General features: G+C 44.2%; 752 protein-coding genes, 12 tRNA genes, 3 rRNA genes, 31 pseudogenes, 8 riboswitches and 2 other annotated features (1 of these 808 only partly in view). Of the genes and pseudogenes, 639 read left to right on the top strand and 159 right to left on the bottom strand.

From position 1 onward, the window contains the following. The 27 genes and pseudogenes from CCC70_RS09090 to dnaA all read right to left on the bottom strand — a co-directional run. Positions 1-239, bottom strand: a 239-nt coding sequence (locus CCC70_RS09090; protein ID WP_287084688.1) for an S-adenosylmethionine synthetase N-terminal domain-containing protein, incomplete at its 3' end; no start/stop codon positions are given. Between the two features lie 86 nt (positions 240-325). Further along, positions 326-427: riboswitch (SAM riboswitch) on the bottom strand. Between the two features lie 199 nt (positions 428-626). Then, positions 627-1766, bottom strand: a complete 1140-nt coding sequence (locus tag CCC70_RS09085; RefSeq protein WP_330577162.1) for a Fic family protein — start codon at positions 1764-1766, stop codon at positions 627-629. A gap of 141 nt (positions 1767-1907) precedes the next feature. After that, the gene (locus CCC70_RS09080; RefSeq protein ID WP_287084687.1) at positions 1908-2612 is read right to left on the bottom strand and encodes an LPXTG cell wall anchor domain-containing protein; all 705 of its coding nucleotides are present in this window, start codon (positions 2610-2612) and stop codon (positions 1908-1910) included. Next, the gene (locus tag CCC70_RS09075; protein ID WP_287084686.1) at positions 2599-3498 is read right to left on the bottom strand and encodes a pilin N-terminal domain-containing protein; all 900 of its coding nucleotides are present in this window, start codon (positions 3496-3498) and stop codon (positions 2599-2601) included. The genes CCC70_RS09080 and CCC70_RS09075 overlap by 14 nt, the downstream gene beginning before the upstream one ends. Next, positions 3488-4279 carry a class C sortase gene (locus tag CCC70_RS09070; protein WP_287084684.1) on the bottom strand — a complete coding sequence of 264 codons (792 nt, stop codon included), beginning with the start codon at positions 4277-4279 and terminating at the stop codon, positions 3488-3490. The genes CCC70_RS09075 and CCC70_RS09070 overlap by 11 nt, the downstream gene beginning before the upstream one ends. Continuing rightward, positions 4218-4406 carry a hypothetical protein gene (locus CCC70_RS09065; RefSeq protein WP_287084682.1) on the bottom strand — a complete coding sequence of 63 codons (189 nt, stop codon included), beginning with the start codon at positions 4404-4406 and terminating at the stop codon, positions 4218-4220. Before CCC70_RS09065 ends, CCC70_RS09070 begins: the two co-directional genes overlap by 62 nt. A 56-nt stretch (positions 4407-4462) precedes the next feature. Next, positions 4463-4827: pseudogene (locus CCC70_RS16555) on the bottom strand (sortase). Continuing rightward, entirely contained in the window at positions 4779-5093 is a 315-nt protein-coding gene (locus tag CCC70_RS09055) for a sortase (RefSeq protein WP_287084681.1), read from the bottom strand. Before CCC70_RS09055 ends, CCC70_RS16555 begins: the two are co-directional and overlap by 49 nt. Before the next feature lie 318 nt (positions 5094-5411). Beyond that, positions 5412-5519, bottom strand: a pseudogene (locus tag CCC70_RS16720) (LPXTG cell wall anchor domain-containing protein); the annotation flags it as partial. A 25-nt stretch (positions 5520-5544) separates the two neighbouring features. Continuing rightward, positions 5545-5712, bottom strand: a complete 168-nt coding sequence (locus CCC70_RS09045) for a prealbumin-like fold domain-containing protein (protein WP_287084680.1) — start codon at positions 5710-5712, stop codon at positions 5545-5547. Positions 5713-5719: 7 nt separating this feature from the next. After that, positions 5720-5905 carry a hypothetical protein gene (locus tag CCC70_RS09040; protein ID WP_287084679.1) on the bottom strand — a complete coding sequence of 62 codons (186 nt, stop codon included), beginning with the start codon at positions 5903-5905 and terminating at the stop codon, positions 5720-5722. Positions 5906-5969: 64 nt separating this feature from the next. After that, positions 5970-6905, bottom strand: coding sequence for a hypothetical protein (locus CCC70_RS09035; protein WP_287084678.1), 936 nt, complete (start codon positions 6903-6905; stop codon positions 5970-5972). A gap of 68 nt (positions 6906-6973) precedes the next feature. Beyond that, positions 6974-7333, bottom strand: a complete 360-nt coding sequence (locus tag CCC70_RS09030; RefSeq protein ID WP_287084707.1) for a prealbumin-like fold domain-containing protein — start codon at positions 7331-7333, stop codon at positions 6974-6976. Between the two features lie 29 nt (positions 7334-7362). Continuing rightward, complete coding sequence (locus tag CCC70_RS09025; RefSeq protein WP_287084677.1) at positions 7363-12366, bottom strand: SpaA isopeptide-forming pilin-related protein; 5004 nt, start codon at positions 12364-12366, stop codon at positions 7363-7365. Positions 12367-13159: 793 nt separating this feature from the next. Beyond that, the gene (locus CCC70_RS09020) at positions 13160-14083 is read right to left on the bottom strand and encodes a helix-turn-helix domain-containing protein (RefSeq protein WP_287084675.1); all 924 of its coding nucleotides are present in this window, start codon (positions 14081-14083) and stop codon (positions 13160-13162) included. A gap of 1151 nt (positions 14084-15234) precedes the next feature. Continuing rightward, a complete protein-coding gene (locus tag CCC70_RS09015; protein WP_092073580.1) occupies positions 15235-16527 on the bottom strand; it encodes a UDP-N-acetylglucosamine 1-carboxyvinyltransferase in 1293 nt (430 codons plus the stop codon). 199 nt (positions 16528-16726) lie between these two features. Beyond that, a complete protein-coding gene (locus CCC70_RS09010; protein WP_044961515.1) occupies positions 16727-17239 on the bottom strand; it encodes a shikimate kinase in 513 nt (170 codons plus the stop codon). A 254-nt stretch (positions 17240-17493) separates the two neighbouring features. Beyond that, a pseudogene (locus CCC70_RS09005) lies at positions 17494-18081 on the bottom strand (flavin reductase family protein); the annotation flags it as partial. Positions 18082-18094: 13 nt separating this feature from the next. Next, a complete protein-coding gene (locus CCC70_RS09000) occupies positions 18095-19765 on the bottom strand; it encodes a putative manganese-dependent inorganic diphosphatase (RefSeq protein WP_044961512.1) in 1671 nt (556 codons plus the stop codon). 29 nt (positions 19766-19794) lie between these two features. Next, complete coding sequence (locus CCC70_RS08995) at positions 19795-20697, bottom strand: 30S ribosomal protein S1 (protein ID WP_022426933.1); 903 nt, start codon at positions 20695-20697, stop codon at positions 19795-19797. A 958-nt stretch (positions 20698-21655) separates the two neighbouring features. After that, complete coding sequence (locus CCC70_RS08990) at positions 21656-22123, bottom strand: DUF1002 domain-containing protein (RefSeq protein ID WP_270390088.1); 468 nt, start codon at positions 22121-22123, stop codon at positions 21656-21658. 424 nt (positions 22124-22547) lie between these two features. Continuing rightward, positions 22548-23423, bottom strand: a complete 876-nt coding sequence (rsmA, locus tag CCC70_RS08985; protein ID WP_118516177.1) for a 16S rRNA (adenine(1518)-N(6)/adenine(1519)-N(6))-dimethyltransferase RsmA — start codon at positions 23421-23423, stop codon at positions 22548-22550. A 27-nt stretch (positions 23424-23450) separates the two neighbouring features. Continuing rightward, positions 23451-26348, bottom strand: coding sequence for a hypothetical protein (locus CCC70_RS08980; RefSeq protein WP_270390091.1), 2898 nt, complete (start codon positions 26346-26348; stop codon positions 23451-23453). A gap of 55 nt (positions 26349-26403) precedes the next feature. Beyond that, the gene (recF, locus tag CCC70_RS08975; protein ID WP_270390093.1) at positions 26404-27495 is read right to left on the bottom strand and encodes a DNA replication/repair protein RecF; all 1092 of its coding nucleotides are present in this window, start codon (positions 27493-27495) and stop codon (positions 26404-26406) included. Positions 27496-27499: 4 nt separating this feature from the next. Continuing rightward, positions 27500-27706, bottom strand: a complete 207-nt coding sequence (locus CCC70_RS08970; protein WP_021650164.1) for an RNA-binding S4 domain-containing protein — start codon at positions 27704-27706, stop codon at positions 27500-27502. Between the two features lie 437 nt (positions 27707-28143). Then, positions 28144-29259, bottom strand: coding sequence for a DNA polymerase III subunit beta (dnaN, locus tag CCC70_RS08965; RefSeq protein WP_270390094.1), 1116 nt, complete (start codon positions 29257-29259; stop codon positions 28144-28146). Between the two features lie 277 nt (positions 29260-29536). Then, complete coding sequence (dnaA, locus tag CCC70_RS08960) at positions 29537-30904, bottom strand: chromosomal replication initiator protein DnaA (protein WP_015526555.1); 1368 nt, start codon at positions 30902-30904, stop codon at positions 29537-29539. A gap of 121 nt (positions 30905-31025) precedes the next feature. Between dnaA and CCC70_RS08955 the strand changes: the two genes are divergently transcribed. The 6 genes from CCC70_RS08955 to jag all read left to right on the top strand — a co-directional run bounded on the left by CCC70_RS08955 (position 31026) and on the right by jag (position 34678). After that, a complete protein-coding gene (locus tag CCC70_RS08955) occupies positions 31026-31271 on the top strand; it encodes a hypothetical protein (RefSeq protein ID WP_129975748.1) in 246 nt (81 codons plus the stop codon). A 205-nt stretch (positions 31272-31476) separates the two neighbouring features. After that, positions 31477-31611 carry a 50S ribosomal protein L34 gene (gene rpmH / locus CCC70_RS08950; protein WP_005423866.1) on the top strand — a complete coding sequence of 45 codons (135 nt, stop codon included), beginning with the start codon at positions 31477-31479 and terminating at the stop codon, positions 31609-31611. An 82-nt stretch (positions 31612-31693) separates the two neighbouring features. After that, a complete protein-coding gene (rnpA, locus tag CCC70_RS08945) occupies positions 31694-32056 on the top strand; it encodes a ribonuclease P protein component (protein ID WP_059086518.1) in 363 nt (120 codons plus the stop codon). Beyond that, positions 32034-32246 carry a membrane protein insertion efficiency factor YidD gene (gene yidD / locus CCC70_RS08940; RefSeq protein ID WP_015526553.1) on the top strand — a complete coding sequence of 71 codons (213 nt, stop codon included), beginning with the start codon at positions 32034-32036 and terminating at the stop codon, positions 32244-32246. Before rnpA ends, yidD begins: the two co-directional genes overlap by 23 nt. 80 nt (positions 32247-32326) lie before the next feature. Continuing rightward, positions 32327-33649, top strand: coding sequence for a membrane protein insertase YidC (yidC, locus tag CCC70_RS08935; RefSeq protein ID WP_270390096.1), 1323 nt, complete (start codon positions 32327-32329; stop codon positions 33647-33649). A gap of 21 nt (positions 33650-33670) precedes the next feature. After that, the gene (gene jag, locus CCC70_RS08930) at positions 33671-34678 is read left to right on the top strand and encodes an RNA-binding cell elongation regulator Jag/EloR (RefSeq protein WP_118516184.1); all 1008 of its coding nucleotides are present in this window, start codon (positions 33671-33673) and stop codon (positions 34676-34678) included. 88 nt (positions 34679-34766) lie between these two features. Here jag and CCC70_RS16550 read toward each other — a convergent pair. Then, positions 34767-34988, bottom strand: a pseudogene (locus tag CCC70_RS16550) (DUF6783 domain-containing protein). Here CCC70_RS16550 and CCC70_RS16545 point away from each other — a divergent pair. The 8 genes and pseudogenes from CCC70_RS16545 to CCC70_RS08895 form a co-directional block, all read left to right on the top strand. Beyond that, positions 34926-35063 (top strand): annotated as a pseudogene (locus CCC70_RS16545) (DUF6783 domain-containing protein); the annotation flags it as partial. The pseudogenes CCC70_RS16550 and CCC70_RS16545 sit on opposite strands and share 63 nt — an antisense overlap. A 176-nt stretch (positions 35064-35239) precedes the next feature. Beyond that, positions 35240-36616: a tRNA uridine-5-carboxymethylaminomethyl(34) synthesis GTPase MnmE gene (gene mnmE, locus CCC70_RS08925; RefSeq protein WP_118625703.1), complete on the top strand. Its 1377-nt coding sequence runs from the start codon at positions 35240-35242 to the stop codon at positions 36614-36616. Positions 36617-37429: 813 nt separating this feature from the next. Beyond that, complete coding sequence (gene mnmG / locus CCC70_RS08920) at positions 37430-39316, top strand: tRNA uridine-5-carboxymethylaminomethyl(34) synthesis enzyme MnmG (RefSeq protein WP_270390099.1); 1887 nt, start codon at positions 37430-37432, stop codon at positions 39314-39316. A 188-nt stretch (positions 39317-39504) separates the two neighbouring features. Further along, positions 39505-40224 (top strand): 16S rRNA (guanine(527)-N(7))-methyltransferase RsmG, encoded by a 720-nt coding sequence (gene rsmG / locus CCC70_RS08915; protein ID WP_287084673.1) that lies wholly within the window; start codon positions 39505-39507, stop codon positions 40222-40224. Between the two features lie 303 nt (positions 40225-40527). Beyond that, a complete protein-coding gene (locus tag CCC70_RS08910) occupies positions 40528-41598 on the top strand; it encodes an ABC transporter ATP-binding protein (protein ID WP_270390101.1) in 1071 nt (356 codons plus the stop codon). After that, entirely contained in the window at positions 41595-42458 is an 864-nt protein-coding gene (locus CCC70_RS08905; protein ID WP_015526545.1) for an ABC transporter permease, read from the top strand. The genes CCC70_RS08910 and CCC70_RS08905 overlap by 4 nt, the downstream gene beginning before the upstream one ends. A 13-nt stretch (positions 42459-42471) precedes the next feature. Further along, on the top strand, positions 42472-44001 hold the full coding sequence (locus CCC70_RS08900; protein WP_278603729.1) for a GldG family protein: 1530 nt from the start codon (positions 42472-42474) through the stop codon (positions 43999-44001). Then, entirely contained in the window at positions 44001-45560 is a 1560-nt protein-coding gene (locus CCC70_RS08895; protein ID WP_278603728.1) for a DUF4340 domain-containing protein, read from the top strand. Before CCC70_RS08900 ends, CCC70_RS08895 begins: the two co-directional genes overlap by 1 nt. A 147-nt stretch (positions 45561-45707) precedes the next feature. Here CCC70_RS08895 and CCC70_RS08890 read toward each other — a convergent pair whose 3' ends face one another. The 3 genes from CCC70_RS08890 to CCC70_RS08880 form a co-directional block, all read right to left on the bottom strand. Continuing rightward, positions 45708-45995 (bottom strand): hypothetical protein, encoded by a 288-nt coding sequence (locus tag CCC70_RS08890; RefSeq protein ID WP_021651035.1) that lies wholly within the window; start codon positions 45993-45995, stop codon positions 45708-45710. Then, positions 45992-46126 (bottom strand): hypothetical protein, encoded by a 135-nt coding sequence (locus tag CCC70_RS08885; RefSeq protein WP_270390107.1) that lies wholly within the window; start codon positions 46124-46126, stop codon positions 45992-45994. Before CCC70_RS08885 ends, CCC70_RS08890 begins: the two co-directional genes overlap by 4 nt. A 356-nt stretch (positions 46127-46482) precedes the next feature. Beyond that, positions 46483-50148, bottom strand: a complete 3666-nt coding sequence (locus CCC70_RS08880) for a YhgE/Pip domain-containing protein (protein ID WP_270390109.1) — start codon at positions 50146-50148, stop codon at positions 46483-46485. A gap of 582 nt (positions 50149-50730) precedes the next feature. Between CCC70_RS08880 and CCC70_RS08875 the strand changes: the two genes are divergently transcribed. Continuing rightward, the gene (locus tag CCC70_RS08875) at positions 50731-51321 is read left to right on the top strand and encodes a TetR-like C-terminal domain-containing protein (protein WP_270390111.1); all 591 of its coding nucleotides are present in this window, start codon (positions 50731-50733) and stop codon (positions 51319-51321) included. A 247-nt stretch (positions 51322-51568) separates the two neighbouring features. On the opposite strand, the gene CCC70_RS08870 is transcribed toward CCC70_RS08875, so the two are convergent. Further along, entirely contained in the window at positions 51569-52522 is a 954-nt protein-coding gene (locus tag CCC70_RS08870; protein WP_270390114.1) for an alpha/beta fold hydrolase, read from the bottom strand. A gap of 759 nt (positions 52523-53281) precedes the next feature. After that, on the bottom strand, positions 53282-53731 hold the full coding sequence (locus tag CCC70_RS08865; protein WP_270390116.1) for an SseB family protein: 450 nt from the start codon (positions 53729-53731) through the stop codon (positions 53282-53284). 720 nt (positions 53732-54451) lie between these two features. Here CCC70_RS08865 and CCC70_RS08860 point away from each other — a divergent pair. The 17 genes and pseudogenes from CCC70_RS08860 (at position 54452) to CCC70_RS16715 (ending at position 67767) form a co-directional block, all read left to right on the top strand. After that, the gene (locus CCC70_RS08860) at positions 54452-54604 is read left to right on the top strand and encodes a hypothetical protein (RefSeq protein WP_265191297.1); all 153 of its coding nucleotides are present in this window, start codon (positions 54452-54454) and stop codon (positions 54602-54604) included. A gap of 2139 nt (positions 54605-56743) precedes the next feature. Further along, on the top strand, positions 56744-57511 hold the full coding sequence (locus tag CCC70_RS08855; RefSeq protein ID WP_092072358.1) for a ParA family protein: 768 nt from the start codon (positions 56744-56746) through the stop codon (positions 57509-57511). Continuing rightward, the gene (locus CCC70_RS08850; RefSeq protein WP_015526536.1) at positions 57511-58443 is read left to right on the top strand and encodes a ParB/RepB/Spo0J family partition protein; all 933 of its coding nucleotides are present in this window, start codon (positions 57511-57513) and stop codon (positions 58441-58443) included. Before CCC70_RS08855 ends, CCC70_RS08850 begins: the two co-directional genes overlap by 1 nt. A gap of 8 nt (positions 58444-58451) precedes the next feature. Next, positions 58452-58973 (top strand): DUF4446 family protein, encoded by a 522-nt coding sequence (locus CCC70_RS08845; protein ID WP_015526535.1) that lies wholly within the window; start codon positions 58452-58454, stop codon positions 58971-58973. A 44-nt stretch (positions 58974-59017) separates the two neighbouring features. Then, positions 59018-60313, top strand: coding sequence for a serine--tRNA ligase (gene serS, locus CCC70_RS08840; RefSeq protein WP_015526534.1), 1296 nt, complete (start codon positions 59018-59020; stop codon positions 60311-60313). A 33-nt stretch (positions 60314-60346) separates the two neighbouring features. After that, positions 60347-61222 carry a DUF3881 family protein gene (locus CCC70_RS08835; protein WP_059086529.1) on the top strand — a complete coding sequence of 292 codons (876 nt, stop codon included), beginning with the start codon at positions 60347-60349 and terminating at the stop codon, positions 61220-61222. A 102-nt stretch (positions 61223-61324) separates the two neighbouring features. After that, a tRNA-Arg gene (locus tag CCC70_RS08830) sits at positions 61325-61398 on the top strand. Positions 61399-61724: 326 nt separating this feature from the next. Continuing rightward, positions 61725-62153, top strand: a pseudogene (locus tag CCC70_RS08825) (ParB N-terminal domain-containing protein); the annotation flags it as partial. Positions 62154-62187: 34 nt separating this feature from the next. Beyond that, positions 62188-62586: a hypothetical protein gene (locus CCC70_RS08820; RefSeq protein ID WP_287084671.1), complete on the top strand. Its 399-nt coding sequence runs from the start codon at positions 62188-62190 to the stop codon at positions 62584-62586. Between the two features lie 94 nt (positions 62587-62680). Continuing rightward, positions 62681-63004: a hypothetical protein gene (locus tag CCC70_RS08815; RefSeq protein WP_004613237.1), complete on the top strand. Its 324-nt coding sequence runs from the start codon at positions 62681-62683 to the stop codon at positions 63002-63004. Positions 63005-63038: 34 nt separating this feature from the next. Beyond that, entirely contained in the window at positions 63039-63482 is a 444-nt protein-coding gene (locus CCC70_RS08810) for a GNAT family N-acetyltransferase (RefSeq protein WP_004613236.1), read from the top strand. A 250-nt stretch (positions 63483-63732) separates the two neighbouring features. Beyond that, a pseudogene (locus CCC70_RS08805) lies at positions 63733-64428 on the top strand (class I SAM-dependent methyltransferase). Positions 64429-64487: 59 nt separating this feature from the next. Continuing rightward, complete coding sequence (locus tag CCC70_RS08800) at positions 64488-64997, top strand: GNAT family N-acetyltransferase (protein WP_287084664.1); 510 nt, start codon at positions 64488-64490, stop codon at positions 64995-64997. Positions 64998-65034: 37 nt separating this feature from the next. Then, positions 65035-65340: pseudogene (locus tag CCC70_RS08795) on the top strand (class I SAM-dependent methyltransferase); the annotation flags it as partial. 37 nt (positions 65341-65377) lie between these two features. Next, positions 65378-65872 (top strand): HD domain-containing protein, encoded by a 495-nt coding sequence (locus CCC70_RS08790; RefSeq protein ID WP_008981870.1) that lies wholly within the window; start codon positions 65378-65380, stop codon positions 65870-65872. Positions 65873-66188: 316 nt separating this feature from the next. Further along, a pseudogene (locus tag CCC70_RS08785) lies at positions 66189-67430 on the top strand (IS256 family transposase). Between the two features lie 136 nt (positions 67431-67566). Beyond that, positions 67567-67767 (top strand): transposase, encoded by a 201-nt coding sequence (locus CCC70_RS16715; RefSeq protein WP_442859724.1) that lies wholly within the window; start codon positions 67567-67569, stop codon positions 67765-67767. A gap of 740 nt (positions 67768-68507) precedes the next feature. On the opposite strand, the gene CCC70_RS08775 is transcribed toward CCC70_RS16715, so the two are convergent. The 3 genes from CCC70_RS08775 to CCC70_RS08765 form a co-directional block, all read right to left on the bottom strand. Continuing rightward, positions 68508-69179, bottom strand: coding sequence for a HesA/MoeB/ThiF family protein (locus CCC70_RS08775; protein ID WP_287084658.1), 672 nt, complete (start codon positions 69177-69179; stop codon positions 68508-68510). Between the two features lie 3 nt (positions 69180-69182). Beyond that, positions 69183-69404 carry a MoaD/ThiS family protein gene (locus CCC70_RS08770; RefSeq protein WP_118586105.1) on the bottom strand — a complete coding sequence of 74 codons (222 nt, stop codon included), beginning with the start codon at positions 69402-69404 and terminating at the stop codon, positions 69183-69185. A gap of 65 nt (positions 69405-69469) precedes the next feature. Further along, the gene (locus tag CCC70_RS08765) at positions 69470-71287 is read right to left on the bottom strand and encodes an aldehyde ferredoxin oxidoreductase family protein (protein WP_287084657.1); all 1818 of its coding nucleotides are present in this window, start codon (positions 71285-71287) and stop codon (positions 69470-69472) included. A 307-nt stretch (positions 71288-71594) separates the two neighbouring features. Between CCC70_RS08765 and CCC70_RS08760 the strand changes: the two genes are divergently transcribed. Genes CCC70_RS08760 through CCC70_RS08725 form a run of 8 tightly spaced genes read left to right on the top strand, consistent with a single transcriptional unit; the run spans position 71595 to position 79759 of the window. After that, entirely contained in the window at positions 71595-72530 is a 936-nt protein-coding gene (locus CCC70_RS08760) for a substrate-binding domain-containing protein (protein WP_118771670.1), read from the top strand. After that, entirely contained in the window at positions 72490-73752 is a 1263-nt protein-coding gene (locus tag CCC70_RS08755) for a molybdopterin molybdotransferase MoeA (RefSeq protein ID WP_287084656.1), read from the top strand. Before CCC70_RS08760 ends, CCC70_RS08755 begins: the two co-directional genes overlap by 41 nt. 4 nt (positions 73753-73756) lie before the next feature. Continuing rightward, positions 73757-75664 (top strand): molybdopterin biosynthesis protein, encoded by a 1908-nt coding sequence (locus CCC70_RS08750; protein ID WP_287084655.1) that lies wholly within the window; start codon positions 73757-73759, stop codon positions 75662-75664. Continuing rightward, positions 75661-76989 (top strand): NAD(P)/FAD-dependent oxidoreductase, encoded by a 1329-nt coding sequence (locus CCC70_RS08745; RefSeq protein WP_287084654.1) that lies wholly within the window; start codon positions 75661-75663, stop codon positions 76987-76989. Before CCC70_RS08750 ends, CCC70_RS08745 begins: the two co-directional genes overlap by 4 nt. Next, complete coding sequence (locus tag CCC70_RS08740; protein WP_287084653.1) at positions 76976-77830, top strand: NAD(P)/FAD-dependent oxidoreductase; 855 nt, start codon at positions 76976-76978, stop codon at positions 77828-77830. Before CCC70_RS08745 ends, CCC70_RS08740 begins: the two co-directional genes overlap by 14 nt. Further along, a complete protein-coding gene (gene moaA / locus CCC70_RS08735) occupies positions 77827-78780 on the top strand; it encodes a GTP 3',8-cyclase MoaA (RefSeq protein ID WP_287084652.1) in 954 nt (317 codons plus the stop codon). Before CCC70_RS08740 ends, moaA (CCC70_RS08735) begins: the two co-directional genes overlap by 4 nt. Positions 78781-78782: 2 nt before the next feature. Further along, positions 78783-79286, top strand: a complete 504-nt coding sequence (gene moaC, locus CCC70_RS08730) for a cyclic pyranopterin monophosphate synthase MoaC (protein ID WP_287084651.1) — start codon at positions 78783-78785, stop codon at positions 79284-79286. Next, positions 79265-79759, top strand: coding sequence for a MogA/MoaB family molybdenum cofactor biosynthesis protein (locus CCC70_RS08725; RefSeq protein WP_158439157.1), 495 nt, complete (start codon positions 79265-79267; stop codon positions 79757-79759). The genes moaC (CCC70_RS08730) and CCC70_RS08725 overlap by 22 nt, the downstream gene beginning before the upstream one ends. 90 nt (positions 79760-79849) lie before the next feature. On the opposite strand, the gene CCC70_RS08720 is transcribed toward CCC70_RS08725, so the two are convergent. Both CCC70_RS08720 and CCC70_RS08715 read right to left on the bottom strand, forming a co-directional pair. Further along, positions 79850-80245, bottom strand: a complete 396-nt coding sequence (locus tag CCC70_RS08720; protein ID WP_287084650.1) for a molybdenum cofactor biosynthesis protein MoaE — start codon at positions 80243-80245, stop codon at positions 79850-79852. An 18-nt stretch (positions 80246-80263) separates the two neighbouring features. Further along, positions 80264-80515, bottom strand: coding sequence for a hypothetical protein (locus tag CCC70_RS08715; RefSeq protein ID WP_287084649.1), 252 nt, complete (start codon positions 80513-80515; stop codon positions 80264-80266). Between the two features lie 312 nt (positions 80516-80827). On the opposite strand from CCC70_RS08715, the gene CCC70_RS08710 reads away from it, so the two are divergent. The 13 genes from CCC70_RS08710 to CCC70_RS08650 all read left to right on the top strand — a co-directional run bounded on the left by CCC70_RS08710 (position 80828) and on the right by CCC70_RS08650 (position 92572). Next, positions 80828-81871 carry a substrate-binding domain-containing protein gene (locus tag CCC70_RS08710; RefSeq protein ID WP_287084648.1) on the top strand — a complete coding sequence of 348 codons (1044 nt, stop codon included), beginning with the start codon at positions 80828-80830 and terminating at the stop codon, positions 81869-81871. A 139-nt stretch (positions 81872-82010) separates the two neighbouring features. Further along, positions 82011-82697: an ABC transporter permease gene (locus CCC70_RS08705; RefSeq protein ID WP_287084647.1), complete on the top strand. Its 687-nt coding sequence runs from the start codon at positions 82011-82013 to the stop codon at positions 82695-82697. Beyond that, positions 82694-83341, top strand: coding sequence for an ATP-binding cassette domain-containing protein (locus CCC70_RS08700; RefSeq protein ID WP_118771658.1), 648 nt, complete (start codon positions 82694-82696; stop codon positions 83339-83341). The genes CCC70_RS08705 and CCC70_RS08700 overlap by 4 nt, the downstream gene beginning before the upstream one ends. 111 nt (positions 83342-83452) lie before the next feature. Further along, positions 83453-83620: a hypothetical protein gene (locus tag CCC70_RS08695; protein WP_287084646.1), complete on the top strand. Its 168-nt coding sequence runs from the start codon at positions 83453-83455 to the stop codon at positions 83618-83620. 121 nt (positions 83621-83741) lie between these two features. Continuing rightward, on the top strand, positions 83742-84104 hold the full coding sequence (locus CCC70_RS08690; RefSeq protein WP_287084645.1) for a phage integrase SAM-like domain-containing protein: 363 nt from the start codon (positions 83742-83744) through the stop codon (positions 84102-84104). Between the two features lie 145 nt (positions 84105-84249). Next, on the top strand, positions 84250-85227 hold the full coding sequence (gene bsh / locus CCC70_RS08685) for a choloylglycine hydrolase (protein ID WP_270391942.1): 978 nt from the start codon (positions 84250-84252) through the stop codon (positions 85225-85227). A gap of 38 nt (positions 85228-85265) precedes the next feature. Then, positions 85266-85946, top strand: coding sequence for a GTP pyrophosphokinase (locus CCC70_RS08680; protein ID WP_005360232.1), 681 nt, complete (start codon positions 85266-85268; stop codon positions 85944-85946). A 35-nt stretch (positions 85947-85981) separates the two neighbouring features. Next, complete coding sequence (cls, locus tag CCC70_RS08675; RefSeq protein ID WP_055053948.1) at positions 85982-87541, top strand: cardiolipin synthase; 1560 nt, start codon at positions 85982-85984, stop codon at positions 87539-87541. A gap of 198 nt (positions 87542-87739) precedes the next feature. Then, on the top strand, positions 87740-89173 hold the full coding sequence (locus CCC70_RS08670) for a phospholipase D family protein (protein ID WP_270391939.1): 1434 nt from the start codon (positions 87740-87742) through the stop codon (positions 89171-89173). 24 nt (positions 89174-89197) lie between these two features. Further along, positions 89198-89869 (top strand): response regulator transcription factor, encoded by a 672-nt coding sequence (locus CCC70_RS08665; RefSeq protein ID WP_118516153.1) that lies wholly within the window; start codon positions 89198-89200, stop codon positions 89867-89869. Beyond that, entirely contained in the window at positions 89869-90912 is a 1044-nt protein-coding gene (locus CCC70_RS08660) for a HAMP domain-containing sensor histidine kinase (RefSeq protein ID WP_117910575.1), read from the top strand. The genes CCC70_RS08665 and CCC70_RS08660 overlap by 1 nt, the downstream gene beginning before the upstream one ends. A 33-nt stretch (positions 90913-90945) precedes the next feature. After that, positions 90946-92010 (top strand): FUSC family protein, encoded by a 1065-nt coding sequence (locus CCC70_RS08655; protein WP_092071115.1) that lies wholly within the window; start codon positions 90946-90948, stop codon positions 92008-92010. Further along, positions 92000-92572, top strand: coding sequence for a CDP-alcohol phosphatidyltransferase family protein (locus CCC70_RS08650; RefSeq protein WP_055057096.1), 573 nt, complete (start codon positions 92000-92002; stop codon positions 92570-92572). Before CCC70_RS08655 ends, CCC70_RS08650 begins: the two co-directional genes overlap by 11 nt. A 302-nt stretch (positions 92573-92874) precedes the next feature. Here CCC70_RS08650 and CCC70_RS08645 read toward each other — a convergent pair whose 3' ends face one another. The 3 genes from CCC70_RS08645 to CCC70_RS08635 all read right to left on the bottom strand — a co-directional run bounded on the left by CCC70_RS08645 (position 92875) and on the right by CCC70_RS08635 (position 95252). After that, entirely contained in the window at positions 92875-94500 is a 1626-nt protein-coding gene (locus tag CCC70_RS08645; RefSeq protein ID WP_215638513.1) for an IS1182 family transposase, read from the bottom strand. 172 nt (positions 94501-94672) lie between these two features. Continuing rightward, on the bottom strand, positions 94673-94846 hold the full coding sequence (locus tag CCC70_RS08640) for a hypothetical protein (RefSeq protein WP_226815871.1): 174 nt from the start codon (positions 94844-94846) through the stop codon (positions 94673-94675). Next, a complete protein-coding gene (locus tag CCC70_RS08635) occupies positions 94839-95252 on the bottom strand; it encodes a S24 family peptidase (RefSeq protein ID WP_195700512.1) in 414 nt (137 codons plus the stop codon). Before CCC70_RS08635 ends, CCC70_RS08640 begins: the two co-directional genes overlap by 8 nt. A gap of 2 nt (positions 95253-95254) precedes the next feature. Here CCC70_RS08635 and CCC70_RS08630 point away from each other — a divergent pair. From CCC70_RS08630 to CCC70_RS08615, 4 genes and pseudogenes are all read left to right on the top strand, one after another. Next, a pseudogene (locus CCC70_RS08630) lies at positions 95255-95728 on the top strand (DUF6017 domain-containing protein); the annotation flags it as partial. A gap of 9 nt (positions 95729-95737) precedes the next feature. Then, positions 95738-96034, top strand: a complete 297-nt coding sequence (locus CCC70_RS08625) for a hypothetical protein (RefSeq protein WP_005334864.1) — start codon at positions 95738-95740, stop codon at positions 96032-96034. A gap of 13 nt (positions 96035-96047) precedes the next feature. Beyond that, complete coding sequence (locus tag CCC70_RS08620; RefSeq protein WP_330577160.1) at positions 96048-96332, top strand: hypothetical protein; 285 nt, start codon at positions 96048-96050, stop codon at positions 96330-96332. 178 nt (positions 96333-96510) lie between these two features. Continuing rightward, on the top strand, positions 96511-97035 hold the full coding sequence (locus tag CCC70_RS08615) for a flavodoxin family protein (protein WP_055176454.1): 525 nt from the start codon (positions 96511-96513) through the stop codon (positions 97033-97035). Between the two features lie 39 nt (positions 97036-97074). On the opposite strand, the gene CCC70_RS08610 is transcribed toward CCC70_RS08615, so the two are convergent. Continuing rightward, positions 97075-97512, bottom strand: a complete 438-nt coding sequence (locus CCC70_RS08610; RefSeq protein ID WP_055154026.1) for a MerR family transcriptional regulator — start codon at positions 97510-97512, stop codon at positions 97075-97077. A 118-nt stretch (positions 97513-97630) separates the two neighbouring features. On the opposite strand from CCC70_RS08610, the gene CCC70_RS08605 reads away from it, so the two are divergent. The 21 genes and pseudogenes from CCC70_RS08605 to CCC70_RS08505 all read left to right on the top strand — a co-directional run bounded on the left by CCC70_RS08605 (position 97631) and on the right by CCC70_RS08505 (position 110388). Continuing rightward, positions 97631-98629 (top strand): alpha/beta hydrolase, encoded by a 999-nt coding sequence (locus tag CCC70_RS08605; RefSeq protein WP_226866428.1) that lies wholly within the window; start codon positions 97631-97633, stop codon positions 98627-98629. A 2-nt stretch (positions 98630-98631) separates the two neighbouring features. Next, positions 98632-99221: pseudogene (locus tag CCC70_RS08600) on the top strand (DapH/DapD/GlmU-related protein). 2 nt (positions 99222-99223) lie between these two features. Beyond that, positions 99224-99373: a hypothetical protein gene (locus CCC70_RS08595; protein WP_330577158.1), complete on the top strand. Its 150-nt coding sequence runs from the start codon at positions 99224-99226 to the stop codon at positions 99371-99373. Positions 99374-99556: 183 nt separating this feature from the next. Next, complete coding sequence (locus CCC70_RS08590; RefSeq protein WP_287084641.1) at positions 99557-100129, top strand: flavodoxin; 573 nt, start codon at positions 99557-99559, stop codon at positions 100127-100129. Positions 100130-100145: 16 nt separating this feature from the next. Further along, positions 100146-100529: a MerR family transcriptional regulator gene (locus tag CCC70_RS08585; RefSeq protein WP_009203852.1), complete on the top strand. Its 384-nt coding sequence runs from the start codon at positions 100146-100148 to the stop codon at positions 100527-100529. After that, positions 100511-101041: a flavodoxin gene (locus CCC70_RS08580; RefSeq protein ID WP_005347223.1), complete on the top strand. Its 531-nt coding sequence runs from the start codon at positions 100511-100513 to the stop codon at positions 101039-101041. Before CCC70_RS08585 ends, CCC70_RS08580 begins: the two co-directional genes overlap by 19 nt. Further along, on the top strand, positions 101026-101607 hold the full coding sequence (locus tag CCC70_RS08575; RefSeq protein WP_005347226.1) for an acyltransferase: 582 nt from the start codon (positions 101026-101028) through the stop codon (positions 101605-101607). Before CCC70_RS08580 ends, CCC70_RS08575 begins: the two co-directional genes overlap by 16 nt. A gap of 4 nt (positions 101608-101611) precedes the next feature. Next, on the top strand, positions 101612-102451 hold the full coding sequence (locus CCC70_RS08570) for an aldo/keto reductase (protein WP_270391439.1): 840 nt from the start codon (positions 101612-101614) through the stop codon (positions 102449-102451). 78 nt (positions 102452-102529) lie between these two features. Continuing rightward, positions 102530-102658: pseudogene (locus tag CCC70_RS08565) on the top strand (DUF6219 family protein); the annotation flags it as partial. Between the two features lie 293 nt (positions 102659-102951). Beyond that, complete coding sequence (locus CCC70_RS08560; protein ID WP_083262944.1) at positions 102952-103359, top strand: type II toxin-antitoxin system RelE/ParE family toxin; 408 nt, start codon at positions 102952-102954, stop codon at positions 103357-103359. Further along, positions 103352-104431, top strand: a complete 1080-nt coding sequence (locus tag CCC70_RS08555; RefSeq protein ID WP_195456478.1) for a HigA family addiction module antitoxin — start codon at positions 103352-103354, stop codon at positions 104429-104431. Before CCC70_RS08560 ends, CCC70_RS08555 begins: the two co-directional genes overlap by 8 nt. Before the next feature lie 89 nt (positions 104432-104520). Continuing rightward, positions 104521-104802 carry a hypothetical protein gene (locus tag CCC70_RS08550; RefSeq protein ID WP_287084640.1) on the top strand — a complete coding sequence of 94 codons (282 nt, stop codon included), beginning with the start codon at positions 104521-104523 and terminating at the stop codon, positions 104800-104802. Positions 104803-104822: 20 nt separating this feature from the next. Beyond that, positions 104823-105032, top strand: coding sequence for a hypothetical protein (locus CCC70_RS08545; protein WP_287084639.1), 210 nt, complete (start codon positions 104823-104825; stop codon positions 105030-105032). 207 nt (positions 105033-105239) lie between these two features. Next, positions 105240-105845 carry a DUF1349 domain-containing protein gene (locus CCC70_RS08540; RefSeq protein WP_021650112.1) on the top strand — a complete coding sequence of 202 codons (606 nt, stop codon included), beginning with the start codon at positions 105240-105242 and terminating at the stop codon, positions 105843-105845. Positions 105846-105939: 94 nt separating this feature from the next. Beyond that, positions 105940-106752, top strand: coding sequence for an alpha/beta fold hydrolase (locus CCC70_RS08535; RefSeq protein ID WP_287084638.1), 813 nt, complete (start codon positions 105940-105942; stop codon positions 106750-106752). A 72-nt stretch (positions 106753-106824) separates the two neighbouring features. After that, a complete protein-coding gene (locus tag CCC70_RS08530) occupies positions 106825-107580 on the top strand; it encodes a 4Fe-4S binding protein (RefSeq protein WP_287084637.1) in 756 nt (251 codons plus the stop codon). A gap of 298 nt (positions 107581-107878) precedes the next feature. Further along, positions 107879-108349 carry an LURP-one-related/scramblase family protein gene (locus CCC70_RS08525; RefSeq protein WP_186582584.1) on the top strand — a complete coding sequence of 157 codons (471 nt, stop codon included), beginning with the start codon at positions 107879-107881 and terminating at the stop codon, positions 108347-108349. Positions 108350-108394: 45 nt separating this feature from the next. After that, positions 108395-108613, top strand: a complete 219-nt coding sequence (locus tag CCC70_RS08520; protein ID WP_015526477.1) for a hypothetical protein — start codon at positions 108395-108397, stop codon at positions 108611-108613. A 23-nt stretch (positions 108614-108636) separates the two neighbouring features. Further along, the gene (locus CCC70_RS08515) at positions 108637-108999 is read left to right on the top strand and encodes a YccF domain-containing protein (protein WP_059086556.1); all 363 of its coding nucleotides are present in this window, start codon (positions 108637-108639) and stop codon (positions 108997-108999) included. Positions 109000-109433: 434 nt separating this feature from the next. Then, positions 109434-109703, top strand: a complete 270-nt coding sequence (locus tag CCC70_RS08510) for an AAA family ATPase (protein WP_173775583.1) — start codon at positions 109434-109436, stop codon at positions 109701-109703. Positions 109704-109770: 67 nt separating this feature from the next. Further along, positions 109771-110388 (top strand): sugar O-acetyltransferase, encoded by a 618-nt coding sequence (locus CCC70_RS08505; protein ID WP_015526473.1) that lies wholly within the window; start codon positions 109771-109773, stop codon positions 110386-110388. 129 nt (positions 110389-110517) lie between these two features. On the opposite strand, the gene CCC70_RS08500 is transcribed toward CCC70_RS08505, so the two are convergent. Further along, complete coding sequence (locus CCC70_RS08500; protein ID WP_287084636.1) at positions 110518-111354, bottom strand: AIM24 family protein; 837 nt, start codon at positions 111352-111354, stop codon at positions 110518-110520. A 227-nt stretch (positions 111355-111581) separates the two neighbouring features. On the opposite strand from CCC70_RS08500, the gene CCC70_RS08495 reads away from it, so the two are divergent. From CCC70_RS08495 to CCC70_RS08485, 3 genes are read left to right on the top strand one after another with little or no spacing between them, the layout of a single operon-like run. Then, the gene (locus CCC70_RS08495; RefSeq protein ID WP_270391421.1) at positions 111582-111710 is read left to right on the top strand and encodes a hypothetical protein; all 129 of its coding nucleotides are present in this window, start codon (positions 111582-111584) and stop codon (positions 111708-111710) included. A gap of 39 nt (positions 111711-111749) precedes the next feature. Then, positions 111750-111965 (top strand): hypothetical protein, encoded by a 216-nt coding sequence (locus CCC70_RS08490; RefSeq protein WP_015526469.1) that lies wholly within the window; start codon positions 111750-111752, stop codon positions 111963-111965. 21 nt (positions 111966-111986) lie between these two features. Beyond that, positions 111987-112403: a hypothetical protein gene (locus CCC70_RS08485; protein ID WP_092071042.1), complete on the top strand. Its 417-nt coding sequence runs from the start codon at positions 111987-111989 to the stop codon at positions 112401-112403. A gap of 78 nt (positions 112404-112481) precedes the next feature. Here the strand turns inward: CCC70_RS08485 and CCC70_RS08480 are convergent, their stop codons facing one another. Continuing rightward, on the bottom strand, positions 112482-112646 hold the full coding sequence (locus CCC70_RS08480) for a hypothetical protein (protein WP_021650101.1): 165 nt from the start codon (positions 112644-112646) through the stop codon (positions 112482-112484). A 724-nt stretch (positions 112647-113370) separates the two neighbouring features. Here CCC70_RS08480 and CCC70_RS08475 point away from each other — a divergent pair. Genes CCC70_RS08475 through CCC70_RS08445 form a run of 7 tightly spaced genes read left to right on the top strand, consistent with a single transcriptional unit; the run spans position 113371 to position 117241 of the window. Next, positions 113371-113781 (top strand): peptide deformylase, encoded by a 411-nt coding sequence (locus CCC70_RS08475; protein WP_015526465.1) that lies wholly within the window; start codon positions 113371-113373, stop codon positions 113779-113781. 56 nt (positions 113782-113837) lie between these two features. Beyond that, positions 113838-114206, top strand: coding sequence for a VOC family protein (locus CCC70_RS08470; RefSeq protein ID WP_270391417.1), 369 nt, complete (start codon positions 113838-113840; stop codon positions 114204-114206). Positions 114207-114216: 10 nt separating this feature from the next. Next, on the top strand, positions 114217-114672 hold the full coding sequence (locus tag CCC70_RS08465; protein WP_021650099.1) for a YaiI/YqxD family protein: 456 nt from the start codon (positions 114217-114219) through the stop codon (positions 114670-114672). 1 nt (position 114673) lies between these two features. Beyond that, a complete protein-coding gene (locus tag CCC70_RS08460) occupies positions 114674-115015 on the top strand; it encodes an arsenate reductase family protein (protein WP_021650098.1) in 342 nt (113 codons plus the stop codon). 18 nt (positions 115016-115033) lie between these two features. Beyond that, entirely contained in the window at positions 115034-115243 is a 210-nt protein-coding gene (locus tag CCC70_RS08455; RefSeq protein ID WP_287084635.1) for a DHHA1 domain-containing protein, read from the top strand. Between the two features lie 42 nt (positions 115244-115285). Next, positions 115286-116812 (top strand): Y-family DNA polymerase, encoded by a 1527-nt coding sequence (locus CCC70_RS08450; RefSeq protein ID WP_287084706.1) that lies wholly within the window; start codon positions 115286-115288, stop codon positions 116810-116812. 15 nt (positions 116813-116827) lie between these two features. Next, positions 116828-117241: a hypothetical protein gene (locus CCC70_RS08445; protein ID WP_278603756.1), complete on the top strand. Its 414-nt coding sequence runs from the start codon at positions 116828-116830 to the stop codon at positions 117239-117241. Between the two features lie 28 nt (positions 117242-117269). Here the strand turns inward: CCC70_RS08445 and CCC70_RS08440 are convergent, their stop codons facing one another. From CCC70_RS08440 to CCC70_RS08430, 3 genes are all read right to left on the bottom strand, one after another. Further along, the gene (locus CCC70_RS08440; RefSeq protein ID WP_022426101.1) at positions 117270-117674 is read right to left on the bottom strand and encodes an HI0074 family nucleotidyltransferase substrate-binding subunit; all 405 of its coding nucleotides are present in this window, start codon (positions 117672-117674) and stop codon (positions 117270-117272) included. After that, the gene (locus CCC70_RS08435; RefSeq protein ID WP_092071024.1) at positions 117655-117936 is read right to left on the bottom strand and encodes a nucleotidyltransferase family protein; all 282 of its coding nucleotides are present in this window, start codon (positions 117934-117936) and stop codon (positions 117655-117657) included. Before CCC70_RS08435 ends, CCC70_RS08440 begins: the two co-directional genes overlap by 20 nt. Positions 117937-118073: 137 nt before the next feature. Continuing rightward, entirely contained in the window at positions 118074-118589 is a 516-nt protein-coding gene (locus tag CCC70_RS08430) for a helix-turn-helix domain-containing protein (RefSeq protein ID WP_092071021.1), read from the bottom strand. A gap of 462 nt (positions 118590-119051) precedes the next feature. Between CCC70_RS08430 and CCC70_RS16540 the strand changes: the two are divergent. The 7 genes and pseudogenes from CCC70_RS16540 to recD2 all read left to right on the top strand — a co-directional run. Next, positions 119052-119162 (top strand): annotated as a pseudogene (locus CCC70_RS16540) (8-oxo-dGTP diphosphatase MutT); the annotation flags it as partial. A gap of 232 nt (positions 119163-119394) precedes the next feature. Next, on the top strand, positions 119395-119820 hold the full coding sequence (locus tag CCC70_RS08420; RefSeq protein ID WP_118515750.1) for a GNAT family N-acetyltransferase: 426 nt from the start codon (positions 119395-119397) through the stop codon (positions 119818-119820). Positions 119821-119980: 160 nt separating this feature from the next. Continuing rightward, positions 119981-120793, top strand: coding sequence for a purine-nucleoside phosphorylase (locus CCC70_RS08415; RefSeq protein ID WP_022427082.1), 813 nt, complete (start codon positions 119981-119983; stop codon positions 120791-120793). 37 nt (positions 120794-120830) lie between these two features. Further along, positions 120831-122021, top strand: coding sequence for a phosphopentomutase (locus tag CCC70_RS08410; protein ID WP_015526454.1), 1191 nt, complete (start codon positions 120831-120833; stop codon positions 122019-122021). Between the two features lie 12 nt (positions 122022-122033). Further along, positions 122034-122702 carry a deoxyribose-phosphate aldolase gene (deoC, locus tag CCC70_RS08405; RefSeq protein WP_015526453.1) on the top strand — a complete coding sequence of 223 codons (669 nt, stop codon included), beginning with the start codon at positions 122034-122036 and terminating at the stop codon, positions 122700-122702. 258 nt (positions 122703-122960) lie between these two features. Further along, a complete protein-coding gene (locus tag CCC70_RS08400) occupies positions 122961-123653 on the top strand; it encodes an MBL fold metallo-hydrolase (RefSeq protein ID WP_186582588.1) in 693 nt (230 codons plus the stop codon). A 122-nt stretch (positions 123654-123775) separates the two neighbouring features. Further along, positions 123776-126406, top strand: coding sequence for an SF1B family DNA helicase RecD2 (gene recD2, locus CCC70_RS08395; RefSeq protein ID WP_186582589.1), 2631 nt, complete (start codon positions 123776-123778; stop codon positions 126404-126406). Positions 126407-126435: 29 nt separating this feature from the next. On the opposite strand, the pseudogene CCC70_RS16710 reads toward recD2, so the two are convergent. Continuing rightward, positions 126436-126519 (bottom strand): annotated as a pseudogene (locus CCC70_RS16710) (AsnC family transcriptional regulator); the annotation flags it as partial. A gap of 35 nt (positions 126520-126554) precedes the next feature. On the opposite strand from CCC70_RS16710, the gene CCC70_RS08385 reads away from it, so the two are divergent. Further along, positions 126555-127889 (top strand): MATE family efflux transporter, encoded by a 1335-nt coding sequence (locus CCC70_RS08385; protein ID WP_287084634.1) that lies wholly within the window; start codon positions 126555-126557, stop codon positions 127887-127889. Between the two features lie 39 nt (positions 127890-127928). Next, positions 127929-128885 carry a 2-hydroxyacid dehydrogenase gene (locus tag CCC70_RS08380; protein ID WP_059086572.1) on the top strand — a complete coding sequence of 319 codons (957 nt, stop codon included), beginning with the start codon at positions 127929-127931 and terminating at the stop codon, positions 128883-128885. Positions 128886-128955: 70 nt separating this feature from the next. Here CCC70_RS08380 and CCC70_RS08375 read toward each other — a convergent pair whose 3' ends face one another. Continuing rightward, complete coding sequence (locus CCC70_RS08375; protein ID WP_021651233.1) at positions 128956-130152, bottom strand: MFS transporter; 1197 nt, start codon at positions 130150-130152, stop codon at positions 128956-128958. Between the two features lie 3 nt (positions 130153-130155). Next, positions 130156-130308 carry a DUF1349 domain-containing protein gene (locus CCC70_RS08370; RefSeq protein WP_147419635.1) on the bottom strand — a complete coding sequence of 51 codons (153 nt, stop codon included), beginning with the start codon at positions 130306-130308 and terminating at the stop codon, positions 130156-130158. A 151-nt stretch (positions 130309-130459) separates the two neighbouring features. Between CCC70_RS08370 and CCC70_RS08365 the strand changes: the two genes are divergently transcribed. Continuing rightward, the gene (locus tag CCC70_RS08365; protein ID WP_287084633.1) at positions 130460-131347 is read left to right on the top strand and encodes an AraC family transcriptional regulator; all 888 of its coding nucleotides are present in this window, start codon (positions 130460-130462) and stop codon (positions 131345-131347) included. 70 nt (positions 131348-131417) lie between these two features. On the opposite strand, the gene hcp is transcribed toward CCC70_RS08365, so the two are convergent. Continuing rightward, positions 131418-132992 (bottom strand): hydroxylamine reductase, encoded by a 1575-nt coding sequence (hcp, locus tag CCC70_RS08360; protein WP_287084632.1) that lies wholly within the window; start codon positions 132990-132992, stop codon positions 131418-131420. Positions 132993-133140: 148 nt separating this feature from the next. Here hcp and CCC70_RS08355 point away from each other — a divergent pair, with 148 nt between their 5' ends. From CCC70_RS08355 to CCC70_RS08330, 6 genes are all read left to right on the top strand, one after another. After that, the gene (locus tag CCC70_RS08355) at positions 133141-133833 is read left to right on the top strand and encodes a Crp/Fnr family transcriptional regulator (RefSeq protein ID WP_118368665.1); all 693 of its coding nucleotides are present in this window, start codon (positions 133141-133143) and stop codon (positions 133831-133833) included. A 109-nt stretch (positions 133834-133942) separates the two neighbouring features. Then, entirely contained in the window at positions 133943-134632 is a 690-nt protein-coding gene (locus tag CCC70_RS08350) for a Crp/Fnr family transcriptional regulator (RefSeq protein WP_144092699.1), read from the top strand. Between the two features lie 20 nt (positions 134633-134652). After that, a complete protein-coding gene (gene asrA / locus CCC70_RS08345; protein WP_287084631.1) occupies positions 134653-135651 on the top strand; it encodes an anaerobic sulfite reductase subunit AsrA in 999 nt (332 codons plus the stop codon). A 1-nt stretch (position 135652) separates the two neighbouring features. Then, positions 135653-136441 carry an anaerobic sulfite reductase subunit AsrB gene (gene asrB, locus CCC70_RS08340; protein WP_118368662.1) on the top strand — a complete coding sequence of 263 codons (789 nt, stop codon included), beginning with the start codon at positions 135653-135655 and terminating at the stop codon, positions 136439-136441. A gap of 14 nt (positions 136442-136455) precedes the next feature. Further along, the gene (asrC, locus tag CCC70_RS08335; RefSeq protein ID WP_118064000.1) at positions 136456-137421 is read left to right on the top strand and encodes a sulfite reductase subunit C; all 966 of its coding nucleotides are present in this window, start codon (positions 136456-136458) and stop codon (positions 137419-137421) included. Positions 137422-137600: 179 nt separating this feature from the next. Continuing rightward, on the top strand, positions 137601-138071 hold the full coding sequence (locus CCC70_RS08330) for a GNAT family N-acetyltransferase (protein ID WP_287084630.1): 471 nt from the start codon (positions 137601-137603) through the stop codon (positions 138069-138071). A gap of 60 nt (positions 138072-138131) precedes the next feature. Here CCC70_RS08330 and CCC70_RS08325 read toward each other — a convergent pair whose 3' ends face one another. Continuing rightward, positions 138132-139892, bottom strand: a complete 1761-nt coding sequence (locus tag CCC70_RS08325) for a diguanylate cyclase domain-containing protein (RefSeq protein WP_287084628.1) — start codon at positions 139890-139892, stop codon at positions 138132-138134. A gap of 428 nt (positions 139893-140320) precedes the next feature. On the opposite strand from CCC70_RS08325, the gene CCC70_RS08320 reads away from it, so the two are divergent. Next, a complete protein-coding gene (locus CCC70_RS08320; RefSeq protein ID WP_270391679.1) occupies positions 140321-141676 on the top strand; it encodes an MATE family efflux transporter in 1356 nt (451 codons plus the stop codon). A gap of 28 nt (positions 141677-141704) precedes the next feature. Beyond that, positions 141705-143042 (top strand): MATE family efflux transporter, encoded by a 1338-nt coding sequence (locus CCC70_RS08315; protein ID WP_287084627.1) that lies wholly within the window; start codon positions 141705-141707, stop codon positions 143040-143042. Between the two features lie 85 nt (positions 143043-143127). Here CCC70_RS08315 and CCC70_RS08310 read toward each other — a convergent pair whose 3' ends face one another. Further along, on the bottom strand, positions 143128-145947 hold the full coding sequence (locus CCC70_RS08310; protein WP_287084626.1) for an HD domain-containing phosphohydrolase: 2820 nt from the start codon (positions 145945-145947) through the stop codon (positions 143128-143130). Positions 145948-146261: 314 nt separating this feature from the next. Here CCC70_RS08310 and CCC70_RS08305 point away from each other — a divergent pair, with 314 nt between their 5' ends. The 5 genes from CCC70_RS08305 to CCC70_RS08285 all read left to right on the top strand — a co-directional run bounded on the left by CCC70_RS08305 (position 146262) and on the right by CCC70_RS08285 (position 149510). After that, a complete protein-coding gene (locus CCC70_RS08305; protein ID WP_118626223.1) occupies positions 146262-146483 on the top strand; it encodes a hypothetical protein in 222 nt (73 codons plus the stop codon). A gap of 2 nt (positions 146484-146485) precedes the next feature. Further along, positions 146486-146698 carry a hypothetical protein gene (locus CCC70_RS08300; RefSeq protein ID WP_173754352.1) on the top strand — a complete coding sequence of 71 codons (213 nt, stop codon included), beginning with the start codon at positions 146486-146488 and terminating at the stop codon, positions 146696-146698. 33 nt (positions 146699-146731) lie between these two features. Next, the gene (locus tag CCC70_RS08295; RefSeq protein WP_330577155.1) at positions 146732-146962 is read left to right on the top strand and encodes a hypothetical protein; all 231 of its coding nucleotides are present in this window, start codon (positions 146732-146734) and stop codon (positions 146960-146962) included. Between the two features lie 40 nt (positions 146963-147002). Then, a complete protein-coding gene (locus tag CCC70_RS08290) occupies positions 147003-147329 on the top strand; it encodes a branched-chain amino acid transporter permease (protein ID WP_059086958.1) in 327 nt (108 codons plus the stop codon). A gap of 663 nt (positions 147330-147992) precedes the next feature. Beyond that, on the top strand, positions 147993-149510 hold the full coding sequence (locus CCC70_RS08285) for a CoA-acylating methylmalonate-semialdehyde dehydrogenase (protein ID WP_118515772.1): 1518 nt from the start codon (positions 147993-147995) through the stop codon (positions 149508-149510). Positions 149511-149662: 152 nt separating this feature from the next. On the opposite strand, the gene CCC70_RS08280 is transcribed toward CCC70_RS08285, so the two are convergent. Beyond that, positions 149663-150427 carry a DeoR/GlpR family DNA-binding transcription regulator gene (locus CCC70_RS08280; protein ID WP_287084625.1) on the bottom strand — a complete coding sequence of 255 codons (765 nt, stop codon included), beginning with the start codon at positions 150425-150427 and terminating at the stop codon, positions 149663-149665. Between the two features lie 210 nt (positions 150428-150637). On the opposite strand from CCC70_RS08280, the gene CCC70_RS08275 reads away from it, so the two are divergent. The 7 genes from CCC70_RS08275 to CCC70_RS08245 all read left to right on the top strand — a co-directional run bounded on the left by CCC70_RS08275 (position 150638) and on the right by CCC70_RS08245 (position 158635). After that, a complete protein-coding gene (locus tag CCC70_RS08275) occupies positions 150638-151054 on the top strand; it encodes a Fur family transcriptional regulator (RefSeq protein ID WP_015526434.1) in 417 nt (138 codons plus the stop codon). Between the two features lie 17 nt (positions 151055-151071). Then, the gene (locus CCC70_RS08270) at positions 151072-152001 is read left to right on the top strand and encodes a metal ABC transporter substrate-binding protein (RefSeq protein ID WP_370816956.1); all 930 of its coding nucleotides are present in this window, start codon (positions 151072-151074) and stop codon (positions 151999-152001) included. A 38-nt stretch (positions 152002-152039) separates the two neighbouring features. Next, positions 152040-152702 (top strand): metal ABC transporter ATP-binding protein, encoded by a 663-nt coding sequence (locus tag CCC70_RS08265; protein ID WP_110103058.1) that lies wholly within the window; start codon positions 152040-152042, stop codon positions 152700-152702. After that, positions 152699-153496: a metal ABC transporter permease gene (locus tag CCC70_RS08260; protein WP_015526431.1), complete on the top strand. Its 798-nt coding sequence runs from the start codon at positions 152699-152701 to the stop codon at positions 153494-153496. Before CCC70_RS08265 ends, CCC70_RS08260 begins: the two co-directional genes overlap by 4 nt. Before the next feature lie 96 nt (positions 153497-153592). Further along, a complete protein-coding gene (locus tag CCC70_RS08255; protein WP_287084624.1) occupies positions 153593-155065 on the top strand; it encodes a S1C family serine protease in 1473 nt (490 codons plus the stop codon). A gap of 412 nt (positions 155066-155477) precedes the next feature. Next, positions 155478-156035, top strand: coding sequence for a TIGR00730 family Rossman fold protein (locus tag CCC70_RS08250; RefSeq protein WP_015526428.1), 558 nt, complete (start codon positions 155478-155480; stop codon positions 156033-156035). 80 nt (positions 156036-156115) lie between these two features. Beyond that, positions 156116-158635, top strand: a complete 2520-nt coding sequence (locus CCC70_RS08245; RefSeq protein WP_287084623.1) for a beta-mannosidase — start codon at positions 156116-156118, stop codon at positions 158633-158635. A 126-nt stretch (positions 158636-158761) separates the two neighbouring features. Here the strand turns inward: CCC70_RS08245 and CCC70_RS08240 are convergent, their stop codons facing one another. Then, entirely contained in the window at positions 158762-160174 is a 1413-nt protein-coding gene (locus CCC70_RS08240) for an alanine/glycine:cation symporter family protein (RefSeq protein WP_287084622.1), read from the bottom strand. A gap of 1 nt (position 160175) precedes the next feature. Continuing rightward, positions 160176-160283, bottom strand: a riboswitch (glycine riboswitch). Positions 160284-160668: 385 nt separating this feature from the next. Here CCC70_RS08240 and CCC70_RS08235 point away from each other — a divergent pair. The 10 genes and pseudogenes from CCC70_RS08235 to CCC70_RS16705 form a co-directional block, all read left to right on the top strand. Next, on the top strand, positions 160669-161310 hold the full coding sequence (locus CCC70_RS08235; protein WP_015526420.1) for a YczE/YyaS/YitT family protein: 642 nt from the start codon (positions 160669-160671) through the stop codon (positions 161308-161310). Between the two features lie 607 nt (positions 161311-161917). After that, the gene (locus CCC70_RS08230; RefSeq protein WP_287084620.1) at positions 161918-163918 is read left to right on the top strand and encodes a CHAP domain-containing protein; all 2001 of its coding nucleotides are present in this window, start codon (positions 161918-161920) and stop codon (positions 163916-163918) included. A gap of 207 nt (positions 163919-164125) precedes the next feature. Next, a pseudogene (locus tag CCC70_RS08225) lies at positions 164126-164242 on the top strand (sugar phosphate isomerase/epimerase); the annotation flags it as partial. Positions 164243-164493: 251 nt separating this feature from the next. Next, positions 164494-164973 (top strand): PTS sugar transporter subunit IIA, encoded by a 480-nt coding sequence (locus tag CCC70_RS08220; protein WP_118626249.1) that lies wholly within the window; start codon positions 164494-164496, stop codon positions 164971-164973. Positions 164974-165086: 113 nt separating this feature from the next. Beyond that, on the top strand, positions 165087-166559 hold the full coding sequence (locus CCC70_RS08215) for a PTS transporter subunit EIIC (protein ID WP_287084619.1): 1473 nt from the start codon (positions 165087-165089) through the stop codon (positions 166557-166559). 192 nt (positions 166560-166751) lie between these two features. Next, on the top strand, positions 166752-167852 hold the full coding sequence (locus CCC70_RS08210) for a YibE/F family protein (RefSeq protein WP_173738174.1): 1101 nt from the start codon (positions 166752-166754) through the stop codon (positions 167850-167852). Further along, complete coding sequence (locus tag CCC70_RS08205; protein ID WP_118626255.1) at positions 167849-168628, top strand: YibE/F family protein; 780 nt, start codon at positions 167849-167851, stop codon at positions 168626-168628. Before CCC70_RS08210 ends, CCC70_RS08205 begins: the two co-directional genes overlap by 4 nt. 152 nt (positions 168629-168780) lie before the next feature. Further along, positions 168781-168999: pseudogene (locus CCC70_RS16535) on the top strand (TnpV protein); the annotation flags it as partial. Position 169000: 1 nt separating this feature from the next. Next, complete coding sequence (locus CCC70_RS08190; RefSeq protein WP_442859723.1) at positions 169001-169735, top strand: ORF6N domain-containing protein; 735 nt, start codon at positions 169001-169003, stop codon at positions 169733-169735. Between the two features lie 65 nt (positions 169736-169800). After that, positions 169801-169941: pseudogene (locus CCC70_RS16705) on the top strand (ORF6N domain-containing protein); the annotation flags it as partial. Between the two features lie 138 nt (positions 169942-170079). On the opposite strand, the gene CCC70_RS08185 reads toward CCC70_RS16705, so the two are convergent. Continuing rightward, positions 170080-170952, bottom strand: a complete 873-nt coding sequence (locus CCC70_RS08185) for an AraC family transcriptional regulator (RefSeq protein ID WP_287084617.1) — start codon at positions 170950-170952, stop codon at positions 170080-170082. 319 nt (positions 170953-171271) lie between these two features. On the opposite strand from CCC70_RS08185, the gene CCC70_RS08180 reads away from it, so the two are divergent. From CCC70_RS08180 to CCC70_RS08170, 3 genes are read left to right on the top strand one after another with little or no spacing between them, the layout of a single operon-like run. After that, complete coding sequence (locus CCC70_RS08180; RefSeq protein WP_117569647.1) at positions 171272-172531, top strand: glycoside hydrolase family 27 protein; 1260 nt, start codon at positions 171272-171274, stop codon at positions 172529-172531. A gap of 27 nt (positions 172532-172558) precedes the next feature. Further along, positions 172559-172723 (top strand): hypothetical protein, encoded by a 165-nt coding sequence (locus CCC70_RS08175; RefSeq protein WP_174088098.1) that lies wholly within the window; start codon positions 172559-172561, stop codon positions 172721-172723. After that, the gene (locus CCC70_RS08170; RefSeq protein WP_287084614.1) at positions 172717-173574 is read left to right on the top strand and encodes an MFS transporter; all 858 of its coding nucleotides are present in this window, start codon (positions 172717-172719) and stop codon (positions 173572-173574) included. The genes CCC70_RS08175 and CCC70_RS08170 overlap by 7 nt, the downstream gene beginning before the upstream one ends. A 311-nt stretch (positions 173575-173885) precedes the next feature. Here the strand turns inward: CCC70_RS08170 and CCC70_RS16525 are convergent, their stop codons facing one another. Then, the gene (locus CCC70_RS16525) at positions 173886-174125 is read right to left on the bottom strand and encodes a hypothetical protein (protein ID WP_334292520.1); all 240 of its coding nucleotides are present in this window, start codon (positions 174123-174125) and stop codon (positions 173886-173888) included. A gap of 624 nt (positions 174126-174749) precedes the next feature. Here CCC70_RS16525 and CCC70_RS08160 point away from each other — a divergent pair. The 3 genes from CCC70_RS08160 (at position 174750) to CCC70_RS08150 (ending at position 177519) form a co-directional block, all read left to right on the top strand. Then, positions 174750-175187, top strand: coding sequence for an Hsp20/alpha crystallin family protein (locus CCC70_RS08160; RefSeq protein ID WP_015526401.1), 438 nt, complete (start codon positions 174750-174752; stop codon positions 175185-175187). A gap of 342 nt (positions 175188-175529) precedes the next feature. Continuing rightward, positions 175530-176492 (top strand): nucleoside hydrolase, encoded by a 963-nt coding sequence (locus CCC70_RS08155; RefSeq protein WP_270390928.1) that lies wholly within the window; start codon positions 175530-175532, stop codon positions 176490-176492. A 70-nt stretch (positions 176493-176562) separates the two neighbouring features. After that, the gene (locus CCC70_RS08150) at positions 176563-177519 is read left to right on the top strand and encodes a 3'-5' exonuclease (protein WP_186582558.1); all 957 of its coding nucleotides are present in this window, start codon (positions 176563-176565) and stop codon (positions 177517-177519) included. On the opposite strand, the gene CCC70_RS08145 is transcribed toward CCC70_RS08150, so the two are convergent. After that, entirely contained in the window at positions 177496-178785 is a 1290-nt protein-coding gene (locus CCC70_RS08145; RefSeq protein WP_186582557.1) for a D-alanyl-D-alanine carboxypeptidase family protein, read from the bottom strand. The genes CCC70_RS08150 and CCC70_RS08145 overlap by 24 nt on opposite strands. 791 nt (positions 178786-179576) lie before the next feature. Here CCC70_RS08145 and ileS point away from each other — a divergent pair. Both ileS and CCC70_RS08135 read left to right on the top strand, forming a co-directional pair. After that, positions 179577-182741 (top strand): isoleucine--tRNA ligase, encoded by a 3165-nt coding sequence (gene ileS, locus CCC70_RS08140; RefSeq protein WP_186582565.1) that lies wholly within the window; start codon positions 179577-179579, stop codon positions 182739-182741. After that, the gene (locus tag CCC70_RS08135) at positions 182741-185203 is read left to right on the top strand and encodes a glycogen/starch/alpha-glucan phosphorylase (protein ID WP_059086602.1); all 2463 of its coding nucleotides are present in this window, start codon (positions 182741-182743) and stop codon (positions 185201-185203) included. Before ileS ends, CCC70_RS08135 begins: the two co-directional genes overlap by 1 nt. A gap of 99 nt (positions 185204-185302) precedes the next feature. On the opposite strand, the gene CCC70_RS08130 is transcribed toward CCC70_RS08135, so the two are convergent. Continuing rightward, the gene (locus CCC70_RS08130) at positions 185303-185797 is read right to left on the bottom strand and encodes an HD domain-containing protein (protein ID WP_270390937.1); all 495 of its coding nucleotides are present in this window, start codon (positions 185795-185797) and stop codon (positions 185303-185305) included. Between the two features lie 288 nt (positions 185798-186085). On the opposite strand from CCC70_RS08130, the gene CCC70_RS08125 reads away from it, so the two are divergent. From CCC70_RS08125 to CCC70_RS08115, 3 genes are all read left to right on the top strand, one after another. Then, a complete protein-coding gene (locus tag CCC70_RS08125) occupies positions 186086-186649 on the top strand; it encodes an HD domain-containing protein (RefSeq protein ID WP_270390938.1) in 564 nt (187 codons plus the stop codon). 73 nt (positions 186650-186722) lie between these two features. Beyond that, positions 186723-187382 (top strand): hypothetical protein, encoded by a 660-nt coding sequence (locus CCC70_RS08120; protein WP_270390941.1) that lies wholly within the window; start codon positions 186723-186725, stop codon positions 187380-187382. A gap of 235 nt (positions 187383-187617) precedes the next feature. Beyond that, on the top strand, positions 187618-190917 hold the full coding sequence (locus CCC70_RS08115; protein ID WP_270390943.1) for an Ig-like domain-containing protein: 3300 nt from the start codon (positions 187618-187620) through the stop codon (positions 190915-190917). A gap of 71 nt (positions 190918-190988) precedes the next feature. Here CCC70_RS08115 and CCC70_RS08110 read toward each other — a convergent pair whose 3' ends face one another. Both CCC70_RS08110 and CCC70_RS08105 read right to left on the bottom strand, forming a co-directional pair. Further along, on the bottom strand, positions 190989-191534 hold the full coding sequence (locus CCC70_RS08110) for an NADH peroxidase (protein WP_015526390.1): 546 nt from the start codon (positions 191532-191534) through the stop codon (positions 190989-190991). A 107-nt stretch (positions 191535-191641) separates the two neighbouring features. Further along, positions 191642-192046, bottom strand: coding sequence for a Fur family transcriptional regulator (locus tag CCC70_RS08105; RefSeq protein ID WP_015526389.1), 405 nt, complete (start codon positions 192044-192046; stop codon positions 191642-191644). Between the two features lie 381 nt (positions 192047-192427). Here CCC70_RS08105 and CCC70_RS08100 point away from each other — a divergent pair, with 381 nt between their 5' ends. The 10 genes from CCC70_RS08100 (at position 192428) to CCC70_RS16700 (ending at position 201202) form a co-directional block, all read left to right on the top strand. Continuing rightward, positions 192428-193021, top strand: a complete 594-nt coding sequence (locus CCC70_RS08100; protein WP_022426572.1) for a DUF3793 family protein — start codon at positions 192428-192430, stop codon at positions 193019-193021. A gap of 30 nt (positions 193022-193051) precedes the next feature. Then, entirely contained in the window at positions 193052-193477 is a 426-nt protein-coding gene (locus CCC70_RS08095; RefSeq protein WP_059086608.1) for a flavodoxin, read from the top strand. Between the two features lie 252 nt (positions 193478-193729). Further along, positions 193730-194485: a threonine/serine exporter family protein gene (locus CCC70_RS08090; RefSeq protein ID WP_021653091.1), complete on the top strand. Its 756-nt coding sequence runs from the start codon at positions 193730-193732 to the stop codon at positions 194483-194485. An 89-nt stretch (positions 194486-194574) separates the two neighbouring features. Further along, positions 194575-195078 (top strand): threonine/serine exporter family protein, encoded by a 504-nt coding sequence (locus CCC70_RS08085; protein WP_015526384.1) that lies wholly within the window; start codon positions 194575-194577, stop codon positions 195076-195078. Continuing rightward, the gene (locus CCC70_RS08080; RefSeq protein ID WP_138276935.1) at positions 195051-195260 is read left to right on the top strand and encodes a hypothetical protein; all 210 of its coding nucleotides are present in this window, start codon (positions 195051-195053) and stop codon (positions 195258-195260) included. Before CCC70_RS08085 ends, CCC70_RS08080 begins: the two co-directional genes overlap by 28 nt. 418 nt (positions 195261-195678) lie before the next feature. Then, on the top strand, positions 195679-197646 hold the full coding sequence (metG, locus tag CCC70_RS08075; protein ID WP_118626311.1) for a methionine--tRNA ligase: 1968 nt from the start codon (positions 195679-195681) through the stop codon (positions 197644-197646). Positions 197647-197658: 12 nt separating this feature from the next. Then, the gene (gene moaC, locus CCC70_RS08070; RefSeq protein ID WP_059086610.1) at positions 197659-198138 is read left to right on the top strand and encodes a cyclic pyranopterin monophosphate synthase MoaC; all 480 of its coding nucleotides are present in this window, start codon (positions 197659-197661) and stop codon (positions 198136-198138) included. Further along, positions 198138-199127, top strand: coding sequence for a GTP 3',8-cyclase MoaA (gene moaA, locus CCC70_RS08065; protein ID WP_270390955.1), 990 nt, complete (start codon positions 198138-198140; stop codon positions 199125-199127). The genes moaC (CCC70_RS08070) and moaA (CCC70_RS08065) overlap by 1 nt, the downstream gene beginning before the upstream one ends. 3 nt (positions 199128-199130) lie before the next feature. Next, positions 199131-199619 (top strand): MogA/MoaB family molybdenum cofactor biosynthesis protein, encoded by a 489-nt coding sequence (locus CCC70_RS08060; protein WP_173733157.1) that lies wholly within the window; start codon positions 199131-199133, stop codon positions 199617-199619. A gap of 374 nt (positions 199620-199993) precedes the next feature. Next, the gene (locus CCC70_RS16700; RefSeq protein WP_330577151.1) at positions 199994-201202 is read left to right on the top strand and encodes a TatD family hydrolase; all 1209 of its coding nucleotides are present in this window, start codon (positions 199994-199996) and stop codon (positions 201200-201202) included. Between the two features lie 145 nt (positions 201203-201347). Here the strand turns inward: CCC70_RS16700 and CCC70_RS08045 are convergent, their stop codons facing one another. From CCC70_RS08045 to CCC70_RS08030, 4 genes are read right to left on the bottom strand one after another with little or no spacing between them, the layout of a single operon-like run. After that, the gene (locus CCC70_RS08045; protein WP_225877019.1) at positions 201348-201866 is read right to left on the bottom strand and encodes a nucleoside-triphosphatase; all 519 of its coding nucleotides are present in this window, start codon (positions 201864-201866) and stop codon (positions 201348-201350) included. A 14-nt stretch (positions 201867-201880) separates the two neighbouring features. Further along, positions 201881-202765, bottom strand: coding sequence for a class I SAM-dependent methyltransferase (locus CCC70_RS08040; protein WP_015542409.1), 885 nt, complete (start codon positions 202763-202765; stop codon positions 201881-201883). Positions 202766-202777: 12 nt separating this feature from the next. After that, positions 202778-203575 (bottom strand): ABC transporter ATP-binding protein, encoded by a 798-nt coding sequence (locus tag CCC70_RS08035; protein WP_118515227.1) that lies wholly within the window; start codon positions 203573-203575, stop codon positions 202778-202780. 4 nt (positions 203576-203579) lie between these two features. Next, positions 203580-204623, bottom strand: coding sequence for a FecCD family ABC transporter permease (locus CCC70_RS08030; RefSeq protein WP_287084612.1), 1044 nt, complete (start codon positions 204621-204623; stop codon positions 203580-203582). Between the two features lie 169 nt (positions 204624-204792). Here CCC70_RS08030 and CCC70_RS08025 point away from each other — a divergent pair, with 169 nt between their 5' ends. Then, complete coding sequence (locus CCC70_RS08025) at positions 204793-205917, top strand: ABC transporter substrate-binding protein (protein WP_270486364.1); 1125 nt, start codon at positions 204793-204795, stop codon at positions 205915-205917. 90 nt (positions 205918-206007) lie between these two features. Here CCC70_RS08025 and CCC70_RS08020 read toward each other — a convergent pair whose 3' ends face one another. The 4 genes from CCC70_RS08020 to CCC70_RS08005 all read right to left on the bottom strand — a co-directional run bounded on the left by CCC70_RS08020 (position 206008) and on the right by CCC70_RS08005 (position 209951). After that, positions 206008-206811: a TylF/MycF/NovP-related O-methyltransferase gene (locus tag CCC70_RS08020; RefSeq protein WP_227752354.1), complete on the bottom strand. Its 804-nt coding sequence runs from the start codon at positions 206809-206811 to the stop codon at positions 206008-206010. 53 nt (positions 206812-206864) lie between these two features. Beyond that, positions 206865-207890, bottom strand: coding sequence for an XdhC family protein (locus tag CCC70_RS08015; RefSeq protein WP_118515221.1), 1026 nt, complete (start codon positions 207888-207890; stop codon positions 206865-206867). A gap of 65 nt (positions 207891-207955) precedes the next feature. Then, complete coding sequence (locus CCC70_RS08010) at positions 207956-209029, bottom strand: histidine phosphatase family protein (RefSeq protein WP_118515219.1); 1074 nt, start codon at positions 209027-209029, stop codon at positions 207956-207958. Continuing rightward, entirely contained in the window at positions 209022-209951 is a 930-nt protein-coding gene (locus CCC70_RS08005) for an NTP transferase domain-containing protein (protein ID WP_117676728.1), read from the bottom strand. Before CCC70_RS08005 ends, CCC70_RS08010 begins: the two co-directional genes overlap by 8 nt. Before the next feature lie 210 nt (positions 209952-210161). On the opposite strand from CCC70_RS08005, the gene CCC70_RS08000 reads away from it, so the two are divergent. The 8 genes from CCC70_RS08000 to CCC70_RS07965 all read left to right on the top strand — a co-directional run bounded on the left by CCC70_RS08000 (position 210162) and on the right by CCC70_RS07965 (position 219304). After that, positions 210162-210422: a hypothetical protein gene (locus CCC70_RS08000; protein WP_117676729.1), complete on the top strand. Its 261-nt coding sequence runs from the start codon at positions 210162-210164 to the stop codon at positions 210420-210422. Between the two features lie 36 nt (positions 210423-210458). Next, entirely contained in the window at positions 210459-213221 is a 2763-nt protein-coding gene (locus CCC70_RS07995) for a molybdopterin-dependent aldehyde oxidoreductase (RefSeq protein WP_270390965.1), read from the top strand. A gap of 83 nt (positions 213222-213304) precedes the next feature. Further along, positions 213305-215599: a pyridine nucleotide-disulfide oxidoreductase/dicluster-binding protein gene (locus CCC70_RS07990; protein WP_270390966.1), complete on the top strand. Its 2295-nt coding sequence runs from the start codon at positions 213305-213307 to the stop codon at positions 215597-215599. Continuing rightward, complete coding sequence (locus CCC70_RS07985) at positions 215599-215820, top strand: DVU_1557 family redox protein (protein WP_019160623.1); 222 nt, start codon at positions 215599-215601, stop codon at positions 215818-215820. Before CCC70_RS07990 ends, CCC70_RS07985 begins: the two co-directional genes overlap by 1 nt. Further along, positions 215821-216354 carry a class I SAM-dependent methyltransferase gene (locus tag CCC70_RS07980; protein WP_270390969.1) on the top strand — a complete coding sequence of 178 codons (534 nt, stop codon included), beginning with the start codon at positions 215821-215823 and terminating at the stop codon, positions 216352-216354. Positions 216355-216357: 3 nt separating this feature from the next. Beyond that, positions 216358-216789 carry a DVU_1555 family C-GCAxxG-C-C protein gene (locus tag CCC70_RS07975; protein ID WP_118515213.1) on the top strand — a complete coding sequence of 144 codons (432 nt, stop codon included), beginning with the start codon at positions 216358-216360 and terminating at the stop codon, positions 216787-216789. Then, positions 216786-218111 carry a radical SAM (seleno)protein TrsS gene (trsS, locus tag CCC70_RS07970; RefSeq protein WP_118626291.1) on the top strand — a complete coding sequence of 442 codons (1326 nt, stop codon included), beginning with the start codon at positions 216786-216788 and terminating at the stop codon, positions 218109-218111. The genes CCC70_RS07975 and trsS overlap by 4 nt, the downstream gene beginning before the upstream one ends. A 20-nt stretch (positions 218112-218131) precedes the next feature. Next, positions 218132-219304, top strand: coding sequence for a DVU_1553 family AMP-dependent CoA ligase (locus tag CCC70_RS07965; protein ID WP_287084611.1), 1173 nt, complete (start codon positions 218132-218134; stop codon positions 219302-219304). 107 nt (positions 219305-219411) lie between these two features. Here the strand turns inward: CCC70_RS07965 and CCC70_RS07960 are convergent. Further along, positions 219412-219615: pseudogene (locus CCC70_RS07960) on the bottom strand (3-deoxy-7-phosphoheptulonate synthase); the annotation flags it as partial. Between the two features lie 98 nt (positions 219616-219713). On the opposite strand from CCC70_RS07960, the gene CCC70_RS07955 reads away from it, so the two are divergent. Then, positions 219714-219944, top strand: a complete 231-nt coding sequence (locus tag CCC70_RS07955) for a hypothetical protein (protein WP_270390976.1) — start codon at positions 219714-219716, stop codon at positions 219942-219944. A 162-nt stretch (positions 219945-220106) separates the two neighbouring features. Here the strand turns inward: CCC70_RS07955 and CCC70_RS07950 are convergent, their stop codons facing one another. From CCC70_RS07950 to CCC70_RS07940, 3 genes are all read right to left on the bottom strand, one after another. After that, the gene (locus tag CCC70_RS07950) at positions 220107-220385 is read right to left on the bottom strand and encodes a hypothetical protein (protein ID WP_270390978.1); all 279 of its coding nucleotides are present in this window, start codon (positions 220383-220385) and stop codon (positions 220107-220109) included. A 6-nt stretch (positions 220386-220391) separates the two neighbouring features. Beyond that, on the bottom strand, positions 220392-221135 hold the full coding sequence (locus tag CCC70_RS07945; RefSeq protein ID WP_270390981.1) for an acyltransferase family protein: 744 nt from the start codon (positions 221133-221135) through the stop codon (positions 220392-220394). Positions 221136-221212: 77 nt separating this feature from the next. After that, entirely contained in the window at positions 221213-222301 is a 1089-nt protein-coding gene (locus tag CCC70_RS07940; RefSeq protein ID WP_270390984.1) for a pyridoxal phosphate-dependent aminotransferase, read from the bottom strand. Positions 222302-222587: 286 nt separating this feature from the next. Between CCC70_RS07940 and CCC70_RS07935 the strand changes: the two genes are divergently transcribed. The 9 genes and pseudogenes from CCC70_RS07935 (at position 222588) to CCC70_RS07895 (ending at position 229806) form a co-directional block, all read left to right on the top strand. Continuing rightward, complete coding sequence (locus CCC70_RS07935) at positions 222588-223532, top strand: ketopantoate reductase family protein (protein ID WP_270390986.1); 945 nt, start codon at positions 222588-222590, stop codon at positions 223530-223532. Positions 223533-223648: 116 nt separating this feature from the next. Then, positions 223649-224215, top strand: a complete 567-nt coding sequence (locus tag CCC70_RS07930) for a LemA family protein (RefSeq protein ID WP_227574244.1) — start codon at positions 223649-223651, stop codon at positions 224213-224215. 56 nt (positions 224216-224271) lie between these two features. Beyond that, on the top strand, positions 224272-225213 hold the full coding sequence (locus CCC70_RS07925; RefSeq protein ID WP_270390989.1) for a TPM domain-containing protein: 942 nt from the start codon (positions 224272-224274) through the stop codon (positions 225211-225213). Positions 225214-225487: 274 nt separating this feature from the next. Beyond that, positions 225488-226162 carry a TMEM165/GDT1 family protein gene (locus tag CCC70_RS07920; RefSeq protein WP_270390991.1) on the top strand — a complete coding sequence of 225 codons (675 nt, stop codon included), beginning with the start codon at positions 225488-225490 and terminating at the stop codon, positions 226160-226162. An 89-nt stretch (positions 226163-226251) separates the two neighbouring features. Next, a pseudogene (locus CCC70_RS07915) lies at positions 226252-226377 on the top strand (sporulation transcriptional regulator SpoIIID); the annotation flags it as partial. Between the two features lie 55 nt (positions 226378-226432). Further along, positions 226433-226810, top strand: a complete 378-nt coding sequence (locus CCC70_RS07910) for a TnpV protein (RefSeq protein ID WP_008707145.1) — start codon at positions 226433-226435, stop codon at positions 226808-226810. A gap of 130 nt (positions 226811-226940) precedes the next feature. Next, on the top strand, positions 226941-227309 hold the full coding sequence (locus tag CCC70_RS07905) for a BlaI/MecI/CopY family transcriptional regulator (protein WP_008707144.1): 369 nt from the start codon (positions 226941-226943) through the stop codon (positions 227307-227309). Positions 227310-227319: 10 nt separating this feature from the next. Further along, positions 227320-229344, top strand: a complete 2025-nt coding sequence (locus CCC70_RS07900) for a M56 family metallopeptidase (RefSeq protein ID WP_020993286.1) — start codon at positions 227320-227322, stop codon at positions 229342-229344. Between the two features lie 30 nt (positions 229345-229374). Continuing rightward, complete coding sequence (locus CCC70_RS07895; RefSeq protein WP_020993285.1) at positions 229375-229806, top strand: winged helix-turn-helix domain-containing protein; 432 nt, start codon at positions 229375-229377, stop codon at positions 229804-229806. A 30-nt stretch (positions 229807-229836) separates the two neighbouring features. Here CCC70_RS07895 and CCC70_RS07890 read toward each other — a convergent pair whose 3' ends face one another. Next, on the bottom strand, positions 229837-230880 hold the full coding sequence (locus CCC70_RS07890) for a DUF6076 domain-containing protein (protein WP_025577902.1): 1044 nt from the start codon (positions 230878-230880) through the stop codon (positions 229837-229839). Positions 230881-231196: 316 nt separating this feature from the next. Here CCC70_RS07890 and CCC70_RS07885 point away from each other — a divergent pair, with 316 nt between their 5' ends. From CCC70_RS07885 to tuf, 17 genes and pseudogenes are all read left to right on the top strand, one after another. Then, the gene (locus CCC70_RS07885; protein WP_008707138.1) at positions 231197-231421 is read left to right on the top strand and encodes a helix-turn-helix domain-containing protein; all 225 of its coding nucleotides are present in this window, start codon (positions 231197-231199) and stop codon (positions 231419-231421) included. Between the two features lie 180 nt (positions 231422-231601). Next, a complete protein-coding gene (locus tag CCC70_RS07880; protein WP_008707136.1) occupies positions 231602-232840 on the top strand; it encodes a hypothetical protein in 1239 nt (412 codons plus the stop codon). A 21-nt stretch (positions 232841-232861) separates the two neighbouring features. Beyond that, positions 232862-233566, top strand: a complete 705-nt coding sequence (locus tag CCC70_RS07875) for a CHC2 zinc finger domain-containing protein (protein WP_008707134.1) — start codon at positions 232862-232864, stop codon at positions 233564-233566. Continuing rightward, positions 233475-234824, top strand: a complete 1350-nt coding sequence (locus CCC70_RS07870) for a virulence-associated E family protein (RefSeq protein WP_008707132.1) — start codon at positions 233475-233477, stop codon at positions 234822-234824. Before CCC70_RS07875 ends, CCC70_RS07870 begins: the two co-directional genes overlap by 92 nt. Before the next feature lie 307 nt (positions 234825-235131). Further along, positions 235132-235308 carry a hypothetical protein gene (locus CCC70_RS07865; protein WP_171030313.1) on the top strand — a complete coding sequence of 59 codons (177 nt, stop codon included), beginning with the start codon at positions 235132-235134 and terminating at the stop codon, positions 235306-235308. A 128-nt stretch (positions 235309-235436) separates the two neighbouring features. Next, entirely contained in the window at positions 235437-237113 is a 1677-nt protein-coding gene (locus CCC70_RS07860; protein ID WP_117593511.1) for an RNA-binding domain-containing protein, read from the top strand. A gap of 27 nt (positions 237114-237140) precedes the next feature. After that, a complete protein-coding gene (locus CCC70_RS07855; protein ID WP_015541718.1) occupies positions 237141-238865 on the top strand; it encodes a hypothetical protein in 1725 nt (574 codons plus the stop codon). Positions 238866-238984: 119 nt separating this feature from the next. Then, complete coding sequence (locus CCC70_RS07850; protein WP_117593509.1) at positions 238985-240520, top strand: recombinase family protein; 1536 nt, start codon at positions 238985-238987, stop codon at positions 240518-240520. After that, positions 240507-240662: pseudogene (locus CCC70_RS07845) on the top strand (sporulation transcriptional regulator SpoIIID); the annotation flags it as partial. The gene CCC70_RS07850 and the pseudogene CCC70_RS07845, both read left to right, overlap by 14 nt. A 183-nt stretch (positions 240663-240845) precedes the next feature. Next, a complete protein-coding gene (locus CCC70_RS07840; RefSeq protein ID WP_015526362.1) occupies positions 240846-241250 on the top strand; it encodes an ACT domain-containing protein in 405 nt (134 codons plus the stop codon). Between the two features lie 581 nt (positions 241251-241831). After that, positions 241832-244372 (top strand): YfhO family protein, encoded by a 2541-nt coding sequence (locus CCC70_RS07835; RefSeq protein ID WP_287084606.1) that lies wholly within the window; start codon positions 241832-241834, stop codon positions 244370-244372. Between the two features lie 83 nt (positions 244373-244455). Next, positions 244456-244935 carry a hypothetical protein gene (locus CCC70_RS07830; RefSeq protein ID WP_287084605.1) on the top strand — a complete coding sequence of 160 codons (480 nt, stop codon included), beginning with the start codon at positions 244456-244458 and terminating at the stop codon, positions 244933-244935. Positions 244936-245136: 201 nt separating this feature from the next. After that, a complete protein-coding gene (locus CCC70_RS07825; RefSeq protein WP_118515190.1) occupies positions 245137-245826 on the top strand; it encodes a flavodoxin family protein in 690 nt (229 codons plus the stop codon). 228 nt (positions 245827-246054) lie between these two features. Beyond that, positions 246055-246474: a 30S ribosomal protein S12 gene (rpsL, locus tag CCC70_RS07820; protein WP_015526360.1), complete on the top strand. Its 420-nt coding sequence runs from the start codon at positions 246055-246057 to the stop codon at positions 246472-246474. Positions 246475-246703: 229 nt separating this feature from the next. Continuing rightward, positions 246704-247174 (top strand): 30S ribosomal protein S7, encoded by a 471-nt coding sequence (gene rpsG / locus CCC70_RS07815; RefSeq protein ID WP_059086633.1) that lies wholly within the window; start codon positions 246704-246706, stop codon positions 247172-247174. Between the two features lie 18 nt (positions 247175-247192). Continuing rightward, on the top strand, positions 247193-249316 hold the full coding sequence (fusA, locus tag CCC70_RS07810) for an elongation factor G (RefSeq protein ID WP_270391005.1): 2124 nt from the start codon (positions 247193-247195) through the stop codon (positions 249314-249316). Between the two features lie 126 nt (positions 249317-249442). Further along, positions 249443-250636, top strand: coding sequence for an elongation factor Tu (gene tuf / locus CCC70_RS07805; RefSeq protein ID WP_015526359.1), 1194 nt, complete (start codon positions 249443-249445; stop codon positions 250634-250636). Positions 250637-251148: 512 nt separating this feature from the next. Here tuf and CCC70_RS07800 read toward each other — a convergent pair. After that, positions 251149-251682, bottom strand: coding sequence for a helix-turn-helix domain-containing protein (locus tag CCC70_RS07800; RefSeq protein WP_055260936.1), 534 nt, complete (start codon positions 251680-251682; stop codon positions 251149-251151). A gap of 210 nt (positions 251683-251892) precedes the next feature. On the opposite strand from CCC70_RS07800, the gene CCC70_RS07795 reads away from it, so the two are divergent. From CCC70_RS07795 to CCC70_RS07700, 20 genes and pseudogenes are all read left to right on the top strand, one after another. Continuing rightward, on the top strand, positions 251893-252084 hold the full coding sequence (locus tag CCC70_RS07795) for a DNA-binding protein (protein WP_118236029.1): 192 nt from the start codon (positions 251893-251895) through the stop codon (positions 252082-252084). A gap of 13 nt (positions 252085-252097) precedes the next feature. Further along, positions 252098-253150: a site-specific integrase gene (locus CCC70_RS07790; protein ID WP_287084603.1), complete on the top strand. Its 1053-nt coding sequence runs from the start codon at positions 252098-252100 to the stop codon at positions 253148-253150. An 18-nt stretch (positions 253151-253168) separates the two neighbouring features. Continuing rightward, entirely contained in the window at positions 253169-253339 is a 171-nt protein-coding gene (locus CCC70_RS07785) for a hypothetical protein (protein WP_165854697.1), read from the top strand. Positions 253340-253525: 186 nt separating this feature from the next. After that, on the top strand, positions 253526-254200 hold the full coding sequence (locus CCC70_RS07780) for a CHC2 zinc finger domain-containing protein (protein ID WP_055056240.1): 675 nt from the start codon (positions 253526-253528) through the stop codon (positions 254198-254200). Beyond that, a complete protein-coding gene (locus CCC70_RS07775; protein ID WP_118752656.1) occupies positions 254145-255482 on the top strand; it encodes a virulence-associated E family protein in 1338 nt (445 codons plus the stop codon). Before CCC70_RS07780 ends, CCC70_RS07775 begins: the two co-directional genes overlap by 56 nt. Positions 255483-255599: 117 nt before the next feature. Continuing rightward, positions 255600-255827 carry a DUF5348 domain-containing protein gene (locus tag CCC70_RS07770; protein ID WP_118236026.1) on the top strand — a complete coding sequence of 76 codons (228 nt, stop codon included), beginning with the start codon at positions 255600-255602 and terminating at the stop codon, positions 255825-255827. Positions 255828-256070: 243 nt separating this feature from the next. Further along, positions 256071-256331, top strand: a complete 261-nt coding sequence (locus CCC70_RS07765; RefSeq protein WP_287084602.1) for a hypothetical protein — start codon at positions 256071-256073, stop codon at positions 256329-256331. After that, positions 256328-257485, top strand: a complete 1158-nt coding sequence (locus CCC70_RS07760; RefSeq protein WP_287084601.1) for a plasmid recombination protein — start codon at positions 256328-256330, stop codon at positions 257483-257485. Before CCC70_RS07765 ends, CCC70_RS07760 begins: the two co-directional genes overlap by 4 nt. A gap of 4 nt (positions 257486-257489) precedes the next feature. Next, positions 257490-257861 (top strand): TnpV protein, encoded by a 372-nt coding sequence (locus CCC70_RS07755; RefSeq protein ID WP_118236024.1) that lies wholly within the window; start codon positions 257490-257492, stop codon positions 257859-257861. 79 nt (positions 257862-257940) lie between these two features. Continuing rightward, positions 257941-258876, top strand: coding sequence for a hypothetical protein (locus tag CCC70_RS07750; RefSeq protein WP_287084599.1), 936 nt, complete (start codon positions 257941-257943; stop codon positions 258874-258876). A gap of 95 nt (positions 258877-258971) precedes the next feature. Next, positions 258972-260318 (top strand): DNA cytosine methyltransferase, encoded by a 1347-nt coding sequence (locus CCC70_RS07745; protein ID WP_118236022.1) that lies wholly within the window; start codon positions 258972-258974, stop codon positions 260316-260318. Between the two features lie 103 nt (positions 260319-260421). Then, complete coding sequence (locus CCC70_RS07740) at positions 260422-261885, top strand: HEPN domain-containing protein (protein ID WP_215706684.1); 1464 nt, start codon at positions 260422-260424, stop codon at positions 261883-261885. Positions 261886-262548: 663 nt separating this feature from the next. Then, the gene (locus CCC70_RS07735; protein WP_287084596.1) at positions 262549-263076 is read left to right on the top strand and encodes a hypothetical protein; all 528 of its coding nucleotides are present in this window, start codon (positions 262549-262551) and stop codon (positions 263074-263076) included. Then, positions 263051-263197 carry a TnpV protein gene (locus CCC70_RS07730; RefSeq protein ID WP_330577149.1) on the top strand — a complete coding sequence of 49 codons (147 nt, stop codon included), beginning with the start codon at positions 263051-263053 and terminating at the stop codon, positions 263195-263197. Before CCC70_RS07735 ends, CCC70_RS07730 begins: the two co-directional genes overlap by 26 nt. A 136-nt stretch (positions 263198-263333) precedes the next feature. Further along, positions 263334-263657: an LPS biosynthesis protein gene (locus CCC70_RS07725; RefSeq protein ID WP_287084595.1), complete on the top strand. Its 324-nt coding sequence runs from the start codon at positions 263334-263336 to the stop codon at positions 263655-263657. 147 nt (positions 263658-263804) lie between these two features. Then, positions 263805-263927 (top strand): annotated as a pseudogene (locus CCC70_RS07720) (helix-turn-helix transcriptional regulator); the annotation flags it as partial. Positions 263928-264301: 374 nt separating this feature from the next. Beyond that, positions 264302-265039 carry a hypothetical protein gene (locus tag CCC70_RS07715; protein ID WP_021388247.1) on the top strand — a complete coding sequence of 246 codons (738 nt, stop codon included), beginning with the start codon at positions 264302-264304 and terminating at the stop codon, positions 265037-265039. A 58-nt stretch (positions 265040-265097) separates the two neighbouring features. Then, a pseudogene (locus tag CCC70_RS07710) lies at positions 265098-265742 on the top strand (aminoglycoside phosphotransferase family protein); the annotation flags it as partial. Between the two features lie 10 nt (positions 265743-265752). Continuing rightward, on the top strand, positions 265753-266118 hold the full coding sequence (locus CCC70_RS07705) for a GNAT family N-acetyltransferase (RefSeq protein ID WP_002303448.1): 366 nt from the start codon (positions 265753-265755) through the stop codon (positions 266116-266118). Continuing rightward, entirely contained in the window at positions 266119-267558 is a 1440-nt protein-coding gene (locus tag CCC70_RS07700; protein ID WP_001028144.1) for a bifunctional aminoglycoside N-acetyltransferase AAC(6')-Ie/aminoglycoside O-phosphotransferase APH(2'')-Ia, read from the top strand. 129 nt (positions 267559-267687) lie between these two features. Here CCC70_RS07700 and CCC70_RS07695 read toward each other — a convergent pair whose 3' ends face one another. Beyond that, positions 267688-268860, bottom strand: coding sequence for an IS256-like element IS256 family transposase (locus CCC70_RS07695; RefSeq protein ID WP_000195429.1), 1173 nt, complete (start codon positions 268858-268860; stop codon positions 267688-267690). A 423-nt stretch (positions 268861-269283) separates the two neighbouring features. Between CCC70_RS07695 and CCC70_RS07690 the strand changes: the two genes are divergently transcribed. From CCC70_RS07690 to CCC70_RS07670, 5 genes are all read left to right on the top strand, one after another. Then, positions 269284-269814, top strand: coding sequence for a DUF6560 family protein (locus CCC70_RS07690; RefSeq protein ID WP_004613336.1), 531 nt, complete (start codon positions 269284-269286; stop codon positions 269812-269814). Between the two features lie 382 nt (positions 269815-270196). Next, complete coding sequence (locus tag CCC70_RS07685) at positions 270197-271363, top strand: XRE family transcriptional regulator (RefSeq protein ID WP_009273376.1); 1167 nt, start codon at positions 270197-270199, stop codon at positions 271361-271363. A 653-nt stretch (positions 271364-272016) separates the two neighbouring features. Then, positions 272017-272244 (top strand): hypothetical protein, encoded by a 228-nt coding sequence (locus CCC70_RS07680; RefSeq protein ID WP_009273378.1) that lies wholly within the window; start codon positions 272017-272019, stop codon positions 272242-272244. 111 nt (positions 272245-272355) lie between these two features. Then, complete coding sequence (locus CCC70_RS07675; protein WP_009273379.1) at positions 272356-273969, top strand: recombinase family protein; 1614 nt, start codon at positions 272356-272358, stop codon at positions 273967-273969. Positions 273970-274012: 43 nt separating this feature from the next. Further along, complete coding sequence (locus CCC70_RS07670; protein ID WP_173905390.1) at positions 274013-274489, top strand: XRE family transcriptional regulator; 477 nt, start codon at positions 274013-274015, stop codon at positions 274487-274489. 827 nt (positions 274490-275316) lie between these two features. Here CCC70_RS07670 and CCC70_RS07665 read toward each other — a convergent pair. Continuing rightward, positions 275317-275859, bottom strand: coding sequence for an SMI1/KNR4 family protein (locus CCC70_RS07665; protein WP_015526348.1), 543 nt, complete (start codon positions 275857-275859; stop codon positions 275317-275319). Between the two features lie 225 nt (positions 275860-276084). Here CCC70_RS07665 and CCC70_RS07660 point away from each other — a divergent pair, with 225 nt between their 5' ends. From CCC70_RS07660 to CCC70_RS07605, 12 genes are all read left to right on the top strand, one after another. Beyond that, positions 276085-276873, top strand: a complete 789-nt coding sequence (locus tag CCC70_RS07660; RefSeq protein ID WP_021976223.1) for an electron transfer flavoprotein subunit beta/FixA family protein — start codon at positions 276085-276087, stop codon at positions 276871-276873. Positions 276874-276886: 13 nt separating this feature from the next. Continuing rightward, complete coding sequence (locus CCC70_RS07655; protein WP_092072303.1) at positions 276887-278077, top strand: electron transfer flavoprotein subunit alpha; 1191 nt, start codon at positions 276887-276889, stop codon at positions 278075-278077. A 3-nt stretch (positions 278078-278080) separates the two neighbouring features. Then, the gene (locus CCC70_RS07650; RefSeq protein WP_021976221.1) at positions 278081-279499 is read left to right on the top strand and encodes an FAD-binding oxidoreductase; all 1419 of its coding nucleotides are present in this window, start codon (positions 278081-278083) and stop codon (positions 279497-279499) included. An 18-nt stretch (positions 279500-279517) separates the two neighbouring features. Beyond that, positions 279518-280687 carry a YkvI family membrane protein gene (locus CCC70_RS07645; RefSeq protein ID WP_044960932.1) on the top strand — a complete coding sequence of 390 codons (1170 nt, stop codon included), beginning with the start codon at positions 279518-279520 and terminating at the stop codon, positions 280685-280687. Positions 280688-280977: 290 nt separating this feature from the next. Further along, on the top strand, positions 280978-281829 hold the full coding sequence (licT, locus tag CCC70_RS07640) for a BglG family transcription antiterminator LicT (RefSeq protein ID WP_118368632.1): 852 nt from the start codon (positions 280978-280980) through the stop codon (positions 281827-281829). A 123-nt stretch (positions 281830-281952) separates the two neighbouring features. After that, the gene (locus CCC70_RS07635; protein ID WP_021650624.1) at positions 281953-283839 is read left to right on the top strand and encodes a beta-glucoside-specific PTS transporter subunit IIABC; all 1887 of its coding nucleotides are present in this window, start codon (positions 281953-281955) and stop codon (positions 283837-283839) included. Between the two features lie 70 nt (positions 283840-283909). Next, positions 283910-285337 carry a glycoside hydrolase family 1 protein gene (locus CCC70_RS07630; protein WP_244832677.1) on the top strand — a complete coding sequence of 476 codons (1428 nt, stop codon included), beginning with the start codon at positions 283910-283912 and terminating at the stop codon, positions 285335-285337. A 181-nt stretch (positions 285338-285518) separates the two neighbouring features. Then, on the top strand, positions 285519-287189 hold the full coding sequence (locus CCC70_RS07625; RefSeq protein WP_270391826.1) for a sensor domain-containing diguanylate cyclase: 1671 nt from the start codon (positions 285519-285521) through the stop codon (positions 287187-287189). Between the two features lie 197 nt (positions 287190-287386). Next, positions 287387-287884 (top strand): RNA polymerase sigma factor, encoded by a 498-nt coding sequence (locus CCC70_RS07620; protein WP_270391828.1) that lies wholly within the window; start codon positions 287387-287389, stop codon positions 287882-287884. Further along, the gene (locus tag CCC70_RS07615; RefSeq protein WP_270391831.1) at positions 287868-288623 is read left to right on the top strand and encodes a zf-HC2 domain-containing protein; all 756 of its coding nucleotides are present in this window, start codon (positions 287868-287870) and stop codon (positions 288621-288623) included. The genes CCC70_RS07620 and CCC70_RS07615 overlap by 17 nt, the downstream gene beginning before the upstream one ends. Positions 288624-288684: 61 nt before the next feature. Next, a complete protein-coding gene (locus tag CCC70_RS07610) occupies positions 288685-289038 on the top strand; it encodes an arsenate reductase family protein (RefSeq protein WP_015526336.1) in 354 nt (117 codons plus the stop codon). Next, a complete protein-coding gene (locus tag CCC70_RS07605) occupies positions 289035-289889 on the top strand; it encodes a YitT family protein (RefSeq protein WP_270391835.1) in 855 nt (284 codons plus the stop codon). The genes CCC70_RS07610 and CCC70_RS07605 overlap by 4 nt, the downstream gene beginning before the upstream one ends. Positions 289890-289952: 63 nt before the next feature. Here the strand turns inward: CCC70_RS07605 and CCC70_RS07600 are convergent, their stop codons facing one another. After that, positions 289953-291335 carry an NCS2 family permease gene (locus CCC70_RS07600; protein WP_015526334.1) on the bottom strand — a complete coding sequence of 461 codons (1383 nt, stop codon included), beginning with the start codon at positions 291333-291335 and terminating at the stop codon, positions 289953-289955. Between the two features lie 212 nt (positions 291336-291547). On the opposite strand from CCC70_RS07600, the gene CCC70_RS07595 reads away from it, so the two are divergent. The 9 genes from CCC70_RS07595 to CCC70_RS07555 all read left to right on the top strand — a co-directional run bounded on the left by CCC70_RS07595 (position 291548) and on the right by CCC70_RS07555 (position 299184). Further along, on the top strand, positions 291548-292036 hold the full coding sequence (locus tag CCC70_RS07595; RefSeq protein ID WP_270391838.1) for a DUF1648 domain-containing protein: 489 nt from the start codon (positions 291548-291550) through the stop codon (positions 292034-292036). 145 nt (positions 292037-292181) lie between these two features. Then, positions 292182-292454: a hypothetical protein gene (locus tag CCC70_RS07590; protein ID WP_178775447.1), complete on the top strand. Its 273-nt coding sequence runs from the start codon at positions 292182-292184 to the stop codon at positions 292452-292454. 271 nt (positions 292455-292725) lie between these two features. Beyond that, the gene (gene tnpA, locus CCC70_RS07585) at positions 292726-293148 is read left to right on the top strand and encodes an IS200/IS605 family transposase (RefSeq protein ID WP_059086645.1); all 423 of its coding nucleotides are present in this window, start codon (positions 292726-292728) and stop codon (positions 293146-293148) included. Then, positions 293148-294245: an IS200/IS605 family element RNA-guided endonuclease TnpB gene (tnpB, locus tag CCC70_RS07580; RefSeq protein ID WP_174088932.1), complete on the top strand. Its 1098-nt coding sequence runs from the start codon at positions 293148-293150 to the stop codon at positions 294243-294245. Before tnpA ends, tnpB begins: the two co-directional genes overlap by 1 nt. A gap of 174 nt (positions 294246-294419) precedes the next feature. Further along, positions 294420-295082 carry a DUF5110 domain-containing protein gene (locus CCC70_RS07575; RefSeq protein ID WP_173776173.1) on the top strand — a complete coding sequence of 221 codons (663 nt, stop codon included), beginning with the start codon at positions 294420-294422 and terminating at the stop codon, positions 295080-295082. Between the two features lie 64 nt (positions 295083-295146). Beyond that, positions 295147-295605 carry a ferritin-like domain-containing protein gene (locus tag CCC70_RS07570; RefSeq protein ID WP_044961927.1) on the top strand — a complete coding sequence of 153 codons (459 nt, stop codon included), beginning with the start codon at positions 295147-295149 and terminating at the stop codon, positions 295603-295605. A 108-nt stretch (positions 295606-295713) separates the two neighbouring features. Further along, on the top strand, positions 295714-295893 hold the full coding sequence (locus tag CCC70_RS07565; RefSeq protein WP_015526328.1) for a DUF6472 family protein: 180 nt from the start codon (positions 295714-295716) through the stop codon (positions 295891-295893). A 316-nt stretch (positions 295894-296209) separates the two neighbouring features. Further along, the gene (locus tag CCC70_RS07560) at positions 296210-297490 is read left to right on the top strand and encodes a 2-hydroxyacyl-CoA dehydratase subunit D (protein WP_186582345.1); all 1281 of its coding nucleotides are present in this window, start codon (positions 296210-296212) and stop codon (positions 297488-297490) included. Further along, positions 297487-299184 (top strand): acyl-CoA dehydratase activase, encoded by a 1698-nt coding sequence (locus CCC70_RS07555; protein ID WP_021652226.1) that lies wholly within the window; start codon positions 297487-297489, stop codon positions 299182-299184. Before CCC70_RS07560 ends, CCC70_RS07555 begins: the two co-directional genes overlap by 4 nt. 54 nt (positions 299185-299238) lie before the next feature. On the opposite strand, the gene CCC70_RS07550 is transcribed toward CCC70_RS07555, so the two are convergent. Next, on the bottom strand, positions 299239-300015 hold the full coding sequence (locus CCC70_RS07550) for a helix-turn-helix domain-containing protein (RefSeq protein ID WP_138276960.1): 777 nt from the start codon (positions 300013-300015) through the stop codon (positions 299239-299241). A gap of 335 nt (positions 300016-300350) precedes the next feature. On the opposite strand from CCC70_RS07550, the gene arfA reads away from it, so the two are divergent. The 5 genes from arfA (at position 300351) to thiE (ending at position 305756) form a co-directional block, all read left to right on the top strand. Next, positions 300351-301856, top strand: a complete 1506-nt coding sequence (arfA, locus tag CCC70_RS07545) for an arabinosylfuranosidase ArfA (RefSeq protein WP_287084591.1) — start codon at positions 300351-300353, stop codon at positions 301854-301856. Between the two features lie 70 nt (positions 301857-301926). After that, positions 301927-302916 carry an aldo/keto reductase gene (locus CCC70_RS07540; RefSeq protein WP_287084590.1) on the top strand — a complete coding sequence of 330 codons (990 nt, stop codon included), beginning with the start codon at positions 301927-301929 and terminating at the stop codon, positions 302914-302916. 322 nt (positions 302917-303238) lie between these two features. After that, a riboswitch (TPP riboswitch) is annotated at positions 303239-303341 on the top strand. Between the two features lie 337 nt (positions 303342-303678). Further along, positions 303679-304233 carry an energy coupling factor transporter S component ThiW gene (gene thiW / locus CCC70_RS07535; protein ID WP_015526323.1) on the top strand — a complete coding sequence of 185 codons (555 nt, stop codon included), beginning with the start codon at positions 303679-303681 and terminating at the stop codon, positions 304231-304233. After that, positions 304196-305098, top strand: coding sequence for a hydroxyethylthiazole kinase (locus tag CCC70_RS07530; RefSeq protein ID WP_287084589.1), 903 nt, complete (start codon positions 304196-304198; stop codon positions 305096-305098). Before thiW ends, CCC70_RS07530 begins: the two co-directional genes overlap by 38 nt. 16 nt (positions 305099-305114) lie before the next feature. Continuing rightward, positions 305115-305756, top strand: a complete 642-nt coding sequence (thiE, locus tag CCC70_RS07525; RefSeq protein ID WP_015526321.1) for a thiamine phosphate synthase — start codon at positions 305115-305117, stop codon at positions 305754-305756. A 488-nt stretch (positions 305757-306244) separates the two neighbouring features. On the opposite strand, the gene CCC70_RS07520 is transcribed toward thiE, so the two are convergent. Continuing rightward, a complete protein-coding gene (locus tag CCC70_RS07520; RefSeq protein ID WP_021652217.1) occupies positions 306245-306691 on the bottom strand; it encodes an Lrp/AsnC family transcriptional regulator in 447 nt (148 codons plus the stop codon). A gap of 398 nt (positions 306692-307089) precedes the next feature. Between CCC70_RS07520 and CCC70_RS07515 the strand changes: the two genes are divergently transcribed. The 18 genes and pseudogenes from CCC70_RS07515 to CCC70_RS07430 all read left to right on the top strand — a co-directional run bounded on the left by CCC70_RS07515 (position 307090) and on the right by CCC70_RS07430 (position 329589). Continuing rightward, positions 307090-308520: an aspartate ammonia-lyase gene (locus CCC70_RS07515; RefSeq protein WP_118752862.1), complete on the top strand. Its 1431-nt coding sequence runs from the start codon at positions 307090-307092 to the stop codon at positions 308518-308520. A 213-nt stretch (positions 308521-308733) separates the two neighbouring features. Continuing rightward, complete coding sequence (locus tag CCC70_RS07510; RefSeq protein ID WP_287084588.1) at positions 308734-308988, top strand: hypothetical protein; 255 nt, start codon at positions 308734-308736, stop codon at positions 308986-308988. A 39-nt stretch (positions 308989-309027) separates the two neighbouring features. Then, positions 309028-309471, top strand: a pseudogene (locus CCC70_RS07505) (transposase); the annotation flags it as partial. 644 nt (positions 309472-310115) lie between these two features. Continuing rightward, positions 310116-311711 (top strand): response regulator transcription factor, encoded by a 1596-nt coding sequence (locus CCC70_RS07500; protein WP_287084587.1) that lies wholly within the window; start codon positions 310116-310118, stop codon positions 311709-311711. Between the two features lie 36 nt (positions 311712-311747). After that, positions 311748-312734 (top strand): sensor histidine kinase, encoded by a 987-nt coding sequence (locus tag CCC70_RS07495; protein ID WP_287084586.1) that lies wholly within the window; start codon positions 311748-311750, stop codon positions 312732-312734. After that, complete coding sequence (locus tag CCC70_RS07490) at positions 312731-314122, top strand: ATP-binding cassette domain-containing protein (RefSeq protein ID WP_287084585.1); 1392 nt, start codon at positions 312731-312733, stop codon at positions 314120-314122. Before CCC70_RS07495 ends, CCC70_RS07490 begins: the two co-directional genes overlap by 4 nt. Then, on the top strand, positions 314103-315014 hold the full coding sequence (locus tag CCC70_RS07485; RefSeq protein ID WP_287084584.1) for a hypothetical protein: 912 nt from the start codon (positions 314103-314105) through the stop codon (positions 315012-315014). The genes CCC70_RS07490 and CCC70_RS07485 overlap by 20 nt, the downstream gene beginning before the upstream one ends. A 110-nt stretch (positions 315015-315124) precedes the next feature. Further along, on the top strand, positions 315125-316006 hold the full coding sequence (locus CCC70_RS07480; protein WP_287084583.1) for a substrate-binding domain-containing protein: 882 nt from the start codon (positions 315125-315127) through the stop codon (positions 316004-316006). Beyond that, positions 316006-316944, top strand: a complete 939-nt coding sequence (locus CCC70_RS07475; protein WP_287084581.1) for an ABC transporter permease — start codon at positions 316006-316008, stop codon at positions 316942-316944. The genes CCC70_RS07480 and CCC70_RS07475 overlap by 1 nt, the downstream gene beginning before the upstream one ends. Positions 316945-317179: 235 nt before the next feature. Then, positions 317180-318091 carry an alpha/beta hydrolase gene (locus CCC70_RS07470; protein ID WP_287084580.1) on the top strand — a complete coding sequence of 304 codons (912 nt, stop codon included), beginning with the start codon at positions 317180-317182 and terminating at the stop codon, positions 318089-318091. Between the two features lie 3 nt (positions 318092-318094). Then, on the top strand, positions 318095-319030 hold the full coding sequence (locus CCC70_RS07465) for an ABC transporter permease (protein ID WP_287084579.1): 936 nt from the start codon (positions 318095-318097) through the stop codon (positions 319028-319030). Between the two features lie 6 nt (positions 319031-319036). Beyond that, positions 319037-319909 (top strand): ABC transporter permease, encoded by an 873-nt coding sequence (locus CCC70_RS07460; protein ID WP_287084578.1) that lies wholly within the window; start codon positions 319037-319039, stop codon positions 319907-319909. An 11-nt stretch (positions 319910-319920) separates the two neighbouring features. After that, positions 319921-320907 (top strand): ABC transporter ATP-binding protein, encoded by a 987-nt coding sequence (locus CCC70_RS07455; protein WP_287084577.1) that lies wholly within the window; start codon positions 319921-319923, stop codon positions 320905-320907. Continuing rightward, positions 320904-321860 carry an ABC transporter ATP-binding protein gene (locus tag CCC70_RS07450; protein ID WP_287084576.1) on the top strand — a complete coding sequence of 319 codons (957 nt, stop codon included), beginning with the start codon at positions 320904-320906 and terminating at the stop codon, positions 321858-321860. The genes CCC70_RS07455 and CCC70_RS07450 overlap by 4 nt, the downstream gene beginning before the upstream one ends. A gap of 29 nt (positions 321861-321889) precedes the next feature. Further along, positions 321890-323434 (top strand): ABC transporter substrate-binding protein, encoded by a 1545-nt coding sequence (locus CCC70_RS07445; protein ID WP_287084575.1) that lies wholly within the window; start codon positions 321890-321892, stop codon positions 323432-323434. Between the two features lie 81 nt (positions 323435-323515). After that, on the top strand, positions 323516-324445 hold the full coding sequence (locus CCC70_RS07440) for a ketopantoate reductase family protein (protein ID WP_287084574.1): 930 nt from the start codon (positions 323516-323518) through the stop codon (positions 324443-324445). 12 nt (positions 324446-324457) lie between these two features. Then, a complete protein-coding gene (gene ilvD / locus CCC70_RS07435) occupies positions 324458-326116 on the top strand; it encodes a dihydroxy-acid dehydratase (RefSeq protein WP_287084573.1) in 1659 nt (552 codons plus the stop codon). An 80-nt stretch (positions 326117-326196) separates the two neighbouring features. Further along, positions 326197-329589, top strand: a complete 3393-nt coding sequence (locus CCC70_RS07430; protein ID WP_287084572.1) for a DEAD/DEAH box helicase — start codon at positions 326197-326199, stop codon at positions 329587-329589. 191 nt (positions 329590-329780) lie between these two features. On the opposite strand, the gene CCC70_RS07425 is transcribed toward CCC70_RS07430, so the two are convergent. The 4 genes and pseudogenes from CCC70_RS07425 to CCC70_RS07415 form a co-directional block, all read right to left on the bottom strand. Further along, complete coding sequence (locus tag CCC70_RS07425; protein ID WP_226843521.1) at positions 329781-331154, bottom strand: sodium-dependent transporter; 1374 nt, start codon at positions 331152-331154, stop codon at positions 329781-329783. Positions 331155-331337: 183 nt separating this feature from the next. Next, positions 331338-331541: pseudogene (locus CCC70_RS16695) on the bottom strand (helix-turn-helix transcriptional regulator); the annotation flags it as partial. After that, positions 331517-332944, bottom strand: a complete 1428-nt coding sequence (locus tag CCC70_RS07420; protein ID WP_287084571.1) for a response regulator — start codon at positions 332942-332944, stop codon at positions 331517-331519. The pseudogene CCC70_RS16695 and the gene CCC70_RS07420, both read right to left, overlap by 25 nt. 1 nt (position 332945) lies before the next feature. Then, entirely contained in the window at positions 332946-334751 is a 1806-nt protein-coding gene (locus tag CCC70_RS07415; RefSeq protein ID WP_287084570.1) for a sensor histidine kinase, read from the bottom strand. Between the two features lie 212 nt (positions 334752-334963). Between CCC70_RS07415 and CCC70_RS07410 the strand changes: the two genes are divergently transcribed. The 5 genes from CCC70_RS07410 (at position 334964) to CCC70_RS07390 (ending at position 340580) form a co-directional block, all read left to right on the top strand. Next, the gene (locus tag CCC70_RS07410; RefSeq protein ID WP_110103601.1) at positions 334964-336271 is read left to right on the top strand and encodes an ABC transporter substrate-binding protein; all 1308 of its coding nucleotides are present in this window, start codon (positions 334964-334966) and stop codon (positions 336269-336271) included. Positions 336272-336330: 59 nt separating this feature from the next. Beyond that, positions 336331-337203 carry a carbohydrate ABC transporter permease gene (locus CCC70_RS07405; RefSeq protein ID WP_110103600.1) on the top strand — a complete coding sequence of 291 codons (873 nt, stop codon included), beginning with the start codon at positions 336331-336333 and terminating at the stop codon, positions 337201-337203. After that, positions 337200-338042 carry a carbohydrate ABC transporter permease gene (locus tag CCC70_RS07400; RefSeq protein WP_021976595.1) on the top strand — a complete coding sequence of 281 codons (843 nt, stop codon included), beginning with the start codon at positions 337200-337202 and terminating at the stop codon, positions 338040-338042. The genes CCC70_RS07405 and CCC70_RS07400 overlap by 4 nt, the downstream gene beginning before the upstream one ends. A 9-nt stretch (positions 338043-338051) precedes the next feature. Further along, a complete protein-coding gene (locus CCC70_RS07395) occupies positions 338052-340220 on the top strand; it encodes a glycoside hydrolase family 2 protein (RefSeq protein WP_110103599.1) in 2169 nt (722 codons plus the stop codon). A 108-nt stretch (positions 340221-340328) separates the two neighbouring features. After that, positions 340329-340580, top strand: coding sequence for a hypothetical protein (locus tag CCC70_RS07390; protein ID WP_044961921.1), 252 nt, complete (start codon positions 340329-340331; stop codon positions 340578-340580). An 87-nt stretch (positions 340581-340667) separates the two neighbouring features. Here the strand turns inward: CCC70_RS07390 and CCC70_RS16510 are convergent, their stop codons facing one another. Together CCC70_RS16510 and CCC70_RS16690 are read right to left on the bottom strand one after the other, a co-directional pair. Beyond that, positions 340668-340871: a helix-turn-helix domain-containing protein gene (locus CCC70_RS16510; RefSeq protein WP_270426856.1), complete on the bottom strand. Its 204-nt coding sequence runs from the start codon at positions 340869-340871 to the stop codon at positions 340668-340670. 347 nt (positions 340872-341218) lie between these two features. Continuing rightward, positions 341219-341326: a response regulator gene (locus tag CCC70_RS16690; RefSeq protein WP_180211352.1), complete on the bottom strand. Its 108-nt coding sequence runs from the start codon at positions 341324-341326 to the stop codon at positions 341219-341221. An 11-nt stretch (positions 341327-341337) separates the two neighbouring features. Here CCC70_RS16690 and CCC70_RS16685 point away from each other — a divergent pair, with 11 nt between their 5' ends. Then, a complete protein-coding gene (locus CCC70_RS16685) occupies positions 341338-341487 on the top strand; it encodes an MGH1-like glycoside hydrolase domain-containing protein (protein ID WP_412123123.1) in 150 nt (49 codons plus the stop codon). 143 nt (positions 341488-341630) lie between these two features. Here the strand turns inward: CCC70_RS16685 and CCC70_RS07380 are convergent, their stop codons facing one another. Then, complete coding sequence (locus tag CCC70_RS07380; RefSeq protein WP_287084569.1) at positions 341631-342767, bottom strand: FAD:protein FMN transferase; 1137 nt, start codon at positions 342765-342767, stop codon at positions 341631-341633. Positions 342768-343098: 331 nt separating this feature from the next. Between CCC70_RS07380 and CCC70_RS07375 the strand changes: the two genes are divergently transcribed. The 10 genes from CCC70_RS07375 to CCC70_RS07330 all read left to right on the top strand — a co-directional run bounded on the left by CCC70_RS07375 (position 343099) and on the right by CCC70_RS07330 (position 360710). Next, positions 343099-343977, top strand: coding sequence for a Cof-type HAD-IIB family hydrolase (locus CCC70_RS07375; RefSeq protein ID WP_287084568.1), 879 nt, complete (start codon positions 343099-343101; stop codon positions 343975-343977). 157 nt (positions 343978-344134) lie between these two features. Continuing rightward, positions 344135-344764, top strand: coding sequence for a uracil phosphoribosyltransferase (gene upp / locus CCC70_RS07370; RefSeq protein WP_044961929.1), 630 nt, complete (start codon positions 344135-344137; stop codon positions 344762-344764). 50 nt (positions 344765-344814) lie between these two features. Continuing rightward, positions 344815-344951 (top strand) — a sequence feature (ribosomal protein L10 leader region). Between the two features lie 51 nt (positions 344952-345002). After that, the gene (rplJ, locus tag CCC70_RS07365) at positions 345003-345512 is read left to right on the top strand and encodes a 50S ribosomal protein L10 (protein ID WP_021652200.1); all 510 of its coding nucleotides are present in this window, start codon (positions 345003-345005) and stop codon (positions 345510-345512) included. A gap of 75 nt (positions 345513-345587) precedes the next feature. Further along, a complete protein-coding gene (gene rplL / locus CCC70_RS07360) occupies positions 345588-345962 on the top strand; it encodes a 50S ribosomal protein L7/L12 (protein WP_015526302.1) in 375 nt (124 codons plus the stop codon). A gap of 149 nt (positions 345963-346111) precedes the next feature. After that, complete coding sequence (locus tag CCC70_RS07355) at positions 346112-348748, top strand: right-handed parallel beta-helix repeat-containing protein (RefSeq protein ID WP_287084567.1); 2637 nt, start codon at positions 346112-346114, stop codon at positions 348746-348748. 225 nt (positions 348749-348973) lie between these two features. Continuing rightward, a complete protein-coding gene (gene rpoB, locus CCC70_RS07350) occupies positions 348974-352831 on the top strand; it encodes a DNA-directed RNA polymerase subunit beta (RefSeq protein ID WP_270391142.1) in 3858 nt (1285 codons plus the stop codon). Between the two features lie 17 nt (positions 352832-352848). Further along, the gene (gene rpoC / locus CCC70_RS07345) at positions 352849-356547 is read left to right on the top strand and encodes a DNA-directed RNA polymerase subunit beta' (protein ID WP_270391145.1); all 3699 of its coding nucleotides are present in this window, start codon (positions 352849-352851) and stop codon (positions 356545-356547) included. A gap of 98 nt (positions 356548-356645) precedes the next feature. Next, positions 356646-358595: a serine/threonine protein kinase gene (locus tag CCC70_RS07340; protein WP_287084566.1), complete on the top strand. Its 1950-nt coding sequence runs from the start codon at positions 356646-356648 to the stop codon at positions 358593-358595. Between the two features lie 30 nt (positions 358596-358625). Beyond that, positions 358626-359441, top strand: a complete 816-nt coding sequence (locus tag CCC70_RS07335; RefSeq protein ID WP_114001816.1) for a PP2C family protein-serine/threonine phosphatase — start codon at positions 358626-358628, stop codon at positions 359439-359441. Between the two features lie 42 nt (positions 359442-359483). Further along, on the top strand, positions 359484-360710 hold the full coding sequence (locus CCC70_RS07330; RefSeq protein WP_287084565.1) for a hypothetical protein: 1227 nt from the start codon (positions 359484-359486) through the stop codon (positions 360708-360710). A 60-nt stretch (positions 360711-360770) separates the two neighbouring features. Here CCC70_RS07330 and CCC70_RS07325 read toward each other — a convergent pair whose 3' ends face one another. The 3 genes from CCC70_RS07325 to CCC70_RS07315 are packed head-to-tail and all read right to left on the bottom strand — an operon-like array spanning position 360771 to position 365636. Next, positions 360771-363392, bottom strand: coding sequence for a CAP domain-containing protein (locus CCC70_RS07325; RefSeq protein WP_287084564.1), 2622 nt, complete (start codon positions 363390-363392; stop codon positions 360771-360773). Positions 363393-363434: 42 nt separating this feature from the next. Continuing rightward, positions 363435-364589: a serine hydrolase gene (locus CCC70_RS07320; protein ID WP_287084562.1), complete on the bottom strand. Its 1155-nt coding sequence runs from the start codon at positions 364587-364589 to the stop codon at positions 363435-363437. Between the two features lie 21 nt (positions 364590-364610). Then, positions 364611-365636, bottom strand: a complete 1026-nt coding sequence (locus tag CCC70_RS07315; RefSeq protein ID WP_287084560.1) for an N-acetylmuramoyl-L-alanine amidase family protein — start codon at positions 365634-365636, stop codon at positions 364611-364613. Between the two features lie 176 nt (positions 365637-365812). On the opposite strand from CCC70_RS07315, the gene CCC70_RS07310 reads away from it, so the two are divergent. The 16 genes from CCC70_RS07310 (at position 365813) to CCC70_RS07235 (ending at position 382272) form a co-directional block, all read left to right on the top strand. Beyond that, on the top strand, positions 365813-366133 hold the full coding sequence (locus CCC70_RS07310; protein ID WP_015526294.1) for a PadR family transcriptional regulator: 321 nt from the start codon (positions 365813-365815) through the stop codon (positions 366131-366133). Continuing rightward, positions 366130-366843: a DUF1700 domain-containing protein gene (locus CCC70_RS07305; RefSeq protein WP_287084559.1), complete on the top strand. Its 714-nt coding sequence runs from the start codon at positions 366130-366132 to the stop codon at positions 366841-366843. Before CCC70_RS07310 ends, CCC70_RS07305 begins: the two co-directional genes overlap by 4 nt. Continuing rightward, on the top strand, positions 366836-367846 hold the full coding sequence (locus CCC70_RS07300; protein ID WP_287084558.1) for a DUF4097 family beta strand repeat-containing protein: 1011 nt from the start codon (positions 366836-366838) through the stop codon (positions 367844-367846). Before CCC70_RS07305 ends, CCC70_RS07300 begins: the two co-directional genes overlap by 8 nt. A 230-nt stretch (positions 367847-368076) precedes the next feature. Next, positions 368077-369009: a cysteine synthase A gene (gene cysK, locus CCC70_RS07295; protein WP_287084557.1), complete on the top strand. Its 933-nt coding sequence runs from the start codon at positions 368077-368079 to the stop codon at positions 369007-369009. Positions 369010-369460: 451 nt separating this feature from the next. Then, positions 369461-369895 carry an RrF2 family transcriptional regulator gene (locus CCC70_RS07290; protein WP_114001811.1) on the top strand — a complete coding sequence of 145 codons (435 nt, stop codon included), beginning with the start codon at positions 369461-369463 and terminating at the stop codon, positions 369893-369895. A 152-nt stretch (positions 369896-370047) separates the two neighbouring features. After that, on the top strand, positions 370048-370911 hold the full coding sequence (locus CCC70_RS07285; protein ID WP_114001810.1) for a substrate-binding domain-containing protein: 864 nt from the start codon (positions 370048-370050) through the stop codon (positions 370909-370911). A 123-nt stretch (positions 370912-371034) separates the two neighbouring features. Next, positions 371035-371892 (top strand): phosphate ABC transporter permease subunit PstC, encoded by an 858-nt coding sequence (gene pstC, locus CCC70_RS07280; RefSeq protein ID WP_118061759.1) that lies wholly within the window; start codon positions 371035-371037, stop codon positions 371890-371892. Next, the gene (gene pstA, locus CCC70_RS07275) at positions 371882-372796 is read left to right on the top strand and encodes a phosphate ABC transporter permease PstA (RefSeq protein WP_195567273.1); all 915 of its coding nucleotides are present in this window, start codon (positions 371882-371884) and stop codon (positions 372794-372796) included. Before pstC ends, pstA begins: the two co-directional genes overlap by 11 nt. 9 nt (positions 372797-372805) lie before the next feature. Then, positions 372806-373564: a phosphate ABC transporter ATP-binding protein PstB gene (gene pstB, locus CCC70_RS07270; RefSeq protein ID WP_015526284.1), complete on the top strand. Its 759-nt coding sequence runs from the start codon at positions 372806-372808 to the stop codon at positions 373562-373564. Between the two features lie 4 nt (positions 373565-373568). Continuing rightward, the gene (phoU, locus tag CCC70_RS07265; protein ID WP_278603457.1) at positions 373569-374252 is read left to right on the top strand and encodes a phosphate signaling complex protein PhoU; all 684 of its coding nucleotides are present in this window, start codon (positions 373569-373571) and stop codon (positions 374250-374252) included. A 186-nt stretch (positions 374253-374438) separates the two neighbouring features. After that, positions 374439-376121: a sensor histidine kinase gene (locus CCC70_RS07260; RefSeq protein WP_330577148.1), complete on the top strand. Its 1683-nt coding sequence runs from the start codon at positions 374439-374441 to the stop codon at positions 376119-376121. Positions 376122-376383: 262 nt separating this feature from the next. Further along, positions 376384-377712, top strand: coding sequence for a hemolysin family protein (locus CCC70_RS07255; RefSeq protein ID WP_287084556.1), 1329 nt, complete (start codon positions 376384-376386; stop codon positions 377710-377712). Positions 377713-377867: 155 nt separating this feature from the next. Further along, entirely contained in the window at positions 377868-378419 is a 552-nt protein-coding gene (locus tag CCC70_RS07250; protein WP_287084554.1) for a TetR/AcrR family transcriptional regulator C-terminal domain-containing protein, read from the top strand. A 210-nt stretch (positions 378420-378629) separates the two neighbouring features. Further along, on the top strand, positions 378630-379184 hold the full coding sequence (locus CCC70_RS07245; protein ID WP_015526279.1) for an HdeD family acid-resistance protein: 555 nt from the start codon (positions 378630-378632) through the stop codon (positions 379182-379184). Positions 379185-379240: 56 nt separating this feature from the next. Next, positions 379241-380617, top strand: coding sequence for a radical SAM protein (locus tag CCC70_RS07240; protein ID WP_278603460.1), 1377 nt, complete (start codon positions 379241-379243; stop codon positions 380615-380617). A 206-nt stretch (positions 380618-380823) separates the two neighbouring features. Next, a complete protein-coding gene (locus CCC70_RS07235) occupies positions 380824-382272 on the top strand; it encodes a uracil-xanthine permease family protein (protein ID WP_118752848.1) in 1449 nt (482 codons plus the stop codon). A gap of 374 nt (positions 382273-382646) precedes the next feature. Here CCC70_RS07235 and CCC70_RS07230 read toward each other — a convergent pair whose 3' ends face one another. Together CCC70_RS07230 and CCC70_RS07225 are read right to left on the bottom strand one after the other, a co-directional pair. Beyond that, positions 382647-382835, bottom strand: a complete 189-nt coding sequence (locus CCC70_RS07230) for a hypothetical protein (protein ID WP_015526276.1) — start codon at positions 382833-382835, stop codon at positions 382647-382649. Positions 382836-383344: 509 nt separating this feature from the next. Then, the gene (locus CCC70_RS07225) at positions 383345-384208 is read right to left on the bottom strand and encodes a class I SAM-dependent methyltransferase (RefSeq protein ID WP_092069884.1); all 864 of its coding nucleotides are present in this window, start codon (positions 384206-384208) and stop codon (positions 383345-383347) included. A gap of 393 nt (positions 384209-384601) precedes the next feature. Between CCC70_RS07225 and CCC70_RS07220 the strand changes: the two genes are divergently transcribed. From CCC70_RS07220 to CCC70_RS07200, 5 genes are all read left to right on the top strand, one after another. Continuing rightward, entirely contained in the window at positions 384602-385885 is a 1284-nt protein-coding gene (locus CCC70_RS07220; protein ID WP_022427351.1) for an aminotransferase class I/II-fold pyridoxal phosphate-dependent enzyme, read from the top strand. A gap of 72 nt (positions 385886-385957) precedes the next feature. Continuing rightward, on the top strand, positions 385958-387358 hold the full coding sequence (locus tag CCC70_RS07215) for a L,D-transpeptidase family protein (protein ID WP_287084552.1): 1401 nt from the start codon (positions 385958-385960) through the stop codon (positions 387356-387358). Between the two features lie 67 nt (positions 387359-387425). Then, positions 387426-388466, top strand: coding sequence for a D-alanine--D-alanine ligase family protein (locus CCC70_RS07210; RefSeq protein WP_044961514.1), 1041 nt, complete (start codon positions 387426-387428; stop codon positions 388464-388466). Between the two features lie 64 nt (positions 388467-388530). Beyond that, positions 388531-389919 (top strand): UDP-N-acetylmuramoyl-tripeptide--D-alanyl-D-alanine ligase, encoded by a 1389-nt coding sequence (locus CCC70_RS07205; protein WP_287084551.1) that lies wholly within the window; start codon positions 388531-388533, stop codon positions 389917-389919. 149 nt (positions 389920-390068) lie between these two features. Beyond that, entirely contained in the window at positions 390069-390668 is a 600-nt protein-coding gene (locus tag CCC70_RS07200; RefSeq protein WP_287084550.1) for a hypothetical protein, read from the top strand. Between the two features lie 289 nt (positions 390669-390957). On the opposite strand, the gene CCC70_RS07195 is transcribed toward CCC70_RS07200, so the two are convergent. Beyond that, positions 390958-391158 carry a hypothetical protein gene (locus tag CCC70_RS07195; protein ID WP_059086679.1) on the bottom strand — a complete coding sequence of 67 codons (201 nt, stop codon included), beginning with the start codon at positions 391156-391158 and terminating at the stop codon, positions 390958-390960. A 32-nt stretch (positions 391159-391190) separates the two neighbouring features. Next, positions 391191-391457 (bottom strand): hypothetical protein, encoded by a 267-nt coding sequence (locus tag CCC70_RS07190; protein ID WP_015526267.1) that lies wholly within the window; start codon positions 391455-391457, stop codon positions 391191-391193. A gap of 227 nt (positions 391458-391684) precedes the next feature. On the opposite strand from CCC70_RS07190, the gene CCC70_RS07185 reads away from it, so the two are divergent. The 14 genes from CCC70_RS07185 to CCC70_RS07120 all read left to right on the top strand — a co-directional run bounded on the left by CCC70_RS07185 (position 391685) and on the right by CCC70_RS07120 (position 409236). Next, complete coding sequence (locus tag CCC70_RS07185) at positions 391685-393943, top strand: hydratase (protein ID WP_059086680.1); 2259 nt, start codon at positions 391685-391687, stop codon at positions 393941-393943. A gap of 2214 nt (positions 393944-396157) precedes the next feature. Then, the gene (locus tag CCC70_RS07180) at positions 396158-396856 is read left to right on the top strand and encodes an RluA family pseudouridine synthase (protein WP_278603466.1); all 699 of its coding nucleotides are present in this window, start codon (positions 396158-396160) and stop codon (positions 396854-396856) included. Between the two features lie 140 nt (positions 396857-396996). Next, a complete protein-coding gene (locus tag CCC70_RS07175) occupies positions 396997-398082 on the top strand; it encodes a substrate-binding domain-containing protein (protein WP_287084549.1) in 1086 nt (361 codons plus the stop codon). A 304-nt stretch (positions 398083-398386) separates the two neighbouring features. Continuing rightward, entirely contained in the window at positions 398387-398695 is a 309-nt protein-coding gene (locus CCC70_RS07170; protein ID WP_173776090.1) for a hypothetical protein, read from the top strand. Positions 398696-398711: 16 nt separating this feature from the next. Then, positions 398712-400718, top strand: coding sequence for a V-type ATP synthase subunit I (locus tag CCC70_RS07165; RefSeq protein ID WP_287084548.1), 2007 nt, complete (start codon positions 398712-398714; stop codon positions 400716-400718). 4 nt (positions 400719-400722) lie between these two features. Beyond that, positions 400723-401193, top strand: coding sequence for a V-type ATP synthase subunit K (locus tag CCC70_RS07160; RefSeq protein WP_015526259.1), 471 nt, complete (start codon positions 400723-400725; stop codon positions 401191-401193). 20 nt (positions 401194-401213) lie between these two features. Next, entirely contained in the window at positions 401214-401807 is a 594-nt protein-coding gene (locus CCC70_RS07155) for a V-type ATP synthase subunit E (RefSeq protein WP_015526258.1), read from the top strand. Positions 401808-401837: 30 nt separating this feature from the next. Further along, positions 401838-402809 carry a V0D/AC39 family V-type ATPase subunit gene (locus CCC70_RS07150; RefSeq protein WP_015526257.1) on the top strand — a complete coding sequence of 324 codons (972 nt, stop codon included), beginning with the start codon at positions 401838-401840 and terminating at the stop codon, positions 402807-402809. Beyond that, positions 402802-403122: a V-type ATP synthase subunit F gene (locus CCC70_RS07145; protein ID WP_173739481.1), complete on the top strand. Its 321-nt coding sequence runs from the start codon at positions 402802-402804 to the stop codon at positions 403120-403122. The genes CCC70_RS07150 and CCC70_RS07145 overlap by 8 nt, the downstream gene beginning before the upstream one ends. Positions 403123-403146: 24 nt before the next feature. Next, positions 403147-404916 carry a V-type ATP synthase subunit A gene (locus tag CCC70_RS07140; protein WP_114001801.1) on the top strand — a complete coding sequence of 590 codons (1770 nt, stop codon included), beginning with the start codon at positions 403147-403149 and terminating at the stop codon, positions 404914-404916. 1 nt (position 404917) lies between these two features. Further along, positions 404918-406291 carry a V-type ATP synthase subunit B gene (locus CCC70_RS07135; RefSeq protein ID WP_015526254.1) on the top strand — a complete coding sequence of 458 codons (1374 nt, stop codon included), beginning with the start codon at positions 404918-404920 and terminating at the stop codon, positions 406289-406291. Between the two features lie 14 nt (positions 406292-406305). After that, positions 406306-406980 carry a V-type ATP synthase subunit D gene (locus CCC70_RS07130; protein ID WP_022427340.1) on the top strand — a complete coding sequence of 225 codons (675 nt, stop codon included), beginning with the start codon at positions 406306-406308 and terminating at the stop codon, positions 406978-406980. Between the two features lie 354 nt (positions 406981-407334). After that, on the top strand, positions 407335-407889 hold the full coding sequence (locus CCC70_RS07125) for a phosphatase PAP2 family protein (protein WP_015526252.1): 555 nt from the start codon (positions 407335-407337) through the stop codon (positions 407887-407889). A 156-nt stretch (positions 407890-408045) separates the two neighbouring features. Continuing rightward, entirely contained in the window at positions 408046-409236 is a 1191-nt protein-coding gene (locus CCC70_RS07120) for a pyridoxal phosphate-dependent aminotransferase (protein ID WP_287084547.1), read from the top strand. A 155-nt stretch (positions 409237-409391) separates the two neighbouring features. Here CCC70_RS07120 and adhE read toward each other — a convergent pair whose 3' ends face one another. Together adhE and typA are read right to left on the bottom strand one after the other, a co-directional pair. After that, complete coding sequence (adhE, locus tag CCC70_RS07115; RefSeq protein ID WP_287084546.1) at positions 409392-412028, bottom strand: bifunctional acetaldehyde-CoA/alcohol dehydrogenase; 2637 nt, start codon at positions 412026-412028, stop codon at positions 409392-409394. A 788-nt stretch (positions 412029-412816) separates the two neighbouring features. After that, entirely contained in the window at positions 412817-414649 is a 1833-nt protein-coding gene (gene typA, locus CCC70_RS07110) for a translational GTPase TypA (protein WP_278603476.1), read from the bottom strand. A gap of 201 nt (positions 414650-414850) precedes the next feature. Here typA and CCC70_RS07105 point away from each other — a divergent pair, with 201 nt between their 5' ends. The 16 genes from CCC70_RS07105 (at position 414851) to CCC70_RS07030 (ending at position 431972) form a co-directional block, all read left to right on the top strand. Next, positions 414851-415477, top strand: coding sequence for a single-stranded DNA-binding protein (locus tag CCC70_RS07105; RefSeq protein WP_015526248.1), 627 nt, complete (start codon positions 414851-414853; stop codon positions 415475-415477). 131 nt (positions 415478-415608) lie between these two features. Beyond that, the gene (locus CCC70_RS07100) at positions 415609-416115 is read left to right on the top strand and encodes a cob(I)yrinic acid a,c-diamide adenosyltransferase (protein WP_022427335.1); all 507 of its coding nucleotides are present in this window, start codon (positions 415609-415611) and stop codon (positions 416113-416115) included. A gap of 35 nt (positions 416116-416150) precedes the next feature. Further along, on the top strand, positions 416151-417047 hold the full coding sequence (gene dapA / locus CCC70_RS07095; protein WP_278603471.1) for a 4-hydroxy-tetrahydrodipicolinate synthase: 897 nt from the start codon (positions 416151-416153) through the stop codon (positions 417045-417047). A 35-nt stretch (positions 417048-417082) separates the two neighbouring features. After that, the gene (gene dapB, locus CCC70_RS07090) at positions 417083-417838 is read left to right on the top strand and encodes a 4-hydroxy-tetrahydrodipicolinate reductase (RefSeq protein WP_015526245.1); all 756 of its coding nucleotides are present in this window, start codon (positions 417083-417085) and stop codon (positions 417836-417838) included. A gap of 179 nt (positions 417839-418017) precedes the next feature. After that, positions 418018-418476 (top strand): hypothetical protein, encoded by a 459-nt coding sequence (locus CCC70_RS07085; RefSeq protein ID WP_021652687.1) that lies wholly within the window; start codon positions 418018-418020, stop codon positions 418474-418476. Positions 418477-418556: 80 nt separating this feature from the next. Continuing rightward, positions 418557-419327, top strand: coding sequence for a phosphoribosylformimino-5-aminoimidazole carboxamide ribotide isomerase (gene hisA, locus CCC70_RS07080; protein WP_015526243.1), 771 nt, complete (start codon positions 418557-418559; stop codon positions 419325-419327). Between the two features lie 247 nt (positions 419328-419574). Continuing rightward, positions 419575-420102 (top strand): ribosome hibernation-promoting factor, HPF/YfiA family, encoded by a 528-nt coding sequence (hpf, locus tag CCC70_RS07075; RefSeq protein WP_015526242.1) that lies wholly within the window; start codon positions 419575-419577, stop codon positions 420100-420102. A gap of 173 nt (positions 420103-420275) precedes the next feature. Then, entirely contained in the window at positions 420276-421145 is an 870-nt protein-coding gene (locus CCC70_RS07070) for a hypothetical protein (protein WP_278603472.1), read from the top strand. Positions 421146-421215: 70 nt separating this feature from the next. Continuing rightward, positions 421216-422985: a fibronectin type III domain-containing protein gene (locus CCC70_RS07065; protein ID WP_278603473.1), complete on the top strand. Its 1770-nt coding sequence runs from the start codon at positions 421216-421218 to the stop codon at positions 422983-422985. 267 nt (positions 422986-423252) lie between these two features. Then, positions 423253-425832, top strand: a complete 2580-nt coding sequence (gene secA / locus CCC70_RS07060; RefSeq protein WP_021652694.1) for a preprotein translocase subunit SecA — start codon at positions 423253-423255, stop codon at positions 425830-425832. A gap of 154 nt (positions 425833-425986) precedes the next feature. Continuing rightward, positions 425987-426820, top strand: a complete 834-nt coding sequence (locus tag CCC70_RS07055) for a carbon-nitrogen hydrolase family protein (RefSeq protein ID WP_278603474.1) — start codon at positions 425987-425989, stop codon at positions 426818-426820. Positions 426821-426893: 73 nt separating this feature from the next. After that, positions 426894-428013 (top strand): peptide chain release factor 2 gene (prfB, locus tag CCC70_RS07050; RefSeq protein WP_118061801.1). Its coding sequence is split into 2 segments (ribosomal slippage): positions 426894-426968 and positions 426970-428013, totalling 1119 coding nucleotides; the frame shifts between segments, so codons are not numbered across the junction. 171 nt (positions 428014-428184) lie between these two features. Then, positions 428185-428637, top strand: a complete 453-nt coding sequence (locus CCC70_RS07045; RefSeq protein WP_059086691.1) for an ACT domain-containing protein — start codon at positions 428185-428187, stop codon at positions 428635-428637. Between the two features lie 4 nt (positions 428638-428641). Further along, entirely contained in the window at positions 428642-429853 is a 1212-nt protein-coding gene (locus CCC70_RS07040) for a homoserine dehydrogenase (RefSeq protein ID WP_287084545.1), read from the top strand. Between the two features lie 21 nt (positions 429854-429874). Further along, positions 429875-431083, top strand: coding sequence for an aspartate kinase (locus CCC70_RS07035; protein WP_022427327.1), 1209 nt, complete (start codon positions 429875-429877; stop codon positions 431081-431083). Positions 431084-431183: 100 nt separating this feature from the next. Continuing rightward, positions 431184-431972, top strand: coding sequence for a DUF975 family protein (locus CCC70_RS07030; RefSeq protein ID WP_287084544.1), 789 nt, complete (start codon positions 431184-431186; stop codon positions 431970-431972). A 928-nt stretch (positions 431973-432900) separates the two neighbouring features. On the opposite strand, the gene CCC70_RS07025 is transcribed toward CCC70_RS07030, so the two are convergent. Further along, on the bottom strand, positions 432901-433389 hold the full coding sequence (locus CCC70_RS07025) for a Gx transporter family protein (protein WP_287084543.1): 489 nt from the start codon (positions 433387-433389) through the stop codon (positions 432901-432903). A 115-nt stretch (positions 433390-433504) separates the two neighbouring features. Then, on the bottom strand, positions 433505-433879 hold the full coding sequence (locus tag CCC70_RS07020; protein WP_021652703.1) for a NusG domain II-containing protein: 375 nt from the start codon (positions 433877-433879) through the stop codon (positions 433505-433507). Between the two features lie 447 nt (positions 433880-434326). Here CCC70_RS07020 and CCC70_RS07015 point away from each other — a divergent pair, with 447 nt between their 5' ends. From CCC70_RS07015 to CCC70_RS06950, 14 genes are all read left to right on the top strand, one after another. Further along, positions 434327-434929, top strand: coding sequence for an FMN-binding protein (locus CCC70_RS07015; protein ID WP_173776208.1), 603 nt, complete (start codon positions 434327-434329; stop codon positions 434927-434929). Beyond that, positions 434926-435699, top strand: coding sequence for a 4Fe-4S binding protein (locus tag CCC70_RS07010; RefSeq protein WP_287084542.1), 774 nt, complete (start codon positions 434926-434928; stop codon positions 435697-435699). Before CCC70_RS07015 ends, CCC70_RS07010 begins: the two co-directional genes overlap by 4 nt. Positions 435700-435702: 3 nt before the next feature. Then, complete coding sequence (locus CCC70_RS07005; protein ID WP_287084541.1) at positions 435703-436767, top strand: FAD:protein FMN transferase; 1065 nt, start codon at positions 435703-435705, stop codon at positions 436765-436767. Between the two features lie 125 nt (positions 436768-436892). Continuing rightward, positions 436893-439142 carry a penicillin-binding Tp47 domain C-containing protein gene (locus CCC70_RS07000; RefSeq protein ID WP_287084540.1) on the top strand — a complete coding sequence of 750 codons (2250 nt, stop codon included), beginning with the start codon at positions 436893-436895 and terminating at the stop codon, positions 439140-439142. Positions 439143-439285: 143 nt separating this feature from the next. Then, the gene (locus CCC70_RS06995) at positions 439286-440881 is read left to right on the top strand and encodes an FMN-binding protein (RefSeq protein WP_287084539.1); all 1596 of its coding nucleotides are present in this window, start codon (positions 439286-439288) and stop codon (positions 440879-440881) included. 347 nt (positions 440882-441228) lie between these two features. After that, the gene (locus tag CCC70_RS06990) at positions 441229-442176 is read left to right on the top strand and encodes an L-lactate dehydrogenase (protein ID WP_287084538.1); all 948 of its coding nucleotides are present in this window, start codon (positions 441229-441231) and stop codon (positions 442174-442176) included. A gap of 72 nt (positions 442177-442248) precedes the next feature. Further along, positions 442249-444405 carry a Tex family protein gene (locus tag CCC70_RS06985; RefSeq protein ID WP_287084537.1) on the top strand — a complete coding sequence of 719 codons (2157 nt, stop codon included), beginning with the start codon at positions 442249-442251 and terminating at the stop codon, positions 444403-444405. A gap of 334 nt (positions 444406-444739) precedes the next feature. Then, positions 444740-445603 (top strand): mechanosensitive ion channel family protein, encoded by an 864-nt coding sequence (locus CCC70_RS06980; RefSeq protein ID WP_022426184.1) that lies wholly within the window; start codon positions 444740-444742, stop codon positions 445601-445603. A 511-nt stretch (positions 445604-446114) separates the two neighbouring features. Continuing rightward, complete coding sequence (gene panD / locus CCC70_RS06975) at positions 446115-446507, top strand: aspartate 1-decarboxylase (protein ID WP_015526224.1); 393 nt, start codon at positions 446115-446117, stop codon at positions 446505-446507. 101 nt (positions 446508-446608) lie between these two features. Next, positions 446609-447448, top strand: coding sequence for a pantoate--beta-alanine ligase (gene panC, locus CCC70_RS06970; RefSeq protein ID WP_022426185.1), 840 nt, complete (start codon positions 446609-446611; stop codon positions 447446-447448). 3 nt (positions 447449-447451) lie between these two features. Further along, positions 447452-448453, top strand: coding sequence for a bile acid:sodium symporter family protein (locus CCC70_RS06965; RefSeq protein WP_114001791.1), 1002 nt, complete (start codon positions 447452-447454; stop codon positions 448451-448453). Between the two features lie 475 nt (positions 448454-448928). Further along, positions 448929-450233 (top strand): phosphomethylpyrimidine synthase ThiC, encoded by a 1305-nt coding sequence (gene thiC, locus CCC70_RS06960; protein WP_022426187.1) that lies wholly within the window; start codon positions 448929-448931, stop codon positions 450231-450233. A gap of 294 nt (positions 450234-450527) precedes the next feature. Continuing rightward, positions 450528-453704, top strand: coding sequence for a fibronectin type III domain-containing protein (locus tag CCC70_RS06955; RefSeq protein WP_287084536.1), 3177 nt, complete (start codon positions 450528-450530; stop codon positions 453702-453704). A 110-nt stretch (positions 453705-453814) separates the two neighbouring features. After that, a riboswitch (FMN riboswitch) is annotated at positions 453815-453932 on the top strand. Between the two features lie 129 nt (positions 453933-454061). After that, the gene (locus tag CCC70_RS06950; protein ID WP_022426189.1) at positions 454062-454697 is read left to right on the top strand and encodes an ECF transporter S component; all 636 of its coding nucleotides are present in this window, start codon (positions 454062-454064) and stop codon (positions 454695-454697) included. Between the two features lie 127 nt (positions 454698-454824). Here the strand turns inward: CCC70_RS06950 and CCC70_RS06945 are convergent, their stop codons facing one another. Further along, positions 454825-456213, bottom strand: coding sequence for an MATE family efflux transporter (locus CCC70_RS06945; protein WP_287084535.1), 1389 nt, complete (start codon positions 456211-456213; stop codon positions 454825-454827). Between the two features lie 183 nt (positions 456214-456396). Here CCC70_RS06945 and CCC70_RS06940 point away from each other — a divergent pair, with 183 nt between their 5' ends. Next, complete coding sequence (locus tag CCC70_RS06940; RefSeq protein WP_270390330.1) at positions 456397-457008, top strand: NUDIX hydrolase; 612 nt, start codon at positions 456397-456399, stop codon at positions 457006-457008. A gap of 302 nt (positions 457009-457310) precedes the next feature. Here CCC70_RS06940 and CCC70_RS06935 read toward each other — a convergent pair whose 3' ends face one another. Continuing rightward, positions 457311-457832 (bottom strand): hypothetical protein, encoded by a 522-nt coding sequence (locus tag CCC70_RS06935; protein WP_021652735.1) that lies wholly within the window; start codon positions 457830-457832, stop codon positions 457311-457313. Positions 457833-458170: 338 nt separating this feature from the next. On the opposite strand from CCC70_RS06935, the gene CCC70_RS06930 reads away from it, so the two are divergent. The 4 genes from CCC70_RS06930 (at position 458171) to CCC70_RS06915 (ending at position 463336) form a co-directional block, all read left to right on the top strand. Then, positions 458171-459355 (top strand): SAM-dependent methyltransferase, encoded by a 1185-nt coding sequence (locus CCC70_RS06930; RefSeq protein WP_287084533.1) that lies wholly within the window; start codon positions 458171-458173, stop codon positions 459353-459355. Between the two features lie 78 nt (positions 459356-459433). Beyond that, the gene (locus tag CCC70_RS06925; protein ID WP_270436671.1) at positions 459434-460540 is read left to right on the top strand and encodes an ROK family transcriptional regulator; all 1107 of its coding nucleotides are present in this window, start codon (positions 459434-459436) and stop codon (positions 460538-460540) included. 301 nt (positions 460541-460841) lie between these two features. After that, the gene (locus tag CCC70_RS06920) at positions 460842-461870 is read left to right on the top strand and encodes a zinc-dependent alcohol dehydrogenase (protein WP_118512647.1); all 1029 of its coding nucleotides are present in this window, start codon (positions 460842-460844) and stop codon (positions 461868-461870) included. A gap of 101 nt (positions 461871-461971) precedes the next feature. After that, complete coding sequence (locus tag CCC70_RS06915) at positions 461972-463336, top strand: MFS transporter (protein WP_138277021.1); 1365 nt, start codon at positions 461972-461974, stop codon at positions 463334-463336. 48 nt (positions 463337-463384) lie between these two features. Here CCC70_RS06915 and CCC70_RS06910 read toward each other — a convergent pair whose 3' ends face one another. Together CCC70_RS06910 and CCC70_RS06905 are read right to left on the bottom strand one after the other, a co-directional pair. Continuing rightward, entirely contained in the window at positions 463385-465361 is a 1977-nt protein-coding gene (locus tag CCC70_RS06910) for an EAL domain-containing protein (protein ID WP_287084532.1), read from the bottom strand. 48 nt (positions 465362-465409) lie between these two features. Then, the gene (locus CCC70_RS06905) at positions 465410-465625 is read right to left on the bottom strand and encodes a FeoA family protein (RefSeq protein ID WP_118512644.1); all 216 of its coding nucleotides are present in this window, start codon (positions 465623-465625) and stop codon (positions 465410-465412) included. Between the two features lie 255 nt (positions 465626-465880). Here CCC70_RS06905 and CCC70_RS06900 point away from each other — a divergent pair. The 10 genes and pseudogenes from CCC70_RS06900 to CCC70_RS06855 form a co-directional block, all read left to right on the top strand. Beyond that, positions 465881-467044, top strand: a pseudogene (locus CCC70_RS06900) (MATE family efflux transporter); the annotation flags it as partial. Between the two features lie 176 nt (positions 467045-467220). Next, positions 467221-467757 (top strand): methylated-DNA--[protein]-cysteine S-methyltransferase, encoded by a 537-nt coding sequence (locus CCC70_RS06895; protein ID WP_287084702.1) that lies wholly within the window; start codon positions 467221-467223, stop codon positions 467755-467757. A 90-nt stretch (positions 467758-467847) separates the two neighbouring features. Further along, a complete protein-coding gene (locus tag CCC70_RS06890; RefSeq protein ID WP_287084530.1) occupies positions 467848-468345 on the top strand; it encodes a nitroreductase family protein in 498 nt (165 codons plus the stop codon). 47 nt (positions 468346-468392) lie between these two features. Beyond that, the gene (locus tag CCC70_RS06885) at positions 468393-468998 is read left to right on the top strand and encodes an HD domain-containing protein (RefSeq protein ID WP_287084529.1); all 606 of its coding nucleotides are present in this window, start codon (positions 468393-468395) and stop codon (positions 468996-468998) included. 155 nt (positions 468999-469153) lie between these two features. Continuing rightward, entirely contained in the window at positions 469154-469375 is a 222-nt protein-coding gene (locus tag CCC70_RS06880; RefSeq protein WP_118512642.1) for a hypothetical protein, read from the top strand. 80 nt (positions 469376-469455) lie between these two features. Beyond that, positions 469456-470073 carry a flavodoxin family protein gene (locus CCC70_RS06875; protein WP_287084528.1) on the top strand — a complete coding sequence of 206 codons (618 nt, stop codon included), beginning with the start codon at positions 469456-469458 and terminating at the stop codon, positions 470071-470073. Between the two features lie 90 nt (positions 470074-470163). Then, the gene (locus CCC70_RS06870) at positions 470164-470595 is read left to right on the top strand and encodes an Rrf2 family transcriptional regulator (RefSeq protein ID WP_118512640.1); all 432 of its coding nucleotides are present in this window, start codon (positions 470164-470166) and stop codon (positions 470593-470595) included. Between the two features lie 308 nt (positions 470596-470903). Beyond that, entirely contained in the window at positions 470904-471299 is a 396-nt protein-coding gene (locus CCC70_RS06865) for a pyridoxamine 5'-phosphate oxidase family protein (RefSeq protein ID WP_287084527.1), read from the top strand. A gap of 226 nt (positions 471300-471525) precedes the next feature. Continuing rightward, complete coding sequence (locus CCC70_RS06860; protein ID WP_287084526.1) at positions 471526-472506, top strand: Sir2 silent information regulator family NAD-dependent deacetylase; 981 nt, start codon at positions 471526-471528, stop codon at positions 472504-472506. 99 nt (positions 472507-472605) lie between these two features. Beyond that, positions 472606-473427 carry a protein-ADP-ribose hydrolase gene (locus CCC70_RS06855; protein WP_270436663.1) on the top strand — a complete coding sequence of 274 codons (822 nt, stop codon included), beginning with the start codon at positions 472606-472608 and terminating at the stop codon, positions 473425-473427. A gap of 90 nt (positions 473428-473517) precedes the next feature. On the opposite strand, the gene CCC70_RS06850 is transcribed toward CCC70_RS06855, so the two are convergent. Together CCC70_RS06850 and fliB are read right to left on the bottom strand one after the other, a co-directional pair. Beyond that, positions 473518-473835: a LysR family transcriptional regulator substrate-binding protein gene (locus tag CCC70_RS06850; RefSeq protein WP_118512636.1), complete on the bottom strand. Its 318-nt coding sequence runs from the start codon at positions 473833-473835 to the stop codon at positions 473518-473520. Between the two features lie 32 nt (positions 473836-473867). After that, a complete protein-coding gene (gene fliB / locus CCC70_RS06845) occupies positions 473868-475016 on the bottom strand; it encodes a flagellin lysine-N-methylase (RefSeq protein ID WP_287084520.1) in 1149 nt (382 codons plus the stop codon). A 201-nt stretch (positions 475017-475217) separates the two neighbouring features. Between fliB and CCC70_RS06840 the strand changes: the two genes are divergently transcribed. From CCC70_RS06840 to udk, 10 genes are all read left to right on the top strand, one after another. Continuing rightward, positions 475218-476945 (top strand): S8 family peptidase, encoded by a 1728-nt coding sequence (locus tag CCC70_RS06840; RefSeq protein WP_287084519.1) that lies wholly within the window; start codon positions 475218-475220, stop codon positions 476943-476945. A gap of 156 nt (positions 476946-477101) precedes the next feature. Beyond that, positions 477102-477824, top strand: a complete 723-nt coding sequence (locus tag CCC70_RS06835) for a DUF4428 domain-containing protein (RefSeq protein WP_287084517.1) — start codon at positions 477102-477104, stop codon at positions 477822-477824. A gap of 146 nt (positions 477825-477970) precedes the next feature. After that, complete coding sequence (locus CCC70_RS06830) at positions 477971-479638, top strand: histidine kinase N-terminal 7TM domain-containing protein (protein ID WP_287084516.1); 1668 nt, start codon at positions 477971-477973, stop codon at positions 479636-479638. Further along, positions 479635-480978: an ATP-binding protein gene (locus tag CCC70_RS06825; protein WP_287084515.1), complete on the top strand. Its 1344-nt coding sequence runs from the start codon at positions 479635-479637 to the stop codon at positions 480976-480978. Before CCC70_RS06830 ends, CCC70_RS06825 begins: the two co-directional genes overlap by 4 nt. Beyond that, positions 480926-481552 carry a response regulator transcription factor gene (locus tag CCC70_RS06820; RefSeq protein WP_118608853.1) on the top strand — a complete coding sequence of 209 codons (627 nt, stop codon included), beginning with the start codon at positions 480926-480928 and terminating at the stop codon, positions 481550-481552. Before CCC70_RS06825 ends, CCC70_RS06820 begins: the two co-directional genes overlap by 53 nt. Positions 481553-481663: 111 nt before the next feature. After that, complete coding sequence (locus CCC70_RS06815; RefSeq protein WP_114001781.1) at positions 481664-482188, top strand: hypothetical protein; 525 nt, start codon at positions 481664-481666, stop codon at positions 482186-482188. A 419-nt stretch (positions 482189-482607) separates the two neighbouring features. Further along, complete coding sequence (gene rsxC, locus CCC70_RS06810; RefSeq protein ID WP_118168771.1) at positions 482608-484572, top strand: electron transport complex subunit RsxC; 1965 nt, start codon at positions 482608-482610, stop codon at positions 484570-484572. A 1-nt stretch (position 484573) separates the two neighbouring features. Further along, a complete protein-coding gene (locus CCC70_RS06805) occupies positions 484574-485194 on the top strand; it encodes a methylenetetrahydrofolate reductase C-terminal domain-containing protein (protein WP_021976351.1) in 621 nt (206 codons plus the stop codon). Between the two features lie 124 nt (positions 485195-485318). Continuing rightward, positions 485319-486197, top strand: a complete 879-nt coding sequence (locus CCC70_RS06800; protein ID WP_015526188.1) for a methylenetetrahydrofolate reductase — start codon at positions 485319-485321, stop codon at positions 486195-486197. Between the two features lie 175 nt (positions 486198-486372). Next, positions 486373-486993: a uridine kinase gene (udk, locus tag CCC70_RS06795; protein WP_021976352.1), complete on the top strand. Its 621-nt coding sequence runs from the start codon at positions 486373-486375 to the stop codon at positions 486991-486993. Positions 486994-487102: 109 nt separating this feature from the next. Here the strand turns inward: udk and CCC70_RS06790 are convergent, their stop codons facing one another. Beyond that, positions 487103-488236 (bottom strand): ROK family transcriptional regulator, encoded by a 1134-nt coding sequence (locus CCC70_RS06790; protein ID WP_287084512.1) that lies wholly within the window; start codon positions 488234-488236, stop codon positions 487103-487105. A 325-nt stretch (positions 488237-488561) separates the two neighbouring features. Between CCC70_RS06790 and CCC70_RS06785 the strand changes: the two genes are divergently transcribed. The 9 genes and pseudogenes from CCC70_RS06785 (at position 488562) to CCC70_RS06750 (ending at position 501328) form a co-directional block, all read left to right on the top strand. Then, complete coding sequence (locus tag CCC70_RS06785) at positions 488562-490178, top strand: mannitol dehydrogenase family protein (protein ID WP_287084510.1); 1617 nt, start codon at positions 488562-488564, stop codon at positions 490176-490178. A 63-nt stretch (positions 490179-490241) separates the two neighbouring features. Beyond that, on the top strand, positions 490242-491600 hold the full coding sequence (locus tag CCC70_RS06780; protein WP_287084508.1) for a GntP family permease: 1359 nt from the start codon (positions 490242-490244) through the stop codon (positions 491598-491600). Positions 491601-491614: 14 nt separating this feature from the next. Further along, a pseudogene (locus tag CCC70_RS16680) lies at positions 491615-491800 on the top strand (HPr family phosphocarrier protein); the annotation flags it as partial. Positions 491801-491878: 78 nt separating this feature from the next. Beyond that, a complete protein-coding gene (locus CCC70_RS06775; protein WP_287084701.1) occupies positions 491879-492835 on the top strand; it encodes a carbohydrate kinase family protein in 957 nt (318 codons plus the stop codon). Position 492836: 1 nt separating this feature from the next. Next, entirely contained in the window at positions 492837-493229 is a 393-nt protein-coding gene (locus tag CCC70_RS06770; RefSeq protein WP_119239387.1) for a VOC family protein, read from the top strand. Between the two features lie 383 nt (positions 493230-493612). Continuing rightward, positions 493613-494623, top strand: coding sequence for a leucine-rich repeat domain-containing protein (locus CCC70_RS06765; RefSeq protein WP_287084506.1), 1011 nt, complete (start codon positions 493613-493615; stop codon positions 494621-494623). After that, positions 494620-495972 carry a vWA domain-containing protein gene (locus tag CCC70_RS06760; RefSeq protein ID WP_287084504.1) on the top strand — a complete coding sequence of 451 codons (1353 nt, stop codon included), beginning with the start codon at positions 494620-494622 and terminating at the stop codon, positions 495970-495972. The genes CCC70_RS06765 and CCC70_RS06760 overlap by 4 nt, the downstream gene beginning before the upstream one ends. A gap of 145 nt (positions 495973-496117) precedes the next feature. Next, positions 496118-498532 carry a GH36-type glycosyl hydrolase domain-containing protein gene (locus CCC70_RS06755; protein WP_059086721.1) on the top strand — a complete coding sequence of 805 codons (2415 nt, stop codon included), beginning with the start codon at positions 496118-496120 and terminating at the stop codon, positions 498530-498532. A 96-nt stretch (positions 498533-498628) separates the two neighbouring features. Continuing rightward, on the top strand, positions 498629-501328 hold the full coding sequence (locus CCC70_RS06750) for a GH36-type glycosyl hydrolase domain-containing protein (RefSeq protein ID WP_287084502.1): 2700 nt from the start codon (positions 498629-498631) through the stop codon (positions 501326-501328). 137 nt (positions 501329-501465) lie between these two features. Here the strand turns inward: CCC70_RS06750 and CCC70_RS06745 are convergent, their stop codons facing one another. Next, a complete protein-coding gene (locus CCC70_RS06745; RefSeq protein WP_287084500.1) occupies positions 501466-502206 on the bottom strand; it encodes a helix-turn-helix transcriptional regulator in 741 nt (246 codons plus the stop codon). A gap of 173 nt (positions 502207-502379) precedes the next feature. On the opposite strand from CCC70_RS06745, the gene CCC70_RS06740 reads away from it, so the two are divergent. The 10 genes from CCC70_RS06740 to CCC70_RS06695 all read left to right on the top strand — a co-directional run bounded on the left by CCC70_RS06740 (position 502380) and on the right by CCC70_RS06695 (position 515315). Then, positions 502380-503747, top strand: coding sequence for an ABC transporter substrate-binding protein (locus CCC70_RS06740; RefSeq protein WP_015526173.1), 1368 nt, complete (start codon positions 502380-502382; stop codon positions 503745-503747). Between the two features lie 72 nt (positions 503748-503819). Continuing rightward, a complete protein-coding gene (locus CCC70_RS06735; RefSeq protein WP_015526171.1) occupies positions 503820-504773 on the top strand; it encodes a carbohydrate ABC transporter permease in 954 nt (317 codons plus the stop codon). Then, entirely contained in the window at positions 504773-505618 is an 846-nt protein-coding gene (locus tag CCC70_RS06730; protein WP_044961860.1) for a carbohydrate ABC transporter permease, read from the top strand. Before CCC70_RS06735 ends, CCC70_RS06730 begins: the two co-directional genes overlap by 1 nt. A gap of 20 nt (positions 505619-505638) precedes the next feature. Next, positions 505639-508098, top strand: coding sequence for a glycoside hydrolase family 3 protein (locus tag CCC70_RS06725; protein ID WP_287084497.1), 2460 nt, complete (start codon positions 505639-505641; stop codon positions 508096-508098). 154 nt (positions 508099-508252) lie between these two features. Beyond that, on the top strand, positions 508253-509854 hold the full coding sequence (locus tag CCC70_RS06720) for an ATP-binding protein (RefSeq protein WP_287084496.1): 1602 nt from the start codon (positions 508253-508255) through the stop codon (positions 509852-509854). 252 nt (positions 509855-510106) lie between these two features. After that, positions 510107-510841 (top strand): FadR/GntR family transcriptional regulator, encoded by a 735-nt coding sequence (locus tag CCC70_RS06715; RefSeq protein WP_021652097.1) that lies wholly within the window; start codon positions 510107-510109, stop codon positions 510839-510841. Positions 510842-511198: 357 nt separating this feature from the next. Continuing rightward, a complete protein-coding gene (locus CCC70_RS06710) occupies positions 511199-512329 on the top strand; it encodes an Ldh family oxidoreductase (RefSeq protein ID WP_021652098.1) in 1131 nt (376 codons plus the stop codon). Between the two features lie 56 nt (positions 512330-512385). Next, positions 512386-513561 carry an NAD(P)-dependent malic enzyme gene (locus CCC70_RS06705; RefSeq protein ID WP_015526165.1) on the top strand — a complete coding sequence of 392 codons (1176 nt, stop codon included), beginning with the start codon at positions 512386-512388 and terminating at the stop codon, positions 513559-513561. Between the two features lie 178 nt (positions 513562-513739). Further along, a complete protein-coding gene (gene hisC / locus CCC70_RS06700; protein ID WP_118752736.1) occupies positions 513740-514798 on the top strand; it encodes a histidinol-phosphate transaminase in 1059 nt (352 codons plus the stop codon). A gap of 16 nt (positions 514799-514814) precedes the next feature. Then, positions 514815-515315, top strand: coding sequence for a COG2426 family protein (locus CCC70_RS06695; protein WP_059086725.1), 501 nt, complete (start codon positions 514815-514817; stop codon positions 515313-515315). A gap of 171 nt (positions 515316-515486) precedes the next feature. On the opposite strand, the gene CCC70_RS06690 is transcribed toward CCC70_RS06695, so the two are convergent. The 7 genes from CCC70_RS06690 to CCC70_RS06660 are packed head-to-tail and all read right to left on the bottom strand — an operon-like array spanning position 515487 to position 520326. Continuing rightward, a complete protein-coding gene (locus CCC70_RS06690) occupies positions 515487-516548 on the bottom strand; it encodes a type IV pilus twitching motility protein PilT (RefSeq protein ID WP_118608158.1) in 1062 nt (353 codons plus the stop codon). Between the two features lie 4 nt (positions 516549-516552). Continuing rightward, positions 516553-517038: a hypothetical protein gene (locus CCC70_RS06685; RefSeq protein ID WP_118608157.1), complete on the bottom strand. Its 486-nt coding sequence runs from the start codon at positions 517036-517038 to the stop codon at positions 516553-516555. Continuing rightward, a complete protein-coding gene (locus CCC70_RS06680) occupies positions 517035-517487 on the bottom strand; it encodes a hypothetical protein (protein WP_015526159.1) in 453 nt (150 codons plus the stop codon). The genes CCC70_RS06685 and CCC70_RS06680 overlap by 4 nt, the downstream gene beginning before the upstream one ends. Further along, complete coding sequence (locus CCC70_RS06675) at positions 517484-517978, bottom strand: DUF4860 domain-containing protein (protein ID WP_287084493.1); 495 nt, start codon at positions 517976-517978, stop codon at positions 517484-517486. The genes CCC70_RS06680 and CCC70_RS06675 overlap by 4 nt, the downstream gene beginning before the upstream one ends. Next, positions 517975-518331, bottom strand: a complete 357-nt coding sequence (locus CCC70_RS06670) for a hypothetical protein (RefSeq protein WP_118752737.1) — start codon at positions 518329-518331, stop codon at positions 517975-517977. The genes CCC70_RS06675 and CCC70_RS06670 overlap by 4 nt, the downstream gene beginning before the upstream one ends. A gap of 12 nt (positions 518332-518343) precedes the next feature. Continuing rightward, a complete protein-coding gene (locus CCC70_RS06665; protein WP_118752738.1) occupies positions 518344-519387 on the bottom strand; it encodes a type II secretion system F family protein in 1044 nt (347 codons plus the stop codon). A 21-nt stretch (positions 519388-519408) separates the two neighbouring features. Then, positions 519409-520326, bottom strand: a complete 918-nt coding sequence (locus CCC70_RS06660; RefSeq protein WP_278603384.1) for a transglutaminase-like domain-containing protein — start codon at positions 520324-520326, stop codon at positions 519409-519411. A gap of 129 nt (positions 520327-520455) precedes the next feature. After that, positions 520456-520543, top strand: a riboswitch (cyclic di-GMP riboswitch). 160 nt (positions 520544-520703) lie between these two features. Between CCC70_RS06660 and CCC70_RS06655 the strand changes: the two genes are divergently transcribed. The 18 genes from CCC70_RS06655 to CCC70_RS06570 all read left to right on the top strand — a co-directional run bounded on the left by CCC70_RS06655 (position 520704) and on the right by CCC70_RS06570 (position 540835). Beyond that, on the top strand, positions 520704-521699 hold the full coding sequence (locus CCC70_RS06655; RefSeq protein ID WP_286186890.1) for an anthrax toxin lethal factor-related metalloendopeptidase: 996 nt from the start codon (positions 520704-520706) through the stop codon (positions 521697-521699). A 250-nt stretch (positions 521700-521949) separates the two neighbouring features. Continuing rightward, on the top strand, positions 521950-523470 hold the full coding sequence (gene rho, locus CCC70_RS06650) for a transcription termination factor Rho (protein WP_021652109.1): 1521 nt from the start codon (positions 521950-521952) through the stop codon (positions 523468-523470). Between the two features lie 105 nt (positions 523471-523575). Further along, entirely contained in the window at positions 523576-523779 is a 204-nt protein-coding gene (rpmE, locus tag CCC70_RS06645; RefSeq protein ID WP_015526151.1) for a 50S ribosomal protein L31, read from the top strand. Between the two features lie 92 nt (positions 523780-523871). Continuing rightward, the gene (locus tag CCC70_RS06640) at positions 523872-524870 is read left to right on the top strand and encodes a DUF1385 domain-containing protein (protein WP_118752739.1); all 999 of its coding nucleotides are present in this window, start codon (positions 523872-523874) and stop codon (positions 524868-524870) included. Then, positions 524857-525744 (top strand): peptide chain release factor N(5)-glutamine methyltransferase, encoded by an 888-nt coding sequence (gene prmC, locus CCC70_RS06635; RefSeq protein ID WP_022426857.1) that lies wholly within the window; start codon positions 524857-524859, stop codon positions 525742-525744. The genes CCC70_RS06640 and prmC overlap by 14 nt, the downstream gene beginning before the upstream one ends. Then, complete coding sequence (gene prfA / locus CCC70_RS06630) at positions 525737-526813, top strand: peptide chain release factor 1 (protein ID WP_015526148.1); 1077 nt, start codon at positions 525737-525739, stop codon at positions 526811-526813. Before prmC ends, prfA begins: the two co-directional genes overlap by 8 nt. A gap of 56 nt (positions 526814-526869) precedes the next feature. Beyond that, positions 526870-527787, top strand: a complete 918-nt coding sequence (locus CCC70_RS06625) for a nucleotidyltransferase family protein (RefSeq protein ID WP_270391276.1) — start codon at positions 526870-526872, stop codon at positions 527785-527787. A 14-nt stretch (positions 527788-527801) separates the two neighbouring features. Further along, a complete protein-coding gene (gene glmM, locus CCC70_RS06620) occupies positions 527802-529148 on the top strand; it encodes a phosphoglucosamine mutase (RefSeq protein WP_015526146.1) in 1347 nt (448 codons plus the stop codon). A gap of 8 nt (positions 529149-529156) precedes the next feature. Then, complete coding sequence (locus tag CCC70_RS06615; protein ID WP_022426860.1) at positions 529157-530215, top strand: tetratricopeptide repeat protein; 1059 nt, start codon at positions 529157-529159, stop codon at positions 530213-530215. A gap of 1 nt (position 530216) precedes the next feature. Further along, positions 530217-531452 carry a GTPase HflX gene (gene hflX, locus CCC70_RS06610; protein WP_118608153.1) on the top strand — a complete coding sequence of 412 codons (1236 nt, stop codon included), beginning with the start codon at positions 530217-530219 and terminating at the stop codon, positions 531450-531452. Between the two features lie 214 nt (positions 531453-531666). Next, complete coding sequence (locus CCC70_RS06605; protein ID WP_118608152.1) at positions 531667-534039, top strand: ribonucleoside triphosphate reductase; 2373 nt, start codon at positions 531667-531669, stop codon at positions 534037-534039. Positions 534040-534373: 334 nt separating this feature from the next. Further along, positions 534374-534814, top strand: coding sequence for an amino acid-binding protein (locus CCC70_RS06600; protein WP_278603382.1), 441 nt, complete (start codon positions 534374-534376; stop codon positions 534812-534814). 27 nt (positions 534815-534841) lie between these two features. Next, positions 534842-535513, top strand: coding sequence for a response regulator transcription factor (locus CCC70_RS06595; RefSeq protein WP_022426863.1), 672 nt, complete (start codon positions 534842-534844; stop codon positions 535511-535513). A 7-nt stretch (positions 535514-535520) separates the two neighbouring features. Continuing rightward, positions 535521-536579, top strand: coding sequence for a sensor histidine kinase (locus tag CCC70_RS06590; protein WP_118608151.1), 1059 nt, complete (start codon positions 535521-535523; stop codon positions 536577-536579). Between the two features lie 186 nt (positions 536580-536765). Beyond that, positions 536766-537533 carry an ABC transporter ATP-binding protein gene (locus tag CCC70_RS06585; protein ID WP_015526139.1) on the top strand — a complete coding sequence of 256 codons (768 nt, stop codon included), beginning with the start codon at positions 536766-536768 and terminating at the stop codon, positions 537531-537533. Next, positions 537526-539547, top strand: a complete 2022-nt coding sequence (locus CCC70_RS06580) for an ABC transporter permease (RefSeq protein WP_287084484.1) — start codon at positions 537526-537528, stop codon at positions 539545-539547. The genes CCC70_RS06585 and CCC70_RS06580 overlap by 8 nt, the downstream gene beginning before the upstream one ends. Before the next feature lie 264 nt (positions 539548-539811). After that, positions 539812-540531, top strand: a complete 720-nt coding sequence (locus CCC70_RS06575; RefSeq protein ID WP_278603379.1) for an AzlC family ABC transporter permease — start codon at positions 539812-539814, stop codon at positions 540529-540531. After that, a complete protein-coding gene (locus CCC70_RS06570) occupies positions 540521-540835 on the top strand; it encodes an AzlD domain-containing protein (RefSeq protein WP_015526135.1) in 315 nt (104 codons plus the stop codon). The genes CCC70_RS06575 and CCC70_RS06570 overlap by 11 nt, the downstream gene beginning before the upstream one ends. 63 nt (positions 540836-540898) lie before the next feature. Here CCC70_RS06570 and dapF read toward each other — a convergent pair whose 3' ends face one another. Then, the gene (gene dapF / locus CCC70_RS06565; RefSeq protein ID WP_015526134.1) at positions 540899-541753 is read right to left on the bottom strand and encodes a diaminopimelate epimerase; all 855 of its coding nucleotides are present in this window, start codon (positions 541751-541753) and stop codon (positions 540899-540901) included. 346 nt (positions 541754-542099) lie between these two features. Here dapF and CCC70_RS06560 point away from each other — a divergent pair, with 346 nt between their 5' ends. From CCC70_RS06560 to CCC70_RS06550, 3 genes are all read left to right on the top strand, one after another. Then, positions 542100-542876 carry a transporter substrate-binding domain-containing protein gene (locus CCC70_RS06560; protein ID WP_015526132.1) on the top strand — a complete coding sequence of 259 codons (777 nt, stop codon included), beginning with the start codon at positions 542100-542102 and terminating at the stop codon, positions 542874-542876. A 144-nt stretch (positions 542877-543020) separates the two neighbouring features. Further along, positions 543021-543713 carry an amino acid ABC transporter permease gene (locus CCC70_RS06555; protein ID WP_059086976.1) on the top strand — a complete coding sequence of 231 codons (693 nt, stop codon included), beginning with the start codon at positions 543021-543023 and terminating at the stop codon, positions 543711-543713. Continuing rightward, positions 543700-544443 (top strand): amino acid ABC transporter ATP-binding protein, encoded by a 744-nt coding sequence (locus CCC70_RS06550; RefSeq protein WP_021651603.1) that lies wholly within the window; start codon positions 543700-543702, stop codon positions 544441-544443. Before CCC70_RS06555 ends, CCC70_RS06550 begins: the two co-directional genes overlap by 14 nt. A 123-nt stretch (positions 544444-544566) precedes the next feature. On the opposite strand, the gene CCC70_RS06545 is transcribed toward CCC70_RS06550, so the two are convergent. Both CCC70_RS06545 and asnA read right to left on the bottom strand, forming a co-directional pair. After that, positions 544567-545001, bottom strand: a complete 435-nt coding sequence (locus tag CCC70_RS06545) for a CBS domain-containing protein (protein ID WP_021651604.1) — start codon at positions 544999-545001, stop codon at positions 544567-544569. 48 nt (positions 545002-545049) lie between these two features. Then, positions 545050-546060: an aspartate--ammonia ligase gene (gene asnA, locus CCC70_RS06540; RefSeq protein WP_015526128.1), complete on the bottom strand. Its 1011-nt coding sequence runs from the start codon at positions 546058-546060 to the stop codon at positions 545050-545052. A 216-nt stretch (positions 546061-546276) separates the two neighbouring features. Between asnA and CCC70_RS06535 the strand changes: the two genes are divergently transcribed. Both CCC70_RS06535 and nrdD read left to right on the top strand, forming a co-directional pair. After that, positions 546277-546810 carry a hypothetical protein gene (locus CCC70_RS06535; RefSeq protein ID WP_278603376.1) on the top strand — a complete coding sequence of 178 codons (534 nt, stop codon included), beginning with the start codon at positions 546277-546279 and terminating at the stop codon, positions 546808-546810. A 199-nt stretch (positions 546811-547009) separates the two neighbouring features. Further along, positions 547010-549145: an anaerobic ribonucleoside-triphosphate reductase gene (gene nrdD, locus CCC70_RS06530; protein ID WP_015526126.1), complete on the top strand. Its 2136-nt coding sequence runs from the start codon at positions 547010-547012 to the stop codon at positions 549143-549145. 162 nt (positions 549146-549307) lie between these two features. On the opposite strand, the gene arcC is transcribed toward nrdD, so the two are convergent. Further along, complete coding sequence (arcC, locus tag CCC70_RS06525; RefSeq protein WP_270389930.1) at positions 549308-550240, bottom strand: carbamate kinase; 933 nt, start codon at positions 550238-550240, stop codon at positions 549308-549310. A gap of 564 nt (positions 550241-550804) precedes the next feature. Here arcC and CCC70_RS06520 point away from each other — a divergent pair. The 15 genes from CCC70_RS06520 to lgt all read left to right on the top strand — a co-directional run bounded on the left by CCC70_RS06520 (position 550805) and on the right by lgt (position 568850). Further along, positions 550805-552799, top strand: a complete 1995-nt coding sequence (locus CCC70_RS06520; RefSeq protein ID WP_287084482.1) for a hypothetical protein — start codon at positions 550805-550807, stop codon at positions 552797-552799. Positions 552800-552986: 187 nt separating this feature from the next. Then, positions 552987-554453 carry a UDP-N-acetylmuramoyl-L-alanyl-D-glutamate--2,6-diaminopimelate ligase gene (locus CCC70_RS06515; RefSeq protein WP_044961562.1) on the top strand — a complete coding sequence of 489 codons (1467 nt, stop codon included), beginning with the start codon at positions 552987-552989 and terminating at the stop codon, positions 554451-554453. A gap of 4 nt (positions 554454-554457) precedes the next feature. Further along, positions 554458-556677: a replication restart helicase PriA gene (gene priA / locus CCC70_RS06510; protein WP_287084480.1), complete on the top strand. Its 2220-nt coding sequence runs from the start codon at positions 554458-554460 to the stop codon at positions 556675-556677. A gap of 12 nt (positions 556678-556689) precedes the next feature. Then, the gene (gene def / locus CCC70_RS06505; protein ID WP_021651614.1) at positions 556690-557163 is read left to right on the top strand and encodes a peptide deformylase; all 474 of its coding nucleotides are present in this window, start codon (positions 556690-556692) and stop codon (positions 557161-557163) included. Between the two features lie 12 nt (positions 557164-557175). Then, a complete protein-coding gene (fmt, locus tag CCC70_RS06500) occupies positions 557176-558120 on the top strand; it encodes a methionyl-tRNA formyltransferase (RefSeq protein WP_287084479.1) in 945 nt (314 codons plus the stop codon). 6 nt (positions 558121-558126) lie between these two features. After that, positions 558127-558834: a zinc metallopeptidase gene (locus tag CCC70_RS06495; RefSeq protein WP_015526118.1), complete on the top strand. Its 708-nt coding sequence runs from the start codon at positions 558127-558129 to the stop codon at positions 558832-558834. Continuing rightward, entirely contained in the window at positions 558830-560182 is a 1353-nt protein-coding gene (gene rsmB, locus CCC70_RS06490) for a 16S rRNA (cytosine(967)-C(5))-methyltransferase RsmB (protein ID WP_287084700.1), read from the top strand. The genes CCC70_RS06495 and rsmB overlap by 5 nt, the downstream gene beginning before the upstream one ends. 6 nt (positions 560183-560188) lie before the next feature. Then, a complete protein-coding gene (rlmN, locus tag CCC70_RS06485; RefSeq protein WP_118368809.1) occupies positions 560189-561229 on the top strand; it encodes a 23S rRNA (adenine(2503)-C(2))-methyltransferase RlmN in 1041 nt (346 codons plus the stop codon). 1 nt (position 561230) lies between these two features. Further along, entirely contained in the window at positions 561231-561977 is a 747-nt protein-coding gene (locus tag CCC70_RS06480) for a Stp1/IreP family PP2C-type Ser/Thr phosphatase (protein ID WP_021651617.1), read from the top strand. Beyond that, complete coding sequence (pknB, locus tag CCC70_RS06475; RefSeq protein ID WP_287084477.1) at positions 561971-564196, top strand: Stk1 family PASTA domain-containing Ser/Thr kinase; 2226 nt, start codon at positions 561971-561973, stop codon at positions 564194-564196. Before CCC70_RS06480 ends, pknB begins: the two co-directional genes overlap by 7 nt. Before the next feature lie 2 nt (positions 564197-564198). After that, complete coding sequence (rsgA, locus tag CCC70_RS06470) at positions 564199-565077, top strand: ribosome small subunit-dependent GTPase A (protein WP_021651619.1); 879 nt, start codon at positions 564199-564201, stop codon at positions 565075-565077. Positions 565078-565080: 3 nt separating this feature from the next. After that, complete coding sequence (gene rpe / locus CCC70_RS06465; protein ID WP_015526113.1) at positions 565081-565755, top strand: ribulose-phosphate 3-epimerase; 675 nt, start codon at positions 565081-565083, stop codon at positions 565753-565755. 2 nt (positions 565756-565757) lie between these two features. Next, the gene (locus CCC70_RS06460) at positions 565758-566432 is read left to right on the top strand and encodes a thiamine diphosphokinase (RefSeq protein ID WP_022426885.1); all 675 of its coding nucleotides are present in this window, start codon (positions 565758-565760) and stop codon (positions 566430-566432) included. Between the two features lie 145 nt (positions 566433-566577). Further along, positions 566578-567675 carry a redox-regulated ATPase YchF gene (gene ychF / locus CCC70_RS06455; RefSeq protein WP_044961563.1) on the top strand — a complete coding sequence of 366 codons (1098 nt, stop codon included), beginning with the start codon at positions 566578-566580 and terminating at the stop codon, positions 567673-567675. Between the two features lie 62 nt (positions 567676-567737). Next, on the top strand, positions 567738-568850 hold the full coding sequence (gene lgt, locus CCC70_RS06450) for a prolipoprotein diacylglyceryl transferase (protein ID WP_287084475.1): 1113 nt from the start codon (positions 567738-567740) through the stop codon (positions 568848-568850). Between the two features lie 195 nt (positions 568851-569045). Here the strand turns inward: lgt and CCC70_RS06445 are convergent, their stop codons facing one another. Beyond that, a complete protein-coding gene (locus CCC70_RS06445) occupies positions 569046-569852 on the bottom strand; it encodes a helix-turn-helix domain-containing protein (RefSeq protein ID WP_015526109.1) in 807 nt (268 codons plus the stop codon). 140 nt (positions 569853-569992) lie between these two features. Between CCC70_RS06445 and CCC70_RS06440 the strand changes: the two genes are divergently transcribed. The 12 genes from CCC70_RS06440 to ftsZ all read left to right on the top strand — a co-directional run bounded on the left by CCC70_RS06440 (position 569993) and on the right by ftsZ (position 586805). Beyond that, a complete protein-coding gene (locus tag CCC70_RS06440; protein ID WP_287084473.1) occupies positions 569993-573037 on the top strand; it encodes a glycoside hydrolase family 2 TIM barrel-domain containing protein in 3045 nt (1014 codons plus the stop codon). 303 nt (positions 573038-573340) lie between these two features. Beyond that, positions 573341-573772, top strand: a complete 432-nt coding sequence (gene mraZ, locus CCC70_RS06435) for a division/cell wall cluster transcriptional repressor MraZ (RefSeq protein WP_021651636.1) — start codon at positions 573341-573343, stop codon at positions 573770-573772. A gap of 35 nt (positions 573773-573807) precedes the next feature. Further along, positions 573808-574743: a 16S rRNA (cytosine(1402)-N(4))-methyltransferase RsmH gene (gene rsmH / locus CCC70_RS06430; protein WP_118608132.1), complete on the top strand. Its 936-nt coding sequence runs from the start codon at positions 573808-573810 to the stop codon at positions 574741-574743. A gap of 22 nt (positions 574744-574765) precedes the next feature. After that, on the top strand, positions 574766-575335 hold the full coding sequence (locus CCC70_RS06425; protein WP_287084471.1) for a hypothetical protein: 570 nt from the start codon (positions 574766-574768) through the stop codon (positions 575333-575335). 30 nt (positions 575336-575365) lie between these two features. Next, a complete protein-coding gene (locus tag CCC70_RS06420) occupies positions 575366-577435 on the top strand; it encodes a peptidoglycan D,D-transpeptidase FtsI family protein (RefSeq protein WP_287084469.1) in 2070 nt (689 codons plus the stop codon). Between the two features lie 67 nt (positions 577436-577502). Continuing rightward, positions 577503-579269, top strand: a complete 1767-nt coding sequence (locus CCC70_RS06415) for a peptidoglycan D,D-transpeptidase FtsI family protein (protein WP_287084467.1) — start codon at positions 577503-577505, stop codon at positions 579267-579269. Between the two features lie 63 nt (positions 579270-579332). After that, positions 579333-580289 carry a phospho-N-acetylmuramoyl-pentapeptide-transferase gene (mraY, locus tag CCC70_RS06410; RefSeq protein WP_015526100.1) on the top strand — a complete coding sequence of 319 codons (957 nt, stop codon included), beginning with the start codon at positions 579333-579335 and terminating at the stop codon, positions 580287-580289. Positions 580290-580303: 14 nt separating this feature from the next. Next, positions 580304-581659, top strand: a complete 1356-nt coding sequence (gene murD / locus CCC70_RS06405; protein ID WP_287084465.1) for a UDP-N-acetylmuramoyl-L-alanine--D-glutamate ligase — start codon at positions 580304-580306, stop codon at positions 581657-581659. A gap of 54 nt (positions 581660-581713) precedes the next feature. After that, entirely contained in the window at positions 581714-582814 is a 1101-nt protein-coding gene (locus tag CCC70_RS06400; protein WP_114002112.1) for an FtsW/RodA/SpoVE family cell cycle protein, read from the top strand. 27 nt (positions 582815-582841) lie between these two features. After that, positions 582842-584122: a UDP-N-acetylglucosamine 1-carboxyvinyltransferase gene (murA, locus tag CCC70_RS06395; RefSeq protein WP_270389952.1), complete on the top strand. Its 1281-nt coding sequence runs from the start codon at positions 582842-582844 to the stop codon at positions 584120-584122. Further along, entirely contained in the window at positions 584119-585402 is a 1284-nt protein-coding gene (locus CCC70_RS06390) for a cell division protein FtsQ/DivIB (protein ID WP_110102934.1), read from the top strand. The genes murA and CCC70_RS06390 overlap by 4 nt, the downstream gene beginning before the upstream one ends. Before the next feature lie 251 nt (positions 585403-585653). Continuing rightward, positions 585654-586805 carry a cell division protein FtsZ gene (ftsZ, locus tag CCC70_RS06385; protein WP_015526094.1) on the top strand — a complete coding sequence of 384 codons (1152 nt, stop codon included), beginning with the start codon at positions 585654-585656 and terminating at the stop codon, positions 586803-586805. Positions 586806-586928: 123 nt separating this feature from the next. On the opposite strand, the gene CCC70_RS06380 is transcribed toward ftsZ, so the two are convergent. Continuing rightward, on the bottom strand, positions 586929-587252 hold the full coding sequence (locus tag CCC70_RS06380) for a DUF1540 domain-containing protein (protein WP_015526093.1): 324 nt from the start codon (positions 587250-587252) through the stop codon (positions 586929-586931). A 440-nt stretch (positions 587253-587692) separates the two neighbouring features. Between CCC70_RS06380 and infC the strand changes: the two genes are divergently transcribed. The 11 genes from infC (at position 587693) to CCC70_RS06325 (ending at position 596806) form a co-directional block, all read left to right on the top strand. Continuing rightward, positions 587693-588187, top strand: a complete 495-nt coding sequence (infC, locus tag CCC70_RS06375; RefSeq protein WP_287084462.1) for a translation initiation factor IF-3 — start codon at positions 587693-587695, stop codon at positions 588185-588187. An 83-nt stretch (positions 588188-588270) separates the two neighbouring features. Then, the gene (gene rpmI, locus CCC70_RS06370) at positions 588271-588468 is read left to right on the top strand and encodes a 50S ribosomal protein L35 (protein ID WP_021651646.1); all 198 of its coding nucleotides are present in this window, start codon (positions 588271-588273) and stop codon (positions 588466-588468) included. 33 nt (positions 588469-588501) lie between these two features. After that, positions 588502-588858 (top strand): 50S ribosomal protein L20, encoded by a 357-nt coding sequence (gene rplT, locus CCC70_RS06365; protein ID WP_015526090.1) that lies wholly within the window; start codon positions 588502-588504, stop codon positions 588856-588858. Positions 588859-589094: 236 nt separating this feature from the next. Then, positions 589095-590252 (top strand): ABC transporter substrate-binding protein, encoded by a 1158-nt coding sequence (locus CCC70_RS06360; RefSeq protein WP_015526089.1) that lies wholly within the window; start codon positions 589095-589097, stop codon positions 590250-590252. A gap of 96 nt (positions 590253-590348) precedes the next feature. Then, positions 590349-591233, top strand: coding sequence for a branched-chain amino acid ABC transporter permease (locus tag CCC70_RS06355; RefSeq protein WP_015526088.1), 885 nt, complete (start codon positions 590349-590351; stop codon positions 591231-591233). A gap of 10 nt (positions 591234-591243) precedes the next feature. Then, positions 591244-592317 carry a branched-chain amino acid ABC transporter permease gene (locus CCC70_RS06350; RefSeq protein ID WP_021651649.1) on the top strand — a complete coding sequence of 358 codons (1074 nt, stop codon included), beginning with the start codon at positions 591244-591246 and terminating at the stop codon, positions 592315-592317. A 2-nt stretch (positions 592318-592319) separates the two neighbouring features. Further along, the gene (locus CCC70_RS06345; protein WP_147603281.1) at positions 592320-593078 is read left to right on the top strand and encodes an ABC transporter ATP-binding protein; all 759 of its coding nucleotides are present in this window, start codon (positions 592320-592322) and stop codon (positions 593076-593078) included. Between the two features lie 14 nt (positions 593079-593092). Beyond that, positions 593093-593803 carry an ABC transporter ATP-binding protein gene (locus CCC70_RS06340; protein WP_092071187.1) on the top strand — a complete coding sequence of 237 codons (711 nt, stop codon included), beginning with the start codon at positions 593093-593095 and terminating at the stop codon, positions 593801-593803. Between the two features lie 10 nt (positions 593804-593813). Beyond that, entirely contained in the window at positions 593814-594434 is a 621-nt protein-coding gene (locus tag CCC70_RS06335) for an AAA family ATPase (RefSeq protein ID WP_287084459.1), read from the top strand. A gap of 102 nt (positions 594435-594536) precedes the next feature. Beyond that, positions 594537-595301, top strand: coding sequence for a polysaccharide deacetylase family protein (locus CCC70_RS06330; protein ID WP_287084457.1), 765 nt, complete (start codon positions 594537-594539; stop codon positions 595299-595301). Between the two features lie 182 nt (positions 595302-595483). Further along, the gene (locus CCC70_RS06325) at positions 595484-596806 is read left to right on the top strand and encodes a replication-associated recombination protein A (protein ID WP_287084454.1); all 1323 of its coding nucleotides are present in this window, start codon (positions 595484-595486) and stop codon (positions 596804-596806) included. Between the two features lie 28 nt (positions 596807-596834). Here CCC70_RS06325 and CCC70_RS06320 read toward each other — a convergent pair whose 3' ends face one another. Genes CCC70_RS06320 through CCC70_RS06310 form a run of 3 tightly spaced genes read right to left on the bottom strand, consistent with a single transcriptional unit; the run spans position 596835 to position 598992 of the window. Next, positions 596835-597347 carry a DUF4364 family protein gene (locus tag CCC70_RS06320; protein WP_059086750.1) on the bottom strand — a complete coding sequence of 171 codons (513 nt, stop codon included), beginning with the start codon at positions 597345-597347 and terminating at the stop codon, positions 596835-596837. Positions 597348-597361: 14 nt separating this feature from the next. Further along, positions 597362-598303, bottom strand: coding sequence for a TIGR01212 family radical SAM protein (locus tag CCC70_RS06315; protein WP_287084453.1), 942 nt, complete (start codon positions 598301-598303; stop codon positions 597362-597364). Then, positions 598303-598992, bottom strand: a complete 690-nt coding sequence (locus CCC70_RS06310; protein WP_173745802.1) for a YesL family protein — start codon at positions 598990-598992, stop codon at positions 598303-598305. The genes CCC70_RS06315 and CCC70_RS06310 overlap by 1 nt, the downstream gene beginning before the upstream one ends. Positions 598993-599231: 239 nt before the next feature. On the opposite strand from CCC70_RS06310, the gene CCC70_RS06305 reads away from it, so the two are divergent. Then, complete coding sequence (locus tag CCC70_RS06305) at positions 599232-599549, top strand: YerC/YecD family TrpR-related protein (protein WP_015526079.1); 318 nt, start codon at positions 599232-599234, stop codon at positions 599547-599549. Between the two features lie 129 nt (positions 599550-599678). On the opposite strand, the gene CCC70_RS06300 is transcribed toward CCC70_RS06305, so the two are convergent. Continuing rightward, positions 599679-600299, bottom strand: a complete 621-nt coding sequence (locus tag CCC70_RS06300; RefSeq protein ID WP_278592235.1) for a DUF1836 domain-containing protein — start codon at positions 600297-600299, stop codon at positions 599679-599681. A gap of 145 nt (positions 600300-600444) precedes the next feature. Here CCC70_RS06300 and pcrA point away from each other — a divergent pair, with 145 nt between their 5' ends. The 30 genes from pcrA (at position 600445) to CCC70_RS06145 (ending at position 644733) form a co-directional block, all read left to right on the top strand. Beyond that, positions 600445-602688 carry a DNA helicase PcrA gene (gene pcrA / locus CCC70_RS06295; RefSeq protein WP_287084699.1) on the top strand — a complete coding sequence of 748 codons (2244 nt, stop codon included), beginning with the start codon at positions 600445-600447 and terminating at the stop codon, positions 602686-602688. Between the two features lie 233 nt (positions 602689-602921). After that, the gene (locus CCC70_RS06290) at positions 602922-603152 is read left to right on the top strand and encodes a hypothetical protein (RefSeq protein WP_015526073.1); all 231 of its coding nucleotides are present in this window, start codon (positions 602922-602924) and stop codon (positions 603150-603152) included. Positions 603153-603361: 209 nt separating this feature from the next. Continuing rightward, entirely contained in the window at positions 603362-604786 is a 1425-nt protein-coding gene (rlmD, locus tag CCC70_RS06285; protein ID WP_287084452.1) for a 23S rRNA (uracil(1939)-C(5))-methyltransferase RlmD, read from the top strand. Between the two features lie 275 nt (positions 604787-605061). Then, complete coding sequence (locus CCC70_RS06280; RefSeq protein WP_223473999.1) at positions 605062-605529, top strand: DUF6075 family protein; 468 nt, start codon at positions 605062-605064, stop codon at positions 605527-605529. Then, entirely contained in the window at positions 605516-605680 is a 165-nt protein-coding gene (locus CCC70_RS06275; RefSeq protein WP_002594292.1) for a hypothetical protein, read from the top strand. The genes CCC70_RS06280 and CCC70_RS06275 overlap by 14 nt, the downstream gene beginning before the upstream one ends. A 15-nt stretch (positions 605681-605695) precedes the next feature. Further along, the gene (locus CCC70_RS06270) at positions 605696-606472 is read left to right on the top strand and encodes a ParA family protein (RefSeq protein WP_287084450.1); all 777 of its coding nucleotides are present in this window, start codon (positions 605696-605698) and stop codon (positions 606470-606472) included. Continuing rightward, positions 606465-607370: a ParB/RepB/Spo0J family partition protein gene (locus CCC70_RS06265; RefSeq protein WP_002594290.1), complete on the top strand. Its 906-nt coding sequence runs from the start codon at positions 606465-606467 to the stop codon at positions 607368-607370. Before CCC70_RS06270 ends, CCC70_RS06265 begins: the two co-directional genes overlap by 8 nt. Next, on the top strand, positions 607351-608526 hold the full coding sequence (locus CCC70_RS06260; protein WP_287084449.1) for a DUF6017 domain-containing protein: 1176 nt from the start codon (positions 607351-607353) through the stop codon (positions 608524-608526). The genes CCC70_RS06265 and CCC70_RS06260 overlap by 20 nt, the downstream gene beginning before the upstream one ends. Positions 608527-608532: 6 nt before the next feature. Next, positions 608533-608862: a DUF6050 family protein gene (locus tag CCC70_RS06255; protein ID WP_117440220.1), complete on the top strand. Its 330-nt coding sequence runs from the start codon at positions 608533-608535 to the stop codon at positions 608860-608862. Positions 608863-608972: 110 nt separating this feature from the next. Then, positions 608973-609329 (top strand): helix-turn-helix domain-containing protein, encoded by a 357-nt coding sequence (locus tag CCC70_RS06250; RefSeq protein WP_117440221.1) that lies wholly within the window; start codon positions 608973-608975, stop codon positions 609327-609329. Positions 609330-609443: 114 nt separating this feature from the next. Continuing rightward, positions 609444-609593 (top strand): hypothetical protein, encoded by a 150-nt coding sequence (locus CCC70_RS06245; RefSeq protein WP_015543441.1) that lies wholly within the window; start codon positions 609444-609446, stop codon positions 609591-609593. 169 nt (positions 609594-609762) lie between these two features. Further along, on the top strand, positions 609763-610413 hold the full coding sequence (locus CCC70_RS06240; RefSeq protein ID WP_117440222.1) for a sigma factor-like helix-turn-helix DNA-binding protein: 651 nt from the start codon (positions 609763-609765) through the stop codon (positions 610411-610413). Then, positions 610403-610825: an RNA polymerase sigma factor gene (locus tag CCC70_RS06235; protein WP_117440223.1), complete on the top strand. Its 423-nt coding sequence runs from the start codon at positions 610403-610405 to the stop codon at positions 610823-610825. Before CCC70_RS06240 ends, CCC70_RS06235 begins: the two co-directional genes overlap by 11 nt. 504 nt (positions 610826-611329) lie before the next feature. Next, positions 611330-617239 (top strand): SpaA isopeptide-forming pilin-related protein, encoded by a 5910-nt coding sequence (locus CCC70_RS06230; RefSeq protein WP_117440252.1) that lies wholly within the window; start codon positions 611330-611332, stop codon positions 617237-617239. A 70-nt stretch (positions 617240-617309) separates the two neighbouring features. After that, on the top strand, positions 617310-617456 hold the full coding sequence (locus CCC70_RS06225; protein WP_002594282.1) for a hypothetical protein: 147 nt from the start codon (positions 617310-617312) through the stop codon (positions 617454-617456). After that, complete coding sequence (locus CCC70_RS06220) at positions 617437-617955, top strand: PcfB family protein (protein WP_117440224.1); 519 nt, start codon at positions 617437-617439, stop codon at positions 617953-617955. Before CCC70_RS06225 ends, CCC70_RS06220 begins: the two co-directional genes overlap by 20 nt. Next, positions 617952-619889, top strand: coding sequence for a VirD4-like conjugal transfer protein, CD1115 family (locus CCC70_RS06215; protein WP_117440225.1), 1938 nt, complete (start codon positions 617952-617954; stop codon positions 619887-619889). Before CCC70_RS06220 ends, CCC70_RS06215 begins: the two co-directional genes overlap by 4 nt. 147 nt (positions 619890-620036) lie before the next feature. Beyond that, the gene (locus CCC70_RS06210) at positions 620037-620249 is read left to right on the top strand and encodes a Maff2 family mobile element protein (RefSeq protein WP_005421639.1); all 213 of its coding nucleotides are present in this window, start codon (positions 620037-620039) and stop codon (positions 620247-620249) included. 27 nt (positions 620250-620276) lie between these two features. Then, complete coding sequence (locus CCC70_RS06205; RefSeq protein ID WP_287084447.1) at positions 620277-621146, top strand: VirB6/TrbL-like conjugal transfer protein, CD1112 family; 870 nt, start codon at positions 620277-620279, stop codon at positions 621144-621146. A gap of 23 nt (positions 621147-621169) precedes the next feature. After that, positions 621170-621541 (top strand): PrgI family protein, encoded by a 372-nt coding sequence (locus CCC70_RS06200; protein WP_117440227.1) that lies wholly within the window; start codon positions 621170-621172, stop codon positions 621539-621541. 145 nt (positions 621542-621686) lie between these two features. Then, positions 621687-624344, top strand: a complete 2658-nt coding sequence (locus CCC70_RS06195) for a VirB4-like conjugal transfer ATPase, CD1110 family (RefSeq protein ID WP_119243037.1) — start codon at positions 621687-621689, stop codon at positions 624342-624344. Positions 624345-624373: 29 nt separating this feature from the next. Further along, entirely contained in the window at positions 624374-625123 is a 750-nt protein-coding gene (gene srtB / locus CCC70_RS06190; RefSeq protein ID WP_287084445.1) for a class B sortase, read from the top strand. Positions 625124-625158: 35 nt separating this feature from the next. Beyond that, entirely contained in the window at positions 625159-627588 is a 2430-nt protein-coding gene (locus CCC70_RS06185) for a C40 family peptidase (protein WP_287084444.1), read from the top strand. A 23-nt stretch (positions 627589-627611) separates the two neighbouring features. Next, complete coding sequence (locus CCC70_RS06180; RefSeq protein ID WP_226866371.1) at positions 627612-627941, top strand: DUF4315 family protein; 330 nt, start codon at positions 627612-627614, stop codon at positions 627939-627941. Beyond that, positions 627931-628596 carry a CD1107 family mobile element protein gene (locus tag CCC70_RS06175; protein ID WP_124984234.1) on the top strand — a complete coding sequence of 222 codons (666 nt, stop codon included), beginning with the start codon at positions 627931-627933 and terminating at the stop codon, positions 628594-628596. Before CCC70_RS06180 ends, CCC70_RS06175 begins: the two co-directional genes overlap by 11 nt. A gap of 73 nt (positions 628597-628669) precedes the next feature. Continuing rightward, positions 628670-630763: a type IA DNA topoisomerase gene (locus tag CCC70_RS06170; RefSeq protein WP_287084443.1), complete on the top strand. Its 2094-nt coding sequence runs from the start codon at positions 628670-628672 to the stop codon at positions 630761-630763. A gap of 26 nt (positions 630764-630789) precedes the next feature. Then, positions 630790-638859: a DEAD/DEAH box helicase family protein gene (locus CCC70_RS06160; RefSeq protein WP_330577142.1), complete on the top strand. Its 8070-nt coding sequence runs from the start codon at positions 630790-630792 to the stop codon at positions 638857-638859. Positions 638860-638918: 59 nt separating this feature from the next. Beyond that, positions 638919-643655, top strand: coding sequence for a DUF3849 domain-containing protein (locus tag CCC70_RS06155; protein WP_117570372.1), 4737 nt, complete (start codon positions 638919-638921; stop codon positions 643653-643655). Continuing rightward, positions 643652-643885, top strand: a complete 234-nt coding sequence (locus tag CCC70_RS06150) for a transposon-transfer assisting family protein (protein ID WP_062807169.1) — start codon at positions 643652-643654, stop codon at positions 643883-643885. The genes CCC70_RS06155 and CCC70_RS06150 overlap by 4 nt, the downstream gene beginning before the upstream one ends. Beyond that, on the top strand, positions 643882-644733 hold the full coding sequence (locus CCC70_RS06145) for a YodL domain-containing protein (protein WP_118041228.1): 852 nt from the start codon (positions 643882-643884) through the stop codon (positions 644731-644733). Before CCC70_RS06150 ends, CCC70_RS06145 begins: the two co-directional genes overlap by 4 nt. A gap of 82 nt (positions 644734-644815) precedes the next feature. Here the strand turns inward: CCC70_RS06145 and CCC70_RS16500 are convergent, their stop codons facing one another. After that, positions 644816-644998: a helix-turn-helix domain-containing protein gene (locus CCC70_RS16500; protein WP_287084698.1), complete on the bottom strand. Its 183-nt coding sequence runs from the start codon at positions 644996-644998 to the stop codon at positions 644816-644818. 121 nt (positions 644999-645119) lie between these two features. Between CCC70_RS16500 and CCC70_RS06135 the strand changes: the two genes are divergently transcribed. Next, positions 645120-645557 carry a hypothetical protein gene (locus CCC70_RS06135; protein ID WP_055282517.1) on the top strand — a complete coding sequence of 146 codons (438 nt, stop codon included), beginning with the start codon at positions 645120-645122 and terminating at the stop codon, positions 645555-645557. A 63-nt stretch (positions 645558-645620) separates the two neighbouring features. On the opposite strand, the gene CCC70_RS06130 is transcribed toward CCC70_RS06135, so the two are convergent. Together CCC70_RS06130 and CCC70_RS06125 are read right to left on the bottom strand one after the other, a co-directional pair. Then, positions 645621-647273, bottom strand: coding sequence for a relaxase/mobilization nuclease domain-containing protein (locus tag CCC70_RS06130; protein ID WP_117440236.1), 1653 nt, complete (start codon positions 647271-647273; stop codon positions 645621-645623). Further along, positions 647245-647634: a plasmid mobilization protein gene (locus CCC70_RS06125; protein ID WP_117440237.1), complete on the bottom strand. Its 390-nt coding sequence runs from the start codon at positions 647632-647634 to the stop codon at positions 647245-647247. Before CCC70_RS06125 ends, CCC70_RS06130 begins: the two co-directional genes overlap by 29 nt. 412 nt (positions 647635-648046) lie before the next feature. On the opposite strand from CCC70_RS06125, the gene CCC70_RS06120 reads away from it, so the two are divergent. Further along, positions 648047-649072, top strand: a complete 1026-nt coding sequence (locus CCC70_RS06120) for a radical SAM protein (RefSeq protein WP_005338421.1) — start codon at positions 648047-648049, stop codon at positions 649070-649072. A 73-nt stretch (positions 649073-649145) separates the two neighbouring features. Here CCC70_RS06120 and CCC70_RS06115 read toward each other — a convergent pair whose 3' ends face one another. After that, complete coding sequence (locus CCC70_RS06115) at positions 649146-649496, bottom strand: winged helix-turn-helix transcriptional regulator (protein WP_005338419.1); 351 nt, start codon at positions 649494-649496, stop codon at positions 649146-649148. 144 nt (positions 649497-649640) lie between these two features. Between CCC70_RS06115 and CCC70_RS06110 the strand changes: the two genes are divergently transcribed. Next, positions 649641-650159, top strand: coding sequence for a nitroreductase family protein (locus CCC70_RS06110; protein ID WP_005338412.1), 519 nt, complete (start codon positions 649641-649643; stop codon positions 650157-650159). A 44-nt stretch (positions 650160-650203) separates the two neighbouring features. Here the strand turns inward: CCC70_RS06110 and CCC70_RS06105 are convergent, their stop codons facing one another. After that, entirely contained in the window at positions 650204-650521 is a 318-nt protein-coding gene (locus CCC70_RS06105; RefSeq protein WP_117440238.1) for an ArsR/SmtB family transcription factor, read from the bottom strand. 81 nt (positions 650522-650602) lie between these two features. On the opposite strand from CCC70_RS06105, the gene CCC70_RS06100 reads away from it, so the two are divergent. Then, the gene (locus CCC70_RS06100; RefSeq protein WP_005338402.1) at positions 650603-650968 is read left to right on the top strand and encodes an ArsR/SmtB family transcription factor; all 366 of its coding nucleotides are present in this window, start codon (positions 650603-650605) and stop codon (positions 650966-650968) included. 75 nt (positions 650969-651043) lie between these two features. Here the strand turns inward: CCC70_RS06100 and CCC70_RS06095 are convergent, their stop codons facing one another. Then, positions 651044-652912: a heavy metal translocating P-type ATPase gene (locus CCC70_RS06095; RefSeq protein WP_117440239.1), complete on the bottom strand. Its 1869-nt coding sequence runs from the start codon at positions 652910-652912 to the stop codon at positions 651044-651046. A 69-nt stretch (positions 652913-652981) separates the two neighbouring features. After that, positions 652982-653200 carry a heavy-metal-associated domain-containing protein gene (locus tag CCC70_RS06090; RefSeq protein WP_005338397.1) on the bottom strand — a complete coding sequence of 73 codons (219 nt, stop codon included), beginning with the start codon at positions 653198-653200 and terminating at the stop codon, positions 652982-652984. A gap of 294 nt (positions 653201-653494) precedes the next feature. On the opposite strand from CCC70_RS06090, the gene CCC70_RS06085 reads away from it, so the two are divergent. The 9 genes from CCC70_RS06085 to CCC70_RS06045 all read left to right on the top strand — a co-directional run bounded on the left by CCC70_RS06085 (position 653495) and on the right by CCC70_RS06045 (position 663487). Beyond that, on the top strand, positions 653495-656068 hold the full coding sequence (locus CCC70_RS06085; protein ID WP_243023259.1) for a heavy metal translocating P-type ATPase: 2574 nt from the start codon (positions 653495-653497) through the stop codon (positions 656066-656068). A 12-nt stretch (positions 656069-656080) separates the two neighbouring features. Further along, positions 656081-656344, top strand: a complete 264-nt coding sequence (locus tag CCC70_RS06080) for a metal-sensing transcriptional repressor (RefSeq protein ID WP_005338394.1) — start codon at positions 656081-656083, stop codon at positions 656342-656344. Between the two features lie 147 nt (positions 656345-656491). Next, positions 656492-657865 (top strand): MATE family efflux transporter, encoded by a 1374-nt coding sequence (locus tag CCC70_RS06075; RefSeq protein WP_117440240.1) that lies wholly within the window; start codon positions 656492-656494, stop codon positions 657863-657865. A gap of 13 nt (positions 657866-657878) precedes the next feature. After that, positions 657879-658097, top strand: coding sequence for a FeoA family protein (locus CCC70_RS06070; protein WP_055056395.1), 219 nt, complete (start codon positions 657879-657881; stop codon positions 658095-658097). A gap of 15 nt (positions 658098-658112) precedes the next feature. After that, on the top strand, positions 658113-660152 hold the full coding sequence (gene feoB / locus CCC70_RS06065) for a ferrous iron transport protein B (protein ID WP_117440241.1): 2040 nt from the start codon (positions 658113-658115) through the stop codon (positions 660150-660152). Positions 660153-660289: 137 nt separating this feature from the next. Then, the gene (locus tag CCC70_RS06060; RefSeq protein ID WP_117440242.1) at positions 660290-661642 is read left to right on the top strand and encodes a radical SAM protein; all 1353 of its coding nucleotides are present in this window, start codon (positions 660290-660292) and stop codon (positions 661640-661642) included. Beyond that, a complete protein-coding gene (locus tag CCC70_RS06055; RefSeq protein ID WP_320063558.1) occupies positions 661581-661787 on the top strand; it encodes a FeoB-associated Cys-rich membrane protein in 207 nt (68 codons plus the stop codon). Before CCC70_RS06060 ends, CCC70_RS06055 begins: the two co-directional genes overlap by 62 nt. 118 nt (positions 661788-661905) lie before the next feature. Then, a complete protein-coding gene (locus CCC70_RS06050; protein ID WP_005338376.1) occupies positions 661906-662991 on the top strand; it encodes a helix-turn-helix domain-containing protein in 1086 nt (361 codons plus the stop codon). A gap of 64 nt (positions 662992-663055) precedes the next feature. Next, on the top strand, positions 663056-663487 hold the full coding sequence (locus CCC70_RS06045) for a winged helix-turn-helix domain-containing protein (protein ID WP_005338374.1): 432 nt from the start codon (positions 663056-663058) through the stop codon (positions 663485-663487). A 33-nt stretch (positions 663488-663520) separates the two neighbouring features. Here the strand turns inward: CCC70_RS06045 and CCC70_RS06040 are convergent, their stop codons facing one another. Beyond that, positions 663521-663772: a helix-turn-helix domain-containing protein gene (locus tag CCC70_RS06040; protein ID WP_005338373.1), complete on the bottom strand. Its 252-nt coding sequence runs from the start codon at positions 663770-663772 to the stop codon at positions 663521-663523. Positions 663773-663943: 171 nt separating this feature from the next. On the opposite strand from CCC70_RS06040, the gene CCC70_RS06035 reads away from it, so the two are divergent. Next, the gene (locus CCC70_RS06035) at positions 663944-664282 is read left to right on the top strand and encodes a hypothetical protein (protein ID WP_117440243.1); all 339 of its coding nucleotides are present in this window, start codon (positions 663944-663946) and stop codon (positions 664280-664282) included. 103 nt (positions 664283-664385) lie between these two features. On the opposite strand, the gene CCC70_RS06030 is transcribed toward CCC70_RS06035, so the two are convergent. Further along, positions 664386-664736, bottom strand: coding sequence for a helix-turn-helix domain-containing protein (locus CCC70_RS06030; RefSeq protein WP_287084440.1), 351 nt, complete (start codon positions 664734-664736; stop codon positions 664386-664388). 227 nt (positions 664737-664963) lie between these two features. On the opposite strand from CCC70_RS06030, the gene CCC70_RS06025 reads away from it, so the two are divergent. The 11 genes and pseudogenes from CCC70_RS06025 to CCC70_RS05975 all read left to right on the top strand — a co-directional run bounded on the left by CCC70_RS06025 (position 664964) and on the right by CCC70_RS05975 (position 673523). Continuing rightward, a complete protein-coding gene (locus CCC70_RS06025; protein ID WP_070090348.1) occupies positions 664964-665278 on the top strand; it encodes a hypothetical protein in 315 nt (104 codons plus the stop codon). After that, the gene (locus tag CCC70_RS06020; RefSeq protein WP_070090347.1) at positions 665256-665696 is read left to right on the top strand and encodes a sigma factor-like helix-turn-helix DNA-binding protein; all 441 of its coding nucleotides are present in this window, start codon (positions 665256-665258) and stop codon (positions 665694-665696) included. Before CCC70_RS06025 ends, CCC70_RS06020 begins: the two co-directional genes overlap by 23 nt. Beyond that, complete coding sequence (locus CCC70_RS06015) at positions 665680-665925, top strand: helix-turn-helix domain-containing protein (protein ID WP_005338364.1); 246 nt, start codon at positions 665680-665682, stop codon at positions 665923-665925. Before CCC70_RS06020 ends, CCC70_RS06015 begins: the two co-directional genes overlap by 17 nt. 339 nt (positions 665926-666264) lie before the next feature. Next, entirely contained in the window at positions 666265-666477 is a 213-nt protein-coding gene (locus tag CCC70_RS06010) for an SHOCT domain-containing protein (protein WP_330400049.1), read from the top strand. A 66-nt stretch (positions 666478-666543) separates the two neighbouring features. After that, positions 666544-668331, top strand: a complete 1788-nt coding sequence (locus CCC70_RS06005; RefSeq protein WP_287084439.1) for a recombinase family protein — start codon at positions 666544-666546, stop codon at positions 668329-668331. A gap of 109 nt (positions 668332-668440) precedes the next feature. Then, positions 668441-668539, top strand: a pseudogene (locus CCC70_RS16495) (TnpV protein); the annotation flags it as partial. 72 nt (positions 668540-668611) lie between these two features. Further along, positions 668612-669784, top strand: coding sequence for an ROK family protein (locus tag CCC70_RS05995; protein WP_330389409.1), 1173 nt, complete (start codon positions 668612-668614; stop codon positions 669782-669784). 424 nt (positions 669785-670208) lie between these two features. Then, a complete protein-coding gene (locus tag CCC70_RS05990; RefSeq protein ID WP_287084696.1) occupies positions 670209-671237 on the top strand; it encodes a zinc-dependent alcohol dehydrogenase in 1029 nt (342 codons plus the stop codon). A 9-nt stretch (positions 671238-671246) separates the two neighbouring features. Beyond that, the gene (locus CCC70_RS05985; protein ID WP_008369413.1) at positions 671247-671639 is read left to right on the top strand and encodes a VOC family protein; all 393 of its coding nucleotides are present in this window, start codon (positions 671247-671249) and stop codon (positions 671637-671639) included. A gap of 18 nt (positions 671640-671657) precedes the next feature. Beyond that, positions 671658-673022 carry an MFS transporter gene (locus CCC70_RS05980; protein ID WP_059086762.1) on the top strand — a complete coding sequence of 455 codons (1365 nt, stop codon included), beginning with the start codon at positions 671658-671660 and terminating at the stop codon, positions 673020-673022. A gap of 84 nt (positions 673023-673106) precedes the next feature. Next, positions 673107-673523 carry a carbohydrate kinase family protein gene (locus CCC70_RS05975; RefSeq protein WP_287084695.1) on the top strand — a complete coding sequence of 139 codons (417 nt, stop codon included), beginning with the start codon at positions 673107-673109 and terminating at the stop codon, positions 673521-673523. A 97-nt stretch (positions 673524-673620) separates the two neighbouring features. On the opposite strand, the gene ilvN is transcribed toward CCC70_RS05975, so the two are convergent. The 3 genes from ilvN to CCC70_RS05960 form a co-directional block, all read right to left on the bottom strand. Beyond that, positions 673621-674130 (bottom strand): acetolactate synthase small subunit, encoded by a 510-nt coding sequence (gene ilvN / locus CCC70_RS05970; protein ID WP_015526065.1) that lies wholly within the window; start codon positions 674128-674130, stop codon positions 673621-673623. A gap of 12 nt (positions 674131-674142) precedes the next feature. Next, positions 674143-675861, bottom strand: coding sequence for a biosynthetic-type acetolactate synthase large subunit (ilvB, locus tag CCC70_RS05965; RefSeq protein ID WP_015526064.1), 1719 nt, complete (start codon positions 675859-675861; stop codon positions 674143-674145). Between the two features lie 100 nt (positions 675862-675961). Continuing rightward, positions 675962-676203: a binding site (T-box leader), on the bottom strand. 183 nt (positions 676204-676386) lie between these two features. Continuing rightward, positions 676387-677673, bottom strand: a complete 1287-nt coding sequence (locus tag CCC70_RS05960) for an HlyC/CorC family transporter (RefSeq protein ID WP_110104213.1) — start codon at positions 677671-677673, stop codon at positions 676387-676389. 232 nt (positions 677674-677905) lie between these two features. Here CCC70_RS05960 and CCC70_RS05955 point away from each other — a divergent pair, with 232 nt between their 5' ends. The 5 genes from CCC70_RS05955 to CCC70_RS05935 all read left to right on the top strand — a co-directional run bounded on the left by CCC70_RS05955 (position 677906) and on the right by CCC70_RS05935 (position 683706). Then, the gene (locus tag CCC70_RS05955) at positions 677906-678604 is read left to right on the top strand and encodes an ABC transporter ATP-binding protein (RefSeq protein WP_118753327.1); all 699 of its coding nucleotides are present in this window, start codon (positions 677906-677908) and stop codon (positions 678602-678604) included. Between the two features lie 9 nt (positions 678605-678613). After that, positions 678614-680929, top strand: coding sequence for an ABC transporter permease (locus CCC70_RS05950; RefSeq protein ID WP_287084436.1), 2316 nt, complete (start codon positions 678614-678616; stop codon positions 680927-680929). A 265-nt stretch (positions 680930-681194) separates the two neighbouring features. Beyond that, positions 681195-681575, top strand: a complete 381-nt coding sequence (locus CCC70_RS05945; RefSeq protein ID WP_270389980.1) for a diacylglycerol kinase family protein — start codon at positions 681195-681197, stop codon at positions 681573-681575. A gap of 55 nt (positions 681576-681630) precedes the next feature. Further along, complete coding sequence (locus tag CCC70_RS05940) at positions 681631-682068, top strand: hypothetical protein (RefSeq protein ID WP_330577140.1); 438 nt, start codon at positions 681631-681633, stop codon at positions 682066-682068. Between the two features lie 27 nt (positions 682069-682095). Continuing rightward, on the top strand, positions 682096-683706 hold the full coding sequence (locus CCC70_RS05935; protein ID WP_270389982.1) for an ABC1 kinase family protein: 1611 nt from the start codon (positions 682096-682098) through the stop codon (positions 683704-683706). 143 nt (positions 683707-683849) lie between these two features. Here CCC70_RS05935 and CCC70_RS05930 read toward each other — a convergent pair whose 3' ends face one another. After that, on the bottom strand, positions 683850-684668 hold the full coding sequence (locus CCC70_RS05930; protein ID WP_270389984.1) for an AraC family transcriptional regulator: 819 nt from the start codon (positions 684666-684668) through the stop codon (positions 683850-683852). A gap of 1055 nt (positions 684669-685723) precedes the next feature. After that, a complete protein-coding gene (locus tag CCC70_RS05925) occupies positions 685724-686368 on the bottom strand; it encodes a YesL family protein (RefSeq protein WP_287084433.1) in 645 nt (214 codons plus the stop codon). Positions 686369-686953: 585 nt separating this feature from the next. Here CCC70_RS05925 and CCC70_RS05920 point away from each other — a divergent pair. The 12 genes and pseudogenes from CCC70_RS05920 to larE all read left to right on the top strand — a co-directional run bounded on the left by CCC70_RS05920 (position 686954) and on the right by larE (position 700337). Then, positions 686954-688207, top strand: coding sequence for an ABC transporter substrate-binding protein (locus CCC70_RS05920; RefSeq protein WP_118608118.1), 1254 nt, complete (start codon positions 686954-686956; stop codon positions 688205-688207). Positions 688208-688306: 99 nt separating this feature from the next. Then, the gene (locus CCC70_RS05915; protein ID WP_118513233.1) at positions 688307-689209 is read left to right on the top strand and encodes a carbohydrate ABC transporter permease; all 903 of its coding nucleotides are present in this window, start codon (positions 688307-688309) and stop codon (positions 689207-689209) included. Between the two features lie 15 nt (positions 689210-689224). Then, positions 689225-690064 carry a carbohydrate ABC transporter permease gene (locus CCC70_RS05910; protein ID WP_021650444.1) on the top strand — a complete coding sequence of 280 codons (840 nt, stop codon included), beginning with the start codon at positions 689225-689227 and terminating at the stop codon, positions 690062-690064. Positions 690065-690245: 181 nt separating this feature from the next. Continuing rightward, positions 690246-692465, top strand: coding sequence for an alpha-galactosidase (locus CCC70_RS05905; RefSeq protein WP_287084431.1), 2220 nt, complete (start codon positions 690246-690248; stop codon positions 692463-692465). A gap of 150 nt (positions 692466-692615) precedes the next feature. Next, entirely contained in the window at positions 692616-693536 is a 921-nt protein-coding gene (locus CCC70_RS05900) for an AraC family transcriptional regulator (protein ID WP_138277084.1), read from the top strand. 422 nt (positions 693537-693958) lie between these two features. Continuing rightward, entirely contained in the window at positions 693959-695284 is a 1326-nt protein-coding gene (locus CCC70_RS05895) for an alpha-glucosidase/alpha-galactosidase (RefSeq protein ID WP_118752814.1), read from the top strand. Positions 695285-695436: 152 nt separating this feature from the next. Beyond that, the gene (locus tag CCC70_RS16490) at positions 695437-695586 is read left to right on the top strand and encodes a substrate-binding domain-containing protein (protein WP_110103297.1); all 150 of its coding nucleotides are present in this window, start codon (positions 695437-695439) and stop codon (positions 695584-695586) included. After that, positions 695561-695893: pseudogene (locus CCC70_RS05885) on the top strand (L-arabinose isomerase family protein); the annotation flags it as partial. The gene CCC70_RS16490 and the pseudogene CCC70_RS05885, both read left to right, overlap by 26 nt. 108 nt (positions 695894-696001) lie before the next feature. Then, a complete protein-coding gene (locus CCC70_RS05880) occupies positions 696002-697606 on the top strand; it encodes an FGGY-family carbohydrate kinase (RefSeq protein WP_330577138.1) in 1605 nt (534 codons plus the stop codon). Positions 697607-697697: 91 nt separating this feature from the next. Next, entirely contained in the window at positions 697698-698060 is a 363-nt protein-coding gene (locus CCC70_RS05875) for an inorganic diphosphatase (RefSeq protein ID WP_287084430.1), read from the top strand. A gap of 391 nt (positions 698061-698451) precedes the next feature. Then, the gene (locus CCC70_RS05870; protein ID WP_129974597.1) at positions 698452-699252 is read left to right on the top strand and encodes an MBL fold metallo-hydrolase; all 801 of its coding nucleotides are present in this window, start codon (positions 698452-698454) and stop codon (positions 699250-699252) included. Between the two features lie 257 nt (positions 699253-699509). Beyond that, positions 699510-700337: an ATP-dependent sacrificial sulfur transferase LarE gene (gene larE, locus CCC70_RS05865; protein ID WP_287084429.1), complete on the top strand. Its 828-nt coding sequence runs from the start codon at positions 699510-699512 to the stop codon at positions 700335-700337. A 145-nt stretch (positions 700338-700482) separates the two neighbouring features. Here the strand turns inward: larE and CCC70_RS05860 are convergent, their stop codons facing one another. Both CCC70_RS05860 and CCC70_RS05855 read right to left on the bottom strand, forming a co-directional pair. Beyond that, positions 700483-702447: an oleate hydratase gene (locus CCC70_RS05860; protein ID WP_138277089.1), complete on the bottom strand. Its 1965-nt coding sequence runs from the start codon at positions 702445-702447 to the stop codon at positions 700483-700485. Positions 702448-702604: 157 nt separating this feature from the next. Further along, complete coding sequence (locus CCC70_RS05855) at positions 702605-703189, bottom strand: TetR/AcrR family transcriptional regulator (RefSeq protein WP_015526040.1); 585 nt, start codon at positions 703187-703189, stop codon at positions 702605-702607. 141 nt (positions 703190-703330) lie between these two features. Between CCC70_RS05855 and CCC70_RS05850 the strand changes: the two genes are divergently transcribed. The 8 genes and pseudogenes from CCC70_RS05850 to CCC70_RS05815 all read left to right on the top strand — a co-directional run. Then, positions 703331-704359 carry a sugar ABC transporter substrate-binding protein gene (locus CCC70_RS05850; RefSeq protein WP_022426664.1) on the top strand — a complete coding sequence of 343 codons (1029 nt, stop codon included), beginning with the start codon at positions 703331-703333 and terminating at the stop codon, positions 704357-704359. Continuing rightward, the gene (locus tag CCC70_RS05845; RefSeq protein WP_092070233.1) at positions 704337-705845 is read left to right on the top strand and encodes a sensor histidine kinase; all 1509 of its coding nucleotides are present in this window, start codon (positions 704337-704339) and stop codon (positions 705843-705845) included. Before CCC70_RS05850 ends, CCC70_RS05845 begins: the two co-directional genes overlap by 23 nt. After that, complete coding sequence (locus CCC70_RS05840; RefSeq protein WP_138277090.1) at positions 705823-707421, top strand: response regulator transcription factor; 1599 nt, start codon at positions 705823-705825, stop codon at positions 707419-707421. Before CCC70_RS05845 ends, CCC70_RS05840 begins: the two co-directional genes overlap by 23 nt. Positions 707422-707426: 5 nt before the next feature. Next, positions 707427-708506, top strand: coding sequence for a sugar ABC transporter substrate-binding protein (locus CCC70_RS05835; protein ID WP_242981972.1), 1080 nt, complete (start codon positions 707427-707429; stop codon positions 708504-708506). A gap of 308 nt (positions 708507-708814) precedes the next feature. Beyond that, positions 708815-709843 (top strand): multiple monosaccharide ABC transporter substrate-binding protein, encoded by a 1029-nt coding sequence (chvE, locus tag CCC70_RS05830; protein WP_227574350.1) that lies wholly within the window; start codon positions 708815-708817, stop codon positions 709841-709843. An 85-nt stretch (positions 709844-709928) separates the two neighbouring features. After that, positions 709929-711467: a multiple monosaccharide ABC transporter ATP-binding protein gene (gene mmsA, locus CCC70_RS05825; protein WP_173736835.1), complete on the top strand. Its 1539-nt coding sequence runs from the start codon at positions 709929-709931 to the stop codon at positions 711465-711467. Positions 711468-711471: 4 nt separating this feature from the next. Beyond that, a complete protein-coding gene (gene mmsB / locus CCC70_RS05820) occupies positions 711472-712647 on the top strand; it encodes a multiple monosaccharide ABC transporter permease (RefSeq protein ID WP_119238946.1) in 1176 nt (391 codons plus the stop codon). Positions 712648-713036: 389 nt separating this feature from the next. Beyond that, a pseudogene (locus tag CCC70_RS05815) lies at positions 713037-714365 on the top strand (IS1182 family transposase); the annotation flags it as partial. Positions 714366-714514: 149 nt separating this feature from the next. Here the strand turns inward: CCC70_RS05815 and CCC70_RS16675 are convergent. Beyond that, a pseudogene (locus CCC70_RS16675) lies at positions 714515-714742 on the bottom strand (IS1634 family transposase); the annotation flags it as partial. A 336-nt stretch (positions 714743-715078) separates the two neighbouring features. Between CCC70_RS16675 and nhaC the strand changes: the two are divergent. From nhaC to CCC70_RS05785, 6 genes and pseudogenes are all read left to right on the top strand, one after another. Next, positions 715079-716524 carry a Na+/H+ antiporter NhaC gene (gene nhaC, locus CCC70_RS05810; RefSeq protein WP_015526033.1) on the top strand — a complete coding sequence of 482 codons (1446 nt, stop codon included), beginning with the start codon at positions 715079-715081 and terminating at the stop codon, positions 716522-716524. 5 nt (positions 716525-716529) lie between these two features. Then, on the top strand, positions 716530-717021 hold the full coding sequence (locus CCC70_RS05805; RefSeq protein WP_015526032.1) for an amidohydrolase family protein: 492 nt from the start codon (positions 716530-716532) through the stop codon (positions 717019-717021). 53 nt (positions 717022-717074) lie between these two features. Beyond that, complete coding sequence (gene iadA, locus CCC70_RS05800; protein ID WP_015526031.1) at positions 717075-718235, top strand: beta-aspartyl-peptidase; 1161 nt, start codon at positions 717075-717077, stop codon at positions 718233-718235. A 35-nt stretch (positions 718236-718270) separates the two neighbouring features. Continuing rightward, a pseudogene (locus CCC70_RS05795) lies at positions 718271-718471 on the top strand (sugar ABC transporter permease); the annotation flags it as partial. Positions 718472-718672: 201 nt separating this feature from the next. Then, on the top strand, positions 718673-719464 hold the full coding sequence (locus CCC70_RS05790) for a ParA family protein (RefSeq protein ID WP_015526030.1): 792 nt from the start codon (positions 718673-718675) through the stop codon (positions 719462-719464). Beyond that, the gene (locus CCC70_RS05785; protein ID WP_021650455.1) at positions 719451-719894 is read left to right on the top strand and encodes a hypothetical protein; all 444 of its coding nucleotides are present in this window, start codon (positions 719451-719453) and stop codon (positions 719892-719894) included. Before CCC70_RS05790 ends, CCC70_RS05785 begins: the two co-directional genes overlap by 14 nt. 148 nt (positions 719895-720042) lie before the next feature. Here the strand turns inward: CCC70_RS05785 and CCC70_RS05780 are convergent, their stop codons facing one another. Further along, positions 720043-721764, bottom strand: a complete 1722-nt coding sequence (locus CCC70_RS05780; protein ID WP_118368624.1) for an ABC transporter ATP-binding protein — start codon at positions 721762-721764, stop codon at positions 720043-720045. Positions 721765-722208: 444 nt separating this feature from the next. Between CCC70_RS05780 and CCC70_RS05775 the strand changes: the two genes are divergently transcribed. Then, positions 722209-724461 carry a PTS transporter subunit IIABC gene (locus CCC70_RS05775; RefSeq protein ID WP_287084428.1) on the top strand — a complete coding sequence of 751 codons (2253 nt, stop codon included), beginning with the start codon at positions 722209-722211 and terminating at the stop codon, positions 724459-724461. Positions 724462-724700: 239 nt separating this feature from the next. Continuing rightward, positions 724701-725528 carry a PRD domain-containing protein gene (locus CCC70_RS05770; RefSeq protein WP_118752825.1) on the top strand — a complete coding sequence of 276 codons (828 nt, stop codon included), beginning with the start codon at positions 724701-724703 and terminating at the stop codon, positions 725526-725528. Between the two features lie 28 nt (positions 725529-725556). Here the strand turns inward: CCC70_RS05770 and CCC70_RS05765 are convergent, their stop codons facing one another. Beyond that, positions 725557-726435 (bottom strand): LysR family transcriptional regulator, encoded by an 879-nt coding sequence (locus CCC70_RS05765; protein ID WP_015526026.1) that lies wholly within the window; start codon positions 726433-726435, stop codon positions 725557-725559. 166 nt (positions 726436-726601) lie between these two features. Here CCC70_RS05765 and CCC70_RS05760 point away from each other — a divergent pair, with 166 nt between their 5' ends. Further along, positions 726602-727249, top strand: a complete 648-nt coding sequence (locus CCC70_RS05760) for a YoaK family protein (RefSeq protein WP_118752824.1) — start codon at positions 726602-726604, stop codon at positions 727247-727249. A gap of 15 nt (positions 727250-727264) precedes the next feature. After that, the gene (locus CCC70_RS05755) at positions 727265-728020 is read left to right on the top strand and encodes a DUF4866 domain-containing protein (protein ID WP_021650449.1); all 756 of its coding nucleotides are present in this window, start codon (positions 727265-727267) and stop codon (positions 728018-728020) included. Positions 728021-728115: 95 nt separating this feature from the next. Here the strand turns inward: CCC70_RS05755 and CCC70_RS05750 are convergent, their stop codons facing one another. Further along, entirely contained in the window at positions 728116-729414 is a 1299-nt protein-coding gene (locus tag CCC70_RS05750; RefSeq protein WP_287084692.1) for a threonine/serine ThrE exporter family protein, read from the bottom strand. Between the two features lie 351 nt (positions 729415-729765). Between CCC70_RS05750 and pckA the strand changes: the two genes are divergently transcribed. The 11 genes from pckA (at position 729766) to CCC70_RS05695 (ending at position 741767) form a co-directional block, all read left to right on the top strand. Beyond that, complete coding sequence (gene pckA / locus CCC70_RS05745) at positions 729766-731370, top strand: phosphoenolpyruvate carboxykinase (ATP) (protein WP_015526024.1); 1605 nt, start codon at positions 729766-729768, stop codon at positions 731368-731370. A gap of 296 nt (positions 731371-731666) precedes the next feature. After that, positions 731667-731848, top strand: a riboswitch (NiCo riboswitch). 200 nt (positions 731849-732048) lie between these two features. Then, complete coding sequence (locus CCC70_RS05740) at positions 732049-732978, top strand: cation diffusion facilitator family transporter (protein WP_118752802.1); 930 nt, start codon at positions 732049-732051, stop codon at positions 732976-732978. A gap of 306 nt (positions 732979-733284) precedes the next feature. Next, positions 733285-733488, top strand: a complete 204-nt coding sequence (locus CCC70_RS05735) for a hypothetical protein (protein ID WP_118752801.1) — start codon at positions 733285-733287, stop codon at positions 733486-733488. A 112-nt stretch (positions 733489-733600) separates the two neighbouring features. Continuing rightward, a complete protein-coding gene (locus CCC70_RS05730; protein ID WP_118513209.1) occupies positions 733601-733933 on the top strand; it encodes a rhodanese-like domain-containing protein in 333 nt (110 codons plus the stop codon). Between the two features lie 86 nt (positions 733934-734019). Then, on the top strand, positions 734020-734562 hold the full coding sequence (yfcE, locus tag CCC70_RS05725) for a phosphodiesterase (RefSeq protein ID WP_118752800.1): 543 nt from the start codon (positions 734020-734022) through the stop codon (positions 734560-734562). Next, positions 734559-735716 (top strand): THUMP domain-containing class I SAM-dependent RNA methyltransferase, encoded by a 1158-nt coding sequence (locus CCC70_RS05720; RefSeq protein WP_021650290.1) that lies wholly within the window; start codon positions 734559-734561, stop codon positions 735714-735716. Before yfcE ends, CCC70_RS05720 begins: the two co-directional genes overlap by 4 nt. Continuing rightward, positions 735713-736297 carry an XTP/dITP diphosphatase gene (locus CCC70_RS05715; protein WP_015526017.1) on the top strand — a complete coding sequence of 195 codons (585 nt, stop codon included), beginning with the start codon at positions 735713-735715 and terminating at the stop codon, positions 736295-736297. Before CCC70_RS05720 ends, CCC70_RS05715 begins: the two co-directional genes overlap by 4 nt. After that, positions 736294-736773 (top strand): metallophosphoesterase family protein, encoded by a 480-nt coding sequence (locus tag CCC70_RS05710; protein WP_021650292.1) that lies wholly within the window; start codon positions 736294-736296, stop codon positions 736771-736773. Before CCC70_RS05715 ends, CCC70_RS05710 begins: the two co-directional genes overlap by 4 nt. Before the next feature lie 238 nt (positions 736774-737011). After that, on the top strand, positions 737012-737593 hold the full coding sequence (locus CCC70_RS05705; RefSeq protein WP_118752799.1) for a hypothetical protein: 582 nt from the start codon (positions 737012-737014) through the stop codon (positions 737591-737593). Continuing rightward, positions 737590-739221: a GH3 family domain-containing protein gene (locus CCC70_RS05700; RefSeq protein WP_178818263.1), complete on the top strand. Its 1632-nt coding sequence runs from the start codon at positions 737590-737592 to the stop codon at positions 739219-739221. Before CCC70_RS05705 ends, CCC70_RS05700 begins: the two co-directional genes overlap by 4 nt. Positions 739222-739223: 2 nt before the next feature. Next, positions 739224-741767 (top strand): histidine kinase N-terminal 7TM domain-containing diguanylate cyclase/phosphohydrolase, encoded by a 2544-nt coding sequence (locus tag CCC70_RS05695; RefSeq protein ID WP_287084427.1) that lies wholly within the window; start codon positions 739224-739226, stop codon positions 741765-741767. 68 nt (positions 741768-741835) lie between these two features. Here CCC70_RS05695 and CCC70_RS05690 read toward each other — a convergent pair whose 3' ends face one another. Continuing rightward, positions 741836-742609, bottom strand: coding sequence for a hypothetical protein (locus CCC70_RS05690; protein ID WP_118752796.1), 774 nt, complete (start codon positions 742607-742609; stop codon positions 741836-741838). Between the two features lie 257 nt (positions 742610-742866). On the opposite strand from CCC70_RS05690, the gene CCC70_RS05685 reads away from it, so the two are divergent. The 7 genes from CCC70_RS05685 to CCC70_RS05655 all read left to right on the top strand — a co-directional run bounded on the left by CCC70_RS05685 (position 742867) and on the right by CCC70_RS05655 (position 743522). Beyond that, positions 742867-742941: transfer RNA gene (locus CCC70_RS05685), tRNA-Pro, on the top strand. 27 nt (positions 742942-742968) lie between these two features. After that, a tRNA-Gly gene (locus CCC70_RS05680) sits at positions 742969-743039 on the top strand. Positions 743040-743057: 18 nt separating this feature from the next. Further along, positions 743058-743131: transfer RNA gene (locus CCC70_RS05675), tRNA-Arg, on the top strand. A 5-nt stretch (positions 743132-743136) separates the two neighbouring features. Continuing rightward, a tRNA-His gene (locus CCC70_RS05670) sits at positions 743137-743210 on the top strand. Between the two features lie 10 nt (positions 743211-743220). Continuing rightward, positions 743221-743292: transfer RNA gene (locus tag CCC70_RS05665), tRNA-Gln, on the top strand. 10 nt (positions 743293-743302) lie between these two features. Beyond that, positions 743303-743375 (top strand) — tRNA-Lys (locus CCC70_RS05660). Between the two features lie 67 nt (positions 743376-743442). Then, a tRNA-Leu gene (locus tag CCC70_RS05655) sits at positions 743443-743522 on the top strand. Positions 743523-743653: 131 nt separating this feature from the next. On the opposite strand, the gene CCC70_RS05650 is transcribed toward CCC70_RS05655, so the two are convergent. The 3 genes from CCC70_RS05650 to CCC70_RS05640 form a co-directional block, all read right to left on the bottom strand. Next, positions 743654-744700, bottom strand: a complete 1047-nt coding sequence (locus CCC70_RS05650) for a transglutaminase domain-containing protein (RefSeq protein ID WP_287084426.1) — start codon at positions 744698-744700, stop codon at positions 743654-743656. Positions 744701-744847: 147 nt separating this feature from the next. Next, entirely contained in the window at positions 744848-746734 is a 1887-nt protein-coding gene (locus CCC70_RS05645) for an ABC transporter ATP-binding protein (RefSeq protein ID WP_118752823.1), read from the bottom strand. An 11-nt stretch (positions 746735-746745) separates the two neighbouring features. Beyond that, positions 746746-748497: an ABC transporter ATP-binding protein gene (locus CCC70_RS05640; protein ID WP_118368619.1), complete on the bottom strand. Its 1752-nt coding sequence runs from the start codon at positions 748495-748497 to the stop codon at positions 746746-746748. A gap of 262 nt (positions 748498-748759) precedes the next feature. On the opposite strand from CCC70_RS05640, the gene CCC70_RS05635 reads away from it, so the two are divergent. Next, on the top strand, positions 748760-749149 hold the full coding sequence (locus CCC70_RS05635) for a metal-dependent transcriptional regulator (protein ID WP_118752794.1): 390 nt from the start codon (positions 748760-748762) through the stop codon (positions 749147-749149). A gap of 58 nt (positions 749150-749207) precedes the next feature. Here CCC70_RS05635 and CCC70_RS05630 read toward each other — a convergent pair whose 3' ends face one another. Together CCC70_RS05630 and CCC70_RS05625 are read right to left on the bottom strand one after the other, a co-directional pair. Further along, positions 749208-750140, bottom strand: a complete 933-nt coding sequence (locus CCC70_RS05630; RefSeq protein WP_442859722.1) for a DMT family transporter — start codon at positions 750138-750140, stop codon at positions 749208-749210. Positions 750141-750296: 156 nt separating this feature from the next. Beyond that, positions 750297-751529: an argininosuccinate synthase gene (locus CCC70_RS05625; protein WP_015526007.1), complete on the bottom strand. Its 1233-nt coding sequence runs from the start codon at positions 751527-751529 to the stop codon at positions 750297-750299. 528 nt (positions 751530-752057) lie between these two features. Between CCC70_RS05625 and argC the strand changes: the two genes are divergently transcribed. The 43 genes from argC to CCC70_RS05410 all read left to right on the top strand — a co-directional run bounded on the left by argC (position 752058) and on the right by CCC70_RS05410 (position 801590). Further along, positions 752058-753098: an N-acetyl-gamma-glutamyl-phosphate reductase gene (argC, locus tag CCC70_RS05620; RefSeq protein WP_015526006.1), complete on the top strand. Its 1041-nt coding sequence runs from the start codon at positions 752058-752060 to the stop codon at positions 753096-753098. A 101-nt stretch (positions 753099-753199) separates the two neighbouring features. Continuing rightward, the gene (argJ, locus tag CCC70_RS05615; RefSeq protein ID WP_022426392.1) at positions 753200-754423 is read left to right on the top strand and encodes a bifunctional glutamate N-acetyltransferase/amino-acid acetyltransferase ArgJ; all 1224 of its coding nucleotides are present in this window, start codon (positions 753200-753202) and stop codon (positions 754421-754423) included. A 473-nt stretch (positions 754424-754896) separates the two neighbouring features. Next, positions 754897-755793 carry an acetylglutamate kinase gene (gene argB, locus CCC70_RS05610; protein WP_022426393.1) on the top strand — a complete coding sequence of 299 codons (897 nt, stop codon included), beginning with the start codon at positions 754897-754899 and terminating at the stop codon, positions 755791-755793. Continuing rightward, a complete protein-coding gene (locus tag CCC70_RS05605) occupies positions 755780-756970 on the top strand; it encodes an aspartate aminotransferase family protein (RefSeq protein ID WP_022426394.1) in 1191 nt (396 codons plus the stop codon). The genes argB and CCC70_RS05605 overlap by 14 nt, the downstream gene beginning before the upstream one ends. Before the next feature lie 300 nt (positions 756971-757270). Then, positions 757271-758710 carry a sodium:proton antiporter gene (locus CCC70_RS05600; RefSeq protein ID WP_118752792.1) on the top strand — a complete coding sequence of 480 codons (1440 nt, stop codon included), beginning with the start codon at positions 757271-757273 and terminating at the stop codon, positions 758708-758710. Positions 758711-758725: 15 nt separating this feature from the next. Next, entirely contained in the window at positions 758726-759730 is a 1005-nt protein-coding gene (locus CCC70_RS05595; RefSeq protein ID WP_022426396.1) for a cytidylate kinase-like family protein, read from the top strand. A gap of 301 nt (positions 759731-760031) precedes the next feature. Then, a complete protein-coding gene (locus tag CCC70_RS05590) occupies positions 760032-760244 on the top strand; it encodes a FeoA family protein (RefSeq protein ID WP_015525999.1) in 213 nt (70 codons plus the stop codon). A 103-nt stretch (positions 760245-760347) separates the two neighbouring features. Then, the gene (locus CCC70_RS05585; protein ID WP_015525998.1) at positions 760348-760566 is read left to right on the top strand and encodes a FeoA family protein; all 219 of its coding nucleotides are present in this window, start codon (positions 760348-760350) and stop codon (positions 760564-760566) included. 58 nt (positions 760567-760624) lie between these two features. Beyond that, positions 760625-762808: a ferrous iron transport protein B gene (feoB, locus tag CCC70_RS05580; RefSeq protein ID WP_287084422.1), complete on the top strand. Its 2184-nt coding sequence runs from the start codon at positions 760625-760627 to the stop codon at positions 762806-762808. A gap of 222 nt (positions 762809-763030) precedes the next feature. Then, positions 763031-763228 (top strand): FeoB-associated Cys-rich membrane protein, encoded by a 198-nt coding sequence (locus tag CCC70_RS05575; protein WP_092070282.1) that lies wholly within the window; start codon positions 763031-763033, stop codon positions 763226-763228. 18 nt (positions 763229-763246) lie between these two features. Continuing rightward, the gene (locus tag CCC70_RS05570) at positions 763247-763603 is read left to right on the top strand and encodes a heavy-metal-associated domain-containing protein (protein WP_021651583.1); all 357 of its coding nucleotides are present in this window, start codon (positions 763247-763249) and stop codon (positions 763601-763603) included. A gap of 471 nt (positions 763604-764074) precedes the next feature. Next, positions 764075-764848: a nucleotide-binding protein gene (locus CCC70_RS05565; RefSeq protein WP_021651581.1), complete on the top strand. Its 774-nt coding sequence runs from the start codon at positions 764075-764077 to the stop codon at positions 764846-764848. Further along, on the top strand, positions 764845-766149 hold the full coding sequence (locus CCC70_RS05560; RefSeq protein WP_110103324.1) for a nitrogenase component 1: 1305 nt from the start codon (positions 764845-764847) through the stop codon (positions 766147-766149). Before CCC70_RS05565 ends, CCC70_RS05560 begins: the two co-directional genes overlap by 4 nt. Then, positions 766146-767183, top strand: coding sequence for a nitrogenase component 1 (locus tag CCC70_RS05555; protein WP_287084420.1), 1038 nt, complete (start codon positions 766146-766148; stop codon positions 767181-767183). The genes CCC70_RS05560 and CCC70_RS05555 overlap by 4 nt, the downstream gene beginning before the upstream one ends. Before the next feature lie 78 nt (positions 767184-767261). Continuing rightward, a complete protein-coding gene (hypF, locus tag CCC70_RS05550) occupies positions 767262-769634 on the top strand; it encodes a carbamoyltransferase HypF (protein WP_287084419.1) in 2373 nt (790 codons plus the stop codon). A 90-nt stretch (positions 769635-769724) separates the two neighbouring features. Beyond that, a complete protein-coding gene (locus tag CCC70_RS05545; RefSeq protein WP_022426401.1) occupies positions 769725-769934 on the top strand; it encodes a HypC/HybG/HupF family hydrogenase formation chaperone in 210 nt (69 codons plus the stop codon). Then, positions 769934-770977: a hydrogenase formation protein HypD gene (gene hypD / locus CCC70_RS05540; RefSeq protein WP_287084417.1), complete on the top strand. Its 1044-nt coding sequence runs from the start codon at positions 769934-769936 to the stop codon at positions 770975-770977. Before CCC70_RS05545 ends, hypD begins: the two co-directional genes overlap by 1 nt. A 130-nt stretch (positions 770978-771107) precedes the next feature. Beyond that, on the top strand, positions 771108-772115 hold the full coding sequence (gene hypE, locus CCC70_RS05535) for a hydrogenase expression/formation protein HypE (protein WP_110103327.1): 1008 nt from the start codon (positions 771108-771110) through the stop codon (positions 772113-772115). A 27-nt stretch (positions 772116-772142) separates the two neighbouring features. Further along, a complete protein-coding gene (locus CCC70_RS05530) occupies positions 772143-772412 on the top strand; it encodes a TM1266 family iron-only hydrogenase system putative regulator (protein WP_021651574.1) in 270 nt (89 codons plus the stop codon). After that, entirely contained in the window at positions 772409-773176 is a 768-nt protein-coding gene (locus CCC70_RS05525; protein ID WP_138277102.1) for a nitrogenase iron protein NifH, read from the top strand. The genes CCC70_RS05530 and CCC70_RS05525 overlap by 4 nt, the downstream gene beginning before the upstream one ends. After that, a complete protein-coding gene (locus CCC70_RS05520) occupies positions 773170-774513 on the top strand; it encodes a nitrogenase component 1 (protein ID WP_138277103.1) in 1344 nt (447 codons plus the stop codon). The genes CCC70_RS05525 and CCC70_RS05520 overlap by 7 nt, the downstream gene beginning before the upstream one ends. Continuing rightward, entirely contained in the window at positions 774510-775826 is a 1317-nt protein-coding gene (locus CCC70_RS05515; RefSeq protein ID WP_287084415.1) for a nitrogenase component 1, read from the top strand. The genes CCC70_RS05520 and CCC70_RS05515 overlap by 4 nt, the downstream gene beginning before the upstream one ends. Positions 775827-775935: 109 nt before the next feature. Continuing rightward, positions 775936-776367, top strand: coding sequence for a DMT family transporter (locus CCC70_RS05510; protein WP_287084414.1), 432 nt, complete (start codon positions 775936-775938; stop codon positions 776365-776367). Positions 776368-776477: 110 nt separating this feature from the next. Continuing rightward, positions 776478-777305: a helix-hairpin-helix domain-containing protein gene (locus CCC70_RS05505; protein ID WP_161209780.1), complete on the top strand. Its 828-nt coding sequence runs from the start codon at positions 776478-776480 to the stop codon at positions 777303-777305. Positions 777306-777315: 10 nt separating this feature from the next. Next, on the top strand, positions 777316-778005 hold the full coding sequence (locus CCC70_RS05500; RefSeq protein ID WP_015525979.1) for a response regulator transcription factor: 690 nt from the start codon (positions 777316-777318) through the stop codon (positions 778003-778005). Between the two features lie 3 nt (positions 778006-778008). Beyond that, a complete protein-coding gene (locus CCC70_RS05495; protein WP_021651567.1) occupies positions 778009-779439 on the top strand; it encodes a sensor histidine kinase in 1431 nt (476 codons plus the stop codon). A 10-nt stretch (positions 779440-779449) separates the two neighbouring features. Beyond that, positions 779450-780406: a GerMN domain-containing protein gene (locus CCC70_RS05490; RefSeq protein WP_173775971.1), complete on the top strand. Its 957-nt coding sequence runs from the start codon at positions 779450-779452 to the stop codon at positions 780404-780406. A gap of 37 nt (positions 780407-780443) precedes the next feature. Continuing rightward, positions 780444-782720: a DNA internalization-related competence protein ComEC/Rec2 gene (locus CCC70_RS05485; protein WP_287084413.1), complete on the top strand. Its 2277-nt coding sequence runs from the start codon at positions 780444-780446 to the stop codon at positions 782718-782720. Between the two features lie 120 nt (positions 782721-782840). Continuing rightward, positions 782841-784220 carry an NAD(P)/FAD-dependent oxidoreductase gene (locus tag CCC70_RS05480; RefSeq protein WP_110103334.1) on the top strand — a complete coding sequence of 460 codons (1380 nt, stop codon included), beginning with the start codon at positions 782841-782843 and terminating at the stop codon, positions 784218-784220. Positions 784221-784539: 319 nt separating this feature from the next. Then, positions 784540-784714, top strand: a riboswitch (cobalamin riboswitch). A gap of 162 nt (positions 784715-784876) precedes the next feature. Further along, the gene (locus CCC70_RS05475; protein WP_118608089.1) at positions 784877-786169 is read left to right on the top strand and encodes a sirohydrochlorin cobaltochelatase; all 1293 of its coding nucleotides are present in this window, start codon (positions 784877-784879) and stop codon (positions 786167-786169) included. A gap of 121 nt (positions 786170-786290) precedes the next feature. Beyond that, entirely contained in the window at positions 786291-787190 is a 900-nt protein-coding gene (locus CCC70_RS05470) for a hypothetical protein (RefSeq protein WP_287084412.1), read from the top strand. Beyond that, positions 787187-788332: an ABC transporter substrate-binding protein gene (locus CCC70_RS05465; protein WP_287084411.1), complete on the top strand. Its 1146-nt coding sequence runs from the start codon at positions 787187-787189 to the stop codon at positions 788330-788332. Before CCC70_RS05470 ends, CCC70_RS05465 begins: the two co-directional genes overlap by 4 nt. A gap of 97 nt (positions 788333-788429) precedes the next feature. Then, positions 788430-789449 carry a FecCD family ABC transporter permease gene (locus CCC70_RS05460; RefSeq protein ID WP_118608086.1) on the top strand — a complete coding sequence of 340 codons (1020 nt, stop codon included), beginning with the start codon at positions 788430-788432 and terminating at the stop codon, positions 789447-789449. Positions 789450-789452: 3 nt separating this feature from the next. Continuing rightward, positions 789453-790556 (top strand): ABC transporter ATP-binding protein, encoded by a 1104-nt coding sequence (locus CCC70_RS05455; protein ID WP_059086806.1) that lies wholly within the window; start codon positions 789453-789455, stop codon positions 790554-790556. A gap of 245 nt (positions 790557-790801) precedes the next feature. Next, positions 790802-792505 (top strand): DUF1002 domain-containing protein, encoded by a 1704-nt coding sequence (locus CCC70_RS05450; protein ID WP_287084410.1) that lies wholly within the window; start codon positions 790802-790804, stop codon positions 792503-792505. Positions 792506-792736: 231 nt separating this feature from the next. Then, positions 792737-793939, top strand: a complete 1203-nt coding sequence (locus tag CCC70_RS05445; RefSeq protein WP_015525970.1) for a class I SAM-dependent rRNA methyltransferase — start codon at positions 792737-792739, stop codon at positions 793937-793939. A gap of 72 nt (positions 793940-794011) precedes the next feature. Then, on the top strand, positions 794012-794425 hold the full coding sequence (locus CCC70_RS05440; RefSeq protein WP_118608084.1) for a hypothetical protein: 414 nt from the start codon (positions 794012-794014) through the stop codon (positions 794423-794425). 1 nt (position 794426) lies between these two features. Beyond that, the gene (locus tag CCC70_RS05435; protein ID WP_118608083.1) at positions 794427-795275 is read left to right on the top strand and encodes a DUF5685 family protein; all 849 of its coding nucleotides are present in this window, start codon (positions 794427-794429) and stop codon (positions 795273-795275) included. Beyond that, positions 795269-795916 (top strand): J domain-containing protein, encoded by a 648-nt coding sequence (locus CCC70_RS05430; protein ID WP_114002793.1) that lies wholly within the window; start codon positions 795269-795271, stop codon positions 795914-795916. The genes CCC70_RS05435 and CCC70_RS05430 overlap by 7 nt, the downstream gene beginning before the upstream one ends. A gap of 194 nt (positions 795917-796110) precedes the next feature. Continuing rightward, positions 796111-797097, top strand: a complete 987-nt coding sequence (locus tag CCC70_RS05425) for a diaminopimelate dehydrogenase (protein WP_110104065.1) — start codon at positions 796111-796113, stop codon at positions 797095-797097. Positions 797098-797381: 284 nt separating this feature from the next. Then, positions 797382-798872 carry an N-acetylmuramoyl-L-alanine amidase family protein gene (locus tag CCC70_RS05420; RefSeq protein WP_287084408.1) on the top strand — a complete coding sequence of 497 codons (1491 nt, stop codon included), beginning with the start codon at positions 797382-797384 and terminating at the stop codon, positions 798870-798872. 283 nt (positions 798873-799155) lie between these two features. After that, positions 799156-800634, top strand: coding sequence for a C40 family peptidase (locus CCC70_RS05415; RefSeq protein ID WP_287084407.1), 1479 nt, complete (start codon positions 799156-799158; stop codon positions 800632-800634). A 231-nt stretch (positions 800635-800865) separates the two neighbouring features. Continuing rightward, a riboswitch (cobalamin riboswitch) is annotated at positions 800866-801035 on the top strand. A 267-nt stretch (positions 801036-801302) separates the two neighbouring features. After that, positions 801303-801590 (top strand): cysteine-rich small domain-containing protein, encoded by a 288-nt coding sequence (locus CCC70_RS05410; protein ID WP_287082382.1) that lies wholly within the window; start codon positions 801303-801305, stop codon positions 801588-801590. Positions 801591-801696: 106 nt separating this feature from the next. Here CCC70_RS05410 and CCC70_RS05405 read toward each other — a convergent pair whose 3' ends face one another. Next, positions 801697-802413 carry a phosphatase gene (locus CCC70_RS05405; RefSeq protein WP_021651550.1) on the bottom strand — a complete coding sequence of 239 codons (717 nt, stop codon included), beginning with the start codon at positions 802411-802413 and terminating at the stop codon, positions 801697-801699. A gap of 354 nt (positions 802414-802767) precedes the next feature. Between CCC70_RS05405 and CCC70_RS05400 the strand changes: the two genes are divergently transcribed. The 16 genes from CCC70_RS05400 (at position 802768) to CCC70_RS05325 (ending at position 818026) form a co-directional block, all read left to right on the top strand. Further along, positions 802768-805293 (top strand): glycyl radical protein, encoded by a 2526-nt coding sequence (locus CCC70_RS05400; protein WP_118608080.1) that lies wholly within the window; start codon positions 802768-802770, stop codon positions 805291-805293. Between the two features lie 11 nt (positions 805294-805304). After that, a complete protein-coding gene (locus tag CCC70_RS05395) occupies positions 805305-806096 on the top strand; it encodes a glycyl-radical enzyme activating protein (protein ID WP_195635141.1) in 792 nt (263 codons plus the stop codon). A 186-nt stretch (positions 806097-806282) separates the two neighbouring features. Then, entirely contained in the window at positions 806283-807164 is an 882-nt protein-coding gene (locus CCC70_RS05390) for a class II aldolase/adducin family protein (protein WP_015525956.1), read from the top strand. A 31-nt stretch (positions 807165-807195) separates the two neighbouring features. Further along, positions 807196-808584, top strand: coding sequence for an aldehyde dehydrogenase family protein (locus tag CCC70_RS05385; RefSeq protein WP_092070142.1), 1389 nt, complete (start codon positions 807196-807198; stop codon positions 808582-808584). An 18-nt stretch (positions 808585-808602) separates the two neighbouring features. Beyond that, positions 808603-809835 carry a zinc-binding dehydrogenase gene (locus CCC70_RS05380; RefSeq protein WP_186582353.1) on the top strand — a complete coding sequence of 411 codons (1233 nt, stop codon included), beginning with the start codon at positions 808603-808605 and terminating at the stop codon, positions 809833-809835. 24 nt (positions 809836-809859) lie between these two features. Then, entirely contained in the window at positions 809860-810174 is a 315-nt protein-coding gene (locus tag CCC70_RS05375; protein ID WP_015525953.1) for a BMC domain-containing protein, read from the top strand. An 86-nt stretch (positions 810175-810260) separates the two neighbouring features. Further along, positions 810261-810536, top strand: coding sequence for a propanediol utilization microcompartment protein PduA (pduA, locus tag CCC70_RS05370; RefSeq protein ID WP_015525952.1), 276 nt, complete (start codon positions 810261-810263; stop codon positions 810534-810536). A 44-nt stretch (positions 810537-810580) separates the two neighbouring features. Further along, positions 810581-810922, top strand: a complete 342-nt coding sequence (locus CCC70_RS05365) for a BMC domain-containing protein (RefSeq protein ID WP_114002790.1) — start codon at positions 810581-810583, stop codon at positions 810920-810922. Between the two features lie 72 nt (positions 810923-810994). Further along, the gene (locus CCC70_RS05360; protein ID WP_005427721.1) at positions 810995-811273 is read left to right on the top strand and encodes a BMC domain-containing protein; all 279 of its coding nucleotides are present in this window, start codon (positions 810995-810997) and stop codon (positions 811271-811273) included. Between the two features lie 141 nt (positions 811274-811414). Beyond that, complete coding sequence (locus tag CCC70_RS05355) at positions 811415-812026, top strand: phosphate propanoyltransferase (protein WP_370816971.1); 612 nt, start codon at positions 811415-811417, stop codon at positions 812024-812026. 68 nt (positions 812027-812094) lie between these two features. Next, entirely contained in the window at positions 812095-812361 is a 267-nt protein-coding gene (locus tag CCC70_RS05350) for a EutN/CcmL family microcompartment protein (RefSeq protein WP_015525950.1), read from the top strand. A 4-nt stretch (positions 812362-812365) separates the two neighbouring features. After that, positions 812366-813694 (top strand): 4Fe-4S dicluster domain-containing protein, encoded by a 1329-nt coding sequence (locus CCC70_RS05345; RefSeq protein ID WP_287084406.1) that lies wholly within the window; start codon positions 812366-812368, stop codon positions 813692-813694. A 16-nt stretch (positions 813695-813710) separates the two neighbouring features. Then, positions 813711-814259: a BMC domain-containing protein gene (locus tag CCC70_RS05340; RefSeq protein ID WP_015525948.1), complete on the top strand. Its 549-nt coding sequence runs from the start codon at positions 813711-813713 to the stop codon at positions 814257-814259. Positions 814260-814331: 72 nt separating this feature from the next. Beyond that, positions 814332-815096, top strand: coding sequence for a DeoR/GlpR family DNA-binding transcription regulator (locus tag CCC70_RS05335; protein WP_244791352.1), 765 nt, complete (start codon positions 814332-814334; stop codon positions 815094-815096). A gap of 136 nt (positions 815097-815232) precedes the next feature. Further along, positions 815233-816384: a 1-propanol dehydrogenase PduQ gene (locus CCC70_RS05330; protein ID WP_021651538.1), complete on the top strand. Its 1152-nt coding sequence runs from the start codon at positions 815233-815235 to the stop codon at positions 816382-816384. A gap of 415 nt (positions 816385-816799) precedes the next feature. After that, positions 816800-818026, top strand: a complete 1227-nt coding sequence (locus CCC70_RS05325) for a cob(I)yrinic acid a,c-diamide adenosyltransferase (protein WP_287084405.1) — start codon at positions 816800-816802, stop codon at positions 818024-818026. Between the two features lie 103 nt (positions 818027-818129). Here the strand turns inward: CCC70_RS05325 and CCC70_RS05320 are convergent, their stop codons facing one another. Further along, positions 818130-819440 (bottom strand): hypothetical protein, encoded by a 1311-nt coding sequence (locus CCC70_RS05320; protein WP_287084404.1) that lies wholly within the window; start codon positions 819438-819440, stop codon positions 818130-818132. Between the two features lie 288 nt (positions 819441-819728). On the opposite strand from CCC70_RS05320, the gene recQ reads away from it, so the two are divergent. After that, positions 819729-821558: a DNA helicase RecQ gene (recQ, locus tag CCC70_RS05315; protein ID WP_287084403.1), complete on the top strand. Its 1830-nt coding sequence runs from the start codon at positions 819729-819731 to the stop codon at positions 821556-821558. 613 nt (positions 821559-822171) lie between these two features. On the opposite strand, the gene CCC70_RS05310 is transcribed toward recQ, so the two are convergent. Further along, positions 822172-823020: an AraC family transcriptional regulator gene (locus CCC70_RS05310; protein ID WP_021651531.1), complete on the bottom strand. Its 849-nt coding sequence runs from the start codon at positions 823018-823020 to the stop codon at positions 822172-822174. Positions 823021-823225: 205 nt separating this feature from the next. Between CCC70_RS05310 and CCC70_RS05305 the strand changes: the two genes are divergently transcribed. The 4 genes from CCC70_RS05305 (at position 823226) to CCC70_RS05290 (ending at position 830650) form a co-directional block, all read left to right on the top strand. Further along, entirely contained in the window at positions 823226-825022 is a 1797-nt protein-coding gene (locus CCC70_RS05305; protein ID WP_287084402.1) for an L-fucose isomerase, read from the top strand. Between the two features lie 161 nt (positions 825023-825183). Continuing rightward, positions 825184-826224 (top strand): aldo/keto reductase, encoded by a 1041-nt coding sequence (locus tag CCC70_RS05300; protein WP_287084401.1) that lies wholly within the window; start codon positions 825184-825186, stop codon positions 826222-826224. Then, positions 826221-827366 (top strand): exonuclease SbcCD subunit D, encoded by a 1146-nt coding sequence (locus CCC70_RS05295; protein WP_287084400.1) that lies wholly within the window; start codon positions 826221-826223, stop codon positions 827364-827366. The genes CCC70_RS05300 and CCC70_RS05295 overlap by 4 nt, the downstream gene beginning before the upstream one ends. Next, positions 827366-830650 (top strand): AAA family ATPase, encoded by a 3285-nt coding sequence (locus tag CCC70_RS05290; RefSeq protein ID WP_287084399.1) that lies wholly within the window; start codon positions 827366-827368, stop codon positions 830648-830650. The genes CCC70_RS05295 and CCC70_RS05290 overlap by 1 nt, the downstream gene beginning before the upstream one ends. On the opposite strand, the gene CCC70_RS05285 is transcribed toward CCC70_RS05290, so the two are convergent. Together CCC70_RS05285 and CCC70_RS05280 are read right to left on the bottom strand one after the other, a co-directional pair. After that, entirely contained in the window at positions 830644-832215 is a 1572-nt protein-coding gene (locus tag CCC70_RS05285; protein WP_287084398.1) for a response regulator transcription factor, read from the bottom strand. The two genes, CCC70_RS05290 and CCC70_RS05285, sit on opposite strands and share 7 nt — an antisense overlap. After that, entirely contained in the window at positions 832212-833957 is a 1746-nt protein-coding gene (locus CCC70_RS05280) for a sensor histidine kinase (protein WP_287084397.1), read from the bottom strand. The genes CCC70_RS05285 and CCC70_RS05280 overlap by 4 nt, the downstream gene beginning before the upstream one ends. A gap of 156 nt (positions 833958-834113) precedes the next feature. Between CCC70_RS05280 and CCC70_RS05275 the strand changes: the two genes are divergently transcribed. Genes CCC70_RS05275 through CCC70_RS05260 form a run of 4 tightly spaced genes read left to right on the top strand, consistent with a single transcriptional unit; the run spans position 834114 to position 838032 of the window. Beyond that, entirely contained in the window at positions 834114-835403 is a 1290-nt protein-coding gene (locus CCC70_RS05275) for an ABC transporter substrate-binding protein (RefSeq protein WP_021651522.1), read from the top strand. Positions 835404-835463: 60 nt separating this feature from the next. Beyond that, positions 835464-836351 (top strand): carbohydrate ABC transporter permease, encoded by an 888-nt coding sequence (locus CCC70_RS05270; RefSeq protein WP_118608077.1) that lies wholly within the window; start codon positions 835464-835466, stop codon positions 836349-836351. Next, entirely contained in the window at positions 836351-837169 is an 819-nt protein-coding gene (locus CCC70_RS05265; protein WP_021651520.1) for a carbohydrate ABC transporter permease, read from the top strand. Before CCC70_RS05270 ends, CCC70_RS05265 begins: the two co-directional genes overlap by 1 nt. Positions 837170-837183: 14 nt before the next feature. Next, positions 837184-838032, top strand: coding sequence for an MBL fold metallo-hydrolase (locus CCC70_RS05260; protein WP_287084396.1), 849 nt, complete (start codon positions 837184-837186; stop codon positions 838030-838032). 110 nt (positions 838033-838142) lie between these two features. Here CCC70_RS05260 and CCC70_RS05255 read toward each other — a convergent pair whose 3' ends face one another. Continuing rightward, complete coding sequence (locus tag CCC70_RS05255; RefSeq protein WP_287084395.1) at positions 838143-839627, bottom strand: DUF1846 domain-containing protein; 1485 nt, start codon at positions 839625-839627, stop codon at positions 838143-838145. 175 nt (positions 839628-839802) lie between these two features. Between CCC70_RS05255 and ftsH the strand changes: the two genes are divergently transcribed. From ftsH to CCC70_RS05235, 4 genes are all read left to right on the top strand, one after another. Then, positions 839803-841941: an ATP-dependent zinc metalloprotease FtsH gene (ftsH, locus tag CCC70_RS05250; protein WP_287084394.1), complete on the top strand. Its 2139-nt coding sequence runs from the start codon at positions 839803-839805 to the stop codon at positions 841939-841941. Positions 841942-842013: 72 nt separating this feature from the next. Continuing rightward, positions 842014-843861 carry an excinuclease ABC subunit UvrC gene (gene uvrC, locus CCC70_RS05245; RefSeq protein ID WP_287084393.1) on the top strand — a complete coding sequence of 616 codons (1848 nt, stop codon included), beginning with the start codon at positions 842014-842016 and terminating at the stop codon, positions 843859-843861. Between the two features lie 110 nt (positions 843862-843971). Continuing rightward, entirely contained in the window at positions 843972-844919 is a 948-nt protein-coding gene (gene hprK, locus CCC70_RS05240) for an HPr(Ser) kinase/phosphatase (RefSeq protein WP_021651515.1), read from the top strand. A 13-nt stretch (positions 844920-844932) separates the two neighbouring features. Further along, the gene (locus CCC70_RS05235; protein WP_287084392.1) at positions 844933-845868 is read left to right on the top strand and encodes an ROK family glucokinase; all 936 of its coding nucleotides are present in this window, start codon (positions 844933-844935) and stop codon (positions 845866-845868) included. 177 nt (positions 845869-846045) lie between these two features. Here the strand turns inward: CCC70_RS05235 and CCC70_RS05230 are convergent, their stop codons facing one another. After that, positions 846046-848694 carry a transglycosylase domain-containing protein gene (locus CCC70_RS05230; RefSeq protein WP_287084391.1) on the bottom strand — a complete coding sequence of 883 codons (2649 nt, stop codon included), beginning with the start codon at positions 848692-848694 and terminating at the stop codon, positions 846046-846048. 178 nt (positions 848695-848872) lie between these two features. Between CCC70_RS05230 and CCC70_RS05225 the strand changes: the two genes are divergently transcribed. Further along, positions 848873-849529: a YigZ family protein gene (locus CCC70_RS05225; RefSeq protein WP_022426677.1), complete on the top strand. Its 657-nt coding sequence runs from the start codon at positions 848873-848875 to the stop codon at positions 849527-849529. 104 nt (positions 849530-849633) lie between these two features. On the opposite strand, the gene CCC70_RS05220 is transcribed toward CCC70_RS05225, so the two are convergent. Continuing rightward, positions 849634-850152, bottom strand: a complete 519-nt coding sequence (locus CCC70_RS05220) for a peptidylprolyl isomerase (RefSeq protein ID WP_021651510.1) — start codon at positions 850150-850152, stop codon at positions 849634-849636. Between the two features lie 93 nt (positions 850153-850245). On the opposite strand from CCC70_RS05220, the gene tsaE reads away from it, so the two are divergent. From tsaE to CCC70_RS05155, 13 genes are all read left to right on the top strand, one after another. Continuing rightward, a complete protein-coding gene (gene tsaE / locus CCC70_RS05215; protein WP_015525922.1) occupies positions 850246-850686 on the top strand; it encodes a tRNA (adenosine(37)-N6)-threonylcarbamoyltransferase complex ATPase subunit type 1 TsaE in 441 nt (146 codons plus the stop codon). Continuing rightward, positions 850683-851408 carry a tRNA (adenosine(37)-N6)-threonylcarbamoyltransferase complex dimerization subunit type 1 TsaB gene (gene tsaB, locus CCC70_RS05210; RefSeq protein ID WP_015525921.1) on the top strand — a complete coding sequence of 242 codons (726 nt, stop codon included), beginning with the start codon at positions 850683-850685 and terminating at the stop codon, positions 851406-851408. Before tsaE ends, tsaB begins: the two co-directional genes overlap by 4 nt. Further along, the gene (gene rimI, locus CCC70_RS05205) at positions 851405-851848 is read left to right on the top strand and encodes a ribosomal protein S18-alanine N-acetyltransferase (RefSeq protein WP_287084390.1); all 444 of its coding nucleotides are present in this window, start codon (positions 851405-851407) and stop codon (positions 851846-851848) included. The genes tsaB and rimI overlap by 4 nt, the downstream gene beginning before the upstream one ends. A gap of 77 nt (positions 851849-851925) precedes the next feature. Next, entirely contained in the window at positions 851926-852837 is a 912-nt protein-coding gene (locus CCC70_RS05200; protein WP_287084389.1) for a ribonuclease Z, read from the top strand. 4 nt (positions 852838-852841) lie between these two features. Continuing rightward, positions 852842-853861 (top strand): tRNA (adenosine(37)-N6)-threonylcarbamoyltransferase complex transferase subunit TsaD, encoded by a 1020-nt coding sequence (gene tsaD, locus CCC70_RS05195; RefSeq protein WP_118513139.1) that lies wholly within the window; start codon positions 852842-852844, stop codon positions 853859-853861. Between the two features lie 21 nt (positions 853862-853882). Beyond that, complete coding sequence (gene ispD / locus CCC70_RS05190; RefSeq protein ID WP_270391596.1) at positions 853883-854587, top strand: 2-C-methyl-D-erythritol 4-phosphate cytidylyltransferase; 705 nt, start codon at positions 853883-853885, stop codon at positions 854585-854587. Positions 854588-854765: 178 nt separating this feature from the next. Beyond that, positions 854766-854851 (top strand) — tRNA-Ser (locus tag CCC70_RS05185). Between the two features lie 138 nt (positions 854852-854989). Continuing rightward, positions 854990-855078, top strand: a tRNA-Ser gene (locus CCC70_RS05180). 244 nt (positions 855079-855322) lie between these two features. Then, a 16S ribosomal RNA gene (locus CCC70_RS05175) occupies positions 855323-856852 on the top strand. 60 nt (positions 856853-856912) lie between these two features. Next, positions 856913-857030: ribosomal RNA gene (gene rrf / locus CCC70_RS05170) — 5S ribosomal RNA — on the top strand. 327 nt (positions 857031-857357) lie between these two features. Next, positions 857358-860245, top strand: a 23S ribosomal RNA gene (locus CCC70_RS05165). Together the 16S, 23S and 5S rRNA genes with 4 tRNA genes alongside form the textbook arrangement of a ribosomal RNA operon. Positions 860246-860343: 98 nt before the next feature. Further along, positions 860344-860416 (top strand) — tRNA-Asn (locus tag CCC70_RS05160). A gap of 3 nt (positions 860417-860419) precedes the next feature. Continuing rightward, positions 860420-860490: transfer RNA gene (locus tag CCC70_RS05155), tRNA-Cys, on the top strand. Positions 860491-860667: 177 nt separating this feature from the next. Here the strand turns inward: CCC70_RS05155 and CCC70_RS05150 are convergent. Together CCC70_RS05150 and CCC70_RS05145 are read right to left on the bottom strand one after the other, a co-directional pair. After that, entirely contained in the window at positions 860668-862293 is a 1626-nt protein-coding gene (locus CCC70_RS05150; RefSeq protein ID WP_215638513.1) for an IS1182 family transposase, read from the bottom strand. Between the two features lie 253 nt (positions 862294-862546). Continuing rightward, on the bottom strand, positions 862547-863239 hold the full coding sequence (locus CCC70_RS05145; protein WP_334296282.1) for a FadR/GntR family transcriptional regulator: 693 nt from the start codon (positions 863237-863239) through the stop codon (positions 862547-862549). Positions 863240-863534: 295 nt separating this feature from the next. On the opposite strand from CCC70_RS05145, the gene CCC70_RS05140 reads away from it, so the two are divergent. The 3 genes in view from CCC70_RS05140 to ilvD (CCC70_RS05130) are tightly spaced (at most 18 nt apart) and all read left to right on the top strand, a layout consistent with a single transcriptional unit that may run on beyond the window. Continuing rightward, positions 863535-864890: a GntP family permease gene (locus tag CCC70_RS05140; protein WP_287084387.1), complete on the top strand. Its 1356-nt coding sequence runs from the start codon at positions 863535-863537 to the stop codon at positions 864888-864890. Positions 864891-864903: 13 nt separating this feature from the next. Beyond that, entirely contained in the window at positions 864904-865140 is a 237-nt protein-coding gene (locus CCC70_RS05135; protein ID WP_287084386.1) for an HPr family phosphocarrier protein, read from the top strand. An 18-nt stretch (positions 865141-865158) separates the two neighbouring features. Next, positions 865159-865356: the start of a dihydroxy-acid dehydratase gene (gene ilvD / locus CCC70_RS05130; RefSeq protein ID WP_278635216.1), read on the top strand. 1548 nt of this gene lie beyond the right edge of the window; the window shows 198 of its 1746 coding nt (coding positions 1-198); its start codon is at positions 865159-865161; its stop codon lies beyond the right edge, outside the window.

Here is an 865356-nt window from a genome sequence, read left to right as displayed (position 1 = left end):
TCGTCATATCCGATCTCACGGATAGTATCACGAACGATCTTCTGGATATCAACATTAGCCTTGGTTGTGATCTCACCCATAACAAGTACAAGACCTGTTGTAGTAGCAGTCTCGCAGGCAACACGGCTCATCGGATCCTGTGCCATCATAGCATCAAGGATCGCATCAGAAATAGAGTCGCAGACCTTGTCAGGATGACCCTCAGTTACAGATTCAGACGTAAATAAAATTTTCTCCATGATCTTCTCCTTTTGTAATAAAACAATGGTTATATACATAAAAAACAGCCCGTACAATCCGGACTGTTTAAGTTCTGTAAACAATCCTCTTATTGTTCGATTGCTCGCTCAGGTTGGCACCTTCCTGGATTCTCCGGGGTTGCCGTGGCTTCACAGATCCTTTGTATCTCCACCACTCTGAATAAAAGGCTATCTTTTATGAAATTTACTGCAACACATACAATATACTTATCATACCAAAATGTCAAGAGCAATTTTTGATAAAAAATATCACCCGTTACTTTTTGAACCGGTATTTTCCCTTTCCATAGCCAGGGACTGTTCCAATAACATCTGCATGTACCAATTTGGAAAGAAACTTTGAAGCACCGGAATCCTTCAGTCCGATCAGTTCTTTAACCACAGTCTTATTAAAAATCCTGTCATACCCGACCACTCAAACAATCTGAGAATATGCCCTGTAGTTTTTGCAGAAAAAGCTATCCCCTTTTCCAAAAAAAGCTTCTCTATCTCTGCATTCGGACCGCCCATATATCCGCTTTCACATCCAACCTCTGCTTTTCCATCTCCAATATCTACTTTTCCATCCTCAATATCTACTTTTTCATCCCCAATATCTACTTTCTCATCCCCAATATCCACTTTTTCATCCTCAATATCCACTTTTCCAGTATTCAGTACTCCACTGATATGCAGATTTCGATTATGAAGCTCATTTCTCTCGCCCAAAAGCAGATTTCTCAGAAAAGCTTCCAGATATTCTGTTGTCTCATAGATCCCTTTCTGCAGATTCGTATAATTGGCACGAACAAGCGCATTTCGGAAATACCATGCATTCTCCGCAAAAATATCATTAGTTGCCGTAAAACCAAGCATTCGCAGATACTTGATAAAAAATACTGCCGTGGTTCTCGTATTTCCCTCTTCAAAAATATGGATCTGCCACAATCTTGAAATAAAAACAGCAAGATGATGAATGATCTCCTCCATGGAAAGCCCCTTATAGCTGAACGCCTTCTCCTGAGAAAAATCATATTCCAGCGTGGCTATCAGTTCTGAAGCACTGCCATACATAACCGTTGCACCATCCAGCACCCATTCCTTTTTCGTAATATTATAATCTCTGATCTTCCCTGCATGACTGTAAATCCCCATAAAAAGCTTTCTGTGGATTGAAATATATTCATTAGGTGAAAATGAAAATGCTGTCTCAGAAAGCAGTCCTGCGATCCGCGAAGATACCTTATCTGCTTCCTCCGTCCGTTCCTCATCAGAAAAATGTGCCGGACGTTCTTCATAGTAACTGTTGATAAGCTCCTGCGCTTCTCTCATTGTGATCTTACCTTCGATATTCTGAATAGCAGTATCGATCAGATATTCCGATGTTTTAAGACCATCAACAGCCTGAAGACCGATTGCAGTACTCCACGCATACCCCTTATTTGCCTTATCCGGTTCCGATTCTTTCAGATACTCTTCAAACGGGTCCCTTTTCATATCATCCACCTCTCTTACATTATCACTCACTATCAGTTCTGCGATTTGCATAAAAAAAATTATTAACCATTATAACATTTTACAGTCCCAACAGAACGTAAATATTCCAAAAAAAGAACCGGGCATCCACATCGCCCGGTTCTTCCATCGATCATCCTTCAGAACGATCCGTTATTTATTTTTCTTCTTTCTCTTAACTCCATAAGCTGCACCACCGCCAACAATGATCGCTGCTGCAAGGATTCCAACCCATACGCCGATCGGTGTATCATCGCCGGTCTTTACAGAACGTCTTGCTGTACCGCTGGTATCGTTCGGAGCAGTTCCGCCCGCTGTGCCGTTATTCGGGATCGGAGTGATCCGATCATTTCCACCATGAGTTGCTCCAGGTGTAGCAGTCGGAATCGGTGTCGGCTCGGAAGAAAGACTGTTGGTGATCTCCTTTGTTACAGTATATCGGTTATCATTATTCAGTGTAACCTCACCCTGACCGGTAACTGTATACTTAAAGGTATCATCATCAACCGGATTTCCATCCTTATCCGTCTCCAGAACAGTATAAGTAACACTGTTGATCTCCTGATCTGTTGGAAGCTCCATTGTTACCTGAACACTACCATTCTGTTTCAGAGTCACTACCTTCTCAAGCGTCAGCTCACCGTTACTCTCAGTGGAGAACACACCTGCATAGAACGTATCATCCACAGAAGAAGCAACACCATCGATCATCACATTCTTCTTAATGTTGATATATCCGTTACGGCTAAATACATCGGAAATCTTTGTATAATAGTTATTTACATAAGCCGCAGCCTCAGTAACACCACTATCTCCACCGATCACAACCTGATTGGACTTCTCTTCACTTCTCACCATTCGGCTTCGTTACATTGTAGTAGTAAAGATTCTCTTCATCCACCTTGATCTTCGTATTCTGCTGAAGAGGATTTCCATCCTCATCCAGCTCAAATACATAATAGGTGCCATCCGGAACATCCGTCCATGTAGCTGTACCACTGGAAGCATTCTGGATATGGATATCCTGTAAATAATCATCACGGAACGGGATCGTACCTTCCTGATCCGAAAAAACGCCAACCTTATAAGTTACATCCTCCTTCGTTTCCAGAGGAATCACATTGTCGTTCTCATCAACATTATAGATCCTCTTCGTAACCTGGATCTGTGTATGCTTCTGCGGATTACTTACAGACTTCGGATAAGCCTGTACATCGTACATCCAGCCCTGCTCCTGATCTGCAAAAGGAACGGAGATCAGCATCGGTGAAACCATAACACTGCTGTTTCCATCTGTCTGCACCACCAGATACATACCCTCAACCAGATCAGCGAAAGTCATATTCCCCTCTGCATCAGAGGACTTGGACATACCCCACACATCCACGTTTCCGCTGACGATCATAGCCGCCAGCTTCTCTGCCGCTTCATACCAGCCGTCAGCCGTTGTGATGGAATCAAAATCGATTGCTGCGGCAGCCAGTGCCTCATCCAGCACGAAATGCACATTGCCATCAAAATTCACACTGCCAACCTTGTAGATCGTCAACCCTACATCCGGCAGCGGAGTCTGGTTTCCCTCCTCATCCGCCTGCTGAACCGTCAACGTCAGATTACCTGTTTTTCCAGCTTCATAATCCCCGGCGAAAACCGGCTGCAAAACACTCGTGACCAGCATAGCCGTCAGCATCAGAACAGCCAGAAGGCTCCGGAATATTTTCCCTTGCTTTCTTCTATTTTTCATCGCTCTCTGCCTCCTCTTTCCTTTCTGAAAGCTGCTTCTTTTTCCGTTTTTTGTCCCTATGACGGACGATCAGATAAATCAGCAGGATCAGAACAACAAGCACTGCAGCGCCGCCGGCCAGAACCCTCTTCGGATCCACAACAGCAAGCTTCTGCGGTATCGTTTCGTCATTCTTTGTATCTTCCACCACATATTTCGTCCGCACTCCCCGGACAAGAAGCCTGTGGGTGTTAACTCCATAAGGGGTACACGTGATCAGAGTCACATGATCTTCACCCTCGATAATATCCAGGTCACTGGTCTCATCCGGAAGCACCGTCTTGATCTGATCCACCTTGTAGGCCAGATGCTTGCCAAGAATATGCAGGATAAAAATATCTCCCTTTTCCATCTGATCCAGATCTGTAAAAAGCTTTGCGTTAGGAAGACCTCGATGCGCCGCCAGAACCGCATGGGTGCTCTTGCCTCCAATGGGAAGGCTGGTACCCTCCACATGACCGACACCCTTTTCTAGGACCGTTTTGCTCAGTCCGTGATAAATCGCCAGTCTGGCTTTGATCTTCGGGATCTCGATACTCCCCATCAGACCATCACCGTTCGGATCCAGAACCCTGTCATAAGGATGACTCAGCTCATAAGTATCCTCTTCCTCAAAAGCATCTACAATGGCATTCACCGGATGCTCGGCATTATACTCCTTCGCCTCTTTCCACAGCCTGTCATAGTCGTTGTCCGAAAGCTCTGTTACCGGCTTCCTCGTACTTACTGACCAGCTGGGCATTTCGATACTGGTTCCACATATCACTGATCGTGGGATAAAGGAACACACCCGCCCCCGCCAGAAACACCAGGGCAATAATGATGTTCAGGACAACATTACTCTTTTTCTTTTTTTTCTTTTTAGCCATAAACTATTTCCTGCGTCGTTTTTTGTTCTGAACAGAATTGATACCGGCAACCAGGATTACCCGCGATCACAATTCCGATCACAACACAGAGAACAAGCATCGGAAGCGTCGGATTGGTGATTCCGGTAACCTTCTTCTCTGCTTTCTGAACCGGCCTTCGCAGCCTTCATCGGAACTCTGTGTCCCCTCACCAGAAGTCTGTGCGTATTCACCGCATAAGGCGTACACGTAACCAGCGTTACATAATCATCCCCATCCGTGATACCAGAGACTCTGTCTGCTCCGGAAGAACGGTAAGAATCTGATCCACCTCGTAGGCAAGCGTCTTACCCAGCACATGCAGGTAAAAAACATCTCCCTCTTCCACAAGATTCAGATCTGTAAAAAGTTTCGCACTTGGAAGTCCTCTGTGTGCCGACAAAATACAATGAGTACCTTGCCGCCAACCGGAAGACTGCTGCCGAACAAATGACCGGCACCCTTCTCCAGAGACTCATCTGTCGTGTAATGATAGATTGGAATGCTCACATCGATCACAGGAATCTCCACATACCCCATCATTCCATCACCATTCAGGTTCAGAAGAGACTCATATGTACTGTCCGTCTGGCCATCCCTCACGGAAAAAGCATCCGGCACACTTTCCTGCTTGATCTGTTCGTTATACTCCTGAGCTGCCTTCCACATACTGTCAATCTTCTCCGAATTATCATTCGAAGAAACACTGCTGCTATAATTACTGATCAGCAGGCTGTCCCTGTACCGGTTCCAGGCATCACTGGACCATTGGATACAGCAGTATGGACAACCCTATCAGAAACAGCAAACCAAGTCCAATATAATTTTTCTTCTTATTCTTTCTCATAGGTTTCTCCATACTGTTGTATTTACCACTCCCGGCCCCGAAAGGGCCGGGCGGTAAAAGATTTACTACTTTATTTTAATACTTGCTTTGTCGTTGCTTATAAATAATTTTTGAATTGAATCGATCCGGCAATCAAACGATTACTCCTCAGATCCTTTTCTGCGGCTGATGAAGAAAGCACCAGCAGCGCCAGCCATAACTACAACACCGATGATAGTGAAGAGGTATGTTCCCATGCCACCTGTGGATGGAAGGAGTTGAGTTTTGTATCGCTCATAGTAGCTGTACCAGTACGATTTTCTGCTGTCTGATTTTTCCCCATGTTGCTACAGAATCTGTTGTATTAACAGAATATCCCTCTGGAGCTTTAATCTCTTTGAAATTATAAGTATAGGAATCATCCAGACCTCTTACAACTGCTTCACCATTTTTATCAGTCATAATTAAGTTAGCATCTTTTTTTTGCATCCTCAGATCGTTTTGTCCAACCTGTAACTACATATTCATTATTTTCTGTTTTCATCTTGTCTTTAGTAACCAATGCATAATTCGTTTTTGTGCCATCTACTCTGTAAATAACAAATCCTGCATTTGCAAGTCTTACCGCTTCTTTACTATCATCAGTTTTTGTCATTGTGATTTTTCCAGTATACAGAGTGTTGGTTTTTGGTGTAAAATCATGTGTTCCATCATTTGGTTTAACAGAGTTGTTTTACAACTTCAGATTTAACAATAGCATTGTAAGTAATTACTACCTCTGCGTTAGCATTAGTTCTTACTCTTGCTACATCACTTAAATCTAAAACAAACTGCTTCTTTCCATCAACTGTTGTAGTAACATTTACTTTATAGGTAGTTTCATTACCAGAACCAATTTTTACCTTTACATCTAATGTTTTATTATCGTCGTTAAGGTTATAATCAGCTCCCTGAATTGTATCAGTAATTGTATATGTTACATCTGCAACATCATCTGCAATATATGGAACATTTGTTGTTACTGTATAGGTAACATTTTTACCAATTTCTACAACGCCATCCTCGTCTTTGGCTTCCTTATCAATTTTAATAGTTGTTCTTTTTGCATTTACCGTTACACCTACTAAACTTGTCGGCTCTGTAGTATATGTTCCAAAAGATACAAATGCTGCCATTGGACTATATACATAATTCTTATGATCAGTTGTTGTTGCTTTAATTGCATAAACACCTGCCTTAGTAGCTGTAATAACATTTGCTGCAACATTTTCACTTGTATAAGAGCTTGCTAATTCTTTCTCTACAAATCCCATTGCTGCCTGAAAATCAGCTACATCTGCTTTAACTGTTCCTTCCGGAACTGAAGCATTTTCATTTGCATATTTAATTAATTTCCAAAGGATCTGCTGATCAGTTAAATTCTTCCAATCAGATACTTTCTTAAATGAAGCCTCTGCGCCATTACTAAATTTCCAACCAGTTTCTGTTGTCTGATCTGGTTCAATAATCTGTACATTTGTTATTGTTGCATGCTCATCCAGATTATTAACTGTAATTTTTGCAGGCTCTACTGCTGCGAATGCTGTAGATGCCATTGCCAGTACCATAACTGCTGCCACTAACAACGCACCAATCTTCTTGAATAAATTTTTCATAAGGTTTGCTCCTTTCTTTCTCTGCATTTTTCTTTTTCGCCCTTCATCGGCCATTTACAATTAATGTGTTACGATCTCTTTGCTTCTTCCTCCCTTCGTTTATTATTTATAAACAACAGGAGTGCAGTTGCAAGAATCGCTACACCACTGATTGTAAATCCATAGGTTCCCGGACCACCGGATTCTGGTAAGGAATATACCTTTGCGTTAGTAATCTGATAATAAATTGTATTATTATCTTGTCTTGATTTTACACTCTTACCATTATAAGTTACCGTTACTGTTCTGTCATTTGCCACTACAATATTCCACGGTTTTGCAGATACCATATAACCTGCTGGTGCTTCTGTTTCAATCAATACATACTGCCCAATTGGAAGATTCTCTATAGAAATCGCTCCATGCTGACCTGACGTATAAGAACGAATTGCTTTGTCTGTTTTTTCGCCATTTGCATCTACTTTATATAAATCAATTTAGCACCAGACAATTTTGTATCGGCTGTCTGACTATCAACCTTCTCAAGATTAATATTCACAACTGTTTTCTTATTTGTAAATTTGGCAATTCCAATCTGTCCATTAATTTTGTCTGTATTTCCATTTTTGAGAACTTCATTATTACCAGTATCTGTTCCCATGGTAAACGTAATATCTGTAGCCTTCTGCTGTTGATTTTTTGCAATTGCACTGTGGCAGTTTGTTCTATCATCTGTTGCAATCTCCTGCAATTCATAATGAACATCTGTGCCAAGAGATTCTACAACCTTATAATCACCTCTGGACAACTCACTTAATTTTGTATTACCAGATTCAAGTTTTGCATTGACTCCCTTTGCAAGCTTAAATACCGCTGTTGCTGTTACTGTTGGATCGTCTTTTTTAATCGTTGCAGTTGCAGTTGCAACTGTTTGATTATTTCCATCTGTAATTGTGAAATTAAATGTTTCGTCCTTCTCAGCCGCTCCGTCCAGTTCTTTAATAATCTGAATATTACCGGCTACTACATTTACTACATAATTACCAGTTGCTTTCAGATTTGAATTAACCGGTGTTCCACCCTTTTCTGCATCTGGCTGCTGAACTTTTGTTCCAGACAATATATTTTTTCTCTCATCTTGAGAATATGGATGATACGTTACTACAAGTTCATACTTCTCTACTGCAGTTCCTACTGTTGTCGTTTTATGTGGCTTCATGTTTTCACCTGGTGTTTCTGATACCTTATACGTATAGGTAAAATATCCTACCGCATCCGTAGTACCAGGATAAATATATTCATATGGATATTTTCCATCTGAACTCTTTTTGTCACCAAGTATTATTGTAGCATTTCTAAGCAATTCGTCTTTCTGATCAGATGACAATGTTGGGAAGGCTGCTGACTCGCCATCTATTGGATTAACACCAGTAATTGTAGTTGTCGTTCCATCCAGTTCTTTAACCTTTAATGTCTTGGCAAGCTCATCCTTATATCCTGTCGGATCAATTTGGTCACCTTTGAAAACAGTTGTTTCATCATTTCCAATATCCAGACTTAAAAGTTTAACATTTACAGATGGCTGTGGTAAAATTGCCTCTCCATATCCTGTTGTAATCTTAGAATCTGGGTATACATTAGTTGAAATACTATTTCCACCAATAAATTCTTCCTTGGCCTTTACTGTAATGGTTTTATTCCATTTCCCATCTGCAATATTGGGGATTGTCTGATCTGTCCATTTTACAACCTGATTTCCTGCTGAATCAACGGAAAGGATTCCTCCATTACCTAATTGAATTGGTTTTCTACTATCTTCAGCAGCTTTAATCATCTCATTTGTTATCGGATTTCCTTTGTCTCCTACAATTACAAATCTAGGATCAATTACGTCCTTAATTTCAGCACCGGAAATCTCAACCTTTTGTGTAATTGTTTGCTGAATCTTTTCAAAGATGACTTTCAGTTCATCTATAGAACTTGCTTCAAATGCACAACCTTCAGAAGCAATTTTGCTAGACAACCATCCTTTTGTAGTATCATTTAATTTAAGTCCTATTGTAAATACTTTAATTCCCGCTTTTTTTAATTTCTCTGCTTCGGCTTCTGATTTCTTCTTATCGTCATCATATGACGGATCACCATCCGTAAATAAGATTACATATCGTGAAACATCTTCCTGTTTTGTCGTTAACTGATTAGCGGCAATCTTTAATCCTTCCTGTGGTGAAGTTCCACCTGCAGCATATATACTATCTGTAGTTTTAATTAAAGAATCTTTTGAACTTCCAACTTCAGTTAATTCCTGTTTCAGATCTCCTGAAGAATTAAATGTTGCTAAACCAATCCGACTTTTCGGAGAAGACGTTGCCGTTGAAGCAATAAAAGCATTAGCTGCTTCTTTTAAACCATTTAGCCCACTGTCCAGAGTATAAATTTTAGTAGTACTATCAGACGGTACCTTGCTCCACCGAGATTGATCATAATATATCCACTGATCCAGATCATTCAAATATATCATTGGATATTGCGCATTCCCATAGCTGCCATAATGATATATTCCATTTCCATAATAATATATTTTAGATGTATCCAATGATGGAGATATATCTTTAAATTTTCCAACTAGTTTAAAACCACCCTTATCGGAGGACACGAAGTACCCAGTGTTGTATAACATGCTTCCACTAGTATCGAATACCATCATAATATCCGCAACTGGGTCTTTTTCTACTATTGTACCACTGGTCACCTTAGAATCAGCCGTAATGTTGATATCATAAGTTCTCTTATCCCAGTCGTTTACAGTTGCAGTCTTACTGTAATCCATACTGGATTCAATAATCTCCTGCTGTGTATAATTCATGATATGATACGACGAATCTGGATCTTTTTCTATCATTGTCTTGCCATCTGCTTTATAAAGAGTTGCCACTGCTTTTTTATCATCAGATGACGTAACCTTTACAATCCAAGATTCTTGTGATGCTTCATAGCCATTAGGTGCCATGGTTTCTGTTAAAGTATATGTTCCCTCTTTCAGGTTATTAAATGTAACACTACCCTTATCATCGGATGTTGTAATCGGGTATGTTTCGCCTCCATTATCATTTACCAGTTTGAACTTCGCACCGGAAATACCTTTGCCTTTAGAGTCAACCTTTGTAAGTGTAAGATCTGCAAGAGGAACATTTTCTACATTTACAAATCTTGCATCTGGAATTGTGAAATCCATCTTACAATTGGATTTAAAAGCACCTCGTTCCATATAAAGTACGGTAATCCTATGGGTTTTATTTTTTTCTTCATCTGTTGGTGCTCCTTTTCCTTCCTCGAATCCAAGGTTTCTCCATAAATCAGTAGAACATTCAATTGACTCATGAATACCACCAACATCAATTACTACTTTTCCATCCAGTAAAACCCATAAATCATCATCACCAGTAAAGGTATAATTCAATGGCCCTACATAATCTCCAAGCTTGAATTCTATATCATATCTCATTCCGAAATAGTATTTTCCACCTTGTGTCTGATCATATATAGGATTCTCTAAAGGAAAGAAGTTAGAACCATCCTCATTCCATTTAAAGGTATGACCTCCTGGCTGCTCTACTCCGGTCAGTTTGTAATTATTTCCTGTCTTGCTAAACAACAGCTTGTAGTTTGTATATTTTTCTTTACCTTCATGGTCACCTAAGTTATCATCTGTAAAAAATCCGGGTTGATCAACTTTCCATAAAACTTCCTTATAGTCATTAGATAGCCCTGTTACTAAACCGGTCGTAGCCCTATTATCATTTTCATAATAGATATTGGCATTTTTATTATTATTTCCGAGTGCATTATACTCTTTTAAACCGGTTTGTTCTTGAGTTCCCATAATCATCCTGTTATTTTCCTTACTATCTTTAGGATAATGTGAAGCATCATTAATGCCCCTCCCATTTACAGGACTTACCTGATAATCATAAAAAACCACATCTCCACTTTCAGGTGATTGCTTTGGAGTATAATAAATTTTTACAACTGTATCACTTGCAACTTGTACTTCATGGATATCAGATACTGGAGTTTCTTTTCCATCATCTTTTACAAATACAACCCCTTTTATCTCATAATTCTCTGTTGCTCTGTAATCAGGAATCTTTCCTCCAACTTCTATATGGCGTACTGTATCCGCATAAATTTTAATATTATCGCAATAATGCTGTAATGTAACCTTAACTTTGCTACTAAGACTGTTATTTACAATTACATAAGTAGAAAAATGCGTCGTCTCGAACTCAACATCACCATTCTTAGCAACGCTGCCATCCATATTTTCAACGTTATCATTCTCGTCTACGTGATATACATCCGCATCCTTGACCTTCTTCTCATCATTCAGAGATACAGATACCTTCACTGTAGCACCTGGCTGAACCTCTTCGCCGTCCACCAGGAATTTGATATCATAGGAGTGAATCTTCTCGATGGCTTTCTTTTCTTTGATCGCTTCTTCTGTGATCTGGTCTTCGGCTTCCTGGCTGAGCTCTACCGGTGTTACGGAAAGCTTTGCGTTGTCCGGAAGGTCTGCCGGATCAGTAAGAGTAACCTTGACATTGACCTCGTCACTCTTGTAATCATATCTGGTGATCTCAGGCTGAATTTCTTCTTCCTGCACATCCTCAGGCTCTTCTGCCTCATCACTGCTGTCAACAACCTGTGCCATATCACTTCTTATGTAAGCCTCGGTTCCTTCCCAGGAAACCTTGTACCAGGTTGCTCCGTCCTCTGCTGTTACGGTATCCAGAAGTGTGAGCTGTGTTCCTGCGTTTACAGTTGCCAGAACCTCTGCCTCGACAGATGGACTGACACGAAGATTCGTATCGTCTCCCAGAACCTCGATCAGGCTTGTCTCACCATTCTCATCTGCTGCCGGAACCTCATCCGGGCTCGCAATATCCTCTGCCGGTTCTTCCACCACATCCGGATCCTCTGCCGGCGCTTCGGTAGGTTCAGCATCCGGATTCTCCGCCGGAGCCTCAGAAGGCTCTGCATCAGGAGTTACCTCCGGATTCTCTGCTGCCGGTGTCTCAGCTGCATCCTGCTCAGGCTCGTCCGAAATATCCATTCCGTCCGTAAGCTCCTCTGATGCGATAGACACCTCGTCCCCATTACCGGAAACAGCTTCCGCCTCGACATCTGCTGTCTCAGGAGAATCCCACATAACGGCAAAAACAGCTGCGTTGCCAGTCTCAACCTGAAGTGTCTGGATCTGTTTGCCCTCGTTGACATTCAGAACCTTCAGATCCTCGTTGGCCTGTAAGGTGTTAACATCAGTATCACCGGTACTGCTGTTATAATGAAGCTTCTCAACGGTTACACTCGTGCTGGCTGCATCGGTAAGCTCCGGTGCTGCCGGTGTCTTGTACTCAAAAGTTACTCTGACTCTGCCGTTCGGCTCGACTCTGTTTCCGTCGCCATCAGCAAAATACACATCATACGCAAAAAAACCTCTCAGGCTGCTGCCCTTGTCTGTAGCTGTTGCTGAAAGCTTCTGAGAAACTGTATCATAAGATACGGATGAATTCTCGTTTACGCCGTCAGCCTTCAATGCTGTATTCTGCGGAAGAGCTCCGTCCTCCAGTGCCTCTGCTGTTACTTTAACAGAATCATTTTCATATGTAAGCGTCGATTGCTGCGCCTGTTCCGTTTCCTCCTGGTCAGCGCTGCTTACATCCGGTGTCGATTCTTCGGCCGCTGGTTCAGATGTAAATTCGCCATCTGTAAATATATCCTCCGTTCCATCTCCGAACGCTTCACTCGCGGAGATCGTATATGCACTCGGCATACAGGATACCATCAACGCCAAAGCCACCATAAATGCCAGGAGTTTTCTGATCTTATTATTCCTTAATTTTTTCATACCTTTCCCGCTTTCCTGTGTGTGCATTAACGTGTACTGTATTTCTTATTACTTTACTTCTGTTTATATTCCTTTCTCTTAAAAAAGCTTCATGTTTTTAGCCGGTGAGTAAACAGGTTACACCTTTACAATATTTTACCCTTATGTGATTGTAGTGTCAATATACCAGACATTTTTTGGTAAGGATACTGACATTATCAGATGCTATCGAAAATCAGCCTTCAACTCCTCCTTCTTAACTTACTCGTTCACTGGTTCTTTTCGCCTGATTTTTCAATAAAATCTGACTATTCGTGGTATTTATTATACAACACTAATAGTTGTTTTGTAAGGCACTTTTTTTCATAAAAAAGTGCCTCTGTCACTATTTTAACATGAATTTCTTCAGCTCATCCCGCTTCTTGACATTCAGCTTGCAAAAGATATCCGTAAGGTAATGCTTGACAGTATTAATGGAAATCCCCAGATGCTCTCCTATCTCCTTATTGCTCCATCCCCCACTTGCCAGCATAGCAATAGAAAACTCCATCGTCGACAGCTCCCCCGTAACCTTTCTCCGGTTTTCCGGATTATGAAGCGCCATCCAGCCCCTGCTGAAAGAAATCACCCCTTTCGTGATACGCTGATACGCCTCCGGATCCCGATTCCGGATACAAGCCTCGACCAGCCCCCGCAAAAGCCCATGATGCTCAATAAAAGGCTCCAGAAACCCATCCATCTTCGCCAGCTCCCAGCTCCGGAGCATCTCCTCCTGCGCCTCCTGCTTATGCTTTCGGTTTATCGCACACACCGCCATCATACAGTGGATATACGTCATACTGATCGGATACGGCCTCTCCGCCATAAACAAAGCAGCCTTACCCATCCCATAAGCACTCCATATCTCCCCGTTAAGATAAGTATGGTGAGCCATCACATACGTGGCAAAAAGCCTCAGCCCCTCAGGAAGCATCCTGCTGTACTCCCCAAAAGCAGGCATCTCATCCGTAGGCAGATGAAGCAAAACCGCCCCCACATACCCCGCCAGAAGACAGGACGCATAAACATCCGCAGGAACCTTTTTCTTCATAGCCAGCTTCAAACAGGACTGGATTCCCTCCATCCCCCGCTTAGCCGCCGCCACATTCCCCAGCGTCAGATTAGAATACCCATACAAAATACACGCCGAAAGCTTCAGCTCAATAACCCTGCTGGACAGATACCCCCTCGTGATCTCACAACACTCCTCCGCCTGCCCCGTAAAATAAAAAAGCTCAGCCCGCGCAATATTCCTCAAATCCACATCCACAAACCCCTCAACAACCTCCCGAGCCCTCCCAGGCTCAAAAGACGAATTCAAAAGCGGCAAAACCATATAATCACACAAACAACCCACTCCCCTTCCAAAACCCAGGCAGCCCCCAAAAAGACCACCCTCAAAACCAGAACAACACAAACCACCGAAGCCCTCACACAAACCACATCAGCATACATCCGAAGCTCATCACAAACCCCTCATCAACACACATCCGAAGCTCATCTCTCAAGTCACATCAGCGTACATCCGAAGCTCATCTCTCAAGCCACATCAGCACACATCCGAAGCTCATCTCTCAAGTCACATCAACACACATCCGAAGCTCTTCTCTCAAGCCACATCAGCATACATCCGAAGCTCTTCTCTCAAGTCCCACATCAGCACACATCCGAAGCTCTTCTCTCAAGTCCCACAAAACAGTCACCAAAACTCCGGATATCAATCAACCAGTCAATCAGTCAATCAGTCAACCAATCAGGCCAACCATCTTTTTCCATAATTATAATCCAAAATACTCCAAAAATAAATTTAAATATTACACAAAAACACCACACCCTATCCAAAACAGCCTCTATCCCCAATCCCCTCACGACAACCCCCCAAAAAACTCACCCCACCCACATCCAGCGCAGCGCCGATGCCACACCACCTCCCAACACACCACAAAGAAACTCAGCCCCTGCAGCCATCCAGCGCAGCGCTGATGGCCCACCACCCTCCCGTCAGACCACCACACCTCACACCCCCAAAAAACAGAACGGACAGACTGCCAGCGGGACGGCTGCATGGTCGGGACCCGGTGCGTCGGAGTAAGCCGCTGGTCATACTTGGCGCCTGAGGCTTCTGACGGGAAGGTACTCTGCGGCCACAAGCCGCAGAGTAAGCCCCATCTGTCTGAGCCAGGTACGCATCAGCGTACATGGCGAGTTATGGGGCGCCCTGCACGGCAGAAGACTCAGACGCTTAGTATGACCCGGCGAAACGACCGCACCAGGCACGACCATGCAGCCGCCCCGCTGGCAGACTGTCCGTTCGTCCCTCCATTCGTCCCTCCCCCACACAAAAAAAGAGCCCCCAGGTCCAAACACCCAGGAACTCTCCCAAAACTCAAATATCCAATTATCATCAATCGTTATCAATCATCACCCAACACGCAGCCGAAACTTCTGAATCTCCTTCTCACTGGAAACCCTCTCAATCTCAGCCCCAAGACTCCTGAGCTTCTCCTCAAAATTCTCATACCCACGCTGGATATAAACAATATCATCAACAACCGTAACACCCTCAGCAGCCAGACCCGCAATAACAAGCGCAGCCCCCGCACGAAGATCCGGCGCACTCACACGCGCCCCCGTAAGCTTCCTCACACCATCAATAATAGCAGAGTTCCCCTCCACCTTAATATTGGCACCCATCCGGGAAAGCTCATCCGCATACTTAAACCGGTTCTCAAAAATACTCTCAGTAACAATACTCGTACCCTCAGCCAAAGCCAAAGTAACCGCGATCTGCGGCTGCATATCCGTAGGATAACCAGGATAAGGCAACGTCTTCACATGCGTACGATGAAGCACATGCGGAGCACGGACACGAACCGCATCATCAAACTCCTCAACCTCACACCCGATCTCCTCAAGCTTAGCCGTAGTAGCCTCAAGATGCTTAGGAATAACATTACGAACAGTAACATCACCACGAGTAGCCGCAGCAGCAAACATAAACGTACCAGCCTCGATCTGGTCCGGAATGATCGAATACTCCGTACGATGAAGCGTCTCAACACCACGGATACGGATCACATCCGTACCGGCACCCTTGATATTCGCCCCCATACTGTTCAGGAAATTCGCCACATCAACAACATGCGGCTCCCTCGCAGCATTCTCAATGATCGTACGACCAGTCGCCATAGAAGCAGCCATCATAATATTAATAGTAGCACCAACAGAAACCACATCCAGGAAAATATGGCTGCCATGCAGATTCTCCGCCTTGGCAACAATAGCACCATGACAGATATCAACATCCGCACCAAGAGCACGGAAACCCTTCAGATGCTGGTCGATCGGCCTGCTGCCGATATTACATCCACCCGGAAGCGGAACCTCCGCATGCTTATACTTACCAAGCAAAGCACCCAGAAGATAATAAGAAGCACGGATCTTCTTGATAAACTCATAATCCACGCTGAGATTGCCGATAGTAGAACCGTTGATCTTTACAGTAGACTTATCAATACGCTCAACCTGAGCCCCGATCTCGGAGATCGCCTCAAGCAGAACATTGATGTCCCTAACATCTGGCAGATTCTCGATCAATATAGTTTCATCAGTCATAATGGCTGCTGACAATATCGCAAGCGCCGCATTCTTCGCACCCGCAATATCCACTTCTCCAACCAGAGGATTGCCGCCTTTAATCACATACTGTTCCATAACACACCTCTATTATTTACTCCTCTATGAGCAGAAACTTTCTCTGAATTTACTGCAGGAACAAACGTTCCGCAATACCGTTTTTTAGGTCAGTTGTATATTATAACACATATTTCAGATTTGTAAACAATTTATGACGAAAACCTGTCACAACCCATGACCCGAAACACTCCAGCAAACCGTTTCCACAAGCCAACAGTTACGCCTTATCTCCCCTGTTCTTCAGTGCCTCAAGCACAACCTGGAGACTCCCCTCCAGATCCTTATCCTCTTCATCCACCACAATGTCCGCATATTTCTCATACAAAGGAACACGCTCATCATAAAGACTCGCCAGCGTCTGCCCCTCCTTGAGCACAACACCACGCCCCTTAAGATTACCAAGACGCCTGGAAAGAAGCTCCAGCGAGATCTTAAGATACACCACAACACCCTCAGACTTCAGATGCTGCATAGCCTCATCGCAGTAAACCACACTTCCACCGGTAGCGATCACCGTATTCTCCACCTGGATCGAAGCATTCACACGATTCTCGATCGCCTTGAAGCCCTCTGTACCCTCATCCGCAATGATCTCACTCAGAGTCCTTTTCTCCGCCTTCTGGATCAGCAGATCAGAGTCAATAAACTGGTACCCAAGTACCTTCGCAAGAACGACACCGATGCTGCTCTTCCCCGCACCAGGCATCCCTATCAGTGTAATATTATTCATACTGTATCCTTTCATATTAGCATAACAGCTGCCAAACCTCAACAAACGTTACGGCTCCGCAGAACCTACCGTTTCTCTCTCCCTGCCTTTCCCAACGTCTTTAATTTCCCTGACATCCCTGGCTTTCCTGACATCTTCAACTTCCCTGACATCCCTGGCTTTCCTGACGTTTTCAACTTCCCCGCCATCCCTGGCTTCCCCGACGTCTTCAACTTCCCCGCCATCTCTGCCATCTCTGATTCCCTGTCTGATTTCTTATCCAACTTCTTCTGCATCTGCTTCTTCTTCTTTACGCTGTAGCCGAAGGTTCCCACCTTCCGGCCACCCGCCAGATACTCCCCATGGGAATAAACCAGAAGACCCGCATCATTGAGACGAAACCTGTTGTTTTTATCCATATAAGCTTCATCCGCATGGACCGCAAGCACATCAGCAAGAAACATATCATGAGACCCCAGCTCCTTCACCTCACGCACCCTGCACTCGATCGAAACCGGAGCCTCCCCGATCATCGGTGCAGAAACAAACTGCGCTTTCTCTTTCGTAAGGTTCAGCTTCCGGAACTTGTCCACATCACGTCCCGAACGGACCCCGCAGAAATCCGTTGCATACGCCAGCTTCTCCGTTGTCAGATTGATCACAAATTCACCCGTTTTCCGGATCATATCATAGGAATAACGGGAAGGTCGGACAGAAATATAAGCCATCGCCGGATTGGTACACACCGTACCCGTCCACGCAACCGTTATGATATTATCATGCCCCTCACCATCGGTAACACTCACCATTACAGCCGGCAGCGGATAGATCATGTTCCCCGGCTTCCATAACTGTTTCGCCATTTTCCGTCACCTCTTACGCATAATCGCTGTTCATCAGCTGAGCAGCCTCCATCATAGCCGGGATCAGCTGCTTCTTTCTGGAAACCACACCCGGCAGACTGAAAGTATCTCCATCCGGTTTCCGCTCAAAAGCGATCTCCGCCATCTGCTGGCTGCCCTCCCCGTAAAACAGAAGCTCTGTAGACTCCTCCAGGATATTCGTCAGCATAAAATAAACTCTCGTGATATCATGACGGCCACACTCACTCACCATAAACGGCATCAGCTTCTCCTTGATCTCCTTAAGCTCCTCGCTGTCCATGGAACTGATCTGACCCACACCAAAGGAAACATTACCCTCACCGATAAACTTCTTGTAATCCTGATAAAAAATCTCCTCCGGAGACTTATCCTTCAGATTACTTCCCGCAGAAAACATCTCTCGGGCAAACTCCTCGATCTTGATCCCCGCGATCAGCGCAAGAGCACTGGCAGCGATCTTATCCGTCTGCGTACAGGTCGGTGAACGGAACATCAATGTATCCGAAATAATAGCCGCACAGAGAAGCCCCGCGATCTTTTCCGGGATCTCCAGTCTCTGCTCTCCGTAGATCTCATAAAGGATCGTACCCGTACATCCCACCGGCTCATTACGAAAAGCAACCGGCGTCATGGTCTGCAAGGTACCCAGCTTATGATGATCGATGATCTCAAGGATCTCCGCCTTCTCGATATTATCAACAGCCTGATCCACCTCATTATGATCCACAAGAACCACTTTCTTTTTATGCATATCCAGAAAATTACGTCTGGAGATCGTACCGATACACTTACCATGAGGATTGATCACCGGAAACGCCCTGTGACGGTTTTTGATCATAACATCCTGGATATCATCCGTAAAATCCTCGGTATTAAACGTAACCATGTTATCCCGCTTCATAACAAAGCTGACCGGAATACTCTGGTTGATCAGACGCGCAATATTAAACGTATCATACGGAGACCGGATGATCACGATATTCTTCTCATGAGCAAGCTTTATAACCTTCTCGGAAACCACGATATTCAGCCCCACGATGATACAGCTGACATTCTGGCTGATCGCCTGAAGATGATCCTCCTCACGGTCACCCATGATGATCATATCATCCTCCTCAACGTAGCCCTCCAGCATCTTCGGGTTGGCAGTACCGACAAGCACACGCCCCTTCACAAAATATCCGTGTCCGTTACCTTCCACCACTTCACCGCCAACAGTCTCGGCAATTCTCTGATACTGCGTCCTCGCATTGGAAAGAAGATAACTGTCTGTAGTATCCATATAGGTCTTTGCGATATCACCAATCGTCACAAGCCCCTCCAGACACCCATCCTTATCCCGGATCGGAAGAGAAACGATCCCGTTCTCCTGCATCAGATCCCAGGTATTCTTCAGCGACATATTCTTATCCGCCTGCGGACTGGTCCGAATATCCATATCCTTGACCTGAGTACCGATATTTCCCAGATAAGCCGGCGGCTGTACGCCAAAACGGTTCAGCACATACCTGGTCTCCTCATTGATCTGCCCCGCTCTCTTCGGGATATATTTTTTATTCTGCGTAGTTCTGTTTTTAATATCCGCATAAGCAATAGCCGAACAGATGGAATCCGTATCCGGATTCTTATGTCCGATTACAAATATTCTCTCCGGTTTTTTCATACACATCCATCCTTTTTCATCCAAAATAATCATAATTTAATATTTGCAAACAAAGCACCCAGGGAAGTAGTAGCCTCCTCCCCCGACTCCGGAAGCTCAAAAGACTCCTCCTCAACCTCCTTAGCCATCAGATCCGATGCCTCTTTAATACTCAAGCTCAGCTTACCATCCTTGATCGCGATAACCTTCACCTTAACCTTATCCCCAACACTCAAAACCTCAGAAGGCTTCCGGATCCTCTTCTCACAGATCTGAGAAATATGCACCAGCCCGGAAACCCCGTTCCCAAGCTCTACAAAAGCACCATACGGCTGCAAACTCTCAACCGTACCCTCCGTCACAAAGCCAACCTGGATATTGGAAATCTTATTCCGTTTCTCCACTTCAGCCCTCTCACGAAGAATCTCCCTCGCCGAAAGCACCAGCCTCTTCTTCGCCTTATCAACCTCGATCACCCGCACCTGGATCGGCTTATTCAGAAACACCTCAGTATCCTCAACAAACTCCAAAGCAAGCCTGGATGCCGGAATAAAACCACGGACACCCTCAACATAAGCAATGGCACCCCCGTTAACGATCCCCTTCACGACAACATCCAGAACCTCACCCGAATCCTGAAGCTCCTTCAGCCTGTCCCAGGCAAGCACATCCGCAGCATCCGCTCTGGAAAGAAGAATATTCCCCTGACCATCATCCCTGCGAAGAACCATCGCCTGAACCTCATCCCCCGGCTGAACAGCCTCTTTAATATTAAACCCCGGCACCCGGGAAAACTCCTCCACCGGAATAAAACCCTCAGCATAAAACTTAAGGTCAAGAACAACCCCCGACTCATCCACACTCACAACAGTCCCTGAGATAATATCACCCTCATCGATCCTCTTAAAAGAAGCCTCCAGCTCCCTCTCAAAATCCTTCATAGACTCCGCCATATCCAGACCTCCCATTCAAACAAAAAACAAACCACCGCCGCCCCCAAAACAGCCGACAGCACTATAATCCTAATCATTATAGCATGCACACCCCACCCGCGCTATATTTTTTGCACTGGAAATTTCTTACCCCCTTTATTTCTCTCCAACGCACAGAACAGACTCAGATCAGCCCATTTATCACAACCTTGATGCTTTCTTTATTTCTCTCCAAGATGCTTTCTTTGTTTCTCTCCAACGCACAGGACGGACTGCCGGAGGGGCGGCTGCATGGTCGGGACCCGGTGCGTCGGAGTAAGCCGCTGGTCATACTTAGCGCCTGAGGCTTCTGACGGGAAGGTACTCTGCGGCCACAAGCCGCAGAGTAAGCCCCATCTGTCTGAGCCAGGTACGCATCAGAGTACATGGCGAGTTATGGGGCGCCCTGCACGGCAGAAGACTCAGACGCTTAGTATGCCCCGGCGAAACGACCGCACCAGGCACGACCATGCAGCCGCCCCTCCGGCAGTCCGTCCGTCCCTCCCTCCATCCATCCCCACCCACAAAAAAAGAGCCCAAAAAAGGCCCAAAAACGAGGAGTGCCCCGGTAGTGGCTTACCGGGGCGATTATTATGAAAAAAATTGTATGTGTAATGATACAGATACACACCATTACAGCGTCTTTCGTAACGTTCTTTCGAACTATCCCTATACTACCAGACAAATATGAACAAACAATGAACATCTCGTAAACAATTAGCGCATTTGCACAATTTTTTTCAAAACACCCTCCCCCAATTTATAAAAACACCACATTCACAAACAAAACCGAAACCCTAAGCATTGTACATATTGTACATCTCAACCAAACAAACCAACAACAACCCCAACAAAAGAGCCACAACCCTCACCCTCTAACTCAAACTCCATCTAAAACATCATCAAAAACACCAGCCAAGGAACCAGCCATCACAAACCATCACCGCCGTGAAAGCATCCCCTTAATAAACTCAATCGCCTTCTCAAAAATATTCTTCACATCAGACTTCGTAACACCCATATCCTTCAAAGTACTATAAGCATCACTCACATATCCCTTGATCTGATCATCACTCATCTCGATCCCACGGAACTTACTGATAATATTAACCAGCGAACTCTTATCATCCTCATTAAGACTCACCCCATAATGATCCGCAGCCTCATCGATCCCCTGAGAAATCTCATCATCCGTGATCTGGTTAGAATCAAAAAGCCCCTTCACATAAACAATGATATCCCCAACCTTATCCGGATCAGAAGCAAGAGACCCAACCTCATTATCCTTCAGGATCTCCTCCGCCTGACTCATAACAGAACCGGAATCAGACGCCATAACCATCATCGGAGATGTACATGAAATAACACCTGCAACAATCAAAGCTGTAACCTTGTTCAATCTTCTCATAATATTCAACCTCCATACGGGCACCAGCCCTTATCAAAAATTGCCTTTTACTATTTTTAACTATCTTTTACTGCCTTTTTATTACCTCATCATTACCTTTTCGACGCCCCTCAGTATACCACACACCCCCACCCCTCTGTAAACCTCAATTTTCCCCATTCCCACCCACACCATTCAGACTTTATGTATATCACAAAAATATATTCACAATATTTTCATATTTTAAACAAACTTTCCTAACATCTCATCAGTAAAATAGAAGATGTAAATTTTTCATTACTTACTTATGTCTGACACCTCAGACATAACCTCCTTTCTATAACAAATATATAGGTCCGGACAGGAAACCTCTCCAACATTCCCGTCCGGAAACGCAAAAAGAACCCGGAACAGCTGCCCGGGCTCTTTTTGCGTTTATCATATATTAATTTTTCTCATCATAAATACAGTTGGCAAGCATCGCAAACTGCTCCAGTGTCAGCGCCTCACCCCTGATATTCAGCGGAAGGTCACACCTGTTGAACACATCCTCGATCTCATCCTTACTCAGGGAAAAATCTCCGGAATTTCTGATCCCGTTCACAAGCGTCTTTCTCCTCTGGTTAAAAGATGCACGGATCAGACGGAACATAAGCCCCTCATCCTTCACATCCACCGGCGGCTTCTCATAACGCGTCAGCTTGATCACCGCACTTCCAACCTTCGGCCGCGGCATAAAACAGTTCGGCGGTACATTCGCAACGATCTCCGGCTTCGCATAATACTGCACAGCCAGAGAAAGCGCACCGTAATCCTTGGTACCGGGACCAACCTGCATACGGTCTGCAACCTCCTTCTGCACCATGACAGTGATCGAATCCACAGGAACATTCTTCTCAAAAAGCCCCATGATGATCGGAGTCGTAATGTAATACGGCAGATTCGCAACCACCTTCACAGGCTTACCGCCGTTTTTCTCATCTGCGATCTTTTTGATATCCGTTTTCAGGATATCGTTATTGATCACGGAAACATTATCCCAGTCCTTCAACGTATCCTTAAGGATCGGAATCAGCGAACTGTCGATCTCCACAGCAGCCACCTCTCTGGCAGCCTCCGCAAGATACTGGGTCATAGTTCCGATACCCGGACCGATCTCCAGTATAAAATCATCCTTCGTGATACCCGAAGACTCAATGATCTTTTCCAGAACATGCTCATCGATCAGAAAATTCTGACCAAACCTTTTCTGGAAAACAAAATGATACTTTTGAAGGACTTCAATGGTATATTTCGGGTTACCAAGATAAGGTCTGGCCATATTTTTTACCTCTGCTTTTTCTTATTTTCAGCTGAAATCCTTTTCAAAAAGTACCGTGTAGCCATCACGGTCCACACGCTTCTTGGAACGCTTGAACAATCCGCTCTGAGCTCTCTCCATAGCCTTATCCAGCATGGTCTTCACAGTACCGATGCACATCGGCTGATCCTCCTTCTGGTTGATCCCGATCAGATTATACAGAGCAAGCATGCCCATCTGGTCGATACGGAATCCATTCTCCATGGTATAGACCTTGGCGAAATTAACAAGTTCATCGTTTGTAAATACAGGAATGTTGATCATGGATGTAAACTTCTTCGCAAGCTTCGGATATCTTGCGATCAGCTTACGCATACCAATCTTTTCATCCTCCAGGATCACGATCATTCCCTTTGTGTTTCCGGTCATAGCTTCCTCAAGCTCATCTGCTGTTTCCTGGGAAAGCTGGTTTGCATCCTCGATAACAAGGAAACCGCCGGCAAGCTTGGATACGATCTCCGGAATATCCTTTCCGTTGAGATCATCCGCAAATATATAGGCAACCTTGGAAGCCTCGATATTCAGCTCTTTACAGATTGCCGGGATCAAACTTGAGATCAGTCTCGTCTTACCTGTTTCTCTGCCGCCCATAACGATCACATTTCCGGTCTGGGAGGTCTTGTCTGCTGCGCCCATCTGCACATCGCAGAGTACATCAAGCAGCTGTTCCTTCATTCCGGGAACTGTAACAAAATAGGTGAAAAGCTTCTTCTCTTCCTCTGTGAGCTCTTTCTTTCTGGAAACGATCTTTGTAGGATCCTTCTCCGGATGGATCGTAGCGATAAATTTCTCAAGCTGCTCTTCCTCGCTGAGCTCCTCTTCCTCATCGTCCTCTTCCATGGGTTCATCAGAATCATCACCGATGAGACTGCTGATAAAGTCATCCCCGTCATCCTCTTCCTGGAATTCAAAGGCGTCATCACTGTATTCTTCTTCCTCATCAAGAAGATTTTCCTCTTCCGCTGAAGCCACCGGTTCCTCATGATGAAGCTTCGCAGAAGGCTCTGCTGCCGCCTTCTGCACCTGCTCCTCAGATTCCAGTGAAGGAATCTCCGGAAGCATATCCTCTTCTTCCACCGGCTTCTGTACTCCTGACGGACCATTCAGAAACTCTGCTTCTGCAGCCTGAAGATCCTCCTCAGTAACCGGCTCCTCATCCTCATCAAATACGATATCCGGAAGTCTGGTATCGGAAGTCTCCGTTACCTCTTCCTCCTGCTGAGCGGAGATCTGCGCCATGATATCCTCGATATCTGCCGCATCCGGCTCCTCCGGAACAAATTCATCAGCCGCAATATCCAGATCCTCAATACCTGCCGGCTCTTCCGTTACGTCGGACTGCTGGACATCCGGAGATTTCTCTTCCTCCGGGATATCGATTCCCTGCTGTGTAGCTGCTGCCAGAATAGTATCCTCCAGGTTGAAGTCCTTATCTTTATCCTTCCCGGACCTGTCACCTACAGATGCCGCAATATCCTCGATACTTCCGAAAATTCCGGACGCATCCGGGATCTCCGCGGAACTGCTTGCATTCTCCGGGTCCACATTGATCATGGACTTCGGGATCTTCAGCTCCGGCATACGGATCGTTGCGGAAAAATCAGGCTTGCCTTCCTCATTGAGCGGAACCCCTGCAGGCTTCTCCTCACTTTCCTCATTTCCGGCAGCCTTCTCCTTCATGATCTCTGCAACACTCTGGGACAAAGACATCTCTGTAGCTTTCTCAGCCTCAGCTTCTTCCGCTTCCTGATAAGTCTCTTCTTCCTCTTTATCCTGCTGTTCCTGAGCCTGCAGCTTCATACTTCCGGATGACAGGTTCTCAACACCGGATGCCAGCGGGATCTCATCCACTTCCTGTCCGGAAAACTCTTCCTGCTCTTCAGAAGGCTCATCCGAAGCTTCCTCACTTCCTTCTGCTGCTTCGATCTCCTCAGAATCTGTAAACTCCTCTGACGGTTCTGCTGCCGCAGCAGTCTCAGCCTCCGGCGCTTCCGCCTGTTCTGTCACATCCTCAGAGCCTGTGGAAACCTCATCCTGCTCTTCATCCTGCGCAGCTTCTTTTTCCTCCATATCCTCTTCCGCAGATTTCTTATGTCCGCCAAAGATATCACGGAATCCCTTGGAAAGCTTCTCCTGGAATGTCTCCGCACTGTTCAGATCCCGCTCATCATCTACCTGGATAGTATCTGTGACCGGTTTTGCCTCCTCATACTCGCCGGATGCTTCCTTGCTCTCCCTGATCTCCTGCGCCTTTTCCGGCGGGATCAGCTTCGGGATAAAACGCTGTTCGTATTTCTCTTTCTCTTCGCCAGTGAGAACACCCATCCGCTGTTTCAGGTCAAGGGCCTTCATCACATAAGTTCCGTCATTGAACCAAAGGATCATCTCATTGCAGAGATCCAGGCACTTCTGCTTGTCTCCTGCCTTGTAATAGAGCTTGGCCAGCTCATAGGACCAGCGCTCCGTAAATTCCTTCTCCTTATATTCCTCAAGAATACGGATCTGTTCATTCAGAGATGCATTCTTCGCTCTGACGATCTTATATTTCAGTATATACTGGCTGTTATCATTACCTGCCACTTCTCTGTATTCATCAAAGAATTCTGTGGCTTCACTGATCTGTCCCATTTTCAGGGAAACCTCGATCAGACGGTAAAGTATGTTCTTGCCGATCGGCGCTCTGTGGTAGGCAAGAAGAAAAATTTCCTTGCTCTCTTCATAGCGCTTGTTGGCCGCGTAGATCTCGCCCACTACACAAAGGGTACGGACGTTTTTCACACGACGCCAGTCAATGCTGTCAACAATCTGCATGGCGCCTTTGTAATCCTGGGTCTCGACCAGCTTATTGATCTGTCCCAGCTTAACGCGAAACTCCTCTTTATCCAAAATATTCACCAACTTTCCATAATCAGAATCAGTTTACCATATGCATATGGGCTTGTCAAAACCCTTTAGGCATATAAACATGCCCCTTTACCACCTGAAAAACCCTGTTGATCTTGAACTGATGGCTGACAAAATCATCCAGTCCTGTACAGGTGATCAGAGTCTGTATATCGTGGATGCTTTCCAGCAGATATGTCTGCCTGCTGCTATCCAGCTCCGAAAGAACATCATCCAGCAGAAGAACCGGTGTATCCCGGATTTTTTTCTTCACCAGATAGATCTCCGAAAGCTTCAGGGAAAGGGCCGCAGTCCTCTGCTGCCCCTGGGAACCATACCTCCGGATGTCGATCCCGTTGACCTTTACGCAAAAATCATCTCTGTGCGGTCCCACGGAGGTCAGCTTCATCCGAAGATCCCGCTCCCGGTTCCTGGAAAGCTTATCCTCAAACTCCGCCGCCGTCACACTTGGCTCGTACAGGATCTCCAGCTCCTCGATCCCGCCGGTAAGGCCTTTATGAAGCCCCCTTGCGATCTCGTTAAGCTCCTCCACAAAGGCTTCCCGCTTCCCGATAATCTTCTTTCCGTAATCGACCATCTGCATATCCCAGACATCCAGGGTACTTTTCAGCCCGGGGTTCATATAACAGTCTTTGAGAAGACGGTTTCTCTGGTTCACGATGTGATTGTAGCCGGCCAGCTCCGTGATATAAACACCATCCAGCTGACAAAGCTCCGAATCCAGAAAACGTCTTCTCTCTCCCGGTCCATCCTTGATAATATTAAGATCCTCCGGAGAAAAAAACACCAGATTCACCACCCCCAGCAGCTCCCTTGCCTTGCGGATCGGCAGCCCGTTGATGGCAACTCCCTTTGCTTTGTTTTTCCGGAGGTGCATGTCTATTTTGTATGAAAGATCGCCCTTCTTCACCATCATTCGGATATGGGATTCCTCATTCTCAAAGCGAATCATCTCCCGGTCCTTGCTTCCCTTGTGGGATTTGCTGGTACCTGCCAGATAAACCGCCTCCAGGATATTGGTCTTTCCCTGGGCATTGTCGCCATAGAGAATATTGGTGCCCTGATCAAAATTCATCTCCAGCAACTCATAATTCCTGAAATTATTCAGTCTGATGGATTCAATGTACATTCCTTCACCCGATCACATAAATATCTTTTCCATCGTAGGAAATGGTATCTCCAGGATGGATCTTGCGGCCACGGCGGTTCTCCACCTCACCGTTCACTAGTACCAGACCATCATTGATGGCATATTTCGCCTCAACGCCGTCCTCCACAACACCGGCCAGCTTCAGCGCCTGACCAAGCTTGATAAATTCGTCTTTAATTCTGATCTCCAATTTTTTCTCCTCTTATCTCCGGGGTATTTTCTCCGTCAGATCGGTCTTTTCTGGTCTCCTGGCGGTATTTAACCGCATCAGGTAAGTCCTCTGCTTCAATTATGGATATCCGTTTGAAAATCCCCCAAAATACAAATTTCACCGGAAGGTGGTAATTTAAATACCCCCTTCCAGTAGTTTACACACGAAACACTTTTCAGAACACGATCGCATTCCCATATAAAATCGGTCAAAAACGGTCACTCATTTTAGGTGTATCTGTTTCTGTCGATCCTGATACCGGCTGTCAGGCTGTACGCACCATACGGACACTTACATATCCTGGCTGTCGATATCAATTCTGTTCACAGCTTCAAGTATGTGCGTCTCACACGTACACCCGCATTCCCGAAGCTGCCGCGCCACCTCTTGTCCCTTATTTCTTATATACCCAGGTTTTATCTGGCCTGATTCTGGTTGATATTTACAGGAAGGATCAGGTAAGTATAGTTCTCCTCATCGTCACGGATAAAGCACGGGGCCTTCGGATTTACAAGATAGATCGTCACGGTTTCATCATCAATAACACGAAGCGCATCGATCAGGAATTTCGGGTTGAAGCCGATCATGATATCCTTACCCTCTTTTTCAATATCGATCTCCTCATTCATGGAACCCATTGCAGAATCAATGCGCAGCTCCATATCATCATCTGTGATGTTGATGATGATCGGTTTTTTGTCAACCTCACGTACCAGAAGTGTGGCACGGTCGATACAATCCAGGAACTCTTTTTTGTTGATCTTCAGTTTTGTCTCATAATCACTGGAAAGCATCTGGTCAATTCTGAAATATTCTCCCTCGATCAGTCTGGAAACTACCATAGTCTGATCAAATTCAAATAAAATATGGTTTTTTGTGAAGTAAATGCTGACCTGATCATCCACTTCTCCGGAAAGGATCTTGCTGACCTCGCTTAAAGTTTTGCCCGGAACTACCACCTTACGGTCAGAATAATCTTTCTTAAGGGGCATTTTTCGGATAGCGATACGGTGTCCATCCAGAGAAACTACCTTCAGACAGTTATTTTTGATCTCAAAAAGTTCACCGGTCATAAGCTTATTGTTCTCATTTACAGCAATAGAAAAAATAGTCTGGCGGATCATTTCTTTCAGTGTGTACTGAGAGATCGTCAGTGGTTCATCCTTTTCGATCATCGGTAAATAAGCAAAATCTTCTCCTGATTTTCCGGGGATATTGAATTTTGCTTTTTCACAGGTAATGGTTGCTGCATATTTATCATCAGTTTTGATGGTAATATCATTATCCGGAAGTCGTCTGATGATTTCATAGAAGATTTTTGCATCAAGAGCAACTTTACCTTTTTCTTCAATAGTACCCTCAACGATAGTTTCAATTCCCAGCTCCATATCGTTGGTGGTAAATTTGATCTGGTTTGTGGTTGCATCCATAAGAATACATTCCAGGATCGGCATTGTGGTTTTTGATGGAACTGCTTTGAGTGCGATACTTACACTTTTTAACAGACTTGATTTGGAGCAGATGATTTTCATAGTGTGTATAACTCCCTTTCTGAACAAATTGTGGTTTTTATAAATATATTTATAGAAAAAATCCGCCGTAACAGCCGTAGGGGGCCAGATTTTGTGAAAAACTCCCGCAGGCTTGATGTTTTCAGGGGTTTTCCGTTGGGATAACTTTGTGTAAAAGTGGTAGTTTCGCATGTGAATAAACCGGGGATAAAATTACCGCCGCGTTTTGGCAAAAAAGTTGTACACATCTCTCCACATACAATCAACACGTTATACACCAGTAATGTGGAAAACTTCCCTAACCTTGTGGATTAATCTTCTTTTTCAATATATCAATGGTATTTTTTAAGTTATCGTCGTTCTGCAATTCGTTTTCGATCTTTTCAATACCGTGCATAACGGTGGTATGGTCACGGTTTCCGAGCGCTTTTCCGATATTTTTCAAAGGTGTGGATATGATCTCACGGCAGAGATACATGGAAACCTGGCGGGGCATGACGATCTTGGAGTTTCGTTTGTTTCCGCTTAAGTCCGCAGGTGTGACTCCGTAATGCTCTGCAACAACGGAGATGATGTATTCCGGTGTGATCACTTTTTTCTCATCCGGAGAAATAATATCCTTCAGTGCCTGCTCTGCCAGCTCCAGAGTTACTTCCTTTTTTTCAAGTTTGGCTCCGGCCATGACCTTGTTGAAGGCACCTTCCAGCTCACGGATATTGGATTTGATATTGGTAGCGATATATTTGATAACATCTTCACTGATGTTGTAGCCGTTCATTTCTTCATTTTTATGAAGGATCGCCATTCGGGTTTCGTAATCAGGCAGCGTGATATCTGCGATCAGACCCCATTCGAACCGGGAACGGAAGCGCTCTTCCAGGATTTCCATATCCTTCGGTGGTTTATCTGAGGATATGATGATCTGCTTTTTGGCACTGTGAAGACTGTTAAATGTATGGAAAAATTCCTCCTGTGTGGATTCTTTTCCTATAATAAACTGAATATCATCGACAAGAAGAACGTCGATATTTCTGTATTTTTCACGGAATTTGCTCATTGCCGTGTTATTTCCGTTTCGGATGGTTTCGATCAGCTCGTTGGTAAATTCTTCACTGGTTACATACAAAACACGGCTGTTTTCGTCGTGTTCCAGAATGAAATGAGCGATGGAATGCATAAGATGCGTCTTACCAAGACCGGCTCCGCCATAGATAAACAGTGGATTGTAGGTATCTCCCGGTGATTCGGCAACTGCAAGAGCTGCGGCCTGGGCGAATTTGTTATTACTTCCTACAACGAAGGTGTCGAAGGTGTATTTTGGATTTAAATGCGCCTCTTCGTAACGTGTATCCTGAACCTGTTTATCATAAGAAGTGTTTTTTTCTGTTTTTTTGGGGAGATCTTTTTCCAGAACGAAGCGAACCTCGCATTCTTCCATGCCTGTCAGCACACAGATAGTAACCTGGAGGGGTATTTTGTAGCGTTTACTGATGTAATTGACTCCGATCGCTGCCTGTTCAGAGGGAACAACCACTGTTATCAGCTTTCCGTCAACCTCATAAACTTTCAGCGGCTTGAGCCAGGTATTAAAAGGGACATCAGTCACCTCATATTCAGATTTGACAGTTTGCAGGATCTCCTCCCATTTTTCAATAACAGCGTCCATTTTTTCCTCCCATGAGTATTATAATAACCCCAGTCTGCGACTGGAGATAAATATCCTTTTATATATTACAATGAAAATGGGGTTTTCGCAATGGAAAATCCTTGAGATTTTGGGGAAAAGAATGTGGATAATGTGGGGAAATTACTGTGGATTAGGGTGGATTATTGTGGATAAGAGTCCTGGAGGTTTCCATAAGTCGAGAATTGGTGGAAAATGTGGAAGAATTATGTGTATAAAAAAATCCACCTTAAAAATACCGCAAATAAAGGGTTTTTTTGAAAACGATGTGAACAAACCCTCCGAAAAAGTGGATAGATTTCCGGTCAATCCACAAGTTATCCACAAGTTATCCACAAAATGTGGATAATGTTACGTAAACCATAAGCGCTTTCCACATAAGAGAAAAAAGTAAATACCGTAAGGTGGGGGTATTTTACAGAACCCTTGATTTTATCGGGTTTTTTGCAATTTTTACTTGACGAAAAGGATGTTTATTTATATAATTGAAACGATGTTCTGAATGATAAGTTATTTCATAACAATTAAAAATAGATAAAGGAGGTGCTTTACCTATGAAGATGACATTTCAGCCAAAAAAGAGATCCAGAGCTAAGGTTCACGGCTTCAGAGCTCGCATGAGCACAAAGGGCGGACGTAAAGTATTAGCTGCAAGAAGATTAAAAGGAAGAAAACAGTTATCAGCATAAGCTGCAAGACCGCATTTATGTGGTCTTTTCTTCTATCCGGAGAAATATCCGCGCAGGCGGAATCTAATTAAGGAGGATTCGTTTGATCAGATCAGAGTCCTTAAAGAAAAATCAAGATTTTAAAGTTGTATATCAGAACGGAACATCGTACGCAAATCGGCTTCTGGTGATGTACGTGCTGAAGAATCAGCACATGAAGAATCGTCTGGGAATATCAGTAAGCAAAAAAGTAGGGAACAGTGTGGTTCGCCACAGACTCACCAGATTGATCAGAGAAAGCTATCGTCTCAACGAAACAGATTTTGACAGTAACCTTGATATTGTAGTAGTAGTGAGAGCCGCAGCCAAGGGCAAGAGCTTTCACGAGATCGAGAGTGCTTTTCTGCATCTTGCAAGAAAGCATCATATAACAGGGAATGAACATGATAAAGAAATTTCTGATTAAGATGATAAGGCTCTATCAAAAATATATATCGCCGATGAAGAGAACGAAATGTCCTTATATTCCCACATGTTCTCAATATGGTTTGGAAGCAATCGAAAAATATGGCGCATTTAAGGGCAGTCTTCTTGCGGCATGGAGGATATTGCGATGCAATCCTTTTTCCCACGGAGGCTATGACCCTGTGCCATGAATTATTTTGTGACTGTTCAGCCTTTTCCCGGGCAGAGCAGTTACCGGACTTTTACAATTGAATAAGAAGTCTAGGAGGAAATGAATTTGGAACTGTTTTTAGCAACAAAAACCGGAACTCCTATTATCGGACAGATCGCGTCTGTGATGGGATGGATCATGGATGGCATATATAAGATGCTTGACGGCCTGTTCGGAATCCAGAACATTGGTCTTTGTATCATTATCTTCAGTATTCTTATCTTTGCCTTTATGACACCGCTGCAGATCAAGCAGCAGAAATTCTCCAAGTTAAGTGCGATCATGCAGCCCGAGATCCAGAAGATCCAGAAGAAATATCAGGGTAAAAAGGATCAGGACTCCATGATGAAAATGAACGAAGAAACCCAGGCTGTTTATCAGAAATATGGTGTTTCTCCAACCGGTAGCTGTGTACAGTTAGCCATTCAGATGCCTATTCTGTTTGCTCTGTATCAGGTTATCTACCGGATTCCTGCTTACGTTGGAAGTGTAAAGAACATTTTTACTGGTGTAGTTGACAACCTGGTAGCTGTAAACGGATACACAGATATCCTGCAGCAGTTTATCACAGACCATTCCATGACACGAGTACGTCTCGTTATGGACAGTGCCGGAAATGCTACAAGTAACTCTATTGTTGATTTTCTGTATGCACTTTCTCCTTCCCAGTGGAAAGAGCTGGCACAGATGGATCAGTTTTCAGGATTTTCTGATGCGATCGCAAAAGCATCCGGCAATATTTCCAAGATGCAGGGCTTCTGTGGCTTGAATATCGCAGACCAGCCGCTGTATTATATCATGGAATTCTTCAAAAATCATGGTTCTCTGTTACTTGCGATCGTAGCACTTCTGATCCCGGTTCTTGCATGGGCAACTCAGATGCTGAACCTGAAGCTTATGCCACAGGCTGCAACACAGCCGGCAGACGGAAATGATCAGGCCAGCGCAATGGCAAACTCCATGAAAACCATGAACATGGTCATGCCTCTGATGTCTGCATTCTTCTGTTTCACATTCCCGGTTGGTCTTGGTATCTACTGGATCGCCAGTGCTGTCGTTCGAAGTGCCCAGCAGTTTGCAATCAATCGTCATCTTGATAAGATGAACATTGATGATCTGGTTAATGAGAATATGAAGAAGATCGAAGCGAAGCGTGCGAAGGAAGGACTTCCGCCGCAGAAGATCACCAATCAGGCTCATCAGTCCGCCAAGAATATCAATAAACCTGTGATCAATAAGGGTAACAGCGGAAACAACGGTGCTTCAGACAGAGCACAGAAGGTTGATACTGCTTATGAGAAGGCAAGAAGTGCAAAACCGGGCAGCATCACAGCCAAAGCAAATCTCGTAAGAGACTTTGATGAGAGAAATAAGAAGAAATAATCAGGAACGGAGGGGTTCGTAATGGAGGATTACATTCAGTTTTCAGCAAAAACAAAGAATGAAGCTATCACAAAAGCGTGTCTTGAGCTTGGAACTTCCAGTGACCAGCTTGATATTCAGGTTATCAGTGAAGGCAGCTCCGGATTCTTCGGAATCGGCAGCAAACCTGCCGTGATCAAAGTTCGCAGAATCGAGCCAGTTTCTGATATGCAGGAGATCGATGAACTGGTAGAGTCCGTGAAACTGGACGCTATCAAAGAAGAGAAGAAATTAGAAAAGCCTTTTACTCCGGATGTAAAGAAAGAATCTGCACCGAAAGCAGCTCCTGCAGAGGAGAAAAAGCCGGTGAAGAAAGAAGCTATACAGGTGGAGAAGGCATCCGAAGAAGCACCTGCAAAGGCAGCAGCACCAAAGGAAAGACCTGCAAGGGATTTCCAGGGCAAAGCAAAGCCTGCACGTGAGAAACAGCCAAGAGCTCCAAAGGAGCGTCAGCCGAAGGAAACACGTGAGAGAGCACCGAAGCAGGGCAGACCGGTAGAGATCCTCAGCGATCCGGAGAAGATCAGAGAGGTTGAGGAGAGAGCAGTCGTATTTCTTCGTGACGTATTCGGCTCCATGGATCTTGGAGAAGTGGAGATCACATCGAAATATAACACTGCAGACGGTTCTCTGGATGTGGATTTTGAAGGTGAGGATATGGGTATCCTCATCGGAAAAAGAGGCCAGACACTGGATTCTCTTCAGTATCTGACAAGCCTTGTGGTAAACAAAGGCGAGTCTACCTACATTCGTGTAAAACTCGATACCGAGGACTACAGACGCCGTCGTAAGGAAACTCTGGAGAACCTTGCAAGAGGAATCGCCTTCAAGGTAAAGAAAACCAGGAAACCGGTAGTTCTGGAACCGATGAATCCGTACGAAAGAAGGATCATCCATGCATCTCTGCAGGGCAACCGCTATGTAGAGACAGTCAGTGAGGGAGAAGAACCTTACAGACATGTAGTAGTAAAACTGAAACGCAATAATTGATGATCCACCGGTAAAGCTATAAGCCGTATCCCGGAGCGTAAGCTCCGTGGGTACGGCTTTTTTGTATGGAACTGAAAATTAAAAATTATCATTGCAATCTCCGCAACAATTCTTTATAATCATTGAAGAGCAAATAATAAAAGATATTTCTGCAGCGGAAATCCGGAATGCAGAGATTAGAGCGTATTTGAAAAATCATTCCCGCAATCTGCACGCCCCACTTTGCGGTATATTTTGCCCGAATTCAGTTGCCGTAGCCCGCTACGGCGCCTTCATCCGGACAAAATCTCCCACAAATTGTGACGCACATCTTGCAGAAAGCCTTTTTCAAACACGCTCTAGCATTATAAATATGGAAACTGACAGAAGATGTTATTCTAGGTGAAAGCGTGAATAACACGTGTTTTTTGCGTGTAAAAAGCTTTTCCGGAGTAACATTTTTGCGTTTAACCGTTTAACCGGATGCTTTTATCTGCTGGACCAGGATAAACGGTATGGCAGCTATCAGCTGCAGTGTTATATAGCGGATGCTTTTATCCGTTTGATAAAGGAGAATGAAAAATGGAAGAGACAACGATTGCTGCGATTTCCACAGCCATGAGCGCATCGGGAATCGGGATCGTCAGGATCAGTGGCCCGGAGGCTTTTGAGATCGCATCCGGAGTATACCGTTCCAAGGGTGGAAAAAAATCTCTGAAAAACGTCCCAAGCCACACCATTCATTATGGATATATTTATGATAACGAAGAAATGGTAGACGAAGTGCTGGTCATGGCCATGCGCGGACCACGGACATACACAGGAGAAGATACCATAGAAATCGACTGCCACGGCGGCGTTTTAGCCATGAAAAAGGTACTTGAAACTGTGCTGAAAAACGGAGCCATTATTGCCGAGCCGGGAGAATTTACCAAGCGTGCATTTCTCAATGGAAGGATCGATCTTTCCCAGGCGGAGGCCGTTATGGATGTGATACAGTCCAAAAACGAGTACTCATTAAAGAATTCTGTAGGACAATTAAAAGGTTCAGTCCGAAAAACAGTACAGAATATCAGGGAAAAACTACTGTACCATATAGCGTACATCGAATCGGCATTAGACGATCCGGAGCACTATGATCTGACAGGATATTCGGAAGAATTAGAACAGATCGTGGCAGAAGAAAAAGAAAAAATACAGAACCTGTTAAAAACAGCCGGAGACGGAAAGATCATACAGGAAGGTATCCGGACCGTGATCCTGGGAAAGCCGAACGCAGGGAAATCTTCTCTGCTGAACCTGCTTCTGGGAGAAGACAGAGCCATCGTGACCGATATCGCAGGAACCACCAGAGACGTACTGGAAGAGTATATCAACCTGCATGGGATCACATTAAAGATCGCTGACACAGCCGGAATCCGCCAGACGGAAGACATCGTAGAGAAAATCGGCGTATCCAAAGCCAAGGAAATGGCAGCAGACGCAGACCTGATCCTCTATGTTGTAGATTCCTCCGTACCGTTAGATGAAAACGACGAAGAAATCATAAAAATTTTGCAAGAGAAAAAGACAATTGTCCTCTACAGCAAGACAGACCTTGAATCTGCTATAGATATAGAGGATTTAAAGAGCAGAATAAACCAGCCGGTGATCCCAATCTCCGCAAAAGAAGAAACCGGGATCACAGACCTGGAAGAAAAAATCCGAGAAATGTTCTTCAGTGGGGAGATTGACTTCAATGATGAAGTCTACATCACTAATGAACGCCACAGACAGGAGCTTTTAAAAGCGCAGGAAAGTCTTTCTCTGGTAGAAAATAGCATAGAAAGCGGAATGCCGGAGGATTTTTATTCCATAGACCTGACAGATGCATACGAAAGTCTGGGACGGATTTTGGGAGAATCACTTGGGGAAGACCTTGTTAATGAGATATTTTCTAAATTTTGTATGGGGAAATAATAACCGCATGGGCTGCGGAGGCCCCGGCCGAATGGCCGCATAGATTGCGGCTCCCTGCTGTATGCCACATGGACTGCGGAAGCCCGCAGAGGGTAGATCACATTGGAATGTGAGAAAACCGCAAAGGGGCACAAGGCCGCGCCCCTCTGCACACCCCTGGGCCTTTTTTATATAGTGCAGCGACTGTGGAAAGCTGAAAGAAACTAACTTGTGTCTGTATGCTTCTGTATCGGCAATTCGACACTGAGCCGAAATGTATCAAACGGAACTTTGTATATTTCTATAGGATATATATTGTTGCATAATATAAATTGCGGAGATCTGGCCGCATATGCCGCATAGGCTGCGGCCCCCTGCTGTACGCCACATGGACTGCAGAATTCCGCAGACGTGCATCGCACGTCGAGAACCTCATTACAGTTCCACTGCAACCCCCTCGGCACAACGTTCCGCATCCAATACCGAAGCATACAGACAAAAGTCAACACCGTACCCCACACCACAACCCAAGAACTCAAAACAACCTCGGCACAACGTTTCACATCCAACACCGAAGCATACAGACAAAAGTCAGCACCGTATCACACACCACAACCCAAGAACTCCTAAAAAAAAGCCCGAGGGGTGTGCAGAGGGGCCGTGGCTTTACGGCCCCTTTGCGGTTTTCCACAGCTTCTCAAAGCAAAAAAACCAGGCCTTCTGCCAAGAAATCAAAACTAAAACCAAAAACCAACCACACAATAAACAAAGAAAAAGAAAATCATAAAGAAAAATAAAGAAAAAGAATAAGAGAAAAAATAAAGGAGAAAAAGCATGAAAAATCTGGAACAGTTTTTCGACATCATAGTAGTAGGCGCCGGCCACGCAGGCTGCGAAGCATCACTGGCATGCGCCCGCTTAGGGCTCAACACAGTCATGTTCACAGTCAGCGTAGACAGCATCGCCCTTATGCCCTGCAACCCCAACGTAGGCGGCAGCTCCAAAGGGCATCTCGTCCGCGAGCTGGATGCTCTCGGTGGAGAAATGGGTAAAAATATAGACAAAACCTTCATCCAGTCCAAAATGCTCAACCAGTCCAAAGGCCCTGCAGTCCATTCCCTTCGTGCACAGGCCGATAAACAGGCCTACAGCACAGAAATGAGAAAGACATTGGAAAATACAGAGAACTTAACCATCCGCCAGGGCGAAGTGACCGAGCTTCTGGTAGAAGACGGGCACATCACCGGTGTAAAAACCTTCTCAGGAGCCACCTACCACGCAAAAGCTGTGGTCCTCTGTACAGGAACCTACCTCAAGGCCCGCTGCATTTACGGTGACGTCAGCAACTATACGGGACCGAATGGCCTTCAGGCAGCCAATTACCTTACGGATTCCCTGAAAAAGCTGGGAATCGAAATGTTCCGCTTCAAAACAGGAACTCCGGCCAGAATCGCCGGAAACACCATTGATTATTCTAAGATGGAAGAGCAGTTCGGAGATGAAAGAGTCGTACCGTTCTCTTTTTCCACAGACCCGGAAGCTGTACAGATCGAGCAGAAATCCTGCTGGCTGACCTATACAAACGAAAAAACACACGAGATCATCCGTGCAAATCTGGACAGATCCCCCCTTTATTCCGGAATGATCGAAGGAACCGGACCACGTTACTGTCCGTCCATTGAGGATAAAGTAGTTCGTTTTGCAGACAAAAAACGCCATCAGGTATTTATCGAACCGGAAGGTCTTTACACAAATGAAATGTACATCGGCGGAATGTCCAGCTCCCTGCCGGAGGATGTTCAGTACGAGATGTACCATTCCGTACCGGGTCTGGAGAACGCTAGGATTGTAAAAAATGCTTACGCTATTGAGTATGACTGCATCAATCCGCGCCAGCTCTATCCCACACTGGAATTCAAAAAGATCAAGGGCCTTTTCAGCGGCGGACAGTTTAACGGAAGTTCTGGATATGAGGAAGCAGCCGCCCAGGGCCTCATAGCGGGAATTAATGCAGCTATGGAGGTAAAAGGCCGGGAACAGCTGATTTTGGACCGCTCAGAGGCATATATTGGCGTTCTCATCGATGATCTGGTAACAAAGGAGAACCATGAGCCGTACCGAATGATGACAAGCCGTGCTGAGTACCGTCTGCTCCTCCGCCAGGACAACGCAGATCTTCGTCTTTGCAAAAAAGGCTGGGAGGTCGGCCTGATCGATGATGAGACATACCATAAATTACAGGAAAAAGAGCGCCGGATTCAGGAAGAGATCGAGAGAGTGGAACATGCAACCGTAGGTGGTTCTGCAGAGGTACAGAGCCTTCTGGAATCTCTGAACAGTACCCTTCTGAAATCCGGAACCACCATTGCAGAGCTGATCCGTCGGCCGGAGCTTAACTATAAGGTGCTTGCACCCATCGATAAAGAAAGACCGGAGCTTCCGGAAGATGTATGTGAGCAGGTAGAGATCAACATCAAATATGATGGCTACATCCGCCGCCAGATGAAGCAGGTAGAGCAGTTTAAGAAACTGGAGCAGAAAAAGCTTCCGGAAGACATTGATTACGAAGATGTAGGAAGCCTCCGCATTGAGGCACGCCAGAAGCTGGAAGCCTACAGACCGGTGTCCATCGGCCAGGCGTCCCGTATCTCAGGTGTATCCCCGGCTGACATTTCCGTGCTTCTTGTATATCTGGAAAGCAGATCCGGACACAAACACTGATAATACAAAGAATAACAGTAACTATTCAGAAGGCAGGCGTTTTGGCACGTTTTTTGCCAAAATCCCGAGACATATAAGGCAAAATGATATCACCGAAGGTGATTTGGAATGCATTTTGACTCGTAACTGTGAGGGTACTGAACAGTTATGAATAACAATAAAACACAGAAAATAAGAGAGGAAGCTGCATGTACAATTTAGAAATCCTGGAAAAAGGCTGCGAGGAGCTTGGGATCACACTCAGTGACACGCAGAAAAACCAGTTTATCCGGTTCTACGAATATCTTGTAGAAAAAAACAAAGTCATGAACCTCACCGGTATCACAGAATTTGACGAGGTTCTCGTGAAACATTTCCTGGACAGCCTTTGTTGCGTCAAGGCTGTAGATATGGGTAAGATAAAAACCGTTATGGACATCGGAACCGGCGCCGGATTCCCGGGTGTTCCCCTGAAGATTGCCTTCCCGGAGGTGGAAGCCTGCCTTCTGGACTCCCTCAATAAAAGAGTAAAATTCCTGGAAGAAACCTTTGCGATCCTGGGCCTGGAGGGGATTTCCGCCATTCACGGAAGAGCTGAAGAATATGCAAAAAACAAAGCCTATAGAGAAAAATATGATCTCTGCGTATCCAGAGCAGTATCCGGACTTGCAACCTTGTCTGAATACTGTCTCCCGTATGTAAAAGTCGGAGGGCTTTTTGTCTCCTATAAATCCGGTTCTGTAAAGGAAGAAGCAGAAGCAGCAGAGAAAGCAGTAAAGATTCTTGGTGGAAAGATCAGGGATATTCAGTACTTTGACCTTCCGGGATCTGAGATCGGCCGCTCCCTGGTCATTATCGAGAAGGTAAAGAACACCCCGAGCAAATATCCGAGAAAAGCCGGAACACCGCTCAGAGAGCCACTGGCATAAGATACCTCCTGTCGAACAAAGTCAAAATTTGTCCGACAGGAGATTTTTTTGTCTGGGAGTTTCACAAAATTATCACAAATTTATCCTACTTTTATCACAAATTACTTTTACACTATAATCCGATAGAGATGCCCCTGGATTCCCCCATTCTCTGTTTCATCCGGGGGCATTTTCTATTGGTATTGAAAAGATGCCAGAGTCAAAGGGCTTCAGTTTCGGGATCTTTTGCCTCTGGCATCTTATAAAATGGGAAATCGATAATTAAAAAAAGTATTTCCCTGAGAATAAAAGGAGGAGAGTAAAGTGATCGAAGTAAGTAATCTGGTCAAAAAGTATGGTGATCATACTGCAGTTGACCATCTTTCCTTTCAGATCGAAAAGGGGAAAATTTACGGATTCCTGGGCCCCAACGGTGCAGGAAAATCAACAACTATGAACATGATCACAGGATACATTGCTTCCACAGAAGGAAAAGTGATGATCGATGGTCATGATATTCTGGAGGAACCGGAGGCAGCCAAGAAATGTATCGGCTATCTGCCGGAAATGCCGCCGCTCTATTTTGACATGACTGTTCTTGAGTACATGAAATTTGCGGCTGATCTGAAAAAAATCCCAAAAAAACAAAAAGACAAACAGATAAAAGAAGTCATGGATATGGTAAAGATCACAGACATGAAAGACCGTCTGATCAAAAATCTTTCCAAAGGTTATCGCCAGAGAGTGGGTCTTGCACAGGCAATCCTGGGATATCCGGAGGTAATCATCTTGGATGAGCCGACAGTAGGACTTGACCCGAAGCAGATCATCGAGATCCGTGACCTGATCAAAGGCCTGAAGCAGAAGCACACGGTTATCCTAAGCTCCCATATCCTTTCCGAGGTAAGAGCAGTGTGTGATTATGTTCTGATCATTTCCCATGGAAAGCTGGTAGCCAGCGATACACCGGATAATCTGGAACGTCTGGCAGCAGGCTCCAACAGCCTCCTTATGAAGGTAAAAGGCGAGAAAGACACGATTCGAAAAGCTCTGGAAACGATCGAAGGCGTAACCGGGGTGGAAATGTCCTATGACAGCGATGAAAAATTGTGGAAAACAAAACTTTCCATTCAGGAAAATGTGGATATCCGTGAAAAAGTCTTCTACGCTATGGCAAAAGCGAACTGTCCAATCTACGAGATGCAGGTTAAGAGAGTTTCCCTTGAGGATGTATTCCTTGAGCTTACCAAAGGAGAGAAAAAATCCGCCGGAAAACCGGAAAGCTCACAGTGGAAACCGGTAGAAGACAGATCATCGGAAGAAGAAAAAACTCAGGAAGAAAAAACTCAGGAACCAGAGAAGGCTTCTGATGAGAAAGAGGGGGATCAGTCATGACAGCGATTTTTAAAAGAGAATTGAAAAGCTATCTGACCTCCATGGTTGGATATCTCTTTATATTTTTTGTCCTGGTGCTGACCGGAATTTATTTTTCCGCATATCAGCTTTCAGGCGGCTATTCAAAATTTGAAACTACTTTAAGCGCACTGACCTTTGTGTTCCTGATCGGTGTGCCGATCCTTTCCATGCGTGTACTTGCAGAAGAGCGCAAGCAGAAAACGGATCAGCTTCTTCTGACCGCACCGGTATCTGTATGGGATATCGTATTTGGAAAATATCTTGCGCTGGTAGCTGTGTTTGCCATTCCGGTCGTGATCATGTGCGTTTATCCTCTGATCATGAGTAAGTTCGGAACGATTTCCTATGCTTCCGCATACACCGGGATCCTAGGATTTTTCCTTCTGGGATGTGCGAATCTGGCGATCGGTGTATTTATGTCAGCACTTACAGAAAGTCAGGTAATTGCAGCAGTACTTACTTTTGTATTCCTGTTCGCTTTCTATATGATGAACGGAATTTCCTCATTCTTTTCACAGACCTCCATGTCAACCGCAGTGGCATTCGGACTTCTGATCGTAGCGATCGCGATCATCATTTATACCATGATCAAAAATGTCCTGATCTCTGTAGTGATCGGAGCTGTGGGAGAGATTGCCCTTGTGATCGTATACGTTGTAAAATCCAGTATTTTCCAGGGTGGTATCCAGAAGGTACTGAACGTATTTAACCTGAGTGGACATTATGATAATTTTACAAAAGGCGTGTTTGACGTGACAGGAATCGTTTATTTTATTTCTGTTATTGCGATCTGCCTGTTCCTTACCATGCAGTCCATTCAGAAGAGACGCTGGAACTAGGGGGTGAATGGAAATGAAATTCAGTGAGAAATTTAAGAAAAATAAAGGCGAGGCAGCCGTACCGGAGACCGCACAGGACTCCGGCAAAAAGAAACATAAACCGGATCCGAAAAAACTGGTAGGCACCATCAGCAAAAAACATATCAAAAACGGTTCCTACAGCATGGCTATGGCAGCTGTCTTTATCGTGATCGTGGTTGTGATCAATATGATCGTCGGTGCGATCCCATCCAAATATTCACAGCTGGATGTAAGCTCATCCAAGCTTTACACCATCGGTGATGAAACAAAGAAGGTACTGAAGGCACTGGATAAGGATGTTACCATTTATCAGATCGCGGCAAGCGGTTCTGAGGACGACACGATCTCCAATCTGCTTTCACGTTATAAAGATGAGTCCAAGCATATTAAAGTTGAGGTGAAAGACCCTGTTGTAAATCCGAAATTTGCATCGGAATATACAACCGATGATCTTGCGTCAAACAGCCTGATCGTAGTCTGCGGCGACAGAAACAAGGTTATCAATTACAACGATATGTATTCCTCTTCAGTAGACTATAATACCTGGCAGCAGACTACTACCGGATTTGATGGAGAAGGACAGATCACAAGTGCGATCGGTTATGTAACATCCGAGGATCTTCCAATCATGTATACCTTATCCGGACACGGAGAAAAAGATTTGGATTCCAGCTTTAAAGAAGATATCCAGAAAGCAAACATTGATATTAAGGAGCTGAACCTTCTCACAGAGGGAAAGGTTCCGGATGATGCAGACTGCCTGATGATCGTATCTCCGACCAGCGATATTTCCGAGGAAGAAAAAACAGAGCTCCTGGATTATCTGGAGGCAGGCGGAAAAGCTATGATCTTCTCGGATTATACACAGGATGATCTGCCGAACTTTGATGCGGTTCTTGAAAACTATGGTGTAAAGTGTGCCGAGGGAATCGTATTTGAGGGTGATAATCAGCATTATGGAATGCAAATGCCATATTATCTTGTACCAACAGTCAACAGCACAGATGCAAGCTCTGAGACAGCTTCTGCAGGCTCCTATGTACTGGCACCGTATGCACAGGGCATTCAGAAAACAGATGATGTAAGAGATACTGTAACCATCGACAGTATCCTGACAACCTCTGACAAGGCTTACTCCAAAACAAATATGCAGAGCAGCAATATCGAAAAGGAAGACGGAGATGCAGACGGACCGTTTGATCTTGGTGTTGCCATCACTGAGAAACTGGATGATGATAAGGAAACACAGATTGTTTACTACTCCACAGCAAATCTGATGGAGAGCCAGGTGAACCAGATGGTATCCGGCGGAAATGAAAAGCTCCTTCTGGAGTCCTTGAATTGGATGACCAGCACGGACGACAGTAATTCCGTTTCTATTCCATCCAAGAGCCTTGAGTCCACAAGTCTGACAGTAACCGATTATGATGCAGCCTTCTGGAAGATCTGTACCATTGGTCTGATCCCGGGAGTGTTCCTTGTTGCAGGATTCCTGATCTGGCTTAAGAGGAGAAAAGCATAATGAAAAAATCGACCAAACTTGTTTCAGCAGTTGTTGTTCTGGCAGTTCTCGGCGGCGTTTATGTGGGACTGAATACCTACGTATCCAAAGAAGAAAAGACAGAGAGCAGCAGCGATGAGGAAAGCAAAACAGAAGTGTTTTCCGTGAAAACGGATGACATTAAATCCCTGGAATTTATCATAGACAAGAAGGAAGTGACCTTTGAGAAAAAAGATGATTCCTGGGTGAAAAAGGATGAGACTGCTTTTCCTGTAAATCAGACAACTCTGGATTCCGTAGCTTCCGCCATCAAAAAGGTGGAAGCGGACAGAGTCCTGGAGGATGTGGAGGATCTTACGGAATACGGACTGGATTCTCCATCTAACACAGTAACCGTTGATACCGCTGATGGGACAACGAAGCTCAACATCGGAGATGAGAATACGTCTACGAATCAGTATTACATTTCCAAGGATGATGATGACAGCACGGTATATGTAGTGGCAGCGGACACAGTGTCTCCGTTTATGAATTCCCTTTACGATTATGCACAGGGAGAAGATTTCCCAACAATTGATTCTTCCACAGTGAAAAAGGTTCAGGTCAGTGAGAATAAAGATTCCTATGTCCTGGAAGAAAATTCCGACGGAGCTACCTGGAATGTTTCCAGTGACGGAAGCAGCGATAAAGAGTCTGCCGATACAACGGCAGCAGGAAATGTAACCTCCGGACTTGGAAGCTTTGCATTTGACCAGTTTGTAAACTACAATGCAGAGGATCTTTCCCAGTATGGCCTTGATAAGCCCTATGCGACGATTACAGTGGATTATCAGGAAGAGGTGGAGGATGACAGCACAGACAGTACAGAATCCGGAGAAAACGATTCTACGGCCTCTGAGAGCGATTCTGAGAGCAGCGACACTACTGACACGGACAGCAGCTCAGAAGATGCAGACAGCAAGACAACCACAGTGGATAAACAGCTTGTCATTTACGTTGGTGATGAGGCAGGAGATGGCAGCAGATATGTAACGGTAGATAACAAACAGATCTATACAATGTCAACAGATACATTGAGTGCAGTTATTGACAAGACGCCGTCAGATCTCTGGTCACTGATCGTCAATTATCTGTCTGTAAAAAATCTGGATCAGCTCCAGGTTACTTATGGTGAAACAACAAGTACTGTAAATGTTTCACGTGAAACATCCACAGATGATGACGGAAACGAAAAAGAAACAACAACCTATCAGCTGGATGGTAAGGAAATAGAAAGTACAACCTTTACCACCTTCTACAACAAGCTGATAAACATGGCAGGACAGAAGAGACTGACAGACGCTTATACACCGGCTGCAGATCCGGAGATGACCGCTGTATTCACAGACTCTGACAAGAACCAGACAACCGTTACCTTCTACACATATGACACAAACTATTATGCAGCTGTCGTTGGAGACAAGGTATTTCTTGTAAACAAAATGACAGTAAAAGAAATGTTCAATGCATATGAAACCATGGTAAACGGTGAAACAGAGACAGAAGTCACAGCAACACCAACAGCTGAGGCGGAAAAATAAAATATTAAGAAAATAAATAAAAACACCTCGGAGATCCGCAAACAATAAGGTGATCTCCGAATATCCGTTTGATGATCAGATATTCGGAGACACCACATAGATTAGGATTTTCCGGGGTGTTTTTATGTCGCTATTATTTTACGGTCCTTACAGATGAATAAGGTCCGTATATTTTTTTACCGTTTGTGATGCGGTATGCACGGATACAGTATTTGGTTGCGGTGCCTGGCTTTTTATCGGTGTAGGTTGTATTTTTTGTATTGCCGATAGCTTTCCAGGTTTTACCATGAAGACGGTAAATGGTGTAGCATAGGTGATGATTCCGTCTGTTTTTGCGGTCAGTGGATTAGATGCATACCAGGTTGCCTTTCCATTGAAAACCGCAGGCTTGCAGTCAGAAAGAGCTCCGGTTTGTGAGTAGATCTGAGAAGTCATATTGCCGCTTCTTCTGAATCTGACAGGAGTGTTTCTGAACTGAAATCTGCTGCATAGGTCAGGCACGGTGTACTGGCGATCATGGCAGCGGAGATCATAAGGGATAGCAGTTGGGTTGTTCTCTTTTTCATAGATTTCCTTCTTATGTATGCGTGAATTTTTGGCTGCAGGTAAGTCTCTTATGTATGCGTGAATTTTTATGTTGCAGGTAAGTCTCTTATGTATGCGTAGATTTTATGTTGCAGATAAGTCTCTGTAATTGTCGCAGCTTGCTTTGCGTAACTGTGCAGGGATTTACCTGATCAGATCTAAGCAAATGAGGATGCTTTTATCCGCTTGATTTTCTGTAGCTGCTATAATTGTAGCGTAGAGAATTGGTGGAGACAACATAAAAAAACTGTACAGAAGCTCAGATGAGATTCTGTACAGTTTTAATTTTTCTATATCTAACAGAAGGTTCGGGGGAGCTTCTGTCAGTAACTAAGTATTATGCAAGACCTCTTTCTTCCAGCCAGTCGAAGAGAACAACTTTTTCTGCTTTCTTTCTCTTGGTCATGTGATTGAACTGAAGGATCGTCAGGATCGTGAAGATCACTAACAGTGCAACCATTACAATAATGGAAGTGGTAATGCTCCGGCCACCGCTGATCGTTGCACGGAATGCATCGACCGTATAAGTAAACGGAACGTATGCATGGATCTTTGCAACGAATGAAGGTGAAACCTCAACCGGATAAGTTCCGGCAGATCCTGCAAGCTGAACGACCATGAATACCAGCATCAGGAAGCTTCCTACTTTACCAAGAGTAATGTTGAAGAAGTACATGATAGAGGTAAAGGTCATTGATGTCAGGCAGGCGAAGAGTACGGTTTTGCCCATCTCTGCAGGTGTGAATCCGTTAAATGCACGTAACAGCAGGATCAGGCAGATTCCCTGAAGGATCGCTACCGGATAAAGGACGGAAGCCTTGCTTGCCCACCATGCGAAACCGGATTTCAGTTTGCCCTTATACTGAGCCAGAGGATACATCAGGCAGAATGCCAGTGCGCCGACCCAGAGGCCAACAGACATCATGTAAGGTGCCATTGCGTGTCCGTTATTCGGGACATCGGTAAGTTTTGTTTCATCGCTTACAACAGGAGTTGCGAACATTTTGATCGTTTCATCACTTGCTGAATTGTCTTTTACAGTGGTAGCTCCATCGCTGAGGCTTGTGGTCAGTGTCTTGGAACCGTCCTTCAGTTCTTTCATACCGCTTCCAAGCTTCTTGGAGCCATCATACAGCTGAGAGGAACCGCTCTGAATCTGGGCAGCGCCATCTGCAAGCTGTTTTGCACCATTGTTAAGTGTTCTGTTGTTGCTTACAAGCTTCTCGGTACCGCTGAGAAGTGTTGAGGTACCGTTTGCTAATGTCTTAGTTCCGTTTGCAAGAGTAGTAGCACCGCTGGAAAGGGTTTTGGCTCCTGTTGAGAGCTTTTTGGTACCGCCTGTAAGAGCGGAGCTGTTTTCGGAAAGCTTAGCAACACCATCGGTGTAGGTTGTGATTCCGGTTGTCAGTGTTCCGGAACCATCGGCTAATGCTTTTGTTCCATCTGCAAGAGTAGCAGCACCGCTGGAAAGAGCATTGGCTCCTGTTGCCAGTTTCTTGGTGCCGTTTGTAAGAGCAGCACTGTTTTCGGAAAGCTTAGCAATACCATCGGTGTAAGTTGTGATTCCATTTGTCAGTGCCTTAGAACCATCTGCCAGCTGACCTGCACCGGATTTGATATCCGGAAGTGCGTTAGTGATCTGCTTGCCGGCTGTTTTAAGATTCTTTGCACCGTCATTGAGCTGCTTATCATAAGATGTCAGTTGGTCAAATCCATCGTTCAGAGCTTTGATTCCTGTTGCTGCAGCCGGGAAGGCTTCGACTGTGCCGTCTTCCAGAGACTGAAGTCCTGCGGAAACGTTCTTGGTTCCTGTGTTTACAGCCTGTGCACCCTGATACAGCTGGGTAACACCTGCAGAAAGCTGAGCGATCAGATCTGTAGGAAGCTGACTTGTAGCTGCAGATAACTGCTCTGCACCTGCGCTCATGGTTGTTGCACCTGCACTCATCTGGTTTGCACCATCTGTCATGGTTGTTGCACCCTCAGAAAGTGTGCCGGCACCCTGAGTCAGTCCTCCGGAGATCTGAGTCAGTCCGGAAGCTGCTTCGTTAAGCTTGGAAGCAACAGTATTCAGGTTTTCCTGAGTAGAAGAGAGCTGACCGGATACACCAGCTGCAAGCTGTGAAACCTGATCAGAATAGCTGCTCATGTAAGAACCGTCCACGCCAGTCATTCCACCGGCTACGCTGTTTAAAGCGTTGATCACATCATTCAGAGCTGCTGCGGAAATGGTTCCGTCCTCAGAAGCGGTTGCCTGAATCGCCTGAAGCTGTGCTGCTAAATCGGTCATTGTCTGTCCGGCAGTACCAATCTTGGTATTTGCATCAGTAAGTGCTTCCGTTGTCTGCTGTCCGTATCCTGTAAGGATGCTGCTGACCTGATCACCTACCTGTGAGAACTGTGTGCCTGCATTCTGGAGAGCAGGGATCAGACTGTCTGTGATACTGCTGCTGGTCTGACTTGTGATGCCTGCGGCCTGAGTGATATATCCGGCTGCGTTGTTGATTCCGTCTGCGGCATTGTTCATACCAGCTGCAGCACTGTTCATACCAGCTGCGGCTGTGTCCATACCATTCTTTGCGGACGTAAGGCCGTCTGCAAGCTTGTTGATGGATTCCTGTGTTGTTCCCTCTTTCAGAGCAGAAACCTTATCGTTCAGGGCTTTCAGTCCGTTTTCCAGCTGCTGTGTTCCGGATATCAGTGACTGTGAGTCATCGGTTCCTTTGGTAACACCGGTATTCAGCTGAGAGATACCATTGGAAACTGTTGTGAGTCCGTCTTCAAGTTTTGCAAGCTCTTTGGCACCGGCTGCGAGTTTGCCAGCACCAGCCACATAGGTGGTAGTTCCATCTGCAAGAGTGTCAGCACCAGCTACATACTGTGTTGCTCCGTCGGAAAGAGTATCAATACCTGCACTTAATGCATTTGCACCGGATTCCAAGCTGCTTGCGCCGGATTTCAGTGTATCAGAATTTTTATTAAGTTCATCCACACCAGCGGTGTACTGCTGAACACCTTTATCCAGAGTATCCACGCCGGTTGTCAGCTCAGGAACCTTTTCTGTCAGAGCTGCAACGCCGCTGTTCAGCTGGTTTGCACCGGATTCCAGGCTGCTTGCGCCGGATTTCAGTGCATCAGAATTTTTATTAAGCTCATCCACACCAGCGGTGTATTGCTGAACACCTTTATCCAGAGTATCCACACCGGTTGTCAGCTCAGGAACCTTTTCTGTGAGAGTTGCAACGCCGCTGTTCAGCTGATCTGCACCATCGTCCAGGCTCTTTGCACCATCGTTAACCTTTGCAACACCATCGGTGTAGGTCTTAAGACCTTCGGTGAGACTGTCAGCACCGCTTACGAAAGTAAGAGTACTGGTGGAAAGCTTCTTAAGGTTTTTGGTAATTGTTTTGTTACCATCAGCTGCTGTATTCAGTCCGTCTTCGATCTTTCCGGATCCGTCTGCAGCTTCCTGCATTCCGTCACCTGCTTCTGAGATAGAATCAAAAACGGTTTCTGTATAGGTTTCCGTAACCTTGGAAGCAATGTTATCACGAAGCTTCAGCATTGCTGTTTCACTGAGCTTGGAGGCGATATAGTTGGTTCCAGGGTTTGTCTCATAGGATAGCTCCATTTGCTTTGGATCGTTGTCCATTACAGTGGCTGCGTTTGCGGAGAAATTTTCCGGGATTTTGATAACCATGTAATAGGTTCCATTGGCCAGACCGTCCTCTGCTGTCTTGCTGTCTACAATGTTAAATGCCATTGAGTCGTTGTCTTTCAGCTCATCCGTCATGTCCTTACCTATGCTTAAGGTCTTGCCATTATACTCGACAGGTTTGTCTTCGTTTACCACGGCCACTGGCAGGCTGTCTACGTTTCCGTAAGGATCCCACATGGATTTCAGAAACAGACCTGCATAGATGATCGGGATTACGATAATGGCGATTACGACGATAAGCATGAGCTTGTTACGAAGTAAGCTTTTCCATTCGTTTTTGATCATATTACCTATCCCTTTCTTATTAAATTGTATTATCAAACATAGTTGATTAATCAAACTTTATTCCAGTAATGGCGACGAGATCTATTAATCATATTAAAATCTATTAATAGCTTTATATTCCATTATCAAACAAAGTGTTGATTTTCTTTACGTGATGTATTATACTAAACACATACCACAGATACAACCATTAAATCTTTACTGAATGTATATTAATAGACGGAAATAATGGAAGTGTCTATTACAAATAAAAAACTGCATAATAGACAAAAAGTACGTTATTTCCTTTGAATTTATGTGCAGTTGGTAATATTAAATGCAGACAGGATTCCTATGTTTCAACACAAATATGCAGCAGATATCTGGTATCGTGTAGGTCGGCGTCGTTAACAATTTTGATCTTGTCAATTCTTAACAACAGCAGATATCTGGTATCATGCAGATCGGCGTAGAGAAAGCGAATGCTTTTATTCGTTTGAAGGATGCATTATGCATTGTATGACAGTTGCAGAGTATCGTAAGTAACAGGTGATTGAGGCGGAGGAAACGTGCTTGCTTTTTTGAATTGCAGGGGGAATTAAGATGGCGGAAAAAGTTGACAGAAGAGTACGTAAGACCAAGGCACAGTTGCGAGCGGGGCTTGCCCGTCTTATGCAGAAGAAGAGCATTAAGGAAATTACGGTAAAGGAACTGGTGGAAGAAGTTGATATCAACCGCTCCACATTTTATCTTCACTATACAGATATCTATCAGATGCTGGAATCCATAGAGGCTGAATTGATGGAGGAAATCACGCGTCTGGTGGCAGACTATCCTCTGGATCCTCTTAATAATAAGGAGAGCTCGTATCCTTTTATTGAGCAGATATTTACGATCCTGGATCATAATAAGGATATTTGTATCGCACTTCTTGGAAAGAATGGAGATATGGCTTTTGTGAATCGTATAGAAAAACTGATCGCAGATACAGTGCTGCATCGCTTGTCAATTCGTCTGCCGAAAGACAACCGTGATATTGAGTATGCGTATGCGTTTTGTCTGAATGGATGCGTGGGAATGATCAAGACATGGCTGTCTTCTGAGAATCAGGAGAGTACACAGCATATGGCAGAGCTGACACATAAGCTGATCGATAATACAACACACATGTATCTGGAGCAGGCACTTAGATAAGAGAAATGTCCGGATGCATGCTGTGAGTCTGGTAAAAAATAAAGAGTATTGTTTCACGTTTGTTTGAGGGAAAACTTATGTTTCACGTGAAACAGTACTCTTTTTTTATTGGCTTTTTGTTGGTTTATAGCATTTCCACAAATTACTGCATGAAGCTCAATGGCTCCGAATATGAACAATGTACTTTTAATGCGTTGATTTCCAAAATTACTATAGATAAATTTTGATGCCGGATCATAAGTTGTTTTTACAGGAAAATAGCTACCTGTTCCAGGAAATGTTCCGGATCTTCCAGATGAGGAAGATGTCTGGTTTCCGGGATCACAGCGGTTTCAATGGAAGAATTCAGCTTCTGATATTCCTCTGCAATAAGAGAAGCGGAAGCTTCTTTTTCTCCGGAAATAATATAGATGCATGCATCGGAAGCTTCTACGGCATTATTAATGCTGATATTCAGGTATTTGCCAATGTAGCTGGAATACAGATATTTGGCGTTGGAACCGCCCTTGTGAGCGGATTCATAATAGGTGTCTACCAGTGTATCTGTTACATGGAAGGGATTGTAGAACAGCTTTTCCATAAACAGACTGCTGATGGATTCGCGGGAAGCTACCATATGATAGATCAGAGTTCCGAAAATCGGAAGCTCGATAAAATACTTAAAGAGCTTGTTGTCTTTACAAGGTGCCTGCTTCAGGGAACTGAAGCTTGGTGGATTGACCAGCATGATCTTGCGGAAATGGTCGGAATTGTTACGGTAAGCCATGATCGCAAAAGAACCTGAGAAACCACTGGCAATAACATCGGTTTCCTCATGAATCACATTCTTGACAAAATCACAGAGTAACTGAGCAAATACAAAATTGGTATAAGTAATATCCGGTTTTTCGGAACGTCCACATCCAAGAAGATCAATGGTGTAAACTGTATGTTCGGTTGCGAGCTGCTTCTCTATGGAATTCCATTCATAACCGGAAGCACCTGGCATGATATCATGAATAAGAAGAATAGGGGTGCCATGTCCCTGTTTTGTATAAAAAATCTTTCCAAAACGCCAGTCATAGGTTTTGCTGTGTGGCTGTTCCAGCATATCTTTAAGCTGAGATGTGGCATCTATGAAACGGTTAGCAATATGAATAACACCTGCGGCAGTTCCGACTAAAGCTGCAAGAGTAAGTAGTCTGTGTCCATTTTTCTTCATTAAAAAGCCTCCTGGAATTCGTAAAAATAATCAGGACAGATGTAACGTAATTCAGGTATCTGATCTGATTTTTTCTGAATATTTCTTTGCTTTATTATACGACAGGAACGAAAAATTTACAATGCTTTTGTGGGAACCCTAACCTTGTTATTGTATGTTGACGCTACTGTCCATTCTGTTCTTGGTGATGATCGCTAAGTCGCTGTTTGTTCTGCTTTCAGTAACGCGCTTCGCAATGCAAAGAATTTATGTTGATCGCATAAATTGGTGCAGTATGGTCTCGGGCTTTCTGCGACCTTCGTTCACAAAAAAACTTACGGAATTTAACATTGAACAGTAACGCTCGCTAAGTTGCTGTTCGTTCTGCTTTCAGTAACGCGCTTCGCAATGCAAAGAATTTATGTTGATCGCATAAATTGGTGCGGTATGGCTTCGGGCTTTCTGCGGTCTTCGTTTATAAAAAAACTTACGGAATATTGTCAGTGAACAGTAGCATCGCCAATACGCTTCATGATACATAGAAATCAGATTTCGAACCGAATCAAGTAAATCCCCTGCTTTAATGAAGAGCAATAAGCAGGGGACTTACTTGTATCAGGAGAAGGAAAAGCTCCTTCTGATAAAATGCGAAGCAGTTATTTGGTTATGAGCAGCAAGTAGCGAAGAGGATGCTTTTATCCGCTGGAATGCTTTTATACTTCAGTAAAATACCAAGTGTTTCACGTGAAACATTGGACTTGTTATCCGACAGAGCTGATGCTATACAGGATTGCCGAGGATGATGTTGATAAGGGTTTTGTTCAGCATCAGTGTGCGGTTCCATGGATTGAGAATTACTCCCTCAACAGACGGCTCTTGCAATGCAGAAGCAAAAATCTTATCAATATCTGCGGTAAATGTGGACATGATCTTATCACTGCCTTTTAACTCTTCGTCAAAGCTGGTAAATGCAGCCCACCATTGCTTTCCATCGTTGGTTTTGATCGCATGAAGAGAAATTTTTCCATCACCTTTTGGAGGTTCTACAGCAATGATCAGCTGTGCCTGCTCCTGCATTCTGTGACGGATCACGGTGAGAGTATGAGCAAGCATTTCTTCGGTTGCTTCTTTTTGGAGTGCTGCAATGGCAGTTTCGATCTTTTTATTGCCATTTAAAGTCTTGTCTAATTGTTCTTTATAGAAATCGTTGCGATTATTTGTGGTGTTCATGTATAAAATATTCCTTTCGATCAGATGATAAATGACTAGTACATTGTTTTCGAAATAACTATACCAATTACTTGTTGGTGAATCCGACTGCACAGATCTAAAAGCCTCAGCATAGCCAGCTACGCTTGCATTTTTATACCTGCACACTCGAATCAACATCCCACGCGATTAGTATAGTTATTTACGAAACAATGTATTAGCCGCAAACTGCAAGGAGTTTGCGAATGCTTTCTTTATGGATTATAGCATTTCAGGGGAAAATGAGGCAAGAGAAGAAGTGTTTTTTACTGAATCAAATAAGTCCCCTGCTTCAATTACGAAAAAGTAAAAAGTAATAAGTAATAAGCAGTGGGTGGCGTGTATTAGGAAGAATGCAACGGCGTTTAGAAGCAGGGAAAGGAATAGTGGGCATGTCTAAAAACAAGGTACTGCACTAATTCATGTGGCCACTGTTATGGGTACATTGTAAGCAGGTCCTGATAAATTGCAAAGTAGCTATTGGGTGTAGAACTGCGTAGCGAATACGGGTATTTTTATTCGTTTGATCCCAAATTGGATAGATATGTTTGCACACTTGAAGGTGAGTTGCCAGATACTGTCATCAGTATTCCCCATGATTTCGGTCAGATGCTTTTGTGAACTGGATGGGGAATTAACAAGTTAAGTGAATGTAGTAAAAATGTGTAGTTATATGAAAAAATGGAGGGTAAGGCGGAAAATATGGGGGATTTTATAGAAAAACGATATAAGAGTAAGGATGAAATAAAGAGAAATAAGAGATTATTTCTGCGAAGAGAACACTATGATAATGATAATAACACAAACGTTAAGTACGATAAAAAGGACTTTATAAAAGAAAATACTGGCAAATAAATAGAAATAATAGGATATTTACGAATGAAAAAGCATTAAAGTACAAATTATAGTACTTTAAATAAAAAAAGTACGATAAAACGTACTTTACGTGTATGCACATATAAAAAAGCCTAAAAATGCAAAATGTGCACCTGCACACATGCGGCAAAAAGATAAAATATAGATCCGTTCCTACTCTAAACATGTAAAATTTTGATTGATTGAATAAAAGAAAGCAGCAGCTTCGATAAAAAAAATAAACTGTGGGTGGGAAAATACTTGTACTCTTCCTGATAAACTGTAAAACAGCTATTTTGTGTAAAACTATGATCGAATACAAAAATTTTTGTCCGCATGACTGGGATAAAGGGAAGACAGGGAAGTCTTTTACGGCTTGATTTAGAAGAAAAAAGCCTATTAAGTGAAATTTATTTTATGCCAGTTCTATGCCGGAACCTTATTCAGATACATTTTATATTGGATATTACAAAATGAAACTATGCTTGAAAAAGCCTTTAGTTAACATGTACATAACGAATATATAACAGGATTGGAAGAAAAATGAAATAAATACGCAAATCTTTCGTAAACATAATAAAATAAACAAAAATCGAAAATTCCAGTTTCATAATATTATATTTTTTTCACGAGAGATACATGTATTTCACACTATAAAAACACTCCGGGAAAAGAAGTTTCCATTTACTATATATAGATGCTTTTGGGGAATATAAAGATAACAGCCACATTATTTTGTGGATGGAGTTTCTTGTATTTTTTACATGCTTTCGTGATACAGATAATGCCAGAGAGAATATATCGGAGTATTTTTTTGATATTTCTCATTGATTTTATAATGTGTTCGTAACTGTTCAGTACCCTTGCAGTTACAAGTCAAACCGTGTCCTGGATCGATTTCGTTGATGGCATTTTTAACCGGATCGAGGAAGTCACTTGCTTAATTATGAATATTGGTTTGATAATCTGTCTTCGGATGTTTCACGTGAAACATCCGAAGACAGATTAAGAATAAAGAGTTATAACCCCATCTTTGACAATTGCAGAAATAAAAAACAGCTGTAGTTCGTGCTTATGTGTTTTATGGTAGGTTTAATATAGATTTTAATCGAATCAAGTAATTTACCTGCTTCAATTGTGAACTACAATAAGCAGTGGTTGGGGACTTGCTTGTATCAGGAGAAGTACAGTTTCCTTCTGATAAACTGCGAAGCATTTATTAAGCTATGAGCAGTAGTGAAGAGGATGTTTTTTTCCGCTTGACTTAAAAAATGTTTCGCAACAACGACAACTCATATACGCTTTACGGTAGCGTGATATAGTTTTTAATCGCGTCAGGAGGTCCCCTGCTTCAAGTGCAAGAAGCAATAAGCAGCGGTTGGTGACTTGCTTGTATCAGGAAGAGTACAAGCAAGTTTTAATAAACTGCGGAGCAGTTATTCGGTGTAAAGCTGCGTAGCAACTGCGGATGCTTTTGTTTGTATGACTCGAATCATGAGGTCCCACTGCTTTTGGCTTCAATTGCAAGAAACGATAAGCTGTGGTTGAAGAACTGCTTCTTATCAGGGAAGAGTAGCTTGTAGTCCTTTTGGTAAATCGCGAAGCAGTTATTCAGTGTAGAACTGCGAATGCGTTTACAGATACTTTTGTTCGCTTGATAATAATAGTAATGTTTTTAGTGTTCAGATAAAATTTGAAAATGCTATAAATGCTGTAAAAGAAAGGGATTTCGATGCCTATGTAGCAGTGTGCAAGGTTCCATAAAAGATAATATATCTATACCGAGAAAATCGAATTATTTTCGAGATTACGATAAATCAGAACAATTTCAGCAAAATATCTATAAATGGGAACTTCATTTCTGGTACGTTTTTATGGCGTAAAATATATAGTCTGATTGGTAACAAATAAAACTGGAAGTTTATGCGGAGTTGATGGACTTTATAATCGATGTACTGTTACTGTCAAACTTCTGTTTAGTCCGGAATGAGTTTGGGTATACTACACAATAAATAAAATAATTCAAAACCTATTTTCTATTGTTTCACGTGAAACATTATGTGGCAGTTTAAAAATAAAAGTGTTATAATGATATCCAATGAGTAAAAATCCCTTAAAAAAATAAAAAGGAGGGGTACAATGGGACGAATCATTGCAGTTGCCAATCAGAAAGGCGGGGTTGGAAAATCAACGACAGCCATCAATCTATCGGCCTGCCTTGCTGAAAAAGGGAAAAAGGTTCTTGCCATCGACATTGATCCGCAGGGAAATACGACCAGTGGACTTGGCGCAGACAAGAATGCAGTAGAAAACACCCTTTATGAGCTGCTGCTTGGAGAAGCAGAGACCAAGGATACCATTATAAAGAACGTTGTAGATAATGTTGACCTGATACCATCGAATATGAATCTTTCCGGTGCAGAAATTGAACTGGTTGATCTTGAGGATAAAGAATTTATTCTGAAAAAGATCACGGATAAACTTCGTCGGAAATATGATTACATAATCATGGATTGTCCGCCGTCACTGAGTATGCTTACAATTAATGCTTTGACAGCCGCAACCTCCGTTCTGGTGCCGATTCAGTGTGAGTATTATGCATTGGAGGGTTTGTCACAGTTGATACATACCATCGAACTGGTAAGAGACCGATTGAATAAGAGACTGAAGATCGAAGGCGTGGTCTTTACTATGTATGATGCCAGAACAAATCTGTCACTTCAGGTTGTAGAAAATGTAAAAGAAAACCTGGACCAGAATATATACAAAACGATCATACCGAGAAATGTACGACTTGCAGAGGCACCAAGCTATGGAAAACCGATCAATCTGTACGATTCACGATCTACAGGAGCAGAGAGTTATCGCCTCCTGGCAGAAGAAGTTATAGGCAGGGAGGGCGAGTGATGGCTGGAAGAAGAACAGGAGGCCTTGGAAAGGGTCTTGACGCACTGATCCCGAACAAAGCAGGCGGTCCGTCAAAGGAACCTGCAAAAAAGACAAGATCTGCAGTTGTAAAAAAAGACAAACCAACTGAAAAAGATAATCCGGCCGCAGAACGACTTGTGAAAATTTCCAGCGTAGAACCAAATCTGAATCAGCCCAGAAGACATTTTGATGAGGATGCGCTGCTGGAACTTTCGGAATCCATTAAACAGTACGGTGTTCTTCAGCCGTTGTTGGTATCCGATAAGAAGGATTATTTTGAGATCATTGCAGGCGAACGCCGCTGGAGAGCTGCCAAGATGGCAGGGCTCAAGGAAGTTCCTGTTGTTGTAAAAGAGTTTACAGACCAGGAAATTGTAGAAATTTCCCTGATCGAGAACATTCAGCGGGAAGACCTGAATCCTATAGAGGAAGCGATGGCATACAAACGTCTGATGGAAGAGTTTCACCTGAAACAGGATGAAATCGCAGACAGAGTTGCCAAAAGCAGAACTGCAGTAACTAATTCCATGCGTCTTCTGAAGCTTTCTTCAAAAGTTCAGGAAATGGTAATTGCAGATATGATCTCAGCTGGTCATGCGAGAGCACTTCTGGGAATTTCTGATGAAGCTCTTCAGGAAACAACAGCCATGAAGGTTTTTGATGAAAAACTCAGTGTTCGTGAGACGGAAAAACTTGTAAAGAATCTGGTTTCTCCTGCGAAAAAAGTAAAAACAGAGAAAAACACAGCAGAAGATGCCATTTATGAGAGCCTGGAAGAAAAAATGAAAGGTATCATGGGAACAAAGGTATCCATTCAGCGAAAGAAAAACAACAAAGGTAAAATTGAAATTGAATATTATTCCAGAGATGAACTGGAGAGGATCATTGATCTGTTCGAATCTATCAGATAGGAGGCAGAATGAGCGGGATTTTTGAAAGCATGGGAATTGATTCCGGGATTGTGATCATTGTTTTGCTGATCCTTACCATCATTCTTCTGATCAATGTGGTGAGCAGCAATATGCGTCTCAGCCGTTTGGAACGGAAGTACAAGATGTTTATGAGAGGCGGAGATGCACAGTCACTGGAAAAAGTTTTTGTAAGAAAATTTGCACAGATCGATCGGCTGTATGAAGCAAAGGAAGATCATGATCATGACATCAGCTTTATCAAAAAAAATATGAATGTAATGTTCAGCAAATATGGCGTTGAAAAGTATGATGCATTTGATGATGTAGGTGGAAAACTCAGCTTTGCACTGGCGCTTCTTGATAAAAACAATACGGGTCTGATCTTGAATGCGGTTCACAGCCGCGATAACTGTTTCCTTTATTTAAAGGAGATCGTAAAAGGTGAGTCCTATGTTGTACTTAGTCAGGAAGAAGTGGAAGCTTTGAGAAAAGCAGTAAACTTTGGCCTTGGTGAGATTGAGAAGGAATAAAAAACTGCAAAGAGTAAGAATATTTTTAATACAGGAGGAATATCATGTTAGACATTAAGTTTGTGAGAGAGAATCCGGAGGTTGTAAAGCAGAATATCCGCAATAAGTTCCAGGACAGCAAACTGGAGCTGGTTGACAAGGTTCTCGAACTTGATAAAGAAAACAGAGAGATTAAGCAGGAGGTTGAGGCTCTCCGTGCTGAGAGAAACAAGATCTCCAAACAGATCGGTGCTCTTATGGGCCAGGGAAAAAGAGAAGAGGCAGAAGAGGTCAAAAAACAGGTTGCTGCATCTGGAACTCGTATTGAGGAACTTTCTCAGAGAGAAAAAGAGGTTGAGGAAGAGCTTCTGAAAGATATGATGGTAATCCCGAACATCATCGATCCTTCTGTACCGATCGGTAAAGACGACAGCCAGAACGTAGAGATTGAGAAATTTGGTGAGCCGGTTGTTCCGGATTTTGAAGTTCCGTATCATACAGATATCATGGAGAATTTTGATGGAATCGATCTTGACAGCGCAAGACGTGTTGCCGGTAACGGATTCTATTATCTGATGGGTGATATCGCACGCCTTCATTCCGCAGTAATTTCCTATGCAAGAGATTTCATGATCAACCGGGGATTTACTTACTGCGTACCGCCTTTCATGATCAGAAGCAACGTTGTTACAGGCGTTATGAGCTTTGCGGAGATGGATGCTATGATGTACAAGATTGAGGGAGAGGATCTTTACCTGATCGGAACAAGTGAGCATTCCATGATCGGTAAATTCATTGACCAGATCATTCCGGAGGAAGAGCTTCCGAAGACACTTACAAGCTATTCTCCGTGCTTCCGTAAAGAGAAAGGTGCTCATGGACTTGAGGAGAGAGGTGTTTACCGTATCCATCAGTTCGAGAAACAGGAGATGATCGTTGTCTGCAAGCCAGAGGAGAGTAAGATGTGGTTCGACAAGCTGTGGCAGAATACAGTAGATCTGTTCCGTTCTCTTGATATTCCGGTTCGTACGCTTGAGTGCTGCTCCGGTGACCTTGCTGATCTTAAGGTAAAATCCCTCGATGTTGAGGCATGGTCTCCACGTCAGAAGAAATACTTTGAGGTAGGAAGCTGCTCCAACCTTGGAGATGCACAGGCACGTCGTTTGAAAATCCGTGTAAACGGCAAAGATGGCAAGAAATATCTTGCTCATACATTAAACAATACAGTAGTAGCACCTCCGAGAATGCTCATTGCTTTCCTGGAGAATAACCTGAATGCAGATGGATCTGTAAACATTCCAAAAGCTCTGCAGCCATATATGGGCGGTATGACAAAGATTGAGAAAAAGACACGCGCGTAAGAGAAACGCAGGCTTTTTCAGGGAGGTGTTCTTGTGCACAGTTATTTAAAGACCGTTGGTTTTTCACAGATTACCAGAAGAAGTGAAATAAAAGAGATCATCCGTGATGTGATCGCAAGCTACGATGAAAAGGTTTGCGTGGAAAATCATCCGGAAGGCGTATTTGTACAGTTTTCCAAGAATTATGGCTGTGACTGTGGAATCAGCGTTTGTGGTCAGTACGATGAGAACGGTGAGTTTCACGTGGAATATTATTTCCCATTTTTCAGGGGAACAGGAATCACATCCAGGGAAAAAGTGACTGTTGAACGTCATACAGATAAGGAATCTTATGCAGGAGCATGTGATGATCTGCGTATTGGCGTGACTATGATCTTTTATCTGCAGAATCTGGCAGAATATATGCAGGAGAAATACAAAGGCCTGAAAGACCCGGGGGACCGTCCGGTGACGGTTTCCGGTCTGGCTTCTGAGGGAAAGATCCTGTTTCCGCTGCAGAAGGATAAGGAAGCGGTAAAGGTGGAGAGAGAACTTTCCAAAAACAGGACTAATCTGATCGCAGCAGCGCGTAATGGTGATGAGGAAGCTATGGAGAGCCTTACAATGGAGGATATGGATACTTACTCCATGATTTCCCAGAGAATTGTTACAGATGATGTTCTCACGATCGTGGACTCTTATTTCATGCCTTATGGAATCGAATGTGATCAGTATAATGTTCTTGGTGAGATTCTGGATATCATGAAATTTAAGAATATCCTGACAGGTGAAGAAATCTGCCAGATGACTATAGAGAGCAATGATATACAGTTTGATATCTGCATCAACAGCAAAGATCTTCTCGGTGAACCGGCAGTTGGACGCCGCTTCAAAGGAACAATCTGGCTGCAGGGTCAGCTGCACTATTAAGTTTTCGAATTTAGAATTAATTCTTGTAATTTCAAAATAAATATAGTAAAATAATGGTTGTGAAACTTTTGGAAGTGTTCGAAATGTTTCACAACCATATATGTCCATATAGCTCAGCTGGATAGAGCACTCGCCTCCTAAGCGAGGGGTCGGAGGTTCAAATCCTCTTATGGACGGGCTTCAAAGCGTTCGAAAATGTTAGCTGGATTAGCTGACAACGAACGCTTTTGTTATTTTCTAATCACGTTCGTGACACAAAATTCCATTCAAAATGATTAATTTCCAGCTAACGCAATCCGATTTTTGTTAGCTGACAGCTAATCAAAATTACCGGTTTGCAAACATGGGTTTTAGGAAGTCCAGCTAACATTTGGGTTCCGCTCCGTTGTCACCCCTTATTCGGGGATGTAAATCAGAGAAAAGGCGGGAAAAGAAACAATCTCTCCCAAACCTGCAAACATGAATTAGCTGAAACAGTATTCAATTCTATTAGCTACAGCTAATGGTCAAACAGCAATGTCTGTTTGGAACTTTACTATCTATAAAAGTTCCAGGCAGGCATTTTTTATTTCCTGAATCCTGGAGGAAAGGAGTCAAGATGACTGAGCCAAACAGACAATCAGGAGAAAACGAAGAAAAAATCATAGAAATTGAGATTGAGCGTCTTCGTCCGTTCAAAGAGCACCCGTTTCAGGTAAAAGATGATAAGGAAATGTTTCTTTTGCAGGAAAGCATTGAGAAGTATGGAATTTTAAATCCGCTAATCGTCAGACCAGTACCGGATGGATACTATGAGATCATATCCGGTCACAGAAGAAAACATGCTGCGGAGAAACTGGGATACCGTAAAGTACCGGTGATCATCCGAGTATTAAGTGAAGATGATTCCATTTTAAGCATGGTAGATTCCAATCTTCACAGAGAACGGATTATTGATTTTATTTTATCTTGAGGAGGATATGAAAATGAGTGAAAAGAATGATTTTATACAATTACCACCAATCAAAAAAGACACACCGTACGAAGTGGTCTCAATGATCTGGCAATATTTGAAATTACCTGAGGAATCCAGAAAGAGGGTGAAAGCAGATCTGATTGATGTACATGAGAACTGTGGGAAAGAAGATTTCAAGATTCCGGATCTCTATGACATTGTTCCCAAAGAGGAAATTGCAGAATTTGAGGACATCATGCGTAAGATCATAACAGGAATTATCTCTGAGGCCAGTGGTATAGCCACCTGGGTGTATGTGCAGAAATATGAGAAACACAAAACTCTGGATGAAATGCTGCAAGAGTGGCAAGGCGCAGGCCAGTTTATTATTGTCATGGATACCTGGTTCGAAAGATTGATGGCAGAATAATAGATGCTGTGATAGAATGAAGAAAACGATTTGAAGTGCAAATCGGAATTTATCAGAAAATGAGGAATAGTTGAAATGGAGGCGCTATAATAACATGAAGATTGAAGGGAACCAGAAAGAACTGGATGCAATGGTAGAATTTCATAAGGGAAACCGTGTCGAGGGACTGAGACTGCAAGAAGAATTTGCAGCGGAATTTCGTAAGGAGTATAAAGACAAAGATCACTGTCCTTGCCTGAAAGCCTGTCGTTATCACGGAAACTGTAAGGAATGTGTAGCAATCCACAGAGCGCATCAGGAACATGTTCCTAATTGTATGCGACCATTGATTAATAAAAAATTGAAATTGATGTCAGAATTAACAGAGCATACCTTGGCAAATGAAATAGAAGCTCCACATGAGATTTTAAGAAAATAGGCAAGTCAAATTCAAGTTTGACGGAGTAATAAATATGAAAATCCGAGAAGTGAATGAGAATAAAAAGCAATTTATAGCATTATTGTTATTAGCTGATGAGCAGGAAAATATGATTGATCACTATCTTGAAAAAGGTACTATGTATGTACTTGAAGATGGTAATGTAAAAGCTGAATGTGTCGTTACTGATGAAGATAATGGAATACTTGAAATTAAAAATATTGCAGTTGATCCTCAGAATCAAGGACAGGGCTATGGAAAAGCATTGATTGACTTCCTTTCAAGTAAATATGCAGATGAATATTCTATTTTGCAGGTTGGAACAGGTGATAGCCCGTTGACCGTACCGTTTTATGAAAAATGCGGATTTGTCCGATCTCACAATATTCCGAATTTCTTTACGGACAATTATGACCACCCAATTTATGAGTGTGGTGTACAGTTAATAGATATGGTATATTTGCAAAGATGTTTATAACTTCCAGTTTTTGAAACTGAGAAATCGGAATTTTTATAAAGAGCTGATCCAAAAAGCAGGCGCTGAAACGGAACTTGTCTATATGAAAGCCAGTAAGGAGCTTTTGCAAAAAAGGCTCTATAAAAGAAATCAGGTCTTAAATGCCAATTCGCCGTTTGTGATAACAGATGAAATATTGGAACATCATTATCACGCATTTCAGGAGCCATGGGGCGAAGGAGAAAAAGTAATTTTGCAGAAAGAGGATATTATGCAGTATTCAAAGGAAGAAAGTAAAGCAATCTGGAATCAAAACGCTGAATTTTGGGATTGTGCAATGGGGGATGAATCAAATGATTTTCACAGAGAAGTTGTCCGCCCCAAAGTAACAGAGCTTCTAAATCCTGATCCAACAGACTATATTTTAGATATTGCCTGTGGAAATGGAAATTATTCTGCATATCTTGCAGAAAAAGCTGTCTCTGTTTTGGCTTTTGATTATAGTGAGAAAATGGTGGAACTGGCAAAAAAGCGCCAAAAACGGTATGCTGATCACATTGAGTTTTGTGTAGCAGACGCCACGAATGAAACAAGTCTGATGGCATAAAAAAGAAATAAGCCGTTTACAAAAGCAGTCTCCAATATGGCGGTCATGGATATTACCGATATTAAGCCGCTTTTTACCTCTGTTTATAAATTGCTTGAGGATAACGGAGTATTTGTATTTGCGACACAGCACCCCTGTTTTGTAACGCTTACAGAAAAATATATGACGCCGCATAGCTATTACGATATTGCGATTGAAGGACAGCCTCAAAAACAATGTTATTATCATCGTTCTTTACAGGATATTTTTAATCTGTGTTTTGATACCGGATTTGTCATAGACGGATTTTACGAAGAATGCTATTTTAATAAAGAAATCCCGGATATTATCATTGTCAGAGCCATAAAAATTGAGAGGTAGATAGTAGATTTGCCATTTCCTGTAATTGTAAAAAGCTTAAAACTATGTAGGTATCTATTTTGATTATAAGACAAGAAAGACCAGAAGATTATGATACGGTATATCATGTTGTAAAAGAAGCATTTGAAAATGCTGAATATACAGATGGAAATGAACAGAACTTAGTTGCTGCGTTAAGAAAAAGCAAATCGTTTATTCCGGAACTTTCTCTTGTTGCTGTCGAGGACGAAAAAATTGTAGGACATATTCTTTTTACAAAAGCAGTTGTTCAAGGGGTTGAGGTTCTTGCGCTTGCCCCTCTTTCTGTATTACCCGATTATCAGAACAGGGGAATCGGATTATCTTTGATGAAAGAAGGACACAGTATAGCACATAAATTGGGATATGAATATTCAGTTGTTTTGGGACATTCCAAATACTATCCAAAGGCAGGATATATTCCGGCAAGTGAGTGTGGAATAAAAGCGCCATTTGAAGTTGACGATGAAAGTTTTATGGTACTTAATCTTAACGGAAGTCAAAACAAATTAAATGGAGTTATTGAGTACGACAAGGCTTTTGGGATATGATGTAAACAATTAGAAGTTGGGAAGGTAAAACATAGATCCTGCTTTTACTGCCTATGGAACACAAGACTGGCATTATAACGAAAAAGGAGAAATACTGCATTTTCCGGTGGATAATTATTATTATGAGGGCAAACGGACAGCTGTGTTTTTGGGAGAAAAGGTTACAAAATATCATAGAACACTGACCACATATCTAAATACACTGCTTTCAAATGGTTTTATAATAAATCATATTGTGGAGCCGCAGCCGCCGGAATACATGATGGATATTCCGGGGATGCAGGATGAAATGCGCCGTCCCATGATGCTGATTGTATCGGCGAACAAAAAAGTGGATAGATAGAACTAAAACACCTATAAGGTATAAATGGAGGTAATTTATGTTTAAAGAAAAAATTATTATAGAGATGAAAGAAGTATTCAAAGAAATTCCTTTTGGCATAGAGCATACTCTCAAAGTTTTAAAAAATGCAGAAGATATAATGAAAGGAGAAAATATCGGAGAGGAAGAAAAAGAATTCATCAGTATTATTGCTATACTACATGATATTGGTGCGGTTGAAGCACAAAAAAAATACGGTTCTATTGATGGTGTCTATCAAGAAAAGGAAGGACCAGAAGTAGCGAAAGAAATATTAAAAAAGGTAGGCTATAACAAAAATATTGATAGAATATGCTTTATAATAGGCAACCATCATACTCCATCTAAAATTGATGGACTTGATTTTCAAATACAATGGGAAGCTGATTTGCTTGAAAATTTAACGGTTATGGATAAAGAAAAAGAACAGGAAAAGATAAAAAAGTGTATAGATGAAAACTTTAAAACAAACACAGGAAAAAGGATAGCTTATAATCGCTTTATTTTAGATTAGTAGTAGATTATTACAGTTATGTATTTTATATCGCAAAGAAAAAATAGTAGTTAAGTTTAACCCTAGTAGACAGTAAATAAATAACGCCGGTGCGGGATTTTTGATATCCAGTACTGGCGTTATTTATTCTACAGGGGCTTAGGGGTGTATCACAAGTTCCAAACTGATTGCTTGTGCTCTCTCTCCGGTAAGTCCGTTTCCTGTAACATCGGCTGGATCGTAGCTGATAATGTGAGAGTATGAAACTTTTTCTGTAAAATAGTGTTTAAAAGGTTCTTCTATGATAAAATAAATATCATTAGGAGGGCCTTTTATTATGGCAAGACAAAAGAAACCTGTACATCGAGTACAAATGACAGAAGGAAAAAGAAACATTATCCACCAGCTTCTTGAAGAGTATGATATTCAGTCCGCAGAAGATATCCAGGACGCCTTGAAAGATCTTTTAGGCGGCACCATTAAGGAGATGATGGAAGCGGAAATGGATGATCATCTCGGCTATGAAAAATCAGAACGTTCTGATAATGATGACTATAGAAATGGCTATAAACGCAAACAGGTCAATAGCCGTTATGGTTCTATGGAAATCGAAGTGCCGCAGGATCGTAAATCAACTTTTGAGCCACAGGTAGTGAAAAAACGCCAGAAAGACATTTCTGATATCGATCAAAAGATTATCTCTATGTATGCAAAAGGTATGACTACATGACAGATCTCAGAAACTATCGAAGATATTTATGGATTTGAAACATCTGAAAGTTTCATTTCTGATGTTACAGACAAGATCCTCCCACAGATTGAGGACTGGCAGAACTGGCCATTAGATGAGGTATATCCGATCCTGTATATTGATGCGATCCATTATTCTGTGCGGGATAATGGAGTGATCCGTAAGCTTGCAGCTTACGTCATTCTGGGTATCAACACCGAAGGAAAGAAAGAAGTCCTGACTATTAATGTTGGAGATAATGAAAGTGCCAAATACTGGCTTTCTGTTATGAATGAGCTGAAGAACCGCGGTGTAAAAGATGTATTGATCATCTGTGCTGATGGTCTGACAGGAATCAAAGAAGCTATTGCTGCTGCCTTTCCCAAAACAGAGTATCAGCGTTGTATCGTGCACCAGGTAAGGAACACTTTGAAATATGTCCCTGATAAGGACCGAAAAGCTTTCGCCACAGACCTGAAGACCATCTATCAGGCTGCAGATGAAAAGAAAGCACTGTCTGCTCTGGATCGGGTAACAGAAAAATGGACTCCCAAATATCCGAATTCCATGAAACGCTGGAAAGATAACTGGGATGCGATCTCCCCGATCTTCAAATTTTCAGCCACCGTCAGAAAGGTCATTTATACGACCAATGCGATCGAATCGCTGAATTCAACCTACCGTAAGCTGAACCGCCAGAGAAGCGTATTTCCAAGTGACACCGCACTTCTGAAAGCCCTGTATCTGGCCACATTTGAGGCAACAAAAAAATGGACGACAACCATCCGGAATTGGGCACAAGTTTACGGAGAACTGAGTATTATGTACGAGGGACGATTACCAGAATAATCCGTTTTGAGACATGTTAAGACGGGCGGAATATCCGCCTGCTCTTGACATGCAGATTTGCAACTGTTATATATAAAACAAGGGCGAAAAGCTCTATGAAAGAACTTTTCACCCTTTATTATCATAGAAGAATCTTATTTACAGACTTTTTCTCACAGTCTCGCTTACCGGCGGAAACATCTTTGTTGCCAGTGTCGCTGTCGATCTGCTTTCGGAAGTGAAAATTTCCGGAAGCAACATTCTGGGTGATAAAGCATACGGAACAAATTCCATTCGCACTTACATCACAGGGCAGAGAGCATCGTATACGATCCCACCCAAAAGTAATGTGATCTAGCCTTGGTTCTTCGATTTCTACACCTATAAGGAACGCTACCTGATTGAGTGTTTCTTCAATAAACTTAAAGTTTTCCGCAGGGTCGCTACACGCTATGATAAGCTTGCTATGTCCTTTCTTGCTTTTGTCCATCTTGCTTCCATTTGGATTTTGTTGAAATAGTACAAGAATACTTTGTTTTCAGATAGGCTCTAGAAAGCAAAGCACGATAGAGTGTACGCGGTGTGCTTCTGTGCGTAGGATTTTGCGGAACAGTACATTTTCACGCTAAGCAGCAAAATGCGAAAGAGCTATCTGCAAACAGCACATTGCTTCATCCGCTGAAAATCGCTGTAATCAGAAAAAGCCCAGCACCACTTTAATGGCGTGGTGCTGGGCTTCTTTATTGTCATGTTTCGGTGCTTTTTTTGAGGATAAAACCGCCTGTGTGCTGTTTGCTTTTCTTTGCTATAATGACACGCTGCCATCTGCTCATCACGGCAACTGTACGTTTTCGGGATAGAAAATGGACACTTTTCTTTGTATAGGGAGAAAGCCGGAGAGGAAAAAAGGGTGAGCGCAGGTTGCGGTTTTCCACGGTTTCCATAGCCGCAGCGAAGGAGAAAAGGGAGAGGTGGGTTTCATAACACTCTGTCGTTCTATTCTCCAATCAGTACGTTACAGAGATATCCGTATGCAGAAGTGTTAGATGAACGCTGCAACCAACCATAGAATCCTGGAAGCAGTGTTCTGTCTGGCGCTTATGTCATGGGGATGACCTCGAATTCCTGATTCAGTAAGTCAAAAAAATACAGTGTTCCGGTTCTGACGGGGCGGTCGGTGAGAAACTTTACGCACAGGGAAACCTGCATAGAGGCGCACAGGGCGGGAGTGAAGCTCAGAACGCTCTTATTTTTGAGTGCAGCCCCGTCGGGGTACAGTAAGTCTATCAAATGATCGCCGGGGCAGGAGATTGCGGCCTGGGCGACCCAGCCGTTGACGGCACCGTAGATCAGGGGAATTCCAGCACGTTCACAGGCATTCGCGAGGATTTGCCGTGACTGGATATTGTCCAGACCGTCCAGAACCGCATCACAGTCTGTAAGAAGGGCGGCTGCGTTTTCTTCCGTAAGAAATTCCCCCACGGCATGAACCGCAACATTGGGATTCACACGCCGGACTCTTTCCGCGGCGGTCTGTGCTTTCCCAACGCCCAGCAAGGAAACTTCGGACAACAGCTGACGGTTCAGATTGGAGGGCTCAAATACATCACCGTCCACCACCCGCAGAGAGCCTATGCCAATGCGGGCAAGCATATCGATGAGATGCCCGCCCAGACCGCCGCAGCCAACCACCAGAACACGTTTGCACCGAAGCAGCTCGCATTCCGCTTCGCTCAGGGCGGGGACATTGCGCGCATATCTGGGATCCATCGTTCAGCCACCTCCCACCGGGGGAAACAGAGCCACGATGTCCCCGTCCTTCACTTCCGATTCCGGCTTGTGATGAAAACCGTTGATGAGCAGAATAGACACTTCTTCTTGGGGAATGTTCATCCGGTCAAGGATATCTCCAGCACAGGCGATACCCTCCGGCGATAGCAGCGTGACTTTATCCCTGCCTTGGCGCAAGGTTGCAAAAACGCGAACTTCAATCATGAAAATTCTCCTTTGCAAAAGAAATCGAGGAGGGGACTTGCCCCCTCCCCATTAATTATATTGTATCACTTGCCAACACACTCGTCCAGGCCAAGTTTCTTCAGGGTTTCATCGGTGGGGAATGCGTTGACCCAGCCACGAGCTTCGTAGTATTCGGGCAGAGTCAGAGGCAGCTTGGAGGTCATACCGGTGGAGGGGCCGTTTACAACGGGCTCTTCCAGCAGCCGCTTGGGCAGACGATCGTCCTCAGGCTTCATACCGGCAGCCTTGTTGAACATTCTCTCGATGTTGTAGATACGGTCGCCAATCTCCAGCACCTGTTCGATGGTCCAGTTGGTTCCGGTGGCGGCGTTCAGCAGGTCGGTGTACTCCTTGGCGCCCATGGCGAAGGAGGTAAACAGACAGTGACCCATGGAGTCGATGACAGCTGTCAGATCCTGGAAGGTCTTGACCCAAGCTGCCTTTTCGTTGGTAACGGTACGATCCAGCTGCTGGGGCAGACCCAGAACTTCGGGAGAGATCATGTAGCCACGGACATGGCAGCCGCCACGGTTAGAGGTGGCGTAGGTAATGCCGATGCCCTGAATGGCACGGGCGTCGTAAGCGGGCATTTCCTGCTTCTTAACGCTCATGGAGTATTCGGGATGGCCATAGTGCTCACACAGGCGGGCGGAGCCGGAGCTCATCAGCCAGTCAAGCTCGGTTTCAGGATTGCCCATACGCTTGGTCCACTCCACCAATGCCTTGGTGGAACCCCATTCCAGAGGTACACCGGCGCACTCTTCCTCCTTGATGTAGCCTCTCTGGTACAGCTCCATGGCAGCGGCGATGGTGCAGGGGACGGAAATAGCATCCAGACCATACTCGTTGCAGAGCATATTGCACTCATCGATGACGTTCAGATCATTGTTGCCGCAGTTGCCGCCATAGGCCCACAGGGGCTCGTATTCAGGACCTCCGACGACCTTGCCATTGACATTGACCACGCGGCCGCAGGCGATGGGGCAGCGATGGCAGGCACCGGGCTTGACCAGGTATTTCTCAGCCAGAGTTTCGCCGGAGATATCGTCACCCTTGTCGTAATAGCTTTCCTGCCAGTTCTTGGTGGGGAAAGCACCGATGTTGTTGACAATGTTCACGAGAACAGCGGTACCCAGTTGCCGCAGGCCGGAACCGGTAACGGGGTTGGCCTTCAGAACATCCATAGCGTTTTTGGCTGCCACCTTCAGGGCATCCAGGTCTGCAATGTTGTCCAGTTTTTTGCGGGTTGCCTTGACCACGATGGCTTTCAGCTTCTTGCTGCCCATGACAGCACCGACACCGGAACGACCGGCGGCACGGTCTTTATCGTTCATAATGGCGGCAAGCAGCACCTTCTTCTCACCGGCGGGGCCGATGTTCAGAACGGAAACGTCAGCACCGTGCTTTGCCTTGAGCTGCTCGTCAATGGCTTCGCTCATGACACCTACATATTCCCGGGCATCCAGCAGCTCAATCTTATCGTCGTCAATGTTGATGTAGGTCCAGCCGGGAGCTTCACCTTCCACAATGATGGCATCCCAACCGGCGTACTTCAGCTTGGCACCCCAGATACCGCCGGAGTTGGAGCAGGCAATCATGCCGGTAAGGGGGGACTTTGTGCAGACCATGTAGCGGCCTGTGGAAGGGGCGGCAGCGCCGGTCATAGGACCGGTGATGTAGATCAGCTTGTTTTCCGGGGACAGGGGATCGACGGTGGCAATGCCCTCGTCATAGAGCATCTTGGTGCCAAGACCACGGCCGCCAATGAACTTGTGGGCAAGTTCCAGATCCAGAGGTTCCACTTTGATCTTGCCGGTGGTCAGATTGATGCGGGCAATTTTTTCGTAGTATGCGCTAGCCATATGCAATACCTCCATAAAAATTTGAAATTGAGCTTACAATTTGTATGTGTTTATTGAAATTGAGCTTACAATTTGTATATGTTTATTATAGTGGAAATAACAGGGGGTATCAAGAGCGGATGTGCATTTTTGTGTGAAACCGCATGAAACTGTATCATTTTATGCGAAGAGATTTTAGTACTTCGACGAAATGCCGTACAAAATGGCGTGAAATTGCACAAAATACTTGAAATATTGCGCCAAGCACTTGTGCAATTTGGAAAGAAGAAGTATAATCAATAGAAAACGATTGCAAGGAGGCGGCAGTATGGCGCAGAATCAGTCCCTGTCTACCCAGGAGGTTGCAGACATTCTCCATGTCAGCAAGTCCACCATTTACGACCTGATTCGCAAGGGAGAAATCCATTCCTATAAAATCGGGCGAAAGGTTCGTTTTACGCAGGAGGATGTGGATGCCTATATTGCCCGCTCCCGGCATGAGCATTCCACTGCCCCGGTGCAGCGCATCGATACCCACTCCACGTTGCTGACACCTGCTGAGGAAAAGGCACCGGAGATGATCATCTCCGGGCAGGATGTTGTGCTGGACATTTTGGCAAATTATCTTCATCAGGAGGATATCAACGCCGGTCGTACATATCTGTCTAGCTTTGAAGGTCTGCTGGCACTGTATCAGGGAAAGGTGGACGCTGCGGCCTGCCATCTGTATGATGGAAAAGAGTGCAATGCCTCCTTTGTGCGAAGCCTGATGCCCGGGGTGTCCGCAGTGCTGGTGAACCTGTCCTACCGCACCCAGGGCTTTTATGTTCGCAAAAGCAATCCCAAGCACATAACTGGGTGGGAGGATCTGCGCCGGGCTGACATCTCCATTCTCAACCGCCGGGTTGGTTCCTCATCCAGGATCCTGCTGGATACCCAGCTAAAAAAACTGGAAATCCCCTCCGGACAGCTAAAGGGCTACGACAAGATTATGAGTTCTCACCTTACGATGGCATCTGCCATTGCCGCAGGGGATGCGGATCTTGCCATTGGCACGGAGCGGATAACGCATCAGCTGGAGGGGCTTGACTTCATCCCACTGCTGGAGGAACGGTTCGATCTTGTTTTGCAGAAGGAATCGCTGGAAAATCCGGCTGTAGTCAAAATGCTTGCAATCCTGTCCTCACCTGTGTTCCGCAGGGAGGTGACCCACTTCTCCGGCAATGACTACCGGGACCTGGGTAAGATTATTATGGAGGTCTAGTATGCTGTATGTAAAAACGCCGGAAGAAGTTCTTGCGCTGATAGAATCGAAGTTTTTCCCGCTTGAACAGGCAGAATTTGTAGCTCTGTCTGAGGCTGTGGGCAGAGTTCTGGCGGAGGATATTGCGGCGCGGGAATATGTGCCGGATTTTGACCGCTCCACAGTGGATGGCTTTGCGGTTCGCGCCAGTGACACCTTCGGCTGCAGCGATGCCATCCCGGCGATCCTGCCCCTGCAGGCCACGGTGCTGATGGGCGAAGGTGCCGACTATCTGCTGAATGAGGGGGAATGTGTAGCCGTTCCCACCGGCGGCGCAGTGCCCAGGGGTGCTGACGGTGTGGTGATGGTGGAATACACGGAGGATTACGGCGACGGCACCATCGGTGTTGCCAAACCTGCGGCGCCGGGCATGAATCTGATTTTCCGGGGGGATGATGTGTATCCAGGAAAGGTGATTCTGCACAAAGGCCGCTCCCTGTCTTCTGCCGACATTGGTGCGCTGGCTGCCATTGGCCGGGTGCAGGTGCCGGTGGTGAAAAAAGTGACCGTGGGCGTCATTTCTACCGGTGACGAGCTGGTTCCTCCGGAGGCGCAGCCCGGCCCCGGACAGGTGCGGGACGTGAACAGTCCCATGCTGGAGGCAATGCTCTCCACATTTGGGTGCCATGTTGTCAACTATGGGATTGTGGTGGATGATGAGGCACTGCTTTCTCAAAAGGTCAATCAGGCCATTGCGGAATGTGATGCCGTGCTGCTGTCCGGAGGCAGCAGTGTCGGAGTGAAGGATGCCGCCTGCCGCATCATTGAATCCGCAGGCCAGCTTCTGCTTCACGGCATTGCCATTAAGCCCGGAAAACCAACCATTCTGGGAAAAGCCGGGAAAAAGCCCATTGTGGGTCTGCCCGGGCATCCGGTGGCTGCCTACTTTATCACAAAACTTTTTGTGCAGCCCCTGCTGGGACGGCTGATGGATCGGGACATGACTGCCTATACCGTTACTGCCAGGGTTACAGAGAGCATCAGTGCCAACCATGGCAGAGCCCAGTATCACTGCTGCCGGTTGACAGGAACAGGCGGCGAGCTTTATGCCCAACCCATTCGGGGAAAATCCGGCCTTATCACCACTCTGGCAGGGACCGACGGCTATTTCTGCATCAGTCGGGATTGTGAAGGCTTACCCCAGGGAGCGGAAATTCAGGTAACGATTACTTCAGGAGTGTGATTTTATGGGATTTGAATATTTGACCAATGTGCCGCTTGCGCAGGCACGGAAGGAATATCTGGAGCGGCTGGTAAGCGGCGGTTTTGGGTCAAAGACAGAAACCATTCCTGTCTTTGAAAGCTGCGGTAGGGTGACGGCAAAGGCAGTCTATGCCCACATCTGCGCCCCGCACTATGCCGCCAGTGCCATGGATGGTGTGGCGGTTTCCGCAAAAGAAACCTTCGGCGCGACGGAAACGACCCCTGTTACTCTAAAGCCGGACCAGTTTCTTGTGCTGGACACCGGCGACCCGATTCCGGAGGACAAAGATGCAGTCATCATGGTGGAGGACATTGTGAAGAATGGAGATGGTTCCATCACCATTCACGCAGCCGCAGCCCCGTGGCAGCATATCCGCCAGATCGGCGAGGATGTATGCGCCGGGGAAATGATTTTGCCCAGCCATATGACCGTTTCCCCGGCTGCCATTGGTGCGATGATTGCCGGCGGTGTGCTGGAAATTGAAGTGATTCGCAAACCTGTGGTGGGCATCATCCCCACAGGGGACGAGATTATCCCGCCCTGTACAGACCCGAAGCCCGGGGATATTCTGGAATTCAATGGCTCCATTTTTTCCGCAATGGTGCGTTCCTGGGGCGCAGAGGCGGTGGTCTATCCCATTGTTCCGGATAAATTTGACCAGATCAAAGAAATGGTTGCCAAAGCGGCAGACGAGTGCGATATGGTAATTCTCAATGCCGGTTCTTCTGCCGGACGGGAGGATTTCTCGGCTCGGGTCATCCGGGAACTGGGTGAGGTGCTGTACCATGGCATCGCCATCAAGCCCGGCAAGCCTGCCATTCTGGGCTGCCGGGGAGAGAAGGTCATTCTTGGAGTGCCCGGTTATCCGGTGTCCGGCATCATCGTCATTGAGCAGCTGCTGAAGCCCCTGATTGACCACTGGCTGAAAGTACCGGCAGCCACTGACACATATGTGAACGCAACCCTTACCCGGCCTGTTGTCAGCGGTCTGAAATATCAGGAGTTTGTCCGTGTTCGCATGGGCTGCGTAGGCGGCAGGCTGATGGCCAGCCCCCTGAGCCGGGGCAGCGGCGTGGTTTCTTCTTTTATGAAGGCCGATGGCATTCTGGAAGTACCCCAGGGACTGGAGGGCTACGAGGCGGGAGAGGAAGTGAGAGTCCGCCTGCTGAGCCCCTTAGAAAAGCTGCACAATACGCTGGTGGTTATCGGCAGCCATGATCCGCTGCTGGACGAGCTGGCAGATATGCTCCATTTGGAGGACTCTGCCTTGTACATCAGCTCCTCCCATGTGGGTTCCATGGGCGGTATAATGGCAATCCGCCGTGGTGAGGCGCACATGGCTGGCTGCCACCTGCTGGATACGGCTGACGGCAGCTATAACAAGGCATTTATTCGCAAGTATTTCCCCAAAGGCGGTGTGAAGCTGGTTTCCTGTGTCGGTCGTCAGCAGGGATTGATGGTGGCAAAGGGCAATCCCCTCCAGATCCGGAAATTCGCGGATATTGCAAAGGATGGCGTGCGTTATGTAAATCGCCAGAAGGGATCCGGTACCCGGATCCTTGCGGACTATTTGTGTATGCGGGAGAATGTGGATACTGCTTCTGTCTACGGCTACGATCGGGAAGAACTGACCCACACTTCTGTTGCTGCCCAGATCGCCAGCGGCAGTGCTGATGTCGGTATGGGCATCTACTCCGCGGCAAAGCTCTATGATCTGGATTTTATCCCCATCTGTATTGAGGAGTATGACCTCATTGTCCCTGACCATGCTTGGGATACCCCTATGGTTCAGGCGCTTTTGCACATCCTGAAGAGCGATGCGTTCCGGGGAAAAATCCTGTCCCTCGGCGGCTATACCGTGGATAACCCCGGACAGATTATCCCCCTATGAAAAGCGTAGATGTTGCGGTTATTGGGGGAGGAATTCTGGGCTGCTTTGCGGCCCGGAATCTGATGCGCTGGAATTTGTCTGTCGTGCTGATTGAAAAGGAATTGGATATCTGTACAGGCATTACCCGGGCAAACTCTGCCATCGTCTATGCGGGATATGACAACAAAACCGGTTCCCGGAAGGCGGAATTGACGGTTCGTGGAAATGCCTCTTTTGATGATTTGTGCCGTGAACTGGAAGTTCCCTTTTCCCGCTGCGGTTCCTTGCTGGTGACCTATGACAAGGAGAGCCTGGCCCAGCTCCGGAGAAAATGGGAGCAGGGTATCCGCAATGGCGTGCCGGGTCTGGAGCTTCTGACCGGGGGAGAGGCAGAGGCAATGGAGCCTATGCTGGCACCGGGTGTGGCAGGCGCGCTCTATGCCCCGACCACCGGAACGGTGAACCCCTGGCAATTGGGCATTGCCGCCTTTGAAAACGCTGCTGCCAATGGGATGGAACCCATGCTGGGAACCACTGTGGTGGGAATCCGGAAAACCAAGTTTGGCTATCTGGTGGAAACAGATCGCAGCGAACTGCGCTGCAGGGCTGTCATCAACTGTGCAGGACTTTTCGCGGATCGGATACAGGAGCTGTGCTTTCCCTCCGACACGCATCTTCTGATAGATGGAGCAGAATACCTGGTTCTGGACAAACAGGCGCGGAAGCCGAAGCGGGTCATCTTTCAGCAGGCACAGTCCTGCGGAAAAGGCATCACCGCTATCCCGTGTGTGGAAGGGAATCTGCTACTCAGCGGGGTACGCAAGCCCGTTGGAGAACCCTTTGCCACAACAAAAGAGGGAATATCGGAGTTGAAGACAAGTGCGGTATCGCTGTTTCCGAATCTGAATATGCAGCAGGTAATCCGCTCATTCGCCGCCGCACGGCCAAATCCTCAGCGGGATGACGGCGAGAGCATTCACGATTTCTCCATTGCGTACCCGGCTCCTGGATTTTTCAGTCTGATCGGAATCAAAACCCCGGGGCTGACCTGCGCCAACGAACTGGGCAGGTACCTTGCGGAGAAAACGGCGGCGTTTCTGGATGCACACCCGAATTCACGCTTCACGCCCCACAGGCAGGTCATTGCCAAAACAAATGACCCCGAAATCATTTGCCTGTGCGAAGGCATCAGCCGCGGAGAGATTCTGGAAGCAATCCGAAGGGGAGCTTCCACGGTGGATGGGGTCAAGCGGAGAGTGGGAAGCGGTATGGGTGTCTGCCAGGGCAGCCGATGCAGCTTTGCCATCGAGCAGATACTCCGGGAGGTCAGGCATGGGGCACTTTGATATCATGATTATCGGCGGTGGTGCAGCGGGAATTGCTGCAGCCAGAGCCGCAGCGGATGCCGGATGCAAAAGCATTGCGCTGGTGGAGAGAAAACAAAAGCTGGGCGGCATTCTCCTGCAATGCAGCCATCCCGGTTTTGGCGCCGGACTTACCGGAGGGGAATACGCCGCTGCGCTTGTGCAGGATTTCCCGGAAACGGTTACTCTGTTTTTGGGGACAACGGTGCTTTCGGTAGAACCCAATAAAACGGCGCATCTGTCCGGTGACCGGCAGATCTCGTTTTCTCAGCTGATTCTGGCAACGGGCAGCCGGGAGATTCCACTGGGGGCGCTGCCGATTGCGGGAACCCGTCCAAAGGGTGTCTATACAGCCGGTCAGATGCAGGAGATGATGAACCTCCATGGCTTTGTTCCCCAAGGTCCTGTGGTCATTTTGGGCAGTGGTGACATTGGCCTTATCATGGCATCCCAGATTGCGGCAATGGGGATTTCTGTTACTCTGGTGGAGCAGAAGGAAAACTGCGGCGGCTTGGCGAGAAACCGGCGCTGCCTGAAAGATAATTCCATCCGCCTTATTTGCAGCCAGACCATTGACGCCGTTGAGGGCTCTCCCGTACTCACAGGCTGCTGCCTGTCCGGCGGAGAGAAGATAGCCTGCAGAACGCTTCTGATTGCCGCGGGACTTGTCCCGGAGCGTGGGCTGCTGGCGGAATTGGGAATGCCGTCCTGGCTTCAGATGTGCGGCAACTGCAACACGGTGTACCCCATGGCAGAGGGCGTGACAGCCGACGGAAGAAAAGCGGGCATTGCCGCATTTCAAAAGATACGAGGTAAACTATGATTGATACATTTGGACGCAGCATCACCTATTTGCGCGTTTCTGTGACGGAATTGTGCAATCTTCGCTGCCGGTACTGTATGCCAGAGGATGGTGTCTGCAAGAAAGAGCATGCCGATATGCTCACGGAAGATGAGCTTATTCAGGCTGTGGAAGCAGCCGAGGCTCTGGGCATTACCAAGTTGCGCATTACAGGTGGAGAACCACTTGTTAAAAAGAATATCGTGTCTATCTGCCGCAGAGCATCCAGAGTTCCTGGAATTCGGGAGGTCTGCCTGACAACAAATGGCATCCTGCTCCCGGAGTTGGCAAGGCCCCTCAAGGAGGCGGGGGTCAGCCGGTTAAACCTGAGCCTGGATACCCTGGATTCTCAGAAGTATGCCCACATTACCCGCAACGGCAGTCTGGATGACTTCTGGAAGGGGTTTCATGCGGCCTTGGATGCTGACTTTCAGAAGATCAAACTCAATGCTGTGCTAATTGGCGGATTTAACGATGATGAGATCCTTCCGCTGGCGGAGCTTACCCGGAAGTATCCTGTGGATGTGCGTTTTATTGAAATGATGCCCATGTGCGACAGCTCCGGCTTTGGCCCGGAAGCGTATATTCCATTTACAAGGGTTTTGGAAGCTCTGCCGGAAGCGGTACCGGCTGCCAAAGATGGCGGTGTTGCCAAACTCTTCCACCTGCCTGGCGCACTGGGCAATATTGGCCTTATCAGCCCGGTGAGCGCCCATTTTTGCGGGGAGTGCAACCGCATCCGACTGACTGCAGACGGAAAAGTGAAGCCCTGTCTGCATTCCAATGCGGAGTATCCCCTGAAAGGGCTGGATTTCGATGGCATGAAAGCACAGCTGGAAGCAGCGATTTTGGGAAAACCCCAATGGCATGGGGATCTGGATGTTGCGCACAAATCGGGCGCCGGTCGGAATATGAATCAAATCGGAGGTTGAGTATGGCAGACTTTACTCATTTTAATGACCAGGGACGGGCCAAAATGGTAGATGTGGGGGGAAAGCCCATTTCTCAGCGCATGGCCGTTGCGGCAGGCCGGGTGTTGGTGAATGAACACACATTCGCGCTCATTCAAAGCGGCGGCATGAAAAAAGGAGATGTGCTGACCGTTGCCCAGATTGCGGGGGTCATGGGTGCCAAGCGCACACCGGATATCATTCCCATGTGTCACCCCATTTTGATGGATGGCATCAACCTGGAGCTTTCTCTGGATGAGCACAGATCCAGCGTAGAAATCAAGGCCACCGTTTCCTGTGACGGAAGAACCGGCGTGGAAATGGAGGCACTTACCGCTGTCAGCACCGCCGCTCTGACAGTGTACGATATGTGCAAAGCGGTGCAAAAGGATATGACGATCACGGACATCCGCCTGCTTTCCAAAACCGGCGGAATCCACGGCGATTACAAACGGGAGGACGAATCATGGCGTATACAGCAGCAGTGATTACCATCAGCGATAAGGGATATCGGGGCGAGCGGGAGGACACCAGCGGCCCCAACCTGGTGAAGATTCTGACGGAGAAGGGGTTCGACGTGACCTATACCGCCATCGTTCCCGATGAGGCGGAGATGATCCAATCGGAGCTTTTGAAGTGTGCAGATGAAAAGAAGATTGCCCTGGTGCTTACCACCGGCGGCACCGGCTTCTCACCCCGGGATATTACCCCGGAAGCCGCTATGGAGGTAATCCAGCGTCCGACTCCCGGTATCCCGGAGGCTATGCGGGCAGAATCCATGAAGATCACACCCAAAGGCTGCCTGAGCCGCAGTGTTGCGGGCATTCGGGCACGCACCCTGATCATTACCCTGCCAGGCAGCCAAAAGGCATCGGCAGAGAATATTCTGGCGGTCATCGACCCGGTGGCCCATGGCCTGGATATGCTCTACAGCGAGGGCAGTGCGGACTGTGCAAAATGAAAGGAAATCCCATTTCCGAGCAGGAAATGGGATTTTTTATACATCGAAACGGTTACATGAAATTCCGCATATTTTTCCGGATTTCTCGTATCAGTAAAGCTCTATTTCCGTGACACACTTGTTTTTGATGCGACCCACCAGATATTGCAGAGCATCCACCACATGGGGGCGGATATCGCCGCCGATGAGCACATACATGATGTCGTCACCAACGCTCAGTTCCCCTTCGTTCAGCCAGACCTTGATGTAGAAAATACCGTCCAACTTATAGGTTTCTGCGATGATGGCATCCACAGCTTCCTGATTGTAGGAAAACTGCATCCCCACAACGGGCCTGGTATCGGCGGCACCCTGGCGTACTTTTGCCTTGGCACTTTCCCGGACAATGCCGTTATGGGTCAGATACATGCCAATCTTAGGGGCGCTTTCGTGGGCCTTGGCCTCTTTCAGCCAGGAATCCATGGAAGGACTTGTTTTCTTGCTCATATTATAAACCTCCAATTCTTATCCGCCTGAGGATAGAAATCGTAATTGAAACTGCCTGTAAATCAGAAGCGCGGAATCATCTGAACCTTCAAAGATGACTCTGGTCTGAGGCAGTGCCAAACCGGCGATCCTGCGGGGTGGAAGGACGGTCACGGTAATTCGGCAATCACGGAACCGGTAACCATCCGCAGTGGCATGAACCTCCCTATGATGAAGGAAAAAGGTTTCTATGCGCTCTGGTTCCAAAGCCCACACTTCTTCTTTGAACATGCGATCCCCTCCTGTTTCAGCTTATCATACTATGGAGAATAGTGAAAGAACTGTTTTGGATCATTTCATATAATTTCGTATCATTTCGCACAGTCTTTGAAAAGGGCGGCTTGTATTATTTGTTCAAATATGATATAGTATCAGAAATTGATTGGTCAGTTTTCGTGAAATTGACTGATTTCCAAAGTTTGCAAAGCGGTGGACGAGCCTCTTTCCAGACTCCATGATCGGGCGCAGCTTTCGGCTGTGCTTTTGGTGTTGCGGAAACTGGCTGGTCTTTTTTATATTTCTTTATATTTAGGAGGTAAGACAATGAAAAAGATTCTGTCCATGTTGCTGGTTTTTGCCATGATGTTTGGTCTTCTTGCCTGCGGCGCAAGCAAGCCTGCTGAGGCGCAGGCTTCCACTGAGGCTCCCGCCACAACGGCTGTCCCGACGGAAGCCGCCGCTGAGGTTCCCACCCAGGCAGGTCTTGTGGTGGATACCTGCATTCTGAAGGAAGCCGACGACAAGATGCTCAACACCTACACCGTTATCGCCGTAAATCCCGAGGCACCTTTTGTGGATGCTGACGGCAACTCTGTCGCTGACGTTGCGGTGAATACCGCCGGTGCGGATGCCCTCATCCAGTGGTTCCTGACCCAGGAAACGTTGGACCTGGCCGCAAACTATGGCTTTAAAGAGTACGGTGAGTCTCTGTTCTACGTCAAGGACGGTGCCCCTGTTTATACAGGTGAGATTGCGCCCGCTACCGAAGAGACAAAGGTCATCCGCCTTTCCACCACCACTTCTGTGAAAGACTCTGGTTTGCTGGACTATCTGCTGCCCATCTTCGAGAACACTTATGGCTACACTGTGGAAGTCCAGTCTGCCGGTACCGGCAAGGCAATCTCTGCCGCCAAGTTCGGCAATGCCGACCTGATTCTGGTCCATGCCAAGAGCCAGGAAGAAGCCTTTGTTGAAGAGGGCTTCGCCCGCACTGTAGATGGCTTCGAAGCAGAGCGCATTTCCTTCCTGTATAACTATTTCGTCCTGTGCGGACCTTCTGCGGACCCTGCCGGTGTTAAGGAGGCAGCTTCCGTTCTGGATGCGTTTGCAGCCATTGCGGAGGGCAAGTATCCCTTCATCTCCCGTGGCGACGGTTCCGGCACCCACACCAAGGAGCTGTCTCTGTGGCCTGAGACTCTGGGTATCACGGAGGAGGCAGAGTCCTTCGCTCCCTACACGCAGTGGTACACCTCTGCAAACGCCGGTATGGGCGCATGTCTGGTGATGGCAGAGCAGATGCATGCTTACATCCTGACCGATAAGGCAACCTTCCTGACTTTCGTTGCCAACGATGGCATTATAAGCTGAGGAAACTCTGGGTTCATTTTCTGCGGCTGACGCTATATGTACAGTTTCCAAAAACTTGCTTTTTTGAAAAAATCTGTGTAAACTGTATCCCGTGGGGAATTTCCCCACGGGATTTTACAAAAAGAAAGGAGGCTGCACCGTGGGAACGGCCCTTCAAAAGGCGATTTCTCTTATCCTGTCTTCCGATGCAGAACTTCTGAACATTTTGAAAGTCACAGCGCAAATGAGCCTCAAAAGCTCTTTGCTTGCACTGCTGCTGGGTGTTCCGCTGGGAATCTGTCTGGGCAATAGCAAATTCCCCGGGAGAGGGCTTCTGATTATCCTGAACCGAACGCTTATGGGGATGCCCCCTGTGGTATGTGGCCTACTGTTTTACATCCTTTTCTCCGGGGTCGGCCCTCTGCGACACATGAAGCTGCTGTTCACGGTTAAAATCATGATTCTTGCCCAGGTGGCGCTGATCACCCCCATTGTTGTGGGGGCTATGGAGACTTATGTGGCGGGAGTGTCTCCGGCGATTTGGGAAACAGCCAGGGGTTTGGGGCTGGGAAGAGGAAGGACGTTTTTGCTACTGTGCAATGAGTGCCAGTACTGTATCATCTCTTCCTATCTGCTGGCGTTTTCCAGATCTATTGCAGAGGTCGGGGCAGTGTCCATGGTGGGCGGTGCCATTGCCTGGAAAACGAATGTGATGACCACAGCCATTATGCAGTACACCAATCAGGGAAATTTCTCTCTGGGCATTGCCCTGGGCATGATTCTGCTGGCGGTTTCCCTGCTGGTGAATGTTGTGATATCTCTGCTGCAAAGGAGGCTCAGCCAATGATAATTCCCGCCTTTTCCAAAACCTATGGGCAGAAAAAAGTGCTGGATTTTCCGGGAATGGAATTGCAGCCTGGAAACATATATGCGATTCTCGGAGCAAACGGAAGCGGAAAATCCACATTTTCAAAAATTCTGGCAGATGTCCTTCCGGCAGACCGGAAAATCCGCTTGGAACCAAGCATTGGCTATCTTCCCCAGAAGCCCTATGCCTTTCGTATGTCTGTCAGAAAAAACATCCTGCTGGGCGGCAGGGATATCCAGAAAGCGGAGTCCCTCGCGAAAGCACTGTCTCTGACAGAGCTGGAGCATAAACGGGCGGATCGTCTCTCCGGAGGTGAGACGGCACGCATGGCGATGGCAAGATTGATGATGGGAACATACGATGTGGTGATTCTCGATGAACCAACGGCTGCCATGGATATGGAAACCACCGCTGCCGCGGAAACTTTGATTCAGTCCTATGTGCGCCAGACCAATTGTATTTTGATTTTGGTCACCCACTCCCTGCAGCAGGCAAGGCGAATCGCTGATGAAGCGATGTTTTTTCAAAAAGGGGAAGTACTGGAGTATGGTCCTGCAGAAAGTCTGCTGTATTCCCCCACACGTGTGGAATTGAAGAGATTCCTGGAGTTCTACGGAAACTGATGACACTCCGAAAACAGCTGTCTTCGTTGCTTTTGTGCTGAAGATGGCTGTTTTGTTCTTTATAATAGTAGCCGCAAGCAGTGTTAACTTGGACAGGCTCACGCAAAAGCCATGACACCCGACCATGAAATCACCGCAAAACAGGCAGAGCTGGATAAACTGTATGATTCCTTCTCTGCAAAGTATGGACTGATCAATTCCAAAGGAAACCGGCTGGCGTTCTCGGATGACAGTTCCTACTATCTGCTGTGCAGTCTGGAAGTCTTGGACGATATCTAACCATATAGGCACCTAAATACGGGTGAAATATTGAGTTTATTTATAACCAATTAGCCTTCAGGCCGATGCTAAGGCAGCCCCGCCAAACACCTGTTATCACTACATGATAAAATCCGATGATATGACTGTTAATAAATTAATAGAACAGTATTTAGATTTAAAAACCAATTTAGCTGTATCAACAAAAGAAAATTATACCCATATATACGAAAAAAATATTAAGGATACCAAATTGGGTAAATCTAAAGTAAAAGACATAAAAAAAATGGATATTCAAGCTTTTTACGCCTATTTATTTACTAAAAGAAATTTTTGCAGAGGAACAATACAATTATATCAAAATATATTATTTCCCGCATTTCAAATGGCTGTAGATAATGACATAATTAGAAAAAATCCTTGTAATGGATGTATGAAAGAATACACCAGAGGATCTATGAGTTCCACAAAATATCCATTATGGATACCTGGTTTGAAAAACTGATGGAGAAATAATCTAGGAAAATAGTTTAAAGTTTACATGTTATGATCATGTATGAAGTTGGAACAAAATAAAAGATTGTGCTATATTATTGTTCAAGAAAAAAACTCATTGACATATTTTAATCTATTTAGGAGGATAAACGATCATGTGTACAGCAGCAACTTATAAAACAAAAGATTTTTACTTTGGACGAACCCTCGATTATGAATTCTCTTATGGTGATCAGATAGTAATTACACCACGTAATTATGCGTTTAATTTTCGCCATGTTGGCGATATGAAAAATCATTATGCAATTATTGGAATGGCTCATGTTGCAGAGGATTATCCTTTGTATTATGATGCTATGAATGAAAAAGGAGTGGCAATGGCAGGACTGAATTTTGTCGGAAATGCTGTTTATGCCGCGATTAAGCCAGATGTGGAAAATATTGCACAGTTTGAATTTATTCCGTGGATTTTAAGTCAGTGTTCTTCTTTAGTTGAAGTTCGCGAGCTTCTTGAACGAATTAATATTGTTAATACTCCTTTCAGCGAGCAATTGCCATTAGCACAATTACACTGGATCATTTCTGATGAGAATGAGTCAATTACGGTAGAATCTATGTCAGATGGTTTGCATATTTATGATAATCCAGTAGGAGTGCTTACGAATAATCCGCCATTTCCACAGCAGATGTTTCAACTAAATAATTATATGCATTTATCTCCTAAACAGCCCAGAAATACTTTCTGCGAAAATTTGGCTCTTGATGCATATAGTAGAGGTATGGGAGGATTAGGTCTTCCGGGAGATCTCTCATCTGCCTCACGCTTTGTACGTGTAGCTTTTACAAAGGTAAATGCAATTTCAGGTGAATCAGAGGAAGAAAGCGTTAGCCAATTCTTCCACATTCTCGGATCTGTGGATCAGCAACGAGGATGTTGCGAAGTAGCGGATGGAAAATATGAAATCACATTGTATACGTCGTGTTGTAATGTTACAAAAGGTATTTATTATTACAATACTTATGAAAACCATCAGATCAGTGCAGTAGATATGCATGTAGAAAATCTGGATAGTGATAAAATGATTTGTTATCCAGTAATTCAAGGAGAACGAATCAACTATCAAAATAAATAATGTTTTGAAATCAGGGATGAGGTAGAAAGGAAAGTTCCATGACAAAAGATGAAGTAAAAAAACTCAGGATGAACAGTCCGGAATCACTACAGTTTTTAAATAATGCTACAAAATTTTATAATTTAATGATGATGTATCGTTGTGCTATTAGGGAGATACAAACTAAACTTGAGGTTTTGGATGATGAATTTTCAGTTGAGAACAATCGAAATCCTATTTCTTTTATAAAAACAAGAATTAAGCAGCCCAATAGTATTTACGATAAATTGCAGAAGATGGGATATGAATTTACAACAGAAAATATACAGACATATCTCAATGATGTAGCAGGCGTTCGAATAGTTTGTGCGTTTATTGACGATATTTATATGATATCAGATTTGATTACCCAACAGGATGATATTAAAGTTATTGAAATAAAAGATTATATAAAAAATCCAAAATCGAATGGTTATCGAAGCTATCATATGATTGTTGAAATACCAGTATTTTTTGCTAAGGGTAAAACACCTATGCGTGTAGAATTACAGATTCGAACCAATGGTATGGATTTCTGGGCAACATTGGAACATCAACTTCGCTATAAAAAAGGAATTGAAGAAATGCCTGGCTATGATGAGATAAGTGAAGAATTACTTCATTCTGCAAGAGCTATCATTGAAGCAGATAATGAAATGCAGAGAATAAAAGACAAAATTGGTATGTTCCACGAAATTTAGGGAGAAAACTGAGCAAGTAGGAAGGTGGAATATATATGAAACAAGATACTTTAGAGGGCAAAGCAAAAACAAAAAATGGGGTAAAACGGCTGTGTTTTTCCATAATCTGCATTCTTCTGGAAGTGATTTTTATTATTACTATCGTAACACGCTTGAATGAATATGCAGAAATCATAAATTTATTTACAAGGATTTTGAGTGGGATCTTGGTTTTGGGATTGTACGCATCAAATAAGACATCCTCTATGAAAATGCCTTGGATCATCTTAATTCTAATTTTCCCAATTATGGGTGTAGGCCTGTATTTGTTGATTGGTTTGAATGGTGGCACACATAAAATGCGTGAGCGATATGCAGAAATTGATAGCAAATTGTTACCAATGCTTCCGGACAGTCAGGAGTGTTTGAGCAAAATAAAAGAAACAATTCCGAAAGCAGGAAATATAGCAAGTTACATACAAAGAAATTCGCAGTATCCAATCTATCAGAATACGGATATTGTGTATTTTGATGAAGCAGTGAAAGGATTAGAGGCACAGCTTAAGGATTTGGAGAAAGCACAGAAGTTTATCTTTATGGAATATCATGCGATAGAAGACGCTGAAGCATGGCATAAGATTCAAGATGTTCTGGAAGAGCGAGTAAAAGCAGGTGTGGAAGTTAGAGTATTCTACGATGATATGGGTTCTATAGGCTTTATTAACACAGATTTTGTGAAAAAGATGGAGGCAATAGGAATTCATTGCCGTGTATTCAATCCGTTTATGCCAGGTTTAAATCTGTTTTTGAACAATCGTGATCATAGAAAAATAACAGTTATTGATGGAAAAGTCGGATTTACAGGTGGATATAATCTAGCAAACGAATATTTTAATTACACACACCCGTATGGACAGTGGAAAGATACAGGTATTCGTTTAGAAGGAGATGCTGTTCAGTCGCTTACGGTGACATTTTTGGAAATGTGGAATGCAGTAAGTGATAAGGATGCTAATGATTCTGATTTTAGTAAATACCTTTTCCACTATGATTATGCGGCACAGCAAACTGGTTTTGTTCAACCTTATGCAGACAGCCCTATGGATAATGAGCAAGTAGGAGAAGAAGTTTATATCAGTATGATAAATAAAGCTGAAAAATATTGTTGGTTTATGACTCCATATCTAATCATAACAGATGAAATGACGCATGCGTTATGTCTGGCTGCTAAGCGAGGGGTAGACGTAAGAATTATCACACCTGGTATCCCTGATAAAAAATTCATTTATAATATAACTCGTTCTTTTTATCATGGATTAGTTAAACATGGTGTTCGTGTTTATGAGTGGACTCCTGGTTTCTGTCATGCAAAAATGAGTGTGGCAGATGACTGTATGGCAACTTGTGGAACAATTAATCTGGATTATCGAAGTTTATATCACCATTTTGAAAACGGCTGTTTTATGGCAGATTGTCAGGCAGTTGTGGAAATAAAAAATGATCTGATAAGAACGATGGGAGAATGTCGTGATGTGACAGACCAATATCAAACCGGACGAAGTGCATATTTGCGACTGGGACAATTATTTATGAGATTATTTGCTGGATTGCTATAAGAATCTGATGAAACGACCTTTCAAAAAACAGTTGATTTAGAAGTTAACTGTTTTTGAAAGGCCGTTTTTGCTATATCTAACAGTCTGTTGTACAAAGAAGATTTTGCATGGATGAAAAAAACAAACCTTGTTGAGGTTAAATTGAGATTGACTTTGTATTGTATAAGTATGAAATAAAAAGGAATCAGGTGATGTACAATGAAAAAGCATAAAATATGTAAAATCCTTCTTGTTATACTGGCAATTTTTTTATGTGTGGCTTTTTATGAATTGCTCGGAATCTGCGTTGCATATAAAAAACAGCCGGAAGTGTCCAATACAACCAAAAAAGAAACAAAAAATGGGTTATGGAACGAATGCAGTGAAAATACAGAACGGGCAGTAATCATAGAAAAGAATCCAGAAGCGCTTTTACAAAGAGTGCGTTTGATCAAGAATGCAAAAAAGGAAATTATTCTTTCTACTTTTGCATTTCAATCCGATGAAAGTGGAAAATTGATCTTAGGAGCACTGCATGATGCGGCAGACAGAGGTGTGCATGTTCGTCTGTTAGTAGATGGAATGGAGAGCTGGGTTGATATGGAAGGCAATCCGTATTTCTATGGATTATCTTCCCATGAGAATGTTGAAATTAAACTGTATAATAAGGCCAATCCGTTGAAACCATGGAAGATGATGGGGAGAATGCATGATAAATATTTGATTGCAGATGGTAAGACATATATTCTTGGTGGAAGAAATACATACAATTATTTCCTGGGTGATTTTCTGGGACATAAGAACTATGACAGAGATGTGTTAGTGGTTTGCGATGAACCTGAGAAAGAAAATTCAGTTAACCAGTTGTTAGAGTATTTTGAAACGATATGGGAACAAGAAGACAGTGGTTATTTTCATGACAATAAAAAACTGGCAAATAGAAAATCTGTAAAGAACGCAGTTTTAGAGCTGCAGAACGGCTATCAGAAATATTTTGAAGAGAATAAGGAAAGAATCTGCGATACCGATTACACGGACGAAACTTTTGAGACAGAAAAGATTGCATTGGTATCAAATCCTATTCACACAGCTTCCAAGGAACCAGTAGTCTGGTATCAGCTGGGAGAATTGATGAAAAGTGCGAAGAATCGTGTAAAGATTCATACACCATATATTATCTGTAATGATATGATGTATAATACATGGGAGGAGATTGCAGAGAATGTTCCAAATTTTTCAATCATGACAAATTCGGTTGCAAATAATGGCAATCCATTCGGGTCTGCTGATTATGCAAAAAATAGAAATAAGATTTTAAATACAGGAATTGACATCTGGGAATATGAAGGCGGTTATTCTTACCATGGAAAAAGCATCCTGATCGATGATGATTTATCTGTGATTGGTTCCTTTAACATGGATATGAGAAGTACGTATCTGGATACGGAACTGATGCTTGTAATACGTAGCAAAGAAATCAATAAACAGTTGGAAGAAGGAATGATGGAATATGAAAAAGTATCCCGACAGGCATTAGAAGATGGCACGTATCATGATCCGTATCATGTAAAACCGATTGAATTAACAAAAAAACGTCAGAGAAATGTGTTTTTGGTACAGCATCTGCTTGGATGGGCAAGATATCTGTTTTAATAGATAACAGGGAGGAAGGAAAACGTGTTTCAGATATTAATTGTAGAAGATGATAAAGAATTAAGCCAGCTATTTCAGAAAGTGCTCGAGAAGAATGGTTATCAGGTTAAAAGTGCACCGGATGGAGCTCAGGCATTAGAAGTATTGGATAAGGAATATATTGATCTGATTATTTCCGATATCATGATGCCGGTTATGGATGGTTATGAGCTGGTGTCGGAACTTCGTTCAGCAGGATACCAGATACCGGTACTTATGATCACTGCAAAAGGAAACTTTGATGACATGCGCCAGGGATTTCTTTCTGGAAGTGATGATTATATGGTAAAACCGGTAAATGTGAATGAAATGGTTTTAAGAGTAGGAGCACTGCTTCGCCGTGCACAGATACTGAATGAACACAAAATTGTGATCGGTTCAACAGAGTTTGATTATGATGCAATGACGGTTACAACTGATAAGGAAAGTCTTGTTTTGCCTAAAAAAGAATTCCTGCTTTTATATAAGCTTGCAGCTTCGCCAGGCAGAACATTTACAAAACAACAGTTGATGGATGAAGTTTGGGGATACGAGACGGAGGCAGACCCACATACGATAGAGGTACATATAGGAAGAATCAGAGAGCGTTTTAAAGATAACCCTGATTTTGAAATCGTAACAATGCGTGGAATTGGATACAAGGTGGTGAAAAAATAATGGAACAAAAGAAAGAAAAAGGATTGCGGATCCGATCCTGTCTGACTGGTGCAATCTGGCTGGCACTTGTATTTTCAACAGTCATATCTGCTTTATTATTTGCTTTTTTGAATCATTTTTTTAATCTGCCGGGCAGCATACCTGTGCTTGGCTGGCTTTTGATTTTCAATACATTGATTGCAGGGCTGATCACTTCCTTTATTAATGCAAAGTTACTGGAACCAATTACCAGACTTAGTAAAGCAATGAAGGAAGTTTCTCAGGGAGATTTTGAACAGCATTTGGAAACGAACAGCCGTATAGCAGAAGTTGGAGAATCTTATCAAAGTTTTAACGTTATGACAAAAGAACTTCGTGCAACAGAGGTGCTGCAGATGGATTTTGTATCTGATGTTTCTCATGAGTTTAAGACCCCGATTAATGCCATTGAAGGATATACAATGCTGCTTCAGGGAGAAGAACTGTCTCCGGATCAAGAGGAATATGTAGAAAAAATCTTATTTAACACCCAAAGACTTTCCGGATTGGTTGGTAATATTTTGCTGTTATCCAAGTTAGAGAATCAGAATATACCAATGAAAAAAACAGAATATCGTCTGGATGAACAGATCCGCCAGGCATTTCTTTCATTGGAAACAAAATGGACAGAAAAAGAAATTGGTTTTCAGGTAGAATTGGAGGAAGTTAAATATACTGGGAATGAAGGACTTTTTATGCATATCTGGATAAATCTTTTGGATAATGCGATTAAGTTCAGCCCTTCAAAGGGGACAATTACGATGTTTCTGAAACAAGAACAGGATTCTGTTAAGTTCATTCTGGAAGATGAAGGACCCGGAATAGAGGATGATGTAAAATCCAGAATATTTGACAAGTTCTATCAGGTAGATGGATCTCATAAAGCAGAAGGAAATGGCCTAGGTCTTGCACTTGTAAAACGGATTGTAGATAGTGCCGGAGGAACAATCAAAGCAGAAAACCGTGAATATGGTGGATGCAGATTTGTTATAGAGCTGCCAAAGCAGAAAGATGAGATTATATAGTTTTAAGATAAATTAGAAGATGGGAGGATTTATATGACATTTTATCAGGAGTTGCAGTTAAATCAGGCAGGTTCTAAAAACCTGTTGAAAAAGAGTGAAACACTAAAAGAAAAATTATATCATATGTGGGTATATCTGGTGAAGATAGCTGTTACAATGGCATTTTGTTTTTTCTTTGTTAGTATTTTCAGCATCCTATTTGGAAATGAGAACAGCATTGTAGGTGTAGTAGTCTTATTATGTCTCATGGTGTTTAGAAATGCGGATCTGGGGATCCACACCGGACAATCTACGATGCTTTTGGCTTTGTTCTTTGTAATTATGACTGTATGTCCGCATTTAGCAAATCAGTTTTCACCGGTATTGGGAATGCTGTTAAATATTGCGGCACTGGCTGTGTTGATTCTGTTCGGATGCCATAATCCATTCATGTTTAATCAATCTACATTGGTTCTTGGGTATCTGCTGCTATATGGTTATGATGTTACGGGAAAAAGCTATCAGATGCGATTAGTCGGAATGGCTTTAGGTGCAGCACTTACCTGCTTCGTATTTTATCGAAATCATAAAAACAGAACTTATAAAAGAAATCTGAAAGATCTGATACAAGAATTTGATATCACTTCTTCCAGAACAAAATGGCAGATATGTCAGATTTTATGCGTACCGATTGTCCTTTGCATTGCAGAACTTTGTAATATGCCACGTGCAATGTGGGCTGGTATTGCGGCCATGTCCGCGATTTTGCCGTTTATGGAAGATATGCACTACAGAGTCCGTAAAAGGATTGTCGGAAATATTGCAGGTGTTATATGTTTTACAGTATTATATTTTCTGCTTCCTTCGTCAATCTATGCATATATAGGAATTCTTGGTGGAATCGGTGTAGGATTTTCAGCACAATATGGCTGGCAGGCAGTATTTAACACATTTGGTGCTTTAGCCATTGCTGCAGAGACTTATGGACTACAAGGAGCGGTTAGTCTTAGAGTGATTCAAAATGTTTTTGGTGTTGTGTTTGCTTTAGCATTTTGTGTTATATTTTATTGGTTTATGTCTAAAAAAAAGGAAAGTGAGATGACCGTACATGCAGAGTGAAGTGAATCAGGAAGAAAATTTGAATAGAATTATTACGGTTCCTAATCTTCTTTCTTTTTTTCGGCTTTGTCTGATTCCGGTAATTATATGGAGTTATTGTGTAAAGAAAAATCCTCTGTTAGCTGGTGAAATCTTATTGCTGTCTGGTCTTACGGATCTTGCTGATGGATATATCGCAAGAAGATTCCATAGGATTAGTAATTTAGGAAAAATACTTGATCCGGTGGCTGATAAGCTGACACAGGCAGCGATGTTAATCTGTCTGTTTACTCGTTTTCCGCATGTGCTTCTTTTAATCGTAATAATGGCAGGTAAGGAGCTGTATATGGTAGTCAGTGGATGTCTTGTGATACGAAAGACAGGAAAAGTACATGGTGCAGACTGGCATGGAAAGATAGTAACCTTTTTATTATATGGAACTGCAGCGGTGCATATTATATGGTTCCACATTACACCGATGGTATCAGATCTGTTGATTGGTTTGTGCGCTATAATGATGGTCATATCGGTCGCTCTGTATATTATCCAGAATACCAGGACTCTTAAGGAAGAGACTGTATAAGCAATTTTATATTGCAATGACTAGAAAAATATTTAGGAGAAGATAGATATAAACAGTAAGTCAAACACACAAACTATGGAGTCTTTAGTCGGTTTAATAAAATTTTAGATAGAAAATAAATCATTATAAAAAGGGGCTGTCGCATTAGCAAATATTTTTGCTGGGCGGCAGCCCCGTTTTATGCCAAAATGGCATCGAAATTGATTACCATTTTGATGCCATTCTTTACAAGCGCAGTTCGTCCCTAAGCATCCCTTTCAGCATGCCTTATTTCAAACTGTTTTATTTTCAATTATCAAAATCTATGCCTTTTTTAATGCAAAAAGGTGACTTCCCGTCCTTCCTGTCTGAATCTTACAATGAAGTTTATTGATATTTCGCCCCATCGCTAAAAGGATACTTTCTGCCAAGGCATTTACCTTTCCACGGTACAGATATCTCCGAAAGTTCATGTCTTCTTTCACATCAGCAAAAGAACCTTCCGCCTGAATACTTCGGTTCATCCGGAGCATAGTCCCATACTCACTCGTGATCCGTTCCAGATCTTCTGCACGCTTCTGGCTCATCGTCTTTGAGACCATCAACACTTTATTGCGTTTTTCCATAGGCGTTTTGCAGTTGTTCCCTTTGATACATTCTGTTTTATAAGGACAGCCAGTACAGTCTGAACATCTGTAATAAGTTTTTATACTGACATATCCACTCGTCGTTTTACTTCTCCGTTCATTTGTGACAGTCAGTTCTCTTCCATTCCGGCAGATGTAACTGTCCCTGTCCGCATGATACTCCATATTTTCCCTTCTGCTAATGTCCTTTTTGTATTTTCGTGTCTTTGAGATCTCATAGTTCTGTGGCTTTATGTAGGCAGTCTGTCCGTTGCTTTCAATGAAAAGATAGTTTTCTTCACTTTCGTACCCGGCATCTGCAACAATTTCTGAATACTTAAATCCCAGGTAGCTCTCCATATCTTTCAAAAAAGGAATCAGGGTACGTGTATCGGTGGGGCGCGGGCTGATATCAATCCATGTGATGTATTCTGAATCCACTCCATGCTGAATGTTATACGCAGGCTTTAACTGTCCGTTCAGCATCGCGTCCTCTTTCATTCTCATGAAGGTGGCATCGGGATCTGTTTTGGAATAACTGTTTCTGTCCCCAAGCGTATACAGTTTTTTCGTATATTCCTTTAGTTTCTCCAGATACCAATCCAGTTGTTCCAGAGATTTCTGTAACTGTGTTTTTCTCCGGCCGGTTCCATGTACAAACACGATTTCTTCCTGTATTTTGATGCGGCATAACTGCTTTTTTAACCGCTTTAAGGTGTGTATGGATATACTATCATGATATACCGTTTTCATTCCATAGAGTTCTTCACATTCAGCCACAAAAGAAGACAGTTTCGTGTATAACCGGGCCTGATTTTTTGTAATAGCCTTTTTCCATACAAATGTATACTTATTGGCCGCAGATTCGATCTTTGTGCCATCAATAAAAATGGTCTTCCCCGAAATCTCACCCAAAAGATAGAGCAGATCTGACATTTGTGCAAGCAACGTCTTTGCACAGACAGAAAAGTGAAGGGAGATAAAACGCGCGATCGTTGCATGGTCAGGAGCCGGCATACCTTCCAGGAGATACATGAAGTTGATATCCCGTTTACATGCTTTTCTGATATCGCGGCTTGAATAGATCCGATTCATTGCTGCATAGATAACAAGTTTCAGAATCTGACGCGGTGTTGCCTGATTTTTTCTGATCCTGCCGTAAGTTTTATACAGTTCAGAAAGGTCCATTTCCTCCACAAAGGCACTTACCAGACGAACCGGATCATCAGATGGAATAGAAATCTCTAAATCTAGCGGAAGTTTGATTTGATAATACAGAGAAAATGAGGTATAATCTCTCTGTATTATTTTGTTTAGTAGCATAAACTAATTATACCACAAGCGCCGGGCTTTTCGAAGTCCGGCGTTTTGTGTTGAATATAAAATGAGCTGCCGCACGTTATAATGAAAAAAGCGGAGCAAAGGTCAATTAATAGTTTTGTGTTGAATATAAAATGAGCTGCCGCACGTTAGTGCGACAGCCCCTTTATTTACTTTATTTCGCCAGGAAATTGCTCTGAATCTCCATCGGCATATGATAAGCCTGGCCTCGTTTTGTCAGGCTGTATAATTTAAAGCTCATTAGTTCCGGAGTCGCATTCAATGAACTGCAGAGTCCGAAATAATCCAGGTCCTCGTTCTGAACCATCAGCCTTTTAAAATTAGCCAACTACTTTTCCAAAAGTTTTTAAGGTGGATCCGGAAGTGACTTGGATAGGGGCATATTTTTTATTTAGAGAAATAAGCTGAATACCGGAATCGGATTGATGATATTTCTTTACATAAGCATCACCATCAAGGAAGAAGACACCGATTTCTCCTTCTTCAAGTGTTTCTTGTTTATGAATCCAGATGATTTGTCCATCCAGATAGAGAGGCTCCATGCTGTCACCACATACCCGGACACCGAAGTCAGCACTGGAAGATACTTCATCACCAACTTCAATTTCGGAAAAACGGTCGGAATCAAGGAATTGTCCTGTTCCAGCTGAAACCGGGAGATCATAGAGACTGAGAGTTCTTCGTGGAAATTGATAAATGATTGGTTCTTCTCGAATGTATTCCCCACTTTTCATTAATAGGTTCATGTAATAATATTAATCTTAGTGATACTGAAATGAATGATAATAAATCTAATCATATCATATCTGTGGATGAGAAAAGATTTGATAGCGATAACCGCTCTGAGGATTATCAGGCTTATGAAAACCTTGTCAAAGAGACCATTGATTATGAATCACTGGAAGTAACCCATCATGACGATATGCGGCAGGTAGATGAAATCGTGAACCTGATCGTAGAGACTGTGATGTGTAAAAATGACAAGATCTTGATTGCCAGCAACTGGTATCCGGCATCACTGGTGAAGAAAAAATTTCTGATGCTGACCTATTCACATATCGAGTATGTCTTACACTGTATGAGTGGTAACACCACAAAGGTGAAGAACATCAAAAAATATTTATTAGCAGCTCTGTTTAATGCACCGTCAACGATGAACGGGTATTATCAGGCAGAGGTGAACCATGATATGCCAGGACTGGTAAGATAGGAGGTGCACATGTTTATTTTAAAACTTGCTGGGAAAATATTATTACTGCCGGTATGGCTGATCCTTTTTGTGATCGGCCTGGCAGTAAAGATGACAGTACAGACTTATGCGGTTGTCAGAGGGATCCTTGGGTTTATATTCACTTTGTTGATTATAGCGACTGCATACTGTTACCATGATTGGGTACAGGTTGCATTCCTGTTTTCGCTGAGTGTTATTCTGTATCTGATCCTGTTTGCAGGAGTGTTCGTAGATACTGTACTGGACATGACAAGAGAACGTATTATTGATTTTATTATATCGTGAGGAGAATATGAAAATGAGCGAAAACAATGATTTTATTCAGTTACCACCACTTAAAAAAGACACACCGTCCGATGTGGTAGCATTTATGTGGGAGTACATGAAAGTACCGGAGGATTCAAGAGAAAAAGTTAAGAATCTGCTTAAAGATGCAAATGAAAATGGAGTAAAATTAAGTCATCAGGCACCAACACTGTATGATGTTGTCCCAAAAGAAGAAATTACTGAATTTGAAGAGCTTATGCGCAAAACCATAGCTGACATTGTATCAGAAGCCAGTAGCATTGCCTGTTGGGTGTAGGTGCAGAAATATGTGAAACAGAAAACTCTTGACGAAATGCTGCAAGAATTGCCAGGAGCAGGCCAGTTTATCATTGTCATGGATACCTGGTTCGAAAGACTGATGGCGGAATAATGGATGCTATGATAGAATAAAGAAAACGATTTGAAGTGCAAATCGGAAGTTGGAGGATACACGCATGAAAATTGTAATCATTAATGGAAGTGCCAGAAAAGGAAATACGCTGGCAGCAATCAATGCATTTATAAAAGGAGCGTCAGAAAAGAATAAAATTGAAATCATTGAACCCGACAAACTCAACATTGCACCATGCAAGGGATGTGGTGTCTGTCAATGCTCTAAGGGATGCGTCGATAAGGATGATACAAATTCTACAATTGATAAAATTGCTGCCGCAGATATGATTCTTTTTGCTACACCAGTTTATTGGTGGGGAATGTCAGCACAATTGAAACTTATCATTGATAAGTGCTACTGCCGTGGATTGCAGTTAAAAAACAAAAAAGTTGGCACAATTGTTGTAGGTGGTTCTCCTGTGGGCAGTATCCAGTATGAGCTGATTGATAAGCAGTTTGACTGTATGGCAAAATATCTTTCATGGGATATGCTTTTCAAAAAATCATATTACGCAACAGCCAGAGATGAACTTGAAAAAAATAAGGATTCCATGAACGAACTTGAGTGGATCGGAAAAAATTTATAAAGCACACACCAAATTCCAGTTTGATGGAGAAAGCAAAAATCAGTCATGCCCTTTATCATATAGTTTCTGTATATTTTTTGGAAGTTTGTCAGGCAACATGGCATTTATAGCATCTTCGTTACCATCTTTCATTGCTGTTTCGTAATACCAGCACTTGAATTTTAAGAGGGAGAGAGTTTTTTGAAGTTCCTGAATTTCAGTTTCAACAGCTGATTTTCTGGTTTCAAATAATTCTTTCCTTTTTTCATAGCTGGAGCTGCCTTCAGATACCCAGATAAAAAATTGCTTTATATCTTTTATCTCAAGACCGGATTTCTTCAGACATTCAATGATACGAAGTGCTTCTAATTCATTATCGCTGAAATAACGGATATTTCCCTTGCGTTCCAGATTAGGGAAAAAGCCTTCCTTGTCATAATACCTTAATGTAGAAACAGGAAGATTAAACATTGCAGAGACCTGACCGATTGTATACATAAAAAACCTTCTTTCAAATTTATGCTTGACCTAAAGTTAACTTTAGGTTGTAAGATATTTATATCATATACTATTGTTAGTGTAATTACAAGAAATTTTGCATATGGAGGTTATATTTATGTTGAAAACAGAAGAATTAAAACTAGTATCTGAATGGGATAAAACTTTTCCACAGAGTGAAAAAGTAGACCACACGAAAGTGACATTTATAAATCGTTATGGAATCACACTTGCTGCAGATCTGTATAAGCCAAAAAATGCATCTGGGAAATATCCTGCGATTGCCGTAAGCGGACCATTTGGGGCAGTCAAAGAACAGTGTTCCGGATTATATGCACAGACAATGGCTGAAAGAGGATATTTAACGATTGCATTTGACCCTTCTTTTACGGGGGAAAGTGGAGGCTATCCAAGATTTATGGCTTCTCCAGATATTAATACAGAAGATTTTATGGCTGCTGTTGATTTCCTTTCTGTTCGGGAAGATGTGGATCCGGATAAAATAGGAATCATTGGAATCTGCGGCTGGGGTGGAATGGCTCTTAACGCAGCTGCGTTGGATACAAGAATAAAAGCAACCGTTGCTTCTACCATGTATGATATGACAAGAGTAAATGCGAATGGATACTTTGATTCTGAGGACAGTGAAGAAGCACGTTATGCAAAGAAACAGTCACTGAATACCCTCAGGACAGAAGAATACCGTAAAGGCGAATATTCAAGAGGCGGTGGTTGTGTTCCCCTTCCGGTTCCGGAAGATGCACCTTTCTTCGTAAAAGATTACAGTGAGTATTATAAAGGCAGATGTTATCATAAAAGGAGCCTGAATTCAAATGATGGCTGGAACAGTATTGGATGTATGTCATTTATGAATCAGCCAATATTAAAGTACAGTAATGAAATAAGAAGTGCAGTCCTTATCGTTCATGGAGAAAAAGCACACAGCTATTATTTTGGAAAAGATGCTTATGAAAATATGATCAAGAACAGCAAGTACACATCCAATAAAGAACTGCTGACAATTCCGGGAGCTGTTCATACAGATCTATACGATAATCCGGATGTGATTCCATTTGACAAAATTCAGAAATTTTTTAAAGAAAACGGAGTTGGCTAATTATGACGTGTGAAGAATATTTGAGTAATATGAAGCCCGGATATATCGTAGATGGTGGAAGTGAAGAACATTTGGTTATGCATGAGCTGTCTCAAAGGGCATTAAAGATAACGATGGAGCTGAATAACAAATATCATACAAAAGAAGAAATTATACAGCTTATGTCGGAACTTACCGGACAAAAAATAGATGAAAGTTTTGGAATGTTTCCTCCGTTTTATACAGACTGCGGACGAAATATCCATATAGGTAAAAATGTTTTTATTAATGCAGGATGTAAGTTTCAGGATCAGGGTGGTATTTATATAGAGGATGGAGTCCTGATTGGACATAATGCAGTATTGGCAACGATCAATCATATGGAAGATCCCGGGAAAAGAGCAGGTATGATATTTCAGCCGATTCACATCGAAAAAAAGTGTGGCTTGGAGCAAATGTAACGGTTCTTCCGGGGGTTACGATTGGTGAAGGTTCGGTCATTGCAGCCGGAGCAGTTGTAACAAAAGATGTTCCGGCCAATATGATTGCGGCAGGAGTGCCTGCGAAAGTTATACGGAAGGTTAAAAAAGACACTGAAAAAGGAGAAATTTAATCATGGCAAAAAAAGTATTGATCATATCGACAAGTCTTCGAGGAGGCAGCAATTCTGATATACTTGCAAATGAGTGTGCAAAGGGAGCAAAAGAAGCCGGGCATATGAACTTGGAAAGAAATTATGAGTTAGAAAAGAGTACTGTTATTTAGTCTGTGTATATTAGTTTTATCTGGGCTTGTAGGATGTAGAGAAACAGAAATTACCGTCAAATCGGGATTGTGCGCCCAGATAAGGGCGAGTAGTCTAGCAGGTGGAATGCCTGTCTGGTAAGGTCTAACCAACCGCCAGTAGCGAGTCTTGGGTCTTCCACAGTCTGCGTCATACCAGCGTTTATGAAGAAAAAAACAAAAGCCCTTGACTTGGAGTTAACTTCAAGTAGTATGCTAATCGAAACAGGAGGTAAAAAGATGAAGAAATTACTGATTATATATTATTCATGGTCAAATGGAAACACGGAAAGAATTGCAAAAATGCTGCAGAGTGAGACTGATAGCGATATTCTAAAAATAGATACCGTAGTTCCATATTCTGGCAGTTATGATGATGTGGTAAATCAGGGACAGAATGAAGTGCAGCGCGGATACGAACCTGAAATTAAACCGCTGGATATCAATATTGCAGATTATGATGTCATCGCAGTTGGGACACCTACATGGTGGTACACAATGGCTCCGGCTGTAAAAACATTTCTGCACCAACAGGATTTTACCGGAAAGACAGTAGTACCTTTTATGACAAATGGTGGCTGGTCAGGGCATGTAATAAAGGATATGAAAGCAGCCTGCAAAGGCGCAAATGTGGTTTGCGATATGCAGATACAGTTTGATTCTACAGGTGGAAGTAATCTGGAGACACCTCAGGAACAAATTGATGAATGGATACAGAGTGTGAAAAATCTTCTTTAAATTGTGGAGGAAGAATATGACAATAAAAGAAGTGTCAGAAAAATATGGTATTTCACAGGATACCCTCCGTTATTATGAGAGGGTTAATGTGATTCCTAAAGTTACAAGAACATCCGGAGGAATTCGGGATTACCAGGAAGAAGATCTTAGATGGGTTGAGCTTGCAGTATGTATGAGAAATGCAGGACTTCCCATAGAAAGTCTGATTGAATATCAAAGGCTATTTAGGGCGGGAGATTCTACAATACCTGCGAGACTTGAGTTGTTGAATGAGCAGATGGATATTCTTCAGAAGCAAAAAGAGCAGATAGAGGAAACTATGGACAGGCTTTCTTATAAGATATCACGGTATGAAGAAGCAGTGAAAACAGGAAAACTGGTATGGACAAAGGAGGAATAGTACAAATGGCAAAGCTGGTAGCATTTTATTCAAGAGCAGATGAAAATTATTTTGGCGGTTCTATGAAATATATTCAGATTGGCAATACTGAGAAAGCTGCAAAAATGATAGCTGATATGACAGGAGCAGACCTTTTCAAAATCGAGCAAAAGATTCCCTATGCCGCTGATTATAATACCTGCATTGCACAGGCAAAAGAGGATAAACAGACAGGAAAACGACCAGAGATACTAAATCTGCCACAGGATATAGATCAATATGACGAGATTTATCTTGGATACCCGAATTACTGGGGAACCATGCCAATGGCTGTATATACTTTTCTGGAAAGTTATGATTTTACAGGAAAGAAAATTCATCCATTCTGTACGCATGAAGGAAGCGGATTGTCAAATACGGAGAGTGATATTAAAAAAAGTGCAAAAGGTGCAGTGATTGAGAAAGGCATTGCGATACATGGAAGCAGCGTAGATCAAGCGAAAGATGTACTTGAAAGATGGATACAGAAATAGAGGTTAGAAAAATGGAATGCAAGGAAATACGTGTTGATGTAAGAACTGCGTCAATAAAAGAAAGTACAGAAGGGCAACGTCAGACAAAAATATTATTTCAGATTAATCATACAATGCCTTTTACTGATGAATATAATCATTTATTAAAGGAATTGTTTGGAAATAACCTAGGAGATGGGAGTATGATATCACCACCGCTTAATGGAGCATGTGTTGGAAGCGTAAAGATTGGCAGGAATGTATTTATCAATTCTAACCTTCTTGCAATGGCAAGAGGTGGAATAACGATTGAAGACAATGCTATGATTGCTGCAAATGTACAGCTTATTTCCAATAATCATGATCCATATGATTTGTGTACTCTGACTTGTAAGCCTGTTCTGATAAGAGAATATGCCTGGGTAGGAGCTGGAGCTACGATACTTCCGGGAGTATGTATCGGAAGACACGCAATTGTGGGAGCTGGATCTGTAGTGACAAAGGATGTACCGGATTATGCAGTAGCAGTTGGAAATCCGGCAAAAGTAATAAAAATGCTTGATAAAGAAAAATTTCAGGAGGACTAAAAAGATGGAAAATATGAAGTTGAATAACAATTTGGAATGTCCAATGCTTGGACTAGGAACTTTTATGTTATCACCAGAGGATGCCTACACAAGTACATTAGAGGCATTAAAAATGGGATATTCCCTAATTGATACAGCAAATGCTTATGTAAATGAGCGTGCAGTTGGAAGAGCAATCAAGGATAGTGGAATTGACAGAAAAAATATATTTCTATCAACAAAAATATGGGCTAGTGAATATGAAAATGAGAATACTGTAGAAGAAACTCTAGAAAGACTTGGTGTTGATTATGTGGATTTACTTTATATACACCAGCCTGCAGGCAACTGGCTTACCGGATACAGAATGCTTGAAAAAGCGTATAGAGAGGGCAAAGCAAAATCCATTGGTATCTCGAATTTTGAAGGAAAATATATGGAAGAGTTGGAAACAAAGTGGGAAATTGTACCTCAGTTTATTCAGGTGGAAGCACATCCATATTTCACACAGAAAGAACTTCGTGTAACTTTAGACAAATATGGAATTAAGCTTATGAGCTGGTATCCGCTGGGACATGGAGATACAGCATTAATGAATGAGTTGGTATTTGCAGGACTTGGCAAAAAATATGGAAAAACACCTGCACAGGTTATTCTCCGTTGGCATACTCAGATGGGATTTGTTGTAATTCCTGGAAGTAAAAATGCAGAACACATTAAGGACAATATGGATATCTTTGATTTTGCATTAACAGATGAAGAAATGGAACAGATTGCAAAGCTGGACAAGAATGAAAGATATTATCACCGCACGGATGAACAGCTTGTACAGTTTGCAAACTGGAAACCAGAGTTTGAAAAATAATATGGAGAAAATAGTATGAGCAAAAATGATGTATGGCTGAATCAGTAAAATGGGGAAGTACGGAGCAAGGGATCAAAAGAAGGCCATAAGTACTTTGCAACAAGTTCTTTGCTTTGCATGATTATGGCTATTTATACAGGACACAAGATGATTTCTAGTAAAAGTAGGAAGAAAAAAGAAGTTTCAGTAGAGAGTGTTGAAGATTAAAAAACAAAATATTTTAATAAATAACGCCGGTGCGGGATTTTTGATATCCAGTACTGGCGTTATTTATTCTACAGGGGCTTGGGGGTGTAGCCACCAAATATATTATTAATTTTCTTCTTCGGTAAGTTTGTTAAGGATCCACTCCCTATTGATAACAATATCCTCATCATCGCGGAGATTTTTGAAATCATCGCAGTGTGAAGAAGCAAATTCATACATATGGATTCAAGCAATTCCATATGGAAGAATAATTGTGAAAAGAGTGTGTGAATTATTGACTAGAGCCTCTCCTGATGGTATATTTAGATTACCCAACGGGTAATTTAAAAAGGAGGGCAAACGTGCAGCTACTATACAATAACAGCAAAGTTCAGAAACAATGTACCGATTTAAAAACTGCAAAAAAATTGTTTGGCGGGAATGCTGCATTAGCAACCAGCCTATTTGCCCGAATAAATGCTATGCAGCAGGCGAGTGTAATTAAGGATATAGTAATGATGCCGACGTTTCATTTTCATAAGTTGAGTGGCAATATGGATGGATTTTTTGCTATAGATGTAAAAACGAGAAGAGATCCATGGCGTATTATTATTCAGCCATTAGATGAGAATGAAGAACCTTATGATCCTTGTAATATTGATGAAATTGCTGGTGTGGTTAGAATTGTTGAAGTAAAGGAGGTAAGTAACCATTATGAGTAATTATATTGAATATAATGATAAGATTGCTTTTCATCCTGGATACTATATCAAAGAAATCATTGAAGAAAGTGGACTTTCTCAGAAAGATTTTGCAAAACGATTAGATACCACGCCAAAGAATTTAAGTATTCTGGTACGTGGGGAGCAAAGCTTATCAATCGATATAGCCATGAAATTATCTCGAATGTTAGGGACTAGTGTTGACTACTGGCTGAATCTTCAGAAGAGCTATGACGCTTTGATTGCTGAGTTTGAATCATCCAAGGAATTAGAGCAGGAAAGAAGAATTTTCAAGTACTTTCAGTACACATATTTCAGAGAGAATTTTGGATTGCCTGATCTTCCGAGAAAAACAAATGAGCAGATTAAGTGCCTACGTGAATTTTTAAATGTTGCATCATTATCTGTTTTTACAAAGCAAAATATGGCAGTTAGTTTCCGAAGTGCATCTGAGGATATGAAAGAGGCTAATACTGCCAGAGCAAATGCAATGGTTCAGATCGCAATTAATCAGGCACTGAAGATAGAAGCACCTAAGTTTGAAAAAAAGAAGTTTGAAAAAGCTGTTGATTATGCATTGACATTAACAACACAGCATGGTGATTTTTATCCACTGATTAGGAAGGCCTTTGAAGATGCGGGAGTAATATTCGTAATACTTCCAAATCTTCCGGGTTCAGGAATAAATGGTGCAACCAAGAAGATTGGGCAGAATGTAATGCTGATGGTGAATGACAGACGTTTCTATTCAGATACATTTTGGTTTACTCTGTTCCATGAGATTGGCCATATTATTAATGGTGATTATGGAATTACGTTTGAAAATGAGCACGCTGGACAGGAGGATGCAGCAGATAAATATGCGGAAGACAAATTGATCCCTCCAGGAGAATATGAGGCTTTCGTTAGGATGAATGAGTTTAGCGAAAATGCTATCCGCAGATTTGCTGAAAGAATTGACAGAGATCCGGGTATTGTCCTTGGCCGCTTGCAAAATGATCAGATTGTTCCATTTACAAATGTTGCACTGTCAAAAGCATTAAAACACAAATACAAAGTAATAACATCATAAAGAAGTATATAACTTGAGGTCGTCTACCGTTATCCACGATAGATGGCCTTATTTTTTTATCCATTTGGGGAGAAAGGAGGTGAAAGCGATTGGAGGAATTTAAGGCGAAAAGACATGCGGTCAAAAAGATGACCCGAAAGGGACTTGTAGAAACAGATTCCAGAGAAGGGATAGTGAAGGAAACTGCGGAAGCAAAGTCCGATGGAAGGCGCATCAATGAGGCTGACTTTGTGTGCACCATCATTTGGTACCGCACGCAGTACATGAATTATATTATTCTGGGAATCGTTGAATTCATGTTGGTAGGCGTATTGGCTGCAGGAGCATTTGTCCTGGCATTGGAGTCAGAAGTGAGAAACTGGCAGTGCTGATGAGAGGATACCTGCAATCTATGAAGGCAAATCTGAGAGAAATTATTCACTATATTGACGAGTCAACACTTGAAAAAGCGAAGAACGAAAAAGTTCAAAAGCAAGAGTCTCCCTCAAAGATGTCAAAAGACGTAGAGGAGTCTGTTGATAAGATGTTCTCCAATCGTATGAGCAAAGCATATTCTGAATGGAAATCAAATCAAGATAACAGCCATTTAATGAAAATATAGAGAAGGAATACCAGAAGCTTTTGGAAACACTGTCTCCGGAACAAGAGGAAGTGCTTACGAAGTATTGTGATGAAATATTTGCCAGCGGAGCAGAGATAGAAGAGTTTTTTTATCGCCTGGGTATAAAGGATGGACTGAGATTAAAAAGTACGGTAAAATCTGTATTAGAAATGATGTCGTGAAATCGGAATTTGGAGGGATAATGAGATGAATATAAAAGATTTTAAGTGGACGAGAGAACCTGATGATTACACGCTGACAGATGACAAAATTGAGATTATCACACAGCCTGGAACTGATTTGTGGCAAAGAACTTACTATCATTTCCGCAATGATAATGCTCCGGTTTTGCAGATAGAAACAGAGGAAAAGTTTTTTTCATTTATGGTGAAAACAGATTTTAAGGAAAGCCATCATCGCTTTGATCAGTGCGGTGTGGTTATGTATCTTGACAGTGAGAATTGGTTGAAAGGTTCTATAGAATATGAGAATGACAATTTTCAGCACCTGGGAAGTGTTGTGACAAACAATGGATATTCAGATTGGGCAACTACGGAAATTGATGCAGAGATTAAATCTATGTGGTATCGTCTCAGTAGACGTGAAGATGATTATTGCATTGAATGTTCTGAGGATGGCATACGGTTTAAGCAAATGAGGATTTGTCATATGTGGGCTGGTGCAGGAAAGATCAAATTTGGAATTTATGCATGCAGTCCGGAAGATTCATCGTTTAAAGCGGTATTTACAGATATGAAATTGACGGAGTGTCAATGGAAAGCCCACGATGGTCAAAAACCGGATGAGATGTAGCAGAATGTATTTGATATAAAAAACCAATATGAAAATAGTTAAAATTTTTCAGGTTGTGTAACTGAGAAAAATGAAAATTGCGGAGGTGGATTTGTTGAAGGAAAGTACATATCAAACTCCTTGCGGAACAATTCACTATTGGTCAAGTATTCTGAGTTTGGATACAACGACGCTTGTATTTCTTCCGGGGCTGACTGCTGACCATAGACTGTTTGATAAACAGGTTGCGTACTTCGATGGAAAATATAATATTATTGTATGGGATGCACCGGCTCATGCCTCTTCCTGGCCGTTCCGGTTTGATTTTGACTTGTTTGATAAGGCAAAATGGCTGAATGGGATTCTTGAAAAAGAAGAAATCATAAAACCAATTATAATCGGTCAATCAATGGGAGGATATGTAGGCCAGGCTTATGCACAATTGTATCCTGACCGGCTGGCAGGTTTTATTTCCATTGATTCAGCACCGCTCCAGAGAAACTATGTGACAGCAGTGGAGATCTGGCTTCTGAAAAGAATGGAACCAGTATATGCACATTACCCATGGAAGTTGCTTTTGAAATCCGGAACAAAGGGAGTTGCAACTTCTAATTATGGCAGAAACCTGATGAAGGAAATGATGCTGGTCTATGATGGTGATCAGCATCGTTATGCACAAATTGCCGGGTATGGATTTCGTATTCTGGCAGAGGCAATGGAAAAGAATCTGCCATATGAAATCAAATGTCCTTCCCTGTTGATATGTGGTACAAAGGATCATGCCGGTTCATGCATAAGGTATAACAGAGAATGGCATCGAAAAGCGAAAATTCCTTTAAAGTGGATTGAAGGGGCCGGTCATAATTCTAATACAGATAAACCGGAGATGATAAATAGTTTGATAGAAGAATTCCTTTCAAACATATAAAGACTATTGAAAACAATTGGTCAACCGTTATAAAAGGACAATAAACAAATCGGAATCAGTAGGAGGATCATTATGAGATTTTATAACATATTTTTCAGCCCGACAGGAGGTACAGAGAAAGTAGCAGATATTGTTGCGAAAGGGACGAAGCTGGATGCTGAAGAAATCGACCTAATTAAAGAACCAGATAAACTCATGAAGGTGAAATTTGAAAAAAAGGACCTATGTTTGGTTGCTGTACCGTCTTACGGTGGACGCATTCCATCAGTTGTAACGGATATGTTCCGCAAAGTAAAGGCAGATGGTACGAAAGCAATTCTTGTGGCAGTATTTGGAAACCGTATGATTGATGATACTCTATTGGAACTACAGGATGTTCTGGCGGCATCAGGATTTGTATGTATCGCAGGAATGGAGGCAGTCGCAGAGCATTCCCTGATGCACCAATTTGGAACCGGACGCCCGGATCAGCAGGATGAAAAGGAATTGCTGGAATTTGCCGCAAAGATTATGCAAAACAGCGAAGCACAAAGGGCACCTGCATTTCCGGGAAACAGACCATATCGAGAATATGGTGGTGTTCCACTCAAACCTGTTGCAAATGGAAAATGCACTTCCTGCGGTCTGTGCGCAAAAGAATGCCCGGCAGGTGCCATTCCGTTGGACAATCCGAAGATGACCGATAAGGATAAGTGTATTTCTTGTATGCACTGTGTAGCAGTCTGTCCGAAGAAGGCAAGAAATTACAGTAAGCTTGTCAGTTTTATCGCTGGACTGAAAATGAAGAAGGTTTGTTCCAGTAGGAAGGAAAACAAATTGTATTTATAATAGGGCGAGCAATACAATGAGAAACATGTAAATTGATACGTGAACAATCGGCTCAGTATAATATTTAATTAAATATTGCAATGAAAAGATCATTTACCGTAAACAAGCAGTAGATGGTCTTTTTTATATCTTTTTGTGAACAAGTAGAGATTTATAGCTGGTAATATGTGTTTTATCATAATCAGTGAAATAAGATGGGTTAATTCTTCGATTTAGATATTTTTTAAGGTGTTCCGGCATGGTATTATGATACTTATAAAGAACCAATTATATCTGTTGGAGAGAGCGGTGAAAAGTTATGAAGTTATTGTTTAAACAAAGGCTATTTTCATGGTTTGACAGCTATGATATCTATGATGAAGCAGGCAACACTGTTTATGTAGTAAAAGGTCAGTTGTCCTGGGGACATAAACTTGTAATTTATGATGCCTATGGAAATGAAGTAGGAATGGTTGTTCAGAAAGTACTTACTTTTCTTCCTAAATTTGAAATTTATAAAAACGGCAGTTATATCGGATGCCTGAGCAAAGAATTCTCATTCCTGACGCCACATTATAATATTGATTACAATGGATGGCATATTGATGGAACAATTATGGAATGGGATTATAGCATTCTTGATCAAAGTGGTTATTTAATTGCACGGGTCAATAAAGAACTGTTTCATATGTCAGATACTTATGTCATTGATGTACAGGATCCAGGAAATGCGTTGGATGCGTTGATGTTTGTACTGGCAATCGATGCAGAAAAATGTTCCAGAAATTAAATAGTTGATCTTGTTGTCGAAGATATTCGGAGATGGGGAGGTAGCATGGGATTATTCAAAAAGAAAATCGTGAAAAAAACATATGACCGAGAACATATGAAACCAGTTATTCGTGCAAGCATTTGTACCGGAGAAGAAGTAGCAGGATTCAAAGACATACGGACCGGAAAAATTGAAGAAATCATGCTGATCAGATCTCCAGAGGACTTAGAAAAATTCAAAGAGATATATGAGATAACAGAGGAAATTGCAAAAGAATATTAGACATTGGATGAGGAGATGTTGTCATGAGAACTATAGGTAATATCCTTTGGTTTATATTTGGAGGATTACTGGGCGGACTGGCATGGATTTTTGCAGGTTGCATATGGTGTATTACAATTATTGGAATTCCGGTAGGTCTGCAATGCTTTAAATTTGCAACCTTGGCATTTTGGCCGTTTGGAAAAGAAATCGTGTATGGAAATGGCATGTTTTCATTTCTGGTAAATCTTATATGGATTATATTTTTTGGATGGGAAATGGCACTTGGAAACCTGATAGTGGGTTGTATTTGGTGCATTACGATAGTTGGAATTCCATTTGGAAAGCAGTTCTTCAAGATGGCAAGACTCTCTTTCATGCCATTTGGTGCGAGTGTGATAGGGTAGAATGTGTAAGGTCTTATTGATGAAAAATGAAATAATATTATTCACGGATGGTAATATTAATATTGGAGTTCAAATAAACCCTGAATAGGAAACAGTCTGGTTGACACAGAAGTATTGTTTGATGTTAAGCATATGCAGCAGCCGGTCACTGATAAGGAATTTAAAAATTTCACAGACTGTGCGGTTAAGAAAAGTAATGAAAATGCCCTGATTTTCACAACTGAAGATATGGAGAAGCCTTTCATAAGCTTTAATGAAGGAATGTAGAATTTCTTTGAACCGGAGCTTCAGAAGAGATTGTATGAAATGGAAAAAATCTTTTAATATATATTGATCAATGATATAATATTCTAAAATGTTGATGATAAAAGAAATATAGTAATTAAAAATGTTACAAAGTTGTTCTTGATAAAAATATTATTTGGTAACAGGAGATGTTTTATGTTAAAAAGAAAAGTGACGCATTACATAAAAAATGGGTAGATTCAAAAAACAAAAAATGTCTTGTAATTCAGGGAGCCAGACAAACAGGAAAAACATATATAGTTGAAAGATTTGCAGAAGAGAACTATGAAGAAATTGTTGAAATTAATTTTAAACAGATACCTTCTGCGATGGATATTTTTTCCGGTGATCTAAAAGTAGATAATATGGTTATGGCTATGTCCGTATTTGATGACGGAAAGTGCAAAAGTATTAGATAAAATATTGCAGACCATGAGAGAATGGGGAAACTGATATTTATAACTTTGAATTTGGAGGTTATCGGAAATGACTGAAAGAGAAAAAATGCTAAGTGGAGAGTTGTACGATCCAACGGATAAAGAATTGGAGCAATTACGCGTGAATGCACGTAAATTAGCAAGAAAATACAATTCGACAGATGAAGATGATCAAGAAGAACAAGCACAGATATTGAGGGAATTATTGCCAGCAACAGAGGAACTCCCCTATTTACAGGCGCCTGTTTATTTTGATTACGGATGTAATACGTTCTTTGGAAGATTCAGCTCTGCTAATTTTAACTTTACATGTTTAGATGTATGTGAAATACATATAGGCGATAATGTGATGATTGGTCCAAATGTTACATTGGCAACTCCTATGCATCCATTATTACCTGAAGAACGCAATATTAGGAAAAGAGAAGATGGAAGTTTTTATAATCTTGAATATGCGAAGCCAATAACTATAAAGGATAATTGCTGGCTGGCATCCAATGTGGTTGTTTGCGGTGGTGTCACCATAGGAGAAGGGTGTGTAATTGGTGCAGGGAGTGTTGTAACAAAAGATATTCCGCCGTATAGTTTGGCAGTTGGAAATCCATGCCGGGTCATTCGAAAAATAACTGAGAAAGATCATATGCCAGATGGAATTGAAAAGAATTAAAAATTTGCATGGATGATAAGCAGTTCATCTGAATAAAGAAAATAAAATGGTCACAATTAATAACGCCGATGCAGGATTTTTATAATCCTATATCGGCGTTTGTTGGTTACAAGAGAATGTATTTTACACTTATTTTCCAAATGTATTGCTGGATTTAGCAGCAGCTTTAGCTGCCATGGTGTTAGTGGACTCAAACAAGGAAGTTGTCGGTGCGACCGGACACATCAGTACCCGTCCTGTTCCACGATAAACATTTACCAGACCCTCTCCGCTAACTGCAGATCCGACAAGTGTTTTTGTAGATCTTTCTACGGTAAATTCAAGATTTGATGACCAGCATACAGCAAGGTTTCCATCAATTTTCAGTTCATCATTTTCCAATATGACTTCAATCAATTCATCTTCGGGAACATTAGACTCCAGTGCAGCTACACCATTTCCCTGCAAACTCAGATTAAACAGACCTTCGCTACCTAATACTGCTGATGAAAGGTTCTTTCTGGCCACAACTTTACTTTTTACATTTGCATCACAAGCCAGGAACATGCCATCTTCAATTGTCATTCCGGCTGGTCCCCATTTGCCAATGTCTGCAAGGATAATATATTTGTATGTCGGTTCTAATACCAGACAGCCTTCACCAACATATTCCGGTTTAACTGCGGTTTCTTTTGTAACCGCACCCTTGAATGCCTTTCCGAGGAAATCTCCGATACCTTTTACACCAGATGTGGCTTGTACATTACCACCCATCCATTGCATGGCACCAGCCTGGATAACAGCTGAATGGTCTTTATCAATATCAATAACAACCTGTCTTCTTCTGACATTCATTTTACTCATGAAATACTCATTCATTGCATTCATAGGTGAAACGCTGGAATCCTGCACATATTCAAGCACATGGAAGTTTTCGATACTTTTCGCATATTTTCTGTTTTCATTTTGCAAGTTTTCAATTCGCATAGCATAATCTCCCTTTTAATAATAATTTATGATGTTGCTCGGATATGCTTATTATAAAAGAGGCAGCATAGATAGGAAACAATTCGTGCAGAGAAATATAAAGACAGAATTCTCAAAATTCGAGAAATATAAAGATGCAATTCCTCATGGTGGATGTGTATTATGAAAAATAAATTTGTTATAGTGACAATATCAGCAAAAAAACAGAATATAAATGGGGTGATCAGATGGAAGCGGCACAGAGAGTTCGATTAATCCGGATAATAGAAAAGATGGAGAAAAATCCGGCATTCAGTAATAAGCTTGGCATAAAGAACACATCTGAATATTTAGCAGAAAAAGAACAGAAAAAATGAAAGACACATATCAGAATGAGTTTCAGAAGGAGTAAAAAAATGTTATCGTTATTATTTGCAATTTGTATGATTTGGTTTGTTGGAAAATTTTTTGTTTTTGGGTTAAGAGCATCCTGGGGAATTATGAAATTACTTTGCACAGTTATTTTCTTCCCGGTGATATTGATTGGTATGGTTGTAGGTGGACTGATGTACATTGCTTTTCCATTGTTGATTGTCGGTGGCATTATAGCATTGGTGACGTCACATTCATAATCGATCAGGAGGAGAAAACGAATGGGATATGATATTGAAAAAGAAAAAAGAGAAGCAATTGAAGCTGGACGTAGAGCTTTGAACAGTCTTCAGGCAGCAAAAGAAAATTTAAACAGTGCAAAGAACTGGGGACTGGTAGATATGTTTGGCGGAGGTTTTTTCACTACGATGCTAAAACATTCTAGAATTGATCAGGCCAAACGGAATATGGAACAGGCAAAGTATGATCTTCGTAATTTCAGTAGAGAATTAAATGATGTAAATATGGTATGTAACTTGAATATCGATACTGGAGATTTTCTTTCTTTTGCGGATTATTTTTTTGATGGATTTGTTGTGGACTGGGTGGTCCAGGATCGAATCAATAATGCACAAAGACAGGTAGAAGAAGCTATTCGAAGAACAGAAAGTATCGTCAATCAATTACAGCGTATGTAAAGGAAAAGGCAATGAGTCAGAAATGGTTCATTGCCTTTCGTTGCGTTATGGCTTATTTTAATTTTTCTTTTTTGGCATTTAAGAGCTCAAGATTCTTGGTGAAGGCGCTTTCTCCGGAACCTTGATACCAGCTTTGCGGATCATAGCATCAAAATTTTTTTCAATTATATGCAGGGTATTCTGTTGCTTCTGGAGATCCTGCTTTTCTTTTTTTGCTGAGGACAGTTCTTCTTCCAGTTCCATCTGTTGGCGCTGCAGTTTTTCAGCCGACGGAAGTTTGTGAATACCAAATTCTGAGCACGTATGATGTCACGACAGGTCCGATAGACTTCACAGTGTTTCTGAATTACTTGTTGATTTTGAATTGCCAGCCTCGTTTGCTGAATCTTATTATCGGTGGCATGAATGGAAGCCTCCAAATCTGCAACATGATTTTGGAATTCTTCGTAGTTTAGTTGGCAATTAAAGGCCTTTAATCAGCGTTTAATCTGCCATAGGACCCAATTATCCCCGCCATAGAACCAGTTGGTTGTCGGGATTTTCACACAGCCATTTATTGTAAGATGATAACATCAAAAAAGAAGAAAAATCCAAGGAGGACTGGCAGATGAAAGGTTATAACACAAGGTCAGTATGGATAATATCAGCAGAAATAAGGTATCTGCTGTCGGAACAAAAAAAGTTTCAAAATAAATCAAAAAATATTGATGAAGTCTACCAATCAGTGTTTTTTCGTTGTATAATGTTTTTGTCGTACAAGGTCACTTTCCTTTGTAATGTTTTGGGTCAAATTCATTATACATCAGAAAGTCCTGTACGATATTTTTTTATGAAAAAGTTGTAAAGTGGTGTTAGATAATAAAATATTGGAACAATGAAAGAGGAACAGGAAATATTTGAGCGAATTGTTATGACGAGAAAGATTTCTGGTCAAGATAGATAAGAATTAGAGTACAGGAGAAAGTAAATGGTAAAACAAATAGTAAGAGATGTTTTCTTTTTAGGTCAGCCATCCGAACCAGCCACGAAAGCAGATATCCAGGTTGGAAAGGATCTGCAGGATACGCTGCAGGCGAACAGAGAACGTTGTGTTGGTATGGCGGCGAACATGATTGGTGTAAAGAAGAATATCATCATTGTGAATATGGGATTCATAAATGTTGTGATGTTCAATCCGGTGATTGTTTCAAAACGTGACATGTATGAGACAGAAGAAGGCTGTCTGTCGCTGGATGGTGTTCGTAAGACGACCAGGTACCAGGAAATAGAAGTAGAGTATTATGACTTCAAATGGAAAAAACAGCGCCAGAAATTGTCAGGATGGACAGCACAGATCTGCCAGCATGAAATTGATCATTTGTCTGGAAAGATTATTTAACCGCATGCGGATTGCGAATATTCGCTTGACTCAAAGCGGATTGTGAGGTGACGGATATGCTGAAAAACGTACTGATCGTGGTGGATGATATAGAAAAATCCATAGAGTTTTATAGGGACTTATTTGGACTGCAAGTGATTCTTAAGAATGAAGGTAATGTGATCTTATCGGAGGGACTTGTTTTGCAGGATGCCGACGTATGGGGGAAAACATTGAATGAAACTTCTACGCCATTTAATAACAGGATGGAACTGTATTTCGAGGATTTTGACATAGATGGCTTGCTTGCAAAATATGAATCCGGTAAGTATTTCGTCCGATATGCCACTGAACTGACAGAACTTGCAGGTGGGCAGAAGCTTGTAAGGCTGTATGATCCGAGTGGTAATCTAATCGAGGTTCGTACGCCATTTATGTGTAATTGAGGGAGAAGATATGCAGATTTTTGTTGATGCAGATGCCTGCCCGGTAGTCGGTATTGTTGAAAAAGTTGCAAAAGAGCACAGTATTCCGGTAACGTTATTGTGTGATACCAATCATGTGTTATCATCTGATTACAGTGAAGTGATCGTAGTTGGAGCCGGAGCAGATGCCGTGGATTATAAACTGATCAGCATTTGCCATAGGGGCGATATTGTTGTATCACAGGATTATGGAGTTGCGGCAATGGCACTTGGAAAAAATGCGTATGCGATTCATCAATCTGGGAAATGGTATACCAATGAAAATATTGACCAGATGCTTATGGAGCGGCATCTGAATAAGAAAGCACGAAGGGCATCCGGCAAGAAGCACTTAAGAGGACCACGAAAACGAACATCGGAGGATGATGAGCATTTTAGAGAATCCTTTGAGAAAATGATACATATGGCAATGGATAAGGAGAATTGATTTGAACGTACAGATTTTTGGAACAAAGAAGTGCAATGATACAAAGAAAGCAGAACGTTTCTTTAAGGAACGTGGGATCAAGTTTCAGTTTATTGATATGAAAGAAAAGGGCATGAGCAAGGGCGAATTCAATTCGGTTGCCCAGGCAAATGGTGGACTGGAAAATATGATCAACTGGGAGGGCAAGGATAAGGATTTGCTTGCGCTCATTAAGTACATTGCAGAGGAAGATAAACTTAAGAAGGTGCTGGAAAACCCGCAGGTGATTAAGACACCGGTTGTCCGTAATGGAAAACAATCCACTCTTGGATATCAGCCGGATATCTGGAAGGCGTGGAAGTAAGAAACAGGATATTTTACCATGTATGAGGAAGAAGAAAATCGCTGGCGTTGTTCCTTTCGGTCTGATGGAAAATGGATCAATGTAAATGAACTTCTGCAGGCATTTGGCGGAGGTGGACATGCTGCAGCAGCAGGTGTGCGCAAGCGGACGAATGATGTAGAAGAATTCAGGCAGGAAATCCTTGAACGGATTGTTGCGATGAGAAAGATTTCCGGTCAGGATAAATAAGAATTAGAAACGAAACACAGGAGAATCGGGAGGTGTAGAATGATGGAAAAGAAAAGAACCTATATCGCAATCGATCTTAAGTCATTCTATGCGTCTGTGGAATGTAAAGAACGAAATAGGGATCCTATGACGACCAATCTTGTGGTTGCGGATAAAAGCAGAACAGAAAAAACAATCTGTCTTGCGGTATCGCCAGCTTTAAAGTGTTATGGGATACCCGGAAGGGCTCGTTTATTTGAGGTTGTTCAAAAAGTAAAAGAAGCCAACAGCGCCCGCAGGTGGAAAGCGCCGAACAGAGCTTTTATCGGAGCTTCTGATGACAGCACAGAATTAGATACCAATCCGGCACTGGAGATTGATTATATTGTTGCGCCTCCCCGGATGGCTCTCTATCTGGAATACAGCACCAGAATTTACAGCATTTATCTGAAATATATTGCGCCGGAAGATATTTTCCCGTATTCGATCGACGAAGTATTTATGGATGTAACGGATTATCTGCATACTTATAATATGACAGCAAGAGAACTTGCAATGACCATGATACAGGATGTGCTGAAAACGACAGGTATAACGGCAACTGCTGGAATCGGAACGAATATGTATCTGTGTAAGATTGCGATGGATATCGTGGCGAAGCACATTAAAGCAGATAAAGATGGTGTACGAATTGCAGAACTGGATGAAATGTCATACCGAAGGAAACTCTGGGGTCACAGACCACTTACTGATTTTTGGAGAGTAGGAAAAGGATATGCAAAGAAGCTGGAAGAATACGGGCTTTATACAATGGGAGATATTGCCAGATGTTCCATCGGAAAAGAAAATGAGTTATATAATGAAGACCTGTTATATAGGTTGTTTGGTGTTAATGCAGAGCTGCTGATTGACCATGCCTGGGGATATGAGTCCTGTACCATGGAAATGGTCAAGGCTTATAAGCCGGAAACGAACAGTGTTTGTTCCGGGCAGGTACTTCATTGCCCTTATGATTTTGAAAAAGCAAAATTAGTCGTTAAGGAGATGACGGACCAGATGGTTTTGGATTTGGTGGATAAGAAGCTTGTAACGGATCAGATCGTGTTGACGGTTGGTTATGATATTGAGAATCTGAACAATGCCGACAGGAGAAAGCAGTATCATGGAGAGGTTACGATCGACCGTTATGGAAGAAGAATTCCGAAACATGCACATGGAACGACCAATCTGAAACGGCAGACTTCCTCAACCAAGATGATAACGGATGCAGTAATAGAGTTATATGACAGGATCGTTGACAGAAACCTGCTTGTCAGAAGAATCAATATCACAGCGAACAGGCTTGTGGATGAAAGTTCTGTCAAGAAAGAAGAAGTATATGAGCAGCTGGATCTTTTTACGGATTATGAGGCGCAAAGGAAAAAGCAGGAAGAGGAAGAGGCTGCGCTGGATCGCGAAAAACGTATGCAGGAAGCAATGCTCAGTATCAAAAAGAAATTTGGAAAAAACGCTGTACTGAAGGGGATGAATCTTCAGGAAGGTGCAACCGCCAGGGACAGAAATGAACAGATTGGCGGTCATAAGGCGTAAAGGAGTTGAAAGAGGATGAAAAATAATTCTTATGACGATATCATTAATTTACCGCATCCGGTCTCTAAGAATCATCCGCAAATGCCACTTCGGGATCGGGCAGCGCAATTTGCTCCTTTTGCAGCCCTGACCGGACATGATGCTGCGATAAAGGAAACGGCAAGATTAACCGATGAAAGATTGGAACTGAGCGAGGAAGCGATTGCTCAGCTGAATGAAAAAATCAATATAATCAGAAATAATATCGGTATAGAACAGAAAATATCGATAACTTATTTTATTCCCGATGCAAAAAAAGCAGGCGGCTCCTATGTTACGTGCTCTGGTATTGTAAAAAAGATAGACGAATACGAGCATACCATCATTATGACGGATCAAACGGTTATTCCAATCGAGCAGATAAGTGATATTAAATGTGAAGAGTGGTAAATGTGAAAAATGTTTCACTGGTGTTGATTTACTGTTTATAGTATTTCGCAACATCGTTTTTGAATTTTTCAAAAAGAGGATAATAAATATTTATAATGTCCTGAAATTTCTCTGCGGCGAAAGTACCATCGTAATCATGAGACAAATGATTTCTGGATTTCAGCATTTGCAGCCAGGTGTCATCATCAATAATACCATTGGTAAATGCCTGCTGCAGAGTTTCGCGTGGAGAGCCAACTGCAAAATCAAGAATTCCCATTTTTTTGATCAGAATATCTTTCATAACTTTCCAGGAGATGTCGAAAGTAAGACTGAAATTGAGAACAGTTCCTTCGAGAACAAAATCGGTCTTGGGGTCGGCTGTTTTGCTTTTTGCAAGATTGGAGAGACTTTTACAGAAAGTGTTATAGCGGTTAATAAATTTGTTTTCCATATTTTTTTATATCCTCCAATAAATACTCATTTTTTATACTGTCAAAGTCAAAAATATCAATTTTCCTTAGCGTTTCAATCTGCTGAAGATCATCTTCTAACTGCATTAGATTATCACAGCCGTATACTACAAAATCAATATCACTGGTGGGGGTCGCAGTGCCTGTGGCGAAGGAACCGAATAAATCAAGGCGCTTTACGTTATTTTTTTTGCAAATCATGGTTACTTTTTCGATGATTTCGGAAATTGGCATTACGTTCATGATCCATTCATGTCCTCCTTTACTTGGAAAATTCTGATAAAAATATGATAGCAGTTTCTATAGATTAATTCAACTTTAAAGACACTGACTGTGGTTGGTGTTATTCTATAGTCGTAATCCTTTCGTGGTGTTATGGATTATTTTAATTTTTCTTTTTCGGCATTTAAGAGTTCAAGATTGAGCCCTTGTTCTCCAGCTGTTTTATCTACCCAAAGATTCAAGGAGTCTATGGCTAAAGAAATTTCATCAAGTTTTTTACTGATATAAGCAAAATCTTTCATTTCATCATCGCTGATCTTACCGTCACGGGCAATCTGGATCAGACGACCGGTAAGAGGGTTGATTTCATTTAAACTGGCAATTGTCTCCAAAATGATATTTGACAGATCGGTCATTTCTATTTCTGGAACATAACGATAGCCGATTTCGCATTTGTGAGAGCAATAATAATTGCAAAGATCTGGTCTTTTATAGGCATCTGCCATCTGGAGGATATCATAAGGCGTAGGTTCTTGTGTTTCATATTCAAATTTTTCAATTTTTGAATCAGAGACAGCATCCATTCTTTCACTGGCTTCTGCTCTTGTAAGTCCTGCCGCTTCTCGGCAAAGCTGGTAAATTGTTTTGTTTTCCCTGGTGGATTGTTTACCCATGAGAATTTCCTCCTCGTATATCGCTAAACTTGCGGATTATTTATGTTCCAGGCCGCATGCTGAGCGTGTATTTCTTATATGAATTTTATTATACATAAATTATGAATTAACAACAAGTAATAGACTTTGTAAAATTACCTATTTTATAAATCATTTCACGGGAATTTTTTACAATTAAATAATCCATTCCAAGGAAAAGCCAGCCCAGCTATTCATTGGAAAGACCATAGAAAAGACCATAGAAAAGCCAGGTTCAGATACACTGATTAACCTCAGTATGTCCGGAACTGTTTTTTTGTTGCTATCGTTACTTTCGGGTGTCTTTGCCACGCTTGCTTCCTGGAGATTTCAATGACAAACCCTCTCCCATAAGGTATAATAAAGCAGAGTATTTTGTTTTGCTCACCACGAAACGAGGGGGAGATCTACATTAATGGATGCGAATGTGATCAATGAATTGAATTAAAGGAAGCAGAGGCGGCAAAATGGCTTACAAAGGATCAGTTAAATAGTGTTGCCTGGTTACCGGCAGACGTCACTTTGATAGATAAAATCCGAAGGTACATGAAATAAGCTAAGATTGAGGAGAAACTTCCTGGACAAAACAATAGAATATTATAATCAAATGCGGATATGTTTGTCCAGGGGACTCGTTTGGTAGATTTTACGGTTGTACAGGAGCGGTTCACTAAAATGCTTCCGGTAGGTTCAAGGATATTAGATTTTGGTTGTGGTTCTGGTTGAGATTCACGATATAGCTGATTGGTTGTTACAGAGAAATCAAAGTTGGTGGAGAATATTTGTTATGATCAGAAAGATGCAGAACATAGATATTAATAGAGTCGCTGACATATGGTTAAAGACCAATTTAAAAGCGCATTATTTTATTCCTGAGCAATATTGGACAAGTAATTATGAATTAGTGAAAGAAATGATGTCACAAGCGGAAGTCTATGTGTATGAAGATGATAAAATGATTCAAGGATTTGTAGGATTAAGTAACGAATACGTGGAAGGTATTTTTGTTTCTGATGAAATGCAGTCATGTGGTATAGGTAAACTTTTATTAGAGTATATCAAGAATAAAAAAGCTAGATTGCGATTAAACGTATACCAGAAGAATGCCAGAGCCATCTCTTTTTACCAAAGAGAAGGGTTTGATATTCAATGCGAAGGATTCGATGATGCTACTGGTGAAAAAGAATACACAATGTTGTGGCAACAGAAATAGAAAGCGGATTTTTGGGGAGGATTTTATATGGAGTTTAACAATAAGGTAGTGATTGTGACGGGAGGCGCGCAGGGCATTGGAAAGACCATTGCAGAGGAATTGCCTTTATGAAAAAGGCATAAATATAATGACAACACCTAAAAGAAAGGAAGAAGTAATCATGTATAAAAAATTAATGACATGCCTGGAAAGCGTAAGAAAGAAAATTGATTTCAAACCAGAAGTTGCACTGATCCTTGGATCCGGACTTGGAGATTTTGCAGATGGAATTCAGATTGAACAGACCATCGACTATACGGACATCGAGGGATTTCCGGTTTCTACTGTAAAAGGACATAAGGGACGTTTTGTGTTTGGGTATGTGGAGAAAACACCGGTTGTAATCATGCAGGGACGTGTTCATTATTATGAAGGATACGCAATGTCAGATGTTGTTCTTCCAACGCGTCTTATGGGAATGCTCGGTGCGAAAAAAATCCTTCTCACTAATGCAGCAGGAGGAGCTAATCCTTCCTATAAACCGGGAGATTTCATGATGATCACAGATCACATTACAACGGGAGTTCCAAGCCCTCTGATAGGACCGAACATGGATGAGCTGGGAACCAGATTTCCGGATATGAGTGAGGTATACAGCCGCCGTCTGCAGGATGTGATCCGCAAATGTGCAAAAGAATGTGACATCAAACTTCAGGAAGGTGTTTATGTACAGTTTACAGGACCAAATTATGAGACTCCTGCAGAAGTAAGACTTGCACAGAGATGGGGTGGAGATGCAGTTGGAATGAGCACCGCATGCGAAGCTATGGCTGCCCGACACATGGGAATGGAAATCTGTGGAATTTCCTGCATCACAAATATGGCAGCAGGAATTTCCCAAAAAGAGCTTAACCATAAAGAAGTGCAGGAAACAGCAGACCGCGTAGCGAAATCCTTCAAGGAATTAGTAACAAAAGTTGTTGTAAATATGTAAGATCCATAAGTAAGACAGCAGAAAGGAGACAAAAATTATGAAGAAATATAAGAGAATATTTACTATTGTAATAGACTCCTTTGGGGCAGGAGAAATGCCGGACGCAGCCCAGTACGGGGATGAAGGAACAGATACTATGGGACATATTTCCCAGAATGTAGATGAATTTACGATTCCAAACCTTCAGAAGCTTGGAATTGCAAATCTTCATCCGTTGAAACAGGTTGCAGCAGTGGAGCGACCAATGGGTTATTATACATTTTTAAAAGAAGCCAGTACCGGAAAAGATACTATGACAGGACACTGGGAAATGATGGGGCTTCACATCACAAAACCGTTTAAGACTTTTACAGAGACCGGATTTCCAAAAGAGCTGATCGATGAGCTTGAGAAGAGAACGGGACATAAAGTAATTGGAAACAAGAGCTCCAGCGGAACAGAGATTCTGGATGAACTGGCTGAGGAAGAAATCGCTACCGGTCATATGATCGTTTACACATCTGCTGATTCTGTATTGCAGATCTGCGGAAACGAGGAGACTTTCGGACTGGATGAACTGTATCGCTGCTGTGAGATCGCCCGTGATATCACCATGAGGGATGAGTGGAAAGTCGGACGTGTTATTGCAAGACCTTACCTTGGCAAGAAAAAAGGTGAGTTCAAACGTACCAGCAACCGCCATGATTATGCACTGAAGCCTTACGGAAAAACTGCGCTTAATGCATTGAAGGATGCAGGTTATGATGTGATCTCCGTTGGAAAGATTTTTGATATTTTTGACGGCGAGGGACTGACAGAGTCCAATAAGTCAAAAAGCTCTGTTCATGGAATGGAGCAGACAATTGACATTGCGAAAAGAGAGTTTGAGGGGCTTTGTTTTGTAAATCTTGTAGATTTCGATGCTCTTTGGGGACATCGACGCAATGTAAAGGGATATGCAGAGGAACTTGAAAGATTTGATGTAAAACTTGGTGAACTTCTTGATGAGCTTCGTGAGGATGACCTTCTGATCATTACAGCTGACCACGGAAATGATCCGACACATACAGGAACTGATCACACAAGAGAAAAAGTACCATTTTTTGCTTATTCTCCATCTATGGAGGGATACGGAAAACTGGAAGATCAGAATACTTTTGCAGTAATCGGTGCAACAATCGCAGATAATTTTGAAGTTAAGATGCCGGAGGGAACAATTGGAAGTTCTCTTCTGGATGAGCTGAAGTAAAAGGAACGTAAAATGGATAAAAAAGATATATTAAAAAAAGTGGATCACACATTACTTGGACAGACTGCAACATGGGATGATATTCGAGGAATCCTGGATGATGCCATGAAATATGAGGCTGCATCTGCATGTATTCCGGCTGCTTATGTAAAACAGGCAGCGGAATATGTAGCGGGAAAACTTCCGATTTGTACAGTGATCGGTTTCCCGAACGGATATAATACAACTGCTGTAAAGGTATTTGAAACAAAAGACGCCATTGCAAATGGTGCTTCAGAAATCGATATGGTTATTAACATCGGATTTTTAAAGGATGGAAGATATGAGGAAGTAGAGAATGAGATTCGTGCGATTCATGAAGCTTGTGATGGAAGAATCCTCAAAGTCATTATTGAGACATGCCTTCTTACAGAAGAAGAGAAAATTAAAATGTGTGAGATCGTTACAAATGCAGGAGCAGAATTTATCAAAACTTCTACCGGATTTTCTACAGCGGGAGCAACTTTTGCAGATGTAGAGCTGATGAAGAAATATATTGGAAAAGATGTAAAAGTTAAGGCAGCAGGTGGAATTTCATCCTTCGATGATGCAGAAAAATTTATCAGTCTTGGCGCAGAGCGTCTTGGAACAAGCCGTCTTATTAAGATCCTGAAAAATACGGACACTGGTGCAGGATATTAACACTGTGAAAGAGGACTGTCAAAGACAGGATTATACATAAATTATGAACTAACAACAAGTAATAGAATTTGTAAAAGTATCATTTCACATTTTTCTACCAGCTGTGGATAAAGGATGGACGGAATCTAAAAAATACGATAAAATCTGTATTAGAAATGCTGTTGTCGTGAAATTTACAAACGCTCGAAAAAGGAAAAATAAACATGGCAAAGAAAGATTTGCTATCCGGTACCGGCGTTAATTTATATAGGTGATATTATGAAAATTACTTACATTAACCACAGTGGATTTTTGGTTGAGACCAGAGACTGCTACTATATTTTTGATTATTACAAGGGTGAATTACCGAATCTTGACAAGGAGAAAGAAGTGATCGTTTTTTGCAGTCACTTCCATAAGGATCATTTTAACCCACAAATTTTTGGGATCCTTGATGATATGGGAATGACTTATCAGGCAATCCTGGCGAATGATATACGAAAAAGGAATCATTTGTCGGATATGAAGATCACATATGTTTATCATGATCAAGCTTATAGTTTGGATAATGAAACCAAAGTTGATACATTGCTATCTAACGATAGTGGGGTCGCATTTATTGTCAAAACAAAGGAAGGTACCATTTATCATGCCGGTGATTTAAACGACTGGTATTGGGATGGTGGGTCGAAAGCTGATAACCAGAGACTTACTTCAGCATATCGCGCGGAGATCAGGAAAATCAAGGGTATGCATTTTGACGCTGCATTTGTTCCCTTGGATCCGAGACAGGGAGATCACTATGCTGACGGGATCCTGTATTTCCTTAAAAATGTAGATTGCAATGTCATTTTTCCAATGCATTACTGGAATGATGCCAATGTAATTAAGCGGTTTATTACTGAATATCCGCAATATAAGTCACGCATTAGAAACACAGAATGTACAAAAGGAGAAGAAATTTCATCGTAGACCCAGATGGCTACTGGCTTGAGATTCTGCCGTAAAGCGGATGTATGTTGGTGATCTTTTATGGATCAGAGTATTTTATTCTGTGGTCATTTGTAATGAATTATGAGTAGAAGGAGACGGGCATGGAGCACTTACGTTGTGTAGTTGAAAGAATTACATATCAGAATGCTGACAATGGCTACACGGTTCTGAAATGTGCAGTGAAGAATTACAGTGATCTTGTCACAGTAGTTGGCACGATGCCGGATACCCATGTTGGTTCTGTGCTGTCTCTGGAAGGTATGTGGAAGATGGATGCCAAATATGGGCGGCAGTTTTTGGTGGAGAAATTTGAGGAGACACTTCCTGCTACAGTATATGGAATCGAAAAATATCTTGGTTCCGGTCTGGTGAAGGGCGTTGGTCCAAAGTTTGCAAAAAGAATTGTGGAAAAATTCGGGAAGGATACACTGGATGTTATTGAAGAGACACCAGATGAACTGCTCAAAGTATCAGGTATAGGAAAAGTACGTGTAGACCGGATCAAAACAAGCTGGCAGGAGCAGAAAGAGATCAAGAATATCATGCTTTTTCTGCAGAGTCATGAGGTCAGCACCTCTCATGCGACAAAGATTTTCAAGACGTATGGAAGTGAGAGCATTGCGATCGTAAAGGAGAACCCATACCGGCTTGCAGATGACATCTGGGGAATTGGATTTAAGACAGCGGATTCCATTGCACAGAAGATGGGGATTGACAAAGGCAAATTTGTCCGTCTGCGCAGTGGTATTTTTTATACATTGAATAAGCTGGCAGAAGCAGGTCATTGTTATACAACAAGAGAACAGCTGACTGGAAGGGCAAAGGAACTTCTGGAAGTGGAAGAACCGGAGTTGGAGATCACCTTGGATGAGATGATCCGCACGAATGATGTGATCAGAGATGAAGCAGAAGATCGGGAAGCAATTTATCTGCCCCCATATTATTTTTCAGAAAGTGGCTGTGCAAAGCGGCTGCTTCGGTTGATGTCCTGTGGAAAGAAGAAATCTGAGGATACGGAAGAAATATTGAAGAAAGTAGCAGCTTCATCAGAAATTACTTATGACGAGATTCAGTGGCAGGCGGTAAAGACAGCGGTTTCCTCTAAGGTCATGGTGCTGACCGGTGGACCTGGAACCGGAAAGACTACAACAACTCTGGGAATTATTTCTGCATATAAGCAGGCTGGATGTCAGATCATTCTTGCTGCACCGACTGGAAGAGCAGCAAAGAGAATGTCAGAAGCAACTGGAATGGAAGCAAAAACGATTCACCGGTTATTGGAATACAAACCTCCGGAAGGCTATCAGAAAAATGAAGAACATCCGCTGGAAGGAGATGTGCTGATACTGGATGAATGTTCCATGATCGATATTATGCTGATGTATAATCTTTTAAAAGCATTGCCGCAGCAGATGTCTCTGATTCTGGTAGGCGACATTGATCAGCTGCCAAGTGTCGGAGCGGGCAATGTTCTCAGAGATATTATTGATTCCGGATGTGTTCCGGTAGTTCGTCTGACACGGATTTTCCGTCAGGCACAGGGAAGTCGGATCATCATGAATGCACACCGGATCAATAAAGGGGAAGGCATTGATATGAGAGGCGGGAAAGATGCCGACTTTTTCTTTGCCACCAAAGAGAGTAATCAGGAAGTGGTGGATACTATCGTCCAATATTGTAAGACAAACCTGCCGAGATACTATCATGTAGATCCACTGCAGGATATTCAGGTGCTGACTCCGATGCAGAGAGGCGAATGTGGGGCAGTAAATCTGAACCAGGTGCTGCAGGAAGCCATGAATCCGTCAAAGATCTTTCTGCGGAGAGGCGGCACACAGTACCGGCTGAAGGATAAGGTGATGCAGATCCGGAATGATTACGATAAGGAAGTATTCAACGGAGATATTGGTACTATCACAAAAGTTGACGTGGAAGAACGGGAACTGACAGTTCTGTTTGATGAACGGGAAGTAGTCTATGATGTGACAGAGCTGGACGAACTGGCGCTTGCCTATGCAGTGACGATCCACAAATCCCAGGGAAGCGAATATCCAATCGTTGTCATGCCATTTACTATGAGTCATTTTGTCATGCTGCAGAGAAATCTCCTTTATACAGGTGTGACCAGGGCGAAAAAGATCCTGGTACTTGTCGGAGAGAAGAAAGCTGTGTATTATGCGATAAAAAATGAAACGACAACTGGCAGAAATACATGTCTGGCAAGACGTCTGCAGCCGGACAGCAAAGAAGCACAGGAAGTGAAGGCACAGCTTTTGAAAGAGGCAGTAGACGAGACAGTGAATGAGAACGGAAGTGACAGTAAGAAGATGATCGTCTATAAGGGCAGCATCCAACCTTCTATGGCATGTGAGACACCGGCAGTTTATGAGGGGAATCTCTGGAAACGCCTGTCGCAGTCAAAGTTCAGAAGCAGTTTTTCCCTGAAGGCAAACGATCGGAGTTATGTATCAGAAAAGGGAATGGAGAAAGTACGTGAGCATGCCTGTGATTTTATCAGAAAGCGTCTTGCACCGGCAGAAATACCAAATGATGGAAAACAGACACCGATGAGAGGTCATCCGGTTTTTGTAGCCCAGCATGCCACAGCTACCTGTTGCAGGGGATGTCTGGAAAAATGGCATCGTATTCCGAAAGGACGGGAATTGACAGAAGCGGAGCAGGAATATATTGTAAATGTGATCATGGAATGGATCGGTCGGGAAATTCATTGAGAGAACGTCTCGGCTTTGGGGGCTGATTTCTATAGCCGTAATCCTTTAATATCTTTAATATGTGATAAGATCGTATTGCAGCTGCAGCTGATAACGCCGGGCAGTGTAGCAATAAGTGAAATTATGAAACCTGTGGAGGAATATGATAATGTCAAAAGATGAATATTTGATCACAGATGCGCCTCTTAAAGCGCTGACGGTTTTTGCAATGCCAATGATTTTGGGCAGCTTTTTTCAGCAAATATACAATATGGCTGACTCTATCATCGTCGGCCAATTTGTTGGTTCCTCCGCACTTGCAGCTGTCGGGGCCTGTGCAGCGCTGACCAATGTTTTTATTTGTGTGGCACTGGGAGCAGGTGTCGGTGCCGGTGTGCTGGTGAGCCGTTATTTCGGTGCCAGGAAGTATGGAAAAATGAAGACCATCGTGTCAACATCCTTGTTTAGCTTTTTAATTCTAAGTATAGTCCTTGGGGTTTTTGGATTTTGCTTTTCCCACTGGATGATGAGTGTGTTACAAACCCCTGGTGATATACTGGATGATGCAGTGTTATATCTGAGGGTCTATTTCGTGGGATTTCCGTTTCTGTTTATGTATAACATTCTTTCCAATATGTTTACTTCCATAGGCGAATCAAAAATCCCGCTGGGGCTCCTGATATTTTCGTCAATCTTAAATATTTTTATGGATCTCTGGATGGTGGCCGGACTTGGTCTCGGTGTGTTTGGTGCAGCCCTTGCGACTCTTATAGCACAGGGAATTTCTGCGGTGTTTTCACTTTTGCTTTTCCTTAGCCGGATGCGTCGATATAAAAGTCGCTTTGACTGGTTTGACAGGCAGGAGTTACATTCCATGCTTCAAATTGCTGTACCTTCGGTTCTTCAGCAGTCTACAGTGTCCATCGGTATGATGATCGTACAGGCAGTTGTAAATCCCTTCGGTACACAGGCACTTGCGGGGTATGCGGCGACGATGCGGGTAGAGAATGTTTTTTCATTGATTTTTGTATCCATTGGCAATGCGGTTTCCCCATATGTTTCCCAGAATCTTGGCGCAAAGAAAATTGAACGGATCAAAAAAGGATATCACGCTGCACTGGTGTTAGATGTATGTTTTGCAGTTCTTGCTTTTATAGTCATTGAAACACTGCACACGCAGATTTCCTCGCTATTCCTTGGTAAAGATGGAACTGCCCTGGCCTATCAGGTATCCGAGGGTTATATGAGATGGCTTGGTTACTTCTTCATCTTTATGGGAATCAAAATGGCAACCGATGGGGTTCTTCGTGGTCTTGGGATCATGCGCCCGTTCCTCATTGCAAATATGGTGAACCTGGCGATCCGCCTGTCTGTTGCTTTGATCTGTGCACCGCGTTTTGGCATTGTATTTGTCTGGCTTGCTGTACCAGCCGGTTGGTTTGCAAACTTTTTAATATCCTATGTGGCTCTTCGGAGATCATGGCCGACTGATAAAGAGGTATAATCCCGATAGCCTAAAGTAATTTAAGGAGGAATTTATAGTATGAACGATAAATGTGTGGTATTGAATGCAAAGAAAATGAATTTTGATGGGAAGCTGGATTTTTCCGTTTTATCTTCTGATGTTACAGTATATGATGATACAACAGAACAGCAGCTGTCAGAGCGTATTCAGGGTGCAGATATCATTGTAACAAAGGAGATGTCTGTGAGTGCAGAAATGATACAGAAATTCCCGGAATCTGTTAAACTGATCTGCGAGGCAGGTACAGGATATAATAATATTGATCTTGAAGCAGCACGGAAGAAGGGGATTACAGTCTGCAATATCCCGGCATACAGCACAGAACGTGTGGCACATACTGCGATTATGATGATATTAAATCTGAGTTCTGCAATGCAGGTACAGATGAAGATGCTGGCATGCGGAAATCATGACAATTTTACCAGAAATCTTCAGGTTCCGCATGTTGAGGTAAATGGTAAAACACTTGGTGTTATAGGTGCAGGACATATTGGCAGGAAAGTTATCCAGATCGCACAGGCGTTGGATATGAACATACTTGTATATACCAGGACACCGAGAGAGGATGAGAAAGGTATCCGCTATGTATCGCTTGAGGAATTACTCAGGAATAGTGATTATGTTTCCATGCACTGTCCATTGACGGAAAGTACAAAACATATGATCAACAAAGAGACTTTATCACTTATGAAGCCCTCAGCGTTTATCATTAATACCTCAAGAGGTGCACTTATTGATGAGGCTGCTCTTATAGAAGCATTGGAAAATGGTACGATTGCAGGAGCCGGACTTGATGTTCAGGAAACCGAACCACCTGAAGAAACCAACCCTCTTTATACTATGGATCATGTCCTTTTGACGCCGCATATGGGATGGAAAGGACTTGAAACAAGACAGCGGCTGGTTTCTATTCTGGCGGATAATATAAAGAAGTTTATGGAAGAGGATCCGATCAATGTTGTATCAGGTCTATAGTATCTGGCAGCAAAGTGATGATACAGCTTCCGGGTTTGCAGAGTGAAAAAATATAATTACAATCAATAAGTCAGTGCTTTGATATCTTCTTCCGATACAGCAGGAATAACATAAACAATAGAATTACTGGAAAAATAAGTCCGAATCCCATGCCGATCTTAATATTATTTCCAGCATTCTGAGTGATACGACCAACAATTCCAGGTCCAATGCTGCCACCTAAATCTCCTGCCATGGCAAGAAGAGAGAACATAGCCGTTCCACCTGTTGGAAAAGTTTTTGAGGAAATACTGATGGTTCCAGGCCACATGATTCCAACTGAAAATCCACATGCAATACAACCGATCAGTCCGATGATCGGGTTGGATGACAAAGCAGTAAGCAGATAACAGACAACGCATAATATGCCTGAACCACTCATAAACTTCATTAAATCTAACTGTTCTCCATATTTACCAAAAATTATACGGCTGATTCCCATTGTTACTGCAAACATACATGGACCTGTTAGATCTCCCAGAGCTTTTGATAATCCCAGTGCTGATTCTGCATAAGCAGATGCCCATTGAGCCATTGCAAGTTCAGAAGCTCCGGAACAGATCATCAGACATATTGCAACCCAGAAAAATGGCTTGGAAAACAGATCCTTAATTTCCATTCCAGAACCATTGTCAACCAGAGATTCGATGGGACAGGTCATGAAGTTATAAGTATTAATTGCAGGAATGATTGCCCATATTACGGCGAGCCACTTCCAACTGTCTATTCCAAATATCAGGAAAAATAAGCTGGAAATCAAAATTGTCCCAACAGCTCCCCAACAGTAAAATGAATGGAGCAGACTCATAGTTGCTTCTTTGTTTTCAAACGGACAGGCCTCGATAATAGGACTGCAAAGTACTTCTATTAAACCGCTTCCGATGGCATAAACAATAACACTACATATAATTCCAATAAAAGGATCAGGTAAAAAATCAGGTAAAAATGCCAGTCCAAGCAGACCCAATGCAGCAAATATTTCTGATGCAACAATGCACACACGATATCCGATATGATCTACGAATTTGGCACAGAACAGATCAACCAGAAGCTGTGTGAAAAAGAAGAAAGTGGATATCAGAGCAATGTTACCGAGAGAAATATGGTAGTCACTGTGAAATTTCAAAAAAAGAAGCGGTGCGAAGTTTGCCGCAATAGCCTGTGTGATAAATCCCATATAACAGGCTATTTTTGTCTTATGGTAGTTAGTTTTTTTTACAGCATTCATTTTTTATTTTCCTCTCCGAATGTTTTTAACAGTTTTATGTTCAATCTTCATATTCATCAATACTTCCACAAAAAAGTCTGTTCTGGGTGGTGCGGTTATTTCAATTTTGTCGCCCTCAATGTTGATCTCACTTTCATTCATCCATTTAAAAATCATAAGAATACCTCTTTTCTTTTTTTACTTGATTATATAGCAAATATCAGATATATACATTGAATTAAATTGTAGAAATACTGTATAATATCGTAAAAAAGAAAGAACGTGATATGGGATGGATTATAATAAAATACTTACAGACGAGGAGTTCATGGAAATTAAACAGCATGGAAGCAGTGATTATCCATTCCAGTATTATTATGATAATCTGGAATTGTTTGATTTTCATTGTATTGAGTGGCACTGGCACAGAGAATTTGAGTTTTTATATGTCGAGTCCGGACAAGTTACATGCGGAATAGGAGAAAAACAGATTATATTGTCAGAAGGAGAAGCAATTTTTATTAATTCTAAAATATTGCACCGCTTTTACGCATCATCAGGTGGTATCATTCCTAACTTTGTATGTATGCCGGAATTTATTGCGCCGGAGAACAGCCTGATCTATAAGAAATATATCTTGCCAATCATTTCATCGAATATATATTTCCAGCGTTTTCAGCCTGATGAACTATGGCAAACAAAGATCATACAAACTATGATAAAAATAATGGAAATACAGAGGAATGAGAAAATAAGAGAACTTGCTACTTTGGCATTGCTGCAGGATTTATGGCTGACTTTTTATGAAAATGTAAAGTTATCTGATAAAGGAGATGTACAGACAGTGGATGAAGTTGCACAGAAAAGGGTGCAGTTGATCATGCAATATATACATGAAAACTATAATCGCAATTTGTCTCTGGATGAAATTGCTTCGCATATAGGAATCAGCAAAAGTACTGCACTTAATTTGTTCCACCGTTTTTTACATACTACACCGGTTAATTATCTGATAGGATATCGACTTCAGGCAGCTTCCTGGTTATTGAAAAATACGAATAAAAAAGTAAAAACGATCGCTTATGAAAGCGGATTTCATAACGTTGATTATTTTTGCAGATTGTTTAAAAAACGTTATCATTTAACTCCATCAGAATATCGCTGCACATGTTTAAAAGTGTTGTCGGCTGATCCGAGTCTTCAGATCTGTAAATAAAGCCGATGCAGGACTTTCGGAATCCTGTATCGGCTTTGTTGATTTTGTAAAGGCTTTGAAAAATTTACTTTTACTGGTTCATCAGTGCTTTGATATCTTCTTCCGGTGTGGTGATAGGTGCAATACCATAATTTTCAACCAGAAAGTTCAGAATATTAGGAGAAAGGAATGCCGGAAGAGAAGGACCAAGACGGATATTTTTGATACCCAGATGCAGAAGGGTTAACAGGATACAGACTGCTTTCTGTTCATACCAGGAGAGTACGAAGGAAAGCGGAAGCTCATTTACAGAACATCCAAATGCATCTGCAAGTGCCACAGCAACCTGGATCGCACCATAAGCATCATTACACTGACCCATATCCATCAGTCGTGGCAGACCACCGATCTCTCCCAGATCGAGATCATTGAAACGGAATTTTCCACATGCCAGGGTGAGAACGATACTGTCAGAAGGTGTCTGCTTTACAAATTCCGTATAATAGTTTCGACCTGGCTTGGCACCATCACAGCCGGCAACCAAGAAGAAATGGCGGATCGCGCCTGATTTTACGGCTTCTACCACAGTACCTGCATGGGACAGGATAGCTGCATGACCAAAACCGGTTGTCACTTTTTTTCCGCCGTTGATACCGGAGAACATACGATCTTCTTTGTAACCGCCCAGCTCCAGTGCTTTTTCAATAAGTGGTGTGAAGTCTTTCTTCTCGTCAATATGGACAGCTCCCGGGAAGGCAACCACTTCTGTTGTAAATACTCTGTCAGCGTAGCTGCTTTTTGGAGGCATCAGACAGTTGGTAGTGTAGAGGATCGGGGCCGGAAGATGGTCAAACTCTTTCTGCTGATTCTGCCATGCAGTTCCGAAATTGCCTTTCAGGTGAGAGTATTTCTTTAAGAATGGATAGGCATGGGCAGGGAGCATTTCACCATGTGTATAGATATTGATTCCTTTTCCCTCAGTCTGTTCAAGCAAAAGCTGCAGATCTTTCAGATCATGTCCGGTCACGACAATAAAAGGCCCTTTTTCTACCGTAAGTGTAACATCAGTTGGCTCTGGTGTTCCATAGGTTTCTGTATTTGCCTTATCAAGAAGTGCCATGCACTTCAGATTGATCTCTCCTGTTTTGAGTACTGTGGAAAGCAGTGCTTCTGTGCTTTCTTCATAACCGATCTTAGATAATGCCTCGCAGAAGAACTGATTCACTTCGGCATCTTCATAATTCAGAACATTTGCATGATAGGCATAGGCAGCCATTCCGCGGATACCAAAGAGGATAAGAGATTTCAAGGAGCGGATATCTTCATTGGCATTCCACAGCTGCTGAAGATCATATTCCTCTGTTCTGCAGTCAGGAATCAGTCTTTCTTTTTCAGCTCTGACTTTTTGTATCATATTTTCGATTGCAGCATTGTCAAAACTTACATTTGTAACTGTAGTAAACAGTCCTTCGATTATGATCTGTCCGGTTCTTTTTGAAATAGTTTCCGTGCTGTCGGCAGCTTTAGCCAGACTGATCAACGCACCTGTCAGTTCGTCCTGTAATTTCGCTGTATCTGCTTTTTTTCCACAGACACCGGCATTTCCCGTGCAGCCTGTACATCCGACGGTCTGTTCACACTGAAAACAAAACATTTTTTTATCCATTATTGTATTCTCCTTTTATTCTGTGATTTTTCGAATGATCTTTCTTATTATTTTATCCTCGGCCGGTAATATTTATCCTTGGTTTCTGTTAGGAGTATAGTATAATAATTACAACGTGTATGTTTGATTTCCAACAGGAGGATTAATTTTGAAAAAATATTTACCCATTTTAAGAACCAGTCCTTTCTTTAAAGGTCTTACTGATAATGAGATATTATCCATACTGCACTGTGTAAATGCAGCAACAATCTCCAGAAAACGGGATTCTTATATTTTCAGAGCCGGAGATTCTACCGAAGTAATGGGACTTGTGGTGGCAGGCTGTGTTCTTGTTATTCAGGAAGACCTCTGGGGACATCGGAATATTCTGTCAAAATGTCATGCAGGAGATTTTTTCGGTGAACCATATGCAGCAAGTCCGGGAGCTGTTCTGAATGTCAGTGTGGTAGCAGATGAAGATTGTGAGATTATTTTTTTAAATGTTCAAAGACTTCTGGTTTCCTGTCCAACAGTATGTGATCATCATCAGAAGCTGATTCGTAACCTGGTCGGTGTCCTGGCAAATAAGATCCTGATCCTCAACGATAAGATCACACATGTGGGTAAAAGAACGACCAGGGATAAGCTGTTGTCCTATTTGTCGGCGGTATCCATCAGACAGGCATCTTTATCCTTTGACATTCCTTTTGACCGGCAGCAGCTGGCAGATTATCTTTGTATTGACCGTGCGGCAATGTCTGCGGAGATATCAAAGCTGCAAAAAGAAGGACTTATAAAAACAAACAGAAACCATTTTGAGCTGACTGTCTGTAATGATACGGATTCAGGAATAAAAATGTGATATACATCACGGAAAACGATAAACTTTTTCATTATAATACAAAAGGAAAGCGAGACAAGAGTAGTTTATTATCAGAAACTGCAAAAGCTATACCAGTGAGGTTGATACAATGGGACAGATAACACTCAGGGAACTGGAGAAGATGGATTTTTTTAAAGAAATCCCAAAGGATATTCTGCAGAATCTGCTTAATGAAAGTGAAGTTGTTTCTTATAAGAAAAAAGAAGTGATTTTTCATTCACGAAGCAGAACAAAAACAGTATATTTTGTGTATTCCGGTGAAGTGATGCTTTATAATCTGACCAAGCATGGAAATCGAAAGGTGATTTTTATCCTGGGAAAAGGACGGCTTTTAAATCAGAGCATTGTAAGCAAAAAGCCGAATGCACTTTTTTGTGAGGCTGCCTGTCCGGTGCAGGTGATAGAAATTGCAGAAAAACAGTTTCTTCAGCTTATGGAACAGAGCCATGCTTTGACAAGAGCTGTTTTGAGAGAGTATGAGAGAAATCTCTGGCGAATGGGGCACCAGCTAAAGAATACGACCGGAAATATGCAGATGGAGCGAAAAATAGCTGCAAAATTATGGAAGCTCGGTCGTGATTTTGGCGTAGATACGGAAGACGGGGTGATGATAGATATTGATCTTACCATTACCCTGATGGCAGATCTGGTTGGTGCACCAAGGGAAAATGTATCTCGTGCCTGTAAGGTTCTTACGGACAGAGGTCTGATCCGTTATGGTAATAAGCGCTTTATTCTGATAGATTTTGATGGTCTTGCAGAATTTTATAAAATGTGATTATAAGAAAGGGGTATCTGATGGGAAAACGAGTCAGCAGTGATGAGATGCAGAATATTTTTGAAATTTTGCAGAAATCCTATGATGTGTATGGACCGAAAATTTATCAGGGGACAGGATGCTTTTCAGATACAGATGTAGTTCGTTATGGTCTGCTGAACAGCTGGGAAGAGATTGTCTGGAATCAGAAGTCGGATTACAGCTTTAAGGAGGTACTGCTTCCGATTTCAGAGACGATTCTTTATTTTACGGAGAATGAGATGAAAACAGCAGACGGAGCGGCAAGACAGAGGTTGATTTTCTTGAAAAGCTGTGATTTTCATGCCCTGAAACGTCTGGACGACATGTATTTGAAAAATGGTGCAGAGGATTATTATTACAGAAGAATGCGGGAAAACACAGTTTTTGCTGTGATGGGGTGTAAGGAATCCGGAAAAAATTGTTTTTGCGTAAGTATGGGAACGAATCGTTGTGAAGAATATGATATGTATATTTTTCAGGATGAAGATGGATGTTACATGGAGCTGAGATGCAGAGAACTGGAAGAATTATTATGGGATTATGGACAGAATGTTCAGGAGAAACCGATTTTTGTGGAAAATAATGAGGTTCATGTAGAGGTTCCGGAAAAACTATCAAATACAATTCACCAGGATTCCATGTGGCAGGAATATGGCAGTCGATGTATTGGCTGTGGCCGCTGTAATTTTGTCTGTCCTACGTGTACCTGTTTTACTATGCAGGATATTTTTTATAAAGATAATCCAAAGGCCGGAGAGCGTCGCCGTGTATGGGCTTCCTGCCAGGTAGATGGATATTCTGATATTGCCGGAGGACACAGCTTCCGCCAAAGTCAGGGTGAAAGAATGCGCTTTAAGGTATTACATAAAATTTCAGATCATAAGAAAAGATTCGGATATCATATGTGCGTCGGCTGCGGGCGTTGTGAAAATGTCTGTCCGGAGTATATTTCCTATATCGAATGTCTTCAGAAACTGAAAGAAAAGGAGGGAAAGTAAGATGACGAATGAATATATTCCTTTCTTATCTAAGATAAAAGAAATCGTGAAGCATACAGAGACAGAATATACATTCCGTATGACATATGTGGGTGAAGTAAGACCGGGACAGTTTTTTGAAGTTTCTATTCCTAAATATGGTGAGGCACCGATTTCTGTCAGTGGTATAGGAGAAGATTATGTTGATCTGACCATACGCAAGGTTGGCAAGGTGACCGGAGAGATTTTTGAACTGAATGAGGGAAGCTGTTTTTTTATGCGTGGCCCGTATGGAAACGGTTTTGAAAAGGAGAATTATCAGGGAAAAGAACTGATCGTGGTAGCTGGTGGAACAGGAGTATCTCCTGTGAGAGGAGTGATCAGTTACTTCGGTGAGCATCCGGATGAAGTGAAAAAATTACACACGATCCTTGGGTTTAAATCGCCGTCAGATATTTTGTTCCGTGAGGATCTGAAAATCTGGGAACAGCAGATGGAGCTGATCCTGACAGTGGATTCCGCTGATGACGATTCTTATAGGACAGGACTTGTTACAAAATATATTCCGGAACTTGAGCTTGATAATATCCATGAGACTGCAGCTATTGTTGTCGGACCACCGGTCATGATGAAATTTGCAGTAGCAGAGCTTTTAAAGCTGGGAATGAAGGAAGAACAAATCTGGATATCTCAGGAGAGAAAAATGTGCTGTGGACTTGGTAAATGCGGGCATTGTCGAATGAATGATACCTATATTTGTCTGGATGGTCCGGTATTCTGTTATTCAGAAGGCAAAAAACTGTTTGATTAGGGGAGGAAATCGTAATGGATATCAATACAAAGAAACTAAAGAAAAATGCCTTCCGTGTATCAAAGGTCCGTGGGCTTACGGCTTCCAGAGTTCGTGTTCCGGGAGGGTGCTGTAATGCAGACGTTATGCAGCAGGTGGTGGATATTGCCAGAAAATATGGAAACGGACAGATCCATGTTACCACTCGTCAGGGATTCGAAATAGAAGGAATCCATATGGAAGATATGGATAAAGTTAATGAGATGCTTCAACCCATCATTGATAATCTTCAGATCAATCAAAATGAGGCAGGTACCGGGTATTCAGCATCAGGAACCAGAAATGTCTGTGCATGTATCGGAAACAGAGTCTGTCCTTTTGGAAACTATAATACAGCAGCTTTTGCGAAGAGAATCGAAAAGGCTATATTTCCTAATGATCTTCATTTTAAAATTGCACTTACAGGTTGTGCTAATGACTGTATCAAAGCAAGAATGCACGATTTTGGAATTATCGGTATGACAGAGCCACAATATGACCCTGATCGTTGTGTATCCTGTGGCGCCTGTGTAAAAGGCTGTGATAAGCTTTCGGTGGATGCGTTAAAGATGGATAATTACAGAATCGTGCGCAATGAAGAAAAATGCGTAGGCTGTGGAGTATGTGTGACAAAATGTCCTACCAGAGCATGGACCAGAAGTGAAAAAAAATATTATCGTTTGACACTTATGGGACGAACTGGAAAGAAAAATCCACGTCTGGGAGAAGATTTTTTGATCTGGGCAGATGAAGACACTATCGTCAAGGTTATCCTGAACACCTATAAATTTGTAAAAAAATATATTGATCCAAATGCGCCTGGCGGCAAGGAACATGTGGGATATATTATTGACCGTGTAGGGTTTGCAGAATATAAAAGGTGGGCGTTGGATGGTGTGGTACTTCCGCAGGAAACGATAGTGAAAGATAATATTTACTGGAGCGGAATACATTACAGATAATTATAAATAAGATAATTCCAATATAAGGAATTTTGCAAAAGAAGGTTGACCGGAAAAAACCTGACTGTTTAAAAGGATGCTATTGTTATAAGCCTTCCTTTACCTGGAATCCACACGATGGTATTATGGTATGTATAAAGAATCTGTGAAACCAGTTATTGAAAAACAGGAGGAAAAAAATGCTCATCAGAAAAGCAGAAGAAAAAGATATTCCGAGGATTCTGGAATTGTTAGGACAGGTGCTGCAGATCCATGCAGATATAAGGCCTGATATCTTTATTCCGGGCACAACAAAATATAAGACAGACGAATTAGCAGAGCTTCTGAAAAACGAAGAAAAGCCAATATATGTTGCAGCGGATGAGGCTGATGTTTGTATGGGGTATGCATTTTGTCAATTAAAGGAGCAGCCTTTTTCAAACAATATGGTACCGTTTAAATCTCTTTTTATAGATGACCTGTGTGTCGATCAGGAGACACGAGGTCAGCATATTGGGGAAAGCCTGTTTGAATATGTAAAAAAAGAAGCAAAGCAGCTGGGATGCTATGAAGTGACATTGAATGTGTGGGCAGGAAATACTTCAGCGGAAAAATTTTATGAAAAAATGGGAATGCGGACAAAAGAAAGGCAGATGGAATACATATTATAAGATGTTGAATTGTTCAGGAAAAAAACAGCCGGCTAAGATACAGACTGAGATGTCTGTACCTTAGCCGGAAAATTTATCACTGTAATGAACATGCATGGCTTCCCAGTCCATAAACAATACATAAAATACTCTTCCGTATTGCTGGCTGTCCACAATCCTTCCGTGATCAAGAACAGAAAGGTAAGAGCCGTCTGCTTTTCGAAGATGAAAGTGGATATAGTCATTGTTATTGCCGGCATCGATCTGTTTCCAGATGCTTGTTTCTATCTGCTGTTGTTCATCTTCCCTGATCAGGTTGTGGAAGCTTTTCTTTGTAAGGCTGAAGAGTTCATCTATATTTTTATATCCGGTCATTTGAAGGAACTCATGGTTTGCATACAGGAGCTCATCATCATCTTTGTCCGCTCTGTATATGATAAATGCACCCGGAAGGTGTTCAGAGATATCCTTGAATGCAAATCCGAGTTGTTTGCGGACTCCTGACCGGAGCCCCTCCCTGTAAGCCATACATCCGTTTTTTCCGTGAAGCTTTATTTCATAAAGTGCTGCATCTGCACAGCGCATGAGCTGTGAACGGCTGGATGCAAAGGTTGGATATTCTGCATATCCGAGAGAAATAAAAAACGGATATTCTTTTCCCTTACATGAAAATGTCTTTGGAAGCTTGGTAAATTGCAGCAGCAGTTCTCCCGCTTCTTTATAGGTATGATCCGGCAGAAGAATGCAGAACTCATCGCCACCGTTTCTTCCCAGTAATGTGGTTTTTGGGAAAAAAGCCTTCATGCTATCTGTAAGACTCTTTAGTGCCCTGTCTCCATAGACATGTCCGTAAATATCATTAATAAACTTAAAGTCATCAATATCAAGGAGTGCGGCCACAAAATGCGTTTTTGGATTTTTAGTGAACATCCTTTCGGCTAATTCATCAAATCCATAGCGGTTGTAAATATCGGTGAGAGAATCTGTGTGTGCCAGTATTTGAAATTTGTTTTTATTTTCTTTCGATACTAACCATACCCGGGTAAGACCTGAGAAAAGTAAAACGACAGCAGTAAACATTCCGCCGACGATTACCAGTAATCTAAGGTCTCTCCATCCGCTTTCAGGAGCTACTTCTAATGTCCAGTGCTCTTCCCCTATCGTAAAACCATAAGAAACAGTATGAGTTAATTGGTCGTCTGACTGATAAACAACTTTATAAGTATCGCTCCAGGGAGCGTCGGTTTTTGAGAGTCTGTATTCATATCCGAAATCCGAAAGTGCACTGATCGCATCTGAAAAAATGTCAGGAACACGCAGGATAACAATGGTAAATCCCCAGAAATATTCCTGGTTGTTTTCATCTTTCAGGTAGACTGGATTGCGGACAGCAATTCCACAGCCGCCCCGTTTTAAATCGAAAGGACCTTGTGTAATGATCACGTGATTGTCTCTTGCGTAACAGGAAATTTTGCTGCAATCTTTATCCTGGAGCAGATCGATCTTACTCGCTTCCGTTCCCTCAGAAGGATAAATATCTGTTACATTACCATCCGGAGCAAGCTGTATGCTTTCAATAACGTCAGACATAATATTTTCCGCAATTGTGTCAAACTGACTGATCTTTCCGTTTTCACTGATCAGGATCTGCTTTAGCGTATCTGTGATCGCAATTCCATTTGTAATTTCATTTTTTATACGTTCGCCGTAAGTTGTTGCATTTAATTGTGCTGTTATGTGTCGTTGTTCAGTTTCATGAGAGTCTATTTTGTATACAATTAAACCAACAAGGCATATGCCCAGTAAAAAAACGATAAGAGGTACAATTGTTTTTTTCTTCACCTGGTTCACCTCGTTTTATTAGTTTCGCAATAAAGTATTATACCATAGAAGTAAAAAAATAGAATGATTTTTTGCGTTAAAGTGATATTGTTTTTTTATGTACAATGGAAATATGACCAGAGGGTGAAATATAGTATACAATTGAGGATTATATTGGAAAGAATACTGAAAAAGACTCGCGGTTTTGCAGGGTATATGATATACTGTCCTTTATAAGTAAATATCTTATCGGAATTCACTGAAGACCGGATCGGTGCTGCAAAATCGGTCCTGAGCAGATGCGAATTCCCTTCCACTTAATGACAGGATGGAGCTGTATTTTGAAGATTTCTATATAGACAGATTGCTTGCAAAATATGAGAAAGACAGGCATTTTGCCAGATATGCCACAGGTTTATAAATTCTAAGAACTAAGGAAGAACTGTTGTATGTTAAATAAAAAAGATTTCTTGAAATATGCATCAAAATTAGCATTTCCGATCATGATCCAAAATCTGATCGGAACATTGGTAAATGTTGCGGATACTGTAATGCTGGGATATGTAAGCCAGACTGCCATGTCGGCTTCATCTCTTGCCAATCAGTATACATTTATTCTTTTCTGTTTGTATTATGGCATGGCTACAGGTACTTCGGTTTTATGTGCCCAGTATTGGGGAAAGGGTGATAAAAAGACAGTAGAAAAGATTCTCGGCCTGGCGGAGCGGATCTCACTGATCGTTTCTCTTGTATTTTTCATTATCTCCTTTTCCATGCCGACTACGATCATGAAGATTTTTACAAACAGTCCGGATACGATTGCTGCCGGCAGCGAATACTTGAAGGTGATCTCATTTTCCTTTATGTTTATGGGATTCTCTCAGGTTTTCATGAGTGCTCTTCGAAGTGTCGGAAAAATAATGCTGCCTTCTGTTACATACATTGTATCGCTTTGTGTCAATGTACTTTGTAATGCCACCTTTATCTTTGGCCTGTTTGGACTTCCAAAGCTTGGTGTTACCGGTGTTGCCCTTGGTACTGTTATTGCCAGAATCGCAGAGGTATTGATCTGTCTCATCTATTCATTAAACAGCTCCGATGTCAGATTTCGGATAAAATATTTCTGTGCGAAATCTGGTATTCTGTTCAGGGACTTTATGAAAATTGCTTCTCCGGCTGTGATAAATGATGTTGTCTGGAGCTTTGCCAGTTCAGCGTTCGCAGCGATCCTTGGCCACATTGGCGATGATATGGTTGCCGCAAATGCCGTTGCTGTTATGGTGGTAAACATTGGTGCCATCGCCTGTCGCGGTTTTGCCAACGCTACTACCATCATTATCAGCCAGGAGCTTGGTAAAGATCACAAGGATACAGCCAGAGAATATGGGAAACGTATGCTGAGAATAACAATTATCGTAAGTCTCATCGGATGTGCCATTATTCTGGCAGTCCGCCCTATGATACTGGACTTCTACCGGGATAAACTGACAGAGACAGCTATTTATTATCTTGGTATTTTTATAATCATGACAACCTGGCGTCTTGTAGGAGAGGGTATCAATACCTGTCTTATATGCGGATGCTTCAGAGGAGGTGGCGATTCCAGGTTCGGAATGATCGTAGATTCCATATTTATGTGGCTTGTTGCAGTTCCTCTCACCTTCCTTGCCGCATATGTTTTAAAACTGCCGCCTGTCTGGGTATACTTTATAATGACCCTGGATGAGTTCGAAAAAATGCCTGTGGTGTTCATCCACTATTTCAGAAATAAATGGCTTACGAACATTACCAGAGATTTTGACTGATCAGGGGATTAAGCAGGAGACTAAAAAAATGAAATATTTTGAAGCAAAAATGTCTTATCCTCAATTTTTAAAATATCTGGTCCCATCAGTGCTGACCATGATCTTTTTATCATTTTATACAACGATAGATGGATTTTTTGTATCACGGTATGCAGGCTCTGACGCGCTTGCAGGAATTAATATTGTTATTCCGATCACCTGTGTTATTTTCGGAACATCTGTCATGCTTGCAACGGGATCAGGTGCCATTATAGGAGAGAGAATGGGACAAAAAAGAGAACAGGAAGCAAATGAGATATTTACTTTTATAACGATCGTGCTGTTCGTACTTTCGGTTGCTTTTACAGTTGTGGGAATCCTTTTCCTGAAACCGATCTGTATTTTTTTAGGAAGCAGTGAGCGCCTGATGGAGCATGTGGTGCCATACGCATTTGTCATATTTTTAGGATCGGTTCCGATGTCATTCAAGCTATTTTTCGAATATCTTGTGAGGACGGATGGGAGATCGTACATCGGAATGATCATGTCTCTGACCGGTCTGGCTTTTAATATTGTTTTCGACTATATTTTTGTGGCTATATTCGGACTGGGAACGCTTGGAGCTGCGTGGGGAACATTTCTCTCCATTACGGTAAGCATGTTGATCGGCTTTATTTATTTCCTGAAATACAGCCATATAAGGTTTTGCAGACCGAAGGCAGATGGGAGTGTTCTTCTGAAATCCTGCACCAATGGAAGCAGTGAAATGCTGACGGAGATGTCTACCGGGATCACTACATTTTTATTTAACCTTATTATCATGCAATATTTTGGTGAAGATGGAGTTGCGGCTGTGACGATCATTATGTATATTTACTATTTCTTCATCGCTTTTTATATGGGAATTGCCGTTGCAGCGGCTCCGATCATAAGCTATAATTATGGTTCTGAAAATCATGACAAGATCAGAGAAATAACACGATATAGTTTTATTACGATTGCCATCAGTTCAGTATTGATCCTCGCAGTATCACTTGTATTTGGAAAACAGATCATCCATTTATTCGTCGGGAACGGAAATGTATTTACATTGACATGGGATGGCCTGAAGCTGTTTAGTCCGGTTTTCCTGTTTATTGGTTTAAATGTATTTCTTTCCGGATACTTTACTGCCCTGGGAAATGGTTTTATTTCGGCATTGATCTCATCAATGCGTTCTTTGATCCTGGTGGCCGCGTTCATACTGATCCTTCCGAAGCTTATAGGTGTGGCCGGTGTCTGGATGACGATGCCGCTGGCGGAAGCCGTGACTATTTTTATAGCTGTTTATCTGTATCGAACATACGGGAAAAGTTTCATGCAGGAAAATTCCAGAGCCACGTCTTAATGATATTTTGCAAAACTCTAACGAAAAAGAGGCCGTCAAGTACGACCTCTTTTTTCGTTATGGCTTTATCATGTCATGGGAGTATTTATAACTCCTGTGGAGATATTTCCAGGTATTCATAGGATGGCTGGAAATCATGGCTGTCACACTGACGGTAATATTGGGTGAAAATACGTTCTATGATATCAGGGATATGCGTTTCGTCAGGTTCAAACAGTATGATGAGATACTGCAGGGAACTGTAGCGTGTACAGATATCCACACGGCGGATATTCTGCCGGATGGCCTGCTCCATATATTCCAGAGTCTGCTCAATGGATTCGATATCAGGAACTGTATCCACAAGTGTCTCGATGGTGATCATCGCCAGATAACATCTGCACTGGCTGCGTGTGACAAGCTGACTCATGTATTCATACTGTCGTGCGAAATCCCGGTAATTCAGATCAAGAGCACCTACATAGATGCCGCTTTTCTGAAGGGACTCTGCCACAAGCTCCAGATCTTTTCCGGAACCGGATGCCGCAAGAGTGCTGCGGTCGATCTGCTGGTAGAAAAAGAACTGGTTTTTGCCGTTTTGTTTTACGTAATACAGAGCTTTATCTGCTTTGGAATAGCAGTCCTCAAAGGAATCATCGGTGCTGCACAGACACAGGCCTGCGGACAGTGTGGCAAACCGGAGTTCCGGATCATCGGTAGTGATGGTGTGAAATTTCTGGAACAGATCGTCCATCTGCAGAGACAGGGAATCAGGATCTGTGTCCGGAAGGAACATCAGGAATTCATCGCCTCCAAGTCTGCAGGAAATTCCCTGATCTGCCCGTTTCTGAAGCAGCTTTCCAAGACATTTCAGCGCACGGTCGCCGGCTTTGTGGCCATAGATGTCGTTGATCTTTTTCAGGTTATCCATATCAAGGAATATCAGACATCCATCATGCGTCTGCATAAATTCTGCGGTAAGACGTTCGCCCAGGTTACGCATGGGAAGACCGGTAAGGAAATCATAGCTTTTTGCATCTTCCTGGCTTTTTATGGTGGCCATTATGTCAGAGATGAATTTGCTGACGGTAAGCTGCATATCCGGAAGGTTATAGGTGTCCGGTTCTTCCTGGGAAGGATCCCACTGAGGCAGTCGCTTTTCGTTGAGTAGTTTCAGAAAAATGTCGGTGATCTTCGGGTCGAACTGTGTACCACGGTTTTTACGGAATTCTTCGTAAATAACTTCCGGTGGAAGCGCATTACGGTAGATTCGACGGGAGTTCATGGCATCGTAGCAGTCTGCAACAGCCACGATGCGGGCATGGATGGGGATCTCTGTTCCGGCCAGTCCGTCCGGATAGCCTTTTCCGTCATAACGCTCATGGTGACTTCTTGCGATTTCTGCCGCATGCGGGATCAGGGTTATATCCTTTAGGATCTCGGCACCGATGACGGTGTGTTTTTTTATAAGGTTGTATTCATCATCGGTCAGCTGTGCCGGTTTGTTCAGGAACGGATCCGGGATACCGATCTTTCCGATGTCGTGAAGGTGAGTAGCACGTTTCAGATTCAGGATTTCCTTCGGTGTCCAGCCCAGCTCCTCTGCGATCAGGGCTGCATATTGTGCAACCCGGTAGGAATGGCCGCGGGTGTACGCATCCTTTGCCTCGATGGTGGTGGAAAGGGTCTGTATCATCTGCAGAGACATTTTTTCATTCTGCTCCTGTTTTTTGCGGATTTCGATCTGCTGGCGTTTCAGTTCCATATCCTGGACATTTTTGATGGCTCTTACAATATTGACAAAAAGCAGGATCAACATGCCGGCGCCTACAAACAGTCCGGACATCAATGTGACAAAGTATGCAGAGGTTGCTTCAACGGCAATACACAGGATCGCTGTCAGAAGACCAACGAGCAAAAGCCGGTCGGCCCTGTTTTTTTCGGTGCGTATATATTGGAAAAGGTGTACAAATATTGTGGCAACGGTGATTGCCAGGATTCCGTGACTTACAGGCATAGTTTCGATATAATCTGCGATACCGGCAGCAGTGAGGATCGTACAGACTGCAAAATTTACCATTGCGATGCTTCCAAGACAGACATAAAATCTGTGATGCAGCCCTTTCTGGAGACTGTCCGCAAAAAACAGGATCGGGAGCGGACACAAAAGGATCATAACGAAGCACAGAGATCCGAGAGCGGAAGCGTTGGGGACCAGGAACTGACGGAGCTTGGATTCACCCAGCATCCAGACTGCGCCCATAACCATGCACCATCCAAGATATTCCATGTCAAATCGTGTATGATAGACCAGTCCCAGAGCGAAACTGAACAGGATCGTGACGATTCCGGCAAACAGGATAAAAAAAGCAATATAGGTTTCCAGTCCGTATCTGCTGAAAATATATATCCAGATATCTGCCTTGTCTCCGCAGTAAACAGGATTGACGACTCCGGTGTAGTTGGAGGTGTAAGTGGTCAGTTCAATACGGAGCTCTTTGCCGGCATCGGAAACATAAACCGGGCAGAAAACATAACGGCTGGCGGAGTTTTTGCCCACAAGCCTTGTTTTATGCGTGGAGTAGCTGGTCCTGAGGTTGTCCCCTACATAAAAATCCACATCCTGAAGGGAAGAACGGATGGCAAAGCAGGTATCTGTAAGATCATCGGGAAGCTGTATCGTGAGGACCATCGTGTCACCGACGGGAACCTTGTAGGTGCCCGGAACGGAAATTTCCTGGGTGGTTCCATCCGGTTTCTGCCAGGTAACGGTACCGGAATAGATCACAGAGGCTGCTGAGGCGTCGGAAGAGCGTTCATCTGTACCAAAAATCTGCATAAAAATGAACCAGCCAAGGATGGCGAACATCAGAATATAAAAGAAATATCTTTTTCCCTGGTTAAAGGTTTCTGTTTTTTCTTTCATGGCAATATGTCTCCTTATAATGGGAAAGGATTAGTTTGTAAATTGAAAAACTCCTTTAGATCGATTATACCAGACCGGAGCGGAAAAATCAGTATAAACAGACATACTGCGCGGATTTATGTGATTAGCATAAATCCTGCGCATCGCAAAGCGTGTTGCTGAGAACGGAGTGAGCAGTAACAACATATCCGATGCATCTGCGCGCAGGATATGGTACAATGGGTGAATGTGGAGTATGATATATGCAAAGCATGATATATGCAGGATAAAGGATCAGAATAAAGAATGAGAGTAAAGCGACAGGAGGAAGGATCATGAGTAAGATCGTAAATATCACATCAAAAGAGGACAAAGATCAGAAGCTGCAGGACATTGCAAATTCACTGGAAGAGCTGAAGGATGTAATGGCTGAAGTGATAGAGGCCTATGAGGAAGAAAATGCGGACAGCCGGAAGATGGACACGCTGACAGAGGCACTGGATGCGCTTGAGGACGCTTATGAGGTCGTTAACGATGTGCTGCTGGAGGAAATCTGATCATGCAGTACAAGGTTCTGAAGATAGAAGAAGACATGGATTTCGGCTGTGAAGAGCGGCAGCCGGGTGAAGCACTTATGTCAGTAGTGCTGGTGGAAGATGAAAATGGAAATGAAACACGTCTGCGACATGATGACGGCCTCCTGTACGAAAGAGATATCAATGAGGGAGATCTTGTTACCATGGACGGTCAGCATCAGCTGTGGAAATTGTAAAACAGAAAGGGTCGTACATCATTGGATTTTGTCATGACTGCGCTGTTTGTGGTTATGTTCATTGATCAGTGGGAAGATGCACAAGATCATAAGCCGGCGCTGGTCGGAATTGTATGCTCTGTGATCTGCCTGGTGATCTTTGGAAGCGGGAAGTTTATCCTTCCGTCAATGGCATCGATCGTTTTATGCTTTCTGGGAATGAAGAAGCATGAGGAGAAGAGAAAAAAAGGACGTATACAGAAGTCAGGAGAATATCAGGCATGACAGTTGGGATATAGCCGGACAGGAGGGATAAGGAATGACTATGACAATAACACAGCAGATCATAACGGTTGTGGTAGTGGTCCTGGGGACTATGACAACGCGATTTTTGCCGTTTATCATATTCCCGGAAGGAAAGGAACCGCCGGCTGTGATCACCTATCTGGGAAAAGTGTTGCCTTGTGCAGTGATCGGATTGCTGGTGGTATTTTGTCTGAAGGATGTGCCGGAAAGTACGCATTACGGACTGCCGGAGCTGATCGCAATACTGTTCATTGTGGTATTACATAAATGGAAGAAGAGTACATTGCTCAGCATAGGAGGGGGAACGGTGTTTTATATGGTGCTGGTGCAGACCATATTTGGTTAGGCAGAAATATGTGAAAAACAGAAAATGAAAAGCTAAGGCAGGATACGATAACCGTATCCTGTTTTTTTGATTGCTGCAGTAATTTATGAAAATGCTGTAGATCAGATAAGCAGGCGCAGGATTGTATGTAAAGGTGCAATAAGCCGTGAAAAGAAGCGAGCGATCGCGAAAATGAGCGTGTCCGTAAGGGACGCACAGATGTATTTTTTTATTCCTGGAAAATACAGAGGAAATATGCCGGGATCAGAGGAATCTGTAATTGTAACAGAACAACGATCCCCCTTACTTGTCTGTGAATCCGATTGCACAGGTCTAAAAGTCTCAGCGTAGCTGGAAGCAATAAATAGTGTGTGCGGAATGGTGCGTTATGAAAATAACAAAAATGAGTAACTTTTGCTCTCACAATGGAATAAAAAACGACAAGACACTATGCGGCTTTATGGCTGTAAATGCATGCGTTTCAAGAGTTTATACAGGGAACATGGAATACCATGAAATGTGAATAAATTAACACATAATTTTGAAAAATATACTCAAAATATAACCATACTATATTGACAAAATTAAAAATAAATGATAATCTGTGACCAGAACAAAACGAGAATGACTAAAATTTTTATGAAGTTAAGAATAAAAAGGTAAGCACGAAAGGAGTATCTTAAAATGGCTGAGATCAAAAAAATGGGTTACTGTGTAAACGGTGAGTGGAAAGAGTCAAAGGCAGAGAAATACATGGATGTTACAGATTCCAGTACAGGTGAGGTGATCGCGCAGGTTCCCTGCTGTACACCGGATGAGGTAGAAGAGGCGATCGCTTCCGCACAGGCTGCATTCCCGGAATGGTCCTCACTTTCTCTTGCAAAGAGACAGCAGTATATGTTCAGATGGAGAGATGTTCTTTATGCTCATAAGGAAGAGCTTTCCGTACTTTGTGCAAAAGAGCTCGGAAAGAACATCAAAGAGGCAAGAGGAGATGTTCAGAAAGCAATTGAGCCTACAGAAGAGGCATGTGCACTTCCGACAATGATCCAGGGCGATGCTGCAATGCAGGTAACTACAGGATATGATACAGCTACATATCGCAAACCACTTGGAGTAACTGCTGGTATTGTTCCGATGAACTTCCCGGCAATGATCCCATGGGGCTGGATGGTTCCGCTTTCCATTGCATGTGGAAATACAGTAGTACTGAAAGCAAGCTCCCAGACACCACTTACAGCTATGAGGATCATGGAGCTCTTCTATACAGAAGGCGGATTCCCGAAGGGTGTTGTAAACCTTGTGACCTGCAGCCGTGTAGAGGCTGATATCCTTCTTACAGATGAGAGAGTAAAGGCTGTTACATTCGTAGGAACAACAGGTGTTGGTAAACAGGTATATTCCAAAGCCGCAGCTCATGGCAAACGAGTTCAGGCGCAGTGTGAGGCAAAGAACCATGCACTTGTACTTGAGGACTGCAACCTTGAGGCTACTGTTAATGCGATCATCAACTCCACATACGGATGCGCAGGTATGAGATGTATGGCTCTTCCGGTTGTATGTGTACAGGAGAGTATCGCAGACGAATTTGTTTCACTTCTTAAGAAAAAAGCAGAGGCTATGAAGCTTGGCTGTGCATATGATGAAGATACTGATCTCGGACCGGTTGTAAACGCAGGCCACAAGGAGAAAATCTGCAACTGGATCCAGAAGGGTATCGATGAGGGTGCAGAGCTTGTACTTGACGGACGTAATGCAGTAGTTCCGGGATATGAGAACGGATTCTTCGTAGGACCGACAATTCTTGATCATGTAACACCTGAGATGACAGTTGGAAACCGTGAGATCTTCGGACCGGTAACCTGTATCAAACGAGTAAAGGATTACGAGGAAGGCATCGCAGTCATGAATGCCAATCCATTTGCAAACGGTTCCTGTATCTTTACACAGAGCGGATATTACAGCCGTAAATTCGCTATGGAGACAGATGGCGGTATGGTAGGAATCAATGTAGGTATCCCGGTTCCGACAGCATACTTCCCATTCTCCGGAAACAAGGATTCCTTCTTCGGTGATCTGCACGTTCTCGGAAAAGATGGCTATCGTTTCTTCACAAGAGCAAAAACAGTTACAACACACTGGTTCGATGAAGCTGCCGGAAAGAGAAAGGTCGGCACATGGGAAGGAAGTACTGAGGCTTAAGAAAGCTTCATAAATAAATTTATGACACTGAAAGGCAGATCGGGTAAGATCTGCCTTTCAGATAAAATCCTCTAATGAAATGAGCATATTCAAAAACGGTGCATCTGCTGGATTTCCGGCAGATGCACCGTTTTTTAGGGCCAATATCCGATTTAATCGATCGTCATAACACGGATGCCGTGCTCCTGGCAGAAGCTGTCGTATTCTTCAGGAAGTGGCTGGTCGGTTACGATGGCGTCCAGTTTTTCCATGGAAGAATAGGTCATAAGCGAGATCCGGCCGAATTTGGAATGGTCTGCAAGAAGAATCATGCTGTTGGCATTCTCTGCGATGGCTTTTTTGGTGATGTATTCCTCGGCGCTGGCATTGGTAAGTCCGCTCTTCATGGTTACACCTGTGCAGGCCATAAAAGCCATGGAAATGTTGTAGGTCTGCAGATAATCATTGATATCCGGTCCTGTGAAGGACAGGGTCTTGCGGTTCAGCTTTCCGGGAACGGAAATGATATCCAGATTCGGATAGGATGCTGCCTTGTTGAAGATAAGCAGGCTGTTGGTCAGGATTGTACAGTGCTTATCTGCAATAAAATCAACCAGGTTCAGGCAGGTTGTACCTGTATCGATATAGATGGTATCGTCTTCTGCCACAAGCTCTGCGGCACGGCGGCAGATTTCTTTCTTTTCTTCAGGAAAACGTCCGCCACGCTCTTCGTAAGACAGAAGGGGAAGAGTCTGTGGAGTTTCGAGTGCTGCGACACCGCCATATACTTTCATGATACTGCCACGTTTCAGAAGGATATCGACATCTCTTCTGATGGTGTTTTTGGATACGTTGAATTTCTCACATAATGTATCGAGAGAAGCGTTCTTATGCTCCAGCACATATTCTTCGATCATGTCCAGTCGCTGTGATTTCATAGAGGTCTACCTTCTTTCTATTGGTTAAGTCTTGGTTATATTTTATCATAAAAGAAGGTAGAGATAAAGTGCTTTTATAAGAACATACCAAAAATTATTTCCCTTCAAAAATATCTTGACGAAATTCTTATTTGAATGTAATATGAAAACGGTTTTCAAATTCAAATCTGCCCTGTAAGGTGCAGTTGATAGAAGAGAGTAGGAAATATAATGGAAGAAAAAATGAAATACAGCACCAGGCAGCAGAAAATAATTCTGGAATGCCTGCAGGAATATGGAGATACATTTTATACCATAGATCAGTTTATGGAGCTCCTTCGTGGAAAAGAGATCCAGATCGGAAGGACAACGGTATACAGAGGACTGGAGCGGCTACAGAAGGAGGGAGCGGTGCTGAAGGTTCCGTCTGTGGAGGGAGCGCCTGCCCAGTATCGTTTTATACGTGATGAGGAGCGGAAGAATTACGGTAAGCTTGTGTGTCTGGAATGTGGGCATACGATTCCTCTGCAGTGTGGATGTATCGATCATTTTGTGGGACATGTGCTGGATGAACACGGATTTGAGATCGATCAGAGCCGGACGATCTTTTATGGATATTGTGACAGCTGCAGGAGGCTTAAAAAATGAATGTTAACAGAGGGAAGATGACAGCGGCAGCAGTTCTGGCGGTGACGCTTCTTGTTGTGGGCGGTGTGACCGGATATGGTTTGCACAGGGCCGGAACGGTGGGACAGCCATTTGTGGAGGATGGTCGACTGAAGGTGATGGCCAGCTTTTATCCAATGTATGATTTTGCCCGGAAGGTAGGGGGCGACAGGATTCAGGTGAAGGATATGGTTCCGGCGGGAACGGAGCCTCATGACTGGGAGCCGGCGGCAACGGATATCCGGAATCTTGAGGATGCAGATGTGTTTGTCTATAATGGTGCGGATCTGGAGCACTGGGCGGAGGATGTACTGGATACTCTGGAGAATCAGGATCTGGTTGTGTCTGAGGCATCGGATGGTGTGGAGCTTCTGGATGGAGGACATGATCATGCTCATGGTGATGAAGGAAAAGATCCTCATGTCTGGCTTGATCCTATGCGTGCAAAGCAGGAAATGAAGAATATCAGGGATGCTTTGGTAAAGGCTGATCCTGGGAACGGTGATTATTATGAAGCAAATTATGAGAAATATGCCGGTGAATTTGATGAGCTGGATCAGGAGTTCAGAGATGGTCTGAAAGGTACGAAGAGCCGGGATATCATAGTGGCGCATGAGGCTTTTGGATATCTGTGCAATGCCTATGATCTGAAGCAGCTGGCTATCGAAGGGCTGACACCGGATTCAGAGCCTGATCCTGCCAAGATGCAGGAAGTGATCGAGTATGCGAAAAAATACGACATCCATACCATATTTTTTGAGGAACTGGCAAGTCCCAAGGTGGCGAAGACAGTGGCGAAGGAAGTGGATGCGGTGACTGCTGTGCTGAATCCGATCGAGGGATTAAGTGAGGAGGATATCGAGGCCGGAGAGGATTATTTTTCTGTGATGAGGAAGAATCTGGAGGCACTCAGGAAGGCATTGAACTGAAGGTGCAGGACAGCAGCTGTAACAAAAAAGGAGAAATTATGGGAATTTTGATAGAAAATCTTTCGTTTCACTATACAGGGACACCTGTGCTGGATCAGGTGAACCTGGAGGTGAAGGATGGCGATTATGCCATCCTTACCGGTGAAAACGGAAGTGGAAAAAGTACATTTCTGAAGCTTCTTCTGGGCGAACTGAAGGCGCAGGAGGGAAGTATTACCGTAAATGGAAAAGATATTTCTGCCACATTTGGAAAGGGAGATCTGGGATATGTTCCACAGAACAGTATCAGCAGAAACCAGAATTTTCCGGCGACTGTGGAAGAGATCATGATGACAGGCGTGTATTCCTCTTCCTGGAAGGCACGTTTCCGGGCAAAAAAAGAGATCCCGCGTTTGAAAGCCGCACTTGCGGAGATGGAAATGGAAGAGTTCTGGAAAAGAAGGATCGGAGATCTTTCCGGCGGACAGCAGCAGAGGGTTATGCTGGCACGTGCACTGGCAGGAAAACCGAAGATCCTGATCCTGGATGAGCCTACCACAGGAATGGATATGGCTTCTGTGAAAACACTTGCAGAAGTTCTGAAGAAGCGGAATGAGGAACAGGGGCTGACGATCCTTATGGTTACTCATGGAAATTCCGGTGAGTTTAAAGGAGCAAACCGGTTTTTTAAAGCGGAAGAGGGGAGGATCGACGAAGTATGAGTATTTTACAGTATGGATTTATGCAGAGGGCTTTTCTGGTGGGAATCCTTCTGGCTGTGATCACGCCCTGCATCGGGATCACCATTGTTTTGAAACGGATGTCCATGATCGGAGATGCGCTTTCCCATTCTTCACTGGCCGGTGTTGTGCTGGGACTGATACTTGGAGTGAATCCGGTAGCCGGTGCAGTAGTGATGTGCATCGTAGCTGCTCTTGGAATTGAGGCTATCCGCAAAAAAATCCCGCGTTATTCGGAGGTGGCGATCTCCATCGTCATGTCTGCTGGGATCGGACTGGCCGGTGTGCTGTCCGGCTTTGTGGAAAACGGTGCCAGTCTGAACAGCTTTTTGTTCGGAAGTATTGTGTCCATCAGTGAAGGAGAGCTGGCGCTGGTAGTTGTGATCAGTGTGCTGGTGCTGGCAGCAGTGCTGTTTTTTTACAGGGAACTGTTTTATATCGGATTTGATGAAAATGCGGCAAGGATCTCCGGTGTTTCCGTGCGGAATATTAATTTTCTTTTTACTATTCTGACGGCTCTGACAGTTTCCATTGCGTCCCGTACAGTAGGGACCCTGATCGTTTCCTCCATGCTGGTAGTTCCGGTGGCGTGTGGGATGCAGATGGCAAAAAGCTATAAGGGTACACTGATCTGTGCCATTATCGTGGCGGTATGTACCACCATTGCCGGACTGTTTCTTTCCTATTATGCCGGACTGAAACCAGGTGGAATGATCGTTCTTCTCGAGGTTGCGTGGTTTGTAGTTGTGATGACAGTGAAAAGTTTTAACAAATAAAACACATTTTTCCCACAAAGTAAACACAATTAACCCATATACTTTGAAGCATCAAAAGGAAACAGAGAAGAATTTTTTCCCAGGGAGGACTTAACCATGAACAATAACAGAAAATTAAAAATAAAGAAAATGATGAAAAAGGGTGCAACCATCAGCCTGTGTGCAGTACTTGCCGGCGGCATTGGAGTTGGTGCATATGAAGGTATAAATTATTTCTCCGGTGCACAGTCCGTACAGGCGGCAACCGATAGCTCCGAGAATCTGACTCTTATGAAGTCTGATAAAAAATCAAATAAAGACAGCGAAGATACAAAGGATACAAAATCCTCCGATACAAAGGGCAGTCTGGATGTATCAGATGTTGCTGAGGAGGCAATGCCTTCTGTAGTTGCCATCACAACCAAGTCCGTTCAGGAGGTTCAGGATTATTACAGCATGTTTGGTTCCCAGTATGCGCCGAGCCAGGAGCAGGAAGTTGAAGGAAGCGGTTCCGGTATTATCATCGGAAAAACAGATTCTGAGCTGCTGATCGCCACAAACTATCATGTTGTGGATGGTGCCGATACCTTGTCAGTTGCCTTTGCAGATGGTAATGCTTATGAGGCTACGGTAAAGGGCTTTGATGAAAACGAGGATCTTGCAGTTGTTTCTGTTGCAACGAAGGATGTTTCGGATGATACAATGGATGCAATTTCTGTTGCAAAGATCGGAAGCTCTGATGATCTGAAGATCGGTGAGCAGGTTGTTGCCATTGGTAATGCACTTGGCTATGGCCAGTCTGTTACTACCGGTATTGTCAGTGCAAAGAACCGTACGACAGATGCATCAGGCCAGATCGAGTCTGGTGATTCTACAGATAACAGCAGCAGTATCAACAAGGGCGTGAACCTGATCCAGACAGATGCGGCTATCAATCCCGGTAACAGTGGCGGTGCGCTTCTGAATATGGATGGTGAGGTTGTTGGTATTAACTCTTCCAAGCTTGCTTCTACTGAGGTTGAAGGTATGGGTTATGCCATTGCAATTTCTGATGTTGCGGATTCTCTTGAGAACATGATGAATGCCAAGGCAAGGGATAAAGTGGATAATCATGGTATCCTTGGTATCACAGGCAGTACAGTAAGTACGGAGGCAGTACAGATTTATGGTATCCCGCAGGGTGTATTTGTTTCGGAGGTAACCGAGGGAGGCCCTGCCGATGATGCAGGTATTACCAAGAATATGGTCATTACAGAGTTTGATGGTAAAACGATCACCAGTATCGATCAGCTGGTTGAGCTGCTTCAGTATTATGAGCCGAAGGAAAAGATCGATGTGACGGTTGCAGTTCTGGATGGTAATGAATATAAGGAGAAGACACTCACTGTAAAACTTGGTAAAGATGACAGTTCCAGCAAGGATAGCAAGGACAGTTCTGAGGATAGCACGTCCCAGGATTCCCAGGATGCAGATATCCCAGATATCCAGGGAGGACAGGACGACTCCGATCAGGGGGATGCAGATGCATTTGCTGATGATGGAGCAGCCAGCCTGTTCAGAGATTTTGAGCAGAATGGCTTGTATGACTGATCAGTCCTAAATTATAGATGGAGAGCATTTTCGAGGTGAAGAACCGCAATCAGTTCATCCCCTCCATGAATCCGCAGGAAAGAAACCAGAAATACAGCGGATGGAAAAACGCAGTAGAAAAAGTTCTCGTATAATAAAACGGGAGTTTCAGGCAGCGGCAATTGCTTGACCCCATGTGTATGTCAGATTATAATAAAATAACAGGCATTTCCGGATGCACTCCAGATGTATCGGAAATGACGGAAAGCCGGTCTTTGCCAATGTGCAGAGGCCGGCAAAAGTTATATTCAGAGATAAACGATCATCCATTTGCAGTAGCTGTGCAGTGGCATCCGGAGATGATGTATGATTCTTCAGAGCAGTTGAAGCTTCTCCGGGCATTTGTGGAGGCAGCAGGGAAGGAGAGAGAATTATGAATATTTGTATCTATGGAGCGTCCAGCGCAGAGCTGAAAAAGATCTATTATGAGAAAACGGAAGAACTGGGACAGCTGATGGGAAAGCGAGGACACGGCCTTGTTTTCGGAGGTGGAAAAGAGGGGCTGATGGGGGCGGCAGCCCGGGGCGTTGACAGAGAAAAAGGCTATATCCTGGGTATCGCACCGAGATTTTTTGACCAGCCGGGAGTGTTGTATGAGCATTGTACAGAGTTTATTTTTACTGAAAATATGCGTGAGAGGAAGCACCTGCTGGAAAGCCGCTCGGATGCGACTATCGTGGTACCTGGGGGAATTGGTACTTATGAGGAGTTTTTTGAGATTCTGACATTGAAGAGTCTGGGACGGATCGACAGGCCGATCGTTCTTTATAATATTCAGGGATATTACGACAGCATGCAGGCACTCCTGGAATACACAGCCGGGGAAAAATTTATGTCCAGAGATGTTGTGGGTATGTGCCGGTTCATGAAAGATCCGGAGGAGATCCTGGATTATATTGAGAATTACCGGAATTATGGGGGAAGGCTATAAATAAAATACAGTACGGCTAATACAACAGCCCTGTATATAAGATCGTGCGAAGGGGATTTTTACAGGAGAAAATATATTTTATGAGGAAAATAATGTTAAATGGCCAGTGGGAGCTGGCAGAAGCAGGAAATGACAGATTATGTGAGGTACAGGTTCCGGGATCTGTGCTTTCCGGGCTCTATGGTGCCGGGAAGATCGAAGATCCTTTTTACCGGACAAATGAGGATGTGACAAGGGAACTGTTCCGGAAGGATTATGAATTTAGCAGAACATTTGTGGCTGCAGAGGATATCCTGAAAGAAGAAAAAATAATATTGGTCTGTGAGGGGCTGGATACTCTTGCAGATATTTATATCAATGGGCAAAAAGCCGGATCTGCAGATAACATGCATCGTACCTGGAAGCTGGATGTGAAAGAATTTCTTCATTCCGGGGAGAATCAGATCCGGATCGTATTCCGGTCGGTATTCAAGTATATCGAAGCTTATGAGTATGAAGATAATAAAGAGATCCACTATGTTCCCTGCGGTGGAATGAAAGGAAACCAGCTGATCCGGAAGGCTCATTGTATGTTTGGATGGGACTGGGGCCCCCAGACCATTGATGCCGGGATTTTTCGGGATATTTATCTGGAAGCATACAGTCATCCGAGAATTGAGGATGTGAAGATCACACAGGTGCAGGGGGATAATGCTGTGGATGTGTGTACAACTGTGGCTGTAAGCGGAGATGCTGTGGATAAGTGTCAGGTGAGGGTGACGATCCAGGAGGATGCAGAGAGCGTCTGTGGACATAGAACAGGTGCTAACGACCGAAAAACGGAAGCCCATGTATGCAAAGTGGGGGAGACTGTATCAGCGAATAATAATCCAGCAGTGCTGACATCCTCGATCCACAACCCGAAGCTCTGGTGGCCAAACGGCTACGGCGATCAGCCGTTATATAAAGTTCAGGTGGAACTTCTGGACGAGTATGGCACAGTTCTGGAAACCATAACGAAGCGCATCGGTCTCCGTACGCTTACCATCAGCCAGGAAAAAGATCTCTGGGGAAAAGAGTTCGCGTTCTGTGTCAATGGCGTGAAAATTTTTGCCATGGGGGGAAATTATATTCCGGAGGACTGCATCTATTCCAGGATCACACCGGAGGTCCAGAAGTATCTTCTGGAATCCTGCAAACGTGCCAATTTTAACTGTGTCCGTGTGTGGGGCGGCGGTTATTATCCTTCGGATCATTTCTATGATCTTTGTGATGAAATGGGACTGATCGTATGGCAGGATCTGATGTTCGCATGTAATGTTTATGATCTTACAGAAGAATTTGAAGAAAATATCACGAAGGAGATCACGGAAAATGTAAAACGTCTCCGTCATCATGCATCCCTTGGCCTGTGGTGCGGAAACAATGAGATGGAGTCTGCCTGGGATCACTGGCCGGAGGTACAGAGTGAGTCGAAATATCTCCGTGCGGACTACATAAAAATGTTTGAGTACATAGTTCCGAAAGCAGTGAGGGCGGCAGACAGCGAGACCTTTTTCTGGCAGTCTTCCCCAAGCTCCGGAGGCTGCTTTGATGATCCGGACGATGAGAACAGAGGAGACTGTCACTACTGGGATGTATGGCATGGTCAGAAGCCTTTTACAGATTATCAGAAGCATTATTTTCGTTTTTGCTCGGAGTTTGGCTTCCAGTCTTTTCCGTGCCTGAAAACTGTGGAGAGCTTTACGGAAGAGAAAGACAGGAATATTTTTTCCAGGGTGATGGAGAACCACCAGAAAAATCCTGCAGCTAACGGAAAGATCCTGTATTATCTTTCCGAGAATTTCCGTTATCCGGAGAATTTCCGCAAGCTTCTCTATGTGAGCCAGATCCTTCAGGGAATGGCCATGAAGTATGGAGTAGACCACTGGAGACGTCACAGAGGCCGCTGTATGGGTACCCTTTACTGGCAGATCAATGACAACTGGCCGGTGGCATCCTGGGCAAGTATCGACTACTTTGGCCGTTGGAAGGCACTTCATTATATGGCAAAAAAATTCTATGGGCCACAGGCGGTGAGTATGTGCATGGATGGGGATATCATGCAGGTGTATCTGGCAAATGAAAGTATGGACGCACAGTCATATCAGGTTGCCTTTTATGTGAAAAATATGGAATGCGAGATTCTTGAGAAACTTACCGGAACGGGCACTGTGGGTGTGCAGGAGTCCGCTCCGATCCTGGCGGTGGATGTTTCCGGATGGGAGGACAAGAAGTATGAGATCTTTCTTGAGGCGGAAGTGACACTTGCTGACGGAAGTGTGCTCCGTGATGTGGAGACCCTTGTTCCGTATAAATATCTGGAGCTGGATAAACCGGAGATCACTGTCGAGGTGGAGGAGCAAGGTGATGCATTTGTGATCCATTTAAAAAGCAGCTGCTTCAGCCCGTTTACAGCTATTGGATTTACTGATGCGGATGTTACTCTGGAGGATAATTTTTTCCATATGACAGATGGAGAGGAAATGTGTGTCCGGCTTGATAAGAAAGATATCCGAAATGGAGAGATTCTGGATGCAGCGGATCTGACACAGCAGATGGAGATCCTGACGCTGGCATAGAAAGCTTTTAAATAAAAAAGACGCGGCCTTTTATCGGAGGATAAAAAGGTTCGCGTCTTTTTTTATATGATATTAGGGGATCATCATGGGTTTGCGTGTGTTTACATTTGATTACGATATTAGGGATCAGAATTCGTAATTTTTATGTCTTTTGAAGAAATCCTTAGTTTCCTTTACAACCACACCGCTCAGGGCAAGAAGAGCGATCAGGTTCGGGAATGCCATCAGGGCATTGAAGATATCTGCGATGTTCCATACAGCTGCTACAGTCATATATGGTCCAATGAATACGCAGATGATGTACAGCCAGCGGTATGTTGTAACTGCGGCTTTGTTTCTGTTGAACAGGTATTCCAGACATCTTTCACCGTAGTAATCCCATCCAAGGATCGTTGTGAATGCGAAGAATACCAGGCACAGCATCAGTGAGAAGGATGCTACAACCGGCGGGAAAGGAAGTCCTTTCTGGAATGCGGCTGTTGTGATGGCAACACCCTCAAGACCTGTGTTCCATGTTTCTGTAATGACGATGGAAAGACCTGTCATTGTACAGATAACGATAGTATCAATGAATGTACCTGTCATGGATACAAGACCCTGACGTACCGGCTCCTTTGTCTGAGCTGCAGCGGCTGCGATCGGGGCACTACCAAGACCGGATTCATTGGAGAAGATACCGCGGGCGATACCCTTCTGCATAGCTACGACCATGGTTCCCATTGCGCCACCTGCAAGTGCACTTCCTGTGAAAGCAGATTTTACGATAGTTACGATCGCTGCAGGTACTGCGGTGATGTTTGTGATCACGATGATCAGTGCCAGTGCAACATAGAGAACTGCCATAAACGGTACAACGATCTGGGATACCTTTGCGATTCTCTGGATTCCGCCGAGAACGACAAGTCCTACACATACGGTAAGGATCAGACATGCGACTACAGTTGCCCAGGAATATGTATTTCCGAAAAGTGCTACTGTGTGCGCTTTATCCGGGTCAAAGAAATTGGTAACTGCAGATGCGATACCGTTTACCTGTGTAAAGGTTCCGATACCGAAAAGTCCCACACCTGCTCCGAAAAATGCGAAGATCTTGGCAAGCCATCTCCACTGTTTTCCCATACCGTTTTCGATGTAGTAGAAAGGTCCGCCGAGAACGTGGCCTTCTTTGTCAATGGTACGGTACTTGATCGCCAGAAGTCCTTCTGCGTATTTGGTTGCCATTCCGAAGAATGCGGCTACGATCATCCAGAAAAGTGCTCCTGGTCCGCCGGCTGCGATAGCAGTTGCGACACCTACGATATTTCCGGTTCCGATGGTTGCTGAAAGTGCAGTACACAGAGCTCCGAAGCTTGTGACCTCACCATCGCCGCCTTCTTCATTTTTTACCATGAATTTCAGTGCCTTTCCGAGGTGCCTTACCTGTAAAAGACCTAACCGAGTGGTTAACAGAATTCCTGTGAACAGGATCAGAATGATCAGCGGAAGTCCCCAAACGACTCCGTCAAACCATGTGATAAAGTTGTTGATTTGTGTAAACATTACTCTTTCCTCCATCCTTTTGCCTGAGAGATTTACAGCATTTTGTGTGCTGCGTACACCTTCGGCGCTCTTCCTTTTTGATTTGAAGAGACTCTCCTGAGTTTTTTTATTTTTGAATGATGCCAGGACCTTTTTTGTGTGCGGTGGTGGCGGTCATTCGTTCTGTGTAGAAAAACACTGTAACACAGAGTATCACATGAATTGATGGATTTCAATGGTTTTTTAAAAAAAATTGCATTTATTAGAAAAATTAATCGACATATAATTGGGAGTTTGGGGATTTATACCGGTCTGATCTGCTAGATGCCTTTTCTTGTTGCTTTTTGTTGTTTCTTGGGGCTTTTGTGTTTTACAGGGGTGAGGGGGTGTGGTAGAATATAAGCGTTGCAGCAGGCTGTTCATTAAGGTATTATCTGGTATGGATTTTGCGCAGTGAAGGTGGATCGTGGATATCTGCCTGACAATATTTTCAGAGAGGATGAGGTATGAGGTTTATGGGGGATTTTTTGAAGAACATTAACTGGAAGCATGTTCTGATCATGTGTATCGGAAATGTTTTTGCAGGTATGGGGATTGGAATTTTCAAGCTTGCCGGGCTTGGAACGGATCCGTTCAGTGGAATGAATATGGCGGTTGCGGATATGATTGGTATGGCGTATGGTAATTTCCAGCTGATTGTAAATATTGTGTTGCTGATTATTGAGATTGCTTTTGGCAGAAGGTTCCTTGGGATCGGTACGGTTGTGAATGCGGTTTGTCTGGCTTATATTACTACTTTCTTTTATAATATTTATACTGGTGTGTTTGGATTGGAGCTTGTGGCGCTGCCGGTACGTTTGGTGGCACTGTGTGTGGGTGTTGTGATCTGCTGTCTGGGACTGTCGATGTATCAGATGCCGGATGAGGGGGTTGCGCCTTATGATAGTCTTTCGCTGATTATGACAGAGAGATGGCCGAAGATTCCTTATTTCTGGCACAGGATGTCTAATGATGTGCTTTGTGCGCTGATCTGTTATCTGACTGGTGGTGTTGTGGGTATTGGTACACTGGTGACGGCTTTTGGGCTGGGACCGGTGATCCATTTCTTTAATAGGGTTTTTACCGGGAAGCTGCTTGCCTGGGTTGATGGTGAGTGAGTTTGTAGTTGTATGGGTTGAGCTGAACTGGCTGCGGGATGTGGCTGGTTCGGCTTTTTTTGGTGAAAAGGGACGCCCGTGAGGCGTGTGCTGTCTGCCGCCGGGGCTTCGTCGGGGGCTGGCTTCTAGGCTGCCGGGAATCTGCTAAAAGCGTTTTACAAAAGTCCGAACTCGCGTCTTGCAGCCGCTCAGACAACGGACTTTTGTAAAACAACGCAGATTTCCGCCAGCCAAGAATCAGCTCCCCTCCTGCAGAGTCCGGTGACAGGCAGCACACGCCTCACGGGCTGGCTTTTCAGGGCGGTAGGGTAGTGTGGCTGCTCGGGAGTTGGATGAGCTATCAGCGCTACGCTGGATAGCTGGGAGGAAAGGCTGATTTTGCAGTAAGTGGCCGAAAAAAATTACCGATGCGAATATCCACTTGACTGGATCTCTTTACCTTGACATCTTCCGTGAGAGTATGCACAATAAAGGTATCATAAATTTGCCGGACAGAGATAAAATATGAAACAAGAGTAATAAACATGCAGAACATTTTCATCGTAGCAGACATGCCAGATCAGACTTGTTTGTTAAGAAGGATGAAACCGCAGGAAAGGAGAAAACTATGAAAAAGAAGCTTCTGAAAAAATTGATGGTCCTTGCGCTGTCCGCAGTAACTGCCTTCAGTGCGGTACCGGCAGCAACGGTAACAGCAGCAGGTAATCCTTATCCTACAACACAGGATGTGGATCGAGATGGCTTATACGAGATCCCCTGCACACGCTTTGCATGGCAGTGCGTGTATGACAGACAGGGAATCGCATTGCCTTCATGGGGAAATGCGGTAGGCTGGTGGCAAAATGCTATCAATCAGGGCTATGCAGTAGGAAATGAGCCTGTTCCCGGTTCTATTGCTGTATGGAGTGGAGATTATTACGGACATGTTGCTTATGTAACAGCTAATCTTGGAAACAACAGATTTACGGTAGATGAGGGAGGAAGAACGGACAAAGATCAGACATCCTCTCATGGAGTTGCATATGGATATACACTGACCAATGCAGTCGGAGGAAGGCGCCCTTATGATTCCAACAAGGTGCTGCTTGGCTTTATCTATCCGGGCGTTCGTGTACCGGGCAAGCCATATGTGAGCGTGAATCCGGGAAAAGCGAATCAGACCACAACGTTTTCCTGGAATGCAACAAGCTATGCCAGATATTATGATGTATATGTGTATAAAGCAGGAGAATCCAATCCGACGCAATTTCAGTATGGAGTGAATGGAACAAGCTGGTCCTGCACATTGCCGGCGGGGAATTACAGGGTAGCGGTGGCATCTGTGAATCATGCACAGTATGCATATACATTTTCGGATTCTGTGAATTTCACTGTCCAGGCAGCTCCGGTCACACATACACATAACTATCAGAGAGTAACAGTAAAGGCAACCACCACTGCCAACGGATATACACAGGAGCAGTGCAGCTGCGGAAGTATACAGAATAAACAGATCATCTATTATCCGAAAAAAATACAGCTTTCCAGAACAAGCTATACTTATAATGGAAAAGTAAAAAAGCCAGCGGTAAAGGTTACAGACAGCAACAACAGGGTGATTAGTGCAGACAACTATACAGTTACCTATTCTGCCGGAAGAAAATATGTTGGAACTTATCGGGTAACAGTTCGGTTTAAAGGCAATTACTCGGGAACCGTTACAAAAACCTTTAAGATCACCGGAAAAGCTCATAAACACAGCTACAAAAAACAGGTAAAGAAAGCAACTACATCCAGAAACGGATATGTTCAGTATCTTTGCTCCTGCGGTGCGGTGACGGGAAAGAAAACCATCTATTATCCGAAGACAATAAAGCTTTCTGCCACAAGCTATACATACGACGGAAAAGTAAAAACACCGAAAGTGAAAGTAACCGGTGCGAATAAAAAAACCATCAGTTCCGGTAATTACAAGGTGTCATATTCCCATGGAAGAAAAAATGTTGGCACTTATAAGGTAACGGTGAAGTTTAAGGGAAACTACAGCGGAACCGTAACAAAGACCTTTAAGATCAAGGCGAAACCTAAAAACTGGGTTTATGTGGATACGCTCCCAAAGAATATCACTTCCGATAAATATACGATCCAGTATAAACACACCTATCAGAAAACAACCTCCAGCTATGTCAATGATGGTGGTGTTTATGAGTCCGTAAGACCACTGGAGACATCTGCTTCCAGACAGCTGGTGGGCTATTATTACTATCATTTTTGCGGACCGAATACCGGAAAGAATGTAAACTTTGCACAGACGGGCTCTTATGTACATTTTGACAGTGTGGCAGCCAGTCAGGTAACCGTAGCTGCTTCCGGCGCAGATGGAGATGATCCGAGCATTACCTATTATCTGCTGAACTGGAACGGAAATGGCAGCCGGGTATGGTGCTCCAGCGGAACTACCTGTAACGGCGCCTACGGAAGCCACGGAGCCAGAGGCCAGGCCTGGTACCGCATGAACCAGTACCAGAACAAAAAACTCCAGACTCAGACCACAACCTCCGAAAGTGATTGGACAACCGGTAAAGACAGCACAGCAGTAAAAACCGTTTACCGTTATAAAGCAAAATAGATCATAGATCAGTCATAAATCACAGTCATAAATCAGAAACTCCCTCATGTATCAGAAAAAACTGATATGTGAGGGAGTTTTTTGGGATAAATGTAAAGAAACTTATTTCAAAACGGATCAAAATTTTGCAGTAAGCGACCGACAAAGCTTTACATATATTGTACAATTTATGAAATACAGGAAAAAATGACAGGATATCTGCAGCTTGCACCGAAGGTGGGCGGTGACAATATTGCCTGTGTATCCATGTTTGGCTTCCCGGAGAAGATGAATAAACAGGCTCCGGAGGCAAGAGAAAGGATTGAAAAAGAACTGTTGAAGTAAACTGAATATTCTTGCATAAGCTGTCGCATTAATGTGCTACAGCTTATTTTTTTGAAAAATACCGATAAAAATATGGATAAAACCGAAAATAATGGTTAATATATACACATGCCTAAAAAACAAAAAATGAAAATTATACGAAATATATAATATAAACCCGGCACAGATAAAAAATATATAGACATATTTACAAAGTGACATCATGGATATCAATACCGGAGGAAGTGGGAAAATAACGGGAGGAAGAGAATATGTTGAAATTTTTTAAAGGAAAAGATAAAGGAAATTTAATTTATGCACCCTGCAGAGGAAGAGTGGTTCCCCTTGCAGAGGTTCCGGACCCTGTCTTTGCGGATAAGGTACTGGGTGACGGTTTTGCAGTGATCCCGGCAGACGGCAGGATATATGCTCCGGCAGACGGTGAAGTGGCAATGGTATTTGATACGCTTCATGCAGTTACGCTGACAAGCACTCAGGGAGCGGAAATACTGATACATATCGGACTGGATACAGTCACACTTAAGGGTGAACCCTTTAAAGCACACGTTGCAGCAGGTGACAAGGTTAAAAAGGGTGATCTTCTGATAGAGGCTGATCTGGACAAAATCGAGAAAGCCGGTTTAAATACAATTATCCCGGTTCTGATCTGCAACACAGATGATTACGGAAAGATAAGCCTCCAGAAGGAGGGGGATGTTTCGGCGGATGAAGCCGTCCTCAAGCTTTCATGATCATCTTCATGCAGCTGACAGGCTTATAACAGCCCGGAGATAGTAGTAATCTTCGGGGTGTTATAACCGGAGTGATCCGGTCAAATATATTTATTTTAAGGGAGGGGAAATATATGAAATTTCTTCAAAAACTGGGAAAAGCGTTAATGCTTCCAGTGGCAGTACTGCCGATCTGTGGTATCCTTATGGGTATCGGATACTGGTTATGTCCGGCAACTATGCAGGGTGGAGACATTCATGGCGCAGCCAATCTGATCGGTCTGTTTCTGGTTAAAGCAGGCGGAGCTCTGATCGACAATATGGCAATCCTTTTTGCTATCGGTGTTGGTGTCGGTATGTCAGAAAAGAATGACGGAACCGGCGGAATTGCTGCACTTGCATCCTGGCTGATGCTCACAACACTTCTTTCTACAGGATTTGTTACAACCATCATTCCATCAATCGCTGACAGTGCAACAAAAACTCTTGCATTTGACAAAATTGCGAATCCTTTTATCGGAATCCTTGCCGGTATCATCGGATCTACATGCTATAACAAATTCAAGAGCACCAAGCTTCCTGACTGGCTGTCATTCTTCAGCGGCAAGCGTTGCGTAGCGATCATCGCAGGAGTGGTTTCCATTATCGTATCTGTTGTATTACTGTTTGTATGGCCATTACTTTTCAGTGCACTTGTAGCATTAGGAAAAGCGATCGCAGGTATGGATGTTGTTGGTGCAGGTATCTATGCATTCCTGAACCGTCTGTTGATCCCTACCGGATTACATCACGCACTGAACAATGTATTCTGGTTTGACACCATCGGACTTGGTGATCTTCAGCACTTCTGGGCAGGTGAAACCTCTGCAGATGTATCCTGGAGCCTTGGAATGTACATGTCCGGATTCTTCCCATGTATGATGTTTGGTATTCCTGGTGCAGCACTTGCAATGGTTAAATGTGCGAAACCTGCAAAGAAAAAAATCGCGATCGGTCTTGTTGCATCTGCAGCAATTTGTGCATTTATCTGTGGTGTAACTGAGCCGTTCGAGTTTGGATTTATGTTCCTTGCTCCTGGCCTCTATGTGATCTATGCATTACTTTACGGTATCTTTACCATGATCACAGTTGCTCTTGGATTCCGTGCAGGCTTCAGCTTCTCCGCTGGTGCGATGGATTTACTTTTCTCATCCTCACTTCCGGCAGCACAGAAGACATGGCTCATCCTTCCTCTTGGAATTGCAGCATTCATCGTATTCTATGTTGTATTCCTTTTTGCCATCAAGAAATTTGATCTGAAGACTCCGGGAAGAGAAGACGATGACGATCTTGAGGCAGAGAAGAATATTGAGCTTGCAAATGATGATTATACTGCTATTGCCGCAAAAATCCTTGAAGGTTGTGGCGGAAAAGAGAACATCACAAGCATTGATAACTGCATCACAAGACTGAGACTTGAGGTTAAGGATATTACAGCTGTAAATGATAAGGTGATCAAATCTGCAGGTGTTGCAGGCGTGATCAAACCTGGAAAAACTTCTGTACAGGTTATTATCGGAACCAAGGTTCAGTTTGTTGCAGATGCATTTTCTGCGCTTTGTAAATAATGGCTTTTTTGGAGTTAGGTATTTGTTAAAATAATTATGGGGGCAGCAGAACTGTGAAAACGGTTCTGCTGCTGTTTTTTTGTATACCTTATATTGACCGATACTTTCAAAAAGCGTACAATGTTACTTCGATAAAAAGCAACCGGTCAGTGCGTTTACAATTGCAATATTTCTACAGGGGGAATGAAGTTAATGAAATCCTGCATATTTCACAAAAAATATCTTTTAGCCGGCATATATATTATTTTTGTTCTGTTTACCTGCTGTAATTCCCGATTTTATCATACACCGCTGGCAAAAATATGTTCCGTAACAGAAAAACAGACTCTGAGCAGAGAAGGAACCAGGGGCTCAAAAGAATATTACTATACTCAGAATATTACGGCACGGATATTAAACGGTCCGCATAAAGGGGAAAAAATAACGGTCTCTAATGAATATACATCTTCTCAGGTTCAGACCAAGAAATATCATAAAGGAGACACCGTTCTTTTAAGCGGTTCAAAGGAAAGCCCCGGAAAAACGATACGTTCTGTAAAAAGGGATGGGTATTTGGCATTACTGGCAGGAGGATTATTTTTTCTTCTGATCTGCATTACAGGAAAGCAGGGATTTTACACGATCATATCACTGATACTGAATACAGTCATATTTGCGTATGGATTTCAGGCTTTTACAGAAGGGAAAAATATTTTAAATATCTGTAATGTCATCGCAGTTCTTTTTTCATTGACTACATTGATCTGCTTAAATGGAATTCATAGAAAAACATTTTCCTCAGTTCTTTCAACACTGTGTGTTCTGTTTCTGATCATGGCATTGTTTGAATTTTCTATTTATATGTACGGAGATCTGGATTATTCCAATCTGGAATACCTTGGAAGTACAGGCAATTCAGCAGATATATTCTGGGCAGATATTATGCTGACAGGACTTGGTGCAATTATGGATGTGACGGTGACGATCAGCGCAGCAGTAGGAGAGATCGTGCGGAAAAATCCATCGGTTTCTCTGAAAAGACTGATACATTCCGGTCGTGAAATCGGATATGATATTATGGGAACCATGATAAATGTACTGCTGTTTGTTCTGGCAAGCGGCATGATTCCCATGTTCATACTTAAGATGAATAATGATATAAGCTTTATAACGATCGTGAGATACCACATTCCATATGATATCTGTCGTTTTCTGATAGAAAGTATTGGAATTGTACTGGCAATACCAGTATCTGTTTTTATTGCTTCAGCGATTATGAAAATACCATCACGGAAAAGGGGTGTCAGAGAATGATCATTTTTCTTGCATTGATTTTAATTTTTCTGGTGATCTTGATTGGCGGAGAGCGTGGAGCCATGTCAATTATGACACTGGCGGGGAATATTGTAATTTTGTTTTTTTCAATTATGCTGATGTCTGCCGGTTTTCCTGTACTGCTCCTGATATTGGTGGCAGGTGCAGGTGTCTGTTATATTTCTCTGTTTTATCAGAACGGAAATAATCCAAAGACGCGGGCGGCTTTTCTGGCTACACTGCTGGTAATGTTACTTTTGTTTATTCCGATTTATATTATTACATGGAGATCAGGAAGCTACGGGTTAAATGAGCTGCAGATTTCGGAAGACGATTTTATGTATTATTACAGTACGGACCTTCATATTAACATGCTTCATGTAGGAATATTTGTAACTGTTTTCAGTACTCTTGGGGCTGTTATCGATACAGCATTATCTGTAACATCTTCTGTATATGAAGTCTGGACTCATAAAAACGGTCTGACAGCGAAAGAACTTACAGCTTCCGGCTATCAGGTTGGAAAAGAGATTATCGGAACAACGGTAAATACGTTGCTGTTTGCCTATCTTGGAGGAACTATTTTATTATTTTCATACATTCAGACACAGCAATATACCATGGAGATCATTCTTAATTCCCAGTTCCTATTCCAGGATGTTGCAGTCATGCTATCTGGTGCGGTAGCCTGCCTTATTACCGTCCCGGTATCGATCGGATGTATTATTCGACAGATTCACCGTACTGATTCGGAAGAAAAATCTGAAGTTATATAATAGCGTTAAAAAACAGTCAGATCTGTCGTAAATGTCGTAAATTTGTGGTCAAAAAATGATAAGAAATGGAGAGTGCTAATAATATGAATGCAGGATACGAAGTGACTGCGTTCATGAGCAAGCAGCGAAGCGGATTGCGAATGTCCACTGTTATGACGTATACAAAGGTAAATGGATACCTGATTCCGAATCTCACTTATAAATCCGGTGAGCAGATGGAGCAACTTGGCAAATATGGATTCTTACGCAGAGATTATCTGAAGAATCATAAAAATTCTCTGTATCAGGTGATGCTTCCGCAGGACACTATTGGAAAGCACCTTCTGGAAGTAGACAAGGCAGCCAGAGAACGGGAAGAAGTGATCCTGAAACATAAAACGATTTCCAGAAGATTTTTGTTTTCAGCTTACAACAGAAGAAGCAGAATCTTTGAAGTGCCAATCTGGCACCTCAAAAATACAAGAGTCAGGAAAAAAGGATGGACGAGGTGGCAGACGTACGCTACCGTATGTATTTACAGAGCAGGGAATATCAATGCTAGCCAGTGTATTACATAGTGAGGTGGCAATCAATGTAAGCATAGGTATTATGCTGGCATTCGTAGAAATGAGACGGTTTATAGCCAACAATGCACTTTTGTTTGAAAGGATTAGTAACGTTGAGTTAAAACAACTTGAATATCAGAAAAAGACAGATGAAAAGCTGGAGCAAATTTTTGAGTACATATCAGATCATGAGGAGTCTAATCAAAAGATATTTTTTGATGGTCAGATATATGATGCGTTCAGTTTACTAATAGGACTGATTCAGAAGGCAGAAACGGAAATTGTTCTGGTAGATGGATATGTGGATGTAGGAACATTAAATATTTTGTCAAAGAAGAAAGAAAATGTGGCGGTGACAGTTTATACACTGCAACGGACAAAATTATCTCAAACAGATATAGATAACTTTAATGCACAGTATCCTAAACTGGATGTGAAGTACACAAGAGCATTTCATGATCGTTTTTTAACCGAATCAAGTAAGTCCCCTGCTTCAATTGCGAGGAGCAATAAGCAGTGGGTGGGACTTACTTGTATCAGGAGGGGTACAAGCCCCTCCTGATAAACTGCGGAGCAGTTATTCGGTTATGAGCAAGTAGCGAAAGCGGATTGCGAATATCCGATTGACTTCTTGATAAAACGAAAGCATATCATGTTGGTGCGTCTTTGAAGGACGCAGGTAAAAAATGTTTTGGAATTAATTTGATTGAAGATGCAGGTATTGTAAGAGATATTTTACAGAGATTGGAATTAGAAACAGAAGAATAGAAAAGTAAGTTATGCAGAAAGGCGTGAGTCATAAGAATATGGCTTGCGTCTTTTTCTGTCTGGATTCTTTCGAGGTCTGGCAGTTATTTTTTTGCACAAGAAAAGGAGCTACGCACTAATACTTAGTGCGACAGCCCCTTATTTTACCAGAACAATTTGGCGTTCGCGTTTGTGACGGTTTTTTCTATATTCTGTAGGAGAAATTCCGTGGTATTCTTTAAATATTTTTGAAAAATAAGAAGGCGAACTGAATCCACAGATCTGACTGATATAGTCCACGGACCAGTCAGAAGTAAAAAGAAATTCTTCACTCTGGGTGATGCGAAAATCCAGTATATATTTTTTCAATGGAACACCCATCTGCTTTGAAAAGATTTCTGAGAGATAGGATCGATTCAGATTCAGTTTGTCTGCAATATACTGAACTGTCAGGCCTCGTCCGTAGAAATCTTCTACAATAGAAATTGCTTGCTGTACATGACTTTCTGAATTCTGACGACTTTTTCTTTCGGGAAGCTCTTTGGAGTTCTCGATAAAAGTACCAACTTTTGAAAGAAGAAGGAGAAGAATGCCATTGGTATACAGATCATTTTTTGTACTATCATTTTTTATGGAAATCAGAATCTCAAGGAGATCATTGATTTCCTCAAAGACTTCTGTAGAAAGTCCTTTTGTGAGGGACGGATAACCGAATCCAAGACGATGCATGAAGTATGGAGCGAGTTTGCCATTGAAGCCAACCCACGAATAAGTCCATGGATTCTCCTTATCGGCCTGATAGAAGACCATCTGATCCGGTTCAATCAAAAAAATCTGTTTTTCTTCAATAAGATATTCTGTTTTATTAACAACAAGACGTCCCTTCCCGGAAAGAATAAAATGCATGAGATAATAGGGTCTTGTTCCAGGTCCGTAGGAATGAAGCGGCAGACATTCTGAATGACCGCAGAAACGAAGTTTTATATCATTCCAGCTGGTGTTTCTGTACAGATTCAATTTTTCTAATTCCATAGGATCTCCTTTCGGTAGTTTGTATATTTATATTCGATAGATACAAAATTCTTGCTTTTATTAAACTACAATTTCCGACAAAATTTATAAGTTATCCAACAAAAGTGACTAACATGGTAATAAGATTATAGTATATGATATCAATGTAGACAAGAGAAAGAAAAGACAAAAATAATCTAAAAATTCAGACAGGAAACGAATCGATTCAAATTCACAGAAAAGTAAAAAGCTATAGTTATTAGAAGAAAGAAGTCAGTTTGTAAAAGGTGACCTGTATTTTGTGCACCCTAAAATAAAATGGAAAGGTAAGGAAAGAGATATGTTAGAATTTGCAAAAACACCACCAAAAGGATGGAACAGCTGGGATGTATATGGAGCGTCTGTTACAGAAGAAGAAGTAAAAAGAAATGCAGATATTATGGCAGAAAAGCTTAAGAAATATGGATGGAACTATGTGGTTGTAGATATTCAGTGGTACGAGCCAGGAGCTGAGTCAGCAGCATATCGCAAGTTTGCGGATTTGAAGATAGATGAATATAGTCGTGTGCTTCCGGCTGAAAATCGTTTTCCAAGTTCAGCAGATGGAGTTGGGTTTGCACCACTTGCTGAATATGTACACCAATTAGGGTTGAAATTCGGTATTCACATTTTAAGGGGAATACCAAGACAGGCTGTTCATGGAAGAATGCATATCAAAGGAACGGATAAGACAGCAGATCAGATTGCAATAAACAGTATCTGTCCATGGAATTCAGATATGTATGGAGTGGATATGTCAATTCCAGAAGGACAGTTATATTATGATTCGCTTATGGAATTGTATGCTTCTTGGGGAGTTGATTTCATTAAAGTTGATGATATCGCATATTCAACGATTTACAGAGATTCACATAGAAAGGAAATTGAAGGGATTCGAAAGGCTATCGACAAAACGGGACGGGACATTGTACTTTCCCTTTCGCCGGGACCGGCAAGACTGCAGGATGGAAGTTTTCTTCAAAAAACTGCAAATATGTGGAGATTGACAGATGATTTCTGGGATGAGTGGGAATTGCTGTATGATATGTTTGACCGCTGTAATTATTGGTCACCATTTATTCGTAAAGGAAACTGGCCTGATTGTGACATGCTTCCATTGGGGCATATTGGAATCCGCTCAGGTGAACGTGGAAAGGCAGACCGTATGACCTGCTTTACAAAGCCAGAACAAAAGACAATGATCACATTGTGGTCTATCTTTCAGTCACCACTGATGTATGGCGGAGAACTAGCTGATTTGGATGAGTGGACGCTCTCATTGTTAACAAATACAGAGGTAAACGAGATGCATCGTACACTGGATGGACAGAGACAAGAGTACAGAGACGATGAATGGATTGTCTGGTCAGGAGAAAACGAAGAGAATACATATATTGCAATATTTAATGTATCGGATAAAAAGAAAGAAATTCCTGATAAATTAGCAGAAATATATATCAAAGAGGATGCAAAAGAAATCTGGTCCGGCAAAAAAGCAACTGAAGCAGCAGAAGAAGTAGATAGTCATGGTTGTGTGTTGTATCAGATGAAAAGAATGTGATGAATGTCGGATAGGAGGAATGAAGTGATGGACACAATAGGAAAGAAACTTGCCCTAAAAGAAAAGATGGCTTATGGCTGCGGTGATGCGGCAAGCAATATTATCTGGGCATCTATGGGAACATTCCTGATGTTCTATTATACAGACAGATTGCAAGTCTCCTTGTTACAGCAGGAACACTCCCATTGGTAAACTTTATGACAGAGTATGTGGGGGAAAAGAAAGCGTGGAGTATCGTATATGGAATATTTGGAGTTATTGCAGCAATTCTGTTCTTTTTATGTTTTGCAGGGTGTAAAGAGAGAATTCATGAAAATGAAGAAGAGAAGACAGAAAAGATTCGTGTTATTGACGGAGTAAAAGCAGTGCTGAAAAATAAATACTGGCATATGCTGATGGTGATATCTATTTGTATTAATATATTCTTCCAAGCTATTAGTACGGTAAATACATATTATAGTAAAGCGGTTCTTCATAATAGCAGTATGATTAGTGTATTGAATACGGCTTATATAGTTCCTGCAATTGTAAACTTTTTCTTTGTACATCTGGTTGTGAAGAAGTATGGGAAAGGAAAGACTACGATGTTTGGCTGGATTATTATCTGTGTCAGCTATGTGATATTGTTACCATTTACAGAAAATACAACGGTACTGATTATTACAGCTGCTATGAGGGGAATAGGATATTGCTTCTTGCTTGCAGTGTCTTCTGCGATGGTAAGTGATGCAGTTGAATATGGGGAATGGAAAACGAAAATTCGTGTTGAAGGTCTGACATTTAGTATGCAGGGATTTGTAGGAACAATCGCAGCAGGTATTGTTACGGCGGTCATTGGATGGGTACTCAATTTCAGCAAATATGATGGAACACTGTCATTTGCAGATACACAGGCAGGATCCGCAGTATTTGCAATTAAACTGCTGTTTATTGCGGTTCCGTTTGTTGTTGGAGTACTGAATATTATATTGTTAAGATTTTACAAACTTGATAAAATGTATCCGCAGATTATTGAGGATTTAAATAAGCGGAATGGAAAATAAGTGGGGAATGCATATGAAGACAAGCATATCAGAAAAAATAGCTTATGGTATGGGAGATGTTGCATGTAATGTAGTATATGCACTTACATCTGGTCTTATCGTATATTTTTATACAAATGTAATCGGAGTATGGAGCTGTCGCTTTAACGAATGAATTCATATCTTTTCTCCCAGTTCTTTCATACGTTCTCCATCTATCGTCCCTTCATAATGTCTGATTCTTGACTTATCAAGTTTTATTTTAACCGAATCAAGTAAGTCCCCTGCTTCAATTGCGAGGAGCAATAAGCAGTGGGTGGGACTTACTTGTATCAGGAGGGGTACAAGCCCCTCCTGATAAACTGCGGAGCAGTTATTCGGTTATGAGCAAGTAGCGAAAGCGGATTGCGAATATCCGATTGACCCAATTGATCATTTTCCGACAGACTGCTTTGTTCTTTTTTATAATCACTGCTTTTTAAACGTACGATAAATTTAATACCTTTATCCATCATATGTATAAACGCAGGTGTAGAAGGATATCCTCGGTCCATGATAATGATAAATGGAATATTTACTATTGTTTCCGGTATTCGCTCTAATTGCTTTTATGCCAGGCGCATCTCATCGAATTTTACTTTGTTACAATCACTTTCTAGTATCATGCGATTCATTACATCATAGATACAGCCTAATCCTATTTGAGCCTGGGGTTTTGTATTTTTTCGGCTTGCAGAACCATACAGTTCCAGCGTTTCAGCAGTGGTAGGAATATTAATGTCTGAGCCGTCTGCCGACAAAATGCCTTAAATTCATTAGAACTCATTTTTTCTATGTCCATGAATGTACGTTTTTGAGAATGTTTCATCAGCATCACATCCTTTTCTGCGGCAGGTTCATGGTTTTTTTTGCAATATAAGCATATAAAAAAAAGCAGAAGACATCTAATTTTTTTAGAATAAATATCGTCTGCTTTAAGTTAATGACATTGCATAAAATCAAGGCTTCACAAATTCTTCACAAAATAATTAGCACTCGCCTCTTGACAGTGCTAATAATACGTGTTATAGTACATACAGAACAAAGGAAGAGAGAAAAAGAAATCTTCCGGAGAAAGTTCTTACAGAGTTTTCAGAAACAGTAAATTAAAAACGCCTGCATAATACGCAGCGAATATAGATCAGGAGGAATGAGTTATGTTAATGCCAAGTATTTTCGGAGAAGATTTATTTGATGATTTTATGGGATATCCGACAGGCCGTCAGGCAGCTGCCAATGCTTATCCTCAGGTGAAGGATATGATGAAGACAGATATCCGTGATGTAGATGGCAATTATGAACTGGAGATCGATCTTCCGGGATTTAAGAAAGAGGATGTGAAGATCCAGCTGAAGAATGGTTATCTGAACATTCAGGCAACCAGAGAAGAGAAGAAGGACGAGAAGGATGATAAAGGTAAATATGTTCGCAGAGAACGTTATACAGGAACCTGCAACAGAAGCTTTTATGTAGGCTCGAGCATTAAGCATGAAGATATCCATGCGAAATATGAGAACGGAATCCTTCATGTAACCTTCCCGAAGGAAGAGACCAAGAAAGAAGCAGAAGAGAAGAAATTTGTTTCTATTGATTGATCGGCATTTACTTTGAAGCCAATATCCGGAACAACCCAAACGGATATTGCGGAGATAACCAGATAATGGCTGGTTGATCGAATGCGGATAATTTTATCCGCCTGACTTAAAACTCCAAATTGCACATTGCATTTGTTTATATAAATGAATATAACCCCCTTTTTTTTCCACCCCTCTGCCAATGCCCGGCAGAGGGGTTCTTTACGTTTCAGCCTGAAGTACAGAGGTGAATTCTGATTAACTTTACACTCCCTCCCCACTCTGTTATACTTGGAACAGGTAAACAGCGGAAATTCGGCAATACTATAAAATTGGGGAAAGAGTTTTTACAGAGGTGAATATATGGGAGATAAGATCAAGGTTATCATGGACTGTGATCCCGGAATCGATGACGGGATCGCACTGGCATATGCGGCAGCACATCAGGATGAACTGGAGCTGCTTGCAGTGACGACATCTGCAGGAAGTACCAGGATAGAAAGAGTGACCCAAAATGCACTGGAGCTGGTGGATTTTTACGGACTGAAGGTTCCGGTGGCAGGAGGCCAGGACCGTCCTCTTGTGAAAGCGGCAATTTATGCGGAAGAATTTCACGGAGAGACAGGGCTTGGCCATTGCGTACTGCCGGAAGCAAAAACAGAGGCTGCTTCTGACAATGCAGTGCTTTTTATCCGTGACATTCTGAATGCCATTCCGGAGGGCGAGCAGGTAGTAATGATTGAAACTGCACCAATGACTAATCTTGCACTTCTGTTGAAGGTTTTTCCTGAAATAAAGAATAAGATCAGAAAAATTGTATTTACAGGCGGCGCAGCAAAAGGCGGAAACATCACACCGGCAGCGGAATTCAACATCTACGCAGATCCGGAGGCGGCAAAGATCGTATTCGATTCCGGAATCCCACTGATCATGTGTGGACTGGATGCTACCCTGAAATGTAATCTTACCAGAAATCAGATCATGAAGCTGTGCCAGTCCGGTGATCCGGCAGCCAGAGCCTGTGGAGATATGGCTGGCTACGTACTTGAAAATTTTTCCAAATATCGCTGCGTGGCAAGTATCCATGCTGCTGTACCGTTTATGTATCTCATCCATCCGGAGTTCTTTAAAACAGAAAAAGTATTCCTGGATGTGGATTGTTCAGACGGTGCCGGACGGGGTGCCACATTATGCGATTTCCGCTGGTGGCTACACGAAGAAGACGAAATGAAAGATATGATTCTGACAGATGCAGATACAGAAAGCTTCCAGCAGGAGCTGTTTGAAGCGATTTATTCTGTGTCCGAATGCAAAAATATGAAATAGCCGGACAACGATCCGGAAACAGCTGCATTTATGAAGCAGCTGAGCAGTCAGATAAGAGGACAGAAAACCCATGAACTATATTGTATTTGACCTGGAATGGAACCAGAATCCGGATGGAAGAAGACATCCGGATAGTCGGCTCCCGTTTGAGATCATAGAGATCGGGGCAGTAAAATTAAATGAAAAAAGAGAGATCGTTGATACCTTTCAGTGCCTGATCAAGCCCAAAGTGTACCATTGGATCCACGACAGTATCCACGAAGTGATCCACGTGGATTATCATGAACTGGAAAAAGGCATTCCTTTTCCAAGGGCGATTCGCAGATTTCTGGAATGGTGCGGGGAGGAGTATCGCTTTTTTACCTGGGGAGACCAGGATGTGATGGAACTTCAGCGCAATATGAAATACTATAATCTTTTGAAGCTGATGCCAGGGCCAGTGCATTACTATGATGTGCAGAAACTTTTCAGCATAAAATTCGAGGATGGAATATCCAGGCGTTCCCTGGAATATGCTACAGACTACCTGCAGCTTCCAAAAAACCGGGATTTTCACCGGGCACTGGCAGACGCCAGCTATACTGCCAGGATACTTCTGGAGATCGATGAAGCTTGCATGATCCGCCATCCGTCCCTGGATGTATATCAGAATCCAAAATCCAGAGACAGCGAGATCTATATTTCCTATACAGACCATGACAAGTTTGTGTCCAGGGAATTTGTATCAAAGGAGCGTCTGATGAAGGACCGTACTATGGTAAGTACCATGTGTCCCATCTGCAGATGCCCTGCCAAGCGGAAAATCCGCTGGTTCAGTACCAACAATCCCAAGGTGTATTACAGCCTTGCCCTTTGCCATGAGCATGGACCTGTTGCCGGAAAGATCAGGATCCGAAAAACGGATGAGGGAAAATATTTCGGGGTGAAGACCCTGAGAGCAGAAGATACAGAAGCGGCGGATGAGATCCGTGAAAAGCACGAATCTCTCCGCCGCAGGAAAATGTTACGAAGTCAGGAGAAGATCTGATACGATGTTTCGTTCGTATTGCATTCCCCATCCGACCATTTGTTTCTTATAATAATATTTGCTTTTCAGACGCAGTGGGCCGACAGCATTCTGAAGAACGGCCTGGCGTTTGTTAAGCTGTGATTTTTTGATACCTTTTGGAATAGTCACATAAACCTTTGTCTGATAATAAAACGGATATGTGTTTCCGTTATTCTTAAGGATATATTTGTCACAGGAAAGTACCTTAAACGGGACTGGCTCCATGGACACCTTCATATCCACCTTTTCAAAATTTTCAAAACCATAATTGAAAAGAGAAGCGGTATCGCTGTAAGCATTTGCCGCGGAAGTAGAATTCAGGATCACGGCTACCAGCGTTATATTTCCTCGTTTGCAGTAGGTGACAAGTGTGTTGCCGGATGCATCCGTGTAGCCTGTTTTTCCGCCACGGACGCCTTCATAATAATATTCGCCGTTTTTCATCATCTTGTGATGATTGAGCAGCTGGCGGGCTTCCGCAAATTTATTGGTAGGCGGGATCTCGTAATAACGTTTGGTGCAGTATCGCCGGAAAAGAGGATTCAGCCAGGCGGATTTGGCGATCTTTGCCATGTCGGAGGCTGTGGTGTAATGATTCTCATCCGGAAGACCGTTGGGATTATTAAAGTGTGTGTTCTTGCAGCCAAAAAGCTTGGCGCGCCAGTTCATGAGTTCTGCGAATTTCTTTACAGAGCCGGAAACTTCTTCCGCAACGGCGACAGACATTTCATTAGCGGACTGGAGCATGACAGCCATCAGGGCCTGATCCCTGGTGAATTTTTCACCGGGAGCAGCATAAATACTGGAATCTCCGGCAGTTACACTGGTGGAAGCTTTTTCAGATACGGTAATGTTTGTCTTAGCGTTCAGATTTTCGCAGGCAAGCAGTGTAGTCAGGATCTTCGTGATGCTGGCAGGGTAGAGCTGTGTGTCTGCATTTTTGGAATAAAGAACGGCTTCTGTATTTACGTCCATAAGGACTGCAGCCTGTGCTTCGATGCCGGGACCTTTGGGCCACCCGTCAATGGAATCGGTGTCGGCAGCCTGTGAATAATAGCTGGAGTGAGCAGGCGTGACTGCTGCGGCTTGACCATCAGGAACCGGTGTGGCAGTGACGATAGGATCACCATATTCATCGTATCCATAGGCAGCCGCCGCGCAGGGAGCTGCGCCTGTGAGCAGGATCCCTATGCCGAGAATGCCTGCAAAGATCCGGCGCAAGGATCGTTTTTTCATATTTTTCATAATAAGATACCTTTCAGTGATAAATCCGGGCGAGAAGGTTATTATTCATTTAAGAATCAGTAACCGAAAAAATCTTGCCCGTTTTGTGATGAGGTGCAGTATTTCATTAATTATAGCATTGTATTAATGAAACGCTGTATTTTTGCCCTCAAGATTCTGTAGTAGTATACCACTTTCCTCCCGGAAAAACCACTTGCAGTCTGTGAAAATTCCATTAAGAAGAAGTGAACATACATATAATAAGAAAAATCCATGAAAACACTTGACATATGGATTTTTCCCAACCTATAATAGACAGCGTATATAGAAAAAGCTGTGATGGAGACAGTAGGCCATATGGAAAGCTTGCAGCGAACTGGGGATGGTGGGAGCCTGGGACGAGTAAATATGGCGGAATATCACTCCTGAGCTTCAGTTCCGAAGTTGTCCGGCAGCAGCCGGAAGAATATCTGATATACAGATGATCATTAAGTAAGAACTGACGGATTTCCTCCGTTACAGGGAACATATATCGGCAGATACAAAGAATTGTCCGCCATGAACAGACATGGAACAACAGCCCGCGCCATAACACAGAGCATAAGAACACAGCAGAAGACGCAGGGATCTGGACACAGGCCCGTATAATGTAACAGGTGGTACAGCGAATCAGACTTCGTCCTTTTACAGGATGGGGTCTTTTTTTATAAGTGCCCGAAGCATTGGCACGAACAGGTATCTGTGAAGAAACAATCCGCTGTGGCCTTACAGATGAGGCAGCAGCCAGTAATCAGACACAGGAGGTAAATATTGTGTATCGTAAAGTTGACACGAATCTGAATTTTGTTGACCGTGAAAAAGAAGTCGAGAAATTCTGGAAAGACAACAAGATTTTCGAAAAGAGTATGGACAGCCGTAAAGAGGGCGAGACATACACATTCTATGACGGACCGCCTACCGCAAATGGTAAGCCACATATCGGACACGTTCTGACACGAGTTATCAAGGATATGATCCCGAGATACCGTACAATGAAGGGGTACATGGTTCCGCGAAAAGCAGGATGGGATACTCACGGACTTCCGGTTGAGCTTGAGGTTGAGAAGAAGCTTGGCCTTGACGGCAAGGAGCAGATCGAGGAGTACGGAATGGAGCCGTTCATTCAGCAGTGTAAGGAGAGCGTATGGAAATACAAGGGAATGTGGGAGGATTTCTCCTCTACCGTTGGTTTCTGGGCTGACATGGAGCATCCGTATGTAACATACGACAACAATTTCATCGAGTCCGAGTGGTGGGCGCTGAAAGAGATCTGGGAAAAAGGTCTCCTTTATAAAGGCTTTAAGATCGTTCCTTATTGTCCACGCTGCGGAACCCCTCTTTCCGCACAGGAGGTTTCTCAGGGCTACAAGACTGTTAAAGAGCGCTCTGCGATCGTACGTTTCAAGGTTGTTGGTGAGGACGCATACTTTCTGGCATGGACAACAACACCGTGGACACTTCCGTCCAACGTTGCACTTTGTGTAAACCCGGATGAGATCTACTGTAAGGTAAAAGCAGCAGACGGCTACACCTACTACATGGCAGAGGCACTTCTGGACAAGGTTCTTGGCAAGCTTGCAAAGGATGATGAGCCTGCATATGAGATCCTTGAGAAATATAAAGGAACAGACCTTGAGCGCAGAGAATATGAGCCGCTTTTTGCATGTACAGGAGAGGCAGCAGCAAAACAGCACAAAAAAGCTCATTTCGTAACCTGTGACAACTACGTTACCATGAGTGATGGTACCGGTATCGTTCATATCGCACCTGCATTTGGTGAGGATGACAGCCGTGTCGGACGTGAGTATGACCTTCCGTTCGTACAGTTCGTAGACGGACAGGGTAACATGACCAAAGAGACACCATACGCAGGTGTATTCGTAAAGAAAGCGGACCCGATGGTCCTCACAGACCTTGATAAAGAGGGCAAGCTTTTTGACGCGCCGAAATTCGAGCATGATTATCCGCACTGCTGGAGATGTGACACACCGCTTATCTACTATGCACGTGAGTCCTGGTTCATCAAGATGACTGCAGTAAAGGATGATCTGATCCGTAACAACAATACTATCAACTGGATTCCGGAGAGCATCGGTAAAGGACGTTTCGGTGACTGGCTTGAGAATGTTCAGGACTGGGGTATTTCCAGAAACCGTTACTGGGGAACACCACTGAACATCTGGCAGTGTGAGTGTGGACATATGGAATCCGTAGGAAGCCGTCAGGATCTCTATGAGAAGAGTGGTGACGAGCGTGCGAAGACCATCGAGCTTCACCGTCCATACATTGATGATATCACCATGAAGTGTCCGGATTGCGGCAAGACTATGCACCGTGTACCGGAGGTAATCGACTGCTGGTTCGATTCCGGAGCAATGCCTTTTGCACAGCATCATTATCCATTTGAGAATAAAGACCTGTTCGAGCAGCAGTTCCCGGCAGACTTCATCTCCGAGGCTGTTGACCAGACAAGAGGATGGTTCTACTCCCTTCTTGCTGAGTCCACACTGCTTTTCAACAAGGCTCCGTATAAGAATGTAATCGTTCTGGGACATGTACAGGATGAGAACGGACAGAAGATGAGTAAGTCCAAGGGAAATGCCGTAGATCCGTTTGACGCACTGAACAAATACGGCGCAGATGCGATCCGCTGGTATTTCTACATCAACAGTGCTCCATGGCTTCCGAACCGTTTCCATGGCAAGGCAGTTGTAGAGGGACAGAGAAAGTTCATGAGCACGCTGTGGAACACCTACGCATTCTTCGTACTGTATGCGAACATTGACAATTTTGATGCAACTAAATATACTTTAGATTACGATAAGCTTCCGGTTATGGATAAATGGCTGCTCAGCAAGCTGAATACCATGGTGAAGACTGTCGATGCGGATCTTGATTCCTACAAGATTCCGGAGGCTGCAAGAGCACTCCAGGAATTTGTTGACGATATGAGTAACTGGTATGTAAGAAGAAGCCGTGAGCGTTTTTGGGCAAAGGGCATGGAGCAGGATAAGATCAATGCTTACATGACACTTTACACAGCACTGGTAACAGTTGCCAAGGCTGCAGCTCCGATGATCCCGTTCATGACTGAGGATATCTACCAGAACCTTGTAAGAAGCATTGATGCAGACGCTCCAGAGAGTATCCATCTTTGCGATTACCCGGAGGTAAACGAGGCATGGATCGACAAGGATCTTGAGGCAAACATGGAAGAGCTTCTTGAGATCGTTGTTCTCGGACGTGCATGCAGAAATACCGCAAACATCAAGAACCGTCAGCCAATCGGAACCATGTATGTAAAAGCTGAGAAAGCTATGGATAAATTCTACACAGATATCATCGCAGATGAGCTTAACGTAAAAGAAGTGAAATTCGCAGATGATGTAGAGTCCTTCATTTCCTACAGCTTCAAGCCGCAGCTTCGTACAGTAGGACCGAAATACGGCAAGCTTCTGAACGGCATCCGTACCGCACTCTCCGAGATCGATGGAATCGCAGCAATGAAAGAGCTGAGAGATAATGGTGTTCTCGTTCTTGACATTGACGGAAACAGAGTCGAGCTTGCAGAGGAAGACTTATTGATCGAAACAGCCCAGAGCGAGGGCTATGTGACAGAGACAGACGGTGAGACATCCGTTGTCCTTGATACAAACCTTACACCTGAACTGATCCAGGAGGGCTTTGTCCGCGAGATCATCAGCAAGGTTCAGACCATGCGTAAAGAGGCTGGTTTCGAAGTCATGGACAAGATCATTGTCTATGCAAAAGATAACGATAAGATCATGGATATCATGAAAGCAAACCAGGATGAGATCAAACGTGAAGTACTGGCAGAAAACATTATTCTGGGAGAAGCAGAGGGTTACACCAAGGAGTGGAACATCAACAAAGAGGCTGTAACACTGGGAGTATCCAAAGTACAGGAGGAAAATTAATGATTGACAAGCAGTTTGAGAAAGAGGAATTCAAAAAAAGTGTAAAAGAAAACGTAAAATTCCTTTATCGAAAAACACTGGAAGAGGCTACACAGGAGCAGATCTTTCAGGCTGTAAGCTACACTGTGAAGGACGTGATCATTGACAACTGGCTCAAGAGCCAGAAGGCGTATGAAAAACAGGACCCGAAGATCGTATATTATATGTCCATGGAGTTCCTTATGGGCCGTGCCCTTGGAAACAACCTGATCAACCTTGGTGCATACGGCGAGGTTAAGGAGGCTCTTGAGGAGCTTGGACTTGACATTAACTGCATCGAAGACCAGGAGCCGGATCCGGCTCTTGGAAACGGTGGACTCGGAAGACTGGCAGCATGCTTCCTGGATTCTCTTGCAACTCTGAACTACTGTGCATACGGATGCGGAATCCGTTACCGTTATGGTATGTTCAAGCAGGAGATCCGTGACGGTTATCAGGTAGAGGCACCGGATAACTGGCTGAAGAACGGCTATCCTTTCGAGCTCCGTCGTCCGGAGTATGCAAAAGAGGTTCATTTCGGCGGATATGTACGCGTTGAGTGGGATCCGGTGAAGAACGAGAATAAATTCATCCATGAAGGATATCAGGCAGTTAAGGCTGTTCCTTACGATATGCCGATCACAGGTTATAACAACGATGTTGTAAACACACTTCGTATCTGGGATGCAGAGCCGATCGTAGACTTCAACCTTGACTCTTTTGACAAGGGTGATTATCACAACGCAGTAGAGCAGGAGAACCTTGCACGTACTATCGTAGAGGTGCTTTATCCGAATGATAACCATATGGCAGGTAAAGAGCTTCGTCTGAAACAGCAGTACTTCTTCGTATCTGCCAGCCTTCAGGCAGCGATTGCCAAATACAAAAAAACACACGACGACATTACCAAGCTTCATGAGAAGGTTGTATTCCAGATGAATGATACTCATCCGACAGTTGCAGTTGCAGAGTTGATGCGCATTCTTATCGATGAGGAAGGTCTTGGCTGGGATCAGGCATGGGATATCACAACAAAATGCTGTGCTTACACCAACCACACCATCATGTCCGAGGCACTTGAGAAATGGCCGATCGAGCTGTTCTCCAGACTGCTTCCGCGTGTATACCAGATCATCGAGGAGATCAACCGTCGTTTCATTCTTGAGATCCAGCAGAAATATCCTGGAAACTTCGAGAAGATCAAGAAGATGGCGATCATCTATGACGGACAGGTTAAGATGGCTCACCTTGCGATTGTTGCAGGCTACTCTGTAAACGGTGTTGCACGCCTTCATACCGAGATCCTCAAGAATCAGGAGCTGAAGGATTTCTATGAGATGATGCCTGAGAAGTTCAACAACAAAACAAACGGTATCACACAGAGACGTTTCCTTGCTCATGGAAACCCGCTTCTGGCTGACTGGGTAACAGACAAGATCGGACCGGACTGGATCACAGATCTTTCCCAGCTTTCCAAGCTTAAAGTTTACGCAGACGATGAGAAGGCTCTTCAGGAGTTCATGACCATCAAGTTCAAGAACAAAGAGCGTCTTGCAAAATATATCCTGGAGCACAATGGTGTTGAGGTTGACCCGCACTCTATCTTCGATATCCAGGTTAAGAGACTTCATGAGTACAAACGTCAGCTTCTTAACATCCTGCATGTGATCTATCTGTACAACCAGATCAAGGCACATCCGGAGATGGATTTCTATCCAAGAACATTTATCTTTGGTGCAAAAGCTTCCGCAGCTTACGCACGTGCAAAGAAGATCATCAAGCTGATCAACTGTGTGGCAGATGTTGTAAACAATGATGCTTCCATCAACGGCAAGCTGAAGGTTGTATTCATCGAGAACTACCGTGTATCCAACGCTGAGATCATTTTTGCGGCAGCAGATGTTTCCGAGCAGATCTCCACAGCAAGTAAAGAGGCTTCCGGTACAGGTAACATGAAATTCATGCTGAACGGTGCTCCGACACTTGGAACCATGGATGGTGCTAACGTTGAGATCGTACAGGAGGTTGGCGAGGAGAATGCATTTATCTTCGGTATGAGCTCCGACCAGATCATCAACTATGAGAACAACGGCGGTTACGATCCGGACTTCATCTACAACACAGATCCGGAGATCCGTCAGGTACTGATGCAGCTGATCAACGGAACCTTCTCCAGTGATACAGAGATGTTCCGTGACATCTACAACTCACTTCTCGACAAACGCAACATGCCGAGACCTGACCAGTACTTCATTCTTGGCGACTTCCGTTCCTATGCAGAGGCACAGAAGCGTGTTGAGGAAGCATATAAGGATGAGAAACGCTGGGCTAAGATGGCACTTCTCAATACAGCATGCAGCGGTAAGTTCACATCCGACCGAACTATCCAGGAGTATGTAGATGATATCTGGCATCTGGATAAGGTTATTGTGAAAGAGAACTAAGATATAGAAAGTAATCTGCAAAGTATTACCATAAAATAAATTTCCACACAAAAACAGGGCGCGTCAGAAGTGGCGACGGCCCTGTTTTTTGTGTGGAAATTATGCCGGATTGATGACGATCCGGTTCCGCCTGGCCAGTGCAATGGCGATATGGCAGCCTTCCGCGATGGCGCAGGCTTTATCGGCAAAGCTGATGATCCAGGCTTCCTTATTGCGTGGAAGAGGTCCCAGAGGGAACATATGTGAGAGTATCGCATCCAGCTCTCTGTCTGTGACATCAAAGTGTGCGGCACTGTTGTCTGCGGCAGCCTTCGGGTGATAAAACGCCTGATGCTCACCGGTCGGTGTCTCCGCCCTGAAGTCATAGGGACAGAAATCGTGGAGAAGTCCTGCCCTTGCGGCGGCTTTCTCGTCACATCTCAGCTTCCTGGCAATGAACCAGGAGAGGTAAGAAACATTGATACTGTGCATGAGCCGTGTGGTCCACTGGTGGTGGGTGTACAGGCTCAGCTTCAGGAACTCTCTGTTACAGAGGATGTTCTTCACAAGCGCATGATATTCCTGTGAGACCTCATCCGACACCGTGATATCCATCGGCAATCACCTTCTTTCTTTTGTTTATAATTTCATTATGACGATTATGGAGAAAAATGCAATATGGTTTATAGTTTTTTTAGAAATTAGCTTGGACAAATTTATTTGGGATGGGAAATGTCAGCGCGCAGAAGTAAGGAGAATGTTTTTTGGGGGTCTGTTCTTTGGGAAATTATGGTATAGTAAAGTGAAAACGCTATAACGGTTTTATGGACAGCTATATAAGATAGGCTGAAAATAGCTGATTTAGATGGTTGACATAATAAAAAGAAGAGGAGCGTAATATATATGAAACCAGAAAAACTGATCGAAGTACTTTCCGTTGCAGAGCGGTTAAAGGATGCAGTGCGTCATAGTTATACTTCCGGTGGCAGGCGGGAGAGCGTTGCAGAGCATTCCTGGAGGATCACGTTGATGGCATATTTTGTCAGTGATGAGTTTCCTGAGGCAGATCTTCTGAAAATTATGAAAATGTGCCTGATCCATGATCTGGGAGAAGCTTTTACCGGTGATATCCCGGCCTTTGAAAAAACGGATAAGGATTCGGAGAAAGAAGCCGATGTGCTTGGAGAATGGGTGAAGACTCTGCCGAAGCCCTTTGATAAAGAAATGGCTGAGCTTTATCAGGAAATGGAAGAGCAGCAGACTCTGGAGGCCAAGATCTATAAAGCTCTGGACAAGCTGGAAACCCTGATCCAGCACAATGAATCTGATATTAAAACTTGGATTCCGCTGGAGTATGATCTGCAGATGACCTACGGAAATGAGCAGGTGAAATTCTCAGAATATCTGACGGAGCTTCGCGCAAAGGTTCGGGAAGATAGTGTACAGAAAATTCAGAAAAAACATTGATGAAGATGAAAAACTCCTGTATACTAATATGTACGGAATAAGTCCAAAATGCTTATAAAAGGGGGAAAAAGTAATGAAAAAAGCAGTAAAGAGATTATTGGTGTTATTTCTGGCACTTACATTTATCGTGACAGATCTTGCAGTAGCACCGGTCACAGCACAGGCGGCGGGTACGCTCAAATTTAACAAGTCTATTGCTCTTATGAAAGGCGGGGAAATCGGATATGGAATCATAAATTCCGTCAGATCCGACAAAGTTCTGGGACTGAAATCCAGTAATACCAGTGTGGTATCAGTAAGAAAAATGCCGTTTCTGGGTGATTATACCATTACGCTGAAGGCAAAAAAAACAGGAACATCTATTGTATCCTTCAAAGTAAAAAGAAAGAATGGAAAAACATATTCTTTCAAATCTAAAGTTACGGTACATAATTATACAAATCCGTTAAACGTGTGCAAATTCGGAAGAAAAGATTATAAAAAATCCTTTGATAAAAAGACCATGGTCCCGGTTGCAAAAGGTTATCCCAGAAAAGCAAAAGTATGTATCACTGCAAAGAAGGGCTACAAGATAGTTGCAATCTATTACAGTGAACACGGAACCGGAAGACAGAGAAAGATCAAAAATGGAAGCACAGTCATTTTGGATGGAGAACATTATCTGCAGATATTGTATAAGAATACCAGCAAAAATTATGTATCATCGGTATATCTGGATGGATATAGTATGTAGAGATGATGAAAAAAAAGGAATCGGGGAGGCCGGTTCCTTTTTTGGTGATTTCAGAACATCTCTGAGTGCTGGTATTTCAAGGCTTTTTGGAATGTTTTTATTTGCTTTATATTAGCACACTGGGTGATTTTTTAGGAGTATATTTTTTTAAACCAGTAGAAGGAAGAATATGATAGCCAGTGCTTCAGTGAATATAGTATAATTATGGCAGAAAAAACGAAAATGGGAGAATCATATGAAGAAAAAGAGGATTGCAATGCTTTTGGTCGCAACACTTACGTTTTCACAGAGTATGGGCGCGGTCATACCGGTAGCAGCTGAGGAACTGACAGCAGATACCGGACAGGAAACTGCAGAGACAGAAGAATCAGAAGAAATAGTTCAGGAGAACGGTGGTTCGGAAACAACAGGGGAAGCAGCTTCAGTGCCTGATCTGGAAGACGATGAGGAATTAAGTCTTCAGGATGATGCAGAGAATGCGGAAGAAGAAATTGCAGAAGAAGAAAACGTATCAGAAACTACGGAGCTATTCGGGGATAACACCGAAAACCAGGAGGCCTTCAGTGACGGTTCAGAAGCTGGAGGGTCTGCCGCAGCAAATGAACAATATCAGCTTAATCTGATATTTGAAGGTGCCAGTGGAGGCCAGGATTTACTGCCGAACAGCCGTGTCAGGATAAAATCCCGTCTGGTTGATACAATTGGCTATAGTGATGTTTCTGCATATGAATTGAAAGTTGCTCCGGTAACGGGTGGAAATGGTGTCAAAATGGCAGACGTATCATTAGATGGCCAGGATATTGTGCTGGATGTTTACAATAAAACCGGAGACGCCAGAATTTCCGCAACGGCATTCATAAATGGAACTGAAGTGGCAAAAAGGGAATTTGGGGTTAACATCAGTGAGTATGTGATCCTGCCGGAAAAAATCACAGATACAAGTGGTAATGAAATCAACCTTGAAGTAGGTCAGCAGCTGGATATAGCAAAAGACATGAAACCACAGCTTGTCCGTTACAAAGATGGAAAAGGAGACCCAATTCCGTTAACAGGGGACAATTACAAGATCGTCATGTCACAGACAGGTCCTGGAGGTGAAGAATTTCGTGATTATGATGCAGATGGCCTGAAATGGATAGAGGTTCCGGGACAGGATCTTCCAATCCTGGAGAGAACAACAGAGAATTCTACATGGTTTGCACTTTTGGCTATGGAGAGATTAGAAAATGGAGACTGGCATTATATTACCCGACATTATTATGAGCTTAATCCTTTGAACAACAGCGATTATGACAATGGTCATAACGATGACAGCGAAGAGAAAAGCTCCTACAGACTGGTATATGATTATCAGGATACGACAGGAAACGGAGCCATGCTGCCGAACAGTCAGATGACAGCTACCACTTATCTGGAGGACAAAACAAAGGATTATCAGAGAGTAGATGATTATAAACTGGAAATCCTGGAACAGTCAAAGCTGGCAGATATTTCAGTTTCTGCAGATGGAAAAAAACTTGTTATTAAATCTGGCAATAAAACCGGTCAGGGCTGCTGTTACATATCTGTACAGATACCGGATGGAAAAGGCGGATACAAAGAAGCCTTCAGAAAAGATATGTGGTTCAGCGTCAGTGAGTATGTGATCCTGCCGGAAAAAATCACAGATGCAAATGGAAATGTAATTATTCCTGAAGTAGGCCAGCAGGTAGACATTGTAAATAACATGAAGCCGCAGCTTGTCCGTTACAAAGATGGAAAAGGAGATCCGATTCCGGTAACAGGAGATAATTATAAAATCGTAATATCTTCATGGACAGATGAAAGTACAGGCACAGTGTACCATGATTATGATACAGACGGCTGGAAATGGATCGATGTTCCAGGTCAGGAGCTCCCAATCCTTGAGAGAACATCAGGATATGGTACATATTTTGGGCTTACTGCAATGGAAAAAAGTGCAGATGGAAACTGGCACCAGATTGCAAGACGGATGTATGAGCTGGATACTTTGCCCGGTTATAATGGCGATGACAGTGGAAACTTCGGTGACAGTGGTCATGACAGTGATGATAGTGAGGAAAAAAGCTTTTATAATCTGACATACGATTTGGAAGGCACAGCAGGAAATGAAGCCATGCTGCCGAACAATGAAACGACCATTGTGACAGACATACTGGATAAAACCAGTGGCCAGCATCCGGTAAAAGATTATAAGCTGGAAATCATAGAACAGTCAAAACTGGCAGAAGCTACAGTTTCTCCGGATGGAAAGAAGCTTATAATTAAATCCAACGATAAAACCGGTGTTGGCTGCTGTTATGTAGCAGTAAAACTTCTGGATAAAACCGGTGAATATAAAGAAGCCTTCAGAAAAGATATATGGTTTGAAGTCAGCGAATTTATGCTGTTACCGGAGAATCTGACAGATAAGAATGGAAAGCTGCTTAATCCGGCTGTTGGAGAATCCATTAATCTCGCCAATTTAAAAGTAAAACTGGTTCAGTATATAAACGGAAAAGGTGATCCCGTTGAGATTACAGGAAATGATATAAAAATCGTAGTGATGAGCTGGAAGGATACAGAATCCGGTAAACTGCAATATGATTACGATGATGAAGCATGGAACATGCAGAAAGTTTCCGGCCAGGAGCTTCCGATCATGACGAGAAAGTCCGATGATAATACAAGGCTTGCACTGTCTGCCATGCGAAAAAACAAAAACGGGGAGTGGGAGCGGCTTGTAAGAAAACATTTTGAGATTGGAGAAAACAGTTCAAAACACAGTCACAGCTGGAAAGCAGTAAAAACTGTTCAGGCAACCTGTACGTCAAAAGGAAGCAGAACCGATAAATGTACTTCCTGTGATGGTGTAAGAACCGTAACACTTCCGGCAAAACATACCGCTGTAAAAGATGCAGCAGTTGCAGCGACAGTATTTAAAGCAGGAAAGAAGGAAGGAAGTCATTGTAAAGTATGTGGCAAAGTGCTCAGAAAACAAATTACAGTTGCCAAACTGAAACCGACGATTTCCCTGACTGCATCTTCCATGAAAATGAAAGCAGGTCAGTCTACCACTGCATTTAAAGCAGCCGGACTGGCGAAAGGTGATTATGTTACAAAAGTGACATCCGGAAATACAGGAATCGTAAAAGTATCTTCTGTGACAAAGAAGGGAACTTTCAGACTGACAGCAGGTAAAAAGGCAGGAAGTACTACAGTTAAGGTTATTCTTGCAAGCAAAAAGTCAGCATCTTTTAAAGTTACCGTACAGAGAGGAGCAGTAAAAACTTCGAAAATTACTGTAAGCACTAAATCTGTGACACTCAAAAAAGGAACTACTTACCGTAAACTGGCATCTTCAGTTAAAGTCACTCCTGTAACCAGCCAGGAAAAAGTTACATACACATCATCCAACAAAAAAATCGCGACAGTAACATCCGGTGGTGTGATCAAAGGTCTGAAAAAAGGAACCGCAACAATCACAATCCGAAGCGGCTCAAAGAGGACAACCTGTAAAGTTACAGTTAAATAAAAATTGTACGAAAAAAGGGGGAATCACTTCTGTGATTCCCCCTTAAAAAATCCTTATTTTATGCGGATTTCTTATTTGCCGAAATATCTTTTAAGCAGACCAGCGAATGCTTTTCCGTGTCTTGCCTCGTCCTTAGCCATCTCATGTACTGTGTCATGGATTGCGTCAAGGTCAGCTGCTTTCGCACGTTTTGCAAGGTCGAATTTACCTGCTGTAGCGCCGTTTTCAGCCTCTACACGCATCTGAAGGTTCTTCTCTGTGCTGTCTGTTACAACCTCACCAAGGAGCTCTGCGAATTTAGCTGCATGCTCTGCTTCCTCGTAAGCTGCTTTCTCATAGTACATACCAACTTCCGGATATCCTTCTCTGTGAGCAACTCTAGCCATTGCAAGATACATACCAACCTCAGAGCACTCGCCCTCGAAGTTCGCTCTCAGATCTGCAAGGATGTCCTCGCTAACGCCTTTAGCTACACCTACAACATGCTCAGCTGCCCATGAGAGCTCGCCTTCCTGTTTCTGGAATTTAGAAGCTGGTGCTTTACATACTGGACAGGCTTCCGGTGCCTGCTCGCCTTCATAAACATATCCACATACTGTACATACCCATTTAGCCATAGTAATGATCTCCTTTTCTTTTTTGAAATATATTGTTTGTTTTTGTTTCTTCTAAATTAATAATAGTAATTATTACTATTTTATGATACCATGTGATCTTTGTTTTGTCAAGCTTGTTTTTCTTCTTTTTTCAGGCATTCCTTGCAGATTCCATAGAAGCTTGCATCTACGTCAAAGACTTTTCCGTGGATAAATTCTGCAGCTGCCTGTTCAAGAATTCCGTTAAGGCTGTCTGACTGCATATCGATCACCCGGTTGCATCTGGTACACATGAAATGTGAGTGTGGTGCGACCCTTCCATCGTAGCGATCCGCGCTTCCGAAATTGGTCAGCTTCCGGATCTCACCGATGTCACTGAGAAGAGAAAGATTACGGTAGACAGTTCCGAGACTGATGTTCGGGTAGATCTGTCGAAGATTCTCGTATACTGTATCTGCCGTTGGATGATCTGTTCTGGATCTCAGAAATTCCTTGATGGACTCTCGCTGACGGCTGTATTTAAGTGCTGCCATAATGTTTCCTCCTATCAGTAATAGTAATTATTACTGATATTATAATACATGACAGAGGGAGGTTTGTCAAGAGGTTTAGATATGATTATCCTGAAATATTTTCATTTTATGAGTTGGATGTAAATGAGTATTTTTACGCTGCAGGTGTAGGAGATATTTGCAACCCTGCAGAGGACTTACTTGATTCGGTTAAATGGTGAGAACTGGTAGTCGGATGTCTGACAGAGTGTTTGTTATAAGGAATATTGTGTCCTTAATGATAGGATTTTATCAGTAAAAATTCTCGGTGAAAATTTATAAAAATAAGTTGACAGAGACTAACTTTGGTAGTATATTTACAACAGTTAGAGAAATCTAACTAATATGTAAAGGAGAATGCAAATGACTTGTGAAAAATTTGAATCTGTCATGGGTTATCATTGTTCCCCTGTATTAATGGGAATGAAACCGGCGAATCTTGTTTCCTTTTCCAAGGAAAAAATGCCGGAGCTGCCGGAGATCATTTCGGATTATGAGGAGAGTCTTGAACGGGAAGGCATCCGTATGGAGATCATCTGTGGATGCAGGAAGCATTATCTTCTTCTGGTGTACCGGCCGGATATGCTGCAGGAATATCTTAAGCAGGATGAAGCCAGGAAACTTTTGCTTCAGGATGGGTATAATATAGATAGTTCTTTGGATGAGATGATCGCCCGTTTGAAGGAGAGATTTTTTCATAAGACGGAGTTTCCTCATGAGATCGGACTTTTCCTGGGTTATCCCATTGAAGATGTGAAGGGCTTCCGGAAGTTCGGAGGCAGTGGCTGCAAGATGTGTGGTTACTGGAAGGTTTATGATGATGTGGAGCAGGCTCGCAGGATTTTTGACAGCTACGATAAGTGCCGGGAGTTTACTGCGGCGCAGATCCGTGCGGGGTATTCGATTTTGCAGGTTGTTGGTATGAAGCATCTCTGTACATCTCAGATGTGCGTATAATATAAAGTTTAAAAACAGGAGGTTTTTGAGATGAGCAAGGTAGGAATTATTTACTGGTCTTCTACAGGTAACACAGAGGCTATGGCGCAGGCTGTAGAGGAAGGTGCCAAGGCTGCCGGTGCGGATGTTGAGATTATGGAAGTGGCTGACGCGGATGTGGATAAAGCGCTTTCTTTTGATGTTCTGGCTCTTGGTTGTCCGGCAATGGGAGATGAGGAGCTTGAGGAGGGTGAGTTCGAGCCATTCTTCTCTGATCTGGAAGGCAAACTTTCCGGTAAGAAAGTTGCGCTTTTCGGTTCCTATGACTGGGGCGACGGAGAGTGGATGAGAACATGGTGCGGCAGAGCAAAAGACGCAGGCGCAGAGCTTGTTGATGATGAAGGACTCATTGTAAACAACACACCTGATGATGAAGGACTTGCAGCTTGCCGTGAACTTGGCGGAAAACTTGCATAAGATCTATTAGATTTCAAATAAATAAAAACTGAGCAGAGCATTGGATTTTCAAACACAAACACCGTCCGGACAGAAGGGATAGATATCTTTTTTGTCCGGGTGGTGTTTTATTTTGAACGAAAATATCTGCTTATTACTTTGAGAAAATATAGAAGAAATGAATATTAAGACAAAAAATCCTTGTTGATTTTAATATTTACGTGTCCTAAAATAGATAAAAATGAAATAAAGCAGGAAAGTGAGGGATGCCGGATGACGCGGGAGGAAGCGGAACAGTATTTATATTATGCGATGACAATTGGTGAACAGCTTCTTTGCTGCGGAGCAGAGGTTGGACGTGTGGAAGATACCATACGGCGGATCTGCCTGGCATATGGAGCCACCCGGGCAGATGTTTTTTCTATCACATCCAGTATTGTGACGACTATTTATGGAGAGGATTTCGGTATTTGCACCCAGACGCGGCGTGTGCCGGGAATGTCCAATGATCTGGGACGGCTGGATGACCTGAACCAGCTTTCCAGATACATCTGTGAGTATCGGCCGAAGCCGGAGGAGATCCAGAAGGGGCTGGAAAAGATCCGGGATAAACAAGGATATTCTTTTAAAACGCAGATTTTGATCTATGCTGTAATTTCAGGTTCTTTTTCCGTGTTTTTTGGAGGAGATGTCAACGATATGATTGCTTCTGCGCTGATTGGTATCGCCCTGAAGCTGTTTGAGGCTTTTGTAAAAAAAGGTGCATTAAACTCGCTACTGACAGTGCTTCTTTGCTGCGGAGCTGGCGGAGTACTTTCCAATCTTACAGTTCTGATCGGGCTTGGACATCATGCGGATCTGATCAGTATCGGAAATATCATGCTTCTGATACCGGGAATTGCATTTACCAATTCATTGCGTGATATGTTTTCAGGAGATACCATTACAGGTTTGATCCGATGTATGGAGGCACTTTTGCTGGCATTGGTCGTGGGCCTTGGTTTTACGGTGGCGAATCTGTTGTTTTAACCGAATCAGGGAAGTTCTCTTGAAGGTTGCGAAAAGCAATAAGCAGTGAATGAGGAGTTTAGATACTGCATCAATTGTGGAGTAGCGAAATGCAGCAGATGATGGGAGTATTTGAGAGTAGTTATGATTTTATTCAGGAGGAAAATATGCGGGAAATCATACAGCTGGTCGTATCCTTCACAGGATCCCTCGGCTTTGCGGCATTATTTAATATCCATGGAAAAAAACTCTGGTTTGCGGCATTGGGTGGATGTCTGTCCTGGGCTGTATATCTGGCAGTAGAGTTCATAACGCCAAGTCCGTATGTGTGCGGTTTCTGGTCAACAGTAGCTATTACTTTGTATGCAGAATGTATGGCAAGAATTCATAAAACGCCGGTAACTGTATTTCTGGTTTCTGCGACAATTCCGTTGATTCCGGGAGCAGCACTTTACCGGACAATGAACTGGATGTTGATGAAGGACTGGGCAAAATTCCAGAAAGACGGAATCTATACGATCCTTTTTGCGGTGAGCATGGCAGCAGGAATGACGCTGACAACCATTGCGTTCCGGATGGCGTGGCGGTGGATGTACAGGCAGAGGAGAATGTAATACAGTATCGAAATTCCCCGTTTACAAACCATCGGAAATGTGTTACGATTTTCCCATATGGAAAACTCATGGAAGAAGAGAGTACATGTGTACACCGTACTACAGGGAAATCCCCGGAGGACTTTTTAGATGCAGGCTGTGATGTAGTTGAGGTCATAGATCTGCAGCAGGGTGAATGGTGAAGGTTCACTTTATGCAGGAGTTCTGAGACTGAGAGGGATGTGCAGGCGCAGATGGAAGATGGCTTCGGAGAGGCATTGCTGAACCGGTTTAAACGCGATAAGCGAAGTGTGAATGTCCGATTTAACGGACACCGGCAGGCAGTGACAGGACCGCCTGTTATAGCGGAAGGGTATAGAGCTTGCTGTACCTGATGAGGTTTTTGCCGCGAGGCAGGAACGAAAAGAAGTGGTAACACGGGTAATAACTCGTCTTCTCATATCGTTATGGTATGAGAAGGCGTTTTTTTATGTCGCTGAGAATTACTTGGTAATCTTCCAATGTCCCCGGACAGGAATTTTCCTGTTCTGACGGAATATATTTTCAGTCCGTTATGAGTAAGTACACAATTTATTTTTATATTTATGGAGGAAAGAAAAGATGGAAAAGCAGAGATATTATATCAGCACTGCCATTGCGTACACATCCGGTAAACCGCATATCGGAAATACCTATGAGGTTGTTCTTGCGGATGCTATCGCACGTTTTAAAAGACAGCAGGGTTATGACGTATATTTTCAGACAGGTACTGACGAGCATGGCCAGAAGATCGAGCTGAAGGCTGAAGAGGCTGGTGTTACACCGAAGGAATTCGTAGATAACGTTTCCGGCGAGATCAAACGTATCTGGGATCTGATGAATACATCCTATGATAAATTCATCCGTACAACAGATAAAGACCATGAAGAGCAGGTCAAAAAAATCTTCAAAAAAATGTATGCAAAGGGAGATATCTACAAGGGTCATTACGAAGGAATGTACTGTACACCATGTGAGTCCTTCTTTACAGAGTCCCAGCTTGTAGACGGTAAATGTCCGGACTGCGGACGCCCATGCGTACCTGCTAAGGAAGAGGCATATTTCTTCAAAATGAGTAAGTATGCAGACAAGCTTATTGACTACATCAACACACATCCGGATTTCATTCAGCCGGAGTCCCGTAAAAACGAGATGATGAACAACTTCCTTCTTCCGGGACTTCAGGATCTTTGTGTATCCAGAACATCCTTTAAATGGGGAATCCCGGTAGATTTTGATCCGAAGCATGTTGTATATGTATGGCTGGATGCTCTGACAAACTATATCACAGGTATTGGTTATGACTGTGACGGAAACAGCAGCGATACATTCAACAAATACTGGCCGGCAGATCTTCATCTGATCGGAAAAGATATCATCCGTTTCCATACCATTTACTGGCCGATTTTCCTGATGTCTCTGGATCTTCCGCTTCCGAAACAGGTATTCGGACATCCATGGCTGCTTCAGGGTGATGGAAAAATGAGTAAATCAAAAGGAAATGTAATCTATGCAGATGAGCTTGTTGAGTTCTTCGGTGTAGATGCTGTCCGTTATTTCGTACTCCATGAGATGCCATTTGAGAATGACGGTGTGATCACATGGGAGCTGATGGTTGAGAGACTGAATTCCGACCTTGCAAACACACTTGGAAATCTTGTAAACCGTACAATTTCCATGTCCAACAAATATTTTAACGGAGTCGTTGAGAATAAGAATGTTACTGAGCCGGTTGATGAGGATCTTAAGAACTTCATCCTTCAGGTTCCGAAGAACGTTTCCGCAAAAATGGACAAGCTTCGTGTTGCAGATGCTATCACAGAGGTATTCTCTCTGTTCAAACGCTGCAACAAATATATCGACGAGACAATGCCATGGGCACTTGCAAAGGATGAGACAAAGCAGGATCGTCTTGCAACAGTTCTCTACAACCTGGTTGAGGGAATCTGCATCGGCGCATCTCTTCTGAAATCCTTTATGCCGCGTACAACAGAGCGTATTCTTGTACAGCTCAACGCAAACGAAAGAACTCTTGAGGAGATGGAGCAGTTCGGTCTTTATCCTTCAGGAAACCGCGTAACCGACAAACCGGAGATCCTTTTTGCGAGACTTGATCTGAAAGAGGTTCTTGAGAAGGTTGAGAAGCTTCATCCGAAGAAAGAAGAGCCGAAGGAAGAGGCAGAAGAGGAGAAAACAGAGAACGTGATCGATATCGAGGCAAAGCCGGAGATTACTTTCGATGATTTTGAGAAGCTGCAGTTCCAGGTTGGTGAGATCATCGCCTGTGAGGAGGTTAAAAAATCCAGAAAACTTCTCTGCTCTCAGGTTAAGATCGGAAGTCAGGTTCGTCAGATCGTATCCGGAATCAAAGCTCATTACTCAGCAGAGGAAATGGTGGGCAAAAAGGTTATGGTCGTTACAAATCTGAAACCTGCCAAGCTTGCCGGAATCCTCAGCGAGGGTATGATCCTCTGTGCAGAGGATGCAGACGGAAATCTTTCCCTGATGGTACCGGAGAAAGAGATGCCTGCAGGCGCTGAGATCTGCTAAGTATAGACAGATATGGAATTGAATCATTTTGATAAAAATGGCAATGCTGTTATGGTGGATGTGTCCGACAAACCGGTCACTCACCGTACGGCAACAGCCACGGGTTCCATTCAGGTAAGCCCGGAGATCATGGCCGCGGTAAAAAGCGGAAATGTGAAAAAGGGTGATGTACTTGGTGTGGCCCGTGTGGCAGGTATCATGGGTGTGAAGCGTACTTCTGAGCTGATTCCCATGTGCCATCCACTTCCCATCCAGAAATGTTCCGTGGATTTTGAGACCGATGAGGATGCGGGAGTGATCCGTGTATTCTGCACGGTAAAAACAGAGGGAAAAACAGGCGTGGAGATGGAGGCCCTGACAGGTGTTCAGGTGACGCTTCTGACTATTTATGATATGTGCAAGGCAATTGACAAGCACATGGTCATGTCTGATATCCATCTGGAAGAAAAAACAGGAGGCAAAAGCGGAGATTTCCGTTTTGAGGAAAAATAATGATAGACAGGTGCGGAAGAAATATTGATTATCTCAGGATTTCCGTAACTGACAGATGTAATTTGCGGTGTATTTATTGTATGCCGGAGGAGGGAGTGCAGCATGTGGAGCGCTCCCTCATTTTGCAGGAAGAGGAAATTTTGAGGATCTGCCGGGTGATGGCAGAGCTGGGTATCCGGAAGATCAAGCTGACCGGCGGGGAACCGCTTGTACGGCCGCGGATGCCTCAGCTGGTGGAAAAACTGAAAAATATGCCGGGGATCGAGAAGGTGACTCTGACTACAAATGGTGTGCTTCTGAAAGATCAGATGAGTGATTTTTCCCGGGCGGGGCTGGACGGATTGAATATCAGCCTGGATACGCTGGATGAGGCCTGCAGCAGGCGGATCACGCGGCGGGATGAACTGGGGCGGACGCTGGAAGGGATTTCGGAGGCAATGAAGTATCCGGAGATTTCGCTGAAGATCAATTGTGTGCCTCTTGGGATCCCGGAGCAGGATCTTTGCCGGGTGGCGCTTTTTGCCAGGGATCACAGGGTGCATGTGCGGTTTATTGAGATGATGCCCATTGGGATGGGAAAAGAATTTCATGGGGTGTCGGAGGAGGAACTGCTTCGGATCCTTGGGGAAAAGCTTCCGCGGTTTTCGCCGTATGTTGGGGAGCCCCTTGGGAATGGACCGTGTCATTATTATGATGTGGATGGTTTTTCCGGAAAGATCGGGTTTATCAGCGCGGTGAGCCATAAGTTCTGTGGGGAGTGTAACCGGATCCGGCTGACTTCTCAGGGCTTTTTGAAGACCTGTCTGCAGTATGCGGCGGGAAGGGATCTTCGGGAGGTGATCCGCAGTGGTGGTTCGGATGAGGTGCTGAAGGCTATGATTCTGGAGGCTTTGGCGGAGAAACCGGACGGGCATGCTTTTGGCGTAGGCCTGGAGAAACAGAAGGATGATAAGACGGAGAAGCTTTGTATGGCTCAGATCGGAGGTTGAGTGATGAAGAGAGTTGCTGTGATCACTTCTAGTGATAAGGGTTACAGAGGAGAGCGTGAGGATCTTAGTGGTCCTGCTGTGAAGGAGATTATGGAGGCGGCCGGGTATGAGGTTGTTTCTGTGGATGTTTTGCCGGATGACCGTGGGATGCTTGGAAGCCGGATGGCTGAGATCGCAGATCGGGGGCTTGCGGAGCTGATCCTGACTACGGGTGGTACCGGGTTTTCTCAGAGGGATGTGACGCCGGAGGCTACGGAGGATGTGATTGAGCGGCGTGTGCCGGGGATTCCGGAGGCGATGCGGGCGTTTAGTCTGACGATCACGAAGCGGGCGATGCTGAGCCGGGCTACGGCCGGGATCCGGAAGGGGACGTTGATCGTTAACCTGCCGGGGAGTCCTAAGGCTGTCAGGGAGTGCCTGGAGGTTATTATTGAGGCGTTGGGGCATGGGATTGAGATTTTGACCGGCGATGCTGGAGAATGCGGACGGTAGTGTGTGGTGTATACTTAGACTAACGAACGGACGTCCAACGGAGGCAGGGCCAGTACGGTGACACGCTGCGCGGCCTGTTCGGCTGCGTCGCTGATTTGCTGCCATTCGCGCCAACTCGCCTGCGGCTCAAACAGGGCGCTCGGTGGCAGCAGCTATACTCGCCTCTCGACGGCCGCTCCGCTAACGTCACCGTACTGGCCCTGCCTCCGTTGGGCTGGCTGTTGGATGTGGTAGGTTTTATGATTAAAATTCATCTCCAGCGATTCATAATTCCTGAGGATTGAGAGTTACATGTGGTAGGTTTTGGAAATCAATATTGCTGGTGTGATATAGGAATAAATTTGGTAATGATGTGTGATTAATAGGAGTTTGCTATGGGAAAAGTACTTGCGGTTTGTATCAGTGAGAAGAAAGGAACACAGAAGAAGAATGTCGGGTCTGCGGTTTTTGTGGAGGACTGGGGGCTTGAGGGGGATGCTCATGCTGGGAAGTGGCATCGGCAGGTGAGTCTTCTTTCCGGTGAAAAGATCGATGCATTTCGTGCAAAGGGCGCAGAGGTTGAGGATGGTGCTTTTGGTGAGAATCTGGTTGTGGAAGGGATTGATTTTGCAAAGCTTCCGGTTGGCACCAGATTTCGCTGTGGTGAGGTTGTGCTGGAGCTGACTCAGATCGGAAAGGAGTGCCACAATGGCTGTGCCATTTTTCAGAAGATGGGTGAATGTATCATGCCCCGAGAAGGTGTGTTTACAAGAGTGCTGAAAGGTGGAAAAGTTTCCGTCGGTGACGAGATGACTGTGGATAAAGCTATGATTTTTGATACCCATGCACATTATGATGATGAGGCTTTTGATGAGGATCGTTCTGACATACTGGATAGTATGCAGGAGAACGGGATCGGACATATTGTGGATGTGTGTGCTTCTGTGGGACATTTTGACCGGGTTTATGATTTGGTGGAGAAGTATCCTTTTATTTATGGCGCAGTAGGTGTTCATCCGGATGATGCGGATAAGGTGGATGCAGCAGTTCTGGATGAGATCCGCAGATATTGCGACATGGAAAAGACTGTGGCTGTAGGTGAGATCGGCCTGGATTATTACTGGCATAAGGAGAAGGAGGAGCATCTTCTCCAGCAGAAGGTATTCCGCCAGCAGATGGACATTGCCCGTGAGAAAAAGCTTCCGTTTATCATTCATAGCCGTGACGCTGCGGAGGATACGTTGAATATCGTGAAAGAATATATGAAGGACGGGATGTATGGCGGGGTTATCCATTGCTTTTCCTATAGTAAGGAGATTGCAAGGGAGTATCTGAATATGGGACTTTATCTTGGAATCGGCGGAGTGGTTACTTTTAAGAATTCCCGGAAGCTGAAAGAGGTGGCAGAGTATGCGCCGCTGAATCAGATCCTGCTTGAAACTGACTGCCCCTACATGGCACCTGTGCCGAACCGTGGAAAAAGAAACAGCTCCCTGTATCTGCCGGAGGTTGTGAAGACGATTGCGGAGATTAAGGGAATCAGCTGCGAGGAGGTTGTGGCTGTGACGGAGAGTAATGCGTTGAAGGTGTTTGGGGTGATTTGAGAATAAAAATATTGAAAATACACAAAGAGACTTCTCAACGCACGTAGAACCGCTAGAAATCAAGGCTTCTAGCGGTTATTTTTTTACTTGACAAAGCTACTTGACCCTTTGGTTAGTCCCGAGCGCATAGCCCCGGGAGTAATTATTAAGGAGATGAGATTTTATATTGAATGTGATTAAGTAAAGAGCAATCATTTCGATTGTCTTCAGAAATTATAATGATTTCTACCTTTGGGTGATTTACGATTTCAGGCCAGAAAGATTCTGCAGGTTCTTGCAATACCCCTAAAATGGGAGTCTGCCCATCCAAAAGGTTTAGGATTTTTCTCCGAAATAAAGCTGCGTCTGCTTCATGTGGACCAAGCTCATCCATAACAATTAAAGAGCAGTCAGAACACATGGAAAGAATATTGCATCCAAGGCGATCAAAGGTATCGGCAGTGTGTTCATCTGTTTTTCCGCATAAAAACAAAAGATTAGATTCGTTTGGGAGCTCCTTCTCTTTTAGATGGTACATATGAACTGAATACTGATCCTTCAGATAGTTTTTTGTGCGGACAGTCAGGAATCCATCAGAGGTTTTCTTATAATCATCTAATATCTTTTGGATCAATGTAGATTTTCCAATGTGTTTTTTACCAGTTAAAAATATATGTTGAGTCATAGTAAAGTCCCATTTCATTTTATAATAGTTCTATAGTCAGGTCGTATTGTTTTGTTTCGAACATCCCAGAGAATTCTTCCATAAGTGGAATCAGTTATTTCCTTGATCTGCCCATCTTTGTTTAAGTGAGATTGAATCCATTGCATGATTTTATTTGCGTTTTCCTGTGTATATTCTTCAGAAGGAAGCATGTGCTCCATGAGGGAATCAATATATTGTTCATCCGGAGTTACCCAGGTTTCACGATGGAGTTTTTCATAGCTTGTTTCAGGATTATATCCAAGCAGAAATAATATATTGAAAAGAGAGAAAAACCATCGCCCATTCCATTGGGGTGCTGTTTGTTTGCCAAATACTTCCTGTAAGATCTGTTCCCTGAGTGAATTTCGTCTGTCAAGATGCGTGATATTACAGCACCATGCCCTGCTCATTTCCATAGATTTTATCAGTCCGTCCATATTGTGGATTGCAGGTGTCATGGAACTGAATACCAAATCAAATGCATGCGTATACCCCGATTTATCAATATCTAATGTCTGAAAATTACATGTATAGAGTATAGCGTTATTTAAGCCTTCATTTTGGATATGTTCCATTCCGTGTTTAACCATTTTATCAGAAATATCCAGCCCCACTACTTTGTGTACATATTTGGCAAATGCAGCAGCAAACCGTCCGGGACCGCATCCAATATCTGCGACATCATAATTTTTTTCAAGAAGTCCTTTGGAATCCAGGTAGTTTATTGCGCTGATGACACGTTCATCACCTTTTTCTTTCTTTTTGCGTGCGTCTTCCCAAAAGTCTGCACGTTTATTCCATCTTTCTATAGCCCGCTCAGGTAATTCTGCAGGCTCAGATTCCTGCAGAGAAATAAAATAATCCAATATAGAGTCCATGTATCATTTCTCCTAAAATGCTTTTGGTGAGCTATTTACCGGTAAACAGATAGTTCGTTCACGGCCATAGCGGTCGTGTGTAGTTATCACATCCATTTCAATATCGTAAACAGATTGTAAGGTTTCAGATGTAATGATTTCTTTGGGAGAGCCGAATCCCATAACCTTTCCGGATTTCATGAGAAGAACTTTGTTTCCCACGGAAAAGGGATGCTCAGGACTATGTGTTGACATAATAATGCAATAGCCCTGATTGGCCAGCCCTGAAATTACTTCCATGAGAAGCTGATGATTGGCATAATCCAGATTGGCGGCTGGCTCGTCCATGATGAAGATTTTTGCAGACTGACAGATTGCACGGGCAATTAAAACCAATTGCCTTTGTCCTCCGCTTAAGGAAGTATATTTCCTGTTGGCAAGAGGCAGGGCATTTACTTTCTCCAAGGCAGCAAAAGCTGCTTCCTGATCAGGCTCTTTTGGGGTTTCAAATGCGGAGAAATGAGAAGCACGCCCCATAATTACCATATCAAGAACTGTATAGGCAAATACAGGGGAATGATATTGGGGAATATATGCAATCATATTTGCCAGTGTTTTGGTTGTAAAGTCACTAATATTTTTTCCGGCTATCTTTATTTTTCCATTAGAAACAGGAAGGGAACCTAATATCATGCGGAATAGAGTGGTCTTTCCGCAACCATTAGGGCCAAGCAGACAAAGCACATCACCATAGTCTGCGCTGCAGCTGATACCCTTTAAAATATCACCATTGCCGTAACCGCCAAAAACATTTTCAATTTCCAGAAGCATATAATTACGCGCGCTCCTTTCGTTTGATGATAAGATAGATAAAGAAGGGGGCGCCCATGATACTTGTGACAACGCCAAGTGGAAGTTCCATGGACAAAAGGGAACGGGAAATATCATCAACAAGTATCAGGTATCCGCCGCCAAGGATCGCACTTGCAGGTATCAGCCTTCTGTAATCAACACCAACCAGTGCACGTGCCAGATGGGGGATCATCAGCCCGACCCATCCGATCAATCCTCCAAGACAGACTGCAGCGGCGCTGAGTAATGTGGAAGCGACTATAAAAATCAGACGATATTTACGCACATTGATTCCTAAACTTTTGGCTTCTTCTTCATCCAAAGTCAGCAGATTGATCTGCCATCGAAAAATAAAAATCAGACTTAATCCAATGATCATTGGAAGAACACTCCAGCAAAAGGATTTGGTTGTGGTTTTGGTTAAGCTGCCCATAAGCCAGAAAGTAATTTGCTGGAGAACATCATTGGGGTCTGCCACATATTTGATCATTGTGACACCGGCATTGCAGAGTGACATGATCATAGTTCCGGTCAGAACAAGACTGAGGGTCTGGGAATGTGCGGATTTTCGGCTGATAAGATAGGATGCGGCTACTGCGGCCACACCACCTGCAAAAGCAGAAAGCTGAATCATCCAGTTGGAAGCTCCGTTTAAAATTGCAAAAGCAGCTCCGAGACTTGCACCGGAAGAAATTCCAAGGATATCCGGAGATACCAGTGGATTGCGAAACATTCCCTGATAGGTTGCACCTGCTACCGAGAGGGAAGCACCAATAAATAAAGCAGACAGAATACGGGGCAGACGGATATTCCAGAATATGGTAACTGCCTGGGGTAAAATATCTCCTTTAAAACCAAATTTTGATAAAAATGCATTTAGTACCTGCACTGGTGTAAGCGGATAATATCCCACCCAGAATGAGAGTACTATAATGATAAACAAAAGTACCAGCATAACCGCCAACAGCAGAACATATCGTCTTTGTCGGGCAGCGGCGGCATTTTTTTCATTAGCTGTCAGATTCATAATCCTTCATCCTTGTAACTTGACTAATCAAATTTACGGTGTTATACTCAGAAAAACCGAATTGTTTTTAAAAACTATTCGCATATACATTATAATACTTAAAAATTGTATAGTCAATTTCAATAAGCGTCAATTATGAGTAATGCGGAGAAAAGAAAGGAGAGAGTCTATGAAAAAGCACAGACAACTCTTGGCTCTGTTTATATGTCTGGTGATGTCAGTTAGTCTTTTAACAGGATATTCTGAGACGAAAGCTGCTACTGAAGAGCCGACGCAGAGTGCGGAGCAGGATGCCACGCAGGAAACTGCTGAAACCCGTGAGATCACAGACATGGCAGGAAGAAAAGTAACTGTCCCAACAGCAGAAAATATTGAATCTGTTTTTTCAGCAGGTCCTGTAGCTGCAATTTTTCTGTATATGGTTGCACCGGATAAGCTTCTTGGGTGGAATTATGAACTGAATGATGTTGAGAAATCTATTATTCTGGACAAATATCAGGATCTTCCTAATTTTGGAATGGGTGATGCTGTCAATTATGAAGCAGTAATTGCTGCCAATCCTACAATTGCTATTAATAGTGGAAAGATTAATGATGCAATGGTTTCTGATTGCGATGCGTTATCAGAAAGCCTTGGAATTCCGGTTGTTGCAGTAGACAACGAGCTTAATAATTCTGCGGAAGCTTTTCGTTTTATGGGCGAACTTCTTGGTGTAGAAGATCATGCAGAAGAGCTTGCCCAGTATGCGGAGCAGGTATTTACTGATATTAATGCACTTTCAGATATTCCAGAAGAAAAGAAAGTCAGTGTATACTTCGGTAATGGAGAGGATTCACTGGAAACTGCACCCAGGGGATCCCAGCATGCACAGATTCTTGATGTCATCAATGCAGTCAATGTTGCAGATCTGGAATTGGGAGATGGATCTCGTGTTCAGATTTCAGCAGAACAGCTTCTTGCATGGGATCCGGATGTGATTGTTGTAAATGGTGAACCAAAGGCAGATAAAAGCGGAAGTTCTGCAGCAGAAGATATCCTGAGCAATCCTGATTATGCTTCATTAAAAGCAGTACAGGACCAAAAGGTTTATGGAACTCCGAATGCACCGTTTAGTTGGGTGGATCGTCCGGCAGGACCAAATCGTCTGATCGGTATGCGATGGTTCTCAGCATTGATTTATCCGGAATATATTAAATGTGATATCAATGAAGAAATACATAAATTTTTCGATCTTTTTTATCATGTTGATCTGTCCGATGAACAGTTGGAAAATGTTCTGAAAGGAACTTTATAAAGGTTAGGCATGGACGTGAAAAAGGGCTATACAATAAATAAACGAAAAAGAAACGCTGGTTCCGGTAAATACCGGTTCCGGCGTTTCTTTTTATAATTTTCGGATTATTGCGCTTCCATGCAGATCGCATACAGGATCTGCAAACAGATGGTTTTTCAGACAGAATTCTCCAACCGCTTTTCGGCATCCGGAAAACTGTGTACTGTACACATCGTGAACCAAGAGAACTCCTCCGGTGGCCAGGCGTTCATAGAACAGAGGAAGTGCAGCAGCAGTTGGAGCATAGAGATCCGCGTCCAGAGATACAAAACAAAAAGTTTCATCTCTAACATCGGAAAAGGTATCTGGAAACCATCCTTTGTGGATCACAGTACGTGTAGGATCTGGCATAACATGAAGAACAGAGTCAATATCAGTAGAAGAAAAATCACCTGTTTTGGCGCGGGACAGATTACCGGAGGCTTCTATTGTGATATCCTTTTCTGAAAAGCCCTCAAAAGTATCAAAAAGATGGATTTTTCGGTCTGGAAAGGCTGCACTGATCAGGGAAGAAAATTCACCTCGGAAAACACCCAGTTCTGCAACATTTCCCGGAATATCCAATTGATAGATCTGCTCAGATAAAAGACGCATAACAGCAACCCGTGCGTCAAACATGCGAAGGACGGAGGGATCACGAAAAGGTCCGTGATAACCCAGGTTTTCCATCTGTTTTATCATAGAATTACGCCGTTCTTCATCCAGAACTCCCAGGATGACCAGATCCGGGAGAAGTGCTACTGCAGCATCCGGAGAACAGACTGGAATATTCCCAATATAGGATCCGTGTTTATGGGGGTCATTATCAGCAAAGCACAGGAGCTGACAGGGACTGTTGAGAAGTCTTGCTGTCATTTGTCCAATTTGTCCGGCACCAAATATTACAGCTTTATATACTGATTTTGCCATCATTTTGATGTAGCCTTTCTGTCAGCACGAACCTGGATCATCTGTCCTGTGATGGAAATGGCGATTTCAGCCGGTGTTTCTGCTTTGATCTCCAGTCCTATAGGTGAGATGATACGGTTTAAATCTTGTTCATTAATGTTGTATTCTTCAATCAGACGGCGAAATACAGCAGCTTTTTTTGCGCGGCTTCCAATGACGCCTATATAGCATGCAGGTGTAGCAAGAAGCTGTGCCTGTACAATGGTATCATAGGAATGTCCGCGTGTCATGACGCAGCAATAATCAGCAGCTGTGATAGAAACATACTGCTTTAGATGGTTGAAATCACAAAGTATTGTTTCAACTGCTCCCGGGAAAAGAGCAGGATCTGTAAATTCCGGCCGGTCATCCAGGACAACACAGCGAAAATCAACGCTTGCAAGGATTGGGACAAGCTTTTGTGAGACATGTCCGCCGCCGAATACATAGACAGTTCCTGAGGTTCCAATCTGCTCAGAAAACAGATCATAATCTTCACTATGATATCGGTGTGGCTTTGCAGATAAAGAAGATAATACAGAAGAAGGAACATTGGCAGTTCCGATGAGACCGCATGCAGGACTGTAGAGGCTCACACCGGAGGTGGTGAGAAGATCGCAGATCAGCCAGAAATCTTTTCGCTCTTCATAGAATTTTTCCGCAGTTTCCGTGATTTCCATAATAATCGGATCGTTATGATCAAGATACTGGAAAAAGGCCGTAACATCACCACCACAGATCATACCAATATTTTCAACATCTTTATGATTCAGCCGGAATTCATGCTGGCAGGATTCCTTTTTTTCAAGAATATCCAATGCCATACATTCAGCACGATATTCTACAGCTCCACCTCCGATGGTTCCGGAAATTCTGCCGCTTTTTCCGACCAGCATGCGGGAACCGGCACCTCTTGGTGTAGACCCTGAGGATGCTGTAACGGAAACAAGTACAAGATCGTTTTCCTCTAGGAATTGTTGTTTTATTGTCTGAAATAATGTTCTCATATAATAAAATACCTCCTAACTAAATTAAGTGATTTTTTTGCTCCAGTTGTGTATGTCTGCCTGGACTAAAGCGTGATATGGCAGAGCGACTGTATCATGTCCTGCAGTTTGCGGGCTTGTTCTAACTGCTGCTCATGAGCTTTGCAAGCTTCCGGACTTTTGCATTTACTCATGCTGTCGGCAAATCTTTTTTCTATGGTTACACGTTGTGTTTCCTGAATCAGTTTATCAGCCAGAAATACAATAGCTGCTTCATCCAGCTTGGTTTCCAGCAGACCATGGTGCTGTGAAATAATCTGGCTGATCTCAGGATAACCTAACTGTAAGAAAAGTTCACCGCCTGTTTTGGTGTGATGCCTCTGAAGTCTGGCAATATCATGCAGAAGTGCACCGGAGCGAACAAGCTTCTGATCAAAGATATAACCATTGGATTCCAACATATTGCATAAACAACAGGCAAGTTCAGTAACAGCATCACTGTGAGCCTGTACATGACGGGGCAGAGAAACCGCATTGCGAAGCCTGAAGCATAGCCCGTCATTTAATTCAGGATGAGGCAGTATATAACTGGGATCAGAGAAAGAAATATTATTTCTTTCATTCACTTCCAGATGATAGTAAGAGCCACAGGGAAGACGAAACCGCTGCCTGCTGTACATACCGGAATGTAATGCATATATATAAGAAGAGATTACATCTGTATGAGCTACCACTGCAATATCACCTTCAGAAGCGCAAAGAATCTTATGAACTGCCTGCGAAAAGCGAAAACCAGATGCAGCAGGAGTTTCTGCTCCCGGGATCGGATGATCAGGGTTATTTTCACGGGCTTTATAAATGTCCGGCCATCTCTGGCGTATTTTATCAAAAGAAAGGCCATCCCATTCTCCCAGATTTCGTTCTGACAGATCAGAAACAATTATATGTGGAAGCTCAGGTGCCATATGGCCTGCTGTCTCAACAGCTCTTAACAAAGGACTGCAGTATATCCTTGATATTTTATCGGACAATTCTTCATTAAGAAGGACTGCCTGCAAGTGTCCAAGCATGGATAGAGAGAAATCTGTCTGTCCCACACAGTAAGAATGTTCATCCGGATACTGTGGTTTTCCATGCCGGACCAGATAAAGGCTACGCATTTAAAAATCCTCCGAAACATTCTTCAAATATTTTTTTTGAACAGGAACGTGTTTCTTCTGAAAAACGGGCATATCGTTTCAGAAATTCTTCGCCGTATGGTGTCAGTTCGCTATGGCTTCCCCTTGTACCGCCCTGGCTTCTGATGATCAGAGGTTCATGAAGCTGTGATTCCAGGGTATGGATCAGGTTCCAGCTGGTAGAATAGGAAATGTGCATGCGCTCACAGGCATCACGGACAGATCCTGTTTCATGGATCAGTGTAAGCAGCGAATAGAGCTTTTCATCAAAAAAAACTTTTTCCCGGGCTAGCTGAATATGGATTTCAGAACGGATCAGGCTCTGGTTGTGTATGCGGAGGAGTTCATCGTAATCCTCTGGTGTATCAGCATCATGAATAATACCGGGATCCTCTACATTAAGATAATACATGGGTTCCCCGCAATTATCCACAGCACCTTTAAGTCCTGATTTTCCGTCATCACTTAGAATGGAATCAATCAGTGTGGAACGAATCAGAATGGGATGACCGGGATTGCCATTACAGACCGGAGTTACAAGGGGACGCCCTAGAGAGAGCATTTGCGTGACTGTCTGGGCTGTGAACAGCGGAACATCAACAGGTGTAAAGAGTACCGTATCCACTTTGTCTTTCAGATACTCAAGTCCGATCCTGACAGAATCAAACATATGAGTGTTTGCATAGTTCTCATTTCGAAGAAAGACTACATTATTGGAAGCCAGGTGGCATTCCAGAACATCTGCATGATATCCGGTTACCACTACTACTTTGGAGATTCCGGCCTGCCGGAAATTATTGATCACGCGCTGTGCGATGGAAATGGAGCCAAGCTGAAGCATGGGTTTAAAGTCTCCCATTCGTGATGATTTCCCCGCAGCCACGATGAGGGCGCCTGTCTGCATTCAGATACCTCCTTCTTTCAATGAAATTATACAAATTTGATATTATTATAACATATAAAAGAATAAAAATAGTTAAAATTTTAAATACAACAAAATAAAATTGTCTGGAATATATAAAATAGCCAACTATTAATTATTTGTAATTTGTATAATTGTGCAAAATCATGGTAGTATGGATATATAAAATAACGTGGACAGGAGAACTTTTTTATGGATAAGATTTTTGAGATTACCGCAAAAGAAGTTACTGTACAGGTAAAAGATGAGCGTACAGGGGTTGTATACAGCCGGACGCTTCCCATCGATTATTATGAGAATGCAAATGTTTTAAAGCTCAGCGGTGAGAATCTGGACGGAAGCAGTTCTTCCATTGTTTTCTATTCCGCCAGAGGAATAGAGAGACTGAAAGATCTGACAGGCAGAGGAGCTGACCATGATCCGTGCGGAACGCATAAGCCTGAAGATCAGTAAGATGGAAACGAATATTTTTAAAAGGAGGAATGGGACATGATTAAAAAGACATTGAAGATTAATGGTGTTGAGAGAATACTTATTCTTGATACGGATGAGACACTGGCGCAGGTACTCCGTAATCACCTTCTTCTTACAGGATGTAAGATCGGCTGCGGTGAAGGTCACTGTGGAGCCTGTAATGTTATTATGAACGGAAAAGTTACAAGATCCTGTATCTATAAGATGAGTCGTGTTCCCGATCATGCAGAGATCACAACCATTGAAGGTGTGGGAACAATTTCTGATATGCACCCGATCCAAGTTGCGTGGATGGCATATGGATGTGCACAGTGCGGTTTCTGTTCACCGGGATTTATTATTTCCGCAAAAGTACTTCTGGATAATAATCCAAGTCCTACCCGTGAGGAGGTAAGAGACTGGTTTAATAAACAGCGTAATCTCTGCCGTTGTACAGGTTATAAGCCGCTGATTGATGCTACTATGGCAGCAGCAGCAGTTATGCGCGGTGAGATGACAAAGGAAGACCTTGTGTTCAAACAGACAGGGGATTCTATTGTTGGAACAAATTATATCCGTCCGTCAGCAGCACAGAAGGTAACAGGTACCTGGGACTTTGGTGCAGATGATGCGTTAAAGATGCCATCAGGAACACTTCGTCTTGCTCTTACACAGGCAAAGGTTTCTCATGCAAATATCCTCAGCATTGACACAACAGAAGCAGAGAGCATGCCTGGTGTTGTCCGTGTTATCACAGCAAAAGATATTAAGGCAGCAGGCGGAACCAATAAGATCAATGGTCTTGTAATGCTTCCAAAACACAACAAAACAGACGGATTCGAACGTCCTGTACTCTGCGATGAAAAAATCTTCCAGTTTGGTGATGCGATTGCCATTGTAGCTGCTGATACAGAAGAGCATGCACGGGCAGCAGCAGAAGCAGTTAAAGTTGAGATTGAAGAGCTTCCTGCATACATGAATGCAATGGATGCCATCGCACCGGATGCAGCGGAGATTCATCCCGGTACTCCGAACGCATTCTTTGAGACAAACTGTATCAAGGGTCCTGATTTTGACTGGGACAGCATTCCGGATTCACAGCAGGTTGAGATAGAATCTTACTGTTCACGTCAGCCTCATCTTCATCTTGAGCCGGACTGCGGTTATGGTTATATTGACGAAGACGGTATGATAACTGTTCATTCCAAATCCATTGGTATCCATCTGCATATGCCTATGATCGCTGATGGTATCGGTGTGCCAATGGAGAACTTACGAATTGTTCAGAACCATGCAGGAGGAACCTTTGGTTATAAGTTCTCTCCTACAAATGAGGCTTTGATCGGTGCTGCTGTTAAGATTCTTGAACGTCCAGTATCTCTGGTATTTAATCAGTTCCAGAATATTACATATACAGGAAAGAGATCTCCTGCATTTATGAATATCAAGCTTGCAGCAGATGAAAACGGTAAGCTTCTTGCACTCTGGGGCAATAACTATGTGGATCATGGTCCATACTCAGAATTCGGTGACCTGCTTACAATGAGACTTTCCCAGTTTACAGGTGCAGGTTATGGAATCAATTCTATCCGCAATAAATCTACAACAGTATTTACAAACCACGCATGGGGTTCCGCATTCCGTGCTTACGGTTCTCCGCAGTCTTACATGGGATCTGAGATCGCGATAGATGTTCTGGCAGCAAAGATGGGAATCGACCCGTTCGATATCCGTGAAATGAACTGTTACAAAGAATCCGAAGGCAGTACGATCCCTACAGGTTATCCGCCTGAAGTATACTGTGAAGAAGATCTGTTCAAGACAGCACGTCCACTGTATGAAGCAGCTAAGAAACGTGTGGCTGAAAAGAATGCAGCTTCTGATGGCAAGATCAAATATGGCATCGGTGTATCTCTCGGTGTATATGGCTGTGGCCTTGACGGTGTTGATACATCAAACGCATTCGCAGAGCTGAATCCGGATGGAACAGTTACAATGTATGCTGCATGGGAAGATCACGGACAGGGCGCTGATATGGGTGTTCTTGTATCATCTCATGAAACACTTCGTCAGGCAGGAATCAGACCGGAACAGATCAAACTTGTTATGAATGACACCAAGACATGTCCTAATGCAGGTCCTGCAGGTGGATCACGTTCACAGGTTATGTCAGGTAATGCATGTCGTCTGGCAGCAGAAAACCTTGTGGCAGCTATGAAGAAAGAAGACGGAACCTTCCGTACTTATGATGAGATGGTGGCTGAAGGTCTTGCAACAAAATATGAAGGTAACTGGGTGACAACCTTCTGTGCAGATCATCCGATCGATCAGGATACAGCACAGGGTGATCCGTTTGCAACCTACATGTACACGATCTTCCTTCCGGAAGTTGCTGTTAATACAGAAACAGGTAAAGTTAAAGTTGAAAAATTCACCTGTGTGGCTGACGTAGGTACGATCATGAACAGACTTCTTGTAGAAGGCAACTTCTACGGTGGTCTTGTACAGGGTATCGGTCTTGCTCTTACAGAAGATTTCGAGGATCTGAACCATGATACTTCTCTGAAGAACTGTGGTATTCCGTATCCAAATGATGCGCCGGATGATATTGAACTTCATTTCAATGAAACATATCGCCCAAGCGGTCCTTACGGTGCTGCCGGCTGTGGTGAGGCTCCGCTGGATGCTCCTCATCCTGCGATCCTGAATGCAATCTACAATGCTACAGGCGCACGTATCACACGTGTTCCTGCCCGTCCGGAAAAGGTTCTTGCAGCATTAAAGGAACTTGAGAAATAATTCTCAGTATAATTTTATCATATGATATAATAAGGGGAGACGGGAGACTGTCTCCCCTTTGGAAATGAAAGGAGTATCGGGTTATGACATATATACAGGAGAGAGGTTCCACTCATGTTTATCACGTAAATCGAATGTCAAAGGAAGAGATGGATCATATGATCAGCCTCTGTGTTCATGAACAGCCGGCGTACTGTGTTGCAGCCTGTCCTTTCAAAGCAGATACAAAAGAAATGCTGTTTTATGCTGCAAAAGGAAATTTTAAGAAAGCTCTGGGGATCTATGAGAAGATCACACCATTTCCCATGATCCTCTGTAGCGGCTGTACTGCACCCTGTGAGGAGAAATGCAGGCTTTGTGAGCTGGGTGATGGCATATCCATACGTGAAGTAGAGCGTGCCATTGTCCGATATGGGGAACCTGGAAAACGGAGCAGTGTATTTCGTATCAGAAAGAAAAAAAAGGTTGTGATTTTTGGCTCAGGATTATTCCCGCTGTTTCTTGCAGGGGAGCTGGAAAAGAAGATGTATCCTGCAACCATTTACTGTCAGGAGAAAGATTATGAAGCCTATATTGCAGCAGCAGCACCAAAGCTTTCGGAATCAGATTGTAGGAATGAAGCAAAACGTCTCAGTTCCATGGATCTTTCCTTTGAATTCGGATGCAGTCTTGACCTTCCGTTTATCAGAGAGAAAATGAAGGCGGCAGATGTGGTCTGTGCTTCAGAGGAGGTGGCCAAAAAGCTGGCTCCTGAAGAAACAGCAGATGCAGAGATCATGCTGAGAGAACAGGCGGGAATTGTCAGCGGTCTGGCCCAGTCTGTGATGGATGCGGCTTTTGCTGCAAAGAGAGCTGCCCTGACTGTAGATCTCCTTGTACAGAATCTTTCGCCCCACAGCAACAGAGGCAGTGAAGGAGCAGTTACTACCAGGCTCTATACAAATATGGAAGGGATGAAAGGTTCCAAAAAGATTCCCTGCAGCATAGATGGATATTCAAAAGAAGAAGCTATGGAGGAAGCAAAGCGATGCATTCAGTGCCACTGTGATGAGTGTATGAAAAGCTGTGTCTATTTAAGTGAATATAAAAAGCACCCTGGTCTTCTTGCACGTGAGATTTATAATAATACCCAGATCATTATGGGAGATCACCAGATGAATAAACCGATGAATTCCTGTTCGCTCTGCGGACAGTGCACTGTAACCTGTCCAAATGGGTTTGATATGAGCCAGGTCTGCAAATCTGCAAGAGAAAATATGGTATCTACAGACAAGATGCCTCTGGCACCTCATGAATTTGCACTGATGGATATGCTGTTCTCCAATTCGGAGGCTTTCTTATGCAGACCTCAGCCGGGATATGAAACCTGCAGATATGTATTTTTTCCGGGATGTCAGGCAGGAGCCATAGCGCCGGATGTTGTCACAGAGGCATATGAGGATCTTTGCAGGAGGACAGAGGGCGGTGTTGCTCTGATGCTGGGATGCTGTGGTGCTATCAGTGAATGGGCAGGACGCTATGAAATGACAGAAAAGGTAAATGAACAGCTGAAGCAGGAGCTTGCAAAGCTGGGAGATCCCATGATCATAGCAGGCTGTCCAAGCTGTATGAAACAGTTAAAAGAGAGTCTTGGTGTCAGAGTCACAGGAATCTGGGAGATCTTAAAGGAAATCGGACTTCCCGCACAGGCAAAAGGGCTGGAGATACCTGTTGCAATACATGATGCCTGCGGAGCCAGGGGTGATGCGCAGACACAGGACATAATAAGAGAGCTTCTTGCAGATATGGGGTGCACTGTTGTAAACACAGAATATTCCAGAGATCTGTCTCCCTGTTGCGGATACGGCGGACTGACTTCCTACGCTAATAAAGAGATGGCAGATAAAATGACAGAAAAGTGTCTGGAACGATCCGATGCCCCATATATAACGTACTGCATGGCATGCAGGGACCGATTTGTCAGGGAAGGCAGGGAATCCAGACATATCCTTGAACTTCTGTATGGCACAAATGCCGTCAATATGCCGGATATCAGTGAAAAACGCTACAACCGGCTTGTGCTAAAAGAGAAGCTTTTAAAAAATATATGGAATGAGGAACTGATGATGGAGAAAAAAGATTATACCGTTGCATATACAGAAGATGCTATCAGTATGATGGATGAACGTATGATACTGAAAAGTGATGTGGAGCGTGTATTATCAGATTACAGAGAAAACCAGGAAGCGATTTTTGATGAAGAGACAAAAGAACTGGTGACAAGGAGCAGACTTGGAAATGTGACATTCTGGGTGCGATTTGTGGAAACTGAAGAAGGGTATCTGGTACGCAGAGCATACAGTCACAGAATGAATATTATGAAAAGGGTGGGACAGTAATGGCAGCAGAGAGAACATATTATACCATTGATCCTGAGGGAAAGCTGACCTGCATGAAATGCAAGGTTCCTCTTGTAAAAGGAAAAGCAAAATTTATGTATCTGGAGAACGGTTTTCCTGTTGAGATGCCGGTTTGTCCCAAATGTGGTTTTGTCTATGTTCCGGAAGAACTGGCTCTTGGAAAGGTTCTGGCAGTGGAACGTGCACTGGAGGATAAATAGATGAACAGACATCCCGGAGGGGAAGAGCAGACACTTCATCTTCTGAAAAGCATAGAACTGAAAAAAGGAATGAAAGCTCTGGATCTGGGAGCAGGAGAGGGAGAGACAGTGCGGATCATGAAAGCATTTGGTCTGAATGTGCAGGGGGTGGATCTTGTTCCGCGAAGCAGTGAGGTGCAGAGGGGAGATTTTCTGAACCTTCAGTATGCAGCTGACAGTATGGATCTCTGTATCAGCCAGTGTGCATTTTTTGTCAGCAGAGATCAGAAAAAGGCAGTTTCTGAATGCTGGCGTGTACTGAAAAAGGGAGGATTTCTTTTACTGTCAGATCTGGATCCGGGCAATCTTTTGGAAATTGTGAAAGAAACAGGGTTTACGATTCTCTGTCAGGAGGATCAGACTGCTCTCTGGAGAGAATATTATCTGGAAGCAATCTGGAATGATTCATTCTGCTGCGAGGATCATAAGCTTTTGCAGAATGAATATAAAGGCAGAAAAATAGGCTATACCATGGTGGTTGGCAGAAAGGAGTAATGTATGGATCTTTACGAAAGAATAATGGAATTAGGCAGCATGGGATATCATTGTTCACAGATCATTATGATCATGACTCTGGAAACCATAGGAGAGGAAAATCCACAGCTTGTAAAGGCAATGGGAGGCCTTGGAGGAGGAATTGGTTACTGTGGAGATACCTGTGGGTGTTTGACAGGAAGTGCCTGTGCCATCGGATATTTTCTCGGCAATCTGGCTCCTGAAGAGAAGGAAGATACACAGATGAAGCCGGCTGTACAGGAATTATATCAGTGGTTCCGCCAAAAGACAGAAGAAGAATTTGGAGCTTTTTACTGTAAGGATATCACTCATCTGGACTGGGGCATAATTATGGAGAAATGTCCCGGACTTATTGCAGATACTTATACAAAAGTTATGGAAATACTGACAGAACGGGAGGTACTGGAGCTTTGATCACCATTGGCAAAACAAAAAGTGTCTGTCCGGAATGTATGAAGGTAGTTCCTGCCAAAAAGTGTATTGGTGAAGACGGGATTTATCTGGTAAAAGAATGTAATGCGCATGGGAAATTTCAGACTCTGATCTGGGAGGGAAATGTAACAGATTATCTTTCCTGGGGAAGAGAAAATCTCTCAGCGGAAACTCCTGTAAATCCGAAGGTTAAAGAAAAATCCTGTCCGGATAATTGCGGACTCTGTGAGGAACATGAAAGAAAAGGGTGCTGTATGATCCTGGAAGTCACAAAACGCTGTAATATGCATTGCCCTGTCTGCTTTGCTTCAGCAGGAGAAGGCGGGGAAAACGGAGATATTCCTATCAGTGAAATAGAAAAACAGTATGATTTTCTGATGGCTCACGGAGGTCCTTTTAATATACAGCTCTCAGGAGGAGAGCCAACCATGCGAGATGATCTGCCTGAGATCATACATATGGGAAGAAAAAAAGGATTTACATTTTTTCAGTTAAATACCAATGGGATCCGGCTTGCCAGAGAGGATGGATATGCCAGAAAGCTGAAAAAAGCAGGACTGAATACAGTATTTCTTCAGTTTGACGGTGTGACAGATCAGGTTTATGAGACTTTGCGTGGGCAGGCTATGATGGAACTGAAGAAAAAGGCGATCTTAAACTGTTCAGAAGCAGAGCTTGGTATTGCTCTTGTGCCGGTCATAGCGCCGGGAGTAAATGATATGCAGGTAGGGGATATCCTGAAATTTGGTCTGAATCATATGCCCTTTGTCCGTGGCGTACATTTTCAGCCTATCAGTTATTTTGGCAGATGTTCCCAGAAGCGCCCCACAAATCCCATTACCATACCAAAGATGCTGAGACTTATGGAAGAACAGACAGAGGGACTGATGAAAATTGAGGATTTTGCAGGCGGCGGAGCAGAGAATCCCTACTGCTCCTTCCATGCAAGTTATCTGAGAAAAGGGGAGCGGGAACTGAAGCTTCTTGAAAAAAAATCAGGAAAAGGATGCTGCTGTACCACCAGTGATGATTCCAGACAGTATGTGGAAAATCAGTGGAGCTACAGTACAAAAAACTATGATGAAGGAGAAATGACACAGACAGATGCGTTGGATGAGTTTCTGATCCGGATACATAATGAAACCTTTGCAGTATCAGGCATGATCTTTCAGGATGCCTGGAATCTGGATCTTGACCGTCTGAAACGTTGTTATATTTGTGAAGTGGATCCTGATTATGGAATGGTGCCGTTCTGTGCATATAATCTGACTAATCTGAAAGGAACCTATTTATACAGAAAGTGAAACGATCCAATATAGATGCAATGATCTGTAAGCAGGAAGAAATTACAGATATTACAAGGGAAGCAATAAACAAAATACAGCTGGATAAACTGAATGCTGTTTTGAAAAAAGAAAAAGAAAGGCAGGGTTTTTACAGAGATCTGCCAGAAAGGCTGGAAAGCCTTGCTGATCTGAAAAACCTTCCCTTTACAACGGAATCCGACCTTGCTCAGAAAGGGGGCAGGATGTTACTGTGCTCCCAGGGAGAAATACAGAGGATCATTTCAGAACAGACAAGTGGAACAACCGGTGCAGGTAAACGTGTATTTTATACAGAAGGAGATTGTGAACATACCATAGAACTTTTTATGGCCGGACTTGGTGAGTTTATTTATCCGGGAAGCCGGACTATGGTTGCTATGCCGTTTTCCGGTCCTTTTGGACTGGGAGAGCTGATCGCAGAGGCAATCAGACGTATAGGTGCACACCCCCTTTTAACCGGGAACAATAAAACCTATGGTGAGTTAAAAACAATTCTGGAAGAGGAACAGTCGGACACTTATGTAGGTATGCCGACAGCACTGCTTTCCATGCTTAGAATGTGTGGAAAAGGAAGTATAAAGAGAGCACTGATATCAGGGGATGCCTATTCGGAAACAGTAATGGAAGAAATAGAAAAAATTCTGGGAACACCTCTCTGGCCTCATTATGGTTCCAGAGAGATGGGACTTGGGGGCGCGATCTGCTGTCAGGCTCATGAGGGCATGCACATGCGAGAGAATCACTGTATCATAGAGATCATAGATAAAGAGGGAAATGTTCTGCCTGACGGTCAATGGGGAGAACTGGTGATCACAACCATTGGGATGGAGGCACAGCCTTTGATCAGATACAGGACCGGCGACCATACACGTATTATCCCCGGAAAATGTATCTGTGGAAGTGAGATAAAGCGTCTGGATTTTGTAAGGCGCATCGACCAGTCAAAAAGTATGAGAGAAATGGATGAATTACTGTTTCAGATTCCGGAACTGGTAGATTGCTGTGTAAGGAGTGTTGGAGAGACGAAAGAAATCACAGCACTTTTTACATCAGACAACGGAGAAGAACTGATCAGAAATGTCTGTGCAGAGAAAAATATTATTTCTTTGGATTGCAGAAAAGCAGAATGGAGCGATAGGGCATTGTATCCTGCGAAACGTATTATTTTATAGAGAAACTATTAGAAAACAGAACGAAATCCACAGACTGTCAGCCGGATTTCGTTCTGTTTATTGTTTTATGAATAGTTATTTGTTCACATTTGTATTATCCATAAAAATCAGCATTTCTCAGCAATATCATAAATCAGCCGTTCTGTATCTTCCCATCCGAGGCAAGGATTTGTGATGGAACAGCCAGGAGTCATATGATCACTGATATCCTGACGGCCCTCCAGAAGATAGCTTTCAATCATAACACCCTTCACCAGCTTTTTAAGTTCCGGATTATAATTACGACTGTGAAGTACTTCTGAGACAATTCGGCTACATAAGCTTTAGATTTGCCTCTGAGTGGTATGCAGGGGGAGTTGGAGAAAGCAGAGAATATGGCTTAACATATCGTCTTAAAGACGGAAAGAAGTTGGCGGTTCAAGATGTTGCGTCTGGAAAGAAAAGTAATGTAAAGAAAAATATAGCAACAGCATATTCGAAAAAACTTTCCGGCCAGGGGTATTCTTATGTTATGAAAATGAAGTATTCAGACTTTCAGTTTTATATTAAACTCGGAAAAAAAGTCGTTGTATGTTTTGGTCCATATGGAGCATTGGGAGCACATGGAAAAGTTGTGGTTGAAATAAAAGGCAAATTATAAGGATTGATCAGCTGCAAATTCTGCTTGAACGGTACGCCTATTCTGAAATCGGCGGTACATTCATTCTGATTTAGCGGTATGCGTTTTCTGCTCAGAGCTGACAGCACCAAACAAAAATATCCTGACAGTTACAGAGCTTTCTGGCTCTGCCCTCTACAAAGTCTATGAAAAAATCTTCCCCAGTACTTTCTCATCCCCCATCTCACAAACCCAGCTAAACCCAATCCCCACCAAATACATAAGCAGAAAACAGACCACTGCATAAACATAAGCGTTTGCTCCAACGACAGTATGCTGCAGCAGGGCCATAGGCAGTCTCTGCATAATATACAATCCGAACAGATGCTTTCCGGTGAATTCCAGGAGTGAATTTCCAAGCTGCATTTTTATGGTAAACATCACAACCACCAGTGCGAATACAACAGCGCCGATGGCATACATACAGATCTACTGGCGGGTTTTGTAAACCACGAGGAGCAGGGCCAGGAGTATAAGGGCTGCAAGGATGTAATTCTTTGTGGCCTTTAATTTTACATCAATTTTTTCCTTAAAGAATCCGTACCACATGCCGGCGGGGTAGCAGAGCATGGTGTTGTACCAGTAGTCGGTTTTGTGGAGGGACAGGATGTACATGCTTATCACGGTCAGAACTGTGATGAAAAGCAGAGAGGGTACAGGGTTGTTTTTTAAGATCTGGAATGCGAGCCAGGTGATGAGGTACAGGATCAACATGACAAAAATGTACCAGTTGCTGTTGCCGAGGCTTTCCCAGCCCAGCAGTGCCAGGAGAATTTTTTGCAGGGAAAAGGTTCTTCCCATGAAAGAATAGGCTGTCAGATAAAGCAGTACAGCCAGATCAAAATGCACCAGTGTCCGCAGCACTCGGTGAACTGGGATGCGGCGGACGTAGGGCGTGCCTTTTTTCATGATGGAGACGAAGACACTGTATCCGGAATAAAGCAGGAACAGGGTGACTACCAGTTGGCCGGAGTGGGGGCGCCAGAACTGGAAGATCCGGTCTGTGGGGCCGTTCATCTGGATGTACTGGCAGAAGTGAATCATGAATACCAGCAGCAGAAAAAATCCGCGGATGATGTTGGTCTGTTTCATCGAGATATATTCCGGATTGAATTCCACAGGCCTGGATGGAATGAGCAGCAGAAGGATTGCTGCCAGAATGAAAAAGTTCATAAAATAAATGCTTCTTGAGGTGTTTTCGGAGTGCTGCCCCGTTTGTATACGCAGGTTATACAGAAAAACTTTGAGGACTACAGCGATTTCAGCACTTTAACAAGCCGTGAATTATCCTCCGGCAGCATGATACAGAATCGTACAAATTCCCCGTCCAGGCACTGGAAGGAAGAACAGTCACGGATCATCATGCCTTGTCTGATGCAGGCTTCAAATACGTCATAGGAGGTCAGTCCGTTTTTCAGGATCCGGAGCAGGATAAAGTTTGCATAGGCGGGATAGATTTTGTAGGTGTCTGTATCCTTCAGCTCCCGGATCATCCGGTCGCGTTCGGAAAGGATCAGATTTCTGGTTTCTTTAATATAATCTTCATCCTGCAGCATGATCTCTCCTGCAAAGGCACCAAGGCTGTTAAGTGACCATGGTGTCTGTTTTTCGCGCATTTTTGCAAGAAAGTCCATATTTCCGGTGATGCCGTAGCCCAGGCGCATTCCGGGAGCAGCGAAGAATTTGGATACGCCGCGGAGTACCATGAGATTGGTGAATTCCCGTGTCAGCGGAACTGCGGTGATGGTGTTGATATCCGGGGCAAATTCCACATAGGTTTCGTCGATCATCACGAAGATATTTTTTTCTGCACAGAAACCGATAAGTCTGCGAAGCTCTTCCTGGGTGATGGCAGAGGAGGTCGGATTGTTGGGGTTGCAGAGGATGAGAAAATCATAGCCCTGCTCCAGCTTCCGGCAGAGATCCGGAATGTCCGGCTCGAAATCATTGCTTTCCTGAAGGTGGTAGTATTCCTGGGTACTTCCGGAGAAAGAGAGCTCTCTGGAGTATTCAGAATAGGTAGGCCCAAGGATCAGAGTGTGCTTCGGGGCACGCTCCTGGATCAGAAGGGAGATCAGTTCGCTGGAGCCGTTTCCCGGAAGGATGAAATCAGCGGGAATATTGCAGTAGCTGGAAATCGTATTCCGAAGGGATGTGTATTCTCTGTCCGGGTAGGAGGAAAGGATATCCACGTGTTCTGCAATGGCTCTGCCGGCTTTTGGGGAAAGTCCCAGAGGATTGACATTTGCACCGAATTTGACGATGTTTTCTTTTTTCAGATTGTAGTAGCTGCAGATCTTTTCTATATCACTTCCGTGAAAAACGGGTTTGGTATCCATTTTTGTCACCTCACATTTTTGTTTTTTTCGTAAAAAATTTATATCCAGTATACACCAGAATCCGGGACAAAAAAAGACGGGATAAAAAGTTTCTGTATTTTTTTCGAACAGGATATTATTGAAAATTGCTTTCTGGAAATGTATGGGAATATTTGATACAATGAGCAGGTAGCGAATGCGGATTGTGAATATCCATGCTGTTTGTCAATGTGGATCGTGAATATCCACATTTTTTCCGGGGAGGGTAAGTCCTCAGTGAGAAACAGCAGGAAAGGAAACAGAAAATATGAATACAGAAAAGAAAAAGATCGCAGTGATCGGAATTGGTGGTGTTGGTGGTTACATAGCCGGGCTGCTGGCGAAGGCGTATCCGCATGTGACGATGGTTGCACGTGGCGCCAGGGCAGAGAGCATCCGGAAAAAAGGCCTGGTGCTTCACAGTGATTATAAGGGCGAGATCGTGGCAAAGCCAGAGCGGGTAGTTCCAATTCAGGATATGGGACAGCAGGATTATATTTTTATCTGTGTAAAAAATTATTCTCTGGCTGAGGTGTGCGAAAGTATCCGGGACATGGTCACGGATGACACAGTGATCATTCCTGTGATGAATGGTGTGGACCCGGGAGAAAACATCCGCCGTCTGGTTGGTAAGGGAACGGTTGTGGATTCGCTGATCTATACGGTGGCTTTTGCCAATGAGGATTTTTCCATTTCCCAGCAGGATACGTTTACGTGGCTTTGTATTGGAATCAAAGATGCGGATGAACGGCAGCAGAAGAAAGTTGCAGAAGTGGCAGGGATCCTGAAAGGTGCGGATATTGACTATAAGGATCAGGGGGATATCGAGGTGGAGATTTGGAGAAAATATATCCTCAACTGTGCCTTTAATGTGATGACTGCTTTTTATGATAATACCATCGGGGAGCTCCGCAGAGATCCGGTGAAAGCGCAGCAGTATGAGAAGCTTGTATGGGAAGCTGCCAGTGTAGGTCAGGCCAAGGGGGTTGCGCTGACGGATGAGCACATCAATGAGGTGATCCATAAATTCCGCCATGTACATGCAGATAATGCAACCAGCTCCCTGCAGAGAGATTTTCGCATCCGGAGAAAACAGACGGAGCTGGAAACCTTCAGCGGCTATATTGTGAAAGAAGCGAAGAGACTTGGTGTTTCCATTCCGCTTTCCGAAAAAATATATCAGGGACTTATAGAAATAGCAGAAAAATTCTGACCGAAAAGGGTGAGTTTTTCTGGTGGAATCCTGTATGCTCTGGTACAATAGGGATATAAAAAATCCTGTATTGCAGGTTGAAAGGTTATCTGTGATATCGGAAGGGAGGAAAAGAGATGAAGAAAGTATTTTTGGCTGTTATTGCAGTGATCGTGGTCCTTGCCGGAGGACTTATGCTCAGTTACAACGGGCTTGCCGGAAGTAAAGAAGCTGTGGAAACTGCAGAGGCTGATGTGGATACCATGCTGCAGAGACGTGCAGATCTGATCCCGAATCTCGTCAGCACGGTAAAAAGTTACACGAAGCATGAGACGGGGGTTGTTGACAGGGTTCTGGAGGCGCGGGACCAGCTGATGAATGCAGATACCGTGGAAGAGAAATCTGAGGCAGATCAGCAGATGGACAGTGCACTTTCTGGTCTGAAGGTTGTGGTGGAAAATTATCCGGAACTGAAAAGTGATACTACTTATGTGGGCCTGATGGATGAACTGTCCGGAAGTGAAAACCGGATCTCTGTAGCGAGAAAAGATTATAATGAGGCTGTGAAAGCTTATAACACAAGGCTTGTGAAATTCCCCGGGAATGTATTTGGTTCCATGCTTGGCTTTGAGAAGGCGTCGTATTTTGAGGCCGATGATTCAGCAGCAGATACGCCGGATGTAGGGGATATGCTGGCAGAGTGATAAGATCAGACCATTGTTCTGATGAAATGAAAGAACGGATAGAGGGAGAATATCCTATGAAAAAATGGATCGGACGGATGGCTGTGCTGCTGGCTTTTGTATTGACGCTGTCCGGAAGTACGCTGGCAGCTTTCGGGAAGATCCCGTCTGCCACAAAAGAATTCTATGTTAATGATTATGCAGGGGTTTTCAGCGATACCTGGAAGGAAGAGCTTTGCAAGGCTGGTGAGCAGCTGTATGAGGATACCACAGCGCAGCTGGTTGTCCTTACCGTGGATACCACCGATGGGGAAGACATCAGTGATTATGCAGTGGAAACCGGCCGCAAATGGGGAATTGGTTCAAAGAAGAAAAATAATGGTGTCCTGATCGTCCTTTCGGTTTCGGACCGTAAAGTCTGGGTATCTGTTGGCTACGGTCTTGAGGGAAAGCTGCCTGATTCAAAGACCGGACGACTTCTGGATGAATATGCAGTTCCATCCTATAAAGACAATCAGTTTGAAAAAGGTACCGTGGAGCTTTATTATGCACTGCTAAATGAGATCCGTGAGGAATACGGCCTGGAGAAGATAACAGCTCCCAGGTATGAGAAGGTGCAGCAGGATGTGGACGACGATGAGGATGAGGGAACTGTCTGGGAGATCGCGCTGGGGCTTGTAATGATCGTTTTGCTCATGGTGGGCGCATATCTGCTGTGCGTGATGCTGCCTGTATTTCTTATCGTAACTATGGTTCTGGTTCTGAAGGGCCTGATAATGAAATTGTCGGGAAAGGATACCGCAGACTACTGGAAAAAGAATTTCAGCCGTATGAATGTACTGCATCGGCTCTTTAATTCCCTGTTTCCGCTGAGCTGGCTCCTGGGAAGAGGGGGAAAAAGCAGCGGCGGAAGTTCCGACAATGACGATGACAGAGACGATGATTATGACAGCTACGACAGTGGAAGCTCCGGAGACGGAGGAAGCTTCGGCGGTGGCGGTGCAGGCAGGGATTTCTAGTGGTGTCGGCATGAATCGCCGGTTCTCTTGTACAGCACAGGCGGAGCTTTCTGATGCTCTTGACAAAATTTCTCAACTTTGCTACAATGACGAAAATCAATTCCGTGAGGGAGTAATTCGCGTGTAGACGTGGTTTGTCAACATACTGGTGCATGCACCTGGCAAATCTTAAAGAATGAGACTCATGTATATTTTATTTCTGTTACAGAGATAAAGTATACGTGGGTCTTTTTTTATGGCTCCGGAGCGGATGAATATGCAAAGGAGAAGAAAAATGCTGTTATTTATGAAAGTGCTTTTTACCCAGTTTATTGCGGAAATGGGTGACAAAACACAGCTGATGCTGGTGGCAATGACTTCCAGGTTCAAGCTGAAGGATATTTTGCTTGGAACCGGTGTTGCTGTCCTGGTGCTCAACGGACTGGCAGTGCTTGCAGGAGGTATTATCAGTACCGTGGTCCCTACCTGGCTGATCCGTCTGATCGCAGGTGTAGCGTTCCTGTTTTTTGCGGTGACAACACTGAAGGGTGACGATGATGAGGAGGAGAATGTTAAGGATCGTAAGATCAAATTTGCACCGCTGTCTGTATTCTGTACATTTTTTGTTGCGGAGCTGGGGGATAAGACACAGCTTACCGCAATTACATTTGGTGCCAATGAGGGACTGAGTTCAGCGGTTGTGGTATGGCTTGCCTGTTCACTGGGACTTTTTGCAGCGGATGTGATCGGACTTCTGATCGGATATCTTCTGAAAAGCAAGGCACCGGAGGGAATCCTCAATACAGTTGCATTTGTTATTTTTTCCATCTTTGGAATCCTGACGCTGAGACAGGGATTTGGCCTTCTGCTCGGGGCGGGCTCTTCTATGATCCTTCCGCTTACCGTAGCGGTTACGGTTGTGTTTGTGATCGTCTGTCTTGTGCTTTATAAGCAGGCGAAAAAGAATTAAATTATTATAAGGAGCTTTGCATAGAATAGGGCTCATACCTGAAAAAGCCTCCGCATACACTGTAAAAAAGCGTCTTCGGGGGCTTGGCAGTGAAGGATTATATTGAAGAACGTGCAGTTGAGATCGCAGGATATATTGTTGAAACAAAGGCTACGGTGCGGCAGGCAGCTAAGAAATTCGGGATCAGTAAGAGTACGGTACATATGGAAGTAACAATATAGAACGGTTCGTTTGGGTAATAGAATAAGAAAAACCAAGGAGGAACGAACCATGAAGGATTTGAAAACAAGAATTACGGAGAATGGCATTGATTATGTACTTGTCGGGGATTATTATATCCCAGACTTGAAGCTGCCGGAGGAAAAGCGATCTATCGGTAAGTGGGGACGAATGCACAGGGAGTATCTGAAAAAGCAGTGCTACGGTAGATATTCCAGTTTACTGCTGACCGGAAAACTTTGGAGCTATCTGGAGGATTTGGACGAACAAGCGGAGGAACGGTTTACGTGTATTGTTGATCAGATGAAAGCGGCTGAGGGAGTGACGGAGGAATTGAAGCGGAAAGATGCTATGCTTTGGGTACAACGGTGTAATAATATTAGAAACAGAGCAGAAGAAATTGTACTGAACGAAATGGTTTATATTTAGTATGGAGCAGTCAGCCGAAAGGCTGGCTGTTTTTCTTTTCCTAGCGACAGAAAATGATTGACAATGTTATAAGACTGTGGTAGTCTGAAAACAAGAACAGACTACTGTAGTCTTATAGGAGGCGAAACAAGTGACAGAGGAAAATATCAAACTTTTTGATTCGGAATTAAAGGTAATGGATGTTCTGTGGAAGGATGGTGACGTGCCAGCGAAATATGTTGCAGATACTTTAAACAGAGAAGTCGGCTGGAATAAAAACACAACGTATACATTGATTAAGCGGTGTATCAATAAAGGCGCGATTGAACGAACGGAACCGGGATTTATGTGCCATGCGCTTATAGCAAAAGAACAGGTACAGGATCTGGAAACAGATGAACTTATTGATAAGATATATGATGGATCTGTTGACAAGTTGTTTGCGGCACTTCTTGGCAGAAAAAAACTTTCTATGGAGCAGATTAAGAACCTGAAGCAGATCGTCAGTGAATTGGAATGAGGTGATGTATATGAGCCTGCTGCAAATGAGTTTTCTGGGAACGGTTATTATTTTACTTATTGTGGTATTAAGGGCTGTGCTTATCAACAGATTGCCGAAGAAAACATTTTTGATTTTATGGTGGATTGCATTAATACGGTTATTAGTTCCATTTTCCATAAAATCAGTCACAAGTATTTATTCTCTGTTGCAGAGTATTTATTCTGATATAAACCCAGTGAGAACGGCGCAAACGACAACATTTTTACCCATTCATGGGAATATGCCTGAGATAGCAAATGGATTATCAGAGGCTATGGTACAGAGAACAGAATCCATTTCGATTTTGAGTGTAATATGGCTGGCAGGTCTGTTACTTTGTTTTGGATTTTTTGCGGTTTCCTATATAAAATGTTATCGGGAATTTCGATTTTCGCTGCCTGTTGAAAATGATATTTTGGAAGCATGGAAGGAAAAACATCCACTAAAAAGGAGTCTATCCATCCGGCAGACAGAAACCATAGCTGCACCACTTTCTTATGGTGTGATTCGCCCAGTTATTTTAATGCCGAAAAATACAGAATGGAAAAATATTTATCAGCTTCGTTATGTGTTGGAACATGAATATGTGCATATCAGACGGCTTGATATGCTTACAAAGCTGATAATGATTGCTGCAGTATGCATTCATTGGTTTAATCCTCTTGTGTGGGTAATGTATATTCTTTTTAACAGAGATTTGGAATTATCCTGTGACGAAACCGTAGTCCGTAGATTTGGAATGGATATAAAGTCGGTATATGCAACTGCTTTAATATCTATGGAAGAAAAAAAGAGCGGACTGACACCATTATGTAACAGTTTCAGTAAAAATGCGATTGAAGAGAGGATAAGAGCAATTATGAAGATAAAGAAGACATCTAAGTTTGCAGTAATTATAAGTGCAGTATTGGTAATTTGCGTGACAGGTGGATTTGCAACTTCCGCATCATCCTTGGAGAAAAAGACAGAGACAGCGCAAGAAAACGGTGAAACAACAGTTGCTTTAAACGAAGTGAATATCCGGGAAGATGAATCACTTTCAAGTTCGGATGTGGAATGGTGGACAGCAGAAGAGTATGCGAAATGGCTGGACGAGGAAAAAGAAGTTCTGCAGTCTATGATTGGTGAAAAAGCTTATACAGGCGGCGACGGATGGTTTGTATGGACACAGGAAAAGGTAGATGAGACGATTGCACTTTATGAGGATAATCTTCAAAAAATAAAAGATGGGATGAAGTTGTCGAAATCATCTGATGATGCAGTGGGAATTACAATGGCATATTCTCCGGAAAATATAGAATATGCGAAGCAGGAAGCAGAAACGGTCACCGAAAATAAAGACAGTAATGAAAATGTATTCAGCGAAGAACAGCTTTCTGAATATGCAAAAGCGGGAATAACTTACCAGAAAGAAACAGGATTTCTGATGTATGATGGAAAGACCATTGGATATTTCCGGGATGAGTTTAAGCCGGGTACTTATACAATAAGTTCCAAACGTGGAGGTACGCTTCGAGTTGAAGTGCAAAGGGAAAACTATGGCACCATCACAGACGTAAAGGCAGAACCGTTATCAGATGATTTTTGGTCAGAACCGGCAGTATTGGTTGAAAGTTCCGGCGGAGAAGCTGTAACTGCAGATGAAATGAAAGGATCTGTTTTTGAAGAAGGAGGAAGTGAGAACATAGCGGCTGATGACATGGGCGAATATAGCAGTGAAGAGGGAAAAGGTCTTAATATTGCTGTTCCACAGGAGTATGCTGATTATGGAGTATCTTGTGATGCTCAAGGAAACTGGGTTTATAATGGTAAGATTATAGCAGATTTATATGATGAGGGAAGGGGAATCTTTTCTAACAGCAACGGAACTATGTACATTGAAGTAACGAGAGACAAAAGTGGAAAGATCAGCAGCTTTCAAAAAGTAAGCAAAAATAGAATGCAGGAATTATTTACTGAATTTAATCCGGAAGCGGAAACATTTGATGGATATACTTCAGAGGCGAAACATTAAGTTAGTATTAAATGAAACGAGGACGATTAGGTGGGAAAAATATTGCTGGTATCATTCGAGGGAGCTGAGGAAGATTTGGTAAATTCTGTTATTTCTGTGTTAGATTCCGGCAGAGAGAAATTTCTTTTTCAGGAAATACAATTTCAATCGAAAATATGGCATAAGGGTATAGCGATTGATTTGAAACGGAGAGAAGTCGTTCGTGATAATAGAAAAATAGAATTAACTTACACCGAGTTTGAAATCCTGCAGTTATTAGCACAAAATCCAGGAAGAGTATTTAGTAAAGAACAGATTTATGATATAGTCTGGAAAGAATCCTATTTTGGCGATTACAATATAGTAATGAGCCATATCAGTCATATTCGTGAGAAAATAGAAGATGATCCGGGTAACCCGGTATATATTCAAACCGTCTGGGGTGTAGGATACAAGTTCAATGAGAAGGCAGGCAGCGAGTAAATTCGCTGCCTTTCCTTTACAGGGATGGATTCAGATTTTGCTGAGTTTTAAGATAATATTGCTCTGCTGATACAACCAGTCTGTGAATTCTGTCGGACTGGTTGCTCCTGCCTTTACAGCTTTCTTACGCTGCAGAGCTTCTTTCTTAAAAAGGTCAAACGCATTTTTCATTTCTTCCAGGCGTTCAATCGGAAAATTAGCAGTTTTTTGGGACTTATTGATTTTATTACGCCAATTCTGGCATTCATTTTTATAAAGCAGATCATAGTTATTTTCTCTGGCTCGTTCATCAAACTCCCTTTTGTTTTGAAGTGCCTGTGCTTTACGGCACTTATCACTGCACAGTTCATAACGCTGGCTTTTTGCCAGAAAATATTTTCCACAGACTTTGCACTGACGGAAACAAAGGCCCCAGTCATTCAGTCGATTCAAGTAATAAGTGATAAGCGGATAAAAAGAGCTATAGGCAGCTACGCATTCTGTTCTGCGCCTATTATCCGGAAACCAAAGTTCAAGTCGAGTGATTTCAGCAGGAGTGTTGCGGAAATAAAGACTGCCAGTATGAAAACGTTCTGGTTTTCCGGTATCAGAATTAAAATTCATGACATTTTCTGTTTGGAATGCCTGAGTCAAAATTTGGATTTTTTCTATAAAACGATCACAGGCAGTATTACGGTCACGATATTCCCTTGTAACAAGATATTCATTCCAAATACGGAATGTAGCATACATTCTCACCGGATCACCGGTGAGATATTTTTTTGCCAGAAAATCACCAGCAGTCTGTTCCAGTGCAGGCTGTTTCCAACGGTTAGTGTGCAATGCATCACGTAGGGGAGCAAGTCCATATATATTCCAGTTCTTTTCTTTATCATATTCAAAATCTATCAGAAAACGTCCTAGAGGACGTGTTATATCATATATGACATCGTTATCTTTATTTCCGTCCAGTCGAAAACGGATTTGCTGTTCCGTTCCGATTAAAATTCGCTCCTTCATTTTGTCTCTATCCAATGCCAGAACGAAGAGGATGTGGTCGTAGCAAGGTTCTTGCCTTATAAATTGATAAGCCATTTCTATTTGCTCCTGTTTTGTATGGTAATTTTAAAAAATATAATATTAGTTACATTTATGGTATCGCGAAAGTATTGAAAAGTCAAGATGAGATTGATAAGATACGATTGAATGGTAATTTCGTACTATGCAGTGTACTTTGACAACTTTATGACCGTCTAACCTGAGATAAACCGCCATGACCTTCGATAAAAGAAGTGAGCGCATCCGAATGGATGACGTGTTGTATGCCTTGACAGCAGTATGACTCAGGAAACAGGAAAGAGAAAACGGCAATGAGAAGCTAAAAAAATGAGATCAAAAATGGAGGAACAACATGAGTGAAAATAAGAGATTAAACAATTATGATGAACTGCCTCTTGTACTGGATGTGGCTGATATTCAGCGGATTATGGGGATTTCCAGAGTAACGGCTTATGAACTGGTTCATACACCCGGTTTTCCGGCATTTCGAAGCGGCAGATTAATTAAGGTTAGTAAAATTGCTTTTTTCGAATGGATGGCAAAGGGGAATGGAAGGGTGCCGGAGAATAGTAACTAAATCTGGAGCAGAGCGGAGAGCGAAGTCTTTTGTGCAGGTTAAGGGCGGCAGCCATTGCCCAGTGAGTTGATGCGTGCGTCTACTCGTACTGGGTATTACCTGACGCAAATTCACGCAGGTTTGCAGCTTCGCTGCCTTATTTAATTTGGAAAAACGTGAAAAAGGAGGGCAAGAAAATTATTGAAAGCAACAAGACACAATGGACGCTCCGGGAAAAATGGCACTTATAATCCCAGGCATAATGATCGCCGTTTCGACTTGGAAAACAGTGAACATATTGATGCTGGAAGAGTCAGAGAAAATATTTACTGGGACTGTTACCGTGGCTATACCACAATGCAGAACAGGGAAGAAGATTCTCAGGATATCAGTTTTGAGAAAATTGAATGTACTTTTTATCAGGAACATTATGGAAAATATATAGAAGCGCAGAATGAAAGAAATGCAAGAACCCGTCATACAGAGCGTAACCGATCTGTGGAAGATTTACTAAAGAACAATAAAACCTGTCCAGAGGAAACTATTTTTCAAATAGGAACAGTAGAAGAATCTGTTTCCTATGAAATATTACTTGCGGTCGTACAGGACTTTACAAAGCAGTTCACAAATCGGTTCGGTTCTCATGTCCATATTCTGGACTGGGCACTGCATTTGGACGAAGGAACGCCGCACATTCATGAACGTCATGTTTTTGATTGTGAGAATAAGTACGGGGAAATCTGTCCCCAGCAGGAAAAAGCACTGGAAGAATTAGGGATTGCACTTCCAAAACCGGATAAACCTAAAGGCCGCAATAATAATCGAAAGCAGACTTTTGATGCTATTTGCCGGACAATGCTTTTTGATATAACTCGAAAATACGGGTTGCATCTGGAAGAAGAACCGTCTTATGGAGGGCGAGATTATCTTGAAAAGCAGGATTATATCCTGTTTAAGCAAAAGGAACAGATGAAAAACCAGACAGAAATACTGGATACACTTACTTTGAAAATTGAAGAAGTAGAAGCTTTGATCGATGAAGTTTCAGATATTGCTTACGACAAAGCTGTGGAGGTTGTGACGGATGAGGTCAGAGTGGAAACCCATAAAGAAGACATTCGTCTGGTAGAACAGTCAAAGGCGTGGGTGCTTTCCCCTGAGCGCAAGGCTTCCCAAAAAGAAAGAACTTATGCTGTAAGTCGATTGGACGGAGTAATTACCAAAATTACAAAAGCTATGCAGACAGCAGTTAAAACAATCCAGACCACGCTGATAAAACCGGAAGTCAAAAAGGTGAATACCGAACAGATTAAGAAAAAAGCCAGAAGTTCCATTCTGGATAGGCTGGCAAAAGCAAAAATTACTGCGGAACAGGAGAACCGAGAGCGATGGGAACACGAAGGAAGAACTAAATTGGGAAGGAACGATATGGAGTTGTGATGTAAAGAAAAGAGGAAAAGGATGAATATATTTGAAGCAGTTAAACAGTCTGTGACTACCCGGCAGGCTGCAGAAAGCTATGGAATACGGGTAAACAAGAATGGAATGGCGGTCTGTCCATTTCACCGTGACAAGAATCCAAGCATGAAAGTGGACAGGCGTTTTCATTGTTTCGGATGTCAGGCAGATGGGGATGTGATTGATTTTACGGCACACTTGTACAATTTAAAACCAAAAGAGGCGGCAGAGAAATTGGCAAGAGATTTTTCTATACATTATGAGAACATGGGGCACAGCCCGCCACAGAGAAAACAAATCAAACGACAGCTAACACAGGAACAGAGGTATCTGCAGGCAGAAAATAGATATTTCCGTGCACTGGCAGATTACCTGCATTTGTTGAAACAGTGGAAAGAAGAGTGTGCTCCGAAACAGGTGGAAGATGTCTGGCATCCGCTGTTTATGGAGGCATTGGAAAAAATATCAGAAACAGAGTACCTGTTGGATACATTATTATCAGGCACATTAGAAGAACGAGTTGCCGTAGTGGTGGCTCATGGGAAGGAGGTGACAGCGATTGAACAGAGAATTTCAGACTTTATCACCACAGACACGACAGGAATTGTGCGAAGTAATGGATATAATGGAAACGGAGTTGACAGTAGAGGAAATCAGAGAACAACTGGAAATGACACAGAAGGGTGCTGTGAAAAACAATCGGCATAACTGTAAGCTAATTTTAGAACATGATCCTCTGTTAAAAGATGTATTCCGGCACAATATTTTGACTGAGCAGACAGACATTGTAAAACCCGTGTGGTGGGAACGGATAAGCCCGGCATTCACAGATATGGATTTGAACTATATTATGCTTTATTTGGAAGAGACTTACGGTCTGACGATGGATAAGATTGTGCAGAAAAGTATTGTCCATCAGGCAGATCGGAACAAATATCACCCTGTCCGGGATTATTTGAACAGTCTGCAATGGGATGGGCAGGAACGTATCCGCTATGTGCTGCATCATTTTCTTGGTGCACCTGTGGATGAGTTGACCTATGAAAGTATGAAAATGTTTTTGCTGGGAGCTATTGCCCGTGCGTTCCGCCCCGGAATTAAGTTTGAATATATGCTCTGTCTGGTCGGGGGTCAGGGCGTGGGAAAATCTACATTTTTTCGTTTCATGGCAGTAAAGGATGACTGGTTCACTGATGACATCGGCAAACTGGATTCGGAAAAAGTTTATTGTCAGCTTCGTGGTCATTGGATGATTGAAATGTCTGAAATGGTCGCAACGGCACGCTCTAAGAGTATTGAGGAAACAAAGAGCTTTCTGAGCAGGCAGAAAGAGACTTATCGGGATTCTTATGCAGTATATGCTCTTGATCGTCCGAGGCAATGTGTATTTGGAGGAACATCCAATATTAAGCGATTCCTGCCGTTTGACCGTACCGGAAATCGAAGATTCGTTCCGGTTCAGACGAACCGGGCAGAGATGGAGGTTCATATCCTCGAAAATGAGAAGGAATCCAGACAGTATATTGATCAGGTGTGGGCGGAAGCAATGATGTTGTACCGTAATGGAAATTTTAAACTGGCGTTTTCAAAGGAAACAGAAACACAGCTTGATAAACTGCGGCAGGAGTTCATGGCGGATGATACGGAAGCCGGAATGATACAGGCATGGCTGGATGAACATGAAGACAGAAAAGTCTGTTCATTGATGCTTTTTAAAGAGGCACTGGACAATCCTTATGTAAAGCCGAAGAAGGCGGAGACAGACCGCATCTGTGAAATCATGAATACAAGCATTGTGGGTTGGAAACAGGGGACGATGACAAGATTCAAGGATTACGGTACACAGCGTTCGTGGGTATGTGTAAACGAAAACTGTAAACGAGACGCAAAAGACTTAAAAAATGAAAATGACTGGCATCCGATTACTGAGAAGGAAGCCCGGCAGGTGGAGTTACCTTTCCAGTAAAATGCCAGTCAGGTTTACGGTAGTTGGCGTGTTGTTTACACTTTTTTCTATGGATATTGCTTTGACTTGTAGAATTTGTAAACAGTAAACAGATATATAAGAGTAATTTGGTATTGAGGAAAGAAAACTGAAAAAACAAAAAGAATTAGATTTTTTGGAGTTTGTTTACAGCGGTGGTTTACAACAGGGATGCCCCTTTGACCGGCATCTATTTAAGTTGAACAGGAATGGCATTTGGCAGGACTATTTCAAAAAACATTTTCATAGTTATGGACAAAGACATACGGGAGGAGGTGGAAATTCCGCTATGAAAAAGAGAAAACTTAATTATCGATTCCATAATCCAAACACTGCGGAAGTAACCGCCGACTATCTGTTAAAGATATTGATTGAAGCAAATGCAAGTAAGGTGGAACAGGCAATACAAGAAGCAGCGGATGAGCTTCCCAATGAACCAAAACATGATGGAGGGTGTCCTGCGTAGCGCGTGGGATGCCTTTTATTTTTTTGCTATTGCTTGTGTTCTGTCTGAAAATCAGTTAAAATTAGTTCTAGAAAGTCATAGATTAGTCATAGAATTTAGTCATAGAAAATTTTGAAAGGCGGAAGAATATGATATATACGGATAGCCAATTAAAAGAAAAGATTGTTCGCATGATAGAATCTTTTGAAAATGAAGTTGTAGAATTTAAAGAAGCACGCACAAATTATTCGTTTAATGACATTGGTAAATATTTTTCTGCACTTAGCAATGAAGCAAATCTTCGGGGATTACAGGAGGCGTGGCTGATTTTCGGAATTTCGGATGATAAACGATATGTAGGAACGGAATTTCGGAAACAGGGAAGTCTGCAAAGTTTGAAAAAGGAAATCGTAAATGGAACCAATGAACGATTGACATTTCTGGAGATATACGAACTGACAATGGAAAAATGTCGAGTGATAGCATTTCAAATTCCTCCAGCTATTAGGGGGATTCCGACAACATGGCAAGGGGCAGCGTATGCCAGAGAACATGAATCTATATCACCGCTTCCGATGAATAAAGTAGATCTACTTAGAAGTCAAATAGGAATGGATTGGTCAAAAGAAATTGTAGAAGATGCAACGATAGAAGACTTGGATGAAGAAGCGATTAAAAGAGCAAGAGAACTTTTCTCAAAACGTCAGAGTGATCGAAAAAAAGCACAGGAAGTTTTAAAGAAACTGTCTGATATTGAGGTTTTAAATAAAGCTGGTATTACAATAAAAGGAAAAATCACCAGAACGGCATTATTGTTATTAGGAAAAAGTGAGGCTAAATATTTCTTTGATGGCTTTATTCCTAGAATTACCTGGACACTTTATAATGCAGATAATTCGGTAAAAGCTTATGAACATTTTGATATACCGATGTTAATGGCAGTGGATAAGGTATATTCCAGGATCAGAAATGTAAAGTATCGTTATATTGCCGGACAGCAGACTTTGTTTCCGGATGAAGTAGATCAATATGAACCAGAGCTGATCAAAGAGATTATTAATAACTGTATTGCTCATCAGGACTATCGCTTGCGTGGAAAAATCAACGTAGAGGAATTTGAGGACAGACTGGTATTTATCAATGAGGGGGCTTTTATACCAGAAACTATTGAACAAGCACTGGAACCGGGATATAAACCACCGTATTATCGAAATGTGTTTTTGTGTAACGCAATGGTAAATCTGTATATGATTGATACAAATTCAATGGGAATACCAATGATGTATCAGATACAGCGTGATAAATGCTTCCCATTGCCGACATATGATTTGAACACAATTAATAGAGTTACAGTGACTGTGTACGGAAAGATATTGGATAAGAATTATACTCAGCTTTTATATTCCAATGAAGATTTAGATATGAGAACTGTATTTTTGTTGGATAAAGTTCAGAAACAGGAAGTAGTTTCTAAAGAAAGCTTTAAGGATTTGAAGAAAAAAGGTCTTGTGGAAGGACGTTATCCTAATGTTTTTGTATCTTTCAAGGTGGCAGATATTGTCGGACAGAAAGCTGCTTATGTTCGAAATAAAGGGTTAGATGATGATATTTGCAAGCAGTTAATTATAAAAGCACTTCAGTCAATGGGAGAAGCCAGCAAAAGAGATTTAATGGAAGTACTGGAAAAAGCATTGCCAGAAGTACTTAGCGATGAACAGAAATCGAAGAAGGTTTCTAATTTGTTACAGGCAATGAAAAAGGATGGAATTGTTGTTACAACAGGAACTAATAGGTATGCAAAGTGGTACTTGATAAAAAATGATTGATTTACAAAAATGCGAGGGGGATGAAAAATGAAATATATTACACAAGATTGGACATCTACTAAGGATGGATATTTATTTTTTGTTCAAAGACTACAAGAAATGTTGTTTCATTATTCAGATGATATTGTTAAAGCGCCTGTTCATAATACACAAACATTATTAGAAGAATATGTTGATACTGAAAAAGATGTGGTGAAAGGGAGTATTAAGCAATATCAATTAGATATAATTGCAAAAGAGATTAAGTCGAGTTTAATGACAGACGTTATTGTTCGAGAGTTGTATAAATATGAAGTTATTGAAGAGATGGCAAAATTTTTAGATAAAGATCAAAGAACAGCGGTACATTATATATTCAATAAGATACCAAAGAAAAAGTACTATGAAATATGTTGTAAATACTTGAAAGAAAATTTGTCGGAATCAAACCGTAAAACAGAAATTGAAAAAGGACTTCGTGCTTGGCTTGCTTTTTTGCTATGGCATGGATATTCATCGGAATATATATATAGATTCCTGAGAAATATATTTGAGGAAAGTATAAATGATCCAGAAAAAAAAGCACAGATTTTTTTGAATAGGTTTGATTTTGAAATTGGTAAATACAAAGTGTACTTTGTTTTTTATGAAAAATTAAAGCCATATCAAAAGTTGTTAAATGAAAGATTGCATATTTCGTTTGAAGATGATGGTTGCTTTAAACAGATTAAAAGAAAGCAAAAGTCCTTTATAGGGGTTATGGAAACAAAGGCATATGATAATTATTCAGCAATGAAACGAGCGTATTCTGCATTAGAAATTTTTTTGAGATATTTAGAAGTTTTTTTGAATGATAATATCAGTGTAATAGGTAAAAACGGATTGGTAATTCGACAAGATACCCAAGAGGGAATAATTCTTCCCGTAAAAGCGTTTGGGTATAAAAGTATCAAGCCTGAGCCACGAGAAAATTTTAAAACTGAAATAGATACAATTGTTTTGGGATGCCAAGAAAAAGGAAAGGAAACTTATTCTCAGCTTAATAAGATTGTTGATTTGCATAATGCGGCATTAAATCAACAAGACTTAAATGATGCATTTCTTAATTTGTGGTCAGCGTTGGAGGTTGCAAGTGTTACAGATAGTTCAAAATCCAAAATTGAAAGCGTTACTGATAATATAGTTTCCATTCTACAAAATGACTATTTCGAATGCATATTTTCTAATATACTTGACGATTTGAAAAATAATTTAGGTAATCGAAAAGTAAGTTTGTTGCTTAAAGATATAACAGAATTCGATAAAGAGATTTGTAAAATCGCAGGCTTTATATTTCTTGAAAAATATGAGAAATATCGAGAAGATTATTTTGCGAATGAGCTTAAGTATTATCCCAATATACGTTATAAAATATATAACTTATATGAGCAAAGAGAAAATCGCGAAAAATTATGGCATCTTTCCGAAAAGTATTGTCAAAGAATTGAATGGCATCTTTATCGCTTATATAGGCTTAGAAATGCTATTGTTCATGCAGGGGAAAGCCATAAACGAATACAAATGTTAGGAGAACATTTGCATATCTATGTGGATCGTGTAATTCTTGAGTTGATGGTTAAATTAGCAAAAGATAAATGCCTTGGGACGATACAAGATGTTTTTACAGATACATATTTGTTATTGAATAAAAAGAAAAAAAATTTAAAAGAACCAGGTAATGTTGATGAACAATCCATTATGCTATTGTTAGAAAATTTTTTTATCGAAGAGTAATGCATATAAGGAATATTCTGAAGAAAGGGTATTCCTTATTTTGCTATTTACAATTATATTTTAGATGGTACAATAAAGTTGTAACAGAACGACTTAAATATAACAGAAAGGTATTAGATATGAATATAGCTGCTTATTGTCGTGTCTCCACTGATAAAGCTGATCAGCTCAACAGTCTGGAAGCTCAAAAGCAATTTTTCTCTGAGTACACCCAGCGTACTGGTGACAACTTAGTTAGATTATATGCAGATGAGGGTATTTCAGGCACGAAAATAAAAAATCGAAAAGAATTTTTACGCATGATGGCTGATGCTGAACATGGACTATTTGATATGGTAGTAGTAAAGGACATCTCTCGCTTTGCCAGAAATACTGTAGACCTTCTGCAGAATGTCCGCAAACTGAAAGCATTAGGAATCGAGACACAGTTTTTGACGGCCAACATGACCAGCATGGGAAACAGTGAATTTGTTCTGACAATCTTCGGTGCATTGGCGCAGGAAGAAAGTGCCAATACTTCAAAGCGTGTGAAATTCGGCAAGAAAATGAATGCTGAAAAAGGACGAGTTCCGAATATTGTGTACGGATATGATAAAACCATTGGAGATTACTTTAATTTGGCAATCAACGAGGAAGAAGCAGCTGTTATCAGGCAGATTTATAAATGGTATATCGAAGAAGGATATGGTGCCGCCAAGATTGCAAACATGCTGAATGCGAAAGGCATCCGAACAAAGCGTAATTGTCAGTGGAGCCAGAATGCGACGTGCCGGATTTTAACGAATGAACTTTATACCGGAAAAATTATCAATGGAAAGCAGGAAGTAACTGACTTCCTGACCGGACAGAGAACGGAAAAAGATGAAACGGAGTGGATGGTAACAGAACGTCCGGAACTGCGGATTATTGAGCCGGAAATGTATGAAAAGGCACAGGAGATTTTGGAGTGCAGAAGCAAGACTTTTAAATTAACAAAGGAACGGCAGAGCAATAAGTATTTGTTTTCTACTCTGATTAAATGTAAGGAATGTGGCTGGTCATTTCGACGAACTGTTCGTACTTATAAGAATACTTATATTCGCTGGGTATGTTCCGGTCATAATGGACGTGGGGCGGATAGCTGCCCGAATGCTCAGACAGTGGACGAGGAAGAGTTGATTGAAGTTCTGTCCGAATACTTTTCCGAGCTGCTGAAAGCAAAGAAAAATGTAATTCGTCACGTAACAGGCGAATTCCAGAGGGTTTACAAAGCCAAGGATGAGAACCTGAATTACGAAAAGGAATTGAACGCACAGCTTCACAAGCTTCAAAAAATGCGTCAGAAATACATGGATATGTACACCGATGACCTCATTACACGTGAGGAACTGAATGAAAAAATCGGCGGCACAAAACAGGAAATCGAGCGTCTGGAGAATGAGTTGAAAATGGTTGCTTATCACCTGACAAAAGGTGAACAACTGGAAACAATCTTGAATCGCACGTTTAAAGAGATTGAAGATATTTCCGATGTTCACCAGATGACCAATGCACAGCTTAAACGGATTATCCAGAAAATTGAAGTAGACAAGGATGGTAACGTAGATATTTACTTACGAATCTTCGGTGATTTAGGCTTAGATGAAACCGTTCTAATTAGTGACAACCAAACATAAGGATTGCGTAGAACGCCTGAAAGTGATCAATCCGGCTCTGGCCATAGAAGTTCGCAAGGTACTGGATGTAAACAAGCAGGAGCGACATATCCGGGGAGGTATCGCTACCCGGGAAAAATATCTCCATGCTCACATGCGGTGAACAGGTGGGCCGGGTTAAATGTTGATCATAAAATATCAGTGTTTATGGAGTCGGGTAAACTAAAATATGAAGGTCTGTGTTATTATCCGGCTTGCTCTGGTTGACATACCTGATAAGATGTGCGAAGATTTATCATACGATAGAACAGCAAAATAAAGCACATAGGAAAGAGAGGATTTTATCATGCTGAAACAGTTATCCATCTATGCAGAAAATAAAAAGGGTGTCATGCAGAACATTACCGGTATCCTGAAGAACGAGGATATCAACATTCTGGGCTCTGTAACCAATGACAGCGCAGAGTACGGAATCGTACGAATGGTAGTTTCGGAGCCGGATAAGGCAATGGAGGCTCTGATCGCTGCCGGATATCTCTGCCACGTGATCGAGGTGATCGGAGTGGAGGTTGAGGATAAGACTGGAAATCTGAACGATCTGCTTCTTACACTGAAGGACAGTAATGTGAGCGTGGATTATCTGTACCTCTCCTTTAACCGTGATTCCGGCAAGCCGATCATGGTATTCCATACCGAGGATATCATGGAAGTGAGATCCTGCCTGAAATCCAGAGGCTATACCGTTTTATAAAAACAGGATTTTACCGTGTGGTAGAGGCTTTTATCCGTTTGATAAATATTAAAATATTCTATATTATAAACATGAAATATCAATTTTACAAATGTATATGGCCATGCTATCATATATCCATAATAGTTCTTAACCTGTAAACAGCCACCTCAGGATATGTGAATATCCGTATCATACAGGCCGGGAACTAAAAAACTCATCACATAAAGTTAATAATTACACCCATGAAGAAATCTGTGGATCAGCGTACACAGATTCCTTCAGAAAGAAGCTGTTACGTCGGCGGAGTTTTCTGTGTCTCCAATGATGTGACAGCTTTTTTCTTTTGCTCTGAAAAAATTCGCAGTAATTTCACAAAAACATGATACAGTAGGAAACATGCTATGATCTGTTTTGCAAAAATGTTCAAGTTTATGAGCATACGATAAAGTAAAACGCAGATGTTTGATTTACAGAATACAGAGGATCAGAAAAAAAGACGGAAAAGAAATAACAGTATTTCAGAAAATAACAGCCGATAGATAATTCAGCTGTCCAGAACAGAACGGCCTGGAATTACTGCAGACAGACGAGGAAATGAAATGAGACCAATAAGAATACAGAAAGCGGAAAAAAACAAAAAACAGGGAAACAGAGGGTGGATCTATCTCCTGGCGTTTCTGTTTCCGGTGCTGATCTTTACGCTGGGCTTTGCATTGAAAGGTGTTTATCCTTTTGGAGAAAATTCGGCGCTGGTGGTAGATGGAGTCCATCAGTATACAGCCTTTTACAGGGAACTTTCAGAGCAGTTTGGAAAGGGAGCGGGCTGGACCTGGTCCGCACATGCCATGGGGTATAATTTCTACGGACTGTTCTGCTATTATCTCTGCAGCCCGTTCAGTTTACTGGTACTTTTGTTCATGAAATTTATGTACGTGAACGAGGCCGTAACGGCAGTGATTCTGATCAAGGTGGGGCTGTGCAGCGTATCCATGGCATGGTATGCCGGGAAAAAATATCCAGGTAAAGACTGCATGGCAGTTTCTGTGGGGTGTATGTATGCACTGTCCAATTTTCTGATGGGATATTACAGCAATGTGATGTGGCTGGACTGTATCATGCTCCTGCCGGTTCTGGCATATCTTATTGAACGGCTGGTAAATACCGGAAAGTGGAAAGGGTACTGCCTTGTTCTGGGGTATGGTATCCTGACAAGCTATTACATGGGATTTATGCTGTGCACCTTTGCGGCGCTGTATTATGTGGTACAAATGATTATTCTGGAAAAGGAGAAACGCCCGGAGAAGATCCCACATTCTCTGCTGAAATTTGCCGGAGCCTCCATTGGCGGAGCCGGCCTTGCAGGAATCACGCTGATCCCGGGAATCGTTGCAGTATCCCGGACACCGGCTGCGGCAGAAGCGGGAACCGGCCTTCAGGGTGTCTACGGAGATATCTGGAAACAGCTTGGCGCATTGATGGAAGATTCCATGTCTTTTGTAAAATCCGGGGAGCAGGGAGATGTAAACCTTTACTGCGGATGTGCGGTGCTTCTTTTTGCAGGAATCTATTTCCTGAACAAAGAGATCCGCAGGACAGAAAAGATCATGTTAGGGGCAATGGCTCTTCTGTATTTTGCAGGCTTTCATATCACAGCGCTGAATCTGTTGTTTCACGGAATGCACAAACCGGTGGGGATTCCCAATCGTTTTGCGTTTATTCTCATCTTTCTGCTTTTGAAAATAAGCTGTGATGCCTGGGGAAAACTGGAGAAGGAAAGCGGGAAGAGGATTTTGGCAGGATTTATCCTGGCAGAGATATTTTGTACTGTTGTAGGGCTGAAAAGCGGAAAAGGGCTGGGAACCCTTCTTACAGACGGAGTGATCGCGGCATTTTTTCTTCCGGTGTGGACGGGCAGTTTTCTTTGTGGAAAACTTCCGTCACATCCGTTGGGACGTGTGGAAATCAGGAAGATCGTATCTCTGGTCCTGGCCGTAATGATACTTGCGGAAACCGGAATCCATGGTGTTTTCAGTATCACAGACAACGGAACTGCCAACCGTGATGTTTATGCGGAAAGTGACAGGGAAGTGACCAGTCTTATGAAAAAGACAGGGGCGGATCAGGTAAACTACCGGTCGGCCATTGTAAATCCCCTTGTTCGAAATGAGGAAATGCTGTACCAGCTGAACGGAATCTCCATGTATTCTTCCACGAATACAGAAGAAATGTGGGATTTTGTCCGAAACATGGGATTTGAAAATCTGGAAAATCGTTATCAGTATGCGGGAGCTACCGAGGTGATGGACATGCTGCTGGGAATCCGGTATCTTCTTTGTAGAAATACAAGAACGCTGCATACGGCATATGAAAAGATCGGCGAAAGTGCATCCTTTGATCTGTATGAGAATCCCCGGGCATTGAAAGGGGCATATATGATAAACGATTCTGTAGCGGATTATGCCATGGAAGGAACGGATCCGCTGGAAGTGCAAAACCGGCTTCTCAGCGGGATCGTGGGAAAAAGACTGTACAAAATGCAGACGATAAATTCAGATTCCCTGCTGGCCGGAAGAGCGGTTTTTACAGTGCGGTTGAAAAAAGGAGAGCATGGATATCTCTATATTCCGGGGACGGAGCCGGAGAATGTGACCATTAACGGGCAGAGCCAGACATCGGATTACTGGAACAATAATTTTCTGGATCTTGGAACCTGTCAGTCGGATACCACAGTGCGGGTAACGGCAGACTGTGGCATGGAAGAGGCAGTTCTGGGAACCTATCAGGAATCGGATCTGGATGAGATCTACCGGAAGCTTTCGTCCCAGCAGACAGATCTTTCCGACGGGAAAGGCAGTATATCTGTGAAACAGGATGGGATATTGCTGATACGAAGCTTTTATGATCCGGATATGCAGATATTTGTGGATGGAAAAAAAGTACAGGCAGTAAGTATTCAGGGACTTACAGGCATAAAGCTTTCCAAAGGCAGTCATGAGATCGTTATGAGATATAGCACCCCGGGATTAAAACAGGGAGCAGTTCTTTCTATATTAATGGTTATGATCCTGGGAATTTCCCAGATTGTAGTGGAAAGGCGGAAAAAGACGTGCTATACTTCCAGGAAGGAGCGGAGGCCATAACCGGATAAAAAGGCCGTTTCCGGCTTGCGGGAGCCGGCGGCTTTGAACCTGCAGGAGATGCTGCAGTACAGAAAGGAAAGGCCATGGAAAAACTGTGGAAAAAACTGGAAGCGCAGATGATACAGTCTTACGAAAGTATGGTGCGGGATGATGGAGATGTGACGGCGTGGAATCAGGCGTTTGATACTTTGATGAAAATCGTTGAGAGCGGACGCAGGGAAAAGCACAATTTTGCACCGGAGCTTTTTTGCCTCAGCGGCATGGAAGGGTTTTCTTTTGATCTGAAAATATGGATCAATGATTATCTGGAAACACTGGAACAGGAAGAGGACCAGGCTCAGATGGAAAAAGTCTGCAGAAAGCTTCTGGATCTTTTTGCGTGGAAAGAGGAAGCTCCGGCGGATCTGAGATTTCGTCTGGCGTCATCGATGCTGTCCCTGGACAAAAAAGAAGAGGCCGGTGATTTCTGCCGGGAATGGTACCTGCAGGATGAAGATGATCCTACAGCTGCAACGGCGCTGATCTATACCTGGATCGCAGGAGGAAGGCTGAAGGAAGCCTAGAAGATCGTGGACCGCTGGATGGAAAAAGAAGAAGGATATACGGAAGAGAATGCGGAGATTTTCGGAGCGGCGTCTCTTTTAAGGACAGTTTCCGGGAATATATCCGTGGAGAGAAACTGAAAGTTACAGAGGATCGTTGTAAAGAGATCGTGATCAGGCAAGATAGAGATGACGGAGCTGTAAAAATGGGGGATGGGATTTATGAAGATCACAATGGTGCATGGGCAGAACCATAAAGGTTCTACTTATCATATAGGAAAAATGCTGGCAGACAAGCTGGGTGGAGAAGTGACAGAGTTTTTTCTGCCAAAAGATTTCGGGCATTTCTGCATTGGATGTAACCAGTGTATTGTGAAGGATGAGAAGCTTTGCCCATATTATAAAGAACTGAAACCGCTGACAGATGCCATTGACAGCGCAGATGTGATCATTCTTACAAGTCCGGTATATGTTTATCACTGTACCGGTTCCATGAAAGCATGGCTGGATCACTATGGCTACCGATGGATGCTGCACAGGCCAAACCCGGATATGTTTTCCAAACAGGGAGTCTGTATTTCTACCGCAGCAGGTGCCGGAACGAAATGGACCAACAAAGATATGGCAGACAGTATGTTTTTCTGGGGAATGGGAAAGATATACAGGTACGGTACTGCCGTTCATGCCATAAATTATAAATCAATTTCTCCGGAAAAGATGGCGGAGATTGAGAAAGCGACCGATAAGCTGGCAGAAAAAATCCGTAAGAACTATGGCCATGTAAAACCGGTGTTGAAGACCAAAACATATTTCGAGGTGATGCGTAAGCTTGTAAAAAGTGGATGGAATGAAGTGGATGTGGCTTACTGGAAGGAACACGGGTGGACAGAAAAGGCCAGACCCTGGAGGTAAAACCGTCATTTTCGCAGGGTTGTGACATCTATGAAGAAAACTGTGTTAAACCCCTGTAAAATCAGCAAAAATTCTTTATAAAACACCTTGACAAGCCCTGTATTTACGGTCTATAATGAGCAAGCGTGCGAATGAAACGTTATATTTTCGTATGCCGTAATTTGTAAATAGCAACCGCAAGGCCCCATGGGAAAGCCCATGGAGAAATAAATCGGGAGGTGAAATGGAATGCCAACATTCAACCAGTTAGTAAGAAAGGGCCGTCAGACAGCTGTTAAAAAATCTACAGCACCGGCTCTGCAGAAAACATACAACTCTTTAAGAAAGAAAGCAGTTGATCAGGCTGCTCCACAGAAACGTGGTGTTTGTACTGCTGTTAAAACAGCTACTCCTAAAAAGCCTAACTCAGCTCTTAGAAAGATCGCCAGAGTTCGTCTTTCCAACGGTATCGAGGTAACAAGTTATATTCCAGGAGAGGGTCACAACCTTCAGGAGCATAGCGTTGTTCTTATCCGTGGAGGAAGAGTTAAGGACTTACCTGGTACAAGATACCACATCATCAGAGGTACTCTTGATACCGCAGGTGTCGCTAACAGAAAACAGGCTCGTTCCAAATACGGAGCTAAGAGACCTAAAGTTAAAAAATAATTTTTGTAGATCAGAAATCTACGCCGCTTCCTGATTGCAGATAATCAGGAGGATTACAAAGATATTATTCATCTAATGTATTACAGCGGAAGACTATAAGGATTTGTACGGTATTCCATATACCCTGTCGGTTGCGGGTTAAATATAGGACCTTACCAGTGCGAACATGCAATAGTTTTACTGCGTGAGTACCGATGATATAATCAATATGATTAAGGAGGGAAGTAACGTGCCACGTAAAGGACATACTCAGAAAAGAGACGTTCTGGCTGACCCGATGTACAATAACAAAGTGGTTACCAAGCTTATCAATAACATCATGTTAGACGGTAAGAAAGGTGTTGCTCAGAAAATTGTATACGGTGCATTCACCAGAGTAGAGGAAAAAGCTGGTAAACCAGCAATTGAAGTATTTGAAGAGGCTATGAACAACATCATGCCAGTTCTCGAGGTAAAAGCAAGACGTATCGGTGGTGCTACTTATCAGGTTCCGATCGAGGTAAGAGCAGACAGACGTCAGGCACTTGCTCTTCGTTGGCTTACAATGTTCTCACGTAAGAGAGGCGAGAAGACAATGGAAGAAAGACTGGCTAATGAGCTTCTGGACGCAATGAACAACACAGGTGCATCCGTTAAGAGAAAAGAAGACATGCACAAGATGGCTGAGGCAAATAAAGCATTTGCTCACTATCGCTTCTAATTCGAGGAGGAAAATTCATTGGCTGGAAAAGAAGGAAGAGAATATCCATTAGAGAGAACCAGAAATATCGGTATCATGGCGCATATCGATGCTGGTAAAACAACTCTTACAGAGCGTATTCTTTATTACACAGGTGTTAACTACAAGATCGGTGATACTCATGAAGGTACAGCGACAATGGACTGGATGGAGCAGGAGCAGGAGCGTGGTATCACAATCACATCCGCTGCTACAACATGTCACTGGACTCTTGAGGAGAACTGCAAGCCAAAGCCAGGTGCTCTTGAGCATCGTATCAACATCATTGATACACCAGGACACGTAGACTTCACTGTTGAGGTTGAGCGTTCCCTTCGTGTACTTGATGGTGCTGTCGGCGTTTTCTGTGCTAAGGGTGGTGTTGAGCCGCAGTCAGAGAACGTATGGCGTCAGGCTGATACCTACAATGTACCTCGTATGGCATTCATCAACAAGATGGATATCCTTGGTGCAAACTTCTACGGTGCAGTAGAGCAGATCAAGACTCGTCTTGGTAAAAACGCTATCTGCCTTCAGCTTCCAATCGGAAAAGAGGATGACTTCAAAGGAATCATCGATCTTTTCGAGATGAAAGCATACATCTACAATGATGAGAAGGGTGATGACATCTCCATTACTGATATCCCGGAGGATATGCAGGAAGATGCAGAACTTTATCATACAGAGCTGATCGAGAAGATCTGCGAGCTGGATGATGACCTCATGATGGAGTATCTTGAGGGAGATGAGCCTTCTGTAGACAAGCTGAAAGCTGTCCTCAGAAAAGCTACATGTGAGTGTACAGCAGTACCGGTTTGCTGCGGTTCCGCTTACAGAAACAAAGGTGTTCAGAAACTTCTGGATGCAATCCTTGAGTATATGCCGGCTCCTACAGATATCCCGGCTATCAAGGGTGTTGACCTTGACGGCAACGAAGTTGAGAGACATTCATCTGATGATGAGCCGTTCTCCGCTCTTGCATTCAAGATCATGACTGACCCATTCGTAGGAAAACTTGCTTATTTCCGTGTTTATTCAGGAACAATGAACTCCGGTTCTTATGTACTGAATGCCACAAAAGATAAAAAAGAGCGTGTTGGACGTATCCTTCAGATGCACGCTAACAAACGTATGGAGCTGGATAAGGTTTACTCCGGTGATATCGCTGCAGCGATCGGATTCAAATTCACTACAACAGGTGATACAATCTGTGACGAGCAGCATCCGGTAATCCTTGAGTCCATGGAGTTCCCGGAGCCAGTTATCGAGCTCGCGATCGAGCCTAAGACAAAAGCTGGACAGGGCAAACTTGGTGAGGCACTTGCTAAGCTTGCTGAGGAGGACCCGACATTCCGTGCTCATACAGATCAGGAAACTGGACAGACCATTATCGCTGGTATGGGTGAGCTTCACCTGGATATCATCGTTGACCGTCTTCTTCGTGAGTTCAAGGTTGAGGCTAACGTTGGTGCACCTCAGGTTGCTTACAAAGAGACAATCACCAAGCCTGTTGATGTAGACAGCAAGTATGCTAAACAGTCTGGTGGTCGTGGACAGTATGGTCACTGTAAAGTTAAATTCGAGCCTATGGATGCCAACGGAGAAGAGCTGTACAAGTTCGAGTCCACAGTTGTTGGTGGTGCTATTCCGAAGGAATACATCCCGGCAGTTGGCGAAGGTATCGAGGAAGCTATGAAAGCTGGTATCCTCGGAGGATTCCCGGTAGTTGGTGTACATGCAAATGTATACGATGGTTCTTACCATGAAGTCGATTCTTCTGAGATGGCATTCCACATTGCAGGTTCTCTTGCATTCAAGGATGCTATGCAGAAAGCAGCTCCGATTCTTCTTGAGCCAATCATGAAGGTCGAAGTTACTACACCAGAGGATTACATGGGTGACGTTATCGGTGATATCAACTCCCGTCGTGGACGTATCGAGGGTATGGAAGATATCGGCGGCGGTAAGATGATCCGTGGATATGTTCCGCTTTCCGAGATGTTCGGATACGCTACAGACCTTCGTTCCAGAACACAGGGACGTGGTAACTACTCTATGTTCTTTGAGAAATATGAGCAGGTTCCGAAGTCTGTACAGGAGAAGATCCTTTCTAAGAAGGACTGATCCACTATAAATAAATAAAATGCTTGCAAATAACCTTGGTTTGCAATATAATCAAGGTTAGCAAGTTTAAATCTGAAAAAATGCTCTAATTTTGATAGAGCCAAGTTTTAAGGAGGACATTTTAAAATGGCAAAGGCTAAGTTTGAGAGAACAAAACCGCATTGTAACATTGGTACCATCGGACACGTTGACCATGGTAAAACAACATTAACAGCAGCTATCACTAAAGTTCTTGCAGAGAGAGTTCCAGGAAACGTAGTAGAGAACTTTGAGGATATCGATAAAGCTCCAGAGGAAAGAGAGCGTGGTATCACAATTTCTACAGCTCACGTTGAGTATCAGACAGAGCGTAGACATTACGCACACGTTGACTGCCCAGGACATGCTGACTACGTTAAGAACATGATCACAGGTGCAGCTCAGATGGATGGTGCTATCCTTGTTGTTGCTGCTACAGACGGTGTTATGGCTCAGACTAAAGAGCATATCCTTCTTTCCCGTCAGGTAGGTGTTCCTTACATCGTTGTATTCATGAACAAATGTGATATGGTAGACGATGAGGAGCTTCTTGAGCTCGTTGAGATGGAGATCCGTGATCTTCTTTCCGAGTATGACTTCCCAGGAGATGACATTCCGGTTATCCAGGGTTCTGCTCTTAAAGCTCTTGAGGATCCGGCTGGCCCATGGGGAGACAAGATCATGGAGCTTATGGATGCTGTTGATGAGTACATTCCGGACCCACAGCGTGACACAGATAAACCGTTCGTAATGCCTGTAGAGGACGTATTCTCCATCACAGGACGTGGTACAGTTGCAACTGGTAGAGTTGAGGCTGGTGTTCTTCACGTATCTGAGGAAGTTGAGATCGTTGGTATCAAAGAGGAGACTCGTAAAGTTGTTGTAACTGGTATCGAGATGTTCCGTAAACTTCTTGATGAGGCTCAGGCTGGTGATAACATCGGAGCACTTCTTCGTGGTGTTCAGAGAAACGAGATCGAGCGTGGACAGGTTCTTGCTAAACCAGGAACACTTACATGCCATACAAAATTCACAGCTCAGGTTTACGTTCTGACTAAAGACGAGGGTGGCCGTCATACACCATTCTTCAACAACTATCGTCCGCAGTTCTATTTCAGAACAACAGACGTAACAGGTGTTTGCAACCTTCCAGAGGGAACAGAGATGTGCATGCCTGGAGATAACATCGAGATGACAATCGAGCTGATTCATCCGATCGCTATGAGCCAGGGTCTTACATTCGCTATCCGCGAGGGTGGACGTACTGTAGGATCAGGACGTGTTGCTACAATCATCGAGTAATACAATCTGAAAATAGATTTGTTATCGTAAGATAACGTTGTGTCCAAACGTAAGATACCCGTAGAACTTCGGTTCTACGGGTTTTTCTGTTGCCTGGAAATATATAAAAGAGCGGAAAAGAATAACGAACAGTATAGAAAAACGGTTGCCGGGAGAGTGTCCTGACAACCGTTTGTGATAACAAAATGATAACAAAATCCTGAAAGCGGATTGACAAATTTGAAATCAATGCTATACTACCACTATAACAAAGTTAGCAATAGGCTCTGGTTCGATTCCAGATATCGCCACCATATTAGGAATTCTTTTGAGTTCTATGATTTCGGGAATAGTATATGACATCGAAAAGTGCATTTACAAGAAAGGAATTGATATTATGAAAAAAGAAATCTTATTAGTAGGTCTGGGTATTTGCGGCGATATGGTGTAATGGTAGCATGGAATGATAAGAAATTCCCCCAGACCACCAAAAAGAAAGAGCTCTTCGTGAGCTCTTTTTCTTATGCACAAAATTAAGTCAGATCATATGTCTTGATGTCATTGCCTTCAGTGCCCTTCTTAACGATAGTATGGCAACCTATCGTAGTTCCCATAGCGCGCAGTTTCCATTCTTCCTGGGTAGCATTTAGCTTATCCAGTTCTTCTTGTCTTTTATATTTATCTTCAATAGCTAATATTTCAGCTTTTTCCTTTTCATAGACATTTTTAAATTGACACCATTTCCTGAAAAAGTCCTGCATTGTAGGATTATCGAATGTCAGCGCAACCTTCTGATCAGGTGTTTCAGCAAGTGAGAGGTTCACCGAATCATCAATAGAAAACAACAGAGAGAGTACATCTCCGACTGTTTCAATATTAAAATCCAGAAAAACACTTACGTTTAATCCCAGTGCAGTTGCTATCTTTTCTAACTGATCTGGTTTTGGATTCCGGATTCCAAGCTCATATTTTCTAATCGTACCTACGTTAATGCCGGACAGCTCGGCTAATTGTATCTGACTGTATCCTCTAAATTCCCGGAATGCCCGGATTTTTTTGCCAACCATAATGCTGCCTCCTTAATAATATTTGTGCTTCTATTCTAGCACAAAAGTGAATGATACAAAAGAGTGAGATTTAACAAATTCCTGATACGCAAGCAATAGGTATGGAATGAAAAAAATAAATTCGCAAATGTTTATTGACAAATTCACAAAAGTGAATTATTATAAGAGAACAATAAAAGAGTCACAAAAGTGACTTGAAAGGAGGACGCTATGAGAACTAATTATATGATGAATGTTGATGATGTCATGGAAGAATTAGGTGTGAAACGCAGTAAAGCATATTCTATTCTTAAGCAGCTCAATGATGAACTGGCAAAGGAAGGATATGTAGCAGTTCGTGGAAAGATTCCACGTCCCTACTGGGAAACAAAATTTTATGGATGCTCTCAGAGAGTAGTATGAAGGAGGATTTAAGATGTCAGCTTACAAGGACAAAACACAGGGAACCTGGTATGTGAGCTTCCGTTATATTGACTGGACAGGAAAGAAAACGCAGAAGCTGAAAAGAGGGTTCAAGACAAAGAAAGAAGCATTAAATTATGAAAAGGAATTCATAAGAAAAACTGCAGCGGATATGAAGATGGAGATGAACAGTTTTATTCAAGTCTATTTTGAAGATAAAAAGAATGAACTGAAAGAAAATTCAATCCGTAATAAGCAACACATGATGAACAAGCACATTGTTCCGTATTTTGGAACAAGAAAAATGAATGAGATTACACCAGCAGAGATTATCCAGTGGCAGAATACCATTCAGGAAAAAGGATACAGCAATACTTATGAGCGTATGATCCAAAATCAGTTAAATGCACTGTTTAATCATGCACAGAAAATTTACAATCTGAAGGAAAATCCATGTAAGAAAGTAAAAAAGATGGGGAAATCGGATGCAAATAAGCTGGAATTCTGGACGAAAGCAGAATATGACAGATTTATTGCCGGGATTGAGCCGGGGAGTGAAGATTATCTGATATTTGAAATTCTGTTCTGGACAGGAATCAGGGAAGGAGAACTTCTGGCATTGAGTCTTTCAGACTTTGATATGAGTGGTAATCTTTTGCATATCAATAAGACTTATAACCGGATCAGGAAAAGAGATGTGATTGATACTCCAAAAACAGAAAATTCAGTCCGTACCATTGATATTCCTAATTTTCTTAAAGAAGAGGTGCAGGAGTATGCGAAGAAGCATTATGGATTTCCGGAAAATCAGCGGTTATTTCCGATTGTGGCGAGAACACTGCAGAAACGGCTCAAGAAATATGAAGCATTGACCGGTGTAAAACCAATCAGAGTGCATGATATCCGTCACAGCCATGTAGCATATCTGATTTATCAGGGTGTAGAGCCACTGATCATCAAGGAAAGACTGGGGCACAAAGATATTCAGATGACATTAAACACTTATGGTCACCTGTATCCGTCACAGCAAAAAAAGGTAGCTGAGATGTTGGACAACAAACGTTAAATAAGGAGGAAAAGACACATGAAAACAAAGAAAGTAGTCAGAAAAATATTTGATACGCTCAATTATAGTAAGAAGCTGAAGATAAGTTCCATTTTACCGGATCGAGATTCGGATTATGCGATTCTTCTTGAATTAGAGGATGGAAGCAAATTTGAAATTATCATTATCCCAACAAGGAGATTTGTGTAAGGAGTGGAGCTATGACTACTGACAGACAAAAAGAAAAAGCCCAGACAAAATATCTAAGCAAGTTCTCTGATAATCAGATTCACTGATATACCATCTTGGCAGATTTAGTATATCACGAATTGAAAGATACAACAATTCCCGAATATCTGTTCATCAGAGACTTGCCCGGAGGGGCAGGAGGTAGAAGTGACATTATTTGAACAGGTAAAAGAATGTGTGACAGCCAGACAGGCTGCGGAGCATTACGGGATTAAAGTAAAAAGAAATGGAATGGCGTGTTGTCCGTTTCATAAAGACCGACACCCAAGTATGAAGGCAGATAAAATATATCACTGCTTTGCATGTGGAGTGGGCGGTGATGCGATAGATTTTACAGCAAGGTTATTTGGAATATCACAGTATGAAGCTGCGAAAAAGCTGATAGAAGATTTTGGACTGGATATAAAAGTCGAAGACAGAAACAAATACAAAAGGACGCACCAAAGCAGGAATACTTTGATATCAAAGAAACCTAAAGTTCTGATGATCAGAGAAAAACTGGAGCAGTGGTTGAAACATGCAACTGACGTGCTGATCAGATATCTGAAATGGATTCAGTTCTGGAAAGAGTTTTACAGACCAGAACCGGAAGAAGAATGGCACGAATTATTTACGGAGGCATTGGCAAATGAAAGAAAGATAAATGACTATCTGGACGTGCTGATGTTTGGAACAGGAGAAGAGATTGTAGAGTTTTTCAAGACGAAGAGAAGGGAGGTTGAAAAAATTGAAGAAAGAATTAACGAATATCAGCGAGGAGTCCTTGATGGAATTAGAAGATATTGTGAACGAGGAGATGCTTACAACAGAAGATGTCAATGATATGTTGGAGCATACGGATAAAGGAAGAACAAAGCAGACAATCAGAAATTGTGTAACCGTATTACAAAAAGATCCAGTGCTGAAAAAAGCGATTAAACGAAATGAGCTTTCTGGAAGAATGGACATTGTGAAAGAGGTGCCTTGGGAACGGAGAAATAACAGTTCTACGGTTACAGATACTGATGAAAATAATCTGAAAATGTATCTGGAAGAAAATTATGAACTGACAAGTGAGCGTGTGATCAAAGCAGGAGTAGATATTGTTTCCAATGAAAATAAATATCATCCAATTAGAGATTATCTGGAAAGTCTGGTCTGGGACGGGATTCCAAGAATAGAAAATATGCTTCCGCATTTCCTGGGAGCAGAAAAGAGTAAATACACAATCGGAGTAATGAAAATGCATATGCTGGCAGCGATTTCAAGAATTTATGAACCGGGAATAAAGTATGATATTATGCTGTGTCTGGTTGGAAGTCAGGGAGCCGGAAAGTCCACATTTTTCAAATATCTAGCGATAAAAGAAGAATGGTTCAGCGACAATCTGGATCATTTGGATGATGAAAATATTTACAGAAAACTGCAAAATCACTGGATTATCGAAATGGGAGAAATGAAGGCAACTATCACAGCAAAGAATATTGAACAGATAAAATCGTTTCTGAGCAGACAGAAAGAAACTTATAAAGTACCTTATGAAGTTCACCCAGAAGACAGACCGAGACAGTGTGTATTTTGCGGTACTTCAAATGATCTGAATTTCCTTCCGCTGGACAGAACCGGAAACAGAAGATTTGCTCCGGTGATGACAGATATGTCGAAAGCAGAAGTTCATATTCTGGACAATGAGGCAGAGAGCAAAGCCTATATCGAACAGGCCTGGGCGGAGGCAATGGTACTGTATCGACAGGGAAATGTGTTCTTAGGATTTACAAAGGAAATTGAGGAAGAGGCAAAGCGTCTGCAGAAAGAATTTATGCCGGAAGATACCAATGCCGGAATCATACAGGCATTTCTTGATGACTACGATGACGATTATGTATGTACAAGAATTCTGTTCGATGAAGCGCTACATCGAACCGGAGAAATGAAACAGTGGGAAGGTAAAGAAATTGCCAATATTATGAACAATGCGATTGTAGGCTGGAAACCACATGGTACACATCGATTCGGAAAGGAATATGGAATACAGCGGTCATGGAAACGGATGGAAGATTCGGTGAAGAAAGATAAAGACGGCTTTATGGAAGTACCGGAACAGTTGGAAATACCGTTTGAGTAAAGATTATTGTAAACGATGTAAACGGAACTTGAAGAAAAAACTTAAAACGTTAACTTTTAAAATCTTTTGAACTCCGTTTACAAATTCCGTTTACAGACTGGAAAGGAGCAGAAAATGATGAAACAGGGAAGATTAGGATATAACAGTAGCAATGGTAGATATGGATTATTAGCATCGGATTTATGGATTGATACAGGATTTCACTGTGGAGAAGGACTGGAAGTGCTGGTAGATGATGAATGGGTACAGACCAGAATAGAGATGAATCTGGCAAGAGAATGGTATCTGGTGGGAACGCCTTATTGTGGAGATTTGGAATATGTGCAGGCGAGGATACCAGAATAAACAGATCTATGATCCACTTCGGTCGGTGCAGAACAGACGTCCATAAGGAAGTTATGCCCCCGGCAGGGCGCAAGGGGACTTTTGATGGACGGTACGGCTGTCGAAAGTGCTTTTGCGTTACTTTTGACAAAAGTAACAAAACCGCCGTATCCGGCGAAAGTTTCTTAAATATCGCCATGTCTGGCGTAAATAAAAATTATGTGCCATATCTGGTACTCAAACAGAAAAGAGGTGAGAAAATTTATGATGAAACGAACAATCAGTGGCATGATCGGAGCCGGTTCACTGGCTCATAACAGACGGGATTTTGTAGCAGAAAATGTAGATCCGGACAGAGTACAACTGAACATTTGTTATAAGAATGAGAATCTGAAGGAAGTTTATAAAGAGCTGTTTGACGATGCGGTTGAGAGATATAATGTCGGGAAAAGAAAGGACCGGAAAATTGCAAATTATTATGAAAAATCCGACAGGGCAAACAGGAGAAGTTATTTCATGAAGTGATATTCCAGATTGGTAATTGTGAGGATATGGCAGTGGGAACGTCAGAAGGAAATCTGGCTGTAAGGGTACTGGGCGAATATGTGAAAGACTTCCAGAAACGGAATCCGACACTTCGGGTATTTAGCTGCTATCTGCATCAGGACGAAGCTACTCCGCATCTGCATATTGACTTTGTTCCTTATGTGACCAACTGGAAGGGAAAAGGAATGGATACCAGAGTTTCACTGAAGCAGGCATTGAAAAGTCTTGGATTTCAAGGTGGAAATAAGCATGATACAGAACTGAATCAGTGGATAAATCATGAAAAGGAAGTGCTGGCTGAAATCGCAAAACAGCATGGAATTGAATGGGAACAGAAAGGCACACATGAAGAACATCTGGATGTTTACAATTTCAAGAAAAAAGAACGCAAAAAGGAAGTGCAGGAACTGGAGCAGAAAAAAGAAAATCTGACAGTGGAGAATGAAGGATTGACTTCTCAGATTGCAGAAGCAAGGGTAGATATTAAGCTACTGGAAGAAGAAAAAATTCAGTTTCAGAAAGATAAAGAGATAGCGGAAAAACGTGCGGAGAAAGCAGAAACGGAATTGAAAAAACTTGAAGACAGAAGAGAATTCCTGCAACCAGTGATGGATAATGTCAGTAAGGAAATAAAAGAATATGGAATGATCAAAACATTTCTGCCGGAAGCTACAGCATTGGAACGTGCGGTAACTTACCGGGATAAGAAAATAAAACCATTATTCATTGAAATGAAAAACAAAATCGGTGCGATGGCTGCACAGGTGAAAGAACTCACAAGAGAAAGAGATAGTTGGAAAAGTAAGTTTCAGAAGAAAAAGCAAGAGCATGAAAAAACAAAAAAGGAACTGGCAGAAGTTCAGAAAGATTATCAGAAATTGTCTGGTGAGAAAGAAATACTGCAGGGAATTGCAGACAGATATAACCGACTTTTACGTATGTTGGGGAAAGATATGGTAGAAAGACTGGTACAGGACGATATACGAATCCAGGAGGAACTTGAAGCGAGAAAACAGAAAGAGCAGATGCCGAAAAAAATAGGTGACCGCATACAATGGGCAAGAGAACGAAGTGAAGAATACAATGCACAGATAAAGAAGAACAAAACAAAATACAGAGGAATGGAGTTGTAAGGATATGAAGAAACAGATTTATGATGAAAAGAATGGACTGAGCTACACATTGTATGGAGATTATTATTTTCCAGACCTGGAAATCAATGAGGAAGAACCTACATATGGGAAATATGGAATAATGCGAAAACAGTTTTTGAAGGAACACCGGAGTGCCAGGTATCAGTATCTGGTACTGACCGGGAAATTGACGGAGCATCTGAATCAAGTCGATAAAGAAACAAGAGAAAAAGTTGAGATGCTGGTGGAACAGATGGCTGAACGGTGGGGCGTGACGGAAGAACTGAAGTTGCAGGATCAGATGGAATGGGTGAGGAGGATGAATAATATTAAGAATGTGGCAGAAGAAATAAGTAAGCAAATAATATTCAAGTAAATATAATAAAATATTGAGTTATTTTTTCTCTTTTGGTATGATAAAGATGAATATCTATGCAGAAAAGAAGGGAAAGAAAATGTCATATGATTTTGAAAATAAAAAGATAAATGCAAATGTACGCACTGGTGAGTTATTTCAAATTCATGGAATGCAAGATTATTATTTAGGAGTAACATTTAGATACCATGCAAAAACTTGGAATGGATGCGTGCCTATAAAATCAAAATATCAGGGGACAGATATACCACGTACATATGAAGATGTAAAAGAGTGGGTATTACAATGTTACACGGAATTGGATCCAGGAAGAAATGATGTATGGCAAAATGAACAACGGCATTATTGGGAAAATAGACAGGCTTTTGATACGCAAGCTGTTTTTGATGCACTAAATGGGAATGATGTTATGACTAAATGGCAGTGTAGAAAATGTGGTCCGGTACCACAAGCAAATCCACAACCTGCAGCAAGAATAAAAAAACTGCGCGAAAGTGGGTACTATATTGCGACTATGAAAAAAGATTGTCCGACGTGTGGGAAAAAGGAATTTTATGATTTATTAATTAGACTTCCTCGAAAAGCAGCGGATAATGAAAAAAGAGTTTCTATTTCTACAAGCCTTCAGAATAAAATAAAAAACGTTTTACCATTAAAAGATGCTTGTTTTGATTCACCACAGACTGCTTCAGAATTGGTTATAGATCATAAATTCCCTTCTTCACGTTGGGTAAATGGAGAAACCGTGAATGAAACAAATATGTCAGAAGAAGAAATAAAGAAAAAGTTTCAATTATTGACAAACCAGACAAATCTTCAAAAAGAAAGATATTGTAAAAAATGTGTATCGGAAGGAATAAGAGGAGACTTTTTTGGGATAAAATGGTTTTATGAAGGCGATGAACAGTGGAGAGGATCATCAAAAGCTGATGAGAATGGTTGTATCGGTTGCTGTTGGTATGATTTAATAGAATGGAAAAATCAATTTAACAAATATTTGAAAGAAAAAGAATAAAATATATTGAAAAACGAACGTATGTTTGGTATGATGAAAGCGTGCTAGCATATGTAGGTTTTTGTATATTCAAATTTAGGAAAGGAGAGGGCGCAATGATAAAAACAGTTGGAAGTATATGTTCAGGAATAGAAGCAGCTTCCGTTGCTTGGAAGCCACTAGGGTTAGATTTTAAATGGTTTTCAGAAATTGCACCATTCCCATCAAGAGTATTAAATGAAAAATTTCCACAGATAATAAATCTGGGGGATATGAATAACATTCCGGAAGAATTGATAAACGAAAATATATGTGCACCAGACCTTATATGTGGAGGAACACCTTGCCAAGCATTTTCATTGGCAGGTGGAAAAAGAGGGTTGAATGATGAAAGAGGAAATCTGACATTAAAGTTTGTTGATATAATAGAAGCAAATGATAAAGTTAGAAAAGAGAGAAAGCAAAATCCAAGTATCGTATTTTGGGAAAATGTTGAAGGAGTTCTTACGGATAAAACAAATGCATTTGGATGTTTGATTTCATCATTAGCCGGTTTAGATAAAGCAGTTGAAATGAAGAAATGGCCTAATGCAGGAATATTAGAAGGGGAAAAAAGAAATGTTGCTTGGAGAGTTTTAGATGCTAAGTATTTTGGCTTGCCACAGCAAAGACGAAGACTATATGTTTTGGCTGGAGGAAAAGACTTTCACCCAGAGGAGATTTTATTTGAACTGCATAAGGGTGAGTTTGTAGAGTATCCAACAGGAGATTTAACATTTGAAAAAGAAGGACATTCTTTTGAAGTGTTTCGAGAATATTCAGATTGCCTATATTCAGCTTATGGAACAAAGTGGAATGGTAATGCAGCAGCATATAATGGATCATTGTTTGTTGTTCAGGACGAAAAAATAAGAAGACTTTCGCCACTTGAATGTGAGAGGTTAATGGGCTTCCCGGATGAGTATACTAATATTAAAGGCGCAAAACGAACGAATAGATATCAAGCTATAGGTAATTCGTGGGCCGTTCCAGTGGTGCAATGGATCGGAAAAAGATTAGTTTCATATGAATTAACAGAGAGCATCTATAAAGAAAAGAAAAAATATATTGATGAATCGATGATTAATGAGTATCAAAATGCTATTTTATATGATTTCAGTAAAGGAATTATTGATGTTGGAGCGATGAAGCTTAATTGTACTGAACAGCCAGAAAAATGTGAATTTAGATCATTAAAAGACATTATTTCTGGGGATGCACCTAAAGAAATTTTTATTTCACCAGTTGGGTGTTATGGAATTATCCGTAGAAAACAGGAAAGAAATTTGAGCATTAATAGTAGGTTGGAAAAAGCATTACTTAAAGGTGCTAGTGGAATGACAAAAGAAGAGATAGAAAAACGATCTCGGATACAAAAAAGAGGAAAGCATAGTCAAGATAATAAAAAATTAGCCTATGCTTAAAATTAAAATAAGGCATATATTGAATTGACAAAAGATGTTGTAAATTTGATGTATGTCTTATTTATTTATAAAGAGATTTTGAAGAATAAGTAGGAGGAAAAACATGAGTATAGAAGCCGGTGGAGCATTTTCCGGAAAACTTGAAAGCATAGATGGATTAAAATTAAATAATAGAGCGGAAATACATATTAATAAATATTATCAAGGGATAATTACGCTTTATAGAGTTTCAAGAAAAATTGTGAATATGGCGCAAGAAAAGATTGAGTATTTGGTAATTAAACTAGAAAATGAAGAGAAGATAACTGCAATTGGGTTAAATTTTAAATCGGCTTCTGGAGGAGTTAACAATTGTTTTAAACTTGAATTGCAGGCGGATATATTGTTAAAAGGAAAAATGGCTTATGCTAATACTTCTAAATTTCAAGAGATATATTTTGAAATAACGGAAGGAAATGAATTGATAGGTTTATGTCCGTACGATGTAAATAAAAATTATGAAGATATTATATTTTGCCGTAAAATTGATATACCAATCAATGTGGAAAATAGAAGTGTCCAATTGGAAAATGGAGAATTGATATTTGGCGTTTATCCGAAATATCAATATAGTAAAGAAGCGTTGTCCATTGGATTTGCACATCGTATTACATGGAAATTTAATTCAGCCATAGACATAGAAAATATAAGGGAAAATTTGTATATAATAACAGACTTTTTTTCGGTATTGGCAGGAGAAAGTGTTACAATTAATGCTTTGAATTGTGTGGATTGTGATAAGTTGGTAGAAGTTATGGGAATCTGTAATTTTCCAAAAGAAAAATTAAATATATTGAAAAATGATACAATAGATTATACATCTTTTAAAAGAAGCTCCTTATATAAAATAACTGATTTTCAAAATTTAGAACAAGCATTAAGATATTGGTTTTCTAATTACGAAAAGATATATAATGCACAACAAGCATACGGAAGAATTTTGTTGGATGAGGAGGTGAAAATTGTTACAACAAATAAATATTTAGCTGCAATGCAATTGATTGAAGGATACACTCAAGCATACGCAGATGAAGAAAAAGAAATCAAAGAATTTGAGGAAAAAAAGAATGAATTGATTAGTAAACTTGAAAGTAAAGAAGAAAAAGAGTTAGTTGAAAAAGGCTTGGGATATTCGGGTATATCTTTTAGAAAAGCAGTGAAGGATTATTTGCACAAAGGTTATAATCTTTTTGAAGAAATATCTAAAAAGAAATTTGTAGAGAAAAAAGAAAAACTTATAGATGATATAGTGCATGATCGAAATTATTACACGCATTCTTCGAATAGAATATCTGCAATAATGAAATTTGATGATCTGTTAAATGTTTCTAATTTTTGCAAGGAATTATATAGAATTATAACTCTGCGAGATATGGGTCTTGCCATAGAGACTATTAAGCTTAGGTCGAGAAATAATCGAACCTTTTTTGCATTGATGAAAAAAATAATGGACATTGAGATTGAAACTGATGATCTCAAACTTACAGAGTTTGATAAGGCGATGCATTCTTTTTCGGATAGTAAATAGCGTGATAACATCATGATAACAAAATCGCCCAAAACTATACGGACACATCGGAAAATCCGGATTTTCCCACACAAATCACACGAAAAATCACCATTTGCACACCGCAATACATTGGTCTGATATCGTGAAGGTGGACGTACTGTAGGATCAGGACGTGTTGCTACAATCATCGAGTAATCGTTAATTAGTATAACATCCTAATTTAATATATATTGAGTACCGCAAGGTACATTGTGTCCAAACGTAAGATACCCCGGAACCGTAAGGTTTCCGGGGCTTTTCTGTACTCTAAGAAAAGAATTGTTCGTAAATTTATCAGATTAGAAACAGTGAAATATTTATCAGCAAGATGAAATACGGATAAATTTAAAATTGAAAAATAAGGCTTGCGGTGCCAAAACGGTGCCAAAAAGAAACTCCTGCGAATGTTTGCTATTCACAGGAGTAATTTTTTTACCAGCCTTTGATCTGTTTGATCTGTTCAGCACGTTCTGGATCACGATGATATTGTAGTTTCAGACGGATAGTTTCCACAATATCCAGCTTTTAAAAGATGACAAGGAGCAGGCAGTTAAAGATAAAGAGGAAGCTGAGAAGCGTGCGGAAAAAGCCGAGAAAGATCTGCATAGCCTGGAAGAACGCAGAGAACGGTTACAGCCGGTAATGGATAATGTCAGCAAAGAAATAAAGGAATATGGAACAGTGAAAACTCTACTTCCAGAAGCTGGTGCATTGGAACGTGCAACAACTTACCGGGATAAGAAAATAAAACCACTGTTTACTCAGGTGAAAAATAAAATTGCTGCGATGGCTGCACAGGTTAAAGAACTTGCCGAAGAAGTAGAAAAATGGAAACACAAATATCAGAAAACAAAGCAAGCATATAACCAAATACAAAGAGAGTTAGATACAGTGCGTGAAGAAAAAGAGCAGTTATTTGATGAAAAACAACAATTGCAGGATGTTTCTGATAGATATGACCGGGTAGTGCGTGTTCTTGGAGAAAATGCTGTAGATGATGCGGTACAACAGGATATACAGGAGCAGAAGGCATTAGAAGAAAAGCGACAAATGGAGCAAATACCAACAGGAAGTATTCACGAAAGACTTGCCTGGGGAGCTGACGGCACATCTGAACCGAGTCGATCAGGAGGCCAGAGAGCAGGTGGAAACCTTGGTAAAGCAGATTGAGGAAAAACAAGGTGTGACGGAACAACTGAAAATGCAGGATCTGATGAAATGGGTTGGATTGATAAATAATATAAAGGCATGTGCGGAGGAAATTGTGTTGAAAGAGAGCGTGTATATGTGAGCAGAAAGGGCAGTCGGAAGGCTGCTCTTTGGCAATCTAAGAATAGAGTTATGGGATAGAATATGATAAAATGTAAGAGATAAATCGGAATTTATCAGAAAATGAGGAATAGTTGAAATGGAGGCGCTATAATAACATGAAGATTGAAGGGAACCAGAAAGAACTGGATGCAATGGTAGAATTTCATAAGGGAAACTGTGTCGAGGGGCTGAGACTGCAAGAAGAATTTGCAGCGGAATTTCGTAAGGAGTATAAAGACAAAGATCACTGTCCTTGCCTGAAAGCCTGTCGTTATCACGGAAACTGTAAGGAATGTGTAGCAATCCACAGAGCGCATCAGGAACATGTTCCTAATTGTATGCGACCATTGATTAATAAAAAATTGAAATTGATGTCAGAATTAACAGAGCATACCTTGGCAAATGAAATAGAAGCTCCACATGAGATTTTAAGAAAATAGGCAAGTCAAATTCCAGTTTGTATAATTGAAAAAATGAAAAACGCATAGACAACTGTGTCTATTAGTGAAAATACGACATTTCTCGCTTTGTGTCGTGTTATTTGCAGATAACAGATTCTATATTTGATGATGAAAGGAGGAGTTGAGGTGGACCAAGTAAAAATCGGGAATTTTTTAAAAAAACTTCGCAAAGAAAAAGGCATTACACAGGAGCAGTTGGCAGAAATATTAAATGTCTCTGGAAGGACCGTATCCAGATGGGAAACCGGAGTTTCCCAAACAAAAGGATATTAAGGAATAACCTGTGTTTACCTGCTTGCGAATAAAAGAATAATGCTATTAAGTTAGCGATACTACATAAATGTGTTGGTATCTCTTTTTCATTGGCTTAAAACAACAGGCTATTTTATTTCTGCTTGATTACTCTAAACTTATTGGGATATGATTTGTCAAGGGCTTGTTGCGTAAGCAATGCTTAGCACCCTTTACAAATTATGGACGGTAAAGTAGCTTTTCAAAAGCAGAAAAAAGTAGTCTTAAGATTTTGAAGTATTGTAGCAGGTAGTGGAAAATGGTATAATGTGAATACAGAGAAACATATAAATTTGTATTTAACAATCAATAAATTGAGAGGGCTTAATCTTATGACTAAACAAAAGAAGGTAATTTGGATAATATTGGGAATAATTATTTTTGTGTTTAGTGTTTTTCTAGGGCTTGGATATTTAGGTCAAATAACAGGTGGAAATAGTTTAATACAAAGAACAGAAATAAACGATAAATATGTTCCGGCAGAAATAACAAAATATTATCCAATAGAAGATTTAAACTCAAAAGAAAGTTTACTTTCTGATGAAAATTATGCAAACTCAATACAGGATGCTCTGTTAAGTGCCTCTATTGAGTTTGAACAAGGCGAAGAATATAAAGCACATATTGATAAGATTATAAAGGAGTTTGAAAACGAAAACTATAAAAGTGTTTTGTATATATCAGAAAAAAACGATATAGAGTCAAGTTTGACATTTTCAAAATTCAAAATTAAGGAAATAGATGGTAAAAAGAGATATGCTTATATTACAAGTGTACATGAGGTTATAAAGAAAGACCGCCCGTATGACAAAGATACGATGTCGTTACTAAAATCACAGTTAGCATTAAGTGATAGCTTACAAGATTTAAATATCAGTCCAGACAATAGTCGCTTTTTATATGGATTTGTACATGATGAAGATATTTACAATGCAAAAATAGAAAATAAAAAACCCGATGAAATTATTTATTTTGAACTTTGTGAAAAGCCTTTCTATTTTTGGTATTATGAAAATTTTCAAAGCGATAAATCTGGAAAATCTTTAAGTATAGAAATTGAAAGAGAATAAATAATAGAACAATTCTAGGTTGTAGAAGTGACTGGCTATTAGATGTCAATAGTTTTTTAAAATTTTTTTGACTTTTTTAAATACAAATTTAGAAACTAATGTAAAAATTCCTAATATTGAATATTCGTATATTAGTGATGAATTATCTATACTAGGTTATAAAGAAATTAAAGGAACTTTTTTAACACCAGAAATTTATTCTACTATGTCAGAAGAAGAACAAAATTTGTTAAAACGAGATATTGCCAGTTTTTTAAGACAAATGCACGGTTTAGATTATACAGATATTAGTGAATGTACTATTGATAATAAACAAAATGTATTAGAAGAGTATATATTGTTGCGTGAAACTATTTATAATGATTTAACTGATATAGAAAAAGATTATATAGAAAGTTTTATGGAAAGACTAAATGCAACAACAGTTTTTGAGGGTAAAAAGTGTTTATGCCATAATGATTTTAGTTGTAATCATCTATTGTTAGATGGCAATAATAGATTAACTGGAATAATTGATTTTGGAGATTCTGGAATTATAGATGAATATTGTGATTTTATATACTTACTTGAAGATAGTGAAGAAGAAATAGGAACAAATTTTGGAGAAGATATATTAAGAATGTATGGAAATATAGATATTGAGAAAGCAAAAGAATATCAAGATATAGTTGAAGAATATTATCCTATTGAAACTATTGTTTATTGATGATAATATGGTTTTTGATATTGATAATTTAAAAGGATTTCTTAATGATACCAGTTCATTTGGGTTTATAGCTAAAGAAAATAATAAAATTATAGGATTTGCATATTGCTATACACTTTTAAGACCTGATGGAAAAACAATGTTTTATTTACACTCAATAGGAATGTTACCTAACTATCAAGACAAAGGTTATGGTTCAAAATTATTATCTTTTATTAAGGAATATTCTAAAGAGATTGGTTGTTCTGAAATGTTTTTAATAACTGATAAAGGTAATCCTAGAGCTTGCCATGTATATGAAAAATTAGGTGGTAAAAATGATTATAAAGATGAAATAGTATATGTATATGATTATGAAAAAGGTGATAAATAAATGAATATAGTTGAAAATGAAATATGTATAAGAACTTTAATAGATGATGATTTTCCTTTGATGTTAAAATGGTTAACTGATGAAAGAGTATTAGAATTTTATGGTGGTAGAGATAAAAAATATACATTAGAATCATTAAAAAAACATTATACAGAGCCTTGGGAAGATGAAGTTTTTAGAGTAATTATTGAATATAACAATGTTCCTATTGGATATGGACAAATATATAAAATGTATGATGAGTTATATACTGATTATCATTATCCAAAAACTGATGAGATAGTCTATGGTATGGATCAATTTATAGGAGAGCCAAATTATTGGAGTAAAGGAATTGGTACAAGATATATTAAATTGATTTTTGAATTTTTGAAAAAAGAAAGAAATGCTAATGCAGTTATTTTAGACCCTCATAAAAATAATCCAAGAGCAATAAGGGCATACCAAAAATCTGGTTTTAGAATTATTGAAGATTTGCCAGAACATGAATTACACGAGGGCAAAAAAGAAGATTGTTATTTAATGGAATATAGATATGATGATAATGCCACAAATGTTAAGGCAATGAAATATTTAATTGAGCATTACTTTGATAATTTCAAAGTAGATAGTATTGAAATAATCGGTAGTGGTTATGATAGTGTGGCATATTTAGTTAATAATGAATACATTTTTAAAACAAAATTTAGTACTAATAAGAAAAAAGGTTATGCAAAAGAAAAAGCAATATATAATTTTTTAAATACAAATTTAGAAACTAATGTAAAAATTCCTAATATTGAATATTCGTATATTAGTGATGAATTATCTATACTAGGTTATAAAGAAATTAAAGGAACTTTTTTAACACCAGAAATTTATTCTACTATGTCAGAAGAAGAACAAAATTTGTTAAAACGAGATATTGCCAGTTTTTTAAGACAAATGCACGGTTTAGATTATACAGATATTAGTGAATGTACTATTGATAATAAACAAAATGTATTAGAAGAGTATATATTGTTGCGTGAAACTATTTATAATGATTTAACTGATATAGAAAAAGATTATATAGAAAGTTTTATGGAAAGACTAAATGCAACAACAGTTTTTGAGGGTAAAAAGTGTTTATGCCATAATGATTTTAGTTGTAATCATCTATTGTTAGATGGCAATAATAGATTAACTGGAATAATTGATTTTGGAGATTCTGGAATTATAGATGAATATTGTGATTTTATATACTTACTTGAAGATAGTGAAGAAGAAATAGGAACAAATTTTGGAGAAGATATATTAAGAATGTATGGAAATATAGATATTGAGAAAGCAAAAGAATATCAAGATATAGTTGAAGAATATTATCCTATTGAAACTATTGTTTATGGAATTAAAAATATTAAACAGGAATTTATCGAAAATGGTAGAAAAGAAATTTATAAAAGGACTTATAAAGATTGATTATATAATATATGAAAAGCTATTATAAAAGACATTAGTATTAAATAGTTTAAAAAAATGAAAAATAATAAAGGAAGTGAGTCAAGTCCAGACTCCTGTGTAAAATGCTATACAATGTTTTTACCATTTCTACTTATCAAAATTGATGTATTTTCTTGAAGAATAAATCCATTCATCATGTAGGTCCATAAGAACGGCTCCAATTAAGCGATTGGCTGATGTTTGATTGGGGAAGATGCGAATAATCTTTTCTCTTCTGCGTACTTCTTGATTCAGTCGTTCAATTAGATTGGTACTCTTTAGTCGATTGTGGGAATTTCCTTGTACGGTATATTGAAAGGCGTCTTCGAATCCATCATCCAATGATGCGCAAGCTTTTGAATATTTTGGTTGATCGATATAATCATGAATCAATCGATTTTTAGCCTCACGCGCTAAGTTAATATCTGTGAACTTAAAAATTCCTTTAACAGCTTCTCTGAAAGATTTTGAATTTTTTTTAGGAATGGTGGTAAAGATATTTCTTAGGAAGTGAACTTGGCATCTTTGCCAACTTACGTTGGTGAAGGATTTTCTAATGGCAGAGACTAATCCTTTGTGCGCATCAGAAATAACGAGTTCCGTACCTTGTAAACCGCGTTCTTTTAGGTATTCAAAAAATGTTGTCCAGGTCTCTTCGCTTTCGCCACTTTGAATCATGAAGCCGATAATTTCACGGTCGCCATCTTTGGTTATTCCAATCGCTATATGACAGCTTTTTGAGAGTACTCGATTTTCTTCTCGTACTTTTATATAGAGTACATCGGTCATTAAGTAAGGATAATTTTTTTCTGATAATAAACGATTCTGCCACTCGTTAACCATAGGTTCTAGCTGTTCTGTTAAGCTAGAAACGAAGGACTTAGAGACGGATTTACCACAAAGTTCTTCCACAATTTTTGATACTTTACGAGTTGAAACGCCTGATACATACATTTCCAACATTGAAGCCATGAGGGCTTTTTCGTTTCGTTGATAACGTTCAAACACTGTGGGTGAAAAATGGCCATCACGTGTTCTGGGTACTTTTAATTCTAGCGTGCCTACACGTGTCGTAAAGCTGCGCTCATAATAGCCATTTCGTTGACTTTGTCGGTTTTCTGTTCGTTCATATTCTTTTGCTTGAATATATTCTGTTCGTTGATTTTCCATTAGTTGATTAAATACCGTTGTTAAAATATTTTTAGAAACGTCATCCTTTACAGAATATTCAATAATGCTTTGAATCTCTTCGCTTTTCAGTGTAAAATGTACTTGGGTCATGTAAAAGTCCTCCTGGGTATGTTTTTGTCGTTAAAAAAGATTAAAAATCTGATTATCTGCATAAACACAAGTACTTTAAGTAATAGGAATGAAAATACAAAAGAAATTTACCACTAATTTACTACGATTGAAAGAACCTTGATACGATAAAGAAAAATCGCATAAAAAAGAAAAAAGGTATTTCATACAAGATATGAGATGTCTTTTTGTTGCTGTAACACAGCATAATTTGTTCTTTTTTCTGCTTGATTATCTATCATTTTTTAGAGCATGAATTGTCAAGAGCTTGTTGCGTAAGCAATGCTTGCACTCTTGATAAGGCATGGGATAAAAAATATTCTGACAGATAGCAGAAAAGTAATGAACTGAAATGAGGTAAGTGCTATAATATATTTATCAATTTTGGAAAACGTGGAGAGATATATGGAAAAGATATTAGAAAACACATTATTACTCATGATACTGCCTTGGATATTTGTCTGGGGAATACTATGTATCTTAGAAAAGAGAAAACGGAAAAATGAAGACGGAAATAAAGATGAAAAAAGCTATGTTATACAAAATGATAATATGTTCTTTCCCTTTTTTTCGTTAGGTATGTTTTTATTTTCATTTTGCCTTTTTTATACGGTGTTTTTTACTGAATTTGATATATCGGAAGTAATATCAGTTTCTGTCTTTGTCATATTTTTTGCTATTTTAACATTAGATAGTGCAATCTGGAGAGTAATTGTAGATGGTGATATAATCAAATACCGTTCATTTTATGGGATTACTAGGACATATAATTTTAATGATATTACCAAAGGAGTTTATACTAAGAAAGGTTCTTTAAAAATATATATTGAGGGGAAAAGAATTTTTACATTTTATGATAATTTAGAATTTTCTTTATTTGAAAATCAAATGAGAAAAAGAAAAATTCCTTTAGAATATAAACGCAAAGAAAAATAATAAGGAAATTGTTCAGAATTAGTTTAATAATATTACCACTTTAAAGACGGAGTGATCCAGACACGGTGGCAGGGAAATCTTTCAGATTTTTCTGCCATGTCTTGCAAGTGGCTGGTTCACTTCGTCTGTGAGCGAGCCTGTGGCGAGCGAAGATTAAGCCCTCGTTATCTAACAGGGGGGTACTATTACAAAAGACAAGAGCAAAAACAAATACAAAACTGCTGATATGCAACGATTTACAAGGTTATAAGAACTTATTTCACTTCACATCCTATTTTTTCGATCCGACAGGTCTAAAACAGCATATCAATAGCAAATAATGATAAGATACAAGGCGTATGCTTCTATGAGTATATGCCTTTTTTGATTGGAGGAATAAAGCATGAATGATATGAAATTTATTGAAACATTAAAGCAAAAGAGAAAAGACTGTGATTATTCGCAATCACGACTGGCACAGGAATTGCAAATCAGCAGGCAGAACTTAAATGAAATTGAAAACGGAAAAACAAAAGCCAGTAAAGAAATGAAACATATACTTCTACATTATCTTGATTATTGTAATTGTACTCAGCCTTTCACTTTAACGATTGACTACCTGCGTGTTCGTTTTCTCACCACAGACGCATTGGAAATTATAAAAAATGTACTGGCAATGAAGAGCGAATATTTTATCCATGAAGATTACGGAATGTATGGCTATGAAGAACAGTATGTCTATGGGGATATTAGTGTAAATGCTTCTAAAGATAGTTCTATGGGTGTTTTATTGGAATTAAGAGGTATGGGGTGTCGGAACTTGGAATATGTTTTACAGGCAAGAGGGATAGACTGGTATTACTTTTTAAGATGTTGTATAGATTATCAAGGTGTTTTTAAACGCATAGATTTAGCGGTCAATGATATGGGCGGACTGCTGGATATAGAAATTCTAAGGGAACGCTATTATGCCAACAAGGTATGGAAACGTTCAAGAACCCATGAAGCAGTAGACAGCGGGAAATTATCGGGTACACATGGAGATACTGCAAAAACCTTTTATATCGGTTCAAAGAATAGTTCCATCTACTTTTGCCTGTATGAAAAAGAAAAGGAACAAAAAAGCAAAGGTATAAAAACAAACATTAAGAACCGCTTTGAAATTCGTTTAAAAAATGGAAAAGCAGAACAAACGATAGAACAACTTGTTTTTACAAGAAATCCCGAACAGACCATAGCAAGCCTTATCCTCACACAGATAGATTTTCCCGATTATATTTTATGGGATATATTTTTAGATAATGTAACGACCTCACTTCCGTTTATTATGACGCCTGTTGCTGTCAATATGGAGAAAACAAAACGCTGGTTAGAAAGACAGGTCATGCCCTCTTTATTGATGATAAAAGAGATTGAAAAGAAAACAGGAGCAAATTATCTGGAAGAAATCGACAGACATACAAGACTAACAGAAAAGCAGGAATTAAAAATTAAACAAATGACAACAGACATAGCAGATATGATTGAGAAAGATACCGCTGTTCCACAAGGGAATGACGGTATTTTTTAATTTCTTCAAAAAATCTGCAACAAAACGGTTACTTGCGTACAGATATGGTGCAAGGAAAGGAAATCTGACTTTTTTTGAAAACAGGTCATTAAATCGGTGGTTGCTGTCCCTATATGATGTGAAAGAAGAAACGATTTTCAATTTCAACTTAACAATCCGTAGTTTCCATTCCCTATATGGAGCAAAGAAAATCTTTCATTCCATAGTTGGTAGTAATAGTGTTGCATGGGTAGTTAGGGTGTGAAAAGAAAATCAGATTTTTTCATCACCAACTTAGCAGAATGACACTTTCTTTCCCTATATGGTGCAGGAAAAGAGAAAAGTTTTGAAGATTGGTTACGCTTCTGCTCTTTTCCAACGCGGTATATAGGAAAGACGATTTTCTTCTTTCATGTTCTTTGACAACTGAATAAAGCAGTTCAATACGTTTGACAGACAGCGAGCCGTTGAAACAGATACGCCATGACCTTTCCCCTGCAAAAGCGAGCGACAACTTATTTGTGTTCCTGTAAAAGATTTGTTCTCTTTTATCGCCATGACCTGTCCTGTCTGATAATGATACTCCCGTACAGCCACAGCTTGAGCGTTCAGAGCGGCGCACGCAATGGGTACGGCTACATAAGAACTATGCAGAGGTGGAACTCCTGTGGGCTATGACAAAAGCCGTTGAATTGCTTAGAAAAGATTTTTACAGAAAGGGGGTATGTGTTATTGCTGATATTGTAAAAACAAGGCAGGAAAAGACAAATAATAAGCGTGGCATTGGCAACAGAGGAAAAACAAAGATTGTTATAAAAGAGCATTTTTCCGAAAAGGGAAAGACAATGGGAGAACTTCTGACAGATGTTATGCTGGAAAAAGCAAAGCAGACAATCGCATAAAATCGGTGCAGTTGTAAGAAATAGATTGAATGACAAAAAGTACCCGTGTTATACTTTACTTGCAAGCAGGTATTGTAAACACGGGTTAGTTATAAAGGAGGATAACTGACAATGAAACAACAGATTTACAATACTGCACTTTATCTTAGGTTAAGCCGAGATGATGAATTACAGGGCGAAAGTTCCAGCATTACCACACAAAGAAGTATGTTGCGTCTATATGCAAAAGAACATCATTTGAATGTGATTGATGAATATATTGATGACGGCTGGTCGGGAACAAATTTTGAAAGACCGAGTTTCCAGAGAATGATTGAAGATATAGAGGCAGGAAAAATCAACTGTGTTGTAACGAAAGACCTTTCCCGACTTGGCAGAAATTATATTATGACAGGACAATATACAGAATTGTATTTTCCCAGCCATAATGTCCGTTACATAGCGATTGACGACGGTGTAGACAGCGAAAAAGGCGAAAGTGAGATTGCACCATTTAAAAATATCATTAATGAATGGGTGGCAAGAGATACAAGCCGTAAAGTGAAATCGGCATTTAAGACAAAATTTGCAGAGGGTGCGTATTATGGGGCTTATGCTCCGTTAGGATATAAGAAACACCCCGACATCAAAGGAAAACTGCTGGTTGATGAGGAAACAAAATGGATTGTTGAAAAAATCTTCTCCCTAGCCTATCAAGGTTACGGTAGTGCAAAAATCACAAAGGTACTGCGAGAAGAAAAAGTTCCGACAGCGTCTTGGCTGAATTTCACAAGGTACGGTACTTTTGCACACATCTTTGAGGGAAAGCCCGAAAGCAAGCGTTATGAGTGGACGATTGCTCATGTCAAGGCAATCTTAAAAAGTGAAGTCTATATCGGAAACAGCGTTCATAATCGACAATCAACAGTTTCATTCAAGAGCAAGAAAAAAGTGCGTAAGCCCGAAAGTGAATGGTTTCGAGTAGAAAATACCCATGAACCGATTATTGACAAGGAAGTGTTCTATCGTGTGCAGGAACAGATAAAATCAAGGCGTAGACAGACAAAGGAAAAAGCAACGCCGATATTTGCAGGGCTTGTCAAGTGTGCGGATTGTGGCTGGTCTATGCGGTTTGCGACAAATAAGGCAAATAAAACGCCATACAGTTATTATGCTTGCAGTTACTACGGGCAGTTTGGCAAAGGTACTTGTTCTATGCACTATATCCGTTATGATGTGTTGTATCAAGCCGTATTGGAACGATTGCAGTATTGGGCTAAGGCAGTACAGCAGGACGAAGAAAAGGTGTTGAATAAGATACAAAAGGCTGGCAATGCAGAGCGAATACGGGAAAAGAAGAAAAAGGCAAGTGCCTTGAAGAAAGCCGAGAACCGACAAAATGAGATTGACCGCTTGTTTGCGAAAATGTACGAAGATAGAGCCTGTGAGAAGATAACGGAACGAAACTTCATCATGCTGTCGGGGAAATATCAGAAAGAACAGATAGAACTGGAACAGCAGATAACCAACCTAAGAGAAGAATTAAGTAAAATGGAACAGGATATGATAGGTGCTGAAAGGTGGATTGAGTTAATCAAGGAGTATTCCGTACCAAAGGAACTGACAGCACCGTTATTAAATGCAATGATAGAAAAAATCCTTATTCACGAAGCAACAACGAATGAGGAGAACGAAAGAATACAGGAAATAGAGATATATTACCGATTTATTGGAAAAGTAGACTGATAAAGAGGGTTCATATCTTTAACTAAGGGAAACTGGAAACAATATGCCGGATATCAGTATTCTTGTGGATATTGCAGATTATTATGATATCAGCATTCCTGAGATTATCAGTGGAGAAAGGAAAAGCGAGATGATGAACGAAGAAGAAAGAAAAATTGCTAAAACAATGTCAGATTATGCAACTACAGAGAAAGAGAAGATTTTTAAGGAAATGAAGCTCCAAAGTGTCATGGGAGTTTGTGCATTGGTTCTATACTGGATTCTGCATGAAACAGGTGCATATATGTATAATGATGTGTTAGGAAAGCTTGCCGGCTATTGTGAGACCTTGGTATCTGTGTCAGTCATAATGATGGCAGCATTTACGACAGGATCTTTAAGCAAGGTGCGGAGCAAGAGTAGGAAAGTTTTTGTGTTCGAAAATTTCCCAAAACCTATGCAATTAGTTGTAACAGCAGTTGTTGCTTTTGGTGGAGCTGCTGTGATCAAGCTGGTACTGGTGTATTTTTTCGGCTTATAAGTATTTTCAAATTCGTATTACATACTATGGAAAAAGAACTTTTTGACATTTTCACAGATGCGTGATAATATGATTATAGAAAAAGAGTGCTACCGATAGACGGTTAGTCCGTTTTACTATTTAGAATATCTATCAAAGATAACCGCTTAGTTTACCAGACCAGGGCGGTTATTTTTGTGGTTTATGATTATCTTTGCCTAATATATATCCGATACTAAAGCAGGTTAAGCCGAAGCTCACTACTGCTATGAAGTCAACAATACTCATTGGCTTAGCCCTCCTTTCCAGTGGATTCCCTTTCGGGTTTCTATGTAATCAGAGGGTCACAGGTCTCCGTTTCACTTCGGTCGTTGCAAAACGAGTGCCACTGGCACTCTGCAACCCTCTGTTGAAGGACTAACCGCCTACCGTTATGGTAGCACCCATGTTCTGATTATAACCGCCTGAAATTGTCGGTGCAATATAAAATTGGCAGAGCAGAATCCAGCAACTGTAGAAGAAAATTTTTTGAGTATTTTCCGGTGCCAAAACGGTGCCAAGAAATCAGGCGAATAAAAATACATGGTGTAAATCAGCCGTTTTTCACTGTATTTTGGAGAGAAAATCATAAAAAATATGAGGTGAAACGGGATTAAAGTATCGCGAGGGTGGACGTATTGTAGGATCAGGACGTGTTGCTACAGTTATCGAGTAATCGTTAATTAGTATAATATCCTAATTTAATATATATTGAGTACCGCAAGGTACATTGTGTCCAAACGTAAGATACCCCGGAACCGTAAGGTTTCCGGGGTATTTTTACGAAAAATATTCATAAAATTTCTGTTTTATGGATTCAGGAAATACCAGAATTCATGCCCCTGGCATACGATATATCTTTCCAGCCATTCATTAAAAGGGATATTAAAACGATCAGTATCTGGAGCTGGATAGCATAGGTAATCGTCTCTGCCTTCTGATACAGCCTGAAGATCCATGGTTATATCGCCGATGTCCTGTAAGCAAAGAACAGGAAGATGATATGTAAACTCCGGATCAGATAAAATAGGCGTACTATTCCAAGATTCCTTTTCTTTGAGCGCTCTTTTTAAAGAATAAATGGTACAGCTGACTAAAGAACTGCCTTCCTCTCCGCAAAAAAGTTCCATGCCATTTGAGCAGGATAAAAAAGCTTTGTATGAGGCAGGAAGTTTCATATTGGGAAAATATTTTTCAAACAGCTGAAATTCTTCAGGTGTTACAGGAGGGTTAAATTTATGAGTTACTTTTATAGGTTCATCGCCTAAATGCCACTGATAGACCCATCCATTATTTTCCATTTCATATTTTAGATTGTTGAAAATTCTGTAGATTGCACGGATGTCTTCCATTACATATATGCTCCTTGATCGATGTGATATTGTAAAGATTCATATGTCTGCTTTATTTGATAACGGAGAGTAATTATAGCATGCTTAAAAGTTTTTTCAATGCTTTTTTGTGCAGAATTTACCAAAACCCTCTCGACTTTACATCACGTTAATGCTATACTTATACAGTTGTTTAACGTTTTAAAGCAAAAAATAAAAGCGAAAATACAGGAAAGAAGATAGAAAATGAAGATCGTTGTATGTATGAAGCAGGTACCGGCAACTTCCAAGGTTGATATCGATCCGGAAACCGGTGCCATGAAACGAATGTCCGGTGAGACAAGGACTAATCCATATGATCTGTTTGCACTGGAAACAGCCCTTGCGATCCGGGAAAAAACAGGCGGAACTGTAACCGTTCTTACTATGGGACCGCCTCAGGCGGAAGAGATGATCCGGGATGCTTATACCATGGGTGCTGATGAGGGCGTGATTCTTTCAGACCGAAAATTTGCGGGAGCGGATGTTCTGGCAACCTCTTATGCGTTAGCACAGGGAATCCAGGTGATCGGCGGTGCAGATCTGATCATCTGCGGAAGACAGACCACAGATGGTGACACAGCCCAGGTTGGTCCGGCCATTGCAGAGCATCTGACCATCCCACATGCTGCATGGGTAGCTGAGATCATGGACGTTAATGAAAAAAGCATTCAGGTCCGTCAGGATCTTGTCAGTGTTTCCCAGGTTTCCGAGATTCCGTATCCATGTCTGCTGACTATTGATAAGGATACCTGCGTGCCACGTCTGCCATCCTATTTATTAAAGAAGGCAACTGCAGACCGTCCGGTACGGATCTTAAGCTTTGAAGATATGCCGGATCAGGATCTGAGCCGTTACGGACTGATCGGTTCCCCCACCTCTGTAGAAAAAATGTTTGCGCCGGAGGAAAGCGAAAAACAGGTTTATCTGGAAGGAACTGCAAAGGAAAAAGCAGACAAGCTTGTTGCTCTCCTAACCGGAAAGAAGATCATATAGGGGGAAGCGGAACATGGAATTTTTAAAATTTGATATAAACAAATGCGTACTCTGCGGAGTATGCGTGGAGAAATGTCCTTTTGGAGCTCTCACCATAGAGGGAAATGGAATTGTTGTAGGCGATGCCTGTCGTATGTGTGGGCTTTGCGTTCGTAACTGCCCGGAGAAAGCCATCCGGTTTGAGCAGAAGGCGAAATCCTTTGACAAGGATAAATGGAAAAACTTTCTTATCTATGTGGAGCAGGAGAGAGGAGAGATCCATCCGGTTACCTTTGAGCTGATCGGAGAAGCAAGAAAGATGGCTGTCAAAGTCGGTTATCAGGTTAACTGTGTGATCGTCGGAGGAAAAGGAACAAAGGAAAATGCGGAAAAGCTTCTGCCGTATGGCGTAGACAATGTGTACGTATATGAGCATGAAGGCTTCGAAGGCTTCCGCGCAGACTGTTATACAGACGCAGTTGCAGACTGTATCGCAGCAAACAAACCAAGTTCTGTGCTGATCGGAGCTACTGCGCTGGGGCGTTCCCTTGCACCGAGGCTTTCCACCAGATTCCATACGGGACTGACTGCAGACTGCACAACTCTGGATATCCGTTCCAACACCGATATGATCCAGATCAGACCGGCTTTCGGCGGAAATATCATGGCTCAGATCGGCATCACCAAATCACGGCCACAGTTTGCCACGGTCCGTTATAAGGTTATGGACAAGGCAGAAAAAGTAAAAAATCCGCATGGTCAGGTGGTTGTATGTCCGGTAAACGAAAAAATGGCAGATTCCAGGATCAAGATTCTGTCATCCAGGGTCATTGATAAGGTAAAGAGCCTTGAGGAAGAGGATGTTCTGGTAGTAGCAGGCCGTGGTGTCCGGAATGAAAAGGATGTGGAAATGTGCCGGGAACTGGCAGATGCCCTTGGCGGACAGCTTGCCTTCACCCGTCCTATGGTAGAAAACGGATTCGGAGATGTTGCACATCAGATCGGACTTTCCGGAAGAACTGTCCGTCCGAAGCTGATCATCACCTGCGGCGTATCCGGTGCTATCCAGTTTACCTCCTGCATGACAGGATCTGACTGTATCGTAGCGATCAACAATGATCCGGAGGCACAGATCTTTAATGTTGCAGATTACTGCATCGTGGATGATCTGTATCAGGTTGTACCGGAGCTGACAGAGCTGATAAAGAATCGGAAGGAGGATTAAGTCATGGCATATCCCTATAAAAAAATGACTTCAGAAGATTTTGACTACATCCGTTCTGTGACTGCTTCAGATCGTGTATGGGTCGGCGATGAGATCGCAAAAGAATATTATCGTGATGAGATGCCGGAGTACGGAGTTTTTCCTCCGGAGCTTTATGTGGAGGTTTTAAATAAAGAAGAGATCTCAGCCATCATGGCTTACGCATATAAAGAAAATATCCCGGTGGTATGCCGTGGCGCAGGAACCGGACTTGCAGGCGGAGCAACCTGTAAATATGGTGGAATCATGCTTTCTGTGATGCGCATGAACAAGATCTTTCCGATCGACAGAAAGAACCAGACCATCACAGCGGAGCCGGGAGCACTTCTCATCGATATCCAGGCGGCAGCAGCGGCAGGCGGACTTTTTTATCCGCCGGACCCGGGCGAAAAAACAGCTTCCATTGGCGGCAATGTTATCACAAATGCCGGTGGCATGAAAGCGGTACGATATGGACTGACCAGGGATTTCGTCCGTTGTATCGAGGCAGTTATGCCGGATGGTTCCATCATGAATTTTTCATCCAACGTTGTGAAGAACACAACGGGATATGATGTAAAAGATCTGGTGATCGGCTCGGAGGGAACCTTATGTATTCTGACTCAGGTAACGCTGAAGCTTCTTCCCGCACCGACCTGCACCTGTACCCTTGTAATGCCGTTCAGGAGTCTTGAGGAATGTGCAGACATGGTCCCGAAGGTTCTGGAGCTGCCGTTTGTGCCAACAGCCATCGAGTTTCTGGAAAGAGAACTGATCGATATCGTAGAACGCAATCTAAACAAAATGTTCCCAGTAAAACAGGGAGAAGCAGTGCTGATCGTTATGTATGATGCTTCCAGTAAACAGGAACTTGACAGCGCAGTAGAGGCAGCAGCGGAAGCAGCCCTGGCAAACGGAGCCCTGGACTGTTGTATCGCAGGCACACCGGAGCGTGCCGGAGCTGTATGGAGTGTCCGGGGCGGGATCCTGGAAGGAATGAAAGCAGATTCTGTCGCACAGGAGGAGTGTGACGTGGTTGTTCCGCGTGCAAGGATCGCAGAGTATGTAAAAGCAGCCAAAAAGATCGCAAGTGCACATGGCATTCGTGTAGAGCCCTGCGGACATTGCGGAGACGGAAACATCCATACAGAGATGCTCCGTGGACCGGAAATGAGTGACCAGGAGTGGAAGGAAGCCACTCACGCAAGTCTGGTAGAGCTTTATGCACTGTCCAAGGAACTGGGCGGACAGCTTTCCGGTGAGCATGGCATCGGAAACGGACGTCTGGAATTCCTGGAAGAATTTGCGGGACCGAGAATGATCGCTCTTTATAAAGCCATCAAGCTGGCTTTCGATGATAAACTGATCCTGAATCCGGGAAAAGTCATCGAATATAATAAATAAAAAATGGGGGAAAGAGAGATGAGTCAGAATAAATCATTACAAAGTAAAATGCCTCTGGCTATGGGACTTGCGTTCGTCGCATTTACCACACAGTTCGGAGGCGGATTCGCATCAGGAGCGCAGATCTATCAGTACTTTATCAACTACGGTATCTGGTGTCTGATCCTGCCGGCAGTGACACAGGGATTGTATGCACTGTTTTTCTGGTATGGAATGCGCTATGCTTATAAACACAAAACCTACGATTACAGAAGCTTTTCCGACAGTCTTTACGGAAAAACGAAACCGGTTATGTCCAATCTCTATGAGATCTGTTACCTGATCATGATCGGAACTGCATCAGCAGCAGCCTTTGCAACCGGCGGTTCCACACTGCAGACACTGTTTGGGATCCCATACTGGCTCTGTACACTGATCATTGCAGCATTTATCTTTGTGATCGCACTTTTCGGAACCAATGTCGTAAGAAAATGTGCTTCTACATTAAGTGTGCTGATCATCATTGGTCTTGTACTGGTACTTGTTCCTAATATCATTGCACAGTGGGGAGATATCACAGCTTCCATCCATACTATGTCCTCCGGAGAAATGACTGTACTTTCCTCCGAGAGCGGAGCCTTTGGACCGGCTCTCTATTCAGCAGTCCTTTATTTCTTCTTCCAGCTGGCATCTGTTTCTGTTATGTACCAGCATATGGAGGATGTAACGGACGAAAAACAGATCAACAAAGCAGCGATCTGGATGTTTGTATGTAACTTCTGTGCAATGGAGCTTTCCATCCTCGGACTTCTTGCCATTGCATATGTAAGTGAACTGGCATCTGCATCGGTACCGATGCTGGTACTGGTCCAGAACGGTGTAGGCGCCGGTATCCTGACACCGATCATTTCTCTGCTGATCATCCTTGGAGCTATCTCCACAGCAGTAAATATGATCTCCGGTATTGTGACCCGCTGTGTAAATGCAGTGGAGCGCCGTATGGACAGCTCGGCAAAAAAAGCGCAGGGACACCTTGGAAGAAATGCAGTTTTCACAGCGATCTTTACATTCCTGGCATTTGCCATCGCACAGTTCGGTCTGATGACAGTTGTTAAGAAGGGATATGCATACCTTGGATATGCGGCGTTTATTACATTGTTTGTACCGTTTGTTGTACATGCCGTTGCGACAAAGGGAAAAGAGATCTGAAGAATAAAAAGCTGAACAGAAAATCCCCCGTTGATCCGTATGGCAGGATCATCAGGGGATTTTGTCAAAGTTCACAAAAATATTATAAATATTTTATTAAATATTCCAGATAGACAACATATATTTTTTCTGATACTATTACGTACAGTTATTAAATAGTTACGAATCAGAAGGATTGTTACTGAAATATTTATTTATCGTCAGGCAAGACCTTATAGTAGTATAGGAATAGGTTTTCTATATACTGTAATGGTCTTTTTTTATTTGTCTGGCAGCGGGGGAACAGGAATATGGTTATCCATAAGATTTTGAATAATAATCTGATACTGTCCAGGGATGGACAGGGACATGAAGTTATTGTAAAGGGTTGCGGAATTGCCTTTCAGAAAAAGAAAGGACAGCAAGTGGAGGAGTCCAGGATCGAGAAGATCTTTACTGCGGAAAATGCCCAGATCAGCAAGGAGATACAGGGTTATCTGACTGCTATTCCGGAAAAATATCTGGATTTTGTGGAAGCTTTTGTAAATGAAGTGAAGGAAAAAAAGGGGATGAAATTAAATGACAGTATTTATTTTTCCCTTAGCGACCATATCATGGGTGCGATCTCCAGACTTGAAAACGGGATCCGCCTTCAGAATATGCTGCTTCTGGATATCAAGCAGCTTTATCATAAAGAATATGAGATCGGCTTGGAATTACTGAAAAAGGTAAATGAGATGTTCGAGGTAGATCTTTCTGCAGATGAAGCAGGATTTTTTGCATTGCATTTTGTGAATGCGGAAGATGGCGGCAAGACGGACAGCTATCAGATTTCCATTATCGTACATCAGATCCTGGACATCGTGGAGAAGTATTATGACAATATGGAATTTCAGGAGGATAATCTGTATTATCAGCGGTTTCTCACGCATCTGAAATATTTTGCCCAGAGATTCCTTCATAAAGAGCTTCACTATGATGAGAATCAGGAGCTTTTCAAGATCATCAAGGAGCAGTACAGAGAAGCTTACGGCTGTGTAAAAATGATCTATCTTATGATGGAAGAGGAATATAAATACGCTATGACTGAGGACGAAATGCTGTATCTGACGATTCATATCCAGAAGATCACAGAAGACCATAAACGTCTGAAAAATCTGTGAAAAGAGATTGTTTTATAAATTAGGTGTTAATGGATTGTTACTGAAATACGTGCCATGTGCGTATCTTTTCAGGCAAGACCTTTAATATAAATTTCAATATTTATTATTAAAGGAGGTCCCCAAATGAAAAAGGACTATGCAAAAACTGCAGACACACTGATTGCAGCGCTGGGCGGAAAAGATAATATCACCCGTCTGTTCCACTGCATGACAAGGCTTCGTTTCTATGTGAAAGACAGATCGAAGATCAACGAGAAAGAGATCTTAAAGCTTTCTGAGATCTCCGGCGTTAACTGGCATGAAGATCAGTTCCAGGTTATCGCAGGAAACGAAGTAAACGCTGTTTACAAGGCATTGGAAGACAAAGGCGTTCCTACCGATGATGCACCGGCAGCGAACTCTGACAGCTCAAAGAGTGTTGTTTCAAAAGTTATCGATGCCATCACCGGATGTATGACCCCGATGATCCCTGCCCTGACTGCAGCCGGTATGATCAAAGTTGTACTTACCCTGCTGACAACTTTTCATCTGGTATCAGAAACAAGCAGTACCTACCAGGTGATCAGTTTTATCGGAGATGTTACTTTCTACTTCATGCCGTTCCTGATCGCAGCAAATGCTGCCAAGGTTTTCCGCGTGAACCAGTCACTGGCGCTGTTTATTGCCGGTGTTTACTTAAGCCCTACCTTTGTAACTATGGTAGCTGGTGATGCGGCCATCACACTGTTTGGTCTGCCGATCACAAAAGCAACTTATTCTTATTCCGTTATTCCGGTTATCCTGATGGTATGGATCACACATTATATTGAGATTCTGGTTGATAAGATCACACCGAAAATGGTAAAACTGATCCTGAACCCGACACTGGTAATTCTGATCAGTGCACCGATCGCCCTGATCGTAGTTGGACCGATCGGAACAATTATTGGTAACGGACTTGCGGTAGCCATCAACTTCCTGTCCGTAAAACTTGGTTTCATTATTGTAGGTATCCTTGCAGCAACCTTCCCGTTCATCGTTATGACCGGTATGCACCATGCGCTGACACCGATCGGACTGAATGCCATTGCAACCGGTGGTACCGATACACTGATCTTTGTATCTCAGGTATGCTCTAACCTTGCACAGTCCGGAGCTTCTCTTGCAGTAGCTGTAAGATCCAAGGACAGCAACATGAAACAGCTGGCAAGTGCAGCAGGTGTTTCCGCTCTTATGGGTATCACAGAGCCTGCTCTGTATGGTGTTACACTGAAACTGAAAAGACCGGTTGTAGCAGCTTCCATCGCAGCCGGAATCGGTGGTATCGTAGGAGGACTTCTTCAGGTTTCTCTTTACATTGCACAGAATTGTATCATGGCGATCCCGGCGTTTATCGGCGAGAAGGGATTAATCAATCTGATTTATGGAATCATTATGATCGTGGTATCTTTTGTAGCTGCTTTTGTTCTTACGCTTATCTTCGGATTTGAGGATGTAAAGGCTGAGACAGAGGATGAAGTACAGAACACAGATACAGAAAAACAGCCGGCACAGCAGAACGCTCCGCTTGTAGATAAGATCGAGCTTTGTGCACCGGTAGCAGGAACTGTAAAAGCACTTTCCGATGTTCCGGATAAAACTTTTGCGGATAAGGTTTTAGGTGACGGAGCAGCAATCGTTCCATCAGAAGGAAAGGTTTATGCACCGGCAGATGGTACGGTGGCAAATATCATGGACAGCAAACATGGAATCATGTTTGTGACAGAAAGTGGAGCAGAAATTCTGATCCACATCGGACTTGATACTGTAAATTTAAATGGTAAATATTTTAAATCCCATGTTTCTGATGGAGATAAGGTAAAAAAAGGAAAGCTTCTTGTGGAATTCGATATGGATGCCATTAAGAAAGAAGGATATGATCTGATCACACCGGTTGTTGTGACCAATATTTCTGATTATATCAAAGCAGTATGCATGGAAAAAGAAGATGCAGCTGTAAATGCAGGAGATAAATTCCTGACTATTGTATAAGAATAACAACGAAACATCAGGCGGAGATAACAGATCCGCCTGATGTTTGTAAAAAGGAGAAAATTAAAATATGAAAAATTATAACCGTATGCCGGAAAACTTTCTCTGGGGCGGAGCAACCGCTGCAAACCAGTATGAAGGCGGTTGGGATGAGGATGGCAGAGGCCCGTCCATTGCAGATATCCTGACAGGAGGAAGTGTGGATAAGGAACGTCGTCTTACACCGCCGGCACCGTTACCGGAAGAATTTTATCCCAATCACCAGGCGACTGATTTTTATCATCACTGGAAAGAGGATATTGCTCTTTTTGCAGAGATGGGATTTAAGGTATATCGTTTTTCTATTTCTTGGTCCAGAGTGTTCCCAAATGGGGATGAGGAAACTCCAAATGAGGAAGGCCTTAAGTTCTACGACAATGTGATCGACGAACTGAGAAAATATAACATTGAGCCGCTGATAACGATCTCTCATTATGAGAATCCCCTTCATCTTTCTCTGGAGTATGGCGGATGGAAAAATCGTAAGATGATCGATTTCTATCTTCGATTTGCAAAGGTTTTATTTGAGAGATATAAAGGTAAGGTAAAATACTGGCTGACTTTTAATGAGATCAATATGCTGACGCAGGACTTTGGTGCGGTATTCTGTGCAGGAATGCTGGACCCGAAGGATGTATGTGAGCAGAGCCGTTATCAGGCAATGCATCACCAGCTGGTAGCAAGTGCACTTGCAGTTTCCATGGCTCATGAGATCGATCCGGAGTTTATGCTTGGCTGTATGCTTGCTTATCACAATGGTTATCCATATACCTGCCATCCGGATGATATCTTATATGCACAGCAGTTTGGGCAGATCCACAATTCCATTGCCGGTGATGTTCATGTAAGAGGATATTATCCGGGATTTGCAGCGAGATACTTTGAGGAGCACGGAATCCAGCTGGAGATTCTTCAGGAGGATAAAGAGATCCTCAAGAAGGGTACGGTGGACTTTTTCACCATCAGCTATTATTCCAGTAGCTGTGTCAGCGTGACAAAGGACGGAGAGAAAACGGCCGGAAATGGAAGTGACAATCTGAAAAATCCATATCTGAAAGCTTCCGACTGGGGCTGGCAGATTGATGCAACTGGTCTTCGCTATGTTCTGAACCAGATCTATGACCGCTATCAGATTCCGATCATGATCGTGGAAAATGGTCTTGGGGCGGTGGATCAGCTGACAGAGGATGGAAAGATTCACGATGATTACCGTATTGAATATATGCGCCGCCATATAGAGCAGATGAAGGAAGCAATCCATGACGGAGTAGATCTGATCGGCTACACCTGCTGGGGCTGTACAGATCTTGTCAGTGCCTCCACTGGAGAATTCAAGAAGCGTTATGGGCTTATCTATGTAAATAAAAATGATGACGGGACCGGAGACTTTTCCAGAATCCGCAAAGATTCTTTTTACTGGTACAAAAAAGTGATTGAATCTTGCGGGGAAGAGCTTTAACTGAATCAACTGCGAAGCAGTTATCTGGTGTAGAATTATGTAGCGAATGCGGTTGCTTTTATCCGGTTGACGACAAAATCCTGGAGTATGACAATGTACTCCGGGATTTTTTTGGAAGGTTGACTTTTACACGGTAAAGTATAATACTTATTGTAAGTGACGAATGTGAGGAGTGTTTTTTATGCCGGATGAAAAAGTACTGCAGGTAGCGATACTTATATGGGGATGTGTATTTTGTGCCATAGCTGCATTATGTATATTTCTGAGCAGTAATTATGACAGGGAAAAGCGTCGGTATCTTATCCTGATGGAGAGTTTTGCTTCCCTGTTATTGCTGATGGATGCCATGGCGCATATTTTCAGCGGATATCCCGGAGTTCCGGGCAGTGTGATGGTCCGTATCTCGAGTTTTCTCGTATTCCTTTTAAGTGACGTAGTCCTGCTGTGTTTTCACATTTATGTGTGTGTTTATCTGTTTTCGAAAAGGGAGCGGAGAACATTAAAAAGAGTAAAAGCCGGATATGTTATTGCTGCTGCAGGGGTTGCTTTTGTGGTGATCTCGCAGTTTACTCACTGGTATTATTACATAGATGTGGATAATTATTACCATCGGGCACCGTTATATATTATGTCAATTCTTCTTCCGGTAGCAGGTATGTTCATTGATCTTACACTTTTGCTCCAGTACAAAAAGAGAGTCAGCAGGAAGCTCCTGTTCTCTATGCTGTCATGCGTTGTACTTCCGGCAGTGGCGGCAGCTGTGCAGGCATTCTGGTATGGAATGTCGCTGATCGAGTTTTCGGTTGGTATTTCCATGATCATTATGTTTATCGTGACGATGACGGAGCTGAATCAGGAAATGTATCAGCTGATAAGCAGAGAGGGCAAGATAAAGGAAAGACTTGAGATCGCAACGATACTAAATAAATGCATTGCTGAGTTGATATCAGGAGAAGATGAAGATGCGGCAATCTCCAATCTGCTGCGTATTATCAGTGGGTATTTTGACGGAGATCGCAGTTACATTGTTCAGATCGATGAAAAGAGGAATGTTTGTACAAATACCTATGAGTATGCCATGAACGGAGTGACTGCTGAGAAGGATAATCTTCAGGAGGTTCCCATGGAAATGCTGGATATCTGGATGGACAGCTTTCGGAAAAATGGCCTGTATTATATTCCGGATATTGAGGAGGAGCAGGGGCAGCCGTATTATGAGACTCTGAAGATGCAGGACATTACCAGGCTGCTGGCCGTTCCTTTAAACAGTGACGGAAAGATCATAGGATTTCTCGGGGTAGATAATCCGAGACTGCATTATGAGGATCATACGCTGCTGTCATCCATACAGTATTTTTTAACGGACAGCCTGAAAGCCAAGGAGCGTAAGGCGTGTCTGCAGTACATGAGTTACCGTGATATGCTGACGACCTTGTATAACAGGAACAGGTATATTCAGGTTCTGGAAGGCATGCAGGCAAAAACAGTGATAAAAACAGGCGTAGCATATATTGATATCAATGGTCTGAAACGGGTGAATGATCTTTACGGACATGAGGCCGGAGACAGGCTGATCATAAATACAGCGCGTTCCATGCTTGCGATTCTGCCGGAAAATGCTTACCGGGTAGGTGGCGATGAATTTGTACTCATCTGTTTTGATATGGATGAGAAGATTTTTCGGAGTAAGGTCCGGGATATCTGTGACAGCATTGCTGCCAAAAGGATCAGTGTTTCTGTTGGCGTTGTCTGGGAGGAAAGCTCTTCGGAGCTTGAGACAATGCTGAGAAGAGCAGATGATCTTATGTATGAGGAAAAGAAGAAATATTATGAAGAGCATGGAACGATGTGAAGGTATGCAGCAGAGTGTAAGAGGAGGTCAGAAGAAAATTCTGATAATGCTGTGCCCGGTATTTTTATACCGGGCATTTCGTTTGTGCTAAAAGAAACGCCGGAATAAAAATATCGGACGAAATTTTGCAAGCTTTTCTGTAACGTTTTTGAGATCAGTGCGTCTTATAAGTGAGAAGGGAGGAAAGAGAAAAACCGATGAACATAGAGGAACTTTACCGGACATATTTTGACATTGTATATCGGTATATCCGTTCTATCTCACAGGATGGAGCGCTGGCTGAGGAAGTGACACAGGAGACATTTTTTAAAGCTCTGGAAAAGATAGGTCAGTTCCGGGGTGACTGTGATGTGCGTGTGTGGCTTTGCCAGATTGCAAAGAATACGTTGTACGACCATCTGAAAAAGCAGAAAAAGCAACTTCCCGGAGAGGAGCAGCCGGAAACAGCAGAAAGCCATGGCGGAGAAATTTTTGAGGAAAAGCTGGCACAGCGGAGTCAGGCTATGGAGATCCACAAAGTTTTGCATGGCCTTTCGGAACCGTATAAAGAAGTTTTTTCCCTGCGGACATTCGGAGAGCTTAAGTTTAGTGAGATCGGAATGCTTTTTGGAAAAAGTGAAAACTGGGCGCGGGTGACTTATTACCGTGCAAGAGTAAAGATCAGAGAGGAGCTGGAATATGAAGATCACATGTGACGTAATACAGGATCTGATGCCATCTTATATAGATGGGATATTAAGCGAAGACAGTCGGGCGCTGGTGGAAGAACATATGGGAACCTGTCAGGAATGCAGAAAAATGTTGGAGATCATGAAAGAAGAGCAGGGAAAAGAGCAGGCCCGGATAAGATCATCTGTAGCTTCTGTAGCAGGATGTGGAACTGGTGGGACGGAAAATACTGAAAGTAATGCAAATATCGGAAGTGCAGCCACACTGAAAAAAATCCGGAAAAAATTAATAATACGCAGAGTGCTGACAGCAGCAGTGGCAGTTATCCTGACACTCATCGCTGCAGCAGCAGGCTACAACCACTGGTATTTCGACGAAAAATACATGACCCTGGAAAATAGCGGAATGTACGTAAAAGACAACTGCCTGTATTCTTCCAACAATCTTATTAACCGTATGAAAGTACAGTACACAGAAGATGGAAGAACAGAGTTCGTCTACGCCATTGATGCGCCCTATGCAGGAACCCTGGAACTGAAAAGCGATGACATGCTGCTTCAGGATTTTTCCAAAAAGACAGAGGAAGTATCACCGGAAGATGACAGCATCCCGGAAACGGTAACAGAGGTTTATTATATGAGTGCGGAGGCCAGAAAGAAGAGCCTGGAATTAACAGAGCTGGAAGCAAAGGGAGATCTGGATGCAGCGGAGAAAATTGTGGATGAGATGAAACAGGAATCGAAGCTGATATGGTCGGAACAATAGGATAGAAAAACAGTATCATCTGTGTTAGAATAAAATACAAATAAGATGAGGGGGACACAACATGTTATTTGTATGCTATCCAAAATGCAGTACCTGCAAAAAGGCTCAGAAATGGCTGGATGAGAGTGGCGCAGAATATACATTGCGTGATATTAAGACGGACAATCCAACTGCAGAGGAACTGAAAGCCTGGTGGGAAAAAAGCGGTCTTCCGCTGAAGCGTTTCTTCAATACCAGTGGAAATATTTATAAAGAGATGAAACTGAAAGATAAACTTCCGGAGATGAGTGAGGAAGAGCAGCTTGCGCTTCTTGCAACAGACGGGATGCTTGTGAAACGACCAATCCTTGTTGGGAAAGACAAGGTGCTGGTGGGCGCTAAAGAAAAAGAATGGGAAGAGTATCTGAAATCATGAAAAAGAAACTGAATTATGCGGATATCGTTAAGGAAACCGTGATCCTCACCGTGGCAGTGGCGATCATTGCAGCTGCGGTATATTTTTTCCTGGTGCCAAGCCATACGTCGGTCAGCAGTATTTCCGGTCTTGGAATCGTGCTTTCCAATTTTGTGCCGCTGCAGCTGTCGGCGATTACCATGATCCTGAATGTGGTATTGCTGATCATTGGATTTTTTACCTGTGGAAGAGAGTTTGGAGTTAAGACGGTTTATACCAGTGTAATGCTGCCGTTGTTTCTGGGATTGTTTGAGATCATTTTTCCAAATTTCGGTTCCATGACAGACAGCCAGGAACTGGATGTTCTGTGTTATATTCTGGTAGTGAGTGTGGGACTTAGCATTCTTTTTAACCGGAATGCATCCTCAGGCGGACTGGATATCGTGGCGAAGATCATGAATAAGTATCTCCACATGGAACTTGGAAAAGCCATGTCTCTTTCCGGTATGTGCGTGGCACTTTCCGCGGCGCTTGTGTATGATAAAAAGACGGTGGTCTTAAGTATTCTGGGAACGTATTTTAACGGAATCGTTCTGGATCATTTTATTTTTGACAATAATATCAAGCGGCGTGTCTGCATCATCACGAAAAAGGAAGAGGAGCTGAGGCAGTTTATCATTCACGACCTGCACAGCGGAGCCACGATCTATGAAGCCATCGGAGCCTATAAAATGGAAAAACGCCATGAGATCATAACCATTGTAGATAAAGGTGAATATCAGAAGCTGATGAAGTTTATAAACCAGGAGGACCCGAAAGCGTTTATCACGGTTTATAATGTATCAAATATGCGGTATCAGCCGAAGAAATAAAAATATTTTGCTGGAATAAAAAAACTCCCGGGACAAAAGGCCCGGGAATTTTTTTGCCATATTTTACAGGAAAATATATTTCAGGATAAACAGCACTGCCAGTACATACATCAGAGCGCTGATTTTCTTTTCTTTTGCCTTACCTGTGATCAGGTTGATTGCTACGTATGTGATAATTCCCATGGAGATACCTTCGGAAATGCTGTAGAAGAACGGCATTGCGATGATACATACATAACATGGGATCGCCTCGGACATATCGCTGAAATCAATGCTGATAACATTGCTGAGCATGTACAGACCGACGATCACCAGAGCCGGAGCTGTGGCAAAGGACGGAATTGCCAGGAAGATCGGTGACAGGAACAGGGACAGGCCAAATAAGATGGCAGTTGTCACTGCAGTAAGTCCGGTTCTTCCGCCTTCAGATACACCGGAAGCACTTTCTACGAAGGTAGTGGTTGTGGATGTACCAAGAACTGCACCGGCAGTTGTTGCAACTGCATCTGCAAGAAGTGCGCCCTTGATGTTGGGAAGCTTGCCATTTTCATCCAGCATGCCTGCTTTAGAAGAGACACCAACGAGAGTTCCAAGAGTATCAAAAAGATCTACAAATAAAAATGCAAACAGGATAACAAGGAAATCCAGTGAGAAAACTCCGTCAAACTGCAGCTTCGCAAAGATCGGAGCAAGGCTCGGGATGGAGAGTCCGTTGCTGAAATCCGGGAGCAGGCTGTAGAAGCCGATCTCCGGGTTCGGAACATAAAGTCCGGCGAACTGACAGATGATTCCAAGTCCCCATGTGATCAGGATACCCCAGAGGATGTTTCCCTTTACATTCTTAACAACCAGGATACCGGTTACGATGATACCGATCAGAGCCAGGATAACGGTGATTCCCACATTGTTGAAGGAAGCCTCTACACCCTTGGCTGCGTTGTAGCCATCTACAGAGAAAAGCTGCAGCAGAGTGGAGCCGCCGATCACGATATTGGCATTCTGTAATCCTACAAATGCGATGAAAAGACCGATACCAACGCTGACTGCGGATTTCAGGTTCAGAGGGATCGCATTGAAGATCGCTTCACGTACATTGGTAAGTGAAAGAACGATAAATACGATACCTTCTGCAAAAACTGCAGTCAGTGCATACTGCCAGCTGTATCCCATACCGATGACAACTGTATAGGCAAAGTATGCGTTCAGACCCATTCCGGGTGCCAGTGCGAACGGGTAGTTGGCGAAGATTGCCATCAGCAGCGTTCCCAGGAAGGCTGCCAGTGCGGTAGCTGTGAATACAGCTCCGGAATCCATGCCGGTCGCAGACAGGATGTTCGGGTTAACTGCCAGGATATAGGCCATTGTCATGAAGGTGGTGATACCTGCCAGAACCTCAGTTTTGGCGTCCGTTTTATTTGCGGACAGCTTGAAGATTTTTTCTAACATATTTCTTTCCCTTTCTTAAATATGTTTTTGGACAACATGTCTATTTTATCATATAAAAATTTCGTATGCAATCGTTAGTGCTCGCAGATATGGCTATAATAGGTCTTTTTTTGCAAAATACTTTTACAGGCAGGCAATTTGTGTGTAAAATACAGGAAAGAGAGTATTTGATTTACAGACGGGTTTATTTTGAAATAAAAGGGGGATGGATAATGTCTGAGAAAAAACTGCGGAATATTACAGATGTGCTCTGCTTTCTGATGATCCTTGGGTACGTGATGTATCTTGTGGCTACTTGGGGAAATCTGCCGGAGAGGGTGCCGATCCATTTTAATGCGCATGGGATCCCGGACCGGTATGGGAAGAAGGGCAGCCTTCTTCTGGAGCCGATTTTGGGGCTGCTGATCCTGGCACTTCTGATGTTCTGTCAGAGATTTCCACAGTGGTGGAACTATCCGGTTGAGGTGACAGAGGAAAACAGAGAGCATATCTTTGAGATTGCGTCAAAAATGATGTCTGTGATCAAGCTGTTATCCATTGGAGTATGTCTTTATGCCGGGATCAGCGGGAATCTGGGAACGGCACCTATGTGGCCGGTGTGGATACTGATTGCAGGGATTTTTGTAACATTGCTCCGGGGAATCCGGGAGATATATAAGACTGGTAAAGAAACTGACATGGATGAAGATGATAAATCGTGAAGCGGTCTCGTTTGTGATCATGTAGCAGAGTGGAAGGTAAAGGTTCGATTTATTGTACTGAATATGGATGGAACCAGCGAAAGCGGATCGCGAATATCCGCCTGGCGAAATTATAATAAAAACAGGAAAGGAATCTCAGGAGCATATGACAGATACAAGAACAGATGAGCTTTACAGAGCGCTTCAGGATAAGGGCTATCCCGATGAGCTGTGCCGGGAAATTGCCTATAAACATATGAATACCGATTACACAGCTACACGGATGCTGGGGTATTTATACAGGGTGACAAGTCCCAGAGTGGAGGATGTGATCGATGAGATGCTGGCGATCTTAAGTGACCGGGAAGCCATCATCCGGAAAAAAGAGCTGGAGCACGCCCAGGCTACGATCAACAGCGTGTATCGGGAGGGTTTGTAACGGAAATCCCGGAGCTGTGCCAGTGCTGGCGGATCAGAAGCTTCATCCTTTAAGGAAAATCAGGAGATCATGGCTCTGGAGCATCATCTCCTTCCGTAGAAATTCATCATTGATAACTACATCAATATGAACGCACACTTTAATTTTATCCGTTTCTTTTAAACAGTATTGTTATTACGGTAGTGATTACTCTGATCGTAATTTATGCAAGTAATTGAAGATGGACAAAATAGTAATTGTATTAACTGATAAACCATAGTATAATACAAATATGAACACAACATATAAATCAAACAACAATGTCGTCTATTCCTGTAAATACCATGTAGTATGGTGTCCAAAGTATAGACGAAAAGTATTAATTAACGGTGTGGACGTCCGGCTGAAGGAGCTGCTCACAGAGTATGCTGCAAATCTTTCTGTAGACATTCTGGAGATGGAGATCATGCCAGACCATGTTCATATGCTTTTGGAAGTAGATCCTCAGTTTGGCATCCACAAAGCTGTAAAGTCATTTAAAGGCTATACGTCCAGAATTTTAAGACAGGAATTTCCCTATCTTAAAACGAAAATGCCGACTCTCTGGACAAACAGCTATTTTGTATCGACGGTAGGCGGTGCTCCGCAGGAAACAGTAAAACAGTATATTGAAAACCAGAAAACATCGCAGAGACAAAAGGATAAGATGGGATAATGCAAAAAGGAATTAAATTTAGGATCTACCCGAACAGAGAACAGAAAAACTTCATCCATCAGACCCTGGGATGTTGCCGGTTCATCTACAACCGGGGACTTGCCATGCGTAAGGAAGGCTATGAAAATGGGGAAAAGATCGGCTATTCCCAGACTTCCGCCATGCTGACTGAACTGAAAAAGCAAGAGGAGTTTGCCTTTCTGAAAGCAGCAGATTCCATTGCATTACAGCAGTCTTTGCGGGATCTCGACCGGGGATTTGTGAATTTCTTTGAGAAACGGGCTTCCTATCCAACCTTCAAAAGTAAACATAACCGGTTCCAGTCATACAGAACGGTAAATCAAAAAGATAATATTCGTATTGTGGGAAGATATATCAAACTTCCGAAACTTGGATCTGTTAAAATACGGCAGTCGATGGAAGTGGAAAAGATTAATCACGTGATCATTGAGCACACACCGGCTGGAAAATATTTTGCGGTTTTAAATGTTGATTTTGAACCGGAACCACGCTCAAATGCTGGCGGAACGATAGGGATTGATGTCGGGATCAAAGCGTTCTACTCCGACAGTAATGGAAATACGGTATCAAATCCCAGATATCTGGAACGCTCAATGCGAAAACTCATAAGAGAACAGCGCAGGCTTTCCCGAAAACAAAAAGATTCCCATAACCGCGAGAAGCAGCGGATCAGGGTGGCAAGAGTGTATGAGAAAGTAACCAATCAGCGGAATGATTTCCTGCAGAAACAGTCAACGATGCTGGTGCGTGAAAACCAAACCATCTGTATTGAAGATCTGAATGTTAAGGGGATGATCCGGAATCATAAACTGTCAAAATCGATAGCGAGTGTTTCCTGGGCAAAATTTTTTGAAATGCTGGAATATAAAGCTGGCTGGTATGGAAATGAAATTCACAGAGTACCAACGATGTATCCGAGCAGTCAGACCTGCAGCTGTTGTGGCTACAGAAATCCACGGATAAAAAATCTGGGCATTCGTATCTGGGAGTGTCCCAAATGCCATGCGGTTCATGACCGGGATACGAATGCAAGTATCAATATTCTGAAAAAAGGACTGCAGATGCAGTCTGCATAAAGATAAAAACTGTACCGTAGGGCATACGGGAACAGTATAAATATAGCTTGTGGACACTGTGTAAGACATTGCAGTACCGTAAGGTGTTTGCCAATGCAGTAGTGGGAGAAGCAAGAATCCCCCTGCTTTAGCTGTGGGGAGTGTCAAACAGGTCTGCGCTATGAGGGTGGACGAATGGTGGATATGTACCGTACTCTGGACAGTATCCCGGTTCTTGCAAAAGCAGGCGGTATTCTGGTGATGACCGATGAGATCCGTGGAACAGAGGCGGAAAAGAATCCGGAAAGCCTGAATATCCGGGTATTCCCGGGTGCTGACGGAAGCTTCAGATTGTATGAGGATGACAACGAAACCTGTGCTTACGAAAATGGTGCCTGTGTATTTACGGAAATGGATTATAAGGAAAAGGATCAGGGAGTGTTTACCATTCATCCCGCACAGGGAAAAACAGAGCTGATCCCGGCAAAGAGAGCTTATACCGTGGAGTTCTGTGATTTTGCGAAAACAGGAACAGATACTGTGAAGGTTCTGGTTAACGGAGCAGAGACTGAGGCTGCTGTAAAATATGAAGAGAAGCTTCAGAAGATCTGTGTGGAAGTGGAAGCAGACACAGCGGCAGAGGTGCAGATCATTCTCGCTGGCGAAGTGGCAGATAATCAGACAAAAGAGCGTGTCTTTGATTTCCTGAACCAGGCAGAGATCGGTTTTGTGCTGAAGGACAGATTATATCAGCTGATCACAGCCGGAAAGAATCTGCCGGTTCTTTTATCTGAGCTTCAGTCCATGGAGCTGGACAAGGATCTTTACGGAGCACTGATGGAGATCCTGACTGCGTAAAACATGAATAAAATCGCGTTTCCAAACCATACTATCATTATTATCAAAAGAAAGGATGATCATAATGATATTAAAGGAAAAAGAACGCACAGTGATCCAGGATCTTCAGACACAGGAAAAAAGCTGCATTGAAAAATACGGAAAATACGCACAGCAGGCCAGGGATCCGGAGCTTAAAAGCTTATTTCAGACTCTTCAGAAAAAAGAGCAGGAGCATTACGATTCCCTGAGCCAGGTGCTTTCCGGTACAGTTCCACAGGTAAACTGTAATGACAGTGACGGCCGTGATTACCAGCCAAAGGCTGCTTACACATCGGTGATGTCCTCAGAGGATAAGGAACACGATGCTTTTCTTGCAACAGACTGTATCGGAACAGAAAAGCTGATTTCCGGAGAATACAACTCGGATGTTTTTGCTTTTGAAGACAGTGGTGTGAGGAAGCTTCTGGCAGATATCCAGGTGGAAGAGCAGAATCATGCGGAGATGCTTTACAAATACAAGACTGTGAACGGAATGTTCTGATATATAAAAAAGGGGAGGATTTCAGTAATGGAATTCTTCCTTTTTTTATTATATAATCAGGAGAACAGCAGGGAGAAATACTTTCCTGCAAAGAGAGGAGAAATAAATATGAAGGGAACCAGCTGCGAATACTGTGCAAACTATACATATGATGAAGAGTGTGACGAATATTATTGTGATGTCAATCTGGATGAGGATGAATATTATCGTTTTGTGAGCAGTGATTACAAGGAATGTCCGTATTATCGTTCCGGAGATGAATATAAGGTGGTACGTCATCAGATGTGATACAGAGTAACGGAAAAAACAGAGCAGAAGATAATGTGATAAGACAAATGCGGGTTTTCCACGAAAAGGAATGCGAGTTTTGTGGAAAATCTGCATTTTGATGTTTTGATATGTGCAAAAGGCTTCAAATTTGTAAAAATTAGCGTGTTTACATTTGAAAAAAATATCTTTATAATAAAAATATTGGTCTGACAGGTGGAACCTTTATACCATCCAGACGATGATAATGCTACAGGATTTTGTCTGAGACGAAATTTCGGGTAAGCGTCTGACAGACTTATAATAGATTTTTTGATTTGACGGAGGATGTGACAGATTGGATATTATAAAGAAATTCGGGGATATGGTGGGAGAGAGATCCATCAGGGATCCGGAAAAAGCACGAAAACTTCTTCTCACTGGATACCGGCTTCAGGAAAAACGTCTGCAGCTTTTTCCTGACAGGAAGCTTCCGGCTTCGGGACAGTATGTAGCCCGTGTAGTCATGCAGAATATTATCAAAGCCCTCGCAAAACCGGACGATACCGCTCTGGTGAGCATTTTTGTACCGGGAGAGCTTCTGACAGCAGCAGGGCTCACTCCGTATTCCGTGGAGGCAATGTCCTGCTTCATCGCCGGAACCAGATGTGAGCAGGCATTTCTGGCACAGACGGAATCAGAGGGATTTCCGGAAACCATGTGCTCCTATCATAGGGTTTTTCTGGGAGCGTCCATGACAGGATTGGTACCGAAGCCCAAATGTACCATCTACACAAACCTTGCCTGCGATGGAAACATGATGACGTTTCCTTATCTGAAACAGAAATATCAGATCCCGGGCTTTTATATTGACGTACCCTATGAAAAAAATCAGGATTCCATCAGCTATGTTGCAGATCAGCTCCGTGAGCTGAAGAAATTCCTGGAGGATGTAGGCGGGAAAAAAATCTCCGAGCAGTCGGTACAGCGTGCAGTTGCCAACAGCAATGAAGCGGCCTCCTATTACAGCAGCCAGCTTGCCCTCAGAAAGGATCACGATCCGGTGACTTCCCTGACAAATGAGCTGTATGCGATCTTTATGTGCCATCTTCTGGCGGGCTCAGAGGAATCCCTGAAATACACAAAAATGCTTCTTGAGGATGTGAAGAAGGCACCAAAGGGGGAAGGTCTTCATATTTTGTGGATGCATATGATGCCGTTTTTGCAGGAGCCGGTAAAGGATGTATTTAATTACAGCCAGAACGTGCATATCCGTGCCTGTGATTTTGTTGCAGACGGTTTTCAGCGGATGCAGGCCTCGGATCCTTATGAGGCCCTTGCGGAAAAAATGGTCAACTGCATTTACAACGGAAGTGTGAAGCAGAGGATCCGGCGTGCCCAGGAGCTGGCGAACCTTACAGAGGCAGACGGCGGGATCCTTTTTGCGCATTGGGGATGCAAGGGAACCATCGGAGCTTCCAGCCTGATCAAAAATTCTCTGGAAAATGCAGGACTTCCAACCATGGTCCTGGACGGTGACGGCTGTAACCCGGCCAATTCCAGTGACGGCCAGGTATCCACACGACTTCAGGCATATCTGGAAATGCTGTCAGAAGGTAAGGAGGAAAAACGGTCATGATACATTACGTCTGTAAATATACACCGCTGGAGCTGTTTAAGGGCTTTGGCGAGGAATGTGCGGTTCTTGAGGAAATGCCGGAGAATTTTGAGCTTTCGGACCAGATCGCCCATGCTAATCTCTGTGGCTTCGGAAAATCTGTGATCCAGGCAGTGCTGGAGGGAAAGGTAGAGCAGCTTGTTCTTGTTAACTGCTGTGATTCCATGCGCCGTGTGTACGACATTGTGGAAAGTACCGGTAAATGTAAATTTCTGTACATGTTGGACATGCCTCATGAGGATAACGACTGTGAAAAGGTGAAGCTTGCCCAGGGCATCCACCGTCTGAAGAAAGCTTATGAGAAATTTTCGGGGAAAACCTTCGACAGAAGTGGATTTCTGAATGCTTTTTCCCATGAGCCTGTGGATAACCAGCCGTATATCGGTGTTCTGGGTGTCCGTGTCAGCGGCATCCTGGAAAAAATGATCCGGGATAATATCCGCATGGATGTGGAAAACCTGACCTGTACAGGTGGAAGACGTCTTGCAGTGATCCGTGAGGAGCTGGAAAAAATGGAAGACGATGCCATGTTTCTGGCTTATGCGGATGCACTTCTTTCCCAGATGCCCTGCTTTCGTATGAACAACAGCACCCGAAGAAACCGGCTGTATCTGGATCCGAACCTGAAGGGGATCATTTATCATACTATTAAATTCTGCGACTATTACGGATTTGAGTATGCAAGCATCAAGCGTGATATCAAGGTTCCGCTTCTGAAGATCGAGACAGATTTTACAAGCCAGAGTGCAGGACAGCTCCTTACCAGAGTGCAGGCTTTTGCGGAGACCCTGGAAGGCTCTGAGGATATGGACCCATCAAAAGGAATCAGCGAGGAGATAAGGAAAAAAATGGAATCAGGAGTTTATTATGTGGCAGGGATCGACAGCGGTTCCACAAGTACGGATGTTGTGATCCTAGATAAAGACGGAAAAATTAAATCGACCATGATCATCCCCACAGGCGGCGGCGCTATGATGAGTGCAGAGAAGAGCCTGGAGATGGCTGTGGAAAAAGCAGGGATCAGGAAAGAAGATATCGTGCGTATCGTTACTACCGGATATGGACGTGCCTATATTGACAGTGGTGATGACAGTATCACAGAGATTACCTGTCACGCAAAGGGAGCCCATTATCTGAATCCGAATGTGCGTACAGTTATCGACATCGGCGGTCAGGATATCAAGGCGATCAGCATTGACGAGAACGGTGCGGTAAAAAATTTCCTGATGAACGATAAATGTGCAGCGGGAACCGGACGATTCCTGGAAATGATGGCCCGTACTCTTGGACTTTCCCTGGAGGAGATGAGTACCCGTGGTTTGGAGTGGAAAGAGAACGTAGTGATCTCAAGCATGTGTACTGTATTTGCAGAGTCCGAGGTGGTTTCCCTGGTTGCCCAGAATAAGGATGTAGCAGATATTATCCATGGTCTGAATGTATCTGTTGCTTCCAAGGTAGGAGCTCTTGCAGCCCGCCTTGGCAAAAAGAATCCGGGGGAATACATGATGACCGGTGGTGTTGCCAGAAATAAAGGTATCATCCAGGCACTGGAGGAGAAGCTGGGTGCAAAGCTTTATATCTGTGATGAGGCACAGCTTTGTGGTGCGCTTGGTGCGGCACTGTTTGCTTATGAGAAGTGTAATGCGGCACGGTGATCAGATCAGACAAGTTGCCTGCGCAGTGAATGCAGAGTGTGAATATCCTTTTGGTCAGGGGCGGCGTGCCCACTCACTGGGCGAACAGCCACAGTTCTTTCGGAAGTACCGGCTGAAGTGGGAGAGATTTGAAAATCCGCACAGCAGAGCCACCTGTTGAACAGGCAGAGCTTCGTTGGTGAGCAGATTTTTGGCTTTTTCCAGACGGAGCAGATTCAGGTCAGCATGAGGGGTGCTGTCAAAAAAATTCCGGTAACAGGAATAAAACTGACTTTTTTCGAGATTAGCCATGGCGCAGAGCTTTTCTGTTGTCCATGGCTTTTCGTAATTTGTAAGCATTTCCAGACGGATTTTTTGGAACAGTCTGCAGAGCTCCGAGTCTGCAGACTTGCCTGTATCTGTACTGCGGAGTTCCCGTGAGGCTGTGATCATCAGCTGGCAGAGCAGGGCATACTCGTAGTCCTGGGAAAAAACTTCTCTGTTCAGATATTCATGCTGCAGCTTCTGGATACAGTGATCGATCTCCTGGCAGTCACTGGGGTAAAAAATTTCGTTGCAGGGAAGTCCGAACCGTTTTGCCAGGTTTTCTCCGCAGGAAAAATGGACATAACTGTTCCGAAATTTTCGTACAGCCTGATAATGCTGGGGATTTCCCGGAATATAAAAGATGCAGGCATTATCCCGGGTGACAGTAAGCTGACCGCCCAGATAAACCTTCATTGGTGTTTTAAATAAAAGAAAAAGAAAATCTCCGCTTCCCTCCGGCCGGAAAATCCTGTCGTAATCGGAGTTGGAACGGTTGTATTCGCAGAAATTTAAGGTGAAATCCATGGAAATGCTGCGCTCCTTTCATTACGTAGATCAGACAATCCGACTGTGGCATTGTAAAGAACTTTCTGTCTGGAAGTATAAAGTAAAGTGACAGAGGGACGTCCGTCTGGTAAGACTGTCTTTACGATAAATCTTACCGGAAAAAAAGTCAACTATTTCGGAAGATAATCACTGGTATGGATAGAACAGGATGGTAAAATGAAACATAGAAACGGTTGATTTCCGCTGAGAGTGTGTGAGCGAATAGAGGCGTAAGAGCCGGTATATGGCGGAATCGGAAACAGAGCTAAATGCGGTAGCAGCAGAAAATAATAATTTACAGGAGGATTTTTACAATGAAAAAAGCGCAGATCATCGTGGACAAATATTTCCTCACCGGAAAAACAGACAAAAGGATCTATGGTTCCTTTATAGAACATCTCGGACGTGCGGTTTATGAGGGCATTTATCAGGAAGGCAGTCCCCTTTCTGATGAGCAGGGCTTCCGGAAGGATACTCTGGAGCTGGTAAAAGAGCTTCAGGTTCCGATTGTCCGTTATCCGGGCGGAAATTTTGTATCCGGATTCCGTTGGGAGGACAGCGTTGGGCCGAAAGCTCAGCGTCCGTCCAGAACGGATCTGGCCTGGGGTGTCATCGAGACAAACCAGTTTGGACTCAATGAGTTTATGGACTGGTCCAGAAAAGCCGGCAGTGATGTGATGATGGCAGTAAACCTGGGAACAAGAGGCCCGGAGGATGCGAAAAATCTTCTGGAATACTGTAACTTTAAGGGAGGTACCTATTACAGTGATCTCCGTAAGGCTCACGGCTATGAACAGCCGCATGATATCAAATTATGGTGTCTCGGAAACGAGATGGACGGTCCGTGGCAGATGGGACATAAAACCGCGGCAGAGTACGGAAGAGTTGCAGCAGAGACTGCACGCCTGATGAAATTTATGGATCCGGAGGTTGAGACTGTTGCATGCGGAAGCTCCAATCTGGAAATGCCTACCTTTGGCTCCTGGGAGTATACGGTTCTTGACGAGGCTTACGATCAGGTGGATTATCTTTCCCTTCATCAGTACTATGGAAATGCAGCGGGAGACACTGCCGATTTTCTGGCAAGCTCCAAGGGCATGGATGATTTTATCTCAGGAGTGGTTTCCATCTGCGATGCTGTAAAAGCAAAGAAGCATGGAAAAAAACAGATAAATCTTTCCTTCGATGAGTGGAATGTATGGTACCACAGCGATGAGCAGGACAAGAAACTGGAAAAATGGGTACAGGCGCCCCATCAGCTGGAGGATGTTTATAACTTTGAGGATGCACTTCTTGTGGGAAGCATGCTGATCACACTTCTCCGTCATGCAGACCGTGTAAAGATTGCCTGCATGGCACAGCTGGTAAATGTTATCGCACCGATCATGACATCCGATACAGGCGCATGGCGTCAGACGATCTTTTATCCGTATATGCTGACAAGTGTGTTTGGAAGAGGAACCGTCCTTAATACACAGGTTCTCACACCTATATATGAGAGCAAGACTTATGGAGAAGCTCCATATCTGGATTCGGTGTGCGTCTGGAATGAGGAAAAGGATACACTGACGATCTTTGCGGTGAATAAGAGTCTGGATGAGGATATGGAAGTTTCCTGTGATTTAAGACAGTTTGAGGGATATAAGATCATAGAGCATATCGTGCTGAATAACGATAATCTTCAGGCAGTTAATACAGAGGCGCAGCCCGAGAATGTAGTTCCTGTAAAAGCCAGTGCAGAATGCTCAAAGCTGGACGGCGGAAAACTGGAGGCAGTTTTTGCAAAACACAGCTGGAATATGATCCGTCTTGCGAAATAGGTGTGGGTGAAGTATAGTAGAAGTAGTTGCAGATAAGGTAAATCATGGGACATTATGGGAGGATTTTTTTATGTACGCACCTGCAAAGGAACGATACGAAACCATGGAGTATAACCGTTGCGGAGAAAGCGGTCTGATGCTTCCGAAGGTATCTCTCGGATTATGGCATAATTTCGGAGATACATCTGATTATGAAAATATGAAACAGCTTTGTTTCACAGCTTTTGACAACGGAATCACACAGTTTGACCTTGCCAATAATTACGGTCCGGCTTACGGAAGTGCGGAGCGGAATTTTGGCAAGATCCTGAAAGAAGAACTGATGCCATACCGTGATGAGCTGATCATCACAACAAAGGCAGGCTATGATATGTGGGAAGGCCCTTATGGAAACTGGGGCAGCCGCAAGTATCTTCTGGCGAGCCTTGACCAGAGCCTGAAGCGCATGGGTCTGGAATATGTGGATATTTTTTACCATCACAGAATGGACCCGGAGACTCCGCTTGAGGAGACTATGGGGGCGCTGGCAACAGCGGTTCAGCAGGGCAAGGCCCTTTATGTGGGACTTTCCAATTATGATGGAAAAACCTTAAGCCAGGCGGCAGCGATCCTGAAGGATCTGAAATGTCCCTTTGTGATCAACCAGAACCGGTATTCCATTTTTGACAGAACTGTGGAAGAAAACGGTCTCAAGAGAACCACCGGCATTTTGAAAAAAGGTCTGATCACCTTTAGCCCTCTTGCTCAGGGACAGCTGACAGACCGTTACCTGAACGGGATCCCGGAGGACAGCCGTATCCGCAAAGATGGAAGATTCCTTAAGGAAAGTGTGCTGACGCCGGAGCGTCTGGATCAGATCCGGAGACTGAACGATCTGGCAGCCCAGCGTGGAGAGAAGCTGGCTGATATGGCGCTTGGCTGGCTGCTTCAGCATAAGGAAGTTACCAGTGTTCTGATTGGAGCTTCCAAGCCGCAGCAGATCCTTGATAATGTGAAAGCGATCCACTGTGCACCGTTTACAGCTGAGGAGCTGCGTCTGATCGACGAGATCTCAAAATAAGATTTATATACTTCCTGTTTTACTATGAAAAGTAGTGAAGCAGGGAGTTTTTTATGTCGAAATAATTGTTTAACTGAATTAGGAAAGTTTCCGGGTTACTGTTCACTGGTAATATTCCGCGAGGTGTTTTTTGTGAGCGAAGGTCACAGAAAACCCGAGACATACCGCGCGAATTTATGCGATTAGCATAAATTCTGTGCATCGCGAAGCGTGTTGCTGAGAACGGAGTGAACAGTAACGTCTCCGGCGGGAGTGCAAAGAGCAATAAGCAGTGGAGGTTTGACAACGGGATAGGTGTGTGCTATATTGAAAAACAGAAAAGAAAAGAGCCAGCGGGAGCTTGTGTGACAGGCTGAGAGGAAGATAGATCTTCGACCGTACCTGATTTGGGTAATGCCAACGGAGGGATTGTGATCTGAGAGCGTGTCTCCGTGGAGTTTTCCATGGGATGCGCTCTTTTCGGATGCAGGAATGGAACTGGAATGTTCTGACAATGTGGGGATGTGAAAGTGACAGAGACTGCATGTGGAGCTTCTGCGAAAGAGCGGGCAGGAAGGGGAGCGCCTTAATGTCTGGCAGGAGAGTGATATTCCGGAGGATTTTTCCGGAAGGATCATGTAAGCGATGGGAATCCGTGTTTTCGGAGTGAGAGGAAGTAAGGGAACTTCGACCGCCAAAATCTAAGGGCAGACTGCAGCAGACGGGAAGCTTTTGCCCGGATCTGACAGGGCTCTGCCTGATATTTCAGGGAGGAAAAACACTATGGAAAAACAAAGGATGCACACGCTTCGTATGGTAATGCTGGCAATGATGGTTGCGATCGGTGTCGTTATTTCACCGATTCTGAGGATTGAGGGAATGTGCCCCACGGCGCATCTTGTCAATATCGTATGCTCGGTTCTGATGGGACCGTGGTATTCCCTTCTCTGTGCGACCATGATCGGCGTGATCCGTATGATGTTCATGGGAATCCCGCCACTTGCACTGACCGGTGCAGTATTTGGCGCATTTCTTTCAGGTGTGTTCTACAGACTTTCCAAAGGCAAGATCATCTGCGCGGTGATCGGTGAGATCTTTGGAACAGGTATCATCGGATCCATGGTTTCTTATCCGGTGATGGCATTCCTGATGGGAAGAGGCGGACTGACAGCATTTTATTATACGCCGATGTTCCTTGCAGCAACCACAATGGGAGGATGTGTTGCCTATATTTTCCTGAAGGCTCTGAGTAAAGCAGGTCTTCTGGTGAAATTCCAGGCAGCTTTGGGTTCAAAAACATATGAGACAAAGAATTTTACAACTGCGAAAGCGAATTAAAGAAGAAAAGCCACTGATCCATTGCATCACCAATCCGATTTCGATCCATGACTGTGCCAACGTGGTCCTTGCAGTAGGTGCAAGGCCAATCATGGCGGAGCATCCGGCAGAGGTGACAGATATTACGGCATCGGCTGGTGCGCTGATGCTGAATCTCGGGAATATTACCGATGCCAGAATCGAGTCAATGAAGCGTTCTATGAGAACAGCGATGGAAAATAAGATCCCGGTTCTTCTGGATCTGGTAGGGGTTGCCTGCAGTGATCTCAGGCTGGATCTGGCGAGGGAGCTTTTAAGGATCGGTCATCCGGCAGTGCTGAAGGGAAATATGTCAGAGCTTCTGGCTGTTTCCGGGCTGCCGTCTCATGCGATTGGGATCGATGCGGGGGCGCAGGATGCCCTGACTGCGGAAAATATGGAGACTGTCAGTGAGGTGCTGAGGGCTTTTTCAAGGAGTAATCAGGCAATTGTGCTGGCTACCGGGAAACAGGATTTTGTTACGGATGGTGAACGGGTTGTTCTGGTACAAAATGGCAGTGCGGCGCTGTCCGGGATCACAGGAACCGGCTGTATGGTCGGTGCACTGACTGCGGCGTTTTTGCCAGGGTGCGAAGATAATATTGCGAAAGAGATGACGGATAGTATAGAGGCAGGTGTCTGGTCTGGTGTTGAGATGGAATTAAATGGGAGATCCGGGAATTATCTGGCTGCGGCAGTGCTTGGTACTGCACTTATGGGTATCGCCGGCGAGGAAGCGGAGAAGATTTCCCGCGGTCCGGGAAGCTTTCAGGTAAATCTGCTGGATGAGATCTATGGGCTTTCGGATCGACAGCTGCTGGATCTGTTGAAGATTGAAATGTACTGAAAAAGAGGGGATTAGGATGGATAGAAAAGATTTGGATGTAACGTTGTATCTGGTGACGGATAGTTCTTATCATACGGAGGAGTCTTTGCTCCGTACGGTTGAGGAGGCTTGTAAGGGTGGTGTGACTCTGGTCCAGCTTCGCGAGAAGAATAAGGGTGGACGGGAGTATCTGGATAAGGCTTTTAAGGTGAAGGAGATCACAGATCGTTACAATGTGCCGCTGATCATTGATGATCGTGTGGATGTGGCGCTGGCCTGTGATGCGGCTGGTGTGCATGTTGGAGCTTCTGATATTCCGGTTGCTGTGGCAAGGAAGCTGATGGGACCGGATAAGATCGTGGGGGCTACTGCCAAGACGGTGGAGGCTGCTGTGAAGGCTTATGAGGATGGTGCGGATTATCTTGGTGTGGGGGCGATTTATCCTACTACTACTAAGGTGGTGACGATTCTTACCAAGGTTTCTACGTTGAAGGATATTTGTGAGGCGGTTCCGATTCCGGCGGTTGCGATCGGGGGATTGAATGCCGGGAATATGGATGTGCTTGAGGGCGCCGGTATGAGTGGTATGGCGGTTGTTTCTGCGATCATGAAGGCGGAGGATCCGAAGAAGAATGCGCGGGAACTGAAGGAGAAGATTGTTGCTTTGATGGGAAAGTGATTTAGGAAATGAATGGAGAGCAGTGGTGGATTTGAGGTTCATTGCTGTTCTTTTTTTGTTGAAATACGGACGCCCGTGAGGCGTGTGCTGCCTGTCGCCGGGGCTTCGTCGGGGGCTGGCTTCTAGGCTGCCGGAATTCTGCTAAAACCGTTTTCCAAAAGTCCGAACTCGCGTCTTGCAGCCGCTTAGACAGCGGACTTTTGAAAAACAACGCAGATTTCCGCCAGCCAAGAATCAGCTCCCCTCCTGCAGAGTCCGGCGACAGGCAGCACACGCCTCACGGGCTGGTTTTTCAAGGCGGCAGGGGAGGATGGCTGCTCGGGAGTTTGGGTGTAAATGTTGGGTTGAGTGGTCTGCCGGGAATGCGATGAGGCATCAGCGCTGCGCTGGATGCCTGGGAGGAAAGGCTGAGTTTCCGGTTGTCTGAGGCGCTTCGCTGTCGGCTGGTAGAGCGATGTGATATGGTTTATAAAAAATGCCGGTGGGGGTTACTCCACCGGCAGATCTCTGTGTTCTACGCTGGTGGAGAATACGATCTGTGTTTTGGTGCGGCCGAACTGCTGGAGTTCGTTGATGAAGTGGTCCAGTTCCATGGTGGAGCGGAAGGCTACTTCGATGAGCATGGAGTAATCGCCGGTGACGCAGTTGCATTCGATGACATTTGGAATGGACTGGATGAAGGGATAAAAGTCTTTTTTTTGGTTGGGTTCTACTTCCAGGTTGATGAATGCTTTTATATGATAACCGAGAAATACCGGGTTGATCTGGGCATGGTAGCCTGTGATCAGCCCGTTTTTTTCGAGGTGTTCGATCCTGGCGGAAACAGCGGGGGATGAGAGGAAGACTTCCTTTGCGATTTCCTTTACCGGGGTGCGGGCGTTTTTCTGAAGCATTTCGATGATCTTTCGGTCGATGTTGTCGAGTTTGTGTTCCATGTGGAATGTCTCCTTTCGATGAAAAAATGTTATTTGTACCTGGTGCAGAGCTGCGTAAGGAAGTGGATTGAAAATAGGTATTTCTGTATTGATTATACTGTGTGTGTTATCACAACACAAGAAACGACTTAATAAAAATAAGAAAAATAAAAGTAATTCTTAAAAAGATTAATACAAACTATTGAAAAACACGGATAATCATGGTTTTCCATTAATAGTATTTACAAGTTACAAAGAAAGTGTTAGTTTCTTAGGCATCAGAAAAACAGCTGCTGATAAAAATGAAAATAACAGAATGATTTGTAAACAGTGAATATCCGTCGGACTGAAAAAATGAGATCAGAGGGCGGAGCAAATCAGATGTGCACAGGATCAGAAGAAAGAAGAGGGATGATAAAATGACAACAGAAACAAGACTGGAAGCAGATTCGATCGGAACTATGGAAGTGCCTGCAGAGGCTTATTACGGAGTTCAGGCTTTAAGGGCAAAACAGAATTTTCCTATTACAGGTACAAAGCTTCATCCGGTATTTATCAGGAACCTGGCACAGATTAAAAAAGCAGCAGCTATCACTAATAATAATGCAGGGCTTCTTCCGGAGGATAAGGCAGACGCCATTGTCAGAGCCTGTGATGAAGTGATCGCAGGAAAATTGGCTGAGGAATTTATCGTAGATGCCATTCAGGGTGGTGCCGGAACCAGCGCAAATATGAATATGAATGAGGTGATCGCAAACAGAGCCGGTGAGATCCTCGGATGTCCGAAGGGTAGCTATAAAATGGTCCATCCAAATGATCACGTAAACATGGCGCAGTCCACCAATGATGTGATCCCGACGGCCGGTAAGCTTACCGTTCTGGATCTTCTTGCACCTCTGGAAAAAGCACTGGTAAGACTTGAGAAGGAGCTTGCAAAAAAGGCAGAGGAGTTCGATGACGTGATCACTATGGGACGTACACAGCTTCAGGATGCAGTTCCGATCCGTCTTGGTCAGGTGTTCCACGGTTATGCGTCCATGGTTTCCAGAGACAGGAAACGTATCGAAAAGGCTCACAGGGAAATGTACACCGTAAACCTTGGAGGAACTGCAGTGGGAACTGCTATCAACGTTTCCGATTCTTATTTTTATAAGATCGTGCCAAATCTGGAAAAGCTTACAGGTTATCCGCTGAAACAGGCCGAGGACCTTTTTGACGCAACAGAAAATCTGGACGGCTTTGTTGCCGTATCCGGTGTAGTAAAAACCTGTGCGGTGGATCTTTCCAAGATGTGCAACGATCTTCGACTGATGTCTTCCGGCCCGAAAACCGGATTTGGTGAGATCAATCTTCCGGCAAAGCAGAATGGGTCTTCCATCATGCCAGGTAAGGTAAATCCGGTCATTCCGGAGGTAGTAAGCCAGGTTGCTTTCCACATCGTAGGACATGATACCACCATTACCATGGCAGCAGAAGCCGGTCAGCTGGAACTGAATGCTTTTGAGCCGGTAGTTTTCTGTAACCTGTTTGAGTCCATTACCACTTTGGAAAAAGCAGTGGATACCCTGATCGTAAACTGTATCACAGGAATCACCGCAAACCGCAAACACTGCAAAGACTTGATGGAAAGCAGTGCAGGAATCGCAACGGCTCTTTGCCCGCATATTGGCTATAAGGCGTCTGCAACCATCGCAAAAACTGCAGTAAAAACTGGCAAATCTGTACGAGAGCTTGTTCTGGAACAGGGGATCATGACTGAGAAAGAGCTGGAAGAGGTTCTTGATCCGTATTTGATGACAGAAGTCGGAGAAGAGCGGAAAGAGGATGAAGCAAGAAGGAAAGCCTGCTGAGGCTGAAATAAGAATATTTGATTGTTATTGATAAGAATATGAACAGGAGACTTGCCGCTAGACAGGTTTCCTGTTTGTGTATACTCGTCAGAGCATGTTATTTCGTTCCTTATTTCTCAAGGTGCTTCTTCCACGAAATACGAATTTCTGGATTTCTTTCAAATGTCAGAGGATCTACCTTCTATATCTGCCCTAAATCAAAGGCGTTCCCAAATGATGCAAGAGGCTCTGGAAGCTGTATTCCATGAGTTTACTTCTTCTTCCGAAAAACTTGAATTTTCCAATCAGGAACATCAGTATCAATACATTGCTGCTGATGGTTCTACTACCTCTTTTTTCAGCTTTTCAAAATATTCATCTGATGATTATTTTATCTCAGAAGGACATTCCACTTCTAGCTTTTACAGCATACACATCAATGCCTTTTATGACATAAATAACCGGATCTATACGGATGCCATTCTTTAGTCTGCACATAAAAAAGATGAATTCCTTGCTTTTTGCCAGCTTGTAGACAGACATATCCCTCACCCGGATCAAAGAATTATTTTTGTTGGGGACAGAGGGTATTGCTCTTATAACAACATGGCTCACGTGATCGAAAAAGAACAGTACTTTGTTTTTCGTACAAAAGACATTACAAGCAAAGGATTGATTGGGAACTTTGTTTTTCCGGATTCTGATACATTTGATATAACTGTTGATGTAACTCTTACGAGATCCCATCGTAGATCTATAAAAATTAAAGATGGTTTTTACCGAAGATATGTTGACCAGGCAGCTTCTTTTGACTACATAAAATATGGCTCAGAAGATACTTATGATCTGACTTTTCGAATTGTACGGTTTCCAATATCAGAAGATACTTATGAATGCCTTGTAACAAATCTTACGGAAGAAAACTTTTCCGTTGAAAAGCTTAAGGAAATCTATAATTCCAGATGGCATTGAATCCTCTTTTCGCAAACTGAAATATACGATTGGATTAAGTCATTATCACAGTTATAAGCCTGATTTTATAAAACAGGAAATATGGGCAAAATTTATCGCTTATAATGCCACTGAACTTCTTGTTGCTCATACTGTAGTCGCTCACGGGAAACGTAAATATTCCTATAAAGTAAACTTTACACTTGCTGCACATATATGCAGAATCTATCTCCGTCTCCACACGGAGACAGATTCCATGAATGTGATGGCACTGTTACAAAAGGAATTAGTCCCGATCCGCTGCAATCGACAATTCCCAAGACTTAAAACGGCTCATTTCAGAAAACCCAAATATCTGATATACCGTGTTTCCTAAATAGTATCATCAACTGGTAGTATATCACTTTTTCAAGCAGATGAGAATCTGCTTATTTGTCGTTGCCAAAACGAACAAAAATTTAACAATGTTCATATTTCATAAATTTTTCAAGGCATTTCTTTTAAATGTCAAGTAATCTCCGTAATATGCTTTATTTATCTAAATACCATTGCCCCCTGAACAGTAACAAATATAGTAATATTTTACATATATTTCTTGACGAAGAAAAAATATCCTTTTAAAATTATATAAAAGCGTGAAAATAGGGAAAGGAAAGAGATAATGTATGAAAAAATTAAACGTCATGATTGTGGATGACGAAAAATGGATTGCACAGTTAATTGAAGCTTTAATTCATTGGGATGAACTGGATATGAATCTTCAGGGGATTTTTTTGGATGGATTAGATGCATTTCAGCATATTATCTCAGAAAAACCGGATATTGTAATTTCGGATATTAAAATGCCGATGATGGATGGATTAGAAATGATATCTAAATTGCGGCAGGAAGGATTCAATACAAAATTTATTCTGCTCAGTGGTTACTCTGATTTTGAATATGCACAGGCAGCATTAAAATATGGGGTAGTTGATTATCTCTTGAAGCCAGTGAATGAGAAAGAATTAAATGATGTTTTGGCGAATATAAAAAAAAGGTGTGAGCAAGAATTTATAAGGAATAAAGAGGATTTGGAATTAAGGGAAAAAGTGAAAGCAAGTCGTTCTCTGATGGAAAAAGAATTTTTGCAGAGATTGATGAATGAGGGAGATTTAAACGTAGAGGAATTGGAAGGAAAGTATTTTATTCAGATTTCAGGGAAAAAAATCAGAACGTTTTGTATAAAACTGGATTGTTTTGATCTGAATGACGTAGAAAGATCAGAAAGCCGTTTTATTATACAAAGCATTACGGATGCTATGTATAAATATTTTTCCAGTATTTCTGTATATTGGATTGGTTCGGATTTTCCAGGACTTAAAATAATGGGTGTAATAAATTATGATCATATTTCCGAGAGAGATATGGAGCAGGATTTTAACAAATGGCTGGTAGATATAAAAAATTATATCTATTCTTTCCAGGATTATGAAATTACAATTGCTCTCAGTGAAGAATATGATAAAGTCCAGATGGCAGATGCTTTGAAGAAAAGTGAAGGAATGATCAATGAAAGGATTATTATTGGTACAGGAAAACTTATTACAGAAAGAGAAATGAAAGACAGAAGAGCACTAAATGAAAAAGAATTGCTTGATATTTTTAAAAATTCATTTATTAATGCGCTTCACAGTTTTCAGGGTATTCAGGTGTATCAGATCATTGATCAGATTTATAGCAGGATTGGCGAGGAAGACGGAAAAGCGGAGACATATTATCGTCTGTCAGAAATGCTTTTAATGACATGTATAAACTCATATAATATCCAGCAAAAAGATATACAGAAAACATTCCTGGAAAAAATGATGTTTTGCAGAAGTAAGTCTGATGTAAATAAATTATTGAAAAAATTTATAAAAAACTATATGAATCAGGCAGAGAATGAAAAAAAACAATTGTCATATCTTCCAGTAAGAAAAGCAATGGAGTATGTGGAAAACAATTACATGGAAAAAATAGGATTAGAAGAGATTGCAAAATATGTGGGACTGAATGCCAGTTATTTTTCTGCTCTTTTTAAAAAAGAAACCGGAAAAAACTTCCTTTCTTATCTTACAGAGATTCGGATTAATCATGCAAAAGAACTTTTGAGAATAACCAATGATACTATGAGCAGTATTGCGGAAAAAGTAGGATATGCAGACGCAAGATACTTTAGTCAGTGTTTTGAAAAAATGGTAGGCATGAAACCATCCCTGTTTCGTAAATTATATACGAAATAAAGAAATAAGGCGGATATATAGCAGAAGGAGTGGATAATGACAGATGAAAAAATAAAATGGTTTTGTAGCTGCTGGTTAGGAGAAGCACTGGTGCTTATTATGTATCTGTTCCATCCTGAAAGCTGGTTGTTGTTTACAGGAATTCTGGGAGCAATTCTGTCTGCATGGATAGGGTATCATTTCATATATAAAAGCATGAAGAGTTGGAATAAAAATCTGGAAAGAATTGTAAGAAACAGTAGCTGGGAAGATTTTCTGGATGAGCAGTTATGGGCATCAGAGGTAGTAAAGGGATATATAACTGAAATTCTGGAAGGCCTGATTGAACAGAATATTCAAAAAGAAGCTACGGAGGTGTATGACAAACATGCACAGCTAATCGCACTGCAAAGTCAGATTAATCCGCATTTTCTGTATAATACACTGGATAGCATAAGAGGACAAGCTATAATTAATGGTGAAAAAAATATTGCTGTAATGTTGGAGGCACTGGCAAATTTTTTTCGGTATAGTATCAGCGGAAAAGAGAATAGAGTTACATTTCGAGAAGAAATGATCAATATGGAAAATTATATAAAGATTCAGAATTACAGATTCCAGGGACGTTTTACAGTTGAGGTAGATGAATCTGCTAGGGATCGAGATATACAAGATTGCATTGTTCCAAAACTGATGCTGCAACCTATTGTCGAAAATGCTATATTGCATGGACTTGAACAAAAGAAAGAAGGAAAAGTATTGATCATGGCTGATGTAACAGAAGACGTTCTTCTGATCACGGTTTCTGATGATGGAGTAGGGATGAGCGAAGAAAAACTGAGACAGCTGAATCAGGCACTTGAGCAGGGATATTTGAATAAAAAGAGTAAGAGCACGCACGGAATAGCTCTTCCAAATGTACATAGCAGGATCAGAACTTTTTTTGGTGAAGAATATGGGATTACTGTTTATTCAACAGAAGGAAAAGGAACTGATGTGGAAATATTGCTTCCGCGCAGAACAGGGTATCAGGGGAGTATATGAAAAAGAATTATGTTGCGTTTTATCAGACATATATACAAGATCAGAAGGGATATTTTTGCCTTGAAAAAATTAATTTATTGATAAATCAGGGAGAAATTGTATGTCTGACTGGTTTGAGTAATGCCGGAGAAGCGGCAATTTTGCAGTACTTAAGTGGAAATGCAAAAAGAATTAAAGGAAAAATCAGTATTAATGGGAAGGATGTGAATCAGAAATATATTTCTGAAGAAGTGAAAAAAGATTTTTATTTATCATCCATGGAAGAAATGGAAAATAAAGATCTTAATCTGATGGAGTATTTGATGATTCTGTCCTGCGAGCATTTTTGTCCTCAACTATGGAACGAAAAAGAAAACAAAAAAAGAGCAGAACAATTATTGCACGAATCTGGAATGAACATGGAAGTTACTTCTAAGTGTTGGAATCTTCGACCTGTAGAAAAAAGAATTCTATATCTTTTGCGGGCAGGTTATTCAGGTGCCAAAATGATTATGATCCATGATGAATATGAAGATATTTCTGAAGATGAATTGGAACGATATGATGAAATCATCAGGCGGATGAAAGAAAGAGGTTTTTCTTTTATTATTATGACTAAGAATGTTCGTTTTGCTGCGAAATTTGCAGATGTTACCTGCATATTCAAGGATTATCATATAATAAAGAAATTTTACCGGAATCAGGAAACTCAGGAATCAATATCTTCGTATATTACTAGATCAGTAGGAGTTCTGAAAAAATCCAATGAGTATGAGCGAAAAGAAAAATATCGTGCAGAGATTATTTTACACGGAGTAAAAGAACGACAGAGATTTTCGGTTAATACAGGAGAAATTCTTTTGATAAAAACAGAAGATACTCGTAGTTTGATGAAATTATTTTCTGTTCTTTGCGGGAAAAGCAGTGGTTTAGCTAACGTTTTTTTTAGAGGTAAAAAATTATCTTCCACTACTTTGGGTAATCAGTATAAAAATAAAATTATTTTTATCAGAAGTTTTTCTGATCCTAAAGAAGTATTCAGGAATATTTCAATTGGGGAAAATCTGATACTCCCTAATGTGAAAAAAATTCATCCATTTCATTTTAGAAGAATAGAATCAGCAGAAAAAGCTATGGCGAAACAGTTGGGAAGTGAAGGGGAGCTTTTGACAGAAGCAGGTCGATTGAAGATCATTTTAGAACGTTGGAAAATTTTTGCTCCCGAACTGGTAGTTCTCAAAACTCCATTTTTAAATCTGGATTATGATTGTCGCCAGAATATTAATAAATGGATGCAGGAATTGGTACAGGAAGGAACATCATTTATTATTCTTACTTCGGAGATTTATGATTATAAAAAAATATATCACCGGATATGGGAGTTTAAAGATGAAAGAAATTATGGATAAACATATAAAAATATTTGACAGGATATATCCATATATGATATCCATCCTGATTATCTTTATTTTTGGGATTTTACATATGGACAAATGGTTTCAAAAAGAAATTATCAAACTTTATATCAGTCAGGCACTTATATGGTTTCCGGCAGTTCTGGGGATTCTTTTGCTGGCATTAGGAAATGAGTTTTATGTAGCAGTAGGGGAACAGATTGCATTTGGAGTATGTATTGCCGGATGGTTAAGATTTCAGTGGAAGTTGCCGTTACTTTTGATTTTTGCTGTAGTGCTGATCAGTATGGCAGGAATCGCTTTTCTTTTTGAAAATATATATAGAGTATGCAGGATACGTTTCATATGGATCAGCATAGCTCTTCAGTTTATACTGGCAGAAATTACAACAATATTTAAGCTTCACATACGTTCAACTGGGCGTGAAAATGGATTAACTGGGCGTCTGGAACCGCTTTTTTTATTATTGTGTATTGTCATAGTGTATTTGTATTTGAATAAAACGTTTTCCGGAAGGTATTTTTCTATGGGACAAATTGAAGAAAAATATGGAGATTTTCATCCGGAAATGATAACAAAGGTGAAAGCCGGAGCGATGTATATTGTATGTGCTTTGATCGGTCTGACTGCTTTTTTATATTTTTCATGTAGTGGAAGTACATCCTTGGTTCAGGGAGGATATTTAAATTACACAATTTTGCAGGTTTTTGGAATTTGTGGTTTGTACCGCTTGTCGAAAAAAATCTGTTTTTGCGGGCAGCGTTGGGAAGTCTGGCTTTTGTATTGCTTCAAGCAATTGAACAGAAACTTGGATTTGGAAGCAGGGAAAATATTATTATCAGTGGATTTCTGTTTCTCTATGCAATGCTGCAGCATAGACCGTTGAAATCAGAAAAAATATCGGTTGGAAAAACAATTCGAAAATATGTGTTTTTTTCTGTACCATTTATAGTTTTAACATGTATTTTTTTGTTCCGATATATGGAAAATAAAGAAATGATAATGACGGCTACAGATCAGAAAGTGAAGATCATTATGCCTACATTGAGTTTGGATTATGAAGCAAGTCTGGCTGATCATCTGCAGGATTATTTGCAACGATATGGTTTTTATAATATTGAGTGTGTTAGTTATGAAAAGGATATGCTGACATGTAAGGAGATTCTGGAAAATTGTATAGTAGAAGGAATGGATATAGTTTGTATGTATCCTCTTGATGATTCCGCTGCTGAGATTCAGAAAAAAGTTATGGAGGCTGGAATTGGACTGATAACTATTGGTACGGAAACCAGCAATTACGATTATCTTGTTCGTATGGATTATAGAAAAGCGGGACAGTTTATTGCGGAGACAAGCTATTCATGGGTTAAAAGAAATCTTCCGGAAAACAGTCAGATTGCTACTGTTGGGACTTATATAAATGATAATATGACAGAACTGACAGATGCGATGAATGCCAGACTTAAAGAACTGACAGAAAATGAGTACGAAATAGTAGAAACTGCGATTTTGGACGGAACAGGACAGGATGCATCGGGCTATCTGGAAAGTCTGTTAGTAAGATATCCAGAATTGAAAATGGTAGCAGCATATAATGATGGTTATGCATTGTCTGCTGTAGAAGCATTTCGGATTATGGGGAAGGCCAGAGGTGATACGGGAGTGTTTGGATGTGGTGGAACCTCACAGGCATTTGAAAAAATTGCGGAGGGAAGTATTATGAAAGGAACTGTTTTTCTGGGAGATGAAGCAAGAAAATGGGCAGATGCGGTTTATGCATGGAAAAATAATTCACTGGATGGAAAAACAGGTAAAACATTTCATATTCCTGTTACTATTACAAATGTATATAATTATCAGAAAGAACAGGAAGAATAATGAAAAATAAGGAAAAGAAATTTTCAAGGAAGCCCATTTTTGTGCTTTTGCTGCCTGTTATTGAAATGTTTGTTTTAGAATATATAACGGGTCATTTTTTCAGTTTGAATAATATGCTGAATATTTTATATCGTTTTTCTATGTTAGGACTGGTTGTAATTGGAATGAGTTTTGTTATTCTTACTGGTGGAATTGATTTTTCAGTAGGTGGGCAGATTGCATTTTCCGGTATGCTGATGGCAATTCTTATTATACGTTTTCAGTTTTCTTATGCGGCAGCATTTGTTATTGCCACGCTGACAGGAATGCTTATAGGGTATCTGAATGGAAGTATCAGTATAGACTTCAAAATTGAACCGTCAGTTGAAACTTTTGGAATGATGATTATTCTGAATGGTCTTGTTTATACGATCTCAGGTGGCCATTCAATAATAGGAGAAGGGGAGATATTCCAGTTTTGGACGGGAGAATCAAACAAGATTTTTGGAGCAGCATTTCTGGCACTGTTTATAGCATATAGTGTCAGTAAGCTGTTGCTGAAAAAAACTTACCCAGGCAGGTTTTTACATGTGGTTGGAGAAAATTTTGAAACAGCTGAATTTATTGGAATAAACAGCAGAAGAGTAAAGATACTGGCATATATACTTTGTTCTTTTATGATGACGATCACTGCTACATTTACCATAGGCTACAGTCATGTAGCAACTCCGTTTTCCGGTTCAGAATATATGAGTGACAGTTTGATTGCCTGTTGTGCAGGAGGTTTTTCATTGAGAGGAGGAAGTGGAAGGATTGAAGGTGCATTGATGGCTGCACTGATATTGGTAATCTTTGACAATGGTATGCGTATTCTGGGACTGAATCAGGGAAGTACTGGATTTGTAAAGGCCGTGATCTTGCTTGGAGTTCTGGTATTTAACTTTAGAAGAAAAGATTAGGAAATATTATAAAAACAGAAAATAAAAGCAGTACTGCTGAGAGGAAATTTAATTACCATACAGCGGCGCTGCTTTTTTGTGTTTTTCCTACAAAAATAACAAAAATATCCCACCAAAACAAAAGAATACCACATAACAAGCAGAACTATGACTTGTTATAATGCATATATAAGAGGCGGATAAATACATATGGTTTGTACAAAAAGACCAGAACGAAGCAAAAAGGAGGAAGAGAATGAACGTAAAAGAAGAGCAATGGGGTCAGGATGGTATTGAATACAAAGATTGGAACAATGTGCCTGAAAAAGATATTGCCTGCTATGACTATGCAGATTATGAAGAGGAGCATTATCTTCTTTCCCCAGAAGCAACACCAGCAGAAGGAGTTCCGAGAGGAACAGTAACAGAACATGACTGGGAAAGTCGTGAAATCTACCCTGGAGTAAAAGGAAAATACTGGCTTTATGTGCCGGAACAGTATAAAGGGCAGGAAGTAGCTCTGATGGTATTTCTGGATGGTGGATGGTATGTGCAGGATAAAGTGCCGGAAGTACTGGATAGTATGATTGCTAAAAAAGAAATTCCTGTAATGATAGGACTTTTTATTTCGCCAGGTGACAGGGGACCGGGACTTCCAAGATATGGTGGAACGGATAACCGAAGCATAGAATATGATTCCATTGATAAACGTTATGCGGAATTTCTTGAAAAAGAGATCATTAGCGAAATTCAAAAAAATTATAAAATTTCCAATAATGCTTGGGATCATGGAATCTGTGGAATCTCTTCCAGTGGAAATGCTGCTTTTGCGGCAGCATGGAATAGAAATGATATTTTTGCAAGAGTTTTAACTCATGTTGGAAGCTTTACAAATATTCGTGGTGGATATCATTTTCCATCAATGATCCGCAAAGGGAAAAAAAGAGATCTCAGAGTGTTTTTACAGACAGGAGAACATGATCTGAATACATGTTTTGGAGACTGGAAGATTGCCAATATGGATATGGAGTCTGCATTAAAATACAGAGATTATCAGGTGAAACTGGTAATAGGACCAGGAGCGCATTCCGGACGGTATGGAATTTCTATTTTACCGGAAAGTCTCAGATGGTTATGGAAAAGTGAAAATGAAAACGGAAAGGAATAAAAAATGATTAAATATGTAGTTAAAAGATTATTGATGTGTATTCCAATCGTTATTGCAATTACCTTTATTATATTTGCAATTCTTTCTTTTACACCGGGTGATCCAGCAAGAAATAAGCTTGGAAATCTGGCATCAAAAGAAGCAGTAGAAGAATTAAGAGAAGAATGGGGACTTAATGATCCGTTTCTTGTAAGATATTTTAATTACATGAAAGGTCTGGTACATGGAGATCTGGGGAGATCTTACAGCAAGGACACAGTAGTAGCAGAAGACCTCAAGATTTGCTCAAAGGTAACATTTCCAATGATCATAATTGGTCTGTTTTCAGCAGCACTTCTGGGAATTCCATTAGGAGTTTATGCGGCTGTAAAACAATATAGTGTACTTGATTTGTCGGTTCAGGCGGTGGCTATGCTGCTACAGGCCGTTCCGCAGTTTGTTATGGGACTTTTGCTTATGTTATTCTGTTCTTTAAAAATGGGATGGTTTCCGGCATCCGGTGACAGTACACCAATGCATTTTGTATTGCCGTGTATCGCGGTATTTGGCGGATGCCTTGCAGCAATTGTGCGTTTAACAAGATCGTCTATGCTGGAAGTGATTCGCGCGGATTATGTAAGAACTGCAAGGGCAAAAGGAGCAAAAGAGAACAGTATTATCTTTAAACATTGTCTCAGAAATGCACTTTTACCGGTACTTACTTCTCTTGGTACTTCTTTTGCAGGAATGATTGCAGGAACTGTAGTTGTAGAGAATGTATTTGCCATGAATGGCATTGGAAATTATCTTCAGTTGAGTATTCTTGCAAAAGATACTCCGGCAGTAATGGGGTGTATTATACTGATTTCAGTAGTGATCTGTATTGTTAACATGATAATTGATATTGCATATGCACTTATCGATCCGCGTATCAAAGCACAGTACATAAAGGGGGTCTGAAAGATCATGGGTAGAAGAAAGAAAAAAGGACAAATTTGCCAGATATGGAAACGATATTGCAGAAATAAACTGGCAGTAGTTGGACTGGTTATTCTGGGAATAGTTCTGGTACTTGTTATTGGTACAAGTATCTTTGGAAATTATCAGAATGCAGTGGCTCAGGATCTGACAGATCGGTATGCAAATCCGGGATTATCGGATGGTGTTTCATCGCTGTTTGGAAAAGATCAGGTTGGACGATCAACATTTTGGAGGATTTTGTTTGGAGGAAGGATTACACTGATTGCATCTCTGACAATAGTCTTCTTATCTATGGTGCTCGGTGGAATGTTGGGAGCAGTAGCCGGATTCAGCGGCGGAAAAGTAGATAATGTAATTATGCGTACCATGGATATGATTTTGTGTATTCCATCTCTGCTACTGGCAATGACTATTGTAACTGCATTGGGAACTTCATTGGTAAATCTGGTAATAGCACTTACTATTGCTACGATTGCCCCTGTGGCGCGTGTAGTACGGTCATCTGTCCTGACTGTAAGAGGGCAGGATTATATTGAAGCTGCAACAGCCTGTGGCTCTACAAAGACAAGAACAATATTGGTTCAGGTACTGCCGAATGCAATCGGACCGATCATTGTTCTGGCAACACTTCTTCTGGCATCTCAGATTCTGAGTATCTGCAGTCTTAGCTTTCTTGGAATGGGAACACAGCCACCGACACCGGAATGGGGTCTTATGGTGTCTGACGCAAAACAGTATTTAAGGACATATCCAATACTGACTATTGTTCCAAGTATCGCGATTATATTAAGTGTAGTGTCAATTAACCTGATCGGAGATGGTATTCAGGATGCAATTGACCCAACCTTAAAGAGATAGGGAGAGGAAAAATGGGAAAAAGGCTTTTGGAAATAAAAGATTTATTTGTAGAATACAGTACTATGGAGGGCAAGGTATATGCAGTAAATGGTGTGGATATCAGCCTTGATGAGGGAGAAACACTTGGTCTGGTAGGAGAAACCGGTGCTGGAAAAACAACTACTGCGCTTAGTGTTATGGGACTTCTTCCAGAACATATTGGTAAAGTTACAAACGGAGAAATATTTCTGGATGGTGTAGATGTACTGCATGCAAAACCTGAAGATATGAGACTTCTCAGGGGAGCTGCCGTTTCCATGATTTTTCAGGATCCTATGTCAAGTTTGAATCCAGTATTGACGATTGGAAGTCAGATCCGGGAAATACTGGAATTGCATAACACAGAAAATCTGGATAAAAATCAACTGGAACAAAAAGTTGATGAGATTATGAAAATGGTAGGAATTCCGCCGGAAAGAAAACGTGAATATCCACATCAGTTTTCTGGTGGAATGAAGCAGAGAATTGTGATCGCAATCGCGCTGGCCTGCCGACCCAAACTGATCCTGGCAGATGAACCTACAACCGCTCTGGACGTAACGATTCAGGCGCAGGTACTGACAATGATGCTGGATCTTCAAAAACAGATCAACACAGCTATGGTCATCATCACTCATGATCTTGGAATCATTGCACAGACATGCCAGAAAGTGGTGGTAATGTATGGTGGAGTGATTGTAGAATGTGGTACGGTAAAACATATTTTTGACAGTGGAAAAAGACATCCGTATACACAGGGGTTGTTTGACTCTATTCCGAAACTGGACGAAGAAACAGACCGCCTGATTCCTATTGAAGGCCAGATTGCGGATCCTACTGTGCAAAGAACATGTTGCCCGTTTAAAGAAAGGTGTAAGTTCTGTACAGAACGATGTGATACAATGCCGACAATGAATGAACTTGAGAAAGGACATTTTATCCGTTGTCATTTATTTGGAGAAGGGAGGGGAAAAGTATGAACAGTACCACTTCAAACTGTATAGAATTGCAGCATCTGAAAAAATATTTTAATACAGGAAAAGGACAGCTGCATGCGGTAGATGACATTAATATAAAGATTGAAAAAGGTACAACGTTGGGAGTTGTTGGAGAATCCGGATGTGGAAAATCTACTTTGGGACGTACAACATTGAAGCTGCTGGAACCTACAGAAGGGAAGATTTTGTTTGAGGGACAGGATATCACAGGATATTCTGAAAAAAAGATGATTGCAATGAGAAAACATATGCAGCTTATTTTTCAGGATCCGTATTCGTCATTAAATCCTCGTCAGACAATCGCAGACATTGTTGCAGAACCGTTTAAGATTTTTAAAACATACAAGAATAAGAACGAGATGTATGATAAAGTAGATGAACTTCTGGAAACAGTAGGACTGGCAAAAATGTATGCATACAGTTATCCGCATGAACTGGATGGAGGAAGAAGGCAGCGAGCAGGAATTGCCAGAGCAATTGCAATGAATCCGGAGTTTATTGTTTGCGATGAGCCGGTTTCGGCACTTGATGTTTCAATTCAGGCTCAGATTTTAAACCTTCTTATGGATCTTCAGGAATCGCAGAAACTTACATATATGTTTATTACACATGATCTTAGTGTTGTAAAGCATATCAGTACCAATATTATGGTCATGTATCTTGGACAGTGTGTGGAATATGCATCATCCAGAGAGCTTTTCAAAAATCCGGCACATCCTTATACACAGGCATTGCTGAATGCAGTACCGATACCAAGCCTGCATGGAAGAAAACTGTCACAGTCACTGCTCATGGGTGAGTTGACAAGCCCGATCGATCCGCCAAAGGGATGCAGATTTGCAGCAAGATGTCCTTATGCAACTGACAGGTGTAAAAAAGAAGATATACCGTTAAAAGAAATCAGCCCTGGACATACAGTTGCGTGTATTCTGTAAAACTTTAACTAAGAAAGGAAAAGATAAATATGAGAAAAAAATATATATCAGCCATGTTTGGGCTGGCAATGACTGCAACTTTGTTGGTTGGAAGTACATTAAGCGTAAGTGCAAAATCAGAAGACTCTTCAGAAATTCATGTAGTACGTAGTTCGGTAACAAGTTTTGATCCATGGGAAGGCTATGATAATTTTAATGTTTATTATCAGTTATATGATCAGCTTGTAAGTGTGGATGAAAACGGAGAAATTCAGCCGGATCTTGCAGAATCATGGGAAGTTAATGAGGATGGAACAGAGTATACTTTTAAATTGCGTCAGGATGTGAAGTTTACCAATGGAGATCCGATGACTGCAGAAGATGTAGCTTGGTCTATTAATCAGGCGATTGCATCTCCGAATATTTCTGCACTTACAACTGCATGGAAAAGTGCGGAAGTAGTTGATGACGATACAGTAAAGATTACTCTGGACTACGGATATGCATATTTTCTTAATATGCTTTCCACTTCAGCAGGAAGTATCTGTAATAAAAAAGCAGTGGAAGCAGCTGGAGGATCTTTTTCCAATGGAATAGAAGGTGCTGGAACCGGTGCATACAAAATAAAAGAATTTGTAAGCGGATCACATCTGACGCTTGAAGCAAATCAGGATTATTATAAATCACCAGCTGATTTTGAAACTGTTGTTATGGATATAATAGCCGATCCAAGTACAGCCTCTATTGCACTGCAGTCTGGCGATGTAGATTATAATGATGTGATCAACTTTACAGATGTAGAAGGATTAAAAGCAACAGACGGAATTGATATGATCGAGCAGGATGAAATGCGTACAGTATATCTGATGTGTAATCTGAGCGATCAGAATGAGTCTTCTCCGATTGCAGATGAAAGGGTAAGAGAAGCTATTTCCTATGCAGTAAACAGACAGGATCTGAGAGATTATGTATATGAAGGCGCAGGCTGTCTGATGTCTTCTCTGAACTATGCTACATGGCCGGGATATGATGATGAGCCACAGATTGAAAGAGATCTGGATAAAGCAAAGCAGCTTATGGAAGAGGCAGGATACGGAGATGGATGTACTTTGTCCCTGGCTTATAACACTGAATATCTTTCAACATTCCCGGATGTGGCAGTACTTGTTCAGAGTGAGCTGGCAGAGATTGGAATTACTCTTGAAATTAATCCATGCAATGCCTCTGCTCTGAATGACCAGGTAATGGCAGGTACTTATGGAGATTTATTCTTAAACGCAAATGGTTGTTTCAATGATCCATTTAGCTGGTACGATTATCTTATGAGCAGTAAGGCTATTCAGTCTACAAACTTTTCATACTGGTCTTCTGATACAGTTGATGATCTGATCGTTCAGGGACGTACTTCTAAATCGGATGAAGAGGTTGCAGAGATTCTTGATAAGCTGAGAGTAGAATTATGGAAAGAATGGCCAGTTATTCCGCTTTGTTCATCAGGTATGAGATATGCGGCTTATGATTCAACAAAGATCACTGGCTGCCGGGTTGATTTTGATTTTGATTATGAATTATATAACTGGAAAAAAGTTAAATAAGCGTTTGTTCAGCACGATGTCAGTACATAGATCACTGGCATCGTGCCGGATAAAAGGAATAATAAAAAAGGAAGATATTTTATGAAGATTATTATTGTTGGGGCCGGCGCAATGGGCTGTCTGTATGGGGCGTTTTTGAGTGAAAAGAATCAGGTGATCATGGTTGATACATCCAGAACTGTAGTTGACAGGATTAACAGTCAGGGCATTGTGGTAAAAGAAGAGAATGGGGAAGAAAAGAATTACAAAAACAATATTTCAGCATATATATCCGGAGAATGTGATGAAAAAGCGGATGTAGTGATCATGTTTGTAAAATCAACGTATCTTGAAAATGCACTGGAACAGAATAAAGAACTTTTTCAGGAAGATACGATGGTACTGACACTTCAAAACGGAGCTGGTAATGATAGAAAAATAGAACGCTATGCCAGAAAAGAAAATATTATTATTGGAACCAGCAAGCATAATGCATTTTCGGAGGCACCGGCAGTAGTAAGACATACTGGTAGTGGTGTGACTACAATTGGAAGCAATCATCATGCAGATGAACTTTTGAAAAAACTGGATGGAATGCTGAAAGAAAGTTCACTGGAAACATTGGTTTCTGATGATATCCAGCGCATTATATGGGATAAATTGTTTGTAAATCTTTCAATCAATGCATTTACAGCTATTGCTCAGACTCCAATCAGCTATATGATAGAAGATAAGTATGCCTGGAACTTTGCCAAACGTCTGATCTATGAAGCGATAGAAGTAGCAGAAGAAGACGGGACATATTTTGACCGGCGTCAGGTTCTGGAATCTGTAAAACAGACCTGTAAAAGACTTGAGCATGGATATTCATCCATGTATCAGGATCGAAAAAGAAAAATTAAAACAGAAATTGATGTCATCAATGGAGCAATTGTGGAACAGGCAAAATTATACGGGGTTCCGGTTCCGTATAATTCACTGATCGTAGATCTTGTTCATGCGATTGAAGGGGCGTATGAATATTATGAGTAAGAGGAATTAAGAATGCATAGTGATATTATGAAATCTGGTGCAGAAAGAGCACCTCAAAGATCGTTGCTTTATGCGGCGGGATTTACAGAAGAAGAAATCCATAAGCCGTTGATCGGAGTAATATCTGCGCAGAGCGAGATCATTCCGGGACATATGCATCTTAATCGTCTGGCCGAAGCTGTAAAAGCCGGAATATATGCGGCTGGTGGAACGCCGGTTGTAGTTCCTGCGATAGGAGTCTGTGACGGACTTGTAATGGGACATAAAGGAATGCATTATTCACTTGCTTCCAGAGAATTGATCGCAGATTCTGTGGAAACTTTGGCGGCAGCCCATTGTTTTGATGGTATGGTTCTTATACCAAATTGTGATAAGATTGTACCTGGAATGGTCATGGCAGCAGTTCGGTTGAACATTCCTGCAATCGTCTGCTCTGGTGGCCCCATGTATGCAGGAAATGTAAACGGGAAAAATGTCAGCCTCTCACAGATGTTCGAGGCTGTTGGAGCTTTTAAGTCAGGTAAGATCAGTGAAGAAGAACTGAAAACATGGGAGTGTGAGAGTTGTCCATCCTGTGGTTCCTGCGCAGGAATGTTTACTGCAAATTCCATGAACTGCCTCTGTGAAGCATTGGGAATTGCACTTCCGGGAAATGGAACAATTCCTGCACCTGCTTCGGCAAGAATACATTTAGCAAAACATAGTGGTATGAAGATTATGGATCTGGTAAATAAGGAGATAAGACCACGTGATATTATTACTGAAAAGGCATTAAGAAATGCGATAACAGTAGATATGGCGCTAGGATGTTCTACAAACAGTTCCCTTCATATACCTGCAATTGCCTGTGAAGCAGGAATAAAACTTAATCTTAAAGTTTTTAATGAAATCAGTGAGAAAACTCCAAATCTATGCCATCTGGCACCAGCCGGAGAACATTATATGGAAGAACTGGATGCAGCCGGTGGAGTATCAGCAGTTATGAAGGAATTGGCTGATGAGAAACTGTTATGTACAAAAGTACTGACAGTGACGGGCAAAACACTGGAAGAGAATATATCTTCATCAGTGAACAGAAATCCGGAAGTTATCAGGAGGATACAGAATGCGTATTCAAATACCGGTGGACTGGCATTCCTTTTTGGAAATATTGCAAAAAATGGCTGTGTGGTAAAGCGTAGTGCGGTAGCACCGGAAATGTTGATCCATACGTGCACGGCCAGAGTATTTGACGGAGAAGATGATGCTGTAAAAGCAATTTATGGTGGAAAAATAAAACGTGGAGATATAATCGTTATCCGTTATGAAGGACCTAAAGGTGGCCCTGGAATGAGAGAAATGCTTGTTCCTACTTCTGCTCTTGCTGGAATGCAGTTGGATAAAGATGTTGCATTATTGACAGATGGAAGGTTTTCAGGTGCATCCCGAGGAGCTTCCATTGGACATGTTTCTCCGGAGGCTGCAGCTGGTGGAGAGATTGGATTGCTGGAAGATGGAGATCTTATTGATATTGATATGGTTCATTACCGTATTAATGCCAGGGTTACAGAAGAAATGTTTAAAGAGAGAAGAAAAAAACAAAAAATGCCGGAATCCTGGGTAAAAGGAGGATGGTTGAAACGTTATCAGAAACTGGTGTCATCCGCAGATGAGGGTGCGGTTTTGAAATAACGAAATAAAAGGAGACTTGTCACAGTGCAGGTCTCCTTTTATAATGGAAGAAACGCGATAAGAAAAGAAGGGAAAGATGCATGCTTAAACGAACAGCCATACGGGCACTTTGTAATATAACGGCATATCAGAGAGGCCTTGATATTTACCGTACCGGAAAGAGGATCCAGTCGCTGGATATTAAGTCGGAAGGAGCTGTGGATAAAATATCTGCAGCAGTGAAGGGAAGTGGGCGTAATGTATACAATACAGGCTTTCAGTATGATACAGAAGCGGACCGCATAAAAGAAGCATACTGTGACTGCCCGGCCTTTCGCAGCTATTCCGGGATCTGTAAGCATTGCGTGGCAGTGCTTCTGGAATATGGAGACCGTAAGGCCTATGAGCGTGTGGAAATCCGCAGACAGCAGGATGAGGAACAGAAGCAGGCAGAGTTATTCAGCGGAACAGCATTTCCGGCTGCTTTATCCGGACCAGGGCAGCCTGCAACGAAAACCACCGTTGAGCTGAAAAGCCTCCTTAATCGTCAGCTATACAGCCGTATGCTTCCGTTTTCCGGGGATCCGTATTTTGGCAGGGTGGAGCTGGAAACCTGCCTGAAATTTAATTCTGTGAGAAATTGTTTTACCGTGGAATTCCGCGTTGGCTGTGAGAAAAAATATATCCTCAAGGATGTGTTGGCCTTTGTGTGGAATCTGGATCATAATGCGAAGGTTTCTTATGGAAAAAATCTGGAATTTATCCATTCCGATGAAGCCTTTTCAGAAGGATCCAGAAGCGTGCTGTCCTTTATCCGGGAATGGGTCGAGAATCATCACGGCACTTACATGTCCAGATATGAACAGCTGAAGGATATAGCTGTGGAAAAGGTGAGGGATCTTACCGTTGACAGAAAAGAACTTGAGGATCTGCTTCTTATACTTGGCGAAAAAAGTTTCAAGTTCAAAATGAACAATGATCCGGAGACAACATGGCATTCTGTCAGAGAAATTCCGGACAGGACGCTGACGATCCGGAAGAAGGATCAGGGGTTATCTCTTGAGATCGCGCCGGTATATAGTGTGACAGGCATACGGTATCATATGTATTTTGATAATGCGAAGGTATATCTGGTTTCCAGGCAGGAGCTTGGAGCAGTGGAGGAATTTGTTGCCTGTCTGGAGCGGCTTCCTGCAGGCCGAGGCTTTATTGATGAACCGGATGTGCCCGCGTTTGTGCGTGAGCTGCTTCCTTCCCTGAAAAAAATTTTTCACTGTGATCTCAGGGATTTCCCGGAAGAAACAGGTCTTGAATGCTACAAGGCTGCATATGAGATCTATCTGGATGCGCCGGAGCGTGACTGGATCACCTGTAAGGCATTTTCTGTTTACGGGAAGGATAAATTTTCGGTTTTTGACCGAGATGTGTCTGCCCGCACCAGGGATATTCCCGGAGAGCTTGGTGTGTTTGCGTTGCTGTCAAAATATTTTAACGGATATGATGACCAGCGGATGGAGCTGGCATTGGATTGTCGTGCCGAGGAACTGGAATCTTTGTGCAGGGAAGGTTCAGGGAAGCCCGACAGTGTGAAAGCTTCCGAAGAAAAGCTCTACCAGCTTCTTACTGAAGGAATCCCCGCCATGCAGAAAGTTGCAGCTGTCTATATTTCCCAGTCCATTAAACAGATGAGGGTGACAAAGCTGCCAAACATCCGTCTTGGCGTTTCTCTGTCAGCCGGACTTCTGAACCTGGATCTGGATGTGGAGGGGATGGATCAGGCGCAGCTTTTTGATATTCTTTCCAGGTACGATCGCAGGAAAAAATATTTCCACCTGAAGGATGGCAGCTTTCTGGATGTTTCCGATGGTCAGCTCAGGGAACTTTCTGCTCTGAAAAATGGATTGCAGATCAGTGATCGTGAACTGAAAAAAGGAAAGACTCAGGTTCCGGCCTATCGTGCTATGTATCTGGACAGTCAGCTGAAGGGCGGCGATCTGATCAAGGTAGAGAAGGACAATGCCTTTCGTGCGCTGATCCGGAACATGCAGACAATGGAAGAACATAAATTTCAGATTCCCAGGGAGCAGGAAAAAATCCTCCGGGGCTATCAGAAAGAGGGCTTTTACTGGATCAAAACTCTGAAGCATAATCAGTTTGGAGGGATCCTGGCAGATGATATGGGACTTGGAAAAACCCTCCAGGTGCTCACATTTCTCTGGTCAGAATTTCAGGAATCTGCGCCGGGAGAAAACAGACGTGTCCTTGTGATAACGCCTGCTTCGCTGGTGTTTAACTGGATGAACGAGATCGAACGTTTTGCGCCGGGACTTCCGGCTACCGTTGTGACTGGTGATCTGAAGGAGAGGAAAGCACTGATCAAAAATGCGGGAGAACGGGAGGTTCTGATCACCTCCTATGACCTTCTGAAACGGGATCTGAAGGCTTATCGGAACCTGGATTTTGCTGTGCAGATCATTGATGAGGCGCAGTATATCAAGAATCACGGAACTCAGGTGGCAAAGGCTGTGAAGGAGATCCGGTCGGAATTCAGGCTTGCGCTGACCGGTACACCGGTGGAGAACAGGCTTAGTGAGCTGTGGAGTATTTTTGATTTTCTGATGCCGGGATTTTTGTATTCTTATGAGAAATTCCGCAAGGAAATAGAGCTTCCAGCTGTGCAGTACAGCAATTCCGATGCGATGGAGCGTCTGCAGAAAATGATCCGTCCTTTTGTGCTGCGGAGATTGAAGAGGGATGTGCTGAAGGATCTTCCGGATAAGCTGGAAAAAGATATGTTTTCCCCGTTGGAAAGCGAGCAGAAGGAGCTGTATGAGGCCCATACGGAACGGCTTCGCCTGATGCTTGGGATGCAGTCGGATGCGGAGTTTCGCACTTCTAAACTGCAGATCCTTGCAGAGATCACGAGGTTGCGGCAGATCTGCTGTTATCCAGGACTGGTATATGAAGGATACAAAGGGAATTCTTCCAAGCTGGAGATGTGCATGGAGTTGGTTCAGAATGCGGTGAATGGCGGACATAAGCTCCTGTTGTTTTCCCAGTTTACTACCATGCTGGATGTGCTGGCTGTCCGTCTGAAAAAAGCAAAGATTTCTTTTTATATGCTGACGGGGGCTACTTCCAAGGAAAAACGGGCGCAGATGGTACATGCATTTAATGAGGATGATACTTCTGTTTTCTGCATTTCATTGAAAGCAGGAGGAACAGGCTTAAATCTTACTGCGGCAGATATCGTGATCCATTATGATCCCTGGTGGAATCTTGCCGTGCAGAACCAGGCCACAGACCGCGCCCACCGCATCGGTCAGCAGAACGTTGTCAGTGTCTACCGCCTCTTTATGAAAGACACCATAGAAGAACGAATCCGGGCTCTTCAGGAAAGAAAACGGGAACTGGCTGATGAGATCTTAAGCGGCGAGGGAATCGGCCAGGCTTTGATCAGCAGAGAGGAAGTACTGGAGCTGCTAGGCAGGTAAAATTCTTAACTGAATCAAGTAAGTTCCCTGCTTCAATTACGAAAAGCAATACGCAGTGAGGGGACTTGCTTGTATCGGGAAGAATGCAGGCTGTGAATATCCGCCTGACTCAACAAAAACACCCCCGATGGAAATCGCGTGTGTAAATCACATACGATATCCGTCAGGGGTGTTTTATTTAAAGTTTTATTTTATGCAAAAAACTTATCGTACAGACCAAAGAAGAAGATAAACAGAATGATCAGCGGCAGGATATAAGTGATGTATCCGCGCATCCATTTCCGGATCTTCAGGCCTTTTCCGGTGTTGGCTTCTTCTGTGAAGTTTTCCCAGCCCCAGCCCCGTTTGGAAACACAGAAAAGCAGGTATACAAGAGAACCAAGCGGGAGCAGAATGTTGCTTACCAGAAAATCTTCAAGGTCGAGAATTGCGCCGCCGAATACCTTGAGCCAGTCCCAGGACCATACATTGTATCCAAGTACGCATGGCAGAGACAGAAGGATGATGGCGATGGCATTTACAAGACTGGATTTTTTTCGGCTCCAGCCGGTAAGCTCCATACCGCAGGAAATAATATTTTCAAATACAGCCAGGATGGTAGAGAAAGCTGCAAATGACATAAAGATGAAGAACAGGCTTCCCCACAGTCTTCCAAGCGGAATGTGGTTGAAAATATTCGGCAGTGTGATGAAAATCAGGCTCGGTCCGGAAGTCTGGTCAACATTGAATGTGAAACATGCCGGGAAAATGATAAGTCCGGAGGTGATCGCAACAAAAGTATCCAGAAGCGCAATATTCATGGATTCACCAAGCAGTGCATGATCTTTTCCGATGTAGCTTCCGAAGATCGCCATGGCACCGATACCAAGGCTGAGAGTAAAGAATGCCTGGTTCATAGCACCGGTAATGGTAGAAATAATACCGATCTCTTTCATACGCTCGAAATCCGGGATCAGGTAGAATTTCAGTCCCTCTTTGGCACCATCCATGGTAAAACTGTTGATGGCAAGAACAACCATGATCACCAGAAGAGAGATCATCATAACCTTGGTAACTTTTTCAAGGCCGTTCTGAAGACCGCGGGAGCAGACAAAAACACCTGCAATAACAACAACGATCATCCAGAATCCCATAGTAACGGGCTGGCCAAGCATGTTGGTAAACTGTCCTGCAACACCGTCGGAATCAAGTCCCTGGAATTTACCGGTGGCTGTCATATAGAAGTAATTCAGCATCCAGCCTGTAACAGTGGTGTAAAACATCATCAGGAGATAACATCCGATCAGAGTGATATATCCATGGATGTGCCATTTCTGTCCTGGTTTTTCCAGTGCGTAATATGCTTTGACAGGACTCTTCTGGCTGGCACGTCCAACAGAAAACTCCATAGTCATAACAGGAAGTCCAAGAAGGGCCAGGAAGATCAGGTAAAACAGTACGAATGTGCCGCCACCGCCCTGTCCGGCCATGTAAGGGAATTTCCAGACGTTTCCGATTCCGATGGCACAGCCAGCAGAAATCAGAATGAATCCCAGACGGGATCCAAGTTTTTCTCTTTCTTTCATAACTCACCTCATTATTGCAGTATGGTAAACTGCTATTTGTATAAAGTCGCAGGTTTTATCTTAACACATTCCGGGATATTGCACAATAAAAAGAACTTGCATTTTACATAAAACATATGTTAGAGTAAAATGTAATTTTAATGAGATAAAGCGGTGAAACGTTACGCTTTAATGAGATAAAGATCATATGCCGATAGAACCTGGATAACTGTTCTTTTCAGTCAGGGATACAAAGTTTTTTGGAGAGATTCCGTAATATTTCCGGAAACATTTGCTGAAATATCCGGAATCAGAAAATCCGCATAAAGAAGCTACATTTTGAATGGAAGGGCTGTCTTCCAGAAGAAACTGTCTGGCTTTTTTCATGCGGCAGACATTGATATATGAGGTAAGTGTAACTCCGGATTCCTGACTGAATACAGCAGAGAGATGCTGGGGATTGACAAAAAATGGGAAGCAATGGTTTCAAGACGAAGATCCGGATGATTAAAATTCAGACAGATATATTCCTGAACCTGGGATACAAGAGCTGACTTCCGCGGATTTTTTTCATCAGCAAGAGAATCCAGAACTGCCTTGCAGGTAGACTGGAGCAGTTGTTTTAACTGCAGGGCACTCTGGCAGTTCTGGTAAGTATTCAGGGCGTTTTCCAGAAGAGGAAAAAGCGTTTCACGCTGACTGCACTCCGTGATAAAACCGTCAAGTACAGTAAGAAAAGCAGCAGCTACACTCCAGGTCTGCCGGATATGGATTTTTTTGGTGATGATATCGTTGAAATATTCATCAATATATTTACAGAGAGCCGGTGAATTTTGCTGGCGCAGAAAGATCAGGATATCATTATAAACCAGAGGCTTTAATGTAAAATCACCGGAATGGGACTGGGGCATGAAATAAAGAAATCCGGAAGAAGACGCAGTTCTGTTATGAAAAACAGAAAGAGCCTCTTCATAGGAATAGCGGATTCCTTCCACGCCTTCATGAGGTGTTCCACAGCAGAAAAAAGTGGAAATCTGTGCGATATTATCATATATCCCGGCAAGTCTGAGACAGGATTGTTCCAGATCGGTAAAAGAAAAATCAGAGCTTTTTTCCATGATGATATACTGTCTCATCTGAGAATAGTCAATGTAAATAAGCTCTTTGCACACAGGCTGTAAGATTTCCCTGCATATATTTTCCAGGATGGTGTGGAGCAGAGAAAAATCACCTTTTTCATCCCATATTTCCGGATTGGCATTGTGGATCTCCATAAGAATGGTAAGATAATCGGAAGTTTTATGAACCGGAATTTTTTCCAGATCATCCGGGGAAATGGTTGTTCCGCTGATCACCTTCTGGAAGAAATTAAGCTGCATTTGCCGTGTATACAGATCGCGGAACTGAAAATAATTATTCACATAACTGTTTCTGGAATTTTCCTGATCGATCTCGTCACTTACTTTCTGGAGTGTCTCCATAAGCTCCCGGTGATCCAATGGCTTCAGGAGGTATCCGCGGACCTGAAGAGAGATAGCTTTTTTGGCATAGTCAAAATCTTCGTATCCTGTGGAAAGGATGAACCTGGTATGACAGTCTGTTCCAAGAGCTGCGATCATATCCAGACCGCTCATAACCGGCATGGATATATCCACAAGGGCAATATCGGGTTTAACATTTTCAATAAGCCGGATTCCGGCCTGTCCGTTATTAGCTTCCCCTGCAATGTTATAAAGGTTTTGTTTTTCAAGAAAATTGATCAGAGATTTTCTGAAAAAAACTTCGTCGTCAATAATTACAAGTGTTTTCACTTTATATTTCCCCCTCGATCAGATTTTTGTCAGGTATTACTATGGTTACAGTGGTTCCCTTTTCAGGTGAACTTTCGATGGTGAGTCCGTAATTCTCACCGTAGAGAAGAGCAATCCTGTGGTTGATACTTGGAAGCCCGAAAGAATGTCGGGCAGTTTTGAAGTCTCTGATAGAACGGTTAAGTTCGGCAAGTTTTTCCGGCGGGATACCGGAACCATTATCAGAAACAGAAATACAGATGGTACCATTTCTGATAGAAACATTTAAGTGAATATGGCATATCTGGCTGGTAAGTCCGTGGACAAAAATATTTTCCACAACAGGCTGTATGGTCAGCTTGGGTATCTCTGCCCCATGATCCTCCCAGGACGGCTCATAGGTGATCTCGTAATCAACAAAATCCATATACCGCAGATTCTGGATATAAAGATACTGTTCTGTAAGAAGCAGCTCCTGGCGCAGAGGAATGATAAACTGTCCCTTTGAAAGAGAGTTTCTGTAGAAAGATGACATGGCAGACACTGCTTTTACTGCGGTATCATTCATGTCAAGTTCTATGAGAGACTTGATGGTGTTTAAAGTATTATAAAGAAAATGGGGATTGATCTGGGACTGTAAAAGACGTATTTCCATTTTCTGTTTGGCATTTTGTTCCTCATAGATATCGTTAAGTAATGTCTGGATCTTCTGCATCATAAGGTTAAACTGGTTATAGAGAACTGCAAGTTCATCATTTGAAGAGTAACTGGCAGAAATATTCAGCTTTCCGGCAGACGCAGATTTCATTTTTTCTACAAGTCTCTGTATAGGTGCGGTGACAGTACCTGTACATAATATGGAAAAAAATACAGATAAAATAAACACTACAATGCTGATCAGAAGAATATTGTGCAGGATCACCATATGATCCAGAGGCAGACTTTCCAGAGGAATCAGGTTGATCACATTCCAGTTCAGGTCAGGATAGGATTTGCAGATAAAAAGAGTGTTAGTGCCGTCTACGGAAAAAAACTGCCTGTAGGTTTCTGTCAGGGTTTTATAATTCTCTGAACTGATTTTTGTATAGGATGAGAAGTCTTTATAAATACCTTCGGATGAAGAAGAGGAAAGTATCTGTCCATTTTCATCAGTAATATAGAAATCCCTGGAAGAGCTGTCCGGAAGGTCGCGGAATGCAGAGGAAATATTTGTTTCTCTGATCAGAAGGACCAGGGCGCCCAGATATTTGGTGTTATCAATGTTTGTAATGCTTTTTAAGGCTACAAAGGTTGGCTCCCCGCTTATCTGGAAGGGTCCGAGAAACTGAAAAGCCAGATTAGTCTGAAGGCTGTCAAGGACTTCGGGATCTAAAATGGAATCAAGCTGATCTGTTTCTGTGGTACTGCTGTGAAACCAGTGGTTTTCTGTATCCAGGATATCCCAGGCATAGATGTTTTTGTGAAGTCCGATGATACGCTGGGCCTGGTCTGTAAGTTCGGAATTTACCAGAAAATGTTCCAGTGTGTTTTCGGGAACTGTAGGGTTTTCTTTTAAAACATCGGCGATATTGCTGTTGATGGAAAGGGTGATGGCATAGTTTGATATATGATCGATCTTTTCTCCAAGGTTGCTGGTGATCAGGGATAGCTGCTGCTGGCTGGAAAGTGCGGCACGCTTGATCAGTACTTTTTTGGAGGCAGTATAAAAAAACACGGAAGTAAGCATAAGTATCAGAGAACTGAGCAGCAGATATGTAATAAAAAGCCTGCGTTTCAGACTGATTCCTAAAAATAATTGAAACGCCTTTTTTTTCAGATTTTCTATCATGGAATCCCCCTCCTGATTTTATTGGCTACATTATATAATAAGGGAAAAATTCTCACAAGTGTTGGGAAATTATTGGAGAAAATATTCCAGGTACAGCGAAGATTTTCCATGTATTTTTCCGGACGGATTTAATATAATGGTCTCATCGATAAGGAAAGCGGAACAAAATATTCAATCCGGATGAATAGAAATGTACCAAAAGGAGGACGAAAATGAAATTAAAAAAAGTGATGGCTGCTACACTTGCCACAATGATGTGTCTCTCTTCATTCAGCATGATGAATGTGTGGGCAGATAAAAAAGAGGATTCCGAACCACTTGTGATCAATTATATCAGTGCCAGAGGCGAAACAGATGCAGCGTTAAAAACATTGAAGAAGCTTGCAGAAGATTACAAAAAAGATCACCCGGATTTTGAATTCAATGTAGAGTCTATTGCAGACAGAGAAACATATCTTCAGAAGATCAAGATCCTTGCATCCAGCAATGAGTTGCCGGACTGGTTTGATGCAGATCCGGAGGCATTTTTTGAAGGCCTTTGCAAAAAAGATCTGATCTACAGTGTGGATGACCTTTATGATGAACTGGGTATCAAAGACAAGTTCTTTGGTATTGCACTGGATTATCCGAAACTCAGTGACGGAAGCAATTACCTTATGACCTGGCAGGGAAATGTAGAGTATTTCTGGTATCACAAAGACATGTTTGAAAAAGCCGGAATTACTGAAACACCCCAGACACTGGAAGATCTCCTGGATGTGTGCAAGAAGCTGAAAGATGCGGGAATGACCCCGATATCCGCAGGAAATTACGACATGATCATGCGTTATCCGGCATTTAAGGCTTTCAGACTGGAAGGAAATGACTTCATTGACAATGCAAGAATGGGAAAAGAAAAATTTAATTCTGAGACAGGTATCGCAACAGCCCAGTATACACAGGATATAGCCCAGTATTTCAGTGAAGGATGGACAAGTTCAGATACTACCGCGCAGATGGATCTGTTTCTGAACAGTGGTGCGGCAATGTTATACACCGGAACATGGGATACACCGGATCTTACAGATGATGAGGGAAATCTTAAAGATGATATTTCCATGTTCAAACTTCCTGTAGACAGCGAGGGAACCGCTACGGGAGAAAATGATTACTATGCGAATTGTGGAATCGGAACTGCCATTCTCAAGGATTCCATGAGTGATGAGATGAAAGATTTCATCAGTTATGTATGGGATAATTTTGCTGATACGGCAATGTATGAGTTCAATATGCTTCCATCCATGATGCCAAGTGATTCGGAGAAGCTGCCGGAGCTTACACAGCAGATTTTAAGTGATCTTGAGAACTGTGGCACTTTTGCCCAGTGCTGGGATGTTCGTCTGGATCCTTCTACAAACGAGGTTTACAGAAAAGAGCTGGCAAGCCTTGGAATGGGAGAATCAACTCCTGAAGAGTTCTGTGAAAACATGGACAAAGCTGTAGAACAGTATGCATCTGATTATTTTGACACTGAAGAATAACTGATAGAATGCGCAGATGCGGAATTTTATCTGCATCTGCGTATGAAAGGGGAGAGGATATGAAGCCCAGAAATAAAATCCAGCCTTTACCGTTTGTTCTTCCTGCACTGTTCATATATATTCTTACTGTTATCATCCCAATTCTGTGGTCAATGGGTTACAGCCTTTTTTCCTGGAATGGAATCGGTGATATGAAGTTTATCGGACTGGAAAATTATGTGAGGATGTTTCAGGATGAGACATTTCGTGAGGCTGTTGTAAATAATCTTAAATTTGTTGTACTGGGAAGTCTGTTCCAGTTATGTGCAGGACTGATCCTGGCGATTTTGCTTACACATATTTCCAAGGGTGGAAATATTCTGCGGGTTATTTATTTTATTCCATGTATCATTTCATCTATGGCGATCTGCCAGATTTTTTCCAAAATGCTTTCTGTCCAGCCCCAGGGTCTGGTTTGCTATGTGATGGAAAAACTGGGAATGGAACCTATCGCTTTGCTGGCAAATTCCCATACAGCGCTGATAACCATAACCCTGATCGATGGATATAAATACTGTGGTCTGTACATGATCATTTTTTATTCCGCATTTGTATCCATATCAAAGGATGTGATCGAGGCATCTACAATGGATGGCTGCAATGTTTTTCAACAGTATCGTTACATAAAGCTTCCACTGGTGAAAAATATATTCAGCATTGTCATTGTAATGCTTGTAAATGGTTGTCTGAAAACCTTTGATGTATTCTATATTCTTGACAATAAATCCAGATCAACAGAGATGGTGGCAACTTATATGTATAAAACCGCTTTTAATTCGGCTGACTTTGGCTATGGAAGTACATTGTCCGTTTTTCTGGTCATTGAATGTCTGGTAGCAGTAGGGATTATACAGAAATGCCTGGGATCGGCGAAAGGAGATGGGTCAGAATGATAAAATCAAGAAAAAATATACCTATTCGTGCTGTGTTCTATGTAGTGATCCTTATTTTTGTCATGATACAGGTCTACCCTATTTTCTGGGTTATCTGCTCCAGTCTGAAAACACCGGATGAAATGACATATACTGCACAGTATGCCCTGCCATCAGGATTTTATCTTGGAAACTATATCAGCGCACTGACGATCTCATCCATTCCAAGATATTTTCTTAACAGTACGGTTGTGGCAGTTCTCACACTTCTTGGCATCGTAGTCCTGGGATGCCCGGTTGCATTTGTGATCAGTAAGGTAAAGGTAAAATATGCCAATGCACTGATGGCATTTTTCCTGTTTGGAATGATGGTGCCTATTTTTTCCTGCCTTGTACCCATGTTCCAGATTTATAACAGGATCGGACTGAGAAATACATACTGGGCACTGGTGCTTCCGCAGATCGGGTTCGGACTTCCAATGTGTATCTATCTTTACACCGGATTTTTTAAATTTATGCCGGATTCTCTTCTGGAAGCGGCAGTTATTGACGGTGCCACAATGGGAACCACATTCCGCAAGATCGTGGTACCTATGGCTAAAAATACTACAATGACAGTTCTTACATACAATTTTGTTTTTGTATGGAATGAATTTACCTATGCCAATACGTTTATCTCATCTTCTGATATGAAAACTCTTCCAATTGGCCTGAATGACTTTGTGGGGCAGTTCGGAAGAGTGGACTGGGGAAGTACATTTGCGGCGATCGTAATATCGATCCTGCCTACACTGATCGTGTATTTTATTCTTAACAGGAACATAATCGAAGGTATGGCTGCAGGTGCGGTCAAGAGTTAGGAGGCTGAAATGGAAACAAGGATTGAATTGAAACAAGGATGGAAAATTTTGCAGGATGTTCATGATACAGGGGAAAAGATCGGGCTTTATGCTGCCAGGGAAGCAGATACTTCCGTAGGTTCCCAGGTGTCTGAATGGGAGGAACTGGAGGAACTGAAACATCTGCAGCTTATCTATGCCAGACAGCCATATTTCGGGCGTGAACTGAGATATTTCAATCAGGCACCCTGGTGGTACAAAACAGAGTTTGAAGTTCCGGATCAGAAAGTTACGGATGCTGTCCTTAAATTTACCAATGTGGATTATTATGGAAAAGTATGGCTTAACGGAGAATTTCTTGGAGAGCATGAAGGATATTCCGCTCCATTTTCCTTTAATGTAAAAGATAAGCTTGTTTTTGGAAAGAAAAATTATCTCATTGTAAAGGTAAGTTCTCCATGGGATGATGAGGTGGAGCTGGATGCACAGGATTCCAGAACCACCCTGGTAAAAAGAAATATGGTAAAAGGTACCTACGAACATTCTGATACATTTATCCAGAGAGATGTAAATCCTGTAGGAATCTACGGAAAAGTGGAGCTGATCCTGACAGAAGAAGGTGTTCTGGAAGATCAGACAGATCTGAAGTATGAACTGGATCCAGATGGAAAGAAAGCAGACGTATATGTGGAAACTGAAGCGCGAGGTCTGAAATCCGGGGAGACATATGATTTTAATGTAAAGATCCGGGAAAAAGAGTCCGGTCTTATAAAGGCAGAAAAAACTGTTCAGATAATGGCAGAGAAAGCAGAGACAGGCTTTAAATGTGAGCTTAAAGTGGAAGATGTCAGACTGTGGTCCACATGGGATCATGGTTATCCCTGGATGTATCAGGCAGAACTTACGTTAAGCAGGGGAAAAGACATACTGAGCAGCAGAACAACGAATTTTGCTTTCCGGGACATTCAGATTGAGCGTAATGAAAAAATAACAAGATTCTGGCTTAATAACAGGAAGCTGTATATAAGAGGAACCTCTTATTTTCCGGATTGTTATATTTCCGCAATGACAAGGGAACGGTACCTGAGAGATCTTCTTAATGTAAAGGCGGCAGGTTTTAACCTGGTACGAGTACATGTCCACACAGAGCAGGAAGTTTTTTATGATCTGTGTGACGAGCTGGGAATTGCAGTTCTTCAGGATTCGGAGTACAACTGGACGCATCCTTCAACAGATGAATGGGCGCAGAGATTTGCAGATGTTTACAGAGAAAATGTGAAACTTCTGAAGCATCATCCGTCTCTGATCTGCTGGATCATTATGAATGAACCGGGATGTGTTGATCCGGATGGAAATGTGAGAAGGAGATTTATGGAGGAAAATCCGGGACCTGCTCTGTATAGGGAGGTACAGAAGATGGATCCGGGCAGACCGATCATCAAGGGTTCTTTCTGCGAAGATGATCCGCTTAGCGGGGACAGCCACAATTATCTGGGTTCTTTAAGCGGTGGAGAATATGCAGATATTTATGAGCAGACAGAAAAGCTGAATACAGAGTACGGATTTGATGCACCGGGCAGCAGTGAAAATCTGAAAACTGTTCCGGCGGTATATTATCGTCTGGAAAAACTGGTGGATGATATCCCGAAGATCCAGGAATATCAGTATAAGCTTCTGAAATATTATACAGAGCATTACAGGATCCAGAAATATGAACCTTGCTCAGGATATGTACAGTTTATGTTTATCGACCTGTGTCCTCAGAGCTTCTACGGTTTATATGACTGGTGGGGAATTCCCAAAAAGGGTCTTCAGGCTATACTGGAAAGCAACGCACCAGTGGGTGTTTTTGCAAAGCACAAAGATCATCTGGACAGTCTGTATATTGTAAATGATACAGATGGAGCTCTGGGAGAGTGTGAACTTACATGGATCATTACAGAAACATTGAACGGAGAACTGGTGGAAAAGGGAAGTGTTAAAGCAGAAGTTCCGGCAGACAGCCGTGTCATGGTAAAAACCTTTGAGAAAGAATACGGAAAAGGCGAGAAGTGGAACCTTACACTAATTCTTTCTGATAATAGCGGTAAATGTATGGCAAAGAATACCTATCAGGATATCTGTACTTTGCTTTCAAGAGTTGATGGGCATCCGGACCGTATGAGCCATGAGTTTGGAATGAGACTCTACTGGGCCTGAGATATCCGTAGCTCACAGGCACTTTCATCCTTGACTTGTGTCAAAAATCACAACATGTTATACTTTGTGTATAAAGGAAGATTTTCGGCGTGGAAGGAGCGATATTATATGCGTTTACAGAAAGTACAGGATGCCCTGAACAAAAAAAATATCAAATTCGAATACACAGAGGAAGATGGTTGCGGAAGTCTGGATTTCATGTTCCGTGGACTGAAATTCCATGTATGGGAATACGAGGACAACGGTTGGGGTGCCGAGACCAATATTTATGCGGCTGGAAGAAGTGAGGACATTGACGGAGATTATGAAGAGAAGATTTCTGCAGAGATTCTTTCCTGGCCAGATATGATCAATAACTGAATATAATAATATTGAATAAAGTGGCTGTAACTGAACGAATACGCTCAGTTACAGCTACTTTTTATCGGAGAAAAGTTTTCTGAAGAACTATAGCTGTACGTTCAGGTATTCACTGGGAGATATCTGACAGTTCTTTTTAAAAACCTTGCTGAAGTAATTTCCATTGCTGAAACCAAGATGCCAGGCAATGTCGTCGAGAGTCATATCCGTAGACGGCAGAAGCCGTTTCGCCTCGGTGAGCTTCAACTGCATAGTATAGGAAAAAAGATTCTGACGTTTTTTTAAAACAATCTGGACAGATGCTCCTTACTTAGAAAAAAAGATTCTGCAATATCGGCCAGGGAGATATTTTCCAGATAATGTGCATTGATATAATCAAAAACATCACTGATTACCCTACTGGTGAACGCAGAGCAGGGTTCGGGTGATGAAGCAGAATCGGAAGTCCCAGTTTTGCCTGCTTCACTTTCCAACTGAGAAATTGTGGCTGAAAGCGCATTGTTCAAATTCTGGGGATCAACAGGCTTCAGTATGTAATCAATAACACCGGCCTGGATCGCAAGTCTTGTATATTTGAAATCGCTGAATCCGCTGATCACACTGATTTTGCTGTCGATGTGAAGTTCTTCCGGCTTTTTTTAGAGCTGTATTCCGTCCATGACGGGCATTTTCATATCTGTGATAATAATGTCAGGATGCTCTTTGAGAATGATCTTCAGGCCATCTTCGGCATTATCTGCTTCCAGAAGATCACTGTTTGCTCGGATTTATCCCATGGTGTTTTGAACTTCCGGATAAGGGATATGAAGAAGCTTGGGAGCAGATTGTGAATCCGGAAGGTTTTGCCTCCCCCTGTGGCCCTACAACTGCGGAACAGAGACATCCACGGTACGGAGGCAGATTATGAATGTCTGTGGGACGGTCCATCCTAGCCATTTTCAACGACACAGACAGCAATGGCAAATCTTCTGAAAGATTATCCGCAGACTTATGTGACAAATATGGTCTATCCGTAAGGTTTTTGGTTGTTACTGAAAAAGATTTCATGGTTCAGGATTCCACATCAGTGACATTGATCTCATCCTGGAATCCGTCAGTATAATGCAGTTCATAATCTTCTGTGATAAGAACGGCCTGCACTCCTTTTTTCTCCGCAAATTTCAGTCCGTCCTCCAGACCAAGGGCGAAACAGGTGGTGCTTAAGGCATCGCCGTCCACAGACTGGTCGGAGATGATTGTCACAGAGATCAGGCTATTGTCATATGGATAGCCGGTTTTGGGGTTCAGGATGTGATGGTATAATTTTCCGTTCTGCTTAAAGCACCTCTCATAAATTCCGGAGGATACAACAGATTTTCCGGTGATATCCATAACGGCTTCGGTTTCGTTGCGATCTGCAAAGGGCTTCTGGATGCCTACTTTGAAGGGAGTGCCGTCAGGCTTTGAGCCGATGCAGAGGACGTTGCCGCCAAGGTTGATGATGGCACTCTTTACCCCTTTTTTTACCAGAAGATCTTTCATGCGGTCTGCGATATAGCCCTTGGCAATGGCGCCTACATCGAACTGGATGTCATCAGAGGGAAGTGTGATATCCTGCCCGTCAATGGTGACGCCGTCGGAGCTGCACAGAGGGAGTGCTTTCTGAATAGCTGCATCATCCGGAACCTTCGGGTCTTCTGCTGTGAAATCCCAGAGAGAGGTCAAAGGCGCAATGGCGATGTCAAAGGCACCGTCGGACTCCCTGGTGATAGAAAGTCCTTGGGAAAGCAGAGCAGCAAGGTATTCGGATATATGCCAGGTGTCTGCTGTGCCGCTGACCGGATATGGAGTAGTCTGCCCGTCAGCATTGGGATCTTTATCCGATGTATCTTTGCGGTGATTTAATTTATAAAGCTCGCTTTTCTCATTTGTCCGGCTGAAGACCAGCTCATATTTATCGCACAGTGCCAGACAGTCATCCAGGAGAGCTTTATCCTGAGAATCGTAAATTGTGATCTGTACAGCTGTATTCAATTTGATACTGCTGATACTGATGGGCTCATTTCCGGTGATGGATGTATCTGCATCCGTGATATTTTCGCAGCCTGTGAAAAGGAGCATTGGACAGACAAGGACTGTGCACAATATTAAATAGAAGAAACGGGAATGCGAGCGGTTTCTTTTGGAATGAAAAAAATAAGTTGACATAATATTCTCCTGTTTTCTGATTGACTGACTTAACTGAAGAGCATTTATTTGATGCAAATCTATGTAGTACATGTGGATGGGGTTATTCACTTAACCGGATCAAGCAGCGACGCGGATTGCGGATATACGCTTGACCGACATCGGACAGATTTATGAAATCTCATTATACCATGTATTTCTGAAATCAGAAAGGCATATGCCTGTCGCAAAAATCATTGTATTTTGCAATAATATAAGATATAATTTCTCCGAAAAAAGAACATATTTGCTATGGATGCTATGGATCCGAATGATTGACCGGAATTTTTACAGATAAAAGGAGAAATTTTTCATGATAAAAGTAATTGCAAGTGATATGGACGGCACACTTCTTGGTGATGACCATAGGATCGCACCGGAAACCCTTGCGGCGGTCAGGCGTGCCTGCGATGCGGGAATCCGCTTTATGGTTGCCACCGGCCGGAATTTCCCCGGTGCCATGGAGGAGCTGAAGGGAACAGAGCTGACCTGTGATTATGTGGTGAGTAGCGGCGCTGAAGTACGGAATCCGCAGCAGGAGGTTGTAAAGAGTACACCGATCTCTATTGAGCTGTGTGAGGAGGTCTATGATACGGCAAAAAAATACCCGGTATCTGTGGCATTTTTTACGGATCGCTACGATTACCGTATTGGAACAAAGAAAGAAATTGAAGACGGGATCATTCAGCAGATCCGTCTTTTCAATATGGACATAGATACCAGCGAGGAGATTGTACGGAAATCCCCGCAGTACCGCAGGATCGCCGGAAACACGAAAGGGATTTCCGATATCCGTTCCCTGGAGAGCAGCGGTGCGCCGGTATATAAGATCTTCATTTTTGCGGCAGATGTGGAGCAGCTGGAGAAACTCAGCGATGAGCTGAAAGAAAATCCAGCCGTTGCAGTGGCTTCTTCCTTTATATATAATCAGGAGATTACAGCAGTAGAGGCGCAGAAAGGCCCGGTGCTGAAAGAATATATCGAGTCTCTGGGATATACCATGGATGAGGTGATGGTTCTTGGTGACAGCCTTAATGATTATTCCATGATCTCCATGGATTTCGGCGCAACCGTTGCAATGGAAAATGCAGTTCCGGAGATCAAAAAGGCAGCAAAATACATCACAAAGAGCAACAATGAGTTTGGTGTGGCTTATGCTATCGATCAGGTTTTGGAACGCCAGGGAAAATAGTTTTTCCCCCTTTTGAAAAAGTGTCATATATATTATAATGTAGAAAGATGAATACAGAAAAGCGAAAGGCTTGCGTTCCGGTGTATGAAGCAGAGTGGAATGAGAAGTTTCGCTTTACAAAAAACACAGACAAAGAGAGGAAATCACGATGGAAAAAATGAAAAATGTTTATATTATGGATCACCCGCTGATCAAACACAAAATTTCAATGCTCCGTGATAAAAATACAGGAACAAACGAGTTCCGTAAACTGGTGGAGGAAATCGGAATCCTGATGGGATATGAGGCGCTTCGTGATCTTCCTACAGAGGAAGTGGAAATCGAGACACCGATAGAAACCTGTAAGACACCGATGATCTCAGGTAAGAAGCTGGCAGTGATCCCGGTCCTCCGTGCAGGACTTGGAATGGTAAACAGCATTCTCACACTGGTACCGTCTGCAAAGGTCGGACATGTGGGACTTTACCGTGATCCGGTAACACATGAGCCCCATGAGTATTACTGTAAGCTTCCTGAATCTATTGACGAGCGTATTTCAGTGATCGTTGATCCGATGCTTGCAACCGGCGGTTCTGCCGAAGCTGCCATTGATTTTGTCAAGAAACAGGGCGGAAAGAATATCAAGTTTATGTGCATCATCGCAGCTCCTGAGGGACTGAAACGTCTCCATGAGGCACATCCGGATGTACAGATCTACTGCGGTTCCCTTGACAGAGAGCTCAATGAGAACGCTTACATCTGCCCGGGACTTGGAGATGCCGGAGACCGTATTTTTGGTACTAAATAATTTTGAAAAAATCTTAAAAAATACTTGACACACCCGGCACTGTTATGGTATTGTACCTAAGAACGCTGCCGAAGACAGTAGGTGCCGTAAGGCATAAGGATCAAAACGCCTACCGAGGTCCAAGTATTCTGAGTTAAGATTACACAAGGCCTTATTGCGAAGCAGTAAGGTCTTTTTTTAAACAGATTGACTTATTGCGACGGCGGTATACAAAATCTATAAGGAGGTGTACCATTTCATGGCAAAAGTAGAACTGAAACAACCAATCGTAGAAGAGATCTCTAACAGCATTAAAGACGCACAGTCTGTTGTACTTGTAAACTACAGCGGTCTTACAGTTGAGCAGGATACAATTCTTCGTAAAGAGTTAAGAGAAGCTGGTGTTCAGTACAAGGTATACAAGAATACCATGATGCGTCGTGCATTCGAGGGTACAGCATTTGAGAGCCTCAGTGATCATTTACATGGCACAAATGCGATCGCTATCTCCGAGACAGACGCAACTGCTCCGGCAAGAATCCTTGCTAAATATGCAAAACAGTTCCCGGCACTGGAGCTGATCGCAGGTGTAGTTGAAGGTAACTACAATGATCAGGCCGGAATTCAGGCACTGTCCACAATTCCTTCAAGAGAGGAACTTCTTGGAAAACTGCTTGGAAGCATGCAGTCTCCGATCGCAAACTTCGCTCGTGTGCTTAATCAGATCGCAGAGCAGAACGGCGGAGCTGACGCAGCAGCTGCTGAGTAATCCCAGCAACGTGCAATTGGCGGCATAACGACCGCATGATTATTAATTAAAATTTATAAATGGAGGGAAATTAAAATGGCAAAATTAACAACAGAAGAATTTATTGCAGCAATCAAAGAATTATCTGTATTAGAGTTAAATGACCTTGTAAAAGCTTGTGAGGAAGAGTTCGGCGTTTCCGCAGCAGCAGGTGTTGTTGTAGCAGCAGCAGGTGCAGCAGGCGAGGCAGCTGAGGAGAAAGATGAGTTTGACGTAGAGCTTACAGAGGTTGGCGCTAACAAAGTTAAAGTTATCAAAGTTGTTCGTGAGGTTACAGGTCTTGGACTTAAAGAGGCTAAAGCTATCGTTGATGGTGCTCCGAAGGTTGTTAAAGAGGGCGCATCCAAAGCTGAGGCTGAGGACATCAAAACTAAACTTGAGGCTGAGGGAGCTAAGGTTACACTTAAATAATCCGATCAGATCAGAAGTTTTAAAGGCTGTTGTGGCTGCCGGTTTACCGGCGGCACAGCAGCCTTTTTTAGTGAAAAAATCCAGGGTAAATCTTGCTTTTTGAAGAAAAAGAAAGGATAATAAAGGAGACAGGAAAGGGTGGATGGAATATGAAACGAAAAATAATGGCCTGTATCCTTGCTGCTGCGTTGGGAATCACAGGAGTTTCTTTTCCGACGGCAGCCAGGACAGTGTCTGTTGGAAAAAATGTAAAAAATATAACTGTAAACGTGAAAAATCCTCTGGATGAACTTCGGGCTCAGGAAGCTGCAATGCAGCAGCAGGAGGAGCTTGAAGAAGAGGAAAATATGCCGGAACAGGATCTGGATCCGCTTGTGCTGGATAACGATGGCAGTGTGGTTCCTGCATCACAGGCATCCTGGACAAAGATAGAGTCAGGTGCTGTAGAAGCAGTGGATGTATCAGAGGCACCGGGGGATGAGGAAATATCGGAAAATTCAACTGAAGACACATTTTCAGATGGAAGCACAGATGGAGATTTTGACACAAATAAGAATATTTCTGACAATGCAGCAACGGAAGCTGGCAGTGAGGATATTCAGACAGCAGATGGCAGTATCAGCGGAGAATTGCCGGCAGATTTTTCCGAAGGAACGGAGAACGGCGATAACGGTTCCGAAGAACTTCAGCTTCAGCAGGAAAACGGTAATGTAGAAAACGTCGCAGAGCCGGATAATAATAAAGCTGATGAAGGCGCAGGTCAGGCACAGGCTGATTTTACAGATGATGCCAATGCTGCTGGGGATTTTTCCGCAGGAGATGCTTCAGATGGAGAACTTGGAACTTATCAGACTGTGACTCTGGAAGTTGAGGAAGGACAGGATATCACAGCACCCTTGAACACACTGTTTCTTGAACTGAAAGATCAGGCCACAGATGAAAATCCCTGCAAGATCATAATTCCACCGGGAAATTATGAACTGACAGGTACACTTTGCATGTACAGTAATATGTACTTATATGCAAGAGACGCTAATATTACAAAAACGTCTACCACCAAACATCTGATCCTCCGTCTTGGAAATACCAAAGATTCAGAAGGCGGATATGATGGATATCGCAACATTGTGATCGATGGAGGAACCTGGGACTACAATTATCAGTGTGTGGAAAATAAGGATGCACCAGGCGGATTTGTGGGATTTTGCATTGGACATGCTACGAATGTTACGATTAAAAATGCTACATTTCTTAATAATCTGAAATCTCATTTTCTGGAATTTGGCGGAGTGAAAAATGCCAAGATCACAGGCTGTACATTCAGTGGCTATTATAAGAATTATGTGGAAGGCGGACAGGAATGTATTCAGATCGACTGCTGTACAGATGAGAGCAATGTTTTTCCGCAGTACAGACCTTATGATGGAACGACCTGTGAAGATTTTGTGATCGATGGAAATGTGTTCGAAGATGTCTTTACAGGGCTGGGAACGCACAGTATGATGTCCGGAAAAACATATAAAAGGATCACAGTTACGAATAATACTTTCCATAATGTAAAAAAACGCTGTATAAGGTTTATGAATTATGAAGATTCTACAGCAGAAAATAATACCATGGTAAATGTGGGAAATGGAGTGGACATTTCTTCTGTGAGCAGCAATACACACCAGACGCCAGGCTATGATGATGGGCCGGACATGCTGAAAAACAGGAATCTTCGTGTGGCAGGAAACTACATCAGTCTTGCCAGAACTACCAGCATTGGTGGAATTGCATGGATCTGCAGTGGTATAAAAGTTTCAGGCTATAATATGAAAAAAGATGGAGCTGTGCTCCCTAAAAAGATATATCCGGTGAAAGGTGTGACTGTAGAAGATAATCAGATCAGCGGATATGGAAACGGAATCAGCATATCTCTTACTGACACAGATACCGTAACAGATAATCAGGTAACAATGAAAAAAACTTCTTCATATTCCAATTTTGGGATTTATGCCCAGGATTCCAGAGGAAGCGTTATCAGCAGGAATACAGTGTCCGGAACTGCAAATACGGGAATTTATCTCTCCGGTTCTGTCTATGCAGCAGGATCAAAACAGAGAAATCTTGTAGAGCAGAATACTGTTTCCGGAGCAGGCGGAGATGGAATTTATCTGCAATCTGTAAATACTTCATCCACTGCACAGAAGAATACTGTTAAATTAGCGGCCGGCTCGGGAATACGTGTAAATGCAGGAAAGAACAATAATGTTCTTGGTAATACCTGTTTATCCAACAAAAATCATGGCGTGAAAATTGAGTATGTGGCCGGCGGAGTCAGGGTAAAAAGCAATCGTGTGACATCAAATGCAAAAAGTGGTATTTTGCTCTGGAAATCAAAAGTATCCGAAGTATCAGGAAACCGTGCGGAGAAAAATACGGGGAATGGTGTTTATGCATATGCATCTGTAATACCGGTCATGAAAAAGAATACATTTTGTGAAAACGGAAAGGTTCAGGCGGTATATGTAAAAAGCTGCAAAGGATGGACCGGCATCAACCGTCCTTCATGCAGAGCTGTTACATCAAGAAGTACAGCTATAAGCGGAACTGCATCAGGTAGCCAGACAGTTATTGCCTATGCGCGGCGTTCCGGAAAACAGACAAAGCTGGGTGTATCATCCGTAAACAAAAAGAAACAGTACGTTATTAAAATAAAGAAGCAAAAAAAGAATACTGCTCTGAAACTTGTCTCAAAAGATAAATACGGAAATACAGTAACAGTAAATACTATTGTGAAGTAAGTATGTGTGATAAAAAAAGATTCTGTTCCGGATATCCATACATCGTATGTATAGAAGGAACAGAATCTTTTTTTTGAAAAATGTAAAAAAATCAAAAAAAGTGCTTGACACACTTTTTTTCTTATGTTAAAGTGGAGGATGCTATATTATGGCTAGATATGCCTGCCTAAAGGTCAGGCGGGATCATGTTGTAATAAATAATAAAAAAACAGGGGTGAAACGTCAATGGAAAAAAACAGAATTCGTTCTGTAAAAACTGGAAAAAGCATGCGTATGAGCTACCAGAGACAAAAAGAAGTCCTGGAAATGCCAAACCTGATCGAAGTTCAGAAAGATTCCTACCAGTGGTTTCTTGACGAAGGTTTAAAAGAAGTATTTGATGATATTTCTCCGATCGCAGATTACGGCGGAAAGCTCAGTCTGGAATTCATCGATTTCACATACGATGAAAAAGATGCAAAATATTCCATCGAGCAGTGTAAAGAACGTGACGTGACTTATGCCGCACCTTTGAAGGTTCGAGTAAGGCTGATCAATAAGGAAACAGAAGAGATCAACGAACACGAGATTTTCATGGGAGATTTACCGCTGATGACAGCTACGGGTACCTTTGTTATCAATGGTGCTGAGCGTGTTATTGTCAGCCAGTTAGTACGTTCCCCTGGAATCTACTACGCGATCGCTCATGATAAGCTTGGTAAGAGACTGTTTTCCAGTACTGTAATTCCGAACAGAGGTGCATGGCTGGAGTACGAGACAGATTCAAATGATGTATTTTATGTACGTGTAGACAGAACAAGAAAGGTTCCGATCACTGTTCTGATCCGTGCACTGGGCATTGGAACCAATGCTGAGATCATTGATCTGTTTGGTGAAGAGCCAAAGATCCTTGCCAGCTTTACAAAGGATACCTCCACAAACTATCAGGAAGGTCTCCTTGAGCTGTATAAGAAGATCCGTCCGGGCGAGCCGCTTGCAGTAGAGAGCGCAGAGAGCCTGATCATGGCAATGTTCTTCGATCCGAGAAGATATGACCTTGCCAAAGTCGGACGTTATAAATTTAATAAGAAGCTTCATTTCAATAAACGTATCGTAGGCCACAAGCTTTCCCAGGATGTTGTAGATACAACAACAGGTGAGATCCTTGCTGAGGCTGAGACACTTGTTACAAAAGAGCTTGCTGATACATTACAGAATTCCGCAGTTCCGTACGTATGGATCCAGGGTGAGGAGAGAGAGATCAAAGTTCTTTCCAGCCTTATGGTTGATATCCGTCACTATCTGCCGGAGCTTGAGGATCCGAAGTCCCTGGGTGTTACAGAATTAGTATACTACCCAGTGCTCGAAAAAATTCTGGAAGAAAATGACACATTTGAGGACAGATGTGATGCGATCAAACGTGATATCCACGACCTGATCCCGAAACACATCACCAAGGAAGATATCCTTGCGTCCATTAACTACAATATGCATCTGGAGTATGGCCTTGGTAACGATGATGATATCGACCACCTGGGCAACCGTCGTATCCGTGCTGTCGGTGAGCTGCTTCAGAATCAGTACCGCATCGGTCTTTCCAGACTTGAGCGTGTGGTACGTGAGAGAATGACAACACAGGACACAGAGAGTATTTCTCCGCAGTCCCTGATCAATATCAAACCTGTAACTGCAGCAGTAAAAGAGTTCTTCGGATCATCCCAGCTGTCACAGTTCATGGATCAGAACAACCCGCTTGGAGAGCTGACTCACAAGAGAAGACTTTCCGCACTGGGACCTGGCGGTCTGTCACGAGACAGAGCCGGATTCGAGGTTCGAGACGTACATTATTCCCACTATGGAAGAATGTGCCCGATCGAGACCCCTGAGGGACCGAACATCGGTCTTATCAACTCCCTTGCATCCTATGCAAGGATCAATCAGTACGGCTTCGTAGAGGCTCCGTACAGAAAGATCGACAAAACAGATCCTTCCAACCCGCGTGTAACCGATGAGGTTGTATACATGACAGCGGATGAGGAAGATAATTACCATGTAGCACAGGCGAATGAGCCGCTGGATGAAGAGGGACACTTCATTCATAAGAACGTTTCCGGTCGTTACCGCGAGGAGACACAGGAGTACGAGCAGCACATGTTCGATTACATGGATGTATCTCCGCGAATGGTATTCTCCGTTGCTACAGCCCTGATCCCGTTCCTGCAGAACGATGATGCGAACCGTGCGCTGATGGGATCCAACATGCAGCGTCAGGCCGTTCCGCTTCTTACAACAGAGGCTCCGGTTGTTGGTACAGGTATGGAGACCAAGACAGCTGTTGACTCCGGTGTATGCGTTGTTGCAAGAAAAGCAGGTACAGTACTTCGTTCCACATCTACAGATATCTCTATCAAGAATGATGACGGAACAAAAGATGATTATCATCTGACTAAATTCATGCGAAGCAACCAGAGCAACTGCTACAACCAGAGACCGATCGTGTTCCAGGGTGAGCATGTTGAGGCAGGACAGGTTATCGCGGATGGCCCGTCTACATCCAATGGTGAGCTTGCACTTGGTAAGAACCCGCTGATCGGATTTATGACCTGGGAAGGTTATAACTACGAGGATGCCGTTCTGCTTAGCGAGAGACTGGTACAGAATGATGTTTATACATCTGTCCATATTGAGGAATATGAGGCAGAATCCCGTGATACCAAGCTGGGACCGGAAGAGATCACACGTGACGTTCCGGGTGTCGGCGATGACGCTCTGAAGGATCTGGATGAGCGCGGTATCATCCGTATCGGTGCTGAGGTACGTGCCGGTGATATCCTTGTCGGTAAGGTTACTCCTAAGGGAGAGACTGAGCTTACTGCTGAGGAGCGTCTCCTTCGTGCTATCTTCGGTGAGAAGGCAAGAGAGGTACGTGATACTTCCCTTAAGGTACCGCACGGTGAGTATGGTATTATCGTAGATGCCAAGGTATTTACAAGAGAGAACGGCGATGAGCTGAGCCCTGGAGTAAATCAGGCAGTACGTATTTATATTGCACAGAAGAGAAAGATCTCCGTTGGTGATAAGATGGCTGGTCGTCATGGTAACAAGGGTGTCGTTTCCCGTGTACTTCCGGTTGAGGATATGCCATTCCTTCCAAACGGACGTCCTCTTGATATCGTACTGAATCCTCTGGGTGTACCTTCCCGAATGAACATCGGACAGGTCCTGGAGATCCACTTGAGCCTTGCTGCCAAAGCACTTGGCTTCAATATTGCAACACCTGTATTCGATGGCGCAAACGAGGTTGATATCCAGGATACTCTGGAGCTTGCCAACGATTACGTTAATACGGAAGACTTTGAGGAATTCCGTGAGAAATATAAAGACATCCTTGCACCGGATGTTATGCAGTATCTCGATGAGAATAAAGCTCACAGAGCACTCTGGAAGGGCGTTCCGATCTCCAGAGACGGTAAGGTAAGACTTCGTGACGGACGAACAGGCGAGTACTTCGACAGCCCTGTAACTATCGGTCACATGCACTACCTGAAGCTGCATCATCTGGTAGATGATAAGATCCATGCACGTTCCACAGGTCCATACTCCCTGGTAACACAGCAGCCTCTGGGTGGTAAAGCTCAGTTCGGTGGACAGCGTTTCGGAGAGATGGAGGTTTGGGCACTGGAGGCATATGGTGCTTCCTACACACTGCAGGAGATCCTGACAGTGAAGTCTGATGATGTGATCGGACGTGTTAAGACCTATGAAGCGATCATCAAAGGTGACAACATTCCTGAGCCAGGTATTCCTGAGTCCTTTAAGGTACTTCTTAAAGAGCTTCAGTCTCTTGGTCTGGATGTACGTGTGCTCAGCGAGGACGGATCAGAGGTACACATTATGGAAACCTCTGATTACGGAGATACTGATCTTCGTCATGTCATCGAGGGCGATTCCAGAGGACGCAGAGATGAGGAGTCCTTCGGTAAACACGGCTACACCAAGCAGGAGTTCAGCGGAGAAGAGCTTGTCAATGTAGAAGAAGATGAGGACATGGAAGACGAAGATGATATGATCGAGTTTGAAGAGTCCTTTGATGATGAGGAATAAGAAAGGGGAAAGAATACATGGCAGAAACAACCAACGCCAATGAAACATATCAGCCAATGACTTTCGATGCCATCAAGATCGGACTGGCGTCCCCTGAGAAGATCAGAGAGTGGTCACACGGTGAGGTTTTAAAACCTGAAACGATCAACTACAGAACCTTGAAGCCTGAGAAGGATGGTCTTTTCTGTGAAAGAATTTTCGGACCGAGCAAGGACTGGGAGTGCCACTGTGGAAAGTACAAAAAAATTCGCTATAAAGGCGTTGTCTGCGACAGATGCGGTGTTGAAGTAACCAAATCTGCCGTTCGTAGAGAGCGTATGGGACACATCGAGCTTGCAGCTCCGGTGTCTCATATCTGGTACTTTAAAGGAATTCCGTCCCGTATGGGTCTGATCCTTGATATTTCTCCGAGAACACTGGAGAAAGTGCTTTACTTTGCTAACTATATCGTTCTGGATCCTGCAGATTCCGGACTTATGTACAAACAGGTACTCACCGAGCGTGAGTACCAGGAAGCACGTGAGTCTTACGGAGAAGGATTCCGTGTAGGTATGGGTGCCGAGTCCATCATGGAGCTCCTTCAGGCTATCGATCTTGAAAAGGATTCCGAAGAACTGAAGGCAGAACTTGTGGACGCAACAGGCCAGAAACGTGCAAGGATCATCAAACGTCTTGAAGTTGTGGAGTCCTTCCGTGAGTCCGGCAACCGTCCTGAGTGGATGATCATGACCGTTATCCCGGTTATCCCGCCGGATCTTCGTCCTATGGTACAGCTGGACGGAGGACGTTTTGCAACATCTGACCTGAATGATCTTTACAGAAGGATCATCAACAGAAACAACCGTCTGAAAAGACTTCTGGAGCTTGGTGCTCCGGATATCATTGTCCGCAACGAGAAGCGTATGCTGCAGGAGGCTGTAGATGCCCTGATCGATAACGGACGCCGTGGACGTCCTGTAACAGGCCCTGGAAACAGAGCTCTGAAATCCCTTTCCGATATGCTGAAAGGTAAATCCGGACGTTTCCGTCAGAACCTTCTTGGTAAACGAGTTGACTACTCCGGACGTTCTGTAATCGTCGTAGGACCTGAGCTGAAGATCTATCAGTGTGGTCTTCCGAAAGAGATGGCTATCGAGCTGTTCAAACCATTCGTTATGAAAGAGCTTGTTGCCAACGGAACTTCCCACAACATCAAGAATGCCAAGAAAATGGTAGAGAAGCTTGAGCCGGCAGTATGGGATGTCCTTGAGGACGTCATTAAGGAGCATCCGGTTATGCTGAACCGTGCACCTACACTGCATCGTCTGGGTATCCAGGCGTTCGAGCCAATCCTTGTAGAAGGTAAGGCGATCAAGCTTCATCCGCTTGTTTGTACCGCGTTTAACGCTGACTTCGATGGTGACCAGATGGCCGTACATCTCCCGCTTTCTCAGGAAGCACAGGCAGAGTGCCGTTTCCTTCTGTTATCACCGAACAACCTTCTGAAACCGTCAGATGGTGGTCCTGTAGCCGTTCCTTCACAGGATATGGTCCTTGGTATCTACTACCTGACTCAGGAGAGACCTGGAAACAAGGGTGAAGGCAAGTTCTTTAAGAGTGTCAACGAGGCAATTCTTGCATATGAGAACAAGGTCATCACACTCCAGACCAAGATCATTGTACGTTGCCATAAGACAATGCCGGATGGCACTGTGTTAAGCGGCAATGTTCAGTCCACACTGGGACGTTTCCTGTTCAACGAGATCCTTCCGCAGGACCTTGGATTTGTGGACAGAAGCGTACCTGGAAACGAACTGCTTCTTGAGGTTGATTTCCTTGTAGGTAAGAAACAGCTGAAGCAGATCCTTGAAAAGGTTATCAATACTCACGGTGCAACAAAGACAGCCGAGGTACTTGACTCCGTTAAGGCTATGGGTTACAAATACTCCACACGTGCAGCCATGACCGTATCCATTTCCGATATGACCGTGCCGCCGCAGAAGCCGGAGATGATCAAGCAGGCTCAGGATACTGTTGACCGTATCACAAAGAACTACAAACGTGGTCTTATCACAGAGGAAGAGCGTTACAAAGAGGTTGTTGATACCTGGAAGAAGACCGATGATGAGCTTACAAAGGCACTTCTTACAGGTCTTGATAAGTACAACAACATCTTCATGATGGCTGACTCCGGAGCCCGTGGTTCCGATAAGCAGATCAAACAGCTTGCCGGAATGCGAGGACTGATGGCTGATACAACCGGTCATACCATCGAGCTCCCGATCAAGTCAAACTTCCGTGAAGGTCTTGACGTACTGGAGTACTTCATGTCCGCTCATGGAGCCCGTAAAGGTCTTTCTGATACCGCTCTTCGTACAGCCGATTCCGGATACCTGACAAGACGACTTGTTGACGTATCCCAGGATCTGATCGTTCGTGAGGCGGACTGCTGTGAGAACAGAGCAGAGATCTCCGGTATGGTCGTTCGTGGATTCATGGACGGAAAAGAAGAGATCGAGAGCCTTCAGGAGCGTATCACAGGACGTTTCTCCTGTGAGACAGTTAAGAATAAAGACGGAGAAATCCTTGTTAAAGCAAACCACATGATCACACCGAAGCGTGCAGCCCGTATCATGAAAGAGGGCGTAAGCAACCAGACAGGCGGACCGATCGACAAACTGAAGATCCGTACCATCCTTTCCTGTAAGTGCAAGGTTGGTGTCTGCGCAAAATGTTATGGTGCGAACATGGCTACCGGTGAGCCGGTACAGGTTGGTGAGTCTGTTGGTATCATCGCAGCACAGTCTATCGGTGAGCCAGGTACACAGCTGACCATGCGTACTTTCCATACCGGTGGTGTTGCCGGTGGAGATATCACACAGGGTCTTCCTCGTGTCGAGGAGCTTTTTGAGGCAAGAAAGCCGAAGGGTCTTGCGATCATCACAGAGATCCCAGGTGTTGCCACGATCAACGACACTAAGAAGAAACGTGAGATCATCGTAAACGATCCGGAGACAGGCGATTCCAAGACTTACCTGATCCCATACGGTTCTCGTATCAAAGTCCTTGATGGACAGGTTCTTGAGGCCGGCGATGAGCTGACAGAAGGTAGTGTAAATCCGCATGATATCCTGAGAATCAAGGGTGTGCGTGCAGTTCAGGATTACATGATCCGTGAGGTTCAGCGTGTATATCGTCTGCAGGGTGTTGAGATCAACGATAAGCATATCGAGGTTATCGTTCATCAGATGCTGAAGAAGATCCGTATCGAGGATAACGGAGATACAGAGTTCCTGCCAGGAACACTTGTTGATGTCCTTGATGTTGAGGAAGTTAACGAGAAACTTGAGGCAGAGGGCAAACAGCCGGCAGAGGGAAAACAGGTTATGCTTGGTATTACCAAAGCATCCCTTGCTACAAACTCCTTCCTGTCAGCAGCATCCTTCCAGGAAACAACAAAAGTCCTGACAGAGGCTGCTATCAAAGGTAAGATCGATCCGCTGATCGGTCTGAAAGAGAACGTTATCATCGGTAAGCTGATTCCTGCAGGTACAGGTATGAAGCGTTACAGTGAGATCAGTCTTGACACAGGAATGCCGGAGGTAAAAACAGCTTCCGAGGAGCCTGAGGATACAGAGGAAATTTCCGTAGAGGAAGAGAAGACTGAGACTGCTCCGGAGGAAGAGACCATTGCTGTTGAAGAGACAGCAGAGGAAACTGCACCGGTAGAAGAATAAGTCGATATACCTTGCTAATATAAATAAATCTCCCCCCGGAAATCCGGAGGGAGATTTCTGTTTATAAGCAGGGATTTTCTGAGAGAGGAGGGATTGCGATGGACAAGGAACTGCCAATTTCCCCGTGGCCGGAATGGAAGATCGTAAGCAAGATCGGGGAAGGCTCTTTTGGAAGAGTGTATAAAGCTCAGAGAACTGAGAAGGGACGTTCTTTTTACTCGGCAATTAAGATAATCACAATCCCCGCCAGTAAAGGGGAGCTGGACAGTGTGCGCTCAGAATCCGGTGATGAAAAATCTGTCCGCGGTTATTTTGAAAATCTGGTGGAGGAGTGCATTCAGGAAGTAAGCACCATGGAGTATTTCCGGGGAAATTCCCATATTGTATCTGTAGAAGATTACAAGGTGATGGAATATCTGGACGAGATCGGATGGGATATTTTTATCCGCATGGAATATCTCACAAGCTTCATGGAATATTATGCGGGAAAAAATCTCACAGAAAAAGAAGTGATGAAGCTGGGTATCGATCTTTGCAGATCACTGGAATACTGTGGGCAGCTTCACATCATCCACAGGGATATCAAACCTGAGAATATTTTTGTATCCAGGTTCGGGGATTTCAAGCTGGGGGACTTTGGAATCGCCAGAGAACTGGAAAAAACCATGAGTACCCTTTCCAAAAAGGGAACTTATTCCTATATGGCGCCGGAGATGTACAGGGGAGAACAGTACGACAGCAGAGTGGACATTTATGCACTTGGCCTGGTGTTATATAAACTGATGAATCATAACAGGCTTCCGTTTCTGAATCTTGAAAAACAGCTGATCACATACAGAGATAAGGAAAACGCACTCACGAGAAGGATGTCAGGCGAAACACCGCCACCACCTGTGGATGCAGGAGAGGCTTTCGGCTCCGTTATCTTAAAAGCCTGTGCTTATGATGCAAAAGAACGATATCAGACTCCTGAGAAGTTTCGGGAAGCACTGGAAGAAATCCGGTATGGAGCGGCAAACAGAGAACAGGGAGTTCATGAGAAACCGAAACCAGTGGAGGAAAGACCTGTTCCGGAGTCCATGCCGAAGTTTCTCCAGGAGGGTGCAGCCAGACAGCTGGCAAGAACGAGTCAGCTGAATACGGATGCGATCCGTCAGGCACGTAAAAATCCTGTGCCGGTATCCATACAGCCGGAGAAACCGACAGCCGGAGAAATAGCAAAAAATGCAGCCCGGAATACGCCAAAGGCTCAGAGCACAATACAGAAGCCTCAGAAATCTGCATCCGGAAAAATAGCATCCGAAAAGGATAGCCTGTCCGGTTATCCGTCAGGACGTTCCCGTCAATCAGATCCCGGTATAAGAAAAACCGGAGCTGTAAAGCCCAGAGTTACCTCTATCACAGATCTGGAAGACGACCGTGACCAGAATCTCCAGGAGTGGGAAGGATCCGTGCCAGAGAATGACGGAAATGACGATGACAGAAGGAAACGGAAAGGTATTTTCAGAATGCTTATAACAGCCGGGATCCTTGTTGTGCTGATCGGCGGGATCCTTGCGGTACGAACGATACGGAAACCTGCGGATAACGGGGAACCTTCGTATACAGATTCCGATGATTCTGATGCTCTGAACAAAGGAAATTTCGGTACTGCAGACAATTCGGATAAAAGTTTCGCACAGGCAATGGAAACGATACGTGACCATGCGACAACCATAGAAAATGCCCTGGACAGCTATAGACGTGAAGGTACAGAGGGGGATTGCCTGCGCTTTTATAACGGATCAGGAGAGATCGCCAAAGTACTTGTATATCCCGGCAGTTCCGCAGATGGCGTTTATGAGGAATATTTTTACTGGGGCGAGCAGATGTTTTATACTTATGTATGGGACGGAGATGAGAAGCAGTATTTTTATTATCAGGACGGCCTTCTGATCCGATGGATCGATGCAGATGGTAAGGTTCATGATAAAGAGAGCGATAACGACAAATATGTAGAACTGGGAGACAAATACTGGAGTAATTCTGTAGTGGAGCTTCAGCAGTAATGTCGAAGGGTTTTTACGAAAGGAAAAAGAATGGCCTATCAGATTGATTATGCGTATACATGTCACACCGGAAAGGTGAGGACAAATAATGAGGATAATTTCTGGTGCTGCGGAGTGCGCCTGCCGGTGCACAACCAGGGGGTTGACGGAATCCTGGCAGGTCATACACAGCACTGGCAGCTTCCAATGCTGGCCGTTTTTGACGGCATGGGCGGAGAAAGCTGCGGTGAAATGGCAGCTTCTGCGGCTGTGGAAGCGCTGGGAGGCTTCTATGAAGAAAACAAAAAGACCCTGAAAAAAGAGCCTGTGGTTTTTCTGACAGGAGCCTGCGAAAATATGAATGAGGCAGTATGTCGCTACAGCAATGAAAACTGTATCAGAAGCATGGGAACAACCATGGCACTTTTGTCTTTCAGCGAAAAGGCAATCTATGCCTGCAACCTTGGGGATAGCCGTATCTACCGTCATTTTCAGGGGAAGTTCCAGCAGATTTCCACGGACCATGTGATCGGCGGAAAAATGCTGGGAAAAGCTCCGCTGACGCAGTATCTGGGCTTTCAGGAAGAAAACATGGCACTGGAGCCTTCTATCGTGGAGATCGGTTATCAGCCGGGAAGCTCGTATCTGATCTGTTCAGATGGAGTGACAGACATGCTTTCTGATGAGGAGCTTCAGAAGATCCTTGACGGGACAGAGACCGCAGAAGAAAAAGTAGGTAAGATCCTGGAACAGGCATTGGAAAGAGGCGGCAGAGATAATGTGACACTGGTCCTTGCACAGATCAGCGGCTATGAAGAAAAAAATATTCTCAAACGCTGGGCAGAGCGCCACAGTACCGGACGGTAATAAACCCGGGGAGTAAGAAAAGGGATAAGGAGAAAATTTGCGATGAGAAATCGAATGCAGGATCTTGATTTTGAACAGACAGTTGCCTTCGATTCAGTGAAGGACTTTGAATTTACAAGAAAGGCGGCACAGAAGTTCCGCCAGGTTGTTAGTCTGGATTCCTTTGAGGATGAGGATGCAGATGTTATTTTTCATTATCTTTACAAGGAGATGGAACTAGTTTCCTTTGGTGACTATCTGAAACGATATGTGTATGAGCGTGCAGAGCTTGAGGAGCCTTTTTCCCAGGTGCCGCAGGAAGTCTACAGAGAGATCGTTGTGGAATCCTTCAAGGAAACCTACACACCGAAATCCATGTCACCTACATCAGCCAAGCTGAGTTCTCTGGTGAATAACTGGCTGACTCAGGCATCTGTGAAGCGTGAAACAGTTTTTCTGCTGGGGTTCGGACTTCGGATGAGTACAGAGGATGTTTCAGATTTTCTGACCCGGGTGCTTCGTGAGCAGGATTTTGATTTCCATAATCCGGAAGAAGTGATCTACTGGTATTGTTACCGGAATCATCTTGGCTACTATAAAGCGGAGGAATATAAAGAAACCTACAAACAGATGACTCCGGTGAAAAAAAAGACCGGAGAGATCGTGTATGGCACAGGGCTTTGTCTGGACAGTGAAGAAAAGCTTCTGGAATATCTGGCTTTTCTGAAAGGGAGACATGATGATCCGAAATCAGAGAAGAGCCAGGCTTTTCAGGAATTTATGATCCTTCTGGAGCGGGCAAAGAAGATCATTGCAGCCATGTATCAGGAAGATGAGGAAGAAAACGGTGGCAAAAAGATCTGGAAGCCTGAGAATATCAGTGCTTCGGATCTGGAAAAGGTTATCTGCAGCGGGATCCCCATTAATAAAATGGGAAATCTCAAAAAGATGTCCGCATCCATTCTGGCAAAGCATTTCAGCCAGAAGCGCTTCAGCCGCCAGAGGATCAACAATATCCTGAACCATAAATTTCCGGTGGAGCGGTTTGATCTGATCACGCTGGAGTTTTTTGTGATCTCTCAGGAGATGGCAGAGGATGATCCGTATACGAGATATCGCCATTTCCTGGAGGAGATCCAGGAGATCCTGGCCCGCTGCGAAATGAGTGAGATCTACATAGTGAATCCATATGAGTGCTTTCTTCTGATGTGCCTGCTGACAGACTGTCCGTTGGCAGTATTTTCCGAGATTTGGGAAAAATCCTATGAAGAGGGAGAAGAAAAGAACTGAAAAAAGGATGATGCGTTTCGGTGACGCATCATCCTTTTTTTGTCCGATCCGGTAAGTCTGTTATTTTGCTTTTCCGGTTTTTACCGCACTTGCAGGTCCGGTCTTTACCTTCTTGTTTACTGTGCGGTATGGAACCAGTCTGTAGCTATATGTAACATTTTTTGCTGTCTTAAATGTATAGCTGGTATTTTTGGAAGAAATAGTTTTTACTTTTTTGAAGGAACCATTTCCTTTTTTCTGATAGATGACATAGCCGGTTGCTCCGGAAATCTTTTTCCAGGAAAGGGTCTGTTTTCCTTTGAGGGTTTTAAGCTTTATGGACGGACGGAGCAGATTCGGTTTCACAGTCATTGCTTTGGAAGCTGGACTGTAGATATAACCGGAGGATGTTTTTTTGCTTGCACGGATCACGTAAGAATATTTATTTCCGATAGTGATCTTTGTGTCTTTGTATGAAGTAGTATTTGCGTTTAAAGTTTTGATCTTTGCGTATTTTCCGGAATTTGCTTTTCTGTAGAGAATATAGTTCCGGGCATTGTTTATACGGTTCCAGCGGAGCGTACAGCTGTTCCAGGAGGCAGAGGCCTTAATTGACGGTGCAGTTAATTTCGTGATCACAGGAGCCGGAGTGCCAGATGGCATTGGAGCCGGGGGAGTAGATGGCTTCGGAGTTGGAGTGCTCGTTGGTGCCGGAGCGGATATTTTAAAGGTCAGGGACTGACTTGAAAAATAATTGTTGATTCCTGTAACCGTTACGGAGCCAGTGCCGGTTTTGGCGTTATCTTTCCAGGTAAGGATATAATCCGTGCCTTCCTGAAGCGTGTCCGAGCCATATTTTACAGTAGGCTTCGGAGTTACTGCATTGCCGTTGAAGATCTGTTCCGGAATATCCGAAAGATCGCAAAGCTTTACAGATGTCATATGCCTTGAACCGGAATAATTCTGCTTATAGGAAAGTGAAAAATCCAGGATCTCATTGCTGGAGGAATAGTATACAGAAGTAATGCGAAAATCATCAGAGGTCAGTTGTGTGCCATTATAGGTGATGACCAGGTTATTTCGCAGATAAGAGGTTACACTTTCACTTTTGCAGTTTGGATCTGCCAGTTGGATGGTCTCACCGGAGAGCTTCAGTGGATTGATGGTGAAGTATTTGGAGAAACCGCTTCTGTAAATGCCGATACCGGTTATATGGACACGAGGTCTGTTGGTTCTGGAACTTGCCATGGTGTTATCATAATAAGAAAGGGTATAATCAACATCTTTCTTTAAAGTAACACCATTTAATGTGACCGTTGGCTCCGGCTTGAATTCTTTGCCAGGAGCATATTCATAATCCGGGATATCACCAATCTCAGCTTCCGTGATCGGGGTAAGGTCGATGTAGAAATATTTATTATTTTCACCGGTGAAATTTCCCTTACCGGAAACAGTAACATAAGCGTTTCCCTGCTGGGCATTGTTATGCCAGGAGAGTGTATAATCTACATTTTCTGTCAGGGTTATACCATTCCAGGTGACAGTGGGCTTCGGAGTCAGTGCGGTTCCGGTATACAGATAGGAGGACTGGGAAAAAGTTACTTCTGACTGGGAGAGATTGATCTGCCGGATAAGGAAATCATCAGTCAGAGTTCCGGAATAAAAGCCAAGTCCTGTGATTGAGAAGCTTCCCAGACCGCTGTTACGATTATTGGAGAAAGAAATCGTATAATCTTTTCCCTCAGTCAGCGTACGACCATGGAATTTTAGTTCAGGAGAAAAAGTAATGGGACTTCCGGTATAGTTCCAGGAACTTGTATAGCGAAGAGAAGTCTCTCTGGAATTTTCCAGATCATAGTATGCATTGAGATCTGCAGACAGTGTTTTGTCCGGGCAGGATTTCAGTGTGGCAGAAACCGTAGTGGTTCCTCTGCTTTTCAGTCGGATAACACCGCTCTGATCCACAGTGGCAATGGAAGGATCTCCGGTTGACCATGTGAAAGAAGCTGGGTCAAGGCTGGAACTCATATAGCTGAATCCATTACAGGTTATATAGATAGCCAGTGTTTTCTGTTCTTCTGTGAATGTGATCGGAGAAGCTTCGTTGAAATGGATATTTATCAGCTTTGGAAGCACGGAAATAACAGGTGACACAGTCTGATTGGCAGGCTGTGTGCAGGCTTCTGTTGCGTGAGAAGAAAAGCACTGGATCCAGTAGAGATGACCGTTCTGTGAGTAGCAGCCGATTCCGGCAGAAACATTTTTGGAATTCATGATGTTCGTGTAATGTCCGGAAGATTCGATCCATGATTCCATAACTTCTTCAGGAGTTCCCTGGTTGATCGCAAGATTTTCACTTGGATCCTCAAAATAAGGAAAGGCTGAAAAACAGATGGAACCATTGGGACGGGTATGACTGGCGTAAACGGTCAGTTCTTCTGCTCTGGTCATGGCGCATTCCAGAAGGTTCTTATCCATAGTGACAGGATTCCGGTTCTTTTTGGCACGTTCCTGATTTACCAGATCAAGGACCTGGTAAGCATAATCATAGCGGCGGATACCCTGACTGAGTTTCAGCTGGACAGCAGTCTGGTCAGAGGCAGCCTGCACACGGACAATGTTGCCCGGCGCCAGCAGAAGAAGCAGAAGCAGTAGCGCAGGCCATAATAAGTATCTTGTTTTTTTCTCTTTTGTCTGATTCATGATGTTTTCCTTACCAATATAATATAAAGATATTTTCTTTTGTTATTCGTTATAGTATCCATAGATCGCACGGCTGTCCTGTGCGATGGTGTTCTGTGCAGCAGAGGTATCGTTAAGATCCTGTGACATAAAACAGACTACCAGGTCGATCCCCTTTGCTGTGTCATAGATGATGCCGGCATCGTTTTCTACGTGATCCAGTTCACCGGTTTTGTTGGCAACCTTTACCTCGGAAGGCATCTGAGCCGGGATCTTGTTTTTCCTGGTCTGCATTTTCAGAAGACGATACATATATTCGGCTCCTGCCAGAGTATCGTTGTTATCGGTAGCAGTACCCTTGTCGATCTGATAGATGGTCTTCAGAAATTTTCCACAATCCTTTGCGGAAGTGTAGTTATCCCCATTGGAATTATCTGCAAGAAGAAGACGTCCCATGGAAGTGCTGGTGTATCCGTGATCCTTACAGAATTTATTCACACGGGCCATTCCGGCTGCATCATCCCCGCCGCCAAGATAATTGACAAGTGTATTGGCAGCATCATTGTCGCTGACTGTGATCATAGAGTTCAGTGCATTGTCCAGCTGATCCTTGCTGTATTTGGAGGAAAGACTGTCATAATCCTCATATACAGCACCCATGATATAGAGCTTGATCAGGCTGGCAGCCTGCATCTGCTGATCGTTGATGGTACCTTCGGTATTTTTTGCAAGATTGCATACATATACGGACCAGGTTCCGTTATCGGTGGGAAGAAGAGACTGTACCTGATTCAGAAGGTTGTCCATGCTGGAATCCGAATTGTCTGTGAAAGTGCTTCCGCTGGATGGAGAAAGAGTTCCTTCTTCCTGAGGGGAAGAAGAACTGTCCTTGCTGCCAGAAGCTTCGGAAGAATCGGAGGCTGCAGATGTATCTGTGGATTCTTCCTGTGCGGAAGGACCCTGGAGCTCAGCTGAAGATGCTGCGGCAGCAGCGCTGGAAACGGTAGGATCATCAGGATAAAGAGCATCCAGCTGATCGGCTTTGCTGCTGAGCTCAGCGGCAGAATCAGAAACCTCCTGCACACTTTTCTGCAGCTTGTTAACTTTTGTCTGGAGAGATGCAAGCTTGTCCAGGGAGCGGACATTCAGTGCCCCAAGTCCTGCCAGTGCGATGACAAGCACTGCGATCACAATATATAGAAATGTATTTTTTTTCATATATAAACAAACTCCTTTTTATTATTGGAAATAAGCATCGATTCCATTGGCGATCCCTTCTGCCATAGTCTGCTGGAAGGAGGAATCCGCCATTTTCAGATCATCGCTCTGGTTGGTCATAAATCCCATTTCCACAATCGTCACCGGGATCGTGCTCCAGTTAATACCTGTCATGGAATCTGTGTAGATGATCCCGCGGTTCTGGAAGCCGGTAGCTGCGCAGTAGGAATCCACAATGCATTTGGATAGTTTGTTGGAACTGTCATAGAGACTGGAAACATAAGGATTCTGCTGGGACGGACACATGGTCAGAGCACCGGAGACATCTGTAGAATTATCTCCGTTTGCATGGATACGGACACAGATCTCCGCACCCTGGGAAGCGACCAGCTCTGCACGCTCCTTGTTGCTGATAGCGGTATCATTGTTTGTTCTTGTCATTACTACCTGGTATCCACGTTGTTCCAGGATATCCTTAAGCAGAAGAGAAACATCCAGGTTCAGCTGATACTCCGGGAGACCGCTGAAGGAACCTCTGGTTCCGGTGGAAGCCTTGGCCTTCATGGTGGAGGAACCGGGACCGTTCGGCTCTGTGGCACTCATATCAACATTTTCGCCCTGATGTCCGGGATCGATTCCGACGATATGGCCGTTGTTGGAAGCAGAAGAGGTATCATTACCGCCATCGGTGAATCCCTCACCACCGGCTTCACTGAAAACAGAGGGTTTGGTCGTTTTCTGACTGTTTTCGGCTTCCGGTGCCCGTTCATGTTCACCGGTGTTGTTTTTGACAGCTTTTTCTGTCTGTGCCCGCTGCTGCAGGTATTTGTCGGTTGCCTGTTTCTTTTCGATCTTAGCTGTATAAAGTTCGATATCCTCTTTCATGGATTTCTGCTTTTTCTGGACCGGTTTGATCACGGAGGCCATTTTCTGGTCAACGGCATCGATCTTCCGGTAGGTTTTATAGCTGAGTCCAAAAAGTAATCCAATACAGATAAGACCCGTTAAAAACAGGACGATCGCCATCAGATGGGGCTTTTTTTCCATAAGCTCAAGTCCTTTCTGGGTGAGTATTTTGTATTTGTAAATATTATAAAGAAGGAGTCTGGAAAAAGCAATTGCGAAATTGTGCTTGACAACAGGAAAAAGTGTGGTACTATATATGTAAAATAATTATATATAAAAATTTTATATATAAAATAATTATATAAAGAGGTGTGCCTATGTATTATTATCCGGTGTCTGCAGTGCTGACGGAATGCCTGATCCTTTCTGTTGTAGAGCAGCAGGATTCTTACGGATATGAGATCAGCCAGACAGTGAAGATGGTAGCTTCTATCAAGGAATCCACATTGTATCCGATCCTTCGCAGACTGGAGACGGATGGTTATCTGACAACTTATTCAGAGGAATTTCAGGGACGGAAACGTAAATATTATTCCATCACAGAAGACGGACGGAAGCAGCTGGAATATTTGAGGAAAGAGTGGAGAGAATACCGCGATACTATAGACGATATTGTGGAAGGGAGACTTCGAAAATGACAAGAAAAGAGTATATGGAGCAGCTGAAGAAATATCTGAAGCGGCTTCCAAAAGAAGATTATGACAATGCCATTGAGTATTTTTCGGAATACTTCGATGAGGCTGGACCTGAGAATGAACAGCAGGTTATGGAAGAACTGGGACAACCTAAAGAGGCGGCAAGGGAACTGCTTCTGAACCTTTTACAGGAGAGTGTTGGTGATAGTAAAGACATCACCGAGGAAAAAAAAGCAGCTTTGCCGGCAGCAGGTTCATATTACGGAGAGAGCTCCCATGCACATAGCCGGACAGATTCAGGAAACCTGAGTACAACAGGGTACAGTACATCCGCAGGAAAGAAGCGTTCCCCCGGAAAGATCATTCTTCTCGCATTTCTGGTGATCTGTGCATCGCCGGTGAGCATTGCACTGCTGTTTGCAGGCCTTGCAGTACTGGCAGCAGTGGTGCTTGTCATCGCAGCAGTGATCTTTTCCATGGCAGTTACAGGTGTGTCAGCAATAGCCGGAGGCATCGTGCTTACAGGCTTTGGAGTGACATTGATCGCGAGATCCCTGGCAGCAGCCTGCATGATGGTCGGCAGTGGATTTCTGATGGCAGGTGCGGGAATCCTCGTTGGAGTACTTACCATATATATATGTAAATGGTGTGCAATGGGAATCGGCCGTCTGGTTAACAGACTTGTAAGAAAGAAGGTGCATAAAAATGAATAAGATTGCAAAAACAGTGCTGATCACAGGTACAGCACTCTGTGCAGCGGGAGTTGTTCTTTCCACAGCAGGATATTTTGCAGGGGGAAAAGATTTCACATATACTTCAGATCATATGTATGTATCCGGAGGAAATTCTTCCAGTCGTAAAAATCTTACAGTAATGAAAAAAGAACAGATTGATGATTTTACGAAGCTGAATGTGGATTTTGAGGATTTTGATCTGGATATCCGTACCTCAGATGATGACCATTATTATATGGAATATAAGCTTGAGAAAAACGGGAGGAAAAATCCTCTGACCTGGAAGGATAAGGATGGAGAGCTCACGCTTGAGGAGTCTGCAGGCGGCAGTGGAAGTTATTATATAACCTATGATCTGGGGATATTCTCTACACATGCGGATCTGACAGAAAAGAAAGATGCATTGAATACGGTGGTTCTTTATATTCCGGAGAAGGCACAGCTTTTCGAAGCGGAGCTTCAGCTTTCCGACGGGGATCTTGCTGCCGATCAGCTTTTGTGTAAAGAAATGACCCTGGAACTTCTCAATGGAGATCTGATGCTGGATAAGGGCGAGTTCGAAAAGTTTGATGCAAAGCTTTCCGACGGGGATCTGAATGTAAAAGAACTTCAATGTACAGATAACATGCAGCTGAAATCCGGAAACGGAGATGTGACCATAAAAAAGGCAGAGCTTGCAGATGGGCAGATAGCTCTCAGCGACGGAGATATTCAGATAGACAACAGCAGCTTTAACGGAGATATGAAGATCAATAGCTCCTGCGGTGATGTTTCTGTAGAAATGAAGAACGGCAGTGCAGAGAAAACCAATATTTATCTGAAAGCTACAGACGGAGATGTGGACACGGAGGGGCTTTCCAGGGGAAAAACCGACAATGAGGAAGACACCTCTGTTTATGAGAACAAGGTCGGTGCTTCAGCACCGACTTTAAATGTGGAATGCAGCGATGGGGATATTACATTAACAGAATCTGAAAAATAAAGAATATGAATATCCGCCTGACTATGCATCTGCTTGTAAAAATCCTAAAAAAGAATAAATGAAATTATATGAAGCGCAGGGGTTTTTCCGGAGAAAAATTCCTGCGTTTTTTGGCTGAAATGTATTGACAAATCCCTGTACTATGATATAATTCAATCAAATCACAGAAAACATATATAGTTACTAGGAAATAAGGAAATGGACATAAAGGAAATAAGGAGGATATCATCATGGGTAAAATTTACGGAAGCGCACTGGACCTGATCGGAAACACACCGCTTGTAGAGGTTAAGAACGTAGAGAAATCTGAGGGACTTGAGGCTACAGTACTTGCCAAGCTTGAGTATTTTAACCCGGCAGGAAGCGTTAAGGACAGAATCGGTAAGGCAATGATCGAGGATGCAGAGCAGAAAGGTATCCTGAAACCAGGCGCAACCATTATCGAGCCAACATCCGGCAATACAGGAATCGGACTTGCAGCCATCGCAGCTGCCAAGGGCTATAAGACGATCCTCACCATGCCGGAGACCATGAGTGTTGAGAGAAGAAACATCCTGAAGGCATATGGTGCAGAGGTAGTTCTCACAGACGGAGCCAAGGGAATGAAGGGGGCCATTGCCAAGGCAGAAGAGCTCGCCAAGGAGATTCCGGGAAGCTTCATCCCCGGACAGTTTGAGAACCCGGCTAACCCGAAGGCACATGCAGCAACAACAGGTCCTGAGATCTGGAAGGACACAGACGGAAAGGTAGATATCTTCGTAGCAGGTGTCGGCACAGGCGGAACGATCACCGGTACAGGTGAGTACCTGAAGAGCCAGAACCCGAATGTGAAGGTAGTTGCTGTTGAGCCTGCAACTTCTCCTGTACTTTCTGAGGGAAAAGCAGGCCCGCATAAGATCCAGGGTATCGGCGCAGGTTTTGTTCCGGACACACTTGACACCAAGGTTTATGACGAGATCATCCCGGTAGAGAACGAGGATGCATTTGAAACATCCAAACTCCTTACCAAGAAAGAAGGAATCCTTACAGGAATTTCCTCCGGTGCAGCTCTCTATGCTGCGATCCAGCTTGCAAAACGCCCGGAGAACAAGGGGAAAGTGATTGTAGCACTTCTTCCGGACAGTGGAGACCGTTACTACTCCACACCACTGTTTATAAAATAATCGATCCGAAGACCGCTTCTTTTGCCCCGAAGCGAGATTCTGCGGGATTATTTGCGGCGCTCCTGAATGCCTGTTCAAGCAGGCTGCCGGAGCGCCGGTTTTATTCTTGATTTCATCGAATTAAGTAAGCCCTCTGTGGGGCTGGTTACTGTTCACTGGTAAGGTCCCGCGAAAAGCAATAAGCAGTGTGTGGGGACTTGCTTGTATCTTGTAGCTTTTTCAGGTATAATAGAGAAAACAAACAAAACCTATTAACAATATAAAGAATAAAGTCTGCAAAGCAGATTCTGCTTCCTATGAAAGAAGATACAGGAAGCTGCCTGTGCATCACAGAGAAGGGTGCCGGTTATGGAATACAGAGGAATATTTCCGGCTGAACAGCTGCACAATAACAGAAAGAGCAAAATGCTATAAATCAGAAGAATACTGAAATATTGGAGGTAAATATTACATGAGGATTTCTACAAGAGGAAGATATGCGCTGAGACTGATGTTGGATCTTGCTACAAATTATACAGGAAAACCGATCCGCCTGAAGGATGTGGCGAAGCGCCAGGAGATCTCAGATAAATATCTGGAGCAGATCATATCCATCCTGAATAAAGCAGGCTTTGTCCGCAGTGTCCGTGGCCCTCAGGGCGGCTATGCACTGCAGCAGACCCCGGATAAATACACGGTTGGAATGATCCTTCGTCTCACAGAAGGAAGTCTTTCCCCTGTGGAATGTCTGGACGACAACGGAGCCATCTGTGACCGTGAGGAGAACTGCGTCACCCAGATCCTCTGGAAAAAGCTGGATGATGCCATCAAAGGTGTGGTAGATCATATAACACTGGAAGACCTGATGAATTGGCAATCCGTGAAGGCGGACGAGTATATCATATAAAAAAGCTGCGTAAGCAGCTTTTTTTTATCCCGTTTTTTTAACCAACATTTTACAAAACTGCGATTTTATATTTTACCTTCCATTCCTATAATAACACCTGTACTTAAGCAGTGAGCAAGTAAAAATGATCATAGAAATGAGGAGAAAAAATCATGAAAAAAAGAATCGCAGGCGTCTTAACAGCAGCACTTATCGGAACTACAGTAATGGGAACCGTTGTAATGGCAGCACCATCCGGAGCGATCGACGTAATTTCCCGTGAGGACGGATCCGGAACACGTGGAGCATTCGTAGAGCTGTTTGGGATCGAAGAAGAAAAAGACGGCGAGAAAGTAGATATGACAACACAGGAAGCAAGCATCACAAACAACACAGATGTAATGCTTACCACAGTAGCAGGCGATGAGAACTCTATCGGATACGTATCCCTTGGTTCCCTCAACGATACAGTAAAAGCAGTAAAGATCGACGGAGCAGAGGCAACAGCAGAGAACGTTGCAGATGATACATACAAGGTAGCACGTCCGTTCAACATCGTAACAGGCGACAAGCTCAGCGATGCAGCACAGGATTTCATCAACTACATCATGAGCTCTGACGGACAGGACATCATCGAAAAAGAAGGTTACATCAAAGTAGATGAAAAAGCAGAGGCATACAAAGCCGGAGATGCAAAAGGCAAAGTCGTAGTTATGGGATCTTCTTCCGTAGGACCTGTAATGGAGAAGCTTGCAGAGGCATATCAGAAAACAAACAAAAACATCACAGTAGAGGTTCAGGTCAGCGACTCCACAACAGGAATCAACAGCGCAACAGAGGGTGTATGTGATATCGGAATGGCATCCCGTGAGCTGAAGGACGAGGAAACAGAGAAAGGTGTTAAAGCTACAGAGATCGCAAAAGATGGTATCGCAGTCATCGTAAACAACGACAATGACCTTGAGGAGCTTTCAAGTGACCAGGTAAAATCCATCTTCACAGGTGATATCACAGACTGGGAAGACGTGACCAAATAAATTCCCAGGTAAAAAACGATTGAAGTATCTTACAAAGAGCGGCGATCATGACAAGGTCAGGAAAGCCGCTCCGTTATATATCAGCACAGTGGATATCCACTGGGACAGAGAGAAAGGTGTCTTATGAATCATTTAGGAGAAAAGGCCATGAAGGTCGTTTTTCTCATTGCGGCCTGTGCGTCGGTTCTTGCAGTATTTCTTATCTGCGTGTTCCTTTTTGCAAACGGTCTTCCTGCAATGGGAAAGATCGGTCCCTTAAAATTCCTCTTCGGAACAGAATGGAGACCAACAAACGATAAATTCGGAATCCTGCCAATGATCGTGGCAAGTATTTATGTAACTGCAGGAGCAATCCTTATCGGAGTGCCGATCGCACTTTTTACATCCGTATTCATGGCAAGATATTGCCCGAAAAAAATCTATAAACCACTGAAATCCGGTATTGAGCTTATGGCAGGCGTTCCATCCATCGTATATGGCTATTTTGGTCTGGTTCTCCTGGTACCGCTGATCCGCCAGCTGTTCGGAGGAACCGGAAGCAGTATGCTGGCAGCATGTATCCTTCTGGGAATCATGATCCTTCCGACGATCATCGGAGTTACGGAATCGGCAGTACGAAGCGTTCCGGAAAGCTATTATGAAGGCTCACTTGCGCTTGGCGCAACAAAAGAAAGAAGCATTTTCTTTGTTATGCTTCCGGCAGCAAAGTCCGGAATCCTGGCAGGCGTTGTCCTTGGGATCGGACGTGCCATCGGTGAGACCATGGCCGTGATCATGGTAGCCGGAAACCAGCCACGTATGCCGAAGGGACTTCTTCAGGGTGTCCGTACCATGACTGCAAACATCGTAACAGAGATGGGATATGCATCAGGACTTCACAGAGAAGCACTGATCGCAACAGGAGTTGTACTCTTTGTATTTATCCTGATCATCAACTTAAGTCTTTCACTGCTGAACAGGAGGGCGGAGCATGCAAACTAATGTATCAGTAGCCGCGGATCCTGCGGTAGAAACAACCATGAAAAAAAGGAATACACTTACCATAGGAGATCAGCTGAAGTCTTATGCAAGACATCCTGGCGCAGGAGTCCTGGCATTCCTCACATTGCTGGGAGCAGTGATCACTTTTGCACTGCTGTTCTTCCTGATCGGCTATGTGCTTGTAAAAGGTATTCCTTATCTGAATGCAAGTCTGTTCAGCCTTACCTATACCTCAGAGAATGTTTCCCTTCTCCCGTCACTGATCAATACCCTGATCATGACACTGGTATCTCTGGCGATTGCCGCTCCGGTAGGAATTTTTGCAGCGATCTTCCTTGTAGAATATGCAAAAAAAGGCAGCCGTTTTGTAAAACTGATCCGTATCACCGCAGAAACACTTTCCGGTATTCCATCTATCGTATATGGTCTGTTCGGTATGCTGTTCTTTGTAACTGCACTGCATTGGGGCATGTCTCTTCTTTCCGGTGCCCTGACCATGGTGATCATGGTACTTCCCCTGATCATGCGTACCGCTGAGGAAGCGCTGAAATCCGTTCCGGATTCTTACCGTGAGGCAAGCTTCGGACTTGGAGCAGGCAAGCTCCGTACTATTTTTACTATCGTACTTCCCTCCGCAGTTCCCGGAATCCTGGCAGGTGTGATCCTGGCCATCGGACGTGTGGTAGGCGAGACAGCAGCACTTCTTTATACCTCCGGTACTGTTGCGGCAGTTCCAAACAGCCTGATGGGTTCCGGACGTACCCTGGCACTTCACATGTATGTGCTTTCCAGCGAGGGACTTCATGTAAACCAGGCATCTGCAACAGCAGTAGTCATTCTGGCATTTGTACTTGTTATCAACGGACTGTCCGGTCTGGTAGCCAGAAAAATTGCGAAAGGATAATGATCGATCATGAGTGAAAATACAAAAATTTCAATTGACAATATGAATCTCCATTACGGAAGCTTTCATGCCCTGAAGGGAATCAATATGGAGATCCCGGAAAAAGAGATCACAGCATTTATCGGACCAAGCGGCTGTGGTAAATCCACACTTCTGAAATCCTTAAACCGTATGAACGACCTTGTGGAGGGCTGTACCATCACAGGAAAGGTAGAGCTTGACGGGGAAGATATTTACGGAGATATGGACGTGAATCTTCTGCGTAAACGTGTGGGAATGGTATTCCAGAAGCCCAATCCGTTCCCGATGAGCATTTATGATAACATTGCATACGGCCCGAGAACACACGGTATCCGTTCCAAGGCGAAGCTGGACGAGATCGTGGAAAAATCTCTCCGTGATGCGGCCATCTGGGATGAGGTCAAGGACCGCCTGAAAAAAAGTGCTCTTGGAATGTCGGGCGGACAGCAGCAGCGTCTCTGCATTGCCCGCGCCCTGGCAGTACAGCCGGAGGTGCTTCTTATGGATGAGCCCACATCTGCCCTGGACCCGATCTCCACTTCCAAGATCGAGGATCTGGCAGTAGAGCTTAAAAAGGATTACACCATTGTCATGGTCACACATAACATGCAGCAGGCAACCCGTATCTCCGACAAGACAGCATTTTTCCTTCTTGGTGAGGTTGTGGAATTTGCGGATACAGACAAGCTGTTCTCCATGCCGGCAGATAAGCGTACAGAGGATTATATTACAGGAAGGTTTGGTTGAGATTATGTCAGAACGTTTTGTAAGACAGCTGGAAGAGCTTCACGTGGGACTGATCACCATGGGAAGTCTCTGTGAAAAAGCAATTTCACTTTCTGCCAAAGCTATTCAGGGTGAAGGCGGGATGACTCTCATTGGCAAGATCTTTGAGGCGGAAAAAGAAATCGATGCACAGGAAAGAGAGATTGAAAATCTCTGCATGAAGCTTCTTCTTCATGAGCATCCGGTAGCCGGAGATCTGCGATCCATTTCCGCAGCGCTGAAGATGATCTCCGATATGGAACGCATCGGTGATCAGGCAGCAGATATTGCGGATCTTTCCAAGCATATCGAGGACAAAGCAGTTACCGGAGATATCATTAATATCCGGAAGATGGCAGAGGATACTGTCCGGATGGTTACAGAAAGCATCGATGCCTTTGTAAAGGGTGATCTTGAGCTTTGCAGAAAGGTTATTGACGATGATGATAAGGTGGACGATGCCTTCAATGATATTAAGGAAAAGCTGGCCGAGGTCCTGAATAACGGAAAGCCGGATGCAAGCATCGGTCTGGATATCCTTATGGCTGCAAAATATTTCGAGCGTATCGGTGATCACGCTGTGAACATTGCAGAGTGGGTGGAATATTCCATCACAGGAAACCACAGAAGCGGTTCCAGCCATACAGATAACTATTTTGTTGAGGAATAGAAATAAGTAAGAGCAGATTGCAAAGAGTTGCATTATTGTAAAAAAGTGCTGTGGTATTGAAAGGATATCACAGCACTTTTTATAATGTGATGAAATTTACAAGGATTTAACTTTTTCCGGATAATTATTTTTACATTGCTTTTGTAAAATGCTATATAGATTTCGGAGAAAGGAAAGGGCTGAGCTTTGAGTAAAAAAATATTTAAGTATATCATGCTGGTTTCATCACTGATCACAGTACTGGGACTGGCATTTGTCGTGGGGATCCTTTATCACTATTTTCAGGGACAGCTGATGGGTGAGCTGAAGAAAGAAGCCGTGTATATTTCCAGAGGTGTGGAAAGTGCCGGGACGGATTATCTGAAGAAGCTGAATGATGAGGAGTCCAGGATCACCTATGTGGATGAAAGTGGAAAAGTTATCTACGACAATGAGGCAAATGTGGAAAGCATGGATAATCACGGACATCGCAAGGAGATCCGTGAAGCAGAGATTAACGGAGAAGGTGCGGATGAAAGAATGTCATCCACGCTTTCCGAAAAAACAATGTATTATGCAGTACGCCTTGAAAATGGCAATGTGCTGAGAGTTTCCAGTAACCAGGCTTCTGTATGGATGCTGCTCCTGCAGCTGCTTCCGCCTTTTGCTGCAGTTCTGATACTTATGCTGCTCCTGTCCGGCGTATTTGCATCCAGGCTTTCCGGGAAGGTTGTGGAACCTCTTAATGGGCTTGATCTGGAGCATCCGGATGAGAATGATGCCTATGATGAGGTACAGCCGCTTCTTAGCAAGATCGGCAGACAGAGCCGGCAGATCCGTCTGCAGCTTGAGGCAGCCAGAAGACAGCAGAAAGAATTTTCTATTATCACGGAGAACATGCAGGAGGGACTTCTTGTGATCGACCGTTATACCATGGTACTTTCTGTCAACTCCAGTGTGGGAAAGCTTCTTAAAGTAAAGGAGATCAAAACAGGAGAAAGTGTATATCTTCTGAACCGCTCGGAGGAGTTTCGAGGTGTCGTTGGGCAGGTCCTTGAAGGAAAGCATGAGAACAAGATCCTTCGTCTGGATGGCAGTGAGATTCAGGTGATCGCCAATCCTGTCACAAGAGAAAATAAGACAGAGGGTGCGGTGATCCTTCTGGTGGATGTGACCGAAAAAGTAGAAAGGGAACAGCTGCGAAGAGAATTTTCCGCCAATGTTTCCCATGAATTGAAAACGCCGCTGACTTCCATTTCCGGATTTGCTGAGATCATGCAGGACGGATTTGTGAAGGATGAGGATGTGAAGGTTTTTGCAGGACGCATCTATAAGGAAGCGCAGAGACTGATCCGTCTGGTTGGAGATGTGATCCGGATCTCCCGTCTGGATGAAGGCGGATTGCCGTATCAGTGGGAAAAACTGGATCTTTACAGTCTGACTCATGATATTTTTTCTACCTTACATGAAGCTGCCGAAAAGCAGGAAGTGCATATGTATATGGAAGGCGGAAGTACAGTGCTGGATACAGTGCCGACGATCATGGAAGAGGTTCTCTATAATGTCTGCGATAATGCTGTCAAATATAACCGCCGGGGTGGAGAGGTCTTTGTGAGACTGAAGGATGGCGAGGATGCAGTTCGCGTGAATGTGCGGGATACAGGGATCGGTATTCCGAAGGAAGATCAGGAACGCATTTTTGAACGCTTTTATCGGGTGGACAAAAGCCATTCCAAGGAAATCGGCGGAACCGGCCTTGGCCTTTCTATTGTGAAGCACGGGGTAAAAACTCTGAACGGCAGGCTGTGGCTTAACAGTGAACCGGGACAGGGAACCGAGATCATTATGGAATTTCCGAAACATCATATGGAAGAGGAAGCAGCAGAGTGAACATAGGTCGTGCAGCGATGATGTTCATAGGCATGCAGCAGAGTGGAAGATGAACGGCCGTTCTGTTGTATGCATCTGCTGTTTTTTATATCGTAGTATATTGCTAGTTGGAGGTTGATGGTTTGACAGACTGGAAGGGTTATGCTATCTTATGTAATAATAATCAGAATAAGCAACAGGAAAGCGGATGATAACGGTCCGCTTTCTGTATTATAATTGGTTCGGAATAATTCCGGACGACTATACTGAGGGGAATAAAAATATGATACAGGCAATTGTTTTATTGGTGTTCCTGATCTTTCTGAATTCTGTTTTCGCAGGTGCGGAAATGGCGGTTCTGTCCATGAATGAAGCGAAGATGAAGGAGCTGGCAGAAGAGGGAGATCACCGGGCGCAGATTTTGATAAAGCTTACAGAACAGCCGGCACATTTTATGACAGCGATCCGTGTAACGGTAACTACGGCAGGATTTCTGCAGAGCGCTTTTGCGGCAGAATATTTTGCACAGCCGATGACAGAGGCACTGATAAAGACAGGGATAGATGTACCACAGAATGTTCTGAAGATCGTATGCATGATCATTGTGACCATACTGCTTTCCTATGTAAGTCTTCTGTTCGGAGAACTGGTGCCAAGACGTCTGGGAATGAAAAATCCGGATGAGCTGTCTCTGCGTCTGGCAGGACTTCTTAAGATCGCGATGATCGCAGTCTGGCCGGCTACTGCACTTCTGACAGTAACTGCCAATGGTGTGCTGTATCTGATGGGGATCAAACCGGAAGAAAAAGAGGAGCAGGCCACAGAGGAAGAGATCCGTATGCTGCTTACAGAGGGAAATGAACAGGGCAGCATCCAGCAGGAAGAAAGCGAGATGATCCAGAATGTTTTTGACCTGGATGATACTGCGGCAGATGAGATCTGTACACACAGAAGAGATGTGGTTGTCCTCTATATGGAAGACTCCGATGAGGAATGGGAACGGATCATCAGAGAGAACCGTCACACCTTTTATCCGGTATGCGGGGAAGATCAGGATGATATTATCCATATTCTGGACACCAGAGATTATTTCCGCCTGGATGACAGATCCAGAGAAGCTGTTCTGCATCATGCCTGTTATTCGCCGTTTTTTGTACCGGAATCCATGCGTGCCAACCTGATCTTCCGGGAAATGAGGGAAAAACGGGATTATTTTGCAGTAGTGCTGGATGAATATGGCTGCTTTGTAGGAATTGTCACTCTGCATGATCTTGTGGAGACGCTGGTGGGAGATATTGACGACAGGACAGATCTGCCGAAGCCGGATGATATTGAGAAAACAGGAGAACATATCTGGAAAATACAGGGAGGAGCGATCCTGGATGATGTGGCAGAGGTCATAAATGTGGAGCTTCCTGTAGAAAAATATGATACTTTCAGCGGCTTTGTCTGCGGAGTTCTGGAACGTGTACCGGAGGACGGAGAACAGTTCCGATGCAGCTGGAAAAACCTGGATATTGTGGTAAATCAGGTCAGAAACCATACCGTTGTGGAGGGAATCGTTCATGTTCAGCCAGAGAAAAAAGTGCAGGAACAGAAAGAAGAGATCTGACAAAACCTTGTTCAGCCAGGTCATGGGACAGTTATCGAGAGAAAGATCTCCGGGGATTTATGGACATTTTCGAACATGTTGTTGCTTGAAAGTATGTTATTTTTATGACATAATAAGGAAATAACCCGAGGAAAGCTTGTGATGGGGGAGAGAAAATGCCAGGTTTTACAAGACAGATCATACTGCATACACTGACGGAACTTATGAACGAAAAACCATTGTCCAAGATTACGGTAAAGGACATCGTGGAACGCTGTGGAGTAAACAGGAATACATTTTACTACCATTTCAGAGATATTCCGGATGCAGTGGAAGCAATGGTAAAGGAAGAGCTGAATGACATTCTGAAGGATCAGAAAGCACCGGAATCAGTCAGCGACTGTATGGAAATCCTTGTCAACGCAGTTCAGAAGAACAAAAAAGCCATGATACATCTGTACCGCTCGATCCAGAGGGATGTATTTGCCGATTATCTGGATTATGCCGCAGAGCGTGTGGTGGAGGAGCTGATCAGCAGGGCGGTCGGAGACTTTGAAATGGATCAGGAAGATAGGCATCTTATAAGCCGGTATTATAAATGTGTATTTGTGGGAGTGATCCTGGACTGGCTACGGCATGATATGGATTATGATATCCTGTCAGATATGCATAAGCTGGAGTATATTTACGAGAAGAGCCTTGAGAGTCAGTACAAAAATCTGAAATAAAAGCTATGATCTCAACTAAATGAAGATTAAAAATATCCATTTAGCTGTAGAACAGGAATGTCCTCGAATATTATTAAGGTATAGAAACGGTTAATTTTGAGCTGGTGTCTGAAATTTAGGCACTGGCTCTTTTTTGTCTGTTTTTTTAAACGACACAGAGATGTATAATTCAGTACAATAAATGAGAAAAAATTATCAAGGAGGGAACGTATGGATGACCTGAAACAGCTGAAGCTTGTAAAAAACATCTACATCGTCATGTCATTACTGTTCTGTGTGCTGGGTATTTTTCTGATGGCAAGGCCCAAAAGCTCTGTAAAAATGCTGTGCGTGCTTATGGGAATCATGCTGATCCTGTACGGAGCTATTAAGATCAGCGGATATTTCACGAGAGATGCTTTCTGTCTGGCATTTCAGTTTGATCTGGCTTTCGGGATCTTGCTGATGGCAGTGGGAGTGATCCTGATAGCCAGAAAAAATTTCGCAGTGGATCTTATTTTTTCCGTGTTCGGAATCCTGATTCTGGCAGATGCCCTGTTTAAGATCCAGATGTCTGTAGATGCGAAGAGATTCGGTCTGGCGTTGTGGTGGCAGATCCTGCTGATCGCACTGGTCACCGGAGTGATCGGAGTTCTGGTTTTTATCAGACCATTTGAAGCAGCAGCTATGATGATGGTGTTGGTAGGATTTTCCATTTTACTGGAAGGGATCCTCAATCTATGGGTCGGGATCCTGACGATCAAGATCATCAAGAGTCGGCTTTAAACATAAACATAAAAATAACCAATCACTTTAGATAATAACATAGGAGGAAATAGAGTATGGGAATCGTAGACAAAGCAAAACAGGCAGCGATCGCAGCTACCGTAACAAAAGCACTGGATTATCTTGAGAAGGATCCGGAGACAAATATACCGAAGATCATGGAAATGGTTGATAAAGTAACACCGGATGGCTGGTATGCAGGACAGAGAAATGCGATCCGTCACTCCATCGAGGCAAAGGACAACTGGTATCAGCTGATCCTTCGTATGTATCAGCTGGATGCAGGCGTACGCCAGACATTTTTCCGCAACTTTATTGTAAATGCCAGTCTTAAGGGAAGCGCAACGCAGGAAAAGGTATCAGAAGAGAATGACTGCAATGTACCGTGGGCAATTCTTCTTGATCCTACCAGCGCATGTAACCTTCATTGCACAGGATGCTGGGCAGCAGAGTATGGACATAAGCTGAACCTGGATCTTGAGACCATCGATTCTATCGTAAAACAGGGTAAAGAACTGGGAACCTATATGTACATCTACACAGGCGGTGAGCCACTGGTCCGCAAAAAGGATCTCATTAAGATCTGTGAGATGAATCCGGACTGCGAGTTCCTTTCCTTCACAAACGGAACTCTTATTGACGAAGAATTCTGTCAGGAAATGCTCCGTGTGAAAAACTTCGTTCCGGCTATCAGCCTTGAGGGAACAGAGGCAACTACAGACGGACGTCGTGGAGATGGCGTATACCAGAAGGTTATGCACGCCATGGAGCTTCTGAAGAGTCACGGCCTTCCGTTCGGTGTTTCCACATGCTACACATCCGCAAACGTAGATGCAGTAAGCAGTGAGGAGTATTTTGATCATCTGATCGAGTGTGGAGCTTATTTTGCATGGTTCTTCCACTATATGCCGGTTGGAAATGATGCAGCAGCAGATCTCCTTCCCACACCGGAGCAGAGAATCAAAATGTACGACAGCGTCCGCAAATTCCGTGCCACAAAATCTCTTTTCACTATGGACTTCCAGAATGATGCAGAGTATGTAGGCGGATGTATCGCAGGTGGCCGTCGTTACCTCCATATCAATGCAAACGGAGACGTGGATCCTTGTGTATTCATTCATTTCTCCAATGCGAACATTAAAGAATGTACACTCCTTGATGCACTGAAGAGTCCGATCTTTATGGAGTATCACAAAGGTCAGCCGTTCAATAAGAACATGCTTCGTCCATGTCCGATGCTTGAAAATCCTGAACTTCTCCGCAAGATGGTTGAGCGTGCAGGAGCGAAATCTACAGATCTTCAGTCTCCGGAAACAGCGGAGCATCTCTGTGCAAAATGTGATCACTATGCAGAGGTATGGAAGAAACAGGCCGATGAGCTCTGGAGTGAGAGCCAGGCAAAAAAAGCTGCAAAAAAATCAACAACTTGTTAATTAACACTTGATATAGATGTTGGGATACTGTATAATGAACCCGTTTTTCAGGAGTCTGAAATAACAGTTCAGATAAGAGTGTCGAAACAGAAGAGACACGATACGTGTACTGACAGATAACAGGGCGGTTATATTCAGCAGTGGGTATAACTGCCTTCTTTTTTATGTTATCGTCAGGACATAGGGAAAGAAAGGATGGATTCATTATGGAAAAACAGGAGAAAAACACAGCCAGCCCTTATGAGCTGGACGGACGCCCGCCTCTTAAGGTGGCAATTCCCCTTGGACTGCAGCACGTGCTTGCCATGTTTGTGGGTAACCTTACCCCGCTTCTGATCATTACGGCGGCCTGCGGGATCGAAGCAGGAGGGGATCTTCAGGTTGCATTACTTCAGAATGCAATGCTGATCGCAGGAATTGTTACACTTGTACAGGTCTTTACGATCGGACCGGTCGGTGGCAAGCTTCCTATCGTTATGGGAACAAGTTCAGGCTTCATCGGTGTATGTCAGAGTGTTGCCGGAGTCATGGGAAATGGTATTGTTGCCTATGGTTCGATCATGGCAGCCTGCTTTATCGGCGGTCTTTTTGAGACTGTTCTGGGAAGCTTTCTGAAGCCCTTGAGAAAATTTTTCCCATCTGTTGTAACAGGTACGGTTGTACTTTCAATCGGTCTTTCACTGATCGGTGTGGGAATCAGTTCTTTCGGTGGCGGAAGCTCCGCAAAGGATTACGGTTCTCTTGAAAACCTTTTCGTAGGCTTTGTAGTTCTGATCGTGATCATTGTACTGAAGCATGGAACAAAAGGCTTCACAAGCTTTTCTTCAATCCTCATCGGTATTATCGTGGGATACATTCTGGTAAGTATCATGGCTATGGTACTTCCTACAACATTTACATATGTAGATGACACAGGTGCTACTGTGGAGGCTACAAAGGCCTGGGTTCTCAACTGGGACAAGGTTGCTCAGGCAAAATGGTTTGCGGTACCGGCACTGATGCCTGTAAAATGGGTATTTGACGCGCGTGCGATCGTGCCGATCCTGATCATGTTTATTGTAACTGCAGTTGAAACAGTTGGTGATATTTCCGGAATCACAGAGGGTGGTCTTGGAAGAGAGGCTACAGACAAAGAGCTTTCCGGTGGTGTTATGTGTGACGGACTTGGATCTTCCTTCGCAGCACTGTTCGGTGTGCTTCCGAACACATCCTTCAGTCAGAACGTTGGTCTGGTTGCAATGAATAAGGTTGTAAACCGTTTCTGTATCGCTACAGGAGGAATCTTCCTGATCGCATGCGGACTGTTCCCGAAGCTTGCTGCACTGATCTCCATCATGCCGCAGAGCGTTCTTGGCGGCGCTGCTGTTATGATGTTCTCATCCATTGTTGTTAGCGGTATCCAGTTAATCACCAAGTGGCCGATCGGACCGAGAAATGTTACGATCGTTTCCGTAGCACTTGGTCTTGGTTATGGACTTGGCTCCAATACAGCGATCCTGGTGCATCTGCCACAGGCGATCAGCCTGATCTTCGGCGGTTCCGGTATTGTTCCGGCAGCAGTGTTTGCTATTATTCTTAATATTGTTCTTCCGAAGGATGAGAAGAGTGAGATTGAGAGAGCTGAGGAGATGCTTGAGAAAGTTAAGAATAAATAAAAAAGTGTAAGAATAAAAAGAGTTTTTTTCTTTTTTGAGACTGTTGGACTTTATTGGTCTGACGGTCTCTTTTTTTATATGTTTTTATTTTTTTTATTTTTAGGATAAAGGTTCGGCCTTTTGGAAGGCGGTAATTTGCGAGAAGGGGAAGCACTCGGAGTTGCGAAGGCCGTCTCCCCTTCTCGCGCTCTTCCCCTCCTGGCCACGCCGCTGTTCGGCGTTGTAGTGGGTGTGAATGTTCTGACAGGGTGCGGGATTCGGGGGTGTCGAGAAGGGGAGGCTGTGCCGATCTGTTGGATAGTGGATAATAATAAAAGGATCTGTAAAAGGCGAGATTTTACAAATAGTTCTGCCTTTTTCAGATCCTTTTTTGGTTAGTAATTGTAGGCTCCCTCATAAGCATTGCATCGTTCCTTCCGATGTCCCTGCTCTACACAGGAGCTGCACCGGTCACAAAATTCCTGCTCATAGCAGGTAGAACAGACACATCCCTTACAGGCATCCCGGTCATAAGCCGGCGTGCAGGTAAAAGGAAGAGTATCCTTCGTAGTTTCCGTACTCATAAAGATCACGCTCCTTTTTTCTATATTATAGACCTATCAAAAAAGCGTTTCAATATAAATAATCAGAAAATATAAAGAAATACCTGATAAAAAATTACTTTTCACTCCGTTCTCAGTAACACGCTTCGCGATGCACAGAATTTATACTGATCGTATAAATTCGCGCGGTATGTCTCGGGTTTTCTGTGACCTTCGCTCACAAAAAACACCTCGCGGGATATTACCAGTGAATAGTAAGGATAAAAATTGGCACAATGCGTCACATCCAACACAGTAGAATCCATCATCCTGCCAATACAGAATCACATCCCAAAACGTCGAACAACGGCGTGGCCAGGAAGGGAAGAGCGCGAGAAGGGGAGACGGCCTTCGCTAACTCCGAGTGCTTCCCCTTCTCGCAAACCTGCCCACGCCAAAGTGTCCTCTTGAAAGGAAAAACCCCAACTCACAGCAGTTCGCAACAGCAGAAAAAAAGTGCCAGCTAATAAGGATGCCACAACATCTCTATCCTACCGGGAGGAGCTCCACCGTCCGGAAGCTCCGCAAGGAAGAACCAGACCACTTTCTGTTACAGGAAGTCCGATCTCCTGTGACTCTACATTACCCTTCCAGGGTTTCAGCTCCGTAGCAAGCATATAAGTCAGAACAGCCGGTGCAAGACCTGTAGTATAGGAATTTACCAGGAAAAACAGCGGATCGTCACTGAGGATCTTCGTACAAAGCTTGATCAGCGGATGGATCGCATCCTCGATCTTCCAGATCTCGCCCTTAGGTCCGCGGCCGTAAGAAGGCGGGTCCATAATGATCGCATCGTAATGATTTCCTCTGCGGATCTCACGTTCTACGAACTTCACGCAGTCATCCACAAGCCAGCGGATCGGTGCACCGGAAAGTCCGGAAGCAGCAGCATTCTCTTTTGCCCAGTTCACCATACCCTTGGAAGCGTCCACGTGAGTAACGGAAGCGCCGGCTGCAGCTGCAGCCAGAGTAGCGCCGCCGGTATAGGCAAAAAGATTCAGCACCTTGATCGGGCGTCCTGCATTGCGGATCTTTTCACCGAACCAGTCCCAGTTCACAGCCTGCTCCGGGAAAAGTCCTGTATGCTTGAAGCTGAAAGGCTTCAGATTAAAAGTAAGGTCTTTGTAATGGAGCTCCCACTGATGAGGCAGATCAAAGAACTCCCACTCACCGCCGCCACGGCTGCTTCTGTGATAATGTCCGTTCATATGCTTCCAGCCACGGTTTTTGCGGGGAGTATCCCAGATTACCTGCGGGTCCGGACGAACCAGAAGATAATCTCCCCAGCGCTCCAGCTTTTCTCCTTTTGATGTATCAATAACTTCATATTCTTTCCATCCATCTGCAATCCACATGATGATCAATACCTCTTTCATAATAGTAAATTTATAAGATATATATAGCATTTTTATATAGCATTTCCGGAGATTACTGTACCAGATCCGGCCGATCGGGACGTGAATCCATAAAAACGCCATAATAATGTTTTTTCCAGTATAGAGGAAAAATGGATGCTGTGCAAGAGAAGTGCAGAATTTTCCACGAAAGATTTGACAACAGCGCTTTTACATACTAAAATGTACGCAGAGATTTTCTGCCGGGGCAGAGGCTTCCCGCTTCCGTGAAACTGTGGCTGTTTTTTGCGGAAGAGATTTTGCAGAGAATTCCTGACAGACAGAAATCGTTAACAGAAGAAACACAGCAACCGCAGATATGAAACTGTGCACAAAAAGAGGAGAAGCAAACTTATGAAAAAATATTGTGAGATGAGCAGGGAAGAGCTACTCGATTTAAAGAAAGAACTTGACCGTGAGTTTGACGAGATCAAAGCCGAAGGTCTGGCACTGGATATGTCCCGTGGTAAACCTGCACCGGATCAGCTTGATCTTTCCATGAAAATGATGGAAGTACTTGCAGGGGATGCAGATCTGAAATGTGAGACCGGTGTGGACTGCCGTAACTATGGAGTCATCGACGGAATCCCGGAAGCCAAGAGACTTCTCGGTGAGATGTCAGAGGTAGAGCCAGAGAATATCATCATCTATGGTAACTCCAGTCTGAATGTAATGTTCGATACCATTGCACGTTCCTATTCCCACGGAGTAATGGGAAATACACCATGGTGCAAGCTTGACAAGGTGAAATTCCTCTGTCCTGTACCAGGATACGACCGTCATTTCCGTATCACAGAATTTTTCGGCATTGAGATGATCAACATTCCGATGACTCAGGAAGGCCCGGATATGGACATGGTTGAGAAATATGTCAATGAAGATCCGGCAGTAAAAGGAATCTGGTGTGTTCCGAAATATTCCAATCCGCAGGGCTACACTTATTCCGAAGAAACAGTTAAGCGTTTTGCGCATCTGAAGCCGGCTGCACCGGACTTCCGTATTTACTGGGATAACGCTTACAGCATCCATCATCTCTATGATGACAATCAGGATTTTCTTCTTGAGATTCTTGATGAGTGTGCAAAAGCAGGAAATCCGGACATTGTTTATAAATTTACTTCTACCTCCAAGGTAAGCTTCCCTGGTTCCGGTATCGCAGCAGTTGCTGCATCCAAAGCGAACCTGGATGACTTCCGCAAATACATGACCGTACAGACCATCGGACACGACAAACTGAACCAGCTTCGTCACGTTCGTTTCTTCAAAGATATCAACGGACTGCATGAGCATATGAAGAAACACGCAGACATCCTTCGTCCGAAATTCGAGCTTGTTCTCGCAACACTGGATAAAGAACTTAATGGACTTGGAATCGGTGAGTGGACCAAACCTCACGGCGGATATTTCATTTCCTTTGATTCTATGGAAGGCTGTGCGAAAGCCATCGTTGCCAAAGCAAAAGAAGCAGGCGTTGTTATGACTGGAGCCGGCGCAACCTATCCATATGGAAAGGACCCGAAAGACAGCAATATCCGTATTGCGCCAAGCTACCCAAGCGTTGAGGAGCTTGGCAAGGCAGCAGAGGTATTTGTTCTCTGTGTGAAGCTTGTAAGTGTGGAAAAACTTCTGGAGAAATAAATCGATCACATCAGACTGCCCGGTATTTCAGCATGCGTAATACCGGGCAGTCATAACTATTGGAGAGAGCTCATGGATGAGGAAAAAGAAAAAATGAAAACAGGCAAAAAGTTGGTCATTGCACTGATCATGATCCTGCTGATCCTTACAGCAGGGGCTTATGGATATGGTGTACACTATTTTACAGATCATTTTTTGCCGGGATCTCAGGTGAATGGTTTTAACTGCTCCTATAAAACTGCAGATGAAACAGAAAAGCTTCTTGCAAAGGAAGTGCAGGCATATGTTCTTACCGTTGAGACAAGAAACAACGGAAAAGAGAGCATTACCGCAAAAGAAGCCGGCCTGGTCTACAAGCCGGATGGCGGAGCCAAAAAGCTGATCAAGAAACAGGCCCGGTACAAATGGTTCCTTGCTTTTAATCAGAAGAAAAAATATACACTGGCAACGGATACTGCTTATGAAGATCAGAACAAGCTGACAGAGGCTGTGAAGAATCTGAAATGCATGCAGAAGGACAATATGGAAAAGCCTGCAGACGCATGCATTAAGGATAATGGCGAAACCTACGAGATCCAGCCGGAAAAAGAAGGAACGACTCTGGATACAAAAAAGGTTCAGAAGGTGATCCGTGCAGCTGTTTCCGCAGGAGACAAAACAGTTAGTCTGGAAAAGAAAAACTGCTACAAAAAACCATCGATATATAAAGACGATGAAGCTCTGAAAAAAGATTGTGACCAGATGAACAAGCTTACCAGCTGCGTGATCACCTATGATTTTTCGGACCGGTCGGAACAGCTTGACCGAAATACCATCAAAGACTGGCTGGTCAGGGACGCAAACGGAGATTATATAGTAAATAAAGATCAGGTTGCAGCTTATGTGAACAGCCTGGGATATAAATATGATACCTTTGGCTGCACGAGGACATTTACCACCTACGATGGTCGCCAGAAGACTATCAAGGGCGGTGATTACGGATGGGCTATCGATCAGACCACAGAGACTGAATGGCTTTATAATGCCATTCTTGCAGGAACTACAGAAGTGAGACAGCCGGCGTATGCTTACAGTGGACTTTGCAGAGATACCAATGATATCGGAAATACATATGTAGAGATTGACCTGACCAACCAGAGAATGGTATTCTATAAAGACGGACAGCTTCTGGTAGATACACCGGTAGTTACCGGCTGTGTCCGAAAGGGCCATTCCACACCAACCGGATGCTTTGCACTGGATGCCATGCGTTCACCGGCAGTTTTGAAGGGACCTGGATATGCATCACCGGTTACATACTGGATGCCGTTTTCCGGAGGAGTCGGAATCCATGACGCAAGCTGGCGTTCACAGTATGGCGGGCAGATCTATATCACAAATGGTTCTCATGGCTGTGTAAACACCCCGAAGGATAAGGCGGCAATCATTTATAATAATATTAGTGTAGGAGTACCAATCGTAGTTTATGAATAAGAGATTAAAAGAAATATTAAAACAATATGAAGAAAGAAAACACAAGATCATCAAGGGAGATGAAAGTATGAATATCGTTGTATTGGCAGGCGGAACCAGTACAGAAAGAGAGATCTCCATCGTAACAGGAACCGGTGTCTGCAAGGCACTTCGTAAAAAAGGCCATAATGCCATTCTTGTAGATATTTTCTGCGGACTGGAGCCGGTGGACTGGGATGAGCCCTTTGGAGATAAAGATTATGAGGTAGATTCTGCGGCAGAGTATATGAGAAGCTTCGATGATGATATCGAAGAGATCAAACGCACAAGAAGAAGCTTTTTCGGACCGAATGTACTGGAATTGTGTCAGGCAGCAGACATTGTATTTATGGGACTTCACGGTTCCAACGGAGAGGATGGAAAGGTTCAGGCAACCTTCGATCTTCTGGGGATCCGTTACACAGGAACCGGATATTTAAGCAGTGCCCTTGCTATGGATAAGGGCCTCACCAAGAAGATCTTTCTCATGGATCAGGTACCGACACCGAAGGGCGTTTCCATGCTGAAAGAAAACTGTACAAGAAACATCCATGATCTTGGTATGGAATTTCCTGTTGTTGTAAAAACATGCTGCGGTGGTTCCAGCGTAGGTGTTTATATTGTAAACAACCAGAAAGAATATGAGGATGCCATTGATGGTGCTTATTCTTATGAAGATGAGGTAGTTGTTGAAGAGTATATCAGGGGTCGTGAGTTTTCCGTTGCAGTTGTAGACGGAAAGGCTTATCCGATCATTGAGATCGCACCGAAGCAGGGCTTTTATGATTACAAGAACAAATATCAGGCAGGCTCCACAGTAGAAACCTGTCCGGCTGAGATCTCACCGGAACTGACTGAGAAGATGCAGCATTATGCGGAAGCTGGCGCAAAGGCTCTCTGCATTGAGGGCTATGCACGTTTTGACTTCATGATGAAAGAAAACGGTGATATGTACTGCCTGGAGGCAAACACACTTCCAGGAATGACACCCACCAGTCTGATCCCTCAGGAAGCAAAGGTCCTGGGAATCGACTATCCGGACCTCTGTGAAGAACTGATCCGCATTTCTTTTAAGAAATACAGCAAATAAAATATCTGACCGTAACTCCTCCTGTTGACAGGAGGAGTTTCTGGCAAAAGAAAGGATTTTATTCATGAAAAATCTTACATTGGAAAATATCACAAAAGTCTGCAATGGTATTTACCACGGCCCGCAGGAAAAACTTCAGGAGGAAGTGACTGCGATCACAACGGACAGCCGTAAGGTGGAAAAAGGAGGTCTTTTTGTACCGGTAGTAGGAGAGCGTGTGGATGCTCACCGTTTTATTCCGCAAGTAATGGAAGCAGGTGCACTCGCGACCTTATCCGAGAGAACTCTTGAAGGGGCGGATCATCCGTATATCCAGGTAGGCTCCTCCCTTCAGGCAGTAAAAGACATTGCGGAGTTTTATCTGGAGCAGCTTGATATTCCTGTTGTGGGAATCACAGGAAGCGTTGGAAAGACCAGCACAAAAGAGGTGATCGCCTCTGTGCTGAAGGAAAAATACCGTACACTGAAAACCCAGGGAAATTTCAACAATGAGCTGGGACTTCCACTGACAGTATTCCGCCTTCGTGATGAAGATGAGATCGCAGTTCTGGAAATGGGAATCAGTGATTTCGGTGAGATGACCCGTCTTGCAAAGATCGCAAAACTGGACACCTGCGTGATCACAAACATCGGAACCTGCCATCTGGAAAACCTTGGAGACAGAGACGGCGTCCTGAAGGCAAAAACAGAGATTTTTCAGTATGTGAAGAGAAATATCGTACTTAACGGTGATGATGATAAGCTTTCTACAGTAAAGGAATACAACGGCATGCAGCCAGTATTTTTCGGAAACGGAGAAAATGCTTCTGTTACCTGTGAAAATGTGGAAAGCCGTGGCCTGAAGGGAATGAGCTGTGACATCTGTCTGAAGGGAAAAATGGCAGAGAACGGAGAGTTCCAGATATTCCATGTAGATATTCCAATGCCGGGACGTCATATGGTATCCAATGCACTGGCAGCAGCAACTGTGGGCAGACTTTACGGACTGAATGCAGAGCAGATCAAAAATGGCATCGAAAGCCTGGAACCGGTCAGCGGAAGATTCAATATGATCGAGACCGATAAATTCATGATCGTAGATGACTGCTACAACGCAAATCCCATGTCCATGAAGGCTTCCCTGGATGTTCTTCAGGACGGACTTGGAAGAAAGGTTGCCATTCTTGGCGATATGGGTGAGCTTGGAACGGATGAAGCTGCACTTCATGAAGGTGTAGGCGTTCATGCAGGTCAGTGCAGGATCGATGCATGCATCTGCGTAGGACCACTTGCAGCCCATATCGCGGAAAAGGCATCTCAGACCAATCCGGACCTGACAGTCATCCGGGAAAAAGATCTGGAAAGCCTTCTTAAGAACCTGAACACATATGTGAAACCTGGAGATACCATCCTCGTAAAGGCTTCTCACTTCATGAAATTTGAAAATGTAGTCAAAGCACTGCAGGAAATGTAAAAAGACCGAAAACAGGGGCAGCATTTGACGAACGAAAATTCTTTCCAGTTAAGTTATATAGAAGTATAATATTCCTAAGGCGATGAGCAGTGCGGCTATAGAACAAAAGCACGCTCAGGCACTGTGCGGCAGTGAAAAAGGGAGGGCTTATGCTGGAGATGATCATGAAGCTGAACATCCCGCTTTACGTCATGACATCCATGGGATGTATCGGCGGTCTGGGGATGCTGGCAACAAACCTTACCTACCGAAGAATGATCCGAAATACGCAGCGATTACAGAATCTCAAAGAAAAATGGCTGAACCTGTGGAAATCAAGGGACAGGCTCTGGCATCGGATGAACCGATTTGTGTGGTATCCGTCACTGTTTTGTACATTTCTTCTTGGAATGTCTGTTTTTCTCAACAGCAGACTGGGATACAGGGAAGGATTGTCTATGCTTTATCTTTATATAGGGGCGGCAGTGCCGGTAGTACTGCTTCTTCTTCGTCAGGCATTGGACTTTTCTTATAAGGAAGAGCTTGTGATGGCTACTCTTGCAGATTATGTGGAACAGGTCCGTACCTGGGTGGAGGAAGTACCGGTCGCAGAAAAGCCGGATCCTGTTCTGCAGGAAGAAATCGTAGATAAGATCACCAGAAGTATCCGTCAGACGGCTGCTACCGGAAGTCACTTCAGCAAGATGCTTTCTCCGGAGGAGGAAGAGATCATGCGGGAGATCATACGGGAGTTTATGAATGCAGAGTAAAAACATATCCCGGTATATTTGAGAAAATACAGAAATGTACACAAAGATATTCCGGAATAAGGGAACCGGATGCAATGATTTTGGGAAATGTTGAAGATTAACCGAATCAGGTAAGTTTCCTGTTTCAATTGCGAAAAGCAATAAGCAGCAGGTGGGGACTTGAGGATATCCGCTTGACAAAATATATACTTATAAAAAACTCTCCGGCAGATACGATTCTCTGTATCCGCCGGAGAGCTTTTTTATGTATGCAGTTGTGTAAGATAAGGAATTTATCAGCTATACCTTATCAACCCATGGAGATTGGGCCGCCACGGAGCTTGCCGGCTGTGGTGATCCTCTTGATCGCAACCATGTAAGCTGCCATACGGAGCGTTACGTTTTTCTCCTGGCTGAGAGCATAAACTTCATTAAAGGCAGTAAGCATGATCTTCTGAAATATACCTCCCAGATTGGGGATTTCTGAAAAAAGAGAACGCAGGATAAGCATCCGTGGCTTTCCTGCGTCCTTTTATATGTTACTCAGTCTTCCTCGATCACCTGGATCTCCAGGTAGTCGAATTCAATATGTTCAATGAAATTATCCTGATAAAAGCGGGCCTTATCATGCTTTTTGAAATCCCGCACTGTGGCATCCAGCCAGATAGGATTTCCCAGATCCATCTGATAACAGATTTCCTCAAGTCCGTGAAAGATCTTGTGGGTTCTGGTATCATCGCTGTCGTCACAGACAACGGTGTCCTGAAGCATGCGATTGTCTTTCCATATTTTTCCCCATAAACGAAACATAAACAGTACCTCCGTATTGAAACTGCCACAGCCGGCAGAATATGAATATCCGTCCGATATGGTCTTCAGTATAGCGGATTTTGCAGGGAAAGTAAAGCACAGGACAATAACGCTTGTACGCAAAACAATGCACCAGGTGTGCTCACTTTTATTGACTAATGTGTAAAAATCCTCTATAATAAACGAAATTATGAAAAAAAGAATCATTACAGATTGGAGGAACCGAAATGAAACTTTACGATACCGGCGTTTATCTTCAGAACGGACAGGAAATCATTCCCGAGAACCAGGCTGATCTGCCTGTAGCGAAAGAAGAGGCTGCTAAGAATACCATCGCATATTCTATTCTCAAGGCTCATAATAAATCCGATAACATGGAGAAACTTCAGATCAAATTCGATAAACTGACTTCCCATGATATCACATTTGTGGGAATCATCCAGACTGCAAGAGCTTCAGGACTTGAGAAGTTCCCGGTACCATATGTACTGACCAACTGCCATAACTCCCTCTGTGCAGTAGGCGGAACCATCAATGAAGATGACCACATGTTTGGTCTCACCTGTGCCAAAAAGTACGGCGGAGTTTATGTACCGCCTCATCAGGCAGTTATCCATCAGTTTGCAAGAGAAATGCTTGCAGGCGGCGGAAAGATGATCCTCGGTTCCGACAGTCATACAAGATACGGAGCACTTGGAACCATGGCTATGGGAGAGGGCGGACCGGAGCTTGTAAAACAGCTTCTCTGCCAGACATACGATATTAATATGCCAGGAGTAGTTGCTATTTATCTGAAAGGTGCTCCACGTCCGGGTGTAGGACCGCAGGATGTAGCGCTTGCCATCATCGGCGAGGTTTTTGCCAACGGCTATGTGAAGAATAAGGTTATGGAGTTCGTTGGACCAGGCGTTGCCAGCTTAAGCGCAGATTTCCGTATCGGTGTTGATGTTATGACAACGGAAACCACATGTCTTTCCTCCATCTGGCAGACAGATGCGAAGATCGAGGAATTCTATGCGATCCACGGAAGACCGGAGGATTACAAAGAACTGAAACCGGGCAACGTTGCATACTATGACGGCTGTGTAGAGATCGACCTCAGTGAGATCAAACCAATGATCGCAATGCCGTTCCACCCAAGTAACACCTACACCATCGATGAGCTGAAGGCAAACCTTGACGATATCCTTGCAGATGTGGAGAAGAGAGCACAGGTAAGCCTTGACGGAAAGATTCCGTTCACATTGAGAGACAAGGTAGTTGATGGCAAGCTTTATGTTGAGCAGGGAATCATCGCCGGCTGTGCAGGCGGTGGATTCGAGAATATCTGCGCTGCAGCAGATATCCTCAAGGGCAAAAATATCGGCCATGATGCCTTCACCTTAAGTGTATACCCGGCAAGTACTCCAATCTACATGGAACTGGCTAAGAATGGTGTTCTTGCAGAACTGATCGGAACAGGCGCAGTTGTGAAAACTGCATTCTGCGGACCGTGCTTCGGCGCCGGAGATACACCTGCAAACAATGCATTCAGTATCCGTCATACAACCAGAAACTTCCCGAACCGTGAAGGCTCCAAGATCCAGAACGGTCAGATCTCTTCGGTTGCACTTATGGATGCACGTTCCATTGCAGCTACAGCAGCAAACAAGGGATTCCTTACCTCAGCAGAGGAGTTTGACGGAAGCTATTCCGAGCATAAATACTACTTTGATAAGTCTATCTACGAGAACCGTGTATTTGACAGCAAGGGCGTGGCAGATCCAAGCGTAGAGATCCAGTTTGGACCGAATATCAAAGACTGGCCGGAGATGGCTGCACTTGCAGACAACCTGATCCTGAAGGTTGTTTCCGAGATCCACGATCCGGTTACTACCACTGACGAGCTGATCCCGTCCGGTGAGACATCCTCCTACCGTTCCAATCCGCTTGGACTTGCAGAGTTCACACTGTCCAGAAAGGATCCGGCTTATGTTGGCCGTGCAAAAGAGATCCAGGCAGCACAGAAGGCGATTCAGGCAGGTAACTGCCCGGCAGAGGCTGTTCCGGAACTGAAACCGGTTATGGAAACCATCCATAAATCCTATCCGGATGTTGATAAGACAAACCTTGGCGTAGGAAGCACCATCTTTGCAGTGAAACCTGGCGATGGCTCTGCCAGAGAGCAGGCTGCATCCTGCCAGAAGGTACTTGGCGGCTGGGCAAACATTGCCAATGAGTATGCAACCAAGAGGTATCGTTCCAATCTGATCAACTGGGGTATGCTTCCATTCCTGATCCCGTCCGGAGATCTTCCGTTCAAGAACGGTGATTATCTGTTCTTCCCGGGAATCCGCAAGGCGGTTGAGGAAAAAGCAGACGTGATCAAGGGATATACTGTTGAAGGTGACGCTCTGAAGGAGTTCGATGTAACTCTGGGTGAGCTGACAGATGATGAGAGAGAGATCATCCTTAAGGGTTGTCTGATCAATTATAATCGTAAATAGATGCAGGGATTGAACATATGTAGAGCGTGAAGGCGTTGGAGCTGTGTTCATGAATATGCTGCAGAGCGGAATGTAGTAATTTAAGAATTTCCGTGTTGTTTTGCAGACTGGTGACCGTTTTGATCGAGGTCGCCGGTCTGCTTTTTTACTTTTAGAGGTGTGGTTGTGGGAAGTTTTTAGGGTTGTGGATACTTATGACGATGCGGACGCGTGAGGTGTCCTGTGGGGAGCAGAGGCTGTCGTTTCGCCTGGTCATACTAAGCGTCTGAGGCAACCTGTGAAAAGGCCGGCCCATAACTCGCCATGTACGCTGATGCGTACCTGGCTCAGACAGATGGGCCTTATTCTGCGGCCTGTATCCGCAGAATACCTTTCCACAGGTCACCTCAGCCGCCAAGTATGACCAAAGGCTCACTCCGAAGCCCTGCTCCCCACAGGACACCTCACGCTGACATTTCCAGAGACAAACCCCAGCCCCGGTAAAAATATCAAGAAAAGCTCAACATCTCAATCCCCTGCAAACATTGCAATGTTTGCAGGGCCAATACAGTCACACAGAAACTTTTCTAACTAACTTTCCATGTTCGAAAGTCAGGTCGTGAAGGACGGGCGGGGTGGGTGACTCTGCAGGAGTCGTAGTACTTCTTAGGCCGCGGGGAGGCTGCGTTGCTGGAAAAATCCCAGCTGTTTGAGCGTAAGCGAGTTCTGGGATTTTTTCAGCGGTTTTAGCAGAATCCCCGCAGCCTTAGAAGCACTAGACCTCCGAAGCCTCACCCGCCCCGCCCGTCCTTCACGGCCGTCCGTTCGCGACATACCCTACCTTTACAACTTCACAATAGTATAAATTAACAGAAAATAATAAAAAACACAAACAAATTATAAAATATAAACACATAATAAAACAAATAAATAAAAATAATAGCATAAAAAACACAAAAATGTATTGACAAATACCCGCAACGATGTTATTATAAGACCATCAAAAACAACAAGAGAAAAACAAAAACAAAAAAGAAAATCATTCAATTCATAGCATAGATGCACATGAAGGATGAAGAAAGGAAAAGGTGATTCCAGTGGGAACATAAACAAACACCATCATCAATATGGGAGTGACAGGAACCGGATTTCCTGCAAGAAAGACCTGATACAAATCACATATGATACACCTTAAGAAAACAGAAGTTTCTTTTATGAAATATAAATAAGATCCTCTTAAATCTTACTTATATTTTAAGAAATCAGAAACAAAAGGAAATCAGTATTTCAGGTAATATAGAATCGGTAACTCATATTGAACAACTGTCACACACCTGATACAAAGATTTCAGGAAATATGTAAAGAAATATTTCCCGAAAGAGTAAAACCCTCAACTCACCGGTTCGTTGGAAAGAAGAGATTCCAAGAACAAACGTGAAGATGAGAACGATACTTTGAAATGCATATCAGAACCATTAGGATATGGATTGAAGCTTTGCATCAGAAGAATATCTGAGAGGATATTAAAAACAGAAGAATCGGGCAGGAACTTTTTTCCAGGATACTTTAAAGAACTGCAGAGGAGAAAATCCCAATAGGTCGATTTGAATCAGCAGATCGCAAAGTACAGAGATGACAAATGGTTTTGAATTTAAGAAGTTAAGTCCAGAATTGTTTAGTGAACAGGAAAAAGTATAACCACCGAAATTCTTCAGATAAACAGGAAATCAAACATCGTAAAAAATGATTTCTGATCTATAAAACTTTCTAAATAATCGAAGAGATATACTTACATATATCAGTCGTTTATGAGCAGGAAATAAAAAAGAAGAGAGAATCTGAAAAAGAAAAATTTCAAAATTGAATAAAGAGAATCGAAATTATTTTATAAAGTATATAAAATCAAAGATTTCGATTGATAAGTATAATAAGTATAACAAGAAAACTTTATTCGAAAGAACGAAGAGGAAGAAAAATTGAATAACGAAGAGTGTTGAGACGGTCATCATTTTTGGAAACTGTAAAAGTAAAAAAAGTGATGACCGTCTCGTTGTGTATATAAGATTGCATATATTAAGTATACAACCGTTCCGAAAAGCCCTGGATAAAATAATATGATCCGAGCAGAGAGCAAAATTTTCGATCAGAGATTTTCCGAACAGTTATATTTATCAGTTGCCATCAAAAACATCATCAGTTATACTTCTGTGAGAAAGGAAGTAAGATGAGAAAATATGTGGAATTATCAGATTGAAGAAAATATTTTATATGAAGACAAAGAGATCCTTGTGTGCAGAAAAACAGCAGGAATGCCGGTGCAGGCAGCAAAAATAGGAACAATGGATATGGAAAGTGCCCTGAAAAATTATCTGGCACAAAAAACACCGGGAAAGATCCCATATCTGGGAGTAGTACATCGCCTTGATCAGCCGGTAGAAGGCATTCTTGTATTTGCGAAAACATCCGAAGCAGCAGGAAATTTGAGTAAACAGATGATGGCAGGAGGCGCCGGAAAATATTACCTGGCAGTAACAGAGGGAAAAGCAAAGAGCTCAGAAGGGATTCTTACAGACTATCTGAAAAAAAATGGAAAAGCCAACATGTCTCAGGTGGTGTCTGCCAATACACCGGGAGCAAAAAAAGCGATCCTTCACTATAAAGTTCTGGATCAGCAGGAGATAAACGGAAAATCCCGGACACTTCTTAAGATCAGGCTGGAAACAGGTCGGCATCATCAGATCCGTGTGCAGCTCTCTCATGAGGGACTGCCCCTTCTTGGAGACCGGAAATATAATCCTTCGGGAGAAAAAGGTACATCACTGGGACTTTGTTCCAGTTGTCTGGAATTCAAACACCCCAGAACAGGAAAAATGATGAAGTTTGAAACAGAGCCACAGGGAAGCGCGTTTCTGGATTTTGTGAAAAAAGTGTAAAAACTCTGGACGGAAATACGAAAAAGTGTATAATGTAAAAAGCAAGTAACCAAATGTAAGATTTTTGTAAAGTATAAGTTACTGTGGACGGACAAGGCAGACGATAAAGAACAGTAACCAGCGAGGAAGAGGAGATTACAATGAAAAGAGCTGCAGTAGCGTCAGCAGCCTTGTTGGCTGTGGCAACCCTGCTGACAGGCTGTCAGAAAGAAGAAGTAGAAAAGCTTGTTGCACCGATTGTAGCAGATGTCCAGGAAACCCCTGAAGCAACCGAAGTGGAAGAAGAAAAAAGCCCGCTGATCCCTGAGATCGATGACACTCTTTCTATTGAAGAAGGTGCCAGAATAGCTGTTGTCAGCAAAAGCAAAAAAGGCGAGTTCTGGAATAAAGTAAAAGAAGGAATGGAAGCTGCTGTCAAGGACGTAAATGAGGCGTATGGTTTCAAAAAAGACAAGCAGATCACGATGACCTTTGAGGGTCCGGATGATGAAGAGGACGTAGAAAGTCAGATCAATACTCTTGATGCAGTGATCGCTGAGAATCCATCTGTAGTGTGTCTTTCTGCCGGAGATATGGATTCCTGTCAGGCACAGCTGGAAGCAGCGAAAGAGAACGGAATTCCGGTGGTTGCATTTGATTCCAATGTCAGTGATACGAAGCTGGTCAGAGCTTTCCGTGGAACAGACAATACACAGATCGGCAAATATGCAGCATATAAGCTTGGCAGCGCCATTGGAAAAATGGGAAATGTGGCTGTTTTTTCTGCACAGGAGAAAACACAGAGCGCTCAGGAACGTGTAAAGGGATTTCTGGATAATATTGCAAATTATACGGATATTAAAGTGGTGGAAACCGTATATTCTGACCAGGTTGATGATATGAAGGAAGTTCTGGATAAATATCCGGCACTGGATGGTGTTTTCTGCACCAATGCCGAGGTTTCTGAAATGTTTCTGGAGGTAAATAAGGACACAGGAGAAAATAAAGTTGCTATGGTAGGCGTAGATGCAACCAGCAAACAGCAGGAAGCGATCCAGAAAGGGGAAGAACTGGGAGTGCTTTCACAGAATCCTTATGCGATGGGATATCAGACCATGTGGGCGGCTATTCAGTCTACTGCACCGAAGAAGGAAACAAAGATTGATAAGAAGGTTTTACTTGATCCGGTATGGATCGATGCTGAGAATATCAAAAGCGAAGACATTGCAAATTATCTGTATAATTAACAGATAGCGGTTGTAATTTGGTCGGATGAGGCAGTTCACATTTATTGCCTGTTCATAACTGAAAGCCATCAGCCCGATGAAGATGTAAAAAACATTTTCATCGGGCTGATGGCTTTTTTGAATAAAAATAAAAAATATGAATAGAATAAACAAATAAAAAGTGTGCGAAAAAATGGCAAAAATATAACATATGTGACGATTTTTTGACACAATATAAATAAATTTCTTGTTAAATTGCATAATAAACATTGTCTTGAAAAAGCGATTGTGGTACAATTTGGATATGCAGAGAGGCGGTGATCAGATGATCCAGGAAACGATCAAGGCAGTGAAAGAGGCGGAGGCAAAAGCACAGCAGAAGATAAAGGATGCATCCGTCCGTGCACAGAGTATCATCAGCGAAGCTGAGAAAGAGGCAGAGAATATTATCAGAAAGGCGGAAACAGCCGCCGGCGAACAGGCGGCATCTGATATGAAAGCAGCCGAGGAACGTGCACACAGTACAGAGAACACTGTCGTTGGACAAGTAGAGGAGGAGCTTGCAGCTTTGAAAAAGAAAGCGGAGTCGAAGCACGAGCAGGCGATCCAGGCAGTAATGGACAGTTTGTTCTGAGAGGGGGAGTGCGAAAATGGCAGTATTGCAGATGCAGCGAATCAGTATCTGCGCAATGAAAAAGAACCGTAAGGCCATATTGGAAGAACTGCAGTCACTTGGAGTATTGGAGATCGATGCAACGGAATTGGATCCGGAGCTTAAGACGATGGATACTATGAATGCCCGGCTGATCTTTGAGAAGAACGCATCCCTTTGTGATCAGGCAATCGAAATACTGGATGAATTTTCGAAGGAAAAGCAATCCATGCTGGCATCCCTGGCAGGGAAACCGCTGATCGGAAGGAAGCAGGAGGAAGAAGCTATCCGGGATCAGGAAGAGATCCTGAGAACAGCTAGAGAAATCCAGGGATACCGGAAGAAGCTTACAGAGAACAATGCGGCAGCAGTTAAGATTGAGCAGCAGGAAGCAGCTCTTGCTCCATGGCTGAAGCTGGATATTCCGATGAACTTCGGCGGTACAGCGAAAGCAGCGGTACTTGTGGGAAGTATTGATGGAAATATAACTCTGGATCAGGTATACAGTCAGCTGGCAGCGGATGCACCACAGCTTGAAGCTTTTGACATCCGGGAAATCTCAAATGATGCCGGTAAGCTGAGCCTTGTGGTTGTCTGCCTGAAAGCACAGGCACAGGAACTGGAAGAAGCGCTTCGGATGCAGGGATTTGCAAGACCGGCACAGCTGGTATCAGAGGTTCCGGCACAGGAGCTGGAGAACCTTAAGAATGAAGTGGTACGCATTCAGGAAGAGTCCGAACAGATTCGGGAACAGATACGCGCTCTTCACGACAGGAAGAGCTCTCTTCAGCTTTTGTCCGATTATTTCCGGATCCGTGCACAGAAATATGAGGTATTAGGACAGCTCCGCCAGTCGGAGAGCACTTTTTTTGTGACAGGATATCTTCCGAAGAAACAGGTTCCTGCAATGGAGAAACGGCTTACGGAGAAGTACGATATTGTTTTTGAAGCAGAAGATGCTGAGGGAGAAAATGTTCCGGTTGCCCTTCAGAACGGTAAATTCGGAGCAGCAGGAGAGGGAGTTCTGGCAGCATTTGGTCTTCCTGGAAAGGGAGAGATTGATCCTTCCACGATCATGACAGCCTGCTATGTATTTCTTTTCGGACTGATGTTGTCAGACGCAGCATATGGACTGATCGTCTTTGCAGTTTGTCTGGGAGTACTTCTGAAGTTCCCCAGGATGGAGAGCGGAATGCAGAAATCCATTCGGCTTTTTATGTACTGTGGATTGTCCACTTTGTTCTGGGGCGTGATGTTTGGCGGATATTTCGGAGATTTTATCGATGTATTTTCGAAGGTATATCTGCACAGGCCGGTCACGGTGAAGCCGGTATGGTTTGCACCGTTAAATGAGCCAATGAGACTTCTGGTGTTCTCCATGCTGTTTGGCCTGATCCATATGTTTCTGGGAATGGGTCTTAAGGGCTACATGCTGTTACGTGACAGAAAATATCTCGACTTTTTCTGTGACGTAGTACTCTGGTTCCTGCTTCTTATGGGACTGATCCTGATCTTTATCCCAAGCAGCATGTTCCGTTCTATTTCTCAGATGGATCTGAACCTTTCACCGGCAGTGATACAGGTCGGAAAATGGATGGCGATCATCGGTGCGGTGGGAATTCTCTTCATGTCAGGAAGAGATAAGAAGAATCCGTTCCTGAGGCTGGCGCTTGGAGCCTACGATCTTTACAATATCACGGGATGGGTCAGTGATATCCTTTCCTATTCCAGACTTCTGGCCCTGGGACTTGCTACCGGAGTTATCGCATCAGTTATGAACCAGATGGGAAGTATGCTGGGAGACAGTATTCTGGGATGGATCGTATTTATCCTTGTATTTGTGATTGGTCATATCTTTAACCTTCTGATCAATCTTCTGGGTGCATACGTGCACACCTGCCGATTACAGTACGTAGAGTTTTTCGGTAAATTCTTTGAGGGCGGAGGAAAAGAGTTCCACCCCTTCCGCGAAAATACAAAATATGTAGATATTAAGGAGGATTAATATTATGAGTGGTATCGTTTGGGCATTATTGGGAGCAGCAATTTCCGTAGCTCTTGCAGGTATAGGTTCCGCCATCGGTGTTGGTACAGCCGGCCGTGCAGCAGCAGGCGTTGTAACAGAAGACCCGGACAAATTTGCCAAGGTTCTGCTTCTTCAGCTTCTTCCCGGTACGCAGGGTATTTACGGACTGCTGGTAGCATTCCTTGCACTTTCCAAGGTTGGTATCCTGGGCGGAGGTGTTGCTGATATTTCCCTGGAAACCGGTCTTATGATCTTTGTGGCTTGTCTTCCGATCGCTATCGCAGGTCTTCTTTCCGCGATCCATCAGGGAAAAACTTCCGTAGCTTCTATCGGTATCGTAGCCAAGAAGCCGGAGCAGTTCGGTAAAGCCATGCTTTTCCCTGCAATGGTTGAGACATATGCGATTCTGGCTCTTCTGATCTCCATTCTTGCAGTCAGCGGAATTCAGGTTTGATTCATCAGGAGGGGCAGAGCATGACAGGATTAGAGAAGATGGTAAGCCAGATTCTTGAAGAGGCCGATGCTTCTGCAGCCGTTACGATCAGTGATGCGGAGAAAAAAGCCGCAGAGATCCTCAGGGAAGCCGGAGAAAAGGCAGATAAGATCCGGCAGCAGAGAGAAGAACAGTCCAGGGCAAAGGTGAAAAGCTATGAAGAGCGGACAGCTTCCGCTGCAGATATGAAGAAGCGTACCGCAGTTCTTGCAGCCAAGCAGGAACTGATCGGAAATGTGATCGCAGATGCCTGTGACCGTGTGAAGAATCTGGATGAAGAAAAATATTTTGGGATCCTTAAGAATATGGCTGAGAAATATCTTCTTCCAAGAGAAGGAGAGATCTGTTTTTCAAAAAAGGATCTGGAACGTATGCCGGCAGGTTTCCGTGAGGAAATAAAGAGCCTGGCACAGAAAAAGGGTGGTGTGCTGGAAATTTCCGGTGAAACCCGAAACATAGACGGAGGTTTTATCCTGATATACGGCGGCATTGAGGAAAACTGTTCCATTGATGCCATGTTCGCAGAGAAGCGGGATGAGCTTCTGGATCAGGTAAGAAAGATTTTGTTTGCGTAAAACACCATCGCAAAAAGGAGGGCGTGAATGATGTTTGGTGAAGATTATGCCTATGCGGTGGCGCGGATACGTGTTCTGGAGACCGGACTTCTGAATCAGGCGGCGATCGAGCAGCTTCTGGCATGTCAGGATGAGCAGCAGTGCCTTCAGATCCTTACAGAGAAGGGCTGGGGAAACGGTGATCCTGCAGCCGGTGCGGACGCCATTCTTTCCCGGGAGAGAGAAAAGATCTGGGAGATCATGGATTCGCTGGTAGCGGACCGATCTGTTTTTTCTGTTCTTTCTTATCAGGATCTTTTCCATAACCTGAAAGCGGCTGTGAAGGCAAGCATCCTGCAAGGGGCAGCGCCGAATATTTTTTTCAGCGACTGTTCCATTGACGGAGAGGATATGGTGAAATTCCTGAAGGATAAGGAATATGATCGTTTTCCTGAGGATATGCGGGAAGCGGCAAGAGAAGCCTATGAGACCTTTTTGCACACAAGAGACGGACAGCTTGCGGATATTATCGTAGACAGGGCAGCATTGGATGCCATAAAAAAAGCCGGAGAACGGTCAAAAGAAGAGATCGTCCGGCAGTATGCGGAATCCACGGTAGCGGTAGCAGATATCCGGATCGCAGTCCGTGCCTGCAAAACAGGAAAAAGTTCGGACTTTATGAAAAAAGCCATGGCAGAATGTGACACACTGGATAAGGAGAGACTGATCCACGCGGCAGTAAGCGGAATGGATCAGATCATGGGTTATCTGGCAGAAACGAAATATGGGGACGGAGCTCTGGCGCTGGCGGAATCAGCTTCCGCTTTTGAGAGATGGTGTGATAACCAGATCATGGAGACCATCCGCCCTCAGCTGTACAATTCATTTTCACTGGGACCGCTGGTAGCCTATGTGCTTGCCCGTGAAAATGAGATCAAGACGGTGCGGATCATTCTCACCGGAAAGCGCAGCGGCCTTCCGGAAGAGTTTATCCGGGAAAGGGCAAGGGAAATGTATGTATAAGATCGCAGTTTTAGGTGATTATAACAGCATTTACGGGTTTGCGGCTCTTGGCCTTGATACTTTTCCGGTGGAGGATCCTGCAGAAGGTAAAGAGAAGCTTAACCGTCTGGCGGCCGGTGAATATGCGGTTATTTATATTACGGAACAGCTGGCGGTCCAGCTTTCCGCAGAGATCAGTAAATACAGTGAGGAGCTGATGCCTGCGATCATTCAGATTCCCGGAATTTCCGGAAATACAGGTGCAGGTATCGAAAATGTAAAGAAATCCGTGGAGACGGCAGTTGGCTCCGATATTCTTTTCAGTAATGAGTGACAAGAAAGCAGGTGATTGGTTCAGATGAGCAGAGGAACCATTAAGAAGGTGGCAGGACCGCTGGTAATTGCCAAGGGTATGCGGGATGCAAATATGTATGACGTGGTTCGTGTAAGCAGCCAGCGTCTGATCGGTGAGATCATTGAGATGCATGAAGATGAGGCTTCCATACAGGTATATGAGGAGACTTCAGGACTTCGTCCGGGAGAACCGGTAGAGTCCATGGAGGTGCCCCTTTCCGTGGAGCTTGGTCCTGGCCTTATTACAAGCATTTACGATGGAATACAGCGTCCGCTGGATGACATCATGAAGGTAGCAGGCAGCAACAACCTGAAACGAGGCGTTGAGGTTCCTGCCCTGAAGCGGGACAAAAAATGGAATTTCATTCCGGTTGCGAAGGTGGGAGATCAGCTGGAGGGCGGCGATGTTCTTGGAACCGTTCAGGAGACTATCGTTGTTACACAGAAGATCATGGTACCTCCCAATATGAAAGGTACTCTGAAGGAAATTAAATCCGGCGAGTTTACCGTGGATGAGACCGTTGCAGTTCTTTCCACAGCAGACGGCGATAAAGAGCTGACCCTGATGCAGCACTGGCCGGTACGACGTGGCCGTCCATATAAGAAGAAACTTCCGCCAGCCAAGCCTCTGGTAACAGGACAGCGTGTTATTGATACCATGTTCCCTATTGCCAAGGGTGGTGTGGCAGCAGTTCCCGGCCCGTTCGGAAGCGGTAAGACGGTTATCCAGCATCAGCTTGCAAAATGGGCTGAGGCAGATATCGTGGTCTATATCGGCTGCGGTGAGCGTGGAAATGAGATGACAGACGTTCTGAACGAGTTCCCGGAGCTGAAGGATCCAAAAACAGGACAGTCTCTGATGGAGCGTACGGTTCTGATCGCCAATACCTCAGATATGCCGGTTGCAGCTCGTGAGGCGTCGATCTATACAGGTATTACAATTGCGGAGTATTTCCGTGATATGGGATATTCCGTAGCATTGATGGCAGATTCTACTTCCAGATGGGCTGAGGCTCTCCGTGAGATGTCCGGACGACTGGAGGAGATGCCAGGCGAGGAAGGTTATCCTGCATATCTTGGTTCCCGTCTTGCACAGTTCTATGAGCGTGCCGGACATGTGATCTGCAGTGGAAAAGACGGAAGAGAGGGTGCCCTGACAGCGATCGGCGCCGTATCTCCTCCAGGTGGTGATATCTCCGAGCCGGTTTCCCAGGCGACACTTCGAATCGTAAAGGTATTCTGGGGACTGGACGCAAACCTTGCATACAAACGTCATTTCCCGGCGATCAACTGGCTGACCAGCTATTCTCTGTATCTGGACAGCGTTGGCGGATGGTTTGACGAAAATGTAGCGAATGACTGGATGAAGCTCCGTCAGAGAATGATGACCCTTCTTCAGGAAGAGGCAGAGCTGGAAGAAATCGTAAAGATGGTAGGTATGGATGCGCTTTCTCCGGGTGACCGACTGAAAATGGAAGCAGCCCGTTCCATCCGAGAGGATTTCCTCCACCAGAACTCTTTCCACGAGATCGATACCTACACATCTCTGGAAAAACAGCACAATATGATGCGTCTGGTACTTGCATTTTATGATGCGGGTCTGGATGCGCTGAAACAGGGCGCAGATATCAATGATATCGTAAAGCTTCCGGTACGTGAGCAGATCGGCCGTTATAAATATACAAAAGAAGATCAGCTGGCAGCAGAATATGAGAAGGTAACCCGCCAGCTGGTAGCAGAGACTGCAGAACTTCTAGGAAAGGAGGGCCTGTAAAATGCCAAAAGAATATAGGACCATACAGGAAGTTGCCGGCCCTTTGATGCTGGTACGGGGCGTTGAAGATGTAGCATTTGACGAGCTTGGTGAGATCGAGCTTGCCGATGGCGAAACAAGAAGATGCCGTGTTCTGGAGATCGACGGAAGCAATGCTCTGGTGCAGCTGTTTGAGAGCTCTACAGGTATCAATCTTTCCAACAGCAAGGTACGTTTCCTGGGACGGAGCATGGAGCTTGGTGTATCCGGCGATATGCTGGGGCGTGTTTTTGACGGACTGGGACGTCCCATTGATGACGGCCCGGAGATCCTTCCGGAGGAAAGAAGAGATATCAATGGACTTCCCATGAATCCGGCGGCCAGAAGCTATCCGGAGGAGTTTATCCAGACGGGTGTATCTGCGATTGACGGACTGAACACCCTGGTACGTGGACAGAAGCTTCCGATCTTCTCCGCATCCGGTCTTCCCCATGCACAGCTTGCGGCACAGATCGCAAGACAGGCGAAGGTTCGCGGAAAAGATGAGCAGTTTGCCGTTGTATTTGCAGCCATGGGTATCACTTTCGAGGAGTCAAACTTCTTTGTAGAGAGCTTTAAGGAAACCGGAGCTATAGATCGTACTGTTCTGTTTGTGAACCTGGCAAATGACCCGGCTGTTGAGCGTATCGCTACTCCGCGAATGGCACTGACAGCGGCTGAATATCTTGCTTTCGAAAAAGACATGCACGTATTGGTAATCCTTACGGATATCACAAACTATGCGGATGCGCTCCGTGAGGTTTCCGCGGCTCGTAAGGAGGTTCCGGGACGTCGTGGATATCCCGGATATATGTACACAGATCTTGCTTCTCTTTATGAGCGTGCAGGCCGTCAGAAAGGAAAATCAGGAAGTATCACCATGGTTCCGATCCTGACTATGCCTGAGGATGATAAGACCCATCCGATCCCGGACCTTACCGGTTACATCACAGAGGGACAGATCATCCTGAGCCGTGAGCTTTACCGTAAGGGAATCACACCGCCCATCGATGTTCTTCCGTCTCTGTCACGACTGAAGGATAAGGGTATCGGTGAAGGCAAGACAAGAGCAGACCATGCTAACACCATGAACCAGCTGTTTGCCGCATATGCCCGTGGTAAAGAGGCCAAAGAGCTGATGACCATTCTTGGTGAGGCAGCTCTCTCCGATATTGACCTGATCTATGCAAAATTTGCGGATGCTTTCGAGAAGGAATATGTTTCCCAGGGCTATCAGGCTAACCGTGATATTGAGGAAACACTGGCTATCGGCTGGAAGCTGCTTTCCATTCTTCCGAGAAGCGAGCTGAAACGTATCGATGATAAATTCCTTGATCAGTATTACGGAAAAGTATAAAGGGGGGATGATTTGTGGCATCAACACAGGTGAATCCTACCCGTATGGAGCTTACGAAGCAGAAAAAGAAGCTGGTGACTGCAGTACGTGGCCATAAGCTTCTGAAGGATAAGCGGGACGAGCTGATGAGACAGTTCCTGGATCTGGTACGGGAGAATATGGAGCTGCGAAAAAAAGTAGAAGCTGGTATCCGAAGCGCCAACACCAATTTTGTCATTGCAAAAGCAGGAATGTCGGAGGAGACGCTGAATACGGCACTGATGGCTCCTAAGCAGGAAGTTTATCTGGAAACCGGAAAAAAGAATGTCATGAGTGTGGATATTCCTGTTTTTGAATACAAAACAAGAACACCGGATGCTAACGATATCTATTCCTATGGCTTTGCTTTTACATCCAGTGATCTGGACGGAGCGGTAAAATCCCTGGCAGACATCCTGCCGGATATGCTTCGTCTGGCAGAAGTGGAAAAGGCCTGTCAGCTTATGGCTTCCGAGATCGAAAAAACAAGGCGTCGTGTAAATGCCCTGGAGCATGTCATCATACCGGAAGCCCGGGCAAACATTAAATACATCACCATGAAGCTGGATGAGAACGAGAGAAGTACTCAGATCCGACTGATGAAGGTGAAAGATATGATGCTGGAGGAGGCACATCATTATAAGGAGCGGGAGGCAGAGCGCGGAGCGTAAAGCGCAGCCATCCTGAAAGAAAAAGAAAAGTTTATATAGAAAGTTTTAAGTAACGGGAAGGAGATGTCCCTGTACTGTGTGAAATTTCGGCAGTGCAGGGGCGTTTTATTTATAAAATATTTAGCTTTTGTTATCAGAAAATCAAGAAAAATACGGTATAATAGATAATAAGTAAATCAGACAGCTGCAGATGCAGAAATATAAAAGAAAGCTGCTCTGTCTGCTGAAAAATAAAGAAATGAAAAATAAAGAAAGAGGAGAAAGCTGATCTGACCAGGTAAACTGCCGGGCAGCTGCATAGCTATGAACAGCTGGCAAAGCAGGTTGCGGTAGCGTCTGATCAGTAAGAGGTATATGAATATTTTACAATCAATACAACAGCTGGACGGAGAAATCCTTCTCCTGATCCAGCGATATTTAAGAACGGATATGCTGACACCATTTATGAAATCTGTTACATTTCTGGGAAACGGAGGATGGTTCTGGATCCTCTGTGCAGTTGTTCTTCTTGCTGTTCCAAAGACAAGAAAAACAGGCTATGCGGCAGCCTTGTCCCTGATCTTCGGGGCGATCGTTACCAACCTGCTTCTCAAAAATATAGTGGCAAGACCAAGGCCTTTTGCGGAAATTGAAGCTCTCATCCCTATGATCACCAAACCGAAGGATTTCTCTTTTCCGTCAGGTCACACCACAGCATCCTTTGCCGTTGCTCTGGTAATGCTCCGGATGCTTCCGAAGAAATTCGGAATCCCGGCAGTAGTCCTGGCAGCACTGGTGGCATTTTCCAGACTGTATCTTGGTGTCCATTATCCGACAGATGTTCTGACCGGATTCGTGATCGCGCTGGTGGGAAGCATGTTGTCAGTATGGATCGTGCGAACGAAACCGGAAGACAAACAGGTACACTAGCATTGTCCATAGGAAATATGAAATACTTTACCTGGACAAAGTATTGACACGCTGAAGCAAGACGGGGTAAAATTGTAGACAGTACAATAGATTCTGGCTATGGTAGAAATAAGGATATGAAACCCTGTAAAATCGGATAAAAGGAGAGAGCACAAAATGATATCAGAAAAAATGAAACCCTACGTAAAAAATAATTCCGCCATCCGTATGATGTTTGAGGAAGGAAACCGCCTCCGTGCGAAATACGGCGCAGACAAGGTTTTTGATTTCAGTCTCGGAAATCCAAGTGTACCGGCACCGGACAGCGTCCGCGAAGCAATTATCGAGCTTGTAAACACTACGGATCCGACAGTTCTTCACGGATATATGAGCAACGCAGGCTTTGAGGATGTACGCCAGACTATCGCAGAATCCCTCAACAGACGTTTCGATACGAAATTTTCCGCAAAGAATCTGATCATGACCGTCGGTGCTGCAAGCGGGCTGAATGTGATCCTGAAAACAATCCTGAACCCTGGAGAAGAGGTGATCGTTTTTGCACCATATTTTCTGGAATACGGTGCATATGTCCGCAATTATGATGGTGTCCTTGTGGAAATCTCTCCGGATACCACAACCTTCCAGCCAAATCTCGCTGAGTTTGAACAGAAGATCACACCGAAGACAAGAGCAGTTATCGTAAATACCCCGCACAATCCTACCGGAGTTGTATATTCAGAAGAAACAATCAAGAAACTTTCCGTAATCCTGGAAGCAAAACAGAAAGAGTTCGGAACTGTGATCTACCTGATCTCCGATGAGCCATACCGTGAGCTGGCTTATGATGGCGTGGAGGTCCCATACCTGACAAAATATTATAACAATACTGTTGTGGGCTATTCCTACAGCAAATCTCTTTCCCTTCCGGGTGAACGTATCGGATATCTGGTGATCCCTGATGAGGCAGACGGAAGCGAAGAGCTGATCTCTGCAGCAACCATTGCAAACCGTACACTTGGCTGTGTAAATGCACCGTCCCTGATCCAGAAGGTAGTTGCAAAATGTGTAGACGCCAAGACGGATCTTGCAGCTTATGATAAAAATCGTCAGGCACTTTATAATGGCCTGAAAGAATGCGGATTTGAGTGCATCAAACCACAGGGTGCCTTCTATCTCTTTGTAAAATCTCCGGTTGAAGACGAAAAAGCCTTCTGTGAAGCCGGTAAGAAATATAACATCCTTATGGTACCGGGAAGCTCCTTCGCATGCCCCGGTTATGTGAGACTTGCATATTGTGTATCCTATGAGACAATTGTGAATTCTCTTCCTGAATTTAAAAAACTTGCAGCAGAGTATGGATTGAAATAAACGATCATTACAAAGCAGTTGAATAAAAGATCCCCGGTACAGTCTGTTCATGCAGTCCTGTATCGGGGATCTTTTGCAAGAGGGAATAAGCAAATGAAACGTAGTCGGGAGTGAATAGACTCCCGACTGTGTTTCATTAAAAGGATGTTCCACATTTATTTGGCTTTTTTCTTTTCTTTATTTGGCATTTCTCCGTAGTAAGCTTTCAGATAGATATCTTTCAGCTCGGATACAAGCGGATATCTCGGGTTGGCACCGGTACACTGGTCATTGAAGGCCTGCTCGGACATCTCATCCAGAGTTTCCAGGAAATGCTTCTCATCTACGCCGTAATCACGGATCGTCGGCAGGATCTCGATAGTTCTCATAAGCTCATCCAGTTTAGTAAGAAGTTTTTCGAATACTTCTGCATCGTTCTTGCCTGTAAGACCTACAGAACGTCCGATCTCAGCGTAGCGTGCAAGTGTCTTCGGATACTGATACTGTGGGAAAGTACCCATCTTAGTCGGAACCTCAGCACTGTTGTAACGCATAACATCCAGAAGAACAACTGCGTTTGCGATACCGTGTGGCAGGTGGTGGAAAGCACCGAGCTTGTGAGCGAGAGAGTGGTTAACGCCGAGGAATGCATTGGCGAATGCAAGACCTGCCATGCAGGAAGCGTTAGCCATATGATCTCTGGCCTCTACGTCATTGCCATCTTTATATGCACGCGGCAGATACTCAAATACAAGCTTGATCGCTTTCAGTGCAAGACCATCGGTGTAATCGGAAGCCATCATGGAAACATAAGCCTCAATGGCATGTGTCATAACATCGATACCGGAAGCACGGGTAAGTCCCTTCGGTGCGCTCATCATGTTATTGGTATCTACGATCGCCATATCCGGGAGAAGCTCGTAATCAGCCAGTGGCCATTTAACGCCGGTATCCTGATCTGTGATGATGGCGAAAGGAGTAACCTCGGAGCCTGTACCGGAAGAGGTCGGGATCGCTACGAAGTAAGCTTTTTTACCCATCTTCGGGAATGTATAAACTCTCTTACGGATATCCATGAAGTCCATGGACATATCGGAGAAGTCAGCGTCCGGATTCTCATAAAGCATCCACATAACCTTGCCGGCATCCATTGCGGAACCGCCGCCAAGAGCGATGATGCAGTCTGGCTCAAAGGCTGTCATAGCCTTGGCACCGGCTTTGGCGGAAGCGAGAGACGGGTCAGGAGCTACATCAGAGAAGCATGTATGAACGATGCCCATCTGATCCAGTTTATCTTCGATCGGTTTGGTGTAGCCATTCTTGTAGAGGAAGGAGTCTGTTACGATGAAGCAGCGTTTCTTGCCCATAACAGTACCGAGCTCATCAAGAGCAACCGGCATACAGCCCTTCTTAAAGTAAACCTTTTCCGGTGTTCTCATCCAGAGCATATTCTCTCTCCTTTCAGCAACAGTCTTGGTATTGAGAAGGTGTTTGACACCAACGTTCTCGGATACGGAGTTACCGCCCCAGGAACCGCAGCCAAGAGTAAGGGATGGAGCAAGCTTGAAGTTATAAAGGTCACCGATACCACCCTGGGAAGAAGGTGTATTGATAAGGATACGGCAGGTTTTCATAGCTGCTTCGAATTTATCCATCTTCTCTGTTTCATTTACGTTGATGTAGAGGGAAGAGGTATGACCATAGCCGCCGTCTGCAACGAGCTGCGTAGCCTTTGCAACAGCATCGTCAAAATTCTTGGCCTTGTACATGGCAAGTACAGGGGAAAGCTTCTCGTGTGCGAATTCTTCGCTGATATCAACGGACTCAACCTCACCGATCAGGATCTTGGTCTCAGCCGGTACAGTAACGCCTGCCATTTCAGCGATAGTAGCAGCCTTCTGTCCTACGATCTTGGCATTCAGTGCGCCGTTGATAAGGATGGTCTTTCTGACCTTCTCGATCTCGTCTTTTTTAAGGAAGTAGCATCCTCTGTAAAGGAACTCTTCCTTCACTTCTTTATAAATGCTCTCCAGAACAGTTACGGACTGCTCGGAAGCACAGATCATACCATTGTCAAAGGTCTTGGAGTGGATGATGGAGTTAACTGCAAGACGGATATCTGCGCTGTCATCAATAATGGCAGGTGTATTTCCGGGTCCTACACCAACAGCCGGTTTACCGGAGGAGTAAGCTGCTTTGACCATTCCGGGACCACCGGTGGCAAGGATGATATCTGCGTTCTGCATTACCATGTTGGTAAGGTCAAGGCTTGGGATATCGATCCATCCGATGATTCCTTCCGGCGCACCTGCGGCAACAGCTGCTTCCAGAACAACTTTTGCAGCTTCAATAGTGGATTTCTTAGCACGCGGATGCGGGCTGATGATGATCGCATTACGGGTTTTCAGGGAAATAAGAGATTTATAGATTGCTGTGGAGGTCGGGTTGGTTGTAGGGATAACTGCAGCGATCAGTCCTACAGGTTCCAGGATCTTCTTGAGTCCGTATGCCTTGTCTTCTTCTACAACACCACATGTCTGAGTGTTCTTATATGCATTGTAAACATACTCTGCTGCGTAATGGTTCTTGATAACCTTGTCTTCCATGATGCCCATGCCTGTTTCCTCAACAGCCATTTTGGCAAGTGGGATACGCATCTTGTCAGCAGCAGTAGCAGCTGCCTTAAAGATCTTGTCGACCTGCTCCTGTGTGTAGGTAGCAAAGATCTTCTGTGCCTCTTTCATTGCAGCCATTTTCGCGGTCAGGGCTTCTGGAGTGTCGATGATGGTAGGGATAGTTTCTTTCTTTGCCATGTGGAATCCTCCTGTTTTCATATGATAATGGTCTGTGGTCCTGCGGGCTTATCCTTTTTTCGCCGGCAGATGCTGCAGAGTTTTTGTAAGTCCCCGCGCTGCGTTTCGTTGTTGATTCAATCTGATTGAATTTTCAGTTTCGATACTGATATAGTATCAAAATTCTGAAAAAAACGCAAATTCTGAATTTTGTCGCTATGTGCAAAATGACGAACAGAAAATTAGGGGAAAATACTGTAAATTTTACTTTGCAGAACGCTGAATTATTGGAAAAATGTTAAAAAAATTTTTTGAAATTCAGCACTATGCACAAAAAACATGTTAAAAAATTGTCAGCACTGACAAAAAACATGCACACATATGAAGGGTGGGCAAAAGATAAAACGCAACATGTAGTTAAAACATTAACGTTAAACTTTTGTCAAACGATCATGTACACATTATAATTTAACTGATTTCAGACGTCAATAGAGAATTTGATAAATAATTCACAAAAATACGGAGCGATTTTGATAAAAAAATCACAAAAATATTGTGGCAAAGTAAAGCGTGATAACATAAGAAACCAAAAAACTTGAAATTATTTAAATTTTCAGAATAATTAGGCAGAAATTATCGGGATTTTTTTCAGAAATGCAGAAAAAAACTGCCATACAGGAAATGCTTCCCATATGGCAGTTTATATAAATATAAGTCAGGCGGATAAAAGCATCCGCATTCACTATGCGGCTTTGCGCCGAATTACTGTAAAAGGTTTCTGCTCAACAGTAAATGATAGCCAGGTTCGATCAGCTCTTGCGGAATGCGGCACGTTTTCTGTCTCTGGAGTCCAGAATACGTTTACGGATACGAAGGCTTGTCGGTGTTACCTCAAGAAGCTCATCCTGGTCGATGAACTCAATGGCCTGCTCAAGACTTAAGATCTTTGGCGGAACAAGCTTCAGTGCATCGTCAGCGGAAGAGGAACGGGTGTTGGTGAGGTGCTTGGTCTTGCAGACATTCAGCTCGATATCCTCAGCCTTACCATTCTGTCCGATAACCATACCGCTGTAAACCTTCTCGCCAGGTCCGACGAAGAGAGTACCACGCTCCTGAGCGGAGAAAAGACCGTAAGTTACAGTCTCGCCTGCCTCGAAAGCGATGAGGGAACCCTGTTTACGATACGGGAAGTCTCCCTTGTATGGTGCATATCCGTCAAACATGGTGTTCAGGATACCGGTACCCTTGGTGGAGGTAAGGAATTCGTTACGGAATCCGATCAGTCCACGGGAAGGGATGGAGAACTCAAGACGTACAGTTCCGTCGCTTGCTGTGCTCATACCCTGAAGTTCACCTTTACGCTCGCTGAGTTTCTGGATGATGGTACCGGAAAATTCCTCCGGAACATCAACATATGCGATCTCGATCGGCTCCAGTTTGCGTCCGCGCTCGTCTGTATGATAGAGAACCTCCGGTTTGCTGACTGCAAATTCATATCCTTCACGGCGCATGTTCTCAATAAGAACGGAAAGGTGTAGCTCACCACGGCCGGAAACCTTGAAGCACTCAGTTGTATCTGTGTCTTCCACACGAAGGCTGACGTCTGTATTCAGCTCACGGTAGAGGCGGTCACGAAGGTGACGGGAAGTGATAAATTTACCTTCCTGTCCTGCAAGCGGGCTGTCGTTTACAAGGAAGTTCATGGAGATGGTAGGCTCGGAAATCTTCTGGAACGGAATGGACTCCGGGTTATCTCCTGCACAGAGTGTATCTCCAATGTGGATATCTGCAATACCGGAGATCGCAACGATGGCTCCGATGGTAGCACTCTTGACTTCAACCTTGTTCAGGCCGTCAAATTCGTAGAGCTTGCTGATCTTTACGCGCTCGTGTTTGTCCGGGTCATGATGGTTCAGAAGCATCAGCTCCTGGTTCACGGAAATGGTTCCGCGCTCAACTTTACCGACACCGATACGGCCTACATATTCATTGTAGTCGATGGTGCTGATAAGAACCTGTGTATCTCCGTCCGGATCTCCCTCCGGAGCAGGGATCGCATCAAGGATAGTCTCAAAAAGAGGAGCCATATTCTCAGGCTTATCATCGAGGTTACGAACTGCGTAGCCGGCCTTTGCGGAGGCATACAGGAACGGGCAGTCCAGCTGTTCGTCAGATGCGTCCAGATCCATGAGAAGCTCCAGCACCTCGTCGACAACCTCCTCCGGACGTGCTTCCGGACGGTCGATCTTATTGATGCAGACAATAACATGCAGGTTCAGTTCGAGAGCTTTACGAAGTACAAATTTAGTCTGAGGCATGGCACCCTCGAAGGCGTCCACAAGAAGAATAACGCCGTCTACCATCTTCAGCACACGCTCTACCTCGCCGCCGAAGTCCGCATGACCTGGAGTATCGATGATATTGATTTTTACATCCTTATAATGAACTGCGGTGTTTTTGGAGAGAATCGTAATGCCGCGCTCACGCTCAATATCGTTGGAGTCCATGACACGTTCCTGGACTTCCTGGTTCTCACGGAAAACACCGCTCTGTTTCAAAAGCTCGTCAACAAGTGTTGTTTTACCGTGATCGACATGGGCGATAATGGCCACGTTACGAACATCTTCACGCTTGGTCTTCATATAATCCAAATCCTTTCTTTCCATATATAAGTAATCTTTTTTGTTAAAAATGATGTCCAAATTTATAGTCTATCACATTTTTGTGAGATTACAAGACATAAAAAAATATTTTTGGTTTTTCATTTTTCAGGCATATTATACCGCAAATACACATAGATTGATATAGACGAAATACACGAAGAGGAAGGAGAGCTACTTATTATGGCAGATAAAATTATTGAAAACAATCAGGTATCCGTTATGGGACGGATCGCTACGGGGTTTACTTTCAGCCATCAGGTCTTTGGAGAAGGATTTTACATGATGGATATCCTGGTAAAACGTCTCAGCGATTCGGAGGACAGGATCCCGGTGATGGTGTCTGAGCGGCTGATCGATATCACACAGGATTATGTGGGAGAATATATCGAGATCCACGGACAGTTCCGATCCTATAACCGTCATGAAGAAAAGAGAAACCGGCTTGTGCTTTCAGTCTTTGCCCGGGAAGTGAAGTTTGTGGGGGAGGAAGAAGAAACTGTGCCGGTCAATCAGATCTTTCTGGACGGATATATCTGTAAACCGCCTGTATACAGAAAAACACCGTTGGGAAGAGAGATCGCAGATCTTCTGATGGCAGTCAATCGACCTTATGGAAAATCCGATTACATACCATGTATATGCTGGGGAAGAAATGCCAGATATGCTTCTGCTTTTGAAGTAGGCGGGCATGTACTGATCTGGGGCAGGATCCAGAGCAGGGAGTACATGAAACGGATTAGTGAAAACGAAACAGAAAAAAGGATTGCCTATGAAGTTTCGGTGAGTAAATTGGAATATGTTGAGTAACATTGGATATATTTTGGAATAGTGGTGAGAACATTAAGGTAACACTTGCATTTCCAGCCAATCTGCGGTAATATTAAAAAAATCAGAAAAATGGGGAATTACCGGTTTCACTAACAGTAAGAGGAAAAATCATGGAAAGAGAAATAACAGAGGTTTATTGCGGGAACGGGAAAGGAAAGACAACTCTGGCTGTAGGCCAGGGGCTGCGCTTTGCTACACAGGGAAAAAGTGTGATCATCATACAGTTCCTCAAGGGCAGGGAACGCAGAGAACTGGATTTCCTTGAGGAACTGGATAATTTTGATTTCAAGATTTTCCGTTTCGAAAAAATGGACACCTGCTATAATGACCTAAGTGAGCAGGAAAAGGCAGAAGAGAGAACTAATATTCTCAATGGCCTTAATTTCGCACGGAAGGTAATTGCTACCAGAGAGTGTGATTTTCTGCTGCTGGATGAGATCCTCGGGCTTATGGATAAAGGAATCGCTCCAGTTGAGACGATCATCGATATGCTTAAGCAGAAGGATGAAAGTATGCATATAATTATGACCGGACGCTGGCTTCCGGATGCTTTGAAGCCCTATGTGGATAGTATTACCACGATAACAACAGAGCTGACTGACCAGGAACGGGAATAAGCAATATTTCACAGAAGAAAGAAGGAGGAAGACAAATGGCAATTTTTAAAGGAACAGGCGTTGCAATCGTAACACCTATGCATGAAGACGGTAAAGTGAATTTTGAGAAACTTGAGGAGATCCTTGAGGATCAGATCGCGAACAGCACAGACGCCATCGTTATCTGTGGAACAACAGGAGAATCTTCTACTCTGACACACGGAGAGCATCTTCAGACAATTAAGTTCACAATTGATAAAGTTAACAAACGTGTGCCTGTTATTGCAGGAACAGGTTCCAATTGTACAGAGACAGCGATCATGATGTCCAAGGAAGCAGCTTCCTATGGCGCAGACGCTCTTCTTATTGTAACACCTTACTATAACAAGGCTACACAGAAGGGTCTTATCGCTCATTACACAGCAATTGCCAATGCAGTTCCGGAAACTCCGCTCATCATGTACAACGTACCGAGCCGTACAGGCTGCAACATCCAGCCGGCTACAGCAGCTTACCTTGCAAAGAATGTAAAGAACATTGTCGGAATCAAGGAAGCAACAGGAGATCTTTCCCAGATCGCCAAGATGATGTCTCTGGCAGACGGACAGCTTGAGCTTTACTCCGGAAATGATGATCAGGTACTTCCGATTCTTTCTCTTGGCGGACTTGGAGTTATCTCCGTACTTTCCAACGTTGCACCGAAGTTTACACATGACATGGTCATGAAATATTTCGACGGCGACACCAAGGGAGCAACAGAGGATCAGCTGAAAGCTCTTCCGCTGATCAATGCGCTGTTCAGCGAAGTAAACCCGATTCCTGTTAAGACAGCTATGAACCTTATGGGAATGAACGTAGGGCCGCTTCGTATGCCGCTCTGCGAGATGGAAGAGGACACAAAGGCAGTTCTTGCAAAAGAGATCGAGAAATTCGGCCTTAAGCTTGCTAAATGATCTGACTGTAAGCGAAAGGTAAAGGAGAATATACTATGGTAAAAATCATCATGCACGGCTGCAACGGACATATGGGCCAGGTCATCAGCGGCATTGTGGAGAAAGATCCGGATGCTGAGATCGTAGCAGGTATTGATATTGCAGATCAGGGAAAAAACAGCTATCCGGTATTCACCGATATTGACGCATGTCAGGTAGAGGCAGATGCGATCATTGATTTTTCTTCCGCAAAGGCAACAGACAAGCTTCTTGAGTACAGCGCGGCACGCCAGATCCCGGTTGTTCTGTGCAGTACCGGTTTAAGCCAGGAGCAGCTTGCAAAAGTGGAAGAAACATCCCGAAAGGTAGCAGTGCTGAAATCCGCAAACATGTCTCTTGGTATCAACACACTTCTGAAGCTGGTTCAGGACGCAGCTAAGGTTCTTGCAGCTGCAGGCTTTGATATGGAGATCGTAGAGAAGCATCACCGCCTGAAATTAGACGCACCAAGTGGTACTGCACTTGCGCTGGCAGACAGCATTAATGAAGCTATGGATAATCAGTATCATTATGTATATGACCGCAGCCAGAAACGTGAAAAACGCGATGATAAGGAGATCGGTATCTCCGCAGTTCGCGGCGGAACTATCGTAGGTGAGCATGAGATAATTTTTGCAGGTCAGGACGAAGTGATCGAGTTCAAGCATACTGCATATTCCAAGGCTATTTTTGGAAAAGGTGCTGTAGAAGCAGCCAAATTCCTTGCCGGCAAACCGGCAGGACGTTATGATATGAGTGACGTGATCGGCTGATCCTGACAGATTGAGCCGCAACAGAATAAAATTACAGGTAATACAGACGGGGTTCGTGTAAGATCGGACCCCGTCTTTTTTGGATGAAATTGCGGTTTTTGAAATTTTTCCCAGAATAGGATAGCGGAAAAAGTGCCATATTAGGAATACAGAATTTTTCAGAAAAAGGAGAAGATCATATGAAAAAATGGAAGGCGATTCTTTTTGGTACTTTGCTTACCCTGTCTCTGTGTACATTTACAGCCTGCGGCACAGAGGTAAACAATGCGGATGAAACAGTGGATGAAAAAGATAAAAACACGAAGGATAAGGAAAAAGATACAAACGAAAATACTGCCGCAGAAGATGAAACTATGGAAGAAAAAGCAGACAATGACGGTGTGAAGGACAATGGAGAGAGCATTAAGGATTCCGGCACGGATAACAATGAGATGTCCGATGGAAATATTACCGTGACGCCTGCAGGAAATGGAAATAACGGGACAGCAGCACCCGGAGCTGCGGATGCTGACAGAAACGAAAATGACGGAACTGTATCCGGTGAGCTGGGTGACAGTGTAAAGGACCTTGGCGACGGCGTAGGTAATGCAGTGGATGATATCGGAAACGCAGTGGGAAATGCGGTAGAAGGAAGATAACAGATATTTTACCACAGCATTGCATAAAACTGTTTCAGATGCTATTATCAGTGCATGGAAAGAAAATGGAGGACAGGATTATGAAATTCAGACCATGCATTGATATACATAACGGAAAAGTAAAACAGATCGTAGGAGGAAGCCTGAAGGATCAGGGGGATCAGGCGGCAGAAAATTTTGTGTCAGAGCAGGATGCGGCATTCTATGCAGAGCTTTATAAGAAGGCAGGATTAAAGGGCGGTCATGTGATCCTTCTGAACGGAAAGGATTCCCCGAACTATGAAGCAACGAAAGCCCAGGCACTTCAGGCTCTGGGAAAATATCCCGGAGGGCTTCAGATCGGAGGCGGCATCTGCCCGGAGAATGCGGCAGAATATCTGGAGGCTGGCGCCAGCCACGTGATCGTAACCTCCTATGTGTTTAAAAACGGAGTGATCTCCTGGGAAAATCTGGAGAAGATCCGTGATGCTGCAGGGAAAGAACATCTTGTACTTGATCTGAGCTGCCGCAAAAAAGATGGCAAATATTATATTGTCACAGACCGATGGCAGAAATTTACAGAAGAGATCGTGACACCGGAGCTGATGGAAAGGCTTGGAAGCTTCTGCGACGAATTTCTGGTCCATGCAGTGGATGTGGAAGGAAAGGCCCGAGGTGTGGAAACAGAGCTTGCAAAGCTTCTGGGACAGTATACAGCCCATCCGGTGACCTATGCAGGCGGTGTGGGTTCTATGGCAGATATTGAAGAGCTTCGAAAAGCAGGTCAGGGCAGACTGGATGTGACTGTTGGCAGTGCTTTGGATATTTTTGGCGGAAGTATACCCTTTGAAGCTCTGGCTAAAATGAAATAGTATATACAAATAGTGAAGCAGATGCTTTTGTCCCATCAATCTTCTGGCACTGGTGTGCAGATATACATTTGTAATGAATTAATTAGATGAAATACTCTAATAGTTGCGCATTCACGACAAAAAAAACATTTTGAAGGAATATATCGAATAAATTTGGAAAAAATTTATGAAATTTTTGAAAAGTGATGTTAAAATTCAATTTAATATGTTATAATAGCAACATAAAACAGCAAAGGGGATGGAAGTCATGAAATTTATTATTAGTGGAAAGAATATAGCAGTAACCGAAGGACTTAAAACAGCTGTTGAGGACAAGCTTGGTAAACTTGAAAGGTATTTCACTCCTGAAACTGAGATTTCAGTAACCTTAAGCGTTGAGAAGGATCGCCAGAAGATCGAGGTAACGATCCCTGTGAAAGGCAACATTATCCGTTCCGAGCAGGTAAGCAATGATATGTATGTATCCATCGATCTGGTTGAAGAGGTAATTGAGCGTCAGCTTCGTAAATACAAGAACAAGATCGTTGACAAGCAGCAGGAATCCACAAACTTCCAGAAGGCATACCTTGATAAGGATTATGAAGAGGATGAGGAAGTTAAGATCATCCGTACCAAGAAATTCGGGATCAAACCAATGTATCCGGAAGATGCATGCGTACAGATGGAGCTTCTCGGACATAATTTCTTTGTATTCTTTAATGCTGAGACAGAGCAGGTTAACGTAGTTTATAAACGTAAAGGAAATACTTACGGACTGATCGAACCAGAGTTCTGATAGGGGATTTTATTATCACAACTGAATATTGAATGGAAGGCTCCGGGAATCTGTGTGAGAAATCGGCAGGTTTCCGGAGCCTTTTATGTCACAGCAAAATCAGGCTTCTTTTCTGTTGCAAGCAATAGGGGAGAATTATATAATGAAGACATATGCGAAAGGAGAAAGGAAAAATGAAAAAGAAGCTTCCTGTGGTGATCTTAAGTGTAGCTCTTGGTATGACCATGATACCGGCTACCTGTATGGCAGCGGAATTTAACAGTGGTGACACCATAAAAGAACAGACTGTGGAGGATCTGGAACTGATTTCCGGAGAAAACAATACAAAGGATTCCAAAAAGTCAGAAATACAATGGACAGGGTTTAAATGGGACAGCTATTCCCAGGCAGAGATAACGCTTACGTCAGCCGTTAACGGCGTCTGCTATTATAAATGGGCAGAGCGAGGGGAAGACGGAAATTCCCAGGTGCCTCAGATCGAGACCGGAAATACCGTGAATGATGAGGTTTTGATCAGTGAGGATGAAGAGTTCGGGATCACACTTGCAGACCTGGATACAGACCAGGCAGTTGATCTGTATATCCAGATTGAGGATGAGAATGGGAAATTAAGTGATCTGAAGCGGATGGAGCTTGATCAGGACAGCCGCCCGGCGAAAAAAACAGATTCTGAGAAAAAACATAAAGCATCCAAACCAAAGGCAGAGGACAGTACGGTAGAGGGGCTGGATTCTCCTCTGGAATTCTACCCGGATACATTTTATGATTTTAAGGTTATCGGTGCAGGTACCGATAATGAGGATCCGGAAAACGGAGACATTAAGTGGGTGCCTGTTTACTGGAGCACATCTGCGAATCCGAATTCCAACCGGATCCGAAGCACCTGGAAGATCGGTTCCAAGGAAGGAATCGACCAGGAGGGAACTTTTAATCTGTATGTTTTCTTCCGCAAATATACCTGCAAGGATTCCAAATGGCAGTCTACGGATAAGATACAGTCTGTACAGTACAAGTTTCAGTCAGCCCCACTTTCTGAAAAATAATACTGTGTGGAGTGCGAATATCTCCTTGACATAACAAATATGTAACTCACGGAGAAAAGGAGGAAGGTAAATGAAGAAAAAAGTTCTGGCACTTTTTTTAAGTGCTGCGCTTTGTGTGACGGTGTTCCCGGCAACCGGTATGGCTGCAGAGTTTGGCAGCGTTGATGCAGAAATTACAGAAAATGCTGCGGACAGCCAGGAAATGTTTTCCGCAGAGGAAACTACAGAGTCTATGGGAGAGACTGAGCAGCCTGCAGAAGACAGTGAGGATATTTCTGAGGAAATGGTGGATAACTCTTCCGATGCAACCATGGAAGATGTGGAAAACGCGGAAAATGTGGAGAACAGCGAGGATACTTTCGGCGGAGCTGAGGAAGGAGTTTCAGAAGAGATCTCCAGTGAGGATGATCCGGAAGTATTATTGACAGAACTGATACCTGAAGAAGCAGGAGACGGTATGGAAGAAGAAAACGCAGAAGCTATGTCAGCGTCAGCTCCGGAGCTGGCAGTGACACCGACAGCGGGTCCGGAACCGACAGTGACACCGACAGCGGATCCGGAACTGACAGTGACACCAACACCGGTGCCAAAAATAAACGTAAAATGGACCGGAGAAAAATGGGTAAGCCGCAGTTCTGTAAATGTGACACTTAAAGTTGATGCAAACGGAGCCTGCTACTACAAAGCTGTAGCGAGAAAAAAGGACGGAACATCTGATGTTCCGAGGGTCGATACGGGAAACTCTCGTGTGGCGGTTACTGCAAACAGAAGCTTTGTGATATATCTTAAGAATCTGGATACAGAGAAAGAATTTGATCTGTATCTTAAAGTATTGGGTTCAGACGGAAGAACCAGCAACCTGAAAAAATTAAAGTTGAATTACAGGGGAACCCGCCCGAAATATGATGTGACGCCGACACCGACCTATATACCTTCTATACCAGATGTCAAAGATAGTTTTGTAAGAGGGTTGGATTCTCCGCTGAAATTTACTCCGAATAAATATTATAATTTTACCGTGACCGGTGCGGGAACTACAAATTCAAATCCCGGGCCTGGAGATGTGAAGTGGGTGCCAGTTTACTGGAGTACTTCACCAAATCCAACCGATAACAGGAAGAATACTACATGGCGGATCGGATCTGCCAAAGGAATAAACAAAGCCGCAACTTATAACATGTATATCTTTTTCCAGAAGTATGTTTATCAGAAATCTGAATGGAAAAAGACTGATGAAGTACAGTCAGCCGTATACCAGTTTCGGTCCGCGGCCCTTACAACGGTAAAGCTTACCACGCCCGGGTTATCCGGCACTTCCAACAGCCCTGCCGGCATCGTCTTCAAATGGAAAAAAGCTGCAAATGCTTCCGGTTATAAGATCTATCGAAGGACCGGAAACAGCAGCAAGTGGGTCAATATCGCTACCGTAAGCGGAAGCAATACGCTGGTCTACACAGACGGATCAGTAAAATCAGGAACCATGTATACTTATACAGTCCGCGCATACAAGGGCTCTGCTTTAAGTGCTTATAACAAAAACGGCAGCCGGATCGTCCGTCTGACAGCTCCGGTGCAGTACAAACCGTCCAGCAAGGCTTCCGGGAAGCTGACTGTCCGCTGGAAAAAAGCAGTTGGCGCTTCCGGCTATCAGATTCAGTATGCGGCCTCAAGGTCCATGAGAGGGGCCAGAACAGTGTCCACCAGTGCACTGACCCGAACACTTTCCGGTTTGAAAAAGGGAAGCACTTATTATGTTCGTATCCGTGCATACAAAAAAGTGAGCGGAAAGACATATTACGGTGCCTGGAGCAGTGTAAAAAATGCAAAAGTAAGGAAATAAGATCTGTAATATCCCGCGGGATCCTCGAAAACTGGGTCCTATGCGGGATATTTTCTATTGTGTTACTGAGAACGGAGTGAACAATAACTCTGTTGTTCCTGACATGATTTGTTAAATAATTGTTCATTGTTTTTATAACAGGAAAGTGGTAGAATATATACCATATGTGATCCAGTATAACGGATATCAACAGAGAACTGGAATGATCCAAAATTGGACAGATCAGAGACAGCAGTCTTATTCGAATAAAATGATTGGAGCAGAAACATGAATGTTTTTTCAAAAGTATTTGGAACCCGCAGCCAGCGTGAGGTAAAACGTATCATGCCGCTGGTTGAAAAAACCGAGAGCTATCAGTCTCAGATGCAGCAGCTTACGGATGAGCAGTTACGAGACAAAACAAGAGAATATAAGAAACGTCTTGCAGAAGGTGCAACACTGGATGATCTTCTTCCGGAGGCATTTGCCACTGTACGTGAGGCAGCCAAGCGTGTACTTGGAATGGAACATTACCGTGTACAGATCATCGGTGGTATCATCCTTCACCAGGGCCGTATCGCCGAGATGAAAACAGGTGAAGGTAAAACTCTTGTTTCCACACTTCCTGCATACCTGAATGCCCTTGAGGGAAAAGGTGTCCACATCGTAACCGTCAACGACTACCTGGCAAAACGAGATGCCGAGTGGATGGGTAAGGTTCACGAGTTCCTTGGCCTGACTGTAGGCGTGGTACTTAACGATATGAAGCCGGAAGAGCGCCGTGCGGCATACGGATGCGACATCACATACGTAACAAACAACGAACTTGGATTTGATTATCTTCGTGACAACATGGTCATCTATAAAGAACAGCTTGTTCAGAGAGACCTTCACTACTGTATCATCGATGAGATCGACTCTGTCCTGATCGATGAGGCACGTACACCTCTGATCATTTCCGGACAGAGCGGCAAGTCCACCAAGCTTTATGAGGTGTGCGATATCCTTGCACAGCAGCTGGAGCGTGGTGAGGCCAGCCATGAGATGACCAAGATGGCAGCCATCATGGGTGAGGAGGTTATCGAGACCGGTGACTTCGTTGTAAATGAGAAAGATAAGATCGTCAACCTTACCGAGCAGGGTATCAAGAAGGTTGAGAAATTCTTTAATATCGAAAACCTGGCAGATCCGGAAAACCTGGAGATCCAGCACAACATCATCCTTGCACTTCGTGCACATAATCTGATGCACAAGGATCAGGATTATGTTGTAAAAGATGACGAGATCCTGATCGTTGATGAGTTTACTGGACGTATCATGCCGGGCCGTCGTTACTCCGATGGTCTTCATCAGGCGATCGAGGCGAAAGAGCATGTGAAGGTTAAGAGAGAGAGCAAGACTCTCGCAACCATTACCTTCCAGAACTTTTTCAACAAATATGATAAAAAAGGCGGTATGACAGGTACAGCCCTTACCGAAGAAAAAGAGTTCCGTGATATTTACGGCATGGACGTTGTAGAGATCCCGACCAACCGTGTAGTACAGCGTAAAGACCTTGATGATGCTGTTTACATGACAAAGAAAGAGAAATTCAACGCCGTTGTAGAGGCAGTTAAGGAAGCTCACGCAAAACATCAGCCGGTACTGGTTGGTACGATCACCATCGAGACTTCCGAGCTTCTCAGCAGAATGCTGAAGAGAGAGGGAATCCCCCACAATGTATTGAATGCCAAGTTCCATGAGCTTGAGGCTGAGATCGTAGCTCAGGCAGGACAGGCAGATGCCGTTACCATCGCGACCAACATGGCAGGCCGTGGTACCGATATCAAGCTTGACGATGTGGCAAGAGAGGCCGGCGGTCTGAAGATCATCGGTACCGAGCGTCATGAGTCAAGACGTATCGATAACCAGCTCCGTGGACGTTCCGGACGACAGGGAGATCCGGGTGAATCCCGTTTCTACATTTCCCTTGAGGATGACCTGATGCGTCTGTTTGGTTCCGAGAGACTGATGAAGGTGTTCACATCCCTTGGTGTTGAGGAGAATGAGCAGATCGAGCACAAGATGCTTTCCAATGCCATCGAGAAAGCCCAGGAGAAGATCGAGTTCAACAACTTCGGTATCCGTAAAAACCTTCTCGACTATGACCAGGTTAACAATGAGCAGAGAGAGATCATCTATGAGGAGCGCCGCCAGGTACTTGACGGTGAGAATATGCGTGATGCCATCTACAAGATGATCACAGATATCGTAGACAGCATGACAGACATGTGCTTTTCCGATGACATGGATTCTTCTGAGTGGGATCTTAATGAGTTCAACACTGCGATCACTCCGATCATCCCGATCCACCCGCTGACCGCAGAGAAGGTAAAAGGCCATAAGAAAGATGAGATCAAGCACATTGTGAAGGAAGAGGCTGTGAAGCTTTACGAAGCGAAGGAGGCTGAGTTCCCGGAACCGGAACAGCTTCGTGAGCTTGAGCGAGTTGTCCTTCTGAAATGCATCGACAGCAAATGGATGGATCACATCGATGATATGGAAATGCTCCGTCAGGGTATCGGTCTGATGGCATACGGCCAGAGAGATCCGGTTGTTGAGTACAAGATGAACGCATTCGAGATGTTTAACAGCATGATCAGCTCCATTCAGGAAGACACTGTACGTATGCTGTATCATGTTCATGTGGAGCAGAAGATCGAGCGTGAGCAGGTTGCTAAGGTAACCGGCACAAACAAAGATGACAGCGCAGGCCCGAAGAAACCGGTTCAGCGAAAAGAAGATAAAGTATACCCGAATGATCCGTGCCCATGCGGAAGCGGCAAGAAATATAAACAGTGCTGCGGACGTAAGGCTGCCAAGATCTGAGAAGGAAGATAGAAATAGTCTCACCCAGATGATGCGGTGGGGCTATTTTTTCTGGAATTTCTGTTACACAGGAACAGAGTACAGCGAATATTAATCATCCTGCGTCAATATAGCAGATACTTAATTTTCGCTGTAAGAGAAGGGACATGATAATATGGCAATTATAAAAACTGCAATTCTTCAGACACATGTATATACTGATAAATTTCGCAATATCATCCAGGCAGCAGAACTTCTTGCCAGCCCGGAACTTCAGGGGATCGATCTGGCAGTCCTGCCCGAAATGTTCTGTTGCCCCTACGAGAACAAATACTTCCCGGAATATGCGGAACCAGAGAGGGGAGATACCTGGGAAAAATGTTCCCGACTGGCGGCAGAACACGGAATTTATCTCGTAGCAGGAAGTATGCCGGAGAGAGATGAAGCCGGCAATATTTATAACACTTCCTATGTCTTTGACAGAAATGGTCATCAGATCGGTAAGCACCGGAAGATGCATCTTTTTGACATTGATGTAAAAGGCGGCCAGTATTTTAAAGAATCCGATACCCTGACACCGGGAGACCAGGTGACGGTTTTTGATACAGAATTTGGAAAGATGGGCCTTTGCATCTGTTACGATTTCCGCTTCCCGGAGCTTGCCAGGCTGATGGTGGACGAAGGTGCCCAGGTGATCATCGTGCCGGCTGCTTTTAACATGACAACAGGGCCCATCCACTGGGAGCTGATGTTCCGCCAGAGAGCCGTGGATAACCAGGTATACACCATCGGAGCTGCACCAGCCAGAGACCTGAACGCCGTGTACCATTCCTGGGGCCACTCCATTGTCGCAGACCCCTGGGGAAAAGTCCTCATGGAAATGGAAGAAAAGCCGGACGTGGAGATAGTGGAACTGGATCTGGACGAGGTAAAAAAAGTTCGGGAGCAGCTGCCGCTTCTGAAGCACAGGAGAGGGGATATTTACGCCCTGACCACGTTTTCGTTGTAATTTCCATGCCCATATGGTATTGTATAAGACAGGCAGGAAATCCTGTATCAATATATAGAAAGAAGGTGAAGCTGTGGTTGAGTTAGATCAGTTCAAGAGTATTCTTGCAACATACACAGAGCCATTAGTGGAAGTGAGGGATTCACTTTGACCTCGCTAACAAAGAGCAGAAGGTCGAAGAATTAGAGCGCGAGATGGAAGCGCCTGATTTCTGGGATAACGCAGAAGTATCTCAGATGAAGATGAAACAGTTAAAGAGTCTCAAGGATGATATTGAGACATACCATAATCTGGAAACACAGATGGAAGATATGGAAACCATGATCGAGATGGGATATGAGGAGAATGATCCGGAGATCATCCCTGAGATCCAGGAAATGCTGGACGAGTTCCAGGCAAGCTTTGACAGCATCCGTGTGAAGACACTTCTTTCCGGAGAGTACGACGGAGAGAATGCCATCATCAAGCTGAACGCAGGAGCCGGCGGTACAGAAGCTTGCGACTGGTGCGGAATGCTTTATCGTATGTACAGCAGATGGGCGGAGAAGAAAGGCTTTGCGCTGGAAGTACTGGATTACCTTGACGGTGATGAGGCCGGTGTGAAATCTGTAACCTTCCAGGTGAACGGAGAGAACGCCTACGGTTATCTGAAATCCGAGAAGGGTGTTCATCGTCTTGTACGTATTTCCCCGTTTAATGCGGCAGGAAAGAGACAGACATCTTTTGTATCCTGTGATGTTATGCCGGATATCAAGAAAGATCTGGACGTTGAGATCAATGATGATGATATCCGTATTGATACCTACCGAAGCAGCGGTGCCGGTGGACAGCACATCAACAAGACATCCTCTGCGATCCGTATCACCCATTTCCCTACAGGAATCGTGGTACAGTGCCAGAATGAACGTTCTCAGCACATGAACAAGGACAAGGCCATGCAGATGCTGAAAGCCAAACTGTATCTTCTGAAACAGCAGGAAGCTGAGGAGAAACTTTCCGGCATTCGAGGCGAAGTGACAGATATCGGCTGGGGAAACCAGATCCGTTCCTATGTCCTGCAGCCATACACCATGGTAAAAGACCATAGAACCAATGAAGAAACCGGTAATGTTGACGCAGTTCTGGACGGTGGTATTGACATCTTTATCAATGCATACCTGAAATGGATCGCGCTGGCGAAAAAGAAAGAATAACATTACTGTCACGGAACCCCATAAAGACAGAGAAAAGGACTCCGCAGGCAAAAAATCGCTTGTGGAGTTTCTTTTATTATGATAATATATCTTTTGTACAAAAACAGTTGTCTTTATGAAACGGACAGGGGGCTGCTGGTCACAGTGTGAACAGCAGTCAGAGAGGTTACTATGCAGAAACAGGTTGAAAAGAAAAAATACTATGTAGTAAGAGAACGGGCAGTGCCGGAAGTACTTCTCAAGGTGGTTGAGGCCAAGAGACTGCTGGAATCCAAACGGGTGGCTACTGTTCAGGAAGCTGCTGAAAGGACCGGGATCAGCCGCAGTTCTTTTTACAAATATAAGGACGATATTTTTCCTTTCCACGAGGAGACCAAGGGAAAGACCATCACCTTTATCATTCAGATGGACGATGAGCCGGGGCTTTTATCAATGGTGCTGCAGACGATTGCCCGTTTTCACGGTAATATCCTGACCATACATCAGAGTATTCCAATTAACGGAGTCGCAACACTGACGCTGAGCGTTGACATCCTTCCGGGAGAAGGCGACGCAGAGGCTATGGTGGAGGATATTGAGCAGAGAGACGGTATACACTATTTGAAAATTTTAGGCAGGGAGTAAGCATATGATAAACATAGCAGTATTAGGCTACGGTACAGTAGGAAGCGGAGTTGTTGAAGTCATCAACACCAATCATGAGAGCATTAACAAGAGAGCCGGAGATGAGATCAACATCAAATACGTTCTTGACTTAAGAGATTTTCCGGGAGATCCGGTTGAGAAAGTTCTGGTTCATGATTATGAAGTGATCGTAAACGATCCGGAAGTAGATATTGTCGTTGAGGTTATGGGCGGAATTGAGCCTGCTTATACCTTTGTAAAAAGAGCACTTCTGGCAGGAAAGAGCGTAAGCACATCCAACAAGGCCCTGGTAGCCAAACATGGTTCCGAGCTCATGGAGATCGCAAAAGAAAAAAATATCAACTTCCTTTTTGAGGCAAGCTGCGGCGGCGGTATCCCGATCATCCGCGCACTGAATTCCTCACTGACAGCAGATGAGATCGATGAGATCACAGGAATCCTTAACGGAACCACAAACTACATGCTTTACAAGATGAGCACAGAGAACTGTGATTTTGATACGGTTCTGAAGGAAGCCCAGGCAAAGGGCTATGCAGAGGCAGATCCGACTGCAGATGTAGGAGGTGCTGACGCATGCCGTAAGATCGCCATCCTTTCTTCACTTGCATACGGAAAATTCCTGAATTACGAGGATATTTATACAGAAGGAATCACAAAGATCACACCGGCAGATATGGAATATGCAAAAGAGCTTGGCATGACCATCAAGCTTCTTGCCACAAGCCGCAGGATCGGAGATTCTTTCTATGCAATGGTAGCGCCGTTCCTGGTAGGTCAGAGCAGCCCGCTTTACAGTGTAAATGATGTGTTTAATGCAGTATTTGTGCACGGAAACGTTCTTGGAGATGCCATGTTCTACGGAAGCGGAGCAGGTAAGCTTCCGACTGCAAGTGCAGTAGTTGCAGATGTTGTGGATGAAGCAAAGCATCTCCACAGAAATATCATGACAAACTGGAGCAGCTATGCTCTTGAACTCATGGATATGGATGAAGTAGAGGGACGCTTCTTTGTACGTGTGTCTGATACTACTATGGATGAAGTAGAAAAAGCTTTCGGTGATGTACAGACTATCGAGCCGGATGACCTTCCGGACGAATTCGGATTTATCACACCGGTGATGAAGCAGGCTGAATATTATGAGAAGATCAGCAAGCTCACCGGAAAAGTACTGGCAATGATCCGTGTAAAGGATTGATGCCGAAGGGAAGAAAAGAACATGTTGATTGTAAAAAAATTCGGCGGTACTTCTGTGGCAAACAAAGAGCGTATCTTTAATGTTGCCAGAAGATGTATCGAAGATTACAAAAAAGGAAACGACGTGGTGGTCGTGCTTTCTGCAATGGGTAAGTATACCGATGAGCTGATCACCATGGCAAAGGATATCAATGATAAACCTCCGAAACGTGAGATGGATATGCTTTTTACCATCGGAGAGCAGATGTCAGTGGCACTGATGTCCATGGCTATGGACAGTCTGGGAGTACCGGCTGTTTCTCTGAACGCTTTTCAGGTAGCTATGCACACAACAAGTGCACATGGCAGCGCACGCCTGAAAAAGATCGAGGCGGCACGTATCCGCAGAGAGCTGGATAACCGCAGGATCGTTGTGGTCACAGGCTTCCAGGGCATTGATAAATATAATGACTATACCACACTTGGACGTGGCGGTTCTGATACCACAGCCGTAGCTCTTGCGGCAGCGCTTCATGCAGATGCCTGTGAGATCTATACCGATGTGGACGGTGTTTATACCGCTGACCCGCGTAAGGTTCCGAATGCCCGCAAGCTTAAGGAGATCACTTACGATGAAATGCTGGATCTGGCAACTCTGGGTGCGGGAGTGCTTCATAACCGTTCTGTGGAGATGGCAAAGAAATACGGCGTGCCGCTGGTGGTACGTTCCAGTCTCAACAACAGCGAAGGAACTGTGGTAAAGGAGGAAGTAACAGTGGAGAGAATGCTGATCAGCGGTGTTGCTCTGGATACAGATGCAGTACGTATTGCTGTGATCGGACTTAAAGATTCACCAGGAGTGGCATTTAAGCTTTTTGATACCCTGGCTAAGAAAAATATCAATGTGGATATGATCCTTCAGTCTATCGGCCGTGCCGGAACCAAGGACATTTCCTTTACTGTTGATAAAAATGATCTGGACGATGCAATGGGTGTTCTGGAAGCTAACCAGGCACGCATCGCCTATTCTGAGCTTCATGCGGAGAAAAACATTGCCAAGCTTTCTATTGTAGGAGCAGGTATGATGAGCAATCCAGGTGTTGCTGCAAAAATGTTCGAAAGCCTTTACAATGAGGGTGTGAACATCAATATGATCGCAACATCTGAGATCCGTGTGACGGTTCTCATTAACGAGAAAGATGGCGTACGTGCCATGAATGCGGTACATGATGCGTTTAATCTTGCAGACTAAACAGATGTGAAATATGAGAATATGATATATCTGAAGTAAAAAATGACGGGGCGGAGGCTTGGATGAGTCTCCGCCTTCTATAACGAAGGGATACAGAATTATGAGAAAAAATCTGAAGGGCTGTAAGAAGCTGGCAGGGGAAACTCTGGCCGGTAATTTTACGGTCCCTGTGATCGGGAGTATTGCGGTTGCGGCGATGAGCGCAGTTTCAAGCTATATTTCCACAGCACTTTTTCCGGGAGATTCCCTGTATGCGATCATTGGAGGAGAGGTATTCAGCTTTGTCCTTTCTCTGGTGATCTGTATTTTTTCCGCAGGACTTTACCGGATCTATCTGAATATTTCCAGAAGGGAAGCCTACTCTTTCGGAGACCTTCTGTACTTTTTCAGCCATCAGCCGGATCATGTGATCGTGGCATCCTTTGTGCTGGCATTGATCAATCTGGTGACATCACTTCCACTGGCGTGGTTTTCTTTTACAAGCAATATGGGAAATACAACGGAGGAGCAGATGAACTGGGCAGTAACTTACATGCTGCTCACACTTCTCGGGTTCGCGCTGAACCTGCTGGCAGCTATGCCGTTCACCATGAGCTATTACATCCTGTCCGATAATTCGGACATAAAAGGAGTGCAGGCACTGAAAGCCAGTGCAAAGCTTATGAAGGGACATTACTGGGAATATATGAAAATGCTCTTAAGTTTTGTTCCGTGGATCATTTTTTCCATATTTACATTGTATCTGGCACTGATCTGGCTGGTGCCTTATATAGAAACCTGTATGGCAGTTTTCTATCGAAATATTTCCGGAGAGTTTGATGAACCTCCGGTGGATCCTTATCCTCCGGTAACTCCGATCCCGCAGTTCCATGATGAAACCGAAGCCTGATCGCCTTCCGGGAGGATGCTTGAAACGCAGGTACTTTCCCTTTCAGGGGGACCATTTTGGCATGGGCAGGTACGAGGGGGAAAGCACTCAAAGTTGCGAAGCCCGCTTTTCCCCCTCGAGCTCCCCCTTTCCGGGCACGCAGCTATTGTAGGCTGTAGAAATATGTGAAGATATTGGAGGGGCGATGGATTCTACTACGTTGGCTGTGGAAGGTTGAGCCGATTTATGCTGACGTAAATATATTGGCGAGGCGTTTTTTATTTGCTCCGCATGAAAAGTGGTCTGCAAAGCAAACCTGTTCCTGAATAACAGCGATACGCCACAATCCAGGAAATAGGTCTGCTACGCAGGCCGCTTTCCCATTCAGCCAGAAACAACAAACAGTACAGAAACAATAATCAGCGCCGAAGCAACAAGCAGTGCAGAAGCAATAAACAGCGCCAAAGCAACAATCGGCTCAGCCTGCTACTGCCAGTGCAGCAGAATACATGGCAGAATCAATAATCGGCTCAGTCTGTCACTGCCGATACAGCAGAATACAGGACTGAGCCGATACACTTACACATTCCATAACGCATCACAGCGGCGTGGCCAGGAGGGGAAGAGCGCGAGAAGGGGAGACGGCCTTCGCAACTATGAGTGCTTCCCCTTCTCGCAAATTACCCACTTTCAAAAAGTGAAAACTATAATCCAAAAAAATCAAACCATCCAATTTCCTCTCACTTCAAAAAGTGAAAACTATAATCCAAAAAAATCAAACCATCCAATTTCCTCTCACTTCAAAAAGTGAAAACTACAATCCCAAAAAATCAAACTACCCAATTTATCTCACTTCAAAAAGTGAAAACTATAATCTAAAAAATCAAACCACACAATTTCCCTCACTTTAAAAAGTGAAAACTATAATCTAAAAAATCAAATCACATAATTATAGATTCAAAGGAAGTCGTCCCACAACCTCCTTTGTCAACCATCCTATGAGAATCCCCGCCAGGACACCTGCTACCAGCAGTGCCGGTGCATAAACCATCAAACTCGTATTGCTCACCACGATCATGGCAACGAGCAGCTGCCCGATATTATGTGTGACACCACCGGCCACACTGATACCGATCAGACTGAAGCCGGAATGTTTTTTCAAAAGATCCATCACAGTCAGGCTAAGCGCAGCGCCGGCCAGACTATACAAAATACTGAACAGATTTCCAAACATAAATCCGATCACCAGGATCCTGACAACGGACACGAGAGCCGCTTCTTTAAAGGAATATCGGTCCAGTATAAAAAGTACCGCCAGGTTTGCAAGCCCGAGCTTGATACCCGGAATCCCTGTAAATACAGGGACCAGAGACTCCACATATCCAAAAATGATCGCTACTGCGGCAAATAATCCGAGATAAGCTGTTTTTCGTTTCATAAATAAATCCTTTCATTTGTTGCAGGAATATCGTTGCAGGAATAGCACAGACAGAATACCGTCTGTCAGAGAAAAATCTACGGAGAACACGCATTGCGCATATTCTCCGGAAATTTTATGTCACCGCATCAATTTTAGGCGAACTCTCCGAATCCGAATCCTCTGCAGTATTTTCCCCTTCTATTACAACCTTATTAGGAAGGCAGATGATGGAACCGCCGTGCTCGTCCACAGCCTTCTGTTTCATACAGTAATGGTCCGGGCAGGTTGCTTCGATCATTGTAACTTTTCCATCTTTGATCTCGCAGACATTGGTGTCTCCGATGTGGATGATCTGGTCCTGGGAAAGCGAATAGGTTCCGAATTCTTTTCCGTCAACGGTAATACGGATCGTATTATGGGAACGTTTCCCCGCAATCTGAAAACCAAGCCAGAGAACCCCCGCCAGAATCAGGATCCCGGCAATAAAAATCAATTCTTTTTTCTTCAAAACAAATCTCCATTTCTGTTACAGATTCAGAAAAAATCATATCATAATCGAAATTAAAAGGCAAACATAAGTTAATGATATCTAACCATAATTCATACAGCTGTTCCCAACGGAAAGGGAGGAGTGGCGATGATTTTTCTTTTATAAAAGACATAAAACAGAAAAATTCATATTGGAAAAAGTTATAAACTACTAACAAAAGTGTAGACAAGAAAAAAAACAGGTGATATAATACCTAACTGTAAGTTAGCATCATCTAATTTTATAAAAAAGATTAATCAAAACTAATTTATGTATATGGATAAAAACTATATAATTTATCCAAAAGACAGTTATACGCAGATTGAAGGAATAGATCGAGAGCATCTGACGCAGCCATATATGTTCGCACAGTTGAGCCTGATGCAGCAATTTACGGAATTGTTATAAATACAAGGGAGAAAAGAGATGAAAAATCAGAATTTTTATATGAGAGTGATCTCCTTACTGCTGGTGATCCTGGCTGTACTTTTTTATAACAGCAGCATGAAAGCCCAGGCAAATGAAAAAGAGATCGCGGCTCTGACAGATAAGGTAGATACACTTCAGGAGCAGCAGAATGAACTTCTCAGTGCGCTGGAGACGAGTTATGTAAATCGTATGCAGAATCAGGCAGCATCTGCAGGATCAGGCAGCAGTGATACAGATACAGCAGGCGATGACAAAACAACAGACACTTCAGACGGCAATGTATCCGATGCAGACGCAGAGGACACAGCAACCGCAGATTCCGATAATGTATATAAAGATGGAACCTATACAGGAGAAGCCGAGGGATACGGCGGGACCATTCAGGTGGAGGTGACACTTACCGGTGATGAGATCACATCCATCAACGTAGTCAGCGCCCCAGGTGAGGACAGTGCATATCTTTCACAGGCAGAGAGTGTGATCGATTCCATCCTGAGTGCTCAGAGTACAGATGTGGATACCGTATCCGGAGCAACGTTCAGCTCCACAGGAATCCTGAACGCAGTGGATGCGGCACTTGGAAAGGCGGAAAACTCATGAAAAAAAGACAGCGGGAGGTAAGGCTGATGCGTGCGGGAATACAGCTGGCATTTTTTATTGCCGCCCCGTCTCTGTTTTCTACAGCCTTTGCAGGTATCAAATCGATCTTTCTTGCCATTGCGGCCGGTCAGCCGGTGGAGTGGAATTCCTTTCTGACTGTAACGGCAGTGCTTCTGATCTTTACCTGTTTTTTCGGAAGACATTTCTGCGGATATGCGTGTGCATTCGGATCTTTCGGAGATGCCGTATATGAAGGCTTTTCCTGGATCCGGATGAAATGCTTTCACAAAAAAAAGAAACCGACTCTTTCCGAAAAAATGGTTCACGGGCTTCAGAAAGTCAAATATATCGTACTGGCACTGATCCTGCTTTCCTGCCTTACAGGTGTATACGGAAAGCTTACGGGAACCAGCCCGTGGGATGTTTTTTCCATGCTCACGGCAGGACGGCTCCCGAACAGCAAATATCTGGTGGGAATTGTGTTCCTGGTGCTGATCATTGTGGGAATGTGTACACAGGAAAGGTTTTTCTGCCAGTTTCTCTGTCCCATGGGAGCGGTTTTTGCATTAATGCCAATCCTTCCGGGTGCACTGTTTCGGAGAAACCGTGAGAAATGTCCGCCGAAATGTGGTCTCTGTAAAAAAAGATGTCCGGCTCATCTGGATATCGACGGCGACACAGGCAGATCCGGCGAATGTCTTTGCTGCCACGCATGTGCCGCAGCATGCCCGAGAAAAAATATTCACATTGGAACAATTGAGGAAAAATGATCTATGAGATATCAGGCTCTGAAAAAGAAAACTTTTCTGGCAGCAGCTACATTTACAGGAATTGCGGTGTTGTTTCCTGTGCTGTGCATGGCTGCTTCGGAAAATGATGTACAGACATATACCGATACAGATTTTGCAATGGATACTGTGGTATCAGAAACACTCTATACCACAGGTGACGATATAAACAGTAAGCTGACAGCTGTGCTGACAGATGTGGAGACGAACCTTCTTTCCTGGACCAATGAGAAGTCCCAGATCTATAAGGTGAATGCAGACAGCGGAAAAGATACGGAGATTTCCGACGAGCTTTCCGGATACCTGAAACGTCTTCTGAAGATCGCAGAGGATTCTGACGGAGCCTTTGACCCAACCATCGGGAAGCTGATCCGCCTGTGGGATATTGGAGGGGAAAACCAGAAAATTCCGGAAGAAGCAGAAATTAAGAATGTTCTGAAGGATTCCGGATATCAGAAGATTTTTCTTGACGGAAATACGGTCCACATGGAGGAGGGCTGTTCTCTGGATCTTGGAGCAGCGGGAAAGGGTATTGGCTGTGACCTGATCCTTAAAGAACTGGAAACAAAGAAGGATGTAACAGCAGCACTTATGAATCTAGGAGGAAGCAGTGTCATGACCTACGGAAGCAAGCCGGATGGTTCTTCCTGGAATGTGGCAGTGACAGATCCCAGAGCTGAAAATGAGGATGACTATCTTGGTGTGGTTGCCTTAAATGGTACAGAATTTCTTTCCACATCCGGAGATTATGAGAAATATTTTATCGAAAATGGTGTAAGGTACCACCACATTATGGACCCGTCTACCGGCTATCCGGCAGAAAGCGGAGTGACCGGGGTAACGGTAGTCTGTGACTCAGGTCTGGAGGCAGATGCGCTTTCCACAGCATGTTTTGTGCTGGGGGTGGAAAAAGGGACACAGCTGTTGAAAGCTTACGGTGCAGACGGACTTTTTGTGGATGGAGACCATCATGTGTATCTCACTGAGGGGATGAAGGAGCGGTTCAGCCTGCTTGCGGATTCCTATAGTGTGGAGGATGTTGCAGAGTGAAGCTGATCTCCCGGCGATCCGGTTTATGACTGTTTGGCAGGGGGAATGCTCATATCCGCAGTACTTGCGATAGTAAACCTGGAAAGGGTTCTATAAATATATCATATTTTTAGGAGGAATAAGCAATGCAGAAGTGGAATCTATTGAAAAAAACAGCTCCATGCATTTTAAGTCTTGCAGTGGCAGCAACAACCTTTCCGACCGCTGTAATGGCATCTGATCTTGATGCAGCCGTGATTTCCGAGGCAGAGACAAGAGATACGGAGGATTTTAGCACAGAGGAAACGGCAGAGGATACTGAAGCTGTAGCAGAAGAAGCTATAGAGGATGCTGCAGACATAACAGAAGAAGCAGCAGAGGATGCAGCAGTGCCAGAAGCTGCTGCAGACGAGACAGAGGATATCCAGCAGGAAGATACAGCAGAGGAAGCAGACCCGTTCTCTACAGGGGAAGAGGATTTCACAGAAGGCGATGAAGTGGCGGAAGCATTTTCCGATTCTGACCAGCTGACAGGCGAGTATCAGTACGTATATGCAGGACTTACCTGGGGTGAGTACTGGGCAGCAGAAGGCGTATATGCAGCTGGAGATACAAGCTCTTCAGAAGAGAAGGATTCACATAGTGAGTTTGATACAGGAGCTTTTGATACAGTAACAAGAGCGACTGCAAATCATGGACTCCACAGAGGAAGCTATCAGACAGAAGCTACGATCATTGCTGAAGACGGAACCAGATTCGACGTATCCTACTGGGAGGATAAAGGAAGCACACTTTATCTTACAGACGGTTCCAAGGTAAAATGGAACAGAGGCAGTATAACAACAGAAGATGGAAAAACCTATACGATGGGTCATTATGAGATATATGGTCTGAAATATGTTCCGGTAGCAGTTAAGACCGCAGATTTTGCAGATTTCTGCAAAAAGTATAATGTCGTACAGGATGGAGCTGTGCTCTCCGGAGGATACAGTGAAAACAATCTCCAGTATTACAAAGGCCTTGTGGCAGACGTAAATGCACAGACAAATGGTCTGAAATATGCGGAGAAAAATGGTGACAGCTTTACATTTACAGCAAGAAAATCAGACGGAACAGCTTCCGGTATCAAGGATCAGGCGTTAAAAACAGCAACAGAGATCAAGCCGAGTGTAAAAGCAGCAAGCGGAAGCTACGGCGAATTCCTCCGTGTGGATCTCAATGGAAATTATGGTGATCTTGGTGCAAATATGCAGGCTGTACGCTGGGATTATTATGGAGATGATTCCACATATACAAAATGCCTCGCTTCTTATGGAACCAAGTTTGCCGCAGATAACTGGATGCATAAAGCAATGGGAATCCAGCTTGGACTTACAAAATCTGCACGCTGCAAGCTTCCGGGAGGAACAGACGGAACAGGATACTGGAAACTGACAGTGTATGCTCTTGGATATAATGACTATACCTACAGCTTCCAGGCAACTGCAGAGAATATCGTAAATCCTACAATGGAGCCAACTGATTTTACAAGTCTTAAAACAGAAGTGGAAGCTGCAAAGGCTCTGGCAGAGGCAGATTACACAATTGCAACCTGGAAGTCCTTTGCCGGTGAGCTTCAGGAAGCAGAAGACATTCTTGCAAAAACAGATGCAAGTCAGGCTGAGGTAAATGAAGCACTTGAACATCTTCAGGGAGCAGAGAAAGAGCTTCAGAAGGTAACAGTTACACTTGATAAGACAGCAGCAGCTGTATATACAGGAAAAACAACGACTCTTAAGGCAACAACAAATGACAGCGATGCAACAGTAACATTTAAGTCCGGCAACACAAAGGTTGCAACAGTAAGCAGCAAGGGTGTTGTTAAAGGCGTAAAAGCCGGAACAGCAGTTATCACAGCAAAGGTAGGAAATGCCACAGCAACCTGCAAGGTAACAGTAAAAGCTTCTACAATTAAATTTGCAAAGGCTTCCGTAACGATCTACAAAGGAAAAACAGCAACTGTAAAAGCAACTGCAACACCATCTGCAACTGTAAAATACACAAGCAGCAACACAAAGATTGCAACCGTAAACAGTAAAACAGGTGTTGTAAAAGGAATCAAAGCAGGAACCGTTACGATTACAGCAAAGGCAGGAGCCCTGAAGACAACCTGCAAAGTAGTTGTCAAGAATCCTGCATTCAGTCTTGTAAAATCTTCTGCAACGATCAAAAAAGGTAAAACAACAACCATCAGATCCAAAGCAACACCTGCAGGCAAGGTTACATATACAAGCAGCAATAAAAAAGTTGCAGCTGTAAACAGCAAAGGTGTTGTAAAGGGAATCAAAAAAGGTAAAGCAACGATCACAGTGAAATGCAACGGAATTACAAAGAAATTTGTGGTAACAGTTAAATAATTTCACTGTTGAACCGAATGTGAGCACAGATATCCGGGAGCCTCTGCCGCAGACATAGAGCAATGTCTGCGGCAGAGGTCTGCTGATTTCTGAAGAGCAATGTCTGACAGAGGCCGCAAGAAAAGAGGAGAGAGTAAGGAAGCATGGAAAAAGATCTGAAAGATAAAAAGCAGGAGGAAAAAAATACTCCGAAGATACCCTGGACCAAGCTGGTCCCTGCAGCTGCTGTGATTGCGGCGCTTGTGTTTTCAGGCATAAAGGCGAAGGGCTCTGATGGAGAGACAGAAGCAGTCGGGCAGGCAGAGACGACCGTAATGTCCGCTTCAGAGCTGGAAAAATATTTCGGGTATGAAAAAGAAAATACTGTTTCTGACAACACAGCTGAGAAAAACAGTACAACAAAAAAGAAAAGCTCATCAAAAAAAAGTTCAAAAAAAACAGCAGCGAAAAAAAGCTCCGGTACAAGAACGGTTTCCGAATCTGCAAAAAGCAATGCCGGCGCCGCAGGACAGGGAACCACGCAGACACCGGTAGCAAGCGTTCCGGCAGATGGATATAAGGACGGTACGTATGAAGGAAGCGGAACCGGATTTGGCGGGACGATCCGCGTGAGAGTAACAATCAGCGGTGGAAAGATTGCGGCCATAGATATTCTGGAGGCATCTGGAGAAACTGCGTCGTATTTTGCGTCAGCTCAGGGTGTGATCAGCAGGATGATTGCCGGAAATACACCGAATGTAGATGCAGTAAGTGGAGCAACCTATTCCTCCAACGGAATCATCCAGGCAGTTCAGAATGCCCTCTCCCAGGCAGCGGCAGATGGAAACAGCCAGCAGGTCACCCCTACACCTGCAGTAACTGCTTTACCAACTCCGACATCAGCTCCGTCACCTACAAAAAAACCATCTCCTACAAAGAAACCGGAAGATCCGGACAGTCCCCAAAAATATCTGGACGGTAAATATACAGCTTCGGCAAAGGGCTTCAATGGAGACGTGAAAGTAATTGTGACCATCAAGGATGGAGTGATCGAAGCCCTGAAACAGGAAAATACGGACACAAAGCAGTTTTTTGAAAAAGCATGGAGCGTGCTGGAGGAACAGATCATTGGTACGGATTCTGTAGATGATATTGATGCAGTCAGCGGAGCAACCTATTCCTCCAACGGAATTCTCAACGCTGTAAAAAAAGCTCTTAAAGAAGCGATCAATCCGGAGTATGGAAAGAAACCGACACCAACTCCGACAAAGAAACCGACACCAAAGCCAACAGCCACACCGAAACCTACGGCAACGCCGAAACCAACAGCCACACCGAAGCCAACAGAGACGCCGGCAGCAACCCCGACGCCGGAGCCGGACGACCCGGATGTGACGCCGGTTCCTGAAAAACCCAATGTAACTCCAACACCAGGGACAGATGAGCCGGATGCAACACCGGAGCCAACGGAAGCACCGGAACCGGTGGGAATGTACAGAGATGGAACGTATACAGGCTCGGCTTTTGGATATGGAGGAAAAACATATCTGACAATTACGATCTCAGGAGGCCAGATCGTATCCATTGAGCAGACAAATCAGGATACACCGGAATTTTTTGATCCTGCATGGAGCACGATCTATTCTCAGATCATGGCAAACCAGTCGGCGGATGGAATCGATACTGTCAGCGGAGCCACATATTCCTCCGAGGGGATCCTGGACGCTGCACAAAAGGCCCTTGCCCAGGCAAAGAATTAACCGGGTGAACGTTGGAGCAGCTATAAACATCTGAATCTAAGCCAATAATAAGAGGTGAAAGAAACCTCTGGACTTCTTGATTTTTTTTGAAGTTCAGAGGTTTTTTGCTAGGTTTCTGAAATTGCTCCTATAAATCGATAAAAAAATAACAGGAATGTATACAGAATAATAGGAAAAATATCAGAAAATATAAGCGGTTTAAATAATTTGAAATGCAAATTGGCGGGGATTAATCTGAGAAATACAATAAAATTTTTATTGCACAGGGCAATGTTTTATGTTATGTTTGAATGTGTGTAATTAAAGTTGTTATTAAAATGACAAACAACGCTGAAAGGAGAACAAATATGAGCAGTAAAATTACGATCATCGGAGCAGGAAGTGTAGGAGCAACTATCGCTTATACCTTATCACAGAGGAGTATTGCATCAGAGATCGTTCTGATCGATATTAACAAAGATAAGGCTGAAGGTGAGGTTATGGATATTGAGCAGGGAACCAGTTTCCGTGAGCCGATCTCCATCGTGGCAGGAGATTACCCGGATGCTGCAGATTCTGACATTGTGATTATCACTTCCGGTATTGCCAGAAAACCGGGACAGACTCGCATCGAGCTGACACAGACCAACGTTAACATTATGAAGAATATTACTCCGGAGATCGTAAAGGTGGCTCCCAAAGCGCTTTATATTATCGTAAGTAATCCATGTGATATTATGACTTATGCATTTGCAAAGCTTTCCGGACTGCCGGAAAATCAGATCCTTGGTTCCGGAACCGCCCTGGATACGGCCCGTCTCCGCTGCAGACTTTCTCAGCACTACGGTGTATCTGAGAAAAACATCCACGCCTATGTATTCGGAGAGCATGGAGATACTTCCTTTGTACCGTGGTCCAGAGCCTTTGTTGCAGGTGCGACCCTTGATGAGTTTGACAAGATCGTTCATGAGGATCAGAAAGATCTGCAGCCACTTGACAGAGAAGAGGTTCTGGAGTATGTTCATACTTCAGGATCAACAGTGATCGCCAAGAAGGGTGCTACATTTTATGCGGTAGCCGTATCTGTTTGCAGACTTTGCTCGCTTCTTCTTGCAGCATCTGATACAATAGTCAGTGTATCAACCATGCTTCACGGAGAGTACGGTGTTGAAGACGTATGTCTTAGTACCATGGCTTCTATCGGACCGGAAGGTGTAAAACGTATCGTTCGTGTTCCGCTGACCGAGGAGGAGACAGAGAAGCTTCATGCAAGCGCCAATGCTCTGAAGGCCGTGATCGCACAGATTGATCTTTGATAAATGTCAGAAGCTGTGTAAAGAGGAAAATGCAGCCTCAGGCAAATTTGAAACAACGGGAGAAAGATAAAAATGGATATTATTCAGGTAATTACCAGAGAATTGAACGTTGAGAAATGGCAGGTCGAGGCAGCGGTTAAGCTGATCGATGAAGGCTGCACCATTCCTTTTATTTCCAGATACCGTAAGGAAGCAACCGGTACACTGAACGACGAACAGCTTCGTAATCTTAATGAGAGACTTACTTATTTAAGAAATCTTGAGGATAAAAAGGCTCAGGTTCTGGGCAGCATCGAGGAGCAGGGCAAGCTGACTCCGGAGCTGAAGAAACAGATCGAGGCAGCGCAGACACTCGTTGTGGTAGAGGATCTTTACCGTCCGTACCGCCCGAAGCGCCGTACACGTGCCATCATCGCCAGGGAAAAAGGTCTGGGACCTCTGGCCGACATCATCCTTCTCCAGATGACGAAGAAACCTCTTGAAGAAGAGGCAAAAGCATTTCTTTCTGAGGAAAAAGAAGTCAAAACTGTGGAAGAGGCCATCAGCGGTGCCAGAGATATCATTGCAGAACATATTTCTGATGAAGCAGATTATCGTATCAGTATCCGTAAGAGAACAATGGATAAGGGAACTATATGTTCCACCGCAAGAGATGAGAAGGAGCAGTCTGTATACGAGATGTATTATGACTTTGAGGAGCCGGTGAAAAAGCTTGCAGGTCATCGTGTCCTTGCTCTGAACCGTGGTGAGAAAGAGAAATTTCTTACTGTGAAGATCCTTGCACCTGAGGAAGAGATCATCCGTTATCTTGAAAAACAGGTGATCGTCCGCGATAATCCATACACTACACCTGTTCTGAAAGAAGCCATTGAGGACAGCTATAAACGTCTCATCGGACCGGCTATTGAGCGTGAGATCCGAAGCGCCCTTACAGAGGCAGCAGAGGACGGTGCCATCCATGTCTTTGGCAAAAATCTGGAGCAGCTTCTCATGCAGCCTCCAATTGCAGGACAGGTAGTTCTTGGCTGGGACCCTGCCTTCCGTACCGGATGCAAGCTGGCAGTGGTAGATCCTACCGGAAAGGTTCTGGATACCACAGTTATTTATCCCACAGCACCAACCAATGAGACCAAGATCCGTGCCGCAAAGGAAACCCTGAAAAAGCTTATCAGCAAATATCATGTGACACTGATCTCTGTAGGAAACGGAACGGCATCCAGAGAATCCGAGCAGATCATCGTGGAGCTTCTTAAGGAAATCCCTGAAAAGGTCCAGTATGTTATCACCAACGAGGCAGGTGCTTCTGTATATTCCGCAAGCAAGCTTGCTACGGAAGAATTCCCGAATTTCGATGTTGGACAGAGAAGCGCCGCATCCATCGCAAGACGTGTACAGGATCCGCTTGCAGAGCTTGTAAAGATCGATCCGAAATCCATCGGTGTCGGTCAGTATCAGCATGATATGAACCAGAAAAAGCTGGGAGAAGCCCTTAACGGCGTTGTGGAAGATTGTGTAAACAAGGTCGGAGTGGATCTGAATACTGCATCTGCATCCCTTCTGGAGTATATTTCCGGAATCAGCAAGGCCATCGCAAAGAATATTGTAGCCTACCGTGAGGAAAACGGCCGTTTCCAGACAAGAAGAGAGCTTCTTAAGGTTGCCAAGCTTGGTCCGAAAGCCTTTGAGCAGTGTGCAGGTTTCACACGGATCACAGGAGGCAAAAATCCTCTGGACGCAACCAGTGTCCATCCGGAAAGCTATGACGCAGCAAAAAAACTCCTGGAAAAGCTGGGCTACACACCGGAAGATGTGGCAGAGCGTAAGCTTACCGGTATTTCCGGGCAGATCCGCGATTACGGAAAACTGGCAAAGGAGCTGGAGATTGGAGAGCCAACCTTACGTGATATCGTAAAGGAACTGGAAAAACCTGCCAGAGATCCACGTGACGAGATGCCGAAACCGATCCTCCGTACCGATGTCCTGGATATGAAGGACCTGAAAGAAGGCATGGTCCTCAAGGGAACTGTCCGCAATGTTATTGACTTCGGTGCTTTTGTGGATATCGGTGTGCATCAGGATGGCCTGGTCCATATTTCCGAGATGAGCGAGAAATTCATCAAACATCCGCTGGAAGCAGTCAGTGTGGGAGATATCGTGGATGTCCGTGTTCTTGGGGTTGATATGAAGAAAAAACGGATCAGCCTTTCCATGAAGGGAATTAATAAATAAAGAGAAAACCCGGGACATACCGCGCGAATTTATGCGATCAGCATAAATTCTGTGCATCGCCAGGCGTGTTACTGAGAACGGAGTGAAAAGTAACGTATATTCTGCAGCATTCTGCGGCGGATTACCGGACAGATATACAATAAAGCTATAACAGAAATACAGCAGTGGTTTATACCCTATACTTTATAGAACCGGAGAAATCAGGTTTACAGGGAAAAACCACTGCTGTATTATTATATTACCAGATGCGGATTATAGGGAATGTTTACATCAGGAATACATAGATCGATCCGCATATGTATATCGAATGATCGATCAGACAGGGGGGATTATATTGGATAGTACTGTACAGACCGTGCAGGAGGTCGGAAATCAGGTAAGCCAGTACAGGCAGATGTTTGAAAATTATCTGCCGGACATCACAAAATTCGGAATCAAGGTTGTTCTGGCTATCGTTGCTTTCTGGGTAGGAAGCACGGTAATTAAATGGATCGTAAAGTTTGTGAGGAAATCACTGACAAAATCCAGGCTGGATACAGGAGTGGCACAGTTTATGTCCTCACTGGTCAAGATCATACTTTACATACTCCTGATCTTTAACATATCCACAAGCTTTGGAGTAAAGGAATCATCTCTGGCAGCACTTCTCGGAACTGCAGGTGTTACTATGGGTCTTGCCCTCCAGGGTGGACTTGCCAACCTGGCAGGAGGCATGATGCTTCTTCTGTTCAAGCCTTTCCAGGTAGGGGATTACATCATCGTTAACGGACAGGATGGAAGCGAGGGAACGGTAGCCAAGGTCGAGATCTGTTATACAACGCTGTTATCCATTGATAACAAGCACATCGTGATCCCGAACGGTACTCTTTCCAATGTGACCATCACCAACGTAACAGCAAGGGATCAGCGAAGGCTGGAGATCAAAGTGGGGATCTCTTACAATGCAGATATCCAGAAGGCCAAGGATATCCTGGAAGATATCCTCACCGAGGATCCGGATACAAGAGAAGACGAAGAGATGGTGGTATTCGTAGACGAGCTGGCAGAAAGCTCTGTGATCATGGGCTTTCGTGTCTGGGTAGATACCGACCGCTACTGGGCAGCCAGATGGAGATTGAACCAGAGGATCAAGGAAGATTTTGATTATTATGGAATTGAGATTCCTTATAATCAGCTGGATGTGCATATCCATAAATAATATGCATAAAGGAAGAAAGCTAAAGCCCTTTCACATGGCAGAGAAATTGCTGTGTGGGAGGGTTTTTTGGTGAAAGTAACTGGTTTTGGGATTATTACTGCCATTCACGATAATAGAGAATATGAAAATTATTGACAAACCAGTGTCGGGGTGCAATAATACCCCACAGAGATAGTATTTGGACTCAAAACTATACTCTGGCTGAAATCACTGGAATCTTATATAAAAATAGCCAGCCGGAACCCGGGATCGGGAACGGACGGATATATGAAAATTATAAAAGATACGAGCCTGTATCGATGATAACGAAGGCGTTACAACAGTTATGGGAATTTTGAGCAACTGTTGAAGAGCATGCTTTTCGTGTATAAAAACAGGACTCAATATACAGGGAATCAATCAGAAGCGTTTCAGGGTCGAAGTGTACCCCGAGACGCTTTTTTATTAAATACGGAAGCGGATGCTTTTATCCACTTGAAAGTTATTCCCTACAGGAAAGGACTTATATAAGATGACAATAGAGATGTTAAAAGGAAAGATCCACAGAGCAACCGTTGTCCAGGCGGAACTGGATTATGTAGGAAGTATCACTGTGGATGAGGAACTGCTGGAAGCTGCCGGGATACTGGAATATGAGAAGGTTCAGATCGTAGATGTGAACAACGGCAGCCGTTTCGAGACATACACCATTTGCGGAGAACGCGGAAGCGGTATGATCTGCCTGAACGGAGCAGCAGCAAGATGTGTAAGCACCGGTGACAAGATCATCATCATGGCTTACGCACAGTACGAGCAGGAAGAAGCCCGTACTCACAAGCCTGCAGTTGTATTTGTAGATGAAGAGAACAGGATCAGCAGAGTGACCAATTATGAGAAACACGGACTGCTGAAGGATATGGCCTGACGCAGATCAGGAAGATAATAAGACGAAGGTGAATTCAGAAAAGAGGCTATCTCGAATCTATAAAGAAAACCGGTTCCAGAACCGGAAAAGAGGAGAGCATAATGCAGGTAACAAAAACAGTAGAAGAAACAAGAAAACAGATCAAAGCGTGGAAAAAAGAAGGAAAAACAGTAGGCCTTGTGCCAACCATGGGATTTCTCCATGAGGGACACGCAAGCCTGATCAAAAAATGCAGAGAGCAGAATGATATCGTAGTGGTATCCGATTTCGTCAATCCTACACAGTTCGGTCCTACCGAGGACCTGGAAGCCTACCCGAGAGACTTTGAGCGTGACAGCAAACTCTGCGAAAGCCTGGGAGCAGACCTGATCTTCTGCCCGGAGCCTTCCGAGATGTATCATGATCCCCACGCATTTGTAAGTATAGATACTCTGTCAGAGACACTTTGCGGAAAAACACGTCCGATCCATTTCAAAGGTGTGTGTACCGTTGTGACCAAGCTGTTCCACATTGTGGCACCGGACAGAGCATATTTCGGACAGAAAGACGCACAGCAGCTGGCCATCATTCGCAAGATGGTGCGTGATCTGAACTTCGATATTGAGATCGTAGGCTGTCCGATCATCCGTGAGGAGGACGGACTTGCAAAATCCTCCAGAAATACATACTTAAGCCCTGAAGAGAGAAAAGCAGCTCTTTGCCTGTCAAAGGCAGTAAAAGCCGGACAGGAAGCCATTCACGCAGGAATCCCGGCAGAAGAGCTTCTCGGAAAAATGCGAGCAGTGATCGAAGCAGAGCCTCTGGCAAAGATTGATTATGTATCCATGGTAGATGCACTTACCATGCAGCCGGTGGAAAAAGCTGACCGCAGCGTTCTTGTAGCAATGGCTGTTTACATCGGAAAAACAAGATTGATCGACAACTTCAGCTACGAGGTATAATGTATGGGGAAAGTTTTAAAGAAAATCGGAATTATCAGCAGCCTTGCATCCAGATATATCGGGATCATTATCATCGCTTTTTCCTGCCTGGCTTTTTTCTGGCGTGACGGATTTTCCTGGATGACGAACTATACGTCTGTATTTCTGGGAGTGATCATGTTTGGTATGGGTCTGACCATAAAACTGGATGACTTCCGGGCAATTTTTTCCAGACCCAAAGAAGTGGTGATCGGTGCAGTGGCTCAGTATACCATTATGCCGGTGATCGCCTGGCTTCTGTGTAAAGTGATGAACCTTCCGGCAGATCTGGCACTGGGAGTGATCCTGGTGGGATGCTGTCCGGGCGGAACAGCCAGCAATGTGATCACCTATATCGCAGGAGGTGATGTGGCGCTTTCTGTGGGAATGACTATAGTTTCCACACTGGCAGCACCGTTGATGACACCGTTTCTTGTATATGTTCTGGCAGGAGCCTGGGTGGAAGTATCCTTCTGGGCCATGGTGCTTTCTGTGGTAAAGGTAATTCTGATCCCGGTTCTCCTGGGAGTTTTTCTTCGGAGCCTTGCGGGAGAGCATGTGGATAAGGTATCCGATGTTATGCCGCTGGTGTCGGTTGTAGCTATTGTTATGATCATCGGAGGAATTGTGGCTGTAAATGCAGAGAAGATCGTAAGCTGTGGAGTTCTGGTGCTTGGAGTAGTGGCGATCCACAATTTCTGTGGTATGATGCTGGGATTTCTGGCTGCAAAAATCTTCCATGTGGAGTATTCCAGAACAACAGCTATAGCTATAGAGGTAGGCATGCAGAACAGTGGCCTTGCTGTCTCACTGGCAGCAGCTAATTTTGCAGCCAATCCGCTTGCAACACTTCCGGGCGCGATCTTCAGTGTATGGCACAATATTGCGGGTTCCATTTTTGCGGGGATCCGCCGTGCAGGTGCAGAAAACCTTGCAGAGATTGACCGGATCAGGGAAATCGACTGCTGTAATTGCGAAAAGCAATAAGCAGTGAATGCGGATTGCGGATATCCTCCTGACGGGGAACAGAAAAGCTGTGGAAGAATGTCTGTAAAGAAAGATCCGGGGGAGTTTGAGAGATAAAATGGCAGATTATGTCGAAAGAAAAAGTCATAAAATGCAGAATTGTGGTTTACAAATTTTAGCCGGTATACTATAATAACCACATGGACGAACAAACGTCCCCAACATATGAAAACAGGGGGGCCCGCTGAAGCGAGCTGAGAGTAGACTGTAAATGTCTTGACCCATAACCTGATTTGGATAATGCCAACGTAGGGACATATGCACGAAGGATTCTTAAAGACACAGAAGATCAGAGAGTACAGAAGAAATCAGAAGTACAGAAGATTTTCATTAAGTACGTAAGATTAAGAGCCGGTTGCCGTGATGCGTATGCGTTGCAGCAGCCGGTTTTTTGTTGTATAAACACAAAGAATTTATGGAAGGAGATTTTTTTTACATGAGAAATTACAGTACACAGATGGAGGCAGCCCGTAAAGGCATCATCACACCTGAGCTTGAGATCGTAGCTAAGAAGGAACGCATGACAACAGAGGAACTGCTTCCGCTGGTAGCCTCCGGTAAGGTGGCAATCTGTGCAAATAAAAATCACAAATGTATCGATCCGGAGGGCGTAGGTTCCATGCTCCGCACCAAGATCAATGTAAACCTTGGTGTATCCAGAGACTGCAAGGACTACGATGTAGAGATGCAGAAAGTAATGGAAGCTGTAAACATGGGCGCCCATGCTATCATGGATCTTTCTTCCCACGGAAATACCATTCCGTTCCGACGCAAGCTGACATCCGAGTGTCCGGCAATGATCGGAACCGTTCCGGTTTATGATTCCGTTATCCACTATCAGAGAGATCTTGATACGCTGACAGCTAAAGATTTTATCGATGTAGTCAGACTCCATGCACAGGATGGTGTTGACTTTGTAACTCTTCACTGTGGAATCACAAGAAAGACCATCGATCAGATCCGTAATCACAAGAGAAAAATGAATATCGTTTCCAGAGGAGGATCTCTTGTATTTGCATGGATGTGTATGACCGGTGAGGAGAATCCGTTCTATGAATATTACGACGAGATCCTGGATATCTGCCGCGAGTATGATGTGACCATCTCCCTTGGAGATGCCTGCCGTCCTGGATGTCTGGCTGATGCAACAGATGTATGCCAGATTGAGGAGCTTGTACGTCTTGGCGAGCTGACCAAACGTGCATGGGAAAAAGATGTCCAGGTAATGGTCGAGGGACCGGGACATGTGCCGCTTGATCAGGTTGAGGCAAATATGAAAGTACAGCAGTCCATCTGTCAAGGTGCACCGTTCTATGTATTAGGACCGATCGTAACTGACGTTGCACCGGGATATGACCACATCACATCCGCGATCGGCGGAGCAGTAGCTGCTATGTCCGGAGCAGCATTCCTCTGCTATGTAACACCGGCAGAGCACCTTGCACTTCCGAATCTTGAGGACGTAAAACAGGGAATCATGGCATCTAAGATCGCAGCTCATGCAGCAGACATTGCCAAAGGTGTCCGCGGTGCCCGTGAGATCGATGACAAGATGGCAGATGCCAGAAGAAAGCTTGACTGGGAGGCACAGTGGGAATGCGCCATGGATCCGGAAACAGCAAAACGTATCTGGAACGAGCGCAAACCGGAGCATGATGATACCTGCTCCATGTGCGGTAAATTCTGCGCAGTACGAAGCATGAACAAGGCACTTGCAGGAGAGCATATCGATATTCTGTAAGAATACAGAATGCATATGAGCATGCAGCATCACAGTAGAACGTGGTGTTGGCAGTATCCAGCCAGAAAACTGGTTGATCGAATGCGGATATGGAAAGAACAGTAATGCTGAAATTGTGGAAAGTCTGATGTTCCGATAATAAAACATAAACCGCTGTGATCTAAAATGAAGATCACAGCGGTTTTTTGCAGAGTTGGAGACATTATTGCAGCTTGCGAAAAGACAGGGCCGCGTTATAATAAAAACAGAACTTACATATAAACGGTTTACATAAAAAGGAAGGAAAGGTACGAAATGAAATTTCCGAAAAAATTGATGGCATTTGGCCTGTCGTTATGTATGGCTGTTGTTCCATGTGGACCGGTGGCGGCCGAAGATTTTACAGACGCACAGACGGATATGACAGACGCCATTGATACTTTTACAGATGACGGGAATTCTGAGAAATCAGAAAATACCGTAAACACAGATCAGATCACGGAAGAAGATAATGCCGTGAGCACAGATCAGATTACAGAAGAAGAGTTTCCGGGATCAGATATCGGAACGGAAACGGATGAAGCTGAAAGCTCAGAGAGTGAGGAAATACAACAGGATTCTGATGAAGGATTAATTCTGGAAGAACCTTCGGCGGTCATCAGAAAAGCAGAAGGAACAGAGGATACAGAGGAGGCCGCGGCACCGGAAGAAATTTTTGGTGACGGAGAAAACCAGGAGCAGCAGGAAGATATATTCACAGATGATATTCCGGCAGCAGGCACTTCCGAAAAAGAAACAGATGTAGAGAGCACAGAAATATATCTGTATGCGATGAATGATACCTACAGCAGTGTGATCTCCATGCCGGATACCATGCAGACATCTTATCAGATCCAGACATCCGGCAAAAATCCGGTATATACGGTTGTTTCCGGTTATACCGCGAAAGTCAGCAAAACTGGTCTTGTTACTCCTAAAATGCAGTATGTAACCTATGTAGACAAAAACGGAAATGACGTAAAGAGCCAGTGGGAATACATGTTTGGAGAGACCCTGATCTCTGTACAGGATGGAAACAGTACCGTTTATTATAAATTCATACTCAAAGATTATGCGGAGTATTACGCAGAACAAAAAATGGATACATTTCTCAAAGAAAATATTACTGCGGAAATGTCCGATTATAAAAAGGTTGAGACGATCGCCAGATGGCTTGCCAACAACTTCAATTACAGTCAGTATCATTCCGGCTATACAGGCCTGATGCTGGATGGCGGCGGAGACTGCTGGGCCAATACCAGCGCAGTGAACTATATGTGCGAAAAACTGGGACTGACCGTGTATGCAAGGTATGCGGCAAATGATCCGGGGGCAGGAAGCGGTCACAGGAATTCCGTAGTCATTATTGACGGCGAAAGATATCTGGTTGACTGCGGATATACGGGAAATGCCCCCAGACATTATGAACTGTCCAAAATGGACTATGACTATTCTTATAAGATCCTGAATGATGGAACACTCAGGCTGTATCAGTATGAAGGGACAGATACAAATATCGTAGTTCCAGATACCATTGACGGAAGAAAAGTAACGGTTCTTGGAAACAGTACCTTCCAGTATTGCACCCAGGCTTCTGATATAGAGTCTGTTACTTTGCCGGATTCGCTTACAACCATCGAAAAGAATGCTTTTTACAACTGTGAGAAATTGAAATCTGTTACGATTCCCCCAAATGTGTCATCTATAGGGCTGGCTGCTTTTGTGGAGGGCTTGTCTGAGTCCAGTCTGACAGAAATTAAAGTAGATCCGGAAAATCCGTATTTTTCTGAAAAAGACGGAGTGGTATTCAGCAAGGATGGCACAAAACTGATCGTGTTTCCGTCCGGACGTTCCGGAGATTACCAGATCCCGGATGGAACTGTAAGCGTGGGAGACTATGCTTTTTATTACTGTGTAAATGTTTCTTCCATAACAGTCCCGGGAAGTGTCAGAAGCCTTGGAGAAGGTGCATTCGGAAACTGTTCGTCGCTTACGAAAGCTGTCCTGAACGAAGGCTTGGAAGAAATCGGTGAATATGCATTCCAGAGCAGTTCAGGGATCCGTGATATTATAATTCCCGCATCTGTAAAATCAGTTGGGAAAAATGGACTTCGTCTGTCTTCCGAGTGCAGGATAAGAGTACTGAGCACAGATACTGTCTGGGCGGATGATGCGTTCAGGGATTCAGCACTGATCGCGGGAAAAAAGGATTCCACACTTCAGAAATACGCAGAGGACCATGGCTGCACGTTTGTGGAGCTGTCAGCAGACAACCGGATACCGCTTCAGAATGAATGGTTTGAACAGATCACTTCAGACTATGAATATAATGGAAAAAGCCATGAACCTGAAATAGAATCCAGTGAATCCGCACCGGAACTTGAGCAGGGCTCCGATTATGAAGTAACTTATGAAAATAACATCAATGCAGGAACTGCGACTGTAAAGATCACGGGAAAAGATATTTTCTGCGGTACAGTAGAGCGGAGTTTCAAGATTACGCCAGATGAAAATGGAATGTATGTGTGCTATTTTGCGGAAAATAATGAAACCTACCTGGAAACCACCTTTAAAGGAAAAAAAGTGGAACCGGAAGTGGTAATTGACGGACTGGTACAGGGAAAAGATTATACGGTAACCTATGTTAATAATGAAAAGCCTGGTGAAGCTCGTGCAGAGCTCACGGGAATCGGCAATTATAAAGGATCGGAAACATTATATTTTACTATTTACGGAAAACTGCCGGCTGCGGATCCAATAGCTGATCAGACATATACAGGAAAAGAACTCACACCTGCCATCGTAATCCCCGGATTGAAAGCCGGCGAAGATTATTATATGTACTACGAGGATAATCTGTATCCGGGTGTGGCAACGGTAACCATTTATGGTACCGGTTATTATAAAGGTACCGCAACCATTCATTTCAAGATCATAAAAAAGACAGAAAAGTTTGTCAGCAATGTTAAGCTAAACAGAACCTCTTACACTTATACGGGAAAAACCATCCGGCCATCAGTAACCGTAACTGTAAATGGAAAGAAGATCGGTGCGAGTGCTTATAAGCTGTATTACAAAAATAATAAAAATTCTGGAATTGGAACTGTGCAGGTCAGAGGGACCGGAAAATACAGTCGTATCAACAAAACGCTTACCTTTAAGATCCTGCCTCCAAAAACTCTGCTGACAGGACTGAAAAAAGCAAACAGATCCTTTACCGCAAGCTGGAAAAAAAATATACAGGCAACCGGCTATCAGATCCAGTATGCAGCAGACAGCAGATTTACAAAAGAAAGAAAAACGGTCACAGTTGGAAAACAGTCTGCGACCAGATATAAGATATCAGGACTGAAAAACAAAAAGATCTATTATGTCCGCATCCGGTCATATAAAAGAGTCGGAAAAAAGGTTCTTTACAGTAGCTGGAGTACGGTAAAGAAAATCCGGGTTTGATCATAAAAGAGTGGATCTTAGATTTATATAAATGGAGCAGAATGCTTCTGTGACAGAATTAAGGCTTGTAATTATAAAAAGAGCGCGTTATAATGAACTCATAAAAAAGAAAATTTCTTCGGGGCAGGGTGTGATTCCCTACCGGCGGTATAGTCCGCGACCCGCTTTGGCGGCTGATCTGGTGAAATTCCGGAACCGACAGTAAAGTCTGGATGAGAGAAGAACGCGCAGTATTTAAAGAACGTGCTCAGTGCCCCGGGAAGAAGCTCCCGGGGCTTTTTATGTGAAGAAATTTTTTCGCATAAAGATTTCTTGTGGAAATTTTCTTTGAATATTTCTGAAGAAGGAGAGAGAGTTATGAGTGAACAGATATTACAGAGAGGAAATGCTGTGGAAAGAAGCAGAACAAGAACCATCGCGCAGGTAGCCATGCTTGGTGCTGTGGCAGGAGTATTGATGAATCTTGAGTTTCCGATCCCGTTTCTTGCACCGTCTTTTTATCAGCTTGATTTTTCCGAGGTACCGGTTATGGTAGGAACCTTCGCTATGGGACCTGTGGCAGGTATCCTGATCGAGCTTGTGAAGATTCTCGTACATCTTGTGACTAAGGGAACCATGACTGCCGGTGTTGGTGATGTTGCCAACTTCCTGTTTGGATGTGCCTATGTGGTACCGGCCGGTCTGATCTATCGTTTCCGCCATAAAAAGAGCAGAGTACATGCAGTTGCAGGTATGGCAGCAGGAACAGTCCTGACAGCGATCCTTGCATGCTTTGTCAATGCTTTTGTACTGCTTCCGGCTTACGGTAAGGCGTTTGGAATGCCAATCGAGACCTTTATCCAGATGGGAAGCGCAGTACACAGCTCTGTAAACGGACTGCTTACCTTTGCACTGCTGATCATTGCTCCGTTTAATATCTTTAAATATGCACTGACATCTCTGATCGTATTTGTAATTTATAAGAAGATCCGTGTTGTACTGAAGGGTGACTGATCATAAGCAGCTGATGTAGGATGAAGAAAAGATCAGAAATTAGTGGTTTCAGATAAATATCTGAGAATGTGAGAAATGCCATGTAATATATTGCCGATGGGCAGTAAATTACATGGCATTTTTTATGTCAGGCGTTTTGTTCTGCAGCTTTCATGACTCCAAGCTCACGTCTGGCAAAAACAACGGCCAGCACAAATGCAGAGGTATCTGCAATTGGTCCTGCGTACATGACGCCATCGATTCCGAAGAAGACCGGGAATATGACGATCAGAGGCAGCAGGAAGAGCACCTGCCTTGTGAGGGACATGATCACACCAAGCCTGGCTTTTCCAATGGAGGTAAAAAAGCCGGCGGACATAGGCTGGATTCCGTTGGCAAAGGTCATCAGCATGAAGATGCGGAGATATTTTTCTGCAAAATGAAAGTACAGGTCGCTGCCGTTTCCGAAGATGCCTACGATCTGATGTGGGAAGAACTGGAAGCAGATAAAAAATATGGTTGCGATCACAGTACATAAGGTTACGGAATAGCGGTATGTCTGGCGCACGCGGCTGTATTTTTCGGCACCGTAATTAAAGCCCCAGATGGGCTGGGAGCCCTGGGAGATTCCGATGCATATGGCCATAAATACCTGGTTGACTTTGGAAATGATTCCTGCACAGGCGATCGGAATATCACTCCCGTAGGCTGAGAGTGCTCCGTAATGGCGAAGTGTATTGTTCATGACGATCTGCACTGCAGCAATGGCAACCTGATTGATACAGGATGCCATTCCCAGAGAAAAAATGGCAGACAGATTGCGTGCCTTAGGAATCAGCATGGAGCGGTCCAGGTACATTTTCCGAAGTCTGGAAAAATAAAAAATGATCAGAAGTCCGGATACGATCTGACCGATCACGGTTGCCCAGGCTGCACCTTTGATGCCCCAGCCGAATCCAAAGATGAAAAGTGGGTCCAGGATGGTGTTGATGACAGCACCAGCCAGGATACAGGTCATGGAATAGGTGGGACTCCTGTCTGCACGGACCAGGTGATTGCCGCCTGTGCTTAAAACGTAAAAGGGAAGTCCAATGGCGGTGATTCCCATGTAATCAATGGCATAGGGCATGACGTCCGGTGTTCCGCCGAAAAAATGAAGCAGTGGCTTCAGGAACAGAAGGACGATGACAGAGAGTATCGTACCGGAGATTATCAGCGAGGAAAGTCCGGTTCCTGCGATGGAGCTGGCTTTTTTTTCGTTTCCTGCGCCCATTTCCAGGTTGTAATTGGAGGCACTGCCGATTCCCAGGAGCAGTGCAGCAGCAGTAGAGATAATGGTTACGGGAAATGCGATGTTTGTGGCGGCGTTTCCAAGCATTCCTACGCCCTGTCCGATAAAGATCTGGTCAACGATATTGTACAGAGCGCTGACTAGCATGCTGATGATGGCGGGAATGGCGAATTTGGTGATCAGGCTGCCTACAGGGGCGGTTCCCAGAGGGTTTTCGGCCTGGGCAGCATTGGTCTGGTTTTTCAATGTTTTTTCCTTCTTTCTTGTCTACAGTAGCTGTTTGGTAATGTGATAAGTGGATTTTTAATTTTATAGCAGGGTATTTATTATAGCACTATTGTGAAGGGAGTGTAAGTATAAAAAATTGACCTTTGGTTTTGGATGGGATAAAATGTTTTTAGAAAAAATTTTCGGGAAGGAGTTTTTCAGATGGGTAAGATCAACAGTGTGAAAAAACTTACAGATAATAAGTTCGTGAATCTTTATGGGGTGGATGCGACCAGTGTACATGATACGCCGGTTTCTTATTTTGTGGCCTCCAGGGCAAAGAGTGTGGAGGATTTAAAGCTTTCTACGGGGGAGAATCATCCGGATGGGGTGATCATTTACAGTGTTTATGGAGAGAAACGGGATAAGGTTGTGCTGATCCGTCAGTATCGATATACGATCGGCGGGTATATTTATGAGTTTCCGGCGGGGCTTGTGGAGCCTGGGGAGGATTTTCATGAGGGTGCTGTGCGGGAGATGTTTGAGGAGACCGGGTTGAAGCTGGAGCCGATCAAGGTTGCGGAGGCTTTTGAGAAGCCTTATTTTACGACGATTGGGATGACGGATGAATCCTGTGCTACGGTTTATGGGTATGCCAGTGGTGAGGTTAGTAAGGCTGCTCAGGAGGATAGTGAGGAGATCGAGGTTGTGATCGCGGACCGGGATGAGGTCAGGAGGATCCTGAAGGAGGAGAGGGTTGCGATCATGTGTGCTTATATGCTGATGCATTTTCTTGAGGATGAGGAGGTGTTTGGATTTCTTGGGGAGATTTAAACGGAGGTAGTTATATGGTGGAAGGGGACGCCAGTGAGACGTGTTAAATCTCGTGGGGAGTGTTGATTGTGTGTGGTATGACGGGAGTTGGATGAGCCGTCAGCGCTGCGCTGGACGGCTGGGAGGAAAGGCTGAGATTCCTTGTGGCATGACGGGAGTTGGATGAGCCATCGGCGCTGCGCTGGATGGCTGGGAGGAAAGGCTGAGATTCCCTGTGGCTTGAAGAGGGGAATGGGTCATCGGCGCTGCGCTGGATGGATGAGAAAAACGGGGAATCTGCGGTTGCGGATTCCCCGTTTTGATCAGAGTTCTGTGAGTTTTCCCAGGTCTTTGTTGTATTTGCAGTATTTGCCGTTTTCGGAGATAAATGGCTGGTAGGTGTCGGTACGGTTGTCTTTGACGTAGACGATTCCGGTGGCGATCATTTCTACCAGGGAGAAGCGTTTGCTTAAGCTGGAGATCCAGCGGTAGGTTTTTTCGTTGCCGGAGTCTGCCATGAGGAGGTTGTAGCCGCCTGGGCAGGCTTCCAGGGTGAAGTAGATTTTCTGGGACCGGATGGAGGTGTTGAAGACCTGGCCGGTGATGTAGGTGGAGAAGTTGGTTTCTACAAATTGGCGGAAGGTGTAGAGATCGTAGATCACGCCGGTGGTCTCATCTTTGATCTTGTCGCCGCGTTCGATGCGGGCTTTCAGGAGCTTGAGGACTTCGATGGTCCAATTGATGAAGGAGATGCTGCTGTAGGTCATGCTTTCCTGAAGTTGATCGACCAGCTGTTTTGACAGGATGTTGGATTTTGATGCTTCATTAAAAAGTTCTTCGTTCATAAGGTTCCCTCCAGTGTTGGATTTTTATATGGTTTTCGCTCTTTTTTTGTATCTTTTATTATAAGTCTGAATTGTATATAAAGCAATAAAAAATGCGTAAAATACAAAGATAATTATTGAAAAATGATATATAATTAACGAGTACGTTTGGATAATATCAGTGTTTTCGGCAGCTTGTTTAAAAATGGATTGTAAACATCTAGTTAATTTGAATAAGTATAAGGAAGAGTTTTACCAAATATCGCCATTTTATTGATAAAATTTTGTTGTATATCTCCCTTGACATAAAGCCTTCCTCCGGGTGTATCATAGTGCTGTGTTAAAGGAGGTAGACTATTATGTTTGAGACATTACAGGAGAAGACGGAAGAGAAAGCAATGGTGCAGTTCCTTGAACGCTTTACAGATTATCCATTTCTGGTAAAGTTCAAGAATTCCGAGTATCACATCGGAGAGGGTGAACCTACATTTACGGTGAATTTTAAGAAAGCGATTCCTCTGGCGGATCTGATGAAGAGCACATCCCTTGCACTGGGTGAGGCGTATATGCGTGGGGATCTGGATATCGAGGGAAATCTTTATGAAGCGCTGGACCATTTTCTGGGTCAGATGGGGAAATTTTCTACCAATGAATCTGCTCTGAAAAAGATCATGTTCAGTTCAACATCAAAGAAGAACCAGGAAAAGGAAGTGACCAGCCATTATGATATTGGAAATGACTTTTATAAACTTTGGCTGGATGAGACTATGAGTTATTCCTGTGGGTATTTTATCCATGAGGATGATACGTTGTATCAGGCACAGGTAAATAAAGTTGATTATATTCTTAAAAAATTACATCTGGAAGAGGGTATGAGTCTTTTGGATATCGGCTGCGGCTGGGGCTTTCTGCTGATCGAGGCAGCTAAGAAATATAAGGTTCATGGTACCGGTATCACCTTAAGTCATGAACAGTATGCAGAATTTCAGAGACGGATCAAGGAGCAGGGTCTGGAAGATTATCTTACGGTAGAGCTGATGGATTACCGTGATCTGCCGAAGAAGGAGTATCAGTTTGACCGTGTTGTCAGTGTCGGTATGCTGGAGCATGTTGGACGTGATAATTATCAGCTGTTTCTTGATTGTGTGGAAAAGGTTCTGAAGCCGGGCGGACTGTTTCTGCTTCACTTTATCAGTGCTCTGAAGGAGCATCCGGGTGACCCGTGGGTCAAGAAATATATTTTTCCGGGCGGAACTGTTCCGAGCTTACGTGAGATCCTGAACCATATGGCAGAGGACAATTTCCATACCCTGGATATCGAAAATCTCCGTCTGCATTACAATAAGACATTGCTTCATTGGGAAAAGAATTTCCGGGATAACATTGAAAAAGAAAAGATGATGTTTGATGAGGAATTTTTGCGTATGTGGGATCTTTATCTGTCCGCATGTGCGGCAACATTCCATAACGGAATCATTGATCTTCATCAGATCCTGATGACCAAGGGAATCAACAATGATCTGCCAATGACCCGCTGGTATTGATTTTCTCTTTACAAATCTGCCGGAAAGGAATATCATGCTTTTATAAAAGAATTAATAAAAGCAATCAAGAGGTTTGATATGGCAGGAAAAGCAGAGAAAAAAAACAATACAAGATCCAGGATCATCACCTATGTGATGAATAACCGGAGCACCTCAAAGGTGGAGCTTTCCAAAAACCTGAATATGAGTATGCCGACTGTGCTGTCCAACGTAAATGAACTGATGGAGAGCGGTGTGCTTGTAGAGACCGGGGAGTATGCATCCACAGGAGGCAGAAAGGCGAAAAGTATCGGCATTAATCCTTCTTACCGTTATGCAGCAGGAATTATGATCACGGCGAATCATGTCGGGATGGTCCTGGTAAATATGCGGTCAGAGGTTGAGAAGACAGAGCGTGTAAGAATGAAGTTTTCTCCGGAGACTTCTTACTGCCTGGAGTTGTCTTCCCTGGTCAAAGATTTTCTGGGAGATATGGAAGCTCCTGAGAAGCTGCTTGGAATCGGAATCTCAATTCCCGGGATCATCAGTCGGGAGCAGCATCTTGTTGTGAAATCGCATGCGCTTAAGATCGAAAATTACAGCCTCAGTTTTCTGGAGCAGGCTTTTTCCTGTCCTGTTTATTTTGAAAATGACGCGAATGCAGCTATGCTGGCGGAAGATCTTCATCTGTATCGGGACGCGATCTATCTGTCTCTTAATAATACGCTTGGCGGTGCTTTCTGTATTGACGGGAAACTGTTTGCCGGGCAGAATCAGAAGGCCGGTGAGTTTGGCCATATGATCCTGGTTCCGGGTGGCAGACCGTGTTACTGCGGCAAGAAGGGATGCGCAGACGCTTACTGTGCATCCAGCGCGCTGACCGGTGAGCGCTATGAGTCTTTGGAACAGTTTATGGACAGTCTTTCCGCAGGAGAAGCAGATGCCTCTGAAAAATGGGGAGAGTATCTGGACCATCTTGCCGTACTGATCTCCAATCTCCGGATGGCTTATGATATGGATATTATCCTGGGCGGCGAGGTTGGCGGATATCTGCCGGATCATATGCTGCCTCTCGGAGAAAAAGTGATGGAGTACAATGGTTTTGACCGTGATACCAGATATCTTAAGAACTGTAGCTACCGGAAGGAAGCATCTGCAGTTGGCGCGGCGAAGCACTTTTTTCATGAGCTAATCAAAAATATTTAACCGAATCAAGTAAGTCCCTTGCGGGGGTGTGAATATCCGATTGACCAAATGCATAGAGAATACGAATCATGCAGAGAAAAGAATCTGCAGCTCCGGCATGGAAGAACCTTGCCGGAGCTGCGGGTTCTTTTTTTATGTGGTGGATAGTGAAATGTGCATAAAAAAACCGGATCGAATTTGTTCAACAGGGAGAATCACCGGAAACCCTATTGACAAATCCTCTCAAAAGAACAATAATGTAATTACTTTAATAAAACAATTAATAAAAGATAATACATAATAAACAAGGAGGAAAAACATTATGATCCAGCAGGTAATGACAAATCCAGGAGAGATTATTTTCAGAGAGGTTCCGGTTCCGGAGGTGGGAGATGACCAGGTTCTCGTTAAGATCATGAACATTGGTATCTGCGGTTCCGATATTCATGTATATCACGGCAAGCATCCTTTTACCAAGTATCCGGTGACACAGGGACATGAGGTGTCCGGTGAGATTACAGAGCTGGGAAAGAATGTCACAGGCTTTCAGGTAGGACAGAAGGTAACGATCGAGCCACAGGTATACTGCGGACATTGTTATCCATGCCGCCACGGCAAATATAATCTCTGCGAAGAGCTGAAGGTTATGGGCTTCCAGACAACAGGAACAGCTTCCGAGTATTTTGCGGTAGACGCTTCCAAGGTCACACCGATCCCGGAGGAAATGTCTTATGAGGAAGGTGCGATGATCGAGCCTCTGGCAGTTGCTGTTCACGCAGTGAAACAGATGGGCGATGTGAAGGGGATGAATATTGCTGTTCTTGGTGCCGGTCCCATTGGAAATCTGGTGGCACAGAGTGCCAAAGGAATGGGCGCTGCGAAGGTTATGATCACGGATGTCAGTGATCTTCGCCTTGAGAAAGCGAAAGAGTGCGGTATTGATGTGTGCGTAAATACCAAGGAGAAAGATTTTGGTGAGGCTATGGTGGAAGCCTTTGGCCCGGATAAAGCAGATGTGATCTATGACTGTGCCGGAAATAACATCACCATGGGACAGGCGATCAAATACGCAAGAAAAGGCAGCGTGATCGTGCTGGTAGCTGTTTTTGCGGATATGGCCACCATTGACCTGGCAGTTGCCAATGACCATGAGCTGGATATCAAGAGCACGATGATGTACCGTCATGATGACTATGTGGATGCCATCGATCTTGTGAACGCAGAGAAGGTTCATTTAAGACCGCTGATCTCCAAGACCTTTGCCTTTAAGGATTATCTCAAGGCTTACCAGTATATTGATGCCAACCGTGAGACAACCATGAAGGTTATCATCAACGTGCAGGAGAAATAACACCAGGAAATGTACTAACAGGAAATCTCCCGGATGTGGCTGTCCGGGAGAGATATAAGCGATAAGCAGTAAACGAGGAGTAACGAAAAACAGGAGGAGTTATGGGTAGTGAAGACAGATACGGAAAGGTACCGCTGATCAGTAAGATCGCGTATGGTTTTGGTGATGTAGGCTGTAATTTCAGCTGGATGTTTGTCAGTAATTTTTTGATGATATTTTATACAGATGTATTCGGGATCAGTATGACGGCTGTTTCAGCGCTGATGCTGTTCTCAAGATTCTGGGATGCGATCAACGATCCCATTGTCGGAGGACTTACGGATAAGACGAAGACCAGATGGGGAAGGTACCGTCCGTGGCTGCTCATTGCGGCGCCTGTTACAGCGATCCTTCTGATGATGACGTTCTGGGCACATCCGGACTGGTCGGATACATCCAAGATCATCTATATGGTGATCACATACTGCCTGCTGGTGTTGGGATATACCTGTGTAAACATTCCATACGGAACGCTTTGCGGCGCAATGACACAGGACATTGATGAGCGGGCGAAGATCAACACGTCCCGTTCGGTTGCGGCTATGATCGCTATCGGAATTATCAACATCATTACTGTGCCTTTGATCGGAAAACTGGGAAGCAGCAGTCAGAAGACAGGTTATCTTCTGGTAGCCATCATTTACGGATGCATTTTTGCGGCATGTCATATTTTCTGCTTTGCAAAAACAAAGGAGCAGGTGACCACACCGGAAAAAGAAAAGATCTCCATCCGGGTTCAGCTGAAAGCAGTCATGCAGAACCGGCCATATCTTCTGGCACTGGTGGGACAGGTACTGTTTGGTTTCACTCTTTACGGAAGAAACGCGGATGTTCTGTATTACTTTACCTATGTGGAGGGAAACGCGTCTTACTATACAACTTACTCCATGTGTATCATCATTCCGTCCATTATCGGAGCTGCCTGCTTTCAGCCGGTCTTCCGGAAACTGAACAACAAAGGGCGGACAGCGTCTCTGTTTGCGCTCCTTACCGGAATTTCCATGCTTGCCATGTATTTCTTTAATGTAAAAGAATCTCCGGCTGCCTTTTACGCCCTGGCAGGAATCACACAGTTCTTTTTCTCCGGATTTAACACGGCAATCTATGCGATCATACCGGACTGCGTGGAATACGGAGAATGGAAAACAGGTCTTCGCAACGATGGTTTCCAGTATGCGTTCGTATCCCTCGGAAACAAGATTGGAATGGCGATCGGAACAGCGCTCCTTGCGGCGCTTTTGGGAAAATACGGTTATGTGGCAAACCAGGCCCAGAATTCAGCCGTGCTCAGCATCATGAAACATTCCTTTACCACGATCCCCGGAATCCTGTGGATCGTTACGGCAGTGGTGCTGTTCTTCTACAGATTGAACAGAAAAAGATACAATGAGATCGTGGAAGATCTGAAATATGGAAAAAGAGGATAATATGAGAACCATAAAAGCTCCCGGATGTGGCTGTCCGGGAGCTTTGCTTTATATATGGAGAAGTGTTTCAAAATCCTTTTGGCACATAGGCCGGTAATACAGAAAGCCTTGGATTTCGTCACAGCCCTCTGCTTTTAAAAATTCTGCAATTTCTTTTGTTTCCACACCTTCGCATACGATAGATTTTCCCATACGTTTCAGCATATGGAAAACTTCCTGGAGAACGATCTGGGTGTTTTCGGTCAGAGAATCCCCCAGGAATTTTCGGTCGATCTTAACTTCATTAAAGAGCAGATCTTTCAGTGTATTTAATGAGGAATAACCGGAACCGAAATCATCCATAGAGATTTGGATATTCAGCTGCTTCAGGCGTCGGATCACCTGATTGACAGCTTCTGTATTATTTACATAAGTGGATTCTGTGATCTCAAAGGTCAGCCTGGAAGTATCCACCTGATAGGTATGTATCAGCCCGCAGATCTTTTTTACAAAGTTTTCCGGTTCTTCGAAATGAAGAGGAGAAACATTTAAGGACAGCCGAAAATTTTCGGGAAGAAATTCCACAGATTCCTGAAGCCAACGGAAGGTTTTTTCATAAACATAATAATCCAGGCGGATCACAAAGCCGTTTTGCTCAAAAAGAGGAATATATACAGCTGGTGACCATAGCATTTTTTGGTCACGAATCCATCGAACCAGAACTTCCGCACTGGAGATATTTCCATTTTGGGGAGTTACTTTGGGCTGAAAATATATTTGAAATTCCTCGTTTTTCAGTGCCTGATGAAAAGAGTGGAGAATCTCGGCCTGCATTTTTTCCTGGCGGTCGATCTCATCAGAATAAATACAGCAAGGAGAAAGCATTTTTTTGGAAAGTCTACGGGCTACATTTGCACAGGAAAGGATAGTTTCCGGAGTGGTATCGGCATCAGGAACAAGGCAGATTCCGGAGTTGGTACGGAAAAAATTTACATGGAAGGTATTTCTCATACGCTTGCAGATTTTTCGGTCAAGAGCTTGGATCTCTGAAAGAAATGCATCATTTGTAAGATCAGAAATATCTGCAATGCTGATAAAAACATCCGAGAAAAAACGAGTGGTAAAAATGGTAAAAGGTGCACCGGCAATTTCTTCATAGACCATGTTCAGAATCTCATTTCCCAGGGAATATCCATATTTATCATTGATAAAATGAAAGTTTTCCACATCAGTGGAGATCAGAGCAAGGGAATGGGTGTTTCCGGTATTACTCTGAATCTGCCGAATCTTTTCGGAAAGAGTTTCAGAAGAAATCGTGGGAATTGCAGTGCCTGCAGAAACGGAACGGGAAGAAAATTTTTTATTTGCTGCAATTTTCTTATGCGCTTTATCCTGATACATTTTCTGATCTGCCGCATTAATAAGATCCTGCATCATAAAGTAGTGATTTTGATAGCTGACCTCGTAACCGATGGCATAGCTTAGCGGAAGGGTGGTTCTGCTATTATATTCCTGTACAAGGGAATTCAGTTTTCGGGCCATCTGTCGAAGAGAGGCTTCTGAAGTATTTTGTTGGATGATGATAAATTCATCTCCTCCGTAACGGGCAAGGAAACTGTCAGAATCAAGGATGCGCGTCAGACAGTAGGAGAAGGACTGGATAAATTCGTCTCCTTTTTCATGCCCGTAGGTGTCATTGACATATTTCAGATCATTCAGATCGAACATCATGACACCGATGCCAAAGGTACTCGGACGGTTATTTAGCTCCAGAATCAGTTTTTCCAGGGAAGTTTTATTGTGGACACCGGTGATATCACGGAAGGCTTTTACGATAAGGCGGGAAAGCAGCTCTCTCTGAATCAGGGAAAGGGCAAGAGTCACCACAAGCAGAGCCAGTGCAATTTCCATAAGCCGGAGCATAGGATAATAAGAAACACCGGGTTCCTGAAGAAATTTCAGGAGATACAGGTCAATGATCAGCAGGATTACAAGCGCCAGTAGGGTGCATTCACAAAGATGAAGTACACTTTTTTCTTTTTTCATAAATTAAATAAATCTCCTTGTTGTTTACTGATAAAATGGCAGAGTATTTCAGACTTGCACGATGATCATTTTGGCAAAGTCCTGATTGATGCCGATCTTGCTTTCCTGGATTCGTACAATATAAGAGCCGAAAAGAATCGACAGAATCCGTACCGTTGCTCCTTCAAGAAAACCAAGCGTTTCCAGATGATGGCGTTCGTTTTCATTGCCGCATATTTTTTGAATGATATAATCTGTGTTGATATCAGCTAAATTCAGTGGCATAGTTCCTCCGACAAAATGGTTTTATTTTAAATTAGTTGTAACTAACATTATATCGCAAAGAAAAGATATGTCAATGGTTTGCAGAGTGTTACTTTTGAGTAAAATTTTTCAAAGCAGTTTTATATGGGAGGACAGGCAGAGCAGTTTGTGATATGATAAAAAAATATCGTCAATAAATATAAGAATGTTTAGAAATTGTTTACCCGACAGGCGTATAAGGAAGATGAATAAAAATGCAGCAGGGGAGATAGAAAAATGGATACGGTAAAATATGATTTCAGCAGACTTTTTCGCTGTATGCAGCGCGCCGAAAGAGGAGAAGAGCTGACAATAGGCTTCTTTGGCGGTTCGATCACCCAGGGCAAGATCCTGAAGCCGCTGACTAATCTTGTGAGCAGCTTTGCCATGGGAACTACGATTCTGCTGGGACAGCAGATCGGCTGTGGAGAGCGGAAACAGGGAGGACGTACGGTAGGAACAGCTATCGTGATGTTCGGAGTGATCGCGCTGATCATGACTGTGATCCTTGTGATTTTTGCGCCTCAGGTCAGCAGTATCATGAATGCGCCGGAAGAAGCCTTTGACAAGACTGTGGATTATGTACGGATCTGCGGAGGTGGTATGCTGGTGATCGTGGCGTATAATCTGATCGGTTGTATTTTCCGTGGACTGGGGGATTCCAGAACGCCGCTTTTTACTGTAGCCATTGCCTGTGTCTGTAACATTGTGGGAGATCTGATCCTTTGTGCCGGATTTAAGATGGGAACGGAAGGTGCTGCTTTTGCAACGGTTTTTGCGCAGGTTATCAGTGTGATCGTTTCTTTTGGGGTTATCCGCAAAAAAGATCTGCCTTTTGAAATGCATAAAACGGATATAGGTGTTCATGGTCCGACTCTCCGGAAGATGATCGGCCTTGGGGCGCCTATCGCACTACAGGATCTTCTGGTAAGTGTTTCGTTTCTGATCATCCTTGCCATTGTAAATTCCATGGGTGTGACAGCTTCTGCAGGTGTGGGAGTGGCGGAAAAGGTCTGTGCTTTCATTATGCTGATCTCTCCAGCATTTATGCAGTCCATCTCTGTTTTTGTGGCACAGAATTACGGCGCGGGACAGATGGACCGTGCAAAAAAAGCACTGCATTATGGGGTGGCAGTTTCTTTTGCCATCGGCGTGGGAATGTTTTTCCTGTCATTTTTCCATGGCGGTACTCTGGCGGGAATCTTCTCATCGGATACCATGGTTATCGATGCGGCGGCAGATTATCTGAAAGCTTACGCCATTGACTGTATGCTTACGGCGATCTTCTTCTGCTACATCGGTTTCTATAATGGAATCGGTCTGACAAAGTTTGTGATGATCCAGGGAATCCTGGGAGCCTTCTGTGTCCGTGTTCCGGTATCCTGGTTTATGAGCCGCCAGCCGGGAGTTACTTTGTTTGATATCGGACTGGCAACGCCAATGTCCTCTGCGCTGCAGATCGTGCTTTGCATTGACTGCATGCTGTATCTGAAAAAGAAGCAGCGTGTATAAAGTGATATGGTACGGGATCATTATGGTAATGGAAATGTACTTATATGAAAAAAGAGGAAAATGCTATGGTCTATACAACGGATTATCAGTCACCACTGGGAACGATCTTTCTTGCGGCAGACGAAAAAGGTCTTACCGGTCTGTGGCTGGAAGGGCAGAAATACTATGCTGCCCAGATAAAAAAAGAAGAATGTAGGCAGGAAGAAACGCCGGTATTGAAGGATACAGAACGCTGGCTGGATATTTATTTTCAGGGAAAAGAGCCGGATTTTATGCCGGCGCTTCATCCGGTGGGAACAGAATTTCAGTGTGCGGTGTGGGAGATCCTGCGCAGGATTCCTTACGGCCGGACGATAACCTACGTTGAGATCGCCGGACAGCTTGCCGCACAGCGGGGCGTGAAAAAAATGTCCGCGCAGGCGGTAGGAGGAGCGGTGGGTCATAACAAGATATCCATTATCATTCCCTGCCACCGTGTGGTGGGAAGTAACGGAAGTCTCACCGGATATGCCGGCGGGATCGACAAGAAGATCGCGCTTCTGAAACTGGAAAAAACAGATATGACCGGATTTTTTGTTCCGAAGGAGGGAACGGCACTGTAGAAAAACAGAAAACGTTTTCAGAAATATGCACTGTTGATTCTTTTATAATTATGATAAAATAAATAAAAATTTTGTACGGGAGGAATCATCATGGAGAATATTTTTCACAGAGTAAGTATCCGAAAATATGAAGACAGACCGGTAGAGAAAGAAAAGATCCTGCAGATCCTGAAAGCAGGTATGCAGGCCCCAAGCGCGTGCAATCAGCAGCCCTGGGAATTTTATGTGGTAACAGATAAAGAGAAGATCAGGAAGCTTTCCGGTGCGACGCCTTATTCCGGCTGCGCGGCAGGTGCGCCTGTTGTGATCGTTCCGGTATATCGCAAAGAAGGCCTGGTGGTACAGGCTATGGCACAGATCGATATGTCCATTGCCCAGGAGAATATCTGGCTGGAAACCGATGCTCTGGGACTTGGCGGTGTGTGGATCGGAATCGCGCCGATGCAGGACCGCATGGATGAGGTTCATGACATGCTGGAGCTTCCGGAAAACGTGGAGGTATTTTCTCTGTTTGCCCTGGGCTATCCGGCAGAAAAAAGAGAACAGCAGAACCGGTTTGATGAAAAAAGGATCCATTTCGTGGAATAAAACAGCTGACTGTGAAGAAACATAATGACAGAATTGAGGAACAAAAAATGGAACATATCGCAAGAGATGAAGCATTTGTTTTATTAAAAAAATACAACAAAGACCCTTTTCATATTCAGCACGCACTGACAGTTGAGGCAGTGATGAAGTGGTACGCAAAAGAGCTGGGATATGGAGATGACGCAGAGTACTGGGGCATTGTAGGACTGCTCCATGACATTGATTTTGAACTTTATCCGGAGGAACACTGTCTGAAAGCACCGGAGCTTCTTCGTGAGGCTGGTGTGGGAGAGGATATCATTCATGCAGTGGTTTCCCATGGCTACGGAATTACCGTTGGCTGTGGAAAAACCATTGAGACGGAACCGGAGCATGAAATGGAAAAAGTTCTCTTTGCGGCAGATGAGCTGACAGGACTGATCTGGGCAGCAGCGCTGATGCGTCCGTCAAAAAGCACCAAGGACATGGAACTGAAATCCCTCAAAAAGAAATATAAGAGCAAAGGCTTCGCAGCCGGCTGCTCCAGAGAGGTGCTCCAGCGTGGTGCTGATCAGCTGGGATGGGATCTTGCCAAGCTTCTTACCATGACACTGCAGGCCATGGCAGGCAGCGAAGATGAGATTCAGAAAGAGATGGAAGCGGAAGAAGTATAAGAATAGTAAAAATCACCAATGCTGAGAAGGGTGTTTTGTGAAAGAAGCCTTTTGCAGAAAAAACTTTTCTGCGGTAAAATAAAAGATAGAATCTGTATAAAATTCAAACAGGCATTTATCGTAGTAAGTTAAGAAAACAGGAAGAGGTGGATAACATGAAAGAATACGAGATCATTATTGAAACGATCAATCCATGCGGCGGCGAGCGTCATTCCCAGCAGGAGATCATTGAAGCGGAGATTGAGAGCCCGGAAGCTTATGTGAAACAGAACGGAAGATTTCCGGTGATCGATACGGCGCAGAATCCGGACGGGGATGTGGTGATCGTAACCGGTGACGGAAACGGTTACATGGTAAGATATACATTTACAGAATAAAAAAACAGCGTCTGCAGAAAGCAGCAGATGCTGTTTTTTTGTCGAAATGGAAGGCAGTTATGCATAAGGAGGAACAAAACATGAAAGTATTAATGCTTAACGGAAGTCCCAGGGCAAAGGGAAATACAGCACTTGCGCTGGAGGAAATGAAAAAAGTCTTTGAGCAGGAGGGCGTGGAAGCTGAGATCGTACGGGTAGGACATAAAGACGTGAGAGGCTGCATTGCCTGTCGACGGTGCTACGAGCTTGGAAAATGTGTCTTTGACGATATCGTAAATGAACTGGCGCCAAAATTTGAAGAAGCAGACGGTCTTGTAGTTGCCAGCCCTGTCTATTTTGCTTCTGCCAATGCCACACTGGTTTCTGTTCTTACCAGACTTTTTTACAGCACCCATTTTGACAAGACCATGAAGGTAGGTGCCAGCGTTGTCTGCGCAAGACGTGGCGGATGTTCCGCCACCTTTGATGAGCTGAACAAATTTTTCACCATCTCAAATATGCCCATCGCATCCAGCCAGTACTGGAATTCCATTCATGGACGGGAGCAGGGAGAAGCAGAACAGGATGAGGAAGGTAAGCAGACCATGCGTGTCCTCGCCAGAAACATGACATTCCTCATGAAGAGCATTGCCCTGGGAAAAGAAAAATTCGGGCTTCCGGAAACTGAAGAAAGGGAATTTACTCATTTTATCAGATGAAGAGGTGATTTTGATCTTCACCTTACTGTAATCATTGACATTACAACGGGAAGGATATATGATAAGAAAAAACAGAAGAGGTGAAGAAGAATGCAGATATCCAGCAGATTTACGTTAGCAGTGCACATTTTTACATGCATTGATACGTTTCAGAATGAATATAAAGTAACCAGTGATTTTATTGCGGGCAGTACCAATGTAAATCCGGTGATCATCCGCAAGATCCTTCTGCAGCTGAAGGCTGCCGGTCTGGTGCAGGTTGCCAGGGGAACCGGCGGAACTACCATTACCAGACCGTTATCAGAAATCACATTTCTGGATATATATAAAGCGGTGGAGTGTGTGGAAGACAACAAGCTCTTTCACTTCCACGAGAATCCCAACCCGCAGTGTCCGGTAGGAAAAAATATCCACAATATCCTGGATGATAAGCTGCAGCAGGTGCAGGACGCAATGGAGCGGGAGCTTCAGTCTATCACTTTGGAGGATGTGAAAGAAGATCTGGAGAAATATCTTCAGTAGTAAAAGATAAAACAGAACAGAATCGTGAAAGCGCATCACAGAAATGATAAGCCGCTACCAAGCAGAGAAGTTATGAAATCTGCTGAGTAGCGGTTTTTTATATTGTGGGAAATTGCTCAGTGATATTTCATGGTATAAAAAAGCACTTGAGAAAAAAATATAAAAAATCTAGTTGTAACTATTGACATTACAATAAAGCGATGCTATATTACTTGATGTAATGAAGAAGGTTACAACAATGACTGGCCGGTCATAATTATAAGAAAATGTTATTTAAGCGAATAATAAAAATAAAGGAGAGAACGATCATGAAAAAAGTAGTAGAATTTTTACAGGCAAACCCGGTACAGTATCTGGCAACTGTAGGACGCGATGGAAAGGCGAAATGCCGCCCGTTCATGTTCTGTTTTGAGAAAGACGGAAAGCTCTGGTTCTGCACAAACAATACCAAGGATGTTTACAAGGATATCCTGGCTAACCCGGAGATCGAGGTTTCCGTATCCAGTCCTGAGTACGCATGGATCCGTCTTCACGGAAAAGCTGTTTTTGAGGACAACCATGAAGTAAAGGTAGCCTGCATGGAGAATCCTATTGTCAAAGGTCAGTATGAGACTGCTGAGAACCCGATCTTTGAGGTATTCTACCTTGAGAACCCACATGGTCTGATCGCAGACTTCTCCGGAAACCCGCCATATGAATTCTAATTGAATCAACACCCAATTGATTCTATGTCATAACAGACTCCCGATAGCACCAAGGCAAATTCCTGCATTCATTCCTCATTCAATGGACGCAGGAATTTCCTGGTTACTGTTCACTCTGTGAATAGTAACATTTCCAATACATAAAAAGCGGACATTTACAACAGATACATTTCACAGGAACTGCATGGAGGTCTGTCCTTTCGGAGCAGTGGAAAGAAGGTAAGCTATGGAGATCCGTAAACATCTTCATATCGTAAGGAGGCAGAAAAAAGTGGACTGGACACAGTTTTTATGCGGGATACCCGCAAGAGATTATATATTTCTGAAGGAGCTCTATGAGGAACAGATCACACAAGCTTCGGCATATTTAAAGGAAGCAGATCATGTGCTGATCGGAGCAGGTGCCGGCCTTTCTGCAGCGGCCGGTCTTACCTACAGCGGGAAACGTTTTCAGGAAAATTTCAGCGATTTTATAAAAAAATACGGGCTGCAGGATATGTATTCTGCCGGTTTTTATCCATTTCAGACAGAGGAAGAGCGCTGGGGTTACTGGTGCAGACATTCTTATGTAAACCGTATCAAACCACCGGCTTTGCCACTGTATCAGCAGCTTTTTGACCTGGTGAAAGAAAAAGACTATTTTGTGCTGACCACCAATGTGGATTACCAGTTTCAGAAAGCCGGATTTTCGGAAGAGAGGATCTTTGCCACACAGGGAGATTATGGCCGGATCCAGTGCATGAAGGGATGTCATCCCAGGACCTATGATGCCGTTTCCATGTTTGCCCAGATGGTTCAGGCAGAAAAGGACTGTAAGATTCCTTCTTATATGGTGCCGAAATGTCCGGTATGCGGCGGCCCTATGGCTATGAATCTCCGATGCGACCAGTATTTTGTGGAGGATGAGCAGTGGAATGAGGCTGCGGAAAATTATGGAAAGTATCTGAAACAGCTGAAAAAAGGCAAGGTTGTACTGCTGGAGCTGGGCGTTGGTTTTAACACACCATCTATTATTCGCTTTCCTTTTGAAAAAATGGTACGTGAGCACAAAAATACAGAGCTGATCCGCCTGAACAGAGACGAGGCTGTGATACCGGAAAGCTTCGGAGAACGTGGAATCGGAATCAATCGTGACTTGTGCGACAGCTTACGGGATATTACAATAGAAATAAAAAAGATATCCGCAGATCATTTGCAGGACAGCTGATATAAAACCCAACAGAAACCAAAGTGCCCAATGGGAAAAATCTGCGGAAGTGTTACAGGCAGGTCAAAACAGAACTGGTAAATAACAGAAGGAGGACATATGGATCAGAAACAGCGTCTTGATTATCTTGTGGAAAAATTCAAAGAAGATTCCGGAGAATACAGGAACCTTAAGGTCTCGGACAACGATGCAGAAAAAAGAAGAATCCTTCGTTCTCTCATGAACATTCGCATGCCCCGGCATATGGATGAAGAAATCCTGAAGGTGCAGGATGAATTCCTGAAGGAAGATGCCAGGGAAAAAGGAATCGTAACCCTGGATCAGATTCCGACGGTAAAAGAGGCGTACCACAGTACTGTGCCTTTTGCGGAAAAAATCTCTATCTGGCAGGGCGATATCACCAGACTTCAGGTGGGAGCTATCGTCAATGCAGCCAACTCCCAGATGCTGGGCTGTTTTGTGCCCTGCCACAGATGTATTGACAATGCGATCCATTCGGCTGCGGGAGTGGAGCTTCGTGCAGAGTGCAGCCGCCAGATGAACCAGAAACGGATCCGCTACGGAAGATCCTATGAAGAACCAACCGGCCAGGCCATGGTGACCGGTGGCTATAACCTTCCGGCGGAGCATGTGATCCATACGGTGGGGCCTATTGTTTACTACGAAGTCACGGACAAGTTACGGCAGGATCTGAAAAACTGTTACGAAAGTGTGCTGAACTGCTGCCTGGAAAACAATATCCGATCCGTAGCGTTCTGCTGTATCTCCACCGGAGAGTTCCATTTTCCCAACAAAGAAGCAGCAGAGATCGCTGTGAACACCACAGAAGCCTTTCTGGAAAAACATGGAGATGCTTTTGACCGGGTGATCTTTAATGTGTTTAAGGATATGGATCTGGAGTATTATAAAAATCAGTTTTAAGTATCCGGTCAGCTCCTGGCTTTATGAAAACAGCCTCGCTGAAGACTGCATACGGTTATTGTATGCCATGCCTTCTGCGGGGCTGTTATTTTATTTTTTAAACAGTTTATCATTACAGAGATCCACAAACAGCTGGGCTGTTCTGGAAAGAGGTCTGTCGCTGCGGTAGCACAGGGACAGCTGTGAAGAGATCGCTGGTGTGATGGGAATGGCACGCCAGGGAGAGTAGCTGGGTCTGGGACCGTTTTCGGGAAGCTGGACGTGAACATCCATCAGCAGGGCCACACAGGCCTGATTAGTCACCATGTCCAGAATGGAATCGGTTCTGTGGCTGGTAAAAACGATATTTGGTACAAAATTGGCGTTCTGGCAGGCTATTCTAGCAACACCCTCAAGTTTGCCCCTCACGAAGAGCGCCCTTCAACAACTTTGATTACCCTTTATATTTCCAGCAGATTTTCCAGAGAAAAAATTGATTCCCAATCAAGAAGTTCTTCCATTTTATTAAGATTCTGGTCAGAGTGTTCCAGCTCCCTGGAAAAACGGTAACAGATTGAGACCAGATCTGGAAAGGAAAACTGCTTTTGCTGCAAAAGCCAGGTTCCCATTGCCAGCTCGTGGATCATGAAGGTGCAGATAACTGCCATTTTTACTTTGGCGAAGATCTGTTCATCATATACGGCCCCGCAGAAATACGTGTAGATCCAATAGAGCAGGAGCTGTTCTTCCTGAATTTTCCAGTCCGGATAAAAGGTTTCGAATTCAAGACAGACATCCTGGTATTGTTGTTCGGTATCACAGGCGGTATATAACGGGGTTAAGGTTTCCAAGAGGTAATCATGCCAGCCAGAGCGGAGAACTTCCATTTGAGGAATGATGGTTTTCCATATGTTTTTTCGCAGGTCAGTAGAAGGCTTTTTGGCAGTGATCCACTTGTGGAGTTTTTTCTGGAAGGAATCTCCGAAAGCAGAATTTTGATGACGACTGCGGATCGTTTCCCATTGAAACAATTTGTTCCGGTCCAGACAGAGCTGAAAATCATGGCCGCAGGCCAGAAGCTTCCGGCGGCGTAACGCACAGGGAACGGAACGGTCCTGGATCACGGAGAAGAGATAGTCTCTGGTGTCCATCAGCGCGGTGAAAAGGAAATAGTCGAAGTCGTCATAAGTCTCTTCTGGAGTTTCCTTTTCCACAGTCCGGAATGTGATTTTTTCTTTGTGGCTGAGAAAGATTCTGGCGGCTTCCGGGCAGGAAAGAGACAGAGACAATTCCCGAAGTCCCTCAAATTCTTCGATATGCCTCGGATATTTACGGCAGGTATCGCAGAGCATATCTTTGCCCGCTTCGCTGTAGATATCACAGAGATTATCTTCGTTCAGAAATGCACAGCGTTTTTGATAATGACGGAAAGAATGTTCCTTCCAGTCGATGTCATTCAGAAGGCGGTTGCGAAAAGCTCCTTTGCAGTGGCGGTATTTTTTGAGACTGTTTTGATCGATCATGATCTGCCAGCCGGCACAGCAGGTATCCGGACAGCTGCCTGCGATGCAGGAAAATTCATTACAAAAAGTAGGTTTCGTGATTTGCATAATAGTTCTCCCGAAGGTTGTAAATTTTACCTGGAATTATAGCACTGCATAAAAGAAACTACAACAGAAATGAAGCGTGATATCCTGACAGTGTTAAGAATGAGAACTGGAAATTGTCATGTAATCTGATAAGCTTTTCAAGTTAATTAATGTGGGCTAACTGTGTATAGTAAAGTAAGGAATCAAAGAAGCGAGCTTATCATGCCAGATCAGAAAATTGACAATCTTTTAAATCTAGCCCTGGATGCTACAGAAGAGGAACGCCAGAAATCCGGAAATCTGAACACAGGATATGATCCTGCTGGGAAAACCTGGGATGTGATCGTGAAATACACAGGCAGGGAGGAGGAGCTTTCCGGAGAGGGAATACAGGCAGTTCCGCTTCTGGGAAACTATGCAGTTGTTACTTTTCCGGAGCGTGAGATCGACAGCTATTCTGACCGAGAAAATGTGATCTTTATGGAAAAACCAAAACAACTTTATTTTGAAGTGTTTCAGGGAAAAACAGCCAGCTGCATCCAGGCGGTACAGACCGGAGTGGAAGGGTTGACCGGAGAAGGAATCCTTATGGGAATCGTGGATTCCGGTGTTGATTATTTCCACCCTGATTTTCGAAATGAGGATGGAAGCAGCCGGATCCTGTATCTATGGGATCAGGGAATTCCGGGAAAACCACCGGCAGGATATGGGTCAGGAACAGAATATACGAAAGAAGAAATTGATGAGGCGCTTGCACTTGGAGAAAACCAGGGCAGACGCCTTGTTCCGTCTGTGGATATCAGCGGACACGGGACTGCTGTGTTTGGAATCGCAGCCGGAAACGGAAGGGCTTCCGGTGGTGTGAACAGAGGCGTTGCCTATGAAAGTGATCTCCTGGTTGTGAAAATGGGAATTCCAAAGGAGAATTCTTTTCCCAGGACAACGGAACTGATCCAGGGGATCGACTATTTGATGAGAAAGGCATTGGAGATGAACCGGCCATTGGTGATCAATCTGAGTTTTGGGAATAATTATGGTTCCCACAGAGGGGACTCCCTCCTGGAAAACTATATTGATACAGTTGCGGCCATGGGGCGGACTGTGATCGTTACAGGAACCGGAAATAACGGCAGTCAGCCCTGGCATGCAGGAGGAATCCTGCAGCAGGGGAAAACAGAAGAAATCCAGTTGGCGGTGGGAGTTTTTGAACCCACATTAAATGTACAGTTATGGAAGGATTATGAAGATGAGATGGAAATTTATCTGGAAAGTCCGTCCGGAGAACAGATTGGTCCATTATATGAACGGCTGGGTCCACAGCGGCATCTGCTGGAAAATACAGAGCTTTTGATCTATTATGGAAAACCCGGTCCCTATCAGCTGTCCCAGGAAATCTACATAGATTTCATTCCTGAGGGTAATTATGTGGACAGCGGTGTCTGGAAAGTTCTTTTAAGTGGAAAACGTGTGCGCTCCGGACAGTATTTCCTCTGGCTGCCGGGTGGAAATGTACTGAATCGCGGAACCGGGTTTTATTCTCCGCGGGCTGTGGGAACTTTGACGATTCCTTCCACTGCCGGAAAAGTTATTTCTGTTGGAGCTTATGATTCCAGACAGAATGCCTACGCAGATTTTTCCGGAAGGGGAAGTCAGTTCCTGCCGATCCGGAAGCCTGACCTTGCAGCTCCCGGTGTATCCATCTCCGCCCCGGTTCCCGGCGGAGGCTACGCCACTGTCACCGGAACCTCCTTTGCGGCACCCTTTGTCAGCGGAAGCGCAGCTCTGCTTATGGAGTGGGGAATCGTGAAAGGAAATGATCCGTTTCTTTATGGGGAAAAGGTGAAGGCGTATCTGAGGAAAGGCGCACAGAGTGTGGGCGGGTATGAGGAGTATCCGAATGTGGAGGTGGGATGGGGGAGACTCTGTCTGGAAAGGAGCCTGCCAGATTAAAATATTGTACTTAGTGGCATTGTTACAATCCTGAGATCCTTCCATTGATGCGGAGATGAATTCAGTTACTGTCAGAGGTGCTAGTGCAAATATTGAAGCATTCACGCATAATGTAGATAAACAAAAACACAAATATAAAAAGAAGGAGGATAGGGTATGGGTTTATTTGATAAGAAGATCTGTGATATCTGCGGAGAGAAAATAGGTTTATTGGGAAACAGAAAACTGGATGACGGAAATCTGTGTAAGGATTGTGCAAAAAAATTGTCACCATGGTTTGAAGACCGGCGGCACAGTACGGTAGAGGATATAAAACGTCAACTGGAATATCGTGAAAAAAACAAAAAAGCCGTAATGGATTTTTGTATAACACGTCAGATCAATACCAGAAATTACAATGTTTTTATTGATGACAATAAGGGGAATTTTACTGTTGCACGGAAGCTGGATGTCAATGAAAATCCGGACATAGTTCCTTTATCTGCTATTGTGCAGTGCAGAGTTGATGTAGAGCGACAGCAGAACGAGGAAACATATACAACAAAGGATGGAGAAACCGTAAGCTATCAGCCACCGGTATATAAGTATGAATTTGATTATACTATGCGTATTAAGGTAAAAAATCCATGGTTTGATGATATGGATTTTCGTTTGAATACTTTTTCCATAAGCAGCGATAACAGAGGTGAATTGATGGAAGTGGAGCAGACAGGTCATCAGATCATAGCCGCCCTGACACCAAATGCGGCTGGAATGCAGCAGCCCGGAATGAACATGAACAGCGGAATGCAGCAGTCCGGCGGTTTGTGGAAATGTCAGTGCGGTGCAGAGAATACCGGAAGGTTCTGCGAATACTGTGGCCAGCCAAGACCATTTTGAGTGATGATAGACAGAGTGGACAGAATTGTTCACTCTGTTTGTGATAACAGGGGTTGAGAATGGATGGTTTCTCTGAAAACTATATAATAAAATATAGCTTTATAGTATACTTATCACAGAGGTGTATTAATGAGAGAGGAATTTTCATGACATACAATAAAAAAAGGGCACTGTCGTATGGAGGAATCCTGATAAGTGTATTTCTGGCGTATTTCTGCAGGCTGGTAAGACCGGAAAATGTTTTTATGAGAAATCTCGCAGATCAGTGTCGTAACTGTATTTATCTGGGAATGTATTGTGCCTGGGTGATCTATCTGGAAAAGCATGTAGTGCATAGAAAAACGCGCAGATGTCTGACTGCAATTGGCTGTCTGATGGTCTTCTGGTTTTTTGTGCGGACAGTAAAATTTCATATTTTTCATGATCCGCTTGGAGAACATATCTGCTGGTATCTGTATTATATCCCGATGATCCTGATCCCGGTCCTTGGACTGGCAGCAGCGATGTTTCTAGGGGAAAAGGATGGAGAGAAAACAGTCAGAAAAATTATTGCCTTGCTTGCTTTTGCGGTGGTTTTGATCATCAGTGTTTTTACAAATGATCTGCATCAGCTGGTGTTTCGGTTTTCCGGGCGGCCGCCGCTTTCAGATAGAGATTACAGCTATGGTATTCTTTTTATAGTGATCCAGGGATGGATCATATTTTGCCTGATATGGATGGAAATCATGCTGATCAGAAAAAGCAGGATTCCGGGAAGAAAGCAATTTTGGCTGCCGGTTATTCCGGGAATATTGCTTCTGGGATGGAATATCGGGAATTTATTCCGTCTGCCTCTGATCAAAACAATTGCCGGAGATATGACAGCGGTATGCTGCCTTTTGATGGCGGCAATTTACCAGGGATGTATATTATGCGGCCTGATACAGACGAACAATCGATATTTTGAATTATTCCAGACCTCCGGAGGACTGGATGCAGAGATTACGGATGATTCCTTTCAGCGTTATTATCATTCCGGTGATTTTCCTGAGCTGTCACCGGAACTGCGTAAAATTGTAATAAACAGATCAGCTGTACAGGAACAGGGAATCCGGATCAACCATATTCCTATAAGAGGAGGACATTTGTTCTGGTCAGAAGATATTTCGGTGCTTCTGGATCAGTATCAGGATATCCGGGAACAGCAGGAGGAGCTGACTGCCAGAAATCGTCTGCTGCAGAAAACCTATCAGAAAGAAGCTGAGCGGAGAAAAACAGAAGAACAGAACCGACTGCTGAACATGATACAGAATCAGACAGCCGGGCAGCTGGAATTGCTGTCACAGCTGATGGATGAGCTGGAAAGAACGGAGTCAAGGGAACGCTATGACCGGATCCTGGGAAAAATCGTGGTTGTTGGTACATATTTAAAAAGAAGAAAAAATCTGGTATTGACACAATATGCATCAGACGGAAATCTGCTTACAATGGAGGATCTCAGACAGAGTCTTGCGGAATCCTGTGACAGCTTAAAATTATGTAAGATCCGGGCGGCTTATTATGTCGAAAATGGTGAAGTGCAGCTGAATGCAGATGATATACTAAAATGCTATGATACCTTTGAATGGCTTGTGGAACGATTGTTTGATACAATGCAGTCTGTTTTTTACCGTGTGTCGCAGATCGATGATGCGCTGCGGATCTCGGTTCATATTGTAGCAGAAGCAGATCTTCGGGGATTAATGTCAGAAAGACCGGAATTAAATGTGCAGCAGGAAGATGAAAACGAATGGTTTATCGGATGTATCGTATTCAGAAAGAGAGGCGGAAGATGACTGATTTTGCGGAATGCAGTATGGCAATGCAGGATTTTCTGATGATCATTCTTGAAATCTGCCTGATTCTGGAATTGATCCTTCTGTTGATCAGGATAACCTGTTTTTACGGGAAAAAGAAAATTATAACAGCAGTGACTGTTTTTGCAGTTTCTTTTATGCTTATGGGGTTCCTGATGAATGATCACAGATATTGCCAGGGGGAAAGCGCATATCAGCTAATGCTCCGGATGTGTCCGGTCAGTGTTTTGATGGCAGCGATGGTGGTATTGTTGCTTTATCTTTGCTGGGCAATCTGGAGAGAGAGACGCAGATATCATCATTCTCTGTCTTACTGGTCTGTGAATGAAGCTGTTGATGATGTTCCCTGTGGGGTGTGTTTTTCGGATCCTCTTGGAAGGATCGTTTTATGCAACACCAAGATGCATGAACTGAGCAGGATAATGACAGGCTCCTATCTGCAGGATTATGAGGCATTGCGGAAAGTAATAAATGGAGGATCCGAAGCAGAGGGACTTCGCAGATTAAACAGTGACAGTAATGTATTTTATTTTCCGGATGATTCCGTCTGGATGTTTCAGGAATATCGTCTGCAGGAGCCGGATTGTGCAGGATATCTGCAGACAGTGGCAGTTAATGTATCAGAAATTTATTACAATGGTGAAAAGATCAGAGCAAATAATGAAAAGTTGGAAATCCTGAATCATAAGCTGGAGGAAATGTATGAAAAAATCGGAGATAAAATAAGAGAGCAGGAGACACTTGCCATGAAAATGCAGGTTCATGACAATTTTGGCCGAAGCCTTCTGTCAATACGCAGGATATTGGAAAGAAAAGAAAATCAGGATAAAATGGATGAACAGCTATCTGCACTAAAGCATCTGGTCTATATTCTTACAGATTCTTCTGTTGAGAATATGGAAGAATTATGCGCGGATACGATCAGGCATGCAGAAGAACTTGGAATTTATGTTCAGATCAGCGGGAATTTCCCTCAGCATCCCTCCTACAGGCTGCTGACAGACAGAGCGATCCGTGAATGTGTGACAAATTGTGCCAGACATGCCCATGGAAGTACAGTTCTGGTGAAGATAGAAAAAGGTGCAAATGAATACAGCATCCGGATAACGAATGATGGAGATGCACCTGAAAAAAATGCAGAAGAAGGTGGTGGTCTGTCTGCACTGAGAAAAGCTGCGGAGTCAGAGAAATGTATTATGCAGGTTTCTTTTTCGCCGGAGTTTTGTCTGGTGTTGAAAATGCCACTGACAGAAAGGATGGGAGTCTATGGTACGGATACTGATAGTAGAAGATCAGAGGATCATGCAGAAGTATTTTGAAAGTATTATTATGCGGGAACCGGAATTCCGACATGTCCAGACAGTTTCGGATGCCTGTGAAGCTGTAAAGATCTGCTCTTACTCGGCAATTGATCTGGTGCTTATGGATGTGCAGACATTTCATAATCATGATGGGCTGGGTGCCGGAAAGATCATCAGGGAAAAATATCCATATACAAAGGTATTGGTTGTTACCTCGCTGATCGATCCCAAGGTGCTGGAAAGAGCAAAGAGCGGATGTGCAGACAGTCTATGGTATAAGGATCACGGTGAAGAGGAAATACGGAGTGTGATCTACAGAACGTTAAATGGGGAGCATGTATTTCCGGATGTGGCACCGGAGGTGGAACTTAACTGGATCACAAGCGGTGATATCAGTCCCAGACAGCTGGAGATGCTGCGCCTGTATATTCACGGGATGTCATATTCCGAGATCGCAAGGAAAATGGACTGTTCTGCTTCTGGGGTGAGATGGAATTTTCAGGAAATGATCGCCAAGGCGGGATACAGCTGCAAGGAGGATCTGATAGCAGCTGCACTGGAAAGTAAACTGATCGTAACCACACTGAAATAGAAGATCCACAGAATGCAGAAACATATTCGGACAGAGGGAGTTTGGCGTGAGCTGACGGAGCATTCACAAATATAGCATAAGATTTTGAATAATAGGAAAGAGGAAACAGACATGAGCGATTTTTTGACAGAAAAAAATAAAAAAACAGGAATACTGGGGAAACTGAAATGGGTTCTTTGTGGCTTTTTTATACTTTTTTCCCTGGGAGCTATTGGCGCATCGGAGAAGTATATCGGTGAAGGGCGCTGGGGAATGGCAGCAACAGAGATCATACTTGGATTGCTGTTTCTATATCCAACCTTCCGGGAAATTCAAAAAGCATTAAAGAAGAAAAAAGCCGGAGAAATCGCCTGCTGGTTTGAATCCTATGCCCAGAATACCGTCTCATTTGAAAAGCTTGAGCAGGAACTGGGAAAAGGTGCAGTGAAAAAGCTGGAAAAATTTATTGCGGGGGGATATATCCGGAATATCCAGATAGACAGAGAAGGAAATTATATTATGATCACTGCACCGAACAGACGCGTAAATGAGAAGATCTATATTACAGTTACCTGCCCTAGCTGCGGTGCAAAGAATCAGGTAATAAAAGGTCGTCTGAGCACCTGTGAATATTGCGGACAGCGTCTTACCCCATGACAAAAGACACCTTTCGGATCTGCCCTGTTAAAGATAAAATCCTTGTGCAATATGCTCAATGCATAAAAAGGATATTTTATAAACAAAATTATATAAGTTGCATATAACTAACGCATGCAGCATAACAGAAGTTGTACAAATATCCGTACATCCATAGACGATTGGGATGAAATCATAGAATAAATTTATAAAAATAGCTAATAAAACTGGATAATATGTTCAAATTATGGTACATTTATTGTAGCAGTCAGAGGAAATACTGCGGCCTTTTTTTGGACCGGGATTTTCGAAGGGCTGAACAAATAACAAAGAACTTATTTATTTGGTTTTATTGTTTCTTTCCTGGGAGTGCAGAGAAGGAGGGAACGGATAAGAGCAGATAATCATAAGGATATAATCTTTATAAGGAAGGTGAGCAATTGGAAAACTATACTAAGTACAAGCTGAAAAGCAGTGATGAGCTTGCATCAGTGCTGAACGGCAGGGACAATCTGTTTGTAATCGCCTGTAACAAGTGTTTCAAGGAATTTGAGACCGTTGACGAACCGGATTGCGAGGAATTCCTGAAATTTGCTGCGGAGCAGGGAAAAACCGTCACAGGCAGTGCGAAATTCGATTTTCTGTGTAACAAGATGCACACAGAAAGAAAATTACAGGATCTGCTTCCGGAAGGTACAGAGAATGTAGTTGTGATCTCCTGTGGTCTTGGTATCCAGACAGTTGCGGATCTGGCAGGCAAGCCGGTGATTGCAGCAAGTAATACCCTTAACTACAGAGGACATCACGGCATGGCACTTACCAAGAAGAGCTGCGATGCATGTGCACAGTGCTATCTGAACATTACCGGAGGCGTCTGTCCTATCGTCGACTGTTCAAAGAGTCTTGTCAATGGACAGTGCGGCGGAGCAAAGAACGGGAAATGTGAAGTAGACCCGAATAAAGACTGTGCCTGGGAAAAGATCTACCAGAGACTGGCAAAACAGGGCCGTCTGGAAGAGTTCCTGAACCAGCCGGTACAGGTACGTGATTACTCCAAGGTTAACTTCAAGGTGATCAACGATTACGTGAAGTCTATCAGAGAAGACAGACTGAACGGATACTATGGCGGCGTTCATCCGTCAGAGCACAAGGAATTCAGCGAGCATATCGCACTGAAGAAATTCCCGGATCCGAAGACTGTAGTGATCTCCATGTCCCAGCATCTTGGTGCACCTGCCAACCCGATCGTAGAGGTAGGCGACACTGTAAAAGTCGGACAGAAGATCGGCGAAGCTGCCGGATTTATCAGCGCACCGGTACACTCCAGCGTAAGCGGAACCGTAGTTGCCGTTGAGCCACGTATGCATGGCACAAGAGGCAGTGAAGTCATGGCTGTTGTCATTGAATCGGATGGAAAAAATACTCTGCACGAATCCGTACAGCCACATGGTGACCTTGATAATCTGACTCCGGATGAGATCATTGAGATTGTAAAAGAAGCAGGAATCGTTGGTATGGGTGGTGCAGGCTTCCCGACCTGTGTCAAACTGAAACCAGCCAAACCAGTTGATACCATTCTACTCAATGGATGCGAATGTGAGCCATATTTAACAGCAGACCACAAGGTTCTCCTTGAGTTTGCAGATGACATTATTTTTGGTCTGAAAGCGATCCTGAAGACAACAGGTGCCGAGAAGGGTATCATTGTCATTGAGGATAACAAGCAGGATGCCATCGAATTAATGCAGGAAAAAGTTGCCAATATCGGAAACATGGAAGTATTTGTCGCAAGAACCAAATACCCGCAGGGCGCTGAGAAGACTCTCATCAAGCGCGTTATGGGCAGAAAAGTTCCAAGCGGCGGTCTCCCGGCAGATGTTGGCGTTATCGTAGATAATATCAGTACCGTAAAAGCAATCTCCGATGCAATCCAGAAGGGTATGCCTCTGATCGAGCGTGTTACAACAATAACAGGCGAGAAGATCAAGAATCCTGGCAACTTTATCATCAAGATCGGTACCAGCGTAAAAGAGCTGATCGATTACTGCGGCGGATTTACAGATGACGATGTTCTGGTCAAGATGGGCGGACCTATGATGGGATTCCCTCTGAACACTCTGGATGTACCTATGATGAAGGGCTCCAACGGTATCATCGCTATTGATACAGACGAGACCAAAGAGCAGCCATGTATCAAGTGCGGACGCTGCGTGGATGTATGTCCGATGGAACTTTCTCCTCTGTATTTCGTTAAATATGCGAAAGAAGAGAACTGGCAGGGCATGAAAGACATGAATGTCATGGACTGTGTTGAGTGCAGATGCTGTCAGTATATCTGTTCTTCCAAGATTCCGATCATTAACAGTATCAAAGCCGGAAAAAATGCAGTAAGGGGGATGAAGTGATATGTTGATTACCCAGTTAAAAGCAAAAGAAACTATCGTATCACTGGCAGCCGGAAAGAAAGTTTTTATCATCAACTGCCATGGATGCAAGGAAGTTCGTTTTCCGGAAAAAGAAGCTGTTGAACTTCAGAAGGAGCTTTCCGCTGAAGGAAATGTGACAGGGATCATGACAACGGATTATATCTGTAATCCGGAAAATATGCAGTTACGTCTTCAGAAACATATGGATAAGATCAGGGAAGCGGATCTGGTCCTGGTATTCTCCTGTGGCGTTGGTGTACAGACCATCGCAGAATATCTGGAAGACAAAATGGTATGCGCAGCCTGCGATACATACCCGGTACCTGGTTTCCAGGGTGTAACACCGTTAGAATATAAATGTGACCAGTGTGGTGAGTGTTATCTGAACCTTACCGGCGGGATCTGCCCGATCACAGCATGCTCCAAGAGTCTTGTCAACGGCCAGTGCGGCGGTTCCAAGAATGGTAAATGCGAAGTGGACAGTGACATGGAGTGTGGATGGGAGCGCATCTACAGACGTCTGAAAGAGATCGGACGCCTTGACGCACTGAAATGCCCGACACAGATCCATAATTTCGCTACAGATGATGAAGTGAAATAATAAGCAAAGATTTATTAAGAAGCCAAATTAAATTATGATACGGTTCACCGGAAGTATTCCGCAAGGTATGTTGCAGAGCAGGTGGACCGTACCCCAAATTTTAAATGATTGGAGCAAATATAATATGAAAATGAAAGAATTATTCGACCGTGGTGAATTTGTAGTTTCTGCAGAAGTAGGACCGCCAAAAGGGATCCATGTAGATGAACTGGTAGAAGAAGCCAAAACTTATCTCAAAGGCGTTCATGCAGTCAATGTAACAGATAACCAGTCTTCTGTTATGCGTCTTGGATCTCTTGCAATGTGTAAAGTTCTCAAGGACGCCGGAATGGATCCGATCTTCCAGCTTGCATGCCGTGACAGAAACCGTATCGCACTGGAGTCTGATCTTTTAAGTGCAGCTATGCTTGGTATCGAGAATATCCTCTGCCTCACAGGTGACCACACAAAGATGGGCGACCATCCGCAGGCAAAACCGGTATTTGACCTTGATTCTGTATCTCTTCTTCATACAGTACAGCTTCTCGAGTCCGGTGTAGATCTTGGAGGAAACCAGCTGGTTGGTGAGCCTCCGAAATTCTCCAAGGGTGCCGTTGTATCTCCATGCAGCGATTCCGTTGACGCTCAGCTTGCAAAGATGGAAAGAAAGGTTGCTGCAGGTGCAGACTACTTCCAGACACAGGCTGTATTTGAGCCGGAGAAATTCATCAAATTTATGGAAAAAGCAAAACAGTTCGGAAAACCGGTACAGGTTGGTATCATCATTCCGAAGTCTGCTGGAATGGCTAAGTTCATGAACAACAACGTTGCCGGCATTCATGTTCCGGATGAGATGATCGAGGAGCTGAAAGCTGACAAAGAGAAGACAAAAGCTGGTATCACAGGTGTTGAGATCGCTGCACGTATCATCAAAGAGTGTAAGCCATACTGCCAGGGTGTACATATCATGGCACTTGGATGGGAATCCAAGATCCCGGCACTTCTTGAGCAGGCTGAGATCTGATCAGAACGATTGCTTTATAAAAAATAACCAGAAAAGCTGTCCGGAACCGGATGCAGGAGATGCACACCGACCGGGCAGCTTTTGTGTAAGAAAAAGCTTCTCTATACGCAAAAACTCTTCGGGAAGCCTGCGGGATCCACAGCGGAAGAATTCTAGCTTAAGAGGTAAAGAGACGATGGAAAGTATTATTATCGGTATCGCCGGAGGATCAGGCTCCGGCAAATCTACATTTACAAACAGACTGAAGAAGCATTTCGGAGACGATGTGGTGGTGATCTATCATGATAATTACTACCGCAGACAGGACGGAATTCCTTTTGAAGAACGTGTGAAGGTGAATTACGATCACCCGGATTCACTGGAAACAGATCTTCTGGTAGAGCATCTCAAAGAACTCAAGGAGGGCAAAACCATCCAATGTCCGGTATACGATTACAGTCAGCACAACCGCTCCGACAAAGTGCTGAAGATCGAACCAAGACCGGTCATTCTGGTAGAGGGAATCCTGCTTCTTGCAGATCCGCGTATCCGCGATCTTCTGGATATCAAGGTTTATGTGGAAGCAGATGCAGATGAGAGGATCTTAAGACGGATCTCCAGAGATGTGGAGGAACGTGGACGGGATTTAAACGGAATCATCGATCAGTATCTTACCACAGTAAAACCGATGCATTATCTGTACGTGGAGCCCACACGGGCGAAAGCAGATATTGTGATCAACAGCGGTAAGAATAATGTGGCCTTTGATCTGTTTGTATCAAAGATCGGGCAGCTGCTGAAAGAACTGAAAAAATAATAAGTAAAATAAAAAGCATGTCATACTCTAGGACAGAGCGGATCAGGTTGTATCCGTCTGGCTGTGCATGACATGCTTTTTTGACCGGTTCAGGTGAATATGTCTGTATTCACACGCTCTGTGTAAATTTCTCCACATAATATAAAGCTGCACCAATGGCAGGTGTATACTGCCCGTGGGTGCCGACCAGAATCTGATCTTTATCCAGGGTGAATGGTGCGCCTGTGTTGATGTGTTCTAACAGATAATTAATATCTTCTTCTGTAAAATAAGGTGCCAGATATCCGCTGATGATGATCGGTGCATCGATGATCAGGTTCAGATTTTTCATGGCAAAGGCCAGATGGTTCAGATAATCTTCCCAGTGCTCAGCAAGCCGGGGAGATTTTTTTTCGCGGAGCAGCGGAAAAAATTCCTTCACAGGCATCCCCGCAGACTGTTCCAGAGCATTGGCAGAGCAGTAGGTCTCCAGACAGCCACGGTTTCCACAGTAACATAAAGGGCCGTCAGGGTTCACGCACATGTGCTCAAGGGTTCCGCTGTGCATGGAGCGTCCCTGATGAATCTGATGATTGGTTATAATGGCACCGCCCAGGTTTCGGTTCAGAAGGAACACGACAGCACTGTCAAGCTCCGGGTGATTCCACAGCTCCAGAAAAGCGGCGGATTTGGAATCATGTTCCAGATGGCAGGGGTAAGGAAGATGCCGGGAAAAATCCTCCAGCTTCATTCCGGTATTGTTCATGATGTTTCCGTAGATCACAGTGGAATTATCAGGAGAAGTGATCCCCTGTGTGGCAATGGAAATACCCAGGATCTTTTCTTTCGGATAGTGATTTTCTGCGATGAATCTTCGTACTTTATCGGTCAGTTGTCTGTAATATTCTTCTGTGTTGGAATAGGGAAGAGCAATGGTTTCTGTATAAAAGGCATTTCCATATAAGTCGATGGCTGTGATATGGAACATGTTTTTCAGGATCCCGATGCCAATGGAAATCCGGAAATCCGAGGTGATCTGGATGGCCTGAGCTTTCCTGCCTCCCGTGGAATCAAAATATCCGTTTCTGTCAATAAGCCCTTCTTTTTCCAGCAGGTTCAGGTTCTGACTTACTGTGGAAAGCCCCATCTGAAGGTCCTGGACGATCTGCATTTTGGAAGTCTGGCGTGTTTTGTATATATATTGGTAAACCTTGGAACGGTTTATTTTCTTTAAATTGATGGTGGTTAATCCTTTTTCACTCATGAGATTCTCCTGATAAAAGTAATTATAGATATGTTTAAGTCTCAAATGTATTTTAGTATAAATTTGCAGGAAATGCAATGTCAGCGCATGAAGCAGAGCAGAACAAAATTTTTTTCGAGGAATAATAAGTAACGGTATATGGATTGGCAAAGAATATATGTCTTGTGCATAAGTAAAAGTAAACAAAAATATAAGAGCAAAATTAGGTGTTTTGTCAATGGATTTTTTGAAAAAATAGTTCTATACTCTACTTACAGTTAAGACATAAGCATAAGTAAAAACTCAAACGATAACGAAATAGAAGAAAACAGGGAGGTTCAAGATTATGAAATTAACAAGAAATGGAATCAAGGAACGTGAAGCATGGAAGAAAGCAGGCATCGATCTTCCGGGATACGATGTAGAGACTGTGACTGAGAAAGCGAAGAAGGAGCCTGGCTGGGTACATTTCGGAATCGGAAATATTTTCCGTGTATTTATCGGCGGCATCGCAGATGGTCTTCTGGAAGAGGGAGTTCTTGACAGAGGTATCACATGTGTAGAGACCTTTGATTATGACGTAGTAGATAAGATTTACGCGCCATATGACAACCTTGGCTTAAATGTCATCCTTCACGGTGATGGAACCCGTGAGTACAAAGTTCTTGGGGCACTTGCAGAAGCAGTGAAAGCACAGTCTTCTGATGCTGAACAATGGAACCGCCTGAAAGAAATTTTTGCGGCTAAATCTCTGCAGCTGGTTTCCTTTACGATCACAGAGAAGGGCTATGCACTTCAGAAAGCAGACGGAACATGGTTCCCGTTTGTGGAAGCAGATATTAAAAACGGACCGGATAAGGCAACCGGAGCAATGGCAGTTCTTGTGGCTATGCTGAATGAGAGATATAAAGCAGGGAAATATCCGATCGCTCTGGTATCTATGGATAACTGCTCACAGAACGGCGCCAAGCTTCGTGAGTCCGTGCTGACTATGACAGAGGAATGGCATAAAGCAGGCTTTGTAGATGATGGCTTTGTAGATTATGTAACGGATGAGAAGGTGGTTGCATTCCCGTGGACCATGATCGACAAAATCACACCTCGTCCAAGCGAGCAGATCGCAGCAGACCTTGAGAAGCTTGGCGTTGAAGACATGCAGCCGGTGATCACAGGAAAGAAGACATACATAGCACCATTTGTTAATGCTGAGAAGCCACAGTATCTTGTTATCGAGGACAGCTTCCCTAACGGACGCCCTGCTCTGGAAAAAGGCTTCGGCGTATACATGGCGGACAGAAATACCGTCAATCTTTCCGAGAGAATGAAAGTAACCGTATGCCTGAATCCTGTACATTCTGCAACCGGCCCTCTTGGTGTGGTACTTGGCTATGATCTGTTTGCACATATGCTGAACACCAACGAAGATATGATGAAAATGGCCCGTATGGTTGCTTATGATGAGGGACTTCCGGTAGTTTCAGATCCTGGAATCCTTTCCCCGCAGGCATTTGTGGATGAACTCTTTAATGACCGTTTCCCGAATGAGTATCTTGGAGATACCAACCTTCGTCTGGCTGTAGATGTGTCCCAGATGGTAGGTATCCGTTTCGGTGAGACTGTAAAAGCATATGTGAAGAAATTTGGAGATGCTTCCAGACTGACAGCAATCCCGCTGGGAATCGCAGGCTGGCTGAGATACATGCTGGCTGTAGATGACGAAGGAAACAAAATTGAGCTTGCACCGGACCCGATGAATGAGGAGATCACAGAGCAGCTTGGCGATATCGTGATCGGAAAACCGGAAACCTTCAAGAATCAGCTGAAGCCGATCCTTTCCAATGAGAGACTGTTCTTCACAGACCTTTATAAAGATGGTGTCGGAGAGAAGATCGAGGATATGTTCCGTGAGATGATCGCAGGACCTGGAGCTGTAAAGGCGACTATTCATAAATATGTAAAATAAAACCAGGGTTACGAGAACAGTTTATGTAAGTATTGAATAAAGAGAAATGAGGTAAATGGAAAGATGACAGAACCGGTATTTGCGGCAGATCCGGCAAGACTGTTGATCGCGGCAGCGGCAGGAATTTTATTATTATTGTTACTTATCATAAAATTTAAGATCCATCCGGTGTTATCTCTGCTGATCGCTGCACTGGTTATCGGGCTTGGTGCCGGAATGCCGGTTCCAACGCTGGTAAGCACTGTGGAAAACGGCGCAGGAGAAACTTTACAGGGAATCATACTCCTGATCGGACTGGGCTCTCTATTCGGTGGGATATTGGAAGTATCCGGCGGCGCACAGTGCGTTGCCCAGACACTGATAAACAAATTCGGTGAGAAAAAAGCGGGGATCGCTCTTGGAATTACAGGACTTGTGGTAGGAACTACGGTATTCTTTGAGGCAGGCGTTGTGATCCTGATCCCTCTGGCATTCGGACTTGCGAAGAAAACAAAGAAATCTACTTTATATTATGTGATTCCTCTTCTCGCTGGACTTGCCACAGGATTTGCATTTATTCCGCCGTCAGCAGGATCTGTTCTGGTGGCAAATATGCTGAATGTGGATCTTGGAGTGATGATCGCAGTAGGTGTGCCGGTAGGTATTTTATCTCTGATCTTTGCGGGAATCTTATGGTCCAAATTTATCGGCAAAAAGATCAACACAGGGCTGCCCTCCAATATCCAGGAGGTACGTGAGGAAGAAGAAGCCAATCTTCCGAAGTTTTCTACAGTATTATGTATCATTCTTGTTCCGCTGGTACTGATCCTGTGCAATACAGTTTCTGAATATATTCCGGGACTTGATGTGGTCCGCCCTGTTCTGCAGTTTCTGGGAACACCTTTTGTGGCACTGATCATAGCAGTATTGCTTGCCATGTATTTTCTCGGAAAGAAGCAGGGCTACAATGGAGAGCAGTTAAAGAAGATTCTGGATCGTTCTCTGAAGCCTACTGGACAGATCCTTCTGGTCATCACAGGCGGAGGTATCATCCGCTGGGTGCTGCAGGACTGCGGTATGGGAAATATTATAGGACCAGCCTTGGAAAAAAGCGGACTTCCGCTTGTACTGGTTGCATTCCTTATTGCAGCTCTGATCCGTGCATCGGTTGGTGCGGCAGTTGTGGCTATGACAATGGCAGCAGGAATTATGGCTGCTATGCCCGGAGTTGCAGACCTGTCACCGGTTTATCTGGCAGCAATGGTCTGTGCCATCAACGGAGGCGCAACGGCATTCAGCCATGTAAATGACTCCGGATTCTGGCTGGTAGGTTCCCTTCTTGAGATTGATGAGAAAACAACCCTGAAATCCTGGACAATGATGGAAACTATCGTAGGAGTAACAGGTCTGGTCTGTGCTGTTGTGATCAGCCTGTTTGCATAGGAGAGTAGACAAAAATGATAGTAAAAGTAATTTTAGGCACAATGCAGAATGCAAGAAAGTTGGTAAGTATTGCAGAATCCATCCCATGTGATGTAGAATTATGTTACGGCCGTTATGTTGTAAATGCAAAGTCTATGCTTGGGGTCTTAAGTATGCCTGAGTTTGATGGGGGAGAGCTTCATATACATACAGATAATGAGAAAGAATGTGAGAAGATCCTTTTTCAGCTGCTTGATCAGAACCTTCTTGTGGACACAGGAGATGCTGTGAAAAGATCCATCTATGATATCACAACTTTTGGTGAGATCCTGATCGATTTTACTTCCCGGGATATTAATGAGGACGGACAGATGCTGTATGCCAGAAATCCGGGCGGTGCACCAGCCAATGTTGCAGTTGCAGCCAGCAGACTGGGAGCTCATACTGCATTTATCGGTAAAGCAGGAAAAGACATGCACGGAAAGTTCCTGAAATCTGTTCTTGAGAAAGAAAGCGTGGATACCAAGGGTATGCTTCTGGACGAAAATTATTTTACTACCCTGGCTTTTGTGGAAGTCAGGGAGAACGGAGAGAGGACTTTCTCTTTTGCAAGAAAACCGGGAGCGGATACGAAGATCCAGAAGGAAGAAGTGGATGTGGATGTGCTGGATCATACCCATATTTTTCATGTTGGATCACTGTCCCTGGCGGATCAGCCTGCAAGAGATACCACGTTTTATGCGGTGAAAAGGGCGAAAAACAAGGGCAGCGTGATCTCTTATGATCCCAATTACCGTGCATCTCTGTGGCCGGATGAAAAGACTGCCAAAAAATATATGAGAAGTCTGGTACCCTATGTGGATCTCATGAAGATTTCAGATGAGGAAACCGAGCTTCTGACAGATCATAAGGATGTCCGGGAAGCAGCGAAGACACTGTATGAGCAGGGCGTGAAAGTCGTGGCAGTTACTCTTGGCGGTGAAGGAGCTTATATTTACAGCAAAGATGGAGGCTGTATGGTGCCGGGCTTTTCAGTGAAACAGATTGCAGATACGAACGGAGCCGGTGATTCCTTCTGGGGAGGATTCCTGTATAAGGTCAGCACATCGGAGAAACAGCCGGACGAGCTGACACAGGAGGACCTGAAGGAATTTGCGCGTTTCGGCAATGCGGTGGCCAGTCTTTGCGTGGAGAAAAAAGGTGCGATCCCGGCAATGCCGGAGCTTGCACAGGTGGAAGAAAGGATGGGGTTTTGAAATGAATTTAAAAGATCAGATGAACGGAGTTCAGCACGTAGGTGTGCCGACCAATGACATTGAGACAACCATTAAATTTTATGAAGCACTGGGATTTGAGATTGCTTTTCAGACCGTAAACGAAGCTGCCAATGAGAAGGTTGCTTTTCTGAAACTGGGAAATCTTGTGATCGAGACTTACGAGAACAAAGCAGCAAAAATGGAATCCGGTGCCATCGACCATGTTGCCATTGATGTGAAGGATGTGGAGAAAGTCCACGAGCTGGTAACAGCAGCCGGACTGAATACTACCAATGATGAAGTCCATTTCCTGCCGTTCTGGGAGAATGGTGTGAAGTTCTTTACCATTGAAGGCCCGAATAAGGAGAAAGTGGAGTTTAGTCAGTACTTATAAGAAGTAAATAAAGTTGTGCTCATGGGTGTGAAAAAGAGTATAATGCAGATGTTCATTTTGTGTTGCATACAGCCTGTCAGATATCAGATGAATTAAAGATCATCGTATGTCTGACGGGCTGTTTTATGTATCAGAAAGAATTTACGCACGGCAAAGATATCTGACGCAGGATTTCATATTCTGATGGGCTGGATTAAGATGCATTATTTTAGAGGAGTGCTATAGGGACATGGGAAAATTTCTTGCATGAAATGGATAATGAGACTACAATGAGATGCAGATGTGCTATAGAAGATCGGGATCAGCAGTAGATGAGATGATTCCTGAAGAATAAAAACGGGAAATGGATTTCGGATATCTGTTTCTTGGTATGATGGAGAATTATGAAAATACATTACAGAGTCAAAAATAATACAATAGAAATTATCCGTTGTTACGGAACAGACAGCCGGGTGGTGCTGCCGGAAGAAATCAATGGCCTTCCGGTAGTCAGTGCGGCGCCGTATGCGTTTTCCGCACACAAGGATGGAGAAGAAGATGCAGAAACCTGGGAGAGCGAAGACGCATTTTCATTCGGAGAAGAGAGGCTTCTTGCCGGCGAAGAAGTGCAGGAGATCGTTTTCCCGGATACGCTGAAGGAAATCGGAAGATATATTTTTTATGGATGCAAAAAGCTGGAGCGGCTGGAATTTTCGGATACCCTGATGCAGGTGGGAACCGGGGCGTTTACGGGCTGCAGCGGGCTGAAGGAGCTTGTAATCCATCAGAAAAAGGGAATCAAATCCTGTGCGAAGGAGATTCTTGGGGAACTGTGGCAGAAGATCGATGTGGATTTTCTGTATGAAAATGGTGAGGCAGGTGGAAAACGTGCGCATATGGTTTTTCCGGAGCATTACGATGAGGCGGTGGAGAACACGCCTGCGAGAATTTTGTTTACGGAGTATCATGGCTCAGGGACCAATTACCGGCAATGCTTCTATAATAAAGAACTGGATTTCGCGGAGTATGACAGCCTGTTTGATATGGCAGTGGTGATGGATAAGCTGGAGGTCCTGGTGGATATGAGCTTCGGGCGGCTTCGTTATCCGTGGCAGCTCAGTAAAAAGGCGAAGAAGCAGTATGAGGATTATATCCGGGGAAATCTTAAGGATATCGGGGGATTTCTGGTGGAAAGCGGAAGCTTAAATGGTCTGGAGCTGCTTTCTCGGGAAAAACTCTGGAACAGAGAGGGCCTGGAACATAGTATTGATGTGGCGGCCAGGAAGAAGGATATGGAGATTTCCGCATTTCTGATGAATGAACGCAGCCGGATGCTGAAGGAAGAGCAGAAGGCTGCCGGGGAGACAGAAAATGAGAGGTGCCCTGTTAAAAGGAGAAAGAAGTTTCAGTTATGAGTGATATAGAAACAACTGAAAACAATAAAAATAACTTCCTGCCCGGTCAGGGATCCAATTCCCAGGAGGCAGCCCAGCGTCTCCAGGACATCGGCAGCAGCATCCTCCGGGCGGCAAGAGACGAGCTGTATCTTGGCATGCGTTTTCTGGATGTGGCGCTGAGCAGCTTTATTTATCAGATGGATGGTTCGGTCAGTCCGTTTGGAACAGACGGGGCTGTGATGTACTTCCATCCGGCACAGCTTGGCGGGCTTTATAAAGAAAACAGGATTCTTGTGAATCGAGGATATCTCCATATGGTATTTCACTGCATTTTCCGGCACTTTGGGAAGCCGGGAATAGAGAAGCGTTTGTGGAATTTAAGCTGCGATATTGCAGTGGAGCATATGATTGACGGGATCTACCACCGCTCAGTCCGATATTCCAGAAGTCTTCTCCGGAGGGAAACCTACCGTCTTCTGGAAAAGGAAAAGAAGACGCTGAATGCAGAGAGAATCTACAAGATTCTGAAAGAAGAATTTCTGAAAGAAAAAGAACTGGCACAGCTTGAAAAAGAGTTCTACGTGGACGACCATAAATACTGGGCAAACCAGCAGCCCGACCGGAAACCCAATCCCCTGATGAGTAAAAAATGGGGAGATATCAGCGATGGGATCGAAACAGACCTTGGGACTTTTTCCAGAGAGTCAGGAGAGCAGGACGGAGATTTTCTGGACCAGCTGAAAATAGAGAACCGGGAACGATATGATTATCGGGAATTTCTGCGGAAGTTTGCAGTATTTCGGGAAGAACTGACTGTAGATCCGGACAGCTTTGATTATAATTTTTATACCTACGGGCTTTCCCTTTACGGGAATATGCCGCTGATCGAACCCCTGGAAACCAGAGAAGTGAAAAAAGTTTCGGAATTTGTCATTGTGATCGATACCTCCATGTCCTGTTCAGGAGAACTGGTACAGAGATTTCTGGAGGAAACCTATGGGATCTTAAGCGACAGCGGGAATTTTTTCCAGAAGGTAAATATACACATTATCCAGTGTGATGAGAAGGTGCATTCGGATGTGAAGATCACCAGCAGAGAAGAACTGCAGGATTACATGGACAGCCTGGAACTTTACGGTGATGGAGGTACAGATTTCCGTCCGGCTTTTGCTTATGTGGAAGAGCTGATGGAAAAACGTGAGTTTGAAAATCTGAAGGGACTGGTGTATTTTACAGACGGTTACGGTATTTTTCCGGCAAAGATGCCGCCATACCGGACAGCATTTGTATTTATGGAGCAGGAGCCTGAGGATGTGGATATCCCGGCCTGGGCCATGAAGCTGGTGATCACGGAGGAAGAATTGTAAAGAATTATATCCATATCTTATGTCATGAATCTGATATTTTAATCTTTTATTTTGTATATTGCTATCTGCATATCAGTTATAGTGTAGAAAATAGGTAACAACAGACAATGTTACGGAAAATATACAGAACAGGAGATTGTATGGCATGAGATATGGGTATTTTGATGAAGAAAAAAAGGAATATGTGATTACCAGGCCGGACACACCTGCTCCGTGGGTGAATTATTTGGGATCGCCGGAATACGGAGCAATCGTTTCCAATAATGCAGGGGGATACAGCTTTGCAAAATCCGGGGCGAACGGCAGAATCCTGAGATATATTTTTAATCAGTTTGATCAGCCGGGAAGATATATTTATCTCAGGGATAATGACACAAAAGATTATTGGTCAGCATCCTGGCAGCCGGTTGGCAAAGATCTCAGTGAGTATAAAAGTGAATGTCATCATGGCACAGCCTATACTAAAATGATGGCAGATTACAGCGAGATACATTCAGAGGTGAGATACTATGTACCGCTTGGGCAGTCCTACGAGGTATGGAATCTGAAAGTTACCAACTGCTCAGACAGAAAACGTGAGATCAGTGTGACTGGATATGCAGAGTTTACAAATAACAGCAATTATGAACAGGATCAGGTGAATCTGCAGTATTCCCAGTATATTACAAGAACAGTATTCTGTGGAGATCGTGTACGTCAGATGATCCATGCGAATCTGGACGGCCTTAAGGATGGGGAAGAGGTTGATAACAAGAACGTGTTCAACCGATTCTTCGGCCTGGCTGGAGAGAAGGTTTCTTCCTGGTGTGGTGACAGGGAAAAATTCCTTGGAAGATATCACGGATACAACAATCCGGCAGGGGTTGAAGCCGGTGTATTATGTAATGAGGGAAATTATAATGAAAACAGCTGTGGAGCTCTTTCAACTGTAATTACTCTGGAACCGGGAGAAAGTCGGGAAATGGCTTTTCTGGCAGGAATGAAGGAGGATAATGAAGCAGCGGAGATTATAGCACATTATGCAGACTGTGAAAAAACATGCGCGGTGGAGCTTGAAGAACTGATCAGTTACTGGCACGGACAGCTTGCACATTTTCAGATCAGAACACCAAGTCCGGAATTCGATACCATGATCAATACATGGAACGCATATAACTGTTTTATGACATTTATCTGGTCACGTGCAGCATCTTTTACTTATTGCGGACTTCGTAACGGATATGGATACCGTGATACTGTACAGGATATCCAGGGTGTGATCCATCTTGCACCCGAAATGGCACTGGATAAGATCCGTTTCATGCTGTCAGCACAGGTAGATAACGGCGGCGGTCTTCCACTTGTGAAATTCACACATAATCCGGGACATGAGGATACACCGGATGATGCGTCCTATGTACAGGAAACCGGTCATCCGGCATACCGCGCAGATGATGCACTCTGGCTGTTCCCTACTGTATACAAATATATTTCAGAGACTGGAAATTTTGCATTCATCGATGAAGTGATCCCGTTTGCAAACAAGGATGAAGGAACTGTATACGAGCATCTGAAAAGAGCTATTGACTTCTCCATGAACCATCTTGGCAGACATGGAATGCCGGCCGGACTTTATGCAGACTGGAATGATTGTCTGAGACTTGGAAAGGATGGGGAATCTACTTTCGTTGCATTACAGTTCTATTATGCAATGACTATCCTGAAAGAGTTTGCAAAGTACAAAAAAGATGAAAAATATATAAAATACCTGGAAGAAAAACAAGAGCAGCTTGGAAAATTGATCCAGGAACTCTGTTGGAATGAAGATCGTTTTATCCGTGGGTTTACGGAGCGGGGAGAGGTTATCGGAAAGAGAACTGACCCGGAGGCAAATATGTGGCTGAATCCACAGAGCTGGGCTGTGATCAGCGGCCTTGCAACAGAGCGGCAGGCAGATCTGGCCCTTCAAATGGTTTATGAAAGATTGAATACAGAATACGGTGCAATCCTTATGGATCCTCCATATCATGCAAATGCTTTCGACGGAGCACTTGCGGTTATCTACAATGCAGGAACAAAGGAAAATGCGGGAATCTTTTCACAGTCACAGGGATGGCTCATTCTGGCAGAAGCACTTTGCGGACATGGTGAGCGTGCATTTAATTATTTCCTGGAGAATGCTCCGGCAGCGCAGAATGACAGGGCTGAGATCAGACAGCTGGAGCCATACTGCTATGGACAGTTTACAGAAGGAAAAGCAAGCCCGAATTTCGGACGATCTCATGTGCACTGGCTGACAGGAACAGCATCTACTGTGATGGTAGGATGTGTAGAAGGAATTCTTGGCATGCGTCCGGATTTCTATGGCTTACGTATAGCACCATCGATTCCAAAAGAATGGGAGAAGTTCGAGATAAGCAAGGATTTCCGTGGATGTCATCTCCATATCACTGTGAAGAATCCGGGACATGTGGAAGCCGGATGTAAAAAACTCTATGTAAATGGAGAAGAACTTCCGGGTAATTATATTCCGCAGGAGAAACTTACCGGTGAGACAGAAATTGAATTCTATATGTCATGACATAATGGATATAAATTGCGAGGAGATCACATTTATGAATACAAAGTAAAATGGAATATAAATACCGTTTTATTTTGGCAGGAAGGAGATCACAGAATGAAATATATAAAATTTCAGGATAAAAATGGAAGTTTTTCCATAGAAAATCCGGAGAATTACAGCGGTTTATATATACCTCTGGCCGGAGAAAACGGATTGAAATCCGCGATCACCCCTTCTCTGGGAGGAGACAGCAAACTGGATCAGAATCATTTTCTGCTGGAACCGGTAAGCATTGAGAATCTTCATAATAATCGAAACACCAGAAATTTCTGGTGCAAGATAAAAGGAAAAGGTTACTGGTCAGCATGCGGAGTTTCGGCAGAACAGGAATTTCAGAAATATACTGATAAACAGGATAAAAGCAGCCTGGAAGCCGGATTTATGTGGCAGAAGCTGCACAGAACTTCTGAGAAATACGGACTTCAGTCAGAGATTTTGTCTTTTGTGACAGTGAAAGGTGATGCGGAGGTCCATCTTGTAAAGATTACCAATATTGAAGAGGAAGAACAGGAGATCACATCGGTTGCTGTAATACCTGTATATGGAAGAAGTGCAGACAATCTCAGAGATCACAGGCATGTGACTTCCCTTTTGCATAGGATAAGAACAACGGAGTACGGTGTTGAAGTAAAACCGGTGCTTTCTTTTGATGAAAGAGGTCATCAGAAGAATAATACTGCATATTTTGTATATGGATCTGAAGGCGAGGGAACGGAACCGGAAAGCTTTTATCCTGATGTGGAAATGTTTATCGGAGAAGGCGGTTCTTTCCTGATTCCGGAGGTGGTCAGAGAAGAGAAAAAAGGTGTTCCGGCAGGAACAGAAATTGAAGGAAAGGAAGCTGTCGGTGGTATTCGTTTTGCATCCAGGGTTCTGAGACCACATGAAACAGCTGTATATGTTGTGACAGCGGGAATATCTGAAAAAAATCAGCTGCCGGAGGAGACTGCACGGTTTTACAGAACTGAAAAACAGGTTGCAAGAGAATTTGAATATGTAAAAAAACACTGGACAGAAAAAGTGAATGTTTCTTTTGAGACAGGTGATGAGGACAGAGATAATTATCTGAAATGGATCTGTTTCCAGCCGGTATTAAGAAGAATTTACGGTTGTTCATTCCTCCCGTATCATGATTATGGAAAAGGTGGAAGAGGCTGGCGTGATCTCTGGCAGGACTGTCTGGCACTTCTGATCATGGATCCTTCTGTTGTACGTCAGATGATCGTCGATAATTACGGTGGAGTACGCATCGATGGAACCAATGCCACGATCATCGGAAACAGACAGGGTGAATTTATCGCAGACCGCAACAACATTGCCCGCGTGTGGATGGATCATGCTTTCTGGCCATTTGTGACAACGCAGCTTTATATGGATCAGACCGGGGATATGAATGTCCTTTTTGAGAAGATTCCATATTTCAAGGATCTTCAGACAAAAAGAGGAACTGCGCATGATGAAAAATGGAGCAGTGCCTATGGAGAAAATCAGAAAACAGAATCCGGTGAGATTTATTACGGAACGGTTTTGGAACACATTTTGCTGGAAAATCTCTGTGCTTTTTATGATGTAGGAGAGCACAACGAGATGAAACTTCACGGGGCAGACTGGAACGATGCCATGGATATGGCATGGGAAAATGGTGAGAGTGTGGCATTTACCTGTGCATATGCTGGAAATATGAAGAACATCGCAGAATATCTGAGAAAACTTCAGGAAAAGGAAATGTTTGACAGGATTGAAGTTGCGGAAGAAATGGAAATCCTGTTTACCGGAGACCGTGAGCTTTATGAAAGCCCGGAGAAAAAGCAGCAGCTTCTGAGACAGTACACAGAAAAATGTGCACATGATATCAGCGGAAATACTATTGTGATCCGTCTGGACCAGCTTAGCCGGAATCTGGATGAAAAGGCAGACTGGATGATGGAAAACATCCGCAGAAGAGAATGGGTAAAAGACGGAGAAAACGGCTGGTTCAACGGATATTATGATGATCATAAACGTCCTGTGGAAAGGGCAGAAAACAGCCAGGTACGTATGATGCTTACCAGTCAGGTATTTGCAATCATGAGTAAAACCGCACAGAAAGATCAGATTGAGTCTATCTGTAAAAGTGCGGATAAATATCTTTTTGACCGTCAGGCAGGAGGATATCGCCTGAATACCAATTTCCATGAAGAAAAATTTGATCTGGGAAGAATGTTCGGGTTTGCTTATGGAGAAAAGGAAAACGGAGCGGTATTTTCCCATATGGCTGTTATGTATGGCAATGCATTGTATAAAAACGGCTATGCAAAAGAAGGACATAAGGTTCTGGAAACGCTTCTGGACGCTGCTATGGATTTTGAGAACAGCAGGATGTATCCTGGAATTCCGGAATATTTTGATAATCAGGGAAGAGGATTGTATGCATATCTTACCGGTGCTGCAAGCTGGTATATGCTGACTATGATCACAGAGGTATTTGGCGTCAGAGGAGATCTTGGAGATCTGGTGATCGCGCCGGCACTGATGCCGGAGCAGTATAATGAGAATGGACAGGCATCTCTTACTATGGAATTTGCCGGAAGAAAGCTGGAGATCTGTATCTGCAATCCGGAGAAAAAACTTCCTTCAGAATATAAAATAAAAACAGTATGGTGTGATGAAAAGAAAATGAAAAACGAACAGAGTACCTGTGTACGTATAGATCGGGAACTGCTCGAAAAGCTTTCTGTAAAAGAAACACACAGGATCAAAGTGGAACTGATGTAACCGAAATCGGTTATACATAATTGTTAAATTACAGAAACAGAAGTATCAATAGGAAAACGGCATCCCACAGTTGTAAAAAGCTGCGGGATGTCGTTTTTGATGCTGATAAAAAATATCAGCCATAATAATAAGGATGTTTACCACATGGATTTGTAATATTTGTCACGGTACTTCTTTGAGGTAAGGCCGGTGAAGTTTTCAAAGATCTGGATAAAATGACTCTGTGAAGAGAAATTCAGATAATTGGCGATATCAACGACTGCTTTATCAGAGTATCGGAGCAGGTGAGTGGCTTTTTCGATTTTTTTCTCGCGGATGTAATCACTTATGGATACGCCAAGATTCTGTTTGAATACTCTGGACAGATAACTGGGAGAGAGTCCGGTATGTTCTGACAGATCCTGAATGGTGATACGCTCCTTAATGTGACCGTAAATATAGTCCACGCATTGCATGACCGGTCTGGAAAGAATAGAGCTTTTTTTCTGGAGGATCATTTTTCCGGTAAAATCTCTGGCCATAATATGATGCAGATCTGCAATCTGGCGTACAGTGGTGCAGGAATCCATTTTCAGAATGTAAAAATCGCTGAGACGATATGCCTGTTCAGGCTCCAGTCCACCGTCAATACAGTAACGGGTGAGCATGGCAGTAGTGACAACGAAATGATACTTCAGGTTGGTCAGAGGATTTTTGGAGAGGATACCGGTTCCCTTCAGATGAAGAAAAGAGTCTTCCTCGCAGTTTTTGTTTACAGCTTCCATATCACCGGCTCTTACGGCATTGTAAAAAGAATATTCCACAGAGGGAGAGCGATGAAGAGCTTCCAGTTCTGTATCTTCCAGTTCATTAGTAATCCAGTCTTGGGAAATGGACATATTGATATCCTCCTTATATGTTGATGTTTAAGGAATGTGTTGGTTTTTTATATTATGACATGAATCTGACATTTTGTTAAGATTAATAATATAATCGCAGATAAAAAAATGGTATATTTTTATCATCAAAGGTAAAGCATCGGGGATGCTACAGAAAAAGGAGGATTTATACTATGAAGAAAAGAGCGGTATCTATGATCCTTGCAGCAGCAATGGTTTGTGGAATGATGGCAGCAAATGTAAGCTGTGTATCTGCAAAAGGATCGGATGAGGGAAAAGTGATCAATATTTATTCCTGGAATGATGAGTTCCGTCAGAGACTGGAAGCTATTTATCCGGAAGTAGAGTCCACTTCCAAAGATGGTACAGTTACAAAACTGAAAGATGGTACAGAAATCCACTGGATCGTAAATCCGAACCAGGATGGCGTATATCAGCAGAAACTGGATGAGGCACTTCTCAACCAGGCTGATGCAAGTGCAGATGATAAGGTAGACATGTTCCTTTCTGAGACAGATTATGTGTTCAAATATACAGACAAAGATGCAGATGTTGCAATGCCTCTTACTGATCTTGGCATTGATCCGGACAAGGATCTTGCAGATCAGTATGATTTCACGAAAACAACAGCTTCTGATGCGGATGGAGTACAGAGAGGCGCCACATGGCAGTGCTGCCCGGGTGTCCTTGTATATCGTCGTGACATTGCGAAAGATGTTTTCGGTACTGATGACCCGAAAGAAGTTGGCGAGAAGATGAAAGACTGGGATACAGCTAAAGAAACAGCAGCTCAGCTGAAAGAAAAAGGATATTATACATTTGCTTCTTATGCAGACACTTTTCGTTTATATGGAAACAGCATTGAGAATCCGTGGGTAGAGTCCGGTGATTCTGTGATCAAAGTAGATTCAAAGATCATGGACTGGGTAAAAGATTCCAAAGAGTGGCTGGATGCAGGTTATCTTAACAAAACTGTAAAAGGTCAGTGGAACGATGACTGGAACAAGGCAATGAGTTCTGAGTCCAAGGTATTCGCATTCCTCTTCCCGGCATGGGGTATCGACTTTACTCTGAAACCAAACTGGGATGGAGCAGAAGGTGACTGGGCTGTTACAAATCCTCCGCAGGAATACAACTGGGGTGGCTCTTACATTCAGGCTGCAACAGGAACAGATAATCCGGAACATGTCAAAGATATTATCCTGGCAATGACGGGAAATCAGGATAATCTTCTTAAGATTTCCAAAGAATACTCTGATTTTACAAATACAAAATCCGGTATGAAAGATGCAGCTACAAATGCAGATTTCGCATCTGATTTCCTTGGTGGACAGAACCCGTTTGAGTATTTTGCACCGGTTGCAGAGAATATCAAGATCGCACCGCTTTCCGCATATGACCAGGGTTGTGTAGAGCTGATCCAGAACGCTTTCAGTGATTACTTCCAGGGTAAAGTAGACTTTGACAAAGCAAAAGCCAACTTTGAGACAGCTATTCAGGAGCGTTATCCGGAGATCACAGAGATCCAGTGGCCGGAATAAATACCACATGAGGATAATTGTTGATGCTGCAGGATCTTTGGATCCTGCAGCTTGCTGGAAAGGAAGAGCATTATGAAGAAAAAGAGCGTTAATTACGGAAAATGGGGATACATATTTATTCTTCCGTTTTTTGTGATCTATTTTATCTTTTCGCTGATTCCGCTGTTTGATACAGTGAGATACAGCTTTTTTGAATATTTCCGTTCTGGAATCAAGCAGATTGGTCCTAATTTTATAGGACTTGCCAATTATGTCAGTCTTCTGCATTCTGACATGCTGAAATACGGACTGAATACACTGATCCTTTGGGTGATCGGATTTGTTCCGCAGATCGTTATTGCACTGGTGCTTGCATGCTGGTTTACTGATGCCAGGCTGAAGCTTCATGGCAAGCAGTTTTTTAAGGTTGTAATTTATCTGCCGAACCTGATCATGGCATCAGCATTTGCACTTCTGTTTTTTACCATGTTTTCCACAAACGGACCTGTAAACTCCATTTTGTGTTCACTGGGCTGGATAAAGGAACCGATTGATTTTCTGGGCTCTGTTCTGGGAACAAGATCATTGGTAGGTTTCATGAATTTCCTGATGTGGTTCGGAAACACGACCATCATGCTGATGGCAGCAGTAATGGGAATCAGTATGGATATTTTTGAAGCATCGGATCTGGACGGATGCAACAGCATTCAGCGTTTCGTCTATATTACGCTTCCACTGATTCGTCCGATTCTTTCCTATACTCTGATCACTTCCATCATCGGTGGCCTTCAGATGTTTGATGTACCGCAGATCCTCACAAACGGACAGGGTAATCCGGACAGAACATCCATGACACTGATTATGTTCCTGAACAGCCATCTGAAGAGCAAGAATTATGGTATGGCCGGAGCATTGTCTGTATACCTGTTTATTATCAGTGCAATCCTCTGCTTCTTTGTATATCGTATGACTAACGACAATGATCCGGACGGATCTAAGAAAGCAGCGAAAAAGAGAGCAAGAGCAGAAAGGAGAAAAACAAAATGATGAAAGATAAGACAGCCAGCAGGATTAGAAGTATCGTGGCACATGTGGTACTTATTATTCTTTCCTTTATGTGTCTCTTTTTCTTTTATGTACTGATCGTGAATGCGTCTCATTCTCATGCAGAGCTTCAGAAGGGATTTTCTGCTCTTCCTGGAAAATATTTCTGGAAAAACCTGATGAATGTTGCAAATGACGGAAGCTTTCCGATGTTCAGGGGAATTCTTAACAGTATTATCGTGTCCGGATGCAGTGCAGTATTATGTACATATTTTTCCTCACTGACAGCATATGGTCTTTATGCCTATGATTTCAAGGCAAGGAATGTAGCGTTTACATTTATCATGGCGATCCTCGTCATGCCGACACAGGTAACTGCAATGGGCTTCCTTCGTCTGATCACAAAGATGGGATTATATGATTCCCTGCTTCCGTTGATCATTCCGTCTGTTGCGTCACCGGCCGTATTCTATTTTATGTACAGCTATCTGCAGTCCTCACTGCCGATGTCACTGGTAGAAGCAGCCAGAATTGACGGCTCCGGAGAATTCCGTACTTTCAACAGTATTGTCCTGCCAATCATGAAGCCGGCAATCGCTGTACAGGCGATTTTTACATTTGTAGGCTCCTGGAACAATTATTTCGTTCCTGCTCTGGTTATCCAGTCTAAAAGCAAGATGACTGTTCCAATCCTGATTGCAACACTTCGTGGAGCAGATTATATGAATTTTGATATGGGTAAGATTTACATGATGATCACAGTTGCCATTGTGCCGATCATTATCGTATATCTCCTTCTTTCCAAGTTTATCATCGCAGGAGTGACACTTGGAGGCGTAAAAGAATAACAAAAGGTAGCAGGTAAGATATGACAGTTAAGAAATGGAAACACAGCGGAACAAAGAAACACAGCATGTCAGACCGTGAAATACGAAACGGTCTTCTTTCGGAAAAAGCAGCAGAGGAGGGTATTGTACTGCTGAAAAATGATAAAAAAATACTCCCTCTGAATATTTCCACGAAAATAGGTTTATACGGCGCCGGTGCGGGAAAGACAGTGAAAGGCGGAACAGGTTCCGGTGATGTGAATAACAGAAGTAACATTTCTATTTATCAGGGACTGAAAGAAAACGGTATTCAGATCGTAAGCGAGAAATGGCTGGCCAATTATGAGTCAATATACGCAGAAGCACGCCGGGCATGGAAAGAAAAAATACTGGAAGAAGCAAAGTTTGTGGAAAATCCTTTTGATGCCTATGCGGAAAATCCCTTTGCAATGCCGGAAGGCCGTGCAGTCACAGTAGAAGATACTGTCGATGCCCAGACAGCAATCTATGTGGTAAGCAGGATTTCCGGTGAGGGAAAGGATAGGCGCAGGGTCGAGGGAGATTATTATCTGAGCAGACGGGAGCGGGAGGATATCCGGTTCCTTGATGCACAGAAGATTCCTACAGTACTTATCCTGAATTCCGGCGGTCCGGTAGAACTGACAGATATTCTGGAAGAAACAGAAAATATCTGTGCTGTCCTGAATATTTCCCAGCTTGGACAAAGAGGCGGACTTGCCCTCGCCAATGTCCTTCTGGGAAAGGTAACTCCAGGCGGCAAGCTGACTGCAACATGGGCCAGAAGGTATGAGGATTATCCGTGTGCAGAGGAATACAGCTATCTTAATGGCAAGCTTGAAAGAGAAGAGTACAAGGAAGGAATTTATACAGGATATCGTTATTTTGATACTTTTGGTGTAAAACCGCTGTTTCCGTTTGGATATGGACTTTCTTACACAGAAATGCAGATACGCTTCCATGGGATGAAAACATCAGGGGATGGCGTTGAAGTTGAAGCAGAGGTAACGAATACAGGAGAAACTTTTTCGGGAAAAGAGGTCGTGCAGGTCTATGTGTCTCTTCCACAGGATGAATCAGGGAAGGAATACCGTCGGCTGGCTGGTTTTGCAAAAACAAAACTTCTGAAGCCGGGGGAAAAAGAACTGCTGAAAATCAGGATCGACAGAAAGACACTGGCATATTTTTCCGAAGAGCAGCATGCCTGGATTGCTGAAAAAGGTTATTATGCTGTCTGGGTCGGAAACAGCATTGCATCGCTTACGCTGGCTGCAATGCTTGAAGTGCCGGAGAGTGTGATCCTGGATAAAACGAATATCCTTGAGAATCAGACGGATATTACGGAAGAAGTTTATGACCGCCAGAATCTTTCTGTCAGAACTCTGAAATGGAAAGAGAAGGCAGAGAATGAGAAGATTGGAAGATATATCTATTATCCTGAACCAGAGAAGAGAACAGAATGCACCTGCCAACCGGAAAATAAGATTCCTGCAAAGGATCTGCTCCCGCTGTTTTATGGGAATATTGCTGGAATCTCCAGTAATCTGGGGGCGGCAGGAATCCGTGTTCCTGGCTCTGCCGGTGAGACCACGGCTGCTCTTTATGAGCAATATGGCGTTTCCCCACTGATCATGGCCGATGGGCCGGCAGGACTGAGACTTCAGCAGAATTATGAAGTAGACAGAGAAACAGACACAGTATATGGAATCGGTGTCCTTGGATCTCTGGAAAACGGATACCTGAGAACAGATGAGACTCACGAAAACGCAGACAGATATTATCAGTTCTGTACGGCATTTCCGGTTGGAACTGCACTGGCTCAGACCTGGGATACTGCCCTTGTGGAAAAAGTTGGAATAGCAGTGGCAGAAGAAATGGAAGAATTCCACATAGATCTCTGGCTAGCACCTGGTCTTAATATTCAGAGAAACCCTCTGTGCGGCAGAAATTTTGAGTATTATTCCGAAGATCCGCTGCTTTCCGGAACCATGGCAGCAGCCATGACAAAAGGAGTGCAGAGCAGACCTGGCTGCGGTGTTACCGTTAAGCATTTTGCCTGTAATAATCAGGAAGATAATCGTATGGGCGTGGATGCACAGGTATCAGAACGTGCCCTGAGGGAAATTTACCTGCGTGGTTTTGAGATTGCAGTTAAAGAAAGCAGACCAGTGGCAATCATGTCTTCCTATAATTTACTGAATGGTGTCCATGCTGCAAACAGTGTTGATCTCTGTACAGCCATTGCCCGAAAAGAATGGGGATTTGACGGTGTGATCATGTCAGACTGGAATACAACGGTTCCGGAAGATGGAAGTATTCCGTGGAAATGCGTGACAGCAGGAAATGATATTATCATGCCTGGTAATGCAGCCGACGCAGAAAATATCCGAAAAGCTTTTGAAGACGGAAAGCTTTCGGAAGAAGTTGTCAGAATGTCTGCGGGACGTATTCTGAACCTGATACACACACTGACAGCAGAATAAAAAAAATTATATAGTAGTGAAAAACTTGCCTGAATTCAATTTTCGATTTATCATTGGATTCAGGCATATTTTTTGTAGATGTCGCGCAAGGCAACCCGTTTTAGGCGGAGAATCCTGCAGGCAGTTTTTTATATGCCGTGAAAAGGAGAATACCATGAACATAAAACGAGCAAAGCAGGAGATCAGAGATTCCATAGAAGCATATCTTTCAAAGGACGAATTCGGTGAGTACCGGATCCCGGCGATCCGACAGAGACCGATCCTTCTTATGGGCCCTCCGGGAATCGGAAAGACACAGATTATGGAACAGATAGCAAGGGAATGCGGGATTGCTCTTGTTTCCTATACCATTACCCACCACACCAGGCAGAGTGCTGTGGGACTTCCTTTTATTGTAAAAAAGAATTATGGTGAGGAAGAATTTTCTGTTACGGAATATACCATGAGTGAGATCATTTCGTCCGTTTACGACAAAATGGAAAAAACAGGTCTGAAAGAAGGCATCCTGTTTATTGATGAGATCAACTGCGTATCTGAAACACTAGCGCCGATGATGCTGCAGTTCCTTCAGGGAAAAACCTTCGGAAACCAGAAGGTGCCGGAAGGCTGGGTGATCGTCACAGCAGGCAACCCGCCAGAATATAACAAATCCGTCCGGGAATTCGATGTGGTCACTCTGGACCGTATCAAGAAGATCGATGTGGAGGCAGACTTTGATGTATGGAAGGAATACGCCTATCAGCAGGGAATTCATCCGGCGGTGATCTCCTATCTGGAGCTTCGCAGAAAAAATTTCTACAGGGTGGAGAATACCGTAGACGGAAAGATCTTTGCCACAGCCAGAGGCTGGGAGGATCTTTCCCGTCTGATCCAGGTTTATGAGATCCTTGGAAAAACCGTAGACCGTGAGGTGGTCAGTCAGTACATTCAGCACAGGATAATCGCGAAGGATTTTGCAGGCTATCTGGCTCTTTATTATAAGTACAGAACGGACTATAAAGTGGAGGACATCCTGAAAGGAAAGTGGGATCCCATTACTCTGGGTAAGATCCGCACAGCCTCTCTGGACGAGCATTTGAGCATTGTAAGCCTTCTCAACGGAAAGCTCAGCGAGCTTTTTACAGAATGCTATCTTACCGATGCCTACCTCACGAAACTGTATGATTATATGGTGTACTTCAGAGAAGATCAGGACAGCCTCACAGCAAAAAATCTCATGGAAAAAGCAGAGGCGGATCTTGAAAAGGACAAAAAGAGTGAGCTTCTTACAAAACAGCAGGAGCGTATACAGAAACGTGTTGTGTCATTCTTTGAAAATGCGTCCGGATCGAAATCAACCTCGGGATCAATTGGATCGGAATCAACCGGATCAGATAAAACCAGATCAGGCTCATATCCGGCAGGAGGCAGAAGTGCTGCAGCAGAATCGAAAGATCCATCGTCAAACAGGAACTATGAGTTTGTGAAAGTCCTCTTCGAATCCGAAACCGAAGCCTACGAAAACCGAACCGACGAAATATCTCTTACTCTTCAGAACGTCTTCGACTTCATGGAAGCTGCTTTTGGGGACAGCCAGGAAATGGTGGCATTTATCACAGAACTGAATGCCAACTATTATAGTCTCTGGTTCATTCGGGAGAACGGTTCTGACCAGTATTACAGGCATAATAAAGGTCTTCTTTTTGACGACCGCCAGAAAATGCTTCTGGGCCAGATGGAGGAAGTGGAAAACATTCTCAATAATGGAATAAAATAATATGTCTTACCAATTTATTATTTACTATTGATTAAATTGGGGAATTATCGTATAATATTTACTATAAAAGTCCGGAAAATAGAGAGGGCAAATAGTCAAAATGCACAGACTGACTGAATGGCTGCAGAGCGATCATCTGGTGCAGAACTGCATGATGACTGAGAATGGTAAATATCCACTTGTCTATATTCCGGGATTTTTATGTAAAGGAAGGCAACACAATAATAAAGGAAGGCGGCCGAAACGGACGACATGTTTACAAAGATTACAGAAGAACGAGCATTTGACGGAATATTAGCGCAGATCATAGAAAATATCCGGCGGGGAGAACTGAAGCCGGGGGACACTTTACCTGCGGAACGTGTTATGGCAGAATCACTGGGAGTTTCCAGACCTGCTGTCCGTGAAGTCCTGCGGGCACTGGAGCTGATGGGAATTGTCACAACGGTCCGCGGCGGAGCCAACTATATTACCGAGAATATGGATCAGTGGCTTTCTGCACCACTGGCCCTTCTTTTTCAGCTGAATAACAGCCATGTACAGCAGGTACAGGAACTTCGTTCTGCGCTGGAGCAGGAGGCTGCGCTTCTTGCAGCCGGGAATTGTACGGAGAAGGATGCATTAGATCTGCGTTCCATCCTGGCACAGCTGGAGAGCTCAGAGGACGAGAAAGCCCGTGCAGGTCTTGATAAGAAGCTTCATACGAAGATTGGCAGGATCGCAGGGAATCCTATGATCTACAATGTCCTGGATGCGGCAGCGCAGCTGACTGAGGAGATCATTTCCGGCACCCGAGCCTATATTATGCAGAAACATAATTCCGCTCTGGAGGTGGATGATCAGCACAGAAGGCTGGTGGAAGCCATTATTTCCGGAGACCGGAACCAGGCGGAGAAGCTGATGCGAGAACATATGGAAACCATTGAGAAATATATACTGGAGATTGCGCAGCAGCAGGGGGAGAACAGCCTTGTATTTCATCGCTGATCCACCTGAAAAAATTAAATAAAATTTCAGTAAAAATCCCGTTAATCTGGTAAGACCACTATTGATTTTGGTAAGACCGCGTGCTATAATAGGGACTGTATTGGTAATACCAAAAAAGTTTGATATTATGGCAGCATCCTGAAGACTTCATGACGAGACAGCATAAGATGAGACAGCGTAAGTTGGGACAGCATGAGACTAGACAGCGTAAGGTAAGATAGCATGAGGCAGGACAGCATAAGACGAGACAGCACAGGATGAAGGTTACTGTACCCCTGCAGTATCATATAAAATATGTAGCAGGCCACAGCGTGGGCGGTAACCTGCCGGAAATATCAGGAGAAAGGACTTGCGATTATGGGATATGTAAAATGGAGTTATGACACACTGAACCATTTCTGCGGAGACGTTTTTAAAGCGTTTGGCTTTTCTGAGGAAGAAGGAAGCATCATTAAAGATGTTCTTCTGACTGCTGATCTGTATGGGATCGAGAGCCACGGAATGCAGAGGATGGTTCGTTACCATAAAGGAATCGAGAAGGGGACTATTCATCCCCAGGCGAAACCGGAAGTTGTTTTTGAAACACCGATTTCTGCCGTGATAGACGGACATAACGGAATGGGCCAGCTGATCAGCCATTTTGCCATGGAAAAGGCAATTGAGAAGGCAAAGACAACTGGTGTGGGAATCGTAAGTGTACGAAATTCCAACCATTTCGGTATTGCAGGATATTATGCGAACATGGCCTGCCATGAAGGCCTTCTTGGAATGGCATGTACCAACTCCGAGGCGATCATGGTACCGACTTTTGGAAGAAAGGCTATGCTGGGCTCCAACCCGATCGCAGTCGCTATGCCTGCAGACCCGTATCCGTTTTTCTTTGACTGTTCCACAACAGTTGTAACCAGGGGTAAACTGGAAATGTATAATAAGATGGGTAAGCCTCTTCCGGATGGCTGGGCACTTGACAAAAACGGTCATGCCAGCAATAATGCACCGGATGTACTTGCAAACATCGTAGCCAAGAAGGGCGGCGGAATCATGCCTCTTGGTGGAAACGAGGAAGTCAGCGGAAGCCATAAGGGATATGGCTATGGAATGCTCTGTGAGCTGTTCAGCTCTATTCTTTCCATGGGCGTTACCTCCGACAAATGCTGTACATTCCCGGACAAGACCGGTATCTGCCATGGATTTATGGCGATCAACCCGGCGGCATTCGGAGATCCGGATGCGATCCGCAAGCATTTTTCAGAATATCTTGAGGCGCTTCGGGAGAGTCCGAAGGCAGACGGTCAGGACAGGATCTATACACACGGCGAGAAAGAGGTAGCTGCTGAAAAAGACAGAAAAGAGAATGGCATTCCGGTCAACGACAATACCATGGTAGAGCTTGCTGATCTCTGCAGTTATCTGAAGCTTGATTTTGGCTCTTATTTTGAAGGCTATGAGCTTCCGAAGGACAGTAAATTCTTCAATGGTAATTATTAATTCAGGTAATCCTTTTGAAATGAAATATATCATAATTATCCAAGGAGGAAAAGAAAATGGATTATGCAAAAGAGTCATTAAGACTGCACGGAGATTGGAAAGGTAAGATCGAGGTTGTTACAAGAGTGCCGGTTGAGAATAAAGACGACCTTTCTCTTGCATATACACCAGGTGTAGCTCAGCCTTGCCTTGAGATCCAGAAAGATATCAATAAATCCTACGAGCTTACAAGAAGATGGAATATGTGTCTTGTTGTAACAGACGGTTCCGCAGTTCTTGGTCTTGGTGACATCGGACCGGAAGCCGGTATGCCTGTAATGGAAGGTAAATGTGTACTGTTCAAGGCATTCGGCGATGTAGATGCATTCCCGCTTTGCATTAAGAGCCATGATGTAGACGAGATCGTAAATACTATTTACATGATCTCCGGATCCTTCGGTGGTGTTAACCTTGAGGATATCTCCGCTCCGAGATGCTTTGAGATCGAGAAAAAACTGAAAGAGAAATGTGATATTCCGATCTTCCACGATGATCAGCACGGAACTGCAGTTATCACACTTGCAGGTTTGACAAACGCTCTGAAGGTTGTCGGAAAGAAGAAAGAGGATGTTCGTATCGTTATGAACGGTGCAGGTGCAGCTGCTATCTCTATCTGCAGACTTCTTCTGAAAGCAGGCTTCAAGGATGTTACACTCTGCGATAGAAAGGGTGCCATCTATGAGGGACGTACAGAAGGAATGAACCCGGTTAAGGAAGAGATGAGCAAGCTCACAAACCTTCAGAAGAAACAGGGATCTCTTGCAGAGATGCTGGTTGGCGCGGATGTATTTATCGGTGTTTCCGCTCCTGGAGCAGTTACAACAGAGATGGTTAAGACCATGAACAAAGATGCCATCATCTTCGCATGCGCAAACCCGACACCGGAGATCTTCCCGGATGACGCAAAAGCAGGCGGAGCAAAGGTTATCTCCACAGGGAGAAGTGACTTCCCGAACCAGATCAACAACGTTCTTGCATTCCCTGGAATCTTCCGTGGTGCATTTGATGTAAGAGCAAGTGATATCAACGATGAGATGAAGATCGCAGCTTCCAAGGCTCTTGCAGATCTGATCACAGATGAGGAGCTTTCTCCGGAGTATATCATTCCGAAGGCATTCGACAAGAGAGTCGGACCGGCTGTCGCAAAAGCAGTAGCAGAGGCAGCAAAAGCAACAGGCGTAGCACGTATCTGATCTTAAGCGCCTGATACGAACCAAAACAGCCCTTCATTAAGAAGAATATATCAGACACCCGTACTCTGTAACCCGGTACGGGTGTCTTTTTGTTTCCCAGCAGGTGGTATTACCCTTTGACAAATGTCCTCGCAGTGAGTACAATAGCAAAAGAATATGATAGGAGGTTAAGCACAGCATGAAACCATGGGAAGCTAATATACGAAAAGTAGTGCCGTATACTCCTGGCGAGCAGCCAAATGAGAGAGGCATGATCAAACTGAATACAAACGAGAATCCATATTCACCGGCTCCGGGTGTGGAGAAGGCGCTGAAGGCCCTTGATGCCGATACCCTGAGACTTTATCCGGATCCGACAGCAGGAGACCTGGTACACAGTATTGCCGCGTTCTACGGCCTGAAGGACGAGCAGGTATTTACAGGCGTTGGTTCCGATGACGTACTGGCTATGTGTTTTCTCACATTTTTTAATTCAGAGAAACCGATCCTGTTCCCGGACATCACTTATTCTTTCTATGATGTATGGGCAGATCTTTTAAGGATCCCATATGAGCGCCCGGCATTAGATGAGGAGTTCCATATCCGTAAGGAAGATTATTTCCGTGAAAACGGCGGAATCGTATTCCCTAATCCCAATGCACCGACCGGCGTGGAAATGCCTCTTTCTGAGATCGAGGAGATCGTGGCAAAGAATCCGGAGAGTATCGTGATCGTAGATGAGGCGTACGTGGATTTCGGAGCAGCATCCGCACTGCCGCTGATCGAAAAATATGATAATCTGCTTGTTGTGCAGACCTTCTCCAAGTCCAGATCCCTGGCAGGAATGCGTATCGGATATGCCTTCGGAAATCCGGAGCTGATCAAATATCTCAATGATGTGAAATATTCCTTTAACTCCTATACCATGGATCGTACTACCATCGCGGCTGGTGTGGCATCTATGGAGGATAAGGCATATTTTGAGGAATGCTGCCATAAGATCATTACAACAAGAGAGTGGACAAAGGCAGAGCTCAGGAAGCTTGGATTTTCCTTCCAGGATTCCAGATCCAACTTTATCTTTGCCACACATGAGAGCTGTCCGGCCAAAGAGCTTTTCGCAGCACTGAGGGAGAAACATATCTATGTAAGATATTTCCCGAAGGACAGGATCGACAATCATCTTCGTATCACCATCGGTACCGATGAGGAGATGAAAAAGCTGGTAGAATTCCTGACGGAATATCTGCAGAAATAACAATTAAGGAGGTACTATGGAAGTACTGGTACAATGGTTTTCACACCACCTTGCACAGTTTATCTCTCCCGAGGGAGCTGTGTTCATCATTTCTATGATCCCGATACTGGAGCTTCGAGGCGGCCTTCTGGCAGCTTCTTTGCTGAAGATATCGGCTGCGAAGGCACTGCCGATCTGTATCGTGGGAAATATTATTCCGATTCCGTTTATCCTGCTTTTTATCCGGCAGATCTTTAAATGGATGAAAAAAACAAAGACGTTCAGAGGTCTGATCACAAAGCTGGAAAACAGAGCTATGGGAAAGAGTGACCAGATCAAGAGATATGAATTTCTTGGACTTTTGCTGTTTGTGGGAATCCCTCTTCCGGGCACAGGAGCCTGGACAGGTGCACTGATCGCCTCTCTTCTTGAGGTGGATATCAAAAAATCCTCCATTGCGATCCTGTGCGGACTTTTTATGGCAAGTGCCATTATGTATATTGTTTCTTATGGAATTGTAGGAAATGTAGTGCATTGATCGATCACAGAGAAGGAATGGCTTTTTGATCGAGATCGGATTGAAAATAAAGAAATCCCTTACCGGATCTGTAAAATGATATGTGTTCTGTATTCCGGAAACATATCAGAGATCGGTAAGGGATTTTTTATGTGTTTTTACATATCAGGCAGAGGTATACCGAGAAGATCCTTACATAAGTCTGCGCTTCAGCATGTCCGCGTTTAAAGCGTATTTCAGAGCTGTATCCCTGGTGATACGGCCTTTTTTATATAATTCCAGAAGGCTCTGGTCCATAGAACGCATCTGCTCCTGACCGGATGTGGAGATCACGCCTTCGATCTGGTGTACTTTATTGTCGCGGATCATATTGCGGATGGCAGGAGTCAGGCGCATGATCTCGAAAACAGGAATGTTGCGTCCGTCCACATCCGGGATCAGTTGCTGGGAGATCACAGCCTGAAGGACCATGGAAAGCTGGAGGGCGATCTGATGCTGCTGGGATGGCTCAAACACGTCCATGATGCGTTCGATGGTGTTGGCTGCTCCCAGAGTATGCAGGCTGGAAAGGACAAGATGACCGGTTTCCGCAGCGGTCATGGCAGTCTGGATGGTTTCATGATCACGCATCTCTCCAAGAAGGATCACATCCGGGCTCTGGCGTAGTGTGGCACGAAGAGAAGTCAGATAGCTTTCGGTGTCGGTACAGATCTCGCGCTGGCTGACGATACAGCGATCATGGCGGTGGAGATATTCCAGAGGATCCTCCAGAGTGATGATATGGCCTTCCCGGGTATGGTTGATTCGGTCGATCAGACAGGCCATGGTGGTGGATTTACCGCTTCCGGCAGAACCGGTAACAAGGACCATGCCACGGGTATAGTCGGAGATGTTCATCACATCCTCGGGAATGGAAAGCTCTGCAGGATCCGGTAGCCGGAAGGCGATCACGCGGATCACGGCAGCTAGGGAACCACGCTGCTTGTAGGCATTGACACGAAATCTGGAAACACCGGGAATGGAAAAAGAAAAGTCATCATCACCGGTTTCCATAAGACGGGATATATCGCGGTTTTCCGCAAGGCCGTAAATGGTGCGGAGTAAATTTTCTGTCTGATCAGGCATCAGCCTGTCACCACGGTCCAAAAGATGACCGTCGATCTTTTCTGCCAGGGGGCGGCCTGCGATGATAAAGATATCAGAGACACGCCGGTTGGCAGCTTCTGCTAAAAATTCAGGAATAGGGGTATCCATAGGTTTATTCTCCTTTAAATACATTCTGGTGGTTGTCAGGTTGCCAGGATCCGGTAAGCTCTGTGTTCCATTGCAGGATCTGATAAGCGGAAGAGCTTTTTTCCTGCGGGTAAAAAATCTCAAGCACTACAGAAAGCTGTTGTGTCTCGGAAATTCCAACGGAGAAGGAAAGGGTGTGGCTGTGGGAATCCCAGCTGAGATCGTTCCTTGTGTCCGCAAGCTTTTGTATCATGGAAAAATATCTGGTCTCATCGGAAGCTTTTTCCCTGTATTGCTCCAGATCATCACGGATTTCTGAAACGGTTTCCGTGGCGCTTGCGCAGCCGGTGTAATAATTTTCGGTCTGTTCCATAGAATGTCTGGCTGTGTTAAGACTGGATCTGGAGCTTCCAAGAGTAAGCAGAGCAAGTACACAGAGACACAGCACAGAGAAGATAAGAAACAGGGAAGGAATGCCGACAGTTACAAAAAACGTATGCTTCTGTTTCAATGTACAGCCTCCCTTCTGTAGTCATCAACAGGAAAACGCAGGGTGATCCGGTAAAGCTCACTGCAGTTGGAAAGCTGCCGGAAAGAAAGCTCGCCGGATTTTTCTGAAGAAGAAATATCTGTTTCCAGGATCATTTCACAGGCGGCTTCTCCGGAAGAGCAGCTCTGCCAGTTACGGTCATAATACCAGATCAGGTTGGTGTTCTTTTTGATGCCCCCCGGAAGCAGAGAGAGGAACTGTTCATCGGTTCCGTCAGTGCCTTCCAGTATCTCGCCCACGGAGGTTGTGAGAGCCTGGATCTGGTTCCACTGTTCTGCCTGGAGCCGGTTTTTCCGTGCTGCCGCGAAGATCTGGATGCAGGCAGCTGAGGAAAGTGACAGAAACAAAAGGGCAAGGATCATTTCCATCAGAAAAAGGCTGGTACCGGAATTATGTCTTGATTCTTTCATGATGCCTCCTTTTTGCCAGTGCGATGAAGCAGGAATTCCGAGCGGACTCCCGTGGTACTTTCCAGGGAAAAGTGGTAAAAACCATTTTGCATTTCCGAAAACCGGAAATCGGAAAGCTGTGAGATGACGGTTCCTGCATCGGAACTGGCCTGAGAGCTTTTTGCAGTGAAAAGCTCCATCAGACTGTCATTCTTCAGGTAAATATACGTGATATATTCTTTTCCTTTGATATCGTCCCGGAAACAAAGGGCAGGAATATCATCCAGGGAACCGGAAAAGATCTCATCGCCGCGGTCGTGCTGCCGGAATTTGGTAGTCAGATAAGTTGCTGCGGTCCCAAGCTCGGAATCGGAGTCAGTCTGTTTCACAGTCTGCTGGTAAATCCGGGCGGAAAATAGCAGCATCAGTATAAGGAACAGAACAAAAACACCAAAAAGAAGAAACGAAAAAAGAGAAGAAACGGAATGTCCGGTGTTCTTCCGGTGATTCATGAGGCATTCCCTCCTTTCGCACTGCCGGACAGAGCGATCACGCTGATAGACGGCAGGAGATTGGAACCGTTAGGAACATACTCTACTACGAATTTGGTTTTGTCATAAGTGATATGATAATCCGAGAGAAGCTGGGACAGGCTTTCGGGATATGTGCCTGTGAGGGCATAGGTGCGGATGGCACCGTTTTTCAGTGCCTGTTCCAGAGCATCCTGTTCTTTGTGTACGGCCTGGTCGGAGGTGCTGCTGACACCTGCCACAAACAAGGTGCAGGATAAAACCAGAAGCAGCGCCGGAAAGAGAAGAAAAAATGCTCTGAGAAATTTTGTTCTGCGGCTTTCAAAAAGTTCCATGCGGTCACCACCTTACATTGCAAAATCTGAGAGGATCCCCAGAAGCGGCATCATGACGGATAAAAGGACTAGCCCCACAAGAAGAGACAGCAGGATCACGATGGTAGGCTCCACAATGGAGACTGCCTGTGAGATCAGATCTATGGATCTTTCGGTGTACTGCCGGGAAAGCCTGCGGAAGGTTTCGTCACTGGAACCGGAATAGAAGGATATCGTGATGAGACGGCCTTCCATGCCGCCGAACAGACCGGATTCTGTAAGGGCCCTGGAAAAAGTTTCTCCGCTATCCAGGATAGAGGAAGCCTTCCGGAGTCTTTCGAGTATCACCGGCTGTGAGATCAGATCCTTTGTAAGCTCCAGGCTGGTTTCCGGGGAAAGTCCGCTCCGAAGCCCCAGGGAAAGGCCCTGGGTCAGACGACTGTAATCCATGGCAACCGGGATCTCACGGAAAAACGGGAGATGGATGACCATTTTTCGCAGCTGGCTGTGACCTTTTTCCGTAAGACTGAAAAACAGGATGCAGCCAATGAGGGCTACGGCGAGGATCAGAAAAACAGAGGAATACCGGCTGATCACGTTGCCTGCATTCAGAAGTCCCCGGGAAACCCCGTTCATTTCCATTCCCATCTGGTTAAATACCTGTTGAAATACCGGCAGGACTTTTATCAGAAGGACCAGGATCACAACAGCCATCATGCCAAGCATGAGCAGCGGGTAAGTGACTGCAGACCGTATCTGTCCGGAGATTTCTTCCTCCTGTTCATAGTGGGAACTGAGACTTTCCATGATCTCATCCAGGCAGCCGGTTTCCTCGCCGGTCCGGACATAAGCGGTCATGGATGAGGGAAAGACCCCGGATTCGTCAAGAGCCCGGGAAAGAGAACCGTTTTCTTCCACGGAACGGATCAGGGGTGTGAGGATCTGCCGGTCTGCATCGGTCTTGCTTTCGTCACAGAGGATGTGAAGTCCTTCAGCTGTGGATATGCCGGAATGCAGAAGCATTCCCATCTGCCCGCAGAAACTGGATAATTCCCGGGCTGTCAGTTTGTTTTTCATAATAAGGTCTCCTTTAGTGGGTCAGCGCGTGAACTGTACCGTATAATTGCTTTCATCACCGATATATTCCTGGATCGCTTCATCACCATCACTGTTGGCGTCAAAGGTGGGATCCATCAGCTTCCAGGTGTCTCCGTCAAAAGATACTGCCTTTGTCACCCAGCCTCTGCCACGGATATAAACATCGATCCATGCATGTTTTACATCACCGGAATAGCCGATCTGAAGCTTGCAGGGAATGTCCTGGCTGCGGAGCATTGCAGTAGTCAGTGCAGCGTAATCAAAACAGATCCCCGTGCCGGTGCTTAAAGTATCATCTACATCAGGAAGATAACCGGCTTCGACAGAATCAGCTTTGTCATAATCGTAGGAAATATGACTGGTAACATATGTATAGAAGGTTTTCAGGATGTCGATATCGGTCATGTCTTCTTTGACAAGAGAGGCTGCCAGTTTGCAGGTTTTACTTTTGGAAGAAAAGTCCACGTACTGGTTTGGATACAGAAACGGAAGAAACTCATTCTGAAGCTTTATTGTGAGCGTTTCCGTGTAAAGGGCGGCATACTGGTTTCCATCAACCTGCTGATAGCAGGTGATGAGATACTCACCGGAGCCTTCGGAAAAGGGAAATACCGTCTGTTCATCAGGTTCCAGAAAATAGGAATAGACCACACCGGAGGGAGCAGTAAGCTGAATGTTCATGCGGGAATCATCGGAATCGGATTCTGCAGTCAGATACCCCTGATCCTGATTGGAAATATCCAGGATCAGAGGGGAACTGCCCAGTGTTTTTTTGCCGGGGGCCTCCGGGGTGAGGACTCTGGCCGGAGAATATACCGGAGGTTCTTCATCGGAGGAAGGAGAATTTCCACAGCCTGCCAGCAGGATTCCGAAAAGCAGCCATACAAAAAAGAGACGGACTGGTAAAAATTTTGACATAGTTTCCGTTCTCCTGTTATATCATGCTTTCTTTTTGAACAGTATAGCAGATTCCGTGAAAAAAAGACAGGAGCAAGGCTCAAAATGTAGGTGAAAATGTTGACATTTCAGGGAAAAAAACATATACTATACATATAAGGGCAAACCTGTTGAAAGACAGGGACGCAAAGCCATGGGTCTAAGGTTCGAAGGATGACTATGACAGCCGGTTGCCGCATTAAATTCCGATTTAATGACGTATTCAGATAACATCTATGAACAAGGATATGTGTTTTGATGCGGCCGTTTATTTTGTTAGAATAAGCGGTTTTTTTGATGCCTAAAATCCGGTTTGGGGTGGAAACTGAAACGTCGGCTTTCAGAAAGGTGTGAATGATATGAAAAGAACAGATATTCGTAAAATTTTTACGGGCAGGAAAAAAGCTTTGGCAGGATGTCTCGCAGCTGTTATTGTACTGGCAGGTGGCTTTAATGTCTGGCAGTCGTCACAGGTTCCGGAGTTTCCGGATTTTACAGATCCGGTAATGGAAACTACCATCACAGAGGATGACACTCCACTTGCTTCAAAACCGAAGGTGACTACCAAAACGACTTCAAATACCAAGACAACCAGAAAAAAAGTTAAGCTGAAAAAAGCGGCGACCAAGACTTATACCAAGAAGCTTCCGACTACCAATAAGAAGAGTACGACCACAAAGAAAACAAACAGAAATACAACCGTAAAAACATTAAAGACAGTTAAGACTGCAACAACACAGAAATACACAAAGAAATCAAAAACAGCCGTTCAGACACGGAAAGTAACTACAACCATTCAGACGACCACAACAGTCATGGCGGCTTCAGCTACTGCCGGCAAAGCGAATGCAGCTTCCACAAAAAAAGTAGAAAGCATCAACATGGACAGCAAATATTCAGTAAGCAATATTGCTTCCATTGCACCGAAGATGGACAGCAGGGTGCTCAAAGCCTACAAGAAGCTTGGATTTACTGTAACGATCGATCCGTCTGTTAACTACGGAGGCTGCTTTAACGCACATTCAAGAAGCATCATCCTTCGTTTTGAGAATGAGACAATCTACCATGAACTGGGACATTTCCTTGCTTTTGTTGCGGGAAACGTAGACAGAACAAGTGATTTTGCCGCAGTTTATAACAGCGAAAAATCCAAATTTACAGGTATCAACAGAAGCTATGCAACGCAGAACAGTTCAGAATATTTTGCAGAATCAGTGCTTGAGTATGTAACAAGTCCGTCAACACTTAAGAGACAGAGACCAAAAACGTATGCAGCGATCGTAGCGGCTCTGAATAAAATTACTGATGAACGTATCCAGAGGGTCATGGATATATACGGACCGTTCTGGAGCTAAAAAAGAAGCATACAGGAACGTTGGATCTGTCCGGGAAGAGATCTCCCGGGCAGATTTTTTCTTTTTTGTGAGAAAAGTATAAAAAAAATGTCGATAAATATTTCTTGCAATAGACTCTATAAGGTGTGTATAATGAAACATAAGCTGAAAACACGCTTTCATTCAAAAAAAGTGCAGCCATGTCAGGTTGTATCTGATTCCATAAACAACAAATATATAATTTATCAGATTTAAGAATAGAGGATTTAATATGAGAGAAAAGTATGAATCATTATCTCTGGCGGTGTTGAAGGATCTGGCAAAGGCGAGAGGGATGAAGGGAATTTCTACTCTGAGAAAACCGGCACTGATCGAGCGGATGCTGGAGGAGGACGCCAAAGAGTCCGACAGAGGAAATCCCGAAGAAGTACACAAAAGTACACCGGCAGAAAATACTGTAAAAGAAAAAAGCTATGATTCGGAAAAAACAGAATATCGTACCCGTCCGGCAGGGGAAGGACTTCAGGAGCAGCGGAAGGAATATCGTAGTGATAAGAATGAGCAGGAACACAGAAGCACAAATATCCGCAGAGAGTACAACCGTGAATATAACCGGGAAGCTACAAGGGAGAACGGGAATGTCCCGTCAGAATCCACCCAGCTGGACAGTGGTGAAAAGGCTAACGGGATCCTAGAGGTCCTTCCGGATGGATATGGCTTTATCCGATGTGAGAATTATATGCCGGGTGAGAACGACATTTATGTTTCTCCTTCCCAGATCCGCCGCTTTAATTTAAAGACAGGTGATATCATCCAGGGAAATATCCGTATCAAGACCCAGGGAGAGAAGTTCAGTGCCCTTCTCTACGTATCTTCCATTAACGGTTTTCATCCGAGTGAGGGACAGAGACGGTATAATTTTGAAGATATGACACCGATCTTTCCGAATGAGAGACTTGTCATGGAGCGTGCAGGCGGTACAACGGCCATGCGTATCGTGGATCTGATCAGTCCTATCGGAAAGGGTCAGCGAGGAATGATCGTATCTCCGCCAAAGGCAGGTAAGACAACCCTTCTGAAAGATGTTGCCAAGTCTATCCTCAGGAATAACAGAGATATGCATCTGATCATTCTTCTGATCGATGAGCGTCCTGAGGAGGTTACCGATATCAGAGAGGCGATCCAGGGACCGAATGTGGAAGTGATCTATTCTACATTTGATGAACTTCCGGAACATCATAAGAGAGTTTCCGAGATGGTTGTGGAGCGTGCGCGCCGTCTTGTAGAGCATAAACAGGATGTGATCATTCTTCTGGATTCGATCACACGACTTGCCAGAGCCTATAATCTGATCATCCCGCCAAGCGGAAGAACCTTATCCGGTGGTCTTGACCCGGCGGCTCTCCATATGCCCAAAAGATTTTTTGGCGCAGCCCGTAATATGCGCGAGGGCGGAAGCCTGACGATTCTGGCAACTGCACTTGTGGATACCGGAAGCAAGATGGACGATGTTATTTATGAGGAGTTCAAGGGAACCGGTAATATGGAGCTTGTCCTGGATCGTAAATTACAGGAGAAACGGGTATTCCCGGCCATTGATATCCAGAAATCCGGAACCAGAAGAGAGGATCTGCTTCTCAGCAAGGATGAACAGGAAGCGGTTTATATTATGCGAAAAGCTCTTAACGGAATGAAAGCGGATGAGGCAGTAGAACAGATCCTGAATACCTTTGCCAGAACCAGGAACAATGCAGAACTGGTACAGACTGTAAAGAAACAGAAATTTTTATAAAGTCCTTGCATTTTACGGAAAGCTATGTTATACTTAGCAAGCTGTTTAAAATGGAATTCGTCAATTGAATACGAATAATATTAAATATATAGAGAGGTGAAAATCATGAGAGAAGGAATCCATCCGAACTACTATCAGGCAACTGTAACCTGCAACTGCGGAAACACTTTCGTAACAGGTTCTACTAAAGAGGACATCCATGTTGAGATCTGTTCCAAATGCCATCCGTTCTACACAGGACAGCAGAAGGCTACACAGGCTCGTGGACGTATCGATAAGTTCAACAAGAAATACGGCCTGAATAAGTAATTATTGCGAATACAGGAAATGAGAAGGTTGAGGTTGGGAAATCTCAACCTTTCTTTAACTGAAAAATTTTTAATTTGCACAGGAGAGAATGAATGAGATCATCGAATATCGGCGGACAGGCGGTCATGGAAGGCATCATGATGCGCCACAAGGACAAATATTCTATCGCAGTGCGCCGCCCGGACCAGGAGATCGAGCTGAAGGTAGAGGATTATAAATGTATCTTCGGAAATCACGCATTTCTGAAGAAACCGATCATCCGTGGTGTGGTAAGCTTTGTGGATTCTCTTGTGGTAGGCACGAAATGCCTGATGTATTCTGCGGAGATCGCAGGAGACGAGGAAGATGAGGAAACAGCCAGGAAGAATGAGCAGCTTACAGAAGAAGAGCGTTCTGCAAAGAAAGCCAAAGAGGATAAGCAGTTCAAGTGGCTTCTTTACATTACGGTAGCTACCTCCATGGTGGTTTCTGTGGCTGCTTTTATGTTTCTTCCGTATGTACTGGCTAGTTTGATCCGAGGGGTAGGTGCTTCGGAATTTCTGGTCACCATAATGGAAGCCTTTGTGAAGCTGGCACTGTTTATGGGATATATGTTCCTGATTTCCAGAATGAAGGATATCCAGAGGACATTTATGTATCACGGTGCGGAGCACAAATGTATCAACTGTGTGGAGCATGGTCTGCCTCTGACGGTAGAGAATGTGTTAAAGAGCTCTAGGCTTCATAAGCGCTGTGGAACAAGCTTTCTGTTTCTGGTCATGCTGGTAAGTATTGTGCTGCATTTTGTGTTTGTGGCGGTGCCGTTTTACTGGGTGAGACTGCTGGGAAGACTTCTCATGGTACCGGTAGTTGCGGGGATTTCCTTTGAGATCATCCAGTGGGCAGGAAGAACAGACAGTAAATTTGCGGGCATTATGAGTAAACCAGGTCTTGCCATGCAGAAATTCACCACAAAGGAGCCTACTGCAGATATGGCAGAGGTAGCCATCAAAGCAGTTGAGGCTGTTTTTGATTGGAGAGCCTATCTGAAAGAGGAATTTGACCTGGACATCCCATATGAGACAGAGGAGACAGAAAATGCAGACTCTTGAGTCCCTTCTGAAAAAAGGAACAACAATACTGAAAGATAACGGATTGGAAGAAGCCGGGCTGGATGCCTGGCTCCTTCTGGAATTTAAGACCGGAAAGAATCGGGCATATTATTTTGCGCATGGAGATGAACCGGTGTCTGATGAGACCGCAGCAGAGTATCTTACGCTGATCGACAGGCGGGCAGGACATATTCCTGTACAGCAGCTGACTCATCAGGCTTTTTTTATGGGCTATGAGTTTTATGTAAATGAAAACGTGCTGATCCCGAGACAGGATACGGAGACTCTGGTGGAAGAGGCATTGAAACACCTTGGGGATGTGGAAAAACCGGAGATCCTGGATATGTGTACCGGCTCCGGCTGCATCCTGCTCAGCCTTCTTCTGGAACGGCAGGATGCCTGTGGGACCGGTGTGGATGTTTCACCGGAAGCACTGGAAGTGGCAAAAAAGAATGCAGGTATTCTAAAGGTGGAGAACCGGGCGGATTTTGTGGAAAGCGATCTGTTCTCAGCACCGTATTTTTGTGAAAAAGGTGGAAAAGATAGTGGGAAATATGATATCCTTATTTCAAACCCGCCTTATATCGCAACAGAAGAAATTGAAACACTGATGGAAGAAGTCCGCCTTCATGATCCGAGGAAGGCCCTTGACGGAATGGAAGACGGGCTTTATTTTTACAGAAAGATCACAGCAGAGGCCGGAAGGTACCTGAAACCAGGCGGATGGCTTCTGTATGAGATCGGCTGCACCCAGGGGGAGGCGGTCAGTACAATGATGAAAGCAGCCGGTTTTACCGGGGTTCAGATCGTAAAGGATCTGCCGGGCCTTGACCGTGTGGTGCTTGGACAGAAACAGGAGGAAATACATGTTTGATAAACTGGATGATCTGCTGGTACGTTTTGAAGAGCTTCTCAATGAGCTGGGAGAACCGGGAGTAACCGACGATCCGGCACATTTTCAGAAGCTGATGAAGGAGCAGAGCGACCTGCAGCCAATCGTTGACGCATATAAAGAATATAAGAAAAACAAGGAAACCATCGAGGACAGTCTTTCCATGCTGGAGAGCGAGAAGGACGAAGAGATGCGTGAGATGTTGAAGGAAGAGCTTTCCGATGCAAAAAAGAGAGTGGAGGAGCTGGAGCATGAGCTGAAGATCCTTCTTCTTCCGAAGGACCCTAACGACAGCAAGAACGTTATCGTTGAGATACGTGGAGGTGCAGGCGGTGATGAGGCAGCACTTTTTGCAGCAGAGATTTATCGTATGTATGTGAAATACGCGGAGTCCCGCCGCTGGAAAACCGAGATGCTCAGCCTCAATGAGAACGGCATCGGCGGCTTCAAGGAGGTTACCTTCATGATCAAAGGTGAGGGTGCATATTCCAGACTGAAATACGAAAGCGGTGTTCACCGTGTACAGCGAGTACCGGAGACAGAGTCCGGCGGAAGGATTCATACCTCTACCTGTACGGTAGCAATCATGCCGGAGGCGGAAGAAATTGATTTCCATCTGGATCTCAATGAGTGTAAATTCGATGTGTTCCGTGCATCCGGAAACGGTGGTCAGTGTGTCAACACCACAGACTCCGCAGTACGTCTTACTCATATCCCTACAGGAATCGTGATTTCCTGCCAGGATGAGAAGTCTCAGCTTAAGAACAAGGATAAAGCACTTCGTGTGCTCCGTTCCCGTCTGTATGAGATGGAGCTTGCAAAACAGCATGACGCTGAGGCAGAGGCAAGGAGAAGTCAGATCGGTACAGGCGACCGCTCCGAGAAGATCCGTACCTATAACTTCCCTCAGGGACGTGTAACAGACCATAGGATCAAGCTTACCCTTCACCGTCTTGAGAATATCCTTAACGGAGATCTGGATGAGATCATTGACAGTCTGATCGCAGCAGACCAGGCAGTGAAGCTGACAAAGCTGAATGAACAGGAGTAAGCGCTGATTACAGCTACAGAGTTCAAAAAATTATAATAAATCAGGAGGAAACGAAAATGAAAAAGACAGCATTGGTGATCATGGCAGCCGGTATCGGCAGTCGTTTTGGAAAAGGAATCAAGCAGCTTGCACCGGTAGGCCCGAAGGGCGAGATCATTATGGACTATTCCATCCATGATGCACTGGAGGCAGGATTCAACAAGGTCGTATTTATCATCCGCAAAGACCTTGAAGATGAATTCAAAAAAGTGATCGGAGAGCGTATCTCCAAAATTACAGAAGTTGCTTATGCATTCCAGGAGATCGACGATCTTCCGGGCGATTTTACAAAACCGGCGGACCGTACCAAGCCATGGGGAACCGGACACGCTGTACTGGCAGCAAAGAAAGTCCTTTCCGAGCCATTCGCTGTAATCAATGCAGATGACTACTACGGAAAAGAAGCCTACGTAAAGGTGCATGACTACCTGGTACAGGATCATCCGCAGGATGGCCCGATGCACATCTGCATGGCAGGTTTCCGCCTTGGAAATACATTAAGTGACAACGGAAGCGTCACAAGAGGAGTGTGCCATATTGAGGACGGCAAGCTTGTGGGCGTTACAGAGACACATAACATCTTCAAGACAGCAGACGGCGCAGAGACAAGAAATGACGATGGTACAGCAGAAACACTGGATACAAAGAACCTTGTTTCCATGAATATGTGGGGACTGACACCGGAATTTATGGAGATCCTTGAGAAAGGCTTCGTTGAGTTCCTTGGTGGGATCAAAGAGGGAGACATCAAAAAAGAGTATCTTCTTCCTGAGCTTATCGACCAGCTGATCCATTCCGGAAAAGCAGCGGTAGATGTTCTTGAGACAAAGGACGAGTGGTTCGGTGTTACCTATCAGGAGGATAAGGCATCTGTACAGGCTGCATTCAAAAAACTTACAGATGACGGCGTTTATCCGGAAGGACTGTATCAGTAATAAAGGAGAACATTATGGGTAAATATTTCGGAACAGATGGTTTTCGTGGTGAAGCAAATGTAAAACTTACAGCAGATCATGCATTTCGCGTGGGACGTTATCTCGGCTGGTATTACGGCAGAGATCACAAGGCGAAGATCGTGATCGGCAAGGATACAAGAAGAAGCAGTTACATGTTTGAGTATGCCCTTGCGGCAGGACTTACCGCATCCGGAGCAGATGCCTATCTGCTTCATGTGACCACAACTCCAAGTGTATCCTATGTGGTACGTACAGAAGATTTTGACTGCGGTATCATGATTTCCGCAAGCCATAATCCGTTTAATGATAATGGAATCAAGGTCCTTAATGAGAACGGACAGAAGATTTCCGCAGATATTGAAGCACGTATCGAGGCATATCTGGACGGCGAGATCGAGGAGCTTCCGCTGGCAACCGGAGAAGATATCGGCTGTACTGTGGATTTTGCATCCGGAAGAAACCGTTATATCGGACATCTGATCTCTATCCCATGCCATGATTTCAAAAATATCAAGGTTGGGCTGGATTGCTCCAACGGAAGCTCATCCGCCATTGCCAAGAGCGTTTTTGACGCACTTCGTGCAAAAACCTATGTGATCAACAATGAGCCAAACGGAACCAACATTAACCGTGGCTGCGGTTCCACACACATTGAAGTTCTGAGACAGTTCGTGGTAGATAAAGGCTTGGATATCGGTTTTGCATACGATGGTGATGCAGACCGCTGTATCGCCGTAGACCACCGCGGAAACATCATTGACGGTGATAAGATCATGTATGTGTGCGGCAAATATTTAAGAGAGAAAGGCCAGCTCAACGGAAATACAGTTGTAACAACCGTTATGTCCAATCTTGGTCTTTACAAGTCTCTGGAGCGTGAAGGCATCGACTATGAGCAGACTGCAGTTGGTGATAAATACGTTGCCGAGAACATGATGGAAAACAATTACAGTATCGGTGGTGAACAGTCCGGACATATCATCTTCAGCCGCTATTCCGCTACCGGTGACGGGATCCTGACTTCTCTTATGATCATGGAGGCATGTGTGGATCAGAAGGCCACACTCTGCGACCTTGCAAAGGAGATGAAGGTTTATCCGCAGCTTCTCCGGAATGTGCGTGTTTCCGACAAGAAAACAGCACTGGAGAACGAAAAGGTAAAAGCAGCCATTGAGGCAGCCGCAGAGGCACTTGGTGATGACGGACGTATCCTGGTACGTGAGAGTGGTACAGAGCCGCTGATCCGTGTTATGGTAGAAGCGGGAACGGATGATCTCTGCCATAAATATGTAGATAGTGTTGTTGATGTGATGGAAGCCGAAGGGCTTGTTGTAGAATAAGGAATTCCATGAAAAAAACAAAGACCGTATTGATTCTTGCAGCCGTTACAGGAGCCTTGCTTCTGGGCGGCTGTGGCAGTGAAAAAACAAAAATATATGAACAGGCCGGAAAGGATCTTTCCCAGGGAAGCTACAAGTATGCCCTGGAGGAGTACCAGAGCTCTATCCAGAACGGAGTGAAGCTGGCACAGTCCTATCGCGGGGCAGGTATCGCAAGCTTGCGTCTTGGCAAATATGAGGATGCGGTGAATAGCTTCACGGAAGCTCTGAACTGCGATAAAGTAAGCAAAAGCCTTCGTAAGGATATCCTGTCCTACCGGGCTACTGCAGAGCTGAAGTCTGGAAAATACGAGGATGCCATGGCAGACTGCCAGACACTTGGAGAAGATTTTTCCATGGATGCAGGCAGTTATTTCCTCACCGGAAAGGTTGCCCTTGCCATGGATTCCTACGAAGAAGCCGCATCTAACTTCAAACAGGCCTATGGAGAAGATTCCACCTATGATATGGCGATCGAGATCTATGAGGCATATCTGGACAAGGATATGGAAGCGGACGGAACCAGATATCTGGAAGCTGCTCTTTCTTCTGAGGCCAAAGATGCCCAGGACCACTGTGACAGAGGCCGTGTCTACTACTATATGGAAGACTACAGCAACGCAAAAAAAGAGCTTCTGGAAGCAACCAAGAAGGATAATACGGAAGCATTGCTTCTTCTGGGAATGGTATATCTGGCCCAGGATGATGTGGAAAATGCCCAGGCAATGTACAAGCAGTATATTTCCGCAGTGGGTGATTCCGCCAAGGGCTATAATGGTCTGGCACTGTGCGATATCCGAAGCGGAGATTATGATTCCGCTCTTGATAACATCACAAAAGGCCTTCCGACAGCTACCACAGACGAGATGCAGAGTCTTCTGTTCAATGAGATCGTAGCCTATGAAAAAAAGCTGGATTTTGCTACTGCACTGACCAAGGTCCAGGAATATATTGAGATGTTCCCTGAAGATTCCGCTGCAAAAAAAGAGCGGGCTTTTCTGAAAACCAGAACGTCTTCGGAGGGCTGATATGGAATATTTTGAGGAAATACAGGACAGGGTTATCCTGATCGGTGTCCAGGCAGATCGGGGGGATGACATGGAGGAATCCCTGGATGAGCTTGGAGAACTTGCGGCTACGGCAGGTGCGGCGGTTGCAGGCAGGATCATTCAGAATCGTGAGGCCGTACATCCGGGCACCTATATCGGAAAAGGCAAGATCGAAGAGGTAAAAGGTCTTCTCTATGCCCTGGATGCCAATGGTGTGATCTGTGACGATGAGCTTTCTCCTGCCCAGATGAATAATCTGGAGCGGGAGCTGGAGTGCAAGGTTATGGATCGTACCCTGCTGATCCTTGACATTTTTGCGAAGCGTGCCGTCACAAGTGAAGGCAAGATCCAGGTAGAGCTTGCACAGCTTCGTTACCGGTCTGCACGTCTTGTGGGACTACGTTCTTCTCTTTCGCGACTTGGAGGAGGAATCGGAACCAGAGGCCCTGGTGAGAAAAAGCTGGAGACAGACCGTCGTCTGATCCGGAACAGGATATCCGCACTGAAGCAGGAGCTTTCCCAGGTGGAAAAGCACAGAGAGCTGATCCGTTCCAGAAGAGCGGTGGGAAATCTGAAGACAGCAGCCATTGTTGGCTATACCAATGCAGGAAAGTCAACGCTTCTGAATACACTGACAGGCGCCTCGGTGCTTTCGGAGGATAAGCTGTTTGCCACACTGGATCCGACTACCCGTCTTCTGACACTGGATGACGGACAGCAGCTTCTTCTTACGGATACCGTAGGCTTTATCCGCAAGCTTCCCCACAATCTGGTGGAAGCCTTCAAGAGTACCCTGGAGGAAGCCAAATATGCGGATTATATCATTCATGTGGTAGATGCATCCAATCCTCAGGCGGAGATACAGATGCATATCGTATATGAAACCCTGAAAGAGCTTGGTGCTCTGGGAAAAAAGACGATCACACTTTTTAACAAGCAGGACCGTGTTTCCGGGGAGAGCTTTCGGGATCTCCGAGCAGACCATACGCTGAAGATTTCCGCACGGACAGGAGAGGGGCTTGAGGAATTTAAGCAGCTTCTTTCTGAGATACTGGCAGAAGGACAGATTTATATGGAACGGCTTTTTCCTTATTCGGAGGCCGGTCAGATCCAGCTGATCCGTGAGTATGGACAGCTTCTTTCGGAAGAGTATACCGAAGGAGGGATTGCTGTAAAAGCAAGAGTTCCGCGGGAAATCTATCCGAAAGTCACATAATGTTAAAATATCTACTCAGTACCATATATAGTACCGTGAACAAAATGGGCACTATATATGGTGCTTTTTATGTTGACGCAAAGAGGCGTGTCTGATACAATAAGCCTACAGCGCTTTGAACACAGATTGTGAAACGGAGTGTGTTCGTAAGCAGGCAAGTGAGGCGGAATGGAATATCCGCTTATAAATAAATGCATGAGGGAGGCATTTTCTTATGTTTCAGGTAGTAAAAAGAGACGGTGAATTAGACGAATTTAAAATGGGGAAGATCACCGCGGCAATTGACAAGGCATTTGATGCCAAAGGTAAGAATTACAGTTCGGATATGATCGATCTTCTGGGACTTCGTGTTACAGCGGATTTTCAGAATAAGATCGAGAACAACCGGATTTCTGTTGAGGATATCCAGGACAGTGTGGAGAACGTACTGATCCAGGCCGGATATTCTGATGTTGCCAAGGCGTATATCCTTTATCGTAAGCAGCGTGAGAAGATCCGCAATATGAAATCCACCATCCTTGACTATAAAGAAATCGTAAACAGCTATGTAAAGGTTGAGGACTGGCGTGTAAAGGAGAACTCAACGGTTACTTATTCTGTAGGAGGTCTGATCTTAAGCAACTCCGGAGCAGTTACCGCAAACTACTGGCTGTCTGAGATCTACGACAACGAGATCGCAGATGCACACAGAAATGCAGATATCCATATCCATGATCTGTCCATGCTGACCGGTTACTGTGCAGGCTGGTCCCTGAAGCAGCTGATCCGAGAGGGACTTGGTGGTATTGAGGGTAAGATCACTTCTGCACCTGCAAAGCATTTAAGTGTACTCTGCAACCAGATGGTAAATTTCCTGGGTATCATGCAGAACGAGTGGGCGGGCGCACAGGCATTTTCATCCTTTGATACTTATCTGGCACCTTTTGTAAAGGCAGACAACCTTTCCTATCCGGAGGTTAAGAAATGCATTGAGTCCTTTGTATATGGCGTAAATACTCCAAGCCGCTGGGGCACTCAGGCACCATTTTCCAACATTACACTGGACTGGACCGTTCCGGATGACCTTGCAGAGCTTCCGGCTATCGTAGGCGGCAAGGACATGGATTTCAAATATAAGGACTGTAAGAAAGAAATGGATATGGTCAATAAGGCATTTATCGAGACCATGATCGAGGGAGATGCCAACGGACGTGGATTCCAGTATCCGATCCCGACCTACTCCATCACAAAGGAATTCGACTGGTCTGATACCGAGAACAACCGTCTTCTCTTTGAGATGACTTCCAAGTACGGTACTCCGTATTTTTCCAATTATATCAACAGTGATATGAAGCCAAGCGACATCCGCAGCATGTGCTGCCGCCTCCGCCTGGATCTCCGTGAGCTCCGCAAAAAGAGTGGTGGATTCTTTGGCTCCGGTGAGAGTACAGGCTCTGTAGGCGTTGTTACCATCAATATGCCGCGTATCGCATACCTTTCCAGAACGCCGAAGGAATTTTATCAGCGCCTGGACCACATGATGGATATCTCCGCAAGATCTCTTCATATCAAGAGAGATGTGATCAGTAGGCTTCTGGATGAGGGACTGTATCCGTACACGAAGAGATATCTTGGAAGCTTTGACAATCATTTTTCCACCATCGGTCTTGTGGGAATGAACGAAGCGGGCTTAAATGCCTGCTGGCTGAAAAAAGACATGACAGATCCGGAAACCCAGAAGTTTACAAAAGAGGTTCTGGAGCATATGAGAAGCCGTCTTTCAGACTATCAGGAGCAGTATCCGGGAGAGCTTTTCAACCTGGAGGCAACGCCGGCAGAGTCCACTGCATACCGTCTTGCCAAACACGACAGAAGCCGTTATCCGGATATCAAAACAGCAGGAAAAGAGGGCGACACTCCGTATTACACAAACAGCTCTCATCTGCCGGTTGATTACACTGCGGATATTTTTGACGCACTGGATATTCAGGACGATCTGCAGACTCTGTATACTTCAGGAACCGTATTCCATGCATTCCTTGGGGAGAAGCTTCCGGACTGGAAGGCAGCGGCAGCGCTGGTACGTAAGATCGCAGAGAATTATCGCCTGCCCTATTACACCATCTCACCGACCTATTCCGTATGTCAGGAGCACGGCTACATCAGTGGCGAGCATTTCACCTGCCCGAAATGTGGAAAGAAGGCTGAAGTTTACAGCCGTATCACAGGATATTACCGCCCTGTACAGAACTGGAATGATGGTAAGACCCAGGAGTACAAGAATCGTACCCTCTATGATATTACCCATTCCCAGCTGAAAAAGGTCCACACCAGTGTGATGACCATGAAGGGTGACGAGGTGGAGATCCAGCCTGTGGAATCTCATAAATATCTTTTTACGACCAGCACTTGTCCGAACTGCCGTATGGCAAAGAAAATGCTGGAAGGCGAAGAACTGGAGATCATCGATGCTGAGCAGAATCCCGAGCTTGTCAAGCAGTATGGGATTCGTCAGGCCCCGACGCTTGTCATTACTGACGGGGCGAAGGTTAGGAAGTATGTGAATGCTTCTAATATACAGAAGTATGTAGACGAAGAGTTGGATTGAGTTTTTTGCCAAAATAACTGTAAGTAAAAAATGGATGGCTGGACGCATGTCTGTTGGATGTGTGTCTGGCCTTTTTTATATTGGGAATTTTATGTTATGATATTTTATGTTTGAGATTTGGGGACTGGAAAAGATGGTTGACATTTCATGTCGAGATGGGTATACTTATACCTAAATTTAATGATTAAAAGCGTTACGCTTTAACGTATGAATGTATACGCGAAACGCTCCATCCCGGAAGGGCCCCGCTGGGGAAGGGATTCACTTCCACCAAATTTCATGCTAAAATAAAAAAAGAAAATAAAAAAGAATAACAGAAAAGAGGAAAATTATTATGGTAAAACAGAACATCGTCTTCGTAGAAAACACTCCAGGCAGTCTTCAGAAAGTTACAAAGATTCTTGCAGAGAATCAGATCGATATCTACGGTTTCGGCTGCTTTGACGCACCGGAGTTTGCAAACTTCCGTATGGTATGCGACAATCCGGAAAGAGCAGATGAGATCATGGCTGAGCATGGATACATGACTCGTATCACACAGGCTATCTTGGTAGACCTTCAGGATGAGATCGGTGGGTTAGACAAGCTTCTTAGTGTCATGGGCGACAGCAACGTAAACCTTCATTACATCTACACCTTCTTCCACAGAGGCCTGAAAGTTCCGGTAGCGATCATGCACTGTGAGGATCTTCTGGTTGCAGAGAGTGTTCTCCGTAACAATGGATTCCAGGCTCTGAACCGCCTGGTAGATCCGGATGGAGAAGCAGAGGCGTAATCAATCGCATAAAAGGGACAAACAGGAATGAAGTATCGTATTTTTATTGTAGAAGATGACGAAACAATCGCGAATCTTCTGAAAAAGCATCTCAGTTCCTGGGGATATGACGTTTTTCTGGCTGAGGATTTTTCCAATATACTGCAGGAATTTGCGGGGAAAGATCCTCAGCTTGTTCTTCTGGATCTGAAACTTCCATTTTATAATGGCTTTCACTGGTGTGAGGAAATCCGAAAGGTTTCCCAGGTGCCGGTGATCTTCATCTCCTCCGCAGCGGATAACATGAACATGGTCATGGCCATGAGCCGTGGAGCCGATGACTTTATTGCCAAGCCTTTTGATATGGACGTACTGGTGGCCAAGATCCAGGCAATCCTCCGCAGAACCTATTCCTTCGGAAACCCGGGAAATGTCCTGGAACATAAAGGCGCGGTTCTCAATCTTTCCAGAGCGACACTGACCTGGAACGGGGAGGAGACGGAACTGACCAGAAATGAACTGCGTATCTTGGAACTGCTTTTTTCCCAGGCAGGGAAACCGGTATCCAGAGATGCCATTATGACAAAACTGTGGGAAAGTGACAGCTTTGTGGATGACAACACCCTGACCGTAAACATTACACGCCTTCGCAAAAAACTGGAGGCGGCAGGCCTTGTGGATTTTATCATCACGCGAAAAGGTCTTGGATATATGGTGTGAGGTTTTTATGGAATCATTTCGAGCATATTTAAAACAGACAAAAATTTTTTTCATCGCCTGTGTTTTTATGGCGGCTGTGTCGACAGCAGTGATCTGCCTGTACCAGCTTCCCCTGGAGGCGGCGGTCTATCTGGCAGTTCTGTGGCTGGGAGCAGGAGCTGCCGTTTTTTTATACGGTTATGCCTGTTACAGACAGAAGGTGCAGAACTTAATCCTGGTGGAAAAAGCTCCGGAGATTAATCTGGGCCGGCTGGGCGAGACCACCGATGAGGTGGAGCTTCTTTACAGGGATATCATCCGGAAACTGGACGGCATGCGGATGGGTGCGGAGACAGAACGGCAGCGTTCTCTGGAAGAAATGACCGATTACTACACTATGTGGGCACATCAGATCAAGACGCCGATCTTTGCTCTACGCCTGCTGATTCGGGAGGAGCCGGAGGAGAACCGGGAGTCCCTGGCACAGCTTTTTCGCATTGAACAGTATGTGGAGATGGTGCTGGGCTACCTTCGCACGGAGGACATGTCCGCCGATCTGAAGCTGACCCGATGCTCGCTGGATCGGATCATCCGGGAGCAGATCCATAAATACGCAGGGATCTTTGTGTCAAAAAAGCTTTCGTTATCATATGAGGGGACAGATGCGATCGTTCTTACCGATGAAAAATGGCTTGGTTTTGTCATTGGACAGATTCTTTCCAATGCGTTGAAATATACAAGAACGGGCGGCATTGAAATCTGGCTGGAGGATGAGCGTGGAAACAGGGTATCTGAGAATCCAAATTTGAAGCAGAATACGGCCCCGGGGATTTGTAATACGGCCCCGGCAACTCTGGTCATCGCAGACTCCGGCATCGGAATCCAGCCGGAGGATCTTCCGCGCATCTTCGAAAAAGGCTACACAGGCGTCAATGGACGGGAGGACAACCGTGCTACCGGGATCGGTCTGTATTTAAGCCGGAAGATCCTGAGAAAACTGGGTCACGAGATCACTGTGGATTCCCAGGTGGATAAAGGCACGGAAGTTCGGATGAGCCTGTGGAAAAAAGATCTGGAGATGTATTAACCTTACACAAATGTAAGCTTCCTCCGTAAAATGTAAGCCACTTCGATGGCAGCCGCCGGAGAATTTTCTTATACTGAAACCATAACATAGCGTTTCGGGTAATTCTTACATCAGGTTCGATTGCTTTAGAACATGATGCACGACTCCCTGGATCGCTGTAAATACAGATAAGAAAGGAATTAGCGTATGGCATTACTGGAAGTAACAAATGTAAAAAAGATATACAGCACCCGCTTCGGCGGAAATAAAGTGCAGGCACTTTTCAATGTGACATTTTCGGTGGAAGAAGGAGAATATGTGGCGATCATGGGAGAGTCCGGTTCCGGAAAAACAACACTTCTGAATATTCTGGCAGCCCTGGACCGCCCCACATCCGGCGAAGTGCTTCTGGAAGGAAAAAGCATTACTCACCTGACAGAAAAAGAAATTTCCGCATTCCGTCGGAAGAACTTAGGCTTTGTGTTCCAGGATTTCAATCTTCTGGACACCTTCAGCCTCCGGGACAATATTTATCTTCCTCTCGTGCTGGCAGGGGAAGATTATCAGGAGATGGAGCAGAAGATCCGTCCCATTGCAAAAGCCCTTCACATCAACCAGCTTCTGGAAAAATTCCCCTACGAGGTTTCCGGCGGACAGAAGCAGAGAGCAGCAGTTGCAAGGGCACTGATCACAGATCCGAAGCTGATCCTTGCGGACGAACCGACCGGAGCCCTGGATTCCCGTGCAGCCTCCGATCTTCTTTCCATGTTCAATGAGGTAAATCGGGAAGGCCAGACCATTCTCATGGTAACTCACAGCGCGCAGGCCGCCAGCCACGCATCCAGAGTACTTTTTATCAAGGATGGCGAAGTGTTCCACCAGATCTACCGTGGCACAAAAACAAGACAGGAAATGTACCAGATGATTGCAGATACCCTGACGATCCTTACGACAGGCGGTGAGACCTATGCGTAAAGGAATGTTTGGAAAACTGGCAGTGCAGAACATCCGGAATAACCGGAGCACCTATGTTCCCTATATGCTTACCTGCATTTTCTGCATTGCCATGATGTATATGATGGAATTTCTGCGGGACTGTCCCACATTGGAGAAAGCAGTGCCCCAGGCAGCAGAAGTGAGGATGATCGTAGGAACCGGTGAAGTGGTTGTTGGAATTTTCTGCGTTATCTTTCTGATCTACAGCAACAGTTTTCTCATGAAACACAGACAGAAAGAAATCGGGCTTTACAACATTCTGGGACTGGAAAAAGGCCATATCGGAAAAGTGATGTTTCTGGAAACAATCATGACTTCGCTGTTTTCTCTGACGGCAGGGATCGGGATTGGCATCCTTGGAAGCAAGCTCTCCCTGCTTTTGCTTTTCCGTTTTCTTCATGTTCCGGCAGTGCTGGGATTTTATGTTTCCATTACAGGAATCCTGTTTTGCATCGCAGGATTTGGAGGGATTTTTCTTGTTATTCTGGCACTGAATCTTACCAGAGTAAGGATGAATAACCCCATAGAACTTCTGAGAGGCGGAAACACAGGAGAGAAGGAGCCCCGGGCAAAATGGCTCATGGCACTTCTGGGGATGATTTCTCTTGGAGTGGGATATTATCTGGCAGTAACCACGGAATCCCCAATCCAGGCAATTTTCATTTTTCTTCTGGCAGTGATTCTGGTTATGGCAGGAACGTATCTTCTTTTTACCGCAGGAAGCATTGTAATCCTGAAACTTTTGCGAAAGAACAAAAAGTTCTACTATAAAACCGGCAACTTTATCAGTGTCTCCGGCATGATCTATCGTATGAAACAAAATGCGGCAGGCCTGGCCAGCATCTGTATTTTAAGTACAGGAGTGCTCCTGCTTCTTTCTATGACTGTGTCGCTGTATTTTGGAATGGGTGACATCATGGTGAACCGGTATCCTTTTGATACGGATGCCAGGATTTCGGGCATCAGCCAGGAACAGAGTGAACAGATTCAGAAAGTTTTTGCACAGGCAATCAAAAATGATCAGGTGCCGGCAGAAAAAACAGTGGACGAAACTTATCTCGAGATCGGCTGCAGGCAGGAAAAAAACGGTATTATGATCGGACAGGCTTACAGTTACTCAGAAGATGGAAAATCCGTAGATCTGTATACGATCCGTCAGTCTGAGTATGAGAAACTTACCGGTGAAAAAACAGATCTTCACGACGGCGAGATCTTTGCCTGGTATCCGTCTGAAAAGGAAAAAGACATATTAAAAATTGATGACCGGGATTTTGCAGTAAAAAAATGGCTGGAAAAAGCACCTTTAAGTGCCATGAACAATCTGGTATCCAATATGGCGGCAATTGTTGTGACGGATTCCGATTTCGAGTATATTGACGGGCTTCGGACAAAGATGTATGAAGGTCTTGATGCCTACGAGGCTGGAAAAGATCTCACAGTTCATTTGGGTGTAGATATCCGTGGCAGCGGGGAGGAAAAGATCCGGTATGGCCAGGCTGTTTATCAGGCACTGAAAGATTACTGCAGAAGCGGTGGCTTTTCAGAGAATACCATCGTGATCGGTGGTGTCCGCCAGAGTGAGTACGAAACGTATTATGTAGATAATGGAACGATCCTGTTTATTGGAATCTTTTTGGGAGCACTGTTCCTTATGGGAACGGCGATGATCATTTACTACAAACAGATCTCAGAGGGCTACGAAGATCAGGGAAGGTTCCAGATCATGCAGAAAGTAGGTATGAGCCGCAGAGAGGTGAAAGGAGCTATCCGCAGACAGATCCTTCTGGTATTTTTTATCCCGCTTGTGATGGCAATGGTGCATATTTCCATGGCATTTCCGCTGATCCGCCGGCTCCTGCTGCTGTTCGGAATGGCCAATACAAAATTGTACGTGGGCTGCACTGCGGGAACGGTTCTGGCCTTTGCGCTGGTCTATGGACTGATCTACTCCATGACAGCCAGATCTTACTATAAAATAGTGGAAAAAGCATAAAATCGGTGAAAAAGCACAGCTGTGTTTGCTGTGAAGTATTGAAGTTTTGATATGGCAATGCTACAATAAAGGGGCGTGTCAGGAAGCAGAAAAGTTTCCGGGCACGCTCTTATTTACATGTACAACGAACTATAGCGATGCACTAATTTATTGGATCGCTGTAAGACGAGACGCTGGTGATCGCTGCACAGATCGGAGAAGCCTGCAAAGGTGCTTTTCATAGTTGCGTTTTATAACAGAATGTACATATAATGGAGGAAATCGATGAAAAGAGAAAATTTCAGAAAAGGTATGAAGGATGGAGTTCCCATCGCTCTTGGATATTTTGCGGTATCCTTTACCTTTGGCATGATGGCTGTTGCCGGCGGCTTGAGTATCTGGCAGGCAGTTCTGATCTCCCTGACCAACCTGACATCGGCCGGTCAGTTTGCGGGACTGGACATTATTTTTGCGGGAGGCTCCATGTGGGAGATGGCAATGACCCAGCTGATCATCAACCTGAGATACTGCCTGATGTCATTTTCCCTGTCCCAGAAATTCCGGCGTGAGGAGTCCGGTATCCTGAAATACATCGCTGCTTTTGGTATCACCGATGAAATTTTCGGGATCAGTGCGGCCCAGGAGGGAAAGGTCAGCGTATTTTATAATTACGGAGCCATGTGCGTGGCAATTCCCGGATGGACTCTTGGAACTCTGGCAGGAGGAATCTCCGGAAGCCTTTTGCCGGATTTTATGCTTAGTGCGTTGAGCGTTGCCATTTACGGAATGTTCCTGGCCATCATCATCCCGCCGTCCAAAAAGAGCAGACCGGTTCTTGGGGTTGTTGCGGCATCTATGGCAGTCAGCACTGTTTTTGCGGTGACACCGGTGTTAAAACAGGTATCATCCGGATTTATGATCATTATCACAACACTTCTGGTAGCAGGCCTGGCGGCTTATTTCTGCCCGCTGGAAGAGAAAGGGGAAGCCGTTCATGAGTCATAATGTATATCTCTATATCCTGGTGATGGCAATTGTCACCTATCTCATCCGTATGCTGCCCCTTGCTCTTGCAAAAAACGAGATCAGAAGCCCGTTTATCAAGTCCTTTCTGTATTATGTGCCATATGCCTGTCTGGCAGCCATGACCTTCCCGGCCATCCTGAAGGCCACAGACAGCATCATCTCCGGTGCAGCAGGTTTCCTGGTAGCACTTATTGCTGCATATAAGGAAAAAAGCCTGATCACAGTAGCCCTGCTGGCATGTGCGGCGGTGTTTATCGTGGAGAGGGTTCTGGTATTTATTTGAAGAGGGGATATGCGGAAATATAATACGCAGGAGGGAGCTTCGAAAAGCTCCCTCCTTTTTCATTTATTCACCTAAAAATCCAAGATCGATCTCTCCGTCAAACACCGTAGTTGCAGGTCCTGTCATATATACAAGGTTTTCATCTCTTTCCCAGGAGATGTTTAAGTCTCCGCCAAGAAGCTGTACAGTAACCGGTTTGCTGCCGTCAACCTTGTCATTGAGGATGGAAGCTACCGTAACTGCGCAGGCGCCTGTGCCGCAGGCAAGGGTTTCTCCGGAGCCACGCTCCCATACACGCATCTTTACGGTGTGGCGGTCGATCACCTGAACAAACTCAGTGTTGACTCTGTCCGGGAAGCATACGTGATTTTCAAAGGACGGGCCGATCTTTTCCAGGTCAAGGCTGTTCACATCGTCTACGTAGATGATGGCATGAGGATTACCCATGGAAACTGCGGTCATGTGATATTCTTTTCCGTCGACGGTGATGGGAGCGTCGATCACCTGTTCGGTTTCGGCAACCACCGGGATCTCTTTTGCAGTGAGGATCGGGGAGCCCATGTTGACTTTTACCATGGAGGCCTTGCCGTCGCGGATAGTAAGATCCACATATTTGATACCGCTTCTTGTGGCGATGCTTAAAGAAGTTTTGTCCACGATGCCGTGGTCGTAGACATATTTGGCAACGCAGCGGATACCGTTTCCGCACATGGCACCCTGAGAGCCGTCCAGATTGTACATATCCATCTCGCAGTCTGCAATCTCAGACGGGCGGATCAGGATCAGACCATCGGAACCAATGCCAAAATGACGGTCGCTGACAAATTTTGCCACTGCGGCCGGATCCTTAACAGTCTCCTCAAAACAGTTTACATATACATAATCGTTTCCAATGCCGTGCATTTTCGTGAATTTCATAATAGTAGCCTCCTCTTGTTCCTGAATATTATACTTGTTTTTTTTGTTGGAGCACAAGACCCCCATGGAAAAAATACGCAGGTTTTTTCCATTTGTTGCTTTTAATAGTATAGTATACTGGATAATTGTTATCGAAAAGTGAATTTTCCCTGTGGAATTCCGGTAAATTAGGAGTGAATTTTCGCATTTATGGATTTTATATGCTTGCATTTTGTCAGAAACATGGTATCATAAAACAAAGTAATATGCATGGAGATGTATAATTATGCTGTACATTACGAATTGGGCTGTTAGAAACAGGAGAGACAGTTAACGTAAAGTACATAGAATTCAGGAGGAAGAAAAAATGAAGAGAAAATTTATGGCACTTGCACTTGCAGCAGCTATGACAGTTTCTATGACATCCGCTGTTTTTGCAGCAGATGAGATCAAGAGCGCAGATGATCTGGAGGGTAAGAAGATCGGTGTTCAGCTTGGAACAACCGGTGATGCAGACGCTACAGAGGTTAAAGACGCAACAGTAGAGAGATACAACAAAGGTAATGACGCTGTTATGGCTCTGAAACAGGGTAAGATTGACTGCGTAGTGATCGACAGCGAGCCTGCTAAGAAATTTGTTGAGAAAAACGATGATCTTGAGATCGTTGAGGATATTTTTGATAAAGAGGAGTATGCAATCTGTCTTTCCAAAGATAATGCAGACCTTACAAAAGAGTTTAACGAGGCTCTGAAGGAGTTGAAGGATGACGGAACTCTGGATTCCATCAGAGATAACTATATCGGTGATGATGCAGGTAAGACACCGTATGAGACTCCTAAGGATGCAGATCACTCCAAGGGAACTCTTACCATGGCAACAAACGCAACCTTCCAGCCATACGAATACTACGACGGAGATAAGATCGTAGGTATTGATGTTGATATCGCTCAGGCTGTCTGCGACAAGCTTGGATATGAGCTGAAGGTCGAGGATATGGAGTTTGATGCGATCGTAAATTCTGTTAAATCCGGAAAAGCTGATTTTGGTGCTGCAGGAATGACAGTAACAGAGGATCGTAAAAAGAGCGTTGATTTCACTGATCCGTACACAACTGCAGAGCAGGTTGTTATTGTAAAGAAATAATTTTGCACAGAGAAATCAGAGGATTCTGAACGGATAAGCTGAGAAACAGATATTCGTTGCAGGGTTCAGTAGCGAATGATCAGGTTCCGGATATCCGGGTATGTTTTCCGGATTTCGGAACCTGTAGTTTTGGAAAGGGTGGAAATTTTGAGTCTTATTGAACAGTTTCAGTTTAACTTTCTGGACGACAATCGCTGGCAGTTCATTTTGTCCGGTCTGAAAAATACCATCATCATTACTTTTTTTGCTGTACTTCTTGGTATTTTTCTGGGATTTGTCATTGCTATTGTCCGTTCTACACATGATAAGACAGGTAAGCTTAAGATCCTTAATGTGATCTGTCGTGTTTATCTGACTGTGATCCGCGGTACACCAACGATGGTACAGCTGCTGATCGTATTTTATGTTATTTTTGCAACCATAGATCCGGGTAAGATAGTTGTTGCCATTATCGCCTTTGGTATGAACTCTGCTGCATACGTGGCTGAGATCGTCCGTTCCGGCATCATGTCTATTGATCAGGGACAGTTTGAGGCAGGACGGAGCCTGGGTCTTAACTATACACAGACTATGATCAAGATCATTCTTCCGCAGGCGGTCAAGAACATCCTGCCGGCCCTTGGAAACGAGCTGATCGTACTTTTGAAGGAGACATCCATCAGTGGTTATATCGGACTTATGGATCTGACCCGTGGCGGAGACATTATCCGAAGCCAGACCTACAGTGCACTGTTCCCGCTGCTGGTAGTAGCTGCGATCTATCTTGTGATCGTTTGTTTTCTTACCTATCTGGTAGGAAGACTTGAAAGGAGGCTGAGAACCAATGAGCGTAAGTAATGAAGTGCTTCTGGATGTACAGGGACTTGAAAAGGCCTATGGCGGCAATCAGGTTCTCAACGGGATCACCACACAAATCCGCAGAGGTGAAGTAGTAGCCATTATCGGACCATCCGGCTGTGGTAAATCTACATTCCTCCGTTCCCTGAATCTCCTTGAGGAGCCGACCGGGGGAAAAATCCTCTTTGAGGGAACCGACATCACAGATTCCAAGGTGGATATCAACCGTCATCGTCAGAAGATCGGAATGGTATTCCAGCAGTTTAATCTTTTTCCACATAAGACAGTAAAAGAGAACATTATGCTCGCACCTGTGACTCTGAATCTTATGAGTAAAGAAGAGGCTGAAAAAACGGCACTGGAGCTTCTGGAGCGAGTAGGTCTTCCGGATAAGGCAGATTCCTATCCGGACATGCTTTCCGGCGGTCAGAAGCAGCGTATCGCCATTGCAAGATCTCTTGCCATGAACCCGGACGTGATGCTGTTTGATGAGCCTACATCTGCTCTTGATCCGGAGATGGTAGGAGAGGTCCTGGAACTGATGCAGGAGCTTGCAAGATCCGGCATGACTATGGTTGTGGTAACTCATGAGATGGGCTTTGCCCGCGAGGTGGCAACCAGAGTCCTCTTCATTGATGAAGGAAAGATCCAGGAAGAAAATTCTCCTAAGGAATTCTTTGCAAATCCAAAGAATAAGAGACTTCGAGAGTTTCTTTCAAAGACATTATAATGACATTATAAATATAAGAATATTAAAAACGGATGCTTTATCCTCCTGTGGAAATGCGGCAGGAGATAAAGCATCCGTTTTTTGTAGTGCTAGTTGCAAAAAAATCCTTTTTCTTTCCGCTGCTCAGTGGATTTCTTCACCGGCAGTTTTCTGTGCGGCTTTTATTTCGTTGTAACAGTATTTGATAATAGATTTTCTGGTTATGATCCCGATGAAGGAGCCCTGGTCATCTACCACCGGCACGAAGTTCTGATTAATGGCGCGATCCAGGAGATCTTCCATATTGGAATCTGCATGGACCGGTTTGTAGGTGGCGCGACGTGGGATCGCCATGATCGGGATTCCTTCTGTTTCCTTGATGTCGTGGATATCTGCACGGCGCATGCCCCAGAGGAGATCTCCCTCTGAGATGGTGCCGAGATATTTGCCGTCCATGGTGAGGATAGGAATGCAGGAGTACTTGCGGTGCTCCATTTTTTCAAGGGTCTGGCGAAGAGTTTCATCCTCAAAGATGTAGGCTACTTCGCTTTTGGGAATCAGAAAAAACAGAATGTTCACGTTATTACCTCATTTCCGCAAAAATTATAAATAAATCTGTAGGCTGTTTTAGAGAAGCTGAAGTCCGTGTGTCTCTGCAGCATCTGTGATCTCCTTCGGCCAGAGAGAGACATGTACTTCTCCGATGTGTGCTTTACGAAGGAAGAACATACAGATCCTAGACTGTCCGATACCACCACCGATGGTGTACGGAAGCTCTTTGTTCAGGATTGCTTTCTGGAATGGAAGCTCTCTTCGGTCATCACAGCCTGCTTCGGTGAGCTGGCGGTCAAGTGCGTCCTCGTCAACACGGATTCCCATTGAGGAAAGCTCAAGGGCAATGTCAAGTACCGGATAGTATACGAGGATATCACCGTTCAGTTCCCAGTCATCATAGTCCGGGGCACGTCCGTCGTGGCGCTCGCCGTTGGTGAGGGTTTTGCCGACTTTCATAAGGAAGACAGCACCCTTTTCACGGGTGATTCGATATTCACGTTCCTTCGGTGTGCAGTCCGGATACATGTCAAGAAGCTCCTGAGTTGTGATAAAAAAGATATCCTTTGGAAGGATCTCCTCGATGTAGTCATACTGTACAGCCATGTATTTCTCGGTTTTACGAAGGACACTGTAAATGGTGCGTACGGTTTCCTTGAGAGTCTCCATGGAACGTTCTTCTTTGGAGATGATCTTTTCCCAGTCCCACTGGTCTACGTAAACAGAGTGGATATTGTCCAGATCTTCATCCCGGCGGATGGCTACCATATCTGTGTAAAGACCTTCTCCGTGAGAAAATCCGTATTTTTTCAGTGCGTAGCGTTTCCATTTGGCAAGGGAGTGTACGATCTCGGCGTTGCTTCCTTCGATAGCTTTGATATCAAAGCTTACCGGGCGCTCTACACCATTAAGGTTGTCGTTAAGGCCGGATTCCGGTGCTACAAATGTTGGAGCGGATACTCGAAGAAGGTTCAGCTTCTGGGAGAGTGTCTGCTGGAAGAAATCTTTTACTGTTTTGATCGCAATCTGTGTGTCATGGAGGTTCAGGTCTGCATGATAGGTTGCGGGGATTGTGATTGTATTCATTATCGGCTCCTCCTGATGATTTTTAGGCTTATTGCTCTGTGGGGTATTATAACAGAAAATGGGTGGAGTGGCAATATAATGAGAGGGGAAGTCTTTTGGGGTATCGTAGAAAAATACTGGGTATTAAATGCCTGGTGTGATATACTGAAAAAAGAATGCTTATGTCTACGATGGAAATATAAATATCCGTTTTAACGGATAGAATGGAGGGAGCTTATGGCAGGTCAAAGGTGTCAGGTTTGTGGGGGCAAGGTTGTAAATGGCAGGTGTTCATTATGTGGGATGCCTTACAGAAATGATGAGGTGTTATATCATCTGAATGAGCCCCGGGAGATACATTATAAACATGCTTCCGCCAAAGTGCGGGATATGATGCGGCAGTATGGACAGGATGCTGATCAAACAACACAACATAACGGAAACGTAAACCGGAATACGAACGCAAACCGGAATACAAACATAAACCGGAATACGAATGCAAGCCGCAATACCGATTTGAATCGGAATCTAACCGGAAGCCGGAATACAGGTGCAGCAGCCGGACGTAAGACTGCAGCGGCAGTTAATACCAGGAATAAAACAACGGTGGGCAGAAATCGTGCAGAAGTTTTAGATCAGGGAAAAAAACAGCAAAAAAAAGATCAGAAAAGCAGCGGGGCAGGCTGGATCATATGGTTTATAGTGACACTGGCCATGCTGCTTCCGAAATTATGGGATTTTATTGCAGACTGGATCGGAACGAATTTGTGAGAATATTTCTGCAGTGAGATCAGGCAGTGCTAAGTGTCTGTATTTTCGTGTATACAGAAATATCCCTTTTCTTTTCTCCTCAGCTGTGTTATACTCATGCCTAGCACAACATATAGATGAAAAACAATATATAGAGGATATAGGTACTATATATAGTATTTGCATAGCGACTTATATATAGCACAGGGAGGGATGAGCAATGTTATATGTGATCAAGAAAGACGGGACAAGAGAGGAGTTTAATCCGCAGAAGATCGTGGCTGCCGTGAACAAATCCGCAGAGCGTATTCTTTATACTTTTTCAGACGAGGAGAAGGATTTTATCTGCCGTTTTGCCCAGGAGCATGCGGATTCCCTTGGAAAGAATGAGATCGAGATCCAGGAGATGCACAACATCGTGGAGGGGGCTCTGGAGCGTGTGAATCCGGCAGTTGCCAAGAGCTACCGTGATTATCGGAATTACAAGCTGGATTTTATCCATATGATGGATGATGTCTATACCAAGAGTCAGGCGATCCGTTATATCGGTGATAAAAGTAATGCCAATACAGACAGCGCCCTTGTTGCCACGAAACGAAGCCTGATCTTTAATGAGCTGAACAAGGAACTCTATCGGAAGTTTTTTATGAACCGTAATGAGCTTCAGGCATGTAAGGACGGCTACATTTATATTCATGACCAGTCTGCACGTCTGGATACCATGAATTGCTGTCTGTTCGATGTGGCAGCTGTTTTAAGTGGCGGTTTTGAGATGGGCAATGTCTGGTATAACGAGCCGAAGACTCTGGATACAGCCTTTGATGTTATGGGGGATATCATTCTCAGTACAGCAGCACAGCAGTATGGTGGCTTTACAGTGCCGGAGGTTGATAAGATCCTGGCACCGTATGCAAAGAAGAGCTATGATAAATATATTTCCGAATTTATGAAATACTCGGATGAGAGCTGGAGTGGCCGTGAGGAGAGAGCTATTGAGTATGCTCTTGATAAGGTCCGCAGGGATTATGACCAGGGCTGGCAGGGAATTGAGTACAAGCTGAATACCGTCGGTTCTTCCAGAGGTGATTATCCGTTTGTTACGGTGACACTTGGTCTCGGAACCGAGCAGTTTGAGAAGATGTGTACGATTTCCCTTCTTGAGGTCCATCAGGGAGGACAGGGTAAGGCCGGACACAAGAAACCGGTACTTTTCCCGAAAATCGTATTCCTTTATGACAAAGAGATCCATGGTCCCGGAAAGTGCTGTGAGGATATTTTTGAGGCTGGTGTGGAGTGTTCCTCCAAAACCATGTATCCGGACTGGCTGTCTATGTCCGGCGCAGGCTATATTTCCAGTATGTACAGGAAATACAAGAAGGTCATCAGCCCGATGGGATGCCGTGCTTTCTTAAGTCCGTGGTATGAGCGTGGCGGTATGGAGCCGGCGGATGAGAATGATACGCCTGTTTTTGTGGGACGTTTTAACATTGGTGCGGTAAGCCTTCATCTTCCGATGATCCTTGCAAAGGCCAGAGCGGAGAGCAGAGATTTTTATGAGGTTCTGGATTTCTATCTGGAAATGATCCGTAATCTGCATATCCGCACTTACGAATATCTGGGACAGATGCGTGCATCCACCAACCCGCTTGCATACTGTGAAGGCGGTTTCTACGGCGGACATCTGAAACCGAATGAAAAGATTGGCAAGATCCTGAAGCCTATGACAGCTTCCTTCGGTATCACAGCGTTAAATGAGCTTCAGGAACTTTACAATGGCAAATCCATTGCAGAGGATGGGGCGTTTGCTCTGGAGGTCCTGAAATATATCAATGACAAGGTAAATCAGTACAAGAAGGAAGATGGTTATCTTTATGCGATCTACGGAACACCGGCAGAGAGTCTTTGTGGCCTGCAGGTAGAGCAGTTCCGTAAGATGTATGGAATCATTGAGGGCGTTTCTGACAGACCATATGTGAGCAACAGCTTCCACTGCCATGTAACAGAGGATGTAACTCCGATCGAGAAACAGGATCTGGAGGGACGTTTCTGGGAACTCTGCAATGGAGGTAAGATTCAGTATGTACGTTATCCGATCGGCTACAATAAGGAAGCTATCCGTACACTGATCCGCAGAGCCATGGATCTGGGATATTATGAGGGAGTGAACCTTTCTCTTGCATACTGTGACGATTGTGGTCATGAGGAACTGGAGATGGATGTATGCCCTGTCTGCGGTTCCAGAAATCTGACCAAGATCGACCGTATGAACGGATATCTTTCCTACAGCCGTGTCCATGGAGATACTCGCCTGAATGAGGCGAAGATGGCTGAGATCGCTGAGCGAAAATCTATGTAAATGCTGGCTGTCCGATCAACTGTGGAACAGTGATCGGATGTGGAGCCAGACAGTATAAAAATATCCCGCAGAGCTGCCGGTAAGACCAGCAGCCGTCTGCGGGATATTTTTATGTAAAGTGAAGTTTTATAGTTCACTTTGTATTCTGAGTCCGTAAAATGATCATTTAATGATAGTTCCGGTCTTCTCACGGTAGCCGTCTTTTGCATGGGCCATGTCTGTGATGATGGTACGGCGTCCGGTTCCCTTCTCCACGAAGGAAACACCTGCTTCGATCTTAGGAAGCATGGAGCCTGCCGCAAACTGTTTGCCGGCAATATATTTCTTGGCATCTTCTATGGAAATAGTATCCAGATAAGATTCGTGATCCGTATTATGGTCAAGGCTTACTTTCTCGACGCTTGTAAGGATCATCAGAGTGTCAGCGTTCAGTTCTTCTGCAAGAAGTCCTGCTGCCAGGTCTTTCTCGATGATGGCGCTGGCACCATTCAGCTGAGTTCCCTGCTCAAGAACCGGGATTCCGCCGCCGCCTGCGGCAATGACGATCTGCTCTGCTGCAGAGAGGACCTTTACGGTTTCAATCTCTACGATCTTCTGTGGCTTCGGTGCTGCAAGGATACGTCTGTACTGGCCCTCGCCCACCTTTGTGACAAAGTTTCCTTTTTCTTCTTCAGCCTCGGCCTCTTCTGCGTTAAGAACACGTCCAATGATCTTCTCCGGCTCTGCAAATGCTTCATCGTATGGATCGATGACAACCTGTGTCAGAACTGTGCTGACCGGTTTGTAGATCCCTCTGGAGATAAGCTCAGCACGGATGGCGTTCTGAAGGTCATAGCCGATATAACCCTGGCTCATGGCGGAACATACGGACATTGGTGCAAATGTATAATCAGGATGTGCCTTACCGAATTCATTCATTGCGGTGTGGATCATCCCTACCTGCGGACCGTTGCTGTGGGAGATCACTACGCGGGTTCCCTCCTCTACCAGATCTGCGATTACCTTCGCTGCGAGTTTTGTAGCTGTTTTTTGCTCTGGAAGTGTGGTGCCAAGTGCCCGGTGGCCTAATGCAACTACTACGGTTTTTTCGCTCATAGGAAATACCTCGTTTCTCTTAAAAATTGGAATGAAATCAGTTACTGTATCCAGTAACGAGTACATCGAAAACGATGCACGAATATTATATTTTATTATAAAAGACCTATGTGGGAAATGCAATAGAAAATCGAGTGTTTTCCGAGACAGGAAAAACCGCCTGATCCAGTCAGACGGTTTGCTTCCTACTATTTTTTGAGGGGGGAGATAGAGAGTGGTTTTTCATCTATCCAACACCTATTATATAGAGAAAATATGTTTAAAATATGTCATTAATCTAAAAGAAATGGAAAATTTATAAAGAAAGTTTAAACAAACTTTATAATTTTTATATCCGGTTGCGCATGGTCTGAAAATGTGATACATTGAAAAAGTCTTGATCCTGCATTCTGCGGGATCTGTTCACGCATCGTTTCGATGCAGAAATCCATTTTATTTTATCGAAAAAACATTGATCATGCACCATTTGCCGGGGAGGGATGCCTTTGTCTGTGGAAAAGTAAGTTTCTGTAAAAAAAACATGTGTATAAGAAATGCCAGATCAGGCAGAAATGAGGAAGAGCCATGAAAAACAGAATATGGAAACAGATGAAGAAAGTCGGAATTGTGACAGTGCTGGCAGGAGCCATGCTGGGAGGAACAATAGAACCGGAGCTGACTCTGGGAGCAGATTTTTTGCCGGGACAGGCACCGTTTATCGATCAGAGTGTGTTCTGGAAAGACATAAAATCCGGACAGGCGGAGCTTGGGATCCGGATTCGCGGCCTGAATGAATGGCTGTCCGGGAGAAGGTTTTCGGAGGATAAGGAGAAAAATGAGAAGTGGGACGATGAACTTCAGAAGATTGAAGATCCATCGGTGGAGCAGGAAGAAGAGATAGAGCAGGAACTGCCAGAGGATGATTGGCAGCAGGAAAAGGAGCCAGAGCAGGAGCTGCCGGAGGATGACTTGCAGCAGGAAGAAGAGCCAGAACAGGAACTTTCAAAGGATGAGGATGACTTGCAGCAGGAAGAGAAGGCAGAACAGGAATTGCCGGTGGATAAGGTTGTGGAAGGAATCGGAATAGAAATGGAGGAAGGATATGAGCACGTGGAGCAGCTGGCATCCGGGGAAACAGTACAGCCGGAGGATGAAGAGCAGGAGAAAACGGGTCCGCTCACACCGGAAGGAACGTCGACCGGAGGGGAAAATGTAGGAAATGAAGAGGAAGGTGAGTCTGAGGAGACGCAAAAGCTGACGCTGGTCACGTATATTTCGGAGTATTTTGTTCCGGAAACGGATTCTGTCCCGAAAAATATGGCTGCACAGCAGATTTCTGTAAGGAGCCAGAGCGGTGAAGCTACAGAGATCACAAAGCTGGAAAGCGTGCTGAACGTGGAGCAGAACGGGCAGGATGAGATCTTTTTCCGTATCCCGCTGATCCTGCGGCAGGAATACCGTTTTCCGGCAGAGAAAAGCAGTTATCCTGTGATTCAGGAGGAACCGCTTCAGAAGGACTGTACCGGTGCGGGAACCTTTCTCATGACAGAAGAAAACGGGGAAGAGCTGGTGATCGCGATCGCAGAGGGAATCTCGCCTATGCTGGACGTGGAGGCTGCTGAGGCTGATATGGAATTGTCGGTAACTGCACAGAATGAAAAAATGAAAGCAGGGCAGACCATCCGTTATCAGGTAGAGATAGCCAATACCGGAAAGCTGGATCTTGCAGATATCCGTCTGACCAGCAGCCTTTCCTGCCCTAAGATCCGGCAGCTGTGGGAAGATGCAGAAGGCCTTCTAACAGAAGGGGCTGTGGCGGAATTTGCAGAATTAAAAGCCGGAGAGAGCAGGAGCTTTTATGTACAGGCGCCGCTTCTGGATGAACAGGAAAAAGATCTGGAGCACCAGGTGGAAGCAGAGGCCAAGGTGAAGGACAGAGTGGAGGAGGTGATCCGGAAGAACGCTTCCACTATAAATGGTCTGGAGGCACTGAAGGCGGATCTTTCTGTAAAGAAAACTGCAGACAAAGAAACCGCTGCACCGGGTGAGACTGTGACCTATCAGATCTGTATCGTGAATACCGGTGAAAAAACGCTTCATTCGGTTGTGGGAACGGAGCGCTTTCAGGCAGCAGGGATCCATGCACAGTTTCTGGAGCAGGAAGGTGTAACGCTCAACAGCAGCCGTACAAAGGCAATGATCCAACAGATCCCGCCGGGAGAGGCAGTTTCTCTTCAGGCTGTGGTGAAGATCCCGGGAAAAACAGCGGATCAGAAGCTTTTTAACCAGGTGACGGTCACAAGCCAGGAAACCGGAGAGCGATTGATGGAGGCCTCCGCTTCTGTCATGGTAAAAGGAGAGGTGGCTATTACGCCGGAAGAAGGGCTGCCTTTGCAGGGAGATGACCAGGGTCCGGCTTCCGGTCAGATACAGATGGCAAGAACTGCGTCCACACATCCGAAGACCGGAGATGATACCAGGAGGGATTTGTGGACGCTTCTGGCAGTGACAGCTTTGGTGACTGTGCTGGGCAGCATCTGGCTCCGGAAAAAATATGCGGATATTTATGGAAAAAGCTGATGTTACTGAGAACGGAGTGAACAGTAACAAGCTGATATTTTACGAGGCGACCGTACCTCAAAGAAACGTTGAAAACAGGGGGGAGGTGTGCTATTCTATATGGTATGTACAGAAAATAAGAACAGTATATTTCCCGCCTCCGGTGTGCTGCCCGTCAGACCGGAAAAAGGGAAGATGGAGGAGAAAAATGAATCTTTTATCCTTATTGGAACATCTTGAATACAAATGCCTTCAGGGAAGTACAGAGCAGGAGGTTTCTTCTGTTGTATATGATTCCCGTAAAGTAGAAGAAGGGAGCCTTTTTATCTGCATCAGAGGTGCGGTCGTGGATGGACATAAATTTATACCTGATGTTGTGGCAAAGGGTGCGAAGACACTCATCGTGGAAGAAGCGGTGGAGGCACCGGAGGATGTGACAGTGATCCAGGTAGAGGATACCCGTTACGCCATGGCCTTTATTTCAGCAGCATGGTTCGGACATCCGGCAGAAAAGCTCAAAACCATCGGTATCACCGGAACCAAAGGAAAAACAACTACAACCTATATGGTGAAATCGATCCTTGAGAATGCCGGATATAAGGTTGGTCTGATCGGAACCATTGAGGCTGTTATCGGGGAGAAGCATATCCCGGCAGCCAACACGACACCGGAATCCTATATGGTACAGAAATATTTTCATGATATGGTAGAAGCAGGCTGCGATGCGGTCGTTATGGAGGTTTCCTCACAGGGACTGATGCTTCACAGGACCCAGGGATTTGTGTTTGATTTTGGAATTTTCACAAATATTGAACCAGATCATATCGGACCGAATGAGCATAAGGACTTTGATGATTATCTGCACTGCAAATCCATGCTTCTCAGACAGTGTAAGGTTGGTATCGTAAATCGTGATGATGAACACTTTGACCGCATTATCGAAGGCCACACCTGTAAACTTGAAACCTATGGATTTTCCGAAAAAGCAGATCTCCGTGCAGAGGACGCCAGACTCGTTGGAAGAAAGGGCTATCTGGGAATTTCCTATCATGTTAAGGGACTTATGGATTTTCCTGTGGAGATCGATATTCCAGGTAAGTTCAGCATTTACAATTCTCTGACTGCCATTGCCATCTGCCGCCATTTTAAGGTATCCGAGGAGAATATTATCAAAGCTCTGAAGGTGGCCAGGGTCAAAGGCCGTATTGAGATGATCAAGGTATCTGACGAATTCACACTGATGATCGATTACGCACATAATGCCATGGCGCTGGAGAGCCTTCTCGGAACACTGAAGGAATATGATCCGCACAGACTGGTATGCCTGTTTGGCTGTGGCGGAAACCGTTCCAAGCTGCGCCGTTATGAAATGGGTGAGGTTTCAGGAAAGATGGCAGATCTGACCATCATTACTTCAGATAATCCGCGAGATGAGGATCCACAGGCCATCATCGATGATATCAAGATCGGAATGGCAAAAACAGATGGAAAATATGTAGAGATCCCGGATCGTAAGGAGGCGATCGCCTACGCGATCCATCACGGTGAGCCGGGAGATATCATCGTCCTTGCCGGAAAGGGCCATGAGGATTATCAGGAGATCAAGGGTAAGAAATATCCCATGGATGAGCGTGTACTGATCCGGGAGATCCTGGAAGAAGATCAGAAAGCGTAAATGGATGATCTATGCAGATGTGATCATTGATATTTCTCATGAAAAGCTGGACCGGGATTTTCAGTATCGTGTACCTGAGGAGCTGGTGCAGGCAATAAAACCCGGAGTTGTGGTCACAGTGCCCTTCGGAAAGGGAAATACCCTTCGGAAAGGCTATGTGACCGGGATTTCCGGAACGGCAAAATATGATGCGTCAAAGATCAAGGAGATCCGGGGAGTGTCCACAGACAGTGAGACAACAGAATCCCGGCTGATCGCACTTGCGGCCTGGATGAGGGAGACCTATGGCTCCACCATGATCCAGGCACTGAAAACAGTTCTGCCTGTAAAAGACAAGGTCCGTGCAAAAGAGAAAAGGCTGATTGTTTTTACAGGAAAAAAGGAAGAGGGTCAGGCACTTCTTGGCAAGCTGGAAGGCAGCCGCTTTAAAGCACGTGAGCGGTTTCTTCGGGCAATCCTGGAAGCCGGGAGCCTGGATTATACTTATGCCTCCAAAGAACTTGGAGCCGGCATTTCCGTTCTTGATTTTTTTGAAAAAAAAGGTCTGATAACCATTGAAAGTCAGGAAATGTATCGCATTCCCGAGGGGCTCGGCCTGGTGAAGGAGAACATGGAACTGAGTCTGAACCAGGAACAGCTTTTGGCGGCAGAGCAGATTTTTCGGGAATGGCAGGAGCCGGACCCAAGGCCTGCACTTCTTTTCGGAGTGACCGGAAGTGGAAAGACCCAGGTTTATATGCGCTTGATCCAGAAGGTACTGGAGGAGGGAAAACAGGCGATCGTGCTGATCCCTGAGATCGCGCTTACTTATCAGACAGTTAGGCGCTTTTATGCCATGTTCGGAGATAAGGTTTCGGTTCTGAACTCCAGACTTTCCCAGGGAGAACGTTATGATCAGTTCAAAAGAGCAAAACGTGGTGAGATCCAGGTGATGGTAGGACCCAGATCCGCACTGTTCACACCGTTTTCAGATCTGGGACTGATCGTTATCGACGAAGAGCATGAACCCACCTACAAAAGTGAGAATACGCCAAGGTACCATGCACGTGAGACTGCCATTGAGAGGGCACGAATGGAACATGCCCGTGTGGTCATGGGATCAGCCACTCCGTCATTGGAAGCCTACAGTCATGCCTGTGACGGAGAATATCTTCTGGTAAAGTTAAACGCACGTTATGAGGAAAGGCCTCTTCCACAGGTATCAATCGTGGATCTTCGGGAAGAATTAAAGAAAGGAAACCGCTCGGTACTGAGTCTGGAGCTGAAGAGGGATCTGGAGCAGGTCCTTGAAAGAAGAGAACAGGCCATGCTGTTTCTGAACCGGAGAGGATATGCGGGCTTTGTTTCCTGCAGAGCCTGCGGTCACGTTATGAAATGTCCCCACTGTGATGTATCTCTAAGTGAACACAATGGCAATCGTCTGATCTGTCATTATTGCGGCTATGAGACTGTAAAACCGGAAATCTGTCCGTCCTGTGGTTCACCGCACATTGGTGGATTTAAGGCAGGAACCCAGCAGATCGAGAAGGTCATTGAAAAAGAATTCCCGAAAGCCAGGGTACTTCGAATGGATTTTGATACCACAAGGACCAAGGACAGCTATGAGAAGATCCTGGCTTCTTTTGCAAAGCATGAGGCAGATATTCTGGTGGGGACCCAGATGATCGTCAAGGGACATGATTTTCCGAATGTGACCCTGGTAGGAGTGATTGCAGCAGATCTTTCGCTGAATATGGATGACTATCACTGCGGGGAGCGTACATTTCAGCTTCTGACTCAGGCAGTTGGACGTTCCGGCAGAGGGAATCGGCCGGGGCAGGCGGTGATCCAGACATATCAGCCGGAGCATTACAGTATCCAGGCTGCGGCTATTCAGGATTATAAGAAATTTTATAAAGAAGAAATGGGGTATCGGATGCTTCTGGACTATCCGCCGGCAGCCCATATGATGACTGTTTTTGGCGCCTGCCAGGATGAAGAACTTCTGAAAAATGCCATGTATTATATAGAAGTTTTTATCCGCAGGGTAAGTCCGAAGGAAGAGCTTCACATGATCGGACCTGCAGCTGCATCGGTAGGTAAGGTAAAGGATGTTTATCGTCAGGTGATCCATCTGAAGCACAGGGATATCTGCTTTCTCACAGCAGTCAGAGAGAAGCTGGAGAAATATATAGAGATAAATTCCGGATTCCGGAAAATATACATTCAATTTGATATGAATTAAAGGAGAAGAAAAATGGCACTTAGAACAATCCGTGTACAGGGGGATTCTGTACTGACAAAAAAATCCCGGACAGTAGACAAAATGACACCGAGGATCGGGGAACTGATCACAGATATGCTGGATACTATGTATGATGCAATGGGTGTTGGCCTCGCCGCACCACAGGTAGGAATCCTGAAACGTATCGTTGTCATCGATGTAGGTGAGGGCCCGATCGTGCTGATCAATCCGGAGATCCTTGAGACAAGCGGCGAGCAGACCGGTGACGAGGGATGCCTGAGCGTTCCGGGAATGGCAGGACAGGTAACACGTCCGAACTATGTGAAGGTAAAAGCACTTGATGTAAATATGAACGAACAGATCTACGAGGGAGAGGGCCTTCTGGCAAGAGCGTTCTGTCATGAGATTGACCATCTGGATGGAAAAATGTATACAGAACTTGTGGAGGGAGAACTTCACAAGGTAACTTATGATGAAGAAGACTAAAGGCGGGATACTATGAAGATTATTTATATGGGAACTCCGGACTTTGCGGTGGCGCCTCTTGCAGCACTGGCAGAGAACGGATATGAAGTGGAGGCTGTGATCACACAGCCGGACAAACCGAAGGGCAGAGGCAAAACTATGATGCCTACTCCTGTAAAAGAAGAAGCACTGAAACACGGGATCCCGGTACTGCAGCCGGTGAAGGTAAGAAATCCTGAATTTGTGGAAGAACTGAAAAATCTTGCACCGGACATCATCATTGTTGCGGCATTCGGGCAGATCATTCCAAAGAGTATCCTGGATATGCCGAGATTCGGATGTATCAATATCCATGCGTCTCTGCTTCCTAAATATCGTGGAGCTGCACCGATCCAGCAGGCGGTGATCGACGGTGAAAAAGAATCCGGCGTTACCATTATGCAGATGGGAACCGGTCTGGATACCGGTGATATGATTTCCAGGATCGTGGTTCCGCTTGCCAAAGATGAGACAGGTGGAAGCTTGTTTGATAAGCTCGCACAGGCAGGTGCAGAGCTTCTGGTACAGACTTTACCGTCCATTTTTGACGGAACTGCAACCCGCGAGAAACAGCCGGAGGAGAGTCCAACACCATATGCTGCCATGATCTCCAAAAAAATGGGGCTTCTGGATTTCAGCAAAAATGCGGAAGCGCTGGAGCGTCTGGTAAGAGGCCTTGATCCATGGCCAAGCGCTTTTACCTTTATCAATGGAAAAACATTGAAGGTCTGGAAGAGCTCTGTTCTGGAAAAACAGGCACAGGAAGCACCGGGAACTGTGATAGCCGCTGACAAAGGAGGAATCCAGGTAGCATGCGGCCAGAAGGTACTCGTGCTCCATGAAGTGCAGCTGGAAGGCAAAAAACGCATGGAAACGGATGCGTTCCTTCGGGGATATCAGTTGAAACCAGGAGACATGTTCAGAGATTCCAGGGAGTGATGAGTTATGTACGGATATGGTTATTACGGATGGGGAATGGACCCCACGATTCTTTTGCTCGTGATCGGAATGCTTCTTTCTCTTGCGGCATCCGCGAAGCTGCGCAGTACCTTTGCAGTCTATAAAAAGGTCCGGAGCCATTCAGGTATCACCGGTGCGGAAGCTGCACAGAGGATCCTGAGAGCGGCTGGGATCACAGACGTACAGGTGGTTCCAATCCGCGGAAGTCTTACGGATCACTATGATCCGAGAACGAAAACGGTTTCCCTTTCAGAAGATATTTATGGAAGAAATTCTCTGGCGGCTGTGGGGGTGGCAGCACATGAATGTGGCCATGCGATCCAGGATGCGATCAATTATGCACCACTGAATATCCGTTCAGCCATTGTACCTGCCGCAAATATTGGTTCCCAGCTTTCATGGCCGCTGTTTATCGCAGGACTGATCTTTTCCATTGATCCGCTGGTAACTCTGGGAATTGTTTTGTTTTCACTGGCAGTACTGTTTCAGCTGGTGACACTTCCGGTTGAGATCAATGCGTCTTCCAGAGCGCTTAAAATGCTGGAAAGTACAGGTATCTTAGGTGCAGATGAAAAAAAGGGTGCAAGAAAAGTACTTACAGCGGCAGCGCTTACCTATGTAGCAGCTCTGGCGGCATCTATTCTGCAGCTTCTGAGACTGATTATCCTTGCAGGAGGTAGAGATCGTGATTAGCAGCGGAGTAAATACCAGAGAACTGATCCTTGAGATCCTGTTACAGATCGAGGAGGAGGGTGAGCACAGCCATATTGCGATTCGGAATGCGCTTTCCAAATATCAGTTTCTTCCGAAACAGGAACGTAGCTTTATTACAAGAGTATGTGAGGGAACCCTGGAATACAGGATCTATATTGATTATGTCATCGATTCTTTTTCCAAGGTTTCTGTAAACAAGATGAAACCGCAGATCCGCGAGATCCTGAGAAGTGCGGTATATCAGTTGAAATTTATGGACAGTGTTCCGGACAGTGCAGTATGCAATGAAGCGGTAAAGCTGGCACAGCGAAAAGGCTTTTATAATCTAAAGCCCTTTGTCAACGGGGTGCTCCGTACGATCGCAAGAGAGATCGGTGATCTGGAGCTTCCTTCCAGGGAAGAAAACGAAGTCCGTTATCTTTCCGTGAAATATTCCATGCCGGAATATCTGGTAGAAAAATGGAAAGCAGCCTACGGAGTGAAGACTACGGAGAGGATCCTGGAGGATTTTCTGACAGAAAGACCGATCACAGTACGGTGCCGTACTCATAAGGCGTCTCTGAGAGAAATCGTCACCAGTCTGAAGTCTCAGGGAGTGACAGTAGAACAGGCTCCTTATCTTCCCTATGCACTGAAGATTTCCGATTACAATCATATTCTGACACTTGAGACCTTCCTTCAGGGAAAGATCCTGGTGCAGGATGTAAGCTCTATGCTTGTAGCGGAAGCTGCAAGTCCGAAAAAAGGTGACCATATCATCGACATGTGCGCTGCACCAGGTGGAAAAAGCATCCATGCGGCAGACAAAATGGGGGATTACGGAAATGTGGATGCCAGAGATGTAAGTCAGTATAAGGCAGATCTTATCAAAGAAAACATCCACAGGACCGGAGTGATCAATGTGGAAGCCAGAGTTCAGGATGCAACGGTATATGATCCGGATTCCGAACAGGCTGCGGATATTGTGATCGCGGATGTACCGTGCTCCGGTTATGGTGTTATCGGCAAGAAACCGGAAATCAAATACCGGGCAACTCCGCAGAAACAGGAAGAGATCGTAATGCTCCAGAGAATGATCCTGGATAAGGCTGCAAAGTATGTGAAACCGGATGGAACGCTGATCTTCAGCACATGTACCATTGCCCGGGAAGAAAACGAAGAAAATGTATTATGGTTTTTAAAGAACTATCCGTACCGGCTGGAAAGCCTGGATCCGTATATTCCGGAGGAACTGCACTGTAAATCCACAAAGCTTGGCTATCTGCAGCTTCTGCCGGGAATACATAAGACGGATGGATTCTTTATTGCCAGATTCAGAAGGAAATAACAGAAAATGACAGATGTAAAATCCATGACCATGGAGGAATTGAAGGAATTCATGACAAAGATCGGTGAAAAGCCTTTCAGGGCGAAACAGATCTATGCATGGCTTCACCAGCAGCTGGTTACCTCCTGGGATGAAATGACAAATCTTTCCAAAAGCCTCAGGGAAAAGCTTTCGGCTTATCCGATCACAGCGCTGACCCAGGCAGATGTAAGGATCTCAAAAATTGACGGAACCAGAAAATATCTGTTCCGGCTGGAAGATGGAAATGTGATCGAGAGTGTTCTCATGCGGTATCACCACGGAAATTCTGTGTGCATTTCTTCTCAGGTGGGCTGCCGTATGGGATGCAGATTCTGTGCATCTACCATCGGAGGACTGACCAGATGCCTGAAACCGTCCGAGATGCTGGATCAGATTTACCGTATCCAGGCAGATACCGGTGAACGTGTGGCCAATGTAGTTGTGATGGGAACCGGTGAGCCGATGGATAATTATGACAATCTTGTCCGTTTTGTCCGGATCCTTACCGACGAAAACGGTCTTGGGATCAGTCAGAGAAATGTGACGGTTTCTACCTGTGGGATCGTGCCGAAGATGTATGATCTGGCTGAAGAAAAGCTTCAGATCACTCTGGCACTTTCCCTTCATGCTCCAAATGATGAAAAACGACAGGAACTGATGCCGATCGCGAATAAGTATTCTATGGATGAGGTTCTGGATGCCTGCAGAAATTATTTTGACAAAACAGGCCGAAGGATCACCTTTGAGTACAGTCTTGTAGCCGGCGTCAACGACAGTGAAGAAGATGCGAGACAGCTGGCAGGCCGTATAAAAGGCATCAATTGCCATGTAAATCTGATTCCGGTCAATCCCATCAAGGAACGCTCCTATGTGAGGTCTACTCGACAGGCTGTGGAGAATTTCAAAATAAAACTTGAAAAATACGGAATTAATGTTACTATTAGAAGGGAAATGGGCAGCGATATCGACGGTGCCTGTGGACAGCTAAGAAAAAGTTACATGGAAAAAACAGAAAGCGAGAAGTGACATGAGGATATACTCAGCTACTGATGTAGGGCAGAAGCGGAAGATGAATCAGGATTACGTGTTTGCATCTGAAGGTCCGGTTGGAAATCTGCCTAATCTTTTCACAGTCGCGGACGGAATGGGCGGACATAACGCCGGTGACTATGCATCCTCACATGCAGTACGGATCCTTGTGGATGAAATCCGTGAAGATGCGGATTACAATCCTGTGAAGGTTATTCGTCATGCGATCGAAGCTGCGAACACGGAGATCAGAAACCGTGCGCAGGAAGACGAAAACCTCCGGGGCATGGGAACCACTATGGTGGTGGCGACTATTGTAGATCAGTATGCCTATGTAGCCAATGTGGGTGACAGCCGTTTATATGTGATCCAGGACGGGATCCGCCAGGTCACCAGAGATCATTCCCTGGTACAGGAAATGGTGAGAATGGGCGAGATCAGCGAAGCGGAAGCACGGAATCATCCGGATAAGAACATCATTACAAGGGCACTTGGCGCGGAGAAAACGGTGGATGTGGATTTCTTTGATCTGAAACTTGAAAAAGGATGTACGATCCTGATGTGTTCAGACGGTCTCAGCAATATGGTTGAAGATGAGAAGATCCAGGAGATCATATCCGATCCGGAAGCAGATATTGATCAGAAGGGCAGTGCGCTCCTTCGGGAAGCAAATCAGAATGGTGGTAAGGATAATATTGCAGTCGTACTGGTAGAGCCATTCACGAATGAGGTGGAAGCATGTTGAAGACGGGAATGATCATAGCCGAGCGCTATGAGATCGTAGGAAAAATCGGAACTGGCGGAATGGCAGATGTCTATAAAGCTATGGACCATAAGCTGAACCGTTTTGTTGCCGTGAAGGTCCTGAAACCGGAGTTTCGGGAAGACACCACGTTTATAAAGAAATTCAGAAGTGAGGCCCAGGCGGCAGCTGGTCTTACACATCCGAATATCGTCAATGTATTTGACGTAGGAGATGACGGCGGTGTTTATTACATTGTTATGGAACTGATCGAGGGTATCACTCTGAAGGAATACATCTCCAAGAAGGGAAAGCTTTCCATTAAAGAGGCTACAAGTATCGCAATCCAGGTTTCTATGGGTCTGGAGGCGGCACACAGCCATGGTATCGTTCACAGAGATGTGAAACCCCAGAATATCATTATCTCCACAGATGGTAAAGTAAAGGTGACAGACTTTGGAATTGCCAGAGCTGCATCTTCCAATACGATCAGCTCCAATGTAATGGGATCTGTACATTACAGCTCACCTGAGCAGGTGAGAGGCGGATACAGCGATGAGAAGAGCGATATCTATTCTCTTGGAATCACACTGTATGAGATGGTTACAGGAAGAGTTCCTTTTGACGGAGATACCACTGTGGCGATCGCTATCAAGCATCTGCAGGAAGAGATGGTTCCGCCAAGTGTTTATACACCGGACCTTCCGTACAGTCTGGAGCAGATCATTCTGAAATGTACACAGAAAAGTGTAGATCGTCGTTACAGCCGTATGGAGGATGTGATCGCAGACCTGAAGCATTCTCTGATCGATCCCCAGGGTGATTTTGTAAAGCTTACTACAGTTGACAACGATGCCAAGACGGTTGTGATCTCAGAAGAAGAGCTTGGTGAGATCAAACATACACCGAAGCAGATCACAAAACCGGAGATCACCGCACTTGAGGAAGAAAAATACGACGATAACGATTACGATGATGCAGAGGAAGAATACAGACCGAGATCCGAGCATAGATCCGGAAAGAAAAAGAAGCATCATGGTTCCGGAAGAGGCTTGACGATTGCGGCACTGATCGGCGGGGCAGTCCTTCTGATCGTTCTTGTGGTAGTGCTTGGACGTGCCGCAGGACTGTTTGGAACCGGCAGCAGCGGAGCTGCAGACAGCAGCAAGGCAGAAGCGAAGCAGGAATCAGCAGCTGACGGTCTGGCAACCGTTCCTGATCTTGTAGGCAAGACAGAGGAAGAGGCTAAAACACTTGCAAACGATGCACATCTGGGTGTCCAGATGGCCGGTGAGGAGGCATCCGATCAGGAAAAAGGCAGGATCTCCCGTCAGGAGACAGCGGCGGGAACACAGGTTGAAGCCAATACAACTGTGAAATACTGGGTAAGCACCGGAACAGCACAGATTACGATCCCGGATCTGGATGGACGTACAGGAATCGATGCACAGCAGACTCTGGAAGATCTTGGACTTCAGGTAAATGTCCAGAAAGAATACAGCGACACAGATGACAACGGATATGCACTGGTAGATCCGGGATATGTTTACAATGTCGAGCCGGCAGCAGGTACTTCTGTGCAGGCAGGCTCTTCTGTAACACTGACAGTCAGTCGAGGGGTTGATTATGGCGATAATGCTGAGGTTCCGAGTGTTGTAGGAATGACCAAGGATGATGCGCTTACTACTTTAGGTAAATTTATTGATATCCAGATAACAGAACAGCAGAGTACAGAAGCTGCAGGTACAGTTATCGCACAGGATCCGGAAGCCTATGCGGCAGCAGACCCGGATCAGCCGATCAGCATTACTATCAGCTCCGGTGACAAGGCTCCATCCACAGACAGCGCAGCATCTGCAGATAGTACAGCATCTACAGACAGTACAGCATCTACAGACAGCACAGCATCTGCGGACAGCACAGTATCCACAACTACATCTACAGCAGATGTCAATGCAAACACAGGCTGGAAATGTACACAGACACTGGATACTCCGTCCGGCTATAATGGAGGCGCGATCCGTCTGGAATTGATCCAGGACGTAAACGGTGAGCCTAAGGCATCCACCATCATTGATGGACAGAATATCAGCTTCCCGTATCAGCTTGATATCTCAGGTGCTGAGGGCGTTACCTCAGGAACCATCTATCTCTATGAAGAGGTAGACGGGGATTATCAGCAGCTTGGAACCTACACGGTTACATTCAAGAAAGCTGAGTGATCATGCAGGGAAAGATAATCAAAGGTATTGCCGGATTCTACTACGTATATGCAGAAGACGGCAATACATATGAATGCAGAGCCAAGGGAATTTTCCGTAAGGATAAATTCAAGCCTCTGGTAGGTGACAATGTGGACATTACAGTTCTGGATGAAAAGGAACTGGAGGGAAGTGTGACGGAGATCCACAAACGGAAGAATTCTCTGATCCGTCCGGCTGTGGCCAATGTAGATCAGGCACTGGTGATATTTGCCATGGATAATCCGAAGCCGAACTTCATGCTTCTGGATCGTTTCCTCATTATGATGGAGAGGGAAGGTGTTCCGGCAGTCATCTGTTTTAACAAAAAAGATCTGGCAACAACGGAAGAACTGGAATTTCTCTATGAAACATACCAGAGCTGCGGCTATCAGGTGATCCTGTCAAGTGCCCTGAAGGGAGAAGGACTCGACGAGATCGAAGAAGTGCTTCAGGGCAGGACAACTGTGGTTGCCGGCCCATCCGGCGTGGGAAAATCTTCTCTTACAAATTCCCTCCAGGAAGAAGTGGAGATGGAAACCGGTGAGATCAGCCGTAAGCTGAAACGGGGAAAACATACTACGCGCCATGCACAGATCATACCGGTGGCACAGGATACATTCCTTGTGGATACGCCGGGATTTTCCTCCTTATATATTGAAAATATGGAGGAGCAGGAACTGAAGGATTACTTTCCAGAGTTCCGAAGATATGAAGGACAGTGCCGCTTTCAGGGGTGCCGTCACATACATGAACCGGGCTGCGCTGTTAAGGAAGCCCTTGAGAACAATGAGATCAGCAGACTCCGATATGAAGATTATCTGGAGCTGCACCAGGAATTAAAAGAGAAAAGGAGATACTGAGTCATGGAATACCGATTGTGCCCGTCGATCTTATCAGCAGATTTTAACAGACTGGGAGAACAGATCAAAATTCTGGAAAAGGAAGGCGTTGAATATCTGCATATTGATGTTATGGATGGAGATTTTGTTCCCAGCATTTCTTTTGGAATGCCGGTGATCAAATCGATCCGGAAAGAATCCAACATGTTTTTCGACGTACATTTGATGGTAACAGAACCGGAAAGATATATCCGCGATTTTGTAGAATGCGGAGCAGATTCCATTACTGTACATGCGGAGGCATGTGAGGATCTGGAGCGTACACTGGAGCAGATCAGGGCAGCAGGGGTAAAGGCGGCAGTTTCGATCAAGCCATCCACACCGGTAAATGACATCAGCCATCTTCTTGAAGATGTGGATATGGTGCTGATAATGACTGTTCAGCCAGGATTTGGCGGACAGAAATACATGGACGAATGCACGGAGAAGATCCAGGAGCTTCGTGAGCTTATTGATGAAGAAGAGCTGGATGTTGATATCCAGGTAGATGGTGGTATCAATGATGATACACTGGAGACGGTTATGCGTGCCGGTGCAAACCTCATGGTCGCAGGTTCCTGGGTATTTAAGGGCGATGTGGCAGCCAATGTAAGACACATTACAGAAAAAATCCACAATATCAAAAAAGAGCTGGACTGAAAATGATCGATACAATAATAATCAGCGGGGGCAATATCCAGAATGGTTTTGCCCTCGATTTTTTAAAAAAAAGAATAGAAGAAAGCCGAGGAGAGAAAATCACTCTTGTTGCTGCAGATAAGGGGATGGAATGGTTTATGAAAAACCGGGAATTTATTCCGGATCTTGCAATTGGGGATTTTGACAGTCTTTCCGAAGAAGGCCAAAAATATATGGAAAGCCTGAAGGGACCGGAGATCATCAGGCTGAAGCCAGAGAAGGATGATTCGGATACACAGTCTGCGGTAAACCAGATGATCCGCAAGGGTGCAAAGGATATCCTGATCCTGGGAGCTACCGGCACAAGGCTGGATCATGTGCTGGCGAATCTGGGACTGCTTTCCATGGGTAAGGAACAGGGCGTTCGTATTGCGATCGCAGATCAGTGGAATTATATCACACTTGCAGAAAGCGGAACCATACTGCACAGAGAGGAGCAGTTTGGAAAATATGTTTCATTCTTTACTGTGGGAGGTGATGTGACAGGCCTCACTCTGAAGGGATTTAAGTATCCGCTGAACGGATATCATCTGACAGTAGAAGACAGTGGCCTGACCGTCAGCAATGAGATTTCGGAAGAAACCGCAGAGATCCTGTATGAAAGCGGGCAGCTTCTGATGATCATGTCCAGGGACTGACAGTAACAATAAATGCCTCACAGTTGCGATTTCAGGCTGTGTATGGTAATATGGGACAGGAATGGCCTGAAAAACGGAAAGGCCTGTTTAAAGAGTATCTGAAAAATACTGTAAATAAATATATCGAAAGGACGTATATAGAGAGATGAAATTAGGAATCGTAGGTCTTCCTAACGTAGGAAAAAGTACATTATTCAATTCACTGACAAAAGCCGGAGCAGAATCCGCAAACTATCCATTCTGTACTATCGACCCCAATGTGGGTGTTGTAACCGTTCCGGATGAGAGACTGAATCTTCTCGGAGATTTTTATAAATCAAAAAAAGTAACACCGGCAGTGATCGAATTCGTCGATATTGCAGGTCTTGTAAAAGGCGCATCTAAGGGAGAGGGACTTGGAAACCAGTTCCTTGCAAATATCCGTGAGGTAGATGCTATCGTTCACGTGGTACGCTGCTTTGAGGATTCCAATGTTGTTCATGTAGATGGAAGCATTGATCCGCTCCGCGATATCGAGACTATTAATCTGGAGCTTGTTTTCTCTGATCTTGAGATCCTCGAGAGAAGAATTGCCAAGGTTACCAAGACTGCACGTATGGATAAGGAAGCTGCCAAAGAGCTTGCATTCCTTGAAAAAGTAAAGGCGCATCTGGAAGAGGGACAGCTTGCCATTACTCTGGAAACAGAGAACGAAGATGAGGATGCATGGCTTGCAACCTATAATCTTCTTACTGCAAAACCGGTGATCTATGCGGCTAACGTTGCAGAGGATGATATCGCAGATGATGGGGCGAACAATCAGTATGTACAGGCAGTACGTGAATACGCTGCCAAACAGAACAGCGAGGTATTTGTGATCTGTGCGCAGATCGAGGAGGAGATCTCCGAACTGGATGAGGATGAGAGAAAGATGTTCCTTGAGGATCTGGGACTGACAGAATCCGGCCTGGAGAAGCTGGTGCGCGCAAGCTATCACCTTCTTGGCCTTATGAGCTTCCTGACAGCAGGAGAGGATGAGACAAGAGCATGGACCATCAAGATCGGAACCAAGGCACCGCAGGCAGCAGGTAAGATCCACACAGACTTTGAACGTGGATTTATCAAAGCAGAGGTTGTGAATTATCAGGATCTTCTGGATTGCGGTTCCTATGCAGGTGCCAGAGAGAAGGGCCTTGTACGTATGGAAGGAAAAGAGTACGTTGTACAGGACGGAGATGTGATCTTATTCAGATTTAACGTGTGATCACCAACGTCTGTGAAATACCGGCTGTAAGCTGAAAAATTATAACAGGTGATTTTATGGATATGTCAATTCGGTTTCCCGGATTAGATCTGGTTTTGGATCATGTGCCGAGATCCTTTGAGATCTTTGGCTTTGAGATCACGATCTATGGCGTCCTGATCGCGATAGGAATGCTTCTGGGAATCTTTTTTGTGGTACTGGAAGCCAGAAGAAATCATGAAGATCCGGATGCATATCTGGATCTGGCCATCATAACGCTGCTTTCCGGTGTGGCAGGGGCGAGGCTGCTTTATGCGGCTTTTTCCTGGAGCCTTTATAAAAATGATCCGGGACAGCTTCTGAATATACGGTCCGGAGGACTTATGTTTTATGGCGGACTTCTGGGCGGTGTGCTGGGTGGTGCGGTCTACTGCAGGATCCGAAAGAAATCCTTCTGGCAGATGGCAGATCTTGCCTGCATGGGACTTCTGGTCGGGCAGATAATAGGAAAGTGGGGAAGCTTTTTTAACAGAGAATCTTTCGGGGAATATGCAGACAACATTTTTTCCATGCAGCTGCCGCTGACTGCGGTACGGGCAGGAGAGGTCACCACGGCTATGCGTGAAAAGCTTCAAACCGTGGACGGTGGTACCTGGATTTTGGTACAGCCCTTGTTTTTCTATGAAAGTCTCTGGTGTCTGCTTGTGCTTTTGGTGCTTATGATGCTGCTTCGCAAAAAAGTATTCCAGGGAGAGATCTTTCTGAGATATCTGGCGAGCTATGGTCTGGGAAGAGCAGTGATCCAGTGGTTCCGCACAGATAAAATACTGTTTCCGGGAACCGGCGTGGATGTTTCACTGGTGATCTCGGTAATACTTTTTGTTTTTTGCACCGTGGTAGTTGCAGTGAAACGCGTGATGTCCAGAAAGCGGGCAAAAGTACGGATGAGAAGGATCGAGAAAGATCAGCAGGCAGAGAAAGAAGCGGAACAGCAACGGGAAAATGTAGCAGAGAATCTGGAAACAGAGACTGTACAGGGAGAAAAAAATGGATCAGAACGAGATACAGAAGAAAGAGGAAGCTTTTCGGAAAGCGTCACTTTTGCAGCAGCTGCAGGAGGAACGGAAGAAGCTGGACAGCCAGATCAGGAGCAGGAGCGATCTTCTGAAGAATCTGGAGGCCAGCCAAAGAGTTGACCGTATTCTGGAATTATATTACGGAAACTGAGATCAAACAGATATAGGATACAGATGCTTTTGTCTGATGGATCAGAATATAGGATAGGATACCGGCATTTGGCTGATAAGAGCAGCAGAAAACTGCCCTGCAGGAAAAACGTCTTCTACGACGTTTCCGGCAGGGCAGTTTTTGTGCTGTGCAGTAGGAATATATCAGTACATCTTTCGGAAATCCAGAGGAGTTGTGCCTGTGACTTTACGGAACATGGCGATAAAGTGGCTGGCATCGGAAAATCCGGAAGCACCGGCAACATCCTGAATCTTCATATCCGGTCTGGAAAGCAGAAGCTCACGTGCGCGGCTGATGCGGTACATGGTAACGTACTCGTAAACCGAGCAGCCCATAAAACGGCGGAACAGACGGGAAAGATACTGCGGAGAGACAAAAACGCTCCGGCTCAGCTGCGCTGCAGTGATATCCTGCTGATAACCGGTTTCGATTTCTTTTATTACCGGGATCACATATCTCTGGTAGAGAGGATTATCCTGTATCTTCGGAGAAGCTGCACAGTCTGTAAAATTCATAAGAAAATTATAGCAGTCGGAAGAAAGAGATTTCATATCCGGTGTGGGCTGATGATATTTACGCAAGGTAGAAGAAATCATTTTCCGGATACTGGCTCCTTGTTCCTTTTCGATAAGGATCACTTCCTGGTTGTCTGTCATGGAAGGAATGCTGCCTGCCAGTGTTCCTGTGAAGGTGGCAAACATCGTGGTCCAGGAAGTAGACTCCCTGTGATAGGAATGAGGGACACCGGGGGCGATGAGGATGCCCTCGTTGGCTCCGAGAGTATAAAATTTTCCACGGACTTCAATGCGTCCGGTACCCTTTTCAGTCTGGAGGTAATGATAATACGGATATCCGTCCGGACGGAAGATATTAACCTGATTCCAGTGGTTCCCAAGAGATTCAAACATGAAGGGAGCACTGACCGGAGTGTTTCTGAAATAGATCGACATGATATTCACCTGTTTCTAAATGTTATATATTTTGGCGAAACATATTATACCATAATCCGGTGGATTATACTATAATGATCATAGCATAAAAAACGAAGGATCCGGCAGAAAAAACAGAATCTGCCGGGCAGGAGGAAAAAATGAAAAAATTTGATCATTCTCTGTTAAAAGATCCCCGGTATTTCAGCGACGGAAGAATGGATGCCCACTCAGATCATACATATTATCGCTGTGAGGAAGAGAGAGAAGATGGGAAAACTTCTTTCCGTCACAGTCTGAATGGTCTCTGGAAGTTCCATTATGCACGGAATTATGCATCTGCTATCCCAGGCTTTGAGGAAGAAGCATATTCCTGTAAGGACTGGGAGGACATTTATGTGCCGGCACATATCCAGATGGAAGGATATGATGCACCGCAGTATGCCAATGTCCAGTATCCGTGGGAAGGCCATGAAGAACTTCATCCGGGACAGATCCCGGAACGTTTTAACCCGGTGGCAAGCTATGTGAGATATTTCCATGTGCCGGAGAGCATGAAAGGAAAAAGAGTATTTGTTTCATTCCAGGGAGCAGAGAGCGGCCTGGCTCTGTGGCTCAATGGAAAATTTGTGGGATACAGTGAAGATTCTTTTACTCCGTCAGAATTCGAGCTTACGGAATATCTGAAGGACGGCGAGAACAAGCTGGCGGCACAGGTGTTTAAATGGACAGCCAGCAGCTGGTGCGAGGATCAGGATTTTTACCGTTTTTCCGGAATTTACAGAGATGTTTATCTGTTTACGGTACCGGATGTCCATGTATATGATCTCAGGATCCGTGCCATTCCGGATGAAACTCTCAAAAAAGCCGAGCTTGAGATCGTGACCAGTACCTGGGGAAAAGGAAAAATGAAGCTTACACTTTCCAGAAAGGGAGAGATCCTTTTGCAGGAGGAAAGATCTCTGAACGGAGAGGATACCTGTACCTGGGAGATTCAGGATCCCCTTCTCTGGAGTGCAGAAGAGCCGAATCTCTATGATCTGGAGCTGGAGATCAGTGATGAAAGCGGAAAGCTCCAGGAGATCATCCCGGAGAAAGTCGGTTTCCGCCGTTTTGAAATGAAGGATGGTATCATGACCCTTAACGGAAAACGTATCGTATTCAAGGGTGTGAACCGCCATGAGTTCAGCTCTGTCACAGGAAGACATGTGTCCCGGGAGGAACTGCTCAAAGACATCGTGACCATGAAACAGAACAACATCAATGCGATCCGTACCTGTCATTATCCGGATGCATCTCCGATCTACCGTCTCTGTGATGAATATGGTATTTACATGATCGCAGAAAACAATCTGGAATCTCACGGAACCTGGGATATAGCAGAATTTACCGGAGATCACACGGATATCGTTCCGCACAACAAACCGGAATGGCTGGGCATGATGCTGGACCGTGTAAATTCCATGTATCAGCGTGACAAGAACCACCCGGCGATCCTGATCTGGTCCTGTGGAAATGAATCCTTTGGTGGAAAAGATATCTTTGAGATGTCTGAGTTCTACCACAAGAATGATCCTACAAGACTGGTACATTATGAGGGGGTTTTCCATGACCGCAGCTACAATGCCACCAGTGACATGGAAAGCCAGATGTATCCTTCCGTAGAAGCGATCCGGGAGTTCCTTGCAAAGGATGACAGCAAGCCGTTTATTTGCTGTGAGTATACCCATGCAATGGGAAATTCCTGCGGTGCAATGCATAAATATACAGATCTTACAGATACAGAACCGAAATATCAGGGTGGCTTTATCTGGGATTACATTGATCAGTCTATTTACAAAAAAGACCGTTACGGTAAAGAATTCCAGGCATACGGCGGAGACTTCGGTGAACGTCCTACAGATTATAATTTCAGTGGAAACGGTATCGCATACGGCGGAGACAGAGATGCTTCACCAAAGATGCAGGAGGTAAAATTCAACTACCAGAATATCACTGCGCAGGTAAGTGAGGATTCTGTTAAGATCATCAACAAAAATCTTTTTGTAAATACGGACACATTCCGATGTGAAGTAACTCTTGCAAAGAACGGTCATGTTCTCCGCACAGAGACACTGGATACAGCGGTGGAGCCTTTAAGCCAACAGACCTACAGACTTCCATTTGGAAAACAGCAGCGCCCGGGCGAATATACGGTAACCGTAGCCTTCCTTCTCAGAGAAAAAACACTTTGGGCAGAGGCAGGACATGAGGTTGCTTTCGGCCAGTATGTTTATCAGGTGGAAGGAACACCGGAAGCTCCTGCGTGTGGCGTGGAGCTTGTGAGAAGCCTTCATAACATCGGTGTCCGCGGGGAAAATTTCGAAGTGCTGTTCTCCGTTCTCAATGGTGGCCTGGTTTCGTATAAATATGCAGGAAGAGAAATGATCGAAGCGATTCCGAAGCCCAACTTCTGGAGAGCACCTACAGATAATGATTGCGGAAGTCTGATGCAGATGCGCTATGCACAGTGGAAGATCGCCAGCATGTACGCAAGTCATAAGGATTACCGAAAAGGCATGTATGGTCCGGCCAATGTTCCGGAGACAACGGTTCACGAAAACAGCGTGGAGGTTGCTTTTACCTACATCCTGCCAACTACGCCTGCCAGTGAATGCCGTCTTGCCTATGAGGTAACCGGAGATGGAAGAGTAAAGACAACGCTGACCTATGATCCTGTAAAAGAGCTGGGCGATATGCCGGAGTTCGGAGTACTCTTTAAATTCAATGCGGATTATGATCATGTTCAGTGGTACGGCCTGGGACCGGCAGAGACTTATGCAGACCGGAAGCATGGCGCAAAGCTCGGCATTTATGAGAATCTCGTGACAGACAATATGGCACGCTATCTTGTGCCGCAGGAATGCGGAAACAAAGAGGAAGTACGCTGGGCAAAGATCACAGACAGAAAGGGCAGAGGAATGCTTTTTGAGATGGATAAAGAAAACGGCCCGATGATGTTCTCGGCACTTCCATATACTCCTCATGAAATGGAAAATGCCATGCATCCCTATGAGCTTCCGGCAATCCATTATACCGTTGTCCGTGCCGCAAAGGCGCAGATGGGTGTTGGAGGAGATGACAGCTGGGGTGCCCGCACCCATCCGGAATACCTTCTGGATACCAATGGAAAGATGAAATTTTCCTTTGCGTTCAAAGGCCTTTAAAATGTCATAAAATAACAGAACATAAAGTCAGAAAAAAGCTTCCGGCGACTGTCCGGAAGCTTTTTCATTTCATAATAATGCACAGAAAATAAACAGGTTGAAAAAAAACCTGTGGATATTTCATGAAATGAAAAAAAACTTGGATATGCACTTGTTTTTTCATGGTAAATAGTTTAGAATGATTACATAAGTGGTAGAAAGTGGTGAATAGTGGTAGCGAATGGGGATGAGTGGCAGAACACACCATTTGCACCCTGGAAGCACGAAGGGGAGAATCGTGTTTCACGAGAGTAGGTGGGTTTCATGTTCATGGGCGAGTATAATCATACGATCGACGCGAAGGGGCGTCTGATCATCCCTTCCAGGTTCAGGGAACTCTTAGGGGAAGAGTTCGTACTGACAAGAGGGTTGGATGGTTGCCTTTCTATTTATCCGATGGATGAATGGGTTGCTTTTGAAGAGAAACTCCGAGCATTACCACTTACAAATAAAGACGCAAGAACCTTTTCACGTTTCTTTGTAGCCGGAGCTACAACATGTCAGCTGGATAAGCAGGGAAGAATCCTGGTGCCGCAGACGCTGCGCCAGTTCGCTGGTCTGGATAAGGATGTGGTGCTTACGGGTAATCTGAACCGGATCGAGGTTTGGAGCAAAGAGAAGTGGAGCGAGAACTGCAATTATGATGATATGGACAGCATTGCGGAAAGCATGCAGAACATAGGAATCGTCATTTGAGCATAACGCAGGTAGAAATCCCACAGGAGACGGATATGGAATTTAAGCATAAATCTGTATTACTCAATGAGACCATTGACGGCTTAAGGGTAAAGCCGGATGGGATCTATGTGGATGGCACTTTAGGAGGAGCGGGACACGCCACAGAGGTGTGTAAGAAACTTTCTGCCAAGGGGAGATTTATTGGCATAGATCAAGACCAGGATGCGATAATTGCTGCGAGTGAACGGCTGTCAGCCTTTAATCAGGTGACAATCATTCGCAGCAATTATTGTTACATGGCAGATGAGCTGAGATCCCGTGGCATTGAGAAGGTGGACGGGATCCTGCTGGATTTGGGAGTGTCATCTTATCAGCTGGATAATGAAGAGAGAGGTTTTTCCTATCGGTACGATTCTCCTCTGGACATGCGAATGGACAGAAGACAGAGCCGTACAGCCGGTGATATAGTCAACGGTTATGAGGAACGGGAGCTGTATCGGATTATCCGCGATTACGGCGAAGATAAATTTGCCAAAAATATAGCGAAACACATTGTGGCTGCCAGAGAGCAGGCACCGATCCGGACAACCGGAGAACTGACAGAGATCATACGGGGTGCGATCCCCATGAAAATACAAGCTACAGGAGGACATCCGGCCAAGAGGACTTTTCAGGCAATACGTATTGAGCTCAACCGGGAGCTTGACGTGCTCAGGGATTCCCTGGACGGCATGATCGATCTCCTGAATGACGGAGGAAGGATCTGTATCATTACATTCCATTCTCTGGAAGACAGGATTGTCAAGACCATTTTCCGAAAAAATGAAAATCCCTGTACCTGCCCGCCGGATTTTCCGGTCTGTGTATGCGGAAAGAAATCCAAGGGTAAGGTGATCACAAGAAAACCGATCTTACCGGGAAAAGAGGAAATGGAAGAGAATCCGAGATCCAAAAGTGCGAAGCTTCGTATTTTTGAACGGAAAATGTAGTTGAGAGATGGAAGGTAGGCAAATGGCGAAGACAGGAAGAGGGACTACAGCCAGAAGAAATCGAAATATCGTCAGGAACAGCAGAGAAATGTATGTTCAGGGAAATGCGGTAAAACGGTTGCAGGAAGTTCCTCAGAGGACTGATCTGCCCGAGATACAGGAAAGGCGACGGCTGGCTCAGAAAAGAAAACAGAAATCCGCAGTACCTGTGACACCGGCAAAACAGATGGTGAGCAGACAGGCACAGCGGAACCGGGAAAAGGCAATGGCCATGAACAAGGGGTTCGTTCTGTTTCTTACGGCAGTTTCCATCGCGGTACTTTTTACCTGTATCAATTATCTTCAGGTAAAATCCGAAATCACGGCGAGTATGAAAAATGTTGCAAATCTGGAATCTGAGCTTGCACAGCTGAAAGAAGATAACGATGCATATTACAGTCAGGTCACTTCTGCAGTGGATATCAGCGAGATCAAGAAAAAAGCTATCGGCGAGCTTGGAATGAAATATCCTTCGGAGGATCAGATACAGACCTATACCACGGAAGGAAACAGTTATGTGAGACAGTATCAGGATGTGGACACACACAAGTAACAGAAGTACAGTTTTTAAGCAGGTGATCGATTGAGTACAAGAAGGCGCAGGCCGGTAAAAAAAATAAATTACAGTATGAAGAAAAAGCTGGCAGTACTATTTTCCTTAGTATTGCTGGCTTTAGTCGGTTTGGTGGCAAGAATTACCTATATCAATGCCACCAGCGGAAGCAAATATCGAAAGCAGGTGCTGAGTCAGGCTCAGCAGAAATATGAAAATCAGACACTTCCGGCAAAAAGAGGAGATATCTATGACCGGAACGGGAATATCCTGGCAACCAGCAACAAGGTCTATAATGTGGTCCTTGACTGTCTGGAGGTCAATAAGGATCAGGATTCCGTGGAGCCTACCATAAAGGCTCTTGTGGAAGTCCTGGGATTGGATGAAGATGAGATGCGGAAGCTTCTCACCGACAGCAGTACAAAAAAAAGTCAGTATCAGATCGTAAAGAAACAGATCTCCATGGACGACAAAAAAGCCTTCGAAAAATACGAAGATCCGGGAGACGACAGTGAACTGACTGCCACGCAGCTGAAAGAACGTTCCAGGATTACAGGTGTATGGTTTGAGGAAGATTATCTCAGAGCTTATCCGTTCAATGAGACTGCCTGTGATACCGTTGGATTTACACTTTCCAGAGATGTGGCGGATGCCGGACTGGAAGGATATTACAATGCGACACTTACCGGCGTGGATGGAAGACAGTACGGATACATCAACAACAATTCCGACGTAGAACAGACGATCATCGAACCGACGGATGGCAAAAGCATTGAGACCTCGCTGGATCTGGGACTTCAGCAGATCGTGGAAAAATACGTAAATACCTTTGAAGAAAAGATGGGAGCCAAAAATGTGGGCGTGATCATCGAGGATCCGAAAACAGGAGAGATCCTGGCAATGGACGGCGGTGACCGTTATGACCTGAATAACCCGAGAGATCTTTCAAATGTGTATTCCCAGAGTGAGATTGCTGCCATGAACGATGAGGAAACCGTGGAAGCGCTGAACGGAATGTGGAGTAATTTCTGTGTGACAGATGCCTACGAGCCGGGATCGGTTGTAAAGCCCATCGTTATGGGCTCCGCACTTGAAATGGGAGCGATTTCCGAGAGCGATAATTTTGTCTGTGACGGCGGACAGTCTTTTGGAGCGGAAGGTGCGACTACTTTTATCAAATGTGCGGTATGGCCGGATGCTCACGGGACAGAAGCTCTTTCCGATGTCATTGCCAATTCCTGCAACGATGGTATGATGCAGATCGCAGCAAAGATGGGAAAAGATAATTTCCTTAAGACACAGAGCGTTTTCAATTTCGGAACAAGAACCGGTATCGATCTTCCCAATGAGGGAAGCGGTGTGATCCATACCAGCGATACCATGGGAGAAACGGAGCTTGCATGCTCTGCTTTCGGACAGGGCTATACACTGACTATGATACAGGAGATCAATGCAATGTGTTCTGTGATCAATGGAGGATACTACTATCAGCCTCATCTGGTGACGAAGATCAAGGACAGCAGCGGCGGAATCGTAAAAACGATCTCTCCGACACTGATGAAGCAGACGATTTCTGAGAAGATATCTGCAGATATCCGCTCTTACATGGCTGCCAGCGTAGACCATGGTACCAGCCGTACATCCAAGGTGCAGGGCTACAGCTCCGGTGGTAAAACCGGTACTGCCGAGAAGCTTCCGCGAGGCAATGGCAAGTATCTGGTATCCTTTATCGGATTTGCACCGGTAGATGATCCGGCGCTTGTGATCTATGTAGTTGTGGATGAGCCGAAGGTAGATGATCAGGCAAGCAGTACGTACGCACAGTACATTGCACAGGGAATCCTTTCCGAAGCACTTCCGTATCTGAATGTACAGCCGGATGAGGCAGAGGATGGAGAAGTTCCGACTACAGAGCTGTGGGAACTTTTTAAGGGAATCAGCGATTCTGCAACAGGAACCGGCGCAGACGGGCAGAAGGAGGCCATTTCCGATGAGAATGTACCAAGTCCGCCGGAAGATGAGTCGGAGGACAGTGATACCGAAGATAATAACGATATGCAGAGCGAAGGTCTTACCAACGAGGAGGCCGGCCTGGAATAGATAAAAAGAATACCCTCTCAGGGGAACGTCATATATTACAGTGACGACCTCTGAGAGGGATTTTTTTATGATCCGGACCATGGTTTATCACAGGAAAAAAATATGGATGGTTTTTCTGATCTGCATAATGCTTCTTCTGGGACTTGTGGGAAGACTCTGGTATCTTATGAACGTCCGGGCAGAATATTATTCAAAAAAGGCGGAGGATCTTCATGAGAGGGAACGTGACATAAAAGCAGCCAGGGGAAAGATCCTGGACATCAGGGGAAATATTCTGGCAGATAACCGGACAGTCTGCACAGTATCGGTGATACACAGCCAGATCAAAGATCCTGAAAAAGTGATCCGTGTACTGTCCGGAGCATTGTCTGTAAAAGAAGAGGAAATCCGAAAAAAAGTTGAAAAAATTTCTTCTATTGAAAGAATACAGACAAACGTGGAAAAAAGCATTGGAGACAGGATCCGGGAATATGACCTTGAGGGAGTGAAGGTAGATGAGGATTATCGGAGATATTATCCTTATGGATCTCTCGCTTCAAAAGTACTGGGATTTACCGGAGGCGATAATCAGGGGATCATTGGTCTTGAAGTGAAATACGATGAGATCCTGAAAGGAGAGCCCGGGAAGATCCTTACAGTTACGGATGCACGTGGTGTGGAGATCGACGGAACCGGAGAACGGAGGAAGGAACCGGTGTCAGGAAATACTCTGCGTACCAGTCTGGATGTTAATATCCAGGAATATGTGCAGCAGGCAGCAGGTAAAGTCATGGAAGAAAAACAGGCGGAGAGAGTTTCCATACTGCTTATGAACCCTCAGAACGGAGAAATCTATGCCTGTGTCAATGTGCCTGAATTTGATCTGAACGATCCGTTTACTCTGAATACAGAAGAAACAGCAGCAGAGGGAGAAAAGAAGCAGGATCTTCTGAACCGGATGTGGAGAAACCCCTGCCTGAATGATACCTATGAACCTGGCTCGACTTTTAAGATTATCACTATGGCAGCAGGGCTGGAGGAAGGAGTGGTGTCAACAGAGGATCGTTTTTTCTGTCCGGGCTATAAGGTGGTGGAGGACCGGCGGATCCACTGTGCAAAGAGAACAGGACATGGTGCGCAGAGTTTTGTAGAAGGTGCCCAGAACTCCTGCAACCCGGTATTTATTGAGGTGGGCCTGCGGCTTGGAGCAGACCGTTATTACAAATATTTTAAACAGTTCGGACTTTTGAAAAAAACAGGGATAGATCTTCCGGGAGAGGCAGGAACGATCATGCATAACCCCAAAAATATGGGAGAGGTGGAGCTTGCCACGGTATCCTTTGGCCAGTCGTTTCAGATCACACCGATCCAGCTTGCAACAACCGTCAGTGGGATCATCAATGGCGGAAACCGGATCACACCTCATTTTGGGATCAGCGTGGAAAGTGCGGACGGAACAAAGGTGCGGACACTGGAATATCCGGTGGAAAGCGGGATCGTGTCCGGTGAGACTTCCCGGACAGTACGTACGATCCTGGAAACTGTAGTTTCAGAAGGCTCCGGAAAAAATGCCGGGATCCAGGGGTTTTCCATTGGGGGAAAAACAGCTACCTCTCAGACACTGCCCAGAGGCTCCGGCAGATATATTTCTTCATTCCTGGGGTTTGCCCCGGCAGAGGATCCGAAGGTCCTGGCTCTTTGTATCATCTATGCACCCCAGGGTATGTATTATGGTGGGATCATTGCCGCACCGGTGGTACGCAGTATTTTTGAAAATGTACTTCCCTATCTTGGGATCGAGAGGACAGTTACGGAAACTCCATCCGGGGAAAACCGGGCAGATGGGGTTGATTAATGAGGATAAAAGCCTTATACTGTTGAAGAAGTATAAAAAAACGAAAGAATTAGAGGTGTGAGGATGGAGTTTCATGTTGTGATCCCTGTGCTGATCTCATTTGCGATCAGCCTTGTATTAGGACCGATTGTTATCCCTTTTTTAAGAAGACTTAAAATGGGACAGACAGAGAGAGAGCTGGGTGTGCAGTCCCACCTGAAAAAGAACGGTACCCCTACTATGGGTGGGGTGATCTTTCTCATTGCAACAACTGTAACATCACTGTTTTATATCAGAGATTATCCGATGATCATCCCGGTACTTTTCCTGACACTGGGATTTGGACTGATCGGATTTCTGGATGATTATCTGAAGGTAGTCCTGAAGCGTTCTGACGGACTTCTGCCATGGCAGAAAATGGCACTGCAGATCGTTGTGACAGCTGTATTTGCTTTTTATCTTGTAAATTATTCCAACGTATCCCTGACTATGAAGATCCCGTTCTGGAGCGGACATTATCTGAACCTGGGATGGTTTGCGGTTCCGGTACTGTTCTTTGCGGTGATCGGTACAGTAAACGGAGTCAATTTTACGGATGGACTTGACGGACTGGCTTCCAGTGTTACCCTGATCGTGGCAGTATTCTTTACGGTGGTTTCCCTTGGAATGAACAGTGGTGTGGAACCGATCACCTGTGCAGTTGTGGGCAGTCTGATGGGATTCCTTCTGTTTAATGTATATCCTGCCAAGGTATTTATGGGAGACACCGGTTCTCTGGCATTGGGTGGCTTTGTGGCTGGTGTGGCTTATGCCATGCAGATGCCGCTGTTTATCATCCTGGTCGGACTGATCTACCTTGTGGAGGTATTGTCTGTTATGCTCCAGGTATCCTATTTCAAGGCAACACACGGAAAAAGAATCTTCAAGATGGCGCCTATCCACCATCATTTTGAGCTTTGTGGGTGGTCCGAGACACGAGTTGTTGCAGTGTTCTCTGTTGTAACTGCTATTATGTGCCTGATCGCTCTCCTGGCATTATAAGGAGGAACAGAAAAATGGATTTAAAAGGAAAAAAAGTTCTCGTTTTTGGAGCCGGAAAAAGCGGCATTGGAGCAGCTGATCTGCTTGGAAGTGCAGGAGCACAGCCGGTGATCTATGACGGAAACGCAGATCTTGATAAAGAGGCAGTATTACATAAAACAAACGGAAAATACACCCCGGAGATCTGGGCCGGAGATTTTCCTGAGAGAGCGCTGGACAGTCTTGATCTTGTAGTGCTAAGTCCGGGAGTTCCCACAGACCTGCCGCTGGTAAAGAGCTTCTATGAAAAGGGCCTTCCGGTATGGAGCGAGGTGGAGCTTGCCTATCGTACAGGCAAGGGAGAGGTTCTTGCGATCACAGGAACCAACGGTAAGACAACAACAACAGCACTTCTCGGAAAGATCATGGGAGATGCCCGTGAATCTGTATTTGTTGTAGGAAATATCGGAACTGCATATACATCCAAATCATTGGAGATGAGGGAGGATTCCGTAACTGTTGCGGAGATCAGCAGCTTTCAGCTGGAGACTATTGACCAGTTCCGCCCGAAGGTAAGTGCGATCCTCAACATCACAGAGGATCATCTGAACCGGCACCATACCATGGAGGAATACATCCGTGTAAAAGAACTGATCACCAAAAATCAGGGACCGGAAGATGTATGTGTTCTGAATTACGAGGATGAAGTCCTTCGTAAATTCGGTGAAAATATCGTTCCGAAGGTGGTATATTTCTCAAGTCTTCGCAAACTGGATCGGGGAATCTATCTGGACGGAGACCAGATCATTCTGAAAACAGAAAAAGAAGAGATCCCGATCGTAAAAACCGAAGAGCTTAAGATCCTGGGACGTCATAATCACGAGAATGTAATGGCAGCCGCCGCCATGGCATATTATGCGGGTGTTTCTGTGGAGAGTATCCGCAAGAGTGTCTGTGAGTTTGTGGCAGTTCCACACAGGATCGAGTATGTGACAGAGAAAAACGGTGTTGCATATTACAACGATTCCAAGGGAACCAATCCGGATGCGGCCATCAAGGGGATTCAGGCAATGAACCGTCCGACTCTTCTGATCGGCGGTGGCTATGACAAGAAATCCAGCTATGATGAGTGGATAGAATCCTTCGACGGAAAAGTCCGTTATCTTGTTCTCATCGGTCAGACGAAAGAGAAGATCAAAGCAGCAGCAGAACGTCTTGGATTTACAGATATCATCCTCTGCGAGGATCTGAAGGAAGCTGTCCAGGTCTGTGCGGAAAAAGCCAATCCCGGAGATGCAGTTCTGCTTTCACCGGCATGTGCGAGCTGGGGACAGTTTGATAATTATGAGCAGCGCGGTGACATGTTCAAGGAATACGTGAAAGCACTGTAATAATCCGAAAAATACATACATAAGCTGAAATAAAGACCACTGTGGAGGCCATGCATGAAGGCAGGACAGAAACAGACCGGAAAGACAGATACCGTTCTCTGGGTACTGGTTCTGATTCTGGTGGTATTGGGACTCGGGGCGCTTTTTTCGGCAAGTGAATATAATGGCAGAGTACGTTTCCACGACTCTGCCTATTATTTTAAGAAGCAGCTCTTTGCCACGGCACTGGGGCTGCTTGTTATGTATCTGGCATCACGGGTAGATTACCGGCTGTCTGTAAAGCTGGCGCCGGCTGCCTATATTTTTTCGCTTTTTCTGTCTGCTGCAGTCCTGCTTTTCGGACAGGAGATCAATGGATCGAAGAGGTGGCTGAACCTGGGGCCGCTTTCCTTTCAGCCGTCGGAGTTTTCCAAGGTGGCAGTGATATTGTTTCTGGTGTGGCAGATCAGCAATACAAAAAGCAAAACAACCGGATTCTGGTTTATCTGCAGGACTATGATGACTTTGCTTCCGGTAGCAGGTCTGGTGGGCTCCAATAACTTAAGCACAGCGGTGATCATTCTGGGGATCGGTGTGCTGCTGATCTTTGTGGCCAATCCCAGGTATCTGCAGTTTCTCGCACTTGGAGGTGCGGGGATAGGATTTATTGCGGTTTTTCTTGCCGCGGAGAGTTATCGTCTGGAACGCCTGGCAATCTGGCGGAATCCGGAAAAATATGAAAAAGGATTTCAGACCATACAGGGCCTGTATGCGATCGGAAGCGGAGGGATCTTCGGCAAGGGGTTCGGGAACAGTCTGCAGAAGCTGGGATTTGTCCCGGAAGCCCAGAATGATATGATATTTTCTATTGTGTGTGAGGAAACGGGGATACTGGGAGCCTTTCTGACACTTTTTCTGTTTGGCATTCTGATCTGGAGGCTTTGTATTCTGGCATTAAACTGCCGGGATCTGCAGGGAACGCTGCTGTGCGCCGGGATCATGGCACATATGGCGATCCAGGTGGTCCTGAATGTTGCAGTAGTAACGAATACGATTCCCAACACCGGGATCACTCTGCCCTTTGTAAGCTATGGCGGAACTTCTGTTGTTTTTCTTCTGGGGGAAATGGGGCTGGCCTTAAGTGTCAGCAGTCACAGACATGGAAGGATCACATAGAATAACAAGTAAGAGGCCCTTTTAGGAGTGGAATACTTGAATGAGATCGATGAGATCATCGTGACCGGAGGCAGGCCGCTGCATGGAAGCGTCCGGATCCAGGGGTCAAAAAATGCGGCACTTCCGGTTATGGCAGCAGCACTCTTAAGCACCGGGACCAGTGTACTGCGGGGATGCCCGAAAATCAGTGATGTATATTTGATGGAAAAGATCCTGAAATATCTGGGGGCAGAAACCTGGTGGGAAGGTCAAGATCTTTATCTGGACTGCAGCCATGCGGACGGCACCATGATACCGGAGTGTTATTCCGGAAAAATGCGTTCTTCCGTGATCTTAATGGGAGCAATGCTGGGGCGGAGCAAAAAGGCACAGACAGGATATCCCGGAGGCTGTGTGATCGGGAAGCGGCCGGTGGATCTTCATATCCAGGTTTTGCGCCGCCTTGGGGCAGCTGTGGTGGAAAACGGCGGGATGATCCGGGCATCCTGTGGAAAACTCCGAGGCGCAGAGATGTTTTTTCAAAAAAGAAGTGTAGGCGCTACAGAGCAGGGCATTCTGGCAGCGGTCCTTGCAGAGGGGAAAACAGTCCTTAACGGCTGCGCCTGTGAACCGGAAATTTATTGGCTTTGCCATTATCTTACCGGAATGGGGGCAAAGATCCGGATTCGCGAAAATGGCTGTATCTGTATTGAAGGGGTGGAGAAGCTTGAAGCTGGCGATGGCTGCATTCCACCAGACCGTATTGTCGCCGGAACCTATCTCATGGCAGCGGCGGCAACTAGAGGAGAGATCATCCTGGAAAATCCGCCTCTGGAGGAAATGGATGGAATCCTGGACGTATATCGGAAAATGGGTGGACAATGCCGCAGGGTAGGTGGTAAACTAATAGTCAACGGAAAAAATACAGGTTTTCCCCTGGAGCTTCTGGAAACAGAAGTTTATCCGGGATTTCCTACAGACCTGCAGTCTCCTGCGATGGCGGTACTGGCCACGATTCCGGGAGTGAGCAGGATCCGCGAGAAGATTTTTGAAGACAGATATAAAACAGCTTCATGGCTCTGTAAAATGGGAGCACAGATCCAGATCCGGGATGGAGTTGCTGTGATATACGGAGGGCAGCCCCTGACCGGTTGTACTGTGGAAGCAGAGGAACTTCGCGGTGGTGCGGCACTTGTGATCGCAGCACTTGCCGCGCAGGGGATTACCAGGATCCGGGGCTGTTGTTTCATAGAAAGAGGCTATGAACATATCTGTGAGGATCTGACCGCACTGGGCGGTCTGCTGATAAAGGACAGAGGAACTTTATGAAAACATCAAAAAAAAAGCCACTGAAAGCAGTTGGCGGACTTCTTGTCCTGCTGCTGGCAGGAATTATTTTCTTTTTTACGTATTATCAGGTAGATGAAGTGCAGGTGATGGGCAGCAACCATTATTCTGAAAAACAAATCAGGAAGATGGTGCTTAGGGGGCCGCTGGCATCCAATTCTGTTCTTGCACCGCTTCTTTATACTAAGCAGAACACAAAGGATGTTCCCTTTATAGAAGGCTATACCGTAACAAGGCTGAACCGGCACACCATCTGTGTCAGTGTGAAGGAGAAGGATATCGTTGGCTGTATCCCTTATCTGGACAGTTATATTTATTTTGACAGAAACGGTATTTTTGTGGAAGGATCCACGGAACGTAACGAAAAAATCCCGTTTTTTGACGGGATCAAAGTCAAAAAAGTGATCCAGAACGAGAAACTCCCCATCAAGGATGAAACGGTGATGAACACGGCAGTTGCTCTTTCTACTATTTTTGCAAAAAATGATAAGGTTCCGGATCACATTGAATTTGAAGACGACGGACAGATCAGTCTTGTTTACGGGGATATCACAGTTAAACTTGGAAAGGATGAATATCTGGAAGACAAAATGACCAGAGTTCTGGCTATCCTTCCGATGATTTCCGAAAAAAAAGGAATTCTCCATGCAGAAAATGTAAATGATAATTCCAAGAACATTACCCTGGAGCAGGAACAGGATGAGAGCCAGACTTCCGCAGAAAACTGGACCGGAGGCTATGATGAGGAAGGAAATTACACCGGAGAAGGCGAATACGATGAAAATGGCAACTATGTAGGACCGAAACCGCAGACGGATCTGGAGTATGCGCAGGAAAACTGGGTAGGTGGCTATGATGAAGAGGGAGATTACACAGGCAGTGGTGAGTACGATGCCAACATGACCTATGTAGGCGAAGCCCCCACAGAAGAAACCATGGCAGAAAAAGGAAACTGGAAGGGCGGTTACCGGGAAGACGGAGGCTATGACGGAGTCAGTGAATATGACCGTGATGGCAATTATGTAGGCACTCTGGAGGATTATCAGGCTTCGGCAGAAAGCTCCGGAGACGGAACAGACTCCGAAGATCCAGATGCTCAGAGTACGGATACCGAAGATACAGAAAATGAAGAAGACTCTTCAGACAGCAGTACGGACAGCACCGAGGAAGAGGCTGATTACAGCAGTGATCAGGAAGAAGGCGCTGAGGATTATGATGAAAATTCGTACAGCGATTACAGTGATGAGTCCGATTATGAGTAAAGATAAAAAAGCTTTCTTAATATATAGTACCAGTATTTGGACATTTTGCCAGAGATTGTTTTGTAAATGTTTCGGTTAATAGAAACAGTGCCGAAATTTAGTGAAAAAAGTATAAAAAAACAAAATTAATGGTTGATTAATTACCGAAAAAAATATATGATATAACTATGTGTATATGTAGCTTGGAATAGATTATTACACTGAATCGGATATCAGGTAGAAATAAAGGAGGAAGTACATTGTTAGAGATAATGACGAATGAGGCTGAGTCTTCTGCGAAAATTATTGTAATTGGAGTAGGCGGCGCAGGTAATAATGCGGTAAACAGAATGGTGGAAGAGGCCATTGGCGGAGTTGAGTTTGTAGGTGTTAATACCGATAAACAGGCTCTGACACTGTGTAAAGCTCCGACTGTACTTCAGATTGGTGAGAAAATTACGAAAGGTCTCGGCGCCGGTGCACAGCCGGAGGTTGGACAGAAGGCAGCTGAGGAGAGCATTGAGGAAGTTAAGAAGATCATCGAGGGAGCGGACATGGTTTTCGTTACCTGTGGTATGGGAGGCGGAACCGGAACCGGAGCTGCTCCTGTGATCGCCGGTGCGGCAAAAGAGATGGGTATCCTGACTGTCGGTGTTGTTACCAAGCCTTTCCGTTTTGAAGCAAAGACCCGTATGAACAATGCACTTGCGGGAATCGAAAATCTGAAGAAAGCAGTTGACACTTTGATTGTCATCCCCAATGACAAGTTACTTGAGATCGTTGACAGAAGAACAACCATGCCGGAAGCACTGCGTAAGGCTGATGAGGTTCTTCAGCAGGCAGTACAGGGTATTACAGACCTGATCAATCTGCCGGCTCTGATCAACCTTGACTTTGCAGATGTGCAGACAGTCATGACAGACAAGGGAATCGCTCATATTGGTATCGGTGAGGCAAGAGGTGATGACAAGGCTATGGAGGCTGTACAGCAGGCGGTATCTTCTCCGCTTCTTGAGACAACCATCAAGGGCGCTACTCATGTGATCATCAACATTTCCGGAGATATTTCTCTTATGGATGCCAACGATGCTGCAAGCTATGTACAGGAGCTTACAGGTGAGGATGCAAACATCATCTTTGGTGCTATGTATGATGATTCTGTTGCAGATTATGCGAGAATTACAGTTATTGCTACAGGTCTTACAGACAATAACCTTCAGAACACACCATTTGGAAACAGAGCTTCCAATTCTGTATTCGGAAACACCAAAAAAACAAGCCAGTCACAGCCAGGCGGTATGAACCTTAACATGCCAAGCTTCAGCCTGCCGACTATGAATTCCACACAGTTTGGAACAAAGGCTCCTACAAGCACTGTTCAGAAAAAGGACATCCAGATCCCGGATTTTCTTAAGAACAGATAATAAATGAACAGGATAAGATCCGGCAGAGACTCCATCTGGAACGCTGCCGGATCTTTTTGACTTTCTGATCAAAAGAAACAGGAATGTCTGCTCTGTATGGAAACAGGATTTCTGTTCAGGATATCAGCATTCGCAGCTGAAAGTATCACATTTTGTATCACAGCAGCGATGTGCATTGTCACCGGATACATTGATGGAAGCTGCGGTGCATTTGCAGTGCTCATTGTAGGTGCAGTTGTGTGCTTTGCAGTCGATGTTAATGGTCTCACACCCACAGCAGGGATCTGCGGAATTTTTTACAGCACACTCTTCCTGGTCACGGAAGCTTTCACAGGCGGTGTCGTCCGCATAACGAGCATCTGCACCTTCGACACTGATGGATCCCCTGGAGCAGAGAGAATTTTTGTTATAGCAGCAGTTGTGTGCGGAGCATTTAAGACTTGTCATAAAAGTGTCCTCCTGATAATTATGATTTTACCGGAAACCGTTAGCCTGCCGGAATGCGCATCCTGTCTGATCGTCAGCACTGCGGTAAGGCTTGACAGATTCCGATGTTGCATAGTATGTCCGGAAGAAGAAAAATTTATACTCAAAAAATAAATACATAATAATAAAAAAAACAGTTGACAAATAGCAGACACCATGGTATTCTCTTAGAGTACGTAGCGAAAAGAAAGTAGAGTTCACTCTCACCTCAGCGCTGAAGATAAGCGACTCAGGTCAATATTGCACAGTACTGCGAACGGACCAACCATCAGTGCGCAGGTGTAATTAGTTGAAGTGTGGACATCTGTCTGCGCTTTTTTTGTGCGGCTTAAGCTACATTAATGAGAAAGAAAAAAATAATTCTATCATGTTCATGGAGGTGTACAACAATTAGCGGTTTAATGATTAACGAACAGATCAGAGACAGAGAGGTACGCTTGATTGGTCCGGACGGAACTCAGCTTGGAATCGTGTCCGCCAGAGAAGCGATGGCGAAAGCGCAGGAGGCAGGACTTGACCTTGTAAAGATTGCCCCACAGGCGAAACCGCCGGTATGCAAGATCATCGATTACGGTAAATACCGTTACGAGCTTGCAAGAAAAGAAAAAGAGGCCAGAAAAAAGCAGAAAACCATCGATGTCAAAGAAGTGCGTCTTTCCCCGAACATTGATACGAATGATTTGAAGACGAAGGTAAATGCAGCAAGAAAGTTCCTTAGCAAGGGCGACAGAGTTAAGGTTACACTTCGTTTCCGCGGAAGAGAGATGGCACATATGTCCAGCAGTAGGCATGTGCTTGATGACTTCGCAGATCTTCTGTCCGATATAGCGACTGTAGAGAAGGCTCCGAAGGTAGAAGGCAGAAGCATGACTATGTTTCTGACTGAGAAACGGTAGATATCTCAGTCTTCACGGCAACAGCCGGGCAGAACGGGATGCTATATAAAATTTAGAAGTACCAAATCAAGGAGGAATTCATAATGCCAAAAATTAAAACTTGCAGAGCAGCAGCAAAGCGCTTTAAAAAAACAGGTACAGGAAAATTAGTAAGAAATAAAGCCTACAAGAGCCATATCCTTACAAAGAAATCTCAGAAGAGAAAGAGAAATCTGAGAAAATCTACTGTTGTTGATTCTACTAATGTAAAGAGCATGAAGAAAGTATTACCATATTTATAAGATAGAGAAGACGAACAGGAGGAGAATTAAGAAATGGCAAGAATTAAAGGCGGATTAAACGCAAAGAAAAGACATAACCGTACATTAAAACTGGCAAAAGGCTACAGAGGAGCCCGTTCCAAACAGTATAGAGTAGCAAAACAGTCTGTAATGAGAGCTCTTACAAGCTCCTATGCAGGAAGAAAACAGAAGAAACGTCAGTTCAGACAGCTCTGGATCGCTCGTATCAACGCAGCAGCAAGAATGAACGGACTTTCTTACAGCAAAATGATGCACGGCCTTAAGGTTGCAAACATCGACATCAACAGAAAGATGCTTGCAGAGATGGCTGTTAACGATGCAGCAGGCTTCACAGCTCTTGCTGAGATCGCTAAGAAAGCAATCGCATAAGTAAAGTATTAAGAGACGAAGGAGTCCAGGGAATTTTTCCCTGGATTTTTTTGTAAAAAAATTCAGACAATTTGCCGAAAAACGACACAAGCTGTACAGCGGACAAGTGTCCGCGTTGTGCAATCAGACGAAAAACAACAGATAACTAAATTTGCCCTTGAAATAAAAAATATGCGATGCTATAATTTTACCATTAAACATTAGTAACGCGACAAAGCGCAGGAGGAGAGATTATTATGAAGAATTGGAAGAAAGTAATCGGCGTTGCATCAGCAGCAGCGATGACAGCAGCGATGATGATGCCTACATCAGTTTTTGCAGCAGATGAGACATTTAAGATCGGTGTGATCGGACCGATGACAGGTGATTACGCACAGTACGGTACCAACGTATACAACGCAGCCAAGATCGCAGCTGATGAGATCAACGAGAACGGTGGATTCAACGGATATAAAGTAGAGATTCTTGACGCAGGTGATGACCAGGGAGATCCAGAGAAGGCTGTTAACGCATACAATGACCTGATCGATAAAGGAATGCAGATGCTCTGTGGAACTGTAACATCCGGTTCCTGTATCGCAGTAGGAGCTGAGGCAGCTGAGGATACATTCCTCTTCACACCATCCGCAACAGCACTTGACTGTATCACAGCAGGAACAAACGAGTTCCGTATGTGCTTTACAGACCCGGCACAGGGAACCAAATCTGCTCAGTACATTTCCGAGCACAAACTTGCAACGAAAGTAGCAGTACTTTATGATTCCGCTGCTGACTACAACTCCGGTGTACATGACGCATTCGTTGCAGCAGCTGCTGATGACGGACTTGAAGTAGTTGCAGATGAGGCTTACACAACAGACAGCAACACAGACTATTCTGTACAGCTTGCAAAGATCAAGAAGAGCGGCGCTGAGCTTCTTTTCCTTCCGAACTACTATTCCGACAATGCGCTGATCCTTCAGCAGGCATCTGAGGCAGGACTTGACATTAAATTCTTTGGTGTAGATGGCATGGATGGTATCCTCAATGTAGAGAACTTCGATAAATCCCTTGCAGAGGGTGTTATGCTTCTGACACCATTCTCCGCAACAGCTACAGATGAGAAGAGCCAGAACTTCGTAAAAGCATACGGCGATGCTCACAACGGTGAGATCCCGAACCAGTTTGCGGCAGATACATATGATGTACTTTACGCAATGCAGCTTGCAGCTGACGATGCAAAGATCACACCAGATATGGAAAATGCAGACATCAGTGCAGCAATGAGTGCATCCATGGCAAACATCGAGCTTGACGGACTTACCGGAAAAGCAAAATGGACCGAGGATGGCGAGTGTGATAAAGAGCCGAAAGCATTCGAGATCAAAGACGGTGCTTATGTAGAGATGAAATAAGTAATTTCTGTTAACGTTAGGGGTCAGGGGACGGTCACCTTTAGTGGGAACCGTCCCCTTTTTCCCTTATCAATAAACAATTAAAAGAGGTGCGTTATGAGTTTTATATCTTATTTAAAAGACGGCATCAGTCTTGGCAGTATCTATGCGATCATCGCACTTGGATATACCATGGTTTATGGTATTGCCAAGATGCTGAACTTCGCACACGGAGATGTTATCATGGTGGGAGCTTATATCATCCTTACCTGTATCACAAGAGGCGGCATGTCACCGATCCTTGCTGTGATCCTTTCCGTTGTGATCTGTACACTGCTTGGTGTTGTCATTGAGAAGGTAGCTTACAGTCCACTTAGAAAAGCTTCCTCAAACCTGGCCGTTCTTATCACGGCTATCGGTGTCAGTTATCTGCTTCAGAACCTGGCACTTCTGATCTTCGGCGCAGATGCCAAGAGTTTCGTAGCTGTTATCAAAGTTCCGTCCATCACACTGTTTGACGGTGAGCTTACCATCAAGGGAATTACCATCGTAACCATCCTTGCCTGTATCATTATCATGGTGGGACTTTCCCTCTTTGTAAAAAAGACAAAACCTGGCCGTGCCATGCAGGCGGTTTCCGAGGACAGAGATGCGGCACAGCTGATGGGAGTTAACGTTAATGCGACAATTTCCCTCACATTTGCCATCGGTTCCGGACTTGCAGCGATCGCAGGCCTTCTGCTCTGTCAGACTTATCCGACACTGACTCCGTACACAGGAGCCATGCCTGGTATCAAAGCTTTCGTAGCTGCTGTATTCGGTGGAATCGGTTCGATTCCGGGAGCTATGGTCGGCGGCATCCTTCTGGGAATCATCGAGATCTTCGGAAAAGCTTATATTTCTTCCCAGGTTGCAGATGCAATCGTATTTGCAGTCCTGATCGTCGTGCTTCTTGTAAAACCTACCGGACTGTTCGGCAAGAACATCCAGGAGAAAGTGTAAGGTGGCCGATATGAAGAATATGAAAAACAAAACAACAAAAAATAACATGATCAACTATGGAATTGTCATTGTGCTTTTTGTGATCGTACAGGCACTTTCCTCAACTGGAAATCTTTCCAGACTTCTTATGGGACTTCTTGTTCCCCTTTGTGTTTATACCATTGCATCAGTTTCCCTGAACCTGGTAGTCGGTTTTTCCGGTGAGCTGAGCCTTGGACATGCAGGCTTTATGTGCGTGGGAGCTTTTTCCAGTGCCCTGTTTTCACAGGTTGTTGCAGACTCCATTCCGCAGGTTCCTCGCTTTATCCTTGCAATCCTTGTAGGTGCGGCAGTTGCAGCACTGTTCGGTGTGATCATCGGTATCCCGGTACTTCGTCTCCGCGGTGACTACCTGGCTATTGTTACACTGGCTTTTGGTGAGATCATCAAGAACCTGATCAATGTACTTTACATTGGCGTGGATGACAAAGGACTTCACGTTGCAACAAGTGCAGCCGGTCTTCATCTGGAAGCCGGCGGAAAGCAGATTCTCAAAGGTGCCCTTGGTATTTCGGGAACAGCAACTCTTTATAAAGATATCAAGAATTACTTTTTCCTGATCGGCGTGATCCTGCTTCTTCTCACATTGTTTATTGTACAGAACCTTGTAAACTCCAGAAGCGGACGTGCTATTATGTCAACCAGGGACAACCGTATTGCAGCGGAGTCTGTAGGAATCAATATCACCAGATACAAACTGCTTGCATTTACAATTTCCGCAGCCCTTGCAGGAGTTGCAGGTGTGCTGTATGCACATAACCTTTCTCTTCTTAAGGTTTCTGTATTCGATTACAATATGTCCATTCTGGTACTTGTGTATGTAGTACTTGGAGGAATCGGAAATATCAGAGGATCTATCATTGCAACCATTATCCTTTATGCACTGCCTGAGCTTCTCCGTGGATTCGCAAACTACCGTATGCTGATCTATGCCATCGTACTGATCATCATGATGCTCTTTAACTGGGCACCGGCAGCAAGAGACTGGAGAGCACGTATGGTAGAGAAATTTAAAGGCAAAAAAGAGAAAAAGGAGGTGGCCTGATCATGGCAATGCTGGAAGTAAATAATCTGTCTATCCAGTTCGGCGGTCTTCGTGCTGTTGACGGCTTTAATATGACCATTGAGAAGGGACAGCTCTATGGACTGATCGGACCTAACGGTGCCGGTAAGACAACGGTATTCAACCTTCTCACAGGTGTATACAAACCAACAGAGGGAATCATCAGACTGGACGGCCAGGACATTACCGGAAAAAGCACCATCGAGATCAACAAAGCCGGAATCGCAAGAACCTTCCAGAATATCCGCCTTTTCAAGGATATGCCGGTTCTTGACAATGTAAAAGTAGGACTTCACAATCATCATCCATATTCCACACTGACCGGAATCTTAAGACTACCGAAATATTACAAGGTAGAAAAAGAGATGAATGAACGTGCCATGGAGATACTGAGGGTGTTTGATCTGGATAAGGAAGCAGACACTCTGGCAGGAAATCTGCCTTATGGTAAACAGCGTAAGCTGGAGATCGCCAGAGCTCTTGCCACAGAGCCGAAGCTTCTTCTCCTGGATGAGCCGGCGGCTGGTATGAACCCGAATGAGACACAGGAGCTGATGGATACTATCCGTTTTGTGCGGGAGCATTTTGATATGACTGTTCTTCTGATCGAGCACGACATGAAACTGGTGGGCGGTATCTGTGAGGAACTTACAGTTCTGAACTTCGGTCAGGTACTGATCCAGGGTGAGACATCTGCAGTGCTGAAAGACCCGACGGTTATCACTGCATATCTGGGAGAATAAGGAGGAACGAGACAATGGCAATGTTGGAAGTAAAGGACCTCCAGGTCTATTATGGTGTGATCCAGGCTCTGAAGGGAATTTCTTTTCATGTAAATCAGGGAGAGGTTATTGCGCTGATCGGTGCCAACGGTGCCGGAAAGACAACCACACTTCAGACACTTACCGGAATTCTTTCTCCGAAGTCCGGAAGCATTGTGTTTGAGGGAAAAGACCTCACAAGAACACCAGCCCATAAGATCGTAGAAATGGGAATGGCACACGTTCCGGAAGGAAGACGAGTATTTGCGGATATGTCCGTTTATGAGAATCTTCTTCTTGGAGCTTACACAAGAAAAGACAAGGCAGAGATCGCAGAGAGTCTTGCAAGTGTATACAAGAGATTTCCGCGTCTGGAAGAACGTAAAGGACAGCGTGCAGGAACACTTTCCGGTGGTGAGCAGCAGATGCTTGCCATGGGACGTGCACTGATGAGCAGACCAAGGATCATTTTGATGGATGAGCCGTCTATGGGTCTGTCACCGATCTTTGTAAATGAGATCTTTGACATTATCCGTGAGGTAAGTGAGAGCGGAACTACGGTACTTCTTGTTGAGCAGAATGCAAAGAAGGCACTTTCCATTGCAGACCGTGCCTATGTTCTGGAAACAGGAAGCATCACTATGGACGGAAAGGCTGAGGATCTTCTGAACGATGAGGCTGTTCAGAAGGCATATCTTGGAGAGTAGGGGGAAAGACATGGATAATTTCGTAATTACCATTGCAAGACAGTATGGAAGCGGCGGACGTACCATCGGAGAGGAGCTTGCAAAGAAATTAGGGATTTCTTACTATGACAAGGATATCATCCGCATGGCATCTGAGGAGAGCGGCATTCATGAGCAGCTTTTTGGAAGGGCAGATGAAAATGTCAGCATAAAGCAGAGATTTTTTGCAAAGTCCGGAATCTACAAGGGTGAGCTGATCCCACCTCAGAGCAGGAATTTCACATCCGATGAGAACCTGTTTAATTATCAGGCAAAGGTGATCCGGCAGCTGGCAGAAACAGAGTCCTGTGTGATCATCGGACGTTGTGCAAATATGATCCTGAAGGATTATTCCAATGTTCTTCGTGTGTTTGTTTACGGAGACTGGGATTTCCGTATCCGTGAGGCAAGTAAGAAGCTCAGCGGAACTACAAAGGATATTGAGAAATTTATGCAGAAGGATGACAAACGCAAAGAAGATTTCTGCAAACGATTCATGGGTGTTGACTGGACAGACATGACGAAATACAATCTGTGCCTGGATAACGGTACCCTTGGCTATGAGAAATGCGTGGAGGAGATTGAGAGTGCACTTGAGATCCTGAAGAAATAAGACATATATCAGAGAATACTCCCCGGGAAAGAAGAGCAAAAAGTCTTTTCCCGGGGATTTTTTCATATATTGTGGAAAAGTATATTTGATCCGGCGGGAAATATGGATAAGCGAAAAAAATATTTCTGTGTAGTGGCAATGGTATTGATCCTGCTCAGCGGATATGGAAAAATCTCAGACAGTGCATTTCAAATGCGGGTGACCAGAATGATCGCCGGTGAGGGGATGCTCCGGCTGGTGGCGGCGCAGTACGGACAAAAAGCAGCAGAACCGGTGGCGGAGACAGCCTCTGACAGAAGCGAAAAAGAGGATCGTCCACGTGTGGCTCTTACCTTTGATGATGGACCGCATGCAACATATACACCTCTGCTTCTGGATGGCCTGCGGAAGCGTGGGATCCATGCCACATTTTTTCTTATGGGAAAAAATATCCGGGGAAATGAGGAGATCGTAACGCAGATGCAGAGAGACGGTCATCTCATCGGTAATCACACGTATGATCACGTGCAGCTTGATAAGCTTCCCGGTGATCAGGCCTGTCAGCAGATCATAAAGACGAATAATGAGATCTACGAGATCACCGGAGAGTATCCCATGTATCTTCGCCCGCCCTACGGTGCCTGGCCGAAGGATCTGGAGCTCTGTGTGACCATGCTACCGGTATTCTGGGATGTGGATACTCTGGACTGGAAATCAAAAAATGTCCGTTCTGTGGAAAATATCGTAAAAAGACAAGTGAAGGATGGCTCCATTATCCTGATGCATGACAGCTTTTCTACCTCCGTGGAAGCGGCCCTGGAGATCGCGGATATGCTTACGGAAGAAGGATATGACCTGGTAACTGCAGATCAGCTGCTGGTGATGTAACTGTGATTTGCCGAAAAGGCAGAAACGATTGCTTTTTTATGTGCAAACAGGTAAAATTATAAAAATAAGGAATCTGTCCGTATGCCGGAAACAAATGAAATGATCGTTGCCGGATACAGATCTATGAAAAGAATACGGATCGTGAATATCCGCTTTTTACAGAAAATACAGGAGTGAAAGCCATGGATTTATTTGAATACGCAAAGTCAAAAACGCTGGATCAGGAGTCACCTCTTGCATCCAGGCTGCGTCCGCGAACACTGGATGAGGTGGTGGGACAGCAGCACATCGTAGGAAAAGATAAATTGCTGTATCGTGCCATAAAGGCGGATAAGCTGACATCTGTTATCTTTTACGGCCCTCCGGGAACCGGAAAGACTACCCTGGCAAAAGTCATCGCCAATACCACAAGCGCCAGCTTTACCCAGATCAATGCAACCGTAGCAGGGAAGAAAGATATGGAAGCAGTTGTAAAGCAGGCGCAGGATGATCTCGGCATGTATGGGAAAAAGACCATTCTGTTCATTGATGAGATCCACCGTTTCAACAAAGGACAGCAGGATTATCTTCTTCCCTTTGTTGAGGACGGAACCATCATTCTTATCGGGGCCACAACAGAGAATCCATATTTTGAGGTAAACGGAGCGCTTCTTTCAAGATCGATCATCTTTGAATTGAAGTCCCTGGAGATACCGGAGATAAAGGAACTGATCCTGCGTGCGGTTAACGATCCGGAACGTGGAATGGGAAGCTATGGGGCGGTGATCGACGAGGATGCTCTGGAATTTCTGGCAGACATGGCAGGAGGAGACGCCAGAAGCGCCTTAAACGCCATAGAACTGGGAATCCTCACCACACCTCGTGATACAGACGGTAAGATCCATCTGACCCTTGAGGTGGCTTCTGAGTGTATCCAGAAGCGGGTGGTGCGCTACGATAAGAACGGAGACAATCATTATGATATCATTTCTGCCTTTATCAAGAGCATGCGAGGCTCCGACCCGGATGCGGCAGTCTATTATCTGGCAAAAATGCTCTATGCAGGAGAAGATGTGAAATTTATCGCAAGAAGGATCATGATCCTTGCTTCCGAAGATATCGGAAACGCAGATCCCCAGGCCCTCTGCGTGGCAACGGCAGCAGCACAGGCAGTGGAACGTGTGGGAATGCCGGAGTCCCAGATCATTCTTTCCCAGGCAGTTACATACATGGCCTGTGCACCCAAGAGCAATTCTGCAGTAAATGCCATACAGGAAGCCATGCGCTGCGTGAAGGCGAAGAAGACAACCGTTCCGGTGCATCTGCAGGATGCCCATTATGGTGGCCACGAAAGTCTGGGTCATGGTATCGGATATAAATATGCCCATGATTATCCGAATCACTATGTAAAACAGCAGTATCTGCCATCAGAAATCGAAGGAGAACATTTTTACGAGCTCAGTGATATGGGATATGAAAAGAAACTGAAAGAGCATATGAAGAAGATCCACGAAGAAGCGAAATAAATGAATATAAGTAAAACGGAGGAGCCTCTCAGAGAAGCTCCTCCATTATTTTGTCATAAACATTCTGGTATTTATAAGGCCAGCTTTCACATACAGACTGTGCAGCAGCAAGATTTGGCACATTGATGCTGAGATCAACGATGCTGACGCCGCTTTCGATGATCCGCAGACGTACCGAGTAGCTACCCTCTTTGGTGGGATAGTAATCTGCAGGAGTCAGGAGATGTTCTTCAATCTTGCAGTGGAGGGAATTGAGATATTCTTCCACTTCTTTCTTGATGTCAGAGGAAAGTTCTTTGGAAAAATATTTCAGAGTGTTTTTTCCCTCGGATGTCAGTCGATAGTAACTGCGGTTGGACTGTGAAGACATTTCCACCAGATCTGCCTCCACAAGTTCGGAAACTGCCTGCTGGAGCTGAAAATAATTGGTGTATTTCCGGTCTAGGATAAAATCGGTGATCTGGGAATTTGTGAGATCCCCATCGGAATTCTGCAGCATATATAAAATAATAAGCTTATAGGTTGTAAAAGGTGATGCCATAAGAATCCTCCTTTTTACTGGCTGCGGGAAAGGGCTTCGAGAGCTTTTCCCTGAAAACTTGCTCTTTCTTTCATCCGGTGATGAAGAAGGTTTAAAACTTCTCGTTTGCGGCTGGCCCATAAAGGTGCGATCAGCAGATCCTTCGGTCCGTCGCCGGTGACCCGGTGGATCACGATATCCGGTCTGAGATGTTCCAGACAGTCAATGACAAGGTTCAGATACTCGTCCCGTTCATAAGTGCGGAAAAGACCGGCTTCATGATCAGCGGCAAGATCTGTACCACGCAGTACATGAAGAAGCTGCAGCTTGATCCCCTGGATATCCATGGCGTTCAGATAAGCCATTGTTTCCAGGATATCCTTCCGGCTTTCGCCGGGAAGCCCCAGGATGGTGTGGACGATTACTTCGATGCCGCCTGCGCGGAGATTTTTCACTGCGGTATCAAAACAGGACAGTGGATAGCCGCGCCGTATATATCTGGCGGTATCTTCATGGATAGTCTGGAGTCCCAGCTCCACCCACACCGGTTTGATCTGGTTCAGGGAATAAAGAAGCTCCAGTACATCATCTCCCAGACAGTCCGGTCTGGTACCAATGGACAGTGCCACGATATCCGGATGGGAGATGGCTTCTGTGAAGATCTTACGCAGGTGTTCCACAGGAGCATATGTGTTTGTATATGCCTGAAAATAGGCGATATATTTATGGATCGGGCGTTTGGAGGAGAGACTTTTGATCTGTGTGTTGATCTGCTCTGTAATGGAAAGAGCAGCGTTTGCTGCAAAATCTCCGCTTCCGCCCTGGCTGCAGAAGATGCAGCCTTTTTTGCCCAGGGTGCCGTCACGGTTGGGACAGGACATGCCGCCGTTTAATGCAACCCGGTAGACCTTTTCGCCGTACCGTTCCCGGAGCATATAATCCAGAGAGTGATAAGGCTTGTCGTTCCAGCGATTCATTATGCCTCTTTCGGTTCGTTTTTCTCTTCGCCGTTTTCTTCGTTTTCATCTTTCGGTATATAGTTATCGAAGATCTTTACAAAGATCTTTGATTTCCAGTAGGCCAGCGTGGAAAATCCCATCAGAATAAAAAGCATGATCAGGATGGATGTAAACTGTGCGTAGCTCACATAAGCAAAAAGCCACATCAGAAGGAGCGGAGACGCAGAGATCACAAGCATCAAAAGTGTCAGCGGAAGATGGCGGACGGACATCAGGAATGCATTTACAAAGGTATTCTTGACGGAATTAAAAAATTTGGAAAGGATCGGATAAATGTACAGAAGGATCATCACATAGATCAGTGCAAATGCAATGAACAGACTGAAAAGTCCTTTGTACATAGCTCCGCTTCCGGCTCTGGCGATCCGAAGATCGATAAACAGAACAGCAGCGGTGAGGAGCATGATGATATTGATGATGGTCGCCTGTTTGAAGTTCTGTTTGAATGAGCGGAAAAAGCTGCGGGCAATATAAGATTCTTCGTCTCTTGCCATCTTCAGTGTGACATAGTAGAGAGCTGTTATGGAGGCGCCTGCGGTGACAACCGGAATACAGCAGAGGATGCATAGAAAATTCAGAAGAAGCAGATCTGCTACGCGTCCCATGAACACGAAGAATTTGTTGTCCATGTTGAAAAAACGATTCATTTGATAAGTCTCCTTTTCTTTGGGATATTATTTTAAGTATACCCAATCACAGCAGAAAAAGCAAATCCCAAATGTTTTCCGAGACTGTGGAAGCAGGAAAATCATGTGTCCGCTATAGAAAGACAAAATAGTGAAATAGTTTATTAAATTTCCCTAAAAGGCTTGCTTATCACGAATTAGAGTGTTAAAATATCAGTATTGTATTAGACGAAATTTATGTATTTTAAAGGAGCGTAACAATGAGCAAAAAAATCAGGACGGAGGCTGTGGATCATCTTTTTGAAGCGATCCTGTGTCTGAAGGACAAGGAAGAGTGTTATACATTTTTTGAGGATGTGTGCACCATCAATGAGCTGCTTTCTTTATCTCAGCGCTTCGAGGTAGCCAAGATGCTTACCGATAAGCGTACATACCTTGATATTTCTGAGAAAACAGGAGCTTCCACAGCTACGATCAGCCGTGTGAACCGTTCCCTGAACTATGGAAATGATGGTTATGAGATGGTATTTGCACGTATGAAGAAGGATAACGGGGAGCAGGGCGGCGAAGCGGAATAAAGCTTACGTCCATACCGTGGTGATAACGGATAATGCTGTAACGAAAAAGAGACAGGCGATCACACGTCTGTCTCTTTTTTTCGGTGCGTCCGGCGACGCACGTTTATGACCGGATGTAAGCTCCGGATATTATTTGTCTTTTTTTGAGGAATCCGTATCTTTTGAGGAATTCATGTGGTCGATCATGTTTTCGATGATCATTTTTTTCATGTATACGTCGAAGCTAAGAAGACAGATAAAGGAAAACTGGTGAAGGAATTCCTTATCCTCCGGGTCGGCGTCCTCAAAAATTTCTCCGGCACTTTTGAAACGGCGCATAAGATCCTTTTCCAGGTAACGGATCTGTGACTGTTCCATACTGAAAACCTCCTGGTAGATGTAAGTCATGTCCTTTTCTGTAACGGACTTGAAGTATTTCTCGGTGATCGGTCCCAGAAGGGTCTGGATATCACTGATGGAGAGGATATTTTTAAAATAGTAGATAAAGATCAGCATCAGCAGATGCTCCCGGGAATACCGCTTCTTTTCCGGTGGGGGAAGGAGCTTGTTCTTTGCGTAATTGTTGATCATGGTCTTGGTCAGGATCTTATCATCATCATGACGCTTGGTGGAAGCGAGATTATCTTCCATAAAGGTCGTGACCTGATCCATGTAAAGATCGATATTGGGAATTTCATCGGGTTTTATATAATCAAGCTCAGCAATTTTTGCAAAAATGCTGTTCATCATTTCTTTTTCGTTTTCTGTCATCGCATTATCACCTCTGCTCCCTATTATATAGTTTTAAATACTACTTGTAAAGAAACTTTTTTTCAGAGAGGTGGGTTTACCGGAAAGTAAAGTCATGATAGTATATAAAGATACTGTTCATATGGAAAAAGAAATGGAGATCAAAATGAGTATACATGATGCTTTGGACACATTGAATCCTATGCAGCGGGAAGCTGCCGTACATACAGAGGGACCACTTCTGATCCTCGCAGGAGCCGGTTCCGGAAAAACAAGAGTGCTGACCCACAGGATCGCCTATTTAATGGAAGAAAAGGGTGTAAACCCATGGAATATCCTGGCGATCACCTTTACCAACAAGGCCGCCAGTGAGATGCGGGAACGTGTGAATAAAATTGCGGGAATGGGTGCGGAGAGCGTATGGGTCTCCACCTTCCATTCCGCCTGCGTGAGGATCCTGCGCAGACATATTGAGGTGCTGGGTTTTGGCAGTAATTTTACCATCTATGATGCCGACGACCAGAAAACAGTCATGAAGGAAATCTTCCGGAAGTTTGATATCAATACCAAGATCTACAAGGAACGCGCTGTTCTTGCTGAGATTTCCCATGCCAAGGATGAACTGATCACACCGGAAGAGATGGAGCTGAATGCGGGCGGCGATCCGGATGCACGGAAGATTGCCGGTATGTATAAGGAATATCAGTCTATCCTCCGGGGAAACAATGCGCTGGATTTTGATGACCTGATCGTGAAGACTGTGGAGCTTTTTCAGCATAATCCGGATATCCTGGACTATTATCAGGAACGTTTCAAATATATTATGGTGGATGAGTATCAGGATACCAATACTGCCCAGTTTAAATTTGTAAGTCTTCTTGCTGAGAAATACAAGAATCTCTGTGTGGTTGGTGATGATGACCAGTCCATCTATCGTTTTCGTGGAGCAAATATCGGGAATATCTTAGGATTTGAGAAGGTTTTTCCTGAGGCTAAGGTGGTGCGCCTGGAACAGAATTACCGTTCTACCCAGAATATCCTCAATGCAGCCAATGAGGTGATCGTCAACAATACAGAGCGTAAGGAAAAACGCCTCTGGACAGAGAACGAAGAGGGAGATAAAGTACATTTCCGTCAGTTCAACAACGGATTTGAGGAAGCGGAGTATGTTGCAGGAGAAATTATCCAGGGACGCCGCAACGGAAAATTCCAGTACAAGGATTGTGCAGTACTTTATCGGACCAATGCCCAGTCCCGTCTCTTTGAGGAGAAATTCCTTCTGGCAAATGTTCCTTATAAGATTGTCGGCGGCGTGAACTTTTATGCCCGCAAAGAGATCAAGGATCTGTTAAGCTATCTGAAGACCATTGACAATGCCAGTGATGATCTGGCTGTGCGCAGGATCTTAAATGTGCCCAAAAGAGGGATCGGACTCACCAGCATCGGCCGGGTCCAGGACTATGCGGATATGATGAACCTGAGCTTTTACGATGCTCTCCGCGTGGTGGAGGAAGTACCGTCCATTGGCAGGGCAGCAGGAAAGATCAATGATTTTGTATCCTTTATCCAGGGACTGAAAAGTAAGGCAGAGGCCTATACAGTCCGTGAAACCCTGGAAGAGGTTATTGAGCTTACCGGTTATGTGAAGGAACTGGAGGCAGAGAAAACGGAGGAGGCCCAGGCGAGGATCGAAAATATCGATGAGCTGATCTCCAAGACAGAATCCTTCCAGGAAGCCATGGAGGAGGCCGGACAGCCGGCAACACTTTCTGCATTTCTGGAGGAGATCGCACTGGTGGCAGATATCGATTCTGTTGATCCGGATCAGGATTATGTGCTGCTGATGACCCTTCACAGTGCCAAAGGACTGGAGTTCCCCAATGTATTTATCGTAGGAATGGAGGACGGTGTTTTTCCGGGATATGCTTCCATCTGGTCCGGTGATCCGTCGGATATAGAGGAGGAGCGAAGGCTCTGTTATGTGGGAATCACCCGTGCCATGAAAGAGCTGACCTTAACCTGTGCAAAACAGCGGATGATCCGTGGGGAGACTCAGTATAACCGTGTGTCACGTTTTGTAAGGGAGGTTCCACGGGAGCTGGTAGATCTTGGACATACCATTCAGGAAAAAAAGCCCAAGGTAGATGATATCGTATCTCCGAAAAGCGCCTATGCCCAGATGAAAATGAATTTCCAAGCAAAAACAAGCCTTCAGAAGAAGGATTTCACCGTTACCAAGGCAGCGAAGCTGGATTACGGAGTCGGTGATACCGTGCGCCATGTGAAATTCGGAGTTGGTATCGTGAAGAATATTGTAGAAGGCGGCCGGGATTACGAGGTAACGGTAGATTTTGACAAAGTCGGTGTGAAAAAAATGTTCGCAGGTTTTGCCAAACTGAAGAAGATCTGAAAATGAAATGGCCGTTTTGCATATATTTTGTGAAAATATTTCGAAGCAGCTGCAAATAACATTATTCCGGAATGTTCCTGTTAAAATTTGCGTAAGTTATGGTAAAATCAGACATATGGTGGTATAATAAGAACACTTAGGAAAGGTCGGTACAGTGATAGAGTATTTTTGCTGTGCTGCCGGTTTACTGTCAGACAGTACAGCCGAACAGAAAGAAAGGATGGTGCAGTGTTATGAATTTAAATACAACAAAGCTTGAAGAACTGCTTGCAACACTGAAGAAAAAAGAAGAAGAGAAAGATAAGAACACAGTCCTTTGGGTACTGGCGATCATCGGCGCAGTTGCAGCTGTTGCAGGAATCGCATTTGCAGTATATCGTTTCTTCGCTCCGGATTACCTGGAAGATTTTGAAGAAGATTTTGATGATGACTTCGATGATTATTTCGAGGATGAGGAAGAGTAAGAACTTTCACTGCAGAGGCTGTTTTGAACAGATCAGAATGGCTGTCTGTTATGTATGATATGAGAAGCGGATAATTGAAGCCCCGGCGCGATACCGGGGCTTGATTTTTGAAGACGGACCGTGAAACGCTGGCGTTCATGAGCAGACAGTAAAGAGGATCCTGAATGTTCGAACTATTGTCTGCTGGTTATAAAACAGAAAGAGGATTTATGAAAAAAGGTGAAATTTACGAAGGTATTATAGAAAAAGTGGAATTTCCAAACAAAGGTTTTGTTTGGGTTGATGACCAGAAAGTAATTGTAAAAAACGGAATCCCGGGACAGAAAGTCCGATTTATGATCAATAAGAAACGTTCCGGTCGGGCGGAAGGACGTCTTCTGGAGGTCCTGGAGAAATCTCCCCTGGAAACAAGAGAACCTGCCTGTCAGGAGTTTCCGGCATGCGGCGGCTGCATGTACCAGACCATGAGCTATGAGGCACAGAAGGAGATGAAGGAGCGTCAGGTGAGAGAACTTCTGGATGGTGCAGTAAGAGAAAGCCTGGCTAAGATCGGGAAGAACGATGATGTGACAGAAGAAGCTGAGGCCGCAGATCGTTTATATCACTGGGATGGGATCTACGGCAGTCCTATTGAGTTCGGGTACCGCAATAAGATGGAGTTTTCCTTTGGGGATGAGTATAAGGATGGGCCGCTGTCCCTTGGACTTCACAAGAAGGGAAGCACTTACGATATCCTGAATACGGATGACTGTAAGCTGGTCCATCCGGATATGACGAAGATCCTGGTCTGTGTGCGGGAGTTTTTCCTGGAGCGTAATGCCAGCTTCTATAAAAAGCTGCAGCATGTGGGATATCTTCGACATCTTCTTCTTCGAAGAGGCGTCACAAGTGGTGAGATCCTGGTCCATGTGGTAACCACCACCCAGGAAGAATATGATCTGGAGCCTCTGAAAGATCAGCTTCTTGCACTTCCGCTGGAAGGGAAGATTGTGGGGATCATGCACATTTTAAATGATTCTTTATCCGACGTGGTACAGAGCGACGAGACGAAGATCCTTTATGGAAAGGATTATTTCTATGAAGAACTTCTTGGACTGAAATTTAAGATCAGTACCTTTTCCTTTTTCCAGCCAAATTCCCTGGCTGCAGAGATCCTGTATTCCAAGGTGCGGGAATATGTAGGAGATACCAGAGATAAGGTAGTGTTTGACCTTTACAGTGGAACCGGCACCATTGCCCAGCTTGCGGCGTCCGTTGCCAGCGAGGTGATCGGTGTGGAGATCGTGAAAGACGCGGTAAAAGCCGCCAGAGAAAACGCTGCACTTAACGGCATTAATAACTGTCGTTTTATTGCCGGAGACGTGCTGAAGGTTCTGGACGAGGTGCCGGAGAAACCGGATATGATCATCCTTGATCCGCCCAGAGATGGCGTTCACCCCAAAGCCCTTCCAAAGATCCTGGCTTACGGCGTAGACCAGATCGTATACATTTCCTGCAAGGTTACAAGTCTTGTGAGAGACCTCCCGGCATTTTATGAGGCAGGATATGAGATGACCCACGCCTGTGCAGTGGATCAGTTCTGCCAGGGGGTTCATGTGGAGACTGTGGTGGGACTACAAAGGAAAGATACCTAGAAATCCTTGAATTTACGCACTTTGTAGAGTTTTTCAGTTTCAACAAAATCGGTGAAAATCACAAGGAAAAGATACTTGTGCAGAGAGTAACCGTAATTGTTGCCTTAGACCTCGGTACGGGGAACACAAAAAATCCTGAATATGAAAATGAATAGAGAGCTATCAAATAATTGATAGATTATAGGGATACTTGTTAAAAGCGGGTGTCCCTATTTTTTATAGGGCATTCCAGAAATGGGGTGTCTTTTTTATTAAAATTTAGGAGGAAAACAGAAATGACAAACACAGCGTTAAGAGCAGAGAATAGCAATTCTCGCACAATTACTTTCAAGAGCAAGGAACACGAAAAATTTTATATGGAATATCTGAAAAAATGCAGATATCAGGATGTTTATCATCAGGCTCTGGTTTATTGCCTGGGTATCGACAGAGACACAAGAGAAAATGTGAATAAAATCTATAATTTTAAAACTGGATGTGTAAAAACGGAATCCCTGCAGGAAGGTTGGCAGACCAGTGGAAGTTTACGGATCGTCCGCATGGCATTTAATCTTTACTGCAATGGGACCCCAAGTGTCGGAGATTATGAAGTAGAGGAAGATCAGTTAAAAGAGTGTCAGTATTATACCGTAGAAGATCTGTTTTGCTGCGGATATGCCCGGTATTTTTGGGAAGCCATTAAAATCCGTTACCCAGAGTATTGTTTTTACAAAGACTGGGAGGATATGTATGCTGAAAATTAGATTACAGGGTACTTTAAAGGATATCCAATGGTTCCGTCGTATTTTGGAAAAGCATAAAGAATTGGATGTTCTGGAAGTATCGGATGCTTATGCGAACAAAGGAACAAGCAAATATTTTCGTGTTTATGTTGAAGTAGAAGAAAAAGAGTAAATCGGAGGAAAGTATATGTGTAAAGTAATTGCTATTGCAAATCAGAAAGGCGGAGTAGCCAAAACAACGACAACAATCAATCTGGGAGCCGGACTGGTGAAGTCAGGGAAAAAAGTAGTCCTGGTAGATGCTGATCCACAGGGGCACTTGACAATGGGATTAGGATTCCCTAAAAATCTCAAGGTAACATTAAAAAGCATGATGGAGAACATTATCATGGGACTGGAATTTGATCCGAAAGAAGCAATTCTGCACCATGAAGAAGGTGTTGACCTAATTCCGTCCAATAAATTGCTTGCCGGAATGGATATGTCTTTATTTACAGTAGAGGACAGAGAAAAGGTGCTGAAAGAGTATCTGGAACTGCTGAAGGATGAGTATGATTATATTCTGATTGACTGTATGCCATCCCTGGGAATGCTGACGCTCAATGCTTTGAGTGCAGCGGACAGTGTTCTGATTCCAGTGCAGCCACAATATTATGCGGCAGATGGACTCATGGAATTACTGAAAGTAGTTAAGGGAATCCATCAGAGGTTCAATCCGGATTTACAGATAGAAGGTATTTTATTCACAATGGATAATTGCCGTTACAATAATGCCAAGAGAAACAAACAGGCAATCAAAACTACATACGGAAGTGACATTAAGATTTTTGAGCAGACGATTCCGAGAACAGAAAGCCTTGCAGAAACAGCATCGGAGGGTGTAAGTATCTTTGCCTATGATGGAAAAAGCAAGGGGGCAGACAGCTATCTGGAACTGGTTCAGGAGGTGTTGAAACATGCGTAGACCGAAAAAAGATATTCAGCTTACCTCTTATGATGAATTACTGGGATTAGAGGAAACACCGGAAAAGAGTATGAACCAGGTTGTGGAAATAGATCTGGCAAAGCTTTATCCCTTTAAAAATCATCCGTTCCATGTAAATGATGATGAAAAAATGGCAGAAACCGTAGAGAGCATTAAAACATACGGTGTTTTGACTCCTGCGCTGGTAAGACCTCGACCAGATGGCGGATATGAGATGATTTCCGGGCATAGAAGAAAAAGAGGCTGTGAACTGTGTGGAAAGACTACATTGCCAGCTCTTGTCCGAAATTATACGGATGATGAAGCGGTCATTATTATGGTCGATTCCAACATTCAGCGTGAAAATCTACTGCCAAGTGAGAAAGCTCATGCCTATAAGATGAAATATGATGCAATGAAGCATCAGGGAAGTAAAGGTGAGAAATATACAGCAGATATGGTTGGGGAAGCTGCCGGGGACAGTGGGAGAACCGTACAGAGGTATATACGTCTGGCGGCATTATCAGATGCTTTGCTGGAATATGTGGACAATAATAAAATTCCTATGATTGTGGGAGAAAAGCTGTCTTATCTGAAGCCAGAGGAACAGGGGTGGCTTCTGGAAGTGATTACCAACAGTAGCATTTTTCCGACAAAACAACAGGCAGAACAGTTAAAAGAATGCAGTGCAAATGGAAAATTAAACCAGAGTTATATCTATGCTGTTTTATTAAAAAAGGAAAGCAGTAAGATCAATGTGACGATTCCGGCAAAGAAAATTGGAAATTATTTTCCGGAGACATATTCTAAAGAACAGATAGAAGAAGTCATTTTTATGCTTTTGGATAAATGGAAAGAAAACAAAGAAGGAGTAGCAGATGCAGAAGATACAGTTTGATTATTTTACGGGGATGGAAGCGGAACAATACAGCTTTTATCGTGTCCCTAAAGTGCTGTTTACCGAACCATGTTTTAAAACTCTTTCTTGTGAAGCAAAGGTATTATACGGTCTGATGCTAGACCGTATGAGCCTGAGCATTAAGAACAGATGGCTGGATTCAGAGGACAGAGTATACATTATTTTCACTGTGGAAGAAATTGCAGAGTTGATGAACTGCGGAACTCAAAAGGCAGTGAAACTGGTAAAAGAGCTGGACAGCAGTAATGGGATTGGATTGATAGAGAAGAAACGTCTGGGACTGGGAAAACCGAATGTTATTTATGTGAAAAATTTTATGATCAGAGAGGTTCCAGATCAAAAGCCGACAGGTGATTGTGCAGATCTGCAATCTGAGCAGGAAGATCATAAAAAAATTGCAGATTTGCAATCGAAACAGAAAAGACATGAGGAATGTGCAGATTTGCAACAAGAAGCAGAAAACAAGGGGAAAACAGGCATTTCTCTGAATTGTGAAAATCATCATTCAGGAGTAGTGAAAACCACAATTCAGGATTATGGGGAATCACAATTCCAGAATAGTGAAAATCACAATTCAAGAATGGTGGAAACCACAAATCCAGAATTTCCAGAATCACAATTCCAAAATAGCGAAAATCATCATTCCAGAATAGTGGAAATCACAAATCCAGAATGCCCGAAATCACAATCTAATAATACTGATATTAACAAGACTGATATTAATGAAACTGAGATAAATCAATCTTATCCAATCACATCAGATAATTTCCAAAAGAAAAAAGATGTGATGGAGGAGATGAGAGCATATCGTGAAGTGATCCATGAAAACATTGATTATCAATATCATGCAAAGGAAGATGTAGATGAACTGGTAGAACTGATAGTTGAAGTTATGATGATGCCGGAGGACAGTATGATTCGCATTGCAGGAGTAGAAAAACCAGTTGCTTTGGTAAAAAGCAGGTTTATGAAACTGAATTATTCGCATATCGAATATGTGCTGTTCTGTCTGAACCGGAATACGACCAAGGTTGGGAATATTAAAGCGTATCTTCTGACCGCCCTGTATAATGCCCCGGCAACGATAAACAGTTATTATCAGGCAGAAGTTAATCACGATATGTATGGAGGATAAGGGAACATGAAGAAGATGATTAAAAAAGTGATAGCACCAGTGCTGGTGATTACGGTATTGTTTGCAGTATTAAGACCGTTTTGTATCCAGGATGGGAAGTGCAATTATTTCTTGCTGTTACTCCTGATGGGGATACCGTTTGGAATAGGAAAAATGTGTGTCTGGATGGTTCCAAGAGGTTTTGACCTCGGAGGAATGCTGGCAGTATGGATGATGAATTTTCTGATTGGAGGATTGATCGGAAGCATCGTTCTTCTGGCAATGATTGGACAGGCGATCATTTATCTCTGCGTTTTTCTGATTACAGGGATACATAAAATACCGAGAATAAAATGAAATAGATTTTTTGAAAAGCAGCTAAGACAAAAATTAGCTGCTTTTTTTCGGGAAACTTTGCGACACAATGGCGTAAAGTTGGGACAAATTGCAGGAAAGGAGACACCGTATTGAGCAATCGTGCAATTTCCACAGAACTTATTGAATTGGGAGAACGGATCAGAAAACGCAGACAGGAAATGAAGTTGTCACAGGAATCTTTTGCGGAAAAAGCAGGTATCAGTGTCAATACGGTCAGCAGGATTGAAGGTGGGCAAACGGCAATGTCTGTTGAGATTTTCAGGAAGATAATTGAGATATTGGAAACGGATGCCAATCTCCTGCTGGGAAAAGAGGGAGGCGGTACAGAGAAGCAGGAATCAGTTCAGGAAGTGCTTTGCCGTATTCAGAAGATGGAATGGAAAGAGCAGAAAATTATCATGCAGACCATAGATTCTCTGATAGACAGTTTTAATGAGTACAGGTGAAATTTCACCATATATGGGGTGCAAAATAAAAAAACTCCCCATATATGCTAAGGATAATAGAATCCTGTGTTGTTAAAATGGAAAACAGAGAGATAAAGAAGGGAGATAGGATGGATGACAAGGGAAGAAAATTTGCTTTATCGGAGGCAGTGTCCTTATGATGCAATGGGAGACTATTCTGTTTTGATGGAAAATGAAAAGAACATAAAAGCAGAAAGAAATGCCAAGAAGTCTGATCCTGGCATCAGACGGAAAATAAAGTAGAGAATATTGTAACTATTAGAAAGGGCAGTAAGAAAGTTTCAGGCTCTCGTTAAAAAAAACGGGTGTACCGGAAGCTGTTTTTTACTGCCCTTTTTGTCAGTTGATCAGTAAGAATCCTATCCTTTCTGCCGATGGGCACCTGTTGCCAGCAGGCAGAAAGGTGGTAATTATGCTGACGTTGCAGGAATTGAAACAGGTTGTAAGTAACAGGGAAGAAAGAAGAAAGGTTCCGTCCGCTAAATATTTAAGAGAAAACGATGTAGCAGTTGCGAAGCAGAGGTTGATGGATTGTGCGGAAATTATCGCATATCAGACCGGATATGTTCTCTATTGTGTGGGGGACTATGCAACGGTTTTTCCGCTATTTACCTGTCGAGATTATGTGTATGAAGCAGAAAGAAAAATAGCAGTTGTTGAGGAGAATTTTTTTGATGATCAACCCTGGTATGTAAGGCTGATATTAGAAGGCGAAGACCGGCTGTGGAGAAACAGGGAAACACGAGAACATAATAATTGCATTTCGTATAGCTGTATTTCCGAAGAATGGTGTGAATTGGCAGATAAAGGACAATGTCTGCTTGAAAGAATCATTGCAGAGGAAACAGTCAGGGAGTTGATGAATCTGCTGACAGAGAGACAGAGACAGATGATCCATCGTATTTATTTTCAGCAGAAAACACAAAAAGAAGTCTCGCATGAACTGGGTATTACAGTTCCGGCAGTATCAAAGTGTATTTCACAGGCAATGCAGAAAATGCGGAATAATTCGGATGACTCTGCCAGAACATTGAAAAAAGGAGACTGGAAGTATGCCTGGTAAAAAGCCAAAAGAAAGACAACGCTATATGTTGCGTATAAATGATACATTTGTGGAAGTTACCAGGGCAGTATATCTGGCCTGGTATCAGGCTGGAAGAAAAGAGCGATATCAGGTTGAAAAAATGCAGAGGCATGGGGTATGCAGCATGGAGGAATTACAGGAAAAAGGCTATGACTGCTCTTTTTCGGTAGTATCACCGGAAGAAATCGTTATCAGATTGTCAGAAATACAGGAACTGGAAAAAGCTCTGGGATATTTGACTAAAGAGGATGCGGAACTGATAACGCTATTGTTTTTTGAAGAATTTACAGTAAAAGAAACAGCACAGTATTTTGGGTGCTGCCCAAAGACGATTAGAAACCGGAGGAAGAAAGTATTGGAGAAATTAAAAGAACAACTGGAAAACACATAAAACAATGTTGAAATAAAAATATCTAAAAAATTTTTCAAACAGGTTAATTTTTGCCCTTTCACACATGCAGTTAGTGAAGGGGCAAATGTCTATTTGCAATTCAAGAAGATAAAACCCCTTAAAAATTGCACCTTGACAATTTCATACCAGCAGCGAGAGGATACCCGGAATTTTTCAGCTACGCATTTTTGCGGCGGGAATCCGGTGAAAACGTGAAGGGATACAGATGGGAGGCACCCTTTGCAGGAACTATTACGAATTACCTCTTGCGGCTTAATGCTTGATCCTGAACTTTACCTGAGTGTCATTCCTGTTTTACAGGATGACAGCAGATACCATGTGGCGGTGTTTCAAAAAAGGCACTGCCATATGAATGTGCTGTTATCAGAGTTATTTCTGTATCAGCAATAAGATGTGGGAGGTGGTTCCAATGATTGAATAATGCAGGTGTGAGCCTGTATGAAAACAGAGCAGATAATAGAAGAAAGAGAGGATTCAGTCAAAATGAAAATGAGATTCAAAAGATTCTTGTCCGGATTTATGGCAGTCGCAACACTGGCTTCTGTCATTATTCAGCCAGTAGCAGTTTCGGCTTCTGAATTAGAACCGGAAGAAATACCATTTGAACAACAGTATGCAGAATTAAAAGACGTTCAAGATTCCCTTGATCCGGATGAAATCGTAAAGGCAAATGATATTGAACTTTCTTACGGGCAGGAATTTGATGTAGAAGTTGATCTGTCTGGAATCGAAGGTGTAGATGAAAGCAAAATCAAGATTTTATTTCATGAAGCAAAGAATGAAACTGGTACAGATTTTGACACACATACACCGGATACTTACAAGGCTGTCTATGCAGTAGAACCAGTCAGCGGTCATCCTGCTTATAGAATCAGCAGAAATATTACAGTGAAAGAACCGGAAACAGAAGTGCAGTCAGAGCGTTCTTCGGACAGTACAGTGAATGTTGAGGATGATACTGGGGATACGGAGCAGAGCGAGGAGGATTCGGAGTCGCACCGGGAAACACAAAATTCTGAAAGCACAGCAGATTTGGAATCTGAATTAACCGTTTCAGAAGTACTGGAACAGGCAGAGAGTAATGGCATTAATCTGTATGCAATGGAAGCCGGAGAAACAGTAACCTTTATGGCTGCGGCAGGCAATGCCAGAAGTTCACAGCAGGTTTCTGTGACCAGAGGAGCAGAATACCGATATGCAGATTACGGATATGGAACATATCTGACTTACCAGTATACTGTAAAATTTGGAAATGTATCTGCCACAGCATATTGTGTGCAGCCATCTAAACCAGGGCCTGGAAGTGGAACCTATACGATCAATAAAGTTGGTGATGGGAAAGCACTTGCGAAAGTGTGCTATTACGGTACAAAGGCTTCCGGTGATGATGGATTTTTTACAGAGGAAAACGGATACGGCAATTTAAGTGCAGGAGCCAGATTTATTCTGGTACACCTGGCAGCATCTTATGCAAATGGAAGTGGGGATGCTTTTTCAGGTGCAAACAGTACAGCACAGAATCTGGCAATGAAACTCTATAATTACTGTATTTCACAGCCGGAAATTCCAGATGTGGCAATGTCCTTTTCGGATGCAGATGTAAAAGCCTATGTGGATGGTAACAGTCAGAGAACAAAGGATATTACATTTAATGCGGATGCGTTACAGACCATTACCATGAAACTTCCGGCAGGTGTACAGCTTCATAACCTGACAACAGATAAAACAAGTAAAGCCGGAGAAAGCGTAGAAATTTGTGGTGGTACAAAGTTTTATCTGTCTGCACCATTAACACAGGTGAGTGATGTGGCAGGAAGCTGGTCTGCAACCATGAAAGGAAGCATTACCAAAGATTATTCAGCTTATAAGATTTCAACAGGTTCCGGAAACCAGGATCTGGCTCTGGTATTTGGTGAAGGCGTTGATGATGAGAAATATGTAGATTTTAAAGTATCCTGGGTACAGCAGGCAAGTGTTAAGGTGATCAAGAAAGATGCCAAGTCAGACGCAAAGTTGTCTGGTGCTGTGTTTGGATTATACAGTGATGTAGAATGCAAAAAACTGATCACACAGTTACCTGCGACGGATGAAAACGGTGAAGCGTCCGTACAGATCACTAAGACACAGGATACTGTATATCTGAAAGAGATTACAGCTCCAAGCGGATACCGTATCAATGCAACAGCTTACAATGTGAAACTGGAAGTCAGCAAGACCACAACCGTTACCGTTCCAGATGAAGAACAGATGGGACAGCTTACCGTTTATAAAGAAGGTGAGGTTCTGGTTGGTGCAGATGTAACAGAAAATGGAACAACATTTAAGTATGAGAAACGCAGACAGAGTGGTGCTGTTTATGATGTGTATGCTGGAGCAGATATTAAAACTGCTTATGGTACAAAAGTTTACAGTAAGGGTGATCTGGTAAAAGAGAATCTGACAACAGATACAAACGGAGCTACCGTTCTTAAAAATCTGTGTCTTGGTACATATATCGTAAAAGAGAAACAGGCTCCGACAGGATTCTATAATGCCGGAGAGGAAAAGACAGTAACATTATCCTATGCAGGACAGAATGTGGATATTGTTTTCTCTGAGACAACCTTTACCAATGACAGACAGAAAGTAGAAGTAATGGTAACAAAACAGGATGAAGATACAGAAAATCCTCTGGATGGAGGAATCTTTGGACTTTATGCTGCAAGTGACATTATCAACGTGGATGGAACTGTTATTGTAAAGAAAGGGACACTGATCCAGAAAGCGACAACAGGAGCAGACGGAACAGCAAAGTTTACAGCAGACCTGCCACTTGGATTTTCTTATGATGTGAAGGAAGTGCAGGCTCCAGCGGGGTATGTGAGAAACACAGACGATGTTTATACGTTTACTTTTTCTTATACAAATGATAAGGAAGCAAAACAGACATTCAAGCATACATTCAAAAATAAGCATGTGACAGCTAAGATTTCTCTGCAGAAGCAGGATAAAGAAACCAAAAAAGCAGTTCCACAGGGGGATGCCACTCTGGAAAAAGCAGTTTATGGACTGTATGCTCGTGAGGATATTGTGCATCCGGACGGTGCTACTGGTGTGATCTATAAAGCAGGAGAACAGGTTGCCACTCTTACCACAGATAAGAATGGACAGGCTTCTGTGAATGGATTATATCTTGGCAATTATTATGTGAAAGAGATCACTCCTCCAACCGGTTATCTGGCAGATGAGGAAGAACATGATCTGGTCTGCAATTATGAGGGAGACCTTGTAGCAGAAGTAAATCGTGACTGTCTGTCTCTGGAGCAGGTGATGAAACAGCCATTCCAGATTATCAAAGCAGCAAACAATGGAAAAACCGACGCAGACTTACTGAAAGGTGCAGGATTTACTGCTTATCTGGCATCCTCCCTGAAAGTAAAAGAGGATGGAAGCTATGATTTTGATTCTGCAAAACCGGTAGTGATCGGAGAAAATGGTGCAACAGAAATCTTTACAGATGAAAAAGGTTATGCCTGCAGTATTGCGATTCCTTATGGAACTTATATTGTGCGTGAAACCACAACACCTCATAATTACACTCCGGTAGATGATTTTACAGTGCGTATCACTGAGAACAACCCGAACCAGCCACAGACATGGAGAGTACTTCTGGATGACGAGTTTGAAGCGAAACTGAAAATCATCAAACAGGATGATGAGACGAAAAAGGCAGTGCTTCAGAAGAATACAGAGTTCAAGATTTTCAACATGGACACTGAGAAATATGTGGAGCAGGTAACAACTTATCCGACTACGGTAAAACATAAATCCTATTTTACAGATGAGCAGGGATATTTGATTCTTCCGCAGAATCTTAAAATCGGACATTATCGCATTGAGGAAGTAAATGCACCTTATGGATATACTTTGAATGAAAATTACTATGAGGTAACAGTAGATTCCAATACTGCATACCAGATGGACGGAACTTCCGGGGATGTGATCATTGAAGCAGTTTATGAGAACCATCCTGTTAAGGGTGAACTGACTATCGTGAAAAAGGGCGAAGTTCTGGACGGATTCAAGGATGATTTTGCATATCAGACAGAAAATCTGGAAGGGGCAGAGTTTGAGATTTACGCTGCCGAGGACATCTATACTGCAGATTTCCAGAAAGATGATAATGGAAACCGTATTCTGGAATATGCTGCTGGAACACTGGTAAAAACGGTTACAACGGATAAAGATGGGAAAGCGGTCCTGAAAAATCTGCCGCTTGGAAGTTATAAGATTGTTGAAAAGACAGCACCGGATGGCTTTGTTTTAAACAGTGAAGCACAGATCATTACTTTTTCTTACAAAGATCAGGAAACACCAGTCATTGAACAGACAGCTATCTTTGAAAATGACCGTCAGAAAGTAGAAATTTCTGTGGTAAAACAGGATGCTGATACAGAAGCAGCCGTTGCAGGAGCAGAGTTTGGACTTTATGCAAAGAATGATATGAAAGCTCATGGAGCTGTAATTGTAAAAGCAGACACACTGCTTGGAAAAGCTGTTTCCGGAGAAGATGGAAAGGCTGTATTTACACAGAATCTTCCATTTGGTGAATATTATATCAAAGAACTTGCAGCACCAGATGGTTATGTATCTTCTGATGAAGTTCTGGAAGTAAAAGCAGAATATCAGGGACAGGATGTTAAGGTAGTACAGTTATCTTCTGTATTTAAGAACCAGCCTACAAAGGTTGTAGTTTCCAAGTCTGATTTAACTACTGGCGTGGAATTGTCAGGTGCGACACTTACTGTTCTGGACAAAGATGGAAATGCAGTTGATACATGGAAATCTGTAAAAGGCGAACAGCATCTGATTGAACGACTTACCGTAGGGGAAACCTATACTCTCAGAGAAGAGATGGCTCCTTATGGATACCTCAAAGCAGAAGAAATCACCTTTACGATTGAGGATACCGGGGAAATCCAGAAAGTTGAAATGAAAGATGATGTGCCGACAGGAACGATTATCATCAATAAAAATGGAGAATTTCTGGATAAAGTAACTGCACTGGATTCCGTTGGAGGATGGATCAAACATTTATTCCAGTATGTAACAGGCAGTCTGAAAGATGTTACTTTTGAAGTTTATGCTTTAGAAGATGTGAAGTCTGCTGACGAAGAAAGTGAAGATTATTATAAAAAAGATGAACTGGTGGCAACCATTACAACGGACGATACTGGTATTGCAAAGGTATCGGGACTTCCGCTGGGTAAATACTATGTAAAAGAAAAAGCTACAGTGGACGGTTTTGTACTGGATGATGAAGCGAGAGAGATTGATCTGACATACCGGGATCAGGATACTGCAGAAGTTACTTATTCTGCTGACTGGCAGAATAACCGCCAGAAAGCAGAAGTGGAAGTTGTGAAAAAAGAGAAAGATTCTGATCGTGTACTGGAAGGGGCGGTATTTGCCCTCTGTGCCAAGGATGATATTACAGGAGCAGACGGAAAAGTAATTCTGAAAGCAGATACTATGATCGAGGAACTGGCAACAGACAAAGAAGGCAAGCTGACTTTTACAGCAGATTTACCGATTGGTTTTGCGTATTATATCAAAGAAACATCACCGGCATCTGGATTTGCAACAACAGATGAAACACAGGAGTTCACGTTTGAGTATGGAGGTGCAGAAAAGGAAAAAATATCTTATGCTTTTACCTTTGAGGACGAGCCGACTGTAATCAAAATTACCAAGACTTCCCTGACAGACGGAAAAGAACTGGAAGGAGCCAAGTTACAGGTAACTGATGAAAGCGGTAAAGTTGTAGATTCCTGGACTTCCGGTAAAGACGCTCATATCATCAAAGAGCTGGTAGTCGGACAGAAATATACTCTGACAGAAACAAAACCGGCAGATGGTTATGTGACAGCAGAAAGCATCACGTTTACCGTTGAAGATACTGCAAAGCCACAGAAAATCGAAATGAAAGATGATGTGACTAAGGTAGAAATCTCTAAAACAGATATTTCCGGTAAGGAACTGCCAGGAGCAAAACTGACTATTCTTGACAAAGACGGTAAGACAGTAGAGAGCTGGACTTCTGAGGAAAAACCACATTACATAGAAATGCTTCCGATTGGGGAGTATACACTTCGTGAAGAGTCTGCCCCTGATGGATATCTGGTCGCTGAAGATGTGAAATTTACAGTCGAGGATACCGGGGAGATCCAGAAAGTAGTGATGAAAGATGAGGTAAAACCGGAAGAAACACCAACGCCGGAAACACCGTCTACACAGGTAACAGATACACCGAAAACCGGAGATGATACACACATGCTGATTTGGATTCTGCTTGCGATTGCAGGTATGGCAGGCAGTGTATCAGCAGTCTGGATTGCGAAAAAAAGAAAATAAAAGTTAATGGAGGGGCATTTATGGGCAGCAAAGTCATAGATGCCCTTTTGAATGATGAAAGGGGTATAAAATGAGAACGTTATTGATTATTGCAGGGATTCTTCTGGTATTAGCAGTCAACTTTGTTCTGTACTGCTGTATCCGGGTAGGAGCAAAGGAAGACCGTCTGTTGGAAAACCATAGAAAGGAACAGATTGATGCAGGAAGAAGTGAATGAAAAAACAGTGTCCCTGTGTATCACTGGCGGAAAAGTGACAGTTCGCTTATTGAAACAGGCAATGATGCGTTTTCTGGTAGCAATAGAGAAAGAAAAAGCAGAGAAAGCAAGAAAACAGCAGGTAAAAGAACCGCCAGATAAAGATTATCATGGGAAGCAGAGTTTAAAGAAGCTGGCACAGCAGAATGTTCAGCTTTCCAACATTGAGATTACGGATAACAACATTAAGGCTTTTGAAAAAGTGGCAAAAAAATATGGCATTGATTTTAGTCTGAAACGTGATAAGTCCGAAGATCCACCCCGATATTTCGTTTTCTTCAAGGCAAGGGATGTGGATGTGATGACAGCGGCATTCCGGGAATTTACCGGAAAGACGCTGAATAAAACAAAGAAACCGTCTGTCCGTAAGAAATTACAGCAGGCAATCGCAGCCCGCAGCCAGGATAAACAGAGAGAACGGGAAAAATCGAAAGAAAAACAGAAGGAGCCGACCTTATGAGTGGGATAAAAAATATAAAGAAAAAACTGAAAGGATTTCAGGTGCGTCCCCCGAATGCAGAAGTGATAAAAAAGGTTCTGTTGCATATTCCGTATATGGTTGTATTTTATGTGGTAAATAAATGCACCTGGCTGTATCAGTATTGCAGGGGCAGTACAGTAGTGGACAGGCTGATGGTTCTCCTTATGAACTATCCGTTAGCGTTTAAAAAGTTACTGCCAAGTATACAACCGAAAAGTCTGGTTGCGGGAACTATTGCTGCAGTCAGTGTGTGGGCAGTGGTGTATTTTAAGGGAAAAAATGGAAAGAAGTTTCGCCAGGGTGAAGAATATGGTTCTGCCAGATGGGGAAATGAAAAGGATATAGCTCCTTTTATTGATCCGGTCTTTGAGAATAATATCCTATTGACGCAGACAGAACGATTAACCATGAATAGCAGACCAAAGAAACCAAAGTATGCCAGAAACAAGAATGTCATCGTAATAGGTGGTTCCGGAAGCGGTAAGACCAGATTTTATGTAAAACCACAGCTTATGCAGATGCCGGATAATGTGAGCTTTGTGGTCACCGATCCCAAGGGGACAATTATCGTAGAATGTGGTAAGATGTTAGCACGAGGGACACCGAAGAAAGATAAAAATGGGAAAATCCTGCGTGATAAAAATGGCAGAGTGGTAATGGCTCCTTACAAAATCAAGGTGCTGAATACCATCAACTTTGCCAAAAGTATGCACTATAATCCGTTTCATTACATTCGTTCGGAAAAAGATATTCTGAAACTGGTAAATACGATCATGGTAAATACCAAAGGAGAGGGAGAAAAATCTTCCGAGGATTTCTGGACAAAAGCGGAACGTCTGCTGTATTGTGCTTTGATTGGTTATATCTACTATGAAGCACCGGAGGAAGAACAGAATTTTTCAACCCTGCTGGAATTTATCAATGCCAGTGAAACCAGGGAAGAAGATGAAGAGTTTAAAAATGCAGTGGATCTGTTATTTGAGGAGCTGGAAAGAGACGAGCCGAATCATTTTGCAGTAAGGCAGTATAAAAAATACAAGCTGGCTGCAGGAAAGACAGCAAAAAGTATTTTAATCAGTTGTGGTGCCAGACTCGCACCCTTTGATATTGCGGAACTGCGGGAGCTTATGTCTTATGATGAGATGGAGCTGGATATGATCGGAGATCAAAGAACTGCATTGTTTATTGTAATTTCTGATACGGATGATACTTTTAACTTTGTGGTCGCTATGATGTACAGTCAGCTTTTCAATCTGTTATGTGACAGAGCCGATGATGTTCATCATGGAAGACTGCCCTATCATGTGAGAATCCTCTGTGACGAGTTCGCAAATATCGGTCAGATTCCGAAGTTCGATAAGCTGATCGCAACGATCCGAAGCAGAGAGATTTCTGCATCCATTATTTTACAGTCACAATCACAGCTCAAGACCATTTACAAGGATGCAGCGGAAACTATCACAGGCAACTGCGATACCATGCTGTTTCTTGGTGGAAAAGAAAGTACCACTCTGAAAGAAATTTCGGAGACACTTGGAAAGGAAACCATTGATTTATATAACACTTCTGATACAAGAGGACAGAGCAGGTCTTATGGTCTGAACTATCAGAAAACAGGAAAAGAATTGATGAGCCGGGATGAACTGGCAGTCATGGACGGTAACAAGTGTATTTTACAGCTTCGTGGTGTCCGTCCGTTTTACAGTGATAAATTTGACATTACAAAACATAAACGGTATAAGCAGTTATCCGATTATGATAAAAAGAATGAGTTTCATGTGGAAGAATACATGAAACATCAGATGGAAGTCCGGTTAAATCCGGAAGAAGCGTTCGACCTTTATGTGTATGAAGGCAGTGAACTGGAAAAACAATCAAATAGTGAAAATGAAGGCACAGAGCATGTAACGTAAAACATACATAGCTCTTTTTTTTATGCCCTTTTGGGAGGTAGCGATATGCGTAAGCATGAAAGACCGCCCATCAGGGCGGAACCCTCCGAGTAGTAACCGTTAAAAAATCACAATGAAAACAGCAGTTACGAAAGGAGAACATAGATTATGGCGTTTTTTACATCCGCAATTAATATTTTACAGACTCTGGTTGTTGCAATCGGAGCTGGTCTGGCAGTTTGGGGAGTTATCAATCTCCTGGAAGGATATGGAAATGACAATCCCGGAGCCAAGTCACAGGGAATCAAGCAGCTTATGGCAGGTGGAGGTGTCGTTCTGATCGGTACACAGCTTGTACCATTACTGGCGAATTTGTTTTAGCCGGGGCAGTAGGAAAGGAGAACACGCATGGATAAGATTTTTGAGTCCATAGAAGAATGGATGCGTAACCTCCTTACAGGCATGGTCAGCTCAAACCTGACGAACATGTTTACCGATGTGAATGAAAAAACCGGTGACATCGCAAGTCAGGTTGGGCAAACGCCCCAGGGCTGGAACAGCAGTATTTTCAGCTTGATCCAAAATCTGTCGGATTCTGTGATCGTACCGATTGCCGGAATGATCATAACTTTTGTGTTGTGCTATGAGCTGATTTCCATGCTCACCGAAAAGAATAACATGCATGATATAGATACATGGATGTTTTTCAAATATTTTTTCAAGATGTGGATAGTAGTCTGGTTCGTAAGCAATGCTTTTACGATCACAATGGCGATTTTTGATGTTGGACAGAATGTAGTGAACCGGGCGGCAGGTGTTATCAACCAGCAGACGGCAATCAATATTGATTCGGTAATTACCTCGATGGAGACAGCAATGGAATCAATGGAAATAGGAGAGCTGATTATACTGGCACTGGAAACGCTCCTGGCGAGTCTGTGCCTAAAGGTTATATCCGTTTTTATAACGGTTATTTTATATGGCCGTATGATAGAAATTTATCTGTATTCGTCAATCGGTGCAATTCCGTTTGCCACTATGAGCAACCGGGAATGGGGACAGATTGGCAGCAATTATTTAAGAGGATTGTTTGCACTGGCATTTCAAGGATTTTTTATCATGATGTGCGTGGGCATTTATTCTGTATTGGTTGCCAACATACAGGTATCAGATAATGTGCATACAGCACTGCTCAGTGTAATGGCTTATACAGTAATACTATGCTTTAGTCTTATGAAAACAGGTAATTTTTCAAAGAGTATCTTTAATGCACACTAAATGTGGAAAAGGAGACGATGAAAATGGCTTTTGTATCAGTACCAAAAGATCTGACAAAAGTAAAAAATAAAATTATTTTCAATCTTACAAAACGACAGCTTATCTGCCTTGGTATTGCAGCGGCAGTAGGGCTTCCGTTTTATTTCCTGTCAAGGGGATTGATTGGTTCGAGTAATGCGGCAACCGGAATGTGTCTGCTGATGCTTCCGGCTTTTTTATTTGCCATGTATGAAAAAGATGGACTTCCTTTAGAGAAAGTCCTCAAAAACGTGATTACAGTAAAATTTATCCGTCCCCCGGTACGGAAATATGAGGTGGAAAACCTCTATGAAAAAAAGAAAATTATGACAAAAGCGAAAGGAGGTACCGTTCGTGGAAAAATTAAGAAACGATAAGAATCTTCCAGAGCAGACAGAAGAATTTTCCCATCCGGATGACTGGTGGCTGGATGAAGAGGATTCTGCTGATGGTTTACCAGTGTTTGATCCGGACGAGGCAGAAAATTATGCAAAGGACAGACAGCGTTTGACGGGAGTACCGATGGTTACTGGGTATGAAGCACTGGAGCGACACCGAGGTGTTCGCAGACCAAGACGTAAATTAAGCAGACGGGAAAAACGTGCCTGGAAAAAAGCCCAGAAATATGAACTGAAATTACATAAGGCACACGAAAAGGAAGAGAAAAAACTTGCGAAGCAGGCGGCAAAACAGGCTGCTCGTGAAGAAAAGGCGGCACAGAAACAGGCAAAGAAAGAAGAAAAGCATAAAAAAAAGACAAAGCCGCCGGGTTCTGTAAAATCCAGCGAGGAAAAAGGTGCTGCAAAGAAAATATCCAGCACGAATAAAGACAATAGAAATAAAGGGAAAAACATTACCGCACAGCAGTCCATCCCATATAGAGAAATGGGAAAAGACGGAATCTGTCGTGTGGAGGATGGGTATTATTCAAAGACGATTCGTTTTTATGATATCAACTATCAGTTAGCACAGAATGAGGATAAAAATGCAATTTTTGAGAACTGGTGTGATTTCCTGAATTATTTTGACAGCACCATCCATTTTCAGTTGTCCTTTATCAATCATCACAGCAACATGATGGAATATGAAGATGTGATCCGTATTAAAAAGCAGAATGACAGTTTTGATAATCTGCGTATGGAATTTGCCCAGATGCTTAGAAATCAGTTGGCAAAAGGAAATAATGGTCTTGTCAGAACCAAGTACATTACATTTGGAATTGAAGCTGACAATATCCGGGAAGCAAAACCAAAACTGGAACGTATTGAAACAGATATACTCAATAATTTTAAGGTTTTTGGGGTATCTGCGTATCCGTTAAATGGTGTAGAGCGTTTGCAGATCATGTATGAAACATTCAACCAGAATGTCAAAGTGCCATTCAGGTTCAGCTATGATGATATGCTGCGTACCGGGCTGAATACAAAGGATTATATTGCTCCATCCAGTTTCCTGTTCAAAAATGGAAAGGATTTTCAGATGGGAGATACCATCGGAGCAGTATCCTATCTGCAGATTCTGGCACCAGAGCTGACGGATAAAATGCTTGCTGAATTTCTGGAAATGGACTGTAACCTGCTTGTTAATCTGCATATTCAGTCCATTGACCAGATGAAAGCAATCAAATTGGTTAAAAGTAAGGTTACGGACATTAACCGCATGAAAATTGAGGAACAGAAAAAAGCGGTACGCTCCGGATATGATATGGATATTATTCCGTCTGATCTGAACACATATGGTGGAGAGGCGAAAAGGCTTCTGGAAGATTTACAGTCGAGAAATGAAAGAATGTTTCTTGTGACGGTTGTGTTTTTAAATACAGCAAAAAATAAACAGGAACTGGAAAATGTGGTATTCCAGACGGCAGGTATCGCACAGAAATATAACTGTGCATTAAAAAGACTGGACTATCAGCAGGAACAGGGCCTTATGAGCAGTTTGCCACTTGGAAGAAACTGGATTCCGATCAAGCGGGCATTGACTACCACATCGACAGCTATTTTTGTCCCATTTACAACGCAGGAACTGTTTATGGGCGGAGAATCTATCTATTATGGGTTAAATGCCCTGTCTAATAACCTGATTATGGCAGATCGGAAAAGGCTGAAGAATCCAAATGGGCTGATACTTGGTACTCCTGGATCTGGTAAATCCTTTGCAGCAAAAAGAGAGATTACCAATGTATTTATTGTCACAAAAGACGACATTATCATCTGTGATCCGGAGGGAGAATATTTTCCGTTAGTCCGGGCATTTAACGGGCAGGTTATCCGTATTTCTCCGACCAGTCATGATTACATCAATCCAATGGACATTAACATCAATTATGCGGATGATGACGATCCGCTATCTCTGAAATCAGATTTTATCCTTTCGCTTTGTGAACTGGTAGTAGGAGGGAAAAATGGTCTGGAACCAGTGGAAAAAACAATCATTGACCGATGTGTACGTCTGGTATATCAGGACTATCTTGCTGATCCGGTCCCGGAGAAAATGCCAATCCTGGAAGATTTATATAATCTGCTTCGCAAACAGGAAGAGGCAGAGTCGCAGAGGCTGGCAACTGCACTGGAAATCTATGTAAATGGTTCCCTGAAGGTGTTTAATCACCGCACAAATGTAGAACTGAATAATCGTCTGGTATGTTTCGATATTAAAGACCTTGGTAAACAGCTTAAAAAACTTGGCATGTTGATTGTTCAGGATCAGGTTTGGAATAGGGTAACAGTCAACCGTTCTGCACATAAGTCAACCAGATATTATATTGATGAGTTCCATCTGTTGCTGAAAGAGGAACAGACAGCAGCATACAGTGTAGAAATTTGGAAGAGATTCCGTAAGTGGGGCGGTATTCCGACTGGTATCACGCAGAACGTAAAAGATCTGCTTGCTTCAAGGGAAATCGAGAATATCTTTGAAAACTCAGATTTTATCCTGATGCTTAACCAGGCATCTGGGGATCGACAGATTCTGGCAAAACAGCTTAATATTTCAACACACCAGCTTTCCTATGTAACAAACAGTGGAGAGGGAGAAGGACTGATCTTTTATGGAAATACAATTATTCCATTTAAGGACAGATTCGATAATACCCTTATGCTTTATGCGTTGATGTCATCGAAACCGGAAGATGTAGAGAAGCGTGAAAAACTCGGCATTAAAGGCAGAGACGATAGTTAAAGGGGCAATGGCAGAGCATGAGAAAATGGGTGGCAGGATTATTACTTTCTATATCCGTTATATTGCTTACGATCAGTCTGTATTTCCTGATGGGATTTTTTGTGCAGGAAAGACAGGATAACCAGTTACAGCAAGAGTTACAGGAACTTATGCAGGAAAAAGAGGACGATTCAGAGGAAGATACTTCCGACGATTTAGAGGTAGATGCTGGAATTTTGGCATTGCATGAAGAGAATCCAGATTGTATTGGCTGGCTGACCATTGATGGAACGAGAATAGACTATCCGGTCATGTACCGGCCCGGAGATAAAAATTATTATCTGCATCGGGATTTCAATGGGGAATATTCTGCAAATGGATGTTTATTTCTGGCAGAGGAATGTGTACCAGGGGATTCGGACAATCTGATCATATATGGACATCACATGAACAGTGGGAAGATGTTTGCTGACCTTGAGAAATATAAGGACGAAGGATTTTACGAAGAACATCCGACAATCCTGTTCCGCACGATATGGGGAAATGAACAATATCAGATATTTGCAGCATTTACAACGCCCGTTTATACAGGAAATGATTTTGATTATTACAGTTTTATCAAAGCTGGAACAGTGGCTGATTATAAAAAATTTGTTGCTTCCGTTAAGGAAAAATCACTTTATCAGACAGGAACAACAGCAGAATATAGAGATAAGTTACTTACACTGTCTACTTGTGAGTATTCCCAGAAAAATGGGCGTATGGTACTGGTTGCAAAGAAAAATAGCGGAAAGGAATAAAACGGAAAATTACCATAGATCAGGAGATGATGACCATGCAGGAGCATGAATATAAAGCAAGGGACAAGACTGTCCAGAAGATGAGTCGGGATGGACTCAGGGAAAAAAATCTCCGCAGTAAAAAGGAAAAGCGGATTACCGGACGTGAGGCAGATGAGAAGAAAACAGCCGGACACAGGGAACAGGAGCTGGACTTTGGAAAGGTCAGAAAAACTCATACTGCAGAAGAAACGGTTGAGGAAGTGACAGAAGGAAAGCACAGGTTGCAATCGAGACACGCTTCTCTGGAAGAGGAAGAAATTGCGGAAACGAAAGAAATGGAAAACTCAGAAATGAGTGATGATAAAGCAGGCGGGGAGAAATCTCCGCCTGTTTCACGTTCCAGACTTCGGAAAGATAGTATCCGGGGGCATCCAGAATGGAAATTTGAACGTGATTCTGAAATAACAGAACCGGACAGGCAGAACCGAAAGAAAAAGATGGTCACAGCCTATGCAGCAAAAGAGCAGAAACGCTACCATGAAAAGGCAGAAGTTGATGAAAAATCAATGGAAGACTTTCGGGAAGAGATTAAAGATAAGACGAAAAGGGAACAGACGCTAAAAGAACAGAAAAAATCAAAATCCCATCTTTCCTTTGAAGATGAAAGTAAAGGTATGATTCCCGGTAGCAGAATGGCAAGAAAGGGAGCAACCGTTGTTTCAGAAACGGTATCTGCCTATGGTCAGAAAAAAATCAGAGAGGATACCGATGATAATGCTGCTCTTGATGCAGCAGATCAGATGGAACTTGCGGGAGAAAGTCTTGCAAGAAAGTCAATTTACGTTCGGGAACGGTTGAAAGAAAAACGACAGAGAAATAATCGGTTAAGGGAATCTGTTCTGGAAGAAACAGAAAAATCCCGTTTGCAGTTTAGCACCAGTGCTTCCAATGAAGCAAAAAAGGCGGTTCAGAAAGAAGCAGAGCAGAAGAAACAGTCTGCATTAAAGAAATTATTGCAGAAAAAGCGTTACCAGAAGCAGTATCAGGCTGCGAAACAGGGAAAAGCTGTGAAAGACGCAGTGCTTGTAAACGCACAGCGATTTACGGAAAAAGCCAAAGCTGCGGTCAAGGAGCTTGTGGCACAGAACAGAAATATCCTCCTGTCCATAGGAGTTCTGGTGCTGCTGTTTGCGTTAATGGCAACGAGCCTGTCAAGCTGTGCTGCGTTATTCCAGGGCAGTTCCAATGCTATTATTTCTACCAGTTATTCCAGTGAGGATGAGGATATTTATGCTGCGGAAAATGCTTATGTGGCATTGGAAAATGCACTGAATGAGCAGATCAATCAGATGAAAGCAAACCATTCCGATTATGACGAGTTCCAATTCCAGATTGATGAGATCGGACACAACCCGTATCAGCTTATTTCCTATCTGACAGTTAAGTATGGTGGTTTTACCTATGCAGAGGTTGCAGATGAGATTCAGGAGATTTTTAAGGAACAGTATGGCTTGTATACGGATTCGACACGAGAAACGGTAACAGAAAAGAAAAAGGTCAAGGTTGGAGAATCACTGGGACAGGTTGTGACCAGTGGATATTGTAACTGCCCGATCTGTTGTGGACAGTGGAGTGGAGGCCCGACAGCGAGTGGAGCCTATCCACAGGCAAATCATACGATTGCGGTAGACGCTTCTAATCCATTTGTGCCAATGGGAACCCATGTCATTATGAATGGTGTGGAGTATGTAGTTGAGGATACCGGAAATTTTGCACAGTATGGTGTGCAGTTTGATGTATTCTACGGCGATCACGCTTCTGCGTCAGCACATGGGCATCAGACCTGGGAAGCATACATAGCAGACAGCAATGGAAGTCAGGAAGTGGAAGTAACGACAACAAGAGAAGTGAACCGGCTGGATGTAACACTTACGAACCATAACCTGGATGCAGTTTTAAGAAACCGTATGACAGATAAGGAACAGGAGCAGTATGACGCTTACAACAAATACTATGGAAATCGTGATTATCTGTTTGACCTTAACACAATTCCGACAGGTGGGGCAGGCTTTGGATATGATATTCCGGCAGAAGCACTTTCTGATCCGCAGTTTGCCAAGATGATTCGGGAAGCGGAAAAATATCTTGGTTATCCGTATGTCTGGGGCGGTGCATCGCCATCTACCAGTTTTGACTGTTCTGGTTTTGTATGCTGGGTAATCAATAATTGCGGAAATGGATGGAACGTGGGAAGAACAACAGCGGACGGGCTTCGTTCTTATTGTTCCTATGTATCTCCATCGGATGCAAAGCCGGGAGATCTGATCTTTTTCCAGGGAACTTATGATACGCCGGGAGCGAGCCATGTTGGAATTTATGTAGGAAATAACATGATGATTCATTGTGGAAATCCGATTCAATATACAAGCATTGCAAGTTCTTACTGGCAGCAACATTTTATGGCATTTGGCAGACTTCACTAGAAGGGAGTAAACAAGAGATGAATATGCGATTAAAAAAGGTTCTGGATGACATTCAGAAAACTGAAAACAAGATTCTGGAACTGCAGGAGCATGTAAGGCAACTGAGAATCCAGAAAAAGCAGATGGAAGATGCAGAAATCATTAAGGCAATCCGTTCCATGAAGATGGACAGCCGAAAGATGCTGACTTTTCTGGACGGGATTCAGAATGGAACAGTTACCATGCAGTTTGATGAAGAGGGCAATCTTTCTATGGATAGTTCTGAAACAGGTATAAAGAAAGAAGAAAATATGGACAGAGAAATGTCAACCGGACTGATAGAAGAAAGAGAGGATTTGGAAGATGAAGAATAAAGTAATGAAAAAAATTTTGATGATTATGTTGTCATCAACAATACTGATGGGTTCTGCCAGTGTGACCGCTTTTGCACAGGCAAATGAAAACGCAGAGCAGACTGAAACTGCGGAACAGGTGATAGAAGAACAGCCGGCGGAGCAGCCTGCCGCAGAGGGAACACCGTTTTCCACATCGGGAAACGGACAGCTTGTGGATGATAAGGAGAATGACAGTTCCAAGCAGTTTCTGACGGTACAGACAAAGAATGGAAACACCTTTTATATGGTCATTGACCGTTCCGGTACTTCCGAAAACGTGTACATGATGTCACTGGTAGATGAAAATGATCTGGCAGAGTTCTTAGGCGAAAACGAGGAAATCGAGAAAAAAGAGGAACCAGCAGTTGTTCTTCCGGAAACGACTGCAGCACCAGAACCAGAAACTACCGTACAGCCAGAAACAGAAGTAAAACCGGAATCCGGTGGTAATAAAATGTTTGGCTCTGCGATCCTGGGCGGCGGTATTGTACTGGTATTCGGTGGTTTAGCTGCTTTTGCTTTAAGTAAATTCCGAAAGAAAAAAGAGGACGGTATTGTAGAGGAAGGTCTGGAATTTGCTGATGACAGTTACATCAATGAAGATGAAGAAAATGCGGAAGATCAGCAGAAATAACAAAAAAAGCATAAGGTATGGAGAAAGGGCGGTTCTTTATGGACTGCCTTTTTGACAGGAACAGGAGGAAAACATGGCGAAATTTTTAGTGATCGCAGAGAAACCGAGCGTGGCACAGAGCCTTGCAAAAAATTTATCTGCTTATCAGAGAAAGGACGGGTATCTGGAGGGGAACAGTTGCATCGTCAGTTGGTGCCTGGGGCATCTGGCAGAGTATGTCCCACCGGAAATCTATGATGAAAAATATGCAAAATGGCAGTTTGAGGATTTACCGATTATTCCGGAAGTATGGAAAGTTCAGGTATCAGAGGATAAAAAGAAGCAATTTGATGTGATATGCAGCCTGATGAACCGGGCAGATGTAGCATATCTGGTGAATGGCTGTGATGCCGGAAGAGAAGGAGAACTGATTTTTAAAAGAGTTTATGATCTGGCAGGCTGTCAGAAACCAGTGAAGCGTCTGTGGATCAGCTCAATGGAAGATGAAGCCATTCAGAAAGGATTTCAGTCCCTAACTGACGGGAGAGAATATGCAGGGCTTTGTAATGCTGCGGTATGCAGGGCACAGGCGGACTGGCTGATCGGAATGAACGCAACGAGAGCTTACACAACCAGATATTTTAAACGTCTGGTAGTTGGCAGAGTGCAGACACCAACGCTTGCTATGCTGACGGAAAGAAAAGAGAAAATTGAGCATTTCAAGAAAGAAGCCTATTATAAGGTTTCCCTGTCAGATGGAAGACTTGCGGTAATTTCAGAAAATATTCAGTCTGAAACAGAAGCGGAAGAATTAAGAAAACTCTGTGATGGGACAGAAGCTGTTGTGACCAGAGTGAAAAGAGAACAGAAAAAGACTTCTCCGCCCAAACTTTATGACCTGACCAGTCTGCAGAGGGAAGCAAACCGATTTTTCGGATACACTGCACAGAAAACATTGGATATGCTGCAGGAACTGTATGAAGAAAAGATGGTTACTTATCCGAGAACAGACAGTCAGTATGTAACCGAGGATATGAAAGAAACGGTAAAAATGCTTGCCGAAGGCATGACAGATTTTCTTCCGTTTCTGGAATCTGGACAGATTAGGGGAAACATAGATCGTGTGGTTAATAATGCAAAGGTATCTGATCATCATGCAATCCTACCGACAAAAGAAGCAATGGAAAAAGGCATGGGAGGACTTTCCGGTGGAAAGAAAAATCTGCTGATGCTGATCGGACAGCAGCTTGTTCAGGCAACAGGGGAAGAGTACCTTTATGAGCAGACAGAAATTTCCGTACAGTGCAAAGAACATGAATTTACTGCAAAAGGAAAGCTGCCTGTGCAGATGGGCTTCAAAGAAGTGGAAGAAGCCTTTCGGAAATACTGTGTAAAGGATAAGAAATCTGATGAACCGGATAATAAGACAGAACTTCCAGAAGGATATGAGGAAGGAATGACTCTTGCCTCTGTGAAAGCAGAGAAGAGTACACATTACACTTCTCCGCCGAAGATGTTTACCGAAGATACTCTGCTTGCTGCAATGGAAACAGCGGGAAATAAGGAATTTGATTCTGAAACAGAGAAAAAGGGATTGGGGACACCGGCAACCAGAGCCAATATTATTGAGAAGCTGGTATCTTCCGGGTATGCAGAACGTAAAGGAAAACAGATTTTTCCTACGGTGGCAGGCTGTGAGCTGATTCATGTAATGCCGGAGAATCTGAAATCCGCAAGCCTGACAGCAGAATGGGAGAATCAGCTTCTGATGATGGAAAAGGGAAAAATCCATGATGATGAATTTATGGATGGGATTGTATCTATGATTACCGATGTTCTTTCAGTATGCAGGGCGATTCCAGAAGAAGAACGGAATCGTTTTCAGACTGCAAGGGAAGTAATTGGGAAATGCCCGGTATGCGGTTCCGATGTATATGAGGGTAAGACCAATTATTATTGTTCTGACAGAAGTTGTCCGTTTGCTTTATGGAAGTCAAATAGGTTTCTGGAAAGTATGAAAAAATCAATGGATAAAAAGATGGCAGTGGAGCTTCTGAAAAAGGGACGTACCCATGTAAAAGGACTGTATTCCAAGAAAAAGGACAGCAAATTTGATGCTGATCTTGTACTTGGGGTAGAAGATGGAAAAGCCAGATTCAGTCTGGAATTTCCTAAAAAGAAAAAATAAAGCACAGTCAGAAGGAGGAATAGGTTATGGCTCGTTTAGATGAGATACGTGGACTTGCAGAATATCATGCAGCCCATATCAGCAGTTCACCAAGGGACTGGATGAATTATCTGGATACCGCAGCCAGGTTATACAGGTATCCATTTATGGATCAGCTTTTGATCCACGCACAGCGTCCAAAAGCAACTGCCTGTGCTTCGCTGGAATTATGGAATGAAAAAATGCTGCGGTGGGTAAACCGAGGAGCAAAGGGAATTGCTCTTTTGGATGAAACCATGCAGAAAACAAGACTCCGATATGTATTTGATATTCAGGATACTCATAAGGTAAAAGGTGGAAGAACCCCTTACCTGTGGCGGTTGCAGGAGAAGCAACAGGAGGAGTTATTAAACCATTTAGAAGAAGTTTATGGACTGGAAGCTAAAGATACAGGAAGTCTTTCTGATGCACTGATGGCAACAGCGAAGTATATGGTAGAAGAAAATCTGGATGAATACCTGGATGGCTTGACATATGTGACGGAAGGAACATACCTGGAGGAGCTGGAAGAAAATACCATACGCAGCGAATTTCGCAGTCTGTTGACAGACAGCATTTATTATACGCTGGCTTCCAGATGCGGACTTGATCCGCTGGAACGGCAGGAAGAAATGGACTTCGTACATATCACAGACTATAACAGTTTATCGGTGCTGACATTTATTGGAAATGCGACGAGCATGGCCAGTGAGTCTGTGCTAGTGGATATTGGAAGATTTGTACACCGTATTTCATTAGAAGAAATGAAAAAGGGTATTGAAAATTCGGAGGAAAGGAATTATAATAAATTTAACACGTTAATTCGTGAAAGCGAAGAAAACAACAACAGAATCATAGAAAACGAATATTCACAGGAAGATGAAGGAGGAAATGAGCATGGAACTGACATATCATCGCAAAGGGGATTATCTGTTTCCGAATCTGACAATCCAGGAGACAGAGGTACAGATCGGGAAATACGGAATGCTGCGGAGGACATTTCTGAAGGAACACAAGAACAGCCTGTATCAGAGCCTGTTACTGACTGGGAAACTGAACAGCCATCTGGAAGAGATCGAGAAAACAGCACAGAAGAGATTGGAAGTACAGATAGCGAAACTGTTGGAGAAGAATCCGGCACCATCGAAAGAGGAGAACCCGATGGCGTGGACAGCACATATGAACAGTCTGACGGCAACAGCGGAAGAGAGCATCTTGACGGAATTGGTGTACAGCTAATTGAAGACACAAGTGAAGATCAGTTAAGTAAAGCAGAGGAAGAAATTGCCTCTGCTTTATCTTTGCCCGAACTTCCATCTGTAAATGAACAGAAAAGGGAAATCGAAAACAGAATAGCTTCCCTCTATGCTGGGGAGATTGCCATTCCAAGTGAGGTGGTCGATGAGGTTTTAAGAACCGGAGGAAACCGAAGCAAGAGCCAGCTTCGTATTATCTATAATTTTATGAGTGAGCAGACACCGGAAGAATATACGGAGTTTGTGAAGCGGGAGTATGGGACTGGTGGAAAGGGATTTGAAATCAATGGTATGGAGTATTCGGTCTGGTTTGATGAAACTGGATTGCAGATTGCAGTAGGGCATACCGTTACCGATCAGATTCTGGATAAAGCGTTTTTGTCCTGGGAAGATGTGAGTGGCCGTATCCATCAGCTTTTGAAACAAGGCGAGTATGCACCGCAGTCCGTACTTGATGTTGCAAGGAAGAATGCGATAAAGGAACATGCCCAGGCACTTGCCTATATGAAAGCGGATATGGCAGAGGGTGTAGCAGAACTTGTCTTTGATGAAGAGGATTTACCACATCTTCACAGTATTTATCCGGAAATTACTGATTATCTGGAAGAGAAACTAACAGATCCGCAGTGGCTGGCAGATCTGAACGAACGTCTGGAAGGACTGGCAATGGCTTATGAGGAAGATAAAAGTATTATGCGGTTCCGCACCTATAATCCAATCAGAATATCCGGACAGTTCCAGAAATTTGCCGCAGAAGTAATTCCATACAATGCCAGAGATGAATTCGCATGGCAGGAACATAAGGTATTTATTACTCAGGATGAAATAGATGCTTTTCTTGCCGGTGGAGGTCCGTATTCGGATGGAAGGCTTTCTACCTATTCTTTTTATCTCCTGAATGAAGATGATAAGGCAAGGACAGATTTTATCAAGGAAAAATATGGGATAGGCGGTCAGAGCCATGCTTTATGTGGAGCAGACAATTCACATGCAGATTATGACGGGAAAGGTTTGAAGCTGGAGAGAGGGGACTATGGGAATCCAGATATTTCGGTGTTGCTGCCCTGGGCAAAAGTTGCAAAAAGAATCGGCTATCTGATTGATAACCAGCAGTTCTTACGTTCTGCAGATTATTCCCGTATGCCGGAATATGAGAGGGAACGGATTGCAGGAAAAGTGATCAGTTTTTATGCAAGACTGCCAGAAGAAATTGAGCGTCCGTTTAAGCAGGATTTTTTTAATGAAGAAGCAAGAAAAGAACTTCCTGTTATGCTGAATGATTCGGAGAAGTCGCAGAAATTGTTACAGGCGATGGACGATGCACTGGCAATGCTGCCACTGGATTTTGAATCAGTGAATGAAACTTATGAGAAGAAATTACAGCTTTTGACCGAAGTATATCAGTATGTGGAAGGCAGCTATACGATTTTCCCGGCACAGGAAGTACCAGATCAGGCAGATGGCTTAAATGGATACCAGATGTCTTTATTTGATATTGTGAGTGCTTCCGAACCAGAAGAAAATACAGAAGAACCAGAAGTGGAAGAGTCGTCTGCAGAAATGGAGGAGGTACAAAAAGGAGAACCAGAATCAGAATCTGTAATTGTACAGGAACAGTGGGACGAGAATGTATTTGAATATCAGGGGTATCATTTTGAACCAGTGGGGATTCTTCCGCAAGGTCTGGAAGGGAAAGAACTGGTAAACCAGACAAGAGGAAATACAGAATTGCACCTGACTACCTACGAGCGAGAAGATGATATTTTATATTCCTACGCAGGATTCTATGAGGCAAGTGGTTCATCAAAAGCTGATATTTTTCGGTGTATGGAAACTGGACGAAATTATATTCCAGGGGAGAACGAACTATTTGGCTATGAGGGAGAATTTTTACCATATCTACAGAATGAGCAGGTGCAGGAACAGGAACCGCATAATTTCCATATTACGGACGATGACCTTGGGGCTGGTGGTCCGAAAGCAAAGTTTAAAGCAAATATGGAAGCTATCAGGCTGCTGAAAGAACTGGAACAGGATCAGAGATTGGCAACACCGGAAGAACAGGAAGTGTTGTCAAGATATGTTGGATGGGGCGGTATTCCACAGGCTTTTGAAGAAAGAAACAGTGCCTGGGCAGAGGAATATACGCAGTTAAAAGAAGTCCTTACGCCAGAAGAATACAGTGCAGCAAGGGCATCAACGCTGAATGCCTTTTATACTTCTCCGACGGTCATCAAGGCTATGTATGAAGCACTTGGAAACATGGGACTGAAGCAGGGAAATATCCTGGAGCCGTCCTGTGGAGTAGGAAACTTTATGGGACTTTTACCGGAAAGTATGGGTGCTGCAAGTATGTATGGTGTAGAACTTGATCCGGTTTCCGGGCAGATTGCAAAACAGCTTTACCAGAAGAACAGGATTGCAGTACAGGGATTTGAGGAAACCAGTTACCCGGACAGCTTTTTTGACAGCGTGATTGGAAATGTACCGTTTGGGGCATATCAGGTCAGTGACCGCAAATATGACAGATACCATTTTATGATCCATGATTATTTTATTGCAAAATCCTTAGACCTGGTACGTCCGGGCGGAGTGGTGGCAGTTGTTACATCAAGCGGTACGATGGATAAGCAGAATCCGGAAGTCCGACAGTATTTTGCAAATCGGGCAGATCTGCTTGGGGCAATCCGCTTACCGAACAATGCTTTCCAGAGAAATGCCAATACCAGTGTGGTTGCGGATATTCTGTTTTTCCAGAAAAGGGACAGGGCTGCAATCACAGAACCAGACTGGGTACAGTTGAAAACCACACCAGAAGGTTATACAGTCAATTCCTATTTTGCTGACCACCCAGAAATGGTGCTTGGAGATTTCAAAACAGAAAGTACCCAGTACGGAAAACAGGAAGTGACGGTAAAGGCAAAAGAGGGAGCAGATCTGGCAGAACAGTTAAAAGATGCGGTACAGCATATCCAGGGAACCATCACAGAGCAGGAGATTTCGGACACGGAACTGGAAGAACAGGTGGTATCCATACCGGCAGATCCGGATATTAAGAACTTCAGCTTTGCACTTGTCGGAGAGGATATTTATTACAGGGAAAATTCTGTTATGAATAAGATGGAACTTCCTGTTGTGACAGGCGAACGTGTCAAAGGCATGGTTGCCATCCGGGATGCAACAAACAGGCTTCTGGAACGGCAGTTGGAAGAATGCAGTGATGAAGAGGTTGCCAGCTTACAGGCTGAATTGAACCGGGTTTATGACAGCTTTACTGCAAAGTATGGATTACTCAGCAGCAATGCGAATAAAAGAGCGTTCAGCATGGACAGCAGCTATTGCCTTTTGACTTCCCTTGAATTTCTGGACGAAAAGGGCGAGTTGAAGCGGAAAGCAGACATATTTACGAAAAGGACGATCCGCAGGGCAGAGCCGGTAACATCGGTAGATACTGCAAGTGAGGCACTGGCGGTATCTATCGGGGAAAAAGCAAAAGTAGATATTCCTTATATGATGCAGCTTACCGGAAAAACAGAAGAAGAGGTCACAGAGGAGCTTACAGGCGTTATCTTTAAGAATCCGCTTACGGATAAGTGGGAGCCATCTGACGAGTATCTTTCCGGGAATGTCAGGGAGAAGCTGAACATTGCAAAGCAGTTTGCAGAAAATCATTCAGAATATATGGTCAATGTGCAGGCACTGGAACGGGTACAGCCGAAAGACCTAGATGCTTCCGAGATTGAAGCAAGGCTTGGGGCAACATGGATTTTTCCAGACTATATTACAGAGTTCATGGCAGAAACATTCCACACACCACGACAGCATATCAATTATGAGCGTATCAAAGTACAGTATGCGGAAGTGACCGGACAGTGGAACGTAAAAGGAAAGAACGTGGACAGCAGCAATAACCCGCTTTCCACCGCAACTTACGGAACACAGAGGGCAAATGCTTACAGGCTATTGGAGGATGCACTGAATCTGCGTGACACAAAAATCTATGACACAATACATGATGCAGATGGGGAACACCGGGTCCTGAACCGGAAAGAAACTACCCTGGCACAGCAGAAGCAGGAACTGATCCGGGAAGAGTTTAAAGAGTGGATCTTTAAGGATATGAGCCGACGAGAAACACTCTGCAAAATTTATAATGAACGGTTTAACAGCATCCGGCCAAGGGAATATGATGGCAGTCATATCCAGTTTGTCGGAATGAATCCGGAAATTAAGCTGATGGAGCATCAGAAAAATGCGGTGGCACATATTCTTTATGGAAATAATACCCTGCTTGCACACTGCGTAGGTGCAGGTAAGACGTTCCAGATGATCGCAGCCGGTATGGAGAGCAAGCGTCTGGGACTGGCACAAAAAAGTCTTTATGTGGTTCCGAACCATTTGCTGGAACAGTGGGGAAGCGATTTCTTACGCTTATATCCGGGAGCAAATATTCTGGTGGCAACGAAGAAAGACTTTGAACCGGCAAACAGAAAACGGTTCTGTTCTAGAATCGCAACCGGGGATTATGATGCGGTCATTATCGGACACAGCCAGTTTGAGAAAATCCCGCTTTCCAGGGAAAGACAGATCGCATTGCTGGAAGAACAGATTGCAGACATTACCTATTCTATTGAAGCAGCAAAAGAGGAAGCAGGACAGCAGTATACGGTTAAGCAGATGGAAAAGACAAAGAAAACCCTGAAAGCAAAACTGGAAAAACTGAATGACCAGACACGAAAGGATGATGTAGTGACTTTTGAGCAATTAGGCGTGGACAGGCTGTTTGTAGACGAGTCACATTATTACAAAAACCTTTTTTTATACACAAAAATGCGAAATGTGGCAGGCATTTCACAGACTGATGCACAGAAAAGTTCAGATATGTTTATGAAATGCAGGTACATGGATGAGATTACCGGGGGAAAGGGAATCACGTTTGCAACGGGAACACCGGTATCAAACAGTATGACTGAGTTATACACCATTATGAGATACCTCCAGTATGATACTTTAATGAATATGGGAATGGGACATTTTGATTCGTGGGCAGCAACTTTTGGAGAAACAGTTACGGCAATCGAATTGTCACCGGAAGGGACGGGTTATCGTGCAAAAACACGATTTGCCCGTTTTTTTAATCTTCCAGAGCTGATCTCCATATTTAAAGAAGCTGCGGATATTCAGACTGCAGATATGCTGAATCTTCCTGTACCGGAAGCAGAATATATCAATGAAGTGTTAAAGCCGAGTGAGGAACAGAAAGAAATGGTGGAAGCCTTTTCGGAACGTGCAGAACAGGTCAGGGGCGGTGTAGTAGATCCAAGGGTAGATAATATGCTCAAGATTACCAACGACGGAAGAAAATGTGCATTAGACCAGAGGCTTTTAAATGATATGTTGCCAGATGCAGGGGAAAGCAAGGTAAATGCCTGTGTGGAGAATGCTTTCCAGGTATGGGAGGACGGAAAAGATACACAGGCTACCCAGTTGATCTTCTGTGACCTCAGCACACCGAAAACTGACGGAACGTTCAACGTTTATGATGATGTGAGAAACAAGCTGGTGGAACGGGGAATCCCGAAAGAGCAGATCGCATTTATCCATGAGTACAATACAGAAGTAAAAAAAGCGGAGCTGTTTGCAAAGGTGCGGGCCGGACAGGTAAGAATCCTGATGGGTTCCACTCCGAAACTCGGTGCCGGGACCAACGTACAGGACAGATTACTTGCACTGCATCATCTGGACTGCCCCTGGAAACCGTCTGACCTGGAACAGCAGGAGGGACGTATTCTCAGACAGGGAAACCAGAATGATAAGGTAAAAATCTTCCGGTATGTAACGGAAAATACATTCGATTCGTACATGTGGCAGATTCTGGAAAATAAGCAGAAGTTTATTTCGCAGATCATGACCAGTAAATCCCCCGTTCGTGCCTGTGAAGATGTGGATGATACAGCTCTATCTTATGCAGAGATCAAGGCACTGGCAACAGGAAACGAATACATCAAGGAAAAGATGGATCTGGATGTGCAGGTAAGTAAACTGAAACTTCTGAAAGCAAACCACACCAGTCAGATCTATCGTCTGGAATCGGATATTGCAAAGCGGTATCCGGTACAGATTACCGCATTAAAAGAAAAGATTGCCGGTATGCGTGTGGATGCAGATGTAGTAAAAGGAATAGATTTACAGGATAATGACCACTTTGCAATGACAGTCGGTGGAAAGCTGTATACCGATAAAAAAGAAGCGGGAGTTGCACTGATTTCAGCAGCATCCGGTTTGAAGTCCGTAAAATCAGCCGGGCAGATTGGGGAATATCATGGTTTTGCACTTTCTTCAGAATACAATTTCCTGTCAAATACCTATACCATGACGATCAAGGGAAAATGTTCTTATAAGATTGAGTTCGGAAAGGATACTCTGGGCAATATTCAGAGGATTCATAATGCACTTTCTGCAATCGGGAAAAAGCTGGCAGATACCGAGCAGAACCTGGAAACGGTACAACAGCAGTTAAAGACCGCACAGGAAGAGGTGCAGAAGCCATTCCCGAAAGAAGCGGAACTGAGTGAAAAAATGGAACGTCTGGCGGAATTAAATGCCATGCTCAACATGGATGAGAAAGGGGGAGAAAATCTTCTGGCAGATGAGGGTATCGGGGAAAATCCGGAAGTAAACGTGCCAGAGGAACGTCAGGACAGAATCGCAGAAAGTGTTCATAAAACGTCTATTCTGGAAAGACTAAAAGAACAGAAACAGCAGGAGCAGACAGGCGAAACAGAGCAGAAACCAAAAAAGAAACACGAACAGGAGTTATAAAGGGTATCCCGTCAGAGTGACCAGAGCTTTGGCGGGATTTTTCTATGGAGGATTTGATTATGGCAAACAGAGAAGAGCAGTTAAAGCAGATTACAGAGCAGTTGGAACAGGGCGTTGCAGAAATATTCACATCAGAAAAATATACCGAATATCTGAACACAATGGCAAAGTTCCATAATTACAGTTTTAATAATACATTGTTGATCGCCATGCAGAAACCGGAAGCAACACTGGTAGCAGGGTATCAGGCATGGCAGAAGAAATTCAACCGGCAGGTAAAAAGAGGGGAAAAGGGCATCCAGATCATTGCCCCGGCTCCGTATAAAGAGAAACAGGAGATTGAAAAAACTGATCCGGAAACAGGAGAGATTGTGATCGGGGAAGATGGACAGCCGGAAACAGAAGTAGTAGAACGTGTCATTACAAGATTCCGGGTTACGACAGTATTTGATGTCAGTCAGACCACAGGAGAACCGATTCCAGAGTTTGAGGTATCGGAACTGGAGGGGGATGTTCTGATCTACCATGATTTTATGGAAGCATTAAAGATGGTTGCCCCGGTTCCTATCCGCTTTATTGAGATTGACGGGGAGGCGAAAGGCTTTTATCAGCTTGTCGATAAATATATCGCTGTCCAACTAGGCATGAGTGATGCGCAGACTATGAAAACAGCGGTGCATGAAACCGCACATGCAGTCTTGCATGATCGTGACCAGATGGAAGCGGAGGGCATTGTAAAAGACCAGCTTACAAGGGAAGTGGAAGCAGAAAGTGTTGCTTATGTGGTGTGTAACCATTTTGGACTGGATACATCAGAGTATTCCTTTTCCTATATTGCAAGCTGGTCTTCCGGTAAAAATATGAAAGAGCTTCGTGCTTCTATGGACACCATCCGTAAGACTTCTGCTGATATGATCGGACAGATTGAGGAAAAACTCAAGGAACTTCAGATCGAAAGACCAGAGCAGGAAGTAATTGCTGTGGAGCAGACAGAAGAACTGAGTGCCATGCAGTATGCGGAGCAGACCATCAACCGTCTGGAGCAGGAACGGACGATTTTCAGCAATGACCAGAGAAATCTTATCGCAAATTTTGCTTATAAACTGGATGACAGGGAAGCAACGGAAAAACTGGCAGAGAATCTTGCAGAATCTATTCTGGATGGAAACAGGGAAGAAGTACTAAAACTGATTGAAGAAGCGGAGGAACAGATTGACAGTCTGCCGGATTCGATGATCGGTTTATCAGAATTGCATGAAGCCGGATTTTATTCAGAAAGTATGCTTCCGCTTACCAGGGAACGGGCAGTGGAACTGCACCATGAGGGAGTAACAGTTTACGGGCTGACCGGAGCAGTGAGTGGTCAGGAACAGTCACAGAGGGTTATGAATCTGGAACTGGATATTTTACAGCATGACGGGTTATTCGGAGTGACGAAATTTGAATGGGAAAATTACCGGAGAAGTCAGGAAACGGTTATGACACCGGAAGAAAAAGCAAAAATCAAAGAAACACTTCTTTTAGAAAGTGATGGAAACCGCTATGGAATTTACCAGATCAACAGCGGACAGGAAGAAAGAGGGTACCAATTTTTAAGTCTGGAAGCGGCAAAAGAAATGGGATTTACCGTAGATGGCAAAGACTATCAGATGGTTTACAGTGAAAGACTGAGAGATGCTACGACACTGGACAATCTTTTTGAGCGTTTTAATATAGAACGACCAAACGATTTTACCGGGCATTCCATGTCAGTCAGTGATGTGATCATTATGAACCGGGGCGGCAGATTAACCGCATACTATGTGGATTCCTTTGGTTTTACAGAACTGCCGGACTTTGTGGCACAGAGAGCTGAGATGTTAAATGCCAATCCGGTAAAAGCATATCCGGAAGTTTATATGGGAACTTTGGAAAAGGCTATGCAGGAGAGAAATGTAGATGCTTACCTGGATTCCAGAAAACTGAATATTGACTGTAAAAATGCAATCGAACAGGCAATCACAGAAAACTTTGATGGCATGAGTCTGAACCCGGATACTGCGATAGATGTGATCGGAAAATATGGAGAAGAACGTGTTGCCTTTGTTCTGGCAAACACATTAAAGCAACTTTCTTATGATGGAAGATTTTCTGATGGCAATAAACGGTGGGCAGATGGCATTGATATTCCGGAAAATATCAGCAGAGGAATAAATCTGAACAGGGACTATATTGTGGGCAGCCATCCTGCAGTCCTGAATGGATTTATTGATATGGCAAGAAAAGAAATCCGTACCCGGAAACTGGAAGAGGTGCTTGGTGTGAAAAATCAGCATATCACTGAAACTACAAGAGAGTATGAAGCAGACGGACATACAGGCACCTGGTATGCGATGGATATGAAAACGTATCATGGGGAGCGATTCTTCCAGATGAGGAGTGAGGAATACGGTCAGGACGTGGCAGATATTATCGTATCGGAAAATGGAACACTGGTGGCAGAAGACATCTGGCATGGATTTGATGAAGGAGCCAGGGAAGCTATTTCAGAATATCTGGAAGAAAATGGTGCAACGGTATATGACCTGATGGACATTCCAGACCAGGCAACAGTCATCTTAGCAGACGGAACAGTTATGAAAATCATGGAACAGCAGTCAATCAGTACGGATACATGGGAGCCGACATTGACCGGACAGAATCAGCAGGGGGAAGAACAGAAATTCAGTTTTTTCGAGATACATAAAGTCAGAGAAAATAATGGCATTGACCTGAAAATGCCAGAAAATCATTATATTGACCAATATTATGTGATCGAAGATCTGGCAGCAAAAGGTGGAATGAAGATTGAGCGATATAAGGATCTTGGAGCTGCCCTCGGAGCATATTACTCTCTGCCTAATCATAAAATGAAAGCTCTTGGAATTGAAAATACAGCACCGTTGCGAGGTAGTCTTGATTTTATCCAGTGTAAGAATGGAATAGATACATTGATTTATGATTGCCAGGAAGTGGAAGGATGGCTGAATCCGCAGATATACAATACTTTTAAAGAGATAGTAAACAGTCTGGCAGGACATGATACAGAGATAGCATACCAGATTGGAGAGCAGTATTTTACAATCCAGACAGTAGAAGATGGTTATGATTATACATTCTATGATAAGGATTATCTGGAACTGGATGGCGGTGTCTACGATAATCCGGATATTTCTATTTCAGAAGTAATGGAGAACATTTTAGAGGAAGAAGGATTGCCCCTAGAAGATGCAAATGTGATGGATTATGAAGAACTGTATGCCGAAATTGAATATGCAGAAGAAGAGAGAATGGAGAAGATACAGTTTGAACGTAATTGTCCAAAGGTTTTTTTTGATGGTTATGACAGGGAAGCGGCATTAAAAAATTATGAGGGAATAACCGTACAATTTAAAAAATCTGGTATGTATTTAACAGTGCAACCGACGGAGGATGGCTATAAATACCTGGTTTATGATCAGGAACTTCATGAAATTTCAGGAGATGCTTGTGGAAATCCAGAAGATTCTATTCAGAAAGCAATGTATGCCAGCTTGAAAAATGAAGGATTGGAAGATGTTGAATGTGTAAAAGTTGATGACAGGGAGTTTCGGGATAAGGTAATCAGTCATTCTAAAGAAGTGCTGGCTAGTGGAGATATTCGATTCACTTCGGAACTTGGCAGATGTGAAACAGCATTGAATGGAATGGGCAGGGCAGAAATTGAATATGAAGTTTTATTTCATGCAAGAGCTGTTCTGGAAGAAATGGGACTGGAAAATGAAGTTACATTGATTGGGGCGAGAGTACATGGTTCCAGAAGTAGAGATGACCTGTATCGTGCAGATTCTGATCTTGATGTGGTGCTTTCTTATCGAGGAAATATTCGAGAGGATAGTTTTTTTAACGAATTGAATTCGTATGGTATGGCAATAGCAGGCATTAAAGTAGATATTACCCCAATCTTAGAAGAAAGAATTACTTTGGCAGAGTATATAAAGGAATCGGAAGCCTATCTTGATCAGCAGGAAATCAGGAAACTCGCAGTGGACTTGGATAATTTTAGTTATGAATATGATACTTATGAATATAAAGATACCGTTGAAAATAGGGAAGAACAGGTTGAGAAACTCACAGAGGATATTTTGAACAAGGAGACAGCAGGTTTAAAAGACTGGCTGACTGAGGTGGCAGAAGAATCGGATATAGACAGCGATGTAGTCACTGCCCAGTCATTACTTTCACGTCTGAAAAATGCAGAAACACTTTCTGTTTTTACCAGACAGCCAGAGCAGAAACAGCCGGAAGACACGATCACTTTTTATGTTGCGGAGTGTATGGAATTTCCTGTTATGGGTGAGTATCATGAGAACCTTACCCTGGAAGAAGCCTTACGCATTTATGAATCAATTCCTGCAGAACGCATAAATGGAATAAAAGGTGTTGGATTTGAACTGCATGATGGAAGCGATTATGACGGACCGTATGATCTTATGCGACTGGGAAAAGTTGACCGGGAAGGTGTGGAGATGATTCCGCATTATAAGGAAAGTCCATTAGTGCAGAAAGCAATGGATGATGTAGAAAAATATTTTGACTCAAAGCAGGAGATTACGAAAATAGAGGAAAAAGCAGTTGAAGATAAGTCTGTACCAAAAGAAAATCTTCCGCAGCCAAAGAGCAGAAAAGAATCTGTTCTTCAGGCACTCAGAGAGCGTCAGGCGAAAATAAAAGAGCAGGAGCAGAATATGTCGAAAGAAAAATCCAAGGCACATAAGAAGGGAGATGTAACATTATGATGGTAAGGTTTGAGGAAGATGAATATATAGCAGTGGCAATTTTTGATGCAGGAAACCGGGTACAGACAATGGAAGCAATGGATGAGATTTTTTCATATCTGGACGAAGATATGAAGCTGCTGATTTTCACGACGATTCAGAAACTCTATTATCTTAGCGATGAGGGATATGAAGAATTGCAGAAAACGGTAGAAATTTATAAAGCAGATCTGGAGGTGGATGGAGAATGAGTAGAAGTCAGTTTGCAGTTTACCAGTTAAAAAAGAAACCGGAATTGAGAAATCTTCTTTTCCGTACCTATGAAGAACTTGCACAGGATCAGATTCCTGTGCAGGTGGCAAATTATGAACAGGTGTATCTGGGAACAATGAAGCCGGGAGAAACACCAGAGCAGATAAAAAAGGAGCTGGAGAAGAAACAGCCGCACAATTATAAAGGTCATGCAGTCAGTACCAGTGATGTGCTGATCCTGAATGATGAGGGTGTCATGACCACTTACTATGTAAACAAAGACACTTTTATAGAGATTCCTGATTTTATGAAAGTCACATCTTCAGAAAGCGGTGGACTTACCAAAGATACAGTTGGATATGAAATAGAGGGAAAAGACGGAACATGGGAAGTAATAGATTATCTGCTGGTAGAGGGAAAAAATTATTTTCTTATGGAGCATGAACAATATGGGAAAGATGTTGCGTATGTAGTCTTAGATCAGAACGGGAATGTGCTTGTAGACGGTACTTACAATGGATTTGATGATGTAGTAAAACAGAAGATTCTTGATTCGCTTCATCCGCCAGTGCAGGAGCAGACAGAAGGCTATAAACCGAAACTGGATAACTGGCAGAAGTATATGGAGAATGGAGAATACCTGCGAAGTGCGGAAATCACAGAGGAAGCAAATTATAATATGATTGACGGACTTAGAAATAATTCTGCACCGAAAGATAAAAAGAAGCGTCCAAAAGAATCCGTTCTTGCGAAGCTGAATGAGAAAAAGGAAGAAGTTGCCAAGCGTAGTGGACAGAAAGCAATGCAGCAGATAATGGGACAAGACGTGGAGCGTACAAAAAAATAAAAATGAGAGGCTGGTCACAGTTGTGGCTAGCTTCTTTTTTTGCATAGAAAAAGACTGGCCAGTGCCGAATAATCAGTTAGGGCTAGTCTTTATAGTGTGTTGCAATATCTTCAATTTTACAATCCAGAATATTACAGAAAGTGTTGATGGTGTTCATACTGACACCTTCATTATTCTGCAAACGATGTATCAGGGACTTACTGAAATGATATTCTTTGTGAAGAGTGTATTTTGTGATACCTCTTTCTTGCATGGTAAGCCACAATTTATCATATTTAATCAACGGCTATCTCCACCTTTTTCTTGTCTTTCCCTCATTATAGGGTTAAGATAGAAAGTAACAAAGGTTCTGTTTTCGGAACCCATATCAATGAGGAGGAGATGGATTGAAAAAGCAGAGGATAAAAGGAATTGTACTGGTAGTTGTTTGTTTCATATGTGTATTGTGTATATGTAGTGGGTTTTATAGAGTGCAGTCGAAGGAACTTTCGGAAATTCCTGATGCAGTCAATAGTACGAGATTTAACACTACGGAACATTTAACAGTTGTAGCAAATCAGGAGGAAATTGCTGATAAAAAGGAACTGGCAAAACAGATTATAAAAATGTGCAGGGAAAATTCTTTTCAGTCTATAAAGTTTTCTTATGATATGGTATGCCCGACAGAATTACAGATCAATGTATATAAGACGGAAAACGACTTTAACGATAATAAGCAATTCTGTGAGATAGCGTATTTATCAGATGAAGAAAATGGGGAATATGATATTATCCACAACCCTGAAAAATTTATATTGTATGTAGATGGAGAAAAGGTAGAATAGAGAAATAGAGGTTTGCTTCCCTGGATTTAAGGAAGAACCTCTATTTTTATGAAAAAAAGTCGGTTATGATTTTTCTTGTGTATGTTCACGCTGGCGATTTTGAGCTTGTGAGGTTCCAAGAATAATATCTACATTGGAACACACTGTACGGAGTTCCCGTTCATGTTCCCGTCGGGCATTAAAGTCTTCACGTTGCATCGTCTGTAATTCTGTTAAGCGATTCTTTTCCTCACGCAGCATTTTTAATGTAGGAAGTTTATTGCCCTGTGATTTTTCTTTGAGTATTCGGAGGGCAGATTCATAGAGTGTAAGTTCTGCCCGGTGATCATCATAAAATTTTTCTTTGTTCCGACTTTTGCGGTAATCAGAATATATAGATTTATTGGCAAGATACTGTCCGGTATAATGAATCTGTTCATTGACATTCTTCAAAGTATTCTCTGTGGATTTTAGTGTATTTCTTGCATCAGTGCTTTGAGCAGAGGCATCGGAAAGAGCTGTATCTAAATCTGCCTTGGATTGAAAGCCATGTTCCTGTACATAGGCAACCGTCTGAGCCATCATTTTCAGGTTAGACAGTTTTACTTTTTGAGCATACGCCTGACTTTGCTGTGCTTTAATACAATGCTGCAAATCTGTTACCAACCGTAAATCAGATTTTATAAAGAGGAAAGTATGTGGAGCTTCTGTAGTTGTAGCAGTGTAGGCAGAAACTGTTGGAGTTGAAGAATTAACAACTTGAGAAATATCAGGAACCGGATTTTCAGTAATCTGTGAGGTAGAATTTTCTTGAAATATTTGCAGAAGATGTTTTTCCTCATAAAGCGTACCAAGGCTTCTTCCAGTAATGTATTTACTGCGATTGGGATGCAGGTAGCTGTATCTGCCACGACTGACTTTGAATGTAATATTATATTTTTCAGACAGCAATCTGGAAAAATCTTCTTGTGATATTGCCTGTGAAGTAACGGTATCAATCGCATCACGAAGATATTGCTTCTCGGTTTGAAAAGTAGTCTGCCTTGGAGTCAGCCCTTTCTTTTCAAGCTGTGCATTGTGTTTATCAAGTTTTTTTTGTCCTCTGCGTTTTGCCCAGTACTCTTTTTCAGATATTTTCCTTTCCGCAGGTGTTAGAAGGTCTACCTGGTTCAACCCATTGGCGGTACACATATCCATGACTTTTTGCTTCAAATAGATTCGGTATCTATCGGAAAGATGATGTTTATAGCCAGCTTTTGAATCTCGATCAAATTCCATATAGGGCTGAGGCTCAGTGTCATATTTGCGGATACTGTTGATTACGATATGCACATGAATATTTCCACTACCATTATGACCGTCAGTGTGAGTACAGACAAGTGCCTGGTGTCCGGGAAAATTCTCTTTGGCATATTCCACGCCAAGTTGCTGTGCCAGTTCTCCAGTCAATCCATGTTCGTCCCGGTCTTTAGGATCGAAGCTGATGATATAGTGGTGTGACTTGATTTCATTGTAAGATTGGTTCTTATGAAAATAAGCATTTGTTTCCTGACATTCCGCTGCAAAGGTAAATGGGTCGCAGTTTATTCCATCAAGATAGTATTCCTCACGAATAAGCATATGACCGTTTTCATCAAGGATAGGTTTCTGTGTATATTCGTCATGTTGAAAGATCAGATAACGTTCAGCTTCTCCATAATCTGCATTTTTACTTGCTATATGTTTCAGTATTGCCATGAAAGTCACCTGCCATTTCCATTACCTTATATTTCATTTCGTATAAATCTCGAAGTCGCTTATTTATTTCTCCTCGCATTTCCTGAGAAAGAATCCCACCCTGATTAAAATATTTTGCAATCTGATTGAGGTTGCTGCCTATCTTTCCAAACTCTGCGAGCAGTTTCTTTATTTCTGGAACATCAGCAACTATTTCAATTTTGGTCTGTACTTTTCCTTTTAAAACTTGTGTTCGTACATAAGAAGCCAATGACATATTAGCTTGTTTGGCGGCAGTTTTGATAATTGAAAATTCTGTCTCAGTGAAACGAACGGTAATACGATGGTTACGATACATTTCTTCTTTTTTAGGTCTTGTCATAACTTTAATCCTCCAGTTGTTTTTGTGAGTAAAATTCACAGTCTGCTGTGAAAGTTAAGTAATAAAAAATTATTACGCTGTGACCATGCAAATGGGAACCAATGAAACAATCATTGATTGTGCTTGAGGGTATGGGGAGCAAAATCCCCATCAAGTTGCCTGCTGTCAAAATCCGGGAACCGGGTTTCTGGCAGCCAGGGCGAAACTTGCTCTGAAAAAGTAGAAAAGCCCTTCATAATAAAAGCCGATTATTTAAAGGGAATGGTAATAGCGAAAAGGAAAAGATTTATATGAGATATGTAATTGTATGACGTACTTTCTCAAAAGATAGTCCCTTTCAAAAAAGTACATTCTTGATGAAGATTTTAGGAAGTGTTACTTTTGATTTAAATATTCAGAAAGGGTGAAGCGAATGAAAAATATAGAAATCGGGCCAATCCGTCCACCTTCAGAAAGTAATAGTTTGTTGGTGCGAGTTACAAGAGGATGTCACTGGAATAAATGTTATTTTTGTGGACTATATAAGTCTATGCGTTTCTCTATGCGACCAATAGAAGAAATTATAGAGGATATTGAAAAACAGGCACAGTTTTATAAAGGGAAAAAGATTATATCCTGCTTTTTGCAGGATGGAGATGCGCTGGTGCTAAAGACAGATTATCTGCTTCGCATTTTGGAAACAATCCATCAATATTTTCCAGATATACAATATATTACTTCTTATGCTCGTGCTGACAGTATTACTCGGAAAAGTCCGTCAGAATTAAGGATACTGCGAGAAGCCGGACTGAATCATATTTATTCTGGAATAGAGACTGGTTCAGACCAAATTTTGAAACTTATTAACAAAGGGTTTAATGCGGATACGGCTGTGAAAAGTGGGTGTATGGCGAAAGAGGCAGATATGATACTGTCGGAATTTATTCTGTTGGGGATTGGGGGAAAGGAACTGTCAGAAGAAAATGCAACCAGAACGGCAGAAGCATTGAATGTTATTCGGCCAGATTTTATTCGTGTTCATGCGACGGGAATTAAGCCAGAATCTAAAATGGGAGAATTTGTAAGAGAAGGCTCTTTCACATTACAATCCGAAGAAGAGATTATGATAGAGCAAAAGAGGTTCCTGCAGCAATTAAAAGAAATGGACAGCTACTATGTAAATGAACATATTATAAATCTGCTTTTGGAAGTAAGAGGAAATTTACGGACGGACAAGGAGAAAATGCTGTCAGATATTAATCGCTTTTTGAATTTACCAGCAAATGAAAAACTCCTGTTTGTGATCGGCAGGCGGTTTAACATTTTTTTCATGTTGGATGATTTGAACAATCAAGAATTACATAAAAAAGCAGAAGGAGCTTTACAGAAAATCTTAAATAAAAATCCAGAAGTAGACTTTACGGTACTTTGCAATTATATACGGCAGTCACAAATTTAGAATTAGAAATAACAAAAACGGGTATAGCAAATATATTTATCTATACTCGTTTTTGCAAGTAGAAAACTTTATACTAATTTGAACAGCATGGACTTTTTACATCCAGTCCGTCAAGATAGTTTTTTCCCCATTGGCATAGAGCATCCAGAATGGGGATAACGCTTTTACCAAAGGGTGTAAGAGAATAAATTGTCTTTGGCGGTTTTTCGGGAATAACCTCTCGATGAATCATTCCGCAATCCTCCAAATCATGGAGCTGGCTGGAAAGCATTTTTGGGGTGGCGTTTGGTATTAAGCGTTGCAGTTCCATGTAATGCAAAGGTTGATCAATCAGATGCCAGAGAATGAGAGGCTTGTATTTACCGCCGATCAGTGACAGGGAGGCTTCTACCGGACAATTAAAATGTATTTGTTTATCTTTCATTATGAGTTCTCCTTTGACAAGGGTGCTATCTTTTTTGATAGTGCCTATCAAAAAAGTGCATTCTTGTGGTTTTTCTTTTTGGTGTTACAATAAGTTTATAGTTGGTTGACACATTTATATTACAACAGAAAGGATTGAAATACTATGGATTTTATCAATATTGCAAAGAGCCGCAGCTCTGTGCGTGATTACAACAACAAAAAAGTAGAGCCTGAAAAACTGGAAAAAATTCTGGAGGCTGCTCATGTGGCTCCGACAGCCGCGAATCTCCAGCCCGTTCATTTGATCGTTGTCCAAAGCGAGGAAGGTCTTGCTAAAATTGGTAAGGCCGCAAATATTTATGGAGCATCTTTGGCGATTATTGTCTGCGCTGACCATGACAAAGCATGGGTACGTCCGTTTGATGGAAAGCAGACTGGTGACATTGATGCTTCGATCCTGACAGACCATATGATGTTGCAAGCGACAGAACTGGGACTTGGCACAGTTTGGGTTTGCTACTTCAAGCCGGACGTACTTCGGAAGGAATTTACGCTTCCTGATAATCTGGAACCAATCAATATTCTGGTTATCGGCTATTCGGATGAAGAGCCTGCCGACAGGAACCGTTTTGAAGCACAGCGTATTGCGATGAGTGAACTGGTTTCATATGAAAACCTGTAAAAAAATATTTGGCGCAGCCCCATTATAGTTTACGGGGCTGCGTTTTATCGTTCTGAAATATGAGCATAGGTTTCTTCCAGTATCCATTGGATATGTTCATCCTGCAGGGAATAAAATACCCGTTTTCCTGCTTTGCGGGAACGGACTAATTTTGTAATCCGGAGTGCATGGAGTTGATGAGATATGGCAGAATTAGTAAGGGATAGTGTTTTTGCAAGGTCATTTACACATTGTTCGCCCTGCATTAATTGCCAGAGGATTTTCGTACGTGTGAAATCGCCCATAGCCTTATGTAGTTCACTCAGTTTCTCCAATTCAAAGGCGTTTGGAACGTCAAAAGTAATATTTTGTGGTTGGTTCATAATATATCTCCAATCTGTGAAAAGCTGTTTGACAGATAAAATTTAGGTGAGTATCATAGTTTAAGGAAGGAGTTGATTGATATGCCGCATTATAATCTGCCTCATAATCATGGGCAGAATATCGAACGAGTTTTAGATAATATGCCTTCGGCAGAGGGCTTTCAGGATATATCTTTTTTGTTTCAGCAGCTTGGCGATTCAACACGTTTAAGGATTTTGTGGCTCTTGTGCCATTGCGAGGAATGTGTATGCAACATAGCGGCGGCTGTTGACATGAGTGCTCCGGCTGTGTCCCATCATCTGCGTATTTTAAAGAAAAGTGGAATTATTATTAGCCGCAGAGAAGGAAAAGAGGTATATTACACCCTTTCAGATACCCCGCAGGCAAAATTATTACATCGTTCTGTTGATGCGTTATTTGAAATATCCTGTCCGACAAATCAATAATCTAATTCCTTATCCAACGGAAGTTTGAGGAAATGCGCCGCTTTTACTTCAAAATGCGGCGCATTTCTAAACCAGTTAAGACAGCGTGGATGCGTCTAAACGTTTTACTTTCATGGCACGAATTGCGTTTAAAATAGCAATAACAGAAACACCAACATCAGCGAACACAGCCGCCCACATATTTGCATATCCCAAAGCCCCTAAAATCAGTACCAGGAATTTTACACCTAAAGCAAATACGATATTTTGGTTTGCGATGCGGATGGTCTTTCTAGCAATTCGTATTACAGAGGCAATTTTGGAGGGCTCGTCTGTCATTAAAACAATATCAGCCGCTTCAATCGCCGCATCAGAACCCAAACCGCCCATTGCAATTCCTACATCTGCCCGTGCCAGCACAGGAGCATCGTTGATTCCGTCTCCGACAAATACCAGTTTTCCTTTTTCGCTTTTTTGTTTCAACAGTTCCTCTACCCGTTCAACTTTATCCGCAGGAAGAAGTTCCGTATATGCCTGATCCAGACCGAGACGGGCAGAAACTTTCTGACCTACGGCATCTGCGTCTCCGGTAAGCATAATAGTTTTGCGTACACCGGAAGATTTCAAATCCTTGATTGCCGCTGGAGCATCTGTTTTGATTTCATCCTCAATGACAATACATCCGGCATATTTGCCGTTACAGGCAATGTAAACAACCGTACCAATGGAAGTGCAAGGGATATAACGAATGTTTTCTCGTTTCATTAGTTTAGCATTGCCAGCCAGAACTGTATTATTGTCAATGACAGTACGCACACCGTGTCCTGCAACTTCTTGAATATCCCCGATGCGATTATGGTCGATCTCTTTTCCGTATGCCTTTTTTATGGAAAGCGAAATCGGATGATTAGAATAATCTTCTGCGTATGCGGCAAGTTCCAAAAGCTGTATGTCTTTTATGCCGTTTGGATGAATCTCACTGACAGCAAAAGAGCCTTTTGTCAAAGTCCCTGTTTTATCAAAAACCACATATTCAGCATGAGCTAATGATTCCAGATAATTGCTGCCTTTTACCAAAACACCGATTTTAGATGCTCCCCCAATACCACCAAAGAAACTAAGCGGTATGGAGATAACAAGCGCACAAGGACAGGAGATAACCAGAAAAGTTAATGCCCGGTAAATCCATATGCTGAATGCCTGTCCAGTAATAAATGGGGGAAGGATTGCCAGAGCTAATGCCGCAAATACTACAGCAGGGGTGTAGTAGCGGGCAAAGTGGGTAATAAAATTCTCTGTCCGTCCTTTTTTATCACTTGCATTTTCTACTAGATCAAGAATTTTTGCTACGGTGGATTCTCCAAATTCCTTAGTTGTGCAAATTGTTAAAATCCCGGTCTGGTTAATGCAGCCACTTATGACTTCCATTCCCGGCTCTACCTCACGAGGCATGGATTCTCCGGTAAGCGCAGAGGTATCTAATGCAGAGGAACCTTTCAGAATAGTTCCGTCCAGTGGAATCCGTTCTCCCGGTTTTACTATGATTGTGTCTCCAATTTGGACTTCATCAGGATCGACCTGTATCAATTCCCCATTACGCTGTACATTCGCATAGTCCGGACGAATATCCATTAAACTTGCAATGGATTTTCGAGATTTGGAAACGGCATAAGACTGGAACCATTCACCAACTTGATAAAACAACATTACAGCTACGCCTTCTGAATGTTCTCCCAGAACCAATGCGCCGATAGTGGCAATCGTCATTAAAAAATTTTCATCGAATACCTGTCCATGAAGAATGTTCGTGATTGCTTTCCATACAATATCCCATCCAACAACAATGTAGCAGATAAGGAAGATGCCTGCCTCCATATATTCAGGAAGGTAAAACAGGCTGCCTGCAAAAAATAGAATTGCCGCTATGACAATTCGTGCAAGCAAATGTTTTTGCTTTCGTGTCATAATCTATAGTCTCCTTTCTGATGTAAAAACACCAGCTACCGGGATACGGCAGCCGGTGTCCAGCTTCGTTTATACCTTTACAGTTACATCCGGCTCGATTTTTTTGATCAGTGCCTTTGCTTCGGTCAGGATAGCATCAAATTTGTCATCCGGCGCTTCGAGTATCATTTTCTGGTTCATAAAGTTTACGGATACATTTGTGACGCCATCAATCTTCTTTACAGCAGTTTCGATTTTTGCGGCACAGTGTCCGCAGTCAAGATCGAGTAACTTGATTGTTTTTTTCATAAGGATTATTCCCCTTTCTTAGTAATTTTAGTTGGTTTGACATGACTGAACAATTAAAAGAATGTTTAATCGTTCATGCCGCAAGTATATGCACGATAAAGGAAAAAGTCAACGGATTGGAAACAGATATTACCTTTTGGATCGCAAAACCTACTGATTGGATTTAGAGAAAAAATATATTTCTTTTTGGATAAAAAATACTTCCCTATGGAGCGTACAAAACGTAAATCCAGTGTTTATAATGACTACGTTCCCTACGGGGGACGGGTACCCAATTTTAAAGAGAAAGAAGGGATGAAATTGAAAAAAGAGCAATTTGATGTTACAGGAATGACTTGCTCTGCCTGCTCTGCAAGAATTGAAAAGAGCGTGAGTAAACTTCCCGGAATAAAAGAAGTATCTGTTAATTTATTAAAAAACAGTATGGTTGCATCTTATGATGAATCTATTTTAGATACATCGGGAATTATTCAGGCGGTAGAAAAAGCAGGATATGGTGCAATTCCAAAAACACTTGCACAGAGTGGTAGTAAACCTGCTGTTGCGGCTGGAAAACCAGAAATTAGTACGGCGCAGAAAGACTATAAACAAATGAAACAACGCCTGCTTTTATCTGCTGTTTTTACGATACCTTTGTTTTATATATCAATGGGGCATATGATGGGGTGGCCACTGCCTGCATTTCTTCTTGGAATGGAAAATGCAATGAGCTTTGCTTTTACGCAATTCCTGCTTTTAATTCCTGTAGTATTTGTGAATTTTAAGTATTACAAGATGGGATTTAAGACATTGCTTCATGGTTCTCCAAACATGGATTCTCTGATTGCTATTGGCTCCAGTGCGGCAATTATTTATGGGATTTATGCTATTTACAAAATAGGGATTGGATTTGGACATGGAGATATGGAAACTGTCCACAGCTTTATGATGGATTTGTATTTTGAATCAGCAGGCATGATTCTGACACTGATCACATTAGGAAAGACGCTGGAGGCACGTGCAAAGGGAAAAACATCAGACGCAATTACAAAGCTGATGAATTTAGCCCCTAAAACGGCAGTTGTTGAACGCAATGGACAGGAGATTACGATTCCGGTAGAGGAAGTACAAGCTGGCGAAACGCTGATTGTGAAAGCTGGAGAAGCAGTGCCAGTGGATGGCGTAGTGGTAGAAGGGGCTTCTTCTGTAGATGAATCTGCCTTAACAGGTGAAAGTATTCCGGTGGAAAAGCATATAGGGGATAAAGTTATCGGTGCAACCTTGAATAAGTCCGGATATTTTAAAATGCAGGCTACAAAGGTTGGGGATGATACAACGCTTTCGCAGATTGTCCATCTGGTGGACGAAGCTACAAGTTCAAAGGCTCCAATCGCAAAATTGGCAGATAGAGTAAGCGGGGTATTTGTACCAGTGGTTATCAGTATCGCCCTGGTTTCGGCTATCATATGGCTGTTGTTGGGATATGGATTTGAATTTGCTCTTTCTATTGGAATCTCAATTTTGGTTATTTCCTGTCCATGTGCGTTAGGGCTTGCCACACCTACGGCAATTATGGTGGGAACTGGAAAAGGGGCAGCAAATGGTATCCTGATAAAATCAGCGGAGGCTTTGGAAACAGCTCATAACATCAATACAGTAGTTTTAGATAAAACCGGAACGATTACAGAGGGAACGCCGAGTGTTACGAATCTCCTATGTAGAGATGGAATCGGACAAAATGAACTATTGCAGATTGCGGCATCCTTAGAAAAATTGTCAGAACATCCGCTGGCAGAGTCGATTGTGAAAGAAGCTGAAAACGAGAGAATTTCTTTCCTTCCTGTTGAAAATTTTAGACAGGTTCCCGGACAGGGAATTATAGGAGAAATAGAAAACGAGATTTGCTTTGCTGGAAATCGCAGATTGCTTGAGGCAAATGGCATTTCTGGAGGAGTCTTGCAATCGCTTGGGGATGCTATGGCGGAAGAGGGAAAAACACCATTATTTTTTGCACGTGGTAAGGAACTGATGGGTGTGATTGCTGTGGCAGATGTTGTAAAACCTACCAGCCGTCAGGCAGTCCAGGAATTGTCGGGTATGGGAATTGAAGTGGTAATGCTGACCGGGGACAATAGGAAAACAGCGGAAGCAATTCAACGTCAGGTTGGTGTAAATCGTGTTGTAGCGGAAGTCTTTCCACAGGACAAAGAGAAAGAAATCCGCCGTTTGCAAGACAGTGGAAAAAAAGTGACGATGGTTGGCGATGGAATTAATGACGCCCCAGCGCTTGCAAGGGCAGATGTGGGGATTGCCATTGGAGCAGGAACAGATATTGCAATAGAATCGGCAGATATTGTTTTAATGAAAAGTGATTTGCTCGATGTATCTACGGCGATCCAACTTAGCAAGGCGGTAATACGCAATATCAAGCAAAATCTATTTTGGGCGTTTATTTATAATATCATTGGTATTCCGGTGGCAGCAGGATTGTTTTATCTGCCATTTGGATTGAAATTGAATCCAATGATTGGAGCATTTGCCATGAGTTTCAGTTCCGTATTTGTAGTGTCGAATGCACTGCGGCTTAGGTGGTTTAAGGCAAAGCATACGTCCCATGAAAATACAGATATGGAATTTAGACAGGAAAATGATAAAAAAGAAAACAAAGGAGCGAGTCAAATGGAAAAAGTATTAAATATTGAAGGTATGGTTTGTATGAATTGTGTAAAACACGTGGAGAAAGCATTAAGAGAGCTTGCGGGAATCAGTGAGGTCACAGTCAGCCTTGCAGAGAAATCTGCACGTATTCAACTTAACGGAGACGTATCGGATGCCATGTTGAAAGAGGCTGTAGAGGATGCTGGTTATCAGCTTATCAGTATTCAATAAGAGGAAATTCCAATGAAAGCAAAAAAGGGAGAAGTTATTCATAAATTGAAAATTGCCAGAGGGCAGATTGACGGTATTCTGCAGATGATTGAGGAAGATCGGTACTGTGTGGACATATCCAATCAGCTTCAGGCAACACAAGCCCTGTTAAAAAGCGCTAACCAACAAATATTACAGGCACATATCCGAAACTGTGTCCGGGAGGCTTTGCAGACAGATGTTGAAAATCCGAAATTGGAGGAAGCATTAAAAGTGTTGGAGAAGATGGCACAATGATGCCGGAGGGCAGAGAGAAAAAAGGCTTTTCTGCCCTTAATTCTTCCGATTGGATTGTGATTTCTTCTTTTGGGAGCGTACAAAACAAACCGAATTTTATATACTTTAGGTGGTTAGACATGGCTAATAAACAAGGAGGTAACAGTGATGAAACAGTCACTTGATACAAGAACAAAATTATTAACAAAAAATCCAATTTCACTGATGATTGAACTTAGTATTCCGGCAGTTCTCGGTATGGTGGTGGTTGGGTTATATAACATGATGGATTCCATTTTTGTCGGGCAGATGGTAGGTGCGGCTCAGATGGGAGCTGTATCGGTATCATATCCATTTACTTTGATAAATGCAGGTTCTGCCGCAATGCTGGGCGTTGGTTCCGCTTCGGTACTTTCACGAGCGATTGGTAAAAAAGATGAAAGAACGATCAAAAAGATTATGGGAAATTTGGTGGCAATGGTACTTTTATTGTCAGTAATTTATACCATTGTAGGAATGGTGTTTACCCGTCAGCTTTTATCTCTTGCTGGAGCAAGCGATAATATTTTAAATTATGCAGAAAAATATCTGCGGATCGTATTTGCAGGCTCTTTGTTTGTGAATTTTTTCCAGAGTGCTAATATGGTCATTCGTGGGGAGGGTCAGTTAAAAAAGGCAATGACAATTATTGCCAGCGGTGCCATTTTGAATATTATTCTTGATCCAATATTTATTACAGTTTTGAAGCCTTACGGTTTGGGCATCGAGGCGGCAGCATATGCAACGGTGTTTTCACAGTTTGTTCAGGCGGTTATTACGTTATGGTATTTCAGAAAGAAAAGTCCTAATGTAAAGATTGGACGTATTCGGATTGATGGAGAGCTTCTGCCGCAGGTTCTTTCTGTTGGCGTATCTGCGTTATTGATGCAGATATTGACATTAGTACAGCAAACAGTCATTTATCGTGTAGCCGCTAATTATGGAGGGGAAAATTCACAGATCCTTCTCGGTGCGGCGCTTCGGTTCTGGAATTTCTCTTTTGTTCCATTATGGGGAATCAGTCAGGGATTCCAGCCAGCGGCAGGAACGAATTATGGTGCAAAGGAATATGACAGGGTAAAAACTCTGACACGTGTATTTATTGCTGCCGCCACAATACTATCCCTTGTATTTTATATTCCGGCAGAACTGTTTCCGGGTAAAGTATTGTCTATGTTTATTACAACGCCAGGTGTAGCTGTTTCGGGGGCAACGAATTTCCGTATTATGTTCAGCACCTATATTCTTCAGGGAAGTTTTCTGATTGCTGTGACATTGTTCCAGTCTTTGGGCAAAGCCAATAAGGCGACGTGGTTGGTATTGTTCCGTCAGATTATTTTGTTTATCCCTCTGTGTATTGTCCTTCCGATGGTGGGCGGTATGGGTATTCGTGGTGTATGGCTGGCGATTGCCCTGACAGATGCAATTCTTGTAGTGATTACTGTTTTGATGATGCTTTCAGAATTTCGGAAGATGCCCGGAACCAACGGAATAAAGCAATAGAGGGGGAATTAAAATGTATCTTTCAGATGGCAAAAAAGAAACCCAATATATTGTTAAAGACATTGGGCTTCCTACAGGAATTGAAAAACGTCTGGAAGCTCTTGGAATGACTCGTGGTACTTCTGTCACAGTTTTGAATAGTAAAAGCAAGGGGATTTTGATTGTAAAAGTACGGGGAACACGTTTTGCACTTGGGCGCAATATAACAGAACATATTTCGGTTGCTATGTAGGAGGGATGAATTTCGATGAAAGAGAATTTGACAATCGGCTTCATCGGGAACCCAAACTGTGGAAAGACAACACTTTTTAATGCTTATACAGGCGCAAATTTAAAAGTGGCGAATTGGCCGGGGGTTACTGTCGAAAAAGTGGAAGGAGCAATCAGAGATCATAATCTGAATATTCGTCTGGTTGATCTTCCGGGTACATACAGTCTGACTTCTTATACAATGGAAGAGCAGGTATCCAGACAGTTTATATTGAGTGATGAAGTTGATATGATTATTGACGTGGTAGATGCTTCGGCACTGGAGCGTAATCTATATTTGACATTACAGTTATTGGAACTTGGAAAACCAGTAGTTATGGCACTGAATATGATGGACATTGTAGAAAAGCGTGGGATGGAAATCGACACACACAGACTGCCGGAAATGTTGGGAATCCCGGTGATTCCCGTCTCTGCGAGAAAACGGACGGGATTGGATGTGCTGCTTCATGCAGCAGCACATCATAAGGATTGCAACGATCCGCAATGTTTGGTTCACCATCATAAAGATCAGTCAAGGCATCGGCATAACCATCATGCAGAATATGCAATGGTTTACAGCGATAAGATTGAGGATAAGATTGATCTTATTATGGATGCACTGAAAATAAACTATCCAAAACTAAAAAATTACCGTTGGTATGCTATTAAGTTACTGGAAATGGATCGGGAGATTACGAAGAGTTACCCTGTTCATTTGCCAGATGTAATTGACCGGAGCTATGAATCGGATATTATCAATGAGAAATATGATTTTATTCAAGAAATTATAAGAGAAGTGTTGGTAAATAAAGATCGCCAGGATGCTTTGACTGAAAAAGCGGATAAGGTGCTGACTCATCGTGTATGGGGTGTTCCAATCTTTCTAGGCATTATGGCGGTAGTGTTTCTTCTGACATTTACTGTTGGGGACTGGCTGAAAGGGTATTTAGAGATAGGAATTGAAAATCTGTCTCTATGGATAGAGAAAGGTCTGGTTGCAGCACAGGTAAATGAAGTAATTCGTTCGCTGATTGTAGACGGTATTCTTGCAGGAGTGGGCGGTATATTGACATTTCTTCCGAACATTTTCATTTTATTTCTTGCGTTGGCTTTTTTAGAGGACAGCGGATATATGGCGCGAGTAGCTTATGTTATGGAAGGAATTATGAGTAAACTTGGACTGTCTGGAAGAGCCTTTATTCCTATGATTTTAGGCTTTGGTTGTACAGTCCCGGCAATTATGGCATCAAGGGCACTGGAAAGCAGGCGTGATCGTTTTAAAGTAATGTTGATTACGCCGTTTATGAGCTGTAGCGCCCGCCTGCCTATCTACATACTGTTTGCAGAAATGTTTTTCAAAGAACGTGCTATGCTGGTTGCATATTCCATGTATTTGATCGGGTTAGTGGTTGCGATTTTGGTGGCCGCCATAATACATCTGATTGATAAAAAGAAATCAGAAAATTATTTGTTGATTGAATTACCGGAGTATAAAATCCCCAGTTCCAGAACAGTAGCAATTTATGTATGGGAGAAGGTAAAAGATTATCTTACGAAAGCAGGAACTACTATTTTTATAGCATCTATCCTGATGTGGATAATCTTGAATTTCGGACCACATGGATATACAACGGATATGTCGGATAGTTTCGGCGCTATTTTGGGACATGGGCTAGTACCGTTTTTTGCACCAATAGGATTGGGATTTTGGCAGATTGCGGTAGCTCTGATCGCAGGCATTTCTGCAAAAGAGGTTGTGGTTTCCAGTTGTGCAGTCTTGTTTGGAGTTTCAAACATCAATTCCGGAGCTGGTATGGATACACTGGAAGGCATATTGGGAAGTGCAGGGTTTGGACAACTCAATGCGTTCTGTCTGATGATTTTTTGCCTACTATATATTCCATGTATGGCGGCTCTTGCAACGATACGCAAGGAATCAGGAAGCACACGTTGGATGTTACTGTCCGCAATGTTTCAGTTGGTGGTGGCATGGATAGTGACATTTGCAGTTTATCAAGTTGGGATTTTAGTGTGAGGTAAGTGATATGAAGTATAAAAAATGGGTTTGTTTTGCAGGACTTTTTGTTATAGCGGTAATTGCAGGGAAAAGTTTAATTAGAAAAATGAAAGGAAAAAGCTGATGGCAAATAAATAATCAGCAGACAAATGAAAATGAACATTATAGATTCAGTAAAAAATACAGCTTTTTCAGCAGCGGTACATACTGCATTAGAATATCTGGAAAAGAATCCGGAGGAAAATATTCCGAAAGCAATGCGGCTCATGGATCAAGTATTACCGGATGGTTGGTATGAGGGACAAAGGGCAGCATTTCGTAAGGCAATCGAAGAAAAAGGAAACTGGTATCAGTTGATTATGAAAGCATACCAGTTGGATGCAGGTGTGAGAAAAACATTTTTTCAGAATTTCATTGTTAATTCTGCCTTGAAAGGCTCCGCAATTCAAAATGAAGTTCGTGAGAAAGAAAATTGTAATGTTCCGTGGGCTATATTATTAGATCCAACGTCGGCGTGTAATTTGCACTGTACAGGGTGTTGGGCTGCTGAATATGGACATAAGCTAAACTTGAGTTTAGAAACGATTGATGATATTGTCACCCAGGGGAAAAAACTAGGAACCTATATGTATATATATACAGGTGGGGAACCGATGGTACGAAAAAGAGATTTAATTACTCTGTGTGAAAGGCATCCGGATTGTGAGTTCCTTTCTTTTACAAATGGAACGCTGATTGACGAAGAGTTTTGTATGGAAATGCTTCGTGTAAAAAATTTCGTCCCGGCGATTAGTTTGGAGGGATTTGAAAAAGCAAATGATGGACGCAGGGGCAAAGGGGTTTTTGAGAAAGTAATGCAGGCGATGGATTTATTAAGGAGATACAAATTGCCTTTTGGTATTTCTACCTGCTATACCAGTGCCAATTATGCGGATATTAGTAGTGAAGCATTTTTTGATATGATGATTGAAATGGGAGCAATGTTTGTCTGGTTCTTTCATTATATGCCAGTCGGTAATGATGCTGTTCCAGAGCTTCTCCCTAACCCGGATCAAAGAAGGACAGTCTATGAACGGGTAAGAGCATTTCGGAATACAAAGCCTATTTTCAGTATGGATTTTCAGAACGATGCAGAGTATGTAGGAGGCTGTATTGCCGGAGGCAGAAGCTATTTACATATTAATGCTGCCGGGGATGTGGAGCCATGTGTGTTTATTCATTATTCCAATGTGAACATCCATGAGTGTGGATTACTGGATGCACTGAAAAGTCCGATTTTTATGGCGTACCACGATGGGCAACCATTTAATAAGAATATGCTTCGTCCATGCCCTATGTTGGAAAATCCCAATATTTTACGGGAAATGGTAAAACGTACCGGAGCAAAGTCTACGGATTTGCAATCACCGGAGACGGTAGATCATTTGTGTGATAAATGCGAATTATATGCAAAGCACTGGCATCCTGTTGCAAATGAATTATGGGCATCTAGTAGGAAAGGAGACTAAGATGGTTATTACTGGAATCATCATTTTTGGAATTACTGTTTATGCAGTATGGGCTGTCCGAAAAGTTCGACGGGATCGTAAGAATGGTTCTTGTTGTGGCGGCAGTTGTTCGGGATGTATTGGAGAAAAGTATTGCAATAAGTAACCTTGATGGGGGCCGATGGCTATAGAGTCGTTGGCTCCTTTCCCATATTTGCACATCAGGGGAATTTAGAATATAATTCTAAATGGAGCGAAAAGCCTACTGATTGGAGCAGAATGGAATGAAGAAAAAGTATATAATAAAAAAAGCCAGAAAGTTATTGGTAGAACAGATAAATAGTCACCAGACGATAGTGAGGAACGATATGAACAATATAGAAACTATGTCAAATATGAAAGGTTTATCGGAGGTTATTCCAAAAGATAACGATGGTTACTGTACTATTTATAAGATGGATTGTGCCGATGGATTAGGACTTATGACCGTTTATCAGGTTTTTCCGGGAATCCAGCTTATTTATAATGATTTTGAGGCAACGGAATATGAATGGGAGAGTATCTTAGATAAAGATATTCTCGAAATTAATCATTGCAGGGAAGGTCGTGAGGGAAGTCGTTTATTAAGCGGTTCCTGCCTTTATTTGGGAGAAGGGGATCTGTCGATTCATACAATGGATAACTGCGCTTCGGAAATGTCTTTTCCTTTGAAGCATTACCGGGGAATTTCTGTGGTAATCAATTTAACTACAGTATCTAAAAATTCACCAGAGATTCTGATGGAGGCGGGAATTGATATTCTGGCGTTTAGAAATAAGTTCTGTGCATCCGGAGATTGCTTTATTATGCGGGCAAAGGACGAAATAGAGCATATTTTTTCAGAACTATATTCCATACCGGATTGTCTGCAAAAGCCTTATATGAAATTAAAGGTGCAAGAATTATTGTTGTTCCTTTATACAGTGGATGCAGCAAAAGAAAAGCAGAGAGAACGGTATACTTCACCTCATGTGGAAATTGTGAAAGAGATACATAAAAAATTGGTTTCCGATTTACAGAAAAGACCAACAATAGAAGAACTTTCAAAGGAATTTTTAATCAATACGGCTACTTTAAAAAATACTTTTAAGGGGATTTATGGACAGCCCATTGGAACTTATATGAAAGAGTATAGAATGAAACGAGCGGCAATTTTGCTTCGCCAGACACAGGCTACGATTGCGGAAATCTCAAATCAAGTGGGATATGAGAATCAAAGCAAATTCGCAACGGCGTTTAGAGATGTGATGAAAATAACTCCTGCAGAATACCGGAAACAGGACGAGGCACATCTTGGCGAGGATTTTTCTATTGAGGGCATAAGTATATAGGATAAAGTACAACGGGAAATAGCATATATGATTGATTTAGAATGTAAAAAGAAGGAGGGCTTTTGTGGGAAAAGTTTTAATAGCGGCTTTTGATGATAAGGACGAAATAGCATTTGACGAGTTGCTGTTGTTCTTAAAATCCAATAGCCATATAAAAGTAGTAAATGCTTTTCCCAATGATAGTTGTCTGAAATACGATAATCTGATAATAGATTCAAAATACAGGATGGTTGAGGCTGACGGGAAAAGCATTGAACTGACTAACTATGAATTTGAAATTTTATACTTGCTGGCACGACATCCCGGACAGGTATTTTCTAAAGAGCAAATATACAATCAGGTGTGGAAAGAGCCATATTACAGGGCAGAGGACAATGTAATGAGTCTGATTCGGAGAATACGAAAGAAAATTGAACCTGATCCGTCAAAACCAATTTATGTTTTGACAGTGTGGGGAATCGGCTATAAATTCAATAATGCAATAAAAAGAAAATAAGCGGCTGCTGTCAATTCTAAAAGACAGAGCCGCTTATTTTATGTCAGTAGCACCTAAAAGGTAGTCTGTTGATATATGAAAATAATTTGCAATAGCTACAATTTCATAGTCTGGCACAAAGCGTTTTCCTTGTTCAATTCTTAGGATTGTTAAATCTGTAAATTCAAACCCTTCTGTCTGTAATCGGGCGGCAAGTGTCTTTTGAGAAATGCCTTGTGCAGTACGCAGTTCTTTTAATCTATTTCCGATAATATTTTTTGAGTGTCCGTTCCAGTATATCTTCATTCTATCCCTCACTTCTAAAGTTGAAGTATTATAATTGATTTTACCGAGTTGGGATGCTAATATACTTCTAAAGATGAAGTTTTAGAAAAAATATGCTGAATTATTATAGAATGGCAACAATAAAGATATAGCAGCATGGCAGGAAATGCCGAGAGCGAAAGGAGTACCGATATGGAAAACGAAGTATGGAGTGAAATAAGCGCATTTTTGAATAATCTCCGATGTGGAGATGTGAGCAGAAAGTCTTATCTTCACTTTCCGGAACTGGAAGAAGCAGAAAAGATCAGAAAGGTAAAAAAAGCAAATTTTGAGACAGAGATGAGAAAACTAAATGCAGAGCAAAGACAACAAATAGAGAATTATTTAGAAGCTGTGCAGCACTTGGCATTTATGGAAGAAGAACGGGCATACTGTCAAGGATATGTGGACTGTATTCAGTTGTTAGGTGGCTTGGGGGTATTGAATAGCAATCCGGAGATAGAAATGATGGTTTCAAAAATGAAAAAATAGTTAGATAAAAAGGCTCTTTCCAGTAACAAGGATTGAGCCTTTTCTGTGTCAGCAATTAATAAATATCAGCGGATATCGGAGTTTTATCAGATTTAGTCCAAAATTATTCCTTAACATCGTTACTGGCATTTAGATCAGGCTGCAGCATGGCAGTAGCAGTTGCCAGAAGAATCTGAAGCTGGTGTTCGTTGCAGTGTGTTAGTAGACGGAGTAGCTGCTTATATGTAGAACTATCGCTGTTCCTGTTTGGATAAACGTAATCATCTGCGGAAAGATTCAATAACCGCATGGCTTTACAGAACAATGACAGGCTTGGAGTACCTTTGTGGCGCTCTAAATCTCCGAGATAAGTAGGAGATACACTGAGCTTTTCAGCAAGTTCTTCCTGTGTCCAGTGCCGATCCATCCGGGCATTTTTTACCATTGTTGCAAAGAGTGTCTTGGAAATATCCATGTTTATTCACCTCCATAAATATAGTGTATTACCCTGTATTTAAAAAGTGAAAAGGGTGTGAGCTTGGTATTTTATGGGGGTTAAAACCTAGAAAGAGTATTCAAGTCCTTTTTCGGATTAAAAAAAACAAAATTCCGGAAAGGGTTATTTGAATACTCTTTTTTGTTTCTTTCCGGGATTTTGTTGGAGAGCAGAGTGGTTTTAAGGGAGAAATATGGGCGGCAGTTATGCCGTTTATTAGATATACAGCTAAAAAAATCTTAATGATTACTGCTCTGTCAAACACCCTTGCACCTATGGTAAAAACCTATATCAGAGCAGGGGTAATAATTGAATCAGTTATAGATTGCGTCCGATGGGCTTCGTTAGCCTGTCCGGGCGCATTTTATATATATGAAAATTTTTTGAAAAAATTTCTTCCCGAACCGAACATCGGGCATTACCCATTCGGGACTATGGATGAAAGGGAGATAGAAATTTCATCCATGTGCTGGTGGAAGGGGAAGGAGGTGAACTCTTATGGGGAAATCTTCTTCCAATGATGAACTGACGATTCGGAATCAGTTTGACCGGATATGCAAACTGGCGTTGAAAGGCGAAGCTGCTGATTATTATCGGCATATTGCTTATCGGCAGAAACATGAAGTGCTGTTTTCGGAGCTTTCGCAGAAGGAGCTGGACAGCATTTTTGGCGTAGACAAGTATACAGTAGAAAACAAGTGCTTCCGGGTACTTGGATATGACATTGAAGTAAAAGACACATTACTTGCGGAAGCAATACAGTCGCTTTCTGAAAACAAACGGAAGGTAGTGCTGCTGTCTTATTTCATGGATATGAGCGATGCAGACATTGCCAGAATGATGAATCTTGTGCGAAGCACAGTCTATGAGCATCGGAAACGTTCGCTGGAACTTATGAAAGAAATGATGGAGGAATATCAAAATGAGCAGGAAAAGTAGAAAAAATGAAGCGTTTGATCTGCCTTCTTTCCAGATGATTCGGGCGGCTTCAAACGGAGATATTGAAGCGATCAATGCAGTGCTGAAACACTATGAAGGTTACATAGCGGCATTGTCTACCAGAAAGATGTATGACGAGAACAGACAGGTTCATTACTGTGTAGACGAGACATTGCGGAGACGGCTTGAGACAAAGTTAATCACTAAGATTTTAGCATTTGAAATTTAGCTCGGAGTAAGCGGCAGAAAATATCCCTTTCTGTTTTTTGCTGTTTCGGAGCAGGTGTACCTTGACAATTTCATATTTTTCCTGCAGGACGCAGAAAACAGTGGAGCTGTGTGATGGATACGCCATGACTGCCTGTGTCTGGTACTTTGCGACATCGTGGCGCAAAGTTGCCGGACATTGAAAGCGAAGGAATGCCAGTTTGGGTATTGAAGTAAAGGCACGAGCGATAAATATCCGATCACAGGCAAAGTAACGGGGACTTTGTGCGAAGATACTGCTTTCTGATAATGAAACTTCCGGAGATAAGCTGCTCCGGTCCGAGAGGATGGTGTGATACCAATGAGGCTGTGCCCGGCAGCCGCCTGCAGGAGAGTATTATTTAGAAAGGGGTATCTGATATATATGGATAATAAAAAAATATTGAGATATAGTATGCAGCTATCTATGTTAAAGCAGTTGCTTTCTAAGAAGTTGATTAATGAAACTGAATATCAGGTAATACAAAAAAGATTAATGAAAGATTATGGTATCGTATCCAACATTACTGCTTGACGGTATATCTGTATTGTATTATAATATAATCAACGCTATGGTAGGAACACAAAAAAGGAGGGCGAAATGGAAGTTGAATTGATTAAAGCACATGATTCATTTGACGGTTCTGCCAGACGGAAGATTGAGCGGTTGAGAGTGGCGGCTTATTGCCGAGTAAGTACGGACGATGAAGATCAGATAAAGAGTTATAACTCAATGGTTACGCATTATACAGAGTTAATTAAGAATAATAAAGAATGGATATTTTCAGGTATATATGCTGATAAGGCAATCACTGGGACAAAGGTTGATAAGAGAGAAGAGTTTCAGCGGTTGATTCAGGATTGCATGGATGGCAAGATAGATATGATTATTGCCAAAAGCCTTCCACGATTTGCCAGAAATACTCTGGACACATTGAAATATGTTCGTATGTTGAAAGAGAGAAATATTGCTGTTTATTTTGAGGTTGAGAAGATTAACACATTAAAGGACGGCGAATTTCTAATGACTATTTTAAGTTCTGTAGCACAGCAGGAAGTTGAAAATACTTCTGCTTATGTGAAAAAGGGCTTGAAGATGAAAATGAAGCGGGGGGAACTGGTAGGATTTCAGGGTTGTTTGGGATATGATTATGATGTGGAAACAAAATCTATCTCAATCAATGAGGAAGGCGCTGTGGTTGTACGGTACATTTTTGATAGATATGTGGCAGGAGCAGGCAGCACAATGATAGCCAGGGAATTGAATGAGCAGGGTCATCTGACAATTAGAGGAAATCCCTGGACTTCATCCAGTGTTATGGGAATCATTAATAATGAAAAATATAAGGGAGATATTTTACTTGGAAAAACCTTTACGGTTGATCCGATTTCAAAAAGACGCTTAGAAAATCTTGGAGAGGAAGATCGGTATTATATACATGATCATCACGAACCAATCATTACAGAGGAACAATTTGAACGGGCGCAGGAGATGAGAAGACGTAGAAACGGAAATCGGAAATGTGGAGTCACTCCTGGAAAACGTGAAAAATTTAGTCGGCAGTTTGCGTTTAGCTGTATGGTAGAATGCGGATTCTGTGGCTCTAATCTTTCTCGTAGGCGATGGCACAGTAGCTCTAAGTATAAAAAGACGATATGGCAGTGCGTTAAATCAACAAAAGAAGGAAAGAGATTTTGTCCGGATAGCAAAGGCATTCCAGAGCAGGTCATAGAAGAAGCATTTATTGAGTCTTATAGGATGTTGTGTAATGATAATAAAGATGTTCTGGAAGAATTTTTGAAGCGAACCGAGAAAGCACTTGGAGAAAATTCGATTGAAGATCAGTTACATAAGCTGAAGAAAAGCATTGACAAGGGTTCTTTAAAGAGAAAAAAACTACTTGATAATTATCTGAAAGGCATTATTGAACAGGATATTTATGAGGAAACGGATGTAGAACTAAAAACTGAACTGACAAATGCAAGAGCAAAGCTGGAATATCTGCAGCAACAGTCGGATGAAAAGAGTTCATTGCAAAGGAGGCTTTCAGATTTCAAAAAAGCACTATCGCATAATGAGGTGCTAGAAGAATTTGACAGAGGAATATTTGAGAGTATAGTTGAAAAAGTAATAGTCGGCGGACTAGACGAAGATGGAAACAAAGATCCTTATAAAATTACTTTCATATATAAAACAGGATTTAAGAATGAAATTGGAAACGCAAAAGAAAGATTCGGGAAGTCATCAGGTATTGGAGGCAAAGTGAAAAAAATGTGTTCCGATATAAGTGACGAGGTAAAGGGTGTGTGTTCCGATGTTAGTCTCAACACATGTGGAGACGGTTGTTCTTTTGTCCCAACATCGAGACAAGAGTACTTGTCTCGATGAACGCGGTAGTCGGTAAATCGAGATGCAAGCATCTCGGCTTGCCTCGTTGCTCGCGCAAAAACCAGATGACACGATAGAGATCAACTTAGATGAGTTGGATGCAACCAGTGCTGAGTTGAAAGCTCGTGATTAGATGGAATGGGTCAGATTGGTAAATGATATTCGTAATATGGCAGAAGAGATTGTGTTAAAAGAATTGGTGTTCTAATGCGTGGAAAGCTCCTTCGGGAGCTTTTTGCTGTTTATAAGATAAATTCTGTCGGAGATTTATTATAAAACATTGCTTTACAAGAAGAATAAAAAAGCATATAATTCTTTTATAATATATTTAATAAAAGAGGGTAAGAAAACGGAAAATAAAGATAAAAAAAATATAACAAGAAAAAGAATAATTAATTATGTGCTGAACAATCATGTTACATCCAAGGCGGGAATCGCAAAAGAGTTAAACTTGAGTATGCCGACTGTGTTAGCAAATGTGAATGACTTGTTAGAAAAAATGGTGTTGGAAGAAACTGGGGAATATGCTTCGACCGGTGGAAGAAAGGCAAAAAGTATAGGGATTAATAAGTCATACTGTCATGCAATGGGAATTTTGATTACAGCGAATCATATAGAAATGGTATTAGTAAATCTTGGAGATGAGATTATAAAAAAAGATCGCATCCGTTTAAAATTTACGGCAGAATTATCCTATTGTACAGAAGTGGCACAAAAGGTCAAAACTTTTCTTGAAGGCGAATTAGCGAAGGATACGCTACTTGGGATTGGAGTGGCGATTCCAGGAATTATTGATCAGAAAGAACGGATCGTTTTAAAATCCCATGCTTTAGGTATAGAGAATTATAGTCTGCGCTTTTTAGAGCAGGCTTTGGAAATTCCAGTATATTTTGAAAACGATGCTAATGCTGCAATGCTTGCAGAAAAAAAGCAAAAGTATCCAAATGCGATATATCTGTCTTTGAACCACACCTTAGGAGGCGCATTCTGCATAGATGGAAAGCTGTTTCGAGGGCAGAACCAGAAAGCAGGTGAGTTTGGTCACATGATACTCGTTCCCGGTGGAAGAAAGTGTTATTGTGGTAAATCAGGATGTGCAGATGCATATTGTGCTGCAAGTGTACTGACACAAGATAACAGGCAGTCACTGGATGCATTTATGGAAAAAATTGAAAGTGGTGATGAAAAAAATTTGCAGACATGGAATGCGTATCTGGATCATCTTGCTGTTTTGATATCAAATCTGCGGATGGCATATGATATGGATATCATACTCGGAGGTGATGTGGGAGGTGTATTGTCAGATTATATGATACCACTGGGAGAAAAAGTGATGGCATATAATGGCTTTGAGCATGATGTTTCATACTTAAAAAATTGTTCGTATAAGAAAGAAGCGTCGGCTGTTGGAGCTGCGAAATACTTTTTTACAAAACATATGGCAGAATTGTAAATTTTTTGAACGCAGATAAGTAGTACACCGCATCTGGTGCGCAGGGCATTAAGTGTAGGGGAAGAGGATGTTCACTCTGTTGGAGTTAAAAGCTCCCACTGACAGGTTGCAAAGTGAATGCAGATGTCCGCTTTATATGTGTGAAAAACGAGAAGTTGTGTAAAATTAGAAAAAGATATTATAGTAAAAAACGGAAAGAAAACAGTAACTACGGTTTCCTTTCCGTTTTTTTCGTGTTGATTGTGAAAAATACACAAAAAATGTATTTTGAAATTATGAAATATATAAAATTATGAAAAACATATTGACAAATCGTGTTTACAGGACAATAATGTAATTGCTTTAATAAAACAATTTATAAAAGATAAAATAAAACAATATAAATAAGGAGGAAACAATTATGATAAAAAAGGAGAAAACAATTATGTTACAGCAGGTAATGACAAATCCAGGAGAAATTATTTTCAGAGAGGTTCCGGTTCCGGAGGTAAAGGAAAATCAGGTGTTGGTAAAGATTATGAATATTGGTGTTTGTGGATCAGATATTCATGTTTATCATGGAAAACATCCGTTTACAAAATATCCGGTAACACAGGGACATGAGGTTTCCGGTGAGATTACAGAACTTGGAAAAAATGTCACAGAGTTTCATGTGGGACAGAAGGTGACGATAGAGCCTCAGGTATATTGTGGACATTGCTATCCATGTCGTCATGGAGAGTATAATCTCTGTGAGGAATTAAAAGTAATGGGATTTCAGACGACAGGAACAGCATCTGAGTATTTTGCAGTGGATGCATCGAAAGTAACACCTATTCCAGAAGATATGTCCTATGAAGAAGGAGCTATGATCGAACCTCTTGCTGTGGCAGTTCATGGTGTAAAACAGATGGGCGATGTGGCTGGCATGAATATTGCAGTCCTTGGAGCAGGACCGATTGGAAATCTCGTGGCACAGGCAGCAAAAGGAATGGGGGCAGCGAAAGTGATGATCACAGATATCAGTGATCTTAGACTGGCAAAGGCAAAAGAATGTGGAATTGATGTGTGTGTGAATACTCAAAATAAAGACTTCGGTGAGGCAATGATCGAAGCATTTGGACCGGATAAGGCGGATGTGATCTACGACTGTGCCGGAAACAATATCACAATGGGACAGGCAATTAAATATGCAAGAAAAGGAAGCACGATCGTACTGGTGGCTGTTTTTGCAGGAATGGCAGAAGTAGATCTTGCAGTGGCAAATGACCACGAACTTGACATTAAGAGCACGATGATGTACCGCCATGATGATTACATAGATGGAATCAGACTGGTAAATGAGGGCAAAGTTCATTTGAAACCGCTCATCTCAAAGACATTTGCTTTTAAAGATTATCTGAAGGCGTACCAGTATATTGATGATAACCGTGAGACAACGATGAAAGTAATTATCAACGTCAGTGAAAAGTAAGGAGTTCGTATGGAAAATAAATATGGAATTGTCGGAGTTGCCCATGTCGGGCTTCCGACAAACGATTTACAGAAAACAGTTGAGTTTTATAAGAGTCTTGGATTTGAAGTAATTATGCAGTCTTATAATGAAAAAGCAGGGGAAAAAGTGGCATTTTTACAGATAAAAAATTACTGTATAGAGACTTTTGAAAATGGGCAGGCGGCAATGTCAGACGGTGCGTACCAACATGTTGCACTTGATGTGGAAGACATTGAAAGTATGTATCAGAAAATCTGCAATGAAAAATACACAATTATTACAGACGGAATCGAAGAACTGCCATTTTGGGAAAATGGTGTGAAGTTTTTTATGATCAAGGGACCAAATGAGGAAAGAATAGAGTTCTGTCAGAAACTCTGATAAAAATAGGAGGGACATATGGGAAGCGAAAACAAAAATGGAAAAGTACCGCTGATCAGTAAGATTGCATATGGGTTTGGTGATGTCGGATGTAATTTCAGCTGGATGTTCGTCAGTAATTTTCTGATGATATTTTATACAGACGTGTTCGGAATCAGTATGGCGGCTGTGTCAGCACTTATGCTTTTTTCAAGATTTTGGGATGCGATCAATGATCCAATCGTCGGGGGACTTACGGATAAAACAAAATCGAGATGGGGACGGTACCGTCCATGGCTGTTAGTAGCGGCACCAATTACAGCGATTCTTCTTGTTATGACATTCTGGGCAAGACCCGACTGGCCGCAGAATGGAAAGATCATTTATATGGTAATTACATATTGTCTGCTGGTTTTGGGGTATACCTGTGTGAATATTCCATATGGAACCTTGTGTGGTGCTATGACACAGGATATTGATGAACGCGCAAAAATAAATACATCCCGTTCGGTTGCAGCGATGATTGCAATTGGTGTGTTAAATATTATCACAGTTCCGCTGCTCAGCAAATTCGGCAGTCACAGTGCAAAGACAGGATATCTGACGGTTGCGGTCATATATGGATGTATTTTTACAGCCTGTCATTTCTTCTGCTTTGCGAAGACGAAAGAGGCAGTGATTACTCCGGAAAAAGAAAAAATTTCTGTAAAGATACAGTTGAAAGCAGTCATGCAGAACAGACCATATCTTCTTGCATTGGCAGGGCAGATATTATTTGGATTTACATTATATGGTAGAAACGCAGATATTCTGTATTATTTTACATATGTGGAAGGGAATGCCTCCTACTACACAACTTATTCGATGTGCATTATTATTCCTTCTATCATCGGGGCAGCCTGTTTTCAACCATTATTCCGCAAGTTGAATAACAAAGGAAGAACAGCATCTCTCTTTGCTTTATTTACAGGAATTTCCATGTTGTCTATGTTTTTCTTCAATGCCAAAGAATCACCAGCTATTTTTTATGCATTATCTGGTCTCACACAGTTTTTCTTCTCTGGATTTAATACCGCAATCTATGCAATTATTCCAGATTGTGTGGAATATGGGGAGTGGAAAACAGGACTTAGAAATGACGGTTTTCAATATGCATTTATTTCACTTGGAAATAAAATCGGAATGGCAGTTGGAACAGCACTTTTAGCAGGATTACTTGGAAAATATGGTTATATTGCAAATCAGACACAAAATGCAATTGTACTTTCAATTATGAAGCATGCATTTACGACGATTCCGGGTGTACTGTGGATTGTGACTGCGGTTGTATTATTTTTCTACCGGTTAAATAAAAAACGTTATAACGAGATTGTAGAGGAACTAAAAAATGGAAGAAAAAGTTGATATCGTGGCATTGGGAGAGTTGCTTCCTATGATCCAAATTATCGCCCGTCTCTTTGGAAGAGCAAAGAGTATGCAGTGAAAAAAATGAGATCTGTCATAGAATTGGTAGATGTCATGAAGGTATCGGATGAAGAGAGTACTCTGTTGACAGAGGCGAAAAGTTATGAGCAGGCTGCAGATCAACTCCTTGCCATGGGACCAAAGCTGGTTGCCATTACATTGGGAGAACAGGACGTTCTTATGACAACAAAAAGCAGAAAAGAAATCATCAAAGCATTTCAGACACATGCGGTCGACACGACTGGGGCAGGTGATTCATTCTGGGGAGGCGTATTATGCAGTATCCTTTCTATGAATAAGAATGTTGAAAAAATGGAATGGGAAGAAATCAAAAAGTGTGCTGTTTTGGGAAATGCAGTTGCTGGATTGTGTGTGCAAAAGAGAGGCGGAATCCCTGCGATTCCGACGAAAGAGGCAGTGCTTGGATTTATGCAGAAATAATGAATGTATATGAACAAACTCGGGGCTGTAAAAATCACGATTTATTAATCGTTAAAGCATCAGCCCCGTGTTTTTCTGTCGGAGTATTATTCAGCTTTTATCTCTCCATCATGCTGATGGACTCAATTCCGACACTTCCGCCGCGGACAACTTCGATATGCTTGAACTCTTCTTTGATAAGCTTGATGACCGCGTCATTTTTGGTTGCGGTCTGGACGAATTCCAGAAGGAGGCTGTCTTTTCCATAGTCGATGACACGTGCCTTGAAAGTCTCAGCAATCTGGAAAAGTTCTACTTTATCTTCCGGGGAGCAGCCCTTTACCTTGATGTAAAGGATCTCCTTCATTCGAACGAACACGTCTGTAAAATCAATGACCTTGATCACCTCGATCATACGGTTCAGCTGTTTTTTGATCTGCTCAAAGGTTTCATCATCGCTGACTGTGGCGATGGTCATTCTGGAAACTGTTGGGTCCTCCGTGGTTCCAACTGTAAGACTGTCCAGGTTATAGGACTTTCCGGAGAAAAGACCGGAAATCTTGGAAAGAACACCGACCTGGTTTTCAACGTAGAGAGAGATCCATCTTTTTTTCATTCCTTTATCCATCATTCATTCCTCCTAACAATCCATGATCAGATCAGCCAGAGTGCCGCCCGGCTTGACCATCGGGTAAACCATTTCCTCCGGATCAATGATAAATTCGATGATCGTAGGAGTTTTTGTATTCTTCTTAGCCTCTTCGAAAGCAGCCGCAATCTGATCCTTCTCAGTTACGCGGATACCCTTTGCCCCATAGCTCTCTGCAAGACGGATGAAATCCGGTGTGTATTCCGGATATTCCTGACCGTCTGTGCGGCGGGAGAGTGCACCGGCCTTCAGGTTTGTCATGGCGTAACGTTTTCCGTAGAAAAGCTTCTGCCACTGGCGGACCATTCCGAGATATTCATTATTAAAGATACAGCAGATGATCGGAAGCTCCTCCAGAACTGCGGTAGCCAGCTCCTGAATGTTCATCTGCATGCCGCCGTCACCGGAAACGGAGATGACCGGTGTATCCGGATTACCGATCTTGGCACCGATAGCACCTGGAAGGCCGTAACCCATGGTTCCAAGTCCACCTGACATGATCAGCTGACGGTTCTCGGTGATGTCTGCATACTGGCTCACCAGCATCTGATGCTGACCTACATCGGTAACAAGAATGGCCTTGTCAAACTGGCGGTTGATCTCGCCGATGATATCCAGCGGTCCCATAATACCACGGTCTTTCATGGTAAGAGGATGCTCTTCCTTCCATTCCTGGATCTGCTTCAGCCATTTGCCGGTATTGCAGTCCTGTACATATTCATTCATTTTTGTTATTGCCTCTTTTGCATCGGCAACGATGGGGATGTCTACATGGATATTTCTGGAAATGGAAGCGGTGTCAATATCGATGTGGACGATCTGTGCATGTGGGGCAAATTCATGGAGCTTGCCTGTGATACGGTCGTTAAAACGGGTTCCGATGGAAAACAGAAGATCGCATTCATTCACTGCCATATTTGCGGCATAAGCGCCGTGCATACCAAGATTTCCGATAAACAGAGGGTTCTTTGTGGAAATGGCGCCACGTCCCATAACGGTTGTGACAACCGGGATCTGAGTTTTCTCAACAACCTGGGTAAAAATCTCCTGCGCGCGGGAAATGATCACACCGCCGCCAGCAAGAAACAGAGGTTTTTTGGCCTTCTGCAGCATTTTGAGGGCACGCTTCAGCTGTCCGATATGCACGCTGGTGTTAGGTTTGTAGCCACGGATATTGACGGTCTTCGGATACTCAGCACTTCCCAGCTCGGCCATTACATCCTTTGGAAGGTCGATGAGAACCGGGCCTGGGCGTCCGGTGCGTGCGATATAGAAGGCTTCCTTGATGATACGTCCAAGATCCTCACGGTTGCGGACGGTAACACCGTATTTTGTGATGCTTCTGGTGATCCCGACAATATCAACCTCCTGGAACGCATCGTTTCCGATGAGGTGACGGGCAACCTGTCCGGTAAAGCATACAAGCGGAACACTGTCATAGTTGGCAGTTGCAAGACCTGTAACAAGGTTGGTAGCTCCGGGACCGCTGGTAACGAGACATACGCCAACCTTTCCGGTAGTTCTGGCATAGGCATCTGCTTCGTGTACAAGGGCCTGCTCGTGACGTGGCAGGATGATGTCAATGCCGCTCTGTTTATATAATTCATCGCTGATATCGATGGTGCAGGCACCAGGATAGCCGAACAGAACATCAACGCCTTCTTCTTTTAAGGCTTTTACAAGCAATTTGTTTCCGGAAATCTGTTTCATGAATTGGTTCCCTCCTTTGATGATGTGAAAAGTTAAGCAGATAAGGGCTGCCGCGAGAAATTTTTCCAATAAAAAAGTCCCGGCATATCGGATAAAATATGCTCAGGACGGATGATTCCGCGGTACCACCTGTTTTCAGAGGTAAAACTCTGCTCTCTGCCAGTACAAAATTATACTGCCTCCCTGTAACGTGGGAATGACGATGAAGCCTACTGCATGAAGATCCATGGTTCAGTCCACTGCTCGAGGGCTACTTCCACAGTTCAGTCACGAAGATTCTCACCGGCCATCTTCTCTCTGTGCATCCGGAGACTGTGTACTACTCCCTGTCATTGCATTTAGTAAATATGGATAAAAATTTTCTATCATTATAATATAAAATATCGGAACTGTCAATCAAAAATCCTGATGGCTCAACGGGGGAGCCGGGGATTACGATAACAGTTCCGATATGGATGATATTAAGTATTAAATATTTTTTCGGTACATCAGCTGTTTCTTGTTACGGAGCTGGAGCCTGCTTACTCAGGATTCGGTATTATCCCGTGTTTCAGGATCTTTTTCCGGAAGGTAGACATGCACTTTCTCGATACGGTTTTTATCCAGCTTTTCTACGATCAGACGGATTCCGTCCTCTGTGATCACTTCGTCACCGGCAACAGGCAGACGATCCAGATGTTCGATGATAAATCCACCCAGGGAATCATAATCCTCGGAATCCAGTTCCGTATCCAGATGATCATTTACGTCATCCAGATGCATGGAACCTTCGATGATATATTCCCGGTCGGAAATCTTCTGGACAAGCTCGTCCTCCTTCTCATCGTATTCGTCATGGATCTCACCCACGATCTCCTCCAGGATATCCTCCAGTGTGATCAGTCCGGCCATATCACCGTATTCATCCAGTACAATGGCAATGTTGAAGGTGGAGTCCTTCATTTCCACAAGAAGATCGGAAATGCTTTTTGTTTCGTAAGTGAAATGCGGCTTTCGGAGGAAATGATCGATAACAAATTCCTCATTTTTGTCGTAAAGAAGAAGATCCTTCATGTTGATGATTCCCACAATGTTGTTCTGGCTGTCCTTATAAACCGGCAGACGTGTGAACTTATCCTCGCGGAAAATATCAATCAGCTCATCATAGGTGGATTCCACATCCGCAAAGGTAACATGTACTCTTGGAACCATGATATCCTTGGCTGTGGCATCTCCAAGATCAAACACATTGTAGATCATTTCTTTTTCGTCGGATTCAATGACACCGTCCTCATGGCTGACGTCCACGATAGTACGAAGCTCCTCCTCGGTCATAGCCTTGCTGGCTGCATCCGGATCCACACGCATCAGGCGCATCACACCTCTTGAAAAGAGATTGATGATGAAGATCACCGGTGTCATGATGGTCATAAGAAATTTAAAGACCGGGATATAGCGGAGGGTGATCTTTTCAGAGTTAATGGTTGCGTAGTTCTTGGGGGTGATCTCACCGAAGATCAGGATCAGAACCGTCAGAATCACCGTCACGATGCTGACCATATAGCCGCCAAAGCTGTATGCAAGTGTGGTTGCAAGGGAAGAAGCTGAAATGTTCACAATGTTGTTTCCGATGAGAATCGCACTGAGAAGCTTGGGCGTCTGGTTCTCCAGGATATCGAGAGCCATGGCTGCACGCTTGTTTCCCTCGTCTGCAAGAGAGCGGAGACGGATCTTGTTTACCGACATCAGCGCGGTTTCGTTAGATGAGAAAAAGGCTGACAATGCCAGCAGAATAAGTAATATGATTATCTGGTAAGTGTCGCTGGGGTCCACTTTCAATATTCACTCCTTTAAAAATAAGATTATTTGGTTAAAAATATATAGATACTCCCACATTATATACGTTTTACTGGATTTTGGCAAGAGCCGGACCGGTACAGCGCATATAGATATATGGAAAAAATACGAAAATAAGTCTGCTTCTTGACAAAAGAGTAAGTTCAGACTAACATATATGTATATTCATATATAAAGAAGAACTGTATAGGAATGGAAGGAGCGGTTTATGTTTCTGGAGATAAAAGGAATCAAAAAATCCTTCGGGGCAGGAGAGAGCCATGTAGATGTTCTGAAGGGGATCGATCTTGAGATTGAAAAGGGAGAATTTTGTGTGCTTCTGGGGCCGTCCGGTTCCGGGAAATCCACGCTGCTAAACATTATTGGCGGCATTGACGGAGCAGATGCAGGAAGCATTACCATTCAGGGAGAACAGCTGGAGGATATGAAGGAAAAGAAGCTTTCCCTCTACCGCAGAAAACATCTGGGATATATTTTTCAGATGTATAATCTGATCCCCAATCTGACTGTGAGGGAGAATATTGAAGTTGGTGCTTATTTAAGTGACAGACCGCTGGATGTGGATGAACTGCTGGAGACACTGGGACTTTATGAACATCAGCGGAAGCTTCCGAACCAGCTTTCGGGAGGTCAGCAGCAGAGAACTGCTATTGGACGTGCCATTGTAAAAAATCCGGATATCCTGCTTTGTGATGAGCCTACCGGCGCTCTGGACTACAACACCTCCAAGGAAATCCTGAAGCTGATCGAAACAGTCAATCACAAATACGGAAATACTATAGTCATGGTTACTCATAACGATGCCATCAAGGATATGGCAGACCGTGTGGTAAAGCTTCGTGACGGAATGATCCGCAGAAACTATCAGAATGAGCAGAAGATTCCGGCTGCTGACCTGGAATGGTAAGGGGGCATTATGAAGAATCCTTTACGTAAACGTATCCCCAGGGAACTGAAGGGGGAATTTGGAAAATATCTGGTGGTTTTCCTGCTGATGGTACTGACCATCGGGTTTGTGTCCGGCTTTCTGGTAGCCGATGGAAGCATGCTGAAGGCTTATAATGAGAGCTTTGATAAATATAACATCGAAAACGGAAATTTCCGTACTGCGGAAAAGATTTACAGTTCTCAGTGGAAGGATATTGAAGCTGCCGGTGTTAAGCTTTATGAGAACTACTATATAGAAGAAGATCTGGATAACGGAAGCACCATGCGTTTTTTTAAAAACCGTGAGAAGGTGAATAAGGTCTGCCTGATGAAGGGAGAAATGCCGTCAGGGCAGGGCGAGATCGCCATTGACCGTATGTATGCGGATAACAACAGTCTTAAGGTAGGAGATACCCTGATCAGAGGTGAAAAATCCTGGAAGATCACAGGCCTGGTGGCACTTTCGGATTACAGTGCCCTGTTTCAGAATAATAATGATTCCATGTTTGATTCTGTAAAGTTTGGTGTGGCGATCGTAACTCCGGAGGAATTTGAAAACCTGGATCAGGAAAAGCTCCGGTACAATTATGCATGGATATATGATCATCAGCCAAAGAACGAAAAAGAGGAGAAGAAGGTTTCTGAAAATCTCATGGAAGACATTGGCAAAGTGGTAGCTCTGGAATCCTTTGTCCCACGTTATCTTAACCAGGCGATCATTTTCACCGGTGATGATATGGGCGGAGACAGGGCAATGGTCATCACGCTTCTTTATATTGTGATCGTGATCATGGCTTTTGTGTTTGGAATTACCATCAGCAATACGATCCGAAAGGAAGCCGGTGTTATCGGTACGTTACGTGCATCCGGTTATACCAGGCGTGAGCTGATCCTTCATTATATGACGCTTCCGGTTCTGGTCACGCTGGCCGGTGCCCTGATCGGAAATATTCTTGGCTATACCGTATTTAAGGGTGTATGTGCAGATATGTATTACGGGAGCTATAGTCTGCCGACTTATGTGACGGTATGGAATGCAGATGCCTTTCTTCTGACAACCATAGTTCCGGTCATCATTATGATACTGATCGATCATGCAGTGCTCTGGTACCGTCTGAAGCTTTCGCCTCTGAAACTCCTGAGAAGGGATTTTTCCGGAAAAAAACAGAAACGAGCGGTGTATTTAAGCCCGAAGATCGGAATTTTTTCCAGGTTTCGCCTCCGGGTGATCTTTCAGAATGTCAGCAGTTATCTGGTGCTGTTTGTGGGAGTTGTTTTTGCCAATCTGCTGCTGTTTTTCGGAATGCTTCTTCCGTCTGCACTGGATCATTATCAGCTTGAGATCCAGGAAAATATGCTGGCGAAATATCAGTACATGCTTTCGGTTCCGGCAAGTGCCTATTCAGGAAATAAAGCGGATGCCATGAGTTCTCTTATGGAATATTATATGGATACCAGAACGGATAATAAGGATGCGGAAAAATTTTCTGCATATTCCCTGAATACCATGCCTGGTAAATATAAAAGTGAGGAGATCACTCTCTATGGTGTGGAGCCGGATAGCAAGTATATCCGTGCAGATCTTTCGGGAGAGGGTGTTTATATTTCCAGTGCTTATGCAGATAAATTCCGGATCAAGGAAGGCGATACCATAACTTTGAAGGAAAAATACGAGAAGGATGAGTATTCCTTTAAAGTAGATGGAATCTATGATTATGCGGCAAGCCTCTGTGTATTTATGGAAAGAGATAAACTGAATGAGGCGTTTGATCTTGGAGATGATTATTTTGGAGGATATTTCTCTGATACAGAGATCAGGGATATCCCTTCAAAATATATCGGCTCTGTCATTGATCTGGAAGCTCTTACAAAAATATCCAGGCAGCTGGATGTCTCCATGGGAGATATGATGGGAATGATGTATGGATTTTCCGTGATCATTTTCCTGGTGGTGATCTATCTGCTTTCCAAGGTCATCATCGAAAAAAATGCCCAGTCGATTTCCATGACCAAGATCCTGGGCTATACAAATGGTGAGATCAGCCGTTTGTATATACTTTCCACATCACTTGTGGTGGTGTTCTGCCTGCTGTTAAGCCTTCCGGTTGAACGGCAGATCATGGAAGTGCTGTTCCGCGAGATGATGCTTTCCAGTATTTCGGGATGGATCACCATGTGGGTGGATCCCATGATCTATGTGAAAATGACAGCGATCGGAATCGCAGCCTATGCAGTGGTAGCAGTGCTGGAATTCCGGAGGATCCGTCATGTGCCCATGGATGAAGCACTGAAAAATGTGGAATAATATGTGACATCTGTATATATATCCGGAAAAATAATTCAGAATATCCGGAAATCTTACAGAATATGCAACAGGATCAGGAGTATGTGTGGTTTAACTGAATGCGGATGCTTTTATCCGCTCGAACAGTTGTCTGTGAATAACCACATATACTCCTTAAATATTCATAAATTTTCCGGAATACTGGAAATATTACTACAAACTTGTTATAATAATCCCATACTTCCCGTTGGAGGGAATAATTCAAACAGGAAATCAGGTGAGGAACATGGCAGGCAGAAAGAAGGATCCGCTGTATAAAAGCTTCGGATATGCGTTTCAGGGGATTTTTACCTGCATCCGCAAGGAAAGAAATATGAAGATCCACTGTATGGTGGCAGCGCTTGTGGTGATCGCAGGACTGATCCTTGGGATTTCCGTGACAGAGTGGTGCATCTGCCTGGGGCTGTTCGGAATGGTGATGGCGCTGGAACTGGTGAATACGGCAGTGGAAGCTGTTGTGGATCTGGTCACAGAGGAACGTCACCCACTGGCAAAGATCGCCAAGGACACAGCGGCCGGAGCAGTACTGATCGCAGCGATCATGGCAGCGATCGTCGGACTGATCATTTTTGTTCCGAAAGGGCTTGTTTTTCTGGGAATATGGTAGAAATCGATCAGGTACATGGAACGGCAGTGGCCGTTTTTAGGAAAGGAGAATTATTATGGAATTAGGTGAAGGACTGAAGAAAATCTTATTAGTAGGAATTGGTACAGCAGCAGTAACAGCAGAGAAATCCAAGGAGATCCTGGACGAGCTGGTTAAAAAAGGCGAGCTTACTGTTGAGCAGGGTAAGGTTCTTAATCAGGAACTGAAACACAACATCAAATCAACAGTTAAGACAGCCGCTGATTCTGTAAAAGAATCTGCAGCCAGAAAGAACGATCAGGAAGAGCTGAAAGCAACGATCTCCAAACTGACACCGGAGCAGCTGGCAGCTGTGAAAGCACAGATCGAGAGCATGCAGGCTGAGGCAGCAAAAGAGAAAGAAGAGGCTTCTGAGGCAGCAGAAGAACCGGTTGAGGAGGCTGCACTGGAAGCTCCTGTGGAGGCAGAAACGGTAACAGAAGAAGCCGGGAGCGAAGAGCCGGCAGCAGAGTAATAAGAAATATCATAAAGAAAGCAGTAAATGGAGAAGTTTATGGGCGGAGAAGAACAGGAGAAGAAAGAGAACAGCGGATATGGAGAACGGCTGAGAGAGATCACAGCCGTTCTGAAAAAGCATGCCATTACCCGGGGTGTTTCTCCTGAGAAGCTCCGGCTCATACTGGAGGACCTGGGCCCAACTTATATTAAGTTGGGTCAGATTATGTCCCTGCGTTCAGATATTCTTCCCAAGAGATACTGTGATGAGCTGATGAAACTCTGCTCGGATGTACCACCCATGCCATTTTCCCAGGTCATCGAGGTTCTGGAGGAATCCATGGGGTGTCCGTGGCAGGAAGAATTTCAGCATATTGAGCAGAAACCGCTGGGTGCTGCTTCAATTGCCCAGGTTCACCGCGCTACGCTGAAAACCGGAGAAGAAGTTGTGATCAAGGTTCAGCGAAAAGGAATCTATGAGACTATGGCCCGGGATATCGGACTGATGCATAAGGCAGTGCGTCTGATGCCACCGGTAAGTATCAAAGGCATGGTAGATCTGAACATGGTCTTAAGTGAGCTGTGGACCGTGACCCAGGAGGAGATGAATTTTCTCACAGAGGCAGCCAATATGGCGGAATTTGCGAAGAAGAATAAAGATGTGGCATTTGTGAAGGTGCCTGTTCTTTACCGCGAATATATTTCACCACATGTTCTGGTGATGGAATATATTGACGGCTTTGCGATCAATGACCGGGCAGATCTTCTGGCGAATGGATATGATCTCAATGAGGTCGGAACGAAATATGTGGACAATTTCATCAAACAGGTGATGGAGGATGGCTTCTTCCATGCAGATCCTCATCCCGGAAATGTACGGATTCAGGAGGGAAAGATCGTCTGGATCGACATGGGAATGATGGGGCGTCTTACAGAACACGACCGTCAGCTGATCAGCGAAGCCATAGAAGGTGTTGCCATGAACAACATCGGCAAGATTCAGGATGCGGTTCTGGCTCTGGGAGATTTTAAGGGCAAACCGGATTCCAGCAAGCTTTATGAGGATATCCGCGGACTTATGGAGAAATATGGTACTGCGGATATGGGGAACATTGATGTGGCAGAGGTAATGGTGGACCTGATGGAGGTCATGAAAGAAAATAAGATCATGATGCCTCACGGACTGACTATGCTTGCAAGGGGGCTGACTCATGTGGAGGGGGTTCTGGCTGAGATATGTCCGGACATCAATATGACACAGATTGCTGCGGCAAGGCTCAAGGAGCAGCTGTTCAGCAATGGGAACTGGAAGCGTGAGATCAAAAAAGAAGGAAAAAATCTTGCCTGGTCCCTGAAACGTGCAGTGGATATTCCTTCTCTGGCGGCGGATTTCCTTCAGGGCTGTATGAAAGGGCAGACAAAGATCAATCTGGATCTTCATGCCTCGGATGATCTGGCGTGGCTTTTGCGGCGGCTGGTGCGGAATATTGTGATGGGGCTGTGGGTGATGGCACTTCTGATCAGTTCCAGTATTATCTGTACTACAGATATGAAGCCGAAGTTGTGGGGGATTCCGGCTCTGGGGGCTTTTGGTTATGTGTTTGCTTTTATTATTGTTTTGTATGTGTTTATCAAGCATTTCTTTTCCGGAAAATAAAAGACGGAGATCATTTGCAGAGTCTGCGGGATGGTTTCCGTCTTTTTTTGCTGTTATGGAATTGTTTCGGTCTGCTGTTATAACTGCGATTAGGAGCTATCATCTTCCGACCGGCTGGTAAAGGACGGAGTGCGGGTGTCTGGTCAGGTGTAGATGGTTCCGCTGTAGGCTTTGCGGAATTCCTTTGGGGTGTAGCCGGTTCCCTGGCGGAAGTAGTTGCAGAAGGAGGGAGCGTCCCGGAAGCCGCAGGAGAGAGCTGCTTCTGTGATGGTGCAGGAGGAGGAGCAGAGAAGCTGGGCTGCCATCTGGAGGCGGTGTTTCAGGAGATATTGTTTTGGGGAGGTGTTTTCATGTTCCATGAAGATTCGGTAAAGATAGGAACGGTCGATTCCTACGTAGTGTGCCACGTCTGAGATCTGGATGGGGTAGGCATAGTTGTTTCTGATGTATTCGGAGGCTTTCTGAAAGTACAGGTTTGAGATGTCGGTCCTGCTTTCGGAGGGCTTTTTTTGCATGTCGGATAGTATCAGGAGAAGGTTTCCTGTGGAGGCAAGGTCGTTTCCGTTGTTTTCGGAAAAGGTGTCAAGTAGGCTTTGCATGTGGGTGAGGAGGCTGTTTTGCCGGGAGGGTGTTTCCGGGGTGAAGATTGGGGTGTCGGAAAATACGGTCTGTTTCAGGATTTCTTTGCAGGCGGAGCCGTCAAAGCCTGCCCAGGCATAGCTCCAGGGGTCGGAGGTGTCGGCGCGGTAGTAGATGGAGTCCATTGGACGGATGAGAAAAGCATCACCTGCTTTCAGATGATAGGTGTGGCCGCTGCACTGGTAGATGCCTTTGCCGTGGAAGATCACGTGGAGAAGGTAGTGTGGGCGCATGGCCGGGCCGAAGGAGTGGCCTGAGCCGCAGTCTTCCTGGCCGCAGAAGTAGACGGAGAGGGTGTGCTGTGGGTTGGGTTCTTTTTTCATTTGGTTGGGCCTCCTGTTTTTTGTTATGCAGCAAAAACTAAATGTAATTTTGGGTTACAAAATGGGGTGGATGTTGTATGAGATGATTATACAATATTGGGGTGGGGAGGGCAATGGAAAAGGGGGAAAGGGGGAAAGGGGACGCCCGTGAGGCGTGTGCTGTCTGTCACCGGGGCTTCGTCGGGGGCTGACTTCTAAGGCGCCGGAATTCTGCTAAAACCGCTTCAAAAATTCTCGAACTCGCGTCTGAAGCCGCTCAGACAGCGAGAATTTTTGAAGCAACGCAGATTTCCGCCGCCTAAGAAGCAGCTCCCCTCCTGCAGAGTCCGGTGACAGACAGCACACGCCTCACGGGCTGGCTTTTCAGGGCGGAAGGGATAGAGTGGCGATGGCGGGAGGGACTACAGGTAAGGAGGGAGCAGATAGGAAAATGAGTAGACGGAGTGGGAATTTGGTTCAGAGTGGGAAGTGAGGTGGTTTTCTGGGAGTTGTATGGGTCATCAGCGCTGCGCTGGATGACTGGGACGAAAGGCTGAGTTTCCCTGTGGCCTGCCGGGGAAGAATGGGTCGAGGCGCTTCGCTGTCGACTTGGAGGTGAGTTGTTGTGGCGGGATATTGATACAGAGGAATGCATCAGAGCAGGGTTGAGATATTGATACAGTGAAATGTATTGGTGCAAGGTTGAGATATAGATACAGTGAAATGTATTGGTGCAAGGTTGAGATATAGATACAGTGAAATGTATTGGTGCAAGGTTGAGATATAGATACAGAGGAATGTATCGGTGCAGGGTTGAGATATCAATACATTGACAATACATCGGCATAGCGCAACATCATCAATACCGTAGAATACATCGCCGTGCCAATACACTAACACATTCCCACAGCGTACGACAATATAGCGTGCCCGGAAAGGGGGAGCGCGAGGGGGAAAAACGGGCTTCGCAACTCTGAGTGCTTTCCCCCTCGCAGATTTCCTCCGCTTTGAAAAGCGAAAATACTATATCTAAAAATACTATATCTAAATAAATAACAATTTTCCCAAGCTTTTCATCACAAAAGCGAAATATCCTCCTCCGGAGGAAGCAGCTTCTTAAAAAATCGATACAACAGCATCGAATTTATAAAAGCTACAAGTCCAAATCCAAAGAAAAACCAGCAGCATGCGTAAAGTGGCTGCAGCTTTGCATCGAGATATGTCATATACAATGGAAAGATCGTGATCACCGCAATGGCGAGCGTTGTGGGGAAATGCATAAATGCCAGCAGAAATGCATTTCTGCAAAGTGCCCCCAGTGTATTGGCAAAGGTTGCGATCACCGGGAATATGTATAAAGTAAAAATTATCAGCAGAGTCAGAACTCCGACAGAAAGATAAAACAGTATATGTGCAGCGCTTCCTTCGGCATGGAGCAGAAAGCGGATATTCAGGATGATCACGGCTCCGGCAGCAAGGATCAGCAGCCATATGATCAGTGACTGTTTGAAGTTTTCTTTAAAAGCTCTGAAAAATGTTTTCGTTGTGCCGTTGTTATTCCCTTTTACGGTACGCATCATGCAGTGATAGAGGGCAGTCAGTGACGGCCCGATGGTGATCACGGGGATGCAGCAGAGAATAAAAAGAAGATTGGCGATCACGATGTCGCCCAGTTTGTTGAGGAATACATGAACGACATTATCTTCATTTAAAAGATTCATAACGAAATACCTCCTTATATAGAAATGAAAAACGGACCATATGGGAAAAGTCCGATACAGCTAATCTTAGCACAGTTTTTGATTGTGTGTAAAGAGAGGGAACGCAGATAAGTATCAGCACGGTTTATGGGACTGTATAAAAAAACATGGAACTTTGCGTGCACATGTGAAAATGATGGCACGCATGGAATTATGTTAGGAAAGGAAAAGTGTGTTTTTCGGAAAATGACATTTATACATGTGCTGAGTTAGTAAAAACATACAAAAACAGATATGTAAAAATGTTGGTTTTGCTACAAGGAAATAAATGGGTGCCAAAATATGCTCATAAATAGTGAAAAATATGAAAATATATGTAAAAAATAAACGAAAACATATAAAAATGACGAATAATTAACAAAGTATGAACAAAAAATGGATAAAATGAATAAAAAATAACATTTTTCCATATTGAAATGACAATAATCCATTTATCATTTTTCCATGTGCAATTATAATAATATCAACGGTCAGGGACGTGAAAAAATATAAAAACTGACCAAAGAAAGAGGGAAAATAAGAAAGATTTAAAAGGAGGAAGAAGTTATGAATTTCAAAAGAGTAGCAGCATTATTGTTAGCAGGTGCCATGGTAATGACAGCAGTTCCGGTATATGCAAAAGGTGACGATGTTACACTTTCCGTATCCATCTGGGACACCAACCAGGAGCCGGGAATCAAAGAAATTCTCGCAGACTTCACAGAGAAGACAGGAATCAAGACAGAGATCTCCGTTGTTAAATGGGATGAGTACTGGACAATGCTTGAGGCCGGTGCACAGGGTGGTTCCCTTCCGGACGTATTCTGGATGCACTCCAACGAGAGTCAGAGATACATGTCCAACGATATGCTTCTTGATCTGACCGATAAGATCAAAGACAGCGATCTGATCGATCCGGAGAACTATCCGGAGGATATCTGGGGACTGTATACATACGATGATAAATATTATGCAGTACCGAAGGATGTAGATACAATCGCTCTCTGGTACAACAAGACATTATTTGACGAGGCAGGACTTGATTATCCGACAGCTGACTGGACATGGGATGATGTTACAGAGGCAGCTAAGAAGCTTACTAAGGATGATGGTTCCCAGTACGGTCTCGGAATGAGAAATGATAACAACCAGGCCGGATACTACAACCTGATCTATGATAACGGCGGATACATCATCAGCGATGACAAGACAAAATCCGGCTGGGATGATGAGAAGACGATCGCAGCTATGCAGACACTGGAAGGATGGATCAAGGATGGCGTGATCCCGTCTCTTGAGACAATGTCCGAGAACAACGAGGACGTACTTTTCGAGGCTGGCAAGATCGCTATGACATGCCAGGGCTCCTGGATGCTTGCAGCATTTAAAGAGAACGAGTACACAGCAGCGAACTGTGATTGTGTAGAGCTTCCTAAAAATGCTGAGACAGGCAGAAGAGCTTCCTTATATAACGGACTTGGATGGGCAGCATCTGCTTCCGGTGAGCACACAGACGAAGCTTGGCAGCTGATCGAGTACCTCGGATCCAAAGAGGCTCAGGAGAAACAGGCTGAGCTTGGTGTTACAATGAGTGCATACAAAGATACATCTGATGCATGGGCTAAATCCGCAGACTTCAACCTTCAGGCTTATCTGAACATGATGGATGACATGGAGATCCGTCCATACTCCAAATCTACTGTAACATGGGAGAACGAGGACAACGAGATCCTTAAGGGCGTATACACAGGCGACATCACAATGGAAGAGGCTTGCAAGCAGATGGCTGATCAGATGAACGAGAAGCTGGCTGAGGAGTAAGCATTAAGAAACACCGATAATTAAGTGCAGTAATGAGAGGGGCCGCCGCACTCAGGTGCAGCGGCCTCATACATAGAAGGAATAGAAGGAGTGATTCTTATGGCTAAAACTACCAAGTCACAGGCACGGACAAAGAGAGAGCGCAGTGAGTTCCTCTGGGGCTGGCTGTTTATTCTCCCAACAACCATCGGACTGATTGTATTGAACATCATTCCGATCTTCCAGACTATTTACCAGAGCTTTTTCAAAACAGGAGATTTTGGTAAAGGAAATATCTTTATCGGTTTACAGAACTATCAGAAGGTTTTTGCAGATAAAGAGATCTGGCAGGCACTGATCAACACATTCAAATATGCGATCGTGGAGGTCCCTTTTTCCATTGTCATCGCACTTGTTCTTGCAGTACTTCTTAACAGAAAGATGAAGGGCCGTTCTATTTACAGAACCATCATCTTCCTTCCGATGGTAGCAGCTCCGGCAGCGGTAGCCATGGTATGGAGATGGCTGTTCAACTCTGATTATGGTCTTATCAATAACGTTTTCCATGTTCATGTAAACTGGGTTTCTAATCCGAAAATTGCAGTATTTGCAGTTGCGATCATCGGTGTATGGTCTATCATCGGTTACAATATGGTTCTTTTTCTGGCAGGACTTCAGGAAATTCCGAGAGATTATTATGAAGCGGCAGAGATTGACGGAGCTACAGGTGTGAATGCATTCTTCAGCATTACGATCCCGCTTCTTTCACCAACCATTTTCTTCGTACTTGTTACCCGTGTGATCGGATCCCTTCAGGTATTCGACCTGATCTATATGGTTATTGACAAGTCAAACCCGGCACTTACCAAGACTCAGTCACTGGTTTACCTGTTCTATAAATATGCATTTATCAATAAGAACATGGGATACGGTGCTACGATCGTAGTAGTACTTCTTATTATCACCATGATCCTGACAGTATTCCAGATGATCGGTCAGAAGAAATGGGTATTCTACAACTAAAAAGGGGGATTAACCATGGATAGTATGGAAACAAAAAAGAAATTAACCACTATTTTAATACATGTCATACTGATCATTGTGTCCATAACGATGCTTGTGCCATTTATCTGGATGATCCTGACAGCTTTTAAAACTGTAACTGAAGCAACATCTGTAGATCCTTTCACTATTTTCCCGAAAATATGGAGAAAAGACGCATTTATTTCTGTTATCAATAACATGAACTTCCTGCTTCTGTACAAGAATACACTGCTTCTGATCTTCTTCCGAGTAGTGTGTGCGGTTCTTACAGCAACTATGGCAGGCTATGCATTTGGACGACTGAACTTCAAGGGCCGTGATCTCTGCTTCAGTCTTGTACTGTTCCAGATGATGGTTCCGGTACAGATTTTCATCATCCCGCAGTACCTGATGGTCAGCAAGATGGGTATGCTGAATACGATCTTTGCCCTTGTATTCCCAGGTATTGTTACTGCATTCGGTACTTTCCTTCTGAGACAGGGATACATGGGACTGCCGAAGGATCTGGAGGAGGCTGCCAGACTTGACGGATGTAACATCGGTCAGACCTTCCTTTACATCATGGCACCACTTACAAGATCCAGTATGGTCGCACTTGGAATTTTCACAGCTGTATTCGCATTCAAAGACCTGATGTGGCCGATGATCGTTAATACAGATAAGGATATGCTGGTACTTTCTTCCGCACTTGCAAAGATGCAGGGCCAGTACGTATCCAAATTCCCGGAACTGATGGCTGCATCTCTGATCGCCTGCATTCCGATGATTGTGATCTACATGATCTTCCAGAAACAGTTTATCGAAGGTATTGCTACCAGCGGTGGAAAACTGTAATCAGAAATATTACATAAGGTAATACAAGACCGCTGACAATGTATATAACTGAGGATTTGGTTATTGAGGTTGTCAGCGGTATTTTTATCGAAGCAAATGCCAAAATGCACAGTTATTTGATGATTCTTAAGGAAAGAGGCGGATATTTTTATCCGCAGTAAACGAAAAAAAGGAGAAAATTATGCCGATTAAATTTCACGAGGGATCAAAGACATTCCACATTTATAACAAACATTTAAGCTACATCACCTGTATCATGGAAAATGGTCAGATGGAGAATCTGTACTATGGAAAAGCTATTCGCGATAAAGAGGATTTCAGTTATCTTCATGAAGAGATCATGCGTTCCCTGATGGCTGTATGCGTTCCGGAACCGGGACTTCTTTCCATGCAGTATACCAAACAGGAGTATCCTGTTTACGGAACCGGTGACTACAGAAACCCTGCCCTTACTGTTCGTCAGGAGAACGGAAGCGAGATCGTAGATTTCAAATATGTTTCTCATGAGATCTATGGCGGAAAGAAGAAGCTTGCAGGTCTTCCGGCAACTTATACAGAAAGTGATGAGGAAGCAACATCTCTGGATATCACACTTCATGATTCTGTGATGGACACAGACCTTGTTCTTACATATTCCGTATATGAGGATTACCCGGTGATCACCAGAAGCGCACGCCTTGTTCAGAAAGGGGATCAGAAGATCCGCCTTGAGAATGTGATGAGTGCAGCAGTGGAGTTTCCGGATATGGATTATGAGATGATCCATCTTTCCGGTGCGTGGGCACGTGAGCGCTATGTAAAAACACGTAAACTTGAGATGGGTACACAGGCTGTACAGAGTCTTGCAGGAACCGGTTCCAGCTCTGAGCAGAATCCGTTTATCGCACTGAAGCGTCCTCATACAACAGAAGACACAGGCGAGGTTTTTGGATTCAGCTTTGTGTACAGCGGCAACTTCCTTGCACAGGTCGAGGTTTCCACCTACGAGATGACACGAGTTATGATGGGAATCAATCCACAGGGATTTTCCTGGGAGCTTTCCAGAGATGAGGAATTCCAGACTCCGGAGGTTGTTATGGTATACAGTGATAAGGGCTTAAACGGAATGAGCCAGGCTTACCACAGACTGTACCGTGACCGTCTGATGCGTGGAAAATGGAGAAATCATGCACGCCCGATTCTCCTCAATAACTGGGAAGCGACCTATTTTGATTTTGATGAGGAAAAAATCCTTAATATTGCAAAAAAAGCCAAAGAGGTTGGGGTAGAGCTTTTCGTTCTGGATGACGGATGGTTCGGAACCAGAAACGATGATTACCAGGGCCTTGGCGACTGGTTTGTAAATAAGAATAAGCTTCCAAACGGAATTTCCGGACTTTCCCGCAAGATCGAGGAGATGGGACTGAAATTCGGTCTCTGGGTAGAGCTTGAGATGGTAAACAAGAACAGTGACTGCTACAGAGCACATCCGGACTGGCTCATCGGAGCACCGGACCGTTTTGAGTCTCACTCAAGACATCAGCACGTTCTTGATTTTTCCAGACCTGAGGTTGTGGATTTCATTTATGATTCCATCTCCAAGGTTATCGAGGAATCTTCCATTTCCTACATTAAATGGGATATGAACCGTTATATGTCTGAGCCTTTCAGCCGCGGCGCATCTGCAGCAGATCAGGGCAAGACTATGCATAAATATATCCTTGGTGTTTATGAGCTGTATACAAGACTGACAGAGAGATTCCCTGACATCCTCTTTGAATCCTGCGCAAGCGGCGGAGCAAGATTTGATCCGGGAATGCTGTATTTTGCACCGCAGACATGGACCAGTGATGATACCGATGCAGCTGAGAGAGAAAAGATCCAGTACGGTACCTCCTTTGTCTATCCGATCGTCAGCATGGGATCTCATGTATCAGCAGTACCGAATCATCAGCTGCACCGTACCACACCGCTTTCCACAAGAGCAAATGTGGCATATTTCGGAACCTTTGGCTATGAGCTGGATCTGAACCTCTTAAGTGATGAAGAGATCGAAGAGGTAAAGGCACAGGTGGAATTCATGAAGGAACATCGTGATCTGATCCAGGTGGAGGGTGATTTCTACCGTATCTTAAGCCCGTTCGAAGGAAATGATACTGCATGGATGGTTGTTTCCAGAGACAAAAAACAGGCAGTTGCCGGATACTATGAGAGACTGAACAAGGTAAATGCTTCCTGGATGCGTCTGCGGTTCAAAGGTCTTGACGAGGATCAGCTTTACAAAGTAAAATGGGAAGATAAGTGCCTGAAAGCTTACGGAAATGAGCTGATGTATGCAGGAATCCCGGTTGATCGTGACTACTGCAATAAGACAAACGGTGACTTCCATTCTGTATTGTATACAATTGAAGCAGAGGACTGATTTCTGCAAGTGATGGAATAAAAACTGTCTGTAGAAAAAACATCCGCCTGACCAGAAAAATAACAGGCCGCCGGATATGGCGGTCTGTTATTGGGTGGCGAAGCAGCGCACGGTCGGAAATGTAATATATGACATCAGGGAGGTGGCAAGTTGCTTCATACAGTTGGTTTTACAAACTCAGACAGCTATAAATGTCTGGAGAATTTAAAGAAAGGTGCGGTGGATCTCTGTCTTACTTACTGTGGGTGGGAAAAATGTGATCCGGGATATCGATTTGGACCAAATAAAAGGATCTCCCATGTACTTCATATCGTGGAATCCGGAAGCGGAGTTTTTGAGATGGATGGCTATCAGTATCATCTGACCGGTGGAGAAGCATTTCTGATTCCACCCAGTGTGGAGGCCTGGTATGAGGCAGACATGGACGATCCCTGGACGTACCGCTGGGTAGGATTTGAGGGAATGATTGCCGAGGAAGTGATTCATGTAAGTGGTTTTAGCCGGGAAAATCCGGTCCGAAGGATCCACTGCATGGAAAATGCTGCGAAGTATATTGATGCAATGGTACGGACCAACAAGCTCGTTTTTGAAAATGAGCTGAAACGAAACGGACTTCTGCTGCTTCTTTTTTCTGACCTGATCACAGATAACCGGGATGCATGTCTGAGAGAAGGCAAGCTTCTTCCATCCCACAGATATCCAAATTCCGTTTATGTGGAGCATGCAGTGGATTACATTGCAGCCAACTTTGACAAGAGGCTGAAGATCAATGAGCTGGCAGACCGCATTGGCGTCAACCGGAGCTATCTTACCAGTTCATTTAAAAAAAGCCTTGGATGCTCGCCGCAGGAATATCTTATGAATCTTCGCATTGAGAAGGCGAAAACTCTTCTGAAAAACGGAGATATTCAGGTCAGTGAAGTAGCTGCAAGAGTAGGGTATGGAGATCCGCTGGCTTTTTCCAAGGTATTCAAGGCAAGAACAGGAAGAAGTCCGAGAGAATACAAGGAAGAAAAGAGAAGACTTGTAGTGAATGGAAAGAAGGGCGATTATACGGAATCTGAGGCCTGATAACTGGCAGTACCTTTTGTTGCTGGCAGACCTTTGCAATAAAAAATAACAGCTCTCTGTCCGAATCAGGATATATATGATCCTGGTATCGGATGGAGAGTTTTTGCATTATGGAAAATTACTTTGCAATGTTCCGAAAACATAAAAAAGCATAAAAACGAATGGAAGTAAATTTTATAGGAAATATGTTTTATAGGAAATTTCTGAACTGTATTAGTAAACGGGCATTTATATTTCATGCAACAAAACAACAATTATTGACATCAAAGTACATATTTTAAAGATGCTTCCGGTAGTATCATAAAACCATAATAATAACGAAGCGGGGCTGCGCCGCAGAATCAGCAGAAAATCAGGATTTTTGCCAAGAACAGAAAAATCTGTCACAGAAAAATCCAAAAAGACAGGCAGGAGGAACGAACATGATCAAAATTACATTTATGGGAGCAGGAAGCACGGTTTTCGCAAGAAATGTACTTGGTGACTGTATGTGTACACCGGCACTTCGCGAGAGCGAGATCGCACTTTATGATATCGATGAGAAGAGGCTGGAGGATTCCAGAATTATCTTAAGTGCCATCAACCACAACGTAAACGAGGATCGTGCAGTGATCAAGACCTATCTTGGTGCAGAGAACCGTAAAGATGCACTTCGAGATGCAGATTTCGTAGTCAATGCTATTCAGGTAGGCGGCTATGAGCCATGCACCGTAACAGACTTTGAGATCCCGAAGAAATACGGCATCAAACAGACAATCGCAGATACCCTGGGAATCGGCGGAATCATGCGTGCACTTCGTACCATTCCGGTTCTGGAAGAATTTGCCCGGGATATGGAAGAAGTCTGCCCGAACACTCTGTTCCTGAACTACTCCAACCCTATGGCAATGCTTACCGGCTATATGCAGCGTTTTACAAAGATCCGTACTGTAGGCCTCTGTCACAGCGTTCAGGTCTGCTCCCAGAAGCTTCTTGAGGGAATGGGAATGGAAGACAAGATTGAGGGACGTACAGAGCTGATCGCAGGTATCAACCACATGGCGTGGCTCCTTGAGATCCACGACAAAGACGGAAATGATCTGTATCCGGAGATCCGCAGAATTGCCGAGGAGAAGAATACCTCCGGTGAGAAGCATGAGGACATGGTGCGTTATGAGTATATCCGTCATCTTGGATACTATTGCACAGAGTCCAGTGAGCACAATGCAGAGTATAATCCGTTCTTCATTAAATCCAAATATCCGGAGATGATCGAGGAGTTCAATATTCCGCTTGACGAATATCCGAGAAGATGTATCAAACAGATCGAGGGCTGGGAAAAAGAGCGCGAGGATATCCTCAAGGATGGCAAGATCGGCCATGAGAGAAGTAAAGAGTATGCTTCTTATATCATGGAGGCTGTTGTTACAAACACACCGTACAAGATCGGTGGAAATGTTCTTAACAACGGTTACATCGATAACCTTCCGTCGGATGCCTGCGTAGAGGTTCCATGCTATATCGACGGAACCGGTGTACATCCGGTAAAAGTGGGCAAGCTTCCTACACAGCTGGCAGCTATGAATTCATCCAATATCAGCCCGCAGCTCCTTGCTATTGAGGCAGCAGTGACCAAAGACCGCCAGAAAATCTATCAGGCAGCCATGATGGACCCGCACACAGGTGCAGAGCTGAACATCAAAGACATCCAGGCAATGTGTGATGAGCTGATCGAGGCACACGGGGATTATATGAAGATGTACCGCTAAGGCAGGAAATGATCGGAAGGCAGCAAAAACTTTGAAATAAATATGCAAGGCAGCATATAAAGGCCGGAACACCAGAATGGGGAGGGTGTTCCGGCCTTTCTTTATATGGAACTTTTGATAAATAATAAAAACAACAGATCGCTGTCCAGGTCATGGAAGAACTGGAACGTCAGGGCAAAAAGATCCCGGAAGATGTTGCGGTAACCGGCTATGATAATTCACTATATGCAAGACAGGGACAGGGCATTACCACTATCACCCATCCCCAGGAAAAACTGGGAGATCGATGCTTATCCGGTTAATGAGATCGCAGAATATGTTCAGGATGTAAGCAAGGGAGATATTGATGTTCTGGTAGAAGAATATTATAATAAATATGACATGATTCTGGATGGACGTGACCCTGAGGAATTTAAGAAGCATGTAGCAGTCCAAGCAGGGATCGAGATCGGTTTTGAGCGCTTCCTCGAGGAGAAAAACTATCAGGCTATCGTAACACACTTTGGTGATCTGGGCTCCCTGAAGCAGCTTCCGGGACTTGCGATCCAGCGACTGATGGAAAAAGGCTATGGCTTCGGTGGCGAGGGTGACTGGAAAACAGCAGCTATGGGTATTGAAGCGGTTTATATTGATGGCGATACAACGATCCGGAATCTGCAGAATGAGCTGAGATGGAACAGCATGTATTTCAGCAAATAATATGGGAGGTTTTTTACAATGGGAGTAAATGAGGCAAAAACAGCAATTCTTGAGAATCGCACGGCTCTTGGTATTGAGTTTGGTTCCACAAGGATCAAGGCAGTTCTGGTGGACGATAAGAACCAGCCCATCGCATCCGGAGCCTATGAATGGGAGAACCAGTATGTGGATGGTATCTGGACATACAGCCTGGAGGAGATCTGGAAAGGTCTCCAGGGCAGTTACCAGGATATGGCAGAAGATGTTCAGAAAAAATATGGAGTGGAGCTTACAAGCGTAGGTGCGTTTGGTGTCAGTGCCATGATGCATGGCTATATGCCGTTTAATAAAGAGGGAGAGCTGATGGTCCCGTTCCGTACCTGGAGAAACAACATCACAGGAGAAGCCTCTGAGAAGCTGGCAGAGCTTTTCCATTACAATATCCCTCAGAGATGGAGCATCGCACACCTGTATCAGGCAATCCTTAACGGTGAGGAGCATGTAAAAGATATCGATTATATCACCACTCTGGAAGCCTATGTGCACTGGAAACTCACCGGAAAAAGAGTTCTTGGTATCGGTGATGCGGCAGGTATGTTCCCAATCGACAGTGAAACGAAGGACTATAACGAGGAGATGGTTCAGAAGTTCGATGAACTGGTTGCACCTTATGGTTTCCCATGGAAGCTTCGCGATATTATGCCGAAAGCTCTGGTGGCAGGTCAGGATGCAGGAGTTCTTACTGAGGAGGGCGCAAAACTTCTGGATGTAAGCGGAAATCTGAAAGCTGGAATCCCGATGTGTCCGCCTGAGGGAGACGCAGGAACCGGTATGGTTGCCACAAACAGTGTCCGTCGGCGTACCGGAAATGTTTCTGCGGGAACATCTGTATTTGCCATGATCGTCCTGGAGAAGGCACTTTCCAAACCGTATAAAGAAATCGACATGGTTACCACTCCGGCAGGAGATCCGGTTGCCATGGCACATTCCAACAACTGTACTTCGGATCTGAACGCATGGGTAAATGTGTTTAAGGAATTTGCAGAAGCTATGGGCATGGAAGTAGATATGAACAAACTGTTCGGAACTCTTTATAACAAAGCCATGGAAGGCGACCCGGACTGTGGCGGACTTCTTTCCTACTGCTATTTCTCCGGCGAGCATATGACCGGCTTTGAAGAGGGACGTCCACTGTTTGTACGTTCTCCTGAGAGCAAATTTACACTGGCAAACTTTATGCGAAATAATCTTTACACTTGCCTCGGCGCCATGCGTGTAGGTCTGGATATCCTTCTGAATCAGGAGCATGTAAAGATCGATAAGCTTCTGGGCCACGGCGGTCTCTTTAAGACAAAGGGGGTCGGCCAGCAGATCCTTGCAGATGCGGTAGATGCACCGGTATCCGTAATGTCTACAGCAGGAGAAGGCGGAGCCTGGGGAATCGCACTTTTGGCTTCCTATCTGATTAACAGGAGAGAAGGCGAAGACCTTGCGGATTTCCTGGATGAAGATGTCTTCAAAGGAAACGAAGGCAGCACACTGGCGCCGGAAGCAGAAGGTGTGAAAGGATTCAACGCATTTATGGATCGATATATGAAGGGTCTTGGCATTGAGCGTGCGGCTGTAGAGTCTGAGATTTGGTAAAACGAAGAACGGATTGAAATAAAAATCTTCGATTTACTGGCATAATAGAAAAATCCGTTAATTTCTTGTATGTGCTTAAAGAGGAATATAAATGAAGCAGATGGTTTATGAGAATAAGAAACCGACTCCGGGCCAGCTTGTGCATATCATGATCGACCGTCCAATGAACAGTTACCATCCGGAACACAAAGATCTTTTTTACCCGGTAAATTACGGCTACATCGAAGGGATCATCGCTCCGGACGGCGAGGAACAGGACGTTTATGTTCTGGGGATCGATCACCCGGTAAAGGAATTTATAGGAAAAGTGATAGCCATCATCCACCGCCTTAATGATGTGGAAGACAAATGGGTGGCAGTTCCGGAAGATATGACCATGACAGCACAGGAGATCAGAGAACAGGTCCGGTTTCAGGAACAGTATTTTGAGACGGAGATAGAGATGCTGAAATAATAAAAATGTAAAACAGGAGCAGACATGGTACGCCATGTGACTGCTCCTGTTTTTGTACAGGATCCATATATTATATATTTCTGTTATCTGCGATGCAGATAAACTGGATGACAGAGGATGCAAGGGAGCACCGGACTGGATTCTGTGAAAACAGGAATATATGAAGATTTGTGGATTGATTTTTCTGCTATGAAAATGAATGGATCTCATTGAAAATATTTCTTCATAATGTTATCATTGGACACGAAAAACACAGAAAAAATAAGAAAAAAAATTAAACGGTTGTATATGTGTCTGTAATATGACCAGAGACAGCCGGTCAGAGTGTCAGAGAGCAGAATGGTGGGTGGCTGAATGTTTGATGACCAGGGCTATACAGGAGGAGAACAGAATGAAATTAACCATGCTTGGAACAGGTAACGCACTGGTAACAGAGTGCTACAATACATGTTTTGTGCTCAGCGATGAGTACGGCCATTTTCTGGTTGACGGAGGCGGCGGAAATACAGTGCTTTCTCAGCTGAAGAAGGCTGGCGTTGATCTGATGGATGTTCATGAGATCTTTGTTACACATAAGCACGTAGACCATATCATGGGGATCGTGTGGGTGATCCGCATCATTTGCCAGAACATGAAAAAAGGCACTTATCAGGGCGAGGCAAACATCTATGCTCATGATGAAGTGATCGGACTTCTCAAAGACATGGCATTTAAGCTTCTGAATAAGAAGGAGACACAGTACATCGGTGACAGACTTCATCTGATCGAGGTAAAAGACGGCGAGAAAAAAACAATTCTTAATAAGAAAGTGACTTTCTTTGATATCGGTTCCACCAAGGCGAAACAGTTCGGATTCCAGATGATCTATGACGGTGGTAAGGTACTTACCTGCTGCGGAGACGAGCCATACAATGAATGTGAAGAGAAATACGCAAAAGGCAGCGACTGGATGTTCCACGAAGCATTCTGCCTGTATGGACAGCGTGATATCTTCAATCCCTATGAGAAGCATCACTCCACAGTTAAGGATGCCAGTGAGCTGGCTGAGAACCTTGGAGTTAAGAATCTTGTCCTGTATCACACAGAGGATAAGAACATTAAGAAACGTAAAGAGCTTTACGGAGCAGAAGGCAGAGAGTATTATCACGGAAATCTGTTTGTTCCGGATGATCTTGATGTGATCGAAATGTAATAACTGTAAAAAGAAAGACTGGAAGTATGGCATATGCTGTATTTCCGGTCTTATTATGTTTGGAAACAGAGAGGATACTAATAAATTTTATAGTACATCTGTCAGGTAGAAAAATACTTGTATGGCAAAAAGGTATCGTTTACAATAAAGAATACACACATAGCATTGCGAGAGCATGTCAATAAGAACAAATCTGAAAATTACAGATTCGGATCCGGCAAAAATAAGATTTTACAAATTACGAGGTGACAGAACATATGCCAGCAACAGATAACATCACACTTGAAAAAAAATACAGAAAACTCCAGGAAATCCTCCGTTCCCTGGGAAGTGTAGCCGTAGCTTTTTCCGGTGGAGTGGACTCCACATTTTTGCTGAAAGCTGCACAGGAAACACTTGGCGACAAAGCTATGGCCATTACCGCATGTCCATGCTCCTTCACCGACAGAGAACTGAAAGAAACGCAAGATTTCTGCCAGGAAAATCACATTTGCCAGGAGATATGCAAGATCAACGAATTCGACATCCCGGGGTTCCGTCAGAATCCGCCGGACCGCTGCTATATCTGCAAAAAAGCCATCTTTACCAGACTTTGGGAAGCTGCAAAGGCGCGCCATATGAACATGATCGTGGAAGGTTCCAACATGGATGATCTGGGCGACTACCGTCCGGGAAAAAGGGCTATCCAGGAGCTTGGGGTCCGCAGTCCGCTCCAGGAAGCAGGCCTCTATAAAGAAGAGATCCGGGAGCTGTCAAAAGACATGAATCTTCCAACCTGGAATAAGCCATCCTTTGCCTGTCTTGCTTCCAGATTTGTATACGGTGAGCCCATTACCGAGGAGAAGCTTCACATGGTAGATCAGGCCGAGCAGTTTCTGATGGATCTGGGATTCCATCAGTTCCGTGTTCGCATCCACGGTACCATGGCAAGGATCGAGGTTCCGGAAGAAGAGATCCTGAAAATTGCAGATAATGAAACAAGAACAAAGATCACAGAGAAATTCCGCACATTGGGATTTTCTTACGTGACTCTGGATCTTCAGGGCTTCCGTTCCGGAAGTATGAATGAAACACTGGGAAAATAAGTATCAGAAAATAAAATAATCCCCCGGAAATACCGCGCGAGAAGTATTTCCGGGGGATTGCTGCAAGAATAGAACCGGAGGCTCCGTTACTGTGTTCAAATCTTAATTTTCGGATTGAGAATATCTGCCTGGCAGGCTGTATATCTTACATATAATCTTTCAGCACATCATGATCCCGCAGTACTTTCTCAACCACAGTACCCTTCACAACATTCAGAAGTGGTTTCTTCAGTGCATTCAGCGGCCCTGGCAGCTGGATCTCCAGCGGGGATTTTCCGTCCATCAGTTTCACACTGCTGTCCAGAAGCTCACGGATATCGTAAACGCTTCCCCATACTTCCGGAACTCCACGGTCTACACCGAAAAGTCCGTATACAGCCTCCATTGCAGTACGTACGGAATACTCTGTTGTGAATACGGTATCACGAGGAGTTTCCGCAAACTGTCCCAGGAATGCAAAATTTACACAGCCATCCGGGATAACATCCGGGCGGTCACCTTTGGTACGCGGCATGAAGAAGGCGGTGATGTACGGCATCATGGTCGGAACGCAGACAGCGCTGTTTTCTGCCATATCGTCGATCTGATCTACCGGAACACCCAGGTGGTACAGCCACTCGGCGGTAATTTCCTTACCGGTACAATCCTTCATCGGCTTCTTGATATAATCACCGGGAACATCTGTGAACAATCCGTAAACCCATACACAGACCTTCTTCGGATCCTGCTCTTTGAACTGTCCCTGACGGTTGATGGTCCAGCTTAAGAGCCATTTGGAATCCTGGCAGCTTACGATACCACCGGTAACAACCTTGCCGGTACGTGGGTCACGCTGGCTGATATTGGTGATATAAGGGATAATACGGTCATCCAGAGTGGTGACAGTAGCGGATTCCCAGTTTGTTCTGGAAATGTCTGAGCAGAACTTTTCCGGATGTCCGAAGGAAGGATCCTGAGCTGCGATATTTTTCCACAGAGACCATACACCACTGGTGCGTACCTCTGCATCACCGTTTGGTGCGTGGTTCTGGTCGCCGTAGATCGTGCCCTCTGTACAGCTTCCGTTAGTGACGAAAACATAATCATTTTCTGTAAGAAGGATGCCCTGCTCCACATCTTTTACCTTGCATTCGATAGCAGTGGCGATCTTTTTGCCATCTTTAAAATTAAAGATCACGTTTGTGACCTCAGTATTAAACTGGAAGTCAACACCTGCATCCTCCAGATATTTTTTCATGGGAAGGATCAGGGATTCGTATTGGTTGTACTTGGTGAATTTCAGGGCGCTGAAATCCGGAAGACCTGCAATGTGGTGGATAAAACGCTGGAAGTAAAGCTTCATTTCCAGAGCACTGTGCCAGTTTTCAAATGCGAACATGGTCCTCCAGTACAGCCAGAAGGTGGAATCAAACACTTCATCATCAAATACATCTTCGATGGTTTTATCGTAAAGATCCTCATCCTTTGTCATAAACAGCTTCATGATCTCCATGCAACCCTTCTGGCTCAGGTTAAATTTTCCGTCGGTATGGGCATCCTGTCCACGGTTGACGGTTGCACGGCAGAGAGAATAGTTCGGGTCGTGCTTGTTCAGCCAGTAGAATTCGTCCAGAACAGAAGCACCCGGTTTTTCAAGAGAAGGAATACTGCGGAAAAGATCCCACAGGCACTCGAAATGGTTTTCCATCTCACGACCGCCACGCATGATATAGCCTCTGGACGGATCAAAGATTCCATCGCAGGCACCGCCGGCAATATCCATGGCTTCCAGGATGTGGATATGATCACCTGGCATCTGTGCGTCTCTTACCAGGAAGCATGCAGCAGCCAGGGAAGCAAGACCGCTTCCTACAATGTAGGCATGCTTGTCGTCCACACCTTCCGGTTTTTCCGGACGGGCAAAGGCTTCGTAGTTACCGTTGGAATAATAAATCCCTTTGCTGTTTTTGTCATGCTTTCCACGCTCGGTGTTGCGGTAGTTTGCAGTAGTTTCTTTCACATGGAGGTTTTCCTCTTCGTTGATCTCTCTTGTTTTTTTCATCAGCATGGCTGCGCCGGCTCCGGCTGCCGCAAGTGCTGCAAGTCCCATGAATCCTTTTTTATCTGACATATGACATCCACCTTTCGTAAATGAGATACCTGTTTGTATCGGATTAACTGTTCTTTGTTGCTGTTGAGGCTATGATAGCCCATCCGGAAAAAAGATTCTATTTACAAAATACCGAAAGTGTTCAGTTTTTTATCATTATGTCTGTTTTGATAAGTTTTTATTCTGTATGCATTTCTGCTGTTTTGTTTCTGGCGGCAAAATTGCGGATGGCGTTGTCGATGCTTCCGTACAGTGCGGTTGCGGTATCATCTGCGATTTCGCGATAATCTTCGCGCATGCCGTTTTTGATCCAGTCCAGCATGATCCCTACAAAGCTGTATTTATACAGATCTGCGATAAAAATTTTCTGTTCATCCGTGATGGGGATATCTTTTGATTTTTCTGTTACCACGCCCATAAGAAGATCGCAGGTAAGCTGGAACAGATAATTCTCGATCTGTTCCCGCCCCACGCAGCGGTATACATTTAAGATAAACGGCTTGTTTTCCATCACGGCATCAAAGATCTGCAGAAGCCCTTCATGCCATGTGGAAGAGGTTTTTTTGCCCTGAAGGGCAATTCTGGCATCTTCCAGACAGCACCACTCCACAAGATCATAGATATCTTTGAAATGATAGTAAAAAGTCATGCGGCTGATCCCGCAGTCCGTAGTCAGGTCGTTGATGGTGATCTTATCTAAAGGCTTCTTAAGAAGCAGATGTTTCAGGGATTCTTCCAGGGCAAGCTTGGTTGCGTTTGTCATGTCTTGCGGCCTCCTTTGGCAATGTTATAGTTATTAATATAACATGAAAGTGCACAGAAAATCCATGTTAAGCAGTGACTTTTCTGTGGAATTATGATAAACTAAACTTTGAATATTTTGCGAAACAGAACGGAGTGTACTATGAAGAAAAAATCAGTTTGTATCCTGCTGATCTTTGCTGCCGTGATAGTACTTACTTATGTGACAGGAGAATCCTATTACAGAGGAATCAGTGAAAAAGCAGGGTTGGATAAACAGGAAGAGAAAATATATAAATACCAGTACGACATGATCGTGGACAGCCCCGATTCCCAGTTCTGGCAGGCAGTATATGACAGTGCGAAGAAAAAAGCGGCTCCCAATAATGTACTGATTGAGATCATGGGGCCGGACAGAGAAACATCCTATGATAAACTTGATTATATGAATATGAGCATTGCGGCCAAGGCGGATGGTATTATCTTGCAGTATAATGGAGAAGCCGGTCTGGAAGAAGCGATCAATACTGCAGTAAGAAACGGAATACCGGTGGTTACAGTCATGAGTGATGCGGTGCACAGCCGCCGCCAGAGCTTTGTGGGAGTCAGCGATTATCAGCTTGGCATGGCTTACGGGGAAATTGTTGCCAAATACGTGGATGAGAACACGAAGAAGATCCTGATTCTGCAGAAACGGGACATTGATGATATGAACGAAAGTCAGATATACACTCAGATCAGCAATGCGGTGAAGATGGCAGCTGGTTCTGAGGATATTGAGATCAAGGGAAGGAATCTTCTGTCAACAGGAACCTTTGAAACAGAGGAGGCAGTTACTGATATTTTTCAGCAGAAGCGGAATGTTCCGGATATCCTTGTGTGTATGGATGAGGAGACAACGGAGTGTGCAAGACAGGCAATTCTGGATTTCAACCTTGCAGGAAAAGTGAAGATCATTGGTTATTATACATCTGAGGATATTCTGGCGGCAGTTGAAAAAGGTGTTATTTCAGTTACCTGTGATGTGGACACGACCCAGCTGGGACAGTACAGTGTGGAGGCAGTCACCAGCTATATAGAAGATGGAAGAACCAATTCTTTCTACAACGTAGACATTAATTTTCTTGACAGAACAGCAGTGAAGAAGATGAGGAGGGAGGCAGTCACAGATGAAAAAGATCCGTTGGAGTGACTTTTCTCTTGTAAGCAAGATCATGATCGAGGTTGGCGTGCTGGCAGTTTTACTGTTCAGCATCAACATGCTGTTTTATGCGCGGATCAACAACTCCATGCAGGAGATGGATGATGTGTATGCCAGCAATGCCCAGATCACAGAGCTTGGGCAGGTTTTTGACGATGTGCAGGACAGTATGTACCAGTATCTGAAGGTAAAAAACTCTCAGGCACTGATGGATTATTATCAGAATGAGGCGAAATACAGGCAGGAGCTGGAGAAGTTAAATGAACGGAATATTGATGATTCCGTAAAACTTCTGGAGAAGAAGATACGTAAGATGTCGGAATCATATCTTTACTGTACCGCAGGAACTGTAGCTGCCAAGAGAGGCAGGAATGTGGAGAAATATAAGCAGGAATATGATGAAAGTCTGGAGCTTTACAGTTATATCCAGAGTTCTATGGATGAGCTGAACAAGCAGCTTTTTAAAGAAAATTCCCAGACTTATGCAGCTCTCCGGGCGGTTATGAGATATCTGGAGATCAGTAATATGATGATCATGCTTCTGGTGGTGATCTGTGGAATGTTCCTTCTGATCATGGCAACAAGGGAGATGTTCCTGCCGCTGACTAATATGGCAGAAACTGCACAGCTGGTAGGTCAGGGGAATTTTAATGTAAAGATGCCCCCAGCAGATTCCAGGGATGAGCTTGGAACGGTAACAAGAGCCTTTAATACCATGGTGGATAATCTTGGTCTTTACATTGCCAGGACAAAGGCCAGCATGGAAAAAGAACAGCAGATGATAGAGAGGGAGCTTTTGATGGAAACACATCTCAAGGAGGCACAGCTTAAGTATCTCCAGTCTCAGATCAACCCGCATTTCCTTTTTAATTCCCTGAATGCAGGAGTACAGCTTGCAATGATGGAGGACGCAGAAAAAACCAGTATCTTTGTGGAAAAGATGGCAGATTTTTTTCGCTACAATGTAAAGAAGGGTGAGGAAGATGCCACACTGGAGGAAGAACTGGAGGCTGTGGACAATTACATTTATATTCTGAATGTACGGTTTGCCGGGGACATCCATTTTTCAAAAAAAGTGGAATGTGATGTGGAAAATGTACGTGTTCCCAGTATGATCCTGCAGCCGGTTGTGGAAAACGCAGTCAATCATGGAATCCGGAATATAGATTGGGAAGGACATATTGATCTCAGTGTGGAGAAATGGAACGACCATATTGAGATCAGTGTTCGGGATAACGGACTGGGCATGACCGGAGAACAGATACAAAGAGTACTGTCAAAAAAAGTCCACAGCAGTTCAGGCGAGGGTGATTCCACGGGAATCGGAATGAATAATGTGATCAGCCGTCTGGAACTGTATTATGAGCGGGACGGATTAATGGAAATATACAGTGAAGGTGAAGGAATGGGAACAGAGGTAGTGATCAATATTCCTCTGGAGAGGAGCGAAAAAAATGTACAGAATCCTGATTGCTGATGATGAGGGGATCATGCTGGAATCCCTGAAAAATATTATAAGTTCCAACTATGGAAATGAATGTGAGATCCATACAGCCAAGACAGGCCGTGTGGTTGTGGAGGAGGCGGAGAAATATCCGCCGGATATCTGCTTTATGGACATTCAGATGCCGGGCTTAAGTGGGATCCAGGCAATCCGGGAAATTCAGAAATTTAACAGATCTGTGGTCTTTGTGATCATTACAGCCTATGATAAATTTAATTATGCCAAGGAAGCGGTAAATCTTGGAGTTATGGAATTTCTTACCAAGCCGGTAAACAAAAAGGTGATTCTGGAAATATGCTCCAAAGCTATGGAAAAGGTAGATTCCACAAGACAGAAGCGAAGCGATGATCTCCGTATTCGTGAAAAGCTGGAGACAGTTGTACCCATGATCGAGAGCGGATATATCAATAATATTCTTCTGCAGGATGATTTTCAGACATATCAGGATAATTATAGGGAGCTTCTGGATATCCGGGAAGAATATGGATATATGATCGTGGCTGAATTCGGGGATTCCACAGAAAATGGCGTTCTTACCAATGCGGTGGGGGCCAGTGTGAAGGCAAACAAATTTTATTCCACATTCCGGGAAATCGCTCAGGGATTTTTTGAATGTCTGGTAGGACCCATTATGGGAAACCGTATTGTACTGCTTGTTCCGCACCGTAATTCCAGGGAGTCCTATGAGGAACGTGTGGAGGTTGTAACAAGAACCAGAAACATGGTACATAAGCTGGAAAGCAGGATCGACAGTAAATTTCGCTGTGGTATCGGCCGGGTGAAGGAGATGGGAAGCACCATGAAAGAATCCTTCAAGGAGGCCATGATCGCACTTCGGGAAAGCACCAGCCATGTTATACATATTGAGGATGTTCCGGCTGCACAGAAATATGACGGCGAATATCCAAGAGATCTGGAACGTCGCTATGAAAAGCGGGTGATGGATAAGGATGTGGCAGGAGCTTTAAGCTGTGCCGAGGAATTTATCAGGTGGATGGAGAAGCAGCCGGGAGTAGATCTGGAGGACATGCGCATCAAGATCCTGGAGCTTGTGATGGGAGTGGAAAAAAAGGCCTTTTTTGCAGGTACCGTGAAATATGCGATCAGCTGCCGCAGAAATTATATTCATGAGATCCAGGAATATACAGATATAGAAGGAATGAAAAAATGGTTCCTGGGCAAAACATCAGAAATCTGCAGTAACATGGAAATTGCAAGGGAAAAAGAAGCGGTTTCTATTATCGAAAAAGCAAAGTCCTATATTCGGGACAATTACAAAAAAGATATTTCACTGGATGAGGTGTCACGGGAGGTGGATATCAGCCCTTATTATTTCAGCAAGCTTTTTAAGCAGGAGACCGGAGGAAATTTTATCGAGTATCTTACAGAAGTGCGGCTTCGGAATGCAAGAGAACTTCTCAAGGATTCAGGGCTTTCCATCAAGGAGATCTGTGCGGAATCCGGATACAGCGACCCCAATTATTTCAGCAGGATATTCAAAAAATACGAAGGCGTGACACCAAGTGAATTCAGAGAGAGGTTGAGGTAGACAATATGAGCGGGGGGAAAATGATCAGGAAGCTGTTGATCTTGCTGTGTCTGTTGACATTGATGCTGAATGGCTGCGCTTCCGAAAAAACAAAGCAGACAGCTGCACAGGAAAACGATACAGAGGAAGACAGTGGTGAAAAGAAAATTCAGATCGGTCTTACAGTGGATTCCTTTGTTATTGAGAGGTGGATTCGTGACAGGGATGCATTCGTGGCAACCGCAAGGGAATTGGGAGCGGAAGTGAATGTTCAGGATGCGGGAGCAGATACAAAAGAGCAGATCAGCCAGATCGACTATTTTATCAAGAAGCATATGGATGTGATCGTGATCATTGCCAGAGACTGCAAGGCATTATCTGAGGCTGTGGAGCGTGCCCACAATGTAGGGATCAGGGTGATCTCCTATGACCGTATGGTAAATGATGCGGATACAGACATGTATATTTCTTTTGATAACCGGAAAGTCGGAGAGGTCATGGCACAGTCCATGATGGAAGCGATCCCTAATGGCGGAAAGATTTTTATGGTCCAGGGATCTGCTTCAGATAACAATGTGGACATGGTAAAAGAGGGATTTGAAGACACTCTGAAAAACAGTGATCTGAAGGTGGTTTACGAAGCCAACTGTGAGGGCTGGGTCGCGGAGCTGGCAGCAGATTATGTGGAGGAGGCACTGGAAGAGTACCCCGATGTAAAGGGAATCATGTGTGGAAATGATGATATTGCCAGCCAGGTGATACAGGTTCTTGCGGAAAACCAGCTTGCCGGACAGGTGATTGTGGTAGGCCAGGATGGTGATCTGGCTGCATGTCAGCGTATTGTAGAAGGAACCCAGTACATGACAGCATTTAAATCTATCGAAGATCTGGCATGCCAGGCAGCTGAATATGCGGTGAAGATGGCAGAAGAGGGAAAGCTTCCGTCAGATGTGACAGATACCATGAACGATGGAAGCTACGATATCCCGGCGAAGGTGCTGGAACCGGTTGCCGTTACAAGGGATAATATTGATGAGGTGATCATTGACGGCGGTTTCCACAGAAGGGATGAAGTATATCTCAATACAGATTATGATACAGAGTAATGCAGAACAGATTGCATACCGGCATATATGTGGTGGTGAAATTCTGCAAGTAATGTGGTAGTGTAGCCATATGTGCAATAATACACAATTATGACAAAAATCAATAGCAGATTTTTGGTGCAAAAATGTCTTGCCTGATGCAGGGCATTTTTCTTTTGCAAAAAAATGTCTCTGTCATTGCCAACTATGTCCAGACAGTCCTGTGCTATAGTAACATCATCGAAGGAAACGTGATTCCAAAAACAAATAATGAAACGGAGGATTTTACAATGAAAAGAAAAATGGTATCTGCACTTCTTTGCGCAACAATGGTAGCTGGTATGGTGGTAGTTCCGGCAGCAACAGCACAGGCAGCAGACAAGAAACTGATCGGTGTTACCATGCCGACCAAGGATCTCCAGAGATGGAACCAGGATGGCGAGAACATGAAGAAAGAGCTGGAGGCAGCAGGATATGAAGTAGACCTTCAGTATGCATCCAACGATGTAAGCACACAGGTTTCCCAGCTTGAGAACCAGGTAGCAAACGGATGCGACCTTCTGGTTGTGGCATCCATCGATGGAAGCAGCCTTGGCGAGCCACTGAAACAGGCCAAAGAAAAAGGAATTCCGGTTATCTCCTATGACCGTCTTCTTATGAATTCTGATGCAGTTTCCTATTATGCAACATTTGATAACTACAAAGTAGGACAGAAACAGGGCGAGTACCTGGTAGACGCACTGGATCTTGATAATCAGGATGGACCGTTTAACATCGAGCTGTTCACAGGAGATCCTGGTGATAATAACTGTAACTTCTTCTTCGGTGGTGCAATGGATGTTCTCCAGAAATACATCGATGACGGTAAGCTGGTAGTAAAATCCGGACAGACAGAGTTCGAGCAGGTTGCTACCGCAAACTGGGATAGTGCAAAAGCACAGGACAGAATGGATACCATCATCGCAGGTAACTACTCTGACGGAACAAACCTTGACGCAGTTCTCTGCTCCAACGATTCCACAGCCCTTGGTGTTGAGAATGCACTGGCAGCTTCCTACACAGGAGAATATCCGATCATCACCGGTCAGGACTGTGATACACCGAACGTTAAGAACCTTGTAGCAGGAAAACAGGCAATGTCCGTATTTAAAGATACAAGAGCTCTTGCATCTGCAGTAGTAAAAATGGTTGACTCCATCATGAAAGGTGAGGAGCCGGAAGTGAACGATACAAAATCCTATGATAACGGAACAGGTGTCATCCCGACATACCTTTGCGATCCGGTTGTTGTTACAACAGATAACTACAAAGAAATCCTGATCGATTCCGGATACTACACAGAGGATCAGATCAAATAATCATAATTTTTAAGAAAGAAATTTATCACATGCAGGCGGGGAATATAACCGCCTGCATGAACAGTGGAAAGGGAGGGAAATTGAGTTGGCTAAGATACTTCTGGAAATGAAAAATATCACCAAAACTTTCCCAGGTGTAAAGGCACTGGATAACGTTAATCTCCAGGTCGAGGAAGGCGAGATCCACGCACTGGTAGGTGAGAATGGTGCCGGTAAATCTACATTGATGAATGTATTAAGTGGTATTTATCCGTATGGTTCGTATGAAGGAAATATTATTTATGATGGTGAGATCTGTAAGTTTAACACTATCAAGGACAGTGAACATAAAGGAATTGTAATCATCCACCAGGAACTTGCTCTGATCCCGTATATGACCATCGGGGAGAACATGTATCTGGGTAATGAAAGAGGCAAAAGCTTTTCCATCAACTGGAATGAAACTTATGGAGAAGCAGATAAATATTTGAAAATAGTAGGACTGGAGGAATCCTCCAGAACTTTGATCAAGGATATTGGTGTAGGTAAACAGCAACTGGTTGAGATCGCAAAGGCACTTGCAAAGAATGCAAAGCTGCTCATTCTGGATGAGCCTACCGCATCACTGAATGAAGATGACTCCAAAGCTCTTCTGGATCTTCTTCTGAAATTCAAGAAGCAGGGAATGACCTCTATCATCATTTCCCATAAATTAAATGAGATTTCCTATGTGGCAGATAAGATCACAGTTATCCGAGATGGATCTACCATTGAAACACTGGATAAAAAGAAAGACGATTTTTCTGAGCAGAGGATCATTCAGGGAATGGTTGGACGTGAGATGACAGACCGGTTCCCGAAACGTCCAAATGTAAAGATCGGCGATGTTTCCATGGAAGTTAAGAACTGGAATGTTTACCATCCTCTGTATACAGAACGTAAGGTGGTAAATAACGTATCCTTTAAAGTACATAAAGGAGAGGTTGTCGGTATTTCAGGACTGATGGGAGCAGGACGTACAGAATTGGCCATGAGTATTTTTGGCAAGAGCTATGGAACTAAGATTTCCGGCCAGGTGTTCATGAATGGAAAAGAAGTGAAGCTGAATACAGTTCAGGAGGCTATTGACAACAAGCTCGCCTATGTTACAGAGGATCGAAAAGGAAACGGATTGATCCTTTCCAAGTCCATAAAGATGAACACTACGCTTGCAAACATGTCCGGTATCAGTAATGGAAAAGTGATCGATACGGATAAAGAATACGCAGTTGCTGAGGAATACAGGAAGAAACTGAAAACCAAGTGTCCGACAGTTGAGCAGAATGTCGGAAACCTGAGCGGTGGTAATCAGCAGAAGGTCCTTCTTGCAAAATGGATGTTTGCAGAGCCGGATATTCTGATCTTGGATGAACCTACAAGAGGTATTGACGTAGGTGCCAAATATGAAATCTACTGTATCATCAATGACCTGGTCGCAGCAGGAAAATCTGTGATCATGATCTCTTCTGAGCTTCCGGAAGTGCTTGGAATGTCAGACAGAATCTATATCATGAACGAGGGCAGATTCGTAGGTGAGGTAAGTGGTGAGGAAGCTACATCTGAGCTGATCATGTCCAGGATCGTGAAGTCAGGTAAAGGAGAGTAAGAAGATGGAGAAAAAGATTAGTTTTTCAGAAATATTAAAAAAATATACTATGGTCATTGTTCTGGTATTTGTTGTGATCATGTTTTCTGTGAACACAAAGGGAGTTATGCTTCTTCCGCAGAATGTAAATAACCTGGTAGCCCAGAATGCATATGTATTTATTCTTGCAACCGGTATGTTGTTCTGTATTTTAACAGGTGGTAACATCGATCTGTCAGTTGGTTCTGTTGTATGCTTTGTTGCTGCTGTCGGTGGTAAGATGATGGTTCTCAACAGTATGAACCCGTATCTCACTATGATCGTGATGCTTCTTGTGGGTATTGCCATTGGTGCATGGCAGGGATTCTGGATCGCTTATGTACGAATTCCTCCATTTATTGTTACTCTGGCAGGTATGCTTGCTTTTCGTGGCCTTTCCAACGTAGTTCTGGAAGGACAGACCCTGGCTCCGATGCCGGATGCTTATCTGGCTCTGTTCAATAACTATATTCCGGACTTCCTTGGTGGAGGTGAAGGATTTAACAGAACATGTTTTGTAGTTGGCATTATTGTCTGCATCCTCTATGTTGCACTTGTTATGAAAAACCGTGCAGACCGTGCAAAAAAAGGCTACAGTGTTGAGTCTTTCGGTGGTGTTGCAGTGAAGATGGTTCTGATCTGTGCAGTTGTTCTTGCATTCATGTTCAGACTTGCTCAGTACAAAGGTATCCCGAATTCCCTTCTCTGGGTTGTAGTGATCATCGCAATCTATACATACATTGCTTCCAAGACTACAACAGGTCGTTATTTTTATGCAGTTGGCGGTAATGAGAAGGCAACAAAGCTTTCCGGTATTGACACAAACAAGGTTTATTTCCTTGCTTACCTGAATATGGGCCTTCTGGCAGCTATTGCAGGTATGGTGACAATGGCCAGACTGAACTCATCCAACCCACAGGCAGGTACAAACTTCGAGATGGATGCGATCGGTGCATGTTTCATCGGTGGTGCTTCTGCTTATGGTGGTACCGGTACAGTTCCCGGTGTTATCATTGGTGCCCTCCTTATGGGTGTTCTGAACCTTGGTATGAGTATCATGGGTATTGACCAGAATATCCAGAAGGTTGTCAAAGGTATGGTTCTTCTTGCAGCCGTTATCTTCGATGTTGTCAGCAAGAGAAAATCTTTTATCGTAAAATAATAATAGTCAGCGAATCAGGACAGCAGGTTTTCGGAGTGATCCGGAACCTGCTGTTTTTGGGTGTATATACTGTTGTTTTATGTAAGGTTATTTTGTTACTGTTCACTGGTCAATGTCATTTAGTTAATTTTCAAGGTTAGATCTTATACATGAGGTCTAACCTCTTTTTTAGTTTTTCCCTAAATAGGGGTTGACACTTCAACTCAAATGTGCGGCCGCTCTCACTACTGATTGGTTTTTAGAAGTAGTGAGAGCGGCCCTTGTAGTTAAAGAAGCATCTGCACGATGCAAATACAACTACAAGGAGATTTTTTTATGCTACAAAACCAAATCAAAACCATATTTAAAAGGGCACTGAAAAAGTCTGATTCTAAAAAAGAATTGGGCTTTTTTGTGAAAATTTCGGTCGCCCGGCAAAGGAACCAGAAATGATGTTTAAACTGCTTTTCCTGAAAAAACTGTACGATCTTTCTGACGAAGCCCTGATTAGCAGCGCCCAGACGGACATGGCATATAAATTTTTCCTTGACCTGGAACCAGAAGCAAAAATGATAGATCCCAGTCTTCTCACAAAATTCAGAAAAACTCGTATTACAGAAGATATTCTGGAAGAAATGTTAAAAGAAACCATTCAACAGGCTTTGGATAAAAATCTGATCAAATCGGGAACCATTATCGTTGATTCCACCCATACAATTGCTTCTGTCTGGGCAAAATCTCCAACGCAGATTCTGCGGGATATGAGCAAACAACTTCGGAAAGAGGTTTATAAAACAGCTTTTGAATTATCAGAGCGATTTCCTGAGAAACCCTCTTTGGAAGCAGGACTGGATGAAGAAATTGCCTATACTAGGGAACTACTCCAGGTTCTGGAGGAAGGAATAAAATCCTGTGGAAATAAAAAGATACAGAAACTTTCTCATGAAATGAAAGAACTACTAGAAGATGAGCGGCTCAAAGAGATCCGATCCAAAGATGATAAAGATGCACGGTTTGGACATAAAACGGCAACCAGTACGTTCTATGGATATAAGAATCATCTTGCGATGACTGAAGAACGTCTCATTGCGGGGATCACTGTAACAGATGGAGGAGCACCAGATGGGCAGGAATTACCAAAACTGATAGAAAACGCGAAGGAAAATGGAATAAAAGTTACAGAAGTTATAGGCGATATGGCATATGTCAGTGATGACAATCTGGAAGTCTGCGGAAAAGAGATTACATTGATTGCCAGAACCAATACAGCAGTAGCTGCTGCAGCAAACGGGAACCTTGAGGAAGGTTTCTGCTTTAATAAAGATGCTGGGATGCTGCAGTGTCCTGCCGGAGAGCTTTCCACGCGTGTAGAAAAAAGAACGGCAAAAAATGGGAATACTTATTTAAGATATATATTTAGCAAAGTAACGTGTCGGAAATGTCCCCAAAGAGAAAAATGCCGTGTAGGAAGATCAAACGCTAAAACAAGAAGCTACAGTATCACGCAAGCAAGCGAGAAAAATCTTGAAAGGCTTAAATTTGAAGAAAGCGAATATTTTCAGGAGCGAATGAAGATTCGGCACAGGATAGAAGAAAAGAATGGAGAACTAAAGGAAGCTCACGGTTTGCGTAAAGCAGATTCGAGAGGTTTATTTGCTATGCATCTGCAAATGTATTTTACGGCATTTACAGCAAATGTAAAACGAATAGTAAGATTAGATGAGCTGGCTATGGAGTAAACCATAGCTTTTTATGATTTTCCTAAGTAAAGATTTGAAAATAATATAAAAGAAAAACTTCCACTTAAGAAGAAATGGAAGTTTTTCAGTGCCCTTCAAATACAAGGGGTGTGGCACTTTTATCTGCATACACGAAACATAGTAATGTTTTATCTCCGCTTACTTTTTTTCTGAATTCCTTTCATTTTCCGTTTTGTTATGAATTGATAGTCTGTTCTGAATCCACAGGTTTCGTGGAGATCGTCAGTGATTTTCTGACGTTCATATACCGGCATGAAACCCTGTTCTTCTACATCTGCAAATTTTATGTCTTTTAAAATATGGAGCAATTGTTCTGTAGTATAAGTTCCTTTCAAAGCGCGGTTTAATAACCGGATTTGTATAGGACTGAGTGATATAAAAGGACTCGGAATTTTTTGATTTTGATGTTGTTATACGCACAATAATTACCGCTTCCACTGTTATAGTACATATCACTAAATATTACTATATAATAAAAATAAAAATTTGACAAAAAAATAAGCCTGTTTCAAGGCTTTGCGGTACTTTTTTGAATTTCAATGTGTCAAACTCCCGTGTAACAAGAAAATAAAAAAATATAAAGTTTTAGTTGTTGCCCGTTATCTTTTCTGATATAATAAGTCCAAATCTTAATACTCTGCCGTGATAAAATGTGAAACTGTCACGAAGGAGGCTAAAAGGAGAAACTACAAATGAAAGAAAAGAAAGAACGGGCCAAACGTCTGCCCACTTTTGCGGAATCGATCACACCGATCGTCGCAATGCTCCTGATCCTTACCATCGGAAAAGGCGTATTCGGCTACAGCACAGAGCCGCTTCTGATCATGGTAGCTGCAATCGCAGCATTTATCGCGTTCCGTGTAGGCATTACCTGGGATGAGATGATGGATGAGATCTGCACCAAGATCGCAAAGGGCATGCCTGCCATCCTGATTCTTGTATGTGTTGGCGCTATGGTTGGTACCTGGATGGCATCCGGTACCATTCCGATGATGATTTATTACGGCGTCCAGATCGTAAACCCGAAATTCATGCTGGTTACCGCGTTCCTGATCGAGGCAGTGGTTTCGGTTGTTACCGGTACCTCCTGGGGTTCCGTTGCAACCATGGGTGTTGCCCTGATGGGAATCGCAAGCGCCCTTGGCGTATCCCTTCCGGCTACTGCAGGCGCCTGCATCGCAGGTTCCTACTTTGGTGACAAGATGTCTCCGCTGTCCGATACCACAAACCTGGCTCCGATCGCGGCAGGCAGCACACTGTATGAGCATATCGGACATATGTTCTACACCACTGTCCCAGCAACCATCGTTTCCCTGGTGGTATATGCCATTGTTGGTATGAACGCAGATGTAAGCGCAGATATTACTTCTGACACCGTTACTACTTTATTAAGCCAGCTTTCTTCCATGTACAGCTGGAACCTGCTGATCATCATTCCGGTAGTGATCGTGCTGGGCGGCTCCCTGCTTCAGAAGCCAACCATTCCGGTTATGCTTCTTTCTACTTTTGTAGCAGGCTTGGAGAGTGTCTTCATTCAGCACGTAGCGTTAGGAGATGTGTTAAAGGCAACCGTAAACGGTTTTGATGTATCCATGATCCACCGTGCAGGATTTGACACCGAGACCTGTTCCGAGGCCGTAACCAAGCTGTTAAACCGCGGCGGTATGAACGGCATTATGAGCACCACACTTCTGGTATTCTGCGCATTCTGCTTCGCAGGTATCATGAGCCGGGCTGGCTGTCTGGATGTGGTACTCCAGAAGATCTTAAGCGTGGCAAAGAGTACCGGTGCGCTGATCACCGCAACCGTTGCAGCCTGCATTACCATGGCACTGACCACCGGTAACTCTTACCTTGCCATTCTGATTCCGGGCGAGATGTTCCGTGACGCTTACAAAGAGCGCGGGCTTGCGGCAAAGAACCTGTCCAGAACCCTTGAGGATGCCGGTACCGTAGTTGTACCGCTGATCCCGTGGTCCGCAGCAGGTGCTTACATGGCTTCCACCCTTGGCGTAGAGACTTTGGATTACCTTCCATGGGCAATCCTGTGCTACACCGGCTGGATTTTTGCAATCATCTGGGGCTTTACCGGATTTGGTATTGCCAAGCTCGATGATGAGAAGAAAAAGGAGAACTAAATACGATGTCCAGAGTGCTTTTGATTAAAAACGCGAATCTGTATGATCCGGATCCAAAAGGAATCCGTGATATCCTGATCGTAGATGAAAAAGTATTTTCTGTGGCAGAACACATCGATCCACCGGAACTTTCTGCTCCGGTGGAAGTTGTTTCTGCAGATGGAAAAATGGTAATTCCTGGTTATGTGGACCAGCATGTTCATGTGATTGGCGGGGGCGGCGCAAAGCTTCTGGTTACACGGCTTTCTTCCCTGCATGAGGAAGTGCGTGATGCTGTAAAGGCAGGGGTTCCGGTGGAAAAAGCCATCCGCATCTGCGGGGAGAACCCGGCCAGAGCCAACGGATTATTCCCGAAAAAGGGCTGCATCCGTCCGGGCAGCGACGCGGATCTTGTGATCCTGGATGAGGAATTTCTGGTAGATACGGTATTTGTCCGTGGACAGAAAATGGTGGAGTATGGAAAAGCACTGGTAAAAGGCACCTTTGAGACAGACTGACAGAAGCTTTGAAATAGAAAAGCGGAAAAGAAAGAGACAGGAGAATTGACATTATGATCAAGTTACTGAAAAACGCGAATGTGTACGCACCGGAGAAACTGGGAAAGAAAGATATCCTTATTGAGGGGGAAAAAATCCTTCTGATGCAGGATACTATTGAGGGATATGAAGGACTTCCGGGAGTGGAAACCTATGATCTGGAGGGAAAGACCGTTGTTCCGGCTTACATTGACATGCACGTGCATATCACAGGCGGCGGCGGAGAGCAGGGGCCGGCATCCCGTGTACCGGAATCCCAGCTCAGTGAATTCTTCAAAAATGGTATTACCACGGTAGTCGGACTTCTGGGAACCGATGGCGTAACCCGCAGTGTGGAAAATCTGGTCGCAAAAGCTCGCGCCCTGACCGAAGAGGGCATGACCGTGTACACTCTGACCAGTTCCTATGGTTACCCGCCGACCACCCTGACCGGAAGTGTAGAGCGCGATATCATCCTGGTTCCACCGATGATCGGTGTGAAGGTAGCGGTATCGGACCACAGAAGCTCCAACCCAGGCGGAGAAGAGCTGATCGCGCTGGCTACTGCAGCGCGCAGAGCCGGCTTACTCAGCAATACCCCTGGCCTGGTAACCATGCACATGGGTGACGGAGAGGGAAGACTGGATCCGATTTTCTATGTGCTGGATCATTCCGACGTTCCAGCCAAGAACCTGCTGCCGACCCACATCTTACGCAATCCTGGACTGATTGATGCCGGCGCGGATCTGGTGCGCCGTGGCGGCTACATTGACTGCACCGCCGGCGCCGATGATGTGGAGGTCGAATCCGATGCTCTGAAGCTCTATGAGCTGTTGCACCGCGAAGATGTGAGCCTGGATCATGTAACCATGTCCAGTGACGCGTTCGGAAGCCAGCCGCGCTTCAACGAAGAGGGCGAGTGCATTGGCCTGACCTACGCGTCCCCGAAGTATCTGCACCGTACCATCCAGATCCTGGTAAGAGAGGGCATGCCGCTGGAGGATGCCTTACAGCTTCTGACCAGCACTCCGGCCGTACTCCTTGGCAAAGAAGGAATCAAGGGCTGTGTAGCGGAAGGCGCAGACGCAGACCTTCTGGTACTGGATGAGAATCTCAACATCAACAGCCTGTTTGCCCGCGGCAAGGTCGCTGTGTGGGAGCAGGAAGTGAAGATGAAGGGCAGATTCGAGCAGTAAGGAAAAACATACAGGAGAAGGACTGTGATTGACTTATTGGTGGTGCTTCTGCTTATGGTGGTACCGGTACAGTTCCTGGTGTTATCATTGGTGCACTTCTGATGGGTGTTCTGAATCTTGGCATGAGTATCATGGGTATTGACCAGAATATCCAGAAGGTTGTTAAAGGTATGGTTCTTCTGGCAGCGGTTATCTTCGATGTTGTCAGCAAGAGAAAATCTTTTATCGTAAAATAATAATAGTCAGCGAATCAGGACAGCAGGTTTTCGGAGTGATCCGGAACCTGCTGTTTTTGGGTGTATATACTGTTGTTTTATGTGAGGTTATTTTGTCGGTTTTCGTGGTTTTATGGGGGATGTGCTTGTTTTTAGGAGAACGTTATATTATAATAAGGGCAAGTGACAGAAAATACGAAATTATGTTGTCGGGAGGCTGTAATGGGAAATACAGTAACGATCTGTTTTGCAAATAATAAGGGCGGCAGCGGAAAGTCCACCAGCTGTTCCAATGTGGGAGCGGCACTGGCCGGCATGGGTAAGAAGGTACTGATGGTAGACGGTGATATGCAGCTGAATCTTTCCCTTTCTTTTTTTTCGGAGGAAGAAGTGCTTGAGATGGCAGCAGGGGAAAAGAATCTCTACTATGCTATCGGTCATCAGTCGGATCTCAGCGATTTTATCGTGCATACGAAGTATGAGAATCTGGATCTGGTTCCGTCGTCTACGCTGATGAGCTCCGTGGAATATGAGCTTTTTACAAAATGGCAGAGAGAGTTTATCCTGCGGAAATGTCTGCAGAAGGTTAAAGATTCCGGAGTGTACGATTACATTCTCATTGATGCACCGCCTACTCTTGGCGGCTGGGTGATGAATATTTTATGTGCATCCGATTATGTTCTTGTTCCGGTAGAGGCAAGTCCGTGGGGTATGTTTGGTCTTGCAAATATGTTTGATTTCCTCAATGAAGTCAGGGAGATCGCTCCGGATTTAAAGGTTTTGGGAATCGTAGTAACCAAGGCAGATGCCAGAAAGAATTATTTCAAACAGACTATGGAAACACTGAAAGAAATGGAAGGAATCTATCTTTTCGAATCTTTTATCCGTGTAGACAGCTCCATCGAATGGTCCCAGGACAGCAGTGAACCAGTTGTGGAGTTCAAAAAAAGCAGCCGCAGCGCAAAAGAGTACATAGCATTGGCAGAGGAGGTAATGAATCGTGTCAGTAGGTAAAGCAAGCATCGCAAGAGCAGTAAATGCAGAAAAAGCATCCAAAACAGAAACAAAAACAGAGGTAAAAGAGGCTGAGGTTAAAGCAGCAGAGAAGCCGTCAGAGGTAAAAGCTGAAACAGCTGAAAAAGCGGCAGAAAAAACTACAGCAAAGAAAACAGCAGCCAAAGCTCCTGCAAAGAAGACCACAGCAAAGAAAGCAGCCGCAACAAAAACAACAGCAAAGAAAACCACTACCAGAAAAACAACAGCACGTAAAACCGCAGCAAAGAAAACAGCTGCAGCAGAAACAACAGGAACTGTAGCCCAGAACGTGATCAGCGGAGGAAACGCCGACGAACTCCAGGCCAAATTCCTCACCCCAAAGAAAGATGAGCCGGACAACAACCAGCCAGTAGGAATTAAAGACGAGCTTCCGGTTTATCTGCTGTAATCTTTGATTGAATTTTTTGAAAAGATAGTAATTGACAAATAAAAAGACTGCTATATATCTATATCACTATTGATAAGGTATACAGCAGCCTTTTATTTTGCCCTATAAAAATCTCAGTGGGACAGCGAAGCGCCTCCCTCGTATCTTTCTACATATTGTAATATGCAGCATACAATCCATTCTTCTCAAGCAGTTCAGCATGAGTGCCTCTTTCGGCGATACCCTCCTCTGTGATCACAATGATCTCATCCGCATCACGGATCGTAGAAAGCCGGTGCGCGATCGTAATGGTAGTACGATTTTTTGAAAGCTCCTCCAGACTCTTCTGGATCCAACGTTCGCTTTCGTTATCCAGAGCGCTGGTGGCCTCATCCAGGATCAGGATCGGAGGATTCTTAAGGAATACACGTGCAATGGAAATCCGCTGCTTCTGTCCGCCGGAAAGGCGTGTGCCACGTTCTCCGACATAAGTGTCGTATTTATCCGGAAGCTCCATGATAAAGTCATGGATACTCGCACATTTGGCGGCTTTGATGATCTCTTCATCGGAAGCTCCGGGCTTTCCGTAGGCAATATTATCCTTGATGGTTCCATCAAAAAGATAGACATCCTGCTGTACCATACCGATCTGGCTTCGAAGGCTCTTAAGAGTCAGCCCGCGGATATCCTTTCCGTCTACAGTAATGGAACCGCCGGTCACATCATAAAATCTGGGCAGGAGAGAGCAGATCGTGGTTTTTCCGCTTCCGGAAGGTCCCACCAGGGCAATGGATTTTCCAGCCGGGATATCAATAGAGATATCGGAAAGCACAGGAGTTTCATCATCGCTGTAATGAAAAGAAACATGGTCGTAACGCACATGTCCTTTCACGTCCGTAAGCTCCGCAGCGTTGTCTGCATCCCTGATCTCGGATTCTGTTTCCATCACATCCAGGAAACGGCGGAAACCGGAAAGACCCTTCTGCATCATTTCCACAAGTTCCACCAGGATCTGGATGGGGCTGATAAAGATTCCGATATACAGGGCATACATGGCAAGATCTGCAGTCTGCATTTCACCCTGAGCGATCAGATAGCCGCCGTAAACAAGAGTTACCAGGTACATCATGCCCTGGAAGAAAAGATTGGAACTCATGAAGCTTCCCATGCAGTGATAATTATCTCTTTTGGAAACAAGGAACGCTTCATTGCTTTTCTTAAATTTGGCACGTTCGATGTCCTCGTTTGCGAAGGACTGCACCACGCGGATTCCGGAAAGCGTATCCTGAAGACTGGCATTTACATCTCCGATCTTACGACGGTTTTCCATGAAGGTTTCCTGCATTTTTGCATTCTGGCGGAAGGAAAACACAAACATTACGATCACCAGGAGGATCAGCGGCAGTGCAAGCTTCTTGTTGATAAAGACCAGGAAGATAAAAGCACCGACGATCTTTACCAGAGAGATAAAAAGATTCTCAGGACCATGATGTGCAAACTCGGAAATATCAAAAAGGTCACTGACCAGCTTGCTCATCATCTGACCGGAATTATTCCTGCTGTAATAGGAAAAAGACAGCTCCTGGTAATGGTCAAAAAGCTCCCGGCGCATATCACGTTCCATCTTTGCACCCATCATATGTCCCTGATAGGTTACATAATATTTGCAGAGACTCTGCACAATGTACATAACAAAAAGAGAAGCTGCGATCACAGGGAGGGCATGAAGAATAATATCCTTATCCTGTGTAAAGAGAGTTTTTGTCATGGTACGAAGAATCTGGGGATAAGCAAGATCTACCAGACTGATAACGGCTGCACAGATCAGGTCAATAAAAAAGACCGCTTTGTACGGGCCGTAATAGTGGATGAATTTCTTGATGGTATTCATCGGAAAAAGTACCTCCGTTTTTATGAAATGTATAGTGTTGTCTGAGCAAAAAACATTGCTTCCGGACATTCTATGTTCATCTTATCATAAGTAAGAATAAAGTCAAGATAAGTGAATTTCCAGTCTGTTTCGTTTCTGCATACTTTCTGAGAATAGAAACTATACGGCCGCTGTTCACAGGAAATATTCCGCGAGGGATTGTTGGCAATGGAGCGGATAGTGATATGAGGAGATATCTTTTTTGGAAAAAATCAAATTACTCCTTGACACAGAAGAACAAAACCCGTATAGTGTATTTCAGATTTGGTGTGTAACTGATAAGCAGGCATTAACCAGTCATAAATGTTATTATTTTTATTTGACGTTTATGGGGGTTGGTGTCTTTTTTTGTTGCCCACTTAAAAGACTCCCGCTCCAAAACGTCGAAAGAAAAGGAGAGAGAACATGAAAGACAAGATTTTCGGAGTTTTGCAGCGAGTGGGACGTTCCTTTATGCTTCCCATAGCAATCCTTCCTGTGGCAGGCCTGCTTCTTGGATTCGGCAGTTCCTTCACAAATGAAACAACCATTGCAACCTACGGACTTCAGAAGCTTTTGGGAGACGGAACGATTTTACATGCACTCCTGATCATTATGAACAAAGTCGGAAGCGCGGTATTTGATAACCTGCCGCTGATCTTTGCAGTAGGTGTGGCCATCGGTATGGCAAAAAAAGAGAAAGAGGTAGCAGCTCTTTCTGCACTGATCGCTTACTTCGTTATGAATGTAGCCATCAATGGTATGCTGGTAGTAAATGGTAAGATCACAGCAGACGGACAGATCGCAAAAAGCGTTCTGGAAGGTACTGTAACCTCTGTCTGCGGCATTCAGTCCTTACAGATGGGTGTGTTTGGCGGTATCATCGTCGGCCTTGGTGTTGCAGCTTTGCACAACCGTTTTCATAAGATCGTGCTTCCAAACGCACTTTCCTTCTTCGGTGGTTCCAGATTTGTGCCCATCATTTCCACCATTGTATATATGTTTGTGGGAATCCTGATGTATTTCGTATGGCCGGCAGTCCAGAACGGTATTTATGCTCTGGGCGGTCTTGTAACAGGCAGCGGCTATATCGGAACTCTGATCTTCGGTATTATCAAACGTGCGCTGATCCCCTTCGGACTTCATCACGTATTTTATATGCCATTCTGGCAGACAGCCGTTGGCGGGACTATGGAGGTTGCAGGCCAGATGGTACAGGGCGGACAGAACATCTTTTTCGCCCAGCTTGCAGATTCCGCAAATGTAGCGCATTTCAGTGCTGATGCAACAAGATATTTTTCCGGAGAGTTCATTTTCATGATTTTCGGTCTTCCGGGAGCGGCTCTTGCCATGTACCGCTGTGCAAAGCCTGAGAAGAAAAAAGCAGCAGGCGGACTTCTTCTTTCAGCAGCCCTTGCATGTATGCTTACAGGAATCACAGAGCCACTGGAGTTTTCCTTCCTGTTTGTAGCTCCTGCATTGTTTGCGGTACAGGTTGTTCTTGCAGGCGCGGCTTATATGATCGCACATATGCTGAACATTGCAGTAGGACTTACCTTCTCCGGCGGTTTCCTTGATCTGTTCCTGTTCGGAATCCTTCAGGGAAATGCAAAGACAAGCTGGCTTAGGATTATCCCGGTTGGTATCATTTACTTTATTCTCTACTATGTGATCTTCACCTTCCTGATCAAAAAGTTCAACTTCAAGACTCCGGGACGTGAGGATGACGACACAGAAACAAAGCTTTATACAAAAGCAGATGTAAACGCAAGAAAAGAAGCCGGAAAAGGCGGTGAAGCAGCAGGAAGCACATCCGCAGACCCGGTAAGCGAAGCCATCACAGCCGGCCTTGGAGGAAAGAAAAACATCAGTGATGTGGACTGCTGTGCAACAAGACTCCGTATCACCGTCCATGATGCAGCAAGAGTCAACGACGATATTCTGAAAACAACAGGTTCCAGAGGAATCGTGAAAAAAGGCCAGGGTGTCCAGATCATCTACGGTCCGCAGGTAACTGTGATCAAATCCAAGCTGGAGGATTATCTGGAGACAGCGCCGAATGAATATTTTGAAGGTGCAAATGAGACAGAAACAGACAATGCGGAAAATCAGGCTCAGTTTGATACAGAGCGCATAGCAGAAAGTACAGGTGAGGCTGTTCAGAACACAGCTCCGACATCCGAAGCCAACACGCAGCCGGAGAAAAAGGTCCTCAGAACAGCTATCGTCTACAGCCCGGTAACCGGTATCGCAGCAGACCTTTCCACAGCGCCGGATGAAGGCTTCGCAGAAGGAATGATGGGAGAGGGTGCGGTAGTCACACCGAAGGATCCGGTGATCTGTGCTCCGGAAGACGGCGAGGTAGAGTTTATTTTTGACACAAAGCATGCTATCGGATTCCAGACAGATACAGATCTTCCAATGCTTCTCCATATCGGAATTGACACTGTAAAGCTGGAAGGTAAAGGTTTCGAGATCCTGGTAGAGCAGGGACAGCATGTAAAAAAAGGCGAGCCGTTGATGAAGATTGACATCCCATATCTTACAGAAAACGCTCCGTCCTTATGTTCTCCGATCCTTTGCACAGAGATCGAGGATAATCAGAGAGTACGCCTTCTTGCCAATGGAGAGATCAAGGCAGGAGAGCCGCTGTTCGCAGTAGAGACTGTGGAAGAATAAGAAATTTTTCAGCAATAATATAGATGATTGGTTTTGTGAAAAGCGCGCCTAATGCCCGGGCGCGCTTTTCCTGTGGCAAAGAAAACAACTGTCTGTCAGAAGGGCTTTACACAAAAGAAAGATTCTGTTACGATAAAGAAAATCAACAGCTGCAGACAAAAATGCCGACTGAAAATCCGGGGCAGACAGTGGTGGAATGTGGAAAAGCAGCAGGATATATAAAAATGGTGGGGAAAAAGATGTACAGAGTGAGCAAGGTATTGAACAATAACGGCATCATTGCCATAGATATGGAAGAAAACCAGGAATATGTGCTTCTGGGAAAAGGTGTGGGATTTGGAAAGAAGGTCAGCCAGCGTTTTGAGGCTCCGGCAGACTGTACCCTTTACAGGCTGGCTCAGGAGACAGAACGTGGCTCAGCAAAAGAACTGGCAAAGAGCGTAGCACCGGAATTTCTGGAGATCGCAGATGAGATATTGAGAGAAGCTGAGAAGACCTTTGGGGATACCATAGACAGAAGGATCCTGTTTTCCCTTGCTGATCATATTTCCTTTGCAGTGGGACGTATCCGGAATCATGAGCAGATCAGCAATCCCCTGACGGATGATATCAAGGTGCTTTTTTACAGCGAATTCAAGGTGGCGGAGGTATTGAAGAAGATCCTGAAGGAGCGGATGGATATTGAGATCGACGAGCATGAGGTGGGATATGTGGCACTTCATATTCACTCAGCACTTGGAGATGAGAATGTGTCTGTTGCCATGCAGACAGCAAGAACGGTGCGGGAATGTATCGCCATGATCGAGATGGCCACAGGAAGAAAGATCGATGTGATCTCCCTGTCCTACAACCGTATGATGAACCATATCAAATATATGGTAGCTCGTGTCTCCACAGGGGAGACGCTGAAGCTGGATATGAATGAATATATAGAAGAAAAATATCCGGAATCCTACAGAATCGCAGAGGATGTCTGCGAGAGTCTGGGCAAAAGCCTTGGGAAAAAGCTGGACCCTATCGAGATCGGTTATCTTGCCATGCATATTGAGCGGACAGTGGAGCAATAAATATAAATGGCTGATTCGCCTCAGGGATTTACACAATAAATTCAATAGCTTTTTTGACAGCAGTACTCATGGCAGTACTGCTGTTTGTGACTAAGCAGACCTCTCTCTGAGGGAGCGGCTCCTTAAGCTGAAGGGCAAAAATCTTCCCGTCATTGATCACTTCCCGGGCAAGGGGCTCGGGGTAAAAGCCGATTCCCAGATTGTGGACGATCATGGGAAGGACCTGGTCTGTAGTTGCTGCCTCGATGTCAGGATGAAAAGAAACACGGTTTTCCATAAAGTAATTCATATACATTTCTCTGGTGCTGGTCCCTTCCGCAAGACCTACAAAGGGCAGATCCTGAAGCTCATGGATGCTGATAGGGGCAGTGGTCAGATCCTTATATTTGCTTCCGCATACAAGGATCTCCCGGTAACGCAGGAGACTTTTTTTCTGTAAAGGTTTGCGGATGGAGATCGGAGTGGTGACAATAGCGAAATCCACCGCATAATTTTTCAGTGCCTGTACTGCCTGAGGAGTAGAATGGTTAAAGAGGCGCAGGCGAACATGGGGATATTGCTCGCGGAACAGCTCCAGCTTTTCCAGAAGGATCAGACGCAGGGCATTTTCGCTGGCGCCGATGGAAACCAGACCATGCTCCAGCTCTCCGTTCTGGCGGATCTCCTCCTCGCCGATGGACAGCTGCTCAAAAGCCAGGGCAACGTGTTCATAAAGCTGGCGGCCTTCCGGTGTAAGTGCGATTCCCTTGTTGGAGCGGAGAAAGAGCGTACATTTCAGCTCCTGCTCCAGGTTGTTCATACAGCGGGTGATATTTGGCTGATTGTTGTGAAGAGCTCTTGCTGCCTTGGTAAAGCTCTTATACTGGGCTACATAATAAAAGATCCGGTAGTAGTCGTAAGTGATCATGTATTGTCTCCATCCTGTGATATGATTTTAATATGTTTACGATATTAATAATACTTTTTACATTTGCTTCTGAGCAAACTATAATACACCCGAGGAAAAAAATCAATGACAGGAGTGATTTAGAGTGGTTTCAGGAGGCAGAAAGCTGCAGAGCGCAGACCGGCAGATGTCAGAAGCTTTTATCACAAGTGTATTTCTGGCAATGTCCGGCGGATTTCAGGATGCCTACACATACTTTACAAGAGATGAGGTGTTTTCCAACGCCCAGACAGGCAACGTGGTTCTGATGAGCCAAAATTTTATGACAGGACAGTGGGGAGAGGGCTTAAGGTACCTGTTCCCTGTTTTAGCCTTTGCCATTGGTGTTGTAGCGGCGGAGCGGATCCAGAGTACCTTTAAATATGCAAAAAAACTTCACTGGAGGCAGATGATCCTGCTGATCGAGATCCTGATCCTTTTTGCGGTGGGATTTATGCCGGGAGAATTGGATATGCTAGCAACCGTACTGGTATCCTTTTCCTGCGCCATGCAGGTACAGACCTTCCGGAAGGTGGGCGGTTATTCCTATGCAAGCACCATGTGCATCGGAAATTTACGAAGCGGCACGGCGGCGTTGTCCGTGTATTGTCGTGAAAAACGTCCGGAACAGTTGAAGCAGGCTCTTTATTATTTCGGAATAATTTTCTTTTTTGCCATTGGAGCCGGTGGCGGAGGAAATCTGTCCATGAGGCTGGGGATCCCGGCAATCTGGGTATCGGATGTTTTGCTTCTGATCAGCTTTATTCTGATGTTTTCCAGTAAACATAGAGATTAGAAAGGGTGAGGAATTGTGGAAAACAGCACATTATTCCCAAGAGAGGAAAAGGCGGAGCTTTTATTTGAAAAGATCCTGAAGGATCCGGAGGCGTGCAGACGGCTGACGGAGACCTTCTATGAATCCATGGATGCGGATACAGACATAGAATGCGGATATCTTCCTCCGGAAAAATTCGCCTATGCATTGCTGGACGCATATAAAAACCGTGATTTGACTGCTCTCCTTATGGCGATCTGCCAGAACAGTATGTTTGATCTTCTGCGAAATTCTTTTCTGGCACCGTTCAGGTTCAATGCAGATGGACAGGAGAATCCGGTATTTCTCACAGATGAAAAAGGAAATTTTCTGCGGGAAAAGGGAATCCATGTAAGTGACAGGGATTACGACCGATTTCGCAGGATATACAGGGAGAAACCTGGTGTAAAGATGTATCTGGCGTATGGCTACCGGAAGCGACATGCCTATGATGAAGCTACCATGGAAGTAGAAGAGTACAAAATGGGCGAACATATCGGTGTGCTGCTGGTGTATGAGCTTCCGGACAGCGTAAGGGAAAAAGAAACGGAGGCACAGGCCTATGCGGCTGTATGGGATATCATGATGGCAATTCAGAAGAAGCTTCCAAGAGCTTTTGTGTATTATGGGCAGGATTCTGTGGAGGATGGTGGAAAACGTTATGACGGACTGGGCGTTTTTCTCCCCATCCATAAATTTGCGGACCGCCTGGAAAAAATGATCGGGATCGCGGATGAGATCGTAATGAAATAGAATGTACAAAAAAGGACTGCTTTTGTATTGCTCCGGTTATCAGAAGGATAGTTGATGACCGGAAGCTACAGAAAGCAGTCCTTTTTGTATGCCCATCAGGTGCAGTAGCGGAACATTTTGTCCGTAAGGATCCTGGCGAAAATAAGGCCCAGGGGAAGAGCAACGATGATCAGGATCGCAGCTGCAAACCAGGAGGCGGAAACATTCAGGGACATGATCCCCAGATTGTAGATTGCCCGGTAGAGATAAAGTCCGGGAACCATGATCACAATGGATGGTACGGTAATGGAAATCCTGGGATATCCCACTTTGGTTTTGATGAGGGAGGCCAGAAGTCCGGCTGTCAGTGCTCCGAAAAAAGCCGCGGCAGCAGGTGGGAAACCGGCAAGATCAACAAGCTCCAGACGCAAAGTGTTGGACAGTGCGCCGATGAAGGCGGCAGCTGCGGCTAGACGGACAGGGCTGTTGAACATGACCGAAAAGCCGAATACCCCGCAGAAGCTTGCCAGAAGCCGGAACAGGATCCTCTGAGCTGTCGAAAGCTCCAGAGGCAGGAAATCCACAGGCTTCAGATGAAGAAGCAGTGCCATCAGCCAGGCAGAGACAGCAGCCACCATTACAACAATAATGGCGTAGGCCAGTCGTTCCAGACCGGAACGCATATCCAGCTTGGCAAGGTCGATCCCGCTTGTGATAAACGGAAAGCCCGGAATGATAAACAGCATGGAACAGATGTATCCGGCCTCATGCTGGACGGAAATGTGGAACAGAAGCTCTGCCAGCTTCAGGAAGCCTGCATATACAAGACAGGCTGAGAAAACAGAAACTGCAATGCACATAAACAGAGTAAAATGATGCTTGCCAAGCTTGCAGCGGATGGCGTTTCCGATGCCTGCGCCTGCAAAAGCCAGGATCATTTCCAGCGGGCCACCGCCCAGAAGAAAAGTAAATGCACCACAGGCCAGTGCAGAAGCCAGTCCCAGGGCTGCAGGGGAATAAAGCCCGTGGATCCGCTCGATCTCATCTAACTGACTGTGCAGTGCTTCACCGCTCATATGGATACCCTCCGCAGGAAAATCACTGACAAAATGTTCCAGCCTGTTCAGTCTGGAAGTATTTACGCCGGTGGTAGTCAGACTAAGTGTATGGGAAAAACTGCTCTCACCGTCAAAGCAGGTGTAGCTTATGGACATCAGTCCGATATCTGCGGAACAGGTGATACCAAGTGCTTCTGACAATGTATTCATGGAACTCCGTACCCGCCAGGCACCGGTCCCACAGGAGAGAAGCATCATGCCTGTACGGCCGATCAGGGAAGCTTTTTCGGAAAGAGAAGCCTCGGTGATGGGCTGGCTGTTCCTGGCGCTTACGTAGTTGTGCCAGGGGATTTTCATATGATTACGTTTAACCGGAATATCTGACACAGAAATCACTTCTTTCTATATATTAAAATCATATAGTTACTATTATAAATATATATAATAACTATAATCAGATATATTGTAGCCATTATTCTGAAAAAGTCAAGTATAGATGGAGTAAAATCTGACAGTACCAAAACGTCACTGTTAAAGATTTATCATTTTTTTGCGGAAAATGAATTTTTTTGGTTGCTTTTACGTACAATTTATGTATAATTGTGGATAGGGATGTTGGAATGACCAATTCCTATGGCAGGATGACAAAAACCTGCAGCAGTAGGTGGCTATCATAATTACTATTAAAGAAGAGAGGTAAATGTTAAGATGGCAAAAATCGATTTAACAAAGTATGGTATTACCGGAACAACTGAGATCGTGTACAATCCTTCCTACGAGACATTATTTGAGGAAGAGACCAAACCGGAGCTTGAAGGATTTGAGAAGGGTCAGGTCAGTGAGCTTGGTGCTGTCAATGTAATGACAGGTATCTACACAGGACGTTCTCCTAAAGACAAATATATCGTTATGGATGAGAACTCCAAGGACACAGTTTGGTGGACATCCGATGAGTACAAGAACGATAACCATCCGGCAACTCAGGAAGCATGGAATGCAGTTAAAGATCTTGCCAAGAAGGAGCTTTCCAACAAGAAACTTTTCGTAGTAGATGCATTCTGCGGAGCTAACAAAGACACACGTATGGCTATCCGTTTCATCGTTGAGGTTGCATGGCAGGCACACTTCGTAACAAACATGTTCATTCAGCCGACAGCTGAGGAGCTTGAGAACTTTGAGCCGGATTTCGTTGTTTACAACGCATCCAAGGCTAAAGTTGAGAACTACAAAGAATTAGGACTGAACTCTGAGACAGCTGTAATGTTCAACATTACAAGCCGTGAGCAGGTTATCGTTAATACATGGTACGGCGGAGAGATGAAGAAAGGTATGTTCTCCATGATGAACTACTATCTGCCGCTGAAGGGCATCGCTTCCATGCACTGCTCTGCAAACACAGACCTTAACGGAGAGAACACAGCAATCTTCTTCGGTCTTTCCGGAACAGGTAAGACAACACTTTCCACAGATCCTAAGCGTCTTCTGATCGGTGATGACGAGCATGGCTGGGATGACAACGGAGTATTCAACTTCGAGGGTGGATGCTACGCTAAGGTTATCAACCTTGACAAAGAGTCTGAGCCGGACATCTACAATGCGATCAAGAGAAACGCTCTTCTTGAGAACGTAACACTTGATGCTGAGGGCAAGATCGACTTCGCTGACAAGAGCGTAACAGAGAACACACGTGTTTCTTACCCGATCAACCACATCGAGAACATTGTTCGCCCTGTATCTTCTGCACCGGCAGCGAAAGAGGTTATCTTCCTGTCCGCAGATGCATTCGGCGTACTTCCTCCAGTATCTATCCTGACACCGGAGCAGACACAGTACTACTTCCTTTCCGGATTCACAGCTAAACTTGCTGGTACAGAGCGTGGAATCACAGAGCCTACTCCTACATTCTCCGCATGCTTCGGACAGGCATTCCTTGAGCTTCATCCGACAAAATATGCTGAGGAGCTCGTTAAGAGAATGGAGAAGAGCGGTGCGAAAGCATACCTCGTTAACACAGGATGGAATGGAACTGGAAAACGTATCTCCATCAAAGATACTCGTGGTATCATCGATGCTATCCTTGACGGATCTATCCTTAAAGCTCCGACAAAGAAGATCCCATTCTTCAACTTCGAGGTTCCGACAGAGCTTCCGGGTGTAGATCCTGCAATCCTTGACCCACGTGACACATATGCAGATGCTGCAGAGTGGGAGACAAAGGCTAAAGATCTTGCTGCAAGATTTGTTAAGAACTTTGCTAAATATGAAGGAAATGCAGCTGGTAAAGCACTCGTTGCAGCCGGCCCGCAGGCATAATCAGTCATTCCAACTGAATACAGATCGTAGACTTAACCGGGAGCGGATTTATCCGCTCCCGGTTTTTGGACAAACAACTGAGGATCTATTATTTGATATAGAACTGTGCAGTGCGAAGCATGTTTCCAGACATGGAATAAACAGAAAGTTGAAGATATCTACCTGTAAAATAAAAAACTTTGGCTTGACTAACAAAGGGCATATGGTGTATCCTTTCTGAGAAGTTAAGCGGGAGACCCGTAAGACTGCAAAAATTCTCTTTGCACTGCATTACATTCGAACAGGATGCGAGATCAACAGTACAAACTGAGCAGGCGATGCTTTTCGGAATCGAAAATATTTATCCGAAGGCATGGGGCCGGGCCGCAGGAAGCGGCAGCGGATATGGATTTAAACGTAATTGCAAAGAACCTGCATTCACGGAATATGAGGTGAAGCAGAATGTGACTTTGCTTTCAGACATATCTGCGGGACAGTGTATGTTTCGCAGGTATGTCTTTTTTACTGCAAAATATGGATGGAACAGAAGGTAGAAGCTGGGATATCCTTATACAGAAAAGAAAGAACACCGGCGGAAAATCGCACTGCAGCGAGTAGTGAGGGAACCGCCGGTTTTTTCACGGAAAATGTTGTGCCATAAGAAGAACCTGATCATATATTTAAAAGGAGGTCCTGTTTATGGAACACACAGAAAACAAAACAATTATACATGATACAGAAAAAACAGCTTCATGGGAACAGCAGACAGCAATGAAGGTATCCGGGATCAGTATCCTGGTAAATCTTTTATTATCCGTATTTAAACTGGTTGCCGGTATTGTGGCACATTCAGGAGCGATGATCTCGGATGCCATTCATTCTGCATCAGATGTGGGAAGCACCTTCATCGTAATCATCGGTGTCCGTCTTTCTACAAAGAAATCAGACAAAGAGCACCAGTACGGACATGAAAGAATGGAGTGTGTTTCTTCCATTGTCCTTGCAGGAATGTTGCTTGTCACTGGTCTCGGGATCGGAATTACCGGTGCCCGTGATATTGTAAAAAGCACATCCGGCGGAACCATTGCCATTCCGGGAACACTTGCACTGATTGCAGCAGTGGTATCCATTGTGGTAAAAGAGTGGATGTTCTGGTATACAAGAGGTGCTGCAAAGAAGATCAATTCGGGAGCCCTGATGGCAGATGCATGGCACCATCGTTCAGATGCACTTTCCTCTATCGGAGCGTTTGTCGGTATTTTAGGAGCAAGACTGGGATACCCGATCCTGGATCCGATCGCCAGTATCGTGATCTGCGTTATGATCGCCAAGGCATCGATCGACATTTTCAGGGATGCCATTGACAAGATGGTAGATCATTCCTGTGATGCAAAAACTGAGGAATCCATGAAGAGAGAGATCCTCAAGGTACCGGGCGTCAGAAGAGTAGACCTTCTTAAAACCCGTCTTTTCGGATCCAAGATGTATGTGGATATCGAGATCGCAGCAGATGGAAGTATTTCCCTTTTTGATGCACATGATATTGCGGAAAATGTACATCATACGATCGAGAATAAATTCAAAGATGTAAAGCACTGTATGGTGCATGTAAATCCGATCAACGTATAAAAAAACAAGCTGCCGGAGCGACTGTGATCGTCATCCGGTGGCTTGTTTTTTGTATAGAGAAACACCCGGTAGGGGAGCTACCGGGTGTTTCGAGGGGAGTATAAATAATTAAATAAGGGGTTATGTAAAAAAAATTTTTGAAGGGTAAATTCTTTTTACAAGAATGATTATAATATAAACTGGAAAAAAAAGCAATATGATTTTGGCGAATAATCTCCAAACTTTTTGGGATACTATTTCCTGTAATAAAAAGCGGCAGAAAGCTTCGGAAAGCCGTAAAATCAACTTCATCAGGAGGTAATTCAAATGGCGAAAAATTACGAAACAGACAGAAATGAGTCTAATTATGCAGGAAAAAATCACGGGGAAAGTGCTTCCAGAAACTGCGGAAAAAACAGCTCTAAGAACAGTGCGGGAAATTCTTCCAGAAACAGTTCCAAAAGCAGCTACGGAAACAAAATTTCCGATGAATATGATTCTGAGAAGGACAGAGGCTCTGACAGATATTAAAGGATAAGAAAAGCGGGAAAAGTCAGAGATGGCTTTTCCCGCTTAAATACATATAAGGGAACATTCACCCGGAAGCTTCCATATAATATACCAAAAAGAGGAGATTTTTTCCATGTTTCAGATTGAAACTATCTCTGCAAAAATGCTGGATTATTATGTGGAGCGCAGTGACGCTGTTATCATAGATCTCCGGGATCCTGCCGCATACAGAAGGGGACATGTCCGGAACGCGGCAAATATTCCATACAGAGAGCTGGAGGAATATCTTGAAAAAAAACAGGATCAGAAATACCGTTTTCCCAAAGATAAACTGCTGATACTTTACTGCGATCGCGGTGGTGCCAGCATGCAGGCTGCCCGAAGCTTGGCAAGACAGGGCTGCCGTACCAGATCCGTGATCGGTGGATTTGCCGCCTACAGAGGGAGAAATCTTGTGCGCGGATAAAACAACAAATCTTGTATTTTAAAGTAAATCATGATAATGTAAAGAACAGAGATAAAAACCAACACAAATTACAAGGAGAAAAGATTATGAAATATATGTTTGCATCCGATGTACATGGTTCGGCATATTACTGCCGGAAAATGCTGGAAGCATATGACGCGGAGAAGGCGGAGAGACTGGTGCTTCTGGGAGATCTGCTTTATCACGGACCAAGAAATGACCTTCCGAAGGAATACGCACCAAAGGAAGTCATCCGCCTTTTAAATGAGAGAAAAAATCAGATCTATGCAGTACGCGGAAACTGTGAGGCAGAGGTGGATCAGATGGTCCTGGACTTCCCGGTTATGGCAGATTACTGTATCCTTGCCATCGAAGGAAAAACGATGTACGCCACACATGGTCATATCTATAATAAGGATAATCTTCCGCCGATGATGGACGGAGACATTCTGATCCACGGTCATACACATGTGCTGAAGGCAGAAAATATGGGGAATTATATCCTTCTGAACCCAGGTTCCGTATCCATTCCAAAGGAAGGTAACCCGCCGACCTATGCAATCCTTGAGAACGGAATTTTTACCATTAAAGATTTTGAAGGAAATACAGTACGGGAGATCACTTTATGAATCTGTGGGAATTAACGGCGCCCTGTCATTTTGGAACAGAGGCGGTGCTGAAGCGTGAAATACTGGATCTTGGCTATGAAGTGACCAGGGTGGAAGACGGAAGAGTAACCTTTGAGGCTGATGCCCAGGGTGTGGCAGACGCCAATCTGTTCCTTCGTACCACAGAACGTGTGCTTCTGAAAGTAGGCGAAGTAAAGGCCGAGACTTTTGATGAGCTTTTTGAAAAGACCAAGGCCCTCCCATGGGAGAATTACATACCGAAAAACGGTAAATTCTGGGTAGCCAAGGCAAACTCCATCAAAAGTAAGCTTTTCAGTCCATCTGATATCCAGTCCATTATGAAAAAAGCCATTGTAGAGCGTCTCAAAGGCATCTACGGGATTTCCTGGTTTCCGGAAGATGGTCCGGAATTTCCTATCCGTGTGGCCTTTATGAAAGACGTAGCTCTGATCGGAATCGACACTTCAGGAGTATCCCTCCATAAGAGAGGGTATCGCCAGATGACTGTCAAGGCACCTATCACCGAGACTCTTGCCAGCGCTCTTTTGATGCTCACTCCCTGGAAAAAGGACCGTATTCTTGTCGATCCGTTCTGCGGAAGCGGAACCTTTCCCATTGAGGCGGCAATGATGGCAGCGGATATGGCGCCGGGACTGAACCGTCATTTTCTGGCCGAGAGCTGGGAGCATCTGATCCCGAAGGAATGCTGGGAGGATGCAAGAGAAGAAGCCAGAGAACGTGTAAATCTTGATATTGAAACCGATATCCAGGGCTTTGATATCGATGCAGCTGCCATCAAGGCAGCACGCGCCAACGCAAAAATGGCAGGAGTGGACAGACTGATCCATTTCCAGCAGCGCCCGGTCAGTGAACTCCGCCATTCCAAACCCTTTGGTTTTATCGTGACAAATCCGCCATATGGTGAGCGGATCGAAGAAAAATCCAATCTCCCTGCACTGTACCGTGAGATCGGTGAAAGCTATAAGGGGCTGGATCGCTGGTCCATGTATCTGATCACTGCCTATGACAAGGCAGAGAATGATATCGGCCGAAAGGCAGATAAAAACCGTAAGATCTATAACGGAATGATGAAAACCTACTATTACCAGTTTCTTGGACCACGTCCGCCGAAGAAAGGAAGTATTAAAGAATGAAAAAGATCATTTTTGCTACCGGAAATGAGGATAAAATGAAGGAGATCCGAAGGATACTTGCGGATCCTTCTCTGGAGATCCTTTCCCTGAAGGATGCCGGGATCCATGCGGATATTGATGAAAATGGAAAAAGCTTTGAAGAAAATGCCATGATCAAGGCAGAAGCAATCAGTAAAATGACCGGCGAGATCGTTCTGGCAGATGATTCCGGTCTGGAGATCGACTATCTGAACAAAGAGCCGGGAATCTATTCCGCACGCTATATGGGTGAGGATACTTCTTATCATATTAAAAACGCAAACCTGATCCAGCGTCTGGAAGGTGTACCCGATGAGAAACGTACTGCACGTTTTGTATGTGCTATTGCGGCAGTTTTCCCGGATGGCAGAAGAAAGACAGTCCGTGCTGCCATGGAAGGCCGCATCGGCTACGAGGAAAAAGGGGAGAATGGCTTTGGCTATGACCCGATCTTTTATCTTCCGGAATATGGCTGTACTTCCGCAGAGCTTTCCATGGAAGAAAAGAACAGGATCAGCCATCGTGGAAAAGCTCTTTGCCTTATAAAGGAAGAGCTTGTATGAAGGTGCTGATCGTAAGCGATACTCACGGAAGAGATGAAAACCTGGAGATCGCGATAAATCGGGAGGCTCCTTTTGACATGCTGGTACATTGTGGAGATGTGGAAGGCAGAGAATTTTATATCGAAGCCCTTGCAGAATGTCCCTGCAGTATTGTGTCCGGAAATAATGATTTTTTCTCGGATCTTCCGAGAGAAGATGTGATCGAGGTCGAGGGAAATAAGATCCTGGTAACTCACGGTCATTACTACGGTGTATCCATGGCCTTTGATCAGCTGGCAGAAGCTGCCCGCTCAAGGGGATGCAATGCAGCTTTTTTCGGACATATCCACGTACCGGTTGTTGAAAAGGAAGCAGGTGTGCTTCTGGTAAATCCCGGAAGTCTGGCTTATCCCAGACAACGGGGACGCCGTCCAAGCTATGCAGTAATGGAGACAGATGGAAAGGGCGAAATGCACGTAGAGATTCGTTACCTCTGATTCCGGCAGAAAAAACAAATAAACTGTCATAATTGATAAAATTTGTGCCAATATTCAGCATATATTAGTCAAAAACGATTGCGAAAGTCAGCTATGTGCTATATAATGAACAAGTAGTTGTTTTCTAGTAATATAGAGCATTCTTTAGGGTACTGACCATGAATGGGTCTCGTTCCTGAGAATGCAGCAGAGCGGAATGAGAAGGTCCGCTTTACATAAATGAAGGGGGAAAATACGCATGACTGCGGTTATTATAGGGAGTATCGGCTTTTTATGCTGCTTCCTGTATGATCATAACAGTATCCGATTGAAAAAAAGCTTTCTTCATCCGTTTTTTAGCATAGGATGTTTCCTGATCGCAGTGTCAACAGGTCTGGTGATCCGGAGCTGCTGGCCGCGGCGGGGAAGTTCTTTTTTTATTTCTGCTGTTTTTCTGACAGCAGCGATCCTGTTTCTGGGACTGTTGATCTATACATTGTTTTTTGCGCTGCCCTTTGATGAGACATATGTCAAAGAAAATCATGAAAGGCTGGCCTATACAGGGGGTGTTTATGCACTCTGCCGACATCCTGGCGTTCTGTGGTTCGCCGGATTTTATTTTTGCCTGGCCGGATTTCTGGGATCCGGGAAGGCAATGGGGGCTTTTGGGGTCCTTATCGTGTGGAATATATTGTACATTTTTTACCAGGACAGGATCGTGTTTCCGGAAACATTCAGTAATTACGGAGCGTATCAGCAGACAACTCCCTTTCTGATCCCAGACCGAAACAGTACAGCTGCCTGCATAAAAACATGGCGAAAAGGGGGGAAAAGGCGGTGAGTCTTGGCGAAAAGCTTCGAAAACAGCAGTATGATGCTATCTGGAAAGAATATTGCGGATTTCTTGATCTGACAATGCAGGATTACATGAAGATCCAGAATCGCCTGATGGAAGAGCAGATCCAGCTCTGGTCAGACTGTGAACTGGGCAAAAGCATTCTGAAGGGCAGGAGACCATCCGGGATCGACGAGTTCCGTCGGCTGGTACCTCTTACCACTTATGAGGATTATGCGGATATGCTCCTCCAGAAGAGAAGTGAAACTCTTCCGGGGAATCCGATCATCTGGATACAGACGACCTGGGAAGGCGGACGCCATCCGATAAAGGTAGCACCATACACAAGAAGTATGCTGGATACCTACAGGAACAATGTAGTTGCCTGCCTCATATTGGCTACAAGCCGTGAAAAGGGCAAATTTGATGTGGAGGAAACAGACAAGATCCTTTACGGACTGGCACCGCTGCCTTTTGCTACCGGCCTTTTTCCACTGGCGCTGAAAGAGGACATCGACATCCGTTTTCTTCCGGAAGTGGAAGATGCGGTAAATATGAGCTTTGGTGAGCGGAATAAAGAGGGCTTCAAGATGGCCATGAAACAGGACGTGGAATTTTTCTTCGGACTTGGAAGTGTGGCCTATGCAGTAAGCCAGAGCCTCACCGGAAGCGTATCATCAGGAAAAAGCAAAATCTCCTTTTCGGAACTTCTGCAGTATAAACCAAAGATGCTGAAAAGGATCCTGAATGCCAAAAAGATCTGTAAGAAGGAGAAACGGGAGCTTCTTCCGAAAGACCTTTTTCACCTGAAGGGATTTATGGTGGCAGGAACCGACAACCAGTGCTATAAGGATGATCTGGAGGAAATGTGGGGAGTTCGGCCCATGGAGCTTTTTGCAGGAACGGAACCTTCCATTATAGGAACCGAGACCTGGACCAGGAACGGAATGTACTTTTTCCCGGATACCTGCTTTTATGAATTTATCACCGAAAAGGATATGCTCCATAATTATGAGGATCCCACGTTCACTCCTCCGACCTATCTTATGGATGAGGTTGTTCCCGGGGAGAAATATGAGCTTGTGATCACTGTGCTGAAGGGCGGAGCCTTTGCCAGGTACCGTGTGGGAGATATGTATCGGTGCGTGGGTCTTACCAACCAGGAGGACCGGACACAGATCCCAAGATTTGAGTACATAGACCGTGTTCCGTGGATCATTGATATCGCAGGCTTTACCAGGATTTCGGAAAATGGTATCAAAAGTGTGATCCAGCTGTCCGGGCAGCCGGTTACGGATTGGATCGCAGTGAAAGAATATAATGAGAAAAAACGCCCATATCTGCATCTTTATATAGAAGTAAAAAAAGAAGCGCTGATGTATCAGGCTATGAGCACGGATATTCTGAAAGAACTTCTGACCACGTATTTCAAATATATCGATCAGGATTACCGGGATCTGAAGAAAATCCTGGGAATGGATCCCCTTGTGGTGACCATCCTGCGCTGTGGTACCTTTCATCTGTATGAGTCCAGAAAAGGACGGAAACCACGGCATATGAGCACTCCTTATTATGAGGTGGCGGAACTTTTGAGACTGCAGGATGAGATCGGATTCGGGAATATGAGGAAGTAACTATGGAAAGCTATATATCATTTTCAATCATTTCAGTTTTTTTCTATACATTTATGATACTGACTCTTCTGGCTGGTAAGCGCAGCCGGATCATCAACAGTTTCATGTGTGTGCTGGGAGGAATGCTCTGCTGGACGCTGGGCTCTTTTCTGATGCGTATGGAAGCAGGACCCTCTTATATCCTGTGGTATTATGTGTCTCTGGCAGGAATCCTGTTTCTGCCATATTTTTACTATGTGTTCATCAGTGAATTCATGGGAGTGCGTATGGGCAGAAAAAGCAAGATCCCATTGCTTTTGATGCTGCTGCTTTTTGTGATCAACATCCCGGGCGGGATCATCCTGCGCTGGCCAGATCTGATCCGTAAAAACGGTGGTGCGCATTTTGTTTATAAGATCACACCCTGGTTCCTTCTGTTCTTTGTGGTAGCAGGGATCACCATTATCCAGATCTTTATTACCATGTACCGCGGATGCCGGAGACATCCCGGATACCGCAAACAGATCGAACCGATCCTTGTGGGGATACTGATCATTTTTGTGGGAAACCTTGCGCTGGCAGTGCCGGCATTTTCCGGATTCCCCATCGATATTGTCAGTGGTCTGATCAATGCTGTCCTGATGCTTTATGCACTGACCAGAAGACGGCTGTTCCAGATGCGCCGTCTTGCGTCAGATGGGGTTTGCTTTGGTGTGGGCGTGGTCCTGACGGTAGTACTGTTTATCAATCTTTCACCGTACCTGATGAGTTATATCCGAATGTTGCTCCCTGCAGCCAGTGAGTATCATGTGCTGATCTTTTCTTTCGTTTTTCTCATATCTGCATGGCTGGTCACAGTGCTGTGGAAATGTCTGATGAACAATGTTTTTATCAAAAAAGAGATCCAGCAGTCTCAGGAGCTGAAAGATTTCAGCCAGTCAGTATCCAGGACACTCCGGGTAGGAGAGATCCTGCGCAATACGGTAAATGTGCTGAAGGAAACTACCAATGCAGGACGGATCTATATTTGTCTGAGAGACAAAAAATCAGGGGAATATCAGGCTGTTTACAGCAACCGTCCGTTGAACGATCTGACCTTTTCGCTGAAAGCGGATAATCCGGTGGTCACCTGGCTTACCAGAAATGAGGACTGTGTGGTGATCCGGGATTTTCGTTCTTCCACAGCCTACAAATCCATGTGGGAGTCGGAGAAACATATGTTTTCAGAGCTGGGTATCGAATACTGTGCAGGTCTTCGACAAAATGATGATCTGGCCGGGATCATTGCGATTTCCGGTGACGGACACAGGAATCTGAACCATAATGACCTTGCCATGCTGTCTTCGGTCAGCTCAGTAGCTTCCATTGCCATCAAAAATGCCAGACTTTATGAGGCGGCATGGACTGAGGCAAGGACCGATGAACTGACGGGCCTTCTGAACCGGAAATATTTTTATGAGATCCTGGATGAGGAATACGAAAAAAATAAAGAGGGTTCGTTTGCACTGATCCTGTTCAATATTGATGATTTCAAGCTGTACAATCAGCTGTACGGAAATCAGCAGGGAGATGTTGCACTTCGAAAGGTGGCAGATATCATCCAGGCAAGTGTGGGAGAACAGGGATATGTGGCACGTCACAGTGCCAAGGAATTTGCGGTCCTGATGCCAAATTACGATGTTTTTTCCGCCAGAAATCTGGCAGAATCCATACAGAAGCAGATCCTGCATATGCGCAACGATTCTGCAGACTACAAGCTGAAGATCCTTACGGTAAGCGTGGGGATCAGTGCGGCGCCTTATGCGGCACGCTCAGCAAAGGAGCTCTTGGATAATGCGGACCTGGCAGTATATCATGTAAAGCGCAGCGGTAAAAACGGCATCGAGATTTTTGACACCATGCTGAAGGAAAGCCTGGATGAAGAAAATGCGGGTAAGAAATCCGATCATGAACATATTTATCAGTCCTATGAATCCACGATCTATGCGCTGACTGCAGCCATTGATACCAAAGATCATTATACCTTCGGACATTCCAACAATGTGGCTTATTACGCAACAAGTCTTGCGAAGGCGCTGAACTATACAACGGAAATGGTGGAGATCATCCGTCAGGCGGCGCTTCTTCATGATGTTGGAAAGATCGGGATCCCGGAGCATATCCTGAATAAAGAAGGCAAGCTTACGGATGAAGAGTATGAGATCATGAAAGGTCATGTGGAAGCGTCCATCGGGATCATCCGTCACCTTCCGTCGCTGGATTATGTTATCCCTGCGGTTATTGGTCATCACGAACGTTATGACGGAAACGGCTATCCAAGGAGGATCGCGGGAGAAGATATCCCGGCATCTGCAAGGATCCTCTGCATCGCAGATTCCTTTGATGCCATGACATCCAAACGTTGTTATAAAGAACTGATGCCAGTGGAAAAAGCTCTTCGGATCATAAGAGAAGAGGAAGGAAAACAGTTCGATCCGGATATGGCGGAGGTATTTATCCACATATTTCGGGAAGGAAAGATCCATCTGGCAGAACCGGCGGAGCTGAAACGGGAAGAAAAAGCATAAAGAATATTAAGATTACGGGTCTGACAAGCTATGTCAGACCCGTTTTTGTGAAGAATATGAAGAAAGCTTTATTTATCATCTCCGGTAAGGCGAAGTACATCCCGGATCTCATCCACATTCATATCCAGGATCACGGCAAGCTCATCAATGGTGAATTTGGTGGCGTCATCATCGTCTGTGAGTTCTTTAACCGCAGCCTCCAGGTTTTCTACCTTGGATACCAGATAGTCGTCACGGAATTTCTGCTGTGTCTGTTCCTCAATGGCATGGAGGATCCCACTGCGGATACGACCACGCATCCAGGTATCGTTTTTCTCCTGTGGGGCAGTCTCTTTGAGAGACGCCAGAAGGGCCAGATTTGCCTCCTGAATGAGATCGGCCAGGTGGATTTCCTCACAGTTCAGTTCAGCGGCCATCTGGGCTGCCTGAGCCATGTAGAACTGTGTCAGTGCACCTTCGGCAGCAGTGTCGCCCTTTGCAAAGGCTTGAAAGAGGGACGCGAGATCATCCGGATCAAGTCCTTCCGGGGAAAAGCTTTCCATATAGTCACTGAGATAAGCCTGTTCTTCGGCAGTAAGAGCAGCACGGGTACCCGGAAGCTCTTCCTTGTCGCTGGATTCGGATGAAACAGCATCTGCTCTAGCAGCACCGGTGCCTTCATCGGCGCCTTCGATGGTGATCCCTTTTAATTTGAGATACTGCAGGATCTTTACAAGCTGTGAAGTGCTTAGATCCGATTCATCGAAATGGTTACGGATCTGCTGCTGTGAGAGCTGCTTATTGTTTTCCTCAGCGATGGCACAGATGTCATTAAGCTTCTGCTGAAATAATTTTATATCCATGTAAAAACATCTCCTTATTATTTGCTTTTTTTTCTTGACTTTAATTATGGTTTCATGATACCATAAGCCAGTCGCAAATGACAAGAAAACCTTTAAATAGGCGGAAAAAACGTGAAAAAAAGTTTTTTTAAAAAAATTCAAAAAAGGTGTTGACATTTGTAGATTGCTATAATATAATATCACTTGTCGTCAGGCAGGAAACGAAACACAAACGAAGACGACAACAACTTAATAAAAACCATAAGTAAATGGTACATCGGGGTGTGGCTCAGTTTGGCTAGAGCGCCTGGTTTGGGACCAGGAGGCCGCAGGTTCGAATCCTGTCACCCCGACTGCTGTAAACTTATTACCGCAAGCATGCGGGTGTAGTTCAATGGTAGAACACCAGCCTTCCAAGCTGGATACGTGGGTTCGATTCCCATCACCCGCTTCTCTGAGAAGAGAGCATGTGTCTGTAGCTCAGCTGGATAGAGCAACGGCCTTCTAAGCCGTGGGTCGGGGGTTCGAATCCCTTCAGGCACGTTGTGGTGGGTATAGCGCAGTTGGTTAGCGCGCCAGATTGTGGCTCTGGAGGCCCAGGGTTCGAATCCCTGTATCCACCCTTCGCCCATTGGGCTATCGCCAAGCGGTAAGGCACAGCACTTTGACTGCTGCATTCGCTGGTTCGAATCCAGCTAGCCCAGTCCTTTTTATGGGGTATTAGCTCAGTCGGTAGAGCACTTGACTTTTAATCAAGTTGTCCGGGGTTCGAATCCCCGATGCCTCATTAGCGGAAAGCATTTGCTTTCCGTTATTTTTTTATCATCAGACAGGATGATAATATAATTGAATATGCGGATATGGCGGAATTGGCAGACGCGCTGGTTTTAGGTACCAGTGGGCAACCGTGCAGGTTCAAGTCCTGTTATCCGCAGTGATCAAGAGGCTTTCTATAAATCTGATTTATGGAAAGTCTTTTAATTTTTAGAATTATATTCACAGAAAAATGCCACATATGCATAATGATATGTGGCATTTTGACTCTATCGAATTTCTTAAATGACGTTACAGTTTCTCCCCTTCATTCACTTCCTCAATAAACACCTTCCCTTCCGCCTGCTGTTCCGCAAAATGAAATCGCAGTACAGCCTGAGGCCAGTTGAGTGTGATGATGGCTTTTTTGTCCCGTGTCTTTCCTGCGGCCTGGATCTGATCTACAAGGTCTGCGAGGACTTCGCGGGTGAGATATCCGCCTCGCCAGTGAAAGGTGAATTCGCGGTCTTTTTTTGCGGCCTGGAGGGCACGTTTGTATACGTCTTCCAATTTGGTGAAGGACAGCTTTTTCTCGCGGTAATAAAAGTGGTTTCCATCCGGGCAGCGAGGTGCCGGAGCGATCAGTGGTTCATGGTCACGGAAGATGTTTTTGTCATCCAGATTAAAATAATCGTAACGGATACTGGTTGAGCCGTCTTCGTTTTTGCCCAAAGTATTATCGAAGGTGGCATCCAGATGATAGTACTGTCCGTTGATCCGGACAATGTTCCAGGTATGACGGTATTTGATCCCTTTTTCCGGATTGTTCCCACAGATGGCGATAATACACCACACACCGAGAGTATCACAGAGGACCTTTACAGATTTGGCAATTCCCTCGCAGACACCGACACCATGGCCCAGAGGCCCGATGATCTCGTGGGAATATGGCTTTTTCAGCTTGTCGTAGCGGATATTTTCGCAGATGAAGTCATGGACATATTTTTCCTTATCCCACTCGGAAAACTTCATGGCGGTGCGCACAAGCTTGTCTACGCGGGCTCCCAGGGCTTTCTGTTGCTCCCGGATTTTATTTTTGTCGAAGATATATTCAGGAATCAGTATCAGATTTGGCGAGTCCTTGTAATAACGGTATTTAAACCCCACAGCCCAGAAAATCTCCGGGTGATCCAGACGAAGCTGGAAAAATACATCATAGAGCCAGTTTCCATCGGTGGTTGGTACCTGCGGGATCAGGAACTCGTCGGAAAGCTCCATAAGCCCGTGAAGCATTGCACGGTACACGTTTTGTTTATCTTTCGACATTTTGCCGTAGTAATATTCTTCAGTTTGTTTCATATATAAAAATACGGAGACTCCTTTCCGCAAAAATAGATTTCAATCAAAGATTATAGCATAAAAAAACATGCAGGACTATCAGAAAAGATACACCCTGCATGTTTTTGGTATTGAATATTTTAGATCGAAAATAACTGTGAGCCTGGATCAGCCGTTATACAGCTGATAATACCGGCCCTTCTGTGCAAGCAGCTCCTCGTGGGAACCACGCTCGATGATGTGTCCTTGCTCCAGGACCATGATGCAGTCACTGTTGCGTACTGTGGAAAGTCTGTGGGCGATCACAAAGGTCGTCCTGCCTTCCATCAGCTTATCCATACCATCCTGTACAAGCTTTTCGGTACGGGTATCAATGGAGCTGGTGGCCTCGTCCAGGATTAGGACGGGTGGGTCTGCGACGGCTGCACGGGCAATGGAGAGAAGCTGTCGCTGGCCCTGACTTAAGTTTGCACCGTTTCCGCGGAGAAGGGTATTATAACCCTGCGGAAGCCTGCGGATGAAACCGTCGGCGTTGGCAAGCTTTGCTGCTGCGATAACCTCCTCATCTGTGGCATCCAGCTTTCCGTAGCGGATATTTTCCATAACGGTTGCTGTGAACAGGTTGGTATCCTGAAGAACGATGCCCATGGAGCGTCTGAGATCATCTTTTTTGATCTTGGTGATGTTGATGCCGTCATAACGGATCTTACCCTTCTGAATGTCGTAAAAACGGTTCAGAAGATTGGTGATGGTGGTTTTTCCGGCGCCGGTAGAGCCTACAAAAGCGATCTTCTGGCCTGGCTGTGCATACATGTTGATGTCATGGAGAACGATCTTGTTGGAATTATAACCAAAGTCTACATCCTCCAGGACCATATCACCCTTCAGCTCGATATAATCAGTGGTACCCTCAGCTTTGTGGAAATGCTTCCATGCCCAGCGGCCGGTACGTTTGTCGGATTCGGTAAGAACACCGTTTTCCTCTTTTGCATTGACGAGAGTAACGTAGCCTTCATCCACTTCCGGTTTTTCATCCAGAAGATCAAAGATACGTTTTGCACCTGCAAGAGCCATAACAATACTGTTGAACTGCTGGCTGACCTGGTTGATAGGCATGTTGAAGCTCTTATTGAAGGTCAGGAAGCTGGCAAGCCCGCCAAGTGTGAAGCTGCCGATGCCGTTGATAGCAAGGATACCGCCCACCATGGCGCAGATCACATAGCTGACATTTCCAAGCTGTGCGACCACAGGCATCAGGATGTTGGCAAAACGGTTTGCATTGTCTGCGCTGGTGAAAAGCTGGTCGTTCAGTTCATCGAATTTCCGGATGCTTTCGTCCTCATGGCAGAAGACCTTGACAACCTTCTGACCCTCCATCATCTCTTCGATATAACCATTGACAATACCAAGGTTGGTCTGCTGCTCCAGGAAATATTTTCCGCTTAAGCCTGCAAGCTTCCGGCTGGCAGTCATCATAATGGCAACCATAAGCAGGGTAACTACAGTAAGCGGAACATTCAGGATCAGCATACTTACAAGAACACTGACGATGGTGATCACACTGGAAAGCAGCTGCGGAAAGCTCTGGCTGATCATCTGGCGCAGGGTATCAATGTCGTTGGTGTAGATGGACATGATATCGCCGTGTGCGTGAGTGTCAAAATATTTGATGGGAAGCGTTTCCATCGTTGCAAACATATCGTTTCGGAGGTTACGTAAGGTTCCCTGGGAAACATTGATCATGATACGGTTATAAGTATAGGTGGCAATAACACCAATGGCGTAAAAGCATGCCACACGTGCGATGGCTGCAGCCAGAGGCCCGAAATCCGGTGTATCTGCTGAGAGAAGCGGTGTGATATACTGGTCGATCAGGGTTTTCATGAACATGGTTCCCTGTACATTGGCAAGAACACTGACAAAAATGCAGATCACCACGATCACGATATGGATACTGTAGTTTTTAAAGATATAACGGGCAAGGCGTCCCAGAAGCTTTCCCTGCTGCTCCGGTGTTCCCATACCCCTTGGGCCAGGACCGCCCGGGCCTTTCATGTTCTGTTTTTTCAAGCCGGCTCACCTCCCTCGTCAAAATCACCGGCGCCGCCGGTCTGTGAATGAAATACTTCCTGATAAATGGCGTTGGTCTTAAGAAGCTCCTCGTGGGTACCAAAACCGTTGATCTCACCGTTATCCATAACGATGATCCGGTCCGCGTTCTGGATGCTGGAAACACGCTGTGCGATGATCAGCTTGGTGGTATCCGGGATCTCCTCGGCAAAGGCACGGCGGATCCTTGCATCTGTGGCAGTATCTACCGCACTGGTGGAGTCATCCAGGATCAGTATCTTCGGCTTCTTCAGAAGAGCGCGGGCAATACAGAGACGCTGCTTCTGGCCTCCGGAAACATTGGAGCCGCCCTGTTCAATGAAGGTATTGTATTTGTCCGGCATTTTTTCGATGAAATCATCGGCACAGGCAAGCTGGCATGCGCGGCGGCATTCCTCCTCTGTGGCATTTTTGTCACCCCAGCGGAGATTTTCCAGAATGGTTCCTGAGAAGAGTACATTCTTCTGAAGAACAACGGAAACCTGATTTCTGAGAGATTCCAGATGGTATTTACGGACATCGATGCCTCCTACGGAAACAGAACCATCCGTTACGTCATAAAGACGGCTGATCAGGTTGACAAGGCTGGATTTTGCACTTCCGGTACCGCCGATGATCCCTATGGTCTCGCCGGAACGGATCGAGAGATTGATATCTTTCAGAACGGGTTCCTGACTGTCTTTCTTATAGCTGAAATTCACATGATCGAAGACGATACTTCCGTCCGGGACATCTGTTACCGGATCCTCCGGATCTGTGATGTCAGCAGTATCATTGATGACTTCCGTAACACGCTCTGCGCTGGCAATACTCATTGTTACCATAACAAAAACCATGGAAAGCATCATAAGGCTCATGAGAATGTTCATGCAGTAGGTGAGAAGGCTCATAAGCTCACCGGTAGTAAGGGAGCTGCCTACGATCATTTTGGCGCCGAGCCAGCTGATCCCCAGGATACAGGCATAAACGGTAAACTGCATCAGGGGCATGTTCATGACAACGATCTTCTCAGCACTTAAGAACATTTCGTATACTTTGTTGCAGGCTTTCTGGAATTTGCTGATCTCGTAGTCTTCGCGGACATAGGCCTTGACCACGCGTACAGCGCCGATGTTTTCCTGGACACTTGCGTTCAGGTCGTCATATTTACGGAATACGGCCTGAAAATATACCGTTGCTTTTCTCATGATAAAGATCAGACAGCCTCCCAGGAAGATAACAGCGACAAGGTAGATGCTTGCAAGCTTTGCATTGATAAGAAATGCCATGACCATGGCACAGATCAGACTGGCCGGTGCACGGGTACACATACGAAGGATCATCTGATAAGCGTTCTGCAGGTTGGTCACATCTGTGGTAAGACGGGTGATCAGGCCGGCAGTGCTGTATTTGTCGATGTTGGAAAAAGAAAAGGTCTGGATGTTGGTGTACATGGCTTTTCGGAGGTTTCTGGCAAAGCCTGTGGAGGCCAGTGCTCCGTATTTTCCTCCCATGACGCCGGACCAGAGTCCGCACAGGGCAAGAGCTACCATGACTGCACCCATCCGATAGATATGGCCGATATTTCCGGCTTCCACACCCTTATCAATGATGGAAGCCATGGCCAGGGGGATCAGAGTTTCAAAGAGAACTTCCAGGATCATGAAAAAAGGCGTGAGAAACGATGCCTTTTTAAACTCCCTGACCTGGGCCAGAAGGGTTTTGAGCATAAAAAATCTCCTTTCTTTACTGTTCAAAAGACAGCACTACTGGAAAGGATTCCGGGCTGCTATAGAACAGATATATTGTTCAGCTACTATTATCGGGGAAATTATTTTTAATGTCAAGATAAACATGTGCGAAATGCTTGACACAACATCCTTTAAGCGGTATATTAAAAGTTAATATTCGCCTGTAGAACAGGGAAAGAATGGGATTCAGGTCCCTTTAGAGGGTCTATATAGAGTTAAATTTTTGCAGGGAGGATTTTATATGGAGATCAGACAGTCAGCGGAGGATTATCTTGAATCAATTCTGGTTTTATCCAAAAAAGGAGGAGGAGTTCGTTCCATTGATATTGCGACCAGACTTGGTGTTTCCAAGCCAAGCGTCAGTCACGCAATGAAGCTTCTTCGTGAGGATGGTTATATTGCCATGGACCGTTACGGTACCGTGACACTTCTGGAGAAGGGGGCGGAGATCGCCAATCAGATTTATGAGCGTCACATTGTTCTTGCCAGGATGCTGGAAGGACTTGGGGTTTCGGCAGAGATTGCAATGGAGGATGCCTGCAAGATGGAGCATGACATCAGCCAGGAGAGCTTTGAGAAGATCAAGGCACATTATAATAACTTCGTTAAGAAGGAAGAAACAGCAGAATAAGAAACATGCAGACAGGCAGCCGGAAGGTAAAATACCAAACCGGCTGCCTGTTTTTTACTTATTTTTTTTCCGGCAGCTGTGCCAGGATGATGGCTGCAAACATGATGACACATCCAAGGAGCTCTTTTATGGTAAGCTTCTGATCCAGGAGCACCCAGCCTGCAAGCACGGAGATGCAGGATTCAAGAGAAAGGATCAGAGAAGCAACTGTGGGATTCACATTTTTCTGGCCTACGACCTGCAGGGTGTAGGCAACACCGCAGGACATCACGCCGGCATACAGGATCGGCAGCCATGCAGTGAGAATGGAAGAAATCTGCGGATGTTCCAGAATAAGTGCCGGGATCATGGACAGGATCCCGCAGACCAGAAACTGGATACAGGAAAGCTTTACACCGTCTGTCTTCGGAGAAAAATAGTCAATGACCAGAATGTGCAGGGAAAAGAGAAAAGCACATACCAGTACAAGAATGTCTCCGAGGCCAATGGAAAATCCGTCTGTGATGCAGAGAAGATAAAGTCCGACCAGTGCCATGGCAACGGCTGCCCATATAAAGGGGCTGCATTTCTTTTTCAGGAAAATTCCGATGATCGGGACGATGACAATGTAGCAGGCGGTGATGAAGCCGGCTTTTCCTACAGTTGTGTACTGGATACCGAACTGCTGGAAGCTGCTCGCAGCAAAAAGAGCGGATCCGCAGGCAGTGCCGCCCAGCCACAGGTCACGGCTGTTATATGGAGTGGCGGATACAGCTTTTTCTGAAAGTGTTGATGAGGATTCCGGTATTGCGGAGTCTGTGGCAGCAGAGGATTTATTTCCGGAACGGTTCAGGATAAAGAGCACCGGAACTAGGACAGCGGCACCGATCAGGGAACGGACGCCGTTGAAGGTGAAGGGGCCAACATATTCCATGCCTACACTCTGGGCAACGAAGGCGATTCCCCAGATCGTTGCGGCCAGAAGCAGGCAGAGAGAATTTTTCAGAGGCATTTTCTGTGAGTTCATGATAAAAAAACCTTTCGTTTATTAGATATTATGTGATCAAATCTGTTATAAGATCAAAGCAGTATATAACAAAAGACCCCGGGGAACTTATATAGCTTCCCGGGGCATTTTTATGATCTGTCGGAGCAATATCCGGCAAGATCAGTTCTGATTCTGGTTATTCTTAACTTCTGCAAGCTTCATGGCACGAACCTTCAGCGGCAGACCGAACAGAGTGATGAATCCGTCTGCATCATGGTGATCATACATATCACCGGTTGTGAAGGAAGCGAGAGACTCATTGTAAAGGCTGTACGGAGAGGTTGTACCATTCTTGATGATGTTTCCTTTGTAAAGCTTGAATTTAACCTCGCCGGTAACATATTTCTGAGTAGACTCAACAAATGCCTGGATAGCCTCACGGAGAGGTGTGTACCATTTTCCTTCGTAAACAACCTGTGCAAACTGGCTGCCAAGTTTTTTCTTGGCTTCCATTGTCTCACGATCAAGGATCAGTTCCTCAAGCTGGTCATGTGCTGCCATCAGGATCGTTCCGCCAGGAGTTTCATAAACGCCACGGGATTTCATACCAACAACACGGTTCTCAACAATATCAACGATACCGATGCCGTTCTCACCGCCAAGCTTGTTCAGCTCTGTGATGATCTCGGAAACCTTCATTGCTTTTCCGTTGAGTGTTTTCGGAACACCCTGCTCGAATGTCATGGTGATCTCAGTTTCTTTATCCGGGGCTTTCTCAGGTGTTACGCTTAATACAAGCATGTCGTCATAGTTCGGAGCCTGGGATGGATCCTCAAGCTCAAGTCCCTCATGGCTGATGTGCCAGAGGTTTCTGTCACGGCTGTAGCTGTGGCTTGCATCAAATGGAAGAGTGATGCCATGAGCCTTACAGAACTCGATCTCATCTTCACGGGACTGCATGGTCCACAGATCTGTCATACGCCATGGAGCAATGATCTTGATGTCCGGAGCGAGAGCCTTGATGCCAAGTTCGAAACGGATCTGGTCATTTCCTTTACCGGTAGCACCGTGGCAGATAGCAACGGCACCCTCTTTACGTGCGATCTCAACCAGCTTCTTTGCAATGACCGGACGAGCCATGGAAGTTCCGAGAAGATAGGAATGCTCGTATACAGCACCAGCCTCTACACACGGCATGATGAAATCATCGCAGAACTCATCGACGATATCCTCGATATATAATTTGGAAGCACCGGACATTTTTGCTCTCTCTTCAAGACCGTCCAGCTCGTTTCCCTGTCCGCAGTTTACACAGCAGCAGACAACGTCATAATCAAAGGTTTCTTTCAGCCACGGGATCAGGGCTGTGGTATCAAGACCACCGGAATACGCTAAAACAACTTTTTCTTTCATAATATATGTCCTCCTGGGATTTTTTTGATTTTGTATCGCTCCGGACATTTCCGGGACGGTGAATTTTTTTGCGTTATCTGGAAAAAATTATGCTGTTTTATAACTTTACCAGAGTGAATAAATATTCATGTACAACAAAACAAAATTTTCGGCTGTCCTGTCGACATGGCTTAATATACACCAGATTTTATAAATATGCAAGAGATAATTTGAAAAATATGAAAAAAATTTTGCATAAAAATGCATCGAAAAGTAGGCGATATTATAAGAAAATACAGGAAAAACAGAAAAGACCGTGAAAAATCAAAGAAAATGACTATTGCATAATATGCAGAGAAGATGTATAATCTATCCATTGATAAGATGGACATATGAGCTGGCAGTACAGACAGGTTTAAGATGTCCGTCTGACCTGTGCAGAAGGTTCAGATATCAGAAGACATAAAAAAGAAACATAAATAAAGAATAACAAGCGCTTCTGCAGGGTGTATTAAGCCGTAGGAAAACGGCAGAGGAGGAATGTGAAAGATGATTAAAGCAGGAATTATCGGTGCGACAGGATACGCAGGAAATGAGATCGTAAGACTTCTTCTTGGACACAAGGACGTTGAGATCAAATGGTTCGGCTCCCGAAGCTACATAGATCAGCAGTATGCAGATATTTATCAGAATTTTTTCAGGCTGGTGGATGCCAAATGTATGGATGACAACATGGCTGCACTTGCAGATGAGGTGGATGTGATCTTTACCGCAACACCACAGGGCCTTTGTGCATCCCTTATTAATGAAGAAATCCTTTCCAAATGTAAGGTGATCGACTTAAGCGCAGATTTCCGTATTAAAGATGTGAAAAAATATGAGAAGTGGTACGGGATCGAGCATAAGGCTCCGCAGTTTATCGAGGAAGCTGTTTATGGCCTCTGCGAGATCAACCGTGAGGATATTAAGAATGCAAGGCTGATCGCCAACCCGGGATGCTATCCGACATGCTCCACACTGTCTATTTATCCGCTATTAAAGGAAGGCCTCATTGATCCGAATACCATTATCATTGATGCCAAGTCCGGAACCTCCGGAGCAGGAAGAGGAGCCAAGGTTCCGAATCTCTACTGTGAGGTAAACGAGAGCATCAAAGCTTACGGTGTTGCCACACACAGACATACACCGGAGATCGAGGATCAGCTTGGATATGCATGCGGACAGGAAGTGATGATCAACTTTACCCCGCATCTTGTTCCGATGAACCGTGGGATCCTGGTAACAGCATATGCCTCCCTGACCAAGGATGTTACCTACGAGGAAGTAAAAGCAGCCTATGACAAATATTATAAAGACGAGTTCTTTGTACGTGTCCTGAACAAGGATGTATGCCCGCAGACAAGAAATGTAGAAGGCAGCAATTTTGTGGACGTGAATTTCAAGATCGATCCGAGAACAAAGAGAGTCATCATGATGGGCGCTATTGACAACCTGGTAAAGGGTGCAGCAGGACAGGCTGTTCAGAACATGAACCTGATGTTTGGATTTGACGAGAACGAAGGACTGAAACAGATTCCGATGTGCCCGTAAAACAGGCAGATCACAAATAAAATATGGGGGATGCCGAAGGACTTTAAACGAATGAACTGTGATATTCGATCTGGCATCACCATTGAGAGGAGATATATAATATGAAGATCATCGACGGCGGCGTTACAGCCGCAAAAGGTTTTAAGGCAGCGTCAACTGCAGCAGAGATCAAATATAAAGGCCGTACCGATATGGCCATGGTATTCAGTGAGGTTCCCTGTGTGGCTGCAGGAACCTTCACGACCAATGTGGTAAAAGCAGCTCCTGTAAGATGGGATCAGGACATTGTATATAATCACCCGGGTGCAAGAGCTGTGATCTGCAACAGCGGAATCGCCAACGCATGTACCGGCGAGGAAGGATTCGGCTATTGCAGGGAAACAGCCAAGGCAGCATCCGAAAGCCTTGGGATCCCGGAAGACAGCGTACTGGTAGCATCCACAGGTGTCATCGGAATGCAGCTTCCCATCGACCGTATCGCAAACGGAGTAAAAGCCATGGCACCGAAGCTTGCGGGAAGCCGCGAGGCAGGCCTTGAGGCAGCAAAAGCCATCATGACAACAGATACCGAGAAGAAAGAGGCAGCGGTAGAAATCGAGATCGGTGGAAAAACCGTAACGGTAGGCGGTATGTGCAAGGGCTCCGGAATGATCCACCCCAATATGTGCACGATGCTTGGATTTATCACCAGTGATGTGGATATCTCCAAGGAGCTTCTTCAGGAAGCACTTAGTGAGGATATCAAGGACACCTACAACATGGTATCCGTTGATGGAGATACCTCCACAAACGATACCGTCCTCCTCCTTGCAAACGGCCAGGCCGGCAATCCGAAGATCACAGAGAAAAACGCAGATTATGAAGAGTTCAAAAAAGCTCTTAACTACGTAAACACAACCCTCGCCAAAAAGATCGCAGGTGACGGAGAAGGCGCAACTGCACTCTTCGAGGTCAAGGTCATCGGCGCAGCCACCAAGGCAGAAGCCGTAACCTTAAGTAAATCCGTAGTAACCTCTTCCTTAACAAAGGCAGCCATTTACGGCCATGATGCAAACTGGGGAAGAATCCTCTGCGCCCTCGGCTACTCCGGCGTCCAGTTCGATCCGGAAAAGGTAGATCTCTACTTTGAGAGCAAAGCAGGAAAGATCAAGATCATTGAAAATGGAGTTTCTACAGGCTACAGCGAAGAGGAAGCAACTAAGATCCTCTCCGAAGAGGCAGTGACAGCCATCGCGGATATGAAGATGGGAGATGCATCCGCAACTGCATGGGGATGCGACCTCACCTATGATTACATAAAGATCAATGCGGATTATCGTTCTTGATGTAAGAACTCTGTAGAATGGTTTTTATGGTGGAGTTTAGTTGTAGTTTTGTTTCAGTTTGTAAGCTGAGAAAACCCTTAGGGGGAGCGAGCTCAAAGTTGCGAAGCCCGCACGCTCCCCCTAAGAACCCCCTCCGTTGGGCACGCTTGGCTGTGGCATGTAGAACTTCAGTCGACGAAGACAGACTGACGAGCTGTTCGCCTTCGGCGAAAGCGCGTCGGAAGCGGCTGTCTGCGACAGCCTGTCCGCAGCAGGCGCTTTGCCCGCAACGCGGGCAACAGCCCGTTCCCCGTGGCCGGAGGGGAGGAGCGCGAGGAGGGGAAACGGCCTTCGGAACTCCGAGTGCCTCCCCTCCTCGCAAATCCCACAGCTGTCAGCTGAGACAAAATTATAATAAAAAAGAAATCCCTCCAACATACAACAACAAAACCTTTTTCAATCCATATCATTTTTCAAAAAAAGGAGACATCCACATGGTAAATCAGAAATATCTTGACAAAGCAGAGGTTCTCATAGAAGCCCTGCCATACATCCAGCGGTTCAACCGCAAGATCGTAGTCATCAAATACGGCGGAAGCGCCATGCTTGATGAAGAATTAAAGCGTAACGTCATCAAGGACGCAGTCCTTCTGAAATTAGTCGGTTTCAAACCGATCATTGTTCACGGCGGTGGCAAGGAAATCAGCCGCTGGGTCGGTAAAGTCGGCATGGAGCCGCATTTTGTAAACGGTCTCCGTGTAACGGACAAAGACACTATGGAGATCGCAGAGATGGTTCTTGCAAAAGTAAACAAGGAGCTTGTTACTCTGGTAGAATCTCTCGGCGTACAGGCTGTAGGTGTCAGCGGTAAGGACGGCGGTCTTCTCCAGTGCAAAAAGAAGCTTTCCAAAGGCGAAGACATCGGCTACGTAGGTGAAGTTACAAAGGTTAATCCGAAGATCCTTCATGACCTTCTGGAAAGAGATTTCCTTCCAATCGTATTCCCGATCGGCTTTGACGAAAATTTTGATTCCTACAATATCAATGCGGATGATGCAGCCTGTGCCATTGCAGAGGCAGTTGAGGCAGAGAAGCTTGCCTTCTTGTCCGACATTGAGGGCGTTTACAGGGATGCAGATGATCCCTCCACTCTGATCTCCGAGCTTCGTGTAGATGAGGCTGAGAATCTGATCTCAGATGGTACTGTGGGCGGCGGTATGATCCCGAAGCTGAAAAACTGTATCGATGCTATCGAGCATGGTGTAAACAGAGTTCATATCCTGGATGGAAGGATCCCGCACAGCTTACTGCTTGAGATCTTTACAAACAAAGGTATTGGTACTGCAATTTTAAAAGATGATGGGGAGAAATATTACAATGAGCATGAATGAACAGATGGAAGAATCTGAAGCCAGTATTCTTCATACATATAACCGTTTTCCGGTAGTTTTTGAAAAAGGCGAGGGTTGTTACCTCTATGATTCCGAAGGAAAGGAATATCTGGATTTTGCGGCAGGTATCGCAGTAAATGCCCTGGGCTATCATTATCCGGGCTATGACGAAGCACTGAAATCCCAGATCGACAAGCTGATGCATATTTCCAACCTGTACTACAATGAGCCGATCATTGAGGCGGGTGCCAAACTTGTACAGGCAAGCCATATGGAAAAGGCCTTCTTCACAAACAGTGGTACAGAGGCCATTGAGGGTGCTCTGAAGGCTGCCAAGAAATATGCCTACGAAAGAGATGGCCATGCAGACCATGAGATCATTGCCATGAACCATTCCTTCCACGGCCGCAGCATCGGCGCTCTTTCCGTGACAGGCAATGCACATTACAGAGAACCCTTTGAGCCTCTGATGGGTGGGGTGAAATTTGCAGATTTCAATGATCTTGAGAGTGTAAAGGCTCAGATCACAGATAAGACCTGTGCCATCATCACCGAGACCGTACAGGGAGAAGGAGGTATTTATCCGGCTACAAAAGAGTTCCTGGAAGGCTTACGTAAGCTTTGTGATGAGAAGGATATCATCCTGATCCTGGACGAGATCCAGTGCGGTATGGGACGTACCGGACATTATTTTGCATGGCAGGCATATGGAGTACAGCCGGATATCATGACCTGTGCCAAAGCACTTGGCTGTGGAGTTCCGGTAGGTGCTTTTGTGCTGAACAAAAAAGCAGCTGCAGCTTCCCTGAAGCCAGGCGACCACGGAACCACTTACGGTGGAAATCCCTTCGTATGTGCAGCAGTCAGCAAGGTATTTGACATTTTTGAAAAAGATCAGATCCTTTCCCATGTGCAGGGACTTACTCCGTATTTTGAGGAGAAGCTGGACGAACTGGTTGCAAAGCATGACTGTGCAGAAACAAGAAGAGGCAAAGGTTTCATGCAGGGTATCGTGATCAAGGGGCGTCCGGTAGGAGACGTGGTGAAAAAAGCTCTTGCAAAGGGCCTTCTGGTGATCTCAGCAGGAAGTGATGTTCTCCGCCTTGTTCCTCCTCTTGTGATCACAAAAGAGGATATCGACAAGATGGCAGAGATCCTTGACGAGTGTATGGAATAATAAAAAAATAACAGATACAAAAGCAGCAGTATTTTCCGGAAAGGGTAGTGTGCCGATGGAGAATACGGCTGCTTTTTTGTCAGAGAGAAAATGTATATAAATTATATAACAGATATAGAAAACAGTATCCGAAAATCTGGTCGTGTGTTTGAAAACAAACAAAAACTGCTATGATACACCGACAAAATGCACAAAAAAGAGAGAGGGTTCGAGTATAAATTGCACATCTACACAGTTGATTTTAGAACGCCATATGTTATAATTTCACTGGTAAAAAAATTTATGTGAGGGGTGAGAATTTTGAAAAAATTATTAACCGTCATGTGTACTTTTCTGACAGTATTTCTGGCATGTCCTGTGGGTGTATGGGCAGCCGGAAACGGTGGGACAGGATCTGGTGTGCCGGTGTGGCTTTGTATCCCTTTTGCGGGCCTTCTTCTGTGTGTTGCAGTGATGCCGCTGGTAAAGGGTGAGTGGTGGGAGTCACATCAGCCCGTTGTGGTTGCATTCTGGATCGTTCTTATGATCATTCCGTTTGCAGTTGTTTACGGTGCCGGAAAAACTGCGGAAACAGTACTTGAGTGCGTGATCAATGACTATCTTACATTTATCATCCTGTTATTCGGACTGTTCTGTGTATCCGGTAACATTACAGTTGAGGGTGATTTTGCGGGTTCGCCAAGAGTAAATGTAGGACTTCTTGCACTGGGAACCCTGCTTTCCAGCTGTATCGGAACTACCGGAGCCAGCATGCTGATGGTCCGTCCGGTGATCAAAATGAATTCCTGGAGAAAGAGAAAGGGTCATATCATGATCTTTTTCATCTTTATGGTATCCAACATGGGTGGCTGCCTGACACCGATCGGTGATCCGCCGCTTCTGATGGGCTTCATGCGAGGAGTTCCGTTCTTCTGGAGCCTGCATCTTTTTCCGGTACTGATCTTTAATATGGTGATTCTTCTGTTTGTGTTCTATCATCTGGATATGCGCTCTTACAAGAAGGATATCGCAGAGGGACGTAAACCGGATATCAGCAAACCGGGTACCGAGTTTAAGATCGAGGGTCTTCATAATATCATCTTCCTTGTGATGATCGTTGTGGGTGTTATCTTAAGCGGAATGCTTCCAGGTATGCCTGTATTCCAGGATGCAGCCGGAAATGTAAAGGGGATTCATATTTTCGGTGAGGTTACTTTAAGCTTCCCGTCGATCATTGAGATCGTCCTGATCCTGGCAGCTGCATTTCTGTCCTTTAAAACAACGGATAAAAGGATCCGTGTGCGGAACCATTTTACCTGGGGTGCGATCAAGGAGGTTGCAGTACTTTTCATCGGTATTTTTATCACCATGCAGCCGGCCCTGATGCTTCTGAAAGCAGTAGGACCGAATCTCGGTATCACCGAGCCGTACCAGATGTTCTGGGCGACCGGAGCTTTGTCCAGCTTCCTGGATAATACACCGACCTATCTGGTATTTCTGACAACAGCGGGAACTCTCGGATTTACAAACGGAATCGCAACAACGCTGGGAACGGTTCCCGTAAAGCTTCTTTCTGCGATTTCCTGCGGTGCTGTATTTATGGGCGCCAATACATATATCGGCAATGCTCCGAACTTTATGGTCAAGACACTTTCTGACGAAAATGGTATCAACATGCCGTCCTTCTTCGGATATATGGCATGGTCCATTTGTTTCCTGGTACCGGTGTTCATCATCGATATGCTGGTATTCTTTTTATAAGGGAGGAGGATCAATATGCAGGATAATAACATTCGAGAGAAATGCAGAGAGCTTGCCACCAGACTTTATGAACTGGATGGCGAGGTTTATGAAAGCGTAGGATCTTCCCTTGGACGTACCTTCACCGGTGACAGAGAAGGCACTATCCGGAACTTAAGTGCTCTGATGTATACCAAACCGGACGGACATCTTCTTCGAAGCGAGATGGCACTGATCAGCAACATGGCCAGGACCATCAAGGATAAAGAAGAAAAAAGCCGTCTCATGAAGAAATATGATGAGATCTTTCAGGAGATCCTGACGCTGCCAGAGACTTTTGTTGCTACGGATATCATGGATAAGGAACGTGTGGCACTGAATCATATGATCAAGCGGAGGGAAAAAATCTCTGAGAATGACCATCTGGTCATCTGCATCAGTCGTACACAGGGAAGTGCCGGTAATGATATCGGTTTCGGACTGGCAGACAAGCTTCGGATCAACTATTATGATGTGGAGATCTTTGATCAGGTATTAAGGCGTCTTGAGGCGGAAAAGGGCGCGGTCAACGATGCGGAATATTTTGCGGATTTCAATAAATATGAGAAGAAGCATAAATTTGATCCCAAGGGCTGGTTCCGGGAATTCAACCGTTACCATGGTCTTCCGAAACAGGATGCGGTATTCTTTAACATGAGTGACCTGATCTGCGATCTGGCCTCAAAAGAGGACTGCATCATTATGGGAAGGTGTGCGGATGCGATCCTCAAGAACAATCACATTCCGCATATCAGTCTGTTTATCACAGCTCCTTTTGCTATCCGTGTGCAGCATGTTATGGATGTAAGGAAGATGAATATGAAGCAGGCAGTCCGTTTCCTGAAGAAGATGGACAGCCAGCACAGACGGTATTACAATTTTTACGGCGGAGCTCAGTGGGGCAAGCCGGATAACTACGATCTTTGTATCAACAGTGCAAGCTACGGAATCAATGAAACGGAGAATCTGATCCTGAAGCTTTTGAATGATCAGATCCACTAAGAGATAAAAATATGAGCAGCACGGAAGAAAGAAAAAGTTCCGGAAGGGGTTTTTAGCTTAACAGGCTGCAAACAGAAAAAGAATCAGAACAGAGTTCCTGCATTCTGAGGTAACCTTCTGCCAGACAGAAATACCTCAGAATGCAGGAACTTTTTTTATATTTTGTTTATAAAAACTTAATCTTGATTAACTTTTTTCATTTAGGGGATTGACATACGAAAAAACTTAGTATAAACTAACCTATGAGTTAGGGCTGACTAATTAGACTGAGTTAATTAATAGAAAGAAACGGAGGGATTCCATGCAGCCGATTTTATTTTTACAGTCAGGTGATACTGGCACGATCAAGCGTATTTCCGGAGCGGAGGATACAAGAAGATTTCTTGCAGGCCTTGGTTTTGTTGAGAATGCGGAAGTGACAGTTATTTCTCAGTTTGACGGCAATCTGATCGTAAATGTCAAGGATTCCAGAGTAGCAGTCAATAAGGAAATGGCCAGACACATTATGGTGTGACCGGACTGCGAGGCAGTGACCGGTAGTGAATTTGCCCCAAACTGCGGAAGGCGCAGTTGAGGATAGATTAGGAATTGGAATATGAACAGGGAGGAAAAGAGAAATGACTTTACGTGATGCAGCAGTAGGTTCTACAGTAGTTGTTTCCAAGATCACCGGCGACCCGGCTTACAAGCGTCGTATCATGGATATGGGAATCACAAAAGGCAGCGAGGTTTATATCCGAAAGGTAGCTCCTCTTGGAGATCCGGTTGAGATCACCATCAGAGGTTATGAGCTTTCCCTGCGTAAGCATGACGCAGCATGTGTGGAAGTAAAGTAAATAAGCTTCGAAAAATGACAGAGCGTCAGGCTCTGACCTGAAAAAAGGAGGATGCAAAATGTCTGTAACAATAGCTCTTGCCGGAAACCCGAACTGTGGTAAGACTACAATGTTCAATGCTCTTACAGGCGCAAACCAGTACGTTGGTAACTGGCCAGGTGTTACTGTAGAGAAAAAAGAGGGTAAGCTGAAAAACCAGAAGGATGTAACGGTAACAGACCTTCCGGGTATCTATTCACTTTCCCCGTATACACTTGAGGAGGTTGTCAGCCGTGATTACCTTCTGAAAGAGAAACCGGATGTGATCATCGATCTTGTGGATGCAACAAACATCGAGAGAAACCTGTATCTTGCAACCCAGCTTCTTGAGATCGGTATCCCGGTTGTTATCGCTCTTAATATGGTGGATCTTCTGAAAAAGAACAACATCCATATCAATGTAAAAGGCTTAAGCTCCGCGCTTGGATGCCCGATCGTTGAGACCTCTGCTCTTAAAGGAACAGGCCTTAAAGAGGTTGTTGATGAGGCAATCAAATGTGCGAACCAGCACAGAGTACCATCTAAGCAGATGGAATTTCCGAAAGCAGTAGAAAAAGCTGTAAATGAGATCGAGGGATTTGTTCCTGCAAACATCGCTGAGGAGAACAAGAGATGGTATGCAGTAAAGCTTCTTGAGAGAGACAGCAAGGTAAAAGAAGGTCTGAACCTTCCGGCTTCTGCACAGTCCAGGATCGAGGAGATTGCTTCTGGCCTTGAGAAGGCAGAGGATGATGATACAGAGAGTATCGTAACGGATGGAAGATATCAGTACATCCAGAAGGTTGTTTCTGCAAACGTTAAGAGAAGCGGAAATAAGATGACAGTTTCCGATAAGATCGACCGTATCGTAACAAACCGTGTTCTCGGTCTTCCGATCTTTATCCTTACCATGTTCGTCGTTTATTATGTATCGGTAACAACAGTTGGTACCATGGTAACAGACTGGACAAACGACAGCTTTGTGGGAACCATCCAGGGTGTTGTATCGGATGGACTCGGCAATGCCGGCGTTGCGGACTGGCTGGTAAGCCTTGTATCAGATGGTATCATCGGTGGTCTTGGTGCAGTGCTTGGATTCGTTCCGCAGATGGCAATCCTGTTCCTGTTCCTTTCCATCCTTGAGGATTGCGGTTACATGGTTCGTATCGCATTCGTCATGGACCGTGTATTCCGTCATTTCGGACTTTCCGGAAAGAGCTTTATCCCGCTTCTTATCTCCTCCGGCTGTGGAATCCCTGGAATCATGGCTTCCAAAACGATCGAGGCAGATAATGACCGTCGTCTGACGATCATGACAGCAACATTTATTCCATGTGGTGCCAAGCTTCCTGTTATCGCTCTTATGGGTGGTATCATGACAGCTTATGTAACCGGTGACTACGTAGCTGCTGGTTTCATCACACCACTGATGTACTTTATCGGTGTTGTAGCAGTTCTTGTATCTGCGATCATCCTGAAGAAAACAAAACCTTTCTCCGGTAAACCTGCTCCGTTCGTAATGGAGCTTCCACAGTATCACATTCCGTCTGTAAAGACAGTTCTGCTTCATGTTTGGGAGAGACTGAAAGGCTTCATCATCAAAGCCGGTACCATTCTTTTCCTTGCAACCGTTATCATGTGGATCCTTTCTAGCATCGGAAATACAGGAAGCGGAATCGGATTTGTTGAGGACAGCAACGACAGTATCATGGCTATCCTTGGCGGTATCCTTGCTCCGATCTTTGCCCCTCTTGGATTTGGTAAATGGCAGCCGGTTGCAGCCTCCATCTCCGGATTCTCCGCAAAAGAGTCCATCGTAAGTACAATGGGTGTTCTTGCAAACGTAGCTGGAGATGATGCAGAGGATACCATGATTGTTGGTGCAGCGATCAAAGCATGGTTCCCGACAGCAGTAGCAGCATTTTCTTTCCTGCTGTTCAACCTGCTTGACTCTCCGTGCCTTGCAGCTATTTCTACAATGGCACATGAGATGCAGTCCAGAAAATGGTTCTGGTTTGCAATTCTCTTCCAGAACATTTTTGCTTATGTTGTAACACTTTGTGTATATCAGATCGGTCTTGTTGTCACAGGTGCCGGTTCCTTCGGAATTGGAACGATCGTAGCGCTGATCCTTGCAGCGATCCTGCTCTTCCTTCTGTTCAGACCAGATCCGTACAAGAACCAGAACGATGTTACAAAGAGATCTGTACAGGCAGCAGAGTAATTGAAAACCGGTCATACAGTAACGATCCGGTACATATGATAGCTTTGAAATGATGCTGTAAGAACAGCTGAAATGATAAGAAATGCAGGAGACCGGGGATGTAAATACCTGGTCTTCTGTGCTATAATAAGCCTGAAGAAATATGGAAGTTTTTTTACAAAAGTATTCATCAGAGGCTGGCAGCAGTTCATAGGCTGTACAGCGAAAGAAAGGGTGACAGATATGAGTATGATAGCGGATATTATTGTACTGGCACTGGTGATCGCATATGGCGTATTTGTGATCAGTTATCTCTATTCAAGAAAGAAACAGGGGCTCAGCTGTGTCGGCTGTGCCGGTAACACACGTACAGGAGGCTGTGGCGGCAGCTGCTCCGGTCATTGTTCCGGCTGCTCCGGCTGCAGTGGAATGCATAAGTAACCAGGAGGGAAAGAAATCATGGCAAATGCAATTGTTGTCATCGTTGTTATCATCATTATGCTGTTTGCCGGAAAAGGCGCATATAAACATCTGAAGGGCGAAGGCGCCTGCTGCGGAGGCGGCAGCAAGCCGGAGATTCCGAAGAAGAAGCTGGATGGAACCAAGCTGGGTGAGAAAACCATGAAGATCACAGGCATGCACTGTGAGAACTGTGTGGCCAGCGTCACAAGAGCGATCAACCGCATTGACGGTGCGGCAGCAAAAGTAAGCCTGAAAAAAGGTGAGGCAGTGGTTTCCTATGACAGAGAGATCTCCAACGAAGAGCTTAAGAAGGTAGTGGAAGACAGAGGATATCACGTAGTTTCTATCCAGTAAAGCTTTATCATAAGAATAACTTTGCCGCGGCTTCTGAGCCGGCAGATCAGAGAAGAGACTTCTCGGCGAAATGCTTAAAAATATTTCGCCTGGGGGTCTTTTTTTGTATAAAAAGTCAGAGTTGCAATTGACTCACTAATGTACACCATTGTATAATAAAAACAGAAAAATTCAGACGGAATGAAAGATTTTCTTTCTATCCGGATGAGGCATTAAAACAAAATACAGCAGGAAACAGACTTTGACGGCAAGGAATATCCGAGCAGGAATCGTTGTTCATCCGGCACAGCTTAACCGAATCAACTGCGAAGCCAGTTATTCGGTTATGAACAAGCAGCAAATGCGGATCGCGAATATCCGCCTGACTATGTTTTGTGAGCGGAATACGGGACTCTTTCACCTTGTGCGTGAAAGAGCTTTTTTTATGAAAAATACCTGCGGGAGCGGACAGAATGAATTAGGGAGGATTTTATGCTGAAGGTAGCAGTATACGGAAAGGGCGGTATCGGAAAGTCTACAGTGACGTCCAACCTGGCGGCGGCTTTTGCAGCCATGGGGAAGAGAGTGATCCAGATCGGTTGTGATCCCAAGGCGGATTCCACCATCAATCTTCTTGGGGGAGAACCTCTACGGCCGGTAATGAATTATATGCGGGAAGAGGATGAGGAGCCGGAAAAGCTGGAGGATATTTCAAAGGAGGGCTTTGGTGGAGTCCTCTGCATTGAGACCGGCGGCCCCACGCCGGGACTTGGCTGTGCAGGCAGAGGTATCATCGCAACCTTTCAGCTTCTGGAGGATCTGAAGCTTTTTGAGACCTGGAAGCCGGATGTAGTGCTTTACGATGTTCTTGGGGATGTGGTATGCGGCGGTTTTGCGGCACCGATCCGAGAGGGCTATGCGGAAAAAGTACTCATTGTTACATCCGGAGAGAAAATGGCGCTCTATGCAGCCAATAATATTTCCAGCGCTGTGCGGAATTTTGAGGATCGAAGCTATGCGAGGATCTTTGGGATCGTGCTGAATCACAGGAATGTGGAGAATGAAACGGAAAAAGTAAATGCTTTTGCAGAAAAAAACAATATCCCGATCGTGGGTGAGATCCCGAGAAGTGACGAGATCATCCGATGGGAGGATCAGGGCAAAACAGTGATCGAGGGAGACGAGAATTCTGAGATCAGTGAGAAATTTTTTGCACTGGCGAGGAAGCTACTGGAAAGTGAAGAAACGGAGAAGGAGGATATATGAAAAAGGAAGCATATTTTGCAACTGCAGAAGAACTGGCCCGGGGTGGGCTGGAAGCGATCCCTCCGCAGATGATCTCCGGGAAGCATCTGATCTACAGCTCTCCTGCAACTCTGGCATTTAACTCTCCGGGAGCGGAGGGCTTTGGCGTAAAGCGGGCCGGGCTTGCAGTGCCGGATTCCATTATGCTGATCGTGGCACCGGGATGCTGCGGAAGAAATACTTCTCTTATCAGCTCCATGCCGGAGTACAATGATCGATTTTTTTATCTGATGATGGACGAGACGGATATTGTTACAGGCCGTCACCTGAAAAAGATCCCGAAAGCGGTAAAAGAGATCTGCGACTGCTGTGAGAAGAAGCCGTCTGTGGTGATGATCTGTATCACCTGTGTGGATGCACTTCTGGGAACGGATATGGAACGTGTCTGCCGGAAGGCAGAGGAAAAGGTGGATATTCCGGTGCGTCCCTGTTACATGTACGCACTGACACGTGAGGGCAGAAAGCCGCCTATGGTCCATGTGCGCCAGTCCTTATACTCCCTCCTTGAGCCACAGAAGAAAAAGGGAAATGTGGTCAATCTTCTGGGATTTTTTTCGCCGCTGGTTGATGACTGCGAGATGTATGAGCTGCTGCAGCAGGCAGGCGTAAAGACCATCCATGAGATCTCAAGATGTAAGGATTATGAAGAATATCAGACCATGTCACAGGCCAATTTTAATCTGGTGCTTCATCCGGAAGCAAGGTTTGCAGCGGAGGATTTTCATGACCGGCTGAAGATTCCTTTTATTGAGCTTCGGAGGCTCTACCAGACAGATAAGATCGAAAATCAGTATCGTGCCTTGGGACAGGTTCTTGGAGTCTCTTTTGATCAGGAAGTGTATAAAAAAGCAGCAGAAGAGGCAGTGGAGCGATTCCGGGAGGTCTGTCCGGATGCGTCTTTTGCTGTAGGGGAGTGCATGAACGGAGATCCCTTTGAGCTGGCCCTGGCCCTGGTGCGGTATGGTTTCCGGGTGCCGGAGATCTACGGAACTATCACAGCCGAGAATTTTGTATACATACGGCATCTTGCGGAATTGAGTCCGGATACAAAGGTTTTTTCCAATATGGAACCCACCATGCTGTATTACGATCCGTCCGGGAGCGAAGTGAACCTTACCATAGGAAAGGATGCAGGATATTATCACCGGGATCAGCCAAATGCCGTGTGGAATCAGGACCGGCAGCCCTATGGCTATGCGGGGGTACGCAGGCTGTTTGAAACACTGACAGAGAAAGTTTTGCAGAAGGGAGAAAAGGTATGAGAGGACTTCGGAAATATCTGACACCCTTTGCACCGGATCAGTCCGGAGCCGTGTCAGTGCTGTATGAGCTTGGTGGGATCATCGTGATCTGTGATGCAGGAGGATGTGCGGGAAATGTCTGCGGCTTTGATGAACCAAGATGGTTTGAACAGAAAAGTGCGGTATTCAGCGCAGGACTTCGGGATATGGATGCCATCCTGGGACGGGATGACCGCCTGGTTGCCAAGCTTGTGGATGCAGCAGAAAAGGTGGAGGCAGGCTTTGCAGCCATTATCGGAACACCGGTACCTGCTGTGATCGGAACGGATCATCAGGCACTGCGGCGGATGTGCGAGAAGAAAACAGATCTTCCGGTGCTTGCAGTAAATACCAACGGAATGGAGCTTTATGATGCGGGAGAGCGGAAGGCTTATCTGGAGCTTTTTAAAGCCTTTGCCCGGGAAAAGCTGCCTGTGGAGGCTGGTAAGACAGGAGTTCTCGGAATGACACCTCAGGATGTCAGTGACCTGAAAGCAGCAGACAAGATCCGTGAAAAATTCCGTGCCAGAGGACAGAGAGCAGTCTGCTACGGAATGGGAGACGGGCTTGATGAGGTAAAAAAAGCCTCCTCTGCGGAAAAAAATATCGTGGTTTCTCCTGCGGCACTGGAATGTGCCAGATATCTGGAGAAAACCTTCGGAACACCTTATGAGGTGGGATATCCTCTGGCGGAAGAGCTGGTTCCTGATATGGATTATACAGGAAAAAAGATTCTCATCGTGCAGCAGCAGGTGATGGCCGGTTCCATAAGAGAGGAGCTACGGAAACGTGGTGCGGACGGAGAGATCACCGTGGCAAGCTGGTTTTCCATGGAAAAAGATCTCCTGGAGGAGGGCGATGTGTCATTAAGGGATGAGGAAGATCACATGGAACTGGCAGAGAAGGGCGGATATGGCGTGATCTTTGCAGATCCATGTATGAAGCGGATGACAAAGGCTTTTTCAGGAGTGTTTGTGGATACAGTGCATTTTGCAGTATCCGGAAAATGCAGGTAGACCATAAGGGAAGGACATAAAGTTACATGCATGCTGCAGCCGGATCAGTGGAAAAAGCTGCAGGGAATGGAGAAACATATGGAGCGGGAAATTACGAAAATGATCCGTGTTTACGGGATCGTACAGGGAGTGGGATTTCGCCCTACGGTGAGCCGTCATGCTATGGCAAGAGGAATCCGTGGCAGTGTGTCCAATAAAGGACCTTATGTGGAGATTTTTGCTCAGGGTAAGCAGCAAGATGTGGATGCCTTTATCGCAGATATCGGGAATAAGCCGCCGAAGCGTGCAGCTATCCTGAAGCTTCTTGAAGAACCGGTGGGGGAGCCGGAAAAATTTACACAGTTTGATATCATCGAAAGTGAGAAGACAAGGGGTGAGATCTTTGTCTCCCCGGATATCGCGATCTGTGATGAATGTAAGGCCGAGATGTTTGATCCGGAAAACAGGCGGTATCTTCATCCCTTTATCAACTGTACCTGCTGCGGTCCGAGACTGACGATCCTGGATTCGCTTCCTTATGACCGTGAACGGACCAGTATGAAGGAATTTCCCATGTGTCCCTCCTGTGCGGATGAGTACCATAACCCGGACACCAGACGTTATGATGCCCAGCCGGTGTGCTGCAATGACTGCGGCCCGGAGGTATACCTGGCGGGAAGAGAGGAACGGGGCCGGGAGGCTATCACTTATACAAGGAAGATCATTGCTTCCGGCGGGATCGTGGCCATCAAGGGGATCGGTGGTTTTCACCTTTGCTGTGATGCTACCAGTGAGGAGGCAGTACAGCGGCTGCGGCAGCGGAAACGGCGTCCGGTGAAGCCTTTTGCAGTGATGGCACAGGATATGGAAGCTGTGAAGAAGATCTGTAAGGTCAGCGAGGAACAGGAGAAGATCCTTACCGGTCATCAGAAGCCGATCCTGCTGTTGGATAAGCTGCCGGGAGAAACGGGGCTTTGTGAGAGCATTGCACCCGGGAATCCCAAGGTGGGTGTCATGCTTCCCTATGCACCGGTTCAGCTGCTTCTTTTTCATTACGATGATGGGATCCGGATGCCCGGGCTTCTGGTAATGACCAGCGGAAATACTTCCGGGGCGCCGATCTGCAGAGATGATGAGGAGGCGGCAGAGGAGCTTTCCCATCTCTGTGACTGCATTCTTTCCCACAACAGGAAGATACGTATCCGGGCCGACGATTCGTTGATGGATTTCTATAAGGGTGAACCCTATATGATCCGCCGTTCCCGCGGGTATGCGCCTCTTCCGTTTATGGTCTCCACACCCTGGAAGGGCCAGGTGATCGCAGCAGGTGGAGAACTTAAGAACACCTTCTGCATTGGTGTGGATAACCGTTTTTATCCTTCCCCTTATGTGGGAGATCTTGAGGATCTTCGAACGGTAAAAGCCCTGAAGGAAACGATCGGGCGGCTGGAAACACTTCTGGAGGTGCAGCCGGAGGTAGTGGTCTGTGATCTTCACCCTAAATATAATTCCACAGTGGTGGCAGAGGAGCTAGGGCTTCCGGTTCTGAGGGTGCAGCATCATTATGCACACATTTTATCCTGCATGGCAGAAAATGACTGCGAAGAAAAGGTGATAGGGGTTTCCTTTGACGGAACAGGCTATGGAACCGATGGAACCATCTGGGGCGGAGAGCTCCTGGTTGCAGACTGTCAGGGATTTACAAGGCTTGGAAGTATAGAACCCTTTGTCCAGGTTGGCGGAGATATTTCCGCAAAAGAAGGCTGGCGGATCGCCGTTTCCCTGATCTGGCAGAATACGGGAAATCTGGAAAAAACCCTGGACACTGTACGTAAACTGGGACTATGCACAGATCAGGAAGCAAAGGTACTGGTGACTATGGCACAGCGGAAGATCAATGCCGTGACTTCCACCAGTGCAGGAAGACTTTTTGACGGAGTCAGTGCGATCCTGGGGATCCGGAGAGCGTCCACCTTTGAGGGAGAAGCGTCCACAGCACTGGAATTTGCGGCGGAGGCCTGGAGAAAGCAGCGGGAGATGCAGAAGAAAAATCCGGAAGAAAATCTGAAGATACGGATGTCAGAAAAGGAAGACATTCCGGAAAGTACAGGCATCTCAGAAGCGTCTGAAGATGAACGAAAATTTATTTTAAATACAGGTGAGATCGTTGCATATCTGGTCCGGGCAAGGCTTGCAGGAGAGGATCCCGGGAAGCTGGCTTATGGATTTCACCGGGCACTGGCAGATGAGATCCTTGCAGCCTGTGAGGAAGCAGAGCGGCAGACCGGAATCCGGAAAGTGGCATTAAGTGGCGGTGTCTTTCAGAACCGGCTGCTTCTGGAGCTGGTAGATGACGGCCTTACGGAAATGGGGTTTGAAGTTCTGAAGCACAGCCTGATCCCGCCGAATGACGGAGGGATCGCACTGGGACAGGCGGTGTATGGGATGGCTTATGTGCAGCGGCACAGATAAATATAGACGAGATCATGCAGATACGGATCATAAATGTTTTATGATAACGCATGGAGCATACAGCAGAAATGCAGGATGGGAGGCACAGATATGTGTGTAGGATTATCAGCAAAAGTAGTAAAGATCAGTGACGGAACAGCAGTGGTGGATGCAGGCGGCGCAAAGAGAGAGGTTTCCGCCCAGCTCCTGGGAGACCTGGAGCCGGGGGATTATGTGATGGTGCATGCAGGTGTTGCCATTGCAAAGATCACCGATGATGACGAGGAAGAGACAGACCAGCTAATGGAGGAACTGCTGTGATGGAAGAGAGGAAAAAAACAGCAAGAGAGATCATAGAAGGATATCAGGGGCCGCCGGTGCGGATCATGGAGGTCTGCGGAACACATACCCACGAGATCTTCCGTCTGGGGATCCGCAAGCTTCTGCCGCCGCAGGTGGAGCTGATCTCAGGACCGGGATGTCCGGTCTGTGTAACACCGGTAGGGTTTATTGACGAGGCCGTTTATCTTGCTCTGAAAAAACAGGTGACGATCTGCACATTCGGTGATCTTGTCCGCGTACCGGGAACAAAGAAAAGCCTTGCAGATGCCAGGGCAGAAGGCGCCAGGATACGGATCGTCTATTCACCGGCAGATGCGGAAAAATATGCGAAAGAGCATCCAAAAGAGCAGGTGGTATTTCTTTCCGTTGGCTTTGAGACCACCACGCCTGCCGGCTGTCTTTCCGTGAAAAAGGCCGGAGAGGACGGACTTTCCAATTATTCGCTCCTTGTGGCAAACAAGACCATGCCCCAGGCTTATCAGGCATTAAAGGGCAGTGCGGATGTGTTCCTTTATCCTGGACATGTCAATGCGATCACAGGAACTGCGCTCTGCGAGCAGTTGGCAGAGGAAGGCATCAGTGGTGTGGTGGCAGGCTTTACAGCGAAGGAGCTGCTTACGGCACTGGCTGTTGCACTGGTACGTTTTCAGGAAGGAAAACCGTTCTTTGTGAATTGCTATCCCCGTGTGGTAAAAAGTGAGGGAAGCCCGGAGGCACAGAACCTAATCGAAGAACTGATGGAGCCCTGTGATTCCGAATGGCGCGGTCTGGGTGTGATCCCGGGGTCCGGCCTGGTGCTCCGGAAGGAGTGGGAAGCCTTTGATGCCAGAAAAAAATATGCAGTGCCGCCGATCCAGGGCAGACCAAATCCGGCCTGTCGCTGTGGGGATGTGCTTCAGGGGAAATGCAAACCATCAGATTGTAAGGTATTCGGAAAGGTCTGTACCCCGCAGCATCCGGTAGGTGCCTGTATGGTATCCAATGAAGGTGCATGTTCCGCATATTTTATGTACGGAAACTGATGTCCGCTTTAATGGACTGCGAAATATGATACATTACATATAGTACAAACGAAGGATCGTATCCGGAAGATCTGACAGGATGAAACCGATATGAAATTCCTTTGACCCAGCATAGAAAGAAGATAATATTATGGAAAATAAAACAGTGACCATGGCACACGGTGCCGGAGGCCGTCAGACCTCAGAACTGATCGATGAAGTATTCAAAACGCATTTTGCAAACCCGGATCTCACAGCCGATGATGCGGCCGTGCTGGTTCCGCCTGCAGGAAAAATGGCAGTATCCACCGATGGATTTATTGTTTCCCCGGCATTTTTTCCGGGGGGAAATATCGGCAAGCTTTCCATCTGCGGAACCGTTAATGACCTTGCCTGTATGGGAGCAAAACCGATGTATCTTACCTGCGCTTTTGTCATTGAGGAGGGTTTTCCCATGGAGAAGCTGGAGGAGATTGCCGCAGCCATGGAAAAAACAGCAAAAGAAGCCGGAGTGCGTATTGTTTCCGGAGATACTAAGGTGGCAGGAAAAGGTCAGGTTGACGGTGTGTTTATCACAACAACCGGAATGGGTGAGATCCAGGAGGGCGTTCAGGTAGGCGGTGAGCTGGCAAAACCGGGAGATGCCATTATTGTAACCGGTGATGTGGGAAGACATGGATGCACCATCCTTCTGGCAAGAGAGGATTTCGGCATTGACGCAGATGTGACAAGTGACTGCGCACCGCTGTGGGGAGCTGTAAAAGATGTACTGGATGCTACCCATAACATTCATGTGATCCGTGATGCCACAAGAGGTGGTGTCGGAACGGTTCTTTACGAGATCGCAGGACAGAGTAACGTAGGGATCCGCCTGGATGCAGCAGCTGTTCCGGTAGCTCCGGAGGTAAAGGGTGTCTGCGGCATGCTTGGCCTGGAGCCGCTTTATCTGGCCTGTGAGGGACGAATGGTGATCATGGCGCCAAAGGAAGAGGCAGGAAGGATCGTGGAAGCACTGCGTAAATGTCCTTATTCCAGGGACGCAGCCATTATCGGTGAAGTTACGGAAGACCAGCCAGGAAAGGTTGTCATGACTACGGAGATCGGAACGCAGGCACTTCTTCCGCAGCCGGGAGGAGAGCTTCTGCCGAGGATCTGCTGATAATATCGGAAAGGAGAGTCAGATCTTATGGAGACAAGAGTGGCATTGATCTCGATCATTGTGGAAAACAATGACGTGATCGATGATATCAACCGTTTTCTTCATGAAGCGGGAAAATATATTATCGGGAGAATGGGGATCCCTTACCGGGAAAAAGGCATCAATATCATCAGTATTGCCATTGATGCACCACAGGATGTGATCAGCTCCTTATCCGGAAAGATCGGCCACCTCAGTGGAGTTTCCGCCAAAACGGCATATTCCAATGTGATCACAAAAGCGGAGGACAGAAAATGATAAAAGTTGCGGTATACGGAAAGGGCGGCATCGGAAAATCTACTACGGTTTCCAATGTGGCAGCTGCCCTTGCGGAAAAGGGAATGAAAGTGATGCAGATCGGCTGTGATCCCAAGGCAGATTCCACGATCCTTCTCAGGCATGGAAAAAAAGTTCCCACTGTGCTGGAGCTGTATAACGAAAAACGCCAGGAGCTGAAGCTTACGGATATGGTGCAGATCGGATATGGGGGTGTAGTCTGTGTGGAAGCCGGCGGTCCTGCACCTGGGCTTGGATGTGCGGGAAGAGGTATCATTACCGCTCTTGAGAAGCTTAAGGAAAACGGAGCCTATGAGACCTATAAACCGGACATTGTTTTTTATGATGTACTGGGAGATGTTGTCTGCGGTGGATTTTCCATGCCTATGCGAAAGGGGTATGCAGATAAGGTATTTATCATCACCTCCGGAGAAAACATGGCCATCCATGCAGGGGCAAATATTGCCATGGCAGTGGATAATTTCAGAAACAGAGGATATGCATCTCTTGGCGGCGTGATTCTGAACCGGCGGAACGTGCCGGGAGAGGAAGAAAAAGTCCGGGAGCTGGCAGAGGATTTTCATACGCGGGTAGTGGGAACGCTTTCCAGAAGTGAGCTGGTCCTGGAAGCAGAGAATCGAGGAAAAACTCTTCTGGAAGCTTATCCGGATTGTGAGATGGCAGAGGAGTACCGGACACTGGCCGAGCAGATCCTGAATGCATGCAGGGAGGAAGGCTCATGTTAAAAAGAGTTGGTAACAGAGAGCTTTCGGGAAAAACAGAAATATTTATAAAGGAAGCCTCTTTTCCGGTTCCCTTTCAGCCGGGGCTGGAATTTAATTCACCAGTCCATGGAAACTGGAATATCGTACATACGGGAATGCTGGTTCCGGAAGCAAGGCAGATCTACGTCTGTGCGGATAACTGCATGCGTGGCGTTGTGCTGACTGCCGCAGAGATGAATGCGGCAGACCGTTTTTCTTTTGTGATCGTGGAGGAAAAGGATCTTCTGGGCGGAAATCTGGAGGATGTGACCATTGAAGGAGTGACGGACATTCTGAACCGGCTGGATGAGAAGCCAAAGGCAGTATTGCTTTTTACCGTGTGTCTTCATCATTTTCTGGGAAGTGATCTGGACCGCATCTACGGCGAACTGGAAGAAAGATTTCCGGAGATCTTTTTTATGCGATGCTTTATGGATCCTGTCATGCAGAAAACAGGTCCGACTCCGGATCAGAAGCTGCGCCGTGCCATGTATGATGCAGTACCGGAGAGGAAAGCTGATCCGGAATGTGTTACAGTCCTGGGCAGTGATTTTGTGTTGGATGAGAGTGCAGATATCTGCCGGATCCTGAAAAAGAACGGAATCCGTCTCCGGGAAGCACCGGCCTGTAAGACCTGGGAGGATTATCAGAGCCTGGGAGAGGGAAGCCTGATCCTTAACTGTTATCCGGCAGGAAAATTCGGAGTACAGCAGCAGGCGGAGAGACTTGGAAGGCCGTTTTTATACCTGCCCGGAAGCTTTGACTATGAGGAGATAGAGACGCAGGAAAAGTATTTGCTGGAGCTGCTGGATCAGCAAAGTGGCGGTAAAAATGGCCTGGATATCGAAACGGAGATCCGAAAATGCGAGGAAGCTCTTTTCCATGCACACCAGATCATCGGTGACACTCCCGTAGCTGTGGATTATCTTTTTCATCCAAGACCTCTGGGACTTGCAAAGCTTCTCCTTACGCATGGATTTCAGGTACAGTCCGTTTTTCTGGATAGTATCAGCCCGGAAGAAAAAGAAGTATTTTTCTGGCTGAAGGAGAATTATCCGGAACTCAGGCTGATTTCGACTGTTCGCCCGGAGATGAGAGTGCGGCCACGGCAGCATTCCGGAAAAATCCTTGCCGTCGGACAAAAAGCAGCCTGGTTTACCGGAAGTCGGAATTTTGTCAATATGGTACAGGGTGGCGGGCTCTGGGGCTTTGAAGGGATCAGACGTACTGCACAGCTGATGCTGGAGGCATTTAATGAGGAAAAAGCTCCGGAGGATCTGATCGTTCGAAAGGGATGGGGGTGCGAAAGCTGCATATGAGACAGGCATATCGGATCATACCGATCTACACGGCAGACGTGTCCGGCGTCTGCTCTGCATTGTATGAGCTTGGAGGAATGACAGTGATGCATGATCCCTCCGGCTGTAATTCTACCTATAATACCCATGATGAGATCCGGTGGTACGATCAGGACAGTCTGATCTTTATCTCAGGTCTTACGGATATCGATGCCATTATGGGAAATGATGAGAAATTTCTTCAGGATATCGAAGAGGCGGCAAAGGAGCTGAAACCGAAATTTATTGCACTTGCAAGCTCTCCGATCCCTTTTATGAATGGAACGGATTTTCCGGGACTGGCCCGTGCACTTACGGCAAGAATCGGAATCCCGGCATTTTCGGTTCCGACCAGCGGCATGCATGACTATGTATACGGAGCAGGGCTGGCGCTGGCAGAGATCGCCGGACATTTTACAGGAGCTGCAGAGAAAACCGGAAGGTGTTCAGAAGCACCCACAGGATCTGCTGAAAGATCTACAGAGAAGAGAAGCCGGAAATTAAATATTCTTGGAGCAACCCCCCTTGATCTTGGCCCGCAGTCTGCAGTAGATGCCATGAAAAAACGTCTGAAAAACTATGGCTGGGAGATACTTTCCACCTGGGCTATGGGGGATACGCTGGAAGCTTTGTCCTGTGCCGGTGAAGCAGCGGTAAACCTTGTGGTATCCTCTGTGGGAATCCCGGCGGCCAATGTGCTGAAAGAAAAATTCGGTACGCCATTTCTCGTGGGGACTCCTGTGGAAGGCTATGAGGGGCAGATTTCAGATGCACTTGAGCGGATCGCGGATAGATCCTGTGGAGAGTGGGTAAATAAAAAGGATGACTCCGCAGAGGAAAGCGGAGGGCAGATCTTAGGGAAACAGGAGGAACTGTGGAAAGTAACTCCGGAGCAGGTAATCTATTTTCAGGGAAGGAACAGTCTGTCAGCAGTATCTGACCCTTCAGGAGAAAGCAGGGAAATGCCCGACAAAGATGAGGTATTTTTTTCCGTACCGGACATTACCATCATCGGAGAACCGGTTACCATGGGCTCCCTGGCAGCAGTCATAGAGCAGAAATACGGAAAAAAGGTTCAGCTACTCTGTCCGCTGGAGATCACAGAGGGACTTTTGCGCAAGGGAGATGAAGCCATCTGTGGCGAGGAAGCCATGGAAGAAAAGCTGAAAACAGCCAGGATCATTGTGGCAGACCCACTCTATCGTCCGATCTGTCCGAAAACAGCCATTTTTTATGAGATGCCGCATATTGCGTTTTCCGGAAGGATATATCTCAGAAAATATTTTCCGGAATAAATTCAGAAAAACAACATAAACTATAAGAAACCGTAAAGGCGTTGCAGAAATATGCAGCGCCTTTTTCCGGCAGTAATACCGGAAATGGAGTATATATGGAGGGATTTTTATGTGGGGATTTTTGTCAGCACTGATCTCAGGTGCACTGATGAGTATTCAAGGGATATTTAACACAAATGTAACAAAACAGACCAGTCTGTGGGTTTCAACCGGCTGGGTACAGTTTTCTGCATTTCTGGTCTGTGTGGCAGCATGGTTTTTCACAGGCAGAGAAAGTATCGGCATGCTGTGGCAGGTAGAGGCTAAATATAATTTACTCGGAGGAGTGATCGGTGCATTTATCACTATCACAGTGATCCGGAGTATGGGAAGTCTGGGGCCTGCGCGGGCGGTTATGCTTATTGTCATTTCTCAGCTTGCGGTGGCTTATCTTATAGAATTGCTGGGGATTTTCGGTGTGGAAAGAGCAGATTTTCAGTGGAGAAAGCTGTTGGGAATGCTGATCTGTATTGCAGGTGTGGTTATTTTCAAATGGAAATAGAAATAAAAGTATTGTAATATTTGTAATACTTCGTTAAAATAAGGTATGGTTTTGCATGAGTAACGGGGCACCTGCCGCCACATCGGCGGAAAGGAGTGAACCGCCTACCTATGAAAATAAGATCACATATCAGAAGTGTTCGGCTTGTTTTTTCCATATTTTTGTTACAGATCCTGGCAGGGCTGACAGGCTGTAAGGATGACGGAACAGAATTTCTGGAGAAAGAACTGGTGCAGGAAGAAAGTACGGAAGCATCCGGAATGGATGCAGAGCAGGAAGAACCGAAGGATACGGAAAGTGAAGTATCCGGGAAGGAATCCGCAGTGGCTGCGGCAGATATATCACAGAAGAAACAGAATGAGTCTGCGGAGGAACCGGCTCCGGAGGTTGAAAAACAGCTGCCGGAGATCTCAGACACCCCTCAGACCATTTATGTAGATATATGTGGAGCAGTGACCAGCCCGGGAGTCTATGAGCTTCCATATGGCAGCCGTGTTTTTCAGGCTATCGAGCAGGCTGGAGGATATCTTCCGGAAGCTGCGGCAAGCTATCTCAACCGTGCTAAGGGACTTTCCGATGGACAGCAGGTTTATGTGCCTACCCAGGCGGAGGTGGACAGCCAGCGGATCGCAGCTACCCAGGATGGATCGGAAGTCACAGCAGAAAACAGTACCGAAACGGCGAGCGGACAGAAATCCGCCGGAGAGGATTCCGGTGAAGCTGAGACTGCATCTTCCACAGAGCAGAAGATCGATCTGAACACCGCTGATGTATCCCAGCTTACTACTCTCACAGGTGTAGGGGAGTCCAAGGCCCTGGCGATCATCGCTTACAGGGAAGAGAACGGTCCCTTTACTTCAGCAGAGGATATCATGAATGTACCAGGTATCAAAGAAGGAACCTATGAGAAGATAAAGGATAAAATAGCAATAAAGTAAGGAGCGCTAAATGAGCAGGAAAGTATTGGTAGTAGATGATGAGAAACTGATTGTCAAGGGACTTCGCTTCAGTCTGGAGCAGGACGGAATGGAAGTGGACTGTGCCTATGACGGAGAGGAAGCACTGGAAAAAGCAAAAGCAGGAGAGTACGATATCATCCTTCTTGACCTGATGCTTCCAAAAATGGACGGTCTTGAGGTATGCCAGCAGATCCGTGAATTTTCCAATGTTCCGATCATCATGCTTACAGCAAAAGGAGAAGATATGGATAAGATCCTGGGTCTGGAATACGGAGCTGATGATTATGTCACCAAGCCTTTCAACATCCTGGAAGTCAAAGCCCGCATCAAGGCGATCATCCGCCGTGCAGGCAGCAAACAGGACAAGCAGGAGAAGGCCAAGACTGTGGAAGTCGGAGAACTGAAGCTGGACTGCGAAGGACGCCGCGTATTTATCTCCGGAAAAGAGATCAACCTCACAGCCAAGGAATTTGATGTGCTGGAGCTGCTGGTATTCAATCCGAACAAGGTATACAGCAGAGAAAATCTTCTGAATATCGTATGGGGCTATGAATATCCGGGAGATGTCCGTACCGTAGATGTACATATCCGCCGCCTGAGAGAAAAGATCGAGGCCAATCCCAGTGAGCCGAAATATGTACACACCAAATGGGGTGTGGGCTACTATTTCCAGGCATAACCTGTGAAGTTCAAAAAGAACGGCAAATTTTTCAAAAGTCTCCGCTTTCGTATTCTGATCATCCTGATCATACTGGGAATCGTACCGAGTGTCATCGTAACGGAAATGGTCATTGCCAACTATGAAGATCGTGCCATTGCCAACCGTGTGCAGAGCATGGAGAACATCTGTGACATCATGTGCGACCTGCTGATCAAGGAGAATTATCTGAATGACACCAGCTCTCAGACGGTGAACAGCAAGCTGGAATTACTGTCCAACAGCTATGGTGGCAGGATTCTCATTGTAGACAGGGATTTCAGGATCATCAAGGATACCTATGGCGTGGATGAGGGCAGGACTCTGGTTTCCCAGAAAGTATTGAACTGTTTTAAAGGAGAAGATGCCTACCAATATGATTCTGACAGCCAGAAGCTGATCCTGGCAGTTCCGGTAAAAAGTCCGGATGTAAAACAGGTGCAGGGTGCCATGATGATCATGGCATCTTCCAGTGAGGTGACAGCAACCATCCATGAACTGGAGCAGAAAGGGATTCTGATCATCGGTATCATTGTAGTGCTGGCCATTTTTCTGGGGTATATTCTTTCCACGATCCTGGTGAAGCCATTTGCCAGGGTAACGAAAGCAATCGAGGACCTTACAGACGGATATCAGAATGAGGAGATCTCGGTACCGGATTATACAGAGACAGCTTTGATCACAGATGCATTTAACAAGATGCTTTCCAGAATGAAGACGTTGGATGAATCCAGACAGGAGTTTGTATCCAATGTGTCTCATGAGCTGAAGACACCTATGACTTCAATGAAGGTTCTGGCGGATTCGCTGGTAGGACAGCAGGGGGTTCCGGAGGAACTGTATCAGGAATTTCTTTCTGATATCACAGAAGAGATTGACAGAGAGAACAAGATCATCACCGATCTGCTCTCCCTGGTAAAAATGGACAAAAAAGCAGCAGATATGAATATCCGTAATATGAATATCAATGAGCTGCTGGAGAATATCCTGAAGCGTCTCCGTCCTATTGCAGATCAGAGAAGGATTGACCTGATCCTGGATTCGTTCCGACCGGTAACCGCAGATGTGGATGAGGTGAAATTTACCCTTGCCATCAGTAACCTGGTCGAAAATGGTATCAAATACAATGTAGATGAGGGATGGGTCCGCGTAACACTGGATGCGGATCATAAGGATTTCTATGTGACGGTTGCAGATTCCGGCCTGGGAATACCGGAAGATTCCATTGAACGGATCTTTGAGCGTTTTTATCGTGTGGATAAATCCCATTCCAGAGAGATCGGCGGAACCGGTCTTGGACTTGCTATTACAAGAAGTTCTATAGCCATGCATCATGGGATCATCAAGGTATCCAGCAAAGAGGGCGAGGGAACCACATTTACCGTGAAGATCCCGCTGTCCTATATCCCGTCCTAGGAGGTACAGCATGAAAAAAACGATTTTGATCATCTGTGTGGCCGCTGCCTGCATCCTTTTTGGCCTGGTTGCTTTCATAGGGTTGTCGGGAAGAAATAAAAACGAAGAACAGCAGTATAGATTTTATTATATCAACAGCGATGAAACGAGACTGAAAGAAGAAAAATATACTCCGGAGAAGGAAACAACAGAAGTGATGCTGCGCAATTTTTCCGAGAGTCTGAATAACCGTGAGACCCGGGAAGACGGAATCTCACTTTTTCCGGATGGGGTAAAGATTTCTTCTTATTCTATACAGGATGGAGTCCTGAACGTAGAATTCAATGAGGCCTATGATAAAATGTCACGTACCAGAGAACTTCTGGTGCGGGCAGGTATAGTGAAGATCTTTTTACAGGTTCCAGGAGTGGATTCTGTGGAGATCTATGTGGGTAAAAAGCCGCTGACAGATACCAGGGGTGAAGAAGTGGGAGCCATGAACAACGACACCTTTGTGGAGTTTTCCGGGTCCGATGGGGATGTGTACAGCTATGACACCTTTACTCTGTATTTCACAAATAAAAACGGAGATAAACTGGTAGCGGAACAGAGAAGTGTCCGCTACAGACGAAATCTTCCGAAGGCTACGGTGGTTCTGGAGCAGCTTGCAAGAGGTCCGCTGGAAAAAGGACATTATCCTACAATACCGGAGAATTCAGAGGTACTTTCCCTGACGAGAGCAAACGGAATCTGCTATGTGGATTATAATTCCGTATTTCAGGATTATGCTCTGGATGTTTCGGAACAGATTGCCGTGTATTCGGTGGTAAATACGCTGATCGCGGCAACGGATGTGGACAAAGTTGAGATTTCCATCGAAGGAAACAAGGAAGTGACCTTTGGCCAGAATATGCAGCTTTATAAGTTCTATGAATGGAACGACAGCCTGCTGGCAGATACAAAGACCAAAAAAGAGCAGAAAAAATAAATACATTTCAAAATATCAGAAAAACGGGAGAACATTTATGGCGAAACGGCCGATGTGTCTTTTGTGTTTTCTTATGGTGCTGAGTCTTGGCACACTGGAGCTTATGGGGATTTCTCTGATCAGGGGGAATCCCCTTCCGTTAAATGTGCAGGAACAGATCGAAGCGCACCCTGGTTCCATGATCTGCGGGGAGGTGGAACAGTATGAAAACACAGAATTTTCCCAGTCTGTTTATCTGAAAAAAACATATCTTATCCATCAGTCAAAAAAATTTCCAATTGAAAATGTAAGAATATTTCTCAAAAAAGAAGAAGATCTGAAACCGGGAATGCGGATCCGGGTCAAGGGAACGCTGAAAAGAGTGGAAGGTCCTGCGAATCCGGGGGGCTTTGACAGCCAACAGTATTATGCTTGTCGTCATATTTATTATTTTATGAAGAACGCTGTGCTCCAAAAGAAAACAGCAGTGTATTCCGGCTACAGGCAGCTTCTTTTGGAGATAAAAGAAAGCTGCAGACAGATCCTGAAGGAAGCTGCAGGAAAAGATGCGCCTGTTTTTTGTGCCATAACGCTTGGAGACAAACAGGAACTGGATCCGGAAACACAGATGCGCTATCAGCTGGCCGGGATCATACATATCCTTGCCATCAGCGGACTTCATATCAGTATTCTGGGAATGGGGCTTTACAACCTTCTAAAGAAGATGGGACTGGGAATCTGGCCTGCCGGGATTTTTTCTCTGGGAGTGATGCTGCAGTATGGGATCATGACCGGAGGGAGTGTTTCCACCATGCGTGCAGTAACTATGTTTTTGATCGCCATGGGAGCCAGGATCACCGGACGGATCTATGATATGATGAGTGCTCTTTCCGTAACTGCCATGATGATCCTTGTGGAATCTCCGGCCTATCTCCTGGACAGCGGATTTCTTCTGTCCTTTGGCTGTGTTCTGGGAATGGGGCTCGCTACGGAAAAGATCTGTGCCCTTGCAGGAGCGGAGAAAAAATGGACAAAGGCACTGGTAAGTCCTATAGCTCTTCAGCTTGTGACTCTGCCGGTGATGCTGAAGTTTTTCGGAGAAGTCTCTATTGCCGGATTTATCCTGAATCTGTTGGTGCTTCCAAGTGTGGGGGTAGTGCTGACTGGAGGAATGGCGGCGCTGCTGCTGGGAATTCTCAGTATTCCTGCGGCAAAACTGGTAATCCTGCCGGCAAGGGTACTGCTGCTTTTTTATGAATATCTCTGCAGTCTGGCAGGAAAATCAGGATGGAGTACCTGGATCGGAGGGGAGCCGGAAATATGGCAGATCCTGGTATATTATGGCTTTTTGATCATAGTCCTGTTTATGGGACAGTATATAAAAGAACAGCTCCGGAAGAAAAAAGCAGTCAGTGAGGAAACGGAGCTAGCAGAGGAGCAGGCGGAAGCAGGTTGCCGGAAGCTATATGCTATCCGGATAACAGCCGGTATTTTTCTGGCAGTCGGAATCCTGATACTGGGATATCATCCGGCAGGAAGTCTGAAGGTGATCTGCCTGGATGTAGGACAAGGGGACGGTATTCTTGTGGAGACCCCGGAGGATCACCATTTTCTGATCGACGGAGGAAGCAGCAGCCAGTCGGAGCTTGGAAGATACTGCCTTTTGCCGGCATTGAAAAGTCAGGGGATTTCCTGGCTGGATGGGATTTTTATTTCTCATACAGATCAGGATCACATCAACGGTGTGAAGGAACTTCTGGAATATATGGGAAAAGGTCTTACAACCATCCGGGCCGGATATCTGATCCTGCCTGCCTGGGCGGAAAGACCAGATGCGTGGAGGGAGCTTGCAGAGGCAGCAAAAACAGCCGGAGTTAAGGTCATGACAGCAGGAAAAGGGGATGAATTGCCTTGCGGCAAAGTATCTTTTTCTGTTCTGTGGCCGGAGAAAAATGCCACAGGAAAAGATGTGAATGAGGAAGCTATGGTGATGGAGTTGTCTTTTGGAGATTTTCAGATGCTTTTTACCGGAGATATCGGTGCAGATACGGAGAAAAAGCTTCTGGCAGCCGGGGGGCTTGAGGATGTTGACTGTCTGAAGGTGGGACATCACGGTTCCCGTTATTCTACCACAGAAGCATTTCTTGAGAAAATAAAGCCGGAAGTGGCGATCATTTCCTGTTCGCTCACCAACACCTACGGACATCCGTCACCGGAAACCGTAGAGCGGCTTAAAGAGGCCGGAAGTCAGGTGGAATACACCATGAAAAACGGTGCTATTACCGTGGAAACAGATGGAAAAAAGCTTAAGATCGGAAGGTTCCGGAAGGATTGAGTTTTTTTTCAAAAATCGAAAAAAACGATGACTTTTGAACATGTTTGTTGTAAAATAGACAGGGTTTGTGCAAAAACAAAATACTGAAAATGTGCAATACAAGATAAGGAGTTTTTATTTATGAAATATGACGTACTGATCGTAGGAGCAGGTCCCGGTGGAATCTTTGCGGCCTATGAACTGATGAATAATGATCCGGAGAAAAAGATTGCGGTTTTTGAAGCTGGTCATCCTCTGGAAAAAAGAAAATGTCCCATCGACGGAAAGAAAGTAAAATCCTGTATCCATTGCAAAACCTGTGCGATCATGAAGGGATTTGGCGGTGCAGGCGCTTTCTCCGACGGGAAATATAATATCACCAATCAGTTTGGCGGAACTCTGTACCAGCATATCGGCAAGGATACAGCCACAGAGCTGATGGAATATGTAGATAAACTGAACCTGATGCATGGCGGTGAGGGAACCAAACTTTATTCTACCACAAACAGCGAGATTCGTAAGCTCTGCCTTCAGAACGGCCTGCATCTTCTGGATGCATCAGTCCGCCATCTGGGAACAGATATCAACTATGTGGTACTTCAGAACCTCTATGAAAAAATGAAAGACCATGTGGACTTCTATTTTGACGCATCTGTTGACAAAGTAGAAAAAACTGAAGACGGTTATGCAGTTTTTGTAGGAGATGAGCGTTACGAGGGAACTTACTGTATCATCTCCGCAGGACGAAGCGGAAGTAAATGGATGGAGACGGTATGTACAGAGCTTAAGATCCCGACTCTTTCCAACCGTGTGGACATTGGAGTCCGTGTGGAGCTTCCGGCGGAGGTTTTCAGCCGTCTGACAGATGAGCTTTATGAGAGCAAGATCGTTTACAGAACTGAGAAGTTTGAGGATATGGTTCGTACCTTCTGCATGAACCCGCGAGGTGTTGTCGTGAATGAAAATACCAACGGTATTATCACAGTAAACGGTCACAGCTACGAAGATCCGGCAAAGCATACCAACAATACAAACTTTGCCCTTCTGGTATCCAAGCATTTCTCAGAGCCGTTCCATGACAGCAACGGATACGGTGAGAGCATTGCAAGACTTTCCAATATGCTTGGCGGTGGTGTTATGGTACAGCGGTTTGGAGATCTGATTCGCGGAAGACGAAGCACAAAAGCCCGTATTGAGGAAAGTTTCGTAACACCTACACTTTCTGCGACACCGGGAGATTTAAGCCTTGTTATGCCGAAACGTATCCTGGATGGCATCATCGAGATGATCTATGCCCTGGACAAGATCGCACCGGGAACAGCGGATGACGATACTTTGCTTTACGGCGTGGAGGTTAAATTCTACAACATGGAGGTTGAGATCGACGAAAATCTGGAAACCTGCCACAAGGGTCTCTTTGTTATCGGAGACTGCAGCGGTGTGACACACTCTCTTTCCCATGCATCTGCCAGCGGAATCTACGTAGCCAGATACCTGGAGCAGGAGTATTTTAACAGATAAACTGCAAAGCAGTTTATCTGTTATGAGCAAGTAGCAAAGCGGATTGCGAATATCCAGTGTAAGACAGTCCTTTTCTGATATCAGAGTGATGACAGAAAGGGGCTGTTTTTTATGCAGGATGTGCATGAATATTGGAGAAAATATTCTGATAATAACTGACAGATACAGGGAGAAAACCGGTTACTGTTCACTGGTAATATTTCGCGAGGTGTTTTTTGTGAGCGAAGATCACAGAAAACCGTGAATCGTCTGACATCAATCTTGACAAATATGTGAGTTTGTGGTAAAAGTTAGATAACCAGATAAAAGAAAATATGTGCAAATGTTATAATGATAAGGTTGCATCCAGTCGGATGTGCAAAAGAGAATCCGGTGAGAATCCGGAACGATACCGTCACTGTGAAAGGGGAGCTGCTTTTATAACCACTGGGAGACCGGGAAGGGAAAGCAGCGTGGAACCAAGTCAGGAGAACTGCCTTATTGTGAGATCCAGGGATTCGCGGTTTACGAATCGGTATTCTCCATAACAATACAGAACTTCTTTTTATGTATTTGTATTGCGCAGAGAATCATGTGTGAGCAGGCGGCCGCAGAGAGCTGCTGTTTTTTTGTACATATCAGTATTCTGGAAATACATGAAAAGAGGACAATAAGAAATGAAAAGAAAAACAATGTTAGCTCTGATGCTCGCAGTTTCCATGACATGCTCTATGGGGGCAGCTACAACAGCAATGGCAGCAGAGGATTCTGCTACAGAAGAGAACGCTGAGGCAGCTGATACCACAGAGGCTTCTGATGCAGATCAGGAAGCAGCAGATAATGTAGCAGCTCTGATCGACAAGATCTATGTACAGGAAAGAAACGACACAACAGATGAGGACTGCAAGGCAGCCAAAGAAGCATGGGATGCTCTGACAGATGCTCAGAAAGAGCTGGTAGAGGGTGAGAATGCAGATCCGGATTATTTCGGACGTGACACAGGAGATGCTTCCAAGGACGATCCGCGTAACCAGGATGAGATCGGTGAGAATGAACTTCTTGTTGTAAGCTTTGGTACTTCCTTCAATGACAGCCGTGCAGAGGATGTCAAGGGAATCGAGGATGCTCTTGCAGAAGCTTATCCGGACTGGTCTGTAAGAAGAGCATTTACAGCACAGATCATCATCAACCATGTAGAGGCAAGAGATGATGAAGTGATCGATAACATGCAGCAGGCTCTTGACCGTGCAGTAGAGAATGGTGTTAAGAATCTGGTTGTACAGCCTACCCATCTGATGCATGGTGCTGAGTACGATGAGATGACAGAAGCGATCAATGGCTATAAAGATAAATTCGAGTCTGTAGCTATCGCAGAGCCAATGCTCGGTGAGGTTGGAGACGATGCAACTGTGATCAATGATGACAAGAAAGCCGTTGCTCAGGCGATCACAGATACGGCTTGCAAAGAGGCCGGATTTGACAGCATGGATGCAGCAGCTGAGGCTGGCACAGCATTCGTATTCATGGGACATGGAACATCCCATACAGCTAATATTACATACGATCAGATGCAGACACAGATGGAAAATCTTGGATTGAAGAACGCATTCATCGGTACTGTAGAAGGTAAGCCGGAAGATACAGCCTGCGACAAGGTTATCGAGAAAGTAAAAGAAGCAGGATACAAGAACGTTGTTCTTCGTCCGCTGATGGTTGTTGCCGGAGACCATGCAAATAACGATATGGCCGGTGATGATGAGGATTCCTGGAAGAGCCAGTTTGTAGCATCCGGAAACTTCGATAAGGTTGACTGCCAGATCGAGGGTCTTGGAAGAATCGAAGCAGTTGAGAAGCTTTATGTAGAGCATACAAAGGCAGCCATCGATTCTCTGGGAAGCACTGAGGAGTCCGCAGATTCTGATGCAGCAGCAGATACAGAGGCTGATTCTGCTGAGGAGTCCGCAGAATAATAAATATAAAAATATCTGAGTGAGTTCAGATACCTATAAGAAATCAATGTAACTGCCCGGAAAGATCAGGAAGACTGTTTTCCGGGCAGATTGCTGTATCTATGGAAGGGAGAAGATTATCATGAAAAAACGCTATGTAAACTTAATTCTTGCAATGGCAAGTGCATCAGTCCTGGTGCTGGGCTCTGTGCCTGCGATGGCAAAAACAGATGAAACAAAAACAGAGTCCGGTGAGGAAGCAGAAGCTTCCGAAGAAAAGGATACAGATGCAGCCAAAGCAGATACCCTGGAAGATGGCGTTTATACAGCAGAGTTTGAGACAGACAGTAGCATGTTTCATGTAAATGAGGCCAATGACAAAAAAGGAGAGCTCACGGTCAAAGATGGTAAAATGACCATCCACGTAAGTCTGGTTTCCAAGAAGATCGTTAACCTGTTTGCGGGAACTGCCGAGGATGCCCAGAAGGACGGAGCAGAGATCATTGAGCCGACCACAGATACAGTGAAGTACAGCGATGGTTATACAGAAGAAGTTTACGGATTTGATATCCCGGTACCGGCCATTGGTGAGGAATTTAACGTGGCGATCCTGGGAGAAAAAGGCAAATGGTACGACCATAAAGTCAGCGTAAAGGATCCTGTAAAAACCTCTGACGACAAAAAATCCGAAGGGAAAAAAACGGAAGAGCTGAAGCTGGAGGACGGAACCTATGAGACGGATGTAACCCTTACAGGCGGAACAGGAAGAGCATCTGTAGAATCTCCAGCTAAAGTAGAAATCAAGGACAAAGAAGCTACGGCAACCATCATCTGGAGCAGTCCGAATTATGATTACATGATCGTGGACGGCGAAAAATATGAGCCGGTGAACAAAGACGGAAACTCCACATTTGAGATCCCGGTCACAGTCTTTGACGCAGAAATGGAAGTGACTGCAGATACTGTAGCCATGAGTACTCCTCACGAGATTGAGTATACCCTGAATTTTGATTCTTCAAGCATGAAAAAGGAAGAAAAATGAAAAAAATAATTTCATACATATTTCTGACGCTGACCCTGATCCTGGGATGTGCTTTTGCAGTGCAGGCAGCAGAGACAGAACATAAGCCTGCGGATATTCCAGGCCTTACCTTTGACCACAGTATGGAGCTTTCCTACGCAAAGGAATTTAATGTGGATTACTACAACGATGGCTATGCGCTGCTCACCATTGATCAGGAAGGACAGTTTCTTGTAGTTCCCGAAGGCAAGAAAGCACCGGAGGGGCTGAATCCTGACATTGCGGTTCTGCAGCAGCCCATAAACAATATCTATCTGGTAGCAACCTCGGCCATGGATCTTTTCCGCGCTATCGACGGGATTGACAGCATCAAGCTTTCCGGAACCAAGGAAGACGGATGGTATATCCAGGAAGCAAAGGACGCCATGGAACAGAAAAAGATGATCTATGCCGGCAAGTACAATGCTCCGGATTACGAGCTGATCTTGAACGAGGGCTGTGACCTTGCCATTGAATCCACCATGATCCATCACAATCCGGAGGTACAGGAGAAGCTGGAGCAGTTCGGGATCCCTGTAATGGTAGAGCGTTCCAGCTATGAGAGTCATCCTCTTGGAAGGACCGAGTGGATGAAGCTTTACGCAGTTCTTCTGGGAAAAGAAGATGTAGCAGAAAAGGTTTTCAAAGAGCAGACGGACAAGCTGGATAAGGTTCTCACAGCAGATAAAACAGACAAGACCGTAGCGTTCTTTTATATCAACTCCGTAGGTGCGGTAAATATAAGAAAAAGCGGCGACTATGTTTCAGAAATGATCTCTCTCGCAGGAGGAAATTATGTTCCGGAGGATACGGGAGTAAATGACAATGCTCTTTCCACCATGAATATGCAGATGGAAGAGTTTTATGCCAAGGCGAAGGATGCAGACTATATCATCTATAACAGTACGATTGACGGGGAACTTAAGACCATTGATGAGCTTCTTTCCAAAAGTAAGCTTCTTGCAGATTTCAAGGCAGTGAAGAACGGAAATGTCTGGTGCACAGGCAAAAATCTCTTCCAGGAAACTACCGGACTTGGAACCATGATCGAGGATATCCACACCATGCTGACTACAGATGATGATTCTCTGGATGATCTGACCTATATGCATAAACTGAAATAAATTCCAGTGTTCGTTTTAACTCCTTTGCCGGTTTCCACCTGTGAGCAGGAAACGAAAGGACAGGATAACAAAACAGAAGAGGAGTGTACCAGAAAAAATGAATGACAGAAAACGCGCAGTCCGATACGGGATCTCTTTTGTGATCCTTGCGGTACTTTTGATCTTTTTATTTATATGGAATGTAAATTCCGGAAGTATCCACCTCTCTGTGAAGGAGATCCTGAATATCATATTCCGGCATCAGGGAGATGAAACTTCTTATAATATCGTCTGGGAGATCCGTCTTCCCAGGATACTGGCAGTGATCATCCTTGGTGGAGCACTTTCTGTTTCCGGATTTTTGCTGCAGACCTTTTTTAACAATCCTATCGCGGGACCCTTTGTACTGGGAATCTCTTCCGGTGCCAAGCTGATCGTGGCGCTTCTGATGATCTTTTTTTTAAGCAGATCGGTGTCCATCGGTTCCGGTGCCATGATCCTGGCTGCTTTTGCAGGCTCAATGATTTCCATGGGCTTTGTGCTCCTTGTGGCAAAAAAAGTCCACAACATGTCCATGCTGGTCATCAGTGGTGTTATGATCGGCTATATCTGTTCGGCCATCACAGACTTTGTGGTGACCTTTGCAGATGATTCCAATATAGTCAATCTTCACAATTGGTCATTGGGTAGCTTTTCCGGTATGACCTGGGGAAATGTGCAGACTATGGCTGTTGTGGTACTTCTTACTATGGTGATCGTATTTTTTATGTCAAAACCGATCAGCGCCTATCAGCTGGGGGAGACTTACGCGCAGAATATGGGAGTTAATATCAAAGCTTTCCGGATACTTCTGATCCTGCTTTCCAGTATTCTTTCTGCCTGTGTGACCGCTTTTGCAGGGCCGATCTCCTTCGTGGGGATCGCTGTGCCTCATATTGCAAAAAGTCTCCTGAAGACTGCCAAACCGCTGCTTGTGATCCCGGCCTGTTTTCTGGGCGGTGCAGTGTTCTGCCTGTTCTGTGATCTGATCGCAAGAACTGTATTTGCACCGACGGAGCTGAGCATCAGTTCTGTGACAGCAGTTTTCGGAGCACCGGTAGTTATCTATATCATGATTCACAGACAGCAGAGGATATAAACGATGAAATCATATTTTTTTTATACAGATCAGCTGACCGTAGGCTATGATGGAAAACCGCTGATCAAAGAAATCAATATTCAGCTGAATAAAGGAGAAATCCTGACACTGATCGGTCCCAACGGTGCCGGAAAATCTACTATTTTGAAGAGTATCACAAGACAGCTTTCCCTGATCAGCGGAACGGTATATCTGGAACAGGAACAGATGAGCCGGATGACCAACAGGGAAGTGTCAAAAAAACTGGCTGTAGTACTTACCGAGCGCATGCGACCGGAGCTTATGACCTGTGAGGATGTGGTATCCACCGGACGATATCCCTATACCGGAACTCTCGGGATCCTTTCCGCAGAGGACAAGGAAAAAGTTAAAAGTGCCATGGAGATGGTTCACGCCTGGGATCTGAAGGATCGGGATTTTACAGCCATCAGTGACGGACAGAGACAGCGTATCCTTCTGGCACGCGCCATCTGCCAGGAACCGGAGATCATTATCCTGGATGAACCGACCTCCTTCCTGGATATCCGGCATAAGCTGGAGCTTCTTGCCATTTTGAAGAAGATGGTATTGGAAAAACAGATGACGGTGATCATGTCCCTTCATGAGCTGGATCTTGCCCAGAAGATTTCTGACCAGGTGATCTGTGTTCATGGAGATCACATTGAGAAATATGGTGCACCGGAGGAAATCTTTACTTCCGATTATATTCGGAAGCTTTATGGCATCACCCGTGGAAGCTATAATGCAGAATTCGGCTGCGTGGAAATGGAACCTCCGGCCGGAAAACCGGAGGTGTTTGTGATCGGAGGAAATGGAAGTGGGATTCCGGTATATCGGAAGCTGCAGCGACAGGGGATTCCTTTTGTGACCGGAGTTCTCCATACCAATGATGCAGATTATCAGGTGGCAAAAGAACTGGCTGCAAAAGTGATCACGGAGAAGCCTTTTGAATGCATTTCGGAGTCTGCCTTTGAAGAAGCACTGGAGTTCATGGGAAAATGTGAAAAAGTGTACTGTCCGCTGAAGGATTTTGGTATCATGAATGAAAAAAACCGGGAATTGTTGAAAAAAGCAAAAGAAACCGGAAAATTAAACCAGATCAGATAAGTTCTCTGGGAAAATGAGAAAAGCAATAAAACGCTGTCAGAAATGAGTGATATAATTTCCGGCAGCGTTTTTTATATAATATAAATTACAAATATTTCAGCAGCTGTGTTATAATATGACAAGAACGACAGATCGTGAAGCGCTCGCATTCGTGGAGATGTAAGTAACGAAGAGGAATGTCCGCTTTACACCGCAAAAGTTAAGCAGATACAATCGATCCGAAAAAATATATGGAGGGAAGATCAATGAAAAAAAGAAACATGATCGCAGCTCTGCTCTGCAGTGCATGCCTTGTGGCAGGAAGTGTAAATCCCGTATTTGCAGATGCATCGAAGGTAGTAACACTTGGAGCAGATCTTACGGATGCTCAGAAGCAGACAATGATGAAATATTTTAATGTAAGTTCCGATCAGGTGCAGGTGATGACCATTACAAATGAGGATGAGCATAAACACCTGGATAATATCGCACCACAGTCCCAGATCGGTTCCAGAACTTTGAGCTGTGCCTATGTGAAGCCTACACAGTCCGGCGGGATCAAGGTCCGCACAGCAAATCTGAACTGGGTGACAGGTAATATGATCGCAACGACACTTTCCACATCCGGTGTGAAGAACTGTGAAGTAGTTGCTGCCTGCCCGATGGAAGTATCCGGAACAGGTGCACTTACCGGTATCCAGATGGCATATGAGAAGGCCAGCGGAGAGAAGCTGGATGAGACCAAGACGAAGCTTGCCAACCAGGAGATCGTAACCACTGGTGAGCTTGCAGATAAGGTTGGTAAAAATGAGGCGACAACAGTTGTAAACCAGTCCAAGATGGATGTGATCCAGAACGGAGTACAGAATGCAGATGAGATCCAGAATATTGTTATCAATGTGGCTGAGCAGAACAATATTTCCGTAAGCCAGGACGATATTGACAGGATCGTGTCTCTTCTGAAGCAGATCTCACAGCAGGATTACAATTATGATGATGTGAAGGAAACACTGGAGCAGGTAGATGCCAATACCACAGGCCAGACCTCTTCCTCTGATGATACGCTGGATGGCGAGAGCAGTGATGAAACCGTAGATGTGGATGCAGATTCTTCTGATGATATCGTCAACAATGTAAATGACAGCATTCTTGGTGACGATGTGATCCAGAGCTCCACAGAGGATCCGGGTCTTGAGGAAGAAACAGGAGCAGATTCTCAGGATACAAGCAATGAGACCGGAATCCCGGATGCTACCGACGACGGAACCTATAGCAATGAGGAAAGCTCGGATGAAAGCAGCACAGACGAAAGTACCTCTGATGAGAGCAGTACAGAGGATAGTGCATCCGACGAGAGCAGTACAGACGAAAGTGCTTCTGACGAGAACAGCACAGATGAAAGCGCTTCTGATGAGGCTGCATCCGATGAGACCGGAATCCCGGAGGCAACAGAAGATACAGAATCTTCAGAAAGTACAGAGGGCTCAGACCAGGCAGACAGTGCAGAAAACGATACTTCCGTGCTCAGCGAAGAAGCAAAGAACAATTATGACAAATTTGTCCTCTTTGTAAAAGGCGAGTATGAGGGAGATGCAGATTCCCTTCTCGCTGCAACGGAGGATACAGAGGCAGTGGCAACGGTAACACTGGATGAGCAGACAGCGAAGAGTGTGGCAGAAACTGTTGAGAAGGATTATTATGATATCCTGAAGGATGGTACAGAATCCTATGAGGCAGATGGTACAGAGAAATATCAGAGTACAGAGCTGAATATGATGGATCAGAAGCTGAAGAAGCTGTTCGGTATTGACAGTTCCCAGGAGGACACAGATGCCACAGACGTGACAGCTACTATTCTTGCAGATGTTCCCCAGGAAGATAAGCAGACACTTTATAAAGAAACCATGAAATATCTGGCAGGTCTTTACGGCGAGAATACGGACGCTTCTGAGGAATCCGCAGCAGAATAAAAGATCAGCAGAAAAAGAGATGAATACGCCGCAGCAGAGAAAACAACCTCTGCTGCGGTATTTTTTGTCGTGCCGGAAAGATATCATGAAAATTTTGTGATTTACGACAAGGATTTGTGTAAGCACTGGAAAAATGGATTTTTCTGTGATAAAATTGACCGTAAATCGGTTTTGTGGACTCATACATCGCAAACCGTGACAGGGAAACGAGAAAGGGAAAAGGTAGAATTTATGAGCCTGGCAGTAGTAACATTAAAAAAAGGCGAAGGCAGATTCCTGAAATCAGGAGGCCTCTGGGTATATGACAATGAGATCGCAAGCATCATGGGAAGTTTTGTGAACGGAGATATCGTTCTGGTCCGGGACTTTGACGGATATCCGATGGGAAGAGGATTTATCAACACCAATTCCAAGATCACAGTCCGTATGCTTACCAGAGATGAGCGTACAGAGATCAGTCCGGAATTTTTGAAACAACGTGTCCGCGACGCATGGGAGTATCGTAAGAAGGTAGTAGATACCGGAAGCTGCCGTGTGATCTTCGGAGAAGCAGACTTTCTTCCGGGTCTTGTTGTGGATAAGTTTTCAGATGTGCTTGTTGTACAGTCTCTTGCACTGGGAATCGACCGTCTTAAAGAAACGATCATAGATGCACTGAAGGAAGTTCTTGCTGAGGATGGGATCCGGATCCGTGGAGTCTATGAGCGAAGTGATGCAAAGGTACGCCGCCAGGAAGGAATGGAACTTACCAAGGGATTTATCGGAGAAGAATTTCCGACACTTGTTCAGATTGAAGAGAACGGTGTGAAATATGAAGTAGATATCAGGGACGGGCAGAAGACCGGATTTTTCCTGGATCAGAAATATAACCGTCTTGCTATCCAGAAGCTCTGCAAGGGGGCGAAGGTTCTGGACTGCTTTACACATACCGGCTCTTTTGCCCTGAATGCGGGAATTGCAGGGGCACAGAGTGTTCTTGGTGTGGATGCGTCGGAAACTGCAGTTCTGCAGGCAAGACGAAACGCCAGTCTGAACGGCCTGGACGGAACAGTGAAATTTCTCTGTGAGGATGTTTTTGAGCTTCTTCCCGAGCTTGAGGAGAAGGGAGAGAAATTTGATGTTGTGGTACTGGATCCTCCGGCATTTACGAAATCCAGAAGCTCTGTAAAAAATGCCATCAAGGGATACCGTGAGATCAATCTCCGTGCAATGCGTCTTGTAAAGGACGGCGGATTTCTGGCAACCTGTTCCTGCTCTCATTTTATGACATATGAGCTGTTTACACAGACCATCGGTCAGGCAGCGAAGAATGTCCATAAGAGACTGCGCCAGGTAGAGTACCGTACACAGGCACCGGATCATCCGATCCTCTGGTCAGCTGACGAATCCTATTATCTGAAATTCTACATTTTCCAGGTATGCAATGACCGTTAGGAACTGCCTCCGGATTTTTTACGGAAATTTTTTGGCAGTGCCGTATGGCAGTGAAAAGGAGATGCAGATCATATGAGAGACAAATTCAATAAATTTATGCAGGGACGTTATGGAGTGGATGATCTTTCCAGGTTTACCATGGGAACTGCACTGGTTCTGATCATTCTGGCAATGTTTGCCAATATATTCAGCAGAACTGCCGGCAGCACTCTTGACATTCTCGGGGTCGCAGCAATCGTATATGCATATATACGTATTTTTTCCAGAAATATCCAGCAGCGTTATGCCGAAAATCAGAAATTCCTTCAGATGACGTCAAAGTTCCGTTTTCGCTTTAATAAAGAAAAGGATCTGATGAAGCAGAGAAAGACCCATCACATCTACAGCTGTCCGGGCTGCGGACAGAAGATACGTATTCCAAAGGGAAAGGGCAAGATCGAGATCGAATGTCCGAAATGCCATACAAAATTCGTAAAAAGGAGCTGACATGTTCGGATATGTGACCGTTAATAAACCGGAAATAAAATTCAAGGATTTTGATGTGTACCGTTCTTTTTACTGCGGCCTTTGCAGAGAACTTCGGGAGAGATACGGGATACCGGGACAGATCTCACTGACTTATGATATGACATTTGTGGTCCTTCTTTTAAGCGGCCTTTATGAGCCGCCAACGAAGAAGGGAACCTCCAGGTGTGTGGTCCATCCGCTGAAGCCCCAGCCGGTACGTAAAAATACAGTAACTGAGTACTGTGCGGATATGAATGTGATCCTTACCTATTACAAATGTATGGATGACTGGCAGGATGAACACAAACCACTGCGCTATGCATATGCAGGAATTCTGAAGAATTGCGGAAATATGCATATGTCCGCTTATCCGGCGAAGATCCAAAGAATCCGAAACGCGCTGGAGGAGCTTTCTTCCTTGGAAAAACAGGGGGAAACCGATGTGGACCGTGTAGCCGGGTGTTCCGGACGTATTATGGAAGAGATTCTGGCCTTCCGTAAGGATGTCTGGGAATCGTCCCTGCGCCGTCTGGGATTTTATCTCGGAAAATTTATCTACATCCTGGATGCTTATGACGATGTGGAAAAAGATGCAGAAAACGGAAATTACAATCCTTTCCTTGAAAAATATAAGATAGAAGGGTTCGAGGAAGAGGTACGTCGGCTTCTTATGATGATGCTTGCAGAATGCTGCAGAGAATTTGAAAAGCTGCCGATCCTCCGATACGGAGATATCCTTCGAAATATTTTATATTCCGGCGTCTGGTGCCGCTTTGCGGCGATCGGACAGAAGCGCAGGGAAGAACGGGAGAAAGAGAAAAAATGTTAGATCCATACAGCGTGCTGGGAGTTCCCAGAAACGCATCTGATGATGAAATAAAAAAGGCATACCGGAAGCTGAGCCGAAAGTATCACCCGGATGCCAATATCAATAATCCGAATAAGGATCAGGCCGAAGAAAAATTCAAAGAAGTGCAGCAGGCTTACGAGCAGATCATGAAAGAGCGTGAGTACGGAAGCAGTTCCCAGAATGGTTATGGCAGCTACGGAAATTACGGTGGTTTTGGAAATTACGGAAATGCCGGTTCCAGTGCCTATCAGGATGAGGAAAGTATGCGCAGAAGGGCGGCTGCCAATTATGTGCAGAGCGGTCATTTTCAGGAAGCTATGAATGTACTGGATTCTCTTGGTCAGAAAAATGGGGAATGGTATTACCTGGCTGCTATGGCAAATATGGGAATGGGAAATAATGTAACAGCTCTGGATCAGATCCGTGAAGCAGTCCGTCAGGAACCGGATAATATGCAGTACCGTATGCTGCTCCAGAGAATGGAAGGCGGTGGCGGCTGGTATCAGCAGCGGCAGGATCCCTTTGGGGGAATGCCGACTGCAGGAGGAGATATGTGTGATGCCTGCTGCAGGACCATGGCCTGTTTCATGTGCTGGCCGGGCGGCTTTTTCTGCTGCTGATGCAGGAAAAAGGTCTGTCATCGATGTCCTGAAACTGAGATCGGGGATATCATAAGGCAGCATATCCATATGTTTGTAAGGCGGATCCTGCAGATCCGTTTTGCGATATAGATCGCAGAAGGCTTTTTCTGACAGAAATTCACAATGCTGTCCGGAAAATGTCATACTGCAGAGAAAAAGAGGAGGAAATCGTTATGAGTATAAGAATTGGTATTTTAGGTTACGGAAACCTGGGACGCGGCGTGGAGTGCGCCATCAAGCATAATCCGGATACAGAGCTGGTTGCAGTATTTACCAGACGTGATCCAGAGACTGTAAAGATCCTTACAGAGACCGCAAAGGTTTATTCTGTAAAAGATGCGGAGAAGCTGAAGGATGAGATCGATGTCCTGATCATCTGTGGAGGAAGTGCTACAGATCTTCCTGTTCAGACACCGGAGTATGTAAAATATTTCAATGTTGTGGACAGCTTTGATACACATAAGAAAATCCCGGAGCATTTTGCAAATGTTGACAAGGCAGCAACAGAGAGTGGACATGTAGGAATCATTTCCGTAGGCTGGGATCCCGGAATGTTTTCTCTGAACCGTATGTATGCAAATGCGATCCTTACAAATGGAAACGACTACACATTCTGGGGCAAGGGTGTCAGCCAGGGACATTCTGATGCAGTCCGCCGCATCAAAGGCGTAAAGGATGCAAAGCAGTACACCATTCCGGTAGAAGCTGCACTTGAGGCAGTAAGAAACGGAGAGAATCCGGAGCTTACCACACGTCAGAAACATACAAGAGAGTGCTTCGTAGTTGCTGAGGAGGGTGCTGATCTTGCACGTATCGAGGAAGAGATCAAGACCATGCCGAATTACTTTGACGAGTATGATACAACGGTACATTTCATTTCTCAGGAAGAGCTGGATCGTGACCACAGCGGTATTCCACACGGCGGTTTTGTGATCCGCAGTGGAAAAACAGGCTGGAACAATGAGAACAGCCATGTGATCGAGTACAGCCTGAAGCTGGATTCCAATCCTGAGTTCACATCTTCTGTGATCGTTGCCTATGCAAGAGCTGCATACCGTATGAATCAGGAAGGACAGAAGGGTTGCAAGACAGTATTTGATGTTGCACCTGCATATTTAAGTGCCCTTGACGGAGCAGAGCTTCGCAAAAAATTTCTGTAAGGATCTGTAACAGATCTGTAACAGGCAGGAGTAAAACTGCATAAAGGATCATATCCCCGGAGCATCAGTGAATATTTCTGATGTTTCGGGGATTTTTTCTGCATAAAATCAACATTGGTAATACCGTAATGACATTTTTTCTGAAAGAAAAGGAAAGAGTTGACGGACTGTAAAGAATGTTATATAATATGGACGTAAAATTGTAACAAAATTGTAATGTTTACGATCAGCCGGACTTAAGAAATAGTAAATATCAATGATCTATCTATCAAAGGAAGGTATGTATGCGAAAATTAAGCAGAAAATGGAAACTCTGGGGACTTTTTTTTGTTCTGATGTTCTTTGCAGCTGGAGCAACTGTACATACAACGGCAACAGATGTACAGGCTGCGACCAAAAACGGCTTTAAAACAGAAAAAGGAAAGTCCTATTATTATCAGAATGGCCAGAAGGTAAAAGGCTGGCTTACACTGAACGGGAAGAAATATTTTTTTAATAAATCCACAGGCGTACAGATGAAGGGCTGGGCTAAGGATTCCAAGGGTAAACGATATTTTTATAATGTCAACGGTGTCAAGGGCTATATGGCAACAGGCTGGCTTACAGACAGCAAGAACAATACCCGCTATTTTAAGCCTACCAGCGGATATATGACAACGAAATGGGCCACGATCAGTAATAAGAAATATTATTTCTACAGCGGCAGTGGCGCTGCTGCAAGAAGCGTATTCCTTACAGACAAGCAGAATGTGACCAGATATTTTACCAGCAAATGCTTTATGGCAAAGGGCTGGGCAACGAATAGGAAACAACAGAAGCGTTATTTTGATCCAAACACGGGAGCTATGTATAAGGGCTTCAAGAAGATCGGCAGCAATACCTATTATTTTTACAGCAAGAGCGGCGTGATGGCTACCGGATGGGTCACAAATTCCAAAAAAGGATATAAATATTATTTCGATCCGTCAACCGGTGTCATGGCTACGGGAACGAAGACGATCGATGGCAAGAAGTATACATTTGGCAGCAATGGTGTCCTGGATACCACCCCAAGCACTACTACAGCTACAAGCTCCAGGACCATCAAGAATTTCCTTGCTAATGCACTGCTTCCGGTAGGAAAGACTCTTTACGTATGGGGCGGCGGCCACAACTGGTCGGATGCGACCAGAAAGGGCATCAGTCCAAAATGGAAACAGTGGTATGACAGCAATTCCAGCTCCTATAATTACAGATATTATATGGATCTCAGTGAAGCTACAGAACAGAAGGGCCTTGACTGCTCCGGCTTTGTAGGATGGTCTGTATATCAGATCATGCAGAGCAGATCCGGTGGACCTATGTACACGGATGTTTCCGGAAATCTTGGATCTTTGTATTCCGGCAAGGGAATGGGTACCGTTGTTTCCCAGTCTCAGCTGGCAAGCTCAAACTGGAAGCTTTATCCGGGAGATATCGGATACAACAGCGGACATACTTGGATCGTTCTCGGACAGTGTTCCGATAAGAGTGTTGTGATCCTCCACTGTACACCGAATGCCGGCGTACAGATTTCCGGAACACCGACACCAAGCGGAACTTACGGAAGCCAGGCGATCAAGCTGGCAGAAACTTATATGTCTAGGTATCCTGGAGCCAGCAAATATGACTATCATGAATCCAGTGGTAACTATATCCGAAACGGTGCATACTTCAGATGGAACAGAAGCACTCTTTCCGATCCCAACGGATATCTGAACAAGACAGCCAATCAGATCCTTGCAGATCTGTTCTGATCAGGATGTGCTGAAAGAAATTTGTATGTAACAAATAGCAATAAGAAACGTGAGAGGAGAACCTGAGATAACCCGGGTTCTCCTTTTTTAATGTCAAAATCATTAATAAATGTTACAAAGTTTTAAACTAATTAATAGAAAATCCTTGCAATCCAAATAACACTGTGTTAATATATAAAAAGATTGAAACAAGATATTGCAAAAGTATTACAAAGAAAACCAACGAAGCGGATGGTCAGATCCGCTGTATTAAATTAGAATCAGATTGCGAGGGTGAACAGTCATGAAGAAAAGGATATTATGTCTGACACTGGCGCTCATCATCAGCGGAGCACAGGTAGTCAGCGTAAGCGCAACAAGAGAAGATGAGGCAGCACTTCAGCAGGAGATGGATGCGACCAACGAACAGCTGAATGCGACTTATTCCAGATTGGATGAGCTTTCCTCACAGAAGTCACAGATTGAAGGCGAGATTTCAACTCTTGATGCCAATCTTGTAAACGTGATGGTTTCGATCCAGACACTGGAGGGAGATATCTCCAATAAGGAAGCCGACATTGCATCTACACAGACCAACCTTGAGAAGGCCAAAAATGCCAAGCAGAAACAGTATGAGGCAATGAAGAAACGTATCCAGTATCTCTATGAGAAGGGTGGAGACGATGCATGGTTCCAGATGATGCTGAATGCAGAGAACCTGTCTGACCTTCTTACAAGAGCAGAGTACACACAGAAGACTTATGAGCAGGACCGTAAGAGTCTTGAAAAATATTCCAATACGATCCAGCAGGTGGCAAACCTGGAGGCACAGTACACACAGGAGAAGGCAGAGCTGGAGGGAATGAAGCAGGAATATGAGGCAGAGTCCCAGAACCTGCAGGCACAGCTGGATGAGAAGCGTGCCACATCCGCAGATTATGATAATGAGATCGCCTACGCACAGCAGCAGGCTACAGATTATGCCAACCTTCTTGCAGAGCAGACTGCAGAGCTTCAGAGATTAGAGGCTGAGCGTATTGCAGCAGAGGAAGAGGCAAGACGTCAGGCCGAGGCTGAAGCAGCAGCGAGAGCACAGGCTGAGGCAGAAGAGGAAGCAAGACGCCAGGCAGAGCAGGAAGCACAGCAGGATGAGGCGGACGAGAGCGAAGACGTACAGTACGATGAGGACGGCGACGTGATCGAGAATGCAGATGAGGATACTGCAGAAGATGACACCGAGGATGTGGATGAAGATGCAGACAATGGTGAGAATGATGATGCGTCCGAGGATACTGAGAATACAGAGGATAATGCAGACGCAGATTACGATAACAGCACAGACGCATCTGAAGAAAGTGCAGAGGACACATCTAATGCAGAGGACACATCTAATGCAGAGGACACATCCTCAGCCAGTGACAGTTCTTCTTACAGCAGTGGTTCCGGATCTTCTGTTGTGAATTATGCTACACAGTTTGTGGGGAATCCTTACGTATGGGGCGGAACAAGCCTTACCAATGGTGCAGACTGCTCCGGATTTGTACAGAGTGTCTATGCGAACTTCGGAGTCAGCCTTCCGAGAACCTCCTATGAGCAGCAGAATGCAGGTACAGAAGTATCCTACGCAGATGCACAGCCGGGAGATCTGATCTGCTATGGCGGACACGTGGCTATTTACATGGGTAATGGCCAGATCGTTCATGCATCGAACTCTCAGGACGGGATCAAGATCAGCAATGATGCTACATACAGAACAATTGTATCTGTAAGACGTCTTGTATAATAAGAACGTACAACAGAAAATAAAAATACAGCAGCCCGACAGCAGTTTGTCGGGCTGTTTTTGACGTCGGAAAAAATATTGAAAACCCATGGAACGGAGTGAACAGCAACAAAATATGCTCAAAAATGTATAAATATTGAAAACAGTATTGACATATAATTAACAGGATGTTATTATAATGTCAGTATAATTCCATATTGAACATAGCAAGTGCTGAGGATAGCTGACAGTTATATATTGATTATCAGAAGTCCACAGAAAAGGGAATCAGGTGTGAAACCTGAGCGATCCGGTCACTGTAACGGAGGAGCGAATCTCATAGTCCATTGTACGTATGTATGAGAAGGAGAGAGGAGTCATGATCCCGGAGCCAGGAAACCTGCTTGTTATGGCGAGGTTAAACTTCCGTGTAAAGTGTAACAACCATTTCAGGGACTCCGCACCCCTGGGACGTTGTCTACTTTTTTACGAGAGTAGGCATTTTTTTATGGAATGCGCCTGTTCATATGAATTATACATGATTAAATGGCAGGCGATACTACTCCGGATACATTCGTTCCCTCCGCGCACTCATGAACGGATTATATTTCTACCCCGGGGTGGCATCGCTACCTCTTTTTTATAGGAAAAAGTTATGTGTGGTTATGTCAGGAGAGGAGAAAAGAGCCATGGAGAAACCATACTGGGAAGGCAAAGAATACTCTTACTTCAGCCACAAAAACTGTGAATATTTTCCGTGCCATAAAGGAGCAGATCCGGAGAACTTCAATTGTCTGTTCTGCTATTGTCCTTTATATGCACTGGGAGATAAATGTGGTGGTAATTTCCGCTTTACGGAAAGCGGGATCAAAGACTGCACCGAATGCAAGCTTCCTCACAGAAAAGAAAATTTTGGATATGTTACAGGTAAATATAGCGAGCTTGCGGAAATTGTACGAAAGCAGCGGGAAAAATAAAAAACAGGCCAGTTCAGATACAGGAAAATGTATATTCCTGTGTTTGAACTGGCCTGTTTTGTTTTAGGGGACAATATCTGTTATCTGTCGGAAAAGATACAGAAGATCATTCTCTGGTTTGGAGAAAAACCTTGAGTCTGGGAATCTGGTTGTTGAGGATCAGCTGTTCCGGAAACATGGCCTGATGAACAAACTCAGCAGCACAGGTAAAATCTCCGATATGCTCCGGGCCATGGCTGTCACTGGAAAGAAGCAGCGGCAGATCATATTTGCGGCAGCATCGAAGGATCTCGAAACAGTTTTCTCTTGTGTCGCCACGATAGCCATAAGGTGCAAGAGAAGCTTCGTTGATCTCAAAGATCGTGCCGGTTTCCCTGGCAGCCCTTGCAAGCGCATCATAATTAACCGGGTAATGAGTGTTATCACTATGTCCGAGGATCTTTACACAGGGGTTTTTCATTACATTGATAAAAGCTTCTGTGTTTTCGGCTCTGGTACCGCAACGGTAATTCCAGGCATGCATGCTGGCAATGGCGTAATCAAGTTTGCATAATAATTCTTGATCTAAATCTACCGTTCCGCTGCGGTCAAGGATATTCAGTTCAATTCCGTAGAGTAATTCTACACCGAAATGTTTTTTGGGAGAATAGGTAAGGCTGCGGAAATAGGAGGAAGTTCCGGCTGCCAGAGTGCCGGGACCGTGATCAGTGATCCCGAGAAGCCGGAGACCTTTCTCGGCAGCTGCGCGTGCCATGTTGGTGATGGTACATTCCGTGCCGTGACCACTGGCGATGGAGTGGGTATGCATATCAGAAAGATACATAAAAATACACCTCTTTTACTGTTTGAGAACATGTGACAGAGCGGAATACGAATGTCCGCTTTGCATAAATTTTTTCTGAAAAACAAAGGAATTCCTATATAAATCCAAGTATGGCAGAGCAGAAAAACAAAGTCAATAGAGAAAAACATAAAAATACAAAAAACAAATAAAATCAACAGGGCGCAACCGATAAAAACCACAAAAACAGCTAGAAACACATGTTGGATTTCGTTGACATCGAAGTAGGGGTAAGGTATAATAAAACTACATGAGCACATAGCCGGACAGGAGCGGTTCTGGAAGCGTAGAGGCAGACAGATCACCAGAAACAACCGGTTATGAGAAAGGAGAATCATGGAGAAATTTCATATAGCAGATGTTCCGAAAACAGACAGGATCACACATCTTGTAGATAATCTTTATGCAAAGATGCCGGTGATCGAATCTGCCAGAGCAAAACTGATCACAGAGTCTTACAAAGCAACAGAAGACGAGCCGATCATCACCCGCAGAGCCAAGGCATTTGCCCACATCCTGCACAACATTCCGATCATCATCCGTGATGAGGAGCTGATCGTTGGAAGCAGCACTTTGGCGCCGAGAGGCTGTCAGACGTTTCCGGAGTATTCTTTCCAGTGGCTGGAGGATGAGCTGGATACAGTGGCTACCAGAACAGCCGATCCATTTTATATTGCGGAGGAAACCAAGGCGGAGCTCCGTGAGGTACATAAATACTGGAAAGGCAAGACTACCAGTGAGCTTGCAACCTCCTACATGGCACCGGAAGCGATTCTTGCCATTGACCACAATATTTTTACACCCGGAAACTATTTCTACAATGGTGTAGGACACGTAACCGTTAAATATGAAGAAGTTCTGGCGATCGGTTATGAAGGGATCATTGCCAAAGCTCAGAAGGAACTGGATGAGTGTAATGTAGGAGATGGTGATTACGCAAAGAAATCCCGTTTCCTGGAAGCAGTTATCATGAGCTGTCAGGCAGTTATCGACTATGCACATCGCTATGCCGAGCTCGCAGAGCAGATGGCATATCAGTGTCAGGATCCGACCAGAAAACAGGAACTCCTTCAGATCGCATCCAATTGTACACGCGTACCGGCGAAGGGCGCCCGTAACTTCTATGAGGCGTGCCAGTCCTTCTGGTTTGTACAGCAGCTGATCCAGATGGAAAGCAGCGGACATTCTATTTCTCCGGGACGTTTTGACCAGTATATGTATCCATATTACAAGAGTGATATGGAAGCAGGCAATCTTACCAGAGAATTTGCCCAGGAACTGATGGACTGCATATGGGTAAAATTAAACGACCTGAATAAATGCCGTGATGCTGCATCTGCAGAAGGCTTTGCAGGCTACAGCCTTTTCCAGAACCTGATCGCAGGTGGTCAGAACAAGGATGGCGAGGATGTGACCAATGATCTCTCCTTTATGTGCATCCAGGCGTCTATGCATGTGCATCTTCCGGCACCGTCTCTTTCTGTAAGAGTATGGAACGGATCACCACATGAATTCCTGATCAAGGCTGCAGAGCTTACAAGAACAGGAATCGGACTTCCGGCTTATTACAATGATGAGGTTATCATTCCTGCACTGCAGAACCGCGGCCTTTCTCTTGCAGATGCCAGAGAATATAACATCATCGGCTGTGTAGAACCGCAGAAGGCAGGTAAGACAGAGGGCTGGCATGACGCTGCATTCTTTAACATGTGCCGTCCGCTGGAGATGGTTTTCTCTAATGGTATGGACAAAGGGGTACAGATCAGTGTCCAGACCGGCGATGTCACAGAGATGAAGAGCTTCGATGAGTTCTATGATGCATATAAGAAACAGATGGAATATTTCATTTCCCTGCTTGTAAATGCTGATAATGCCATTGATGTGGCACATGCGGAGAGATGTCCGCTTCCATTCCTTTCCTGTATGGTGGATGACTGCCTGAAACGAGGCAAATCCGTTCAGGAAGGCGGAGCTGTTTATAACTTTACAGGTCCTCAGGGATTTGGTATTGCAAACATGGCAGATTCTCTGTATGCGATCCGCAAGCTTGTATATGAAGAAAAGAAGATGACCATGGAAGAGCTGAAGGAGGCTCTGGCATGGAACTACGGCAAGGGCATCGATGCACAGTCTGCAGCAGATATCACCACCATCGTTATGCAGAAGCTTCAGGAGAATGGCATCCGCGTAAATGAGCAGACCGCAACAGCTGTTATGACAGCAGCTCTCGGAACAGAGCCATCTCCGGAGAAAAAGGCAAGATTCGAAGAGATCCACAAGATGATCGAGGAGGTTCCGAAGTTTGGAAATGATATCCCGGATGTGGACTACTTTGCAAGGGATGTGGCTTATACTTACACAAGACCGCTTCAGAAATATATGAACCCAAGAGGCGGACATTATCAGGCAGGACTTTATCCTGTATCTGCAAATGTTCCGCTTGGCGGACAGACCGGTGCAACACCGGATGGCCGTTACGCACATACTCCGGTAGCAGATGGTGTTTCCCCGTCAGCCGGCAAGGATGTGAAGGGACCGACAGCTGCGGCAACTTCTGTATCCCGTCTGGATCATTTTATCGTATCCAACGGAACACTGTTCAATCAGAAATTTCATCCGTCAGCACTTGCAGGAAGAGAAGGACTGGAGAAATTCGTAGCACTGATCCGCGGATACTTTGATCAGAAGGGTATGCATATGCAGTTTAACGTTGTTGACAGAGAAACACTTCTGGATGCACAGAAGCATCCGGAGAAGTACAAACATCTGGTTGTACGTGTTGCAGGCTACAGCGCATTGTTCACTACACTTTCCAGATCTCTGCAGGACGATATCATCAGACGTACTGAGCAGGGCTTCTAAAGGAGTAACGAATGGACTATTTGGATACAAAGGGCAGGATCTTTGATATTCAGAAATATTCAGTACACGATGGACCGGGTATCCGTACCATCGTGTTCCTGAAGGGCTGCGTTCTTCGCTGCCGCTGGTGCTGTAATCCGGAATCACAGGAATACCGGATCCAGAACATGAAGGTTCTGGGAGAAGATAAAGTGATCGGCCGCGACGTGACAGTTCGTGAGATGATCGAAGAGGTGGAAAAAGACCGTGCCTATTATTATCGTTCCGGAGGCGGGATCACCCTTTCCGGAGGGGAATGTATGTGTCAGGCGGACTTTTCCAGAGATCTTCTTCGCGCTGCAAAGGAGAGAGGGATCAACACAGCGGTAGAAAGTATGGCCTGTGCCCCATGGGAAAAGATCGAACAGGTACTTCCCTATCTGGATGTATATCTGATGGATATCAAGCATATGGATCAGGAAAAACATAAAGAATTCACAGGACGGGCCAACGGACTGATGCTGGAGAATGCAAGAAGGGTTGCGCTCTACGGAAAAACCAGACTGGTGATCCGCGTTCCGGTGATCCCCACATTTAATGATTCTGTGGAAGAGATCCAGGCGATCGCAAGATTTGCAGCATCCCTTCCGGGCGTAAACAAGATCCATCTTCTTCCGTACCACAGACTGGGGCAGGATAAATATGAAGGACTTGGCAGACCCTATTTAATGGAAGGAATCCTTCCGCCTACAGTAGAACATATGCAGATGTTAAAGAATGCAGTGCATGCGGTATGCGGCCTGGACTGCCAGATCGGCGGCTGAGAGATACAGGATTACAGAAAAAAGATCCTTTACAAACAGAAAATATAAAAAACAATAAAAACAACACAAAATACAACAAGAAACCAACATAAAACAACGGATTGTCCTTGACTTATTTTGTGGTATGGGGTAAAATGTTCTCAGAAACAAAATAGTGCAATCCAATGCTCAAGGAGGAAATTAAGCATGGTAAACGAGTTTGAAATCAAAAAACAGCTTTGTGACATCGGTAAGAGAATCTACAACCGTAACATGGTTGCAGCTAACGACGGAAACTTTTCTGTTAAGATAGCTGAGAATGAATATCTTTGCACACCAACTGGTGTATCCAAAGGATTCATGACACCAGAGTTCATCTGTAAAGTAGATGGCAAGGGTAATGTGATCCAGGCTAACCCGGGATTCAAACCATCATCTGAGATCAAGATGCATATGAGAGTATATGAGAAGAGACCGGACGTAGGATCTGTTGTACATGCTCATCCAATCTATGCTACATCTTTCGCAATCGCAGGTATCCCGCTTACACAGCCGATCATGCCTGAGGCAGTTATCGCTCTTGGATGTGTTCCGATCGCTGAGTACGGCACACCTTCCACAATGGAGATTCCGGACAACCTTGAGAAATACCTTCCATACTTCGATGCAGTACTTCTTGAGAACCACGGAGCACTTACATGGAGCACAGATCTTAACGCTGCATATATGAAGATGGAGTCTGTAGAGTTCTATGCACAGCTTCTGTATCAGACCAAGCTCCTTGGCGGACCGAAGGAATTCGACAAAGAGAACATCGAGAAGCTCTATGCGATCCGTCGTAAATTCGGTATGCCTGGAAAACATCCGGCAAGCCTCTGCCTGAACAAAGACGGCAAGAACTGCCACAACTGTGGCGGTGCATGCCACAGCGAGGACTACAAACAGTTCCCAGGATATCAGTATGATTTCGTTGGAAAAGACTGTGATTGTGATAAAGATGCAGCTCCTGCAGCAGATACAGCAAAGAATGACGCAGAGCTTGTTGCTCAGATCACAAAACAGGTTATGGCTCAGCTTGGCCTGAAATAAATTTTTGACGGAATATTAAGGAGGACATCTCATGCCAATAAGTGAGAATATGGTACAGGAAATTGTACAGGAAGTTATGGCAAAAATGCAGATCGCAGATGCTCCGGCCGGAAAACATGGCGTTTTCAAGGATATGAATGATGCTATCGAAGCAGCCAAGAAGGCTCAGCTGGTAGTTAAGACAATGTCTATGGACCAGAGAGAAAAGATCATCACCTGCATCCGCAAGAAGATCAAAGAAAATGCGGAAGTACTGGCACGTATGGGTGTTGAGGAAACTGGTATGGGTAATGTAGGAGATAAGATCCTGAAGCATCACCTGGTAGCAGACAAGACACCTGGAACAGAAGACATTACAACAACTGCATGGTCCGGAGACAGAGGACTGACTCTGATCGAGATGGGACCGTTTGGTGTTATCGGTGCGATCACACCATGCACTAACCCAAGTGAAACAGTTCTCTGCAACACAATGGGTATGTTGGCAGGCGGAAATACAGTAGTATTCAACCCACATCCGGCAGCAGTTAAAACTTCTATTTACGCAATCAATCTTTTAAATGAGGCTTCCCTGGAATCAGGCGGCCCGGATAATATCGCTGTCACAGTTGAGAAACCAACCCTTGAGACAAGCAATATTATGATGAAACATAAAGATATCCATCTGATCGCAGCAACAGGAGGCCCTGGTGTTGTGACAGCAGTTCTTTCCTCTGGTAAGAGAGGAATCGGTGCAGGAGCAGGAAACCCGCCGGCACTGGTTGATGATACTGCTGATATCCGCAAGGCTGCACAGGATATCGTAAACGGATGTACATTCGATAACAACCTTCCATGTATCGCAGAGAAGGAAGTTGTTGCAGTATCTTCCGTAGTTGATGAGTTAATGCACTACATGCTTACAGAGAATGACTGCTACCTTGCTTCCAAGGAAGAGCAGGACAAGCTTGTTGAGACTGTACTTGCAGGCGGCAAGCTGAACCGTAAATGTGTAGGACGTGATGCGAAGACACTTCTTTCCATGATCGGAGTTCAGGCACCGGCAAACACCCGCTGCATTATCTTCGAGGGACCGAAGGAGCATCCGCTTATTACAACAGAGCTTATGATGCCGATCCTCGGAATCGTAAGAGCAAAGGATTTTGATGACGCTGTAGAGCAAGCTGTATGGCTTGAGCATGGCAACCGTCATTCTGCACATATTCATTCCAAGAATATTGATAACATTACAAAATATGCGAAAGCAATCGACACAGCGATCCTTGTAAAGAACGGCCCGTCCTATTCCGCACTTGGATTTGGTGGAGAAGGCTTCTGTACATTCACTATCGCAAGCCGTACCGGTGAGGGACTTACAAGCGCAAGCACATTCACCAAGAGAAGACGCTGCGTAATGACAGACAGTCTTTGCATTCGTTGATCAGGAGGAACAGAAACAATGGATATGAACAATGTAAATATCGAAGAAATCGTTAAACAGGTTCTCTCCGGCATGACAGGAAACGCTCCGGCTGCAACACCAGCAGCAAGCGCTCCGGCTGCTCCGGCAGGAAACACAATTCCGAAAAAAGCAAGAGTAGCAATGATGACAGAGAAGAAACATTTCGAGCTTCAGGAGTATGATCTTCCGGAAGTTGGAGATGACGACATCCTTGTAAAAGTTGAGGGATGCGGTGTCTGCGGAACAGATGCTCATGAGTACAAAAATGATCCATTTGGTCTTATTCCGGTAGTTCTCGGACATGAGGGAACCGGCGAGATCGTAAAAATGGGTAAAAACGTTAAGGTTGATACAGCTGGTAAACCGGTTAAAGTCGGAGATAAGATCGTTACATGTATGATCTTCAAAGATGATCCGGAAATCACAATGTTCGACCTCAACAAGAAAAACGTAGGCGGCGCTGACGTATACGGACTTCTTCCGGACGATGATGTTAAATTCAACGGATGGTTCGCTGATTACATCTTCATCAGAGGCGGAAAATTCGGTTCTACATTCTTTAATGTAAGTGACCTGGATCTTGATTCCCGTATCCTCATCGAGCCATGTGCAGTACTTGTACATGCTGTAGAGAGAGCAAAAACAACAGGAATCCTGAAATTCAACAGCAGAGTTGTTGTTCAGGGTTGCGGACCGATCGGTCTTATCTGCATCGCAGTTCTCCATACAATGGGCGTTCATAATATCTGTGCAGTAGACGGAAACGAGCAGCGTCTTGAATTCGCCAAGAGAATGGGCGCAACTACAACTGTAAACTTTATGAACTTCAAGGGTGTTGAGGCACTTACTGAGGCTGTGAAAGAGGCTCAGGGCGGACATCTTGCAGATTTCGCTTTCCAGTGTACTGGAAATCCTCATGCTCATTCCAATATCTACAAATTCATCCGCAACGGCGGCGGCCTCTGCGAGCTTGGATTCTTCATCAACGGTGGAGATGCAACCATCAACCCGCATTTCGACCTCTGCTCCAAAGAGATCAACCTTGTTGGTTCCTGGGTATACAATCTGAGAGATTATGCAACAACATTTGATTTCCTTAAGAGAGCAAAAGCAATCGGACTTCCAATGTCTGAGCTGATTACTGACAAGTATCCGCTGGAAGAGATCAACGAGGCACTTGAGAAGAACCTGTCAATGACAGGTCTTAAGATCGCGGTTGTTAACAAATAACCTTAACGGGAAAGGAGAAGCAACATGGCAGAAGCTGTAGGAATTCTGGAGGTCTTCGGACTTGCGACAGCCTTTGTGGCAGCTGACGCCGGGTGCAAGGCTGCAAATGTCCACCTGGAGGTATTCGATAAGAATAAACCGGCGAATGCGGACAGCCTGCCAGTACCGCTTCTTGTCTGCATCAAGTACCGCGGAAGCGTGTCAGATGTTACGGCAGCGGTTGAAGCCGGCATGAAGGTCGCAGAGAGCATGACAGGTGTGGTACAGCATTACATAATCCCCAACCCGGAACCAGGTACACAGAAGATGCTGAAGATCAGCGCCCTGGATAAAGATTAAGAGGATTCCGGATGTTCACTTTACAAAAGTGCAGGAATCATATATGATAAAAAAGTAACGAATGTAAGATTCAGGAGGATAGAATCATGGCACAGGAAGCATTAGGAATGGTTGAGACAAGAGGCCTCACAGCTGCCATTGAAGCAGCAGATGCAATGACAAAAGCAGCTGAGGTTGCACTTGTAGGAACAGAGAAGATCGGTTCCGGTCTTGTAACTGTTATGGTTCGTGGAGACGTAGGCGCTGTAAAAGCAGCAGTAGAGAGCGGAAGCGCAGCAGCATCCAGACTTGGAGAGCTTGTAGCTACACACGTGATCCCGAGACCACATACAGATGTTGAGAAAATTCTTCCGAAGCTCTGATTTCAGGCTTTGAGAGGAACAGAAATTAATTAAGGAGTTCGCTCATGGGAAAATCATATGGATTTATAGAAATCACTGGTGTTGTAGCGGCGATCAATGCCCTGGACATCATGTGCAAAACGGCAGACGTTGAGCTGGCGTCATGGGAGCGTAAGCTGGGCGGACGACTGGTGACCCTGATCGTACAAGGCGATGTATCAGCAGTTACAGCAGCTGTCAATGCAGCAGTGGAGCAGGCAATCAAAAAACCTGCCAGCTATGCGGTAATTGCCAATCCTCACGAGGAAATCGTCAAACTGGTTGAGCTGAGTGCAAGCCGGTGGAAAAAGAAACAGCAGGAAAATCCGGAAGAAGCACTGGCAAGCAAAAACAGCAGCAAAAAATAAGCTGCTGCACCAAAATAGTCAGAAGTAAACAGAACAAATAAAGCATTTATAATCCACAAGGAGGATATGATCATGACACAGGAAGCATTAGGAATGGTTGAGACAAGAGGACTTACAGCAGCTATCGAGGCAGCTGACCAGATGTGCAAGGCAGCTAACGTTGCACTTGTAGGAACAGAGAAGATCGGATCCGGTCTTGTAACTGTTATGGTTCGTGGAGACGTAGGAGCAGTTAAATCTGCAGTAGAGAGCGGAAGCGCAGCAGCATCCAGACTTGGAGAGCTTGTAGCTACACACGTAATTCCGAGACCTCATACAGACGTTGAGAAAATCCTTCCGGTTCTTAAATAATCCAACTGATTAGTTCCAAGATGCACCGGCCCAAGGGCCATTAAGGGTTCGGGCCGGTGCGTTTTGAGTTAATTTCAGTTATGAAACCGAAAGAAAGCAGGTGTACTCTTGGAAACGAATAATATTGAAATGATCACAAAAATGGTGATCGATGCGATCAACAAAAACGAAGACAAGGGCAATGGTTTTGTTGTACCTATCGGAGTTTCTGCAAGACATATTCACCTGACACAGGAGCATGTGGAGGCACTGTTCGGAGAAGGCTATCAGCTTACCAAGAAAAAAGATCTGATGGGCGGACAGTTTGCATCCAACGAAACAGTTACCATCGTAGGACTGAAGCTCCGTGCGATCGAGAATGTAAGAATCCTCGGACCTGTCCGCAGTAAATCACAGGTTGAGGTTTCAGCAACAGATGCGATCAAGCTGGGAATGAAGGTTCCGGTACGTATGTCCGGTGATCTTGCAGGAAGTGCACCGATCGCGATCGTTGGACCAAAAGGTGCCATTTATCTGAAAGAGGGATGTATTGTGGCTATGCGTCACATTCACATGGCTCCGAAAGATGCCCAGGCTGCGGGTGTACATGATGGCGATATTGTTTCCGTAAAAGCTGACAATGAGCGCGGAACGATCTTTAATCAGGTTAAGATCCGTGTAGATGACAGCTTTACATTGGAAATGCATATTGATACAGATGAAGCAAATGCAGCAAGAATTGCCACAGGCAATACAGTTACCATAATCAAATAATATTCCTCCTTTTGGGATGCCGTTTTCAGGCATCCCAAAAGGAGGATATAGAGAAAACGGAGGCTCATATGATCGTAGGCAAAGTAGTTGGAAGTATTGTTTCCACACGAAAAAGTGAAAAACTCATAGGAAATAAATTCATGATCGTGGAGCCGGTGCATCATATGAAAGCCGAGCACAGCCAGATTGTCGCTATTGATATCATCGGTGCGGGAATCGGCGAATATGTATTGGTGGCACAAGGAAGCGCAGCAAGAATTGGCTGCGGCGTAGAAACAGCACCGGTAGATGCCGCCATCGTCGGTATCGTAGACGACGGTGCAGGATTGGAGTAACGCCATGGATATCAAAGAATTACAGAAAATTATGCAGGAGAATGGTGTTGTCGGAGCAGGTGGAGCAGGTTTCCCTACATACATGAAACTGACAGACAAAGCGGATACCATTCTTATGAACTGTGCAGAGTGCGAACCATTACTGAAACTTCACAGACAGTTGTTGGAGAAGCACGCATACGAGATCATGAAAACATTCGATATGGTTGCGGAGACGGTAGGAGCTTCACAGGCCATTATCGGAATCAAAAAGTCTTATGTACAGACGATCAATGCTTTAAATCAGCATATTGAAGAATTCCCGAGGGTTAAGATCCATCTTCTGGATGAGGTTTATCCGATGGGTGATGAGGTTGTTCTTATTTATGAGGCAACCGGACGTGTGGTACGGCCAGGAGGACTGCCAATCGAGCAGGGAGTAGCCGTATTCAATGTAGAGACACTCTACAATGTATACCGCGCGGTAGAAGAACACAAACCGGTTACAAGCAAATATGTTTCCGTTGTTGCAGAAGTTGAGAATCCTGTTACAGTGAAAGTTCCACTGGGATGCACACTGGAAGAGGTTGTTGCCCAGGCAGGCGGAACAACTGTGAAAGATCCTGTATATTTCGTAGGCGGCCCGATGATGGGACGTATCGGAAACGGTTCTGATCCGGTTACAAAAACAACGAACGCAATCCTGGTTCTTCCAAGGGACCATGTTATTGTCATGAAGAAGCAGCGGACTTCTTCTATAGATCTGAAGAGAGCAGCATCCATCTGCTGCCACTGCCATACATGTACAGATCTTTGCCCGAGACACAATCTGGGACACCCGATCGATCCGGCAATGTTCATGATGGCAGCATCCAATCAGGATTTCAGAAATGTAAATCCTTATATCAATTCTGCATTCTGCAGCTCCTGTGGTGTCTGCGAGATGTATGCGTGTCCGCAGAGCCTGGCTCCGAGAACACTGCTTGCAGATATGAAGGGTGGACTTCGTAAGGCAGGAATCAGACCACCTCAGGGTGTTCAGCCGAAGCCGGTTCAGGAGTCCAGAGAATACCGCAAGGTTCCTGAGGAGCGTCTGATGGCACGTCTGGGACTTACCAAATATGACAAGGATGCACCGCTTCAGGAAGAACTTGTAAACGTATCGAAGGTAAAGGTTCTCTTAAGCCAGCATATCGGTGCACCGGCACAGGCAATCGTAAATGTAGGCGATATGGTAACAGAAGGCCAGATGATCGCACAGCCTGCACAGGGATTAAGTGTCGGAATCCATGCAACCATCAGCGGTAAGGTTACAGAAGTGACAGACCGCCATGTTGTAATTGCAAGAAATTAGAAAGGACGTGCACAAAATGAGTAGAGCAATCGGAATGATTGAGTTTAAAACCACACCAGCTGGTATCACTGCAGCAGATGCCATGGTTAAGACATCTGAAGTAGAGATCGTGGAGGCGCAGACAGTATGTCCGGGAAAATATATTGCAATTATCACCGGAGATTTAAGCGCAGTAAAAGCTGCTGTAGACACAGCTGTAACAACATACGAGGACAAATGTATTGACAGTTTTGTACTGGGCAATCCACATGAGTCCATTTTCCCGGCAATCTACGGAACCACACAGGTCGAGGAGATTAGTGCCCTGGGAATTCTTGAGACCTATGATGCAGCATCTATCATCGAGGCGGCAGATCAGGCAGCTAAGACAGCTATCGTTGATCTGATCGAGCTTCGTATCGCCAAGGGTATGTGCGGTAAATCATACATGCTTCTTACCGGCGAGGTTTCTGCAGTGGAGGCTTCTATCGAAAGAGCAAAAGAGCTGGTAGCTGAAAAAGGAATGTACATGGATTCCTCAGTGATCGCTCATCCGGACAAGAGAATGATCGATACGATCCTTTAATATTGTCTTTATATCTGAGGGATATCCTTTTGAAGGGTATCCCTGCAATGACATCTGAAAAGGAGGCATCTTATGCTAGCATTAGAGAGAAGAAATCTGATTCTCGAGAAATTACAGGAAGAGAAAAGGGTTGTTGTAAGTGAACTAAGCCAGCTTTACAGTGTCTCAGAAGAAACCATCCGCCGTGATCTGGACAAGCTGGAAAAAGAGGGACTTGCCACAAAGAGTTATGGCGGTGCGGTGATCAACGAAGATGTCGGTATTGATTTACCATTTAATGTTCGTAAAAACCAGAATGTACAGGGAAAGCAGAAAATGGCGGAGATTGCTGCTTCCATGGTGAATGACGGAGATCACATTTTTCTGGATGCCAGCACAACGGCAGTTTTTGTGGCCAAGGCGCTGAAAGAAAAAGAACGTCTCACCGTTGTTACCAATTCTATGGAGATCCTTCTGGAGCTCTCGGATGTATCCGGCTGGAATATTATTTCCACCGGTGGAGTGATGAAGGAAGGGTATCTTGCATTTCTTGGTGCCAGAACCGAAGAAGTGATCCGTTCTTATTATGTGGACAAGGTGATCTTTTCCTGTAAGGCATTAAACGAGGATATGGGGATCATGGAATCCAAAGAAGCCTTTGGAACAACCAAAAAAGCCATGATCAATTCCGGAAAAATGCGTATTCTGGTGGTAGACAGCACAAAATTTGATCAGACTGCTTTTTCCGTGGCAGGACAGCTGCGGGATATCGAGACGGTCATCACAGACAAAAAACCGTCTGAAAAGTGGTTGGATCATTTCAACAGGCATAAGATCGAATGCATCTACCCGAAATAGATTGAACATATATCGTGAAACGATCTTGTTCATGAGCATGTAGTGTATGCGGAATGCGGAGATCCGCTTTACTTTATCCGAACACAGGCAGACAAAAGAGAACTGTGTTTCGGTATGACGAGAGGGAGCAGTTTCTATGAATACATTTGAAATGAAAACAGCCATCCATTTTGGAGCTGATGCCCTGGGAAGACTGAGAGATATTCCATACAAAAGAGTCCTTGTTGTCACAGATCCGTTTGTTGTAAAAAGCGGAATGATCGATATGATCACAAAACCGCTTCAGGCAGGTGGAAAAGAATTTGATATTTTCTGTGATGTTGTTCCGGACGCTCCGGTTGGAAAAATTGCCGAAGGAGTCAAAAAATTCCTTCAGTATCAGCCGGAAGCAATCGTTGCAGTAGGTGGTGGCTCTGCCATCGACTCCTCCAAGGCAATCCGTGAGTTTGCCCTGAAGATCAACAATTACGGAAAGGTTGGACTGGTTGCCATTCCTACAACAAGTGGTACTGGCTCCGAGGTTACTTCTTTTGCAGTTGTAAATGATACAGAAGCACATGTGAAATATCCGTTGATCTCAGACAGCCTGACAGCCGATGAGGCAATCCTGGATGCTGAGCTTGTACGCAGTGTTCCACCTGCGATCACAGCAGATACAGGTATGGATGTTCTGACTCATGCAATTGAGTCTTATGTCAGCATCAATCACAATGAGTTTACTTCTGCACTTGCAGAGAAATCCATTGAGATCTGTGGTGTATATCTTTACCGTGCATATGTTGATGGTAATGATATGCATGCAAGACAGAAAATGCATGTAGCATCCTGTCTGGCGGGACTTTCCTTTAATGCCGCAGGACTTGGTATCACACACAGTATGGCGCATCAGCTGGGGGCTATTTTCCATATTCCTCACGGAAGAGCTAATGCGATGCTGTTGCCGCATATTGTTGAATATAATGCAAATATCAACAAACGCAGCAGAAGCCAGAAAGAATATCTTCCGGCAGTAAAGAGATATTCCAATATTGCACATCTTCTTGGACTGAGCAATTATAACGAAGTTATGAGCGTAAGATCTCTTGTAAACTGGATCCAGTTTATGCAGAAAGAGATGAATATCCCGCTTACCATCGAAGAGATGAAGACGATCACACCGGATGCTTATTTTGCGGCGGTTGATAAGATGGCGGATATGGCACTTGCGGATGCCTGCACAGCGGCAAATCCGCGTGTACCGAAGAAAGAGGATATTGTTAAGATTTATACTAAACTTTGGTCTTTTTGATAAAAGATGAAAACCGCAAAGGGGCCGCAAAGCCGCGGCCCCTCTGCACACCCCTCGGGCTTTTTTTAGAGTGCTTGACTGTGGCGGGCGGAAGGGTATTGACTTGTGCCTGTATGCTGCGGTTGTTCCGGGTTGAACGTTGTGCCGATGGGGCGCTGTGGCGCCTTGAATGTGTGACGTTTTGGCGGAGGCTGGCGCGTTTGTGAACGCCGCGCCTGGTTTGCTGGGATGGTTGTGGTGTGTGTTACGTTTGCGTGGAATACGTGGACGCGTTTGTGAACGCCGCGCTTGGTTTGCCGGGATGGTTGTGGTGTGTGTTTACGTATGTGTGGTATGCGTAGCATTTCGAGGATTGTAAAATTGGTCTGATATGGGTGGGATTATTTATCAGGAGTTGCTGGGAGGTTGAGCTGGGATGGAGGTTTATACCGGGTATGGTGATAAGGGGATGACGGATCTTTCCCATACGAAGAATGTTTCAAAGTCGGATGATCGGATTTGTCTGATGGGGTCAGTTGAGGAGCTGATGAGTCATATTGGGCTTGTGCGGGTTCTGATTGATGATGCGGATGTTGTCCGGATGCTGGAGAAGATCTCGGAGACTTTGAAGAAGATCATAGATGGAGTTTCTGATCCTTATAATCGGGAATTTAAGGTCAGTGAAGACCGGACGGAGCTTCTGGAGGAGGAGATTGGCCGGATGAAAGAGATTTTTTCCGGAGAGAGGCTTCCGATTCTTCCGGGGGATTCCCGAGTTGCGGCTGAGATCGATGTAACAAGAGCTGTGGCGCGGAGGGCTGAGAGAGAGCTTGCGCTGGTCAGTGTGAAGTTTGGATCGGATACCGGAGCCAAGAAATATATGAATCGATTGTCGGATTATTTTTATGTGTTGGCAAGGTATGTGGATGCATCGAAGATTGAAGAGAAGAAGACAGATATTTCTGAAAGTGTTCAGGAATCTGTGAAAGCAGAAACTGCTGGGATTGTAGCTAATGTTGGGGCAGAGGCTGTAGGAACTGTTGGAAGTAGTGCAGATGTTGCAGCGGGTACATCAGCGGTGGATGTAAGAACACAGGATCTACAGATGGTGCAGAAAAGGGATGTACAGGCTTTTGATGTGCAGAATGGGACTGTGACGACAGCAGTGGGAGGAAATACGGCAATGGCACAGAATGACAGTATGGCAGCAAATACGGCGATGATCCAGGAAGTGCTGAAGCGTATGGGTATCCAGGGGCGTATCACATTGGATTCTGCCAAGAGGCTTATCGAGAAGATCGAGCAGGAAGCTTTGAGAAGAAACAAGCCTTCTGTAATTGCGATATGCAGCCCGGATGGAAATCCGGTTGCGGTTCATGTGATGGATGGATCTTTTCTTGTAAGCTTTGAGGTGGCTTTGAAGAAGGCCTATACATCGGTTGCAGTGAAGATGTCCACCATGGAGCTTTCCAGACTGACACAACCGGGCCAGACATTTTATGGCCTTGGAAAAATGAGTGACAATATTGTGATATTCGGAGGTGGTGTACCCCTAAAGGTTGGAGATACCATCATCGGCGGTCTCGGTATCAGCGGCGGTACCGGCGAAGAGGATAACAGCCTTGCAGAGTATGGATTGCAGGTACTGAATGAGGTACTGTAGGATAAAAACAAAACGTATAGACAGCTCAGAGAGAATAAATAAAAGGGACGTGTTGCAGTGATGATTTTTAAATCAATACTGCGGCACGTCCCTTTTGAATTATTTATTTCCAGCTAATCTTCAGGCATTTAACGGAAATATCACTTTTTTCCGGTGCCTGGACCATGTTCTGGATGAAATAGGTTTTTGTCATGGATTTTCCGGGCTTTAGGTTCAGTGTCAGGTTCTTGGTCCAGTACATCTGGTCATAGATACCGGAACCTGTGGTGATCTGTACTTTTGCGGTGGTGATGGTTTTTGCAGAAGTATTGGTGAATTTTAAGGTATAATAGGTCTTCATGTCATTGGGGCCATACTTGATACCGGCAACACGGATCTTCAGATTTTTGACGGTAGGTTTGGCGGCCGGTACGGATACGGTAATAGTGATCTTACGATTGACACCGTTTAAGTTTGCGGTAACCGTGGCTGACCCTTTTTTCTTTGGGACAAGATAGTTTCCGGAAATGGCAAGTACGGAAGGCTTGCTGGATTTTGCATTTTTGATGGTCAGATTGGTGCCGCCCTTCAGATTGATAAGGGAACGCATGCTGACCTTGGAGCCAACTTTGAGTGTAGTTTTGGAAGCGCGGAAGGTTGCTACGGTTTTTGAAGGCGAGGTTACTTTTCCGGTCAGCTTACAGGCTGCGGCCTTTGGATAGGATAAAGTGATCTTTGCGGATCCGGCTTTCATGCCCTTCAGGGTAACTGTGAAACGGCTGTGTTTTTTGGAATCCTGAGTGATGCTTTGTACCTTGAGAACAGAGCTGTTGGAAGAAGTAACCTTGAATTTTGATTTGCTGATGGTTTTTACGTAGGGATCAGAAATCTCAATTCCGATGGAAGTGGTTTTTCCGGTTCGGATGCTCTGGTTCAGATAATTGTTGTTGGTGATAAAAATTTCCGGTACTGCCTGTTTGATGGTAACCTCATAGTCACAGTCTACCGGTACCGGACATTCTTTATTGCCGAAATCGAACTCCAGGTAGCCATCCTCTATGTTGTCATCGTAGGTGAAAAAGGTTTCCTTGTATGCCAGCGGTGTATAATTTGAAGTGTTCAGCTTAACCACATTGATCCCATCGATGGAAAATGTGGTGCTTTTTGGGATGACTCCCTTGGGTGAATAAAAGCTTACACGAACTGTCACGGCATAGACCCGTTTTTGGCAGTTTGCATTTTTGATGTTGATCGGGAAATTAATGTCTGAAAATTCATCTTCGATCACACCGTCGGTATCACGGATAGTGGAAGTGGTTCCTTTGGTCACGACCCGGACTCTGGCGTGGGCATCCTGGGGAAGCAGGAGCACAATAACGGAAAAAAGAAACAGGAAAAAAATTGCTTCGATGGTTTTTATTTTTCTTTTACACATGACAAACCCTCCTTTTTTTATGAGCATACCGGCTGTTACTGAACAGAGGAGCGGGTACTCCATGAATTCATGGTCCTCTGTTGTGGGACAGTATAAACAGACTCTTTCTCTTATATCATTATAACAGGAAACCAGGGAGGAAGTGCTTTGTGATTTTTTTGTATCAATTGGCAATTTATCTGTAAATATGTTAAAATAAAATATTCGGAAAACAGCAGCGATTCGACAATGAAAAAGAGAAGCGTTACAGTTCCGGTGGGAACGTAACAGAAAGGATCATGTCGATTTATGACGAAACAGGAACTTTTAAAGACCCATTTCGGGTATGATACATTCAGAGAAGGGCAGGAAGCGGTGATCGATGCGCTTCTTGCAGGAAAAGATGTTCTGGCAGTGATGCCAACCGGCGCAGGAAAATCCATCTGCTATCAGGTACCGGCACTGATGATGAAGGGGATCACACTGGTAATATCACCGTTGATCTCCCTTATGAAGGATCAGGTGAGAAGCCTGAACCAGGTCGGTATCTCAGCAGCATACCTCAACAGCTCTCTGACGCAGGGGCAGTATTTCACAGCCTTGCGCTATGCAAAGGCAGGACGATATCCGATCATCTATGTAGCACCGGAGAGGCTTACCACAGAGGCGTTTCTGGATTTTGCGCTGAGCGCGGATATTTCCATGATCGCAGTGGATGAGTCACACTGTGTATCACAGTGGGGACAGGATTTTCGGCCAAGCTATCTGAAGATCGCAGAGTTTGTGGCACAGCTTCCAAAAAGACCGGTGATCGGTGCATTTACAGCTACAGCCACGAAGGAGGTCAGGGAGGATATTGCAAGACTTCTGGGGCTTCAGGATCCCTTTTGCACAACCACAGGATTTGACAGGGAAAACCTTTATTTTGCAGTGAAAACACCGAAAGATAAATATAAGGAAGTACACGATTACATACTGGAGCATCCGGACGACAGTGGAATCATCTACTGTCTCACCAGAAAGCTGGTGGAGGAGGTCTGCGGAAAGCTGATCCGTGACGGCATCACGGCCACCAGATATCATGCAGGACTTTCCGATGAGGAACGCCGGAACAATCAGGATGATTTTATTTATGACCGCTGTCGTGTGATGGTAGCCACCAATGCATTTGGAATGGGAATCGACAAGTCCGATGTACGTTATGTCATTCATTATAATATGCCGAAGAACATGGAAGGCTATTATCAGGAAGCAGGCCGTGCGGGCCGTGACGGCGATCCTGCGGAATGTATCCTGCTTTACAGCGGGAAGGATGTGGTTACCAATCAGTATCTTATCGAGAGAGGACAGGACAACCAGGAAATGGAAGCGGCAGCCTGGCGCCTTGTCCGGGAGCGTGATCAGGAGAGGCTGAAGCAGATGACCTTTTACTGCTTTACTCATGATTGTCTGCGTGAGTACATCCTGAAATATTTTGGGGAATACGGAAAAAGCTATTGCGGAAACTGCCTGAACTGCCAGACCGAGTTTGAAGAGCAGGATGTGAGCCAGGAGGCCAGGGCAATGATCCGGTGCGTGGAAAGCAGTGGTCAGAGATACGGAGTGAACGTGATCCTGGATACTCTGCGCGGCGCATCTACGGCGAAGATCCGGCAGTATGAGATGGATGGAAATCCGGAATATGGAGTCTGTGCAAAGATTCCGGCACACCGGCTGCGGCAGATCTTTAATTATCTGGTACTGAAGGAATATCTTCATCTGACGGATGACGGATATACGATTGTAAAGCTGACTACCGCTTCCAGGTCATTTCTGGAGGAGGAGCATATCCTCACAATGAAAATGTCAAAAGAGCTGGAGACGAAGAAAAAAGAGAAACGGAGCAGACTTCCGAAATCTGCAGTCGGGGAGCTGGGAGAACAGGATGAGCCCCTTTTTCAGAAGCTCCGTGCTCTTCGCCTGGAAATCGCCAGAGAGGAAAAAATCCCCCCTTATATGGTCTTTTCCGACAAAACCCTTATCCATATGTGCATTCTGAAGCCCGGAAACGAGGAGGAAATGCTGAATGTGACAGGAGTCGGCAGGCACAAGTACGAAAAATACGGAAAAAGGTTTATAGACGCGGTGAAAAATCTGTAGGAAAGAGACTTTTGCCGTCGGAAAATGAAGAGCGAAATGTTCTGAAATTTCTTGCATTTTAAAGAGGCATTTGTTAGAATAAGACAAGCAGGAAACATCCGGCGGCTATAGTGCGGCCGGATCGTTTTTAACTGTATCATATTCTGCTGCACGTTCCGGTGCAGCGTACAGGCATTTCGCAAGCAGAGTTCTATGCAGCAGTGGAATCCCTTCGAGTAGATGGACCGACTGTGTGAGATATCCGTTGGTCAGAAGCAAGCAGTGAGGTGGATGATCGTATCCGCTTTCAATTAAGACATAATCTGGTGCTGGTCACTGCGTGAACAGAGATCAGGCTCCTTCACGATCTGCGTCGGCTTTTTCATGCAGAAAATCTGCCCTGCCGGCTTTTTTCTCATACAGAAGAGTAGCATGTATTCATAAAGACATGAACATAGCCCGTCTGCAAAACGGGAATCCGTTCCGGCATGACTGTTCTCCACCAGGCCGAAAAAGCTGTATTTACATAAAACAGCCCAATTCCTCAAAAAGCAGGATATCCGCAATATGTGCGAAATCCTGCTTTTTGTCATGTAATACTCTGGTATGTGCCATTAAGACGTGGAAAAATATTTCAGCGTCTTTTATATTTGCCGGGGGTGATCCCCTTGTACTTTTTGAAGGTACGGATAAAGTAGCTCAGATCATTAAAGCCATTCCGATAGGCGATCTCCGTGATGGAATCATCGGTGGTAGCCAGCTGGCAGCAGGCCTGCTCGATCCTCTGGCGGTTGAGGTAATCCATTGGTGTCTGATGCGTCATCTCGGAAAAGAACCGGCAGAAATATTTGGGAGACATGGAAACCGAAGCGGAAAGCTCCTGTAGGGTAATGGGACTGGCATAGTTCTTTTCAATAAATTCCACGACCTGCTTCAGCTGGACAATGCGCTTGTAATCTCGTCTGGTTTTCCGCAGGCTTTCCAGGTAGTAATGATTACCAAAAACCAATCCGAAAAAGTGGTAAAATTGTCCAAACACAACCAGCTCATATCCTGGCTTCCTCTGCCAGAAAGAATCAAAAAGAGAGTTCACTGCTCTCTGGATATCAGGCTGCTTTTCAGTGAAATGGTGATAGATCAGAAGCTCCTGGTGGCTGATCTTCTGCATATATTCTGTGCAGACGGAATTAAATTTCAGAAACATGTTCATATCAAAAACAATGCACTGATAGATACAATCCTGAGGAATTCCGGAATGCAGAACTCCACTATTGACAAAAATCACATCTCCGGCTTTTGCTGTAAAACTTTTTTCGTCTAAAGTGACGGTGAGAGTGCCCTGTAATACACGCATGATTTCACATTCTACATGCCAGTGGTAGGACATGACATAGCGTGGATGGCTGCTGTCAATGTGGTGGAATTCAAAAGGAAATTCATAGGTACCTCGAAGTCTGTCCTCATTTCTTCCAAGATCGTGCAAAATACAACCCTTCTTTCTTAAATTTTATAGTTTTTTTAGGAACTCATATGAAAAAGTGAATATTGTACTGTTTTTTGCTATTATAACACAAGTAATTTAAAAGATGCAATCGTATAATAAAAGCATAGTTCGGACAGGAGTTGTTGGAACGTAAAAAAACTGTAAGTTATAATAGTGAATATAAATTTAGGAGGTAATTGTTACTATGGCAAAGAGCAGATTAGTAGGCAGCTATCCGGTTATCGGTATCAGACCAACCATCGACGGACGTAGAGGAGCCCTCGATGTAAGAGGATCTCTGGAAGATCAGACTATGAACATGGCCAAATCCGCAGCAAAGCTTTTCGAGGAGAACCTGAAATATTCAAATGGTGAGTCTGTAAAAGTTGTTATTGCTGATACCACCATCGGACGTGTTGGTGAGAGCGCTGCATGTGCGGATAAATTCCGTAAAGAGGGTGTAGATATCACTCTTACAGTTACACCATGCTGGTGCTACGGAGCTGAGACCATGGATATGGATCCACAGACCATCAAGGCTGTATGGGGATTCAACGGAACAGAGAGACCTGGTGCTGTATATCTGGCATCCGTTCTTGCTACACATGCACAGAAGGGCCTTCCGGCATTCGGTATCTACGGACATGACGTTCAGGAAGCTGACGACACATCCATTCCGGAAGACGTTAAAGAGAAACTGTTAAGATTCGGCCGTGCAGCAGTTGCAGCTGCATCCATGAGAGGTAAATCCTACCTGCAGATCGGTTCTGTAACAATGGGTATCGGCGGATCTATCATCGATTCTGATTTCATCGAGTCCTATCTCGGAATGAGAGTTGAGTCTGTTGATGAGGTAGAGATCATCCGTCGTATGACAGAGGGAATCTATGATCACGCAGAGTATGAGAAAGCTCTTAAATGGGCAAAAGAGACCTGCAAGATCGGCTGGGACAAGAACCCGGAAGAGCTTCAGTTCTCACCAGAGAAGAAAGAGGAGCAGTTCGAGTTTGTTGTTAAGATGGCAGTTATCATCAAAGAGCTGATGAACGGCTGTGATAATCTTGATCCGAAATTCTCTGAGGAAGCAATCGGACACAATGCTCTTGCAGCTGGATTCCAGGGCCAGAGACAGTGGACAGACTTCTATCCAAACGGTGACTTCGCAGAGGCTATGCTGAACACATCCTTCGACTGGAATGGCGCTCGTGAGCCGTACATCCTTGCTACAGAGAACGATGTTCTCAACGGACTTGGAATGCTGTTCATGAAACTCCTTACAGGACGTGCTCAGATCTTCGCTGATGTTCGTACATACTGGAGCCCAGAGGCAGTTAAGAAAGCTACAGGATATGACCTTGAGGGTGTTGCCAAAGAAGCTGGCGGATTCCTTCATCTGATCAACTCCGGTGCTGCTTGCCTGGATGCTAACGGACAGGCTAAAGAGGCTGACGGAACACCAGTTATGAAACAGTGGTGGGATGTTACAGAGGCAGACCAGAAAGCAATCATGGACAATACAGAGTGGTGTATGGCCGACAACGGATACTTCCGTGGAGGCGGATACTCCAGCCGTTATGAAACACGTGCTCAGATGCCTGCAACTATGATCCGTCTGAACCTTGTAAAAGGACTTGGACCGGTTCTTCAGATCGCAGAGGGATGGACAGTAGCCCTTCCGGAAGAGGTATCTGACAAGCTCTGGAAACGTACAGACTACACATGGCCATGTACATGGTTCGCTCCAAGATGCGATGGCAAAGAGGGACCGTTCAAAACAGCTTACGATGTAATGAACAACTGGGGTGCTAACCACGGTGCGATCTCCTACGGACACATCGGTGCAGACCTGATCACAATGTGCTCTATGCTGAGAATCCCGGTATCCATGCACAACGTTCCTGAGAAGGATATCTATCGTCCGGCAGCTTGGAACGCATTCGGTATGGAAAAAGAGGGTGCAGACTTCCGCGCTTGCAAGAACTATGGACCACTTTACAAATAAATCATATTGTTAAGATAACGGAATATCAAATCCTCCGGCATGCATGTGCCGGAGGATTTTTTTGTGCCGTGGTATATGGATAGTTGGGAAATATACTGTTCGGATCTACGGAAAAAAGTTATAATAGAAAAAGATATATATGAATACGGGAGGTTACGTAGATGAAATATATACAGCTGAACAATACAGATCTGAACATCAGTCCTATCTGCCTCGGAACAGCAGGATTTGGAGATAAATCAGACCTGGAAAAAAGCTTTGAGATTCTGAACGCATTTGTACGCGCAGGTGGAAATTTTATTGATACGGCAAATGTCTATTGCAAATGGCTAAAAGGACATGGAAACTGCAGTGAGCAGATCATAGGAAAATGGCTGAAAGAGAGTGGCACGCAGGGAAAAGTTATTGTGGCAACGAAGGGCGCGCACTATTCCTTTGAGGATCCGGGCCGCAGCAGAGTGAACAAAGAAGATATCCGCATGGACCTGGATGAGAGCTGCCGCACACTGGGAAAAGATGAGATGGATTTTTACTGGCTTCACAGAGATGATCCGGAGAAACCGGCGGAGGAAATCGTGGATATTCTGGAAGAATTGAAAAAAGAAGGCCGGATCCGTTATTATGGATTTTCCAATTACCGCACAGAGAGGCTGAAAGAAATTGCTCAGTGTCTGAGAGAACGAAATCTTTCAGGGATCACAGCAGTATCCAATCAGTGGAGTCTTGCAGGAATCAATCCCGGAGGAAATACAAATCCGGATCCTACACTTGTGGAGTTTTCCAGAGAAGAATATCAGTGGCACTGTGAGACAGGCGCTGCTGCCGTTCCGTTTTCTTCCACTGCAATGGGATTTTTTTCAAAACTTCAGAAAATGGGGCTTTCCTGTACAGATGCAGAGGTGGATGCATCCTGGGTGCGGGAGAAGGAAACACAGATCACAGGTCTTTCAGAAAGTATGAAAAGATCCTACTGGAACGAGACAAACCTTCGCACCTATCAGAAGCTGTTAAAGCTGCAGAAAGAAACCGGCCACAGCCTGCAGGCCCTGTCTTTGGCATACTTTTTCCATCAGCCATTCCAGACTGTGCCAGTAACCGGCGTCAGCAATCCTTCACAGCTAAAAGATGTACTGGATGCCTGTGAGATCGACCTTGCACCGGAACTGTTCGGCGGCTGGGTGAGCGCAGGAGGTGATCGATGAAACTGATCCATTTATCAGACCTTCACCTAGGAAAACGTGTCAATGAGTTTTCCATGATCGAAGATCAGAAATATATTTTGAACGAAATCCTGAGGATCATTGATGAAGAAGCACCGGATGGGATCCTTCTCGCCGGTGATCTTTATGACAGACCGGTTCCTTCGGCGGAGGCAGTGCAGCTTTTTGACCGGTTTCTTACCAGGCTTGCAAAACGGAAGATCCCGATGTATGCCATCAGCGGAAATCATGACAGTGCGGAAAGGATCGCTTTCGGTTCACAGATCATGAGCAGCAGCGGGATCTGCATGTCCCCGGTATACGATGGAAAAACAGAAAAGTACTGTTTAATGGACAGCTATGGAGAAGTTTGGATCCATCTGCTTCCATTTGTGCGTCCGGCAACTGTGAGGCACGGACTGGAAGGAGAAGAAGAGGTGGATGAGATCCGTACCTACCAGGAGGCAGTGCAGGCGGCAGTTGCACATATGGAGATTGATAAACGTTATCGCAATGTATTGATCGCCCATCAGTTTGTGGTCGGTGCCATGCGCTGCGATTCTGAAGAGATCTCCGTTGGAGGTATCGACCAGGTGGAGGCAGATGTGTTCCGGGATTTTGACTATGTGGCACTTGGCCATATCCACAGTCCTCAGAATGTGGGAAGCGAGCACATCCGCTACTGCGGAACTCCTTTGAAATATTCTTTTTCCGAGGCAGGACAGCAGAAATCTGTGACAGTTGTGGAGCTTTTGGAAAAAGGAAATCTCAGGATCAGGGAGATTCCGCTGAAGCCTCTTCGGGATATGCGAAAACTGAAAGGCACATACATGGAGATCACATCACTGTCCAGTTATCAGGACACAAACACAGAGGATTATGTGCAGATCACGCTGACAGATGAAGAAGATATCGTAGATGGAATGCAGAAGCTCCGTACTGTTTATCCGAATCTGATGAGGCTGGAATATGATAACCGACGCACAAGAGAAAACCAGGAGATCGCAGGTACAGAAACGGTGAAAAGGAAATCCGAGCTGGAATATTTTGAGGAATTTTTTGAACTGCAGAATAACCAGCCCATGAATGAAGAACAGCGGAAATATTCCGAAGATCTGATCCGTAAGATCCAGGAGGTGAAATAATGAGACCGGAAAAACTGACCATCAGTGCCTTCGGGCCCTATGCAGATAAAACAGAGATTGATTTTTCAAAGCTTGGAGAGGGCGGTCTCTACCTGATCACCGGTGACACCGGAGCAGGAAAAACTACGATCTTTGATGCGATCACCTTTGCGTTATATGGAAGAGCCAGTGGAGAGGTAAGGGAATCCGCCATGTTCCGGAGTAAGTATGCAAAAGATTCCACGGAGACTTTTGTGGAGCTTGTTTTTTCCTATCAGGGGAAGACCTATCACGTGCGCCGGAGTCCGGAATATATGGCTCCGAAAAAAAGAGGCACCGGACAGACTCTTAGAAAAGCTGAAGCACAGCTGATCTATCCGGATGAACGTCAGCCGGTGACAAAGGCAAAAGATGTTACTGCGGCAGTGGAACAGCTTCTGGGACTGAGTTATGATCAGTTCACACAGATCGCAATGATCGCCCAAGGGGATTTCCAGAAATTACTTCTGGCAGGAACTACACAGAGAGGAGAGATCTTCCGACAGCTCTTTCACACAGGACTTTATCAGCAGATTCAGATGAAACTTAAGGATGCGTCAATAGCCAGATATAAGGAATATGATGAAATGCGCCGCAGTATTGCCCAGTATTTGGATGGAGTGAAAACGGAGACTGCTTCATGGCAGGAGGCAGAGGAATTTGACGAACTGAAAAAGATAAAATTCGAGGGAAAACTGGAGCGGAGTCTGGAACTTCTGAAGCAGTTTCTGGAATATGGTGAAGCACAGGAAAAAGAGCTCCGGGAAAAAGAAGACTCGCTTAATCAGGATATACGAAAAGCAGAAGAGGCACAAAATCTTGTGGCTCAGAAACGAAATCTGGAGCTGAAAAAGAAAAAAGCGGAAAAAGATCTGGAAGAATTAACACCACTTCTACAGCTTGCAGTAGAAGAGGCGGAAAAATATAAAGATGCAGATCACAGATGTGAAGAGCTTGGAATCAGGATCCGTGAAAAAGAAGAAAAGCTGAAAAAATATCAGGAGCTGGAAAAGCTGAAAAAAGAGCTGGAAACAATCGAAGGAAAGCTTGAAACAGTCAGTGAAAAAAAAGAGAAGGATATTTCCGAAGAGCAGCTTTTGCAGAAAAAAGATGAGGAAGAAAAAAAACGCCTTTCAATACTGGCAGATGCAGGAGAAGAACTACAAAAATACAAGTTTGAGTACGATAAACTGGACAGTGAAAAACGAAGCTATGACAGCTGTCTGCTGACGGAAGAAGAGATCAAAAAAGAACAGAAACAGATAGATGGATGGCAGGAAGAAATCATCCGGAAAGAAACGCAGCAGAAGGAAGAGCTGGAGCAGCAAAAGAAAGACAAGGCGCTGTTGGACAGCGCGGAGCTGGAACTTCAGAAGGCAGAGACGAAAAAGACAGAAGGGCTTCGGAAAAAGAAAGAATTAGAAGGACTGATTGCTCTGGTTAAGGAGTTTCAAGGGGCTTATAATGCCACGAAAGAGCAGCAGAAAAAATATAAGATTTCCATTGAAAAAGTACAAAAGCAGAGAGAAGTTTACCAGAAACTGTTTCAGAGTTTTCTGGACGCGCAGGCAGGGCTCCTGGCGCAGGAACTGAAAGAGGGCTGCCCATGCCCGGTATGTGGTTCTTTCGAGCATCCGCGTCTGGGAATACTTCCCAAAGGACAGGTTGTGGATCAGGAAATCCTGGACAGAGAGAAACAAAAGCTGGACAGACTGGAGAATGACGCAAATACGCAGAGTGTGGAAGCAGGAAAACGAAAAGAACGCCAGAAAACATTATGGCATCAGATCCAGAGGGAGGCACAAGAGCTTTTACATGAGACGGAATGGAAAAAGCTGATCCCTTTGCTGAAAGAAAAACAGGACCAATGTGAAAAGCAGCTGGCAGACAGCGAGGAAGAGATTCGCATAGCAATAGAACGTAAAAAAAAGAAGAACGAAACAGAAACGTGGATCGAAAAGCTGGAAACAGAGATCGTTCAGTTACAGGAAGAGAAAAATCAATGTGACAGAAAACAGGTCGGTCTTCAGACAAGAGACGTGGAAAACAAAAAGCAGCAGCAGATAACAGTAGAAGAGATCCGAAAACTGATTCAGAAAAGTCTGGTGACAGGAAATGGAGAAGTGACGGACAACACAGCTGCAGGATTTGAAAGACAGATACAGGATATGCTCAGCTGCCTGTCAGAAAAAGTTCAGGGAAAGGAAAAAGAAGCAAAACAGAAACAGGATCTTGAGAAGCTGATCATAGAAAGAGAAAAGACTCTGAAAGAATTGGGAAGAGTTATCAATGAAGCTGCACAGGACATCGTACGTCTGGAAACAGAGAGGAAGAACAAAGCACAGAAAGTGGATGAGCTGAACGAAGAACTCGGAGAAGGTGGAAAAGAATCTCTGGAACAGGAAATAAAAACACAGAGGAAGCTGTATGAAGAGCTGAAAGAAAGCAGCAGAAGAGCTCAACAGAAATTACAGGAGATCCGGGCGGAAAAGGAAAGAATAACAGCGGTTGTAAAAAACTTTGAGGAGCAGAAAAAAGAAATCGGAGAAGTAGACGAGGATGCGCTCAGAGAGCAGTACAGCCGTTTTAGGGAAGAGAAAACACAGCTTTCGGAAAAACGAAAAGCACTTTTTTCTGTTCAGAAGGGAAATGAGGAAATATATCATAAAGTGCAGGTACGTCAGACGGAAATGACTGCGGCGGAAAAAGAATATGTCTGGATGAAAAATCTTTCGGATACCGCGAACGGAAAACTGAACGGAAAATCCAAGATCGAGTTGGAAACGTATATCCAAATGGCGTATTTTGAGCGGATCTTAAGAAGGGCTAATCTCCGTCTTCTGACCATGAGCAGCGGGCAGTATGAACTGAAGCGGCAGGAACAAAGTGAAAACAGAAAAGAGAAAGCCGGATTGGACCTGAATGTAATCGATCACTACAACGGCACGGAACGAAGTGTGAAAACGCTGTCTGGCGGGGAATCCTTCCAGGCATCTCTGTCCCTTGCACTGGGCCTGTCTGATGAAATCCAGGCCTGCGCAGGGGGAATCCGGCTGGATTCCATGTTTGTAGATGAAGGATTCGGATCCTTGGATGAGGAATCCCTGGAACAGGCCCTGAAAGCCCTGACAAGTCTGGCCGACGGAAAACGTCTGGTAGGAATTATCTCACATGTGTCAGAATTGAAAGAGCGGATCGAAAATAAGATCATCGTTACCAAAAAATGCGGTGGGGATAGTGTGGGAAGTAGTATAAAAATTCAGTGAAAACGGCAGGAAATCTTCCGGTAATCATTGGGAGTCATACCGGTCTGCTGCTTGAAAATACGGCTGAAGTAACGAAAATTGGGATATCCTACCATGTGGGATATCTCATTTACGTGATAGGAAGAAGTTTTCAGCAATTCTTTCGCTTTCTGAATACGCAGATCGGTAAGAAGATCCGTGAAATTTTTGCCGGTTGTTTGTTTGATCAATCTGCTGATATAAGGAGTACTTCGGTTAAATTCATCGGCGATACTGTATAGGCTCAGAGGTTTTTCATAATTTGCACGGATATATTCGATCAGCTGACTGGTCAGGTAGTTGTTTTTATTAATTTTATCAGTATTCAGAAGACCTGCAATCTGAAACATCCAGTCCCGAAATATTTCAGTCTTTTTTTCCGGAAGTAAGGAGGTTGAAAAAAGCTCTTTCTGTGTTTTTGTGATCTGACGTACCGAATCTGACAGTTCCGTGGAAGTTGACTGAAAAAAAGAAAGAAAAAGAGTCATAAAACTATACATGAAACTGTTGAGCTCATCAGGAGTTTGCCGGGTGAAAAACTGGGAGATCTCATCAAAATGCTTTTGAATCATTGTTTTGTCACCGGAAGACAGGGAATTGAGAAGAACCTGAAAATAGTTGGATTTTTCATACATGACAGCAACGGGGTTGGTTTCCAGATCACGGTAGAGCATGACAAAATGACTGGAATTTTTCAGGGTATTAAAAATTTCTACAGTCTGGCTTCGAAGCAGGGGAATTTCAGACAGATTCTCAGAGTGACTGCTGATGGCTGCGGACATGAGAACGTGATTCTTTTTTAGTTCCCCATGTATGAAATTAGTTATTTTTGTAAGTTGTTTTTCATCAATGTCCGGACATAAGGAATACAAAGCGTTTCCATAAGAAAAAATAAGAGCTCCCGGAATCTGTTCCTGAAGATAATGTTCGGCGATATGCGTAAAGTAATATTCTTTTTCCAGATCTTTTGAAACTGTTGTAGAACATTTGCAGTATAAAAGGTAATAGCTTTTAATATGATCCAGGCGGAGCATGGTGACTTCTTCATGAAAAGAAGAAGAAAGGGAAGTGGTGTTCCTGAAAAGTAACCGTTCAAAAAAATCTTTTTGAAGATTTCTGATATTTTCTTTTAGATAGGATTCATATTTTTTGCGCATGATCGCCTGATTTTTCCGTTCGGTGATAGTATGTATAGCTTTCAATACGGATTCTTTCAGGACGTTTTCGTCTACTGGTTTTAGGATATAATCGAAAACATGGTTTTTAATCGCTGTCTGTGCATACTTGAAATCAGAAAAACCGGTAATCAGTATTACGATCTTATCTGGAAAATTATTATGCACGAAAGAAGAAATATACAGGCCGTCTTTTCCTGGCATACGGATATCCGTAAGAATGATATCTGGTTGCTGAGAGGATATGATCTCCAGTGCTTTTGCTGCATTGTCAGAAGTAAAAATATTCTCTTTTTCTGTAAAAATCTGTGAAATATACATTTTAAGTTTTTCCAGGATGATCTTTTCATCATCAACGATCAGAATTTTCATTTTGTTAGGTCCTCCCTTTGATGTATTTGTGGAATACGGATCGTAACACATACAGAAGTACGGTCTTCCATATTTTCAAGAAGCAGTCCATAGGAATTTCCGAATTGGGACCGTAGCCGCATCTGAATATTTATAAGCCCAATGCTTTTCTGGTCGGAAAAAGAAGTTTGTGATACAGAGTGAATCTTTTCAATTACCTGGTGAGAAAACAGGGGGCCGGTGTTATAGACTTTGATCAGTACATCGTCTTTAAAAGTAAATAATTGAATAGAAAGAAAGCCATTTTCCACAGATTCACTGATACCATGTATGATAGCGTTTTCAACGACCGGCTGTATGATCAGTTTTGGGATATACAGATCTTCCATGGGATCGTTACATTCGATCAGAAAAAGAAGCCGATCCTGGAAACGCATTTTCTGAATATCCAAATATTCTCTTACGTAATTAAGATCTTCTGAAATAGTAAGAAGATCAGGGCCTTTGATGCTTATTCGCATGATATTAGCCAGTTTTGGAACGATATCTGTGATTTGCGCTGTTTTTTCAAGAGATGCCAGGCTTGAGATACAGTCCAGGGTATTGTAAAGAAAATGTGGGTTGATCTGTGCCTGAAGCGTTTTCAGCTCTGCGTTTTTCAGAAGAATCTGTTGTTCCGTGATCTTCTTTCCGGATTCCTGAAGGCGCAGGAGCATATGGTTGTATTCCTTTGTCAGCTCAGAAAATTCGTTGCTGGAAACTGTGTGGATCAGGGCGGTTTCATCGGCAACAGAAGTTTGTTTTAACTTAGTGATAAAAACCTGAAATTCCTGGGATATGGTTCTTGAAATCTGAATAACAGCGAAAATCAGTATCAAGAGAAAAAATATGGAAATAACCAGTAGTTGACGCCATACACGATTGATCGAATGAAATGCGCCGGTTGTGTTGAGAAGCCCTCCGATTTGTAAGAAATCGTTTACAGAATAGCGGATGGCATAAAAATTACTATTCCCCCTGTGGGAGTGATAATTCATATTCATGCTGGCTGTGACGGATGGGGCGTAGGGGGAAGTTGTATATACCAGGTCACTATTTTGAAAAAGGGAATAATAACTATATTCAGAATCCTGATGCTCCGTGATCATATCCTCCATAAACCGGATATTGATCTCAGTCAGTAAAATACCGATCTTCTTTTCCGGTTTCTGAATGTCAAAAATATTTTTGGCAGCAGTGATGGTATAAGGTTCCTTTGGAGAATAGTAATAACAGAGAGTTTCCTTTGGTTGTTTTAGATACTCACTGAGCTGCTCCAGTTTTTGCTCCTGTTGTTCCAGGGTGGAATTATAAATAGTCTGATTGGAAATGATCCCATTATCGGTCAGAACAATATAAACCCGTTGAATTTTAGACTGAGCACCTAAAAGATATGTGGAGAAAAGGGTGTTACACTGGGACTGAACTTCTTCCGGACTGAGCTTTTTATCTGCATAGGAATGGATCAGAGACTGAATTTCTGTTCCGTAAAGCAGCAGATCAATGTTGGAGTTCAGTGAGGAAAAATAACTGGCTGTATTTTTGGCGATAGACAGAGTATTCTTTTCATGTTCCAGAAGAATATTGTTACGGGATTCTTTTACATAAATCATATAAAAAGAAGATAACAAAATGATATAACTGAGGATCACAACTGGAAGAACGATGACAAGAATTCGAAATTTTATAGAGTGTTCTTTAAATTTTGCAGTAATAGAAAACAATTCTTACCCCTCCTTTTGGCATTATTATATAATGATGAGTGAAAAAAACCAATACATATTATGAAAAGTGACACATAATGTCAAGAAGTGTGCACTGTTTTGATATTAAAAATTATAATATAATGAGTTCATCAAAAAAGAACGGAGGGTTTACAAATGAAGAGAAGAAAGGTGACAGCGTGCGCAATGGCAGCGCTCATGGCAATGGGGCTTGTTGGAACAGTGATGCCGGTTTACGCAAAAAGTAATCTGAAAAATGCAGACGATGTAGTTGAGATCAAGATGGCAGTGTGGACTTCCGGAGCTGCGGATATTTACAATAAAGCAGCGGAAGGGTTTAATCAGACTCATGATAATATAAAATTATCTGTGGAGATGCAGTCCGGAGATTATAACCAGTATCTTGGAGCAAAGACAGCGGCAAAAGATCTGCCGGATCTTTTTGAAGTAAGTTCTTATTCTCAGGTATATGATTTTGCACAGAACGGGCTGCTGGCAGATGTAAGCGATCATGAGTTTGTGGACAAACTTTATGACAATGCAAAAGAAGCAGTTACTTATGATGGCAAAGTGTGGGGATTTCCACAGATGTATGAATGGTGGGGTGTACTTTATAATAAAGATCTTTTTAAAAAAGCAGGAATTGAAAAAGTGCCGGAAACTTTTGATGAGATGAAAGCAGTCTGTGAAAAACTTCAGGCTGCGAATATTACACCATTTACCGCTATTTATAAAGATAACTGGACAGTAAGTCAGGAATTCTGCTCCTTATTCGGAGGAGTACTTGGTGGAAAAGATAAGATCGACAGCTGGCTGGATTCCATGAATAAGGGAGAAGGAAGCTTTAAGGTGGATGGCGTAGACAGAGTCTTTGATTTTATGGATCTTATGAAAGAAAATTCCGGACAGAATTATATGGATTCGGATGCGGCCACAGGATTTTATGCATTTGCAAACCAGGAAGCAGCAATGATCTTTCTTTCAGATGCGGCAACGATTTCTGTAGGAAGTGTAACACAGGATCTTCCCATCGGATTTTTTGCAGTTCCAGTAAGTGATAACGCAGATGATGCAGAAGTTGTGGCATGTGCAACAGATGCGATCGTGGCCAACGCAAACGGGGAACACTTGGATGAAGCCCTGGAAGTGCTTGATTATATCGGAGATGGCGGGGACTGGCTGAAAACAGTGACCAACAGCTACGGCGGCTTTATGGCTTGCATGGACATTGAAGCAGATGATGAAATTGCAAGTAAGGATTATTATAAAGATCTGAAAGCGTATATGGATGCAGGAAAGGTCAGAAGTACTTTGTGGAATCAGCTTCCAAGCGGAGCAAGCGATGTTCTGGGCGATGATGTTCAGGGATATTTTGCAGGAATAACCGATGAAGATCAGACACTGGATGCTCTTGATGAAGGATTTAAAAAGCTTGCAGAAGAATAAACACACAGGAAAACAGGCGGACTTTTAAAAGTCCGCCTGCTATATACGGGGGTAGGAAACATGTCGGACATTTTATACAGAAAACAGAAAAAATATTATTTCCTTCTTGTGCTGCCGGCACTGTGTATTTATACTTTTGCGCTGGCAGGACCGTTAATTTTTGGAACGATCCCGAATTCGTTTTTCAGTTGGAATCTGATCAAAGGAACGCATAACTGGATCGGAATAAAAAACTTTGTCGATTTGGTCCATGATAGAGATTTTATACAATCTATGTTTTTGACGTTTAAACTTGCAGTGGTTACGATTGTTCTGACCAATGTACTGGCTTTTTTTATAGCTCTGGCGTTGAATACACATATTTTCGGTAAGCCAGTGATCCGGGCGTTCTTTTTTATTCCGAATATTATCAGTGGAGTTATGATCGCCCTGGCGTGGACATTTATTTTTCAGAAAGTAACGCCAATAATTGGAGAACTTTTACATTCGGAAGCAGTAAAAGGGTTTAGCTGGTTCGGGAGTTCAACGGCAGCATTTGCGGCGGTATCAGTGGTTACCGTGTGGCAGGGCCTGGGATTTTTGATGATCCTTTACATCACAGGTTTGCAGTCGATTCCTCTTGATGTGATGGAAGCGGCATGCATTGACGGATGTGTGGGACTGAATCGTATTATAAAAATCCAGCTTCCGCTTCTGATGCCAACGATTACGATCAATCTGTTTGTATCTATTGCAAATGCATTTAAAGCATTTGATATTAACTACGCTTTAACCGGCGGCGGACCTTCAAAAACAACACAGACGATCGCCATGAATATTTATGATGACGCATTTGGAACTTTTAATATGGGGTATGGCTGTGCGAAATCGGTGATCCTGTTTTTGATCATAGCAGCAATTTCCTTGATTCAGCTTAATATTACTAGAAAAAGAGAGGTGCAGTCATAATGACATGGAAAAAGAAAATTGCAGGTACCGCAGCAATGTTTATATTAGGCTTTATTTTTATTTTACCGGTATTGTGGATCGTTATGAATTCAATTAAAACAAGTCCGGAAATTGCGGCTGATTTTCTGGCATTACCAAAGTCTTTATATCTTGATAATTTTAAAAATGCCATGGAAAGCATGAATTTTTTAGTTGCATTAAAAAATTCTGTTGTGATTACATTGGGAGCTATGCTGGGAGGGCTGTTCGTATCGTTTGCCGGTGCTTTCGGAATCTCACATCTTCGTGGGAAAATCTCACAGAATCTGTATCTGTATTTTGTTTTCGGACAGATCGTGCCGTTTCATGCAGTTATGATTCCTATTTCTGTACTTGCTACAAATACCAATCTTACCAATTCCCTTGGAGGAATTATCATTCTTGATATTGGATTCTTCTGTGCGTTTGGAATTCTGACATTTACGGGATTTTTGAAAAATGTACCTCGGGAGCTGGAAGAAGCAGCCGCAATAGATGGATGTGGAGTTTTTCGAATTATGACGCAGATCGTATTTCCACTTGTTAAACCAGCAACGGTTACCATTGGTGTATTGTTTTTTATGTGGTCCTGGAATGACTTTCTGCTTCCCAGTATTCTCATTGGAGACAGTGAACTGAGACCGCTGACGGTAAATCTTTTCATGTTCAGAAGTGCTACCAGCACACAGTGGAATCTGTTTATTGCAGGACTTACCTTGTGTATTATTCCCACAATTATCCTTTACATCTGTGCACAAAAATATATTACAAGCGGACTGACAATGGGAGCTGTAAAATAAAAGGAGGAATGAAGATGCAGTTATTCAGAATCATTTCGTTGGAAGAAGATCTGTGGGCGATCAATGAAATAGACAAAACGGTTATGTATGTGATAAATGGAACAGAAAGAGCACTTCTTCTGGATACGGGACTGGGACTTACCGATTTAAAAGAAGAAATTTTGAAACTTTGTGGAGAAAAACCTCTGTTTGTTGTAAATACGCATGCCCATGTGGATCATAATTCAGGAAATCATCAATTTGAAGAAGTATGTGTGGGAAGATATGACGAACCTTTTTCCCATCAGATCGTAGACCAGGAGCTGAAAAAAATGTCTGAGCTCATGTTCTTTGAAATTCCTGAAAAAGAAGGATTCTCGTTTGAAATGTGGAATCCCGGACCGGCAAGAAAAATCTGTACACTCAGGGATGGGGATATCTTTGATCTGGGAGATAAAAAGCTTAGAGTTCTGGAAGTTCCCAGTCATACCCTGGGTTGTATTGCATTGTTTGAGGAGAAGAAAGGATGGCTTTTTACAGGAGATATCATGCTCACCTGGGAAGTGTGGGGACATTTGAATCCTGGAAAAAGTCCGCATGCCCCATCTGCTTCTTTGCGTGTATACTATGAAAGCCTTTTAAAATTGAAGAAAATCAGAAAAAAAGTAAGCAGCGTTTTTCCTGCCCACGTCTGCGAAAAAGAAAAAGACTGTTATAAAAAGTATGCGTTATCTCCGGAAATTATAAATATATATTGTGACGGAATTGAGAAAATATTTTCAGGAGAACAGAAAGGTGAACCTTATTTTCATATGGTCGAAAACGGAAGTGTTGTGAAATTTACAACAGGTGGTATTGTCTATCAGAAAGATAGGATGAATTAAATAGGAAAATATCGGCAAGTTGATTGATTATAGATTCCCTCAAAAAAATCCCCTGTACGGTTCGGCGTTTGTACGTAGATCCGGCACAGGGGATTTTGGTGTTTATAAGATCAGACTTTATGATATTCTTTCTTTTTCTCAGCCTTGGCTTCGCAGGTAAGCTCAACACCAAGCTTACGGAAGCTGATCACATCCACATCGGAAAGCATTACGGAAGTATGAGCCTGGCATCCACGGAGATTCGGGATCTGTTCCAGGGCAAGGCGTGCGGCATCGCTGGTTGCGGCACTCATGGAAAGGGCGATCAGGATCTCATCAATGTGAAGACGTGGATTCCTGCTTCCCAGATATTTGGTCTTCAGCTGCTGGATCGGATGGATGGCATCCGGAGAGATCACATGAAGCTCGTGATCGATTCCTGCCAGCTCTTTCAGGGCATTGAGAAGAAGAGCTGCGGATGCGCCGAGAAGATCGGAGGTTTTTCCGCATACGATCTTTCCGTCAGGAAGTTCCAGAGCGGCGGCAGGGCCATTGGTTGCTTTTTCTTTTTCGAGGGCAGCCGGAACAACCTTACGGTCAGTGATCTCTGCATGAGCCTGCTGGAGAAGAAGCTCGATCTTACGTACCTCATTCTCTGTGCCGGAGCCGGAAACCAGAGCGTTCATGCTCTTATAATAACGGCGGATGATCTCCTGGCGGGAAGCCTCCTGGCATACTTCATCGTCAACGATGCAGTTACCTGCCATGTTGACACCCATATCTGTCGGAGATTTATAAGGGCAGCTGCCCATGATCTTCTCAAACATGGCCTGTACAACAGGGAAAACTTCTACGTCACGGTTGTAGTTGACGGTAGTTTTGCCGTAAGCCTCCAGATGGAACGGGTCGATCATGTTGACATCGTTCAGATCTGCAGTGGCAGCTTCGTAGGCAAGGTTTACCGGATGTTTCAGAGGAAGATTCCAGATCGGGAAGGTCTCGAATTTTGCATAGCCGGCTTTTACCCCACGTTTGTATTCGTGGTAAAGCTGGGAAAGGCAAGTTGCCATCTTTCCGCTTCCTGGTCCCGGTGCTGTGATCACGACCAGAGGTCTGGTAGTCTCGATATAATCATTCTTTCCATAACCCTCGTCACTTACAATAAAGGAAGTGTTGCTTGGATAGCCGGGGATCAGGTAAAGCTTGTAGACACGGATTCCCAGTTTCTCCAGACGTTTTTTGAAGAGATCGGCGCTTTCCTGGCCGGAGTACTGTGTGATGCATACGCTTCCCACATACAGGCCACGGCTTGAAAACTCATCCATAAGACGGAGCACATCTTCGTCATAGGTGATCCCAAGATCGCCACGTATTTTATTCTTGTCAATGTCATTGGCACTGATAACAATAACGATCTCCGCCTGATCAGAAAGCTGCATCAGCATGCGGAGCTTGCTGTCCGGTTCAAAACCCGGAAGAACACGGGATGCATGGTAGTCGTCAAACAGTTTGCCACCGAATTCAAGATAAAGCTTGTTGCCGAACTGACCGATTCTTTCACGGATGTGTTCTGACTGCATTTTCAGATATTTGTCATTATCAAAACCTATTTTCATTTGTCTGATTTCCTCTCCTCTTTAATTTTCCAATTCACTGGGAACAGTATACTACAACTTTACGTTCACTGGCAATATCCAGTGTGGTGTTTTTTCGATGGTATTTTTGTAATCTCGCAGTTGATTTATATGGTTTTTCTCTTTATAATAAAGAAATGACAAGAGGAGGAAAAAAATGAATAATCAACTGAATAATGATCAGGACGGGAAGCGACCTGACAACAAAGATCCCAGGCAGGGATCAGGTAAGAATCATCAGTCGATTCTGGCTTTTCTGATATGCCTCCTGGTCACACTGGTGTGCTTCGCGTTGTTTACCAATATGCTGAAGGATAACAGCAGTGAGATCTCCTATGATAAATTTATCGATATGGTGGATAAGGACCAGGTTAAGGAAGTAACGATCCAGTCCAGTACATTGACGATCGTACCCAAGAAAAAGAATTCCAAGTACGAGGATATGAGCTATTACACCACGAAGACCGAAGACAGTACAGCACTTACCAAGAGACTGGAAGGAAAGGGAATCAAGTTTGAGACCGATCCGCCGGATGTTTTTGGTGAATTTGTTGCAATGATCCTGAGCGTGGTTCTGCCGACACTGCTTCTGTTCGGACTTCTGATGTTCTCCATGCGCCGCATGAACAAAGGCGGCGGGATCATGGGCATGGGCGTAGGCAAGAGCAAAGCCAAGGCATATGTGCAGCAGGAAACGGGCGTTTCCTTTAAGGATGTGGCAGGTCAGGATGAAGCCAAGGAATCTCTCCAGGAAGTTGTGGATTTTCTTCACAACCCCGGAAAATACACAGCCATCGGAGCCAAGCTGCCTAAGGGCGCACTTCTTGTAGGCCCTCCGGGAACCGGTAAGACATTACTTGCCAAGGCAGTTGCAGGTGAAGCGCAGGTACCGTTCTTCTCTCTTTCCGGCTCGGAATTTGTGGAGATGTTTGTGGGCGTGGGTGCCTCACGTGTCCGTGACCTTTTCGAGGAAGCCAAGAAGAATGCTCCGTGTATCGTATTTATCGATGAGATCGATGCCATTGGTAAAAGCCGTGATTCCCGCTATGGCGGCGGAAATGATGAGCGTGAGCAGACATTGAACCAGCTGCTTGCGGAGATGGATGGCTTTGATACATCCAAGGGACTTCTGATCCTTGCTGCGACAAACAGACCGGAGGTTCTTGATCCGGCTCTTCTCCGTCCGGGACGTTTTGACAGACGTGTGATCGTTGACAGACCGGATCTTAAAGGAAGGGTGGATATCCTGAAGGTACATGCCAAGAACGTACTTCTGGATGACACCGTTGATTTTGAAGCTATTGCACTTGCAACTTCCGGTGCGGTAGGCTCTGATCTTGCCAATATGATCAATGAGGCTGCGATCCTTGCAGTCAAGAAGGGACGTAAAGCTGTATCACAGAAGGACCTGGAAGAATCCGTAGAAGTAGTTCTGGTGGGAAAAGAGAAGAAGGACCGTATCTTAAGCAAACAGGAACGCCGGATCGTATCCTACCATGAAGTCGGACACGCACTGGTAAATGCACTCCAGAAGGATGCGGAGCCTGTACAGAAGATCACCATCGTACCCCGTACCATGGGAGCACTGGGTTACGTTATGCAGGTACCTGAGGAAGAAAAATATCTCAACACCAAGAAAGAACTGGAAGCTATGCTGGTAGGCTATCTTGGCGGACGTGCTGCAGAGGAGATCGTTTTTGACACAGTTACTACAGGTGCTGCCAATGATATTGAGCAGGCTACCAAGGTGGCCAGAGCCATGATCACACAGTATGGTATGTCTGAGAAGTTCGGACTGATGGGACTTGCTACACAGGAGAATCAGTATCTCAGCGGAAGAGCAGTTTTAAACTGTGGTGATGATACCGCAACAGAGATCGATCATGAGGTGATGAAGCTTCTCCACCATTCCTATGAGGAAGCCAAGAGGATCCTTGGAAGTCACAGAACAGAGATGGATAAGATCGCGGAATATCTGATCCGCAAGGAAACCATTACAGGTAAAGAGTTCATGAAGATCCTCCGTGCAGTTCAGCAGGGCCTGGATATCCCGGAGAATCTGGATGATCTGGTACTTTCCGAGGATGAAAAAGAAGTGTCCAATAAACAGGATATTGAAATGATCGCGGAAAATAACGAGGCTGCAAAAAGTACAGAATCGGTTCAGTTCAGACCGGAGATATCCGGACAGGAACTGACAGAGGATATGCAGGCACCGGAGAAAACAGAAGAATCTGCTCAGACAACAGATGCCGATCATGCAGAAACAGAAGAAAAGCCGGGATCACAGGCATAAAACAGATCATCGTAAAACCGGGAGAAATCCCGGTTTTCTTATTACTGTAATAGTAAAACAGGAGAATAAAGTATGTTCATAATCGAGGAAGAATTAAAGAAGCTTCCGGCAAAACCGGGAGTTTACATCATGCATGGCGAGAAAGACGAGATCATCTATGTGGGAAAAGCCATCAGCCTTAAGAATCGTGTGCGCCAGTATTTCCAGAGCAGTCGTAACAAAGGTGCCAAGATTGAACGGATGGTTACACATATTACCAGATTTGAGTACATTATTACGGATTCGGAGCTGGAAGCCCTTGTGCTGGAGTGTAATCTTATCAAGGAGCATCGTCCGAAATATAATACCATGCTCAAAGATGACAAGAGCTATCCGTTTATTAAGGTGACAGTTCATGAGCCATACCCGAGGGTGCTTTTTGCCAGGAGAATGAAAAAGGACAAGGCAAGATATTTTGGCCCCTATACAAGCGGCGGAGCAGTAAAGGACGTGATCGAACTGGTGCGGAAGCTGTATCAGGTGCGCTCCTGCAACCGCAGTCTTCCGAGAGATACCGGAAAGGACCGGCCCTGTCTGTACTATCATATGAAACAGTGCAAGGCACCCTGCCAGGGATATGTCAGCCAGGAAGAATACCGGAAGAATATCAATAAGGTGATCAAATTTCTGAATGGAGATTTTCAGGACGCCATTAGTGAGCTGATGGAAAAAATGCAGAAAGCTTCGGAGGAAATGCGCTACGAAGATGCTATGGAATACCGGGACCTGATCAGCAGTATCCGGAAGATCGGGGAACGGCAGAAGATCACCGGCTACGGGCAGGAGGACAGGGACATCATTGCAGTAGCCATGGATGACAGTGAAGACCTCAGGGATCAGGATGCGGTTGTCCAGGTGTTTTTTATCCGGGATGGCAGGCTGATCGGCAGAGATCATTTTTATCTCCGTGTGGCAAAGGGCGATACAAAGGCGCAGGTCCTTTCCAGCTTTCTGAAACAGTTTTATGCGGGAACGCCTTTTATCCCATCTGAGATCATGCTGCAAAGTGAGATCGAAGATGCAGATATCATCGAGGAATGGCTGTCAGGAAGAAGAAAGCAGAAGGTACACATCCGGGTCCCGAAGAAGGGAACCAAGGAAAAGCTGGTAGAACTTGCCCTGGAAAATGCCCGTATGGTACTTGCCAAGGACAGAGAACGGATCAGGCGGGAGGAAGGACGAACTATCGGAGCTGTTCATGAGGTGGAAGAATGGCTGGGCTTGAAAAATGTGGTGCGCATGGAAGCCTATGATATTTCAAATATCAGTGGCTTTGAGTCTGTGGGATCCATGGTAGTTTATGAAAAAGGCCGTCCCAAACGCAGTGATTACCGTAAGTTCAAGATCAAATGGGTACAGGGACCCAACGATTATGCCAGCATGGAAGAGATTTTGACCCGAAGGTTCACTCATGAGAGTAACGGAGAATTTGACAGCTTTGCAAGGCTTCCGGATCTGATCCTGATGGATGGTGGAAGAGGGCAGGTAAATATCGCTCTGAAGGTGCTGAATGAGCTTGGGATAAGCATCCCGGTCTGCGGTATGGTCAAGGACGATCATCATCGGACGAGAGGCCTGTATTTCAACAATGTGGAGATCCCCATTGACACATCCGGCGAAGGCTTCCGCCTGATTACCAGGATCCAGGATGAAGCCCATCGGTTTGCCATTGAATACCATCGTTCCCTCAGGAGCAGGGAACAGGTCCATTCTATCCTGGATGATATCCCGGGGATCGGTGATACCAGGAGGAAAGCCCTTCTGCGTAAATTTAAATCTGTGGAAAATATCCGGGATGCATCGGAGGAAGAACTGGCACAGACAGAGAGCATGAATGCCAGAAGCGCCCGTCAGGTCTATGAATTTTTTCATAAATCCTGATGCTGCATTGCAGTTTCAGCAGTGATTGTGTATAATTGAAGATAAGGTGTCTCACGCCCCGGTAAAACGGCAGTGAGAATGCAAACTTTCAGCGAAAAGGAGACAAAAGTATGAAGGGTGTACAGTTGACAAAGATGGTACAGGAACTGGAGCTTAATAATCTGACTCCGGAGATCGACCTGTCAGGCATCGTGATCAAGACTGCGGAGATCAACAGACCTGCGCTTCAGCTTACCGGATATCTGGAGCATTTTGCCAATGAACGAGTTCAGATCATCGGATATGTAGAGTATACGTATCTGATGCAGCTTAATGAGGAGGAGAGACGTTTTAAATATGAACGTTTCATTTCCAGCAAGATCCCATGTGTTATTTTCAGTACCATGACCCGTCCGTCTCAGGACATGATCGATCTGGCTGTTAAATATAATGTTCCAACATTCGTGACAGAAAGAACAACATCCAGCTTCATGGCAGAGATCATCCGCTGGCTGGGCGTGCAGCTTGCACCATGTATTTCTATTCATGGTGTGCTGGTTGATGTTTACGGCGAGGGAATCCTGATCACAGGTGAGAGCGGTATCGGTAAGAGCGAGGCAGCCCTGGAGCTGATCAAGAGAGGTCATCGTCTTGTCAGTGATGATGTTGTTGAGATCCGTAAGGTCAGTGACGTAACACTGGTGGGATCTGCGCCGGATATCACACGTCACTTTATTGAACTTCGTGGTATCGGTATCATCGATGTAAAAACACTGTTCGGTGTTGAGAGCGTTAAGGATACCCAGTCCATCGATCTTGTGATCAAGCTTGAGGAGTGGGACAGAGACAAGGAATACGATCGTCTTGGACTGCATGAGGAGTATACAGAGTACCTTGGAAATAAGGTAGTATGCCATTCTCTTCCGATCCGTCCGGGCCGTAACCTGGCGATCATCGTTGAGGCAGCGGCTGTCAACCACAGACAGAAGAAGATGGGATATAATGCGGCAGAGGCTCTGTACAAGCGTGTACAGGCAAATCTTGCGAAAAAGAGAGAAAATCCAGATGACGAAGAATAAGAGAGGGTAAGAAATGAGAACATATTGTTTTGGAATCGATGTAGGTGGAACAACTGTAAAATGCGGACTTTTCCGCACGGATGGTACTCTTGTTGAGAAATGGGAGATTCCAACCCGTAAAGAAAACAAGGGAGATCAGATCCTTCCTGATGTGGCAGCAGCAGTAAATGCCAAGATGGAAGAAAAGGGTATCTCCAAAGAGGAGGTGGAAGGCGTCGGGATCGGTGTTCCGGGACCGGTAAACTCCAAAGGCGAAGTATCACGTGCAGTAAATCTCTTCTGGGGATATAAGAACGTTGTGGGAGAGATGGAAGAACTTACAGGTCTTCATGCGGAAGCCGGAAATGACGCCAATGTAGCGGCATTGGGAGAGGCATGGAAGGGTGCTGCAGCAGGCTCCTCCGATGTGATCATGGTCACACTTGGAACAGGTGTAGGCGGTGGTATCATTGTTGATGGAAAGATCGTGACCGGACATCACGGAGCTGGCGGTGAGATCGGACATGCCAATGTGGATCATCATGAAACAGAATCCTGCAACTGCGGAAACAGGGGCTGTCTGGAACAGTATGCTTCTGCGACCGGAATTGTCCGCATGGCAAAAAAAGAGCTTGCAGCTTCCAGTGAGAACAGTGTTCTCAGAGATGCCGGAGAGATTTCAGCAAAAGCAGTTCTGGACGCATTTAAGGAGAATGATCCGGTAGCTGTAGCAACCATGGAAAAGGTCGGAGAGCAGCTGGGTGGTGCTCTTGCCATTATTTGCTGTGTGACAGATCCGGAGACCATTGTTATCGGCGGAGGAGTTTCCAAGGCCGGACAGCCGCTTATTGACTGTATTCGGAAATATTACAGAGAGTATGCTTTTGAATCCTGCAAGGATACTCCTATCGTGATCGCGACACTTGGCAATGATGCAGGAATCTACGGTGCAGCCAAGATGGTACTTTAACCGAACTAGGGAAGTTCCCTGCTTCAATTGCGAAAAGTAATAAGCGGTGGGTGGGACTTGCCTGAACTGATAAACTGCGAGACAGTAAGAAGTTATTAAAAGTAAAAAAAGTGGTTTCCATATTTCAGGAAACCACTTTTTTTATATGTTGTTTATGAAAGATACCTATAATGGAGATCATTCATAATATTCTACCGGATCTTCGCCGGTGTCATCGCTGCCGTCATCGCCACCGGTATCATTGCTGTTATCATAGCTGCCGTCATCACCACCGGTGTTGTCGTCTGTTCCGGAATTGTCAGTATCATCACCGGTATTATCGGAACCGTCATCGGAATTGTCAGTATTGTCAGTGTCGGTGCTGTCAGTACTGTCCGGAGCTGCGCTTGGAATCGCTTCAGCTGCTGCATCGGTATCGGCGTCCGTATCTTCGTTATTATAATAGTCCTCTTCATCGTAATCGCTGCTGCCGTAGAAATGCTGATCACAGTATTCGGTGGGAAGACTGGAGATATCAAAATACTCTGTGATAGTCGGGCATCCGGATCTGGGAAGAAGACCGGTTTCTGCGCAGACACTGGCTTTTTCCACACTGGAAGGCATATCGAAATCTCTGTCCTCCAGGCCCTCGTGGATACGGGTCATAACCTTTTTCCAGAGGTTTTTGTGGAAGTTACGGGCATCTTCCGGAATTTTTTCGTTGTTGTCATAGCCGGACCATACTGCACAGGTGTAGTACGGTGTGTAGCCTACGAACCACAGGTCATTGTAGTCCTCTGTAGTACCTGTTTTTCCGGCTACAGTCATATTGTCCAGCTGGCAGGCGGTACCGGTACCTTTTTTTACAACATCTTCCATGGCGCTTGTAAGAAGATAAGCGGTACTGTCTTTGATCACAGATCTGGAAACGGAGGAGTTCTCGATCAGAACATTTCCGTCATGATCAAGGATCTGTGTATAATAAATCGGTTTGATATAGTTCCCGCCATTAGCAATGGCTGCATATGCAGCACAAAGTTCCACGTTCTTGACACCTTTGGTGATACCGCCAAGAGCAGTAGCCAGGTTGGCGTCACTCCAGATATTTCCGTTGGCATCTTTATCTGCTTCAGTTCCGTGAGCTAGTGTGGTGAAACCGAAATCATCCAGATATTTAAGGCCGAGAGCCGGGGTAACCTGCTCCAGGCATTTAACAGCTACAACGTTGATGGAATTCTGGATCGCTTTGCGGATGGTGGTCTCGCCGCCGTAGCTTCTTGAGGCGTTGTTGACAGGAGATCCGTCCGGGTATTCGTAAGGCTCATCCATAAAGGTTGTAGCAAGTGTATCGCCTTTTTCGTTCAACGCAGGTGCATAGGTGGAAACGATCTTAAAGGTAGAACCAGGCTGTCTGGTCGTATCAGTGGCACGGTTCAGGGTCAGGCTGGCTGTTTTTTCGCCACGGCCTCCGATCAGGGCTTTTACGTAACCGGTATGCTGGTCAATGACAGTCATGGAAGACTGTGGCTGTGGCGCAAAGTTTACACGCTCAGATACTACGGTGCTTCCGTCTGCCAGGATGTTAGCCTTGTATTGATCCACATACTGCTGACCTTCTTCAGGAGAATCAAAGAGAAGATCAAATTCCGGATCCTGATCACGGAAATACAGCTGCAGCATTTCTTTGCTGTAGTTTGTCTGTTTTCCATCCGGGCTTTGTACAGTCAGTGCATAATCCAGTTCATACTGAACATTGGCCGGATAGTTATCAGGGTTTGCATATTCCTCATCAAGGATCTGCTGCATGTTGGAATCCAGGGTTGTCATGATCTTCAGACCACCGCTGTAAAGAAGATTGGTAGCCTGTGTCTTGGTATATCCTTTAATGTTCATCAGGTCGCTGATGACCTGATTGGTAACCTCATCTTCGAAATACGTGTAAACGGTACTTTCTTCTTCGGTGTTCTCAAGCTGTGCGGCCTGGATACGGGAATAAACGTCATCATTCAGTGCTGCATTATATTCATCCTGTGAGATGTAATTCTGATCCAGCATGTGATCCAAGACTTCCTTCCGTCTCTTGGAGTTTGCCTTTGGATTGGTGATCGGATTGAATTTGGTAGGGTTCTGCGTGATGCCGGCAAGGGTGGCACATTCAGAAAGATTCAGATCCCATACGTCTTTGTTAAAGTATTTTTTGGAAGCGGCCTGTACACCGTAGGAACCTGCACCCAGGTTAATGGTATTCAGGTAATTCTCAAGAATCACATTTTTGTCATATTTTTTTTCAATCTGTACAGCAAGGTACTGCTCCTGGAACTTACGTGTGAAACGTTCCAGCTGTGTGGATTCGTTGGTCCAGTCAGTGAAAACATTATTCTTCAGAAGCTGCTGTGTGATGGTACTGGCACCCTCGGAAAAGTTACCGGTGGTGATCGCCTTCATTCCGGCACGTGCGATACCGCGGACATCAATACCGTTATGTTCATAAAAACGCTCATCCTCAATGGCTACCACTGCATGCTGCAGACTGACCGGGATCTGGTCCAGGGAGACCGGGAGACGGTTGGATGTAGGGGCTGAAAGCTGTCGGATCTGTGTTCCCTGGTCATCATACAGGAAGGTTGCATATCCGAGAGGTGAAATATCCACATCGTTGACGTCAGGTGCTCCGGCGATCACGCCCCGGAAGGAGCCGATACCAAGGCAGACAACCATGACGCAGACTGCGATCAGAGCTGTAAATAAAACCCGGATAAACGAAACATGTGCTCTTTTTTCCAGCATGGAAGTACGGGAGATCAGAGCATTCCGCTTCTTGGAAGTGGATCTTTTTCCGTAGTTCATAATATTCCTCCTTTATAATCCGTTTTATTATAACAAATATGAGATGCCAAATAAAGCCTTAAAAAAAATTTCACAATTCATGATATCTTATACATTGTGCAATGAAGATAATTATTATACAATAAAGAAAACTCTGCCTGAAACAGAGGGTTGGATATAGATAACGGAGGCGTAAACCATGCTGGAACATTATAAAACCATATACGAAGGCGGCGAAGGCGAACTTGTGGAAAAAAAATCCCGTTTCATCGCAACCGTCCGTCCTGTGGAAACAGAAGAAGAGGCCCTTGCCTTTATCGAAGAAATGAAAAAAAAATACTGGGATGCACGTCATAACTGCTATGTATATTCCGTAGGGATGAACCGGGAAGCCACCCGCTGCAGTGATGACGGAGAACCATCCGGAACAGCCGGAAGGCCTATGCTGGATGTGCTTCTGGGAGCCGGGATCTATAATGCGGCCATTGTGGTGACCAGATATTTTGGAGGTGTCCTTCTTGGGACAGGAGGGCTTGTGCGGGCATATTCCGGTGCAGTCCAGGCAGGACTGGCGGCAAGTACCGTCATTGAGAAGCATCATGGGATCTCTCTTCAGGTGACGACGGATTATACAGGGATCGGAAAGATCCAGTATATCGCAGGAGAAAGAAGTTTGCCGATCCTGGATTCCGAATATACCGACAAGGTTGTCCTGAAGCTTCTTGTGCCGGATGATCAGGTCGAAGAGGTGAAGAAGGCGATCACAGAAGGAACAAATGGAAGAGCCGGACTTGAGAAGGATGCAGAACTGTATTTTGCGAAAGTAAACGGAGAAGTGAAGACCTTCGAAAAGTAAAAGAAAAGAGAATGTCAGTATAAAAATACCCCGGGAAGAGGGCAGATGATCTGCGTTACAGTCTGCTCTTCGCGGGGCTTTTTTATTTCAGAAAATTATTCCTGTCAGCATTTCTCCGGTTCCGGATAATCCACACCAAAGGTATCAACAGTCATGGAGCTGATCTTCTGCTCGTCAAGAGGACGGTCACTGTAGTCCGTGTCTGTCTCTGCGATAGCATTTACAACATCCATGCCCTCAATGATCTGACCGAATGCAGCATAGCTTCCGTCAAGATGCGGAGCAGCCTTGTGCATGATAAAGAACTGGCTTCCGGCAGAGTTCGGATTCATGGCTCTTGCCATGGAGAGAACACCTGGTGTATGCTTCAGGTCGTTTTTGAAACGGTTCTGGGAGAACTCACCCTTGATGCTGTATCCCGGGCCACCCATACCGGTTCCGTCCGGGCATCCGCCCTGGATCATAAAGCCGTTGATGACACGGTGGAAGATCAGGCCGTCATAAAAGCCTTTTTTTACAAGGCTGATGAAGTTATTTACTGTGTTCGGGGCAACTTCCGGATATAATTCCGCTTTCATTACATCGCCATTATCCATTGTGATGGTAACGATAGGATTTGCCATAGTTTTCGCACTCCTTTTCAAAAAGTATTGTATTTCGCTGTTCGCTCTATTATAATATGCAAAGAATAATTGTGCAAGAAAAAGGTGGAAAATATGGTCATAGAAACGCATGATCCTGAGGAAACATTCGAGGTCGGAAGGACGATCGGAATGAATGCGAAGCCGGGACAGATCTACACACTGACAGGCGATCTGGGAGTTGGAAAAACCGTGTTCACACAGGGAGTGGCAGCAGGTCTTGGAATTACAGAACCTGTAAACAGCCCTACGTTTACCATTATCCAGGAATATGAAGACGGACGTCTGCCATTTTATCATTTTGATGTATATCGTATCGGGGATCTGGAAGAAATGGAAGAGATCGGATACGATGATTATTTTTTCGGGCAGGGAATCTGTCTGATCGAATGGGCGGAACTCATTGAGGAGATCCTGCCGGAAAAAAGGATCGAAGTTACCATTGAAAAAGATCTTGAGAAGGGCTTTGAATACAGAAAGATCACCATTGAGGAGAGAGGAGAAAAGACAGAATGAGAGTTTTGGCACTGGACAGTTCCGGAATCGTGGCATCCGTAGCCGTTGTGGAGGACGATACACTGGTAGCGGAATATACAGTTAATTATAAGAAAACACATTCCCAGACTCTTCTTCCCATGCTGGATGAGATCGTGAAGATGACAGAGCTGGATCTGAAGACGATTGACGCTATTGCGGTAGCCAAGGGACCGGGCTCTTTTACCGGACTCCGTATTGGCTCTGCCACAGCCAAGGGACTTGGACTTGCCCTTGACAAACCACTGGTCGGGATTCCGACTGTGGAGGCACTGGCCTATAATCTCTATGATGTAAACGGACTGATCTGTCCGATCATGGATGCCAGAAGAAAGCAGGTTTATACGGGAATCTATCGTTACGAGGATCACAGGCTCATGACGGTAAAGGATCAGATGGCAGTGGGAATTGAGGAGCTTCTTTCCATGCTGAATGAGATGGGAGAAGCCGTAACATTCCTCGGAGACGGAGTCCCGGTATTTAAAGATATCATCGCAGATAAACTTACTGTACCGTTTTCTTTTGCACCGGCCCATCTTTCCAGACAGAGAGCAGGTGCTGTAGGTGCACTTGGTGTCCTTTATTATAAAGAAGGCAGAACCGAGACAGCGGCTGAGCACAAACCGGATTATCTCCGTGTTTCACAGGCTGAGCGGGAGCGTGCCCAGAAACTGAAAAAAGGATCAGAAGGGGAAAACGCATGATCTTAAGAGAAATGCTTGTGGATGATCTGGATCAGGTTATGGAGATCGAAGAGGAACTTTTTTCAGTCCCCTGGACAAAAGAGGGATTTCTGACATTTCTTATGAAAGAGAATGGGATGTTTCTTGTTGTGGAAGAAAAGGGCCGGATCCTGGGATATTGTGGTCTTCTTACGGTGCTGGATGAGGGGGATGTGACCAATGTGGCTGTCCGCAGAGACCGTCAGAGAGAGGGAATCGGAAATTTCCTTATGGAAAGTATGATCCGTCTGGCAGAAGAGCGTGGGATCACCATGATCCATCTGGAGGTCCGGGCAGGAAATGAGGCTGCGATCCGGCTTTATGAACGTCAGGGATTTGTGCGGGATGGCCTGCGAAAGGGATACTATACAGATCCTACAGAGGATGCTGTTCTTATGACACGCACCGCAGTTTCTGAATAGGCTTACCCGGGAGAGGTACTTGTCTGTACGGGATAAGTATGCTAAACTTTGCCACAGAACAGGAAAAGAGGAAAAATATGTTAGATGTTTGTTTACTTGGCTGCGGAGGAATGATGCCGCTGCCACGCAGATGGCTTACCGCACTGATGACTCGTTATAACGGCAGCAGTCTGATGATCGATTGCGGGGAAGGCACTCAGGTGGCCATTAAAGAAAAGGGCTGGAGCTTCAAGCCTATTGATGTGATCTGTTTTACCCATTATCATGGGGATCATATCAGCGGACTTCCGGGACTCCTTTTGACTATGGGAAATGCAGACCGCACAGAACCGCTGACTCTGGTAGGCCCAAGAGGACTGGAACGTGTGGTAAGTGCACTTCGTGTGATCGCACCGGAGTTGCCCTTTGAAATTAAATTTATCGAGATCACGAAATCGGAGGAGGTTCTGGAACTGAATGGGTACCGGATCACTGCATTTCGGGTGAACCATAATGTTACCTGCTATGGATATACCCTTGAGATCCTGCGCCAGGGAAAATTTTCTCCTGACAGTGCCAGTGCACATGAGATCCCGCTGAAATTCTGGAATCCGCTGCAGAAGGGACAGACTGTGGAGGATGAAGGAAGGATCTACACACCGGATATGGTGCTTGGTCCGCCAAGAAAAGGGATCAAGCTTACCTATACCACAGATACCAGACCGACAGAGTCTATTTTACGTAATGCAAAAGATTCCGATCTTTTTATCTGTGAGGGAATGTACGGTGAAGATGACAAGATCGAAAAGGCAAAAGGCTACAAACACATGACGTTTCGTGAAGCGGCCACTCTTGCCCGTGATGCGGAAGTGGGGGAAATGTGGCTGACCCATTACAGCCCTTCTCTGGTACGTCCGGATGATTACATGGATACAGTACGTGAGATCTTTCCGAAGGCATGGCCGGGAAAAGACGGGAAGAGTGTGGAACTGAATTTTGAAGAGGACTGAAAAAATGAAAGATACATTAATTCTTGGTATTGAGAGCTCCTGTGATGAAACGGCAGCTTCCGTTGTAAAAAATGGAAGGACTGTCTTATCAAACGTGATTTCTTCACAGATCGAGATCCATAAACTGTACGGAGGTGTTGTACCGGAGATCGCCTCCAGAAATCATATAGAAAGGATCAATCAGGTCATCCAGGAAGCACTGGACGAGGCAAACGTCACTCTGGATGATATTGATGCTATCGGTGTAACCTATGGACCGGGGCTTGTCGGTGCACTTCTTGTAGGTGTGGCAGAAGCCAAGGCCATTGCCTATGCAAGAAACTTGCCACTGGTAGGCGTGCATCATATAGAAGGACATGTTTCTGCCAATTATATTGAGCATCCGGATCTGGAACCGCCGTTTCTCTGTGCCATTGTATCCGGTGGACACACCCATCTTGTTATTGTGAAGGATTACGGTCAGTTTGAGATCCTGGGCCGAACCAGAGACGATGCGGCAGGAGAGGCATTTGATAAGGTTGCACGTGCCATTGGGCTCGGATATCCAGGAGGTCCGAAGATCGACAGGTTGGCAAAGGAAGGAAATCCAGATGCCATTGAGTTTCCACGTGCAAAAATCGGTGAAAATCCATATGATTTCAGCTTCAGCGGCGTGAAGTCCGCAGTTCTTAATTATTTAAACGGGGCAAAAATGAAAGGTGAGGAAGTAAACCGTGCAGATATCGCGGCATCCTTCCAGAAGGCGGTTGTTGATGTACTGGTAGAGCATACCATGCAGGCAGCAGCTGATTTTGGCATGAAAAAGGTTGCTATTGCAGGAGGTGTTGCTTCCAACGGTGCACTTCGCACTGCTATGGAAAAAGCATGTACAGAACGTGGATACAAATTTTACCGTCCGTCACCGATCTTCTGTACGGATAACGCAGCGATGATCGGAGTGGCAGCTTACTATGAATATATCAGGGGAACACGCCACAGCTGGGATCTGAATGCGGTTCCGAACCTGAAGCTTGGCGAAAGATAAAAGAATCCGGGGTAATTGATCATGGGAGAGTGCAGAAATACAGCTATTGTTCTGGCAGCAGGCCAGGGAAAGAGAATGCACAGTAAAATACAGAAGCAGTTTATGGAGCTTGACGGGATGCCGGTGCTCTGTTATTCTCTGCGCTGTTTTCAGGAAAGTCCGTTGATCAGGGATGTGATCCTGGTAACAGGGGAAGAGTATGTTTCCTGGTGCAGAGAAGAAATCGTGGAAAAATATGGTTTTACAAAGGTTTCTGCTGTAGTATCCGGCGGAAAAGAACGGTACGATTCTGTTTATGAAGGACTTCGTGCGTGTAAAGACACAGAGTATGTGCTGATCCATGACGGTGCCAGACCATTTATTGATCATGGGATCATTGAAAGAGGACTTATGGCAGCAGCACAGACAGGTGCCAGTGTTACAGGCATGCCTTCCAAGGATACAGTTAAGATCGCAGATGAGGATGGGAATGTCAGTGAAACTCCGGATCGCAGCAGTGTATGGATCGTCCAGACTCCGCAGATCTTTCAGTACCCGCTGATCTATGGCGCATATACCAGCATTCGGCAGAAAGAAATGACCGGAATTACAGATGATGCCATGGTTGCAGAACATGAGACCGGGGTGAAGATCCGCTTTTCAGAAGGTTCTTATCGCAATATCAAGATCACAACACCGGAAGATCTGGTGGTTGCGGAGGCATTTTTGAAGGAAAACAGAGAGTAGAATAGAGAGTAGAACAGGGTGAAAATCCCGGTAAATATGGACATATAGCAGAAATTGAAGCTATATGTCCAATTTTTTGAAAAAAATATCAAATTTGTTATTGACAGGGGAGATATTTGATGATAGAATACAACATGCGCTGACAAAACAGCACAAAAAATGTTGAAAAACATTATATGGAGAGATATCGAAGTGGTCATAACGAGGCGGTCTTGAAAACCGTTTGTCCGCAAGGGCGCGTGGGTTCGAATCCCACTCTCTCCGTTTGTCAAATACAGAATAAAAACTTTTAAAAAAAGTTAAAAAAGTACTTGACAACATAAAAGATACGAGATATAATATCACCTGTCGCTGAGAACGGCAGAGATAAATATCGGAACTACTTAGTAAGTAGGGCAATTTGGAGAAGTACCCAAGCTGGCCGAAGGGGCTCCCCTGGAAAGGGAGTAGGTCGTTAACGCGGCGCGAGGGTTCAAATCCCTCCTTCTCCGCTTTGATTTTTTTGAAGACTAAATGCTTCAAAAAAATTAAAAAAAGTTCTTGACAAGCAGTTGAGAATGAGATAAAATGAACGAGCTGTCCGAGAGACAGACACAACAAACCTTGATAACTAAACAGTGAAACACATACGATTCTCGAAAATTTCTTTACATTTAAAGAACGGTTTAAACAAACCAAAAGCAGTAAAAACGAGAGATAGCCAAACGGTTGTCTTGAGTAAATGAATCAAACATTTTATCAGAGAGTTTGATCCTGGCTCAGGATGAACGCTGGCGGCGTGCTTAACACATGCAAGTCGAACGGGAAACCTTTTATTGAAGCTTCGGCAGATTTAGATTGTTTCTAGTGGCGGACGGGTGAGTAACGCGTGGGTAACCTGCCTTATACAGGGGGATAACAGTCAGAAATGACTGCTAATACCGCATAAGCGCACAGAGCTGCATGGCTCGGTGCGAAAAACTCCGGTGGTATAAGATGGACCCGCGTTGGATTAGCTAGTTGGTGAGGTAACGGCCCACCAAGGCGACGATCCATAGCCGGCCTGAGAGGGTGAACGGCCACATTGGGACTGAGACACGGCCCAGACTCCTACGGGAGGCAGCAGTGGGGAATATTGCACAATGGGGGAAACCCTGATGCAGCGACGCCGCGTGAAGGAAGAAGTATCTCGGTATGTAAACTTCTATCAGCAGGGAAGAAAATGACGGTACCTGACTAAGAAGCCCCGGCTAACTACGTGCCAGCAGCCGCGGTAATACGTAGGGGGCAAGCGTTATCCGGATTTACTGGGTGTAAAGGGAGCGTAGACGGATGGACAAGTCTGATGTGAAAGGCTGGGGCTCAACCCCGGGACTGCATTGGAAACTGCCCGTCTTGAGTGCCGGAGAGGTAAGCGGAATTCCTAGTGTAGCGGTGAAATGCGTAGATATTAGGAGGAACACCAGTGGCGAAGGCGGCTTACTGGACGGTAACTGACGTTGAGGCTCGAAAGCGTGGGGAGCAAACAGGATTAGATACCCTGGTAGTCCACGCGGTAAACGATGAATGCTAGGTGTCGGGTGACAAAGTCATTCGGTGCCGCCGCAAACGCATTAAGCATTCCACCTGGGGAGTACGTTCGCAAGAATGAAACTCAAAGGAATTGACGGGGACCCGCACAAGCGGTGGAGCATGTGGTTTAATTCGAAGCAACGCGAAGAACCTTACCAAGTCTTGACATCCCTCTGACCGACTCTTAATCGAGTCTTTCCTTCGGGACAGAGGAGACAGGTGGTGCATGGTTGTCGTCAGCTCGTGTCGTGAGATGTTGGGTTAAGTCCCGCAACGAGCGCAACCCCTATCCCCAGTAGCCAGCGGTTCGGCCGGGCACTCTGAGGAGACTGCCAGGGATAACCTGGAGGAAGGCGGGGATGACGTCAAATCATCATGCCCCTTATGATTTGGGCTACACACGTGCTACAATGGCGTAAACAAAGGGAAGCGAACCTGCGAGGGTGGGCAAATCCCAAAAATAACGTCCCAGTTCGGACTGTAGTCTGCAACCCGACTACACGAAGCTGGAATCGCTAGTAATCGCGGATCAGAATGCCGCGGTGAATACGTTCCCGGGTCTTGTACACACCGCCCGTCACACCATGGGAGTCAGTAACGCCCGAAGTCAGTGACCTAACCGCAAGGAAGGAGCTGCCGAAGGCGGGACCGATGACTGGGGTGAAGTCGTAACAAGGTAGCCGTATCGGAAGGTGCGGCTGGATCACCTCCTTTCTAAGGAAAAAGTAGAGAAACAAGATGTGTTTTACTGTTTAGCTATCAAGCTGAAAGATTTCTGGTGCCGATGCGGTTGGGGGACACACCCGTTCCCATCCCGAACACGACGGTTAAGACCCAATCGGCCGATGGTACTGCACTGGAGACGGTGTGGGAGAGCAGGTGGGCGCCAGATCAAAAAAAGAAAAACAGGAGAGATCCTGATGAGAATAGATGCTGGTTTTACCAGTGATTTAAGAAGAAAAGATATTTTCTTTTTAAATGGCTGATAAAACATCAGTCAGCATTGTACCTTGAAAACTGCATACATGAGATTTGATTAAGTTAATCAAATATCCTTAAACGCAAAGTATTAAGAAATTAATGCAAACGCAAAGATAGGAAGACATCGATTTATCTGTTATTGAACAGAGTAATCAAACACATGTCGGAAGATACGAGAGTATCGGAAGACACGAGAATCAAGAGACCGCATCACCTACGCTAGGGTGATGAAGCGAAAGGTCAAGCAATAAGGGCACAGGGCGGATGCCTTGGCACTAAGAGCCGATGAAAGACGTGATAAGCTGCGAAAAGCTTCGGGGAGGAGCAAATATCCCGTGATCCGGAGATGTCTGAATGGGGAAACCCGCATGAGCAGACCTCATGCATCCATACGCCAATCCATAACGTATGGAAGGGAACCCGGGGAACTGAAACATCTAAGTACCCGGAGGAAAAGAAAGAAACATCGATTCCGTAAGTAGCGGCGAGCGAACGCGGAGGAGCCTAAACCGGTGTGCGTGCATGCCGGGGTCATGGACTGCATTTAAGATTCAGCGAAGTTAACAGAACGGTTTTGGGAAAGCCGGCCGGAGAGGGTGAAAGCCCCGTACGTGAAAGCAGAGCTGACTGAGCAGGATCCGGAGTACCACGAGACACGAGGAACCTTGTGGGAAGTAAGGGGGACCACCCCCTAAGGCTAAATACTACTTAGTGACCGATAGTGCATAGTACTGTGAAGGAAAGGTGAAAAGGACCCCGGGAGGGGAGTGAAAGAGAACCTGAAACCCTGTGTCTACAAGCTGTGGAAGTACTTTATATGTACGACCGCGTACTTTTTGTAGAACGGTCCGGCGAGTTACGCTTACTGGCAAGGTTAAGCACTTCAGGTGTGGAGCCGTAGGGAAACCAAGTCTTAACAGGGCCAGAGTCAGTAGGAGTAGACCCGAAACCGGGTGATCTATCCATGTCCAGGTTGAAGCTGCCGTAAGAGGTAGTGGAGGACCGAACCCACATCCGTTGAAAAGGGTGGGGATGAGGTGTGGATAGGGGAGAAATTCCAATCGAACCCGGAGATAGCTGGTTCTCCTCGAAATAGCTTTAGGGCTAGCCTCGGTGTGAGTCTTGCGGAGGTAGAGCACTGAATTTCCTAGGGGGCGTCAAAGCCTACCGAAGAATATCAAACTCCGAATGCCGTGTAGATATCACCGGGAGTCAGACTGCACGAGATAAGTTGGGCGGTCAAAAGGGAAAGAGCCCAGACCTACAGTTAAGGTCCCAAAGTGCGCGTTAAGTGGAAAAGGATGTGGGATTTCGAAGACAACCAGGATGTTGGCTCAGAAGCAGCCATACATTCAAAGAGTGCGTAATAGCTCACTGGTCGAGAGGTCCTGCGCCGAAAATGTCCGGGGCTGAAACGCGCCACCGAAACTAAGGAATCTGAAAAGATTGGTAGAGGAGCATTGCATGCGGGAAGAAGCAGTACCGGAAGGAGCTGTGGACTGCATGGAAGAGAGAATGCCGGAATGAGTAGCGAGATAGAGGTGGGAATCCTCTAGGCCGAATATCCAAGGTTTCCAGGGTAAAGCTGATCTGCCCTGGGTGAGTCGGGACCTAAGGTGAGGGCGAGAGCCGTAACCGATGGACAACAGGTTGATATTCCTGTACTGCAGTATGACAGAACTGTGGGGACACGTAAGGAGAGCGGGAGCCGGGAATGGAAAGCCCGGTACAAGCGAGGTACCAGTCACATAGGAAAATCCGTGTGGCAATGGGAAGACGTGATGTGGAGTGAATTTTAGTAACGAAGCCCGTGAGCCATGCGTCAAGAAAAGCCGCTATCGTTCATATTGTACCCGTACCGTAAACCGACACAGGTGGATGAGGAGAGAATCCTAAGGCCGGCGGAAGAAGTATTGCCAAGGAACTCGGCAAAATGGCCCCGTAACTTAGGGAGAAGGGGTGCCTGCGAGAGCAGGCCGCAGAGAATAGGCTCAAGCAACTGTTTAGCAAAAACACAGGTCTATGCGAAACCGAAAGGTGAGGTATATGGGCTGACGCCTGCCCGGTGCTGGAAGGTTAAGAGGAGAGGTTAGACGTAAGTCGAAGCTTTGAATTTAAGCCCCAGTAAACGGCGGCCGTAACTATAACGGTCCTAAGGTAGCGAAATTCCTTGTCGGGTAAGTTCCGACCCGCACGAAAGGCGTAATGATTTGAGCGCTGTCTCGGCAATACATCCGGTGAAATTGAAGTGCCAGTGAAGATGCTGGCTACCCGCGCCAGGACGGAAAGACCCCATGGAGCTTTACTCCAGTTTGGCACTGGGGTCCGGTGTTGCATGTACAGGATAGGTGGGAGGCTGAGAGATAGTGACGTCAGTTGCTATGGAGCCGCTGTTGGGATACCACCCTTGTGATATTGGGCTTCTAACCAGCCGCCGTAATCCGGCGGTGGGACAATGCCAGGCGGGGAGTTTGACTGGGGCGGTCGCCTCCGAAAGGGTATCGGAGGCGCCCAAAGGTTCCCTCAGAATGGACGGAAACCATTCGAAGAGTGCAAAGGCAGAAGGGAGCTTGACTGCGACACCGACGGGTGGAGCAGGTACGAAAGTAGGGCTTAGTGATCCGGTGGTATTAAGTGGGAATGCCATCGCTCAACGGATAAAAGCTACCCTGGGGATAACAGGCTTATCACTCCCAAGAGTTCACATCGACGGAGTGGTTTGGCACCTCGATGTCGGCTCATCGCATCCTGGGGCTGTAGTAGGTCCCAAGGGTTGGGCTGTTCGCCCATTAAAGCGGTACGCGAGCTGGGTTCAGAACGTCGTGAGACAGTTCGGTCCCTATCCGGCGTGGGCGTAGGATATCTGAGAGGAGCTGTCCTTAGTACGAGAGGACCGGGATGGACGGACCGCTGGTGGACCGGTTGGCTTGCCAAAGCCATGGCCGGGTAGCCAAGTCCGGAAGGGATAAACGCTGAAGGCATCTAAGCGTGAAGCCCCCCTCAAGATGAGATATCCCATTCTTAGTGAAGTAAACCCCCTTGAAGACGACGAGGTAGATAGGGCAGAGGTGGAAGTGTGGTAACACATGGAGCTGACTGTTACTAATCGGGTGAGGGCTTGACCAAGAAACGCAGGTTAAGAATTGATTCAAAGAGTTTGATTAACGATCAACAGGCATGTATGTAGTTTTTAAGGTACAAACCTTAATTAAATATTTAAGTAATCCTCCTTAGCTCAGTCGGTAGAGCATGCGGCTGTTAACCGCAGTGTCGTTGGTTCGAGTCCAACAGGGGGAGCATGGTGCCATAGCCAAGTGGTAAGGCAAAGGTCTGCAACACCTCTATCCCCGGTTCAAATCCGGGTGGCACCTCTTAGAAGGGGCTGTCGCATTAGCAAATATTTTTGCTGGGCGGCAGCCCCGTTTTATGCCAAAATGGCATCGAAATTGATTACCATTTTGATGCCATTCTTTACAAGCGCAGTTCGTCCCTAAGCATCCCTTTCAGCATGCCTTATTTCAAACTGTTTTATTTTCAATTATCAAAATCTATGCCTTTTTTAATGCAAAAAGGTGACTTCCCGTCCTTCCTGTCTGAATCTTACAATGAAGTTTATTGATATTTCGCCCCATCGCTAAAAGGATACTTTCTGCCAAGGCATTTACCTTTCCACGGTACAGATATCTCCGAAAGTTCATGTCTTCTTTCACATCAGCAAAAGAACCTTCCGCCTGAATACTTCGGTTCATCCGGAGCATAGTCCCATACTCACTCGTGATCCGTTCCAGATCTTCTGCACGCTTCTGGCTCATCGTCTTTGAGACCATCAACACTTTATTGCGTTTTTCCATAGGCGTTTTGCAGTTGTTCCCTTTGATACATTCTGTTTTATAAGGACAGCCAGTACAGTCTGAACATCTGTAATAAGTTTTTATACTGACATATCCACTCGTCGTTTTACTTCTCCGTTCATTTGTGACAGTCAGTTCTCTTCCATTCCGGCAGATGTAACTGTCCCTGTCCGCATGATACTCCATATTTTCCCTTCTGCTAATGTCCTTTTTGTATTTTCGTGTCTTTGAGATCTCATAGTTCTGTGGCTTTATGTAGGCAGTCTGTCCGTTGCTTTCAATGAAAAGATAGTTTTCTTCACTTTCGTACCCGGCATCTGCAACAATTTCTGAATACTTAAATCCCAGGTAGCTCTCCATATCTTTCAAAAAAGGAATCAGGGTACGTGTATCGGTGGGGCGCGGGCTGATATCAATCCATGTGATGTATTCTGAATCCACTCCATGCTGAATGTTATACGCAGGCTTTAACTGTCCGTTCAGCATCGCGTCCTCTTTCATTCTCATGAAGGTGGCATCGGGATCTGTTTTGGAATAACTGTTTCTGTCCCCAAGCGTATACAGTTTTTTCGTATATTCCTTTAGTTTCTCCAGATACCAATCCAGTTGTTCCAGAGATTTCTGTAACTGTGTTTTTCTCCGGCCGGTTCCATGTACAAACACGATTTCTTCCTGTATTTTGATGCGGCATAACTGCTTTTTTAACCGCTTTAAGGTGTGTATGGATATACTATCATGATATACCGTTTTCATTCCATAGAGTTCTTCACATTCAGCCACAAAAGAAGACAGTTTCGTGTATAACCGGGCCTGATTTTTTGTAATAGCCTTTTTCCATACAAATGTATACTTATTGGCCGCAGATTCGATCTTTGTGCCATCAATAAAAATGGTCTTCCCCGAAATCTCACCCAAAAGATAGAGCAGATCTGACATTTGTGCAAGCAACGTCTTTGCACAGACAGAAAAGTGAAGGGAGATAAAACGCGCGATCGTTGCATGGTCAGGAGCCGGCATACCTTCCAGGAGATACATGAAGTTGATATCCCGTTTACATGCTTTTCTGATATCGCGGCTTGAATAGATCCGATTCATTGCTGCATAGATAACAAGTTTCAGAATCTGACGCGGTGTTGCCTGATTTTTTCTGATCCTGCCGTAAGTTTTATACAGTTCAGAAAGGTCCATTTCCTCCACAAAGGCACTTACCAGACGAACCGGATCATCAGATGGAATAGAAATCTCTAAATCTAGCGGAAGTTTGATTTGATAATACAGAGAAAATGAGGTATAATCTCTCTGTATTATTTTGTTTAGTAGCATAAACTAATTATACCACAAGCGCCGGGCTTTTCGAAGTCCGGCGTTTTGTGTTGAATATAAAATGAGCTGCCGCACGTTATAATGAAAAAAGCGGAGCAAAGGTCAATTAATAGTTTTGTGTTGAATATAAAATGAGCTGCCGCACGTTAGTGCGACAGCCCCTATTTTTCCTATAAAAATGTATTTGCTGAAGACCGTGAAGACAGACTTCTGGAAGATCGGACAGCATCCTTTCCTGATGCTGTCCGACAGATCAGGAATTTTTTTCCGTAAGCAGGATTCGTTTACGATTATAAACCAGATGAAGATACATGGCATCCTGAGCACGCAAAGCGTCATGCTCTGCAATGGCAGCTGCGATTTCGCGATGTGTTTCAATTGTCTCTTCGTGTAGAGCACCACTGGTTGATTCGACAAATAATGGAATAGAGCTGTTAATTACGGGAATCAGCCGCGGAACAACAACATTTTTGCTGCTCAGCGCGATCGCTGTATGAAATTCAATATCTTTCTGGGTATGGTCCGCATGTTTTTTTAATAATGCTTCAACATCATCACAAAGTGTGGTGATTTTTTTTATATCTTTTTTATTGGCGCGGGTGGCAGCCATTGCTGCAATAGAGGGTTCAAGCAGAAAACGGACTTCAAGAAGGTCATGGATCAGCTTCTGCTTGTTGCCGATAAAAGTTAATCCCAGCGGATCTTCCACCATTCCCGGAGATGATGCGATATAAGTTCCGGATCCCTGACGGATCGTCACGATATTTCTGGAAGCAAGAAGCTTCATTGCCTCGCGGACAGAGCTTCTTCCGGCATTCAGACGTTCGGACAGAACCGTTTCATTAGGCAGCTTGTCTCCAGGCTGCAGATTTTCCTTTAAAATAAATGCGATGATGTCTTCCGATAATTTTTGCGGAAGACTTTTTTCTTCTGATGACGAAATCATCATATGAGTTTCTCCATTTCTATTCGTTATTTCTTTTTATATTTTCCTTATATCTATAATAATTCCTTTAAACTATAATGTCAAAACGACAAAATGCACAAAAAATAAGGCGATAATTTAGATAAAATTACAGTATTGCGTTTTTAACAGAATGAATATATTATAAATACATCAGATGAATTGGAGTAAAAACAAAGAAAATCAGCACAATTCAAAAGAAAAAACAGCAGAAAGGTCAGATGTATTTAACGAAAAGTAAAACATCGGATGAATTAAGGAGGCAAAAGCAGAAAAAATGGAAGAAACAACATTTACAGCAGATCCAATGAGATTGATGCTTGCTGCGGCAGTGGGAATTGTGATCCTGCTGGTGCTGATCATCAAATTTAAACTGCATCCGGTTCTGTCAATGATGATTTCAGCGATCATCATCGGTGCAGGTGCCGGAATGCCACTGGAAATGATCTCAGACACAGTAGAAAAAGGTGTTGGAAAGACATTACAGGGAATCGCACTTCTGGTAGGACTGGGTTCCATGTTCGGCGGAATACTGGAAGTGAGCGGAGGAGCCCAAAGAATAGCGGAAACACTGATCGACAAATTCGGTCAGAAAAAAGCCGGATGGGCATTGGGACTTACCGGACTGGTGATCGGTACAACCGTATTTTTCGAAGCAGGTGTTGTAGTACTGATCCCACTGGTATTCAGTGTTGCAAAGCAGACAAAAAAATCCACACTGTATTATGCGATCCCGCTTCTTTCAGGTCTTGCCAGCGGATATGCTTTTGTACCGCCTTCTGCGGGATCTGTACTGGTTGCTAATGCACTTGGCGTAAACCTGGGAACTATGATCATGGTTGGAGTTCCAACTGCACTGATCTGTATGCTGGTTTCCGGAATTATCTGGGGAAATCTGGTTGGAAACAAAATTTTCACCGAACTTCCGGCCAATGTGGAAGAGATCAAAGATGATGGAAAAGAGTTGCCGCCATTTGGTCTGGTATTAGGGGTGATCCTGATCCCTCTTATTCTGATCCTTCTCAGCACGTTATCCAAATACATGCCGATTCCGGCAGGTGTACAGAGTTTTCTCGGATTTATCGGGAAACCGTTTCTGGCACTGACCATTGCAACACTTGCAGCAATGTATTTTCTTGGAATCCGTCGTGGCTTTACCGGTGCACAGTTAAAGAAAATCCTGGACCATTCACTGAGACCGGTGGGAATGATCCTTCTGGTCATCGCCAGCGGCGGAGTGATCCGGTGGATGCTTCAGGATTCCGGCCTTGGAAATATTATCGGACCGGCCCTGGAAAAAAGCGGTCTTCCGCTGATCCTGATCGCGTTTCTGATCGCAATCCTGGTAAGGGCATCTGTGGGAAGCTCTATTGTGGCAATGACCATGGCATCAGGAATCATGGCGACTATGCCGGCAGTAATGGATACAAGCATGCTTTACAGAGCTGCTATGTGCTGTGCGATCTGCGGTGGTGCAACTGCACTGAGTCATGTAAATGATGCCGGATTCTGGCTGGTAAGTACTTTCCTTGAGATTGACGAAAAAACGACATTAAAATCCTGGACGATCATGGAAACACTGATCGGTGTTACAGCACTTGTTGTAGGCTTTGTTATTTCAATTTTTGCATAGGAGGCAGAGCGTAATGATAAAGATACCGGTTTATTTAAGAGACATGTATGATGCAAAGCATCTTGTACAGGTTGCATCCGGCTGCCGGAAGGATGTGGAACTGATCTGCGGAAGATATATCGTAGATGCAAAGTCCATGCTGGGAGTATTCAGCCTTCCTACATTTAATAATGTGGAAATCGGAGCAGAAGAAGAGGATGCAAAGGAACTTAGAGAAAAGCTGGAAAATCTGAATCTGATCAGAGAATAGGAAATGGAGGAAAAAATCATGAAGTTAGTGAGTCAGGAAATGAGAAAGCTTGCACCGGAGCTTGATCCGCTGCGTCTTGGAACAGGATGGAAAAAAGAGGATCTGGGAAAGGTTCAGGTCATGGTGGAAAGCACCTATGGTGACAGCCATCCGGGAAGCGGACACCTGAACATCCTTGTGGAAGAAGTTCGCAAAGGAATTGCAGAAGAAGGTGGT

Origin of the sequence: Blautia sp. LMAG:89 (assembly GCF_008679485.1) — a bacterium.
GTDB lineage: Bacteria > Bacillota > Clostridia > Lachnospirales > Lachnospiraceae > Blautia_A > Blautia_A fusiformis.
The sequence above is the reverse complement of the archived record's forward strand: the minus strand, read 5'-3'. Positions and strand labels throughout refer to the sequence as shown.

Coding starts and splice junctions, on each gene's coding strand:
- CCC70_RS05515 (WP_287084415.1), top strand. CDS start 774,510: ATGAGACAGGCATATCGGATCATACCGATCTACACGGCAGACGTGTCC.
- CCC70_RS05305 (WP_287084402.1), top strand. CDS start 823,226: ATGGCAAAGAGCAGATTAGTAGGCAGCTATCCGGTTATCGGTATCAGA.
- CCC70_RS08290 (WP_059086958.1), top strand. CDS start 147,003: ATGACAATAACACAGCAGATCATAACGGTTGTGGTAGTGGTCCTGGGG.
- CCC70_RS08615 (WP_055176454.1), top strand. CDS start 96,511: ATGAAAATTGTAATCATTAATGGAAGTGCCAGAAAAGGAAATACGCTG.
- tuf (WP_015526359.1), top strand. CDS start 249,443: ATGGCAAAGGCTAAGTTTGAGAGAACAAAACCGCATTGTAACATTGGT.
- CCC70_RS06780 (WP_287084508.1), top strand. CDS start 490,242: ATGACAGAACCGGTATTTGCGGCAGATCCGGCAAGACTGTTGATCGCG.
- fliB (WP_287084520.1), bottom strand. CDS start 475,016: ATGCAAATCACGAAACCTACTTTTTGTAATGAATTTTCCTGCATCGCA.
- rsgA (WP_021651619.1), top strand. CDS start 564,199: ATGCAGGGAAAGATAATCAAAGGTATTGCCGGATTCTACTACGTATAT.
- CCC70_RS06230 (WP_117440252.1), top strand. CDS start 611,330: ATGAAAATGAGATTCAAAAGATTCTTGTCCGGATTTATGGCAGTCGCA.
- CCC70_RS08310 (WP_287084626.1), bottom strand. CDS start 145,947: ATGAAAGAAAAAACAGAAACCTTTAACCAGGGAAAAAGATATTTCTTT.
- CCC70_RS08010 (WP_118515219.1), bottom strand. CDS start 209,029: ATGCGTAGCCTTTATCTGGTCCGGCATGGAAAACCACAGTATCCGGAT.
- CCC70_RS07975 (WP_118515213.1), top strand. CDS start 216,358: ATGGATCTTTACGAAAGAATAATGGAATTAGGCAGCATGGGATATCAT.
- CCC70_RS09075 (WP_287084686.1), bottom strand. CDS start 3,498: ATGAAAAATAGAAGAAAGCAAGGGAAAATATTCCGGAGCCTTCTGGCT.
- CCC70_RS08500 (WP_287084636.1), bottom strand. CDS start 111,354: ATGCGAATTGAAAACTTGCAAAATGAAAACAGAAAATATGCGAAAAGT.
- CCC70_RS07510 (WP_287084588.1), top strand. CDS start 308,734: ATGATGCAAGAGGCTCTGGAAGCTGTATTCCATGAGTTTACTTCTTCT.
- CCC70_RS08250 (WP_015526428.1), top strand. CDS start 155,478: ATGAATATTTGTATCTATGGAGCGTCCAGCGCAGAGCTGAAAAAGATC.
- hypF (WP_287084419.1), top strand. CDS start 767,262: ATGGAGCGGGAAATTACGAAAATGATCCGTGTTTACGGGATCGTACAG.
- CCC70_RS05390 (WP_015525956.1), top strand. CDS start 806,283: ATGGTAAACGAGTTTGAAATCAAAAAACAGCTTTGTGACATCGGTAAG.
- CCC70_RS07470 (WP_287084580.1), top strand. CDS start 317,180: ATGAACGTAAAAGAAGAGCAATGGGGTCAGGATGGTATTGAATACAAA.
- CCC70_RS06595 (WP_022426863.1), top strand. CDS start 534,842: ATGAAGTATCGTATTTTTATTGTAGAAGATGACGAAACAATCGCGAAT.
- ispD (WP_270391596.1), top strand. CDS start 853,883: ATGGGAGAGTGCAGAAATACAGCTATTGTTCTGGCAGCAGGCCAGGGA.
- CCC70_RS08820 (WP_287084671.1), top strand. CDS start 62,188: ATGAGTGAAAAGAATGATTTTATACAATTACCACCAATCAAAAAAGAC.
- CCC70_RS05935 (WP_270389982.1), top strand. CDS start 682,096: ATGGAGAAGTTTATGGGCGGAGAAGAACAGGAGAAGAAAGAGAACAGC.
- CCC70_RS07615 (WP_270391831.1), top strand. CDS start 287,868: ATGAAGATCACATGTGACGTAATACAGGATCTGATGCCATCTTATATA.
- CCC70_RS06235 (WP_117440223.1), top strand. CDS start 610,403: ATGCCTGGTAAAAAGCCAAAAGAAAGACAACGCTATATGTTGCGTATA.
- CCC70_RS05235 (WP_287084392.1), top strand. CDS start 844,933: ATGAGAACATATTGTTTTGGAATCGATGTAGGTGGAACAACTGTAAAA.
- CCC70_RS08430 (WP_092071021.1), bottom strand. CDS start 118,589: ATGGGTAAACAATCCACCAGGGAAAACAAAACAATTTACCAGCTTTGC.
- CCC70_RS08205 (WP_118626255.1), top strand. CDS start 167,849: ATGATCATTTTTCTTGCATTGATTTTAATTTTTCTGGTGATCTTGATT.
- CCC70_RS06175 (WP_124984234.1), top strand. CDS start 627,931: ATGAAGAATAAAGTAATGAAAAAAATTTTGATGATTATGTTGTCATCA.
- CCC70_RS08110 (WP_015526390.1), bottom strand. CDS start 191,534: ATGGCTAAATGGGTATGTACAGTATGTGGATATGTTTATGAAGGCGAG.
- CCC70_RS08775 (WP_287084658.1), bottom strand. CDS start 69,179: ATGGATCCCAGATATGCGCGCAATGTCCCCGCCCTGAGCGAAGCGGAA.
- CCC70_RS08435 (WP_092071024.1), bottom strand. CDS start 117,936: ATGAACGTAATGCCAATTTCCGAAATCATCGAAAAAGTAACCATGATT.
- CCC70_RS07105 (WP_015526248.1), top strand. CDS start 414,851: ATGGCAGATAAAATTATTGAAAACAATCAGGTATCCGTTATGGGACGG.
- CCC70_RS08505 (WP_015526473.1), top strand. CDS start 109,771: ATGACTGAAAGAGAAAAAATGCTAAGTGGAGAGTTGTACGATCCAACG.
- CCC70_RS06260 (WP_287084449.1), top strand. CDS start 607,351: ATGCAGAAGATACAGTTTGATTATTTTACGGGGATGGAAGCGGAACAA.
- CCC70_RS08125 (WP_270390938.1), top strand. CDS start 186,086: ATGAAACCAGAAAAACTGATCGAAGTACTTTCCGTTGCAGAGCGGTTA.
- CCC70_RS06800 (WP_015526188.1), top strand. CDS start 485,319: ATGAAAATGAAAGAATTATTCGACCGTGGTGAATTTGTAGTTTCTGCA.
- CCC70_RS07675 (WP_009273379.1), top strand. CDS start 272,356: ATGAAACAACAGATTTACAATACTGCACTTTATCTTAGGTTAAGCCGA.
- CCC70_RS08215 (WP_287084619.1), top strand. CDS start 165,087: ATGAAATTTCTTCAAAAACTGGGAAAAGCGTTAATGCTTCCAGTGGCA.
- CCC70_RS05730 (WP_118513209.1), top strand. CDS start 733,601: ATGTTTCAGATTGAAACTATCTCTGCAAAAATGCTGGATTATTATGTG.
- CCC70_RS05555 (WP_287084420.1), top strand. CDS start 766,146: ATGAGAGGACTTCGGAAATATCTGACACCCTTTGCACCGGATCAGTCC.
- CCC70_RS07670 (WP_173905390.1), top strand. CDS start 274,013: ATGCCGGATATCAGTATTCTTGTGGATATTGCAGATTATTATGATATC.
- CCC70_RS05855 (WP_015526040.1), bottom strand. CDS start 703,189: ATGACAAACGCAACCAAGCTTGCCCTGGAAGAATCCCTGAAACATCTG.
- CCC70_RS06695 (WP_059086725.1), top strand. CDS start 514,815: ATGGAAGTACTGGTACAATGGTTTTCACACCACCTTGCACAGTTTATC.
- CCC70_RS16700 (WP_330577151.1), top strand. CDS start 199,994: ATGGGAAAAGTACTTGCGGTTTGTATCAGTGAGAAGAAAGGAACACAG.
- CCC70_RS06330 (WP_287084457.1), top strand. CDS start 594,537: ATGGATAAGCGAAAAAAATATTTCTGTGTAGTGGCAATGGTATTGATC.
- CCC70_RS08865 (WP_270390116.1), bottom strand. CDS start 53,731: ATGAACACCACAAATAATCGCAACGATTTCTATAAAGAACAATTAGAC.
- yfcE (WP_118752800.1), top strand. CDS start 734,020: ATGAAATATATGTTTGCATCCGATGTACATGGTTCGGCATATTACTGC.
- CCC70_RS06480 (WP_021651617.1), top strand. CDS start 561,231: ATGAGGATATACTCAGCTACTGATGTAGGGCAGAAGCGGAAGATGAAT.
- CCC70_RS06760 (WP_287084504.1), top strand. CDS start 494,620: ATGAGTGATATAGAAACAACTGAAAACAATAAAAATAACTTCCTGCCC.
- tsaD (WP_118513139.1), top strand. CDS start 852,842: ATGAAAGATACATTAATTCTTGGTATTGAGAGCTCCTGTGATGAAACG.
- CCC70_RS08255 (WP_287084624.1), top strand. CDS start 153,593: ATGAACAATAACAGAAAATTAAAAATAAAGAAAATGATGAAAAAGGGT.
- CCC70_RS07070 (WP_278603472.1), top strand. CDS start 420,276: ATGAAAAAGAAGCTTCCTGTGGTGATCTTAAGTGTAGCTCTTGGTATG.
- CCC70_RS06830 (WP_287084516.1), top strand. CDS start 477,971: ATGACATACAATAAAAAAAGGGCACTGTCGTATGGAGGAATCCTGATA.
- CCC70_RS06310 (WP_173745802.1), bottom strand. CDS start 598,992: ATGAATCGTTTTTTCAACATGGACAACAAATTCTTCGTGTTCATGGGA.
- CCC70_RS07185 (WP_059086680.1), top strand. CDS start 391,685: ATGAAACTTTACGATACCGGCGTTTATCTTCAGAACGGACAGGAAATC.
- CCC70_RS08100 (WP_022426572.1), top strand. CDS start 192,428: ATGACTTGTGAAAAATTTGAATCTGTCATGGGTTATCATTGTTCCCCT.
- CCC70_RS05520 (WP_138277103.1), top strand. CDS start 773,170: ATGTTAAAAAGAGTTGGTAACAGAGAGCTTTCGGGAAAAACAGAAATA.
- panD (WP_015526224.1), top strand. CDS start 446,115: ATGACAATAGAGATGTTAAAAGGAAAGATCCACAGAGCAACCGTTGTC.
- CCC70_RS06100 (WP_005338402.1), top strand. CDS start 650,603: ATGCCGCATTATAATCTGCCTCATAATCATGGGCAGAATATCGAACGA.
- CCC70_RS06095 (WP_117440239.1), bottom strand. CDS start 652,912: ATGACACGAAAGCAAAAACATTTGCTTGCACGAATTGTCATAGCGGCA.
- CCC70_RS06535 (WP_278603376.1), top strand. CDS start 546,277: ATGGCAGGTCAAAGGTGTCAGGTTTGTGGGGGCAAGGTTGTAAATGGC.
- CCC70_RS05905 (WP_287084431.1), top strand. CDS start 690,246: ATGCCGATTAAATTTCACGAGGGATCAAAGACATTCCACATTTATAAC.
- CCC70_RS08595 (WP_330577158.1), top strand. CDS start 99,224: ATGGCAAAAAAAGTATTGATCATATCGACAAGTCTTCGAGGAGGCAGC.
- CCC70_RS07145 (WP_173739481.1), top strand. CDS start 402,802: ATGTATAAGATCGCAGTTTTAGGTGATTATAACAGCATTTACGGGTTT.
- CCC70_RS07690 (WP_004613336.1), top strand. CDS start 269,284: ATGGAAAAGATATTAGAAAACACATTATTACTCATGATACTGCCTTGG.
- CCC70_RS07750 (WP_287084599.1), top strand. CDS start 257,941: ATGTCATATGATTTTGAAAATAAAAAGATAAATGCAAATGTACGCACT.
- CCC70_RS07645 (WP_044960932.1), top strand. CDS start 279,518: ATGAGTCAGAATAAATCATTACAAAGTAAAATGCCTCTGGCTATGGGA.
- CCC70_RS08400 (WP_186582588.1), top strand. CDS start 122,961: ATGAAAATTACTTACATTAACCACAGTGGATTTTTGGTTGAGACCAGA.
- CCC70_RS07195 (WP_059086679.1), bottom strand. CDS start 391,158: ATGCTTATCCTGCGTTCTCTTTTTTCAGAAATCCCCAATCTGGGAGGT.
- CCC70_RS05295 (WP_287084400.1), top strand. CDS start 826,221: ATGAAACTGATCCATTTATCAGACCTTCACCTAGGAAAACGTGTCAAT.
- CCC70_RS07490 (WP_287084585.1), top strand. CDS start 312,731: ATGAAAAAGAATTATGTTGCGTTTTATCAGACATATATACAAGATCAG.
- CCC70_RS05380 (WP_186582353.1), top strand. CDS start 808,603: ATGGATATGAACAATGTAAATATCGAAGAAATCGTTAAACAGGTTCTC.
- CCC70_RS05560 (WP_110103324.1), top strand. CDS start 764,845: ATGAAAAAGGAAGCATATTTTGCAACTGCAGAAGAACTGGCCCGGGGT.
- CCC70_RS05200 (WP_287084389.1), top strand. CDS start 851,926: ATGTTAGATGTTTGTTTACTTGGCTGCGGAGGAATGATGCCGCTGCCA.
- CCC70_RS07990 (WP_270390966.1), top strand. CDS start 213,305: ATGACATATATACAGGAGAGAGGTTCCACTCATGTTTATCACGTAAAT.
- CCC70_RS05895 (WP_118752814.1), top strand. CDS start 693,959: ATGATCAAAATTACATTTATGGGAGCAGGAAGCACGGTTTTCGCAAGA.
- CCC70_RS08285 (WP_118515772.1), top strand. CDS start 147,993: ATGGCTGAGATCAAAAAAATGGGTTACTGTGTAAACGGTGAGTGGAAA.
- rpoC (WP_270391145.1), top strand. CDS start 352,849: ATGGCAGAAACAACCAACGCCAATGAAACATATCAGCCAATGACTTTC.
- recQ (WP_287084403.1), top strand. CDS start 819,729: ATGACGAAACAGGAACTTTTAAAGACCCATTTCGGGTATGATACATTC.
- CCC70_RS06520 (WP_287084482.1), top strand. CDS start 550,805: ATGAAAAACAGAATATGGAAACAGATGAAGAAAGTCGGAATTGTGACA.
- CCC70_RS09040 (WP_287084679.1), bottom strand. CDS start 5,905: ATGACAAAAACTGATGATAGTAAAGAAGCGGTAAGACTTGCAAATGCA.
- CCC70_RS07355 (WP_287084567.1), top strand. CDS start 346,112: ATGAAACGAAAAATAATGGCCTGTATCCTTGCTGCTGCGTTGGGAATC.
- dapA (WP_278603471.1), top strand. CDS start 416,151: ATGGCAATTTTTAAAGGAACAGGCGTTGCAATCGTAACACCTATGCAT.
- mraY (WP_015526100.1), top strand. CDS start 579,333: ATGGAGTTTCATGTTGTGATCCCTGTGCTGATCTCATTTGCGATCAGC.
- CCC70_RS08760 (WP_118771670.1), top strand. CDS start 71,595: ATGGCGCAGAATCAGTCCCTGTCTACCCAGGAGGTTGCAGACATTCTC.
- upp (WP_044961929.1), top strand. CDS start 344,135: ATGAAAAATGTTTATATTATGGATCACCCGCTGATCAAACACAAAATT.
- CCC70_RS07155 (WP_015526258.1), top strand. CDS start 401,214: ATGACAGGATTAGAGAAGATGGTAAGCCAGATTCTTGAAGAGGCCGAT.
- CCC70_RS08530 (WP_287084637.1), top strand. CDS start 106,825: ATGAGATTTTATAACATATTTTTCAGCCCGACAGGAGGTACAGAGAAA.
- CCC70_RS06580 (WP_287084484.1), top strand. CDS start 537,526: ATGCGTAAAGGAATGTTTGGAAAACTGGCAGTGCAGAACATCCGGAAT.
- hpf (WP_015526242.1), top strand. CDS start 419,575: ATGAAATTTATTATTAGTGGAAAGAATATAGCAGTAACCGAAGGACTT.
- CCC70_RS06155 (WP_117570372.1), top strand. CDS start 638,919: ATGGCAAACAGAGAAGAGCAGTTAAAGCAGATTACAGAGCAGTTGGAA.
- CCC70_RS07650 (WP_021976221.1), top strand. CDS start 278,081: ATGGCATATCCCTATAAAAAAATGACTTCAGAAGATTTTGACTACATC.
- CCC70_RS07465 (WP_287084579.1), top strand. CDS start 318,095: ATGATTAAATATGTAGTTAAAAGATTATTGATGTGTATTCCAATCGTT.
- CCC70_RS07445 (WP_287084575.1), top strand. CDS start 321,890: ATGAGAAAAAAATATATATCAGCCATGTTTGGGCTGGCAATGACTGCA.
- CCC70_RS08750 (WP_287084655.1), top strand. CDS start 73,757: ATGGGATTTGAATATTTGACCAATGTGCCGCTTGCGCAGGCACGGAAG.
- CCC70_RS06415 (WP_287084467.1), top strand. CDS start 577,503: ATGATCCGGACCATGGTTTATCACAGGAAAAAAATATGGATGGTTTTT.
- rpe (WP_015526113.1), top strand. CDS start 565,081: ATGGAATACCGATTGTGCCCGTCGATCTTATCAGCAGATTTTAACAGA.
- CCC70_RS05265 (WP_021651520.1), top strand. CDS start 836,351: ATGACATGGAAAAAGAAAATTGCAGGTACCGCAGCAATGTTTATATTA.
- rho (WP_021652109.1), top strand. CDS start 521,950: ATGAGAGAAAAGTATGAATCATTATCTCTGGCGGTGTTGAAGGATCTG.
- CCC70_RS07100 (WP_022427335.1), top strand. CDS start 415,609: ATGGAAAGAGAAATAACAGAGGTTTATTGCGGGAACGGGAAAGGAAAG.
- CCC70_RS08235 (WP_015526420.1), top strand. CDS start 160,669: ATGGGGGATTTTTTGAAGAACATTAACTGGAAGCATGTTCTGATCATG.
- CCC70_RS05875 (WP_287084430.1), top strand. CDS start 697,698: ATGAAGCAGATGGTTTATGAGAATAAGAAACCGACTCCGGGCCAGCTT.
- CCC70_RS06625 (WP_270391276.1), top strand. CDS start 526,870: ATGAAAAAGACAGCATTGGTGATCATGGCAGCCGGTATCGGCAGTCGT.
- CCC70_RS05775 (WP_287084428.1), top strand. CDS start 722,209: ATGAAAGACAAGATTTTCGGAGTTTTGCAGCGAGTGGGACGTTCCTTT.
- CCC70_RS07785 (WP_165854697.1), top strand. CDS start 253,169: ATGAAAACAAAGAAAGTAGTCAGAAAAATATTTGATACGCTCAATTAT.
- rsmG (WP_287084673.1), top strand. CDS start 39,505: ATGTACAATTTAGAAATCCTGGAAAAAGGCTGCGAGGAGCTTGGGATC.
- CCC70_RS06290 (WP_015526073.1), top strand. CDS start 602,922: ATGAATTTAAATACAACAAAGCTTGAAGAACTGCTTGCAACACTGAAG.
- CCC70_RS06170 (WP_287084443.1), top strand. CDS start 628,670: ATGGCGAAATTTTTAGTGATCGCAGAGAAACCGAGCGTGGCACAGAGC.
- CCC70_RS08480 (WP_021650101.1), bottom strand. CDS start 112,646: ATGGAACTGGAAGAAGAACTGTCCTCAGCAAAAAAAGAAAAGCAGGAT.
- rsmA (WP_118516177.1), bottom strand. CDS start 23,423: ATGGCCAGACCTTATCTTGGTAACCCGAAATATACCATTGAAGTCCTT.
- CCC70_RS09000 (WP_044961512.1), bottom strand. CDS start 19,765: ATGAAAAAACCGGAGAGAATATTTGTAATCGGACATAAGAATCCGGAT.
- CCC70_RS08450 (WP_287084706.1), top strand. CDS start 115,286: ATGGAAAAGAAAAGAACCTATATCGCAATCGATCTTAAGTCATTCTAT.
- CCC70_RS08375 (WP_021651233.1), bottom strand. CDS start 130,152: ATGAATGCTGTAAAAAAAACTAACTACCATAAGACAAAAATAGCCTGT.
- CCC70_RS05635 (WP_118752794.1), top strand. CDS start 748,760: ATGGAGATCAGACAGTCAGCGGAGGATTATCTTGAATCAATTCTGGTT.
- CCC70_RS05940 (WP_330577140.1), top strand. CDS start 681,631: ATGGAATTAGGTGAAGGACTGAAGAAAATCTTATTAGTAGGAATTGGT.
- CCC70_RS06265 (WP_002594290.1), top strand. CDS start 606,465: ATGCGTAGACCGAAAAAAGATATTCAGCTTACCTCTTATGATGAATTA.
- CCC70_RS06085 (WP_243023259.1), top strand. CDS start 653,495: ATGAAATTGAAAAAAGAGCAATTTGATGTTACAGGAATGACTTGCTCT.
- CCC70_RS05355 (WP_370816971.1), top strand. CDS start 811,415: ATGGTGATCGATGCGATCAACAAAAACGAAGACAAGGGCAATGGTTTT.
- CCC70_RS05490 (WP_173775971.1), top strand. CDS start 779,450: ATGAAAAAAACGATTTTGATCATCTGTGTGGCCGCTGCCTGCATCCTT.
- CCC70_RS06360 (WP_015526089.1), top strand. CDS start 589,095: ATGAAGAATTGGAAGAAAGTAATCGGCGTTGCATCAGCAGCAGCGATG.
- CCC70_RS08445 (WP_278603756.1), top strand. CDS start 116,828: ATGAAAAATAATTCTTATGACGATATCATTAATTTACCGCATCCGGTC.
- CCC70_RS05145 (WP_334296282.1), bottom strand. CDS start 863,239: ATGATTTCGTCATCAGAAGAAAAAAGTCTTCCGCAAAAATTATCGGAA.
- CCC70_RS06605 (WP_118608152.1), top strand. CDS start 531,667: ATGTTTCAGGTAGTAAAAAGAGACGGTGAATTAGACGAATTTAAAATG.
- CCC70_RS07630 (WP_244832677.1), top strand. CDS start 283,910: ATGAAAAATTATAACCGTATGCCGGAAAACTTTCTCTGGGGCGGAGCA.
- CCC70_RS07055 (WP_278603474.1), top strand. CDS start 425,987: ATGGCAATTATAAAAACTGCAATTCTTCAGACACATGTATATACTGAT.
- CCC70_RS07570 (WP_044961927.1), top strand. CDS start 295,147: ATGATATTAAAGGAAAAAGAACGCACAGTGATCCAGGATCTTCAGACA.
- CCC70_RS07660 (WP_021976223.1), top strand. CDS start 276,085: ATGAAGATCGTTGTATGTATGAAGCAGGTACCGGCAACTTCCAAGGTT.
- CCC70_RS07995 (WP_270390965.1), top strand. CDS start 210,459: ATGATTAAAAAGACATTGAAGATTAATGGTGTTGAGAGAATACTTATT.
- CCC70_RS08270 (WP_370816956.1), top strand. CDS start 151,072: ATGACAGCGGCAGCAGTTCTGGCGGTGACGCTTCTTGTTGTGGGCGGT.
- CCC70_RS09055 (WP_287084681.1), bottom strand. CDS start 5,093: ATGTGGAAGGCAGCTCAGGAGTATAACGAACAGATCAAGCAGGAAAGT.
- prfA (WP_015526148.1), top strand. CDS start 525,737: ATGTTTGATAAACTGGATGATCTGCTGGTACGTTTTGAAGAGCTTCTC.
- CCC70_RS07320 (WP_287084562.1), bottom strand. CDS start 364,589: ATGAAAAAAAATACATTTCTATATATTGTGATCGCAGTGCTTGTCATC.
- CCC70_RS06210 (WP_005421639.1), top strand. CDS start 620,037: ATGGCGTTTTTTACATCCGCAATTAATATTTTACAGACTCTGGTTGTT.
- CCC70_RS09065 (WP_287084682.1), bottom strand. CDS start 4,406: ATGGCTAAAAAGAAAAAAAAGAAAAAGAGTAATGTTGTCCTGAACATC.
- CCC70_RS08625 (WP_005334864.1), top strand. CDS start 95,738: ATGTTTATTTTAAAACTTGCTGGGAAAATATTATTACTGCCGGTATGG.
- CCC70_RS05765 (WP_015526026.1), bottom strand. CDS start 726,435: ATGATCACTTACGACTACTACCGGATCTTTTATTATGTAGCCCAGTAT.
- CCC70_RS06660 (WP_278603384.1), bottom strand. CDS start 520,326: ATGTCAAAATTTTTACCAGTCCGTCTCTTTTTTGTATGGCTGCTTTTC.
- CCC70_RS05530 (WP_021651574.1), top strand. CDS start 772,143: ATGGAGACAAGAGTGGCATTGATCTCGATCATTGTGGAAAACAATGAC.
- glmM (WP_015526146.1), top strand. CDS start 527,802: ATGGGTAAATATTTCGGAACAGATGGTTTTCGTGGTGAAGCAAATGTA.
- CCC70_RS06705 (WP_015526165.1), top strand. CDS start 512,386: ATGGATTATGCAAAAGAGTCATTAAGACTGCACGGAGATTGGAAAGGT.
- CCC70_RS08670 (WP_270391939.1), top strand. CDS start 87,740: ATGAAAAAGCATAAAATATGTAAAATCCTTCTTGTTATACTGGCAATT.
- CCC70_RS05470 (WP_287084412.1), top strand. CDS start 786,291: ATGAAAAAACGCTATGTAAACTTAATTCTTGCAATGGCAAGTGCATCA.
- CCC70_RS07885 (WP_008707138.1), top strand. CDS start 231,197: ATGAGTGAAAATAAGAGATTAAACAATTATGATGAACTGCCTCTTGTA.
- CCC70_RS07705 (WP_002303448.1), top strand. CDS start 265,753: ATGGTTTTTGATATTGATAATTTAAAAGGATTTCTTAATGATACCAGT.
- CCC70_RS06825 (WP_287084515.1), top strand. CDS start 479,635: ATGACTGATTTTGCGGAATGCAGTATGGCAATGCAGGATTTTCTGATG.
- CCC70_RS07980 (WP_270390969.1), top strand. CDS start 215,821: ATGAACAGACATCCCGGAGGGGAAGAGCAGACACTTCATCTTCTGAAA.
- CCC70_RS08745 (WP_287084654.1), top strand. CDS start 75,661: ATGAAAAGCGTAGATGTTGCGGTTATTGGGGGAGGAATTCTGGGCTGC.
- CCC70_RS05415 (WP_287084407.1), top strand. CDS start 799,156: ATGAAGAAAAGGATATTATGTCTGACACTGGCGCTCATCATCAGCGGA.
- CCC70_RS09045 (WP_287084680.1), bottom strand. CDS start 5,712: ATGACTGATAAAAATGGTGAAGCAGTTGTAAGAGGTCTGGATGATTCC.
- CCC70_RS05255 (WP_287084395.1), bottom strand. CDS start 839,627: ATGAAAATAGGTTTTGATAATGACAAATATCTGAAAATGCAGTCAGAA.
- CCC70_RS06245 (WP_015543441.1), top strand. CDS start 609,444: ATGACAAGGGAAGAAAATTTGCTTTATCGGAGGCAGTGTCCTTATGAT.
- CCC70_RS08870 (WP_270390114.1), bottom strand. CDS start 52,522: ATGAAGAAAAATGGACACAGACTACTTACTCTTGCAGCTTTAGTCGGA.
- argB (WP_022426393.1), top strand. CDS start 754,897: ATGGTAAATCAGAAATATCTTGACAAAGCAGAGGTTCTCATAGAAGCC.
- CCC70_RS05645 (WP_118752823.1), bottom strand. CDS start 746,734: ATGAAAGGCCCGGGCGGTCCTGGCCCAAGGGGTATGGGAACACCGGAG.
- CCC70_RS06350 (WP_021651649.1), top strand. CDS start 591,244: ATGAAGAATATGAAAAACAAAACAACAAAAAATAACATGATCAACTAT.
- CCC70_RS06125 (WP_117440237.1), bottom strand. CDS start 647,634: ATGACAAGACCTAAAAAAGAAGAAATGTATCGTAACCATCGTATTACC.
- CCC70_RS05450 (WP_287084410.1), top strand. CDS start 790,802: ATGAAAAAAAGAAACATGATCGCAGCTCTGCTCTGCAGTGCATGCCTT.
- CCC70_RS08020 (WP_227752354.1), bottom strand. CDS start 206,811: ATGACAGCAAGACTTCTCAACAGTCCCTGTCAGCTCCTGTGCTTTGCT.
- priA (WP_287084480.1), top strand. CDS start 554,458: ATGATCTATGCAGATGTGATCATTGATATTTCTCATGAAAAGCTGGAC.
- lgt (WP_287084475.1), top strand. CDS start 567,738: ATGTCAATTCGGTTTCCCGGATTAGATCTGGTTTTGGATCATGTGCCG.
- CCC70_RS07395 (WP_110103599.1), top strand. CDS start 338,052: ATGGAAACAAGGATTGAATTGAAACAAGGATGGAAAATTTTGCAGGAT.
- CCC70_RS07390 (WP_044961921.1), top strand. CDS start 340,329: ATGCGTTTACAGAAAGTACAGGATGCCCTGAACAAAAAAAATATCAAA.
- rlmD (WP_287084452.1), top strand. CDS start 603,362: ATGAAAAAAGGTGAAATTTACGAAGGTATTATAGAAAAAGTGGAATTT.
- CCC70_RS06255 (WP_117440220.1), top strand. CDS start 608,533: ATGAAGAAGATGATTAAAAAAGTGATAGCACCAGTGCTGGTGATTACG.
- CCC70_RS07715 (WP_021388247.1), top strand. CDS start 264,302: ATGACTAAACAAAAGAAGGTAATTTGGATAATATTGGGAATAATTATT.
- CCC70_RS06985 (WP_287084537.1), top strand. CDS start 442,249: ATGGATATTATTCAGGTAATTACCAGAGAATTGAACGTTGAGAAATGG.
- prmC (WP_022426857.1), top strand. CDS start 524,857: ATGCAGACTCTTGAGTCCCTTCTGAAAAAAGGAACAACAATACTGAAA.
- CCC70_RS06575 (WP_278603379.1), top strand. CDS start 539,812: ATGAAAAGAGAAAATTTCAGAAAAGGTATGAAGGATGGAGTTCCCATC.
- cls (WP_055053948.1), top strand. CDS start 85,982: ATGAAACAAGATACTTTAGAGGGCAAAGCAAAAACAAAAAATGGGGTA.
- phoU (WP_278603457.1), top strand. CDS start 373,569: ATGTCAGAACGTTTTGTAAGACAGCTGGAAGAGCTTCACGTGGGACTG.
- CCC70_RS05320 (WP_287084404.1), bottom strand. CDS start 819,440: ATGTGTAAAAGAAAAATAAAAACCATCGAAGCAATTTTTTTCCTGTTT.
- CCC70_RS06600 (WP_278603382.1), top strand. CDS start 534,374: ATGGTAAAACAGAACATCGTCTTCGTAGAAAACACTCCAGGCAGTCTT.
- CCC70_RS07520 (WP_021652217.1), bottom strand. CDS start 306,691: ATGGAACACAAACTCGACAACATCGACCGAAAGATCATCGAAATGCTT.
- ilvD (WP_287084573.1), top strand. CDS start 324,458: ATGCATAGTGATATTATGAAATCTGGTGCAGAAAGAGCACCTCAAAGA.
- pstC (WP_118061759.1), top strand. CDS start 371,035: ATGAATCATTTAGGAGAAAAGGCCATGAAGGTCGTTTTTCTCATTGCG.
- CCC70_RS08455 (WP_287084635.1), top strand. CDS start 115,034: ATGTATGAGGAAGAAGAAAATCGCTGGCGTTGTTCCTTTCGGTCTGAT.
- CCC70_RS07415 (WP_287084570.1), bottom strand. CDS start 334,751: ATGATAGAAAATCTGAAAAAAAAGGCGTTTCAATTATTTTTAGGAATC.
- CCC70_RS06915 (WP_138277021.1), top strand. CDS start 461,972: ATGGGTAGTGAAGACAGATACGGAAAGGTACCGCTGATCAGTAAGATC.
- CCC70_RS07825 (WP_118515190.1), top strand. CDS start 245,137: ATGAAGATCACAATGGTGCATGGGCAGAACCATAAAGGTTCTACTTAT.
- CCC70_RS07255 (WP_287084556.1), top strand. CDS start 376,384: ATGATACAGGCAATTGTTTTATTGGTGTTCCTGATCTTTCTGAATTCT.
- asrC (WP_118064000.1), top strand. CDS start 136,456: ATGGATATCAATACAAAGAAACTAAAGAAAAATGCCTTCCGTGTATCA.
- CCC70_RS08875 (WP_270390111.1), top strand. CDS start 50,731: ATGGCGGAAAAAGTTGACAGAAGAGTACGTAAGACCAAGGCACAGTTG.
- CCC70_RS05740 (WP_118752802.1), top strand. CDS start 732,049: ATGGAACACACAGAAAACAAAACAATTATACATGATACAGAAAAAACA.
- CCC70_RS05595 (WP_022426396.1), top strand. CDS start 758,726: ATGCAGGATAATAACATTCGAGAGAAATGCAGAGAGCTTGCCACCAGA.
- CCC70_RS07840 (WP_015526362.1), top strand. CDS start 240,846: ATGCTGAAACAGTTATCCATCTATGCAGAAAATAAAAAGGGTGTCATG.
- CCC70_RS07920 (WP_270390991.1), top strand. CDS start 225,488: ATGCTGTTATTTATGAAAGTGCTTTTTACCCAGTTTATTGCGGAAATG.
- CCC70_RS05925 (WP_287084433.1), bottom strand. CDS start 686,368: ATGAATCTTTTAAATGAAGATAATGTCGTTCATGTATTCCTCAACAAA.
- iadA (WP_015526031.1), top strand. CDS start 717,075: ATGATCAAGTTACTGAAAAACGCGAATGTGTACGCACCGGAGAAACTG.
- CCC70_RS06090 (WP_005338397.1), bottom strand. CDS start 653,200: ATGAAAAAAACAATCAAGTTACTCGATCTTGACTGCGGACACTGTGCC.
- pstB (WP_015526284.1), top strand. CDS start 372,806: ATGAGTGAAAATACAAAAATTTCAATTGACAATATGAATCTCCATTAC.
- CCC70_RS07665 (WP_015526348.1), bottom strand. CDS start 275,859: ATGGAAGACATCCGTGCAATCTACAGAATTTTCAACAATCTAAAATAT.
- CCC70_RS06315 (WP_287084453.1), bottom strand. CDS start 598,303: ATGAATCGCTGGAACGACAAGCCTTATCACTCTCTGGATTATATGCTC.
- tsaE (WP_015525922.1), top strand. CDS start 850,246: ATGGTCATAGAAACGCATGATCCTGAGGAAACATTCGAGGTCGGAAGG.
- CCC70_RS06515 (WP_044961562.1), top strand. CDS start 552,987: ATGAATCTTTTATCCTTATTGGAACATCTTGAATACAAATGCCTTCAG.
- CCC70_RS07735 (WP_287084596.1), top strand. CDS start 262,549: ATGGATAATGTCAGCAAAGAAATAAAGGAATATGGAACAGTGAAAACT.
- CCC70_RS07620 (WP_270391828.1), top strand. CDS start 287,387: ATGAACATAGAGGAACTTTACCGGACATATTTTGACATTGTATATCGG.
- CCC70_RS07940 (WP_270390984.1), bottom strand. CDS start 222,301: ATGGATACCAAACCCGTTTTTCACGGAAGTGATATAGAAAAGATCTGC.
- CCC70_RS07325 (WP_287084564.1), bottom strand. CDS start 363,392: ATGAATCAGACAAAAGAGAAAAAAACAAGATACTTATTATGGCCTGCG.
- CCC70_RS08620 (WP_330577160.1), top strand. CDS start 96,048: ATGAGCGAAAACAATGATTTTATTCAGTTACCACCACTTAAAAAAGAC.
- CCC70_RS05285 (WP_287084398.1), bottom strand. CDS start 832,215: ATGAAAATTCTGATCGTTGATGATGAAAAGATCATCCTGGAAAAACTT.
- CCC70_RS08885 (WP_270390107.1), bottom strand. CDS start 46,126: ATGAAAAAGAGAACAACCCAACTGCTATCCCTTATGATCTCCGCTGCC.
- CCC70_RS08715 (WP_287084649.1), bottom strand. CDS start 80,515: ATGTTCAAAGAAGAAGTGTGGGCTTTGGAACCAGAGCGCATAGAAACC.
- CCC70_RS08365 (WP_287084633.1), top strand. CDS start 130,460: ATGGAAATTAAACAGCATGGAAGCAGTGATTATCCATTCCAGTATTAT.
- CCC70_RS05500 (WP_015525979.1), top strand. CDS start 777,316: ATGAGCAGGAAAGTATTGGTAGTAGATGATGAGAAACTGATTGTCAAG.
- CCC70_RS05230 (WP_287084391.1), bottom strand. CDS start 848,694: ATGAACTACGGAAAAAGATCCACTTCCAAGAAGCGGAATGCTCTGATC.
- udk (WP_021976352.1), top strand. CDS start 486,373: ATGGAAAGTATTATTATCGGTATCGCCGGAGGATCAGGCTCCGGCAAA.
- CCC70_RS07160 (WP_015526259.1), top strand. CDS start 400,723: ATGAGTGGTATCGTTTGGGCATTATTGGGAGCAGCAATTTCCGTAGCT.
- CCC70_RS05290 (WP_287084399.1), top strand. CDS start 827,366: ATGAGACCGGAAAAACTGACCATCAGTGCCTTCGGGCCCTATGCAGAT.
- rplL (WP_015526302.1), top strand. CDS start 345,588: ATGGCAAAATTAACAACAGAAGAATTTATTGCAGCAATCAAAGAATTA.
- rpoB (WP_270391142.1), top strand. CDS start 348,974: ATGGAAAAAAACAGAATTCGTTCTGTAAAAACTGGAAAAAGCATGCGT.
- CCC70_RS07215 (WP_287084552.1), top strand. CDS start 385,958: ATGGATGAGGAAAAAGAAAAAATGAAAACAGGCAAAAAGTTGGTCATT.
- ychF (WP_044961563.1), top strand. CDS start 566,578: ATGAAATTAGGAATCGTAGGTCTTCCTAACGTAGGAAAAAGTACATTA.
- CCC70_RS07240 (WP_278603460.1), top strand. CDS start 379,241: ATGGGAATCGTAGACAAAGCAAAACAGGCAGCGATCGCAGCTACCGTA.
- rpmH (WP_005423866.1), top strand. CDS start 31,477: ATGAAGATGACATTTCAGCCAAAAAAGAGATCCAGAGCTAAGGTTCAC.
- CCC70_RS07855 (WP_015541718.1), top strand. CDS start 237,141: ATGAAATATATTACACAAGATTGGACATCTACTAAGGATGGATATTTA.
- CCC70_RS06715 (WP_021652097.1), top strand. CDS start 510,107: ATGTTTACAAAGATTACAGAAGAACGAGCATTTGACGGAATATTAGCG.
- CCC70_RS06865 (WP_287084527.1), top strand. CDS start 470,904: ATGAAAAAAGTAGTAGAATTTTTACAGGCAAACCCGGTACAGTATCTG.
- CCC70_RS07605 (WP_270391835.1), top strand. CDS start 289,035: ATGAAAAAGAAACTGAATTATGCGGATATCGTTAAGGAAACCGTGATC.
- CCC70_RS06015 (WP_005338364.1), top strand. CDS start 665,680: ATGAGCAGGAAAAGTAGAAAAAATGAAGCGTTTGATCTGCCTTCTTTC.
- CCC70_RS08725 (WP_158439157.1), top strand. CDS start 79,265: ATGGCGTATACAGCAGCAGTGATTACCATCAGCGATAAGGGATATCGG.
- CCC70_RS07210 (WP_044961514.1), top strand. CDS start 387,426: ATGAATATCGTTGTATTGGCAGGCGGAACCAGTACAGAAAGAGAGATC.
- CCC70_RS06855 (WP_270436663.1), top strand. CDS start 472,606: ATGGATCAGAAACAGCGTCTTGATTATCTTGTGGAAAAATTCAAAGAA.
- CCC70_RS08240 (WP_287084622.1), bottom strand. CDS start 160,174: ATGTTTACACAAATCAACAACTTTATCACATGGTTTGACGGAGTCGTT.
- CCC70_RS05300 (WP_287084401.1), top strand. CDS start 825,184: ATGAAATATATACAGCTGAACAATACAGATCTGAACATCAGTCCTATC.
- CCC70_RS07790 (WP_287084603.1), top strand. CDS start 252,098: ATGTCAGCTTACAAGGACAAAACACAGGGAACCTGGTATGTGAGCTTC.
- hisA (WP_015526243.1), top strand. CDS start 418,557: ATGAAATTCAGACCATGCATTGATATACATAACGGAAAAGTAAAACAG.
- yidC (WP_270390096.1), top strand. CDS start 32,327: ATGAATTTGGAACTGTTTTTAGCAACAAAAACCGGAACTCCTATTATC.
- CCC70_RS07575 (WP_173776173.1), top strand. CDS start 294,420: ATGGTGGATATGTACCGTACTCTGGACAGTATCCCGGTTCTTGCAAAA.
- CCC70_RS06820 (WP_118608853.1), top strand. CDS start 480,926: ATGGTACGGATACTGATAGTAGAAGATCAGAGGATCATGCAGAAGTAT.
- CCC70_RS08280 (WP_287084625.1), bottom strand. CDS start 150,427: ATGAAATCACAGCGACTGGACATGATCGAAGAATATGTGCTGGAGCAT.
- CCC70_RS06905 (WP_118512644.1), bottom strand. CDS start 465,625: ATGCCACTGAATTTAGCTGATATCAACACAGATTATATCATTCAAAAA.
- CCC70_RS07745 (WP_118236022.1), top strand. CDS start 258,972: ATGATAAAAACAGTTGGAAGTATATGTTCAGGAATAGAAGCAGCTTCC.
- CCC70_RS08955 (WP_129975748.1), top strand. CDS start 31,026: ATGTGGATAATGTGGGGAAATTACTGTGGATTAGGGTGGATTATTGTG.
- CCC70_RS07455 (WP_287084577.1), top strand. CDS start 319,921: ATGGGAAAAAGGCTTTTGGAAATAAAAGATTTATTTGTAGAATACAGT.
- CCC70_RS05910 (WP_021650444.1), top strand. CDS start 689,225: ATGGATAGTATGGAAACAAAAAAGAAATTAACCACTATTTTAATACAT.
- CCC70_RS05270 (WP_118608077.1), top strand. CDS start 835,464: ATGTCGGACATTTTATACAGAAAACAGAAAAAATATTATTTCCTTCTT.
- CCC70_RS07985 (WP_019160623.1), top strand. CDS start 215,599: ATGGCAGCAGAGAGAACATATTATACCATTGATCCTGAGGGAAAGCTG.
- CCC70_RS08790 (WP_008981870.1), top strand. CDS start 65,378: ATGTTTAAAGAAAAAATTATTATAGAGATGAAAGAAGTATTCAAAGAA.
- CCC70_RS08440 (WP_022426101.1), bottom strand. CDS start 117,674: ATGGAAAACAAATTTATTAACCGCTATAACACTTTCTGTAAAAGTCTC.
- CCC70_RS07230 (WP_015526276.1), bottom strand. CDS start 382,835: ATGAGTACGGAAACTACGAAGGATACTCTTCCTTTTACCTGCACGCCG.
- CCC70_RS08330 (WP_287084630.1), top strand. CDS start 137,601: ATGCTCATCAGAAAAGCAGAAGAAAAAGATATTCCGAGGATTCTGGAA.
- CCC70_RS05695 (WP_287084427.1), top strand. CDS start 739,224: ATGGAAAGCTATATATCATTTTCAATCATTTCAGTTTTTTTCTATACA.
- CCC70_RS07875 (WP_008707134.1), top strand. CDS start 232,862: ATGAATATATTTGAAGCAGTTAAACAGTCTGTGACTACCCGGCAGGCT.
- CCC70_RS06680 (WP_015526159.1), bottom strand. CDS start 517,487: ATGAAAGAATCAAGACATAATTCCGGTACCAGCCTTTTTCTGATGGAA.
- dapB (WP_015526245.1), top strand. CDS start 417,083: ATGGTAAAAATCATCATGCACGGCTGCAACGGACATATGGGCCAGGTC.
- secA (WP_021652694.1), top strand. CDS start 423,253: ATGAATGTTTTTTCAAAAGTATTTGGAACCCGCAGCCAGCGTGAGGTA.
- CCC70_RS08040 (WP_015542409.1), bottom strand. CDS start 202,765: ATGGACTCTATATTGGATTATTTTATTTCTCTGCAGGAATCTGAGCCT.
- CCC70_RS07680 (WP_009273378.1), top strand. CDS start 272,017: ATGACAAAAGCCGTTGAATTGCTTAGAAAAGATTTTTACAGAAAGGGG.
- CCC70_RS06460 (WP_022426885.1), top strand. CDS start 565,758: ATGATCGATACAATAATAATCAGCGGGGGCAATATCCAGAATGGTTTT.
- CCC70_RS07335 (WP_114001816.1), top strand. CDS start 358,626: ATGGCCTATCAGATTGATTATGCGTATACATGTCACACCGGAAAGGTG.
- CCC70_RS06710 (WP_021652098.1), top strand. CDS start 511,199: ATGGGATATGTAAAATGGAGTTATGACACACTGAACCATTTCTGCGGA.
- CCC70_RS08185 (WP_287084617.1), bottom strand. CDS start 170,952: ATGGAATTAGAAAAATTGAATCTGTACAGAAACACCAGCTGGAATGAT.
- CCC70_RS07480 (WP_287084583.1), top strand. CDS start 315,125: ATGATAATGACGGCTACAGATCAGAAAGTGAAGATCATTATGCCTACA.
- CCC70_RS07025 (WP_287084543.1), bottom strand. CDS start 433,389: ATGAAACGAAAAACAGCTTATCTCGGATTATTTGCCGCAGTAGCGATC.
- ftsH (WP_287084394.1), top strand. CDS start 839,803: ATGAATAATCAACTGAATAATGATCAGGACGGGAAGCGACCTGACAAC.
- CCC70_RS08350 (WP_144092699.1), top strand. CDS start 133,943: ATGGGACAGATAACACTCAGGGAACTGGAGAAGATGGATTTTTTTAAA.
- CCC70_RS07440 (WP_287084574.1), top strand. CDS start 323,516: ATGAAGATTATTATTGTTGGGGCCGGCGCAATGGGCTGTCTGTATGGG.
- recF (WP_270390093.1), bottom strand. CDS start 27,495: ATGTACATTGAATCCATCAGACTGAATAATTTCAGGAATTATGAGTTG.
- CCC70_RS06885 (WP_287084529.1), top strand. CDS start 468,393: ATGGAACATATCGCAAGAGATGAAGCATTTGTTTTATTAAAAAAATAC.
- CCC70_RS05335 (WP_244791352.1), top strand. CDS start 814,332: ATGCTAGCATTAGAGAGAAGAAATCTGATTCTCGAGAAATTACAGGAA.
- CCC70_RS05845 (WP_092070233.1), top strand. CDS start 704,337: ATGAAAAAGATCCGTTGGAGTGACTTTTCTCTTGTAAGCAAGATCATG.
- CCC70_RS07225 (WP_092069884.1), bottom strand. CDS start 384,208: ATGTGGATTGCAGATGGATGGAAAGAATATGAAGTTATTGATACATCA.
- CCC70_RS07770 (WP_118236026.1), top strand. CDS start 255,600: ATGAAACAGGGAAGATTAGGATATAACAGTAGCAATGGTAGATATGGA.
- CCC70_RS06380 (WP_015526093.1), bottom strand. CDS start 587,252: ATGACAAGTCTTAAATGCTCCGCACACAACTGCTGCTATAACAAAAAT.
- CCC70_RS08015 (WP_118515221.1), bottom strand. CDS start 207,890: ATGAGAACATTATTTCAGACAATAAAACAACAATTCCTAGAGGAAAAC.
- CCC70_RS08695 (WP_287084646.1), top strand. CDS start 83,453: ATGACACCCGACCATGAAATCACCGCAAAACAGGCAGAGCTGGATAAA.
- CCC70_RS08230 (WP_287084620.1), top strand. CDS start 161,918: ATGAAAAAGAAGCTTCTGAAAAAATTGATGGTCCTTGCGCTGTCCGCA.
- CCC70_RS08650 (WP_055057096.1), top strand. CDS start 92,000: ATGCAGAGTGAAGTGAATCAGGAAGAAAATTTGAATAGAATTATTACG.
- CCC70_RS06950 (WP_022426189.1), top strand. CDS start 454,062: ATGAGTGAACAGATATTACAGAGAGGAAATGCTGTGGAAAGAAGCAGA.
- CCC70_RS07590 (WP_178775447.1), top strand. CDS start 292,182: ATGACAGATACAAGAACAGATGAGCTTTACAGAGCGCTTCAGGATAAG.
- mraZ (WP_021651636.1), top strand. CDS start 573,341: ATGTTCATGGGCGAGTATAATCATACGATCGACGCGAAGGGGCGTCTG.
- CCC70_RS08470 (WP_270391417.1), top strand. CDS start 113,838: ATGCTGAAAAACGTACTGATCGTGGTGGATGATATAGAAAAATCCATA.
- CCC70_RS09070 (WP_287084684.1), bottom strand. CDS start 4,279: ATGCCCAGCTGGTCAGTAAGTACGAGGAAGCCGGTAACAGAGCTTTCG.
- CCC70_RS05405 (WP_021651550.1), bottom strand. CDS start 802,413: ATGTATCTTTCTGATATGCATACCCACTCCATCGCCAGTGGTCACGGC.
- CCC70_RS08765 (WP_287084657.1), bottom strand. CDS start 71,287: ATGGCTAGCGCATACTACGAAAAAATTGCCCGCATCAATCTGACCACC.
- CCC70_RS08135 (WP_059086602.1), top strand. CDS start 182,741: ATGATTGACAAGCAGTTTGAGAAAGAGGAATTCAAAAAAAGTGTAAAA.
- CCC70_RS08645 (WP_215638513.1), bottom strand. CDS start 94,500: ATGCTACTAAACAAAATAATACAGAGAGATTATACCTCATTTTCTCTG.
- CCC70_RS05570 (WP_021651583.1), top strand. CDS start 763,247: ATGGCAAATGCAATTGTTGTCATCGTTGTTATCATCATTATGCTGTTT.
- CCC70_RS06765 (WP_287084506.1), top strand. CDS start 493,613: ATGAAAATACATTACAGAGTCAAAAATAATACAATAGAAATTATCCGT.
- CCC70_RS08180 (WP_117569647.1), top strand. CDS start 171,272: ATGTTAGAATTTGCAAAAACACCACCAAAAGGATGGAACAGCTGGGAT.
- CCC70_RS08845 (WP_015526535.1), top strand. CDS start 58,452: ATGAGCGGGATTTTTGAAAGCATGGGAATTGATTCCGGGATTGTGATC.
- CCC70_RS08990 (WP_270390088.1), bottom strand. CDS start 22,123: ATGAGAAGATTGAACAAGGTTACAGCTTTGATTGTTGCAGGTGTTATT.
- CCC70_RS08490 (WP_015526469.1), top strand. CDS start 111,750: ATGTTATCGTTATTATTTGCAATTTGTATGATTTGGTTTGTTGGAAAA.
- CCC70_RS16490 (WP_110103297.1), top strand. CDS start 695,437: ATGGAAGAACTGGAACGTCAGGGCAAAAAGATCCCGGAAGATGTTGCG.
- CCC70_RS05605 (WP_022426394.1), top strand. CDS start 755,780: ATGAGCATGAATGAACAGATGGAAGAATCTGAAGCCAGTATTCTTCAT.
- CCC70_RS08150 (WP_186582558.1), top strand. CDS start 176,563: ATGAACTATATTGTATTTGACCTGGAATGGAACCAGAATCCGGATGGA.
- CCC70_RS07425 (WP_226843521.1), bottom strand. CDS start 331,154: ATGAAAGAAAGAGAAAAACTTGGATCCCGTCTGGGATTCATTCTGATT.
- CCC70_RS05915 (WP_118513233.1), top strand. CDS start 688,307: ATGGCTAAAACTACCAAGTCACAGGCACGGACAAAGAGAGAGCGCAGT.
- CCC70_RS07340 (WP_287084566.1), top strand. CDS start 356,646: ATGGACAAGGAACTGCCAATTTCCCCGTGGCCGGAATGGAAGATCGTA.
- CCC70_RS05950 (WP_287084436.1), top strand. CDS start 678,614: ATGAAGAATCCTTTACGTAAACGTATCCCCAGGGAACTGAAGGGGGAA.
- CCC70_RS07595 (WP_270391838.1), top strand. CDS start 291,548: ATGTCTGAGAAAAAACTGCGGAATATTACAGATGTGCTCTGCTTTCTG.
- CCC70_RS06060 (WP_117440242.1), top strand. CDS start 660,290: ATGAACATTATAGATTCAGTAAAAAATACAGCTTTTTCAGCAGCGGTA.
- CCC70_RS05790 (WP_015526030.1), top strand. CDS start 718,673: ATGGGAAATACAGTAACGATCTGTTTTGCAAATAATAAGGGCGGCAGC.
- ilvB (WP_015526064.1), bottom strand. CDS start 675,861: ATGAAACAGATTTCCGGAAACAAATTGCTTGTAAAAGCCTTAAAAGAA.
- CCC70_RS06570 (WP_015526135.1), top strand. CDS start 540,521: ATGAGTCATAATGTATATCTCTATATCCTGGTGATGGCAATTGTCACC.
- rpmE (WP_015526151.1), top strand. CDS start 523,576: ATGAGAGAAGGAATCCATCCGAACTACTATCAGGCAACTGTAACCTGC.
- CCC70_RS06740 (WP_015526173.1), top strand. CDS start 502,380: ATGAAGAAAAGAGCGGTATCTATGATCCTTGCAGCAGCAATGGTTTGT.
- CCC70_RS08295 (WP_330577155.1), top strand. CDS start 146,732: ATGACTGCGCTGTTTGTGGTTATGTTCATTGATCAGTGGGAAGATGCA.
- CCC70_RS05150 (WP_215638513.1), bottom strand. CDS start 862,293: ATGCTACTAAACAAAATAATACAGAGAGATTATACCTCATTTTCTCTG.
- CCC70_RS05870 (WP_129974597.1), top strand. CDS start 698,452: ATGAAATTAACCATGCTTGGAACAGGTAACGCACTGGTAACAGAGTGC.
- jag (WP_118516184.1), top strand. CDS start 33,671: ATGGAGGATTACATTCAGTTTTCAGCAAAAACAAAGAATGAAGCTATC.
- hypD (WP_287084417.1), top strand. CDS start 769,934: ATGGAAGAGAGGAAAAAAACAGCAAGAGAGATCATAGAAGGATATCAG.
- CCC70_RS06665 (WP_118752738.1), bottom strand. CDS start 519,387: ATGAAAAACAAACTGACAGCCCGGGAATTATCCAGTTTCTGCGGGCAG.
- fmt (WP_287084479.1), top strand. CDS start 557,176: ATGAAGATTATTTATATGGGAACTCCGGACTTTGCGGTGGCGCCTCTT.
- CCC70_RS07235 (WP_118752848.1), top strand. CDS start 380,824: ATGGAAAAACAGGAGAAAAACACAGCCAGCCCTTATGAGCTGGACGGA.
- cysK (WP_287084557.1), top strand. CDS start 368,077: ATGGGTAAAATTTACGGAAGCGCACTGGACCTGATCGGAAACACACCG.
- CCC70_RS06040 (WP_005338373.1), bottom strand. CDS start 663,772: ATGAAGATATACTGGAACGGACACTCAAAAAATATTATCGGAAATAGA.
- CCC70_RS05485 (WP_287084413.1), top strand. CDS start 780,444: ATGGCGAAACGGCCGATGTGTCTTTTGTGTTTTCTTATGGTGCTGAGT.
- CCC70_RS08275 (WP_015526434.1), top strand. CDS start 150,638: ATGGAAGAAAAAATGAAATACAGCACCAGGCAGCAGAAAATAATTCTG.
- ftsZ (WP_015526094.1), top strand. CDS start 585,654: ATGACGAATGAGGCTGAGTCTTCTGCGAAAATTATTGTAATTGGAGTA.
- CCC70_RS08610 (WP_055154026.1), bottom strand. CDS start 97,512: ATGTATACAATCGGTCAGGTCTCTGCAATGTTTAATCTTCCTGTTTCT.
- CCC70_RS05480 (WP_110103334.1), top strand. CDS start 782,841: ATGAAATATGACGTACTGATCGTAGGAGCAGGTCCCGGTGGAATCTTT.
- CCC70_RS05565 (WP_021651581.1), top strand. CDS start 764,075: ATGCTGAAGGTAGCAGTATACGGAAAGGGCGGTATCGGAAAGTCTACA.
- moaC (WP_059086610.1), top strand. CDS start 197,659: ATGGAATTGAATCATTTTGATAAAAATGGCAATGCTGTTATGGTGGAT.
- CCC70_RS07530 (WP_287084589.1), top strand. CDS start 304,196: ATGAGACAAAGAATTTTACAACTGCGAAAGCGAATTAAAGAAGAAAAG.
- CCC70_RS08220 (WP_118626249.1), top strand. CDS start 164,494: ATGTTGAAATTTTTTAAAGGAAAAGATAAAGGAAATTTAATTTATGCA.
- CCC70_RS06010 (WP_330400049.1), top strand. CDS start 666,265: ATGAGGCTGTGCCCGGCAGCCGCCTGCAGGAGAGTATTATTTAGAAAG.
- feoB (WP_117440241.1), top strand. CDS start 658,113: ATGAAAGAGAATTTGACAATCGGCTTCATCGGGAACCCAAACTGTGGA.
- CCC70_RS09080 (WP_287084687.1), bottom strand. CDS start 2,612: ATGGTGAGAAGTGAAGAGAAGTCCAATCAGGTTGTGATCGGTGGAGAT.
- hprK (WP_021651515.1), top strand. CDS start 843,972: ATGAAGGGTGTACAGTTGACAAAGATGGTACAGGAACTGGAGCTTAAT.
- CCC70_RS06345 (WP_147603281.1), top strand. CDS start 592,320: ATGGCAATGCTGGAAGTAAATAATCTGTCTATCCAGTTCGGCGGTCTT.
- CCC70_RS09035 (WP_287084678.1), bottom strand. CDS start 6,905: ATGAAAAATTTATTCAAGAAGATTGGTGCGTTGTTAGTGGCAGCAGTT.
- CCC70_RS06335 (WP_287084459.1), top strand. CDS start 593,814: ATGGATAATTTCGTAATTACCATTGCAAGACAGTATGGAAGCGGCGGA.
- CCC70_RS05340 (WP_015525948.1), top strand. CDS start 813,711: ATGAGTAGAGCAATCGGAATGATTGAGTTTAAAACCACACCAGCTGGT.
- dapF (WP_015526134.1), bottom strand. CDS start 541,753: ATGAAATTCACGAAAATGCACGGCATTGGAAACGATTATGTATATGTA.
- def (WP_021651614.1), top strand. CDS start 556,690: ATGGCACTTAGAACAATCCGTGTACAGGGGGATTCTGTACTGACAAAA.
- CCC70_RS07170 (WP_173776090.1), top strand. CDS start 398,387: ATGATCCAGGAAACGATCAAGGCAGTGAAAGAGGCGGAGGCAAAAGCA.
- CCC70_RS07550 (WP_138276960.1), bottom strand. CDS start 300,015: ATGGATTTCACCTTAAATTTCTGCGAATACAACCGTTCCAACTCCGAT.
- CCC70_RS05420 (WP_287084408.1), top strand. CDS start 797,382: ATGCGAAAATTAAGCAGAAAATGGAAACTCTGGGGACTTTTTTTTGTT.
- CCC70_RS08810 (WP_004613236.1), top strand. CDS start 63,039: ATGAAAATCCGAGAAGTGAATGAGAATAAAAAGCAATTTATAGCATTA.
- CCC70_RS05445 (WP_015525970.1), top strand. CDS start 792,737: ATGAGCCTGGCAGTAGTAACATTAAAAAAAGGCGAAGGCAGATTCCTG.
- CCC70_RS08655 (WP_092071115.1), top strand. CDS start 90,946: ATGACATTTTATCAGGAGTTGCAGTTAAATCAGGCAGGTTCTAAAAAC.
- CCC70_RS08090 (WP_021653091.1), top strand. CDS start 193,730: ATGACGCGGGAGGAAGCGGAACAGTATTTATATTATGCGATGACAATT.
- CCC70_RS06225 (WP_002594282.1), top strand. CDS start 617,310: ATGAGAACGTTATTGATTATTGCAGGGATTCTTCTGGTATTAGCAGTC.
- CCC70_RS07030 (WP_287084544.1), top strand. CDS start 431,184: ATGAGAAAAAATCTGAAGGGCTGTAAGAAGCTGGCAGGGGAAACTCTG.
- CCC70_RS08030 (WP_287084612.1), bottom strand. CDS start 204,623: ATGAATCTGACAGCTAATGAAAAAAATGCCGCCGCTGCCCGACAAAGA.
- CCC70_RS05880 (WP_330577138.1), top strand. CDS start 696,002: ATGGGAGTAAATGAGGCAAAAACAGCAATTCTTGAGAATCGCACGGCT.
- pknB (WP_287084477.1), top strand. CDS start 561,971: ATGTTGAAGACGGGAATGATCATAGCCGAGCGCTATGAGATCGTAGGA.
- CCC70_RS08085 (WP_015526384.1), top strand. CDS start 194,575: ATGCAGCAGATGATGGGAGTATTTGAGAGTAGTTATGATTTTATTCAG.
- CCC70_RS07860 (WP_117593511.1), top strand. CDS start 235,437: ATGATATATACGGATAGCCAATTAAAAGAAAAGATTGTTCGCATGATA.
- CCC70_RS07380 (WP_287084569.1), bottom strand. CDS start 342,767: ATGTCAACTTATTTTTTTCATTCCAAAAGAAACCGCTCGCATTCCCGT.
- CCC70_RS08320 (WP_270391679.1), top strand. CDS start 140,321: ATGTTAAATAAAAAAGATTTCTTGAAATATGCATCAAAATTAGCATTT.
- CCC70_RS06920 (WP_118512647.1), top strand. CDS start 460,842: ATGATCCAGCAGGTAATGACAAATCCAGGAGAGATTATTTTCAGAGAG.
- CCC70_RS07930 (WP_227574244.1), top strand. CDS start 223,649: ATGAAGAAAGTATTTTTGGCTGTTATTGCAGTGATCGTGGTCCTTGCC.
- CCC70_RS07290 (WP_114001811.1), top strand. CDS start 369,461: ATGAGGATTTCTACAAGAGGAAGATATGCGCTGAGACTGATGTTGGAT.
- CCC70_RS08590 (WP_287084641.1), top strand. CDS start 99,557: ATGAAGAAAAAAACAAAAGCCCTTGACTTGGAGTTAACTTCAAGTAGT.
- CCC70_RS08370 (WP_147419635.1), bottom strand. CDS start 130,308: ATGATTTTTAAATGGATGAATGAAAGTGAGATCAACATTGAGGGCGAC.
- CCC70_RS05770 (WP_118752825.1), top strand. CDS start 724,701: ATGTACAGAGTGAGCAAGGTATTGAACAATAACGGCATCATTGCCATA.
- larE (WP_287084429.1), top strand. CDS start 699,510: ATGCCAGCAACAGATAACATCACACTTGAAAAAAAATACAGAAAACTC.
- CCC70_RS06070 (WP_055056395.1), top strand. CDS start 657,879: ATGTATCTTTCAGATGGCAAAAAAGAAACCCAATATATTGTTAAAGAC.
- CCC70_RS07405 (WP_110103600.1), top strand. CDS start 336,331: ATGAAGCCCAGAAATAAAATCCAGCCTTTACCGTTTGTTCTTCCTGCA.
- CCC70_RS07250 (WP_287084554.1), top strand. CDS start 377,868: ATGCCAGGTTTTACAAGACAGATCATACTGCATACACTGACGGAACTT.
- rpsL (WP_015526360.1), top strand. CDS start 246,055: ATGCCAACATTCAACCAGTTAGTAAGAAAGGGCCGTCAGACAGCTGTT.
- CCC70_RS06805 (WP_021976351.1), top strand. CDS start 484,574: ATGTTGATTACCCAGTTAAAAGCAAAAGAAACTATCGTATCACTGGCA.
- CCC70_RS06400 (WP_114002112.1), top strand. CDS start 581,714: ATGAAGGCAGGACAGAAACAGACCGGAAAGACAGATACCGTTCTCTGG.
- CCC70_RS08815 (WP_004613237.1), top strand. CDS start 62,681: ATGAAGATTGAAGGGAACCAGAAAGAACTGGATGCAATGGTAGAATTT.
- CCC70_RS06020 (WP_070090347.1), top strand. CDS start 665,256: ATGGGGAAATCTTCTTCCAATGATGAACTGACGATTCGGAATCAGTTT.
- CCC70_RS08145 (WP_186582557.1), bottom strand. CDS start 178,785: ATGAAAAATATGAAAAAACGATCCTTGCGCCGGATCTTTGCAGGCATT.
- CCC70_RS06815 (WP_114001781.1), top strand. CDS start 481,664: ATGAGCGATTTTTTGACAGAAAAAAATAAAAAAACAGGAATACTGGGG.
- CCC70_RS06880 (WP_118512642.1), top strand. CDS start 469,154: ATGAAAGAATACGAGATCATTATTGAAACGATCAATCCATGCGGCGGC.
- asrB (WP_118368662.1), top strand. CDS start 135,653: ATGACGAATGAATATATTCCTTTCTTATCTAAGATAAAAGAAATCGTG.
- CCC70_RS06560 (WP_015526132.1), top strand. CDS start 542,100: ATGAAGAGAAAATTTATGGCACTTGCACTTGCAGCAGCTATGACAGTT.
- CCC70_RS07035 (WP_022427327.1), top strand. CDS start 429,875: ATGTTGATTGTAAAAAAATTCGGCGGTACTTCTGTGGCAAACAAAGAG.
- CCC70_RS08475 (WP_015526465.1), top strand. CDS start 113,371: ATGGTAAAACAAATAGTAAGAGATGTTTTCTTTTTAGGTCAGCCATCC.
- CCC70_RS08860 (WP_265191297.1), top strand. CDS start 54,452: ATGGGGGATTTTATAGAAAAACGATATAAGAGTAAGGATGAAATAAAG.
- CCC70_RS08265 (WP_110103058.1), top strand. CDS start 152,040: ATGGGAATTTTGATAGAAAATCTTTCGTTTCACTATACAGGGACACCT.
- CCC70_RS08025 (WP_270486364.1), top strand. CDS start 204,793: ATGAAAAAGCACAGACAACTCTTGGCTCTGTTTATATGTCTGGTGATG.
- CCC70_RS07925 (WP_270390989.1), top strand. CDS start 224,272: ATGAAAAAATGGATCGGACGGATGGCTGTGCTGCTGGCTTTTGTATTG.
- CCC70_RS07755 (WP_118236024.1), top strand. CDS start 257,490: ATGAAGAAACAGATTTATGATGAAAAGAATGGACTGAGCTACACATTG.
- CCC70_RS08605 (WP_226866428.1), top strand. CDS start 97,631: ATGTTGAAAACAGAAGAATTAAAACTAGTATCTGAATGGGATAAAACT.
- thiE (WP_015526321.1), top strand. CDS start 305,115: ATGGATAGAAAAGATTTGGATGTAACGTTGTATCTGGTGACGGATAGT.
- rsmH (WP_118608132.1), top strand. CDS start 573,808: ATGGAATTTAAGCATAAATCTGTATTACTCAATGAGACCATTGACGGC.
- CCC70_RS05590 (WP_015525999.1), top strand. CDS start 760,032: ATGCAGCCGATTTTATTTTTACAGTCAGGTGATACTGGCACGATCAAG.
- CCC70_RS07315 (WP_287084560.1), bottom strand. CDS start 365,636: ATGGAAAAAAAGCCCCATCTGATGGCGATCGTCCTGTTTTTAACGGGT.
- CCC70_RS08005 (WP_117676728.1), bottom strand. CDS start 209,951: ATGCAGACAGGCGCCCTCATCGTGGCTGCGGGGAAATCATCACGAATG.
- CCC70_RS06890 (WP_287084530.1), top strand. CDS start 467,848: ATGGAGAATATTTTTCACAGAGTAAGTATCCGAAAATATGAAGACAGA.
- CCC70_RS08720 (WP_287084650.1), bottom strand. CDS start 80,245: ATGAGCAAGAAAACAAGTCCTTCCATGGATTCCTGGCTGAAAGAGGCC.
- arfA (WP_287084591.1), top strand. CDS start 300,351: ATGAAAAAAGCGCAGATCATCGTGGACAAATATTTCCTCACCGGAAAA.
- CCC70_RS08175 (WP_174088098.1), top strand. CDS start 172,559: ATGGACACAATAGGAAAGAAACTTGCCCTAAAAGAAAAGATGGCTTAT.
- CCC70_RS05585 (WP_015525998.1), top strand. CDS start 760,348: ATGACTTTACGTGATGCAGCAGTAGGTTCTACAGTAGTTGTTTCCAAG.
- CCC70_RS07285 (WP_114001810.1), top strand. CDS start 370,048: ATGAAAAAAAGAATCGCAGGCGTCTTAACAGCAGCACTTATCGGAACT.
- CCC70_RS05930 (WP_270389984.1), bottom strand. CDS start 684,668: ATGAAAAAAGAACCCAACCCACAGCACACCCTCTCCGTCTACTTCTGC.
- CCC70_RS08465 (WP_021650099.1), top strand. CDS start 114,217: ATGCAGATTTTTGTTGATGCAGATGCCTGCCCGGTAGTCGGTATTGTT.
- CCC70_RS07965 (WP_287084611.1), top strand. CDS start 218,132: ATGATCTGTAAGCAGGAAGAAATTACAGATATTACAAGGGAAGCAATA.
- CCC70_RS06735 (WP_015526171.1), top strand. CDS start 503,820: ATGAAGAAAAAGAGCGTTAATTACGGAAAATGGGGATACATATTTATT.
- CCC70_RS07900 (WP_020993286.1), top strand. CDS start 227,320: ATGAGCCTGCTGCAAATGAGTTTTCTGGGAACGGTTATTATTTTACTT.
- hypE (WP_110103327.1), top strand. CDS start 771,108: ATGGAAAATAAAACAGTGACCATGGCACACGGTGCCGGAGGCCGTCAG.
- CCC70_RS05630 (WP_442859722.1), bottom strand. CDS start 750,140: ATGCCTCTGAAAAATTCTCTCTGCCTGCTTCTGGCCGCAACGATCTGG.
- CCC70_RS05625 (WP_015526007.1), bottom strand. CDS start 751,529: ATGAAAGAAAAAGTTGTTTTAGCGTATTCCGGTGGTCTTGATACCACA.
- CCC70_RS06965 (WP_114001791.1), top strand. CDS start 447,452: ATGGGGAAAGTTTTAAAGAAAATCGGAATTATCAGCAGCCTTGCATCC.
- CCC70_RS06770 (WP_119239387.1), top strand. CDS start 492,837: ATGAATTTAAAAGATCAGATGAACGGAGTTCAGCACGTAGGTGTGCCG.
- CCC70_RS07305 (WP_287084559.1), top strand. CDS start 366,130: ATGACAAGAAAAGAGTATATGGAGCAGCTGAAGAAATATCTGAAGCGG.
- CCC70_RS05385 (WP_092070142.1), top strand. CDS start 807,196: ATGCCAATAAGTGAGAATATGGTACAGGAAATTGTACAGGAAGTTATG.
- CCC70_RS05715 (WP_015526017.1), top strand. CDS start 735,713: ATGAAAAAGATCATTTTTGCTACCGGAAATGAGGATAAAATGAAGGAG.
- CCC70_RS06995 (WP_287084539.1), top strand. CDS start 439,286: ATGGAAAAAGATCTGAAAGATAAAAAGCAGGAGGAAAAAAATACTCCG.
- yidD (WP_015526553.1), top strand. CDS start 32,034: ATGATAAAGAAATTTCTGATTAAGATGATAAGGCTCTATCAAAAATAT.
- CCC70_RS06930 (WP_287084533.1), top strand. CDS start 458,171: ATGTTTGAGACATTACAGGAGAAGACGGAAGAGAAAGCAATGGTGCAG.
- CCC70_RS06115 (WP_005338419.1), bottom strand. CDS start 649,496: ATGAAAGATAAACAAATACATTTTAATTGTCCGGTAGAAGCCTCCCTG.
- CCC70_RS06925 (WP_270436671.1), top strand. CDS start 459,434: ATGGCAGGAAAAGCAGAGAAAAAAAACAATACAAGATCCAGGATCATC.
- CCC70_RS07005 (WP_287084541.1), top strand. CDS start 435,703: ATGAGATATCAGGCTCTGAAAAAGAAAACTTTTCTGGCAGCAGCTACA.
- CCC70_RS06355 (WP_015526088.1), top strand. CDS start 590,349: ATGAGTTTTATATCTTATTTAAAAGACGGCATCAGTCTTGGCAGTATC.
- CCC70_RS05375 (WP_015525953.1), top strand. CDS start 809,860: ATGGCAGAAGCTGTAGGAATTCTGGAGGTCTTCGGACTTGCGACAGCC.
- mmsB (WP_119238946.1), top strand. CDS start 711,472: ATGGAGAAAAAGATTAGTTTTTCAGAAATATTAAAAAAATATACTATG.
- moaA (WP_270390955.1), top strand. CDS start 198,138: ATGATAGACAGGTGCGGAAGAAATATTGATTATCTCAGGATTTCCGTA.
- CCC70_RS08740 (WP_287084653.1), top strand. CDS start 76,976: ATGGGGCACTTTGATATCATGATTATCGGCGGTGGTGCAGCGGGAATT.
- bsh (WP_270391942.1), top strand. CDS start 84,250: ATGTGTACAGCAGCAACTTATAAAACAAAAGATTTTTACTTTGGACGA.
- CCC70_RS05720 (WP_021650290.1), top strand. CDS start 734,559: ATGAATCTGTGGGAATTAACGGCGCCCTGTCATTTTGGAACAGAGGCG.
- CCC70_RS05260 (WP_287084396.1), top strand. CDS start 837,184: ATGCAGTTATTCAGAATCATTTCGTTGGAAGAAGATCTGTGGGCGATC.
- CCC70_RS07430 (WP_287084572.1), top strand. CDS start 326,197: ATGCTTAAACGAACAGCCATACGGGCACTTTGTAATATAACGGCATAT.
- dnaN (WP_270390094.1), bottom strand. CDS start 29,259: ATGAAAATCATCTGCTCCAAATCAAGTCTGTTAAAAAGTGTAAGTATC.
- CCC70_RS05400 (WP_118608080.1), top strand. CDS start 802,768: ATGGAGAAATTTCATATAGCAGATGTTCCGAAAACAGACAGGATCACA.
- CCC70_RS08555 (WP_195456478.1), top strand. CDS start 103,352: ATGAGTAATTATATTGAATATAATGATAAGATTGCTTTTCATCCTGGA.
- CCC70_RS06005 (WP_287084439.1), top strand. CDS start 666,544: ATGGAAGTTGAATTGATTAAAGCACATGATTCATTTGACGGTTCTGCC.
- dnaA (WP_015526555.1), bottom strand. CDS start 30,904: ATGGACGCTGTTATTGAAAAATGGGAGGAGATCCTGCAAACTGTCAAA.
- CCC70_RS08660 (WP_117910575.1), top strand. CDS start 89,869: ATGGAACAAAAGAAAGAAAAAGGATTGCGGATCCGATCCTGTCTGACT.
- CCC70_RS06750 (WP_287084502.1), top strand. CDS start 498,629: ATGAAATATATAAAATTTCAGGATAAAAATGGAAGTTTTTCCATAGAA.
- CCC70_RS06840 (WP_287084519.1), top strand. CDS start 475,218: ATGCCAGATCAGAAAATTGACAATCTTTTAAATCTAGCCCTGGATGCT.
- CCC70_RS05650 (WP_287084426.1), bottom strand. CDS start 744,700: ATGAAACAAACTGAAGAATATTACTACGGCAAAATGTCGAAAGATAAA.
- CCC70_RS07775 (WP_118752656.1), top strand. CDS start 254,145: ATGGAATTAGAAGATATTGTGAACGAGGAGATGCTTACAACAGAAGAT.
- CCC70_RS05525 (WP_138277102.1), top strand. CDS start 772,409: ATGATAAAAGTTGCGGTATACGGAAAGGGCGGCATCGGAAAATCTACT.
- recD2 (WP_186582589.1), top strand. CDS start 123,776: ATGGAGCACTTACGTTGTGTAGTTGAAAGAATTACATATCAGAATGCT.
- rlmN (WP_118368809.1), top strand. CDS start 560,189: ATGACAGATGTAAAATCCATGACCATGGAGGAATTGAAGGAATTCATG.
- CCC70_RS06215 (WP_117440225.1), top strand. CDS start 617,952: ATGAGTGGGATAAAAAATATAAAGAAAAAACTGAAAGGATTTCAGGTG.
- CCC70_RS06200 (WP_117440227.1), top strand. CDS start 621,170: ATGGCTTTTGTATCAGTACCAAAAGATCTGACAAAAGTAAAAAATAAA.
- hflX (WP_118608153.1), top strand. CDS start 530,217: ATGGAATATTTTGAGGAAATACAGGACAGGGTTATCCTGATCGGTGTC.
- CCC70_RS06320 (WP_059086750.1), bottom strand. CDS start 597,347: ATGGCATCACCTTTTACAACCTATAAGCTTATTATTTTATATATGCTG.
- CCC70_RS07515 (WP_118752862.1), top strand. CDS start 307,090: ATGACAACAGAAACAAGACTGGAAGCAGATTCGATCGGAACTATGGAA.
- CCC70_RS05225 (WP_022426677.1), top strand. CDS start 848,873: ATGCTGGAACATTATAAAACCATATACGAAGGCGGCGAAGGCGAACTT.
- CCC70_RS08540 (WP_021650112.1), top strand. CDS start 105,240: ATGAATATAAAAGATTTTAAGTGGACGAGAGAACCTGATGATTACACG.
- CCC70_RS06955 (WP_287084536.1), top strand. CDS start 450,528: ATGAAATTTCCGAAAAAATTGATGGCATTTGGCCTGTCGTTATGTATG.
- CCC70_RS08635 (WP_195700512.1), bottom strand. CDS start 95,252: ATGAAAAGTGGGGAATACATTCGAGAAGAACCAATCATTTATCAATTT.
- CCC70_RS08495 (WP_270391421.1), top strand. CDS start 111,582: ATGGAAGCGGCACAGAGAGTTCGATTAATCCGGATAATAGAAAAGATG.
- CCC70_RS07540 (WP_287084590.1), top strand. CDS start 301,927: ATGTACGCACCTGCAAAGGAACGATACGAAACCATGGAGTATAACCGT.
- CCC70_RS06280 (WP_223473999.1), top strand. CDS start 605,062: ATGACAAACACAGCGTTAAGAGCAGAGAATAGCAATTCTCGCACAATT.
- CCC70_RS06025 (WP_070090348.1), top strand. CDS start 664,964: ATGCCGTTTATTAGATATACAGCTAAAAAAATCTTAATGATTACTGCT.
- CCC70_RS07625 (WP_270391826.1), top strand. CDS start 285,519: ATGCCGGATGAAAAAGTACTGCAGGTAGCGATACTTATATGGGGATGT.
- CCC70_RS08380 (WP_059086572.1), top strand. CDS start 127,929: ATGAACGATAAATGTGTGGTATTGAATGCAAAGAAAATGAATTTTGAT.
- CCC70_RS05325 (WP_287084405.1), top strand. CDS start 816,800: ATGGAGGTTTATACCGGGTATGGTGATAAGGGGATGACGGATCTTTCC.
- CCC70_RS07555 (WP_021652226.1), top strand. CDS start 297,487: ATGATACATTACGTCTGTAAATATACACCGCTGGAGCTGTTTAAGGGC.
- CCC70_RS07190 (WP_015526267.1), bottom strand. CDS start 391,457: ATGTTTCGTTTATGGGGAAAAATATGGAAAGACAATCGCATGCTTCAG.
- nrdD (WP_015526126.1), top strand. CDS start 547,010: ATGTTATATGTGATCAAGAAAGACGGGACAAGAGAGGAGTTTAATCCG.
- nhaC (WP_015526033.1), top strand. CDS start 715,079: ATGAAAGAAAAGAAAGAACGGGCCAAACGTCTGCCCACTTTTGCGGAA.
- moaC (WP_287084651.1), top strand. CDS start 78,783: ATGGCAGACTTTACTCATTTTAATGACCAGGGACGGGCCAAAATGGTA.
- typA (WP_278603476.1), bottom strand. CDS start 414,649: ATGAAGACCAAGCGTGAAGATGTTCGTAACGTGGCCATTATCGCCCAT.
- CCC70_RS05440 (WP_118608084.1), top strand. CDS start 794,012: ATGAGAGACAAATTCAATAAATTTATGCAGGGACGTTATGGAGTGGAT.
- CCC70_RS05780 (WP_118368624.1), bottom strand. CDS start 721,764: ATGAATACCATCAAGAAATTCATCCACTATTACGGCCCGTACAAAGCG.
- CCC70_RS08545 (WP_287084639.1), top strand. CDS start 104,823: ATGAAGGCAAATCTGAGAGAAATTATTCACTATATTGACGAGTCAACA.
- CCC70_RS07040 (WP_287084545.1), top strand. CDS start 428,642: ATGATAAACATAGCAGTATTAGGCTACGGTACAGTAGGAAGCGGAGTT.
- CCC70_RS08045 (WP_225877019.1), bottom strand. CDS start 201,866: ATGACTCAACATATATTTTTAACTGGTAAAAAACACATTGGAAAATCT.
- CCC70_RS08755 (WP_287084656.1), top strand. CDS start 72,490: ATGACTACCGGGACCTGGGTAAGATTATTATGGAGGTCTAGTATGCTG.
- CCC70_RS06160 (WP_330577142.1), top strand. CDS start 630,790: ATGGCTCGTTTAGATGAGATACGTGGACTTGCAGAATATCATGCAGCC.
- CCC70_RS05575 (WP_092070282.1), top strand. CDS start 763,031: ATGAGTATGATAGCGGATATTATTGTACTGGCACTGGTGATCGCATAT.
- CCC70_RS06590 (WP_118608151.1), top strand. CDS start 535,521: ATGGAATCATTTCGAGCATATTTAAAACAGACAAAAATTTTTTTCATC.
- CCC70_RS08155 (WP_270390928.1), top strand. CDS start 175,530: ATGGGAGATAAGATCAAGGTTATCATGGACTGTGATCCCGGAATCGAT.
- CCC70_RS05545 (WP_022426401.1), top strand. CDS start 769,725: ATGTGTGTAGGATTATCAGCAAAAGTAGTAAAGATCAGTGACGGAACA.
- CCC70_RS08420 (WP_118515750.1), top strand. CDS start 119,395: ATGATCAGAAAGATGCAGAACATAGATATTAATAGAGTCGCTGACATA.
- CCC70_RS05360 (WP_005427721.1), top strand. CDS start 810,995: ATGACACAGGAAGCATTAGGAATGGTTGAGACAAGAGGACTTACAGCA.
- CCC70_RS07610 (WP_015526336.1), top strand. CDS start 288,685: ATGTTATTTGTATGCTATCCAAAATGCAGTACCTGCAAAAAGGCTCAG.
- CCC70_RS08580 (WP_005347223.1), top strand. CDS start 100,511: ATGGACAAAGGAGGAATAGTACAAATGGCAAAGCTGGTAGCATTTTAT.
- pckA (WP_015526024.1), top strand. CDS start 729,766: ATGGCAAAAATCGATTTAACAAAGTATGGTATTACCGGAACAACTGAG.
- argJ (WP_022426392.1), top strand. CDS start 753,200: ATGAAGATCATCGACGGCGGCGTTACAGCCGCAAAAGGTTTTAAGGCA.
- CCC70_RS06080 (WP_005338394.1), top strand. CDS start 656,081: ATGAAAGCAAAAAAGGGAGAAGTTATTCATAAATTGAAAATTGCCAGA.
- CCC70_RS07135 (WP_015526254.1), top strand. CDS start 404,918: ATGCCAAAAGAATATAGGACCATACAGGAAGTTGCCGGCCCTTTGATG.
- CCC70_RS06790 (WP_287084512.1), bottom strand. CDS start 488,236: ATGAGTGAAAAAGGATTAACCACCATCAATTTAAAGAAAATAAACCGT.
- CCC70_RS07300 (WP_287084558.1), top strand. CDS start 366,836: ATGAATAAGATTGCAAAAACAGTGCTGATCACAGGTACAGCACTCTGT.
- CCC70_RS06495 (WP_015526118.1), top strand. CDS start 558,127: ATGTACGGATATGGTTATTACGGATGGGGAATGGACCCCACGATTCTT.
- CCC70_RS07310 (WP_015526294.1), top strand. CDS start 365,813: ATGTATTATTATCCGGTGTCTGCAGTGCTGACGGAATGCCTGATCCTT.
- CCC70_RS06205 (WP_287084447.1), top strand. CDS start 620,277: ATGGATAAGATTTTTGAGTCCATAGAAGAATGGATGCGTAACCTCCTT.
- CCC70_RS07200 (WP_287084550.1), top strand. CDS start 390,069: ATGCTGGAGATGATCATGAAGCTGAACATCCCGCTTTACGTCATGACA.
- CCC70_RS06990 (WP_287084538.1), top strand. CDS start 441,229: ATGAGCAGTAAAATTACGATCATCGGAGCAGGAAGTGTAGGAGCAACT.
- CCC70_RS08105 (WP_015526389.1), bottom strand. CDS start 192,046: ATGGCAGCACTTAAATACAGCCGTCAGCGAGAGTCCATCAAGGAATTT.
- CCC70_RS07220 (WP_022427351.1), top strand. CDS start 384,602: ATGAAAAAATATTGTGAGATGAGCAGGGAAGAGCTACTCGATTTAAAG.
- CCC70_RS07740 (WP_215706684.1), top strand. CDS start 260,422: ATGAGTATAGAAGCCGGTGGAGCATTTTCCGGAAAACTTGAAAGCATA.
- CCC70_RS07910 (WP_008707145.1), top strand. CDS start 226,433: ATGAAGGATTTGAAAACAAGAATTACGGAGAATGGCATTGATTATGTA.
- CCC70_RS08680 (WP_005360232.1), top strand. CDS start 85,266: ATGACAAAAGATGAAGTAAAAAAACTCAGGATGAACAGTCCGGAATCA.
- CCC70_RS08305 (WP_118626223.1), top strand. CDS start 146,262: ATGAGTAAGATCGTAAATATCACATCAAAAGAGGACAAAGATCAGAAG.
- CCC70_RS05850 (WP_022426664.1), top strand. CDS start 703,331: ATGAAGAAAAAATCAGTTTGTATCCTGCTGATCTTTGCTGCCGTGATA.
- CCC70_RS07065 (WP_278603473.1), top strand. CDS start 421,216: ATGAAGAAAAAAGTTCTGGCACTTTTTTTAAGTGCTGCGCTTTGTGTG.
- CCC70_RS08160 (WP_015526401.1), top strand. CDS start 174,750: ATGTTAATGCCAAGTATTTTCGGAGAAGATTTATTTGATGATTTTATG.
- CCC70_RS07125 (WP_015526252.1), top strand. CDS start 407,335: ATGAATATTTTACAATCAATACAACAGCTGGACGGAGAAATCCTTCTC.
- CCC70_RS08120 (WP_270390941.1), top strand. CDS start 186,723: ATGAAAAAAGCAGTAAAGAGATTATTGGTGTTATTTCTGGCACTTACA.
- CCC70_RS06150 (WP_062807169.1), top strand. CDS start 643,652: ATGATGGTAAGGTTTGAGGAAGATGAATATATAGCAGTGGCAATTTTT.
- CCC70_RS06725 (WP_287084497.1), top strand. CDS start 505,639: ATGACAGTTAAGAAATGGAAACACAGCGGAACAAAGAAACACAGCATG.
- CCC70_RS06275 (WP_002594292.1), top strand. CDS start 605,516: ATGCTGAAAATTAGATTACAGGGTACTTTAAAGGATATCCAATGGTTC.
- CCC70_RS06875 (WP_287084528.1), top strand. CDS start 469,456: ATGAAAGTATTAATGCTTAACGGAAGTCCCAGGGCAAAGGGAAATACA.
- CCC70_RS08560 (WP_083262944.1), top strand. CDS start 102,952: ATGGTATATTTAGATTACCCAACGGGTAATTTAAAAAGGAGGGCAAAC.
- CCC70_RS09015 (WP_092073580.1), bottom strand. CDS start 16,527: ATGGAACAGTATGTGATTAAAGGCGGCAATCCTCTGGTTGGAGAAGTG.
- CCC70_RS06675 (WP_287084493.1), bottom strand. CDS start 517,978: ATGAATCACCGGAAGAACACCGGACATTCCGTTTCTTCTCTTTTTTCG.
- CCC70_RS06755 (WP_059086721.1), top strand. CDS start 496,118: ATGAGATATGGGTATTTTGATGAAGAAAAAAAGGAATATGTGATTACC.
- CCC70_RS05505 (WP_161209780.1), top strand. CDS start 776,478: ATGAAAATAAGATCACATATCAGAAGTGTTCGGCTTGTTTTTTCCATA.
- mnmG (WP_270390099.1), top strand. CDS start 37,430: ATGAAAAATCTGGAACAGTTTTTCGACATCATAGTAGTAGGCGCCGGC.
- CCC70_RS06050 (WP_005338376.1), top strand. CDS start 661,906: ATGAAGAAAAAGTATATAATAAAAAAAGCCAGAAAGTTATTGGTAGAA.
- CCC70_RS07495 (WP_287084586.1), top strand. CDS start 311,748: ATGACAGATGAAAAAATAAAATGGTTTTGTAGCTGCTGGTTAGGAGAA.
- CCC70_RS06340 (WP_092071187.1), top strand. CDS start 593,093: ATGGCAATGTTGGAAGTAAAGGACCTCCAGGTCTATTATGGTGTGATC.
- CCC70_RS07000 (WP_287084540.1), top strand. CDS start 436,893: ATGCAGAAGTGGAATCTATTGAAAAAAACAGCTCCATGCATTTTAAGT.
- CCC70_RS08525 (WP_186582584.1), top strand. CDS start 107,879: ATGAAGTTATTGTTTAAACAAAGGCTATTTTCATGGTTTGACAGCTAT.
- asrA (WP_287084631.1), top strand. CDS start 134,653: ATGGGAAAACGAGTCAGCAGTGATGAGATGCAGAATATTTTTGAAATT.
- CCC70_RS05220 (WP_021651510.1), bottom strand. CDS start 850,152: ATGGCAAATCCTATCGTTACCATCACAATGGATAATGGCGATGTAATG.
- CCC70_RS06425 (WP_287084471.1), top strand. CDS start 574,766: ATGGCGAAGACAGGAAGAGGGACTACAGCCAGAAGAAATCGAAATATC.
- CCC70_RS06720 (WP_287084496.1), top strand. CDS start 508,253: ATGAACATAAAACGAGCAAAGCAGGAGATCAGAGATTCCATAGAAGCA.
- CCC70_RS05945 (WP_270389980.1), top strand. CDS start 681,195: ATGGCAGGCAGAAAGAAGGATCCGCTGTATAAAAGCTTCGGATATGCG.
- CCC70_RS06670 (WP_118752737.1), bottom strand. CDS start 518,331: ATGGAACTTTTTGAAAGCCGCAGAACAAAATTTCTCAGAGCATTTTTT.
- CCC70_RS06105 (WP_117440238.1), bottom strand. CDS start 650,521: ATGAACCAACCACAAAATATTACTTTTGACGTTCCAAACGCCTTTGAA.
- CCC70_RS05840 (WP_138277090.1), top strand. CDS start 705,823: ATGTACAGAATCCTGATTGCTGATGATGAGGGGATCATGCTGGAATCC.
- CCC70_RS06860 (WP_287084526.1), top strand. CDS start 471,526: ATGGAGATCCGTAAACATCTTCATATCGTAAGGAGGCAGAAAAAAGTG.
- CCC70_RS08515 (WP_059086556.1), top strand. CDS start 108,637: ATGAGAACTATAGGTAATATCCTTTGGTTTATATTTGGAGGATTACTG.
- CCC70_RS06640 (WP_118752739.1), top strand. CDS start 523,872: ATGAGATCATCGAATATCGGCGGACAGGCGGTCATGGAAGGCATCATG.
- CCC70_RS07635 (WP_021650624.1), top strand. CDS start 281,953: ATGAAAAAGGACTATGCAAAAACTGCAGACACACTGATTGCAGCGCTG.
- serS (WP_015526534.1), top strand. CDS start 59,018: ATGTTAGACATTAAGTTTGTGAGAGAGAATCCGGAGGTTGTAAAGCAG.
- CCC70_RS06870 (WP_118512640.1), top strand. CDS start 470,164: ATGCAGATATCCAGCAGATTTACGTTAGCAGTGCACATTTTTACATGC.
- CCC70_RS07375 (WP_287084568.1), top strand. CDS start 343,099: ATGATAAAAGTAATTGCAAGTGATATGGACGGCACACTTCTTGGTGAT.
- CCC70_RS07045 (WP_059086691.1), top strand. CDS start 428,185: ATGCAGAAACAGGTTGAAAAGAAAAAATACTATGTAGTAAGAGAACGG.
- CCC70_RS07890 (WP_025577902.1), bottom strand. CDS start 230,880: ATGGCTTATCAATTTATAAGGCAAGAACCTTGCTACGACCACATCCTC.
- CCC70_RS05465 (WP_287084411.1), top strand. CDS start 787,187: ATGAAAAAAATAATTTCATACATATTTCTGACGCTGACCCTGATCCTG.
- CCC70_RS06445 (WP_015526109.1), bottom strand. CDS start 569,852: ATGTCGATCTATTTCAGAAACACTCCGGTCAGTGCTCCCTTCATGTTT.
- CCC70_RS05805 (WP_015526032.1), top strand. CDS start 716,530: ATGTCCAGAGTGCTTTTGATTAAAAACGCGAATCTGTATGATCCGGAT.
- CCC70_RS07835 (WP_287084606.1), top strand. CDS start 241,832: ATGAGACCAATAAGAATACAGAAAGCGGAAAAAAACAAAAAACAGGGA.
- CCC70_RS07850 (WP_117593509.1), top strand. CDS start 238,985: ATGAATATAGCTGCTTATTGTCGTGTCTCCACTGATAAAGCTGATCAG.
- pduA (WP_015525952.1), top strand. CDS start 810,261: ATGGCACAGGAAGCATTAGGAATGGTTGAGACAAGAGGCCTCACAGCT.
- CCC70_RS05135 (WP_287084386.1), top strand. CDS start 864,904: ATGATAAAGATACCGGTTTATTTAAGAGACATGTATGATGCAAAGCAT.
- rplT (WP_015526090.1), top strand. CDS start 588,502: ATGGCAAGAATTAAAGGCGGATTAAACGCAAAGAAAAGACATAACCGT.
- CCC70_RS07655 (WP_092072303.1), top strand. CDS start 276,887: ATGGAATTTTTAAAATTTGATATAAACAAATGCGTACTCTGCGGAGTA.
- CCC70_RS09010 (WP_044961515.1), bottom strand. CDS start 17,239: ATGAATAATATTACACTGATAGGGATGCCTGGTGCGGGGAAGAGCAGC.
- CCC70_RS07410 (WP_110103601.1), top strand. CDS start 334,964: ATGAAATTAAAAAAAGTGATGGCTGCTACACTTGCCACAATGATGTGT.
- CCC70_RS08210 (WP_173738174.1), top strand. CDS start 166,752: ATGAAATCCTGCATATTTCACAAAAAATATCTTTTAGCCGGCATATAT.
- CCC70_RS07400 (WP_021976595.1), top strand. CDS start 337,200: ATGATAAAATCAAGAAAAAATATACCTATTCGTGCTGTGTTCTATGTA.
- CCC70_RS06195 (WP_119243037.1), top strand. CDS start 621,687: ATGGTTACTGGGTATGAAGCACTGGAGCGACACCGAGGTGTTCGCAGA.
- CCC70_RS06785 (WP_287084510.1), top strand. CDS start 488,562: ATGAAATTAACAAGAAATGGAATCAAGGAACGTGAAGCATGGAAGAAA.
- CCC70_RS05990 (WP_287084696.1), top strand. CDS start 670,209: ATGTTACAGCAGGTAATGACAAATCCAGGAGAAATTATTTTCAGAGAG.
- feoB (WP_287084422.1), top strand. CDS start 760,625: ATGTCTGTAACAATAGCTCTTGCCGGAAACCCGAACTGTGGTAAGACT.
- metG (WP_118626311.1), top strand. CDS start 195,679: ATGGAAAAGCAGAGATATTATATCAGCACTGCCATTGCGTACACATCC.
- CCC70_RS08575 (WP_005347226.1), top strand. CDS start 101,026: ATGGATACAGAAATAGAGGTTAGAAAAATGGAATGCAAGGAAATACGT.
- CCC70_RS05750 (WP_287084692.1), bottom strand. CDS start 729,414: ATGAAAATCCCCTGGCACAACTACGTAAGCGCCAGGAACAGCCAGCCC.
- CCC70_RS06035 (WP_117440243.1), top strand. CDS start 663,944: ATGGAAAACGAAGTATGGAGTGAAATAAGCGCATTTTTGAATAATCTC.
- arcC (WP_270389930.1), bottom strand. CDS start 550,240: ATGAGCGAAAAAACCGTAGTAGTTGCATTAGGCCACCGGGCACTTGGC.
- CCC70_RS07865 (WP_171030313.1), top strand. CDS start 235,132: ATGAAAAAGAGAAAACTTAATTATCGATTCCATAATCCAAACACTGCG.
- CCC70_RS05710 (WP_021650292.1), top strand. CDS start 736,294: ATGAAGGTGCTGATCGTAAGCGATACTCACGGAAGAGATGAAAACCTG.
- CCC70_RS06120 (WP_005338421.1), top strand. CDS start 648,047: ATGAAAAATATAGAAATCGGGCCAATCCGTCCACCTTCAGAAAGTAAT.
- CCC70_RS07150 (WP_015526257.1), top strand. CDS start 401,838: ATGTTTGGTGAAGATTATGCCTATGCGGTGGCGCGGATACGTGTTCTG.
- CCC70_RS06390 (WP_110102934.1), top strand. CDS start 584,119: ATGAAAACATCAAAAAAAAAGCCACTGAAAGCAGTTGGCGGACTTCTT.
- CCC70_RS07830 (WP_287084605.1), top strand. CDS start 244,456: ATGGAAAAACTGTGGAAAAAACTGGAAGCGCAGATGATACAGTCTTAC.
- tsaB (WP_015525921.1), top strand. CDS start 850,683: ATGAGAGTTTTGGCACTGGACAGTTCCGGAATCGTGGCATCCGTAGCC.
- CCC70_RS07765 (WP_287084602.1), top strand. CDS start 256,071: ATGATGAAACGAACAATCAGTGGCATGATCGGAGCCGGTTCACTGGCT.
- argC (WP_015526006.1), top strand. CDS start 752,058: ATGATTAAAGCAGGAATTATCGGTGCGACAGGATACGCAGGAAATGAG.
- CCC70_RS05980 (WP_059086762.1), top strand. CDS start 671,658: ATGGGAAGCGAAAACAAAAATGGAAAAGTACCGCTGATCAGTAAGATT.
- CCC70_RS06270 (WP_287084450.1), top strand. CDS start 605,696: ATGTGTAAAGTAATTGCTATTGCAAATCAGAAAGGCGGAGTAGCCAAA.
- CCC70_RS06075 (WP_117440240.1), top strand. CDS start 656,492: ATGAAACAGTCACTTGATACAAGAACAAAATTATTAACAAAAAATCCA.
- hisC (WP_118752736.1), top strand. CDS start 513,740: ATGAAACCATGGGAAGCTAATATACGAAAAGTAGTGCCGTATACTCCT.
- CCC70_RS08130 (WP_270390937.1), bottom strand. CDS start 185,797: ATGGATATCACGGTGTCGGATGAGGTCTCACAGGAATATCATGCGCTT.
- CCC70_RS07485 (WP_287084584.1), top strand. CDS start 314,103: ATGAAAGAAATTATGGATAAACATATAAAAATATTTGACAGGATATAT.
- chvE (WP_227574350.1), top strand. CDS start 708,815: ATGGTAGCTGGTATGGTGGTAGTTCCGGCAGCAACAGCACAGGCAGCA.
- CCC70_RS06145 (WP_118041228.1), top strand. CDS start 643,882: ATGAGTAGAAGTCAGTTTGCAGTTTACCAGTTAAAAAAGAAACCGGAA.
- CCC70_RS05460 (WP_118608086.1), top strand. CDS start 788,430: ATGAATGACAGAAAACGCGCAGTCCGATACGGGATCTCTTTTGTGATC.
- CCC70_RS07120 (WP_287084547.1), top strand. CDS start 408,046: ATGATATCAGAAAAAATGAAACCCTACGTAAAAAATAATTCCGCCATC.
- CCC70_RS06185 (WP_287084444.1), top strand. CDS start 625,159: ATGCAGGAGCATGAATATAAAGCAAGGGACAAGACTGTCCAGAAGATG.
- CCC70_RS08410 (WP_015526454.1), top strand. CDS start 120,831: ATGAAGAAATATAAGAGAATATTTACTATTGTAATAGACTCCTTTGGG.
- CCC70_RS07725 (WP_287084595.1), top strand. CDS start 263,334: ATGAAGATTGAAGGGAACCAGAAAGAACTGGATGCAATGGTAGAATTT.
- CCC70_RS05435 (WP_118608083.1), top strand. CDS start 794,427: ATGTTCGGATATGTGACCGTTAATAAACCGGAAATAAAATTCAAGGAT.
- hcp (WP_287084632.1), bottom strand. CDS start 132,992: ATGGATAAAAAAATGTTTTGTTTTCAGTGTGAACAGACCGTCGGATGT.
- CCC70_RS06440 (WP_287084473.1), top strand. CDS start 569,993: ATGAAAAAATTTGATCATTCTCTGTTAAAAGATCCCCGGTATTTCAGC.
- CCC70_RS07950 (WP_270390978.1), bottom strand. CDS start 220,385: ATGTATGCCATCGGCGCTGTTGTATTCGCACTGGTGGTTGTGATGTTT.
- deoC (WP_015526453.1), top strand. CDS start 122,034: ATGGATAAAAAAGATATATTAAAAAAAGTGGATCACACATTACTTGGA.
- CCC70_RS08895 (WP_278603728.1), top strand. CDS start 44,001: ATGAAAAAATCGACCAAACTTGTTTCAGCAGTTGTTGTTCTGGCAGTT.
- CCC70_RS08880 (WP_270390109.1), bottom strand. CDS start 50,148: ATGATCAAAAACGAATGGAAAAGCTTACTTCGTAACAAGCTCATGCTT.
- CCC70_RS06220 (WP_117440224.1), top strand. CDS start 617,437: ATGCAGGAAGAAGTGAATGAAAAAACAGTGTCCCTGTGTATCACTGGC.
- CCC70_RS07205 (WP_287084551.1), top strand. CDS start 388,531: ATGAAAAATCTTACATTGGAAAATATCACAAAAGTCTGCAATGGTATT.
- CCC70_RS08245 (WP_287084623.1), top strand. CDS start 156,116: ATGAGGAAAATAATGTTAAATGGCCAGTGGGAGCTGGCAGAAGCAGGA.
- CCC70_RS08585 (WP_009203852.1), top strand. CDS start 100,146: ATGACAATAAAAGAAGTGTCAGAAAAATATGGTATTTCACAGGATACC.
- rimI (WP_287084390.1), top strand. CDS start 851,405: ATGATCTTAAGAGAAATGCTTGTGGATGATCTGGATCAGGTTATGGAG.
- CCC70_RS05475 (WP_118608089.1), top strand. CDS start 784,877: ATGAAAAGAAAAACAATGTTAGCTCTGATGCTCGCAGTTTCCATGACA.
- CCC70_RS06585 (WP_015526139.1), top strand. CDS start 536,766: ATGGCATTACTGGAAGTAACAAATGTAAAAAAGATATACAGCACCCGC.
- CCC70_RS05410 (WP_287082382.1), top strand. CDS start 801,303: ATGGAGAAACCATACTGGGAAGGCAAAGAATACTCTTACTTCAGCCAC.
- CCC70_RS05640 (WP_118368619.1), bottom strand. CDS start 748,497: ATGCTCAAAACCCTTCTGGCCCAGGTCAGGGAGTTTAAAAAGGCATCG.
- CCC70_RS06745 (WP_287084500.1), bottom strand. CDS start 502,206: ATGTCCATTTCCCAAGACTGGATTACTAATGAACTGGAAGATACAGAA.
- panC (WP_022426185.1), top strand. CDS start 446,609: ATGCAGGTAACAAAAACAGTAGAAGAAACAAGAAAACAGATCAAAGCG.
- CCC70_RS05835 (WP_242981972.1), top strand. CDS start 707,427: ATGAGCGGGGGGAAAATGATCAGGAAGCTGTTGATCTTGCTGTGTCTG.
- CCC70_RS06835 (WP_287084517.1), top strand. CDS start 477,102: ATGGGTTTATTTGATAAGAAGATCTGTGATATCTGCGGAGAGAAAATA.
- CCC70_RS08905 (WP_015526545.1), top strand. CDS start 41,595: ATGACAGCGATTTTTAAAAGAGAATTGAAAAGCTATCTGACCTCCATG.
- CCC70_RS06305 (WP_015526079.1), top strand. CDS start 599,232: ATGAGCAAAAAAATCAGGACGGAGGCTGTGGATCATCTTTTTGAAGCG.
- pcrA (WP_287084699.1), top strand. CDS start 600,445: ATGAGTATACATGATGCTTTGGACACATTGAATCCTATGCAGCGGGAA.
- CCC70_RS08890 (WP_021651035.1), bottom strand. CDS start 45,995: ATGACTTCTCAGATCTACTCACAAACCGGAGCTCTTTCTGACTGCAAG.
- asnA (WP_015526128.1), bottom strand. CDS start 546,060: ATGAATACAATCACAATCCCCGCAACCTATCATGCAGACCTGAACCTC.
- CCC70_RS05510 (WP_287084414.1), top strand. CDS start 775,936: ATGTGGGGATTTTTGTCAGCACTGATCTCAGGTGCACTGATGAGTATT.
- CCC70_RS08260 (WP_015526431.1), top strand. CDS start 152,699: ATGAGTATTTTACAGTATGGATTTATGCAGAGGGCTTTTCTGGTGGGA.
- CCC70_RS07800 (WP_055260936.1), bottom strand. CDS start 251,682: ATGGTTGGCAAAAAAATCCGGGCATTCCGGGAATTTAGAGGATACAGT.
- tnpA (WP_059086645.1), top strand. CDS start 292,726: ATGAACACAACATATAAATCAAACAACAATGTCGTCTATTCCTGTAAA.
- CCC70_RS08000 (WP_117676729.1), top strand. CDS start 210,162: ATGGATAAGATTTTTGAGATTACCGCAAAAGAAGTTACTGTACAGGTA.
- CCC70_RS05330 (WP_021651538.1), top strand. CDS start 815,233: ATGAATACATTTGAAATGAAAACAGCCATCCATTTTGGAGCTGATGCC.
- CCC70_RS07330 (WP_287084565.1), top strand. CDS start 359,484: ATGAGAAATCGAATGCAGGATCTTGATTTTGAACAGACAGTTGCCTTC.
- CCC70_RS05275 (WP_021651522.1), top strand. CDS start 834,114: ATGAAGAGAAGAAAGGTGACAGCGTGCGCAATGGCAGCGCTCATGGCA.
- CCC70_RS05345 (WP_287084406.1), top strand. CDS start 812,366: ATGGATATCAAAGAATTACAGAAAATTATGCAGGAGAATGGTGTTGTC.
- CCC70_RS07245 (WP_015526279.1), top strand. CDS start 378,630: ATGGATGACCTGAAACAGCTGAAGCTTGTAAAAAACATCTACATCGTC.
- CCC70_RS07475 (WP_287084581.1), top strand. CDS start 316,006: ATGAAAAATAAGGAAAAGAAATTTTCAAGGAAGCCCATTTTTGTGCTT.
- CCC70_RS07600 (WP_015526334.1), bottom strand. CDS start 291,335: ATGTTAGAAAAAATCTTCAAGCTGTCCGCAAATAAAACGGACGCCAAA.
- CCC70_RS08855 (WP_092072358.1), top strand. CDS start 56,744: ATGGGACGAATCATTGCAGTTGCCAATCAGAAAGGCGGGGTTGGAAAA.
- CCC70_RS06180 (WP_226866371.1), top strand. CDS start 627,612: ATGCGATTAAAAAAGGTTCTGGATGACATTCAGAAAACTGAAAACAAG.
- CCC70_RS05430 (WP_114002793.1), top strand. CDS start 795,269: ATGTTAGATCCATACAGCGTGCTGGGAGTTCCCAGAAACGCATCTGAT.
- CCC70_RS06655 (WP_286186890.1), top strand. CDS start 520,704: ATGAAAAGAACAGATATTCGTAAAATTTTTACGGGCAGGAAAAAAGCT.
- CCC70_RS06550 (WP_021651603.1), top strand. CDS start 543,700: ATGAGCGTAAGTAATGAAGTGCTTCTGGATGTACAGGGACTTGAAAAG.
- CCC70_RS08385 (WP_287084634.1), top strand. CDS start 126,555: ATGTCAAAAGATGAATATTTGATCACAGATGCGCCTCTTAAAGCGCTG.
- CCC70_RS06240 (WP_117440222.1), top strand. CDS start 609,763: ATGCTGACGTTGCAGGAATTGAAACAGGTTGTAAGTAACAGGGAAGAA.
- CCC70_RS06130 (WP_117440236.1), bottom strand. CDS start 647,273: ATGGCAATACTGAAACATATAGCAAGTAAAAATGCAGATTATGGAGAA.
- CCC70_RS07565 (WP_015526328.1), top strand. CDS start 295,714: ATGAAGGGAACCAGCTGCGAATACTGTGCAAACTATACATATGATGAA.
- CCC70_RS06300 (WP_278592235.1), bottom strand. CDS start 600,299: ATGACAGAAAACGAAAAAGAAATGATGAACAGCATTTTTGCAAAAATT.
- CCC70_RS06110 (WP_005338412.1), top strand. CDS start 649,641: ATGGATTTTATCAATATTGCAAAGAGCCGCAGCTCTGTGCGTGATTAC.
- CCC70_RS07450 (WP_287084576.1), top strand. CDS start 320,904: ATGAACAGTACCACTTCAAACTGTATAGAATTGCAGCATCTGAAAAAA.
- CCC70_RS08995 (WP_022426933.1), bottom strand. CDS start 20,697: ATGGCGGAGTCTATGAAGGATTTTGAGAGGGAGCTGGAGGCTTCTTTT.
- CCC70_RS07010 (WP_287084542.1), top strand. CDS start 434,926: ATGAAAAAAAGACAGCGGGAGGTAAGGCTGATGCGTGCGGGAATACAG.
- CCC70_RS05735 (WP_118752801.1), top strand. CDS start 733,285: ATGGCGAAAAATTACGAAACAGACAGAAATGAGTCTAATTATGCAGGA.
- CCC70_RS08315 (WP_287084627.1), top strand. CDS start 141,705: ATGAAATATTTTGAAGCAAAAATGTCTTATCCTCAATTTTTAAAATAT.
- CCC70_RS07935 (WP_270390986.1), top strand. CDS start 222,588: ATGAATACAGAAAAGAAAAAGATCGCAGTGATCGGAATTGGTGGTGTT.
- CCC70_RS06055 (WP_320063558.1), top strand. CDS start 661,581: ATGCAAAGCACTGGCATCCTGTTGCAAATGAATTATGGGCATCTAGTA.
- murD (WP_287084465.1), top strand. CDS start 580,304: ATGGATTTAAAAGGAAAAAAAGTTCTCGTTTTTGGAGCCGGAAAAAGC.
- CCC70_RS07180 (WP_278603466.1), top strand. CDS start 396,158: ATGTGGAATTATCAGATTGAAGAAAATATTTTATATGAAGACAAAGAG.
- pstA (WP_195567273.1), top strand. CDS start 371,882: ATGCAAACTAATGTATCAGTAGCCGCGGATCCTGCGGTAGAAACAACC.
- CCC70_RS08900 (WP_278603729.1), top strand. CDS start 42,472: ATGAAATTCAGTGAGAAATTTAAGAAAAATAAAGGCGAGGCAGCCGTA.
- CCC70_RS07165 (WP_287084548.1), top strand. CDS start 398,712: ATGGCAGTATTGCAGATGCAGCGAATCAGTATCTGCGCAATGAAAAAG.
- CCC70_RS05425 (WP_110104065.1), top strand. CDS start 796,111: ATGAGTATAAGAATTGGTATTTTAGGTTACGGAAACCTGGGACGCGGC.
- CCC70_RS05860 (WP_138277089.1), bottom strand. CDS start 702,447: ATGTCAGATAAAAAAGGATTCATGGGACTTGCAGCACTTGCGGCAGCC.
- tnpB (WP_174088932.1), top strand. CDS start 293,148: ATGCAAAAAGGAATTAAATTTAGGATCTACCCGAACAGAGAACAGAAA.
- CCC70_RS07685 (WP_009273376.1), top strand. CDS start 270,197: ATGAATGATATGAAATTTATTGAAACATTAAAGCAAAAGAGAAAAGAC.
- CCC70_RS07175 (WP_287084549.1), top strand. CDS start 396,997: ATGAAAAGAGCTGCAGTAGCGTCAGCAGCCTTGTTGGCTGTGGCAACC.
- ilvN (WP_015526065.1), bottom strand. CDS start 674,130: ATGGATAAAGGAATGAAAAAAAGATGGATCTCTCTCTACGTTGAAAAC.
- CCC70_RS05140 (WP_287084387.1), top strand. CDS start 863,535: ATGGAAGAAACAACATTTACAGCAGATCCAATGAGATTGATGCTTGCT.
- rplJ (WP_021652200.1), top strand. CDS start 345,003: ATGGCAAAAGTAGAACTGAAACAACCAATCGTAGAAGAGATCTCTAAC.
- CCC70_RS08095 (WP_059086608.1), top strand. CDS start 193,052: ATGAGCAAGGTAGGAATTATTTACTGGTCTTCTACAGGTAACACAGAG.
- CCC70_RS08850 (WP_015526536.1), top strand. CDS start 57,511: ATGGCTGGAAGAAGAACAGGAGGCCTTGGAAAGGGTCTTGACGCACTG.
- rpmI (WP_021651646.1), top strand. CDS start 588,271: ATGCCAAAAATTAAAACTTGCAGAGCAGCAGCAAAGCGCTTTAAAAAA.
- CCC70_RS08770 (WP_118586105.1), bottom strand. CDS start 69,404: ATGATTGAAGTTCGCGTTTTTGCAACCTTGCGCCAAGGCAGGGATAAA.
- CCC70_RS06615 (WP_022426860.1), top strand. CDS start 529,157: ATGAAAAAAACAAAGACCGTATTGATTCTTGCAGCCGTTACAGGAGCC.
- CCC70_RS05920 (WP_118608118.1), top strand. CDS start 686,954: ATGAATTTCAAAAGAGTAGCAGCATTATTGTTAGCAGGTGCCATGGTA.
- CCC70_RS06030 (WP_287084440.1), bottom strand. CDS start 664,736: ATGGATATTTCCAAGACACTCTTTGCAACAATGGTAAAAAATGCCCGG.
- CCC70_RS08035 (WP_118515227.1), bottom strand. CDS start 203,575: ATGCTTCTGGAAATTGAAAATGTTTTTGGCGGTTACGGCAATGGTGAT.
- CCC70_RS06325 (WP_287084454.1), top strand. CDS start 595,484: ATGGATTTATTTGAATACGCAAAGTCAAAAACGCTGGATCAGGAGTCA.
- CCC70_RS08300 (WP_173754352.1), top strand. CDS start 146,486: ATGCAGTACAAGGTTCTGAAGATAGAAGAAGACATGGATTTCGGCTGT.
- CCC70_RS07695 (WP_000195429.1), bottom strand. CDS start 268,860: ATGACCCAAGTACATTTTACACTGAAAAGCGAAGAGATTCAAAGCATT.
- adhE (WP_287084546.1), bottom strand. CDS start 412,028: ATGGCAAAGAAAGAAACTATCCCTACCATCATCGACACTCCAGAAGCC.
- CCC70_RS06935 (WP_021652735.1), bottom strand. CDS start 457,832: ATGAACGAAGAACTTTTTAATGAAGCATCAAAATCCAACATCCTGTCA.
- uvrC (WP_287084393.1), top strand. CDS start 842,014: ATGTTCATAATCGAGGAAGAATTAAAGAAGCTTCCGGCAAAACCGGGA.
- CCC70_RS07700 (WP_001028144.1), top strand. CDS start 266,119: ATGAATATAGTTGAAAATGAAATATGTATAAGAACTTTAATAGATGAT.
- CCC70_RS06895 (WP_287084702.1), top strand. CDS start 467,221: ATGGTCTATACAACGGATTATCAGTCACCACTGGGAACGATCTTTCTT.
- CCC70_RS08570 (WP_270391439.1), top strand. CDS start 101,612: ATGGAAAATATGAAGTTGAATAACAATTTGGAATGTCCAATGCTTGGA.
- CCC70_RS07870 (WP_008707132.1), top strand. CDS start 233,475: ATGGATATAATGGAAACGGAGTTGACAGTAGAGGAAATCAGAGAACAA.
- CCC70_RS05705 (WP_118752799.1), top strand. CDS start 737,012: ATGACTGCGGTTATTATAGGGAGTATCGGCTTTTTATGCTGCTTCCTG.
- CCC70_RS08115 (WP_270390943.1), top strand. CDS start 187,618: ATGAAGAAAAAGAGGATTGCAATGCTTTTGGTCGCAACACTTACGTTT.
- CCC70_RS07085 (WP_021652687.1), top strand. CDS start 418,018: ATGAAAAAATGGAAGGCGATTCTTTTTGGTACTTTGCTTACCCTGTCT.
- CCC70_RS05690 (WP_118752796.1), bottom strand. CDS start 742,609: ATGGATATAAAATTATTTCAGCAGAAGCTTAATGACATCTGTGCCATC.
- CCC70_RS06940 (WP_270390330.1), top strand. CDS start 456,397: ATGGGTAAGATCAACAGTGTGAAAAAACTTACAGATAATAAGTTCGTG.
- CCC70_RS08060 (WP_173733157.1), top strand. CDS start 199,131: ATGAAGAGAGTTGCTGTGATCACTTCTAGTGATAAGGGTTACAGAGGA.
- infC (WP_287084462.1), top strand. CDS start 587,693: ATGATTAACGAACAGATCAGAGACAGAGAGGTACGCTTGATTGGTCCG.
- CCC70_RS05975 (WP_287084695.1), top strand. CDS start 673,107: ATGAGATCTGTCATAGAATTGGTAGATGTCATGAAGGTATCGGATGAA.
- CCC70_RS08690 (WP_287084645.1), top strand. CDS start 83,742: ATGACTGTTAATAAATTAATAGAACAGTATTTAGATTTAAAAACCAAT.
- CCC70_RS07015 (WP_173776208.1), top strand. CDS start 434,327: ATGAAAAATCAGAATTTTTATATGAGAGTGATCTCCTTACTGCTGGTG.
- moaA (WP_287084652.1), top strand. CDS start 77,827: ATGATTGATACATTTGGACGCAGCATCACCTATTTGCGCGTTTCTGTG.
- CCC70_RS08700 (WP_118771658.1), top strand. CDS start 82,694: ATGATAATTCCCGCCTTTTCCAAAACCTATGGGCAGAAAAAAGTGCTG.
- CCC70_RS07140 (WP_114001801.1), top strand. CDS start 403,147: ATGAGCAGAGGAACCATTAAGAAGGTGGCAGGACCGCTGGTAATTGCC.
- CCC70_RS07460 (WP_287084578.1), top strand. CDS start 319,037: ATGGGTAGAAGAAAGAAAAAAGGACAAATTTGCCAGATATGGAAACGA.
- CCC70_RS05365 (WP_114002790.1), top strand. CDS start 810,581: ATGGGAAAATCATATGGATTTATAGAAATCACTGGTGTTGTAGCGGCG.
- CCC70_RS08415 (WP_022427082.1), top strand. CDS start 119,981: ATGTATAAAAAATTAATGACATGCCTGGAAAGCGTAAGAAAGAAAATT.
- CCC70_RS05395 (WP_195635141.1), top strand. CDS start 805,305: ATGGACTATTTGGATACAAAGGGCAGGATCTTTGATATTCAGAAATAT.
- CCC70_RS08520 (WP_015526477.1), top strand. CDS start 108,395: ATGGGATTATTCAAAAAGAAAATCGTGAAAAAAACATATGACCGAGAA.
- licT (WP_118368632.1), top strand. CDS start 280,978: ATGGTTATCCATAAGATTTTGAATAATAATCTGATACTGTCCAGGGAT.
- CCC70_RS07500 (WP_287084587.1), top strand. CDS start 310,116: ATGAAAAAATTAAACGTCATGATTGTGGATGACGAAAAATGGATTGCA.
- CCC70_RS08485 (WP_092071042.1), top strand. CDS start 111,987: ATGGGATATGATATTGAAAAAGAAAAAAGAGAAGCAATTGAAGCTGGA.
- thiC (WP_022426187.1), top strand. CDS start 448,929: ATGAGAAATTACAGTACACAGATGGAGGCAGCCCGTAAAGGCATCATC.
- thiW (WP_015526323.1), top strand. CDS start 303,679: ATGGAAAAACAAAGGATGCACACGCTTCGTATGGTAATGCTGGCAATG.
- CCC70_RS05760 (WP_118752824.1), top strand. CDS start 726,602: ATGTCAGAAGCTTTTATCACAAGTGTATTTCTGGCAATGTCCGGCGGA.
- CCC70_RS08510 (WP_173775583.1), top strand. CDS start 109,434: ATGTTTTATGTTAAAAAGAAAAGTGACGCATTACATAAAAAATGGGTA.
- CCC70_RS05455 (WP_059086806.1), top strand. CDS start 789,453: ATGAAATCATATTTTTTTTATACAGATCAGCTGACCGTAGGCTATGAT.
- CCC70_RS08710 (WP_287084648.1), top strand. CDS start 80,828: ATGAAAAAGATTCTGTCCATGTTGCTGGTTTTTGCCATGATGTTTGGT.
- CCC70_RS05985 (WP_008369413.1), top strand. CDS start 671,247: ATGGAAAATAAATATGGAATTGTCGGAGTTGCCCATGTCGGGCTTCCG.
- CCC70_RS06690 (WP_118608158.1), bottom strand. CDS start 516,548: ATGGATACCCCTATTCCTGAATTTTTAGCAGAAGCTGCCAACCGGCGT.
- CCC70_RS07945 (WP_270390981.1), bottom strand. CDS start 221,135: ATGAACTTTTTCATTCTGGCAGCAATCCTTCTGCTGCTCATTCCATCC.
- CCC70_RS06730 (WP_044961860.1), top strand. CDS start 504,773: ATGAAAGATAAGACAGCCAGCAGGATTAGAAGTATCGTGGCACATGTG.
- CCC70_RS05955 (WP_118753327.1), top strand. CDS start 677,906: ATGTTTCTGGAGATAAAAGGAATCAAAAAATCCTTCGGGGCAGGAGAG.
- CCC70_RS05350 (WP_015525950.1), top strand. CDS start 812,095: ATGATCGTAGGCAAAGTAGTTGGAAGTATTGTTTCCACACGAAAAAGT.
- CCC70_RS06910 (WP_287084532.1), bottom strand. CDS start 465,361: ATGAAAAAAGAAAAAAGTGTACTTCATCTTTGTGAATGCACCCTACTG.
- CCC70_RS07795 (WP_118236029.1), top strand. CDS start 251,893: ATGAGAACTAATTATATGATGAATGTTGATGATGTCATGGAAGAATTA.
- mnmE (WP_118625703.1), top strand. CDS start 35,240: ATGGAAGAGACAACGATTGCTGCGATTTCCACAGCCATGAGCGCATCG.